775 protein-coding genes, 10 tRNA genes, 6 rRNA genes, 1 other RNA gene, 11 pseudogenes and 1 riboswitch (2 of these 804 cut by a window edge) are annotated in these 922,746 nt (G+C 59.3%); of the genes and pseudogenes, 365 read left to right on the top strand and 438 right to left on the bottom strand.

The features are described from left to right. Positions 1–5 carry the start of a MerR family transcriptional regulator gene (locus AC3IUE_RS04595; protein WP_489265816.1) on the bottom strand. It extends 955 nt beyond the left edge of the window, so the window shows 5 of its 960 coding nt (coding positions 1–5); it begins with the start codon at positions 3–5; the stop codon falls past the left edge of the window. 211 nt (positions 6–216) lie between these two features. On the opposite strand from AC3IUE_RS04595, the gene AC3IUE_RS04590 reads away from it, so the two are divergent. From AC3IUE_RS04590 to AC3IUE_RS04540, 11 genes are all read left to right on the top strand, one after another. Continuing rightward, the gene (locus AC3IUE_RS04590; protein WP_056742997.1) at positions 217–786 is read left to right on the top strand and encodes an antibiotic biosynthesis monooxygenase; all 570 of its coding nucleotides are present in this window, start codon (positions 217–219) and stop codon (positions 784–786) included. Positions 787–858: 72 nt separating this feature from the next. Next, the gene (gene folM, locus AC3IUE_RS04585) at positions 859–1,569 is read left to right on the top strand and encodes a dihydromonapterin reductase (RefSeq protein ID WP_489265814.1); all 711 of its coding nucleotides are present in this window, start codon (positions 859–861) and stop codon (positions 1,567–1,569) included. A gap of 22 nt (positions 1,570–1,591) precedes the next feature. Further along, positions 1,592–2,167, top strand: a complete 576-nt coding sequence (gene folE / locus AC3IUE_RS04580) for a GTP cyclohydrolase I FolE (protein ID WP_046045887.1) — start codon at positions 1,592–1,594, stop codon at positions 2,165–2,167. Between the two features lie 2 nt (positions 2,168–2,169). Beyond that, entirely contained in the window at positions 2,170–2,541 is a 372-nt protein-coding gene (folX, locus tag AC3IUE_RS04575; RefSeq protein WP_489265812.1) for a dihydroneopterin triphosphate 2'-epimerase, read from the top strand. Between the two features lie 65 nt (positions 2,542–2,606). Then, a complete protein-coding gene (locus tag AC3IUE_RS04570; RefSeq protein ID WP_008150700.1) occupies positions 2,607–2,903 on the top strand; it encodes a DUF1244 domain-containing protein in 297 nt (98 codons plus the stop codon). Then, positions 2,896–3,234: a HopJ type III effector protein gene (locus tag AC3IUE_RS04565; protein ID WP_008037347.1), complete on the top strand. Its 339-nt coding sequence runs from the start codon at positions 2,896–2,898 to the stop codon at positions 3,232–3,234. The genes AC3IUE_RS04570 and AC3IUE_RS04565 overlap by 8 nt, the downstream gene beginning before the upstream one ends. A 123-nt stretch (positions 3,235–3,357) precedes the next feature. Beyond that, the gene (locus AC3IUE_RS04560; RefSeq protein ID WP_489265809.1) at positions 3,358–4,608 is read left to right on the top strand and encodes a 2-aminoadipate transaminase; all 1,251 of its coding nucleotides are present in this window, start codon (positions 3,358–3,360) and stop codon (positions 4,606–4,608) included. 131 nt (positions 4,609–4,739) lie between these two features. After that, positions 4,740–5,714 carry an amino acid ABC transporter permease gene (locus AC3IUE_RS04555; RefSeq protein WP_489265807.1) on the top strand — a complete coding sequence of 325 codons (975 nt, stop codon included), beginning with the start codon at positions 4,740–4,742 and terminating at the stop codon, positions 5,712–5,714. Positions 5,715–5,720: 6 nt separating this feature from the next. Further along, positions 5,721–6,512: an amino acid ABC transporter ATP-binding protein gene (locus AC3IUE_RS04550; protein ID WP_056742988.1), complete on the top strand. Its 792-nt coding sequence runs from the start codon at positions 5,721–5,723 to the stop codon at positions 6,510–6,512. A gap of 46 nt (positions 6,513–6,558) precedes the next feature. Continuing rightward, a complete protein-coding gene (locus AC3IUE_RS04545) occupies positions 6,559–7,386 on the top strand; it encodes a transporter substrate-binding domain-containing protein (RefSeq protein WP_489265805.1) in 828 nt (275 codons plus the stop codon). A gap of 166 nt (positions 7,387–7,552) precedes the next feature. Beyond that, entirely contained in the window at positions 7,553–8,836 is a 1,284-nt protein-coding gene (locus tag AC3IUE_RS04540; RefSeq protein ID WP_489265803.1) for an NAD(P)/FAD-dependent oxidoreductase, read from the top strand. Positions 8,837–9,015: 179 nt separating this feature from the next. Here AC3IUE_RS04540 and trxB read toward each other — a convergent pair whose 3' ends face one another. Beyond that, positions 9,016–9,972: a thioredoxin-disulfide reductase gene (gene trxB / locus AC3IUE_RS04535; RefSeq protein WP_008150707.1), complete on the bottom strand. Its 957-nt coding sequence runs from the start codon at positions 9,970–9,972 to the stop codon at positions 9,016–9,018. A gap of 316 nt (positions 9,973–10,288) precedes the next feature. Between trxB and cysZ the strand changes: the two genes are divergently transcribed. Further along, positions 10,289–11,041 (top strand): sulfate transporter CysZ, encoded by a 753-nt coding sequence (gene cysZ / locus AC3IUE_RS04530; protein WP_056742982.1) that lies wholly within the window; start codon positions 10,289–10,291, stop codon positions 11,039–11,041. A gap of 40 nt (positions 11,042–11,081) precedes the next feature. Further along, on the top strand, positions 11,082–12,281 hold the full coding sequence (locus tag AC3IUE_RS04525) for a glycosyltransferase family 4 protein (protein WP_489265800.1): 1,200 nt from the start codon (positions 11,082–11,084) through the stop codon (positions 12,279–12,281). A gap of 126 nt (positions 12,282–12,407) precedes the next feature. Here AC3IUE_RS04525 and AC3IUE_RS04520 read toward each other — a convergent pair whose 3' ends face one another. The 3 genes from AC3IUE_RS04520 to AC3IUE_RS04510 all read right to left on the bottom strand — a co-directional run bounded on the left by AC3IUE_RS04520 (position 12,408) and on the right by AC3IUE_RS04510 (position 14,760). Then, positions 12,408–13,511 carry an NADH:flavin oxidoreductase gene (locus AC3IUE_RS04520; RefSeq protein ID WP_489265798.1) on the bottom strand — a complete coding sequence of 368 codons (1,104 nt, stop codon included), beginning with the start codon at positions 13,509–13,511 and terminating at the stop codon, positions 12,408–12,410. Positions 13,512–13,667: 156 nt separating this feature from the next. Then, on the bottom strand, positions 13,668–14,150 hold the full coding sequence (locus AC3IUE_RS04515) for a glutathione peroxidase (protein ID WP_056742975.1): 483 nt from the start codon (positions 14,148–14,150) through the stop codon (positions 13,668–13,670). Between the two features lie 124 nt (positions 14,151–14,274). Beyond that, on the bottom strand, positions 14,275–14,760 hold the full coding sequence (locus AC3IUE_RS04510; protein ID WP_007901600.1) for an FKBP-type peptidyl-prolyl cis-trans isomerase: 486 nt from the start codon (positions 14,758–14,760) through the stop codon (positions 14,275–14,277). On the opposite strand from AC3IUE_RS04510, the gene AC3IUE_RS04505 reads away from it, so the two are divergent. The 3 genes from AC3IUE_RS04505 to yihG are packed head-to-tail and all read left to right on the top strand — an operon-like array spanning position 14,729 to position 18,133. Further along, entirely contained in the window at positions 14,729–15,067 is a 339-nt protein-coding gene (locus tag AC3IUE_RS04505) for a DUF3565 domain-containing protein (protein ID WP_489265795.1), read from the top strand. The genes AC3IUE_RS04510 and AC3IUE_RS04505 overlap by 32 nt on opposite strands. 60 nt (positions 15,068–15,127) lie before the next feature. Then, complete coding sequence (gene pta / locus AC3IUE_RS04500; RefSeq protein WP_008150719.1) at positions 15,128–17,227, top strand: phosphate acetyltransferase; 2,100 nt, start codon at positions 15,128–15,130, stop codon at positions 17,225–17,227. Continuing rightward, positions 17,228–18,133, top strand: coding sequence for a 1-acylglycerol-3-phosphate O-acyltransferase, YihG family (gene yihG / locus AC3IUE_RS04495; RefSeq protein ID WP_489265793.1), 906 nt, complete (start codon positions 17,228–17,230; stop codon positions 18,131–18,133). Between the two features lie 165 nt (positions 18,134–18,298). Here the strand turns inward: yihG and cysN are convergent, their stop codons facing one another. The 3 genes from cysN to AC3IUE_RS04480 form a co-directional block, all read right to left on the bottom strand. Continuing rightward, positions 18,299–20,197 (bottom strand): sulfate adenylyltransferase subunit CysN, encoded by a 1,899-nt coding sequence (gene cysN / locus AC3IUE_RS04490; RefSeq protein WP_489265791.1) that lies wholly within the window; start codon positions 20,195–20,197, stop codon positions 18,299–18,301. Positions 20,198–20,206: 9 nt separating this feature from the next. Further along, entirely contained in the window at positions 20,207–21,124 is a 918-nt protein-coding gene (cysD, locus tag AC3IUE_RS04485; protein WP_008008639.1) for a sulfate adenylyltransferase subunit CysD, read from the bottom strand. Between the two features lie 249 nt (positions 21,125–21,373). Beyond that, entirely contained in the window at positions 21,374–22,132 is a 759-nt protein-coding gene (locus AC3IUE_RS04480; RefSeq protein ID WP_489265788.1) for a Nif3-like dinuclear metal center hexameric protein, read from the bottom strand. A 102-nt stretch (positions 22,133–22,234) separates the two neighbouring features. On the opposite strand from AC3IUE_RS04480, the gene algW reads away from it, so the two are divergent. Beyond that, positions 22,235–23,395, top strand: coding sequence for a Do family serine endopeptidase AlgW (gene algW / locus AC3IUE_RS04475; protein ID WP_046045868.1), 1,161 nt, complete (start codon positions 22,235–22,237; stop codon positions 23,393–23,395). A 123-nt stretch (positions 23,396–23,518) separates the two neighbouring features. Here the strand turns inward: algW and hisC are convergent, their stop codons facing one another. The 10 genes from hisC to AC3IUE_RS04425 form a co-directional block, all read right to left on the bottom strand. Beyond that, positions 23,519–24,571, bottom strand: a complete 1,053-nt coding sequence (hisC, locus tag AC3IUE_RS04470) for a histidinol-phosphate transaminase (protein WP_489265785.1) — start codon at positions 24,569–24,571, stop codon at positions 23,519–23,521. A gap of 2 nt (positions 24,572–24,573) precedes the next feature. Further along, a complete protein-coding gene (gene hisD, locus AC3IUE_RS04465) occupies positions 24,574–25,899 on the bottom strand; it encodes a histidinol dehydrogenase (protein WP_056742965.1) in 1,326 nt (441 codons plus the stop codon). A gap of 124 nt (positions 25,900–26,023) precedes the next feature. Next, on the bottom strand, positions 26,024–26,659 hold the full coding sequence (hisG, locus tag AC3IUE_RS04460; protein WP_007901570.1) for an ATP phosphoribosyltransferase: 636 nt from the start codon (positions 26,657–26,659) through the stop codon (positions 26,024–26,026). 126 nt (positions 26,660–26,785) lie between these two features. Next, on the bottom strand, positions 26,786–28,051 hold the full coding sequence (gene murA, locus AC3IUE_RS04455) for a UDP-N-acetylglucosamine 1-carboxyvinyltransferase (protein WP_046045865.1): 1,266 nt from the start codon (positions 28,049–28,051) through the stop codon (positions 26,786–26,788). A gap of 22 nt (positions 28,052–28,073) precedes the next feature. After that, a complete protein-coding gene (locus AC3IUE_RS04450) occupies positions 28,074–28,313 on the bottom strand; it encodes a BolA family protein (protein ID WP_007912386.1) in 240 nt (79 codons plus the stop codon). A 113-nt stretch (positions 28,314–28,426) separates the two neighbouring features. Continuing rightward, positions 28,427–28,732: an STAS domain-containing protein gene (locus AC3IUE_RS04445; protein WP_056742963.1), complete on the bottom strand. Its 306-nt coding sequence runs from the start codon at positions 28,730–28,732 to the stop codon at positions 28,427–28,429. Next, the gene (locus tag AC3IUE_RS04440; RefSeq protein ID WP_489265781.1) at positions 28,729–29,385 is read right to left on the bottom strand and encodes an MlaC/ttg2D family ABC transporter substrate-binding protein; all 657 of its coding nucleotides are present in this window, start codon (positions 29,383–29,385) and stop codon (positions 28,729–28,731) included. Before AC3IUE_RS04440 ends, AC3IUE_RS04445 begins: the two co-directional genes overlap by 4 nt. Positions 29,386–29,396: 11 nt before the next feature. Next, positions 29,397–29,864, bottom strand: coding sequence for an outer membrane lipid asymmetry maintenance protein MlaD (mlaD, locus tag AC3IUE_RS04435; RefSeq protein ID WP_046045861.1), 468 nt, complete (start codon positions 29,862–29,864; stop codon positions 29,397–29,399). After that, entirely contained in the window at positions 29,864–30,661 is a 798-nt protein-coding gene (gene mlaE / locus AC3IUE_RS04430) for a lipid asymmetry maintenance ABC transporter permease subunit MlaE (RefSeq protein WP_008150745.1), read from the bottom strand. The genes mlaD and mlaE overlap by 1 nt, the downstream gene beginning before the upstream one ends. Next, entirely contained in the window at positions 30,661–31,470 is an 810-nt protein-coding gene (locus AC3IUE_RS04425; protein WP_056742959.1) for an ATP-binding cassette domain-containing protein, read from the bottom strand. The genes mlaE and AC3IUE_RS04425 overlap by 1 nt, the downstream gene beginning before the upstream one ends. A gap of 276 nt (positions 31,471–31,746) precedes the next feature. Here AC3IUE_RS04425 and AC3IUE_RS04420 point away from each other — a divergent pair, with 276 nt between their 5' ends. The 10 genes from AC3IUE_RS04420 (at position 31,747) to AC3IUE_RS04375 (ending at position 38,774) form a co-directional block, all read left to right on the top strand. After that, positions 31,747–32,721, top strand: coding sequence for a KpsF/GutQ family sugar-phosphate isomerase (locus AC3IUE_RS04420; protein WP_008150750.1), 975 nt, complete (start codon positions 31,747–31,749; stop codon positions 32,719–32,721). Further along, positions 32,721–33,245: a KdsC family phosphatase gene (locus AC3IUE_RS04415; RefSeq protein ID WP_489265778.1), complete on the top strand. Its 525-nt coding sequence runs from the start codon at positions 32,721–32,723 to the stop codon at positions 33,243–33,245. The genes AC3IUE_RS04420 and AC3IUE_RS04415 overlap by 1 nt, the downstream gene beginning before the upstream one ends. Before the next feature lie 7 nt (positions 33,246–33,252). Next, entirely contained in the window at positions 33,253–33,825 is a 573-nt protein-coding gene (gene lptC / locus AC3IUE_RS04410; RefSeq protein ID WP_056742955.1) for an LPS export ABC transporter periplasmic protein LptC, read from the top strand. Then, positions 33,812–34,360, top strand: coding sequence for a lipopolysaccharide transport periplasmic protein LptA (lptA, locus tag AC3IUE_RS04405; RefSeq protein ID WP_056742953.1), 549 nt, complete (start codon positions 33,812–33,814; stop codon positions 34,358–34,360). Before lptC ends, lptA begins: the two co-directional genes overlap by 14 nt. Beyond that, a complete protein-coding gene (gene lptB, locus AC3IUE_RS04400; protein ID WP_033057997.1) occupies positions 34,360–35,085 on the top strand; it encodes an LPS export ABC transporter ATP-binding protein in 726 nt (241 codons plus the stop codon). The genes lptA and lptB overlap by 1 nt, the downstream gene beginning before the upstream one ends. 184 nt (positions 35,086–35,269) lie before the next feature. Further along, complete coding sequence (locus AC3IUE_RS04395; RefSeq protein ID WP_489265775.1) at positions 35,270–36,763, top strand: RNA polymerase factor sigma-54; 1,494 nt, start codon at positions 35,270–35,272, stop codon at positions 36,761–36,763. Positions 36,764–36,837: 74 nt separating this feature from the next. After that, positions 36,838–37,146 carry a ribosome hibernation-promoting factor, HPF/YfiA family gene (gene hpf / locus AC3IUE_RS04390; protein ID WP_007941242.1) on the top strand — a complete coding sequence of 103 codons (309 nt, stop codon included), beginning with the start codon at positions 36,838–36,840 and terminating at the stop codon, positions 37,144–37,146. Between the two features lie 12 nt (positions 37,147–37,158). Continuing rightward, a complete protein-coding gene (gene ptsN, locus AC3IUE_RS04385) occupies positions 37,159–37,623 on the top strand; it encodes a PTS IIA-like nitrogen regulatory protein PtsN (RefSeq protein ID WP_489265772.1) in 465 nt (154 codons plus the stop codon). Between the two features lie 2 nt (positions 37,624–37,625). Continuing rightward, positions 37,626–38,483 carry an RNase adapter RapZ gene (gene rapZ, locus AC3IUE_RS04380; protein ID WP_046052884.1) on the top strand — a complete coding sequence of 286 codons (858 nt, stop codon included), beginning with the start codon at positions 37,626–37,628 and terminating at the stop codon, positions 38,481–38,483. 15 nt (positions 38,484–38,498) lie between these two features. Continuing rightward, on the top strand, positions 38,499–38,774 hold the full coding sequence (locus tag AC3IUE_RS04375) for an HPr family phosphocarrier protein (RefSeq protein ID WP_033058002.1): 276 nt from the start codon (positions 38,499–38,501) through the stop codon (positions 38,772–38,774). Between the two features lie 171 nt (positions 38,775–38,945). On the opposite strand, the gene AC3IUE_RS04370 is transcribed toward AC3IUE_RS04375, so the two are convergent. The 6 genes from AC3IUE_RS04370 to pmbA all read right to left on the bottom strand — a co-directional run bounded on the left by AC3IUE_RS04370 (position 38,946) and on the right by pmbA (position 44,299). Next, complete coding sequence (locus AC3IUE_RS04370) at positions 38,946–39,839, bottom strand: ZIP family metal transporter (protein WP_489265770.1); 894 nt, start codon at positions 39,837–39,839, stop codon at positions 38,946–38,948. 30 nt (positions 39,840–39,869) lie between these two features. Continuing rightward, positions 39,870–40,481: a superoxide dismutase gene (locus tag AC3IUE_RS04365; protein WP_489265768.1), complete on the bottom strand. Its 612-nt coding sequence runs from the start codon at positions 40,479–40,481 to the stop codon at positions 39,870–39,872. 1 nt (position 40,482) lies between these two features. Next, positions 40,483–40,911 carry a DUF2753 family protein gene (locus AC3IUE_RS04360; protein ID WP_056742946.1) on the bottom strand — a complete coding sequence of 143 codons (429 nt, stop codon included), beginning with the start codon at positions 40,909–40,911 and terminating at the stop codon, positions 40,483–40,485. 27 nt (positions 40,912–40,938) lie between these two features. After that, positions 40,939–42,315 carry a class II fumarate hydratase gene (locus AC3IUE_RS04355; RefSeq protein ID WP_489265766.1) on the bottom strand — a complete coding sequence of 459 codons (1,377 nt, stop codon included), beginning with the start codon at positions 42,313–42,315 and terminating at the stop codon, positions 40,939–40,941. Further along, positions 42,296–42,703: a hypothetical protein gene (locus AC3IUE_RS04350; protein ID WP_056742943.1), complete on the bottom strand. Its 408-nt coding sequence runs from the start codon at positions 42,701–42,703 to the stop codon at positions 42,296–42,298. Before AC3IUE_RS04350 ends, AC3IUE_RS04355 begins: the two co-directional genes overlap by 20 nt. A gap of 249 nt (positions 42,704–42,952) precedes the next feature. Next, positions 42,953–44,299: a metalloprotease PmbA gene (gene pmbA, locus AC3IUE_RS04345; protein WP_046045848.1), complete on the bottom strand. Its 1,347-nt coding sequence runs from the start codon at positions 44,297–44,299 to the stop codon at positions 42,953–42,955. Positions 44,300–44,407: 108 nt separating this feature from the next. Here pmbA and yjgA point away from each other — a divergent pair, with 108 nt between their 5' ends. Next, a complete protein-coding gene (gene yjgA / locus AC3IUE_RS04340) occupies positions 44,408–44,932 on the top strand; it encodes a ribosome biogenesis factor YjgA (protein WP_033058015.1) in 525 nt (174 codons plus the stop codon). A gap of 48 nt (positions 44,933–44,980) precedes the next feature. Here yjgA and tldD read toward each other — a convergent pair whose 3' ends face one another. The 8 genes from tldD to mreB all read right to left on the bottom strand — a co-directional run bounded on the left by tldD (position 44,981) and on the right by mreB (position 56,506). Then, on the bottom strand, positions 44,981–46,423 hold the full coding sequence (gene tldD / locus AC3IUE_RS04335; RefSeq protein ID WP_461996977.1) for a metalloprotease TldD: 1,443 nt from the start codon (positions 46,421–46,423) through the stop codon (positions 44,981–44,983). An 18-nt stretch (positions 46,424–46,441) separates the two neighbouring features. Continuing rightward, positions 46,442–47,290, bottom strand: a complete 849-nt coding sequence (locus tag AC3IUE_RS04330) for a carbon-nitrogen hydrolase family protein (protein ID WP_489265763.1) — start codon at positions 47,288–47,290, stop codon at positions 46,442–46,444. Between the two features lie 234 nt (positions 47,291–47,524). Further along, positions 47,525–51,328: a YhdP family protein gene (locus AC3IUE_RS04325; RefSeq protein ID WP_489265761.1), complete on the bottom strand. Its 3,804-nt coding sequence runs from the start codon at positions 51,326–51,328 to the stop codon at positions 47,525–47,527. A gap of 75 nt (positions 51,329–51,403) precedes the next feature. After that, positions 51,404–52,861, bottom strand: a complete 1,458-nt coding sequence (rng, locus tag AC3IUE_RS04320) for a ribonuclease G (protein ID WP_033058026.1) — start codon at positions 52,859–52,861, stop codon at positions 51,404–51,406. A gap of 57 nt (positions 52,862–52,918) precedes the next feature. After that, positions 52,919–53,515 (bottom strand): Maf family protein, encoded by a 597-nt coding sequence (locus AC3IUE_RS04315; protein ID WP_489265759.1) that lies wholly within the window; start codon positions 53,513–53,515, stop codon positions 52,919–52,921. A gap of 203 nt (positions 53,516–53,718) precedes the next feature. Continuing rightward, complete coding sequence (mreD, locus tag AC3IUE_RS04310; RefSeq protein WP_046045842.1) at positions 53,719–54,210, bottom strand: rod shape-determining protein MreD; 492 nt, start codon at positions 54,208–54,210, stop codon at positions 53,719–53,721. Continuing rightward, positions 54,210–55,325, bottom strand: coding sequence for a rod shape-determining protein MreC (gene mreC / locus AC3IUE_RS04305; RefSeq protein WP_489268752.1), 1,116 nt, complete (start codon positions 55,323–55,325; stop codon positions 54,210–54,212). Before mreC ends, mreD begins: the two co-directional genes overlap by 1 nt. Positions 55,326–55,468: 143 nt before the next feature. After that, the gene (gene mreB / locus AC3IUE_RS04300; protein ID WP_002555108.1) at positions 55,469–56,506 is read right to left on the bottom strand and encodes a rod shape-determining protein MreB; all 1,038 of its coding nucleotides are present in this window, start codon (positions 56,504–56,506) and stop codon (positions 55,469–55,471) included. Positions 56,507–56,720: 214 nt separating this feature from the next. On the opposite strand from mreB, the gene gatC reads away from it, so the two are divergent. The 6 genes from gatC to AC3IUE_RS04270 all read left to right on the top strand — a co-directional run bounded on the left by gatC (position 56,721) and on the right by AC3IUE_RS04270 (position 61,944). Continuing rightward, on the top strand, positions 56,721–57,008 hold the full coding sequence (gene gatC / locus AC3IUE_RS04295; protein ID WP_008026876.1) for an Asp-tRNA(Asn)/Glu-tRNA(Gln) amidotransferase subunit GatC: 288 nt from the start codon (positions 56,721–56,723) through the stop codon (positions 57,006–57,008). A gap of 16 nt (positions 57,009–57,024) precedes the next feature. Further along, positions 57,025–58,476 (top strand): Asp-tRNA(Asn)/Glu-tRNA(Gln) amidotransferase subunit GatA, encoded by a 1,452-nt coding sequence (gene gatA, locus AC3IUE_RS04290; protein ID WP_489265754.1) that lies wholly within the window; start codon positions 57,025–57,027, stop codon positions 58,474–58,476. A gap of 10 nt (positions 58,477–58,486) precedes the next feature. Beyond that, positions 58,487–59,932, top strand: a complete 1,446-nt coding sequence (gene gatB / locus AC3IUE_RS04285) for an Asp-tRNA(Asn)/Glu-tRNA(Gln) amidotransferase subunit GatB (RefSeq protein WP_056742929.1) — start codon at positions 58,487–58,489, stop codon at positions 59,930–59,932. A gap of 148 nt (positions 59,933–60,080) precedes the next feature. Next, the gene (locus AC3IUE_RS04280; protein WP_489265752.1) at positions 60,081–60,455 is read left to right on the top strand and encodes a septal ring lytic transglycosylase RlpA family protein; all 375 of its coding nucleotides are present in this window, start codon (positions 60,081–60,083) and stop codon (positions 60,453–60,455) included. Between the two features lie 50 nt (positions 60,456–60,505). After that, positions 60,506–61,567, top strand: a complete 1,062-nt coding sequence (locus AC3IUE_RS04275) for a calcium/sodium antiporter (RefSeq protein ID WP_489265750.1) — start codon at positions 60,506–60,508, stop codon at positions 61,565–61,567. Further along, positions 61,564–61,944: a carboxymuconolactone decarboxylase family protein gene (locus AC3IUE_RS04270; RefSeq protein WP_008148900.1), complete on the top strand. Its 381-nt coding sequence runs from the start codon at positions 61,564–61,566 to the stop codon at positions 61,942–61,944. Before AC3IUE_RS04275 ends, AC3IUE_RS04270 begins: the two co-directional genes overlap by 4 nt. A 129-nt stretch (positions 61,945–62,073) precedes the next feature. On the opposite strand, the gene AC3IUE_RS04265 is transcribed toward AC3IUE_RS04270, so the two are convergent. The 5 genes from AC3IUE_RS04265 to kdgD form a co-directional block, all read right to left on the bottom strand. Further along, on the bottom strand, positions 62,074–63,015 hold the full coding sequence (locus AC3IUE_RS04265; protein ID WP_489265749.1) for an AEC family transporter: 942 nt from the start codon (positions 63,013–63,015) through the stop codon (positions 62,074–62,076). Between the two features lie 192 nt (positions 63,016–63,207). Further along, positions 63,208–64,761 carry a galactarate dehydratase gene (garD, locus tag AC3IUE_RS04260; RefSeq protein ID WP_461996968.1) on the bottom strand — a complete coding sequence of 518 codons (1,554 nt, stop codon included), beginning with the start codon at positions 64,759–64,761 and terminating at the stop codon, positions 63,208–63,210. An 11-nt stretch (positions 64,762–64,772) separates the two neighbouring features. Continuing rightward, complete coding sequence (locus AC3IUE_RS04255) at positions 64,773–66,140, bottom strand: MFS transporter (protein WP_489265747.1); 1,368 nt, start codon at positions 66,138–66,140, stop codon at positions 64,773–64,775. Positions 66,141–66,212: 72 nt separating this feature from the next. Continuing rightward, positions 66,213–67,658 (bottom strand): aldehyde dehydrogenase family protein, encoded by a 1,446-nt coding sequence (locus AC3IUE_RS04250; RefSeq protein ID WP_489265745.1) that lies wholly within the window; start codon positions 67,656–67,658, stop codon positions 66,213–66,215. A 60-nt stretch (positions 67,659–67,718) separates the two neighbouring features. Next, on the bottom strand, positions 67,719–68,630 hold the full coding sequence (gene kdgD / locus AC3IUE_RS04245) for a 5-dehydro-4-deoxyglucarate dehydratase (protein ID WP_046045831.1): 912 nt from the start codon (positions 68,628–68,630) through the stop codon (positions 67,719–67,721). Positions 68,631–68,868: 238 nt separating this feature from the next. Here kdgD and AC3IUE_RS04240 point away from each other — a divergent pair, with 238 nt between their 5' ends. The 3 genes from AC3IUE_RS04240 (at position 68,869) to AC3IUE_RS04230 (ending at position 70,859) form a co-directional block, all read left to right on the top strand. Beyond that, positions 68,869–70,185: a phospholipase gene (locus AC3IUE_RS04240; RefSeq protein ID WP_489265743.1), complete on the top strand. Its 1,317-nt coding sequence runs from the start codon at positions 68,869–68,871 to the stop codon at positions 70,183–70,185. Positions 70,186–70,199: 14 nt separating this feature from the next. Further along, entirely contained in the window at positions 70,200–70,391 is a 192-nt protein-coding gene (locus AC3IUE_RS04235; RefSeq protein ID WP_056742915.1) for a hypothetical protein, read from the top strand. Positions 70,392–70,634: 243 nt separating this feature from the next. Continuing rightward, positions 70,635–70,859 (top strand): hypothetical protein, encoded by a 225-nt coding sequence (locus AC3IUE_RS04230; RefSeq protein ID WP_489265741.1) that lies wholly within the window; start codon positions 70,635–70,637, stop codon positions 70,857–70,859. Here AC3IUE_RS04230 and AC3IUE_RS04225 read toward each other — a convergent pair. The 4 genes from AC3IUE_RS04225 to AC3IUE_RS04210 form a co-directional block, all read right to left on the bottom strand. Further along, positions 70,856–71,605, bottom strand: coding sequence for a FadR/GntR family transcriptional regulator (locus AC3IUE_RS04225; RefSeq protein ID WP_046045828.1), 750 nt, complete (start codon positions 71,603–71,605; stop codon positions 70,856–70,858). The two genes, AC3IUE_RS04230 and AC3IUE_RS04225, sit on opposite strands and share 4 nt — an antisense overlap. Before the next feature lie 195 nt (positions 71,606–71,800). Further along, on the bottom strand, positions 71,801–73,528 hold the full coding sequence (locus AC3IUE_RS04220) for an ABC transporter ATP-binding protein/permease (protein WP_056742913.1): 1,728 nt from the start codon (positions 73,526–73,528) through the stop codon (positions 71,801–71,803). Positions 73,529–73,625: 97 nt separating this feature from the next. Beyond that, positions 73,626–74,192, bottom strand: a complete 567-nt coding sequence (locus AC3IUE_RS04215; RefSeq protein ID WP_008148925.1) for a response regulator transcription factor — start codon at positions 74,190–74,192, stop codon at positions 73,626–73,628. Then, positions 74,185–75,447 carry an ATP-binding protein gene (locus AC3IUE_RS04210; protein WP_056742908.1) on the bottom strand — a complete coding sequence of 421 codons (1,263 nt, stop codon included), beginning with the start codon at positions 75,445–75,447 and terminating at the stop codon, positions 74,185–74,187. The genes AC3IUE_RS04215 and AC3IUE_RS04210 overlap by 8 nt, the downstream gene beginning before the upstream one ends. Positions 75,448–75,765: 318 nt before the next feature. Here AC3IUE_RS04210 and AC3IUE_RS04205 point away from each other — a divergent pair, with 318 nt between their 5' ends. The 10 genes from AC3IUE_RS04205 (at position 75,766) to AC3IUE_RS04160 (ending at position 89,420) form a co-directional block, all read left to right on the top strand. Then, positions 75,766–76,482, top strand: a complete 717-nt coding sequence (locus AC3IUE_RS04205) for an SIMPL domain-containing protein (RefSeq protein WP_489265738.1) — start codon at positions 75,766–75,768, stop codon at positions 76,480–76,482. Between the two features lie 305 nt (positions 76,483–76,787). Then, the gene (locus AC3IUE_RS04200) at positions 76,788–78,389 is read left to right on the top strand and encodes an ABC transporter substrate-binding protein (RefSeq protein WP_489265736.1); all 1,602 of its coding nucleotides are present in this window, start codon (positions 76,788–76,790) and stop codon (positions 78,387–78,389) included. Between the two features lie 259 nt (positions 78,390–78,648). After that, positions 78,649–80,274, top strand: coding sequence for an ABC transporter substrate-binding protein (locus tag AC3IUE_RS04195; RefSeq protein WP_056742905.1), 1,626 nt, complete (start codon positions 78,649–78,651; stop codon positions 80,272–80,274). Between the two features lie 308 nt (positions 80,275–80,582). After that, on the top strand, positions 80,583–82,184 hold the full coding sequence (locus AC3IUE_RS04190; protein WP_056742903.1) for an ABC transporter substrate-binding protein: 1,602 nt from the start codon (positions 80,583–80,585) through the stop codon (positions 82,182–82,184). A 173-nt stretch (positions 82,185–82,357) separates the two neighbouring features. Beyond that, positions 82,358–83,776, top strand: coding sequence for an OprD family porin (locus AC3IUE_RS04185; RefSeq protein ID WP_489265733.1), 1,419 nt, complete (start codon positions 82,358–82,360; stop codon positions 83,774–83,776). A 79-nt stretch (positions 83,777–83,855) separates the two neighbouring features. Continuing rightward, positions 83,856–85,451 carry an ABC transporter substrate-binding protein gene (locus tag AC3IUE_RS04180; RefSeq protein ID WP_056742899.1) on the top strand — a complete coding sequence of 532 codons (1,596 nt, stop codon included), beginning with the start codon at positions 83,856–83,858 and terminating at the stop codon, positions 85,449–85,451. 74 nt (positions 85,452–85,525) lie between these two features. Further along, positions 85,526–86,536 carry an ABC transporter permease subunit gene (locus AC3IUE_RS04175; protein WP_008148942.1) on the top strand — a complete coding sequence of 337 codons (1,011 nt, stop codon included), beginning with the start codon at positions 85,526–85,528 and terminating at the stop codon, positions 86,534–86,536. A 13-nt stretch (positions 86,537–86,549) separates the two neighbouring features. Then, the gene (locus AC3IUE_RS04170; protein WP_046046053.1) at positions 86,550–87,461 is read left to right on the top strand and encodes an ABC transporter permease subunit; all 912 of its coding nucleotides are present in this window, start codon (positions 86,550–86,552) and stop codon (positions 87,459–87,461) included. A 10-nt stretch (positions 87,462–87,471) separates the two neighbouring features. Further along, positions 87,472–88,440, top strand: coding sequence for an ABC transporter ATP-binding protein (locus tag AC3IUE_RS04165; RefSeq protein ID WP_461996957.1), 969 nt, complete (start codon positions 87,472–87,474; stop codon positions 88,438–88,440). Next, on the top strand, positions 88,440–89,420 hold the full coding sequence (locus tag AC3IUE_RS04160) for a peptide ABC transporter ATP-binding protein (RefSeq protein ID WP_111450436.1): 981 nt from the start codon (positions 88,440–88,442) through the stop codon (positions 89,418–89,420). The genes AC3IUE_RS04165 and AC3IUE_RS04160 overlap by 1 nt, the downstream gene beginning before the upstream one ends. A gap of 176 nt (positions 89,421–89,596) precedes the next feature. On the opposite strand, the gene AC3IUE_RS04155 is transcribed toward AC3IUE_RS04160, so the two are convergent. Continuing rightward, the gene (locus AC3IUE_RS04155) at positions 89,597–89,842 is read right to left on the bottom strand and encodes a hypothetical protein (RefSeq protein WP_056742897.1); all 246 of its coding nucleotides are present in this window, start codon (positions 89,840–89,842) and stop codon (positions 89,597–89,599) included. Between the two features lie 165 nt (positions 89,843–90,007). Further along, a complete protein-coding gene (locus tag AC3IUE_RS04150) occupies positions 90,008–91,237 on the bottom strand; it encodes an MFS transporter (protein WP_489265729.1) in 1,230 nt (409 codons plus the stop codon). Between the two features lie 513 nt (positions 91,238–91,750). Between AC3IUE_RS04150 and AC3IUE_RS04145 the strand changes: the two genes are divergently transcribed. Further along, positions 91,751–92,116 carry a nuclear transport factor 2 family protein gene (locus AC3IUE_RS04145; protein WP_056742892.1) on the top strand — a complete coding sequence of 122 codons (366 nt, stop codon included), beginning with the start codon at positions 91,751–91,753 and terminating at the stop codon, positions 92,114–92,116. 184 nt (positions 92,117–92,300) lie between these two features. On the opposite strand, the gene AC3IUE_RS04140 is transcribed toward AC3IUE_RS04145, so the two are convergent. Continuing rightward, positions 92,301–93,884, bottom strand: coding sequence for a peptide chain release factor 3 (locus tag AC3IUE_RS04140; RefSeq protein ID WP_489265727.1), 1,584 nt, complete (start codon positions 93,882–93,884; stop codon positions 92,301–92,303). A 489-nt stretch (positions 93,885–94,373) separates the two neighbouring features. Between AC3IUE_RS04140 and AC3IUE_RS04135 the strand changes: the two genes are divergently transcribed. From AC3IUE_RS04135 to AC3IUE_RS04115, 5 genes are all read left to right on the top strand, one after another. Beyond that, on the top strand, positions 94,374–95,090 hold the full coding sequence (locus AC3IUE_RS04135; RefSeq protein ID WP_461996954.1) for an ABC transporter permease: 717 nt from the start codon (positions 94,374–94,376) through the stop codon (positions 95,088–95,090). Between the two features lie 20 nt (positions 95,091–95,110). Next, positions 95,111–96,004: a glycine betaine ABC transporter substrate-binding protein gene (locus tag AC3IUE_RS04130; RefSeq protein ID WP_489265725.1), complete on the top strand. Its 894-nt coding sequence runs from the start codon at positions 95,111–95,113 to the stop codon at positions 96,002–96,004. A gap of 12 nt (positions 96,005–96,016) precedes the next feature. Further along, positions 96,017–96,670 carry an ABC transporter permease gene (locus tag AC3IUE_RS04125; RefSeq protein WP_489265723.1) on the top strand — a complete coding sequence of 218 codons (654 nt, stop codon included), beginning with the start codon at positions 96,017–96,019 and terminating at the stop codon, positions 96,668–96,670. After that, the gene (locus tag AC3IUE_RS04120; protein ID WP_056742886.1) at positions 96,667–97,824 is read left to right on the top strand and encodes an osmoprotectant ABC transporter ATP-binding protein OsmV; all 1,158 of its coding nucleotides are present in this window, start codon (positions 96,667–96,669) and stop codon (positions 97,822–97,824) included. The genes AC3IUE_RS04125 and AC3IUE_RS04120 overlap by 4 nt, the downstream gene beginning before the upstream one ends. Before the next feature lie 451 nt (positions 97,825–98,275). After that, positions 98,276–99,439, top strand: coding sequence for a type III PLP-dependent enzyme (locus AC3IUE_RS04115; RefSeq protein WP_033058084.1), 1,164 nt, complete (start codon positions 98,276–98,278; stop codon positions 99,437–99,439). A 35-nt stretch (positions 99,440–99,474) separates the two neighbouring features. Here AC3IUE_RS04115 and AC3IUE_RS04110 read toward each other — a convergent pair whose 3' ends face one another. Together AC3IUE_RS04110 and AC3IUE_RS04105 are read right to left on the bottom strand one after the other, a co-directional pair. Further along, a complete protein-coding gene (locus AC3IUE_RS04110; protein ID WP_489265720.1) occupies positions 99,475–100,242 on the bottom strand; it encodes a tetratricopeptide repeat protein in 768 nt (255 codons plus the stop codon). Next, the gene (locus tag AC3IUE_RS04105; RefSeq protein WP_489265718.1) at positions 100,239–100,919 is read right to left on the bottom strand and encodes a Fe2+-dependent dioxygenase; all 681 of its coding nucleotides are present in this window, start codon (positions 100,917–100,919) and stop codon (positions 100,239–100,241) included. The genes AC3IUE_RS04110 and AC3IUE_RS04105 overlap by 4 nt, the downstream gene beginning before the upstream one ends. A 206-nt stretch (positions 100,920–101,125) precedes the next feature. Between AC3IUE_RS04105 and AC3IUE_RS04100 the strand changes: the two genes are divergently transcribed. The 4 genes from AC3IUE_RS04100 (at position 101,126) to AC3IUE_RS04085 (ending at position 108,059) form a co-directional block, all read left to right on the top strand. After that, positions 101,126–103,387, top strand: a complete 2,262-nt coding sequence (locus AC3IUE_RS04100; RefSeq protein ID WP_489265716.1) for a TonB-dependent receptor — start codon at positions 101,126–101,128, stop codon at positions 103,385–103,387. Between the two features lie 132 nt (positions 103,388–103,519). Then, positions 103,520–106,048 (top strand): PepSY domain-containing protein, encoded by a 2,529-nt coding sequence (locus AC3IUE_RS04095; RefSeq protein ID WP_489265714.1) that lies wholly within the window; start codon positions 103,520–103,522, stop codon positions 106,046–106,048. A gap of 251 nt (positions 106,049–106,299) precedes the next feature. Next, entirely contained in the window at positions 106,300–106,719 is a 420-nt protein-coding gene (locus tag AC3IUE_RS04090) for an endonuclease domain-containing protein (protein WP_489265712.1), read from the top strand. Between the two features lie 179 nt (positions 106,720–106,898). Continuing rightward, positions 106,899–108,059, top strand: coding sequence for an integrase core domain-containing protein (locus AC3IUE_RS04085; protein WP_489264019.1), 1,161 nt, complete (start codon positions 106,899–106,901; stop codon positions 108,057–108,059). A 61-nt stretch (positions 108,060–108,120) separates the two neighbouring features. Here AC3IUE_RS04085 and AC3IUE_RS04080 read toward each other — a convergent pair whose 3' ends face one another. The 4 genes from AC3IUE_RS04080 to ptsP form a co-directional block, all read right to left on the bottom strand. Beyond that, positions 108,121–109,662 carry an alkaline phosphatase D family protein gene (locus AC3IUE_RS04080; RefSeq protein WP_489265710.1) on the bottom strand — a complete coding sequence of 514 codons (1,542 nt, stop codon included), beginning with the start codon at positions 109,660–109,662 and terminating at the stop codon, positions 108,121–108,123. Positions 109,663–109,862: 200 nt separating this feature from the next. Beyond that, complete coding sequence (locus AC3IUE_RS04075) at positions 109,863–111,602, bottom strand: PTS fructose-like transporter subunit IIB (protein ID WP_489265708.1); 1,740 nt, start codon at positions 111,600–111,602, stop codon at positions 109,863–109,865. Between the two features lie 11 nt (positions 111,603–111,613). Beyond that, positions 111,614–112,555, bottom strand: a complete 942-nt coding sequence (pfkB, locus tag AC3IUE_RS04070; protein WP_489265707.1) for a 1-phosphofructokinase — start codon at positions 112,553–112,555, stop codon at positions 111,614–111,616. Next, positions 112,555–115,416: a phosphoenolpyruvate--protein phosphotransferase gene (gene ptsP / locus AC3IUE_RS04065; protein ID WP_056742873.1), complete on the bottom strand. Its 2,862-nt coding sequence runs from the start codon at positions 115,414–115,416 to the stop codon at positions 112,555–112,557. Before ptsP ends, pfkB begins: the two co-directional genes overlap by 1 nt. A 301-nt stretch (positions 115,417–115,717) precedes the next feature. Here ptsP and cra point away from each other — a divergent pair, with 301 nt between their 5' ends. Together cra and AC3IUE_RS04055 are read left to right on the top strand one after the other, a co-directional pair. Next, positions 115,718–116,713 carry a catabolite repressor/activator gene (cra, locus tag AC3IUE_RS04060; protein ID WP_056742871.1) on the top strand — a complete coding sequence of 332 codons (996 nt, stop codon included), beginning with the start codon at positions 115,718–115,720 and terminating at the stop codon, positions 116,711–116,713. A 3-nt stretch (positions 116,714–116,716) separates the two neighbouring features. Continuing rightward, a complete protein-coding gene (locus AC3IUE_RS04055) occupies positions 116,717–117,493 on the top strand; it encodes a TatD family hydrolase (protein ID WP_489265704.1) in 777 nt (258 codons plus the stop codon). Here AC3IUE_RS04055 and AC3IUE_RS04050 read toward each other — a convergent pair whose 3' ends face one another. From AC3IUE_RS04050 to AC3IUE_RS04030, 5 genes are all read right to left on the bottom strand, one after another. Then, positions 117,494–117,883 (bottom strand): hypothetical protein, encoded by a 390-nt coding sequence (locus AC3IUE_RS04050; RefSeq protein WP_489265702.1) that lies wholly within the window; start codon positions 117,881–117,883, stop codon positions 117,494–117,496. Positions 117,884–117,999: 116 nt separating this feature from the next. Continuing rightward, a complete protein-coding gene (locus AC3IUE_RS04045; RefSeq protein ID WP_489265700.1) occupies positions 118,000–120,030 on the bottom strand; it encodes a methyl-accepting chemotaxis protein in 2,031 nt (676 codons plus the stop codon). Positions 120,031–120,316: 286 nt separating this feature from the next. Next, positions 120,317–121,153: a regulatory signaling modulator protein AmpE gene (ampE, locus tag AC3IUE_RS04040; RefSeq protein ID WP_489265698.1), complete on the bottom strand. Its 837-nt coding sequence runs from the start codon at positions 121,151–121,153 to the stop codon at positions 120,317–120,319. Continuing rightward, positions 121,150–121,710 carry a 1,6-anhydro-N-acetylmuramyl-L-alanine amidase AmpD gene (ampD, locus tag AC3IUE_RS04035; protein ID WP_056741082.1) on the bottom strand — a complete coding sequence of 187 codons (561 nt, stop codon included), beginning with the start codon at positions 121,708–121,710 and terminating at the stop codon, positions 121,150–121,152. Before ampD ends, ampE begins: the two co-directional genes overlap by 4 nt. 64 nt (positions 121,711–121,774) lie before the next feature. Further along, complete coding sequence (locus tag AC3IUE_RS04030) at positions 121,775–123,985, bottom strand: DUF1631 domain-containing protein (protein WP_489265696.1); 2,211 nt, start codon at positions 123,983–123,985, stop codon at positions 121,775–121,777. 283 nt (positions 123,986–124,268) lie between these two features. On the opposite strand from AC3IUE_RS04030, the gene nadC reads away from it, so the two are divergent. After that, positions 124,269–125,117: a carboxylating nicotinate-nucleotide diphosphorylase gene (nadC, locus tag AC3IUE_RS04025; protein ID WP_056741079.1), complete on the top strand. Its 849-nt coding sequence runs from the start codon at positions 124,269–124,271 to the stop codon at positions 125,115–125,117. Positions 125,118–125,217: 100 nt separating this feature from the next. On the opposite strand, the gene AC3IUE_RS04020 is transcribed toward nadC, so the two are convergent. From AC3IUE_RS04020 to rlmE, 17 genes are all read right to left on the bottom strand, one after another. Then, positions 125,218–125,523 carry a DUF6388 family protein gene (locus AC3IUE_RS04020; RefSeq protein WP_046046051.1) on the bottom strand — a complete coding sequence of 102 codons (306 nt, stop codon included), beginning with the start codon at positions 125,521–125,523 and terminating at the stop codon, positions 125,218–125,220. A 137-nt stretch (positions 125,524–125,660) separates the two neighbouring features. Continuing rightward, positions 125,661–125,733, bottom strand: a tRNA-Thr gene (locus AC3IUE_RS04015). Between the two features lie 139 nt (positions 125,734–125,872). Further along, on the bottom strand, positions 125,873–127,978 hold the full coding sequence (gene pnp, locus AC3IUE_RS04010) for a polyribonucleotide nucleotidyltransferase (RefSeq protein ID WP_046045794.1): 2,106 nt from the start codon (positions 127,976–127,978) through the stop codon (positions 125,873–125,875). Between the two features lie 197 nt (positions 127,979–128,175). Next, positions 128,176–128,445 (bottom strand): 30S ribosomal protein S15, encoded by a 270-nt coding sequence (gene rpsO / locus AC3IUE_RS04005; RefSeq protein WP_003177875.1) that lies wholly within the window; start codon positions 128,443–128,445, stop codon positions 128,176–128,178. Positions 128,446–128,562: 117 nt separating this feature from the next. Next, positions 128,563–129,480: a tRNA pseudouridine(55) synthase TruB gene (gene truB / locus AC3IUE_RS04000; RefSeq protein ID WP_008149014.1), complete on the bottom strand. Its 918-nt coding sequence runs from the start codon at positions 129,478–129,480 to the stop codon at positions 128,563–128,565. A gap of 3 nt (positions 129,481–129,483) precedes the next feature. Then, positions 129,484–129,885 carry a 30S ribosome-binding factor RbfA gene (gene rbfA / locus AC3IUE_RS03995; RefSeq protein WP_008149016.1) on the bottom strand — a complete coding sequence of 134 codons (402 nt, stop codon included), beginning with the start codon at positions 129,883–129,885 and terminating at the stop codon, positions 129,484–129,486. Between the two features lie 159 nt (positions 129,886–130,044). Next, a complete protein-coding gene (infB, locus tag AC3IUE_RS03990; protein ID WP_056741077.1) occupies positions 130,045–132,573 on the bottom strand; it encodes a translation initiation factor IF-2 in 2,529 nt (842 codons plus the stop codon). A gap of 27 nt (positions 132,574–132,600) precedes the next feature. Then, positions 132,601–134,082, bottom strand: a complete 1,482-nt coding sequence (nusA, locus tag AC3IUE_RS03985) for a transcription termination factor NusA (RefSeq protein WP_008024459.1) — start codon at positions 134,080–134,082, stop codon at positions 132,601–132,603. A gap of 47 nt (positions 134,083–134,129) precedes the next feature. Beyond that, positions 134,130–134,588 (bottom strand): ribosome maturation factor RimP, encoded by a 459-nt coding sequence (gene rimP / locus AC3IUE_RS03980; RefSeq protein ID WP_010463487.1) that lies wholly within the window; start codon positions 134,586–134,588, stop codon positions 134,130–134,132. A 138-nt stretch (positions 134,589–134,726) separates the two neighbouring features. After that, a tRNA-Met gene (locus AC3IUE_RS03975) sits at positions 134,727–134,803 on the bottom strand. A 96-nt stretch (positions 134,804–134,899) separates the two neighbouring features. After that, a tRNA-Leu gene (locus AC3IUE_RS03970) sits at positions 134,900–134,985 on the bottom strand. 22 nt (positions 134,986–135,007) lie between these two features. Further along, positions 135,008–135,391 (bottom strand): preprotein translocase subunit SecG, encoded by a 384-nt coding sequence (secG, locus tag AC3IUE_RS03965; RefSeq protein WP_017336473.1) that lies wholly within the window; start codon positions 135,389–135,391, stop codon positions 135,008–135,010. 4 nt (positions 135,392–135,395) lie between these two features. Next, complete coding sequence (tpiA, locus tag AC3IUE_RS03960) at positions 135,396–136,151, bottom strand: triose-phosphate isomerase (RefSeq protein WP_347802329.1); 756 nt, start codon at positions 136,149–136,151, stop codon at positions 135,396–135,398. 66 nt (positions 136,152–136,217) lie between these two features. Beyond that, positions 136,218–137,555, bottom strand: coding sequence for a phosphoglucosamine mutase (glmM, locus tag AC3IUE_RS03955; RefSeq protein ID WP_489265690.1), 1,338 nt, complete (start codon positions 137,553–137,555; stop codon positions 136,218–136,220). Between the two features lie 16 nt (positions 137,556–137,571). Next, a complete protein-coding gene (gene folP, locus AC3IUE_RS03950) occupies positions 137,572–138,423 on the bottom strand; it encodes a dihydropteroate synthase (protein WP_489265688.1) in 852 nt (283 codons plus the stop codon). An 8-nt stretch (positions 138,424–138,431) separates the two neighbouring features. Then, the gene (gene ftsH / locus AC3IUE_RS03945) at positions 138,432–140,342 is read right to left on the bottom strand and encodes an ATP-dependent zinc metalloprotease FtsH (RefSeq protein WP_033053619.1); all 1,911 of its coding nucleotides are present in this window, start codon (positions 140,340–140,342) and stop codon (positions 138,432–138,434) included. A gap of 202 nt (positions 140,343–140,544) precedes the next feature. Then, positions 140,545–141,174, bottom strand: a complete 630-nt coding sequence (gene rlmE, locus AC3IUE_RS03940) for a 23S rRNA (uridine(2552)-2'-O)-methyltransferase RlmE (RefSeq protein WP_008005470.1) — start codon at positions 141,172–141,174, stop codon at positions 140,545–140,547. 105 nt (positions 141,175–141,279) lie between these two features. Between rlmE and AC3IUE_RS03935 the strand changes: the two genes are divergently transcribed. Continuing rightward, complete coding sequence (locus tag AC3IUE_RS03935) at positions 141,280–141,588, top strand: YhbY family RNA-binding protein (RefSeq protein ID WP_008005472.1); 309 nt, start codon at positions 141,280–141,282, stop codon at positions 141,586–141,588. 9 nt (positions 141,589–141,597) lie between these two features. On the opposite strand, the gene AC3IUE_RS03930 is transcribed toward AC3IUE_RS03935, so the two are convergent. From AC3IUE_RS03930 to grpE, 8 genes are all read right to left on the bottom strand, one after another. Next, a complete protein-coding gene (locus AC3IUE_RS03930) occupies positions 141,598–142,002 on the bottom strand; it encodes an MFS transporter (protein ID WP_489265685.1) in 405 nt (134 codons plus the stop codon). 28 nt (positions 142,003–142,030) lie between these two features. After that, the gene (greA, locus tag AC3IUE_RS03925) at positions 142,031–142,507 is read right to left on the bottom strand and encodes a transcription elongation factor GreA (RefSeq protein WP_046045786.1); all 477 of its coding nucleotides are present in this window, start codon (positions 142,505–142,507) and stop codon (positions 142,031–142,033) included. Then, positions 142,504–145,725, bottom strand: coding sequence for a carbamoyl-phosphate synthase large subunit (gene carB / locus AC3IUE_RS03920; protein WP_489265683.1), 3,222 nt, complete (start codon positions 145,723–145,725; stop codon positions 142,504–142,506). The genes greA and carB overlap by 4 nt, the downstream gene beginning before the upstream one ends. A 118-nt stretch (positions 145,726–145,843) precedes the next feature. Further along, the gene (carA, locus tag AC3IUE_RS03915) at positions 145,844–146,980 is read right to left on the bottom strand and encodes a glutamine-hydrolyzing carbamoyl-phosphate synthase small subunit (protein ID WP_046045784.1); all 1,137 of its coding nucleotides are present in this window, start codon (positions 146,978–146,980) and stop codon (positions 145,844–145,846) included. Positions 146,981–147,239: 259 nt separating this feature from the next. Continuing rightward, the gene (dapB, locus tag AC3IUE_RS03910; protein ID WP_046045783.1) at positions 147,240–148,046 is read right to left on the bottom strand and encodes a 4-hydroxy-tetrahydrodipicolinate reductase; all 807 of its coding nucleotides are present in this window, start codon (positions 148,044–148,046) and stop codon (positions 147,240–147,242) included. 9 nt (positions 148,047–148,055) lie between these two features. Continuing rightward, a complete protein-coding gene (gene dnaJ, locus AC3IUE_RS03905; RefSeq protein WP_461996934.1) occupies positions 148,056–149,180 on the bottom strand; it encodes a molecular chaperone DnaJ in 1,125 nt (374 codons plus the stop codon). A gap of 297 nt (positions 149,181–149,477) precedes the next feature. Then, positions 149,478–151,394 carry a molecular chaperone DnaK gene (gene dnaK / locus AC3IUE_RS03900; RefSeq protein WP_008149038.1) on the bottom strand — a complete coding sequence of 639 codons (1,917 nt, stop codon included), beginning with the start codon at positions 151,392–151,394 and terminating at the stop codon, positions 149,478–149,480. 102 nt (positions 151,395–151,496) lie between these two features. Next, positions 151,497–152,063, bottom strand: coding sequence for a nucleotide exchange factor GrpE (gene grpE, locus AC3IUE_RS03895; protein WP_046045781.1), 567 nt, complete (start codon positions 152,061–152,063; stop codon positions 151,497–151,499). Between the two features lie 241 nt (positions 152,064–152,304). Between grpE and recN the strand changes: the two genes are divergently transcribed. Continuing rightward, the gene (gene recN / locus AC3IUE_RS03890; protein ID WP_046045780.1) at positions 152,305–153,978 is read left to right on the top strand and encodes a DNA repair protein RecN; all 1,674 of its coding nucleotides are present in this window, start codon (positions 152,305–152,307) and stop codon (positions 153,976–153,978) included. A 75-nt stretch (positions 153,979–154,053) separates the two neighbouring features. Here recN and fur read toward each other — a convergent pair whose 3' ends face one another. Continuing rightward, positions 154,054–154,458: a ferric iron uptake transcriptional regulator gene (fur, locus tag AC3IUE_RS03885; RefSeq protein ID WP_003197684.1), complete on the bottom strand. Its 405-nt coding sequence runs from the start codon at positions 154,456–154,458 to the stop codon at positions 154,054–154,056. Positions 154,459–154,555: 97 nt separating this feature from the next. Between fur and AC3IUE_RS03880 the strand changes: the two genes are divergently transcribed. Next, positions 154,556–155,083 (top strand): outer membrane protein assembly factor BamE, encoded by a 528-nt coding sequence (locus AC3IUE_RS03880; RefSeq protein ID WP_033058138.1) that lies wholly within the window; start codon positions 154,556–154,558, stop codon positions 155,081–155,083. A 61-nt stretch (positions 155,084–155,144) separates the two neighbouring features. Here AC3IUE_RS03880 and AC3IUE_RS03875 read toward each other — a convergent pair whose 3' ends face one another. From AC3IUE_RS03875 to AC3IUE_RS03865, 3 genes are read right to left on the bottom strand one after another with little or no spacing between them, the layout of a single operon-like run. After that, positions 155,145–155,459 (bottom strand): RnfH family protein, encoded by a 315-nt coding sequence (locus AC3IUE_RS03875; protein ID WP_489265678.1) that lies wholly within the window; start codon positions 155,457–155,459, stop codon positions 155,145–155,147. Further along, positions 155,452–155,886 (bottom strand): type II toxin-antitoxin system RatA family toxin, encoded by a 435-nt coding sequence (locus tag AC3IUE_RS03870; protein ID WP_033058141.1) that lies wholly within the window; start codon positions 155,884–155,886, stop codon positions 155,452–155,454. The genes AC3IUE_RS03875 and AC3IUE_RS03870 overlap by 8 nt, the downstream gene beginning before the upstream one ends. A gap of 7 nt (positions 155,887–155,893) precedes the next feature. Beyond that, positions 155,894–157,297: a sodium-dependent transporter gene (locus AC3IUE_RS03865; protein ID WP_056741058.1), complete on the bottom strand. Its 1,404-nt coding sequence runs from the start codon at positions 157,295–157,297 to the stop codon at positions 155,894–155,896. 118 nt (positions 157,298–157,415) lie between these two features. Here AC3IUE_RS03865 and smpB point away from each other — a divergent pair, with 118 nt between their 5' ends. After that, on the top strand, positions 157,416–157,898 hold the full coding sequence (gene smpB, locus AC3IUE_RS03860; RefSeq protein ID WP_008149046.1) for an SsrA-binding protein SmpB: 483 nt from the start codon (positions 157,416–157,418) through the stop codon (positions 157,896–157,898). A 115-nt stretch (positions 157,899–158,013) separates the two neighbouring features. On the opposite strand, the gene AC3IUE_RS03855 is transcribed toward smpB, so the two are convergent. Then, complete coding sequence (locus tag AC3IUE_RS03855; protein WP_008149047.1) at positions 158,014–158,781, bottom strand: GntR family transcriptional regulator; 768 nt, start codon at positions 158,779–158,781, stop codon at positions 158,014–158,016. Positions 158,782–159,043: 262 nt separating this feature from the next. Between AC3IUE_RS03855 and AC3IUE_RS03850 the strand changes: the two genes are divergently transcribed. The 16 genes from AC3IUE_RS03850 (at position 159,044) to AC3IUE_RS03775 (ending at position 176,237) form a co-directional block, all read left to right on the top strand. Beyond that, complete coding sequence (locus tag AC3IUE_RS03850; RefSeq protein ID WP_056741056.1) at positions 159,044–160,738, top strand: lactate permease LctP family transporter; 1,695 nt, start codon at positions 159,044–159,046, stop codon at positions 160,736–160,738. Between the two features lie 151 nt (positions 160,739–160,889). Beyond that, complete coding sequence (locus AC3IUE_RS03845; protein ID WP_489265675.1) at positions 160,890–161,714, top strand: (Fe-S)-binding protein; 825 nt, start codon at positions 160,890–160,892, stop codon at positions 161,712–161,714. Continuing rightward, positions 161,711–163,165 carry a LutB/LldF family L-lactate oxidation iron-sulfur protein gene (locus tag AC3IUE_RS03840; protein ID WP_056741052.1) on the top strand — a complete coding sequence of 485 codons (1,455 nt, stop codon included), beginning with the start codon at positions 161,711–161,713 and terminating at the stop codon, positions 163,163–163,165. The genes AC3IUE_RS03845 and AC3IUE_RS03840 overlap by 4 nt, the downstream gene beginning before the upstream one ends. Then, positions 163,165–163,836, top strand: a complete 672-nt coding sequence (locus AC3IUE_RS03835; protein ID WP_489265672.1) for a LutC/YkgG family protein — start codon at positions 163,165–163,167, stop codon at positions 163,834–163,836. Before AC3IUE_RS03840 ends, AC3IUE_RS03835 begins: the two co-directional genes overlap by 1 nt. Beyond that, complete coding sequence (locus tag AC3IUE_RS03830; RefSeq protein WP_489265670.1) at positions 163,833–166,652, top strand: FAD-binding and (Fe-S)-binding domain-containing protein; 2,820 nt, start codon at positions 163,833–163,835, stop codon at positions 166,650–166,652. The genes AC3IUE_RS03835 and AC3IUE_RS03830 overlap by 4 nt, the downstream gene beginning before the upstream one ends. A gap of 119 nt (positions 166,653–166,771) precedes the next feature. After that, a complete protein-coding gene (locus AC3IUE_RS03825) occupies positions 166,772–167,044 on the top strand; it encodes a hypothetical protein (protein WP_056741047.1) in 273 nt (90 codons plus the stop codon). A gap of 54 nt (positions 167,045–167,098) precedes the next feature. After that, on the top strand, positions 167,099–167,278 hold the full coding sequence (locus AC3IUE_RS03820; RefSeq protein WP_489265668.1) for a hypothetical protein: 180 nt from the start codon (positions 167,099–167,101) through the stop codon (positions 167,276–167,278). 91 nt (positions 167,279–167,369) lie between these two features. After that, positions 167,370–167,621 carry a hypothetical protein gene (locus tag AC3IUE_RS03815; RefSeq protein ID WP_489265666.1) on the top strand — a complete coding sequence of 84 codons (252 nt, stop codon included), beginning with the start codon at positions 167,370–167,372 and terminating at the stop codon, positions 167,619–167,621. Between the two features lie 115 nt (positions 167,622–167,736). Beyond that, positions 167,737–168,134, top strand: a transfer-messenger RNA (tmRNA) gene (gene ssrA / locus AC3IUE_RS03810). Positions 168,135–168,322: 188 nt separating this feature from the next. After that, positions 168,323–169,579: an integrase domain-containing protein gene (locus AC3IUE_RS03805; protein ID WP_489265664.1), complete on the top strand. Its 1,257-nt coding sequence runs from the start codon at positions 168,323–168,325 to the stop codon at positions 169,577–169,579. Between the two features lie 1,035 nt (positions 169,580–170,614). Next, entirely contained in the window at positions 170,615–172,015 is a 1,401-nt protein-coding gene (locus AC3IUE_RS03800; RefSeq protein WP_489265662.1) for a YfjI family protein, read from the top strand. Next, the gene (locus tag AC3IUE_RS03795) at positions 171,999–172,358 is read left to right on the top strand and encodes a hypothetical protein (protein WP_489265660.1); all 360 of its coding nucleotides are present in this window, start codon (positions 171,999–172,001) and stop codon (positions 172,356–172,358) included. The genes AC3IUE_RS03800 and AC3IUE_RS03795 overlap by 17 nt, the downstream gene beginning before the upstream one ends. Beyond that, complete coding sequence (locus tag AC3IUE_RS03790) at positions 172,336–173,316, top strand: integrase domain-containing protein (protein ID WP_489265658.1); 981 nt, start codon at positions 172,336–172,338, stop codon at positions 173,314–173,316. The genes AC3IUE_RS03795 and AC3IUE_RS03790 overlap by 23 nt, the downstream gene beginning before the upstream one ends. Continuing rightward, the gene (locus AC3IUE_RS03785; RefSeq protein WP_489265656.1) at positions 173,313–173,594 is read left to right on the top strand and encodes a hypothetical protein; all 282 of its coding nucleotides are present in this window, start codon (positions 173,313–173,315) and stop codon (positions 173,592–173,594) included. Before AC3IUE_RS03790 ends, AC3IUE_RS03785 begins: the two co-directional genes overlap by 4 nt. Before the next feature lie 882 nt (positions 173,595–174,476). Next, positions 174,477–175,565, top strand: coding sequence for a hypothetical protein (locus AC3IUE_RS03780; protein WP_489265654.1), 1,089 nt, complete (start codon positions 174,477–174,479; stop codon positions 175,563–175,565). Between the two features lie 453 nt (positions 175,566–176,018). Further along, the gene (locus AC3IUE_RS03775; RefSeq protein ID WP_489268750.1) at positions 176,019–176,237 is read left to right on the top strand and encodes a hypothetical protein; all 219 of its coding nucleotides are present in this window, start codon (positions 176,019–176,021) and stop codon (positions 176,235–176,237) included. Between the two features lie 255 nt (positions 176,238–176,492). Here the strand turns inward: AC3IUE_RS03775 and AC3IUE_RS03770 are convergent, their stop codons facing one another. The 5 genes and pseudogenes from AC3IUE_RS03770 to AC3IUE_RS03750 all read right to left on the bottom strand — a co-directional run bounded on the left by AC3IUE_RS03770 (position 176,493) and on the right by AC3IUE_RS03750 (position 180,641). Further along, positions 176,493–177,437 carry a hypothetical protein gene (locus tag AC3IUE_RS03770; protein WP_489265652.1) on the bottom strand — a complete coding sequence of 315 codons (945 nt, stop codon included), beginning with the start codon at positions 177,435–177,437 and terminating at the stop codon, positions 176,493–176,495. Beyond that, positions 177,437–178,228, bottom strand: coding sequence for a hypothetical protein (locus AC3IUE_RS03765; protein WP_489265650.1), 792 nt, complete (start codon positions 178,226–178,228; stop codon positions 177,437–177,439). Before AC3IUE_RS03765 ends, AC3IUE_RS03770 begins: the two co-directional genes overlap by 1 nt. A 272-nt stretch (positions 178,229–178,500) precedes the next feature. Then, positions 178,501–178,885, bottom strand: a pseudogene (locus tag AC3IUE_RS03760) (transposase); the annotation flags it as partial. A 527-nt stretch (positions 178,886–179,412) separates the two neighbouring features. Beyond that, entirely contained in the window at positions 179,413–180,174 is a 762-nt protein-coding gene (locus tag AC3IUE_RS03755; protein ID WP_489265648.1) for an AbiU2 domain-containing protein, read from the bottom strand. Positions 180,175–180,395: 221 nt separating this feature from the next. After that, on the bottom strand, positions 180,396–180,641 hold the full coding sequence (locus tag AC3IUE_RS03750) for a hypothetical protein (protein ID WP_489265646.1): 246 nt from the start codon (positions 180,639–180,641) through the stop codon (positions 180,396–180,398). Between the two features lie 128 nt (positions 180,642–180,769). Here AC3IUE_RS03750 and AC3IUE_RS03745 point away from each other — a divergent pair, with 128 nt between their 5' ends. After that, positions 180,770–181,690: a hypothetical protein gene (locus AC3IUE_RS03745; protein WP_489265644.1), complete on the top strand. Its 921-nt coding sequence runs from the start codon at positions 180,770–180,772 to the stop codon at positions 181,688–181,690. A gap of 156 nt (positions 181,691–181,846) precedes the next feature. Here the strand turns inward: AC3IUE_RS03745 and AC3IUE_RS03740 are convergent, their stop codons facing one another. Further along, a complete protein-coding gene (locus AC3IUE_RS03740) occupies positions 181,847–183,106 on the bottom strand; it encodes an IS256 family transposase (RefSeq protein ID WP_489263864.1) in 1,260 nt (419 codons plus the stop codon). Between the two features lie 117 nt (positions 183,107–183,223). After that, the gene (locus AC3IUE_RS03735; protein WP_489265642.1) at positions 183,224–184,204 is read right to left on the bottom strand and encodes a M50 family metallopeptidase; all 981 of its coding nucleotides are present in this window, start codon (positions 184,202–184,204) and stop codon (positions 183,224–183,226) included. A 400-nt stretch (positions 184,205–184,604) separates the two neighbouring features. On the opposite strand from AC3IUE_RS03735, the gene AC3IUE_RS03730 reads away from it, so the two are divergent. Continuing rightward, positions 184,605–186,011: a DUF2252 domain-containing protein gene (locus tag AC3IUE_RS03730; RefSeq protein WP_489265640.1), complete on the top strand. Its 1,407-nt coding sequence runs from the start codon at positions 184,605–184,607 to the stop codon at positions 186,009–186,011. A 212-nt stretch (positions 186,012–186,223) separates the two neighbouring features. Continuing rightward, entirely contained in the window at positions 186,224–186,790 is a 567-nt protein-coding gene (rimJ, locus tag AC3IUE_RS03725; RefSeq protein ID WP_489265638.1) for a ribosomal protein S5-alanine N-acetyltransferase, read from the top strand. 12 nt (positions 186,791–186,802) lie between these two features. Here the strand turns inward: rimJ and AC3IUE_RS03720 are convergent, their stop codons facing one another. The 3 genes from AC3IUE_RS03720 to pmrG form a co-directional block, all read right to left on the bottom strand. Beyond that, complete coding sequence (locus AC3IUE_RS03720; protein ID WP_489265636.1) at positions 186,803–187,735, bottom strand: metallophosphoesterase; 933 nt, start codon at positions 187,733–187,735, stop codon at positions 186,803–186,805. A 367-nt stretch (positions 187,736–188,102) separates the two neighbouring features. Continuing rightward, on the bottom strand, positions 188,103–188,936 hold the full coding sequence (locus AC3IUE_RS03715) for a phosphatase PAP2 family protein (protein ID WP_461996921.1): 834 nt from the start codon (positions 188,934–188,936) through the stop codon (positions 188,103–188,105). 26 nt (positions 188,937–188,962) lie between these two features. Further along, entirely contained in the window at positions 188,963–189,634 is a 672-nt protein-coding gene (pmrG, locus tag AC3IUE_RS03710) for a lipopolysaccharide core heptose(II)-phosphate phosphatase PmrG (RefSeq protein ID WP_461996920.1), read from the bottom strand. 260 nt (positions 189,635–189,894) lie between these two features. On the opposite strand from pmrG, the pseudogene AC3IUE_RS03705 reads away from it, so the two are divergent. Then, positions 189,895–190,908, top strand: a pseudogene (locus tag AC3IUE_RS03705) (methyl-accepting chemotaxis protein); the annotation flags it as partial. 42 nt (positions 190,909–190,950) lie between these two features. After that, positions 190,951–191,814 (top strand): methyl-accepting chemotaxis protein, encoded by an 864-nt coding sequence (locus AC3IUE_RS03700; RefSeq protein ID WP_409201448.1) that lies wholly within the window; start codon positions 190,951–190,953, stop codon positions 191,812–191,814. Between the two features lie 49 nt (positions 191,815–191,863). On the opposite strand, the gene AC3IUE_RS03695 is transcribed toward AC3IUE_RS03700, so the two are convergent. From AC3IUE_RS03695 to mdaB, 11 genes are all read right to left on the bottom strand, one after another. Then, positions 191,864–192,283, bottom strand: a complete 420-nt coding sequence (locus tag AC3IUE_RS03695; RefSeq protein ID WP_489265633.1) for a type II toxin-antitoxin system VapC family toxin — start codon at positions 192,281–192,283, stop codon at positions 191,864–191,866. Continuing rightward, positions 192,280–192,525 carry a FitA-like ribbon-helix-helix domain-containing protein gene (locus AC3IUE_RS03690; protein ID WP_223433132.1) on the bottom strand — a complete coding sequence of 82 codons (246 nt, stop codon included), beginning with the start codon at positions 192,523–192,525 and terminating at the stop codon, positions 192,280–192,282. Before AC3IUE_RS03690 ends, AC3IUE_RS03695 begins: the two co-directional genes overlap by 4 nt. Before the next feature lie 82 nt (positions 192,526–192,607). Next, a complete protein-coding gene (locus AC3IUE_RS03685) occupies positions 192,608–192,976 on the bottom strand; it encodes a glyoxalase superfamily protein (RefSeq protein WP_056740987.1) in 369 nt (122 codons plus the stop codon). A 120-nt stretch (positions 192,977–193,096) separates the two neighbouring features. Then, on the bottom strand, positions 193,097–194,554 hold the full coding sequence (locus AC3IUE_RS03680; RefSeq protein WP_489265630.1) for an N-acyl-D-amino-acid deacylase family protein: 1,458 nt from the start codon (positions 194,552–194,554) through the stop codon (positions 193,097–193,099). Between the two features lies 1 nt (position 194,555). Further along, complete coding sequence (locus AC3IUE_RS03675; protein WP_489265628.1) at positions 194,556–195,416, bottom strand: MurR/RpiR family transcriptional regulator; 861 nt, start codon at positions 195,414–195,416, stop codon at positions 194,556–194,558. Positions 195,417–195,431: 15 nt separating this feature from the next. Further along, positions 195,432–196,781: a GntP family permease gene (locus AC3IUE_RS03670; RefSeq protein ID WP_008149082.1), complete on the bottom strand. Its 1,350-nt coding sequence runs from the start codon at positions 196,779–196,781 to the stop codon at positions 195,432–195,434. Between the two features lie 222 nt (positions 196,782–197,003). Continuing rightward, positions 197,004–198,173, bottom strand: a complete 1,170-nt coding sequence (locus AC3IUE_RS03665; RefSeq protein ID WP_489263986.1) for an IS4 family transposase — start codon at positions 198,171–198,173, stop codon at positions 197,004–197,006. A gap of 128 nt (positions 198,174–198,301) precedes the next feature. Further along, the gene (locus AC3IUE_RS03660) at positions 198,302–199,747 is read right to left on the bottom strand and encodes a SulP family inorganic anion transporter (protein WP_489265626.1); all 1,446 of its coding nucleotides are present in this window, start codon (positions 199,745–199,747) and stop codon (positions 198,302–198,304) included. A 222-nt stretch (positions 199,748–199,969) separates the two neighbouring features. Next, a complete protein-coding gene (locus tag AC3IUE_RS03655; protein WP_489265625.1) occupies positions 199,970–200,863 on the bottom strand; it encodes an NAD-dependent epimerase/dehydratase family protein in 894 nt (297 codons plus the stop codon). A gap of 103 nt (positions 200,864–200,966) precedes the next feature. Then, a complete protein-coding gene (locus tag AC3IUE_RS03650; protein WP_489265623.1) occupies positions 200,967–201,878 on the bottom strand; it encodes a LysR substrate-binding domain-containing protein in 912 nt (303 codons plus the stop codon). Between the two features lie 57 nt (positions 201,879–201,935). Beyond that, a complete protein-coding gene (mdaB, locus tag AC3IUE_RS03645; RefSeq protein WP_283182861.1) occupies positions 201,936–202,526 on the bottom strand; it encodes an NADPH:quinone oxidoreductase MdaB in 591 nt (196 codons plus the stop codon). Between the two features lie 160 nt (positions 202,527–202,686). Here mdaB and AC3IUE_RS03640 point away from each other — a divergent pair, with 160 nt between their 5' ends. Beyond that, positions 202,687–203,001 (top strand): putative quinol monooxygenase, encoded by a 315-nt coding sequence (locus AC3IUE_RS03640; RefSeq protein WP_283182860.1) that lies wholly within the window; start codon positions 202,687–202,689, stop codon positions 202,999–203,001. Here AC3IUE_RS03640 and AC3IUE_RS03635 read toward each other — a convergent pair. Next, positions 202,991–203,755: a sulfite exporter TauE/SafE family protein gene (locus AC3IUE_RS03635; protein ID WP_489265620.1), complete on the bottom strand. Its 765-nt coding sequence runs from the start codon at positions 203,753–203,755 to the stop codon at positions 202,991–202,993. The two genes, AC3IUE_RS03640 and AC3IUE_RS03635, sit on opposite strands and share 11 nt — an antisense overlap. A 221-nt stretch (positions 203,756–203,976) precedes the next feature. Between AC3IUE_RS03635 and AC3IUE_RS03630 the strand changes: the two genes are divergently transcribed. From AC3IUE_RS03630 to AC3IUE_RS03620, 3 genes are all read left to right on the top strand, one after another. Further along, a complete protein-coding gene (locus tag AC3IUE_RS03630) occupies positions 203,977–204,867 on the top strand; it encodes a LysR family transcriptional regulator (protein ID WP_489265618.1) in 891 nt (296 codons plus the stop codon). Positions 204,868–204,922: 55 nt separating this feature from the next. After that, the gene (locus AC3IUE_RS03625; RefSeq protein ID WP_046045752.1) at positions 204,923–205,498 is read left to right on the top strand and encodes an NAD(P)H-dependent oxidoreductase; all 576 of its coding nucleotides are present in this window, start codon (positions 204,923–204,925) and stop codon (positions 205,496–205,498) included. A gap of 198 nt (positions 205,499–205,696) precedes the next feature. Beyond that, complete coding sequence (locus AC3IUE_RS03620) at positions 205,697–206,107, top strand: MerR family transcriptional regulator (protein WP_056740964.1); 411 nt, start codon at positions 205,697–205,699, stop codon at positions 206,105–206,107. A 66-nt stretch (positions 206,108–206,173) separates the two neighbouring features. Here AC3IUE_RS03620 and AC3IUE_RS03615 read toward each other — a convergent pair whose 3' ends face one another. The 11 genes from AC3IUE_RS03615 to AC3IUE_RS03565 all read right to left on the bottom strand — a co-directional run bounded on the left by AC3IUE_RS03615 (position 206,174) and on the right by AC3IUE_RS03565 (position 220,864). Next, on the bottom strand, positions 206,174–208,780 hold the full coding sequence (locus AC3IUE_RS03615; protein ID WP_489265615.1) for an efflux RND transporter permease subunit: 2,607 nt from the start codon (positions 208,778–208,780) through the stop codon (positions 206,174–206,176). A gap of 33 nt (positions 208,781–208,813) precedes the next feature. Continuing rightward, a complete protein-coding gene (locus tag AC3IUE_RS03610; RefSeq protein WP_489265613.1) occupies positions 208,814–209,650 on the bottom strand; it encodes an outer membrane lipoprotein-sorting protein in 837 nt (278 codons plus the stop codon). A 69-nt stretch (positions 209,651–209,719) separates the two neighbouring features. Next, on the bottom strand, positions 209,720–211,018 hold the full coding sequence (locus tag AC3IUE_RS03605; RefSeq protein WP_489265611.1) for a DUF1302 family protein: 1,299 nt from the start codon (positions 211,016–211,018) through the stop codon (positions 209,720–209,722). A gap of 2 nt (positions 211,019–211,020) precedes the next feature. Continuing rightward, positions 211,021–211,785, bottom strand: coding sequence for an SDR family NAD(P)-dependent oxidoreductase (locus AC3IUE_RS03600; RefSeq protein WP_489265609.1), 765 nt, complete (start codon positions 211,783–211,785; stop codon positions 211,021–211,023). Beyond that, entirely contained in the window at positions 211,782–212,519 is a 738-nt protein-coding gene (locus tag AC3IUE_RS03595) for a 3-oxoacyl-ACP reductase family protein (RefSeq protein ID WP_489265607.1), read from the bottom strand. Before AC3IUE_RS03595 ends, AC3IUE_RS03600 begins: the two co-directional genes overlap by 4 nt. 9 nt (positions 212,520–212,528) lie before the next feature. Then, positions 212,529–215,399 carry an aminotransferase class III-fold pyridoxal phosphate-dependent enzyme gene (locus AC3IUE_RS03590; RefSeq protein ID WP_489265605.1) on the bottom strand — a complete coding sequence of 957 codons (2,871 nt, stop codon included), beginning with the start codon at positions 215,397–215,399 and terminating at the stop codon, positions 212,529–212,531. Positions 215,400–215,454: 55 nt separating this feature from the next. Continuing rightward, entirely contained in the window at positions 215,455–216,663 is a 1,209-nt protein-coding gene (locus tag AC3IUE_RS03585) for a beta-ketoacyl synthase N-terminal-like domain-containing protein (RefSeq protein WP_489265603.1), read from the bottom strand. Then, complete coding sequence (locus AC3IUE_RS03580; protein WP_489265601.1) at positions 216,660–217,955, bottom strand: beta-ketoacyl-[acyl-carrier-protein] synthase family protein; 1,296 nt, start codon at positions 217,953–217,955, stop codon at positions 216,660–216,662. Before AC3IUE_RS03580 ends, AC3IUE_RS03585 begins: the two co-directional genes overlap by 4 nt. Next, the gene (locus AC3IUE_RS03575) at positions 217,952–219,010 is read right to left on the bottom strand and encodes a beta-ketoacyl synthase (RefSeq protein ID WP_489265599.1); all 1,059 of its coding nucleotides are present in this window, start codon (positions 219,008–219,010) and stop codon (positions 217,952–217,954) included. Before AC3IUE_RS03575 ends, AC3IUE_RS03580 begins: the two co-directional genes overlap by 4 nt. Position 219,011: 1 nt before the next feature. Then, positions 219,012–220,286, bottom strand: coding sequence for a beta-ketoacyl-[acyl-carrier-protein] synthase family protein (locus tag AC3IUE_RS03570; protein WP_489265597.1), 1,275 nt, complete (start codon positions 220,284–220,286; stop codon positions 219,012–219,014). Positions 220,287–220,294: 8 nt separating this feature from the next. Then, entirely contained in the window at positions 220,295–220,864 is a 570-nt protein-coding gene (locus tag AC3IUE_RS03565; protein ID WP_489265595.1) for an acyl carrier protein, read from the bottom strand. Positions 220,865–221,386: 522 nt separating this feature from the next. On the opposite strand from AC3IUE_RS03565, the gene AC3IUE_RS03560 reads away from it, so the two are divergent. After that, a complete protein-coding gene (locus tag AC3IUE_RS03560) occupies positions 221,387–221,731 on the top strand; it encodes a cupin domain-containing protein (RefSeq protein ID WP_007946320.1) in 345 nt (114 codons plus the stop codon). Between the two features lie 160 nt (positions 221,732–221,891). On the opposite strand, the gene mmsB is transcribed toward AC3IUE_RS03560, so the two are convergent. Further along, a complete protein-coding gene (mmsB, locus tag AC3IUE_RS03555; protein WP_489265593.1) occupies positions 221,892–222,779 on the bottom strand; it encodes a 3-hydroxyisobutyrate dehydrogenase in 888 nt (295 codons plus the stop codon). Positions 222,780–222,789: 10 nt separating this feature from the next. Next, positions 222,790–224,316, bottom strand: coding sequence for a CoA-acylating methylmalonate-semialdehyde dehydrogenase (locus AC3IUE_RS03550; RefSeq protein WP_056740943.1), 1,527 nt, complete (start codon positions 224,314–224,316; stop codon positions 222,790–222,792). A 163-nt stretch (positions 224,317–224,479) separates the two neighbouring features. Between AC3IUE_RS03550 and AC3IUE_RS03545 the strand changes: the two genes are divergently transcribed. Continuing rightward, positions 224,480–225,427, top strand: coding sequence for a LysR family transcriptional regulator (locus tag AC3IUE_RS03545; protein ID WP_046045738.1), 948 nt, complete (start codon positions 224,480–224,482; stop codon positions 225,425–225,427). Here the strand turns inward: AC3IUE_RS03545 and recD are convergent. The 10 genes from recD to aptA all read right to left on the bottom strand — a co-directional run bounded on the left by recD (position 225,424) and on the right by aptA (position 243,645). Continuing rightward, entirely contained in the window at positions 225,424–227,517 is a 2,094-nt protein-coding gene (gene recD / locus AC3IUE_RS03540; RefSeq protein WP_489265591.1) for an exodeoxyribonuclease V subunit alpha, read from the bottom strand. The two genes, AC3IUE_RS03545 and recD, sit on opposite strands and share 4 nt — an antisense overlap. Beyond that, positions 227,514–231,200 carry an exodeoxyribonuclease V subunit beta gene (gene recB, locus AC3IUE_RS03535; RefSeq protein ID WP_489265589.1) on the bottom strand — a complete coding sequence of 1,229 codons (3,687 nt, stop codon included), beginning with the start codon at positions 231,198–231,200 and terminating at the stop codon, positions 227,514–227,516. The genes recD and recB overlap by 4 nt, the downstream gene beginning before the upstream one ends. Next, entirely contained in the window at positions 231,200–234,649 is a 3,450-nt protein-coding gene (gene recC / locus AC3IUE_RS03530) for an exodeoxyribonuclease V subunit gamma (protein ID WP_489265587.1), read from the bottom strand. Before recC ends, recB begins: the two co-directional genes overlap by 1 nt. 156 nt (positions 234,650–234,805) lie before the next feature. Further along, positions 234,806–234,921: ribosomal RNA gene (gene rrf, locus AC3IUE_RS03525) — 5S ribosomal RNA — on the bottom strand. Between the two features lie 156 nt (positions 234,922–235,077). Next, a 23S ribosomal RNA gene (locus AC3IUE_RS03520) occupies positions 235,078–237,969 on the bottom strand. Between the two features lie 249 nt (positions 237,970–238,218). Beyond that, positions 238,219–238,294, bottom strand: a tRNA-Ala gene (locus AC3IUE_RS03515). A gap of 27 nt (positions 238,295–238,321) precedes the next feature. Further along, positions 238,322–238,398: transfer RNA gene (locus AC3IUE_RS03510), tRNA-Ile, on the bottom strand. Positions 238,399–238,559: 161 nt separating this feature from the next. Beyond that, positions 238,560–240,098: ribosomal RNA gene (locus AC3IUE_RS03505) — 16S ribosomal RNA — on the bottom strand. The 16S, 23S and 5S rRNA genes sit together here with 2 tRNA genes alongside, the layout of an rRNA operon. Before the next feature lie 625 nt (positions 240,099–240,723). Beyond that, positions 240,724–242,217: a CoA-acylating methylmalonate-semialdehyde dehydrogenase gene (locus AC3IUE_RS03500; protein ID WP_489265585.1), complete on the bottom strand. Its 1,494-nt coding sequence runs from the start codon at positions 242,215–242,217 to the stop codon at positions 240,724–240,726. A gap of 78 nt (positions 242,218–242,295) precedes the next feature. Continuing rightward, positions 242,296–243,645, bottom strand: coding sequence for an omega-aminotransferase AptA (gene aptA / locus AC3IUE_RS03495; protein ID WP_046044701.1), 1,350 nt, complete (start codon positions 243,643–243,645; stop codon positions 242,296–242,298). A 124-nt stretch (positions 243,646–243,769) separates the two neighbouring features. Here aptA and AC3IUE_RS03490 point away from each other — a divergent pair, with 124 nt between their 5' ends. The 6 genes from AC3IUE_RS03490 (at position 243,770) to AC3IUE_RS03465 (ending at position 250,156) form a co-directional block, all read left to right on the top strand. Continuing rightward, the gene (locus AC3IUE_RS03490; RefSeq protein WP_056746118.1) at positions 243,770–244,690 is read left to right on the top strand and encodes a LysR family transcriptional regulator; all 921 of its coding nucleotides are present in this window, start codon (positions 243,770–243,772) and stop codon (positions 244,688–244,690) included. Between the two features lie 85 nt (positions 244,691–244,775). Continuing rightward, the gene (locus AC3IUE_RS03485) at positions 244,776–245,426 is read left to right on the top strand and encodes a TetR/AcrR family transcriptional regulator (protein ID WP_056746120.1); all 651 of its coding nucleotides are present in this window, start codon (positions 244,776–244,778) and stop codon (positions 245,424–245,426) included. A 7-nt stretch (positions 245,427–245,433) separates the two neighbouring features. After that, a complete protein-coding gene (locus tag AC3IUE_RS03480; RefSeq protein WP_489265582.1) occupies positions 245,434–246,015 on the top strand; it encodes an IMPACT family protein in 582 nt (193 codons plus the stop codon). A gap of 531 nt (positions 246,016–246,546) precedes the next feature. Continuing rightward, positions 246,547–248,112, top strand: coding sequence for an ABC transporter ATP-binding protein (locus tag AC3IUE_RS03475; RefSeq protein ID WP_489265580.1), 1,566 nt, complete (start codon positions 246,547–246,549; stop codon positions 248,110–248,112). Positions 248,113–248,123: 11 nt separating this feature from the next. After that, positions 248,124–249,230: an ABC transporter permease gene (locus AC3IUE_RS03470; RefSeq protein ID WP_489265578.1), complete on the top strand. Its 1,107-nt coding sequence runs from the start codon at positions 248,124–248,126 to the stop codon at positions 249,228–249,230. Beyond that, positions 249,230–250,156, top strand: a complete 927-nt coding sequence (locus AC3IUE_RS03465) for an ABC transporter permease (protein WP_489265576.1) — start codon at positions 249,230–249,232, stop codon at positions 250,154–250,156. The genes AC3IUE_RS03470 and AC3IUE_RS03465 overlap by 1 nt, the downstream gene beginning before the upstream one ends. An 82-nt stretch (positions 250,157–250,238) precedes the next feature. Here the strand turns inward: AC3IUE_RS03465 and AC3IUE_RS03460 are convergent, their stop codons facing one another. Beyond that, positions 250,239–250,661 carry a hypothetical protein gene (locus tag AC3IUE_RS03460; RefSeq protein WP_489265574.1) on the bottom strand — a complete coding sequence of 141 codons (423 nt, stop codon included), beginning with the start codon at positions 250,659–250,661 and terminating at the stop codon, positions 250,239–250,241. An 82-nt stretch (positions 250,662–250,743) separates the two neighbouring features. Between AC3IUE_RS03460 and AC3IUE_RS03455 the strand changes: the two genes are divergently transcribed. From AC3IUE_RS03455 to AC3IUE_RS03445, 3 genes are all read left to right on the top strand, one after another. Then, on the top strand, positions 250,744–251,094 hold the full coding sequence (locus AC3IUE_RS03455) for a MerR family transcriptional regulator (RefSeq protein ID WP_056746497.1): 351 nt from the start codon (positions 250,744–250,746) through the stop codon (positions 251,092–251,094). 24 nt (positions 251,095–251,118) lie between these two features. Continuing rightward, positions 251,119–251,805 carry an SDR family oxidoreductase gene (locus tag AC3IUE_RS03450; protein WP_461996900.1) on the top strand — a complete coding sequence of 229 codons (687 nt, stop codon included), beginning with the start codon at positions 251,119–251,121 and terminating at the stop codon, positions 251,803–251,805. 162 nt (positions 251,806–251,967) lie between these two features. Further along, positions 251,968–253,326: an 8-oxoguanine deaminase gene (locus tag AC3IUE_RS03445; RefSeq protein WP_056746134.1), complete on the top strand. Its 1,359-nt coding sequence runs from the start codon at positions 251,968–251,970 to the stop codon at positions 253,324–253,326. 126 nt (positions 253,327–253,452) lie between these two features. Here the strand turns inward: AC3IUE_RS03445 and AC3IUE_RS03440 are convergent, their stop codons facing one another. Further along, positions 253,453–254,541: a calcium:cation antiporter gene (locus AC3IUE_RS03440; protein ID WP_489265571.1), complete on the bottom strand. Its 1,089-nt coding sequence runs from the start codon at positions 254,539–254,541 to the stop codon at positions 253,453–253,455. A gap of 296 nt (positions 254,542–254,837) precedes the next feature. Here AC3IUE_RS03440 and AC3IUE_RS03435 point away from each other — a divergent pair, with 296 nt between their 5' ends. The 3 genes from AC3IUE_RS03435 to AC3IUE_RS03425 all read left to right on the top strand — a co-directional run bounded on the left by AC3IUE_RS03435 (position 254,838) and on the right by AC3IUE_RS03425 (position 258,065). After that, positions 254,838–255,920, top strand: a complete 1,083-nt coding sequence (locus tag AC3IUE_RS03435; RefSeq protein ID WP_489265569.1) for a BMP family ABC transporter substrate-binding protein — start codon at positions 254,838–254,840, stop codon at positions 255,918–255,920. A gap of 143 nt (positions 255,921–256,063) precedes the next feature. Beyond that, the gene (locus AC3IUE_RS03430) at positions 256,064–257,029 is read left to right on the top strand and encodes a 2-oxoglutarate and iron-dependent oxygenase domain-containing protein (protein ID WP_489265567.1); all 966 of its coding nucleotides are present in this window, start codon (positions 256,064–256,066) and stop codon (positions 257,027–257,029) included. Between the two features lie 82 nt (positions 257,030–257,111). Next, on the top strand, positions 257,112–258,065 hold the full coding sequence (locus tag AC3IUE_RS03425) for an adenosine deaminase (RefSeq protein WP_429511180.1): 954 nt from the start codon (positions 257,112–257,114) through the stop codon (positions 258,063–258,065). A gap of 118 nt (positions 258,066–258,183) precedes the next feature. Here AC3IUE_RS03425 and AC3IUE_RS03420 read toward each other — a convergent pair whose 3' ends face one another. The 3 genes from AC3IUE_RS03420 to AC3IUE_RS03410 form a co-directional block, all read right to left on the bottom strand. Then, positions 258,184–259,566, bottom strand: coding sequence for an MFS transporter (locus tag AC3IUE_RS03420; protein ID WP_489265565.1), 1,383 nt, complete (start codon positions 259,564–259,566; stop codon positions 258,184–258,186). Positions 259,567–259,693: 127 nt separating this feature from the next. Then, positions 259,694–260,428 (bottom strand): ArsR/SmtB family transcription factor, encoded by a 735-nt coding sequence (locus AC3IUE_RS03415; protein WP_056746146.1) that lies wholly within the window; start codon positions 260,426–260,428, stop codon positions 259,694–259,696. Positions 260,429–260,744: 316 nt separating this feature from the next. Continuing rightward, entirely contained in the window at positions 260,745–261,674 is a 930-nt protein-coding gene (locus AC3IUE_RS03410) for a LysR family transcriptional regulator (protein ID WP_056746148.1), read from the bottom strand. A gap of 119 nt (positions 261,675–261,793) precedes the next feature. Here AC3IUE_RS03410 and AC3IUE_RS03405 point away from each other — a divergent pair, with 119 nt between their 5' ends. The 3 genes from AC3IUE_RS03405 to AC3IUE_RS03395 all read left to right on the top strand — a co-directional run bounded on the left by AC3IUE_RS03405 (position 261,794) and on the right by AC3IUE_RS03395 (position 263,455). Then, positions 261,794–262,087, top strand: coding sequence for a putative quinol monooxygenase (locus AC3IUE_RS03405; protein WP_056746150.1), 294 nt, complete (start codon positions 261,794–261,796; stop codon positions 262,085–262,087). Positions 262,088–262,121: 34 nt separating this feature from the next. After that, positions 262,122–263,135, top strand: a complete 1,014-nt coding sequence (locus tag AC3IUE_RS03400; RefSeq protein ID WP_489265563.1) for a zinc-binding alcohol dehydrogenase family protein — start codon at positions 262,122–262,124, stop codon at positions 263,133–263,135. 149 nt (positions 263,136–263,284) lie between these two features. Then, positions 263,285–263,455, top strand: a complete 171-nt coding sequence (locus AC3IUE_RS03395) for a hypothetical protein (protein ID WP_165353242.1) — start codon at positions 263,285–263,287, stop codon at positions 263,453–263,455. An 8-nt stretch (positions 263,456–263,463) separates the two neighbouring features. On the opposite strand, the gene AC3IUE_RS03390 is transcribed toward AC3IUE_RS03395, so the two are convergent. Continuing rightward, positions 263,464–264,660: a multidrug effflux MFS transporter gene (locus tag AC3IUE_RS03390; protein ID WP_489265560.1), complete on the bottom strand. Its 1,197-nt coding sequence runs from the start codon at positions 264,658–264,660 to the stop codon at positions 263,464–263,466. A 93-nt stretch (positions 264,661–264,753) separates the two neighbouring features. Continuing rightward, positions 264,754–264,951, bottom strand: coding sequence for a heavy-metal-associated domain-containing protein (locus AC3IUE_RS03385; protein WP_489265558.1), 198 nt, complete (start codon positions 264,949–264,951; stop codon positions 264,754–264,756). Between the two features lie 147 nt (positions 264,952–265,098). On the opposite strand from AC3IUE_RS03385, the gene AC3IUE_RS03380 reads away from it, so the two are divergent. From AC3IUE_RS03380 to cueR, 3 genes are all read left to right on the top strand, one after another. Next, positions 265,099–265,482: a hypothetical protein gene (locus AC3IUE_RS03380; RefSeq protein ID WP_489265556.1), complete on the top strand. Its 384-nt coding sequence runs from the start codon at positions 265,099–265,101 to the stop codon at positions 265,480–265,482. A 191-nt stretch (positions 265,483–265,673) separates the two neighbouring features. Next, entirely contained in the window at positions 265,674–268,067 is a 2,394-nt protein-coding gene (locus AC3IUE_RS03375; RefSeq protein ID WP_489265554.1) for a heavy metal translocating P-type ATPase, read from the top strand. Then, a complete protein-coding gene (cueR, locus tag AC3IUE_RS03370) occupies positions 268,064–268,477 on the top strand; it encodes a Cu(I)-responsive transcriptional regulator (protein ID WP_008156539.1) in 414 nt (137 codons plus the stop codon). The genes AC3IUE_RS03375 and cueR overlap by 4 nt, the downstream gene beginning before the upstream one ends. Here cueR and AC3IUE_RS03365 read toward each other — a convergent pair. Together AC3IUE_RS03365 and AC3IUE_RS03360 are read right to left on the bottom strand one after the other, a co-directional pair. Continuing rightward, complete coding sequence (locus AC3IUE_RS03365; RefSeq protein ID WP_489265551.1) at positions 268,431–269,651, bottom strand: MFS transporter; 1,221 nt, start codon at positions 269,649–269,651, stop codon at positions 268,431–268,433. The genes cueR and AC3IUE_RS03365 overlap by 47 nt on opposite strands. Positions 269,652–269,960: 309 nt before the next feature. Beyond that, positions 269,961–270,854, bottom strand: a complete 894-nt coding sequence (locus AC3IUE_RS03360; protein ID WP_489265549.1) for a PA4780 family RIO1-like protein kinase — start codon at positions 270,852–270,854, stop codon at positions 269,961–269,963. 458 nt (positions 270,855–271,312) lie between these two features. On the opposite strand from AC3IUE_RS03360, the pseudogene AC3IUE_RS03355 reads away from it, so the two are divergent. Then, positions 271,313–272,401 (top strand): annotated as a pseudogene (locus tag AC3IUE_RS03355) (cache domain-containing protein); the annotation flags it as partial. A gap of 90 nt (positions 272,402–272,491) precedes the next feature. Further along, positions 272,492–273,259 (top strand): methyl-accepting chemotaxis protein, encoded by a 768-nt coding sequence (locus tag AC3IUE_RS03350; protein ID WP_462005698.1) that lies wholly within the window; start codon positions 272,492–272,494, stop codon positions 273,257–273,259. A 70-nt stretch (positions 273,260–273,329) separates the two neighbouring features. Here AC3IUE_RS03350 and AC3IUE_RS03345 read toward each other — a convergent pair whose 3' ends face one another. Beyond that, a complete protein-coding gene (locus AC3IUE_RS03345; RefSeq protein WP_489265547.1) occupies positions 273,330–274,121 on the bottom strand; it encodes an AraC family transcriptional regulator in 792 nt (263 codons plus the stop codon). Positions 274,122–274,187: 66 nt separating this feature from the next. Between AC3IUE_RS03345 and AC3IUE_RS03340 the strand changes: the two genes are divergently transcribed. Then, a complete protein-coding gene (locus AC3IUE_RS03340; protein WP_489265545.1) occupies positions 274,188–275,231 on the top strand; it encodes a bile acid:sodium symporter family protein in 1,044 nt (347 codons plus the stop codon). Here the strand turns inward: AC3IUE_RS03340 and AC3IUE_RS03335 are convergent. Continuing rightward, a complete protein-coding gene (locus AC3IUE_RS03335; RefSeq protein WP_489265543.1) occupies positions 275,218–276,495 on the bottom strand; it encodes an acetyl-CoA C-acetyltransferase in 1,278 nt (425 codons plus the stop codon). The genes AC3IUE_RS03340 and AC3IUE_RS03335 overlap by 14 nt on opposite strands. A gap of 219 nt (positions 276,496–276,714) precedes the next feature. Between AC3IUE_RS03335 and AC3IUE_RS03330 the strand changes: the two genes are divergently transcribed. Both AC3IUE_RS03330 and AC3IUE_RS03325 read left to right on the top strand, forming a co-directional pair. Next, the gene (locus AC3IUE_RS03330) at positions 276,715–278,067 is read left to right on the top strand and encodes a 3-oxoacyl-ACP reductase (protein ID WP_489265542.1); all 1,353 of its coding nucleotides are present in this window, start codon (positions 276,715–276,717) and stop codon (positions 278,065–278,067) included. Between the two features lie 2 nt (positions 278,068–278,069). Further along, entirely contained in the window at positions 278,070–278,924 is an 855-nt protein-coding gene (locus AC3IUE_RS03325) for a MaoC family dehydratase (protein WP_489265540.1), read from the top strand. An 87-nt stretch (positions 278,925–279,011) separates the two neighbouring features. Here the strand turns inward: AC3IUE_RS03325 and AC3IUE_RS03320 are convergent, their stop codons facing one another. Both AC3IUE_RS03320 and AC3IUE_RS03315 read right to left on the bottom strand, forming a co-directional pair. After that, a complete protein-coding gene (locus AC3IUE_RS03320; RefSeq protein ID WP_046044730.1) occupies positions 279,012–279,425 on the bottom strand; it encodes a response regulator in 414 nt (137 codons plus the stop codon). 59 nt (positions 279,426–279,484) lie between these two features. Continuing rightward, the gene (locus AC3IUE_RS03315; protein WP_347802889.1) at positions 279,485–279,694 is read right to left on the bottom strand and encodes a Flp family type IVb pilin; all 210 of its coding nucleotides are present in this window, start codon (positions 279,692–279,694) and stop codon (positions 279,485–279,487) included. A 324-nt stretch (positions 279,695–280,018) separates the two neighbouring features. Between AC3IUE_RS03315 and cpaB the strand changes: the two genes are divergently transcribed. Genes cpaB through AC3IUE_RS03275 form a run of 8 tightly spaced genes read left to right on the top strand, consistent with a single transcriptional unit; the run spans position 280,019 to position 287,521 of the window. Beyond that, the gene (gene cpaB / locus AC3IUE_RS03310) at positions 280,019–280,966 is read left to right on the top strand and encodes a Flp pilus assembly protein CpaB (RefSeq protein ID WP_489265537.1); all 948 of its coding nucleotides are present in this window, start codon (positions 280,019–280,021) and stop codon (positions 280,964–280,966) included. 21 nt (positions 280,967–280,987) lie between these two features. Then, the gene (locus AC3IUE_RS03305) at positions 280,988–282,259 is read left to right on the top strand and encodes a type II and III secretion system protein family protein (protein ID WP_489265535.1); all 1,272 of its coding nucleotides are present in this window, start codon (positions 280,988–280,990) and stop codon (positions 282,257–282,259) included. Further along, positions 282,256–283,452, top strand: coding sequence for a CpaE/TadZ family protein (locus tag AC3IUE_RS03300; protein WP_489265533.1), 1,197 nt, complete (start codon positions 282,256–282,258; stop codon positions 283,450–283,452). Before AC3IUE_RS03305 ends, AC3IUE_RS03300 begins: the two co-directional genes overlap by 4 nt. Further along, positions 283,449–284,729 carry a TadA family conjugal transfer-associated ATPase gene (locus AC3IUE_RS03295; protein WP_056746180.1) on the top strand — a complete coding sequence of 427 codons (1,281 nt, stop codon included), beginning with the start codon at positions 283,449–283,451 and terminating at the stop codon, positions 284,727–284,729. The genes AC3IUE_RS03300 and AC3IUE_RS03295 overlap by 4 nt, the downstream gene beginning before the upstream one ends. 10 nt (positions 284,730–284,739) lie before the next feature. Beyond that, positions 284,740–285,624, top strand: coding sequence for a type II secretion system F family protein (locus AC3IUE_RS03290; protein WP_462000628.1), 885 nt, complete (start codon positions 284,740–284,742; stop codon positions 285,622–285,624). After that, positions 285,621–286,511, top strand: coding sequence for a type II secretion system F family protein (locus tag AC3IUE_RS03285; RefSeq protein WP_461996880.1), 891 nt, complete (start codon positions 285,621–285,623; stop codon positions 286,509–286,511). The genes AC3IUE_RS03290 and AC3IUE_RS03285 overlap by 4 nt, the downstream gene beginning before the upstream one ends. 10 nt (positions 286,512–286,521) lie before the next feature. Then, positions 286,522–287,232, top strand: coding sequence for a hypothetical protein (locus AC3IUE_RS03280; RefSeq protein WP_489265529.1), 711 nt, complete (start codon positions 286,522–286,524; stop codon positions 287,230–287,232). A gap of 13 nt (positions 287,233–287,245) precedes the next feature. Then, positions 287,246–287,521, top strand: coding sequence for a DUF3613 domain-containing protein (locus tag AC3IUE_RS03275; RefSeq protein ID WP_489265527.1), 276 nt, complete (start codon positions 287,246–287,248; stop codon positions 287,519–287,521). Between the two features lie 63 nt (positions 287,522–287,584). Here the strand turns inward: AC3IUE_RS03275 and AC3IUE_RS03270 are convergent, their stop codons facing one another. Further along, the gene (locus AC3IUE_RS03270) at positions 287,585–288,367 is read right to left on the bottom strand and encodes a response regulator (protein ID WP_489265525.1); all 783 of its coding nucleotides are present in this window, start codon (positions 288,365–288,367) and stop codon (positions 287,585–287,587) included. An 85-nt stretch (positions 288,368–288,452) separates the two neighbouring features. Next, positions 288,453–288,923 carry a prepilin peptidase gene (locus tag AC3IUE_RS03265; RefSeq protein ID WP_489265524.1) on the bottom strand — a complete coding sequence of 157 codons (471 nt, stop codon included), beginning with the start codon at positions 288,921–288,923 and terminating at the stop codon, positions 288,453–288,455. A 75-nt stretch (positions 288,924–288,998) separates the two neighbouring features. On the opposite strand from AC3IUE_RS03265, the gene AC3IUE_RS03260 reads away from it, so the two are divergent. Both AC3IUE_RS03260 and AC3IUE_RS03255 read left to right on the top strand, forming a co-directional pair. Further along, a complete protein-coding gene (locus tag AC3IUE_RS03260; RefSeq protein WP_489265522.1) occupies positions 288,999–289,439 on the top strand; it encodes a TadE/TadG family type IV pilus assembly protein in 441 nt (146 codons plus the stop codon). Next, complete coding sequence (locus AC3IUE_RS03255) at positions 289,436–292,189, top strand: ATP-binding protein (protein ID WP_489265520.1); 2,754 nt, start codon at positions 289,436–289,438, stop codon at positions 292,187–292,189. The genes AC3IUE_RS03260 and AC3IUE_RS03255 overlap by 4 nt, the downstream gene beginning before the upstream one ends. Here the strand turns inward: AC3IUE_RS03255 and AC3IUE_RS03250 are convergent. The 5 genes from AC3IUE_RS03250 to AC3IUE_RS03230 all read right to left on the bottom strand — a co-directional run bounded on the left by AC3IUE_RS03250 (position 292,159) and on the right by AC3IUE_RS03230 (position 296,627). Further along, a complete protein-coding gene (locus AC3IUE_RS03250) occupies positions 292,159–294,141 on the bottom strand; it encodes a pilus assembly protein TadG-related protein (RefSeq protein ID WP_056746194.1) in 1,983 nt (660 codons plus the stop codon). The genes AC3IUE_RS03255 and AC3IUE_RS03250 overlap by 31 nt on opposite strands. 195 nt (positions 294,142–294,336) lie before the next feature. Then, positions 294,337–294,894 carry a DUF4136 domain-containing protein gene (locus AC3IUE_RS03245; protein ID WP_461996872.1) on the bottom strand — a complete coding sequence of 186 codons (558 nt, stop codon included), beginning with the start codon at positions 294,892–294,894 and terminating at the stop codon, positions 294,337–294,339. Between the two features lie 54 nt (positions 294,895–294,948). After that, the gene (locus tag AC3IUE_RS03240; protein ID WP_489265519.1) at positions 294,949–295,563 is read right to left on the bottom strand and encodes a DUF4136 domain-containing protein; all 615 of its coding nucleotides are present in this window, start codon (positions 295,561–295,563) and stop codon (positions 294,949–294,951) included. 12 nt (positions 295,564–295,575) lie between these two features. Further along, positions 295,576–296,325: a methyltransferase domain-containing protein gene (locus AC3IUE_RS03235; RefSeq protein ID WP_056746201.1), complete on the bottom strand. Its 750-nt coding sequence runs from the start codon at positions 296,323–296,325 to the stop codon at positions 295,576–295,578. Then, the gene (locus tag AC3IUE_RS03230) at positions 296,325–296,627 is read right to left on the bottom strand and encodes a MazG-like family protein (RefSeq protein WP_129438809.1); all 303 of its coding nucleotides are present in this window, start codon (positions 296,625–296,627) and stop codon (positions 296,325–296,327) included. Before AC3IUE_RS03230 ends, AC3IUE_RS03235 begins: the two co-directional genes overlap by 1 nt. A gap of 162 nt (positions 296,628–296,789) precedes the next feature. Between AC3IUE_RS03230 and AC3IUE_RS03225 the strand changes: the two genes are divergently transcribed. Together AC3IUE_RS03225 and AC3IUE_RS03220 are read left to right on the top strand one after the other, a co-directional pair. After that, positions 296,790–297,083 carry a hypothetical protein gene (locus AC3IUE_RS03225; protein ID WP_046044745.1) on the top strand — a complete coding sequence of 98 codons (294 nt, stop codon included), beginning with the start codon at positions 296,790–296,792 and terminating at the stop codon, positions 297,081–297,083. A gap of 241 nt (positions 297,084–297,324) precedes the next feature. Next, positions 297,325–298,674 carry an MATE family efflux transporter gene (locus AC3IUE_RS03220; RefSeq protein WP_489265518.1) on the top strand — a complete coding sequence of 450 codons (1,350 nt, stop codon included), beginning with the start codon at positions 297,325–297,327 and terminating at the stop codon, positions 298,672–298,674. Here the strand turns inward: AC3IUE_RS03220 and AC3IUE_RS03215 are convergent. The 7 genes from AC3IUE_RS03215 to AC3IUE_RS03185 form a co-directional block, all read right to left on the bottom strand. Continuing rightward, positions 298,668–299,543, bottom strand: coding sequence for an alpha/beta hydrolase (locus AC3IUE_RS03215; RefSeq protein ID WP_489265517.1), 876 nt, complete (start codon positions 299,541–299,543; stop codon positions 298,668–298,670). The two genes, AC3IUE_RS03220 and AC3IUE_RS03215, sit on opposite strands and share 7 nt — an antisense overlap. A gap of 18 nt (positions 299,544–299,561) precedes the next feature. Further along, on the bottom strand, positions 299,562–300,344 hold the full coding sequence (locus AC3IUE_RS03210; protein WP_489265516.1) for a DUF4123 domain-containing protein: 783 nt from the start codon (positions 300,342–300,344) through the stop codon (positions 299,562–299,564). Continuing rightward, positions 300,341–301,684 (bottom strand): contractile injection system protein, VgrG/Pvc8 family, encoded by a 1,344-nt coding sequence (locus AC3IUE_RS03205; protein ID WP_489265515.1) that lies wholly within the window; start codon positions 301,682–301,684, stop codon positions 300,341–300,343. Before AC3IUE_RS03205 ends, AC3IUE_RS03210 begins: the two co-directional genes overlap by 4 nt. A 233-nt stretch (positions 301,685–301,917) precedes the next feature. Continuing rightward, a complete protein-coding gene (gene speA, locus AC3IUE_RS03200; RefSeq protein WP_008153741.1) occupies positions 301,918–303,831 on the bottom strand; it encodes an arginine decarboxylase in 1,914 nt (637 codons plus the stop codon). Positions 303,832–304,049: 218 nt separating this feature from the next. Further along, entirely contained in the window at positions 304,050–304,421 is a 372-nt protein-coding gene (locus tag AC3IUE_RS03195; RefSeq protein ID WP_007907444.1) for a translation initiation factor Sui1, read from the bottom strand. A gap of 191 nt (positions 304,422–304,612) precedes the next feature. Then, a complete protein-coding gene (locus AC3IUE_RS03190; RefSeq protein WP_008153742.1) occupies positions 304,613–305,170 on the bottom strand; it encodes an NUDIX hydrolase in 558 nt (185 codons plus the stop codon). A gap of 3 nt (positions 305,171–305,173) precedes the next feature. Next, the gene (locus AC3IUE_RS03185; RefSeq protein ID WP_056746213.1) at positions 305,174–306,241 is read right to left on the bottom strand and encodes a DUF2333 family protein; all 1,068 of its coding nucleotides are present in this window, start codon (positions 306,239–306,241) and stop codon (positions 305,174–305,176) included. 286 nt (positions 306,242–306,527) lie between these two features. On the opposite strand from AC3IUE_RS03185, the gene gcbA reads away from it, so the two are divergent. The 13 genes and pseudogenes from gcbA (at position 306,528) to AC3IUE_RS03120 (ending at position 324,528) form a co-directional block, all read left to right on the top strand. Then, the gene (gene gcbA, locus AC3IUE_RS03180; RefSeq protein WP_489265514.1) at positions 306,528–308,198 is read left to right on the top strand and encodes a diguanylate cyclase GcbA; all 1,671 of its coding nucleotides are present in this window, start codon (positions 306,528–306,530) and stop codon (positions 308,196–308,198) included. Between the two features lie 1,492 nt (positions 308,199–309,690). Continuing rightward, positions 309,691–310,197, top strand: a pseudogene (locus tag AC3IUE_RS03175) (methyl-accepting chemotaxis protein); the annotation flags it as partial. Between the two features lie 173 nt (positions 310,198–310,370). After that, positions 310,371–312,110 carry a protein-disulfide reductase DsbD gene (locus AC3IUE_RS03170; RefSeq protein ID WP_489265513.1) on the top strand — a complete coding sequence of 580 codons (1,740 nt, stop codon included), beginning with the start codon at positions 310,371–310,373 and terminating at the stop codon, positions 312,108–312,110. 131 nt (positions 312,111–312,241) lie between these two features. Continuing rightward, positions 312,242–312,694, top strand: coding sequence for a type II 3-dehydroquinate dehydratase (gene aroQ / locus AC3IUE_RS03165; RefSeq protein ID WP_017336343.1), 453 nt, complete (start codon positions 312,242–312,244; stop codon positions 312,692–312,694). 46 nt (positions 312,695–312,740) lie between these two features. Then, positions 312,741–313,202, top strand: a complete 462-nt coding sequence (gene accB, locus AC3IUE_RS03160; protein WP_046044753.1) for an acetyl-CoA carboxylase biotin carboxyl carrier protein — start codon at positions 312,741–312,743, stop codon at positions 313,200–313,202. Positions 313,203–313,219: 17 nt separating this feature from the next. Further along, the gene (gene accC, locus AC3IUE_RS03155) at positions 313,220–314,578 is read left to right on the top strand and encodes an acetyl-CoA carboxylase biotin carboxylase subunit (RefSeq protein ID WP_489265512.1); all 1,359 of its coding nucleotides are present in this window, start codon (positions 313,220–313,222) and stop codon (positions 314,576–314,578) included. Positions 314,579–314,882: 304 nt separating this feature from the next. Continuing rightward, entirely contained in the window at positions 314,883–315,761 is an 879-nt protein-coding gene (gene prmA, locus AC3IUE_RS03150) for a 50S ribosomal protein L11 methyltransferase (protein WP_056746224.1), read from the top strand. 30 nt (positions 315,762–315,791) lie between these two features. Next, positions 315,792–317,000, top strand: coding sequence for a DUF3426 domain-containing protein (locus AC3IUE_RS03145; protein WP_056746226.1), 1,209 nt, complete (start codon positions 315,792–315,794; stop codon positions 316,998–317,000). Between the two features lie 185 nt (positions 317,001–317,185). Then, a complete protein-coding gene (gene dusB / locus AC3IUE_RS03140; protein ID WP_056746229.1) occupies positions 317,186–318,196 on the top strand; it encodes a tRNA dihydrouridine synthase DusB in 1,011 nt (336 codons plus the stop codon). Further along, complete coding sequence (fis, locus tag AC3IUE_RS03135; protein ID WP_007907419.1) at positions 318,193–318,513, top strand: DNA-binding transcriptional regulator Fis; 321 nt, start codon at positions 318,193–318,195, stop codon at positions 318,511–318,513. Before dusB ends, fis begins: the two co-directional genes overlap by 4 nt. Before the next feature lie 81 nt (positions 318,514–318,594). After that, the gene (gene purH, locus AC3IUE_RS03130; protein WP_489265508.1) at positions 318,595–320,202 is read left to right on the top strand and encodes a bifunctional phosphoribosylaminoimidazolecarboxamide formyltransferase/IMP cyclohydrolase; all 1,608 of its coding nucleotides are present in this window, start codon (positions 318,595–318,597) and stop codon (positions 320,200–320,202) included. A gap of 156 nt (positions 320,203–320,358) precedes the next feature. Continuing rightward, complete coding sequence (gene purD / locus AC3IUE_RS03125; protein WP_489265506.1) at positions 320,359–321,654, top strand: phosphoribosylamine--glycine ligase; 1,296 nt, start codon at positions 320,359–320,361, stop codon at positions 321,652–321,654. Between the two features lie 99 nt (positions 321,655–321,753). Beyond that, a complete protein-coding gene (locus AC3IUE_RS03120) occupies positions 321,754–324,528 on the top strand; it encodes a hybrid sensor histidine kinase/response regulator (RefSeq protein WP_056746234.1) in 2,775 nt (924 codons plus the stop codon). 22 nt (positions 324,529–324,550) lie between these two features. On the opposite strand, the gene AC3IUE_RS03115 is transcribed toward AC3IUE_RS03120, so the two are convergent. Together AC3IUE_RS03115 and AC3IUE_RS03110 are read right to left on the bottom strand one after the other, a co-directional pair. Further along, a complete protein-coding gene (locus AC3IUE_RS03115) occupies positions 324,551–325,255 on the bottom strand; it encodes a hypothetical protein (protein ID WP_489265503.1) in 705 nt (234 codons plus the stop codon). Between the two features lie 57 nt (positions 325,256–325,312). Further along, entirely contained in the window at positions 325,313–326,101 is a 789-nt protein-coding gene (locus AC3IUE_RS03110) for a hypothetical protein (protein WP_489265501.1), read from the bottom strand. A 252-nt stretch (positions 326,102–326,353) separates the two neighbouring features. On the opposite strand from AC3IUE_RS03110, the gene AC3IUE_RS03105 reads away from it, so the two are divergent. Next, complete coding sequence (locus tag AC3IUE_RS03105; RefSeq protein ID WP_007937197.1) at positions 326,354–326,950, top strand: MarC family protein; 597 nt, start codon at positions 326,354–326,356, stop codon at positions 326,948–326,950. Between the two features lie 77 nt (positions 326,951–327,027). Here the strand turns inward: AC3IUE_RS03105 and AC3IUE_RS03100 are convergent, their stop codons facing one another. From AC3IUE_RS03100 to AC3IUE_RS03075, 6 genes are all read right to left on the bottom strand, one after another. Continuing rightward, positions 327,028–333,930 (bottom strand): TcdA/TcdB pore-forming domain-containing protein, encoded by a 6,903-nt coding sequence (locus tag AC3IUE_RS03100; RefSeq protein ID WP_489268747.1) that lies wholly within the window; start codon positions 333,928–333,930, stop codon positions 327,028–327,030. Between the two features lie 679 nt (positions 333,931–334,609). Next, positions 334,610–336,313, bottom strand: a complete 1,704-nt coding sequence (gene cobJ, locus AC3IUE_RS03095; RefSeq protein WP_489265499.1) for a precorrin-3B C(17)-methyltransferase — start codon at positions 336,311–336,313, stop codon at positions 334,610–334,612. Further along, positions 336,313–337,044, bottom strand: a complete 732-nt coding sequence (locus AC3IUE_RS03090; RefSeq protein ID WP_046044764.1) for a precorrin-2 C(20)-methyltransferase — start codon at positions 337,042–337,044, stop codon at positions 336,313–336,315. Before AC3IUE_RS03090 ends, cobJ begins: the two co-directional genes overlap by 1 nt. After that, complete coding sequence (locus AC3IUE_RS03085) at positions 337,044–337,670, bottom strand: precorrin-8X methylmutase (RefSeq protein ID WP_008038718.1); 627 nt, start codon at positions 337,668–337,670, stop codon at positions 337,044–337,046. The genes AC3IUE_RS03090 and AC3IUE_RS03085 overlap by 1 nt, the downstream gene beginning before the upstream one ends. Then, entirely contained in the window at positions 337,663–338,970 is a 1,308-nt protein-coding gene (gene cobG, locus AC3IUE_RS03080) for a precorrin-3B synthase (protein WP_489265496.1), read from the bottom strand. Before cobG ends, AC3IUE_RS03085 begins: the two co-directional genes overlap by 8 nt. Positions 338,971–339,125: 155 nt before the next feature. Next, on the bottom strand, positions 339,126–339,779 hold the full coding sequence (locus AC3IUE_RS03075; protein WP_489265494.1) for a hypothetical protein: 654 nt from the start codon (positions 339,777–339,779) through the stop codon (positions 339,126–339,128). A 249-nt stretch (positions 339,780–340,028) separates the two neighbouring features. Between AC3IUE_RS03075 and cbiE the strand changes: the two genes are divergently transcribed. The 22 genes from cbiE to ureC all read left to right on the top strand — a co-directional run bounded on the left by cbiE (position 340,029) and on the right by ureC (position 362,114). Then, positions 340,029–341,240: a precorrin-6y C5,15-methyltransferase (decarboxylating) subunit CbiE gene (gene cbiE, locus AC3IUE_RS03070; RefSeq protein WP_489265492.1), complete on the top strand. Its 1,212-nt coding sequence runs from the start codon at positions 340,029–340,031 to the stop codon at positions 341,238–341,240. Beyond that, positions 341,233–342,330 (top strand): cobalt-precorrin-5B (C(1))-methyltransferase, encoded by a 1,098-nt coding sequence (locus AC3IUE_RS03065; RefSeq protein ID WP_489265490.1) that lies wholly within the window; start codon positions 341,233–341,235, stop codon positions 342,328–342,330. The genes cbiE and AC3IUE_RS03065 overlap by 8 nt, the downstream gene beginning before the upstream one ends. After that, positions 342,327–343,055, top strand: a complete 729-nt coding sequence (locus tag AC3IUE_RS03060; protein WP_489265488.1) for a cobalt-precorrin-6A reductase — start codon at positions 342,327–342,329, stop codon at positions 343,053–343,055. The genes AC3IUE_RS03065 and AC3IUE_RS03060 overlap by 4 nt, the downstream gene beginning before the upstream one ends. Positions 343,056–343,360: 305 nt before the next feature. Further along, the gene (locus tag AC3IUE_RS03055) at positions 343,361–343,759 is read left to right on the top strand and encodes a DUF2946 domain-containing protein (protein WP_461996850.1); all 399 of its coding nucleotides are present in this window, start codon (positions 343,361–343,363) and stop codon (positions 343,757–343,759) included. Between the two features lie 48 nt (positions 343,760–343,807). Next, positions 343,808–344,287, top strand: coding sequence for a copper chaperone PCu(A)C (locus AC3IUE_RS03050; protein WP_056746260.1), 480 nt, complete (start codon positions 343,808–343,810; stop codon positions 344,285–344,287). A 20-nt stretch (positions 344,288–344,307) separates the two neighbouring features. Then, positions 344,308–344,754, top strand: a complete 447-nt coding sequence (locus tag AC3IUE_RS03045) for a DUF2946 domain-containing protein (RefSeq protein WP_489265486.1) — start codon at positions 344,308–344,310, stop codon at positions 344,752–344,754. A 191-nt stretch (positions 344,755–344,945) separates the two neighbouring features. Further along, complete coding sequence (locus tag AC3IUE_RS03040) at positions 344,946–347,063, top strand: TonB-dependent copper receptor (protein ID WP_489265484.1); 2,118 nt, start codon at positions 344,946–344,948, stop codon at positions 347,061–347,063. A 129-nt stretch (positions 347,064–347,192) separates the two neighbouring features. Continuing rightward, positions 347,193–348,572, top strand: a complete 1,380-nt coding sequence (locus AC3IUE_RS03035; protein ID WP_489265482.1) for a PepSY-associated TM helix domain-containing protein — start codon at positions 347,193–347,195, stop codon at positions 348,570–348,572. A 177-nt stretch (positions 348,573–348,749) separates the two neighbouring features. Then, positions 348,750–349,538 (top strand): ABC transporter ATP-binding protein, encoded by a 789-nt coding sequence (locus tag AC3IUE_RS03030; protein ID WP_489265480.1) that lies wholly within the window; start codon positions 348,750–348,752, stop codon positions 349,536–349,538. Next, positions 349,535–350,482: an ABC transporter substrate-binding protein gene (locus tag AC3IUE_RS03025; protein ID WP_489265478.1), complete on the top strand. Its 948-nt coding sequence runs from the start codon at positions 349,535–349,537 to the stop codon at positions 350,480–350,482. Before AC3IUE_RS03030 ends, AC3IUE_RS03025 begins: the two co-directional genes overlap by 4 nt. Beyond that, positions 350,479–351,489 carry a FecCD family ABC transporter permease gene (locus tag AC3IUE_RS03020; RefSeq protein WP_489265476.1) on the top strand — a complete coding sequence of 337 codons (1,011 nt, stop codon included), beginning with the start codon at positions 350,479–350,481 and terminating at the stop codon, positions 351,487–351,489. The genes AC3IUE_RS03025 and AC3IUE_RS03020 overlap by 4 nt, the downstream gene beginning before the upstream one ends. A 323-nt stretch (positions 351,490–351,812) precedes the next feature. Continuing rightward, entirely contained in the window at positions 351,813–353,078 is a 1,266-nt protein-coding gene (gene urtA, locus AC3IUE_RS03015) for an urea ABC transporter substrate-binding protein (protein WP_150656588.1), read from the top strand. Positions 353,079–353,242: 164 nt separating this feature from the next. Beyond that, the gene (gene urtB, locus AC3IUE_RS03010; RefSeq protein ID WP_489265473.1) at positions 353,243–354,745 is read left to right on the top strand and encodes an urea ABC transporter permease subunit UrtB; all 1,503 of its coding nucleotides are present in this window, start codon (positions 353,243–353,245) and stop codon (positions 354,743–354,745) included. After that, positions 354,745–355,824, top strand: a complete 1,080-nt coding sequence (gene urtC / locus AC3IUE_RS03005; protein ID WP_489265471.1) for an urea ABC transporter permease subunit UrtC — start codon at positions 354,745–354,747, stop codon at positions 355,822–355,824. The genes urtB and urtC overlap by 1 nt, the downstream gene beginning before the upstream one ends. Next, complete coding sequence (urtD, locus tag AC3IUE_RS03000; RefSeq protein WP_056746276.1) at positions 355,821–356,693, top strand: urea ABC transporter ATP-binding protein UrtD; 873 nt, start codon at positions 355,821–355,823, stop codon at positions 356,691–356,693. The genes urtC and urtD overlap by 4 nt, the downstream gene beginning before the upstream one ends. Before the next feature lie 134 nt (positions 356,694–356,827). Further along, entirely contained in the window at positions 356,828–357,526 is a 699-nt protein-coding gene (gene urtE / locus AC3IUE_RS02995) for an urea ABC transporter ATP-binding subunit UrtE (protein ID WP_489265469.1), read from the top strand. 43 nt (positions 357,527–357,569) lie between these two features. Next, on the top strand, positions 357,570–358,409 hold the full coding sequence (locus tag AC3IUE_RS02990; RefSeq protein ID WP_489265467.1) for an urease accessory protein UreD: 840 nt from the start codon (positions 357,570–357,572) through the stop codon (positions 358,407–358,409). Between the two features lie 159 nt (positions 358,410–358,568). Next, the gene (ureA, locus tag AC3IUE_RS02985; protein ID WP_033055605.1) at positions 358,569–358,871 is read left to right on the top strand and encodes an urease subunit gamma; all 303 of its coding nucleotides are present in this window, start codon (positions 358,569–358,571) and stop codon (positions 358,869–358,871) included. A gap of 9 nt (positions 358,872–358,880) precedes the next feature. Next, positions 358,881–359,414 carry a GNAT family N-acetyltransferase gene (locus tag AC3IUE_RS02980; protein ID WP_489265464.1) on the top strand — a complete coding sequence of 178 codons (534 nt, stop codon included), beginning with the start codon at positions 358,881–358,883 and terminating at the stop codon, positions 359,412–359,414. 6 nt (positions 359,415–359,420) lie between these two features. Beyond that, on the top strand, positions 359,421–359,954 hold the full coding sequence (locus AC3IUE_RS02975; RefSeq protein ID WP_489265462.1) for a GNAT family N-acetyltransferase: 534 nt from the start codon (positions 359,421–359,423) through the stop codon (positions 359,952–359,954). After that, positions 359,954–360,259: an urease subunit beta gene (locus AC3IUE_RS02970; protein ID WP_030128285.1), complete on the top strand. Its 306-nt coding sequence runs from the start codon at positions 359,954–359,956 to the stop codon at positions 360,257–360,259. The genes AC3IUE_RS02975 and AC3IUE_RS02970 overlap by 1 nt, the downstream gene beginning before the upstream one ends. Positions 360,260–360,413: 154 nt before the next feature. Continuing rightward, complete coding sequence (ureC, locus tag AC3IUE_RS02965; protein WP_489265459.1) at positions 360,414–362,114, top strand: urease subunit alpha; 1,701 nt, start codon at positions 360,414–360,416, stop codon at positions 362,112–362,114. A gap of 63 nt (positions 362,115–362,177) precedes the next feature. On the opposite strand, the gene AC3IUE_RS02960 is transcribed toward ureC, so the two are convergent. The 3 genes from AC3IUE_RS02960 to AC3IUE_RS02950 all read right to left on the bottom strand — a co-directional run bounded on the left by AC3IUE_RS02960 (position 362,178) and on the right by AC3IUE_RS02950 (position 369,108). Continuing rightward, positions 362,178–367,283 (bottom strand): NEL-type E3 ubiquitin ligase domain-containing protein, encoded by a 5,106-nt coding sequence (locus tag AC3IUE_RS02960; RefSeq protein ID WP_489265457.1) that lies wholly within the window; start codon positions 367,281–367,283, stop codon positions 362,178–362,180. Between the two features lie 548 nt (positions 367,284–367,831). Next, on the bottom strand, positions 367,832–368,137 hold the full coding sequence (locus AC3IUE_RS02955; RefSeq protein ID WP_489265455.1) for a chaperone modulator CbpM: 306 nt from the start codon (positions 368,135–368,137) through the stop codon (positions 367,832–367,834). Positions 368,138–368,160: 23 nt separating this feature from the next. Beyond that, positions 368,161–369,108, bottom strand: coding sequence for a DnaJ C-terminal domain-containing protein (locus tag AC3IUE_RS02950; RefSeq protein WP_489265453.1), 948 nt, complete (start codon positions 369,106–369,108; stop codon positions 368,161–368,163). Positions 369,109–369,405: 297 nt separating this feature from the next. On the opposite strand from AC3IUE_RS02950, the gene AC3IUE_RS02945 reads away from it, so the two are divergent. Continuing rightward, positions 369,406–370,680, top strand: coding sequence for an Hsp70 family protein (locus AC3IUE_RS02945; protein WP_489265451.1), 1,275 nt, complete (start codon positions 369,406–369,408; stop codon positions 370,678–370,680). Positions 370,681–370,795: 115 nt separating this feature from the next. On the opposite strand, the gene AC3IUE_RS02940 is transcribed toward AC3IUE_RS02945, so the two are convergent. The 3 genes from AC3IUE_RS02940 to AC3IUE_RS02930 all read right to left on the bottom strand — a co-directional run bounded on the left by AC3IUE_RS02940 (position 370,796) and on the right by AC3IUE_RS02930 (position 373,210). Further along, positions 370,796–371,809: an AI-2E family transporter gene (locus tag AC3IUE_RS02940; protein WP_046044793.1), complete on the bottom strand. Its 1,014-nt coding sequence runs from the start codon at positions 371,807–371,809 to the stop codon at positions 370,796–370,798. A 236-nt stretch (positions 371,810–372,045) separates the two neighbouring features. Beyond that, on the bottom strand, positions 372,046–372,351 hold the full coding sequence (locus AC3IUE_RS02935) for a PsiF family protein (protein WP_046044794.1): 306 nt from the start codon (positions 372,349–372,351) through the stop codon (positions 372,046–372,048). A 64-nt stretch (positions 372,352–372,415) separates the two neighbouring features. Continuing rightward, positions 372,416–373,210 (bottom strand): AraC family transcriptional regulator, encoded by a 795-nt coding sequence (locus AC3IUE_RS02930; protein WP_461996833.1) that lies wholly within the window; start codon positions 373,208–373,210, stop codon positions 372,416–372,418. Positions 373,211–373,306: 96 nt separating this feature from the next. On the opposite strand from AC3IUE_RS02930, the gene AC3IUE_RS02925 reads away from it, so the two are divergent. Then, positions 373,307–374,194 (top strand): DMT family transporter, encoded by an 888-nt coding sequence (locus AC3IUE_RS02925; RefSeq protein ID WP_489265447.1) that lies wholly within the window; start codon positions 373,307–373,309, stop codon positions 374,192–374,194. 112 nt (positions 374,195–374,306) lie between these two features. Here AC3IUE_RS02925 and AC3IUE_RS02920 read toward each other — a convergent pair whose 3' ends face one another. The 3 genes from AC3IUE_RS02920 to AC3IUE_RS02910 form a co-directional block, all read right to left on the bottom strand. After that, a complete protein-coding gene (locus AC3IUE_RS02920; protein ID WP_489265445.1) occupies positions 374,307–375,197 on the bottom strand; it encodes an alpha/beta fold hydrolase in 891 nt (296 codons plus the stop codon). A gap of 109 nt (positions 375,198–375,306) precedes the next feature. Continuing rightward, a complete protein-coding gene (locus tag AC3IUE_RS02915) occupies positions 375,307–375,612 on the bottom strand; it encodes a DMT family transporter (protein WP_008157366.1) in 306 nt (101 codons plus the stop codon). Further along, complete coding sequence (locus AC3IUE_RS02910) at positions 375,613–376,251, bottom strand: FMN-dependent NADH-azoreductase (RefSeq protein ID WP_489265442.1); 639 nt, start codon at positions 376,249–376,251, stop codon at positions 375,613–375,615. A 110-nt stretch (positions 376,252–376,361) separates the two neighbouring features. On the opposite strand from AC3IUE_RS02910, the gene AC3IUE_RS02905 reads away from it, so the two are divergent. Continuing rightward, complete coding sequence (locus tag AC3IUE_RS02905; RefSeq protein ID WP_489265440.1) at positions 376,362–377,318, top strand: LysR substrate-binding domain-containing protein; 957 nt, start codon at positions 376,362–376,364, stop codon at positions 377,316–377,318. A gap of 129 nt (positions 377,319–377,447) precedes the next feature. Here AC3IUE_RS02905 and AC3IUE_RS02900 read toward each other — a convergent pair whose 3' ends face one another. Further along, on the bottom strand, positions 377,448–379,523 hold the full coding sequence (locus AC3IUE_RS02900; RefSeq protein ID WP_489265438.1) for an AsmA family protein: 2,076 nt from the start codon (positions 379,521–379,523) through the stop codon (positions 377,448–377,450). A 373-nt stretch (positions 379,524–379,896) separates the two neighbouring features. Here AC3IUE_RS02900 and AC3IUE_RS02895 point away from each other — a divergent pair, with 373 nt between their 5' ends. The 7 genes from AC3IUE_RS02895 to AC3IUE_RS02865 all read left to right on the top strand — a co-directional run bounded on the left by AC3IUE_RS02895 (position 379,897) and on the right by AC3IUE_RS02865 (position 385,255). Continuing rightward, on the top strand, positions 379,897–380,451 hold the full coding sequence (locus AC3IUE_RS02895) for a WD40 repeat domain-containing protein (RefSeq protein ID WP_080932502.1): 555 nt from the start codon (positions 379,897–379,899) through the stop codon (positions 380,449–380,451). A gap of 156 nt (positions 380,452–380,607) precedes the next feature. Then, positions 380,608–381,240: a TetR family transcriptional regulator gene (locus tag AC3IUE_RS02890; protein ID WP_046044801.1), complete on the top strand. Its 633-nt coding sequence runs from the start codon at positions 380,608–380,610 to the stop codon at positions 381,238–381,240. Between the two features lie 272 nt (positions 381,241–381,512). Next, entirely contained in the window at positions 381,513–382,013 is a 501-nt protein-coding gene (gene ureE, locus AC3IUE_RS02885) for an urease accessory protein UreE (RefSeq protein WP_056746299.1), read from the top strand. Further along, the gene (locus AC3IUE_RS02880) at positions 382,010–382,684 is read left to right on the top strand and encodes an urease accessory protein UreF (RefSeq protein ID WP_046044803.1); all 675 of its coding nucleotides are present in this window, start codon (positions 382,010–382,012) and stop codon (positions 382,682–382,684) included. Before ureE ends, AC3IUE_RS02880 begins: the two co-directional genes overlap by 4 nt. 37 nt (positions 382,685–382,721) lie before the next feature. After that, the gene (ureG, locus tag AC3IUE_RS02875) at positions 382,722–383,336 is read left to right on the top strand and encodes an urease accessory protein UreG (protein ID WP_008157381.1); all 615 of its coding nucleotides are present in this window, start codon (positions 382,722–382,724) and stop codon (positions 383,334–383,336) included. 35 nt (positions 383,337–383,371) lie between these two features. After that, complete coding sequence (locus AC3IUE_RS02870; RefSeq protein ID WP_489265434.1) at positions 383,372–383,944, top strand: HupE/UreJ family protein; 573 nt, start codon at positions 383,372–383,374, stop codon at positions 383,942–383,944. A 177-nt stretch (positions 383,945–384,121) separates the two neighbouring features. Next, positions 384,122–385,255: an AGE family epimerase/isomerase gene (locus AC3IUE_RS02865; RefSeq protein WP_489265432.1), complete on the top strand. Its 1,134-nt coding sequence runs from the start codon at positions 384,122–384,124 to the stop codon at positions 385,253–385,255. A 131-nt stretch (positions 385,256–385,386) separates the two neighbouring features. Here AC3IUE_RS02865 and AC3IUE_RS02860 read toward each other — a convergent pair whose 3' ends face one another. The 8 genes from AC3IUE_RS02860 to amaB form a co-directional block, all read right to left on the bottom strand. Next, complete coding sequence (locus tag AC3IUE_RS02860) at positions 385,387–386,154, bottom strand: SDR family oxidoreductase (RefSeq protein WP_489265430.1); 768 nt, start codon at positions 386,152–386,154, stop codon at positions 385,387–385,389. Positions 386,155–386,996: 842 nt separating this feature from the next. After that, positions 386,997–387,713: an ABC transporter ATP-binding protein gene (locus AC3IUE_RS02855; RefSeq protein ID WP_008153378.1), complete on the bottom strand. Its 717-nt coding sequence runs from the start codon at positions 387,711–387,713 to the stop codon at positions 386,997–386,999. Next, positions 387,710–388,585: an ABC transporter ATP-binding protein gene (locus AC3IUE_RS02850; protein ID WP_046044807.1), complete on the bottom strand. Its 876-nt coding sequence runs from the start codon at positions 388,583–388,585 to the stop codon at positions 387,710–387,712. The genes AC3IUE_RS02855 and AC3IUE_RS02850 overlap by 4 nt, the downstream gene beginning before the upstream one ends. Next, on the bottom strand, positions 388,582–389,865 hold the full coding sequence (livM, locus tag AC3IUE_RS02845; RefSeq protein WP_056746310.1) for a high-affinity branched-chain amino acid ABC transporter permease LivM: 1,284 nt from the start codon (positions 389,863–389,865) through the stop codon (positions 388,582–388,584). Before livM ends, AC3IUE_RS02850 begins: the two co-directional genes overlap by 4 nt. Positions 389,866–389,868: 3 nt before the next feature. After that, a complete protein-coding gene (locus AC3IUE_RS02840) occupies positions 389,869–390,783 on the bottom strand; it encodes an ABC transporter permease subunit (RefSeq protein WP_054044085.1) in 915 nt (304 codons plus the stop codon). Positions 390,784–390,953: 170 nt separating this feature from the next. Next, on the bottom strand, positions 390,954–392,087 hold the full coding sequence (locus tag AC3IUE_RS02835) for an ABC transporter substrate-binding protein (RefSeq protein WP_056746311.1): 1,134 nt from the start codon (positions 392,085–392,087) through the stop codon (positions 390,954–390,956). A 363-nt stretch (positions 392,088–392,450) separates the two neighbouring features. Then, a complete protein-coding gene (gene amaA, locus AC3IUE_RS02830; RefSeq protein ID WP_489265426.1) occupies positions 392,451–393,734 on the bottom strand; it encodes an L-pipecolate oxidase in 1,284 nt (427 codons plus the stop codon). A gap of 158 nt (positions 393,735–393,892) precedes the next feature. Beyond that, complete coding sequence (gene amaB / locus AC3IUE_RS02825) at positions 393,893–395,383, bottom strand: L-piperidine-6-carboxylate dehydrogenase (RefSeq protein WP_008153370.1); 1,491 nt, start codon at positions 395,381–395,383, stop codon at positions 393,893–393,895. Positions 395,384–395,557: 174 nt separating this feature from the next. Here amaB and AC3IUE_RS02820 point away from each other — a divergent pair, with 174 nt between their 5' ends. The 3 genes from AC3IUE_RS02820 to nadE all read left to right on the top strand — a co-directional run bounded on the left by AC3IUE_RS02820 (position 395,558) and on the right by nadE (position 398,643). Further along, positions 395,558–396,460 carry a LysR family transcriptional regulator gene (locus tag AC3IUE_RS02820; protein WP_056746317.1) on the top strand — a complete coding sequence of 301 codons (903 nt, stop codon included), beginning with the start codon at positions 395,558–395,560 and terminating at the stop codon, positions 396,458–396,460. Between the two features lie 115 nt (positions 396,461–396,575). Next, the gene (gene pncB, locus AC3IUE_RS02815; protein ID WP_033055563.1) at positions 396,576–397,811 is read left to right on the top strand and encodes a nicotinate phosphoribosyltransferase; all 1,236 of its coding nucleotides are present in this window, start codon (positions 396,576–396,578) and stop codon (positions 397,809–397,811) included. A 4-nt stretch (positions 397,812–397,815) separates the two neighbouring features. Then, the gene (gene nadE, locus AC3IUE_RS02810; protein WP_462000617.1) at positions 397,816–398,643 is read left to right on the top strand and encodes an NAD(+) synthase; all 828 of its coding nucleotides are present in this window, start codon (positions 397,816–397,818) and stop codon (positions 398,641–398,643) included. Positions 398,644–398,708: 65 nt separating this feature from the next. Here the strand turns inward: nadE and azu are convergent, their stop codons facing one another. After that, positions 398,709–399,155, bottom strand: a complete 447-nt coding sequence (gene azu, locus AC3IUE_RS02805) for an azurin (RefSeq protein ID WP_056746322.1) — start codon at positions 399,153–399,155, stop codon at positions 398,709–398,711. A gap of 342 nt (positions 399,156–399,497) precedes the next feature. On the opposite strand from azu, the gene AC3IUE_RS02800 reads away from it, so the two are divergent. Both AC3IUE_RS02800 and AC3IUE_RS02795 read left to right on the top strand, forming a co-directional pair. After that, positions 399,498–400,085 (top strand): cytokinin riboside 5'-monophosphate phosphoribohydrolase, encoded by a 588-nt coding sequence (locus AC3IUE_RS02800; protein ID WP_046044816.1) that lies wholly within the window; start codon positions 399,498–399,500, stop codon positions 400,083–400,085. Positions 400,086–400,153: 68 nt separating this feature from the next. Continuing rightward, complete coding sequence (locus AC3IUE_RS02795; RefSeq protein WP_008157021.1) at positions 400,154–400,345, top strand: hypothetical protein; 192 nt, start codon at positions 400,154–400,156, stop codon at positions 400,343–400,345. A gap of 222 nt (positions 400,346–400,567) precedes the next feature. On the opposite strand, the gene AC3IUE_RS02790 is transcribed toward AC3IUE_RS02795, so the two are convergent. From AC3IUE_RS02790 to AC3IUE_RS02775, 4 genes are all read right to left on the bottom strand, one after another. After that, entirely contained in the window at positions 400,568–401,458 is an 891-nt protein-coding gene (locus AC3IUE_RS02790) for a transglutaminase family protein (protein ID WP_489265421.1), read from the bottom strand. Continuing rightward, positions 401,458–403,944, bottom strand: a complete 2,487-nt coding sequence (locus AC3IUE_RS02785) for a circularly permuted type 2 ATP-grasp protein (RefSeq protein ID WP_489265419.1) — start codon at positions 403,942–403,944, stop codon at positions 401,458–401,460. The genes AC3IUE_RS02790 and AC3IUE_RS02785 overlap by 1 nt, the downstream gene beginning before the upstream one ends. 88 nt (positions 403,945–404,032) lie before the next feature. Beyond that, positions 404,033–407,308, bottom strand: a complete 3,276-nt coding sequence (locus AC3IUE_RS02780) for a transglutaminase family protein (RefSeq protein ID WP_489265417.1) — start codon at positions 407,306–407,308, stop codon at positions 404,033–404,035. A gap of 327 nt (positions 407,309–407,635) precedes the next feature. Next, on the bottom strand, positions 407,636–409,939 hold the full coding sequence (locus AC3IUE_RS02775) for a YgiQ family radical SAM protein (RefSeq protein WP_489265415.1): 2,304 nt from the start codon (positions 409,937–409,939) through the stop codon (positions 407,636–407,638). A 225-nt stretch (positions 409,940–410,164) separates the two neighbouring features. Here AC3IUE_RS02775 and AC3IUE_RS02770 point away from each other — a divergent pair, with 225 nt between their 5' ends. Then, a complete protein-coding gene (locus tag AC3IUE_RS02770) occupies positions 410,165–414,139 on the top strand; it encodes a dermonecrotic toxin domain-containing protein (RefSeq protein WP_489265413.1) in 3,975 nt (1,324 codons plus the stop codon). A 31-nt stretch (positions 414,140–414,170) separates the two neighbouring features. On the opposite strand, the gene dnaB is transcribed toward AC3IUE_RS02770, so the two are convergent. The 7 genes from dnaB to rnr all read right to left on the bottom strand — a co-directional run bounded on the left by dnaB (position 414,171) and on the right by rnr (position 421,474). Continuing rightward, a complete protein-coding gene (gene dnaB / locus AC3IUE_RS02765) occupies positions 414,171–415,565 on the bottom strand; it encodes a replicative DNA helicase (protein ID WP_046044831.1) in 1,395 nt (464 codons plus the stop codon). Positions 415,566–415,687: 122 nt separating this feature from the next. Beyond that, on the bottom strand, positions 415,688–416,134 hold the full coding sequence (rplI, locus tag AC3IUE_RS02760) for a 50S ribosomal protein L9 (protein ID WP_003197251.1): 447 nt from the start codon (positions 416,132–416,134) through the stop codon (positions 415,688–415,690). A gap of 19 nt (positions 416,135–416,153) precedes the next feature. Continuing rightward, positions 416,154–417,047 carry a YybS family protein gene (locus AC3IUE_RS02755; RefSeq protein ID WP_056746335.1) on the bottom strand — a complete coding sequence of 298 codons (894 nt, stop codon included), beginning with the start codon at positions 417,045–417,047 and terminating at the stop codon, positions 416,154–416,156. 36 nt (positions 417,048–417,083) lie between these two features. Further along, the gene (rpsR, locus tag AC3IUE_RS02750) at positions 417,084–417,314 is read right to left on the bottom strand and encodes a 30S ribosomal protein S18 (protein ID WP_002551829.1); all 231 of its coding nucleotides are present in this window, start codon (positions 417,312–417,314) and stop codon (positions 417,084–417,086) included. Positions 417,315–417,342: 28 nt separating this feature from the next. Then, positions 417,343–417,765 (bottom strand): 30S ribosomal protein S6, encoded by a 423-nt coding sequence (rpsF, locus tag AC3IUE_RS02745; RefSeq protein WP_003217491.1) that lies wholly within the window; start codon positions 417,763–417,765, stop codon positions 417,343–417,345. Positions 417,766–418,079: 314 nt separating this feature from the next. Next, positions 418,080–418,847: a 23S rRNA (guanosine(2251)-2'-O)-methyltransferase RlmB gene (rlmB, locus tag AC3IUE_RS02740; protein WP_489265407.1), complete on the bottom strand. Its 768-nt coding sequence runs from the start codon at positions 418,845–418,847 to the stop codon at positions 418,080–418,082. Continuing rightward, the gene (rnr, locus tag AC3IUE_RS02735; RefSeq protein WP_056746341.1) at positions 418,844–421,474 is read right to left on the bottom strand and encodes a ribonuclease R; all 2,631 of its coding nucleotides are present in this window, start codon (positions 421,472–421,474) and stop codon (positions 418,844–418,846) included. Before rnr ends, rlmB begins: the two co-directional genes overlap by 4 nt. A gap of 227 nt (positions 421,475–421,701) precedes the next feature. Here rnr and AC3IUE_RS02730 point away from each other — a divergent pair. The 4 genes from AC3IUE_RS02730 to AC3IUE_RS02715 all read left to right on the top strand — a co-directional run bounded on the left by AC3IUE_RS02730 (position 421,702) and on the right by AC3IUE_RS02715 (position 424,956). After that, positions 421,702–421,788 (top strand) — tRNA-Leu (locus AC3IUE_RS02730). A gap of 166 nt (positions 421,789–421,954) precedes the next feature. After that, positions 421,955–422,041 (top strand) — tRNA-Leu (locus tag AC3IUE_RS02725). A 339-nt stretch (positions 422,042–422,380) separates the two neighbouring features. Next, positions 422,381–423,391: an iron ABC transporter substrate-binding protein gene (locus AC3IUE_RS02720; RefSeq protein ID WP_489265404.1), complete on the top strand. Its 1,011-nt coding sequence runs from the start codon at positions 422,381–422,383 to the stop codon at positions 423,389–423,391. Beyond that, entirely contained in the window at positions 423,391–424,956 is a 1,566-nt protein-coding gene (locus AC3IUE_RS02715) for an ABC transporter permease (RefSeq protein ID WP_489265402.1), read from the top strand. The genes AC3IUE_RS02720 and AC3IUE_RS02715 overlap by 1 nt, the downstream gene beginning before the upstream one ends. 125 nt (positions 424,957–425,081) lie before the next feature. On the opposite strand, the gene AC3IUE_RS02710 is transcribed toward AC3IUE_RS02715, so the two are convergent. From AC3IUE_RS02710 to AC3IUE_RS02655, 12 genes are all read right to left on the bottom strand, one after another. Then, positions 425,082–427,016: a methyl-accepting chemotaxis protein gene (locus AC3IUE_RS02710; RefSeq protein ID WP_056746347.1), complete on the bottom strand. Its 1,935-nt coding sequence runs from the start codon at positions 427,014–427,016 to the stop codon at positions 425,082–425,084. A 150-nt stretch (positions 427,017–427,166) separates the two neighbouring features. Then, positions 427,167–428,456 carry an adenylosuccinate synthase gene (locus AC3IUE_RS02705; protein ID WP_489265400.1) on the bottom strand — a complete coding sequence of 430 codons (1,290 nt, stop codon included), beginning with the start codon at positions 428,454–428,456 and terminating at the stop codon, positions 427,167–427,169. A gap of 54 nt (positions 428,457–428,510) precedes the next feature. Continuing rightward, complete coding sequence (locus AC3IUE_RS02700) at positions 428,511–429,698, bottom strand: ATP phosphoribosyltransferase regulatory subunit (protein WP_007939588.1); 1,188 nt, start codon at positions 429,696–429,698, stop codon at positions 428,511–428,513. Between the two features lie 316 nt (positions 429,699–430,014). After that, entirely contained in the window at positions 430,015–430,884 is an 870-nt protein-coding gene (gene hflC / locus AC3IUE_RS02695) for a protease modulator HflC (protein ID WP_056746351.1), read from the bottom strand. Beyond that, positions 430,884–432,053, bottom strand: coding sequence for an FtsH protease activity modulator HflK (hflK, locus tag AC3IUE_RS02690; protein ID WP_056746354.1), 1,170 nt, complete (start codon positions 432,051–432,053; stop codon positions 430,884–430,886). Before hflK ends, hflC begins: the two co-directional genes overlap by 1 nt. A gap of 96 nt (positions 432,054–432,149) precedes the next feature. Then, on the bottom strand, positions 432,150–433,451 hold the full coding sequence (hflX, locus tag AC3IUE_RS02685; RefSeq protein WP_010464197.1) for a ribosome rescue GTPase HflX: 1,302 nt from the start codon (positions 433,449–433,451) through the stop codon (positions 432,150–432,152). Positions 433,452–433,463: 12 nt separating this feature from the next. Continuing rightward, positions 433,464–433,724 carry an RNA chaperone Hfq gene (gene hfq / locus AC3IUE_RS02680; protein WP_007902656.1) on the bottom strand — a complete coding sequence of 87 codons (261 nt, stop codon included), beginning with the start codon at positions 433,722–433,724 and terminating at the stop codon, positions 433,464–433,466. Positions 433,725–433,818: 94 nt separating this feature from the next. After that, positions 433,819–434,790, bottom strand: a complete 972-nt coding sequence (gene miaA, locus AC3IUE_RS02675) for a tRNA (adenosine(37)-N6)-dimethylallyltransferase MiaA (protein WP_436275125.1) — start codon at positions 434,788–434,790, stop codon at positions 433,819–433,821. Continuing rightward, a complete protein-coding gene (gene mutL, locus AC3IUE_RS02670) occupies positions 434,790–436,700 on the bottom strand; it encodes a DNA mismatch repair endonuclease MutL (RefSeq protein ID WP_056746359.1) in 1,911 nt (636 codons plus the stop codon). The genes miaA and mutL overlap by 1 nt, the downstream gene beginning before the upstream one ends. Next, a complete protein-coding gene (locus AC3IUE_RS02665; protein ID WP_056746361.1) occupies positions 436,697–438,124 on the bottom strand; it encodes an N-acetylmuramoyl-L-alanine amidase in 1,428 nt (475 codons plus the stop codon). The genes mutL and AC3IUE_RS02665 overlap by 4 nt, the downstream gene beginning before the upstream one ends. Continuing rightward, a complete protein-coding gene (tsaE, locus tag AC3IUE_RS02660; protein WP_046045717.1) occupies positions 438,125–438,595 on the bottom strand; it encodes a tRNA (adenosine(37)-N6)-threonylcarbamoyltransferase complex ATPase subunit type 1 TsaE in 471 nt (156 codons plus the stop codon). After that, entirely contained in the window at positions 438,583–440,082 is a 1,500-nt protein-coding gene (locus AC3IUE_RS02655; RefSeq protein WP_489265394.1) for an NAD(P)H-hydrate dehydratase, read from the bottom strand. Before AC3IUE_RS02655 ends, tsaE begins: the two co-directional genes overlap by 13 nt. 63 nt (positions 440,083–440,145) lie before the next feature. Between AC3IUE_RS02655 and queG the strand changes: the two genes are divergently transcribed. After that, on the top strand, positions 440,146–441,210 hold the full coding sequence (queG, locus tag AC3IUE_RS02650; RefSeq protein WP_489265392.1) for a tRNA epoxyqueuosine(34) reductase QueG: 1,065 nt from the start codon (positions 440,146–440,148) through the stop codon (positions 441,208–441,210). Positions 441,211–441,317: 107 nt separating this feature from the next. Here queG and AC3IUE_RS02645 read toward each other — a convergent pair whose 3' ends face one another. Together AC3IUE_RS02645 and orn are read right to left on the bottom strand one after the other, a co-directional pair. Continuing rightward, positions 441,318–441,929 carry a trimeric intracellular cation channel family protein gene (locus AC3IUE_RS02645; protein WP_008153267.1) on the bottom strand — a complete coding sequence of 204 codons (612 nt, stop codon included), beginning with the start codon at positions 441,927–441,929 and terminating at the stop codon, positions 441,318–441,320. Between the two features lie 193 nt (positions 441,930–442,122). Next, positions 442,123–442,665 (bottom strand): oligoribonuclease, encoded by a 543-nt coding sequence (orn, locus tag AC3IUE_RS02640; RefSeq protein ID WP_056746367.1) that lies wholly within the window; start codon positions 442,663–442,665, stop codon positions 442,123–442,125. A 107-nt stretch (positions 442,666–442,772) separates the two neighbouring features. Between orn and rsgA the strand changes: the two genes are divergently transcribed. From rsgA to AC3IUE_RS02620, 4 genes are all read left to right on the top strand, one after another. Continuing rightward, positions 442,773–443,804, top strand: coding sequence for a small ribosomal subunit biogenesis GTPase RsgA (gene rsgA, locus AC3IUE_RS02635; RefSeq protein WP_008153263.1), 1,032 nt, complete (start codon positions 442,773–442,775; stop codon positions 443,802–443,804). Positions 443,805–444,016: 212 nt separating this feature from the next. Next, positions 444,017–444,424 carry a TIR domain-containing protein gene (locus AC3IUE_RS02630; protein ID WP_489265388.1) on the top strand — a complete coding sequence of 136 codons (408 nt, stop codon included), beginning with the start codon at positions 444,017–444,019 and terminating at the stop codon, positions 444,422–444,424. A 3-nt stretch (positions 444,425–444,427) separates the two neighbouring features. Next, entirely contained in the window at positions 444,428–445,387 is a 960-nt protein-coding gene (locus AC3IUE_RS02625; RefSeq protein ID WP_489265386.1) for a caspase family protein, read from the top strand. Next, entirely contained in the window at positions 445,387–445,872 is a 486-nt protein-coding gene (locus tag AC3IUE_RS02620) for a toll/interleukin-1 receptor domain-containing protein (RefSeq protein WP_489265384.1), read from the top strand. Before AC3IUE_RS02625 ends, AC3IUE_RS02620 begins: the two co-directional genes overlap by 1 nt. Positions 445,873–445,981: 109 nt before the next feature. On the opposite strand, the gene AC3IUE_RS02615 is transcribed toward AC3IUE_RS02620, so the two are convergent. The 5 genes from AC3IUE_RS02615 to motA form a co-directional block, all read right to left on the bottom strand. Then, positions 445,982–446,314 carry a type II toxin-antitoxin system HicB family antitoxin gene (locus AC3IUE_RS02615; RefSeq protein WP_489265382.1) on the bottom strand — a complete coding sequence of 111 codons (333 nt, stop codon included), beginning with the start codon at positions 446,312–446,314 and terminating at the stop codon, positions 445,982–445,984. Further along, positions 446,311–446,499, bottom strand: a complete 189-nt coding sequence (locus tag AC3IUE_RS02610) for a type II toxin-antitoxin system HicA family toxin (protein ID WP_489265380.1) — start codon at positions 446,497–446,499, stop codon at positions 446,311–446,313. Before AC3IUE_RS02610 ends, AC3IUE_RS02615 begins: the two co-directional genes overlap by 4 nt. An 87-nt stretch (positions 446,500–446,586) precedes the next feature. Then, positions 446,587–446,856, bottom strand: coding sequence for a hypothetical protein (locus AC3IUE_RS02605; RefSeq protein ID WP_489265378.1), 270 nt, complete (start codon positions 446,854–446,856; stop codon positions 446,587–446,589). A 410-nt stretch (positions 446,857–447,266) separates the two neighbouring features. Next, entirely contained in the window at positions 447,267–448,301 is a 1,035-nt protein-coding gene (motB, locus tag AC3IUE_RS02600) for a flagellar motor protein MotB (protein WP_489265376.1), read from the bottom strand. 3 nt (positions 448,302–448,304) lie between these two features. Continuing rightward, the gene (gene motA / locus AC3IUE_RS02595; protein WP_123369056.1) at positions 448,305–449,156 is read right to left on the bottom strand and encodes a flagellar motor stator protein MotA; all 852 of its coding nucleotides are present in this window, start codon (positions 449,154–449,156) and stop codon (positions 448,305–448,307) included. A 166-nt stretch (positions 449,157–449,322) separates the two neighbouring features. On the opposite strand from motA, the gene AC3IUE_RS02590 reads away from it, so the two are divergent. The 3 genes from AC3IUE_RS02590 to asd are packed head-to-tail and all read left to right on the top strand — an operon-like array spanning position 449,323 to position 452,598. Then, positions 449,323–450,861, top strand: coding sequence for an HDOD domain-containing protein (locus AC3IUE_RS02590; RefSeq protein WP_489265373.1), 1,539 nt, complete (start codon positions 449,323–449,325; stop codon positions 450,859–450,861). A 42-nt stretch (positions 450,862–450,903) separates the two neighbouring features. Beyond that, entirely contained in the window at positions 450,904–451,719 is an 816-nt protein-coding gene (locus AC3IUE_RS02585) for a rhodanese-like domain-containing protein (protein ID WP_046045707.1), read from the top strand. Between the two features lie 18 nt (positions 451,720–451,737). Continuing rightward, on the top strand, positions 451,738–452,598 hold the full coding sequence (asd, locus tag AC3IUE_RS02580) for an archaetidylserine decarboxylase (protein WP_430956160.1): 861 nt from the start codon (positions 451,738–451,740) through the stop codon (positions 452,596–452,598). 55 nt (positions 452,599–452,653) lie between these two features. On the opposite strand, the gene AC3IUE_RS02575 is transcribed toward asd, so the two are convergent. Continuing rightward, on the bottom strand, positions 452,654–453,055 hold the full coding sequence (locus AC3IUE_RS02575) for a lectin OAA family protein (RefSeq protein ID WP_042932429.1): 402 nt from the start codon (positions 453,053–453,055) through the stop codon (positions 452,654–452,656). A gap of 199 nt (positions 453,056–453,254) precedes the next feature. Here AC3IUE_RS02575 and AC3IUE_RS02570 point away from each other — a divergent pair, with 199 nt between their 5' ends. Continuing rightward, on the top strand, positions 453,255–455,033 hold the full coding sequence (locus tag AC3IUE_RS02570; protein WP_489265370.1) for a molecular chaperone: 1,779 nt from the start codon (positions 453,255–453,257) through the stop codon (positions 455,031–455,033). A 129-nt stretch (positions 455,034–455,162) separates the two neighbouring features. On the opposite strand, the gene serB is transcribed toward AC3IUE_RS02570, so the two are convergent. Next, a complete protein-coding gene (gene serB / locus AC3IUE_RS02565) occupies positions 455,163–456,377 on the bottom strand; it encodes a phosphoserine phosphatase SerB (RefSeq protein ID WP_008153333.1) in 1,215 nt (404 codons plus the stop codon). Between the two features lie 135 nt (positions 456,378–456,512). Between serB and AC3IUE_RS02560 the strand changes: the two genes are divergently transcribed. Further along, entirely contained in the window at positions 456,513–458,045 is a 1,533-nt protein-coding gene (locus AC3IUE_RS02560; RefSeq protein ID WP_489265368.1) for an AhpA/YtjB family protein, read from the top strand. A 235-nt stretch (positions 458,046–458,280) separates the two neighbouring features. Here the strand turns inward: AC3IUE_RS02560 and AC3IUE_RS02555 are convergent, their stop codons facing one another. The 9 genes from AC3IUE_RS02555 to AC3IUE_RS02515 all read right to left on the bottom strand — a co-directional run bounded on the left by AC3IUE_RS02555 (position 458,281) and on the right by AC3IUE_RS02515 (position 467,669). Continuing rightward, entirely contained in the window at positions 458,281–458,994 is a 714-nt protein-coding gene (locus AC3IUE_RS02555) for a PqiC family protein (protein WP_489265366.1), read from the bottom strand. A 176-nt stretch (positions 458,995–459,170) separates the two neighbouring features. Next, positions 459,171–461,438 carry a DNA topoisomerase IV subunit A gene (gene parC, locus AC3IUE_RS02550; protein WP_056746404.1) on the bottom strand — a complete coding sequence of 756 codons (2,268 nt, stop codon included), beginning with the start codon at positions 461,436–461,438 and terminating at the stop codon, positions 459,171–459,173. Between the two features lie 7 nt (positions 461,439–461,445). Then, positions 461,446–461,970, bottom strand: coding sequence for a retropepsin-like aspartic protease family protein (locus AC3IUE_RS02545; RefSeq protein ID WP_046045701.1), 525 nt, complete (start codon positions 461,968–461,970; stop codon positions 461,446–461,448). Then, a complete protein-coding gene (locus tag AC3IUE_RS02540) occupies positions 461,967–462,956 on the bottom strand; it encodes an esterase-like activity of phytase family protein (RefSeq protein WP_489265363.1) in 990 nt (329 codons plus the stop codon). Before AC3IUE_RS02540 ends, AC3IUE_RS02545 begins: the two co-directional genes overlap by 4 nt. After that, a complete protein-coding gene (gene parE / locus AC3IUE_RS02535; RefSeq protein WP_046045699.1) occupies positions 462,956–464,860 on the bottom strand; it encodes a DNA topoisomerase IV subunit B in 1,905 nt (634 codons plus the stop codon). The genes AC3IUE_RS02540 and parE overlap by 1 nt, the downstream gene beginning before the upstream one ends. Before the next feature lie 42 nt (positions 464,861–464,902). Continuing rightward, a complete protein-coding gene (locus AC3IUE_RS02530) occupies positions 464,903–465,511 on the bottom strand; it encodes a YqiA/YcfP family alpha/beta fold hydrolase (RefSeq protein WP_462000587.1) in 609 nt (202 codons plus the stop codon). A gap of 183 nt (positions 465,512–465,694) precedes the next feature. Further along, on the bottom strand, positions 465,695–466,510 hold the full coding sequence (cpdA, locus tag AC3IUE_RS02525) for a 3',5'-cyclic-AMP phosphodiesterase (RefSeq protein WP_489265360.1): 816 nt from the start codon (positions 466,508–466,510) through the stop codon (positions 465,695–465,697). A gap of 98 nt (positions 466,511–466,608) precedes the next feature. After that, the gene (locus tag AC3IUE_RS02520) at positions 466,609–467,061 is read right to left on the bottom strand and encodes a DUF1249 domain-containing protein (RefSeq protein WP_008153350.1); all 453 of its coding nucleotides are present in this window, start codon (positions 467,059–467,061) and stop codon (positions 466,609–466,611) included. Next, positions 467,052–467,669, bottom strand: a complete 618-nt coding sequence (locus AC3IUE_RS02515; protein ID WP_056746414.1) for an NUDIX domain-containing protein — start codon at positions 467,667–467,669, stop codon at positions 467,052–467,054. The genes AC3IUE_RS02520 and AC3IUE_RS02515 overlap by 10 nt, the downstream gene beginning before the upstream one ends. 228 nt (positions 467,670–467,897) lie before the next feature. On the opposite strand from AC3IUE_RS02515, the gene AC3IUE_RS02510 reads away from it, so the two are divergent. Next, positions 467,898–468,644: an RsiV family protein gene (locus tag AC3IUE_RS02510; protein ID WP_489265357.1), complete on the top strand. Its 747-nt coding sequence runs from the start codon at positions 467,898–467,900 to the stop codon at positions 468,642–468,644. On the opposite strand, the gene cytX is transcribed toward AC3IUE_RS02510, so the two are convergent. Further along, the gene (gene cytX / locus AC3IUE_RS02505; RefSeq protein ID WP_489265355.1) at positions 468,613–469,905 is read right to left on the bottom strand and encodes a putative hydroxymethylpyrimidine transporter CytX; all 1,293 of its coding nucleotides are present in this window, start codon (positions 469,903–469,905) and stop codon (positions 468,613–468,615) included. The two genes, AC3IUE_RS02510 and cytX, sit on opposite strands and share 32 nt — an antisense overlap. A 151-nt stretch (positions 469,906–470,056) precedes the next feature. Then, positions 470,057–471,946, bottom strand: a complete 1,890-nt coding sequence (gene thiC, locus AC3IUE_RS02500; protein WP_054053301.1) for a phosphomethylpyrimidine synthase ThiC — start codon at positions 471,944–471,946, stop codon at positions 470,057–470,059. A gap of 165 nt (positions 471,947–472,111) precedes the next feature. Next, a riboswitch (TPP riboswitch) is annotated at positions 472,112–472,217 on the bottom strand. Between the two features lie 192 nt (positions 472,218–472,409). Between thiC and AC3IUE_RS02495 the strand changes: the two genes are divergently transcribed. After that, complete coding sequence (locus tag AC3IUE_RS02495) at positions 472,410–473,849, top strand: TolC family outer membrane protein (protein ID WP_056746418.1); 1,440 nt, start codon at positions 472,410–472,412, stop codon at positions 473,847–473,849. Positions 473,850–473,966: 117 nt separating this feature from the next. Here AC3IUE_RS02495 and waaA read toward each other — a convergent pair whose 3' ends face one another. Beyond that, entirely contained in the window at positions 473,967–475,244 is a 1,278-nt protein-coding gene (gene waaA / locus AC3IUE_RS02490) for a lipid IV(A) 3-deoxy-D-manno-octulosonic acid transferase (RefSeq protein ID WP_489265352.1), read from the bottom strand. Positions 475,245–475,255: 11 nt separating this feature from the next. Continuing rightward, positions 475,256–476,158 carry a LysR family transcriptional regulator gene (locus AC3IUE_RS02485; protein ID WP_056746428.1) on the bottom strand — a complete coding sequence of 301 codons (903 nt, stop codon included), beginning with the start codon at positions 476,156–476,158 and terminating at the stop codon, positions 475,256–475,258. 103 nt (positions 476,159–476,261) lie between these two features. Between AC3IUE_RS02485 and AC3IUE_RS02480 the strand changes: the two genes are divergently transcribed. The 4 genes from AC3IUE_RS02480 (at position 476,262) to AC3IUE_RS02465 (ending at position 479,778) form a co-directional block, all read left to right on the top strand. After that, on the top strand, positions 476,262–476,594 hold the full coding sequence (locus AC3IUE_RS02480) for a DMT family transporter (protein WP_008027887.1): 333 nt from the start codon (positions 476,262–476,264) through the stop codon (positions 476,592–476,594). 198 nt (positions 476,595–476,792) lie between these two features. Further along, the gene (locus AC3IUE_RS02475) at positions 476,793–477,968 is read left to right on the top strand and encodes an NAD(P)/FAD-dependent oxidoreductase (protein ID WP_056746430.1); all 1,176 of its coding nucleotides are present in this window, start codon (positions 476,793–476,795) and stop codon (positions 477,966–477,968) included. Next, on the top strand, positions 477,965–478,777 hold the full coding sequence (locus AC3IUE_RS02470) for an aldo/keto reductase (protein WP_046056445.1): 813 nt from the start codon (positions 477,965–477,967) through the stop codon (positions 478,775–478,777). Before AC3IUE_RS02475 ends, AC3IUE_RS02470 begins: the two co-directional genes overlap by 4 nt. A gap of 32 nt (positions 478,778–478,809) precedes the next feature. After that, positions 478,810–479,778: a hypothetical protein gene (locus tag AC3IUE_RS02465; protein WP_008146227.1), complete on the top strand. Its 969-nt coding sequence runs from the start codon at positions 478,810–478,812 to the stop codon at positions 479,776–479,778. 117 nt (positions 479,779–479,895) lie between these two features. Here AC3IUE_RS02465 and hldE read toward each other — a convergent pair whose 3' ends face one another. Beyond that, the gene (gene hldE / locus AC3IUE_RS02460) at positions 479,896–481,317 is read right to left on the bottom strand and encodes a bifunctional D-glycero-beta-D-manno-heptose-7-phosphate kinase/D-glycero-beta-D-manno-heptose 1-phosphate adenylyltransferase HldE (RefSeq protein WP_489265348.1); all 1,422 of its coding nucleotides are present in this window, start codon (positions 481,315–481,317) and stop codon (positions 479,896–479,898) included. A gap of 247 nt (positions 481,318–481,564) precedes the next feature. Continuing rightward, positions 481,565–483,364, bottom strand: a complete 1,800-nt coding sequence (gene msbA / locus AC3IUE_RS02455) for a lipid A export permease/ATP-binding protein MsbA (protein WP_056746432.1) — start codon at positions 483,362–483,364, stop codon at positions 481,565–481,567. A 115-nt stretch (positions 483,365–483,479) separates the two neighbouring features. On the opposite strand from msbA, the gene AC3IUE_RS02450 reads away from it, so the two are divergent. After that, positions 483,480–484,121, top strand: coding sequence for a BUD32 family EKC/KEOPS complex subunit (locus AC3IUE_RS02450; RefSeq protein ID WP_056746434.1), 642 nt, complete (start codon positions 483,480–483,482; stop codon positions 484,119–484,121). 42 nt (positions 484,122–484,163) lie between these two features. On the opposite strand, the gene AC3IUE_RS02445 is transcribed toward AC3IUE_RS02450, so the two are convergent. The 16 genes from AC3IUE_RS02445 to glnE all read right to left on the bottom strand — a co-directional run bounded on the left by AC3IUE_RS02445 (position 484,164) and on the right by glnE (position 503,125). After that, positions 484,164–485,312: an O-antigen ligase family protein gene (locus AC3IUE_RS02445; protein WP_489265345.1), complete on the bottom strand. Its 1,149-nt coding sequence runs from the start codon at positions 485,310–485,312 to the stop codon at positions 484,164–484,166. Between the two features lie 4 nt (positions 485,313–485,316). Beyond that, positions 485,317–486,084: a glycosyltransferase family A protein gene (locus AC3IUE_RS02440; RefSeq protein ID WP_056746438.1), complete on the bottom strand. Its 768-nt coding sequence runs from the start codon at positions 486,082–486,084 to the stop codon at positions 485,317–485,319. Positions 486,085–486,123: 39 nt separating this feature from the next. Further along, positions 486,124–487,080 carry a glycosyltransferase family protein gene (locus AC3IUE_RS02435; RefSeq protein ID WP_489265343.1) on the bottom strand — a complete coding sequence of 319 codons (957 nt, stop codon included), beginning with the start codon at positions 487,078–487,080 and terminating at the stop codon, positions 486,124–486,126. Next, entirely contained in the window at positions 487,077–488,507 is a 1,431-nt protein-coding gene (locus tag AC3IUE_RS02430; protein WP_489265341.1) for a PIG-L deacetylase family protein, read from the bottom strand. Before AC3IUE_RS02430 ends, AC3IUE_RS02435 begins: the two co-directional genes overlap by 4 nt. Before the next feature lie 8 nt (positions 488,508–488,515). Beyond that, on the bottom strand, positions 488,516–489,412 hold the full coding sequence (locus AC3IUE_RS02425) for an antimicrobial resistance protein Mig-14 (RefSeq protein WP_489265339.1): 897 nt from the start codon (positions 489,410–489,412) through the stop codon (positions 488,516–488,518). Continuing rightward, entirely contained in the window at positions 489,412–490,542 is a 1,131-nt protein-coding gene (locus AC3IUE_RS02420; protein ID WP_462000575.1) for a glycosyltransferase, read from the bottom strand. Before AC3IUE_RS02420 ends, AC3IUE_RS02425 begins: the two co-directional genes overlap by 1 nt. Beyond that, entirely contained in the window at positions 490,526–492,283 is a 1,758-nt protein-coding gene (locus AC3IUE_RS02415) for a carbamoyltransferase family protein (RefSeq protein ID WP_056746448.1), read from the bottom strand. Before AC3IUE_RS02415 ends, AC3IUE_RS02420 begins: the two co-directional genes overlap by 17 nt. 173 nt (positions 492,284–492,456) lie before the next feature. Then, positions 492,457–492,792 (bottom strand): YceK/YidQ family lipoprotein, encoded by a 336-nt coding sequence (locus AC3IUE_RS02410; RefSeq protein WP_462000732.1) that lies wholly within the window; start codon positions 492,790–492,792, stop codon positions 492,457–492,459. Positions 492,793–493,032: 240 nt separating this feature from the next. Then, positions 493,033–494,484 carry a lipopolysaccharide kinase InaA family protein gene (locus AC3IUE_RS02405; protein ID WP_489265336.1) on the bottom strand — a complete coding sequence of 484 codons (1,452 nt, stop codon included), beginning with the start codon at positions 494,482–494,484 and terminating at the stop codon, positions 493,033–493,035. Continuing rightward, a complete protein-coding gene (locus AC3IUE_RS02400) occupies positions 494,484–495,236 on the bottom strand; it encodes a lipopolysaccharide kinase InaA family protein (RefSeq protein ID WP_489265334.1) in 753 nt (250 codons plus the stop codon). The genes AC3IUE_RS02405 and AC3IUE_RS02400 overlap by 1 nt, the downstream gene beginning before the upstream one ends. Next, positions 495,233–495,967 (bottom strand): lipopolysaccharide kinase InaA family protein, encoded by a 735-nt coding sequence (locus AC3IUE_RS02395; protein ID WP_056746455.1) that lies wholly within the window; start codon positions 495,965–495,967, stop codon positions 495,233–495,235. The genes AC3IUE_RS02400 and AC3IUE_RS02395 overlap by 4 nt, the downstream gene beginning before the upstream one ends. Further along, the gene (rfaP, locus tag AC3IUE_RS02390; RefSeq protein ID WP_056746457.1) at positions 495,967–496,773 is read right to left on the bottom strand and encodes a lipopolysaccharide core heptose(I) kinase RfaP; all 807 of its coding nucleotides are present in this window, start codon (positions 496,771–496,773) and stop codon (positions 495,967–495,969) included. Before rfaP ends, AC3IUE_RS02395 begins: the two co-directional genes overlap by 1 nt. Next, the gene (locus tag AC3IUE_RS02385; protein ID WP_489265331.1) at positions 496,773–497,894 is read right to left on the bottom strand and encodes a glycosyltransferase family 4 protein; all 1,122 of its coding nucleotides are present in this window, start codon (positions 497,892–497,894) and stop codon (positions 496,773–496,775) included. Before AC3IUE_RS02385 ends, rfaP begins: the two co-directional genes overlap by 1 nt. Next, positions 497,894–498,955 (bottom strand): lipopolysaccharide heptosyltransferase RfaC, encoded by a 1,062-nt coding sequence (gene rfaC, locus AC3IUE_RS02380; protein WP_489265329.1) that lies wholly within the window; start codon positions 498,953–498,955, stop codon positions 497,894–497,896. The genes AC3IUE_RS02385 and rfaC overlap by 1 nt, the downstream gene beginning before the upstream one ends. 1 nt (position 498,956) lies before the next feature. Next, on the bottom strand, positions 498,957–499,991 hold the full coding sequence (waaF, locus tag AC3IUE_RS02375; protein ID WP_489265327.1) for a lipopolysaccharide heptosyltransferase II: 1,035 nt from the start codon (positions 499,989–499,991) through the stop codon (positions 498,957–498,959). Positions 499,992–500,185: 194 nt separating this feature from the next. After that, a complete protein-coding gene (gene glnE / locus AC3IUE_RS02370; RefSeq protein ID WP_489265325.1) occupies positions 500,186–503,125 on the bottom strand; it encodes a bifunctional [glutamate--ammonia ligase]-adenylyl-L-tyrosine phosphorylase/[glutamate--ammonia-ligase] adenylyltransferase in 2,940 nt (979 codons plus the stop codon). A 383-nt stretch (positions 503,126–503,508) separates the two neighbouring features. Here glnE and aceE point away from each other — a divergent pair, with 383 nt between their 5' ends. From aceE to msrA, 5 genes are all read left to right on the top strand, one after another. Beyond that, positions 503,509–506,154 (top strand): pyruvate dehydrogenase (acetyl-transferring), homodimeric type, encoded by a 2,646-nt coding sequence (gene aceE / locus AC3IUE_RS02365; RefSeq protein ID WP_462000566.1) that lies wholly within the window; start codon positions 503,509–503,511, stop codon positions 506,152–506,154. Positions 506,155–506,165: 11 nt separating this feature from the next. After that, the gene (aceF, locus tag AC3IUE_RS02360) at positions 506,166–508,130 is read left to right on the top strand and encodes a dihydrolipoyllysine-residue acetyltransferase (RefSeq protein ID WP_489265323.1); all 1,965 of its coding nucleotides are present in this window, start codon (positions 506,166–506,168) and stop codon (positions 508,128–508,130) included. A 512-nt stretch (positions 508,131–508,642) separates the two neighbouring features. Beyond that, a complete protein-coding gene (locus AC3IUE_RS02355) occupies positions 508,643–510,037 on the top strand; it encodes an alkaline phosphatase D family protein (RefSeq protein ID WP_489265321.1) in 1,395 nt (464 codons plus the stop codon). Positions 510,038–510,231: 194 nt separating this feature from the next. Continuing rightward, positions 510,232–512,925: a putative bifunctional diguanylate cyclase/phosphodiesterase gene (locus AC3IUE_RS02350; protein WP_489265319.1), complete on the top strand. Its 2,694-nt coding sequence runs from the start codon at positions 510,232–510,234 to the stop codon at positions 512,923–512,925. A 190-nt stretch (positions 512,926–513,115) separates the two neighbouring features. Continuing rightward, a complete protein-coding gene (gene msrA / locus AC3IUE_RS02345; protein ID WP_046045665.1) occupies positions 513,116–513,763 on the top strand; it encodes a peptide-methionine (S)-S-oxide reductase MsrA in 648 nt (215 codons plus the stop codon). 125 nt (positions 513,764–513,888) lie between these two features. On the opposite strand, the gene AC3IUE_RS02340 is transcribed toward msrA, so the two are convergent. The 7 genes from AC3IUE_RS02340 to putP all read right to left on the bottom strand — a co-directional run bounded on the left by AC3IUE_RS02340 (position 513,889) and on the right by putP (position 525,263). Next, positions 513,889–514,725 carry a 23S rRNA (adenine(2030)-N(6))-methyltransferase RlmJ gene (locus tag AC3IUE_RS02340; RefSeq protein ID WP_008149676.1) on the bottom strand — a complete coding sequence of 279 codons (837 nt, stop codon included), beginning with the start codon at positions 514,723–514,725 and terminating at the stop codon, positions 513,889–513,891. Positions 514,726–515,018: 293 nt separating this feature from the next. Next, positions 515,019–515,342 (bottom strand): hypothetical protein, encoded by a 324-nt coding sequence (locus AC3IUE_RS02335; RefSeq protein WP_429534491.1) that lies wholly within the window; start codon positions 515,340–515,342, stop codon positions 515,019–515,021. Positions 515,343–515,688: 346 nt separating this feature from the next. Continuing rightward, complete coding sequence (locus tag AC3IUE_RS02330) at positions 515,689–515,997, bottom strand: contact-dependent growth inhibition system immunity protein (protein ID WP_489265315.1); 309 nt, start codon at positions 515,995–515,997, stop codon at positions 515,689–515,691. Then, positions 515,994–520,667: an RNase A-like domain-containing protein gene (locus AC3IUE_RS02325; RefSeq protein WP_489265313.1), complete on the bottom strand. Its 4,674-nt coding sequence runs from the start codon at positions 520,665–520,667 to the stop codon at positions 515,994–515,996. The genes AC3IUE_RS02330 and AC3IUE_RS02325 overlap by 4 nt, the downstream gene beginning before the upstream one ends. Further along, the gene (locus AC3IUE_RS02320) at positions 520,667–521,404 is read right to left on the bottom strand and encodes a DUF4123 domain-containing protein (protein ID WP_462000556.1); all 738 of its coding nucleotides are present in this window, start codon (positions 521,402–521,404) and stop codon (positions 520,667–520,669) included. The genes AC3IUE_RS02325 and AC3IUE_RS02320 overlap by 1 nt, the downstream gene beginning before the upstream one ends. Next, positions 521,394–523,412: a type VI secretion system Vgr family protein gene (locus tag AC3IUE_RS02315; protein WP_489265311.1), complete on the bottom strand. Its 2,019-nt coding sequence runs from the start codon at positions 523,410–523,412 to the stop codon at positions 521,394–521,396. The genes AC3IUE_RS02320 and AC3IUE_RS02315 overlap by 11 nt, the downstream gene beginning before the upstream one ends. Positions 523,413–523,778: 366 nt before the next feature. After that, on the bottom strand, positions 523,779–525,263 hold the full coding sequence (putP, locus tag AC3IUE_RS02310) for a sodium/proline symporter PutP (protein WP_074873014.1): 1,485 nt from the start codon (positions 525,261–525,263) through the stop codon (positions 523,779–523,781). A 464-nt stretch (positions 525,264–525,727) separates the two neighbouring features. On the opposite strand from putP, the gene putA reads away from it, so the two are divergent. Next, positions 525,728–529,681 (top strand): trifunctional transcriptional regulator/proline dehydrogenase/L-glutamate gamma-semialdehyde dehydrogenase, encoded by a 3,954-nt coding sequence (gene putA / locus AC3IUE_RS02305; protein WP_489265309.1) that lies wholly within the window; start codon positions 525,728–525,730, stop codon positions 529,679–529,681. 248 nt (positions 529,682–529,929) lie between these two features. Then, positions 529,930–531,732 carry an acyl-CoA dehydrogenase gene (locus AC3IUE_RS02300; RefSeq protein WP_489265307.1) on the top strand — a complete coding sequence of 601 codons (1,803 nt, stop codon included), beginning with the start codon at positions 529,930–529,932 and terminating at the stop codon, positions 531,730–531,732. A 115-nt stretch (positions 531,733–531,847) separates the two neighbouring features. Here AC3IUE_RS02300 and AC3IUE_RS02295 read toward each other — a convergent pair whose 3' ends face one another. Together AC3IUE_RS02295 and AC3IUE_RS02290 are read right to left on the bottom strand one after the other, a co-directional pair. Further along, the gene (locus AC3IUE_RS02295; RefSeq protein WP_489268744.1) at positions 531,848–532,579 is read right to left on the bottom strand and encodes a methyl-accepting chemotaxis protein; all 732 of its coding nucleotides are present in this window, start codon (positions 532,577–532,579) and stop codon (positions 531,848–531,850) included. Positions 532,580–532,714: 135 nt separating this feature from the next. Beyond that, positions 532,715–533,740, bottom strand: a pseudogene (locus tag AC3IUE_RS02290) (HAMP domain-containing protein); the annotation flags it as partial. 368 nt (positions 533,741–534,108) lie between these two features. On the opposite strand from AC3IUE_RS02290, the gene AC3IUE_RS02285 reads away from it, so the two are divergent. Beyond that, positions 534,109–534,342, top strand: a complete 234-nt coding sequence (locus AC3IUE_RS02285) for a hypothetical protein (protein ID WP_489265306.1) — start codon at positions 534,109–534,111, stop codon at positions 534,340–534,342. Between the two features lie 97 nt (positions 534,343–534,439). Here AC3IUE_RS02285 and AC3IUE_RS02280 read toward each other — a convergent pair whose 3' ends face one another. Both AC3IUE_RS02280 and AC3IUE_RS02275 read right to left on the bottom strand, forming a co-directional pair. Continuing rightward, positions 534,440–534,742 (bottom strand): cell division protein ZapA, encoded by a 303-nt coding sequence (locus tag AC3IUE_RS02280; RefSeq protein ID WP_489265304.1) that lies wholly within the window; start codon positions 534,740–534,742, stop codon positions 534,440–534,442. Next, positions 534,739–534,969 carry a hypothetical protein gene (locus AC3IUE_RS02275; protein WP_008149645.1) on the bottom strand — a complete coding sequence of 77 codons (231 nt, stop codon included), beginning with the start codon at positions 534,967–534,969 and terminating at the stop codon, positions 534,739–534,741. The genes AC3IUE_RS02280 and AC3IUE_RS02275 overlap by 4 nt, the downstream gene beginning before the upstream one ends. A 275-nt stretch (positions 534,970–535,244) precedes the next feature. Here AC3IUE_RS02275 and AC3IUE_RS02270 point away from each other — a divergent pair. The 6 genes and pseudogenes from AC3IUE_RS02270 to trxC form a co-directional block, all read left to right on the top strand. Continuing rightward, positions 535,245–536,015, top strand: a pseudogene (locus AC3IUE_RS02270) (MCP four helix bundle domain-containing protein); the annotation flags it as partial. Further along, positions 535,998–536,870 (top strand): methyl-accepting chemotaxis protein, encoded by an 873-nt coding sequence (locus AC3IUE_RS02265; RefSeq protein ID WP_371925560.1) that lies wholly within the window; start codon positions 535,998–536,000, stop codon positions 536,868–536,870. The pseudogene AC3IUE_RS02270 and the gene AC3IUE_RS02265, both read left to right, overlap by 18 nt. A gap of 225 nt (positions 536,871–537,095) precedes the next feature. Then, positions 537,096–538,838, top strand: a complete 1,743-nt coding sequence (locus tag AC3IUE_RS02260; protein WP_056741237.1) for a potassium/proton antiporter — start codon at positions 537,096–537,098, stop codon at positions 538,836–538,838. Positions 538,839–538,872: 34 nt separating this feature from the next. After that, positions 538,873–542,223 carry a mechanosensitive channel MscK gene (gene mscK / locus AC3IUE_RS02255; RefSeq protein ID WP_489265301.1) on the top strand — a complete coding sequence of 1,117 codons (3,351 nt, stop codon included), beginning with the start codon at positions 538,873–538,875 and terminating at the stop codon, positions 542,221–542,223. Positions 542,224–542,271: 48 nt separating this feature from the next. Next, positions 542,272–543,735 (top strand): protein adenylyltransferase SelO, encoded by a 1,464-nt coding sequence (selO, locus tag AC3IUE_RS02250; RefSeq protein ID WP_489265299.1) that lies wholly within the window; start codon positions 542,272–542,274, stop codon positions 543,733–543,735. A 197-nt stretch (positions 543,736–543,932) separates the two neighbouring features. Then, positions 543,933–544,367, top strand: a complete 435-nt coding sequence (gene trxC, locus AC3IUE_RS02245) for a thioredoxin TrxC (RefSeq protein WP_046045645.1) — start codon at positions 543,933–543,935, stop codon at positions 544,365–544,367. 7 nt (positions 544,368–544,374) lie between these two features. Here the strand turns inward: trxC and AC3IUE_RS02240 are convergent, their stop codons facing one another. After that, positions 544,375–545,145 (bottom strand): ParA family protein, encoded by a 771-nt coding sequence (locus tag AC3IUE_RS02240; RefSeq protein WP_262163844.1) that lies wholly within the window; start codon positions 545,143–545,145, stop codon positions 544,375–544,377. Between the two features lie 332 nt (positions 545,146–545,477). On the opposite strand from AC3IUE_RS02240, the gene AC3IUE_RS02235 reads away from it, so the two are divergent. The 21 genes from AC3IUE_RS02235 (at position 545,478) to AC3IUE_RS02135 (ending at position 564,430) form a co-directional block, all read left to right on the top strand. Further along, positions 545,478–546,203: a beta-ketoacyl synthase chain length factor gene (locus AC3IUE_RS02235; protein WP_489265296.1), complete on the top strand. Its 726-nt coding sequence runs from the start codon at positions 545,478–545,480 to the stop codon at positions 546,201–546,203. After that, the gene (locus tag AC3IUE_RS02230; protein ID WP_056741227.1) at positions 546,179–546,988 is read left to right on the top strand and encodes a lysophospholipid acyltransferase family protein; all 810 of its coding nucleotides are present in this window, start codon (positions 546,179–546,181) and stop codon (positions 546,986–546,988) included. The genes AC3IUE_RS02235 and AC3IUE_RS02230 overlap by 25 nt, the downstream gene beginning before the upstream one ends. Beyond that, entirely contained in the window at positions 546,969–547,229 is a 261-nt protein-coding gene (locus tag AC3IUE_RS02225; protein ID WP_008149626.1) for a phosphopantetheine-binding protein, read from the top strand. Before AC3IUE_RS02230 ends, AC3IUE_RS02225 begins: the two co-directional genes overlap by 20 nt. A 9-nt stretch (positions 547,230–547,238) precedes the next feature. Next, on the top strand, positions 547,239–547,493 hold the full coding sequence (locus AC3IUE_RS02220) for an acyl carrier protein (protein WP_007992314.1): 255 nt from the start codon (positions 547,239–547,241) through the stop codon (positions 547,491–547,493). Then, complete coding sequence (locus AC3IUE_RS02215) at positions 547,490–548,035, top strand: COG4648 family protein (RefSeq protein WP_056741225.1); 546 nt, start codon at positions 547,490–547,492, stop codon at positions 548,033–548,035. The genes AC3IUE_RS02220 and AC3IUE_RS02215 overlap by 4 nt, the downstream gene beginning before the upstream one ends. After that, positions 548,032–549,714 (top strand): ApeI family dehydratase, encoded by a 1,683-nt coding sequence (locus AC3IUE_RS02210; RefSeq protein WP_489265293.1) that lies wholly within the window; start codon positions 548,032–548,034, stop codon positions 549,712–549,714. Before AC3IUE_RS02215 ends, AC3IUE_RS02210 begins: the two co-directional genes overlap by 4 nt. 131 nt (positions 549,715–549,845) lie before the next feature. Beyond that, positions 549,846–550,580: a glycosyltransferase family 2 protein gene (locus AC3IUE_RS02205; RefSeq protein WP_462000544.1), complete on the top strand. Its 735-nt coding sequence runs from the start codon at positions 549,846–549,848 to the stop codon at positions 550,578–550,580. Further along, on the top strand, positions 550,577–551,518 hold the full coding sequence (locus AC3IUE_RS02200) for a lysophospholipid acyltransferase family protein (protein WP_056741219.1): 942 nt from the start codon (positions 550,577–550,579) through the stop codon (positions 551,516–551,518). Before AC3IUE_RS02205 ends, AC3IUE_RS02200 begins: the two co-directional genes overlap by 4 nt. Next, on the top strand, positions 551,499–553,043 hold the full coding sequence (locus AC3IUE_RS02195; RefSeq protein WP_046053978.1) for an HAL/PAL/TAL family ammonia-lyase: 1,545 nt from the start codon (positions 551,499–551,501) through the stop codon (positions 553,041–553,043). The genes AC3IUE_RS02200 and AC3IUE_RS02195 overlap by 20 nt, the downstream gene beginning before the upstream one ends. Beyond that, positions 553,036–553,461, top strand: coding sequence for an acyl-CoA thioesterase (locus AC3IUE_RS02190; protein WP_033055401.1), 426 nt, complete (start codon positions 553,036–553,038; stop codon positions 553,459–553,461). Before AC3IUE_RS02195 ends, AC3IUE_RS02190 begins: the two co-directional genes overlap by 8 nt. 155 nt (positions 553,462–553,616) lie before the next feature. Beyond that, positions 553,617–554,186, top strand: coding sequence for an outer membrane lipoprotein carrier protein LolA (locus tag AC3IUE_RS02185; protein ID WP_489268742.1), 570 nt, complete (start codon positions 553,617–553,619; stop codon positions 554,184–554,186). Then, positions 554,170–556,509, top strand: coding sequence for an MMPL family transporter (locus AC3IUE_RS02180; RefSeq protein ID WP_489265289.1), 2,340 nt, complete (start codon positions 554,170–554,172; stop codon positions 556,507–556,509). Before AC3IUE_RS02185 ends, AC3IUE_RS02180 begins: the two co-directional genes overlap by 17 nt. Further along, the gene (locus tag AC3IUE_RS02175; RefSeq protein WP_489265287.1) at positions 556,506–557,666 is read left to right on the top strand and encodes a cation:proton antiporter; all 1,161 of its coding nucleotides are present in this window, start codon (positions 556,506–556,508) and stop codon (positions 557,664–557,666) included. The genes AC3IUE_RS02180 and AC3IUE_RS02175 overlap by 4 nt, the downstream gene beginning before the upstream one ends. Next, complete coding sequence (locus tag AC3IUE_RS02170) at positions 557,653–558,900, top strand: NAD(P)/FAD-dependent oxidoreductase (protein WP_489265285.1); 1,248 nt, start codon at positions 557,653–557,655, stop codon at positions 558,898–558,900. Before AC3IUE_RS02175 ends, AC3IUE_RS02170 begins: the two co-directional genes overlap by 14 nt. Continuing rightward, positions 558,897–559,622 carry a class I SAM-dependent methyltransferase gene (locus tag AC3IUE_RS02165; protein WP_056741210.1) on the top strand — a complete coding sequence of 242 codons (726 nt, stop codon included), beginning with the start codon at positions 558,897–558,899 and terminating at the stop codon, positions 559,620–559,622. Before AC3IUE_RS02170 ends, AC3IUE_RS02165 begins: the two co-directional genes overlap by 4 nt. Continuing rightward, positions 559,622–560,227, top strand: a complete 606-nt coding sequence (locus AC3IUE_RS02160; RefSeq protein WP_489265284.1) for a hypothetical protein — start codon at positions 559,622–559,624, stop codon at positions 560,225–560,227. The genes AC3IUE_RS02165 and AC3IUE_RS02160 overlap by 1 nt, the downstream gene beginning before the upstream one ends. Beyond that, the gene (locus AC3IUE_RS02155; RefSeq protein WP_462000538.1) at positions 560,224–561,420 is read left to right on the top strand and encodes a beta-ketoacyl-[acyl-carrier-protein] synthase family protein; all 1,197 of its coding nucleotides are present in this window, start codon (positions 560,224–560,226) and stop codon (positions 561,418–561,420) included. Before AC3IUE_RS02160 ends, AC3IUE_RS02155 begins: the two co-directional genes overlap by 4 nt. Beyond that, a complete protein-coding gene (locus tag AC3IUE_RS02150; RefSeq protein ID WP_046053972.1) occupies positions 561,417–561,878 on the top strand; it encodes a hotdog family protein in 462 nt (153 codons plus the stop codon). Before AC3IUE_RS02155 ends, AC3IUE_RS02150 begins: the two co-directional genes overlap by 4 nt. After that, positions 561,875–562,603, top strand: coding sequence for a 3-oxoacyl-ACP reductase FabG (fabG, locus tag AC3IUE_RS02145; RefSeq protein ID WP_046045628.1), 729 nt, complete (start codon positions 561,875–561,877; stop codon positions 562,601–562,603). Before AC3IUE_RS02150 ends, fabG begins: the two co-directional genes overlap by 4 nt. Further along, positions 562,603–563,829: a beta-ketoacyl-ACP synthase gene (locus AC3IUE_RS02140; RefSeq protein ID WP_489265281.1), complete on the top strand. Its 1,227-nt coding sequence runs from the start codon at positions 562,603–562,605 to the stop codon at positions 563,827–563,829. The genes fabG and AC3IUE_RS02140 overlap by 1 nt, the downstream gene beginning before the upstream one ends. Positions 563,830–563,992: 163 nt before the next feature. Next, positions 563,993–564,430: an excinuclease gene (locus tag AC3IUE_RS02135; RefSeq protein ID WP_415758244.1), complete on the top strand. Its 438-nt coding sequence runs from the start codon at positions 563,993–563,995 to the stop codon at positions 564,428–564,430. A gap of 42 nt (positions 564,431–564,472) precedes the next feature. Here AC3IUE_RS02135 and AC3IUE_RS02130 read toward each other — a convergent pair whose 3' ends face one another. The 3 genes from AC3IUE_RS02130 to AC3IUE_RS02120 form a co-directional block, all read right to left on the bottom strand. Next, positions 564,473–564,610 (bottom strand): hypothetical protein, encoded by a 138-nt coding sequence (locus AC3IUE_RS02130; protein ID WP_489265279.1) that lies wholly within the window; start codon positions 564,608–564,610, stop codon positions 564,473–564,475. 171 nt (positions 564,611–564,781) lie between these two features. Further along, positions 564,782–565,048, bottom strand: coding sequence for a DUF6124 family protein (locus AC3IUE_RS02125; RefSeq protein ID WP_489265277.1), 267 nt, complete (start codon positions 565,046–565,048; stop codon positions 564,782–564,784). Between the two features lie 508 nt (positions 565,049–565,556). Next, the gene (locus AC3IUE_RS02120) at positions 565,557–566,459 is read right to left on the bottom strand and encodes a LysR family transcriptional regulator (protein WP_489265275.1); all 903 of its coding nucleotides are present in this window, start codon (positions 566,457–566,459) and stop codon (positions 565,557–565,559) included. 166 nt (positions 566,460–566,625) lie between these two features. Here AC3IUE_RS02120 and AC3IUE_RS02115 point away from each other — a divergent pair, with 166 nt between their 5' ends. Then, the gene (locus AC3IUE_RS02115) at positions 566,626–567,852 is read left to right on the top strand and encodes an MFS transporter (protein WP_489268740.1); all 1,227 of its coding nucleotides are present in this window, start codon (positions 566,626–566,628) and stop codon (positions 567,850–567,852) included. 151 nt (positions 567,853–568,003) lie between these two features. Here AC3IUE_RS02115 and hemE read toward each other — a convergent pair whose 3' ends face one another. The 11 genes from hemE to AC3IUE_RS02060 all read right to left on the bottom strand — a co-directional run bounded on the left by hemE (position 568,004) and on the right by AC3IUE_RS02060 (position 583,828). Continuing rightward, on the bottom strand, positions 568,004–569,071 hold the full coding sequence (gene hemE / locus AC3IUE_RS02110) for a uroporphyrinogen decarboxylase (protein WP_056741195.1): 1,068 nt from the start codon (positions 569,069–569,071) through the stop codon (positions 568,004–568,006). A 252-nt stretch (positions 569,072–569,323) separates the two neighbouring features. Next, on the bottom strand, positions 569,324–570,742 hold the full coding sequence (locus AC3IUE_RS02105) for an FAD-dependent oxidoreductase (protein ID WP_008149580.1): 1,419 nt from the start codon (positions 570,740–570,742) through the stop codon (positions 569,324–569,326). Between the two features lie 33 nt (positions 570,743–570,775). After that, positions 570,776–575,221, bottom strand: coding sequence for a glutamate synthase large subunit (gene gltB / locus AC3IUE_RS02100; protein ID WP_046045623.1), 4,446 nt, complete (start codon positions 575,219–575,221; stop codon positions 570,776–570,778). Positions 575,222–575,571: 350 nt separating this feature from the next. Further along, entirely contained in the window at positions 575,572–577,164 is a 1,593-nt protein-coding gene (locus tag AC3IUE_RS02095) for an AAA family ATPase (protein WP_056741191.1), read from the bottom strand. A gap of 10 nt (positions 577,165–577,174) precedes the next feature. Further along, complete coding sequence (aroB, locus tag AC3IUE_RS02090) at positions 577,175–578,275, bottom strand: 3-dehydroquinate synthase (RefSeq protein WP_489265271.1); 1,101 nt, start codon at positions 578,273–578,275, stop codon at positions 577,175–577,177. A gap of 151 nt (positions 578,276–578,426) precedes the next feature. After that, positions 578,427–578,945, bottom strand: a complete 519-nt coding sequence (aroK, locus tag AC3IUE_RS02085; RefSeq protein ID WP_010464421.1) for a shikimate kinase AroK — start codon at positions 578,943–578,945, stop codon at positions 578,427–578,429. Between the two features lie 4 nt (positions 578,946–578,949). Beyond that, the gene (locus AC3IUE_RS02080) at positions 578,950–581,040 is read right to left on the bottom strand and encodes a type IV pilus secretin PilQ (RefSeq protein ID WP_489265269.1); all 2,091 of its coding nucleotides are present in this window, start codon (positions 581,038–581,040) and stop codon (positions 578,950–578,952) included. A gap of 13 nt (positions 581,041–581,053) precedes the next feature. Continuing rightward, on the bottom strand, positions 581,054–581,581 hold the full coding sequence (locus tag AC3IUE_RS02075) for a pilus assembly protein PilP (RefSeq protein ID WP_056741185.1): 528 nt from the start codon (positions 581,579–581,581) through the stop codon (positions 581,054–581,056). Further along, complete coding sequence (gene pilO / locus AC3IUE_RS02070) at positions 581,578–582,201, bottom strand: type 4a pilus biogenesis protein PilO (protein ID WP_436274940.1); 624 nt, start codon at positions 582,199–582,201, stop codon at positions 581,578–581,580. The genes AC3IUE_RS02075 and pilO overlap by 4 nt, the downstream gene beginning before the upstream one ends. Further along, positions 582,198–582,764, bottom strand: a complete 567-nt coding sequence (locus tag AC3IUE_RS02065) for a PilN domain-containing protein (protein ID WP_056741181.1) — start codon at positions 582,762–582,764, stop codon at positions 582,198–582,200. The genes pilO and AC3IUE_RS02065 overlap by 4 nt, the downstream gene beginning before the upstream one ends. Further along, complete coding sequence (locus AC3IUE_RS02060; protein WP_489265266.1) at positions 582,764–583,828, bottom strand: pilus assembly protein PilM; 1,065 nt, start codon at positions 583,826–583,828, stop codon at positions 582,764–582,766. Before AC3IUE_RS02060 ends, AC3IUE_RS02065 begins: the two co-directional genes overlap by 1 nt. A gap of 218 nt (positions 583,829–584,046) precedes the next feature. On the opposite strand from AC3IUE_RS02060, the gene AC3IUE_RS02055 reads away from it, so the two are divergent. Continuing rightward, positions 584,047–586,488, top strand: a complete 2,442-nt coding sequence (locus AC3IUE_RS02055) for a penicillin-binding protein 1A (protein ID WP_489268739.1) — start codon at positions 584,047–584,049, stop codon at positions 586,486–586,488. Positions 586,489–586,745: 257 nt separating this feature from the next. Here AC3IUE_RS02055 and AC3IUE_RS02050 read toward each other — a convergent pair whose 3' ends face one another. The 3 genes from AC3IUE_RS02050 to rpmE form a co-directional block, all read right to left on the bottom strand. Continuing rightward, complete coding sequence (locus AC3IUE_RS02050; protein ID WP_046045614.1) at positions 586,746–588,014, bottom strand: malic enzyme-like NAD(P)-binding protein; 1,269 nt, start codon at positions 588,012–588,014, stop codon at positions 586,746–586,748. Positions 588,015–588,197: 183 nt separating this feature from the next. Further along, positions 588,198–588,998 carry a thermonuclease family protein gene (locus AC3IUE_RS02045; protein ID WP_489265264.1) on the bottom strand — a complete coding sequence of 267 codons (801 nt, stop codon included), beginning with the start codon at positions 588,996–588,998 and terminating at the stop codon, positions 588,198–588,200. 14 nt (positions 588,999–589,012) lie between these two features. After that, positions 589,013–589,243 carry a 50S ribosomal protein L31 gene (gene rpmE / locus AC3IUE_RS02040; protein WP_008080648.1) on the bottom strand — a complete coding sequence of 77 codons (231 nt, stop codon included), beginning with the start codon at positions 589,241–589,243 and terminating at the stop codon, positions 589,013–589,015. A 286-nt stretch (positions 589,244–589,529) separates the two neighbouring features. Between rpmE and AC3IUE_RS02035 the strand changes: the two genes are divergently transcribed. The 10 genes from AC3IUE_RS02035 (at position 589,530) to AC3IUE_RS01990 (ending at position 602,469) form a co-directional block, all read left to right on the top strand. Continuing rightward, positions 589,530–591,749 (top strand): primosomal protein N', encoded by a 2,220-nt coding sequence (locus AC3IUE_RS02035; protein WP_489265261.1) that lies wholly within the window; start codon positions 589,530–589,532, stop codon positions 591,747–591,749. A gap of 224 nt (positions 591,750–591,973) precedes the next feature. Then, positions 591,974–593,710 (top strand): arginine--tRNA ligase, encoded by a 1,737-nt coding sequence (argS, locus tag AC3IUE_RS02030; RefSeq protein WP_489265259.1) that lies wholly within the window; start codon positions 591,974–591,976, stop codon positions 593,708–593,710. 1 nt (position 593,711) lies between these two features. Beyond that, positions 593,712–594,416 carry an SPOR domain-containing protein gene (locus AC3IUE_RS02025; protein WP_056741169.1) on the top strand — a complete coding sequence of 235 codons (705 nt, stop codon included), beginning with the start codon at positions 593,712–593,714 and terminating at the stop codon, positions 594,414–594,416. Between the two features lie 230 nt (positions 594,417–594,646). Then, the gene (gene hslV / locus AC3IUE_RS02020; protein ID WP_007899242.1) at positions 594,647–595,177 is read left to right on the top strand and encodes an ATP-dependent protease subunit HslV; all 531 of its coding nucleotides are present in this window, start codon (positions 594,647–594,649) and stop codon (positions 595,175–595,177) included. A 55-nt stretch (positions 595,178–595,232) separates the two neighbouring features. Next, positions 595,233–596,573: an ATP-dependent protease ATPase subunit HslU gene (gene hslU, locus AC3IUE_RS02015; protein WP_046045610.1), complete on the top strand. Its 1,341-nt coding sequence runs from the start codon at positions 595,233–595,235 to the stop codon at positions 596,571–596,573. Between the two features lie 129 nt (positions 596,574–596,702). Then, positions 596,703–597,080: a gamma-butyrobetaine hydroxylase family protein gene (locus AC3IUE_RS02010; protein WP_008149540.1), complete on the top strand. Its 378-nt coding sequence runs from the start codon at positions 596,703–596,705 to the stop codon at positions 597,078–597,080. A gap of 257 nt (positions 597,081–597,337) precedes the next feature. Continuing rightward, positions 597,338–599,017: a class II poly(R)-hydroxyalkanoic acid synthase gene (gene phaC / locus AC3IUE_RS02005; RefSeq protein ID WP_056741165.1), complete on the top strand. Its 1,680-nt coding sequence runs from the start codon at positions 597,338–597,340 to the stop codon at positions 599,015–599,017. Between the two features lie 138 nt (positions 599,018–599,155). Continuing rightward, complete coding sequence (gene phaZ, locus AC3IUE_RS02000; RefSeq protein WP_046052139.1) at positions 599,156–600,010, top strand: poly(3-hydroxyalkanoate) depolymerase; 855 nt, start codon at positions 599,156–599,158, stop codon at positions 600,008–600,010. Positions 600,011–600,138: 128 nt separating this feature from the next. Continuing rightward, positions 600,139–601,821, top strand: coding sequence for a class II poly(R)-hydroxyalkanoic acid synthase (phaC, locus tag AC3IUE_RS01995; RefSeq protein ID WP_489265255.1), 1,683 nt, complete (start codon positions 600,139–600,141; stop codon positions 601,819–601,821). A gap of 27 nt (positions 601,822–601,848) precedes the next feature. Continuing rightward, positions 601,849–602,469 carry a TetR/AcrR family transcriptional regulator gene (locus tag AC3IUE_RS01990; protein WP_033055348.1) on the top strand — a complete coding sequence of 207 codons (621 nt, stop codon included), beginning with the start codon at positions 601,849–601,851 and terminating at the stop codon, positions 602,467–602,469. A 67-nt stretch (positions 602,470–602,536) separates the two neighbouring features. Here AC3IUE_RS01990 and AC3IUE_RS01985 read toward each other — a convergent pair whose 3' ends face one another. The 4 genes from AC3IUE_RS01985 to AC3IUE_RS01970 all read right to left on the bottom strand — a co-directional run bounded on the left by AC3IUE_RS01985 (position 602,537) and on the right by AC3IUE_RS01970 (position 605,787). Then, positions 602,537–603,697 carry an integrase core domain-containing protein gene (locus AC3IUE_RS01985; RefSeq protein WP_489264019.1) on the bottom strand — a complete coding sequence of 387 codons (1,161 nt, stop codon included), beginning with the start codon at positions 603,695–603,697 and terminating at the stop codon, positions 602,537–602,539. Positions 603,698–604,000: 303 nt separating this feature from the next. Further along, a complete protein-coding gene (locus AC3IUE_RS01980; protein ID WP_489265252.1) occupies positions 604,001–604,834 on the bottom strand; it encodes a phasin family protein in 834 nt (277 codons plus the stop codon). A gap of 10 nt (positions 604,835–604,844) precedes the next feature. After that, positions 604,845–605,267 (bottom strand): phasin family protein, encoded by a 423-nt coding sequence (locus tag AC3IUE_RS01975; protein ID WP_056741155.1) that lies wholly within the window; start codon positions 605,265–605,267, stop codon positions 604,845–604,847. Between the two features lie 244 nt (positions 605,268–605,511). Further along, positions 605,512–605,787, bottom strand: coding sequence for a polyhydroxyalkanoic acid system family protein (locus tag AC3IUE_RS01970; RefSeq protein ID WP_056741153.1), 276 nt, complete (start codon positions 605,785–605,787; stop codon positions 605,512–605,514). Positions 605,788–605,942: 155 nt separating this feature from the next. On the opposite strand from AC3IUE_RS01970, the gene ubiE reads away from it, so the two are divergent. The 11 genes and pseudogenes from ubiE to AC3IUE_RS01915 all read left to right on the top strand — a co-directional run bounded on the left by ubiE (position 605,943) and on the right by AC3IUE_RS01915 (position 614,155). Beyond that, on the top strand, positions 605,943–606,713 hold the full coding sequence (gene ubiE / locus AC3IUE_RS01965; protein WP_007948968.1) for a bifunctional demethylmenaquinone methyltransferase/2-methoxy-6-polyprenyl-1,4-benzoquinol methylase UbiE: 771 nt from the start codon (positions 605,943–605,945) through the stop codon (positions 606,711–606,713). Next, positions 606,713–607,336, top strand: a complete 624-nt coding sequence (locus tag AC3IUE_RS01960; RefSeq protein ID WP_436274945.1) for a ubiquinone biosynthesis accessory factor UbiJ — start codon at positions 606,713–606,715, stop codon at positions 607,334–607,336. Before ubiE ends, AC3IUE_RS01960 begins: the two co-directional genes overlap by 1 nt. Next, the gene (gene ubiB, locus AC3IUE_RS01955; RefSeq protein ID WP_134101070.1) at positions 607,333–608,937 is read left to right on the top strand and encodes a ubiquinone biosynthesis regulatory protein kinase UbiB; all 1,605 of its coding nucleotides are present in this window, start codon (positions 607,333–607,335) and stop codon (positions 608,935–608,937) included. The genes AC3IUE_RS01960 and ubiB overlap by 4 nt, the downstream gene beginning before the upstream one ends. A gap of 79 nt (positions 608,938–609,016) precedes the next feature. Beyond that, positions 609,017–609,418, top strand: a complete 402-nt coding sequence (hisI, locus tag AC3IUE_RS01950; RefSeq protein ID WP_056741147.1) for a phosphoribosyl-AMP cyclohydrolase — start codon at positions 609,017–609,019, stop codon at positions 609,416–609,418. Then, on the top strand, positions 609,411–609,743 hold the full coding sequence (locus AC3IUE_RS01945) for a phosphoribosyl-ATP diphosphatase (protein ID WP_008047820.1): 333 nt from the start codon (positions 609,411–609,413) through the stop codon (positions 609,741–609,743). The genes hisI and AC3IUE_RS01945 overlap by 8 nt, the downstream gene beginning before the upstream one ends. A gap of 25 nt (positions 609,744–609,768) precedes the next feature. Beyond that, on the top strand, positions 609,769–610,038 hold the full coding sequence (locus AC3IUE_RS01940) for a twin-arginine translocase TatA/TatE family subunit (RefSeq protein ID WP_046045601.1): 270 nt from the start codon (positions 609,769–609,771) through the stop codon (positions 610,036–610,038). A gap of 10 nt (positions 610,039–610,048) precedes the next feature. Further along, entirely contained in the window at positions 610,049–610,498 is a 450-nt protein-coding gene (gene tatB / locus AC3IUE_RS01935) for a Sec-independent protein translocase protein TatB (RefSeq protein ID WP_046045600.1), read from the top strand. Continuing rightward, the gene (gene tatC, locus AC3IUE_RS01930; RefSeq protein WP_462000520.1) at positions 610,495–611,289 is read left to right on the top strand and encodes a twin-arginine translocase subunit TatC; all 795 of its coding nucleotides are present in this window, start codon (positions 610,495–610,497) and stop codon (positions 611,287–611,289) included. The genes tatB and tatC overlap by 4 nt, the downstream gene beginning before the upstream one ends. Continuing rightward, positions 611,286–611,993 carry a 16S rRNA (uracil(1498)-N(3))-methyltransferase gene (locus AC3IUE_RS01925; RefSeq protein ID WP_046045598.1) on the top strand — a complete coding sequence of 236 codons (708 nt, stop codon included), beginning with the start codon at positions 611,286–611,288 and terminating at the stop codon, positions 611,991–611,993. Before tatC ends, AC3IUE_RS01925 begins: the two co-directional genes overlap by 4 nt. Before the next feature lie 224 nt (positions 611,994–612,217). Next, a pseudogene (locus tag AC3IUE_RS01920) lies at positions 612,218–613,297 on the top strand (methyl-accepting chemotaxis protein); the annotation flags it as partial. Beyond that, the gene (locus AC3IUE_RS01915; protein ID WP_489268737.1) at positions 613,283–614,155 is read left to right on the top strand and encodes a methyl-accepting chemotaxis protein; all 873 of its coding nucleotides are present in this window, start codon (positions 613,283–613,285) and stop codon (positions 614,153–614,155) included. The pseudogene AC3IUE_RS01920 and the gene AC3IUE_RS01915, both read left to right, overlap by 15 nt. 140 nt (positions 614,156–614,295) lie before the next feature. On the opposite strand, the gene AC3IUE_RS01910 is transcribed toward AC3IUE_RS01915, so the two are convergent. The 21 genes from AC3IUE_RS01910 to hutC all read right to left on the bottom strand — a co-directional run bounded on the left by AC3IUE_RS01910 (position 614,296) and on the right by hutC (position 640,283). Next, positions 614,296–615,030: an amino acid ABC transporter ATP-binding protein gene (locus AC3IUE_RS01910; protein ID WP_150656742.1), complete on the bottom strand. Its 735-nt coding sequence runs from the start codon at positions 615,028–615,030 to the stop codon at positions 614,296–614,298. After that, positions 615,023–615,982 carry an amino acid ABC transporter permease gene (locus tag AC3IUE_RS01905; protein ID WP_489265246.1) on the bottom strand — a complete coding sequence of 320 codons (960 nt, stop codon included), beginning with the start codon at positions 615,980–615,982 and terminating at the stop codon, positions 615,023–615,025. Before AC3IUE_RS01905 ends, AC3IUE_RS01910 begins: the two co-directional genes overlap by 8 nt. Before the next feature lie 130 nt (positions 615,983–616,112). Then, positions 616,113–616,910: a transporter substrate-binding domain-containing protein gene (locus AC3IUE_RS01900; RefSeq protein ID WP_489268735.1), complete on the bottom strand. Its 798-nt coding sequence runs from the start codon at positions 616,908–616,910 to the stop codon at positions 616,113–616,115. A gap of 206 nt (positions 616,911–617,116) precedes the next feature. Further along, positions 617,117–619,687: a glucans biosynthesis glucosyltransferase MdoH gene (gene mdoH / locus AC3IUE_RS01895; protein ID WP_056741136.1), complete on the bottom strand. Its 2,571-nt coding sequence runs from the start codon at positions 619,685–619,687 to the stop codon at positions 617,117–617,119. Beyond that, a complete protein-coding gene (locus tag AC3IUE_RS01890) occupies positions 619,680–621,524 on the bottom strand; it encodes a glucan biosynthesis protein G (RefSeq protein WP_489265244.1) in 1,845 nt (614 codons plus the stop codon). The genes mdoH and AC3IUE_RS01890 overlap by 8 nt, the downstream gene beginning before the upstream one ends. Before the next feature lie 321 nt (positions 621,525–621,845). Next, a complete protein-coding gene (gene dtd, locus AC3IUE_RS01885; protein WP_008149496.1) occupies positions 621,846–622,283 on the bottom strand; it encodes a D-aminoacyl-tRNA deacylase in 438 nt (145 codons plus the stop codon). Continuing rightward, positions 622,280–623,251 (bottom strand): prolyl aminopeptidase, encoded by a 972-nt coding sequence (pip, locus tag AC3IUE_RS01880; RefSeq protein ID WP_056741134.1) that lies wholly within the window; start codon positions 623,249–623,251, stop codon positions 622,280–622,282. The genes dtd and pip overlap by 4 nt, the downstream gene beginning before the upstream one ends. A 113-nt stretch (positions 623,252–623,364) precedes the next feature. Then, entirely contained in the window at positions 623,365–624,285 is a 921-nt protein-coding gene (locus tag AC3IUE_RS01875) for an alpha/beta hydrolase (protein ID WP_489265242.1), read from the bottom strand. Positions 624,286–624,400: 115 nt separating this feature from the next. Then, on the bottom strand, positions 624,401–625,348 hold the full coding sequence (locus AC3IUE_RS01870) for a choline ABC transporter substrate-binding protein (protein ID WP_489265240.1): 948 nt from the start codon (positions 625,346–625,348) through the stop codon (positions 624,401–624,403). Positions 625,349–625,599: 251 nt separating this feature from the next. Further along, entirely contained in the window at positions 625,600–626,403 is an 804-nt protein-coding gene (gene hutG / locus AC3IUE_RS01865) for an N-formylglutamate deformylase (RefSeq protein ID WP_056741126.1), read from the bottom strand. Between the two features lie 10 nt (positions 626,404–626,413). Continuing rightward, the gene (gene hutI, locus AC3IUE_RS01860; RefSeq protein ID WP_056741124.1) at positions 626,414–627,619 is read right to left on the bottom strand and encodes an imidazolonepropionase; all 1,206 of its coding nucleotides are present in this window, start codon (positions 627,617–627,619) and stop codon (positions 626,414–626,416) included. Between the two features lie 17 nt (positions 627,620–627,636). After that, the gene (locus tag AC3IUE_RS01855) at positions 627,637–629,046 is read right to left on the bottom strand and encodes an amino acid permease (protein WP_046045587.1); all 1,410 of its coding nucleotides are present in this window, start codon (positions 629,044–629,046) and stop codon (positions 627,637–627,639) included. A 108-nt stretch (positions 629,047–629,154) separates the two neighbouring features. Beyond that, complete coding sequence (hutH, locus tag AC3IUE_RS01850) at positions 629,155–630,687, bottom strand: histidine ammonia-lyase (RefSeq protein ID WP_046045586.1); 1,533 nt, start codon at positions 630,685–630,687, stop codon at positions 629,155–629,157. 130 nt (positions 630,688–630,817) lie between these two features. Beyond that, positions 630,818–632,341, bottom strand: a complete 1,524-nt coding sequence (hutH, locus tag AC3IUE_RS01845; protein WP_046045585.1) for a histidine ammonia-lyase — start codon at positions 632,339–632,341, stop codon at positions 630,818–630,820. A 166-nt stretch (positions 632,342–632,507) separates the two neighbouring features. Next, complete coding sequence (locus AC3IUE_RS01840) at positions 632,508–633,338, bottom strand: quaternary amine ABC transporter ATP-binding protein (protein WP_008149478.1); 831 nt, start codon at positions 633,336–633,338, stop codon at positions 632,508–632,510. Further along, on the bottom strand, positions 633,335–634,186 hold the full coding sequence (locus AC3IUE_RS01835) for an ABC transporter permease (RefSeq protein ID WP_415758288.1): 852 nt from the start codon (positions 634,184–634,186) through the stop codon (positions 633,335–633,337). Before AC3IUE_RS01835 ends, AC3IUE_RS01840 begins: the two co-directional genes overlap by 4 nt. Before the next feature lie 70 nt (positions 634,187–634,256). After that, the gene (locus AC3IUE_RS01830; RefSeq protein ID WP_046045583.1) at positions 634,257–635,225 is read right to left on the bottom strand and encodes an ABC transporter substrate-binding protein; all 969 of its coding nucleotides are present in this window, start codon (positions 635,223–635,225) and stop codon (positions 634,257–634,259) included. Between the two features lie 69 nt (positions 635,226–635,294). Further along, the gene (locus tag AC3IUE_RS01825) at positions 635,295–636,767 is read right to left on the bottom strand and encodes a purine-cytosine permease family protein (RefSeq protein ID WP_489265235.1); all 1,473 of its coding nucleotides are present in this window, start codon (positions 636,765–636,767) and stop codon (positions 635,295–635,297) included. A 148-nt stretch (positions 636,768–636,915) separates the two neighbouring features. Beyond that, positions 636,916–638,583: a urocanate hydratase gene (hutU, locus tag AC3IUE_RS01820; RefSeq protein WP_162247439.1), complete on the bottom strand. Its 1,668-nt coding sequence runs from the start codon at positions 638,581–638,583 to the stop codon at positions 636,916–636,918. A gap of 451 nt (positions 638,584–639,034) precedes the next feature. After that, the gene (locus AC3IUE_RS01815; protein ID WP_489265233.1) at positions 639,035–639,604 is read right to left on the bottom strand and encodes a HutD/Ves family protein; all 570 of its coding nucleotides are present in this window, start codon (positions 639,602–639,604) and stop codon (positions 639,035–639,037) included. Between the two features lie 10 nt (positions 639,605–639,614). Then, positions 639,615–640,283, bottom strand: a complete 669-nt coding sequence (hutC, locus tag AC3IUE_RS01810) for a histidine utilization transcriptional repressor HutC (protein WP_236713266.1) — start codon at positions 640,281–640,283, stop codon at positions 639,615–639,617. Between the two features lie 358 nt (positions 640,284–640,641). On the opposite strand from hutC, the gene AC3IUE_RS01805 reads away from it, so the two are divergent. Next, positions 640,642–642,006, top strand: a complete 1,365-nt coding sequence (locus AC3IUE_RS01805; RefSeq protein ID WP_489265231.1) for a formimidoylglutamate deiminase — start codon at positions 640,642–640,644, stop codon at positions 642,004–642,006. 132 nt (positions 642,007–642,138) lie between these two features. Here AC3IUE_RS01805 and AC3IUE_RS01800 read toward each other — a convergent pair whose 3' ends face one another. Both AC3IUE_RS01800 and AC3IUE_RS01795 read right to left on the bottom strand, forming a co-directional pair. Continuing rightward, a complete protein-coding gene (locus tag AC3IUE_RS01800) occupies positions 642,139–642,708 on the bottom strand; it encodes a lipocalin family protein (protein WP_489265229.1) in 570 nt (189 codons plus the stop codon). A 31-nt stretch (positions 642,709–642,739) separates the two neighbouring features. Beyond that, entirely contained in the window at positions 642,740–642,994 is a 255-nt protein-coding gene (locus AC3IUE_RS01795) for a lipoprotein (protein ID WP_033055306.1), read from the bottom strand. Positions 642,995–643,278: 284 nt separating this feature from the next. Between AC3IUE_RS01795 and AC3IUE_RS01790 the strand changes: the two genes are divergently transcribed. Further along, entirely contained in the window at positions 643,279–645,171 is a 1,893-nt protein-coding gene (locus tag AC3IUE_RS01790; RefSeq protein WP_489265227.1) for a methyl-accepting chemotaxis protein, read from the top strand. 117 nt (positions 645,172–645,288) lie between these two features. Here the strand turns inward: AC3IUE_RS01790 and AC3IUE_RS01785 are convergent, their stop codons facing one another. From AC3IUE_RS01785 to AC3IUE_RS01765, 5 genes are all read right to left on the bottom strand, one after another. Further along, on the bottom strand, positions 645,289–645,891 hold the full coding sequence (locus AC3IUE_RS01785; protein WP_489265225.1) for a DUF924 family protein: 603 nt from the start codon (positions 645,889–645,891) through the stop codon (positions 645,289–645,291). A gap of 3 nt (positions 645,892–645,894) precedes the next feature. Further along, the gene (locus AC3IUE_RS01780; RefSeq protein ID WP_056741101.1) at positions 645,895–646,905 is read right to left on the bottom strand and encodes a class 1 fructose-bisphosphatase; all 1,011 of its coding nucleotides are present in this window, start codon (positions 646,903–646,905) and stop codon (positions 645,895–645,897) included. A gap of 253 nt (positions 646,906–647,158) precedes the next feature. Then, a complete protein-coding gene (locus AC3IUE_RS01775) occupies positions 647,159–648,532 on the bottom strand; it encodes a DUF3999 domain-containing protein (protein WP_489265223.1) in 1,374 nt (457 codons plus the stop codon). After that, positions 648,529–652,116: a DUF2339 domain-containing protein gene (locus tag AC3IUE_RS01770; protein ID WP_489265221.1), complete on the bottom strand. Its 3,588-nt coding sequence runs from the start codon at positions 652,114–652,116 to the stop codon at positions 648,529–648,531. Before AC3IUE_RS01770 ends, AC3IUE_RS01775 begins: the two co-directional genes overlap by 4 nt. A 287-nt stretch (positions 652,117–652,403) precedes the next feature. After that, on the bottom strand, positions 652,404–654,854 hold the full coding sequence (locus AC3IUE_RS01765; RefSeq protein ID WP_489265219.1) for a glycogen/starch/alpha-glucan phosphorylase: 2,451 nt from the start codon (positions 654,852–654,854) through the stop codon (positions 652,404–652,406). A 255-nt stretch (positions 654,855–655,109) separates the two neighbouring features. Here AC3IUE_RS01765 and AC3IUE_RS01760 point away from each other — a divergent pair, with 255 nt between their 5' ends. Further along, complete coding sequence (locus AC3IUE_RS01760; RefSeq protein ID WP_046045571.1) at positions 655,110–655,553, top strand: YkgJ family cysteine cluster protein; 444 nt, start codon at positions 655,110–655,112, stop codon at positions 655,551–655,553. A 234-nt stretch (positions 655,554–655,787) separates the two neighbouring features. Here AC3IUE_RS01760 and typA read toward each other — a convergent pair whose 3' ends face one another. Together typA and thiI are read right to left on the bottom strand one after the other, a co-directional pair. Further along, complete coding sequence (gene typA / locus AC3IUE_RS01755) at positions 655,788–657,608, bottom strand: translational GTPase TypA (RefSeq protein WP_046045570.1); 1,821 nt, start codon at positions 657,606–657,608, stop codon at positions 655,788–655,790. 139 nt (positions 657,609–657,747) lie between these two features. Continuing rightward, positions 657,748–659,202 carry a tRNA uracil 4-sulfurtransferase ThiI gene (gene thiI / locus AC3IUE_RS01750; RefSeq protein WP_489265216.1) on the bottom strand — a complete coding sequence of 485 codons (1,455 nt, stop codon included), beginning with the start codon at positions 659,200–659,202 and terminating at the stop codon, positions 657,748–657,750. Between the two features lie 330 nt (positions 659,203–659,532). Between thiI and glnA the strand changes: the two genes are divergently transcribed. The 5 genes from glnA (at position 659,533) to ntrC (ending at position 665,113) form a co-directional block, all read left to right on the top strand. Next, entirely contained in the window at positions 659,533–660,939 is a 1,407-nt protein-coding gene (gene glnA, locus AC3IUE_RS01745) for a glutamate--ammonia ligase (RefSeq protein WP_046045568.1), read from the top strand. A 298-nt stretch (positions 660,940–661,237) separates the two neighbouring features. After that, entirely contained in the window at positions 661,238–661,747 is a 510-nt protein-coding gene (locus AC3IUE_RS01740) for a DUF4124 domain-containing protein (RefSeq protein WP_489265214.1), read from the top strand. Then, positions 661,744–662,364 (top strand): DUF4124 domain-containing protein, encoded by a 621-nt coding sequence (locus AC3IUE_RS01735; RefSeq protein ID WP_489265212.1) that lies wholly within the window; start codon positions 661,744–661,746, stop codon positions 662,362–662,364. The genes AC3IUE_RS01740 and AC3IUE_RS01735 overlap by 4 nt, the downstream gene beginning before the upstream one ends. A gap of 230 nt (positions 662,365–662,594) precedes the next feature. Further along, the gene (gene glnL / locus AC3IUE_RS01730) at positions 662,595–663,680 is read left to right on the top strand and encodes a nitrogen regulation protein NR(II) (protein ID WP_489265210.1); all 1,086 of its coding nucleotides are present in this window, start codon (positions 662,595–662,597) and stop codon (positions 663,678–663,680) included. Next, positions 663,677–665,113, top strand: coding sequence for a nitrogen regulation protein NR(I) (gene ntrC / locus AC3IUE_RS01725; protein ID WP_046052178.1), 1,437 nt, complete (start codon positions 663,677–663,679; stop codon positions 665,111–665,113). The genes glnL and ntrC overlap by 4 nt, the downstream gene beginning before the upstream one ends. A gap of 552 nt (positions 665,114–665,665) precedes the next feature. Here the strand turns inward: ntrC and AC3IUE_RS01720 are convergent. Continuing rightward, entirely contained in the window at positions 665,666–666,106 is a 441-nt protein-coding gene (locus AC3IUE_RS01720) for a hypothetical protein (protein ID WP_095127554.1), read from the bottom strand. Here AC3IUE_RS01720 and AC3IUE_RS01715 point away from each other — a divergent pair. Further along, complete coding sequence (locus AC3IUE_RS01715) at positions 666,105–666,560, top strand: tRNA (cytidine(34)-2'-O)-methyltransferase (RefSeq protein WP_007949025.1); 456 nt, start codon at positions 666,105–666,107, stop codon at positions 666,558–666,560. The genes AC3IUE_RS01720 and AC3IUE_RS01715 overlap by 2 nt on opposite strands. Before the next feature lie 132 nt (positions 666,561–666,692). Here AC3IUE_RS01715 and secB read toward each other — a convergent pair whose 3' ends face one another. From secB to AC3IUE_RS01700, 3 genes are read right to left on the bottom strand one after another with little or no spacing between them, the layout of a single operon-like run. Next, positions 666,693–667,184: a protein-export chaperone SecB gene (secB, locus tag AC3IUE_RS01710; protein WP_027922165.1), complete on the bottom strand. Its 492-nt coding sequence runs from the start codon at positions 667,182–667,184 to the stop codon at positions 666,693–666,695. Between the two features lie 41 nt (positions 667,185–667,225). Continuing rightward, positions 667,226–667,480 (bottom strand): glutaredoxin 3, encoded by a 255-nt coding sequence (gene grxC, locus AC3IUE_RS01705; protein WP_008149430.1) that lies wholly within the window; start codon positions 667,478–667,480, stop codon positions 667,226–667,228. Between the two features lies 1 nt (position 667,481). After that, positions 667,482–667,895, bottom strand: a complete 414-nt coding sequence (locus tag AC3IUE_RS01700; protein ID WP_033058272.1) for a rhodanese-like domain-containing protein — start codon at positions 667,893–667,895, stop codon at positions 667,482–667,484. 153 nt (positions 667,896–668,048) lie between these two features. Between AC3IUE_RS01700 and gpmI the strand changes: the two genes are divergently transcribed. The 5 genes from gpmI (at position 668,049) to AC3IUE_RS01675 (ending at position 674,178) form a co-directional block, all read left to right on the top strand. Beyond that, a complete protein-coding gene (gene gpmI / locus AC3IUE_RS01695; protein ID WP_489265207.1) occupies positions 668,049–669,578 on the top strand; it encodes a 2,3-bisphosphoglycerate-independent phosphoglycerate mutase in 1,530 nt (509 codons plus the stop codon). Between the two features lie 252 nt (positions 669,579–669,830). Then, positions 669,831–671,129: a murein hydrolase activator EnvC family protein gene (locus AC3IUE_RS01690; RefSeq protein ID WP_056745475.1), complete on the top strand. Its 1,299-nt coding sequence runs from the start codon at positions 669,831–669,833 to the stop codon at positions 671,127–671,129. 31 nt (positions 671,130–671,160) lie between these two features. Then, positions 671,161–672,480: a S41 family peptidase gene (locus tag AC3IUE_RS01685; RefSeq protein WP_056745477.1), complete on the top strand. Its 1,320-nt coding sequence runs from the start codon at positions 671,161–671,163 to the stop codon at positions 672,478–672,480. A 1-nt stretch (position 672,481) separates the two neighbouring features. After that, entirely contained in the window at positions 672,482–673,264 is a 783-nt protein-coding gene (locus AC3IUE_RS01680; RefSeq protein ID WP_489265205.1) for a divergent polysaccharide deacetylase family protein, read from the top strand. 104 nt (positions 673,265–673,368) lie between these two features. Then, positions 673,369–674,178, top strand: coding sequence for a trypsin-like serine peptidase (locus AC3IUE_RS01675; protein ID WP_489265203.1), 810 nt, complete (start codon positions 673,369–673,371; stop codon positions 674,176–674,178). A 431-nt stretch (positions 674,179–674,609) separates the two neighbouring features. On the opposite strand, the gene AC3IUE_RS01670 is transcribed toward AC3IUE_RS01675, so the two are convergent. The 7 genes from AC3IUE_RS01670 to AC3IUE_RS01640 form a co-directional block, all read right to left on the bottom strand. After that, entirely contained in the window at positions 674,610–675,365 is a 756-nt protein-coding gene (locus tag AC3IUE_RS01670) for a substrate-binding periplasmic protein (protein WP_462000490.1), read from the bottom strand. Positions 675,366–675,443: 78 nt separating this feature from the next. Next, positions 675,444–676,214 (bottom strand): imidazole glycerol phosphate synthase subunit HisF, encoded by a 771-nt coding sequence (gene hisF, locus AC3IUE_RS01665; protein WP_329513889.1) that lies wholly within the window; start codon positions 676,212–676,214, stop codon positions 675,444–675,446. 9 nt (positions 676,215–676,223) lie between these two features. Further along, positions 676,224–676,961 carry a 1-(5-phosphoribosyl)-5-[(5-phosphoribosylamino)methylideneamino]imidazole-4-carboxamide isomerase gene (gene hisA, locus AC3IUE_RS01660; protein WP_033058290.1) on the bottom strand — a complete coding sequence of 246 codons (738 nt, stop codon included), beginning with the start codon at positions 676,959–676,961 and terminating at the stop codon, positions 676,224–676,226. Between the two features lie 42 nt (positions 676,962–677,003). Continuing rightward, the gene (locus AC3IUE_RS01655; RefSeq protein WP_008024930.1) at positions 677,004–677,261 is read right to left on the bottom strand and encodes a DUF2164 domain-containing protein; all 258 of its coding nucleotides are present in this window, start codon (positions 677,259–677,261) and stop codon (positions 677,004–677,006) included. Continuing rightward, entirely contained in the window at positions 677,262–677,900 is a 639-nt protein-coding gene (gene hisH / locus AC3IUE_RS01650) for an imidazole glycerol phosphate synthase subunit HisH (protein ID WP_489265200.1), read from the bottom strand. Beyond that, positions 677,900–678,493, bottom strand: coding sequence for an imidazoleglycerol-phosphate dehydratase HisB (gene hisB / locus AC3IUE_RS01645; RefSeq protein ID WP_003218037.1), 594 nt, complete (start codon positions 678,491–678,493; stop codon positions 677,900–677,902). The genes hisH and hisB overlap by 1 nt, the downstream gene beginning before the upstream one ends. A 292-nt stretch (positions 678,494–678,785) precedes the next feature. Further along, the gene (locus AC3IUE_RS01640; RefSeq protein WP_056745487.1) at positions 678,786–680,450 is read right to left on the bottom strand and encodes an OFA family MFS transporter; all 1,665 of its coding nucleotides are present in this window, start codon (positions 680,448–680,450) and stop codon (positions 678,786–678,788) included. 220 nt (positions 680,451–680,670) lie between these two features. Between AC3IUE_RS01640 and AC3IUE_RS01635 the strand changes: the two genes are divergently transcribed. The 5 genes from AC3IUE_RS01635 to AC3IUE_RS01615 all read left to right on the top strand — a co-directional run bounded on the left by AC3IUE_RS01635 (position 680,671) and on the right by AC3IUE_RS01615 (position 684,891). Then, the gene (locus tag AC3IUE_RS01635; RefSeq protein WP_223433224.1) at positions 680,671–681,075 is read left to right on the top strand and encodes an acetyl-CoA sensor PanZ family protein; all 405 of its coding nucleotides are present in this window, start codon (positions 680,671–680,673) and stop codon (positions 681,073–681,075) included. 78 nt (positions 681,076–681,153) lie between these two features. Continuing rightward, a complete protein-coding gene (locus tag AC3IUE_RS01630) occupies positions 681,154–683,379 on the top strand; it encodes an AsmA family protein (protein WP_489265197.1) in 2,226 nt (741 codons plus the stop codon). After that, entirely contained in the window at positions 683,376–684,443 is a 1,068-nt protein-coding gene (mutY, locus tag AC3IUE_RS01625; protein ID WP_046045553.1) for an A/G-specific adenine glycosylase, read from the top strand. The genes AC3IUE_RS01630 and mutY overlap by 4 nt, the downstream gene beginning before the upstream one ends. Beyond that, entirely contained in the window at positions 684,440–684,712 is a 273-nt protein-coding gene (locus AC3IUE_RS01620) for an oxidative damage protection protein (RefSeq protein WP_008149405.1), read from the top strand. Before mutY ends, AC3IUE_RS01620 begins: the two co-directional genes overlap by 4 nt. Positions 684,713–684,815: 103 nt before the next feature. Continuing rightward, positions 684,816–684,891, top strand: a tRNA-Phe gene (locus AC3IUE_RS01615). A gap of 78 nt (positions 684,892–684,969) precedes the next feature. On the opposite strand, the gene AC3IUE_RS01610 is transcribed toward AC3IUE_RS01615, so the two are convergent. Next, positions 684,970–685,419: a carboxypeptidase regulatory-like domain-containing protein gene (locus AC3IUE_RS01610; RefSeq protein ID WP_489265194.1), complete on the bottom strand. Its 450-nt coding sequence runs from the start codon at positions 685,417–685,419 to the stop codon at positions 684,970–684,972. A gap of 262 nt (positions 685,420–685,681) precedes the next feature. On the opposite strand from AC3IUE_RS01610, the gene AC3IUE_RS01605 reads away from it, so the two are divergent. The 6 genes from AC3IUE_RS01605 to vapC all read left to right on the top strand — a co-directional run bounded on the left by AC3IUE_RS01605 (position 685,682) and on the right by vapC (position 689,521). Next, positions 685,682–686,740, top strand: coding sequence for a PDDEXK nuclease domain-containing protein (locus AC3IUE_RS01605; protein ID WP_489265192.1), 1,059 nt, complete (start codon positions 685,682–685,684; stop codon positions 686,738–686,740). Positions 686,741–686,809: 69 nt separating this feature from the next. Further along, complete coding sequence (locus AC3IUE_RS01600) at positions 686,810–687,784, top strand: alpha/beta hydrolase family protein (protein ID WP_489265191.1); 975 nt, start codon at positions 686,810–686,812, stop codon at positions 687,782–687,784. Positions 687,785–687,821: 37 nt separating this feature from the next. Beyond that, the gene (locus AC3IUE_RS01595) at positions 687,822–688,238 is read left to right on the top strand and encodes a hypothetical protein (protein WP_489265190.1); all 417 of its coding nucleotides are present in this window, start codon (positions 687,822–687,824) and stop codon (positions 688,236–688,238) included. 5 nt (positions 688,239–688,243) lie between these two features. After that, on the top strand, positions 688,244–688,696 hold the full coding sequence (locus tag AC3IUE_RS01590) for a hypothetical protein (protein ID WP_046045548.1): 453 nt from the start codon (positions 688,244–688,246) through the stop codon (positions 688,694–688,696). 187 nt (positions 688,697–688,883) lie between these two features. Continuing rightward, positions 688,884–689,114 carry a type II toxin-antitoxin system VapB family antitoxin gene (gene vapB, locus AC3IUE_RS01585; RefSeq protein ID WP_489265188.1) on the top strand — a complete coding sequence of 77 codons (231 nt, stop codon included), beginning with the start codon at positions 688,884–688,886 and terminating at the stop codon, positions 689,112–689,114. Beyond that, positions 689,114–689,521 carry a type II toxin-antitoxin system tRNA(fMet)-specific endonuclease VapC gene (vapC, locus tag AC3IUE_RS01580; RefSeq protein ID WP_489265186.1) on the top strand — a complete coding sequence of 136 codons (408 nt, stop codon included), beginning with the start codon at positions 689,114–689,116 and terminating at the stop codon, positions 689,519–689,521. The genes vapB and vapC overlap by 1 nt, the downstream gene beginning before the upstream one ends. A gap of 76 nt (positions 689,522–689,597) precedes the next feature. On the opposite strand, the gene gabP is transcribed toward vapC, so the two are convergent. Further along, the gene (gene gabP, locus AC3IUE_RS01575) at positions 689,598–690,989 is read right to left on the bottom strand and encodes a GABA permease (RefSeq protein WP_056745505.1); all 1,392 of its coding nucleotides are present in this window, start codon (positions 690,987–690,989) and stop codon (positions 689,598–689,600) included. A gap of 563 nt (positions 690,990–691,552) precedes the next feature. Here gabP and AC3IUE_RS01570 point away from each other — a divergent pair. The 9 genes from AC3IUE_RS01570 (at position 691,553) to AC3IUE_RS01530 (ending at position 700,888) form a co-directional block, all read left to right on the top strand. Continuing rightward, positions 691,553–692,326 (top strand): ABC transporter ATP-binding protein, encoded by a 774-nt coding sequence (locus tag AC3IUE_RS01570; protein ID WP_007897462.1) that lies wholly within the window; start codon positions 691,553–691,555, stop codon positions 692,324–692,326. A 13-nt stretch (positions 692,327–692,339) separates the two neighbouring features. Further along, positions 692,340–693,086, top strand: coding sequence for an ABC transporter substrate-binding protein (locus tag AC3IUE_RS01565; RefSeq protein WP_489265183.1), 747 nt, complete (start codon positions 692,340–692,342; stop codon positions 693,084–693,086). 78 nt (positions 693,087–693,164) lie between these two features. Next, complete coding sequence (locus AC3IUE_RS01560; protein WP_046045544.1) at positions 693,165–693,860, top strand: ABC transporter permease; 696 nt, start codon at positions 693,165–693,167, stop codon at positions 693,858–693,860. After that, on the top strand, positions 693,857–694,546 hold the full coding sequence (locus tag AC3IUE_RS01555) for an ABC transporter permease (RefSeq protein ID WP_046045543.1): 690 nt from the start codon (positions 693,857–693,859) through the stop codon (positions 694,544–694,546). Before AC3IUE_RS01560 ends, AC3IUE_RS01555 begins: the two co-directional genes overlap by 4 nt. Then, entirely contained in the window at positions 694,527–695,756 is a 1,230-nt protein-coding gene (locus tag AC3IUE_RS01550; RefSeq protein WP_489265180.1) for a methyltransferase, read from the top strand. Before AC3IUE_RS01555 ends, AC3IUE_RS01550 begins: the two co-directional genes overlap by 20 nt. Positions 695,757–696,057: 301 nt before the next feature. Further along, complete coding sequence (locus AC3IUE_RS01545; protein ID WP_489265178.1) at positions 696,058–697,299, top strand: nucleoside deaminase; 1,242 nt, start codon at positions 696,058–696,060, stop codon at positions 697,297–697,299. Positions 697,300–697,428: 129 nt separating this feature from the next. Beyond that, positions 697,429–697,504 (top strand) — tRNA-Thr (locus tag AC3IUE_RS01540). A gap of 172 nt (positions 697,505–697,676) precedes the next feature. After that, a complete protein-coding gene (locus tag AC3IUE_RS01535) occupies positions 697,677–698,999 on the top strand; it encodes a tyrosine-type recombinase/integrase (protein WP_489265176.1) in 1,323 nt (440 codons plus the stop codon). 908 nt (positions 699,000–699,907) lie between these two features. After that, positions 699,908–700,888 (top strand): integrase domain-containing protein, encoded by a 981-nt coding sequence (locus AC3IUE_RS01530; protein WP_489265174.1) that lies wholly within the window; start codon positions 699,908–699,910, stop codon positions 700,886–700,888. 379 nt (positions 700,889–701,267) lie between these two features. On the opposite strand, the gene AC3IUE_RS01525 is transcribed toward AC3IUE_RS01530, so the two are convergent. The 10 genes and pseudogenes from AC3IUE_RS01525 to AC3IUE_RS01480 form a co-directional block, all read right to left on the bottom strand. Then, positions 701,268–701,906 (bottom strand): SLATT domain-containing protein, encoded by a 639-nt coding sequence (locus AC3IUE_RS01525; protein WP_153004087.1) that lies wholly within the window; start codon positions 701,904–701,906, stop codon positions 701,268–701,270. Continuing rightward, positions 701,827–702,708, bottom strand: a complete 882-nt coding sequence (locus tag AC3IUE_RS01520; RefSeq protein WP_465822174.1) for an SMODS domain-containing nucleotidyltransferase — start codon at positions 702,706–702,708, stop codon at positions 701,827–701,829. The genes AC3IUE_RS01525 and AC3IUE_RS01520 overlap by 80 nt, the downstream gene beginning before the upstream one ends. A gap of 88 nt (positions 702,709–702,796) precedes the next feature. Beyond that, positions 702,797–703,348 (bottom strand): hypothetical protein, encoded by a 552-nt coding sequence (locus AC3IUE_RS01515; RefSeq protein WP_489265171.1) that lies wholly within the window; start codon positions 703,346–703,348, stop codon positions 702,797–702,799. A 90-nt stretch (positions 703,349–703,438) separates the two neighbouring features. Further along, entirely contained in the window at positions 703,439–704,047 is a 609-nt protein-coding gene (locus AC3IUE_RS01510) for an SLATT domain-containing protein (protein ID WP_489265169.1), read from the bottom strand. 6 nt (positions 704,048–704,053) lie between these two features. Continuing rightward, complete coding sequence (locus tag AC3IUE_RS01505) at positions 704,054–705,343, bottom strand: SMODS domain-containing nucleotidyltransferase (RefSeq protein WP_489265168.1); 1,290 nt, start codon at positions 705,341–705,343, stop codon at positions 704,054–704,056. Between the two features lie 523 nt (positions 705,344–705,866). Further along, positions 705,867–706,508: a BRCT domain-containing protein gene (locus AC3IUE_RS01500; protein ID WP_056745514.1), complete on the bottom strand. Its 642-nt coding sequence runs from the start codon at positions 706,506–706,508 to the stop codon at positions 705,867–705,869. A 215-nt stretch (positions 706,509–706,723) separates the two neighbouring features. Beyond that, positions 706,724–706,978, bottom strand: coding sequence for a pirin family protein (locus AC3IUE_RS01495; protein ID WP_330219789.1), 255 nt, complete (start codon positions 706,976–706,978; stop codon positions 706,724–706,726). Positions 706,979–706,997: 19 nt separating this feature from the next. Beyond that, a pseudogene (locus AC3IUE_RS01490) lies at positions 706,998–707,264 on the bottom strand (DoxX family protein); the annotation flags it as partial. 136 nt (positions 707,265–707,400) lie between these two features. Beyond that, positions 707,401–708,270, bottom strand: a complete 870-nt coding sequence (locus tag AC3IUE_RS01485) for an NmrA/HSCARG family protein (RefSeq protein WP_461999092.1) — start codon at positions 708,268–708,270, stop codon at positions 707,401–707,403. A 34-nt stretch (positions 708,271–708,304) separates the two neighbouring features. Next, a complete protein-coding gene (locus AC3IUE_RS01480; protein WP_489265165.1) occupies positions 708,305–709,240 on the bottom strand; it encodes an NADP-dependent oxidoreductase in 936 nt (311 codons plus the stop codon). A gap of 102 nt (positions 709,241–709,342) precedes the next feature. Between AC3IUE_RS01480 and AC3IUE_RS01475 the strand changes: the two genes are divergently transcribed. Then, positions 709,343–710,218 carry a LysR family transcriptional regulator gene (locus tag AC3IUE_RS01475; protein WP_056745793.1) on the top strand — a complete coding sequence of 292 codons (876 nt, stop codon included), beginning with the start codon at positions 709,343–709,345 and terminating at the stop codon, positions 710,216–710,218. A 422-nt stretch (positions 710,219–710,640) separates the two neighbouring features. On the opposite strand, the gene AC3IUE_RS01470 is transcribed toward AC3IUE_RS01475, so the two are convergent. The 5 genes from AC3IUE_RS01470 to AC3IUE_RS01450 all read right to left on the bottom strand — a co-directional run bounded on the left by AC3IUE_RS01470 (position 710,641) and on the right by AC3IUE_RS01450 (position 714,393). Next, positions 710,641–711,483: an oxidoreductase gene (locus AC3IUE_RS01470; protein WP_489265163.1), complete on the bottom strand. Its 843-nt coding sequence runs from the start codon at positions 711,481–711,483 to the stop codon at positions 710,641–710,643. A gap of 62 nt (positions 711,484–711,545) precedes the next feature. After that, positions 711,546–712,256: an SDR family NAD(P)-dependent oxidoreductase gene (locus AC3IUE_RS01465; protein WP_489265161.1), complete on the bottom strand. Its 711-nt coding sequence runs from the start codon at positions 712,254–712,256 to the stop codon at positions 711,546–711,548. A gap of 43 nt (positions 712,257–712,299) precedes the next feature. Further along, on the bottom strand, positions 712,300–712,956 hold the full coding sequence (locus AC3IUE_RS01460; protein ID WP_489265158.1) for a DsbA family oxidoreductase: 657 nt from the start codon (positions 712,954–712,956) through the stop codon (positions 712,300–712,302). Then, positions 712,953–713,174, bottom strand: coding sequence for a tautomerase family protein (locus AC3IUE_RS01455; RefSeq protein WP_056745525.1), 222 nt, complete (start codon positions 713,172–713,174; stop codon positions 712,953–712,955). Before AC3IUE_RS01455 ends, AC3IUE_RS01460 begins: the two co-directional genes overlap by 4 nt. A 661-nt stretch (positions 713,175–713,835) precedes the next feature. Continuing rightward, on the bottom strand, positions 713,836–714,393 hold the full coding sequence (locus tag AC3IUE_RS01450; protein WP_489265156.1) for a Panacea domain-containing protein: 558 nt from the start codon (positions 714,391–714,393) through the stop codon (positions 713,836–713,838). A gap of 703 nt (positions 714,394–715,096) precedes the next feature. On the opposite strand from AC3IUE_RS01450, the gene AC3IUE_RS01445 reads away from it, so the two are divergent. After that, entirely contained in the window at positions 715,097–715,390 is a 294-nt protein-coding gene (locus AC3IUE_RS01445) for a DUF3077 domain-containing protein (RefSeq protein ID WP_489265154.1), read from the top strand. A gap of 55 nt (positions 715,391–715,445) precedes the next feature. On the opposite strand, the gene AC3IUE_RS01440 is transcribed toward AC3IUE_RS01445, so the two are convergent. From AC3IUE_RS01440 to AC3IUE_RS01400, 9 genes are all read right to left on the bottom strand, one after another. Continuing rightward, positions 715,446–716,123, bottom strand: a complete 678-nt coding sequence (locus AC3IUE_RS01440) for an RES family NAD+ phosphorylase (protein ID WP_462000470.1) — start codon at positions 716,121–716,123, stop codon at positions 715,446–715,448. Further along, positions 716,123–716,533 (bottom strand): MbcA/ParS/Xre antitoxin family protein, encoded by a 411-nt coding sequence (locus tag AC3IUE_RS01435; RefSeq protein WP_489265151.1) that lies wholly within the window; start codon positions 716,531–716,533, stop codon positions 716,123–716,125. The genes AC3IUE_RS01440 and AC3IUE_RS01435 overlap by 1 nt, the downstream gene beginning before the upstream one ends. 87 nt (positions 716,534–716,620) lie before the next feature. After that, positions 716,621–717,400: a DeoR/GlpR family DNA-binding transcription regulator gene (locus AC3IUE_RS01430; protein ID WP_489265149.1), complete on the bottom strand. Its 780-nt coding sequence runs from the start codon at positions 717,398–717,400 to the stop codon at positions 716,621–716,623. Between the two features lie 55 nt (positions 717,401–717,455). After that, a complete protein-coding gene (pdxA, locus tag AC3IUE_RS01425; protein WP_056745537.1) occupies positions 717,456–718,457 on the bottom strand; it encodes a 4-hydroxythreonine-4-phosphate dehydrogenase PdxA in 1,002 nt (333 codons plus the stop codon). Between the two features lie 5 nt (positions 718,458–718,462). After that, the gene (locus tag AC3IUE_RS01420; RefSeq protein ID WP_489265147.1) at positions 718,463–719,743 is read right to left on the bottom strand and encodes a four-carbon acid sugar kinase family protein; all 1,281 of its coding nucleotides are present in this window, start codon (positions 719,741–719,743) and stop codon (positions 718,463–718,465) included. Then, positions 719,740–720,753, bottom strand: a complete 1,014-nt coding sequence (locus AC3IUE_RS01415; RefSeq protein WP_056745540.1) for a 2-keto-3-deoxygluconate permease — start codon at positions 720,751–720,753, stop codon at positions 719,740–719,742. Before AC3IUE_RS01415 ends, AC3IUE_RS01420 begins: the two co-directional genes overlap by 4 nt. A 407-nt stretch (positions 720,754–721,160) precedes the next feature. Then, the gene (locus AC3IUE_RS01410; protein WP_489265145.1) at positions 721,161–721,448 is read right to left on the bottom strand and encodes a type II toxin-antitoxin system RelB/DinJ family antitoxin; all 288 of its coding nucleotides are present in this window, start codon (positions 721,446–721,448) and stop codon (positions 721,161–721,163) included. Positions 721,449–721,670: 222 nt separating this feature from the next. Beyond that, entirely contained in the window at positions 721,671–722,954 is a 1,284-nt protein-coding gene (locus AC3IUE_RS01405; protein WP_489265143.1) for an OprD family porin, read from the bottom strand. Positions 722,955–723,206: 252 nt separating this feature from the next. Then, entirely contained in the window at positions 723,207–723,878 is a 672-nt protein-coding gene (locus AC3IUE_RS01400; RefSeq protein ID WP_489265141.1) for a DsbA family protein, read from the bottom strand. 254 nt (positions 723,879–724,132) lie between these two features. Here AC3IUE_RS01400 and AC3IUE_RS01395 point away from each other — a divergent pair, with 254 nt between their 5' ends. Continuing rightward, positions 724,133–726,223, top strand: coding sequence for a TonB-dependent receptor (locus AC3IUE_RS01395; protein ID WP_489265139.1), 2,091 nt, complete (start codon positions 724,133–724,135; stop codon positions 726,221–726,223). A 194-nt stretch (positions 726,224–726,417) separates the two neighbouring features. Here the strand turns inward: AC3IUE_RS01395 and AC3IUE_RS01390 are convergent, their stop codons facing one another. From AC3IUE_RS01390 to AC3IUE_RS01375, 4 genes are all read right to left on the bottom strand, one after another. Further along, a complete protein-coding gene (locus tag AC3IUE_RS01390) occupies positions 726,418–726,630 on the bottom strand; it encodes a hypothetical protein (protein WP_046045525.1) in 213 nt (70 codons plus the stop codon). A gap of 244 nt (positions 726,631–726,874) precedes the next feature. Beyond that, entirely contained in the window at positions 726,875–727,981 is a 1,107-nt protein-coding gene (aguA, locus tag AC3IUE_RS01385) for an agmatine deiminase (RefSeq protein WP_056745555.1), read from the bottom strand. A gap of 5 nt (positions 727,982–727,986) precedes the next feature. Further along, positions 727,987–728,865, bottom strand: coding sequence for an N-carbamoylputrescine amidase (gene aguB, locus AC3IUE_RS01380; RefSeq protein WP_046045523.1), 879 nt, complete (start codon positions 728,863–728,865; stop codon positions 727,987–727,989). A gap of 303 nt (positions 728,866–729,168) precedes the next feature. Continuing rightward, positions 729,169–732,081, bottom strand: coding sequence for an aminotransferase (locus AC3IUE_RS01375; RefSeq protein WP_489265136.1), 2,913 nt, complete (start codon positions 732,079–732,081; stop codon positions 729,169–729,171). Positions 732,082–732,276: 195 nt separating this feature from the next. Here AC3IUE_RS01375 and rfbC point away from each other — a divergent pair, with 195 nt between their 5' ends. The 4 genes from rfbC (at position 732,277) to AC3IUE_RS01355 (ending at position 736,621) form a co-directional block, all read left to right on the top strand. Then, positions 732,277–732,822 (top strand): dTDP-4-dehydrorhamnose 3,5-epimerase, encoded by a 546-nt coding sequence (rfbC, locus tag AC3IUE_RS01370; RefSeq protein ID WP_489265134.1) that lies wholly within the window; start codon positions 732,277–732,279, stop codon positions 732,820–732,822. A 106-nt stretch (positions 732,823–732,928) separates the two neighbouring features. Then, positions 732,929–734,737, top strand: coding sequence for a sensor histidine kinase (locus tag AC3IUE_RS01365; protein ID WP_462000459.1), 1,809 nt, complete (start codon positions 732,929–732,931; stop codon positions 734,735–734,737). Beyond that, the gene (locus AC3IUE_RS01360; protein WP_489265131.1) at positions 734,734–736,125 is read left to right on the top strand and encodes a sigma-54-dependent transcriptional regulator; all 1,392 of its coding nucleotides are present in this window, start codon (positions 734,734–734,736) and stop codon (positions 736,123–736,125) included. The genes AC3IUE_RS01365 and AC3IUE_RS01360 overlap by 4 nt, the downstream gene beginning before the upstream one ends. A 40-nt stretch (positions 736,126–736,165) precedes the next feature. Next, entirely contained in the window at positions 736,166–736,621 is a 456-nt protein-coding gene (locus AC3IUE_RS01355; protein ID WP_046045519.1) for a YiiD C-terminal domain-containing protein, read from the top strand. A gap of 95 nt (positions 736,622–736,716) precedes the next feature. Here AC3IUE_RS01355 and cysQ read toward each other — a convergent pair whose 3' ends face one another. Together cysQ and nudE are read right to left on the bottom strand one after the other, a co-directional pair. Beyond that, positions 736,717–737,544: a 3'(2'),5'-bisphosphate nucleotidase CysQ gene (gene cysQ, locus AC3IUE_RS01350; RefSeq protein WP_489265129.1), complete on the bottom strand. Its 828-nt coding sequence runs from the start codon at positions 737,542–737,544 to the stop codon at positions 736,717–736,719. Next, positions 737,541–738,107, bottom strand: coding sequence for an ADP compounds hydrolase NudE (gene nudE / locus AC3IUE_RS01345; RefSeq protein ID WP_033058385.1), 567 nt, complete (start codon positions 738,105–738,107; stop codon positions 737,541–737,543). Before nudE ends, cysQ begins: the two co-directional genes overlap by 4 nt. Positions 738,108–738,196: 89 nt before the next feature. Between nudE and yrfG the strand changes: the two genes are divergently transcribed. Continuing rightward, positions 738,197–738,859 carry a GMP/IMP nucleotidase gene (gene yrfG / locus AC3IUE_RS01340; RefSeq protein WP_056745572.1) on the top strand — a complete coding sequence of 221 codons (663 nt, stop codon included), beginning with the start codon at positions 738,197–738,199 and terminating at the stop codon, positions 738,857–738,859. 120 nt (positions 738,860–738,979) lie between these two features. On the opposite strand, the gene lysM is transcribed toward yrfG, so the two are convergent. Further along, positions 738,980–739,420 carry a peptidoglycan-binding protein LysM gene (gene lysM, locus AC3IUE_RS01335; protein WP_046045516.1) on the bottom strand — a complete coding sequence of 147 codons (441 nt, stop codon included), beginning with the start codon at positions 739,418–739,420 and terminating at the stop codon, positions 738,980–738,982. A gap of 136 nt (positions 739,421–739,556) precedes the next feature. On the opposite strand from lysM, the gene AC3IUE_RS01330 reads away from it, so the two are divergent. The 4 genes from AC3IUE_RS01330 to AC3IUE_RS01315 all read left to right on the top strand — a co-directional run bounded on the left by AC3IUE_RS01330 (position 739,557) and on the right by AC3IUE_RS01315 (position 744,566). Further along, complete coding sequence (locus tag AC3IUE_RS01330) at positions 739,557–740,444, top strand: LysR family transcriptional regulator (RefSeq protein WP_008149327.1); 888 nt, start codon at positions 739,557–739,559, stop codon at positions 740,442–740,444. Between the two features lie 94 nt (positions 740,445–740,538). Continuing rightward, complete coding sequence (gene fdhD, locus AC3IUE_RS01325) at positions 740,539–741,378, top strand: formate dehydrogenase accessory sulfurtransferase FdhD (RefSeq protein WP_415758348.1); 840 nt, start codon at positions 740,539–740,541, stop codon at positions 741,376–741,378. Continuing rightward, positions 741,375–743,723, top strand: coding sequence for an FdhF/YdeP family oxidoreductase (locus AC3IUE_RS01320; protein ID WP_489265125.1), 2,349 nt, complete (start codon positions 741,375–741,377; stop codon positions 743,721–743,723). The genes fdhD and AC3IUE_RS01320 overlap by 4 nt, the downstream gene beginning before the upstream one ends. Positions 743,724–744,077: 354 nt before the next feature. Next, a complete protein-coding gene (locus AC3IUE_RS01315) occupies positions 744,078–744,566 on the top strand; it encodes a glycine zipper domain-containing protein (protein ID WP_489265123.1) in 489 nt (162 codons plus the stop codon). Positions 744,567–744,635: 69 nt separating this feature from the next. Here AC3IUE_RS01315 and AC3IUE_RS01310 read toward each other — a convergent pair whose 3' ends face one another. From AC3IUE_RS01310 to AC3IUE_RS01295, 4 genes are all read right to left on the bottom strand, one after another. Continuing rightward, a complete protein-coding gene (locus AC3IUE_RS01310) occupies positions 744,636–745,055 on the bottom strand; it encodes an acyl-CoA thioesterase (RefSeq protein WP_489265121.1) in 420 nt (139 codons plus the stop codon). 44 nt (positions 745,056–745,099) lie between these two features. Further along, positions 745,100–746,326 (bottom strand): 3-hydroxyacyl-CoA dehydrogenase, encoded by a 1,227-nt coding sequence (locus AC3IUE_RS01305; RefSeq protein ID WP_489265119.1) that lies wholly within the window; start codon positions 746,324–746,326, stop codon positions 745,100–745,102. Positions 746,327–746,428: 102 nt separating this feature from the next. Next, a complete protein-coding gene (locus tag AC3IUE_RS01300) occupies positions 746,429–748,363 on the bottom strand; it encodes a RecQ family ATP-dependent DNA helicase (RefSeq protein WP_489265117.1) in 1,935 nt (644 codons plus the stop codon). Positions 748,364–748,492: 129 nt separating this feature from the next. Continuing rightward, positions 748,493–748,996, bottom strand: coding sequence for a polysaccharide deacetylase (locus AC3IUE_RS01295; RefSeq protein WP_489265115.1), 504 nt, complete (start codon positions 748,994–748,996; stop codon positions 748,493–748,495). A 308-nt stretch (positions 748,997–749,304) separates the two neighbouring features. Here AC3IUE_RS01295 and AC3IUE_RS01290 point away from each other — a divergent pair, with 308 nt between their 5' ends. From AC3IUE_RS01290 to AC3IUE_RS01270, 5 genes are all read left to right on the top strand, one after another. Further along, positions 749,305–749,568, top strand: a complete 264-nt coding sequence (locus tag AC3IUE_RS01290) for a hypothetical protein (protein WP_462000450.1) — start codon at positions 749,305–749,307, stop codon at positions 749,566–749,568. A gap of 101 nt (positions 749,569–749,669) precedes the next feature. Further along, positions 749,670–750,797, top strand: a complete 1,128-nt coding sequence (locus tag AC3IUE_RS01285) for a hypothetical protein (protein WP_489265113.1) — start codon at positions 749,670–749,672, stop codon at positions 750,795–750,797. Positions 750,798–751,026: 229 nt separating this feature from the next. Continuing rightward, entirely contained in the window at positions 751,027–751,323 is a 297-nt protein-coding gene (locus AC3IUE_RS01280; protein WP_462000448.1) for a hypothetical protein, read from the top strand. Positions 751,324–751,464: 141 nt separating this feature from the next. Further along, positions 751,465–751,794, top strand: a complete 330-nt coding sequence (locus AC3IUE_RS01275; RefSeq protein WP_489265111.1) for a YhfG family protein — start codon at positions 751,465–751,467, stop codon at positions 751,792–751,794. A 32-nt stretch (positions 751,795–751,826) separates the two neighbouring features. Further along, complete coding sequence (locus AC3IUE_RS01270) at positions 751,827–752,180, top strand: DUF1493 family protein (RefSeq protein ID WP_489265109.1); 354 nt, start codon at positions 751,827–751,829, stop codon at positions 752,178–752,180. Between the two features lie 143 nt (positions 752,181–752,323). Here AC3IUE_RS01270 and AC3IUE_RS01265 read toward each other — a convergent pair whose 3' ends face one another. Further along, positions 752,324–753,865, bottom strand: a complete 1,542-nt coding sequence (locus AC3IUE_RS01265; RefSeq protein WP_489265107.1) for a phosphoenolpyruvate carboxykinase — start codon at positions 753,863–753,865, stop codon at positions 752,324–752,326. A 182-nt stretch (positions 753,866–754,047) separates the two neighbouring features. After that, positions 754,048–754,950: an Hsp33 family molecular chaperone HslO gene (hslO, locus tag AC3IUE_RS01260; protein WP_008149293.1), complete on the bottom strand. Its 903-nt coding sequence runs from the start codon at positions 754,948–754,950 to the stop codon at positions 754,048–754,050. A 104-nt stretch (positions 754,951–755,054) separates the two neighbouring features. On the opposite strand from hslO, the pseudogene AC3IUE_RS01255 reads away from it, so the two are divergent. Further along, positions 755,055–755,270: pseudogene (locus tag AC3IUE_RS01255) on the top strand (phosphatase PAP2 family protein); the annotation flags it as partial. Between the two features lie 56 nt (positions 755,271–755,326). On the opposite strand, the gene AC3IUE_RS01250 reads toward AC3IUE_RS01255, so the two are convergent. After that, positions 755,327–755,734, bottom strand: coding sequence for an RNA-binding S4 domain-containing protein (locus AC3IUE_RS01250; protein WP_489265104.1), 408 nt, complete (start codon positions 755,732–755,734; stop codon positions 755,327–755,329). A gap of 216 nt (positions 755,735–755,950) precedes the next feature. Here AC3IUE_RS01250 and rimB point away from each other — a divergent pair, with 216 nt between their 5' ends. Both rimB and rimK read left to right on the top strand, forming a co-directional pair. After that, complete coding sequence (rimB, locus tag AC3IUE_RS01245; protein ID WP_008149289.1) at positions 755,951–756,430, top strand: retropepsin-like aspartic endopeptidase RimB; 480 nt, start codon at positions 755,951–755,953, stop codon at positions 756,428–756,430. Continuing rightward, on the top strand, positions 756,427–757,332 hold the full coding sequence (rimK, locus tag AC3IUE_RS01240) for a 30S ribosomal protein S6--L-glutamate ligase (RefSeq protein WP_008149287.1): 906 nt from the start codon (positions 756,427–756,429) through the stop codon (positions 757,330–757,332). The genes rimB and rimK overlap by 4 nt, the downstream gene beginning before the upstream one ends. A gap of 180 nt (positions 757,333–757,512) precedes the next feature. Here the strand turns inward: rimK and AC3IUE_RS01235 are convergent, their stop codons facing one another. Further along, positions 757,513–758,826: an ATP-binding protein gene (locus AC3IUE_RS01235; protein WP_008149285.1), complete on the bottom strand. Its 1,314-nt coding sequence runs from the start codon at positions 758,824–758,826 to the stop codon at positions 757,513–757,515. A gap of 115 nt (positions 758,827–758,941) precedes the next feature. Continuing rightward, entirely contained in the window at positions 758,942–759,682 is a 741-nt protein-coding gene (gene ompR, locus AC3IUE_RS01230) for an osmolarity response regulator transcription factor OmpR (protein WP_007903084.1), read from the bottom strand. A gap of 361 nt (positions 759,683–760,043) precedes the next feature. On the opposite strand from ompR, the gene AC3IUE_RS01225 reads away from it, so the two are divergent. The 7 genes from AC3IUE_RS01225 to tauD all read left to right on the top strand — a co-directional run bounded on the left by AC3IUE_RS01225 (position 760,044) and on the right by tauD (position 768,363). After that, the gene (locus AC3IUE_RS01225) at positions 760,044–762,368 is read left to right on the top strand and encodes a Tex family protein (protein ID WP_056745608.1); all 2,325 of its coding nucleotides are present in this window, start codon (positions 760,044–760,046) and stop codon (positions 762,366–762,368) included. Next, on the top strand, positions 762,368–762,751 hold the full coding sequence (locus tag AC3IUE_RS01220) for a PaaI family thioesterase (protein ID WP_017335909.1): 384 nt from the start codon (positions 762,368–762,370) through the stop codon (positions 762,749–762,751). Before AC3IUE_RS01225 ends, AC3IUE_RS01220 begins: the two co-directional genes overlap by 1 nt. A gap of 271 nt (positions 762,752–763,022) precedes the next feature. Further along, a complete protein-coding gene (gshA, locus tag AC3IUE_RS01215) occupies positions 763,023–764,606 on the top strand; it encodes a glutamate--cysteine ligase (protein WP_123367067.1) in 1,584 nt (527 codons plus the stop codon). A gap of 261 nt (positions 764,607–764,867) precedes the next feature. Then, positions 764,868–765,845 (top strand): taurine ABC transporter substrate-binding protein, encoded by a 978-nt coding sequence (tauA, locus tag AC3IUE_RS01210; RefSeq protein ID WP_008149275.1) that lies wholly within the window; start codon positions 764,868–764,870, stop codon positions 765,843–765,845. 15 nt (positions 765,846–765,860) lie between these two features. Further along, entirely contained in the window at positions 765,861–766,655 is a 795-nt protein-coding gene (tauB, locus tag AC3IUE_RS01205) for a taurine ABC transporter ATP-binding subunit (RefSeq protein ID WP_056745614.1), read from the top strand. Continuing rightward, positions 766,652–767,485, top strand: a complete 834-nt coding sequence (gene tauC, locus AC3IUE_RS01200) for a taurine ABC transporter permease TauC (protein WP_489265099.1) — start codon at positions 766,652–766,654, stop codon at positions 767,483–767,485. Before tauB ends, tauC begins: the two co-directional genes overlap by 4 nt. Positions 767,486–767,520: 35 nt before the next feature. Next, positions 767,521–768,363, top strand: coding sequence for a taurine dioxygenase (tauD, locus tag AC3IUE_RS01195; RefSeq protein ID WP_489265097.1), 843 nt, complete (start codon positions 767,521–767,523; stop codon positions 768,361–768,363). 137 nt (positions 768,364–768,500) lie between these two features. Here the strand turns inward: tauD and mgrA are convergent, their stop codons facing one another. The 4 genes from mgrA to AC3IUE_RS01175 all read right to left on the bottom strand — a co-directional run bounded on the left by mgrA (position 768,501) and on the right by AC3IUE_RS01175 (position 771,323). Then, positions 768,501–769,538, bottom strand: a complete 1,038-nt coding sequence (mgrA, locus tag AC3IUE_RS01190; protein WP_046052249.1) for an L-glyceraldehyde 3-phosphate reductase — start codon at positions 769,536–769,538, stop codon at positions 768,501–768,503. A 120-nt stretch (positions 769,539–769,658) separates the two neighbouring features. Continuing rightward, positions 769,659–770,123: a type II toxin-antitoxin system HicB family antitoxin gene (locus tag AC3IUE_RS01185; protein ID WP_176471520.1), complete on the bottom strand. Its 465-nt coding sequence runs from the start codon at positions 770,121–770,123 to the stop codon at positions 769,659–769,661. Continuing rightward, a complete protein-coding gene (locus AC3IUE_RS01180; RefSeq protein ID WP_489265094.1) occupies positions 770,120–770,302 on the bottom strand; it encodes a type II toxin-antitoxin system HicA family toxin in 183 nt (60 codons plus the stop codon). The genes AC3IUE_RS01185 and AC3IUE_RS01180 overlap by 4 nt, the downstream gene beginning before the upstream one ends. A 130-nt stretch (positions 770,303–770,432) precedes the next feature. Then, positions 770,433–771,323 (bottom strand): LysR family transcriptional regulator, encoded by an 891-nt coding sequence (locus AC3IUE_RS01175; RefSeq protein WP_489265092.1) that lies wholly within the window; start codon positions 771,321–771,323, stop codon positions 770,433–770,435. 130 nt (positions 771,324–771,453) lie between these two features. Here AC3IUE_RS01175 and AC3IUE_RS01170 point away from each other — a divergent pair, with 130 nt between their 5' ends. After that, a complete protein-coding gene (locus AC3IUE_RS01170; RefSeq protein WP_489265090.1) occupies positions 771,454–772,194 on the top strand; it encodes an SDR family oxidoreductase in 741 nt (246 codons plus the stop codon). Between the two features lie 135 nt (positions 772,195–772,329). Then, the gene (locus tag AC3IUE_RS01165; protein WP_046045488.1) at positions 772,330–772,590 is read left to right on the top strand and encodes a hypothetical protein; all 261 of its coding nucleotides are present in this window, start codon (positions 772,330–772,332) and stop codon (positions 772,588–772,590) included. An 8-nt stretch (positions 772,591–772,598) separates the two neighbouring features. On the opposite strand, the gene betT is transcribed toward AC3IUE_RS01165, so the two are convergent. Continuing rightward, the gene (betT, locus tag AC3IUE_RS01160; RefSeq protein ID WP_177338887.1) at positions 772,599–774,554 is read right to left on the bottom strand and encodes a choline transporter BetT; all 1,956 of its coding nucleotides are present in this window, start codon (positions 774,552–774,554) and stop codon (positions 772,599–772,601) included. 427 nt (positions 774,555–774,981) lie between these two features. Continuing rightward, positions 774,982–775,908 (bottom strand): serine O-acetyltransferase EpsC, encoded by a 927-nt coding sequence (gene epsC, locus AC3IUE_RS01155; protein ID WP_201184239.1) that lies wholly within the window; start codon positions 775,906–775,908, stop codon positions 774,982–774,984. Between the two features lie 193 nt (positions 775,909–776,101). Between epsC and AC3IUE_RS01150 the strand changes: the two genes are divergently transcribed. From AC3IUE_RS01150 to AC3IUE_RS01095, 12 genes are all read left to right on the top strand, one after another. Continuing rightward, positions 776,102–777,094, top strand: a complete 993-nt coding sequence (locus AC3IUE_RS01150) for a D-cysteine desulfhydrase (RefSeq protein WP_489265087.1) — start codon at positions 776,102–776,104, stop codon at positions 777,092–777,094. Between the two features lie 228 nt (positions 777,095–777,322). Next, positions 777,323–778,123, top strand: coding sequence for a cystine ABC transporter substrate-binding protein (gene tcyJ, locus AC3IUE_RS01145; RefSeq protein WP_056745625.1), 801 nt, complete (start codon positions 777,323–777,325; stop codon positions 778,121–778,123). Continuing rightward, a complete protein-coding gene (gene tcyL / locus AC3IUE_RS01140) occupies positions 778,123–778,788 on the top strand; it encodes a cystine ABC transporter permease (RefSeq protein WP_462000434.1) in 666 nt (221 codons plus the stop codon). Before tcyJ ends, tcyL begins: the two co-directional genes overlap by 1 nt. A 4-nt stretch (positions 778,789–778,792) precedes the next feature. After that, on the top strand, positions 778,793–779,548 hold the full coding sequence (tcyN, locus tag AC3IUE_RS01135; protein ID WP_056745630.1) for an L-cystine ABC transporter ATP-binding protein TcyN: 756 nt from the start codon (positions 778,793–778,795) through the stop codon (positions 779,546–779,548). Positions 779,549–780,050: 502 nt separating this feature from the next. Continuing rightward, positions 780,051–780,815, top strand: coding sequence for a hypothetical protein (locus AC3IUE_RS01130; protein WP_489265084.1), 765 nt, complete (start codon positions 780,051–780,053; stop codon positions 780,813–780,815). Between the two features lie 358 nt (positions 780,816–781,173). Then, positions 781,174–782,415: an SfnB family sulfur acquisition oxidoreductase gene (locus tag AC3IUE_RS01125; RefSeq protein WP_489265082.1), complete on the top strand. Its 1,242-nt coding sequence runs from the start codon at positions 781,174–781,176 to the stop codon at positions 782,413–782,415. A gap of 38 nt (positions 782,416–782,453) precedes the next feature. Beyond that, complete coding sequence (locus AC3IUE_RS01120) at positions 782,454–783,659, top strand: SfnB family sulfur acquisition oxidoreductase (protein ID WP_489265080.1); 1,206 nt, start codon at positions 782,454–782,456, stop codon at positions 783,657–783,659. Further along, positions 783,659–785,017 carry an LLM class flavin-dependent oxidoreductase gene (locus AC3IUE_RS01115; RefSeq protein WP_489265078.1) on the top strand — a complete coding sequence of 453 codons (1,359 nt, stop codon included), beginning with the start codon at positions 783,659–783,661 and terminating at the stop codon, positions 785,015–785,017. Before AC3IUE_RS01120 ends, AC3IUE_RS01115 begins: the two co-directional genes overlap by 1 nt. Positions 785,018–785,146: 129 nt before the next feature. Further along, the gene (locus AC3IUE_RS01110) at positions 785,147–785,956 is read left to right on the top strand and encodes a MetQ/NlpA family ABC transporter substrate-binding protein (protein WP_056745639.1); all 810 of its coding nucleotides are present in this window, start codon (positions 785,147–785,149) and stop codon (positions 785,954–785,956) included. 2 nt (positions 785,957–785,958) lie between these two features. Further along, positions 785,959–787,080: a methionine ABC transporter ATP-binding protein gene (locus tag AC3IUE_RS01105; RefSeq protein ID WP_489265076.1), complete on the top strand. Its 1,122-nt coding sequence runs from the start codon at positions 785,959–785,961 to the stop codon at positions 787,078–787,080. After that, positions 787,070–787,714, top strand: coding sequence for a methionine ABC transporter permease (locus AC3IUE_RS01100; protein ID WP_030128490.1), 645 nt, complete (start codon positions 787,070–787,072; stop codon positions 787,712–787,714). Before AC3IUE_RS01105 ends, AC3IUE_RS01100 begins: the two co-directional genes overlap by 11 nt. A 210-nt stretch (positions 787,715–787,924) precedes the next feature. Further along, entirely contained in the window at positions 787,925–788,554 is a 630-nt protein-coding gene (locus tag AC3IUE_RS01095) for a class I SAM-dependent methyltransferase (protein WP_489265073.1), read from the top strand. 125 nt (positions 788,555–788,679) lie between these two features. On the opposite strand, the gene AC3IUE_RS01090 is transcribed toward AC3IUE_RS01095, so the two are convergent. From AC3IUE_RS01090 to AC3IUE_RS01080, 3 genes are read right to left on the bottom strand one after another with little or no spacing between them, the layout of a single operon-like run. Next, positions 788,680–791,733, bottom strand: a complete 3,054-nt coding sequence (locus AC3IUE_RS01090; RefSeq protein ID WP_489265071.1) for an efflux RND transporter permease subunit — start codon at positions 791,731–791,733, stop codon at positions 788,680–788,682. After that, positions 791,730–792,797 carry an efflux RND transporter periplasmic adaptor subunit gene (locus AC3IUE_RS01085; protein ID WP_489265069.1) on the bottom strand — a complete coding sequence of 356 codons (1,068 nt, stop codon included), beginning with the start codon at positions 792,795–792,797 and terminating at the stop codon, positions 791,730–791,732. The genes AC3IUE_RS01090 and AC3IUE_RS01085 overlap by 4 nt, the downstream gene beginning before the upstream one ends. Then, positions 792,794–793,897, bottom strand: coding sequence for an efflux RND transporter periplasmic adaptor subunit (locus AC3IUE_RS01080; RefSeq protein WP_489265067.1), 1,104 nt, complete (start codon positions 793,895–793,897; stop codon positions 792,794–792,796). The genes AC3IUE_RS01085 and AC3IUE_RS01080 overlap by 4 nt, the downstream gene beginning before the upstream one ends. Positions 793,898–794,054: 157 nt before the next feature. On the opposite strand from AC3IUE_RS01080, the gene AC3IUE_RS01075 reads away from it, so the two are divergent. Continuing rightward, positions 794,055–795,215: an AAA family ATPase gene (locus tag AC3IUE_RS01075; protein WP_489265065.1), complete on the top strand. Its 1,161-nt coding sequence runs from the start codon at positions 794,055–794,057 to the stop codon at positions 795,213–795,215. Between the two features lie 147 nt (positions 795,216–795,362). Here the strand turns inward: AC3IUE_RS01075 and AC3IUE_RS01070 are convergent, their stop codons facing one another. The 8 genes from AC3IUE_RS01070 to AC3IUE_RS01035 form a co-directional block, all read right to left on the bottom strand. Beyond that, positions 795,363–796,229, bottom strand: coding sequence for a transporter substrate-binding domain-containing protein (locus AC3IUE_RS01070; protein ID WP_489265063.1), 867 nt, complete (start codon positions 796,227–796,229; stop codon positions 795,363–795,365). Beyond that, positions 796,226–797,008 carry an amino acid ABC transporter ATP-binding protein gene (locus AC3IUE_RS01065; protein WP_489265061.1) on the bottom strand — a complete coding sequence of 261 codons (783 nt, stop codon included), beginning with the start codon at positions 797,006–797,008 and terminating at the stop codon, positions 796,226–796,228. The genes AC3IUE_RS01070 and AC3IUE_RS01065 overlap by 4 nt, the downstream gene beginning before the upstream one ends. Continuing rightward, complete coding sequence (locus AC3IUE_RS01060) at positions 797,005–797,664, bottom strand: amino acid ABC transporter permease (protein ID WP_223415282.1); 660 nt, start codon at positions 797,662–797,664, stop codon at positions 797,005–797,007. The genes AC3IUE_RS01065 and AC3IUE_RS01060 overlap by 4 nt, the downstream gene beginning before the upstream one ends. Continuing rightward, the gene (locus AC3IUE_RS01055; RefSeq protein ID WP_489265058.1) at positions 797,645–798,310 is read right to left on the bottom strand and encodes an amino acid ABC transporter permease; all 666 of its coding nucleotides are present in this window, start codon (positions 798,308–798,310) and stop codon (positions 797,645–797,647) included. The genes AC3IUE_RS01060 and AC3IUE_RS01055 overlap by 20 nt, the downstream gene beginning before the upstream one ends. 654 nt (positions 798,311–798,964) lie before the next feature. Then, positions 798,965–799,747: a MetQ/NlpA family ABC transporter substrate-binding protein gene (locus AC3IUE_RS01050; protein ID WP_033058537.1), complete on the bottom strand. Its 783-nt coding sequence runs from the start codon at positions 799,745–799,747 to the stop codon at positions 798,965–798,967. Between the two features lie 163 nt (positions 799,748–799,910). After that, the gene (locus AC3IUE_RS01045) at positions 799,911–800,843 is read right to left on the bottom strand and encodes a sigma 54-interacting transcriptional regulator (protein WP_489265056.1); all 933 of its coding nucleotides are present in this window, start codon (positions 800,841–800,843) and stop codon (positions 799,911–799,913) included. Between the two features lie 71 nt (positions 800,844–800,914). After that, the gene (locus tag AC3IUE_RS01040; RefSeq protein WP_056745661.1) at positions 800,915–801,496 is read right to left on the bottom strand and encodes an alpha/beta hydrolase; all 582 of its coding nucleotides are present in this window, start codon (positions 801,494–801,496) and stop codon (positions 800,915–800,917) included. 350 nt (positions 801,497–801,846) lie between these two features. Next, positions 801,847–802,920, bottom strand: a complete 1,074-nt coding sequence (locus AC3IUE_RS01035) for a fatty acid desaturase (RefSeq protein ID WP_489265053.1) — start codon at positions 802,918–802,920, stop codon at positions 801,847–801,849. A 100-nt stretch (positions 802,921–803,020) separates the two neighbouring features. On the opposite strand from AC3IUE_RS01035, the gene AC3IUE_RS01030 reads away from it, so the two are divergent. Beyond that, complete coding sequence (locus AC3IUE_RS01030; RefSeq protein ID WP_489265051.1) at positions 803,021–804,025, top strand: AraC family transcriptional regulator; 1,005 nt, start codon at positions 803,021–803,023, stop codon at positions 804,023–804,025. Here the strand turns inward: AC3IUE_RS01030 and AC3IUE_RS01025 are convergent, their stop codons facing one another. From AC3IUE_RS01025 to AC3IUE_RS01010, 4 genes are all read right to left on the bottom strand, one after another. Further along, positions 804,026–805,258, bottom strand: a complete 1,233-nt coding sequence (locus tag AC3IUE_RS01025) for a type II toxin-antitoxin system HipA family toxin (RefSeq protein ID WP_489265049.1) — start codon at positions 805,256–805,258, stop codon at positions 804,026–804,028. Beyond that, on the bottom strand, positions 805,251–805,499 hold the full coding sequence (locus tag AC3IUE_RS01020; RefSeq protein ID WP_056745799.1) for a helix-turn-helix domain-containing protein: 249 nt from the start codon (positions 805,497–805,499) through the stop codon (positions 805,251–805,253). Before AC3IUE_RS01020 ends, AC3IUE_RS01025 begins: the two co-directional genes overlap by 8 nt. 110 nt (positions 805,500–805,609) lie before the next feature. Further along, positions 805,610–805,975 (bottom strand): response regulator, encoded by a 366-nt coding sequence (locus tag AC3IUE_RS01015; RefSeq protein ID WP_008148221.1) that lies wholly within the window; start codon positions 805,973–805,975, stop codon positions 805,610–805,612. Positions 805,976–806,045: 70 nt separating this feature from the next. Beyond that, positions 806,046–806,732 carry a Crp/Fnr family transcriptional regulator gene (locus AC3IUE_RS01010; RefSeq protein ID WP_489265046.1) on the bottom strand — a complete coding sequence of 229 codons (687 nt, stop codon included), beginning with the start codon at positions 806,730–806,732 and terminating at the stop codon, positions 806,046–806,048. Positions 806,733–806,816: 84 nt separating this feature from the next. Here AC3IUE_RS01010 and AC3IUE_RS01005 point away from each other — a divergent pair, with 84 nt between their 5' ends. After that, complete coding sequence (locus AC3IUE_RS01005) at positions 806,817–807,341, top strand: Mpo1 family 2-hydroxy fatty acid dioxygenase (RefSeq protein WP_489265044.1); 525 nt, start codon at positions 806,817–806,819, stop codon at positions 807,339–807,341. Positions 807,342–807,431: 90 nt separating this feature from the next. Here the strand turns inward: AC3IUE_RS01005 and AC3IUE_RS01000 are convergent, their stop codons facing one another. From AC3IUE_RS01000 to dibA, 6 genes are all read right to left on the bottom strand, one after another. Continuing rightward, positions 807,432–808,421: a sulfate/molybdate ABC transporter ATP-binding protein gene (locus tag AC3IUE_RS01000; protein ID WP_489265042.1), complete on the bottom strand. Its 990-nt coding sequence runs from the start codon at positions 808,419–808,421 to the stop codon at positions 807,432–807,434. Between the two features lie 3 nt (positions 808,422–808,424). Beyond that, complete coding sequence (cysW, locus tag AC3IUE_RS00995) at positions 808,425–809,297, bottom strand: sulfate ABC transporter permease subunit CysW (RefSeq protein WP_046047287.1); 873 nt, start codon at positions 809,295–809,297, stop codon at positions 808,425–808,427. A gap of 12 nt (positions 809,298–809,309) precedes the next feature. Further along, the gene (cysT, locus tag AC3IUE_RS00990) at positions 809,310–810,128 is read right to left on the bottom strand and encodes a sulfate ABC transporter permease subunit CysT (RefSeq protein WP_046047286.1); all 819 of its coding nucleotides are present in this window, start codon (positions 810,126–810,128) and stop codon (positions 809,310–809,312) included. A 70-nt stretch (positions 810,129–810,198) separates the two neighbouring features. Further along, positions 810,199–811,212, bottom strand: coding sequence for a sulfate ABC transporter substrate-binding protein (locus AC3IUE_RS00985; protein WP_056745672.1), 1,014 nt, complete (start codon positions 811,210–811,212; stop codon positions 810,199–810,201). A gap of 70 nt (positions 811,213–811,282) precedes the next feature. Beyond that, positions 811,283–811,465 carry a sulfur starvation response protein OscA gene (gene oscA / locus AC3IUE_RS00980; RefSeq protein WP_007945260.1) on the bottom strand — a complete coding sequence of 61 codons (183 nt, stop codon included), beginning with the start codon at positions 811,463–811,465 and terminating at the stop codon, positions 811,283–811,285. A gap of 128 nt (positions 811,466–811,593) precedes the next feature. Beyond that, complete coding sequence (dibA, locus tag AC3IUE_RS00975; RefSeq protein WP_489265038.1) at positions 811,594–813,519, bottom strand: phosphodiesterase DibA; 1,926 nt, start codon at positions 813,517–813,519, stop codon at positions 811,594–811,596. Between the two features lie 147 nt (positions 813,520–813,666). On the opposite strand from dibA, the gene desA reads away from it, so the two are divergent. Together desA and AC3IUE_RS00965 are read left to right on the top strand one after the other, a co-directional pair. Then, positions 813,667–814,851: a delta-9 fatty acid desaturase DesA gene (desA, locus tag AC3IUE_RS00970; protein WP_489265036.1), complete on the top strand. Its 1,185-nt coding sequence runs from the start codon at positions 813,667–813,669 to the stop codon at positions 814,849–814,851. A 151-nt stretch (positions 814,852–815,002) separates the two neighbouring features. Beyond that, positions 815,003–815,992 carry a GGDEF domain-containing protein gene (locus AC3IUE_RS00965; RefSeq protein WP_489265034.1) on the top strand — a complete coding sequence of 330 codons (990 nt, stop codon included), beginning with the start codon at positions 815,003–815,005 and terminating at the stop codon, positions 815,990–815,992. A gap of 122 nt (positions 815,993–816,114) precedes the next feature. Here AC3IUE_RS00965 and AC3IUE_RS00960 read toward each other — a convergent pair whose 3' ends face one another. The 3 genes from AC3IUE_RS00960 to gabD all read right to left on the bottom strand — a co-directional run bounded on the left by AC3IUE_RS00960 (position 816,115) and on the right by gabD (position 820,396). Next, entirely contained in the window at positions 816,115–817,329 is a 1,215-nt protein-coding gene (locus tag AC3IUE_RS00960) for an HDOD domain-containing protein (RefSeq protein WP_489265032.1), read from the bottom strand. Positions 817,330–817,478: 149 nt separating this feature from the next. Further along, positions 817,479–818,756 carry a 4-aminobutyrate--2-oxoglutarate transaminase gene (gabT, locus tag AC3IUE_RS00955; RefSeq protein WP_056745682.1) on the bottom strand — a complete coding sequence of 426 codons (1,278 nt, stop codon included), beginning with the start codon at positions 818,754–818,756 and terminating at the stop codon, positions 817,479–817,481. 197 nt (positions 818,757–818,953) lie between these two features. Then, positions 818,954–820,396, bottom strand: a complete 1,443-nt coding sequence (gene gabD, locus AC3IUE_RS00950) for an NADP-dependent succinate-semialdehyde dehydrogenase (protein WP_008148203.1) — start codon at positions 820,394–820,396, stop codon at positions 818,954–818,956. Between the two features lie 350 nt (positions 820,397–820,746). Here gabD and AC3IUE_RS00945 point away from each other — a divergent pair. The 12 genes from AC3IUE_RS00945 (at position 820,747) to AC3IUE_RS00890 (ending at position 829,860) form a co-directional block, all read left to right on the top strand. Beyond that, a tRNA-Arg gene (locus AC3IUE_RS00945) sits at positions 820,747–820,823 on the top strand. 167 nt (positions 820,824–820,990) lie between these two features. Beyond that, positions 820,991–822,226: a tyrosine-type recombinase/integrase gene (locus tag AC3IUE_RS00940; protein WP_489265030.1), complete on the top strand. Its 1,236-nt coding sequence runs from the start codon at positions 820,991–820,993 to the stop codon at positions 822,224–822,226. A gap of 283 nt (positions 822,227–822,509) precedes the next feature. Beyond that, entirely contained in the window at positions 822,510–823,352 is an 843-nt protein-coding gene (locus tag AC3IUE_RS00935; RefSeq protein WP_489265028.1) for a hypothetical protein, read from the top strand. 93 nt (positions 823,353–823,445) lie between these two features. Then, complete coding sequence (locus AC3IUE_RS00930; protein ID WP_489265026.1) at positions 823,446–823,760, top strand: helix-turn-helix transcriptional regulator; 315 nt, start codon at positions 823,446–823,448, stop codon at positions 823,758–823,760. Continuing rightward, the gene (locus AC3IUE_RS00925) at positions 823,757–824,365 is read left to right on the top strand and encodes a hypothetical protein (protein WP_489265024.1); all 609 of its coding nucleotides are present in this window, start codon (positions 823,757–823,759) and stop codon (positions 824,363–824,365) included. Before AC3IUE_RS00930 ends, AC3IUE_RS00925 begins: the two co-directional genes overlap by 4 nt. After that, a complete protein-coding gene (locus AC3IUE_RS00920) occupies positions 824,362–824,703 on the top strand; it encodes a hypothetical protein (RefSeq protein ID WP_489265022.1) in 342 nt (113 codons plus the stop codon). Before AC3IUE_RS00925 ends, AC3IUE_RS00920 begins: the two co-directional genes overlap by 4 nt. Before the next feature lie 374 nt (positions 824,704–825,077). Further along, entirely contained in the window at positions 825,078–825,236 is a 159-nt protein-coding gene (locus AC3IUE_RS00915; protein ID WP_191623565.1) for a hypothetical protein, read from the top strand. Further along, on the top strand, positions 825,233–825,514 hold the full coding sequence (locus AC3IUE_RS00910; RefSeq protein WP_150656872.1) for a hypothetical protein: 282 nt from the start codon (positions 825,233–825,235) through the stop codon (positions 825,512–825,514). The genes AC3IUE_RS00915 and AC3IUE_RS00910 overlap by 4 nt, the downstream gene beginning before the upstream one ends. Continuing rightward, positions 825,511–825,795, top strand: coding sequence for a DUF3077 domain-containing protein (locus tag AC3IUE_RS00905; RefSeq protein WP_150656873.1), 285 nt, complete (start codon positions 825,511–825,513; stop codon positions 825,793–825,795). The genes AC3IUE_RS00910 and AC3IUE_RS00905 overlap by 4 nt, the downstream gene beginning before the upstream one ends. Continuing rightward, positions 825,792–828,683, top strand: coding sequence for a DUF927 domain-containing protein (locus AC3IUE_RS00900; RefSeq protein WP_489265019.1), 2,892 nt, complete (start codon positions 825,792–825,794; stop codon positions 828,681–828,683). The genes AC3IUE_RS00905 and AC3IUE_RS00900 overlap by 4 nt, the downstream gene beginning before the upstream one ends. Before the next feature lie 85 nt (positions 828,684–828,768). Continuing rightward, on the top strand, positions 828,769–829,611 hold the full coding sequence (locus AC3IUE_RS00895) for a chromosome segregation protein SMC (protein ID WP_489265017.1): 843 nt from the start codon (positions 828,769–828,771) through the stop codon (positions 829,609–829,611). Positions 829,612–829,674: 63 nt separating this feature from the next. Beyond that, on the top strand, positions 829,675–829,860 hold the full coding sequence (locus AC3IUE_RS00890) for a hypothetical protein (protein WP_454837867.1): 186 nt from the start codon (positions 829,675–829,677) through the stop codon (positions 829,858–829,860). A gap of 289 nt (positions 829,861–830,149) precedes the next feature. Here AC3IUE_RS00890 and AC3IUE_RS00885 read toward each other — a convergent pair whose 3' ends face one another. Both AC3IUE_RS00885 and AC3IUE_RS00880 read right to left on the bottom strand, forming a co-directional pair. Then, a complete protein-coding gene (locus AC3IUE_RS00885; protein ID WP_454837866.1) occupies positions 830,150–830,578 on the bottom strand; it encodes a hypothetical protein in 429 nt (142 codons plus the stop codon). Then, positions 830,575–831,420 (bottom strand): Panacea domain-containing protein, encoded by an 846-nt coding sequence (locus AC3IUE_RS00880; RefSeq protein ID WP_489265015.1) that lies wholly within the window; start codon positions 831,418–831,420, stop codon positions 830,575–830,577. The genes AC3IUE_RS00885 and AC3IUE_RS00880 overlap by 4 nt, the downstream gene beginning before the upstream one ends. A 631-nt stretch (positions 831,421–832,051) precedes the next feature. Between AC3IUE_RS00880 and AC3IUE_RS00875 the strand changes: the two genes are divergently transcribed. Both AC3IUE_RS00875 and AC3IUE_RS00870 read left to right on the top strand, forming a co-directional pair. Then, positions 832,052–835,852: an SIR2 family NAD-dependent protein deacylase gene (locus tag AC3IUE_RS00875; protein WP_489265013.1), complete on the top strand. Its 3,801-nt coding sequence runs from the start codon at positions 832,052–832,054 to the stop codon at positions 835,850–835,852. A 1,274-nt stretch (positions 835,853–837,126) separates the two neighbouring features. Beyond that, a complete protein-coding gene (locus AC3IUE_RS00870; protein ID WP_414883347.1) occupies positions 837,127–837,945 on the top strand; it encodes a PDZ domain-containing protein in 819 nt (272 codons plus the stop codon). A 293-nt stretch (positions 837,946–838,238) separates the two neighbouring features. Here AC3IUE_RS00870 and AC3IUE_RS00865 read toward each other — a convergent pair whose 3' ends face one another. The 5 genes from AC3IUE_RS00865 to AC3IUE_RS00845 all read right to left on the bottom strand — a co-directional run bounded on the left by AC3IUE_RS00865 (position 838,239) and on the right by AC3IUE_RS00845 (position 842,082). After that, complete coding sequence (locus tag AC3IUE_RS00865) at positions 838,239–838,508, bottom strand: hypothetical protein (protein WP_489265010.1); 270 nt, start codon at positions 838,506–838,508, stop codon at positions 838,239–838,241. 20 nt (positions 838,509–838,528) lie between these two features. After that, complete coding sequence (locus tag AC3IUE_RS00860; protein ID WP_489265008.1) at positions 838,529–839,158, bottom strand: hypothetical protein; 630 nt, start codon at positions 839,156–839,158, stop codon at positions 838,529–838,531. Next, positions 839,155–839,721, bottom strand: coding sequence for an RNA polymerase sigma factor (locus AC3IUE_RS00855; protein ID WP_489265006.1), 567 nt, complete (start codon positions 839,719–839,721; stop codon positions 839,155–839,157). Before AC3IUE_RS00855 ends, AC3IUE_RS00860 begins: the two co-directional genes overlap by 4 nt. A 1-nt stretch (position 839,722) precedes the next feature. Beyond that, positions 839,723–841,432, bottom strand: coding sequence for a vWA domain-containing protein (locus tag AC3IUE_RS00850; RefSeq protein ID WP_489265004.1), 1,710 nt, complete (start codon positions 841,430–841,432; stop codon positions 839,723–839,725). An 89-nt stretch (positions 841,433–841,521) separates the two neighbouring features. Then, positions 841,522–842,082: a YbhB/YbcL family Raf kinase inhibitor-like protein gene (locus AC3IUE_RS00845; protein WP_056745694.1), complete on the bottom strand. Its 561-nt coding sequence runs from the start codon at positions 842,080–842,082 to the stop codon at positions 841,522–841,524. A 139-nt stretch (positions 842,083–842,221) separates the two neighbouring features. On the opposite strand from AC3IUE_RS00845, the gene AC3IUE_RS00840 reads away from it, so the two are divergent. Continuing rightward, entirely contained in the window at positions 842,222–843,751 is a 1,530-nt protein-coding gene (locus tag AC3IUE_RS00840) for an FAD-dependent oxidoreductase (protein WP_489265001.1), read from the top strand. Positions 843,752–843,841: 90 nt separating this feature from the next. On the opposite strand, the gene AC3IUE_RS00835 is transcribed toward AC3IUE_RS00840, so the two are convergent. The 10 genes from AC3IUE_RS00835 to AC3IUE_RS00790 all read right to left on the bottom strand — a co-directional run bounded on the left by AC3IUE_RS00835 (position 843,842) and on the right by AC3IUE_RS00790 (position 853,980). Next, a complete protein-coding gene (locus tag AC3IUE_RS00835; RefSeq protein ID WP_056745697.1) occupies positions 843,842–845,347 on the bottom strand; it encodes a YdgA family protein in 1,506 nt (501 codons plus the stop codon). A gap of 328 nt (positions 845,348–845,675) precedes the next feature. Further along, on the bottom strand, positions 845,676–846,314 hold the full coding sequence (locus tag AC3IUE_RS00830) for a hypothetical protein (RefSeq protein WP_056745699.1): 639 nt from the start codon (positions 846,312–846,314) through the stop codon (positions 845,676–845,678). An 82-nt stretch (positions 846,315–846,396) separates the two neighbouring features. Next, positions 846,397–847,845, bottom strand: a complete 1,449-nt coding sequence (locus AC3IUE_RS00825) for an efflux transporter outer membrane subunit (RefSeq protein WP_489264999.1) — start codon at positions 847,843–847,845, stop codon at positions 846,397–846,399. Further along, entirely contained in the window at positions 847,842–848,729 is an 888-nt protein-coding gene (locus tag AC3IUE_RS00820; RefSeq protein ID WP_033058627.1) for an efflux RND transporter periplasmic adaptor subunit, read from the bottom strand. Before AC3IUE_RS00820 ends, AC3IUE_RS00825 begins: the two co-directional genes overlap by 4 nt. Then, on the bottom strand, positions 848,726–848,935 hold the full coding sequence (locus AC3IUE_RS00815) for a DUF1656 domain-containing protein (RefSeq protein ID WP_489264997.1): 210 nt from the start codon (positions 848,933–848,935) through the stop codon (positions 848,726–848,728). Before AC3IUE_RS00815 ends, AC3IUE_RS00820 begins: the two co-directional genes overlap by 4 nt. Next, entirely contained in the window at positions 848,932–851,004 is a 2,073-nt protein-coding gene (locus AC3IUE_RS00810; RefSeq protein ID WP_489264995.1) for an FUSC family protein, read from the bottom strand. The genes AC3IUE_RS00815 and AC3IUE_RS00810 overlap by 4 nt, the downstream gene beginning before the upstream one ends. Then, positions 851,001–851,429, bottom strand: a complete 429-nt coding sequence (locus tag AC3IUE_RS00805; protein ID WP_056745708.1) for a MarR family winged helix-turn-helix transcriptional regulator — start codon at positions 851,427–851,429, stop codon at positions 851,001–851,003. Before AC3IUE_RS00805 ends, AC3IUE_RS00810 begins: the two co-directional genes overlap by 4 nt. Before the next feature lie 131 nt (positions 851,430–851,560). Further along, complete coding sequence (locus AC3IUE_RS00800) at positions 851,561–853,036, bottom strand: Fic family protein (RefSeq protein ID WP_489264992.1); 1,476 nt, start codon at positions 853,034–853,036, stop codon at positions 851,561–851,563. 99 nt (positions 853,037–853,135) lie between these two features. Beyond that, positions 853,136–853,381, bottom strand: a complete 246-nt coding sequence (locus AC3IUE_RS00795; protein WP_046047265.1) for a DUF2789 domain-containing protein — start codon at positions 853,379–853,381, stop codon at positions 853,136–853,138. Positions 853,382–853,518: 137 nt separating this feature from the next. Then, the gene (locus AC3IUE_RS00790; RefSeq protein ID WP_046047264.1) at positions 853,519–853,980 is read right to left on the bottom strand and encodes an aminoacyl-tRNA deacylase; all 462 of its coding nucleotides are present in this window, start codon (positions 853,978–853,980) and stop codon (positions 853,519–853,521) included. A gap of 241 nt (positions 853,981–854,221) precedes the next feature. Between AC3IUE_RS00790 and AC3IUE_RS00785 the strand changes: the two genes are divergently transcribed. The 3 genes from AC3IUE_RS00785 to AC3IUE_RS00775 all read left to right on the top strand — a co-directional run bounded on the left by AC3IUE_RS00785 (position 854,222) and on the right by AC3IUE_RS00775 (position 856,222). Then, entirely contained in the window at positions 854,222–854,752 is a 531-nt protein-coding gene (locus AC3IUE_RS00785) for an NfeD family protein (RefSeq protein ID WP_008148135.1), read from the top strand. A 2-nt stretch (positions 854,753–854,754) separates the two neighbouring features. Beyond that, the gene (locus AC3IUE_RS00780; RefSeq protein ID WP_008148132.1) at positions 854,755–855,513 is read left to right on the top strand and encodes a slipin family protein; all 759 of its coding nucleotides are present in this window, start codon (positions 854,755–854,757) and stop codon (positions 855,511–855,513) included. Between the two features lie 325 nt (positions 855,514–855,838). Continuing rightward, the gene (locus tag AC3IUE_RS00775) at positions 855,839–856,222 is read left to right on the top strand and encodes a DUF6124 family protein (protein WP_489264988.1); all 384 of its coding nucleotides are present in this window, start codon (positions 855,839–855,841) and stop codon (positions 856,220–856,222) included. Here AC3IUE_RS00775 and AC3IUE_RS00770 read toward each other — a convergent pair. The 7 genes from AC3IUE_RS00770 to AC3IUE_RS00740 form a co-directional block, all read right to left on the bottom strand. Further along, the gene (locus AC3IUE_RS00770) at positions 856,219–857,304 is read right to left on the bottom strand and encodes a sulfotransferase family protein (RefSeq protein WP_489264986.1); all 1,086 of its coding nucleotides are present in this window, start codon (positions 857,302–857,304) and stop codon (positions 856,219–856,221) included. The two genes, AC3IUE_RS00775 and AC3IUE_RS00770, sit on opposite strands and share 4 nt — an antisense overlap. After that, positions 857,292–858,077, bottom strand: a complete 786-nt coding sequence (locus AC3IUE_RS00765) for an aspartyl/asparaginyl beta-hydroxylase domain-containing protein (RefSeq protein WP_489268733.1) — start codon at positions 858,075–858,077, stop codon at positions 857,292–857,294. The genes AC3IUE_RS00770 and AC3IUE_RS00765 overlap by 13 nt, the downstream gene beginning before the upstream one ends. Beyond that, positions 858,074–858,679, bottom strand: coding sequence for an adenylyl-sulfate kinase (gene cysC, locus AC3IUE_RS00760; protein ID WP_489264984.1), 606 nt, complete (start codon positions 858,677–858,679; stop codon positions 858,074–858,076). The genes AC3IUE_RS00765 and cysC overlap by 4 nt, the downstream gene beginning before the upstream one ends. Continuing rightward, complete coding sequence (locus AC3IUE_RS00755; protein WP_489264982.1) at positions 858,663–860,177, bottom strand: TolC family protein; 1,515 nt, start codon at positions 860,175–860,177, stop codon at positions 858,663–858,665. Before AC3IUE_RS00755 ends, cysC begins: the two co-directional genes overlap by 17 nt. A 42-nt stretch (positions 860,178–860,219) precedes the next feature. Further along, positions 860,220–867,212 (bottom strand): Ig-like domain-containing protein, encoded by a 6,993-nt coding sequence (locus AC3IUE_RS00750; protein WP_489264980.1) that lies wholly within the window; start codon positions 867,210–867,212, stop codon positions 860,220–860,222. Positions 867,213–867,264: 52 nt separating this feature from the next. After that, on the bottom strand, positions 867,265–868,110 hold the full coding sequence (locus tag AC3IUE_RS00745; protein WP_489268731.1) for a sulfotransferase family protein: 846 nt from the start codon (positions 868,108–868,110) through the stop codon (positions 867,265–867,267). Positions 868,111–868,229: 119 nt separating this feature from the next. Continuing rightward, positions 868,230–869,801, bottom strand: coding sequence for a glycosyltransferase family 39 protein (locus AC3IUE_RS00740; RefSeq protein ID WP_489264978.1), 1,572 nt, complete (start codon positions 869,799–869,801; stop codon positions 868,230–868,232). A 245-nt stretch (positions 869,802–870,046) separates the two neighbouring features. Here AC3IUE_RS00740 and AC3IUE_RS00735 point away from each other — a divergent pair, with 245 nt between their 5' ends. Both AC3IUE_RS00735 and AC3IUE_RS00730 read left to right on the top strand, forming a co-directional pair. After that, a complete protein-coding gene (locus AC3IUE_RS00735) occupies positions 870,047–870,634 on the top strand; it encodes a phage tail protein (protein ID WP_489264976.1) in 588 nt (195 codons plus the stop codon). Positions 870,635–870,689: 55 nt separating this feature from the next. Next, entirely contained in the window at positions 870,690–871,001 is a 312-nt protein-coding gene (locus AC3IUE_RS00730) for a DUF6916 family protein (RefSeq protein ID WP_056745726.1), read from the top strand. 121 nt (positions 871,002–871,122) lie between these two features. On the opposite strand, the gene AC3IUE_RS00725 is transcribed toward AC3IUE_RS00730, so the two are convergent. The 4 genes from AC3IUE_RS00725 to AC3IUE_RS00710 are packed head-to-tail and all read right to left on the bottom strand — an operon-like array spanning position 871,123 to position 875,818. Then, complete coding sequence (locus tag AC3IUE_RS00725; RefSeq protein WP_489264973.1) at positions 871,123–871,620, bottom strand: GNAT family N-acetyltransferase; 498 nt, start codon at positions 871,618–871,620, stop codon at positions 871,123–871,125. An 11-nt stretch (positions 871,621–871,631) separates the two neighbouring features. Next, on the bottom strand, positions 871,632–873,728 hold the full coding sequence (locus AC3IUE_RS00720; RefSeq protein WP_489264971.1) for an efflux RND transporter periplasmic adaptor subunit: 2,097 nt from the start codon (positions 873,726–873,728) through the stop codon (positions 871,632–871,634). Beyond that, a complete protein-coding gene (locus AC3IUE_RS00715) occupies positions 873,729–875,048 on the bottom strand; it encodes an efflux RND transporter periplasmic adaptor subunit (RefSeq protein ID WP_489264969.1) in 1,320 nt (439 codons plus the stop codon). Then, positions 875,045–875,818, bottom strand: a complete 774-nt coding sequence (locus AC3IUE_RS00710) for an efflux RND transporter periplasmic adaptor subunit (RefSeq protein WP_489264967.1) — start codon at positions 875,816–875,818, stop codon at positions 875,045–875,047. Before AC3IUE_RS00710 ends, AC3IUE_RS00715 begins: the two co-directional genes overlap by 4 nt. A gap of 500 nt (positions 875,819–876,318) precedes the next feature. On the opposite strand from AC3IUE_RS00710, the pseudogene AC3IUE_RS00705 reads away from it, so the two are divergent. Next, positions 876,319–877,009, top strand: a pseudogene (locus AC3IUE_RS00705) (NYN domain-containing protein). On the opposite strand, the gene AC3IUE_RS00700 reads toward AC3IUE_RS00705, so the two are convergent. From AC3IUE_RS00700 to AC3IUE_RS00650, 11 genes and pseudogenes are all read right to left on the bottom strand, one after another. After that, positions 876,990–878,576 carry an efflux transporter outer membrane subunit gene (locus AC3IUE_RS00700; protein ID WP_489264965.1) on the bottom strand — a complete coding sequence of 529 codons (1,587 nt, stop codon included), beginning with the start codon at positions 878,574–878,576 and terminating at the stop codon, positions 876,990–876,992. The pseudogene AC3IUE_RS00705 and the gene AC3IUE_RS00700 overlap by 20 nt on opposite strands. Next, on the bottom strand, positions 878,573–879,643 hold the full coding sequence (locus tag AC3IUE_RS00695) for an HlyD family secretion protein (protein ID WP_489264963.1): 1,071 nt from the start codon (positions 879,641–879,643) through the stop codon (positions 878,573–878,575). Before AC3IUE_RS00695 ends, AC3IUE_RS00700 begins: the two co-directional genes overlap by 4 nt. Before the next feature lie 26 nt (positions 879,644–879,669). Then, positions 879,670–881,205 carry an MFS transporter gene (locus AC3IUE_RS00690; RefSeq protein ID WP_489264961.1) on the bottom strand — a complete coding sequence of 512 codons (1,536 nt, stop codon included), beginning with the start codon at positions 881,203–881,205 and terminating at the stop codon, positions 879,670–879,672. A 228-nt stretch (positions 881,206–881,433) separates the two neighbouring features. Beyond that, a complete protein-coding gene (locus AC3IUE_RS00685) occupies positions 881,434–882,354 on the bottom strand; it encodes a LysR family transcriptional regulator (RefSeq protein WP_489264959.1) in 921 nt (306 codons plus the stop codon). 201 nt (positions 882,355–882,555) lie between these two features. After that, positions 882,556–883,422: an ABC transporter permease gene (locus AC3IUE_RS00680; protein ID WP_033058673.1), complete on the bottom strand. Its 867-nt coding sequence runs from the start codon at positions 883,420–883,422 to the stop codon at positions 882,556–882,558. Positions 883,423–883,442: 20 nt separating this feature from the next. Further along, positions 883,443–884,303, bottom strand: a complete 861-nt coding sequence (locus AC3IUE_RS00675; protein WP_489268729.1) for an ABC transporter ATP-binding protein — start codon at positions 884,301–884,303, stop codon at positions 883,443–883,445. A 12-nt stretch (positions 884,304–884,315) separates the two neighbouring features. Beyond that, positions 884,316–885,335: pseudogene (locus tag AC3IUE_RS00670) on the bottom strand (ABC transporter substrate-binding protein); the annotation flags it as partial. A gap of 18 nt (positions 885,336–885,353) precedes the next feature. Next, the gene (locus tag AC3IUE_RS00665; RefSeq protein ID WP_489264956.1) at positions 885,354–886,250 is read right to left on the bottom strand and encodes a TauD/TfdA dioxygenase family protein; all 897 of its coding nucleotides are present in this window, start codon (positions 886,248–886,250) and stop codon (positions 885,354–885,356) included. Between the two features lie 301 nt (positions 886,251–886,551). Continuing rightward, positions 886,552–887,919 (bottom strand): HlyD family type I secretion periplasmic adaptor subunit, encoded by a 1,368-nt coding sequence (locus tag AC3IUE_RS00660; RefSeq protein ID WP_489264954.1) that lies wholly within the window; start codon positions 887,917–887,919, stop codon positions 886,552–886,554. Continuing rightward, the gene (locus AC3IUE_RS00655; protein WP_056745755.1) at positions 887,909–890,065 is read right to left on the bottom strand and encodes a type I secretion system permease/ATPase; all 2,157 of its coding nucleotides are present in this window, start codon (positions 890,063–890,065) and stop codon (positions 887,909–887,911) included. Before AC3IUE_RS00655 ends, AC3IUE_RS00660 begins: the two co-directional genes overlap by 11 nt. Positions 890,066–890,109: 44 nt before the next feature. Further along, positions 890,110–891,462 carry a TolC family outer membrane protein gene (locus AC3IUE_RS00650; protein WP_056745758.1) on the bottom strand — a complete coding sequence of 451 codons (1,353 nt, stop codon included), beginning with the start codon at positions 891,460–891,462 and terminating at the stop codon, positions 890,110–890,112. A gap of 357 nt (positions 891,463–891,819) precedes the next feature. Here AC3IUE_RS00650 and AC3IUE_RS00645 point away from each other — a divergent pair, with 357 nt between their 5' ends. Further along, positions 891,820–908,505: a retention module-containing protein gene (locus tag AC3IUE_RS00645; protein ID WP_489264951.1), complete on the top strand. Its 16,686-nt coding sequence runs from the start codon at positions 891,820–891,822 to the stop codon at positions 908,503–908,505. Positions 908,506–908,653: 148 nt separating this feature from the next. Continuing rightward, the gene (locus AC3IUE_RS00640; protein ID WP_056745772.1) at positions 908,654–908,992 is read left to right on the top strand and encodes a hypothetical protein; all 339 of its coding nucleotides are present in this window, start codon (positions 908,654–908,656) and stop codon (positions 908,990–908,992) included. A 139-nt stretch (positions 908,993–909,131) separates the two neighbouring features. On the opposite strand, the gene lapD is transcribed toward AC3IUE_RS00640, so the two are convergent. Continuing rightward, the gene (gene lapD / locus AC3IUE_RS00635) at positions 909,132–911,078 is read right to left on the bottom strand and encodes a cyclic di-GMP receptor LapD (protein WP_489264948.1); all 1,947 of its coding nucleotides are present in this window, start codon (positions 911,076–911,078) and stop codon (positions 909,132–909,134) included. A gap of 14 nt (positions 911,079–911,092) precedes the next feature. Next, positions 911,093–911,785, bottom strand: coding sequence for a cysteine protease LapG (gene lapG / locus AC3IUE_RS00630; protein WP_462000385.1), 693 nt, complete (start codon positions 911,783–911,785; stop codon positions 911,093–911,095). A gap of 231 nt (positions 911,786–912,016) precedes the next feature. On the opposite strand from lapG, the gene AC3IUE_RS00625 reads away from it, so the two are divergent. The 5 genes from AC3IUE_RS00625 (at position 912,017) to AC3IUE_RS00605 (ending at position 919,036) form a co-directional block, all read left to right on the top strand. Continuing rightward, positions 912,017–912,727 carry a GntR family transcriptional regulator gene (locus tag AC3IUE_RS00625; protein WP_489264946.1) on the top strand — a complete coding sequence of 237 codons (711 nt, stop codon included), beginning with the start codon at positions 912,017–912,019 and terminating at the stop codon, positions 912,725–912,727. 677 nt (positions 912,728–913,404) lie between these two features. Further along, positions 913,405–914,181: a DUF3050 domain-containing protein gene (locus tag AC3IUE_RS00620; RefSeq protein ID WP_056745782.1), complete on the top strand. Its 777-nt coding sequence runs from the start codon at positions 913,405–913,407 to the stop codon at positions 914,179–914,181. Continuing rightward, the gene (locus tag AC3IUE_RS00615; RefSeq protein WP_489264943.1) at positions 914,178–915,107 is read left to right on the top strand and encodes a diiron oxygenase; all 930 of its coding nucleotides are present in this window, start codon (positions 914,178–914,180) and stop codon (positions 915,105–915,107) included. The genes AC3IUE_RS00620 and AC3IUE_RS00615 overlap by 4 nt, the downstream gene beginning before the upstream one ends. Positions 915,108–915,120: 13 nt before the next feature. After that, positions 915,121–918,537, top strand: coding sequence for an amino acid adenylation domain-containing protein (locus AC3IUE_RS00610; RefSeq protein WP_489264941.1), 3,417 nt, complete (start codon positions 915,121–915,123; stop codon positions 918,535–918,537). A gap of 31 nt (positions 918,538–918,568) precedes the next feature. Next, positions 918,569–919,036 carry an SRPBCC family protein gene (locus tag AC3IUE_RS00605; protein WP_489264939.1) on the top strand — a complete coding sequence of 156 codons (468 nt, stop codon included), beginning with the start codon at positions 918,569–918,571 and terminating at the stop codon, positions 919,034–919,036. Positions 919,037–919,093: 57 nt separating this feature from the next. On the opposite strand, the gene AC3IUE_RS00600 is transcribed toward AC3IUE_RS00605, so the two are convergent. The 4 genes from AC3IUE_RS00600 to AC3IUE_RS00585 form a co-directional block, all read right to left on the bottom strand. After that, positions 919,094–920,974, bottom strand: coding sequence for a methyl-accepting chemotaxis protein (locus tag AC3IUE_RS00600; RefSeq protein WP_489264937.1), 1,881 nt, complete (start codon positions 920,972–920,974; stop codon positions 919,094–919,096). A 633-nt stretch (positions 920,975–921,607) separates the two neighbouring features. Beyond that, positions 921,608–921,723, bottom strand: a 5S ribosomal RNA gene (rrf, locus tag AC3IUE_RS00595). Positions 921,724–921,829: 106 nt separating this feature from the next. Next, positions 921,830–921,945, bottom strand: a 5S ribosomal RNA gene (rrf, locus tag AC3IUE_RS00590). A 168-nt stretch (positions 921,946–922,113) separates the two neighbouring features. Beyond that, positions 922,114–922,746, bottom strand: a 23S ribosomal RNA gene (locus AC3IUE_RS00585); it runs 2,259 nt beyond the window's last position.

The following is a 922,746-nucleotide window of genomic DNA, read 5'->3' as shown; positions in this document are numbered from 1 at the left end:
GGCATTTTATAGGTCTACATCCATGTATAAATTGGATCCCATTCTACCTCTCCTGCCCCCCCACCATTCAAGATGCTGATGGCGACAAATATCACTGACGTTCCAGGCAGAATCAGGAATAATCCTTGCTTGTTCCAAGACGCAGCCCACCACCCCGGCGCTGCGCCTGGCGAAACTCCCACCCGGAGCGACGCGATTGTCATACGGAGATACACAATGTCTACCTCACCCGTAACGTTGATGGTTGCGCGCCGCGTCGCCGATGGGCGTTATCAAGACCTGATCGCCTGGTTGCGCGAAGGCGAACAACTGGCCACCGATTTTCCCGGCTATCTCGGTTCTGGCGTGCTCGCTCCGCCGCCCGACGATGACGAATTCCAGATTATTTTCCGCTTCGCCGACGAGCAGACGCTGCACGCCTGGGAGCATTCCGCCTCGCGCACCGCCTGGCTGGCTCGCGGCAGTGACTTGTTTGCCCATCCAACGGAACATCGTGTGAGCGGCATCGAAGGCTGGTTCGGCGCGGCCGGCCAGCGCCCACCACGCTGGAAACAGGCCGTGGCGATCTGGTTGGCATTCTTTCCGGTTTCCCTGCTGTTCAACTTTGTCCTCGGGCCGTTGCTGAGCGACATGGGTCTGCTGAGCCGGGTGTTCATCAGCACCTTGTGCCTGACCCCACTGATGGTCTACCTCTTCATTCCGCTGTCGACCCGCCTGCTGGCCAACTGGCTGAACACCACGCCGCAACGACCGCTGCCTGCCGAGCCTTCAACGCAGAATCGCTAAGCCTGCTACCACAATAGGTGTACGCCTCTCGTCGCTGGTATAGTTTTGCTCTTACCGCGACGCGAGCCGTTCATGACCTCTTTCGTAGCCCCGATTCTCATTACCGGTGCCGGCCAACGTGTCGGCCTGCACTGTGCGCAGCGTTTGCTCGAGGATGGCCAGCCGGTGATCTTCAGCTACCGCAGTGAACGCCCCGGCGTGCAAACCCTGCGCGACCTGGGAGCGACCGCGGTGTTTGCCGACTTCTCCACTGAAGCCGGAATCTTCGCGTTCATCAGCGAACTGAAAAACCACACCGACAGCCTGCGGGCGATTGTCCATAACGCCTCCGAATGGCTGGCCGAAACCCCGGACACCGACGCCACCGCCTTCACCCGCATGTTCAACGTCCACATGCTGGCGCCCTACCTGATCAACCTGCATTGTGTCGACTTGCTGCAGCACTCAAGTCCCGCCGACATCGTGCACATCAGCGACGACGTGACTCGCAGGGGCAGCAGCAAGCACATTGGCTACTGCGCCAGCAAAGCCGGGCTCGACAGCCTCACCCTGTCCTTCGCCGCGAAATACGCGCCGACAATCAAGGTCAACGGTATCGCGCCAGCCCTGCTAATGTTCAACCCCGACGACGACGCGGCGTACCGCGCCAAGGCACTGGCCAAGTCCGCGCTGGGTATCGAGCCCGGCTGCGAAGTGATCTACCAGAGCCTGCGTTATTTGCTCGACAACCCTTATGTCACCGGCACGACCCTGACCGTCAACGGCGGACGGCACATCAAATAAGCGGCCCCCGCGAGGATGTTCCATGACGTTATCCCTGCCCCAGAACGCCCTGTCCCAGAGCTACCGCGAGATCCTCATCGGCCTCGGTGAAAACCCGGACCGTGAAGGGTTGCAAGACACCCCGGCTCGCGCGGCAAAAGCCATGCAGTACCTCTGCCATGGTTATGAGCAAAGTGTCGAAGAGATCGTCAACGGCGCGCTGTTCGCTTCCGACAACGATGAAATGATCATCGTCGACAACATCGAGCTGTACTCGCTCTGTGAACATCACATGCTGCCCTTCATCGGCAAGGCGCATGTGGCTTATATTCCGACAGGCAAGGTGCTGGGTCTGTCGAAGATTGCACGACTGGTGGACATGTTCGCCCGTCGCCTGCAAATCCAGGAAAACCTCACCCGGCAAATCGCCGACGCGGTGCAGCAAGTGACCGGTGCGGCAGGCGTCGCGGTGGTCATCGAAGCCAAGCACATGTGCATGATGATGCGCGGCGTCGAGAAACAGAATTCGACCATGAACACCTCGGTGATGCTCGGCGCCTTCCGCGAGTCGAGCAACACCCGCCAGGAGTTCCTGCAATTGATTGGACGGAGCAAGTAGCAATGCCACAACTTCAACCAGGAACGGCACGCATCCGGGTCAAGGACCTTTGCCTGCGGACCTTCATCGGGATCAACGAGGATGAAATCCTCAACAAGCAGGATGTGCGGATCAACCTGACCATCCTGTATGCCGCTCAGGAAGCGGTGCGTGACAACGACATCGATCACGCGCTGAATTACCGCACCATCACCAAGGCGATCATCGCCCACGTGGAGGGCAATCGCTTCGCCCTGCTCGAGCGCCTGACTCAGGAAATCCTCGACCTGGTCATGGTCAACGAGTCGGTGTTGTACGCCGAGGTCGAAGTCGACAAGCCCCACGCCCTGCGATTCGCCGAGTCGGTGTCTATTACCTTGGCCGCGAGCCGCTGACCGTCTGGCACATTGCTCGTCAGACTTTTATCATCCGCGCACGATTTGATTGCACAGAGCCCGCCATGACCGATCAACAACGCCTGGAACTCGAAGCCGCCGCCTTTCGCCGGCTGGTCGCCCACCTGGACAGCCGCAAGGATGTGCAGAACATCGACCTGATGAACCTTTCCGGTTTCTGCCGTAATTGCTTGTCCAAGTGGTACAAGGCCGCTGCCGATGAACGCCAGATCGAGGTCAGCCTCGATGACGCCCGCGAAGTGGTTTACGGCATGCCGTACGCCGAATGGAAAGCCCAATACCAGCAAGAAGCCAACGCCGAACAACAAGCGGCGTTCGCCAAAGGAAAACCCAATGAGTGATTTGAACACCCTGCGCGCCAGCCTCAAGAGCGGCGAGCACGTTTTTGCCGACACCCTGGCCTTCATCGCCGCCGGCTACGACTATCAGCCTCAGGCTTTCAACAACGGCGGCGTGGAAAATGCAGCCGGGCAGAACGAAGGTTCGTGCAAGACCCTTGGCCTTGCGCTGCTGGAAGGCTTGAGCGATGAAGAAGCGCTGTTGGCGTTCGGCGAGCATTATCGTTCGGTGGTGGCCACGCCTGAAGGCAGCGATCACGGCAATATCCGCGCGTTGATTGCTCATGGATTAGCCGGTGTGAAGTTCACTCAACAGCCGCTGACTCGCCGCTGATTCAACACCTTCCAAACACATCCCGACTTTTAAGATTGACCCGGCAACTTTATTTCGTTTGCCGGGCACCGCTGCTCACGGCTTAGATAAAAAGAAGCATCCCTTCTTCTGAGTCAGGTATCCATGAGCAGCGAAACCATCAGCCAGTCGATCAACATCGTTCATCCCGTCACACTAAGCCACGGCAAAAATGCCGAGGTCTGGGACACCGATGGCAAACGCTACATCGACTTCGTCGGTGGCATCGGTGTACTGAACCTCGGCCATTGCCATCCACGCATCGTCGAGGCCATTCGCGAACAAGCCACCCGGCTGACCCACTACGCGTTCAACGCCGCCCCGCATGTGCCCTACATCGAACTGATGGATCGTCTCACCGCGTTTATTCCGGTGGACTACCCGGTCAGCGGCATGCTCACCAACAGCGGCGCGGAAGCGGCGGAAAACGCCCTGAAGATCGTCCGTGGCGCCACCGGTCGCACGGCCGTCATCGCCTTTGACGGCGCCTTCCATGGCCGCACCCTCGCCACGCTCAACCTCAACGGCAAAGTCGCGCCCTACAAACAGAAAGTCGGCGTGCTACCGGGTCCGGTTTTTCACCTGCCCTTCCCGAGCAAGGACAACGGCGTGACCTGCGCCGAGGCATTGAAGGCCATGGACCGACTGTTCAGCGTCGAAATCGATGTCGAAGACGTGGCGTGTTTCATCGTCGAACCGGTGCAAGGTGAAGCGGGCTTCCTGGCGATGGACGTGGAGTTCGCCCAGGCGCTACGTCGTTTCTGTGATGAAAAAAACATCTTGCTGATCGCTGATGAAATCCAGTCCGGCTTCGGTCGCACCGGCCAGCGTTTTGCGTTTTCGCGACTGGGTATTGAACCCGATCTGATCCTGCTCGCTAAAAGCATCGCCGGTGGCGTACCGCTGGGCGCGGTGGTCGGGCGCAAGTCGCTGCTCGACACCTTGCCCAAAGGCGGACTGGGCGGCACCTATTCAGGCAACCCGATTGCCTGCGCCGCGGCACTGGCAACCCTGGACGAGATGACCGATGCGAACCTGCACGCCTGGGGCTCGCAACAGGAAGAGGCCATCGTCAGCCGCTACGAAGCCTGGCGCGCCAACAAGCTTTCTCCGTTTCTGGGCCGCTTGACCGGCGTTGGCGCGATGCGCGGTATCGAGCTGACCAATGCCGACGGCACACCGGCCTCGGCGCAATTGACGCAGCTGCTGGCCCTGGCCCGCGACGCGGGCTTGCTGCTGATGCCCAGCGGCAAGTCGCGAAACATCATTCGGCTGCTGGCACCGCTGACTACCGAGGCCGCGGTGCTGGAGGAAGGGCTGGATATCCTTGAGACCTGCCTGGCGAACCTTTCCTGAAAAGCAAACTACGATCAGGGACTGACATAGCGAATTATGTTCGCTTGTAGTCCCCGATTTTGCGTCGCAATACTGGCCAAATACCCCTTTTACCAAGCGAGATCACTACCACCTACAAGCCTGAGGCATTCATGTATCACGACAATATAATTTATAAAAAAAAGTCCAATGATCCTCAATTCCTGCTTGGCGTAGCCGTGGTGCTGTTTCTCGGTTCCTACCTGATGAACCTGGGTAACAGCGCCCTCAGTCATTTCCTGCATCCGTTGTTGGGCAATGCCCCGGACAGCCTGACCGCTCGCAATATCGCCTTCGGCCTGGCGATTGCCGCACTGGGCACGCTGAACTTTCACGTCCTCGGACGCTTGAAGTTCAAGGTACAGACCACCGTGGTATGGATCGAACTGCTGATCCTGTTCCTGGCGTTCTTCGACACCTTCGACCTCTCCTACAGCTTCATCCTCGACAAGATCGGTTTCCTGATCATCCAGGGCGCGGCGACCACGCTGTACATCTCCGCCGTGGCGATCGTGATTGCCTTCGTGCTGGCGTTGATCGGTGCCGTAGCCAAGCTGTCGAACAACGGCCTGGCCAACGCCATCGCCTCGTTCTACACCTCGTTCTTTCGCGGTGTTCCGCTGCTGATCCAGATCTACCTGATTTACCTCGGACTGCCGCAACTGGGTTATGTGGTGGACGCAGTGCCGGCCGGCATCCTCGCGTTGTCGCTGTGCTACGGCGCCTACATGACCGAGATTTTTCGTGCGGGCATCCAGAGCATTCCGGTGGGTCAGTGGGAAGCCTCACGAGCCCTGGGCATCAGCCCGCTCAAGACCCTGAGCCGGGTGATCATGCCGCAAGCCTTGCGGGTGATCATCCCGCCCACCGGCAACCAGTTCATTGCCATGCTCAAGGACAGCTCGCTGGTGTCGGTGATCGGCGTCTGGGAACTGATGTACCTGGCCAAGACCCAGGGCCGCGCGGACTTCCGCCACCTGGAAATGCTGATCACCGCCGCGATGATTTACTGGGCCCTGTCGTTCATCCTCGAACGGGTGCAGGCGCGAATCGAAAAACGGGTCAACCGATCCATTGCCAGGGGTTGATGCGTGATGACTCGAACCAATACCGCTGAACAACTCAACCTTGCGCCTGCAGCGCAACCCCGCCAGTCAATGATTTCCATCACCGGCCTGAACAAGTGGTACGGCGATTTTCACGCGTTGCGCGATGTCGACCTGAACGTCGCCACGGGCGAAATCCTGGTGGTGTGCGGGCCATCAGGCTCGGGTAAATCGACGATGATTCGTTGCATCAACCATCTGGAGAATTTCCAGAAAGGTCATATTCAGGTCAACGGCATCACCCTCACCAGCGAGGCCGAAAGTGTCAGCGCGGTACGCCGGGAAATCGGCATGGTGTTCCAGAGCTTCAACCTGTTCCCACACTTAAGCGTGATGGACAACCTGACCCTGGCCCCGCAACTGGTGCAAGGCGTGACATCTGCCGAAGCGAAAAAGCGCGCTCAGGTCTACCTGGAGCGGGTGCGAATTGCCGAACACGCCGACAAGTACCCTTCGCAACTGTCCGGTGGCCAGCAGCAACGCGTGGCGATTGCCCGGGCGCTGTGCATGAACCCCAAAGTGATGCTGTTCGACGAACCCACCTCGGCCCTCGATCCGGAAATGGTCCACGAAGTGCTGGACGTGATGGGTGAGTTGGCCACCGACGGCATGACCATGATTTGCGTAACCCACGAAATGGGTTTTGCCAGCAAGGTCGCCGACCGCGTGCTGTTCATGGACCAGGGCCAGGTCATTGAACAAGCCACCCCTTCCGAGTTTTTCAACAACCCGCAAACCGAACGCGCACAGAAATTCCTGTCACAGATCATTGGTCACTGAGCACCGCTTTGCCCCTTCATAACAATAACGATAAGTGGAGATGGACATGGTCAGCAAAAAACACGTAATCGCAGCCGCAATGTCGCTGGTGTTCGTCGGCACCGCCAACGCCGGAGCTGTACTGGACAAAATCCAGAGCAGTAAAACAATGACCGTCGCCACGTCCGCGACCTGGCCACCCCAAGGGTTTATCAATGACAAGAATGAAATCGACGGGTTTGATATCGACGTTTCCAAAGAGATCGCCAAGCGTCTCGGCGTCGAGGTCAAGTTCATTACCCCCGACTGGGACGTGATCACCGCCGGCAAGTGGAACGGGCGCTGGGACATGTCCGTGGGCTCGATGACCGCCACTAAAAGTCGCGCGCGAATTCTCGACTTCCCCGCGACCTATTACTACGTGCCCTACGTGTTTGCGGTTCACAACAAATCCACACTCACCGACCACAAAGCGCTCAATGGCAAAACGATCGGTGTCGAAGGCGGCACCACTTCCGAGGATTACCTGAACCAGGCACTGGCCATCGAAGCGACTGACATGCCGCCCGTCGCCTACGACGTACAGACCAAGAAGATGAAGACCTATGCCGGTTCCCTCGGGCCGTTGGATGACTTGCGTCTGGGTGACGGCGTTCGTCTCGACGGCATCCTCACTCAGCGCAGCACGCTGGAAGCGGCCATCAAGAAAAACTACCCGCTGCGTGCCGTCGATAACGACGTGGTGTTCTACGAACCCCTGGCCATTGCCACCGACAAGGGTGACGCGGAATTGAAGGCCAAGCTCGGTGAAATCATCGGCGCGATGCACAAGGACGGCACGCTGACCAAGCTGTCGACCAAGTGGTACGGCGTGGATTATTCGACCGTCAAATAACCACATCGCCCACCTGTGGGAGCGAGCCTGCTCGCGATGAGGCCATAACATTCAATATCAATGTTGAATGTGAGACCGCCATCGTCGGAACGCCGCCCGAAGCAGGCTCACTCCCACAAAAGCCAGGCGTTCGCTTCATTGACCGGCAACTAGTCAAGGATTCAGCATGTCCTTCCCCACCACGTGGTATTCCCAAACCTCGCTACCCCGAGCGGCCAGGCCCGAACTGAGCACTGACGAAACTTGCGACGTCTGCATCATCGGCGCCGGGATCGCGGGCCTTACCGCTGCCCTGGAGCTGACCCGGCGCGGCAAACGCGTGATCATCCTCGAAGACCGGCAAGTTGCCTGGGGCGCGTCCGGTCGAAATGGCGGCGTGGTCTCGCCGGGCTGGGCTCAGGGTTCGGGAGCGATCCGCAAGAAGCTGGGACTGGAACAGGCCAAGGCGCTGTTTCAAATGTCGGTCGAGGGTGTGGAGATTGTCCGCCGCAACATCGCCGAACTGGCACTGACTGGCTGCGATCCATCCGCTGGCACGATTCAGGTCAAGCGTTACGACGACAGTGCTGGTGTGAAAAACCACATCGACACGATGCGCCGGGACTTCGGCTATGAACTCAACTACCTCGACACCCTTCAGGTCCGCGAGCGGGCCCACACCCTGCGTTATTTCCAAGGCATCGAAGATCCCAACGCCCTGCACTTTCATCCACTGAATTATTGCCTGGGACTGGCCCTCGCCATCGAAGCAGCGGGAGGCCGGATTTTCGAACAATCAAAAATGCTGGCCTGGCGAAGCGACGGCGCCGACAAAATCGTCCAGACCGCCAACGGCACCGTGTGCTGCCAGGACCTGGTGTTCTGCGCCGGCGGTTACGGCGGCCCGGAGTTGCAAAAACTCAGCCGCGCCTACCTGCCCATTGCTACTTATGTGGTGCTGACCGAACACCTGGGCGACTCGATCAAAAACGTACTCGACTCCAGCGCCGCGTTCTCCGACGACCGCCGCGCCTCGGACTATTATCGCGTGGTCGAAGGCGATCGCCTGCTCTGGGGCGGACGCATCACCACCCGCAACGAACAGAACGAAAAAGCCCTCGCCACCATGCTCAAGGCCGACATGGTCTCGGTCTATCCACAACTGGCCCCGGTCAAAATAGAATTGGCCTGGTCCGGCCTGATGGGTTACTCCACCAACAAGATGCCCAACCTGGGATTGCTGGAACCGGGCGTCTGGGCCTGCACCTCGTTTGGTGGCCATGGCTTGAATACCGGCTCGATTGGCGGCAGGGTCATCGCCGAAGCGGTGTGCGGGGAAAGTACGCGTTATCAGCTATTCAAACCGTACCTGCTGGACTGGAACGGCGGGCCATTCGGACGGATTGCCGCCAATGCCATCTATCAATCGTTGAAGGTCATGGACTTTGTCCAGGAGCGGATTCGTGGTTGACCACAACCCCCTGTGGGAGCGAGCTTGCTCGCGATAGCCATTTATCATTCAACATTGATGTCGACTGATACACCGCTATCGCGAGCAAGCTCGCTCCCACAGGTTTTTTGATCGGCTACTGAATCGTGGGTACAAAAAAACCGGCCGAGGCCGGTTTTTTGCTTTCTACAGAATCAGAATCAAGCGTTCTGCAGATCGTCGAGGTAGCGCTCGGCGTCCAGTGCCGCCATGCAGCCGGCGCCGGCCGAGGTGATGGCCTGACGGTAAACGTGGTCAGCCACGTCACCAGCAGCAAAGATACCCTCGAGGCTGGTGGCAGTGGCGTTGCCGTCACGACCGCCCTGCACAACCAGGTAGCCGTCTTTCAACGTCAGCTGACCTTCGAACAGCGAAGTGTTCGGGGTGTGGCCGATGGCGATGAACACGCCGTCGACTGTCAGCTCGTCGAAGCTGCCGTCGTTGTTCTTCAGGCGGGCACCGGTTACGCCCATGTTGTCGCCCAGGACTTCGTCCAGAGTCGAGTTCAGCTTCAAGACGATTTTGCCTTCGGCAACCCGGGCATTCAGCTTGTCGATCAGGATCTTCTCGGCGCGGAAGGTTTCGCGACGGTGGATCAGGGTCACCTTGCTGGCGATGTTGGCCAGGTACAGTGCCTCTTCAACGGCGGTGTTACCGCCACCGACCACGGCCACTGGCTTGTTGCGGTAGAAGAAACCATCGCAGGTCGCGCAAGCCGAAACGCCTTTGCCCATGAACGCTTCTTCCGACGGCAGACCCAGGTAACGAGCGCTGGCGCCGGTCGCGATGATCAGGGCGTCGCAGGTGTAAGTCGCGCTGTCGCCGGTCAGGGTGTACGGCTTGGCAGCGAAGTCCACGGCATTGATGTGATCGAAGACGATTTCGGTTTCAAAGCGCTCGGCGTGCTCTTTCATGCGGTCCATCAGCGCCGGGCCGGTCAGGCCGTGGACGTCGCCAGGCCAGTTGTCGACTTCGGTCGTAGTGGTCAGTTGACCGCCGGCTTGCATGCCGGTGATCAGCAGTGGCTTGAGGTTGGCACGGGCGGCATAGACCGCGGCGCTGTAACCGGCAGGGCCGGAACCGAGAATAATCACTCGCGAATGACGGACTTCAGACATGACCTGCTCCTGTTGACCGGCCCGAAATATCTGGCACGGAACGCCGGGTTGCCGGCGGGAATAAAAAAGGACCGTTGAAAGCACTTGGGGAAGGCTTGAGCTCGACAGTCCTGTAAAAAAGATTGGGTGCAGCGTATCGAGGGGGCGAAGATTAAGGAAATACGGTTTAACAATCCAGCTCATAGGCGGTCTCTATCCCATCACGATGGAGACATAGGCGCCTTTGTTACAGTTAATGTCGATGCTGCTACCGCGCTTTCGCCCGTCAGGCAAAGCCGGTAAGGTCGGCGCGTTTCCCCTTTGCTCGGAGCACGTTATGCCCGCCCCCGTTCTGTCCGGCCCGCAATACCTGCGCGAAGGCCTCAAGCTGGTCCTGAGCCCAAGCCTGCGTTTGTTTGTGCTGTTGCCGCTGGTGATCAACCTGGTGCTGTTCGTCGGATTGATCTACCTGGCCAGCCATCAATTCAGCCTGTGGGTCGATACGTTGATGCCGTCCCTGCCCGACTGGCTGAGTTTTCTCAGTTACATCCTGTGGCCGATTTTTGTCGTGCTTGTCGTTTTGATGGTGTTCTTCACCTTCACCATGCTCGCCAACGTCATCGCTGCGCCATTCAACGGTTTCCTCGCGGAAAAAGTCGAAGTCGTGGTGCGCGGCACCGACGACTTCCCGTCCTTCAGTTGGGGCGAGCTGATCGAAATGATCCCCCGCACCCTGGCCCGGGAGATGCGCAAACTCGGCTACTTCCTGCCGCGCGCCATCGGGTTGTTCATTCTCTCGTTCATCCCGGTGGTGAACATCATCGCGGCGCCACTGTGGCTGCTGTTCGGGGTGTGGATGATGGCGATCCAGTACATCGACTACCCGGCGGACAACCACAAACTGGGCTGGAACGAGATGCTCGCCTGGCTGCGCGAGAAGCGCTGGCAGAGCATGAGTTTCGGCGGAAGTGTTTATCTGGTGCTGCTGATTCCGGTGGTCAACATCCTGATGATGCCGGCCGCCGTGGCGGGTGCGACCTTGTTCTGGGTGCGTGAACGCGGCGCAGAAAACCTGGTGGCCCAGCGCTGACCCGGTCACAAATCCATCATCCCACCGTCACACTGACGACATGGCCTCAGCCGACACTGAGGTCATGACGACAGCTCTGCATATCACCCTGATCACCGAAACCTTCCCTCCCGAAATCAACGGAGTGGCCAATACCCTTGGCCGCTTGTGTGACGGCCTGCGCGCGCGCGGGCATCAGGTGGAATTGGTGCGACCGCGTCAGGGTTGCGATCAGCAGTTGGGCAGCGACGATGCGTTGTTGCTGTGTCGAGGCTGGCCGCTGCCGGGTTATCCCGGTTTGCAATGGGGTCAGTCGTCGATGCACAAGCTGCTGCGGCGCTGGAAGCGTCATCGGCCGGACGTGCTGTACATCGCCACGGAAGGACCGCTGGGATTGTCCGCGTTGCGCGCGGCGCGGCGCTTGGGGATTTCGGTGGTCAGCGGCTTTCACACCAATTTCCAACAGTACTCCAGCCAGTATGGGCTTGGACTGCTGACGCGATTGCTGACCCATTACCTGCGCTGGTTTCACAATCGTTCGACCTTGACCCTGGTGCCGAGCGTGAGCCAAAGAATGGAACTGGAGCGCCGGCATTTCGAGCGCTTGGCGTTGCTGTCGCGCGGGGTCGACAGCCAGTTGTTTCACCCGACCAAGCGGCTGACGTCGCTACGCGAACAGTGGGGTTTGGCCGACAGTGACATTGCCGTCATCCATGTAGGTCGCCTGGCACCGGAGAAAAATCTCGGCTTGCTCAAGCGCAGTTTCGACAGGCTGCGTATGACTTATCCACAGAAAAACCTGAAGTTGATCGTGATCGGCGACGGCCCGCAACGAGTGGTCCTGGAGAAAGAACTGCCCGAGGCGATTTTCTGTGGCTCACAACGCGGCGAAGCCTTGGCCAGTCACTATGCCTCGGGGGATGTGTTTCTGTTTCCAAGCCTGACCGAGACTTTCGGCAACGTGGTGCTTGAGGCACTGGCTTCGGGTTTGGGTGTGGTGGCTTACGATCAAGCGGCGGCGGCTCAGCACATCCGCCATGGCTACAACGGCGTACTGGCGATGCCGGGGGATGAAGAGGCGTTCTGCGATGCAGCGAGTTGGCTGTTGGAGGAGCGCGAAACCTTGCGCTGCGTGCGGCTTAATGCGCGTCAGCATGCGAGTCGCCAGGGCTGGGCAGCGATTATCGAGCAGTTTGAAGGGCAGTTGCGGGGGGCTTGTTTCAGAGAGCAGTTGGTTCCGAATGCACCGACCGTACCCTGAAACTTTGGTGCTCTTTCGACCGCCTTCGCGAGCAGGCTCGCTCCCACAGGTGACCGAGTTCTCTCAGAGAAATGCGTTCGAATGTGGGAGCGAGCCTGCTCGCGATAGCGTCCTTCCAGTCGCTGCTTAAACCAGAGTCATCAACGCCTCACGGCTGAACGGCAGGATGTCTTCTTCACGGCCGTCACGCACTTTCTGCGCCCAGTCCGGGTCCACCAGCAATGCACGACCTACTGCCACCAGATCGAACTCATCATTGTTCAAACGCTCCAGCAGTTTTTCCAGACTGGCCGGCTGCGCGATCTTGTCGGTGTTGACCATGAACTGCAGGAACTCGCCGTCCAGGCCGACGCTGCCCACGGTGATGGTCGGCTTGCCAGTGAGTTTGCGGGTCCAGCCGGCCAGGTTCAGCTCGGAACCGTCGAACTCCGGCTCCCAGAAACGGCGCGTCGAGCAGTGGAAAATATCCACGCCGGCGTCGGACAATGGCTTGAGAAATTCACCCAGTGCCTCCGGTGTTTGCACCAGACGCGCGGTGTAATCCTGCTGCTTCCATTGAGAGAAACGGAAAATAATCGGGAAGCCTTCGCCGACCGCTGCACGCACCGCCTGGATCAGTTCAATGGCGAAACGCGAACGGTTAGCCAGGCTGCCGCCATATTCGTCGGTGCGCTGGTTGCTGCCTTCCCAGAAGAACTGGTCCACGAGGTAGCCGTGGGCACCGTGAATCTCCACGCCGTCCATGCCGATGCTCTGGGCATCTTTGGCGGCCTGGGCAAACGAAGCGATCACGTCCTGGATATCTTGCTTGCTCATGCCGTGAACCACGACCTGACCGTCCTTCAATTTCTCCGACGGACCATAACCCGGCACGCTGGCATCCGGTTCGGTGCCGATGCGTCGCACGCTGCCGACATGCCACAGCTGCGGAACGATCTTGCCGCCTTCAGCGTGAACCGCGTCGACCACTTTCTTCCAGCCGGCCAGCGCGGCTTCACCGTAGAAATGCGGCACGTTCGGGTATCCGTTGGAAGCCTTGTGACCGACGGTGGTGCCTTCGGTGATGATCAGACCCACACCCGCAGCGGCGCGACGACGGTAGTACTCGATCACTTTGGAATTGGGAACGCCACCCGGCGAAAACGAACGGGTCATCGGCGCCATGACGACGCGGGTCGGCAATTCGAGGGTGCCGAGGTGGAACGGTTTGAACAGGGCTTTGACGGGCATGGGACGCTCCACGAAAACGGTATCGACGGGATATAGGTTTTATGACGGCGATAATATGCGGAGCGGCAAGCGATGCACAGCACTATTGATTGCGGTGATTAAGGTTCAAAAGGCAGGCATAAAAAATCGCAGCTCAGTGGCTGCGATTTTTTTGGTTCAGCTCAGGGCTTTTTCGATCGCATGAACGACAGTCGGATCATCCGGCGCCGTACGCGGCGAGAACCGCGCCAGCACGCGACCGTCCTTGCCCAGCAGGAATTTTTCGAAGTTCCAGGTAATGTCACCGGGAAATTCAGCACCCTCGCCCGCCAGCAGACGGTACAACTGATGACGATCGTGACCGTTGACTTCCAACTTGCTGGACAACGGAAAGGTCACGCCATAATTGAGGCTGCAGAAATCCTGGATCTCTTGCTCGGAGCCCGGCTCCTGACCGGCAAACTGGTTGCACGGCAGGCCCAGCACGCTGAAGCCTTTGTCCTTGTATTGCTGGTAGAGGTTTTCCAGCGCCGCGTACTGTGGGGTCAAGCCGCATTTGGAGGCAACGTTGACCACCAGCACGACACGCCCCTTGAAAGGCGCCAGCGGTAGCTCCTGACCATCCAGGCCTGTCAATTTAAGGTCGTGAAAAGCACTCATGACGAACTCCAAATTCCCGTGTTCTTCTCGAAACAGCCACTTGGCGGTGTCACCAGGGACAGCCGCGGACTAAAAAGGCGCCCCTCGGGCGCCTCTCCAGTTCTCGAAAGCTTAGCGCAGAAAATCAGTGGTGATGGCCACCTTCGCCATGGACGTGACCATGAGCGATTTCTTCCTGGCTGGCGTCACGGATGTCGATGATCTTGACCTGGAAATTCAGGCGCTGACCAGCCAACGGGTGGTTGCCGTCGACGGTGACATCGTCGCCGTCCAGATCGCGAATGGTGACGATCTGCATCTGGCCGTCCGGAGCGGATGCGTGGAACTGCATGCCCACTTCCAGCTCGTCGACGCCTTCGAACATGCTGCGGCTCAACGTGCTGACCAGTTCGGCAGCGTACTCGCCGTAGGCATCTTCAGGTTCTACGGCGACAGTCAGTTCGTCACCGACCGCTTTGCCTTCCAGAGCCTTTTCCAGGCCCGGAATGATGTTACCTGCGCCTTGCAGGTAGACCAGCGGCGCGCCGCCGGCGGAACTGTCGATGACCTCACCAGCGTCGTTGGTCAGGGTATAGTCGATGGAGACAGCCTTATTGGCGGCGATCAGCATGGGGCGAGACCTTTTGCATAAGAATGAAGAATGGCCAAGTTTAGCGAAGCAATCGTCCGAAAGCGAACACAACCCGGACAGACGGGTGGCGGCGAAAGGCTCGACCGTCACAGGCATCCATCAGGATGAGGACGGGCACTGGGTGGCCGAGCTTTCATGCGGTCACACCCAGCACCTGCGCCACCAGCCACCCTGGCAATCGCGGGCCTGGGTCCTGGACCCCGCGCAACGTATTGAAAAAATAGGCCAGCCCTTTGATTGCGGTTGGTGCGCACAAGGCTCGGTTAGCGATAACCTTGGCGACTGAATTTCGGTAAACGGCCAGACATAGGTCGTCACCATTGCCATGCACCTCCAGAGAATTCGCATGCAAACTTTTTTTATCGCGCCCACCGATTTTGGTGTGGGTCTGACCTCCATCAGCCTCGGGCTGGTGCGTACCCTTGAGCGGGCCGGCCTCAAGGTCGGCTTTTTCAAACCGATTGCCCAGCCGCATCCGGGTGACACCGGGCCTGAACGGTCCACCGAACTGGTGGCGCGCACTCACGGTTTGAAACCGCCTCAACCGCTTGGTCTGGCGCACGTCGAGCGCATGCTCGGCGACGGTCAACTGGACGAGTTGCTCGAAGAAATCATCACCCTTTATCAGCAGGCGGCAGTCGGCAAAGATGTTCTGATCGTAGAAGGCATGGTCCCGACCCGCAGCGCCAGTTACGCCGCGCGGGTCAATTTGCACTTGGCGAAAAGCCTCGACGCCGAAGTGATCCTGGTCTCGGCGCCGGAAAACGAAGTGCTGACCGAACTGTCCGGCCGAGTGGAATTGCAGGCGCAATTGTTCGGCGGTCCGAAAGACCCGAAAGTCCTCGGCGTGATCCTCAACAAGGTCAAAACCGATGAAAGCATGGAGGCTTTCGCTTCGCGTTTGAAGGAACACTCACCGTTGCTGCGCAGTGGTGATTTCCGTCTGCTGGGTTGCATCCCGTTCCAACCGGAATTGAACGCCCCGCGCACCCGCGACGTCGCCGACCTGATGGGCGCACAGATTCTCAATGCCGGTGATTACGAAACCCGGCGCATGACCAACATCATCATCTGCGCCCGCACCGTGCGTAACACCGTGGAGCTGCTCAAGCCCGGCGTGTTGGTGGTGACGCCCGGTGATCGCGACGACATCATCCTCGCCGTCAGCCTCGCCGCCATGAATGGCGTGCCGCTGGCCGGCCTGTTGCTGACCAGCGACACCCTGCCCGACCCGCGCATCATGGACCTCTGTCGTGGCGCCTTGCAGGCGGGCCTGCCAGTGTTGTCGGTGAGCACCGGTTCCTACGACACCGCCAACCAGTTGAACGGTTTGAACAAGGAAATCCCGATCGACGACCGCGAGCGCGCGGAGATCATCACCGATTTCGTTGCCAGCCACCTCGACGCCAAGTGGCTGCACCAACGCTGCGGCACGCCACGGGAAATGCGCCTGTCGCCCGCCGTGTTCCGATATCAATTGATCCAGCGCGCCCAAGCCGCCAACAAACGCATTGTCCTGCCCGAAGGCAGCGAGCCACTGACGGTGCAAGCCGCGGCGATCTGTCAGGCGCGCGGCATTGCCCGTTGCGTGCTGCTGGCGAAACCGGCGGACGTCGAAGCCGTGGCTCGCGCCCAAGGCATCGAGCTGCCGCCGGGGCTGGAGATTCTCGACCCGGACCTGATTCGCGAGCGCTACGTCGAGCCGATGGTCGCCCTGCGCAAAACCAAAAGCCTCAACGCGCCGATGGCCGAGCAGCAACTGGAAGACACCGTGGTGATCGGCACCATGATGCTGGCGCTGGATGAAGTGGACGGCCTGGTGTCCGGCGTCATTCACTCCACCGCTAACACCATCCGCCCGGCCCTGCAGCTGATTAAAACGGCGCCGGGCTGCACGCTGGTGTCGTCGGTGTTCTTCATGCTCTTCCCCGAGGAAGTGCTGGTCTACGGCGACTGTGTAATGAACCCGCACCCGAGCGCCAGCGAACTGGCCGAGATCGCCCTGCAAAGCGCCGACTCGGCAGCCGCCTTCGGCATCACTCCGCGCGTGGCGATGATCAGCTACTCCAGCGGTGAATCGGCCAGCGGTGAAGAAGTCGAGAAGGTCCGCGAAGCGACGTTGCTCGCCCATGAACAACAGAACTCGCTGCTGATCGACGGCCCATTGCAGTACGACGCCGCTGCCAACGAAACCGTTGCCCGGCAACTGGCGCCGAACAGCCAGGTCGCCGGTCGCGCCACAGTGTTCGTGTTCCCCGACCTGAACACCGGCAACACCACCCACAAAGCGGTGCAGCGCAGCGCCGATTGCGTCAGCCTCGGGCCGATGCTGCAAGGCCTGCGCAAACCGGTGAACGACCTGCCGCGCGGCGCGCAAGTCGACGACATCGTCTACACCATCGCGTTGACCGCGATTCAAGCTGCCAACCGACCTTTGGATCTTTAAATGCTGGATTCCCTACCTGCACCGCTGCGAGGCGTGATTGCCTCGCTGCTGTTGGCGCTGAACACCATTGCCTGTTGCACACCGTTGTTCATCGTGGCGATCTTCAAACTGCTGCTGCCCTTCTCCGCCGCCCAGCGTTTTACCGATTGGCTGATGAGCCACATCCACGAAGCCTGGATCAGCAACAACAAAGCGTGGATGGACTTGCTCGGCCACACACGCTGGACGCTCAGCGGCCTGGAAGGCCTGGACTATCAGCACTCGTATTTGATCACCAGCAACCACCAGAGCTGGGTCGACATCATGGTGTTGCAGTACGTGCTGAACCGGAAGATTCGCCCGCTGAAGTTCTTCCTCAAACAGGAACTGATCTGGGTGCCGGTGATTGGTCTGGCGTGGTGGGCGCTCGGCTTTCCGTTCATGAAGCGCTACTCCAAGGCCTACCTGGAGAAGCATCCGGAGAAGAAAGGCAAAGACCTGGAAACCACCCGCAAGACCTGCGACAAGTTCCGCCATAACCCGGTGGGGATTTTCAACTTCGTCGAAGGCACGCGTTTCACCGAAGGCAAACATGCCCAACAGAAATCGCCGTTCAAGCATCTGCTCAAACCGAAGGCTGGCGGCATTGCGTTTGTGCTGGATGCCATGGGTGAGCAACTGGAAGCCATCGTCAACGTGACCATTCACTACCCGGCCGGGCGTCCCGGTTACTGGGATTTGCTCTGTGGGAACGTGAAGGATGTGGTGGTGCACTTTCAGGAGCTGAAGATTCCGCCGCAGTTCATCGGCAAGAACTACGACCAGGACGGCGAGTATCGATTGCAGTTTCAGGGTTGGATCAACCAGTTGTGGCAGGACAAGGATGCGCTGCTGGGGCAGATGCATCGGGAGTATCCAGCCAAGTAATCAGGAGCCTGTACTGGCCCCTTCGCGAGCAGGCTCGCTCCCACAAGTTCAGTGTTCGCCGAAGATCCATTGTGGGAGCGAGCCTGCTCGCGAAGGCGGTTCCAAAGACACAAAAAAACCCGCCGATGATCACTCATCGGCGGGTTTTTTATTAACGGCTAACGCTTAGATCGCGCCACGCTTGCGCAGCAGATCCAGCACTTGCTTGACGCTTTCTTCCAGCGACAGCGACTGGGTGTCGACCACAAGGTCGGCGTCCAGCGGCACGTCGTACGGGAAGGAATCGCCCGGGATGTTATCCCCGGCTGCCGCGTACAAGCCTTGTGGGTCACGCTCGGCACAGACTGTCGGAGAAGCCTGGACGTAGACCGTCAGCAGACGCTCCTTGCCGATCAGTTCCCTGGCCTGCTCACGACCTTCGGCACTCGGCGCAACAAACGCGGCCAGTGTCAGCAAACCGGCTTCGTTGAACTGACGCGCAACGTGCGCTGCACGACGCCAGTTCTCGGTACGCCCGGCGCGATCCTGTGGCAGACCTTTGTTCAGGTCGTGACGCAGGTTCTGGCCATCGAGTACAAACACCGCGCGGCCCATGTCGAACAGCTTGCGTTCAACGGCGTAAGCCAGGGTGCTTTTGCCGGCGCCCGACAAGCCGCTGAACAACACGGTGGCCGGTTGCTGGCCGAAGCGCTGAGCGCGTTCTTCGGTAGCAACGTGAGCCAGTTTGCCGTGATGCGTGCTGGTGCCATGGCTCAACGGCTGAGCGATGATCATGCCGGCCGCAACGGTGCCATTGGTCAAGCGATCGATGACGATGAACGAACCGGTGGTGCGGTTGCTCGCGTAACCGTCCAGCGCGATGGCCGCGTCGAGGCTGATCTTGACCCGACCGATTTCGTTCAAGTGCAACGAACTGGCCGGACCTTCTTCCAGGGTGTTCACGTCAACACGGTTGACGATGCTGGTGATCGAACCCGGCACGTAGGTCGTGGCGCGCTTGATGTCGTATTTCTTGCCCGGCAGCATCGGTTCTTCGGCCATCCACACCAGCATGGCGTCGAACGCGTCGGTCACTTGCGGCAGATTGTCGGCATGCACCAGCAAGTCGCCGCGGGAGATGTCGATCTCGTCTTCCATGGTCAGTGTCACCGCTTGACCAGGACCGGCGTGCTCCAGCTCACCTTCGAAGGTGACGATGGATTTCACGCGGCTGCTCTTGCCTGACGGCAGCACAACGACTTCGTCGCCCTTGTGCACGACGCCGCTGGCCAGCGTACCGGCGAAACCACGGAAGTTCAGGTTCGGACGGTTGACGTACTGCACCGGGAAACGCAGGTCGGTGTAGTTGCGGTCGTTGGCGATTTCGACGGTTTCAAGAATTTCCATCAGCGACTGGCCGGTGTACCACGGCGAGCGCTCGGACTTGTTCACCACGTTGTCGCCTTTCAGCGCCGACATCGGTACGAAGGCCATGGTGGTCGGCTTGAACGCGATGCCTTCGGCGAATTTCAGGTAATCGGCCTTGATCGACTCGAAGACTGTTTCGTCGAAACCGTTGAGGTCCATCTTGTTGATGGCGACAACGATGTGCTTGATGCCCAGCAACGAGGCAATGAAGCTGTGGCGACGGGTCTGCGTCTGCACGCCGTAACGGGCGTCGACCAGGATGATCGCCAGGTCACAGGTGGATGCACCGGTGGCCATGTTGCGGGTGTACTGCTCATGGCCAGGTGTGTCGGCGATGATGAATTTGCGCTTGGCGGTAGAGAAGTAGCGGTAAGCGACATCGATGGTGATGCCCTGCTCACGCTCGGCCTGCAGGCCGTCGACCAGCAATGCCAGGTCGATGTCATCGCCGGTGGTGCCGACTTTTTTCGAGTCGCGGGTAATGGCTTCCAGGTGATCTTCGTAGATCATTTTGGAGTCGTGCAGCAGGCGCCCGATCAGGGTGCTCTTGCCGTCGTCGACGTTGCCACAGGTAAGAAAGCGCAGCATTTCCTTGCGTTCGTGCTGGCCCAGATAGGCGAGGATGTCCTCGCTGATCAAATCAGATGCGTGCGACATGACAACCCCTTAGAAATAACCCTGACGTTTCTTTTCTTCCATCGAGCCTGCGCCATCGTGATCGATGACCCGGCCCTGGCGTTCGGAAGTTCGCGTCAGGAGCATTTCCTGAATGATGTCGGTCAGGCTGGTGGCCTCGGACTCGACCGCACCGGTCAACGGGTAGTCACCCAGTGTGCGGAAACGGACCTTCTTCTTGACGATGCGCGCCTTGTCTTCATCGCTCAGGTGATTGAGCAGGCGTTCGTCGTCGATCATGATCCAGGTGCCATTCATCTCGATGACGTCGCGCTCGGCGGCGAAATACAGCGGCACAATCGGGATGCCTTCGAGGTAGATGTACTGCCAGATGTCCAGTTCGGTCCAGTTCGACAATGGGAAAACACGGATCGATTCGCCCTTGTTGACCTTGCCGTTGTAGACGTTCCACAACTCGGGACGCTGGTTTTTCGGGTCCCAGCGGTGCTTGGTATCGCGGAAGGAATACACGCGCTCTTTGGCACGGGATTTCTCTTCGTCACGACGGGCACCACCGAAAGCAGCATCGAAACCGTACTTGTCGAGGGCCTGCTTGAGGCCTTCGGTTTTCATGATATCGGTGTGTTTGGCGCTGCCGTGGGTCAGCGGGTTGATACCCTGCGCAACACCCTCGGGGTTCACGTGCACCAGCAGGTCCAGGCCGAGTTCTTCGACCATGCGGTCGCGGAACGCGTACATTTCCTTGAACTTCCACTGGGTGTCGACGTGCATCACCGGGAACGGCAGTTTGCCCGGGAAGAATGCCTTGCGCGCAAGGTGTAGCATCACGGCGGAGTCTTTACCGACGGAGTACAGCATCACCGGGTTATCGAACTCGGCGGCGACCTCGCGGATGATGTGGATGCTTTCGGCCTCCAGCTGTTTCAGATGCGTCAGTTTGTCGACCATGGCTACTCACGAAAACGATCTTATGGACGGCCAGCGGGCCGTGTTCGAGCGAGGAATCCTAGCACAGCGACCTCTTCTAATCAGGACGTGAGCTAGATCGAAAGGGTATATGAATATACCTGCCTGTTCGGGTGTACTGGGTCCTGTGGGAGCGAGCCTGCTCGCGATAGCAGTGTGTCAGTCACATCAATGTCGAATGTGATGCAGCCATCGCGAGCAGGCTCGCTCCCACAGTGGATAGGGGGTGATTCAGATGGGATTCGGGCAATCGATGAAGATGTGCTCAAGGGCAAAACGCCGCGCCAGATAATCCCCGAGTGCCTGCACGCCATAGCGCTCAGTGGCGTGATGGCCGGCGGCGATGAAGCTGATGTCGTTTTCCCGGGCGCTGTGGAAGGTCTGCTCGGACGCCTCACCGCTGAGGTACAAGTCGACGCCAGCCAGCACGGCCTGATCGATGTAACCCTGCCCGCCACCGGTGCACCAGCCAACGCGCCGGATCATCTCGCTGCCTTCGATCAGCAACGGCTCGCGACCCATGACTTCTTGTACGCGACGGGCAAAATCGCGGGCCGTCACCGGCTCGTTCAATGAACCAACCAGGCCGACAACTTTAAGGTTGTCCGGGTCCAATGGGCCTTCCACGGTGATATCGAGCTGACGTGCCAGCTGCACGTTATTGCCGACTTCCGGGTGCAAATCCAGCGGCAGATGGTAGGACAACAGGCTGATATCGTGCTTGAGCAGGGTTTTCAACCGACGCTGCTTCATGCCGGTGATGCACGGATTCTCGCCTTTCCAGAAATAACCGTGATGCACCAGCACCAGGTCGGCACTGGCATCCACCGCAGCGTCGAGCAACGCCTGGCTGGCGGTGACGCCACTGACGATGCGCATGACCTGCGGCCGGCCTTCGACCTGCAACCCGTTGGGGCAGTAATCGGCAATCTTTGCACTGTTAAGGTAACGGTCGGCTTCTTCAACCAGGGTGCTCAAGGCAACGGCCATAAAAGACTCCTAAATATCCCGTTCAGAGGCACGCTTCGCCTCGTATAATGCGCGACATTATGGGCGGTCTCATACCGCCTGCAACCTCCCAGGACGTGCTTAATGCTCAAAGCGCTGCGTTTTTCCGGCTGGCCGCTGTTGGCCGGCGTGCTTATCGCTCTGTTAATCATCCAGCGTTACCCGCAGTGGGTCGGGCTCCCGAGCCTTGACGTCAACATGCAGCAAGCCCCGCAAACCACCACCATGCAACAAGGCCCTGTGTCCTATGCTGACGCGGTGACCACGGCTGCGCCGTCGGTGGTCAACCTGTACACCACCAAAGTCATCAACAAACCGAACCATCCGCTGTTCGAAGATCCGCAGTTTCGCCGCTTCTTCGGCGACAACTCGCCCAAGCAGAAGCGCATGGAGTCGAGCCTCGGTTCAGGCGTGATCATGAGCCCGGAAGGTTACCTGCTGACCAACAACCACGTGACCACCGGCGCCGACCAGATCGTGGTGGCGCTCAAGGACGGTCGTGAAACCCTGGCCCGAGTGATCGGCAGCGACCCGGAAACCGACCTCGCGGTCCTGAAGATCGACTTGAAGAATCTTCCATCGATCACTGTCGGGCGTTCCGACAACATCCGCATCGGCGACGTAGCTCTGGCCATCGGCAACCCGTTCGGTGTCGGCCAGACCGTGACCATGGGCATCATCAGCGCCACCGGGCGCAATCAGCTGGGCTTGAACAACTACGAAGACTTCATTCAGACCGACGCGGCGATCAACCCCGGCAACTCCGGCGGTGCGCTGGTGGATGCAAACGGCAACCTGACCGGCATCAACACGGCGATTTTCTCCAAGTCCGGCGGTTCGCAGGGCATCGGTTTCGCAATCCCTGTGAAACTGGCCATGGAAGTGATGAAGTCGATTATCGAACACGGCCAGGTGATTCGCGGCTGGCTCGGCATTGAAGTGCAGCCGTTGAGCCAGGAACTGGCGGAATCGTTTGGTCTGTCGGGGCGCCCCGGCATTGTGGTCGCGGGGATTTTCCGTGACGGTCCGGCGCAGAAGGCCGGCCTGCAACTGGGTGACGTGATTCTCAGCATCGACGGCGAGCCGGCCGGCGATGGTCGTCGTTCGATGAACCAGGTCGCGCGGATCAAGCCCACCGACCACGTCACGATCCAGGTGATGCGCAACGGCAAAGAGCTCAAGCTCACCGCCGAGATCGGTTTGCGTCCGCCGCCTGCGCCGGTTAAAGAGAAAGAAGAAGAGTAAGCAGCCAACACAAACCAATGTGGGAGCGAGCCTGCTCGCGATAGCGGTTTAACAGTCAACGATGATGTTGAATGTTATGGCCTCATCGCGAGCAGGCTCGCTCCCACAGGATCGGGGGATGCTTTAGAGAGTGCCCAAGCCGTCGATCAACGCCTGATTCTGCTCCGGCGTGCCAATCGAGATCCGCAGGAACTGGGCGATCCGCTCCTGTTTGAAATGCCGAACGATCACGCCTTGCTCGCGCAACTTCGCCGCCAGCCCCGCCGCATCGTGTTTCGGATGACGGGCGAAAATGAAGTTCGCCGCCGACGGCAACACTTCAAAGCCCTTCGCTTCCAATTGCGTTACGACCCATTCACGATTCTCGATGACCAACCGGCAGGTCTTGTCGAAGTACTCACGATCTTCGAACGCTGCGGCTGCACCGACATTCGCCAGACGATCCAGCGGATAGGAGTTGAAGCTGTTCTTGATCCGCTCCAGCGCCTCGATCAAATCCGGATGCCCCACCGCCAAACCAACCCGCAGGCCGGCCAGCGAACGGGACTTGGACAGGGTCTGGGTCACCAGCAGGTTCGGATAACGGTCCACCAGGCTGATCGCCGTCTCACCGCCAAAATCGATGTAAGCCTCATCCACCACGACCACCGAATCCGGGCTGGCCTTGAGGATTTGCTCAACCGCATCCAGCGCCAACAGGCAGCCCGTCGGTGCGTTCGGGTTAGGGAAGATGATCCCGCCGTTCGGCTTGGCGTAGTCCGCCGGGTTGATCTGGAACTGCTCGTCCAGCGGCACCGCGTCGAAGGTGATGCCGTACAAGCCGCAGTAAACCGGATAGAAGCTGTAGCTGATGTCCGGGAACAGGACCGGATTATCATGTTGCAGCAAACCGTGAAAGATGTGCGCCAGGACTTCATCGGAACCGTTGCCGAGAAACACCTGATTGCTCTGCACGCCGTAGTACTTGGCGACTGCTTGCTTGAGCACATCACTGTTCGGATCCGGGTACAGACGCAAATTGTCGTTCAGTTCGGTCTGCATCGCCGCCAAAGCTTTTGGCGAGGGACCGTACGGGTTTTCGTTGGTGTTGAGCTTCACCAGTTTCGCCAGTTTCGGCTGCTCGCCCGGCACGTAAGGCACCAGGCTCTTGACGAAGGGACTCCAGAATTTACTCATGTTCAGTTGCCCTTCTTGTCGTCAACGATGCGGTATTCGGCGCTACGGGCGTGAGCGGTCAGCGACTCCCCACGGGCCAGCACGGAAGCGGTTTTGCCCAGTTCGGAAGCACCCTGCTCGGAGCAGAAGATGATCGACGAACGTTTCTGGAAGTCGTAAACACCCAATGGCGAAGAGAAGCGCGCGGTGCCGGACGTCGGCAACACGTGGTTTGGACCAGCGCAATAGTCGCCTAGGGCTTCGGACGTGTGACGGCCCATGAAGATCGCGCCAGCATGGCGAATCTTCGGCAGCCAGGCCTGCGGATCAGCAACGGACAACTCAAGGTGTTCCGGCGCGATGCGGTTGGCCACTTCGATGGCTTGGTCCATGTCGCGGACCTTGATCAGCGCGCCACGGCCATTGATCGACGTTTCGATGATCTCGGCGCGTTCCATGGTCGGCAGCAGTTTGGCGATGCTGGCGGCGACCTTGTCGAGGAACTCGGCGTCCGGGCTGACCAGAATCGCCTGGGCGTCTTCGTCGTGCTCGGCTTGGGAGAACAGGTCCATGGCGATCCAGTCCGGATCAGTCTGGCCGTCGCAGACCACGAGGATTTCGGATGGGCCGGCGATCATGTCGATGCCGACCTGGCCGAACACGTGGCGCTTGGCGGTGGCGACGTAGATGTTGCCCGGACCGACCACCTTGTCGACCTTCGGTACGCTTTCGGTGCCGTAAGCCAGCGCGGCGACCGCTTGAGCGCCGCCGATGGTGAACACGCGGTCGACGCCGGCGATGCACGCTGCGGCCAGCACCAGCTCGTTGATTTCGCCACGAGGTGTCGGCACCACCATGACCACTTCGGTCACACCGGCCACCTTGGCCGGAATCGCGTTCATCAGCACCGAAGACGGGTACGACGCCTTGCCGCCCGGTACGTACAGACCGGCGCGATCCAGCGGCGTGACCTTCTGGCCCAGCACGGTGCCGTCGGCTTCGGTGTAGCTCCAGGAATCCTGCTTCTGTTTCTCGTGGTAGCTGCGTACTCGGGACGCGGCTTTTTCCAGCGCTTCACGCTGAGGCACGGTGATTCGGGTCAGGGCCAGTTCCAGGCGTTCACGAGGCAGGATCAGGTCCGCCATGGACGCGACCTGCAGGCCGTCGAACTTCTGAGTGAATTCCACCAGCGCCGCATCGCCACGCTCGCGCACGGCCTTGATGATGTCCAGCACCCGCTGATTGACCGAGTCGTCAGACACACTTTCCCAGCTCAGCAGATGATCCAGATGATGTGCGAAATCCGGGTCAGCAGCGTTGAGTCGGCGAATTGCAGTCGGTGCGGTCATAGCGAGAGCCTCATAGGAATGGCGAAAACTCAGGTACCCGAAGCTACCATCGATCCGCTTGGGCACCTGAGAATTCTGGCTATGAGGCGGATAGACGGGCGCGACTTAACGTCGCGCAGGTGAATCAGCCGCGGTGTCGAGACTCCACTGCCTTGCGCAGGGTGTCGATCAACGCCTGGATACGGGCGTGCTGCATTTTCATTGAAGCTTTGTTCACGATCAGCCGGGAGCTGATGTCGGCAATGAAATCCTGGGGTTCCAGGCCATTGGCACGCAGGGTGTTGCCGGTGTCGACCACGTCGATGATCTTGTCTGCCAGACCGATCAGCGGCGCCAGTTCCATCGAGCCATAGAGCTTGATGATGTCGACCTGACGGCCCTGTTCGGCGTAGTAGCGCTTGGCAACGTTGACGAACTTGGTCGCCACACGCAGGCGGCCCTTGGGCTCGACATCGCCGACACGGCCGGCGGTCATCAGCTTGCAGAGGGCAATTCGCAGGTCCAATGGCTCGTACAAGCCCTGGCCGCCGTATTCCATCAGCACATCTTTACCGGCGACGCCCAGGTCAGCGGCACCATGTTCGACGTAAGTCGGCACATCGGTGGCACGCACGATCAGCAGGCGCACATCGGCCTGAGTCGTGGGGATGATCAGCTTGCGGCTCTTGTCCGGATTCTCGGTCGGCACGATGCCCGCTTCAGCCAGAAGCGGCAAGGTGTCGTCAAGGATGCGGCCCTTGGACAGTGCGATGGTCAACATGGGAAACGTCAGTCCTTATCAAGGTACTCATGCCCGGTCGCAAATGGCGCCGGACACACATCGAGCCGGAAACCGGCTCGACTTCAACAAATCAACGGGCGCGTCCCTGCGCCCATGCAGCAGAAACTAGCCCGGTACGCGGCGGATCTTGGCGCCGAGCATCTGCAGTTTCTCTTCGATGCACTCGTAACCACGGTCGATGTGGTAGATGCGGTCGATCAGGGTGTCACCTTCAGCGATCAGCGCCGAGATCACCAGGCTGGCCGAAGCACGCAGGTCGGTGGCCATGACTGGCGCGCCCTTGAGCTTTTCGGTACCGGTGACGATGGCAGTGTTGCCTTCGACCTGGATCTTGGCGCCCATGCGGTGCAGTTCGTAAACGTGCATGAAGCGGTTTTCGAAGATCGTCTCGATCACGGCACCGGTGCCTTCGGCAATGGCGTTGAGCGAGATGAACTGCGCTTGCATGTCGGTCGGGAACGCCGGGTACGGAGCGGTGCGCACGTTGACGGCTTTTGGCCGCTTGCCGTGCATGTTCAGCTCGATCCAGTCTTCACCGCAGGTGATTTCGGCACCCGATTCCTTGAGTTTCTCAAGAACGGCTTCGAGGATGGTCGGATCGGTGTCCTTGACCTTCACACGACCGCCGGTCACAGCCGCTGCGACCAGGTAGGTGCCGGTCTCGATACGGTCAGGCATCACTTTGTAAGTGGTCGGGTGCAGACGCTCGACGCCATCGATGGTGATGGTGTCAGTGCCGGCGCCGGTGATCTTGGCGCCCATGGCGATCAGGAAGTTCGCCAGGTCGATGACTTCAGGTTCGCGAGCGGCGTTTGCCAGAACGCTGCGACCCTTGGCCAGAGCGGCCGCCATCATGATGTTTTCGGTACCGGTCACACTGACGGTGTCGAAGAAGAAGTGCGCGCCGCGCAGGCCACCTTCAGGCGCCTTGGCCTTGATGTAGCCGCCTTCGACGTCGATGACCGCGCCCATGGCTTCGAGACCACGGATGTGCAGGTCAACCGGACGCGAACCGATGGCGCAACCGCCAGGCAGTGCGACTTCGGCTTCACCGAAACGGGCAACCATCGGGCCCAGCACCAGGATCGACGCACGCATGGTTTTAACCAGTTCGTACGGAGCGATCAGGGTCTTGATGGTGCGCGGGTCGATTTCGACGCTGAGTTTCTCGTCGATCACCGGCTCGATGCCCATACGACCGAACAGCTCGATCATGGTGGTGATGTCGTGCAGGTGCGGCAGGTTGGCCACGGTCACCGGGCCATCGCACAGCAAGGTTGCAGCCAGGATCGGCAGGGCAGAGTTCTTTGCCCCGGAGATGCGGATTTCGCCATCAAGACGAACGCCACCGGTAATTATCAATTTATCCATAAGAATCTCGACGCCCTTGGGCTCAGGTGCGCTCGGCCCAGGCCGCGCTGCTGAAAAATTTCATAGTGACCGCATGGATGCTGCCATCGGTGATCCATGGGTTCAAATGGGCATAGATCTGCTGCTGACGCTTCACCGGGCTCAACGCCGCCAGTTCATCGCTAATCACGTTCAGCTGAAAGTTGCAGCCTTCGCCCTCGACTTCTACTAGGGTTCCTGGCAGCTTTCCTTCAAGGAAGCTCTTCACTTCTACGGCCTGCATGCTCAACCTCAATCGGCGCCCTGTGCGCGCGGGTCGGACATCATACAAAAAAGCCCCGCGCCTGCGAACCCCGCGAAGCAGGACTCTGACGGGGGGCTTCTTAATAGATGCGGTTAGGGATGCGCCAACAGCTCGGTCAATTCGCTGACCTGAGCGATTTCGCGCATGTCTTCTGGCATCCCACGGATGCTCAACGCCTTGCCGGCCGACTCTGCATCACGCATGAAGCACAGCAGCAGCGACAAGCCGACACTGCTGGACTTCAACACTGCCGAGCAATCGACCACCAGTGCAGCGGCCTTGCTGGATTTGATCAGCGCCTGCCCCTGCTTACGCAAACCGGGGCCAGTGCGGTAATCCAGCATGCCGCTAAGCGTCAGCTCGCCGGATTCGCTCATGCGAATGGCCGACACACTCATTGAGCTTTTGTCTCGGTTGTTTGCTTCTGACTGGCTTCCTTGGCTTTGGCGACTTCCCCGGCCCAACCATTGATGGTCTTGTCCAGGTCGTTGCCATTGCGCTGCATCGCATCAGCGAACTGATCACGGAACAGCTTGCCGATGTTAATGCCGTTGATGATCACGTTGCGCAGTTTCCACTCGCCATTGATCTTTTCGAGTGTGTAAGACACAGGATAGATCGCGCCGTTGGCGCCTTTGACCGTCATGGCAACGCTTGTACGATCTCCCGACTCATCCTTGGCAGGGTCGACGACGATCCCCTGATTGTTGTATTCGAGCAAAGCGTTGCCATAGAACTGGAACAGACCCTTTTTGAAGTTTTCTTCAAAGGTCTTCATTTGCGCAGGCGTGGCTTTGCGCGAGTATTTGACCGTCATGATGCTCTTGGAAATGCCCTCGGCATCCACAACAGGTCCGACGATCGTGTCCAGCGCGGTATAAAAGTCTTTCGGATCCTGCTTGTACTTCTCTTTATTGGTCGCCAGATCGGCAAGTAACCGATTGGTGGTGTCCTGTACCAGTTCGTGCGCGGAAGGCGCCGCCACGGCGTTAGCCATCAACGGCAGGGCCGCGAGCAATACCAACAGGCCACGTCGCAAGGTAGAGATCATTTAAAAGCTCCTCATTTAGCGTCTTTACTAACGGTATTGAGCAGAAACTTACCGATCAGGTCTTCGAGTACCAGCGACGACTGCGTGTCGTGGATGGTTCCACCATCCTTGAGCAAGCCTTCTTCGCCGCCCACGCTGAGACCGATGTACTTCTCGCCCAACAGTCCAGCGGTCAGGATAGATGCAGTGGAGTCAGTCGGCAGGTTATCTACGCGCTTTTCCAGCTGCATGGTTACTCGACCGGTGAAACTGTCGCGATCCAGATCGATCGCCGTAACCTTGCCGATGGTCACACCGGCCATGGTCACTTTAGCTCTGACAGTCAAACCGGCGATATTGTCGAAATACGCATAAAGTTTATAAGTGTCGGTGGTTGCGCTCGGGGACAGGCCACTTACCCGCAACGCCAGCAACAGCAAAGCCAGGATGCCAGCCAGCAAGAAAAGGCCGACACCGATTTCCAGGGTGCGGTTTTGCATCAGAAATCTCCAAACATCAAGGCGGTCAGAATAAAGTCCAGGCCGAGTACAGCCAAAGAGGCATACACCACGGTCTTGGTAGTGGCACGACTGATCCCCTCGGAAGTGGGCTCGCAGTCATAGCCTTGGAATACGGCAATCCAGGTCACGACAAAGGCGAAAACGATGCTTTTGATGATGCCGTTGAGCACATCGTCTGCAAAGGTCACGCTGTTCTGCATGTTGGACCAGTAGGAACCTTCATAGACACCCAGCCAGTCGACGGCCACCCACGAACCACCCCAGATGCCCACCACGCTGAAGATCATTGCCAGCACGGGAAGGGAAATGAAGCCGGCCCACAGGCGCGGGGCAATGATGTACTTGAGCGGGTCGACGCCAATCATTTCCAGACTGGACAACTGCTCGGTGGACTTCATGTTGCCGATTTCGGCAGTCAATGCCGAACCGGCGCGCCCGGCGAACAACAATGCCGTGACCACGGGGCCCAGTTCGCGCAACAGCGTCAGCGCAACCATCTGGCCGACCGCCTGCTCCGAACCATAGCTGGATAGAATATTGAAGCCTTGCAGCGCCAGCACCATGCCGATGAATACCCCGGAGACCACGATGATCACCAGGGACATTACGCCCACCGAATGCAGTTGCTTGATCAGCAAGCCAAAACCGCCGCCAATGCCGCCACGGCCAAGCAAGGCATGAAACAGGAATATCGCCGAACGGCCGAACACCCCCAGCACGTCAATGCCAGAGTGGCCGAACCGGCGAACCCGTTCTATTAGTGAAATCTTGCGCATCAACGCTGCCCCAGAAGATCTGCGCGGTAATCCGTCGCTGGAAAGTGATAGGCGACCGGACCGTCAGGCTCGCCTGTCATGAATTGACGGATGCGTGGCTCCTGCGAGTTCATCAGCTCCTCGGGAGTGCCCTGCCCCAACACCTGGCCTTCGCCGACGACATAGATGTAATCGGCAATGCTCGCGGTCTCGGCCAGGTCGTGGGAGACCACGATACTGGTGATGCCCAGCGCATCGTTGAGCAGCCGGATCAGACGCACCAGCACACCCATGGCGATGGGGTCCTGGCCGACAAAAGGCTCGTCATACATGAGGATCTGCGGATCGAGGGCGATCGCCCGGGCCAGCGCGACGCGACGTTTCATGCCGCCGGACAACTCGTCAGGCATCAGGTCGATGGCGCCACGCAAGCCCACGGCCTGCAATTTGAGCAGGACAATGTCCCGGATCATTTCTTCCGGCAGTTCGGTATGAACGCGTAGCGGAAAGGCGACGTTCTCGAACACATCGAGATCGGTGAACAGTGCGCCACTCTGAAACAGCACGCCCATGTGCTTTCGCGCATCGAACAGATCACTGCGCGACAGTTTCGGCAGGTTCTGTCCATTGACCCAGACTTCGCCTTTGGTGGGCCGCAACTGTGCGCCCATCAACCGCAACAGCGTAGTCTTGCCACACCCGGAAGGCCCCATGATGCCGGTGACCTTGCCGCGCGGGATGCGTATATCGACGTTATTGAAAATGCTGCGCGTTCCGCGCTTGAAGGACAGTCCCTTCAGCTCGACCGCGTAGGCTTTATCGGCACTCATCTAAACTCCTTGCGATGCAGCCTCTCACTCGGACGCCTGACTTTCTGGCGAAAGCACATACCTCCCGGGCAGGCCGAACTGGCGGCGAACTATATCACCGCAATGGCCAAGCGCCCAAGGCCCAAGCCAGGCCATGTTCAGCAACATGACGGGGTAAAAGCTTATATTTAAGGGTATTCGGTAACCGGCAATGACAAAGCGCGACGAACTTGCGTGAGGGTTTTGATCATTACCGCTATAATCGCCGCCTTTTCATCAGGCTATACGATTTCTGACATGAGCCAATCCAGCGACCTGATTCAATCAGCACAACGCACCATCCGCCTCGAACTGGAAGCCGTACAAGGCTTGTTGCCCCGTATCGACGCAGATTTCGTACGCGCTTGCGAGATGATTCTGGCCAGCAAAGGCCGCGTAGTCGTGGTCGGCATGGGCAAATCCGGGCACATCGGCAACAAGATCGCCGCCACCCTGGCCAGCACCGGCACCACGGCCTTTTTCGTGCACCCGGCCGAAGCCAGCCACGGCGATATGGGCATGATCACCCGCGACGACATCATCCTGGCACTGTCAAACTCCGGCTCCACCAATGAAATCGTCACCCTGCTGCCGCTGATCAAGCGCCTGGGTATTCAATTGATCAGCATGACCGGCAACCCTGACTCACCGCTGGCGAAGGCTGCCGAAGTCAACCTCAACGTGCACGTCGAGCACGAAGCCTGCCCGCTAAACCTGGCACCGACCTCGTCGACCACTGCCGCGCTGGTCATGGGCGACGCCCTGGCCGTTGCGCTGCTGGAAGCCCGCGGTTTTACCGCTGAAGATTTCGCCTTTTCCCACCCCGGCGGCGCGCTTGGCCGACGCCTGCTGCTGAAAGTGGAAACCGTCATGCACGCCGGCGCAGAGCTGCCCCAGGTGCAACGTGGCACGCTACTCAAGGACGCCTTGATGGAAATGACCCGCAAGGGCCTGGGCATGACCGCGATTGTGGAGGCCGACGGCAAACTGGCCGGGATCTTCACCGACGGAGACTTGCGCCGCACCCTTGACCGGACCATCGACATCCACCATACGACCATCGACGAGGTCATGACTGTTCATGGCAAGACCGCCCGAGCCGATATGCTGGCAGCCGAAGCCCTGAAAATCATGGAAGACCATCGAATCAACGCGCTGGTAGTGGTGGACAAGGAGGACCGTCCGATCGGCGCCTTCAACCTGTCCGATCTGCTGCGCGCAGGAGTAATGTGATGAGCACCGACCTGCTGCAACGCGGCAAGAACATCAAACTGGCGGTTTTCGACGTCGATGGCGTACTGACCGACGGATGCCTGTACTTCCTCGAAGACGGCAGCGAATTCAAGACGTTCAACACCCTCGACGGCCAAGGCATCAAGATGTTGATGGCAGCCGGTGTGCAGACCGCTATCATCAGCGGCCGCAAGACCCCGGTGGTCGAGCGACGAGCGAAGAACCTCGGTATTCCACACGTGTACCAGGGGCGCGAAGACAAACTGGTGGTGCTCGACGAACTTCTTGCCCAACTCAACCTAAGCTATGAGCAAGTTGCCTATCTCGGCGACGACCTGCCGGACCTGCCGGTGATTCGCCGCGTCGGCCTGGGCATGGCGGTGGCAAACGCTGCCAGTTTCGTCCGTGAACACGCCCACGGCATCACCCAGGCCCGCGGTGGCGAGGGTGCCGCTCGAGAATTCTGCGAATTGATCCTGCGCGCGCAGGGCCGCCTTGATGCGGCAAACGCCGCGTACCTGTGAGCCAACTATGCTGAGCAAAAAGATTCGCAAATTCCTGGTGTTCGGTTGCATCGCAGCGATATTCGCGGCGGTCGGCTACTGGAACATCAGCCCGGAACGCTTCCTCGACCAGCCGGTGGCAAAGATCGATGAAACCGCGATCGACTATTACGCGATCAACGCCCACAGCGTGCAATACCTGCCGGACGGCAAACTGCAATACGAAATGACGTCCGACAAGGTTGAACACCTGAAAGCCACCGAAGTGACGCTGTTGACCAATCCCGACCTGAACATGTTCCGCGGCACCGAGTTTCCGTGGCATATCCAGAGCGAGCACGGCGAAGTGAATCCCGACGGCACCCAGGTCGAACTGATTGACTCGGTGCGCATCACGCGCTTCGACGAGAAAAACCGCAAGACCCTGATTACCAGCACCCGCATGACAGTGTTCCCGCAGCAGCAATATGCGCAAACCGAGCAACCCGTTAGAATCGACGGCGCTGGTGGTGTGTCGACTGGCAAGGGAATGAAAGCGTATTTGAAAGAAAGCAGGATACACCTGCTATCTAACGTAAGAGGACAGTATGAGGCTCGTTAAAACCCTCCCTATTTTGCTCGGTCTGAGCGCAGCACTGGGAAGCGTGAGCGCCTGGGCTCTGCCGACCGATCAAGCGCAGCCTATCCGCATCCAGGCCGACGACGCCCAGCTGGACGACAAGAATGGCATTGCCACCTATAAAGGTGACGTGATCATCACTCAGGGCTCGATGATCGTTAAAGGCAATACTGTGACCATCACCCGCACCCCGACCGGCGACATCGACGTGGTGACTTCGGTGGGCAACCTCGCCTATTTCGAGCAACTGCAAACCCAGGGCGACACCAAGCCTGTTCAGGGCTGGGGAGTGACTATTCAGTACCACGCCTCGCAAAACCGCGTTGTGCTGATCGACAAGGCGAAAGTCATCGACAAGGACAACAACGTCACCCAAGGCGAGAAAATCGTCTACGACACGGTCAAAAAGCTTGCGAGCGCCGGTCGTGCGACGGGCAACAAGGTCACCGAGTCGCGTCCGCGCATCGACATGGTGATCCAGCCGAAGAAGAAAACCGACGAGCAAAAGGCCCAGTAATGGCAACTCTGAAAGCTCAGCATCTGGCCAAGAGCTACAAGAGCCGCCAGGTCGTGCGTGACGTCAGCCTGTCGATCGACAGCGGTCAGATCGTCGGCCTGCTGGGTCCCAACGGCGCCGGCAAGACCACCTGCTTTTACATGATTGTCGGTCTGGTACAGGCCGATCAGGGCCGCGTACTGATTGACGACATGGATGTCAGCCACCAGCCTATGCACGGTCGTGCGAAGGCCGGCATCGGCTATCTTCCGCAAGAAGCATCGATCTTCCGCAAACTCTCGGTAGCCGACAACATCATGGCGATCCTCGAGACCCGCAAGGAACTCGACAAGGCCGGTCGTCGCAAAGAGCTGGAAAGCCTGCTGCAGGAATTCCATATCAGCCATATCCGCGACAACCTCGGGATGAGCCTGTCCGGTGGTGAACGCCGCCGTGTGGAAATAGCCCGGGCACTGGCCACCAACCCGAAATTCATCCTGCTCGACGAACCGTTCGCCGGCGTGGACCCGATTTCGGTGGGCGACATCAAACAGATCATCTATCACCTCAAGGCCAAGGGCATTGGTGTGCTGATCACTGACCACAACGTCCGTGAAACCCTGGATATCTGCGAAACCGCCTACATCGTCAACGATGGCCAGCTGATCGCCGAAGGTGACTCTGCCACCATCCTGGCCAACGACCTGGTCAAGGAAGTGTATCTGGGCCATGAGTTCCGCCTGTAAGCACTGAGGTGTCTGGCTGGTTGCCCGGGCGCTTGTCTCGATAAAAAATCAACATTTTTTTATTGTTACAGCGCTCTAGGCAAACGCTGCAGTTTCGGGCATATAATTTGCTTATGTTTGGCGCTCCGGCGCCCTGTAGTGGATGGCGCATGTGCGCCGGCGAATAAGGTGTTAAGCCCCTGCCATGAAACCATCGCTAGTCTTGAGAATGGGCCAGCAGCTGACGATGACACCGCAGCTGCAACAGGCCATCCGCCTGCTCCAATTGTCGACCCTGGACCTGCAACAGGAAATCCAGGAGGCCCTGGAGTCCAATCCGATGCTCGAACGCCAGGAAGAAGGCGACGACTTCGATAACGCCGACCCCTTGGCCGACAAAGCCGAACAGCAACCCAACGTCGACATTCAGGAACCCTCCTACCAGGAAACCGCCCCGACGGTTGATAACCTCGAGGAAGGCGACTGGAACGAACGCATCCCCAACGAACTGCCCGTCGATACTGCGTGGGAAGACGTCTACCAGACCAGCGCCAGCAGCCTGCCCAGCAACGATGATGACGAGTGGGACTTCACCACCCGTACATCGGCCGGCGAAAGCCTGCAAAGCCACCTGCTGTGGCAACTGAATCTGGCACCGATGTCCGACACTGATCGCCTGATCGCCGTGACCCTGATCGACTGCATCAACAATCAGGGCTACCTGGACGAAACCCTCGAGGAGATTCTCGAAGCCTTCGACCCGGAACTGGACATCGAACTGGACGAAATCGAAGCCGTCCTGCACCGCATCCAGCAATTCGAACCCGCTGGCATCGGTGCCCGCAACCTGGGCGAATGCCTGCTGCTGCAATTGCGTCAGTTGCCCGCCAAGACGCCTTGGCTGGTCGAGGCCAAACGCCTGGTCAGCGATTACATCGACCTGCTCGGCAGCCGCGATTACAGCCAGCTGATGCGTCGCATGAAGCTCAAGGAAGACGAACTGCGCCAAGTGATTGAACTGGTGCAGAGCCTCAACCCGCGCCCAGGCTCGCAGATCGAGTCCAGCGAAGCCGAATACGTCGTTCCCGACGTGATCGTACGCAAGGACAACGAGCGCTGGCTGGTCGAGCTGAACCAGGAATCCGTGCCACGACTGCGGGTCAACGCTCAATACGCCGGTTTCGTGCGCCGCGCCGACACCAGCGCCGACAACACCTTCATGCGCAATCAGTTGCAAGAGGCCCGCTGGTTCATCAAGAGCCTGCAAAGCCGCAACGAAACCCTGATGAAAGTAGCCACTCAGATCGTCGAGCATCAGCGCGGTTTTCTTGAATACGGCGACGAAGCCATGAAACCGCTGGTCCTGCATGACATCGCCGAAGCGGTGGGCATGCACGAGTCGACGATTTCACGGGTGACCACGCAGAAATTCATGCATACCCCTCGGGGCATATATGAACTGAAATACTTTTTCTCCAGCCACGTCAGCACCTCCGAGGGCGGTGAATGCTCGTCGACGGCGATCCGCGCGATCATCAAAAAACTGGTTGCCGCGGAAAATCAGAAAAAGCCGTTGAGTGACAGCAAGATCGCTGGTTTACTGGAGGCACAAGGCATTCAGGTGGCTCGCCGCACCGTCGCCAAGTACCGCGAATCCCTCGGGATCGCGCCTTCGAGCGAACGTAAGCGGTTGATGTAGAGCCACGCCACAGCGTTCCAGTGGCAGGCATTTCTGCCTGCCGCTTTATGCACTGGCAACGAAGGAGAAGCTGTATGCAAGTCAACATCAGTGGACACCAACTGGAAGTGACCGAACCTCTTCGCACCTACATCGGCGAAAAACTCGAACGATTAGAGAGGCATTTCGACAAAATCACCAACGTGCAAGTCACGATGACGGTCGAAAAGCTCAAGCAGAAAATCGAAGCCACGCTGCATATTCCCGGCAATGAAGTGGTCGCAAACGCGGAGCATACCGATATGTACGCGGCGATCGACGCACTGACCGACAAGCTGGATAAACAACTCAAAAAGCATAAGGAAAAGACCCAAAGCCTCCTCCAGGGCGCGACCGGTCGTTAACACTCCCAACCCATGATCCGACTTGAAAGCATCCTGACCCCCGGCCGTTCCCTCGTGAACGTGCCGGGCGGCAGTAAAAAGAAAGCCCTTGAGCAAATTGCCAACCTTATCCACAAAGAAGTGCCGGATCTGGAGATGCAAGATGTCTTCGAGGCTCTGATTGCCCGTGAAAAACTCGGCTCAACCGGTTTTGGCAACGGCATCGCCATTCCCCACTGCCGCCTGAAGGGCTGCACCTCGCCCATCAGCGCCCTGATGCACCTTGATGCACCCATTGATTTCGACGCCATCGACGGTGCCCCGGTTGACCTGCTGTTCATTCTGCTGGTCCCGGAAGCCGCTACCGATGCGCACCTGGAGTTACTGCGCCAGATCGCCAGCATGCTCGACCGCAAGGAAGTGCGCGAAAAACTGCGCAGCGCCCCGAGCAATGAAGCCTTGTATCAGGTTGTCCTGGACGAGCAAAACGGTCATTAATCATGCGCTTGATCATCGTCAGTGGCCGCTCCGGCTCAGGTAAAAGTACCGCACTCGATGTTCTCGAGGACAACGGCTACTACTGCATCGACAACCTGCCCGCCGGCCTGCTGCCGGAACTGGCCGAACGCGCGTTGATTCACACCGAACTGGCACAACCGCTGGTTGCCGTATCCATCGATGCGCGCAACTTGCCGAGTCACCTGTCGCGGTTTCCCGAACTACTGGAAGAAGTGCGCAGCCGGCATATCCAGTGTGATGTGCTTTATCTGGACGCCGACGAAGAAACCTTGCTTAAACGTTTCTCGGAAACCCGCCGTCGTCACCCGCTAAGCAATGCCAATCGCTCGCTGGCCGAAGCCATCGACGATGAGACCGCCCTGCTCGGGCCGATTGCCGACCTCGCCGATCTCAAAGTAAACACCACCAACCTGAACCTGTATCAGCTGCGAGACACCATCAAGCTGCGCCTGCTGAACCAGCCGGAACCCGGTACGGCGTTCCTGGTGGAGTCTTTCGGCTTCAAGCGTGGCATGCCGGTGGACGCTGATCTGGTGTTCGACGTGCGCTGCCTGCCGAACCCTTACTGGAAGCCAGAGTTGCGCGATCAGTCCGGGCTCGACCAACCGGTTGCCGAGTACCTGGCGGCACAGCCGGACGTCGAAGAGATGTTCCAGGACATATCCACCTACTTGTTCAAGTGGCTACCACGCTTTGCCGCCAGCAACCGCGCTTATGTCACCATTGCCATTGGTTGCACCGGCGGCCATCACCGCTCCGTCTACCTGACCGAACGTCTGGGCCAGGCCCTGCAAAAATCCCTGAAGAACGTCCAGGTTCGCCACCGCGACCTCAGCTAAAGGATTCACACCGCGATGCCTGCTCTGGAAATTGAAATCATCAACAAGCTGGGCCTGCATGCCCGCGCTTCTGCAAAATTCGTTGGCGTCGCCGGTGAGTTCAAGGATTGCACGATCAGAGTAGGACGCACGCCGGAATCCACGGTCGACGGAAAAAGCATCATGGCAATGATGATGCTCGCTGCGGGCAAGGGCACCAAAATCCACCTGAGCACCGAAGGTGAACAGGCTGATGAGGCGCTGCAGGCATTGGTGAATTTGATCAATGACTACTTCGGCGAAGGCGAATAACAACTCGCCCCTGTAGCAGCTGCCGAAGGCTGCGTTCGGCTGCGTAGCAGTCGTAAAATTGGGCTCTGCGGTATGTCAGGCAGACCGTGTGAGCAGGGTTCACGACTGCTACGCAGCCGAACGCAGCCGAACGCAGGCTTCGCCAGCTGCTACAAAGATCGTGTTCAGCCGTTAAGCCAACGCTGTATCCATCACCATCATCAAGCAAAACCCGATCAGCAACCCAAGACTTGCAAGCTTGTCGTGACCATTGCGGCGCGACTCGGGAATGACTTCATGGGTGACCACCAGCAACATTGCCCCGGCCGCCAGCGCCAACCCCAAGGGCAACAACAATTCGGCCAGGCTCACTAGCCAGGCGCACAACAACGCGAAGACCGGCTCGACCAGACCTGACGCAGCACCCATCAGGAACGCCTTGACCCGCGACATCCCTGCCCCGGCCAATACCAGCGCGATCACCAGACCTTCCGGCACATCCTGCAAGGCAATGCCCATGGCCAGGCTATCGGCGTCGGGCATGCCACCCCCCGCCGACACACCGACCGCCATGCCTTCGGGGATGTTGTGGGCAATGATCGCAAACACAAACAACCAGATCCGCGGCGGGATGACCGCTCGCTCCAGCGTGCCTACGAGCATTTCCGGCGACGCACCTGACACCTTGCGATCAACCAGGAACAATCCGAACGCACCCAGCATGATGCCGAAACTGATCAGTCCGCTGGCCGCCCAAGGCGTCAGCCCCAGGTATTCAGCGGCAGAGATCCCCGGAACGATCAACGAAAACGCTGTCGCCGCGAGCATCACCCCAGCCCCGAAGCCGAGCAGCGTATCGCTGACCGCCTGAGGCATCCGTCGAATCACCAGCACGGGCACCGCACCCAACGCTGTGCCCAGAGCGCAGATCGCCCCGCCTTGCAGCGCGCGCAGCAGTTTCGGCTCGAGGTCCAGCCACGCCAAGCCTTGGGCAACCAATAACGTCATGCCTGCCAGCAGTAACAGCGATCCGAATGCGTAACGAAACACTCGTCCACTTCCGATCGCCAGTGTTTCAGTGCCCATAGCCAGCCTTGGATTGTTTTTGCAGAAGTCTTAAACCAGTGCAGCCTGATAGCGCGTAGCGACTTCAGGCCAATTGATCACGTTGTAAAACGCGTTGATGTATTCCGGGCGACGGTTCTGGTATTGCAGGTAATACGCGTGCTCCCAGACATCCAGGCCGAGGATTGGCGTATTGCCGTTCATCAATGGACTGTCCTGATTGCCGCTGCTTTCAACGACCAGCGTCTTTTGCGGCGTCACACTGAGCCACGCCCAGCCGCTGCCGAAACGAGTCAGCGCGGCTTTGGTGAAGGCTTCCTTGAAACTGCTCAGGCCGCCCAGTTGCTCATCGATCGCCTCAGCCAAGGAGCCGTCAGGATTGCCGCCGCCGTTGGGGGCCATCACTTCCCAGAACAGCGAATGGTTGGCATGCCCGCCGCCCTGATTGATCACCGCCGCGCGCAGCTTCTCCGGCAGTTGCTGGACAGCTGACACCAGTTTCTCCACCGGCCACTCGGCAAACTCGGTGCCTTCCACCGCAGCGTTGAGGTTGTTGATATAGGTCTGGTGGTGCTTGGTGTAGTGGATTTCCATGGTCTGCGCATCGATGTGCGGTTCCAGGGCGTCGTAGGCGTAGGGCAAGGCAGGCAAGGTAAAAGCCATTTCAATGAACTCCATGATGTAGGGGCGCAGGCGAGGCGGCATCGATGTGCAGCAGACGATGGGTGCGCGGATATTCGCCGTGTTCGCTGATGAAATTCAGCAGCTCGACGTAGGTCTTGCTGCTCTGGCGCAACGCTGCTTCACGCAGGGCCGGCGCCAGTCGTGGGTCCTGCATGGTCTGCAACAATCGCTGATGGATGGCGCACAGGTACTCGGCGCTCTCCTCAGGCTGGTTCAGACGCAAATGCAGATCCGCCAGGTTGTGGTGGGAAATCACGCAGGCCGCCACCGCTTCGTCGGCATCCGCCCAGCGCTCGAACAACACCTGGGCCAGGGCCAATGCCTGCAAGTAAGCCTCGCGGGCATCGACGTATTCGCCCAGCATGAAACAACGATTTGCCCGTTCGATCGTGCGTTTCCAGTGTTCCATGGTGAGCCTCCAAAGCGGTTGAGGTGGTTACACGCCGCCTGCGGTGAGTTTTTCCGGGTCCAGCAAAACCTCAAGCTGGCTGCGGGTCAGGTCGGTGTGTTCGAGAGCGACATCGATCACCGGACGGCCCTGTTGATAGGCCTTCTTGGCGATCTCCGCGGCTTTTTGGTAACCAATGATCGGGTTGAGTGCGGTGACAAGGATCGGGTTACGCGACAGCACTTCCTTAAGCCTGGCTTCGTTGACCTTGAAGCTGGCGATGGCCTTTTCACCCAGCAGAAGGCTGGAGTTGGCCAGCAACTCGATGCTGCTCAGCAGGTTCTGGGCGATGATCGGCAGCATCACATTCAGCTCAAAATTGCCCGACTGACCGGCGATAGTGATAACCGTGTCATTGCCGATGACCTGAGCGGCGACCATGGCGGTCGCTTCCGGGATCACCGGGTTGACCTTGCCAGGCATGATCGAAGAACCCGGCTGCAAGGCTTCGAGTTCGATTTCACCAAGACCGGCCAGCGGGCCGGAGTTCATCCAGCGCAGGTCGTTGGCGATTTTCATCAGCGAAACGGCCGTGGCCTTGAGCTGGCCGGAAACACTGACCGCCGTGTCCTGAGAGCCGATCAGCGCAAACAGATCCTCGCCCGGTTTGAATTGCACTTGGGTCAGCTTGCTCATCTGCTCACTGAAACGCGCCGCGAATTGCGGATGGGCGTTGATTCCGGTGCCCACTGCCGTGCCGCCCTGAGCCAGGGATTGCAGACTCGGCAGCAGATCCTGCAGATGACCGATGTTGGCCTTGAGCTGCTGCGCCCAACCGTTGAGCACCTGGCTCATGCGCACCGGCATGGCGTCCATCAAGTGAGTGCGACCGGTTTTGACGTGGTGATGAACCTCTTCGGCCTTGCGTTCGATCACCTGAACCAGACGCACCAGCGCCGGCAACAATTGCTCGTGCAACGCCAACGCCACACTGACGTGGATGGTGGTCGGGATGATGTCGTTGCTGCTTTGGCCGCAATTGACGTGATCGTTGGGGTTCACCGGCTCGCCGAGCAGGCGGCTGGCCAAGGTGGCGATCACTTCGTTGGCGTTCATGTTCGAACTGGTGCCGGAACCGGTCTGGAAGATATCCACCGGAAAATGCTGCATGAAGTCGCTTTGGAGCAGACCCACCGCCGCATCGACAATGGCTGTGCCCTGGGATTCGCTGATTTGTTCGAGCTCGATGTTGGCTCGGGCAGCGGCGGCCTTGGCCAGGATCAGCGCGCGAATGAACTGCACGGGCATCGGTTTGCCGCTGATGGGGAAGTTATCCACTGCTCGTTGAGTCTGTGCGCCGTAGAGGGCGTCCACTGGGACTTGAAGCTCACCCATGCTGTCGCGCTCAATACGAGTCTTGTTCATCAGAAAATCCTTGCACCAGTTCTATGAGAGGAATCGAGGGCTGCAACTCGCAGGTCGCCAGTTGCCAGGTGTAGCTTTGCCAGCGCTTGAGGCGGCATTTGCACAGAGAGAGGCGTTCGAGTTCGCGCAATGGGCGCCAGGCCTGGTCCAGGCAGTAGGTGCGCCAGTGCCAGGGCAGCGCGACATCGGCGGCGGTGTCGAGCAACAGACGGAAAGAAGTTTCGGCGATGGTCCAGGGAGAGGTTGCCGTGCAACAGGCGAGATACCGACCTTCGGCCAGGTAATGTTCGATCAGGCGAGGCTCATCGGGGGCCATCGCGCAACGGATCTGGCGACTCATCCAGCGCCAGCTTTCGAGGTAAGGCTGCTCGTGCAAGGCAGAACTCATGATCCGGGCTCATTCGGTAATGAGATTTATTATTAGATGATAATGAGAACCAAAACAACCCCAGCGGAGTGTGCAAGAACTATTGTGGGAGCGAGCCTGCTCGCGAAGGCGGATTTACATCCAACATTTATTTCGACTGACACGACGTCTTCGCGAGCAGGCTCGCTCCCACAGGGGACCGCGTTAGACTCGAAAAAAAGGCGCGCCACCCAGTGGGTGGCGCGCCTTTTTTTGTACAGCTGCCGGGGTTTAGCTACCCGCGACCGTCATCCGCTCGATCAGCACCGAACCTGTACGAATGTTGCTGCGCAGTTCCAGGTCATTACCGACCGCAACGATCTGTTTGAACATGTCACGCATGTTGCCGGCGATGGTCACTTCCTGGACCGCAAACTGGATTTCGCCATTCTCGACCCAGTAACCCGCCGCGCCACGGGAGTAATCGCCGGTGACCATGTTCAGGCCCTGACCCATCAATTCAGTCACCAGCAGGCCACGACCCATGCGGCGCAGCAAGGCCGCCTGGTCTTCGTCGCCATGGGTGACGAACAGGTTGTGCACGCCACCAGCGTTGGCAGTGCTCGGCATCCCGAGTTTACGGCCCGAGTACGTGCCGAGAATGTACGAGACCAACTCGCCTTTTTCGACGAACGGTTTGGCGTAAGTGGCCAGACCATCGCCATCGAACGCCGAACTGCCCATGGCGCGCATCAGGTGCGGACGCTCATCAATGGTCAGCCATTCCGGGAACAGTTTCTGCCCCAGGGTGCCTTCAAGGAACGAGGATTTGCGATACAGGCTGCCGCCGGAAATCGCCGAAAGGAAACTGCCGAACAAACCACCGGCCAGTTCCGCGGAAAACAGCACCGGCACTTCGCAGGTCGGCACCGGACGCGCGCCCAAACGACTCGCCGCCCGTTGCGCGGCACGCTGGCCGATGCTCTCCGGAGAGGCCAGCAAATTGCCCTGACGGTTCACGTCGTACCAGTAATCGCGCTGCATCTGGCCGTCGGCCTCGGCGATCATCACGCAGCTCAGGCTGTGCCGGGTCGACGCGTAACCACCGATAAAACCGTGGCTGTTGCCGTAAACACGGCAGCCCTGATGGGTGCTGAGGGTGGTGCCGTCGGCGTTCTTGATCCGGCTGTCGGTGGCAAACGCCGCCGCTTCACAGGCCAGGGCCTGCTCGATGGCTTGCTCCGGAGTGATGTCCCATTGGTGGAACAGGTCGAAATCCTGCAGATCCTTGGCCATCAGCGCCGCATCCGCCAGACCCGAGGCTTCGTCTTCAGAGGTGTGTTTGGCGATGGCCAGCGCCGCAGCGACGGTTTCGCGAATGGCTTCAGGACCGCTGGCGGACGTGCTGGCCGAGCCTTTGCGCTGGCCAACGTACAAGGTGATGCCGAAGCCCTGATCGCGGTTGAATTCGACGGTTTCGACTTCACGCTGACGCACCGAGGTGGACAGGCCCTGCTCCAGGGACACCGCCACTTCACAGGCACTGGCACCCTGGCGCTTGGCTTCAGCGATGATCTGCTCGACTTGTTCTTGCAGTGCCGGCAACGCTTGTGGGCCGACGCTTTCAACTGCACTCATGCTGTTCTCCACTCAAATTCTGCTTTCGGCTGGGGCCTTCGAGCGACCGGGCCGGACAAGCGGCCCCCGACTGGTTATCATGGCGGCGTTTCTTTGCGGACGGCCACCATGGTTGATTCTTACGACGACTCCCTCGATACGGGAGAAAAAAGCAAATCCCAGGTTAAACGCGAGCTTCATGCTCTGGTTGACCTTGGCGAGCGCCTTACAACACTCAAGCCTGACTTGCTGGCAAAACTGCCGTTGACCGACGCTATGCGCCGGGCCCTGGCCGATGCGCCCAAGCACACCGCGAATATCGCGCGTAAACGGCACCTTATGTTCATCGGCAAACTGATGCGCGATCAGGACACTGACGCCATTCTGACTCTGCTCGATCAACTCGATGCCTCCACTCGGCAGTACAACGAACGTTTCCATGGCCTGGAACGCTGGCGCGATCGCTTGATCGCGGGCGACGATGCGGTCCTGGAGAAGTTCGTGGTCGACTACCCGGAGGCTGATCGTCAGCAATTGCGCTCCCTGATCCGTCAGGCCCAGCACGAACTGGCGACCAACAAGCCACCGGCATCGAGCCGTAAAATCTTCAAGTACATCCGTGAGCTGGACGAGACTCAACGCGGTCTGCGTTAAGTCCCGAATCGGGTGAGTTGCCTCGCAACTCACCCGAAGCTCCATCCTTTACGATCCTGTGCCACCCACAGTGATCGCATCGATTTTCAGCGTTGGCTGGCCGACACCCACCGGCACCGACTGCCCATCCTTGCCACACGTCCCCACGCCGCTGTCCAGCGCCAGATCGTTACCGACCATCGACACCTTGCTCATGGCCTCCGGCCCGTTGCCGATCAACGTCGCGCCTTTGACCGGGGCCGTGATTTTGCCGTCTTCGATCAGGTACGCCTCGCTGGTGGAGAACACGAATTTGCCGCTGGTGATGTCCACCTGACCACCGCCGAGGTTGGCGCAGTAAATACCGCGCTTCACCGAGGCGATGATTTCTGCCGGGTCGCTTTCGCCCGCCAGCATGTAGGTGTTGGTCATGCGCGGCATCGGCAGGTGCGCATAGGATTCGCGACGACCGTTACCGGTACGGGCCACGCCCATCAGACGGGCGTTGAGTTTGTCCTGCATGTAGCCTTTGAGTACGCCGTTTTCGATCAGCGTCGTGCACTCGGTCGGGGTGCCTTCATCATCGACGCTCAGGGAACCGCGACGACCGGCCAGCGTGCCGTCATCGACGATGGTGCAAAGCTTGGACGCAACCATCTGGCCCATGCGCCCGCTGTAGGCCGAACTGCCCTTGCGGTTGAAGTCGCCTTCCAGACCGTGGCCGACCGCTTCGTGCAGCAACACACCGGACCAGCCCGAACCCAGCACCACCGGCAACGTACCGGCCGGAGCAGGAATGGCTTCCAGATTCACCAACGCCTGACGCAGCGCTTCACGGGCGTAGCTCATGGCACGGTCATCGCTGAGGAAATAACGGTAATCGGTACGACCGCCACCGCCATGACCGCCACGCTCACGGCGACCGTTCTGCTCGACGATCACGCTGACGTTAAAGCGCACCAACGGCCGTACATCGGCTGCCAGGCCGCCGTCGGTGGAAGCGACGAGGATTCGCTCCCAGACGCCAGCCATGCTCACGGTGACTTGCTGGATACGCGGGTCGAGGGCGCGAGTCGCAACGTCGATACGCTTGAGCAGTTCGACCTTCTCGGCACGGGTCATCACTTCCAACGGATTGTCCGGCCCGTACAACTGGGCGACATCCTGAGTCGTGAACGCTTGCACCGTGCCGTTCTGACCGGCGCGGGAGATCGAACGTGCGGCACGGGCCGCGGCGCCGAGGGCTTCGAGGGTAATGGCATTGCTGTAGGCAAAACCGGTTTTCTCACCCGATTGCGCGCGCACGCCGACACCTTGGTCGAGGTTGAAGCTGCCTTCCTTGACGATCCCGTCTTCCAGCGCCCAGGACTCGGAAATCTGCCCCTGGAAATACAGGTCGGCGGCATCGATGCCCGGGCCGGCCAGATCGCCGAGCACACCTTGCAGGCTCTCGATCGTTACGCCGCCGGGCGCCAGGAGGTGTTCACTGACTGAGGACAACAACTCGCTCATATGCTTTACGCCTTAAATTCATCGTTCTGAGGCAGGTCGCCGGGCGCCCTGCGAGAAAAAGCGCCGGTGACTGGACACCGGCATCCGCGCCCTGATGGACGCCTGTTCGCTGCTATCGCGTTCGGCCAGCAGCACGGCCTCGCCTTGATCCTGTTGCGCCAGCACACGTCCCCACGGGTCGACAATCGCGGCATGGCCATAGGTTTCCCGTGGCCCCGGATGCGTCCCACCCTGGGCAGCCGCGAGCACATAACATTGAGTTTCGATGGCCCGCGCGCGAATCAATACCTCCCAATGCGCCGCGCCGGTCACCGCGGTAAAGGCCGACGGCGCGGTAATCAACTCCGCACCGGCAGCGCGTAATTCGCTGTACAGCTCCGGGAAGCGCAGGTCGTAACACACTGTCAGCCCGACTCGACCGACGGGCGTGTCCGCCACGACAACCCCACTGCCATAAGCATAGTCATCGGATTCGCGATAACGCCCGCGATTGTCCGCCACATCGACGTCGAAGAGGTGCAACTTGTCATACCGTGCAACGGTTTCGCCGCGGTCATCCACCAGCAGCGAGCAGGCATGCACTTTGGCCGTCGGTTGATCCACCGGCGGCAACGGCAACGTGCCGGCCACTATCCATAACTTGAGGTCGCGGGCGGTCTGTTTCAACCATGGCAGGATCGGGCCTTCGCCCAACGCCTCGGCGCGACCGATGTCGGCAATGTCGCGACGGCCCATGGCGGCGAAGTTTTCCGGCAGTACGGCAAGCTGCGCACCACTGGTCGCCGCTTGCTCGAGCAGCAGACGGGCCTGGGCCAGATTGGCCAGCACATCGCTCTGGCTGACCATTTGAATCACCGCTACAGACATGGCCTTTCCTTTTTGAAATCTGTACACCGACCTGTAGCAGCTGCCGAAGGCTGCGTCCGGCTGCGCAGCAGTCGTAAATCCGGGATACACGGTTTACATGAAAGACCGCGGTGTCTGATTTTACGACTGCTGCGCAGCCGGACGCAGGCTTCGCCAGCTGCTACAGGGGACCTGCGCCGCTATGTTTGGTCATGCTACTCCATCGGCCCCGGGCGTGGCTTTTCAAAAAGAAAGTCAAAAAGGCTTGTCGAAGGTGATTTTCGGCTCTTTCCACGGCCCCTTGACGGTGTATTGGACGCTGGCGAAACGCGCCACACGGTCACCGATGAGCTTATCGATCAGGAACAGCGCGCCGCCGATAGCCGGTGCACCGACGATCAGCGCGGCAATCGGCAGGTTGTTGGTCACAGGCAACGTCACCAGCAACTTGGCATCGACCTTATCGCCCACCAGGTCCAGCGTCCCGTTGAGTTCGATATTGCTCGACGGACCGGTCAGCCGGATCGGCTCACGCGTCACATATACGCCGTTGGTCCCGACCAGCAGGCCTTTGACCCGGTCGTAACTCAAGCCTTTGCCGAACAGGTCGGAGAAGTCCAGACGCAGCCGACGGCCGATGGAGTTGAAGTTCAGCAAGCCAAACACGCGCAACGCCTGGGCGCTGCCCTCAACTTCAACAAACTGGCCTTTATTCAGCGAAGCATCAAGGGTTCCAGAGAAGCGCTTGGTGGCCAGCCAGGCCGGCGAACCGGGCCAGCGACCATCGACATCCATATGAAAATCTTCACTGGTGACACTCGGTGCAAAGCCCCAGCCCTTCAGTACATCGGCGAGATTCTTGCCGCTGATCCGGCCCTTGTACCAACTGCTGCTGGAACCGGGCACACCGTCCCAACCGCCGCTGCCCTGCAGGAGAATGCCCTTGAGGCCCAGATCCAGCGTGGTAAACGCAATGCCCTTGGCGGTCGGACGGACTTTCAGATACCAGGCCCCGACGAGGTCTTGGCCCTGAAACAGCTGATTGATGGTGATATCCAGTGCCGGGATCTTCGTCGGATCCACCGAGGCCAGCGGATCGGGCGAGTTTTCGTCGGCCAGGACCTTCGGGTCTGGCGCCGGTAAACGCACGTATTGCAGATTGATCGCAATCGGCGCGGCTTTCGCATCGGGGATGCTGGCACTGCCCTTCACTTGCTGACTGTCGAGTTGCAAAGCCCACGCGGCAGGTTTGCGGTTCAACTGTACGGAAGCCTGATCGAGCGTAGTGCCGACACCGCTGAGCGTTCCAATCTTGAAATCCGCACTGCTGAGCAACTGTTTGGCGTTGCCGCCCGGATCCTGGCCGGCGTACTTGTCTACCAGGTCCTTCCAGGGGCCGACGTCCAGTTCCGATAGCACGCCGCGCACCCGCAGGCCTTTGGCGCCGGGTAGCACGGCATTACCGCCACCCAGGAACAACTCGCCACGACCGTCGGCAAAATTGCCGGGCGGTGCCGCAAACGTGAAGTTAGCCAGCTCACCGTAATTGACCCAGTAGCGCCGCTCCGCCCCCTGCAGGGTCATGCGGAACGTGGTGTCACGGCCGACGTCGGCCGCCATGCCGAACGGCGCCGGTAAATCGATTGCTACGCCCTTGAGGTTGGAGCTGACCGCCAATTGACTGTCGGCCCCATCAAGGTTCAATTGCAGCTGATAAGGGATCACACCGGACACTGGCAACGGCTGAGTCACACTCAGCCAGTCAGTCAGTTTCTTGACCTCGACCTGGCCCGAGGCGGCGACGCGAGTCTTGAGGTTGCCGGGGCCGCCATCGGCGAAAATCTGTGCGGTGACGGGTTTATCAAAAGCGCGCGCGGTGATGTTTTGCCCGCTCAAACCCTTGGTGCTGTCGAAACGGAAATCGCCCTTGAGCTGAGTCAGCTCCAGGGTTGGTTCGGCCAGTTTCAGACGGGCCTTGGCGGTCTTGAAGTCGACGAGGATCTTCGGCTGCTCGCCTTTGACCAGCGGAATATCCAGTTTCAGTTTGCCTTGCAGATCGCCTTCGCCTTCCCAACCGGCAAAGGTCGCTGCGGTGCCGATCGGCGCTTCCTGAAGAATCTTCAGGCCATCGCCCAACCCGCCAGCGAATCCTCCGTCGAGGAACAAATGGACGCTTTGCCCCGCTGGCACATGAGGAATATTGACGTAAACGTCGCTGACCTGGGTATCGAGCAACTGCCCCTTGCTGGCCAATATCCGCACACCGCTGTCTTCAACAAACACGTCACCCGTGACCTTGCTGACATGTGGCCAGCCTGGCTGGAAGGCCAGTTCGGCATCGTGAACCTTGAAGAACAGACTGATGCTGCGGGCAGTCTCGGCGGCCCCGTGGTTCAGCGAACCCTGGTACTGGAAGAAGCCTTCGTCCACCGCACCTTTGAGAATCGCCGTACGCAGCCATTCGTCCAGTCCCGGGCTGAGCATGGCCGGCAAGTACTTGGCGGTGTAGCGCCCGTCGCCGTCCACCAGACCGACCCGCAGGTCCATGTAGTCTTCCTGGGTGTGGTCGAAATGCAGGCGGATCAGGAAGTCGCCGGCAATCTTGCCCTCCTCGCCCAGCACCTTCAGGTACGGCGCGATCAAGGTGAAAGCGTCTTTATCGAGTTTCCAGGTCAGTCGGGCATTGGCCTGAATGTACTGCCATGGCTTGGCGAAGATCGGGTCCAGGTGCAGGGAAAAATCCTTGCTGTCCATGCGCAGCTCGCCACCACCCAGATCACCGCTGATGCTGCCACTGACATTTCGCGCCGCCGGAGCGCCGTGATAGGCATCGAAGCCGACCCGATCCAGGTTGGCGGCAAAGCTGAACTTGCTGTCGTCGGTGGCATTGGGCCGTAAGTCGATCAGCACGTTGCGCAGGCCGCCGGTCACTTTGAGGCGCTCGACGGCCGTAGCAACGCCTTCGGGCAGCGGCCCCAAGGCATTCAGTATCGGGGTGATCGGAGTGAGGTCGAAGCGGTCGGCTTGCAGATGCCAAAGCTCTTCAGTCTTGTCGGTCGCCTCGTTTTGCTTGAGTTGCAGATGCGATTCCCAGCGGGTCTCGCCAAGGTTCATGGCCAAGGAGTCCAGGGTCACCAGAACGCCTTCGGAACTACGCTGGAAATAGCCGTTCAACGCCAGATTGTTGATCTGGATCGGCTTGCGCTCGGCGTAGGCACCCTTGAGTTGCGGCGCATTCAAGCGTATCGCGGCGCTTTGCAGGGCGCCTTTGTCCCAGTTCACCCAGAGCTCGCCACCCGCCTTGATCTCGGAGAAATTCCATTGTTGGGTCAGGCGCTCAGGCAACCATTTTGACCAGTCGCTTTGCGGCAGGCTCAAATAAGCTTCGGCCTCGCCGTCCTTCCACTCGCTGGCACGCAGACGGGTGCGCAGACTCATGGCCACCGGCTGACCGTCGGGCAGGGTCAGACGAACGTCGAGTCGCTGACGCGACACTCCGGTTTTCAGATTCAGACCGACGTAAGTCAACGTCAGAGGCTGCTCTTGCAGTGGCTGCAAAGTGACCTGGCTATCGAGTACCGACAGTTGCTGAACCATCTGCATACGATTGAGCAATTGCTCAGGATCCAGCGGCTGATCCTGCTGCACCGGCAAACCTTCCAGCGCCCAAGTCCCGTCTTCGCCTTCCTTGAGGCTGATCTTCAGCCCGCTGAGTTCCAGGTGAGCGATGCGCACTTCGCGAGCCATCAGACTGGCCCAAAGATCCGGCACCGCGCGCACCTGATCCAGACGCAGGGCATTGGTGCCCTCGCCGACCATCACGTCGTGAGCCAGCATGATCGGCGCAAAGCCGCTCCAGTTACCTTCCAGTTCGCCGATATTCAGCGGCATACCCAAGGCAGCGCTGGCTTTGGCTTCGACTTCGGCACGGTACTCGGCCACCAGCGGGGCCAGCTCTCGGCCGAGGCTGACGTATAACGCCAACAACACCATCACCAACGCACACAGCCCCAGACCCCAGCGGGTCAGTGCGGCCAAAATGCGTGTCAGACGTTCCATGTCAGTTGGCTCCCATGGCAAAAACACTGCAAAAAGCTGAGGCCAGCCGTTCTAACAGGGTTGAAATACAGCGATTCAGAGCAGCACCACGTCGTATTGTTCCTGGGAATACATGGTTTCCACCTGAAACCGGATGGTGCGTCCGATAAAACCTTCGAGCTCGGCGACATTGCCCGATTCTTCATCGAGCAAACGGTCGACCACTTTCTGGTTTGCCAATACACGATAGCCTTCCGCCTGATAGGCGCGAGCCTCTCGGAGGATTTCGCGGAAAATCTCGTAGCAAACGGTTTCAGGCGTCTTGAGCTTGCCGCGGCCCTGACAGCTGCTGCACGGTTCGCACAGCACTTGTTCGAGACTTTCGCGGGTGCGCTTGCGAGTCATCTGCACCAGGCCCAACTCGGTGATGCCGATGATGTTGGTCTTGGCGTGATCGCGTTCCAGTTGTTTCTCGAGCGTGCGCAGCACCTGACGTTGGTGCTCTTCATCTTCCATGTCGATGAAGTCGATGATGATGATCCCGCCCAGGTTGCGCAGGCGCAGCTGACGAGCGATGGCGGTCGCGGCTTCGAGGTTGGTCTTGAAGATGGTTTCTTCGAGGTTGCGATGACCGACGAACGCCCCGGTGTTGACGTCGATGGTGCTCATGGCTTCCGCCGGATCGACCACCAGGTAACCGCCGGATTTCAGCGGGACTTTGCGCTCCAGCGCTTTCTGGATTTCGTCTTCAACGCCGTACAGGTCGAAGATCGGCCGTTCGCCAGGGTAATGCTCAAGACGATCGGCAATTTCCGGCATCAGCTCGGCAACGAACTGCGTGGTTTTCTGGAAGGTTTCCCGGGAGTCGATGCGGATCTTCTCGATCTTCGGGCTCACCAGGTCACGCAAGGTGCGCAGCGCCAGGCCTAGGTCTTCGTAGATCACACTCGGCGCGCTGATGGTTTTGATCTGCTCGTTGATCTGATCCCAGAGGCGACGCAGGTAGCGAATGTCCATGAGGATTTCATCGGCACCGGCACCTTCGGCAGCGGTACGCAAGATGAAGCCACCGGCCTCTTGAATGCCTTCTTTGGCCACGCAATCGGTGACCACTTGCTTGAGACGTTCACGCTCGGCTTCGTCTTCGATCTTCAACGAAATGCCAACGTGCGCGGTGCGCGGCATGTACACCAGATAACGCGATGGAATCGACAACTGAGTCGTCAGGCGTGCGCCTTTTGAGCCGATCGGGTCCTTGGTGACTTGCACCACCAGGCTCTGACCCTCGTGAACCAGGGCGCTGATGCTCTCGACCGCCGGACCTTCGCGCAGGGAGATTTCCGAGGCATGAATGAACGCGGCGCGGTCCAGACCAATGTCGACGAATGCCGCCTGCATGCCGGGCAATACCCGCACGACCTTGCCTTTATAGATATTGCCGACGATCCCGCGCTTTTGCGTGCGCTCGACGTGGACCTCTTGCAGAACACCGTTTTCAACCACCGCCACGCGCGATTCCATCGGCGTGATGTTGATCAGGATCTCTTCACTCATGGCAGGGTCTCGTTCAGGCATGTTCACGATAATGGCCGCATCTTGTCAGTACGACGCTCAACGCGCGTTAAGGGTTTGCCAACAGGGTATGCCGAAATGGCCAAGCAGCTCAGCGGTTTCGCACAGCGGTAACCCGACCACCGCCGAGTAACTGCCATTTATCCCGGCGACAAACACCGCGCCGAGCCCTTGAATGCCGTAGCCGCCGGCCTTGTCCTGCGGCTCGCCGCTGGCCCAGTAGGCCACCGCCTCATCGCGATTGATGTTGCGAAAACGCACCAGACTGCGCACCACCCGAGACTCGCAACGCTCGCCCTCTCGCACCGCAATCGCCGTCAGGACTTCATGTTCACACCCGGACAACATCATAAGCATGGCGCACGCCTCGGCTTCATCAACCGGCTTGCCGAGAATTTTTCCGTCCAGCACCACGGCGGTGTCGGCGCCCAGCACGCAAAAATCTGCGTCAGACACGACAGTCCCACGCCCGGCCTCGGCTTTGCCGCGCGCCAGGCGCTCGACATAGGCCGACGGGGATTCATTTTCTAAAGGGGTTTCATCGATGTCCGCGCTGATGGCGGAGAACGGCACGCCGATCTGCGTGAGCAGTTCACGCCGACGCGGCGAGCCTGAGGCGAGGTACAGCTGTTTCATCAAGACATCTCCCTTGTTTAGTGCCCCGTCTCACAAATACTGTTCCTTTTTGGCGGCGTCTGTTGTTGCCATACTGCGTTGCCGCTCCTCGCCATAGCCAGCTATGACTTGTCGCGGCGCCTTGCCTGGCAACAACAGCCACTCGCCAAAAAAGAAACATATTTGCGAGACAGGGCACCGGTGCGGGCAAATGCCTGACCGAATTAATTGATTTTGTAGCGTCGACGCAAACCGCGCAAACCGTAGCTGATCCATGGCCAGAGCAATGCACTGACCAGTGCCGGCAAGACCAGCGCCAGCGTCGGCTGACGATTGCCGGTCAGGGCGCTGAGCCATAGTTGAACAAGCTGCGCGAGGCCGAAGATCACCAGGATCACCAGGCTCTGTTGCCACATCGGGAACATGCGCAGGCGTTGTTGCAGCGCCAGCACCAGGTACGTGATCAACGTCAGGATCAACGCGTTCTGGCCCAGCAGCGTGCCATAAAGCACGTCTTCGGCCAGGCCCAGGCACCACGCGGTGACCATCCCGACTTTCTGCGGCATGGCCAACGCCCAGAATGCCAGCAGCAAGGCCAGCCACAGCGGACGGAGGATTTCCATGAATTGCGGCAGCGGCGAAACGCTGAGCAGCATGCCGATGGCGAATGTCAGCCAGACAATCCAGCCGTTTCGGGAGGCAGTAGCACCCACCATTATTCTCGTCCCCCAGTGGTAGCCGGCGCAGAGACAGGCGGTTTGGCAGCAGGCTTCACGGCAGCGGGCGGCTTGCTGGCGGCAGGTTTCGCAGCAGCAGGATGAGTTGCCGCAGGTTTGGGCGGGGTTGTGGCAGCAGGGGCAGCCGTCGGCGCTACCGGCGTCACGGGCGCAGCAACAGCAGCCGGGACGATGGCAGGTTTCGGCACGGTCGCTGGAATGATCGGTCCACCACCGTGCTGGTCCAAGGCTTCTTGAGCCTGGGCAGCTTCGTTGGCGCGCTCTTCGGCTGTACGACCGTCGGTGAACACCAGCAGCAGGTACCGGCTACGGTTCAAGGCGGCGGTCGGCACGGCGCGCACAATAGCGAACGGCTGACCGGAATCGTGAATCACTTCCCTGACCGTCGCCACCGGGTAACCCGCCGGGAACCGCTGCCCCAGACCGGAGCTGACCAGCAGATCGCCTTCTTTAATGTCGGCGGTATCAGCCACGTGACGCAGCTCCAGGCGTTCCGGGTTGCCGGTGCCGCTGGCAATCGCCCGCAGACCGTTGCGGTTCACCTGCACCGGAATACTGTGAGTGGTGTCGGTCAGCAACAGCACACGAGAGGTGTACGGCATCAACTCGACCACCTGGCCCATCAGGCCGCGGGCATCGAGCACCGGCTGACCGAGGACCACACCGTCGCGCTCACCTTTATTGATGATGATGCGGTGGGTAAAGGGGTTAGGGTCCATGCCGATCAGCTCGGCCACTTCGACCTTCTCGTTGACCAGCGCGGAGGAGTTGAGCAACTCGCGCAGCCGAACGTTCTGCTCGGTGAGGGCGGCAAGCTTTTGCATGCGGCCCTGCAACAGCAGGTTTTCGGTTTTGAGTTTTTCGTTTTCGGCGACGAGCTCGGTACGGCTGCCAAATTGGCTGGCCACACCCTGCCATAGCCGCTGCGGCAGGTCGGTGATCCAGTAAGACTGCATCAGTACCAGCGACATTTGGCTACGCACTGGCTTGAGCAGTGTGAAGCGGGCATCGACCACCATCAGCGCGACCGATAGCACGACCAGCACCAACAAGCGCACGCCCAGTGAAGGCCCTTTGGTGAAAAGCGGTTTAATAAGCCGCTCCTCCCAGGCAAATGTTCTCTTTATTCATACGGCATCAAACCGGCCTGGATGCAGACTGACAGAAGATAAACGCCAACAGGCAGCACTGCAAAGTGCTGCCTGCGCGCTCAACAGCATAGATGCGTCGGGCGAGATCACTCGCTCGACAGCAGGTCCATGGTGTGTTTATCCATCATTTCCAATGCACGGCCACCGCCGCGAGCAACGCAGGTCAGCGGGTCTTCGGCAACGATTACCGGCAGACCGGTTTCCTGGGCCAGCAACTTGTCGAGGTCACGCAGCAAGGCGCCACCACCGGTCAGCACCAGACCACGCTCGGCGATATCGGAAGCCAGTTCCGGAGGCGATTGCTCCAGTGCACTCTTCACAGCCTGAACGATGGTGGCCAGGGACTCTTGCAGAGCTTCCAGCACTTCATTGGAGTTCAGGGTGAATGCGCGTGGAACGCCTTCGGCCAGGTTACGGCCGCGAACGTCGACTTCGCGAACTTCGCCGCCCGGGTAGGCAGTACCGATTTCCTGCTTGATGCGCTCGGCAGTGGATTCACCGATCAGGCTGCCGTAGTTGCGACGCACGTAAGTGATGATCGCTTCGTCGAAGCGGTCGCCGCCAACCCGTACGGACTCGGCGTAAACCACACCGTTCAGGGAGATCAGCGCGATTTCAGTGGTACCACCACCGATATCGACAACCATCGAGCCGCGAGCTTCTTCAACCGGCAGGCCGGCACCGATCGCAGCAGCCATTGGCTCTTCGATCAGGAACACTTCACGGGCACCGGCACCGAGGGCCGATTCACGGATGGCACGACGCTCAACCTGGGTGGATTTGCACGGAACGCAGATCAACACACGAGGGCTAGGCTGCAGGAAGCTGTTTTCGTGAACCTTGTTGATAAAGTATTGCAGCATCTTTTCGCAAACGCTGAAGTCGGCGATCACACCGTCCTTCATCGGACGAATGGCAGCAATGTTGCCCGGCGTACGGCCGAGCATGCGCTTGGCCTCGGTGCCGACAGCAACGACACTTTTCTGGTTACCGTGTGTCCGAATAGCCACAACCGAGGGCTCATTCAGGACGATACCGCGCTCGCGCACGTAAATAAGGGTGTTGGCAGTGCCCAGGTCAATGGAAAGATCGCTGGAAAACATGCCACGCAGTTTCTTGAACATGGGAAAGGGACCCTAGGCAACGCGTGGGTAAAAAAGTGCGGCAAACTCTAACAACGACAGGGATTTTGGGCAAGGCGCCAATATGTTAAATTGGCCGCTTTTCTGTGCACCAACCCCCACAATCGCGGCCTTATGACCGTAGAAATGCGGTAGTGTTCCGACAATCTAACACACGGATAGCATCCGTTCTGTTTTCCTTCCACTGGAGAATCCCATGACGCTTGAACGCTCCGACGTGGAAAAAATCGCTCATCTGGCCTGTTTGGGCCTTAATGATGCCGATCTTCCACACATCACTTCGGCCCTGAACAGCATTCTGGGGCTGGTCGACGAAATGCAGGCGGTCAATACCGACGGTATCGAACCGCTCGCCCACCCACTGGAAGCCAGCCAGCGCCTGCGTGCAGACGTCGTGACCGAGACCAATCATCGCGAGGCCTATCAGTCCATCGCACCAGCGGTCGAAAACGGCCTGTACCTGGTTCCGAAAGTCATCGACTAAAGGGAAAGAGCCTGCAATGCATCAATTGACTCTGGCCGAGATCGCCCGCGGTCTCGCCGATAAAAAGTTTTCTTCCGAAGAGCTGACCAAAACCCTGCTGGCGCGTATCGCCCAGCTCGACCCTCAGCTCAACAGTTTCATCAGCCTCACCGAAGACCTGGCGCTCCAGCAGGCGAAAGCCGCTGACGCACGCCGCGCCAATGGTGAGAGCGGCGCCCTGCTCGGTGCGCCGATCGCCCACAAAGACCTGTTCTGCACTCAAGGCATTCGCACCAGCTGCGGCTCGAAGATGCTCGACAACTTTAAAGCACCGTACGACGCCACCGTGGTCGCCAAGCTGGCCGCCGCGGGTGCCGTGACCCTGGGCAAGACCAACATGGACGAATTCGCCATGGGTTCGGCCAACGAGTCGAGCTACTACGGCGCAGTGAAAAACCCGTGGAACCTGGAACACGTGCCCGGCGGTTCGTCCGGTGGTTCGGCTGCTGCGGTTGCCGCTCGTCTGTTGCCAGCGGCGACGGGCACCGACACTGGCGGTTCGATCCGTCAGCCCGCCGCGCTGACCAACCTGACCGGCCTGAAACCGACGTACGGTCGCGTTTCGCGCTGGGGCATGATCGCTTACGCGTCCAGTCTCGATCAGGGCGGCCCATTGGCCCGCACCGCCGAAGACTGCGCCATCCTGTTGCAAGGCATGGCCGGTTTCGATCCGCAAGACTCCACCAGCATCGACGAACCCGTGCCTGACTACAGCGCCAGCCTCAACGGTTCGCTGCAAGGCCTGCGCATCGGCGTGCCGAAGGAATACTTCAGCGCCGGTCTGGACCCGCGCATCGCCGACCTGGTCATGGCCAGTGTTGAAGCGCTGAAAAAGCTCGGTGCCGTGGTCAAGGAAATCAGCCTGCCGAACATGCAGCACGCGATCCCTGCGTACTACGTGATCGCCCCGGCGGAAGCGTCTTCCAACCTGTCGCGTTTCGACGGTGTACGTTTCGGCTATCGCTGCGAAGACCCGAAAAACCTGGAAGACCTGTACAAGCGTTCCCGTGGTGAAGGCTTCGGTCCGGAAGTGCAGCGCCGGATCATGGTCGGTGCCTACGCGCTGTCGGCCGGTTACTACGACGCCTACTACCTGAAGGCGCAGAAAATTCGTCGCCTGATCAAGAACGACTTCATGGCAGCCTTCAATGAGGTCGACATCATCCTCGGCCCAACCACGCCGAACCCGGCCTGGAAGCTCGGCGCCAAGAGCAGCGACCCGGTTGCTGCGTACCTGGAAGACGTCTACACCATCACCGCCAACCTCGCTGGTCTGCCGGGCTTGTCCATGCCAGCCGGTTTTGTCGATGGCCTGCCGGTCGGCGTGCAGTTGCTCGCCCCGTATTTCCAGGAAGGTCGCCTGTTGAACGTTGCCCACCAGTATCAGCTCAACACTGACTGGCACACCCGCACCCCAACCGGCTTCTGAGGAGAAACACATGCAATGGGAAGTCGTGATCGGGCTGGAGATTCACACCCAGCTCACCACCCGGTCGAAAATCTTTTCCGGTAGCTCCACCACTTTCGGTTCCGAGCCGAACACCCAGGCCAGCCTGGTTGATCTCGGTATGCCTGGCGTATTGCCGGTGCTGAACCAGGAAGCAGTGCGCATGGCGGTGATGTTCGGTCTGGCGATTGATGCCGAGATCGGCCAGCACAACGTGTTCGCCCGTAAAAACTATTTCTACCCGGACCTGCCGAAGGGCTACCAGATCAGCCAGATGGAATTGCCGATCGTCGGCAAGGGTCACCTGGACATCGCCATGGAAGACGGCACGATCAAACGTGTCGGCGTGACTCGTGCGCATCTGGAAGAAGACGCCGGCAAAAGCCTGCACGAAGAATTCACCGGTGCCACCGGCATCGACCTGAACCGTGCCGGTACGCCGCTGCTTGAAATCGTTTCCGAGCCGGACATGCGCAGTGCCAAGGAAGCCGTGGCCTACGTCAAGACGGTCCATGCGTTGGTGCGCTACCTCGGCATCTGCGACGGCAACATGGCCGAAGGCTCGCTGCGTTGCGACTGCAACGTGTCGATCCGTCCAAAGGGCCAGGTTGAATTCGGCACGCGCTGCGAGATCAAGAACGTCAACTCGTTCCGTTTCATCGAGAAGGCGATCAACAGCGAAGTGCAACGTCAGATCGAGCTGATCGAAGATGGCGGCAAGGTGATCCAGCAGACCCGTCTGTACGATCCGAACAAGGACGAAACCCGTCCGATGCGCAGCAAAGAGGAAGCCAACGACTACCGTTACTTCCCCGATCCGGACCTGCTGCCAGTGGTCATCGAAGACTCGTTCCTCGACGACGTGCGCGCCACCCTGCCGGAACTGCCACCGCAGAAACGCGAGCGCTTCCAGGCGCAGTTCGGTCTGTCGGTCTACGACGCCAGCGTCCTGGCTACCAGCCGCGAGCAAGCCGATTACTTCGAGAAAGTCGTGAGCATCGGCGGCGACGCCAAACTGGCAGCGAACTGGGTGATGGTTGAATTGGGCAGCCTGTTGAACAAACAGGGCCTGGACATCGATCAGTCGCCGGTCTCGGCCGAGCAACTGGGCGGCATGCTGCTGCGCATTACCGACAACACCATCTCGGGCAAAATCGCCAAAGTGGTGTTTGAGGCCATGGCCAACGGCGAAGGCAGCGCGGACGAGATCATCGACAAGCGCGGCTTGAAGCAAGTGACCGACACCGGTGCGATCTCGGCAGTGTTGGACGAAATGCTCGCGGCCAATGCCGAACAAGTTGAACAGTACCGCGCGGCAGACGAAGCCAAACGCGGCAAGATGTTCGGCTTCTTCGTCGGCCAGGCCATGAAAGCCTCCAAAGGCAAGGCCAACCCGCAACAGGTCAACGAACTGCTGAAAAGCAAGCTCGAAGGCTGATGAGAATGGAGCCAGCACTCAAAACTGGCTCTGATCCCTGTGGGAGCGAGCTTGCTCGCGATAGCGTCCGGACAGTCAACTCAATGTTGAATGCCAAGCCGCTATCGCGAGCAAGCTCGCTCCCACATTTGTATGTGGAAACCTTCGAATGAAACGCTTCCTCAGTGCCTGTGCCCTGCTCTCTCTGCTGGCCGGTTGCGCCAGCACCGACACCATCGATCCTCATGGCTACGACAAGACCGGCGTGGCCTCGTATTACGGCGCCAAACACCAAGGCAAACGCACCGCCAGTGGCGAGCGTTTCAACAAGAATTCCCTGACCGCCGCCCATCGCCAGTTGCCCTTTGGCACGCGGGTGAAGGTCACCAATCTGAACAACGACAAGTCCTGTGTGGTTCGCATCAACGATCGCGGGCCGCACACCCGTGGGCGTCTGATCGATGTTTCACATGAAGCGGCCGAACAACTGGGGATGCTCAGAAGCGGCACCGCACGGGTTCGCGTGCAAGCCCTCGACGACTGATAGACGGAGCGCTGACCATTTTCGGACTTGCCGATATACCCCTGATCAGCGTGATTGAATTGCTCAGCGGCTTGCTGTTGCTGATCGCCGGCGCCGAGCTGATGGTGCGCGCGGCCGTGCGTCTCGCCGCACGCCTGCATGTACGACCGCTGATTATCGGCCTGACCATCGTCGCCCTCGGCAGCAGCGCACCGCAGATGGCGGTCAGCCTGCAAGCCACCCTGGCGCAGAACGCCGACATCGCCGTCGGCAGCGTGATCGGCAGTAGCATCTTCAACATCCTCGTCACCCTCGGGCTCTCGGCGCTGATCATCCCGCTGCGGGTTTCACGGCAACTGGTGCGCCTGGATATTCCGCTGATGATCGGCGCCAGCCTGCTGGTGTTCGTATTGGCGTGGAACGAAGAACTGACCCGCGTCGATGGCGTGCTGCTGCTGGCGGCACTGGTGCTGTATCTGGGCCTGCTGCTGCGCCAGTCACGACACTCGGTCCGTCCACAATCGACCACCCACGAAGTCCCGCAAGCGCCATGGATCAGCAGTCTGCTGATGATCGTCGTGGGTTTGGCGATGCTGGTCTACGCCGGGCACTTGCTGTTGGGCGCGGCGGTTTCGGTCGCGACCGATCTGGGATTATCGGAGCGGATCATCGGCCTGACCATCGTCGCCGTCAGCACCTCTCTGCCGGAACTGGCGACCTCGTTGATCGCCGCCTTGCGCGGTCAGCGTGACATCGCCGTGGGCAACGTGATCGGCAGCAATCTGTTCAATCTTTTGGGCGTGCTGGGCTTCACTGCGTTGATTGCGCCATCGCCGCTGTCGGTGTCGCCAAACGCCCTGGATTTTGACTTGCCGGTGATGCTCGGTGTCGCGGTGTTGTGCCTGCCGGTGTTCTATTCCGGTTACCGGGTGACCCGCGCCGAAGGTCTGATGTTTTTGGGTTTGTATCTGGCTTACGGTCTGCACGTGGTGTCGTTCACCACCGGCATGCCGCTGGCCGGCAAGCTTGAACACCTGATGCTGTTTTTTGTCCTGCCGGCGCTGATGGCGTTTTTGCTGTTCACGTCGCTGCGCGCCTGGCGTCGCCAACACCACAGTAAGGAATTGCCATGACCGATGATAAAAAGCCTGGGGTTGAAGTCCGCCGCCAAGTAATGGGCGACGCCTTCGTCGACCGCGCGCTGGGTAATGCCACCGAGTTCACGCAACCGCTGCAGGATTTCGTCAACGAGCACGCCTGGGGCGGCGTCTGGAACCGCGAAGGCTTGCCATTGAAAACCCGCAGCCTGATCACCCTCGCCGCGCTGACCGCGTTGAAGTGCCCGCAGGAATTGAAAGGTCACGTGCGCGGTGCGCTGAACAATGGCTGCACCGTGGAAGAGATTCGTGAAGCGCTGCTGCATTGCGCGGTGTATGCCGGTGTCCCGGCGGCCATCGATGCGTTTCGGGCGGCGCAGGAAGTGATCGATACCTATCAGAAGCCTGAGTAAATCCCGGCATTTTCTGGCGTCAGTGACATTGCTATCGCGAGCAGGCTCGCTCCCACAGTTGAAATGCATTCCCATGTGGGAGCGAGCCTGCTCGCGATAAGGCCCTGAAGAACACCGTAAATCCCGGGGCTAAATCCACCCGCCCCACTGCAACAGGAAGATACCGATGTTGGTGGTGACCGCCGCCATCAACGTGGTGATCACGATGATCGCTGCCGCCAGTTCATGATTGCCATTGGCCTGACGGGCCATGACAAAACTGGCCGCGGCGGTCGGGCTGCCGAAGTACAGGAACAGAATCCCCAACTCCGCACCACGAAACCCCCAGAGCCACGCCCCCAGTGTCGCCAGAATCGGCAGGCTGATCATCTTCACCAGGCTTGAACTCATCGCCATGTTGCCGCTCTTGCGCAGAGCCGCCAGTGACAGCGTGCCGCCAATGCAGATCAGCGCCAACGGCAAGGTGGTTTGCGCCAGGTATTGGCCGGACGTCTCCAGCCATCCCGGCAAGCCGATCTTGAAGTAGGCAAACGGCGCCGCCACAAACACGCTGATGATCAGCGGATTGACCATCACGCTTTTGCAGATGCTCCAGGGGTCGGACTTGATCACCGGGCTGTACACCGCCAGCACAATGGTCGAGAGCGTGTTGTAAAACAGGATGACCAACGCAGCGAGAATCGCACCGAGGGAAATCCCGTAGTCGCCGTACATGCTTGCCGCCAGCGCCAGCCCGATCACCCCGTTATTGCCGCGAAAGGCGCCCTGGGTGTAGATCCCCCGGTCTTCCCGCGGGCACTTCCAGATCGCCCAGCCCCAAGCGATGGCAAAACACACCAGCGTCGCCAGCGAGAAATAGATCAGCAGCGCCGGTTGCAGCGCGGCGTGCAGGTCGGCATGCAGGATGCCCAGAAACAGCAACGCCGGCATGGTGACGTTGAACACCAGGGCCGACGCGGTGTGGATGAAATTGTCGTTGATCCAGTCGATGCGCTTGAGCAGCACCCCCAGAAACAGCATGGCAAACACCGGCGCGGTGATGTTCAGGGTTTCGAGGAAGATAGCCAGCATGCCGGGGGTAACCTTGGGTGAGCGTCGTTAGGGGGCTAATGATAAGCCACTGGGGACATTGCCGTCTGGTAGACCGCTATCGCCGGCAAGCCGGTCTCGCTCCCACATTTGTTCAGCGTCGAACACAAAATCTGTGTACGAAGAAGATCCACTGTGGGAGCGAGCCTGCTCGCGATGAACGATAACGCGGTATCAGGTGATGGGCGCTGGGTTAAACAGGGTGATGTCGTTATGCAGCTTGTGCTTCTCAGCCCACGTCTGCTTCTTGCCGCTGGCCACGTCCAGGTAGTAGTGAAACAACTCCCAGCCAAGGTCTTCAATCGAGGCCCGCCCGGTCGCAATCCGCCCGGCATCGATGTCGATCAAATCCGGCCAACGCTGCGCCAGCTCGGTCCGGGTCGACACCTTCACCACCGGTGCCATCGCCAAACCATACGGCGTGCCACGCCCGGTAGTGAACACATGCAGGTTCATCCCCGCCGCCAATTGCAACGTCCCGCAGACAAAGTCACTGGCCGGGGTCGCACAGAAAATCAGGCCTTTGCGCTTGAACCGCTCGCCAGGGCCAAGCACCCCGTTGATCGCGCTGCTGCCGGATTTGACGATCGAGCCCAACGACTTCTCGACAATGTTCGACAACCCGCCCTTCTTGTTCCCCGGCGTGGTGTTGGCGCTGCGATCCGCTTCGCCCTTGGCCAGGTAACGGTCGTACCAGTCCATTTCCCGCACCAGCTCCTGAGCCACTTCCTCAGTTTCGGCGCGAGACGTCAGCAGGTAAATCGCGTCGCGCACTTCGGTGACTTCGGAAAACATCACCGTCGCACCCGCGCGCAATAACAGGTCCGAGGCATAACCCAGCGCCGGGTTGGCGGTGATGCCGGAAAACGCATCGCTGCCGCCGCACTGCATACCGAGAATCAGCTCGGACGCCGGCACGGTTTCCCGGCGACGTTGATCGAGCTTCTTCAAACGGATTTCGGCCAACGCCATGATCTGCTCGATCATCTCGGTGAAACCGTGACTGGAATCCTGCAAGCGGTACAACCACGGCTCGCTCAAATCCACCGAGCTGTCGTTCTCGTGCATCACCTGCCCGGCCTGCAATTTCTCGCAGCCCAGGCTGATCACCAGCGCCTCGCCACCCAGGTTCGGGTTACGCGCCAGGTTGCGCACGGTACGGATCGGGATGTACGCGTCAGTCGCGGTAATCGCCACGCCACAGCCGTAGCTGTGAGTCAGCGCGACCACGTCATCAACGTGCGGATACTTGGGCAGCAACTCGTCCTTGATGCGCTTGACCGCATGGTCCAGCACGCCGGTGACGCACTGAACAGTCGTGGTGATCCCGAGAATGTTGCGCGTACCGACGGTGCCGTCGGCGTTGCGATAACCCTCGAACGTGAAGCCTTCCAGCGGTGCCTGCGCGGCCGGCACTTCGGTGGACAGCGGCAAGCTGTCCAGCGGTGGCGCGGTGGGCATGCGCAGTTGATCTTCCTTGACCCAGCTGCCGCGCGGAATCGGCTGCAACGCGTAGCCAATGGTCTGGCCGTAACGAATCACCTGGCCACCCACGGGAATGTCTTCCAGGGTGACCTTGTGGCTCTGTGGCACGAAATCCACGGTGACCAGGCCGTCCGGAAATTCGGTGCCCGCCGGTACGCCTTGGTCATTGACCACGATCACTACGTTGTCCCGCTCGTGCAGGCGGATGTAGCGCGGCGAGTCGGAATGTTCAATCAACTGCATGACGCCGCTCCTCAGGAATGCGCTTGAGACAATTTGTTATTGGTTTCAGGACCGCTGACGGGCGGCTCCTTGAGTACCACACGTTTGATCGGACCGACGATTACCAGGTAGCTGAACACCGCGACCAGAGCGTTGCAACCGACAAACACCAGCGCCCATTTGAACGAACCGGTGGAGCTGATGATGTAGCCGATGACAATCGGGGTGGTGATCGAAGCGATGTTGCCGAACATGTTGAACAGGCCGCCACTCAAACCGGCGATCTGTTTCGGCGAAGTGTCGGACACCACCGCCCAGCCCAACGCGCCCACGCCTTTGCCGAAGAATGCCAAGGCCATGAAGCCAACGACCATCCATTCGATGTCCACGTAGTTACAGGCCACGATACTGCTGGAAACCAGCAAACCGGCAATGATCGGCGCCTTGCGGGCGAAGGTCAGGGAATGGCCTTTGCGCAGCAGGTAGTCGGAAATTACGCCGCCGAGCACACCACCAATGAAGCCGCAGATCGCCGGCAACGACGCAATGAAACCCGCCTTGAGGATGGTCATGCCGCGTTCTTGCACCAGGTACACCGGGAACCAGGTCAGGAAGAAGTAGGTGATGCCGTTGATGCAGTATTGGCCCAGATACACACCGAGCATCATGCGGTTGGTCAGCAACTGGCGGATGTAGTCCCACTTCGGTCCGTCGACCTTTTTGCCTTTGCCTTTGTCCTGGTCCATGTCGACCATGCCGCCGTTGTCGGCGATGTGTTTGAACTCGGCGTCATTGATCATCGGGTGCTGACGCGGGCTGTGGATAACCTTCAGCCAGATCCCCGAGAAGATGATGCCGATCACGCCCATGACGATAAACACGTGCTGCCAGCCGAAGCTGTAAACGATCCAGCCCATCAGCGGCGCAAACAACACCGTGGCGAAGTATTGCGCCGAGTTGAAAATCGCAGACGCCGTACCGCGTTCAGCGGTCGGGAACCAGGCCGCCACAATGCGTGCGTTGCCGGGGAAGGATGGCGCTTCGGCCAGGCCCACCAGGAAGCGCAGCATGAACAGCGCAACCACCGCCGTGGACATGCCGAACTCACCGACATAGCCCTGCAACACGGTGAACAGCGACCAGGTGAAAATGCTCAGTGCGTACACTTTTTTCGAGCCGAAACGGTCCAGCAACCAGCCACCGGGAATTTGCCCGGCCACGTAGGCCCAACCGAATGCAGAGAAGATATAACCGAGGGTGACCGCGTCGATGCCGAGGTCTTTTTGCAGGCTGGAACCCGCGATGGCAATGGTAGCCCGGTCGGCGTAGTTGATCGTCGTCACCAGAAAAAGCATGAGCAAAATCAAATAGCGGACGTGGGTCGGCTTGGTCGCTTGCATGTAGATGTACTCCCACTGATTATTTTTATGCGCGGGTGAAACTGTTGCGGTATCCGGGGATACCGCGATGTATCAGGAGCCGATGTAGCTAGTCTTCACCACGGTGTAAAACTCTTGCGCGTAGCGACCTTGCTCGCGGGACCCATAGGATGAACCTTTACGCCCACCGAATGGAACGTGGTAATCCACGCCCGCCGTCGGCAGGTTGACCATCACCATCCCGGCCTGGGAGTGGCGTTTGAAGTGGTTGGCGTACTTCAACGACGTGGTGGCGATGCCCGCCGACAGACCGAATTCGGTGTCATTGGCCATGGCCAGCGCAGCCTCGTAATCCGCGACGCGAACCACGTTGGCCACCGGGCCGAAGATCTCTTCGCGGCTGATACGCATCGCGGCTTCGCTGTCGGCAAACAGGGTTGGCGCAAGGTAGTAGCCTTCGGTATCGCAGGTCACCAAACCACCGCCGCTGACCAGACGTGCACCTTCGGACTGGCCGATGTCGATGTACTTCATGTCCTGTTCAAGCTGCGCTTGCGAGACGACCGGACCGATGTCAGTGCCGGCTTTCAGTGCGTGACCGACCTTGATCGACTTCATGCGCTCAGCCACGGCTTCGACGAACTTGTCGTGGATGCCGGCGGTGACGATGAAACGGCTAGACGCCGTGCAACGTTGGCCGGTGGAGTAGAACGCGCTCTGTACCGACAGCTCGACCGCTTGCTTGAGGTCGGCGTCGTCGAGAATGATCTGCGGGTTCTTGCCACCCATTTCCAACTGAACCTTGGCCTGGCGCGACACACAGTTGACTGCGATCTGACGACCGACACCCACGGAACCGGTGAAGCTGATGCCGTCGACTTTCGGGCTCTGCACCAGCGCATCACCCACCACACGACCGCTGCCCATCACCAGGTTGAACACGCCGGCCGGGAAGCCTGCGCGGGAGATGATTTCGGCCAGCGCCCAGGCGCAACCCGGTACCAGATCGGCCGGTTTCAACACGACGCAGTTGCCGTAGGCCAGGGCCGGGGCGATTTTCCACGCAGGGATCGCGATCGGGAAGTTCCATGGTGTGATCAGACCGACCACGCCGAGCGCTTCGCGAGTCACTTCGACGTTCACACCCGGACGTACCGACGGCAGATAGTCGCCGGACAGACGCAGGCATTCACCGGCGAAGAACTTGAAGATGTTACCGGCGCGAGTCACTTCGCCGATGGCTTCGGGCAGGGTCTTGCCCTCTTCCCGAGCCAGCAAGGTGCCGAGCTCTTCGCGGCGAGCGAGGATTTCAGTGCCGACTTTATCCAGGGAATCGTGACGCGCCTGAATGCCCGAAGTGGACCAGGCAGGGAACGCGGCGCGAGCGGCGTCGATGGCGGCGTGAACCTGAGCCAGATCAGCCTTGGCGTACTCGCCAATGGTGTCGGTCAATTCGGACGGGTTGATGTTGGTGGAGTAATCGCTACCCGCCACCCATTCACCGTCGATGTAGTTATCAAAACGCTTTGCATTTGCCACGAGATGTTCTCCTCACGCAAAAGGCCGCTGATCACTCAGCGGCCTTGTTAATCGGGTGTGTTACTGAGCACCTTGCTTGTCGATCAGCGCTGCGAGCATTTCATACTCTTCGCCCGTCAGATCGGTCAGCGGCGCACGCACAGGACCTGCGTCATAGCCGACAATTTTTGCCCCGGCCTTGACGATGCTCACCGCGTAGCCCGCTTTGCGGTTACGGATGTCCAGGTATGGCAGGAAGAAGTCGTCGATGATCTTGCCGACGGTGGCGTGATCTTCGCGGGCAATGGCGTGGTAGAAATCCATCGCGGTTTTCGGGATGAAGTTGAACACCGCCGAGGAGTAAACCGGTACGCCCAGGGCCTTGTAGGCGGCGGCGTAGACTTCGGCGGTCGGCAAACCGCCCAGGTAGCTGAAGCGATCACCGAGGCGGCGACGGATCGACACCATCAACTCGATGTCGCCCAGGCCATCCTTGTAGCCGATCAGGTTCGGGCAGCGCTCGGCCAGACGTTCCAGCAGCGGCGCGGTCAGGCGGCAGACGTTGCGGTTGTAAACCACCACGCCGATTTTCACCGATTTGCACACGGCTTCAACGTGGGCGGCAACGCCGTCCTGGCTGGCTTCGGTCAGGTAGTGCGGCAGCAGCAACAGACCTTTGGCGCCCAGACGCTCGGCTTCCTGTGCGTATTCGATGGCTTGACGAGTCGAACCGCCAACGCCGGCCAGAATCGGCACGCTGGTTTCGCAGGTGTCGACGGCAGTCTTGATGATTTCCGAATATTCGCTGGCCGCCAGAGAGAAGAACTCACCGGTGCCGCCCGCGGCGAACAATGCCGAGGCGCCGTATGGGGCCAGCCATTCGAGACGTTTGATATAGCCCGCGCGATGGAAGTCGCCCTGAGCATTGAAATCGGTAACCGGGAAAGACAGCAGACCGGAAGAGAGGATGGACTTCAGTTCTTGTGGATTCATTATTCGAACACCCTGGATAGCGACGTATGTGTGTGAGGAAACCGTTCAGCCTTCGCCGAAGTTGTAGGTCATCGTACAACTTAAATAATAACCGTCAACTGCATTTCATCGCCAACCGCAGAATTTGAGTCGGAAAGGTATTTTCTTGACGTAGGAAATTTCTCATCTATGATCCAGACAACTGTATATACATACAGTTATTTTTTGATCGTACCGACGACATATCAAGGAGATAGAAATGTCAGGTCTACACGCACAACCGAAGGAAAAACCGAAACAGGTCATCGCCGAACTGGATGATCTTTTTACCGAGCATGGCATCCCTCTGATAGGGAATAACCAACACGTGGTCTTGCAGATTGCTGATCATCACAACTCTGCGTCTGCCCTTTCCGCGTCGCTACCCACAGCCTCTGGTAAAGCCCTGAAAGGCAAGCCACAGCTGAGGTTTGAGGGTGGCGAACACACCGCCATCGGCGACAGCACCCTGCTGCGTTTCGTCAAAGATGCACCGGCTATCCCCGCTTCACAGGTGGAGCTGCACTTGCCCAATGGGCTGGCGCTGACCTATGGCCAGGTCATTGCGCTGGGGGGTGATTTCTATGGAATTCCCGATCAACCGATCAGCGAAGGCGCGACAGGCGCCGACCGAATCCAGCGGTTTACCAATGCCTTCAACTCGCTGGCCGTGCTGCCTGCTGCTAACGCTGAGGCCAAGCTGATCCTCGGCGTGATGCAAAAGGAAATTGCCGCGATCAAGCAGGCGATCAAGGACGGTAAACAACCTCACGAGGCGTATGACGCCCTCGGTGATACGTTGTCGGAAGAGTGGAACAAGATCACCGGCGGCGGCAGTGTCGTCTCGGCGCTGTTTCCATTTGGCCGCTACCTGAAACTGGCCGCCAACAATGCCGATCACTTCGCCGAATGGGCGCTGCTGGCCTATATCGCCGGGCACACCGCGGCTGTGCAACAAGCGGTGCTGGCCCACGCCAGCGGCGATGAGAAGCAGTTGGAGCTGGCCTATGCGATGAACGCTTTTGCCGATCACTACCTGACCGACCTGTTTTCCGCCGGCCACCTGCGCGTGCCGCGCAAACAATTGGCAGCGGTGGTGACACCGAGCGATCTGGGCTCGCTGATCACCCGCTTCATGCACGATGAAGACAGCAAGTTCGGGCTCAATGTGCGTAACGGCGACGGCGCTCAATGGCACGCCTATGGCGACAAGCGCTATTTCGACGCTATCGATAGCGCCAATCGCGCCCAGGTCAATCAAGCGGTCCAAGTGTCTGCGGATGAAATATTCGCCGCGTACCTCAGCGGCATCGCTCCGTCGCCCGGCAGTTTTGCAGCGTTGAAAAAGCTGCCGGATCTGCAAGCGGTACTGAGCCCGACGGGCAATTTTTCGCCACTGTTCAAGGTCGAGGGCACCAAGGTGCTGCGGCGCAAGGACGTCAACAACCTGAACGACACCGCCACCGTGGATGACTGGTGGGGCTGGAGCACTTATTTGCTGCTCAAGGATTACCAACCCACTGGCAACGTTGCCTGATAAGGAGATCGATGATGACTATCAAATTGAAACTGGAACTGGCTTCGGGCCAATCGCTGAAGGGGGCGCCGTTGGAGTTGTTGGCCAAGGGAGTGCCGATTGCCCGGGCGGTGGTTGATGAGCATGGGCATGTGGCATTCGATGCCAAGGCTGGGGCTTCTGAGTGGGCCGTGAGGGTGGATCGTTCGATTCTCAGGACCGGCTGATTCCCCGCACCTGATCGTTCCCGCGCTCTGCGTGGGAATGCAGCCCGGGACGCTCTGCGTCCCAAAGCGTGACGCGGAGCGTCACAAGAGGCATTCCCACGCAGAGCGTGGGAACGATCTACATCACAATGGCAGGTGCGGATTGACACTGACCGTTCATCGAAACTGGTATTTCTTACAGTTTCGAACGCTCTGCCTCCGAGGCTTAATCGGGCAGTCAATCACTGCATAGGCGAATACCCCATGAGCACAATCCACCGGTTTAACTTTCCTGCCAAAACCAGACATGCAGCTCTAGAGCTGCCATCAGATTTTGACCTGAATGTGAGCGTGGACAATATCGTCGAGTTTGAAACACTGCCCGGTCAGTACTGGAAAATCACCCTGAAGATATTCAAGGTGTTGCTGAACAACACCGTTGAGTATGTCGATTACAAAACGGTCAAGGTAGAAGATCCTTACCCCTAGCCGCGCTGCGCCTCTGCCTCTTCATGCGCATGGCGCAGCCGCTCCCGGCTATTCGTCAGATGCAACCGCATCGCCGCTCGGGCCGCATCCGAATCCTGACGCGCAATCGCATCGTAAATCTCTTCGTGCTCACGGCTCAGGCGATTCATGTAGTGCTGCTGGTCGTCATGGGCCAGGCGCGCGGAGTTGAGGCGCGTACGCGGAATGATGCTGGTGCCCAGGTGGGTCATGATGTCGGTGAAGTAGCGGTTGCCCGTCGCCAGGGCGATTTGCAGGTGGAACTGGAAGTCGGACGCCACCGCATCGCTGGCATGGGAAACACTTTCATTCAACGCATCCAGCGCAGCTCGCATCAATGCCAGCTGCTCGGGGCTGCGGCGTTGAGCGGCGAGGCCGGCGGACTCCACTTCGAGGCTGATGCGCAATTCCAGAATCGCCAGCACGTCACGCAGCGTGACCACGGTCGCCGGGTCGATACGGAAACCGCTCGGGCTCGGGGTGTCGAGCACGAAGGTGCCGATGCCGTGGCGGGTTTCAACCTGGCCTGCCGCCTGCAAACGGGAAATCGCTTCGCGCACCACGGTGCGGCTGACGCCATGGGCATCCATGATCGCCGACTCGGTGGGCAACTTGTCGCCACGTTTGAGGTGACCGTCGCGGATCTGCTCGGACAGCACCGTCACCAGTTCCTGAGCGAGGCTGCGGCGCTTGCGAGGGAGGCGTGGTGCGTCGATCGGGTTTTCCATGGTGAACGTCTTTCTCGAAAGTTGCGGCTGAAACCGCATCATAGCTCAACGCGGTTGTACGATCACCGTCGGGGTGAACACCATTCCCCTTGTGGGAGCGAGCCTGCTCGCGAAAGCGGAGTGTCAGACACCTCAAGGCTGAATGTCAGACCGCTTTCGCGAGCAGGCTCGCTCCCACAGGAGGGGTTTTGGTGTTTATGCGGTCACGGTCTGGTCCACCAGATGCCCATTCTCGATACGAACATGCCGTGGATGGAAGCGCTTCAGGCTGCTGCGATGCCCGACGCTGACAATGCTCAAGCCCGGAATCTCATCGATCAAGGCCTGATACAGCGACGCTTCGTCCTCCTCATCCATCGCTGAGGTCGCTTCGTCCATGTACAGCCATTGCGGTGCATACAGCAGCGCACGGGCAAAGGCCAGTCGCTGTTGCTCACCCGGCGACAGCATGCGTTGCCAGTGATTCGCTTCATCAAGACGCGACACCAGATGCGGTAAACGACAGGCCTCCAGCACATGAACGTAGCGCTCGTGCGGATAGGTATCGCCAGACTGTGGATAACTCAGCGCCTCACACAACGTGCCAATCGGCAGATAAGGTTTTTGCGGCAGGAACAAATAACGCGCCGCTGGCAGACGAATGCTGCCATGGCCAGCCGGCCACAGATGCCCCATCGCCCGCAGCAAGGTCGACTTGCCGCTGCCGGATCGACCGCTGAGCATGACGCGCTCGCCCTCTTCCACGGTCATGTCGGCGTTGGTCAGCAGGTGACGACCATCAGCGAGGTCGAGGCCAAGATTGTGCACTTTCAGCGCCGAGCCGTGATTCTGCACATCAATCGCCGGCGCCCGCTCTTCGTTGTCGCTCATGGCCTGGCGGAAACTCAGCAGACGATCACAGGTGGCGCGCCACGCGGCGAGGTCCTGGTACGCGCTGATGAACCAGCTGAAGTTCTCCTGGACATTGCCGAAGGCGGAGTTGATTTGCATCAGCTCACCGAGCTCGATCTTGCCGGCGAAGTAGCGCGGCGCGGCGACCATGAACGGGAAGATGATTGCGATCTGGCCATACCCGGAAGTGAAAAACGTCAGGCGCTTGGACACGCGCATGATGTCCCAGAAGTTGTGCCAGACCAGCCCGAAGCGGCTGCTCAGACGACGGTTCTCGTTGGGTTCGCCGTTGTACAGCGCGATGCTTTCGGCATTCTCGCGAACCCGGACCATGGAAAAACGCAGGTCGGCTTCGAAGCGTTGTTGATTGTTGTTGAGACCGATCAAGCGACGACCGATCAAATGCGTCAGCCAGCTGCCGACCGCGGCGTAAACCAGCGCGCACCAGAACATGTAGCCGGGAATGGTGAAACCGAACACTTCAATGCTGCCCGACACGCCCCACAAGATGATTGAAAACGACACCAGGCTGACCACGTTGCGGATCAGGCCCAAGCCCAGGCCCAGGGTATTGGACGTGAAGCTGTTAAGGTCTTCGGAAATCCGCTGGTCCGGGTTATCGGTGTAACCGCCCTGCTCCAGCTGATAGTAATTCTTGTTGCCCAGCCAGCGGGCGAAGTGCTTCTCGGTGAGCCAGGCCCGCCAGCGAATCGTCAGCATCTGCGTCAGGTAGAGCCGATACACCGCGCCAAGAATCGCCACCGCCGCAATGCCGCAGAAATACAGGATCAACTGCCAGAAGGCCGCTTCGTCCTTTTTCTGCAGGGCATTGTAGAAGTCCTTGTACCAACTGTTGATCCACACCGAAATCGCCACGCTGAACAGCGACAGCGCGATCACGGCAATCAACAACGTCCAGGCCTTGCCCTTCTCTTCGCTGCGCCAGTAAGGCGTGGTCATCGCCCAGACTTTGCGAAAAAACTGCCCGCGCACAGCATCATTGACCGCGGAATATTCAGCGTTCTGATTCATGGAAAAGGCTCGATAAAGAAAAGAACACACTCGAACCGATCATAGATGATCGGTTCGGTTTGTCGCGAGGAGCGGCCCGCATTCGTTCAGCGCAGGTTCAGCGACGAACCGGACGCTTCTGCAATTTGCGCTGCAACGTACGACGGTGCATGCCCAGGGCGCGAGCCGTGGCGGAGATGTTGCCTTCGTGTTCGGTCAGCACGCGCTGGATGTGTTCCCACTGCAGGCGATCCACCGACATCGGGTTTTCCGGCACCAGTGTGTCGAGGTCCGCATGCTCGGAAAGCAGCGCGGCCAGCACGTCATCGGCATCCGCCGGTTTGCACAGGTAATTGCACGCGCCGCGCTTGATCGCCTCGACGGCGGTGGCGATGCTCGAGTAACCGGTGAGGATTACCACGCGCATTTCCGGGTCCAGCTCAAGCAGCTTGGGCAACAGCACCAGGCCGGAATCGCCGTCCATTTTCAGGTCCAGCGCGGCGTAGTCCGGCAGGTCGGCCTGAGCGATGGTCAGGCCTTCTTCGGCGGAACCGGCGGTGCTGACGCGAAAGCCGCGGCGGGCCATGGCACGGGCCATCACCCGGGTAAACGTTGCGTCGTCGTCGACCAGCAGCAAATGCGGCAGTTCTTCGCCTTCGCCTTCGACTTGGATCTCGTCACTCATGTTCGTCTCCTCGGGCGACACGGGGCAGGCGCAGCTCGGTGAGCGTGCCGCCTTCCTCATGACTGTAGAGTTTCACTGAGCCGCCGGCGCGTGTCACGCTGGCCTTGCTCAAAAACAGGCCCAGGCCGAAACCTTTGCCCTTGGTGGTAAAAAACGGCTTGCCGATCTGCTCGGCGATGGCCAGCGGCACACCGGCGCCGTGGTCGCGAATGCTGATGGTCAAATCCTCGGCATTCCAGTCCAGCGTCACTTGCAGCCCTTCGGGGCAAGCGTCGGCGGCGTTGTTGAGCAAATTCAGCAGCGCCTGGGTCAGGTCCGGCGGAGGCGCCATGCGCGGCACGGTGCCTTGGCCCAAGCGCTGGAAGCGATAACTGGCTTCCGGGCGCATCAGGTGCCAGCGATTCAGGGCTTCGTCGAGCCAATCGGTGACGTCCTGCATCTCCACCGCCAATCGACGATTGGCCTCGGCGGCGCGCACCAGTTGCTGCAAGGTTTCTTTGCAGAGTTTGACCTGATCCTGCAGCACGCTCAGGTCGTCCTGCAACATCGGGTCGTGATGGTCCTGACGCATTTCCTTGAGCAACACGCTCATGGTCGCCAGCGGCGTGCCCAGTTCATGGGCAGCACCGGCGGCCTGAGTGGCGACGGCCAGCAGTTGCTGATCGCGCAGGCCCTCTTCGCGACGGATGGCACGCAGTTCTTCCTGACGGCGCAGCTCTTCGGCCATGCGTGCGGCGAAGAAGGTGATGACCGCCGCGGCCAGGGCGAAACTCAGCCACATCCCGTACACCTGCAGGTTTTCCCGAGCGATCGGGAAGGTTTGCAGCGGATAGAAGCGCGCCAACAGCAAGGTGTACATCGTCAACGCGATACCGGACAGAATCACCGAATAACGCCACGGCAATGTCACCGCGGCGATGGTCAGCGGCACCAGGTAATAAGAGACGAAGGGGTTGGTCGACCCGCCGGAGAAATACAGCAAGGCACTGTGGATAAACAGGTCACAGGCCAGTTGCACGGCGTATTCGAGTTCGGTAACCGGCCATGTGGTGCGCAGGCGAATCGCCGTGAACGCACACAGCAACATCGAGCAACCAAGGGTTGCGGCCAGTTGGAACCAAGGCAGCGGCAGCAAGTCGAGCCAGTAGGCCAGACCCACGGAACCGGCCTGAGCGGCCAACACCAATGTGCGGATGAACGTCAGCCGCCAGAGATTCTGGCGAGTAGCGGAAGTGATTTGAACGGGGGCGAGCATGAGCTCTCCTGATGAGCGCTCCAGGCGGATCGCACGGAGTATAACCAAGCCACGCCGTCAGAGGCGCAAGTGCGGCAAACGACCACATGGCAAAAAAACCGGCTGCGACTATAAGGCCGCCTTCGCGAGCGGGCTCGCTCCCACAGGTGAACGCGTTCCAATGTGGGAGCGAGCCTGCTCGCGATTGGCCGCGCAGCGGTCACCGTCTATCCATCTGTATAGAAGTTGTAACTGTGCGAACCGGATCATAAAAGCTAGAGTCTGATGGTTTCACGCAGGCTCGGACCTTAACCCCTGCGCACCGTCCAAGGAGTTTTCATGCACAGTTTCAGCCGCAGCGCCGCCCTTCTTGCCCTTAGCGTTGGCACCGTCGCCAGCCTCCCGGCCCTGGCCGCCGACGAACTTCATTACAACCAGATCGCCCTGCGCGCCGAAGTCAGTCAGGAAGTGGCCCGCGACCTGATGATCGTGACCCTCTACACCGAAGAACAAAACACCGACCCGGCCAAACTCGCCGCCGACGTCAGTACCACCATGAACAAAGCGCTGGCCCAGGCCAAACAGGTCAAGGAAGTCACCCTGCGCCAGGGCAGTCGCAACAGCTACCCGATCTACGACACCAAGGGCCAGAAAATCACCGGCTGGCGCGAACGCGCCGAACTGCGCCTGGAAAGCTCCGACTTCGCCGCGCTGTCGAAACTGACCGGCGAACTGCTCACCGACCTGAAAATGGGCGGCATGGACTTCGCCATCGCCACCCCAACCCGCAAGGCCAGCGAAGATGCGCTGCTTAAAGAAGCCGTGACAGCCTTCAAGGCCCGCGCTCAACTGGCGACCGATGCACTGGGCGGCAAGGGTTATAGAATTGTTAACCTGAACTTGAACAGCAACGGTTATCCACAACCGTACATGCGCGCGCCGATGATGATGAAAGCGGCGAGCATGGACTCGGCACCGGTGACGCCTGAGGTTGAGGCGGGTACGAGCCAGGTGAGCATGACGGCGGATGGTTCAATTGAAGTGTTGATGCCTTGATTCGATAACCCGTACACAAAAACGGCGATCACCAAAGTGATCGCCGTTTTTTATTGCCTGCGAAAAGCCAAGTTGAACCAGTCAGATATTTGGTGAGTGATCTGTCGCCATCGCGAGCAGGCTCGCTCCCACAGTTGAACTGTGTACATCAGTAAAAAGCTGGTCGACTATCAGGCCAACAAGCTCGAAAAGCAGCCTGAATATGCCGAGATAGAGGGGTCTCCCTCACAAATGGGTATTTCCGCGACTCCCGCCAACACCGCTACTCTCAGGAAAACACCACCGCCCAAACCCTCGGGGACTCCATGGAAAGAACCACCGTCAAACCACTTCTGCTCGCCCTAGCCCTAGCAACAACCGCCCCATTGGCCCAAGCCGCCACCACCCTGGTCTACTGCTCCGAAGCCAGCCCCGCCGGTTTCGATCCCAGCCAATACACCAGCGGCACCGACTTCGACGCCTCGGCCGAAACTATCTTCAACCGTCTCACCCAATTCAAACGCGGCGGCACCGAAGTCGAACCCGGTCTGGCAACAAAATGGGAGGTATCCACGGACGGCCTCAGCTACACCTTCCACCTGCGCGACGGCGTGAAATTCCACACCACCGACTACTTCACCCCGACCCGCGACTTCAACGCCGATGACGTGCTGTTCACCTTCCAACGCCTGCTTGATCCGGAAAATGCGTTCCGCAAGGCCTACCCCGCCGAGTCGCCGTACTTCACCGACATGGACCTGAACAAAACGATCAAGAGCGTCGACAAAATCGACGACCACACCGTGCGTTTCAGCCTGAACAACATCGACGCCGCCTTCATCCAAAACCTGGCCATGAGCTTCGCTTCGGTGCAATCCGCCGAGTACGGCGCCCAGTTACTAAAAGAAGGCAAAGCCGCGGACATCAATCAGAAACCCGTCGGCACCGGCCCGTTCGTGTTCAAGCGCTATCAAAAGGACTCGCAGATCCGTTACGCCGCCAACAAGGCCTACTGGAAACCCGAGGACGTGAAACTCGATAACCTGATCTTCTCGATCACCCCGGACGCCGCCGTTCGCTTGCAGAAACTCAAGGCCGGCGAATGCCAGGTCAGCGGTTACCCACGCCCGGCAGACATCGAAGTCATGGAGAAAGACCCGAATCTCACCGTACTCAAACAAGCCGGGTTCAACCTTGGTTTCCTGGCCTACAACGTGACTCATCCACCACTGGATCAGCTCAAGGTTCGCCAGGCGCTGGACATGGCCATCGACAAACCCGCGATCATCAAAGCCGTTTACCAAAGGGCCGGCCAACTGGCGCAGAACGCCCTGCCTCCCGCTCAATGGTCTTATGACCCAAGCATCAAGGACGCGCCTCACGACCCGACGAAAGCGAAGGCGCTACTGAAAGAAGCAGGGGTTGCACCCGGTACCACTATTAATTTGTGGGCCATGACCGTGCAGCGCGCATCCAACCCCAACGCCCGGATGTCGGCACAGATGATCCAGCAGGATTGGGAGAAAATCGGGATCAAGGCCAACATCGTCAGCTATGAATGGGGCGAGTACATCAAGCGCGCCAAGAACGGCGAACACGATGCAATGATTTACGGCTGGACTGGCGACAACGGCGACCCGGATAACTGGCTCGGCGTGCTCTACAGCTGCGCCGCGGTGAAAGGTAGCAACTACGCCAAGTGGTGCGACCCGGCGTACGACAAATTGATTCAGCAGGCCAAAGTGTCCACTGACAAACAGCAACGGGTCAATTTGTACCAACAGGCACAACAAATCCTTAAGCAACAAGTCCCTATCACACCGATTGCCAACTCGACGGTGTTCCAGCCGCTGCGCAAGGAAGTCACCGACTTCAAGATCAGCCCGTTCGGCCTCACACCCTTCTATGGTGTGGGTATAAATAAGTAACACCGCGCTCTAACCGGGTGCGCCAGGCGCCCCGGACGCACTCTGTCGGTGCGCGATTTGCACTGAAAAAAACCTGCGCAAACGGTCAAATGTGCGTGAATTTATACAAATGCGACATTAAGGTACGTTCGTGCCACTGTTTAACGCCTGTGGTCGCTCCGGATCTTGCAATGGGTATGGCCCCTGCATAAGTATCCGCAGGCACGACTCACGAGGTCGTCCTCTAATTCCAAAAATGACAACAAATCATGAGGCCACCATGCTTAAACACGCGGTCATTCCGTTTTTAGTCGGCGCAGGCTTGTTAGCTAGCGCACCTTTCGCCCAAGCGGCGACTAACCTGGTGTTTTGCTCCGAAGGGAGCCCGGCCGGTTTTGATCCTGGTCAGTACACCACCGGAACCGACTTCGACGCCTCTGCAGAAACCATGTTCAACCGTCTGACTCAGTTCGAGCGCGGCGGCACCGCCGTTATTCCTGGTTTGGCGACCAAATGGGACATCTCCGATGATGGCCTGACTTACACCTTCCACCTGCGTGAAGGCGTCAAGTTCCACACCACCCCGTACTTCAAGCCGACTCGTGAGTTCAACGCCGACGACGTGCTGTTCACCTTTAATCGCATGATTAACAAGGATGATCCGTTCCGTAAGGCGTACCCGACCGAATTCCCGTACTTCACCGACATGGGGATGGACACCAACATCACCAAGATCGATAAAGTCGACGACAAAACTGTCAAGTTCACCCTGAAAGAAGTCGACGCCGCGTTCATCCAGAACATGGCCATGAGTTTCGCTTCCGTCCAGTCCGCCGAGTACGCCGCCCAGCTGCTGAAAGAAGGCAAAGCCGCCGACATCAACCAGAAGCCGGTCGGCACTGGTCCGTTCGTGTTCAAGAGCTACCAGAAAGACTCCAACATCCGCTACACCGGGAACAAGGACTACTGGAAGCCTGACGACGTCAAGATCGACAACCTGATCTTCGCCATCACCACCGACCCGTCGGTGCGTATCCAGAAGCTGAAGAAGAACGAGTGCCAGATCACTCTGTTCCCTCGTCCGGCCGACCTGAAGGCTCTTCAGGAAGACAAGACTCTGAAAGTGCCTAACCAGGCTGGTTTCAACCTGGGTTACATCGCCTACAACGTGATGGACAAGATCAAGGGCAGCGATCAGCCGAACCCGATGGCCCAACTGAAAGTGCGTCAAGCGCTGGACATGGCCGTCAACAAGCAGCAGATCATCGATTCCGTTTACCAGGGTGCTGGTCAGCTGGCCGTCAACGCCATGCCGCCAACCCAGTGGTCTTACGACACCACCATCAAGGATGCGCCGTACAACCCTGAGAAAGCCAAAGAGCTGCTCAAGGAAGCCGGCGTCAAGGAAGGCACCGAGATCAACCTGTGGGCGATGCCGGTGCAGCGTCCGTACAACCCGAACGCCAAGCTGATGGCTGAAATGCTGCAGTCCGACTGGGCCAAGATCGGTATCAAGGCCAAGATCGTGACCTACGAGTGGGGCGAGTACATCAAGCGCTCCAAAGGCGGCGAAAACGGCGCGATGCTGATTGGCTGGAGCGGCGACAACGGTGACCCGGACAACTGGCTGAACGTGCTGTTCGGCTGCGACTCCCTGCAAGGCAACAACTTCTCCAAGTGGTGCGACAAGAAGTTCGACGGCATCGTGAAAGAAGCCAAGCGCACGACCGATCAGTCCAAGCGCACCGAACTGTACAAGCAGGCGCAACACGTCCTCAAAGATGCCGTTCCAATGACACCTATCGCTCACTCGACGGTGTTCCAACCCATGCGCGACAACGTGCAGGACTTCAAGATCAGCCCGTTTGGCTTGAACTCCTTCTACGGCGTCAGCGTCAGCAAATAAGGTTTTGCAGCGGCGACGTTTTTAACGTCGCCGTTGCTTTATCTGCCGAGAAAGTAGGAAACCACCTACATCCAATTCCGCTGAGCATTACAGCAGCGGCGTCGGATGCGTTGCCATTTCCTACGAGTCTTTAGGACTCTACGCATTTACTGCCAGACCCACGGCTTCTACCGTCGGGATCTGACCAGTTCGTGCGTGGGCTCTCGGTTATTGCTGCCTGTCATGGCTTGAGATCAATGATGCCTCCACGTCCCCGGACGGGACGGCGATTCATTGAAAACACTTAGAGAAAGAGAAAAGGGAGCGTCATGCGCCATACCTTGGTTTTATCCGCATTGCTGGGCACCGGTCTGCTGGCCGCCACGTCCATCAGCCAGGCCGCCAATAACAGCCTGGTGTTCTGCTCCGAAGGCAGCCCGGCTGGCTTCGACACCGCGCAGTACACCACTGCGACCGACAATGACGCCGCCGAGCCGTTGTACAACCGACTGGCAGAGTTCGAAAAAGGCGCCACCAACGTCGTACCAGGCCTGGCCACTCGCTGGGATATTTCCGAGGACGGCCTCAAGTACACTTTTCACCTGCGCGAAGGGGTGAAATTTCACACAACCAAATACTTCACGCCGACCCGTGATTTCAACGCCGATGACGTGCTGTTCACGTTCAATCGCATGCTCGATCCGCAGCAACCTTTCCGTAAGGCTTATCCGACCGAGTTCCCGTACTTCAATGGGATGAGCCTGAACAAGAACATCGCCAAGGTCGAGAAGACCGGGCCGCTGACCGTGGTCATGACGCTCAACAGCGTGGACGCCGCGTTCATCCAGAACATCGCCATGAGCTTCGCCGCCATCCTGTCCGCCGAATACGCCGACAAACTGCTGGCCGAAGGCAAGCCGAGCGACATCAACCAGAAGCCGATCGGCACCGGGCCGTTCGTGTTCAAGAGCTACCAGAAAGATTCCAACATCCGTTACACCGGCAACAAGCAGTACTGGGACCCGAGCCGGGTCAAACTTGAGAACCTGATTTTCGCCATCAACACCGATGCCTCGGTGCGAGTACAGAAGCTCAAGGCCAACGAGTGCCAGATCACCCTGCACCCGCGCCCTGCCGACGTGACCGCGCTGAAGAACGACCCGACACTCAAGCTCATCGAGAAGCCCGGTTTCAACCTCGGTTACATCGCCTACAACGTGCGCCACAAGCCTTTCGACCAGCTCGAAGTGCGCCAGGCGCTGGACATGGCGGTGAACAAGCAAGGCATTCTCAACGCCGTCTATCAAGGTGCCGGTCAACTGGCCGTCAACGCCATGCCGCCGACCCAATGGTCCTACGACGAGACCATTAAAGACGCCGCCTACAACCCGGAAAAAGCCAAGGAATTGCTCAAGGCTGCCGGCGTGAAGGAAGGCACCGAAATTACTTTGTGGGCGATGCCCGTTCAGCGCCCTTACAACCCCAACGCCAAATTGATGGCCGAGATGCTCCAGGCTGACTGGGCAAAAATCGGCCTCAAAGTGAAGATCGTCAGCTACGAATGGGGCGAGTACATCAAGCGCACCAAGAACGGCGAGCACGACGTCAGCCTGATCGGCTGGACCGGTGACAACGGGGACCCGGACAACTGGCTCGGCACGCTTTACAGCTGCGACGCCATTGGCGGCAACAACTACTCCATGTGGTGCGATCCGGCTTACGACAAGCTGATCAAGCAGGCCAAGGTCGTTACCGACCGCGACCAGCGCACCGTGCTTTACAAACAGGCGCAGCAGTACCTCAAACAGCAGGTGCCGATTACGCCAGTCGCCCACTCGACGGTTAACCAGCCGTTGAGCGCCAAAATCGAAGGATTCAAGGTGAGTCCTTTCGGTCGTAACGTGTTCTCGGGCGTCAGCATAGAAAAATAACCGATTAGCCAAAAACGCTGGGGGCGGATTCCGCCCTCACGCAAGCGTATTGCCGTAATTCGTCAATCCGGCCTACAGCAAACGTTTGCGATGCCTTGTATGAGTTCGAAACCAAATAGCCGGATCACCAAAAAAGACCGGCATTAAAAAAAGAAAGAAAGGAGCTTCACCCCATGAAACTGAGTAGCACCGCGTTATTGGCCCTGGCCATCAGCAGCGTAACCGCCTCGGCGTACGCAGAAACCCAAAGCCAGGCGTACACCCCGGTTACCGTGAAAGAGAAAAGTGCTCAGAGTGAAGCCACTGGCTTTGTCGAAGGCCAGTCGATCACCGGAAGCACGCGTAACTGGTATGCCAACGAGCAACTGAAACGTGGCGCCCATTTCAAGTACAACAAAAACGGTGTATCGACCGAAACGGATCGTCGTATCAACTGGGTCCAGGGCACCATCATCAAGTACAACTCGGGCTTCACCGAAGGTACTGTCGGCTTCAGCACTGAAGTCGCGGCTTACAACGCCATCGCCCTGGACCGTGACCGCAAAGACCTTGCGTCTGCTAACGGTGGCGCACCACTGAATGGTGTTGGCGGCCTTGGCAACAACCGTACCCTGACCAAAGACGGCGGCGACGCCCAAGGCCAGTGGAGCAAACTGGGCCTGGCCAACGTCAAGGCGCGTGTCTCCAACACCACCCTGACCGCCGGTCGTCAAAACTTCAGCAGCCCGCAGGTCGATGTAATCGGCAACCGTGCACTGCCTTCGAGCTTCCAGGGTGTCAGCCTGCACAGTGAAGAATTGGAGAACCTGTCGTTCGACCTCGGCACCTTCGATCGCAACTCACCGCGGACCGAAGAAAGCCAGCGTAAATTCCGCTCCGAATACGCCGACACTGTCATTGAAGCCGATCACGTGAACACCGCTGGTATCACTTATCAGCCGTTCGCGAGTCTGACCACCAGCCTGTGGGGCACCCAGGCCGAAGACCTGTGGAACCAGTACTATTTCGGCGCCAGCCATGTATTGGGTGACAGCTCGGTACTAAGCCTGACCACCGGCCTGAACTACTACAAAACCGTCGACGAAGGCAAAAAGCTGCTGGGCGAAATCGACAACGACACCTACTCCCTGTCGCTCGGCCTGACCCACCAGGCCCACAGCCTGACCTTCTCCTACCAGGAAGTGAACGGTAACGAGTACTTCGACTACCTGCACGAAACCAACGGCATCTACCTGGCCAACTCCCTGCTGTCGGACTTCAACGGCCCGAACGAGAAATCCTTCCAGATCGCCTACGGCTTGAACATGGCCGAATACGGCGTGCCAGGCCTGAAGTTCAACATCTATCAGGCTCGCGGCTGGGGCATCGATGGTACTCACTACAAAGGTGGCGCCTACGACAGCGTGACCACGATGGACGGTGAACACCACTATGAATACGGCATCGGTACTTCGTACGCCGTGCAGAGCGGCCCACTCAAGGCCACCACTGTGCGCGCGACCTACACCGCTCACCGCGCCAGCGAGAACCAGGCTGATGGCAGCATCAACGAGTTCCGTCTCGTGACCACCATCCCGTTCAACATTCTGTAAAAACGCACGCCTGCGGCTGACTCATGACGAGTCGGCCGTTTGGTTTTCTTCAGTTCAACCGATTGCAGAGGGTTCTTTGATGAAAATGCTTCCCCTACGTGCGGCCATCGCGGCCGCGTTGCTGAGTGTCGCTGTTGGCGTCTCGGCCAAACCCCTGGTGGTCTGCACCGAAGCCAGTCCGGAAGGCTTCGATATGGTCCAGTACACGACTGCAGTCACAGCCGATGCGGTGGCCGAAACCATCTTCAATCGTCTGGCGGACTTCAAGCCCGGCACCACTGAAGTGATTCCGGCGCTGGCCGATTCCTGGGACATCAGTGAGGACGGTCTGACCTACACGTTCCACCTGCGCAAAGGCGTCAAGTTCCACACCACCGAATACTTCAAACCGACCCGCGACATGAACGCCGACGACGTGGTCTGGAGCTTCCAGCGTCAGCTGGACCCGAATCACCCGTGGCACAAACTGTCGAGCGTGGGCTTCCCGTACTTTGAAAGCATGGGCTTCAAGGAACTGCTCAAAAGTGTCGAGAAGATCGACGACAACACGGTCACCTTCACCCTGACCCGCCGCGAAGCGCCGTTCCTGGCCGACATCGCCATGGCCTTCTCCTCGATCTACTCCGCCGAGTATGCCGACCAGCTGCTCAAGGCCAACAAGACCGGCGACCTGAACAACAAGCCTGTCGGCACCGGCCCGTTCGTTTTCCAGCGTTACAACAAGGACGCTCAAGTCCGCTTCAAGGCCAACGCGGATTACTTCCGTGGCAAGCCACCGGCTGATTCGCTGATCCTGGCCATCGCCACCGACAACAACGTGCGCCTGCAAAAACTGAAAGCCAACGAATGCCAGATTGCGCTGTATCCGAAACCGGATGACATCCCGAGCATCAAGAAAGACGCCAAACTGAGTGTCGATGAACTGAACGCGATGACGGTCTCGTACATCGCCATGAACACCTCGCACAAGTACATGAGCGATGTGCGCGTACGTAAAGCCATCGATATCGCCTTCGACAAGGCCGCCTACGTCAACGCGCTGTTCGGCAAAGGCAATGCGACCGTGGCGGTCAATCCGTACCCGGACACCCTGCTGGGCTACAACCACGACCTGAAGAATCCACCACGTGATCTGGACAAGGCTCGCGCCTTGCTCAAGGAAGCCGGCGTGCCGGATGGCACTACGTTTACCCTGTTCACCCGTAACGGCGGCGGTCCAACCAACCCGAACCCGATGCTCGGCGCACAGATGATGCAGGCCGACCTGGCCCAGGTCGGGATCAAGGTCGATATTCGCGTCATGGAGTGGGGCGAAATGCTCAAGCGCGCGAAAAACGGCGAGCACGACATGGTGTCTGCCGGATGGGCGGGCGATAACGGCGACCCGGATAACTTCCTGACGCCTATGCTCAGTTGCGAGGCCGCCAAAAACGGCGAAAACTATGCACGTTGGTGCAATGAGAAGTTCCAGACGCTGATCGATGAAGCCAGGGCTAAAGTTAACCCGGCGGAACGTGCAGCGCTCTATGAGCAAGCCCAAGAAGTCTTTAACCAGGACCAACCTTGGATCAGCATGGCGCACACCCGTATGTTCACCGCAATGCGCAACAACGTAGAGGGCTATCACATTAGCCCGCTCACCACTAATAACTTCGCCACCACCCAGGTGAAGTAGATAAGAAAACTCCCGGCGTCCCTGACCCCAGGGACGCCAGGCACGCCTAACCGGCTGATGAGGTACACCACAAGATGTTTAGTTTTATTGCCCGCCGATTGGGGTTATTGATCCCCACGTTCTTCGGCATCACCTTGCTGACTTTCGCGTTGATTCGCATGATTCCAGGCGACCCCGTGGAAGTAATGATGGGCGAACGTCGAGTCGACCCCGAAATGCACGCTCAGGCAATGGAACGCCTAGGTCTGAACAAACCCCTGTATGCCCAATACCTGGATTACGTTGGCAAACTGGCCCACGGCGATCTCGGCGAATCCCTGCGTACCCGTGAAAGTGTCTGGAGCGAATTCACTTCTCTATTCCCCGCGACCCTGGAACTGTCCATGGCCGCCCTGTTGTTCGCCGGCATCCTGGGCCTTCTGGCCGGGGTGATCGCGGCACTCAAGCGAGGATCCCTGTTCGACCATGGGGTGATGGGCGTCTCCCTGGCGGGATACTCGATGCCGATCTTCTGGTGGGGCCTGATCCTGATCATGTTCTTCTCGGTGTCCCTGGGCTGGACCCCGGTGTCCGGGCGGATCGACCTGCTCTATGACATCGAGCCGCGGACCGGTTTCATGCTCATCGACACGCTGCTGGCCGATGACGTCGGTGCGTTCTTCGATGCGCTGCACCACCTGATCCTGCCGGCCATTGTGCTCGGTACCATTCCGCTGGCAGTGATCGCGCGGATGACCCGTTCTTCGATGCTCGAAGTGCTGCGTGAAGACTACATCCGTACCGCCCGCGCCAAAGGCCTGTCGCCGTCGCGCGTGGTGTTCGTTCACGGCCTGCGTAACGCGCTGATTCCGGTACTGACCGTGGTTGGCCTGCAAGTCGGCACATTGCTGGCCGGTGCGGTCCTGACCGAAACCATCTTCTCCTGGCCCGGCATCGGCAAATGGCTGATCGAAGCCATTGGCGCACGGGATTATCCCGTGGTGCAAAACGGCATCCTGTTAATCGCCTGCCTGGTGATTCTGGTCAACTTCGTGGTGGACATCCTCTACGGCTTTGCCAACCCACGCATTCGTCACCAGCGCTGAGATCATTATGACCATGACCACTTCAATTCCAGCGGTAGCAGTCGATCAAAGTCTGCTGTATCCGTCTCCATACAAAGAATTCTGGCAAGCGTTCTCCAAGAACAAAGGCGCCGTCGCCGGCCTGCTGTTCATGCTGCTGGTGATTTTCTGCGCCCTGTTCGCCCCTTGGGTCGCGCCGCATAACCCGAGCGAGCAGTACCGCGACTTCCTGCTGACCCCGCCGTCCTGGCTGGAAGGTGGGCAAATCCAGTTCCTGCTCGGCACCGATGAACTGGGTCGCGACCTGCTGTCGCGGCTGATCCACGGTTCGCGCCTGTCCCTGCTGATCGGTTTGTCGTCGGTGGTGATGTCGCTGATTCCGGGCATCCTTTTGGGTCTGTTCGCCGGGTTCTTCCCGCGCTTGCTCGGCCCGACCATCATGCGTCTGATGGACATCATGCTGGCCCTGCCGTCCCTGCTGCTGGCTGTGGCGATTGTCGCCATCCTCGGCCCTGGCCTGATCAACACCATTATTGCCATCGCCGTGGTTTCGTTGCCGTCCTATGTTCGCCTGACCCGCGCCGCGGTGATGGGCGAACTGAACCGCGACTACGTGACCGCCGCGCGCCTGGCCGGTGCCAATCTGCCACGCCTGATGTTCGTCACCGTGCTGCCTAACTGCATGGCGCCGCTGATCGTTCAGGCGACCTTGAGTTTCTCCTCGGCGATCCTCGATGCCGCGGCACTGGGCTTCCTCGGCCTTGGCGTTCAACCGCCAACCCCTGAGTGGGGCACCATGCTGGCTTCGGCTCGCGACTACATCGAACGCGCCTGGTGGGTCGTCAGTCTGCCTGGTTTGACCATTTTGCTCAGCGTGCTGGCAATCAACTTGATGGGCGACGGCCTGCGCGATGCGCTGGACCCGAAACTCAAGAACGCCGCCTGAGGAGATTCAAATGTCACTGTTAGAAATCAAGAATCTCAACGTTCGCTTCGGCGACAAGAACGCCGTTCCGGTGGTCGACGGTCTCGACATTACCGTGGACAAGGGCGAAGTGCTGGCCATCGTTGGCGAATCGGGTTCCGGCAAGTCCGTGACCATGATGGCGCTGATGGGCCTGATCGAGCATCCGGGGATCGTCACTGCCGACGCCCTGATGTTCGACGGCAAAGACATGCTCAAGCTCAGCAACCGTCAGCGTCGCAAAATCGTCGGCAAAGACCTGGCCATGGTCTTCCAGGACCCGATGACCGCGCTGAACCCGAGCTACACCGTCGGTTTCCAGATCGAAGAAGTGCTGCGCCTGCACCTGAAAATGTCCGGCAAGCAAGCGCGCAAGCGTGCCATCGAACTGCTGGAAAAAGTTGAAATCCCGGGCGCCGCCAGCCGTATGGATGCTTACCCGCATCAACTCTCCGGTGGTATGAGCCAGCGTGTTGCGATCGCCATGGCGATTGCCGGCGAACCGAAACTGCTGATCGCCGACGAACCAACCACAGCACTGGACGTAACGATTCAGGCGCAGATCATGGACCTGCTGTTGGCCCTGCAGAAAGAGCAGAACATGGGCCTGGTGCTGATCACTCACGACCTCGCGGTCGTGGCCGAAACCGCTCAGCGCGTGTGCGTGATGTACGCCGGCCAGGCGGTCGAAGTGGGTCAGGTGCCTCAGCTGTTCGATATTCCGGCGCACCCGTACAGCGAAGCGCTGCTCAAGGCGATTCCGGAACACAGCCTGGGCGCCACCCGCCTGGCGACGCTGCCGGGCATCGTTCCCGGTCGTTATGACCGCCCGCAGGGTTGCCTGCTGTCGCCGCGTTGCCCGTACGTGCAGGATACCTGCCGTCAGCAACGTCCAACCCTCGACCCGAAAAGCAACAGCCTCGCCCGCTGCTTCTACCCGCTGAATCAGGAGGTGGCGTAATGGCCGTCGTACTTACCGCCCGCGACCTGACCCGTCACTACGAAGTGTCCCGTGGCCTGTTCAAGGGCCATGCGACCGTTCGCGCGCTTAACGGTGTGTCGTTCGAACTGGAAGCCGGCAAGACCCTCGCTGTCGTCGGCGAATCGGGCTGCGGCAAATCCACCCTGGCCCGTGCCCTGACGCTGATCGAGGAGCCATCCTCCGGCTCCTTGAAAATCGCCGGGCAGGAAGTCACCGGTGCGAACAAGGCTGAACGCAAGCAACTGCGCAAAGACGTGCAGATGGTGTTCCAGAGCCCTTACGCGTCGTTGAACCCACGGCAAAAAGTCGGTGACCAGCTCGGCGAGCCGCTGCTGATCAACACCAACCTTTCCGCCGCCGAACGTCGCGAGAAAGTGCAGGCGATGATGAAGCAGGTGGGCTTGCGTCCTGAGCACTACCAGCGTTATCCGCACATGTTCTCTGGTGGTCAGCGTCAGCGGATCGCCCTGGCCCGCGCGATGATGTTGCAGCCTAAAGTGCTGGTCGCGGATGAACCGACCTCGGCGCTGGACGTGTCCATTCAGGCGCAGGTGCTGAACCTGTTCATGGACTTGCAGCAAGAGTTCAACACCGCTTACGTGTTCATCTCCCACAACCTGGCGGTGGTGCAACACGTCGCCGATGACGTGATGGTGATGTACCTCGGTCGCCCGGTGGAAATGGGCCCGAAAAACGACATCTACGAGCGCCCTCTGCACCCGTACACCCAGGCGCTGCTGTCGGCCACCCCGACCATTCACCCGGACCCGAACAAGCCGAAAATCAAGATCGTCGGCGAATTGCCCAACCCGCTGAACCCGCCGTCGGGTTGCGCTTTCCACAAGCGCTGCCCGTACGCGACCGAGCGCTGCAGCACCGAAGAGCCGGCCCTGCGCTTGCTCGACAGTCGCCAGGTGGCTTGCCATTACGCTGAGCAGTTTCTCGACGGCGCCGCGTAACAAAATGTGGGAGCGAGCCTGCTCGCGAAAGCAGTCTTTCAGTCGACATTGGTGGTGACTGATAAAACGCCTTCGCGAGCAGGCTCGCTCCCACAGGGATATCTGAGCTGTTCAATAACCTCTTCTGCCCCGGCTGCGCATCAGTCGAGCAGGAGGGGTTTTCTTTTGCCTGTCATTTAAGCCCCTTCATCTTCGTCAGTGTCCGGTTCATCAGTAGTCGAGTCGTCATCGTCAGCGCTGCCGCCCTGCCCCTGATCACCGGGCTCGGATTCCGATTTGGCGATCATCATGCCACTGTGCGCCACCGGCCCACTCGAAGCCTGCTCTCCGTGATCCTCGCACTCGGCCCACGCCGCCGACATACCAACGGACAGCATCACCAAAACCTTAAGCAACAGCACAATGCGTTGAAAAATGCTCATAGCCGATTCCATCCTTTCTTGAGTGGTGCATGGGGTGCTTGTCTGGCGCTGTGTGAAATCTAGTTCCGATTCACCCGATTCTCCAGATAGGACGCTAACGAATGGACAGAATGCCGCCGAGAGGGAGATTGGTTTTGCATAATGTCTATAACCAGATCAGCTAAGTTAAGCAGGCTCGCCGTGCGCCGAGGAGAGAACCCGTTGCCGCTCCGACAAACGCGTTGCTTGATAAAACAGCGGTATGGACAACACCGCCAGCGCCGCGCTTGCGAGCCAGACACTGTGGCCACCGAAATGACCGTAAAGCTGCCCGCCAAGCACAGGCGAAAGCAGCGCGCTCGCACTCCAGCACATGAAGAACAGGCCGAAGTACTGGCCGCTTTTTCCGGCCTGCGCGTGCTGCATGACGAGTACATTCAGCGGCGGCATGAACAAGGCTTCCCCCAGGGTCCAGACCACAGTCGAAAGGCAGGCGTAAAACACCCCGGAACCGAGCGGCAACATGCCGAGTCCGACCGCCAGCAACACACATCCCGCCACCAGTTGCCGGCGCACGCCCCAGCGTTCACCCCAGTGCGAAAGCGGTATTTGCAATACCACAATCAGCATCGCATTGAGCCCGAACTGCCAACCGATGGCTTCAGTGCTCAACCGGTAGTAATCCCGCAGGTAATTGCCGAGCATGCTGTAGATCGAGTCGAACGCCATGCCGAGCAGGATCACTGCTGCCAGCAACCAGAGGAACGGTCGATCTCGATAGGGGACGCCTGTGCCTGTGCCGACATCGGGCGTTTCGTCAGGAATCAGCACTGGTCGGTGCCATGTCGTGCGGACAAACCAAAGCAATGCCAGCAGGGTCATGGCCGCGCTGACAAAAAACACCCAGCGAAAATCGGTCTGCGCCAGCACCCCGCCCGCCAAGCCAGCGGCAGCCATTCCGAGGTTTCTGGCGACACGGCTCAAGGTCTGCGCGCGAGGACGCTGCGCCACCTCGCAGTACTCCATGATCAGCCGCTGATGCAGCGTACGAATCGCCCCATCGAGTGTCCCGCTGAGCAAAAGCAAACCTGCCAGCAGCGGCACCTGCGTGGTCAGCCCGAGCAAGACCAGCGTCCACACCGAGGCAAAAAACAGCGCAGCCGTCAGCCGCGCCGTGGGCACATGATCGCTCAGCCATCCACCCAGCATCGAGCCGATCAACAGTCCGGCGCCATAAGCGGACAGCAGCCAGCCGACTGTTTCAATGGCCAGCCCCAGTTCCTGACGCAGGTACAGCGCCATGAACAGCTTGACCATGCTGCTCAAGCGATTGATGAAAAGCAGCGCCGCCAGCACCCAGGCCATGGTGCAGAAATAGCCGTCCAGCCGCAGCAGGTGAGTCAACCGAATTGTCATTCCATTGATCCCTTGTGCTCCTGCTCGTGGAAAGTCGCTGCTTGCGAAATGTCCTCTGAACACTAGACGTCGACGAGTTCATTGTCGCGAGGAAAAGCCCCGATAATGGAAAACCAGAGTCAAGCTACGAAATCACGGGAAAATACCTACAGAAAAACCTCACACGCAGATCGCTTGGTACTGATCAAAGATCAGGGGCACCACACAACCCGGAGGAGCAAAGCTTGCTCGCGATGACAATTTCGAAACCGCCATCGCCGGCAAGCCGTGCTCCTACATACTCAAGATCAATGCACGCAGCCTGTCAGAAATCTGGGTCGTTGCGAACCATGATAATTCCTTGCAGGATTGAAGCCTCGCGCGAGGCAACGTCTGGCACAGATTCGCCATGAACGCTTGAAAGGATTTAGAGAACAGTTCAAGGAAGACATCCGGCTGATCCACAGCCGTGGAGTAAAGCACAAGCCCTAACTACGCAAGCTGAGAGTGAGCACTCAGACAAAGGCTACCGCCATGGATCTATCGCAGACACTGCTGCAACTCGAACAACGCCTCCAGTCGCAAGATGTTCGGTGCGATGCCGAAGAAATCGCCCTTCTGATCGCCGACGACTTCATCGAGTTTGGCGCCAGCGGCAGCACTTGGACCAAAGCCGACCTAGTCGAGCATTTGCCCGATCAGCCCTTTACCAAACGCACGATCAGCGAATTCGCAGTCAAACAGCTGTCAGAACACACCGTGCTTGTGACCTACCACTGTCACACCGCCACCAGCAGCCAGCGCGCCCCTGCCAACAGCTTGCGTTGTTCGATTTGGCGTAAGCAAGATGAGCAATGGCAGATGGTTTTCCATCAAGGGACATTTATCCTGCAGCAGTGAGCACAAAACCTGTGGGAGCGGGCTTGCTCGCGAAGGGGCCATCAGCCTCATCACTTCTGTTGGCGGGTCTATTGCTTTCGCGAGCAAGCCCGCTCCCACAGGGATTTCGCTTAACTGGCTGAAATCGGGCCAATAAAAAACCCCGCAGCTTTCGCGGCGGGGTTTTCGATACAGCATTCAGCGCTTAATGATGCTCACGGGTCGCCCTGAATTTCACGTCCGGCCAGCGCTCTTCCATCAGTGCCAGATTGACCCGCGTCGGGGCCAGGTAGGTCAGGTGACCGCCGCCGTCAATCGCGAGGTTTTCCACAGCCTTGACGCTGAACTCTTCGAGCTTCTTCTTATCGCTGCAATCGATCCAGCGCGCGGAATAAACGGTGATCGGCTCATAGGAGCACTCGACCTTGTATTCCTCTTTCAAACGGCTGGCGACCACATCGAACTGCAGCACACCGACGGCGCCGAGAATGATGTCGTTGCTGCGCGTCGGGAAGAACACTTGGGTTGCGCCCTCTTCCGCCAGTTGCTGCAGACCCTGACGCAGTTGCTTGGATTTCAACGGATCGCGCAGGCGCACGCGACGGAACAGTTCCGGGGCGAAGTGCGGAATGCCGGTGAAGCCCAGGACTTCGCCTTCGGTGAAGGTGTCGCCGATCTGGATGGTGCCGTGGTTGTGCAAACCAATGATGTCGCCGGCAAACGCTTCTTCCAGTTGCTCACGCTCGGAGGAGAAGAAGGTCAGCGCATCGCCGATCCGCACGTCTTTGCCGGTGCGCACGTGGCGCATCTTCATGCCTTTTTCGTATTTGCCGGAGCAGATACGCATGAAGGCGATACGGTCGCGGTGTTTCGGGTCCATGTTCGCCTGGATCTTGAACACGAAGCCGGCGAATTTGTCTTCAACTGGCTCAACAGTGCGCTCGTTGGCGACACGGGCCAGCGGTTTCGGCGCCCAGTTGACCACGGCGTCGAGCACGTGATCGACACCGAAGTTGCCCAATGCAGTCCCGAAGAACACCGGGGTCAGTTGGCCGTCGAGGAATTCCTGTTGATTGAATTCGTGACAGGCGCCCTGCACCAGTTCCAGCTGATCGACGAAGCGATCGTACTCGTCGCCCAAGTGCGCGCGGGCTTCATCGGAGTCGAGTTTCTCGATGATTTTCACATCGGTGCGCTCGTGGCCGTGGCCAGCGGTGTACACGATGATGTAGTCGTCGGCGAGGTGATAAACGCCCTTGAAATCGCGGTAGCAACCGATCGGCCAGGTGATCGGCGCTGCCTTGATCTTCAGGACCGCTTCGATTTCGTCGAGCAGTTCGATCGGGTCGCGGATGTCACGGTCGAGTTTGTTGATGAAGCTGACAATCGGCGTGTCACGCAGACGGCAGACGTCCATCAGCGCGATGGTCCGTGGCTCTACACCCTTACCGCCGTCGAGAACCATCAAGGCCGAGTCAACCGCCGTCAGGGTGCGGTAGGTATCTTCGGAGAAGTCTTCGTGGCCCGGGGTGTCGAGCAGGTTGATCATGTGGTCGCGATACGGGAACTGCATGACCGACGTGGTAATGGAAATACCCCGTTGTTTTTCCATTTCCATCCAGTCGGAGGTGGCATGGCGGTCAGACTTGCGAGATTTCACCGTGCCAGCAATCGCAATCGCCTTGCCCATCAGCAAGAGCTTCTCGGTGATGGTGGTTTTACCGGCATCGGGGTGGGAAATAATGGCGAAAGTGCGGCGTTTCGCGACTTCGGCGGCCTGTTTGGTCATGGGAAATCGCCTGGCAGGTGATTCAAAAAAGGGCGGCGAGTATAGCGCAAACCGAGCCTTACGGACCACCGTTCGCCCGTAGCAGCTGCCGAGCCTGCGAGGCTGCGTTCGGCGGCGAAGCCGTCGTAAAACCTGACGCTGCGGTGTATCAGGCAGACCGCGTGAGTGAACTCTACGACGGCTCCGCCGCCGAACGCAGCCTCGCAGGCTCGACAGCTGCTACGGGCGGCAAGATGAGATGCGTGGTAGCTAAATGCTGTTAATTATGGAACCTTTTAAAAGGTGCAGACGTCCACTCCCCTGTTACGGCACTCGTTCCAGGGGCTGAAAAATCAGCAAGTTGGCCTGACGAGGCTGCGCTTATGGCTCGATCTCATGCGGTTTCATCAGCATGAAGAGCTGCTTCTCGCGAACGTTGATAATCCCGGCAGCCAGGAATGGCATTGCCACTCGGGACTGCGTTCGCCGACAAAGAAAAGGAGTCTGCCTGTGGCTATTCGCTATGGCAAAGGGCTGATAGGAGGTGCGGTTGTCGTCGCCCTTCTGGCCCTGCTGGTCCACTGGATTGGCATCAACACGATCGAACATTACCGCGACGATTTGTTGTTTTACCTGCAAGCCCATTTGATTCTCGTCCTCGCTTCCATGCTGGCCGCCCTCGTTGTGGGCATACCCGCCGGTATCTTTCTCAGCCGCCCGACCATGGTGGGCCGCGCTGAACGTTTCATGCAGATCTTCAACATCGGCAACACCGTGCCGCCTCTTGCCGTACTGGCCATCGCCCTGGGTATCCTCGGCATCGGCAGCGGCCCCGCGATTTTCGCCCTGTTCCTCGCCTCGCTGTTGCCGATCGTGCGCAACACCTATGAAGGCTTGAAAAACGTCCAGGCTTCGCTCAAGGAAGCGGCCGTCGGCATCGGCATGACACCGACTCAGGTGCTGTGGCGGGTCGAACTGCCGAACGCCGTGCCGATCATCATCGGTGGCGTGCGCGTGGCGCTGGCGATCAACGTCGGTACCGCACCGCTGGCGTTCCTGATTGGCGCCAACAGTCTGGGCAGCCTGATTTTCCCTGGCATCGCCCTGAACAATCAGCCGCAGCTGCTGCTCGGCGCGGCCTGCACCGCCCTGCTGGCCTTGCTGCTCGACGGCCTGGTGACACTCGCCAGCCGCCTCTGGCTCGAACGCGGCCTCCGCCCGTCTTAAGCCTCGGCAAAGGAATATTTATGAAGACATTAAGCTTTTTAACAGGCTGCGTCCTGCTGTTCGCAGGATTTGCCCAAGCCGCTGAAAAACCGGTGATCCGCATCGGCGCCCGGGTGTTCACCGAACAAACCCTGCTGGCGGAAATCACTTCCCAATACCTGAACACCAAGGGTTACGACACCCAGGTGACCGGCGGTCTGGGCAGCACCCTGGCCCGAAGCGCCCACGAAAGTGGTCAGCTGGATTTGATGTGGGAATACACCGGCGTGTCGCTGGTGGCTTACAACCACATCACCGACAAGCTCGACAGCGCTCAGTCCTACGCCAAGGTGAAAGAACTCGACGCGAAAAAAGGCCTGATCTGGCTCACCCCATCGAAGTTCAGCAACACCTACGCCCTGGCCCTGCCGGAAAACACCGCGAAGGCGTATCCGCAGATCAACACCATCAGCGAGCTGAACACGGTGCTGCAGGCTGAGGCGAAGACCAATCACCTCGTCGCCCTGGACACCGAGTTCGCCAACCGTTCCGATGGACTGGACGGCATGGTCGACCTCTACGGCATGAACCTGACCCGTAAAAACATCCGCCAGATGGATGCCGGGCTGGTCTACACCGCCCTGCGCAATGGTCAGGTGTTTGCCGGTCTGGTCTACACCACCGACGGTCGTTTGAACGCCTTCAAGCTGAAACTGCTGGAAGACGACAAGCACTACTTCCCGGACTACACCGCTGCGCCGGTGGTGCGTCAGGTTTACCTCGACGCCCATCCGAAACTCGCCGAAGAACTCAGGCCGCTGGCCGAACTGTTCGACGACTCAACCATGCGCCAGCTCAATGCGCGGGTCGATGTCGATCACGAAAGCCCTTCATCCGTTGCCGCCGATTTCCTGCGCCAGCACCCCATCAAATAAGGAGGAAAAGACATGGAATTTCTGAACGCCTTTTCCCATCTCGACTGGCCATTGGTCCTGCAACTGACCGGGCAGCACATCACCCTCGTCGGTATTGCCGTGACCCTGGCGATTCTGGTCGGCGTGCCGCTGGGCATCCTGATGACACGCTTCCAGACACTCGCCGGCCCGTTGCAGGCCAGCGCCACGGTGCTGCTGACGGTTCCGTCGATTGCCCTGTTCGGCCTGCTGCTGCCGTTCTACTCGAAATTCGGCCAGGGCCTGGGCCCGATGCCGGCGATCACCGCGGTGTTTTTGTACTCGCTGCTGCCGATCATGCGTAACACCTACCTTGCCCTGACCGGCGTCGACCCCGGCATTCGCGAAGCCGCCCGCGGCATCGGCATGACCTTCGGCCAGCGCCTGCGCATGGTCGAACTGCCGATCGCGGTGCCAGTGATCCTCGCCGGTGTGCGCACCGCCGTGGTCATGAACATTGGTGTCATGACCATCGCCGCCACCATCGGCGCCGGTGGCCTCGGTGTACTCATTCTCGCTTCCATCAGCCGCAGCGACATGTCGATGCTGATCGTCGGCGCCGTGCTGGTCAGTCTCCTGGCCATCTTCGCCGACCTGCTTCTGCAATGGCTGCAACGCACGCTGACTCCAAAAGGACTCCTGAAATGATCGAACTTCAAAACCTCAGCAAGACCTTCCAAAGCAACGGCAAAGATGTGAAAGCCGTGGACTCGGTAAGCCTGACCGTCAATGAAGGCGAGATCTGTGTGTTCCTCGGGCCATCGGGCTGCGGCAAAAGCACCACGCTGAAAATGATCAATCGCCTGATCAAGCCGACTTCCGGCAAGATCCTGATCAACGGCGAAGACACCACCGACCTCGACGCCGTGACCCTGCGCCGCAACATCGGTTATGTGATCCAGCAGATCGGTCTGTTCCCGAACATGACCATCGAGGAAAACATCACCATCGTTCCGCGCCTGCTGGGCTGGGACAAACAGAAATGCCACGACCGCGCTCGCGAGTTGATGAGCATGATCAAGCTTGAGCCCAAGCAGTATCTGACTCGCTACCCGCGTGAATTGTCCGGTGGACAACAGCAACGGATCGGCGTGATTCGTGCGCTGGCGGCGGATGCGCCGTTGTTGCTGATGGACGAACCGTTTGGCGCGGTCGACCCGATCAACCGCGAGATGATTCAGAACGAGTTCTTCGAAATGCAGCGCGCGCTGAACAAGACCGTGATCATGGTCAGCCACGACATCGATGAAGCCATCAAGCTGGGCGACAAGATCGCAATCTTCCGCGCCGGCAAACTGCTGCAGATCGATCACCCGGACACCCTGCTGGCGCACCCTGCGGATGACTTTGTCAGCAACTTCGTCGGCCAGGACAGCACCCTCAAGCGACTGTTGCTGGTGAAAGCCGAGGATGCGGCGGACAACGCGCCGTCGGTGAGCCCGGAAACGCCAGTGGCTGAAGCCCTGGAGTTGATGGACGAACTGGACCGTCGCTACGTGGTGGTCACTTGCGCCGACAATAAAGCACTGGGCTACGTACGACGTCGCGACCTGCACCGTCAGACCGGCACCTGCGCGCAATACCTGCGCGAGTTCAACGCCACCGCGGTGTACGACGAGCATTTGCGCATCCTGCTGTCGCGCATGTACGAATTCAACCGCTCGTGGTTGCCGGTGATGGATGCGGAGCGGGTGTTCCTGGGGGAAGTGACACAGGAATCGATTGCCGAGTATTTGAGCTCCGGCAAGTCCCGTGGCGGCAAGACCAGCATTGTTTCGCCAGCAGAGACTGCTGTCGCCTGATCCGGCGCCATCGCGAGCAGGCTCGCTCCCACATTTGATCTGTGCATCAACACAAATCCCCTGTGGGAGCGAGCCTGCTCGCGATTGGGGCACCACAAATCCTCCAGGAACACCTCAAATATCCCTCCTACGGGAACATCACACTGTCATGCAGGTCGGTTACATCAGTAGTTGTCCAGGACCGCACGACGGATGTGTGTAAAAACGCGACATTTTTTGTTGATCTCAAGCCCCTCACGCCCTAAAGTTCGCGCCGAACGTCCATGCTGGAAACGATCCATCCGGCTCAAGTACTGACGACGAGACAGCAAGGCCAAGGGAAAGCACCGCTTCCCATGGCCTTTTTGCTTTCGGCGACATGCCTTGGGAAGTAGGCGAACCAAAGTGGGGATACGGAGGACGTTCATTTGCACCCATTGTTAATTTCAGTTTGCCAGTAGGAGTTCCCAGCATGTCGATCAACGTCGAAGACTATTTCGCGCGCGATACCTTCAACAAAATGAAGGCCTTCGCCGACAAACAAGAAACCCCGTTCGTGGTGATCGACACCGCGATGATCAGCCAGGCCTATGACGACCTGCGCGCCGGTTTCGAATTCGCCAAGGTCTACTACGCGGTCAAGGCCAACCCGGCCGTCGAAATCATCGACCTGCTCAAAGAGAAAGGCTCGAACTTCGACATCGCTTCGATCTACGAGCTCGACAAAGTGATGAACCAGGGCGTCGGCCCGGATCGCATCAGCTACGGCAACACCATCAAGAAATCCAAAGACATTCGCTACTTCTACGAGAAGGGCGTGCGTCTGTATGCCACCGACTCCGAAGCCGACCTGCGCAACATCGCCAAGGCTGCACCGGGTTCGAAAGTCTACGTGCGCATCCTCACCGAAGGCTCGACCACCGCTGACTGGCCTCTGTCGCGCAAATTCGGCTGCCAGACCGACATGGCCATGGACCTGCTGATCCTCGCTCGCGACCTGGGCCTGGTGCCGTACGGCATCTCGTTCCACGTCGGCTCGCAACAGCGCGACATCAGCGTCTGGGACGCGGCGATCGCCAAGGTCAAAGTGATCTTCGAACGCCTGAAAGAAGAAGACGGCATTCACCTGAAGCTGATCAACATGGGCGGCGGCTTCCCGGCCAACTACATCACCCGCACCAACAGCCTGGAAACCTACGCTGAAGAAATCATCCGCTTCCTCAAGGAAGACTTCGGCGACGAGCTGCCGGAAATCATCCTGGAACCGGGCCGTTCGCTGATCGCCAACGCCGGCATCCTGGTCAGCGAAGTGGTGCTGGTCGCCCGTAAATCCCGTACCGCGGTAGAGCGATGGGTGTACACGGATGTGGGCAAGTTCTCCGGCCTGATCGAAACCATGGACGAAGCCATCAAGTTCCCGATCTGGACCGAGAAGAAAGGCGAGATGGAAGAAGTGGTCATCGCCGGCCCAACCTGCGACAGCGCCGACATCATGTACGAAAACTACAAGTACGGCCTGCCGCTGAACCTGGCGATTGGTGATCGCTTGTACTGGTTGTCGACCGGTGCGTATACCACCAGCTACAGCGCCGTTGAGTTCAATGGCTTCCCGCCGCTGAAGTCGTTTTACGTGTAAGCGCTACGCGTAGAAATGAAAAAGCCCATGACGTGTCATGGGCTTTTTTGTATCTGAGTCAGCTCCCGAGCACGCTGTTGATACTCGCTGGCCAGCCCATGAATCCTTGGATCGGTCGACGTCGATAACGTCTGAGTCGCCACCCGCAGGAAATTCAGGTTCCCCCCGGCCAGTGCTTTGTGCAACCAACCCAGCGCCTCGTCGATATTGCCTTCATCCGCCAGCACAGCGGCATAACTGAACTGCCCTCGAAAATCCCCGCCGAGTGCCGAGCGTCGATACCAGTCATGCGCAGCTTGCGGATCTGCCGGACACACTCGCCCGTCTTCCAGATAACGCCCCAGCAGGTTCATCGACTTCGCATGACCCAGCTCAGCCGCCTGGCGATACAGGTTAAGTGCTTGCAACTGATCCTCGATCACGCCGCGCCCGGTGGCCAGCAGATTTGCGTAGTTGTACATCGCCCAATCCAGACCACTTTCAGCTGCAACGCGATAATGCTTGGCGGCAACTGACGCATCGGCAATACAACCCCAGCCATGCTCATGACAACGACCGAGCATGTTGCGCGCCATCAAGTGCCCACCCTGAGTGGCTATCGCGAACCAGCGCAAGGCCAGCGGCTGATCCTGCTCGATGCCCTGCCCATCCAGCAGAATCTGCCCGAGCAACGCTTGAGCATCCAGCACGCCTTCACGGGCGGCGATCAGAATCGCCTGTGCCGCGCGCGCCGGGCTTTCGTCGAGCATGGCTTTGAGCTGATCACCGTCGAGGATTTCCTCACGGCGCAGTTGATAACTCATACCTCGACCCAGCGACGCAACAGGTTGTGATAGGTGCCGGTGAGGCGAATCAGCGAAGGGTGATCGGGCATGTCCTGGGTCAGCTGCTGGATCGCCCCGTCCATCTCGAACAGCAAAGTGCGCTGGCTGTCTTCGCGGACCAGGCTTTGGGTCCAGAAGAACGAGGCGTAGCGAGTGCCGCGCGTCACGGCGTTGACTTTGTGCAGGCTGGTGCCGGGGTACAGAACCATGTCACCGGCCGGCAACTTCACCCGTTGGGTGCCGAAGGTGTCCTGGATTTCCAGTTCGCCGCCGTCGTAGTCGTCCGGTTCGCTGAAGAACAGAGTGGCCGACAAATCGGTGCGCACCCGCTCGATGCTGCCCTTGGGCTGGCGCACGGCGTTGTCGATGTGAAAGTCGAAACTGCCACCAGCCGTGTAACAGTTCAGCAACGGAGGGAAAACCTTGTGCGGCAACGCGGCTGACATGAACAGCGGATTTTTCCACAGCCGTTCCAGCATCGCCGCGCCGACTTCCTTGGCCAGCGGATGACCTTCCGGCAGCTGCAGATTGTGCTTGGCTTTGGCCGACTGGTAGCCGGCAGTGATTTTGCCGTCGGCCCAATCTGCCTGCTCCAGAGCCTCGCGGATGCGCTGCACTTCTTCTTTCGCGAACACGCCGGGAATGTGCAGCAGCATGGGATGACACCTGAGGACAAAGAGGCGGCAATGGTATTGATTCTTATTGCCTGTGTACAACCCCTGTGACGAACGAGACAGCAAAAACCGTAAGGGCAAATTGTAAAGAATGTAAATTTGTCGCGAATAGTAACGTTTCGCAATTGATACAAATACCTGTTTACCCTATATTCCGCGACCTCAAATCCTTGGGGAGGGGAATTCTCATGTCACGCCAACAACCACAATTACCGGCCAGTTCACCGCGTTTGCTCGCATCTGCAATTGGCGTGGCGCTCACTGCCAGCTCTGCGGGCCATATGGCTTTCGCGGCTGAACAGACCGAGGAAAAAGCACCGAGCAACGTGATTTCGCTGGGCGCTACCGCTATCAACGGCGAAGCTCAGGACGAGACCTCCTACAAAACCGATACCTCGGCCAACAAGAAGTACACCGCGCCACTGCGCGAGACGCCGAAAAGCGTCACCGTGATTCCGCAACAAGTGATTCGCGATACGGGCGCTACCAGTCTGGTCGACGCGTTGCGCACCACACCGGGTATCACGTTTGGTGCCGGTGAAGGCGGCAACCCGGCTGGCGATCGTCCGATCATTCGCGGCTTCAACGCAGAAAGCGACGTGTTCATCGACGGCATGCGCGACCCGGCCTCCCAGAGCCGCGAGATCTTCAACGTAGAATCGGTCGAAGTCAGCAAGGGCCCGGGATCAGCCTTCACCGGCGCCGGCTCCACCGGTGGCAGCCTGAACCTGGTGAGCAAGACCGCCAAGCTGGGCAATGCCTACAACGGCGGTTTCACCTGGGGCTCGGACCAGACCAAGCGCACTACTCTCGACCTGAACCAGCAGATGACCGACACCTCGGCCTTCCGTCTGAACCTGATGAAGCACGAAGCCAACGTCGCCGGCCGTGATGCCGTGGACGTCAGCCGTTGGGGCGTGGCACCTTCCTTCGCGTTTGGCCTGGGTACCGACACCCGCCTGACCGTCGGCTACTACCACGTCGAAACCGACGACATGCCCGACTACGGCCTCCCGTTGACCTTGAGCCCCAACCGCAGCAAGTACAACGTCGATAAACCTGTGCATGTCGATCGCGACAACTTCTACGGCCTCACCGGTCGCGACTATCGCCAGACCAGCAACGACAGCGGCACCATCAAGATCGAACACGATCTGAATGATGACCTGACCGTGTCGAACAGCTTCCGCATGTCGCGTTCCACACTCGATTACATCGTCACCAACCCGGACGACAGCAAGGGCAACGCGGCGCTTGGCAGCGTGTATCGCGGCGCGAAAAGCCGTAACTCGACGTCCAGCGGCTGGATCAACCAGACCGACCTGAGCGCCAAATTCAACACCGGCGCCATCGAGCACAGCCTGGTCACCGGCCTTGAGTTTTCCTATCAAGACACCCACAACCGCCCGTACATCCTGACCTCGACCGCCAGCGGCACCCGGTGCAACCGCGCCCTGTTCAACTCCGGCGACTGCACCAGCCTGCAGAACCCGACGCCTGGGGATAACTGGAACGGCTCGATCACCGACAGCGCCGCGTTCACCGACACCGACACCAAAACCGCTGCGGCCTACGTGTTCGATACGCTGAAGTTCAACGAGCAATGGTCCCTGAACCTGGGCCTGCGTTACGACAACTACCAGGTCAAATCCAGCGGCCACGCCAACGCCAGCAGCACCGCGCCAGCGAACGACTTCTCCCGTGAGAACACCAGCGATCTGGTCAACTACCAGATCGGCGTGGTCTACAACGTGTTGCCTAACGGCAGCATCTACGCGGCTTACTCCACCTCCAGCAACCCGTCCGGTGAAACCAGCGGCAACGGTGGCCTGGACCTGGCGGCGAATAACACCGATCTGGACCCGGAAAAGAACCGCAACTACGAGATCGGTACCAAGTGGGACTTCTTCGGTGACGACCTGTCGCTGACCGCCGCACTGTTCCGCACCGAGAAAACCAACGCACGGATCAACGATCCGGACGGTGGCACCACTCAAGTGCTGGACGGCGAACAGCAGGTCAATGGCCTGGAACTGAGCTACGCCGGCAAACTGACCCGTAACTGGAGGGTCTTCGGCGGCTACACCTACATGGAAAGCGAAGTGGTCAAAACCACCCTCGCCGCCGATGAAGGCAACCACATGCCAAGTACTCCACGGAACAACTTCACGTTCTGGTCGACCTACGACCTGGTGCCGGACAAGTTGACCGTCGGCGCCGGCGCCACCTTCGTCGACTCGCAGTTCGGCAACGTCGCCAACTCGGTGGAGATCCCGTCCTACTGGCGCTACGACGCCATGGCCAGCTACGCCCTGACCAAGAACGTCGACCTGCAACTCAACGTGCAGAACCTGACCGACAAGCGTTACTTCGACCAGGTGTTCCAGACGCACTACGCCCACGTGGCGGCGGGTCGTACCGCCCTGCTGAGCGCCAACTTCCACTTCTGATAGAAGCGTGAAGACCAGGGCCCCGTTCATCCACGTGAACGGGGCTTTTGTGCGTAATAAAGAATGTTTCTCGACAACCCACGGCATAATGCGCGCCGTGATCATTATTTTCGAACGAACAAGGCGAGCAACGTGTTGAAGAAAACCCTGTTCCAGTTGCACTGGTTTTTCGGCATCAGCGCCGGACTGGTCCTGGCCCTGATGGGCATCACCGGGGCGACGGTGTCGTTTCAGGATGAAATCCTGCGCGCGCTGAACCCTTCTGTGTTGCAGGTCGAGAAGCAGGTCGCCGGCGTCCTGCCGCCCGCTGAACTGGTGGAAAAAATCGAAGGCGCCTCGGGCAAGAAAGTCTCGATGCTCTGGGTCGAGACCGACAGTGGTAACGCCGCGCGCGTGATCTTTACTCCGCCACCGGGCGAGCGCCGTGGGCAGATGCGCTACTTCGACCCGTACACCGCCGAGTTCATGGGCGACGCCACCGGCCAGGATTTCTTCGGCCTGATGCTGCAACTGCACCGCTTCCTCGCCATGGGCGATAGCGGTCGGCAGATCACCGGTGCCTGTACGCTGATTCTGGTGTTCTTCTGCCTGTCCGGTCTTTACCTGCGCTGGCCGCGTCAGTGGAAAAGCTGGCGCGCCTGGCTGACCCTCGACTGGAAGAAAAAGGGCCGCAGCTTCAACTGGGATTTGCACTCGGTGGCCGGCACCTGGTGCCTGGTGTTTTACCTCCTGGCAGCGCTCACCGGGTTGTCCTGGTCCTATGAGTGGTACAACAAGGGCCTGACCCGATTGCTTTCCGACTCACCACAGAACGAGCGCGTTCGCGGCGGTCGCGGCCCTGCGCCAAGCGGCCCGGCGCCCACCGCCGACTACGCCGCGATGTGGAGCAGCATCTACAGCGCCGCCGGCCCGGCACTGAGTGCCTACAACATCCGCATGCCGCCAGTGGCCGGACAACCGGCCACCGTGTTCTACCTGTTGAACACCTCACCTCACGACCGCGCGTTGAACCAGATCTCGCTGGACCCGGCGACCGGCATCGTCAAGCGCCATGATCGCTACAGCGACAAGAGCCTCAAGGCGCAACTGCTGACCAGCATTTACGCGCTGCACGTCGGCAGCTACTTCGGAATCATCGGGCGGATCATCCTGACGATCAGCGCACTGACGATGCCGCTGTTTTTCGTCACCGGTTGGTTGTTGTACCTCGATCGTCGACGCAAGAAAAAGCAGATCAAGGATGCCCGCAAAGACCTCGCACAACCGGACAATGACGCACCGGCGTGGCTGATCGGCTTCGCCAGCCAGAGCGGCTTTGCCGAGCAATTGGCGTGGCAGACTGCCGGGCAATTACAGGCTGCGGGCCTGCCGGTGAAGGTTCAGCCGCTGGCGGACGTCAGCGAGCAAGACTTGCGTGATTCCAGCAATGCGTTGTTCGTGGTCAGCACCTTCGGCGACGGTGAAGCGCCGGACAGCGCCCGGGGGTTTGAGCGCAAAGTGCTGGGCCGGACGTTGAGCCTGGAAAGCCTGAACTACGCAGTGCTGGGCCTCGGTGATCGCCAGTATCAGCACTTCTGCGGCTTCGCTCGACGCTTGCACACGTGGCTGGGCGAGCACGGCGGCAAGACCCTGTTCGCCCCGGTGGAGGTCGACAGCGGCGACCCTTACGCCTTGCGTCACTGGCAGCAGCAACTGGGTCTGCTGACCGGACAGGCGCCCGTGGACACCTGGCAAGCGCCAAGCTACGACAACTGGAACCTGACCCGCCGTGAGTTGCTCAACCCTGACAGCAGCGGTTCGGGCGTTTACCTGCTCGGCCTCACCGCCCCCAGCACCAGCAGTTGGCTGGCCGGTGACCTGGTGGAAGTGTTGCCGCGCAATTGTCCGTGGGCGATCGAACATTTCCTCGATGGCCTGGGCATTGACGGTCGCGCCACGGTTGCGCTCGGTGGCCTGTCACAACCGCTGGAGCAAGCCCTCGCCAGTCGACAACTGCCGGAAAACAGAACTCACCTGGTCGGCCTGCATGCCCAGGCGCTGGTGGATGCGCTGGTGCCCTTGGCCATGCGCGAATACTCCATCGCCTCGATCGCCGCCGATGGCATCCTCGAACTGATCGTGCGCCAGGAACTGCATCCCGACGGCAGCCTGGGCGTCGGCTCCGGCTGGCTGACCGAACACGCCCCGGTGGGCGGCACCATCAGCCTGCGCGTACGACGCAACAGCGGTTTCCACCTGCCGGTCGAACCGGCACCGATGATCCTGCTGGGCAACGGCACCGGCCTGGCCGGGCTGCGCAGCTTGCTCAAGGCGCGGATCGCCGATGGGCAGCAGCGTCATTGGCTGTTATTCGGCGAACGCAATCGCGAGCATGACTATCTGTGTCGCGATGAGCTGGAAGAATGGTTGATTTCGGGGGATCTGGAGCGGCTGGACCTGGCGTTCTCGCGGGATCAGGCCGAGAAGATCTACGTACAGGATCGACTGCGCGAGTCGGCGGACGAGCTGAAAAAATGGCTGGCCGAGGGTGCGGTCATTTACATCTGCGGCAGCTTGCAAGGGATGGCTTCAGGCGTGGATCACGTGCTCAACGAAATACTCGGAATTGCAGAGGTCGACCGCCTGATCGAGCAAGGCCGGTATCGGCGTGACGTCTACTAAAAGAGCCCCTCACCCTAGCCCTCCCGAAACGTCGGACCGCCCGTAGGGAGAGGGGACTGACCGTGAGTTTCTTTAGAAATACTGCGACCTGAAATACCGAGTCGAACTCAGGCATTGAAAACAGTGAAGATCGGCTCCCTTTCACCCTCTCCCCCATGGGGAGAGGGCTGGGGTGAGGGGTGGCTCTACAGGCAAACGACAAAACCTCAGCTACAGTAAAACCTCCATCCCCCTTCACACGGACGTGAAGCATGCCCACCCGCCCCTCCTCCAACCAACGCCAATTCGCCCGCTATCTGCGCACCAATCAAACTGACTGCGAGCTCCTGCTCTGGCAAAAACTTCGTTCTCGGCAAATCGCCAATCTGAAATTCCGTCGGCAGTTTCCATGCCCGCCGTACATCCTGGATTTTTATTGCGTGGAGCTGAAGTTGGCCATCGAACTGGATGGTGGTCAGCATTACGAGACAGCGGCAAAAATACATGACCGGCGTCGAACGCTTTACCTTCAGCAGCAAGGTATTGAGGTTGTGCGGTTTAGCAATCTGGAGGTAATTGAGCGGATGAGTGAAGTGCTTGAGCAGATCCTGAGGATTGCTGTGAATCGAACATTGCCCCCTCACCCTAGCCCTCTCCCAGAGGGAGAGGGGACTGACCGTGAGTTTCTTTAGAAATTCTGCGACCTGAAACATCGAGTCGAACTCAGGCCTTGAAAACGGTGAAGATCGGCTCCCTTTCCCCCTCTCCCCGTGGGGAGAGGGCTGGGGTGGGTAAAAACCGGGGACATCCTTTACGTTTGAGACCGGGGACATGGTTTACAGGTATCAATCATGGTCAGGAGGTACTGACCATGCCCTGGAATCGAGAGTCCCCGATGGATCAGCGAGTGAAATTAATCCATGACTGGCTTAGCGGCAGTTACAGCAAGAGCCAACTGAGTCGGCGATATGGCATTAGCCGTCCGACGGTCGATAAGTGGCTTGATCGGTATGCAAGCTGCGGCGTAGATGGCTTGAAAGAGCGCTCGCGAAAACCGCTGAGCTGTCCGCACCAAACCCCCGATGAAATCATTGCCACGTTGCTTGCGAAGAAAAGCGAGCACCCGGATCGCGGGCCGAAGCAACTGATCCAGCGTCTGCGCAATGCGCAGCCGCAGATCGCTTGGCCGGCCGCCAGCACCGCTGGAGAGTGGCTGAAAAAGGCCGGTCTGGTGATTCCTCGACGGCTGCACCCACCCCGTCCGCATGGGCCGGTGCATCTGCGTCAGGCCGACGAGCCCAATCAAACCTGGTGCGCCGATTACAAAGGACAATTCAAAACCCAGGACGGCCGCTGGTGCTATCCGCTGACCATCACCGACCATGCCAGTCGCTATCTTCTGGCGTGCCGGGCGCTTCCCAGCACCCACGGTGAACCTACGCGTCAGGGCTTCGAGTGGGCGTTCCGGGAGTTCGGCATGCCTGATGTGATCCGCACCGATAACGGCGCTCCGTTTGCATCGACAGGCTTGGCCCGCCTCTCCAAGCTGTCCGTCTGGTTCATCAGGCATGGTGTCCACCCCGAAACAATCAAGCCGGGACGCCCGGATCAGAACGGTCGGCATGAACGCATGCACCGCACGCTAAAGGCTGCCGTTCTCAGGCCGCCGGCGGAAAACCTGCTGCGTCAGCAGCTTGCCTTTGAGGACTTCGTACAGGATTTCAATCACGCACGGCCTCATACGGCGCTGGAGATGAAGACGCCAGCGGATATCTATCGCCCGTCACTCAGACCTTATCTAGGCTATTTGCCGGCGATCGAATACGGGGCCGACGTCGAAGTACGGCGGGTGCGCAAGAATGGTGAGATCAAGTGGCAAGGGGGCCTGATCTTTCTGGGCGAGGCGCTGATCGACGAGCACGTCGCGCTGAAGGAGGTGGCTGATGGCGTGTGGGAGTTGTACCTTTGCTCTTTCCCTTTAGGCAGGCTTGAACGCGGTGCCAAACGCGTATCAAGCCTGTTAAATGTGTAAACGATGTACCCGGTCAAATGTGTAAAGGATGTACCGGTCTCTACAGTGAGGGGTGGATCTATCAGACTGGCTGCAGCTTCTGCTCAAACACCCCCACCCCATCCAAATCCCGCAACACCACACTCATCTCCCCCGTCTGCCCATCAATGTTCACCTCACCAAAAAACTGAAACCCGGCAAACGGTGAAGTGTTCTGTGCCGGCGGTGCTTTCTCGAACACCACCTCGGGACCAAAGGTCTTATCCAGCGAATCAGGCCCGAAGCTCCCCGCATTCAAAGGCCCGGCGACAAACTCCCAGAACGGTTCGAAATCCTGAAACGCCGCACGGTCCGGGTGGTAATGGTGCGCTGCGCAGTAATGCACATCCGCCGTCAGCCAGACAAAGTTGCGCACTTGCTGCGCCCGCAGAAAACCCAACAATTCGGCGATTTCCAGTTCACGCCCCTGGGCCGGTCCCGGATCACCGTTGGCCACCGCTTCCCAGCGCGCCACACCGGGACTGACTTCACCATCCGGTACGCCGAGGCCGATCGGCATATCAGCAGCGATGACTTTCCACTGGGCATTGGAAGCCTTCAACTCACGTTTGAGCCAGTCCAGCTGTTCACGTCCAAGGAACGGTTTAGCGCCACCCAGGTTGTCGTCATTAGCTCCGCGATAACTGCGCATATCGAGCACGAACACATCGAGCAATGGACCGTAACCGAGCTTGCGATAAATCCGCCCGCCGCCATCGGCGCTCTGCAACCGCATCGGTGCGTATTCGAGCCAGGCCTGACGCGCGCGACCGACCAGGCTGTGGATATCTTTGCTCTTGTAGCGATCATCCAACTGCTTGCCCGGCGACCAGTTGTTGACCACTTCATGATCGTCCCACTGCCAGATCTGCGGGACCTCGGCGTTGAAGCGGCGGATGTTTTCGTCCATCAGGTTGTAGCGGTAATTGCCGCGATAGTCGTCGAGGGTTTCGGCGACTTTGCTCTTGGCTTCAGTGGTGATGTTTCGCCACACGCGGCCGCTCTCTGTGGTGAGCTGCGCAGGTATGGGACCGTCTGCATAGATGGTGTCGCCGCTGTGGATAAAGAAGTCTGGCAGGCGCAAACGCATGGCTTCGTAGATGCGCATGCCGCCGATGTCCGGGTTGATGCCGAAGCCCTGGCCAGCGGTGTCGCCGCTCCAGACGAAACGGATGTCGCGACGGGTTTGCGGCACGCTGCGCAGGTGGCCGAACCAGGGCTCGCTGGCGACGCCGCTCTGGGCGTCTTCGAAGTGCACGCGGTAGAAAATCGCCTGGTCGGCGGGCAGGCCAGTGAGTTCGACGCGGGCAGTGAAATCGGTATTGGAATCGGCCAATGGCGAGACAAAACGACGAGGGTTGCTGAACAGGCTGCGGGTGTCCCACTCCACCACCATTCGCGCCGGACGATCACAACGACTCCAGATCATCGCCCGGTCGCCCAGCACGTCGCCGGACTGCACGCCATCGGTGAGTTGCGGACGATCCTTGACCGAGGCAATGACCGCCGGCGCCAGGCCTGGCAACAACAGCCCGGCGCCGACGGCTTGTATGACACGACGGCGACCGAGGTCGAATTCGCTCATGGTGTTCTCCCTGAAAAGGAAAACTTAAGCACATGCCCATGAAACCGGTGTGACACCGCCCTACCCTGTGGGAGTGAGCCGGCTCCGGGCGGCGTTCCGACGATAGCGGTGTAACAGTCAACTTATCTATTGAATGTTAAGCAGCCATCGTCGGAACGCCGCCCGGAGCCGGCTCACTCCTACAGCAGTGCGGTGGGGTGTCAGGCGTTGGCGGGTTCCAGTGCCAGCTCGACCGCTTCCGGCCGCTTGAGCACCGCATACGCCACCGCCGTCAGTAGACTCCCAGCCACAATCGCCAGCAGATACAACAGCGCATGGTTGATCGCATTCGGGATCGCCAGCACGAACAACCCGCCGTGCGGCGCCATCAGTTTGCAGCCGAAATACATCGACAACGCACCGGTCAGCGCACCACCGGCAATGCTCGCTGGGATCACCCGCAGCGGGTCTTTCGCGGCAAACGGAATCGCGCCTTCGGAAATAAAGCACAGCCCCAATACCAACGCCGCTTTACCGGCCTCGCGTTCGGTCTGAGCAAACTTGCGCCGCGCGATAAACGTAGCGATGCCCAAGCCAATCGGCGGCACCATGCCGGCCGCCATGGTCGCGGCCATCGGTGCATAACTTTGCGACGCCAGCAGCCCCACCGAGAACGCATACGCGGCTTTGTTGATCGGCCCGCCAAGGTCGACGCACATCATCCCGCCCAGCAACACACCGAGCAGAATCGCGTTGGTGGTGCCCATGCTGTCGAGGAAATGCGTGAGGGCTTCGAGCATCCCGGCCACCGGTTTGCCGACCACGTAGATCATCACCAGACCGGTGAACAAACTCGCCAGCAACGGGATGATCAGGATCGGTTTCAGCGCCTCAAGACTTTGTGGCAAGCGCGCATAACGGTTGATCGCCTGCGCCGCGTAACCGGCGATGAAGCCGGCAACGATCCCGCCGATAAAACCGGCGCCCAGAGTACTTGCCAGCAGACCACCAATCATCCCCGGCGCCAGGCCCGGACGGTCGGCGATCGAGTAGGCGATGTAACCCGCCAGCAGCGGCACCATCAGCTTGAACGCGGTCTCGCCGCCGATCTGCATCAGCGCCGCCGCCAACGTGCCCGGTTCCTTGAACGCAGTGATGCCGAACACGAACGACAAGGCGATCATCAGACCGCCAGCCACCACCATCGGCAGCATGAACGACACGCCCGTCAGCAGGTGTTTGTAGACACCGGTTTTCTCTTGCTTGGCCGGGCCTTTGGCGCCGGTCGAAGCGGTTTCCTGCGTGCCTTCGGCCAACGCTTTATTCAGCGTCGCTTCGGCTTGTTTGAGGGCGATTCCGGTGCCGCAACGGTAAATCTTCTTGCCGGCGAAACGCTCGGTGGCGACTTCGATATCGCAGGCCAGCAGCACTACATCCGCATCGGCAATGGCTGCGGCACTCAGCGGATTGCGCGCACCGACCGAGCCCTGGGTTTCCACTTGCAGGTCGTAACCCAGACGCTTGGCCGCTTGCTGCAAGGCTTCGGCGGCCATGAAAGTGTGAGCGACGCCGGTCGGGCACGCGGTAATCGCGACCAGGCGCGGGGCATTTTTCACGAGGGCGGCAGGCTCGGCCACGGCTTCGGGGGCGACGTAAACCTGAGCCTCTTCAGCACCGCGACGCAGCACCGCTTCAACATCTTGCAGGGCTTGCGCCGGAGTGCTTTGGAACACCCGCTTGCCGACGAATCGCGACATATCCACCGGCGCGCTGGTCACCAGCAACACCCATTCAGCCGCCTCGATCGTGGCCGCCGACAATTGGCGTTCAGGGTGCGCGGCATCGTTGACTTCGACACTGGTGCTCCAGCCCTGACGCTGGGCCGCCGCATCAAGCAAACGGGCGCACAGCACACTGGTGACCATGCCGTTCGGGCAGGCCGTAACAATGGCTAACTTCATGACAAACCCTCTTATTGTTCTGTCAGGGTGCGCATGCGCACACCCTGTTCGAGCCGCGCCAACTGCGTGGCGTCGCCAATACCGAAACCGATCTGGGTGACCGCCATCGCGGCAATCGCCGTGGCGGTGCGCAAGGTCTGTTCAGGCGTGTCGGCGCTGAGCAGACCGTGGAGCATGCCGGCCAGCAACGAATCGCCTGCGCCCACGGTGCTGACGACACTGACCTTGGGCGGCGTGGCATGCATCGCCGAGCCGACACTGAACCAGTTCACGCCATCGGCGCCGTCGGAGATCACCACGTGCTCGATGCCTTGAGCGTGCAAGCGGCTCGCGGCTTGCGCTTGCGCAGCCACCGAAACCACCTCGCAGCCCAGCGCGTCGGCCAGCTCTTCGGTATTGGGCTTGATCAGCCACGGACCAGCCTTGAGCGCCGCCCGCAAGGCTTCACCGCTGGTGTCCAGCGCCACGTTCAAACCGAGATTTTTCAAACGCACAATCAACGCCTGCAGCCACTGCGGACTGATGCCTTGAGGCAGGCTGCCGGCAACGACGACCGCGTCATGATCGGGTGCAATCTGATCAAGTCGATCAAGCAATGCCTGCTGCGCGGCTTCACTCACCAAGGGTCCTGGACCGTTGATGTCGGTGATGCGTCCATCGCTTTCCGCCAGCTTGATGTTGCTGCGCGTCTCGCCCGGGACACGGATGAACGCGTCGACAAACCCGCGTTTGGCGAACAGGGTTTCGAACGCTTGAAGGTTGTCCTCCCCGAGGAAACCGCTGACCGTGAGCTGATGCCCGAGGTCCGCCAGCACTTGTGCCACGTTCACGCCTTTACCGGCGGCATGCGTATGCATCTCGTCGCTACGGTTGACTTGGCCCGGGGCAAGTAACGGCAATTGGACCGTGAGGTCCAGCGCCGGGTTGAGGGTCAGTGTCAGGATCTTGGCCATTACAGGGCCTCCACTAATGCGCGTACTTCATTTGCGCTGCCCACGGCCAAGGCCTGTTGGGCAAGAATTTTGGTCTGCGCCAGGCTGAGTTCGCGAACCCGCGCCTTGACCTCGGCAATGCTGCGACCCGACACACTGAGCTCATCCACACCCAGACCGACCAGCACCGGCACTGCCAGCGGATCGGCCGCCAACTCGCCGCACACGCCGACCCACTTGCCGTTGGCATGCGCCGCACGCACGGTGATGTCGATCAGTTGCAGCACCGCCGGGTGCAAGCCGTCGGCCTGGGCCGACAAGGTTGGATGACCACGGTCGATGGCCAAGGTGTATTGGGTCAGGTCATTGGTGCCGACGCTGAAGAAGTCGACCTCTTTGGCCAGCACCGGCGCCAACAATGCAGCCGACGGCACTTCAATCATGATCCCCAATTGCAGGTCGGCAACCGGAATTTCCAGACGCAGACGTTCGGTCATGTCCCGCGCCTGGCGCCATTCGTCGACGCTGCCGACCATGGGAAACATGATCCGCAGCGGACGGTTGTCCGCCGCACGCAGCAAGGCACGCAATTGCGCTTCCATGATGTGCGGACGTTGCAGGGTCAGGCGAATACCGCGCACGCCGAGAAACGGGTTTTCCTCTTTGGCGATCGGCCAATACGGCAGCGGTTTGTCACCGCCAACGTCGAGGGTGCGCACCACCAGCGGCCGACCGGCCAGACCATCGAGGACGCGACGGTATTCGACTTCCTGAGTCGCCTCGTCCGGCGCTTGCGAGTGGGCCATGAAAATCAGTTCGGTGCGCAACAGGCCAATGCCTTCGGCGCCCTGCTCCACCGCGCTGGTCACGCCAGCGCTTTCGCCGATGTTGGCGAACACTTCGACCGCATGGCCGTCAGTGGTCAGTGCCGGTTGATGGCGTTGTTCGGCGGCTGCTTTCAGACGTTGCTCGCGGGTGTCGCGCTCTTCGGTGGCGCGTTGCAAGGTCGCCGCGTCGGCGTCCACGTGCAGGCGGCCGCGCTGACCATCAATCAGCAACGGCGTGCCCGGCGCCAGCAGCAACACGGCCGGACCGGCGCCGACCAGCGCCGGAATACCGAGGGCTCGGGCGACGATCGCACTGTGCGCGGTGGCGCCGCCTCGGGCGGTGAGGATGCCGGCAACGCGCGCCGGATCAAGGCGGGCGACGTCGGACGGACCGACTTCATCCATCACTAGAATGTACGGTTGCTCCGGCTCGCTCGGGGTTTCGACGCCACTCAGTTGCGCCAGCACTCGACGGCCGATATCACGCAAGTCGGCGGCGCGTTCGGCGAGCAAGGCGTCCTGCAGCGATTCCTGTTGTTTGGCCGCCGCTTCAATCACCGCCATCCACGCCGCTTCGGCGCTTTCGCCCTGCTTGAGACGGGTGTCGACTTCATCGGTCAATTCCGGGTCGTCGAGCATTTCCTGGTGGGTGATGAAAATTTCGCGGATGGCCTTGGACTTGCTGCGTTCGATCAAGCCTTCGATGTCACGACGCACGTCCGCCAACGCCTGTTGGAGACGCTCGCGTTCGATGGCGGCAGACTCACCGCGCAGCGGGTATTCAATGGTTTGCAGCACTTGTATGTGCGCCGGGCCGATGGCGATGCCCGGTGCGGCGGCGATGGCCTGAACCAGACTGCCGGACGCTGGCGCGAGGATTACCTCGGCCACATCGGCGATCACTTCGCGTTGTTGACTCACAGCCGGCAGCGGCTCGACTTCTTCACCGAGGCCTTCTTCGATGGCGGCCAGCAAAGCTGGCAAGGCATCGGCGGCGATGCTCGGTTCGGCGACAAATTCCAGCACCTGACCGCGACGGGCGCCGAGGCTGAGCAGTTTGCTCAAGCTCTTCACCGACACCGCGCTGTCCTGGCCATCGACGATGCGTACGCGGATTTCACCTTCAAAACTTTTCGCCAGTTGCGCGAGGATCTTCGCCGGACGCGCGTGCAAGCCGTGGGCGTTGGCCAGGGCGATGCGAGCGCTGGGCCAATCGGCCGGAAGCTCACCGCCCAGGACTTCGAGGACTTTACGGCTGCTGGTGGCGCGACCCAATTCGTGGCCGCGACCTTCGATCAGCAACGCACAAAGGCGTTCGAGCAGGGCCTGATGGGCTTCACCGAGGCTGGCCAGGCAGAACAGACCGCTGAGCGGTTGGCCGAGGTAGCGCATGGGTTTGTCCGGCGTGACGAAGGCCAGGCCCGGACGCTTGACCGTTTGTTCGCTGTGCAACCACCAAAGGCCATCGCCCAGTGGCAGCGCATCAACTTGTTGCAACACGGCCGAGAAACCGTTGCTCACGCAGTCGGCCTGACGCAGCAAGCGTGCACCGCGCCAGACCAGCTCTTCAAAGTCATCGGCGGACACACCGAGGCCGATCATCTGCGCATCCAGCGCCAGTTCTTGCGGCGCGCCTTGCAGCAGTTTCAGCAGGGCTTCGGCGGAACTGGCGCGACGCAGCGCCTGGCCCAGGTCGGTTTCGCCGAGGGCACGGGTCAGCAGTTGCAACAAACGCAGGTGTTCGTCGGATTTGGCCGCAATACCAATCGCCAGGTAGACGATCTGACCGTCGCCCCAATCCACGCCTTCAGGAAACTGCATCAGCCGCACGCCGGTGGAAAACACCAGATCGCGGGTTTCCGGCGTACCGTGGGGGATGGCAATACCTTGACCGAGAAAGGTCGAGCCCTGGGCTTCGCGCGCCTGCAAACCGGCGAGATAACCCTCGGCGACCAAGCCATCGGTGACCAGATGCTGGGCCAGCAGGTGCAGCGCTGCGGACTTATCCACAGCCGATTGGCCCATGGATATCTGCTCTATGGTGAGCTCGAGCATGCTTTCTCCTTTTTGGCGTCTTGTGACGCCAGGTATTGTTTTGAATGATTCAGCTTAGGCTCTTAGACACACCTTTTCAGGGGCAGTTTTGGCGGTTTCGCGGCAGAACCGGAAAAGGAGCCCATAACGTAGAAAATACGCTTGCTGAAACGTTTAATCTAGAATGATTGGCACGTTACTCGATAATGTCTCATCCTTGAAGTCCAATTGTCGGATGCGTCGCGACGATGGTCGTCTGCCTTAATCGGGTAGGATTGGCGAAAATGTCGAGGCAAGCTCGAAAAAACAAGGAAAACCCGGGTTGAAACTCAGTGATATCGCCCAGTTGGCCGGTGTGTCCGTTACCACCGCCAGCTACGTCATCAATGGCAAGGCAGAACAACAACGTATCAGCAGTGCCACCGTCGAGCGCGTGCGCGCGGTCGTCGAACAACATGGCTTTACGCCCAATCCCCAGGCTGCCGGGCTGCGCAGTCGGCATACCCGCACCTTGGGTTTCATTCTGCCGGACCTGGAAAACCCCAGTTACGCGCGAATCGCCAAACTGCTGGAACAAGGCGCCCGGGCTCGCGGCTATCAGCTGCTGATCGCCAGTTCCGACGATGCGCCGGACAGCGAACGGCAATTGCTGAAGCTGTTCCGGGCCCGGCGTTGCGATGCGTTGATCGTTGCCAGTTGCCTGCCGGCCGGCGATGACAGCTATCGCCAATTGCAGGCCAAGGGCATTCCGATCATCGCGATCGACCGGGTCATGGAGCCTGAGCATTTCTGTTCGGTGATCAGCGATGACCGCGAGGCCAGCCTGCAACTGACCCGCAGTCTACTGGACCCGCTGCCCAAACAGATCGCACTGATCGGCGCACGCCCCGAACTGAGCATCAGCCAGGAGCGGGCGGGCGGTTTCAAAGAAGCGTTGGACGGGTTCAAAGGCGAGGTGCTGATCGAACACGGCGAATCGTTCAGCCGTGAGTGCGGCAAACAGTTGATGGAAGAACTGCTACAGCGTCTGGGCCATTTGCCGGATGCGCTGGTGACAACTTCCTACGTGCTGCTTCAGGGCGTATTCGATGCCTTGCACGACTTCCCGCTCAAAACCCGCCCGCTGCGACTCGGCACATTCGGCGACACGCAGCTGCTGGATTTCCTGCCGCTGCCGGTCAACGCCATGGCCCAGCAGCATCAGCTCATCGCCGACAAAGCGCTGGAACTGGCCCTGGCCGCCATCGAGCAATCGGATTACCGACCCGGCGTGCAGGCCATCGCGCGGACCTTCAAGCAGCGTATTCGCCAGGACTGAACCGTGGAGCTGATCGACAGCCACACTCATCTGGATTTTCCGGACTTCGACGAGGATCGCACGGCGTTGTTGGCCGAGAGCCGCGCCCTCGGGGTGCGGCGGATGGTGGTACTGGGGGTTTATCAGGGCAATTGGCAGCGGGTCTGGGATCTGGTGCAAAGCGATCCTGACCTGCATGCGGCGTTCGGTCTGCATCCGGTCTATCTGGATGATCATCGTCCCGAAGACCTGACGGAACTCGGTGACTGGCTGACTCGGTTAGCCGGCCATCGACAGCTGTGCGCGGTGGGCGAGATCGGTCTGGATTACTTTATCGAAACCCTGGACCGTGAACGTCAACAGGTACTGTTCGATGCGCAACTGCAACTGGCGGCGGACTTCAATCTTCCCGCGCTGATTCATGTGCGACGCAGCCACGCGGCGGTGATTGCCACGCTTAAACGGTTTCGCTTGAAACGCGCGGGGATCATTCATGCCTTTGCCGGCAGCAAAGAAGAAGCCCGCGAATACATCAAGCTCGGTTTCAAATTGGGCCTGGGCGGTGCCGCGACCTGGCCTCAGGCCCTGCGCATGCACCGTGTACTGGCCGAGTTGCCGCTTGAATCGGTGGTACTGGAAACCGATTCGCCGGACATGGCTCCCGCCATGTTCCCCGGCCAACGCAACAGCCCGGCGCATCTGCCGGTGATCTGCTCGGCACTGGCCGGGATCATGGCGATCAGCCCCGAGCAATTGGCCGCCGCCAGCACGGCCAACGCTTGTGAGCTGTTCAACTGGTAATCAGTCGGCGTGTGCCTTGGCGGCTTCCAGCGTCAGTGTCATGTGTTGCCGGTGCCGGGCAAACCGCATGACGGCGAAATAGACGAAAATCGCCAACAGCGAAAAATTCAGCTGCTCCACGACGCTGAACATCCCGATCCACTCCAACACCAACGCCACCAGCAACGCGGTGCACACCATGATCAACGTGCTCGCCCGCAGCAATGCCAGGGAGTCGAGCGACTTGAAGCGCTTGATCTGTTTCGGATCGTTCAGTTGTAAAGCTTTCTGGCAGTGGGAACACGTGAACGCTTCATTGATGGCAATTGCATTGAGTTGCCAGGGTTTGAGCAGGAGCGTGCTCCCGCAATGAGCGCAATGACCCTGGATTCCAATCGTTACCGCAGACATAACCGAGCCTCCTCAGGGCGGGTCCAAGTGATTGATCTTCCTTCATTAAAGACCAAAAACCAGACGACGGAGGAAAAATTGCCCGCCCGTTCAAACTGTAGGAGCCGGGGTGTTTTTCAGACCCGGAACGCGCTGATCAGTTGCTTGAGCTCCACCACCTGAGCCGACAACGCACGGCTGGCATCCTCGGTCTGGTGTGCACCTTCGGCGGTACGCTCACCGGCGCGGTTGATTTCGACAATATTCTGGTCGATGTCATGGGCCACGGCGGTCTGCTGCTCTACCGCGGCGGCGATCTGCTGGTTCTGATCGACGATCATGCCGACGGCACCGAGTATGTTTTCCAGCGCTTGCTGAACCTTTTCCGACTGCCCCACCGTGCCGTTGGCCATCTGATGACTGGTCCCCATCGCCTTCACCGCAGCGCCGACACCGCTGTGCAGCTTGGCGATCATCTGCTCGATTTCCTCGGTCGATTGCTGGGTGCGCTTGGCCAGGGTCCGGACCTCGTCCGCCACCACCGCAAAACCACGGCCCTGCTCGCCGGCCCGAGCGGCTTCGATGGCCGCGTTGAGCGCCAGGAGGTTGGTCTGTTCGGCGATGCTCTTGATCACCTCCAGCACGCGGCTGATGGACTGGCTGTCGCTGGCCAGTTGATTGATCACCAGCACCGACTGATCGATCTCACTGGCCAGTGCAGCGATGCTGCCCTGCTGGGATTCCACCAGCCCGCGACCGCTGATGGTCTCGTCGTTGACGCTATGGGCGCTGCTGACCGCCGCGGCGGCACTGCGCGCCACCTCAAGTGAGGTGGCCGACATCTGGTTCATGGCCGTGGCGACCTGCTCGATCTGCGTGCGCTGCCCCGCCACCGCCTGGTTGCTCTGGGCGGAAACGTTCTCCACCTGCCCGGCCTGGCGCTCGACCTCACTGACGGTCTGGCCGACCCGCTCGATCAGGTCATGGATTTTCTTCACGGTGCCGTTGAACACCTCGCCCAACTCGCCCAGTTCATCGCGGCTGTTGGCGCTGAAGGTCACCGTCATGTCGCCGGCCGCGACCTTGTCCATCACCGCGCCAAGACGCTTGAGGGTGGTGCGGGTCGAGGCGTAGAAGCCGCCGTAAAGGTAAAAAATCAACACAAACACCACCGACAGCGCCACGGCCTGCAAGACCATGTGGGTGCGGTTCTGCTCCAGTCGCTGTTGCAGCTGGGTGCCGAGAAACTTCAGGGTGGCTTCATTGAGTTGGTAGGTCTGGTCCATCAGGCCCGTGACCTGATCGTAAAAGCCCTGCCACGGCGCATCGAGCGTGTCGGCCATCACCACCTGCTCTTCGAACAGTTCACTGGCCTTTTTCAACGACGCCTTGCTGCTATCGGCCTGAGCGGCCAGGGTTTCCCGTGCCGCTTTGCTGGAGCCCATCGCGTCCTGCAACTTCAGGGCATATTCGGCGTGCAGTTTTTCGATCTGCGCCAGCAACTCATCAAAACGGGTACTCGATGCCGAGTTGAGAAAGCCCTGCCCCAGCGAAAAAGAGCCCATCGCCCGACCTTCACCCAGAAGCTGGGTCACGGGTGGGGTGACATTGGTAATGAGTTCGCTCAGCTGGCGCATGTCGCTCTGGGTGTCGCGGCTCAGGCCGGCCTGACTGGCGATGATCTGGCTGAAAATTTGCGCGTTGCCGAGCAACTTGCCAATCATCGCGCTTTTGCTTTGCAGGGAGTTTTCCGCTTGCTGAGCCTTGAATGCGGCGATCATTTCATCGCGTTTGCCATCGAAAACCATGATTTGCTCGGGGTCAGCGGTCATCGCCGTCAGCCCTTGCAAACGGGTCAGCACATTTTGCCCCAGGGTACTGATCTGCGACTCGACATTGCCGGCCTTGCCTGACTGACCGAGAGTGACGTTGATCTGCACCAGGTTGTTCAGGGTTTCCAGATCGCGCCGTAACATCAGGCTGCTGCCCAGCAGGTCGAGGCTTTGCAGTTCGACCCGGGTGCCCTGGAACTCTCGATAAGAATCACGCACCAGATAGAAGTTGGTCACCAGCATCGGCACAAGGAACAGCACGCTGATCAGGCTGAACTTCATGCCAAAGCTCAGGCGGTTCATCAGCGCGACGGCGGGATAGAGCAAGCTCTTCACTGGAAGTCTCCCTTTGATTTCTTATTTTTATTGGCAGGCGCGGGTCGACAGCAGATAGCCACTATTCGGCGCTGTCTCTGTATAGCTCAAATCGGCGGGAGGTTTTGTAACTTAAGGTTAACGGCGGGGGGACGCTGACTTGTAGCAGCTGCCGAAGGCTGCGTTCGGCTGCGCAGCAGTCGTAAATCCTGATCACGCGGTGAGTCAGCCAAACCGCGGTGTCTGAGTTGGCGACTGCTGCGCAGCCGGACGCAGGCTGCGCCAGCTGCTACAGGGTTCAGTGTGCTTACGGAAGGACGGTCCACAACGCAAAACCGGCGTACCAGAGCACCGCCGCGCGCAGCAGCAGTTCCCAGATCCGGTCGAGGCTGTTGATGCCGTCAGGCCCGACCACCGGTGCCGGGATTTCACCGGCCACCAGCCCGACCTTCTCGATCAATTGGGCGGCGCTGATGTTCCAGTTCAGCAGTTCGTGCAGCATCACCCGGCTGACCGCGACAAAGTTGCCGACCAACGCAAAACTCGCCGCCAACAAACGCACCGGCACCCAGTCGAACGCGTGACGCAGTTTGGCCGCGCGCTCGACCACGGCCGGGTTCTGCCCGTGTTCTTCGGCCAGGGCCAGCAGTCGATAGCTCAGGGCCGCGACCGGGCCCAGCAGGAAGTACCAGAAAATCACCGCGAAAAAGCTCTGATAAGCCTCCCACAGCAAATGCCCTTCGACCCGTTCCAGCAGTTGTTCGCCGCTATCGGCGCAGATACCCACATCGCGGTCCGCTACATGAGCGGCCGCTTGCAGGTCTTCCCGGCGCCAGGCATCGCGAAACGGCCCGAGACCGGCCAGCAGATCACCGCGACCGAGACTGTAAATCACCACCAGCAGGTGCACCGGCAACGCCAGCAGACCGTAAGCCACCGGGTCCAGTACCAGCAGCAGCAAACCCAGCAGTGCCACTGGCAACAACACCAGTATCAGCAAAATCAGCCACGGACTTTTCGCCAGACGTGGATTGACCTCAAGCTTGTTCAGCTCGCGAACCCATCCACCATCGCGCTGAACCCGATGACGCAGGGCCGAGAACTTCTCGATCCAGACCGCCAACAGCAACACCAGAAAACTCATTGTTGTTCCTCTTGTGCCAGGGCAGCGCGATAGCGTGCCCAGTCGAACGCCGGCCCCGGATCGGTTTTACGCCCGGGTGCGATGTCGCTATGCCCACAGATGCGTTGTGCGGTGATACCCGTGAACGTGCTTTGCAGCTGCCGGGTCAGGGTCGTCAACGCTTGATACTGGGCGTCGGTGAACGGCAGATCATCCGTGCCTTCAAGTTCGATGCCCACGGAAAAATCGTTACAGGTTTCCCGCCCTTCGAAACTCGAGACGCCGGCATGCCAGGCACGTTCAAGACAAGAGACAAACTGAGTGACAGTGCCGTCACGTTCGATCAGAAAATGCGCAGACACACGCAGGTCGGCGATCCCTTCAAAGTAGGGGTGCTCCGTGACATCCAGACGATTCTGGAAAAATTCCTGCACCTTGCCGGTAGCGAACTGCGCTGGCGGCAGGCTGATGTTGTGGATCACCAGCAGGGAAATTTCGCCCGAGGGGCGCGCATTGAAGTTGGGCGAGGGGCAAATATCTACGCCCTGACACCAACCGCTCGCGGGGTCCAACTGCATACAGGTTCCTTCAACGACGACTGTGTTGGCGCCCAGTATGCCGTGATAGACCCTCGGGGCGCGATCACTTGCCGCGATTGAGGCGCCGCAGGTTGCCGATCACCGACTCCAGCGCCCGGTCGAACAGCAAGGTGTCGTCCAGCGCGCGCACCGCGCCACGACGAAATTCCAGCGCCAGACCGGTGCGGCTGCGCTCCAGCACTTTCATCCCGGTGCGATTGACGAAAATGTACTTGCCGGTGGCTTCAATGATCGCCGCCAGCTTGCAGCGAAGGGTGTTTTCCTCGTCTTCCTGAAACTCGACCCAGCACCCCAACCGCAGCTGATCAACCTGAAGCAGACCGGCATCGTCCTCCGGCAAGCGCACTGACGCCGTATCGACCGGCCCTTCGTCGGCGGTTCGCAGGACGATTCCCTGCAGCACTTCGACCATTACCGGTGTATCGACAGACTGCTCAAGCTTTTGCCCTGGACGTTCGAACAGCTGAACGTGCAAGGCTTCCAGATCACTGAAAAATTCGCTGGTGGCAAACGGATCAAAGGCCGAACTGCTCAGCCCGTCGCGCAACGACTTGAGCAAGCCGGGCACCAGCGCCAACAAGCGCAAGCTCGCATCGGATTCATCATGACGTTGCACGCTCCAGATCAATTGCTCCATGGACCGCACATCAGCGTGCCACTCGGCCGACTGATCGCCGTGCTTGAGACAGGTCAGCAGCAGTACCTGGCTCCACGCTTCCTGGACAAACACCACCACCCGTTGCGGCAACACTTTGCCCAACAAGGCCTGATTCAGCACCTGTTCGACGCGCTGGCGGGCCAGTTCAGTCCTGGCGCGGCCTTCTTCGGCGTCACGGGTACGTTGCTCCAGCAGCTCACTGCGACGGCGCTCGTCGCTGGTGAAGGCGAGAAAATCCGCGAGCAATTCGGAAAAGACCGCCGGATCATCGACAAAATCGTTCAGCAACCGTTGCACCACTTGCTCGATGCGCAGATACAGGCTGTCGCGCTCATGGTCATCGCACTCGCCCCAGCCCATGGCAGCGGTGGCGATTTCATTGAGCAGGCGCCGGGCCGGGTGACTGCTGCGGCTGAAGAAGCTCTTGTCGAGCACCGCCACTTTCAGCATCGGGATCTGCAAGCGGCCGATCAACGCCTTGAGCGAGTCCGGCAGGTTGCGGTCATCGAGGATGCATTCGAAGAGCATGGCGATCAGGTTGATCACGTCTTCGTCAGCCACTCCAACCACGCGGGACTTGCCACTTTTGACGCTGACCCGGGTCAGCAGTTGTTCGAGCTGGTTTCGCAGATCGAAGTCGTCCTGGGCTGCCGGCGCCGGCACGTATTGCTGCAAGTGCGAGAGCAGGCGCATTAGGTCATGGGTGGAAATCGGCTGTGTCTGGGCACTGGCTTCAAGGGTTGGCGCGACACTGCCACGCACGTGAAACAGCAACTCCTGCAACGCCGCGAAGGCTTCCTGCACGCTGTCGTCGGTCGGCGGGCCACCGACGCGAGTGTTGGCCTGTGCGGGTTCAGTACCAACGCCGGCAGTCGCACGATCCGTAACCTGACGCGCAGGCGCGGGCTTAAGGTCGGGCAGAACACCGGTGGCGGCCAGCAACTGATTGGCTTCGGCGTAGAGCTGATTGGCATCCCTGAGCACATAGCGTTCGAACAGTTTGAGGATGATCAGCTTGACCTTGATCTCCACCCCCAGGTTGCGCCCGGCCTGCATAAAGTACTCGCAGAGCATCGCCGGCCCCATGGGATTGTGCTGATCAAGCAGTTCCCTGCCCAGCAGTGCGCTGAGTCGGGCAGTCAGTTGGTCCAGGGTGAAGCCGTCGCGGTTCAGCACTTTGCTGACCATCGCCTCCACTGCCACGCTGCGCTCCACGTCGTCATCGGGCAGCGCCACCGAGGCGTCGAAGGTCAACGCCTGGGGCAAGGCAGACTGAATGATGTCGCACTGGGTAAGGCTGACAAAAGCCTCGAAGAATTGTTCAAGAAAGCCGCGTTCGATGTTTTTGCGCTTGAGGCGCAAGTCGCGCATGGCTTCGAAGAAGAGGTTCTGTTCGACGTCATTGCGGGCCCGGTCGGCCATTTCGAACAGCGTGTCGTCGGCGTTATCGAACAGTTCCTGCAAACCATGCCTGAGCTGTTGAGCGGCCTTGTCACGAACCTGAAGCAGAATCACAGGCAGGCGGGCGAGCGGCGAGGGAGTCGCCTGGTCGGTAGCGACCTTGTGCAAAGGCACTACATTCCCGTCGTTGTGCATTCAGGCCTCCTGAAACGGTGAGTCTTCGAAGTCGTCAATCCAAATCCACGTCAAAGCCATGACGTCAAAAGCAAGGCGGATTATCTTGCAAAAGATGTCCCCTCTACCAGCAGACTCTGCGTTTCCCATTGAAATAGACGCTTATGGCAGACGCTGACTGAGTGCCGATTGCTCAGGTGAATCGACCAAATGCAGGTTTCAGAGCGATGGGAACGCCTCTGATGTCTTGGGTTGCCCAGTGCCATGGCCCTATAATCGGGCCACTTTGTTTGTGGAGCCCGTTATGCCGAATCTACGTCTCGCCGATTTGACCGCCGAAATCGAAGCCAACGTGCGCCGTGCGTTGCTCGAAGACATCGGCAGCGGCGACATCACCGCACAGCTGATCCCGGCCGAACGCCTGGCCAAAGCCACGATCATCACCCGCGACGCTGCCGTCATCTGCGGCACAGCCTGGGTTGATGCAGTGTTTCGGCAGCTGGATCCACGTGTTGCGGTGCACTGGGAGGTGCGCGATGGCGAGCGGGTGAAACCCAATCAGGTGCTGTTCCACCTCGAAGGCCCGGCGCGCTCGCTACTGACGGGCGAACGCAGTGCACTGAACTTCCTGCAGTTGCTGTCTGGCGTGGCCACGCGCGCGCAGCACCTGGCGGATTACGTTGCCGAGACTCAGGTGAAGTTGCTCGACACCCGTAAAACCTTGCCGGGGCTGCGTCTGGCGCAGAAGTACGCCGTGACCTGCGGCGGTTGCCACAACCACCGCATAGGCCTGTACGACGCCTTCCTGATCAAGGAAAACCATATAGCCGCCTGCGGTGGCATCCCGGAGGCGATCAAAGCCGCGCACAAGATCGCCCCGGGCAAACCGGTGGAGATCGAAGTGGAAAGCCTGGACGAGCTGAAGGAAGCCCTGGCGGCCGGTGCCGACATCATCATGCTCGATGAGTTGAGTCTGGATGACATGCGCGAAGCCGTGCGCCTGAACGGCGGCAAGGCGAAACTGGAGGCCAGCGGCGGTATCAACGAAAGCACGCTGCTACCGATTGCCGAAACCGGGGTGGATTACATCTCGATTGGTGCGATGACCAAGGATGTGAAGGCTGTCGATCTGTCGATGCGCCTGAGCCTTTGATTGAAAAATGTGGGAGCGAGCTTGCTCGCGATGAGGCCTTTTCAGCCAACATCAATGTTGAATGTTAGTCCGCTATCGCGAGCAAGCTCACTCCCACAGGTCAGACCACCAGATTGTTCATCTCGCAGTACTCTTCCCACTCGACGCCCAACACCTCGGCAGCCTCCTTGTGCAGAACAAGGCGCGCAGCCTCGAACTCTTCAGGGGTTGAGGTGTACTTGAGCGTCAGTTCCCACGGCTGCAAGCCCTGAGACTCTGCCTCATCCTCGAATGCCCACTGGATCTGGTCTTTCTGATCGTCGGCGGGCAAGTCCTTGATCTCTTCGGCTAGCTGAGGCGATTCCAGCAAGTACTTCTTCAGCGCTTCTGCGTGTCTGGCTTCTTGGGTCAATTCTTTAACGGTCATGGCGTTCTCTTTGATCTGGGGAATGGAAGATGGATCTGGATCATCAAGGATCTCTCTGACGCAAAAAAACCGTTTGAAGCCCGGTTTGTCTGGCCTTCAGAACCATTCGGGATCATATGAAAACAACGTGTCGCTCGTGCCCGAGACAGGAATCGAACCTGCGACCTTCGCGTTACGAGTGCGCTGCTCTACCAACTGAGCTACACGGGCAGTGGGCTAAACCTAGCACTGACTTTGGGGTCAGGCAACTTCATGGCTCGTCTCATTTTTTTGCAGGCAAAAAAATGCCCCGCAGCGTTCACTGCGGGGCATTTTTTATAACGTTGAAGCGGTCAGGCGTAGGGAGTGATTAAACGCCCGAAGCCTTGGCTGCTGCTACGTCTTTGATGGACAGCTTGATACGGCCGCGGTTGTCCACGTCCAGTACCAGTACTTCCACTTCCTGGCCTTCTTTCAGGATGTCGGTCACTTTCTCTACGCGAGCGTCGCTCAGCATCGAGATGTGAACCAGACCGTCCTTGCCAGGCAGGATGTTGACGAATGCGCCGAAGTCGACGATGCGCTCAACCTTACCGACGTAGATCTTGCCGATTTCAGCTTCTGCGGTGATGCCCAGAACGCGCTGACGTGCAGCTTCAGCAGCTTCTTTGGTCTCGCCGAAGATCTTGATCGAGCCGTCGTCTTCGATGTCGATCGAAGCCTTGGTCTCTTCACAGATCGCACGAATGGTCGCGCCGCCTTTACCGATGACATCACGGATTTTGTCGGTGTCGATTTTCATCGCGATCATGGTCGGAGCGTTTTCCGACAGTTCGGTACGCGACTGGCCAATGATCTGGTTCATCTGACCGAGGATGTTCAGGCGCGCTTCCAGGGCTTGGCCCAGAGCGATTTCCATGATTTCTTCGGTGATGCCTTTGATCTTGATGTCCATCTGCAGCGCGGTCACACCTTTGGCGGTACCGGCTACTTTGAAGTCCATGTCGCCCAGGTGGTCTTCGTCACCCAGGATGTCGGTCAGGATGGCGAATTTCTCGCCTTCTTTAACCAGACCCATGGCGATACCGGCAACCGGTGCCTTCATCGGAACGCCGGCATCCATCAGGGCCAGGGAAGCGCCGCAAACGGAAGCCATTGAGCTCGAACCGTTGGATTCGGTGATTTCCGACACCACACGGATGGTGTACGGGAACACGTCGGCAGCAGGCAACATTGCTGCAATCGAACGACGGGCCAAACGGCCGTGACCGATTTCACGACGACCAGCGCCACCCATGCGACCACACTCACCTACCGAGAACGGAGGGAAGTTGTAGTGCAGCATGAACGGGTCTTTTTTCTCGCCTTCCAGGGTGTCCAGCAGTTGTGCGTCACGGGCGGTGCCCAGTGTTGCAACAACCAGAGCCTGGGTTTCGCCACGGGTGAACAGAGCCGAACCGTGGGTCTTAGGCAGAACACCGACTTCGATGTTCAACGGACGTACGGTCTTGGTGTCGCGACCGTCGATACGTGGCTTGCCGTTTACGATGTTTTCGCGAACGGTGCGGTATTCGATTTCGCCGAAAGCCGCTTTGACTTCGCTGGAAGAAGGCTGGCCTTCTTCACCGGACAGCTTGGCAACGACCTGATCTTTCAGCTCACCCAGGCGAGCGTAACGGTCGGCCTTGATGGTGATGGTGTAAGCCTGGGAGATCGCGTCGCCGAACTCGGCACGGATGGCGCCCAGCAGAGCGGTGGCTTCTGGCTGTGGAGTCCAGGTCCAGGTTGGCTTGGCCGCTTCGGCAGCCAGTTCTTTAACGGCGTTGATCACAACCTGGAACTCGTCGTGAGCAAACAGTACCGCGCCCAGCATCTGGTCTTCGGTCAGCTCTTTGGCTTCCGATTCAACCATCAACACGGCTTCCGACGTACCGGCAACGACCATGTCCAGGCTCGAAGCTTTCTGTTGTTCGTAAGTCGGGTTCAGCAGGTAGCCGGTGCTTTCGTGGAACGCAACGCGTGCACAGCCGATAGGGCCATCGAAAGGAATGCCGGAGATAGCCAGGGCAGCCGAGGTACCGATCATCGCAGCGATGTCCGGATCGGTTTTCTTGCTGGTGGAAACGACGGTGCAGACAACCTGCACTTCGTTCATGAAGCCTTCTGGGAACAGCGGACGGATCGGACGGTCGATCAGTCGGGAAGTCAGGGTTTCTTTCTCGGAAGGACGGCCTTCACGCTTGAAGAAACCGCCAGGGATCTTACCGGCAGCGTAAGTCTTTTCCTGGTAGTGAACGGACAGAGGGAAGAAGCCCTTGCCTGGATCGGCTTGCTTGGCGCCGACCACAGTCACCAATACGCTGACGTCGTCGTCAACGGTGACCAATACTGCGCCGGAGGCCTGACGGGCGATACGGCCAGTCTCGAGGGTAACGGTCGACTGACCGAACTGGAATTTTTTGATTACCGGGTTCACGGTGTCCTACCTTCTTTTGTGGCTCTTGGGGAACTTGTCTTCTTGCGAAATTCTTGGGCAACGCCGGGAATCGGCCCGACTGTCATTGTCCAGGTAAAGCAGGTATCCAGATAAAACTTGAGGCTGGGAGCCTGCCATGCGCCAGCGGGAAACCCACTGGCGTACGACAGACAACCAACCTCTAGCGCAATCGCTTATTAGCGACGCAGACCCAGGCGACCGATCAGAGTCTGATAGCGACCCAGATCCTTGCCTTTCAGGTAGTCCAGCAGCTTACGACGCTGGTTTACCATGCGGATCAGACCACGACGGGAGTGGTGATCTTTACCGTTGGCCTTGAAGTGACCTTGCAGCTTGTTGATGTTGTGGGTCAGCAGTGCAACTTGCACTTCTGGCGAACCAGTGTCACCAACAGCTTGCTGGTAGTCAGCTACGATTTGAGCTTTTTCTTGAACGTCGAGAGCCATGAGGCAATCCTTTTATCAGGAAACTGTTTCAAAGAAACAGCTTCAACAGGCCAGGGACAAATCCCTGTATCTAAAAATGAGTAGTGACCGTGCCTGTTAACAGCCACCCTCGTTCGGTCATTCTGACCGAATCAGTCGACGTGGCGCGATGCGCCCGTCTTCGCTCACTTCACCGATACCGATGAAGCGACCATTGTGATCCTGTACCCGTACCATGCCGAACTTCGGTGCATCCGGGGCTCGTACCGGTTGGCCGTTAAGCCAGTAGAACGAGCTGTGCTCCGAGAACTGCAACAGTGGCCAATCCAGCAGGCCGCTGTCCGATGGCATCAGGAAGCGGTCGACCGCTTCGTTGCCGCCTTCGGCATGTACCGCTTCCAACTCTTCCAGCGTGACCGTCTGCGCCAGCGTGAAAGGCCCGGCCTGGGTACGTCGCAGTTCAGCAACGTAAGCGCCACAACCGAGTTGCTCACCGATATCCTCCACCAGGGTGCGGATATAGGTACCTTTGGTGCAATCCACTGCAAGCCGCGCAGTATCACCTTCAAAGGCCAGTAATTCCAAGCGCGTAATAGTAACAGAACGCGGTTCGCGCTCCACTACTTCACCTGCCCTGGCCAGCTTGTACAACGGCTGGCCATCACGTTTGAGCGCCGAGTACATGGGCGGTATCTGACTGATTTGCCCACGAAATTTCGGCAGCACCGCTTCGACATCGGCGCGACCAACGGTCACCGGGCGCTCAAGCAAAACATCACCCTCGGCATCGGCCGTGGTGGTGGTCTTGCCCAGTTGCGCCAGGGTTTCGTAACCCTTGTCGGAATCGAGCAGGTATTGCGAAAACTTGGTGGCCTCACCGAAGCACAACGGCAACACGCCGGTGGCCAGCGGATCGAGACTGCCGGTGTGCCCGGCCTTCTCGGCGTTCAGCAACCAGCGAACCTTCTGCAACGCCGCATTGGAGGTGAACCCCAGTGGCTTGTCGAGCAGGATGATACCGCTGACGTTACGACGGATACGTTTGACCTGAGCCACCGATTACTCCTTGGTGTCTTCGGCTTCTGCCGCAACCGGATGCTGATTGTCTTCAGCTACCGCACGTTCGATCAATGCCGACAGATGAGCACCACGCACGACGCTTTCGTCATAGTGGAAGTGCAGCTGCGGAACGCTGCGCAACTTCATTTCGCGAGCCAACTGCATACGCAGGAAGCCGGCGGCTGAGTTGAGCACCTTGATGCTCTGCGCGATGTCTTCGGCGTTGTCCTGACCCATCACTGTGATGAAGATCTTGGCGTGACCGACGTCACGGCTGACTTCAACAGCGGTAATGGTGACCAGGCCGACGCGCGGGTCTTTGACTTCACGACGGATCAGCTGTGCCAGCTCACGCTGCATCTGATCGCCGATACGTTGGGTACGGCTGTATTCTTTTGCCATGTCTTGTTACCTGTTACTGCCACACGGTGAAACCCGTGGGGTCTGAAAGCGGCAAACGCCCGGCCTGACAAAAGCCAGACCGGGCGTTGCGTTTAGAGTCCTGACGCCGTGCCGCGCACTTGCATGCGGCGGCTCGCCGTGGCCCTTGAAGTGCGCGAGTTAGAGGCTGCGAGCAACCTGGACCTTCTCGTAGACTTCGATCTTGTCGCCAGCTTTGACGTCGTTGTAGCTCTTGACGCCGATACCGCATTCCATGCCGGCACGTACTTCGGAAGCGTCATCCTTGAAGCGGCGCAGGGATTCCAGCTCGCCTTCGAAGATAACGATGTCTTCACGCAGTACACGGATTGGACGGTTACGGTGAACAACACCTTCGATAACCATGCAACCGGCGATCGCGCCAAACTTCGGCGAACGGAACACGTCACGCACTTCAGCGGTACCCAGGATGTTCTCGCGAACATCGCTGCCCAGCATACCGGTGAGGGCTTTCTTGACGTCTTCGATGATGTCGTAGATCACGTTGTAGTAACGCATATCCAGACCTTCCTGCTCGACGATCTTGCGAGCGCCAGCATCGGCACGCACGTTGAAGCCGAACAGTACAGCGTTGGAGGCCAGCGCCAGGTTAGCGTCGGACTCGGTGATACCACCGACGCCGCCACCGACAACACGCACTTGCACTTCGTCGTTACCCAGGCCGTTCAAGGCACCATTCAACGCTTCCAGCGAACCACGGACGTCAGATTTGAGGACGATGTTGAGCGTCTTCTTCTCTGCCTGCCCCATGTTCTCGAAGATGTTTTCAAGCTTGCCAGCGTGAGCGCGGGCCAGCTTGACTTCGCGGAACTTGCCTTGACGGAACAGAGCCACTTCACGGGCTTTCTTCTCGTCCGACAGCACACTCATCTCATCGCCAGCGTCCGGGGTACCGTCCAGGCCGAGGATCTCGACAGGGATGGAAGGACCAGCTTCCTTGATTGGCTTGCCGTTCTCGTCGAGCATGGCGCGAACGCGGCCATAGTTCGAACCGACCAGTACCATGTCGCCTTGGCGCAGGGTACCGTCTTGAACCAGAACGGTAGCAACCGGGCCACGACCTTTGTCGAGACGCGATTCAACCACGACGCCACGGCCAGGAGCCGAAGGAGTTGCTTTCAGTTCCAGAACTTCAGCTTGCAGCAGAACAGCTTCGAGCAACTCGTCCACGCCAGTACCGACTTTCGCCGAAACCGATACGAACGGGGTGTCGCCGCCCCACTCTTCCGAAGTCACGCCGTGAACCGACAGTTCGCTACGGATGCGATCGAGATCAGCGCCCGGCTTGTCGATTTTGTTCACTGCAACCACCAGTGGAACACCGGCAGCTTTGGCGTGCTGAACCGCTTCAATGGTCTGCGGCATTACGCCGTCGTCCGCTGCAACGACCAGGATCACGATGTCAGTCGCCTTGGCACCACGAGCACGCATTGCGGTAAACGCAGCGTGACCCGGGGTATCGAGGAAAGTGACCATGCCGCGATCAGTTTCAACGTGGTATGCACCGATGTGCTGGGTGATACCGCCGGCTTCGCCAGCAGCTACCTTGGCACGACGGATGTAGTCGAGCAGCGAGGTTTTACCGTGGTCAACGTGGCCCATTACGGTCACAACCGGTGCACGGGAGAACGTCTCACCTTCAAACTTCAGGGACTCGGCCAGGGAATCTTCCAGGGCGGTGTCGCTGACCAGGGTCACTTTGTGGCCCAGTTCTTCGGCTACCAGCTGAGCAGTTTCCTGATCAAGCACCTGGTTGATGGTCGCTGGGGTACCCAGTTTGAACATGAACTTGATGATTTCAGCAGCCTTGACCGACATCTGGTTGGCGAGATCGCCAACAGTGATGGTCTCGCCAATCTGCACATCACGCACGACAGGGCCGGTTGGGCTCTGGAAACCGTGAGCGTTGCGTTTCTTCAGCTTGGCCTTGCCGCGACCACCACGACGGAAGCCATCGCTTTCTTCGTCGGTAGTACGTGGGGCAACGCGTGGAGCAGGCGCTTTCTCTTTGACCGAAGCACGATGCGGAGCGTTTTTGCGCTCGCCATCGCTACTGCCACGACGACTGTTATCATCGGCACGTGGTTTGTCCGGACGGCGCTGTTCGTTCTGCTTGTTGCGAACATCGGCAGACGGTGCTGGTGCAGCAGCCACAACCGGCGCGCTTTCACGTACTGGCTCGGCAACTGCAGCAGGTGCTGCAACGGCGTCGTTAGTAGCGGATTGCGCAGCAGCAGGCTGACGACGCGCGTCTTCTTCGGCGCGACGCTTGGCTTCTTCTTCAGCCTTCTGACGTGCAGCATTTTCTACTGCGCGACGTTCGTCCAGTTCGCGTTTGCGCTCGGCTTCAATTTCTTCCGGGCTGCGCTGTACGAAAACTTTCTTTTTGCGTACTTCAACACTGATGCTTTTGCTGCCAGCAACACGCAGGGTGCTGGTGGTTTTACGCTGCAGTGTGATCTTGCGTGGTTCTTCCACTTTCGCCTTGTGGCTGCTTTTCAAGTGAGTCAGCAAAGATTGCTTCTCACTGTCAGTCACATGTTCTTCGGCGGCGGTGTGCGGCAGACCTGCCTCACGCATCTGCTGCAACAGGCGCTCTACCGGTGTTTTGACCTCATCGGCCAGTTGTTTCACCGTGACTTGCGTCATGCACTTCTCTCCTCAGGCCGCGCCTAATTACTCGAACCAGTGGGCTCGGGCGGCCATGATCAACTTGCCGGCACGATCATCGTCAATGCCGTCGATGTCGAGCAGGTCGTCAATAGACTGCTCGGCCAGGTCTTCGCGGGTAATTACGCCGCGCACCGCCAGTTCCATCGCCAAATCCTTGTCCATACCCTCAAGCGAGAGCAGGTCTTCGGCCGGATGGGCGTCTGCCAGCTTTTCCTCAGTAGCGATGGCTTTGGTCAACAAACGATCCTTGGCGCGAGCGCGAAGCTCGTTGACGGTTTCTTCGTCAAAGCCGTCGATGTTGAGCATTTCTTCCAACGGTACGTAGGCAATCTCTTCCAGGCTGGTAAAGCCTTCATCTACCAGCACCTGTGCCAGGTCTTCGTCGACTTCCAGCTCGTCGATGAAGTTGCGCAGGATGTCGCCGGTTTCTGCTTGCTGCTTAGCCTGGATGTCCGATTCGGTCATCACGTTCAGGGTCCAGCCAGTCAACTGGCTAGCCAGACGCACGTTCTGACCACCCCGACCAATGGCCTGAGCCAGATTGTCTGCGCCAACGGCGATGTCCATTGCATGGGCATCTTCGTCAACGATAATTGCCGCCACTTCAGCCGGCGACATTGCATTGATCACAAACTGAGCCGGGTTGTCGTCCCACAGGACGATGTCCACACGCTCACCGCCCAACTCACCCGACACTGCCTGGACGCGCGAACCGCGCATACCGATGCAAGCGCCTTGCGGGTCGATGCGTTTGTCCTTGGAGCGGACCGCGATCTTGGCGCGCGAACCCGGGTCACGGGATGCTGCCATTACTTCGATCAGGCCTTCAGCGATTTCCGGCACTTCGATGCGGAACAACTCGATCAGCATTTCCGGCGCAGTACGCGACAGGATCAGCTGCGGGCCGCGGTTCTCGGTGCGGATTTCCTTGAGCAGCGCACGCAGACGCACGCCAACCCGGAAGGTTTCGCGAGAAATGATGTCTTCGCGAGCCAGCAACGCTTCAGCGTTGTTGCCCAGGTCGACGATCACGTTGTCGCGAGTCACTTTCTTCACGGTGCCGGAGATGATTTCCCCCAGGCGCTCGCGATAGGCATCAACGACTTGAGCGCGCTCGGCTTCGCGAACTTTCTGCACGATGACTTGCTTGGCAGTCTGTGCAGCGATGCGGCCGAACTCAATGGACTCGATCTTTTCTTCGACTACATCACCAACCTGAGCACCAGGATGCGTTTCTGCAACCTTGCTCGGCCAGGTTTCGATGGCCGGATCGTCCAGGTCTGCTTCTTCGACGACAGTCCAGCGACGGAATGTCTCGTAAGCACCGGTGTGGCGATTGATTTCCACACGCAGATCGACTTCGTCCTCGAAACGCTTTTTGGTAGCAGTGGCCAGAGCCAGCTCCAGCGCTTCAAAAATTACGTTTGCCGGTACGCCCTTTTCATTGGATACCGACTCAACAACCAGCAGTACTTCTTTGCTCATCGTACGCCTCGCCTTTCGCAAGCCATTGGATCCGCGGGATCCGCGTCTCAGTCAAAACTGGGAATAATGTTGGCCTTGTCGATCATATCGATCGGCAACAGGAACTCATGGTCTTCTACCTGCACCACGACGTCCTGCTCTTCTACACCGCGCAGAAGGCCCTGAAAGTTGCGTCGGCCTTCAAAAGGCGAGCGCAGCTTGATCTTCACTTGTTCACCGGCAAATTTTGCAAACTGCTCAATAGTGAACAGCGGGCGTTCCATGCCAGGCGAGGAAACTTCAAGGGTGTATTCAACGGCGATTGGATCTTCAACATCCAGCACACCGCTGATCTGACGGCTGACAATGGCACAATCGTCCACCAGCACGCCGCCCTCTTTATCGATATAAACGCGCAACATTGAGTGGCGACCTTGAGCCGAAAACTCAATACCCCAGCATTCATAGCCTAGGGCCACGACCACCGGGGCCAGCAAGGCCTGCAACTCTTCTAGCTTGCTCGACACCTGAACCCCCTCGTGCATGTATGTGCATGCTGTGCAAAATAAAAAAATGGGCGAAACGCCCATCCTTGAAACGCCGTCGAACAGCGGCGTTGAAAGTGTCCAGCTAACAAAAAGCCCCTTAAAAGGGGCTCCTTAAACTGGTTGCGGGGGCCGGATTTGAACCGACGACCTTCGGGTTATGAGCCCGACGAGCTACCAGACTGCTCCACCCCGCGACAAAGCTGGGGCGGAAGTATACGACCGATCCCTGACAGGGTCAATGTAACCTTCCACCTACAAGAAAGCCCGCAACAGCGGGCTCTCCTGATAATTGGTACCGAGAAGGGGACTCGAACCCCTACACCCTATGGGCACAACCACCTCAAGGTTGCGTGTCTACCAATTCCACCACCTCGGCAATACTACGTTTGAAACCCTTCTTACTTTTGCTCTTGAGCTGGAGGCACGTCAGTCGCTGGAGTAGCCGACTTTTGCTCTTGAAGCACCGGTACATCATCAGAAGCCGGTTGTTGCTTTGGAACTTCCAACACTGCTGGATTTGGCAAACCTACTTGAGTCAGCTGGTGAGCCTTCTCTTTAGCAAAGTAACCTAACCCTAAGCTGGTTATGAAGAAACCGGCGGCAAGTATAGCAGTAAACTTACTAAGAAAGGTAGAGGAACCTTGGCTTCCGAACACAGTATTTGAAGCACCTGCTCCGAAAGACGCGCCAGCATCCGCACCTTTACCCTGCTGCAGCAATACCAGAGCAACTACGCCCAATGCACCCAGCAGATGAAAAACGACTACGACTGTTTCCAGCATTTTTTCAGTTTCCCGCGGCGCGACAAATCGCACCGAACTCATCTGCATTCAGGGAAGCCCCACCAATGAGCCCCCCATCGATATCCGGCATGCCGAACAGTTCGACCGCATTGGCCGCCTTCACGCTGCCGCCGTATAGAAGCCGCACACCTTGTGCGACCTCAGAATTCTCTGCCGCCAACTGAGCGCGAATGGCTGCATGCACATCCTGCGCCTGTTGCGGCGAAGCAGTCAGCCCGGTACCAATGGCCCAGACCGGCTCGTAAGCGATTACTGCCTTTGCAAAGGCACCAACACCCAGCTCCTCTATGATACTGCCTAGCTGACGCCCGACAACCTCAAGAGTTTTTCCAGCTTCGCGCTCTTCAAGGGTTTCCCCTACGCACAATACTGGAATCAAGCCACATGCCTGTGCCGCTGCGAACTTGCGAATCAGCATTCCGTCCTGCTCGCCCATTATCTGGCGGCGCTCGGAGTGCCCGACAAGCACAAAAGAACAGCCTGCATCCACCAACTGACTCGGCGCAACTTCACCGGTCAACGCACCTTGCATGGATTCCACCGCAGAGTTCTGCGCGCCGACCGAAATCGACTTTTCCTTCAAGCCATCAATCACTTGATTGATATGCAAGCAAGACGGGAATACCGCTACATCAACATCGCTCGGCAAGGCCAGATGACGAAGGCCATTGATCAGCTCAGCGACGCTGGCGCGGGTACCGTGCATCTTCCAGTTACCAGCTACCATAGGGCGACGCATGCTGTACCTCGTCGGTCAAAGTGGGCGCAGATGTTACCCAACACAATCATGGCTGGCAAGCCGAAATCAGGCAGAAACTTCAGTAACCAGTTTTGCCAGCTCTTCGGCGTAGCCGCGAACCTGTGTTTCGTCCTCGCCTTCGACCATGACCCGCACCAGCGGCTCCGTCCCGGACTTGCGCAACAGCACGCGCCCACGACCAGCCATGGCCTGGGTAACGCGCTCGCTGGCCTCTTTGACCGCAGGATGATCGAGGGGGCTCGCACCACCACCGAAACGCACATTAATCAGCACCTGAGGGCACTTGCGCAACGCCTGACGCGATTGTGCCAACCCCTCGGAGCGGGTCTTCAGTGCCATCAATACCTGCAACGCGGCAATGATCGCGTCACCGGTGGTGGTGTGGTCGAAGCAGACGATGTGCCCCGAATTTTCACCACCCACCTGCCAATCGCGCTCCAGCAACTCGGAGATTACGTAACGATCGCCAACATTCGCCCGTACAAAGGGAATTGCCAGATCCGCCAGGGCCAATTCCAACCCCAGGTTACTCATCAGCGTACCGACCACACCGCCCTGCAATTTGCCGCGCTCATGCAGGTCGCGAGCAATGATGAACAGCAACTCATCACCGTCGACAACAGTACCGGTATGATCAACCATCTGTACGCGGTCACCATCACCGTCAAAGGCGATACCCAAATCAGCATGCTCGGCCAATACAGCGGCTTGCAGCGGCTCCATATGGGTCGAACCGCAATTTTCATTGATGTTCAGCCCGTTAGGATGAGCAGAAAGCACAACGACATCCGCTCCCAGCTCACGGAATACACTAGGCGCCACCTTGTAGGTCGCACCGTGAGCGCAGTCGATCACGATCTTCAGGCCCGCGAAGCTGGTGCCGGTCGGGACGCTGCTTTTGCAGAATTCGATATAGCGGCCTGAAGCATCGTTGATGCGCGATACCTTGCCGATCTTGCTCGACTCAACCACAGTCATCGGGGTGTCGAGCAATTCTTCGATCATATGCTCGACTTCATCAGGAAGCTTGGTGCCCTTCCCGGAGAAAAACTTGATGCCATTGTCATCGTGAGGGTTGTGCGAGGCACTGATCACGATGCCCGCTTCAGCCTGGAAGGTACGAGTCAGGTAGGCGATGGCCGGTGTCGGCATCGGGCCCAGGAGCATGACATCGGCACCTGCCGACGTAAGTCCGGCCTCGAGCGCCGATTCGAACATATAGCCAGAGATCCGAGTGTCCTTGCCCACCAACACCTTGCAGGCGCCCATTTTTCGGAACGCCATACCGGCAGCCCAGCCGAGCTTGAGCATGAAGTCAGGAGTAATCGGATATTCGCCGACCCGACCACGAATGCCGTCGGTGCCAAAGTATTTCTTAGTCATAAGTACTCCATCATTCTTATTCGGCTGATTCCACTGCAGCGATCATCCGCACCACATCGACGGTTTCGGCCACATCATGGACGCGCAATATACGCGCGCCCTTGACCGAAGCCAGCGCTGCAAGCGCCAGACCACCATACAGACGCTCACCAACCGGACGATTCAATGCCTGACCTATCATGCTCTTTCGCGAAACCCCGACCAACAGGGGCCGCCCCAAGGTATGCAGGGCCTCCATATGCTTGAACAAGCTTAGATTGTGCTGCAAGGTTTTTGCGAAGCCAAAGCCCGGATCAAGGATGATCCGGTCCGCTGTAATTCCTACCGACGCACACTGAGCCATGCGCTCGGCGAGAAACTCGCCCACCTCTTTCGTGACGTCCTGATACTGCGGATTGTCCTGCATGTCGCCCGGCTCACCGAGCATATGCATCAGACAGACTGGCAGGCCAGTGGCCGCGGCCGCATCCAGAGCGCCATCGCGCCGCAGCGAGCGCACGTCATTGATCAACCCCGCGCCAAGTCGTGCGGCTTCGCGCATGACAGCTGGCGTGGAAGTGTCGACCGAGATAATTACATCAAGCTCGCGGTGTATTCGCTCGACGACCGGAGCTACGCGCTCAAGCTCTTCCAGCGGTGAAACCACCCTGGCACCCGGCCGGGTCGATTCGCCACCGACATCGATCAACGTCGCGCCGGCCGCCACCATAGCCTCAGCGTGGCGCAAGGCCGCATCGAGCTGGCTATATTGGCCGCCATCAGAGAAGGAATCGGGAGTGACATTGAGAATACCCATGACGTGCGTCAGGGCTAAATCAAGAACCCGATTGCCGCAAGGCAACCGGGTCGAGGACTGAACAGAAGTCATTTCAAACCTTAAACGTCAGCAGCCGGACCGCCGATCGGTGTTTCCGGACGCGGATCCTGTGCCACCGGAGGAGTTCCGGAGGTACCTGTGCCGCCTGACCAGTCGCGAGGTTCACGAGGCGTACGACCTGCCATGATGTCGTCGATCTGATCAGCGTCGATCGTTTCGTACTTCATCAAGGCATCAGCCATGGCGTCGAGCTTGTCACGGTTATCGGTGAGGATCTGCTTGGCCGTGCCGTAGCACTGATCAATGATGCTGCGCACTTCGGAGTCGATCAACTTGGCTGTCTCACCGGAGAAGCTTGCACCCTGACCGCCACCGCCGCGACCGAGGAACACTTCGCCCTCTTCTTCTGCGTACATCAACGGGCCGAGTTTTTCCGACAAGCCCCACTTGGTTACCATGTTCCGTGCAATCTGGCTGGCACGCATGATGTCGTTTGACGCACCGGTGGTGACGCCGTCGAAGCCCAAGGTCATTTCTTCAGCAATACGGCCGCCGTACAACGAGCAGATCTGGCTGATCAACGCACGCTTGGACAGGCTGTAGCGATCTTCTTCCGGCAGGAACATGGTCACACCCAGCGCACGACCGCGCGGAATGATCGACACCTTGTAGACCGGGTCATGCTCAGGCACGACGCGCCCAACAATAGCGTGCCCTGCTTCGTGGTAAGCGGTGTTCTGCTTCTCTTTCTCGGACATGACCATGGACTTGCGCTCGGCGCCCATCATGATCTTGTCTTTGGCCAATTCGAACTCTTTCATTTCGACGATGCGCTTGCCGGCACGGGCCGCGAACAACGACGCTTCGTTCACCAGGTTAGCCAGGTCGGCACCAGAGAAACCTGGGGTACCACGAGCGATCACGGCCGGAGCGACGTCGTCACCCATTGGCACTTTTCGCATGTGAACCTTGAGAATCTGCTCGCGACCACGGATATCTGGCAGACCGACAACAACCTGACGATCGAAACGGCCTGGACGCAGCAACGCAGGGTCCAGTACGTCCGGACGGTTGGTTGCAGCGATGACGATGATGCCGTCATTCATTTCGAAGCCGTCCATCTCTACCAGCAACTGGTTGAGAGTCTGCTCGCGTTCGTCATGACCGCCACCCATACCGGCACCACGGTGGCGACCGACGGCGTCGATTTCATCGATGAAGATGATGCATGGCGCGTGTTTCTTGGCCTGCTCAAACATGTCACGAACACGACTGGCACCAACACCGACGAACATTTCGACGAAATCGGAACCGGAAATGGTGAAGAACGGTACTTTTGCTTCGCCGGCAATCGCTTTGGCGAGCAATGTTTTACCGGTACCTGGAGGTCCCACCATCAGCACGCCACGTGGAATGCGGCCGCCCAGACGCTGAAACTTGCCCGGATCACGCAGGAACTCGACCAGTTCACCGACTTCTTCCTTGGCTTCGTCACAACCGGCAACGTCACCCAAGGTGGTTTTCACCTGATCCTCGGAGAGCAGGCGCGCCTTGCTCTTTCCGAAGCTCATTGGCCCGCCCTTGCCACCGGCGCCGCCCTGCATCTGCCGCATGAAGAACATGAACACGGCGATGATCACGAGGATCGGGAAGCTTGCGACCAGGAGCTGAGTCCAGATGCTTTGCTGCTCAGGCTGTTTGCCTTCGACTACGACATGGTTGTCCACGAGGTCGCCGATCAGACCGTTGTCCTGGATTGCCGGACGAATGGTCTTGAAGCTGTCGCCATCGTTGCGTTTGCCGGTAATCACGTAGCCGTCAACCGCTACGCGCTCGACCTTTCCATCCTTGACCTGCTGGATGAAGTCGGAATAGTTGAGGGTCTGCGGCTCGTTAGGGCTGGAGAAGTTGTTCATCACTGTCACCAGGACAGCCGCGATGATCAACCACAGGATCAGATTCTTTGCCATATCGTTCAATTAACTACCCTCTGAAGCAAGCTCCGCTAATGGCGCGCGCTTCGCATGATATTCACCGGCCTAACTTACTACATTACCTACGGCTCTGGCAGGCGCCGTCTGTAACCCTTTGTGAAACACTTTCTACACAATATTCGCTAATGCTCACGGGGCGAAATACGAAAATCCTATCGACCCGCAAAAAAACCTCGATTTACTCACTACGGCCGCGATAGCCCCAAGCCAGCATATATTGCTCGCGGGAACTGCCACGGGAAGAGTCCGGCTTGATCATCTGGACCTTGTCGAATTTCTGACGAGCGTCCTTCACGTAAGCATCAAACCCTTCGCCCTGAAACACCTTGATCACGAAATTACCACCCGGCTTGAGTATCCGAGCCGCCAGATCAAGAGCCAGCTCACATAGAAACATGGCTTTTGGCATGTCCACCTCAGGCGTACCACTCATATTGGGGGCCATATCGGAAATCACAAGGTCCACCTGCGAATTACCCACGGCTTCAAGGATCTGAGCGAGCACTTCGTCCTGGGTGAAGTCACCCTGGATGAAAGTCACGTCCGGAATGCTGTCCATTTCCAGGATGTCCGAGGCGATCAGACGCCCCTGACCACCGATCAGCCGACTAGTGACCTGCGACCAGCCGCCGGGCGCCGCTCCCAGGTCGACAACACTCATACCTGGACGGATCAGTTTGTATTTCTCCTGGACCTCCAGAAGCTTGTAACTCGCACGCGAGCGGTAACCATCCTTCTGCGCCTGCTTCACATAGGGATCATTGACATGTCTTTGCAGCCACTTAAGGCTTGTCTTGGAACGGGCCACGGGCCACCTCGAAAATAAAACGGGTCGTGATTAACTGGGCGGTCCCGGACTCGCTCGGGTAAACTGGCCGCCGCTTTTTACAAGATCAGACGCAGGGGTCAGATTATGCCGCTCACTCAAGAGCAGAAGAAACAGTACAAATCCATTGGCCACCATCTGAAACCAGTTTTGACTGTGGCTGACAACGGTTTGACTGAAGGTGTGTTAGCCGAACTTGAACGCGCTTTGGCGGATCACGAGCTGATTAAAATCAAGCTCAACATCCTCGATCGCGAGTCGCGCTTGGCGAACATTGCAGAACTGTGCAAGGTCGGCAAAGCGGACCTGGTTCAGGTCATCGGCAAGATGGCACTGATTTACCGCAAGAACTTCAGCGTCAACAAGCAGCTGTCGAACGTCCATCGCTTCAAGTGATGGCAAGGGTCAAGGGTGTGCTTCGCGCACCCTGCCACTCCATCCAGGCACCGGCTGCAACACCAGCACCAGCCCGGAAAAGCCCAGAACAAGATAGCTGAACACCTGCCAACGCACGGCATCCGGCCAGCCGATACGCACCGCGGCATACATCGCACACGCATACATCGCCATCATCAGCAGTTGCCCGCGAATATCGCGCCATAGACTGGCAAGGCCCTCGGCCTGAACCAGCACCAAAGCCTGAAAAATCACACACGCTGCGGCGAACCCCACCATCAGCGCATCAAGCATGCCTGCAATTTCGTCGATCAGCAGCGGTGCCAGGCCAATCTTGCCCAGCACCGGCAGCAGACCGATGTGCAACAGCCACAGACCACCAACCCACAACATCTGAGTCAGTTGCCAAAGCATGGCGCCCGCACGTAGCGGGCGCCTGCGCTCAGATGTGGCGAACTTCGACAATCTCGTACTCGATAACGCCGCCAGGCGTTTTCACGGCAACCACATCACCCTCTTCCTTGGCAATCAAGGCGCGGGCCAATGGCGAACCGACCGAAATCTTGCCGAGTTTGAAGTCAGCCTCATCCTCACCAACAATGTGGTAAGTGACGCTTTCATCCGTCTCGACGTTGGCGATTTCAACGGTGGTGCCGAAGATCACTTTGCCGGTGTGAGGAATGGTCGTGACATCAATGATCACCGCGTTTTGCATGCGGCCTTCGATGTCGCGGATCCGCGCCTCGACCATACCTTGCTGCTCGCGAGCAGCGTGGTATTCGGCGTTTTCTTTCAAGTCACCCAACTCGCGGGCCGTACCGATGTCCTGGCTGAGCTTCGGACGGACGACCTTGGTCAGGTGAGCGTGTTCTTCTTCCAGGGCTTTTGCGCCCTTGACGGTCATTGGGTATTTGATCATGCCTTCAATCCTGCGTGTAGATCCTGCAAGCGGCGCACGGTCTTCTCGGGACCGAACTTCAGCGCTTCGCAGATAGCTTCGCCAGCAGCAATGGTAGTGGTGCAGTAAATCTTGTGCTGCAAGGCATTACGACGAATGGAGTACGAATCAGCGATCGACTGACGACCTTCGGTGGTGTTGATGATCAGGGTGACTTCGTCATTCTTGATCATGTCGACCACGTGCGGACGACCCTCGGTCACCTTGTTCACACGACGCACTTTCAGGCCTGCGGCTTCGATCAGCTTGGCAGTACCGGCAGTGGCGACCACTTCGAAGCCCAAGTTGATCAGATCACGGGCCACGCCTGCAACCAGTGGCTTGTCGTCATCGCGTACGCTGATGAATGCGGTACCGCCGGTCGGCAGCACTTCGCTGGCGCCCATTTGGGCTTTGGCAAACGCTTCACCGAAGGTGTCGCCCACGCCCATCACTTCACCTGTGGACTTCATCTCTGGGCCCAGGATCGGGTCCACGCCAGGGAATTTGGCGAATGGGAACACCGCCTCTTTCACACTGTAGAAGTTCGGAATGATTTCTTTGGTGAAACCGATTTCCTTCAGGGTTTTACCGGCCATCACGCGAGCCGCGATCATCGCCAGGGAAACACCGATGCACTTGGACACGAACGGTACGGTACGGGAAGCGCGCGGGTTGACTTCGATGACGTAGATGTCTTCGCCTTGCAGCGCCAACTGAACGTTCATCAGGCCGACAACGCCCAGTTCCAGGGCCATTTTCTTGACCTGTTCGCGCATCTCGTCCTGGATGTGTGCAGGCAGCGAGTACGGCGGCAGGGAGCACGCGGAGTCACCGGAGTGAACGCCAGCCTGCTCGATGTGCTGCATGATCGCGCCGATCACCACGTCGGTGCCGTCGCAGACCGCATCCACATCCATTTCGATGGCGCAGTTGAGGAAGTGATCGAGCAGCACCGGGCTGTCGTTGGACACTTTCACCGCATCACGCAGGTAGCGCTTGAGCTCTTCTTCTTCGTAAACGATTTCCATCGCGCGGCCGCCCAGTACGTAGGACGGACGAACCACCAGCGGATAACCGATCTTGCTGGCCGCACGAATCGCTTCGTCTTCGCTGCGCACGGTGGCGTTTGGCGGCTGACGCAGGTTCAGGCGCTCGACCATTTGCTGGAAGCGCTCACGATCTTCGGCACGGTCAATAGCGTCAGGGCTGGTACCGATGATCGGCACGCCGGCTTCTTCCAGGGCACGAGCCAGCTTCAGCGGGGTTTGGCCGCCGTACTGGACGATCACGCCTTTCGGCTTCTCGACGCGGACGATTTCCAGCACGTCTTCCAAGGTCACTGGTTCGAAGTACAGGCGATCGGAGGTGTCGTAGTCGGTGGAAACGGTTTCCGGGTTGCAGTTGACCATGATGGTCTCGTAACCGTCTTCGCGCAGGGCCAGTGCCGCGTGTACGCAGCAGTAGTCGAACTCGATACCCTGACCGATACGGTTAGGACCACCGCCGAGGATCATGATCTTGTCGCGTCCCGATGGCGCGGCTTCGCACTCTTCCTCGTAAGTCGAGTACATGTAGGCAGTGTCGGTGGCGAACTCGGCCGCGCAGGTGTCAACGCGCTTGTAGACCGGGAAAATCTCAAGCTTGTGACGGTGGCGACGCAGAGCCTTCTCGGTCACGCCCAGCAGCTTGGCCAGACGCATGTCGGAGAAGCCTTTGCGCTTGAGGCGGAACATCACGTCGCGGTCGATGCTGGCCAGACCCAGGGTCTTGACCTTCTCTTCTTCCTTGATCAGATCTTCGATCTGGACCAGGAACCACGGGTCGATCATGTTCATGCCGAAGATGTCTTCGACCGACAGACCGGCGCGGAACGCGTCAGCCACGTACCAGATACGCTCGGCACCCGGCACGGTCAGTTCGCGCTTGAGGATGCTCATGCTTTCCGGATTGCTCAGGTCGAGCTTCTCGTCCAGGCCGCAAACGCCCACTTCCAGACCGCGCAGGGCTTTCTGCAGGGATTCCTGGAAAGTCCGGCCGATGGCCATGACTTCACCCACCGACTTCATTTGAGTGGTCAGGCGCGCGTCGGCTTTCGGGAATTTCTCGAAGGCGAAGCGTGGCAGCTTGGTCACGACGTAGTCGATGGACGGCTCGAAGGATGCAGGAGTCGCGCCGCCGGTGATTTCGTTCTGCAGCTCGTCCAGGGTGTAGCCGATCGCCAACTTGGCGGCGATACGCGCAATCGGGAAACCAGTGGCTTTCGAGGCCAGCGCCGAAGAGCGGGATACACGCGGGTTCATCTCGATCACGACCATACGGCCAGTGTCCGGGCAGATGCCAAACTGAACGTTGGAGCCGCCGGTTTCCACACCGATCTCACGCAGTACCGCCAATGAGGCGTTACGCATGATCTGGTATTCCTTGTCCGTCAGGGTTTGTGCCGGAGCAACGGTGATCGAGTCACCGGTGTGCACGCCCATCGGGTCAAAGTTTTCGATCGAGCAGACGATGATGCAGTTGTCCTTCTTATCGCGGACAACCTCCATCTCATATTCTTTCCAGCCGATCAGGGATTCGTCGATCAGCAGCTCTTTGGTCGGCGACAGGTCGAGGCCGCGGGCGCAGATTTCTTCGAACTCTTCACGGTTGTAAGCGATACCGCCACCGGTGCCGCCCATGGTGAAGGACGGACGGATGATGCACGGGAAGCCAAGCTTCTCGAGGACCACGTTGGCCTCTTCCATGCTGTGGGCGATACCCGAACGCGGGCAGTCCAGGCCGATGGATTTCATCGCCTTGTCGAAACGCGAACGGTCTTCAGCCTTGTCGATGGTGTCAGCATTGGCGCCGATCATCTCTACGCCGAACTTCTCCAGAACGCCTTCGCGCTCCAGATCCAGTGCGCAGTTCAGAGCGGTCTGGCCACCCATGGTTGGCAGCAGCGCGTCCGGACGCTCTTTCTCGATGATCTTGGCAACGGTCTGCCACTTGATCGGCTCGATGTAGGTGGCGTCGGCCATGTCCGGGTCGGTCATGATGGTCGCTGGGTTGGAGTTCACCAGGATGACGCGGTAACCCTCCTCGCGCAGGGCTTTACAGGCCTGGGCGCCGGAGTAGTCGAATTCGCAGGCCTGGCCGATCACGATCGGGCCAGCGCCGAGAATCAGGATGCTTTTAATGTCTGTACGTTTTGGCATGGGTTTGTCACTCAAATCCGCAGGTCAGTCGGCAAGCCGTCTTGTTCAATCTTTGAAGCCTTGAGGGGGTCGCCGGTTGCGGGACCGCCCTCAAGCTATGCAACATCAAGGCGAGCGATCAGCGTCGCTTGGCCATTTCATTGATGAAGCGATCAAACAGTGGTGCTACGTCGTTCGGGCCAGGGCTGGCTTCCGGGTGACCCTGGAAGCTGAAGGCGCTCTTGTCGGTACGCTCGATACCTTGCAGGGTGCCGTCGAACAGCGATTTGTGGATCGCGCGGACGTTGGCTGGCAGGGTCGTTTCGTCTACCGCGAAACCGTGGTTCTGGCTGGTGATCATCACCACACCGGTATCCAGATCCTGGACCGGGTGGTTGGCACCGTGGTGGCCGTGACCCATTTTCAAGGTCTTGGCACCGGAGGCCAGGGCCAGCAGTTGGTGACCAAGGCAGATACCGAAGACCGGAATTTCGGTTTCCAGCACGTCTTTGATCGCCTGGATCGCGTAGTCGCAAGGCTCCGGATCGCCAGGGCCGTTGGACAGGAACACACCGTCTGGCTTCAATGCCAGCGCTTCAGCAGCGGGTGTCTGTGCCGGCACCACGGTCACGCGGCAACCGCGCTCGACCAACATGCGCAGGATGTTCAGCTTGACGCCGTAGTCGTAGGCAACCACGTGGTACGGCAGCTCGGAAGCTTCGATGGTCGCGTGGCTGTCGGTTTTCAAATCCCAGACAGTCGAGCGCCACTCGTACTTCTCTTTGGTGCTGACGACTTTCGCCAGGTCCATGCCTTTGAGGCCAGGAAAACCCTGAGCGGCGGCGATGGCGGCTTCTTCGGAAATGTTGTCACCGGCCATGATGCAGCCGTTCTGCGCGCCTTTTTCACGCAGGATGCGCGTCAGGCGGCGAGTGTCGATACCTGCGATTGCCACAACGTTATTGGCTTTCAGGTAGTCGGACAGAGACATCGTGTTACGCCAGTTGCTCGCAACCAGTGGCAGGTCACGGATAACCAGGCCCGCGGACCAGACGCGGTCGGACTCGGCGTCTTCCGGCGTGGTGCCGGTGTTGCCGATGTGCGGGTAAGTCAGGGTAACGATCTGTTGGGCGTAGGAAGGATCGGTAAGGATTTCCTGATAGCCGGTCATGGCGGTGTTGAACACCACCTCTCCAACGGTCTGACCGTCGGCTCCAATGGCTTCGCCGCGAAAAATGCTGCCATCAGCAAGGGCGAGTATGGCTGGCTTAGTCAAGAAGACCTCCCGTAAATAAAGCCTGAAAGGGCGATCGCAGGTTGTAAAAAAGCGGAGTGACGTATGGACACGTCACCCCGCTTCTTCACCGAATAATTCTGCGCGCTTTTAGTGGACACACTAAAGCTGTAGCTTACAGAAAAAGGCATTTTTGGTCTACCGCCAATGAGCCTTAAAGGCCGGGGAATGCGACAGGACGTCGCTTGGCGTAATAAAACCGGGCCCAAACACTGTGTTGGAACCCGATTTCAGGGGCATCTTAACGCAGATCGAGCACGTCTTGCATGTCGTAAAGACCCGGCTCACGACCGTCCAGCCACAACGCAGCACGTACCGCGCCCTTGGCGAAGGTCATGCGACTGGACGCTTTATGCGTGATCTCCAGTCGCTCACCCTCACAGGCGAACAGCACCGTATGATCGCCGACCACATCACCACCGCGAACAGTCGCGAAGCCGATCGTTTCACGTTCTCGCACACCGGTGTGACCTTCACGACCATAGACCGCGACCTTTTGCAGATCACGATCCAACGCATTGGCGATGACTTCGCCCATGCGCAGGGCCGTACCCGAAGGCGCATCGATCTTGTGCCGATGATGAGCCTCGATGATCTCGATATCCGCATCATCACCCAGCACACGAGCAGCCATGTCGAGCAGCTTCAGCGACAGGTTTACACCGACACTGAAATTGGCTGCGAACACGATCGGAATATCCTTGCCGGCCTCGGCCAGCAACTGCTTCTGCGCGGCGTCCAGCCCCGTCGTGCCGATCACCATGGCCTTGCCCGCCTTACGGCAGAACGCCAGGTTTTTCAGCATGACTTCCGGGAGCGTGAAGTCGATCAGCACGTCGAACTCATCAGCCACCGCGTCCAGATTGCCGGACAGCGGAACGCCGATACGCCCCAGCGAGGCCAGTTCACCAGCATCCACGCCAATCAGCGTACTGCCGGGGCGTACGATGGCTGCCGTCAACCCGGTCAGCGGCGCACGTTGCTGAACCGCCTCGACCAGGATCTTGCCCATGCGCCCGGCAGCGCCCATCACAGCTATACGTCGCATGCCGACTCCTTACAAATCGCCGAAGAAGCGCTTCACGCCTTCGAACCAACCAGTGGTTTTAGGCGAATGACTGTTGTCATCTGCCAGCGAGCTACGGAACTCTTCCAGCAGTTCGCGCTGACGACGCCCCAGATTGACAGGGGTTTCAACCGCCACACGGCACATCAAATCACCAGCACCGCCGCCGCGCACTGGCGCAACGCCCTTGCCGCGAACACGGAACTGCTTGCCGGTCTGAGTCCCTTCAGGGATTTTCAGTTTGACTCGACCATCAAGGGTCGGAATCTCCAACTCGCCACCCAGCGCAGCATCAACAAAGCTGATTGGCACTTCGCAGAACAGGTGCTTGCCGTCGCGCTGGAAGATCGCGTGCTCACGCACGTTGATCACCACGTACAGGTCGCCCGTCGGACCACCCTGAGCACCCGCCTCGCCTTCGCCGGACAGACGAATGCGGTCACCGGTATCGACACCGGCCGGCACTTTCACCGAGAGGGTTTTGTACTCTTCGACACGGCCCTGGCCGTCGCAGGAGTTGCACGGATCAGAAATGATCTTGCCTTGGCCATGGCAGCGCGGGCAGGTTTGCTGCACCGAGAAGAAGCCTTGCTGCATGCGAACCTGGCCGATACCGCCGCACGTCGGGCAGGTCACCGGCGAGGAGCCTTTCTTGGCACCCGAACCGTCGCACGGCTTGCAGTTGACCAATGTCGGAACGCGGATATTCACGGTTGTACCGCGCACCGCTTCTTCCAGATTCAGTTCCAGGGTGTAACGCAGGTCGCTGCCGCGCTGAGCGCCGCCACGAGAACCGCCGCGACCGCCGCCGAAGAAGTCACTGAAGACATCACCAAAGATGTCGGAGAAGTTCTGACCGCCAAACCCGGCACCGCCGCCGCCCATGCTCGGGTCGACACCGGCATGACCGTACTGGTCGTAGGCCGCGCGCTTGCTGGAATCGGACAGTACTTCGTAGGCCTCGTTGGCCTCCTTGAACATATCTTCCGACGCTTTGTCATCGGGATTACGGTCCGGGTGGTGCTTCATCGCCAGGCGACGGTAGGCCTTCTTCAGGTCTGCTTCGCTTGAGCCACGCTCAACACCCAATACTTCGTAATAGTCACGCTTTGCCATAAGTCTTTGCACTCTTAAGGACGTTCGGCAAACCTCTCCTGAGCCTTGCCAAACTCGTTGAGCCCCAATACAGGCCCGGACCCAACTCACGTCAATTCAACGATCCTGGTCTTTGATTCGATGCGGTACTTTCGGCTCGAAAAGCAGGAGCATTCCCGGCCATACCATCAGCACCCGAGCGTTGTCGCATGCTGTAAAAATTCGCTAACTCCAGACACGCCAACGCGGGAGCAAGCCCCCGCGCGGCGACATCCTACCAGTCACTGCCTAAAGGCAGTCAACCGGCCGACCAACAACTTACTTGTGGTCTTTGACTTCTTCGAACTCAGCGTCGACGACGTCGTCAGCCTTCTCAGCCGATTCGCCTTGCGGTGCAGCACCTTCAGCAGGTTGAGCCTGCTCGGCGTACATCTTCTGCGCTACTGGAGCGGAGACTTTCGACAGCTCTTCAACCTTGGCTTCGATTGCAGCCTTGTCGTCGCCTTTGACAGCGGCTTCCAGCGCAACAACAGCAGCTTCGATTGCAGTCTTCTCTTCAGCAGTCACTTTATCGCCAGCGTCTGCGACCATTTTGCGAGTCGAGTGAACCAGTGCATCGCCCTGGTTGCGAGCGGTTGCCAGCTCTTCGAACTGGCGATCTGCGTCGACGTTGGCTTCAGCATCGCGAATCATCTGCTGAATTTCTTCCTCGGACAGACCGGAGTTGGCCTTGATCACGATCGACTGAGTCTTGCCGGTAGCCTTGTCTTTGGCGCCTACGTGCAGAATGCCGTTGGCGTCGATGTCGAAGGTCACTTCAATTTGTGGCACGCCACGTGGTGCTGGTGGAATCTCGGCCAGGTCGAACTTGCCCAAAGACTTGTTCTGAGCGGCTTGCTTACGCTCACCTTGCAACACGTGAATGGTCACAGCGCCCTGATTGTCGTCGGCAGTCGAGAACACTTGCGATTTCTTGGTAGGAATCGTGGTGTTTTTCTCGATCAGCGCGGTCATCACGCCGCCCATGGTTTCGATACCCAGAGTCAGCGGGCTAACATCCAGCAGCAGAACGTCTTTCACGTCACCGGCCAATACTGCGCCCTGGATAGCAGCACCCATGGCAACCGCTTCGTCCGGGTTCACGTCTTTACGTGCTTCTTTACCGAAGAACTCGGTCACCAGCTTCTGAACCAGTGGCATACGGGTCTGACCGCCGACCAGGATCACGTCGTTGATGGCGCCGATGTCGATGCCCGAGTCTTTCAGAGCGATGCGGCAAGGTTCGATGGTGCGCTGAACCAGGTCTTCTACCAGCGCTTCGAGCTTGGCGCGGGAGATTTTCACGTTCAAGTGCTTAGGACCGGTGGCGTCTGCAGTGATGTACGGCAGGTTCACGTCGGTCGAATTGCTCGAAGACAGTTCGATCTTGGCTTTTTCAGCGGCTTCTTTCAGGCGCTGCATGGCCAGCGGGTCACCTTTAAGGTTCATGCCGCTTTCTTTCTTGAATTCGTCGACGAGGTAGTCGATCAGACGAATGTCAAAGTCTTCACCGCCCAGGAACGTGTCACCGTTGGTGGCCAGTACTTCGAACTGGTGCTCGCCATCGACTTCAGCGATTTCGATCACGGAAACGTCGAAAGTACCGCCGCCCAAGTCGTAAACGATCACGGTGTGATCGCCCTTCGCCTTGTCCATACCGTAAGCCAGAGCAGCTGCGGTTGGTTCGTTGATGATACGTTTTACGTCCAGGCCCGCGATGCGGCCGGCGTCTTTGGTGGCTTGACGCTGGCTGTCGTTGAAGTAGGCCGGAACGGTGATCACCGCTTCGGTCACTGGCTCGCCGAGGTAGTCTTCGGCGGTCTTCTTCATTTTCTTCAGAATTTCAGCCGAGATTTGTGGCGGCGACATTTTCTGGCCGTTCACTTCAACCCATGCATCGCCGTTGTCAGCCTTGGCGATTTTGTACGGGACCATCTTGATGTCTTTCTGTACGACTTCTTCGTCGAACTTACGACCGATCAGACGCTTCACCGCATACAGGGTGTTGTGCGGATTGGTCACAGCCTGACGCTTGGCCGATTGGCCAACGAGGATTTCACCATCGTTGGCGTAAGCGATGATCGACGGCGTGGTACGCGTGCCTTCAGCGTTTTCAATAACTTTGGCTACGCCGTTTTCAAGCACGGAGACGCAGGAGTTGGTAGTCCCCAGGTCGATACCGATAATTTTGCCCATGTTCACTCTCCCGAAACTTTGGATTTGGTTGCCGCAGCAGTGGTGGCTAACTGCGGTAGCACTTAAACGCTTGACTTCTAAATGGGGGCCTTGCGGCTAATTTCAAGCCTGCTCGTCAATCGAAGGCGAAACCGGCGCCGGCGCCTTGCTGACCACGACCATGGCCGGGCGCAGCAGGCGACCGTTGAGCTGATAGCCCTTCTGGAACACCTTGAGCACGCTGTTCGGCTCGACGTCAGCGCTTTCCTGCATGGCCATTGCCTGATGCTGAACGGCGTTGAACGGTTCGCCGTGCGGATCGATCGCTTCCAGCTGATAACGCTTCAGGGTGTCCTGGAACATTTTCAGGGTCAGCTCGATGCCTTCGCGCATTGGACGAATGCTTTCGTCGTCCGGGCTGGACAACTCCAGACCACGCTCCAGGCTGTCGATGATCGGCAACAAGTCACCGGCGAATTTCTCCAGTGCGAACTTGTGAGCCTTTTCTACATCCTGCTCGGCGCGACGGCGGACGTTCTGCAGATCAGCCGCAACACGCAAAGCCTGATCATGAGCGCCAGCCAATTGCTCTTCGAGCACTTGAACACGCGCCGCCAGTTCATCACCCGAATCCGGGGCAGCCTGATCGGCGTCTAGATTTTGCGTATCCACTGTCTGTTCGTCAGCCATAGATTTCTCCTTTCAATATCGTCCGCGAGCTCAACTCGCGCTTCTGCCCAGCTATATGGGGCCGCAAAATTCAGCTTCAAGGGGCGCTTATTTATTAACCCTACAAAAAACAGCTGCATTGTCATTCCCGGGCGCAGTAAGGATTTCGTCGGATCAAGCAAATAGAGCTAAGTGAGGGCATTGTCAGCCAGAAACAAAACACTGTATAAATAACCAGACCTAAAGCCTGGGAGCGGCCTTTATGCTGGTGCACCTGTCCGTACATAACTACGCCATCGTTGAACATCTCGATCTCGAACTCGATCGCGGGATGAGCGTGATCACTGGGGAAACCGGCGCCGGCAAGTCGATCATGCTCGACGCCCTCGGCCTGACCCTGGGCGATCGCGCCGACAGCGGCGTGGTCCGTCCCGGCGCCGACAAGGCCGATATCCTGGCAACCTTCGACCTGGTCGATATCCCGGAAGCCAGTGCCTGGCTGGCCGAGCGTGACCTGGAGAGCGACGGCCCGTGCATCCTGCGCCGGGTGATCACCGCCGAAGGGCGTTCGCGTGGCTACATCAACGGCACGCCCTGCCCCCTCGGCGACCTCAAAGCCCTGGGTGAACTGCTGATCGATATCCACAGCCAGCATGAACATCAATCCCTGCTCAAGACCGACACGCACCGCCGTCTGCTCGACGAGTACGCCGGTGCAACGGACCTTGCCCGTCAGGTACACCTGGCCGCCCAACGTTGGCGCCAGACCCGCCAGGAGCTGGAACGCCTTTCCAACTCCGGCGACGAGCAGCGCGCTCGCCATCAATTGCTCAGCTATCAACTCGAAGAGCTGGAAAACCTCGGCCTCGGCGAAAACGAGCTTGAGCAGCTGGAACAGGAACACAAGAACCTGACCAACGCCGAAACCCTGCTGGGCATTTGCCGGCAGGTGGTCGAGCAATGCAGCGAAAGTGATTCCGGGAATGTGCTGAATGCCCTCACCGCCAGCCTCAATCGCCTTTCGAGCGTCAACAACTCGATTGGGGCCCTGGGTGAAGCCAGCAGCCTGCTGACCAGCGCACAGATCCAGGTCGAAGAAGCCGTGGGAGAACTGAACCGCTTCCTTGATAACTTCGATGCCGATCCAGCGCGTCTTCAGTACCTGGAGGAACGCCTTGATGCGATCTATACCATGGCGCGCAAACACCGCATCCAGCCGACTGAAGTGGCCGAGATGCAGCAGCGCTTGCTGGATGAAATCGAAACCCTGAATGCCAACGACGAATCCATTGAGCGACTGAGCGATGAACTGGCCTCCTATGCCCGTCATTATCAGGAGAAGGCTCGTGAGCTGAGCGACTTGCGCCATCAGGCGTCGAGCAGCCTGGCCAGCGCCGTGGAGCAGGAAATTCAGCGACTGGGCATGCCGGGTGGGCGCTTCACTATCGAGCTTCGCCCCAACAGTAGCGATGAACTGCTACCCAATGGCCTTGAGCAGGTAGAGCTGCTGGTGAGTGCTAACCCGGGCCAACCTTTGAAAGCGCTGGCAAAAGTGGCATCCGGCGGCGAATTGTCACGGATCAGCCTGGCGATTCAAGTGATCACCGCGCAGACCTCCCGCGTACCGACTCTGGTGTTCGACGAAGTGGACGTGGGCATCGGCGGCCCGACCGCCGAGATTGTAGGTCAGTTGCTGCGTCGACTTGGGGAGCGCGGGCAGGTATTGACGGTAACTCACTTGCCGCAAGTAGCTGCGCAGGGACATCAACATCTATTCGTACACAAAGTGCGCGGCGAAGATGCCACTCACACAGCCGTCTCCAAGCTGAGCAAGAACGATCGTGTCGAAGAAGTGGCGCGGATGCTGGGAGGCATCGACCTTACAAAGGAATCTCTGGCTCACGCCAGGAAAATGGTTGTCACCGCGAAAATTTAAGACCGGCAGAAAGCACGAAGGCGACCCTGGGGTCGCCTTCGCTCGTTTCGCGAACCTTAAGTTCGCGCGACATGCTTACTTTTTCTTGCGTACGTACAGTACAAGGTTGTGATCAACCATCTCGAAGCCATACTTGTCGACGATTGCCTTCTGCAGTCGCTCGATTTCTTCGTCGAAGAATTCGATCACTTCACTGGTCTCGACGTTGACCATATGGTCGTGATGCTTGCCGTCGTCCAGCTCGAAGACCGCATGGCCCCCGTCGAAGTTGTGCCGCACCACAAGGCCAGCTGCCTCGAACTGGGTCAGGACACGGTAAACCGTGGCCAGACCGACGTCCTCACCAGCCTCCATCAGCGCCTTGTAGACGTCCTCGGCACTCATGTGGCGTTGCTCGGCGGAATCGAGCATTTGCAGAATTTTGACCCGTGGAAGGGTCACTTTGAGGCCGGCTTTGCGTAGTTCGCTATTTTCAACCATGGTCAGCTTTCTCGCGATGCTGCTTCGCAGCTTCTCTTAATGCGGGTATGATCGGCGTTTACGTTGTCCCAGCCAAGATAGTGGAAGTCGCCCACCGATGCAAAACACCAAGCTCTTGCTAACCAGTTTCACCTTTGTGGGACTGCTCGCACTCGCCGGTTGTTCATTCCCCGGGGTTTACAAAATCGACATCCAGCAGGGCAATGTCGTCACGCAGGACATGATAGACCAGTTACGCCCGGGAATGACCCGCAAGCAAGTACGGTTTATCATGGGCAACCCTCTGTTGACCGACACGTTCCATGCCGATCGCTGGGATTATCTGTACAGCCTGCAACCGGGTGGCGGTGAACGCCAACAGGAACGCATTAGCGTTATCTTCAACCCAAATGACCAGCTTGTCAGCCTCTCTGGTGATTTCATGCCAGGCGTGAGCCGCGACGAAGCCATTCTCGGCAAGGACAGCGGCACAACAGTTGCTGCGCCAACAGAAAACGCCGAGAAGCCGAAACCAGAAAAACCGGTCAAGCCAGGTTCGTTGCTGGACCAGATCCAGAAGGACGTCGACGGTGTAGAAACCGTTCCAGTCCCGACTCCAGAACCTCTGGAAACCTCGCCGCAATAATTTGCGACGCAATAAAAAACCCGGCATGTCCGGGTTTTTTATTGTCCAGCATTTGAGCGAGTCACTGATTCCGGGTTTTGGCCTCAGCAGCCTTGGCTGCGCGCAACCGACGAACCTCTTTCGGATCAGCCAGCAATGGCCGGTATATCTCGATGCGATCTCCAGCCTGGACAGGATGCTTGTCCGGATCAGCGATCACTTTGCCGAAGATTCCTACCGGGCAACTGGCCAGATCCAGCTCGGAAAACGCCTCGCCGACACCTGACATCAGCAAAGCCGCCCGCACAGTTGTTCCTGCCGGTACCGACACCGACAGGAGCACCTGACGATCAATGGCGGCATACACCACTTCAACGTCGATCACGGCCTCAACCATGCATCTGTTTGGCGCGCTGGCAGAAGGCATCCACCAGCGTATTGGCCGCCTGATTGAACAACGGCCCCAAGGTCGCGCGGACAATCGGCCCGGCGTAATCGAACGACAGGTCCAGGCTGATCTTGCAGGCTTTCTCGCCCAACGGTTTGAACACCCAGACGCCATGCAGTTGATTGAACGGGCCTTCCTCGAGGTTCATCTCGATCGAATGCCCAGGCACCAGCGTGTTGCGCGTTACGAAATGCTGACTGAGACCGCCCTTGGCCACACCGACGCTAGCGCGCATATGCTCAGGAGAACTCTCCAGGACTTCGGCCGATGAGCACCACGGCAGAAATTCCGGGTAACGTGCCACGTCGTTGACCAGGTCATACAGCGCTTGTGCCGGATACGGCAGCAGGGCCGAACGTTGAATATGTGTCGTCATGTCAGCGTCACTTCCACAGCTGGGCGGCAAACACTACGAGAATGCCGATGGGCGCCACATAGCGCATCAAGAACAGGGACAGGGCGAACAACGCAGGGTTGCGGATCGACAACTCGTCGCGTACCGCTTCACGCCCCATCACCCAGCCTGCAAACACCACGAAACACAAACCACCGAGTGGCAACATGATCCGCGAGGTGAAGAAATCGATCACACCAAAGAAGTCCAGGCCACCGGCCGCACCCCATTGATAGAGGTGGAACATCCCGCCTTCGTTCACGAAAAACTTGGCTTCCTTCCAGATATTGAAGGAAAACACCGTGCCCAGACCGACAAACCAGCAGATAAATGCCAGCCAAAAGGTCACCCAGGCGCGGCTGACTTTCGTGCGTTCAACCAGGTAAGCCACCATCGGCTCAAGCAAGGAAATCGCCGAGCTCCAGGCTGCAATCGCTACGAGCACGAAGAACACTACGCCCATCAACTGGCCGAACGCTACGTTACCAAACGCAAAGGGCAGGCTGACGAACATCAAGCCAGGACCTTCGCTTGGGTTCAGGCCGCCAGCGAACACAATCGGAAACAACGCCAGACCGGCCACCAGGGAAACGAAGGTATCGAGCAGTGCCACGCCGACGATGGTGCCGGAAATCGATGAATTCTTCGGCATATAGGCGCCGTAGATCATGATCGAGCCGACGCCCACGCTCAGGGAAAAAAACGCGTGCCCCATGGCGGGCAGCAAGCCGTCGAGTACTTTTTCCGGGTGGAAGTCGAACATGAAATGCACGCCTTCCATGAAGTGGCCGGTGGTCATGCTGTAGCCCAGCAACACCAGAATCATCACAAATAGAAGCGGCATCATGATCCGCAGACTGCGCTCCAGGCCGGCGACCACGCCTTTGGCGATGACGACAGCAGATAGCAGCATGAAAATCGTGTGCCAAAGTGTCAGGCGCCACGGATCAGCGATCACATTGCCGAAGTAAGCGCCAACCTGGTCGGGCGTTGCACCCTGGAAGTCGCCACGGCCCATGTCGATGATGTAATCCAGCGACCAGCCGCCGACCACACTATAGAAAGACAAGATCAGCAACGCCGTGATCATCCCGGCAAATGCGCCCCAGGACCATTTACCCGAATGCCCGGCTTCCAGCGCCAATACCTTCAAGGCGTTGGCCGGACTCTGACGGGCGCGGCGGCCGATCAGGGTTTCGGCGAGCATGACCGGCACACCGATCAGCGCGATACAGGCCAGGAACATCAGCACGAAGGCGCCGCCGCCGTAGACGCCGACCATGTACGGGAATTTCCAGATACTACCCAGGCCCACGGCCGAACCGGTCGCGGCGAGTATGAAGACCCATCGGCTAGCCCAACTGCCGTGGACAGAAACCTTGTCTGTCGACATCGTTATCACGCCCAAGCGTTCAAAAAAGAGGCCGCATTGTCCGGGATTCAATCAACCTGCTCAAGCACGTAGCGATACCGTAGCCGACTCGCGTGCAACTCCCTATAATGCCGCCCCTATGGCTAAACAGAAGAAACACCCAACAGGGACCATCGCGCAAAACAAAAAGGCGCGACACGATTACTTCATCGAGCACAAGTTCGAGGCTGGTCTGGTCCTGGCCGGCTGGGAAGTAAAAAGTCTGCGGGCAAGCAAGCTGCAACTGGTTGACAGTTACGTACTGCTCAAGGATGGCGAAGCCTGGCTGCTCGGCAGCCACATTACGCCGCTGATGACCGCCAGCACCCACGTCATCGCTGATCCGACCCGCACCCGAAAATTGCTGCTCAACCGGCGCGAGCTGGAAAAGCTGGCCACGGCTGTGCAGCAAAAAGGTTACGCCTGCGTGTGCCTGTCCTGGTACTGGAGCAAGCACATGGTCAAGTGCGAGATCGCTCTGGGCAAGGGCAAGAAGGAATACGACAAGCGTGATACCGAACGCGAACGCGACGCCGGTCGCGAGTTGCAGCGTGCGGTGCGCAACAAGGGCAAGGAAGATTAATCTTTCTGCCTGAGTGTTTGGCGCCAGCGAAAAGATCGCAGCCTGCGGCAGCTCCTACATTGATCGCGTATCCATGTAGGAGCTGCCGCAGGCTGCGATCTTTTGCTTTAAATAATCACATTCCCTTGCGCCGCTCCGCCCGAGCCATGCGCTGTACTTCCTGACGCACTTCTTCCAGCACTTCCTGCACATACAAAATATGTCGGCTGGAGACTTCCCGCGCCTGCTCGGCCCTTCCTTCAATAATCGCCAGGTACAACTCCCGGTGCTGAGTGATCAGCATGTCGCGGGTTTCCGTACGCTGCTTGTACATACCGCCGATGTTGGTCACCACGTTACGCTTGAGCAAATCGAACAACCCGCGAATGGTGTGCAGCAACACCGCGTTGTGACTGGCCTCAGCAATCGCCAGGTGGAATTTCGCATCCGCCGCGCCCTCTTCCGCACGGCTCACTTCGTCGTGACGCGTATAGCAGTCTTGCAATTCATTGAAGGCCGCGGTCAATCGCTCGCGATCAACGTCCGTAGCACGCATGGCTGCGTAATAGGCGCAGGAGGCTTCCAGGGTGTGACGAAATTCCAGCAGATCGCGCTGCGCTTCAGGGTTGCTTTCCAGCAAATGCAGCAACGGATCGCTGAAGGTTGACCCCAGCGACTCCACCACATAATTGCCACCTCCCTGGCGACTGACCAGCAAGCCCTTGGCCGCCAGTTTCTGAATCGCTTCTCGCAACGAAGGGCGTGACACACCGAACTGCTCGGCCAACGCACGTTCGGCCGGCAAGCGCTCGCCCGCCTTCAGCGTGCCCTCGAGAATCATCCCCTCGAGCTGCTCGACAATATCGTCAGACAAACGGCGCTGACGAATTTGATCAAACCCCATAACTCATTTCTCCACGATCCCGACGGCTCGCCGGGGTCTCTATTCTGGCCTATCAGGGCTGTGTCAGCACCTGCCAGACGGCATTTGATCGAGCGGACCAGATGACTTCTGCACCACGTATTCGACAAAAGTTTTAGGGCGGCAAATTGACACGCCGCCTACAAGGCTTTTACCCTAGCCAACAGCGATTGTAAATTGGTATTACCAATTAACCAAGAACGCTGACCAGTGCCTGACCAACAACAATTAGGGGCCACCCCATATGCAAACCTGGCAACAGCTCTATTCTCCGCTCGGCAGTCTCGGCGTGTCCGCGCTCGCGGCCGTTATCCCCATCGTGTTTTTCTTCCTGGCATTGGCCGTGTTCCGACTCAAAGGACATGTGGCCGGCAGCATCACGCTGGCCTTGTCCATTGCCGTGGCGATCTTCGCCTTCCAGATGCCGGTCGACATGGCCTTCGCCGCCGCCGGCTATGGTTTCGCCTACGGCCTGTGGCCGATTGCCTGGATCATCGTGGCGGCGGTATTCCTCTACAAACTGACGGTCAAGAGTGGTCAGTTCGAAGTGATCCGCAGCTCGGTGCTGTCGATCACCGACGACCAGCGCCTGCAAGTGCTGCTGATCGGCTTCTGCTTCGGCGCCTTCCTGGAAGGTGCCGCCGGTTTCGGTGCGCCGGTCGCGATTACCGCCGCACTGTTGGTAGGACTGGGCTTCAACCCGTTGTACGCCGCAGGCCTGTGCCTGATCGCCAACACCGCGCCGGTGGCGTTCGGTGCCCTGGGGATTCCGATCATCGTTGCCGGACAAGTTACCGGTATCGACGCGTTCAAGATCGGCGCCATGACCGGCCGCCAACTGCCGCTGCTGTCGCTGTTCGTGCCGTTCTGGCTGGTGTTCATGATGGATGGCCTGCGCGGCGTTCGCGAAACCTGGCCGGCAGCACTGGTGGCCGGTTTGAGCTTTGCCATCACTCAGTACTTCACGTCGAACTTCATCGGCCCGGAACTGCCGGACATCACCTCGGCCCTGGTCAGCCTGATTTCCCTGACGCTGTTCCTGAAAGTCTGGCAGCCAAAGCGCGCCGCAGGCCAACACATCGCTGGTGCCGTCTCGGCGTCCGTGGTGACGGCCAGCGTCGGAGGTTTCGGCCAGAAGCGCACAACCGTGGCTTCGCCCTACAGCCTGCTGGAAATTCTCAAAGCCTGGTCACCGTTCCTGATCCTTACAGTGCTGGTGACCATCTGGACCCTGAAACCCTTCAAGGCAATGTTTGCCGCTGGCGGATCGATGTACAGCTGGGTGTTCAACTTCGCCATCCCGCACCTGGACCAAATGGTGATCAAGGTCGCACCGATCGTGGCCGCCCCGACCGCCATTCCCGCGGTGTTCAAACTTGACCCGATTTCCGCGACGGGCACGGCGATTTTCTTCTCCGCACTGATCTCGATGCTGGTCCTGAAAATCAATGTCAAAACTGGTCTGACCACTTTGAGAGAGACCTTCTACGAGCTGCGCTGGCCGATTCTGTCCATCGGCATGGTGCTCGCCTTTGCCTTCGTCACTAACTACTCGGGCATGTCCTCGACCATGGCGCTGGTTCTGGCAGGCACCGGCGCAGCATTCCCGTTCTTCTCGCCATTCCTCGGCTGGCTGGGCGTGTTCCTGACCGGTTCCGATACCTCGTCCAACGCGCTGTTCAGCTCATTGCAAGCGACCACTGCGCACCAGATCGGCGTCAACGATGTGTTGCTGGTTGCGGCGAACACCAGCGGTGGCGTGACCGGCAAGATGATCTCGCCACAATCGATCGCCGTGGCCTGCGCCGCGACCGGCCTGGTAGGCAAGGAATCGGATCTGTTCCGCTTCACCCTCAAGCACAGCCTATTCTTCGCAACGATCGTCGGCCTGATTACCTACATCCAGGCCTATTGGCTCACCGGCATGCTGGTGCACTAAGTACTACACGATAAAAAGCAAAAACCGACGCCGGACCACGATTCCGGCGTCAGCTATTCACAACCCGGTCTGTAAGGCTGCTGAAAGCTTGCCTATCTATATTCAGCAGCCTCAACAGACGGATAACCGGGACCACCCGGAGACACGCCTGATGAGCGAGCTTTTTTACAACGCAGTGCCGAATGCGACCCGCGTCGCCCCGCCACTGCCCGTGCCTCGGCAATACCCCAGCGAAAAACCGTCAAGGGTCTACCTGTTCGGAACTTGCGTGGTGGATTTGTTCTACCCTGAAGCCGGGATGGACGCGATTCACTTGCTGGAACGCGAGGGCATTCGTGTCGAGTATCCGCAGGGGCAAAGCTGCTGCGGGCAACCGGCCTACACCTCGGGTTACACCGAGCAGGCGAGGACCGTGGCACGCTCGCAACTGGCGCTGTTTGCCGGGGACTATCCGGTGGTGGTGCCATCGGGATCGTGTGCCGGGATGTTGCGCGAGCACTACGCCGACTTGTTCAAGGACGAGCCGGACACGCTGAAACAGGTTCAGGCGCTGGCTGCCCGGACTTATGAACTGGCCGAGTTTCTGTTGTTTGTCTGCAAGGTGCAGCTCAAGGACAGTGGCGAGCCAGTCAAAGTAGCGTTGCACACGTCGTGCTCGGCACGCCGTGAAATGAACACCCACTTGCATGGCCGCGAGTTGTTGGCGCAGCTCCGTAACGTGGAGCGAGTCGACCACAGCCATGAAAGTGAATGCTGTGGCTTCGGTGGAACTTTCAGCGTCCGTATGCCAGACATTTCCGGTGCGATGGTGGCTGACAAGACCCGGTCGTTGAAGGAATCCGGCGCGCACAAGGTACTGAGTGCCGACTGCGGTTGTCTGATGAACATCAACGGCTCGCTGGAAAAACAGAAGGAAGCATTGCGCGGCCAACACCTGGCCAGCTTCCTCTGGCAGCGAACCGGAGGTGTTCTATGAACGCTTCCGCGATTATTCCTACGGTTGCCGTGGAAGAAGATTTTCGCATCCGGGCTCACAAGGCGTTGGATGACAAGCAACTGCGAAACAACTTTCGCACTGCGATGGATTCACTGATGACAAAACGGGCAGCGTCCTTCAGCGATGCCCACGAAAGAGAACATTTGCGAGTGCTGGGCAATGCTGTCCGCGCCCGTGCTTTATCCAAGTTGCCCGACCTGCTCGAGCAGCTTGAACAGAACCTGACCCGCAACGGTGTGACAGTGCACTGGGCGGAAACGGTGGACGAGGCCAATGGCATCGTCTTATCGATCATCCGCGCTCACGAGGGGCGGCAAGTGATCAAGGGCAAATCGATGGTCAGCGAAGAGATGGAAATGAATCATTTCCTCGCTGAACAGGGCATTGAATGCCTGGAATCGGACATGGGCGAGTACATCGTCCAGCTCGACCACGAGAAGCCTTCACACATTATTATGCCGGCGATCCACAAGAATGCCGGTCAGGTCGCGTCCTTGTTCCACGACAAACTTGGCGTGGAATACACCAAGGACGTTGACCAACTCATTCAGATCGGTCGCAAGGTCTTGCGGCAGAAATTCTTCGAAGCGGACATCGGCGTCTCCGGCGTCAACTTCGCCGTGGCCGAAACCGGCACCTTGCTGCTGGTGGAAAACGAAGGCAACGGGCGCATGACCACCACGGTGCCACCGGTGCACATCGCCGTCACCGGCATCGAAAAAGTCGTGGAAAACCTGCGCGATGTGGTGCCACTGCTGTCACTGCTGACTCGCTCAGCCCTCGGCCAGCCGATCACCACCTACGTCAACATGATCTCCGGCCCGCGCAAGGAACATGAACTCGACGGCCCTCAGGAAGTGCACCTGGTATTGCTCGACAACGGTCGCAGCCAGGCCTTCGCCGACAGCGAATTACGCCAGACCCTGAACTGCATCCGCTGCGGCGCCTGTATGAATCATTGCCCGGTCTACACCCGAATTGGCGGCCACGCCTATGGGGAGGTTTACCCTGGGCCTATCGGAAAAATCATCACCCCGCACATGGTTGGCCTGGCGAAAGTCCCGGACCACCCGAGTGCCTCGTCGCTGTGTGGCGCCTGCGGTGAAGTCTGTCCGGTAAAAATTCCGATTCCGGCACTGCTGCGGCGCCTACGGGAAGAGAACGTCAAAGCCCCGGACAGCCCCCATCAAGTGATGCGCGGCCAGGGCAGCAAGTACTCGCGTAAAGAACGGTTTATCTGGAATGCCTGGGCGAAGCTCAACAGTTCACCCACGCTTTATCGACTGTTCGGCTTCTTCGCCACTCGCTTGCGCGCACTGGCACCCAGCAACGTCGGCCCCTGGACGCAAAACCACAGCGCACCGAAACCCGCTGCCCGCTCACTGCATGACATGGCCCGCGAGCATCTGGCCAAACAGGGAGATCGCTGATGAGCGCCAAGCAAAATATCCTCGCCAAACTGCGCAAAAGTCTGACGGGCACCACGCCGGTGCCTGACGAATTTGACGTCGAACTGGTGACAGCGCCCTACACCTACACCGCCGAGCAACGCATCCCACAGCTGCGCAAACTGATGGAAGCGGTGCACACCGAAATCCACCTGACGTCCGGCGAAGGTTGGCCTTCGTTGCTTGCTCAGTTGTTGCGGGACCGTCAGTTGCCGAGTCTGTTGATCGCACCGACTACACCTCACGGCCAACGTGTCACTCAGCACTGGGCGAAATATCCTGATCTGCCAACGCTCAAGTCCTACGACCGTCCAGTTGAAGAATGGAAGACCGAATTGTTCAACGACACGCCGGCCAGCCTGACCGGCACCCTCGGTGCAATCGCTGCCACAGGTAGTCTGATTCTCTGGCCGACGCGGGAAGAACCGCGACTGATGAGTCTGGTGCCGCCGGTGCACTTCGCCCTGCTCAAGGCCAGTGAAATCCGCGACAACTTCTATCAAGTGCAGCAGGAATTCGAGTGGGCCCAAGGCATGCCGACCAATGCCCTGCTGGTGTCCGGCCCGTCAAAAACCGCCGATATCGAGCAGGTCCTGGCCTACGGCGCTCACGGTCCGAAAGACCTCGTGGTCTTGATCCTGGAGGACCAATGAATCTACCCGCGGCTTTCCTGCGAGATGCGCAGCAACTGATTCCCCAAGAGCGACGTTTCGACGATCCGCTGTCGACCTTGGCCTTCGGCACTGACGCCAGTTTCTACCGGTTGATTCCGAAACTGGTGATTCGTGTCGAGTCCGAAGATGAAGTCGTCGAGCTGCTCAAACTGGCGCAACGTGATCAGGTCCCGGTGACCTTCCGCGCCGCTGGCACCAGCCTGTCCGGGCAGGCCATCAGCGATTCGGTGTTGATCGTCCTGGGGGATAACTGGAACGGTCGCGAGATTCGCGGGCAAGGAACGCAAATCCGTCTGCAACCGGGCGTGATCGGCGCACAGGCCAACGCATGGTTGGCACCGTTCGGGCGCAAGATCGGCCCGGACCCGGCGTCGATCAACGCCTGCAAAATCGGCGGCATCGTCGCCAACAATGCCAGCGGCATGTGCTGCGGCACGGCGCAAAACACTTATCACACGTTGGCGGGCATTCGTCTGGTGCTGGCCGACGGCAGCCGTCTCGATACCGAAGATGCGGCGAGTGTTGCGGCGTTTCGTGAAAGCCACGCTTCGCTGCTTGAACGCCTGGCAACGTTGGGCCGCGAAACCCGCGCCAATGCCGAATTGGCGGCGAGAATTCGCCACAAATACCGTCTGAAAAATACCACCGGGCTGTCACTCAATGCGCTGGTGGATTTCGACGAGCCTGTGGATATCTTGAGCCACTTGCTGGTGGGCTCCGAAGGCACCCTCGGTTTCATCAGCGCGGTGACTTACGACACGGTGATCGATCATCCGAACAAAGCCTCGGCGCTGATCGTGTTTCCGGACGTGGAGACCTGCTGCAACGCCGTCACCGTGCTGAAAAGCCAACCGGTGTCGGCCGTCGAACTGCTGGACCGGCGCAGTCTGCGTTCGGTGCAGGACAAACCCGGCATGCCCGCTTTCGTACAACAGCTGTCGAACAATGCCTGCGCGCTGCTGATCGAATCCCGCGCCGCGTCGTCCACATTGCTGCAGGAACAACTGGCGCACATCATGGCGTCGTTGACCTCGTTCCCGGTGGAAAAACAGGTCGACTTCACTGAAGACCCGGTGGAAAACGCCCGGCTCTGGGCAATCCGCAAGGACACCTTCCCCGCCGTCGGCGCCGTGCGCAAAACCGGCACCACGGTGATCATCGAAGACGTGACCTTCCCGGTTGAACAACTGGCCATCGGCGTAAACCGCCTGATCGAGCTGTTCGACAAACATCACTACGACGAAGCGATCCTTTTCGGACACGCGCTGGAAGGCAATCTGCACTTCGTCTTCACTCAAGGCTTCAACAACCCGGAAGAAGTCGCACGCTATCAGGCGTTCATGGACGACGTGGCACAACTGGTAGCGGTGGAATTCGGCGGCTCGCTGAAAGCCGAACACGGCACCGGGCGCAACATGGCACCCTTCGTCGAACTGGAATGGGGCAGCGATGCCTACCAGTTGATGTGGCAGCTTAAACGTCTGCTCGACCCCAACGGCATTCTCAACCCGGACGTGGTGCTCAGCGAGGATCCGCAGATCCACCTCAAGCATCTGAAGCCGTTGCCGGCCGCCGATGAGATTGTGGATAAGTGTATCGAGTGCGGCTTCTGCGAACCGGTCTGCCCGTCGAAAGGCCTGACCCTGAGTCCACGCCAGCGCATCGTGATCTGGCGTGACATTCAGGCGAAGAAACGTGCTGGTGTGGACACCACCGAACTCGAAGCCGCGTACGAATACCAAGGCATCGACACCTGTGCCGCCACCGGCCTCTGCGCGCAACGTTGCCCTGTAGGAATCAACACCGGCGAGCTGGTGAAAAAGCTCCGCAGCCGGAAGGCAACTCATACTAAAACCGCCAATTGGCTGGAAGGCAATTTCGCCACCGCACTGCAAGGTGCACGCTTCACCCTGCACGTGGCCAACGGTGCACGGATGCTGCTGGGGGCGCCACGATTGGCAAAGCTTTCGGCAACATTGACGCGCCTATCCAAAGGTCAGGTCCCGCAGTGGACCAACGCCATGCCGCAACCGGAAAAAGCCATTCGCTTCAGCCCGGCCGTGTCGGACCAACGCCCTCGAGTGGTGTACCTCGCGGCCTGCGTGTCGCGGGCAATGGGCCCGGCGGCGGGTGATAAAGAGCAAATGTCGCTGTACGACAAAACCCGTGGGCTGCTGGAAAAGGCCGGTTATCAAGTGGTCTTCCCGGACAACCTGGACAACCTCTGCTGCGGGCAACCGTTCGCCTCCAAGGGCTATGCAGAACAGGCCGAACACAAACGCCAGGAACTGATCGGCGCCTTGCTGCACGCCAGTCGCGGCGGGCTCGACCCGATCTATTGCGACACCAGTCCATGTACGTTGCGGCTGGTTCAGGATTTGGGCGATGTTCGACTGGACCTTTACGACCCGGTGCGTTTCATTCGTACGCACTTGATGGACCGCCTCGAATTCACACCACAGGAGGCGCCGATTGCAGTGCACGTCACTTGCAGTACCCAGCACCTTGGCGAGAGTCAGGCTCTGATCGATCTGGCGCGCAAATGCAGCAAAAACGTGGTCATTCCCGAGGGCATTCATTGCTGTGGGTTTGCTGGCGACAAGGGTTTCACCACGCCGGAACTGAACGCACACTCGTTAAGGACGCTCAAGGACGCGGTGCAGCAGTGCAGCGAAGGGATTTCCACCAGTCGCACGTGTGAGATCGGGCTGACGCAACACGGCGGAATCGACTATCACGGGCTAGTCTATTTGGTGGACAGGGTAACGCAGGCAAGGGTTACGCAAGAAAGATAGAACACCGACGCGCTGCCATAGTCCACTCATTAAGCCCGGACATTGCCGGGCTTTACCCAAAATCGGCAGCCCGTCCTGATGGCCAGCGATGCCTGGACCCTCAGTTCAAGGAGATACTCATGAAACGTTCTGTACTGTTAGGTCTGTTCGTTACTGTCTCGCTGATGGCGTCCACCTCGTTTGCCGCCGAAGACCTCTGTGCGGTCAACTTGAAAACCATCGAAAATGCCAAGGCACAGACTCCTCCGGAGATGACTGATCAGGTAATGGACAGCGTCAAGCAAGCCAAAGCCGATCAGGCAAAAGGCACCAAGGAAGGGACTGATGACTGCATCGCCGAGACCGAACAAACTATCCAGCAAATCAAGAACGCGAACAAAGGTGCGAAGTAATCCAGCACAAGGCCAACCTTCGAGTTGGGTTTGTGGCCCCCGGTGCCACCCAATATGAAGCAAACCAAAACCCGCCAATTGCGGGTTTTGTTGCATCTGGAATGGTCATGTGGAAGAGACCACCAGCGAAAAGAAGCGATTGCGCCCGCTTTTAATGCCATTGCTTCTATCAAACAATTTTTTCATAGCCTGTCTGCTAAAACCGAATTCCTGCGCCGCGCCGTAGTCTTTTAAGTAGGCCCCATCAATCGTGGCTTATTTTCGACCTCGGCCGAGCCGCCTGCTGATACGGCAGCTCCGAGACCATCAGCTCAAGGAGATATCCATGAAACGTACCACACTCGCTGGTCTTTTCATTTCTGCTGCAATGTTGGCCTCTCCCGTATTTGCTGCGGACAACGACCTTTGTACGAGCAAACTGCAGGAGCTCGAAGCCAAAGTGAATGCGCTACCAGCGACCTCCACCAACGCACCGGAGATCAAAAGATTGCTGGCCAGCGCCAAAACCTCAAAAGCCGCCGGGGACGACAAAAAATGCGCCACTGAGGCCATCCAGGCATTGGCGCTGACAAACTGAGCAACGAACCCAACCCATAATCACTCGCGGCCAACCTTCCGGTTGGCCTTCTGACGTGTGTTGGCGTACACTGCGCAGGCTTGTTGCTCACTTTGATTCACAGAGCAACAGGCTCGGGGCCGTTTAGGATTCGACGCCGGTTGCGAAACTTTAGGTGCATGCCGAGTTGGTAACAGAACTCGTAAATCCACTGTTGCAACTACTTATAGTTGCCAATGACGAAACCTACGGCCAGGAATTCGCTCTCGCTGCGTAAGCAGCCTTAGCTCCTGAGCTTCTGGTACCTTCGGGTCCAGCAATCACTAGGGGATGTCTGTAAACCCGAAGTGATTGTCATATAGAACAGAATCGCCGTGCAGTACGTTGTGGACGAAGCGGCTAAAACTTACACAACTCGCCCAAAGCACCCTGCCCGTCGGGTCGCTGAGGGTTAACTTAATAGACACGGCTACGCATGTAGTACCGACAGCGGAGTACTGGCGGACGGGGGTTCAAATCCCCCCGGCTCCACCACTTCATCATCTAAAGACGTCCACGGACGTCTTTTTTTGTGCCTGAAACCCAGTAAAATCAAGGGTTTAAGCACCATTGGGCTCCGTAGAGGTTTTCTGAGTTCCAGCCGTTTGGGTATTCCAAATGGTATTCCAAGCCATCCGGTGCTATTTTTTGGAATACCAAAACGGTGTCAGAGGTAAGCTCTCATGCCTGCTCCAGCCCTCCGCCTCTCCGACCGCCAGCTCAAGGCAGTCAAGGCAAAAGACAAGGATTACGTCCTCAGCGATGGTGACGGCCTCCAGCTCCGAGTCAGGAGCAACGGCTCGATGCTGTGGAACTTCAACTACCGCGAGCCGGTAACCAAAAATCGTATCAATATGGGGCTGGGCACATACCCAGAGCTCTCACTAGCGAACGCCAGGAAAAAAGTGGTGGAAGCACGCGAGCTGCTGGCACAAGGCATTGATCCCAAGGTGCAACGCAATGCACAGGACGAAGCCAAACGAGCGGAGACGGAACACACGTTCGAGAACGTGGCCACCGCCTGGTTCGAGCTGAAGAAGGACTCCGTCACGCCAGCGTACGCCGAGGACATTTGGCGATCGCTCACTCTGCATGTATTTCCAGACTTGAAAACAACGCCGCTCTCGAAAATTACCGCACCGATGGTCATCGAACTGCTTCGCCCAATCGAGGCCAAAGGCAGCCTCGAGACAGTGAAGCGACTGAGCCAACGGCTCAACGAGATCATGACCTACGGGGTAAACTCCGGGCTGATTTTCTCTAACCCCCTCAGTGGTATTCGGGCGGTATTCAAGAAGCCCAAGAAAGAGAACATGGCCGCGCTACGACCAGACGAGCTTTCCGAACTCATGATCGAAATCGCGAACGCCAGCATCAAGCGGATCACCCGCTGCCTGATCGAATGGCAACTGCACACCATGACCCGTCCTGCCGAAGCGGCTACCACCCGATGGGCAGACATCGACTTCGACAAACGCATCTGGACCATCCCGCCGGAGCGCATGAAAAAGCGTCGTCCGCACACCATCCCTCTGACCGAACAGGCACTCGCGTTACTGGAGGCGCTCAAGCCCCACAGTGGCCACAGGGAATACGTGTTCCCGGCAGATAGAAACCCGCGCACCCACGCCAATAGCCAGACCGCCAACATGGCGTTGAAGCGCATGGGCTTCCAGGACCGCTTGGTGAGCCACGGCATGCGCTCCATGGCCAGCACCATCCTGAACGAGCACGGCTGGGATCCGGAGCTCATCGAAGTCGCGCTGGCGCACGTGGACAAGGATGAAGTCCGTAGTGCCTACAACCGGGCGGACTACATCGAACGCCGGCGTCCGATGATGGCCTGGTGGAGTGAGCATATCCAGAAGGCGGCCACCGGCAGCCTGTCGGCATCTGCGATCAATCAAACCAGGGACCACAACGTCGTGCCGATACGGTGATCGCCCACCGGACGCCGCCGGTAACCGAGAATGACTCCCCCAGATGGAGGATGGAGTGATGGTTGATTTGGCGACAGCGGCGACACCGGCGACAACCCGCGTAATACCTGGTCTGCGGCATGGCGACAGAAGTGGCGACTGTCGCCGTTGCAAGCCTCGCTCCTGGGCTTTTTCGGCCAAGCCCATGCGAGCGGGAAGGCTCCGCATTCCCGCCCGCATGGACTCACATTAAAAACCGACGAACAACCAGCCGGCCATGGAAAACCACTGACCTCCAAGGTCTTCCAGCGCTACCGATTGGCGCAACAGTGGCCCCCAAAATGCTGTTGACCGCGAGCAGAACGAGCGCTAAACCAGAACCGTACCAGCGCTGTCCTCGACAGCACCCAGGTAGCCAGAACCTTTGAGGCTACGCCATACCGTGGTGGTTCACCCCCAAGTGCGATTAGCGTCCGGCGGCTCGCACGGTCACAGCGATGTGATGGATGCCATTTCTTCCAGAATGCCCACTGCGGCAGCTCATACTCTCCCTGGCTGCTCTGCAGCAACTTATCCGCTTGGCCATTTCTTGCGCCAACCTGTTGCCCGTCTCTTTGCCCCCTAAAGAGACGGGCGCTCCTACCACTGCTGCAGCCCTGCTCGCATGGGGCTGTGCGGCTTTCCCCCTCGTGACAATCGGCGTGACAAACACCGAAAAGTCACCAGCAACAGCGATGCCGATGACGGTGCCGCAGCCCAGGAAATGGACTGCACCTGACTGACAGTCAGGCATGCCCCGGTCATCACCTCGCTGCCTTCACCCGACTCAGGATCTCGCGGCACCGGTCTCGTCAGCCAGTGCAGCCTCCACCCGCCCACCGCTATCGGTGTTCAGGAGGCCAGATCATGAGATGCCCAAGCTCCCGGCCGTAAGGAGCCGTCAGTCCCGCGTTAGTGGACAAACCTCGCAGGTCGCAGGGGCCTTGATCCCTGATACCACTCAACAACCGTGGCGGGATGAGTGAGGACGAAGTCGATAATCTCAGGAGAATAGCGATGCAACTGTGCGAAGCGTTCGAGCCACCACAACCATTGCTGGACTACCAGCAGGCGCCACTGCCCTACCCGGTCGAAGCACTCGGGGAACTGTTGGGCCCTGTGGTCGAACGACTGGCCGAGGTGATCGGCATACCCTGCGCCATGGCTGCGCAATCGGTACTGGCTACCACGGCCTTGGTGAGCCAAGGCCATGCCAATGTCCAACTCGACGGCCGAACCTATCCGCTGTCCCTCTACCTACTGACGGTGGCGTCCTCAGGGGATCGCAAAAGCGCGGTGGATCACCTGGCACTGAAGGCGGCGCGCGACTGGGAACGACAGCAGTGGACCCTGTATGCAGAAAAGCTCAAAGCCTATCGCGCCGCTATCAGCCTCATGGCCAAACCCAAAACCTCAACGGATCGCGCTGAGTCGAAAGGCGGTGAGCTGTCCGAGCCGGTACCGCCGAGATTGATCATTGCCGAGCCGACCATTGAGGCCCTGGTCAAAAGCCTGTGCCAAGGCTTGCCCAGCATGGGCTTGTTCAATGATGAAGGTGGCCAGTTCTTGGGCAGCAGCACCATGAGCAAAGAGAACCTACTCAAGGCGATCACCACCTTGTCGACACTGTGGGATGGCAGCCCCATCGACCGGGCGCGCTCCATGGCCGGAGAAAGCCTGCGCGCCTATGACCGCCGCCTCAGCCTACACCTGATGCTACAGCCTTATCTGGCCAACCAGCTTTTCAAAGACCCGGTGATCAATGGCCAAGGCATCCTCGGCCGTTGCCTGATCAGTTGGCCCGAGCGCCTGGCCGGCCGGCGACTCTACAAGGCAATCGACCTGACCCGAGACGCCAAAGTCCAGCGCTACCAACAGCGGATCACCGCCCTGCTGCAAAAGCCCTGGTCGCTTCACCAGGATGGCTCACTCAATCCCGCCACCCTGGAGCTGACTCCCCGCGCCCGTCGTGCCTGGATTGATATTCACGACACCATCGAGTGCCAGTCTGGCGAGTTTGGCGAGCTGGCCGGCGTCCAGCCTGCCGCGGGCAAAGCGGCGGCGAATGTGCTGCGCATCGCGGGTGTGCTGGCCATGGTTGAAGAGGTCAGTCAGTTGGACGAAGCACACATCCAGCGCGCCTCCACGCTGATGGATTACTACCTGGCCGAGATCCAGCGCCTGACCGAACAGGCCCCAGTCAATAGCCGATGCGAAGAGGCGGATCGACTGCTGCGCTGGTTGGTGCAGAAAAGCTGGACCCGCTTCACCATTCGCGACGTCAATCGCAACGGCCCTCGCTTTGCCCGCAAGAGCGCTGACCATACCGCCTCTTTATTGGTCGTGCTGATCACCCATCGCTGGCTGAGCAGCCGCGATGGAAAAACTTTCGAGGTCCGCCATGTTTCGCCTCAATGACGCGGTGCGCCGCTACCAGGCGCAACATCAACCACAGCCAGAATTGCGGCGTGTCGCCACCGCTGTCGCCACCCTGTCGCCACGCGCCAGGCCAGCAACGACGCGGGTTGTCGCCACTGTCGCCGCTGTCGCCACACCACCCCTAGACCCTGTCCACCTCGCCCTGCTGATCGAGCAACTGCGCGAGGAAGGGGCACTGCTGCAATACCAGGAGAACGCCCTCCTGATCCGCCCGACACGCTGGCAGCAGCTGGACAGACTCAGCCCCCACTGGAAAACCCTGCTGCGCTTTCTGCAAACAAACGAAAACGGTGAAGACGATGGCCTTGGTCGGTCGACGTGAGGGTCGCAACTTTGGTTACGGCCGCCAGCTGAGCTACGCCGGCCCACAAGCGCTCAAAGACTTGTTTGCCGGCGGCCACTTCGCGACGGTCAAAGCGCATTGCGATCGCTGGCAAGCGTTTGTGCGTTGGTGTCGGTCAGAGGACGGCCCCGGTTACAACGATGCGCGCCAGATCGATCGACAGACGCTGCACGACTACGCCGCGTATCTGCGCCAGCAGATCCAGCAAGGTGAACTCTGCATCGCGACCGCGCAGAACCGCCTGAGCAGCGTCAACCGTACCCTCGCGGCGCTGCGCGGTGATCAGGACGTGAGGATCGCCAGTCCGAGCCAGGCGTTGGGACAGCAGCGCTCGAGCGTACGCACCCGCGCGCCCGATGGCCAAGACCATCAACAGGTGCGGCGAGTACTCGAGGCACTTGGCGAACAGCACCACGAGCGGGTGGCCGCGATTGTCCTTTTGGCCCGAACAACCGGTATGCGCCTGCGCGAAGCAATCCTGGCTGACCTGCCACGCTTGCAGCGCGAAGCCGAACACTTAGGCCGCATCAACATCCAGGACGGCACCAAAGGTGGCCGCTCAGGGGCATCAGCGCCGCGATGGGTCGTGGCCAATGAAGAGGTGAAGGCGGCGCTACAGTTGGCTTGTAATGCATCGCCGCCCCGTAGCCGCAACTTGCTGGCCCGCGACGAAAGCTACGCCGCGTTCCTGCAACAGACCGTACTCCCCGCCCGCGACACGCTGCATGAACACGGGCTGAAGGGTTTCCATGAACTGCGAGCGGCCTACGCCTGCGAACGTTACGAGCAGCTCACTGGCCACGCCGCACCGGTCAATGGTGGTCACTGCTATCGCATTGACCGAGACCTTGATCAACAGGCGCGCCAACAAATCAGTCATGAGCTCGGGCATAACCGGATCGATGTGGTTTCGGCCTATATTGGAGGACGTGCGTGAGCAAACCGTTCGATATGGCGCTGTTCCTGAGCGGCGTACTGAGCGGCTCGAAGGCCACTCAGCAACGCCACCTACGCCAAGCCCGAGCCCGAGCCATGCAAGCGGCCATTCAACAGCGATGGCAACGCGATAATCCCTGGACCTGGCAGCTCAAGCATGTGCGCTGGTTTCTCACTCAGCATCTGCAAGACCATTCCGACGCCACCCGGTATTACTATCGGCTCACCGCCCTATTGGTCTGGAAGCGATTAGGGAATGACCGAGAAATGCTGATCTAACGCTCGAATCATGGATAGGCAACCCTCCAGGCTCACTTGCCCGCCGTCATCCATTCAGCGTGGATATTCTCTTGCGGATAAACCTGCTCGAAAAACACCGCCGCGATGGCAAAAAAAAACGACCCGAACCGGTTAGTCGTGACAGGCCAAAAACGGCCAAAAGCAGTCACTTACAGTTGACATAATTGAGGCGATTCAGTCATCGGTAGAGTTTGAAAACGTTAAGCAGCGAGCTTGGATAGTGTCTAGGAAATCCGGGGCGATTCAGATGAAGCTCACCGCCAATCAGTAGCAGCATTGGGTTGTTTTGCGACGCGCATTGAGGTGACCTTTAGCTTGCCATTCGTCGGGGAGCGGAAGATACGAAGCCGGCGTTAGTTTCGGAAATTTCACGGGTGTGAAATGATGGCTTAATGCCTTCGATTCAGGCCGCCGAACCATAAAAAGGGATTTTATGTCTTATACGTATAGCGCCCAGCTGGCGCTGCTGTCCGCGAATGGATATCAATGTCCGCCAGCAGGAACATCTCCGATTCAACGAGATGCATGGCGGTGGGTGGCAAATCCCGTTAGTACGCAGTGTTTCGCTCCGGTGGCCGTTCGAAACCCTCCTCGCTTTCTTCGGGCCTCTGACCCAGTCGAGAAGTGCTCCTGCTGGGGGCTATCTATGCATATGTCGTATGCCCAAAGTGTTAGTGCTTTCCAAAGCGTTCAAAAAAGCTTTCGCATGGCACGTAAGGTGTTTGGTGGACATGTAGCGAATTTGTTAATTACACCCAATGACGGAGCCTGTACCACGGCGGATCGTTATGGCCATTTTGACTTTCACCCGTACGCGACGGGTAACGTTTATAATAACGTGTCAACGGTGCGAGCAATCCCATGAGCTTTCTCCGTATTGAAGGTCAAAAAATAGATGCTCGAACTCTCTCCAAGCATCAGTGGAATGCTGATCTGATTGAATTCGAGGGTCCATTATTAAGTCTTTATAAAAGCGAATCTGGCAATGATTTGTTGTACGCTTGGCTCGATTGCAATGCGACTCGTAATCGCTGGTGCATTATACCAGTGGGCCGAAAATCTCTTCGAGATTATTTGGAGCAACAGATAACACTAAGAGAGATATATATAGAGTCTGAGTGGGTAGTTGTATTTCATACAGGTGGGTCCGCAAAGCGCAGTGCTTTTCTTCGTACAAGCTGGGACAAGCTACCAGAAGCGTATTTGCCTGAGTTTGACTCGTACCTAACTCCTGAGATAGCAACTCCGGCGGCGGAAAAGTTGGCTGAGGAGATTACAGAGTCTTATTTCCTTGGTTTGGATGGCGAGCTGTACATAGATGATTTTTCACTAGTCCCTAAGATATATCAGCAGCTCTATTCATTTCACTATGGGCTGGAGCATCTTGATCGCCCCGCAGTACATGGTGCATTGAGTAAACTTGCAGGCAGTTGGACGGGGGGATTCAGTGCGGTCCATCTTTTCACGGGGTTGAATTCAGTAACGCCATCTATTCACAGGGCAAAAGTATCAGAGATTCAGTTTGCCTCTCCAGGGCACATCAAGCTCAACTTATTGTCTAACCTTGCTCGTAGAATTGAAACGTCCGCTCATCAGATTTTTGATGAGACTTCTTTCGTAGCGTTAGAACAGTATTATTCGACTGTTTATAGATATTTCAAAGAAAACAAAATATCCGGCTTTGATGACGAAAGGTTAATATCGGCCACTCTTGCCCCTGAAATCCTGACCCGCTTAAAAGAGTTTGTAGACTTCTTCTTTAATTTGATGAAGTGGGATGATTATCGAAATAGTTTTGATTATCTGAATGTCGACGCTCTACATCAATTGCGCGTTCTTCTTGCTTATTATCGCAGACTTAGAAAGCTAAGACCCTATTTGGTGGGCGGCAATCTATTTTTAGGTAAGTCCCGAATTGTCGGAGCTTCCGACTCGGATGCCATAGAATAAACGAAAATTCGAAAGGTAAGCTGCCGTGTTAGGCTCGAGGCGTCTGCATGGCAGTTTAGACCATTACTTAGCGCTGGCTTCAGTGGTGTTTTTTACCCTTATTCCACACGCAAGCTTAGCGATTATCTGAATTTTCTCTTTTTCCCGTGAGCGCTTTACCGTGGCGTCGAATTCACCGGGACGCCCAAGCTTTCTCTCCTTTAACTACCATGCATTTTAACCCGTGGTCAGAATAGATTGAGTAAGCGCCAATGACTGTTTCTGGCCGTTCACTGCCGGTCATGGTTGCTAAGGATGCTGGTCAAGCCCGATGAAAATGGCGGGTGGGGTCGATTGCAAATGGGTGGTCAAGTCAGTGCAATTACCCAGGTGTCAGCGGATATGGAAAAGTTGGTTCCCAACCAGCGACGAGATAATCTAGGCTTCCCGCACCATCACTCAAGGACGATAGCCATGTCAGATAATTCAGAGGCCCACATCGCCACAGCGGACGCACTAACATTGCTCCTGCACAACCAGCACGCCATAGGTGCTGCTATAGACGAGATCACCAAGTGGCTCTCTGAGAATGGAGTCGGGAGTGTTGCCGCTAACGCAGCGGGGGCGATGGAAACGCTGGACACAAATGCCCAAGCGATCACAGATGCGATCATGCGGCTACGGCAGTCATAGGCGTCATCTAACGCCCTTCTTCTTGAATAAGCGAATCCCGATTTAATGCGGAAGATGGGATTTCTGCGAAGAGTAGGAAATTGCATCCCACTTGGTCACCCATTTGCGTTGCCACTGACCAGTCAATTGCATCCATGCTGACTAATGCTTGCGTTCGACTTGACAAACAGGCGCCGTAGTGACGACCGACTGAGAACGGCCAGGGAGATCACAATGAATCGCTATCGAAGGAGCTTAGAATATTTTTAATTTGGCTTAATCGTTACGGCCTACCTGCCGAGCTATCGTATATACAAATAGCATCAATGAAAGCGCGGGAAGCGTAGATTTATCATTGTAGAGCTTTTTAAGTTTTACCATTGCCGGTGTTTCCACAGAGGCTTTTTGCTCAGCATCGAAAGGGATATAATTAAGGCTAGTCTTCAGCCGCTTATCGCTATAGGTATGCTTTTTAATTACCATCACCAGGTGGTCATGCATAGTATCGGAAGTCAGTCGTGAGAGAGTGATCGGTAATATATGAGTGCCCAAATAAATTGAGTCTAAAACCACCTTCTCTTTTGCTACATTCTTGTGTTTCAGAGCTGCTTTTTGAATAAAGTCATGATACGTTTCAAAAAAATCAGCATATTCTTCAGAAGAAATTGTACGTTGCTTTTTCGCAACATTATCCGAAAGACTATCGATATTATTCTTGCCATGAAATAGCTGATGCGCAGATGCAATATGCCTTTCTTGTATTCTGTAGTAATTAAACCCTGGTTTGAATCGATAGGATTTGGCAAAATTAACTAACACTTGTCGCAACAGAAAGTCCCTGGAACTCTCGCAGCCAGCATACTCGGCCAAACCTTCACTGCAAAATTCACTGACTGCTTTATAGAAAAACGGCGTACTGACATAGCTCCTGATTTTTGATCGCAGGTAAGACTTGATCTTGTCTCTCCCGTCAATCGTCAGATAGTTGAATTGATCGCGAACTGCATATACTGCCCGGTCACCCCGTTTGTAATAGGTGCCTTCTGAGTTTTCTTGACAGTTTATACTACGGCTATCTATAGCTTCAAAATCAGCAATGCGGTCTTCCCTATCGATCACCTGAACGTAGAAGCTATCACCATTTGAGAAAACAGGAGTTGAAAAAGTATTGCCAGAGTCCGTCGGGGAGGCAAAACCAAAAAGTCGGAATGCTTTGCTCATCAAATCAATCCTTCTTCAAGGTAGTAGTCTCGAACCTTGGATATAATTACAGTCGTAAGATGGCTAGGATCTGCTCGATACCCTCCGTACGAAATTGGTTCAATGTCGTTATCGTAGATATAACTAGAAAAATATTGATCCTCGAACATCGACTCTGGAGCAACGATTGCTTTAATTGATCCGTTGGATATGTCAGTCTCAGAGCTAGACTGTATCTCAATCGTATAGCTTCGGTCGTCTACTTTCGATGCTCCTTTCCGATTAATCAGATCAAGGAGTGCCTGAAGTTCAAACCCCATAGGCGGCAGCGATGTTGAGGTGATCACTGGATTGCCATCGTAATAGTTTTTATTGCCGCTATAAAACAACCCAATGTATTTTTGAATAAACAGATAATTACTGTCAAAAATATAATCATCCCGATTAGAATTTTTATGCACTAAATCCGAATAGAGACCCGCATTGAAGGCGCCTGTATCGAATGGATAGATTCGTTTTATATCCGAAATTAGTTGCGAATCCAGAATCAGGCATGAGGGAAACAAGGCTGGGATATTAACAGGAAGGTCGCCGTTATTTACCCTGTAGGATGGACGCCCATAAAAAAAGTACAGTAAATTTTCGCTATATACATTGCATAAGGTAGGCTTGAGTTTATTTGTGGTTATGATAGATCTCAATGCATGGCAGTCACACACATGCACAAGCGGCATCACAGGAGCAGGGGACTCACATTCGACTATTGGCTTTAAGTAGTATCGTTCAGCTACATCGCTCGCAATAGTGTTCAAATCCATATCCTGCTATTTGTATTTATCTGATAATGCTCATTCAATCTACAATATCCGATCTCATACCAAACCATTAGTAGAGGTACGTTCGTTACGACCTCACTCGCGTTGAGGCTGATGATATCTTTGAGCCACTGTCCAGGCAAGGGAGTTGAGATTTCATTCCCCCCTCAGAAGCATGAATCGCCCCGCCTTCGTAATCGATCCAAACAACGACTCATGGCCGTTTACCGCCTCATGCGATGGCCCGCTTCACGCCCTGAGGAAGTCAGTCAACCTAAATCGAGGTTCTTGAGGAGCGGTGAACCACGCTTCCTCAAGGCATTCAAATAGGTGGTTTCATTGTAGGGCGTCCTGGTCTGCCAGCACCGGTACAGAATCCGAATCCACTTAAACGCGAGTGCGCGTACGGCAGCCTGGTAGGTACTCCCTTTGGCGCGTTGCTGCCGGTAGTAGGCTCCAGCCCAAAAAGGATTTGTTGATGGTCTGACCCGCCCATTCCACGAAGGTCTGACGAAGAAACGTTGGACATTGCCAGCGCCAATGCACCCAGCTCTTCTTGCCACTCCGTTCCGTCACCGGGGCAATGCCGGAGTACTTTTGCAGCTCGTCCGCGCCATGGAAACGCTCACGTTGCTCTCCGAAGGCTGCGAGTATCACTGCTCCACAGGAAGCCAAGACACCACTGGCTGAGTTGAGACTGGTGTTTGAGTTGCTACTGAACCCTCTCGACCCTGAGGATGTTGCCATCCTCAACTGCATTGAAGGGCTTTCTGATTGCAAAGAACCTGAAAAGCGGCTCCCTGAGTTTTCGAAACGCGTGGCATACCTACTGAAGCACGATTGGGAGCGCGCAAAGCGGGAGGTCAAACCTTGGTGGTGGCGTCTATTCAAAAAGCCACATCGGGAGAGCCTGGGGTGAGAGAGTGTGAATCGGCCCTAATATCGTAGATCCCATTTGAGGGACTGCTATTGGCCGATCTCTGCCGGTTATGACCGGCTGCATTGGGTCGGTTGCCGTCCTTCGCGACAGGCAAAAAACGGCCAACAACGGACGGTCGACGTCCCTACGGGAATCGTCGACAACTTCTGCATTGCGCTGAGGGCTAAGGGCTAAGGGCTAAGGGCTAAGAGCTAAGAGCGTGCAATCAAACTGCAATCGCGGAATCCCGCCACACCTCTTATCACAAGCCTGAAGGCGGCGGATGATAATTGGGATGCCCCTCGGTGCGCTCACCACGTGCAGAAGCCCAGAAGTATTTCGCGTGATGCTTGTAGACGTCGGTGGCTTCCGATAGGTCGAAGGCCAGACCTTGAACCAAACTCAACAGTAGGCGCATGATTTCGAGATTGTCTTGATAGAACGTCTCAATCTCGTCATCGGTCGCCCAAACAGGCGGCTCACCTTCCTTGTCTTGTTGCTCCGGGGTATCCGATCCCGCTACTGCCACCGGTGCATTTGGCAATTGCCGGTGTGCCAGATGCTGGTGACGTAACATCTTTAGCTTCTCCAGAACCTCGAAGGCTGTGCCATTCACGCTGTACTTGTCGATCAATTTTAGTACTTGGTCCCGTTTTGGCGTGAGTGATTCCCTCATGGTGTCGGGTGTGAACCTAGAGCGAAGGCCTGTGCGCCCAGCCCGGAACTGAACCAGGGCTTCAAAGAATTTCCTGTCTCGCAGACGATCCGCGATCAGGCTCATCCTCACAGCCTGTTTGTTGGTATCCCATACGCGCGTCAGCGCCAGTAATAACTCACGACGCAGCGACAACCGAATGATCTGAAAGGCATGTGCCGCATAGGAAGTGCCGATACGGGCATGAAGGCCGGTGTCATATGCCGCGGGTCGCCACGTCTCATGGAACATAACCGCCAGTTCGATCTCCTGTCGGGCCGTGTCGACGATGTTCTTCAATCGTTCGATCTCTTGTTGGGTATCGTCCATCTGCGTCGTCTACGAGCTAAATTATTCTGATCATAACGCGCAGATGCGACGGAGTCCGGTCAATTTCTGCCTTTCGGCAACGGCAGTTATGGGTCGACTTCTGCCTGTCGCCACCGGCTGCTATGGGCAGTTCACTGCCAATCATGGTTACGAAGCGTGCTGGTCAAATCGAATGCAAACGGGTGGTCAAGTGGAGTGCAGTATTCCAATTGGTATTCCAACTAAAAATAAAATCCGATACTAATATTATAAATCAATAACTTACTGAACAGATTCAACTTACCCCGGCTCCACCAAATACGAAGCAAAACAAAACCCGCCAAGTGCGGGTTTTGTTGCATCTGGGGTTTGGTCATTTCTGTAGGCAGCATCACCATCCCCGGCAAAAGCAGGCCTGCCCGCGATAAGGCTCGCAAGACCACCACAAAAAACCCTGCGGCCAAGCCATCATCGTCGCGACCTCCCACGGAGACGCCTATGCGCCAAGCCCTCCTTATCATCGACGTCCAGCCCAGCTTCGCCCCACCTCAATAGCTCCTATGCTGCGGGTGCACCTGCAACTGCTTGAGCAACCAACGCACTCAGGAAGATCAACATGAACGTATGGATCGCAGCCGTCCTGGCCGCCATGGTTTCTGTGCCTGTACACGCCGCGATTGAGATCGCCCCTCATGTCGAGCAGGTCACCTTCAAAAAGGGTTCAGACACCATCAGGTTCGCCCGATCCATCAAAGGCCCGCTCACCGCGCAGTACCGTCTAAACGCGAAGGCTGGCGAAATGATGACCGTGGACTTCAAGTCTTCCAGCGCCTCTGCCTACTTCAACATCACCGCGAAAGGTGCGGACTACGCGTTGTTTAACGGATCAATCATGGGCAATCACTTTCTGGGACCATTGCCCGCCGATGGCGAATATACGGTTCAGGTATACCTGATGCGCAACGCCGCTCGGCGCAATGAAGTGGCCAACTACAGCCTTTCATTGAGCCTCTCGGGTGATGCGACGGATAGCAACCAGCCGTTCGACCAGACACTTGAATTGCAGGGCATTGGCTTTCATGTGACGAGCGTGTCGGTCGCTGGAAATCGTGCTCTACGCATTGCTCCCCAAGGTCTGGAAATCGATAACTCAGAGATCGTACGCCCCCTCACCGGCACCATCGTTCGAGCAGAGGTCGCCGACCTTGATCGCAATGGCTCTCCAGAGATTTACGTCTTCATCAGGTCTCCGGGGCGCGGGATGCCGGGCGAGCTCATTGCTTACGCTGCCAACCGCAAGAAGTCACTGAGCGAAATTTATCTACCACCTGTCAGCGAGAACCCGAAAACAGCGGTCGGCTACCAGGGCGAGGATGAGTTTGCCGTGGTGGAAAATGCGTTGGTGCAGCGGTTCCCGGTTTATGACAGCACGGATGCCGATGCGGGCAGGACGGGGAAAATGCGGCAGGTTCAGTACACGTTGATGCCTGGTGAGGCCGGGTGGGTTTTGAGGGCTTTGGGGGTGGCTGAGTATTGAAGGATGCTCGTTGGCGAAGTGGCTCAATAACTCAACAGAAGGTTTCACTTAATGTGACTTACTGGTGAGTAAATCAAAAAGCCAATAGACTTTTCGAGAGTGTCAGATTTTTTGTGTGCGGGCCGGTAATGGCCTGCCGTCAGGCAGGCCTTCATTTCACCAGGTCGGCCTGATGAATCGATCTCCGTACAAGACCGCAAACTGATTCATGGCGTTCTTCCAGTCATGGGCGGGGCTGCCCCAATTGGCGGTGATATTTTGCAATGCCAGCCAGATCAACTTCGTCGCTGCATCGTCGGTTGGAAAGTGCCCCCTTGTCTTGATGATCTTGCGCAACTGAGCATTGATGCTCTCGATAGCATTAGTGGTGTAGATCACTTTTCGTATGGCTGGCGGGAAGACAAAAAACGGGATGACTCGATCCCAGGCACGTCTCCAGGCCGCAGCCACCGTTGGATATTGCTTACCCCAAGGTCCAGACTCGAAGGCCTCTAGAGCCTGCTCGGCAACTTCAGCGTTGAGTGCTTGATAGATCGGTTTCAGGGCCTTGGCCAGTTCGCGGCGCTTGTCCCAAGCCGCGTAATCAAGGCTGTTACGGATCAAGTGGACGATACAGGTTTGCAACGTCGTCTGAGGAAACACCGCACTTAAGGCTTCTGGCATGCCTTTAAGTCCGTCAGTTACCGCGATCAAAACGTCTTCGACGCCTCGGGTCTTGAGGTCATTGAAGACCTTCATCCAGAACTTGGCACCCTCAGTGGTCTCAATCCAGATCCCCAAAATATCTCGTGTGCCGTCCGGCAACACGCCCAGGGCCAAGTAGATTGCCTTGTTGCGAACCACCCCTTCGTCACGGATTTTGACCCGCAGAGCATCGAAGAAAATGACTGGGTACATGGGTTCAAGTGGTCGTTGCTGCCAGGTACTGACTTCTTCCAGAACAGCATCGGTGACGGAGCTGATGAAGTCATGGGAGACGTCTGTTCCGTATTGCTCCGAGAGAAATGCACGAATCTCGCGAACACTCATGCCGCGGGCATACATAGCAATGATCTTGTCGTCGAAGCCTGTAAACCGGCGCTCGTGTTTGGGGATCAGGATCGGAGCAAAGCTGCCATCGCGGTCTCTGGGAATATCCAGGCGCAACGGGCCGTCATCGGTCAGCACGGTCTTGCCGCTTCGGCCGTTACGTTGGTTACTCGACTCCTCGGGGCGTTCCGCGCCCTGAGGATAACCAAGGTGGTGCCCCAACTCGGCACCAAGGGCTCGCTCGATGAGCGCCTTCTTGAACGCCATCGAGGCATCCTGAATGGCTTCGGCACTCATCGGGCCGTTTACGAACTGATCAATCAGCTCTTTTGGAATGGCTGGAAGGTCTCGCGCGGCCCCACTGGCCGGTTTTTTCTTGGTCGGCATACATGCACCTCTGCAACATGTTATGCCCGAACACAAAATTTATGACACTCCCGACTTTTCCCATGTACCGTCACCCTCTCACTTTCAATGCCCCCGAATGACACCACCTTCTGCGCGCTACGGCTCGACCGTCCCGCCACCAAGCTCTCGCACATAGGCTGCCAACTTCAATTCGCTCTTGCCAAGGGAAAGGTCCCGAGCATTGCGCGCAATACTCAGTGACCGGTCGAGGTATTGCTCAGCGGCCGAATGATTTCCCTTGAGGATTTCGTGCAACGCAAGACAACGGGGTCGCAAGACGGGACAACACCAGTCAACTTCATCGCTCAACAAGTCATCTCGCATCTCACCCGCCTCCCTTCGAAGCATTGCTCGAGAGAAACCCAACTCAACTTGCAGGATTGCAATTAACAATGCCATTGAGTCCGGGCTTTGAGATGGCGTCTCCAGCAATGCATGTAAGGTTTCGCCTTCTTGCACAGCGCCATGCCAATCGCCCCGACTCTGCAGAGCGTTCAAGCGATACCAAACAGCCAACAACGGCGCAGGCATGGGCTCAGATGAGAGTTGAGCAATGTCGCCAGCGGGTAATTCTTCACTGGGAACCCCGGCAACAGAAAGTGACAGCAATCGAGCGTTCGCAAGCAGCGGAGTTCGCTCATCCTTAAGAAAGCACCATGCGATCAGTCCGGCACCATCACTGATGCCCCCTAGATAAGTGGGAATCAGATTGGAGATGCCCATGGCAATGTTGCTGGCACCGAAGGCCAGCGCAAACATTCGTATGGACTCCTGCGACAGCAGACCTGCTGCAATGCAAAGAACTCCAACGAACAGGTTCAATACGGGCCCCATGGCAGTAAACATAATGGTCTGCCTACGCATCGATCGATAAGGGTCGGACGCGGCCATCACATAACCACCCACATTCAATCGCTTTAGCCGAGGCGACCAACGCATACGCCACCCACGTCGAAGCGGTAGTAATTCTACGGCCGCAATACGCATTGCGAGCACAGTCATGTGGCTCCACTTTGCCCCTAGATAATGGCCGCCTTCATGGACGCAGATGCTCAAAATGGTCAACACAGATGCCATGAGCAACGCCAAAAAGGGTGCAAGATCCGAGTCGATGCCAATGGCCCAGCGAGCACCCCACACATGGAGATCAACATCTGCACCGCCGAGAGCAGTCGAAGTACGCCTATTACCAATTTGTTGCCAATCATTGAACCCGTACTGTATTGACTGAGGTAGGCCTGAAACTTTAGGTGATGTCGATCTTCGGCTTCAACCGCCGCACTTCGTAGGAATCAGCTCGCAAAAATGCAGGCCACGTCCTACAGCGTTCATACCTCAGCCAACTATTTCGATGCACCAATTGCCATCAATACTCCCACCAGCAAATACCCCATCGCCATCCAGACATCGGATGAAGACCCGAAGCCCTTCTACACTCATCTCTCACACGTCTAAAACACTCACCAAACGAGCCCACATGACCACCCTCAACGACCGCTTGAAGCAAGGCAAGGATGCTCGCAAGAACTGCTCCCGCAGTTCGCAGGCGTCCATGGGGAAAATAAATCGCGACCCGCTGCCGCTGATCAAAACGTCCAGTGAAGGCCGCATCAAGTCGCTGGTCGAGTTGCGCTACGGCCGCATGCTGGTCTCGCCGTTTACCTTCTATCGCGGCAACGCGCTGCTGCAAGCCCACGACTTGGCCGCAACGTCCAACATGGGTCTGGTATCGCCCATCTGCGGTGACAGTCACCTGATGAACTTCGGCGGTTTTGCAACGCCGGAACGCAATCTGCTGTTCAGCGTCAACGACTTCGACGAAGCCCATCCCGGCCCTTGGGAGTGGGACTTGAAACGGCTGGTGGCAAGTTTCGTGGTGGCAGCGCGCGACCTGCGTCATGGCGACACGGTCGAAGAAACGGTCTGCCGCCAGGTGGTCGGCGCCTATCAACAGACCATGCTCGAATGCGCCGAACAAAGCGCCATGGAAACCTGGTACGAGTCCATCAGTTACCGCGATCTGCGGCAGCAGGCGAGCAAAGCGACACTGGAGCATGTAGAGCGCGCCATCGAAAAAGCCGAACGGCGTACCCATGCTGAACTGCTGCCGAAAATCAGTGACCGTGACGCACAGGGCCGACTGATCATTCGCGATGATCTGCCGGAAATTTTCCATTTACACGAAAACACCACGCTGCTGGATGCCGACGACGACTGGCTGCGCCTGTCGGACTGGCGTGCGCTTTACGACGCGTTCATGCGCGACTATCCCGGCACGCTGCAAGCCGACCGTCGCGAGCTGTTGTCGCGTTTTCATGCCCACGACATGGCGTTCAAAGTGGTCGGCGTGGGCAGCGTCGGGACTCGTTGCCTGGTAGCTCTGCTGACCGATGATCAGGAGTTCCCGCTGTTCCTGCAGTTCAAGGAGGCACGTCGTTCGGTGCTTGCCGATTATGTGAAGACTAAATCGCGAGTTCGGCACAACGGTCAGCGCGTGGTCGATGGTCAACGGTTGATGCAATCGGCCAGTGACCTGTTCCTCGGCTGGACCACCGGCCCCAGCGGTCGACACTTCTATGTGCGCCAGTTGCGCGACATGAAAGTCTCGGCTGAACTCGAGACGTTCGATGCAGACACCTTCGCCGCCTACGGACGCATTTGTGGCCGCGCGTTAGCCCGCGCCCATGCCAAATCGTCGGGGAACGCCGCACACATCAGCGGCTACATCGGCAAAAGCGATGCGCTGGCCGACGCGCTATTCAAGTATGCGCAAAGCTACACCGCGCAGAATGAGCGCGACTTCGAACAGTTCCAGCAGGCCTGCCGCAAGGGCCGTTTGCGGGCGCGCTCGGAAGCGGACTTTGCGGCGGATCATTTGCCTTAGGCGTGTTTCACGGGTGCGAAGTAGCGGGCACTCATCGACATGAATTTTTCTTCACCCCACGACCTCTCACCAAACGGTACATTGAACTCGCTCATTCAAGAAACTATGGTTTGCCCGCCCTCCCGCGGGCTTTTTTTTGCCTGCTGTTTTGTTGTATTTCCCCGCTGGCCACGCAATGCTTGCGCGACGATCCCCGTGAACCGGAGCGCCCTATGCCGCTGTTATCCCTACCCTGCAAGCGCTTGACGCTGGCGGTGCTCGACCCTGAACAGGCGGCGCTGGAAAGCGACTTCTACCGGCGCAACCTGAGGCATCTCGCCCGGTGGTCGCCGATTCGCCCCGTCGATTACCACAGCCCTGAACGCATCCGCCCGCGCCTTGAGGTGCAAGCCAGCGCTTTCCAGGCCGGTCTGGCAGTGCATTTCGCGTTGCTGGATCCGGACAACGGCCAGATGATCGGCGCCTGCAACTTCAGCGGCATCACTCGCGGAGCGTTTCAGGCCTGCTATCTCGGTTACCACATCGACGAATCTCATCAGGGCCAGGGCTTGATGCAGGAAGCCCTGGAAGCGGGAATCGGCTACATGTTCGATGAGCAGAAGCTGCACCGGATCATGGCCAATTACATCCCGGGCAATGAACGCAGTGCGCGGCTGCTGGAGCGCCTGGGATTTGAACGTGAAGGCTACGCCAAGGCCTACCTGAGTATCGCCGGGCGCTGGCAGGACCATGTGTTGACCGCGTTGATCAACCCAGCACCGAATACCGCGTTCCGCTAAGCGCTCATCGTGTTATTGCACAACCACCTGTTGCGCAACGTAGGGCAACAGGCAGCCTTTGGCCATCCACTGACAATCCCGGTCCCAACGATAACCGGTTTCCAGGTTGCCTCGTTCGTCATAGTAGTTCAGCCGCAATTGGCTGGGATTCAAATCAAGTTTGGCAAAACCGGCGTGTGCGGTGGCAAACGAGGTGTCCTGCGCTCCGGCGCCAACGGCGTAGAGTTTCTGGCCCCCGGCCCCGGAAACCACCCAGGCTGGCTCGGCAGCGCGTAGCAGCAGTTGCTGATTGTGGTCGTGTCCGGCCAGGAACACGTCGACCTTGTTGCGTTCCAGCGCGGGCAACAACAGGTTGACCAGTTCACCGTCCTCACCATGCTGGCCATGATTGCGGACCGGGTGATGGGCCGCCGCAATGCGCCATACAGGCGCCGGCCCCGGCTGCTGGAAGGCTTGGTCAAGCAAGTCGATCTGACGCTGAAAGGATTCCCGTGGGGCCGAGGTGTCGAGGAACACCATTCGCACCAACGGGCGCCCATCGACGCTGCCGAAATCCTTGACGTAGAAATTGCTCGGCATCTGCCAGCGACCCGAGCCCTTGCGCTGCTGGCCATATTCGAGTTCGAACTTCTGCGACACGGGGTAATCGTGATTGCCCAGCACAGCGAAGAACGGCACATGACTCAGCCACTGGCCCCAATAGACGCGCTCGAATTTCATTTGCCAGCCAAGGTCGTGGGTACTGGTCAGCGGTTTGCCATAGAAGTTGTCGCCCAACAACACGACCATGTCCAGCCGCCCGTCTCTGGCCGCGACTCGCTCCATGGCCTGTCCCACTCGCCACTGTTGCAGATCACCACTGCCCTGATCGCCCAAGGCAATCATCGACACGGCGGAAGGATCCAGACCACTCAACGGAACAAACGGCGCCGGCGGTATAAACATCCAGTACCCGACCATCGCTGCGCCAATCAGTAGGATGACTGCGACGATGCTTAACCTGTGAACAGTTTTTCCGGGCACAAAACGGTTTGCAGCCGGCGATGGAATTGGGGGGCGTTTCAATCAAGGGCTCACTTGGCATGGCCAGCCAGGCATTAAGGGAAAGCAAGGGTTGCTATTAATAGATCACACCAGTTGTTCACACTTTGTTAAGAATTCGCCCCGTATACCTTTTTTTAGCCCGTTGTTTCTCAGTAGGAGCGAGCCTGCTGGCGAAGGCAATTTCCCGAACACCGCCCCACAAGACGGACAACAAAAAACCCGCCACCCTCTTCAGGGTTGGCGGGTTTTGTCGTTCAAGTCTTTTGAATCAGCTAGCCGTCTGCGGCTGTGCAACGCTTTCAGGTCGCTCATGCGCTTGCAGCACCGGTTGCTCCAGCCGCGCTCGCCCATAGAACGCCAGCGCTGTCAGCAAACACGCCAGCCATACGAAAATCCCGGCCCAGAAGGTGTGGGACATGTAGTGCCAGCCTTGCACAACTCGCGTCGTGCCGTAGACGAAACCGAGCAGCAGCGAGCCGTACATCACCGCTTTGGAATAGCGCCAGCGGTAACGACGCGCCACGAAGTACAACGCCAGCATGGTGAAACCGCCCGAGGCATGGCCGCCCGGCCAGCAGCGACCGGGCCCAGCGACTTTCAGCAGATCAAAATTCTGGTACCACTCCTTGTGCTCGATCTTCCCTGCGTACTGGGTCGTTTCGACCGGGCAGTACACGCTGGTGTGGCCCTTGAGGTAGTGGATCACACCGGTGCTGATGGAGAACGCGAACACCACGTAGAGGAAGTCCCGACGGTGCTTGCTGGCGAACCGAAGCACCGGCGCGACTTTGATTTTTTCCAGAAATGCGATGATTTTCGAATGCTTTTCAGCCTTCAGACGAGGCCACAGAAACGACAGCAAGGCGCCGACGATCGCGATCTCTCCGGTCCAGTTCGGGATGATCCGCGCCCATTTATGGGTGATCTTTTCGAACAGATGGACATGATCCAGCGGAAACGTCTGCGTGACCGGGTCATAAAAAAGATCATTGAACGCGATGTCGATTTTGGTCAGGTCGAACAGCAGGAAAACCACGACCGCACAGGCCAGCGGAATGCCAAAGTTCACCCAGTAAAAGCGGTAGCGGGAAGAAGTCAACATCGTGTGTCCTGATCCAGAAAGTGAATTCATTCGGCGGTCACCGAGTGCCAATCCGAGGCTTCGATGACACCGAGCATCCGAGGTGCCTGAGGTGTTTCGGCCGAGATAAACAAAGAAGCGCCGTAGCCGAGGGTAGCGGTCGGCAATTTGAGGTCTTTCTCAAGTTGTGACATGCATTCGCTGTGGGTCACCAGAATCAGGTTTCGCCCGGCCACCTTGTGCGCCAAAGCGTCACGCAGCATGGTGCCCTTGCAATTGATCAACCATTCTTCACCGACCCCGACCTTGTTGAACATGTAGCCAGCAGTCTGCGCTGTACGAAGGATGGGGCTGTTGTAGATGTCGGCCTTGTTCAACCCCAGTTGTTCGAACTGCGCACCGACCTCCACCGCGACGCTGCGAGAGCGTTCGGTAATGCCATCGTTACCGATCAGACAGGGGGCGCTGGAGTGATCGCAGCGTTCAACGTGACGCACCAGCACGATCACGTTGCCCTTGGCCCAATCGGCCTTCAACGCCCGGGCGCCGGCCACATTGCCGTGGGCCAGGTCCGGTACAGCGGCAGGATGCAACAGCCAGACCGTCAGTGCAATCACCAACAGCGCCGAGGTGAGCACGACAGCCGCATTGCGATAGCGGGCAAAACGGCTCAGATCAATCGAGCGTTTTATCCCGAACAGCCTCAGTCTCAATTCCACATCAAACCGCCTCGCCGGCACGCATCACTGTCATTCGATGCCGCGAGGGTAAAGAGGCTGGCGTCGGCAGCCGGTGAAACTCATGTGAAAAAAAGCTTAAGACCGTACGAAAGTCTTGTTACACATCGGTCCTACAAAAACCATTCAGCTCTCGCAATTGCTGCCGATACAGTCCTGCTACACACCTTGCTGGCTACCAAAAACAACAATCTTCCAGCCAACCGACGATCTAGAAGCACAACGTTCCTGGAGGACTTTTGATGAATAGCTGGTTCGGCAATATCAGCGTGAACATGAAGCTGGGCTTGGGGTTCGGCCTGGTCCTGGCCCTGACCTGCGTCCTCGCCCTGACCGGCTGGACGAGCCTGGGCGGATTGATTGACCGCAGCAACTGGATGAGCGACATCACCCAGCTCAATGCCGGCCTGACCAAGCTGCGAGTGGTTCGCCTGCAATACATGCTGACCAACGGCGACGAAACCGCCGCACAGAACGTCCAGACCACGCTCGAGGCGTTCTCCGCACAGCAACAAGCGCTGCTGGTGAAATTCAAGAGCCCGGAAAACCTCAAGCTGCTCAAAGAGCAAGGCGCCGTCATCGACGCCTACAAGACGTCCCTGAACAAAATGCGCAGCGCGTACCGCACCGGTAACAGCGCGCGCGACACCATGGGCGCCAATGCCGACACCGCGAACACGCTGATCAACGCCATCAACACCCGCGTGCAGCAAATGCCTCTGAGCGACCAACGCTTCGAACAATTCCAGGCCATCACGGCAGCCAAGGAAGCGTTCTTGCTGGCCCGCTACGAAGTGCGCGGCTACACCGCGACCACCAACGCCGAGACCGAGCAAAAGGCCGTCGGCCAACTGGACCTGGCCATCGCCAGCCTGAAACCCCTCAACGTGCATTTCGCCGACACTCAGCAAGACGCCCTGCGTCAGCTGGAAACCGCACTGACCAACTACCGCAGCGCCTTGCAGGCTTATAAAGCAGCGAACAGCGATGCGGTGCAGGCGCGCAAGGAAATGACCGACCAGGGCGCCGCCATCGTGACCCTGAGCGATCAGCTGTATCAGATTCAGCTCGACCGTCGTGATGCCGAAAGCGCCCAGGCTCGCACGCTGCAGCTGATCAGCACCTTGCTGGCGTTGCTGGTGGGCATCATTGCTGCCGTGATCATCACCCGTCAGATTACCGGCCCGCTGCGCGACACCTTGGCCGTGGTTGAGCGCATCGCCAGCGGCGACCTGTCCCAGGACGTCAAAGTGACTCGCCGCGACGAACTCGGCGTATTGCAACAAGGCATCGCTCGCATGGGCGTGACCTTGCGCGATTTGATCAGCGGCATCCGCGACGGCGTCGCCCAGATCGCCAGCGCTGCCGAAGAACTGTCCGCCGTGACCGAGCAAACCAGCGCCGGGGTTAACAGCCAGAAGATCGAAACCGATCAAGTGGCCACCGCCATGCACGAGATGACGGCCACCGTGCAGGAAGTCGCGCGCAACGCCGAAGAAGCCTCCCAGGCGGCCGCTGCTGCTGACGGCGAAGCCCGCGAAGGCGACAAGGTTGTCAACGAAGCCATCGCCCAAATCGAACGCTTGGCCACTGAAGTGGCGCGCTCCACCGAAGCCATGAGCGTGCTGCAACAGGAAAGCGACAAGATCGGCAGCGTCATGGACGTGATCAAGGCCGTGGCCGAACAGACCAACCTGCTGGCGCTCAACGCCGCTATCGAAGCCGCCCGTGCCGGTGAAGCCGGTCGAGGCTTTGCCGTGGTTGCCGACGAAGTCCGTGGCCTGGCTCAGCGCACGCAGAAATCCACCGAAGAAATCGAAGGCCTGGTGGCCGGTCTGCAGAACGGCACTCAACAAGTGTCGGCGGTAATGAACAACAGCCGCGCCCTGACCGACAGCAGCGTCGCGCTGACTCGCAAGGCCGGTGTGTCACTGGAAAACATCACCCGCACAGTGTCCAACATCCAGTCGATGAACCAGCAGATCGCCGCCGCTGCCGAGCAGCAAAGCGCCGTGGCTGAAGAGATCAGCCGCAGCATCATCAATGTGCGCGACGTGTCCGAACAGACCGCCGCCGCCAGCGACGAAACGGCTGCATCCAGTGTTGAACTGGCGCGGCTGGGCAATCAGTTGCAGATGATGGTCAGCCACTTTCGGGTGTAATCACACCTGATCGTTCCCACGCTCCCGCGTGGGAACGATCATCAAGCGCTCAGGCCTGCCACGGATTGATCACCTCAACGCCAGGAAACTCAAAGTCCCGGACATTACGGGTCGCAATAGGAGCTCCGTGACTTCGGCAGATTGCGGCAATCTGCGCATCAGCCATCGACGCCGTCCGACCATTAGCTTCACAGCCAGCGACCAGCGTCGCGTACTCCACGGCGGCGTGAGCATCAAAAGGCAAAATCCTTCCGGCAAAGTCCTCTTCGAACATCGCCATCGCATGCGCTTCAAGTTTCTGTTTGCGCTTACCAAACGGGAGTCGGGCAATGCCATGGAGAATCTCTGCCACAGTGACAGCACTGATTGCCAACTCCATCGCGGGTTGTGCATCAACCCAGGCAAGTACTTGAGTGTCAGGTTCGACCCGCATGAACTCTGAAAGAACGTTCGTATCGAGCACTATCATTCGGAGAAATCCACCGCTGTCGCTTTCTCGTGACGCGAAGGAAGATCGAGCTCAACCCCACCGCTGGCGCTGAACCTGTTGCGGATACGGCTTCCTAGCCCTCCTGCGCGATCAATGGTAGCCAGGGCTCTGCCGAGTATCAGACGAGCCTCTTCTTCCATCGAATGCCCATTGTGGGCCGCTGCGATGCGCAGCTGTTCCTTAATCTGATCGTCCAGGTTTCGAATCGTAATGCTGGCCATGACGCCTCCTGCAATCAATGAAATCATTGATTGAGGCTAACACACCTTGTTCCATCAAAACCCGCAGAACCGCCGAACGGCCTTACACACAAATCGCATTGGTAAACACCAACCGATTCCCGAACGGGTCGGTCACGGTCATGTCCTGACTGCCCCACGGCATGGCCTGGATTTGTGGGTGTGCGAACTTATATTCCTTGGCCAGCAACTGCTGCTGGAACACTTCCAACTCATCAGTCTCAATCCGCAATGCCGAGCCCGGCGTGCTGTCTCCGTGGTGCTCTGACAAGTGCAGCACGCATTCGCCGCGAGAGACTTGCAGGTACAACGGAAAGTTGGGCTCGAAACGATGCTGCCAGTCGATCTTGAATCCCAGGAAGTCGACGTAGAACTCCACGGCCTTGATTTCATCGAAAATCCGCAGGATCGGGGTGGTTTTGCCGAAGCTCATGGAGTTGCTCCCAGACTGATAAGGCCCAGAGTGTAGCTGGGCGAGATGTCAGCGCTTCGGCTTGGCGATGGCTTTCTTTAGTCTCAATGTGCCATCACTGTGACGCAGCACTCGGAATGTTTACTGGAATCCGTCACGCAAGTCCCCTTGCCGCGCCAGAAACCGCCCTTCCCTTCTACCGTTTGCCTGGCCTTCGCTGTAACTCAAGACACCGTTGACCCAAACCCCATCGATACCTTCCGCCGCTCGTTGCGGATCATTGAAATCCGCTACATCGCGAATCGTCACAGGATTGAACAACACCAGATCCGCCCAATGCCCTTCACGGATTTCGCCACGTTCCTTCAAGCCAAATCGCGCCGCCGACAACCCGGTCATCTTGTGCACGGCGGTGTGCAGCGGAAACAGCCCTACGTCACGACTGAAATGTCCGAGCACGCGTGGGAATGCCCCCCACAAGCGTGGATGCGGGAACGGGTCTTCCGGCAATCCGTCAGAGCCCACCATCGACAGCGGATGGGCGAGGATTCTTCTTACATCGGCTTCGTCCATTCCGTAGTACACCGCGCCGGCCGGTTGCAGGCGTCGAGCGGCATCAAGTAGCGGCACGCCCCACTCGGCGGCGATGTCCATCAGGTCACGGCCACCCACTTCAGGGTGCGGCGTGGACCAGGTGATGGTGATGCGATGAGCGTCGGTGACTTGCTTGAGGTCCAGCGTCGATGAACTCGCCGCGTAGGGATAACAGTCGCAGCCCACCGGGTGGGTTTTCGCCGCGTGTTCGAGGGACGCTAGCAGTTGCGGACTGCGTCCCCAGTTACCGGCGCCGGCGCATTTGAGGTGGGAAATGATCACGGGGGATTTCGCATGACGGCCGATCTGGAATGCCTCGTCCATGGCCTCCAGCACCGGCTCGAATTCGCTGCGCAAATGGGTGGTGTAGACCGCGCCGAAGGCGGTCAGCTCTTCGGTCAGTTGCATGACTTCATCGGTGGAAGCCGAGAACGCGTTGGCATAGGCAAGTCCCGTGGATAAGCCCAAGGCACCGGCCTCAAGGCTCTCGCGCAATTGCTCGCGCATCGCGCTGATTTCGTCCGGCGTGGCGGTGCGAAACAGATCGTCGAGGTGATTGCTGCGCAGCGCCGTATGGCCGACCAGTGCGGCCACGTTCAGCGTGGTGTTCGCCGCTTCGACAGCTGCACGGTAGTCGCTGAACCTCGGGTAAACGAACGCTGCTGCGGTGCCGAGCAGGTTCATCGGGTCGGGAGGATCGCCGCGCAAACTCACCGGCGAAGCGCTGATCCCGCAGTTGCCGACAATCACCGTGGTCACGCCCTGGCTGAGCTTGGGCAGCATCTGCGGCTGGCGGATCACCACGGTGTCGTCGTGGGTGTGCACGTCGATGAAACCCGGCGCCAACACGCGGCCGGCGGCGTCAATTTCTTCGGTGGCGCTGGCATCGTGCAAGTCGCCGATGCGCTCGATGCGGCCGTTCAGAATCGCCACGTCGGCGGGATAACCAGGCGCGTTGCTGCCGTCGATAATCAGGGCGTTGCGGATCAGCGTGTCGTACATCATGTCAGTCTCCCAGCGGCAAGTGATCGTCGCCGCCGCGGTAATCGTCGAGGGCGAGTTTGATCCGCCGCAGACGCTCTTGATTGTCTTCAGGATTGGCCAGCGCCAGCTCGGTGGCAAGCACGTCGATGGCCAGCAACATGCCGTAGCGCGCCGCCGTGGGTTTGTAGATAAAGGAGGTTTCGACGCCTTGCAGCGGCAGCAGCACATCAGCCAATTGCGCCAGCGGCGACTCGGCCCGGGTGATGGCGAGAATTCGTGCACCGTAGCTGCGCGCCAGCTCGACGGCCTCGAGCAGTTCGGGGGTGATGCCGGTCAGCGAGCAGGCAATGACGGCGCGTTCGGCATCGAGGCTGGCGGCGGTAACGCGCATCATCACCGGGTCGTGGCACACCGCAATCGGGTAGCCGAATCGCACCAGCCGCACTTGCAGTTCATCACTGCACAAGGTCGAGCATCCGCCCATGCCGAAGGCGTGAATCATCCGCGCCTTGCCCAGCAATTTCACCGCGTCGGCGAAACGCGACTCATCGAAGGCCGACAGATGCTGGCGCAAGGTCGACTCGATATCACCAACGATCTGCCCATAAAACGCCGACTGCTCGGGTGTGCCCGCCGGGTCGAGGAAACGACTGCCGACGCCGCTGGCTTGGGCCAGTTGCAGGCGCAGATCGCGCAAGTCGCGGCAGCCGACCGTACGAGCAAAACGCGAGAGCGTGGCGGTGCTGACTTCCGCCCTCAGAGCCAGTTCATCGAGGCTGGCGGCGGAGGCAAATCCTACGTCGTCGAGCATCAGCCGAGCGATGCGTCCTTCACCCGCGCTGAAGGAGTCCTGACGGGCGCGGATCTGGTAGAGGATGTCCATGGCGGGCGGCTCCGGCTAAAGCAGGTAAGAAAGGCCAACGGTCAGACCGAAGGCGACCACCGAGATAATGGTCTCGAGCACCGTCCAGGTCTTGAAAGTCTGGGCGACGGTCATGTTGAAGTATTCCTTGATCAACCAGAAGCCGCCGTCATTGACGTGAGAAAAGATAACCGACCCCGCGCCCGTCGCCAGCACCAACAGCTCTGGATGGGGATAACCCAGACCAATGGCCACCGGCGCGACGATGCCCGACGCGGTGGTCATGGCCACCGTGGCAGAACCGGTGGCGATGCGCATCAACGCAGCGAACAGCCAGCCCATCAACAGCGGCGATAGGTGGAATACCTGGGCAAGGCTGACGATTTGGTCGGTGACGCCAGCGTCCACCAGAATCCGGTTCAAGCCACCGCCCGCGCCCACCAGCAAGGTGATGCTGGCGGTTGGTGCCAGGCATTCGTTGGTGAATTTGAGGATCGATTCACGGTTGAAGCCTTGGGCCAGACCGAGGGTCCAGAAACTCAGTAAAGTCGCCAGCAGCAAGGCGATTACCGAGTTGCCGATGAACAACAGGAACTGGTTGAAACCGCTGCCCGGCGTGGAAATCAGATTGGCCCAGCCACCGACCAGCATCAGCACCACTGGCAACAGAATGGTCGCCATGGTGATGCCGAAACCCGGCAGGCTGTCGCGCGGTTCACGCTCGAGGAACTGACGCTCCAGCGGGTTATCTTCCGGCAGTTGAATGCGCGGCACGATGAACTTGGCGTACAGGGGGCCGGCGATGATCGCGGTCGGAATCCCGATCAGGATCGCGTAGAGCAAGGTCTGCCCCACCGAGGCCTGATAGGCCTGCACTGCCAGCATCGCCGCCGGGTGTGGCGGCACTAGGGCATGGACCACCGAGAGCCCGGCGACCATTGGCAAACCGACCATCAGAATCGAAACGCCCACGCGCCGCGCCACGGTGAAAGCAATCGGCACCAGCAGTACAAAACCGACTTCGAAAAACAGCGGCAGTCCTACAAGAAAAGCGATGCAAACCATCGCCCAGTGGGCATTTTTCTCACCGAAGCGGTCGATCAACGTTCGCGCCATCTGCTCGGCGCCGCCAGACTCGGCCATCATCTTGCCAAGCATCGTGCCCAGTGCGACCACCAGCGCGATATGGCCCAGCGTCTTGCCGACACCCGCCTCGTACGCCCCCACCACGCCCGACGGCGGCATCCCGGCCAGCAGCGCCAGGCCGATGGACACCAAGGTAATGACAATGAACGGATTGAGCCGGTAACGGGCGATCAGAACGATCAGCGCGATGATGGCGATGGCGGCGTAAACCAGCAGCCAATAGCCGAAGGACGGTGTCATGCGGTACTCCTCGAAAGGGTCACGTCGAATGGGTTGTGAAACTCATAAAACATTTAGAGGCGTGATTTTCAAACGAGGTGAAAGTAATTTTCGTGGAGGGATAAGGGTTGTCGCGCAGAGGTATGCGGGGGCGTGAGTTATGAAAGTCGGATAGGGGAATTTTCATCGCCCTCACGCTGATCGTTCCCACGCTCCGCGTCACTAGTGTCCGGTAAAACCTTTTCAAAGCTGAAGGCTGCCTTGGGCAGCCTTCAGCTTTGTTCGCTTTTGCCTTCGGTGTTCCAGGTGTTCGATGCTTAATGGGCGTTCGAACAAGCTGTGGGTTAGCCGAATGGCAAAGTCTGAAATAGACCCGGAGCAACCTGAACGGCGCTGGTAAAGATGCAGCAAAAGATAGGTAATCAAGGCGCTGTAGATCTGCAAACGAACGGCATTTTCAGAGAAGCCGAAATACCGTTTGAGCTTGAGGTTTTGCTTGATCCACTTGAAAAACAGCTCGATTTGCCAACGTTGTTTGTACAGATCGGCGATCTCCTCCGCTGAGCGAGAGAAGTCGTTGGTGACCAGAATCAATGGCGTTTCGTGGTCCTCTCGGCGGACCTGAACCCGACGCACAGCCTGATTTTGGTAGTGATTCGGACGTCGAGCGTTCAGGTATTTCTTACCGAACAAGACCGATTCATCCGCCTCAATGAATTCCGGTGCACCCTGTTCCCTCAAGTTTTCTACCGGCTTTAGATTGGCGTTTTTCTTCAGTCGTGTGACGAAGAAAGAACCCATCTGATCAATCTGGTGCCACCAGTTGTAGTCGCAGTAACCCTTGTCGAAAACGTACGTCATACCCGCTTCAAGCGGCATGGTCAGGGCATCGCTCAGATCGTTGACGTTGGCGGCGGTGATGTTTACGTAAGTCGGGGCTGTTTGCTGTGGATCGATGGCCACATGCACCTTCAAGCCTTGGGTTATGCGGGTTTTCGTCGCGGTGGTCCATTCGTCAAAACCGGGTCCGCGCAGGCTGATCGAGGTCGAATCGATCAGGGTGATCATGGCTTCGAGCGACTTGCGCTGCTTGCGGCCAATGCCCTGAAGCAGGTGCTCGCAGGCCAGCCGAAACGGCTCTGAGCTGCGCTTGTTCAACGCATCACAAAGGGTTGAACGCACCATGTTTTTGGCGTTGAGGTGGTGACGATGGGGTTGCAGCGACTGTGAAGCTGTCGCCAACGTGCGCAAGCTTTTGGCTTGTGTCAGCTGGCCAAAAATCAACGTGACGAGCAGATCCCAGGACGTGAATTGTTTGGCGTAACGATCAGCGCCACAGCGTTTGACGGCGGCTTTGAAGAGCTGATGAGGAAGGGCCTGGAGCATTTGCGCAAATCGAGTGCTGCTGAACATGGGCGAAAATCGAGTCTGAAAACCTGATTATTGCTTACGAAGCAGGCACAGCAAGGGGGAGCAAGCTCCCCCTTGGGTTTTTACCGGACACTAGTGACGCTCCGCGTGGGAACGATCGGTTGTCAGTCTCAGTCGTGATTCACGCGGGCGCGTTTGAGCAGTTTCTTGCAGCGTTCGGACAAGTGCAGCACGCGCAGCTGTTTGCCGGCCTTGGTGTAGCGCTCGCGTAAGGTCTTGAGCGCGGCGATGGCCGAGTAGTCGACGAAGCTCAAGTGGCGACAGTCGATCGTCACCACGGATGGGTCATTGGCAGGATCGAATTGGTTGAGAAAAGGCGCAGTCGAGGCGAAGAACAGTGTGCCATGCAGAAGGTAAAGCTTGCTGCCATCGGCTTCGAGGTGACTGTCGGCATAAAGCTCGCGGGCCTGTTGCCAGGCAAAGTTGAGCGCCGCAATGATGATCCCGCAGAGCACGGCGGTGGCCAGATCGGTGAACACGGTAATGACCGTTACCGCGATGATCACCAACACGTCGTTCAGCGGCACCTTGTTCACCACCCGCAACGAAGCCCAGGCAAACGTCTGCTGCGACACCACGAACATCACCCCGACCAATGCGGCAAGCGGGATGCGCTCGATCAGCGGCGAGAGGAAGAGGATGAACAGTAAAATCATCACCCCGGCCACCACACCGGACAGCCGACCGCGACCGCCGGAACTGAGGTTGATCACGGTCTGGCCGATCATGGCGCAGCCGCCCATGCCGCCAAACACACCGGAGACCATGTTGGCAGCGCCCAGCGCCACACACTCACGATCCGGGTAGCCGCGGCGTTCAGTGATTTCATCGGTGAGGTTCAGGGTCAGCAAGGTTTCCAGCAGGCCAACCAACGCCATCAATATCGCGTAGGGCGCCATGATGCGCAGGGTTTCCAGGGTCCAGGGGATGTCTGGCAGCGCAAACGTCGGCAAGCCGCCGGCGATGTGCGCCATGTCACCCAAGGTGCGGGTCGGCAAGCCGAGCAGATAAACCGCCAGCCCAACACCCAGAATCGCCACCAGCGCCGGCGGCACGGCGCGCGTCAGGCGCGGCAGCACGTAGACGATGGCCATCGTCACGGCAACCAACCCTGCCATCAGGTACAGCGGCGTGCCTCTGAGCCAGACGTCACCGCTCTTGAAGTGCTCCAGCTGCGCCAGGGCAATGATGATCGCCAGGCCGTTGACGAAGCCGAGCATCACCGGGTGCGGCACCATGCGCACCAGCTTGCCAAGCTTCAGCAACCCAAACGCCAGCATGATCAGCCCACCCAGCAACACGGTGGCCAGCAAATACTGCACGCCGTGCTGCACCACCAGCGCGACGATCACCACGGCCATCGACCCGGCAGCGCCGGACACCATGCCCGGCCGCCCACCGAAAAGCGCGGTCAGGGTGCAAATGATGAAAGCGCCGTAAAGCCCCATCAATGGATTGAGGTGCGCAACCAGCGCGAAGGCGATGCATTCGGGTAGAAGAGCGAAAGACGTGGTGAGTCCGGCCAGGACATCGGCGCGCAGACGTTTGGGTTTCATGGCTGACCTAAAATACAGGCGGGAAAAGAGGGAGCGGATGTTACGGAATTGAGGGCGGCACGGCCAGTTGTTGGGTCGCCAGAAACGTAATCGCGAGCAAGCTCGCTCCCACATTTGATCTCCACTCGACACAGATTTTGTGTACGACGAAGATCCACTGTGGGAGCGAGCCGGCTCCGGGCGGCGTTCCGACGATGAACGATGACGCGGTCTAGAGCGAACTCAAACCATCTCGTCACGAATCCATTCAATCACCGATGTCCGCTTCGGTACCCAGCCCAGCAATTCACGCGCATGTTTACCGCGAACCCGGCTGTTGGAGCCCAGGCCATAGTTGGCCATTTCATAGCCCCACTCGGCTTCGGCGTCCTTCAGCGGCCAGTCTTGTGGCTCACCCAGATTCAGCGCTTGGGCAATCGCGGTGGTCATGTCGATGAACGACGCTTCACCGCTTTCGACGAAGTAGAAGGTGCCCGGTACGTTGTTGGTCAGCGCCAGCAGGTACAGGGAAACCACGTCTTCGATGTGCACGTTGGACCAGATGTTCTGGCCGGTACCGACATGCCGGACCACCCCACTTTTACGCGCCTGTTTCAGTAAGCGCGGCAACTGCACGCTGTCACGATTGACGCCCAGGCTATGGCCATAGATCAAGGTGTTGCAGATGACTGCCGAGTTCACCCCGTCCTTCGCTGCGGCAAGGATCAGGTTGTCGATGGCCACACGAGCAGCCTTGTCGACGGTAGGTGCCGGCAGGTTGTCTTCGTAATAGATAACGTCGCTGGATTTGCCGCCCGACGCATCGCCGACGATGCTCGAACCGCTGGTGTGCAGGAACACTTTGTTGGAACCGCGAAGTGCATCGAGCAACGCTTCTACCGCGCCGCGATGGTCGCTGCTGGCGGCGTTGATCACGGCGTCGACAGCGCGGGCCTGTTCGGCCAGCAATACGCTGTCGTCAAGCGTGCCGAGCACCGGGGTGATACCCAGAGCACTCAGTTCATTGGCTTGTTCGGTACTGCGCACCAGGCCGGTGACCTTGTGACCGGCGCGGACCAGACCGGTGGCGATGGAGCCGCCGATGAAACCCGCGGCGCCGGTAATGAATACGTTCATGGAGAAACTCCCTGCGTTAATAAGTGATGCATCCAGTATCGAGGACCGATGCTTGTGGAAACAGACAGCGTTGCCCAATTCACTCTTGCGCAGGGGTCACGAATCAGCCCTTGAAATCCGCGTTCGCGTAAGCCGCCAATTTGCCCTGGATGAAGTCCAGGAAGCATTGAATCCGTAGGGCAAGTTGCGAGTTGCGGTAGTACACGGCATTGATCGGCTGACGATAACCGCTGTTGAAATCCGCCAGCAGCACCTGCAAACGTCCGGCGCGGATGTCATCAATCGTCATGAAGTGCGACAAGCAGGCAATGCCTTGGCCTTCCAGCGCCAAGTGCCTGATTGTCTCGCCGCTGGAGGCGCTGATCGACGCCTGAATCGGCCAGCGATCACCGTGAACGTAACGCAGCGGCCATTGGTTGAGGCCTTCGTTCTGGGTGAAGCCCAGCAGCGTGTGCCCGGACAAATCCGCCACTTCAGCCGGTACACCGCGTTTTTCAAGATAGGCCGGGCTGGCGACGATGTGCAGCGGACTGCAACCCAGAGATCGAGCGTGCAAGGTCGAGTCGGCGAGCGTGCCGATACGGATGGCGATGTCGGTGCTTTGCTCGAGCAAATCGATGATCAGGTCGTTACTGTTGAGTTCCAGCTGGATGTCCGGATAGAGCCGGCGGAACTCGTCGATGTACGGCACGATGGCGTGCAGCATGAACGGCGATGCGGCATTGATCCGCAGACGCCCGGACGGCGTTTGCTGGCGTGAGGTCAGGCGTTCTTCAAGCTCGTCCATCTGATCGAGAATCAGCTTGGCGTGCTCGAAGAAGTACTTGCCCTCTTCGGTCAGGTCCATGCGCCGCGTGGTGCGATTGATCAGCGTGGTATCGAGTTTCGCCTCCAGCCGCGACAGTGTGCGGCTGACCGCTGAAGGCGTTTGCCCGACCTGTTCGGCCGCAGCGGAAATCGATCCGCACTCAATCACGCAGACGAAAATCTGCAACTCATCGGATCTGGCTTTCACGGGTGCCCCTCATTCAAAACTGGCTTGATAGTAGCTGGATGCGGGGCAAAAGGAACCTTACGCCGGCAGGCCGAACACCTCGGTCAAATGCTGCTCATAGCGCGCCACATCGGCTTCGACATTCGGGCGCTTCATCACATCGACGGCCAGGAACGTCGGCAAACCGGTCATGCCGAGGAACTCGTTGGCCTTGTGGAACGGGAAGTACACCGCATCCACGCCCTTGGCTTCGAAGAAGTCGGTCGGGTCATCGAAGGCTTGCTGCGGCGCGTTCCAGGTCAGGGACAACATGTATTGCTTGCCCTGCAACAGACCACCGCTGCCGTACTTTTGCGACGAGTCGGACCGGGTGCGACCGTCGCTGGCGTAGAGGCTGCCATGGCCTTCGGTGAAGACTTCGTCGATGTACTTCTTGACGGTCCAGGGCGCACCCATCCACCAGCCGGGCATCTGATAAATGATCACGTCGGCCCAGAGAAATTTGGCGACTTCTTCGGCGACGTCGTAACCCTCATCGATGAAGGTGGCTTTCACGTCGACACCGCCGCGATCCAGCACGCTCAGCGCGGCTTCATGCAGGGTGGCGTTGTAACGGCCATCGGAGTGGGCAAATTTTTTGCCGCCATTGAGCAACAGGACTTTTTTCATGGGAAGTCTCGGAAGGTTGGAATTCGATGGCGGCAGAGTAGCGATCTGCCTCGCGCGGAATAAGCGCTGAATTCACAAAATTCATTTGACCAATACGCACGAATCGACAGGCGATTGTTGCCATAAACTTGCGCCGATTCTGAACTTGAGGAAATTTCTGATGAGTGAAATGCAAGGCTTCATCCTGCACGCCAAGACCCGCCCGGAAAAATCTGACGCCTTTGAAGCATTTTTCAGCGCTTATGTTGAAGCGAGCCGCGCCGAGCCGGGTTGCATCGAGTACCACATGCTGCGCGACAAACAGGACCCGACGCTGTTTATCTTCTACGAGATCTGGCAGTCCCAGGCTCACCTCGACGTGCACTCGAACCTGCCACACATGAAGCAGTTCCTCGAGCAGCGCGATGAGTACCTGGAACGGGATTTCGATATCCGCGCCATCGACATGCTCAGCCCGTCGTCCGCTACCCGCTGATCAGCAAGTGGCCGCCGAGCACGCCCAGGCCGATGAAAAACACACGTTTGAACAGCACGGCGCTGATCCGCTGGCGCAGCCATTGCCCCAGCAACATGCCGAGCACCGCCGGGATCAGCGCCAGCAACGACGCACTTAACTCACCACCGCCGAGTGCGCCGCGCCATAACAGGCCGGCGGCCAAGGCCAGGGTCGAGACGGTGAACGACAGACCCAGCGCCTGCACCAGTTCATCCTTGCTCAAGCCCAAGGCTTGCAGATAAGGCACGGCGGGAATCACGAAGACGCCGGTGGCCGAGGTGATGACGCCCGTCAATACGCCGCACAGCGGACCGAGCCAACGCTCGGTGTGACCGCCGACACGCAAGGTCGGCAGAAACAATCCGCTCAACGCATAGAGCAACAGCGCCGCGCCCAATCCCCGCACGACCCAATGACCACCGGCCATGCCGATCCACAACGTGCCGGCCCCGGTGCCGATGAAGATCGCCAGCAGCATCGGCCACAACCGTTTGATCAACCCTCGCAGATGCCCACCGAATGCCAGTTGCCAGACATTGGTGAGCGTTGCGGGGATGATCAGCAGCGCGGCAGCCTGCGTTGGTGCCATAGCCAGACCGAGCAAACCCATCGCGATGGTCGGTAGACCGAGGCCGATCACGCCCTTGATCATGCCGGCCAGCAGAAAGGTCGCGATGACCATCAATGAAAGGGCCAGACCGAGGTTTTGATAGAACGTGGCGAGAGTATTCATGGCGCTATCGTGAGCCCGGATTGGCTGCTTGAAAATCTGCCATATACTGAGGCAGCCTCTTGCTTGGCAAGAGGCTGAAGGCTTCGTCGTTTTGACTGACGCCTTCGCGAGCAGGCTCGCTCCCACAGTTGACCGCGTCGTCCGGACTGACTCGGTCTACTGTGGGAGCGAGCCTGCTCGCGATAGCGTCCTTCCAGACAACACAAATCAAGAGGTTGCCGATGCACTTCGACCTGACCGACCTGCGCCTCTACCTGAACATCCTCGACAGCGGCAACATAACCGCCGGCGCCGCTCGCAGTCATCTGTCCCTGGCGGCGGCGAGTGCGCGCATCCGCGCCATGGAGGCTTCGTTGGGAATCGAGTTTTTGCAACGCGGTCGCCGCGGTGTCAGCCCGACCCCGGCCGGCAAGGCCCTGGCACAACACGCCCGCGTCCTGCTGCAACAGGCTGAACGCATGCAGCAGGACCTGGCCGAGTACGCCAACGGAGTCAAAGGTCAGGTGCGGTTGTTGTGCAACACCACGGCAATCACCGAGTACCTGCCGGAGTTGCTCGCGGACTTTCTTCGCGACCACCCCAACCTCGACATTGATCTGCAAGAACTGCCCAGTGCACGCATCACCCACGCCTTGCGTCAGGGGGCGGCAGACCTCGGTATCGTGTCCGACGCCGTGGACACCGATGATTTGCAAACTCGTCCGTTTCGCGATGACCCGCTGGTGCTGATCCTGCCCCCGGACCATCCCCTGGCCGAACAACCGTCACTGACCTTTGCCGACACCTTGGGTCATGACTACGTGGCCCTGGGCGCTGGCAGTGCATTGGCCATCCATCTGGAGGAACAAGCCCTGCACATTGGGCAGCGGATGCCGATCCGCATCCGCGCCGATGGCTTCGATGGGGTCATTCGCATGGTTGCTCGCGGTGCCGGGCTGGCCATCGTGCCACGGGAGGCCATTGAGCGCTGGCCGCCAGAGCAAGCGGTCATGACCCGACCTCTTCGCGAAGACTGGGCCAACCGCACACTGAAAATCTGTGCCCGCGACTTCGACAGCCTTCCCGGTTACGCCCGGGCCTTGCTGGAGGCGCTGACGCCGGGAACGCCTTGACTCTACCGTTAGGGGCAGACTCTAAGCTGCGAGCTTCATTTCAGGAGTACACGCGATGAGCAAACGAATGCTCGTGATTCTGGGGCACCCCTCCACCGACAGCTTCTGTGGGGCATTGAGCGAAACGTACGTCCAGGCCGCCAAGGATGCCGGGCATGACGTGCGGCTGCTGCGGCTGGATGCGCTGGACTTCGATCCGGTCTTGCACGAGGGTTATCACACGATCCAGCCACTGGAGCCGGACTTGCTGCAAGCCCAGGCCGATATCACCTGGGCCGAACACCTGACGTTCGTTTATCCGATCTGGTGGGGCGGGATACCGGCCCTGATGAAGGGCTTTCTCGACCGCATTTTCCTGCCTGGCTTTGCCTTCAAATACCGTGAGGGCAAGGCCTTCCCCGACAAACTGCTCAAAGGCCGGACCGCGCATCTGCTGGTGACCATGGACACGCCGCCCTGGTACTACAAATGGGTCTATCGCATGCCCGGCCTGCACCAGATGCGCAAGACGACCCTGGAGTTCTGCGGCATCAAGCCGTTGAAGACGTTGACCTTCGGACCGATCCTGGGCTCCAAGTCGACCCAGCGCGATGCCTGGCTGGAACAGGCCCGGGTCACCGCCGGCAGCTGACCCCTCCCTCGCTGTTCGCTGACGGCGCGCCCTCGCCGTCAGCCCCTCCCCAAGTCCCCTTCAAGCGGTCGTTCGTCGCGTGCGCGTGTCATTTACACGCAGCTGCAACCTTTGAATGTTATTCACTATATTATTCGCTCCGATCAGGCATGAGGCCTGGTCGTGCTACGCCCTGTTTGTTCATCTAGACGGATCTTTATGTATATCGGCAAAGCCGCCCAGCTGTCGGGCACCACAGTCAAAAGCATTCGCCACTACGAAGAAATCGGCCTGTTGCCCGAGCCCAAGCGCGAAGGCAAATACCGCATCTACAGCCAACAAAGTGTCGAGGTGTTGACGTTCATCAAATGCGCCCAGCAACTGGGCTTCAAGCTCAAGGAGCTGCAGGTGATGTTGAATAACTACCACGGCGACGAATTCCCGTGGGACATGGCGCAAAAAGCGATTGCCGAAAAAAAGGCCGAACTGGTCTCCCAGATCGGCGCTCTACAACAATTGCACAACGGCCTCGAAGCGTTCGAAAACAACCTCAACGATGCCCGAGAGGAATGTCAGTTCGAGCGTATCGCCCGCTATGGCGAAAAAAACCCGAACAATACGCTGAACTGAATACCCTGCTGCGCTGGATGACCCGGCTCGCAGGCCACCTGGGCGCCTATGGTCCCGGTCGTCCGGTCAGCTCAAGGCAGGATCCCCCACGGCTCGGTCCTGTTCAGGCACCGGAACAATTTCCGCAAAGAACCACGGCGACACCAGCGTCACCAGCAGAATGGTCATGACACCGCTGGAGAACAGCGCCATCGCCACCAGCGCGCCCAGATCGACGATCGGCTTGAAGTCGGAAAACAGCAGCGCCATGAAGCCCACGGAGAAAATCACCACGTTGACCACGGTCGAACGGCCGACGCTGTGCATCGCCTGCAAAATAGCCGCATCGACATGAATCCCTTGCTGCACCAGCAGTTTGATCCGTGACAGCAGGTGCACTGCGTAATCGACCACGCCGACGACCAGGAACGTCACTAGCGTCGTGCCGATGTTCAGCTCGATGCCGAACAGGAACATGAAACCATAGACCGTCACCGACGTGGTCAACAGGGTCAGCATGCCGAGAATTCCCAGTCGTACCGACTTGAGCCAATACATCATCATCAACGTGACCACCAGCAACGCCAGGGAAAAACTCAAGACCTGACCCTGAGTGATCTCCTGTAGCACGCCAGTCCAAATCAGCGGTGTACCGGCGTGCGTCACGTCGAGGTTGGCTGGTTTGTTCACCAGCAACCAGGCATCGAGCCGATCCAGCATGTCCTGATAGTCGCTGGCCACCGACGACGTCATGGTGTACAGCGTCAGCGCCTTGGAATAGTCGGCATTGAGCACGTTGTTGAGGTCCGAGCCGCCGCCGTTTTCGAACAGCATCACGTGTTGCTCGATCAGCGAATTGCCCGGCACCTCGAACCGCTCGACCTGGCCCTCGTCATTGACCGACGTGACCTGCTCCAGCGCCTGAGGCACGCGCAGGTAGTCGGGGTTCATGTCGTTGAGCACCAGGTTCATGCGCTTGACGTACGTGGCCAGGGAATAGCCGTAGCTGACATGCGGTTGCTGCTTGATGAAGTGGTCGAGCTTGTCGATGAATTGCACCACTTGCGTGGTCAGCACGCCGCGAGGCTCTTTGCTGTCGATGGCGATCCAGCCTGGCGCCGTGCCCGCGACCTTGGCGTGGTTGATGAACTGGTCCGAAACGCGAACATGGCTCTCGGGCTTGAAGTAGGCGATGCCCGAGTCTTCGATATCGACGCGAAAGGTAAACACCGTCATCAAGACCAGCAGCGGCAGTGTCACGATCAAGACCGGTTTGCGCCACTGGATCAACCGCGCGCAGAACGCCACCAGGTAACGCGAAATGATCGACTCCTTGTGCACGGCGGCAAGAGTTTTCGGGGTCTGGTCCTTGCCCCAGATCGAGATCCAGGCAGGAATCAGCAGCAGCGAAATGATCAACGCCGCCGTCAGGCCAATGGACATGAACACGCCGAAATTGCGGATGCTGACAATATTGTTGGTGGTGGAAATCATGAAGGTGGCAATGGTTGTCACCGTCGTCAACACCACCGGCACCACCATCAGCCGCTGCGTCTCGCGATTGGCTTCGCGATTACTTTTACCGGCGTTTTTCTGCTCGTAATACTCGGCCATCACATGGATCGCATCCGAGCAGCAAATGGTGAACAGAAACACCGGCAGGACGCTGGTCAGCAAGTCGAACGGCACCCGCAACAGGGCCATCAGGCCCAGCGTCCAGATGGTGCAAAACAGAATATTGAACAGCGGCAACAGCACGCCCAGCGGTTTGCGGAAGAAGAAAATCAACAGCAGGGTGATCAGCAAAAAGACAATCGGAAACAGCACCGCCAGGTCATGGTCGATGATCTCCTGCTGGGCCGCGATGAAGATCGGCATGCCGGCAATGAAAATCTCGTCCTTGAACTCGGGGTGCGCGGCCTGATAGTCCGCAACGATGCCGCGCACAATCTGGTAAGCGCGCAATTGCGCCTGGGCATCGTCTTGCTTGGTGCCCAGTTCGGCCACCAGCATCGCGACTTTCTTGTCCTTGGAAACCACCCCGTCGACCATCAGCTCGTTGCCCATGATCTGCGACTCGACCAGCGCCGGGTCCATGTCGTAGGCGTTGAGGGTCTTGTGGATCAGCAACTCGCCATCGTCGGTCAGCACGATGTTTTCCAGGTCGCCCATGGACGCCATTTCGCGGATCGGGTTGATCCGCTCGGCGAGAAAGGTCAGGAACAGTTGATCATGGGTCTCCCAGTTCTGGCTCTGGGCGTAATCACGCAGGGCCTTGGCCTGGGCGTAATCGTTCTGGGAAAAACCGTTCTCCAGAATGTCCCGCGCCAATAACTGCGCATGGCTGTCGTCCGGATGCCTGGCGACGATTTGCGTCAACTGCTCCTTGTCGGCGTCGTTGGCAAGGATCATTTTGCGCACCGATTGCGACATCGAAAACAGTGCGTTGAGGGTCGGCTTGTTGAACACCGTCTGCGGGTTGTTCAGCGCCACCATTACCGAGTCGAACGTGCCGGTGAACTCACTTTGCAGATCGATGATGGTCTTGCGCGCTGGATGGGTTTCCTTGAGCAAGTAAGGGTTGGTGTCGGAGATCAGCGCGCCCAGCGTATAGGTGAAATACGCCGTGACCGCCACCAGCAGGAAAACGATCGCCCGCGCATAGCGCTCGACGAAGTTCAGGTATCTTTCCATGATCATGCGTTCCAGGGTCGTCAGGGTCGGCGCTTAGCGAGCAGACAGGGCAAAGTCCGGCACGTCGCCGGTTTTCAGCCCGCGCTTGATGGCGGTCTGGGTGAACAAACGGTCTTCCAGTTGCACGTTGTATTGCAGGTGGTTGAAGCGCATTTCCGAGCGCGTGCCGTCGATGAAGTGCTCGGTTTCGCTCAGCACGATGCTGTCGATCGAGTCGATGGTGTCGACCTTCTGCGTGCGCATTTGCTTGACCAGCACGCCTTTGACGTCGAAGAAGTCCTGGCGCATGACCAGGAAATTCTGCTTGTCGATCCACACTTTCAGTTTGTTGTAGCCGGTCTTGGCCAGCACGTCGGGCGACGCCGGTTCACGCTCGATCACGTAGCAGTCGCGGCCCTTGACCTGCTCTTCACCCGCCAGCGTCTGGGTGTAATCCTTGACCCGGACCTTGTCCAGATCGGCGTAGGAGTACTCGCTGCCCATGAATGAGCCACGCTTGTCGGTGGTGGAGATCCGTCGTGTCTGGCGGCTGACCGGCAAGTACATCCACTGGCTGTCTTCCAGACCCAGGGTTTCGTGGGGGTTTTCGATATGAAAGGCAACGTCGCGCACGTCCGTGGGGGCGGAAAAATACATGCTGAATTTGTCGCTGTCCGGGTAATCCTTTTGCAGGTAGGTGAACTCGCGAACCCGAGTATTGCCCTTCTTGTCGTGGAGGATCAGCGACACCTGGGACATGAAGCTTTTACCGTCGTTTCGATCCCGCACCTGACGGATGATTTCATCGGCATTCTTGCCGTCGGCGGCGGTGGCGCAAGCGCCGCTCAGGATCAATGCGGCAGCGGTCAGACTTTTGAACAGAGGCAACATGGGAACTTCCCTTTTCGTCAGATAAGTACGGTCGAGCCAATGCACCAGGGGCACGCAGGCGTCATGGGGTTAAAACAGGTAACCGGCGGACAGTCGCACTTGATCGCGGTTGTCGTACTCGCCGAAGGGTTTGTCGGGCTTGCCGAAGAACACATCCACTTCCAGCCCGAGCTTGATCCAGTCCACCGGTTTGTAGGTGAAGATGCCTTGCAACAGCGCATCGTCGTTAAACGGTGGCGAGGCGGCGACCACCAGCCGGCTCTTGAGTCGGTCCTGCCAATGGGTGCCTTCGGCCGACAGGGTGAACAGGTGTTCGCGCTTGTCTTGCAGCATGCCGTCCTGCCAGTCGAGCAGTTGCTGCTCTTGCCATTGCAGGGAGATCAACCAGTCGCGTAGCAGGTAATCGACGCCTAGCAACGACTTGACCATCGAGGTGCTGTCGGCGCCGTACGCACGGGTCGGATTGGTCACCCGCCAGTTGTCGAACCAGGCAATTTCGCTGCGCACCACGATGCTGTGACCGGCATCGATCGCCAGCCCCGCGCCACCCATGGTGTAACGGGGAAACTGGCGTTCCAGTCGCGTGCGACCGTCATCGGCCAGGCCTTCGACGGCGTATACCGGGTCTTTCTGGCGGGCGTTCAGTGCGACGAAACTGGTGTCCACCGAGCCGATCCGGCCGTTGGCGCTCAGGCCATACGAGAAGCCCTTGTCACCGTCGTAGCCGGGCTTGGAGTCGAGCAGAAAGTACTGCGGATCCGGCACGGCAAACAGCGGCGCGTCGAACTCGCTGCCCGCCACCGGCGGCTGGTTTTTCACAAAATCGGTGACCCACAGCGCCTCCAGCTCCCACTCGCCAACCAGTTGCGCAAATCGCACCATGGGCACCGCGATCCGGCTGTCTTCCAGTAGCGGAGTCAGGCCATCGCGATAGTCCACCGGGTTGACCTGATCGAGCACCCGCAACTCATCGGCACGGCCCCAGACCACTTGCTGCCAGCCGACAGTCACTTCGCCGTCGCCCACCGACTGGCCCCAGTACAAATGCCGCCAGTCGGCGTCGAAGCGGTATTTGTCCCGCGCCCGTTCGCTGTACGGATTGTTGCCGTCGTAACGGGCGTCGTAACGCACCCGGCCCTTGGCCTTGTAGTAACCGCCGTCCCAGTTGTCTTCCAGGTTGGCCTTGAAATACACGGCCTTCTGGGTGACCTGGTCATCACCGTGCAAGCGCAACGCGGTGGCCACGCCGACTTCGGCGTCGGCGTAATCCGGTTTGAAGTCCTCGGCCGTCAATTCAGCCAACGCCGGTTGCGCGGCCATGCATGCCAACACCGCCCACGCGGTGCGGCTAAAAGAAGATCCCGGCATGGCTACATTCCCAACCCGACACCGCCGTCGATCACCAGACTCTGGGCCGTCACCCCGCCCGCTTCGGGGCTGGCCAGGTAACGCACCATCGCCGCGACCTCGTCGCTTTGAATAAAGCGACGCATCGGCAGTTTCTTCTTGGCGTTGCGCAGGATCTGTTCCTGGGTCAGCCCGGCAATGGCCGCTTGCGCCGCCAGTTCACCTTGCAGCATCGGCGTATCGATCCACGCGGGCAGAATCGCATTCACCGTGATCTGCCGAGGCGCGAGGTCCATCGCCAGGGCTTTGGTCATGCCGACGATGCCGTGCTTGGAAGCGCAGTACGCGGTGTTGCGGACCTTGCCGGCGCGGCCGAGGATCGACGACATGTTGATGATCCGCCCGCGATCCGGCATCAATGGCAGGCACAACGAAGTGACGTAGAACGTACCGTTGAGGTTGACCGAAATCACCTTGTGCCAGTTGTGCAAATCTTCCGGTTCGTTCTCGTTGCAGATGCCGGCGCTGTTGACCAGCACATCGACGTACTCCACCTGTTTGCCCAGCATCTTGAAGAACGCTTCCATGCCCGGCAGGTCGGCAATGTTCGCGGCATGGGTTTCGACCCGTGCCTTGATCTGCCCGTGTTGCTCGTCGACCCAGCGTTGCAATTCCGGCAAATCCAGGTCCAGCAGGATCAAGCGGTGACTGGCGTCGGCGGCAAAACTCTCCGCCACCGCGCGGCCGATGCCCTTGGCGGCACCGGTAATCAGAATGGTCCGGCTCATGGCATTTTCAACCCGCCGTTGACCGGCAAGACCTCACCCGTCAGGTACAAACCGCGATCGGCGATGTACAGCACCGCCTCGGCAATTTCATGGGGTTCGGCGTAACGCTTGATCAATAATCGTGACTGGATTTCCTGTTCCTGACTGCCGATCAGCGCCGTACTCATTTCCGTGTTAACGATGCCGGGAGCCACCGCATTCACCCGGATGTTGCGCGGCGCCAGCTCCACCGCCAGCGCGCGGGTCAGCGCTTCGACGCCGCCCTTGGCCGCGGCATAGTTGCTTTGACCCTTGCCGGGCTTCTGCGCGGCCACCGAACTGATGTTGACGATGCAACCACTGCGCTGGCGCATCATGCCCGGCACCACCTGCTGACAACAGAGCAAAGTGCCGATCAGGTTGGTCTGGATCACGTCGATGATGTCGCGGCCCGGCATCGTCGCCAGCAACCCGTCACGGGTGATGCCGGCGTTGTTGACCAGTAGATCGACGCACTGGAAGTGCTGGTCGATCCGCTCGAAAAAACCCTTGATGCTGTCGCCGCGGCTGACATCGCATTGCAGCGCCAGGCACTCAAGGCCCAACGCCTGGACCTCGTCACGCAATGACGCGGCGGCCACTTCGTCGCGCACATAACTGAATGCAATCTGATAGCCCGCGCCGGCCAGGGCCAGGACAATCGCCCGGCCGATGCCACGACTGCCACCGGTCACCACTGCTACTTTATTCGGCATGACCGTTCCTTAGAGTGAGTTGTCAGTCTTGAACTGCGCGAGGCTGAAGCCGTGGGTCGCGGCCAGGGCACGAATCTGCTGCACTTGTTCGCGGCTGATATCGCCGTAGGAGTAGTGCTGTTTCATCCCGGACAAGCCCATCAACACCGACTCCGCCATGCAAGCGTACAGCTGACCTTGCTTGAGGTAGGCGCGCACGTTGCGGATCAGGCCATCGCCCAGCGGGGTCTGGACAATCCCGCCGTGCATGTACAACACGTCGGCCCGTTGGCTGAAGAGGTTCTGATCGACGTTCAGCGGCACCGCGATGTCGCAGATCACGCTGTTTTCGGCGAAGTGTCCGGCGCCGAGAAACGGTTGTGGAGCGTTCGCTGCACAGAGGACGATGCGTGCCTGTTTCACCACATCAAGGTCATTGCTGACGGTGATGAACGCATTCGCACCCAGGCGCTCTTCGACCAGACGCTGCACCCGCAGACCGAGGTCGGCGCCGGCACCGTGGGCCTGCAACAAAGCGTCGATGCCGTCGAGCTTCTGCAAACGGCTGGCGAGGCGGTCGTGTTCGGCGACGCCCTTGAGAATCGCGCGGGCGGCCTCGGCGTAAATCAGTTGGGCGGTCTTCTCCAGACGCCGCAAGGAACCGTCGCGACCGCTACCGATGAGGATCAAGTGTTCGACGCTGGTGGACAGCAACGAGGCGTACGTCGAGGCAATGTTGCCGGCAGCACCGACCACCGCCGCCGTCTGCTGGCTCAGTTCCAGGCCTTGCTGTTTGCAGCCTTGCTCGATCGCTTCGAGGCCCATGCCAATGGTCAGCGCGTTGCCGGAGGTCAGCGCCATGTCGGGGATTTTCAGCGCCTGACAATTGTTGGTGACGATCGAGGTGTACATGCCCAGGCCGGCCACGCTGTAGCCATCGGCACGGGCATCACGGATGCGATTACCGACTTCGTCGCGGATGGTGTCCAAGTCGCCACTGGCGATGTACGCGGCCATGGCATCGGAGTCCATGCACAACGGGTACAGGGTGAACTCCACGGCGGTGCCGAGTTTGGAGCGAATCAGCACCGGTCCGATCGGCGCGGCACGCCGCTCCGGAGCCATGCGCTTGATGAACTCGCGCTTCTGTTCGGCGCTTAGGGTGGACAGCGACGGGTCGACGTCACTGAGCATGTCCGAATCGATCAGGTGATTGACGAACGCCACACGTGCCACCACGCGAACGTTCTCGTCAGGCTTTGGGAGGTTTTCAAGCGCCTTGAAGCTCACCTCGCGTGCCGGCACCTCGCGGATGCTGTCGGCACACACCCCGGCCGCCAGCGGAAAGGCATCACGGCGACGCAGCATGTCGCAGACCTTTTGCAACGAGCCAATCAAACCGTCGATTTCCTCAAAGGTGATGCACACCGGCGGCTCCAGGCGGATCACGTTGGCGTTGCTCCCCGACGGCGCGACTCGCAGCGATTCGAATTGCAGCAGGTAGCCGGCGATGATGTAACCCAGCGCATCGTTGTACTGCGCCGATGCCTGGACCAGTGAACTGGTGCCGGTCAGGTCGTGCAGTTCGAACCCCAGCAACAACCCGCGGCCACGCACATCGGCAATCACGTCCGGGTACGCGGCTTTGAGTTCGAGCAACGACGACTTGAGGTATTCGCCTTTCCTGCTCACGTCCTTGAGCATCGCGCTGTCGTTCTCGAACAAGCGGCGCAACGCCGACAGGGCGATATGGCACGAGGCATCGTCTTCGGCGAAGGTCGAGCTGTGGATGTAGCTGAAATCGGTTTCGTAGTGGCTGGCGCGGATGACGGTCGCAGCAATTTTCATCAGGCCACCGCCCAACGCTTTGGACAGGCAGTAGTAATCGCCCTGCAAGTTGAAATGGCTGGCGCCAAGCAACGTGCCGGTGCGGCCGAAACCCGATTGCACTTCGTCGATGATCAGTGGGCATTGCTGCTCGTTGCACAAGCGACGCAGGCCCAGGTAGAACTCGCTGGCGAACTCGTTGATGCCACCCTCGCCCTGGATCGGCTCCAGCAACACCGCGGTGATCGCGCTGAAAGCTTCACGGCGCACCCGCAATGTCTCACCGCTCCATTCCAGGCCCAGCCAATGCCGCGTATGTCGGGCCGGCAAGTCCTGGAGTTGCTGGGGTTGCTGCGGATCGATGAACTCGACGTTGAGACCAAAACGAGCGAACGGCTGACGGTACTGTTTGCCGTAAGTCAGCTGGACGGTGTTCACCAACTTGCCGTGGAAGCTGCCGCGCAGGGCGACGAATACCGGCTCGACATGCAACTGCGCAAGGTTGTGTTGACGCACCGCTTCCACCACCTGGCGCACGGTCACGTATGACAGATTATCCGGTAGCAACCCGGCGGGCAGGTCGAGGTCGTCGACGTCCAGTTCAACATAAGCCTTGTCGCTGGCAGTCAATTTGGCCAGGGCAAAATCCCGTTCGTCGAACTGCTTTTGCAAGGTTTTCTGGCGACGGTATTCGGCGTGCTTGACGGCGATTTCCACCGACTCGGCGCCACTGTTGGAGAAGGTCGAAATGTAGCGCTCGGTGTTGTTCAACTCACGGTTGAACGCCTCGCTGAGTTCGCGCCCCAGCATACCGGCCGCACCCCGCACGGACATCTGCGCATTGAACGGCACATCGGCGCGCAACAGGCCGCAGAGTTGATCAACGAACTGCGGGTCATTGTGGCCAAACAACGCGGCGCCGTAACCGCCGAGAAAGTCGGTGACGGTCACCTCGCTGCCCTGTTTGTCGCGGTAAAACAGCTTGCTGCCCAGCGCCCGGTGGAACTGGCACTCCAGGCCCAGGGCCTGCATCAGTTCAACGAATTTGGGCCGTACGTAATCGCGGTAATCCATGACAGTCATATCCCTTGATTAGAAAAATAGAAGCGATTCAATGCGTTCAAAACGGCTAGTCGGCCGCCTGATAATCGAGCTGGTAACAGGCGCTGAAACCGTTGTCGTCGCGATTGATGATCAGGCAGTCGCGCAGCACCGCGTCCCGTCCCACGCCGAGCACAAACGGCAGGTGCGGATCCACCGGTTGCTGCAATCCGATGATCGGCGGCACGCGTTGGGCATGCAGTGCATGGCGGGCCAGGATCAGGTCGACCAGGCTCGGTGCGCCGCTGAGAATGCCGGTCACCGGCACGGCACTGGTGATGTGCGCGGCACCGGTGCGGGCCAGCGTGCGGGCCAGGTCGGCGTCCTTGTGCGGATCACCGCTGGCGCTGCTGACCAACAGATCGACCTGTTTGTCCGGCAGGTTCAACGAGCCCAGGTGCGGATGGGCGAAGAGCGCCGACAGGCAGGTCTGCGGCCCGTCCGGCAGGTCGTCGGCCCGGCGCAGAATCAACGCCGCCGCCCCCTCACCGGCTATTCCGCCCGTGCCTTGGCGATCGAATGCACGCAAGGTTTGCGAACCGTCGGTGCTGATCACGCCGGCCTCGGCCAGTGCGGCCAGTGACAACGGATCAAGTTCACTGCCGGCGCCGACCACAATCGCTGCATCGATACGACCGCTTTGCAACGCCGCGCACGCCTCGCGCAATGCCGCCAGGTTGCCGGCCACGCCTTGCATGTAGGCGTTGCACTCGCACTCCAGCTTCAGCGCCAGGCTGACAATCCCAAGCAAGCCGTTGCTCAGGCTTTTGAGTACCAGGAACGGGTCGAGCGCACGCTCCTGCAACACCTGTCGAGCGAGACGCCGCATGTCGGCACCGGTCTCATCGCGGCACTCGTGAAGCAATTCGCCATAGGCCGCCAACGACGGATGGGTGTAACCGCCCTGACAGCAATAGAGACCGTAGCGCAGACCGTCGTCGCCCGGTTCAAGCCCGGCCTCGGCCAAGGCCTGGCGCACCGCGCTGACACCCCAGATCACGGCCGGCGGGCAGTAACGCTGGAGGTTCTGGGCCACGTCCTGACGACTGCGTTGATGGTCTTCATCGCCGACATGTCCGAAGGCCGTCACGCGTTCACTGTGAAACAGTTTCGACTGCAGCACGGCGATGCCGCTGCGGGCTTCACTGGCCGCCGAGCAGAAGCGTTGCACGCCCCAGCCATTGGGCAATACGCAACCGCTGCCGGCGATGGCAACACGCACAGTAGCGCCAGTCATTGTCCGTACTCCCGATATTTACCAAGGGCCAACGAGGTGTTGAGGCCGCCGAAACCGAAGGAGTTGCTCAAGGCAAAATCCACTCGGCGGCTGACCGCTTGCCCGGGGCAATAGTCCAGGTCGCACTGTTCATCGACGTCATGCAGGTTCACCGTAGGTGTGACCAGATCGTTCAGGCACGCCAGCGCCGTGACCATGCATTCGGGCGCCCCGGCGGCAGCAATCAAGTGCCCGAACTGTGATTTGTTGGCGCTGACGGCCAAGGACCGGTAGTGCTTGTGTTCGGCGAACACACTTTTGATTGCCAGGGTTTCCGCGACGTCATTGAGCGGCGTCGACGTGCCATGGGCATTGATCAGATCGATCTGTCGCGCACGCAGGCCGGCGTCGTCCAGCGCAGCTTGCATCGCCAGCGCCGCGCCCCGGCCTTCGGGTTGCGGGGCCGTGACTTTGTAGGCGTCCAGGCTGCTGCCGAAGCCAAGCACTTCGGCATACGGCGTCGCCCCTCGCGCCAGCGCATGTTCAAGGCTTTCCAGCACCACGAAACCGCCGCCCTCGCCGGCAATCAAGCCACTGCGATCACGGTCGAACGGCCGGCACAGATCAACGCCCCAGCGCTGTTCGCTCGATGCCGCGCCGAGCAGGTACAGCGCGGCCATGGTGTCGAGGTTCAGCACCGAATCGGCGCCACCGGCGATCGCCACGCTCACTTCACCGCGACGAATCATCTGAAAGGCATTGCCGATGGCCTGGGAGGCTCCGGCGCACGCGCTGCTGATGTTGATCACGGGCCCTTCACAGCCCAAGCCGTCGGCAATCACCCGCGCCAGTCGATCATTGCCCTGGCGCAGCGAGCCCTCGGCATTGACCTGTCCGGCACGGGGCATCAAGTGTTGCCAGCCCGGGGCGCGGCCATCCGGTGCCTGGGTCAGCAGCATGTCCGCCAACATGTGCTGGGGGGCACCCGAGGCGCAGAGCACGGCGGCTTCACGCAGCTGCTCAGGCGCGAGTCCACTGTCGGTCACCGCCTGGGTGGCGGCCACCCAGCCGAAGCGGCTGCGTTTTTCCAGCGCCACGGTCCAGGCCGGATGGTCCCGCAAGGCCTCGGGCAACAGGCTCATGTCCACAGCCGCGGCGTAGCGCACCGGGAATGTGCCGTCCTCTACCCCGTCGGGCTGCCATGGACGCACACAATGTTCGGCGCCGAGCATTTTTTCCCAGAGGGTCTGCCATTCGAAACCGAACCCGGTCACGGCGCCCATGCCGGTGATCACAATCCGTGTCGCACTCATGTGTGCTTCTCCATGGTTTCACTGGCCAGGAGCAAGGCGCCCCAATGACCGGCGCGGCTATGGCTGACAAACAGCGTGTAGCCCGGTGTCGCCGAGGCGTCGAGGTTGTGGTGCAAGGCCAGCGCAATCTCGGTCAGCAAGGCGCTGGCACCAAGTTCGCCGGTCATGGAATGGATGCTGCGAACGCCCCGTGGATGCTCGGCGAACAGGCTCTTCAGTTGCGGATCTTCTGGATTGGCGACGATCTGCTCGACGTCACCAAGGCACAATTTTTCCAGGCTAAGTGCCTGGTCGATTACCCGCCGCGCAACCGCTGCACCACGTTGTGGATCAGCGCTATAGCCCCGGGCGAACCCGGCAATGCGCAGGGCGTGCGCAGTGTTGCGTGGCGGTGCCGAGTTGATCAGCAGAGCGGCGGCGCCCTCGCCATAAATCACCTCGCCTGCCTGATGGGGTTCACGCAGATACAGGGCTGGCGTCAGGTTCGGACTGCTGCTGACCACCAGCGCGGCGTCGGCGCGTTGCTCGACAATCTGCTGGCAGGCTTCGATCAGGGCATCGAGCCCGGCGTTGTCCTGGGAACAGAACCCGCCCATCGGTCCATGGCATTGCAACGCTTCTGCCACGTAGGCCATCACGCTGCTGTTGAGCAGCGTCAAGGCATGCAGCGGCGGTGTGTTGGCCAACAGTTGCGCCAGCGGTTTTTCCGGCTGTTCACCGATCGCTTGCACCGCATCCCAGCAAGGGCTTGGTGCGTCGACTTCAGGAATGGCCGCCGTCAGGGCAATCCGCGCTGGTGGCCGTTGCAGGGCCACCAGCGCGGGCGCCAGGCGTGCCACGCAATGCAACAGTCGCAAGCCTTGTGGTTCGACGCTGCGCTGGATCTTACGGTCGAACAGATCGCTGACCAGGCGCGGTGTCGCCAGCGCAAAAGCCTGACGCGTCGCGTCGAATGCCAATGGTTGCGCAGTGGGGGGCGTCCCGAGCAGGTCGGCACATTCGCTGCCGGCGGCGTTCAACACCGCCGCCGAATGGATGTAAACGGCAATGCTCATGTCATGCCCTCCCCAGAACCAGCGAGCTGTTGACGCCGCCGAAACCGAACGAGTTGGACATCACCACGTTGATCGACTGGCGTATCGGCTCGCTGAGAAATGTCAGAGAAGGGTATTCGGCGCGGTCATGATCGTAATTCAGGGTCGGCAACAGCACACCGTCGCGCAGGCTGATCAGCGACAGCACCGTTTCAATTGCACCACTGCTCGCCAAAGAATGACCGATGGCCGATTTGTTAGCGGTGAACGTCACGTGTTCCTGGCACTCGCCGAACACCCGCTGCAAAGCCAAGGCCTCACAGCTGTCATTGGCCTGGGTGGAGGTTCCGTGAGTATTGACGTGTTGCACGGCACTGCTGAGCAGCCCGGCGTCCTCGATTGCAGCTTCCATGCATTCCTCGTATTTGCTGCCATCCCGGCTGCTGGAGGTCATTTTTTGGGCCTCGCACAGATTCGCGTAACCCAGCACTCGCCCCACTGGCGTGGCCTTGCGACGCTGCGCATGTTCGGCGGATTCGAGAATGACCATGGCCGCGCCCTCGCTGATCACGAAGCCGCTGCGGTCCGGCATGAACGGGCGGCTCTGCTCAGTGGCTGGCAGGTCGGCCTGGCACAGCGCGCCGAGGCTGTTGAACATGTAATAGGGCAATTCGTTGGCCATCAGCTCGACGGCACCGCAAATGGCCAGGTCAATTTCGCCGCGCTCGATCGCCCGGTAGGCGCTGCCAATCGCCATGGTGCCGGCGGCGCAGGCATCGGAATGGGTCGAGATGTGATCGCGGATACCGAGCCGCTCGGCCAGGTGCAGGGTCTGTTGATCGACCCGGCGCCCGAAAACCGCGCTCGACGCCGCAGGGTTATCCAGCAGTTGATCCAGATCGACACGACCTGCCTCATCCATGCAGCGACTGGCCCGGTGCAAATCGTGACTGTCCGCGCAGTATTTGTTGGCCCCCAGGAACAGACCGCTGCGGGCATGAGCAAAATCTGCGGGGGTCAGGCCGGCATGCTGCGTGGCTTGCCGGGCGACAAATTCGGCCAGCACGCTTTGCCGCGGATGCAGCGCAGCATTGCCGGCGAAACCAGCGGCGATCTGCTGCCACTGGTCGTCGTCGATAAACCCGGCAGCGCTGTTGTTGAAACCCAATGCCTTGAACCGTGGATGTTCGCGAACACAGGACTGCTTCTGGCAGATCCGCTCGAACAACGTGGCGGCGTCCAACGCCATCGGCGCCACCAGACCGAATCCGGTCACATAGACTTCTCGTGTCCGCATGAGAACTCCTACACCGTCTCTTTGAGCTGAGTGGCCACAAACTGCTCCACCAGTCGGCGCGAAACCTCGTCACCGTCGGCAGGCGCCAGCCGCGCACTGCAAGCGCCACAGACCACTTGCTGACGTTCGTTCAGCACGGCTTGATGGGCACCGCAATCGGGGCAGTTTTGCGGCAGATAGTTGAAGAGGTTGCGGCACTGTTGTGCCCAGTTGCGCACGGTGGTGGCGGCAAATACCTGCGCCGGCTGCATACCGGACTTGAGTTGATCCGGGGAGTAGGCGCTCAGGCTCTGTTCAAGCAAGGTCTTGCCGTTTTCGGTGATGCGACCGCTGGCCAGGAACTCGCTCGCGTCGCCGCAGACGGCGACGGCATGATCCAGCACGCTGGTTTTGGGCAAGGTGCAGCCATACTGACGGCCCAGTTGAAAGCTCAGGTCGACGATGTCCAGCGAATCAGCGCTGAGGTCTTCGACGATACTGCTGTTCTCATCGATATCATCGGCGCTCATCACCAACAGTTGCGCGAGGGTCTCGCGGGTGCTGGCAATGACGTGTTCCAACTCCAATGGATTGTTCATCTCTATCTCCCTATATGCGGTGATTGCTTCATAAATTCCGTATGCGGAAAGTAACTATTCCCACAGCAACTTCTCACGCGGCAGGAATCTAAACTCTGCCCTTAAGGGGAGAGTCAACGAACTCTTTAAAGTTTTTTAACAACTTCCAGACCGTCATCCGAATGGGCCTGCGCACCGTGCTCGATTGGTGCAAAGCCTCGCGCCAGTCGACATATTTACTTAACAAAGGCTGCGTATGGTGGGGGCACGCACTGTATCGCCGGTTAAATAGGGAGGCGCTAAAAGTACTAACTTCTGGCTTACAGCACGGACGTACAAATAATAAAAACCGGACAAGTAAATTAGTTATAACTTCATAACCATTGTTCTATATGTGCACAGCCGTTAAATGGTTGGCACGCCGATCCGGGCAAACCGGCACAGCGCTTCTGGGTAACTGAGTGTCGAGCACAGACAACTGACCGGTGGACGGGCGCTATAGGGTGCGACTTCAGTTCTCTAGTCCACAGCCCCGGAGTCCACATGACCGCACCTATTACCGTTCTTCGCGATACTCACCCACTGCCGGTGCTCGACGCCTGCAAATGGGAAAAACTCGAAGGCGACCCGCACACCGTCAACCTCAACGCCTACACCAGCGAAGACGGCAGCAAAATCATGGGCACTTGGATCTGCACGCCGGGCAAGTGGTATGTGGAATACGTGAAGTGGGAATACTGCGATTTCCGCGAGGGGTACTGCATCATCACCCCAGAGGGAAAGGAGCCGATCCATCTGCGCGCCGGTGATATTTTCGTCATCGAGCCGGGCATGAAAGGCACGTGGGAAGTGGTTGAAACCGTGCGCAAGTATTTCGTGTTTGCCTGATGCAAAAAAACCGGGAGATCACCCGACGTGATTTCCCGGTAAATAAATATCAGCACATACAGTAACTGTGGGAGCGAGCCTGCTCGCGAAAGCGGTGGATCAGTCAACGCCGATGTTGACTGTGCCGGCCCCTTCGCGAGCAGGCTCGCTCCCACAGGTTTTATTGCGGTTTGCGATAGCTGTTGATGATCGCCGAGAAGTCCTTGCCACCTTCCCCACGCTGGCTCATCGCCTGATACAACTGCTGAGCCACCGCGCCGAGCACCACCGGTTGGTGCGCCTGACGTGCCGCCTCAGTAGCCAGCCCCAGATCCTTGAGCATCAGTTCGGCACCGAAACCGCCGGTGTAGCCGCGCGAGGCCGGCGCCGTTTCGACGATGCCTGGCCACGGGTTGTACATCTCGGAACTCCAGCAACGGCCGGTGGAACTGTTGATGATTCCCGCCAACACTGTTGTGTCGATGCCGAGCGCATCGCCCAGCGCCATGGCTTCGCTGACACCGACCATGGAGATCGCCAGCAGCAGGTTGTTGCAGATCTTGGCAATTTGCCCGGTGCCGACTTCGCCGCAATGGACGATGTTGCGGCCCATCTGCGCCAATACCGGTTGCAGGGTGGCGAACAGTTCAGGCGTGGCGCCGACCATAAAGGTCAGCGTCCCGGCCGCAGCACCACCAGTACCACCGGAGACCGGCGCATCCGCCATGGCCACGCCTTGCTTGGCCGCCGCCGCGGCAACATCACGCGCCGTCTGCGGATCGATGGTGCTGCAATCGACTGCCGGCACGCCCTTGGCGATACCTGCCAGCACGCCGTCTTCACCCAGCCACACGCTGCGCACATGCACAGCGGCGGGCAGCATGGTGATCACCAGCTCTGCGCCTTGAGCCGCTTCACGCGCCGAAGCGCTGATGCTGCCGCCCAGTTGCTCCAGCTCTGCCAGAACGGTTTTGTTCAGGTCGACCAGGTTCAGTGCATGGCCAGCCTTGATCAGGTTGCGCGCCATCGGCGCGCCCATGTTGCCGAGACCGATAAAAGCGATTTTCATGTCCGGCTCCTTAACGCAAGTTAATGGTGGTGTTCACACCGTCGTTGACGCTGTTGTCATCGAACCAGCGACTGGTGACAGTCTTGGTCTGAGTGTAGAACTGCACCACTTGCTTGCCATACGGACCGAGGTCGCCGAGCTTGGACCCGCGCGAACCGGTGAAGCTGAAGAACGGAACCGGCACCGGAATCGGGATGTTGATGCCGACCTGACCAACGTCGATTTCAGTCTGGAATTTACGCGCCGCCGCACCGCTTTGGGTGAACAGGCCAGTGCCGTTGCCGAACGGGTTGGCGTTGACCAGTGCGATGGCCTCATCGAGCGTATCGACTTCAAGGACCACCAGCACCGGACCGAAGATTTCCTGGGTGTAGATCTGCATCTCGGGGGTTACGCCGGAGAACAGGGTCGGGCCGACAAAGTTGCCCTTCTCGAAGCCTGGAACCGTGATATCGCGACCATCCAGTTCCAGCTTGGCGCCTTCCTTGATGCCGCTCTCGATCAGATCCAGAATCCGCGCCTTGGCCTTTTTGGAAATCACCGGACCCACATCAGTGCCCGGCTCGCTGCCGGCATTCACTTTGAGTTTCTGCGCCAGCGCCTTCAGGTCAGGCAGCCATTGTTTGGCCGCGCCCACCAGCACCACGACGGATGTGGCCATGCAGCGTTGCCCGGCCGCACCGAAACCGGCACCGACCAGCGCATTGAGAGCTTGTTCGCGGTTGGCATCCGCCAGCACAACGGCGTGGTTCTTCGCGCCCATCATCGATTGCACGCGCTTGCCGTGTTTACCGGCCAGGTCATAGACGTGAGTGCCGACGGCGGTCGAACCGACGAAGGAAACAGCCTTGATGTCCTTGTGGGTGCAGAGCGCATCCACCACGTCTTTACCGCCATGAACGACGTTGAGCACGCCCGCTGGAACGCCGGCCTCGATCGCCAGTTCCACCAGCATCATGGTCGACATCGGGTCCTGTTCGGACGGCTTGAGCACGAAGGTGTTGCCGCAGGCGATGGCCATCGGGAACATCCACAGCGGAATCATCGCCGGGAAGTTGAACGGGGTAATGCCGGCGCAAACGCCGATTGGTTGACGCAGGGTGTAGGTATCGACGCCGCCAGCAACGTTTTCGGCGAACTCGCCCATTTGCAGGCTGCCGATGGAGCAGGCGTGTTCGACCACTTCCAGGCCGCGGAAGATATCGCCTTCAGCGTCAGCGATGGTTTTGCCTTGCTCGTTGCTGAGCACCACGGCAATGCGCTTGGAGTGTTCGCGAATCAACGCCTGGAGCTTGAGCATGATGCGCATCCGCGCGCCGATCGGCGTCAGCTTCCAGGTCTGGAAGGCGCGATGGGCGGCGCTGATCGCAGCGTCCACTTCCTGAGCGGTCGCGAACGGCACTTTCGCCAGCACTTGCTGGGTCGCCGGGTTGACGATGTCGTGCCACTCGGTGGTCTGGGACTCGACCCACTCGCCGTCGATCAACAGCTTTACCGTTTGGACAGTGGTTTCGTTTGGCGTGAGCGATGCGTTCATGTTGGGTCTCCGGGACGTTGTTCTTATTTAGAGAGCTATCTGTGGAGCCAAGGCGAGAAAGTCGCCTTGAGATGAGACGTGTGTCGCGAATTGGTTGTCGGACTGTTTTTGGAGTATAGATGTGCAAACTTCTAATAAGAACGCACATAAAAGCCGGTCCATCATGCAAAAAAACATCACGTCTCTAGGCTCGTTGAACTGGGATGACCTCAAGTTTTTCCTTGAAGTCGCCCGCACCCGCAAGGCCAGCACCGCAGCCAAGCGCCTGGCGGTCGACTACACCACCGTGTCGCGGCGCATCAGCTCGCTGGAAGCGGCGTTGGGCACTTTGCTGTTCGAGAAATCCCGGACCAGCGGTTTTGTCCTGACCGCCGAAGGCCAGCGGCTGCTCGGTTACGCCGAGTCGATTGAAAGCACGCTGCACATGGCCTGCGAACAGGTGTCAGGTTCTGGCGTGGCCTTGTCGGGGCATGTGCGCATGGGCTGCACCGAAGGCTTCGGCAGCTTTTTCATCACCCCGCAGCTGAGCCATTTCGTCGACGCCTACCCGGCAATCTCCGTGGACATCCTGCCGCTGCCGCACTTCATCAGCCTGTCCAAGCGCGAGGCGGACATCGTCATCGCGTTGGAGCGCCCGGAGCATGGTCCGTACGTCTGCTGCAAACTCTGCGACTACAAATTACAGCTCTACGCGACGCAGGATTATCTCGACAAGCACCCACCGATCCGCCGCCCGGCTGACTTGGGTAAACATTCATTCATTAGTTACGTCGACGATCTGGCGTTCAGTTCGGAGCTGCTGTACCTGGCGAATGTGTTGCCCGGTGCCAGTGCCAACCTGCGCAGCACCAGCGTGATCGCGCAATTCGTGGCCGCGCAGCAAGGGCGGTCGCTGGCGATTCTGCCGTGCTTCCTGGCGGCCCAGGATCCGCGGTTACTGCCGGTGTTGCCGGAGGAGATCAACATCACTCGACAGTTCTGGATGTACTGCCGCGAGGACCTGCGCAAACTCAAGCGGATCACTCTGCTGTGGGATTACATCCGCGCGGTCACCGAGAAGAATCAGGGGCTGTTGATGGGTGAAAGTCGGGAGATGCTGTTCGCCGATTAGTCGGCGCCCAACTCCAGCATCAACCCGCTCAAGCGCTTGACCTTGCGCCGCACCGCCTCTTCGAATACGCCGGGACGCGGCTCGATCAGGGTGAACCAGTTTTTCGCCCGGGTAATTCCGGTATAGATCAATTCCTTGGTGAGTACTGGGTTCAGGGCATCCGGCAGAATCAACGCCGTATGGGCAAATTCCGAGCCCTGGGATTTGTGCACCGTCATGGCGTACACGGTTTCGACATCATTGAGCCGGCTCGGCAGAACAAAACGTACGCCGCCCTGACCATCATTACGCGGGAACGCCACACGCAGCACCTGCTTCCCAACCTCTGGCCCCTCGCGCTCCGGCAGCTTGAGGGCAATGCCGATGTCGCCGTTCATCAATCCCAGACCATAGTCGTTGCGGGTCATCAGCACTGGCCGACCTTCGTACCACTGCTGGTCGCTGTCGATCAGCCGAGCCTTGAGCAGCGCGGCGGTCACGCGTTGATTCAAACCTTCAACGCCCCACGGCCCTTTGCGTACGGCGCACAACAGCTGGAAAGCGTCGAAGGCTTGCAACACCTGCCGGGCCCAATCGGTCCAGCAGGGATCATCAAGCGTGCTGTCGAGCGGTGGTCGCAGGCTGCGCAAGAGACTCAGGTAATGGCGATAACCCTGCGGTCCATCGCCATGCCCCTCAAGCAGCAAGCGTTCGAGCGCCCGGTCCTGCTCCCCCTTGAGGGACAGGGAAAACACGTCGTCATGGCTTCGAGCCGCCAACAACTTGCGGGCTTCCTCGGGTTGCTGCTGGTTGACCCAACGAGCCAGTTGGCCGATGCCGCTGCCCTCGCCGAACCGGCGTGAATGACGCAGCATCACAACTTGCTGGGCCAGCGGATGAGTGCCCTGGGTGTCTTCCTGCAAACCGCTGGCATCCAAATTTTCACCACTGACCGCTTGCAGCCACAGGCGAGTCTGTGGGCTGTACCAACCGGCCTCGGCGTCGCGGCACAGGTCACCCAGAACGGCGCCGGCCTCCACCGATGCCAGTTGGTCCTTGTCACCGAGCAGCACCAGACGGGCATGGGCCGGCAACGCATCGAGCAGGTTGGCCATCATTTCCAGATCGATCATCGAGGCTTCGTCCACCACCAAGACATCCAGCGGCAAGCGATTACCGGCGTGGTGACGGAAGTGTCGAGTACCGGGACGACTGCCGAGCAGACGGTGCACGGTGGTGACGTCTGACGGGATCTTCACTCGTACGGTTTCATCGACTTCCAGGGTTCTGACCTGCTGACTGATGGACTCCGTCAGTCGGGCTGCAGCCTTGCCGGTGGGTGCTGCGAGACGGATGCGCAACGGTTTGCCGGCCTCCACCGCTGGCGCCTGGAGTAACGCCAGCAAACGCACGACCGTCGTCGTCTTGCCGGTCCCCGGGCCACCGGTAACGATGCTGAATGCGCTGCGGGTGGCGAGGGCACAGGCGAGTTTCTGCCAGTCAATCACTTCACCGGGCTTGGCTGGGCCGAACAAGCTAGTGAGGCGTTGGGACAAATCATCCGGCGTGGTTTCGTGTTCCACCAGGCGTTGGCGCAGCGAGGTGTCGATACGCCGTTCGTAAGCCCAGTAGCGACGCAAGTACAGGCGTTTGCCCGATAACACCAATGGCCGATGCTGCGCCGCCTCGCGACCGTCGACCGCCAAAGCGACCAGACTGCTGGAGGCCAGGACCTTGCACCAATGGGCACCGTCCAGCGCCTCAAGCAGTTGCGACGGCAGCAACATCGCACCACTTTGCACATCACCTTCCGGTGGCAGCGACAGGGCGAAGTCTGGTTCCTTGAGCGTCTCGAACACATCCAGGCACACATGACCGTGGCCCAGTTGATGGCTGGCCAACGCGGCGGCCAGCAGCACCAGTGGATCATCGCCGGGAGCGAGCTCATGAAGAAAAGCGACGAAGGCTTTGTCCAGCGCTCGCAGCCAGCCGCGCTCAACCCAGCGTGTCAGCAATAGCAGCAAGTCATCGGCGCGACTCAACGGCGCCAGATCCGCCAGGCTTTCGGCTGTCAACGAAGTGGGCAGCAAATCAGCGAAGGTGCGACTCATAGCAAAACTCCCTGTTCCCAGGCGGGTTCGGCCTTGGGTTCTGGCTTGCCCTGGAACAGCCGGTCCAGACGTTCGATCAGCTCTCTTGGAGGACGGGCGAAATACACGCCCTGACTGGACGCACGCGTACCGCGCAGGAACAGATACAGCGCACCACCGACATGGCGGTCGTAATCGTAATCGGCAAGTCGCGCCTTGAGTTGGCGATGCAAGGCCAACAGATACAGCACGTATTGCAGGTCGTAACGGTTGTCGAGAATCGACTGCTCCATGGCCTGCTCGGTATAGGCCGCGTCATCGACGCCCAGCCAGTTGGATTTGTAGTCGGCGACGTAGTAGCGGCCGTCGTGCTCGAACGTCAGGTCGATGAAGCCTTTGAACATGCCATTGAGCAACACCGGCTCGGCAGCCACCCGGGCCACGCCGTTGTGGGTGTATTGACGCACCAGTTCATCGAGCTTGAGCACATCGACCTTATGACTGGCGAACCAGAACTCCATCTCGACCCGGTATTGGGTGAGCCGCTCGAATACCACGGGGGCCTGCCCGCCGCCGATATGCAGCGGGGACGTAAGCAGATGCTGCAGCCAGTCGCTCAGGGCGGTGATCCAGCCCTCCCAGCCACGGCGGTTGCAGCGACGGGCAATGGCATCTTCCACCGTTTGCGGCGTGGCGACAAAACCCTCATCACCCGCCCATTCGAGCAAACCATGGAGAAAGGTGCCGGGGTTCGGCCCACGAGGGAATCGATGGATATCAGCACCGCCGGCCACCACTTCTCGTGGTGCCTGGGGATCGAGGCGTTCGTCGTCGAAGAGCTTTTGCGCTTGTGGGCTCTCCGGCGCTTCATCAGTGCCCACGCTCATGCTGTCGCCAATGCGCAGGGCACTGTAGGAAGCAATCCACCAGTTTTCGCTGGCCTTGCGTTTGGGTATCAGCGGAGCAAGCAACGTCGCATCGTTGTGTGGCGGATGGTAGTGCTCGACGGTCGCTTCAGGCATTTCACCGTAGTTCAGCGCAGGACAGTCCTGCTGCAGGTCTTCCAGCCAACGCTTCAAACCTGCCGACTCGGCCAATGGCGCTCCGCCGCCCAGCAGATAACCCAATGCCGACAGGTGCAGCACCGAGCTGTTGTTATTGCCGCGTTTGAGATCAGTCACTCCGAGCCAGCAGGCGTGTTGCGCCCGGGTCAGGGCCACGTAAAGCAAGCGCAAATCTTCGGCAAGACGCTCATCATCCGCCTGAACAATCAACTCGGCCGTCGGCTTCAAGGTCACTTGGGCCTTGCCCGTGGCGTCGTGGTAATGCAATGGCAGACGGCTGCCATCCACCGGTTTCGCCGAGCAAATGAACGGCAGGAACACCAAGGGATACTCAAGCCCCTTGGACTTGTGAATGGTCACGACTTTGACCAGTTGTTCGTCACTCTCCAGACGCAGGATCTGCTCTTCGCCGGCCTGACCGGACAACGCCAGATGCTCGGACAAATGACGGATCAGCGCTTGTTCACCATCGAGTTCGGCGGCCGCTTGTTGCAGCAATTCGGACAAGTGCAGCAAATTGGTCAGCACCCGCTCGCCGTCACTGCGCGTGATCAATGTCTGAGGCAGCTGGAAGTCATGCAGCAATCGCCGCAGCATGGGCAACACGCCCTGCTTGCGCCAGAGCTCGCGATAATGGCGGAACTGCATGACCCGCGCTTCCCAGGCCAGTTCGTCCTGATTCAGCCGCTCCAGTTCAGCCAGTGACAGGTTCAGCGTGATGCAGGCCAACGCGGCTCGCAGCGGGCGCTCGACATCCGGCTCGGCACAAGCCTTGAGCCAGGTCAGTAGATCGTGGGCTTCCTGGGCGGCGAACACCGAGTCCTTGTCCGACAGATAGACGCTGCGCACGCCACGCGCGGAGAGTTCGCCGCGCACAGCCTGGGCCTCTTTACCGTCGCGGACCAGGATCGCGATATCCGCTGGCAGCAGCCCTCTGAAGTCCTTGCCGTCCTGGATGAAACCCGCGCGACCTTGTTGCCCGCCGTTGAGCAAAGCGGTGATTTCACTGGCGCAGGCAGCGGCGAGTTGTTGTCGGTACACCGCGCCGGACAGCGGCTGATCGGCAGACAGGTGCCAAATGTTCAGGGCTGGCACGACCTGGCCGTCAATGTGCAGAATTTCTTTGCGCCCTTGGGATTCGACGGGCAGGAACGGTACCGGGTTCTCACCGCTCTTTTCACGAAACAGGAACGCGCCTCGCCCGGTCTCGCGAGACTCGGCACGCTCGAATACATGGTTCACGGCATTGACCATGCCATGGCTGGAACGGAAATTCGTACCCAGGGTGTGCAATCGGCCAGCGGTGGCCTGGCGGGCGCGCAAGTAGGTGTAGATGTCGGCACCGCGGAATGCGTAGATCGCTTGCTTGGGGTCGCCGATCAGGAACAGACCGCATTCGGGATTGTTGTCTTCGATGCGATAGATGCTCTCGAAGATCCGGTACTGCACTGGGTCGGTGTCCTGGAACTCGTCGATCAGCGCCACCGGGAACTGCTCGCGAATCAGGGTCGCTAGCCGCTCACCGCCATCGGACTGCAACGCTGCATCGAGGCGCAGCAACATGTCATCGAAGCCCATCTCCGCACGGCGACGCTTTTCTTCCTCGAACCGTGTACCGACCCACTGGGCGGCGTGTTGCAGCACGGCGGCATCAGGTGTCGGCAATCCATCGAGACTGGCCTTGAGGCCGGGCATGGCGTCCAGCCCGGGATGACTGGGTGCTTCGCCCTTCCAGGCTTCAGCCATACCCTCGGGAGTCAGGCGCGTGAATCCGGTGCCAATATCCAGTTGCTCAAGGGATTCGTCTTCAGCCCAGGCCCTGATCTTTTCGAACCAGGGCTCGAAATAGCGCGCCTGCATCTTGCGCCCGTCGACACTCTTGCTCGCAACACCCTGGTGACAGATGGCAAGCAATTCGTCCGCCCACTGGCGCCAGGGCATCTTGAGTTCGAGCAAGGCTGCCCGTCGCTCTTGCAGACACTCCGTGATCAGCTCGGCAGGCTCTTTACCTTCAACACTGTCTCGCTCACTGGCGAACAAACCACGTACTCGCGGCAGTAAAGCCGCTGGACCGCCCCAATTTCCGCGCACCCAGTTCAGCGCATCGCCTTGCATCGGGTAGCAAAACAGGCGCCAGTAATCGCGCAGGACTTCGCCCAGCAAATCGCTGTGATCGGTTTCCAGGGTTTGTGTAAACAGGCTGCCACTGTCGAACGCGTGTTCGCGCAACATACGCTGACACCAACTGTGGATAGTTGAAACTGCCGCCTCGTCCATCCACTGCGCGGCGATGTCCAGGCGGTTCGCGCACCCGGACCACTGCTCGGGAAGGTACTCCTCACGAAGCTCCGCGATTAGGCTATCGGGCGCCGGTGTTTCATCGCGAAAAAACCGCGCAGCTTCAGCAAGACGCGTGCGGATGCGTTCGCGCAATTCTTTGGTCGCGGCATCGGTGAACGTCACAACGAGGATTTGCGGCGGCAACAGCTCACGTCCGAAGCCACTCGACTCTGCGCCGTGGCCAAGGACCAGGCGCAGATACAGCGCGGAAATGGTGAAGGTCTTGCCGGTCCCGGCGCTCGCTTCGATCAGTTGGCTGCCGCGCAGGGGAAATGCCAAGGCCAGAGGTTTCGTGCTCATCAGCGCGCCTCCTCGCTGTTCAATGAACGCCAAGGCGCTTCAAGCAACGGCCGGTACAACGCGTTGCACCAATCCGGGAACGTTTCGTCTGCGACAAGCGTGTCGAAGTCGGCGAACTGCCGTGCGAGTGCCGGGCTTTCGCGACGCTCGCCGTCGGTGGTCAGGCCATCGCCTTCATACGCCTTGCGGGCGGCGGCCTGGGCTTTGACCGGATCAGTTTGACCAAGCCATGCGAAGCCGGTCTTCACTGCAATCGGCAGCGGTTGACGCATGCCGGTTTGCCAAGCCATTAACAAGTCACCCAGTATCCGCAACGCTGCACCCTCCTCCATCGGACCGAGTAGCAGACTGTCGTCACTGGCCACCAACGCGGTGGTCATCGCCATACCACTGGCGCAGGCAACCAGATGATTGACCCATGGTCGTGTCAGCCGATGCCATTTGCGCGACTTGATTGAGCCGATGCTGTTGGGGATTGTAGTGACTGATAGCAAACCACCGTCCGCACGTTGATGCAGGCCGCTGAGCCAACCTTCCAGGCGCAGCCCCTGCAACTCCAGATTCACTGGCAGAGCGTTGGTGAGCGGCGTTGGCCATAACGCCAAAAGCTGTTGGTAACGCTGCAACAGATCCGGCAACGGTTCGATCAACTCTCGCTGAAGGCATTCGCCGAATCCGGCCATAGGCAGAAGCCCACTGTTTTGCAGGCGTTTTGCCTGCGCTTCCAGTACCTGATCAGTGCTATCCAGATGCCCCAGCGCCGCTTCGAGCAAGCTGTCGCTGAGGCTGTAACGTTGCAACGCGTCGAGTACAAATGGCTCTTCATCAGCCAAGGGCACTTCAGCCGATTCGAAGTACACCTTCAGTCGCTGACTGAAGAAATGCCGCACAGGATTACGCAGGAAGTCCTGCAGTTGACCGAGACTCAGCGGCTCCTCCTGAACGTAGGGATCAAGTACCTCAACATCAGTCGACGGCTCACTGGTTTGATGCAGCACCTGCCATTCATTCGCGTAGCTGAACAACTCATCACCTTCATGGAAGTAGCGGGAGCTGAACGGTTGCAGTGGATGTTCCTGAGTGATGGCCTCAAGCAGATCTTCGTCGACATCATGCAGTCGCCAACCGCTGGCCAGATGATCTCGCAATTGGCCAATCAATACCGACGCCGGACGTTCACTGTTATCGCGAATGCTGCGACCGACCCAGCTGATATAGAGTTGGTCACGTGCCGACAACAGGGCTTCCAACAGCAGATAGCGGTCATCTTCACGTCGGGAGCGATCGCCAGGGCGGTAATCACTGCCCATGAGGTCGAAGTCCAGTGGCGGCTGTGCCCGCGGGTAGTCCCCGTCATTCATGCCCAGCAGGCAGACCAGTTTGAACGGGATCGCTCGCATGGGCATCAAGGTGCAGAAGTTAACCGCACCGGCCAGAAAACGCTGGGACAGGCGGCCTTGGTCAAGGCCGGCGAGCCAGGCTTCACGGACCACGGTCAACGGCAGTTCATCATGCAAGCCTACTGACTCGCACGTCTCAAGCCAGGTTTCACGCAGCTCTTCGAGTTGGGCCAACACGTAGTCGTCATGCTCGTTACTGGCCAGGAAAAACAACTGAACCAGTGCGTGCAATCGAAAGCCCCATTGTTTGGGAGCTGCGGGTTGAGAGAGTTCCTGGTGGGCAATTTCCAATGCATCCAGCAGCGCGACCAAAGGACCAATGAGCGCGGCATCCAGACCACCGATCTCGTCGTAGGGTTCGATACCCTCGCAAGCACTGGCACTGCCCACGGCATAACCGAGCAGCATCCGTCGCAGGCCGAAACGCCAACTGTTTTGTTCCAGCTCCTGCGGCAAGCCGAGACCCGCGCGCTGCTCGGCATTCATGCCCCAGCGGATGCCTGCTCCTTCGATCCAGCGGTGCAGAGTCGGCAGATCACGATCCTCTACACCGAAGCGAGCACGTAGTGCAGGAACATCCAGCAGATCGAGGATCTCGCTCACGGGGAAACGGCTGTCGGGCAGCTTGAGCAAATGTTCGATAGCAATCAGTAACGGGTCACGACCACGCTGGCCTTGATCGGCGAGCGTGAAGGGAATGAAACGCGGATCGTGGCGTTCAAGCTGCGCAAATACCGCACGAATATGCGGTGCGTAGCTGTCGATGTCCGGGACCATCACGATCACATCGCGAGGCCTTAATTCCGGATCAGCACTGAAGCGTGCGAGCAACTGGTCGTGGAGGATCTCCACTTCACGCTGGGCACTATGGGCAATGTGAAAACGGATCGACTCGTCCTTTGCCGGATCGACAGCTGGCCAGCGCTCGCGAGTCTCGTTCAAGGGACGCAATTCAAGAATGTCGTCCTGCAATTGATTGAGCATATTCTGTGGCTGGCTATCGCTGAACAGGTCGATACGGCCATCGCGGAATGCCGAGCGGTAGCTGTTGGGATCGTCGTAGCTGTCGAGCAGATTGATATAGTCCCGCCCCTGCTTGCCCCACGCCGCCAGCAGTGGATGGGCATGCTGGTGAAGGGTTTGCGGGTCGAGCACAACCGGCATTCCGCTCTTGCGAGCCTGACGTTTGTACTGATGCCGCAACAGGTCTTTATCGGCGACGATGTCCGCCCAATGGTGACGACACGGGTTGTGTACGCAGAGCAGAACCTGGCTGAAGCGGGCCAGCCCCGCCAGTGCTTCCAGGGCTTGAGCGGGCAGAGAAGAAATCCCGAAAACGATTACCCGTGAAGGCAATCCGCTGGGAGCTACGTCGAGGCTGTTGATGCGTTCGATAAACCGTTGATGGACGCCGGCTCGGCTTTGCGCCATGCCTTGTTCACCCACATCCAGCAACAGCGCACGCCACAACTCTGCCTGCCAGCAGTTAGCCGGGGTCAGAGGTTTGGTTTCACCTCTGCCATTTCGTAATTGATGGCGACCTTCTGCCCAGTCTTCAAGCCAGTCGGCCCTGTACACCTGATATTGGTCGAACAGATCCGCCAGTCGTTCCGCCAATTGATAGCGTTTACGTAAGTCTGTGTCATTCGTAAGGAAGCGCTGCAGGGGTTCGAAGTGCGGTTGGTTGATCAACTGCGGAAGCAGACGCATCAGACGCCAGGTCAAGGGAGCTTTATCGAGCAGGGATTTGACCGGGATTTCGTCACGTCCAAGCACCATGCGATAGAGCTGCCACATGAAGCTACCCGGTAACTGCACATCGATGGCTGCTGCGATTCCGCAGCCGCCCATGTCATCGTCTTCAGGGTCTTCTGCCAGTGCCAGCTTCAGCCATTGGGCGATGCCGTTGCTCTGTACCAGGGCAATTTCATTTTCCAAGGGAGCCAGCGGGTAACGCCGCATCCAGCTGACCACCAGGCTGCGCAACTCGTCCAGGCGGTTGCCGTGAACCACCATAAAACCAGCACTGAGGGACGTCGCGTCCGGCATAAAGGCTTCCTTGGGAAAATACAAAAGCTAGGGCCGAACCTTAGCATTGTCGGGAGACTGTGACAGCCGGGAGCCGTCCGGTATTGCTGTGAGAACTTTCCTGCGGACAAAACAAAACCCCTACCTGCATACGCAGATAGGGGTTTCGGAATTTAATCTTGACGATGACCTACTCTCACATGGGGAAACCCCACACTACCATCGGCGATGCATCGTTTCACTGCTGAGTTCGGGATGGGATCAGGTGGTTCCAATGCTCTATGGTCGTCAAGAAATTCGGGTACTGAGTCGTGACCTGTTGGTCTCGCTTCAGCAAATTGGGTATGTGACAGCAGGTGTTTTGTGAGTATCTCGAACTTTCGGTTCGTTTCGTCTTCACACACCGCAATCTGGTGCCTTTTCAGGTCAGCAAATTGCTTGGGTGTTATATGGTCAAGCCTCACGGGCAATTAGTATTGGTTAGCTCAACGCCTCACAGCGCTTACACACCCAACCTATCAACGTCGTAGTCTTCGACGGCCCTTCAGGGGACTCAAGGTCCCAGTGAGATCTCATCTTGAGGCTAGTTTCCCGCTTAGATGCTTTCAGCGGTTATCTATTCCGAACATAGCTACCCGGCAATGCCACTGGCGTGACAACCGGAACACCAGAGGTTCGTCCACTCCGGTCCTCTCGTACTAGGAGCAGCCCCTCTCAAATCTCAAACGTCCACGGCAGATAGGGACCGAACTGTCTCACGACGTTCTAAACCCAGCTCGCGTACCACTTTAAATGGCGAACAGCCATACCCTTGGGACCGGCTTCAGCCCCAGGATGTGATGAGCCGACATCGAGGTGCCAAACACCGCCGTCGATATGAACTCTTGGGCGGTATCAGCCTGTTATCCCCGGAGTACCTTTTATCCGTTGAGCGATGGCCCTTCCATACAGAACCACCGGATCACTAAGACCTACTTTCGTACCTGCTCGACGTGTCTGTCTCGCAGTCAAGCGCGCTTTTGCCTTTATACTCTACGACCGATTTCCGACCGGTCTGAGCGCACCTTCGTACTCCTCCGTTACTCTTTAGGAGGAGACCGCCCCAGTCAAACTACCCACCATACACTGTCCTCGATCCGGATAACGGACCTGAGTTAGAACCTCAAAGTTGCCAGGGTGGTATTTCAAGGTTGGCTCCACGCGAACTGGCGTCCACGCTTCAAAGCCTCCCACCTATCCTACACAAGCAAATTCAAAGTCCAGTGCAAAGCTATAGTAAAGGTTCACGGGGTCTTTCCGTCTAGCCGCGGATACACTGCATCTTCACAGCGATTTCAATTTCACTGAGTCTCGGGTGGAGACAGCGCCGCCATCGTTACGCCATTCGTGCAGGTCGGAACTTACCCGACAAGGAATTTCGCTACCTTAGGACCGTTATAGTTACGGCCGCCGTTTACCGGGGCTTCGATCAAGAGCTTCGCGTTAGCTAACCCCATCAATTAACCTTCCGGCACCGGGCAGGCGTCACACCCTATACGTCCACTTTCGTGTTTGCAGAGTGCTGTGTTTTTAATAAACAGTCGCAGCGGCCTGGTATCTTCGACCGGCATGGGCTTACGCAGTAAATGCTTCACCCTCACCGGCGCACCTTCTCCCGAAGTTACGGTGCCATTTTGCCTAGTTCCTTCACCCGAGTTCTCTCAAGCGCCTTGGTATTCTCTACCCAACCACCTGTGTCGGTTTGGGGTACGGTTCCTGGTTACCTGAAGCTTAGAAGCTTTTCTTGGAAGCATGGCATCAACCACTTCGTCACCCAAAGGGTAACTCGTCATCAGCTCTCGGCCTTAGAATCCCGGATTTACCTAAGATTCCAGCCTACCACCTTAAACTTGGACAACCAACGCCAAGCTGGCCTAGCCTTCTCCGTCCCTCCATCGCAATAACCAGAAGTACAGGAATATTAACCTGTTTTCCATCGACTACGCTTTTCAGCCTCGCCTTAGGGACCGACTAACCCTGCGTCGATTAACGTTGCGCAGGAAACCTTGGTCTTTCGGCGTGGGTGTTTTTCACACCCATTGTCGTTACTCATGTCAGCATTCGCACTTCTGATACCTCCAGCAAGCTTCTCAACTCACCTTCACAGGCTTACAGAACGCTCCTCTACCGCATCACCTAAGTGATACCCGTAGCTTCGGTGTATGGTTTGAGCCCCGTTACATCTTCCGCGCAGGCCGACTCGACTAGTGAGCTATTACGCTTTCTTTAAAGGGTGGCTGCTTCTAAGCCAACCTCCTAGCTGTCTAAGCCTTCCCACATCGTTTCCCACTTAACCATAACTTTGGGACCTTAGCTGACGGTCTGGGTTGTTTCCCTTTTCACGACGGACGTTAGCACCCGCCGTGTGTCTCCCATGCTCGGCACTTGTAGGTATTCGGAGTTTGCATCGGTTTGGTAAGTCGGGATGACCCCCTAGCCGAAACAGTGCTCTACCCCCTACAGTGATACATGAGGCGCTACCTAAATAGCTTTCGAGGAGAACCAGCTATCTCCGAGCTTGATTAGCCTTTCACTCCGATCCACAGGTCATCCGCTAACTTTTCAACGGTAGTCGGTTCGGTCCTCCAGTTAGTGTTACCCAACCTTCAACCTGCCCATGGATAGATCGCCCGGTTTCGGGTCTATTCCCAGCGACTAGACGCCCTATTAAGACTCGCTTTCGCTACGCCTCCCCTATTCGGTTAAGCTCGCCACTGAAAATAAGTCGCTGACCCATTATACAAAAGGTACGCAGTCACCCAACAAAGTGGGCTCCCACTGCTTGTACGCATACGGTTTCAGGATCTATTTCACTCCCCTCTCCGGGGTTCTTTTCGCCTTTCCCTCACGGTACTAGTTCACTATCGGTCAGTCAGTAGTATTTAGCCTTGGAGGATGGTCCCCCCATATTCAGACAAAGTTTCTCGTGCTCCGTCCTACTCGATTTCATGACTAAGAGATTTTCGCGTACAGGGCTATCACCCACTATGGCCGCACTTTCCAGAGCGTTCCGCTAATCTCAAAGCCACTTAAGGGCTAGTCCCCGTTCGCTCGCCACTACTAAGGGAATCTCGGTTGATTTCTTTTCCTCAGGGTACTTAGATGTTTCAGTTCCCCTGGTTCGCCTCTTAAGCCTATGTATTCAGCTTAAGATAACCATCTTATGATGGCTGGGTTCCCCCATTCAGACATCTCCGGATCAAAGTCTGTTTGCCGACTCCCCGAAGCTTTTCGCAGGCTACCACGTCTTTCATCGCCTCTGACTGCCAAGGCATCCACCGTATGCGCTTCTTCACTTGACCATATAACCCCAAGCAATCTGGTTATACTGTGAAGACGACATTCGCCGAAAATTCGATAATACTCAATTAAGAGCAACTCACAAATTTTACCTTAGCCTGATCCGTTACCAGTGAAAGTAACGTTCAGTCTATCTTTCTATCACATACCCAAATTTTTAAAGAACGATCTAGCCAAAGACTAGAAATCAACATTCACCATCATCACGATGGAATGCTCATTTCTAAGCTTTCAACAAACAGAAGCAGTAGTGGTGGAGCCAAACGGGATCGAACCGTTGACCTCCTGCGTGCAAGGCAGGCGCTCTCCCAGCTGAGCTATGGCCCCGTATTTCTACAGGTTCCCACACAAAATTGGTGGGTCTGGGCAGATTCGAACTGCCGACCTCACCCTTATCAGGGGTGCGCTCTAACCAACTGAGCTACAGACCCAATTTCGAGCTTTAAGGCCGACCTCACCCTGCTCTTTACCACAGAGCATGGGGTGCGTTCCAACCAACTAAGCTACAACCTGTTAGGGCTGCTTCTTATCGTCTTCTTCAATGAATCAAGCAATTCGTGTGGGAGCTTATGGAGCAGCTGATGTCGTCGATTAAGGAGGTGATCCAGCCGCAGGTTCCCCTACGGCTACCTTGTTACGACTTCACCCCAGTCATGAATCACACCGTGGTAACCGTCCTCCCGAAGGTTAGACTAGCTACTTCTGGTGCAACCCACTCCCATGGTGTGACGGGCGGTGTGTACAAGGCCCGGGAACGTATTCACCGCGACATTCTGATTCGCGATTACTAGCGATTCCGACTTCACGCAGTCGAGTTGCAGACTGCGATCCGGACTACGATCGGTTTTCTGGGATTAGCTCCACCTCGCGGCTTGGCAACCCTCTGTACCGACCATTGTAGCACGTGTGTAGCCCAGGCCGTAAGGGCCATGATGACTTGACGTCATCCCCACCTTCCTCCGGTTTGTCACCGGCAGTCTCCTTAGAGTGCCCACCATTACGTGCTGGTAACTAAGGACAAGGGTTGCGCTCGTTACGGGACTTAACCCAACATCTCACGACACGAGCTGACGACAGCCATGCAGCACCTGTCTCAATGTTCCCGAAGGCACTCCGCTATCTCTAGCAGATTCATTGGATGTCAAGGCCTGGTAAGGTTCTTCGCGTTGCTTCGAATTAAACCACATGCTCCACCGCTTGTGCGGGCCCCCGTCAATTCATTTGAGTTTTAACCTTGCGGCCGTACTCCCCAGGCGGTCAACTTAATGCGTTAGCTGCGCCACTAAGAGCTCAAGGCTCCCAACGGCTAGTTGACATCGTTTACGGCGTGGACTACCAGGGTATCTAATCCTGTTTGCTCCCCACGCTTTCGCACCTCAGTGTCAGTATCAGTCCAGGTGGTCGCCTTCGCCACTGGTGTTCCTTCCTATATCTACGCATTTCACCGCTACACAGGAAATTCCACCACCCTCTACCATACTCTAGCTTGTCAGTTTTGAATGCAGTTCCCAGGTTGAGCCCGGGGATTTCACATCCAACTTAACAAACCACCTACGCGCGCTTTACGCCCAGTAATTCCGATTAACGCTTGCACCCTCTGTATTACCGCGGCTGCTGGCACAGAGTTAGCCGGTGCTTATTCTGTCGGTAACGTCAAGACACCAACGTATTAGGTTAATGCCCTTCCTCCCAACTTAAAGTGCTTTACAATCCGAAGACCTTCTTCACACACGCGGCATGGCTGGATCAGGCTTTCGCCCATTGTCCAATATTCCCCACTGCTGCCTCCCGTAGGAGTCTGGACCGTGTCTCAGTTCCAGTGTGACTGATCATCCTCTCAGACCAGTTACGGATCGTCGCCTTGGTGAGCCATTACCTCACCAACTAGCTAATCCGACCTAGGCTCATCTGATAGCGCAAGGCCCGAAGGTCCCCTGCTTTCTCCCGTAGGACGTATGCGGTATTAGCGTCCGTTTCCGAGCGTTATCCCCCACTACCAGGCAGATTCCTAGGCATTACTCACCCGTCCGCCGCTCGCCACCAGGTACAAGTACCCGTGCTGCCGCTCGACTTGCATGTGTTAGGCCTGCCGCCAGCGTTCAATCTGAGCCATGATCAAACTCTTCAGTTCAAACATCTTTGGGTTTTTAAGAAACCCTAAACTTGGCTCAGCAATCGTTGGTTACATCTTTGATTTCTCGCGGAGTAACTTGTGATGCTGATAATCTTGTTGACTATCAGTCTGACTCCACAAGCACCCACACGAATTGCTTGATTCAGTTGTTAAAGAGCGGTTGGTTAAGATCTTTCGTCTCAACCGAGGCGCGCATTCTACAGCAGCCTCTGTTGCTGTCAAGCGGTTATTTTCCGAAGTTTTCAAAATTTCCTTTGCAACTTCAACCACTTGCGCTTTCGATCTCTCGTTAGCGGGAGGCGAATTCTACAGCGTTAGTAGCTGCTGTCAACACCTCTTTTACACCGCTTTCGACCGAGAAGATCGAACCGTCAATCAAGCTAAACCACCCTGCCTGACCGACTCCTTCTGGGCTTCGATAAGCTGAAGCAACTCGCTGTCGAAAACTGCATAACTCATTGTTTACCAAGGAGTTTTCCGTTTCGACTGCGCCGGAAGTGGGGCGAATTATAGACTTCCAGAATCTGCCGTCAACACCTATCTTCATAATTCTGTCATATAGATAAAAACAGCCCCTAAACGCAAAGGCCGGCCCCAAGGGGCCGGCCTTCTTCCCTTCTACTTACAAGCTAGGGAATGCGAACTGCGAAGCTTCATGGCTCGCCCGCTGTGGCCAGCGCTGGGTAATGGCCTTGCGACGGGTGTAGAAACGCACGCCATCCGGACCATACGCATGCAAGTCGCCGAACAGCGAGCGCTTCCAGCCGCCAAAGCTGTGATAAGCCACCGGTACCGGCAGCGGTACGTTGACGCCGACCATACCGACTTCGATCTCGTCGCAGAACAAACGCGCCGCTTCCCCATCACGGGTAAAGATGCAGGTACCGTTGCCATACTCGTGATCGTTGATCAGCTGCATCGCCTCTTCCAGGCTGTTAACCCGGACAACGCACAGCACCGGTCCGAAGATCTCTTCTTTATAGATACGCATCTCCGGCGTGACGTTGTCGAACAGGCAGCCACCCAGGAAGAAACCTTCCTCATGACCGGCCACGCTCAGACCACGACCATCCACCACCAAGGTCGCACCAGAAGAAACACCGTCTTCTATATAGCCACTGACTTTATCGCGAGCCTGACCGGAAACCAGCGGCCCCATGTCCAGACCGCATGAAGTACCGGCACCGATTTTCAGCGCCTTGATCTGCGGTACCAGTTTGGCCACCAGCGCATCCGCCACCTGGTCACCGACGCACACAGCCACCGAGATCGCCATGCAACGTTCACCGCAAGAACCATAAGCCGCGCCCATCAATGCGCTGACCGCGTTATCCAGATCCGCATCCGGCATCAGCACCGCATGGTTCTTCGCGCCACCCAGTGCCTGAACGCGTTTGCCGCGCTTGGTGCCTTCGGCGTAGATGTACTCGGCAATCGGCGTCGAACCAACAAAGCTCAACGCTTTGACTTCTGGCGCTTCGATCAGCGCATCCACCGCAGCCTTGTCGCCGTGCACCACACTCAGCACACCTTTAGGCAGACCGGCTTCCACCAGCAATTGAGCGATCAACAGCGTGGAGCTTGGATCACGTTCAGAGGGTTTGAGGATAAAGCAGTTGCCGCAGACGATCGCCAGCGGATACATCCACAGCGGCACCATGGCCGGGAAGTTGAACGGCGTAATACCGGCCACCACGCCCAACGGCTGGAAGTCCGACCAGGCATCAATGTTCGGGCCGACGTTACGGCTGTATTCACCCTTGAGGATTTCCGGTGCAGCACAAGCGAACTCAACGTTCTCGATACCGCGCTTCAGTTCACCAGCAGCATCTTCCAGCGTCTTGCCGTGTTCTTCGCTGATCAGTTGAGCGATACGCGCTTCGTTCTGCTCCAGCAATTGCTTGAAGCGGAACATCACCTGCGCACGCTTGGCCGGCGGAGTGTTACGCCAAGCCGGGAACGCAGCCTTGGCCGAGTCGATGGCTTTTTGAATGGTTTCGCGGCCGGCCAACGGCAGCTTGTGGATCGCCTGGCCGGTAGACGGGTTGAACACATCGGCCGTGCGACCTTCTTCGGTCACCAGTTCGCCATTGATCAAATGCGGGATAAGGCTCATGCAGCACTCCTGAAAAGTTGTCCACGGGCGCCCTTCAAAGGGCGCCTTTCTTTCTATTAGAGGGAATAGAGGGAAGAATCAGTCGATCTTGTTCAGCACTTCGCCGACCGCGTCGAACAGACGATCAAGGTCTTGCGGCTTGCTGTTGAAGGTTGGGCCGAACTGCAGGGTGTCGCCGCCGAAGCGCACGTAGAACCCGGCTTTCCACAACGCCATGCCCGCTTCGAACGGACGCACAATGGCGTCGCCGTCACGCGGCGCGATCTGGATTGCACCGGCCAGGCCGTAGTTACGAATATCGATAATGTTTTTCGAACCCTTCAGACCGTGCAGCGCATTTTCGAAATGCGGCGCGACTTCGGCCACGCTCTGCACCAGGTTTTCCTTTTGCAGCAGGTCGAGTGCTGCCAGGCCAGCAGCGCAAGCCACCGGGTGCGCGGAATAGGTGTAGCCGTGCGGGAATTCCACCGCGTACTCCGGCGTCGCCTGGTTCATGAAGGTCTGGTAGATCTCGGAGCTGGCAATCACCGCGCCCATCGGAATCGCGCCGTTAGTGACTTGCTTGGCGATGCACATCAGGTCCGGGGTGACGCCAAAGGTATCGGCACCGAACATTTTGCCGGTACGGCCGAAACCGGTGATCACTTCGTCGAACACCAGCAGGATGTTGTGCTGATCGCAGATTTCGCGCAGACGCTTGAGGTAGCCCTGCGGCGGAACAAGCACGCCAGCGGATCCGGCCAGTGGCTCTACGAATACGGCGGCGATGTTCGACGCATCGTGCAGCTCGATCAACTTCAGCAGCTCGTCGGCCAAAGCAATACCACCCAACTCCGGCATGCCACGGGAGTAGGCATTGCTCGCCAGCAGCGTGTGCGGCAGATGATCGACGTCCATCATCGCCTGACCGAACATTTTGCGGTTGCCGTTCACGCCACCGAGGCTGGTACCGGCGATGTTCACGCCGTGATAACCACGGGCACGACCGATCATCTTGGTCTTGGTGGCCTGGCCTTTCAGGCGCCAGTAAGCACGCACCATCTTCACCGCCGTGTCAGCGCACTCGGAGCCCGAGTCAGTGAAGAACACATGATTCAGATTGCCCGGGGTCAGGTCGGTGATTTTCTCAGCCAACTGGAACGACAGCGGATGGCCGTACTGGAAGCCTGGCGAGTAATCGAGGGTGCCCAATTGCTTGGCGACCGCTTCCTGAATTTCCTTGCGGGTATGCCCGGCGCCACAGGTCCACAAACCAGAGAGCGAATCGTAAACCTTGCGGCCCTTGTCATCGATCAGCCAACTGCCTTCTGCCGCCACGATCAGTCGCGGATCGCGCTGGAAATTGCGGTTGGCGGTGTAGGGCATCCAGTGAGCATCGAGCTTGAGCTGGCTGGCCAGGGAAGTCGGGTTGTTTTCAGGCAAGTTCATGGGCAAAACCTCGCAGGGCAATAAGCGGCATAGAGATCAAAAGCGTTCTTGCAGCTAAATTGCCACGGGGATAAAGTCGGTGAAATCCAACTCTTCTAACGTTCAGTCAGGTCATCACTAAACTATGAGCAGCCGTCGCCCCGATCCGCTGGCGCAAGTCAGTGACTTTGATATCCGCCTGCTTCGGATTTTTCGCAGTGTGGTGGAGTGCGGCGGCTTCTCGGCAGCGGAGTCGGTGCTGGGGATCGGTCGCTCGGCCATCAGCCAGCAAATGAGTGATCTGGAGCAGCGTCTCGGTCTGCGCTTATGCCAACGCGGTCGCGCCGGATTTTCCCTGACCGAGGAAGGCCGCGAGGTTTACCAATCGGCCTTACAGCTATTAAGTGCGCTGGAAAGTTTCCGCACCGAGGTCAACGGCCTGCACCAACACTTGCGCGGCGAATTGACCATCGGCCTGACCGACAACCTGGTCACCCTGCCCCACATGCGCATCACCCACGCCTTGGCGCAATTGAAGGAACGCGGTCCGGACGTGCAGATTCAGATCCGCATGATCGCGCCCAATGAAGTCGAACAAGGCGTGCTCGACGGTCGATTGCATGTCGGCGTGGTGCCGCAGGCCAGCGCGCTGTCGGGGCTGGAATATCAGCCGCTCTATAGCGAACGCTCGCTGCTGTATTGCGCGGTAGGTCATCCGTTGTTTTATGTCGACGATAAACAACTGGATGACGAGCGCCTCAATAGCCAGGACGCCATCGCGCCGACCTTCCGTTTGCCTGCGGAAATCCAGGCCCATTACCAAGCGCTCAATTGCACCGCCAGTGCCTCGGACCGTGAAGGCATGGCGTTCCTGATCCTGACCGGACGCTTCATCGGCTACCTGCCGGACCACTACGCCAGCCTCTGGGTGCAGCAAGGCCGATTACGTGCGCTGAAACCAAAGGTGCGTTTTTATGACCTGAGCCTTGCATCGGTCACACGCAAGGGCCGTCGCCCGCATTTGGTGCTGGAGAGTTTTCTGGAGAGCCTGGCGGCGACACGCTAGGTTTTATCGCGTCAGGACTTGTCTGATGCCGGTGGGTGCGCTATCAACGCACTGGTTGCACCCACTCACTTGCTCGGAAGTGCCTATGACCTTTGAAGTCCCCGCTCACGGCGGCAAACCTGCCAGCCGCATTCGTCAGAAGAACGAAGAGACCATCATCAAAGCCGCCGAAGACGAGTTCGCTCGTCACGGGTTCAAAGGCACCAGCATGAACACCATCGCCCTGAATGCCGGGTTGCCCAAGGCGAACCTGCATTACTACTTCACCAACAAACTCGGTTTGTACGTGGCGGTGCTGAGCAACATCCTCCAGTTGTGGGACAGCACCTTCAACACCCTGACCTTTGATGATGATCCGGCCGAAGCGCTGACGCGTTACATCCGCGCCAAGATGGAATTCTCCCGCCGTCAGCCGCAAGCCTCGCGGATCTTCGCGATGGAAGTGATCAGCGGCGGCGAATGCCTGACCGAATACTTCAACCAGGATTATCGCGCCTGGTTCCAGGGCCGGGCGGGCGTGTTCCAAGCGTGGATCGACGCCGGCAAAATGGACCCGGTCGACCCGGTGAACCTGATCTTCCTGTTGTGGGGCAGCACTCAGCATTACGCGGATTTCGCCACACAGATCTGCCGTGTCAGCGGGCGTACCAAGCTCACCAAGCAGGACATGGAAGACGCCGGCAACAACCTGATCCGCATCATTCTCAAGGGCTGCGGCCTGACGCCAACGATCTAAGACACTTATGCCTTTTACCCTCAGCGGTTTTTGCGAGTACCGCGAAGAGATTCGCAAAAGCCGCTTCATCACTTTCGCCGCGCCAATCAGCAGCCCTGTTGAAGCCCAGGCGTTCATCGAACAGCACAGCGATCTGAATGCCTCGCACAATTGCTGGGCCTGGAAACTTGGCGACCAATACCGCAGCACTGACGATGGCGAGCCCGGCGGCACCGCTGGCCGGCCGATTCTGGCGGCAATCGACGCGCAGGATTGCGATCAAGTCGCGGTGCTGGTAATTCGTTGGTATGGCGGCATTCAACTCGGCACCGGTGGCCTCGCCCGGGCGTATGGCGGCGGCGCCAACAAGTGCCTGCAAGCGGCGGCGAAGGTTGAGTTGATCAGTCGGGTGCCGGTGAGTTGCGCCTGTGCTTTTGCAGAGTTGCCGCTGGTGAAGCTTCGGGTGGCGGAACTGGGTGGATTGGTTGTGGAAGAAACGTTCACGGCCAACGGCGTAGACCTGCAACTGGCGATCGGCGAAAGCCAGATCGATACCCTGCAAACGCAGCTGGCGGGCTTGAGTCGCGGACGCATTTTGTTGCAGCACTAATCGCACCAACAACGTTCACCGCCCTTTCGTCGAACCAGTGCATTTGCCCACATCTACTGTGCACCCGGCTGTGGATAACCTGAGCACACCCGGCTGTAACCCTTCTGTCATGCGGCTTTGCGGGCTTTGCTCACTTTTCGTCCAATCTGCCACCAAAAAAACTAAATCCACGCAAAAACAATCAGTTAGCGCGGTTTATCACCTTTAGAAGAAAGCCACTCAGTGCTTATGCCCGAGCTTCGGGCTTGCGCACAAATACTGTGGAGCAATCTGTGGATAACCCGTTCATGGCTGTCGCCGCCCCATGTCCGGTATGGCTTGCCGCCAGTTGCTCGTTTTTTGACCAAACACCCTGAGCAAAACCGGAGCCTGATCAACGGCGCTGCCCTCAAGTGGTGCCTGGTTCGGGATCGACATAGGGCAAGGCGCCGTCCTCAAAGCCTTTATCTGTAACGCATTTGATTTTTTCTGACTCAATGGCCAGGAAATTGCTGTGTCCACCGGCATCACTTCAATCGACCCGAGCCTGTCATGCCTAACCCCGTGCCGATCCCCGATCCAACACCTCGTCTGCAACTGCGCAGAATCAGCAAGCGCTACCCCGGTTGCCTGGCCAACGATGCTATCGACTTGAGCATAGCCCCTGGCGAAATCCATGCCCTGCTTGGCGAAAACGGCGCGGGTAAAAGTACGCTGATGAAGATCATCTACGGCGTCACCCACGCGGACTCGGGTGAGATGAACTGGCAAGGGCAACGCGTGACTCTGCGCAACCCGGCTCAGGCTCGTAGCCTCGGGATCGGCATGGTGTTCCAGCATTTCTCGCTGTTCGAGACGCTGAGCGTGGCGCAGAACATTGCCTTGGCGATGGGCGCGGCGGCTGGTACACCGAAACAGCTTGAGCCAAAGATTCGTGAAGTCTCCCGGCGCTACGGCATGGCGCTGGAGCCGGAGCGACTTGTCCACAGCCTGTCGATCGGCGAACGCCAGCGGGTGGAAATCATTCGATGCCTGATGCAGGACATCCGCCTGCTGATTCTCGATGAGCCGACCTCGGTGCTGACTCCACAGGAGGCCGACGAATTGTTCGTCACCTTGCGCCGACTGGCGGCCGAGGGATGCAGCATTCTGTTTATCAGCCACAAACTCGGTGAAGTTCGCGCGTTGTGTCACAGCGCCACGGTGTTGCGCGGCGGTCGGGTGGCCGGGCATTGCGTGCCGCTCGAGTGTTCGGATCGGCAACTGGCGCAGTTGATGGTGGGTGAAGCGGCCGAGTTGATTACCGATTATCCGAAGGTGATCGGCAGTGATGTCTTCTTGAGTGTGAGCGGATTGTCCTGGCACAACCCGGACCCGTTCGGATGCTCGCTGAATGACATTGAGCTTGAAGTGCGCAGCGGTGAAATCGTCGGCATCGCCGGTGTCGCGGGCAATGGTCAGGATGAGTTGCTGGCCCTGCTCAGCGGCGAAGAACCGCTCAGCCGCAACGACGGCGCAACGATCAGTTTCGCCGGGCAACCGGTGGCTCATTTGCGGCCGGATGCACGGCGCAAACTGGGCCTGGCCTTCGTCCCCGCTGAACGTCTGGGTCATGGCGCGGTGCCGGACTTGAGCCTGGCGGACAACGCTCTGCTCACCGCCTTTCAACAAGGGCTGGTCAGCAACGGACTGATCCAGCGCGACAAGGTCGAAGCGCTGGCCGAAGAAATCATCCGTCGCTTCGGGGTGAAGACGCCCGACACCCAGACACCGGCCCGCAGCCTGTCCGGCGGCAACTTGCAGAAATTCATCCTCGGCCGGGAAATCCTGCAGCAACCGAAACTGCTGGTGGCCGCGCACCCGACCTGGGGCGTGGACGTCGGCGCTGCCGCGACCATTCACCGCGCACTGATTGCCTTGCGCGACGCCGGCGCGGCGATCCTGGTGATCTCCGAAGACCTCGACGAACTGTTCCAGATCAGCGACCGCCTCGGCGCCTTGTGCGGTGGTCGATTGTCACCGCTCAAGCCCACGGTCGACACCCGCCTGATCGATGTCGGCGGCTGGATGGCCGGCCAGTTCGACGCCCCTCAATCACTCGCACCCGCAACGGTTTAACGGAGTTTCACATGCTGCTTTCTCTCGAACTTCGTGGCCAGCAATCGCGCCTGATGCTGTGGTGCTCGCCATTGCTGGCGGCTGTCCTGACGTTGGGCTGTGGCTCGCTGCTGTTTATCGCGCTGGGGCATGACCCGTTACTGACCTTGCACACCTTGCTCATCGCGCCGATTAGCGACCTGTATGGCATCTCCGAACTGCTGGTCAAAGCGCTGCCGATTTTGCTCTGCGCGTTGGGGCTGGCGGTGGCGTACCAAGCGCGAATCTGGAACATCGGCGCCGAAGGTCAGTTGCTGCTTGGCGCGCTGGCCGGCAGTGCGCTGGCGGTGAACATCATCGGCATGGAGAGTCGCTGGGCACTGGTGTTGATCCTGCTTGTCGGCACCCTGGCCGGTGCCGCGTGGGCCGGGCTGACGGCGTGGTTGCGTACGCGATTCAACGCCAACGAAATCCTCACCAGCATCATGCTCAATTACATCGCCCTGAACCTGTTGCTGTTCTGCGTACATGGGCCGTTGAAGGATCCGGCGGGGTTCAACTTTCCCGAATCAGCGATGTTCGGTGATGCCAGCCGTTTGCCGCTGCTGATGGAGGACGGGCGGGTCCACATGGGCGTGTATTTCGCCTTGCTCGCGTTGGTGGCGGTGTGGGTGTTGCTGCAGAAAAGCTTTATCGGATTCCAGATCAAAGTGCTCGGGCTGGACCAGCGCGCAGCGGGGTTCGTCGGCTTTCGCGAGAAGCGGCTGATCTGGCTGGCGCTGTTGATCAGCGGAGGATTGGCGGGGCTGGCCGGCGTGTGTGAAGTCACCGGGCCGATCGGCCAACTGGTGCCGCAAGTCTCGCCGGGTTACGGCTATGCCGCGATCACCGTGGCGTTTCTCGGACGGTTGAATCCCATTGGCATCCTGTTTTCCAGCCTGCTGATGGCACTGCTGTACATCGGTGGAGAGAGCGCGCAGATGAGCATGAATCTGCCCCAGGCAATCACCCAATTGTTCCAGGGGATGATGCTGTTTTTCCTGCTGGCCAGTGACGTGCTGATTCTCTACCGACCGCGTTTGAACCTGCGCTGGTCCCGTCGCGCACAAGCCACCGCCGTACAAGCAGGAGCGCTGTGATGGATATCGATCTGCTGAGCAATATTTTCTACGCCATGGTCCGCTGCGGTACGCCGTTGCTGTTGGTGGCTTTAGGTGAATTGGTCTGCGAGAAGAGCGGCGTTCTGAACCTCGGCCAGGAAGGCATGATGCTGTTTGGTGCGGTGATCGGTTTTATCGTCGCGTTGAGCAGCGGCAACTTGTGGCTCGGCGTGTTGCTGGCGATGCTCGCCGGGATGCTGTTGTCGTCCCTGTTTGCGCTGGTGGCGCTGGTGTTCAACGCCAATCAGGTGGCCACCGGGTTGGCGCTGACGATCTTCGGTGTGGGCCTGTCGACCTTTGTCGGCGCGGCGTGGGTTGGTAAACCGCTGGCGGGTTTTGAGCCGGTGGCGATTCCTTATTTGAGTGAAATCCCGCTGATCGGGCGGATGCTGTTTGCGCAGGATCTGTTGGTGTACCTGTCGTTCGCGTTGTTTGCGCTGGTGGCCTGGGTGATTGTTAAAAGTCGCGTCGGGCTGATCATTCAGGCGGTAGGGGAAAATCCGGATGCGGCCAGTGCCATGGGCTTACCGGTGTTGGGCGTGCGCACGTTGGCGGTGCTGTTTGGTGGGGCGATGGCCGGGTTGGCTGGGGCTTATTTGTCGCTGGCTTATACGCCGATGTGGGCGGAGAACATGAGCGCCGGCCGCGGCTGGATTGCCCTGGCACTGGTGGTGTTTGCCAGTTGGCGGGTGTGGCGGTTGCTGCTGGGGGCGTATCTGTTCGGGCTCGCCAGCATTCTGCATTTGGTGGCGCAGGGGTTGGGGCTGGCGATTCCGTCGAGTCTGTTGGCGATGCTGCCGTATGTCGCGACCATTGTGGTGTTGGTGCTGTTGTCGCGGGATGCGCTGCGTACGCGGTTGTTTGCGCCGGTGTCGTTGGGGCAGCCGTGGCAGGCCGGGCATTAGAGGCTGGCCGGGCGGGCCCCATCGCGAGCAAGCTCGCTCCCACAGGGTTCTGCGGCGACCAATAATCCTGCGGGCAACTCGGTCACTGTGGGAGCGAGCTTGCTCGCGATGGCGTCCGTACAGGCAACACCTGAGCTACGCCCCACGCCAATTCAAAGAACAGGAAAATCACCAATAGCGAACTCCCGCCGTGGGCCAAGGCATAAGCCTGCCAGGCTGCAAACAAAAACCGCCCCACCGCGTCATACCGCCCAAACACCTGCTGCGGATCACGAATCCGCAGCACCGCCCACACGCAGACAATCGACCCCAACAGATTGGCCATCAGCATGTGCATCGGCTCAAACGGCGGCAGCTCGCCAGACAAGTTGAACGCCTGACTCACACTCAACAAAACGCCATGCAACGCCGCAAAACTCCACGGCGTGACAAACGCCACCATGACGATCAAGTCATACCAGGCGCTACCCTTCACCAACCGGCGATATTGCGTTGAAGTCCACATCCGTCTTGCTCCGTAAACTCAGGGAGCAACAAGGCTAAAGCCTGGAGTATGCTCCAGGGTCAAGCCCTCTCGAGACGTCATGATGCGCATTGGTGAATTAGCCCAGGCCAGCGCCGTCAGCCGCGACACGCTGCGCTTCTACGAGCATCGCGGGTTGATTGCGGCACAACGCAGCGCCAACGGTTACCGCGACTATCCGGCGGACATGGTGCAACTGGTGCAGTACATCAAGACCGCTCAGCGATTGGGCTTTACCCTCGGCGAGATCGGCAACAGCGTCGCCGCGATATGGCAGTCGCCCGATCCGGACAGCGCCGTCACGCAATTGCTGCAAGACAAACTCAAACTGATCGAAACCCGAATGGAAGAACTCGGCGCGCTGCGTCAGGAGTTGCAGCAACGGCTCGGCCAGCGTTGTCCATTAAATCCGTGACCTCATTTTTCAAGGAAGCCACTTATGTCTACGGCAAAAACCGCACTCATCATCGGCGCCTCCCGGGGCCTGGGCCTCGGTCTGGTGAAAACCCTGCTGGCCGACGGTTGGCAGGTTACCGCCACCGTGCGCAACCCGCAGAACGCCGAAGCCTTGCAGGCCTTGGGCAAGGTGCGGATCGAAAAACTCGATATGGACGATCAGCAGGCGGTCATCGCCCTGAGCCAGCAGCTCAAGGGCGAAGTGTTTGATCTGCTGTTCGTGAATGCCGGGGTCAAAGGCCCGGAAGTTCAGACGCCGGGCGGCGCGACGCTGGCCGAGGTCGGCCAACTGTTCTTCACCAATGCGGTGGCGCCGATCAATCTGGCTCAACGCTTCGTCGGGCAGATCCGTCCGGACAGCGGTGTGCTGGCGTTCATGAGTTCGGTGCTGGGCAGCGTGACCATGCCGGATGCACCCGAACTGGCGCTGTACAAGGCCAGCAAAGCGGCGCTGAACTCGATGACCAGCAGCTTCGTCACTCAGTTGGGTGAGCAGAAACTCACCGTGCTGTCGCTGCATCCGGGTTGGGTGAAAACCGACATGGGCGGTGAAGGCGCTGACATTGATGTGGACACCAGTACGCGTGGGTTGGTCGATCAGGTGAATGCGCATACCGGCAAGGGCGGGCATCATTTTGTGAATTACAGGGGTGAAACCATTCCTTGGTAACACCTCCCACAGGGATTTGTGTTGTCCTGTCGGGCGAGGCTTGTCTGCCGAGCTTTTTTGATTGAAACTCCGCACCTCGTCCCCGCGACGACCCTGGATCAGCAGACAGGGTAATCACTGAGCTGGCTAACCTGAACCCCACTTTCAGAGGAGCCGGCCAACATGCCTGCGACCCGTACCTGGTTAAAAAATCCCCTCGCGATCTTCACTGCCAATGGCCTCGATGCCCGTGGCGGCCTGGTGCTGCAAGACGGTTTGATCGTCGAAGTGCTCGCCGCTGGCCAGCAACCATCCGCACCCTGTGGACACGTGTTCGATGCCCGCGAGCATGTGATCCTGCCGGGACTGATCAACACCCATCACCACTTCTATCAAACCCTGACCCGCGCTTGGGCACCGGTGGTCAATCAGCCGTTGTTCCCGTGGCTGAAAACTCTCTACCCGGTCTGGGCCCGCCTCACCCCTGAAAAACTCGCCCTCGCCAGCAAAGTCGCGTTGGCCGAATTGCTGCTGTCTGGCTGCACCACCGCGGCCGATCACCATTACCTGTTTCCGCAAGGCCTGGAAAATGCGATCGACGTGCAGGTCGAAAGCGTCCGCGAACTGGGCATGCGCGCCATGCTGACGCGCGGTTCCATGAGCCTCGGCGAAAAGGACGGCGGCCTGCCGCCGCAGCAGACCGTGCAGGAAGGCGAAGTCATCCTCGCCGACAGCCAACGTTTGATCGCCGAGTACCACGAACGTGGCGACGGCGCGCAAATCCAGATCGCCCTCGCGCCGTGCTCGCCGTTCTCGGTGACCCCGGAAATCATGTCGGCCAGCGCCGAACTGGCGAACAAACTCGACGTGCGCCTGCACACCCATCTGGCGGAAACCCTCGACGAAGAAGACTTCTGTCTGCAACGCTTCGGCTTGCGCACTGTGGATTACCTGGACAGCGTCGGCTGGCTCGGCCCGCGCACCTGGCTGGCTCATGGCATCCACTTCAACCCGGATGAAATCGCTCGCCTCGGCGCCGCCGGTACCGGTATTTGCCATTGCCCGAGTTCGAACATGCGCCTGGCTTCCGGCATCTGCCCGACACTGGACCTGACCGCTGCGGGCGCGTTGCTGGGCTTGGGCGTGGACGGTTCGGCGTCCAACGATGCGTCGAACATGATGCTGGAAACCCGTCAGGCGCTGTACATTCAGCGGCTGCGTTATGGCGCCGAAAAGATCACGCCGGAACTGGTTTTGGGGTGGGCGACCAAGGGTTCGGCGAGTTTGCTCGGGCGTACCGATATCGGCGAACTGGCGGTGGGCAAGCAGGCGGATCTGGCACTGTTCAAGCTCGATGAGCTGCGGTTCTCCGGCAGTCATGATCCGGTGTCGGCGTTGCTGCTGTGCGGCGCTGATCGGGCGGATCGAGTGATGGTCGGCGGCAAATGGCGGGTGATTGATGGACAGGTTGAAGGGCTGGATTTGAAGGGGTTGATTGCCGATCACAGCCAGGCGGCTCGGCAGCTAATCGCCGGCACCTGATCCACCACCAATCAAAAACTGTGGGAGCGAGCCTGCTCGCGATGAGGGAGTGTCACTCGACATCAGTGGTGTCTGACACACCGTCATCGCGAGCAGGCTCGCTCCCACATTGGTTTTGTGGAGGGTTCAAAGGCCCAGCAGCGACAACATAATGAACGTCGCAAACAGCACAAAGTGGGTCATGCCTTCGATGGCATTGCTTTCGCCATCGTTGAGGTTGATCGCGCTGACGATCAGGGTGAGGAAGACCATCACGGTCTGCACCGGGGTCATCGCCATCTGAAACGGCTGGCCGGTGTAGAGCGCCATCGCTTCCATCACCGGTACCGTCAGGATCACCGTCGACAGCGACGCGCCCATGGCGATGTTGACCACCGACTGCATGCGGTTGGCCAGAGCCGCCCGCAACGCGGTCAGAATCTCCGGCGCCGCCGAGATTGCCGCCACCAGGATCGCCGTGATCACCGGCGGTGCGCCCGTCCCTTCCAGGCCCAGATCGAGGGTCTTGGACATCACTTCGGCCAATGCGCCGATCACCACCACGCCAAACACCAACGTCCCGATACTCAGCGCCAGATTGATGGGTTCAGGTTCTTCCTCCGGGACTTTCTTGCGACGTTTTTCCGGGTAGCTGTAGCTGAAGAAATAACTGTGCGGCCCGACCTGCATGCGCAGGAACAGGGCGTAGAGCACGATCATCGCGCCGATGGTGAACGCCGAATAGAGTTTCCAGCTGGCCTCGGGAATGAACTCCGGCACCACCATGGACACGCCCATGGCGGTGAGGATCATCACGCTGTAGCTACGGGCCGAGTCGTCGTTATAGGACTGTTCGCCGTGCTTGAGCCCGCCCATCAACGCAGCGAGGCCGAGGATGCCGTTGATGTCGAGCATCACCGCCGAATAAATCGTGTCGCGTACCAGGGTTGGCGAGGCTTCGTTGCTCATCATGATCGCCAGGATCACCACTTCCACCAGCACGGCGGCCAGGGTCAGGATCATCGTGCCGTAAGGGTCACCGACTTTTTCTGCGAGCAGCTCAGCGTGATGGGCGACGCGCATGGAGGCAACGACGATGAACGCGATCAACACCAGGCCTGCGGTGAGCGCGATGGGCTGACCGCTGTGCAGCATCCAGTGTTCCAGCGGATAGGCGACGACGGCGGCGAGCAGGGCCAGCAGCAGAAACTTTTCTTGCTTGAGTAGTGTGAGCATTGCGGGCCTTTTTGCCGTGTGAAGCGAAACCAGGGTGATGAGCTACTGACTGTGGGGCGGCGCTAACGTTTCGTTACACCTTAGCGCACCAGTGGATGGCAGCCGTGTCAGGCCATGCACTTTTATTGGCCTTGCGGGCCTCTTCGCGAGCAAGCCCGCTCCCACATTGGATCGCATTCCCCTGTGGGAGCGAGCCTGCTCGCGAAGGCCGTTACGCGGTTTCGGCATTTGTTGTCCTGTTGGTCAGCAACTTGCATTGGCCTTGCCAACCTCACAACAACATGGAGTTCGAATTCATGCACAAACGTCCGTTGAAGAAGCTGCTTTGCGCCGTTGCGGCGGCCATCGGTCTGAGCGCCAGCCTGACCGCCAGTGCCGCCGACCCGCTGAAAGTCGGCTTCGTCTACATTGGTCCGATTGGCGACCACGGCTGGACGTATCAGCATGAACAAGGGCGCAAGGCACTGGCGGAAAAATTCGGCGACCAGATCACCACCAATTATGTGGAGAACGTTGCTGAAGGCGCCGACGCCGAGCGGGTGATCCGCAACATGGCCAAGGACAAGTACGACCTGATCTTCACCACGTCCTTCGGCTACATGAACCCGACCCTGAAAGTCGCCAAACAATTTCCCAAGGTGACCTTCGAACACGCCACCGGCTACAAGCAGGACAAGAACCTCGGCACCTACCTGGCGCGCACCTATGAAGGTCGCTACGTCGGCGGTTTTCTCGCGGCGAAGATGACCAGGACCAAGAAGATCGGTTATGTCGCGTCCTTCCCGATCCCGGAAGTGATCCGCGACATCAACGCCATTCAACTGGCCCTGAACAAGTACAACCCCGGCACCGAGATCAAAGTGGTGTGGGTCAACTCCTGGTTCGATCCGGGCAAAGAAGCCGATGCCGCCAACGCCCTGATCGATCAGGGCGTGGACGTGGTGTTCCAGCACACCGACAGCCCGGCGCCGATCCAGGCCGCTGAACGTCGCGGCGTGTATGCCGTGGGCTACGCTTCGGACATGGCGCACTTCGGGCCGAAAGCGGTGCTGACGTCCATCGTCAACGACTGGGGCCCGCACTACATTCAGGCGACCCAAAGCGTGCTCGACCACACGTGGAAGTCGCTGGATTACTGGGGTGGTTTGAAGGAAGGCACGGTTGAGTTGCCGATCAGCGATCTGGTGCCAGCGCCGGTGAAAGCCGAGGCAGAGCAGATCATTGCCGACATCAAGAGCGGTGCTTTCCACCCGTTCACCGGGCCGATCAAGGATCAGGCGGGCGTCGAGAAGATTGCGGCGGGCGCGACGGCGAGCAATGCGGAACTGGCATTGATGAACTACTACGTTGAAGGCATGAAGGCCGACATTCCGAAGTAACTCCCCAACCCAACACAAAACCCTGTAGGAGTGAGCCTGCTCGCGATAGCGGACTATCAGTCAACGCGGATGTTGAATGTGACGGCCTCATCGCGAGCAGGCTCACTCCTACAATGAATTTTCAGCGTTCTTGAGAATTGCGCATGAACCAGCTCCCGATCATCGACATCGCCCCGCTCTACAGCGATGACCAAAACGCTTGGCCAGCCGTCGCCGCCGAGATCGACCATGCCTGCCGAGAGTGGGGCTTCTTCTACATCAAAGGTCACCCGATCAGCGCAGCGCGCATTCACGCCGTACTCGACCACGCCCAACGTTTCTTCGCCCTGCCCGCCGCCGAAAAACTCAAGATCGACATCACCCAGACCCGCCACCACCGCGGTTATGGCGCCATCGCCACCGAACAACTCGACCCCAGCAAACCCAGCGACCTGAAAGAAACCTTCGACATGGGCCTCCACCTGCCGGCCGATCACCCTGAAGTGTTGGCAGAAAAACCGCTGCGCGGACCCAACCGTCATCCGTCGATGCCCGGCTGGGAATCGCTGATGGAACAGCACTACGTCGACATGCAGGCCTTGGCCCTAACCCTGTTACGGGCCATAACCGTGGCGCTGGGCATCGAGCGCGACTTTTTCGACACCCGTTTCGTTGAGCCGGTCAGCGTGCTGCGGATGATTCATTACCCACCGCGCCACACCGCCAGTTCCGAAGAGCAACAAGGCGCCGGCGCCCACACCGATTACGGCTGCATCACCCTGCTGTATCAGGATGCCGCTGGCGGCCTGCAAGTGCGAAACGTTAAAGGCGAGTGGATCGATGCACCGCCGATCGACGGCACGTTCGTGGTCAACCTCGGCGACATGATGGCGCGCTGGAGCAACGACCGTTACCTGTCGACGCCGCACCGGGTGATCAGCCCGCTGGGCGTGGACCGTTACTCGATGCCATTCTTCGGCGAGCCGCACCCTGACACGGTCATCGAATGCCTGCCCGGCTGTCAGGATGAACAGCACCCGGCAAAGTATCCGGCCACCACCTGCGCCGAATTCCTGCTCTCGCGCTTCGCCGATACCTACGCCTATCGACGGGAACAGGAAGCGCTGTGATGAACCGGCTGGTCAGGTTTTGCTAATTGTTTCTACGGGCATCTGTAGAATGCTCGCCATCTGCACCTGATGAGAAAAGACTATGTACGACTGGCTGAACGCCCTGCCCAAGGCAGAACTTCACCTGCACCTTGAGGGTTCGCTGGAGCCTGAGCTGCTGTTCGCCCTGGCCGAACGCAACAAGATCGCCCTGCCGTGGAGCGATGTCGAAACCCTGCGCAAGGCCTACGCCTTCAACAACCTGCAAGAATTTCTCGACCTGTATTACCAGGGCGCCGACGTGTTGCGCACCTCTCAGGATTTCTACGACCTGACTTGGGCCTACCTGTTGCGTTGCAAGGCGCAGAACGTGATTCACACCGAACCGTTTTTCGACCCGCAGACCCACACCGACCGTGGCGTGCCGTTCGAAGTGGTACTCAACGGCATCGCCGCCGCGTTGAAGGATGGCGAGCAGCAACTGGGCATCACCAGCGGTTTGATCCTGAGCTTCCTGCGCCACTTGAGCGAAGAAGAAGCCGAGAAAACCCTCGACCAGGCGCTGCCGTTCCGTGATGCGTTTGTGGCTGTCGGTCTGGACAGTTCGGAAATGGGTCACCCGCCAAGCAAATTCCAGCGCGTGTTTGATCGTGCCCGTCACGAAGGCTTCCTGACCGTCGCCCACGCCGGTGAAGAAGGCCCGCCCGAGTACATCTGGGAAGCCCTCGACTTGCTGAAAGTCCAGCGCATCGACCATGGCGTGCGTGCCATCGAAGACGAACGTTTGATGCAGCGGATCATCGACGAACAAATCCCGTTGACCGTGTGCCCGTTGTCGAACACCAAGCTCTGCGTGTTCGATCACATGTCTCAGCACAACATTCTCGACATGCTCGAGCGTGGCGTGAAAGTGACCGTGAACTCGGATGACCCGGCGTACTTCGGCGGTTATGTCACCGAGAACTTCGACGCGTTGTACACCCATTTGGGCATGACCCAGGACCAGGCCAAGCGATTGGCGCAAAACAGCCTGGATGCACGGCTAGTGAAACCGTAAGGTTCACCGCATAACCAATGTGGGAGCGAGCCTGCTCGCGATGAGGCCATCACATTCAACATCGATGTTGAATGTCAGTCCGCTATCGCGAGCAAGCTCGCTCCCACAGGGTTTGCGTTTAGCCAACGGCTACCGGTTCAGTCAACTCCTCCAGCGTCTTGCCCCGGGTCTCCATCCCGAACACCCACACCACCCCCGCCGCAATCGCAAAACACATCGCCCCCAACGCAAACACCCCGCCCTGCCCGGTCATCGGGAACACCAGCCCGGTCACCATTGGCCCGAGCAACGAACCCACGCGGCCAATCGCCGACGCAAAACCCGAGCCCGTGGCCCGCGCCGATGTCGGGTACAACTCCGGCGTGTAGGTGTAAAGCACCGCCCACATGCCGAACAGGAAAAACTGCATCAGCAGCCCCGACGCAATCAACAGGTTGACGTTGCCGCCAAACACCGCGCTCTGACCATAAAGAAACGCCATCACCCCGCCGCCGAGCAACGTCACCACGCACACCGGTTTACGCCCCCAACGCTCCACCAGCCAGGCGGCCATCAGGAAACCGGGAATCCCGCCAAGGGAAATCAACACCGTGTAATACACCGACTGGGTCACGGCAAAACCCGACTGCTGCAGCAAGGCACTGAGCCAGGACGTCAGGCCATAGAACCCCAGCAAGGCAAAGAACCAGACGCTCCAGATCATCATCGTGCGCTGGCGGTACAGCGGCGACCAGATCTGCCGCAACGCGGAAAAGAAATGGCCCGGCGTACTCGCCACTCTCGGCAGGCGGATCGGCTCAGGCAGATCCGAACGTCCCAGAGATGTCCGGACCCGATCTTCGATGCGCAGCAAGACCTTGTCTGCCACGTCATGATGCCCGGCCTGTTCCAGCCAGCGCGGTGATTCGGGAATGAAAAAGCGAATCGCCAGGACAAACACCGCCGGCACCGCCAACACCAGGAAGATGTCCCGCCAGCCAATCACCGGCAGCAGAAAGTACGACAGTACCCCGGCGGCGACGAAGCCCAGCGGCCAGAAACCGTCCATCAACGCAATGTAGCGCCCGCGCCGTTTGGCAGGAATCAGCTCCGAGAGCATCGATTGAGCGATGGGAAACTCCATGCCCATGCCGATCCCCAACAGGATTCGGAACAACGTCAGCGTTTCGACGTTCTGCGCCGTAGAGCACAGGTAGCTGGCGATCCCCCACAACACGATGCTCCACTGGAACACCGGTTTGCGCCCGAAGCGGTCGGCCAGCATGCCGGACAGCGACGCCCCCACAACCATGCCGAAAAAGCTCGAACTGGCCAGCAGTCCGGCCTGCGCCGTGCTCAGGCCAAACTCGGTTTTGATCGAGCCGAGCAGGAAAGTCATCATCGCCAGGTCCATGGAGTCGAAGAAAAACGCCAGGGCAATGATGATGAAAATGATTCGGTGATAACCGCTGATGGGCAGCCGTTCCAGTCGTTCTGCCGCGCTGAAGCCTCGAGTTTCCATGCCACATTCCCCCAATCCGAAAGTCCCCGGACGAGTGTGCGCGATAGCTGCTGGGGGTTACTGCTGGATGCGACCTGTTCGCAGCTCTGAACGACGCCCGAAGCTTCGAACGTCGATCTCGATGCGTCTACAACGCCATTTCCAGCTCGGTTTCTTTGGCGAATCGATGGATTTCACGCTGCCCCGCAGCGGTGATCTGCAAGGATCGAGAATCGTTGGGCAGGCTCAACCAACCTGACTGCATGAACAATTGCAGCAACGCCGCACCCAGTGATCCGCCCATGTGCGGGCGTCTTTCGCTCCAGTCCGGACAAGCGCAGGCGACTCGGCTGTTGCGATGAGCCAGCGCCTGGATGAACACACCCCGCGTCGCCAATTGCGTGGCGCCCTTGTGGGTGATCATGACCCGCTGATCGAACTGTTCGATCCAGCCCGCATCCAGCAGACGCTGGTAAAGATCGGCGGCAAGAGTGCCGCCCAAATGGTCGTCGCAAAGCCTGGCGCGCAAGAGTGACGAAGGCGCCGTCTGAGGTTTGGCGAGGGGGGGCGTGCGCTTGAAAACGTCCGGGACTTCCCGAGGCGTGCTGGCCAGGGTGGCGCTGGCCAGTGCCTCTATCGCCGCACCCACTTCAGGCGCGGCAAGACGGAAGAACCGCTTGCGGCCGCGGAACTCGACTTTCAACAGACCTCCGGCGGACAAACGCCCCAGATGCGCACTGGCCGAAGACGGTGACAGGCCGGCCAACAAGGCCAGCTCTTCGGTTTGCCGCGCCGAGCCGTCCATCAAGGCCCACATCATTGCGCTGCGCTTTGGGTCAGCCAGCAACGTGGCGATCTGGCTGATGCAAGGTGCATGTTCCATGTATTCACTCCCTGTTGAATCGTTTCGTCTACTGCTCAGAGACATCTTGACCAGTAATGTGTCGTCGGCCAAGGCGTGGAAACCGCCATAACCCGGGCAAAGCCGGTCAATCGCACAGGCCATTGCTTCGCAGGTTTCGCAAAGCCGCGGCGATTGACCATGGGCCTGGCTGACTCGGACGTGGACTCGCCATGGCGAGATCGACGGTGCGTACATGAGGCGAGCGCTAGTATATGCGGGTTAACCGCCGGTTCCTGCCCTTGGGAAACCATTGGTGGTGATAGTTCCTGAGTGAAATTTCGCTATTTGCCTGCGACTAATGATCGGCACCCGATAACGTCGGAAATTGGCTACTCAACCGGGCGCATCGGCTGGCGAGCATTTCCCGCAAAAGGTTCACCGGCTTACTCAATTGTGCGCGATGGGCGCACAGCAAATTCAGCGGTGCGCGCTCACAGAGCAGTTCCGGCATGAGCACTTTCAATCGACCGGCCAGCACATCGGCCGCGACATCGAGCCAGGATTTGTAGGCGACCCCGGCACCTGCCACGGCCCACAGCCGCACGACATCGGCATCATCGCTGAAACGATCGCCGCTGACGGTCAGGCTGACCTCGCGTTTGCCGTCGTGAAAACTCCAATGGTCGTGGACCCGGCTGCCGAGCATGAACAGCAGGCAGTTGTGCTGAGCCAGTTGCTCCAGTTGCCGTGGCTCGCCATGCCGGGCCAGGTAACTCGGGGCGGCACAGAGCACGCGGCGATTCTGCGGAGCAATGGGCAGCGCCACCAGGCTTGAGTCTTCCGGCTCGCCGTACCGCAGGGCGATGTCCACCGGTTGGCGGAACAGGTCGGCGATGCGGTCGCCCAACAGCAAACGCACCGTAAGCTTCGGATGCTCTCGCTGAAACTCGTCCAGCCAGGGCAGCAGCAGGTTGCGGCCAAAGTCCGAAGGCGCCGACAGCTGCAAAATACCGCTGACCTGGTCCTGACCGCTGGCCAATAAACGACGGCCCTCATCGAGATTGCTCAAGGCGGCCCGAGCGTATTCGAGAAATCCCTCGCCTTCAGCGGTCAGCCGCAGGCTACGGGTAGAACGGGCGAGCAACCGGGCGCCGAGCTGCTGTTCGATGCGCTTCAACGCCGCGCTGGCCACCGCGGCCGACATGTCCATCCCCCGCGCCGCCGCTGACAGACTGCCCAGGTCCGCCGCCCGGACAAACAACTGCAAGTCATCGAAACGCAGCATTGTTCAGCCTCGATTATCAAAAAAATATTGAAAGAGACTGCTCTTTTAGCGGGTTTTATCTTGAAGAGAAATAGCCAATCATCCGTCCCATCGAATTCATCCCGTTCCCGGAGCCGAACATGTCCCAGCCTTTTACCGCTATCGCCACCCTCATCGCCAAAGCCGGCCAGCAGGACGCCCTTGAACAACATCTGCGAGCGCTGCTGGAACCGACCCGCGCCGAGGCCGGTTGCGGTCAATACGACTTGCACCAGGACCTCGCCAATCCTCATGCCTTCTACATGATCGAAAAATGGAGCAGCGACGAAGCCCTGCAAGCCCATGACGCCAGCGCGCATGTCCAGAACTTCCGCGCCAAGGCTGGCGACTTTCTCGAACATTTCGACCTCAAGCGCCTGCGCGCCATCGTCTGATTTCTTCCTTCTTTATTACTTTTCAGGAACTCCAATGAAAGCCATTGCCTACTACGCCTCGTTGCCAATCAGCGACTCAAACGCTCTGCAAGACATCGAACTGCCAGAACCGGTTGCCGGCCCGCGCGACCTGTTGGTGGAAGTCAAAGCCATTTCGGTCAACCCGGTGGACACCAAGGTCCGCCAGAACGTCCAGCCTGAAGCGGGTGCGCCGAAAGTGCTGGGCTGGGACGTGGCCGGTGTGGTCAAGGCCGTCGGCAGTGAAGTGACGTTGTTCAAGGCCGGCGACAAAGTGTTCTACGCCGGCTCCATCGCCCGCGCTGGCGGTAACAGCGAACTGCACGTGGTAGACGAGCGGATCGTCGGCCATATGCCGAAAACCCTCGGCTTCGCCGAAGCCGCCGCACTGCCGCTGACCGCAATCACCGCGTGGGAATTGCTCTTCGAGCGCCTGCAAGTGCGTGAAGGCAAAACCGATGAAGGCCAGAGCCTTTTGATCGTTGGTGCCGCTGGCGGTGTGGGGTCGATCCTCACGCAACTGGCCAGCCAGCTCACCGGGCTGAAAGTGATCGGCACGGCTTCCCGCCCGCAAACCCAGCGCTGGGTTCGTGAGCTGGGTGCCGACCTGGTGATCGATCACAGCCAGCCGTTGAGCGAAGAACTCAAACGCGCGGGTGTCGATCAGGTGACCCACGTCGCCAGCCTGACCCAGACCGATCACCACCTGGATCAGTTGGTCGAGGCTTTGGCGCCGCAAGGCAAACTGGCCCTGATCGATGATCCGAAGGCGCTGGACGTGACCAAACTCAAGCGCAAGAGCCTGTCGCTGCACTGGGAGTTCATGTACACCCGCTCGCTGTTCGAAACCGCGGACATGATCGAGCAGCACAAATTGCTTAACCGCGTGGCTGAGCTGATCGACGCCGGGACGCTGAAGACCACGGTCGGCGAGCATTTCGGGACCATTAACGCGGCGAACCTGCGTCGCGCCCATGAGCTGCTGGAAAGCGGCAAGTCCAAGGGCAAGATTGTGCTCGAAGGGTTCTGAAACAAACTGACACAGTTGTCGCCCAGATGGGCGACACCGTCAGTCCGAGAGTTGACCCTTGTCACAATTGCGATCGTATTGAGGTCTACAATCGAGACTCTGCGGCACAGTCTTTTACGTAACATCTTTTACGAGAGGAGAGATCAGCAATGAAGATCCTGATAAAAGAATTGGCAAAATCCCAGTGGCAAGTCCGTCTGGACCAACATGCCGTGACGTTCCGCAGTGAAGCCGAAGCCCGCGCCTTCACCCGTACCCTTGAAGCGCGACTACAAGCACCTCATCAAATTATTGACCGCCAGCAGCGTGCCGCTGGCTGAGTCCGTCCTCAGACCTGGGCTTGCGCCAGCGCCCGGGCATTTTGCAAACGCCGGGTGAGCATCGCCACGCTCACCACCAGAATTCCGCACAGGCTGATGACCATGGCCATCGGCATGGCGCTGCCGTCGTGTAAAACACCCACCAGTGCTGCTGCCCCGGCGGCGACGCTGAATTGCAGGCAACCGAGCATCGCCGACGCACTGCCGGCGCGAGCGCCCTGCCCGTTCATGGCGCAGGCCGAGGCGTTGGGGAGGATGCAACCGAGGCTGGCGATGCAGACAAACAGCGGAATCAGCAACGGCCATAGCTGCGCGGTGTGCAGCGAACTGACGGCCAGCAGCGCCAGACCCGCGCCGACGTAGATCCACACGGTGCGCGCCAGCAAGAACGCCGGGCCTCGCTTGGCCAGCAATCGTGCATTGAGCTGCGCCACCAGGATGAAACCCGCCGCGTTGGTACCAAACAGCCAACCGAAATGCTCGGGCGGCACGCCATACAGCTTGATGAAGACGAACGGTGAACCGGCGATGTAGGCAAACATCCCGGCGATGGCGATGCCACCGGTCAAGGCGTGGCCGAGATAGACCGGATCCGACAACAGTCGACCGTACTGACGCAACGCCCCCGACAATGGTTGACGCGGCACATGGGCCGGCAGACTTTCCGGCAGCCCCAGCGCCACGGCCAAACCCGCCAGTGCACTGAAACCGGTCAACACGAGAAAGATCGACTGCCAGCCCGTGGTGTTGACCAACAGCCCGCCCAGCATCGGCGCAAGAATCGGCGCCAGGCCCATCACCAGCATCAGCTGCGAAAAGACCTTCGCCGACCCCACCGCATCGCATTTATCGCTGACAATCGCTCGTGCGATCACCATCCCCGCGCACCCGCCCAACGCCTGAACGAAACGTGCGCCGATCAGCCATTCGAGGTTCGGCGCATAGGCGCAGGCCAGGGAGGCTGCGGTGAACAAGCCGACGCCGGTCAGCAAGGGAATGCGGCGCCCGAAGCGATCCGCCACCGGACCGTAAGCCAGTTGACCGATGGACAAGCCAAGGAAGTACGCCGCCAGGGTCAGCTGAACGTGTTTTTCATCGGTGGCGAAGGCGAGCGCCATCGCCGGGAAGGCCGGCAGATAGAAATCGATCGCCAGCGGACCGAAGGCGCTCAAGGCGCCAAGAATCAAAATGGTACGGAAATTCATCAGGCATCCAGTTGGACAGGGTCGGCAGCCCCACAGTCTAGCCGCGCATGGACGCCTTGAACATTCCGTTAGGTCGCTAACTATTAAAAAGCTTCAGGCGACTTCCGCCTCGTAGCCTTCTTCGGTGATCACGGCGATCACCTGATCCGCCGACAAAGCACTCTCGACACCGACTTCTTTCGCGGCCAGATCGATACGCACGCTGGCCGCAGGATCCTTGGCTTGCAGCGCCTGGGTGATGGCTTTGACGCAGTGACCGCAGGACATGCCTTGAACGTTGAACACTTGCATGGGATGACTCCTTGAGTAAGGTTGCGTGCAGTCTTGAGCTTGCCACCGTGGCAAGGTCAAGTTCTGAAGTGAACTGCCGGGCTGGCAATCAGCGTCGCGCTCGGCCAAGCTGCGTCCATCAATGACTCGACATCAGGAGATTCAGCCATGCGCTGGCCAGCTCTCAGCCTGTTTGGCTTTCTCAGCCTATTTGCCGCGACACCTTCGGTTCAAGCCGCCGGGGAGGACTATGGCGTACTGATCATTTCCCGCGAGCGCCTGGAAGTCGCGACCTCCTGCGAGATCGGCGTGTACATTCACGATCAGCTGTCGGCGCGGTTGTTCCAGGAACAAAGCACCTCGTTCAACCTGCCGCCGGGCAATGTCTCCTTGCGCCTGAAGCTGCTGCCGGGCCAGGCGCCGGGTTGCAACCCGGGCATGCTCGCACCGGGTTCGCAGAACATCACGCTCAAGGCCGGTGACGTGTTGAAGTTCCGGATTGCGATGACGCAGGAAGGGATGTACCTGAAACCCACTGCCCTCGAATACTGACGCAAATCCCTGTGGGAGCGAGCTTGCTCGCGATAGCTGTATGTCAGCGGCATTGATGTCGACTGACACGCCGCTATCGCGAGCAAGCTCGCTCCCACATTTTTTGGTCTGGGTTAATTGTTGATTGGCGCTTGACCTTGCCAGCATGGCAAGGTTGATCCTGTAGGTATCTTCTACAGGGAGCGTGACCGATGTCCGAATCCACCACTTTCGATTTGCCGATTGCCGGCATGACCTGCGCCAGTTGCGCCGGACGTGTCGAGCGTGCCTTGAGCAAAGTCATCGGCGCCTCTGCCGTCAGCGTCAACCTGGCCACCGAACAGGCCCGGGTTCAAGCGCCCAGCGACAGCCTGCCGGCCTTGATGGACGCCGTGCAGCAGGCGGGTTACAGCGTGCCGCAGCAAAGTCTGGAATTGAGCATCGATGGCATGACCTGCGCCTCTTGCGTCGGCCGGGTCGAACGAGCGCTGGCCAAGGTGCCGGGGGTCAAGAGCGTCAGCGTTAACCTGGCCAACGAACGCGCCCACCTTGAGCTGCTCGGCCAGATCGATCCGCAAACCTTGATCGCTGCCGTGACCAAGGCGGGCTATAGCGCCAGTGTCTGGGAAGTCGAACACCCGCAAACCGATCATCAACAACAACGCCTGCACCGCGAGCGTTGGGCCTTGATCATGGCGATTGTCCTCGCCTCGCCGTTGGTGCTGCCGATGTTGCTGCAACCGTTCGGCGTGCACTGGATGCTCCCGGCCTGGGTGCAATTCGCGTTGGCCACGCCGGTGCAATTCATCTTCGGTGCGCGCTTTTACGTCGCTGCCTGGAAAGCCGTGCGCGCCGGTGCGGGCAACATGGATTTGCTGGTCGCGTTGGGCACCAGCGCCGGTTATGGCTTGAGTCTCTATGAATGGGCCACCGCCGCCGGGCGCATGCCGCACCTGTATTTCGAAGCCTCGGCGGTGGTGATCGCGCTGGTGCTGCTGGGCAAATACCTCGAAAGCCGCGCCAAGCGCCAGACCGCCAGTGCCATTCGCGCCCTCGAAGCCTTGCGCCCGGAACGGGCGATTCAGGTGATCGACGGCCGCGAACAGGATGTCGCCATCAGCGCCTTGCGTCTGAATGATCTGGTCATGGTCAAGCCCGGCGAACGCTTCCCGGTGGACGGTGAAGTGGTCGAAGGCCAGAGCCACGCCGACGAAGCGCTGATCAGCGGCGAAAGCCTGCCGGTGCCCAAACAACCCGGCGACAAGGTCACCGGCGGCGCGATCAATGGCGAAGGCCGGTTGCTCGTTCGCACCCTGGCCTTGGGCGCGGAAACCGTGCTCGCCCGCATCATCCGCCTGGTTGAAGACGCTCAAGCCGCAAAGGCACCGATCCAGAAACTGGTGGATAAAGTCAGCCAGGTGTTCGTGCCAACGGTCCTGCTGATTGCGTTGGCAACCTTGATCGGTTGGTGGTTGTACGGCGCCTCCATGGAAACGGCGCTGATCAATGCCGTGGCGGTACTGGTGATCGCTTGCCCGTGCGCCCTGGGGTTGGCCACGCCAACGGCAATCATGGCAGGGACCGGCGTGGCGGCGCGCCACGGGATTCTGATCAAGGACGCCGAAGCGCTGGAGCGTGCCCATGAAGTCAGTGCGGTGGTGTTCGACAAGACTGGCACGCTGACTTCGGGTGCCCCACGCATCGCTCATTTGAGCGCAATCAACCATGACGAAGCGGCCCTGCTGCAAATGGCCGGTGCCCTGCAACGCGGCAGCGAACATCCGCTGGCCAAGGCGGTGCTGGACGCTTGCGCCGAACGCGGCTTGACCGTGGCCGATGTCAGCGACAGTCAATCGCTGACCGGCCGTGGCATCGCGGGCACTCTCGACGGTTGTCGATTGGCGTTGGGCAATCGTCGTCTCCTGGAAGAGAGCGGCTTGAGCGCAGGTGAATGGGCGGACTCCGCCACCGCGTGGGAAACCGAAGGCCGGACCCTGTCCTGGCTGATCGAGCAAAGCCCCGAGACACGAGTATTGGGCCTCTTCGCCTTCGGCGACACCCTCAAACCCGGCGCGCTGCAAGCCGTGCAACAACTCAACGCACGCCGCATCAGCAGCCACCTGCTGACCGGCGATAATCGCGGCAGTGCCAAAGTGGTTGCCGAGGCGCTGGGCATCAAGGATGTCCACGCCGAAGTACTGCCGGCGGACAAAGCCGCCACCGTCGCCGAACTGAAAAAAACCGGCGTCGTGGCCATGGTCGGCGACGGCATCAACGACGCACCCGCCTTGGCCGCCGCCGACATCGGCATCGCCATGGGCGGTGGCACCGACGTTGCGATGCACGCGGCCGGGATCACCCTGATGCGCGGTGACCCACGGCTGGTGCCGGCGGCGCTGGAGATCAGTCGCAAGACCTACGCGAAGATTCGTCAGAACCTGTTCTGGGCCTTCGTCTACAACCTGATCGGCATTCCGCTGGCAGCGTTCGGCTTCCTCAACCCGGTGCTGGCCGGTGCGGCCATGGCGTTGTCGAGCGTCAGCGTGGTGAGCAATGCGTTACTGTTGAAAACCTGGAAACCCAAGGATCTGGAGGACAACCGATGAACATCGGCCAAGCGGCCCGCCAAAGCGGCCTGAGCGCGAAGATGATTCGTTATTACGAATCCATCGGCTTGCTCAAGGCCGCCCATCGTACCGACAGCGGTTACCGGGTTTACGGCGACGACGACCTGCACACCCTGGCGTTCATCAAGCGTTCCCGGGACCTGGGGTTCTCACTGGAAGAGGTCGGCAAACTGCTGACCCTCTGGCAGGACCGCCAGCGAGCCAGCGCCGATGTGAAGGCCCTGGCCCGTCAGCACATCGACGAACTGAACCAGAAAATCCGCGAACTCGGCCAACTGCGCGACACCCTGCAGGACCTGGTCGAACACTGCCACGGCGATCACCGGCCCGACTGCCCGATCCTCAAGAACCTGGAGTCGGGCTGTTGCGCACAACCCGCTCGCCCCTGATTGCCAGCCCCTTCACCACCAACAAGGTGGTGAGGGGAATGCCGTGGAACAACAGCACCACGGCCCCCGGCGTCCACCACGAATAGAACGGCGCGGCGATCAGCATGCCGACGCCGAACCCGGTCATTTGCAACAGCGTCAGGAAGCTGAAAATCGGCAGGCGCAGGCTGTCCGGTTCACGCTGCAGGCGCGACATCAGGCCGACTTCCGAGAAACCGTCGCCGAGGCCTGCCGGCAGCGAAAACAACAGCAGCCCGTAAAGGGTCTGTTGCTGAAACATCAGGATGAAGCCGCAGGACATCAGCAACACACCAAAGAAAAATCGTCGTTCCAGGTTCACGTTGTCCGAGCCTTTCAGCCGGCTGGCGATGCGCGCACCGATGAGTTTGCCGCTGGCCCAGACGGCCAGCATCAGACCCAGCGTGGTGCTGGCGGACTCGGGCGTCAGCAGTCTGGAAATAATCGGAAAACCCACGTTGTGCGCGGCACTGCCAAGGGTGTCAGCCATGGCCACGGCGAGCATCGCCGCCACCACCGGTGTGCTGCGCAGTCCCTGGAGCAGAGCCGCCCATTCACCACGTTCGTGGTTGGGTTTGTCACTGGGCGCAGGTTTTGAGAAGCGCAGCGGCAAGATGAACAATGCGGCCAGCAGATAAGTGACCACGTTCAATGCAAACACTGTTTCAAAGCCGAATGCTGCCACCAATAGCCCTGACACCAGACTTCCACCGACCATGGCTGCCGACGACGCCGAGGTGATCCAGGCGTTGGTCTTGAGCAAATGCTCAGCCTCGATCAAGTGCGGCAACTGACTGTTAAGGCCGATGGCGAACATCGAGTTGCCGAATCCCAGACCGAAAGCGATCACCGGTAACAGCAGCATCTGCTGGGTGACCGGCAGCACCAGCAGCAAGCCCAGCAGTCCGGCGCGCAACAGGTCGAAGGCAATCAGCGGCAGGCGCCCGGCCCAACGGCGATAAAACGTCGTGCCGATGAGGCTGGCGAAGATCCCACCGGCCACGCGGCTGGCGAGGAAGATGCCGACGCTCATGGCGTTGTTGCTGAGCAGGTAGACGTAGGTGGCCAGGGCGACCATGTTGAGGAAGGCGCCGAAGTCCGAGACCAGACGGGCGGTGATGATCAGTTGGGCGTTGCGGGTGGATAGGGTGTTCACATTCAATCCTTGAGTGTGGTTTTGGGCCGATGGCAGTAGACGCGATTTTGTGTGGATCTGAAAGCCACCCCTCACCCTAACCCTCTCCCCAAAGGGGCGAGGGGACTGATTGGGGATATCTCAAGAAAATCTGCGACCTGAGAGCTCGTGTCGAACTCAGGATTTGAAAGCAATGGATATCTGCTCCCTTTCCCCTCTCCCCCATGGGGGAGAGGGCTGGGGTGAGGGGGTAGATCTACCTGACACCACACGACAGCCCCTATTGCCCATAAAAAAACCCGGCCAACAGCCGGGTTTTTCGTTAACCGATCACTGCATCCAGGGCGGAGGCGGTTCTTCGGCTTTGCTCGGTGGCTCGTCGTCAGCAGCGCGGATCGCTTGCTTGCGCTCTTCATCAAGGCGTGCCGCCTCGATCTCGCGCATGATCCCGCCAACGTCGGCCAACTCTTCCGGCTCATCGAACTCGCCGGTCAAGACGCTGGCCGGGTGCAAGGTGCCGGCTTCGAACAGGGCCCACATTTCCTTGGCGTACTTGGTCTTTTTCAACTCCGGCGCAAACCGCCCGAAGTAGGACGCCATGTTGCCAACATCACGCTCCAGCATGCTGAACGCGTGGTTGTTGCCCGCCGCGTCGACCGCTTGCGGCAGGTCGATGATCACCGGGCCGGTCGGGGTCAGCAGTACGTTGAACTCCGACAGGTCACCGTGCACCAAACCGGTACACAACATCAGCACGATCTGCGAAATCAGGAACGCGTGATACTCGCGCGCCTGATCCGGCTCCAGCACCACGTCGTTCAGACGCGGCGCGGCATCACCGTACTCATCGGCCACCAGCTCCATCAACAGCACGCCTTCAAGGAAGTCGTAAGGCTGAGGAACCCGCACGCCAGCACCGGCCAGACGGAACAATGCCGCCACTTCGGCGTTCTGCCAGGCGTCTTCGGTTTCTTTCTTGCCGAACTTGGAGCCCTTGGCCATCGCACGAGCCTGACGGCTGTTGCGCACCTTGCGGCCTTCCTGATACTCGGCCGCCTGACGGAAACTGCGTTTATTCGCCTCCTTGTAGACCTTCGCGCAACGTAACTCGTTGCCGCAGCGCACCACATAAACAGCTGCTTCTTTACCACTCATGAGTGGGCGCAGCACCTCGTCGACCAGACCGTCCTCGATCAGGGGTTCAATGCGTTTTGGAGTCTTCATCAGCTTTTATTGGGGGTCCTTTATTACCAAACACGCGAAAGTCATTCGTTATACGGCAATCCACTCATTCGGGGGAGGGGTTGCCGACCTATGAACGTCCTGTGACCGTCAAGAAGCACACAATGTGCCGGTTTAATCAGTCAGCAACCGCCGGTCGTCATCGGCCGCCACAGATCATAGCTGACCCTGCGTCACTTGTTGCTGAAGGGTTAAGCGGGTATTTGCGACAGAAGCTGACATCTCGATTCATACCCTTCGTAGGATTTTTCTTAATAGGCCTCAATTTCCGCCTCGGCCAGCCGAAGTCATCAGAGACAAAGTGATTTGTCCGACAATCGTTTCGACTACAACAACGATGGCGCACTCACGGAACCGGGTCGATCAAAAACGTTTACGGCTGCCAATAATCCGCGAGTCATCTGCACTGCGTGGGCCTACAAGAAAAATCTGGAGCGCGGATGAACATCAAACAGAAGTTGACCTGGGCGTTTGCAATCATCGCCTGCTTACCGGTGGTGCTGGTCGCGACCCTGGTTGTGCTGAACTTGCGCAGTGATGCCAAGGACAGTTTCGTTGACGGCAGTGGCCGCGAAATTCGTCAGGTCAGCAACGCCATGCAACTGTTCTTTGACGGCATCAGCCAGAACGTGGATTACCTGGCGACCCAACCGCTGATCAAGAATTCCGACGACAGCCTCAAGACGTACATGAGCGCCAACGCCGAAAGCATTCCTCAAGGCGAGATGGACAAGAAGGTCTTCGGCCTCCTTCAGGACCTGGGTAACAGTCACCCGTCCTACGCCTATGCCATTCTCGGCACCGCGGCGGGCGGTTATGTGTCCTGGCCGGACGATGCCAAGCTGAGCAATTACGACCCGCGCCAGCGCCCCTGGTACAAGGCTGCCCAGGCCAAACCGGGCAAGCCGTTCCGCACCGAGGCCTATTACTGGGCCCAGGACGACGCGACGTACGTCAGTACCGTGCGCACCATCGACAACAAATTGGGCACCAATGGCGGTGTGGTCAGCATCGACGTGACGCTCAAGCAGCTCACTGAAATCGTCAAGCAGATCAAGCTCGGTGAAACCGGCTACCTGATGCTGCTGGAAAACACCGGCACCGTGCTGGTCGATCCGAAGCAACCGGAACACAACTTCAAAGCCTTGAGCAGCCTCGGCGAGGGCTACGCGCAACTGGCCAAGGCCGGCAAAGGGCTGGTGGAAGTCGAGCTGAACGGCGAACGCTACATGGCCAACGTCTGGCCGTCGGAGCAACTGGGCTGGACCTTCATCGGCCTGATCAAGCAGACCGACGTGATGAGTTCGGCCACTCAGCTGACCTGGCTGATCGCGATCATCGCCGCCGTGCTGGCCGTGTTCTTCGCCATCGTCGGCGCCAGTTTCGCCAGCCTCATCGTGCGACCGATCCGCAGCGTGGCCAGCGGTCTGGAAGGCATCGCCCAAGGTGAAGGCGACCTGACCAAGAACCTGCAAATCCGTGGCAGCGACGAAACCGCGCAACTGGCCAACTGGTTCAACCAGTTCTTGGCGGCGATCCGCAACCTGATCCAGAGCATTGGCGGCGCCGCGACCAAGATCCTCGCCACCTCCAAGAGTTCGACCCAGGTCTCCAGCGACATGGCCGAAGCCGCCGGGCGTCAGCGTGAAGCGGTCGACATGGTCTCCACGGCGTTCCACGAAATGGTCGCCACCGCCAACGAAGTCGCGCGTTCTTGCAGCCAGGCGGCGGAATCGGCCGACAGCGGCCAGCGTCAGGCGCGTGAAGGTCAGCAACAGATTGATGCAGCCGTGACCAGCGTTGATCGCTTAAGCCAGGAAATCGAACAGTCGGCCCAGTCGATGCAGCAGCTTGAGCGCGACAGCAACGACATTCAGTCAATCCTCGGGACCATTCGCTCGATTGCCGAACAGACCAACCTTCTGGCGCTGAACGCCGCTATCGAAGCGGCACGGGCTGGTGAACAGGGTCGTGGGTTTGCGGTGGTGGCCGATGAAGTTCGGGCGCTGGCCAAGCGCACGGCGGATTCCACGGCGGAAATCGACGGTTTGCTGGGCAACCTCGCCAAACGCACCAGTCAGGTGACTCAGCAAATGCATGCGAGCCTGGAAGTGTCTCAGCAGTCGGTGAGCCGCATCGGTGAAGCACGCAGCAGCTTCGGGCTGATTCGGGAGTCGGTGGATGTGATCCGCGACATGAACACCCAGATCGCTACCGCGGCGGAAGAACAGCATCAGGTGGCTGAAGACATCAATCGGCACATCAGCCAGATTCATGGTGATGCGCAGTTGGTGGCGGAACTGGCGAACTCGGCGCGGCTGGATTCGCAGAGCCTGGCGGGGTTGTCGAATGAGCTGGATGGGTTGGTTCGGCGCTTTAGAACCTGATCCTGAAAGGCTCGCTCCCACAAGGACACTGCAAAACCCTGTGGGAGCGAGCCTGCTCGCGATTGGGCCGTCACTGCTTGAACAATTCTCCTGGGGTAAACCCGAACAGGCTTTTGAACGCCGCAATAAACGCCGAAGTCGAGTCATACCCGCAAGACAGCGCGGCATTGGTCACGCTGTCCCCCTCCTCCAGCAAACTCAACGACGACAGCAACCGCATCCGCTGTCGCCACCCTCGAAAGCTCAACCCGGTTTCACGCTGAAAGAGCCGCATCAAGGTTTTCTCCGAGGTGCCCAACCGCTCGGCCCACGCCTGCAAGGTCACATTGCGCTCAGGGCTTTCAATCAGCTCATTGCACAACCCCAGCAACCGTTCATGGCGCGGTAACGGCAGCGAGAAGCCGACCTCCGGCAGATGCGCCAACTGATCCAGCAGCACACTCACCAGCCGCGCGGCCTGACTGTCGCCCTGCGGATATTCAACCGGCAGCAAACAAAAACTCTTGATCAACTCCCGGGCCAACGGCGTCACTTCCAGCACCCGGCAACGCCCGTCCGCCCATGCACAATCCTCGCGGCGCACATAGAGGCTGCGCATCTCGGCGCGCATTGAAGTCACCACCTGATGTTCGAGATCGGCCGGAATCCAGATGCCCCACTGCGGCGGCGCATAGAAACTGCCTTCGGCGGTGTGCACGCCGAGAACGCCGCTGATCGCGTAGGAAAACTGCACCCAATCGTGTCGATGCGGCGGCGTCCATGAGCCGGCGTTGAGACTTTCCGCACGGGCATACAGCGGACGTGGCAGCGCCGTCAGCGTCGGAATCGTCCGCTCGAGGGAAAGTTGTCCGTTAGTCGGCATTGATTGGCCTTATGTCGCAAGACGGCTGATGGAGCCGACGTTAGGCTAAGTCACCAATTCTTACAAATGTATTCGGTGCCTGTTATGCATGCCTTCAAACACCTCAAACGCGTGGTCACCGACTGGTTCTTGTGCGGCATGTTGATTGCCACGCTGCTGGCGTATTTCTTCCCGACCTTTGGTGCCACCGGCGGTGGAATGCACGCCGAATACGTGATCAACATCGGCGTGTTCCTGGTGTTCTTCCTGCACGGGGTCAACCTGTCCAGCGAGCAGATCACTCGCGGTCTGAAAAACTGGAAGCTGCACGTGATGGTCCAGGGGTTCACCTTCGCGGTGTTTCCGCTGATCTGGCTGCTGAGCGACACGCTGTTGGGTTCGCACATTCCGTCGCTGCTGATGCTGGGTTTCCTGTACCTCTGCGCCCTGCCCTCGACCATCTCCTCGTCCGTGGCCCTGACCGGCAGCGCGGGCGGCAACGTACCGGCGGCGATTCTCAACGCGAGCCTGTCCAGCGTGCTGGGGATTTTCCTGACGCCGTTGCTGGTGAGTTTCGTGGTCGGCAGCGGCGCTGGCGGCATCGATCTGGGCGCAACCCTGCTCGACCTCTGCGCCATGTTGCTGTTGCCGCTGGTGCTCGGCCAATTGGTTCGGCCGTTCCTCGGCAAGTTCTTCGCCCGCCACAAGCGCTACACCAACATCGCCGACAAGTTGGTGATTCTGTTGCTGGTCTACGCGGCGTTCTGCAATTCGATGGTCTCGGGGATGTGGCAAAAACAGGGCAACAGCGTAATCCTCACGGCACTGATCGGCAGTGCGATCCTGCTGGCGATCATCCTGTGGATGACCACCCGCACCGCTCGCGCATTGAAATTCAGCCCGGCCGATGAAATCGCCGCGGTATTCTGCGCCAGCAAAAAATCACTGGCCGCCGGTGCGCCAATGGCGGCGCTGATCTTCGGCGCCAACCCGGGCCTTGGGCTGATCCTGTTGCCGATCATGATCTACCACCCGTTGCAGCTGATCGTCTGCTCGGTCATGGCCGAGAGTTACGCCAACCGCAACCGGCAGCTGGCCCAACAAAGCACCCCAGCCCTCAGCGCTCAATAATCACTGTCACCCCCTGGCCACCGGCGGCGCAGATCGAGATCAACCCTCGACCCTGCCCCGCCGCATCCAGCAACTTCGCCAGGCTCGCGACGATGCGTGCGCCGGTCGCGGCAAACGGATGCCCCGCCGCCAGTGAACTGCCTTTGACATTGAGGCGGCTGCGGTCGATGGAGCCCAGTGGCGCATCGAGACCGAGGCGGGTTTTGCAATATTCCGGATCCTCCCAGGCCTTCAGCGTGCAGAGCACCTGCGCGGCGAAGGCTTCGTGGATTTCGTAGTAATCGAAGTCCTGCAAGGTCAGGCCGTTGCGCGCCAGCAAACGCGGCACTGCATACACCGGCGCCATCAACAATCCTTCCGCACCGTTGACGAAATCCACCGCCGCCACCTCGCCATCGCGCAAATAGGCAAGGACCGGCAAGCCGCGCTCCTTGGCCCATTCTTCACTGCCCAGCAGCACCAGCGATGCGCCATCGGTGAGCGGCGTCGAGTTGCCCGCCGTCAGGGTACCCTTGGCGCTTTTCTCGAACACCGGTTTGAGTGAGGCGAGTTTTTCCAGGGTCAGGTCCGGGCGCAGGTTGTTGTCGCGGGTCAGGCCGAGGAACGGCGTCATCAAATCGTTGTGCCAGCCTTCGGTGTAGGACGCGGCCATTTTCTGGTGACTTTCAAACGCCAGTAGGTCCTGTTCGTCGCGCGGAATGTTCCAGGCCTGGGCCATCAACTCGCAGTGCTCACCCATCGACAGGCCAGTGCGTGGTTCGTTGATGGTTGGCAGATCCGGGATCAGGTGACGGGGGCGCAGTTGCAGGAAGGTTTTCAGTTTATCGGCGGTGGTTTTGGCGCGGTTGGCTTGCAGGAGGATTTTGCGCAGGCCTTCGTTGACGCCGATCGGCACGTCGGAGGTGGTGTCGACGCCGCCAGCGATGCCGCATTCGATCTGGCCCCGCGCGATTTTATTCGCCACCAGCAACGTCGCTTCCAGACCGGTGCCGCACGCTTGCTGAATGTCGTAGGCCGGGGTGGTTGGCGACAGCCGCGAGCCGAGCACACATTCGCGGATCAGGCTCATATCCCGGGAGTGCTTGGCCACCGCCCCCGCCGCCACTTCGCCCAGGCGCAAACCGTGCAGGTTGTAGCGTTCGATCAGGCCTTCGAGCGCGGCGGTGAGCATCGCCTGATTACTGGCGGTGGTGTACGGCCCGTTGGAACGGGCGAAGGGAATACGGTTACCACCAATAATCGCAACGCGGCGCAATTGAGTCATGAAAAGCTCCTGATGAAATATCCAATTTGAAAACCACCCCCCTTGTAGGCGCTGAGCTTGCTCGCGATGGCGGTGTATCAGCTACATTGATGTCGACTGACACACTGCCATCGCGAGCAAGCTCAGCTCCTACACTAGCGTAGGCCTTATCTCGTGGATCGAACGACTGATTGCTATTCATGGTCCACACTTTGAACCCCAGCTGCTGGAGCGCGTTCCATGTCTGACCGCTATATCGACTTCGCCAATTCGTCCATCGGCCATCGTTTGGTCGGGGCCCTGGGTCTGCCGTCGCCGGTTCGGCTGGAGCGCTGGCAAGCAGGCCGGCTGCGGCCTGTCGAGGGGGCGCTGTTGTTAGGCGGTGGCCCGTTGACGGAGAAAATCGGCACCTTTGCCAACCGCCTGACCGACGCGATTTACAGCTACGGCACCGAGCCTTCGCTGGCCACTGCGTGGATTCCCGGCCACGGCCCCAAACTCAAAGCCGTGGTGTTCGACGCCAGTGACCTGGTGCAGGCCGATCAACTCAAACAGCTGCGCGAGTTCTTCCAGCCGTTGATTAAAAACCTCGACCACAGCGCGCACCTGGTGATTCTGGGGCGCGCGCCGGAGACCTTGAGCGATCCGTTCGCCGCCAGTGCCCAGCGAGCGCTGGAAGGCTTCAGCCGCTCGTTGGCCAAGGAGCTGCGCAGCGGTGGCACCTTGCAGCTGATTTATGTCGGCGAAGGGGCGGAGGATCAACTGGAAGGCCCGCTGAGGTTTTTCCTCTCGCCCAAAAGTGCATTCGTTTCCGGGCAAGTGATTCGCTTGAATGCCTGCGACACACAAGTGACGGACTGGACTCGCCCATTGTCTGGCCGTAAGGCTCTGGTCACCGGTGCTGCACGCGGCATCGGCGCCTCCATCGCCGAAACCCTGGCCCGTGACGGGGCCGACGTGATCCTGCTCGACGTAGCACCGGCCAAGACTGATCTCGAAGCCCTCGCCGCACGCCTCGGCGGGCGCAGCATCACCCTGGATATTTGCGCCGAAGATGCCGCCGCGCAGTTGATCGAGCAACTGCCCGACGGCATCGACATCGTGGTCCACAACGCGGGCATCACTCGGGATAAAACCCTGGCCAATATGACCCCGGAATTCTGGGACGCGGTGCTGGCGGTCAACCTCAATGCCCCGCAAGTGCTGACCAAGGCACTGCTCGACAGCGGCACCCTGCACGACAACGGCCGGGTGATCCTGCTGGCGTCCATCAGCGGCATCGCCGGCAATCGCGGGCAAACCAATTACGCAGCGAGCAAGGCCGGGCTGATCGGTCTGGCCCAAGCCTGGGCGCCGCTGCTGAATGAGCGCGGTATCAGCATCAATGCGGTAGCACCCGGCTTCATCGAAACCCAGATGACCGCGCATCTTCCGTTCGGCGTGCGTGAGGGCGGGCGGCGCATGAGTTCGCTGGGCCAGGGTGGTCTGCCGCAAGATGTCGCCGAAGCGGTGGCGTGGCTGGCTCAACCGGGCACCGGCGCGTTCACCGGGCAAGCGCTGCGAGTGTGCGGACAAAGTGTTTTGGGGGCTTAGGCATGATCATCGATTGGCACATACTCAACCGCGAACCCAGCCTGTCGGGACTGTACGTGCGGGCCGCGACGCGACGCAAAATCACCGGCACCACCCTGCCCGATTCGGGTCTGCGCTGCTGGATCAATGTCGATCCGAAGCGCCTGGCGGACTATCGCAAAGTCTGCGGTTTTGCCGAGAACGGTTTGTTGCCGCCAACCTATCCACACATCCTCGCGTTCGCCTTGCAGATGCAATTGCTGACGGCCAAGGAGTTTCCATTTCCGCTGCTGGGGTTGATTCACCTGAGTAACCGCATTCGCATCTTTCGCCCAATGGGCAGCGTAAATCGCGTTCGGGTCAGCGTTCAGGTGCAAAACCTTCAACCCCATGAAAAGGGCGCGACGTTCGACCTGGTGACCACGCTCGACGATCAGTTGGGGGCGTTGTGGGAAGCTGAAAGCCAGATGTTGTGCCGCGGGGTCAAACTCGCAGGCGAGCCCGTCCAGGACGTGTTGGCATCGACACTGGAGATGTCGGAAGTGGCTCGCTGGAAAGCGCCGTCGGACATTGGGCGCCAGTACGCCAAAGTGTCCGGCGACTACAACCCGATTCACCTGAGTGCCATCAGCGCCAAACTCTTCGGTTTCCCTACGGCCATCGCCCATGGGTTGTGGAACAAGGCTCGCACCCTGGCGGCGCTTGCCGATCATCTGCCGGCTGCGAATGTCGAGATTGCGGTGCAATTTCGCAAACCGGTGCGGCTGCCCAGTGAGGTGACATTACTGGCCAGCGCGGCGGGGTCGAGTGGGGATTTGCTGTTGGTGGGTGCGGGGGATATTGAGCATATGGCCGGGCATTGGCGGCCGGTTGCCTGACCCGATCGTTCCTGTCCTCTGCGTTCGGCTCTTGGGACGCAGAGCGTCCCTGGGAGCGTGGGAACGATCAATCAGCTAGCGCCGTCCTCACGGACTCACTAAATCCATGCGAGGCTGCGGAAACAAATTATTCAACGTCTCCAACAGCCGCACGTGATAAATCGGCTTGCGAAACAGGTCGAGCACCTGCAACCGCAACATGTCACTGACATCCTCCATGTCCGCATGCCCAGACGTCACAATCACCGGCAAATGCTGACGGGACGTATGCTCGCGCAACCGCTTGATCAACGACATGCCACTCTCCTCCGGCATTCGCAGATCAGTGATCACCAACGCAATATCAGGGTGGCGCGTCAGATGATTCAGCGCGAGCTTGACCGAGGTGGCGGTAAAACAATTGAAGCCCTCGCCCTCCAGCAATTCCGCCAATTCCAGCAACGCGTCCTCCTCATCATCGACCAGAAGAAGCTGTTGGCGTGGAAGTGAGGGAGCGTTCATGGGCAACACCTGCAATGGACTAAGCGCTGACGTTAGAAGCCCTTTGGGACATTAGCAAGTTACGGTGTACCGCCCAATGCAGTAGTGATTTTTCCAAAGATATTCGTGATCGTAGTGCCCATTCCCGCGCTGAGTCCGGCAATCACCACCGCAACCATGGCCGCAACAATCGCGTACTCAATACCTGAGGCACCCTCGGTATCTTTGGCCAGTCCCTTGTAAAAAGCGATTTCGGATTTGATCTTCTGAGCAATCTTTGTAAAGGACATGGCAGCTCTCCTGAAAGACGGCGGGTGTTGCACAGTCGCAACATGATTCCCCTTTGCCAGCATCAGCATTGTCGGCATTCCCCGTACCCACAACTGTAAGAACGAATTATCACTAAAGTATTAGTCGCTTCGTTGACGCCAAAAAAGTCACTTTTTCGCCCTAGCTACTTACTTTCGTTCGTTATTTTCAGTCCCGTAATGGCTTTTTGCTCTAGCTGAGCTACCGTCAAATAGCGAAATAGTTCCATGTTCATAGCTGCCTGATTGCGAAGTTGTCTCGTTGGATGCGACGAGGTCTCAAGCAGCAGGAAAGGGAGAGCCGTCATGAACAGTCGTATCACTCTGGGCCTGGCCGGTTTGTTTCTGGTGGGCGCCATTATTGCCGGTTACTGGGGCCTCACACTGAGCCGCCAACCCGCTCCCGAGCCTGTTGTGCAACCCGGGATCGTCACACCTGCGCCCATCGCCCAGACGCCGCCCCCCGCGGACGACCCCACCCGTCAACCGGTGGTGGTGCTGCTGCATGATGTGCCACCGTTCGTGCCGATCAGCGCAACCGACGTGACCCTGGAAAAACTCCATACCGTCCCGGCCGGCAGCCTGAGCAGCCTCGATCAAGCGATTGGCCGAACACCCTGGCGCGCCCTCAGCGCCGGCACCTGGCTCAATGATGAAAGCTTTGAAGCCGGCGGCAGACTGGCGCGGATGATTCGTCCCGATGAACGCGCCCTCGCCGTCGCTGTGGATGAAGTGATCAATGCCGGTGGGCAGCTGACACCGGGGGACTATGTCGATGTGCTGCTGTTTCTACGCATGGACAACAACAACCTTCAGCCTTCGGCGCAACTGGTGGTGCCAGCCCTGCGGGTGCTCGGGGTGGGCGAACAGATGGGGCTGACCAACGACGGTCAACCCGCAAGCCCGGTACGCAGCATCGAAGAAAAACTCAGGCAGGAACAATTGCGCACCAGCGCCCGCAGCGTCTTGCTTGCCGTCCCCGAACAACTATTGAGTCGCCTGATGTTGGCGGCCCAGGCCGGCGTGTTGCGCCTGGCCGTACGCAGCGCCGATGAAAAGCGTCTGGCTCGTTACTGGGCTGGCGAAAGCGATTCATCGGCCAACCTTGCCAGTGCCAACCGCGAGTTGATCCAGTTCAGCCAACTGGCCATGACGCCCCCACCCAAACCAGTCGTCACCCACGGCGGCACAGCACCGCGCAAGATGAGCGTGGAAGTCATCCGCGGCAACGAAATAACCCAACAAACCCCCTGAATCGAGCAAGGACGCATCTAAATGCGCAGTCGTTCCATGCCCCTGTTTCAAGGCCTGCTCTGGGTCTCTTTACTGAGCGGTGTGCCGCTTGGCGTAACGTTCGCAGCCGCCGGCAATTGCGCCGCGCTGGGTCCGTTGCCTGCGGTGCTGGAAGTCAGTGAAGGGCTGCAACAGGAGGTGCAATCACCGGTGGCGATCACTCGGGTGGCAGTGGGTGATCCGAAAATTGCCGACGTGCGAGTCAACGGTAACCAAGCGTTTTTGCTAACCGGGATAGCCCCCGGCGCTACCAGCCTGATGGTCTGGACCGCCTGCGCCAGCGCTCCGCGCCAGAGCATGGTGTTCGTTCAGGGCAAGGCCACCGCGGCGATGACCACCGCGACACAGTTACCCTCTGATGACCCACTGCTACCGTCGCAAGTACAGACCGACATTCGTTTCGTCGAAGTCAGCCGGACCAAACTGAAAGAGGCCGGCACGTCGATTTTCGGCAAGGGCTCGAACAACTTCCTCTTCGGCGCACCCGGTACGGTGCCCAATACGGCCGTGACGCCGGGCGTGGTGCCGCTGCACAACATTGATCCGCGGATCGCGGTGCCCAGCATTCCGCTGCTCAACGACAGTTTCAACATTGTCTGGGGCGGTGGCAGCAGCAAAGTCCTCGGTATCGTCAACGCCCTGGAAGGCAGCGGCTTCGCCTACACCCTGGCACGGCCGAGCCTGGTGGCCCTCAGCGGGCAGAGCGCGAGCTTCCTGGCCGGGGGTGAAATTCCGATCCCGGTGCCCAGCGCCAACAGCAACAGCTACTCCATCGAATACAAGGAATTCGGTATCCGCCTGACGCTCACACCGACCGTGGTCAGCCACGACCGCATCACCCTCAAAGTGGCGCCGGAAGTCAGCGAGCTCGACTTCAGCAATGGCGTGACCATCGGCGGCACCACCGTCCCGGCGTTCACCATTCGCCGCACCGATACCAGCATCTCGCTGGCCGATGGCGAGAGTTTCGTCATCAGCGGTTTGATCAGTACGCATAACATTTCGCAAGTCAGCAAGTTTCCAGGCCTGGGCGATATCCCGATTCTCGGTGCTTTTTTTCGCAACTCATCGGTCAACCGCGAAGAGCGTGAGCTGCTGATGATCGTCACGCCACACCTGGTCCAACCGTTGGCTGCCAACGCACAGCTGCCGTCGTTGCCGGGTGAAAAGCTGCGCAACTATGACCCGAACTGGTATCGCCTGTACTTCCTCGAAAACGGCAACTTCGATAAACGCAGCGGATTATCGCAATGAGCCAGAGCCAGAACCTGAGCCAGACCTTTCTCGCGATCACCCGTAACAGCACCGACCTTGAGTGGCTGCAAGGCGCCCTCGCCCCGTTGGGCCAAGTGGTCAGCGCCGGCGGTGGCAGCCTCGACGAATTGCTCGCGCTGGTGGACGTGACCTTCGCCAGCCTGGTGTTCATTGGCCTGGACCGCGAACACGTGGTGGCCCAAAGCGCACTGATCGAAGGCGCCCTGGAAGCCAAACCGATGCTGGCGATCGTCGCGCTGGGCGATGGCATGGACAACCAACTCGTGCTCAATGCCATGCGCGCCGGCGCACGGGATTTCGTGGCCTATGGTTCGCGCTCCAGTGAAGTCGCGGGGTTGGTGCGACGGCTGAGCAAACGTCTGCCGCCCGTAGCCTCGAACACCCAACTGGGTAGCCTGACGGTGCTTTACGGTGTGCAGATCAACGCCGACGGCGCGCTGCTCGCCACGCACATGGCGCAAGTGGTGCAGAAGAGCGGACAGCAAACACTGTTGCTGGACCTGGGCCTGCCGCGCGGTGACAGCCTGGCCTTGCTCGGGCTGGAGAGTTCGTTCCACTTCGGCGATGCACTCCGACACTTGCGGCGCCTCGACGCGACGCTGATCGACAGCGCGTTCACCAACTGCGTCGCCGGGTTGCGGATCCTCGCCTACGCCAACCACGATGAGCCGCTGGAACACACCAGCACCGCCGAGTTGTACATGCTGCTCAGCGCCCTGCGCCAACACTTCCAGCACATCGTGGTGAACCTGACGGGTCAGCCGGACAGCGAAGCGCTACGCACCTTCGTCACCCATTGCGACAAGTTGCTGTGGTACACCGATCAGAATGTACTCGACTGCCGTCGCAACCTGGCGGTACTCAACCTGTGGCGTGAAAAAGGCATGAAGCTCGATCACGCCAGACTGCTGGTGGATCGCTACCTGCGCAACGTCGCACCGGACTCCGACACCCTGAGCAAAAGCTTCGGCATGGAGATCATCGCGACCCTCGTCTACAGCCCGGAAGTTCGGCTTAACGCCAAGAACCAAGGTGTGACGCTGTTTGAACTGGCCCCCCGCGAAGGCTTGACTCAAAGCCTGCGCGCCCTCGGCGATCTGTTGGCCAAGCGCTCCGAGGGCGTGGCCAAACCCAAGTCTGGCTGGTTCAACCGGTTGAGGGGTGCGCAATGAGCGGTGAAAAACTCTTCGGTGCCCCTGTGCGCACCACCACAGGCAACACTGACCACGAAGGTCTGAAACTGGTGCTGCACCGCTACATCATCGACGCCATCGAGGAGTCCGGCAAAAACCTGCTGGAGGGTTCGCGGCAGGTGCTCTCGCAGTTCGTCATCGACAAGGTTGCCGAGTACATCGCCCGGCTGCACCTGGCGATTTCCCGCTATGAAATGGAGCGTCTGGCCGAAGAAATCGTCGACGAACTCACTGGTTTCGGCCCCTTGGAAGTGCTGCTGCGGGACCCGGCGGTGACGGAGATTCTGGTCAACGGCCCGCACCGGGTGTTCATTGAACGCGACGGCGTACTGCATCAAAGCGACCTGCGTTTCATCGATGCACATCACGTCGAACGGGTCATGCAACGGATCCTCGCGCCCCTCGGTCGACGGCTCGATGAGTCGTCGCCAATGGTCGACGCACGACTGCCCGACGGCAGCCGGGTCAACGCGATCATTCCACCGATTGCGCTCGATGGTCCCTGCCTGTCGATACGTAAATTTCGCAAGGACATGCTCAAAAGCTCGGACCTGATGGCGATGCAAACCATCGATCAGGCGATCTTCGACTTTCTTCAGGAGGCCGTGGGCAAGCGCTGCAACATCCTGATCAGCGGCGGCACCGGCACCGGCAAGACCACGCTGTTGAACATTCTCAGCCAGTTGATCAACCCTCACGAGCGACTCGTCACCATTGAAGACGTCGCCGAACTGCACCTGGGGCACCCTCACGTGGTGCGCCTGGAAACCCGACCGCCGAATGCCGAAGGCCACGGCGAAGTGAAGTCCAGTGACCTGATTCGCAACGCCCTGCGGATGCGCCCGGACCGAATCATCCTCGGCGAGATTCGTGGTGTCGAAGTGGTAGACGTTCTCACCGCAATGAACACCGGCCACGACGGTTCGATGAGCACCGTGCACGCCAACAACGCCCAGGATGCGCTGTTGCGCCTAGAGACATTGGTGGGCCTGACGGGCCGCACCATCGCCGAACGTACCTTGCGGCAAATGATCTGCGCCGCACTGGATGTAGTGATCCAGCTGACGCGCATGCCCGACGGCCGCCGCTGCGTCAGCGAAGTGGTGGAGGTGATCGGCTTGCGTGATGACGTGTATGTCACCAACACGTTGTTCCGGCTCGACCGGCGCAGCGGTTTCGGATTCATGCGCGAGGCGGTCAACCCCGCCGGCGACAAACTGCGCCGTGAGTTGGCGCTCTCTCCCTCTGCGTACTGAAGGCCACGGCATGCTAAAACCGGTGCTGCTCATCCTCGCTTGCCTGGTCTTGCTCGGACTGTCGATCCGCCTGTTTTATCGCGGATTGCGCCAGACCGGCACCGAGCGGGTACTGGGACGCCTGACCCAGGGGCAACCGCAGCCGGTACTGACGAAAACCTCCTGGGCGGGTCTGGATCGGGCTTTTCTGCGGGCCGGCCTTGGGCGTCCCTCCAAGCGCCTGGGGGTATGGCTGCTGCTCTGGGCCTTTGGCATCTTGCTCGGATTTGCTACCGGTGGCTGGGGCGGCTTGCTGGTTCTGTTACTGCTACCGCCGCTGATGCTGCGTCTGTATGTCAATTGGCGTTATCAGCGCCGACTCCAGCGCATGATCGAACAACTGCCACCCATGCTCGATCACACCGTGCGCAGTCTGAAGTCCGGGCGCACCCTGGCCGATGCGGTGCTGGGCGCCATCGACGCCGCTGAAGACCCGCTGAAAAACGCCATGGGGCGGATTCAGCGCAACGTGCAGCTGGGGGTCAGCCTGCCGGATGCCGCGGCTGACCTCGCCGAGCTGTATGAGAAAGACGAACTTCGCCTGTTTGCGCTCGGCTTGAAGGTCAATCACCGCTATGGCGGCAATGCCAGCGAATTGCTGGAAAACCTGATCAAGATGATCCGGGAGCGCGAGCAGGCTTCGCGCCAGCTCAGGGCCATGACCGGTGAAACCCGGGTGACCGCGTGGGTCCTGGGCTGTTTGCCGATTTGTCTGGCCGGCTATTTCCTCGCGACCAACCCTCATTACTTGCTCGCCATGTGGCACGACCATTCGGGGCAGATCATGCTCGCGTCCGCGTTCGGCTTGCAGGTGGTCGGCAGCCTGGCGCTCTGGCACATGTTGCGCAGCGTATGAAAGTGCCTTTGCTGATCTGCGCATTGCTGTTTCTGGGGGCAACGTTGTTGCTGCTCAGCGGTTTGCTGGAACACCGTCGGCGGGTTCGCCAGGTGGCGCAACGACTCGACGGCAAACTGGCGAGCGACAACCGGGTAAACCAGTGGCTACAGCTGCTGGGCAGCAGCCGGATCGGTCAGCGCTCGGTTAACCTGGATAACGAAACCCAGGCATTGCTTAACCGTCTCGGCTGGCGCAGCGCCCGGCGACGTTCACTGTTCGCGGCGTTCCAGGTAGGCGCCCCGGTGCTGGCGCTGGCCCTGACCTTGTTGATCCAGGGCGTGTTCTTCCCTCACACAGACAACCACTGGATGGCCCCGATGTTCGCCACCGGCATCGGCTATCTGTTGCCCAAACGGTTGCTGGCTGCTGCCGCGCTGCGTCGGCAAAAACAACTGGCGACCGAGATTTCCACCTTCATCCCGCTGCTGCGCATCCTGTTCGAATCGGGCATGGCGGTGGAGCAGTCGCTGCGCGTGTTGAGCAATGAAGGCAAACAATTATTGCCGGCCCTGACCCATGAATTGCGTCTGGTATTGGCCCGGGTCGATTCCGGCCTGGAACTGGGCGAAGAACTGAACAAAGCCACCCGATTGCTGGCCGTCGACGAGTTCACCGACACCTGCGTCATCCTTGAGCAGTTGATCCATCAGGGGGGCGGTGCGATGAAATCCCTGTTGTCCCTCAAGCAATTGCTCGATGACCGGCGCCTGACGCGCCTGCAGGAATACATCTCCAAGATGTCCGCCAAAATGTCCGTCGTGATGATGCTGTTTCTCTTCCCGGCGTTATTGATCGTACTGGCCGGCCCGGGCTTCACCGCCCTGTCCCATGCCTTTGGTTCTTAGAGGGATCGTTATGAAAGCAATAATTGCCGGTTTGACTCTGCTGCTATTAGGCGGTTGTGCGAGCAACGGTGCGACGCCCTGGAGCGCCCTGACCAATACGGCCAGTTGCGCCAAGCTGACCTCCGAGGAGCAGCTGTCGCTGAACCTCGCGGATGACATGGCCAATGACGGCAAACTGCACGCCAGCCTCGCCAACCTGCAAAGCCTGCCCGACAACCTGGCCGACGTGCGCCTGCGCAAGGCCAAGGTCTATCGACTGCTGGGCCGCAGCGAAGCCGAGCCGTTGTACCGCAGCCTGCTCGGCAGTTGCCTGGCCGCCGAAGCCGAACACGGCCTCGGCCAACTTGCCGCCGCCAAGGGCGACAACGGCCTGGCACAAGCCCACTTGCAACGGGCCGCACGGCTGGCGCCGACCGACGAGAAAATCCGCAACGACCTCGGTGTGGTGTACCTCAACCAATTACGCGTCGAGGATGCGAGCTTTGAATTTCTGACGGCCATGGAACTCAAGCAAAGCGATCAACTGGCAGCGTTGAATCTGGTAACGCTGCTGATCTATCAGGACGACTGGAGCCGCGCGGCCGAACTCGTCAGCCGTCTCGGCCTGAGTCCGGCCCAAGTCACCGAAGCCCAGGCCCGCGCGCAAAGACTCAAGACACCGAACAAGTCCGGCCCGACCGCCGTAAACCAGGTCGCCGTCGTCACACCGACGCTTCAATAGGGAGAGGCTTTTGATGAAACCGACCATCCTCTGCTGCATCGGCCTGCTGGCCCTGCCCCTCACCACTCACGCCATCGACCCCGGCCCCGCTTCGGCCCAACAACAGGAAACCGAAGGCTGGCTGCAACTGCAAAGAAGCAACAAAGCGGCGTCCCAGAAGCCGCAAACCTCAACCGCGACCGAGCGCGAGCTGAGCATGCAGCGTTGGTTGAAAAGCTATCAGCATGAGATCCCGGAGTACTTTGATCAGTATGAGAGCGGGCAGGTGGACAGTGGGACGGGGGGGTAGTCTTGATCCGGGAACTGGACGCTTGGGGATAGCGTTTTTGGGCTGACTGCACACCAACAAAACCTAATGCGCAGTCACCCCCTGACGCAATCCAGAATGACTGGGTAACAAAGCCAGCGCTAACTGCGTCCGATTATGCATATGCGTCAATCGCAATACCTGCGACACATAAAGCTTCACCGTGTTCTCGGTAATTCCCAACTCACAGGCAATCTGATAATTCGTCTGCCCCTTTCCCACCAACCGCGCCACCTCCAACTGCCTTGGCGACAGCTGACTGAAAATTGCCGGAATCTCAACCCGATCCACAGCACTGACATCGTCATCAGTGGAAACCGATAACCGCGGCCCACGCCGAACCTTATCCAGATCCTGATACAGATCATCGATCGACTCGGCAAGATACTGCAGCTTCTGATCCAGATGCCCTAGCTGCAGACTCTTCTGCCGTTCCTGCAAAACCACTGCCTGACGCGCAATCCCTTCGAGCAACTCACCCAGATTAATCGGCTTCTGGTAGTAATCGGCAAACCCGGCCCGCAAGGCCTTGATCACATCCTGCTTGTCCGCACGCCCAGTGAGCATGATCGCTTCAAACACACGGTGCTTGCCGGATAGCCGTTGCAGCTCCTGAACCAGTTGAATCCCGTCCAGACCGGGCATGTGCAAATCGCAAAGCACCAGGCCGATCGCTTCGTCTTCATTGAAACGCTCGACGGCCTGTTCGCCAGTCTCGCAAGAAACGCAACGGTAACCGCGGCCGTCAAGAAACTCACAAAGCTCTGCGGCAATAAAAGGTTGATCGTCGACCACAAGGATTTTTACTGCCGAAGAAAGCTTGTTCACGTGCGACTCCCTGCAAGGTCAACGTTGACCGTTCCTCTGAGTTGAAAGTAGACGTACTTTCCGACTCTGTACATAGAGCAGGCGACTAGTGAAACCAGGCGAGTGTGAGCAACAGGCCCACCAATACGAAGGGTGCAAAGGGCTGTTTCTTTGACATTCCAGGCCCCAGATATTGAAGACGATTTCTAAGCCCTTGGCCCATATGAAGCCAGACTCTTGGCGCCAGCAGCAGCCACAGCACACTGGCCAATCCGGCACCGATGAACACGCCAAGCAAGTGCATGCCGTCCGTCGCCAGGCCCAGGCCAGTCATCAGTTTCACATCGCCTGCGCCCAAGCGTCCCAGCGCATAACCGGGCAAGGTAAAGGCCAGCGCCAGCAAAAAAGCCCAGCCGCCCTGCACCGCCTCGGCCCCCAGCCAGGTAGTGCCCGTCCACAGGAGATACGCCAGCGCCAACACCCCCGCGCCAAGGGTCAGGCCATTGGCGATGTGCCGTTCTCGAGCATCCTGTGCTGCGCATAGCGTCAGCCAGATCAGTAATACAAAGCTCTGCATCCGGTAAAAAACGTCCGTTTTGGCTGAATGATTCTATGCTGATATCACGTTGTGAATATCAGGGTAGACGCAGTCATGAAAATAGGCCTCCCCCGTAAGCAAAAAGGCGCTGTAGCGATTGAATTCGCTTTAGTGTTTCTCATCTTTTTCGCAGTGTTTTATGGAATCGTCACTTACAGCTTGCCGCTGTTGCTGATGCAATCGTTCACCCAGTCGACCGCCGAAGCGGTGCGCCGAAGCGTGGCGCTGGATCCGAGCACCCCCGGGTACGACACCGCGGTAAAAACCGTGGCCACGACAGAACTGAGCCGACAGCTGGCCTGGATTCCTGCCGCACTGAATTTCAATGTCGCCACCGACGCCAGCGCCACCTACGTGGGCGGCGTGTTGAAGGTCACCATCAGCTACCCCACCAGCAAACTGCGGCAGGTCATCCCGTTTCTGACCTTGCCGGGAATTGGCCAAGTGCCGAATCTGCCGGCAAACCTCACCGCCAGTTCGAGCCTGCAATTTTGAGTTCCGCAGACAAACTCTTCGGGCGCCTGCTCAACCGCCATCCGCCTCAGCCAGTGGACACGCCAGACACCCTGAGCGTGCAAAGTGTCGGTTTGCAGATGCACCTGGATGCCGAAGGTCGAGTGATTCACCTGACCGGCCCGCTGCGGCATGTGCTGGCCCAGCAGACGCCCGCGGCACAAGCACCGCACCTGCTCGATTTCCTCATGCCCCACAGCGGCCTCGCCGTTGAAGGCTCGCCCGTCGACTGGCAGGGCCAGAGTCTGGACCTGGACTTTTACAGCCTCAACGGACAACCCCTGCACTTGCGTGGCTGGGTCCAGCCATTGGCCGATGCCTGGCTGTTGCAGTTGCTGGACATCGGCGACTTGTTGCTCGATCGCCGGCAATCACGCAGCCGCGAGCAATGCCAATTACTCGCAGCGCAGATCGGTGAACAGTTGCGCCGGTGCAACCTGACGCGCCTGCCCGAGGTGTTGGTGGAACAGCTGCAAGGCCTGGCCCAGCGTTTCCACATGCCATGCATTGCGGTGGCGTTACTCGATGAACAGGAAGAAGGCTGGCAGATACACCAGCATTACACGGCCTTCGATGCGCCCCAGCTGTGGCAAAACGCTCAGCGCCTGGGCACCGGGCTCGACAGCCTGAACGGCTCTGCGCCGCAATGCCTGACGCCCGCTGAACATCCCCGTTTGCAAGGCATCTTCGGTAATGCCGAAGGGTTCGCGGTGCCCTATCACGATGCTCAGGGTGTGGTCGTCTGGTTACTGTGTGGCCTTTATCCGGTGCAGCAACAGGCGCCCGACCTGAATGATCGCGACTGGTTACAACTGACCGCCGCGCTGGCAGCTCCGTTGCTTGAGCGCTTGCGCGAGCACCGGCACCAGCTGCAACTGGAACGGCTGGAGTCGCTGCAAGCCTTGCTCGGCACCGGATGGTGGGAGGTGTTCAGCGACAGTCGCGAGGTGCAATTGGCGCCGTCGCTGGCCAGTCACCTGAACCTTGCGATCGATCGTTTGCCGCTGCACGACTGGCTTGATCGGGTGCACCCCGCCGACCGTGAAGAGCTGAGCAGTCGTCTGCAAACCTTGCAAGACGACGGCACCCCGCTGTTGCTGTGTGTGCGTTTGGCACAAACGCCGAACTGGTATCGCCTGCAGGGCCAGGTCCTGGGCATCGGTAAAAGCCGGCGGTTGGTGGGCTTCATGCTCGACATCAGCGACATCAAAAACCAGGAGCAAAACGCCGCGGCGGCCCATGCCCGACTGGACAATCTGATCGCCAGCTCGCCGGCGGTGATCTACGTGCAACGCTATGTCGAAGGTGCGCTGCAACCGACGTTTTTCAGTGACAGCCTACTGCCGCTGCTCGGCTGGACACTGGCTGATTGCGCGACGGGGACCTTGGTTGAAAGGGTCCACCCGGAGGACCGCGATCGGTACTTCGAACGTACCCGACATTTGCTGCGTGAAGGTTCGGTGCGCGCCCGCTATCGGCTGCGCGACAGTCGCGGCGAATACCACTGGCTACTCGATGAAGCCAAGCTACTGCGCGACGACCTTGGCTTGCCGGTGGAAGCCGTCGGCCTGTGGCTGGACGTCACCGAAGCTACCCTGGCCGCCGAACAGGTGAAGCAGAGTGAAGAACGCTACCGGATCCTGGTGGAGGACTCTCCGGCGATGATCTGCCGCTACCGCCCGGACCTGACCCTGACCTTCGGCAACCGCCCGCTGGCGACTTACCTGGAGTGCCAGCCCGAGCAACTGCCCGGGGTGAATCTGGGCAGCTGGATGTCGCAGGAACAGCGCGAAGCGTTTCTTCAGCGGCTCAGCCGACTCAGCCCGGAATTCCCGGTCAGCACCGCGGAAATCAACCTGCAACTGCCGGGACGGGAACATGCCTGGTGGGTGTGGTCGGATCGCGGGGTGTTCGATGAACACGGCCATTTACTGGAGATTCAGGCCGTGGGTCGCGACAATACCGAGGTCCGCCGCGCCCAACAACAGCTCACCCAAAGTGCAAAAATGGCCACCCTCGGTGAAATGGCCACAGGGCTGGCCCATGAAATCAATCAGCCGTTGAATGTGATGCGCATGGCCATCGTCAACGTACTCAAGCGTTTGAGCAACGGCGATGCGCAGATCGACTACCTGACCGACAAGCTCAACCGCATCGATGCACAGGTCCAGCGCGCCGCGCGGGTGGTGGATCACATGCGGGTGTTTGGCCGCCGCTCGGAGATCGAGCAGCATCCGTTTAATCCGGCGCAAGCCATCGAAGGCACGCTGTCGCTGCTGGCCGAAGGGATGCGCGGCAAAGGGGTCGATCTGCGAGTCAACGAGACCGGGTTTGAAGTGCAAGTGCGCGGTTACGTCGATCAGCTCGAACAGGTGTTGATCAATCTGATGGTCAACGCGCGGGATGCATTGCTCGGCAAACGCGAGGCCGACCGCGAGTTCAAACCGTGGATCTCGGTGTACGCCGAACGTGATGAGTATTCGGTGCGACTGTGGGTCGAGGACAACGGCGGCGGTATCGATCCGCGGTTGCTGGAGCGGATTTTCGAGCCGTTCTTCACCACCAAACCCGTGGGTGTCGGCACCGGGCTCGGGTTGTCGGTGAGTTACGGCATCGTTGAGAACATGGGCGGAAAACTGAGCGTCAGAAACTCGGTCGAGGGCGCACGGTTTTGTATCGAACTGCCGATTGCCGCCGACGATCAGATCACCAGCGTCGCTCGTCCTGAGTGACAACTGAGGTTGGCGCCGACATCGACCTTGTTCAGATCGATCCCCAGGCTGAGCAGCAGTGTGTTGATCAAGGTGTCGAGTAACGGGCTGAGCACGCTGTTGATCGCGTTGACCAGCAATGTTGTGACAGTGCTGAGAATCGCTCCCAGACCACCGACCAGACTGCCCGTCGGGCCGTACATGTTGACCTTGATATTGGTCAGCGTGTCGGTAAGGCTGCTGACGATATTGCTGGTGGAATAGGAATAGTAGAACGGTGGCTGGTTGATCTCCGGCAGGCTGGTGGCCGGCGGTGCGGAATAGACGTGCGGCATGTTGGCGCTCTGCGCCACGGTGGTGTCGGCCATGATATCGATGCCACCGCCGACGCCTGGAATTCGCGGGTCGCAGGAGATGGGCAGGAACAGAATCCTCAGACAGGTTTTCACCCCGATATCGATCACCTTCAACGGCTGCACCACTACCGCCGGTGGCGTGGTGTTGCTACCGAAAGCGGTGGCTGGATCGATCTTGCCGATCTTCAGATTTACCAGCGAAGTGCTGGTGTTGGTGGTCAGGGTTTTGTTGGTGGTACTGACGCAACTGTAGGCAGTGACATAGCTGTTGGCGCTGGCAACGTCGAGCGCCACGTCGATACGTATCGGTGGCGGCAGCACGATGATGTCGGGAGTCTGACAGGGCACGAGCAAGGCACAGGTCAGTGAGTTGAGCACTCCCACCAGGTTGAGATTGAGCAAGGCGTTGAGTGTGTTGGTCAGCGGGCCTGCCAGATCAGCCGCCGCATTGATTAGCGCCACGATGGAATCGAGCACCGGCAAGTCGATCGACAGCAATGTACGCACCTGAGCGGTTTTCACATAGATCCGGTTGGGCCCCAACGGCGCGAGCGCGGCGCTTTTCGGATTGCCGATGGCCGAGAGCTGTGGCGGCTCCAGTATCTGTACCCGAGCGGTGATTTGCGCCAGCCCCGCGAGGTTGATCGGCAAGGTTGCCACCAGGCCGTTTTTCTTGTTGGCCAGTTGCACGACCGCTTCAATCAGGTCGAACACTTTCAGGTTGGTCCCCAGCGCCGTCACGGTGCTGCCAGCCTCGACGTGCAGCACGTTGCCGAGTACGACGGTGGTTGCGCCTGCCGCGACCTTCAGCGCTTGAAGACTCGCAATGGTGGCGGTCGCGCCGAGTGTGCCGCCGGGGTCCAGTACATTGACGGCGGTCTGAATCAGCTGGCTGACGGCAATCGTATTGCCCAATACCTGGTTATACCCGGCAGCGCTGAGGTTAAGGTCGACCTTCAATCGATCGAGGTAACCGAGCAGGCTGATGTTGGTGTTCACCAATCCGTTCCAGCCCGCCGCGTTGATGTTCAGGTTACCCCCGAGCAAACCACCGAACAGCGCGTTGAGCGTGGCCGACTTGCTGGTGTCGACGCTCAACGTCGTGCTGCGCAGGGTCAGCGAAGCCTGCGGTGGCGGTAATGCGGCGACAGCGCTGGCCGTCAGGTTGATGGTTGCCGCGCGTGGAGCGCCACCGAACAGGGCGCCGATACCGCCGGCGAGGCTCTGCTGGACCGAATGGCTGGCGATCACCCGAATGGCTTCGCTCTTGCTCGGGTCGGCGCCAAATACTCGAAGGTTATTGGCATCCAGGGTCAAGGCGCCGCAAGCGACCAGCAGATTGTGATTGGGGTCAGGAAGGGTGAAGCCGTTACGGTTTGCGCTGGCGGTGGCATAGACGGTGGCGGTGTTGCCAGCGGAGCAATCACCCCCTCGGGTGGAAGCTTCAAGTGCGGCCATGTCCGCTACGCGCTGCAGGTCACGTTTTTTCAGGTACAAACGACCGCTGTCGACCACGACCAGCAAGAACATCAGGGCCATGCCCAATGTCAGCGCCGCCATCAAACCGATCGCCCCCCGTTGCCGGGACGGGCTGCGAAACTGCAAACGGGGAGACATCGCGCACTCCTTTGCCGGTGCACAGCTGAGGGCTACCTCCATGGGTGAACAGCAGTGTAGACAAGACTTGGCGGGACTGCTGGCAACATGCCAGCGCCAACAACAAAAAACCCTGTAGGAGCACGGCTTGCCGGCGATGGCGTCCTTGAAATCGCCATCGCCGGCAAGCCGTGCTCCTACAGGGTTTTGTGGTGTTTATTTGGGTGGGTAGTTGGCGAGAATTCGCCCCACCGTTTCGCGTATCGCCGTGCTGCGATCCGACGGGTTCGGTGTGCGGCTGAGGATCTGCTCGTCACTGCCGCGCCACACCAGTTTTCCGTCCTTGCCGTCGAGCAGGTCGATCTGGATGATTGCCACTTTGTAGCTGACGTTACGGGTTTCGTTGTACATCGGCCCACCCCAGTAGCCATTCCATGGATTACCCCAAGCGCCGCCGTAGTTGGTGGTTACTTGTTGCTGGCGTTGTTCGACAATCAGATAGGTCTGCACGCTCAAATCGCCCTTTTGGCCACCCGCAGCCGGACGCAGGCCTCGCTGATCCAGCTGATCGGTCACCGATTGGCGGATGCGTTGCTCAGTCAGGTCACTCTTGATCCGTGGGTCATCGGGGCGATATTGCAGGGCGGGTTCTTTCCAGCTCCAGCTGCGATAGGCGGCGAAGTCGCGGCTGGCATCGAAGTCATGATTGACCTGGCTGCCGGCGCAGGCAGTGAGCAGCACGGCCACAGCCAGTAAAGCGAGACGGCGGAACATGATATTTCTCCGGTTGAAGACATGAACCTGCGCAATGCTTCTTAACGACAGAAGCTAACTAGGAGGATACGCCGACATCGCCTTTTCTACAGCCTCCCGTATGGCATCGGCACGCTCGCTCTGGCTGCCGCGATTGCTGGTTTCGGCGCTGGCACTCCACACCGGTTGACCGCTCTGGGCGTCAAACAAATCAACCCGCACCACCACGACCTGTTCCTGATAAGTCCGAACGATCGGCACGGTGTTGTACATGCCATAACCGCTGCCGTAGCGGTTGTAACCGCCATAACCGCCGCCGTAGTAACCATAGTCGTCCCGAACCTGACGCAGGCGGGTTTCCAGGTGCAGGTCGGCGCTGACAAACAGGTCGGCCGGGCGATTATCGTGCAGCGGGCGCAAGCCACGTTGATCAAGGGCATTGCTGACGGCTTCGGCGACCTGCGCCGAATCCGCCCAGGCGCTGCCCGGCGGCAGCTGCCCGTTGAGCCAGGCCCAGCTGCGATAGCGCCCGTAGTCGCGCGGCGGGGCCGGATAGGCGCTGTGGTCAAAGGTGTTGGCCGCCTGAGGCGGCGCGGGTGGCAAGGGGTTGGATGACGCCACATAAGGGTTGCTGCCCTGACAGGCCGCCAACCCGAGACAGATCACCAATAACCCCGAACGACTGTTCATTTCACGCTCCGATCAGACCGGCCGACAGATCCAGTGCAAGTAGCGCCCAAGCCCGGCAAAGCTTGGGTGACGACGGTGGGCCAGTTCCATTTCCAGCAAGTCCACCAGTTCGGCGCGGGCCTGGAATTCCACTGGCATGTAATCGTGAAAAACCCGCACCCCGCTCTGGGTTTCGACCTGCCACATGCCCTCAAGTTGCGCCGCCAGTTCCCGTGGATCAAGGGGCTGCTGCGGGGTCAGGCTCTGTTTCTCGCCGGCCATGTCGTTCTTGCGCATCTTGCGAAAATGGCCTTTGAGCAGGTTGCGATAGATCAACGCATCGCGGTTGTAGAAGGCCAGGGACAACCAGCCATCTGGTTTGGTCAATTGATGCAGCACCGGCAGAATCGCGTGAGGTTCGGCCAGCCATTCCAGCACCGCGTGGCACAGCACCAGGTCGTAGGGTTCGGTGAGTTGGCCGAGCAGATCCTGCCACGGCGCCTGAATGAACGTCGCTGTTTGCCCGGCGTCGGCAAAGCGTTGGCGGGCGCCTTCGAGCATCGGCTCGGCGGGCTCGGCCAGCGTGACGTCATGGCCGCGCTGGGCCAGCCACAACGACATGTGGCCCAGACCCGCGCCGATGTCCAGTACGCGCAACGGTCGGTCCGGCAGGGTTTCGGCCAGGTCGGCCTGAAGCACCGCCAGACGGATCGCGCCTTTGGCACCGCCGTAGATTTTTTCGGCGAAGCGAGTCGCCAGTTGATCGAAATGACGGTCGCTCATCAGCTGAACCTCCGTTCGCTGTCCGCGAGTTTGCTGCGCACCACTTCATTCATGTCCAACCCCAACTCGCTGCACAGCAGCAGTAGATAGAGCACGATGTCACCGATTTCCTGCCCGGCATGGGCCAGTGTGTCCGCCGGCAACTGGCGCGACTGGTCTTCGGTCAGCCACTGGAAAATCTCCACCAGCTCGGACATTTCCACGCTCGCGGCCATGGCCAGGTTTTTCGGGCTGTGAAATTGCCGCCAGTCATTGCGGTCACGGATGGCGTGCAGGCGTTCGGTCAGTTCAACAAGGTTCATCGGGCTCTCCTGAAGGCGTATAGCTTCGGGGGGATAAGGAATGAAGGCAAGCGGCAAGCGCTGCAAAACCACTATGCTTGGAGGGAACTCGGCACCCTGCTCGATAGCCCAAGGCTCAAGTCCGGCAACCACGCCACCACTTTCATCAAGGACGCTCACGACATGCAGGTAGAAAGTTTTTTCGAATGGCTCGGCCAGGTACTCGGTTCGGTTATCCGTTTCATCGTTGACGGCCTCAGTGGCTTGTTCAATCTGCTGAGCCACGCCGGCAGCAACTTTGTCGAAGGGCTGTCCCGTGCGCTGGGCATGGACGCATCGATCATCAGCATCGTTGCGCTGATTTTAGGGTTGATGCTGTTGTGGTCGGCGATTCGGGCGTTCATGAATGCGTCGATCATCATGGGGATTATCTGGTTGCTGCTGGGGTTGTGGTTGTTGAGCTGGATAATCCATTGATCGGCTTGAGATCCAGCCCTCACCCTAACCCTCTCCCGGAGGGAGAGGGGACTGACTGAGTTGTTCTCTCGTGCTACATCGACCTGAAACTCCGCGTCGAACTCAGGTTTTGAAAAGCATGAAGATCGGCTCCCTTTCCCCCTCTCCCTCGTGGGGAGAGGGCTGGGGTGAGGGGTCGATTTCTGATTCACAGCAAATCCCGAATCAACCGCTACAATGCCCGCTCCCCCAAGGAGCCTGCATGTCCAACCTGATCACCGATTGGCGCGACCGCCCTACCCATCGTCGAGTCTGGGCGCTCGCCGCGCCGATGATTCTCTCGAACATTTCCGTCCCTCTGGTGGCGCTGGTCGACAGTACCGTCATCGGCCACTTGCCCCATGCCCATCAGTTGGGCGCCGTCGCGGTCGGGGCCAGCCTGTATACCTTTCTCGCCTGGGCCATGGGTTTTCTGCGCATGGGCACCACCGGGTTCGCCGCACAGGCCGCCGGGCGTGGGGACGGCGCGGCATTGCGGCAGATCTTGCTGCAGGGTCTGTTGCTGGCCATGGGACTGGCCATTGTCCTGGGAGCACTGGGTGTGCCGTTGAGCGGGGTCGCGCTGCACTTCATGCAGCCGTCGGCGGAGCTGGATCAGCTGACCCGCGAGTTTTTCCACACGCGCCTGTTCGGTCTGCCGGCGGCGCTGGCCAGTTATGCGCTGGTCGGCTGGTTCCTCGGCACTCAGAACGCCCGGGCGCCGTTGGCCATTCTGCTAAGCACCAACCTGGTGAATATCGCGCTGAACCTGTGGTTCGTCCTCGGGCTGGAATGGGGTGTGGTCGGTGCGGCCCGAGCGTCGGTGATCGCCGAATGGACCGGCGCGCTGATCGGCCTGCTGATGACCCGCAACGCCCTGCGCGCCTATCCCGGCCACATCGCCTGGGCAGCGCTGGCGCTGTGGCAGAGTTGGCGACCGTTATTGGCGGTCAACCGCGACATTTTCATCCGCAGCCTGGCGCTGCAATCGGTGTTTTTCCTGATCACCGTGCAAGGCGCGCGACTGGGTGATGCCACCGTCGCCGCCAACGCGCTGCTGCTCAATGGTTTGCTGCTGACCGCCCATGCGCTGGACGGCCTGGCCCACGCCGTGGAAGCCCTTTGCGGGCATGCCATCGGCGCTCGCGATCGAGAGGCCCTGCGCCGCTCATTGGTGGTGGCCTGCGGTTGGTCGTTGCTGGCGAGCCTGGGTTTTGCCGTGCTGTTCCTGTTCGCCGGGCATCTGTTTATCGAGATGCAGACCAACATTCAGAGCGTGCGCGACACGGCGTTCATCTACCTGCCCTACCTCGCCGCGCTGCCGCTGATCGCGGTCTGGAGCTACCTGCTCGACGGGTTGTTTATCGGCGCCACCCGTGCCCGGGAAATGCGCAACGGCATGCTGCTGACGGTGGTTTTGTTGCTGCCGTTCGCCTGGGCGCTGCAAGGTTTTGGCAACCATGGACTGTGGATAACCTTTCTATTGTTCATGTTGCTGCGCAGCCTGACCCTCGGCGCGTTTGCCTGGTACCTGCACAAAAACGACGGCTGGTTCGCAGGCAAAGCTCACTGAGTCGGCGTGGCTTTGACGAAGGCCGTGACCACATCCAGCACCGGAGCCAAACCGCGCAGGGGCCGGGACAGCGTCGCCACCAGCGTGGCGTGGCCGGTGCGCGAGAAATACAGGTCCTGCACCGGCACGCCCGCCTCGCGCAGTTTGCGCGCCAGACCACCGGTGTTGCGGGCCGGGTTGACCAGCTCATCGTCGCTCGCCGCGATCAACAAGGCCGGTGGCGCGCCGCGACTGACATGATTGATCGGCTGCGACCGGGGTGGTGAATCCGGCCAGAAAAACACCGGCCGCACCTGCGGATTCTTGATTGGCAGAAAATCATAAGGCCCGGCCAGACCGATCCAGCCGCTGAGGTTGTGCGGCGACAGGCCCACCGCCCCCAGTAACCCGGGATCCAGCGCCAGCATCGCGACGTTGTAGGCCCCGGAACTGTGGCCCATCAGGTACAACCGCTGCGGATTCCCGGAATATTGACGAATGTGTTCATGGGTCCAGGCCACGGCCCGGGCGCCATCTTCAAGGAACAGCGGATAACGTACCTGCGGATACAACCGATAGTCCGCCAGCACCGCAATAATTCCCCGGGACGCCAGGGCCTCGCCGACAAAAGCGTAATCGCTGCGTGAACCGCTGTTCCAGCTACCGCCGTAGAAAAACACCACCACCGGGGCGTTTTTCATGGGAGGGCGCGGCACATACACATCGAGCTTTTGCCGCGGATCAGCGCCATAGGCAATGCCCTCGGTCTTGTCGCAGGTTGCGTCGGGGGTCAGCGCATTGAGCAACTTCAGCGGCGAGCACGCCGTCATCACAGCCAGCATTACGCCGCCGATTATCAGGCTGAACAACCGCCGTGTGGTGCTCGCCATCGATGTTGAACCTCGTGTTCAGGGCTGATCGTTCTGCCACCGGTTGCGCAGGCTATCGAGACGCTCCTGCTGGGTGAGTCCCGGCAATGCGTGCCCAGTCAAAGCGCCGGGGTACTGCAAGCGTAGCCATAACCAGTCATCGAGTACCGGGCGCTCGGTAAAATCCAGCGCCAGCCCTTCCTGCACGTGGGACCACAGCGTGTTGTAGTCAGTCCCGGTGGACCGACTCCAGTGCCAGGCATGTTGCTCCAGCAGGCAGGTTTGCAGTTTTTCCTGCTGACGAGGACTGAGGTTTTCTTCAACCGCCAAAGGGCTGACGGCAAGCCCCGGATTGACCAACTGCTGCCAGCCCTGACTGCCGATCGCATGGTCGGCCCACGTCCCGCCGAACCAGCGCAAATGGCTGATAGGACCCAGCCAGCGACTCAGCTCCTGCGCATCGCAGGCATCGAACAAGTAACTGGCCGTTTGCGGGTTGTAGTAACTCAACAAGGCTCGGTGATGCAGGCCGAACGTGACCGTGAGCATACGGCGCAAATGCGCCAGCAACTGCGACGACGGCGCTTCACTGGCGATCAGCAAGCCACGCCAGAGGGGCACTTCGCTGTGGCACAATCCGGCCAGCGCTGGGCATGTCCAAAGGTCGATCAGGGCCGGGCCGTGTTCACGCAACGCATGCCACTCAGTGCCTTCGAACAACCAGAACCACCGGGCATGCGCAAATTGCTGTTGCAGCATCGCCCCCGCCTGTGGCGCACCCGGCACATCCAGCAATAGCCATTGCGGGGTCGCGACGATCATGCCGAACCGCTCTGGCCAAACCGCTTCGCCGCCCGGCAGGTGCAGAGGGCCTGCGTGCAATGGTTGAAACTGCCGCCACCGGGCAGCAGACATAACAACATCAATGGCTCGCTCGATCGCAGAAGCTCCAGCAAGCCCTCGACATCATCTGTCGCGGATGTGCGCGGCGGGCCGACCTCCTCAGCCTCTTCAACGGACGAAGGGACGTGAAGAAACCCGGTAATCAGCGGCTGATCCGGATCCCCCTCGATAAAGCTCACCACCACCTCGGCCCCCTCACTCAACTGCGTGACTGCCGCGTCGCCCAGTTCAGCGGCCACCGGCAGCCAACTGTGGCTGGGCACCGCGCCCTCGCCCTGATAGAGCCAGTCAAATTGCACGGCAACCGGTCTGGACGGATCGGGGCATGACTCATCAATGTTGACCACCCAGGCCCGCTGCAGGCTGTGCATCCTGGGTTTCACTGCGCAATGAGGCGCTACAAAAGGCATCTGCCAGTGAATAGCGCGGATCTGGTTGCTGTAGGACGCCGTTAAATCCTGGCTGCCCTGATGCTCGACGTGGGTCAGCAGCCAGAGATGATTCCAGTCAGCGATCGGATGACCGGACAGCGGCATCAACTGACCGCTGCGCAGCGCCGTCAGGTCCGTCCGACCTTCGGCAATCTGCGCGGTTCGTTGCCCCTCTCGGGCTGCATCAGCGCAGCCCTGAACCTTGAACTGACGCACCGCCGACTGCTCGCTCTCGACCTGGAAGGCCGCGCTCTCACCGAAACGAAAGTGCCCCTGACCATCACCGAAAACCACGCAATGCCCGAGAGCGCAGTGTTCGAAATGGTAGTGAAGCCGTTCCTGAGCACATAGACGCTGGATAAATTGCAGATCCGATTCCTGGTACTGCGTACAGAAATCACGGTGCGGGTATTCGCGACCCAACTCAAAGCGCCGATTCTTGCCGACAATACCGTGCTCCTTGAGCACCTGACTGAGGATTTGCGGCACCGAGCGCGCGCTGAAAATTCGCTGACTAAAGCGCATGGAAAGGCACGCCAGCTTCGGCCCCAGACGGACGCGGCAGAGCCTGACAGCCAAGTCATGGTCGCGCTGGACGAGTTCATGCAATTGTCCGTGAAAGCCGTTTCCCGCAGGCCCGACATGCAAAAAGGCCGAACGGTACAGCAGGCTTGCAAGGTCGAGTGTCGGGTCATCGATCAGCAGATCCACCTCGAACGCAAAAGGCTCGCTGATGGCTTCTATACCGGTAAACGCCAAGACCTCAAAGGGGTCGGGCAGACCCTCTACATCCAGACGAAATGACGGCTCGTTGACTGGATCGAACATCGGCGATTCTCTACAGGAGGGGCGGTCGGGGATTCTCTCCGAGAGAGTTGGCCGAGTAGAGTGCCGAAGTACAACTTAGGAAATGACCTACGCGAAAAGAAGACCACATCACTTGGATGACCAAGAATGTAAGTCATTTCGCTTGAAATCAGAGAGGCATCCCACCAAGCCATCTGAAATTTCCGCAGCGTGCGGAACATTTTCAGACAACCTGATGAGAGCGGTGCCTTACCTCAAGAAGACAGGTAAGAGGAACGGGTCAGACCCAGACGCAGCGCGTCGAGGAACTGGGTACGCTCGGCGGCGGTGATGCGGGCACTGGCGCATTTGTCGCGGTAGTGGGTCATCAACTCTTCCGGCGACAAGTGCACGTAACGCAGCATGTCTTCGATGGTGTCGTGGGTTTCGATACCCGCGTGGTACACACTGCCGTCAGCGTTCTGGTAGATGTTCACCGAGTCGGTGTCACCGAACAGGTTGTGCATGTCGCCGAGAATTTCCTGGTAGGCGCCGACCAGGAAGATACCCAGCAGGTAGTCTTCACCGTCGTTCAAACCGTGAACCGGCAGGCTGGTTTCGATGCTCTGCTCGTCGACGTATTGCTTGATCTTGCCGTCGGAATCGCAGGTCAGATCTTGCAGCACGGCACGGCGCAGCGGCTCTTCGTCGAGACGGTGCAGCGGCAGGATCGGCAACACCTGGCCGATGGCCCAAGTGTCCGGCAGGCTCTGGAATACCGAGAAGTTGCAGATGTACTTGTCGGCCAGCTTGTCGTTGAGTTCGTCGAGCACCTGACGGTGCGAACGCTGACGAGCCTTCAACGAGTTGTGCAGGCGACGGCACACGGCGAAGTAGCATTGCTCGGCCAGGGCTTTCTCGGCCAGGGTCAACTTGCCATCGGCGTACTGGGTCGCGATGTCGCTCATGTAGTGAGTGGCGCGCCAGTAGGTTTCGGTGACCATCTCGATGTCGGTCGGGCCCAGCAGGTCAACCAGCCACTGCACGGTTTCCGGCAGTTCTTCCTTGTTGTCGATCTGCGGCACGTCGTCGTTGTGTTTCTCGACGTCGGTCACTTGCACCACCAGCATGGCGTGGTGAGCGGTCAGGGAGCGGCCGCTTTCGGAGAAGATGTTCGGGTGCGGCAGGTTCTGCGCGTCGCAGAATTCCTTGAGCATCCCGACCACAACACCGGCGTAATCGTCCATGTCGTAGTTGATCGAGCTGGCGTTACGCGAGTGCGTACCGTCGTAGTCCACGCCCAAACCGCCGCCGACGTCGATGTGGTCCACCGGCAGGCCGAGGTTGCGCAGTTCGCCGTAGTAACGAATCGCTTCCTTGAAGCCGTGCTGGTAGTCCGCCAGGTTGGCGATCTGCGAGCCCATGTGGAAGTGCAACAGGCGAATGCCCTGATCCAGGCCAGCCGCGCGGAAACGCTCGACCACCGACAGCAGTTGCGCCGCCGACAGACCGAACTTGGATTTCTCGCCACCGGTGTCGGCCCACTTGGACGACGCCAGGGACGACAGGCGCACGCGCAGGCCAACCTGAGGTTTGACCTTGAGCGAGGCGGCTTCTTCGATCACCAACCCGACTTCGGATTCTTTCTCGATCACGATGAACACGTTGTGGCCGAGCTTCTGGCCCATCAGCGCCAGACGAATGAACTCGCGATCCTTGTAGCCGTTGCAAACGATGGTGCCGCCCTTCGGCGCCAGGGCCAGCACGGCCAGCAGCTCAGGTTTGGAGCCGGCTTCAAGACCAATGGACACGTCTTGGGTGGCAATGATGTTCTCGATCACCGCTTCTTGCTGGTTAACCTTGATCGGGTACAGCGCGGTGTACTTGCTCTGGTATTCCAGACGCTCGATGTTGGCGTCGAAGGCACCGGTCAGCTGACGCACACGGTCTTGCAGAATGTCAGGGAAACGCACCAGCAACGGCAAGGACAGGCCGCTTTTGCGCAGCTGGTCGACTTGCTCGAACAGGTCGATAGGCGAACTGGTCGGACCGTTCGGACGAACTTCGACGCGACCGGCGTCATTGATCGCGAAGTACCCGGCCCCCCAATGGCGAATCCCGTAAACACTGCGGCTGTCCGCAACTGTCCATTGGCTGCCATCGTCTTTGCGTGTGCGTCGTACGGACATTGAAGTCCCCTATAAAGAAGTCATAGAGCGTCGCCTGGGTTCAGGCCGGCGCAGTCTAAAGAATGAAAATGACGGTTCGTCAACGAGGGGATAGACCTCGCTGACCGCAGTGAGTTTAGAAACCGGTCAGAACAGGCTCTGTGAAAACCATGTAGACGACGCCAGACCTGAATCGGATCAGGGCTGGTTCAAGCCGAGGGTGGTTTTCACAGAGACTGCTAGCCGCCGGACTTCTTCGCTTTGAAACCGTGTTTGATCAGCTCGGCCAAGAGTAGCTCGACATGATCGCCCTGGATTTCAATGATTCCGTCTTTCAACGCACCACCGGTCCCGCAACGTTTCTTCAACGTGGTCGCCAGGTCCTTGAGCGCGTCTTCGGCCAACGGCACGCCGGTGATGGTGGTCACCGTCTTGCCGCCACGGCCCTTGCTTTCGCGACGCACGCGAGCGATGCCGTCGCCGGCCGGGATAACGGTCTGTTTGCAGATGCAGGCATCCACCGGTTGACTGCAATCCGGGCAATGACGACCTGCGTCGGTGGAAAATACCAGGCCACCAAGGGCGGCGAAGGATGCGGCTTTTTTGGCCACCGGCAATCCTCTTGGGAGGACAAAGACTGGTCGCAGCACTTGGGCAAGGCTATCGACCGCGAAGCCCCACTCAGGCAGGGGCAGCGCTACTGAGCCAGACGCACTTATAAAAAGGAGTGCCGGTTCAGCTTGAAAAGGTCGCGCAGTGTAACGGCAAAAAGCCGACTTGCTAAGAGCCAATCGGCGCCAATTTATGCCTCTTTTGCGACGTCAGACCCACGGGCGCGAAGATAGCGCTTCAATGCGGCCAGAGAGTCCGGGCAATAAGGCTTTTGCTGGATTTCCAGCAGGACCTGATCGACGGGGATAAAGCGCGCTTCAAGGACTTCTTCGGGTTGCAGGATCAACGGGCCGTCCCACACCGCCGAAAACGCCGAACACCAGAGCCGATTGCCGGTGTCTTCGAAGAAAAAGTGATCATGGGCGGTCAGTTCCACACCGCTCACGCCCAGCTCTTCTTCCAGCTCGCGGGCAGCCGATTCGGCGTAGGTTTCGGTCGCTAGCACCATGCCCCCCGCCGCCACGTCCCAGAAACCTGGATAAATGGCTTTGCTCAGCGTGCGTCGATGCACGCAGAGTTCACCGGCGGAATTGAACAGCATGATGTAAGTGCCGCGCCCGATCAGCCCGCGTTCACGCAGGTCGGAGCGGACCAGGGCACCGAGCAGGTTGTCCTGCTCGTCAACCCAGGCGATCTGTTCGGCATCCGAGGCCGCGCGGTGCGCGACCTCTCTGGCGCTATCGACCATGACTTAGCCCTGATTGAGCAATTGACGCAAATCGATCACTGCGGCGTTGGCCCGGGAGATGTAGTTGGCCATGACCAGCGAGTGGTTGGCCAGCACCCCGAAGCCGCTGCCATTAAGGATCATAGGACTCCAGACCGGTTCCTGCGAGGCTTCCAGTTCACGAATGATCTGACGCACGCTGACCGTGGCGTTCTTCTTGGCCAGCACATCGGCGAAGTCGACTTCGATGGCGCGCAGCAGATGGGACAAGGCCCAGGCCTGACCGCGAGCTTCGTAGAACACGTTGTCGATCTGCATCCACGGGGTTTCGACGATTTCTTCGTCAACCTGCGGTACCTGACCCGGTGCGACGACTTCGGTTTTCAGCGCGGTGTTGAGTTTGACCCGGCCAACGCTGGCCGACAGCCGTTGCGACAGCGAACCCAAACGGGTGCCGACGTCGCCCAGCCAGTTGTTCAGGTTGTCGGCGCGGGCATAGAACAGCGCGCTTTTCTGACTCGGGTCGGACAGGCGCGCCTGATAACGGCTCAGGGAGTTGATGCCTTCCTGGTATTCGGACTCACTGGAGGGCAGCACCCAGCTCTTGTTGTCGAAGTTGAAGCGCGGCTCGGCCTTGGCCAGGTCAGCGTCTTCGGTGGACTGCGACTGGGAACGAGCGAAGTCTTTACGCAGTGCACGACTCAGGTCGCGGACCTGGACCAGCACGCCATATTCCCAGCTCGGCGTGTTATCCATCCACAGGCCCGGCGGGAAACGGTCGTTGGAGATATAGCCACCCGGTTTGGTCAGCAAAGTACCGGCGACTGTCTTCAGGGTTTCGACCGTGGTGTAGCCGATGACCATTTGCTTGCCTTCTTTCTCGGCGGCCATCTGGGCGTTCTGCTGAACCGGGAACAGCGCAGGTTCCTGGCTCCAGTACCAGCCCAGCGCAATAGCCACCAACAAGTAAATGGCAATCAGAGTGGCCAACGCCCGGCTGAACAACAGGCCACCCAAGTAACTACGGGTGGCCGATTTCGGTTCAGCGGCACGTTCAGGCGCGCTGCCCGCGCGGTTCTTCCAGTCCAGCATGGCGATATCCTTTCAATCACTTGAGTTCATCGGTTCGACCACAACCCTATCTCATCGTGCCTCGTTTGCCGCGCATTAAATCCTGCGCAAACACTACCCGCACAATGACCATGATCGACGGCCACTATAAATGAAGCACAGCTTGGATCCTATGCGACCAGTCGGTCAGAAACTGAATCAGGTCGCTTTGCAGTTAATTGACGTACGACACTCATGCGATGGAAAAGAGGTGCTAGCATAGAGCCACCAGTCGATCTCAGCATGCACCCTAACTAGTAGTCAGGATATGACCGAGCCAGAAGACCCCAGCCGTGAGCGCCTCAAGCACCACTTTGCCCAGCGGGTAATTCATCAGGCACGTCAAATTCTTGAGATATGGCAGCGCCTGCAACGCAGCGAGTGGTCCACCACCGACTTATCGGAACTGAGCGAGGCCAACCTGCGCCTGCTGCGTTTCGCCGAGCGCTTCGAACAACCTGAACACACCCAACTGGCGCGCCACATCGGTCAGTCGCTGGAGGCTGTCGACGCCAATCGCGGACGCTTGAGCAGCGGACTGATCACTGACCTCAATCGTTTGATGCAGCGCCTGTCACGCACCGGTTTGCGCCATGGCGATCAGTTGGACCAGACCTTTCTGCCGCCGCTGCGCAAGCCGATTTACGTGATGCTGCAGGATTACGACCGCGCCGAGCGTCTGGCCAAGCAGCTGGAATTTTTTGGGCTCAGCGCTCAAGCCCTCGACAGCGTTGCGGCGTTCCGCTCTTCGATGGTCGAGCGCTTGCCTGCGGCAATCGTCATGGACGTCGATTTCAGTGGCACCGGCATCGGCCTGAAACTGGCTGCCGAAGCCCAGGAAGGCCTCGATCATCAATTGCCGCTGTTGTTCTTCAGTCTGCACGAAACCGACACCCCGACCCGTCTCGCCGCCGTGCGTGCCGGTGGCCAGGAATTCCTGACCGGCACCCTCGAAGCCTCGAGCCTGCTGGAGAAAATCGAAGTCCTGACCTGCGTCGCCCAGTACGAACCTTATAAAGTGCTGATCATCGACGACTCCCGCGCCCAGGCCTTGCACACCGAGCGCCTGCTCAACAGCGCCGGGATCGTCACGCGGACCTTGATCGAGCCGATCCAGGCCATGGCTGAGTTGGCGGATTTCCAGCCAGACCTGATCATCCTCGACATGTACATGCCGGCCTGCACCGGTACTGAACTGGCCAAAGTGATCCGCCATAACGACCGCTATGTCAGCGTACCGATCATTTACTTGTCGGCCGAAGACGATCTGGACAAGCAGCTCGACGCCATGAGCGAGGGCGGCGACGACTTCCTGACCAAACCGATCAAGCCCCGGCACCTGATCACCACCGTGCGCAACCGCGCGGCGCGGGCGCGCAATCTCAAGGCGCGGATGGTGCGCGACAGCCTGACCGGCTTGTACAACCACACGCACATTCTGCAATTGCTCGAAGACTGCAGCTTCCGCGCCCGTCGCGAGAACAAGCCGCTGAGCTTTGCGATGCTCGACATCGACCACTTCAAACGGGTCAACGACAGCCACGGCCACCCTATGGGCGATCGAGTAATCAAGAGCCTGGCGCTGTTCCTCAAGCAACGCTTGCGCAAGACCGATTTCATCGGCCGTTACGGCGGTGAAGAGTTCGCGATTGTCATGCCGGACACCGATCTCGAATCGGCCCACAAAGTGCTCGACGAAATCCGTCGACGCTTTGCCGAGATTCACTACCCGGCTCAACCGCAGGACCTCTGGTGCACGTTCAGCGCCGGGGTGGTGGAACTGTGTGAAAACACCGACAGCCTGATGATGGCCAGCCAGGCAGACGAAGCGCTGTACCGCGCGAAGGACGCCGGACGCAACCGCGTGCAGGCCGCGCGGACGTCAAAGCAAAGTGCCACTTTTTCATCGGAATCGACCCATTCGGTCATAACCCTGTAACACAAACGCAATAAATTCAGTCGCTTACCATTCTGCCGCTGGTAGACCCGCGATGCGCTTGAAGCTGCTGACCAATCTCAATACCCTCCTTTTAGTCGCCGTGTGCGTTGCTCTTGGCGCCACGCTTTGGTGGTCGCAAAAGGCCCTCGAGCGCCCCTATCTGTTGATGGAGCGTTACTTGGGCTTGTCCCAGCAATTTCAAAATGAAGTCGCGCGCAACATCGACGACTACCTCGCCAGCGGCGATGCCCTGCGCCTGAGCAGCGCCAGCCAGGCCATCGACGGGGTGCAGAAGGAACTCGGCGAGTTGCCGCCGGCCTTGGCCGACACCTTGCGCCCGAGCCTGTCGAACCTCGAAGAGTTCAGCAAAACCGACCTGCTAGCGGCCGGCAAACTGGCCGGTGATCCGCAAGCGCTGCTGCTTCAGGCCGAACGCGAACTCGGTGCCTGCCTCGATCAGCTCAGCCAATACGCCAGCGCTAACGCGGCGTATCTGACGCCCTTGCTCGCCGCCTCCCAGCACTTGGGCAAGTTGTCTCTGGCCCGGGACAAACTGGTCAGCAGCGGCCGCAGCGAATTGGCCGCCGATGTCGAGCGTGAAGTCGCCAACATTCGCACTCAGGCTGAGATGCTGGGCACCTTGCCGCTGCTCGGTGTAGCTAGCAGCAGCGAATCCGGCACCGATGATTTCGCCGCGATGATGGGCTTGGAGAACACCGAAAAAGCTGTTGCCGAAGATGCGGGCGTCGGCCTCAAGCGCGAACTCAACAGCCTGCTGACGCGCTACCCCGCCGAACTCTCCCGTACTCGTGACCAGATCCAGAAACGCACCGACCTCAGCGCTGCCACTCACCTGAAAATCGCCGCCGTGCAGCAGGCCATCGCCGGACTGGAGCCGGTGGTTCGCGCCCAGCACGGACAGATCCAGGGCGAAGTGCGGCTGATGCAAGGGGTGATGATTGGCCTGATTCTGCTGATTGCTTTGCTGATCGACACCTTGCAACGGAAACTGGCCCGGACGCTGACCAACCTCGCCCCGGCCCTTTCGACCTGGGCCGAGGGCGACTTCAGCCGGGACATTGAACTGGGCGCGACCAATCGTGAACTGCACGACATTCAAGCTTCGCTCAATCGGTTGCGCGCCTATCTGGTCGACCTGGTCGGGACCATCCGCCTCAACGCCGAGCAGGTCGCCGGTAGCAGCCGAACCCTGGCCGAGTTGAGCAATGACCTGCACAGCGGCGCCGAACATCAGGCCGGCGACACAGCGCTGATCCGTGATTCTCTCGGCGAACTGGAAGCGACCATTCAACAGGTTGCCGGCGATGCCAGCCAGGCGGCCGACGCCAGCCGCCATGCCGGGCTGGCGGTGGAGCACGGCCAGAAAGTCATCGGTTTGAGTCTCACCGGGCTGCACGCGCTGGTCGGTGAAGTGCAAGGCAACGCGCAGATGATCGAACACCTGGCCGAAGAGTCGGCAACCATTGGCGGCGTGCTGACGGTCATCCGCTCGATTGCCGACCAGACCAATCTGCTGGCCCTGAACGCCGCCATCGAAGCGGCCCGTGCCGGGGAAATGGGTCGAGGATTTGCGGTGGTGGCCGAAGAAGTTCGCTCACTGGCACAACGCACCGCTGGCGCCACGGCAGAAATCCAGACCCTGATCGCCGGCTTGCAAACCGCGGCGCGGCAATCGGTGGAAGGCATGCGCGCCCAGGTCGAACACGCCGAAGCCACTGCCAATCAGGCCCAGGCCGCCGACGGTGCGCTGGATAAAATCGTCGGCGCGATCCAGACCATTTCCGACACCGCCGTGCGCATCGCCGATGTCACCGCCCAGCAGAGCGGTGCCGTCAGCGAGATCCGCGATCACAGTGAGCGGATTCACCAATTGGGTGGGGATAACTTGCTGCGTATTGGTAAGGGGCGCGTGCAGGGTGAGAATTTGTTGGTGTTGGGTGGGCGATTGCATACAGCCGTTCAGGCCTTCCGCGTCTGATAGATTGCCATCGCGAGCAGGCTCGCTCCCACAGGGTTTTGTGTCGCTCACAGATCCAATGTGGGAGCGAGCCTGCTCGCGATGGCGCCAGAACAGTCACCGCAAAACTCCCCGCCCTGCACACCCGACCGCTGTCCGCTATCATGCCTTCACTTTCGATACGCGAGATTGTCATGCGCCGTTTGCTCTGCCTGCTGTTTTTAGTGCTCGCCCTGCCGGCCACCGCCGCCGGTTTGCTGGACAGTCGGCCCAGTTCGACGTTGGGCTCGATCAACAACAGCGCCGACTTTCTGCCGGTACGCGAAGCCTTTCAGTTGAGCCTGGTCGAAAGCACACCGCAATCGATCAAGCTGCGTTTCGTCGCCACCGAAGGCTACTACCTCTACCGGCACCGCTTTCAGTTTCGCGCCGACCCGGCCGATGTTGCCTTGGGCGCCGCGCAACTGCCCAAGGGCGAACAGAAACACGATGAGTATTTTGGCGATGTCGAGGTCTACCACGGGGTTCTCGATGTAGAGCTGCCGCGCACCGATCAACGCGCCTTCACCCTGGTGGTTACGTATCAGGGTTGCGCCGACAAAGGCTTGTGCTATCCACCCGAGACCGAGCGCCTGAGTATTGATGGCAGCACAGGCGCGCCCCCGGCCTGGAGCTGGCGCGAACTGGCGCTGTTCTTCCTCGCAGGCTTGGGCCTGACGTTCACACCCTGCGTGCTGCCGATGCTGCCGATCCTGTCCGGCGTGGTGTTGCGTGGTCAGGTGGGTGGTTTGCGCGGCTTCAATCTGTCCCTCGCTTATGTGCTGCCAATGGCCGCCTGCTTCGCCCTGCTCGGGGCGTTGATGGGGATGTTCGGCGCACAGCTCAATCTTCAGGCGCGGCTGCAATCGGCGTGGGTGCTGGTGCCGTTCGCGACGTTTTTTGCGCTGTTTGCCCTGGCGATGTTTGGCGTCTTCGAACTCAAGCTGCCTCACGCCATCAGCAGTCGGCTGGATCGGATCGCCGGTCGCACCGAGGGTGGTTCGTTGTGGGGTGCCGCGGTGCTGGGCGTGGTTTCCAGCCTGCTGGTGTCGCCCTGCGTCTCGGCACCGCTGGCCGGCGCGCTGCTGTACATCAGCGCCAGCGGCGATGCATTGGGCGGTGGTCTGAAATTGTTCATGCTCGGCCTTGGCATGGGCGCCCCGCTGTTGCTGGTCGCCACCGGTGGCGCCGCCTGGCTGCCGAAAAGCGGACCCTGGCTGATCTATGTGAAAAACGCGATTGGCGTTTTGTTGCTGGGGCTGGCGATCGGTTTGCTCAGTCGAGTACTGCCGGGCCAGATCACGTTGTTGTTGATCGGCTTGCTGGCCGGTGGCGTCGGGTTGTTCATGGGTGCGCTGGAGTTCGTCTACAAACCGCCGAGAAAACGCCTGGGCCAATTGCTTGGGATGTTCCTGCTGTTTTATGCGCTGGCGTGTTGGTATGGCGCGTTCAGCGGCCAGACCGACCCGCTCAATCCGATTGGCCAGCCGCGCACGGTTGCCGGCAACGAGCAACCGCAAAACATCAGCGCCTGGCAAACCGTCAGCACTCCGGCAGACCTGGACCGCGTCCTCGCCGACGCCAAATCATCGGGCACCCCGCTGCTGCTCGACTGGTACGCCGACTGGTGCATCAGCTGCAAAGTCATCGAACATAAAGTGCTCAACGACGCCACGGTCGTCGAACGCCTCAAAGGCTATCGACTGATCCGCTTCGACATCACCGCCAGCAACGCCGAGCAACGCGCCTTGCTTGATCGCTACAAACTGTTCGGCCCGCCAGCGCTAATGTTTTTCGGCAAGGACGGCGTCGAACACGCCGATGTGCGAGTGATCGGCGAGATCAACGCCACCGACTTCGCCGAACGTGTTGCGAAAGCAAATGACCGGATTTAATAACCCGGTCACATATTTCGCGCAAACATCGGCCATCGTGCTGGCTATTGCATAGAACTGGACAGTCACAAAGGCTTTGCGGCATAGTCGCCGGGTTCTGACAATTGCGCACAGATAACAAGGAACAGCAGATGGCGACGCTACTGGTTCTGCACGGACCCAACCTGAACATGCTCGGCACCCGTGAACCGGGCACCTATGGCGCTACGACACTGGCGCAGATCAACCAGGACCTGGAACGCCGTGCCCGTGAAGCCGGCCACCATTTGTTGCACCTGCAAAGCAACGCCGAGTACGAATTGATCGACCGCATCCACGCTGCCCGCAGCGAAGGTGTGGACTTCATTCTGATCAACCCAGCAGCTTTTACGCACACAAGTGTCGCATTACGTGACGCGCTGCTGGCGGTGAGCATCCCATTCATCGAAGTGCATTTGTCTAACGTGCACAAACGCGAACCTTTCCGCCATCACTCTTACTTCTCCGACGTAGCGGTGGGAGTGATCTGCGGCCTTGGCGCCAGCGGTTATCGACTGGCCCTGGAGGCTGCGCTAGAACAGCTTGAAAGACAGGCAACGGCTTGAACAACAAGCGTTAAGCCCCTGACCGACCCTTGGGAGTTGATGATTCATGGATATCCGTAAAGTTAAGAAACTGATCGAACTGCTGGAAGAGTCCGGCATCGACGAGCTCGAGATCAAGGAAGGCGAAGAGTCCGTACGCATCAGCCGTCACAGCAAGACCCCGGCTCAGCAGTATTACGCACCGGCTCCAATGCATGCTCCGGCGCCTGCGCCTGTGGCTGCTGCCCCGGTTGCTGCCGCCGCACCTGCTGCTCCGGCCGCGCCAGTTCTGAACGGTAACGTTGCCCGTTCGCCTATGGTCGGTACCTTCTATCGCAAATCTTCGCCAGCCTCGCCGTCCTTCGTTGAAGTCGGCCAGACCGTGAAGAAAGGCGACACCCTGTGCATCGTCGAAGCCATGAAGATGATGAACCACATCGAAGCTGAATCCAGCGGTGTGATCGAATCTATCCTCGTCGAAGACGGCCAGCCGGTTGAGTACGACCAACCGCTGTTCACCATCGTTTGAACCGCGGAGAGACTTTGATGACTGCGAAGTTGGAAAAAGTTCTGATCGCCAACCGCGGTGAGATCGCCCTGCGGATCCTGCGTGCCTGCAAAGAGATGGGCATCAAGACTGTCGCCGTTTACTCCAAGGCCGACAAAGAGCTGATGCACCTGGGTCTGGCAGACGAATCCGTCTGCATCGGCCCGGCCTCGGCCGCGCATTCTTACCTGCACATCCCGGCAATCATCGCCGCGGCTGAAGTGACTGGCGCTACTGCCATTCACCCAGGCTACGGTTTCCTTGCGGAAAACGCTGATTTCGCTGAACAGGTCGAGAACTCCGGCTTCGCGTTCATTGGCCCGAAAGCCGACACCATTCGCCTGATGGGCGACAAGGTATCGGCCAAGCACGCCATGATCGCTGCGGGCGTTCCAACCGTTCCGGGTTCCGACGGCCCGCTGCCTGAAGACGAAGAAACCGCTCTGCGCATCGGTCGCGAAGTCGGTTACCCGGTGATCATCAAAGCCGCTGGCGGCGGTGGTGGTCGCGGCATGCGCGTTGTGCATAAAGAAGAAGACCTGATCTCCTTCGCCAAACTGACCCGCACCGAAGCAGGCGCGGCGTTCGGCAACCCGATGGTCTATCTGGAAAAATTCCTGACCAACCCACGCCACGTGGAAGTTCAGGTACTTTCCGACGGCCAGGGCCACGCCATCCATCTGGGCGACCGCGATTGCTCGCTGCAACGTCGTCACCAGAAGGTTCTCGAAGAAGCGCCGGCACCGGGCATCGACGAGAAGGCACGGGCTGAAGTCCTCGCACGCTGCGTCAAGGCTTGCATCGACATCAACTACCGTGGCGCGGGCACTTTCGAGTTCCTGTACGAGAACGGCGCGTTCTATTTCATCGAAATGAACACCCGCGTTCAGGTTGAGCACCCGGTTTCGGAAATGGTCACCGGCATCGACATCGTCAAGGAGATGCTCAGCATCGCCGCTGGCAACAAGCTGTCGTACACCCAGGAAGACGTGGTCATCCGCGGTCACGCGCTGGAATGCCGGATCAACGCCGAAGACCCGAAAACCTTCATGCCGAGCCCAGGCACGGTCAAGCATTTCCACGCACCAGGCGGCAACGGCGTTCGCGTCGATTCGCACCTGTACAGTGGCTATGCCGTTCCGCCGAACTACGATTCGTTGATCGGCAAGCTGATCACCTACGGCGCAACCCGCGACGAAGCGTTGGCGCGCATGCGCAATGCGCTGGACGAAATCGTTGTCGACGGGATCAAGACCAACATCCCGCTGCACCGCGACCTGGTCCGCGATGAAGGCTTCTGCAAAGGTGGAATCAACATCCACTACCTGGAACACAAGCTGGCTAGCGAAAAGCATTAAGCTGTGATCCATACCAACAAAGCCGCTTTCGAGCGGCTTTGTTGTTTCTGGACATTTCATTAAGCAACACACTCACCCCCTGTGGGAGCGAGCTTGCTCGCGATGGCGGCATGACAGACAACATTAATTCTGAATGTGATGGCCTCATCGCGAGCAAGCTCGCTCCCACAGGGTTCGGTGTCGTTCAGGAACTGCGCGGTGAATGCAGTTCAAGCGGCTCCCACAAAAGCCCCGCGCTCGCGTAAACTTGCGCGCTTCTCGCAGCCCGCTAGGCTGCAATCAATATTTTTCAAAGGTGCCCGCCATGCCTTGGCTGCAAGTCCGTCTCGCCATCAGCCCAGAACAAGCCGAAACCTACGAAGACGCTTTCCTTGAAGTGGGCGCCGTATCGGTGACGTTCATGGACGCCGAAGATCAGCCGATCTTCGAACCGGAACTCAACACCACGCCGCTGTGGTCGCACACGCACCTGCTGGCCCTGTTCGAAGGTGGCACCGAAGCCGCCACCGTGCTGGCCCACCTTGAGTTGCTGACTGGCAGCCCGTTGCCTGAACATCACAGCGAAGTCATCGAAGACCAGGACTGGGAACGCAGCTGGATGGACGGTTTCCAGCCGATGCGTTTCGGCCAGCGCCTGTGGATCGTTCCGAGCTGGCACGCTGCGCCTGAACCCGACGCGGTAAACCTGCTGCTCGATCCAGGCCTGGCGTTCGGCACCGGCACCCACCCGACCACCGCACTGTGCCTGGAATGGCTCGACGGCCAGGATCTGAAAGACTGCAATGTGCTCGACTTCGGCTGCGGCTCGGGGATTCTCGCGATCGCCGCCCTGCTGCTCGGCGCGAAAGAAGCCGTCGGCACCGACATCGACGTGCAGGCACTGGAAGCCTCCCGCGACAACGCCGGGCGCAACAACATTGCCGAAGAGCTCTTCCCCCTGTACCTGCCGCAAGATCTGCCGCAGGTTCAGGCCGACGTGCTGGTGGCCAACATTCTTGCCGGCCCGCTGGTTTCCCTGGCACCGCAATTGTCCAGCCTGGTCAAATCCGGTGGTCGTCTGGCGCTGTCGGGCATCCTCGCCGAGCAAGGTGAAGACGTCGCCAAAGCCTACGCTCAGGACTTCGATCTGGACCCGATCGCCAATCGCGATGGCTGGGTGCGCATTACTGGCCGTCGGCGCTAGAATGAACGCCTGCATAATCCGGATTACCGCATGACCGACAGCTTCGTCACTCAGTGCCCGCATTGCCAAACCAGCTTCCGCGTCAGCCATGCTCAATTGAGCGTGGCCCGCGGAGTGGTTCGTTGCGGCTCGTGCTTGCAGGTGTTCAACGCCGCCAAGCAGCTACTTGAGCAACGGTCAGGCAAGGACGCGATCACGCCTGCAGCCCCGGTCATCGTCGAACCGCCGGAGCCGCGAGCCATCAGCCAAAAGCAATGGACCGCGGCCGAGCTGGATCTGGACAGTCTGGACCTGGACGAAGAGCTCGCCCGCCTCGAACAACGGGAGATCCAGCCGACCACGGAATTCGGCAGACAGCGCGAAGACAACCTGAGCGCCAGCCGGGATACCGTCGAGCACGAAGAAGCGCCATGGCCCGACAGCCTGTTCAGCGAATCTGCTGCCGATCGTGCGCAGACCACTGAAGCCGACTTCCCAGAGCTGGAACTCGACCCGAGCAAATACTCGCGCACCGAACCTTCGCTGTCCCTGGAACCGGTGGAGCTGGAAGACGAGTCTCTGCCACCACAGCTGCGCCTGCACGACCCGCTCGACGCACCGATGCATCACGAACGCCTGTCGGCGACTGATGATATCGACGACGATCTGCCCTCGATCGAACCAGTGCGCAAAAAGCGTGAGCCGGCTGTCCGCGCCGACGCCCTGCAAGACCTGACCGATGACCCGCTGCAACTGGACTGGCAAAAGCGCCGTTCACCCTGGGGTCGTCGATTTTTCTGGCTGCTGCTGATCCTGCTCGGCGTCGCCGCGCTCGCTGGTCAGTACATCGCCTACCATTTCGATGAACTGGCGCGTCAGGACCAGTACCGTCCGTGGTTCCAGCAACTGTGCCCGCAAATCGGCTGCACCGTGCCATCCAAAGTCGACATCGCCAAAATCAAAAGCAGCAACCTGGTGGTCCGCAGTCACCCGGACTTCAACGGTGCACTGGTGGTCGACGCGATCATCTACAATCGCGCGCCCTTCTCCCAGCCTTTCCCGCTGCTGGAGTTGCGTTTTGCCGACCTCAACGGCCACCTGATCGCCAGCCGTCGCTTCAAGCCCGGCGAGTACCTCAACGGCGATCTCGAAGGGATGGCGGAAATGCCTCCGCAAACGCCGATCCACATCGCACTGGATATCCTCGATCCAGGCTCCAAAGCGGTGAACTACAGCCTGAGCTTCCATTCGCCCGAGTGAAACGGTTCAGTGTTACGGCTTTGACGGCATATTTCTGACTTTGACCGCTCACACCAAACCGCTGGCGATAACAGAATAACTGTTCAGATTTTGTTCAATTCAGCCTTTATCCAGTCATCGAGAGCGGGTATCATGCCAACCCTTTTTCGAACTCTCATGATCCGACCCCACAACAGGGAAGTCCTATGTCGGCGGTACGCATCGGTCCTTACACATTGCACAACGGCTTGATTCTCGCCCCGATGGCGGGGGTCACAGACCAACCCTTTCGTCAGCTGTGCAAACGACTGGGCGCAGGACTTGTAGTCTCGGAAATGGTCACCAGCGACATGAGCTTGTGGAACACCCGCAAATCGCGGATGCGCATGATCCACGAAGGTGATCCCGAGCCCCGCTCGGTACAGATCGCCGGTGGTGATGCACAGATGCTGGCGGATGCGGCCCGGGCCAACGTTGAACTGGGCGCACAGATTATTGATATCAACATGGGCTGTCCGGCGAAAAAGGTCTGCAACAAGGCCGCCGGGTCCGCGCTGTTGAAGGATGAAGCACTGGTGACCGAGATCCTGCAGGCCGTAGTGGCTGCGGTTGATGTGCCGGTGACCCTGAAGATCCGCACCGGCTGGGACCGGGACAACAAGAACGGCCTGACCGTGGCGAAGATCGCCGAGCAGGCAGGCATTACGGCGTTGGCAGTCCATGGCCGCACCCGTGCCGATCTGTACACCGGCGAAGCCGAGTACGACACCATTGCCGCGATCAAGCAGGCCGTGTCGATTCCGGTCTTTGCCAATGGCGATATCGATTCGCCAGAGAAGGCCCGGTACGTGCTCGATGCGACCGGTGCCGATGGCCTGCTGGTAGGCCGGGCCGCCCAGGGGCGGCCATGGATTTTTCGTGAGATCGATCATTTTCTGCGTACCGGCGAGAAACTCCCGGCACTGGAACTGATCGAGGTGGAACGCATTCTGCTAGAGCATCTGGCTGCGCTGCACGTCTTCTATGGAGACGTCATGGGCGTACGCATTGCTCGAAAGCATGTGGGCTGGTATCTCGCAACCTTGCCGGGCGCCAGGGAGTTTCGCGCCCACTTCAATCGTTTGGAAGATACGGAAGCACAATGCGCCAACGTTCAGGGCTTCTTCGCCGAACGTTACAAGAGCCTGACAGGGGACGGAGAAGGGGTGGCCGCATGACGATGATGACCGAGACTTTAGTGAGTGGAACAACACCCGTGAGCGACAACGTGAATTTGAAACAGCACCTCAATACGCCGAGCGAAGAAGGTCAGACCCTTCGCGGGAGTGTCGAGAAGGCGCTGCACAATTATTTCGCCCACCTTGAGGGCGCTGCCGTCACGGATGTGTACAACCTGGTGCTCTCCGAAGTCGAGGCGCCCCTGCTCGAGTGCGTGATGAACTACGTCAAGGGCAACCAGACCAAGGCCAGCGAGCTGCTCGGACTGAACCGAGGCACGCTGCGCAAGAAACTCAAGCAGTACGATTTGCTGTAAGCATTCAATCAAACCAGAAAGGCGCCCGCGTAAAAACGGTCGCCTTTTTTGCTGACTCCTTTGCTTTTGATGGAAATTGAAATGACCGACCAGACTACCCGCCTGCCGATCCGCCGCGCCTTGATCAGCGTTTCCGACAAGACCGGGATCCTCGAATTCGCCAAAGAGCTTGAAGCCCTGGGCGTCGAGATCCTCTCCACCGGCGGAACGTTCAAGCTGCTGCGCGACAACGGTGTTGCCGCAGTGGAAGTCGCGGATTACACCGGTTTCGCAGAAATGATGGACGGCCGGGTAAAAACCCTGCACCCGAAAATCCACGGTGGGATCCTCGGTCGTCGCGGTATCGACGACGCCATCATGAACGAGCACGGCATCAAGCCGATCGACCTGGTAGCGGTCAACCTGTACCCGTTCGAAGCCACCATCAACAAGCCAGGCTGCGACCTGCCGACCGCGATCGAGAACATCGATATCGGCGGCCCGACCATGGTCCGTTCGGCTGCAAAAAACCACAAAGACGTGGCCATCGTGGTGAATGCCAGCGACTACGCCAGCGTCCTCGAAAGCCTCAAGGCTGGCGGCCTGACCTACGCTCAGCGTTTCGACCTGATGCTCAAGGCCTTCGAACACACCGCCGCCTATGACGGCATGATCGCCAACTACATGGGCACCGTGAACCAGGCGGCTGACACCCTCAGCACCGAAGGTCGCAGCGAGTTCCCGCGCACTTTCAACAGCCAGTTCGTCAAGGCTCAGGAAATGCGCTACGGCGAGAACCCGCACCAGAGCGCGGCGTTCTACGTTGAAACCAAACCTGCCGAAGTCGGTATCGCCACGGCGACCCAACTGCAAGGCAAAGAGCTGTCGTACAACAACGTGGCCGACACCGACGCCGCGCTGGAATGCGTGAAGAGCTTCGTCAAACCGGCTTGCGTGATCGTCAAGCACGCCAACCCGTGCGGCGTGGCCGTCAGCCCGGACGCCGAAGGCGGTATCCGCCAGGCTTACGAGCTGGCCTACGCCACCGACACCGAGTCGGCGTTCGGCGGCATCATCGCCTTCAACCGCGAACTGGATGCTGAAACCGCCAAGGCCATCGTCGAGCGTCAGTTCGTCGAAGTGATCATCGCCCCGTCCGTCAGCGAAGAAGCTCGCGCCATCGTGGCTGCCAAAGCCAACGTGCGCCTGCTGGCCTGCGGCGAGTGGTCGGCTGATCGCGCCGCTGCCTGGGACTACAAACGCGTCAACGGTGGCCTGCTGGTACAGAGCCGCGACATCGGCATGATCGGTGCCGACGACCTGAAAGTCGTGACCAAACGCGCTCCGACCGAACAGGAAACCCACGACCTGATCTTCGCCTGGAAAGTCGCCAAGTACGTTAAGTCCAACGCCATCGTCTACGCCAAGAACCGTCAGACCATCGGTGTCGGCGCTGGCCAGATGAGCCGCGTGAACTCCGCGCGCATTGCTGCGATCAAGGCTGAACACGCTGGTCTGCAGGTTCAAGGTGCGGTCATGGCATCGGATGCATTCTTCCCGTTCCGTGACGGTATCGACAACGCGGCCAAGGTGGGTATCACTGCGGTGATCCAGCCTGGCGGCTCGATGCGCGATAACGAAGTGATTGCAGCGGCTGATGAAGCTGGCATCGCCATGGTCTTTACTGGCATGCGTCACTTCCGTCACTAAGTACGACGATCAACTGTGGGAGTGAGCCTGCTCGCGATAGCGTCCTTTCAGACACATAGATTCTGAATGTAACGCCGCCATCGCGAGCAGGCTCACTCCTACAGAAAAGCATCTCTGCGGTGCTCCACAGAATTAGCGTCATCCGAGGTTTTTGAAATGAATGTTTTGATCATTGGCAGCGGTGGCCGTGAACACGCCCTGGCCTGGAAAGTGGCTCAGGATCCGCGCGTGCAGAAAGTTTTCGTGGCTCCGGGCAACGCCGGCACCGCCATTGAAGCCAAGTGCGAGAACGTCGCTATCGACGTGCTGGCACTCGAACAGCTTGCTGACTTCGCCGAGAAAAACGTTTCCCTGACCATCGTCGGCCCGGAAGTGCCGCTGGTCGCAGGTGTCGTCGATCTGTTCCGCTCCCGTGGCCTGGATTGCTTCGGTCCGACCGCAGGCGCTGCTCAGCTGGAAGGTTCGAAAGCCTTCACCAAGGATTTCCTGGCGCGCCACAAGATCCCGACCGCCGACTACCAGAACTTCACCGAGATCGAGCCTGCCCTGGCTTATCTGCGTGAAAAAGGCGCACCGATCGTGATCAAGGCCGATGGCCTGGCCGCCGGTAAAGGCGTGATCGTTGCCATGACGTTGACCGAAGCCGAAGACGCCGTACGCGACATGCTGGCGGGTAACGCTTTCGGCGACGCCGGTTCGCGCGTGGTAATCGAGGAGTTCCTGGATGGCGAAGAAGCCAGCTTCATTGTCATGGTCGACGGCAAGAACGTATTGCCGATGGCCACCAGCCAGGACCACAAACGCGTCGGTGACGGCGACACCGGTCCGAACACTGGCGGCATGGGTGCTTACTCTCCGGCACCGGTGGTGACCAGCGAAGTGCACAAGCGCGTCATGGACCTGGTGATCTGGCCGACCGTGCGCGGCATGGCCGAGGAAGGCAATGTTTACACAGGCTTCCTGTACGCCGGTCTGATGATCGACAAGGCTGGTAACCCAAAAGTCATCGAGTTCAACTGCCGTTTCGGCGACCCTGAGACCCAACCAGTGATGCTGCGTTTGCAGTCGAGCCTGGTGTTGCTGGTCGAAGCGGCACTGGCGCAAGCCCTGGACAAGGTCGAAGCACAATGGGATCCGCGTCCGAGCGTCGGCATCGTGCTCGCCGCTGGCGGCTATCCTGGTGACTACGCTAAAGGCGTTGCCATCAACGGCCTCGATGCAGCTGCAGCACTGGAAGGCAAAGTCTTCCACGCCGGTACTGCACTCAAGGACGGTCAAGTGGTGACGGCCGGTGGTCGGGTACTCTGCGCCACGGCAATGGGTGCCAGCGTCGATGCCGCTCAGCAGCAGGCTTACAAGCTGGCGGCCAAAATTGACTGGGAAGGCTGTTTCTATCGCAAGGACATCGGCTATCGTGCCATTGCCCGCGAGCGTGGCGAAAATCAGGAATAAGAGCGCCATTCGGCCAGGCAAGGGCTTCGGGCCCTTGCCTGACTATTCCGGCGCCGCGCATAGTTATATTCTGGCATCAACCTACGAAGGGATTTCGCCGTGCGCTGGCTCAGGATTGCCATAGGTTTCACCGTCACTCTGCTGACCTTGCTCTGCATGCTCCCGGCCCAGGCCGCGCAAGGCAGTGGCTGGGCGGTATTGCTCGACGAACAGGGCGACTTGCAGCTCAGCGACATCCGTTCCGCTCGCTACACCAATCAATTCAGCCCCATTGAACTCGACCGCCTCACCGCCGCCGAGCCCGATGGCGCGTTATGGCTGCGCTTCAGACTCGCTCCCGGCAAGCATGAACAGTTGCTGCGGGTGTTCGCGCCCGACCTGTCGCACCTCAATCTGTATGTGCTGGACGGCGACACGCTGATCGAGCAACTGAACACCGGCACCGGCCAGCCCCAGGCTGAACGGCCACTGCCCAGCAGCGACTTCATGTTGCCACTGCCGCAAAACGAAAAACCTCTCGATGTTTACCTGCGACTGGTCTCCGACCATCAGTTGAGGCCTTACATCACCCTGCAGTCAGCGGTCATGACCGCGGCCAATCAGAATCAGACGCTGATCTACGGACTGTTGTTCGGTTGCCTCGGGATGTTGATCCTGTACAGCCTCGTCCGCTACGCCTACACCCGCTCACGCAGCAGTTTCTGGCTGGCCGGATGTGAAGCATTGTTGATGCTCAGCCTGTTGCTGTTGCTGAATCTGGCAGGGCCCTGGCTGCCGAACTGGCACGCGGTGCAGACACCCGGCGCCTACTTCGCCTTGCTGCTGACGGCGCCGTGCGGCCTGATGTTCGCCTATCGCTTCTTCGCCCCACTCGGCCCGCACCCACTGAACAAGCTGCTGCTGGGGGACATGCTGTTCATCGTGGTCTGCAGCTTGCTGCTGTTATTCGTCAACACGCTGCCGCTGAACATCATGACCTATGCCCTGGTCGCGCTGGCAGGCCTGAGCATGTTGTTCGTCAGCGCCTATCACTGGCAAAAAGGTTATCGCCCGGCGCGCCTGTTCGTCGCGGCGATGGTGGTGTTCAACATTGGCACTCTGATCATGTTGCCGGCACTGCTGGGATTGACCCTGGTCGCACCGCAAGGCTTGATCATGACGCTGCTGGGGTTAATCTGCATCAGCGGCGTGCTGATGAGCATTGCCTTGAGCGAACGTCAGCGCAGCATCACCGAAGACCGTTTCAGCGTCAGCCGCGACCTGGCCGCCAGCAATGCAGAGATCAACGCCAAAGCCGAATTCCTGGCAAAAATCAGCCACGAAATCCGCACCCCGATGAATGGCGTGCTGGGCATGACCGAGCTGCTGCTGGGCACGCCGCTCTCGGTCAAGCAGCGCGACTATGTACAGACCATCCACAGTGCCGGCAACGAACTGCTGACACTGATCAACGAGATTCTCGACATCTCCAAGCTCGAATCCGGGCAGATCGAACTGGACGATGTGCAGTTCGACCTCAACGCACTGATCGAAGACTGCCTGAGCATCTTCCGCGCCAAGGCCGAACAGCAGAACGTCGAGCTGATCAGCTTTATCCAGCCGCAAGTGCCGCGCGTCATCAGCGGTGACCCGACTCGCCTGCGCCAGACCCTGCTGAGCCTGCTGGAAAACGCCCTGAAGAAAACCGACGAAGGCGAAATCCTGATCGTCGTCGCGCTCGATGAGCGCAGTGTCAAACCGCGCTTGCGCATTGCCGTGCAGGACAGCGGTGAGCCGATGGACGTCGAAGAGCGCGACGCATTGATGCACGCCGAACTGCACAGCAAGCACTTCCTCTCGGCCACCCGTTTGGGAGGCAACTTGGGGCTGGTGATCGCTCGTCAGCTGATTCGCTTGATGCAAGGGGAGTTCGGGATCAAGAGCGGCACCAGCCAGGGCAGCACCTTGTGGCTGACCCTGCCGCTGGACCCTGACCGCCTCGAACACCCGACGTCTGACCTTGATGGCCCCCTGCAGGGTGCACGGGTATTGGTGGTGGACGATAACGACACGTGTCGCAAAGTGCTGGTGCAACAGTGCACCGCCTGGGGCCTGAATGTCAGTGCCGTAGCGTCCGGCAAGGAAGCGCTGGCGCTGCTGCGGACCAAGGCTCACTTACGCGATTACTTCGACGTGGTCCTGCTGGACCAGAACATGCCCGGCATGACCGGCATGCAACTGGCGGCCAAGATCAAGGAAGACCCGAGCCTGAACCACGACATCCTGCTGATCATGCTCACCGGCATCAGCAATGCGCCCAGCAAGATCATCGCGCGCAACTCCGGGATCAAACGCATCCTCGCCAAACCGGTGGCCGGTTACACCCTCAAGACAACATTGGCCGATGAGCTGAACCAGCGAAACAAGGGCCTTTCCATCTCGCAGCACCTGCCCACCGGCCCGACCTTACCGGTGAAGGTGCCAAGCGATTTCCGCATCCTGGTGGCCGAAGACAACAGCATCTCGACCAAAGTGATTCGCGGCATGCTAGGCAAGCTCAACCTGCAACCGGACACCGCCAGCAATGGCGAAGAAGCCTTGCAGGCGATGAAAGCCCAGCGTTATGACCTGGTCCTGATGGACTGCGAAATGCCGATCCTCGACGGCTTCTCCGCGACTCAGCAATTGCGTGCCTGGGAAGTCGGTAATCAGCGGACTCGCACGCCGGTGGTGGCGTTGACCGCGCACATCCTTGCTGAGCACAAGGAACGCGCACGCCAGGCCGGTATGGACGGGCACATGGCCAAACCGGTCGAGCTGTCGCAGTTGCGTGATTTGATCGAGCATTGGGTGGCTCAGCGTGATCAGCAAAATCGGACCGCCTCGACCTTCTGAGCAGCCCAGTATTGCGATTCGATCAGATGCCCGAAGAGCCGTCGCTCAGGCTCAACATCGCAACATTTGCGTCAAGCTTTTCCCTGACCTTCAAGGCGATAGAAATACGCGCACGACCGTAGAGGGTTTCGGACAGATAGACCCGGGCGTAACGCATGCTGACAGCGCCTTGCACATCTTCGGCCTGATACAGCTGCACCAAAGGATTGGGGCTTATCTCCAGATGGGTTTTGAATTCCAGGTACACACTTGTGAACGAGGTCGGAGTTCGCGCCAGAATCACAAGCAAGCGCACAACCTTGGGCGGCGCAGGTACCTCAGTCGATTCATCTACGGACGTTTTTTGTACGTGACTGCGCAGCAAGCTCATTGCAGGTTCAGTGCCCGACACACTCGCCACCCGTGCCAATGTTGCGGCAGTAGCTAGCCCTTCGTCTGGAGCACCTTTGGACATCGCAGCGGCAACCCATTCGATCGCAGACTCGACGCTGTTCTCGGTGATGAGCCTTTCCTCTCGTGCCTTTGTTTGCCGCAGCCAGAAGTCATCTAAAACTTCCACATAGGCGTTGTACCAATCAGCCTTTGGATCTTTTTCAACCTTTTTATTGGCAACCAATTGCGCCAGAAGCACCGAATTGACCAAATCATCATGAGCTGCCTGCCCATCAGATTCAGGAACAATCACGACAGCCCCACCAACGACCGACACTGAATAATCGCAACTCATATCAGTTCCTCGTTCATAAAGAAGGGCAGCCGATACTCGACTGCCCTTCCAGATCAATTAGATGTCATAGTCAGCAATTTTGCCGGTGTGTGCGATAAGTTTGTTTGCAATAACTTCACGAGCAGCTGTGGCAACCAGATCATTCTTCTCAAACAATGTTTCACCGCGATACAGTTTCACACTACGAGTATCCACATCCACAAACAGCACTTTGGTCGACGTGTTCCTGCGTAGAAACCGCACCGCACCGAGGGCCATAAAGGCTACGCCATTATGTTCAGTGCACGCACCGGCCGTTACTCCGCCTACGCCATGTGCCAACAGGTTTCGCTCATAAACTGTCAGTGCCGTATCGCGCTTTTGCAGGGCTGAAATCGCATCCCCCGCCACTTTCAGCATCAGTGCAGTCGTCGGACCAGGCAGCGCAAGACCAGCAACCACCGAGCCAAGAATCTCCAACACCAGTTTGTCCATGCGGACACTGGTTCCGCTGATATGCAAGTCGTTGTAGTACTTGCTGACAGGTGTCCAGCCCGATTTGGTCATGACCTCCCGAAACAGCTCATACCACTCTTTGCCCTGATATTCCTGCGGAAATTTTTTGTTCGCTACAAGGCTCGCATAGAGAAAGGTATTCTGCGCATCCGACCGATTCTCACCATTGAGGCCACTGCTGAAAGACAACACACCTTCGCCCACGATAGAGGCTTTCGACGGCTCTTCAACCTTGTCACCCGCCGTCAACAGACTACGAGGGCGAATAGTCATCGCATCATCCAGCTCATATTCCTGCAGACTTCTAACGCAGGCGGCAATATATTCTTCACTAACTACTTGGCTATTCACAATAAACTCCTTATTTATATTCAAGCAAGCTCCTCATGAACTTGCCAGAGAACAATAACCAAACAAGCGAACACTAACAAACCAAAACATGTAACAGCATGTCCCGCCACACCACAACAACCAACACTACTTACTTAGTTGAGAGCGCGCCAATAAAGACAACTAACAAAAGGTTTTTGAAACCCGATACCCACACGCAATTGATCGACTGATAGACTTCGCCTCACCCCTCTCTTGATGCGAGCCGAAACCATGCTCCATGTGTTGTTCAGCGTTTACCTGAAGATGCTGGTGCTCTACAGCCCGTTCTTCGTGTTGTCCTGCTTCATCAGTCTGACCCGCGGTTACTCGCGCAAGGAACAACGTCGCCTGGCCTGGAAAGTGGCGACTGCCACCCTGGTCTCCAGCGTCTTGCTGTACCTGTTCGGGAGGGTGATTTTCAGTGTCTTTGGCATCACCGTGGACGCCTTCCGCATCGGTGCCGGCAGTGTGTTGTTTATCTCGGCGCTGGGCATGGCTCAGGGTAAGTCGGCGGTGCAGACCGACAACGTGCAGCAGGACGTGACCATCGTCCCGCTGACCATTCCCCTGACGGTCGGCCCCGGCACCATCGGCGCCCTGCTGGTGATGGGCGTGAGTCAGCCTCATTGGGACGACAAACTCACGGCCATTCTCAGTATTGCCCTGGCCAGTTTTACGGTCGGCGTAGTGCTTTATCTGTCCAACCGCATCGAGCGCATTCTCGGTGACCAGGGCTTGCAGATCGTCAGCCGGTTGATGGGGTTGTTCGTCTGCGCATTGGCGGCGCAGATCATCTTTACCGGGGTGAAGGGCTACCTGGTTCCGTGACGCCCACCTTCGTCATGAAAAAAGCCGAAAGCCACTCACACATCGAACAGGTTCAATGTGTCAGTGGCTGTCAGAACTCAATCTTCTATTTTTTCAACTATTGCGGAGGGCAAAATGTCTTTGAGTAACACACTGCTCGTGCTGCCTTTCCTGGCCAGGGCACTCACCAGTGTTGACACTGCGAAGGACTGATAGCCGCTCATCGTCAGAAAGACGTTCCGTTGCAAAATGACATCGCTCGAGAATACGTCGCGAAAGATCAAGCTGTGTCCGCTGTCCGCATCCACAATCACCAAGTGTTCATCGACCCGGCTCGCCCACAACTGATCCGCAACCACGATATCCCAGATGAGTTTTCCCGGAACCGAAGGCGAGTGGTCGAGCGAATGACGGCAATCGACAATGACCGATTCAAGTTTCAACCACACGGCTCTGGTAAGCCGACAGGTCGTTGAACCTTGACCCAGTTTGAGCACCAGGATGCTGACATCATCGGCAATCAACGGGAGCAGGTCCGTACGCGTTTTCGACCCCTCGACCACCAGTACTTCAGCGTTTCGCTGGACATAGTCGAGCGGCCCGACCCTGTTGTTTTGCGGGTAGGTGTGTAAAAAACCATCCCCGCGGTCATGCAGCATCACATTGGTTTGATGCTGGGTGCCGACGAGCGTGAATTGCGCAGCAACAGCGGTCTTCGGAATGCGGATCAACCGTCCGGTCCGGACCACGTACCATTGTGGGTAGTCAGGGTCTTTGATGGACAGAAAATCGGCGCATCGATGTTCGTTCGCCAGCGCCGCCAGGCCCTCACTCAACTCACCTTCCAGTGCCGCGACCCAATGGCTGTCAACGCCCGTAATCCGAACCGGTTCGTTGTACTGTAAATCCACCTCCACACCTTCAAGCGTCGTTGCCCTCAGGCCAGAGCCTTCCACTGTTACGTCGCTAAAGGTCCAGCTCGCCCATTCCTGCGTCGGGGCTGGCAATGCCTCAGCCAGTAACAGTTTCGTTCCCTGGGCAAATGCCGTGCTCAAGTGGTCTGGATCGATAAAACCCTGACGGACAATCTTGCCGGTTGAAAGATCAAACAGACAGGTGGCCTGATTGTCTGGAGTAGTACTCAGCAACCGTACTTCTTTGCCGAGCCCCATTTCAGCGAGCAGCAGCCGACCACCCAAGTACCAGGCGCACAAACCGGCTTTGAAACCGGTCAAGCCCAGGATGGCAAAACTCGGCACCGGGTATTGCAACGCAACCGTTTCCAACGCCGACCACCATTGGGTTTTTCCCTTGAACCAGTGCTCGGTCAGCCCGCCGAGTCTCAGATTCCCGTCCGGCGTAATGTCAAAGAACAGACCAGCGTCGGTCAGGACGAGATAGTCCCGCTCAACGGCGACAACATTTTTCAGCCCAGGGGGGGAGATGTTGCTGGACGACCATTGTGCGCGACCCTCCACCATCGACCTTTGCTGACACATGAGGCTTTGGTGAAGTTTGTCGTAGGTAACGAACACTTCGCCCTCGACACCGGCGGGAACAATGAGCACAAGATCATTCAAGGCCTTGATCGAGTCTGCCCATCCCCGCGCATGGTGACGCCTGGCAGGTGCACGAATAATCAACCCATCACTGCTGCGCACCCAGACCAGATCCCGCGACTCGGCATCGATCTGCCAACAAATCGAAACCAGTGCACCGGGACGCCAGTTCACTGTATTGGCGGACTCTGCCAGCAACACATAGTCGCCCAGCACCTGCTTCCAGTCCTTCAGCGTGTCAGCCTTCAAAACGATCTGCAACGCAGGATCCTGACCGCGGGTGATCGAGCTGAGCAACACGGCCCGGTTATGGATCACATAGGTCAGCTCATCGCGCTGGCCGGCCTTTCCAGTGATCTGCTGCACGATCTGAATGCCGCCATGGGTCACGGCCTCGAAGCGGACAATCGTCAGGTCATCTCCAATAAGCAAACGATAGCGCTGAACCAGCGTGCCGGTGATCGCATCGACCTGCCAGACATAGAAAATCTTGGGGTGATAGAAGTAAGCCGAGCCCTCCACCACCGCGCCCAATATCACCTCATCCGACATCAGGACATCCGGGTCGCGGATGTACAGAAAACGATCCTGCTCCGAGTCGTAATACGCGGTTACCGTCCTGGGTTCGTCCGGCTTTTCGAACGGCACCACGAAGTTGCGAACGGGGGTGTAAGACATGGCCAGGCGATGCTCATGGGCCAGTGTCTTGAAGTGATCCAGCAACGCTTGTTCCCCGAGGGCCGGATCGGCCTCTTCTTCGACCACTTCAAGCTTGCGGGCAGCAAGATCTACACGCACGATTTTGTTATCCGCCAGCTTAAGCAATACATGGTGAACGCCACCGCCACTGAACGTCACATACTGCGTCCCCAAAACCAGGTGTCCCTCCACTTCTATCCGGATGTCTTTCTCGGCCAGCCATGGAGTCAGCAGCACCCATTGCATAGCAATGTGACCGGGTGCGGCGAGTTCAAGGCTCACCCCAGGATTGAGCAACACGGAACATTGAGCACCTGCGCCTTCTACCCGATAGGACACCAGCCCGTGCCACATCTTCGGCAACGCAGGTACCGCGAGTGAACGCTCGACGTTATCGAGACGAACGTTGAATACCGTTGGCTGGTAGGCCGGGATCAGCCGGTTGACCACGTACTCACCGGGAAACGAGTAGAACGAAAACAGAAACTGCCATTGCCCCTGTTCGTTCTTTTTCTCCAGTCGACGTGCCGTGTCGTAACCGCCGGCATGACGAAACGTGACAAACGGCAGCAACTTGTATCTGTAGCCATACCAGGTCTTGGGTCTGCAGGGCAGAACGATGATCTGTCCTGCCTGTGGTGAGAAACGCGCCGAGTCCGGCAACCCAAGACCCTGACGAATATCGATGGCGCGGTTGAAATCCACATCGTAATCCGGGACCCCGAAATGGTTCCGAAGCGGGAACAGTTTCGGGCTGTCAAAATGGACGGTGGATGCGTGCAAATCCAAATCGGCAAACACCAGCAAGGGATTCGCCATCCAGGCATTCGACGCCTTGTCCAGGTGATAGCCGCCTTGTACATACGCCTTTTCAAGCCCATCAAAAAACTGCGCGACCTCCTTGGCTTCCTCCGCAATCGTCGCAAAACCTTCGGCCAGCGCAGTAACGCCCACTGCCAACCCGCCAAGAATCACCCCGGCGCCCCCCAGCACCGCGGCCACCGTACCCGCGCCAGCCAGGGCTGCCCCCAGACCCGCTGCGCCCAACACCGTACTCGCGGAGTCGAAGGCCAACTGCGTCCCGAACTGCGCCTTTTCAATCTCATTGGTGGCATGGCTCAACTGGTAAATATCAAACCCGACATTCACCATCCCCAATACCGTACCGACCCCTTCGTTGGCGATATGCCCCAACGCCCTGCGCACTAACGGCGCGCTGGTCCTGGCGATCAGCTTTTCATCGTCCAGTGCCTGGCGGACCAGTTTGATCACACCAATAACGTCCACTACGTTGCCATGGGCCAGCTGGGCATAGTTCACGTAGGCATGCAGGCGAATGGCGGTGGTCAGGGCCTTGTCACCACCGCTGGCCGCGCCCTCGTGATGTCGCAGCGCATTCATCAGGGCCTGTATGGTGAAACCGGCATTGAGCGTATGGACGCTGCCGGCGTCCGTCGGATCAAGCGGATTGACCGGCGCACGCGGGCGAGCGGCCAATGAATGGAAGGTTTCGGAGAGGAAGTTTTTAATTCTCAGGAACCGGTGATCGCTGGTGGTGACACGCTCAATGGTCTGCCCGGCATCGGTGTTGACCAGACTGATTGTGTATTCCCCTGTTGGGGTTATCTCCAGTGTCTCGAATAACGCAACAGAGTCCGACGCCAGCCCGTGTTGCTCCTGCAACTGCCGTGTCGCCTGCGCGATCTGCCCACCCCACCAGTGCGCGTCCAGTTCCAGCAATGAACTGCCCAGCGCCGCATTGTTGACCAACGACTGCCCCCGGGCACTGGCCAGCCGTTGCCTTACCTGCGGCGCGTGCTCAGGCAACGCTCCCGACTCCGACAGGCTTGAGACCTGAGCACCGGACGCAAGCACCATGGCGTTCAGCCCTGCGCCATTGAGTTCGATCAAGTCAAAAGTCGGACGTGCCACATCCCCAAAGGCGGCGTAATGCCTGGCCATCTCCTTGCGGATGAAAAAGTGCGTCAGCGCCTCGCTGAACGCCCCGGCAGTCGCAAACTCGAAGATCCCGAAATTCGGATCGTAGAGCAGGTAAGCGCCGTGCGACCCCTCAAGCGTTTTCGCAACCAGCATCGAGTGGTTGTCCGAGTTGAGCATCAGGGTGGTCGTGGCCGTTTTTTCTTCCAGCATCGCTACGATCTGAGTCAGATCGGAGCGCATCAATGGCTTGCCTGGTTCATTGACCGGGATGTCGCGCAGCTCCTCGATCATGTTCACAAACCCCCTTGAGTCGCCGGCTTCAGGCTCGAGAACCGCCAGGTAAAAGCGTTCCCGCAAGGTGTTTGCCGCGTTGCTGCCTTTATGGAGCGCAGCAGCCATGGCCAGTGCCAGTGGGTAACAGCGTCCGGCAACCCGATCGCCCGATCCTTCGAGCAACAAGTCCTGGGGCACCGATTTGAGACTGCCGTGATCAAAGATCTCCAGCACTTCACCGATTCGTTCAAAAATCCGGTCGCGGTACTCGAGTTTCGCCACGTGCTGAATTCTGGCGACCAAACGCCCCCATTCCACCAGCGTCAGCGGGCGTTCGAGTGCCTGTTTCTTGAGCTCAACACTCGTTTCGGACAAGGCCACAGGCGGGTCGGAAGCACGCGTCAACCCGGCAAGGAAAGCCGGATGACGTTGCTTGAACAACTCCCGTTCAATGGCCCCGTAACGGTGGATGACTCCCAACTCCGACATCGTATTGGCAAGGTTTTCAAGCGTTGCACTGGCGGCATTAAAATGCTTGTTATCCAGCGCACTGACCCCCAACAGCCCACCGAGCAACAGTCGTTGCAGCGGGTTTAGTTTCACGGTGAGCAGTGGGTCTTTGGCAACCCGGCTCAGCAGTTCATCCACCGACAGGTTTTGTGTCGCCGCGTCCGGGAGGGATGCCGGGGGGCTGATGGTGGCGTACGGAGCAATGATCGCTTGCCGGTCATCGAAGCTCAGGGACAACGGCTTTTCAAACGTCACGCTGCCGTTGTGGCGCTGACTCATCGCCTGGCGAAATGGCTCACCGAGATCATCGGCCAGTTGCTGCAACAGATCGGTGATCAACACATGACGACCTTCGATCACCGGCCAGCCTTCATCGAAATCAATACGCTGGTACTTGAGCAGCTGTGTGACATCGCCGGCATAGCGGGTTTTGAACTGCCCGGCCTCCCAACGCTGCTTTTCTCTATTCAGCCATTGAACCGTGTCGCTCTCGTTCTCCTTCCAGGAATGATCCAGTTCCTCCTCGGTCGTCAGGTTGACGGTTGCGATGGGTGGTATGGCGACTTCTGCCCTCGAAGCTTCAGCGCCCCGTGGGGTGAAATGCTTTTTTTCGTAATCCGCCAGCCCATCGCGCATCGCAGCAGGCCCGGTCAGATAAATGGTCACTTCACTCTGAGGACGGATACCGTCGCTATAGTAAGTAGCGGCCGCTTCCATCAAAAAACTGACCGCTATTTCTTCCTCACTCGACAGTTCATGCAAGGGCCCGAACTTTTTCTCGACCACCTCCTTGGCAACCTGAATGACTGCCTGAGCGTCGACAAGCGCAATCTTTCGTTCAATGGCTAACCAGGCGGTAGCATCAACCACCTCATAGTTAAGCCTGAAACGGTCAAGAACGGCCTTAAGCATCGCTGACCCGGGATGAGCCATCATGAACGCGTTACTCGTCGTGCTTTGTACGGCGACGGCACGCAGTCCATCCGGTCGCACCTGCCGCTCTGCCGGGCGCCGGAAAACACTGCTGATATCAGGGCTGCTCTTGGCAAAACTCTCCAGCACCTCACGGTGCTCCTGGGGAATTTGCTCGAAATAGTTTGTGTACTTGCTGCGTATAACCTGCCGCCCCGGCATCCACTCAGGACGGTGGTCAAGTATCAGCTGCAAAACACCCAGGCGTGCATCCGAGCCAAACCGGCTGATATCCACCCCGCCCAGCTTTTCTAACAGCGGCGGCAGGTAATCGACGTCTGCATAACTGCCACCGTCGGCGAACAGTGCCTCGGCGCGAACAATATCGGAGGCGGCGGCAAAGTTGCCACGCAAGCTGATTTCTCGCGCGTAGATGTCCTGCAAGTACAAGGGTGTCGCCTCGGTGGCGAGATCGCGAAGAACAATAGCGCCCTCGCTCAACGACAGCAGACTCTGGTGGTTATTTTCCCTGAGTACTTTCAACCGTCCTTCATCTTGGCTATAGGCTCGAACCAACAGATCGATCCTGGCGTCGTCGGCGCTCTCTCCGCGCGCTACCGCTTTATTAATGTGCGCAAACATCTGCTGCTTGAGAGCAATGACCCGCTCTTCATATTTATCGCCTAGTTCAATAGCGGTACTACTGGCCTGCCCGCCATCAAGCATGGCGTCAGCCTTGGCCGCCTCGACAATAATCCGATTGGTTTCGTAGGCCAGCAATGCATCGCTGTCGTACCAGAGTTTGAGGGTGTAACCCTGCCCAGACAATGTCTGCTTCCAGATATTGATGTAGTCGCGCTGGATATTTCCTATACCGCCGCCGAGCCAGACGAAGTGCAGATTGTCCGGAACGTCGGTCTTTGGAGTTTGCAATTGCTGCACACCGCTCGACAAACGAGCCTCGAAACCTTCGAGCCGTTCGTAGATGTCTGTCACGTCGGGGGCCGCGCTCTTGGGAGGAATCGACTCAGTCGTTCGTCGTGGTCGACCCTCAGGCCCGGCAAAAGAGGCCAAAGCCTGCTTCAACAGGCCCAGCGGCTCCAGCATCCTGGGCGAATCGAGCAAGTCGATGCAGCCTGAGTAATACCTGAAGACGGCATCATACTCGTCGGTACCTTTGTGCGAAATTAACGCCTGCTCAAGATCTTTAAGATTAAAAAGTTTTGCGAACTTTACATATTCACCGACATACGGAATATCCAAATGACTATTAGACAAGGCACTCTCCAGCTTCAATACATGCAATTAAGTTCTGTAAGCCGGCCACGCAAATACCGCTCGACGATAACGTCAACCCTTTCGTATTTTTGAGCGAGACCAGATCAACACGTGAAGCAACTACTTCACACGAGACAAAACTAAATCGCAAAAGCACGCATTTCAAACCCGAAGAAATTCAATTAATTTCAATACAATCAAATTTGAAAATAATAAAACCTTATATTACTGACTTAAACAATCGCACTTAGACAAACAAAATCGTCGAGACCATCAACAAACAGGCGGCGTTGTGACTCATGCGCAACGCCGACGTTTTCGACTGCAAAAAAAGCACTGCATAAAGGAAGAAAGCAGCGACAGAACACAGTATTAATTCGTCGTGGCGAGAGTCATAAATCCCACAACGACTGGTGAAATAAATGACGCATCAACGCCAAAGTGAAAGTGCCAAACCAGCAGACGGGAATGTATTAAGTGAAAACGGCCCTCGCGGGGCCGCTGTGGTTCAGGAGGCAGGCTTGATACCGTACCAACGCGGCGTATACACCCACTCACCACCCTCGGCACGAGGAAATGCACTGGTGGTGGACGAGCCGATCAGCACCATGGTGCGCATGTCGACCTGGTCGGGAGTCAGTTCGCCGAGCGTGGTGACCCGCAACGTCTGGCCAGGGCGGCCAATGTCACGGCCCAGCACCACCACCGTTTCCGGTGTGCGATGCCGGCCGACAATTGCCAGGGCCTGGCCCAGTTGCCATGGCCGCGCGCGGGAGATCGGGTTGTAGAACGCCAGCGCCAGGTCAGCTTCGGCGGCAAGGTCCAGACGCTTCTCGATGATCGCCCAGGGCTTGAGGTTGTCCGACAGCGACATCACGCAGAAGTCATGCCCCAACGGCGCACCGGCCTGCGCAGCGGTCGCCAGCGAAGCGGAAACACCCGGCAGGATTTCCAGATCGACGCTGTGCCAGCTCGGCTCACTCGACTCATGCAACGCTTCAAGCACTGCCGCCGCCATGGCGAACACGCCGGGATCACCGGACGACACCACAATCACCGAACGGCCTTGCGCCGCCAGCTCGAAGGCGTGACGGGCACGCTGCATCTCTTCGCGGTTGTCGGTGCAATGCAGCACTTGGTCTTCGCGGAACGGCCCGGCCATGCGCACGTAGGTTTCGTAGCCGAGCACGTCGGTGGCCCTGGCCAGTTCAGCCTTGACCGCTGGCACCATCAGTTCGGCGGCGCCAGGGCCCAGACCGATTACCGCCAGACGACCGCGTGCACGGCCGATTTGCGCAGGGTTCAGCGGCTGAGTGGCCACCGCGATGGCAATGCCGGTATCCACTGACACGATGGTAGCGTTCGGCACGGTGTGGCGGGACAACTCGCTAACGCCGCCGCTGACCGACGCAAACCGCAGCGGCACGCCCAGCTCTAGTGCCGCTTCGCGCAGCGCCGAATTGGTCATGTGCAGGTCGCTGGCCAACAGGCACGCCACCGATTGCACGGCGATTTTCGCTTGATGTAGGGTCGCGCGAATAGCGCCTGACAGATCCGCGACCTCACCGCTCACCGCCACCAACACATTGCGCGGGTAGATCATCAATTCATTGGCTGCAGGCGCACGTTCGGCATGACCGACATGGATCGACAGCTGCGCTTGAGGATCTTCCGGCAACTGCGCGTGCGCCAGCCACGGCGCAGCCCCTTCGACGCGTACGCTTTGGCCGGCGAGCAAATCCGAGACGAAGCGCTTGCCCAGTTCCAGATCGCCGAGGGCGTAACCGCTGGGTGGATTGAGCAGGCAGGTGCCGAAGCGCAATTCACCACTGGTGGTGATCGCCGCAGCAACCTCGAGACCGGCAGCAATCTCTCGCGCCATGACGTTCACGCCACCGAGGCCGCCGAGCAGCGGCACCACGGCGCTGCCGTCTTCAGCCACGGCCAGCACTGGCGGCTCGGCGCCTTTTTCCAGCAGAAGCGGGGCCAGCGTTCGGATCACGATGCCCGCAGCGCACAAGGCGATGATCGGCGTGTCCTGCTGATAGAACTCACGCAAGGTGGCGCCGAACTCGTGATAAACGCGGTCCGCGCCCTCCACCCGTTCGGCCAGGCCATGGATCAATGCGCCAGGGTACAGCTGCGCAATCTTGCGCGCGGTCGCGAGGCTGCCATTGCCCAGAATGACAATCGCCGGAACTGGACGGGCCATCAGCCTTGCCACCTTTCACCGGGCACAATGATCAGCGAGAAGTAGGGCGAGGACATCGGTTCGACCTGATCCAGCGGAACGATTTTCTGGTTGGCCATGGTCGCGCGTTCAACGTACAGCGCACGTTCCGCCAGCCCGAGTTCTTCGAGTACCTGACGGACCTTGGGGAAGTTGCGCCCAAGCTTCATGATCACGGCAGCATCGGCATCGGCCAGACGACGTTTGAGATCGTCGGCGGGCAACACACCCGACAGCACTGACAAACTCTGATTGCGATACACCAGCGGCGCGCCGAGCACCGAAGCGCCGCCGAGCATTGAGCAAACGCCCGGCACGACTTCGGCCTCATAACGTTCCGCCAGTCGATCGTGCAGGTACATGTAGGAGCCGTAGAAGAACGGATCGCCTTCGCAGATCACCGCCACGTCACGGCCAGCGTCCAAGTGCGCGGCGAGTGCTTCGCCGGCCGCATCGTAGAAATCGCTGATCACTTGTTCGTACGACAGCGGCGCGGGCAACGCTTCTGTGGTCACCGGATAAACCAGCGGCAGCAGCGTTTGCGCGTCCTGCAAATGCGCCTCAATGATGCCGAACGCGTTGCCTTTTTTGCCCTTGGCGACGAAGTACGCCACCACCGGCGACTCACGCAGCAGGCGCAGGGCTTTAACGGTAATCAGCTCCGGATCACCAGGGCCGACGCCCAAGCCGATCAAACGTCCAGGTTGCTGCATCATTCGATCTCCGTAGCGAGGGCATTGACGGCGGCGGCGGCCATGGCGCTACCGCCCAGCCGGCCCTGCATGATGACGAAAGGCACGCCACGGCTGTCTGCCGCGAGCGCTGCTTTGGATTCGGCGGCGCCGACGAAGCCCACCGGGAAGCCGAGGATCAGTGCCGGTTTCGGCGCGCCGGCGTCGAGCATTTCCAGCAGATAAAACAGCGCGGTCGGCGCGTTGCCGATCACCACCACGCTGCCTTCCAGGTGTGGGCGCCACAGTTCCAGCGCGGCGGCGGAGCGGGTGTTACCCAGCTCGCGGGCAAGCTCCGGAACGCTTTCATCGCGCAGGGTGCAGATGACTTCGTTGTTCGCAGGCAAACGCGTGCGGGTCACACCTTCACTGACCATCCGCGCATCACACAGAATCGGTGCACCGGCGGCCAGCGCATCACGCCCGGCCTTGCCCGCGCCTTCGGAAAATTGCAGGCCGTCGATGGCGTCGACCATGCCGCAGGCGTGGATCACACGGACCGCGAGTTTCTCCAGATCGGCCGGAATACGCTCGAGATTGGCCTCGGCACGAATGATCGCGAAGGAGTTGCGATAGATCTCCTGACCGTCGCGGATGTAATCAAGCATCAAGGGGGCTCCGTGAGCGGGCGTCGAGCAAGGCTGCGACCGCTTCAATAGTAAGGTTGTGTGCGTGCAGCGCGCCGAAACGCGGCTGCGCTGCATCGCGAAAATAGAGATCGTAGTGACCGGGAGAAACCGCCAGCAACGTGACCGGCGCGATGTGCGCGGCCGCGCAGGAACGCTGGCAGCCGGACAGATGCACGTTCAGTGTCTGGCCGTGACGTTGCAGCAGCGCCGCCAGTTGTCGCGCATCGCCCTTGGTGTCGGCCAGGCCTTTGCCGCAACCCGTCGAGCCGGTGCAGGCGATCAGATGCGCCAAGGCATCGTCGGCGGAACAACGCAGGCCGAGTTGTTCAAGGTTGTGGATAACTTGCGGCGCATCGTCGACATGGACACCGGGTAACAACAGGCTTTGCCAAGGTGTGAAACGCAGGCTGCCGTCGCCGTGGTCACGCGCCAGTTGTGCAGCACCTCTGAGCATCGCGGGATTGAGACGGCCCAGCGGCGGCACCGCGCCTATATACACATGCTCGGCGTCGCGCTGTGGATGAGCGCCGATGTGCAAGGCACTCGGACTTACCTTGCGCTGCCGACCCTTGATGGGCATCAACGGCACACGCTCGGCCAGACGAGCGAGAAACCCGTCAAGCGAGCATTCAGCGAGCAGATGCCGCATGCGTGTCTGCTCGGGACGCGCCAGGTCAAGAAACAACTCAAGCACCGCGACCACCAGCGCATGGCCCTGCTCCAATGACACCGCGCCCGCAGGCGTATCCACGGGACACCCTGCCAGACCGAATGCAAAAACCAGCTCGCCGTCTCGCTCAGTGGCGGACAACCACAGGTCATGGGGATGTTCGAGCATCGCCAAGCCTTCGCCGCCATCCAGTTGCACGGCAAACTTGGCGCTGAGGTCGTGGAAGCGTTCATGACTTTGCAAGGTGGCGAGGATCTGTTCAGCCAACGGACGCGTGTCGAACAGCATCTGCTGATCAATGCCTGCACTTGGGCTGAGCATCAGATTACGTACATCGTCGCCAGCGGCGATGCTTGGCCCCAGCCCGGCAGCCATCAGGCCATCGATCAAGGCGCCATGTTCACTGCCGATCCCGCGAATTTGCAGATTGGCGCGGTTGGTCGCCTCGATCACGCCGCCGGCGAACCTTTCGGCAGCACTGGCCACCGCGTTGGCCTGAGCCGCACTGATCGAACCACCATTCAACTTGATCCGGCAGATACCGCCGTCCAGTGCCTGGACGATACGCAGCAACCCCGGGCAGGCCGAGGGGCGTAAAGCGGTGGACATCGGGCGTTCGTTCAATGAGTGACCGGCTGACTGGATGCGCGTGAAGGGCGAAGGGCTGCCATTATGCCTGCTTTGCCCGAGGGCATGAAAAGTCTGCCGGTCGGAAACGCTGCCGAAGTATCAATCAAGCAAAAGAATGCTTCGGTCTGCGTGGATTAGAGCTCGTACTCGCTGAACTCAAGCGCAAGGGCTCGAGTGTCTTCTTCCACGCGATGTCGAATGGCGTCCATGTCTCGACGCTTGATCTCCAACCGCCGAATCCGGATATCCAATTGGGACAGACTCTGGTCTATCGTCCAGAACAGATAGGGAGTAGAGATGCCCAACTTGATCAACCTGACATGACTGACCACCATTTCCAGATCTCCGTTGGGTTTATAACTGACCGGTACAATGTTGAATCCGGCTATTTTCCCACTTAAACCCGCCATCTTCGCCAGCAACTTGGCATCACTCTCCAGCTTTCCAAGTACGGCTCCAACCTGAGCTATTTGAGCGCTGGAGAGGTAGGGACGTGCCACGTTCAACCATGCCTGTTTCAAACTGCCCGAAAACTGCGGTTCGATGTACTCGACAGGCTCGGCAAGCGTCCAATCCATTGACCAGAACATACCGGCGTAATGATCGAACCAAGGCCCCGGCTGCGTCTCGCTCTTTGCGACTTTATCCGCGCCACGCTGGGCCAGATAAATGCAATTTTTGACAAAGCTATTGTCGGCGATCGTCTGGCCGGCAATGCCGGTCAGCAGCACATTATTCATCATCAGCGCATCATGCTCGATGACACTTCTAGCTAACACGTTATCCATATAAGTTTCTTTCATCCTTGATAGTGTCGCAGCCAACATCAACTATTGGCCGCCTACTTATTACCTATAAAATCGCGCAACCAAAACACAAACCAAACTACCAAAACCTCCCATTCAACAAACAATTTTTCCTCAACATTAAGTGTCTGCAACTCGGAGTTCTCCTGTCTCGGGCACAGATCCGCGTCAGATGACAGAAGCCGCGCTATCATGCCGCCTTTGAACATGAACATTGGGTTGAGGAACAACATGGCCTCCTGGCTGACAGTAGTGGGAATCGGCGAAGACGGCTTCAAGGGCCTGGGCAAAAACGCCCGGCACACTCTGCTGCGCGCTTCGCGGATCATTGGCGGTCAGCGGCAACTGGATTTGCTGCCGGCGTGCATCCGTGGCGAGCGGCAATTGTGGCCCAGCCCTTTCTCCCTTGATCCGGTTTTGGCGCTGCGCGGCGAACCGGTCTGCGTACTGGCCAGCGGCGATCCGATGTTCTTTGGCGTGGGTGCAAGCCTTGCCCGGAAACTGCCCAACGATGAAATGCTGATACTGCCGGCGCCCTCCTCCTGCTCGCTGGCAGCAGCGCGAATGGGCTGGCCGTTGCAGGATGTGGTCACGCTTTCGGTGGTTGCCCGCCCCATCGCCGCACTCAATGCGCAGTTGTTCAGCGGTGTTCGCTTGCTGGTGTTGAGCAACGACGGTCAGAGCCCGGCCGCGATCGCGACGTTATTGCGTGAGCGCGGTTTCGGGGCGAGTCGCCTCACCGTGCTGGAACATCTGGGCGGTGCAGCCGAACGACGCATCGAGGGTGTCGCCAATGACTGGAACAACCCTGTGATCGCCGATCTGAACCTGATCGCCATCGAGTGCATCGCCGAACCCAATACGCCGCGCCTCTCCCGATTGGCCGGTCTGCCGGACTCAGCCTTCAAGCACGACGGCCAACTGACCAAGCGCGACGTGCGCGCCATCACGCTCGCTCGCCTGGCCCCGGTGCCCGGTGAGTTGATGTGGGACGTCGGTGCCGGCAGCGGTTCGATCGGCATCGAGTGGATGCGCGCCCATCCGAGTTGCCGAACGCTGTCCATCGAAGCCGATGAAAGTCGGCAGTTGTTGATCGAGCACAACCGCGATGCGCTCGGCGTGCCCGGCCTGCAATTGATTCGAGGCAGTGCACCTCAAGCCCTGGACGGACTGGAGCGCCCGGACGCGATTTTCATCGGTGGCGGCGTCACCCGCGAAGGCGTACTCGACACCTGCTGGGCACAACTCAAACCCGGCGGTCGACTGATCGCCAACGCCGTCACGCTACAAAGTGAAATGACCTTGATGGCCTGGCGCGAGCAGCACGGCGGGGAACTGACGCGAATCCATATCGCTCAAGCCCAACCGCTGGGAGACTTCGATACCTGGCGTCAGGCGTTGCCGATTACCTTGCTGGAAGTGACGAAGCCTTTCGATGCGTGACGAAACCGCCGAACAACCCGCACCGTTGCGCAGCGGCCTGACCACCGGCAGCTGCGCCACCGCCACCAGTCTGGCGGCTGCACGTTTGTTGCTGGAAGGTACGCATTCGGACGCAGTGGAAATCGTCCTACCCAAAGGCAAGCAGGTACAGATGCGTCTGGAGTTCTGCCGGTTGCTGGAAGATGGTGCCGAAGCCGGAACCATCAAGGACGCCGGCGACGATCCGGACGTGACCCACGGTGCGCTGCTCTATTCCCAGGTGCGACTGAACACGGCGCCGGGTATTCGCTTCAATGCCGGTCGCGGTGTCGGCACGGTGACCCGGCCGGGGCTGGTGCTGGGCGTCGGCGAACCCGCGATCAACCCGGTGCCGCGCAAGATGATCACCGACCACTTGACCCTGCTGGCCGACGAACTCGGCTACAGCGGCGGCTTCGAAGTCACCGTCAACGTCGAGGACGGTGAAGCGCTGGCCTTGAAAACCATGAACCCGCGCCTGGGGATTCTTGGCGGTTTGTCGATTCTCGGCACCAGCGGCATCGTCCGGCCGTTTTCCTGTGCGGCCTACATTGCGTCGATCCATCAGGGCATCGACGTCGCAAAAACCAACGGCTACCTGCACATCGCCGCGTGCACCGGCAATGCCAGCGAAGACACCATGCGCCGGGTCTACGACCTGCCGGAAATCGCCCTGATCGAAATGGGCGACTTCGTCGGCGCCGTGCTCAAACATCTGCGCAAAGTGCCTGTGGATAAACTCAGCCTCTGCGGTGGTTTCGGCAAAATCAGCAAACTGGCGGCCGGGCATATGGATTTGCACAGCCGACATTCGAGCATCGACCTGCCGCAACTGGCCGAGTGGGCGGCGGCGATTGGCGCCGATGAGGTATTGCAGCAAGGGATTCGCGAGGCCAACACCAGTCAGCAAGCCTTGGCGATGGCCAGTGCGGCGGGCATCGCCCTGGGTGATGCGGTGTGTCAGCACGCGTTGGACTTTGCCCGCAGCGTGGTGCCGGCGCAGGTTCAGGTTGAAGTATTTGCCATCGATCGCCAGGGCGGGATTGTTGGCCATGCGGGAGCTTTTCAATGAAGCGCGTGTTGTTGCTGGGTGGCGTGACGGAAGCCTTGGCCATCGCTCGAACCCTCGGGTCAGAACACATCTATAGCCTGGCCGGCGTCGGGCGTGTGCCGACAGACCTGATCTGTCAGGTTCGCGTTGGCGGTTACGGCGGTGCTGAAGGTCTGGCGCAGTTCATTCGCGATGAAGGGATCGATCTGCTGCTGGACGCCACCCACCCCTACGCCGCACAAATCAGCCAGAACGCCGCCATCGCTGCGCGGTTGAGCGGTATTGCCTGCTGGGCGTTAAGGCGCCCGGCCTGGCAACCACAGGCTGGGGATGACTGGCGAGATGTCAGCGACTGGGCCGAGTTGATCGAAGCGTTGGAACCGTTCCGGCGACCGCTGTTCACCCTTGGTCGTGAACCGTTGCAGCATCTGCACGAAATACCATCAGAACAATTCTGGACCCTGCGTGCCCTGGACGTTTACCCCGGCAACGAACGTTGCGAAGTCATCGGCGCGCGTGGACCGTTTCTGATCGAGGATGAACGTGAACTGTTTGAACGTCGGCAAATTGATGTACTGATCAGCAAGAACAGCGGCAGCACCGCGACCGAGCCGAAGCTGGAAGTGGCACGGGAGCGAGGGGTGCCGGTGATCGTTTTGCAGCGGCCGGTGTTGCCGGGGGTTGATCGGGAGTTTGGGTCGGTGACAGACGTATTGGCAGCCCTGATATCAGAAACCACCACATAACTTGTAGCAGCTGGCGAAGCCTGCGTTCGGCTGCGCAGCAGTCGTAAAATCTTGCACCGCGATTCTGCCGGTAAACCGTAGCGTCAGGATTTACGACTGCTGCGCAGCCGAACGCAGGCTTCGCCAGCTGCTACCAAATTGTGTGAAGGCTGATCTGCACCGCACTGGCAATCCGTAATTCGCGACTATCATGAAGGCTATGGAGCATGGCGCTGCGACACCACACCGCACGCCGCTTTTTTACTTATCGGCCCTGATCAGGCTAAATAGCCGCGCTTGATCGCCCACCCAACCGGATTTTTCCCATGTCCCGACAACGGCTCGCATTTGCCTGGATCGCCTGCTTCGCAGTGCTGTTCAACATGCTCGCCATGCCGATGACGGGAGCGATGGCGCAGACGGCGAAATCACCCGCCGAGCAGTTGTTGTGGGGCAGTTTCTGTTCGTCCAGCGGCACCAAGATGGTGGCGATTTCCCTGGGCGATATCGAACAGAAAACCCCGCAGAGTGATGATCACTCCAACATGCAACATTGCTGGTGCTGTTCAGGTTCCGCGCCGTTGGTGGCGCTGCCCGGGCATGTGCCGCAACTGTACTTCGCGCGTTTCGAGGCCAATAGAAGCCTGCCTCACGCCTCTCTCGATACACCGACACCGCGCCAGCAATGGCCAAGTCTTAATCCTCGCGCTTCCCCTCTGGTGTGATTCCTTCTCGCAATTGACCTGCGTTTTGAATCGTTCTGGAGAACTGCCATGTTGAACAAACTCATCGTCCTGGCTGTGTTGCTGCTGCCTGCCTGTTTTGCCAATGCTCACGAATACAAGGCCGGGGAGCTGGAGATCGCTCATCCGTGGTCGCAGGAGTTGCCGCCAAACGCGCCAACGGTCGCGGCGTATTTCGTGATTCACAACGGTGGCAAAACCGCTGACCGCTTGCTCAGCGTCGACTCGCCGATTGCAGGCGTTGCCCAACTGCACGAGCATGTAATGCAGAACGATCTGATGAAAATGCAGCACGTGCCGAGTGTCGAAATCCCGGCCGGTGGCGAAGTCACTTTTGCGCCAATGGCCTACCACGTGATGCTGCTGGAACTGAAAGACCGCAGTCTGTTGAGCGACGGAAAACGCTTCCCGCTGACGATGCATTTCGAGAAGTCCGGCGACGTGACGGTCGAAGTCTCGGTGCAGAAGAAGCCGCCGGAAGGCATGCAGATACACGCCCACGCCCAGTAAGCGACTGAGCAAAAACGCCCATGCGCCCGCTTAGCGCCAGGTCATCCGCACACCGTCGTCAGCCGTTAAGCCTGACGCGCGGCAGCTGGATCAGCCTGTTCGCCATGTTGATGATCTTTATCGGCCCGCTGATTTCTCAGTCGATGCCGATGGATCAACGCGCCTCGATGTCCATGACGATGTCGATGGACATGAGCATGGACATGTCGGCGATGGATCACGCCGACCACGACGCACAGCCCGCTGCCGAACACTGCCCGCCAAAAGCCTCACATCACGCGCTCTGGGAAAAATGCGGCTATTGCAGCCTGCTGTTCAATTGCCCGGCGCTGACCGGCGGCCAGTCTTTCGTCGCATTCGACACGCCAACAGCCACCACTTTCACCACTCCCTCCCCTCGCTTGGGCCACGCCCGGCAAACCTTCTTCCCCGGTGCCCGCACCCGCGCCCCGCCCATCGACGCGTAAACCCTCACATCCGATCTCACACGGTTTAGAAGACAGCCACAGCAACCTGTGGGAGCGAGCCTGCTCGCGAAGAGGGAGTGTCAGTCAACATCCATGTCGTCTGACACACCGCTTTCGCGAGCAGGCTCGCTCCCACAAGGATTGCGCAGGCTGCCGGCCGTGTCGTTTACGACTGTTCGATGGAAATTGTCATGTCCAGGTTTTCTGCTGACACACGCTTGAGCGCTGCCCAAGCTTCTTTTGCCTTGAACGAATCCAGTATTCGTTTCAGGCACGCCACCGCCTTCCTTTGCGGTGCACTGCTGACACCGATGGTGCTGGCCGATGAACACGCCGGTCACAGTGAAGAACTGAGTCCGACGGTGATCACCGCCATCGCGCCGAGTTCGCCACTGACCATCGTCACCAACCCCAAGGACCCACGCCAACCGGTGCCGGCCAGCGACGGTGCCGATTACCTGAAAACCATTCCCGGCTTCGCCCTAGTGCGCAATGGCGGCACCAACGGCGACCCGGTGCTGCGCGGCATGTTCGGCTCGCGGCTGAACATCCTCACCAACGGCGGCCAATTGCTCGGCGCCTGCCCCGGCCGAATGGACGCACCGACCTCATACATCTCGCCGGAAACCTACGACAAACTGACCGTGATCAAAGGCCCGCAAACCGTGCTCTGGGGACCGGGCGCGTCGGCCGGGACCATCCTCTTCGACCGTGAGCCGGAGAGTTTCGGCGAACTCGGCACGCGGGTGAACGCCAGCGTGCTGGCCGGCTCCAACGGCCGCTTCGACAAAGTGGTGGACGCTGCTGCCGGCGGGCCATTGGGTTACGTGCGAGTGATCGGCAACACCGCGCATGCCGACGACTACCGGGACGGCAACAACGACACCGTGCCGTCGCGCTATGACAAATGGAATGGCGACGTCGCGGTGGGTTGGACCCCGGACGCCGACACCCTGCTGGAACTCACCGCCGGCAAGGGCGATGGCGAAGCGCGTTACGCCGGACGCGGCATGGACGGCTCGCAGTTCAAGCGCGAAAGCCTGGGCCTGCGTTTCGAGAAGTCGAACATCGGCGACGTGCTGGATAAGGTCGAGGCGCAGGTTTACTACAACTACGCCGACCACGTGATGGACAACTACACCCTGCGCACGCCGTCCGGCACCGGAATGATGGCCGGCCCGATGGCCTCCAACGTCGACCGTCGAACCCTCGGCGCACGGATCAAAGCCACCTGGCGCTGGGCCGATGTGCAGTTGATCAGCGGCATCGATGCGCAGACCAGCGAACATCGCCAACGCAGCGCCATGGGCATCGACGTCTACAAGGATTTGCCGCGCAACAAGGACGCCGACTTCCACAACTACGGCGTGTTCAGCGAATTGACCTGGTACGCCGCCGACCGTGGCCGGCTGATTACCGGCGCGCGACTGGATCGCGCCTCGGCCAAGGATTTCCGGCAGAGCACTGGCTCCGGGATGATGGCGCGCCCTAACCCGACCGCCGACGACACCCGCGCCGACACACTGCCAAGCGGCTTCGTCCGTTATGAGCACGACCTGGCTGACAGCCCGACCACGCTGTATGCCGGCCTCGGTCACACCCAGCGTTTCCCGGATTACTGGGAGCTGTTTTCACCCAAGTCCGGCCCCGCCGGATCGGTGAATGCCTTCGATTCGATCAAGCCTGAAAAAACCACCCAGCTCGACTTCGGCCTGCAATACAAGACCGAAGACCTCGAAGCCTGGGCTTCGGGTTACGTCGGGCAGGTGCGCGACTACATCCTGTTCAACTACACGCCAACAATGATGGGCATGACCTCGCAAGCACAGAACATCGACGCGCGGATCATGGGTGGCGAATTGGGTGCGGCCTACAAGCTGACCAGCAATTGGAAAGCCGATGCGACCCTGGCCTACGCCTGGGGCAAGAACAGCAGCGACGGCAACGCACTGCCGCAAATGCCGCCGCTGGATGCCCGTTTCGGCCTGACCTACAGCGAAGACAACTGGAGCGCCGGGGCCTTGTGGCGCGTGGTCGCGGCGCAAAACCGCATCGACCAGAACAAGGGCAACGTCGTCGGCAAGGACTTCGACAAGACCCCGGGTTTTGGCGTGTTCTCGCTCAATGGCGCGTACCGGATCAACAAAAACTGGAAGGTCAGCACCGGCGTCGACAACCTGTTCGGCAAGGCGTACGCCGAGCACTTGAACCTGGCCGGCAACGCTGGTTTTGGCTATCCAGCCAATGACCCGCAAGCCATTAAAGAACCGGGGCGCACGCTCTGGACCAAGGTGGACATGAGTTTTTAAGAGCTTCGCGGGCAAGCCTCGCTCCTACAGGTTCGGTGTTGTCCTTGTAGGAGCGAGGCTTGCCCGCGAATGACTGCGCAGCAGTCACCAGACAACAACAAAAGATCCAAGCCAAGCGGAGCACAACCGATGAAACAGCCCAAACCGAATTTCTACAACATGGCCTGGCGTTGGCATTTCTATGCCGGTCTGTTCGTCGCGCCTTTCATGGTGATGCTGGCCCTGACCGGCATCATTTACCTGTTCAAGCCGCAACTCGATCCGTTGATGTACGGCAGCCTGCTGAACGTCCCGGCCGGGCATCACAGCGTCCCGGCCGATGACTTGCTCAAGCGGGTGAAAGAAGCTTATCCACACGCCACAATCAAGCAGTATCTGCCACCGGTCAACGCCGAACGCAGCGCGCAATTTGTCGTGATCAATGGCGGTAACGAGCTCAACGTTTTCGTCGATCCCTACCACGCTGACATCCTCGGCGAGCAAGACGCCAAAAAGAATCTGCAAGCCGTTGCGCGAGCGATTCATGGCGAATTGATGATCGGCACCGTCGGTGATCGACTGATCGAACTGGCCGCCGGTTGGGGCGTGGTGTTGGTGGTCTCCGGCGTCTTTCTGTGGTGGCCGCGCGGCCAGGCGGCCGGCATCCTGTGGCCGCGTTTGAACAGTCGCGGTCGAGTGCTTTGGCGTGACCTGCACGCGGTGACCGGGTTCTGGGGCGCGTCGTTGCTGCTGGTGATGCTGCTCAGCGGCATGACCTGGACCGGGTTCTGGGGCAAGCAATACGCCGAAGTGTGGAATGTCTTTCCGGCAGCGATGTGGGACAACGTGCCCAAGTCCGATGTCGAGGCCCGCAGCCTCAACACCGCCACCCGCCAGACCGTGCCTTGGGCGATGGAAAACACACCGATGCCAATGTCCGGCGACCACGCCGAACACATGGCCCACGGTAGCGCTCAAGCGGGCCCCGCCGCGCCGACCATCAGCTTGCAGGACGTGCAGAACATCGCTGCGCAACGCAAGGTCGAACCGGGCTACAGCATCACCTTCCCGGCCACGGCGACTGGCGTGTTCACCATCGCGGTGTTCGCCGACGACCCACGCAACGACGCCACACTGCATGTGGATCAATACACCGGCGACGTCCTCGCCGACGTGCGTTTCGAGCAGTACGGCACCGTCGCCCGTGCAACAGAAATCGGCGTGATGCTGCACGAAGGCAAAATGTTCGGCCCGCTCAATCAGATCATCATCCTGCTGATCTGCCTGATGATTCTGCTCAGCGCCGTCAGCGGTGTGGTGATCTGGTGGAAGCGTCGCCCGCAAGGCAAATTCGGTGTTCCGCCGCTGCGCCACGACCTGCCGAAATGGAAAACCGCGATGGTCATCATGTTCGCATTGACGGTGGCGTTTCCGTTGGTGGGCGCTTCGCTGGTGGTGGTCTGGCTGCTCGATCGGGTGCTGCTGTCGCGATTCAATCGGCAAACTGAATCGGCCTCACCTTCATCATGAAACAGGCGAGATGCGCGGTTTAGAGGGATCTGTAGACTTCCCGCGCTTATCTCCCGGTCGGCTACAAAGGCCCCATCGCGAGCAAGCTCGCTCCCACATTGAAATGCGATCAACTGTGGGAGCGAGCTTGCTCGCGATGGGGCCGTCAGCAACACCCCAAAATCTCAGAGTTAACGCATGACCTCGCTGAACCTCACAAACCTCGCCTGGACACCCCTGGGCCACGGCCATTGCCATCATCAGTTCCAACTGCGTGATGCCTCGTTACACGTGGCCGCCGGTGAGTTCGTCGGTCTGATCGGCCCCAACGGCAGCGGTAAAACCAGCTTGCTGCGCTGTGCCTGGCGCTTCAGCAAACCCGAGGCCGGCGAGGTCAAGCTCGACCACCACAACGTCTGGAAGCAATCCTCGCGCTGGTGCGCGCAACGCATCGCCGTGGTCCTGCAGGAGTTCCCCGACGCCTTCGGCCTCACCGTCGATGAAGTCGTCGCCATGGGCCGCACACCGCACAAAGGTCTGTTCGACGGCGATACCCTCGAAGACAGAAATCTTGCGACCCAAGCCCTCGAATCAGTCGGTCTGAAAGGCTTCGAAGATCATGCCTTCGCCACCCTCTCCGGCGGTGAAAAACAGCGCGTGATCCTCGCCCGCGCCCTGGCTCAGCAACCGCAAATGCTGATCCTCGACGAGCCGACCAATCACCTCGATCCACGCTATCAGCTCGAACTGCTGCAACTGGTCAAACGCCTGAAGATCGGCACCCTGGCGAGCATCCATGACCTCAATCTGGCGGCTGCTTTCTGCGATCGGCTGTACGTGATCAATCACGGCCGCATCGTCGCCAGCGGCACACCCAAAGAAGTCCTGACCGCCCCGCTGCTGCGCGACGTGTTCGGCGTCGAAGCGCTGATCGACGAACATCCCTTGCACGGCTACCCACGAATCACCTGGATAACCCAATCATGACTTTGCGTTCCCTGCTTTGCGTCGTCCTGTTGCTGGGCAATGCCCAAGCATTTGCCGAGGCCACTCACTACCCGTTGACCGTGCAGAGCTGCAACCGCGAAGTGACCTTCAAGCAAGCGCCGAAACACGCGGTCAGCCACGACATCAACATGACCCAGATGATGCTCGCCCTGGGCCTCAAACCAAACATGGCCGGGTACAGCGGTGTGACCGGCTGGAAGTCGGTCACGCCGCAGACGCAGACCATCCTCGATGGCTTGCCGGAACTGGCGGCCAAGTACCCGTCGGTGGAAACCCTGCTCAACGCCAACGTCGATTTCTTCTTCGCCGGTTGGGATTACGGCATGCGCGTGGGCGGTGATCTGACACCGCAAACGTTGCAGCCATTGGGCATCAATGTCTACGAGCTGACCGAGTCCTGCGCGTTCGTGATGAAGCGTCCGCCGGCCAGCCTGGAAGACACCTACAACGACCTGCGCAACCTCGGCAAAATCTTCGACGTGCAGGATCGCGCCAACGCCGTGATCGCCCAGATGCAGGCGCAAGTCGCCGAAGTGCGCAAGGATCTGCCGGCGGACAAACCTCGCGTGTTCCTCTATGACAGCGGTGAAGACCGCGCCATGACCTCTGGCCGACTTGGCATGCCGCAAGCGCTGATCGATGCCGCTGGCGGGCGCAATATACTGGATGACGTCGAATCGAGCTGGACAAGGGTTAACTGGGAGAACGTGGTCGAGCGCAATCCGCAGGTGATCGTGATCGTCGACTACGGCGAAGTCACCGCCGAACAGAAAGAACAATTCCTGCTCAACAACAAGGCGCTGCAGTCGGTGGACGCGATCAAGCATCAGCGCTTCATCGTGATTCCGTATGTGCAGGCCACGCCGGGGATCGACAACGTGCTGGCGGTTGAAACCCTGGCCAAGGGTTTCCACGGCGAATGATCAATCGTCGCTACGCCTTGCTGCTGGTTGCCCTCGGCGCGTTGTTGCTGGTGTCGTGCGTGGTGTCGCTGGGCTTTGGCCCCGCGCGGGTGCCGGTGGATGTTGTGTGGCGGATTCTGTTGCACAAGATTTTCGGTTTCGGCGTGCCGGACTGGGCCGCCGGGCAGGAACACATCGTCTGGCTGATTCGCGTGCCGCGCATGTTGCTTGGCGCGTTGGTGGGCGCCGGGCTCGCGCTGATCGGTGCGGTGCTGCAAGCGGTGACGCGCAATCCGCTGGCCGATCCGCACCTGCTTGGGGTCACCTCCGGCGCGACCCTCGGTGCCGTGATCGTGGTGCTGCATGTCGGTGAAATCGTCGGATTGCTGACCTTGCCGATCGCGGCGTTTATCGGCGCGTTGCTGAGCATGCTGATCGTGCTGATGATCGCCAACCGCAACGGGCGGCTGGACAGTGATCGGCTGCTGTTGTGCGGCGTGGCGGTGTCCTTCGTGATGATGGCGATCGCCAATCTGCTGCTGTTTCTCGGCGATCACCGCGCGAGTTCGGCGGTGATGTTCTGGATGCTTGGCGGGCTCGGGTTGGCGCGTTGGGAGTTGCTGGCAGTGCCGGCGGCCAGCGTGTTGCTCGGGTTGGTGTTGTTGCTGGGCATGGCGCGGCCGTTGAATGCATTGATGACGGGCGAGCAGACGGCCGTGACCCTCGGGCTCAATGCTCGTACCGTGCGGTTGCGGGTGTTTTTGATTGCGTCGCTGATGACTGGGGTGCTGGTGTCGATCAGCGGCTCCATCGGATTTGTCGGGCTGATGGTGCCGCACATTGCTCGTCGATTGGTCGGAGCGGAGCATCGGCGATTGCTGCCGGTGTGCGTGTTGTTGGGCAGCCTCTTTCTCGTCTGGGTCGATGTCGCCGCCCGCACCCTGATCGCCCCGGAAGACCTGCCCATCGGCGTCGCCACCGCCGCCATCGGTGGCTTGTTCTTCATCGGCCTGATGCGCCGCCGCTGATTCACCTCTTTTTCAAACTGTGGGAGCGAGCCTGCTCGCGAAGACGTCGGCACATCCAACATCATCGTGACTGACAAATCGCTTTCGCGAGCAGGCTCGCTCCCACAAGGGCATCGTCCCCCAAACCAATGCGCCCCAATGTGGCGCACCTCTTCGCACCAACGCGCCAGGCGCGATCCTTCATGGTGCGCCACCCAACCGGCGCAACCGCTCTATTACGACATTTCCCTGCCTTTTGCCGACCAGGCACAGCCCTTGCTAAAGACCCTTCAGTAGTCCGCATCTGCCACCAAGAAAATTCATAAGTTCATGGAGATCGCACAATGAAGCGTCGCAGCTTGATCAAGGCTTTCACACTTACGGCAAGCATTGCCGCGATGGGCATGACCTGGAGCCTCCAGGCCGCCGAGACCATCAAGGTCGGTATTCTGCATTCGTTGTCCGGCACCATGGCGATCTCCGAAACGTCGCTCAAAGACATGGCGCTGATGACCATCGATGAGATCAACGCCAAGGGCGGCGTGAACGGCAAGATGCTGGAACCGGTGGTGGTCGATCCGGCGTCAAACTGGCCGCTGTTCGCTGAAAAGGGCCGTCAACTGCTGACTCAGGACAAAGTGGCGGTGGTGTTTGGTTGCTGGACGTCGGTGTCGCGCAAGTCGGTGTTGCCGGTGTTCGAGGAGCTCAACGGCCTGCTGTTCTACCCGGTGCAGTACGAAGGCGAAGAGATGTCGCCGAACGTGTTCTACACCGGCGCCGCGCCGAACCAGCAAGCGATCCCGGCGGTTGAATACCTGATGAGCGAAGAAGGCGGCAGCGCCAAGCGTTACTTCCTGCTGGGCACCGACTACGTTTACCCGCGCACCACCAACAAGATTCTGCGTTCGTTCCTGCACTCCAAAGGTGTGGCGGACAAGGACATCGAAGAGGTCTACACCCCGTTCGGTCACAGCGACTATCAAACCATCGTGGCCAACATCAAAAAATTCTCGGCCGGTGGCAAGACAGCGGTCATCTCCACGGTCAACGGCGACTCCAACGTGCCGTTCTATAAAGAGCTGGCCAACCAGGGTTTGAAAGCCACCGACGTTCCGGTCGTGGCGTTCTCGGTCGGCGAAGAAGAACTGCGCGGTATCGACACCAAACCGCTGGTGGGCAACCTCGCGGCCTGGAACTACTTCGAATCGGTCGAGAACCCGGCGAACAAGAAGTTCGTTGCCGACTGGAAAGCCTACGCCAAGAAACACAACCTGCCAGGCGCCGACAAAGCGGTGACCAACGACCCGATGGAAGCCACGTACGTGGGCATCCACATGTGGGCGCAAGCGGCTGAGAAAGCCAAGTCCACTGACGTCGACAAAGTCCGCGAAGCCCTCGCTGGCCAGACCTTTGCCGCGCCGTCGGGTTACACCCTGACCATGGACAAGACCAACCACCACCTGCACAAGCCAGTGATGATCGGCGAGATTCAGGCGGACGGTCAGTTCAACGTGGTGTGGCAGACCGAAGGGCCGATCCGTGCCGAGCCGTGGAGCCCGTTCATCTCGGGTAACGACAAGAAGCCGGATTATGCGGTGAAGAGCAACTGAGCCACTGGATGTCGGCCTCGGGCACCAACCCCGAGGCCAACACAAATCCCTGTGGGAGCGAGCCTGCTCGCGATGAGGCCACGACAGTCGACATTGATGGTGAATGTCAGACCGCTATCGCGAGCAGGCTCACTCCTACAATTAGTCCGCGCAAGGCCATGCATATGCCCACTGCCTTTTACCGCTTCATCCTTGCTCTCGCGCTGTTATTACCGATGGCCGCCCAGGCCAGCGACGCCGAAGACTTCGTCGCAGCCAATCCCGTGCAACAAGCAAAACTCCTGGAAACCTGGGCCGCGCAGCCCGATCCGGCCCGTATCGAGCTGATCAACGCCCTGCAACAAGGCGAGCTGACCGTCGACGGCCAACCGAAAACCCTGCGCCTGAACAACCGTCTGCGCGGTCTGATCGACACCGCACTGGCCAGTCACCAATTGCTCGCCAGCGACGCCAAAACCCGCCTGGTCGCCGCGCAGCAATTGCAGAAAAGCGCCAAACCGGCGCAGCTGAAATTCCTCGACCAGCAACTGGCTGGCGAAAAAGATGAAAGTGTCCATGCCGCTTTAAGCCTGGCCCTGGCCAACCTGCAACTGGTGGACACCGACCCGGCCGTACGCCTCGCAGCGGTGCGTCTGCTCGGTGAAACCGGTGATCCGCTGGCTCGCACTCGCCTCGAAAGCCTGCTGCAACCTGGTGTCGAAGCCGACGCCGGTGTACGCACCGCTGCTGAAACCAGCCTCGCGCAGGTCAAACGCAAACTGCTGATCGGCGAGATCCTCGGCCAAGCCTTCAGCGGCATGTCGCTAGGTTCGATCCTGCTGCTTGCCGCACTCGGTCTGGCGATCACTTTCGGCCTGCTCGGCGTGATCAACATGGCTCACGGCGAGATGCTGATGCTCGGCGCGTACTCGACGTACGTAGTGCAGCTGATGTTCCAGCGCTTCGCCCCGCAAGCCATCGAGTTCTACCCGTTGATCGCGTTGCCGGTGGCGTTTTTCGTCACCGCCGCCATCGGCATGGCGCTGGAGCGCACGGTGATTCGCCACCTCTACGGCCGCCCGCTGGAAACCCTGCTCGCCACGTGGGGCATCAGCCTGATGCTGATTCAGCTGGTGCGACTGGTGTTCGGTGCGCAGAACGTCGAAGTGGCCAACCCGGCCTGGCTGTCGGGCGGGATTCAAGTGCTGCCCAACCTCGTGCTGCCTTACAACCGCATCGTGATCATCGCGTTCGCGCTGTTTGTGGTGGTGCTGACCTGGCTGCTGCTGAACAAGACGCGCCTCGGTTTGAACGTGCGCGCCGTCACCCAGAACCGCAACATGGCGGCCTGCTGCGGCGTGCCGACCGGGCGCGTGGACATGCTCGCCTTCGGTCTCGGCTCAGGTATTGCCGGTCTCGGCGGCGTAGCTCTCAGCCAGATCGGCAACGTCGGCCCGGACCTCGGTCAGAGCTACATCATCGACTCGTTCCTGGTGGTGGTGCTCGGTGGCGTCGGCCAATTGGCCGGTAGTGTGCTCGCCGCGTTCGGCCTCGGTATTGCCAACAAAATTCTCGAACCGCAGATCGGCGCCGTGCTCGGCAAGATCCTGATCCTCGCGCTGATCATTCTGTTTATCCAGAAACGTCCGCAAGGCCTCTTCGCACTGAAAGGACGGGTGATCGACTGATGAACCAGCCCCTGATGCTCACGGCCACGCAAAAGGCCGGCCCCAAAGTCACGATCGCGGTTGGCATAGTGATCCTCGTTCTGCTGCTGGCATTGCCGTTGCTGTCGTTGTTGTCGCCGGACAGCACGTTTCACGTCTCGGCTTACACGCTGACGTTGATGGGCAAGATTCTTTGCTACGCAATTGTCGCGCTGGCCCTCGATCTGGTCTGGGGATACGCCGGTCTGTTGTCCCTCGGCCACGGCCTGTTCTTCGCCCTCGGCGGTTATGCGATGGGCATGTACCTGATGCGCCAGGCTTCCGGTGATGGTTTGCCGGCATTCATGACGTTCCTGTCGTGGACCGAATTACCGTGGTACTGGACCGGCACCAGCAGTTTCCTCTGGTCGATGTGTCTGGTGGTGTTGGCGCCGGGGTTGCTGGCGCTGGTGTTCGGCTTCTTCGCCTTCCGTTCGCGGATCAAGGGCGTGTATTTCTCGATCATGACCCAGGCCCTGACCTTCGCCGGGATGCTGCTGTTTTTCCGCAACGAAACCGGGTTTGGCGGCAACAACGGCTTCACCAACTTCCGCACCATTCTCGGCTTTGGCATCACTGAACCGGGGACTCGCGCCGTACTGTTTTTCGCCACCGTGGTGTTGCTGGTGGCTAGCCTGTTTATCGGCTGGCGTCTGGCGCAGAGCAAGTTCGGTCGCGTGTTGACCGCCCTGCGGGATGCGGAAAACCGCCTGATGTTCTGCGGTTACGATCCGCGTGGATTCAAGCTGTTTGTCTGGGTGTTGAGCGCGGTGTTGTGCGGCCTGGCCGGCGCGCTGTACGTGCCGCAAGTCGGGATCATCAACCCGAGTGAAATGTCACCGACCAACTCCATTGAAGCCGCGGTCTGGGTGGCGCTGGGTGGTCGCGGCACGCTGATCGGCCCGCTGCTCGGTGCCGGTGTAGTCAACGGAATGAAGAGCTGGTTCACCGTGGCTTTCCCGGAATACTGGCTGTTCTTCCTCGGCGCGCTGTTCATCGTCGTGACCCTGTACCTGCCCAAAGGCGTGATCGGCTTGCTGAAAAAAAGGGGTGAACAATGAGAGTCACTGCGACGGCTGAATTCATGCTCGAACCGGCGTTTTTTCCACCACTGGAACCCAACAGGGACGCCGGCAGCAGCCGTGACGCCATCGGCCTCGGCCAACGCGTCGGCCCCGGCCTGAACACCCGCCACGGCACGATCCTGACGCTGGAAGACATCAGCGTCAGCTTCGATGGTTTCAAGGCGCTGAACGATCTGAATCTGTACATCGGCGTCGGCGAATTGCGCTGCATCATCGGCCCCAACGGTGCGGGCAAGACCACGCTGATGGACGTGATCACCGGCAAGACCCGCCCCAGTCATGGCAAGGCCTGGTTCGGTGAAACTCTCGACCTGACGCAGATGAGCGAAGTGCAGATTGCCCAGGCCGGCATCGGTCGCAAGTTCCAGAAGCCGACCGTGTTCGAAGCCTTGAGCGTTTTTGAAAACCTGGAGCTGGCGCAGAAAACCGACAAATCGGTGTGGGCCAGCCTGCGGGCGCGACTGAGTGGCGAACAGAAAGATCGCATCAGCGAGGTGCTGGAGACCATTCGCCTGACCACGTCGGTCAATCGTCCGGCGGGTTTGCTGTCCCATGGTCAGAAACAGTTTCTGGAAATCGGCATGTTGCTGATGCAGGACCCGCAACTGCTGCTGCTCGACGAGCCGGTGGCGGGCATGACCGACGCCGAAACCGAATTCACCGCCGAACTGTTCAAGAGCCTCGCGGGCAAACATTCGCTGATGGTGGTGGAACACGACATGGGCTTCGTCGGCTCCATCGCCGACCACGTCACCGTGTTGCACCAGGGCAGCGTGTTGGCCGAAGGGTCGCTGGAACAGGTGCAGGACAACGAGCGCGTGATCGAGGTTTATCTCGGTCGGTAGACCTGCGAACACCTTTCCAACTGTAGGAGTGAGCCTGCTCGCGATAACGGTGGGTCAGACAACATATTTGTTGATTGAAAGACCGCTATCGCGAGCAGGCTCACTCCTACAGGGGATTTGAGGAGAATTTGAAAATGCTGCAAGTCGACAAGCTGCACCAGTATTACGGCGGTAGCCACATCCTGCGGGGCCTGACGTTTGAGGTGAAGGTCGGCGAAGTCAGCTGCCTGCTCGGGCGCAACGGCGTGGGCAAGACCACCCTGCTCAAGTGCCTGATGGGTTTGTTGCCGGCCAAAGAAGGCGCGGTGAACTGGGAAGGCAAACCGATTACCACGTTCAAGCCACACCAGCGGGTGCACGCCGGCATTGCTTACGTGCCTCAGGGTCGGGAAATTTTCGGCCGGCTGACCGTGGAAGAAAACCTGCTGATGGGCCTGTCGCGATTTCCCGGCGCTGAAGCCAAGGAAGTCCCGGCGTTCATCTATGAGCTGTTTCCGGTGCTGCTGCTGATGAAGCAACGGCGCGGCGGCGACTTGTCCGGTGGCCAGCAGCAGCAATTGGCGATCGGCCGAGCGTTGGCCAGCCGTCCACGCTTGCTGATTCTCGACGAGCCCACCGAAGGCATCCAGCCATCGGTGATCAAGGAAATCGGCGCGGTGATCAAGAAGCTTGCGGCCCGTGGTGATATGGCGATTTTGCTGGTGGAGCAGTTCTACGATTTCGCCGCCGAACTGGCCGATCAGTACCTGGTGATGTCCCGGGGCGAAATCGTGCAACAGGGTCGCGGAGAAAATATGGAGGCCGAGGGTGTACGCGGTCTGGTTACGATATAAGGCTACGATCTAATCTGTAGCGTCCTAACGAAAATTAGAGATCATGAATTTACCTGTTCCCACTGCCGTGTTTACCCCCAGCTGGCACGCCGAGCTGGAACTCGGCTACGCCCGATTCGGCGACAGTACGCGCCCGGTTCAGCGCCGCCACAAAGGCCCGCTGCGGGTACAGAAGCACCTGTATGCCGAAGGGCCTGAGGTTTGCCAGCACATCATCGTGCACCCGCCGGGCGGGATTGCCGGTGGCGATCGGCTGGACATCTCGGCCAGTGTCGGCCGTGATGCCTGGGCGCAAATCACCAGCCCTGGCGCGGCCAAGTGGTATCGCGCAGCGGGACCCGCTTATCAGCAGCTGGATTTGAAAGTAGCGAGCGGTGCGACACTTGAATGGTTGCCACAAGAGACAATCATTTTCAGTGCCGCCCAGGCGGAGCTCAGCACTTCCATTGATCTGGAAGGCGATGCGCGGTTGTTTTACTGGGATGTGGTGGCGCTAGGTCGCCCGGCCAGCGGCGAGCGTTTCGACCTCGGGCATTTTCAGGCGCAACTGGACATCCGCCGTGACGGCCAGTTGCTCTGGCATGAACGCCAGCGCATTGTCGGAGGCGATGGTTTGCTTGATTCGCCGATTGGACTGGATGGACAACCGGTGTTTGCGACGTTGTTGGTGACCGGCGACATCGATAGCGACTTACTGGAGAAATGCCGTTCACTGCCCCGTGACGTGCGCGGTGATCTGACCCAGTTGCCGGGGCTTTTAGTCGCACGTTGCCTGGCCGGTGAAGCGCTGTTGGCGCGGGGCTGGCTGATTGATTTGTGGCGGTTGCTGAGGCCTGCTTTGTTCGGCCGAGAAGCCTTGCCACCCAGAATCTGGAGTACCTGAAATGCGACTCAACTGTGGGAGCGAGCCTGCTCGCGAAGACGGCGGCACATCCGACATCTATGTGACTGACACACCGCATTCGCGAGCAGGCTCGCTCCCACAGGTAACGCGTTCACAGATCTGAATGACTTTTTAACTGCCGATTATGGATTCCAAACGATGGACCTGACCCCACGCGAAAAAGACAAGCTGTTGATCTTCACCGCCGGCCTCGTGGCCGAGCGACGTTTGGCGCGCGGCGTGAAACTCAACTACCCGGAAGCCATGGCCTACATTTCCGCCGCGCTGCTCGAAGGCGCGCGTGACGGCCGGACCGTGGCCGAGCTGATGCACTTCGGCACGACCCTGCTCAGCCGCGAACAAGTGATGGAAGGCATCCCGGAAATGATCCCGGAGATCCAGGTCGAAGCGACCTTTCCCGACGGCACCAAACTGGTCACCGTTCACCAACCGATCGCCTGAGGCCGCGCCATGACTTACCACATCCGCGATGCAGCGCATGCCGACTTGCCGGCGATCCGCGACATCTACAACGACGCCGTGCTCAACACCACGGCCATCTGGAACGAACAGGCCGTGGACCTGGGTAACCGCCAGGCCTGGTTCAGCGCCCGGCAATCCCAGGGTTACCCGATTCTGGTGATCGTCGACGGCGACAACACGGTACTGGGCTACGCTTCATTCGGTGACTGGCGGCCGTTCGACGGGTTCCGCCACACCGTCGAGCATTCGGTTTACGTGCGCAGCGACCAGCGTGGCAATGGTCTCGGCCCGCAATTGATGATCGCGTTGATCGAGCGCGCCAAAGGCTGCGACAAACACGTGATGGTCGCCGCCATCGAAAGCGGTAACGCCGCGTCTATTCGCCTGCATGAACGAGCCGGTTTCGTGACGACCGGCCAGATGCCTCAGGTGGGCACCAAGTTCGGTCGCTGGCTGGACCTGACTTTTATGCAACTGACCCTCAATCCTGGCGCGGAGCCGCCGACTGCCAACAAGGAGTAATTGCCCATGAACGCCGCCCAACTGCGCCGCGTCAATGTTGAAAGCTTTGCGCACTATCGTCAGGGTTTGATTGATCTGCTGCTCGACGCCGTCGGCTATGGCGCCAGCGTCGGGTTCATGGCCAATCTGGACGCCACCCAGGCCCGAGCCTATTTCGATGATGTCCAGGAGAACCTGAACAAGGGCAATGTGCTGCTGTGGGTGGTGGTCAAGGACGAGCAAGTGCAGGCCAGTGTGCAACTGACCCTGTGTCAAAAGTCCAACGGCCTGAACCGCGCCGAAGTGCAAAAACTGCTGGTGCGCGAACATGCGCGTCGCCGGGGTCTGGGGCAGCAGTTGATGAGTGCGCTGGAAACGGCCGCCCTCCAGCACAAGCGCGGCATGCTCTACCTCGACACCGAGGCCGGCTCTCCCGCCGAAGACTTCTACAAAGCCCTGGGTTACACCCGCGCCGGCGTAATCCCCGACTATGCCTGCGACCCGAGCGGTCGCTACAAACCGACCGCGCTCTACTACAAGATTCTCCAAGGAGCCCATTGATGATTCCCGGTGAATACCAGATCCAGCCCGGTGACATCGAACTCAACGTGGGCCGCCGCACCCTCAGCCTGAAGGTGGCCAACAGCGGCGACCGTCCGATCCAGGTCGGCTCGCACTATCACTTTTTCGAAACCAACGACGCCCTGACCTTCGACCGCGCCGCCAGCCGCGGCATGCGCCTGAACATCCCCGCCGGCACCGCCGTGCGCTTCGAGCCGGGACAGAGCCGCGAGGTCGAGTTGGTAGACCTGGCCGGGCATCGCCGGGTGTTCGGGTTTGCCGGCAGGATCATGGGCGATCTGTAAGTAATGCAGTGCCGGCTCTGGCCCCATCGTCGGATCGCCGCCCGGAGCAAGCTCGCTCCCACAGGGGAATGCGATCAACTGTGGGAGCGAGCTTGCTCGCGATTAGCGAGCTATGCGAGCGGTCTCAAATTCAATTGAATCTCAAGGCGAACGAATGAAGATTTCCCGTCAGGCCTACGCCGACATGTTCGGCCCCACCGTCGGTGACAAGGTCCGTCTGGCCGACACCGAGCTGTGGATCGAGGTCGAAAAAGACTTCACCACCTACGGCGAAGAAGTGAAATTCGGCGGCGGCAAAGTCATCCGCGATGGTCAGGGTCAAAGCCAATTACTGGCCGCAGAAGTGGTCGACACGCTGATCACCAACGCGCTGATCATCGACCACTGGGGCATCGTCAAAGCCGACGTCGGCCTCAAGGACGGGCGCATCGCCGCCATCGGCAAGGCCGGCAACCCCGACATCCAGCCGAACGTGACCATCGCAGTCGGCGCCAGCACCGAAGTCATCGCCGGTGAAGGCATGATCCTCACCGCCGGCGGCATCGACACGCACATCCATTTCATCTGCCCGCAGCAGATCGAAGAGGCATTGATGAGCGGCGTCACCACCATGATCGGTGGCGGCACCGGCCCGGCCACCGGGACCAACGCCACCACCTGCACCTCCGGCCCGTGGCACCTGGCGCGCATGCTCCAGGCCGCCGATGCGTTCCCAATGAACATAGGCTTCACCGGCAAGGGCAACGCTAGCCTGCCGGAACCGCTGATCGAGCAGGTCAAGGCCGGTGCCATCGGCCTAAAGTTGCACGAAGACTGGGGCACCACCCCGGCGAGCATCGACAACTGCCTGAACGTCGCCGACCAGTACGACGTACAAGTGGCGATCCACACCGACACGCTCAACGAATCGGGCTTCGTCGAAACCACCCTCGCCGCCTTCAAGGGCCGCACCATCCACACCTATCACACCGAAGGTGCGGGCGGCGGTCACGCGCCGGACATCATCAAGGCCTGCGGCTTTGCCAACGTGCTGCCGAGCTCGACCAACCCGACCCGGCCGTTCACCCGCAACACCATCGACGAACACCTGGACATGCTGATGGTCTGCCATCACCTGGACCCAAGCATTGCCGAAGACGTGGCCTTCGCCGAAAGCCGCATCCGTCGTGAAACCATCGCCGCCGAAGACATCCTTCACGACCTCGGCGCGTTCTCGATGATCAGCTCCGACAGCCAGGCCATGGGCCGCGTTGGCGAAGTCATCACGCGCACCTGGCAGACCGCCGACAAGATGAAAAAGCAGCGAGGTCCATTGCCCGGTGACGGCGAAGGCAACGACAACTTCCGCGCCAAACGCTACATCGCCAAGTACACCATCAACCCGGCGATCACCCACGGCATCAGTCATGAAGTGGGCTCGATCGAAGTGGGTAAATGGGCCGATCTGGTGCTCTGGCGCCCGGCGTTCTTCGGCGTCAAACCAACGCTGATCCTCAAGGGCGGCGCCATCGCCGCCAGCCTGATGGGCGATGCCAACGCGTCGATCCCGACGCCGCAACCGGTGCATTACCGTCCGATGTTTGCCAGCTACGGTGGCTCGCTGCATGCCACCAGCCTGACCTTTATCAGCCAGGCTGCTTCGGATGCCGGGTTGCCGGAAGCCCTGGGTCTGAAGAAGAAAATCGCCGTGGTCAAAGGCTGCCGCGACGTGCAGAAAACCGACCTGATACACAACGATTACCTGCCAGACATCGACGTCGATCCGCAGACTTATCAGGTCAAGGCCGACGGCGTTTTGCTGTGGTGTGAACCGGCGGATGTGTTGCCGATGGCGCAGCGCTATTTCCTGTTCTGACACCTCAAGCGTACAAAAGCCCCGAGTGCACAATGCGGCACTCGGGGCTGAGACGTTCAGGTATCAGTTGCCCGGGGCAACCGTAAAAGGTATTTCAACCCGATTCAGTTTCGCCCGGTCCATGGCTTCCTGGGTCAGCTGCAACAGCAAGGCTTCACGCTCGGCCTTGATCGTTTCCAGCGCTTGGGCGTAGGCCTCGTCGGTCATGATGTGGCCGGGGGCAAAGGCACTTTCCGGCTCGCCAAGCTCAGCGGCCAGTACGCGGATTCGCTCTTTCAAACCAGCCTTTTCCTCCAGCGACAGCGTTGCGCTGTCGGCCCGTTCATCCAGGGCAACCTTGAACTCGGTGGTGGTAATGGTCTTGCGATCAATCGCCCTGAAGCGCGAGCCATTCAAGCGCTCGACGAAGGACTTCCAGAAAGGTTGCTCGGCAATCGAGTTACGCAGCAGGTCACCCTCCTCCAGCCCCAAAACCCGTTGATAGGCGCCCTCGATCATTTCGCTGGTGACGCCTGCGATCTTGCGAAACTGCATGCCGCGCGCCTGCCATGGCAGGTCCAGCCTCTCTGCCAGGTCCGTCATGAAGGCCAGGTGAACCTCCACCTCATCGATGGTGCCTGTGACATTACGTGCGGCGTCCAAACGTCGGAATTGTTCACCCGCCGCCTCGCGCTCCACGATATGACGCTTGGCGATTCTCTCGACTTCATCCAGGCGCGACTTGCCCTTTGCCAGGCTCACCAGCTCAGCCTCGATCAAACCGTTATTGCCGAGCGCCAATGCTTCGTGGACCAGCACCTCCACACCCATGACGTTGAAAAGCTGTGTGGCGCCATCGACGCAGTTGGATCGCATGTTGGCCTCCCTGAAAAACTGCTCTCGTAATGGAGCGTTCTCAGCCATGGTGTCCATCATTCGCCAGACCTTGGCCGTCAAATCGGCTCGATAGACCTTGCTGGCGGTGAAGTCGGCGGACAGGGTCAGGGCATTGATTTCTTCAAAAAAATCCGTTGAGTTGAATTCATCCTCAACCGCGTTCCAGACCTCTTGCTTGCTGACCCAATCACGTCGGGTCAATCCTTCCTCCCACTGGATGCTGGTGCGCACACCCATGGGAGGGTAAGGACGCTCAGGGTCCATGCCCGCCGAGCGAACATAGTCTTTGAGGCGTTCCAGATTTTCAGCTGACATCCACGCGGGCTCGCGACTGAGCCAGGTACGCCCCAACAGCTCTGCGCCCCACGTGCCCGGCGTAACGCGCGGAATGTCCGTCAACACGTTGTAACGCAGGTCCAGGAAAAAGTGCCTGAACCGTGGTCGGTCAAACAGCCCGGGAGGCCACGTGGTGGCCCCTGTATGAGTCAGCACCAGGGTATGCAAGTCAGGCATGCGACTGATGTTCGGTAACAACCCCAACGGGTTTTCACCCAAACGTAAACTGGCCAGCAGGGTACGGTTTTTGAGCATCTCGCGATCGAGGATGTTAAGCACAATCCGGTTTCGCGTGAGATCCAGGTCTGTCAGGTGCGGCATTTGGGCGATGCTCGATGGCAGCGACGTCAATCTGTTCCGCGCAAGGTCCAGCACCTGCACCTTGCGAAAGGAACGAAGAAAAGGTTGCTCGACATTCGATAGCCCGGTATTGCGTAACCACAGACGCGTGACGTGATCGAAGTTGGCCGCCAGTCGGGGCATACGATCGATGTGCATATGCAATTCAAAATCGCTCAGGTCCAGTGTCTGTCCAAGAACCCTCCCACTCGCATCCACGTGCCTTGGCCCCGTACGCTGCCAACACTGCCTGAGCTTTTTGGCGAGGGTGTTCCTGGCATTCCACTCGGCAATGCCACTGGGGCTCAAACGAAAATCCCGGGTCGGCCCGTTCACCCAGCGTTTCAGGGTTGAAACCATCTGGTTGAATTCGATCTCAAGCGCCTGGACCTCTAGCCCAACCGAGGTATTTCGCTGACGCAAGGTCTCAATAAACGCATCGAGCTCTGTATCTGTGAGGGTTGGATAAAGGCTGCGCACGCGAAGCCGTGCATTCGACTCCCCGGAAACGCTTCGATAGCCGTCCATGCCTCCAGGCAGCTTCATTGTGTGCGGATCGTAAGCCGGTTTACGAATGGGATGCTCGAGCAACGTCGACGCGAACTGATCATGGCTCAGGGGTGAGCGCTGTACATTAAACTTGAGCCGTGCGTCTTCGTGAATGCCATAGCCCAACGCGTTGCGTTGCGCATCCGGCAGGGCGTGCAAGACCGAAGCATAGAACTCATCGCGGCCGTGCAAATGCCGATCATCCGCGTCCCGCGTCTGGTAACGCCCGTCTTCCTCGAGAATCAGCACCTTGCGGATGGGCGCACTTTCCGGCCCCACACTGGCGTGCAGCTTCCCGCCGAAACCCAGTTCGTGAATTTCGATCCGCACCTCATCGGACCACCCGGGCAGGCCAGCCAAGGAGCCCAGTTCGAGCCTGCGCGAGTCGGCACTGGCCAGCTCCTCAAGGTAGAGGCCCTCATAAGCCCGGTTCAATCGCACCCGGTCACGCACTGCCCGGGCCTGTTGACGCAAGCGCAGCGAGAGACGCTGTTTTTCGCTCAGGTGTTGCAGATCGGCCGGCTCGGCATGCTCCAGCAATTCCAGCGCAACGCTGGCCGGCAACTCCGGAACGTCATTGAGCACTCGCTGCACACGAGGGTCGCTGGAAACATCGCGGCCTTTGTAAAGTGCATCGAATACGGTTTTCTTGTGCTTCCCTGCCTGCACAACCAACTGCTTGCGTAGCGCATCAATACGCTCAGGTGTACCCACCGCGACCTCATCGCCGAGCAGGTCGCGAATCTCGGTTTCGTTCAGCGATTCAATGACTCGCTCGGGCAGCTTACCGGCAGCCACTTCGGAACGACTGACCTTGATCGTCATCGGCTCGGATGCCGTTGCATTGCCGTGTTTGACGGAGGTCCCGGAACGATCCGACGCCTCGAAAACTTCCAGGGCCCTATTCTCGGGCCAACGCGGCAGTTCAACCGTGACCTCTGGCACAAAGCCAATCATCGTCTCTGGAATCTGGTTAGCCGCGATGTGCTGCGGGAATCGTTCCGCATCGGCATAGGTATTGAAGCGCAAGAAGGTATCGCACAGCAGCGCGGGCGGGGTTTCATGCTCGACGTGCAACCGGCGCAGCAGGCTTTCGTCTACCCCGCTCACGTGTTGAATCATGCCTAACGTCTGCGCAGAGTATCCGTCGAGCGTGGTGTGCATGCGCTGCATCAACCGTTTCGCTTCCCACTCCAGCGGCCGCTCGGTCTCGACCTTCCAGGCACCGGCCTTGTTGTGCTCCACCACCGGCTTGTAGGCCGTGGGACGCTGCGGATGTTCCAACCGATGCTGACCCGTCACCGGGTCCTGGCTCACCTGATAGTGTTTTTCCTCCAGCCGCAGCCACTGCTTGTCACCCAGTTCGATCAGACCGATGTCGTTGGGCACGGCATTGTCCGGCAGCGCCACCGGGTGCGCATAAGGCCCGACGTCGGATTTCCACAATCGGGTCTTGCCATCGGGCATCTCCACCGGTTCAAGGCTGTCGATCAGCGCGCTGGGCTTGACCGTTGCGACGGCCCCCCGGGGCAGCACATGCCCGGCGCCCATCAGCGCCAATTGGGCAAAGTTGATCAGCACCCCGTTGATGTGCGCCCCGGCCTCCTCCCGGTCGCCCTTGCTCCAGTCTTCGATACCCTCCAGAAGTTCCTCGGCGATCTGCGCCACCATCACCCCCAACAGCACTTCGCCCACGCCCGGAATCAACATCCCGACGAAGTTGAACACGTTCCAGCCAATGTCCAGATAGCTGGTCAGGCGTTTCCAGCGCGTGGTGGCATCCTCATCGCCGGTCGGCACCGCGATGACCCGCGCATCGGCGATGGCTTTATTGCGTTTGTCGACGTACAGCCATTGCCACCCGTCCCCGGCAATCAGGTTGGTGATGGGCTCTGCGGTCGGGTTTTCGACTGCGGTTTCCCGCCACCAGGGGCCCATGTCCAACGGCTCGCGTTGTTGCCAGACAACACGCGTCAGCCGCTCTTTGACCCGGGCGAAGAATTTGCCCTTGTCCTTCTGCGCCACGAAGCGACTGAAAAACTCCTGATACTGCGTATCGCGCAGCTGGCCAAGCAGCTCTTTCATGAAGTCGGCGAGCGAGTCGTACTCTTTCAGCGGGTGCAGCGGATCGTCCTGCACGTAGGCAATCACCGGTCCGTCCAGATGACTTTGCTGATAGATATCTTCGCGGCGCAGCATGTCCTCATGCACGCCGGCAGGGCCGTTGGCCAGGAACGACTGCAGCAGTTTGTACTTGTCGTAGTAACTACCCGTCAGCGCCGGCATGCGTTGCGACCAGTCGCTCCAGAACTTCAGACCGTCAGGCGTCAATTCGTCGACCAACGACTTGACCCTGGACGGCTGGCTCACCGCACTGAACAACACGATGCCGTGCAACGCGAAACCCATCAGCGAGAGCCGATGCCGGTGCAGTGGCTGACCATGAAAGGTGATATCGCGTTTGCCATCACGCACCTGTTGAAGTTTGCCGTAGGCAGACTCGCTGATATCTTTTTTCAAATAAGCCATCAACGCGTCCAGATTAAAGGACGCTTTCTGCGCGGCCAGCGCATGTTCTTCCAATAACTGCCGGGCCTTCGGGTCGGACGGCAACAGAATGCTTTTTATATGAGATTGATACTGCCCCCCCAGATCCAGGCGCCGACACAGCGTGGCGATTTTTTGGGTGGTCATTGTTGCTTCAAGTTTCAACTCTCCTTTGAAGTTCCTTGAATACACACCGGAACCGGTCCTGAAATGATCTTCAGCGGTTTCCGGCTCTTCGAAGTTGTGCAAGGCCGCCTCCAGCAGCGTGGATTCGCGCAGATAGCTGGCGCCACGGTCGATCGCCAGGAGAATCTTGTCCGGCACATACAGCTTCACCGTCAGTTGGCTGACGTCGACACGGGTGTTGAAATTCGACCTGATGAGCGTGGACAGCAAGGGTTTGGCGAACGCCTGAATGTCCTGTTGCAGGTTTTTCAGCGGGCCATCGACCTTCGCTTGCAAGCGCCAGCGCTCCTCGACCAGTTGCGAGAGGTAGCGCCGATTGAGGCTGGACGCGTTCATGTACCAATCGGGAAAAATTGTATTTAAATCATTTAAACCGTCCAGTGATAACAGTCGACTCACCGGCGCTTCTGTTATAGCGCTGGGCAGCGCCTGGACAATACGTTCGTGGTGAGGGCCTTTATGTGCAACTGGATTAACCGGAACTTGTTCAACACCTTCCAACCCTTTTAATTCAGACATTATGTAACAACCAAAGTAACGATAGGAGTGATCAGCTTAAGCGCCACCCCCTGAAATAAAAGACTAAAAAACTGCTGGACCGACGGCCATTCAATAGCGTGATCGTTCAACTATTAAAGAGTTGAACATACATATATAACACCCTTTGTTTTGCGTTGGTCTTATGCCCTATCGTCAAACAAGTAGTGGATGCGCATCAGGGCACGACAGAAGTCAGCCCCAGCGAGACCGAAGGCACGACGTTTAGTGTGGTGTTGCCGAGAGTGTCGCGGGTGGTTTTGTAGCCGATGATGTTCAGCAGCACCGCATTGTGGTGAGGGGATTGCCCCCTCGCCACCTATCGAGTGTTTATCCCTATATTTTGGCTACTCGACGATCAACCGAGCCAACCGCTGCTTGAGCATGCGATTCTCGGCGCGCAGTTGCTGCACTTCCTCAAGCAGGTCCAGCGCCAGGGCGACGCCTTCCCATTCCAGCTCCAGATCGTGCCGCAGCTTGGCGGCACGCTTGGCCAGTGCCAGTTCATAATCGTTGAAACGCCAATCCTTGGGCTGGTTGCCCTGAGGTTCGAGGATGCCGTGCTCGACGATCTCGATCACGTAGACGTCCGACAGGTCGGTCGCCTCACAGAATTCTGCCATGTCCAGTTGAACGATCAGGGGGTTGCTCATGATGGGCTACTCCGTCTCTTGGATCAGAAGTTTTCTCTGGGGTTGAAAGCCGCTTTTTTCGCCAGTTCCTGCCACAGCGCCTTGACCTCGTCGTCCGAGGTTTTAGGCATGACTGCCTTGAGTTGTACAAACAGATAACCGCGATGACCGGCCTTGTTCATCAAGCCGTGACCCTTGGCGCGCATGCGCTGGCCGTTCTGGCTGCCGGCCGGAACCTTGAGGTTGATCTTGCCTGTCAGTGTAGGCACTGCCACCTCAGTACCTAATGCCAACTCCCACGGAGCCAGCGGCAAGGTAATGATCAGGTTTTCGCCTTCGACGTCGAACTTGGGGTGCGGCGCAAAGCGAATGATCAGGAACAAGTCGCCATTGGCCCCGCCACCAGTGCCCGGTGCACCCTGACCCTTGAGGCGGATGCGCTCGCCGTCGGCCACGCCGGCCGGGATCTTCACGTTCAGGCTTTTGCTGGTATTGCTGACATGCTGGCCGGCAGCGTTGTACTGCGGTACCTGGAAGGTGACCTTCTTCGATTCGTTCGAAAGGGTTTCTTCCAGAAAAATCCCGAGTTCCATTTCCACGTCTTGCCCTCGACGTCCGGCGCTACGGCCCGACTGTCCATCACCAAAACCAGGGCCACGGTTGCCGAAGATCGAACTGAAGAAGTCCGAAAAATCGCCCGTATCCTGACCACCGCCGAAACCGCCTGCGCCACGCCCCTGCCAACCCGGCGGGCCCTGGAACGGTTGGCCGTGCTGGCCGTATTTGCGCAAGTCGTCGTATTCGGCGCGCTTGTCGGCGCTTTTCAGCGCTTCATAGGCTTCCGAGGCGTCTTTGAATTTGGACTCGGCGTCCTTTTCCTTGCTGACGTCCGGGTGATACTTGCGCGCCAGCTTGCGATAGGCGGCCTTGATCGCCTTATCGTCAGCAGTCGGCTCCACACCGAGAATCTTGTAATAGTCTTTGAAGTCCATCTAAGGATCACCATCCGTTATCGATATCGCGCCACCACCCGCAGCATGCGCTTATTGGCAGCCGCGAGGTTGACCGATCTCAAGATTGTGACCGGGTAGCGCATCAGAAGTTTATCGGCAGCGGAGGACGGTTCTTGCGACCGTCCGGGGGCTGCCAGGGTCGATGCAGACAAGTTTGGGGCATCGGGCCAGCTTATCAAGGCGCTATTCGTGGTGATTTAGCAGATAGTCGGCCTTCGAATCTGCGCCGCACTGACATACACTGCGCGGCCGTTTTTTAACCGGAACTCGAAAGACATGAAAAACGCATCTCCAGCCCGTGCCTGTGGTATCGACTTCGGCACGTCCAACTCCACCGTCGGCTGGCTGCGCCCCGGCATGGAAACGCTGATCGCGCTGGAGGACGACAAGATCACCCTGCCTTCGGTGGTCTTCTTCAACATGGAAGAACGCCGCCCGGTGTACGGCCGCCTCGCGCTGCACGAGTACCTGGAAGGCTATGAAGGCCGGTTGATGCGCTCGCTCAAGAGCCTGCTCGGTTCCAAGCTGATCAAGCACGACACCAGCGTCCTCGGCACGGCGATGCCGTTCAAGGACCTGCTCGGACTGTTTATCGGCCAGCTGAAAAAGCGCGCCGAAACCGCCGCCGGTCGCGAGTTCGATGAAGTGGTGCTCGGCCGTCCGGTGTTCTTCGTCGATGACGATGAATTGGCCGACCAGGAAGCCGAAAACACCCTGGTGGACGTGGCCCGCGCCATCGGTTTCAAGGACGTTTCGTTCCAGTACGAACCGATTGCGGCGGCCTTCGACTATGAGTCGACCATTGAAAAAGAAGAGCTGGTACTGATCGTCGACATCGGCGGTGGTACGTCGGACTTCTCGCTGGTGCGCCTGTCCCCTGAACGCCGCAACCACGACAACCGTCACGACGACATCCTCGCCACCGGCGGCGTGCACATCGGCGGGACCGATTTCGACAAGCAGCTGAGCCTGCAAGGCCTGATGCCGCTGTTCGGCTACGGCAGCCGGATGAAGAGCGGCGCTTACATGCCGACCAGCCACCACATGAACCTGGCGACCTGGCACACCATCAACTCGGTGTATTCGCAGAAGTCGACCCTGGCGCTGGGCAGCATGCGTTACGACATCGAAGACACTGGCGGCATCGATCGCCTGTTCAAGCTGATCGACCAGCGCGCCGGCCACTGGCTGGCGATGGAAGTGGAAGAAACCAAGATCCAGCTGACCCATGCCGACAGCCGCCATGTGCCGCTGGACCGAATCGAACCGGGTTTGAGCGTGGAGTTGAGCCGGGCACTGTTCGAATCGGCCATCGACAACTTGCTGGAGCGCGTGCGCAACAGCGTGACCCAGCTGTTGAACGACGCCAACGTGCGGGTCGATCAGGTGGATACGGTGTTCTTCACCGGCGGCTCGAGCGGAATTCCGGCACTGCGCAACAGCGTCTCGGCGATGTTGCCGAACGCTCGGCATGTGGAAGGGAACATCTTCGGCAGCATCGGCAGTGGCTTGGCGATTGAAGCGATGAAGCGCTACGGCAACATGGACTGATCCGAAACCGAGACGAGGCCATCGCGAGCAAGCTCGCTCCCACATTGGAATGCGTTCCCCTGTGGGAGCGAGCTTGCTCGCGATAGGGCCCTATCAGGCAATACACATCACCTGATCAAACCATCCCCACCTGCTTCAACTCACTCTTCAGGTACGCGTAATAAATCGGCCCCGCCACCACCCCCGGCAGACCGAACGCGGCCTCGAACACCAGCATTGCCAGCAGCAACTCCCACGACTTGGCACTGATCTGCCCGCCAACGATGCGCGCGTTGAGAAAGTATTCGAGCTTGTGGATAAAAATCAGGTACCCCAGCGCCGCCACGGCCACCCAGATCGACAGCGACAGTCCGACGATGGTGATCAGGGTGTTCGACATCAGGTTGCCGATCACCGGCAACAAGCCGAGCAGGAAGGTCAGCACGATCAGGGTTTTGGTCAGCGGCAGCTTGATGCCGAACATCGGCAGGACCACCACCAGGAAAATCCCGGTGAAGAAGGTGTTGAGCAGGGAAATCTTGATTTGGGCGAACACGATGTTGCGAAACGCCTGGACCAGCAGGTGCAAGCGGTCGAACAGCGCGGCGGCCAATGGCCTGCGCTTGGTCACGTCCGGCACGCGTTGCAAGGCAATGATCGCCCCCAGCACCATGCCGATCAGCAGCGTCACAAACATGTGCGCCGCGTCCTTGCCCACCAGCTGCAAGTCGCTGAGGTGCTTGCTCACCCACTCGCCAATCGCCACGCGGAACTCGGCGGCACTGGCGGGCAGATAGGCGTCGATGAACGGCGGCAGTTGCCCGCGCGCCCGATCAACCACACCCATGAATTTGTCGAGAGAAGCGCCGGGGTTTTCCGCTTCATGCAGCAGAAAGCTGAAGGCACCGGCAAAGATCAGCGTCAACACACTGACCACCAGCGTCCCCAACAACGCCACCGCCAGCCAGCGCGCACGCCGACCTTCGATCAGGCGCTGCAATTGCGGGGTGAGCATGTTGACCAGTTCGAACACCAGCAGCCCGGCCAGCAAACTCGGCAGTAATCGCAACGGGATCACCAGCAACAAACCACCAAAGATGATGACCCAACTGATTGACAATAAGACTTGGCGTTCAGAAAACGTTGGCATACAGCCTCAAAACGAACGGCGTAAAAGGATTGGCAGTCTGCCAGCGTTCCGATGCCAGCACTAGGGATTGTGTAGGTCGACCTTGGTCGCAATGGTGGCGGATTTTTGCAATGTCCTTGCCGGCCTCTTCGCGAGCAAGCCCGCTCCCACATTTGCCCTGCGTACACAGATCCATTGTGGGAGCGAGCCTGCTCGCGAAGAGGTCCTCGCCGCCCCCACATATCCCGCTCCAATGTTTATTTTTTCTTCAGGCAATCGCTCATGAAGGTTTTGCGCGCATCGCCCTTGAGCGCCTTAGTGGCGGCATCGGCGTTGCAGGTTTTCATTTTCTCTTGCTGAGGCGTCAGGGGTTTGGCAGCCTCGGCGGCGGGTGCAGCCTTGAGGCAATTGCTCATGAAGGCTTTGCGTTCGTCTCCCTTGAGGGTTTTCGCGGTAGCGTCAGCATTGCAGGTGGTCATCTTGTTCTGTTGCTCGGTGGCGGCAAAGCCCTGGGCGCAGAGCAGCAAACCGATCATCAACAAAGGGACACGCAACATCTTCATGGAGTTTTCTCCTTGTTGCCGCACCGACGAGCACGGCCTCGCTCTGGAGTGTAGACAACACCTGTTACACCTTCCTGCTCTCAAGGTGGCTGCGTCGATACTGTTCCGGCGTGCACTCCGCCTGGCGTTGAAACATCGCGATAAACGCTGAGCCGGTGCTGTAGCCCATGTCGAACGCGATCTCCTGAATGCTGCGATGGCTGTCCAACGCTTCGATCGCCGCCAGAAACCGCAACCGCTGCCGCCACTCGCCAAAGCTCATGCCCAACTCACGCACGAACCGCCGCGCCAGGGTGCGCTCGCTGACATGGATCTGCGCAGCCCACTCCGACAAGGGCCGGTTATCACCGGGCTCGGCCTGCAAGGCTTCGAGTATCCCGAGCAAGCCGGGGCTGCTGGCGTAGGGCAAATAACATTTATGCACCGGCGCCTGTTGCAGCTGATCCACCAACACCTGAGCGAGACGTTTGTCGGCTTCGTACTCCGGAATCTTCACATCCCGGGCAGCGAAGTCTTTGAGGATCGCTTTGAGGATGTCGCTGATGGCCAGGGTGCAGGCCTGTTGCGGCAGGTCGTGGCACATCATCGGCGCCAGGCAGACCGCACGATAGTTGATTGGCTGATGGCTATAGAAGCTGTGCTCGGCCTGCGGCGGCACCCACACCGCGTATTGCGGCGGTGACATGAAGCGGCTGCCACCGATTTCCATGTGTAATACACCGTGGGCCGAATACTCCAGCGTGCCCCATGGGTGACGGTGCGCCGAGGCATAACGATGCGCATCAAAATCGGCATAACGGAAGTACACCGGGGCAGGCAGTTCGCTGAAGTCGAGCAGATCGATGTGTTTACTGTTCATGCTGTCCGTCATCAGGGGCAGGTTGTCTGGATTGAAGTATAGGCTTGTATCCAGACAGGCGATAATCACCCCTCATTAATGTTCTGGTTTTCTCTGATGCAATACGCTTATCCCCTGCTGGCCATTTTCATCTGGGCCGGCAACACCGTGATCACCAAAATGTCGGCCGGGGCGATCTTCCCTGCCGAGATCGGTTTTTACCGCTGGCTGCTTGCCGGACTGCTGTTCACACCCTTCATGCTCAAACCGGTGATCGCCCATTGGCCAGCGATCCGCCCGAACCTGGGCAAGATCTTTGTGCTCGGCGTGCTCGGCATGGCTGTTTACCAAAGCCTGGCGTACTTCGCGGCGAGCCTGACCTCGGCCACCAACATGGGCATCATCCTGTCGCTGATGCCGTTGATGTCACTGGCCATGGCGATCATCAGCCTCGGCCAGCGCCTGACCATCGGCGCACTGGCCGGTGCGGTGCTGTCGTTCGCGGGGGTTTTGGTGGTCGTCTCATCCGGCAGCCTTGGCGCGCTGCTCGAACACGGGGTGAACCTGGGTGACGCAATGATGCTGATCGCCACCCTGGCCTACGCGATCTACAGCACGCTGCTGAAAAAGTGGCAGCTGCGTTTACCGCCGCTGGTGTTGCTGTATTTGCAGGTATGGGTGGCGGTGGCGGTGCTGTTTCCGATGTTCCTCGCGTCACCGAAGATCGGCCCGACGCTGCAGAACATTCCGCTGGTGCTTTACGCCTGCTTGTTGGCCTCGATGGTTGCGCCATTGGCATGGATGCAGGCCGTGGTGCGTCTGGGTCCGAGCCGGACTACGTTGTTTTTTAATTTGCTGCCGTTGATTACTGCGCTGATTGCGGCGGTGGTGCTGCATGAGCAGTTGGCGATGTATCACCTGGTCGGCGGGATGTTGACGTTGGGTGGGGTGATTCTTTCGGAGCGCTGGACCACGGTGTTGGGCCGTAAGGTCACGGTTGCCTGATCTGACGCCTTCGCGAGCAGGCTCGCTCCCACATTTTGGAATGCATTGCCCCGGTGGGAGCGAGCCGGCTCCGGGCGGCGTTCCGACGATGAACGATAACTCGGTCTGGAAGCTAAACCCCGGCGGCTTTCAATCGGGCAGCATGCTCGACAAACAACCGGACCGGCTCCGCGCCCTTGCCCACCAAACCCAGCGACTGATTGACGATGTCGAAGTGATCCATCGGATACTCGTCACCAATCACTGTCCCCAGATGCGAGCTGTAACGCCCGACCATCCCGTCGCAATGCCCGACCTCCCGAACGAAGGTTCTGGCAAACAACCGGCAGCTGCGGTTGGTCCCATCAAACAGGTTTCGCCCGCGATTGGTCTTGCCCGGTTGCAAGGTCCCGGACCAGGAGTAATACCGCACGCCATTGACCTCTTCCGGCCCATGCCCGCCCCAGGTTTCAGGCAAACCCTGTGGATAACGCTGGTTGAACAGCGCCACGCCTTCAGTCGTCAGTGAATGATGGGAGGCATGGATATCCACCGGCAATTTCGGCCCGTGATAACCAGTTTCCAGCAGGCTCATCAGCGCACTGATCCAGCGCAGTAAAACGCTGAGCAAACGCCCCTTGGCGCTGTCTCCCGGATAGTGTTTGTGCAGGTAATCCGCCAGTTCCGAGCCGTGATTGGGGCCTGCCACCGAGGTGACCGAAGCGACCCGGTCCGGGCGTTTGGCCGCGGCATAGCGGGCGGTCAGCGCCCCTTGGCTGTGGCCGATCAGGTTGACTTTCTCGGCCCCGGTTTCCCGCAGGATTTCCTCGATCCGCGCCAGCAGTTGCTCGCCGCGCACTTCGCAGGAGTTGATCGGCGAGACCTGCACCGCAATCACCGTCGCCCCACCCCGGCGCAACGCCGAGATGATCCCGTACCAGTATGGATAGAGCAGCAGACGGATAAACCCGAGCATTCCCGGGACCAGCACCAACGGGTAACGCGTGGCGGAACCTTGCGACATGGGCGAACGTCCTTGTGATCGGTGAGGTGACGCAAGGCTGAAAGCAAGACATCAGCCAAGCATCGGCATCGAAGATGACAACTCGACGACCAGTCTATGACATCGCGCCCTACTTCAGCCCCACCACCCCCGCAACGATCAATCCCACCGACACCAGTTTGACCGCCGTCAGGCTTTCGCCGAGCAGCGCAAACCCGAGAAACACCGTGCCGAGGGAGCCGATGGCGGTCCAGATCGGGTAAGCGATGCTCACCGGCAACTCGCGCATGGCCAGGGTCAGGAAGTAGATCCCGCCCACCGCGGCCACCACGGTGATCATCGACGGCCAGAGCCGGGTGAAGCCCTCGGCGTACTTCATGCCCATGGCAAAGGTGACTTCGAAGCCGGCGGCGATCAGCAAAAACAACCAGGCCATCTAGAACTCCCTGGCCAGCGCCCGCAAACGCTGCTCGGCCTCAGCGGCGGAGATCTGGAAGGTGCGCGCCTCGGATTCTTCGCCTTCGGCGGCCACGACCGTAATGTCGGTGATGCCGATGAACCCCAACGCCGTTCGCAACAACGGATCGGCATGGTTCATCGCCTCAAGTTCTCCACCGGGCCCGAAACCGAACCCGCCGCGACTGGTGACGATCAACGCCTTTTTGCCCTGCACCAGCGGCTCGTATTGGGCCACGCCATTGTCCAGGGTGTGATTGAAGGTCAATCCGAGTCGCACAATCTGATCGATCCAGGCCTTGAGGCCGCTGGGCACGCTGAAGTTGTGCATCGGCGTGGAGATCACCAGCAGATCGTGGCCGAGCAATTCCCCCACCAGCTCATCGCTGAACGCCAGGTCGGCCTGCATCGACAGCGGCCGCGCATCGGGCTCGGGGTAAAACGCGGCAGCCACAAAAGCCTCATTGACCGGCGGAATCAACGCCCGACCGACTTCGCGACGGGTAAGGTGCGACTGAGGATTGGCCGCCTGCCAGGCGGAAAGAAACACCTCTGCCAGGCGTCGGGAGTGAGAACGGTCGCCACGGGGGCTGGCATGTACGGCAAGAACTGTGCTCATCTGAATCTCCTGAAGGACTAAACTCAAACTGCTTGTGGCTTGCAGCTTGAAGCGCGTAGCCGCCCCTCTTCAAATGAGCAAAAATCAGTCTGGATGAATTGATTTCATCCATGGAGCTTTCAATGTTTGCCTCGCTGCCGCTGACCGCCCTGCGCGCCTTTGAATCCGCCTCGCGCCTGCTGAGCTTCAAGGCTGCCGCCGAAGAACTCTCGGTGACGCCGACGGCGGTTTCCCATCAGATTCGTTCACTGGAGACCTGGCTCGGTGTGCCGTTATTCGAGCGACTGCCACGGCAAGTTCGCCTGACGGACTGCGGTGAACGGTTATTCCACAGCTTGCACGGCGCCTTGCTGGAAGTGGCGCAAAGCGTCGATACCTTGCGCCCGCAACGCAGCGGCGCGAGCCTGACGATCTCCACCACCGCGGCTTTCGCTGCGTTGTGGCTAGTGCCCCGGCTGGGCCGGTTCTATGCCCGGCACCCGAACATCAGCCTGCGGCTCGATACCCATTGCGAAGTCATCGATTTGCATCAGGACGCCAGCGTCGATCTGGTCGTGCGCTACAGCCTCGATGATTACCCGAACCTTTATGGCCTGTGTCTGTTCGACGAATCCTTCGGCGTCTATGGCTCGCCCGAGCAAGTCGCCCTGGCCGCCAGCCGAACGCCGACGCTGATCAGCGTGCGCTGGCACAACTCCAAACTGTACGCCCACGGTTGGGAGGCCTGGTGCGCACAGTCCGGCGAGACCTGGCTTGCGGGGCAGCCAGCGGTCCGTGAATACGACGAAGAGCATTACGCCCTGCAAGCGGCGATTGCCGGGCAAGGGCTGGTGCTGGCGAGCAATATTCTGGTGTCCGAGAGCGTGGCCAGTGGTTTGCTGGTGGCTTACAAGGGTGAGGTTCAGGTCGATGGTGCCGGTTACGCGGCACTGTGCGTGCCGGGGCGCGAACGGCATCCGCCAGTGCGAGCGTTTTTTGCATGGCTGCAGGAGGAAGCAGCGTTATCAGGGCTATTGCCAAAATCGCGGCCTTCGGCAGCGCCTATGAGAGAACGCACTCCAAGGTAAGACATCCTGAATGATATGTAGCGCCTGCTGAACCGCCATCGCGAGCAAGCTCGCTCCCACACTGGACCTGTGTTCTCAGACTAATGTGGGAGCGAGCCTGCTCGCGATGGCGTCCTTATAGGTACCGGATTACTTGGTGGGTTTGACGGTGACTGGCGCCTTGCCGGCCTTCATCTGCTCCAGCAACGGCGCGCACTGATTCGGTTCGCCACCGCTCGGCGCCACCAGCGCCAGCAACCCCGCCGCCGGCGCCGCAATCACGCCCAACGCCACCATCCCCGCCCCGCGCAGTATCAGCGGCACAGCCTTCACACCCGCATCAGGCTTGATGAACTTACCCCGCACGTACAGCGGCGAACGCAGCGATATCAACCGCCAGCCCTTGGATTCCGGGCTGATGGTCAGGTCCAGTTGCTCAGTCGCCATGTTGGCCGTGCCATCGATGTAGATAATCGCGTTCTCGGTATCGAAGACGAACAGGCGCGTGGTCGCCAGTCCAGTCTTGATGTCGAAGTCGGCGGCAGCGCAATTGATCTTCACTTCCTTGTCGCCAAAGATCTTGCCCACCACGTAGTTGCCGACGTTGAGCCCTGCCAGCTCCATCAACTCGCGGCTGATAGCGCCATCGTTAATCAGCATCTTCAGATTGCCATTGGCGGTGCCCAGCAGTTTGGCCACCGAGTTGCCACGACCGGTGATGTCGGCATCGCCATTCAGCTCGCCGAAACTGGTTTTCATCGGCTCAAAGGTCGGGAACAACTGCTTGAGTTTGAACTTGCGTGCGGTGAGCTTGGCCCGGCCCTCCAACGGTTCGGTTCGGCCATTGAGGCGAATCTGAGCATCCAGGTTGCCGCCGGCCACGCCGAAGCGCAGGGGTTCAAGGCTGAGCACGCCGTCAGTGAGTATCAGGTGGGTGTAGAGATCGTTGAACGGCAGTTTTTCGCTGTGGACAATGCGCTTGCCGGTGAACTCGACGTCGGCGTCCATATCGCGCCAGCGCTCGGTTTTGAACTCTTCGACCGGCAACACCTTGTCTGCAGGCTGCTTGCTTTCGCCTCCACGGGCCTTTTGTTTGGCGTTGGAATCGGCACCGATCAGCGGGGCCAGGTCGGCAAACAGCAGTTGATTGGAAACCAGCGAGCCGCTCAGCTTCGGGCGCGGCTGACTGGCGACATAGGCCAGGCTGCCATGGATGTCGCTCTGACCGATCTTGCCGTTGAATTCTTCGTAACGGAACACCGCGCCATCCGCTTCATGCAGCTTGGCGATCAAGTGCCCGTCAGTCTCGTACGGCGGTGTGTCCGGCAGGGTTACGCCGGTCAGCGGGTAGAGATTGCCCAGGCTCGTGCCGGCCAGTTTCAGGCGCAAGTCCAGGGCGCCGAGGTTCAGTGGATCGGTGAGGGTGCCGGCCAGGTCGACACTGGTGTCGGCGATTTTCGCTTGTGCCTGAAGCGGGAACGGTCTGGCCGCGTCCTGCAACGCCAGCAGGCCGCCGATCTTGCCTTCGCCCGCGAGTTTCTGGCCGTGGTACTGGCCTTTGACCTTCAGCGCGAACGCATAATCCTGCGGCGCAGCGCCCTTCTCCGACGCGGTTTTCGCCGCTTTATCACCGACGATGTCGCTGAACGGAATCGGTTTGCCCAGCGGGTCGATGATCAAGTCGAGCTGAGTCTTCAGGCTCTGGTCGTCGAGGATGACGTGGCCTTTGTCGAAGCCGATCGCACCGATGTCCACCACCCAGCTTGAAGGCTCGGCGTTCGGGTCTTTCGGATCGAATTTAAAGGTCCAGTTGGCTCGACCATCGGCCAGGCGCTGGAGATCGGCATTCGGTTCGGTCAGGTCAATACGCGGGATCACCACGCGCTGCGCCAATAAGGCCAAGGGCGAGATGCGCAACTCAACGCGTTTGAGGGTGACCATCTGCGGCTTCTTCGACCAGTCCGGATTGCCCAGGCTCAAATCCTCCGCCACCACATGCGGCCACGGCACCCACGCGCGCCAGCCGCCCTCGTCGGGTTCGCGCTGCCAGACCACCGCGAGGTTGCCGTTGATGGCGAACGGGCGGTGCAGCTCTTCGGAAACTTTGGCATTAAGCGGTGGTTTGATCCGGTTCCAATCGAAGAACGCGATGATCAGAACCAATACGGCCAGCAGGACAACAAGGCTGGCGAGGGTCCAGGTAAACATTTTACGAGTGCGCGTCATTGCACAGGGCTCCTGATACGACTGAGCGCCCTGACTGCGACGCACGTTTGAAACGTTAGGCCAGAACCGGCCTGCCATGGAGTCTAGGACTGGGAAATGGCGCGCAGGTTTAACCGAAATTCCGCTTAACGCTCAAATAATCGGTCGGCGACAGGATGCGTTACCGGACCCGCACTTTTGCAAGGCGCGAGTGAGTGGAAAATACCCATCTCAGCGCAAAAACGTCCGGCGGAAACGCCCGATTTAGAGCCGTTTCACGGAACAATCAATTCCGTTGATTATTACCATTGCGTTTATGAACTTTTATATCGACTTATCGAGAGTAGCATTGCCCTCGTACCCACTTTATCGCCCTCCCTCGGAGCACCCAATCATGAAACGCCAATTACTGTTTAGCCTTACCCTCTCAATGCTGGCCAGCACAGCTTTCGCCCTGCCAGCTGCTGACCAGGCGACCCCACAAGTCAAATCCACCCACTCGGTATTCAGCCAAACCGTCGCCGAAGGTGGCAATGATCGCCTGAAAGAAAAAGGCCTGATCACCCAGGATGGCTCGGACCGTACTCCACAAGGTCAAACCTTGGCTGCTGATGGTTCCGACCGCACTCCACAAGGTCAGACCCTGGCTGCTGACGGTTCCGATCGCACTCCACAGGGTCAAACCCTGGCTGCTGATGGTTCTGATCGCACTCCACAAGGCCAAACCCTGGCTGCTGACGGTTCCGATCGTACTCCACAAGGTCAAACTCTGGCTGCTGACGGTTCCGATCGCACTCCACAAGGTCAAACCCTGGCTGCTGACGGTTCCGATCGCACTCCACAAGGTCAAACCCTGGCTGCTGATGGTTCCGATCGCACTCCACAAGGTCAAACTCTGGCTGAAGGTGGTGGTGACCGTGTCATCGAACGCAACAGCGCTTTGAGCTGAGCCCATGGCGGCCCTGAAAAAAAGCCCAATCCTCGGATTGGGCTTTTGACGTTATAGATGCCTCACTTCCCTGCTTGATCCCCCGATAGTCATTCGACGCCGGCAAAGCCGATTTGCTAGAGTGCGCCGCTGTCTTATCCAGAAAACACCCTTGCGATGCTGCCCCGCGCCGAACAGAAACAACAGACCCGCAACGCCCTGATGGACGCTGCCCGCCACTTGATGGAATGCGGCCGAGGATTCGGCAGCCTGAGCCTGCGCGAAGTCGCCAGAACCGCCGGGATCGTGCCCACCGGTTTCTACCGGCATTTCGCCGATATGGATGAACTGGGCCTGGTACTGGTGAGTGAAGTCGGTCAAACCTTCCGCGAAACCATTCGCCTGGTGCGCCACAACGAGTTCGTCATGGGCGGCATCATCGACGCCTCGGTGCGGATCTTTCTCGACGTGGTCACGGCCAATCGCTCGCAGTTCCTGTTTCTCGCACGCGAGCAGTACGGCGGTTCGCTGCCAGTGCGGCTGGCCATCGGCCGTTTGCGCGAAGACATCAGCTCGGACCTGGCGGCCGACTTGTCCTTGATGCCGAAACTGCAACACCTGGACATCGCTGGCCTGAGCGTCATGGCTGATCTGATTGTTAAAAGCGTGTTTGCAACCTTGCCGGACATCATTGATCCGCCGGCACAGGCATTGCCCGAGCATCTGACGCCGCAGGCGAAAATCACTCAGCAATTGCGCTTTATCTTTATCGGCCTGAAGCATTGGCAAGGCCTCGGTAGTACTGAGTAATAACCCCCCCTGTGGGAGCAAGCTTGCTCGCGATGGCGGCCCCACAGTCGACATTGAAGTAACTGACCCACCGCAATCGCGAGCAAGCTCGCTCCCACAAAAAAAACCTCGCCTCTACTTGGTGCAGCCGAAATAGGCGCGCACCAAATTCATCCAAATCGCCGCAGCGTCCTGAAGCACTTGCTGAGCTCCGACAGGCATTTCCTACTCTCAGCTCGATTGGCAAGCCCCTTGCTCTAGCCTAAGCATTGTCCATTGCTGGAAGCCTTCCGATGCTGGTGATTCATCGCAGAATCGACCCTCAACCCGTCTGGGCCGCCGAGTTGCACCTGACCTTCGAAGCCCGGAGCAAAAGCCGTTTGCGCTGTTTCAGTGCCGAGGGTGAAGACGTCGGATTGTTTTTGGAGCGCGGTCAGCCACCCCTGTATGACGGTGAGTGCCTGCAAGCCGAAGACGGGCGCATCGTCCGCGTCTGCGCTCGGGCCGAACACCTGCTGCACGTCACCTGCGCCAATGCTTTCGAACTGACTCGCGCCGCCTATCACCTCGGCAACCGCCATGTCGCCCTGCAAATTGGCGATGGCTGGTTGCGCCTGCTCGACGACTACGTGCTCAAGGCCATGCTCGAACAGCTTGATGCCAAGGTCGAGAACATCGAAGCGCCGTTCCAGCCGGAACACGGCGCCTACGGTGGCGGCCACCACCATTCGCGCCACGGCGATGAAGACTTCAACTACCCGCCGAAACTGCACCAGTTCGGCGTGCGGCTATGAACCCAGCCTGGGCGCTGTTGCGCCTGGCCAGTCCGCAACTGCCGATTGGCGGTTACAGCTATTCCCAAGGTCTGGAAATGGCTGTGGACAACGGCCGGGTGAATGATCCTGACAGCGCCCGTCGCTGGATCAGCGATCAGTTGCTGCTGAACCTGGCGCGTTTCGAAGCGCCGTTGCTGCTCGCCCATTGCGTGGCCGCCTCTGATGAAAACTGGGGTGAATTGCTGCAACGCTGCGAAGAACATCGCGCCAGCCGGGAAACCAGGGAGCTGCATCAGGAGAGCCGGCAGATGGGCTATTCGTTGCAGCAACTGCTCAACGGTTTGCCTGAGCTGGATGCATCGGCCCGCGCCTTTCTTGAACAACGTCCCGAGCCGCATCTGGCCCTCGGCTGGGCACTGGCCGCTCGCGCCTGGAATATCAGCCCGCAGGACGCACTCGCGGCGTGGCTCTGGAGTTGGCTGGAAAACCAACTGGCGGTGTTGATGAAAACCCTGCCATTGGGCCAGCAAGCCGCGCAACGCCTGACCAGCCAGTTGCTGCCGCTGCTGCAAGAGGCTCAGCAGAACGCCACCCGAATCAACCCCGAACACTATGGCAGCGCCGCTTTCGGCCTGTCCCTGGCGTGCATGGCCCATGAGCGCCAGTACAGCCGCCTGTTCCGTTCCTAGGGCCAGTTATTTTGGGCCTGTTATTTTGGAGAAGCACATGAACACACAACCTCTGCGCGTCGGCATCGGCGGCCCGGTCGGTTCCGGCAAAACTGCGCTGACTTTGGCCCTGTGCCTGGCGCTGCGCGACCGCTACAACCTGGCGGTGGTCACCAACGACATCTACACCCGTGAAGACGCCGACTTTCTGGTGCGCAACGAAGCCCTGGCGCCGGAGCGAATCATCGGCGTGGAAACCGGCGGCTGCCCGCACACGGCGATTCGCGAAGACGCCTCGATCAACCTCGAAGCCGTGGACCAACTGAACCGCCGCTTTCCAGGGCTGGACCTGATCCTTGTGGAGTCCGGTGGTGACAACCTGTCCGCCACCTTCAGCCCGGAACTGTCCGACCTGACCATCTACGTGATCGACGTCTCGGCCGGCGACAAGCTGCCGCGCAAGGGTGGGCCGGGGATCTGCAAATCGGATCTGCTGGTGATCAACAAAATCGACCTCGCGCCATTGGTGGGTGCGTCGCTGGAACTGATGGACAGCGACACCAAACGCATGCGCAACGGCAAGCCGTTCGTTTTCAGCAACCAGAAAACCGGACTCGGCCTGGAAGAAATCATCGCCTTCATCGAACGCCAGGGCCTGCTGACAGCGGCGTGAACACGATTAACTTTTATCAACAAGGAAGCTTATCCATGACACTTAAACGCATTCTGGGCGCCATGGCCCTGCTGCTGACCCCGACCATCGCCTTCGCCCACCCGGGGCATGGCGACAACGGTTTGATCGCCGGCATCAGCCACCCGATCGGAGGCCTCGATCACTTGCTGGCAATGGTTGCGGTCGGTTTGTGGGCGGCGCAGCAGAAAGGCGCTGCACGCTGGGCGCTGCCGTGCACATTCGTCGGCATCATGCTGATCGGCGGGTTGCTGGGGTTTGAAGGGCTGAACCTGCCGGCGCTGGAAAGCGGGATTGCGGCGTCGGTGCTGGCGCTGGGTCTGGCGGTGGCGTTGGCCGTGCGTCCGCCGTTGAGCCTCGCCGTTGCGGCAACCGCTTTGTTTGCGTTGTTCCACGGGGTGGCGCACGGGCTGGAGTTGCCGCAGATGTCGAGCCCTTGGGCGTATGCAGCGGGTTTTGTAGCGGCGACGGCTGCCTTGCATGGCTTGGGTTATGCCGTGGTGCGGGTGTTGCCGCAAGCGGCGGCGCCGTTGGTTCGACTGGCGGGTGCGGCCTCGGCGGCGACTGGCGTGTGGTTGTTGGCGAGCTAAGCCGACCATGATCGTTCCCACGCTCTGCGTGGGAATGCAGCCCGGGACGCTCCGCGTCCCTTTCGAAGCGGACGCGGAGCGTCCAACGAGGCATTCCCACGCAGAGCGTGGGAACGATCGACGCGTTCTCTCTGCTAACATGTCGCGCAATCAACCCTGCCGTGACGACGCCAGCCAATGCCGCCTGTTTCCCGCTCCGCCTCCCAGCCTGAATTGACCGCTCTGTTTGCCTCGGTGCAACAGCACTTCCAGGACGTGATCGTGCCGCTCTGGCAAGGCCCCGGCTGGAATGCCGACATGGCGCTGCCCTATGAGGCGCTGGACGCCGGGCATCAACCGCTGCCGCCCCAACGCTACCGCGCCATGGCCTGCGCGCGGCAGCTTTACCTGTTTTCCAGCCTGATCGGCCAGATTCCGGCCGCCGAAGAGCGCGCCGCAGCGCTGTTCCGTTCTCTGCAGCAGCATTTCCACGATGCCGAGCATGGCGGCTGGTTCTACAGCGTCGACCCGCAGGGTGCGCCGCTGGATCAGCGTAAAGACCTCTACACCCACGCCTTCATCCTGTTCGCCTGCGCCCATTACTGGGACAAGGTCCGCGAACCGCTGGTGGAATCGGTGCTCAACGCCGCACTGGAAGTGGTCGCGCAGCGCTTCGCCACGGGCGACGGCCTGTACGAAGCCAGCCTCGGCCGCGACTGGTCCTCGCTCGAGTCCGGGCCGCTGCAAAATCCTCTGATGCACTTGGCCGAAGCCTTCCTCGCCACGCTGTCGGTGCGCAAAGACGTCGCCGTGCAAGACGCGCTCGTCGAGTTATGCACAGCGATGCAGAAGCGTTTTATCGACCCGCAACACGGTGTGTTGATGGAAAAACCACTGGCGGCTGTGGATAACTGGTTTGAACCGGGGCACCAGTTCGAGTGGTATTTCCTGCTGGAATCGTCTTCGTTGCTGCGCGGTTCGACACTCCACGCTTCTCTGGAACGCGCCTTTGCCTTCACCGAACAACTGGGCGTCGATCAACAGACCGGCGCCGTGCGGGCCATGCTCGACCTGGAACCGAACGGCCAAGCTCGGGACGCTACGCAGCGAATCTGGGCTCAGGCTGAATACCTGCGCGCCCTGACCTTGCGGCCAGACAGCGAGGCTGCGGTGCGACACCAATTGCAGGCGTTGCAGCAGCGCTTTCTGCATGCGGGTGGCTGGTATGAGTGCCGTGATGAGAACGGTGATGTGACACGTCGGGACATGCCGTCGACCACGCCTTATCACTTGGCAACCTGCTATCGCGGATTAGCCGATTATCTGCGCTGATTGATAGATCGCTATCGTTGGATCGCCGCCCGGAGCAAGCTCGCTCCCACAGGGGTTGTGTCGTTCGCGAAATGGCGAGTCAACATAAAACCTGTGGGAGCGAGCCTGCTCGCGATGGCCGTTACGCGGTCTTAAGCCTTGGCATTACGCTCAATCGCAAACCCGCTCCACGTCTGGCTCACCGGCATCAGCTCCAAACTGTTGATGTTGATGTGCGCCGGGGCATTGAGCACCCAGAAAATGGTGTCGGCGATGTCTTGCGGCTGGATCGGCTCGGCACCGGCGTAGGTCGCGTTGTAACGCTCCTGGTCACCGGCGAAACGCACCAGTGAGAACTCGCTTTCGCACAGGCCCGGCTCGATATTGCTCACCCGCACGCCCGTACCTTGCAGGTCGCAGCGCAAGTTCAGGGAGAACTGTTTAACGAACGCCTTGCTCGCGCCATACACATGGCTGCCCGGGTACGGGTAGTTGCCGGCGATGGAGCCGAGGTTGACGATGCCGGCGCCGCGACCGTGAGCGATCAGGCGGGGCAACAACAGACGAGTGCTGTACATCAGGCCTTTGATGTTGGTGTCGACCATGGTGTCCCAATCGTCGAGGTCGCACTTGGGCGCCGGGTCAACGCCCAAGGCCAGGCCTGCGTTGTTGATCAGCCCGCGCAGTTTGGCGAAGGACGCCGGAAGGTTGGCAATCGCCTCCTCCATGGCCTTGCGATCACGCACGTCGAGCACCAGGCCATGAACCTCGGTCTGCTTCGACAACTCGGCGCACAGCGCATTGAGGCGCTCTTCACGACGGCCGGTCAGCACCAGTTTCCAGCCGGCTTCGGCAAAACGACGGGCGCAGGCTTCACCAAAACCGGAGGTCGCGCCGGTAATAAACAGGGTGTTGGACATCGTGTTCTCCTTGCTTCGGCTGATCGGCAGCCACTGGAATAGAAAATCAGCAGCCAGCATGCCCGGCCTTGCCCACAGCGGCAACTACCTTACGAGCTGTACAAAAAACGATCAAACGTTGCCACACCTTGCCCGCCGTGGCTCTCAGCCATGTGCGCGCACCTTATCCACAGGCCGGTCCACAGTTTCCGGGGGCAAGTGGAAAAGCTGTAAGCCGCTGTGCACAAGGCTTTGCGGGCAAATTGGAAATTTTTTTGCTTGACCCTGGAACGTCGGCTGTGTAGCCCATGGCATTTTGCACGATTGACCGGTCATACCGACGATGGCGCCAAGCCAGTAACTACGGCCTTCAGCCGAGTCTTTCCAGAGTTTAACCACAGACTTATCCACAGGCAGCTCCACCCTATTTCGGCCCGTTTTCGTCATCAACAAAAAGGTTGACAAAGCCCGCTCACGGTCACGCAAAAACGCCTGATCAAAAAACAACCACAAGTCTGCAAGCCACGGTTTCAAAGGTCTTCAGCCAGCTACTCCCACGTTATTCACAGCCAGCTCCACAGCAAACGGGGACAAGTCAAAACCGTGACAAAACAACTATTTGCAGCGGCTTTATGTCGCGCTTTGAGAGCTTGTGAATATTGTTTTCCACAATTTCCGGAAAGCACACAGAGACACCCTGTGGGAGCGAGCCTGCTCGCGAAAGCGGTGGGTCAGACACTTCAATATTGAGCGTGCTATCGCCTTCGCGAGCAGGCTCGCTCCCACAGGGAATTGATGGTGTTTTGGAGATGTAAAAAAGCCCCGGCGATTGCTCGCCGGGGCTTGGTGTTACAACAGCGAACTCAGTGGCCGCCGAGATAAGCGTTACGCACTTCCTCGTTAACCAGCAGCTCCTTGCCGGTGCCCGTGAGGCGAATCTCGCCGTTGACCATCACGTACGCCCGGTCCGACAGTTTGAGGGCGTGGTTGGCGTTCTGCTCCACCAGGAAGATGGTCATGCCGGTTTTCGCCAGTTCCCGCAGGGTCGCGAAGATCTGTTTCACCACAATCGGCGCCAAGCCCAGGCTCGGCTCGTCAAGCAACAGCAGTTTCGGCCGGCTCATCAACGCACGTGCGATGGCGAGCATTTGCTGCTCGCCGCCAGACATGGTCATCGCCCGCTGGGTGCGCCGCTCTTCGAGTCGCGGGAACAACTCGAACATGCGTTGCATGTCTTCCTTGGCGTACTTGTCACCGATAGGAATGGTGCCCATCAGCAGGTTTTCCTCGACGGTCATGTCAGGGAACACCCGCCGCCCTTCCGGCGATTGAGCGATGCCATTGGAGGCAATGTAGTGGGATGACTTGTGGGTGATATCCACACCCTGATAGATGATCTGCCCGTCCGCCGCCCGCGGCTGACCGAAAATCGACATCAGCAAGGTTGATTTACCGGCGCCGTTGGAGCCGATCAGGCTGACCGTTTCACCTTCATTGATGTGCAGCGAGACATTCTTCAGGGCCTGGATCGGCCCGTAAAACACATCCAGATCCTTCAGTTCGAGGATGGGTTGGCTCATAGCACCACTTCCTCTTCATCAGCGCCCAAGTAGGCCGCAATCACTTTCGGATCGTGTCGGATGTCGTCGGGGCCGCCCTCGGCGATGACGATGCCGTGGTCCAGCACCACGATGTGGTCGGAAATGCTCATTACCATGCCCATGTCGTGTTCGATCAGCACCACGGTCAGATCATGCTCGTCACGCAGCAGCCGGATCATCGCGCTCAGTGCTTCGGTTTCCTGAGGGTTAAGGCCGGCGGCCGGTTCGTCGAGGCAGATGATCTGCGGCCGGGTGCACATGGCCCGGGCGATTTCCAGACGGCGTTGCTGACCATAGGACAGCTCACCGGCCAGACGGTTGGCGCAGTCCACCAGGTCCACCACTTCCAACCAGTAAAAGGCGTGGTCCAGCGCATCGCTTTCGGCCTTGCGGTAGCCCTTCGTATTGAGGATGCCGGCCAGCATATTGCGGTTGACCCACATGTGCTGGGCCACCAGCAGGTTTTCCAGTACCGACATTTCCTTGAACAGGCGAATGTTCTGGAACGTCCGCGCCAGGCCGGCCCGGTTCACCAGGTGGGTGCCGCCGAACATCTTGTAGTGGAGCCGGCTGATGAAGTTTTTCGGCGATACAAAATCAGTCGCCTTGAACGGTTCACCCAGCATTTTGATGACATCGGTCCGCTCGCCACGCACATTGAGTTCGATCTTGCCGCCCGAGGCCTTGTAGAACCCGGTCAGGCAGTTGAACACGGTGGTCTTGCCGGCGCCGTTGGGGCCGATCAGGGCGAAGATCGAGTTGCGTTTGACCTTCAGGCTGACATCGTTCAACGCCTTGATGCCGCCGAAGTGCATCATCAGCTTCTCGACCGAGAGTACGACTTCGCTCATGGCGCTACTCCTTTACGCGGGGTCACACCGGTACGGCTGATCCGAATCAGGCCGCGCGGTCGCCAGATCATCATCAACACCATCAGGACGCCGAACAGCAGCACGCGATACTCCGCGAAACCTCGCAGCAGTTCCGGGGCGACGGTCAGCACGAAGGCCGCAATCACCACGCCGATGGTCGAGCCCATGCCGCCGAGTACCACGATGGCGAGGATCAATGCCGATTCGAAAAAGGTGAACGAGGTCGGGTTGACGAAGCCTTGATAGGTGGCGAAGAACACGCCGGCCAGACCGGCCGTCGATGCACCGATGGTGAACGCCGAGAGTTTGACCAGTACGTGGTTCAGACCCATGGAGCGGCAAGCGATTTCGTCTTCACGCAAGGCTTCCCAGGCGCGACCGACCGGCATGCGGGTCAAGCGATGCTTGATGTGCAATACGGCCAATACCACCAGGAACAACACCGCGTAGATAAAGTAATACTTCACGTCCGGGTTATAGGCGATGCCAAAGAACTCATGGAACGGCACCCCGCCCTCTTTTGCCCTCTTGCCGAACTCGATGCCGAAGAAGGTTGGCAACGGAGCAGCCATGCCATTCGGACCGCCAGTCAGGGACAACCAGTTATTGAGGATCAACCGGATGATTTCACCGAAGCCCAGGGTCACGATCGCCAGGTAGTCACCGTGCAGGCGCAGTACCGGGAAACCGAGGATGCAACCGGCAAGACCGGCGGTGATCGCCGCCAGCGGCAGCACCGTCCAGAAGCCCAGGCCGAGGTATTGGTAACCGAGCGCCAACCCGTAGGCACCGATGGCGTAGAACGCCACGTAACCCAGGTCGAGCAGACCGGCCAGGCCGACCACGATGTTCAGCCCCAGGCCCAGCAGTACGTAGATCAGCCCGAGGATGACCACGCCCAGCAGGTAGGAGTTGGAGAAAAACGGGAACACCACGGCGACGACAATCAACACCGGGATGATCCAGCGCAATCGGGATTTGTAATCAGGCGGCAGTACATGAACCCCGGAGCCGGTGCTTTCAAAGCCTTCGAGAATTCTCAGGCCCTTGGGGGTTTGCAGGAACAGGCTCAAGGCAAAGCGGCCGGCCATGACGATGGCGACAATCCACGCCACGCGTGTCGTCTGCAGGTTGAAGCCGTAGCCGTCGAGGACGATGCCGACAATCGGGCCGAACACAATCAGAGCCACGAGGCCGGCAAGAATCGCGTCAACCAGACTTCTTTTGAGATCAATGGTTTTTTTAGTGGTTGAAGACATCGCTTACACCTTCGACACAAGAGGACGGCCGAGCAGGCCTTGAGGCCGAAAGACCAGAACAAGAACGAGCAGCGAGAAGCTGAAAACGTCTTTGTAGTCCGAGTTCACCAGACCTGAGAACAGTGATTCGGAGATCCCCAGAATAATCCCGCCGAGCATGGCGCCAGGCAGCGAACCGATCCCGCCGAGTACCGCGGCAGTGAACGCTTTGATCCCGATGACGAAGCCTGCGTAGAAGTCGAACGTGCCGTAGTTCATGGTGATCAGCACGCCGGCCAGGGCCGCCATCGCTGCACCGATGATGAACACGTAGGAGATTACGCGGTCGGTGTTGATCCCCAGGATCGAGGCCATCTTGCGGTCTTGCTGGGTGGCGCGGCACATGCGGCCGAGCTTGGTGTACTTGATGACGTAGGTCAGCAGGCCCATCCCGACGAACGCTGCGACCAGAATGAAGATCTTGGTGTAGGTGAGCTGAACGAAGCCGGTCCCGACTTCAACTCGCCATGCACCGGTAAGCAGTGTAGGTACGCCCTGTTGGCGGGCGCCCTGGGCGATCTGTGCATAGTTTTGCAGGATCAGGGAAATACCGATGGCGCTGATCAGCGGTGCCAGTCGTGTGGAGTTGCGCAACGGTTTGTAGGCGACGCGCTCGATGACCCAGCCATACACCGCCGTGACGATGATGGTGAAGACCAGTGTGCCGAGCATCAGCAGAGGGAAGGATTCAATACCGAAGTAAGCCAGCAGAGCCAGACTGATTGCCGCGAGGTAAGCGGAAATCATGTAAACCTCGCCATGGGCGAAGTTGATCATGCCGATGATGCCATAGACCATTGTGTAGCCGATGGCGATCAGGCCATAGACCGACCCGAGGGTCAGGCCGTTGACCAGTTGCTGCAGGAAAATACCATCCATAACGCAATCTCACGCATTTGAGAGACTGCACAGAAGCCGTGTACGACGGACCGGGGTTCAGCCGCCGGCGCAACACGGTTGTGTGCAGCTCTACGAGAAAAGACAGGTACTGCACGGACATGTTGATTGATGGCCCGGCGCACAAGGCGCCGGGCAATCAGCAGTTCATATCACTTCTGTTTTTCCAGTTGGTGGTATTTGCCGTCCTTGTCCCACTGGTAAACCACGTAGTCGGAGATTTTCAGGTCGCCCTTGGCGTCCCAGGTCTTCTCGCCCATCACGGTTTTGACCGGGTGCGATTTCAGCCATTTGGCAGCGTCTTCACCCTTGTTGGACTTGGCGCCATTGAAGGCAGCCGCCAGGGTCTGGACCGAAGCGTAGGCGTACAGGGTGTAGCCTTCAGGCTCGGTGCCTTTTTTGCGGAACTCGTCCACTACGGTTTTGCTGTCTGGCAGCAGACGCGGGTCGGCGCCGAAGGTCATCAGCACGCCGTCGACGTATTGCGGGCCGCCAGCGGTGGTCACCAGTTCGTCGGTCACGATGCCGTCGTCGGACATGAATTTCACGTCTTTCAGGCCTTCGGTACGCAGTTGTTTAACCAGTGGACCGGCTTCCGGGTGCAGACCGCCGAAGTAGACCACGTCGGCACCGGCCGCACGGATCTTGGTCACGACGGCACTGAAGTCTTTCTCGCCGCGGGTCAGGCCTTCATACAGCACTGGCGTTACGCCGCGCTTGACCAGTTGAGCCTTGGTGGCGTCCGCCAGACCTTGGCCGTAGGTGTCCTTGTCGTGCAGCACGGCAACTTTCTTGCCCTTGAGCACGTCGACGATGTAGTCGCCGGCCACGATACCTTGCTGGTCGTCACGCCCGCACATACGGAACATGGCACCCAGGCCGCGTTCGGTAACGGCTGGGTTGGTGGAACCTGGAGTGATTGCAATGATGCCCGCTTCGTCGTAGATCTCCGAAGCCGGGATGGTCGAGGAGGAGCAGAAGTGACCGACTACGCCAGCGACTTTCTGGTTGGTCAGGTCCTTGGCGACCGTCACAGCCTGTTTCGGTTCGCAGGCGTCATCGCCTTTGACCAGTACGATTTTTTCCCCGTTTACGCCGCCCGCTGCGTTGACCGCATCGGCCGCAGCCTGTGCACCCTTCATGTACTGCTCGCCAAATGCCGCGTTGGCGCCGGTCATCGGTCCCGCCACACCGATCTTCACATCAGCCTGTGCAAACGCAGAAACACCCAACGCAGTTGCCACTGCGAGGGCCAAAAAGCCTTTTTTGTAAAACGTCTGGGACATGAGGTGGTGCTCCAAGGTTTTTTTTAGTTGGCACTGCGACTTCCTGAATGCTCAGAGCAAGGGCCGTGCCATCGGTTTTTTATTCTGAAAAAAGTCGCTGCTTTATTGTTATTTCGACTGTTTCGATCCCATTTTCATTGGGTGTGCAACCGTCTAAACCGCGGAAGGTGAAACCATTTATTTTTAAAGGCGCAACCCGAGCGCGCCATCATTGCAACCGCGGCGCCAAACGACGTGCAACCAGCCTGTAACAACATGCGTCACCGAAGTGCACACTGCTGGTGCGCAACTGCTACAACCCGCACCTTTTACAGGCTAGACGCTGCGCGAAAAAGCGCCGCTTTCAGCAACAAATTTCAACAATCAAATAACGATCCGCAGGCACTGGCCTGCGTGATACAGCGAGAATCCGGCCTCGTACAGACAGCTGCGCAATCCCACACCCGCCAATGGCTGCATGGGCGCAAAGGGAATCGGCAGGGCTTGAGGATTTCCGTTACACAGATAATCGGCAAAGGCTTTGCCGACGACAGTGCCAGTAGTGACGCCCCGGCCGTTGTAACCGGTGACTGCCACCAAACCGGGCGCCGGCTCGAACAAACGCATCAAATGATCGGGGGTGAAGGCGATGCAACCGGTCCAGGTACATTCCCATTCCACCGGTTTGAGATAAGGAAAATAGTGCTGCTGAACCCGGTCGGCCCAGGCCTTGAGAAACCAGGTCGGTTTCTGATTGCCATTACCGAGACTGCCGAGCAGCAGACGGCCGTCCTTATCCCGACGAACACTGCTGAGGACCTGGCGGGTGTCCCAGGAACCCTGGCCACCGGGGAGAATTTGCTGTGCAGCCTCTTCGGTCAGCGGGACCGAGGCCACTTGATAGTAATAACCGGGGAAGAAGTTACGCCGCAATTCCGTCCAGTCACCTTCGGTGTAGGCGTTAGAGGCAATCACGACTTGCTCGGCAAGCACCGAACCCTGAGCGGTTTGTACCGACCAGCGCTGGCCCTGACGTTCGAGTCGGGTCACCGGGGAATGATCGAACAACTGACCGCCGAGGCCGATGGCCGCTTTGGCCAGCCCCGTCGTGTAAGCCATTGGATTGATCGTGCCGGCACGTCGATCGAGCAGCGCAGCGGCGATCTTTTTGGTACCCGTCGCTTGCTCGCAGGCTTGACCGGTCAGCAGTTCCACCGGCGCGCCGCGACGCTTCCATTGTTCTTCACGACTGCGCAAGTCCGCTTCGCCACGGGCGTTGTGCGCCATGTGCAACGTGCCTTCGCGGCGAAGCTGGCAATCGATGTTGTACTTATCCACAAGGCTGAACACCAGGGACGGTGCCGCACCGAGCATGCGATTGAGCTGGCTGCCGACCGACTCGCCGAAACCGGCTTCGATCTCGTCCGGTGGAATCCACATCCCGGCATTGACCAGCCCGACATTGCGCCCCGATCCGCCATGACCGGCGCGATGGGCTTCCAGTACACAGACGCTTTTGCCTTTTTCCAGCAGATGCACCGCCGCCGACAGACCGGTGAAACCGGCGCCGATGACGCAAACATCCACCGTCACCTCTCCCTTGAGCGCCGCGTTGTCAGGCCTTTGCGGCGTCAGTTTTTCCCACAGACACTCTTCGCGTAACGGCATTGCCAGACTCCAACAGAAACCTAACCAACACACCATTCATTGTGGGAGCGAGCTTGCTCGCGATTGCTATCTGTCAGTCGACATTGATGTCGGCTGACAGGCCCTCATCGCGAGCAAGCTCGCTCCCACAGGGTTCTTCATGGGTTCAAGAACTGTGTTTAATCGAACGTAATGCCCTGAGCCAACGGCAATTCCAGCGAATAGTTCACGGTATTCGTCTGACGGCGCATGTAGCCGCGCCATGCATCGGAGCCGGACTCACGACCGCCGCCCGTTTCTTTCTCACCGCCAAACGCCCCGCCGATTTCCGCGCCGCTCGGGCCGATGTTGACGTTGGCGATGCCGCAGTCACTGCCCACCGCCGACATGAACTGCTCGGCTTCACGCACGTCAGTGGTGAAGATGCACGAGGACAAGCCTTGTGGCACGGCGTTATTCAGGCGCAGCGCTTCGTCGAAATCCTTGTAACCGACCACGTACAGAATCGGCGCGAAGGTTTCGTGGCAAACCACGTCGCTCTGCTCCGGCATTTCAACGATGGCCGGCGAAACGTAATAAGCGTTAGGGAATTTGTCTTCCAGTTGGCGCTTGCCGCCGAACACCCGGCCGCCTTCGCTCAAGGCCTGCTCAAGCGCATCCTGCATGTTTTCGAAACTGTGCTTGTCGATCAGCGGACCAATCAGATTGCCTTCCAGCGGGTTGCCGATACGCACTTTGGAGTAAGCGGCTTTCAGGCGGGTGACGATTTCTTCCTTCACCGATTCATGGGCAATCAGGCGACGCAACGTGGTGCAACGCTGACCGGCAGTGCCGACGGCGCTGAACAGGATGGCCCGTACGGCCATGTCCAGGTCGGCGCTTGGGCCGAGGATCATTGCGTTGTTGCCGCCCAGTTCCAGAATGCTGCGAGCAAAACGTGCGGCGATTTTCGGTGCCACTTCGCGGCCCATGCGGGTGCTGCCGGTGGCGCTGATCAGCGCGACACGCGGGTCATCGACCAAGGCTTCGCCGGCATCGCGACCGCCGATGATGACTTGGCTCAGGTGCGGCGGTGCATCGCTGAAGTTCTTCAGTACGCGGTCGAACAGCGCCTGACAGGCCAGTGCGGTCAGTGGAGTTTTCTCCGAAGGCTTCCAGATCACCGGGTTACCGCAGACCAACGCCAGCGCGGTGTTCCAGGCCCAGACCGCAACCGGGAAGTTGAACGCACTGATGACGCCGACGACGCCCAGCGGGTGCCAGGTTTCGCGCATGTGGTGGCCAGGACGCTCGGAAGCGATGGTCAAACCGTACAGCTGACGGGACAGGCCGACGGCGAAATCGCAGATGTCGATCATTTCCTGAACTTCACCCAGACCTTCCTGAGTGATCTTGCCGGCTTCCCAGGACACCAGCTCGCCGAGGTCGGCCTTGTATTCGCGCAGGATATCGCCCAGTTGGCGGACCAGTTCGCCACGGCGCGGGGCCGGGACCTTGCGCCACAATTCGAACGCATGATCTGCACGACTGATGTGCTGCTCGACTTCAGCGGCGCCTTCCCAGTTCACGGCGGCGATCTGGCTGCCATCGATCGGCGAATGCACCGGCACTTTGCCGTTCTGGTACAGGGCCGGGTTCACACCAAGACGATCAAGCAATGCGGCAACCATGGGTCACTCCTCTAGCGAAAAACAGAAAACGTGCAGCCGGATTAATTCGGCTGGTGAGGCCTGTAGTTTTAGCGCTCCCGACGTTACCCAACAAACGACCTTTAAGAGAGATATCATTCCGTTTATTCATGCTGCGAATTGCTGGTAAGAAAGAAACAAGAAAAAGGACAACCAATGCTGAATAAACGCTACTTGCCGTCGATCACCGCCCTGCAGTGTTTTGAGGCCGTCACCCGGCATTTGAGCTTCACCCGGGCGGCTGAAGAGCTGAACCTGACCCAGAGCGCTGTCAGCAAACAGGTCGCGCAACTCGAAGAATTGTTGCAGCACCTGCTGTTCCGCCGGGTGCGTCGACGCCTGCAAATGACCCCGGCCGGCGACTTGTATCTGGTGGAGGTCAGAAAAATCCTCACGCAGGTCGAGATGTCGACCCACTACCTGCGCTCCTACGGCGGTGAAACCGAAGTCCTGCGCGTCTCGACGCCTCCGACCTTCGGCGCGCGCTGGCTAGTACCACGCTTGAAAGGCTGGCGTCTGCGCCATCCCTCGATCCATCTGGACCTGTGCAGCGAGCAGGAAGCCGACGATCTGCTGCAAGGTCGCAGCGACCTGGCGTTCTACTTCGGCCAGGGCTCACGCCCCGGCACTGAATGCCTGAAGCTGTTCGGCGAAGAGCTGGTGCCGGTCTGCGCACCGGGCAGTCTGCCGGACACGCCGTTCACCGATCCTACGCAACTCACCGACCTGGTCCTGCTGCAAAACGCCTCCCGGCCCCAGGCTTGGCACGACTGGTTCGACAGTCAGGGCTACCACACCGAACACAGCTACCACGGCCCGCGTTTTGAAACCTTTTACATGTGCATCCGCGCAGCCCAGGTCGGCTGCGGTGTGGCGCTGTTGCCGCGTTTTCTGGTGGAAGAGGAATTGGCCGACGGCAAACTGGTCATACCCTGGCAGCACGCAATGCCCAGCACCGACGCCTATTACCTGGCGTATCCGGAGCATTCGGCGGAAGTGCCCAAGGTGCGGGATTTTGTGAAGTGGATGCTGGAGCAGATTGATAGCCGCGCGGCCTGACCTCCTGCGAAAAAAACACTGGCAATCCTCACCACTGATATGCGCCACTAGCCCCATTCATTGAAACAGCTGCAACGTCGCTGCCACGGGCCGCGGCCAGCCTGGAGAACCCGTTATGAGCGAGAGCGTGTTTGGCGATCGCATCGTGCAGAACCTGCTCGACACCGACTTCTACAAACTGACGATGATGCAGGCGGTGCTGCACAACTACCCGAACGTAGAAGTCGAATGGGAGTTTCGTTGCCGTAACAGTGAAGATTTGCGCCCGTACCTGGCGGAAATCCGCTTCCAGATCGAGCGCCTTGCCGAATTGAGCCTGAGCGCCGACCAGTTGAGCTTCATGGAGCGCATCAGCTTCATGAAACCGGATTTCCTGCGTTTTCTCGGGTTGTTCCGCTTCAATCTGCGCTACGTCCACACCGGTATCGAAAACGGCGAGCTGTTCATCCGCCTGCGCGGGCCATGGCTGCACGTGATCCTGTTCGAAGTGCCGCTGCTGTCCATCGTCAGCGAAGTGCGCAACCGCTATCGCTACCGTGAAGTCGTCCTGGAACAGGCGCGTGAGCAGCTCTACCGCAAGTTCGACTGGCTGACCGCCAACGCCAGCGCGGAGGAATTGTCCGAATTGCAGGTCGCCGATTTCGGCACTCGCCGTCGCTTCTCGTACCGCGTGCAGGAAGAAGTGGTGAACGTGCTCAAGCACGATTTCCCCGGTCGGTTTGTCGGCACCAGCAACGTGCACCTTTCACGTGAGCTGGACATGAAGCCGTTGGGCACCATGGCCCACGAATGGATCATGGCCCACCAACAACTCGGCCCACGGCTGATCGACAGTCAGATTGCCGCCCTCGATTGCTGGGTTCGCGAGTACCGTGGCCTATTGGGGATCGCCCTCACCGACTGCATCACCACGGATGCCTTTCTCAGCGATTTCGACCTGTACTTCGCCAAGCTGTTTGACGGCCTGCGCCATGATTCCGGTGATCCGGTGCTCTGGGCGGAAAAGGCCATCGCCCACTATCACAAGCTCGGCATCGACCCGATGAGCAAGACGCTGGTGTTCTCCGACAGCCTGACGCTGCCCAAGTCGCTGGAGATTTTTCGGGCGCTGCGCGGTCGGATCAATGTCAGCTTTGGCATCGGCACCAACCTGACGTGCGATATTCCGGGTGTTGAACCGATGAGCATCGTGCTTAAAATGGCCGCCTGCAACGGCCAGCCCGTGGCAAAAATTTCCGATGAGCCTGGCAAGACTCACTGCAAAGACCCGAATTTCGTCGCCTATTTGCGACACGTTTTCAAAGTACCTGCCGCCCTTTCCAGCACATCAAGCACATCTAGCAAGGAGTGAATTCATGCAAGCCGAACAGCGTGAGATTGCTGAACAGCTCAAGGTCCAGCCGCCGTTCGCCGACCAGGCCGCCCTCAAGGCTGAAGTCACCCGGCGGATCACCTTCATCCAGGACTGCCTGGTCAATTCCGGGCTCAAGAGCCTGGTGCTCGGCATCAGCGGCGGCGTCGATTCCCTGACCGCCGGACTGCTGGCCCAGCGTGCCATGCGCGAACTGCGCACACGTACAGGCGACAACAGCTACAAATTCATCGCCGTACGCCTGCCATACGAAACCCAGTTCGACGAACACGACGCCCAGGCCTCGGTGGATTTCATCGCCCCGGACGAGCGCCACACCGTGAACATCGGCCCGGCGGTCAAAGCCCTGGCCAGTGAAGTCGCGGCCTTCGAAGGCAAGCACGCGGTCTCGGTGGATTTCGTGCTCGGCAACACCAAGGCGCGGATGCGCATGGTTGCCCAATACACCATCGCCGGCGCGGCCCACGGCCTGGTGATCGGTACCGACCACGCGGCGGAAGCGGTGATGGGTTTCTTCACCAAGTTCGGTGACGGCGCGTGCGACCTGGCGCCACTGAGCGGTCTGGTGAAAAACCAGGTCCGGAATATCGCCCGCAGCTTCGGCGCGCCGGAGTCGCTGGTGGAAAAAACCCCCACGGCCGACCTTGAAGACCTATCGCCTGGCAAACCGGACGAAGCGTCCCACGGCGTGACCTATGCCGAGATCGACGCATTCCTGCACGGGGAACCGGTGCGTGAGGAAGCGTTCAAGATCATTTGTGACACGTATAAAAAGACTCATCACAAGCGAGTGATGCCGTTCGCGCCTTGATTGAGCGAACAGACAGGCACAAAAAAAGCGTCCAGGTGGACGCTTTTTTTATGCGTTCGATTCGATTACTTCAGGACAACAGTGCCTTTCATCATCGAGATGTGGCCCGGGAACGAGCAGAAGAAACCGTACTTCTCGCCAGCATCGAGCTTCGACACGTCGAAGGTCACCGAGTCGGTTTCCTTGGCGCCGATGATTTTGGTGTGGGCGATGATGCGCGCGTCACCTTCCGGCAGGTAGTTCTTCTCGATGCCTGCGGCCAGGCCAGCGGTGGCGATCGGCTGCATGTCAGCGTCTTTGCTCAGCACCCAGTTATGGCCCATGACGTTTTTCGGCAGGCTACCGGAGTGGGTCAGCTCAACGGTGAACGTCTTGCAGCTCTTGTCGATGCTGATTTCCTTGGTATCGAAGGACATCTGGTCAGTCGAGTCGACAGTGACCTTGCACTCGGCAGCCATCAATTGGCTGCTGGCCAGTGTCAGCAGGGATACTGCAACAAGTTTGGCAAACATGGTGAATCTCCAAGGCAGGGTTAACAAAAGTGCGAATGGACAGAAGACTGCCTGAAAACTTCGCAAGTTCCTATGACCTGAATCAAAAATTGTATACAACTTTCGGGCTATGACACCTATCGAAACAATCTACCAACCAGACGTCTGGGGCGGCCCTATCATCAAGCCGTCATCACTCATCGGAGCGTCAGTCATGTCCCTTAACAGCCTGTTGCGCAGTTTGCTCGCCGCCTACGCCTGTGGCGCCAGCGGAACCTGTGAAACACCTGAACGCGAAGTGTAGACCTTGGAACGCCGCGTGCCTGCCTTTACTCTGTGGCCATCCTGACCATGGAGTAAGGCATGTCTTTAGCGTCCGTTTGTGTATTTTGCGGTGCCAGCACTGGCACCAACCCGGCTTATCGTGAAGCGGCTGTCGCCTTGGGGCGAGCATTGGCCGAGCGTAAGCTGACTCTGGTCTATGGCGGCGGTGCCGTCGGGCTGATGGGAATCGTCGCCGATGCTGCACTGGCGGCCGGCGGTGAAGTGATCGGGATCATCCCGCAAAGCCTCAAAGACAAGGAAATCGGTCACAGCGGCCTGACTCGTCTGGAAGTGGTCGACGGCATGCATGCGCGCAAGGCGCGGATGGCCGAGCTCAGTGACGCCTTTATCGCCCTGCCCGGCGGCCTGGGCACACTTGAAGAACTGTTCGAAGTCTGGACCTGGGGCCAGCTCGGCTACCACGGCAAACCGCTGGGGCTGCTGGAAGTGAACGGTTTCTACAGCAAATTGACGTCTTTTCTCGATCATATCGTCGGCGAAGGCTTCGTTCGCGAACCGCACCGTGACATGCTGCAAGTGAGCGAATCGCCGCAAACCTTGCTCGATGCACTGGACGCCTGGCAACCCTCGGTACTGCCAAAATGGGCCGAGCAAAAACCCAGCTAACGGCTGGGCATCGATACAGGGCAGAATACGCGCCGCTCAACCTCACCTTCGACCCCAGAGGATCGCCCATGGCTAAACCCAATTATTCCTTCGCCAAACGTCAGAGAGACTTGGCCAAGGAGCAGAAGAAAGAGGAAAAGCTTCAGCGCAAGAAAGCTACAGCTGAAGAAGAAGCCGCCGCACTGAACCCGGATGCAGAAGGTGAAGTGGCCGCAGAAGATGCTGTTGAAGCACCGAAAGATCAGGCGCCCGACGCCTGAGACCCTCAGGGCCCGATGATCTGATCAGGCCCACCGGATCTGTGTCCAGGGTCAGCAGTCACTTTGCTGACCCTCACAGTCCCCTCTGAAATACCCTTATCTAAAGAACGCACACAGTCCCTTGTAGGAGTGAGCCTGCTCGCGATAGCGGTGGCACATTCAGCATTTATTTTTCTGACACACCGCTATCGCGAGCAGGCTCACTCCTACAGTGGATCTTTGTTAATCGAGTGGCATTACGGTGACGCGGACTTCCGGGTCGTGGTTGCCGCCCCCAAGAATCACCCCACGCAACGGCGAGACATCGGAAAAATCCCGGCCCCAGGCCAGGGTGATATGTTCCAGCGCCGGCTGTACGTTGTTGGTCGGGTCGAAATCCACCCAACCGAGCACCGGGCAAAACACTGAAACCCAGGCATGTGAAGCATCGGCGCCGATCAGTCGCGGCTGGCCCGGTGGTGGCTGGGTCAGCAAGTAGCCACTGATGTACCGCGCCGCCAACCCACGGGAGCGCACACACGCGAGCATCAGGTGAGCGAAGTCCTGACAAACACCGCGCCGGCGCTCCAGCACTTCCACCAACGGCGTCGCCACTTGGGTCGCTTCTGCGTCGAAGGTGAATTCGCTGAAGATCTTCTCCATCAGCGCCTGAACACCCAGCAACAGTGGCCGCCCCGGTGGAAAGCAGCTTTCGGAAAACTCGACGAAGTTGCGCTTCAAATGCACGTAGGGCGATTCGAACCGGTAACGACACGCTTCCAGCAATTCGGGGGAAAGCGGCTGACTGCTGTAGGTCAGCGCGTTGCGGGTTTCTTCCCACGCGGGGGATTGATTGAAATCCAGCGCAGGCCGGGCCAGCACTTCGACGGTGAGCCGGGCATTGACCAGCAATTCATCGTGCGGCCGCTCGAACGCCAACCGGGTCAGCGGATTGCCGAACACGTCCAGCTCATCGCGGCGGGTCGTCGGGGCGGGACTGATTTGCAATTGCTGCTCGGTGCAACGCTGCCAGGCACACGCCCGCGGCCATAGGTGCGCGAGCTGCTGAGCCAGAGAGACCGGGCTGTCGTAGTGATAATGGGTGTCGTGGAGAATCTGGTAATGGGCGCTCATCAGACGGACACCGTGCGCTGGCTGACGTCATCGACGTGGGCGAAATGGCGCAAGGCCAGACGATCCGACACTTGCCCGCTGGCGTCGGCGATCTCTTGCAACAGGTCGGCCAGCCCCTCAATGGCCGCCCGAACGCTGGCTTCGCCGAACAGCGAGTTCTCCAGGCATCCCAGATCGAACTGCGCCAAGCGTTCCACCAACTGCGGTAACCCTGCTTCGCGAGGCACGCCGAAGTCGTCATTCAAGCGTTTCAAGGTACGCGTCACCAGTCTCAACTGAAACAGCACGGCGTGGGGGTTCTGCTCGTCGAGCAGCAACAGGTCGAGCACCGGGATCAGTTGCGCCACCGCCAGATACCGCGAACGGTAAGTGATGCTGCTGTTGCCCAGTTCCAGCAGCCATTCCAGGCCGGCCTGATCGAAAGCGCCGGCACCGCGCAGAAACGCCGCCAGGCTGGCGCTGAGAAACTGCAGTCGTTCGATCCGGCGACCGATCATCAGGAAGCGCCAGCCTTCGTCCCGGGTCATGTCATCGAGGGCGAAACCGGATAATGCCGCCAGGGACATCACCAGACGGTTGAGGAAATCCAGCAATTCGCCGAAATCCGGCTCTTCGGCTTCCAGCTCCATGGCTTCACGCTGCAGCTCCACCAGCGCTTGCCAGTTTTCCCGCGAGAGCTTGCCGCGCACCTGCGAGGCCGCCCACTGCAAACGTTGCAGGTTGGAGCGCAGGCTGAACGACCAGTCGTCGCCGAGCAACGCCGCCATTAAACGCTCCGGCAACTCGCCTTCATCGGGCAACAACATCAACCGCTCACCCAGATCGACCGCCGCCTCCAGGGCTTGCGGGTCATCGCCATCGACATACCGCGCCAGCATGATTCGCAGCAGCCGCGCGCTGTCATCGCAGCGCTCGCAATAACGGCCGAACCAGAACAGGTTTTCCACCACCCGCGACGGCAGATACGGATCGCGTCTTACCAGGTCGTGCACACCGATCGTGCGCTGGGTTTTCCATTGTTCGCCACTCGGCGGGCGATCGCCCAACACCCAGGTGTCTTTGCTCGCGCCACCGCGCTGCATGGACACCACTTCGGCGTCAGCCTCGGCGGCAACCCGTGTAAGGCCGCCGGGCAGAACCCGATAGCCCTCACGGCTGGCCACTGCGTACACGCGCATGCCAATAGCCCGAGGTTGCAGATGACCGTCTTCTGCCTGCCAGATCGGGGCTTGAGAGAGCTGAGCCAATTCTTGCGCGACATAGGCGTAAGGCCGGGCCTGCATGCGCTCGGCCAGTTCCTGACGCTGTTTTTCACTCAAATCGCGCCCAAATACCGGAGTGAAGCTCTGTGACGGGAAAGCCGGTTTGATCAGCAACTCCGGCAATTTTTCCAGGGCCTGAGCCAGCACCGGTGCTTCACCGCACCACCAGGTCGCGATGGAGGGCAGGATCAGTTCTTCGCCGAACAGGAATTGATTGATCTTCGGCAGGAAGCCCAGCAATCCCGGCGACTCCAGCACACCGCTGCCGAGGGCATTGGCCACCAGCACTCGCCCTCGACGTACCGCTTCCAGCAACCCCGGCACGCCAAGGGCCGAGTCGGTGCGCAGCTCCAGCGGATCACAGAAGTCATCGTCGAGCCGTCGCATGATCGCGTGGACCCGGCGCAGTCCGCTCAAGGTTTTCAGGTAGACCGTGGCATCCCGGACGGTCAGGTCGCCGCCCTCTACCAGCGGATAGCCGAGCTGACGCGCCAGATACAGATGTTCGAAATAACTTTCGTTGAAACGTCCCGGTGTGAGCAGCACGATCAGCGGCGCTTCGTCATCGCTCGGCGCCTGACGGGCCAGGGTTTCCTGAAGCGTGCGGAAGAACCCGGCCAAGTGCTGCACTTTCAAATCGCGGTACAGCTCGGGAAAGGCCCGGGACACGATGGTGCGGTTTTCCAGGGCGTAACCGGCACCGGATGGCGCTTGCGTCCGGTCTGCCGTGACCCACCAGCGACCGTCGGGCGTACGTGCCAGATCTACGGCGTACAGATGCAGAAAAGCACCGTCGGGCGGCGTGATGCCCTGACAGGGCCAGAGGAAATTGTTGTGACCGAAAACCAGCTCAGCAGGCAGAAGGCCCTCGGCGATCAAGCGTTGCGGGCCGTACAGATCTGCGAGCACAGCATTGAGCAAGCGTGCCCGCTGGGCAATCCCGGCTGATAGCTGCTGCCATTCATCCGCCGCAATCACATGCGGTAGCAGATCGAGCTCCCACGGCCGATCGGCACCCTTGGGGTCGGCGTAGACGTTGTACGTCACGCCGTTTTCCTGGATCTGCCGGGTCAGCAGCGCCTGACGCTGCACCAATTGCGTTGGTGTGCTGCGTTGCAATTGGTCGAACAACCGACGCCAATGCGGGCGCACGGCGCCGCTGTCGTCGAGCAGTTCATGATAAGTGCCCGCCGTCAGCGGGTAGCGGTCAAGCAGGTCAGGCATGGAAAGCTCGGCAGACAGCAAAGAACGGTCAGACTAACGCAGGCTCATGACGCTCGGATATACGAAAAGTCCGAGCGTCGCGTACGGTTTAGAAGCGTCGTAAATCGAGAGTCATCGGTAGCTCGTCGTTCACTTCCATATTGGGTATAGGAAGTTTCCCCGGCGTATGTCCGATGCGGAAGAAACGCGCCATCCGCCGGCTCTCGGCCTCATTGGCGTTCACCGGCAAGCTGTCGTAGTTGCGCCCGCCCGGGTGGGCGACGTGGTACTGACAGCCACCCAGCGAACGCTGCATCCAGGTGTCGAGCAAGTCGAACACCAACGGCGCGTGGACCGGGATGGTCGGCTGCAGGCAGTTGGCCGGTTGCCAGGCGCGGAAGCGCACACCGGCCACAAATTCGCCGACCCGCCCGGTGGGTTGCAATGGCACCGGGATGCCATTGCAGGTCAGAAGATAACGCTGCGGCGGCAGGCCCGTGAGTTTGACCTGCAAGCGCTCCAGCGACGAATCCACATAACGCACCGTGCCGCCGACTGCGCCCTCTTCGCCCAGTACATGCCAGGGCTCCAGCGCCTGACGCAATTCCAGTTCGATGCCACTGACCGCGTAATCGCCGACCTTGGGGAAACGGAACTCCAGATGCGCCGCGAACCACTCCGCACGCACAGGATAACCGGCGGCATTGAGGTCGACGATGACGTCGGCGAAATCCTGTTCGATGAAGTGCGGCAACAGGAAACGGTCGTGCAATTCGGTGCCCCAGCGCGCCAGTTTCGGCGGCGCATAAGGCTCGCGCCAGAACCGCGCGACCAGCGCCCGCAGCAACAACTGCTGAGCCAGGCTCATGCGCGCATGGGGCGGCATTTCGAAGGCGCGCAATTCGAGCAATCCAAGGCGACCGGTAGCACCGTCCGGTGAATACAGCTTGTCGATGCAAAACTCGGCACGATGAGTGTTACCGGTCACGTCGATCAGCAGGTTGCGCAGCAGCCGATCCACCAGCCACGGTGCGCACTCCTCGCCCGGCTCAGGCATCTGGGCGAAGGCGATTTCCAGTTCATACAACGCATCATTACGCGCTTCATCAACCCGTGGCGCCTGAGACGTCGGGCCGATGAACAATCCGGAAAACAGGTAGGACAAGGACGGGTGGTTATGCCAGTAGCTGATCAGGCTGCGCAGCAGATCGGGGCGGCGTAGAAACGGTGAGTCCGCCGGTGTCGCGCCGCCCAGTACGAAATGGTTACCGCCGCCGGTGCCGGTGTGCCGGCCGTCGATCATGAATTTCTCGGTGGTCAGTCGGGTCTGGCGTGCCTCTTCGTAAAGAAATTCGGTGCGCTCGACCAATTCATCCCACGTGGCAGACGGCTGCACGTTGACCTCGATCACCCCCGGATCGGGCGTGATACGGAAGTTGCTCAGCCGCGGATCGCCCGGCGGCTCATAGCCTTCCAGTAACACCGGGCAATGCAATTCCTCGGCGGTCGCTTCGATGGCGCTGACCAGTTCCAGATAATCCTCGACCCGTTCCAGCGGCGGCATGAACAGGTACAACCGCCCTTCTCGCGCCTCCGCACAGAACGCCGTGCGGGTCAGCCAGTCGGCGGATTCGTCGATCTTCGGCTCACGCTCTTCAGCAACGGCAGCGGCACCTTGGCTCTGAAGTTGTGCAGTATCGGGCAGTGCAGGGAAATCCTGATTCGGGTCCACAGGATGAATGAACGGGTACTCCGCCGCTTTCACCCAAGGCTGCGAGCCGAGCGGTAAGCGATAGCCCAGCGGCGAATCCCCTGGCACCAACCGACAATGCTCATCGCGCAGATACCAGCGACCGCTCTGCCATTGATCGCCCTTGGCGGTGCGCGCCAGCGGCAGGACCTGACCGATAACCTTGTCCAGCCCTTGGCTGAAGACTTTGCGCAGACGTGCACGCTCCAGAGGCTCTTCAAGACGCGAGTCTTCGGCGCTGACGTTCTGCGGCAAAGTGCCTTCGCGCCAGAGGTAATAGAAATTGTCTTCGTAGGCGGGAAATACAAAACGCGTAGGAATTTTCAGGCGTTCGGCGACACTCGCCAGAAAGCGTCCGGCCAGCTCGCCATTGGCACCGTAGTCTTGCTGCTCATCGGCAATCAACGCGCTGTTGTGCCAGATCGGTACATCGTCGCGGCGCCAGTAGCAGTTCAGCGACCAGCGCGGCAATTGCTCGCCGGGGTACCATTTGCCTTGACCGAAATGCACCAGACCTTGGGGCGCGTAGTGCTTGCGCATGCGCTGGAACAGTTCGGCGGACAGACGCCGCTTGTCTGGCCCCAGTGCCGCCGTGTTCCACTCGGCACCGTCCGGGTCATCGATGGAAACAAACGTCGGTTCGCCGCCCATGGTCAGGCGTACGTCACCCTCCAGCAGGTCGGCATCGATCTGCCGACCCAACGCCTGGATCGCCAGCCATTGCTCTTCGGTGTAGGGCTTCGTTACCCGTGGCGCTTCCCAAATCCTCTCCACCGACATTTCGTGGGTGAATTCGCACTCGCACGGTTCAACCAAGCCACTGATCGGTGCCGCAGAGCCCGGATCGGGGCTACAGGCCAACGGAATGTGTCCTTCACCGGCAAACAGCCCTGACGTTGCGTCCAGGCCGATCCAGCCGGCACCGGGCAAATAGACCTCACACCAGGCGTGCAGGTCGGTGAAGTCCACGTCAGTGCCCGACGGGCCGTCGAGGCTTTTGACGTCGGCGGTCAGTTGAATCAGGTAGCCGGAGACGAAACGCGCCGCCAGACCGAGGTTGCGCAACAGCTGCACCAGCAACCACGCAGAGTCGCGGCAGGAACCGGAGGCATGTTCCAAGGTGTGTTCGGGCGTTTGCACGCCCGGTTCCATGCGGATCAGGTAGCCAATGTCTTCGCTCAGGCGCTGATTGAGCGCGACGAGGAAATCGACGCTAGGCAGTGGCGTGCGGTCGATGCCATCCAGATACGCCTTGAACTTCGGCGTCAGGGGCAAGGTTTCCAGGTACGGCGCCAGTTCCTTGCGCTCATCCGCGGCGTAGGCGAAAGGGATCTTTTCCGCGTAGGGCTCAAGGAAGAAGTCGAACGGATTGAAGACCGCCATCTCCGCCAGCAAATCGACTTCGATCCGCAGCTCATCGGTTTTTTCCGGGAACACCAACCGCGCCAGGTAATTGCCCTGGGGGTCTTGCTGCCAGTTGATGAAGTGTTGCTCGGGCGACACTTTCAGCGCGTAGGACAGTATCCGCGTGCGACTGTGGGCAGCCGGGCGCAGGCGAACGATCTGCGGACCGAGCTCGACGGCGCGGTCGTAGCGGTAATGCGTGACGTGGTGCAATGCGACATGAATCGACACGGCGTGCCTCCTGCGAGCCTTAAGCGTATTGGAAAGCGCGCAAGACTTATGCCATCCAGCAGCGCTGGCGCTTTCTCCGGTTGCTTGAGGCAGTACAGCACCAAAATCGGGCGATGCGGGAATTTGGTTTGAGAGGATTGCACGCAAATGTGGCGAGACACCTACGATCGTTCCCACGCTCTGCGTGGGAATGCAGCCCGTGACGCTCCGCGTCACTGGACGCGGAGCGTCCCTAGAGGCATTACCACGCAGAGCGTGGGAACGATCAGTGCCTGGAATGCAAAACGCCAACCCGAAGGTTGGCGTTCTGTTCAGCTCAAACGTGGCTTAGCGCGGTACAACCGGCTTGCGCGCAGGCTTCGGTCCTTTGCCTTTGGCCGCGTCCTTACGATCCTTGGCCGCCTGCTGGTTGCGGGCGAATGCCGCTGCCTTGGCCTGTTCACGCTTGTCCCACGGGTTACCGCCATCGCTGGCGCGCGGTGGCAAGCCGGTGTGCTGGGTCAGGATCTTGGTGGTCTTTTCCCCTGCCACTTTATGGCTGCCGGCCGGTGTCGAGTTCTTGCGACGGGCGCTCTGGTAGCTGTCGGTCGCCGGCTGGTGCAGCGGGATCAACTGGTTCTTGCCCGGCCCGATCAGGTCGGCGCGGCCCATGCGGGTCAGCGCTTCACGCAGCATCGGCCAGCCTTTCGGGTCGTGATAACGCAAGAACGCCTTGTGCAGACGACGCTGCTCTTCGCTCTTGACGATGGTCACGGCGTCGCTCTTGTAAGTCACCTTACGCAGCGGGTTCTTGCCCGAGTGGTACATCGCGGTGGCGGTGGCCATCGGCGACGGATAGAACGCTTGCACCTGGTCGGCACGGAAGCCGTTGCCCTTGAGCCACAAGGCCAGGTTCATCATGTCTTCGTCAGTTGTGCCCGGGTGAGCGGCGATGAAGTACGGAATCAGGTACTGCTCTTTCCCGGCTTCCTTGGAGTACTTCTCGAACATGCGCTTGAACTTGTCATAGCTGCCGATGCCCGGTTTCATCATCTGATTGAGCGGACCTTCCTCGGTGTGTTCCGGGGCGATCTTCAGGTAACCACCAACGTGGTGGGTCACCAGCTCTTTGACGTATTCCGGCGACTCGACCGCGAGGTCGTAGCGCAGGCCGGAAGCGATCAGGATCTTCTTCACACCCGGCAAGGCACGGGCGCTGCGATACAGCTGGATCAGCGACGAGTGATCGGTGTTCAGGTTCGGGCAAATGCCCGGGAACACGCACGAAGGCTTGCGGCACGCGGATTCGATTTCCGGGGTCTTGCAGGCGATGCGGTACATGTTCGCGGTCGGGCCGCCGAGGTCGGAAATGACGCCGGTGAAGCCTGGAACCTTGTCGCGGATCTCTTCGATTTCGCGAATGATCGACTCTTCGGAACGGTTCTGGATGATCCGGCCTTCGTGCTCGGTGATCGAGCAGAAGGTGCAGCCGCCGAAGCAGCCACGCATGATGTTCACCGAGAAGCGGATCATGTCGTAGGCAGGGATCTTTTCCTTGCCGTACGCCGGGTGCGGAATGCGCGCATAGGGCATGCCGAACACGTAGTCCATTTCTTCGGTGGTCATCGGAATCGGAGGCGGGTTGAACCAGACGTCGACTTCGCCGTGCTTCTGCACCAGCGCACGGGCGTTACCCGGGTTGGTTTCCAGGTGAAGCACGCGGTTGGCGTGAGCATAAAGAACCGCGTCACCGCGGACTTTCTCAACCGAAGGCAGACGAATCACGGTCTTGTCGCGAGTCATCTTCGGACTGGCCAGAATCTGCACGACCTTCGCTTCACTCGGGTCTTCAACCGGGCCTTTTTCCTGCTCGATCGCGCAGGCCTGGGTGTCCTGGGTGTTCACGTACGGGTTGATGATCTTGTCGACCTTGCCCGGGCGGTCGATGCGCGTGGAATCGACTTCGTACCAGTCTTTCGGCGTGTCGCGACGGATGAACGCGGTGCCGCGCACATCGGTGATGTCTTCGATCTTGTGACCGTAGGACAGACGCTGGGCGACTTCGACGATCGCACGCTCGGCGTTGCCGTAGAGCAGGATGTCGGCGCAGGCGTCGATCAGGATCGAGTTGCGAACCCGGTCCTGCCAGTAATCGTAGTGGGCGATGCGACGCAGGGACGCTTCAATGCCACCGAGAACGATCGGCACGTTCTTGTAGGCTTCCTTGCAGCGCTGGCTGTAAACCAGGCTCGCGCGGTCCGGACGTTTGCCCGCCATGCCGCCGGGAGTGTAGGCGTCATCGGAGCGGATTTTTTTGTCGGCGGTGTAGCGGTTGATCATCGAGTCCATGTTGCCGGCCGCGACGCCGAAGAACAGGTTCGGCTCGCCGAGCTTCATGAAGTCGTCTTTGGACTGCCAGTCCGGCTGGGCAATGATCCCGACGCGGAAGCCTTGCGACTCCAGCAGCCGGCCGATGATTGCCATGCCGAACGACGGATGGTCAACGTACGCATCACCGGTGACGATGATGATGTCGCATGAATCCCAGCCAAGCTGATCCATCTCCTCCCTGCTCATCGGCAGGAATGGCGCTGGACCGAAGCATTCGGCCCAGTACTTGGGATAGTCAAATAACGGCTTGGCTGTTTGCATGACGATGACCGGTGTTGAGATGAAAAATCGCGGGGGCGGAATATAGCACAAAAAATAACCAATTCCGACAATTGCGGTCGGCTTTTACCATCAGGTCTGCCCCTGACCGATACATCACATTTCGCTGAGCACATGTCACTACATAGATATTCTTCAAGAAAAAATCCCGTGGGTAGTCTGGCGCTTCAACTACCAGGCTGGCTTATCCAGAGCCACGGAGCGCCCTTGAACGATTCGACTTTACTCAACACAGCCCCCGCACCTACCCCGCCGCCCCTATCTGCTCATGCAAGCTTCATCCAGAGCAAGCTGCCTGACTGGCTAGTCGAGGGATCACCTGAACAGCGCAAAACATTTCGCGCCTGCCTGCTCAAAAGCAATGCAGCCCGGCAGGCGTTGGCCCCCGTCTTCGAAGATCTGAAAAACCCCTTGAACTTTGCCCGAACCTTGTTGAGCGAAAAGCTCACAGGACACTTGGGATCGCTGGACGCTGAAAAATCCACACTGCTACGCGAGTGGAAGCACTCCCACCTCTTGGGGCTGATCAAAACACACCATAAAACCACCGAACAAACGCTTGTAGACGCCGCCCTGCAGAACTTCGAATCTTCCGAAGCTCTGAACGGTGGTTTTGAAGCGGGATCGGCCATTTATGTGTCCGGGTACGACGAAAAGAAAAAAAGCGCTGTCAGCCCAGAGCACTTCGCCAGGGTTTGTCGCGAGCTGGACATCGGCATGCAGTACCAGAGACACATCAGCGAAATACTGGAACCTTCTGCGACTGCGGGAACAACCGCCACTCGCTCGGCAAACCAGATAAAAGCCCTGATCAGGAACGACGATCAAAATACCTTTGAGGCGGCGATCCACATCGCCCTGATGAAGAAATCCATCAGCGCAGATCTTTGCGCGCTATTACTCGAATTGAGTCCCGTCGGCAGTCATAAGGACTTGATCTGTTCACACCTGACCCTCGACGGCACAGCCCTGCCAGGCATCCTGCTGTTTCGGGACAAATGGCCTCAGATTAAACACGTCCTTTACATTCCCGATGATCCCGATGACGCGATCAAACGATATGACTCGTATGGCGATCTTCAAACAGCCCTGGCAATCAAACTGGAGGCGCCCTCTTACCGGAAGTTCTTCAATCGCTTCATTCCGTTTGAGCGCCAGGGAACGCCGCTGACTACAGGCACTTTGTGGTCAGGCGCAAACCGCCTTGGTAATCCGTCTTTTGCCAAACCCTTGGTGCGTGTGGATATTGCCGGTGACTTCTATGAAACGGCCTTCAGGCAACGCATTGCCCACCTGAAAGCTGATGCTCGTGTGCTGTCGGTCCCCACGGCAGATGCCAACACCGCCGGCAGCTTGAAAAAACGTCAGGAGCTCGAGGCAGCAGGAGAGTCGCTGTTATTTTTCGCCGCGTCCTTCATACCGATCATCGGTGAAGTGATGTTGGCGGTAACAGCCTTGCAGTTACTCAACTCGGTCTATCACGGCGTTGCCGCCTGGAGTCGTGGCGATACCGACGAAGCACTGAATGATCTGCTGGATGTCGCAGACGCCGCTACCCTGGGCATCCTCACGGCCGGTGCAATCAAAACCACCGGGCTCGCCACCAACTTGGTAAGAATCAGGTTGCGCAACAATAGCGAACGACTCTGGCACCCCGATCTGACGCCCTATCGTCAGGCACTTCAACTACCTGAGAATATCCACCCCAACGCTCAAGGGTTGTATAACCACAACGCAAAAACCTATGTAGCACTGGAAGACCATTTCTATGAAGTAAAGGTCGACATCGCCACCCGGCAGTGGGAGCTGCAACACCCTTCTGACCCAAACGGGTATGCCCCACAGATGTTACAAAACGATGCCGCCGGATGGCGCCATCTGCACGAGAACCCAAGCACTTGGGATGGGTTGAAACTGATCAGGCGCCTTGGCACTGTCGCACGCAATATCCGCCAAGAAGCCGTCGAGCCCATTCTGCTGGTCAGCGGATTAGACAGATTGGCTCTCATTGAACTTCATCTAAGCGCACAACGTCCGCCGGCCCTGCTGACCGATGTATTGAAGCGCTTTGATTTGAGGCAGGAAATAAAAGATTTCAAGATAGAACGTAGCAAAGGAAATAAAACCGGCCCTTATTCACCGTACATCTTGCTGCACCTGCTCACCACACTGGGCGGCTGGCCAACCACTCGACGCCTGACCGTCGTCGATGGGGCTGAAACGCTCTTTTCTTTTGGTGACTCCGCCAACACAACACAGCCCGAACTTAGATTGACCTACGCCCAACTCAGAAATGGAGAGCTAATAGACACCGTAGTCGAGAAGCTGAGAACGGATGAGTTCAATGAACTGTTCAACGGGCTGGCGCCGTCCACTGCCACTAACGCAGAGCGCCTGGCGCAGCGTCTCGAGACCCATCTTGCGGCAACAAAAGACCTGCTGTTCCCACAGATTTATGCGCTGACCGAACAACCGGAAACCGTAATACAGGAACACATTCGCACGAAGAACCCAACGCTTCCAAAAAGCTATCTGCAGCAGTTGACGCTCAGCATCAGTCCACAGGAAGAACAGCAAATCGTGCGGGAAAAACAGTTGCTGCCACTCATGGAAAAGGAAGCAGCCGAGTACTCCAGAGAAATTGAAACAGTACGTATTTATGAGGGTCTTTATCTTGATTCCGCTCGCCCTCCTGACACAGACCAACTCATCCTCACGAGCCTTGAGCAATTGCCCAGCTGGGCCGACTCAGTGCGTATCGAAATGCGCGATGGAACCCTCAACGGCACATTGCTGAGCAGCGTCGGCAGTGTCACAGCCGTTCATCGCAGAGTTCTGGTTCGAGAGGGCGTGCTGTACAGGGCTTACGATGCTGCGGGAAATCCGCTTGATGGACCGGCCGACCTCTACAACTCGATCAAAGCGGTCCTACCCGAAACTGAACGCCTGGCCTCGAGCAGAGATGACGACCGATGGTCTGACCGTGTGAAGAGCGCGCTCAACAACGTCATAGAACGTCTGCACAAACAACCTCTGGCTATTCGGGAAGGTACTGCGTCACGGGCTACCGAGCCCGTAAACCCGGGCTTCCCCCTTGACACCCATTTTGCCCGACAAGAAACACCGACGAACCTGTCGCTACGCGCAGACGGAGTCTATGAACAGCCCCCCCTACAAGGTGGCATGTACAAATACTACGTGCTGGAAAACCGCCAGTACTATCAGGTGCAGTACGCCAAACCGGGTTGGCAAGTCATTGATGCGCGCAGCCCCTATCGAGCGTACAAGCCCTACGTACGACAAAAGGTTGGGGGCGGCTGGGAGATCGATTCCGATATGGGACTACCGGGCGGTACACCGGGCGTTGGCTCGTCAAGACACCTTGATATCCCGGAGGAGACAAGCGGCAGCTATTACAGCACCACCGAATACATCATGCCTGTGCCATTCACTGCCGCCGAACGTGACCACATGTCCAGCATCAGATCCTTTCAACAGGCCCCCAACACTCTCGGTGGCTATGATCGCGCCAACAACGGCCGCTACCCTATCAGGGACCTGCAAGGGCAGCCGTTGCGTATCAAAAAAATTCAGCAACAGGCCAAATCTGCTTATGGCGGCACCCGCTATGGGGCCGCAGCAGTCAAACCTTACATTCAATGGGAAAGCTTCGAAGGTGTTGCCAACCTGTACGAAGAAAAATTGGCGCTACGCAAATTCACCACAGCCGACTGCAAGGCGCCCGAAGAAAGAACTTTGATCGGGCAAGACATGGTGAGCAGCAAAAAGCCGCTGGCTAAAGGGGAGATTCTTGGGGTCTATGGCGGAGGATTGATACCCGGTTATGTCGGTGTTGCCAGAAAGGACCCGTTCCTCATCGACGTACTGCCTGGAAAGCTGTTCACCCACACCAAGCGTCATAACGTTCTGTTGTCGGGAGACAACGTACTGTCCCGAATGAATACCATCTTTGAGTACAAGCAGGGCAAACCGGCACGACAGGCAGCAACGGGTTACAACGTCGAAGCCGTGTCGTTTGACGTGGAGGTTCAAGCCCAAGGCGGGCGTAAGGAAAACTACCTGCTGCATGCGTTCTTTGCCATCGACGACATTCCCGTCGACAACGAACTGCGCTGGAACTATGGCTACACCGAGCCAGCGATCAGAGCCCTGTTCCCCTGAAACAAGGTCATCAACCGTCGGCACACCAGTGTTATTCGTCGTCGAAGTTATAGCTGCCCGGCGCCAGGTTTTCGAAGCGGGTGTACTTACCGATGAACGCCAGTCGCGACGTACCGATCGGGCCGTTCCGCTGCTTGCCGATGATGATCTCGGCGATGCCTTTGTGCTCGGTTTCCGGGTGATACACCTCGTCCCGGTACACGAACATGATCACGTCGGCATCCTGCTCGATCGCTCCGGATTCCCGGAGGTCGGAGTTGATCGGGCGTTTGTTCGGTCGTTGCTCCAGGGAGCGGTTGAGCTGGGACAACGCCACCACCGGGCAGTTGAATTCCTTGGCCAGGGCTTTCAAGGAACGGGAGATCTCGGAAATCTCGTTGGTCCGGTTGTCACCGCTGGAACCTGGAATCTGCATCAATTGCAGGTAGTCGATCATGATCAGGGCGACGTCACCGTGCTCACGCACCAATCGGCGGGTCCGTGCGCGCATTTCCGAGGGGCTGATACCGGCCGTATCGTCAATGAACAGCTTGCGATCGTTGAGCAAGTTGACCGCCGATGTCAGGCGCGGCCAATCGTCGTCTTCCAGGCGACCGGCACGAACCTTGGTCTGATCGATCCGGCCGAGGGACGACAACATACGCATGATCAGCGATTCGCCTGGCATCTCCAGCGAGTAAACCAATACGCATTTGTCGCTGCGCAGCACGGCGTTTTCCACCAGGTTCATCGCAAAGGTGGTTTTACCCATGGATGGACGGCCGGCGACGATGATCAGGTCAGACGGTTGCAGGCCGCTGGTCATACCGTCGAGATCGGTGTAACCGGTGGACAGGCCGGTAATGGCATTGTCGGTGTTGAACAAGGTGTCGATGCGGTCGATGGCCTTGGTCAGCAGGTCGTTCACGCTCACCGGGCCGCCAGTTTTTGGCCGGGCCTCAGCGATCTGGAAGATCTGCCGTTCAGCTTCGTCGAGGATCTCTTCCGCGGAGCGACCTTCCGGATTGAAGGCGCTGTCAGCGATTTCGGTGGCGATGCCGATCAACTGTCGCAACGTTGCCCGTGCACGAACGATCTGCGCATAGGCCTTGATGTTGGCGACGGACGGCGTGTTTTTTGCCAGTTCGCCCAGGTATCCGAGGCCGCCGACTTGCGAAGTCTGGCCTTCCTTGTCCAATTGCTCGGCAAGGGTCACGACGTCGATCGGCGAGTTCTGGTCGGCGAGCTTGGCGATCGCGCGGAAGATCAGGCGGTGGTCATGTCGATAGAAATCGCCGTCCGACACCTGATCAAGCACGCGTTCCCAGGCGTTGTTGTCCAGCATCAAACCACCGAGCACGGCCTGTTCGGCCTCGATGGAATGCGGCGGCACCTTCAGGGCAGCGGTTTGCAGATCGTATTGCTCGGGTGCGGAGATATCGTTCATGGCCACTTGAATTGAGTGTGTGAAAATCAGGAACTGCAGAAAGACAAAGGGCACGACCTGTAAACAGGATCGTGCCCGATGTTACCGGCAAGCACCCGAGGGTGCCAGCCGACAAGTGCTGCTTAAGCTGCTACCACGACAACGCGTACGGTGGCTTCAACTTCGGCGTGCAGGTGCACGGCTACGTCGAATTCGCCTACGTTGCGGATAGTGCCGTTCGGCAGACGAACTTCGCTTTTTGCAACTTCAACGCCAGAGGCGGTCAGTGCATCAGCGATGTCGTGAGTACCGATCGAACCGAACAGCTTGCCTTCGTCGCCAGCGGTGGCAGTGATAGTCACTTCCAGCTCAGCCAGTTGGGCAGCGCGGCTTTCAGCCGAAGTTTTACGATCTGCTGCGGCTTTTTCCAGCTCAGCGCGACGCTCTTCGAACGCAGCCAGGTTGGCAGCGGTCGCAGCGGTAGCTTTGCCGTAAGGCAGCAGGTAGTTACGACCGTAACCAGCCTTAACGTTCACTTTGTCACCCAGGTTGCCCAGGTTGGTGACTTTTTCCAGAAGGATCAGTTGCATGTGAAAATCCTCTTAACTTTTAACCTTCACCGTTCGCGCTATCGACGTCTTTCGGCGTCGAACGACCGCGAAAATCAATCAGGCTGTCGACGATGGCCAAGACCACCAGCAACGGATAGATCAGCTGCATGAACAGCAACAGCGTGACGTACAACCCCACCAGCCAGAATCTGGCCAGTCGCTTTTGCGCCACCAGCCCGTGAATCAGGGCCAGCCCGGCGAACACCAGCGGTACACTGCACAACGGCGTCAACATGGCCATCTGCGGACCGATGTTCGGTCCCAGAAGCATGAACGCCAGCAGTAACATCGCCAGCCCCAGCGGGAATCGGATGGCGCGAAACTCGCGACCAAAACCACCCGGGTTGTACAACAACGCCTGCCAGTAGCGCCCGACAAGCAGGCTCAGCACACTGACGATTTGCAACAAGGCCGCAATCAGGCCGGTCAGGACCGGTGCGATCAGGGACGCAAAATGCGCTTGCTCGTCTACCGACAACTTCTGGTAGACATCACCGAGTAGCGACGGCATGACTTTTATCAAAGCCTGCGCCAGCATCTCGATTTGGGGACCAAAAGCCGTCCCCAGCACCACTGAAAACACCACTCCCATCGCTATGCTGACCAGCAGCACGCGGTTCCAGGATTCGCTTGCGCGTAAAACCAACGCAAGGCTCCAAGACCCCAGCAGCACCAGAAGTGCCCGTGGGTCATCGGAGTAAAGCCACCAGATCAACGCCGGCAGCAGTCCCAGAGCAAGAACGCCCAGGGCGTCCTTCAATCCGCGCCGCAGGAGCACAAGGCAACCAGCGGCAGCACCCAACCAATACAACAACGGCAATGTTGCGCATCCAGCCACTACGAGAGTGGCCTGCATACGGCCGCGCATGATGAACTCAGCTATGGCACGCATGCTTTCAATCCTTTGCTACGTGTCGACTGCCCGGTCTCAGCGGCCGTGGCTGTCGGTGTAGGCCAGCAGGGCCAGGAAGCGGGCGCGCTTGATAGCGGTGGCCAGCTGACGCTGATAACGTGCTTTGGTACCGGTGATGCGGCTTGGAACGATTTTGCCGGTCTCGGATACATAAGCTTTCAGAGTGTTGAGATCTTTGTAATCGATCTCTTTCACGTCTTCAGCGGTGAAGCGGCAGAATTTACGACGACGGAAGAAACGTGCCATGTAATAGGCTCCTCAAAAGGTCCGTGGATTACTCGTCAGCGTTATCGCTGTTGTCGCTGTCATCACTATCAGCGCTTTCAGCGCCTTCGTGCTCAGGACGGTCGCGACGCTCACGGCGCTCACTGCGGTTTTCTTCAGCCTTGAGCATCTCGGATTGGCCGGTAACGGCTTCTTCGCGACGGATGACCAGGTTACGGATCACTGCATCGTTGTAGCGGAAGTTGTCTTCCAGCTCGGCCAGGGCCTTGCCAGTGCACTCAACGTTCAGCATCACGTAGTGAGCCTTGTGAACATTGTTGATTGCGTAGGCCAGTTGACGACGGCCCCAATCTTCCAGACGGTGGATTTTGCCGCCGTCTTCTTCGATCAGCTTGGTGTAACGCTCTACCATGCCGCCGACTTGCTCGCTTTGATCCGGGTGGACCAAAAAGATGATTTCGTAATGACGCATGAATGCTCCTTACGGGTTGTAGCCTGCCGCTCAAAAGCGGTCAGACAAGGAGTGAATGACACTTATGGACTTGCTTGCGATAGACACATGCGTGCCTGCCGTCACAGCAAGGGGCGCAATTGTAGAGAAGGGACAGAAGAGGTGCAAGGCAATTGGTGATTATTTGAACAGTTCGTTCACCCACCAATTTTTGCTTCACCACAAACCACTGTGGGAGCGAGCCTGCTCGCGAAGGGGATACAACATTCAACATTGATGCTGAATGTTACTCCGCTATCGCGAGCAGGCTCGCTCCCACAGGGACTACAACTGGATCAGGGCTTTTTGCCGGTTCCGGCAGCCTTGACGCCGCGCTGGCGCAGGGCCTCGAACAGGCACACGCCGGTCGCCACGGATACGTTGAGACTGCTGACACTGCCGGCCATCGGCAGGCGCACCAGGTAGTCGCAAAGATCGCGAGTCAGGCGACGCATGCCGCTGCCTTCAGCACCCATGATCAGGATGGTCGGGCCGGTCATGTCTTGCTGATACAGACTCTGTTCAGCCTCGCCAGCCGTACCGACAACCCACAAGCCACGCTGCTTGAGCTTTTCCAGGGTACGCGCCAGATTGGTCACCGCAACCAACGGAATCACTTCCGCCGCGCCACAGGCGACTTTACGTACCGTCGGGGTCAACGTCGCTGACTTGTCCTTCGGAACGATCACAGCGAGCGCACCGGCCGCATCAGCCGAACGCAGGCAAGCGCCGAGGTTGTGCGGATCAGTCACGCCGTCGAGCACCAGCAACAGCGGCGCGCCTTCGGTGCGATCGAGCAGTTCGTCGAGCATCGCCTCGCCCCAGACCTGGCTCGGACTCACGTCCGCCACCACGCCCTGGTGCACACCATCAACCCAGGCATCCAGCTCACGGCGTTCGGCGTTGCCGACGGCCACGCGATTTTCGTTCGCCAGCTCGATCAGCGTCTGAACACGCGGATCACTGCGGCCTTCGGCCAGCCAGATCTGCTTGACGCGTTTTGGGTGGTGACGCAGCAACGCTTCTACAGCGTGCACGCCGTAGATCTTTTCCAACTGACTCATGACTTGGCCTTCGGTTTACGCGCCCCGCCGCTTTTGGCGGCTGGAGCAGAACCCGCTTTTGGCGGGCCTTTACGGTGTTTGCTCGGTTTGGCTGGCTTGCCGCCGGGAGCCTTGTCAGGCGCCGACCGTCCGGTCTTTCCCCCAGACGCCGCTTTACCGCCGCTTTTCGCTTCAGACAGCAACGCCTGCTTCATCTCACGGCTTTTGCGCAGTTCGGCATTTTTCGCCGCCGCATCGCTCGGGCGATAGGCCTCGACAGCCTTTTCCTTGGCAGGACGACGACCGGTTTTCGCCGGGGCCGGCTCTGCAGCCGTTTTGGAAGCGGGTGCAGCGGTTTCAGTCCCGCGCTTCTTGCGACCAATCGGCGCGCTGATGGTTTTTTCAGCCATCTCGAAGTCGATCTTGCGCTCGTCGAGGTCGACGCGCATGACGCGCACTTCAACGGTATCGCCAAGACGGAAGCTGCGACCGGTACGCTCACCGGCCAGGCGGTGGTGCACAGGATCGAAGTGGTAGTAATCACCCGGCAGCGCGGTGACGTGCACCAAGCCTTCGACGTAAATATCGGTCAGCTCGACGAACAGACCAAAACCAGTCACGGCAGTGATCACACCCGGGAACGACTCACCCACACGGTCTTTCATGAACTCGCACTTGAGCCAGTTCACGACGTCGCGGGTCGCTTCGTCGGCACGGCGCTCGCTCATCGAGCACTGCTCGCCGAGCTGCTCCAGGATCGCTTCGTCATACGGATAGATGCGCGCCTTCGGAATGGTCATCGCGCCAGCACGGCGAACGTGCGGGGTGTCCATTTTCGAATGGATGACGCTGCGAATCGCCCGGTGCGTGAGCAAGTCCGGGTAGCGGCGGATCGGCGAGGTGAAGTGGGTATAGGCTTCGTAATTCAGGCCGAAGTGGCCCTGGTTATCGGCGCTATACACCGCCTGACTCAACGAACGCAGCATGACGGTCTGGATCAGATGGAAATCCGGACGGTCCTTGATGCTCGCCAGCAATGCCTGGTAGTCCTTCGGCGACGGGCCGTCCTTGCCTTTGTGCAGGGACAGGCCGAGCTCGCCAAGGAAGGCGCGCAGTTTTTCCAGACGCTCCGGTGGCGGGCCATCGTGGACGCGATACAGCGCAGGGATTTCGTGTTTTTTCAGGAATTCCGCGGTGGCCACGTTGGCCGCCAGCATGCATTCCTCGATCAGCTTGTGCGCATCGTTACGCACAGTCGGACGGATCTCGGCAATCTTGCGCTCGGTCCCGAAGATGATCCGGGTTTCCTGCGTTTCGAAATCGATCGCGCCACGCACGTGACGAGCGGCCAGCAGCACTTTGTACAGAGCGTAAAGCTGCTTGAGGTGCGGCAGAACGTCGTTGTACTCGCCACGGAGCTGACGCGCCTCAGTGAGTTTCGGCGTTTCCAGCATCGAGCTGACTTTGTTGTAGGTCAGGCGAGCATGGGAGTGAATCACCGCTTCGTAGAAGCAGTAGTCGGTCATTTCGCCGGATTTGGAGATAGTCATCTCGCAAACCATGGCCAGACGATCGACGTGCGGGTTCAGCGAGCACAGGCCGTTGGACAGCTGCTCAGGCAGCATCGGCACGACGCGCTCGGGGAAATACACCGAGTTGCCGCGAACCTGGGACTCGTTGTCCAGCGCCGAACCGATTTTCACGTAGCTGGAAACGTCGGCAATCGCCACGTACAACTTCCAGCCGCCGGAGAACAGGCGCAGCTTGCCCGGCTTGGCTTCGCAGTAAACCGCATCATCGAAGTCACGCGCATCTTCGCCGTCGATGGTGACGAACGGCAGATGGCGCAGGTCGATGCGCTTCTCTTTGTCTTTCTCTTCGACTTCCGGCTTGAGCTTGGCGGCTTCTTTCAGCACAGCCTCAGGCCAGACGTGAGGAATATCGTAGGTGCGCAGGGCGACATCGATTTCCATGCCCGGCGCCATGTAGTTGCCCACGACTTCGACCACGTCGCCTTGCGGCTGGAAGCGTGGCGTCGGCCAGTGAGTGATCTTCACTTCGACGAACTGACCGATCTGGGCGTTGGCGTTACGGCCCGGCGTGACCAGCACTTCTTGCTGGATCTTCGGATTGTCCGCAACGACGAAACCAATACCGCCCTCTTCGAAGTAACGGCCAACGATGGTCTCGTGGGCACGAGATACCACTTCGACGATCATGCCTTCGCGGCGACCGCGACGGTCGAGGCCGGAAACACGGGCCAAAGCACGGTCGCCATCGAACACCAGACGCATTTGCGCCGGGCTCATGAACAGGTCGTCACTGCCGTCGTCCGGGACCAGGAAGCCGAAGCCGTCACGGTGACCGCTGATGCGGCCCAGGATCAGGTCGAGCTTGTCCACCGGCGCATAGGTGCCGCGACGGGTATAGATGAGTTGAGCGTCGCGCTCCATGGCGCGCAGGCGGCGGCGCAGGGCTTCGATCTGGTCTTCTGTGGTCAGACCAAACTCTTCGACCAGTTGCTCACGGTTAGCAGGCGAACCCCGATCAGCAAGGTGCTGAAGGATCAGTTCGCGGCTAGGAATAGGGTTTTCATATTTTTCCGCTTCACGAGCGGCCTCGGGATCGAGGGACTGCCAATCGGCCATTAGAGAGTTTTCACCTTGTCTATATGCGGGTTAGTTTGGCATAGGCGTAATGAAACGGGAAATTTCAGGCTATGACAGCCCATCTAAAGCCCTTTATCGACAGCGCGAAGCTGAATTAAATGCCATTGGTAAAATATTCCAGGTTTTTTTCGACCTCAGGGGTTTACAGTTAAAAAGACGCTCCGTATAGTGCGCGCCATCGACGACGCAGACGCATTGCCGATAATGCCCAGATGGTGAAATTGGTAGACACGCCAGCTTCAGGTGCTGGTGACCGCAAGGTCGTGGAAGTTCGAGTCTTCTTCTGGGCACCAATTTCGAGCTTGAGATTAGTTCAATTTCAAGGCTCACACAAAAACCCGCGAAAGCGGGTTTTTTGCATTCTAAGCCTCTGATTTATTAAAACTAAATCAGGGGTTTACAGATCAAAAAGCTCTCCGTATAGTGCGCCACATCAACAGCGGCAACGCTGAAGATTATGCCCAGATGGTGAAATTGGTAGACACGCCAGCTTCAGGTGCTGGTGACCGCAAGGTCGTGGAAGTTCGAGTCTTCTTCTGGGCACCAATTCAAATTCAAGGTCACGATCTTGAATTTCACAGAAACCCGCGAAAGCGGGTTTTTGCGTTTCTGGCTTTCTAAAAATCAACACATTCCCTGTAGCAGCTGGCGAAGCCTGCGTTCGGCTGCGAAGCAGTCGTGAATTCAGCGATGCGGTGTTTCAGGAAGACCGTGGACTTAGGTTTTACGACTACTGCGCAGCCGAACGCAGGCTCCGCCAGCTGCTACAAGTGCTACACCAACCGCTTTAACAAAGCCTTGCCAGCCCCGCAAGGCGCACTTGAGAAACAATATCGTTTATCATTGTTGCAAGTTTTTGCAATGCGACAGTGAGGAACCTTGCGAATGATGTTTCGAAATACCCTGCGCCGCGGCCTGACCATCACCCTGCTCGGCCTGGCACTCGCCACTCCCCTCGCCCAAGCCGCCGAACCGGTTTCCCTGACACTCTATAACGGTCAACACAAAGAAGTCGGCGACGCTATCGCCAAAGCCTTCGAAGCCAAGACCGGGATTCACGTCAATGTGCGCAAAGGCAGCAGCAACCAGCTCGCCAGCCAGGTCGTCGAAGAAGGCGATCGCTCCCCTGCCGACGTGATCTACACCGAAGAATCGCCACCACTGAACAAACTCGGCGAACAAGGCCTGCTGGCACAGACCGATGCCGCCACCCTGGCCGTTCTGCCCAAAGACTACGTCGCCGGCAATGGCACCTGGATCGGCATCACCGCACGAGTCCGCGTCGTCGCCTACAACCCCAAGCTGATTGACGAAAAAGATCTGCCCAAGTCGGTCATGGGGTTCTCCGATCCGAAATGGCAAGGCAAGGTCGGCTTCGTGCCTACCAGCGGCGCCTTCCAGGAACAGGCCGTGGCAATCATCAAAGTGCACGGCATGGACGCGGCCGAAGAATGGCTGACCGGTTTGCGTGCTTTCGGCAAGACTTACAGCAACAACATGGTTGCACTGAAGGCGGTGGAAAACGGCGAAGTCGCTACCGTGCTGGTGAACAACTATTACTGGTTTGCCTTGCAGCGTGAAAAAGGTCAGCTCGATTCGAAACTGCATTATTTCACTGGCGGCGACGTCGGCGGGCTGATCACTGTTTCCAGTGCGGCCGTACTGAAATCCAGCAAGCATCCAAAAGAAGCCCAGCAATTTCTCGCCTACATGGCCAGCGAAGAAGGTCAGCGCGTGATCACCCAGACCACCGCCGAATACCCGCTGCACAAAGGCATGGAATCGGATCGCGGGCTCAAGCCGTTCAGCGAACTTGAGGCACCGAAGGTCACGCCAGCCGATCTTGGCAATGCCGAAGAAGCCCTGGACCTGGAACGTGACGTTGGCTTGAACTGATGAGCGCATCGTTATCCGCCCCCGTCGCGCGCGGGGGTTACGTGCCACGGCGCAAGCGGCCATCGATCTGGCTGTTGCTACCGGTTTTGCTGCTGGTGGTGCTCAGCCTGTTGCCACTGGCGGATGTCGGACTCAAGACCTGGCAGGCCGGCTGGGCCGAGGCGCTGCACTTGTTGTGGCGCCCTTATGTGTTTGGCCTGCTGCGCAACACCCTGGCGCTGATGGTCGGTGTGACGCTCGCCTGTGGCGTGATCGGTCTGTCGCTGGCCTGGCTGCTTGAGCGCAGCAACTTGCCGGGGCGGCGCTTGTGGGGCGTGATTCTGTGCCTGCCGTTCGCGGTACCGGCATTTGTCAGCAGCTTTACCTGGGTATCGCTGAGCGCTCATTTCGAAGGCTTGGGCGGGGCGATCCTGGTGATGACCCTGTCCAAGTACCCGCTGATCTTTCTGCCGGTCGCGGCGACCCTGCGCAATCTCGACCCCTCCCTCGAAGAATCCGCCCGCACACTGGGGCAGAATCGCTGGGGCGTGTTTTTCAGAATTACCCTGCCGCTGCTCTGGCCGTCACTGCTCGCCGGCTCACTGCTGATCGCCCTGCACATGCTGGTGGAATTCGGTGCGCTGTCGATCATTGGACTGCAAACCTTTACCACCGCGATCTATCAACAGTTCGAACTGGAATTCAGTAACGCGAATGCGGCGATGCTTTCTGCCGTGTTGCTAGCGCTGTGTCTGATGCTGCTGTGGCTGGAGCTGCGCGTACGCGGCAAGGGCCGACACGTGCGTACCGGTCAGGGCGCGGCTCGGCATGCGGAACAGGTTCGGCTGGGGCCCTGGGCTGCTGCCGGACAACTTTATTGCCTGGCGCTGGCGATCATCGGCAGCGGTATTCCGCTCGGGATGCTGGTGTACTGGCTGGCAGTGGGTTCGTCGGCGGCGTTCCCGGTAGCTGCGATCAGCGAGGCGCTGTTGTCGTCTTTGGCGCTGTCGCTGGGCGGCGCGGCGCTGTGCCTGGTGCTGGCAGTGCCGGTGGGGTTGCTGGTGGTGCGCTACAAAGGCCAATTGGCAATCTGGGCCGAGCGCTTGCCGTATCTGCTGCATGCGCTGCCAGGACTGGTGATCGCGCTGACGCTGGTGTACTTCGCCCTGCACTATGTGCCGGCGCTGTACCAGACTTCGGCATTGTTGCTGATTGCTTATGCGCTGTTGTTTCTGCCGCTGGCGCAGGCACCGATTCGCACGGCGCTGAACAAGGCTGCGCCGCAACTGGAAGAGGCTGCACGCACGCTGGGAGCGTCGTCCTTCAGTGCGTTTTGTCGGGTGACGTTGCCGATTATCTTCCCGGCGCTAGGCGCGGCGTTTGCGCTGGTGTTTCTGGATGCGATGAAGGAACTGACGGCGACGCTGCTGCTGAGCCCGACCGGGCTCAATACGCTGGCGACGGAAGTCTGGGCACATACCGCGAATGTGGAGTTTGCGGCGGCGGCGCCTTATGCGGCGTTGTTGATATTGGTGTCGGGGTTGCCGGTCTATTTGCTTACGACTCGGATGTATCTGAGCCGCTGACATTGCCTTCGCGAGCAGGCTCGCTCCCACATTTTGATTGGAGGTGTTCACAAATTTTGTGTCCACTCACAATCACTGTGGGAGCGAGCTTGCTCGCGATGACGCCAGACCAACCAACACAAATCTTAAGCCCTGAACTGCCCCAGGCTCGCCTTCAACTGCGCCGCCAAGCCATCCAGCACCTTGCCGCTGGCCGTGGTTTCCACCACCGCTTGAGCCGCTTTCTCAGCCTGCGCATGAATGGTTTCAACCCGACCGCGCACCGCTTGCGCGCCTTGCGCCTGATGCGCCGCTGCCTGCGTTGCCAGACCTATCGCCGCATGCACTTGCTCGACCGACGCCTGCACCGATTGCTGCAACCGCGCACTGTCACGCAGCACCAACAAACCTTCGCTGGCCTGACGCCCGGCCTGACCGATCGCGGCCACCGCCTCACGCGCTCCTTGCTGCAAGGCAACGATGTGCGCCTGAATGTCACCGGTAGAGCTTTGCGTCTTGCTCGCCAGCGCCCGCACTTCATCGGCCACCACAGCAAACCCGCGACCGGTCTCGCCCGCACGCGCGGCTTCGATGGCCGCGTTCAGCGCCAGCAAGTTGGTCTGCTCGGCAATCCCGTGAATCACCGTCAGCACCACTTCAATCTGCTCACTCTGCTGCGCCAGCCGCTCGATGACTTTCGCCCCGGTATCGACCTGCCCGGCCAACGCCTCGATCAGGCTGCCGACTTTCGCCGAGGTCCGCGTGTTTTCATCCGTGGCCGAACGAATGTCCACCACTTGCTGCAACGCTGCCTGCATGGCATGACTTTCAGACTGGGCTTCGTCAGCCATTTGCGACAACGCACGCAGGCTCTCGGCCACTTCATCGCGCTGCATGCCCGCCGCTTTATCGGCCCCGGCATTGCGCAAGGTCATCGCGCCGATTTCCACACCAGTGCGTTGAGCCACATCGCCCGCTTCGCGCACGATCGGCTGCAACTTATCCACAAAGCGATTGACTGCCGAGGCCATGTCGCCAATTTCGTCCTGACTGTTGATCTGAACGCGCTTGGTCAGGTCGCCCTCGCCCGCCGCCAGGTCGTCCATGGCAGCGATGAGCAACTTCAAGCGGTTGACCACCCGACGACCCAGCACCACCGCGAGCAACAGCAGCACACCGCAACCCACAAGCGCCAGGCCCATGCCGATGCGCCAGCGCAAAGTGCCCGCCGCTTCCTGAACAGTGCTGGTGGTGTTGGCTTGCATTTCAGAGGCCGTGGATTGCGCCGACTGCAAGCGCGCGCCCATCGCGGCTGCGCTATCAGCTGCGGCGCCCTTGAGGCTGTCGCCCACCAATTGATCACTGCTGGCGATCAGCGCCGAGAAGCGTTTGTCCAGGGCCGCCAGATCGGTTTCCACCGAGGCGGTCGAGACGCCCATCAAGACCTTGCCGATTTCCACGCCGTTAGGATTGATCGAGGCTTCCAGGTAATAGACCGACGGATCGTTCTTCGCCGCATCCAGCACCTTGTCCAGCGCCCGTTCGCCCTGGCCTTTTTCCAGAAGGGCTTTGTTGATCGGGTTTTCCCGGTTGAGGTAGCGCGTCAGATGCTGCCCCGTCGCGTCGTCGTAGACCACGAATAGCACGTTGGGATTACGCTGAGCCCGGCGGGCGAATTCGGACAGGGTTGGAACGTCGCTGTCCCACATGGCGCGGGGTGCGACCGAAGCCAAAAGCTGCGCCATATCATTGGCGGAGTCCTTCAGATCCTTCTCCAGCGTCGCACGCAGTTGTGCCTGCTCGTCCTTCAAACGCGAGGACAAGCCCGCCGTAAGGCGCTGACGAGTACTGGTGGAGAGGCTGTCGAGGCTCGACGTGACTTCACGCCCTGCCTGCTCAAGTTCCCCGGAGAGTTTTTGACTGTCGGCACCCAGGCGCACACCCAGATCGGCTTCCAGTGCGGTCACTGTGCTCCGAGTCAGGGCAACGGCCACCAGCACCTGCACCAACAGTGCGATACCAAGGGTAACGAACACGGGCCGTAATAGACGGCTTTGTAACAATGAGAGAACCGCGGACACTTGATATCCCTCGACCTGAACGCCATTAAATTGATGGCACGCCAGAAGACGCGCGCTTAATGAAGATCACAGCAAAGGTCATGCCGTCCAACAGGCATAAACGACAAAGGCCCCGATTAAGGGGCCTTTGTTTTTTACATCAATGACTTATTAAGCGAACGGGTGACGCAGAACGATGGTTTCGTTGCGGTCCGGGCCCGTCGAAATAATGTCGATCGGCGCACCGATCAGCGTTTCGACGCGCTTGATGTAGGCACGTGCGTTGGCCGGCAGCTCTTCCAGGGTTTTGGCACCCACGGTCGACTCGGTCCAGCCCGGCACTTCTTCGTACACAGGCTGCAGGCCCACGTAGCTGTCAGCGTCAGTCGGGGCAACATCGTTACCTTCGGCATCTTTGTAGCCGACGCAGATGTTGATGGTTTCCAGACCGTCGAGTACGTCCAGCTTGGTCAGGCAGATGCCCGAGATACTGTTCACATCGATAGCGCGACGCAGGATAACGGCGTCGAACCAGCCACAACGACGGGCGCGGCCAGTCGTTGCGCCGAACTCGTGACCTTGTTTGGCCAGGTGCGCACCGACTTCGTCGAACAGTTCAGTCGGGAATGGACCCGAACCTACACGCGTGGTGTAAGCCTTGGTGATGCCCAGGATGTAGTCCAGGAACATCGGGCCAACACCCGAACCGGTAGCAACGCCGCCAGCGGTGGTGTTAGAGCTGGTCACGTACGGGTAGGTACCGTGGTCGATGTCCAGCAGGGAGCCCTGGGCGCCTTCGAACATGATGTCTTTGCCGGCGCGACGCAGGTCGTGCAGCTCGGCCGTCACGTCCAGCATCAGCGGCTTGAGCAGCTCAGCGTATTCCTTGCACTCAGCCAGGGTCTTTTCGAACTCGATAGCCGGCTCTTTGTAATAACCCACCAGCATGAAGTTGTGGTAATCCACCAGTTCACGCAGCTTGTCTTCAAAGCGCGGCATATTGAGCAGGTCGCCAACACGCAGGCCACGACGCGCAACCTTGTCTTCGTAGGCCGGGCCGATGCCGCGACCGGTCGTACCGATCTTCAGCTCGCCACGGGCCTTTTCACGGGCCTGGTCCAGCGCAACGTGGAAGGACAGGATCAGCGGGCAGGACGGGCTGATACGCAGGCGCTCGCGCACTGGTACACCTTTCTCTTCCAGCTTGATGATTTCCCGCAGCAGAGCGTCGGGTGCAACCACCACGCCGTTGCCGATCAGGCACTGCACGCCTTCGCGCAGCACGCCCGACGGGATCAGGTGCAAGACGGTTTTTTCGCCATCGATCACCAGGGTGTGACCAGCGTTGTGGCCACCCTGGTAGCGCACTACGGCGGCAGCATGTTCGGTCAGCAGATCAACGATCTTGCCTTTGCCCTCATCACCCCATTGGGTGCCCAGGACTACGACATTCTTACCCATAACACTTGTCCTCATTCGCGCAAACTTGGTGCCGGCCGCGGCCGACAGGAAAACTCAAGAAGCCAGTGGCGATACTTGCCAAAGCCCGTTCTGCTGAATCAATTGCCGGTCGCAGTCCGCTTCACGGGCGGCGGCCAAAGGTTGCCCAGGCAACGCCTGAACGACACGCTGACCCTCACTGCGCAACTGGCAAACCTGCTGCCAGAGTGCCGCATCCGTACTGTCAGGCATCCAGATACCGCCAGACGGTAACTCGATCTCAGCACGCCCCAGGGTCACCAGGGTTTTCAAATCGGTAGAAAAGCCGGTTGCCGGACGGGCACGACCGAAGTCGGCACCGATGTCGTCGTAACGACCGCCCTGAGCAATGGACTGGCCAACGCCCGGTACGAACACCGCAAACACCACACCGGTGTGGTAGTGGTAGCCGCGCAACTCGCCCAGGTCGAAATACAACGGCAACTCAGGGAAACGCGTGGACAGACGCTCGGCAATCGCCAGCAAATCGTCCAGAGCTGCCAGAACCGGCGCTGGCGCATTCGCCAGACGCTCGCGGGCAGCGCTCAATACTTCACGGCCGCCACACAGATCGACCAGCGCCCGCAACATGCCCGACAGATCGGCAGGCAAGCCTTCGGTCAAGGTAATGACCTCGTCGATGGCTTTACGTTGCAACGCATCGAACAACTGCTGTTCAACTTCACCGGACAAACCGGCGGCGCGAGCCAGGCCGCGGTAGATACCCACATGACCGAGATCCATGTGCACATCCGGCACATCGGCCAGTTGCAGCATAGCCAACATCAGGCTGATGACTTCCACGTCGCTGCTCGGACTGGCATCACCGTACAACTCGGCACCCAGCTGGATCGGGCTGCGCGAGGACGACAAGGCGCGCGGCTGAGCGTGCAGCACGCTACCGGCATAGCACAGACGGCTCGGGCCTTCGCGACGCAAAGTGTGCGCATCGATGCGCGCCACTTGCGGCGTGATGTCAGCACGGAAACCCATCTGCCGGCCCGATTGCGGGTCGATGACCTTGAAGGTACGCAGATCGAGGTCCTGGCCCGCGCCGGTCAGCAGGGATTCCAGGTACTCGATATGGGGAGTCACGACAAACTCGTAACCCCAGCTCTGGAACAGATCCAACACCTGACGACGCGCGACTTCAATGCGCGCCGCTTCTGGTGGCAGTACTTCTTCGATGCCATCTGGCAGCAGCCAGCGGTCTACCGTTGCCATTACGCCATTCCCCTATGATCCGGGCGGCAAGCCTTTGGGCGAGCCTTGAGTGAAGCAGAAAATGATCGGCTCATGCGCAAACCACGCGCATGAACAACGCGGCGAAAAGCCTGAAATCGGCTTCACCAACCACTTTCCTCGAAAAACCTGTCGAGTCATTCAACTCGGACGCCTGCATAAAAAACAGCAATCAAACGTGCAGACGCAAAAAAGCCGGGAATTTCCCGGCTGCCGCATCATACACACGTTTTCCCAAAGGATCACCCCGCCCGAGGTGTTAGCCGTCAGGCGGGGGATGATTCAGGTCAACGTCGTATCAAGGCTTGGCTTTTTCCAGGTAACGGAAGAAGTCGCTGCTTGGGTCCAGGACCATGACGTCGGATTTGTTCGCGAAGCTTTCACGGTAGGCACGCAGGCTACGGTAGAAACCGTAGAACTCCTGATCCTGGCCGTAGGCCTTGGAGTAGATCGCAGCGGCCTGGGCGTCACCATCACCGCGAACCTCTTCGGATTCACGATAGGCTTCAGCCAGCAACACGCGGCGTTGACGATCAGCGTCGGCACGAATGCCTTCTGACAGTTCGTTACCCTTGGCGCGGTGCTCGCGAGCTTCACGCTCACGCTCGGAACTCATGCGCTCGAACACGCTGCGGTTCACTTCTTTCGGCAGATCGATGGCCTTGACCCGAACATCGACAACTTCGATGCCCAGCTCTTTTTCCGCCATCTTGTTCAGCGAAGCCGTGATATCGGTCATCAGCGCATCGCGCTCACCGGAAACCACTTCGTGCAGCGTGCGCTTACCAAACTGGTCACGCAGGCCCGATTCCAGACGACGGGAAAGTCGCTCGTCAGCAATCTGCTTGAGGCCGGAAGTCGCGGTGTAGAAGCGCTCGGCATCTTTCACGCGCCACTTGGCGTAGGCATCAACCATGACGGCTTTCTTTTCCAGCGTCAGGAAGCGTTGTGTCGGTGCATCCAGCGTCATCAGGCGTGCGTCGAATTTGCGCACCTGGTTAACGTAAGGCACTTTCACATGCAGGCCCGGCTGAACATCTGCCTGGACCACACGACCGAACTGCAGCAGCACCGCACGCTCGGTCTGAGCCACGATGTAGAAGCAGTTCCAGGCAGCGATCGCCACGACGACGCCGACAATAAGGGCGATCAGCGATTTATTGCTCATCAGCGACTCTCCCTGGTACGTGCTTGCTGTTGCTGCAGATCGGCTGCACGCACATTCGCTTCATTGCTGGAGGCTGCCGCGCCGGTCACCGGAGTGCTGGTGTTGCGACCGCTTTCGACCATCTTGTCCAGCGGCAAGTACAGCAGATTGCTCTGGCCATTCTTGTTGCCGGTCACGAGAACCTTGCTGGTATTGCTGAAGACTTCCTGCATGGTGTCCAGATACAGACGCTGACGGGTCACTTCAGGTGCCTTGCGATACTCGCTCACCAGCTTGGTGAAGCGATCAGCCTCACCCTTGGCGCGCGAGACGGTTTCGTCACGGTAACCGTTGGCATCTTCGATGATGCGCTGGGCCTGACCACGGGCTTCCGGCACGACACCGTTGGCGTAGGTTTCAGCCTGGTTACGCGAACGCTGCTCGTCTTCACGGGCGCGGATCACGTCATCGAAGGCTTCCTGCACTTCACGCGGTGCGGCTGCGCTCTGTACGTTGACCTGAGTGACGGTGATACCGGTGCGATAGGTATCCATGAAGCGTTGCAGACGCTCCTTGATCTCGCTGGCCATCAATTCACGACCTTCAGTCAGCACCTGGTCCATCGCGGTGGAACCCACCACGTGGCGCAAGGCACTTTCGGTCGCGTGCTGCAGGCTGATTTCCGGCTGATCAACGCTCAGCACGAAGTCCTGCAGATTGCTGATCTTGTACTGCACGGTCAGCGGCACTTCGACGATGTTCTCGTCTTCAGTCAGCATTTGACCTTGCTTGGTATAGGCACGCTCACGCGTGACGTTTTCCAGGTACTTGCGATCGATCGGCGGGAAATAGATGTTCAGGCCCGGGCCAACGGTTTCGTAGTACTTGCCGAAGCGCAGCACCACGGCTTGCTCCTGCTCGTCGACTACATAGACCGCGCTGTACAGCCACACGGCCGCCAACACGACCAGGCCGATGCCGAGCAGACCGCCGAAGCCGCTACTCCTGCCCGAACCGCCACCGTCATCACCGCGTTTCTTACCACCACCGAACAACCCGTTCAGGCTTTCCTGCAGCTTTCGGAAGGCCTCGTCGAGATCCGGTGGTCCCTTGCGGTCGCCGTTATTGCGGCGTTTGCCACCCCAAGGATCCTGATTATTCGAGTTGCCACCCGGCTCATTCCAAGCCATAGCGCTCTCCATCTGATAAAGCAAAGACGCACCCACGGCGCGCCGACCAATGCTACAGAATGCCTGTCACCGCGGCACAACCGCTTTACCAGGCTTTTATTGCAAAGTGTGTTGCTCGATGAATTCCATCGGCTGCAGACCTTCGCGGCTCACCAGTCGATTCAACTCGACCCGCGGCAAGCGAACGGCCAGCAGGCTGATGCCTTCTTCGTCGTGTTCTTCTTTCTGCACCGCACCGAGTTCGAAAAACTGCGCACGCAGTCGAGCAAAACGTTGCGGCAAGCGCAAGGTGCCAACAAACAAATCACCGCCCAGCAACTCGGCAATGGCTTGCTCAAGCAACTCCAGACCACTGCCATCACGCGCCGACAGCCAGACCCGTTGGGGCTTGCCGTTTTCGTCGCGCTGGATTTGTGGCTCAACGCCTTCAAGTAAATCGAGTTTGTTATAGACCTCGAGGATCGGCAAGTCCTGGGCCCCGATCTCGCCCAGCACCACCATCACCTGCTCGATCTGCAACATGCGATCCGGTTCGGCCGCATCGATCACGTGCAACAGCAGGTCCGAGTTGCTCGACTCTTCGAGCGTAGACCGAAACGCCTCGACCAGTTTGTGGGGCAAGTGGCGTATGAAACCCACCGTGTCGGCCAGGACAATCGGCCCCAGATCGTCGAGTTCCAGACGGCGCAAGGTCGGGTCCAGCGTGGCAAACAACTGGTCAGCCGCGTACACGTCGGATTTCGTCACGTTATTGAAGAGCGTGGATTTGCCGGCGTTGGTATACCCCACCAGGGACACGGTAGGAATATCCGCACGTGAACGACCGCGTCGCGACTGTTCGCGCTGACTGCGCACTTTTTCCAGTCGGCCCTTGATCTGTCGCAGGCGAACCCGCAGCAAACGGCGGTCGGTTTCCAGCTGGGTTTCACCCGGGCCACGCATACCGATACCGCCACCCTGACGCTCAAGGTGAGTCCAGCCACGAACCAGCCGGGTGCTCATGTGGTCAAGCTGGGCCAGTTCTACCTGGAGCTTGCCCTCATGGGTACGGGCGCGTTGGGCGAAAATATCGAGAATCAGACCGGTACGGTCGATCACGCGACACTCGAAAACACGTTCGAGGTTACGTTCCTGACTGGGCGTGAGGATGTGATTGAAGATGACCAGATCTGCCTTTTCGGCATGGACCAGATCGCGCAACTCCTCGACCTTGCCGCTGCCAATCAGGAATTTGGCGGTTGGCCGATGACGCGGCACGTTAAAAAACGCAACGGTCTCGGCGCCGGCCGAATTAGCCAATTCCTGAAACTCCTGCGGATCTTCGCGCGCCTCAGGGTCCTGTCCATCCAAGTGAACGAGGATTACTCGCTCACCACCACCGTGGCGCTCAAAGAACAAAGGAGACTCCTATCAGGCGTTACCTGGCTCAGCGTCACCTGCTTCGGATTCGGTTGCGCTAGGCAGACGAATTGGACGAACCGGCACCACTGTAGAGATAGCGTGTTTGTAAACCATCTGGCTGACGGTGTTTTTCAGCAGGATAACGAACTGGTCGAAAGACTCGATCGTGCCTTGCAGCTTGATCCCGTTGACCAGGTAGATGGAAACCCCCACTTTCTCTTTACGTAAAGTATTCAAGTAAGGGTCTTGTAGCGAATGCCCTTTTGACATGTGCCGCACTCCTTTAAGGATTCAATATAAAAAATAGGTAAACAAATGGCTTGTGGCCGTCACACCCCCAAGGATAGACGGCAAATGCAAGGACTCAGCTCAATATGGAGATGGTCCCAAGGTATTTCAAGGCGCGCGGCAGATTGTCGCAATCGAGGCTGTCCAACCAGTGTAAATCAGCCCAACTGCGCAGCCAGGTGAACTGGCGCTTTGCCAATTGGCGCGTGGCAATGATTCCACGCTCCTGCATCTCGGCTTGCGTCAGCTTGCCATCCAGGTAGTCCCAGACTTGTCGGTAGCCTACTGCACGTATAGACGGCAACCCGGCATGCAGGTCACTTCGCTTACGCAGGGCTACGACCTCGTCAATGAATCCCTGTTCCAACATATTCGTGAATCTTTGTTTAATTCGCTCGTGCAATACCTGGCGATTTGCCGGAGCAATGGCCAAGTTCGCGACAGTATAGGGCAATTGTTGCAGTCCCGAGGCGGCTGCTTCAGTACTTTGCGCAGATTGTCGCAACCTTAGTGCAGTCATGCTCTGACCACTGACGCGATAAACTTCCAGCGCTCGACTGAGTCGCTGCGGATCGTTCGGATGTATACGCGCCGCAGATTCCGGATCGATGACTGCCAATTGTTCGTGCAAGGCTTGCCAGCCAAGGCGTGCAGCTTCTTCTTCGATCTGTGCGCGAACGTCCGGATCGGCCGCCGGCATGTCTGCCAGACCTTCAACCAAAGCCTTGTAATAGAGCATTGTGCCGCCCACCAGCAGCGGAATTTTGCCCCGCGCGGTGATCTCGGCCATGGCTTCGAGGGCATCACGACGGAAATCGGCGGCCGAATAGCTCTCTACCGGGTCGAGAATATCGATCAAACGGTGTGGAAATTCAGCCAGAAGTTCTTTTGAAGGCTTGGCGGTGCCGATGTCCATGCCACGGTAGACCAGCGCCGAATCGACGCTGATCAACTCGCAAGGCAAGACTTTGGTGAGTTCGATGGCCAGGTCGGTCTTGCCGGCGGCGGTCGGCCCCATCAGGAAAATCGCAGGAGGGAGCTGGTTCATCAACGACCGCGCAAGAACAGTTTGTCCAGATCGTCCAGGCCCAATTGGGTCCAGGTCGGTCGGCCATGGTTGCATTGACCGCTGCGTTCGGTGTTTTCCATGTCGCGCAGCAGACCGTTCATTTCCGGCAGGGCCAGACGCCGATTCGCACGAATCGCGCCATGGCAGGCCATGGTGCCGAGCAATTCGTTCAAGTGCGCCTGAATCCGGTCACTGGTGCCGTATTCCATCAGATCCGCCAGAACGTCACTGACCAATCGATTGGCTTCAGCTTGCTTGAGCAAGGCCGGAATCTGCCGGATGGCCAGGGATTCCGGGCCCAGACGCTGCAATTCAAAGCCCAGGCGCTGGAACCACGCGACGTGCTCTTCAGCGCAATCGGCTTCGCGCTGACTAACCGCCAGGGACTCCGGCACCAGCAGCGGCTGACCGCTCAGGCCTTCGCTGGCCATGGCGATTTTCAGGCGTTCGTACATGATCCGCTCGTGAGCGGCGTGCATGTCCACCAGCACCAGCCCTTGGGCGTTTTCCGAAAGAATGTAGATGCCTTTGAGCTGCGCCAGTGCATAACCCAGCGGCGGAATATCATCCTGTCCGGCCGGCAGCGCGACCGCGTTGGCTTCTGGCAACGGCGCAAAAAACTCGCGGTAGGCGGCCTGAGCTTCAGCCACAGGCACACCCGATTGAGGGCGCGGCGAGTACTGATATTGATAACCGGCACCCGCGCCCGAGCCGGCCGGCGTATTGAACGACGGCTGAGCCTGAGGCTGCTCCAGCAAGGCATTGGCCGCCAGACGCATTTCGCCCTGTGGACCAAACTCGCCAGCATCAATGCCGGTCGGTCGAACGATGGCCGTCGCGACAGGCGCGGCCAGATGGTCTTCCGGCCGCACATCGCCCAAGGCGCGGTGCAGGGTGCCATAGAGGAAATCGTGAACCATGCGCCCGTCACGGAAACGCACTTCGTGCTTGGTCGGGTGCACGTTGACGTCCACGCCTGCCGGATCGACTTCGAAAAACAGCACGAATGTCGGGTGCCGACCATTGAACAGCACGTCGCGATAGGCCTGGCGCACCGCGTGGGCCACCAGTTTGTCGCGTACCGCACGGCCGTTCACAAAGAAATACTGCAAGTCTGCCTGGCTGCGGTTGAACGTCGGCAAACCGACCCAACCCCACAAATGCAGGCCATTGCGTTCGATCTCGATCGGCAGCGCCTGCTCGAGGAAACCCGAACCGCAAATCGCCGCCACACGCCGGGCACGGGCCGCGTCGTCATGGGCTTCGTGCAGGCTGAGGATGGTCTTGCCGTTGTGGCGCAGATGGAACGCCACGTCGAAACGCGCCAGGGCCAGACGCTTGATCACTTCTTGCAGGTGATCGAATTCGGTTTTTTCGGTTTTGAGGAATTTGCGTCGCGCCGGGGTGTTGAAGAACAGGTCGCGCACTTCCACCGATGTGCCCACCGGATGGGCCGCCGGCTGCACGCGAGGCGCCATGTCCCGGCCTTCGGTCTCGACCTGCCAGGCCTGATCGGCATCTTTAGTGCGAGAGGTGAGGGTCAGACGCGCCACGGAGCTGATCGACGCGAGGGCTTCACCGCGAAACCCGAGGCTCATGACCTGCTCGAGGTCTTCCAGATTGCGGATTTTGCTGGTGGCGTGACGCGCCAGGGCCAGCGGCAGGTCATCGGCAGAGATCCCGCTGCCATCGTCGCGCACCCGCAGCAGCTTGACGCCACCCTGTTCCACGTCGACATCAATGCGCCTGGCACCGGAGTCGAGGCTGTTTTCCAGCAACTCCTTGATCACCGAGGCCGGGCGCTCAACCACCTCACCGGCGGCAATCTGGTTCGCCAGTCGCGGGCTGAGCAGCTCGATGCGAGCTGTGTTGGTCAGCACCTGGTTCATTCTTTGGCCGCCAGTTCAGTGCCGGGGATGGTCAAGTGCTGACCGATCTTGAGCTCATCACTCGACAGGTTGTTGGCGCTGCGCAGCGTGGCCGGAGACACCTGATAACGCACGGCAATCATCGCCAGCGTCTCGCCGGGGCTCACCCGATGGTCACGAGGACCTTGGGCGATCCCGCCGGAATCACGCAGCCAGGCAATGTAGGTGCCCGGTGGCGGGTTCTGTTGGAAGAACTGGCGCACGCCGCTGCTGATCGAACGCGCCAGCGCTTGCTGGTGGTTCGCTGCGGCAAGCTTGGACGCTTCGTTGGCGTTGGAGATGAACCCGGTTTCCACCAGGATCGATGGAATGTCCGGCGACTTCAGCACCATGAACCCGGCTTGCTCCACGCGCTGTTTGTGCAGCGGCGTAACGCGGCCGATGTTGCTCAGCACCTTCTGACCGACGTTCAGGCTGGAGGTCAGGGAAGCCGTCATCGACAGGTCGAGCAGCACACCCGCCAGCATGCGGTCCTTGTCGTCGAGGCTGACGTTGCCGGCACCGCCGATCAAGTCGGAACGGTTTTCGCTGTCGGCCAGCCAGCGGGCCGTTTCCGAGGTCGCACCGCGATCAGACAGGGCGAACACCGAGGCACCGAAGGCTGCGGCCGAAGGCGCGGCGTCGGCGTGGATCGAAACGAACAGGTCGGCGCCCTTCTTGCGGGCGATTTCAGTACGGCCGCGCAATGGGATGAAGTAGTCGCCGGTGCGGGTCAGTTCGGCGCGGAAGCCTTTCATGCCGTTGACCTGACGCTGCAGTTCGCGGGCGATGGCCAGTACCACGTCTTTTTCACGCTGACCGCGAGAGCCCGAGGCACCCGGGTCTTCGCCGCCGTGGCCAGCATCGATGACCACAATGATGTCGCGCTTGCCGGCCGGGGCTGGCGGCAGCTTCACCGCAGGCTCCACCGGAGTGACCGGCACCGGGGCGACCGTCGCGACGTTGGTCGGCGCCGGAATTGGCGCGGCGTCGGCGGCGTTGTCGAACAAGTCGACCACCAGGCGATTGCCGTACTGGGCGTTTGGCGCCAGGGTAAAACTTTTCGGCGTCACGGCTTTTTTCAGGTCGATGACCACCCGCAGGTCGGTCGGCGTACGTTGAGCCGAGCGCATGGCGGTGATCGGAGTGTTCGAACTGTTGACGTTTAGCGGCGCCCCCAGAGTTGCGCCATTGATGTCGATGACCAGCCGATCCGGGGCGGTCAGGGTAAAGACACTGTGCTGGACAGGACCACTCAGGTCGAACACCAGTCGTGTGTTGTCCGGAGCCCGCCACAGGCGAACGCTGTTGACCTTCGTCTCGGCCACAGCGTCGACGGTCACCGCCAAAAACAACAATCCTACGGCAGCTACCATCGCGCGAAAGCGCATACCTAACCCCATCATTTAATTGGTTTCCAATGCCAAAGCGGCACACCACGACTCGCCACGCGAGCCCTGGGACAAAATTTTCAGCGAACGCCCGCCATCTTGCGGGCTAATGGTAATGGTCAGGTCGGGCTTTGGCAAAAAGCCTGCACCCTTTTCGGGCCACTCGATCAGGCACAACGCGTCATCTTCGAAGTAGTCGCGGATGCCGAGGTACTCCAGCTCTTCAGGATCGACCAGGCGATAGAGGTCGAAATGGAAGGCTCGGATGTCGCCAATCTCGTAGGGTTCAACCAGGGTGAAGGTCGGACTTTTTACCGCGCCCACATGCCCCAAGCCACGGATGATGCCCCGGGACAGCGTGGTTTTCCCCGCGCCCAGATCTCCCTCGAGAAAAATCAGACCGTGCCCTTCGGTGGTTTGTGCGATGCGTGCGCCAAACGCGGTCATCGCCTCTTCATCAGCCAGGTACAGGGTTACTTCAGACACGGTGCTTGCTCCTCCAACAACTGACGAATGGCTGGAATCAGATCACTGGCCGCCAGCCCACGGCCCGATTTACCTTCTTGCGCGCCGGCATTGGCATGCAGCCAGACGGCCAGGCAAGCGGCGTCGAACGCCTCCATGCCTTGCGCCAGCAACGCGCCGACCAGACCGGCCAGCACATCACCCAAACCGGCGGTGGCCATGGCCGGATGGCCCTGATGACACAACGCCAGGCGCCCATCGGGGCTGGCGATCAGGCTGCCTGCGCCTTTCAGCACCACGACAGCTGTATATTTTTTGCTCAATGCGTGAGCCGCCGCAGGACGATCGGCCTGCACTTCGGCAGTGCTCATCCCCAACAAGCGCGCCGCTTCGCCCGGATGCGGAGTGATCACACAATCCTTGGGCAAGCTCACGTGCTCTGTGGCCAGCAGATTCAATGCATCGGCATCCCAGACTTGCGGCAGCGGCGCGTTGGCAGCCGCCGACAAAAGACTGCGCCCCCAGGAAGCCTGACCTAAGCCTGGGCCGACAACCAGCACGGAAACCTTTTGCAGCAGTTCCATCAGTTGGTTGGCCGACGAAGTGCCCAGCACCATGGCTTCGGGGATTCTCGCCAGCGCGGCCGGAACATGTTCACTGCGCGTAGCCACGGACACCATGCCCGCACCGCTGCGCAGGGCACTTTGCGCGCTCAGCAGGATGGCGCCGCCAAAGCCGCGATCACCGCCGATCAGCAATACATGGCCGAATTTGCCTTTATGGGAGGTTGGAGCCCGGCTCGCCAGACGCGGCAAGGAACTGGCCGTCAGGCGACGTGCGCTGATGGCGACTCCGTTAAACGACTCGGCGGAGGCCTGTAGATCGTTGAACACCCACTCGCCGACCACGTCTGCAGCATCGCCGGTGAACAGCCCCAGTTTCAGGCCGATGAACGTCACGGTCAGGTCAGCCCGCACCGCAGCGCCGAGTATTCGGCCGGTATCAGCACACAACCCCGAAGGGATATCCACTGCCGCAACCGGCAGCCCGCTGCCATTGATCGCTGCGATGACGCCCGCGTAGGGTTCTCGCACCTCTCCCGTCAGACCGGTGCCGAGCAAGGCATCCAGCACGATACCGCGCAACTCGGACTGTGCGCTCCAGGCTTGAACCGCGACACCTTCGGACACGGCCTCGGCATGGGCTAATGCCGCATCACCCTGCAAACGCTTGGGATCACCGGCCGCCAGCACCCGCACATGCCAACCCGCACGTCGGGCCAGCACGGCCACCAGATAACCGTCGCCGGCGTTATTACCGTGGCCGGCCACAACACTCAATTCGTTCGCCGTCGGCCAATGACGGACCAGCGCACGCCAGGTCGCCCGCGCCGCGCGCTGCATCAATTCGAAGCCCGGTGTACCGGCCGCGATCAGGCTCGCATCGAGGGCTCGCACTTGCGCGGCGCTATACAGCGCGTCGGGTAAATCATCTTTAGTGTGCGGCATGCGTCTTCGGGCTCCGATGTCTGGCAGAATTATACGCACCTCAGCTCCGGTTTCTCTCGCCTCATGCCCGCAATTACCACAGACCTGCCCGCCCTCGCCCAATCCATCAAGGACTGGGGCCGCGAGCTGGGCTTTCAGCAAGTCGGCATCAGCGGCCTCGACCTGGCCGAGCATGAGCAGCACCTGGAGCGCTGGCTCGCGGCCGGCTACCACGGCGAAATGGACTACATGGGCGCCCACGGCAGCAAACGCTCACACCCGGAGGAGCTGGTGCCCGGCACGCTTCGGGTGGTTTCCCTACGCATGGACTACCTGCCGGGCGACACCGAAATGGCCAAACGACTGGCACAACCGGAAAAAGCCTACGTCTCGCGTTATGCCTTGGGCCGTGATTACCACAAATTGATCCGCAAACGCGTGCAACAACTGGCCGATAAAATTCAGGCCGAGATCGGCCCGTTTGGTTTCCGCGCCTTCGTCGACAGCGCGCCGGTGCTGGAAAAAGCCATCGCGGAACAGGCCGGTCTTGGCTGGATCGGTAAAAACACCCTGGTCTTGAATCGCAAGGCCGGCAGTTACTTCTTTCTCAGCGAACTGTTTGTCGACCTGCCGCTGCCGGTTGACCCGCCACACAGCACCGAACATTGCGGCCGCTGTACCGCATGCCTCGACATTTGCCCGACCAACGCCTTCGTCGGTCCTTATGTACTCGATGCCCGACGCTGCATTTCCTACCTGACCATCGAACTGAAAAGCGCGATCCCGGAAGATTTGCGGCCACTGATCGGCAATCGGGTGTTCGGTTGCGATGACTGTCAGATCGTCTGCCCGTGGAACCGCTTCGCCCGTCCGTCCGGCGAAAGCGACTTCAAGCCACGGCACAACCTGGACAACGCGGAGTTGGCAGAGCTGTTCATGTGGGATGAGGAGAAGTTCCTTAGTAGTACCGAAGGTTCGCCGTTACGCCGAGCGGGTTATGAGCGTTGGTTGCGAAACCTGGCGGTAGGCCTGGGGAACGCGCCGTCGAGCATTCCGGTGCTGGAAGCGTTGAAGGCTCGCCGTGAGTACCCGTCAGAGTTGGTGCGTGAGCATGTGGAGTGGGCGTTGAAACAACACGGACTCCTGTAGCAGCTGCCGAAGGCTGCGTTCGAGGCCGAAGGACTCGCTTTGCAAGATTACGACTGCTTCGCAGCCGGACGCAGCCTTCGGCAGCTGCTACCAGAGGCCGCGTGATGTCAGGCTTCGTCGTTATAAACGAACTTCGGCATTTCCCAATGAAACCGGATCGCCAGTAACCGCAACAGGAAGCCGCCAAACAAGGTGATGAGAATCGCCTGTTCGCCGGGCAGTTGCAGGTAAATGCAGAGCATGTAGCACCACGCTGCTGCGAACGAGACGCTGGCGTAGAGTTCGCGGCGGAAGATCAGGGGGATGTCGTTGCAGAAGATATCGCGCAGGATGCCGCCGAAAACCCCGGTGATCACGCCACTGACCGAAGCCACCAGCATGCCGTGGCCCATTTCCAGCGCAGTCATGCAGCCGATCAGGGTGAACGCCACCAGACCCACGGCGTCGAGCACCAGAAACAGCGAGCGCAGATGCCGCATCCAGCGTGCAGCGAAGACCGTGAACATCGCCGCCACCGAGGTCAGCACCAGGTATTCCGGGTGTTTGACCCACGTCAGCGGATAGTGGCCGAGCAGCACGTCACGCACCGACCCCCCACCCAAAGCCGTGACGCAGGCAATCAGCACCACGCCAAACCAGTCCATCCCGCGACGACCGGCAGACAGGGCACCGGTCATGGCTTCGGCGGTAATGGCGATCAGGTAGAGCATCAGCAACATGGGGGCGGTCCTTGCAGGAAGGCGCGCAGTCTACTCACTTCGCCGAAGCACCAAAAGAGGGCGCCAGAGAATCCAGCCAATCATCACTGGTGACTGTACTGGCCCCATCGCGAGCAAGCTCGCTCCCACAGGGACCGCGCAATCCTGTGGGAGCGAGCTTGCTCGCGATGGGGCCGGAACAGACTCCGCAGGATCAGAACTTGATGAAATGCTTGCGATAGTGCTGCAGCTCGGCGATCGATTCGCGAATGTCGTCCAGGGCCAGGTGAGTGCTGCCCTTTTTGAAACTGTCGCGCACGTCCGGCGCCCAGCGTGCGGCCAACTCTTTAAGGGTCGAGACGTCGAGGTTGCGGTAGTGGAAGAAGCTTTCCAGCGATTTCATGTGGGTATAAAGGAAGCGACGATCCTGGCAGATGCTGTTGCCGCAGATCGGCGACTTGCCCTTCGGCACCCATTGTTCCAGGAAGGCGATGGTCTCGGCTTCGGCTTCGGCCATGCTGATACGGCTGTCGCGAACGCGTTGGGTCAGCCCGGAGCCGCCGTGTTGACGGGTGTTCCACTCGTCCATGCCGGCGAGAATTTCGTCGCTGTGATGGATGGCGATCACCGGACCTTCGGCCAAGGTGTTCAGGTCACTGTCGGTGACGATGGTGGCCATTTCGATGATGACGTCGGTATCAGGGTTCAGACCGGTCATTTCCAGGTCGATCCAGATCAGATTCTGCGGGTTTTGCATGTGTCGGCTCCTAGGCAATGCTGCGCAGTTTAGCCTAGGGCGGCGGCCGGGCGTGCTAAACTCGCGGCCGTTTTACCTAATCGCTGCATTCTTGATACGGAACACCCATGGCCAAACGCCAACTCAATCGTCGTCAAAACTGGCGCATCGAAAAGATTCAGGGCGAACGCGCTGCCCGCGCCGCCAAACGCGAGTCCTCGGCTGTCGAGGCACTTGAGGGTGGCGATCTGGGTCCGGAACAGACGGGCCTGGTGATCGCGCACTTCGGTGTGCAGGTCGAAGTCGAAGCCCTCGATGGCGATTTGGCCGGCCAGGTGTTCCGCTGTCACTTGCGCGCCAACCTGCCGGCGCTGGTGACCGGCGATCAGGTGGTCTGGCGTGCCGGCAACCAGGGCATCGGTGTAATCGTGGCGCAACTGCCGCGTAAAACCGAACTCTGCCGTCCGGACAGCCGTGGTCAGCTCAAACCTGTAGCCGCCAACGTCGACATGATCGTCATCGTCTTCGCGCCACTGCCCGAGCCCCATGCCAACTTGATCGACCGCTATCTGGTCGCTGCTGAGCACGCAGGGATTCGTCCGCTGCTGTTGCTCAACAAATTCGACCTGATCGACGAGCAGAACGCCCCGGCGCTGAATGCCTTGCTGGCGGTTTACCGCACGCTGGGTTACCCGGTGCTGGAAGTCTCGGCGCACCATGGCAATGGCATGGAGCAACTGCAAGAACAGCTGGACGGACGCATCAGCGTATTCGTCGGCCAGTCCGGCGTCGGCAAATCTTCGTTGGTCAACAGCCTGCTGCCGGAAGTCGAAGCCCGTGTCGGCCCGCTGTCCGAGTTGTCCGGCCAGGGCACTCACACCACCACTACCGCGCGGTTGTTCCACTTCCCCGGTGGCGGTGAATTGATCGACTCCCCGGGTATCCGCGAATTCGGCCTGGGCCACGTCAGCCGTGCCGATGTCGAAGCCGGCTTCATCGAGTTCAACGACCTGATCGGCACCTGCCGCTTTCGCGACTGCAAGCACGACCGCGAGCCGGGTTGCGCCCTGCTCAAGGCGCTTGAAGAAGGCCGCGTACAGCAGCAACGGATGAACAGCTATCGCTCGATCATCGCCAGCCTGCCCGAAACCAGCTACTAAACAGACGCGCCCGCTGCCTCGACACTGACGGGGCGGCGCGCCGCTTGTAGCATCCTACAAATATCTTCACCCTTTAAACGTCAGAGACTTCTGTAAGGCTCTTGCACGCCTGTTTGTAGGGGAATTCTCTTTATCCGTGCAGGTCTTGTTGCGACCACTCAAGTGCATACATTCAAGCCCTCTTCGCATTTTGGCGATACCGAGGGATACCCATGCAAACCTATCATTTGTTCATCAGCCATTCGTGGAACTACCCCCACGCCCACGACAACCTCGTGCGGCTGCTCAACGCTAAACCCGGCTTCACGTTCAAAAATTTTTCGGTGCCGCCGGACAACCCGATCATCGGCGCGAAAACCGACAAACAGCTGGAAGAAGCCATCGAAAACAAAATCCGCCCCTGCTCGGCAGTGCTGATCATGGCGGGGATGTATTCGACCTACAGCAAGTGGATCAACAAGGAAATCGAGATCGCCAGGCGAATGGGCAAGGTGATCATTGCGGTGAAGCCGTTTGGTGCGGAGCGGATTTCTACCGTGGTGCGCCGGGCAGCACACGCGGAGTGTGCGTGGAACACCAACAGCATCATCAGTGCCATCCGCACTCACGCGGCGGATTGAACCATGCGCAAGGGATTGTTCATCGGCATTAATAACTACAGCCATGTTTCGCAATTGAGTGGCTGCAACAACGACGCGATGGCCATGGCTTCGGTGTTGAAAACCGATGCCGACGGAGACCCTAACTTCAAGAATATCGTGCTGACCTCGGCCGAAGATTACTTGGGCCGCGAGGTCCTCGAAGGCCATATCCAGGATTTGTTTTCCGGGGACTGTGATGTTGCTCTGCTGTATTTCGCCGGCCACGGTAATTTCGACACCGATACCGACGAAGGCATGCTGCTTCCCCAGGACTACAAGTCAGCCAAGGACGGGATACGGCTCAGTGACATTCTGAACTGGGCCACCAAAGCTACTAAAATCAAAAACAAAGTCATCATTCTCGATTGCTGCCAAGGCGGCGCTGCCGGTGAAATGCGGGCCCTGCGTAGCGAAAGTAGCGTGATTGGCGAGGGAATGACCATTCTCACTGCCTGTAAAAAAGAACAGCCGGCAATGGAAGGTTCAAGTCACGGCATCTTCACCGGGCTGTTGCTGCAGGCACTGCACGGTGGTGCCGCCAATATTCTGGGAAAAATCACCCCCGGCAGCCTCTATTCCTTTGTCGACAACGCGCTCGATGCCTGGGAACAACGACCTGTTTTCAAGACCAATGTGTCTCAGTTCATTTCATTGCGTGAGGTCTCGCCACTGATCCCCAAAGAAATACTGCGCAAGCTCCCCGACTGGTTCGCCGAGGCTGAATCGGTGTTCCCGCTCGACCCAAGCTACGAACCCACCGAAACATCGTTCGATCCAGACCACGGCGATGTTTTCGCCCAACTGCAAAAGTGCAACCGTCACAGCCTGATCGAACCGGTGGACGCCGAACACATGTACTACGCCGCCATCCACTCCACCGGCTGCCGCCTGACCGCCCTCGGTGCCTATTACCGCGAACTCGCGATCAAAGGACATTTCTGATGCCCGTATTCATCAGCTACCGCCATAGCGATCGGCCCCACGCCATCGCCATTAACACCCGTCTTATTCAAGCCAACATCAAGACCTATTTCGACGTGCTGGATCCGGAATCACAAACCACTGACGACATCACCGGGGTCATCACCCGCAACATCACCGCGTGCACGCACTTGCTCGCAGTGATTTCGGAGAACACCGCACAGTCCTGGTGGGTGCCGTTCGAGATCGGCGAAGCGACCATCAGCAATCGCCGCATCTGCTCGTACCAGGTTGGCCCCAGCGCTTTACCGTTGTACCTCGACAAATGGCCGAAACTGAGCGGCGAAACGGACATCAATTTTTTCATTGATGCTTATCGTGAGGAGGTGATAACCAAACGCTCGATAGGACTGGAATCGATCAGTGAGTCGGTTCGCGGCATTTACAAAGGAAATGCAGATCTGTTCCACGACCAACTCAAGAACCGCATCCGACGCGGTTTTTGACAGGTGTAAAAAAGCCGCGATGATCGCGGCTTTTTTTTGTATTTTGTCTCGTGTCTCGCCCTGAACAAGGTTTACACCTTCTGGCTTTTTTTCAGGTAGGTGGCAGTGGTCAGGCATGCACCTCACGATCAAGAACGTCGGCTACCCACTGATTGATACTCTTGTGGGCTAGCTGCGCTTTTACGGCGACAGTTGCGTGGAGTGCCGGCGCTAAACGCAGACTGAGGTGGCCAGAATAGGGCTTCTGCGGCGTGCGCCCGAGCTTGGCGCAAGTCTCCAGATAATCAGTAACAGCCTCTTCAAATGCATTTCGAAGCTCCTGTACTGACTCGCCATGAAACCCGACAATATCTCTGATACCAGCAATATGGCCGACAAACAGGCCATCCTCCTCGCTGTATTCAATTCGGGCGGCATAGCCTTTGTAATTCATTACGCTCATGGGGTGACTCCTGCTTGTTCAAGGAAAGCCCGAGCATCACGAACCTGGTAGGGCTTTGCTTCTTTGTCCGGGTGTGGTCGGTGAAAGGTGGCGACCACACCGTTCAGCTCAAAGCGCACCCGGGACCCATTGCCTTCAATGGTCTTGGCGCCAGCGGCACCGAATAAAGACTCGATACGATGCATCGAGCGTTAGGGTGAAACAGGTGTAAACCTATTTCAGGACTAGACATGTGTGACAAAAAAGCCGCGAATACCGCGGCTTTCCAATCCTCAGCGTGCTGCTTTTTCCAGCCTCCAGCCCAGCGCATCCAAGGCGTCGCAGCCATCCTGTATCAATATGTGCGCAGCATTGGCGAAATGCTCCAGATCATGACCTTCGGCATCCTTCACGCACAGACAAGTGACGCTGTTGAGCAGATTACGCGCGGCTTTGAGTCGGTGGACGGCGGTTTCGAGGAGATCGGAAGCGCGGGCATCGGTGTCGATGTACAGCGTCGGGCCGACGCTGAAGTTGCCTTGGAGCGGGTGAAATTTAGGCATGACTTGAATCTCATCTGATTGGTGAAACTCCCACCCTTTCGTGGCTAAACGAATTGGGGTGGTAGCTGTACGCGGGTTAGCCAACCGGACAGATGAACCCGGCACACCCGAAGGTGTCCCACGCACAGCCACCATAGACATGTAGATGTCAGGCAGCAAAAAGCGCCGCGATTATACGGGCGCTTGTGCATCATCTGTTACGACTGGCTAAAGTCGATCACCGATTCGTCGGCGACGGACAAACTATAGGCGAGCCTTAAGCGAAGAAAAACCCGGGTTATACGTCTCGGAGACTTCCTACACCTTTCTCGGACATGCCCTCATTCCTTGATTTTTACCGCGATCAGGTAGATGTAAATACATTCTTGCAGGCACAAAAAAGCCGACATCGCTGTCGGCTTTTTTGTGGGTCACTGCTTCGGCGGTTCCGCCGGCTTCGGCGCCGGGTTGTCGAAGAGGTTCAAGCGCTCCCGAAGCTCATGCGCCGGCAACGGTTCTTTATCCGCCGGCAACGCATTCGGATCGGCTGGCGTGACGGGCACTTCGCCCGGGCCGCCCTGCCCTTGCGTCGGCGCCGGCTCTGGAGCCGGTTCCGCACCTTGCGAACCTTCGATGGCACGTTGGGCTTTCTTGGTCAGCACAATAATGTCGATACGGCGATTGATCGGATTGAACGGGTGCTCGCGATCGAACAACGCCGACGAGGCATAACCGACGACCCGCGCCACCTGAGTATCCGGATAACTACCCGCGACCAGCGCACGACGTGCAGCGTTGGCACGGTTGGCCGAGAGCTCCCAGTTACCAAAGTCACCGGTGCCCGTGTACGGCTTGGCATCGGTGTGGCCGCTGATGCTGATCTTGTTCGGCACCGCTTTAATGGTGTCGGCCATGGCCAGCAGGATGTCTTCGAAGTACGGCTTCAGACGAGCACTGCCGGAGTCGAACATCGGCCGGTTTTCGGCGTCCACGATCTGGATGCGCAAACCGTCCGGCGTGATTTCGAAACTGATCTGGTCTTTGAATTTCTTCAGCTGCGGGTTCTCTTCAACCTTGGTCTGCAGTTCTTGCAGCAACAACTCGAGGCGTTCCTTCTCGACCTGCTCGGCCATGCCTTCAACCTGCTCGGCGTCGATGGTCACCTTGTCTGGCTGCGGCTGAGATTTCACCTCGGGGTTGAGGGTGTTCTCCGGCGCCAGGGTCGGCGTGCCGCCCAGGTCGATGATGTACGGCGTGCCGCTTTCGGAAAAACCGACCGGGTCCTTGAAGTAACCGGCGATGGCGATCTTCTGTTCTGGTGTTGCGGTGGACAGCAGCCACAGCACCAGGAAGAACGCCATCATCGCCGTCGCGAAGTCCGCGAAGGCGATTTTCCAGGCGCCCCCGTGATGCCCGCCGGCGATGCGCTTGACGCGCTTGATGATTATCGGCTGGTTATTTTCCATGACTTAACGTCCGCGAACCGCTTGTTCCAGCTCAGCGAAGCTAGGACGGTGCGCCGGGTACAGAACCTTGCGGCCGAACTCTACCGCCAGCGATGGCGGCATACCGGAAGCCGAAGCGACCAGCGAGGCCTTGATGGCTTCGTAGACGTTCAGTTCTTCCTTGGCATCGTGGGCCAGGGAATGGGCCAGCGGACCGAAGAAACCGTACGCCGCGAGAATACCGAAGAAGGTACCGACGAGTGCCGCACCGACGTGCAGGCCGATGGATTTCTGATCGCCTTCACCCAGGGAAGCCATGGTCACCACGATACCGAGTACCGCCGCGACGATACCGAAACCAGGCATGGCGTCGGCAATACCGTTCACCGCGTGGGATGGATGCTCGAGGTCTTCCTTGAGGCTGTAAAGCTCCATGTCAAACAGGCCTTCAAGCTCATGGGGAGCCATGTTGCCGGAGGACATGATGCGCAGGTAATCACAGATGAACGCGGTCATGCGTTCGTCCTTGAGCACGGCCGGGTACTTGGCGAAAATCGGGCTCGCGGCGGCATCTTCGATATCGCCTTCGATCGCCATCATGCCTTCGCGGCGGCTCTTGTTGAGGATCTCGTAGATCAGGCCGAGCACTTCCAGATAGAACGTGTGGTTAAAACGCGAACTGAACATGCCCAAGGATTTCTTGAGCACGTGCATGGTCATGTATCCGGGGTTGGCCTGCAGAAATGCACCGAGTGCCGCACCACCAATAATCATCACCTCGAAGGGCTGAATCAGGGCGGCAATTTTGCCGTGGGAGAGCACGTATCCGCCGAGCACGCTCGCGAATACGACGATGATGCCGATTAATTTAGCCATAGGTAGGAGAGCACTTACTGAGTCGGGTTCAAGGTCATATTCGGAAGTTAAAAAATCTCTTCTTCTACTTATCGGCAAAACTGCGCCAGACTATAGCCAGTTCAGGCGAAAAGCCAATTTGGCCCGCTCCGGGCATAGGTAATGCAGACGATGATCGCGTCCAACCATGGCTAACGAAACGAACGTTCCATCTCCAAAACCAACCACTCTCGAAGGCTGGGTCAAGCTTCTCGATGGCGTGCGCCTGCCGGTTCCGCAAGCCAGTCATGACCGTGTCTGCAAGGCCATCGCCAACAGCCGCAGCTCCCTGCGCGATATCGCCGAACTGATACAGGACAGCCCCGCGCTGGCCCTGAGCGTGATTCGCGAAGCCAATCGCCACACCCATGGCAGCATGACCGAGCCTGCGGAAAACCTTGAGGTGGCGATCAATCGCCTCGGTTTGAAGCGCACCGAAGAACTGCTCGCCCGGTTGCCTGCCCAGCCGCAATCGGAGATCCCGATCGCCCTGCGTCAGCTGCAACTGATCAGCCAGCACGCGACCCAACAGGCCAACGGTTTTTTCGCCAGTCGCCTGGCGCGGCTGTGGCAGGACATCCACTGGGGCAGCCTGCTGTTTCTCTCGCCGCTCTGGCCGATGGCGTTGACCCATCCGCAGCTGCTCGAAGAATGGGAGCTGCGGGTCATCCACAAAGGCGAGTCGGCGCGCAAAGTCGAAAAGCAATTGTTCGGCGCTCGCCTGCTGGATATCTGCCTGGCGCTCGTGGACATCTGGCGCCTGCCGATCTGGGTGCAACAGGGTTATCGGCTGCTGCTCAACGAGCAACGTGAGCTGGTGAAAGTCCTGCGCATCGCTCGCGACAGCGATCATCCATTGCGCCAGCAGAACCGCCTCGATGACGATCCGACCCTGCGCCGCTGGCTCAATCAGCCGGCCAACACGGTGCTACTGGCCAACGGTCTGGCGCTGTCGGCACAACAGGCCTGGGACAGCCCGCACAGTGAGCGTTGGCAGTACCTGACCAGCCTTTACCTGCAAATGCCGATGGACGAAGTGCAGCAGCAGTTGCACCAACAGGCCGCCAACAGTGCCCGCCATCATGCGATGCCAGACCTTTGGCACCCGGCCGTGTCACTTATCTGGCCGTGGGGCATGAACCGCGTTCACGCCGGATTGCTGCCGGCCGCGGCACCGACGGCCGAAGACCTGGCGAAATGGCGCAGACAGTGTGCCGAGTTGCTGGTCGAGCCGAGTCGCTTCACCAATGCCATGCACTTGACCACGTCTGCCCGGGACGCTTTGGTTGCGTGCGGCATGCGTCGGGTGATGATCCTTATGGCCGACCGCACCCATGACAATCTGCGAGTGCACCAGACGGCCGGGCTGCCAAAAGAAGTGGCCGGCCTGAACTTCGCCGTCAGCCAGAGCACCGTGCTGCAACGCCTGCTCTCGCAGCAAGCCCAGGTACGCCTGACGCCGGCCAACAACGCGCAATTTTCGGCCCTGTTACCGGCCAGCCTGCGCTCACAGTTCGGCGGCGAACACTTGCTGCTGCGCTCACTGGTCAATAATGGTCGGGTGATCATGATTGTGGTGGCGGATCAGGGCGGCGGGCCGTTCTCGGAAATCACCGTGCAAGCCTTCGGCAAAACCGGACAGTGCATCGAAAAGGCACTGCACAGCTTTAGTCACCGCGGCCAATGACGCTGCTATACAATCCTCCCCTTTGTGTTCTGGAGACCTCACATGTCTGACTTCTCTGGCTTGCCGCTGGTCATAGAGCCGAGCGACTTGCTCGCCCGTCTCGACGCCCGCGAACTGATTCTGGTGGACCTGACCAGCAGCGCCCGCTATGCCGAAGGGCATATCCCTGGTGCGCGTTTTGTCGATCCGAAACGCACGCAACTCGGTCAGGCGCCTGCGCCGGGACTGATGCCGCCGCAAGCGGCACTCGAAGCGTTGTTCGGTGAGCTGGGACACAACAAGGACGCGGTCTACGTGGTCTATGACGACGAAGGCGGCGGTTGGGCCGGACGCTTTATCTGGCTGCTGGATGTCATCGGCCACAGCAAGTACCACTATGTCGACGGCGGCCTGAAGGCCTGGCTGGCAGAAGGTTTGCCCATGTCGATCCAGATCCCGGCTCCGGTCGGCGGCCCGGTTGCGTTGACCTTGCACGACGAACCCACTGCCACTCGCGAGTACCTGCAAAGCCGTCTCGGTGCCGCCGACCTGGCGATCTGGGACGCACGCGGACCTCTGGAGTACTCCGGCGAGAAAGTCCTAGCGGCCAAGGCCGGGCACATTCCCGGCGCGGTCAATTTCGAATGGACCGCGGGCATGGATCAGACGCGCAACCTGCGCATCCGCACCGACATGCCGCAGATCCTGGAGAAACTCGGGATCAGCAAAGACAAAGAAGTGATTACCCACTGCCAGACTCACCATCGTTCTGGCTTCACCTATCTGGTGGCCAAATCCCTCGGTTATCCGAGGGTCAAAGGCTACGCCGGTTCCTGGGGCGAATGGGGCAACCACCCCGATACGCCCGTAGAGATTTAAGGTTTTTAAGGACAGTTAATGAATAAGCGTTTGTTTATCCTCAGCCAATACCTGCTGCCCCATCACCTGCTGTCGCGACTGGCCGGCTGCATTGCCGAATGCCGCGTGCGCTGGTTCAAAAACGCGTTTACCGCCTGGTTCGCCAAGCGTTATCAAGTGGACATGTCGCAGGCGCTGGTCGAAGACCTGACGGCCTACGAGCACTTCAATGCGTTCTTCACTCGCGCCTTGAAGGACGGCGCTCGCCCGCTGGACGAGACGCCTGGCGCGATTCTCAGCCCGGCCGACGGCGCGGTCAGCCAACTGGGCCCGATCGAACACGGTCGCGTGTTCCAGGCCAAGGGCCACAGCTTCAGCGTGCTGGAATTGCTGGGCGGCGACGCTGCCAACGCAGCGCCGTTCATGGGCGGTGATTTCGCGACGATTTATCTGTCGCCGAAGGACTACCACCGCGTGCACATGCCGCTGGCCGGCACCCTGCGCGAGATGGTCTACATCCCGGGCCGGATCTTCTCGGTCAACCAGACCACCGCTGAAAACGTTCCGGAACTGTTCGCCCGCAACGAGCGTGTGGCGTGCATTTTCGACACCGAGCGCGGGCCAATGGCCGTGGTGCTGGTGGGTGCAATGATCGTTGCGTCGATCGAAACCGTTTGGGCCGGGTTGGTCACGCCACCAAAACGCGAGCTGAAAACCTTCCGCTACGACGAAGCTGCCCGTGCGCCGATCCATTTGGAGAAAGGTGCAGAACTGGGTCGATTCAAACTGGGTTCGACCGCTGTCGTGCTGTTCGGGCCTGATCAAGTGAAGTGGGCTGAAGAACTGGCGGCCGGTTCGCCGGTGCAGATGGGCCAGGGCATGGGCCTGGCAAAAGACTGATCCCTGATCCGACCCCGCGAACGTCTTCGCGGGGTCGGACATTTCGGTGGTGCCGTTACTCTATCTGTCCACGGAAGCCGATCGGCCCTTCGTTGGCGTAGGTATTGGTGCCACTGAGGTTTTTCCCTCCATCGCTGGAGGTCACGCTCAACGCCACAACGTTCTGATTATCCCGGCCTCCGATGACCCATTTGCCACCCGGATGCCACGGGGCATCGTTGCCGCCCCACTGATTTTCAACGTTGTACTGGTTCTGGCCCGTGCGCTGAGCCTTGAAGCCAATGGGACCTTCACCCGCATACGTCATGGTGCCGGTGAAACTCTTCCCGCCATCGCCCGATTTGATCTCGATCGCGACAACGTTCTGGTTGTCCCGCGCGCCTAGCGTCCAGTCTCCGCCCGGATGCCAGGGTGCCGAACTACCGCCCCATTGATTTGCTACTACGTATCTAGACATAAACTTCATCTCCTTGAAGTTACAAAGAGACCTGCCCTGCGTAGGCAGCAGGCCGTACGACTGTGCGTATCCAGTCGCACGAGTGTCAGATTAGTAGTACGCCCGGAGGGCACTCGACTGACAGACAAACGGTATAAATCCATAGCTGCTACAGTCAGGTCATTCACTGCCCATTTACCGGTTGGAGTTTTTCCACGGCATGAATGAGACCAGCCCCCACCTCCTGCTACGCGCCCCGATCCCGACGCAGTTGCGCCTGTCGTTCTGTGAGGCCACCCCGCGTGATCTCAAGCGCTGGATCGCCAATCTACCCAAAGCCAACATCGGCGAAACCGCTCGCCAGCTGTATCAAGGCCTGAGCGAACTCAACCAGCTGCTCACGCCCAGCGACAATCGCCTGCAATTGCTCGAACTGCTGCGGCCCGAGGTGTATTTCGTCTGCAAACACCTTGAGCAGCATTTCCTGCATCAGTCGATTGTCCTCGACGAGCGTTCCCGCAAGATCGCCAACCTCTGTCAGGCGCTGCAAAGTCACTTGGCCATTGGTTATAAACAGATCGTCGTGCGCATCACTCCGACGTACAGCAAGGACCGTGCGCCGCTGCTGACCCAGGCGCTGCAACGGGCGATCCATTGCCTGAACGGGCCGCTGATTCGCGCGACCAAACTCTATTGCCCCGTGCCGGAGGGCCTGTGGCTGGAGCTGCATGAGCTATACCGGATCGCCTGTGCGCACCGGCTCCAGCACACGAGCCTGCGCGATGAACTGGCCAGCCAGACGCAAAACCTGAGCATCGAACAGACTTACGTGGTCGCCTTGCTGCTGGGCGCCTCACGCTGCAACCAACTGCGCCAGCACCAGATTGCCCGGGTTGCCGAGGTGCTGGAGCCCTGGAGCCAATGGATCAAGCTGCAACCCGGCAAACCGGCCACCGGGCTGTTTGCCGTCGCGCCAGACCTCGACACCGGACCGCGTTACCGCACCAAGTTCCGGGCCGAGCAGCAAGAGAGCTTATTGGGGATTGATCCGCAGCCGTTGGTCGCGGCGATTGAAGCTCACTTGCAAAAAAACGACAATTCATCACCGCTGCCCGTGCCAGCAGAGTTAAGCCTGGATACGTTGCAACACCTTCATGCCGCCTGGGGCCAGACTGCCGAGCGCAGTTTCCAGCGCACCGTCGGCCAAGGCACGTTGACCCTGTGCATAGGCATGAGCGCGCTGCACTTTTATCTGGGAGGGCAACGCTCATTCAGCGACATCCTGAAAAGCCCCGGCACCCGGCCTGCACAGTTTTCGGTAACGTCAGTGGCCGGCCGGGAAAAGGACCAATGGCACCAGGCCTTCGACGCCGCCCCACAAGGCAATGCAGACGCTCTATTGCCCTACGAAGAGATCGAATACCCGCAGCTTCAGAATGACGACAGCCACGAGGCATCCGACCGCAATCAGCACTTCCCGACCCATATCCTGTCAGTGGTCAATCACAGCCCCGGCGGTTACTGCCTGGCCTGGCCCGTCGCTGTGCCGGCCGAGTTGCAGGCGGGTGAGATGGTCGGTATCGAGGATTCTGCCGGTCAGGGTTGGAGCATCGCGGTGGTGCGCTGGATCCGCCAGGTGCGCGGCGGCGGCACGCAGATGGGCGTCGAGCAGGTTGCGCCCTGCGCCGAGCCTTGCGGCCTGCAACTGGTGCGCACCCGTGATGACCACAGCCAATACCTTCGCGGTCTGTTGCTGCCGCAAATCAGCGCCATCGACGTGCCGGCCACCCTGCTCGCGCCGCGCCTACCCTTTCAGGAGGGCAACAAGGTCATGATCAATACCCACGGCGAGGAACGCCGGGTCGGGCTGGAGCGGCGGGTGGCGAGCACCAACAGTTTCAATCAGTTCGCCTACCGCCCACTGGAGACAGCCAGAAATGACAACGCCGCGGAAAGCGGCGCTGAGGAGGATTTTGATTCGTTGTGGAAGTCGCTTTGAGGGTGAATCTGTAAGACCGCGGCGCGGCCTTCGCGAGCAGGCTCGCTCCCACAATTGATCTATCTCCATCACACGATCAATGTGGGAGCGAGCTTGCTCGCGATGAGGCCAGATCAGGCAGCAAATACCTCAAAGCTGCCCGTCGCGATCCCGGAAGCCCAGCAGATACAGCACACCATCCAGCCCCAAGGTGGAAATCGCCTGCTTCGCCGACTGTTTGACCAGCGGCTTGGCACGGAACGCCACGCCCAACCCGGCAATCGCCAGCATTGGCAAATCGTTGGCGCCGTCGCCGACCGCAATGGTCTGCTCCAGACGCAAACCTTCCTTGTGCGCCAGTTCCTTCAGCAGATCCGCCTTGCGCTGCGCATCAACAATCGGCTCGACCGCCACGCCGGTAACCTTGCCGTCGACCACTTCCAGTTCGTTGGCGAACACATAGTCGATACCCAACTTGGCCTGCAATTGCTTGGCGAAGTAGGTAAAGCCGCCCGACAGGATGGCGGTCTTGTAGCCCAGACGCTTGAGTTCGGCGAACAGGGTTTCGGCACCTTCGGTCAGGCGCAGGGAGGCGCCGATGGAATCCAGCACGCTGACGTCCAGCCCTTTCAACAAGGCCAGGCGTTCCTTGAAGCTGGCGCGGAAGTCCAATTCGCCGGCCATCGCCCGCTCGGTGATCGCAGACACCTGATCGCCCACGCCGGCAGCCTTGGCCAGTTCGTCGATCACTTCGGCTTCGATCAGTGTCGAGTCCATGTCGAACACCGCCAGACGGCGGTTACGACGGAACAGTGAATCTTCCTGGAAGGCGATGTCGACATTCAGCTCTTGCGCGACGCTGAGGAATTCGGCCCGCAGCGCTTGCGGATCAGCCGCTTCACCACGAACGGAAAACTCGATGCAGCCCTTGCCCTGATCGGCCGGGGTGTCCAGCGGCATACGCCCGGACAGACGATCGATGTGGTCGATGTTCAGGCCATATTTGGCGGTGATCGAACTCACGGCCTGCAATTGCCCGGCAGTCACTTTGCGGGTCAGCAGGGTCACGATGTGGCGTTTCTTGCCCTGATTGCCGACCCACTGCTGGTAATCCTCTTCGGACACCGGCGTGAAACGCACCTGCTGATCGAGTTTGTAAGCCGTGAACAGGATGTCCTTGAGCACCGACTTGCCTTGCTCGGTGTCAGGAATTTCAACCAGGATGCCAAACGACAAAGTGTCGTGGATCACCGCCTGACCAATGTCGAGAATGTTCACACCACCCTGGGCCAGAACGCCGGTAATGGCCGCAGTCAGACCCGGACGGTCGACTCCCGTGATGTTTATCAGGACGATTTCGCGCAAGGCGCACCCCCGCAGGTGGAAAAAAACCGCATTCTACCCACATTCAGTGACCATCGGGCACCGTGAGCGCTTTGACGGTCTAGGGCCTGTCGCTATACTGCGCGTCAACTTCACGGACAAAAGAGCCGAGCTCAAGTGAACCGGCCCACGCCAGTAAAAACCGATAACTTCTTTCTGCTGATCTTCCGTGCACTGCGCCACCGCCGTGTACCGATTGCATTGCGCATTGCCAGCCATAACGTGATCCTGGTCGCTCTGGCCCTGGTGATCTATGCCTGTGTGATGGGTTTGCAGTTCAAGCAGGCCATGCACGAGCAGGCAGATGCCCTGGGCGAAAGCCTGACCACGCAGACTGCCACGTCCGCCACGGAGCTGTTGGTGTCCAACGACATCCTCAGCCTCAACGTGCTGCTCAACAACCTGACCAAAAACAAGCTGGTGGCTCACGCTGCCATCTACAGCGTGGATAACCGCATCCTCGCCGAAGCCGGTCAGCGCCCCAAGCATAGCCTGCTGGGCGAAGCCGAAGGCATGTACCAGAGCAAGATCACGTTCCAGGATGTGACCGCCGGGCAACTGCGCATCAGCCTGGACATGGATCAGTTCCAGCAGCCGATGACCATCAGCCTGCAAAGCATGGGCATTTTGAGCGCGATTCTGCTGGCGCTGTCCCTGGCCTTGAGCCTGCGCCTGGGTCGGCACATCTCCACGCCGCTGCTGCAATTGCGGGTGTGGCTGCGCCATATCGACGAATACACCCCGGCCACCGAGCGTCAGGATGAGATCGGCGACCTGGCTCGCCAGCTGCACGCCGACTTCGCGCCAGAGCCCGCCGAGCCGGAACCCGCTCCCGAGCCTGAGTACGACGAAAGCGACTACGAAGACGCGGACGATAACGAGCCAACCTTCGAAGTGCGCAACTTGCGTGACCCGAGTTTCGATGAAACCAAGCCTGTGGCCGGACTCAAACCCGCGCCACGGCGCATTGTCAGCACCGTTGAAGACGATGATGACGACGATGCATTTGCCGACCTGCGTGATGAATCAGCGTCGACCGCGCCGAAACCGGTAGCAAAACCGCAACCATCGAACGTGCCGCAGCACAGCGCGGTGCTGGCCGTGCAACTGGGCGCTCAGGATCAACTGCGTCGTCTGCCCCGTACACGTCTGGAAGAACTGCTCAAACGCTATCGCGACTGCCTCGATCAGGCCGCCTCGCTCTACCAGAGCGAGCTGCACACCCTGAACGATGGCAGCACGCTGATGCTGTTCCACACCGAAGACAGCGGCGACGACTACCTGACCAACGCCATCTGCTGCGGTGAATTGTTGCGAGCCTTGGGCCATCAGTTGCAGATCGAAGTCGCTGACAGTGGCATCACCCTGCAATTGCAACTGGGCCTGACCTTGGGTGACGAGCTGTTCGGCCTGAGCCAGATTGATCTGCTGCTGACCGAAACCGCTCAGGATGCACTGGCCCTGTCGCAACACAGCCGCAACCTGCTGCTGGTGGAGCGCAAAATCGGTGACGACGCGCTGATCCGCCAGCGCGCACGAATCCGACCGATCGCCAGCCCTGAGGGTGCGTGCTGTGTGGAGCGGTTGATGGAACCTTATCCGTCGATGCTCGAGCGGCAACTGGCGCGGATGCATGAGCGTCGGGCGTAAATCTTAGCCCCGCAATAACGAAGCCCGCAGGTGATCACTCGCCTGCGGGCTTTTTGTTGCCTGTTCGGTCCTCATCGCGAGCAAGCTCGCTCCCACAGGGGATTTGTGAACGACGCACATCCAATGTGGGAGCGAGCTTGCTCGCGATGAGGCCTTCAGCAGCACCGAAGATCTCCAACCTGCAGAAACAACAAAGCCCGCACATGGCGGGCTTTGTTCTTGGATCAATCCAGGCTTAGAACCTGAACACTTCCATATCGGTCCGGATCGGCGAAGCCATCGGGATCTTCGGCTGCTTTTCCGCTTCCGCCGCAGGTGCCGCCGGCTTGGCAGCCGGTTTTTTTGGCGCTTCGGCAATCGGTGGCTGATTAGCCAGCGGCTTGAGCGCCGTCGACAGTTGCTCGGCCAGACGCTGCAGCAACACACCCTGAGCCTGAACCTGAGCCGCCGTCCCGCCCGCATGTTGCTCTTGCAGGTGAATGATGCGGTTATCACGAACCTGGCCACGACGGTCGATCAGACGCCATTGCGCATCAAGGATCGCCGGTTGCGCCTCACCCGAGTCCAGGCGAGTAATCGTCAGCAGAACCTGCACATCCGGCGTGAAGCCCACTGTCGCTGGCGCCAGCACCACGCGCTGGCTGTCCAGATGACCGGCGACCTGACGCAGCAGCAGCTGATCGATATCCGACGAAAGGCTACCCGCCCAACGACCATCCACCGAAGCTTGCAGGCTGCCATCCGCCTGTCGCTGCAACAACGTTTCGCGTTGCAGGTAATCGGCGACCGTTACCGGACCCAGCAATACAGCCATGCCCGCGCTTTGCGCAGGCTGAGCCGGACTTCCGCTGTCCAGCTGATACAGCGACACCGGTTGGTGAGTGCTGCAACCCGCCAGGCCAAGAACGCCAGCGAGCATCAAAATAAAAGGAAGGCGCAGAGCAGTCATCGTCCCATCCAGGTGGTTGCCACAAGGCTAACCACAGTGAAAATACTCAATAAATGTGAAGAACGCTCGGCCACGCCGGCGCTTGAAAGGCCATATCATCCGTGAATATGCGTTCCGACTCCAGCGCCAAAGCGTCGATCTACGCGTTAAATCGTAGATCGAGCGCTCTAGGACGCCTAATTGAGGTTTTCGACGAGCAGCGCATCTACCCTCTGAAAGCCACGTGGCAATTTGTTACCACGACGTCCACGCTCACCTTTGTAGTGTTCGAGGTCGTCTGCTTTTAGTGACAAGGTACGTTTTCCGGCCTGCAGCACCAATGTGGCGCCATCCGGCAGAACGGCGATGTCCGTGACATATTCTTCGCGACTGGCGACACGCTCACCGGAGATCCCGATGATCTTGTTGCCTTTGCCTTTACCTAATTGTGGCAGATCGCTGATCTTGAAGATCAGCAGGCGACCTTCGGTGGTCACCGAGGCCAGCCAGTTTTGCTCACGATCAGCCACCGGACGCGGCAGAATCACCTTGGCGTTGTTCGGCAGGCTCAACAGCGCCTTGCCCGCCTTGTTCTTGGCTTGCAGGTCTTCACCTTTTACCACGAAACCGTAACCGGCGTCGGACGCGATCACGTACAGCGAATCGTCTTCCGGCATCAGCACGCATTCAAACGTCGCCCCTGGCGGCGGCGTCAGACGACCGGTCAGCGGTTCGCCCTGGCCACGGGCCGAGGGCAGCGTGTGCGCAGCCACCGAATAGCTGCGACCGGTGGAATCGATAAACACCGCAAACTGGTTGGAGCGTCCGGGCGCCAGGGCCTTGAAACCATCCCCGGCCTTGTAGGAAAGCCCGGTGGCGTCGATTTCGTGCCCTTTGGCGGAACGAACCCAGCCTTTTTCCGACAGGACGACAGTCACTTTCTCGTTCGGCAGCAGATCGTGCTCGGTCAGGGCCTTGGCTTCGGTGCGCTCGACGATTGGCGAACGACGGTCGTCGCCGTAGGTTTCGGCGTCCTTGATCAGTTCGGTGCGGACCAGTTTTTTCAGCTTGGCTTCGCTGCCCAGCAGGGCTTGCAGCTTGGCTTGTTCCTTGAGCAGTTCATCCTGCTCGGCACGCAGCTTCATTTCTTCCAGTCGCGCCAACTGACGCAAACGGGTGTCGAGGATGTAGTCGGCCTGGATTTCGCTCAGGGCGAAACGCTCGATCAACGCGGCTTTCGGGTGCTCCTCGGTGCGGATGATGTGAATCACTTCATCCAGGTTGAGGTAGGCAATCAACAAACCGTCCAACAGGTGCAGACGACGCTCGACCTTGTCGAGGCGGAATTGCAGGCGACGACGCACAGTCTGGACCCGGAATTCCAGCCACTCGACCAACAGCGCACGCAGGTTTTTCAGCTGCGGCTTGCCGTCCAGACCGATGATGTTGATATTGACCCGGTAGCTCGACTCCAGCTCGGTGCTGGCGAACAGGTGCTGCATCAGCGCGTCGTGGTCAAAGTTTTTGCGTGCGCCCGGAATAATCACGATCCGGCACGGGTTTTCGTGGTCGGACTCGTCTCGCAGGTCAGCGATTTGCGGGGCTTTCGACGGCTTGGCCTGCATCATGGCCGCGATCTGTTCCAGCACCTTGGCGCCGGAAACCTGATGTGGCAGCGCGGTAACGATGATGTCGCCGTCTTCGATGTGGTACACGGCGCGCATGCGCACCGAGCCCTTGCCGGTTTCGTAGATTTTCAGCAGGTCGGCACGCGGCGTGATGATTTCCGCTTCGGTCGGGTAATCCGGGCCCTGGATGTGTTCACAGAGCTGTTCGACCGTGGCTTTCGGCTCATCGAGCAAACGCACGCACGCCGTCGCGACTTCGCGCAGGTTGTGCGGCGGCACGTCGGTGGCCATGCCCACGGCGATGCCAGTGGTGCCGTTGAGCAGGATGTTCGGCAAACGTGCCGGCAACACCAGCGGCTCGTCGAGGGTGCCGTCGAAGTTCGGGCCCCAATCCGCAGTGCCCTGGCCCAGCTCGCTGAGCAGCACTTCGGAATAACGCGACAGCCGCGCCTCGGTGTAACGCATGGCGGCGAAGGACTTGGGATCATCCGGCGCACCCCAGTTACCCTGGCCGTCGACCAGCGTGTAGCGGTAACTGAACGGCTGGGCCATCAGGACCATGGCTTCGTAGCAGGCCGAGTCACCGTGCGGGTGGAACTTGCCGAGCACGTCACCGACGGTACGCGCCGATTTCTTGTGCTTGGAATCGGCGTCCAGCCCCAACTCGCTCATCGCATAGATAATGCGCCGCTGTACCGGTTTCAGGCCGTCGCCGATATGCGGCAAGGCACGGTCCATGATCACGTACATGGAGTAGTTGAGGTAGGCATTTTCGGTGAAGTCAGCCAGTGACCGGCGTTCTACACCGTCCAGGCTGAGATCAAGGGAGTCGCTCATGCGGGCCTCATCGGTTCGTTGTCTGGCGCAGCAGCATGGTGCCACCGCGCTGGGTAAATTCAAGTTTGTTCAGCGCGCTCATTCCGAGCAGCACTTGTTTGCCATCCAGGCCTGGCACGACGAGGGCGCGCACATCACGCAACACAATGTCGCCCAGTTGCAGCCGGTCGATGCGGGTTCGGTAACCCTGGGTGCGACCGTTGGCCGTGCTCAGGGTCACCCCAAAGCCTTTTTCCAGTTTTAGCTGTTCGGCCATTTCCGCCGGGATCGACACGTCGGTCGCCCCGGTATCGAGCATGAAATCCACCGGCTGGCCGTTGATCTGGCCGCTGGCGACGAAGTGACCCTGTGTGTTGCTGGCCAGTTTCACTTCGATAAAACCTTCGCCCTGCTCCGTGTTAACCACGACGTTGGGATTCTGCTGACGCGCTTCCCACTGGCCGAAAAACCGCGTCGCCAGAAACAGCGCCGCGCACCACGCCAGCACCATCAACACTCGACCGGCGCGTTTGCCTGGCGGCTGCTGACTCATGGCTTGGCACTCCAGCCACCTTCAGGTGCTGCAAAGCGCCAGACGATCGGACGTTCCTCGCCATCGGCGCGGGCATCGTTGTTGTTGTCGGTACCAATCCACGCGCCCTCGGCGTCAATAATCAACGCTTCGGTCAGGCCGTAAGGACTCGAATAGCGGCGATGCGCCTGCAAGGCTTCATCGGCAAACGACCAGCAGCGCTCGACCTTGGCCGTCACCGAATCACGGCGGCAGATCTGGTAAGCGTTGCGCTCAAGGGTAAACAGCTTGCCGTTGAACAGCGACAGGTCGGCAAAGTCTCGGGACACTGCTTTGGCTCGGGGAAACTGCGCCGGCTGCATTTCTTTCCCGGCTTCGCTCAGCAACACACAGCCACCATCGCAATCCCATACCGTTTGTTTGCGCTTGATCAGCAACAAGCCACGGCTTTGACGCTCGGCGGCGAGCCACAATTGATCACCCGCCGGATTGATCGCCAAGCCTTCAAACAACGCATTGAAGTGCAGCAGCATGCCGCTGGCCCGCGCTTCGCGAATCAGAATCGGCGAAATCTTCAGCCAGGACGATGGCCCAACGGGTGGCACTTGCAGAATCGCGGCGTGGGACTCGCTGACGATGTAGCGATTACCGGCGCTGTCGCAGGTGATGCCTTCAAAATCCAGATCCCCGCCACGGACAAACGACGCCACCCAGGTTCGCGCACGCAAGCCCCAGGGCAATCCGCTGTCTGGCACCGGTGGTACGCCGATGCCCACGGTTTCGGCTTGCCATACCTTGTCGCGGGTATCGAGCCGGTAAATCTGATCGTCGTCGCGATCGGACACCGTCCACATATCCTTGCCGCACTGGGCCAGCCCCGACAGGTTACCGCCGCGCATGCCGTCAACGGGATGCTCGGACAACAGGCGCAGTTCCGGCACCGGTTCGGCAAACACCGAAATCGAGGTCAGAAGTAACGCACACGCCAGGGCAAAGCCAACCCGCATCAGCCAAGAACCTCGGCCAGGTTGCCTTTGGATTCCAGCCAGGATTTGCGGTCACCGGCACGTTTCTTCGCCAGCAGCATGTCCATCATTTCCGAGGTCGCTTCGAAATCGTCCAGCGTCAGCTGCACCAGACGCCGAGTGTTCGGGTCCATGGTGGTTTCGCGCAGCTGCGGCGGGTTCATTTCACCCAGACCTTTGAATCGTGTGACCTGCGGCTTGCCGCGTTTCTTCTCGGCCACCAGACGATCGAGGATGCCATCGCGTTCGGCTTCGTCCAGGGCGTAGTAAATCTCTTTGCCCAGGTCGATACGGTACAGCGGCGGCATCGCGACGTAGACGTGACCGGCATCCACCAACGGACGGAAATGCTGGACGAACAACGCGCACAGCAAGGTGGCGATGTGCAGACCGTCGGAGTCGGCGTCGGCGAGGATGCAGATCTTGCCGTAACGCAGCTGAGCGATGTCCGCCGAGCCCGGATCGACACCGATGGCCACGGCGATGTTGTGCACTTCCTGGCTGGCCAGCACTTCGCTGCCGTCGACTTCCCAGGTGTTCAGAATCTTGCCGCGCAACGGCAGGATCGCTTGAAATTCTTTATCCCGCGCCTGCTTGGCCGAACCACCGGCGGAATCACCTTCCACCAGGAACAGCTCGGAACGCATCGGGTCCTGCCCGGCGCAGTCGGCGAGTTTGCCCGGCAGCGCCGGCCCCGCGGTGATGCGCTTGCGCTCGACCTTCTTGCTGGCCTTCAGACGACGGCCGGCATTGTTGATCGCCAGTTCCGCCAGCAACATGCCGGTTTCCGGGTTGGCGTTGAGCCACAGGCTGAAGGCATCCTTGACCACACCGGAAACGAACGCGGCCGCTTCACGGGACGACAGACGCTCTTTGGTCTGGCCGGAGAATTGCGGCTCTTGCATCTTCATCGACAGAACGAAGGCGATGCGCTCCCAGACGTCTTCCGGCGCCAGTTTCACGCCACGAGGCAGCAGGCTGCGGAATTCGCAGAATTCGCGCATCGCGTCTAGCAAGCCCTGACGCAGACCGTTGACGTGGGTACCGCCCTGCGCCGTGGGGATCAGGTTGACGTAGCTTTCCTGCACGCTGTCGCCACCTTCCGGCAACCACAGCAGCGCCCAATCGACCGCTTCTTTGTTACCGGCCAGGCTGCCGCAGAACGGCTCGTCCGGCAGACGCTCGAATCCATTGACCGCGTCCACCAGATAGGAGCGCAGGCCGTCTTCGTAATGCCATTCGACTTTCTCGCCGGTGGCCTTGTCTTCAAAACTGACCAGCAGCCCCGGGCACAGAACGGCCTTGGCCTTGAGTACGTGCTTGAGGCGGCTGATGGAGAATTTCGGCGAATCGAAGTATTTCGGGTCCGGCGCGAAGAACACGCTGGTACCGGTGTTGCGCTTGCCGACGGTACCAATGATTTCCAGCTCGGTTTTCTTGTAACCGTCGGCGAAGGTCATCTGGTATTCGTTGCCGTCACGCTTTACGCGCACCCGGACTTCGTTCGACAAGGCGTTGACCACGGAAATACCCACCCCGTGCAGACCGCCGGAGAACTGGTAGTTCTTATTGGAAAACTTGCCGCCCGCATGGAGCTTGGTGAGGATCAGCTCGACGCCCGACACGCCTTCTTCGGCGTGGATATCCACCGGCATGCCGCGGCCGTCATCGCTGACTTCCAGGGAGTGATCGGCGTGCAGGATGACCTGCACCGAGGTCGCATGCCCGGCCAAAGCTTCGTCGACGCTGTTGTCGATGACTTCCTGGGCGAGGTGGTTCGGCCGACTGGTGTCGGTGTACATGCCGGGGCGTTTGCGCACCGGGTCGAGGCCCGAGAGGACTTCGATGGCGTCTGCGTTATAAGAGCTAGCGCTGGGAGTGGCCATGGGGTCTCGTCGTCAAATGTTCTGTGAAATAGAGGCGACGACTCACAGTGCAGTGAAATCGATCGCCTGATACAAATCTGCGCCGATGCCGGCAAAACTCAGCATTGCCGGCAATTGCTCGGCAAAACCCTGGAAACTATGGTCGCCGCCGGCCTGGATGCGCAAGGCACAGGCCCGGTAATACTGCTGGGCGAGGCGATAGTCCAGCGTTTCGTCGCCGGTCTGCAACCACACCTGATACCGCTGCGGATCCTGGGGCGCCGGCACTTCCAGCTCGGCCAGGGCCATCACGTGGTCGTGGGTCAATTCCCAGGCCTCATCGGTATACAGGTTTTTCTGCGTCCCCAGATACCCGTCGAACATCCGGTGCGGACTGACGGCAGGGTTGATCAACAGGGCCTTGAGGCCATGGCGCTCGGCCAAGTGAGTCGCATAGTAGCCGCCGAGTGAGCTGCCGACCAGCAGTGGCCGCCCAAGCTCCTCAATCGCCTTGTTTAGCTGACCGATGGCCTCACGCGGATGGTGATGCAAGGCCGGAACGCGCAGTTGATCGCTCAAGCCCAGACGTTCCATTACTTGTACCAACTGCGTGGCCTTTTTAGACGAAGGCGCGCTGTTGAAACCGTGGATATAAAGGATCGAACCAGACATTTGAGCTCCCTGTGCGTCGGGTAAAGAGGCGCAGTTTACAGGGTGTCGGGGGAATCCGCAGGATTCAGGTTGCCTGAGCCGCCGCCATCGCGAGCAAGCTCGCTCCCACAGGGGTATGCATTCCAATGTGGGAGCGAGCTTGCTCGCGATGGCCGCACCTCGGTCTTTGGAAATGCCAAAAAATCAGTAACCGTTGGAGCCGTAATCGACCTGAAAGTCGAACCCGGTAACGCGTTCCACGCCGGTTTCCAGCTGGCCATCAGGCAAAAGCCGCAACCACCGATACCCCGGCGCCTGGTCACTGACCTTGAAATCATCACTGCCCGGTTCGAACTGAATACACGTCGAAGGCGAGGCAATCAGCCGCACGCCATTGCGATCCTGGTCGATCTCTTGATGCACATGCCCCCATAAAACAGCGCGCACCTGCGGAAACCGATCCAGCACGGCAAACAAAGCGTCTGGATTGCGCAATCCAATCGGCTCCATCCACGCACACCCGATCGACACCGGATGATGGTGAAAACACACCAGATGATGGCGCTCCGGCGCCTCACTCAACGAGCGGGCCAGCAACTGTAGCTGCTCATCCTGCAAATACCCCGGCACTGAACCCGGCACAGCCGAATCGAGCAACGTGACGCGCCAGTTGCCGACATCCACCACCGGCTCAAGCAACGCACTCTGCACGGTGGCTTCGGCCATGATCTGCGGCTCATCATGATTACCGGGAATCCAGCGCGCCGGCGCATCGAGCTGCCGCGTCAGGTCGCGAAACTGCTGATAGGACTCCAGCGTCCCGTCCTGAGAAAGATCACCACTGGCAATAATCAGGTCGATCTGCGGCTGCTGAAGCCGCACCAGCTCGATGACTTTTTGCAAGCTGTCCCGGGTATTCATGCCCAACAACGTCCCGTCCGTCTCGGCAAACAGATGACTGTCGGACAGTTGCACCAGCAACGCCGAATCGGCGGTGGTCAATGTGGATACGCTCGGCAAGGCGTTCTCCCAGGGCTGAATCACGGGATGGATGAGTGCCGCAATTATGCTGGGGGATGATCAAAAGGGGAAACTTGTGAACCTGACGCAGTTCACATCTACCGCACGACGGCGTACTCATGCCCGCAGGCCAGGCAATGGCTCAGCCATTCGCCCAGAAACATATTCAGCTGGGCCTTTTCGTCCGGCTGATGCATTGAGGCGTTCGGGTAAGGATAGATGCCGCGAAAGCGTCGCGCATGTTCGGCGCTGACGACTTCGGCCATGCACGCGTCGTGATAGACCTGAACTTCCAGTTGCGGCACCGGCAGCCACGGCAGGCTGTGTTCCTGGCGCACTTGCAGGGTTGTGGTGTACGGACAGACCTGCAGCACTTCGAGGGCCAGCACGCCGAGCATCTGGTCGCCGTGGGTCACGGCAATGCGCCGCGCCTCCGGCTCGTTGCGCATGTCCGGCAACAGTCGCATCAGGCGCGCGTAGTTGGCCTCGCAGGAGGCTTGCAGCCCCACGAGGTCAACCCGATAGCGATCGCGCAGTTTGTTTACGACCATAACCCCCTCACTTCAGCGCGGTTCAAAGCTAGCCATTGCAAGGCAATGATGCTGGCCGCGTTGGCAATTCGTCCGTCGCGTACGGCCTGCAGGGCATCTTCGAACGCCCAGACCGTGACGCGGATATCTTCTGCTTCTTCCTCCAGCCCATGCAGGCCGCCGACGCCGGTGCTGTCGCAGCGCCCCAGGTACAAGTGCACAAATTCATTGCTGCCGCCCGGCGATGGAAAGTATTTGATCATCGGCCAGAGCGCCCCGAACACAAGCCCAGCTTCCTCCTGCGCTTCGCGGTGAGCAACTTCTTCCGGCACTTCATCCTTGTCGATCAGACCGGCGACCAGCTCGATCAGCCAAGGATTGTCAGTCTTGCCCATGGCGCCGACGCGAAACTGCTCGATCAACACCACTTCATCGCGCTGCGGATCGTACGGCAGCACGCACACCGCATCGTGGCGAACGAACACTTCACGATTGATCTCGCGACTCATGCCACCGGCGAACAATTCGTGACGCAAGTGCACACGATCGAGCTTGTAGAAGCCCTCGTAGCACCTTTCGCGCCGAACGATATCAACGGCGGTCGGAATGGCGTTGGCAAAATCAGTCATGACTATCCTCTTTACTGCAAATCCGTTATGAGGCTCCTTTTTGTTACTTGCAACCTCGACTTCGCGCCATCCTAACGCGCCCGCGACCTTTGATGCAGCCCCTTTACAGTCAGCGGGATAGACGGTGAGGGTGAAACCAACTCTAATTAGCTTAGTGGCGAACTGACTGCTTCGTTGAGAGTCGAAGCGGATAACTTTTTGCCTTTCCCTGTTTTATGAAGGACGCCCATGTCGCTTTTTAAAATCGCCTCCGTGGCGGTAATCGCCCTGACCCTGGGCGCCTGCCAGAGTTTGTTCCAGCCCAACTACCGGACGCCGCTGGAAACTACCCGCGATGCATCCGAACAGCTGAAACCGGGTTGCACAACACCTGACTGCCCGCTGGTGAACATCGATACGCTGCGCTTCCCGGCCGAACCGCAATTGGACGGCATCATCGAAAAACGCCTGCTGCAAATGACCCGCACCTCGCCCGACGCCCCGGTGGCGCCGACGCTGGCAGCGTATCGCGAGCAGTTTTTGAGCAGTGCCGGCCCGCGTTACAGCAGTTATCTGCAAGCCAAGGTACGTGAGCAGCATGACGGCTTGGTGATCGTTGAATTCTCCAGCTACCTGGACACCGGCGGCGACCATGGCACGCCGGGCCGCAGCTTCATCAACTATTCGCGCCAGCAACACAAAGTGCTGACACTGTCGGACATGCTGGTGCCGGGACAGGAAGAGGCGTTCTGGAAAGCCGCGCAAGTCGCGCACAACAGCTGGCTGATCAGCACCAAGCTCGATCAGGAACCGGAGTTCGTGAAGCAGTGGCCGTTCCAGAAAACCCAGAACGTGGCGCTGACGTACGGCGGGGTGATCCTCAAGTACGAAGTGAGCACCATCGCGCCTTACGCGCTGGGTCACGTCGAACTGAAGATCCCTTACCCACGCCTGAACGGCATTATCAAGCCCGAGCTGTTTCCTGGCCGTAACTGAAGGCCCGACCCAGCACGAGTTGCAGCAACCCTGCCAGAATCAGTGACGGTAGGGTTGCGCCGATGTCCGGATACAGATTAGCCAGCAAATGATAGGTGCTCACCCCGCCCAACCAGGCGAGTAGCGCCGGCCAGCGCAATGCGGCTGACGCCATGCGAGCACCGCGTTTGCGCAGGATGAAGTGATCCACCAGCACCACGCCGAACAGCGGCGCAAACACCGAACCGATCAACAGCAGGAAGTTCTGGTACTGAGCCAATGGCGCCAGACACGCGATCAGTGTGCAGATCACACCGATGGCCAGCGCCAGATGTTCGACCTTCATGCGCAGCAGAATCCCGCTGGAAACGGCCGCCGAGTGAATGTCGGCGAAAGCATTTTCCGACTCGTCCAACAGGATCAGCAGCAGCGGAATCCCGAGGCCAGCACCCGCCAATGCCAACAGCAAGGCATTCACTTCACCGCTCGGCGCAAACGCCAGGGTGTAGGCCACGCCCAGGCTCATCAGCCAGAAGTTACCGATAAAGAAACCCACTGCCGTGCCGCCAAACACATTTTTCGCACGCTTGCCGAAACGCGAGTAGTCGGCAATCAGCGGCAACCACGAAAGCGGCATGGCGATGGCAATGTCGAAGCCCACGGCGAACGGCATCGAACCATCACCGGCCTGCGCCCACAACGCCGCCAGATCGGCCTTGGCGAACAGGTTCCAGGTCAGCCAGATGCACGCGGCCAGCAGCAACCAGATGCCCCACTTGCGCAGGATCTGCCGCACGAATGTCAGCGGACCACTGACGGCCAGCAAGGTCGCCAAACCACCAAAGAACACGGTCCACAGCAGCGGATTGGACAACAGACTGCCTTCGCTGAACGCCCGCGCGCCGAGCAGGCTGGCGGCGTCGCGCATGACGATGATTTCGAACGATCCCCAACCGATCAATTGCAGCAGGTTCAGCACGGCCGGCAGGCTCGCGCCTTTTGCACCGAGGCTGAGTTTGAGCGCGGCCATCGACGACAGTCCGGTGTCGCTGCCGATCACGCCGACGGCGGCCAGCAGCAAAACGCCGACCAGGGTGCCGAGGAAGATTGCCAGCAACGAGCCGGACAGGCCCAGACCTGGCGCGAGCAGAGCGCCGGTCTGCAGGACCATCAGGCCGATGCCGAGGGAGAACCACAGGGAAAACAGATCGCGGCCGCCGAAGACACGTTTGTCTTTGGGCACCGCGATATCAGGGGAATAAGTGCTGGGTTGAATGCTCAAGGGTGTTATCTCAGAGGGACATTTGTTGTTCTTTTGATCGCTATCGCCAGCAGGCTGGCTCCCACAGGGGACTTGTGAACACCACAAATCCAGTGTGGGAGCCAGCCTGCTGGCGATGGGGTCCTTTCAGGCCCCACCTTTTCAGGTCAGATCAAACCTTCTTGTACAGCTGACTGCCTTCCTGTTTGAACCGCTCGGCCTGGTCCGCCAATCCCTGGGCGACTTCGGCGTCGACGGTTTCGATGCGCTGGTTGGCCGCGTATTCGCGGACTTCCTGGGTGATCTTCATCGAGCAGAATTTCGGCCCGCACATGGAGCAGAAGTGCGCGACCTTGGCCGAATCCTTCGGCAGGGTCTCATCGTGATACGAACGAGCAGTGTCCGGATCAAGGCCCAGGTTGAACTGGTCTTCCCAACGGAATTCGAAACGCGCCTTGCTCAAGGCATTGTCGCGGATCTGCGCGCCCGGATGCCCTTTTGCCAGATCGGCGGCATGCGCGGCGATCTTGTAGGTGATGATCCCGGTCTTCACGTCATCCTTGTTCGGCAGACCCAAGTGTTCCTTCGGCGTCACGTAGCACAGCATGGCGCAACCGAACCAGCCGATCATCGCCGCACCAATACCCGAGGTGATGTGGTCATAGCCTGGCGCGATGTCCGTGGTTAGCGGACCGAGGGTGTAGAACGGCGCCTCGTCGCAGCACTCAAGCTGCTTGTCCATGTTCTCTTTGATCAACTGCATCGGCACGTGGCCTGGGCCTTCGATCATGCACTGCACGTCGTGCTTCCACGCGATCTTGGTCAGCTCACCGAGGGTTTCCAGCTCACCGAATTGTGCCGCATCGTTGGCGTCGGCAATCGAGCCCGGACGCAGGCCGTCGCCCAGCGAGAAGCTGACGTCGTAGGCCTTCATGATTTCGCAGATGTCTTCGAAATGGGTGTAGAGGAAGTTCTCTTTGTGGTGCGCCAGGCACCACTTGGCCATGATCGAACCGCCACGGGAAACGATACCGGTGACGCGTTTGGCGGTCAGCGGCACGTAGCGCAGCAGCACGCCGGCGTGGATGGTGAAGTAGTCGACGCCCTGCTCGGCCTGTTCGATCAGCGTGTCGCGGAACAGCTCCCAAGTCAGGTCTTCGGCAGCGCCGCCGACTTTTTCCAGGGCCTGATAAATCGGCACAGTGCCGATCGGCACCGGCGAGTTACGGATGATCCACTCGCGGGTTTCGTGAATGTGCTTGCCGGTGGACAAGTCCATGACCGTGTCCGAACCCCAGCGAATGCCCCAGGTCAGTTTCGCCACTTCTTCTTCGATGGACGAACCCAAAGCGCTGTTGCCGATGTTGCCGTTGATCTTCACCAGGAAGTTACGGCCGATGATCATCGGTTCCAGTTCGGTGTGGTTGATGTTGGCCGGAATGATCGCGCGACCGCGGGCGATCTCGTCACGGACGAATTCGGGGGTGATGATTTTCGGCACACTGGCACCGAAGCTGTGACCGGCGTGTTGCTGGTCCAGCAGGCCGGCGGCGCGAGCCACTTCAAGCTTCATGTTTTCGCGGATGGCGACGTATTCCATCTCGGCGGTGATGATGCCTTTGCGGGCGTAGTGCATCTGGCTGACGTTGGCACCGGCCTTGGCGCGGCGCGGGTTGTTCACGTGGGCGAAACGCAGCTTGGTCAGCTCGGCATCGGCGAGGCGTTCCTGGCCGAAATTGGAGCTGAGGCCGGGCAGACGCTCGGTGTCGCCACGGGATTCGATCCACGGCGAACGCACATCGGCCAGGCCTTTGCGCACGTCGATGATGACGTTGGGGTCGGTGTAAGGGCCCGAAGTGTCGTACACAACGACCGGCGCGTTGATCTCGCCGCCGAAATCGGTCGGGGTCACATCAAGGCTGATTTCGCGCATCGGCACGAGGATGTCCGGGCGAGAGCCCTGAACATAGATTTTTTGCGAGCGGGTAAACGGCTGAACCGATTGTTGATCGACTTGGGCCGAATCACTCAGGTTCGTAGTGTTTTTTAGTTTTATCGTCATCACGGGCTCTCCAGACACACATCCAGGCAGTGGATTTTTGTCGGAGCGAACCTGTAAACGAATGGACGCACGGGCGCTGGGAAAACCAGCTGTGCTGTGCTCAGTGCTCGAGGGGTGTTCGATTGTCGAACAACATCCCGGACGAAGCACAAGAGGACTCGCCGGGTGACGAGAAATCTTGTTCCCTACGCAGGCGCTAACCTGATCAGGTTCAACGGGATCCGAAATTATTCGATCTCAGCCTCATAGCAAGGCACCCCGACAAGAACCCGGCCAGTCTAGACACAACTGGCAAAGAACGCCAACACCGCGGTAAACACCATGATGAATGGCGTAATTACAGGATTGTTGCCGCACGTGGGCGCAACTACACTCGCCATGCCATGCTGCGCCTTGACGCTGTATGAGCCGCGCCGTAGCCTTGGCGCTCAAATTATCAGCGTAATTTTTTAGGGATGGCCTCATGCTGCGCAAACTCTCACTGGCCCTTGCCGTGTCTTGTGCGTCCAATGGAATGGCCTGGGCAGCAGAAGCGCCCTTATCGACCAAGAACGATCTGGTCAGCGTCTATCAGGAAGCGGTCGACAACAACGCCGACCTGGCTGCAGCCATCGCTCAATATGGCGCCCAGAAAGAAGTCGTGCCCCAGGCCCGCGCCGGGCTGCTGCCGAACCTCTCTGGCGGCGCCGAACTTGCCAACGTGCGCACGGTGATCGATCAGCCTTCAGCTACCGCCAACCGCAATGCTCATTCCTATCAGGCGACCTTGGCGCAACCGCTGTTCCGTGCTGATCGCTGGTTCCAGTTCCAGGCCGCCAAAGACGTTAACGAACAGGCTGCGTTGCAGCTCTCGGCAACCCAGCAAAACCTGATCCTGCAAACTGCCGTCAGCTACTTCAATGTCTTGCGAACCCAGGACAACCTGGCGTCAACCAAGGCCGAAGAAGCCGCGTTCAAACGCCAGCTCGATCAGTCCAACGAACGCTTCGACGTCGGTCTCTCGGACAAAACTGATGTGCTGCAATCGCAAGCCAGCTACGACACTGCACGCGCCAACCGAATCGTCGCGCAGCGCCAGGTAGATGATGCGTTCGAAGCCCTGATCACCCTGACCAACCGTCAGTACAACTCGATCTGGGGCATTTCCCATACCTTGCCGATCCTGCCACCAGCACCGAACGACGCCAAGGCCTGGGTCGATACGGCAGCCAGACAGAACCTCAACCTGCTCGCGAGCAACTACGCCGTCAGCGCCGCCGAAGAAACCCTCAAGCAGCGCAAGGCCGGCCATGCGCCGACCCTCGACGCCGTGGCAAAGTACGAGAAAGGTGACAACGACGCTTTGGGCTTCAGCAACCCGAATGGCTTCCCCCAACCGTACGGTGGCAACGTCGAGCAAACGACGGTTGGCCTGCAACTGAACATCCCGATCTACAGCGGCGGCCTGATCAATTCCCAGGTGCGCCAATCGTATGCACAACTGGACCAGTCCGAGCAGCAACGTGAATCCCTGCGCCGGCAAGTGGTGGAAAGCACCCGCAACCTGCATCGCGCAGTGAACACTGACGTTGAACAGGTGCAGGCACGCAAGCAGTCGATCATCTCCAACCAGAGCGCCGTGGAAGCGACCGAAATCGGTTATCAGGTGGGCACGCGAAACATCGTCGACGTACTGGATGCGCAGCGTCAGCTGTACACCTCGGTGCGCGACTACAACAACACGCGTTATGACTACATCCTCGATAACCTGCGCTTGAAACAGGCCGCGGGTACGTTGAACCCGGGGGATTTGCAGGACCTGGCGCGTTACCTCAAGGCTGATTACAACCCGGACAAAGACTTCCTGCCGCCGGACCTGGCGAAGGCTGCGGCGGCGCAGTTGAAGGCAAATCCGACGCAATAAAAAGCAAAAGATCGCAGCCTCGTTTCACTCGACAGCTCCTACAGGATGAATACAAATCCCGTGTAGGAGCTGTCGAGTGAAACGAGGCTGCGATCTTTTTATGTCAAGCGACTCGGTCTAACGCTCGATCAACCGCCCCAACCCATCCAGCAACCGCTGCAACGCGCCCTGATTGGTGCGCATCACTTTCAACCCTGCCTCCGCCATCCGCTGCGCATCGCGCGGCAACTCGAACAGCCGCTGCACCGCCAGCGCCAGACCTTCGGCATCCTCCACTTCCTGCAATGCCCCGGCGTTGCGCAGTTGCGTGGCGATTTCGAGGAAATTGAACAGGTGCGGCCCGCTCAATACCGGTTTCGCCAGAGCTGCCGGTTCCAACAGGTTGTGCCCACCGTTCGGCACCAGACTGCCGCCAACAAAAGCGCTATCAGCCAAGGCATACAGAAACAGCAACTCGCCCATGGTGTCGCCCAGCAGCACCGACGTACCGGCGGTGACGGGTTCGCCAGTGGAACGACGGACCGTGGCGAAACCCTGTTGCCGACACAGCTCGAACACCGGGTTGAAACGCTCTGGATGGCGCGGCACCAGAATCAGCAACGCATCGGGATGATTGGCCAGCAACTGACGATGAGCCGCCAGCACCACTTCGTCTTCGCCTTCGTGCGTACTGGCAGCGATCCACACCGGGCGCTCCTGGGTTTGCCATTGCGCACGCAACTCGGCGGCACGCTGAAGCAGTGCCGGGTCGATGGTCAGATCGAACTTGATCGAGCCGGTCACTTCCACGGTTTGCGAACGCGCACCCAAATCGCGGAAGCGCTGCGCCTCGGCCTCGGTCTGCACTGCGAACAGGCTCATCTCGGCGAGCATCGGCTGGGTCAGTTTGCTGAAGCGACCATAGCCCTTGGCCGAACGCTCGGACAGTCGAGCGTTGGCCAGGGCCACGGGAATCCCGCGCCTGGCGCACTGATGGATATGGTTCGGCCAGAGCTCGGTCTCCATGATCACCGCCAGTTTCGGCTGGACCCGATCAAGAAATCGCTTCGCTGCGCAAGGCAAGTCGTAAGGCAAATAGCAGTGCTGGATGCGCGGCTCATTGGCGAACAGTGCGTGAATGCGCTCCGAACCGGTCGGGGTCATGCAGGTCACGGTAATGGGCAACTGTGGATAACGTTGCAGCAAGGCGCGAATCATCGGCGCCGCGGCAATGCTTTCGCCCACCGACACCGCGTGCACCCAGATGCCGCCCGTTTTCATCGTCGGTAACCCGAGGGAGAAACGTTCGCCAATGCGCTTGGCGTACGCCGGCGCCTTGCGCGCCCGCAGCCACAGCCGAATCGCTACCAGTGGCAGCCCCAGGTAAAACAGCGCGGTGTAGAGAGTTCTATTCATGGCGGCGGAGTTTATCGGCTTTTGTCGCCGATCGTCTGCAAGTGCACGGCAAAACGTTCGGCCAACCAACGAGCCGCCGGACCCAGAGGTTCATCGCGGCGCCAGACCAGCTCCACCACCAGCGCCGGCGGGGTCCATTCGCTGTTCAGTTCGACCATCAAATCCTGATACGCCGGGTACTGCACCACGTGGCGCGGCAGCCAGGCCCAACCGAGTCCGCGCACCAGCCATTCAGCCATCACGTAGAAACTGTCGGCCCGCCAGACTTGCGGGCTGGCGGGCTCGCTCCCGGGATAGACACTCGACTGTGTGGACATCAGCAACTGACGATGCTGCGCCAGTTGCTGACAGTCGACCTGAGCCTGTTTCGCCAATGGGTGGCCGACGCCGCACACCGTAACCATTTCGACGCTGCCCAACACCCGCCGCTCGAGCGCTTCGGGAATCTGGTCGTGATAAAACAGCAGCCCCAGATCGGCCCGACGCTCCACCAGTTTACGCGCCACATCGCCTTGGGCGGCGCTGGTCAATTGCACTTCAAGGCTGGGAAATTGTTGAGCCAGAGCTTCGAAGCTTTCGATGATCGGCTGATAGGGCATCGCCTCATCCTGGGCCACACGCAAACGAGCCTCCTGGCCGCGCATCATGGCCAGCGCCCGACCGTTCAGGCGTTCACATTGGCGCAGCACTTCCCGCGCCTCGTCCAACAACGCGTTACCGGCCTCGGTGAGTTTCGGCTGGCGGCCGCTGCTACGGTCGAACAGGCTGACGCCCAAGTCCTCTTCCAGCAGCGCAATCGAACTGCTGACCGCCGACTGCGCCTTGCGCTGATCCCGCGCCACCGCAGAAAACGAACGCTGCTCCGCTACGCTGACAAACAGCCGCAGCTGCTCCAGATTCCATTGCGTGTTCATGGCTCAACCCATCTTCAGAACAGATAGGTAATGACTTTACCGCATCTGGAGAATCTCTAAAATGCCGACCTCAGAAAGCAACACTTCACACGAGGATGCACCTATGACCGCTTACTACTACCTGGCCATTGCCATCTGCGCCGAAGTGATCGCCACCGTTTCGATGAAAGCGGTCAAAGGCTTCAGCACCCCGCTGCCGCTGATTCTGGTTATTGTCGGTTATGGCATCGCCTTCTGGATGCTGACGCTGGTGGTGCGCAGCGTTCCGGTGGGCGTGGCTTACGCGGTGTGGGCCGGCATGGGGATCGTGATGGTCAGCGTTGCGGCGCTGTTTATCTACGGGCAGAAACTGGATGTGCCGGCGATGCTGGGGATGGCGCTCATCGTATTGGGCGTGGTTGTTATCCAGCTGTTCTCGAAAACCGCCGGCCACTAAAGCCGAAACACAATCCAGTGTAGGAGTGAGCCTGCTCGCGATAGCGGTGTGTCAGCTTGCATAGGTATCGGCTGGCATGACGCGATCGCGAGCAGGCTCACTCCTACAGGTTTTGCATCCCTCCAATTGATCACCAGCAAATCCCCTTTTCTTCGAGTCTGTATACTGCGTCCTCGTCTTGAACACTGAGGTCGCTGCATGCCATCCGTTATTTCCACCGACGTTCTGATTGTCGGCGCTGGTGTCGCCGGCCTCTGGCTGAATGCGCGCTTGCGCCGCCAGGGTTTTTCGACTGTGCTGGTGGAAAGCGCCAGCCTCGGTGGCGGGCAAAGCGTGAAATCCCAAGGCATCATCCATGGCGGCGCCAAGTACGCATTGCATGGTGCCTTGACCGGTGCCTCGGAAGCTATCGCCGACATGCCTCGGCGCTGGCGTGAAGCCCTGGCCGGTGACGGTGAACTGGACCTGACCGGCGTGCGCCTGCTGTCCGAAGCTCATTACCTCTGGTCCCCCGGCACGATCGCCGGCAATCTCACCAGTTTCTTCGCCAGCAAGGCCGTGCGCGGTCGTGTCGATCAGGTCAAGGGCGAGCAACTGCCGCCCGCCCTGCAAGACAAGCGCTTCAAGGGCAAGGTCTATCGCCTGGCGGAACTGGTGATCGACGTGCCGAGCCTGATCCAGCGCCTGGCCGATCTGGCGGGTGATGGCCTGCTCGCCGGCCAGAACATCGAACCGCTGCTGGAAGGTGGAAAACTGGTCGGCCTGAAGGTCGACGAGCGCGAAATTCGCGCCCAGCGCATCGTCTTGAGCGCTGGTGCCGGTACGGCAGCGCTGCTCGAAGCACTGGGCCTGAGCCAACCCGCCATGCAACGCCGACCGTTGCACATGATCATCGCCAAAGGTCCGGGTCTCAAACCGCTGTACGCCCACTGCCTGGGCGGCGGCACCAAGCCGCGCATTACCGTGACCACCCATCCGGCCGCCGATGGCCAGTGGGTCTGGTATCTGGGTGGCGATATCGCTGAAGCCGAAGGTGTTGCCCGCGAACCCTCCGAGCAAATCGCCACGGCGCAGAAAGAACTCGGCCAGTTGCTGCCATGGATCGACCTGAGTACGGCGCAATGGGCCACCCTTCGAGTGGATCGCGCCGAGCCACTGCAATCGGGACTGACCCGCCCTGACAATGCATTCCTTGCCGAAGAAGGCCGGCTGCTGGTCGGCTGGCCAACCAAACTGGCGCTGGCGCCGGACTTTGCTGATCGTGTCATCGCCTCCCTGCAGCGCGACGGCATCCAGCCAAGCCAACCGGCGCCGCTGCCCGACCTGCCAAAACCGCCGATGGGCGTCCCTGCCTGGGAGCAACTGCTGCCATGAGCCAACCGACCTTGCACGATCTGCATCGCCCGCTGGGCAGCACCGGCCTGTTGGTTTCGCCACTGGGCCTGGGCACCGTAAAACTCGGCCGCGACCAAGGCGTGAAGTACCCCAACGGTTTCCAGATTCCCGATGATGACGAAGCGCGCATGCTGCTCAAACTCGCGCGCGACCTGGGCATCAACCTGATCGACACCGCCCCGGCCTATGGCCGCAGCGAAGAACGCCTCGGTCCGCTGCTGCGGGGTCAGCGTCAGGATTGGGTGATCGTCAGCAAGGTCGGCGAAGAGTTTGCCGACGGTCAGTCCCATCACGACTTCAGCGCCGCTCATACCCGGCTCTCGGTCGAGCGCAGCCTGCAACGGCTGGAAACGGATTTTATCGACCTGGTGCTGGTGCACTCCGACGGCAACGACCTGGCGATCCTCAACGACAGCGAAGTCTATGCGACCCTCGCGGCGTTGAAGAGCGAAGGCAAGATTCGCGGCTTCGGTTTTTCCGGCAAAACCGTCGAAGGCGGTTTGAAGGCTCTGGAACAAGGTGATTGCGCGATGGTCACCTACAATCTGAACGAGCAGAACGAGAAGCCAGTCATTGACTATGCTGCTGCTCACGGCAAAGCCATTCTGGTCAAAAAAGCCCTCGCCAGTGGCCACGTATGCCTGAGTCCGGGTGTGGACCCTGTTCGCGCCAGCTTCGAGTTGTTGTTTGAACATCCGGGTGTTGCCAGTGCTATTGTCGGGACCATTAATCCGCTGCACCTCGCCCATAACGTCGCGACCGTTGCCCAGGTCCTACGTAGAAACTGATGCCGCCCACGCGGCCTTAAGCAGGAGCCGACATGCCGCGTACGCTCATAAGAAAGAACCCGAGCAACTTCAAGACCCTGCCGTTATTCGTCGAAGCGACTCCCGAAGGCCTGAGTTATCAAAGCGTCGGGATGCCGCTCAATTTCTCCCAGACGCTGCAACGTCGTCGCCCGGTGACGGTCGCCGACACTCAGCGGTTTTCGCTTGAGCTGGCCAACCTCGGGGTCTCGGTGCGCCTGACCCTGCATTGGCAGAACCGCGATTACTGGGTGTTGGTGCGTCAGCGTCGGCAAGACCGTGGCGACGTGGTGCTCAAGCTGATCTCCGGTTACGTGCCCGCCCATGAGCTGAACCTGCCGCTGCACACCGCGATTCAGGAAATTGCCGAAGAGTGCCTGCTGGAAACCCCGGAAGGCTGGCTCGGCGGGCGTTTCAACGACACCTGGCTGCCGGCGCCCTACTCGTCCGCGCTGCATTATCGCGAAGCCCTGCCGTTTCGCCTGACGCCGCTGTCCGGCTCCGCGCGGCCAGTGCGTTGCGCCAAGATGCAGTTGATCGAACGCCCGCGGGCTTACGTACATTTGCCGACGGCTTCACTGCAATTGATCTATGACTTGCGCCTGGACGTGCCCAAGGAGGCCAAATCCCTGAGCCTGTTTCATGTCGATGAACGACTGGAAGGCGATCAACTGGTGGCCCGGCTCGATCGAAAACGTCCCGATTTGTATTTGATGCCGCTGCAGGACGGCCAACCGATGGCCGAGCTCTATACCTTGAAAAAGGATCAGCTGTACCCGGCGAGTACTCGCGGGTTGTACCTGGCGGAGAGTTTTGCCCAGCAGGAAGGCTGGCTGGTGAGGGATGAGCGAATTCGCTGGAAGGATTGGGTGCGACAACAGGGCTTGAGCCCGCCGGGGAAAGATTCAGGTTTGGCGCGGTTGCGCGGGAAGGCGAAGCAATTGCTGAAGAGAATCGTACCGCGTAAAAAAGTCAGCTCTTGATAGATCGTTCCCACGCTCCGCGTGGGAATGCAGCCCGGGACGCTCCGCGTCCCAACAGCGGACGCAGAGCGTCCGGTGAGGCATTCCCACGCAGAGCGTGGGAACGATCATGCTGGGTCAGTTATTGCGGATTTTCTCGACAATCGCGGTAGTCGAGCTGTTTTCCACCAGCCCCAGCACTTTCACCGTTCCGCCGTAAGCAGTCACGATGTCCGCGCCGACAACCTGCTCGATTCCGTAGTCCCCGCCCTTGACCAGCACATCCGGCTTGACCTCGCGCAGCAGGTTTTCCGGGGTGCCTTCAGCGAAGCTGATCACCCAATCCACGGCGCCCAGACCTGCCAGTACGGCCATGCGACGGTCGACGCTATTGATCGGACGACCCGGACCTTTCAGGCGGCTGACCGACGCATCGTCATTGACCGCGACGATCAAGCGATCGCCCTGGGCACGCGCCTGCTCGAGGTAGGTCACGTGACCGGCGTGCAAAATATCGAAGCAGCCGTTGGTGAAGACAATCTTCTCTTTATGCGCACGCGCATCATCGACCGCCAGCAACAGCTGCTCAAGGCCGAGTACACCGCGCTCGGAACCTTCTTCACGCTGAATGGCGCGACGCAGTTCCGGTGCGCTGATCGCCGCCGTACCCAGTTTGCCGACCACGATGCCCGCCGCCAGGTTGGCCAGGGCCACCGCGTGGGGCAGTTCTTCGCCCGCGGCAATCGCGGCCGCCAGGGTGGAAATCACCGTGTCGCCGGCACCGGTCACATCGAACACTTCACGGGCACGGGCTGGCAGGTGCAGCGCCGGATGATCCGGACGCAGCAGGGTCATGCCGTGTTCGCCGCGGGTCACCAGCAACGCGCCGAGGTCGAGGTCGTGCATCAGCTGCGCGCCCTTGCTCACCAGCTCGTGCTCATCGGCGCAACCGCCGACGATGGTTTCGAATTCGCTGAGGTTCGGAGTGATCAGGCTCGCCCCCCGGTAGATCGAGAAATCCTTGCCCTTGGGATCGGCCAGCACCGGAATACCACGGGCACGGGCCGCCTGGATCAGCACCTGATGGTTTTTCAGCGCGCCTTTGCCGTAATCGGACAGCACCAGCACTTTGATGCCTTCGAGCAACTCGTCGACTTGCTCGCCCAACGCCAACGCGTCGGTGGCGAAAGGTTCTTCGAAGTCGATACGCAGCAGTTGCTGGTGACGGCTCATGACCCGCAGCTTGACGATGGTCGGCTGGTGCGCGATGCGCTGGAACAACGCCCGCACGCCAGCGCCCTTGAGGCTATTGGCCAGGCTGTCGGCAGCTTCATCGTCGCCGGTCACGCCGACCAGCGAGGCCGGTGCGCCGAGGGCGGCAATGTTCAACGCAACGTTGGCGGCACCGCCCGGGCGGTCCTCGATTTGCTCGACCTTGACTACCGGTACCGGCGCCTCAGGGGAAATCCGTGAGGTACCACCATGCCAGTAACGGTCGAGCATGACATCGCCGACCACCAAGACAGGGGCTTGATCGAATCGCGGCATGGACAACTTCATGGAGCAACCCACATACAAAATGAACAGGGGCGCGATATTAACACAGGGTTGGCGTGAGCTTGTGTGACGGCTGCAACGGGATGATTCGGCGGGGCTTTCTGCTCATTAATTGATCAGAAAATCCGTCCGCGGTGCGCAGATTTATTCAGGCTTGGTCAAGAAGGGTAAAGGTCTGGGTACACATCACCGGACGCATTGCACGCCAGGTGTGCAAAAGGGGTGAGCCAGGCTCACCCCTTTTGTAGGGTCAGGCGATGTCGCCAACCGGGGCGTCGAGGCCCATCGCATGCAGGCGCGCGTAATAGCCGTTTTGCGCCAGCAGTTGAGCGTGGGTGCCGCGCTCGACGATTTCACCATGGTCCATGACCAGGATCAGGTCGGCTTTCTCGATGGTCGACAACCGGTGAGCAATCACCAGCGTGGTGCGACCTTTCATGACCTGATCCAGTGCCGCCTGAATGTGCCGCTCGGACTCGGTATCGAGCGCCGACGTTGCCTCGTCGAGAATCAGCAACGGTGCGTTCTTCAACAAGGCCCGGGCAATCGCCAGGCGCTGACGCTGGCCACCGGACAGCAACACGCCGTTTTCCCCGACCTGGGTGTCCAGGCCTTGCGGCATCTCCGAGATGAAGTCCATCGCGTAAGCATCCGTGGCGGCCTTTTCAATGTCGGCACGTGGGGCGCCGGCCAGGTCACCGTAAGCGATGTTGTTGGCGATGGTGTCGTTGAACAGGGTCACATGCTGTGTCACCTGCGCCACGTGTCGACGCAGATTGCGCAGGCGATAGTCTTCGATTTCCACGTCATCGAGCATGATTTCGCCAGTTTCGTGGTGATAGAAGCGCGGAATCAGGCTGGCCAGGGTCGACTTGCCGCTACCCGAACGACCGACCAGGGCGATCATTTGCCCCGGTGCCGCCGTGAAGCTGATGTTCTTCAGCACTTCACGCTCGGTCCCTGGATAGGTGAAGCTCAGGTTGCGCACATCCAGATGGCCGCTGACGCGATCGCGCTCGACGGTACCCTGGTCAATCTCCGGCTCGACGTCCAGTTGCTCGAAAATGCTCTCGGCACCGGCAACGCCTTTCTGGATTGTCGAGCTGACTTCCGACAGTTGACGAATCGGCTTGGGCAACAGGCCCGCTGCGGTGATGTAGGCCACCAGGTCACCGGCGGTGGCGTCGCCGCGCAGGAACAGTACCAGGAACATCAGCACGGCCATGGCGGTGTAGATCACCAATTGCAACATGGGCGTGTAGACCGCACCGGTCTTGGTCATGCGCAGTTGCTTGTCGGTGTTGCCCTGGCTGGCTTCGGCGAAACGACGCTCTTCATAGCTCTCGCCGCCGAAGCTGCGCACCACGCGATAACCCTGGATGGTCTCGGAGGCTACGTGAGTCACGTCGCCCATCGCCACCTGGATTTTCTTGCTCTGCTTGCGGAATTTTTTGCTGGTGCTACTCACCATGATCGCGATGATGGGCAGGATCGCCAACATCACCAGGGTCAGTTTCCAGTTCATCCACAACAGGTAAGCAAACAGGAACACCACGGTCAGGCCTTCACGAATGACCACTTTGATGGCGTCCGTGGCCGCACCGGTGACCATGGTCACGTTGAAGGTGATGCGCGAAATCAGGTGCCCGGAGTTATGGGTGTCGAAATAACGGTTGGGCAATACCAGCAATTTGTTGAACAACTCGACACGCAAGTCGTGGACCAGCCCAAGGGAGACTTTGGCCAGGTAGTAGTTACCCAGGAAAGACCCCAGGCCTTGCCAGGCAGCGATCAGGATGATCAGCAGCGGCACGGCCATCAGCAACTGCAAGTCTTGCAGATAGGGAACAGTCGGGAAGAGCACCGCTTCGGGGTTGCTCAGGCCATCGACGAAATATTTGAGAATCCCTGCGAGCATGGGCTGCGTCGAGGCAAAAATCACAAAGCCGACAATACTGATGGCAAACATGCCCCAGTACGGGCGCACATACGACAGCAGGCGCAGGTAAATCTTCAAGCTCGACGGCGCAGGCGAATCAGGGCTGGTCATGAGAACCCGTTGTATGAGAAAAGAGCCCGCGAGTGTAACACAGGCCATTTTAGTCGCTGAGCTGCGGTAACATGGCCGGCTATCCATGCCTCACGGCGCCCAACCCGGAGTATTGATGCAAGCGCTTGATCACACCCGATATCTCGCCCTGCGCGAGGGAGCACAAGTCCTTGAAGCGGATGGTTCGGGGGACAAGGTTCTGCGGTTGACGGACGGTTCAATACTCAAACTGTTTCGCCGCAAACGCCTGCTGACGTCGGCCGCGTGGTACCCGTATGCCAAACGCTTTGCCGACAACTGCGATGCGTTGCGTGAACGGCACATCCCCTGCCCGTCGATTCGCCAGGTTTACCGTATTGCGAGTATCGAGCGCGATGCCGTGCACTACGATCCACTGCCGGGCCAGACCCTGCGTCAGCTGCTGGACATCCAGGGCGATGCCGATCCGTTGCGCGGTCAATTGGGGGTCTTCATGGCCACTTTGCATGAGCGGGGGATTTACTTTCGCTCGGCGCACCTGGGCAACATCGTGCTCACACCCGAGCATCAGTTGGGCCTGATCGACATCGCCGACATGCGGGTGTATCGCCGTCCGTTGCGCAAGACTCTGCGGCTGCGCAACTTCAAGCATATGGTGCGTTACCCGCAAGATCGGCAATGGTTGCTCGACGGTCGCGGCGAAGTCTTCATGCACCATTATGGCCAGACCCAGAGCATCTGCTCCCCGGAGGAGCTGAGCGTCGCCCTGCAAACATGATCCGACTGCCTTCGCCTCCGGGGAGGAGGCGAAGGTCAGGCATTACGCCAGCGCGGGTTGTCGCGCCTTCAGCACGCGAGAGAGGATCATCGCGGCGGGCAGCAGCACCAGCGGCCACAACTCGTCAGGGTTACCAATCAGCAAACTGCCATCGAAATTCAGCATCACCAGCGCACACGCCAGGTACATACCCCACCCGTCGCGCAGACGCCAGGCCTGCCAAAGGGAGGTGGCCATCAGCCCTACGAACAACACCAGCGCGACCCCGCCGCTGTAAAGTCCCAGCGCTACGAAAATGTTGTGCGGATGCTGAATCGGCATCCAGCCATCGAGCACCTGGGTGGTGTGGAAGCCGATGCCGCAGCCCAGTGCCCAGCCGCAGTGGCGCCACTCGCCGACCATGATCTGGAAGATTTCGATACGGTACGAATCGCCTCGATTCCAGAGGGACTGGTACCAGGCTTCGTTGTGCACCACCAGGAACAGCAGACCTAAAATGATCGCGACAATCGCCACCGCAGTACCCACCAGCCGCGGCTTGAGGTAAATGCCGTAAAGCACCCAGATACCAAACAGGAACACAGCCCCCACAAACGCAGTACGCGTCTGCAGGACGAAGGCTACCGCGAACACCGACAAAACGATGGCCAGGCCACCCTCGATATACCTTCGCTCCCTGAGCCAGATTGGCAGCGCCAGCGCCAACGCACAGAACAGCCAAATGCTGGCGTAGATGACGTTCTCCAGGCGCGCCGGAAGCAGCGCCACCCGGCCGCCGACGGCGAACTCACCGGTTGCCCAACCGTAGAGCGCGCTGCCGAAGATGTACAACGTCAGAATCCAGAACTGAGCGCGAATAAACGCCGCACTGCGGAAGAACTGCGGATCGGTAAGGGCGCCCGTCACCATGACGAACATCAGTACATAGAAGACGTGTTTGTAGAATTGCATCTGCCCTGCAATCGTCGCAGGCACCAGAAACCATAGAATGAACGCCAGCCAGCCCCATGCCAGCGGTTCCTTGAGCAAGCCCGCACCGCGCTCCTTGATCAGGAAGACCAGGCCCGGCAATGCCATCAAGCCGTAGAACAGGTTGTTGGTCCACTTCGACGACCAGCCCACCACAAAGCTCAAAAGAAACAGACAGAGCACCGTTCCGAAATACGCCATGGTGTTCTTTCCTGGCTTCATGCCGCTAAATTCCATGCAGTACCCAACCTATTGCCAGACCCAAGATAAGAGCTGCGATCAGCTTCAGCCGATCGAGACGTTTACGCCGTAATTTGTTCTCCCGCTCCTTGGGAACCACCACATGCTCACCGAAACCGGTGTGCAATACCGCGTCGTTTTCCAGAATCAACGCATAGCGATTTTCGCCAGCATACAGACGCGACAGTTCTTTCTCCCCCGAAAATCCGGAGTACGGTGCATGCATCAAGTAATCCACACGACGGCGCAGCCCTGGATTAAAGGAAAAACCTTGCCACTCGGCTTTTTGCGAGCCCAGTACGTAGAAAGGAATGCCATGGCTGACTTTGCGCTCGTTCAGGAACACGTAAGGACTGTGAACCATCAGGTCATGATTGAAGCTGCGCAACCAAACCTGCAGTGCCTGCGGATCTTCCTCCAGCAGGCACTGGGACTCTTCGATGAACCCTTCGCGGTAGAAATCCCAGTCGTCTTCACAGTGGAAAATCCACGATGTCTGCACCTGAGCATAAGCGGCATCGATGGACCGCAACTGACCCAGGCGTGGCTTGTTGATGAAAAACTGGGTATGCGCCCTCCAGTGCTCCGGAATACAGGCCTCTACGGCGCTGTCGCCGGAGTCCTCTGTAATGAACACTTTACGGATCGGAGCCGTGTTGTACCGGTCAAACGTCTCGAGGGTACGCTTCAACAGATCGAAGCGACCGCAACTAGTGATTACTACCGAAATGTCGCTAGTCTCGCTGAACAGCATTTATTTGCACCGCACCATTGGTTGTTTAATCGCCCGGCTTCACAGCCCCAGCGACAAGCGTAATTTTTCTTTCCAGCCCAGCGGGACATGCTCGCGCAGCGGCGCACGCAGGGCGTCGACAATCGCATGCCCTACAGCCCGGAAGGTGTAACGCTGCTCTACCAAAGCCTGTCCGGCCAATGAAATGGTCTCGGTCAGCTGTGGGGACTCGCGCAACACCGCCAGTTTTTCCCTGAGTTCGTCGCGGGTTCGGTAGAGCACGATGTTGTGCATATCGACAAACCCCAGCGCGTGATTCTCTGCTTCCCCTTGATCGTAAGCAAACAGCACACAACCACAGGCCATCGCCTCGAAATTCTTGATCATGTATTCGCCCATGCCGACGTCGGCACTGACGAAGTAACGGATCCGGCTCAACGTCTCGCAGTATTCCTCACCCGACTTGGTACGGGTGATCAGCAGGTTCTCCACTTCGGCCACGGACTCGAGCATGGCCTTGCGTCCGGCATACGCCACGCTGTTGAGACTGCCGACGAAACCCAGCTCGATATCCCGTTCACGCTGGCAGTTTTGCAACAGTGCCTGATCGTAGCCCTTGGGCACGAAATGCGCGTCAAACCCTTCCTCACGCAAGCGCTGGCTGACCATGAAACCCGAGCTGATCACCCGCGCCCAAGGCAGCTTTCGGTAATGCGCACTGAACTTGCCGGTGTACTTGCACGGGATGTAATTCTGGTACGCATCGTGTTCCAGAATAACCAGATTGGGCAGGGTTTGGATGAACCTCACCTGTCTGATTTCTTTTTTGAAGCGCAGGAAAAAAACAATCCGGTCGTAGCGGGTCACATCGACATGCTTGCGAAAGTATCCACGCAAGTCGTCCTGCTCTGCGCTGGTCAGCTCGCGCTTGTCGCAGTCGCAGTGCTCGGCGATACCGTCATACAGTCGATCGAGGATCGCTCGCTGCTCTTTCTGCACCAGAAACAGAACTTTCAATTGGTCTCTCTCTTTCCAGACAGCTCTTGGACCCAGAATAATTCGTGGCGTCGCACCGCTTTACGGAAGAACTCGTTTTCGCCGAAAGCCGGCCAGTGTCGGGCCGCCAGACAACGTTGGATCGCCCGGCGAAGTAGACGCTTGAGGGGAAGTCGGGGCTGAAGGTCGTGCATCATGCCCAACGACATAGCCTTGTGCCACTGTTTTTCGGTCGACAGACACAGCGCCCAGGGCCGCAACGGTTCGTGATTATTGATCTGTGGCGGCAGTGTCACACCGGTCCCGGCATCACCCATTGGCCAGCGATCGTTGTCGTGTAGATGATTGGCGTAATGCAACAAGGTTTCGGGCTGCCAGGCTGTACCGTTCAGTGCCTGCATCACCGCTTGCTGTGAGCATAGATGGTCTGGGTGCGGGTCGAAACGCGGATGTGGCAAAACGATGACCTGAGGCTGGATGCGCTCGATCAACTCACTCAGGTCGGCCAGCAGATTGTTCCAGGACGGTATGCCATCGACGTCACTGCCCAGGGCAAACGGATTGAACCGTCGAAAATATCGGGTATCGCCAAGCTGTGCCTCACGGGACACCACGGCCTCGGTCGGCGTGCTTTGCATGGCGGGCAATTGCAGGCAGAAATACCCCAACTGAATGCAGCGTTCCTGAGGTACGCCGCCCCACAACGGCACGCTGATGCTATCCCAGGCGCGAAGCGAGCCTTTCAACCGGGACGCTTCGACACCATTGAGCCCTATCTGCTGATAGTGCCCGGCCTCGATTTCACCGGCAGTCAAGGTCACGATCCAGCTTTGACTGGCGCTGCTGTACAACCCGAAGGCGGCCAACTCGGCATCGTCGGCGTGGGGCGCGATCACCATCACCCGTTGACGGCTGTAATCCGGATGCTCGAACGCCCTGAGCACCGGCTCACCCAGCAGTCGGCAGAAACGCCCACGCAGGCGTAACTCACCTTGCGACAGCACCTGCGCCTGACCACTGAGGTTGAGGTAACGCAGGCCGTTCACACCACGCTCGAAGGTTTGTCGGTCCGGGTTATCCCCTCCCGACAACTCGACCACGGGATCGATGAAGCGTCCCAGCCAGGTGCTTTTTATCCGCAGCGCCAGGACCAGGGTGGCGTCGTCGACCAGCATGACGCCGTCGTCCAGGCGCAAACGCTCACCGTCGAGGTGAACCTTGGGCTGCTGGGTGTACGGTGGAAAGCTGTACTGATAATCGTCTTTGGGCGAGTAAAACAAATGGTCGGCAAACCATGCCTCGTGGGCAATCCAGCCCAGAACCGCGAGCACCAACGGCAGCCACCAGGTCACCAGCACACCCATGGCAATCAATAGCACCAGCGCGATGAGCAGACCGATGCGTTTGGTGCGCCGATGGCGCTTGAGTAATTGTTGTTTGCGGCTCATGGGCTGACTCATACGGTGAACACCGGCACAGGATTGCACCAGCGATCCTTGTATTCACGGTCGGCGCGCCCGAAAGAAAAGCGCAACGGTTTGTCCAACGCCCGGGCATGCTCCCAGGCGCTTTGCGTATTGAGAAAGCTCAGCACGCTGCCCGGACTGAATTCGCGGGTTTCGGGATCGACGCCGCCATTGATGTACTCGACGCTGATCCACTGCGGTGTCTCGACACGGTAGACCAGTTGAATCGCTATCGGCGCATCGTTGAGAAAAATCACCGAGCCGATCAGCAAATCACGCAGCAACTCGATGACCTCAGCCATGCGCTCGGCCCCCGTCGCCGGGAAGCCCCAGCGACGCTGGAACAGGTCGCAATAGATCGCCGCCAGTTCACTGCTGGAAAACTCCGCGACCGGCCGGACCACTCCGCCCGCTTCCTCCAGCAATCGCAATTCACGGCGCTGGTTGTAGCGAAACTTCTTCGACAGTTCTTCGGGAGTGCGGGCCATCGCCAGCTGTTCAGCCTGCAACTTGATGCCGGTGAAGCGGCCTTCATTCAGCGCCGACAGGTAGCGTCCACGATGACGCAGCGGCGCTTGTGCATCGGCAGCGGCCGGCAGGATGAACTCGGCATTACCGAGATCGAACAGGCCTTTTTTACCGCTGCGCTTGAGCACGTCCTTGGACAAGGCGAGGTCGCGGCCCCAGGTCGGGATCGCGGCTTTGACTTCACCGTTTTGCTCCCAGGCCAGGTAGCGCACAGGAATGTCGGCCAACTGCGCCAGTCGCTCGACCACCATGGGATGAGTGGCGACGCTGCCGCCATAACGTTGCCAGGCCTCAGCATATGTCGAGGCGTCGACTACCGCCCAGCCACGTTCGCGCCAGCCTTGAAATCGGTTGAGCATCAGCCCCTCGGCGCCAGTTCGGTAACGTGCGGCAAACGCCAGAAAGCATCGCGTACCGCGCGGTCGGAGAAGCGTTCACGCAAGCGATCGAGCATCAGCTCGGCGCACTGGTGACGTTGCTGCTCGTCCATCGCGGCCAGATGTTGCAGCCCTTGAGCCAAGTGTTCGGCATCGCCCAGCGGGAACAGAATACCGACGCCCTCGACCACTTCCTTCGCCCCGCCACACGCCGTGGCAAGCAACGGCACGCCGGCAGCCATGGCCTCCAGCAGCACCATGCCGAACGGTTCGTGATCGGAACTCAGGGCAAACACATCGAAGGCACGGAAATAACGTCGGGCTTCAGGCACCTGACCGAGGAACAGCACGCGGTCGCCGATACCCAATTCACGCGCCAGAGCCTTGAGGTCCTGCTCCAGTCGACCGGCACCGAGAATCACTAATTGACTGCTGGCCGGCAAACCCGGCAACGCCGCAGCAAAACCGTGCAGCAGCGTGGTCTGATCCTTGTCCGGATGCAGCCGTCCGACATTGCCGACAACCCAGGCATCCGGCGCCAGACCTAGGGTTTCCCGGGCCTCGCGAACAGACACCTGGCTGTCCTGCAAGGTCTGCACATCGATACGGTTATAGAGCGTCTGAATCCGCGCCGCCGGCCACTTCGGCAGGCAATGGCGCATATCGTCGCGCACGGCATCGGAAACCCCGAGCAGGCTCAGGCGCTTACGGAAAATATTCGCGAAGAGTTTGCGCGTGCCGCGCTTGTAATCGTCAAACGCGTGATGCACGCCAATCACCGGCAACGACGTGCCGAGCAAGGCGATATAAATAGGTTTGAAACGGTGAGCGATGCAAAAACTGAAATTGCGCGAGGCGGCGATCTTGCGCAGATCGCCGATGGCGCCCAGCTTCAGGCCACGAATGGCCTTGGAGCTGTACTCCATGAACAGCACTTCATCGGAAGCGCAGCCCGCGGCAACTTCGGCATCGGCAGCCCCGGTCAGAAACACCGTGGTCACTCGATAACCGGTCCCCGCGAACAGGCTGGCGTACTGCCGGGCGCAGTCCAGAAACGGCCCGTCATAGCCGTGACAGAACTGCAGCACATGGCGTTCAGCCGAGCGTGTCATATGCGTCCGCGCCCTCTTTGACCACCAGGATGTCTTCCATGATCAGATACTGTAGATCGGAACCGAAGAACATGTTCAGGGCGTCCGTCGGCGAGCAGATCATCGGTTCGCCACGACGGTTGAGCGAGGTGTTCAGCGACACGCCGTTACCGGTCAGCACTTCCAGCGCCTTCATCATGTCGTAGTAGCGCGGGTTGTATTCGCGCTTGAGCACCTGGGCCCGGGACGTACCGTCTTCATGGACGACTTCCGGCACGCGGGTCTTCCACTCTTCCGCCACTTCGAAGGTGAAGGTCATGAACGGCGCCGGGTGATCGATCTTGATCATCTGCGGTGCAACGGTGTCGAGCATCGACGGGCAGAAAGGCCTCCAGCGCTCGCGGAACTTGATCTGGTGGTTGATGCGATCAGCGACGCCAACGGCGCTCGGGCAACCGATGATCGAACGACCGCCCAAGGCACGCGGACCGAACTCCATGCGGCCCTGGAACCAGGCTACCGGGTTGCCATCGACCATGATTTTGGCGATGTTTTCCGGCATGTTCTCAAGCTTGCGCCATACCGGCTTGCTCGGGTGACGGGCACACGCGGCGAGCACGTCTTCGTTGGTGTACGACGGGCCGAGGTAGACGTGTTCCATCTTCTCGACCGGCACACCACGGGCGTGGGACACATAGGCCGCCGCGCCGACCGCGGTGCCGGCATCGCCGGACGCAGGCTGCACGAACAGTTCTTTAACGTCATCGCGGGCGATGATTTTCTGGTTGAGCTTGACGTTCAATGCACAGCCACCGGCATAGGCCAGTTTGCCGGTTTCCTTGAGCACGTCGCCCAGGTAGTAATCGATCATCTGCAGCGAGATTTTTTCGAACAGCGCTTGAATGCTCGCGGCGTAGTGGATGTACGGCTCGTCAGCGATGTCGCCTTCGCGCTTCGGTCCCAGCCACTCGATCAGCTTCGGCGAGAAGTAGTAGCCTTTGCCCTTCTCTTTGTAACGACGCAGGCCAATGACGTTGGCATAGTCGGTGTTGATCACCAACTCGCCGTTTTCGAACGAAGCCAGGCGCGAGAAATCGTACTTGCTGGCGTCGCCGTACGGCGCCATGCCCATGACCTTGAACTCGCCATCGAGCATATCGAAACCGAGGAACTCGGTGATCGCGCCGTACAGGCCGCCGAGGGAGTCTGGATCGAAGAATTCCTTGATCTTGTGGATCTTGCCGTTTTCGCCGTAACCGAAAAAGGTCGTGGCGTACTCACCCTTGCCGTCGATCCCGAGGATCGCGGTTTTCTCTTTGAAACCGGAGCAGTGGTAAGCACTGGAGGCGTGGGCCAGGTGGTGCTCGACCGGCTCGATCTTGATTTTCTTCGGATCGAAGCCCAATTGCTCGAGGCACCAGACAATCTTGTTGCGATAGCGCTTGTAGCGACGGTTGCCCATCAGGATCGCGTCAAGAGCGCGATCCGGGGCGTACCAGTAACGCTTGGCGTACTGCCAGCGAGCCTTGCCGAACAGACTGATCGGTGCGAATGGAATCGCCACCACATCAACGTCGGATGGCTTGATGCCAGCCTGCTCGAGGCAGAACTTCGCCGACTCGTAAGGCATGCGGTTCTTTGCATGTTTATCGCGCACAAAGCGCTCTTCCTCAGCCGCCGCGACCAGCTTGCCGTCGATGTACAACGCTGCGGAAGGATCATGGCTAAGGGCGCCGGACAGGCCAAGAATCGTCAATGCCACAGGGGTCTAGCCTCTTTAGTCTGCATGCAGGCGCAAGGCGCCTCAAAGATTAATGTGCCCTCGCAAAGGGCGAGAGGCAGCTAAAGGGCGGGATTATAGCGTAAACATGACGGGAATGACCCAGCGCTTATTACCCCCGTAAATATGACTTGGGCGAAAGCAGGCGGCATTGCTCATCCGCGGCCTGACCTCCAGTAAATACTGATATTGCCGTCGGTAGCTTGCCGGTAAACCGTATAGGGCAGGAGGACGGTATCGAAAACACCCGACAGGGTGAAATCCACCAATACGAACGGCAAAAGAATACCCGTGGGGTCAGGCGCTGCGTTTAATACGCAAAAGTCGTAGGCCAGACCACTGTAGATACGCGGGATGGACTGACAGTAAGTCTTTTGCTTTCTAAGGCTACGAGCCGAGTCTTCGTCATCCTGCAGTACCGTAACTGCGGTCCCGCAGCCTGATAAAACCAGTGCAAAAGTGCTCAGTAACACCGTCATTTTCATCGTCAAAATCTGCCCTCCGTGAACGTCAGGCAAACTAGCATCGCGGCTATTCAGGGCACAGTTCATGGGCTCTGTAGATCATGTAGGACGATTCATAAAAACCTGTCCCCTTGTGACACTCACGACTTCTTCGCTGGTGTCGGCCTCTTCGCGAGCAAGCCAGCTCCCACACTTGATCTGCTGTGAACACAAAATGTGTGTGCCGCACAGACCCAATGTGGGAGCGGGCTTGCTCGCGAAGGCGATTCAGGCAGCGCTGGAGATATCTTTGGGAAGACGCTGATCAATGACCCGATACAGCGCACTGCTCTCAGGCCAGTTACGCATGAACCTCGCCCGATCCCGCGCATAAGCCGGGGCGAAGCTGCTGAGCGAGGCGTGCTGACACATCGAATCCAGATCAATCAGCGCCCAGCGATCGTGCTGCCAGAACAGGTTATGCCCCTTGAAATCCCCGTGACTGATCCGCTCGCCAATCAGCTCGGCAAACAAATGATCCAGCGCCAGCAATTCGGCTTCCGGCGCCTCACCGCTTTCAACGTAAGGTGCAAACCGCTCGATGATGTCCGGCCCCGGCAAGTACTCGGTCACCAGATAAGCCCGACTGCGCAACCAGAGAAAACGCTTCTCCAGCAACGCCAACGGTTTGGGCGTGGCAATGCCGAGAAACGCCAGGCGATTGCCTTCACGCCAGGAGTGCCAGGCACGGCTCGGGCGCCAGAAGCGTTTGAGCCAGTGGGCAAAACCTTTGATGTTGTAGCGCTTGATCACCAGCGTACGACCCGCCACCTCGACCTTGCCGACGCTCGCCGCGCCGCCGGTCTTGTACAGATGACCCTGATCGAGCAACGCATCGGCCTGCGCCAGCACCGGCAGCATAGCGGCCTCTTCCTCGCGGCGAATCGCCCGCAAGCCGAACGCTCCGCGCTGGACACTGAACAGCGTGCATTCGCGGCCGACCTTGATCAGGAAGTCCTTCAGACGCCAGGTGCGAACCTTGCTGATCTGCTTCTGCAACGCTTCCATCGGCAAGGCATGCTCGCCGTTGCTCAGCAGGTAATACACCAGCAATTCTTCGGTGAAGGGCTCCAGCGACTTGGGCAACTGGGCAAAAAACACCCCTAGATTTTCCAGGACTTTCTGCCGCGAGAGCGGTTGGCCAGGGGTTTCGGAGCAGACGCCGCCGCCATCGATCAAATACAACCGGCCGCGCTGGCGCAAGAGGTTGTCCAGGTGCAGGTCTTCCTGCCAGAGCCCCTTGCGATGCATTTGGCCGATAGCGCCCAACGCCTCGGCCAGCACAGCCCCTTGCATATCCGCCAGCACCGGCAAATGCTCGACCTGTTTCCAGGTTTCACCGAGGCTTTCGGCGCCCTCGATGAACTCGAACAGCAACCAGCCGCCCTCGCCGTCCTTCAGGCCGTCGGCCAACAGTTGCGGCGTGGTCAGGCCCTGGGCGGCGAGCAAATGCACACCGTTGCGTTCCCGCTGAAAATGCCGCGCCGCTTTGCTGCCGACCAGCAACTTGGCCAGCACCGGCCGGCCACGCCAGACGCCGGCACCGACGTAACGCTGACCCGGCAACACCCGCAACAGACTCAGCAACTGCAACTCGGCAGGGCCGGCGGCATCGGCCAGTGGAATGTTCAGCGGCAGTCTCGGGCTGCGGCCAGCGTTTTTCAGCTCGGACAAACGCATCAGCGCGTCTCCTTATGAGTGCGCCGCGCGGTCAGTCGCGCAAGCCAGCTGTCGATCAGCGAACTGTCTTGTGATTGATCCAGATAGGCGGCCAGCAGCTCGCGCAACTGCGCTTCGCTCCACTCAGGCGCTCGACGCAGCAACGGCTCCAGGTCTTTGGCCCGATCACGCAGACCAAACAGCAACGGCCGGGTCTTTTCCAGGTCGATCAGTTGGGCCAGGTAACCGTCGCCGGTGGCCTGGAGAAAAATGTGCTTGGGGTAGAAGCAACCGTGAACCTGACGCGCGTCGTGCAGGCGCCGAGCCAGTTGCCCACAGGCCTTCAGAATGGCCGAATGCTGCGCCGAACTCAGATCAGACCAGCGCTGCAACAGCGAATCCAGGTCATCCCAACCGTCCAGGGCACGGGTCAGCAGAATCGCCCGGACTTCGCCGTCGACTTTGCGCTCACCGAAAAACGCCGCTTTCAACGCCGGAATACCGAACTTTTCATAGCGACTGATATTGCGAAACTCACGGGCAAAGCTCGGCTCACCAAAGGGCGCATGCAAGGTGCGCATCTGGTAGTTGCTCTGACGCTTGAGGTAGTAGCCATGACCTTCCAGATCCAGCCGAAACACACTGCTCCAGCCACCGCGAGCTGTGTTGGGCTCGTCCACAGCGTCGAGCTGCTTGGCCCAGAGTGCGTCAAAGGTGCCGAGGCCGTGACGCTCAAGCAGCGCACGGTCTTCAGCCGCCAGGAAATCAGTCATTCGCGTCCCTCGAAAAATCTCACCACGTGCCGGATGCGTTTTTTGTCGGCGGCATTCAGCCGATCACACTGGCGGTATTGCAGGTAAAAGCGCAGGCGCTGGGTAGCCGACAAGTGATACTTAGCAACCTTGTCCAGACACGCCAGGTCCTTGGTGATCCGGTACTTGAGCCAAAAGCCGCGCCAGAAATCGCCATTGGGGCAGTCGATCAAAAACAGCCGGGGCTCATCGTCGATCAGCAAGTTGCGCCACTTCAAATCGTTATGGGTAAAACGATGGTCGTGCATGGTCCGGGTATAACCCGCCAGCTGCCGGCTGACGTTGTCGACCCAGGCGCGGTCCGTCAGTTTCGGATCATGCCGCTCGGCCAGGGCCGACATATCTTCGGTATGCGGCAGCTCACGGGTGATCATTGCCCCGCGATCGTACGCCGCACCGCGACGTTCCAGGCCCCAGGCCACCACTTCGGCGGTAGGAATGCCCCACTTGGCGAAGCGCTTGAGATTCTGCCATTCGGCTTTCACCCGAGGCTTGCCCAGATAACGGCGCAGACCTTTGCCGGCACCCACGTAGCGTTTGACGTAATAGTTGACGCCATTGCGCTCGACGCGAATGACCTCGGACAACAGGTCGCGCGTCAGGCGTTCGCCCTGAAGCGCAAACACAGCCTCAAGACTGCCGAAATCTTCTGCCAGATCGCTGTACGCAGATTCCAGTTTCCAACCCGCCATCAGAGCGCATCCCCGTATCGCTGTTTACGGTCGTAGAGTTTGTTGGCCTTGCCTTCGAGCCAGGCGAGCAAACCGGCTTCCTCGCCCAGAATCTGGCGCAGGGGCTGCTGGAAATAACCCTTGAGGAAGCGCAATTTGTCGCGACGGGTCAGGCCGATGTCCAGGGCCGAAAAATACAGCGCCGCCAGGTCCTTGTTACGCCAGCGTTGGGTAATCGTCGGACGGGTCTGGGCACGGTGCAGGTCGATCACCGAGAGCCTGAAATCGTCGGCCGTCACCGGTTTGTCGGTGTGCAGCAGAAAGTGGCAGATGTAGCAGTCGCGATGGTTGACCCCGGCGCGGTGCATCATGCCGGTCATGCGCGCGACTTCGGCGATCAGCGCGCGCTTGAGTTTTGGCTCGGGCGGGTGCTTGACCCAGTCGATGCTGAAGTCTTCGAGGCTGACAGTGGGCGCCAGCTCTTCGGTGACGATGAACGAATGCTGGTCCGCCGGGTTGCTGCCCTTCTCGCCGTAAGCCACGGCGGTCATGGTCGGCACGCCGACTTCCTGCAGGCGCTGGATGGCCTTCCATTCCTGGCCGGCACCGAGCACCGGCAACTTGGCCGTGAGCAGGTTCTTGAAGATCTCGCCCCAGCCAATGCCGCGGTGGATTTTCACGAAAAAGCCACTGCCATTGACTTCGGTACGCAGGGTCCGGCGCGCTTCAAGTTCGCGGTATACCTCGCCCTGGAGGCCCTCGACTTCAGCGAACGGGTCGCGTCCGGCCCAGAGGCTCTTGAACGGTTCAGCCAGCATCAACTTCATTAAGCGTGCTCCGCCAGAATCACATCGGCCGCGTGCTGCGGCATGCTGTAGAGGTCGGCCGTCTCGGCGAAGGCCAGACCGTTGCGGCTCCAGGCCGCCCGTGCTTGAGCGTCGTTCAACATTCCGGTCAGGTACTGAGTCAGCTGCGCCTGATCGAAAGGCTCGTCCAGCACCAGACCGGCGTCGGCCTCGGCGATGTAATGGGCGTAACCACACACCGCACTCACCAGCACCGGCAACCCGGCCACCAGGGCTTCGAGCAACACAGTCCCGGTGTTTTCGTTGTACGCCGGGTGAATCAACAGATCGGCGCCGAGTAGAAAACGCGGGATGTCGCTGCGGCCCTTGAGGAATGTCACGTTATCGCCGAGCCCCAGTGTGGCGCTCTGCACCTGGAATAATTTGGGGTCGTCCTGGCCAATTACAAATAGCCGGGTGCGTTTCTTCAGATCGGCGGGCAATGCAGCCAGCGCCTTGAGGCTGCGATCCAGGCCCTTGGTCTTGAACCCGGAACCGATTTGCACCAGCAGCAGATCATCGTCTTTCAGGTTGAATTCGCGACGGAATTCGGCGCGGATCTCGGCGGCATTGGCCGGCGCACGACGGTCCTGAGAGATACCCGGCGGCAGCAAATGGAAGCGCTCAAGCGGCGTGTCGTAATGCTTGATGAACAGCGGCTGCTGGACTTCGGAAATCATCAGCACTTCGGTCTTGGCATCCTTGGCGAACACGGCGCGCTCGTACTCGGCGAAGTGCCGGTAGCGGCCCCAACGACGGTACAGCGAGTTGCGCAGGTTTTGCGCCTTGTCTTCAAAGCAGCCGTCGGCGGCGTAGTAGACGTCCAGACCCGGCATCTTGTTGAAGCCGATCAAACGGTCCACCGGACGCTTGGCCAGATCCGCTTCCATCCATTCGCTGAGCTTCTCGTTGCGTCGATGATTGAAGAACGCCTTGACCGGCGCCACCAACACTTCGAAGCCCGGTGGAATATCGCCTTCCCAGATCAGCGTGTAGACCCGAATCTGATGGCCGCGTTGCTGACATTCCAGGGCAATGCGCATGAAATCGCGCTGCAAGCCCCCGAATGGAAAGTACTTGTACAAGACGAATGCCAATTGCATCAGCGCAGCTCCTCAGCCAGTAACAACGTGCTCAGTCGGGTCGCGACACGCTCGGGATTCAGACGCGTGAAGCACAGGGGCCACTCGCGCTTAAGGTCAAACTGACGGGCATCTTGGGCCGTCGGTTGATACATACATTTCTTTTGCATACACGGCGCACAGGGGAAATCGCTGGCGATGTGAATCTGCGCTTTACCGTAGGCACCGGTCAGGCCCGGGTTGGTTGGGCCAAACAACGACAGCGTCGGCACGTCCAGTGCAGCGGCGAGGTGACCGAGACCGGTGTCCACCGCCACGCAGGCTTGCGCGCCGGCCAGCACTTTGCCGACACCCGCCAGGTTCAGCTTGGGCAGCACTTCGACATGCCTCATGTCTTTGGCGATGCGCTCGGCCCGGGCTTTCTCGATCGGATTACCCCATGGCAGCTTCACCGCGACACCGAGATAGCCGACGCGCTCGGCCAACTCGCGCCAGTAGGCTTCAGGCCAGTGTTTGGTGTCCCACGTGGTGCCGTGCAGGAACACCACGTAAGGATTCTTGCGCGGCAATTCCACCAGCCGTTCGACGTTCAGGCCGTAATCGCCCAAGCCTTTGGGCAGGTCGTAACCCAGGGCCACGGCAAATAGCTGACGCACTCGCTCCACCGCGTGTTGCCCACGGGCCACGGCCAGACGCCGGGAATAGAAGCGTGCGGCAATCGGTTCACGGGCCGAGTTTTTATCCAGTCCGGCCACCGGGGCTTTGGCGTATCGGGTCAGCAACGCACTTTTCAGCAGGCCCTGGGCATCGATCACCAAATCATATTTGTTAGCGCGAACGCTTTGCTTGAAGCGCTTCCACTCGCCACTCTTGATGGTCTGCCAGATGTTTTTGCGCCAGCGACGGATCGCCACCGGAATCACCTTGCCCACGGCCGGGTGCCAGCTCGGGATTTCGGCGAAGCCTTCTTCCACCACCCAATCGAACTGGATGCCGGGGATCGCCCGTGCCGCGTCGGTCAACGCCGGCAACGCATGAATCACGTCACCCAGCGAAGAAGTCTTGATCAGCAGTACCCGCAAACTATTTGACCTCGACCACAGTGCCTTGCAAACGCTGCAAGGCTTCGTTCACCGCTTGCGGCATGAGCTGGCGCAGGCAGTTGTAATGACCGAAGCGGCACGTGCGATCGAAGCAGGGGCTGCATTCGATGCCCAGGCGCACGATCTCGACGTGCTCGGCCAGTGGCGGCGTAAAACCCGGCGACGTCGAGCCGTAGACCGCCACCAACGGGCGATTCAGCGCCGCGGCGACGTGCATCAGACCGGAGTCGTTGGACACCACCGCGTCGGCGCAGGACATCAGGTCGATGGCTTCGGCCAGGGAGGTGCCGCCACTGAGGTTCACCGACTCTTCACGCAGACCGGGAATCAGCCGCGAACGGATGTCTTCGCCGACGGCGTGATCGTTTTTCGAACCGAACAGCCAGACTTGCCAGCCTTCGCGGATCTTCGCTTCAGCAACCTTGGCATAGTGCTCGGACGGCCAGCGCTTGGACTCGCCGAACTCGGCACCGGGGCACAGCACCAACACCGGGCGGTCGAGGGCCAGGCCAAACTTGGCCATTGCCGCTTCGCGAGTGACCGGGTCGATCTGCAGGCTCGGCCGTGGATAAGGTGTCGGCAGCTCGGCACCGGACTCGTAAGCCAGGGCCATGAAGCGTTCGATCATCAGTGGATAACGTTCTTTATCCAGCGTGCGCACGTCATTGAGCAGGCCGTAGCGGAACTCGCCACGCCAGCCGGTACGTTTCGGGATGCCGGCGAAGAACGGCACCAATGCCGACTTCAGGGAATTGGGCAGCAGAATCGCCTGGTCGTACTGGCCGGCCAAGGATTTGCCGATGCGCCGACGCGTTGCCAGCTCCAAAACACCGTGACCGAGCGGAAAGCTCAAGGCCTGGCGCACTTCGGGCATGCGCTCAAGAATCGGCCGGCTCCACTCGGGGGCCAGCACGTCGATTTCGCATTGCGGGTGGCGCTGCTTGAGACACTGAAACAGTGTCTGCGCCATCACCATGTCACCGACCCAACTGGGCCCAACGATCAGAATTTTCATGTGGTTTCCATAAACGAGCCGGGGAGGCATACGCCTCCCCGCCTCGAGAATTCTACAAAACACTGCAGATCTACTGTGGGAGCGAGCTTGCTCGCGATGGCGGCGTGACAGTCAGCATAAATGTTGTATGTGACGGCCTCATCGCGAGCAAGCTCGCTCCCACATTGGGTATTTGATGTCTCAACTATCCGGTTTCAGCTTAGCCCCAGCTCGCGCCAGATCCGCACTACCTGCCGCCGTTCGTCCACGAACTGGTCGCCCGGTATCACCCCGGCGTCCTTCTGCAAGGCCTGCCGGTGAGCGGCTGAACGGTAGGCTTTATAGGCCTCGCGCAACAGACTGGCGTCTTCGGCGGGCATCAGCCCTTCCTCCTCCAGCCCTTCCAGAATGCGGATATTGTCAGTCCAGCGCAGCAATGGCGGGTGCGATTCGGACCACGCCAGGGCCGCGTATTGCACCATAAATTCAATATCGACGATACCTCCGGCGTCTTGCTTGAGATCGAACGGCGCCGTGGCCTCGAAGGCATTTGCCCCGGTGCCCGCCGCGGTGCTCTTGCTGCCAAGGTTATCGCGCATTTTGGCGCGCATCTCGCTGACCTCCTGACGCAAGGTTGCAAGGTCCCGTGGCTTGCCCAATACCGCTGCGCGGACTTTCTCGAACGCCTGGCCGACGTCCGGACTGCCCACCAGCACCCGCGCGCGCACCAGCGCCTGATGCTCCCAGGTCCAGGCTTCATTTTCCTGATACCGGGCAAACGCACCGAGCGAACTCACCAGCAACCCCGACGCACCGGACGGCCGCAGACGCATGTCCACTTCATACAGCTGACCGGAGTTGGTCTGGGCCGTGAGCAAGTGAATGATCCGCTGGCCCAGCCGGGTGAAAAATTGCGCGCCGTCGATAGGTTTCGGCCCGTCGGTTTCCGCCTGCGGGTCGCCATCGTGGATGAACACAAGATCCAGGTCCGAACCATGCCCCAGTTCCAGACCGCCGACTTTCCCATAACCGACAATGATAAAGCCGGGATCGCACAAGGTGCCGTCGGTGCGCTGCGGCGTGCCGTATTTGGCCACGGTCTGGCGCCAGGCCAGGGCCAGCACTTGTTCGAGGATCGCTTCAGCGAGCCAGGTCAGGTAATCGCTGACCTTCATCAACGGCAGGCTGCCGGCGATTTCCGAAGCGGCGACGCGCAAGCGGTGCGCCAGTTTGAAATGCCGCAGGGCTTCCATTTGCTGTTCGAGGTCGTCTTCGGGAATCCGAGTCAAACGCTCGCGTAACTCGGCGGCCAGTTCCGGCGCCAGCGGCGGTTTGAACAGCCGACCTTCGTTGAGCAATTCGTCGAGCAGCAGCGGGAAACGGGTGATCTGTTCGGCAATCCACGGGCTCGCGGCGCACAAGGTCAACAAACGTCGCAGCGCGCCGGGATTCTCGGTCAGCAACACCAGATACGCGGAACGACGGGCCACGGCTTCCACCAGTGGCAAAACCCTTTCCAGCACCAGATCCGGATTGGCGTGCTCCACAGCCTGAGCCAACAGCCGTGGAATAAAGGCATCGAGGCGCTCGCGCCCCAAGCGCTGCATCGCGCGCAATTGCGGACTGCTGCGCAAGCCAGCCAAGGCTTTCAAAGCCTTGGAGGCATCGACGAAGCCGCCCTCTTCCAACTGACGGCAAGCGGCCTCTTCATCCTGAGCCTCTTCCCACAACGGCAGCCATTCGCCGCCGACCACCACTTCGCTTTCGGTACCTTCCTCTTCGTCGGGGTCGGCAATCACCTGACCGAAGTGCCACGCCACGCGACCGCGCCAATACATAAGCTGTTCGTGGAAAGCGCTCCAATCGGCGAAGCCCAACATAAAGGCAATGCGCGCCTGATCCTGCGCACCGTCCGGCAGCATCTGGGTCTGGCGGTCGGCAATCGCCTGGATCGCGTGTTCGGTGTAACGCAGGAATTCGTAGCCTTCGCGCAGTTCGCTGATCACCGCCGGCGGCAAGTAACCCTGACCTTCCAGCGTGCTCAGTACTTTTAATAGAGGACGTTGTTGCAGGCTCAGGTCGCGGCCGCCGTGGATCAGCTGGAACGCCTGGGCGATAAATTCGACTTCACGAATGCCACCGGAGCCGAGTTTGATGTTGTCGGCCATGCCCTTGCGCCGGACTTCCTGCTGAATCAGCTGCTTCATGGTGCGCAGCGCTTCGATCGCCGAGAAGTCGAGGTAACGCCGGTAAACGAACGGCCGCAGCATGTCTTGCAATTGCGCACCGGCCACTTGATCGCCGGCCACCACCCGCGACTTGATCATCGCGTAGCGTTCCCAGTCGCGGCCCTGATCCTGGTAATACTGCTCCAGCGCGTTGAAGCTCAGCACCAATGCGCCGGCCGAACCGTAAGGCCGCAGGCGCATGTCGACGCGGAATACAAAACCGTCGACGGTCATCGGGTCCAGGGCCTTGATCAGGCGCTGGCCGAGACGGATGAAGAACTCCTGGTTATCCAGCGAGCGTTTGACGCCGACGGTTTCGCCGCCTTCGGGATAGGCGAAGATCAGGTCGATGTCCGACGACAGGTTGAGCTCCACCGCGCCGAGCTTGCCCATGCCGAGAATGACCATCTGCTGCGGTTCGCCACTGCGCCGGCCAGTCGGCACGCCGAACTGCTGGCAGTGCCGCGAGTACAACCACTGATAGGCCTGATCGATGCTGGCATCGGCCATGTCCGAGAGGTCGCGGCAGGTCTGGATCAGATCGCACTGACGCGTCAGGTCACGCCAGATGATCCGCACTTGATGACGGGTACGCTGACGACGCAGGGCACGACCGAGCCCATCGTCGGTTTCCGCTGCATTCACTGCGACCGCAATCTGTGCGCACAGCTCGCCGGGCGCAAAACTTCGGTCCAGCTCACCGGACTGCACCAGCTCCAGCAACATCAACGGGTCACGGACACTTTGTTCAATCACGAAGTCGCTGGCAGCGGTGACGCGGGCGAATTGCGCCCAGCGTTCAGGCGTCCAGCCGGCCAGGCCATGGTCGTCGGGAAGCCCCGCGACGGCCGCACGGAACGACTGCTCGGCGCGGGTGACAAACGGCAGGAGGATGCCAGGCAGTTCGGCAAGCGAAGGGAGGCTCATGGTCTATCCTTGATCGGCGTGTAGAGGGCTGCATGTAGTGATTCGCGAGAATGCACTACCTGATCGACTGTCGAACAAAGGTTAGAAATAGCTGAAATTTCTTTATTTTTGGCAGACAGCATCAAGCTTTCACCTTTTCTGGTTGGCAAAAGACCAACCTTAACGATTATTCTCACAACGCAGCTGGAGGCCACAAGCCGCTCATCTGTAGTTTTACTACTCGTATATACATTCGAAAGGCTGAAATGCCCGATGATTTGTAGTAAAACTACACGCCGCCGGAACAACCTCTCGGCAATCCAAGAATTTATATCGTCTGCCCACAAGGCCAGTCGCAAACTCAGGCAACCGATTCTGGAAGCCTTTCCGCCCTGGAGCAAGCCATGCAAGACCTCGATCCCGTCGAAACCCAGGAATGGTTGGACGCCCTGGAATCGGTTCTCGACAAAGAAGGCGAAGACCGCGCTCACTATCTGATGACCCGTATGGGCGAACTCGCAACCCGTAGCGGTTCGCAATTGCCTTACGCCATCACCACGCCATACCGCAACACGATCCCCGTTACCCACGAAGCACGCATGCCTGGCGACCTGTTCATGGAACGCCGCATTCGCTCGTTGGTACGCTGGAACGCGATGGCCATGGTGATGCGTACGAACCTGAAAGATTCTGACCTGGGCGGTCACATCTCCAGCTTCGCCTCCAGCGCAACCCTGTACGACATTGGCTTCAACTATTTCTTCCAGGCCCCGACCGACGAACACGGCGGCGACCTGATCTACTTCCAGGGTCACACCTCGCCAGGCGTTTACGCCCGTGCGTTCATGGAAGGCCGCATCACCGAAGACCAGATGAACAACTTCCGCCAGGAAGTGGACGGTCAGGGCCTGTCGTCCTATCCGCACCCTTGGCTGATGCCTGATTTCTGGCAGTTCCCGACTGTATCCATGGGTCTGGGCCCGATCCAGGCGATCTACCAGGCACGCTTCATGAAGTACCTGGAAGCCCGTGGCTTCATCCCTGAAGGCAAGCAAAAAGTCTGGTGCTTCCTGGGCGACGGCGAGTGTGACGAGCCGGAATCCCTGGGCGCGATCTCGCTGGCTGGCCGCGAGAAGCTCGACAACCTGATCTTCGTTATTAACTGCAACCTGCAGCGCCTTGATGGCCCGGTTCGCGGCAACGGCAAGATCATCCAGGAACTCGAAGGCGTGTTCCGCGGTGCTCAGTGGAACGTGACCAAAGTCATCTGGGGCCGTTTCTGGGACCCACTGCTGGCCAAAGACGTCGACGGTATCCTGCAACGTCGCATGGACGAAGTCATCGACGGCGAGTACCAGAACTACAAAGCCAAAGACGGCGCGTTCGTTCGTGAACACTTCTTCAACTCGCCAGAACTCAAGGCGATGGTTGCTGATCTGTCCGACGACGAGATCTGGAAACTCAACCGTGGCGGCCACGACCCGTACAAGGTCTACGCGGCGTACCACGAAGCGGTCAACCACAAAGAACAACCGACCGTCATCCTGGCCAAGACCATCAAAGGTTATGGCACCGGTGCCGGCGAAGCGAAGAACACCGCGCACAACACCAAGAAGGTTGATGTTGAAAGCCTGAAGCTGTTCCGCGATCGTTTCGACATCCCGGTCAAGGACGAAGAGCTGGAAAACCTGCCGTTCTTCAAGCCAGAGCCAAACAGCGCTGAAGCCCGTTACCTGAGCGAGCGCCGCACTGCACTGGGCGGTTTCGTGCCACAGCGCCGTGCCAAAAGCTTCGACATCCCGACGCCATCGCTGGATACCCTCAAGGCAATCCTGGACGGCTCGGGCGACCGTGAAATCTCTACCACCATGGCCTTCGTGCGGATCCTCGCGCAGCTGGTCAAGGACAAGGAAATCGGTTCGCGCATCGTTCCGATCATCCCGGACGAAGCCCGTACCTTCGGTATGGAAGGCATGTTCCGTCAGTTGGGCATCTACTCGTCCGTCGGCCAGCTCTACGAGCCAGTCGATAAAGACCAGGTGATGTTCTACAAAGAAGACAAGAAGGGCCAGATCCTCGAAGAAGGCATCAACGAAGCGGGCGCCATGAGCTCCTTCATCGCTGCCGGTACTTCGTACTCCAGCCACAACCAGCCGATGCTGCCGTTCTACATCTTCTACTCGATGTTCGGTTTCCAGCGTATTGGCGACCTGGCCTGGGCCGCTGGCGACAGCCGCACCCGTGGCTTCCTGATCGGCGGCACCGCCGGCCGGACCACGCTGAACGGCGAAGGCCTGCAACACGAAGACGGTCACAGCCACATCCTGGCTGCCACCATCCCGAACTGCCGCACCTTTGATCCAACCTACGGCTACGAGCTGGCGGTGATCATTCAGGACGGCATGAAGAAGATGACCGAAGAGCAGCAGGACGTTTTCTACTACATCACCGTGATGAACGAGTCCTATCAGCAGCCAGCCATGCCGGCCGGTGTCGAGGAAGGCATCATCAAGGGCATGTACCTGCTCGAGGAAGACACCCGCGAAGCGGCGCACCACGTTCAGCTGATGGGCTCCGGCACCATCCTGCGTGAAGTTCGCGAAGCGGCGAAAATCCTGCGTGAACAGTTCAACGTCGGCGCTGACGTGTGGAGCGTTACCAGCTTCAACGAACTGCGTCGCGACGGCCTGGCCGTAGAGCGCAGCAACCGTCTGCACCCGGGTCAGAAGCCTAAACTGAGCTATGTCGAAGAGTGCCTGAACGGCCGTCAAGGTCCGGTCATCGCGTCTACCGACTACATGAAGCTGTTCGCTGAGCAAATTCGTCAGTGGGTCCCGTCCAAGGAATTCAAAGTCCTGGGCACCGACGGTTTCGGCCGCAGTGACAGCCGTAAGAAGCTGCGTCACTTCTTCGAAGTCGACCGTCATTTCGTGGTGTTGGCAGCCCTGGAAGCCTTGGCTGACCGTGGTGATATCGAACCTAAAGTGGTGGCTGAAGCTATCGCCAAGTTCGGGATCAACCCGGAAAAACGCAACCCACTGGACTGCTGAGGAGACACTCTGTGAGCGAACTCATTCGCGTACCTGACATCGGCAGCGGTGAAGGTGAAGTAATCGAACTATTTGTGAAAGTCGGCGACCGTGTGGAAGCTGACCAGAGCATCCTGACGCTTGAGTCGGACAAGGCGAGCATGGAAATCCCTGCTCCCAAGGCCGGCATCGTCAAAAGCCTGAAAGTGAAGCTGGGCGATCGCCTGAAAGAAGGCGACGAACTGCTGGAGCTGGAAGTCGAAGGTGCCGCTGTTGCGGCCCCTGCGGCTGCCGCTGCGCCGGCTGCCAAAGCTGAAGCGAAACCGGCTGCTGCTCCTGCCGCCGCCGCTCCAGCTCCAGCTGCTGCGCCTGCTGCTGCAACCACCCTGCAAGTGCACGTGCCGGACATCGGCTCGTCGGGCAAGGCCCAGATCATCGAGATCCAGGTCAAGGTCGGCGACACCGTCGAGGCTGATCAGTCGCTGATCACCCTGGAATCCGACAAGGCCAGCATGGAAATTCCTTCGCCCGCCGCTGGCGTGGTCGAAAGCATCAGCGTCAAGCTCAACGACGAAGTCGGCACTGGCGACCTGATTCTGGCCCTGAAAGTGGCAGGTGCCGCGGCACCGGCTGCGGCCGCGCCAGCTCAGGCAGCGGCACCTGCTGCCGCTGCTCCAGCGCCAGCCGCTGCGGCCCCGGCTGCACCGGTTGCCGACAGCGTTCAGGACATTCATGTCCCGGACATTGGCTCTTCGGGCAAGGCCAAGATCATCGAAGTCCTGGTCAAGGCTGGCGATACCGTTGAAGCCGATCAGTCGCTGATCACCCTGGAATCCGACAAGGCGAGCATGGAAATTCCATCGCCTGCCGCTGGCGTGGTGGAAAGCGTTTCCATCAAGCTGGATGATGAAGTCGGTACCGGCGACCTGATCCTGAAGCTGAAAGTCAAAGGTGCTGCGCCTGCTGCTGTCCCGGCTCCGGCCGCTGCTGCTCCTAGTGCTCCAGCTCCAGCCGCTGCTGCACCTGCCGCAGCCGCACCTGCTGCTGCCCCGGTTGCGGCTCCAGCCAAGCCGGGCGCCAAAGTTCACGCCGGCCCAGCCGTGCGTCAACTGGCTCGCGAGTTCGGCGTCGAGCTGAACGCCGTCGGCGCCAGCGGTCCACACGGTCGCATCCTGAAAGAAGACGTGCAGGTTTACGTCAAAGCCATGATGCAGAAGGCCAAGGAAGCACCGGCCGCTGCTGCTGGCGCAACCGGCGGCGCGGGCATCCCGCCGATTCCGGTCGTAGACTTCAGCCGCTTCGGTGAAACCGAAGAAGTGCCGATGACCCGCCTGATGCAAATCGGCGCGTCGAGCCTGCACCGCAGCTGGCTGAACATTCCGCACGTGACTCAGTTCGATTCGGCTGATATCACCGACCTGGAAGCGTTCCGTATTGCTCAGAAAGCCGTTGCAGAGAAGGCTGGCGTCAAGCTGACCATCCTGCCGCTGCTGCTCAAGTCCTGCGCGCACCTGCTCAAGGAACTGCCGGACTTCAACAGTTCGCTGGCACCAAGCGGCAAAGCGATCATCCGCAAGAAGTACGTGAACATCGGCTTCGCCGTCGACACCCCTGAAGGCCTGCTGGTACCGGTCATCAAGAACGTCGATCAGAAGAGCCTGCTGCAACTGGCAGCCGAAGCCGCTGTGCTGGCCGCCAAAGCCCGCGACAAAAAGCTCACCGCTGACGACATGCAAGGCGCCTGCTTCACCATTTCCAGCCTCGGCCACATTGGCGGCACCGGCTTCACGCCGATCGTCAACGCGCCGGAAGTGGCGATCCTCGGTGTTTCCAAGGCAACCATTCAGCCAGTCTGGGACGGCAAAGCCTTCCAGCCGAAACTGATGCTGCCACTGTCGCTGTCCTACGATCACCGTGTGATCAACGGCGCCGCTGCTGCACGCTTCACCAAGCGTCTGAGCGACCTGCTGGCGGACATCCGCACCATCCTGCTGTAACACCGATCGGCCCTCCTTCACCGGAGGGCCCGTCGCGTTCCACGTTTTCCGAGCGCCACGCTCGTACCTCAACCCCGCCAGTTTGGCGGGGCTTTTTTTGCCTGCAAGAAAGCCATCCCCGTTCAGCACTCCAAGTACCAACTGCCAAAGGCCGCGCTCGCTGTAGCAGCTGTCGAGCTTGCGAGGCTGCGTTCGGCTGCGTAGCAGTCGTCAAACCAGAACTTGCGGTGCATCAGGCAAACCGCGTCAGCCGGACTCACGACTGCTACGCAGCCGGACGCAGCCTCGCAAGCTCGACAGCTGCTACAGATCGCATTAGGGCTGAACTGACTGGCATTGGGCCCTCTTCCGAGTTTTATTCCTACATTCATGGCTTATGCCGCCTACAACTCGAGTCCACTTCCGCCCGATATTTTTCGCAAGCCAATAACTAATCTTAGTTTGGAGAATTTCCAATAGACACTTCGACAACTTAATCTGCTTAGTTAGCATTAACTCGAATGGATTCGAACATGTTCAAACCGACTGTCGGCCCTATTATTGGCCACACAACAACTAACCAGGCACGCATCTTCGTGCGTGGTGAACTTCAAAACAATGCACCCGTATTTGCAGGCATTCGTTATCGCCGGCCCGGTGAAGAGCGCTGGTCCCACGGTGTATTTGCAAAGTTGACGATAGTGCGTGATATGTCCGATGTGATTGCGCTCAACAACCTTGCCGCCGATACCGAGTACGAATACCAGGCAGGCTGGTTCAGCCCCATGAGCCCGGTGCACACCGTGGAAACGGTTCAGGAACTGCCGCTGCAATGGCCGCGGGGTATCTACCGGTTTCGCACACAGTCCAGCAAAACCACGATTCCACGGGCCTATATCGTCGGTTCATGTCGTTACCTGCGCATGACCGCTGGCGTCCCGTCTGCACCGCATCTGGGGGACAGGATTTTCGCCTCGATCACAAATCTGGCGCAGCAGGCCGAACCGCCCATCAGCGCCATGTTGATGACCGGCGATCAAATCTATGTCGATGACCTGAACATCATTGCTCCCGACCGGGAATACGAGGAAATACTCAGTAAGTACCGCGCAGCTTTTTCCCAACCCAATATTGCCAAGTTAATGTCGAGCGTGCCGACTTACATGATCCTCGATGATCATGAAATTGAAGACAACTGGCCCGCTAACGAAAGTAAGGCCGATGCCTACTTATACAAAAATGCCATCGCAGCGTATGAGTTATATCAAGCCAGTCACAGCCCGGCACATAAACTTCTTTCCAACGGGCAAATAGATAGAAAACTGGAAGAGTATTGGTATCAATTCGCCGAAGGCGATATCGAATGGTTTGTCACTGACAGTCGAACCCGACGCAACCTGTCGGCCAATGATCGACGCATCCTCGACGAAGAGCAGGAACAGGCCTTGTGCAAATGGCTGATTCACAGCCCGGCCAGGGTCAAATTCGTGGTCACCAGCGTGATGTTCTACCCCGACCGCAAAGCCCATGGTGATGACGCGTGGAAGGCCTTTCCCGAACAACGTCTGCGGCTGCTGGAGACAATTCGTACGCACCGCAGCAAGAACGTCATCTTCGTTTCCGGCGATGTCCATGGCTCCCTGACCAGTCGCCTGACTCACAGCGAGGATCCAGATTTCGAGGTACACACCATCGTCTCCTCACCCTTGTGCAACAGCAAACTGCTGCCGTACGCCAAGGCCTCCACCTTCATCCTCGATCAACCATTGGCGCGAACAGCCGCTGGCGACTATCAGCATGAACTGACCAGCCAGGTGGTCAGCCAGGACAACTTTGCCCATGTGGTCGTCGATGCTGAACAGGTTCGTGTCAGTTATCACGACCGGGACGGCAACTTTTTGCAGTCGACCAGCATCCCGCTCCGCTGAGCCCTTGAGGGCCAAATGCATTAGTTTCGGCCCGGCGCTGGAGAAATCCTCGCGCCGGCCGACATATTCTTATAGCACTTGGCCTTCATGTCTCTTGTCAGTCAGTGTCGCAATGATGCAACCTTGCCGCAGGTAACAGTAAAGAGGGCGAGAGCCCGGCGCGATCAGCCTATTCGAAGTGAGTTTCCTTCCATATGAAGAGCCAACCCGATGCCGCCAGCCGTATGGTGGCCGAGGTAGTGACGCAGTTGCCTGTGCCCTCGCGGCTCGGCATGCTTCGTTTCGAACGGCTGAATGAAGCGAGCTGGGCGCTGCTGTTTCTTGATCCCAATTGCGAACGACAATTCGGCCTGCCGGCTGTGGAACTCTGTGCTCTGGTCGGCTCGCCCTACGCCAGCCTGATGGAGCCCGAAGCGCGTTATCAGCTGCATGACGCGGTTCAGCAACAACTCACCGAAAGCCCGCATTACCTGATCCGCTACACCCTGCACACCGCCGCCGGCTCCTTGAACCTGCTGGAACTGGGCGAAGCCTACAAACAACACAATCGACACCTGCTGCGCGGCTACCTGCTGGTGGTCGACGGCCTGTTCGAGGGCGAGCAACTGCTGCCGGCCCTGGACCTCGAAACCCAGAACTCTCGCCTGCAAATCGCCCTGGAACTCAATCAGCGTGCGCAGCAGGAACAGCTTCTGCACCTGGACCGGGTGCGCGCCCAGCAAGACTTGATCCTGCTGCTGACCCGCCAGCGCTATAGCAGCAACAACTCCCTGAAAGAAGCCGCCGAGCTGATCACTCGCAGTGCCTGTGACATTTACGAAATCGACTGCGCCAGCCTTTGGAACCTCGAAGGTTCACTGCTCGTGCCGATTTCGGCCTATCACCGCGCCAGCCAGAAATACCTGCTGCCGGAGCCGATTGACGTCAGTCTCTTCCCTGATTATCTGGATGCCTTGCACACCGGCCGCGCCATCGACGCCCACAACGCCATGCGCGACCCGCGCACCCGGGAAATGGCCGAACACCTGCGCCCGCGCGATGTGAATGCGATGCTCGACGCCAGTATTCGCGTCGACGGACAAGTGGTCGGCGTACTCTGCCTGGAGCAGACCGGTACGCCCCGCGCCTGGCAATCGGACGAAATTGCTTTCGCCGGTGAGTTGGCGGATCAGTTTGCCCAAGTCATCAACAACCACAACCGCCGCACCGCCACCAGCGCCCTGCACCTGTTCCAGCGTGCGGTAGAGCAAAGCGCGAACGCCTTTTTGCTGGTTAGTTGCGATGGCGTGGTGGAATACGTCAACCCGAGCTTCACGGCGATCACCCAGTACACCACCGAAGAAGTCCACGGCCAGCGACTGTCGGAACTGCCGGCACTGGAAAACCTCAGCGAACTGTTATTCGACGCGCACTCGGCGCTGGCCAAGAGCAACAGCTGGCAGGGTGAGTTCAAAAGCCGCCGCAAAAACCTCGAACCCTACTGGGGCCAGTTGTCGATTTCCAAAGTCTACGGCGACAACCGCGAGCTGACGCATTACATCGGCATCTACGAAGACATCACCCAGACCAAGCTCGCTCAGCAGCGTATCGAGCGTCTGGCGTATACCGATAACCTGACCAACCTCGGCAACCGCCCGGCCTTCATCCGCAACCTCGATGAACGTTTCGCCCGAGACAGCGATACCCCGATCAGCTTGTTGCTGGTGGACATCGACAATTTCAAGCGGATCAACGACAGCCTCGGCCACCAGACCGGTGACAAACTGCTGATCAGCCTGGCCCGACGCCTGCGCAACAGCCTGAGCCCAAGTGGCAGCCTGGCGCGGTTCGCCAGTAACGAATTCGCCGTGTTGCTGGACGACACCGACCTGCGTGCGGGCCAACAGATCGCCAATCAATTGCTGGCGACCCTCGACAAGCCGATGTTCGTCGACAACCAGCTGATCAGCGTCACCGGTTCCGTGGGCCTGGCCTGCGCGCCGTTGCACGGTCGCGACCCGCAAACCCTTATGCGCAACGCCGGTCTCGCCCTGCACAAGGCCAAGGCCAACGGTAAACATCAGGTCCAGGTGTTCACCGAAGCGCTGAACGCCGAGGCCAGCTACAAACTGTTCGTCGAAAACAACCTGCGTCGCGCCCTGACCCAGAACGAGCTGGACGTGTTCTACCAGCCCAAACTCTGCCTGCGCAGCGGTCGCCTGTTGGGGATGGAAGCGCTGCTGCGCTGGAACCATCCGGAAAAAGGCATGATCCGCCCGGACCAGTTCATCAGCGTCGCCGAAGAAACCGGGCTGATCATTCCGATTGGCAAATGGATCGCCCGCCAGGCCTGCCGCATGAGCAAAGACCTGACCGCCGCGGGCCTGGGCAATCTTCAGGTGGCAATCAACCTGTCGCCCAAGCAGTTCTCCGATCCGGACCTGGTGTCGTCCATCGCTAACATCCTCAAGGAAGAAGCGCTGCCGGCCAACCTGCTGGAACTCGAACTCACCGAAGGCCTGCTGCTGGAAGCCACCGAAGACACCCACTTGCAGCTCGATCAGCTCAAGCGCCTGGGCCTGACCCTGGCCATGGATGACTTCGGCACCGGTTACTCGTCGCTCAGTTACTTGAAAAAATTCCCGATCGACATCATTAAGATTGATCGAAGCTTCATCCACGAAATCCCCGACAACCAGGACGACATGGAAATCACCTCCGCGGTGATCGCCATGGCCCACAACCTGAAACTCAAGGTCGTGGCTGAAGGCATCGAAACCGCCGAGCAGTTGGCGTTCCTGCGCCGTCACCGCTGCGACGTTGGCCAGGGTTACCTGTTCGACCGACCGATCCCGGGCACCGAGCTGATCGAAAAGCTCAAGCGCTATCCGCGTGGCCCGATCGCCTGAATATGGCTGAATGCTCTTTCTGCCTAGACACAAAACCCTGTGGGAGTGAGCCTGCTCGCGATAGCGTTGTATCAGGCAGCATCTACGTCACTGACACACCGCTATCGCGAGCAGGCTCGCTCCCACAGGGATAATTGGGCAAACTGGCGGTCTGACTTTCTACATCCAAACCTGACTGAGAGGACTGATCATGGTCTTGCGCTCGGAAATTCTGGTGAACAAAAACGTGCTCCCGACTAAAGAACAAGCTCTGCCTGGCCGTGAAACCCCAATGACCGTGCCGGAAAAACACTTCGTCCACGACGCCCCGCTGCTGGGCCCGTTCGCGATGGACGTGGATTTCGCGATCTTCGGCCTCGGCTGCTTCTGGGGCGCAGAGCGCAAGTTCTGGCAGCGCGAAGGCGTGGTCAGTACGGCGGTGGGTTACGCCGGCGGCTTTACGCCGAACCCGACGTATGAAGAAGTCTGCTCGGGCCTGACCGGCCACAGCGAAGTGGTACTGGTGGTCTACGAGCCTGCAAAAGTCAGCTACGAAGAGCTGCTGAAGATGTTCTGGGAACTGCACAACCCGACTCAGGGCATGCGCCAGGGCAATGACATCGGCACCCAGTACCGCTCGGTGATCTACGCCACCAACCCGACTCAGTTGGCAGCCGCCAAGCACAGCGAGCAAGTGTTCCAGGCTGAGTTGACCAAGGCTGGGAAAGGCACGATCACCACTGAAATCGACGAAGCCCCGACGGTCTACTTTGCCGAGGCTTATCACCAGCAATACCTGGCGAAAAACCCTGAAGGGTATTGCGGCATTGGCGGTACAGGCGTGACTTGCCCGATATAAACCCCAAAAAGCAAAAGATCGCAGCCTCGTTTCACTCGACAGCTCCTACCGGGTTACGCATTCCCTTGTAGGAGCTGTCGAGTGAAACGAGGCTGCGATCTTTTGATCTTGCTCGTCGATTGACCCTATTCGGCGATCAACCAATCCATCTGCCACCCACCCTGGGTCTGCCCCAACTTCTTGGACAACCACGGCAACAGCTCACGCAATTCTTCTTCCAAGCCCCATGGCGGATTCGCAATCGCCAGCCCCGAGCCATTCAGACTGTTCGGCGTATCCAGCGGATGCACCAGCAGCTCGACCCGCAACAACTTCGGCGCGCCCGTACCCGCCAGGTCCTGATAAAAACGACGCAACATGCGCTGATCCTTCACCGGGTACCAAATCGCCGCCACCGTCTGACGCATCCGGCCAATCGCTTCTTTCAGCGACGCCGCACAGCGCTGCATCTCATCCAGCTGCTCGAACGGCGGATCAATCAACATCACCGCCCGCTTCTCCTGCACCGGCAACATCGCACGCGGCACATGCCAGCCTTCACCCAAGTGAACCTTCACCCGACGATCACCGGCCATGTTGTCCTTGAGCAGCAAGCCGTCTTCGGGGTGCTTCTCGTTGAGCATCACCCGATCCTGCGGCCGCGTCAGCCGCCGCGCCAACTCCGGCGAACCCGGGTAATAGCGCAACTGGCCATCCGGGTTCATGTCGTGCAGCACCTTCATGTAATCAGCGGTCAACGCTGGCAGATCCGGCTGATCCCACAGACGCGCAATACCTTCCAGGTACTCACCGGTACGGCTCGCCTGATCACCCTGCAGGTCATACAGACCAATGCCGGCGTGAGTGTCGAGATAGGCAAACGGCTGCTCCTTGCGCGACATCAAAGCGATGATGCGGGTCAAAGTCAGGTGTTTGAACACATCGGCGTGATTGCCGGCATGGAAGGCGTGACGATAATTCATGATTGCTCCTGCGAAGGGCGGGAAGTTTACCTTGTACGGCGGCGAACGTCAGGACCTCGCAGCCGAGCGGGCAATCCCCCCTCACCCTAACCCTCTCCCCAAGGGGCGAGGGGATTGATTTTGGCGATCTCTCGCCCTCCATCGACCTGAACGATCAAAGTGAACTCAAGCTTGGCCAAGCCAAGGTCACCTTGCAGTCGCAGGTCGCAGAAAATCCCCCAAACACCTCGGTCAGTCCCCTCGCCCCGTGGGGAGAGGGCTAGGGTGAGGGGCATGGATCTCAAGCCTTACACCTACTCCGAAGAGCGCGCCCGCAACCGCCGCCCAAGAACATCCAGCACATCACACCCATCCCGCAACGGAATGGCACAGAGCAAAGCAAAATCACTAAGAATGAAGGACTGACACTCGATCGAACCGCGCATGGACAAGTTCTCCATCACTTGGGTGACGGCGCGAATTCGGTAGTTGGCAGCGTCATACAAAACATCCAGCGGCGCTTGGGTGTCGACGAACAGGGTTGGCATGTCGTCGCAATTGCTGGTGAGCGCCATGAAGCGGCTTTTGGGGTGGGGGATTGGTTTTTCATAGGGCGGATCTGGATGAATACTTTTCATTTTTAAACCTCTGGTAGAAGTGGAGCTACCATCGGCCTTCCTACAGGCTTGGGTGGCAGCTATACGCGGGGTAGGAATATCGAGACCAGAGAACTCGACCACACCGAAGCGTGCCCGCGCACAGCCGCCGCAACTGATCTTACGGACGCACGTTGATGGCCGCAATTCAGGTGTCGACGCCAAAGCGTCCTCTCTAGTCTTGAAGGGTTCCTACACCCTGCCACTGAATTTTCAGTGACCACCAGAGACTATCGATGGAAAACATTTCACACCAGTTCATGGAAACCGCCGCAGCTTGAAGGAAACTTCCGACGACCTTGCCCAGAAATTTCGCAATCTTTTGCCATCATGGATGGTCAAGTCGAATAGCCAATCTGTCAGCTATATGGCGCAACCAAAGCTCGCCTGATTTCCATGCATGCCAGTAGCAGTAGTAACAGCTCAACTCTTTCAGCAAGTAATCCCGTAGTACAAACTCCTCTTTCCGCTGGCTAAGCAAAACGTTGAGCTCATGCTGCACAGCCAATAGATCCTCAGGATCGGAGTCAGCTAAAAAAGCATCGATCACCTGCTCAGCTGTGTCATGTTCGACTGTCCAATCTTGATGAAAATAGGCCCCAAAAAAATCGTGTAACTCAGGAAACTCTCTGCTCATATCTCTGGAAACCCTGTAAGTAAAAAGTATCCCTCAGGTCGCCGTGCGTCCTTTATCAACACCAACAATACCTTCGTCGCTGGCAGAGAATCGTTACTTCCGTTCGGCACGCTGACCCCTACTGGGTACGGAAACTCATGAGTAACTGTCGTCTTTCCTTTCTTCCCATTAAGAAATTTTTGGATTTTTGTTTTATTTGCCTCTAATGCTCTCGCAGAAGCCGACTCAGCAGTAGCCCGATCAGGAAATGTTGATGCCGCAGGAATTGTGGGCTCCGCCTCTAGCCTTTTAACCAACTGCATATCCGTCCTACCTATGTGCTTAGCGATTAGATGCCCACCTTGAGCTTCATGCGTCGCCAACCCGCCACCGGGAACAATTTCGCTATACGGTCCATCGACATTTCTATCACTAGGACACGGGTTACAAGACAACCCCAACGGATCAACCCACCCCGTCGGATTCGGCGTGTACTGGTACTGGTTCAGCCCGCCCGCCAGCTTGATCGGATCCGGTGTCAGATACCGTCCAACCTCCGGATCATAGTACCGATGGCGGTTGTAATGCAGGCCGCTCTCGGCATCGAAGTACTGTCCCTGAAACCGTAACGGTTGCTCAAGCTGCTCTCCCCCTCCGAATGCAAGGCGAGTGACTTTGCCGTAGGCGTTGTACTTCGCCGACCAAACAATCTCGCCACCAAAATCAGTCAGCTCCTGCGGCGTACCCAGGTGGTCGAGCTGGTAGTAAAACGGGCAAGCCTTGCGTGGTCCTTTGCCGTCGAGCATGGCCAGTGGGCGGAAGCTGCCCGGTTCGTAGACGTAGCTGCGGTAGTGCTCGCGGCTGCTTTCGGCGATGAGGTGGTCGCCTTGCCAGAAGAATTCGGTGGTGTTGCCGTCGAGGGTTTTGCTGATGCGGCGGCTGAAGGCGTCGTAGCGGTAATTGGCGCTGCGGCCGTCCGGGGTTGTGACGCCGACCAAGCGGTGTTGGCAGTCGTAGCGGTATTCGGTGACGAGATTTTGCGCGGTGCCGCGGCGTTCGCGGATGAGGTTGCCGAAGGCGTCGTAGTCGTAATGGCGGTCGCCTTGCATGAGCAGGCGGTTGCCTTTGACGGTCGTGGCGCCGGGGCGGTCCTGCATCAGCAGGTTGCCGGCGGGGTCGTGGGCGAAGCTTTCCGGTGGGTCGTCGCGGGTGTGGCGGACGCGGGTCAGGCGGTTGAGCGGGTCGTATTGGTAATTGCGTTGGCCGTGACGGGTGTCGGCGATGCTGTCGAGGTTGCCGTTGGTGCCGTTGGTGCCGTAGGCATAGTCGCGGCGATACAGCGTTTGGTGCTGTTGACTGACAGCATGGGCCTTCAATCGGCCCTGATCGTCGTAGGCATATTCGCTGAGCAACTGCCCCTGCTGGCGTTGCTGCTCGCGGCCGAAGGCGAATTGGTGGGTCGTGAGTCGCGCGCCGTTGAGGTCGATGGCCGTCAGCGCACCGCCCTTGGCGTGGTGGTAATCGAGTTTGCTGTTGTCCGGCAGGCGCAGATGGTTCAGTTGACCGCAGGCGTCATAGCCGTAGCGCAACGTGCCCCAACCCTGATGCTCGGTGATCAGCCGGTCCTGCTGATCGTATTCGAACTCCAGCGGGTGATCGTGGCCGTCGTCGACGCAGACCAGTCGGCCGAGGCTGTCGTAGCGGTATTCAACCTTGATGCCGTCGGGCAGGGTTTTGACCAGTAGACGTCCGGCCGAATCCCGCTCATACGCCGTCACCAGCTGCGAACCGTCCTCACCGAACTCGGTTTTCTCCAGCAGCTGGCCATTGAGGTCGTAGGCGTACGCCGTGCGCTGGCCGTCGAACCCGGTTTCCTGTCGGATCAAGCCATTGGGCGTGTAGTCCAGCTGATATTTTTCGCCGGATTCGTTTTCGATTTCCGTCAGCAACAGCTGGGCGTTGTCGTAGCGGTACTTCAGCTGGGTGCCGTCGGCATTGAGGCGGCGGCTGACCAGGTGCAGGTCGTCGATGTATTCGTAGCGGGTGACGCGGCCCAATTCATCGCGTTCGGCGGTGATCTTGCCGTAGGCGTTGTAGATGAACGCACGGCTGGCGCCTGTGGGAAGCGTCGTCTGGATCAGTCGGCCGATGGCATCCCATTGGTACTTCGTGACGGCACCGTGTTCGTCCTGACGGGTAATCTGCCGCCCCAACGCATCGTAGGAAAACCGCCGCATACCACCATCCGGCAGCGTTTCCTCAACCAACTGCCCCAAGCCATTCCAGACGAAGACATGCCGGCTGGTGTCCGGGTAACGGATCGACAGCAGCTGACCTTTTTCGTCGTAGTGATAATGAGTGACATGACCGTCAGGGTCGGTCGCTTCGGTGATGTCGCCCTGAGCATTGCGCAGATATTTCCACACCGCTTTGCCGCGAGAACGCGCATGCAGGAAACCGTGGCGATACTCGTAGGCCGTCGGTTCGTCTTCCGACGGAATCAGCGCAATCAGCCGTCCGACCTCGTCGTAACGGTATTCGGTGACGGCGCCGAGCGGATCCTGCTCGGCCATCAGCCGACCGTTGTCGTCGTAAGCCTTGAGGTGTTCGCCGCCGTCCAGCTCGACTTTGCGCACCAGCCGCGCCCGGTCGTCATGGACGTAAACTTCTTCGCTGCCATCGATGTTCTGGACGGTGACACCGCCCTCGTCATCCCAGACGTAACGCGCGTCCATCTGTGAAAACGACGCCCAGTGGCGGATGCAGCGGGCCGCCTTGCCGGACCTTTCCCACTCCCAGAAGAAACTCGCCCCACCGGCCAACTGCCGCTGCAGGATGACGTGCTGATCGTCGTAGTCGTAACGCTCGCTTTCGCCGGCGGCATTGGTCGCTTCGATCAGCTGATCGCGTTCGTCGTAGCTGTAACTGACCAGTGTCAGCTCGGTGTGCCAGGCCTCGTCGAGGGTCTGGGCCGGGACAAAAACCTGATAGTCGACGGCGACCAAATGGCTGCGGTCATAGCGCAATCGCAAGGCACGACCAGCGCCATTGTCGAGGCGTTTGATGCGGTCTTGTCGGTCGCGGGTGATGCGCAGGCGGTTGTCGTAACCGTCGCTGATGGTCGCCAACCGACCGTTATGAAAGTGATAGAACCGTGCGTCCTCGCCAGCCTGGGCGAGGATCAGTTCTTCGGGTTCACCGCCCAGATAAATCGCTGCCCGCGAGAGGCTGTTGTGGATCGCCGGGCGTTCACTGTTTGGCAGCGGAAAGGTCGTACGACGGTTTTCGTGGTCGATCCAGATGACGGTCTCGCCATCGATTTCCAGTCGATGGGCGAGGCTGTGACTCCAGCCGAAACCGAGGCCGATATCGATCTCGGCGGCGCTGGTGCGATAGAGCCGGGTGAAGTCGAACGGCAGGATGCCATCCAGCGAACCGTCGGTGAGGGTCAGCAGTTCTTCGCCAGTGACCATCGATACCGGGCATTTGTTGGTGGCGGTTTTATCAACGGAATCGGCGCTATCGCCGTTGGGGTTTTTCGCCTGATCCGGGACGTTGTCGTGGTGTTCGTTTTGCTTGAGCGTGGTATTGCGCTTGGCGTCCCAACGTAGTTGCATCCGACCTTTTTTTAGACCCGCAGCCACACCGCGCGCGGCGACCGATTTGTATTGGTCGACGTACTTCATGAAGGTGTTGAGGATATTGAAAACAGCCTCGACGAAGCGCGTAGCCAGACCGGCGAGCACCTTTCCGTACTTGATTCCACGAAGCTTCAAATAGGCTACGGCGGCGGGCATGCCGACACCCGTGAGAGCCAGCGCCGAAGCAATCAGAATATCGATCAGTACCGCGACAATGGCATGGCTGGCCGCCTCTGCTGTGGTACCCGCAATTTCGCTAGACGGTAACGCCGAAAACCAAAGAGTCGCGGCACGAAACAGCAGGCAAAGCGCCGCTTCATCGCTGGCCAGCAACATGGCTTTTTCCATCGCGGCGGGTGATTGCTCCGCCAGATCGATAAGTTGCTGCGCACTGCTGCCGAGCCGCTCAAGGTGGGCACCAGGATTTTTAAGGATTTCAAAGACTAGGTTCAGGCCATCCCAAACACCCATGACTGCTGCCCAACTTCCCGCCTGCATTCCGCTGCCGGCGGCCGCAAAAGTCGACTGTGACCATTGCGGTTTAAAGCCTTCCCATTCTTTGCGCAGCCACCCTTCCAACTCTTGGGTCAGGCCATCGTAGGAAGAGAAAAGATCATCAACTTGCTGCGGTGTGACTTCGCTTTGGACGTGAATGCGGTAGAACTTGCCCTCGTCTCCCTTGAACGTCCCTTTGCCATTTTCATCAAGCGTGACAGACGTTGTTTTACCGCCGTCGATGGCAATCACATCAACCTGGATATTCCCAACGGGAACGTCATAAACCGATTCGAACTTGCTCTCGATTTCCAGCATCCCACCCTTCGGGCACTGCACGACGGTAGAGAGAAAATCGTCATCGCCACTGCTCACAGTGGTGCTGGCATTGCCGAACCGAATGATCCGTTCCATCCCCATTAGCGAAGGCATATCAGTCGCGTGACTGGCCTTGTCTGCCGCCCGGCTCAACCAATGCTTAAGCTGTTCACGGTAGAGGGAAAGGGTGTTCGGGAAACTGTCGAGCTCCTGCTCGATGAGTACGATCTGATCCATCAGTTCAGCTCCGCCATCAGGTAGTTCGCCAAGGCTGTTTTGGGTGCTTGTGGCAGGTCCGGTGCCTCAAGAAAGATCGCGACCTTGTGGCGCAAAACGCTTTCGGAAAACGCCTCGTAAAGGTCAGGGCGTTCCTCGCTCAACCACTTCAGCAAGTTGCTTATTCGAGTTGTTGCGAACTCGGTACCGAGGTGTTTGAGCAGTGGTTCGGAAACTTCCCACCACGGAAAAACCCGGGAACTGTTCAGCGCTTGACCACCGATTTCGAGTGATTGGCCATTGATCAAACAGCGCCCGATCACGGGCATTAGCTGCGTAGCGTTAACCTCGGCAGACTGAAGGATCGACAGCAAATAGCGCCCATCCCAAAAGCGAAAAAACACTGCGTTGCCGTTGGGCAAAAGGACTTGAGTGAGGCTGCGAAGATGCTCGACCAGCACCTCTTGAGAAGCAGTAGAAACCGCCAACCAACCCCAATCACGAGACTCGGTTGTGGCAACCCACTCCAAAAACTCACCGTCCGCAGCGATGATTCCCACATAAGGCATCACCGGCTCCCACTCGGCGTAAACGGTGTCGGCCCAGATCGAACTGGGTGCTTGAGCAGTGACCGACTGCTGCCAGGCTTTGAACGGTTCAGCGGCACTCGCATTGCTGAAAATGGCGAACAACTGTTCCGAGGGTTTAAGCGGCTGGCGCTCCAGCCAGTCACGAGGTGACATGCGATCAGGCTGCACAGACACCGTCCTTGCAGCGCTCACATTCCTCACAGAACGGCGCGTCGCTTTTCAGGCTCAGAATCTGTGCGGCACTCAGCAGCGCTGCCGGGACGGCGACGAGTTGCAACGGCGTATCCGGCAAGGCTGGCGATGCAGCCATGGCCGGCATCAACGCACCACCAACTTGTATTGGCACGCTGCTGAAGATCCCGCCGGGACCGATGTTGATCCACTGTCCGCCCGCCTGAATGGTCGCGCTGGCCCCGCCGTCGATCACCACTTGCTGACCAGCGCTGACATGGAATTGCTGACTGGCATTCAGCGCCTGGCTGGTCACGCGAATGTGTCGGTCACCGACTACCACCAGGTGATCATCCAGTTTCACTTCGGTCTGGCGCTGGCCATGGGTGATGCGTTGCTCGTCGGCCTTCAACTCATGGCGAGCGGTGCCGGTGACGACAATGCTGCGGGCGTTATCGACCTGCACCTGTTGATCATTCAGCACGTGCTGGGTCCAGTTTCGCTGGGCACGCAGGTAGATTTCCTCGGCGCCTTTGCGATCCTCAATGCGCAATTCGTTGTAACCGCCGCCACCGGGACTGCTCTGGCTGCGGAAAATGCTGCGGGTTTTGTCGGCGGGCAGATCGAGTGGCACTGGGGTTGCGGCGTTAGGCAGGCAACCCATCACCAGCGGTTTGTCGGCATCGGCGTCGACGAATCCCACCAGCACTTCCATGCCGACTCGCGGGATCATCACGCTGCCATAACGGTCGTGGGCCCAACCAGTGGCGACGCGTAGCCAGCAGCTGGAGTGTTCGTCGAGCTGACCGTCACGGTCCCAAGCCAGCTGAACCTTGACCCGACCGAACTCGTCGCAATGGATTTCGCTGTCGATCGGGCCGGTGACCACGGCGGGTTGATAGCCGAGCATGCGCGGCTTGTCTGGCCCCAGTGGTGGGCGAAACGAAACGTCCCACGGCGTCGCGAGAAAGGTATTGCGATAGCCCTGGAAATCATCCGGGCCGTCGCTGGTAACCGACTCTTCCAGCACTTGCGGCTGGCGGCCACGGTGTTCAATTTCGGTGATCAACCACAGGTCATTCCATGCCTGACGCGGATGCTCGGCCAGGTGTAGGAAATGCCCGCTGACCAAAGCCGATTCGTCGCCACGACCTTCGGCCTGACGGAAGTCGGCGTTGTGGCGTTCGAGTGCTCGTTGGGCCAGATGCTTGCCGTGTTCGCGGTCGGTGAATTGGCCAGGAAAGTGGTAATCCTCGAGTACCGGTTGCAGCTCGCTGTCGAGGCGGCTTTCAAGTTGCAGGCGAGGTTTCTGGAAGTCGTAGTCGCGACGGGTTACCGCTGTCGTCCGGGTTTCCAGTCGCACGTTGAAACGTTTGATCGCCGGTGCATCCGCCGCCATTCCGCTGCCCGGCAGGTAGAGCGTCGGCTCGGGCAGACGAGGGAAAACCGTCTGGTCATCACCAAACACCAACAGGTGCCCGTCGAGGCTGTGCTGAAAGTGGTAGTGAATGCCGATCTCGGCGCACAGGCGCTGGATGAACGCCAGATCGCTTTCAGCGTATTGCACGCAGTACTCGCGCGCTGGGTAGTCGCTGCCGAGCCGAAACTCGAAAGCATCGCGCTGGATGCCGTGGTCCTTGAGAATTTGCGCGACGATCGCCGGCACGCTTTTGTGCTGGAAGATCCGCTGATTGATGCGCTGACCGAGGTAAGCCAGACGCGGCACGAGACTGATTTGGTAACCCGTCAGGCGTTGTCCGGAATCGCTTTGGCCGACGCGAAATATCTGACCATGAATGCCGGAACCCTGTGCATCAAAACTCAGAAACGCCTGACGGTGCAGCAGGCTTTCGAGTTCGATGTCGGGCCGCTCGCTGACCAGTTCCAGGTCAAAGCGGTAGGGTTGGCTGATGGCTTCCGTGCCCGTGAACTCAAGCACCTTGAGCTCATTCTGGACACCGTCGATCGTCAACGTGAAACGCGGTTGATTGGCAGGAGCGAACATCCGATGTGTCTCTGCAGAATGAAGGCGGGCGATTCTGCATGAGCGACAAGGGGTGTTGATGGAGGGACAGGGAAATCAGATTTGTCCTGCTTTTTTAGAGATTTTTCCGTCAACAATCAGTGTGATTGGCTACAGACATTCCCTTCAAGACCACCACCAATCCCTGTGGGAGCGAGCTTGCTCGCGATGGCGTCAGGTCAGTCGACATTGATGTTGAATGATCTACCGCTATCGCGAGCAGGCTCACTCCCACAGGGGTATGTACAGGGATTCGAGATTTGCGTAGGCAAAAAAAAACGGCCCGCATCCAGTAGGAAGCGGGCCGTTTTTTTGTAGCCGAAAGGTCAGAGCATCAGCTCATCCCGATCACTTGTTCAGACGGAAATCTGCCTCGGCAGCGGCGAAACGCTGAAGCATGCCTTTAGTAGGCTCGCCCAGCTTGCTGACAATGTAGATCGCCAGGCTGGCGAAGATGAAACCAGGGATGATTTCGTACAGGCCCAGCAGTTCGAAGTGTTTCCAGACGATCACGGTGATCGCGCCGACCAGGATGCCGGCCAGTGCGCCGTTGCGGGTCATGTCTTTCCATATCACGGAGATCAGGACAACCGGACCGAACGCAGCGCCGAAACCGGCCCAGGCGTAGCTGACCAGACCCAATACGCGGTTTTCCGGGTTAGCGGCCAATGCGATAGCAATCAGGGCAACCAGCAAAACCATGGCACGGCCGACCCAGACCAACTCTACCTGGGAGGCGGTTTTACGCAGGAAGGTTTTGTAGAAGTCTTCGGTCAGGGCGCTCGAGCACACCAGCAATTGGCAGCTCAGGGTGCTCATGACAGCAGCCAGAATGGCCGACAGCAGTACACCGGCAACCCACGGGTTGAACAGGATCTTGGCCAGTTCGATGAACACACGTTCGTGGTTTTCGCTCACTGGCATGGCCACGGCAGGGTTTGCCGAGAAGTAGGCAATACCGAAGAAACCGACAGCCACGGTGCCGCCCAGGCACAGGATCATCCAGGTCATGGAGATACGGCGAGCGTTAGCGATCGACTTGACCGAATCCGCCGCCATGAAGCGCGCCAGGATGTGCGGCTGGCCGAAGTAGCCCAGGCCCCAGCCCATCAACGAGATGATGCCGATGAAGGTGGTGTTTTTCAGCATGTCGAAGTTGCTTGGATCTTGTGCTTCGATGGCCAGGAACGTGGTGTCGATGCCGCCAGTGGCCAGCAGCACGATGATCGGCGTCAGCAACAGGGCGAAGATCATCAGCGTGGCTTGTACGGTGTCAGTCCAGCTCACGGCCAGGAAACCGCCGACAAAGGTGTAGGCAATCGTCGCCGCAGCACCGGCCCACAGCGCCGTCTCGTAGGACATGCCGAAGGTGCTTTCAAACAGACGGGCGCCGGCCACGATGCCGGAAGCGCAGTAGATGGTGAAGAACACCAGGATCACGACGGCGGAGATGATCCGCAGCAGGCCGCTTTTGTCTTCAAAACGGCTGGAGAAGTAATCCGGCAGGGTCAGCGCATCGCCGTTGTGCTCGGTCTGCACGCGCAGACGGCCGGCGACGAACAGCCAGTTGAGGTAAGCACCGATGATCAGACCGATGGCGATCCAGCTTTCGGAAAGACCGGACATGTAGATAGCGCCCGGCAGGCCCATCAACAACCAGCCGCTCATGTCGGAGGCGCCGGCGGACAATGCAGTCACGACGCTGCCCAGGCTGCGACCGCCCAGAATGTAATCAGAAAGGTTGTTGGTGGAGCGATAGGCCATGAAGCCGATCAGCACCATTGCTGCGATGTAGATCACGAACGTGATCAGTGTTGGATTGCTTACGCTCATTAAGTGATGCCCTGGCTTTGTTTTTATGTAGCGGCAGAGTGTGAAACCGCCGACAAACGACAACGTTTGTTCAGACGATTTCGGGGCCCGCGCATTTATGACTGATGTTTCCCCAGGAAAGCCATCAGCCGGTGCACCTGTCTTTTTTGACCGGTTGCACCTTGGGCGCGAATGCTATTCAACAAAGCAAATAAGGTGCAACCAGTTTCGCGAGAATAAGTTGCACCTAGTCGGATTTACCTGAAAAAGCCCTGTTTTTGCTCCCTTTTAGCGCAGTCCTGGCGGTTTACTAGAAGTAAAAGCACCAAGCAGGAGCGGTACGTTCGTACCGGAATTTTATTCCTGACGAGCTGCGTATTATTCCGACAAAAAAAGGGTTGCACCCGGTTGCACCTCGACGGTTGCACGGCTAATCTTGCCGCCAGCTGATGCCACGCGGTCGTGGCAAACATGAGGATAAAAATATGGCTACCACCACCCTTGGGGTCAAACTTGACGACCCGACCCGCGAGCGCCTCAAGGCTGCCGCGACCTCGATTGATCGCACGCCGCACTGGCTGATCAAGCAGGCAATTTTCAATTACCTGGAAAAACTCGAGGGTGGTGCAACCCTGACCGAGCTGAGCGGTTTGATCAGCAAAGACGCTGACGACGCCGGCGAGGTCCACGGTGACCACGCGCACCAGTGCTTCCTCGAATTCGCTGAAAGCATCCTGCCGCAATCGGTGCTGCGCGCTTCGATCACCGCCGCTTACCGTCGCCCTGAGCCAGAAGTGGTACCGATGCTGATCGAGCAGGCTCGCCTGCCGGTCGCCATGGCTGAAGCCACCAACAAACTCGCCTCTTCGATTGCCGAAAAACTGCGCAATCAGAAGAGCGCCGGCGGCCGTGCCGGGATTGTTCAGGGCCTGTTGCAGGAATTTTCCCTGTCGTCCCAGGAAGGCGTGGCGCTGATGTGCCTGGCTGAAGCGCTGCTGCGCATCCCGGACAAGGGCACGCGTGACGCACTGATCCGCGACAAAATCAGCACCGGCAACTGGCACCCGCACTTGGGCAACAGCCCATCGCTGTTCGTCAATGCCGCCACGTGGGGCTTGCTGCTGACCGGCAAACTGGTCGCCACCCACAACGAAGCCGGCCTGACGTCGTCCTTGAGCCGCATCATCGGCAAGAGTGGCGAGCCGATGATCCGCAAGGGCGTCGACATGGCCATGCGCCTGATGGGCGAGCAGTTCGTGACCGGCGAAACCATCGCCGAAGCCCTGGCCAACGCCAGCAAGTTCGAAGCCAAAGGCTTCCGCTACTCCTACGACATGCTGGGTGAAGCCGCACTCACCGAGCACGACGCCCAGAAGTACCTGGCCTCGTACGAACAAGCCATCCACTCGATCGGCAAAGCGTCCCACGGTCGTGGGATTTATGAAGGCCCGGGCATCTCCATCAAGCTCTCGGCATTGCACCCGCGTTATAGCCGTGCGCAGTACGAGCGCGTGATGGACGAGTTGTACCCGCGCCTGCTGTCGCTGACCCTGCTGGCCAAGCAATACGACATCGGCCTGAACATCGACGCCGAAGAAGCTGACCGCCTCGAGCTGTCGCTGGATCTGCTGGAGCGCTTGTGCTTCGAGCCGCAACTGACCGGCTGGAACGGCATCGGTTTCGTGATCCAGGCTTATCAAAAGCGTTGCCCGTATGTGATCGACTACGTGATCGACCTGGCTCGCCGCAGCCGTCATCGCCTGATGATCCGTCTGGTAAAAGGCGCTTACTGGGACAGCGAAATCAAGCGCGCCCAAGTCGAAGGCCTGGAAGGCTACCCGGTCTATACCCGCAAGGTGTACACCGACGTTTCCTACATCGCCTGCGCCCGCAAACTGCTGTCGGTGCCGGAAGTCATCTACCCGCAATTCGCCACGCACAACGCCCACACCTTGTCGGCCATCTACCACATCGCCGGTCAGAACTATTACCCCGGCCAGTACGAGTTCCAGTGCCTGCACGGCATGGGCGAACCGCTGTACGAACAGGTTGTAGGCAAAGTTTCCGAAGGCAAGCTGAACCGTCCGTGCCGCGTGTACGCACCGGTCGGCACTCACGAAACGCTGTTGGCGTACCTGGTACGTCGTCTGTTGGAAAACGGTGCGAACACCTCGTTCGTCAATCAGATCGCCGATCAGTCCATCTCGATTCAGGCGCTGGTGGCCGATCCAGTGGCCAGCATCGAGCGGATGGCGACGCTGGAAGGCGGCTTCGGCCTGCCGCACCCGCGTATTCCGCTGCCGCGTGATCTTTATGGTGCCGAGCGCGCCAACTCCAGCGGCATCGACATGGCCAACGAACATCGTCTGGCTTCGCTGTCCTGCGCCTTGCTGGCTACCGCTCATAACCACTGGAAAGCGGCGCCGATGCTCGGTTGCGCGTCCAGCACTGAAACACCTGCGCCAGTCCTGAACCCGTCCGATCTGCGTGACGTGGTTGGCCACGTACAGGAAGCGACCGTCGAAGACGTCGACAACGCGATCCAGTGCGCCCTGAACGCTGCGCCGATCTGGCAGGCCACCCCGCCCGCCGAACGCGCCGCGATTCTGGAACGCGCCGCCGATTTGATGGAAGGCGAAATCCAGCCGCTGATGGGCCTGCTGGCTCGCGAAGCCGGCAAGACCTTCGCCAACGCCATCGCCGAAGTGCGTGAAGCCGTGGACTTCCTGCGTTATTACGCGGTGCAGGCGCGCAACGATTTCACCAACGACGCCCACCGTCCATTGGGCCCAGTGGTCTGCATCAGCCCGTGGAACTTTCCACTGGCAATCTTCAGCGGCCAAGTCGCTGCGGCACTGGCTGCCGGCAACCCGGTTTTGGCCAAACCTGCGGAACAAACTCCGCTGGTAGCCGCTCAAGCCGTGCGTTTGCTGCTCGAAGCCGGGATTCCGGAAGGCGTGCTGCAACTGCTGCCGGGCCGTGGCGAAACCGTTGGTGCGCGTCTGGTCGGTGACGATCGGGTCAAAGGAGTGATGTTCACCGGCTCCACTGAAGTCGCTCGTTTGCTGCAACGCAACGTCGCGGGTCGTCTGGACGCTCAAGGTCGCCCGATTCCGCTGATCGCCGAAACCGGTGGCCAGAACGCGATGATCGTCGACTCCTCCGCATTGACTGAACAAGTCGTGATCGACGTCGTATCGTCGGCTTTCGACAGCGCCGGTCAACGTTGCTCGGCACTGCGAGTGCTGTGCCTGCAGGAAGATTCCGCTGACCGTGTCATCGAAATGCTCAAGGGCGCCATGGCTGAATGCCGTCTCGGCAACCCTGAGCGCCTGTCCGTGGACATCGGCCCGGTGATCGACGCCGAAGCCAAGGCCGGTATCGAGAAGCACATCCAGGCCATGCGCGACAAAGGTCGCAGCGTGTACCAGGTGGCAATCGCCAACACCGAAGAAGTCAAACGCGGCACCTTCGTGATGCCGACGCTGATCGAACTGGAAAGCTTCGACGAGCTGCAACGGGAGATCTTCGGCCCGGTGCTGCACGTGGTTCGCTACAAGCGCAAAGACATCGATCAACTGATCGGTCAGATCAACGCCTCCGGTTACGGCCTGACCTTGGGTGTGCACACTCGCATCGACGAGACCATCGCCAAGGTGATCGACAACGTCAACGCCGGTAACGTCTATGTGAACCGCAACATCGTGGGTGCTGTGGTCGGCGTGCAGCCGTTCGGTGGTGAAGGCCTGTCGGGCACCGGCCCGAAGGCCGGTGGTCCGTTGTACCTGTACCGTCTGTTGTCGACACGTCCTACCGATGCGATCGAACAATCCTTCGCTCGCGGTGATGCCATCGTGGCACCGGACGTTCGTCTGCGTGATGCCATGAGCAAACCGCTGAAGGCCCTGCAAGCCTGGGCTGACAGCAACAAGTTCGCCGACCTGAGCACCCTGTGCGTGCAGTTCGCGGCGCAATCGCAAAGCGGGATCACCCGTGTTCTGGCGGGCCCGACCGGCGAGCGCAACAGCTACGCCATCCTGCCGCGCGAACACGTGCTGTGCCTTGCGGAAGTCGAAGGCGATCTGTTGACACAACTGGCGGCGGTATTGGCTGTAGGCAGTTCGGCGGTATGGCCGGAAGCTGAATTGACCAAGGCGTTGTTCGCACGTCTGCCGAAGGAAATTCAGGCGAAGATCAAGCTGGTTTCCGACTGGAGCAAGGACGAAGTGCTGTTTGATGCGGTTCTGCATCACGGCCATTCCGATCAGCTGCGTGCGGTCTGCCAGCAAGTGGCCAAGCGTGCCGGTGCGATTGTTGGGGTTCATGGCTTGTCGCAAGGCGAGAGCAACATTGCGCTGGAGCGTCTGGTGATCGAGCGGGCGTTGAGCGTTAACACTGCTGCGGCGGGTGGTAATGCGAGCTTGATGACCATCGGTTAACACGCTGTAAGCCAGGCAACCGCAATGGTTGCCTGGCAATCAAATCCCTTGTAGGAGTGAGCCTGCTCGCGATAGCGGTCTGTCAGTCAGTCACATCCATTTTGACTGTGCCATCGCCATCGCGAGCAGGCTCACTCCTACATTTGATTAGTGTTGCCCCCACCTCTCCATCACTCCCATCAATCATCGTATCCAGCCTCTATTCCCCGCCTTAGACTCGGCCCAACCCCAATTTCAGGTAGGCCGCCATGTCCGAGACGTTGCTCAGTTCCCGCAATCTGGCTTTCGAGCTGTACGAAGTCCTCGATGCCGAAGGCCTGACCCAGCGTGAGCGCTTCGCCGAGCACAACCGCGAGACCTTCGACGCCGCCATCGGCACCGCCCGCACCATCGCCGAGAAGTTCTTCGCTCCGCATAACCGCAAGGGCGACGAGAATGAGCCGCGCTATGAGGACGGTCAGGCGATTCTGATTCCGGAAGTGAAACCAGCGGTGGACGCCTTCCTCGAAGCCGGTTTCCTCAACGCTGCGCGCAGTTTCGATGCGGGCGGGATGCAACTTCCTACGTTGTTGTCCCAGGCCTGCTTTGCGCATTTTCAGTCGGCCAACGCGGCGTCGACCTCTTATCCGTTCCTGACCATGGGCGCGGCGAACCTGATCGAAAGTTTCGGCACTGAGGAGCAGAAACAGCGCTTCCTGCAACCGATGATCGACGGACGCTTCTTCGGCACCATGGCGCTGACCGAACCGCATGCCGGCTCGTCGCTGTCGGATATTCGTACCCGCGCAGAGCCTTCGTCTGACGGCACGTATCGGCTCAAGGGCAACAAGATTTTCATCTCCGGCGGCGATCACCCGTTGTCGGAAAACATCGTGCACATGGTGCTGGCCAAGTTGCCGGATGCACCGGCTGGCGTGAAAGGAATTTCGCTGTTCATCGTGCCCAAGTTTCTGGTCAACGATGACGGCAGTCTGGGCAAACGCAACGACGTGCTGCTGGCCGGCTTGTTCCACAAGATGGGCTGGCGCGGCACCACCTCCACCGCGCTGAACTTCGGCGACAACGGCGAGTGTGTCGGCTACCTCGTGGGCAAGCCGCACCATGGCTTGAGCTACATGTTCCAGATGATGAACGAGGCGCGGATCGGCGTCGGCATGGGCGCGGTGATGCTCGGTTACGCCAGTTATCTGTATTCCCTGGAATACGCCCGCGAGCGTCCGCAAGGTCGCGTGCCGGACAGCAAGGACCCGAACACCGCGCCGGTGGCGATCATTCAGCACGCCGACGTCAAACGCATGTTGCTGACCCAGAAAGCCTACGTCGAAGGTTCGTTCGACCTTGGGTTGTACGCGGCGAGACTGTTTGACGACACCACGACGCTTGAGACTGAAGCCGAGCGCAAACAGGCCCACGAACTGCTGGATTTGCTGACGCCGATCGTCAAATCCTGGCCGTCGGAGTTTTGCCTGAAGGCTAACGAACTGGCGATCCAGATACTCGGCGGCCACGGCTACACCCGCGAATACCCGGTGGAGCAGTATTACCGCGACAACCGCCTGAACCCGATTCACGAAGGGACTCACGGCATTCAATCGCTGGATTTGCTGGGCCGCAAACTGGCGCAGAACGGTGGTGCGGGGCTCAAGCAATTGATCCGTCTGATTGCCGATACCGCCGAGCGCGCTCAAGCGTATGAATCGTTGACCGCGCTGCGTGAGCCGTTGGAGAAATTGGTGGCGCGCCTGCAAACCGTGACCATTGGTTTGCTGACGGATTTGGGGCAAGGCAAGGTTAATAGCAGCCTGGCGAACTCGGCGCTGTACCTGAAAGTGTTCGGGCACACGGTGATTGGCTGGCGCTGGCTGGAGCAGGCGATTCGCGCTGAGGAAGGATTGACCAAAGGGAATGCGGCGGATGTGAGCTTCTATAGAGGCAAGCTGCAGGCGGCGCGGTATTTTCTGACGTGGGAAGTGCCGGGTTGCCACCATGAACTGGCGATTCTTGAGGCGCGGGATGATGTGTGCCTGAACATGCAGGATGAGTGGTTCTGATCCTGAATCTTTGGCATAGCTGAAAACCAATCGCGAGCAGGCTCACTCCTACAGTTGAAATGCGATCAACTGTAGGAGTGAGCCTGCTCGCGATGGCGTCAGCGCAGACAACACATCAACTCAGCTTGAAGCTACCCATCTGTCGCGCCAAATCATCCGCCAAGCGCTGTAACGTCTGACAGTCTTCACGGCAAGCTCTGACCTCTCCTGCCGTCGCCCGCGCCAGATCAGAAATCCCCTGCACGTTCCGGTTAATCTCTTCCGTCACCACCGACTGCTCTTCCGTCGCCGCCGCCACCTGATGGTTCATGTCGCTGATGCGCTCGACCTGGCCGGTAATCGCCGTCAACGACGCCCCGGTGCGTTGGCTCGATTCGACACCCGTGCCCGTCGCAGCTTGCCCAGTGTGCATCGACGATACCGCGTTCTCCGCGCCTTGCTTGAGGCTGCCGATCATCTGCTGAATCTCATCAGTCGACGCCTGCGTCCGCCGCGCCAACGTCCGCACCTCATCCGCCACGACCGCAAACCCACGCCCCATGTCCCCGGCCCGCGCCGCTTCGATGGCCGCGTTGAGCGCGAGCAAATTGGTCTGCTCGGAAATCCCGCGAATCACCGCCAGCACCTGATCGATGGACGCCACCTGATGGGCCAACTCGCCCACCGCACTGGCAGCGAGGCCGATTTCATCGGACATGCTTTCAATATGCCGGATCGACCCGCCCACCACTTCCCGCGCCTGCATCGCTTCATCGCGGGCAGTTTGTGAAGCCACCGCAGCGTTACCAGCGTTCTGGGCGATTTCCTGCACGGTCAGGCCCATTTCGTGGACGGCGGTGGCGACCATGTCGGTCATTTCCTGCTGCCGGCCGGAACGTTCGGCGGTGTTGTCCACCACCCGCGCCACCTGGCCGACTGCCGTGCGTAAACGCTCGCTGGTGGTCAGCACTTCGCCAATCATGTCGCGCTGACTTTCAAGGAATCGATTGAAGCCACGCGCCAGGTCGCCCAGTTCATCGGCGCGACTGGAATCTAACCTGTGGGTCAAATCTCCACCACCGCTACCGATGGCTACCAGTGCTGCTGTTACCTGACGGATCGGCCGCACCAATCCACGGGCCAACAACACCACCAGCATCAGGCAAACCAGCGCCACCGCCAGGCCGATACCACTGCTCATCCACATCGCGCGGCGGGCTTCGGCGTAGATCTGCGACTGTGGCACTTCGGCCACCAGGGTCCAGCCCAAGTCCCGCAACGGCAGGCTCAATGCCAGGAAATCTTCGCCTTCGCGCTCGAAGCTGCTGTGGGTGGCAGCTTGTTGGCCCATGACGGCTTGCGCTGCCGGGGCGCCGATCTGTTCAACCAGCGTGCGTTTGCCACTGAACTGCGCTTCGGGGTGAACCTGGATCAAACCGTCGGAACGCACGAGATAGACCTTGCCGCGCTCACCGAAGTTGAAGTTGTGGATCAGCTCCGACAACTCTTTCATGCTCAGGCCGAGCCCGGCAACGCCCACGACTTTGCCGGCCTGCTCGACCTTGAAGTCGATGAACAGGGCCAATTCGCCGGTGGCGGTGTCATTGTCGATATTGAGGGTGCGCGGCTGGTTGCTGTCGAGGAAAGCATAGAACCAGGCGTCCTTTGGATTGGAGCGACTGAGGGTCCGGTCCAGGCCTTTTTCAGTGAAGTAATGGTTGGACGCGGTGCCGACAATAATCGCGGTAAAGGCTTTGTGCTCGGCGCGGATGCCTTCCAGATAGGTGACGAAGGTGTTGGTCTGGGCGCTGTTTTCGCCCCCGACCAGCCACTCGCGCACCATGCTATTGCTGGCGATGTCCTTGGCGGCGGTGAGGGGTTGTACGAGGATTCGCTCGATGTCGTTGCGCATCGCTTCGATGCTCGACGGTAACGCTTGTTCGACCAGATAGCGCTCGGCGAGACGGTTGACCACGAGGGTATAAATGCCAACCACGATCAGAATACTGACCAGCAGGGCGGTGCCCATGCTCAGGATCAACTGCCATTGAATACTGCGTCGCCAGAACTGCATGGAGCACCCCCAAAGAATAAGAGGCTGAAACGCTGCAACAGCCGTGCCGACTGTATACAACGCAAACGACAATTTATTCTTTGGTTGTGCGCAAAGCCGATCAGGCCTGATTGATCGTCTTGGCGATCACCTTCAACCTTGATACTGCATGCGCCTCGGCAGCACATCCGCTGCACATCCACAACTGTCACTTATGACAGGTTACAAATCCGAAAAAACCAATAAAATCGAAGGGACTTGGAAGGGTACAACATCGTCGTCTTCAAGTGCGCCTATTCAGGCATCAGTCTCACAACTATGAATTCGACAATGGAGTTAATGCGATGATCACTAACGTAAAATTCTTGAAAGAAGATGGTCAGCCTCTCAATCTTGCTCTAGCAGATAGCAGGAGCTTGCCATTCAGTGACCTGGGCAAATACATGGCCGTTGATGACCACATAACCCTTTTAGACGGGTCAAAATACCGAGTAGCAAGAAAAGAATTCATCGAAGTTCCAGGAAACAGCCAATTCGGCGATTACGAAGTTCAATTTACCTTCGCATTTCCTGGATAAACAATATGTCTGGAGTCCCTCGCCGGGACTCCATGCACACTTGAGCTGCAAAGAATAGAACTTCTAGGATCGCCTATTCGGGCAAGTGTAGAAAATATTAATTTCTCTCAATAGTCTTGGAGATCACTTCAACCGTGGCGCTGACTTGCTCTTGGTAACGGTCGAGTTCCTGCTTGTGCTGTTTCTGCATTTCGATCTGCTGCGAGCACAGATTCATCGCGGCCAGCACCAGCAAGCGGTCACCGATCAGCGTCGGGTACTTCCGTTTGGTGTCGGCCAGGGCAGCCTTCAGCATTAACGCGGCGTCCAGCAGGGTTTGCTCTTCCCCGGCTGGCGCCTTGATCGAATAGTCCTCCCCCAGGATCGAGACGACTTTTACCCCTGCGGCGCCGTGATTCATGCGCTGACTGGGCCGGCGCTTACGCGCTCAACCAGGGCCTGGATACGTGCGGCGGTGGCACCTTGTTTCTCTTCCTGTTCCATCAGGCTCAGTTGCAGGCTCTCGTTTTCATCCTTGGCCTGAGCCAGTTCTGCGCTCAGGGTTTGGTTGGTGCCGAGCAGGGTCTGGTTCTGTTGCACCAGGTCGCTGACCAGCTGTTCCAATTGGCTTAGGGATGCTTCCAACATTTTGATTTTCCAAGCATTTTCAAAGGGCGCGTACGATAAAGAAAAGTCACCACGGATGCCAGGGTTATTGGGGCGCAAGGCCTTGATTTTCCTGGCGGGCGACCTTCCTCGCGAACTTTAAAGACTGTGATTGGCGGATCTGGTTCCTGCACTTCGTCGCCGGAGCCTTTGTGCGACAAAAACGCGCAGGGCCTCAAGACTTTAGTCGTACGACCGATAAGTCACCCATACGTCAGTCTCAGCGCCGCACGGATGCGCTCATTTCGGTAAACACCATGTCCCTTCGTAATATGAATATCGCGCCACGGGCGTTCCTCGGTTTTGCCCTGATTGGCGGCCTGATGCTGATTCTGGGTGTGTTCGCCTTGAACCAGATGAGCAAGATTCGCGGTGCCGCCGAGGACATCACCTTGAGCAGCGTGCCGAGCATCAAAAGCCTCGACGAGTTCACGCAACTCACCCTGCGCCTGCGCGTGCTGTCCTACCGTTTGCTGGTGAACCGCGAGCCGGACGTCCAGCAAAAGACCATGGAACTGCTGGAAACCCGCAATCAGCAGATTCGTGCCGCTCAGGCGACTTACGAAAAACTGATCACCAACCCGCAGGAACGTTCGGCCTACGACCAGTACGTGCAGTTGCTCGGCCAGTACCGTCAGATCGAAGACCGCATGAAGACTTTGTCGCGCAACAATCAGGTCGATGAACTGCGCACCTTGCTCAATACCGAACTGCTGACCAACTCCGAAGCGGTGAACACCGTGTTGAACCGTTTGCTGGAGATCAACACGCAGCAGACCGTCGACACCAATCAGCAAGCTGCCGACCAGTACTCCTCGGCGTTCAATCTGGTGGTAACGCTGCTGGTGATCGCCACCGGCCTGACGTTGTTGTTCGCCTGGTTGCTGACCAACAGCATCACCAAGCCGATCGCCAATGCCCTGAGCGCCGCCGAAGAAATAGCTGAAGGCAACCTGACTCGCCCGATCACAGTAGACGGTGAGGACGAAGCCGGCCGCTTGCTGCTGGCCATGTCGAAAATGCAGGACAAGCTGCGCGACACTCTGCAACGGATTTCCGGGTCCGCCACGCAACTGGCGTCCGCCGCTGAAGAGCTCAATAGTGTCACCGACGAAAGCGCCCGCGGCCTGACCCAGCAAAACAACGAAATCGAACAGGCCGCCACCGCGGTCAACGAAATGACCAGCGCCGTGGAAGAAGTCGCGCGCAATGCCGTCAGCACGTCCGAAGCCTCGAAAAACGCCACCACCTCCGCCGGTGATGGCCGTGACCTGGTGCAGGAAACCGTCAGCGCCATCGAACGCATGAGCGCCGATGTGCAGAGCACCGCGACCCTGATCGGTGACCTGGCCAACGAGTCCCGTGACATCGGCAAAGTGCTGGACGTGATTCGCGGCCTGGCTGACCAGACCAACTTGCTGGCATTGAACGCAGCCATCGAAGCAGCCCGTGCCGGTGAGGCCGGTCGTGGTTTTGCCGTAGTAGCGGATGAGGTGCGTGCCCTGGCCCATCGCACCCAGCAGTCGACCAGCGAAATCGAACGCATGATCGGCAGCATCCAGAGCGGAACCGAACACGCGGTGGATTCGATGCGCAACAGCACCGAGCGTGCTGAATCGACGTTGAACATCGCTCGTGGTGCTGGCATGTCGCTGGACACTATTAATAGCGCCATCGTCGAAATCAACGAACGCAACCTGGTCATCGCCAGCGCTGCCGAAGAGCAGGCACAGGTTGCCCGTGAAGTGGATCGCAACCTGGTGAACATTCGTGATTTGTCGGTGCAGTCGGCGACCGGGGCGAATCAGACGAGTGCCGCGAGCAATGAGCTGTCGCGGTTGGCGCTGGACCTGAACAACATGGTTGGGCGGTTTAGCCTTTAACCTCACCCATGATCGTTCCCACGCTCTGCGTGGGAATGCCTCACCGGACGCTCTGCGTCCGCTCTAGGGACGCGGAGCGTCCCGGGCTGCATTCCCACGCAGAGCGTGGGAACGATCACCGTCAAAAGCTTTTTGACAGCATCACATTTCAACAGGTTAGAATCGCTGGCACGCAGACTGCATGGTCAGTTTGCGCCCGCCTTTCAGCTTTCTGGAGTACTGCCTTTGAATGCGACGACCATCAACAGCCTGTTCTTGATCGGCGCGTTGCTGGTAGGTGCAAGCATTCTGGTGAGCTCTCTTTCATCGCGCCTCGGTATCCCGATTCTGGTGATCATCCTCGCGGTGGGCATGTCGGCCGGCGTCGATGGCGCCGGCATTATTTTCGATAACTACCCAACGGCTTATCTGGTCGGCAACCTCGCGCTGGCCGTCATCCTGCTCGACGGCGGCTTGCGCACCCGGGTTTCCAGCTTCCGCGTGGCGTTATGGCCGGCGCTGTCGCTGGCGACGGTCGGGGTGTTGATCACCACCGGGTTGACCGGCATGGCCGCCGCGTGGCTGTTCAACCTGAACCTGATTCAGGGCCTGCTGATCGGCGCTATCGTCGGCTCCACCGACGCCGCGGCGGTGTTCTCGCTGCTCGGTGGCAAAGGCCTGAACGAACGGGTGACCGCCAGCCTCGAGATCGAGTCCGGCAGCAACGACCCGATGGCGGTGTTTCTCACCGTAACCCTGATCGACATGCTCGCCAGCGGCCAGACCGGCCTGCACTGGAGCCTGCTCGGGCACTTGATGCGTGAGTTCGGTATCGGTGCTGTCATCGGTCTGGGCGGCGGCTGGTTCATGCTGCAACTGGTCAACCGCATCCACTTGGCCACTGGCCTGTATCCGATTCTGGTCATTGCTGGCGGATTGGTCGTGTTTGCCCTGACCAACGCCTTGCACGGCAGCGGCTTTTTGGCGGTTTACCTGTGCGGCCTGGTCATCGGCAACCGCCCGGTGCGCAGCCGCCACGGCATTTTGCACATGCTCGATGGCATGGCCTGGCTGGCGCAAATCGGCATGTTCCTGGTGCTGGGGCTGCTGGTGACGCCCCACGACTTGTTGCCGATTGCCTTGCCCGCTCTGGGTCTGGCGCTGTGGATGATTCTGTTTGCCCGGCCGTTGTCGGTGATCGTCGGCCTGCTGCCCTTCAAGGCCTTCCATGGGCGCGAGAAGGCGTTCATTTCCTGGGTCGGGTTACGCGGCGCGGTCCCGATCATTCTGGCGGTGTTTCCGCTGATGGCCGGCCTGCCCAACGCCCAGCTCTATTTCAACCTCGCCTTCTTTATCGTGTTGGTGTCGCTGCTGGTGCAGGGTACGAGCCTGCCGTGGGTGGCGAAGCTTTTGAAAGTGACCGTTCCGCCGGAGCCGGCGCCGATCTCCCGCGCCGCCCTGGAAGTGCACGTCACCAGTGAGTGGGAGCTGTTCGTTTATCGCCTCGGTGCCGAGAAATGGTGCATCGGCTCGCCCCTTCGCGAACTGAAAATGCCCGAAGGCACTCGCATCGCAGCCCTGTTTCGTCGCCAGCAACTGCTCCATCCGTCGGGTAGTACGGTGCTCGAAGTCGACGATTTGCTGTGCGTAATCGGCCATGAACACAACCTTCCCGCCCTCGGAAAACTCTTCAGTCAGGCACCGCAACGGGGCCTCGATCTGCGCTTCTTCGGCGACTTCGTGCTCGAAGGAGACGCCCAACTGGCTGCGGTTGCGGCGCTGTACGGGTTGAAAGTGGAAGGCATCGATCCGGACATGTCGCTCGGCCACTTCATTGCCCAGAAAGTGGGTGGTGCGCCAGTCGTCGGTGACCAGGTGGAGTGGAACAACACCATTTGGACCGTCGCGGTCATGGAAGGGAACAAGATCGGTAAAGTGGGCGTCAGATTCCCCGAAGGAAGTCGCCCCGGTCCGGGACTCTTCCTCTAAACTCCACACTTCGTCTCGCTTTCGATCGGTCTCTATGTCAACCCTGCGCACGTTTATCATCACGGCCCTGCTGGGCTTGAGTCTTTCAGTCGGTACATTGCAAGCGGCCGAACCGCCGTCCAGCGAAGCCGTGCAGGCGAACCTGGACAAGATCGCCGACCGCAAACTGCCGGAAGCCGATCAGAAAGCCCTGCAGAGCATCCTGCAAAGCACGCTGACACAGCTCAACAACCAGCGTGATTACGAGCAGAAACTGGCCGATCTCAAGCAGCAATTGGCCAACGCCCCAAAGCAGAACATCGAGAACCAGCGAGAACTGACCAAGCTCAAAGCCTCCAAACTGCCGCCAGTACCGCAGCGCTATGCCAAAGAGCCTATTCAACAACTGGAGCAGATGCTCACCGAGCGCTCCACCCAGCAAAGCGATCTGCAGAAATCCCTGGCTGATGCCAATAGTCTGGTGATCACTGCCCAGACCCGCCCCGAGCGCGCACAGGCCGAAATTTCCACCAGCCAGACACGCATCCAGCAGATCAACAACATCCTCAAGGCCGGCAAGGACGCCGGCAAGACCTTGACCCCTGAGCAACGCGATCTGCTCAACGCCGAACTCGCGGCACTGAACGCCCTGATCCCGTTGCGTCGCCAGGAACTGGCCGGCAACAGCCAGTTGCAGGACTTGGGCAAAAGCCAACATGACTTGCTCTCGGAAAAATCCGATCGTCTGGATCAGGAAATCCAGGAGCTGCAAAACCTGATCAACCAGAAGCGCCTGGCCCAGTCCCAGGAGACGGTGACGCAGCAGTCCATCGAAGCGCAGAAGTCCGGCGGCAGCAGCCTGCTGGCTACCGAAAGCGCGGCCAACCTGAAACTCTCGGACTACCTGCTCAAAAGCACCGACCGTCTCAATGAAGTCACCCAGCAGAACCTGCAGACCAAGCAACAACTGGACAACGTGACCCAGAGCGATTCGGCGCTGGACGAGCAGATCAACGTGCTCAAGGGCAGCCTGCTGCTCTCCAAGATTCTCTACAAACAGAAACAGGCCCTGCCACGGCTCAGGCTCGACCGTGACCTGGCCGACCAGATCGCCGACATTCGTCTGTATCAATTCGAAGTCAGCCAGCAACGGGAACTGCTCAGCAACCCGGCGACCTACGTCGACAACCTGCTGTCGACTCAGCCTCCCGAGCAAGTCACCCCGCAATTGCGCAAGAGCCTGCTGGAACTGGCCACGACCCGCGCCGACCTGCTGGAGCGGCTGAACCGCGAACTCAGCGCGGTGCTCAATGAATCCATCACGTTGCAACTCAATCAGAAGCAACTGCTCAGCACCGCGCAAAGCCTGCGGGCGACCCTCGATGAGCAGATGTTCTGGATTCCCAGCAACAAACCGCTGGACCCGGAGTGGATGCGCGCCGTGCCGGAGCGCCTGGAACGTCAGGTCACCACGCTGCCGTGGGCTTCCAGCCTGAGCGAATTAAGTGACGGCCTGACCCAACGGCCGCTGCTGTTCCTGCCCCTGGCGCTGTTGATCGGTGCCCTGCTATGGCGGCGCAAAAGCCTGTACGCCCGACTGAGCAAGGTTCACCAGGACATCGGCCACTTCAAACGCGACAGCCAGTGGCACACGCCGCAGGCAATCCTGATCAACATTCTGCTGGCGATGCCGGTTTCCCTGGGCCTGGCCTTGTGTGGCCTGGCCTTGCAAATCGACGCCCGCGGACAGAACGCGAACATGGGCGCAGCGCTGCTGCAAATGGCTCAGGCCTGGCTGGTGTTCTACACCGCTTACCGGATCCTCGCGCCGGGCGGCGTGGCCGAACTGCATTTTCGCTGGGAAAAACCTCAGGTCGAATTCCTCCAGGGCTGGGTCCGTCGACTCGGGCTGGTGGTCATGGCCTTGGTCGCGGTGGTGGCGGTCGCCGAACTGCAACCCGCGACTCTGGCCGATGATGTACTCGGCATGCCGGTAGTGCTGACCTGCTACGCGTTGATGGCCTGGCTGCTCAGCCGCCTGCTGATCAGCAGCCCGACTCACCAGAACGCTTCGCTGTTCCGCAAGGCCGTGGGGATCATGTTCACCGTCCTGCCTGTCGCGCTGTTCGTAGCGGTGTGTTTTGGCTACTACTACACCGCGCTTAAGCTCAGTGACCGGTTGATCAACACCCTTTACCTGCTGATGTTCTGGCTGGTGATCGAGGCCACCTTCGTGCGCGGCCTCAGCGTTGCGGCACGCCGTCTGGCCTACCAGCGCGCCTTGGCCAAACGCCAGGCCGCGAAAGAGGCCGGCGATGGCGAAGCGGTGATCGAAGAGCCAACGCTGGATATCGAGAAGGTCAACGAACAGTCCCTGCGCCTGATCCGCCTGGCACTGCTTGGCGGTTTCATCGCGGCGTTGTACTGGGTCTGGTCGGACCTGATCTCTGTGTTCTCGTACCTGGATAACGTCACCCTCTACGAATACACCAGCGGTACCGGCGCCAACATGAGCATGGTGCCGATCAGCATTGGCGACATGCTCGGCGCACTGATCATCATCGGCATCACCTTCGCCCTCGCGCGCAACTTGCCGGGGTTGCTGGAAGTGTTGGTGCTGTCGAAGCTGAACCTGGCTCAGGGCAGTGCTTATGCCACCACCACCTTGCTGTCTTACGTGATCGCTGGCATCGGTTTCGTCTCGACCCTGTCGACTCTCGGCGTGAGTTGGGACAAGTTGCAATGGCTGGTGGCGGCGCTGTCGGTGGGTCTCGGCTTCGGGATGCAGGAAATCTTCGCCAACTTCATCTCCGGGATCATGATCCTGTTCGAACGTCCGGTACGGATCGGCGACACCATCACCATTGGTAACCTGTCCGGCACGGTGAGCAAGATCCGCATCCGTGCCACGACCATCACCGACTTCGACCGCAAGGACATCATCGTCCCGAACAAAACGTTCATTACAGGACAATTGATCAACTGGTCCCTGACCGACACCATCACCCGAGTGACCCTCAAGCTCGGTGTCGATTACGGCTCGGACCTGGACCTGGTCAAGGAATTGCTGCTCAAGGCCGCGCGCGATAACCCGCGAGTGTTGAAAGACCCGGAACCCCACGTGTACTTCCTGAACTTCGGCGAAAGCACCCTCGACCACGAGCTGCGCATGCACGTGCGTGACCTCGGCGACCGTAACCCGGTGCTCGATGAGGTCAACCGCTTCATCAATCGCGAGTTCAAGAAACAGCACATCAACATCTCGTTCCGGCAGATGGAGGTTTACCTCAAGAACATCCAGGGCCAGGAATACAGAATGGTGCCCGTCGATCCGGAAGTGAAAACCATTGCGCCTAAGGTGGATGGTCAAGCGCCTCAAGAGCCGCCAGCCGCCAAACTCGACTAACCGTCCTATCCCTAGCAGAATGCTCGGACATTCTGCTGGAGATGGCCCTTGAAAGCCCTCGACGAACTGACCTTCGATAATCGTTTCGCCCGCCTGGGCGATACGTTTTCCACCCACGTGCTGCCCGAGCCCATCGACAATCCGCGTCTGGTGGTGGCCAGCCCCGCCGCCATGGCATTGCTCGATCTCGACCCTGACGTGGCCGAAACCCCGGAGTTCGCCGAACTGTTCAGCGGCCATAAGCTCTGGGCTGACGCGATCCCGAGGGCGATGGTCTATTCGGGTCATCAGTTCGGTTCCTACAACCCACAACTGGGCGATGGTCGCGGTCTGTTGCTGGGCGAGGTCTACAACGAGGCCGGCGAGCATTGGGACCTGCACCTCAAGGGTGCCGGCCAGACGCCCTTTTCGCGCATGGGTGATGGGCGGGCGGTCCTGCGGTCCTCGATCCGCGAATTTCTTGCCTCCGAAGCGCTGAATGCCCTGAACATCCCGACCACCCGCGCCCTATGCGTAATCGGCTCCGACACGCCGGTGTGGCGCGAGAAGCAGGAACGCGCGGCCATGGTCCTGCGCATGGCGCCGAGCCATGTGCGTTTCGGGCATTTCGAATATTTCTACTACACCAAACGTCCCGAGAAGCAGAAAGAACTCGGCGACCACGTGCTGGCCATGCATTTCCCGGAATGCCTGGAACAGCCGGAGCCGTACCTGGCGATGTTTCGCGAAATTGTCGAGCGCAATGCCGAACTGATCGCCAAATGGCAGGCCTATGGCTTCTGCCACGGCGTGATGAACACCGACAACATGTCGATCCTCGGCATTACCTTCGACTACGGCCCGTTCGCCTTCCTCGACGACTTCGACGCCCACTTCATCTGCAACCACTCCGATGACCAGGGCCGTTACTCCTTCAGCAACCAGGTGCCGATCGGCCAGTGGAACCTCAGCGCCCTGGCCCAGGCCCTGACGCCGTTCATCAGCGTCGAAGCCCTGCGTGAAACCCTCGGCCTGTACTTCCCGCTGTACCAGGCCCATTACCTGGACCTGATGCGCCGCCGCCTCGGTTTCACTCAGGCCGAAGACGATGACCAGAAACTGCTGGAGCACCTGCTGCAACTGATGCAGAACAGTGGCGTCGACTACAGCCTGTTCTTCCGCCGTTTGGGGGAAGAATCACCTGAACTGGCCGTCGCCCGTTTGCGCGATGACTTCGTCGACATCAAAGGCTTCGATGCCTGGGGCGAGCTCTACATCACCCGGGTGACGCGTGAAGGCGAGGTTGATCAGGAACAACGCCGCAAACGCATGCATGCGGTCAATCCGCTGTACATCCTGCGTAACTACCTGGCACAGAAAGCCATCGATGCGGCGGAGAGTGGCGACTATTCAGAAGTTCGTCGTCTGCACGCGGTGCTGAGTAATCCGTTCGAGGAGCAGCCGGGGATGGAGAGCTATGCCGAGCGGCCGCCGGAGTGGGGCAAGCATCTGGAGATCAGTTGTTCGTCTTGAGGTAGAACACTGAATATTTCAAATTGGCATTGATCGGTGCGCGCGGTCATAGGCTTCAATATAGTCGCCTATGATCGACAACCTGTAGGTCGCCTCTCCAATTGCAGAAGGCTCCTGCCTACAGATCTCTGCCTTGATAAACGGGGGCTTTGCCTCCAGATCCATCGCATCGACTGCCAACTTTTGAAGAGCCAACCATGACCGACCCACTCCTCATCCCCTGCCCCCACTGCAACGGCCTCAACCGCATCCCCGCCGAACGCCTCAACGACCATCCAAAATGCGGCCGTTGCAAAGCCGAAGTCCTGCTGAATAAACCCTTCGAACTGAAGCAAAGCGATTACGCCAGCCAGATCAAAGGCGATCTGCCGCTGCTGGTGGACGTTTGGGCGGATTGGTGTGGGCCGTGCAAGTCGTTTGCGCCGGTGTTCGAGCAGGCGGCGGTGCAATTGGCGGGCAAGTGTCGACTGGCCAAGCTGGACAGCGAGGCAAACCAGCAGCTGTCGGCGCAGCTGGGGATCCGTTCGATCCCGAGTCTGATTCTGTTCAAGAACGGTCGGGAAGTGGCACGACAGAGCGGCGCCTTCCCGTTACCGCAGTTGATGAGCTGGTTGCGTAGCCAAGGGATCTGAAGAGCAGTCAGGCATTTTCCAGCAAGTTGTGCAGCTCGACGAATTGCTGCGTCAGCTTATGACGCGGGTCGAGGTGGATCAGCGGTGTGTTGGCCTGGTGGGATTCACGCATGCGCACCGAGCTGCCCAGGTACACCGGTAATACCGGCAGGCCTTCGGCGATCAGTTCGTCGAGGATTTGCTGGGGCAGACTGGCGCGAGCCTGGAACTGGTTAACGACAATACCTTCGACTTCCAGTCCTTCGTTGTGGTCGTCCTTCAATTCTTCGATTTCCGCCAACAGGCCGTACAGCGCCTGACGCGAGAAGCTGTCGCAATCGAAGGGAATCAGTACACGATCAGCGGCAATCAATGCAGATACCGCGTAAAAATTCAGCGCTGGCGGAGTATCGAGGTAGATCCGGTCGTAATCGCCGTCCAGTTCCTCGAGCAATTTGCGCAGCTTGTTGATCTTGTGTTTGGCCTCAAGCTTGGGCTGCAAGTCAGCCAGCTCGGCAGTGGCAGTGATGACGTGGAGGTTGTCGAACGGGGTTTCGTAGATATCGACCTGGTTTTTCTTCGAGAACGGTCCGGAAGACAGGGTCTGTTTGAAAAAGTCGGCAATGCCCATAGGAATGTCATTACCGGTGAGCCCCGTCAGGTACTGAGTGGAGTTGGCCTGGGCATCGAGATCCACCAACAGCGTGCGATAACCCTCGCTGGCACTGACCGCTGCCAGATTACAGGCAATGCTGGATTTGCCTACGCCACCTTTCTGATTGAACACCACGCGCCGCATGTCAAAACCTCCGTGTATCAAAGAATGACCGAGTGTAGTAGTCCACGGCGCCGCTTAGCTACCTCGCCGGCAGCGGGACTACACAGTCAGCGGCAATCTCTCAATAAAAAAACAACCAGTGCCGACAGACATGTCCACCACGACGTGGATAATGGCCATACGACAGTTTTTCGCGGACCAACCAGTACATTTCGCTGAGCAAAATGTAACCAGCATTTGCTACACGTCCGCAGCACCGGGATAATGCGCGTCACTCGGCGCAATGCGCAACGTAAGCTCAGCCGCGGTCTTTGCGACTCGACGCGTCAAAGAAGCCCGCAGGGGCGGGATGAATGTCTGTGATCAATTTCAACATCGCCCAATGGCGCGCGTGGGCCCCTGGGCTCGAAAGCGTGGACGATTGGCAGGCCTGGAGCCGACAACCGGTCGTGCTTGCGAGCAGCGATGCCGCCCCCGACGTCTCGTTTCTGCCGGCCATGCAGCGCCGGCGACTCAGTCGTCTGGCGCGGATGGCGTTCAGTGTCGGCTGGCCCTTGGCTGATGGCCGCCAGGACCTACCGTTGGTCTTTATTTCTCGCCACGGCGAAACCCCGCGCACTTTCGATATCCTCAGCGATCTGGCTGCCGATCAACCGCTGTCGCCGACTCAATTCAGCCTGTCCGTGCACAACGCGATCATCGGCCTGTGGTCGATCATGCGCGGCGAAACCAGCGAAATGACGGCCCTCGCTGCAGCCGGCGACGGCCTTGAACACGGCATGCTAGAGGCCGCGGCTTTACTTTCCGAGGGTGCTCCCGCGGTACTGCTGATCGTCACCGAAGAGCAACCGCCCGAAGCCTACTCGACCTGGATCGACGACGTGCCGTTCCCTTACGCGGTCGGCCTGCTGATCACTCCCGGCAACGACTGGCAGCTGTCCCTGAACAGCGGCTCGGATGAGTTGTCCAAAACCCACTGGCCCCATGCCCTGAACCTATTGAGTACCCTGCTCGGCCAGCAGACAACCTGCCAATATGCCTGGAAAAATCGTGTATGGACCTGGCAACGCAACCTGTAACCGAAAAAAACCGCGACGCCTATTACTGGCGCCTGCTGGCTACCGCCGCAAGCTTCACCCTGTTCGGGTTGGGCGGGCTGTGTCTGCGGCTTGTGGTTTTCCCGCTACTGAACTGCCTGCCCGGCGATGCCCTGACACATCGGCGGCGAGCGCGGCACACCGTCGCCCGTCTGTTCTGGTTTTTTGTGCGATTCATGGCTCGCTCCGGCGTGCTGACTTACGACATCCAGGGCGCCGAAAAACTCGGTCGACCGGGGCAAATGATCATTGCCAATCACCCGTCGCTGATTGATGTGGTGTTCCTGATCGGTCTGGTGCGCCACGCCAACTGCGTGGTCAAGAAAAGTCTCTGGGAGAACCCTTTTACCCGCGGCCCGCTGCGCTGCATCGAATACATCAGCAACGACGGCAGCATGGACATGCTCGATGCCGCTGCCGACGCGCTGAAAAGCGGTCAGACCCTGATCATTTTTCCCGAAGGCACCCGCACTCAGCCCGGTCAGGCGCCAGCCTTCCATCGGGGTGCTGCGGCAATCGCTCTGCGGGGTGCGAAAATCCTCACCCCGGTGATCATCAAGGTCAGCCCGACCACGTTGACCAAGGCCGAGCCCTGGTATCGGATCCCCAAACGCCGTGTGCACTTCAGTTTCCGTGTCGGGGCCGATATAGACCCACAAGCCTTCGCATCGCTGGGCCCTGCTCCTCAGGCCTCGCGCAAGCTCAATGACTATTTGCATCATTACTATATTAAGGAGCTCGCCGAAGATGAGCGATCTACACCGTGAAATCAAAGAACTGATCATCGACGCCCTTGGCCTTGAAGACATCAGCGCACAAGACATCGGCGACGACCAGACGCTGTTCGGCGAAGGCTTGGGCCTGGATTCGGTAGACGCCCTGGAACTCGGCCTGGCCATCCAGAAAAAGTACGGCATCAAAATCGACGCCGACGCCAAAGACACCCGCAATCACTTCAGCAACGTGGCGAGCCTTGCGGCGTTCGTCACTGCAAAACAGGCAGCTTGAGACCGGACCATGCAAACTCGTGACGACATCTTCAACACCCTGCGCGATGCTCTGGTCGAACTCTTCGAGCTGGACCCCGAGCGCGTAAGCCTCGAATCCAACCTGTATCAGGACCTGGAAATCGACAGCATTGACGCGGTCGACCTGATCGATCACATCAAACGCCAGACCGGCAAAAAAATCGCTGCCGAAGAGTTCAAATCGGTGCGTACCGTCAGCGATGTGGTCGAGGCGGTCTACCGCCTGGTTCAGCCGGCCGCATGAGCCGACTGATCGGCCTCGGCCTGCTGCTGGCGGGCCTGCTGTACCCCTTCGCGGTGTATTTCGGCATGGAACATTTCGCGCCGTGGCAGTTTGGTCTGCTGCTGGGCAGCCTGTGGCTGGCCCGGGCACTACTCGGTACGCGCAAGCCCGGCAGTTTGTGGATGGCGATCACTGCGATCACTTTTTGCCTGTTGCTGGCACTGTTCGACAGCCCGCTGTTGCTGCGCTGGTACCCGGTGCTGATCAGTGCGTTCATGCTCGGGCTGTTTGGCCTGAGCTTGATCGTTGGCCCGCCGATCATCGAACGCCTGGCGCGATTGCGTGAACCGCAATTGCCGGCCAAGGCGATTGTTTATACCCGCCAGGTGACGATCGTCTGGTGCGTGTTTTTCTTCTTTAACGGTTTGCTCGCCGCCGCCCTGACCCTCTGGGCGCCGCTGAGTTGGTGGATGTTGTACACCGGCCTGATTTCCTACGGATTGATGGGCCTGCTGTTTGCCATTGAATGGCTGATACGACAACGGGTACGAGGCCACCCATGAATTGGATAAAACTTGAGCACCTGTTGCTCAAGGCGCAACCGGAACGTGCCGTGACGGCCGAACCGACACTGAGTCACGCACAGCTTTGCGAACAGGCTTTAAGCCTCGCCGCGGGCCTGCAAGCCCAGGGGGTGCGGCGCATTGCCGTGCACCTTGAGGACGCCGCCGACCTGGCGATTGCCCTGCTGGGTGCCTGGCGCGCCGGGGTCAGCGTGCTGCTGCCCGCAGACCTGCAAGCCCAGACTCGCCAGCGCTGGTCGACCGAAGTCGATCTGTGGCTGACCGATCAGGCCGATGACGCACACCTGAGCGATTACCGGCATCCGCCGTTGATGGCGGCCGCGCTGGATTTGGATCGCTGTTCGCTGAGCCTGTGCACGTCCGGCTCCAGTGGCGAGCCCAAGCGCATCGACAAAACCCTGCGCCAACTGGCCAATGAAGTCGAAGCGCTGGAACTGCTCTGGGGCGCCGATCTTGGCGCGGCTTGCATCATCGGCAGCGTCGCCACTCAGCATATTTACGGATTGTTGTTTCGAGTGCTGTGGCCGCTGTGCGCCGCGCGCTCGTTTGTGCGCAAGCAGCTGGCATTCCCTGAAGACTTGCAGCGCGCCAGCCGCGAACACCCGGTGTTCGCCTGGGTCGCCAGCCCGGCGCTGCTCAAGCGCATGGGCGACAACCTCGACTGGCCCGCGTTAAGTGCAGTTCGCCGAGTATTTTCCTCCGGCGGCGCCTTGCCGGCCGAGGCCGCGCAAAGCCTTCAGCAACGCCTGCAGCAATGGCCGACAGAAATCCTCGGCAGCTCGGAAACCGGCGGCATCGCCTGGCGTCAGGGCCACGCGCTCTGGCAGCCCTTTGCTGATATCGAGTTGAGCCAGGACAGCGACGGTGCGCTGCTCATTGCCTCGCCATACTTGCCGCCCGGGCACATCGAACACACCGCGGATGCCGCGCGAATCGCTGCCGACGGCCTATTCGAACTGCTCGGACGGCTGGACCGGATCGTCAAACTGGAAGAAAAACGTATCTCTCTACCAATGCTGGAACAGGCCCTAATGGCCCACGACTGGGTCGCCGAAGCGCGTCTTGGCGTGGTTCAGGAAAACCGCGCTTCGTTGGGCGCGCTGCTGGTGCTGACCGAGTCAGGCCTCCATGCCTTGCGCAATCAGGGTCGACGCACTCTCACACAAGAACTGCGTCAGCATCTGAGCCAGCATTGCGAAGCCCTGGCGTTGCCACGACGCTGGCGCCTGCTGCGGCAACTGCCGCTGAACGCTCAGGGCAAACTGCCCCAGGCCACCGTTGAAGCCCTGCTGCTGGCACCGCGCCCAAAGGCGCCGGAAGTGCTGGATCAGGTCGAAGTCGATGGCGAATGGAGCCTGCAACTGGCGGTACCACCCGACCTCGCCTACTTCAGCGGCCACTTCCCTCAGGCGCCGGTATTGCCCGGTGTGGTGCAAGTAGAGTGGGCGCTCACCCTGGGCCAGCAATTGATGGACCTGCCGGCAAAATTCGCCGGCATGGAAGTGCTGAAATTCCAACAGCTGGTGCGCCCTGGCGATGAAGTCCAACTGCACCTGCGCTTCGATCCGACGCGCAGCAAGTTGTATTTCACCTATCGCAACGAGACCGCAACCTGCTCCAGTGGGCGGATCTTGCTGGAGGCTGCTGGCGATGCATAACTTTGGTGAGTGCTGCGCACTCAATCGCGAGCAAGCCCGCTCCCACACTGGATCTGCGCCCTACACGAATCCCCTGTGGGAGCGAGCCTGCTCGCGATGCAGGCGCCTCGGTGTTTCAGGCGAAACCCAACATGCATAACCCCTGCGCAATCATCCCGGTCTACAACCACGAAACCGCCATCACCACGGTGGTCGATGCGGTACTCGCCAGCGGCCTGCCGTGCATTCTGGTGGACGATGCCAGCAGCCCGGCCTGCGCAAAGGTGCTCGATCAACTGGCCCTGCGCGACAAGGTGTTCCTGATCCGACTCGGCGCCAACCAGGGCAAGGGTGGCGCGGTCATGACCGGGTTTCGCGAAGCCTCGCGCCTGGGCTTCAGCCATGCCTTGCAGGTGGACGCCGACGGCCAGCACGATCTGCAAGACGTCCGGACCTTCATCGAACTGTCACGCGCCCATCCCGAGGCGGTGATCTGCGGCTATCCGCGATACGACGCCAGCGTGCCGAAAGGTCGCTTGTACGCCCGTTACCTGACTCACGTCATGGTCTGGATCAACACCCTGTCGTTGCAGATTCGCGATTCCATGTGCGGCTTCCGCGTCTATCCGCTGCCACCGACCCTGGCGCTGATCGATTCGGCGAAGATCGGCAAGCGCATGGACTTCGACTCGGACATTCTCGTGCGACTGGCCTGGCGCAATCTCCCCATGCAATGGCTGCAAACCAACGTCCATTACCCACTGGATGGCGTCTCGCATTTCCGCCTGTTCCACGACAACGTGCTGATTACGAGCATGCACACCCGGTTGTTCTTCGGCATGTTGCTGCGGGCGCCAGTGATTCTCTGGCGACGGTGGCGAGCATGAGCACAGACACGGAACACTGGGCTGACCGCCAGGAGCGCGGCAGCTTCTGGCTGATGAAGTTCACCGCGTTCTGCGCCAAAGTACTCGGGCGCAGGGTGTTGAGCCCGTTGCTGTACGGCATCGTTCTGTACTTTTTCCTGTTCGGTCGCAGTGCCCGTCACAGCGCCTGGCAATACCAGCAGAGGCTCGCCGACTGGAGTGGTCGCAATGAATTGCGCCCGACCCATTGGCGAGTGTTCGGCCAGTTCATGGCCTTCGCCGACTCCATGCTCGACAAGCTCGACGTCTGGAACGGCAAGTTGAGCATCGAGCAGATCGAAATCATCGACCCGGCCTTGCTGCGCAATCAACTGCGCGGCACCCGCGGGCAGATGCTGGTGGGCGCGCACCTGGGCAATCTCGAGGTGTGCCGCGCGCTGGCGGAGATCGGTGAAAAAGTCACGATGAACGTGCTGGTGCACACCAAGCACGCCGAGCAATTCAACCGCTTGCTCGGCGAAGCCGGCGCGACCAATTTGCGACTGATTCAGGTCAGCGAGCTGGACCCGCTGATCATGCTGCAACTCCATGAACGCCTGGAGCGCGGCGAGTGGCTGGCGATTGCCGGCGATCGCGTGCCGCTGCACGGCGGCCGCAGCGTGACGGTGGACTTCCTCGGCCATCAAGCCGCGTTCCCTCAGGGGCCATGGTTGCTGGCCGGTCTGCTGAAATGCCCGATCAACCTGATGCTGTGCCTGAAGAAACCGACGGGCGACTATCGACTGACCCTCGAACCGTTCGCCGAGGCCGTGGTGTGGAAGCGCAGCGACCGCGAGCAGGTCATTCATCAGTGGGCCTCCCGCTATGCCGAACGCTTGGGTCACTATTGCCTTGAAGCGCCCCAACAATGGTTCAACTTTTACCCTTTCTGGAAGACCGATGACGACGCCAACGCTTGAGCCGGTAACCTTCGGCGAACTCCCTTTGCGCATCGAAGACGTGCTGGCCCTGGCCAACCGTCAGGTGCCGACGCAGTTGCAAAGCGACCCTGCGTACCGCGAGCGTATTGCCAAGGGTGCGCGATTCCTGGACTCCTTGCTGGACAAGGAAGGCGTGATCTACGGCGTGACCACCGGTTACGGCGATTCCTGCGTGGTCGCGGTGCCGCTGCATCATGTCGAGGCATTGCCCCGTCATCTGTACACGTTCCACGGCTGCGGCCTGGGCAAACTGCTCGACGCTCAGGCCACTCGCGCGGTGCTGGCGGCACGTTTGCAGTCGCTGTGCCACGGCGTGTCCGGGGTGCGTGTGGAACTGCTGGAACGCCTGCAAGCCTTCCTCGAACACGACATTCTGCCGCTGATCCCGGAAGAGGGCTCGGTGGGCGCCAGCGGTGATCTGACGCCGCTGTCCTATGTCGCCGCAACACTGTCCGGTGAACGCGAAGTGATGTTCCGGGGTGAGCGCTGGCAAGCGGCCGACGTACACCGCGAACTGGGTTGGGAGCCGCTGGTTCTGCGCCCGAAAGAAGCATTGGCGCTGATGAACGGCACCGCCGTCATGACCGGTCTCGCGTGTCTGGCCTACGCCCGCGCCGATTACCTGCTGCAACTGGCGACTCGCATCACCGCGTTGAACGTGGTCGCCCTGCAAGGCAACCCCGAGCACTTCGACGAGCGCCTGTTCGCCACCAAGCCGCATCCGGGGCAAATGCAAGTCGCCGCGTGGCTGCGAAAGGATCTGGCGATCGACGCGCCGACCGCGCCACTGCATCGCCTGCAAGACCGTTATTCCCTGCGTTGCGCGCCCCACGTCCTCGGCGTGCTGGCCGACAGCCTGAACTGGCTGCGCTCGTTCATCGAAATCGAGCTCAACAGCGCCAACGACAACCCGATCATCGACGCCGAAGCCGAGCGCGTGCTACACGGCGGGCACTTCTACGGCGGCCACATTGCGTTCGCCATGGACAGCCTGAAAAACCTGGTGGCCAACGTCGCCGACCTGCTCGATCGTCAACTCGCCTTGCTGGTGGACGAGCGTTACAACCACGGCTTGCCGAGCAACCTGTCCGGCGCCACCGCAGATCGCGCGATGCTCAACCATGGCTTCAAAGCCGTGCAGATCGGCACCAGTGCCTGGACCGCCGAAGCGCTGAAAAACACCATGCCGGCCAGCGTCTTCTCGCGCTCCACCGAGTGCCACAACCAGGACAAAGTGAGCATGGGTACCATCGCCGCCCGCGATGCGATCCGTGTGCTGGAACTGACCGAACAGGTCGCCGCCGCCACCCTGCTGGCCGCCAACCAAGGCGTCTGGCTGCGCAGCAAGGCCGAGGATGCACGCCCATTGCCGCCAGCACTGGCCGCCATGCACGAAGAGTTGGCCAAGGACTTCCCGCCGGTCATCGAAGACCGCGCGCTGGAAGGTGAACTGCGCCTGTGCCTGCAACGCATCGCCGAGCAACACTGGAGGCTGCATGCGTAGCAAGGGAGTGCTTCACACCGATACGGAAATCCTCGTGCCGTTCTTTGATGTCGACACCATGAACGTCGTCTGGCATGGCCATTACATCAAATACCTGGAAGTCGCCCGCTGCGCGCTGCTGGACAAGATCGGCCACAACTACACGGCCATGGTCGAGTCTGGCTACGCGTGGCCAGTGATCGATCTGCAATTGCGTTATGTGCGCGGCGCCGTGTTCGGCCAAAAGCTCAACGTGCGCGCCAATCTGGTGGAATGGGAGAACCGTCTGAAGATCAGCTACCTGATCAGCGATCTGGAAACCGGCGAACGCTTGACCCGCGCCAGCTCCGTGCAGGTCGCCGTCGACATGAGCAGCCGCGAAATGCAGCTGGCCTCACCCAAGGTCTTCACCGACGCTGTTGAAAGGATGCTCGCATGACCCTGCTGAAAACCCTCTGTAGCAGCTGGCGAAGCCTGCGTTCGATTGCGCAGCAATCGCCCTGCATTTCTCCTGATGCACCGCAAGTTCAGGTTTTACGACGGCTTCGCCGCCGAACGCAGCCTCGCGGGCTCGGCAGCTGCTACCTGTTCGTGATGGCGCTGGGATTTACTTCGTTGGCGCAGGCTTTTGATTTGCAACAGCTCAGCGATCAACTGGCCAAGCCTGATGTGATCCACGGCAACTTCATCCAGGAAAAACACCTGCGCGCCCTGCCCCAGCCGCTGACCAGCAGGGGCACTTTCGTCCTCGCTAAAAACCACGGTTTGCTCTGGCTGCTGAAAACCCCGCTGCAACAGGATTACCGCATCAGCGCCAAAGGCATTGCCCGGCGTGATGCCAACGGGTGGCAAATGCTCCCGAGCAAGAGTGCCGGCGCCGAGCAGAACCGTTTGTTCCTCGCCGTACTGCAAGGCGACAGCAGCGGGTTGCAACGAGACTTCGAGCTTTCACTGAGCGGCGACGCACAGAACTGGAAGCTGACGCTGACCCCGCGCTCCATGCTGCTCAAGCAGGTGTTCACTCAGATCAACATTGCCGGCGGCGAACTGGTGCACAGCATCGAGCTGCTCGAAACTCAGGGTGACAGCACCCTCTTGCGCATGCAGGACAGCACCAGCGCCCAACCGTTGAGCGATGCGGAGCAACATGACTTTGCCGAGTGAACGGAGTCTTCCGCGGCTGTTTCTGATCCTGCTGCTGGCGGTGCTCGCGCTCGCCGGTTGGCAATGGCGTGACGGCGCCCCGCTGTCGGCCAACCTGATGGAACTGGTGCCGGGCACGGCGCCAGACGCGCTGGAACTGCGCGCAGAACAACGCATGCAAGAACCGCTGAACCGCGAAATGCTGGTGCTGGTCGGCCACACCGATCGCCAGCAAGCGGTCGCGATGGCGCAGAAACTGGGCGAGCAGTGGCAGGCCAGCGGCTTGTTCGAAAAGGTCCAGTGGAACCTGCAAGCCGACTTGCCGGCGCTGCGCACGCAATTGCTCAATGGCCGACTGGCGATGCTCTCAGCGGCTGACCGGCAGCAACTGATCGAGCACCCCGACGCCTTTATCCAGCAGCGAGTACAAGCGCTGTTCGACCCTTTCACCGGTTTCAGTCTGGTGCCGAGCCAGGATGACTGGGTGGGCCTGACCGGGCGCATCCAGAACAGCCAGCCGCAGCACGGTTCGGTGCAACTGGACATCGGCAGCGGTGCGCTGGTCGCCGATGCCGACGGCAAGAGTTGGGTGCTGCTGCGCTCGCGCACCACGGGCAATGCCTTCGACATGAACTTGCCGCTGCAAGTGGCCGACCTGCTCCAGCACAGCCGTGAAGAAGCCGCCCAGGCAAACGTTCAATTGCTTGCCGCCAGCGGCTTGCTCTATGCGGCCAGTGGGCAAAAGCAAGCCACCCGGGAGATGACCTGGGTCGGTGGTGGCGCCACGGTGGGCATTCTATTGCTGTTGCTGCTGGCCTTCCGGCGCTGGCGGGTGTTGCTGGCCTTCGTCCCGGTGCTGGTCGGCATGCTCTTCGGCGCGGTGGCCTGCGTGGCGCTGTTCGGCCATATGCATGTGATGACGCTGGTGCTCGGTTCGAGCCTGATCGGCGTGGCGGTCGATTACCCGCTGCATTACCTGTCCAAGAGCTGGAGCCTGAAACCCTGGCACAGTTGGCCGGCCCTGCGCCTGACGTTGCCAGGCCTGACGCTGAGCCTGATCACCAGTTGCATCGGTTACCTGGCCCTGGCCTGGACACCGTTCCCGGCGCTGACCCAGATTGCCGTGTTCTCTGCCGCCGGTCTGCTCGGCGCTTATTTGTCCGCCGTGTGCCTGCTGCCGGCACTGCTCAAGGGCACAGACCTGCGTCCAGCGCAGTGGCCGCTGCGGGTGTCCGAGTTTTTGCTGGGGCGCCGTGAAGCGTTGCTCAAACTCGCGAGCACGCCGGTGCTGCTGGCGCTGCTGATTGCCTTTTGTGTGGGCGGCCTGTTGCAGCTCGAGACCAAAAACGACATTCGCCAGTGGGTCGGCGCACCGCAGCAACTGACTGACGAAGCACAAACCATTGCACGCATCACCGGCTATCAACCCACCAGCCAGTTCTTCCTGGTGCGCGCCGCCAATCAGCAGCAACTGCTGGAACGCCAAACCGCGCTGAACGAGCGGCTGGATCAGTTGGTCAACCTGGAAAAACTCCAGGGTTATCTGTCGCTCAATCAACTGGTCAGCCAACCCAGCGAACAGCAGAAAGTGCGCGAGGCGCTGAACAAGTTGCCGCAGTTCTGGCAGCCGCTGCTCGATGTCGGCGTGCCGGCCGAGGCGCTGCAAGCAGAGCTAACGAAGTTGCAGGCACTGCCCACCGAAGACATCGACGCAGCGCTGCTCGGTCCGTTGGCGGAACCCTATCGCACGCTGTGGCTGGGACCGACCGATGACGGCGTAGCGGCGATGGTCAGTCTGCAAGGGTTGAACAACCCCTCTCTGCTGCGAGTCCAGGCATTGGATTTGCCGGGCGTAGAACTGGTGGATCGCCTCGGTGAATTGAACAAGGTGTTCGCCGACACCCAGATCAGTGCCGCAGAGCTGAAACTCGCTTCCTGTGCGCTGATCGTGCTGGTGCTGATCCTGCCGTTCGGCTTCGGCGGCGCGCTGCGGATCGTCGCCCTGCCGCTGCTGGCCGCGCTGTGCAGCCTGGCCAGTCTCGGCTGGCTGGGGCAACCACTGACGCTGTTCAGCCTGTTCGGCCTGCTGCTGGTGACGGCCATCAGCGTCGATTACGCGATCCTCATGCGCGAGCAGGTCGGCGGCGCTGCCGTGAGCCTGCTGGGCACCTTGCTGGCGGCGCTGACCACCTGGCTGTCGTTCGGTTTGCTGGCAGTGTCCAGCACACCGGCGGTGAGCAACTTTGGTCTGTCGGTGAGCCTGGGCCTGGCGTTCAGCTTCATCCTTGCGCCGTGGGCCGGACGCCAGATTCACGCCGCCCCGGTCGCGGAGTCAGCCACATGATGATCGCCGTGTTCTGGGTCATGGCCCTGGCGCTGTTCGCCGTGGCCACCCGTGTCGGTCGTCACTTCGGCGTGATCCCGATTGTCAGCCAGTTGCTGCTGGCCACCTTCGGCCTGCCGCTGCTGATGTACTTCTGGATCGAACCCCAGTGGCAATTGAGCGGCGCCGCGCTGGTCGCGCCGGCCTGGCTGAAAAACCTCTACAGCCTGGGCTTTGCCTTGTTGCTGGGGCACATTCTCAGTGACGTGATCGACCTGCGACTCGACCGTCAGAGCCTGAAAATCGCCCTGCCGAGTTTCTGCATTCCATTTGCCTGCGGCCTCGCGACTGCAGTGTGGCTGTTACCGCCGCAACCCTGGATCAGTTCCCTGGCCGTCGGCCTGCTGTTCGCCATCACCGCGATTCCGGTGTTGTATCTGTACCTGCGGCACATCAAATACCCGCCTGCCGCCACCCGGCGACTGGTGCAGACCGCCATCCTCATCGACCTCACCTGCTGGACCCTGTTCGCCATCGCCCAAGGCAGCCTGCACCTGAGCAGCCTCTTGCTGCCGCTGGCCGGCGCCTGCCTACCGTTGCTGCTGCGTCTGCTCCGCTTGCGCCAACCGTTGCTGCACAGCGGTTGCTTTTTCGTACTGCTGGTCGTGGCGGAACACTTCAAGCTCAATGCGCTGATTTTCGGCATCGGTTACCTGCTGTGGATGGCCGCGCTCAAAGTGCCGCTGGTGCTGCCGTTGCCGGTGATCTGGATGAGCCACTTGCAGACGTATATTGCGATCCCGCTGATCCTCACGTTCGGCATCGTGCAGATCAACGTCCACGCGGCCATGGCCAGCCTCGGCTGGGTGCAACTGGCGGCACTGCTGCTGTTCCCGATTGCCAGCAAACTGCTGGGCAACTGGCTGGGCCTCGGCTGGGCCGGCGCGTCGTTTGAAGGCGCCAGTCGCTGGCGGGAAAGTGTCTTGCTGAACATTCGTGGCTTGAGCGAGATCGTCTTTCTCAACCTGCTGCTGCAACAACAACTCATCAGCCCGGCGCTGTACTTCGCGCTGATGGTGATGGGCCTGATCGCGACACTGCTGCCGGCACTCGCCGGTATGCACCGAACCCCTCTGAACATCGCCGTCCCGGCAAGGAGCCCCCGTGCCAACAGTTGAAATGGAACATCGCCAGGTCGTGGTTATCGGTGCAGGTCCGTCGGGCGCCATCGCCGCCGCGTTGCTCAAGCGCAAAGGTCACGACGTATTGATGATCGAGCGCCAGCATTTCCCAAGGTTTTCCATCGGTGAAAGCCTGCTGTCCCACTGCCTGGATTTCGTCGAAGAAGCCGGCATGCTCGAGGCAGTGAACGCCGCCGGATTCCAGTTGAAAAACGGTGCGGCATTCGCTTGGGGCGAGCAATACAGCGCCTTTGATTTCGGCGAGACGTTCAGCAACGGCAAGCCGACCACCTTCCAGGTCCAGCGTGCCGATTTCGACAAGCTGCTGGCCGATCAGGCCGCGCTGCAAGGCGTTGACGTTCGTTACGGCGAAGCCATCGTCAGCGTCGATTTCAGCCTGCCGAAACCGCAGCTCGACGTGCTTCGAGAAGACGGCAGTCAGTACCGCGTCGAAGCCGATTTCGTGCTGGATGCCAGCGGCTATGGCCGTGTGTTGCCGCGCTTGCTCGACCTTGAAGCACCGTCGGATTTCCCGGTGCGCCAGGCCGTGTTCACCCACGTCGAAGACCACATCGACAGCCCGACCTTCGAGCGGGAAAAAATCCTCATCACCACCCATCCGATCCACCGCGATATCTGGTTCTGGACCATCCCGTTCAGCAACGGCCGTTGCTCGGTGGGCGTGGTCGCGGCAGCCGAACACTTCGAAGGCCGCATGGAGAACCTGGACGAGTGCCTGCGTGGGTTTATCGCTGAAACCCCAAGCCTGGCCAGTGTGTTGAACAACGCCGTGTGGGATACGCCTGCTCGAACCATCGGCGGCTATTCGGCCAACGTCAAAACCCTCCACGGACCAGGCTTTGCCCTGCTCGGCAACGCGGCGGAATTTCTCGACCCGGTGTTCTCCTCCGGCGTGACCATCGCCATGCGCTCGGCGAGCATGGCCGCCGGGGTTCTGCATCGCCAACTGCAAGGCGAAAGTGTCGATTGGCAGACTGAGTTCGCCATCCCGCTCAAGCGCGGCGTCGACACGTTCCGTTGCTACGTCGAAGGCTGGTACGCCGGGACGTTCCAGGACGTGATTTATCACGTGGGCGGCTCGCCCGATATTCGCCGCATGATCAGCTCGATTCTGGCCGGGTATGCCTGGGACGAGCGCAATCCGTTCGTCGCCGAACCCAAACGCCGGCTGCGGATGCTCTCGGAGCTCTGTGCAAAGGACGCCACATGAGCTACTTGAGCGACACTTACGTCGAAGAAACCCGCTTTGGTCTCTGGTTCCTGCGCAGCCACACCTGGCAGCACCATGTTCTGCGAGTGGCAATCAGCGATTTGCGTAGCCTGTTCAGCGAAACACCGCCGAGCAACCCAGTGCTGCTGGATGCCGGTTGTGGTCAGGGCAAGTCGTTCCAATACCTGCGTCAGACCTTTGCCCCCCAGCGCCTGATCGGTCTGGACGCTGACCCTCACAGCCTGAAGCTGGCCGGCGAAGAAGCCGTCCGTCAGGGCATGGCCGTTGAGTTGACCGGCAGCGACTGCGCGAGTATCAACGTCCCGGACGCCAGCGTCGATCTGCTGTTCTGTCACCAGACCTTCCATCATCTGGTGCAGCAGGAACAGGCACTGGCCGAGTTCTACCGCGTGCTCAAGCCCGGTGGCTATCTGCTGTTCGCCGAATCCACCGAGGCTTACATTGATACCTGGGTGATTCGCTGGTTGTTCCGCCACCCGATGCACGTGCAAAAGAGCGCCGCTGGGTATCTGGACATGATTCGCCAGCAGGGTTTCGAACTCGGCCCGCAAAACGTGTCTTATCCATACTTGTGGTGGAGCCGCGCCAAGGATTTCGGCCTGTTTGAACGCTTGGGTCTGCGCCGGCCAAAGCCCTTTGGCCAACGGGAAGAAACCCTGGTCAATGTGGTCGCGCGCAAACCCCTTGAAGGTGCTGTTTGATGTTTAGTGCAACTCAAACCTGTGGGAGCGAGCCTGCTCGCGATAGCGGTGTGTCAGTCAACAATAGTGTTGGATCTGCTGACGCATTCGCGAGCAGGCTCGCTCCCACAGGGGTAGCGGGCATCCTGAGATTTTTGCTCCTCGGCGCGGTCCTGTTGCTGAGCGCCTGCGCCAGCCGGGCGCCGCTGCCCGAGCAAACCCCGAACCTGTCGTTGCCGCTGCAATTGCACATCCAGCGTCTGGTGGCCGACCAACGTCAGGACTGGGTGCTGGTGATCCAGCGTGAAGGCCCTGGCATTCGCTGGTCGATGATGGACTTGCTGGGCATTCCCCAGGCACGCCAGAAACTGGTCGATGGCGAGTGGCAGGCTGATGGTCTGCTGCCGCCTAATCCGGAAGCGCGAGAACTGTTCGCCGCGCTGCTGTTTGCGCTGACCCCCAAAGATGAACTGTCGGGCAACTACCCCGCCGCTTGGCAGCATGGCTCGCAACGGTCCTTGCCAGCGCACTGGGAAGTCCGCTACTCACAACCCATGAGCTTTGAATTGAACCTGCCCAAAGGCCCGAAATATCAAGTCACGCCGCTCAGTGGGGACACACCATGACGGCCTACCTGAATGCCCTCGGGGTGATCTGCGCCCTGGGCCGTGACAAGTCCGAAGTCACCCGCAACCTGTTTGCCGGTGACTGTTCGGGCATGCGCAATGAGGCCGGCTGGGTGGCGGAACGGTCATTGCCCGTGGCCGCGGTCCGCGGCGAACTGGCGCCGATCCCGGCTGAGCTTGCGCCGCAAGACACCCGTAATAATCAATTGCTGCTGGAAGCCGCGCTGCAAATTCGCGAAGACATCGACCAGGCGATCCAGACCTACGGCCGCGACCGCATCGGTATCGTTCTGGGCACCAGCACCTCGGGCATCGACGAAGCCAGTCGCGGCCTGGCCCATTACATCCGCGAGCATCAGTTCCCGGCCGATTACGACTACCAACAGCAGGAACTCGGCGCGCCGGCGAACTTCCTCGCCGACTGGCTGCAACTGAGCGGCCCGGCCTATGTGATTTCCACGGCCTGCACCTCCAGCGCCCGGGCGTTGATGAGTGCTCAGCGACTGCTGGACCTGGGCATTTGCGATGCGGTGCTGTGCGGCGGTGTCGACAGCCTGTGCAAGCTGACCCTCAATGGGTTCTCGGCGCTGGAAGCGGTGTCCGGACAACGCTGCAACCCGTTTTCGGTGAACCGTAACGGCATCAACATTGGCGAAGCGGCGGTGCTGTTTTTGATGAGCAAAAATGTCGGCGACAGCCAGCCGATTGCCCTGCTCGGCAGTGGCGCCAGCTCCGATGCACATCACATTTCCGCACCGGAACCCAGCGGCCGCGGCGCCCTGCAAGCGATGCGCAAAGCCTTGAACCGAGCAGAATTGCAGCCGCAACAGATCGATTACCTGAACCTGCACGGCACCGCCACTCAACACAACGACGCCATGGAAAGCCTGGCGGTGGCGACGTTGTTCCCGGCGGGGGTGCCTTGTTCGTCGACCAAACCCATGACCGGCCACACCCTCGGGGCGGCCGGCGCTCTGGAAGCGGCGTTCTGCTGGTTGAGCCTGAGTGCAGGCAATCGCGAGCACGCCCTGCCGCCTCACGTCTGGGACGGCCAACCGGATCCCCAATTGCCAGCCCTGAATTGGGTGACCCCGGCCAATCGCCTGACGTCCATTGCACCTCGCTATCTGATGAGCAACTCCTTTGCCTTCGGTGGCAACAACGTCAGCCTGATTATCGGAGACGCCCCATGATTGACTGGCCGATCGCCGAACTGCTGCCGCACGCTGGCGACATGATCTTCATCGAGCAGATCCTGTCGTTCGATGACGAGCAGATTTACACCCGCCTCACGGTCAGACCCAATGGCCTGTTCAACCGCCCGGATGGCAGCCTTCCGGCCTGGGTCGGCATCGAACTGATGGCCCAGAGCGTCGCCGCCTACGCCGGTTGCCACGCGCGCCAGCGTGGCGATGCGGTGGAGCTGGGGTTTCTGCTCGGCACCCGCAAATTCGAATGCAACGTCGAGCACTTCCCCGCCGGCACCGAGCTGACCATCCACGGCATCCGCTCACTGGAAGACGACAACGGCATGGGCGTGTTCGAATGCCACATCACCGCCCCCGGCATTCACGCCACCGCTCGTCTGAACGTGTTCCGTCCGCCTCAGGCCGCTCAATACCTTCATGAAACCCAAGGAACCCAGCCATGACTGAATCCGTACTGATCACCGGTTCCAGCCGTGGCATCGGCCGCGCCATCGCTTTGCGTCTGGCTCAGGCCGGGCATGACATCGTGCTGCATTGCCGCAGTGGCCTGGCGGACGCTGAAGCCGTGAAGGCCGAAATCGAAGCCTTGGGGCGCAACGTGCGCATTCTGCAATTCGACGTGTCCGATCGCGCCAACTGCAAAGCCATTCTCGAAGCCGACGTGGAAACCCACGGCGCCTATTACGGCGTGGTGCTGAACGCCGGCCTGACCCGCGACGGTGCTTTTCCGGCCTTGAGCGAGGATGATTGGGACGTGGTGATGCGCACCAACCTCGACGGTTTCTACAACGTGCTGCACCCGGTGATGATGCCGATGATTCGTCGTCGCGCGGCCGGACGGATTGTTTGCATCACCTCGGTTTCCGGGTTGATCGGCAACCGTGGCCAGGTCAACTACAGCGCCTCCAAGGCCGGTTTGATCGGCGCGGCGAAGGCGTTGGCGATCGAGTTGGGCAAGCGCAAAATTACCGTTAACTGTGTCGCACCCGGCTTGATCGACACCGCGATGCTCGATGAAAACGTGCCGGTGGAAGAAATGATGAAAATGATCCCCGCACAACGCATGGGCACCCCGGAAGAGGTGGCCAGCGCGGTGAATTTCCTGATGTCGGCGGAAGCGTCCTACATCACCCGGCAGGTTCTGGCCGTTAACGGAGGCCTGTGCTGATGAAGCGCGTCGTCGTCACCGGCATGGCCGGCATCACCTCACTGGGCAGCGATTGGGACACCATCGTCGGCAACTTCGCGGCCAACCGCAGCGGTATCCGCCGGATGGACGAGTGGGACCGCTTCACCGAACTCAACACACGCCTGGCAGGGCCGATCGACGACTTCAAAGTGCCGAGCCACTGGACCCGCAAGCAACTGCGCAGCATGGGCCGGGTTTCGCGCCTGGCGGTCGGTGCGGCAGAACAGGCATTGGCCGATGCCGGGCTGTTGGGTGACGAATCGATCAAGGACGGGCGCATGGGCGTTTCCTGCGGCTCATCCACCGGCAGCACCGACGAGATCAAGGCGTTCGGCAACATGCTGCTCAATTCGGTGGCCGAGGGCCTGAACGCCAACTCTTATGTGCGCATGATGCCGCACACCACGGCGGCGAATATCAGCATCTTCTTCGGCCTCACCGGCCGGCTGATCCCGACCTCCAGCGCTTGCACCAGCGGCAGCCAGGGCATCGGTTATGCCTACGAGTCGGTCAAGTTTGGTCGCCTGCCACTGATGCTCGCCGGCGGCGCCGAAGAACTGTGCCCGACCGAAGCGATGGTCTTCGATGCGCTCTACGCCACCAGCCTGAAAAACGATGCGCCGCAGACTTCCCCTCGCCCCTACGACAGCGGCCGCGATGGCCTGGTGATCGGTGAAGGCAGCGGCATGCTGGTGCTCGAAGAACTCGAACACGCATTGGCTCGCGGTGCACACATCCACGCCGAACTCGTCGGTTTCGGCAGCAACGCCGACGGCCAGCACGCCACCCGCCCAGAGCAGGTCACCATGCGCCGGGCCATGGAGCTGGCGCTGGAAGACGCCGGGCTGCAACCTTCAGACATCGGCTACGTGAATGGTCACGGCACAGCCACTGAACAGGGCGACATTGCCGAAACACTGGCAACGAGCGCGTTGTTCGGCGAGCACATGCCGATCAGCTCGCAGAAGAGTTTCCTCGGTCACACCCTCGGAGCCTGCGGTGCGCTGGAATCCTGGTTCAGCATCGAAATGATGAACCGCGACCTGTACGTCCACACCCTCAACCTCGACGACGTCGACCCGCACTGCGGCAAGCTCGATTACCTGCGCGGAGAATTCCGCCAGATGAGCAACCAGTACGTGATGAACAATAATTTTGCGTTTGGTGGCGTTAATACTTCGCTGATCTTTCGGCGCTGGTCGTAACAGGGAAGTAGGTGATTGATCCTTCCCACGCAGGAGCGGGGGAAGGATCAGTCAATCCCATCTACACTCGCTGAATCAGACCGCATGCACCCAGCCTGCTCGAATCGATAACGCTGATACGTCGCATGACTCGCCGCTCTCTTTCACCGTCAAGGAGATGACCATGCAAGTGAAAGCCCTGATCGCCGCGTTACTGTTCGGCCTGCTGCCCAGCGCCAGCCAGGCGACCAATCTGATGTACTTGCCTTTTGAGACAGTCCTGTCCAATGCGATCCGCGCCGGGCGGCTCGATGGCAGCGTGAGGTTCTACCTGGCCGGCAACGGACCGACGGAGCACCTTCAAGTGTTGCGCACGAATGTCGTCAGCGACTGGCCCACCAATGCCTCCAACAAGAGCGATTTCGATGCCTGCGAGTGGGCAGTGCAATCGACGTTGATCGAGTTGCAAGCAGAAGCAAAGCGGGTCGGGGCGAATGCGGTGACCAACATCGTGAGTTATTACGATCAGCATGTGCGCAAGGACCTGAACACCTATGAGTGCCGGGCCGGAGTGTTTGTGGCGCGAGTAGCGTTGCGCGGGGATTTGGTACGGATGCAGTGAACGGGACCACCCCCGCGATTTACGCAGGGGTCGCCCAGTCGCTTACTGAGCTTGAATCAATTTGCTTTCAGCGACGCCAGCGCGACCTGTCTTGTCGTCGACGACTTGCAGGTTGTTGCGCGCCTTGATGAAGCCCACTTTCACTTCCTGCCAGACAAAGTAGTTCTTGCCGGCTTCCATTCAACGATTTCCGTAACGTCAGAAACGACAAAGGGCGCCTTTCGGCGCCCCTTCACAAACAGGTCGGCTTGTCATCGCCCTGTACCTGTCTGGCTCTGCGATAGCTGCTTACCCAGGATCCTCAGAGTCTCACCAGCCCCTTTCGGGAACGATCAGTTGTGTAGCTGCTTACTAGGTTGGATCGAGGTTATCCAACACACGGTTTACTGCGAGTTCTCCCAGCATGATCGACTGTTGAATCCCCAGCAGTGTGTTGCTTTGCGATCCCTTCAGATACCTCGCGAAGTCACTCGCCATGACATTCGCTGATGCCAGCGATTCACAGGCGTATTCCAGCAAAGTTTGGTTGTCGATATCGGCGGCGATGAGGAAGATTTTGCTTGGTTGGCGTGGAGCATCCGGATCGGTGTCCGGTAGGTTTGTTGTTGCATTCGTCATGTTTCGGCTACCTACAAAGTGGAGCCACCGATTCGCTACTAATCAAAAGGGTGGCAGCCGTACGCAGGTTAGTAGACCGGGAAACACGAACCGGCGCGCCCGAGAGCGCCCTACGCACAGCTACCATCAAAGTGCAGGCATGAAATTACCTGACTGTCCGGCATGCAAATGCGCATCGTGTAAACACAGGCTACTAAACCCGATCACTGGAAATCAGTGATGCGAACGAAGTTACCGATGCCCCCCAAAGCGCACAAGCCGGCGGATTCTGGAGTAGTTGTAGGCAATGCCGCAAGGCGCTGTGGCCTGTTCAAGGTAGTTCGGAAATGTCCTACACCCTTCAGCGAAGCGTCCGTTATGGCATAGGCAACTGCACCATTTTTGGTGAGATTGCGGACGCTTTCGCGAGCAGGCTCGCTCCCACAGTAGATAGCTGGTAGAGCAGAAATCGTGTTCACACCGCAAAACCCTGTGGGAGCGAGCCTGCTCGCGAATGACTGCGAAGCAGTCACGTCTTCAACGGCTCGACCTTACGCGTCAACAACTCCACAAACGCCTTGGCCATCGGCGACTTCTGATCCTTGCGCTGCACCAGCCACACCGCCGATACAGCCTCAGGATCGAGCAGAGGCCGATAGACCACCCCTTCGATCCGCATCCGCTGATAAGACGCCGGCAGCACGGATACACCCAACCCCGCCGCCACTAACCCGATAATCGTCATCGCCTCGCCCGCCTCCTGGGCAAAGTGCGGACTGAAGCCGGCATCCCGCGCCAGGCTGAGCAATTGTGCGTACAGACCACTGCCATAACTGCGTGGGAAAAATACGAAGGGCTCGAGGGCCAGGGCTGACAGAAATAAGCCGTCCTCACTATCGGTCACTAATGGATGCTTGGAACTGAGCACCGCCACCAGTGGCTCACGCATCAGTTCCACCACGCTGAGCGAGTCCGGCAACCCAAGCGGCCGCATGATCCCGACTTCAATCGACTCATCCACCAACGCATCGGCAACCTGGGTGCTGCTCATCTCCCGCAGGTTCAGGTGCACCGCCGGGAATCGCTGGCGAAATGAAAAAATCGCCTGGGGGATGGTCGAGTTGAACGGCGCTGACGAGGTGAAGCCAATCTTCAGTTCACCCAGCTCACCCAACTGCGCCCGCCGTGCAACATCCGCCGCCTTGTCGACCTGCGCCAACACCAGCCGCGCCTCTTCCAGAAACAGCCGGCCGGCTTCACTGAGTTCGACCCGACGATTGGTGCGCTCGAACAATCGCGCGCCCACCTCCTGCTCCAGCGCCTGAATCTGCTGACTCAGCGGCGGTTGCGAGATGCCCAGCACCTGGGCGGCGCGGCCGAAGTGCAGTTCTTCGGCAACGGCGATGAAGTAGCGCAGGTGACGCAATTCCATGAAAACTCCATTAGGTCGTTAAACCTATCAAACAGGTCGAACAATATATTGGATTGAATCATTAGGCAGCTATATGCTTTTTTCATTGCCTGACCGGCTGCGTCCTCCGAGGTCCGAAGTGAAAACTGCTGTCGCTCCACTTGCCCATGAAGTTCCGCCCGCAGCGGTGGACGATGTTGTCGCCGAATTAAAGGAGATCTACATCGAAAAAGGCACACCGATGTTCATGCGCACGGTACTGGCGCTGTTCTCCGGCGGCTTCGCGACCTTCGCCCTGCTCTATTGCGTGCAGCCGATGATGCCGCTGCTGTCCCATGAGTACTCCATCAACGCCGCCCAGAGCAGCCTGATCCTGTCGGTCGCCACCGGCATGCTCGCCATCGGTCTGCTGATCACCGGCCCGATCTCTGATCGCATCGGGCGCAAACCGGTTATGGTCGCCGCGCTGTTCGCCGCCGCGCTCTGCACAATCGCCAGCTCAATGATGCCTAGCTGGCACGGCGTGCTGGTGATGCGGGCGCTGATCGGGTTGTCGTTGAGCGGTCTGGCAGCAGTCGCCATGACTTACTTGAGCGAAGAGATCCACCCGCAACACATCGGCCTGGCCATGGGTTTGTACATCGGCGGCAACGCGATTGGCGGGATGTGCGGACGCTTGATTACCGGTGTGTTGATCGACTTCGTCAGCTGGCACACGGCGATGCTGGTGATCGGCGGTCTGGCCCTGATTGCAGCGGCGGTGTTCTGGAAAATCCTTCCCGAGTCGCGCAACTTCCGCGCGCGCTCATTGCACCCGCGAAGCTTGATTGACGGCTTCACCATGCACTTTCGCGACGCCGGTCTGCCGCTGCTGTTCCTTGAAGCCTTCGTGCTGATGGGCGCGTTCGTCACCCTCTTCAACTACATCGGCTATCGCCTGCTGGCCGAGCCGTATCACATGGATCAAGCCTTCGTCGGGCTGCTCTCGGTGGTGTATCTGTCGGGTATCTACAGCTCGGCGAAGATCGGTTCGCTGGCTGACAAACTGGGTCGCCGCAAAGTGCTGTGGGCAACCATCGTGCTGATGATCGCCGGTCTTGCCCTGACTATGCTTACGCCACTGCCGGTGGTGATTATTGGCATGCTGATCTTTACCTTCGGCTTCTTCGGCGCCCATTCGGTGGCGAGTAGCTGGATTGGGCGTCGTGCGATCAAGGCCAAGGGGCAAGCGTCTTCGCTTTATCTGTTCAGCTATTACGCCGGGTCGAGCATCGCCGGGACGGCGGGCGGGGTGTTCTGGCACATGGGCGGGTGGAACGGGATCGGGTTGTTCATTGGCGGGTTGCTGGTGATTGCGCTGCTGGTGGCGTTGAAACTGGCGAAGTTGCCGCCGCTCGGCGGTGTAAAGGCTTAAACACAAATATCCAGTCATCCATAAACAACTGTGGGAGCGAGCTTGCTCGCGATGGCGGCATAACAGCCAACTTAGGTGTTGAATGTTATGGCCTCATCGCGAGCAGGCTCGCTCCCACATTTAAAACCGGGTGTTTGTTAACCCGCAACGATCACTCGTGATACTGCGCCGACAGTTCATGCACCGCGCGCAGGAAGGCGCCGGCGTGTTCCGGGTCGACTTCAGGCGTGATGCCATGGCCGAGGTTGAACACGTGGCCGCTGCCCTTGCCGTAACTGGCGAGGATGCGGCCGACTTCGGTGCGAATGGCTTCTGGCTTGGCGTACAGCACGGTTGGGTCCATGTTGCCTTGCAGGGCGACTTTGCTGCCGACGCGATCACGGGCGCTGCCAATGTCGCAGGTCCAGTCCAGGCCGAGCGCATCAGCGCCAGCGTCGGCAATGCTTTCGAGCCACAGGCCGCCGTTCTTGGTGAACAGGATGACCGGCACTTTGCGACCTTCGTGTTCTCGGATCAGGCCGCTGACGATTTTGCGCATGTAAGCCAGGGAGAACTCCTGGTACGCCGCCGCCGAGAGGCTGCCGCCCCAACTATCGAAGATCTGTACCGCTTGCGCCCCGGCCATGATCTGGCCGTTGAGGTAGCTGGTGACCGTCTGCGCGAGCTTATCCAGCAGCAAGTGCAAGGCTTGCGGGTTGTCGTAGAGCATGGTTTTGGTCTTGCGGTAGTCTTTCGACGAGCCGCCTTCGACCATGTAGGTGGCCAGGGTCCATGGGCTGCCGGCGAAGCCGATCAGCGGCACGCGGCCGTTCAGTTCGCGGCGGATGGTGCTGACCGCGTCCATGACGTAGCCGAGGTCTTTGTGCGGATCAGGAATCGGCAGCGCTTCGATGTCAGCCAGGGTGCTGACGACTTTCTTGAAGCGCGGACCTTCACCGGTTTCGAAGTACAGGCCTTGGCCCATGGCATCGGGGATGGTCAGGATGTCGGAGAACAGGATCGCCGCGTCCAGTTGTGGGTAGCGGTCGAGCGGCTGCATCGTGACTTCGCAAGCGAACTCCGGGTTCATGCACAGGCTCATGAAGTCGCCGGCCTTGGCACGGCTGGCGCGGTATTCCGGCAGGTAGCGACCGGCCTGACGCATCATCCAGACAGGCGTGACGTCTACGGGTTGCTTGAGCAGGGCGCGAAGGAAACGGTCGTTCTTCAGGGCAGTCATGTCGGCATCCGGAAAAAAAGTGCGGGCATTTTCTCAGAGCGCGACGCAAAAGGCACGGTTGCAGGTCAGCCTTTTGTCTATCGGGTCAATTTGTCGCGGTGGAACACAGCTTTCGCAACACCACAAAACAACTGTGGGAGCGAGCCTGCTCGCGAAGAGGGCTTCACATTCAACATCTCTGTTGACTGATCCACCGCTTTCGCGAGCAGGCTCGCTCCCACATTTTGACCGTATTGCAGATCAGGATCGCAGTTAGACGCCCAGGTAATCCAGGATCCCTTCGGCGGCATTGCGGCCTTCGAAGATCGCCGTTACCACCAGGTCAGAACCGCGAACCATGTCGCCACCGGCGAAGATTTTCGGGTTGCTGGTCTGGTGCTTGTACTGACCTTGTTCCGGGGCCACAACGCGGCCCTGGCTGTCGGTCTGGATGCTGTGCTGTTCGAACCACGACGCAGGGCTCGGACGGAAACCGAACGCGATGACCACGGCATCAGCCGGGATGATCTCTTCGGAACCCGGAATCGGCTCAGGGCTGCGACGGCCGCGGGCGTCCGGTTCGCCGAGACGGGTCTCGACCACCTTCACGCCTTCGACGCGGTCTTCACCGACGATCGCGATTGGCTGGCGGTTGTAGAGGAATTTCACGCCTTCTTCCTTGGCGTTCTTCACCTCTTTGCGCGAGCCCGGCATGTTCGCTTCGTCACGACGATAAGCACAGGTCACCGACTTGGCGCCCTGGCGAATCGACGTACGGTTGCAGTCCATCGCCGTATCGCCGCCACCCAGTACCACCACCTTCTTGCCTTTCATGTCGACGAAATCTTCCGGCGACTTTTCAAAGCCCAGGTTGCGGTTGACGTTGGCGATCAGGAAGTCCAGCGCGTCATGCACGCCCGGCAAATCTTCACCGGCAAAGCCGCCCTTCATGTAGGTGTAGGTGCCCATGCCCATGAACACGGCATCGTACTCTTCGAGCAGTTGCTCGACGGTCACGTCCTTGCCCACTTCGGTGTTCAGACGGAACTCGATGCCCATGCCGGTGAAGACTTCGCGGCGATTGCTCAGCACGGTCTTTTCCAGCTTGAACTCAGGGATGCCGAAGGTCAGCAGACCACCGATTTCCGGGTTCTTGTCGAACACCACCGGGGTCACGCCGCCGCGTACCAGCACGTCGGCACAGCCTAGACCTGCCGGGCCTGCGCCGATCACCGCAACACGCTTGCCGGTCGGTATGACCTTGGACATGTCCGGGCGCCAGCCCATGGCGAACGCGGTGTCGGTGATGTACTTCTCGACCGAACCGATGGTCACCGCGCCGAAGCCGTCGTTGAGGGTGCAGGCACCCTCGCACAGACGATCCTGCGGGCACACCCGGCCGCACACTTCCGGCAGGGTGTTGGTCTGGTGCGACAGCTCGGCAGCCTGGAGGATGTTGCCCTCGGCTACCAGCTTCAGCCAGTTCGGAATGAAGTTGTGCACCGGGCACTTCCATTCGCAATACGGGTTACCGCAACCCAGGCAGCGGTGGGCCTGATCGGCCGAATGCTGGGGTTTGAAGGGTTCGTAGATCTCCACGAACTCTTTCTTGCGTTGACGCAACAGTTTCTTCTTCGGATCCTTGCGCCCGACATCGATGAACTGGAAGTCGTTATTCAGACGTTCAGCCATTGTTAAAACCTCATCAAACTCTTCAGGCGCATATCACTGCGGGTTGGCACGGGTGCTGGAAAGCAACGATTTCAGGTTGGCAGCCTTGGGCTTGACCAGCCAGAAACGACGCAGATAGTCATCAAGGTTTTCAGCGAGGTTACGACCCCACTCGCTGTCGGTTTCCTCGACGTATTCGTTCAGCACGCGTTGCAGGTGGCTGCGATAGGCTTCCATCGCCTCACCGCTGATCCGCTGGATTTCCACCAGTTCGTGGTTGACCCGGTCAACGAAGGTGTTGTCCTGGTCGAGCACGTAGGCGAAACCGCCGGTCATGCCTGAGCCGAAGTTGTAACCGGTCTTGCCCAATACGCAGACGAAACCACCGGTCATGTACTCGCAGCAGTGATCGCCAGTGCCTTCCACCACGGTGTGAGCACCGGAGTTACGCACCGCGAAACGCTCGCCCGCGGTACCGGCGGCGAACAGCTTGCCGCCAGTGGCGCCGTACAGGCAGGTGTTGCCGATGATGGCACTGTCCTGAGTCTTGTAGACGCTGCCCTTCGGCGGAACGATGACCAGCTTGCCGCCGGTCATGCCTTTGCCGACGTAGTCGTTGGCGTCGCCTTCCAGGTACATGTTCAGGCCGCCAGCGTTCCACACACCGAAGCTCTGACCGGCCGTCCCTTTGAAGCGGAAGGTGATCGGCGCATTCGCCATGCCTTGGTTGCCGTGCTTGCGAGCGATTTCACCGGAGATCCGCGCGCCGATCGAACGGTCGCAGTTGCAGATATCCAGGGCGAAATCGGCGCCGCTCATGTCGTTGATGGCCGAAGTGGCCAGGTCGACCATTTTCTCGGCCAGCAGGCCTTTGTCGAACGGCGGGTTGCGGTCGACCTGGCAGAACTGAGGCTTGTCTGCCGGGATGTGATCGCTGCCCAGCAATGGCGTCAGGTCCAGGTGTTGTTGCTTGGCGGTCTGGCCTTCGAGGATGTCCAGCAGATCGGTACGGCCGATCAGCTCTTCGAGGGAGCGCACGCCCAGCTTGGCCAGCCACTCACGGGTTTCTTCGGCGACGTAGGTGAAGAAATTCACCACCATGTCGACGGTCCCGATGTAGTGATCCTTGCGCAGCTTCTCGTTCTGAGTCGCGACGCCGGTGGCGCAGTTGTTCAGGTGGCAGATACGCAGGTATTTGCAGCCCAGCGCGATCATTGGCGCGGTGCCGAAGCCGAAGCTTTCAGCGCCGAGAATGGCCGCCTTGATCACGTCGAGGCCGGTTTTCAGGCCGCCGTCGGTTTGTACCCGCACTTTGCCGCGCAGGTCGTTGCCGCGCAGGGTCTGGTGAGTTTCGGCCAGGCCGAGTTCCCACGGAGCGCCCGCGTATTTGATCGAGGTCAGCGGCGATGCACCGGTGCCGCCGTCGTAGCCGGAGATGGTGATCAAGTCCGCGTAGGCCTTGGCCACACCGGCGGCGATGGTACCGACGCCTGCTTCTGCTACCAGCTTCACCGAGACCAGGGCCTTCGGGTTGACTTGTTTCAGGTCGAAAATCAGCTGCGACAAGTCTTCGATCGAATAGATGTCGTGGTGCGGTGGAGGCGAGATCAGGGTCACGCCCGGCACTGCGTAACGCAGCTTGGCGATCAGACCGTTGACCTTGCCGCCTGGCAGCTGACCACCTTCGCCGGGCTTGGCGCCCTGAGCGACTTTGATCTGCAGCACTTCAGCGTTGACCAGGTATTCCGGGGTCACACCGAAACGGCCAGTCGCAACCTGTTTGATTTTTGAGCTCTTGATGGTGCCGTAACGCGCCGGGTCTTCGCCGCCTTCGCCGGAGTTGGAACGCGCACCGAGGCGGTTCATGGCTTCGGCCAGGGCTTCGTGGGCTTCCGGCGACAAGGCGCCGAGGGAGATGCCCGCAGAGTCAAAGCGCTTGAGCACCGATTCCAGCGGTTCGATCTCGCTGATGTCCAGCGGCGTGTCCAGGGTCTTGACCTTGAACATGTCACGGATCATCGACACCGGACGGTTGTCCACCAGCGCCGTGTATTCCTTGAACTTGCTGTAGTCGCCCTGCTGCACAGCGGCTTGCAGGGTGTTGACCACGTCCGGGTTGTACGCGTGATATTCGCCGCCGTGGACGAACTTCAGCAAACCGCCCTGCTGGATTGGCTTGCGCGGGCTCCAGGCTTCGGCCGCCAGGGCTTTCTGCTCGGCTTCGATGTCGACGAAACGCGCGCCCTTGATGCGGCTTGGCACGCCACGGAAGCTCAGGTCGCAGACTTCTTCAGACAGGCCGATGGCTTCGAACAACTGCGCACCGCGGTACGACGTGATGGTCGAGATGCCCATCTTCGACAGGATCTTCAGCAGGCCTTTGGTGATGCCTTTGCGGTAGTTCTTGAACACCTCATAGAGGTCGCCCAGCACTTCACCGGTACGGATCAGGTCGCCCAGCACTTCGTAGGCCAGGAACGGATAGACCGCCGAGGCGCCGAAACCGATCAATACCGCAAAGTGATGCGGATCGCGAGCGGTGGCGGTTTCCACGAGGATGTTGGAGTCGCAACGCAGGCCTTTTTCGGTCAAGCGGTGGTGCACCGCGCCGGTGGCCAGGGAAGCGTGGATCGGCAACTTGCCCGGGGCAATGTGACGGTCACTCAGCACGACCTGGGTACGACCGGAGCGCACGGCTTCTTCAGCCTGATCGGCGACGTTGCGGATGGCCGCTTCGAGGCCGACGCTTTCGTCGTAGTTGAGGTCGATGATCGCGCGCTCGAAGCCCGGACGATCGAGGTTCATCAGCGAGCGCCACTTGGCCGGGGAAATGACCGGCGAGCTGAGGATCACGCGCGAGGCGTGTTCCGGTGACTCCTGGAAGATGTTGCGCTCAGCACCGAGGCAGATCTCCAGCGACATGACGATGGCTTCGCGCAGCGGGTCGATCGGCGGGTTGGTCACCTGCGCGAACTGCTGGCGGAAATAGTCGTACGGCGTGCGCACGCGCTGGGACAGCACGGCCATCGGCGTATCGTCGCCCATCGAACCCACGGCTTCGTAGCCTTGCTCGCCGAGCGGACGCAGCACCTGATCACGTTCTTCGAAAGTGACCTGGTACATCTTCATGTACTGCTTGAGCTGGTCGACGTCGTAGAACGCCGAACCGTGGTCGTTGTCTTCCATGGTCGCCTGAATGCGCAGGGCATTCTTGCGCAGCCATTGCTTGTACGGATGACGCGACTTCAAGCGGTTGTCGATCGCATCGGTATCGAGGATCTGGCCAGTTTCGGTGTCCACGGCGAAGATCTGACCCGGGCCAACGCGGCCCTTGGCGATCACGTCTTCAGGCTGGTAGTTCCAGACACCGATTTCCGAGGCCAGGGTGATGAAACCGTTCTTGGTGGTAACCCAACGCGCCGGACGCAGACCGTTACGGTCGAGCAGGCACACCGCGTAACGACCGTCGGTCATTACCACGCCGGCCGGGCCGTCCCACGGTTCCATGTGCATCGAGTTGTATTCGTAGAACGCACGCAGGTCCGGGTCCATGGTTTCGACGTTCTGCCACGCCGGCGGAATGATCATCCGCACACCACGGAACAGGTCGATACCACCGGTGACCATCAGCTCAAGCATGTTGTCCATGCTGGAGGAGTCGGAACCGACACGGTTGACCAGCGGGCCGAGTTCTTCCAGGTCCATCAGATCATTGGTGAACTTGGTGCGACGGGCCACTGCCCAGTTGCGGTTGCCGGTGATGGTGTTGATCTCGCCGTTGTGGGCGAGGAAGCGGAACGGCTGAGCCAGCGGCCATTTCGGCAGGGTGTTGGTCGAGAAGCGCTGGTGGAACACGCAAATCGAGGTTTGCAGGCGCTGGTCGCTGAGGTCTGGATAGAAGGCGGTCAAATCCGCCGGCATCATCAGGCCTTTATAAATGATGGTCTTGTGCGAAAAGCTGCAGACGTAGTGATCGGCGTCGGCGGCGTTGGCCACGGACGAGCGACGACGGGAGGTGAACAGCTTGACGGCCATGTCCTGATCGCTCAGGCCATCACCGGCGATGAACACTTGCTCGATCTGCGGCAGGCGCTCAAGGGCCAGGCGGCCAAGGACGCTGGTGTCGATCGGCACTTTGCGCCAGCCGACGAGGGTCAGGCCAGCAGCGAGAATCTCGCGGTTCATGTTTTCGCGAGCAGCTTCGGCTTTGACCGGGTCCTGGTTGAAGAAGACCATGCCCACCGCATATTGCTTGGGCAGTTCGACGCCGAAGGTTTCCTGGGCGATGGCTCGCAGGAACACATCCGGCTTTTGAATCAGCAGACCGCAACCGTCACCGGTCTTGCCGTCGGCGTTGATCCCACCGCGGTGGGTCATGCAGGTCAGGGCCTCGATGGCCGTTTGCAAAAGGGTATGACTGGGCTCGCCCTGCATATGGGCTATCAGGCCGAAACCGCAGTTATCCTTGAATTCATCTGGTTGGTACAGACCTGCTTTCATAGACACTTTCTCACCAGGCTGCCTCTTGTCGAGGCAAATTTCTTTTCAATTCAACCACTTACCATCCGCGCCGAACGTACGTCAGCTTTGCGGGGGCAAAAGGGAGGTCATTGTACACACCGACACAGAGGCTCACAAATTTGACGACGAAATGTCGCAAATCTATGTCGCATTTGTGAAAGGTTTAAAGCGATATGCTGTGCTAGTCAAAACTTTTTTAATTTTGACCGCAACGACTCAAAGACTACTGTGACGCAGACACCACAAGGCACGCGGCCTGTAGAGGCGGCATGCGCTTGTAGAAATTTTGAGGTGCCGGGAGAGGCGGCCTGGGTAAGGCCGCCGAATCTTCAGCGAGTTGTTGCCAGTTCCTGTTGGACGCTGGCGACAGTGCGAGGCCAAGGTTTACCAGCCTGAACCTTCGCTGGCAAGGCCTTGATGGCGGTAACGGCTGCATCGCGGTTGGCGAAGCTACCGTAAGTGATGACGTAAAGCGGCTTGCCGTTAAGGACTTTCTTGAAATAACGGTACTCGCCGCCCTGCTCCTTGACGAAGGATTGCGCGGCCGTTTCAGAGCTGGTGCCGAGGATCTGCACCACGTAGTTACCCGGCGCTTGCCCTGCGTACCAGGTGCCGCCGGCGGCCTTGGCCACGGTGGCTGGTTTCTCGGCAGGTTTGGCGGCAGCGGTGGCGGCGGCTGGTTTGGCTGGCACTGGAGCTGGCTTCACGGCAGGCGCAACCGGGGCTGGCTTGGCAGTCGCGACCTGAGTCGGAGCAGGCTTGGCGGCTGGCGTCGGTGCAGGACCGGCCGACAGACCTGCTGGAGGCGCGGTAGTGGTCACGGTCGGCGGCGTAGCGCTCGAACCTTCGACCGGCACGCCGTCGTCGCCTTCGGTGATGCCACCGGCGGCTTCGGCCAGCGGACCACGCATGACCGGCTGCGAGTTGCCGACCAGCGGCAATGGCATCGGTTGCGAGTTACCGGCGAATTCGACGGCAGGTGCGCCGCCGCTGTTAGGTTTTGGCGTGCCCTGGCCGAGCGGCAGTTGCGCCTGTTCGTTGGCAGGTGCGCCAGTGGTCGGTGCTTTGCTGCGACCCGGCATCAACCAGGCGGCGGCTACCGCGACCACGACAACGGCGGAAATCGCCAATACGTGTTTCTTCGGCATGTTGAACCCCATACTTGGACGCTTCACCGCTGAGCGGCTGGCAATCATGGCTTCGATCATCGCATCGCGGGCAACCTGGTTGATGGTGCCAGGCCAACCGTCGGAGCTTTCGTGAATATCAGAGATCTGATCTGCGGTGAAAAGTTCGATACCCCGGCCGGCGCCTTCGAGTCGCTGCTCCAGATATTCGCGGGTTTCTTCTTCGGTGTAAGGCTGCAACTCGATGACGTGGAAACGCTCTTCCTCGAGGGTCAGAGCCTCCAATTGAGCAATCAGCGACGACTCACCGAACAGGAACACATGCGGACGACCTTCCGGTGCACCGGCGGCCAGGGCCAGCAAGGCTTCCAGCGCGGACTCGTCGAGTTGCTCGGCGTCATCCACCAGCAAATAGACTTCCTGACCCGTCAGTGCAAGCTGCACCACTTGAGCCAGAATCGCACCGATCTCGGCCTGGGCGACATTCAGCGCCTGAGCCACCTGACGCAGCACGCCGGCCGCATCGCCGGCGCCACGGGCGGAAACCACCACGCTCTGCACCGATTGCTTGTTGGTGCTGGCCACCAGGGCCTGACGCAACAGCGTCTTGCCACTGCCTTGCGGGCCGGTGACGACCAGCAGCAACTGACTGTAGCGTGCCAGGTGATGCAGTTGCCCCAGCACCGGTTTGCGCTGGGCCGGGAAGAATTTGAAGCCAGGCACCCGTGGAGAAAAAGGGTCATGACTCAACTGGTAATGGCCGAGGAAAGCCTCGTCGGCGTGCAAACTAGTCATCGGGATCTTATTAACCTTTAAGCTGAGCCAGAGCGCGGTAATCCGCTCCCAGCGTGGCCTGTAAAACCTCTTTCGGATAATCGTCGGTCACCACCGCTTCGCCCATGTGGCGCAGCAGCACCAGGCGCAAACGACCGTCGATCACTTTCTTGTCAATTGCCATGTGTTCGAGAAAATCGGCTTCAGTCATCTCTTCTGGCGGGATAACCGGCAGGCCGGCCTGCTGGAACAGACGAATGCCGCGATCGCGCTCTTGCTCGCTGATCCAGCCAAGACGCGCGGACATTTCCAAGGCCATTACGGTGCCAGCAGCGACCGCCTCACCATGTAGCCAGACACCATAGCCCATGTGGGTTTCGATGGCGTGGCCAAAGGTGTGACCAAGGTTGAGCGTGGCGCGAACACCGGTCTCCCGTTCGTCGGCACCGACCACCGCAGCCTTGGCCGCGCAAGAGCGCTCGATGGCGTAAGTCAGGGCGACCTGGTCCAGGGCACGCAGGCGATCGACGTTTTCTTCAAGCCAGGTCAGGAACGGCTCGTCGCAGATCAGCCCGTATTTGATGACTTCAGCAAGCCCGGCGGACAGTTCGCGGGCCGGCAGGGTATTGAGGGTAGCGGTATCAATCAGCACCACGTTCGGCTGATAGAAAGCGCCGACCATGTTCTTGCCCAGCGGATGGTTGATCCCGGTCTTGCCGCCCACCGAAGAGTCGACTTGCGACAGCAGCGTGGTCGGGATCTGGATGAAATCGACACCCCGCTGGTAGCAGGCGGCCGCAAAACCGGCCATGTCACCAATCACACCGCCACCGAGGGCGATGACCGTGGTACGGCGGTCGTGCCGCGCTGTCAGCAGACCGTCGAAAATCAGTTGCAGGGTTTCCCAGGTCTTGAACGCTTCGCCGTCGGGCAGCACCACGGAAACCACCGAGAATTGTGCGAGGCTGCGGGTCAGACGCTCGAGATAGAGCGGCGCAACGGTCTCGTTGGAGATGATCGCCACTTGCCGTCCGCGGATATGCGGGGCCAGCAGCTCAGGCTGATCCAACAAACCTTCGCCAATATGAATCGGGTAGCTGCGCTCGCCTAGATCGACCTTGAGTGTCTGCATGTGTCCCCACAGTGAAGATGGAATCAGGCGTCCTGCCTTGAGTTAACGAATGTCCACGGCGTCTGCTGATGTGACGCCGTTCGGTAGCCATCTGCCACAACCTTGAGCGGCCATGACAGGACGCCGAGGATAGCGCATTTCGCGCTGCGCTTTAACGGGGAGGTAGCTGCTGCAAGCGTTCGAGAATATCGAGCACCACCATTCGCGGCGGCCGCTCATCGGTTTCCACCACCAGATCGGCGATTTCCCGATAAAGCGGATCGCGGATCGCCAGCAGATCCCGAAGGGTCTTGGCCGGATCGGCAGTACGCAACAGGGGTCGATTGCGATCGCGGGAAGTGCGGCCGACCTGTTGCTCGACAGACGCATGCAGATAGACCACTCGCCCGCCGGCGTGCAGCGCCCGACGATTAGCCTCGCGCATCACCGCGCCGCCACCGGTCGCCAGCACCACGCCATCGCAGCCGCACAGCTCGGCGATCATCGCCTGCTCGCGGTCACGAAAGCCCGGTTCGCCTTCTTTATCGAAAATCCACGGGATATTGGCGCCCGTGCGCAATTCAATTTCCTTATCGGAATCTTTGAACGGCAGACGCAGCTCTTTGGCCAGCAACCGGCCGATGGTGCTTTTTCCAGCCCCCATCGGTCCAACAAGAATCAAATTTCGCACAGAATCAATGACTCACAGCAATCGCCTGGTTATTCATGATACGCGGAGTGAGAAACACCAGCAGCTCGGATTTTTTCTCCGAAACCACGTCACGCCGGAAAAGGCGGCCAAGATACGGCACATCACCGAGAAATGGCACCTTATCTACAACCTTGCTCTGAGTATTTGAGAAAACTCCACCAATCACGATGGTCTCGCCGTCGTTGACCAGGACCTTGGCATTGACTTCGTTTTTCTTGATCGGCGGTACGTCCTGCACCTTGTTCAGGTAGTCCGGTTCGTCCTTGGTGACCTTGACCTCCATGATGATCCGATTGTCCGGAGTGATCTGCGGCGTCACTTCCAGAGACAGCGAGGCCTCCTTGAACGACACCGAGGTAGCGCCGCTGGAGCTGGCTTCCTGGTAGGGAATCTCCGTGCCCTTGAGGATTTTCGCGGTTTCCTTGTCCGACGTAACCACCTTGGGCTGCGAGACAATTTCGCCGTTGCCGGTCTTCTCCATGGCCGTCAGCTCGAGATCCAGCAGCACATTGTCGGTGATGAAGGCGATACCGAGCCCCGAGGTGTTGGCGGCGGCGCCCATGTCGACGAACGGCGAGTTGGTGCTGGTGCTGCCAGGCGTACCGATGGTCGACGAAGCATTAGCCCCATTATTGCTGACGCCCGAGGTGTTCCAGTTGCCCTTGTTCTGCAACGAACCGCCCCAGCGCACGCCGAGGCTTTTGTCATAGTCGACGTTGGCTTCGACGATGCGCGCCTCGATCATCACCTGACGCACCGGGATATCCAGTTGCGCGACGATACGGCGGAGCTCGTCGAGGCGATCCTGGGTCTGGTAGGCAATGATGTTATTGGTCCGCTCATCCACCGTGATCGAGCCCCGCTCGTCGGCTTTTGCCTCGGCACTGGTCACCGACTGGAACAGCTTGGCGATATCGGCAGCTTTGGCGTAGTTGACCTGCAACAGCTCGCGACGCAGGGGCGCCAGGTCGGCGATTTGCTTTTGCGACTCCAGTTCCTGACGCTCGCGGGCGGAGATTTCATCGGCCGGCGCCACCAGCAAAACGTTACCGATCTTGCGTTTATCCAGGCCCTTGGTTTTCAACACCAGATCCAGCGCCTGATCCCACGGTACGTTCTGCAAACGCAGCGTGATGCCGCCCTGCACCGTGTCGCTGGCCACCAGATTGAGATTGGTGAAATCAGCGATCAGTTGCAGCACCGAACGCACATCGATGTCCTGGAAATTCAGCGAGAGCTTTTCACCGGTGTAGGCGAAGCGTTCGGTGTTGCGTTTCTGCAAGTCATCGACGGTCATCGGCCGGATGCTGACGGTCAGTTTGTTGTCGGTCTGGTAAGTCGAATAATCGAAGGCGCCGCCAGGCTCAATACTGATCGTCGCCCGATCACCCGTGGCGCTGGCGTTGACGAACTGCACCGGCGTGGCGAAATCCTTGACGTCCAGACGTACACGCAACGGTTCAGGCAATTGGGTCTTGGCGAAACTGAGGATGATCTTGCCGTCGCGCTCCTGAATGTCCGGGGCGATGGAAGGATCCGACAGATCGATGACCACATTGCCTTCGCCCTGGGTGCCGCGCTGGAAATCCACACCCCGAATGGCCTTGCCTACCGGCGCATAGGCTTTTACCGGGGCTGGCGCTGCAGTCGCTGCGCGCGGCGTTTTGGGCGCCGGACTGGAGACCGTTTTGTTGGCGCCTTGGCCGACCACCACGAACAGAGCATTGCCTTCGACCCGTGCGTTATACGGCGTCAACTGGGTCAGATTGATGATCAGTCGCGTACGGTCCTTGGCTTGCACCACCGTGGCGCTGCGGGCATTTCCGCCACCCAGGTCACGATTTTTGCTTTTTAGCTGACTGATGACGCCAGGCAGATCCAGCGCAATTCGTGCAGGCGATTCCGTGGTGTAACCGTGGGGCGGCGGTGGCGGCCCATCGAACGACAACTTCAACTCGACGCGGTCCCCCGGCAGCGCGGCGACATCCAGCGCTTTGAGGTTGGCCGCTAGTACCATCGGCGACAGCAACGCTATCCATAGCGAAATACCGAAGGTTGAGAAAATCCTGTTCATTATTCGAGTTCCACTATGAGTGCTCTTTCAAAGGGATGGTCCGCGGCCGCTCCAGCCAGGCGCCTTCGCCGTCGGGAACGATTTCGACCACATCGACCTGCGAGCCACTGATGGCGACGATCCGCCCATCGTTACGCCCCAGGTAATCGCCGACTTTCAACCGATGCACCCCGCCCGCCCCGCGCAGCAGCGCAAAGGAGCCGGTCGCATTGGCGATCGTTCCGACCATTTCAAACTGCTCGATGTTGAAACCTTCGAGGTACTGCTTGACCCGATTCGGGTCGGGTTTGACGTTGCGCGAACCGTGTTTCTGGCCGGCCAGATCGACTCTGATCTGTCGGGAAAACGGGCTTCGCAGGTTGGCGGCGCTGTAGGTGAATGTTGGGTAAGACCGAAATGTCGGCGTTGGTTCAATCTTGCCGGGCGCACGTAAACGCATTTCGTTCATGTACGCGTCCAGGTCGCTGAAGTCATTACCACTGCCGCAACCAGTCAGGCTGGCGACCAATACCATCATCGAAAAGCAACGAATCGGGCTCATTTTTGCAGCCCCTTGTCGTTGTAGCGGTAGGTCTTGGCAAGGATACTCATGCGCAACTTCGGGCCACCTTCCGGGTTGGCCGGCGCAAGATCGAAGTCATGCAGGGTGACAATCCGTGGCAGCCCGGCGACGCCGCTGACGAAGGTGGCAAGGTCGTGATAGGCACCGGTGACGGTGATCTGGATCGGCAGCTCGATGTAGAACTGCTGCGTGTTCTCCGGCAGCAGTTTGATCTCTTCGAACTCCAGGCCACTGCCCAGGCCGGTGCGGGTGATGTCCTCCAGCAGGCCGGGCACTTCGGTGTCACTGGGCAATTGCCGCAGCAACACGCCAAAGGAGTTCTCCATTTCCTTCATCTGCTGCGTATAGAGCTCCAGATTCGCCGCCATATGGGCTTTGTTGGCGAATTGCTCCTTGAGGGTCGACTCTTCCTCGCGCTTGAGTTCGAGATGGCTCTGAAGGTCGCTGATGGAAAAACTGTAGCCCAGCGAAAGCACCAGAATCATAAGCAGGATTCCCGCCAGTGCCTTGATGGCCGGCGGCCAGGAACCCATGTTATTGGTGTCCAGGTCATTGATGTCGATCTTGCGCAGGCCTTCGAACCAGTCAGACAGCCTCATTTGCCGCCCTCCGCAGCGGCGGGCTGAGTCTGACGAACGGTCAGCTGGAAGACGTTGGCCTGATCCAGCTGACCGGCGGTCGTCGCTTTGACTTCCGTGAGGCTGGGCGCATCAAACCAATCGGACGCATCCAGATTGCGCATCAGGTCCGAAACACGATTGTTGGATTCTGCCGCGCCCGTAATGGACAGGGTTTTGCCGGCCATTTTCACCTCGGTGAAGTACACCCCGTCCGGCAAGGTACGCGCTAACTGATCGAAGATCCGCCCGCTGATCGGACGGTTACCTTGCAGGTCCTGGATGATGCGCATGCGCTCGACCAGTTGCTGGCGACGGGCCTTCAAATCGCTGATCTGTTTAATCCGCTCGTCGACCACGGCAATCTGTTTGCCGATGTAATCGTTACGAGCCACTTGCCGATCAATAGCGCCACTGATGACCTGGTTCGCGATCAGCACCGCGCCCACGGCCCCCACCATCACACCGACCAGCGCCAGCAAAAAGCGTTTGCGGCGCGCTTCACGCTGCTCTTCGCGCCAGGGTAAAAGATTGATCCGCGCCATCAGTCGAAACTCCTGAGGGCCAGCCCGCAGGCGATCATCAGTGCCGGCGCATCGCTGGCCAGGGCACCGGCGTTGACCTTGCTGCTCAGGGCCATGTCGGAGAAGGGGTTGGCCACTTGCGTCGGCGTACCCAATCGTTGCTCGATCAACCGGTCCAGCCCCGGGACCGATGCGGTACCGCCGGCCAGCAGGATGTGATCAACCGAGTTGTACTGACCGGAGGCGAAGAAAAACTGCAATGAACGCGACACCTGCTGCACCAGCGCATCGCGAAACGGCTGCAACACCTCACTGACGTAATCGTCCGGCAAACCACCCTGCTTCTTCGCCAGCCCCGCCTGCTCAAGGGTCAGGCCATAACGTCGCTGGATTTCCTCCGTCAGTTGACGACCGCCGAACAATTGCTCGCGGGTGTAGATGATCCGCCCCTGGTGCAGCACGCTCAGGGTGGTCATGGTGGCGCCGATATCAACCACCGCTACCGTCAGACGCTCCTGAGAAGCCGCCAGTTGGCTCGCCAGCAATCCGTAGGAACGCTCCAGCGCATAAGCCTCGACGTCGACCACACGGGCTGTCAGGCCGGCCAGGGCCAGTGCCGCTTCCCGGACCTCGACGTTTTCCTTGCGACAGGCCGCCAGCAGCACATTGACTCGCTCGGGGTTGCGCGCAGAAACGCCCTGGACCTCAAAGTCGATGGCCACTTCGTCTAATGGATAAGGGATGTATTGATCGGCCTCGATCTTCAGCTGGTTTTCCATTTCGTCGTCGGAAAGACCGGCGTCCATCTCGATGGTCTTGGTGATCACCGCCGAACCGGCCACGGCCACGGCGACATTCTTGAGGTTGGTTCTGGCCTTGAGCAGCACGCGCGCGAGTGCCTGCCCTACGCCTTCGAGCTCGGCGATATTTTTCTCGACCACCGCGTTGGTGGGCAAAGGTTCCACCGCATAGGCCTCGACCCGAAAGCGGTCGCCTTGGCGGCTTAGCTCCAGAAGCTTGACCGACGTGGAGCTGATGTCGATCCCCAGAAGCGTATTGGCCTTTTTATTGAAGAGTCCTAGCACTACCAATTCCCTATGACTATCCGTGTCTTACGGACTCTGTAATATCCGTTGCGTTCAAACCACCCGTCTTGACAGCAGTGCAAATGACGCCCTCGACGGAAAAATGCTTATAATGCCCAGCGTTTTTTTCCGGTTTTTACTTCAAGCGCGGGTCGTTCCCTGTTTATCTGAACCCTGATGCCAAATTCATTCTTTGCCCTGGATGTCCAAAAGCCTTGATTCGTCTGCTGAAATTTTTCGGTTGGTCCATCGTCGCCGTTTTCTGCGGACTGCTCCTCGGTCTTAGCGGCGCCTTTCTCTACCTTAGTCCGGGTTTGCCATCCGTGGAGGCGCTGAGAAGCATCCAGTTGCAGATTCCTTTGCGGGTCTACAGCAGCGACAACAAGCTGATCGCAGAATTTGGCGAAATGCGCCGCACACCGATCCGGTTCGCCGACATTCCCCCCAATTTCATTAATGCGTTACTAAGTGCTGAAGACGACAACTTCGCCAACCACTACGGCGTCGACCCCAGCAGCCTGATGCGCGCGGCCAGCCAGTTGGTAAAAAGCGGACACATTCAGTCCGGCGGCAGCACGATCACCATGCAGGTGGCGAAGAACTTCTTCCTGACCAGCGAGCGCAGCTTTTCGCGCAAAACCACCGAAATTCTCCTGGCCCTGCAGATTGAACGGCAGCTGACCAAGGACGAGATCCTCGAACTCTACGTCAACAAGATCTATCTGGGTAACCGCGCCTACGGTATCGAAGCCGCTGCACAGGTTTACTACGGCAAGTCGATTCGTGACGTCAGCCTGGCGCAGATGGCGATGATCGCCGGCCTGCCAAAAGCCCCCTCGCGTTTCAACCCGCTGGCCAACCCGGCCCGCAGCAAAGAACGTCGCGACTGGATCCTTGGGCGCATGTACAAGCTCGGCAAAATCACCGAAGCCGACTACACCACCGCGATCAACGAGCCGCTGAACGCCAGTTATCACGTGCCGACCCCGGAAGTGAATGCGCCGTACATCGCCGAAATGGCCCGTGCCGAAATGGTCGGCCGTTATGGCAGCGACGCTTATACCGAGGGTTTCCGCGTCACCACCACGGTGCCGAGCAACCTGCAGGAAATGGCCAACACCGCAGTCCACGAAGGGTTGATGACCTACGACCAGCGTCATGGTTATCGCGGCCCGGAGTCGCGCCTGCCGGGCAAGACTCGCGAAGCCTGGACAACCGAGCTGACCAAGCAGCGCACCATCAGCAGCCTTGAGCCCGCCATCGTCACCCAGGTCGACAAGACCGGCCTGCAAGTGATGACCCGTACCGGTGACGAACACGTCGGCTGGGACAGCATGAAATGGGCGCGTCCGTTCCTGAACACCAACAGCATGGGCGCCAATCCGAAGCAGCCTTCGGACGTCGCCCAAGTCGGCGACCTGATTCGTGTGCAACGCCAGCCGGACAACTCGCTGAAATTCAGCCAGATCCCGCAGGCTCAGGGCGCGCTGGTTTCCCTCGATCCGCAGAACGGTGCCATTCGCTCCCTGGTCGGCGGCTTCGCCTTTGAACAGAGCAACTACAACCGCGCCATGCAGGCCAAGCGTCAGCCGGGTTCGAGCTTCAAGCCGTTCGTCTACAGTGCCGCGCTGGATAACGGCTACACCGCCTCCAGCCTGGTGAACGACGCACCGATCGTGTTCGTCGACGAGTACCTGGACAAGGTCTGGCGTCCGAAGAACGACACCAACACCTTCCTCGGCCCGATCCGCCTGCGTGAAGGCCTGTACAAGTCGCGTAACCTGGTTTCGATCCGGTTGGTGCAAGCCATCGGCGTTGGCAAGACCATCGATTACATCACGCGCTTTGGCTTCAACAAGCAGGACCTGCCGCCCAACCTGTCGCTGGCGCTGGGCACCGCGACGCTGACGCCAATGGAAATCGCCACCGGCTGGAGCACCTTCGCCAACGGCGGCTACAAGATCAGCCCCTACATCATCGACAAGATCGAAAGCCGCAATGGCGACACGCTGTTCGTCGCCAACCCGCCGAGCGTCCCGAAAGGCAACGTCGCCACCGACGGCATCGCCGCCCCTGTCGCGGCCAACGCCTTCACCGTCAACGCAACTCCGGGCGAAGCCTTGACCGCCCAGCCAGCGCCACAAACGCCGGCCGTGGCCGAGCGCATCGTCGATGGCCGCACCACTTACATCCTCAACAGCATGCTCGAGGACGTGATCAAACTCGGCACCGGCCGCCGCGCCCTGGCCTTGGGCCGCAGCGACATTGCGGGCAAGACCGGTACCACCAACGAGTCCAAGGACGCCTGGTTCTCCGGGTACAACGCCGATTATGTGACCACTGTCTGGACCGGTTTCGACCAGCCTGAAAGCCTGGGTCGCAAGGAGTTCGGCGGTACCGTCGCCCTGCCGATCTGGATGAGTTACATGGGCGCCGCACTCAAAGGCCTGCCGCCTCATACGCAGGCAGAGCCGGAAGGCATCCTCAGCCTGCGAGTCGACCCGGTCAGCGGCCGTGCGGCCACCCCAGGCACGCCAGGCGCCTACTTCGAGCTGTTCAAGGCCGAAGACACGCCACCGTCGGCGAACGAGCTGGGCAACGGCACTGCGCCGGGCAGCCCACTGCCTGCGGACGAAGCGGCACCGATCGATTTGTTCTGATCGCCTGACGCTGCAAAAAGCCCCGCCTTTGAAAGAAGAGCGGGGCTTTTTGTTGCCTGTGGATTTCCAGCACTGGCCAGAAAAGTGGCGCATCTCAAGCCGTCTTCGCGAGCAGGCTCGCTCCCACAGGAGGACGCATTTCAATGCGGGAGCGAGCTTGCTCGCGAAGGGGCCGCTATAGGCACCACAAAAGCCACAGGCAAAAAAAAGCCCCGACTCGCAAGAGCCGGGGCTTTGTTTTGAAGCGCTACAACGACTTAGCCGTTGAACACGTCATCCACGCTTTTCAGCGGGTAGTTCTTCGGATACGGCAGGGTCGCTACGCCGGTCTCGATCGCAGCCTTGGCCACGGCATCGGAGATCACGGTGATCAGACGGGCATCCATTGGTTTCGGAATGATGTACTCACGACCGAATTCCAGTTTGATGCCGCCGTAGGCGTCGCACACTTCCTGAGGAACCGGCAGTTTGGCCAGTTCACGCAGGGCGTTGGCCGCAGCCACTTTCATTTCTTCGTTGATGCGCTTGGCGCGAACGTCCAGGGCACCACGGAAGATGAACGGGAAGCCCAGCACGTTGTTGACCTGGTTCGGGTAGTCCGAACGGCCGGTCGCCATGATCACGTCGTCACGGGTGGCGTGAGCCAGTTCCGGGGCGATCTCTGGATCCGGGTTGGAGCACGCGAACACGATCGGGTTGGCCGCCATGGATTTCAGGCCTTCAGCGCTCAGCAGGTTCGGGCCGGACAGGCCAACGAACACGTCCGCGCCTTTCAGGGCGTCGGCCAGCGTGCGTTTTTCAGTCGCGTGAGCGAAAACAGCCTTGTACTGGTTCAGGTCGTCGCGGCCGGAGTGGATCACGCCGGTACGGTCAACCATGAAGATGTTTTCGATGTTGGCACCCATGCTCACCAGCAATTTCATGCAGGAGATGGCGGCCGCACCGGCGCCCAGGCAGACGATCTTGGCGTCAGCGAGGGTTTTGCCAGCGATTTCCAGGGCGTTGATCATGCCGGCCGCGGTAACGATCGCGGTGCCGTGCTGGTCATCGTGGAATACCGGAATGTCGCACTGCTCGATCAGAGCACGTTCGATCTCAAAGCACTCAGGTGCCTTGATGTCTTCCAGGTTGATGCCACCGAAGGTGATGGAGATACGCTTGACGGTGTCGATGAAGGCTTGTGGGCTTTCGGAGTCGACTTCGATGTCGAAAACGTCGATGCCGGCGAAGCGCTTGAACAACACGCCTTTACCTTCCATGACTGGCTTGGAAGCCAATGGGCCGAGGTTACCCAGGCCAAGAATTGCGGTGCCATCGGAAATGACTGCAACCAGATTGCCCTTGCCGGTGTACTTGTAGGCGAGTTCAGGGTCGCGGGCGATTTCGCGGACTGGTTCGGCTACACCGGGGCTGTAGGCCAGCGACAGGTCGCGGGCGGTAGCGGTGGCTTTGGTGAGCTCGACGCTCAGCTTCCCTGGACGAGGATGGGCATGATATTCGAGAGCGGCAGTTTTCAAATCAGACATATGGGCATTCCGCTTTTTACTGTGGGACAGACGGACCGCCGAGGATACTCGTGTCGCAAAGTCCCTACAAGACTGACCGGTCACCCCTGTCAAGCACCCGGCCCTACGACTTTGGACCAAGAGCCGCGGAACACAAGGGATTGACTGTTCACAATTCACATTAAAAATGTCTACAATTTTTTATCACTGCGCCATCTGAAGCATCGCCGGGTCGGTCAATGGCAGAAGCCAGCGCGCCTGCCCTTCTTTCAGTCCGCCGCGTCGCGAACGGTCCAGCACCCAGCCACGGGCCTCGATCTGCCTGCCCTTCAGCCGCTCGAGATCCGCCACATCGAACTGCCCCAGCAAATTGGGTGCAACGCGCAATACAACCGAATCCTGCAACTCGATCCAAACCCCGCCGCGATTGCGCTGAACCTTGCTCACACGACCGCTGAGCACAGCGAAACCGGAAGTGTTGATCTGCTCCGCTTTCAGCACAGGGGATTGACGCCACAAGCCGAGGCCGGCCTGACGGGCGCTGTGTTCCGCCGCTTGCTGGCAGTCGACCAGATCGACATTCGGCGCGACCGCTACCTGGAAACCGAGTCCTTCAGCGAGCATCTGCGCTTCAAGGTTGGCGCCATCGGCGCTGTAGACATGGGCCAAGGTGCGACCGTAATGGTCTTTGCTTTCTTTGCCGGGCAGTAAACCGACCCGCCCATCGCTGGCGGCCACCAAAGCCTCCAGGCGTTGGCGTGCCGCCACCGCGAACGGCTCGTCGGAGCGGCCTTTCTTGCCCAGCTCCGGCGTATTCAAACCGATCATGCGCACGCTGCGGCCATCGCTCAGGCGCAGCGTGTCACCATCCACCACCCGTTGCACCGCAACGGATGTCAGCCCGCTCGGCGCCGGGCAGAAGGCCTGGGCACCGGAAAGCCAAATCGCAGACACAAAAAAGGCGCCCGCAAGGGACGCCTTTTTCATCAGCAAGGTAAAGCCCATGGGGCTTTGCAACCTTACTCTGCAGCAGCAGGAGCTTTCTTGCCGAAAGCACCGAAGCGGTCTGCGAAGCGCTGTACACGGCCGCCAGTATCCAGAGTCTTCTGCTTACCGGTGTAGAACGGGTGGCACTCGTTGCATACGTCAGTACCCAGTGGCTTGCACAGGTTCGAACGAGTTTCGAACTTGTTGCCGCAGCTGCAAGTTACTTCGATGGTTTCGTACGCTGGATGGATATCGGCTTTCATGGTGTATTCCTCAGGCTAGTGTGCCGCCACTCAACACTATTGTTGAATACCGCACATAATTAGGCCGCGGATTCTACCAGACCTTTGCAATCACGCAAGCTGTCCCTTACACCGACCGTCTGCTAGGCTCCCGGCCCAAAGCGCCGTCCCTGTGGGAGCGAGCCTGCTCGCGAAAGCGGTGTGTCAGACGACATGAATGCTGACTGACACTCCCTCTTCGCGAGCAGGCTCGCTCCCACAGGTCTTGGCCCTGCTGTTTATTTTCCGTTTATCGAGATCCCCCCGCGTGCCCGACGCCATTTTGCGCCTCGCCCTGCCTTCGCCCCTGCGCCGTCTATTCGATTACCGTGCCCCGGCCGGGGTCCTGCGTGCCCAGTTGCAGCCGGGTATGCGCCTGCGGGTGCCGTTCGGCCGACGGGAGATGATCGGGATTCTGGTGGAGGTGACCGATCACAGCGAAGTGCCGGTAGAAAAGCTCAAGCCGGCGCTGGCCCTGCTCGATGCCACACCGCCGCTGCCGCCAGCGCTGTTCAAACTGTGCCTGTGGACCTCCCAGTATTACCAGCACAGCCTCGGCGACACCTTGAGTTGGGCGCTGCCGGTATTGCTGCGCCAGGGTGAACTGGCCGAAGCACGGCAGGAACGCTTCTGGTCCGCCGCGCCCGGCGCCAGCCTTGATGACCCGCGCATCGCTCGCGCCCCGCGTCAACGGGAGGCCCTGGCGACCCTGGCCCAGCATCCCCACGGCGTCGCCCATCAGTTGTTGAGCAAACTGATGCTGAGCAAGGACAGCCTGGATTTGCTGCTGGCCAAGGATCTGGTGCAAGTCGAAATCCGCAAGCACGCCCCCGACGCCCGCCACGAACACTGGCTGGCGCAGCCGGAACTGCCGCTCAACCCGGAGCAACGCGCCGCTTATGAAGCGATTCGCGCCGGATTCGACAGTTATCACGCGTTTCTGCTGGCCGGCGTCACCGGCAGCGGCAAGACCGAAGTCTATTTGCAGCTGATCCGCGAAACCCTTCAGGCCGGCAAGCAGGCACTGGTGCTGATCCCGGAGATCAACCTCGGCCCGCAGACCCTGGCGCGTTTCGAGCAGCGCTTCAATGCACGCATCGCGCTGATCCACTCGGCGGTCAACGACCGCGAACGCCTCGAAGCCTGGCTCGCCGCCCGCGACGGTGACGCCGACATTATTATCGGCACCCGTTCGGCGCTGTTCACGCCGATGAAGAATCCCGGCCTGATCATCATCGATGAAGAACACGACGGTTCCTATAAACAGCAGGAAGGCCTGCGCTACCACGCCCGCGACCTGGCATTGGTGCGCGCACGCCAGGAAAACATCCCGATTGTCCTCGGCTCCGCCACGCCTTCGCTGGAAAGCCTGCACAACGCCTACACCGGTCGTTATGGCCTCCTGCGATTAAACGAGCGCGCCGGCGGCGCCAAGCAACCACGCTTCCTGCGTCTGGACGTGAAAAGCCGTCCACTGGACAGCGGCATTTCCGGGCCGATGCAGCAGGCTATCGGTCAGACGCTGGCCGCCGGCCAACAAGTGTTGGTGTTCCTCAACCGTCGCGGCTTTGCCCCGACTTTGTTGTGCCACGACTGCGGCTGGATGTCCGAGTGCCAGCGCTGCGATGCGCGCATGACCGTACACCAGCGCTCCGGCGAACTGCGCTGCCACCATTGCGGCTACGTCGAACGCGTCCCTCGGCATTGCCCGAAATGCGGCAAAGTCGACTTGCGGCCGGTGGGAGCCGGCACCGAGCGCGCCGAAGAACGGTTGGGGATTCTATTCCCGGACGTCCCGGTACTGCGGGTCGACCGCGACAGCACTTCGCGAAAAGACGCGATGAATCAGCTGTTCGCGACCATCCAGAAGGGCCAACCGTGCATTCTGGTGGGCACGCAAATGCTTGCCAAAGGGCACCACTTCCCACGGGTGACCCTGGTGTCGATTCTGGATGCCGACGGCGGCCTGTTTTCCGGCGACTTCCGCGCCAGCGAGCGCATGGCGCAGCTGATCGTTCAGGTTGCCGGGCGCGCGGGCCGGGCTGAAGAGCCGGGCAAAGTGATCATCCAGACGCATTTGGCCGACCATCCGCTGCTGGTGCAATTGACTGAACAGGGCTATTTCGCCTTTGCCGAACAGGCGTTGAGCGAACGTCGCTCGGCGGGGTTACCACCGTTTGCGCACCTGGCGCTGCTGCGGGCCGAAGCGCACAAACCGGGACAAGCTGAAGGTTTTCTTGATGAGGCGTGCAGCGAGGCCGAGCGTTTGCTGGCCGAACAGAACCTGACCGGGATTGAACTGCTCGGGCCGGTGCCGGCACCGATGGAGCGCCGGGCCGGGCGTTATCGTGCGCAGTTGTTGCTGCAAGCGACGGCTCGGGCGCCGTTGCATCGACTATTAAGCAGCTGGCTGTTGGTGTTGGAGCAGATGCCGAGCGGGCGGGCGGTGCGTTGGTCTTTGGATGTCGACCCCGTGGATTTGTATTGATTTCGAGATCGTCTTCGCGAGCAGGCTCGCTCCCACAGGGGTATGCATTCCAATGTGGGAGCGAGCCGGCTCCGGGCGGCGCTCCGACGAAGGCTGACTATTTGTCACCACATATCCATAACCTGCCCGCTATAGTTGGCAAGCCCGTCTTCGCAACGGATAATGCCCAGTTTTTCCACTAGCGCATCCAGGCGCCGCCGCGCTTGCGGTCGAAAGAGAACACCATGAAAGACACCATTCGCCAGCTGATCCAACAAGCCATCACCCAACTCGTCAACGAAGGTGTGTTGCCTGAAGGCCTGTCGCCGGCGATCCAGGTGGAAAACTCCCGTGACAAGACTCACGGCGATTTCGCCAGCAACATCGCCATGATGCTGGCCAAACCGGCCGGCATGAAGCCGCGTGACCTGGCCGAGAAAATCATCGCCGCGCTGCCGGCTGACGAAAACGTCACCAAGACCGAAATCGCCGGCCCTGGCTTCCTGAACTTCTTCCAGAACACCCAGGCCCTGGCCTCTCGTCTGGACGCCGCCCTGGCCGACGCCCACATCGGCGTGCGCAAGGCCGGCCCGGTGCAGCGCACTGTCGTCGACCTGTCGGCACCGAACCTGGCCAAGGAGATGCACGTCGGCCACTTGCGCTCGACCATCATCGGCGACGGCGTGGCGCGGGTGCTGGAATTCCTCGGCGACGAAGTGATCCGTCAGAACCACGTCGGCGACTGGGGCACCCAGTTCGGCATGCTGATGGCGTATTTGCAGGAAAACCCGATCACCAGCGATGAGCTGTCGGACCTGGAAAACTTCTACCGCGCCGCCAAGCAACGCTTCGACGAATCCGAAGAGTTCGCAGATCGCGCCCGCGGTCTGGTGGTCAAGCTGCAAGCCGGCGACCCGGACTGCCTGGCGCTGTGGACCAAGTTCAAAGACATCTCGCTGTCGCACTGCCAGAAAATCTACGAACTGCTGAACGTCAAACTGACCATGGCCGACGTGATGGGCGAAAGCGCCTACAACGACGACCTGATCAACGTAGTCAACGACCTCAAGGCTGCTGGCCTGCTGGTCGAGAGCAACGGCGCCCAGTGCGTGTTCCTCGACGAATTCAAAAACGCCGACGGCGACCCGCTGCCAGTGATCATCGTCAAGGCTGACGGCGGTTACCTCTACGCCACCACCGACCTGGCGGCCGTGCGTTACCGCAGCGGCAAGCTGAAGGCTGATCGCGCGCTGTACTTCGTCGACCAGCGTCAGGCCCTGCACTTCCAGCAAGTATTCCAGGTCGCGCGCCTGGCCGGCTTCGTGACGCACCCGATGGACATGGAACACATGGGCTTCGGCACCATGAACGGCGCCGACGGCCGTCCGTTCAAGACCCGTGACGGCGGCACCGTGAAGTTGATCGACCTGCTGACCGAAGCCCAGGAACGTGCCTACAACCTGGTGAAGGAAAAGAACCCTACACTTGCCGAAGACGAACTGCGCAACATCGCCAAGGTCGTGGGCATTGGCGCGGTGAAATACGCCGACCTGTCCAAGCATCGCACCAGCGACTACAGCTTCAACTTCGACCTGATGCTGAACTTCGAAGGCAACACTGCGCCGTACCTGCTGTACGCCTACACCCGCGTGGCCGGCGTGTTCCGCAAACTCGGCAAGGACTTCAGCGAAGTCGAAGGCCAGATCGTCCTCGAAGCGGCGCACGAACACGAATTGGCGGCGAAGCTCGCGCAGTTCGGCGAAGTGCTGAACAACGTTTCCGACAAAGGCACGCCGCACATCCTGTGCACCTACCTGTACGATGTCGCCGGCCTGTTCTCCAGCTTCTACGAGAACTGCCCGATCCTCAGCGCCGACACCCCAGCGCAAATGCAGAGCCGTCTGCGCCTCGCTGCGCTGACCGGCCGCACTCTCAAGCAAGGCCTGGAACTGTTGGGTCTGGAAACTCTGGAGCGTATGTAAGTTGGCTGCCAAGAAAAAACCTGCACCCAAGCGTGGCGCCAGCCGTTACCAAGCTCCTGCAAAGCAACCGATCCCGGGCTGGCTGTGGATGGCCATCGGCCTGACGGTCGGCGCGTTTGTTGTGTTCCTGATGAAACTGGAACCGGGCAAGGGCAGCGAGAGCGTCAAGCGCGAGAAGATCGAGCAGCAGAAAGCCAAGATCGTCGAGGCCAACAAGACCCCGCCGAGCCCGACGCAACCGGTGAAGCCGAAGTACGACTTCTACACGTTACTGCCGGAATCGGAAGTCATCGTGCCGCCGGATGCCGTGCCGGAGAAAACCTTGCCGACGCCACAAGTGCCGGCCATTCCGACGACGCCGGTAACACCAGAGCAAGCGGCGAAGATCGATACCGCGCGGGCTCAGGCCGCACTGGCCGGGATTACTCCGCCGCCTGCGCCACCAGTGTCCAAAGCGGCGCCAGTGACCAAGTTCTTCCTGCAGGCCGGTTCGTTCCGCAAGGAGGCTGATGCGGACAAGGTTCGGGCGCAGATCATTTTGCTCGGTCAGGCTGTGGCGGTTGAATCCGGCACCGTGAAGGATGAAACCTGGTATCGGGTATTGGTCGGACCGTTCAGCAACCGCGAACAACTGACTACCGCCCAGAAACAACTGGCCGGCAGCGGGTTCAGCAACCTGTTGTTACAACAACGCCAAAGCCGCTGATCCCGTCAGTATCACCGCGTCATCGTTCATCGCGAGCAGGCTCGCTCCCACAGGATATGCACTAACCCTGTGGGAGCGGGCCTGCTCGCGATGGCGTCCTTAACAGCACCACACATCTCATTCGCCTCGCACCGCTCGTCCCCTCTCCCTCTCCGCAGTTGAAATATGCTCCACCACCCCCATATGAGTTTGCATAAGGCATTTTCGCCCCGCTGCGTGGAGACTCTCCCTTGACCACCATCGTTTCAGTTCGCCGCCACGGCAAAGTCGTCATGGGCGGCGACGGCCAGGTTTCTCTCGGCAATACCGTGATGAAAGGCAACGCGAAGAAAGTTCGCCGCCTGTACCACGGCCAGGTGATCGCCGGTTTTGCCGGGGCCACCGCTGACGCCTTCACCCTCTTCGAGCGCTTTGAAGGCCAGCTTGAGAAACATCAGGGCCACCTGGTTCGCGCCGCTGTCGAACTCGCCAAAGAATGGCGCACTGACCGCTCCCTCAGCCGCCTCGAGGCCATGCTCGCGGTCGCGAACAAAGACGCCTCTCTGATCATCACCGGCAACGGCGACGTGGTCGAACCTGAAGAAGGTCTGATCGCCATGGGTTCCGGCGGCGGTTACGCCCAGGCCGCCGCCAGCGCGCTGCTGAAGAAAACCGATCTGTCGGCCCGGGAAATCGTCGAAACCGCCCTCGGCATCGCCGGCGACATCTGTGTATTCACCAACCACACCTTCACCATTGAGGAGCAGGACCTCGCTGAGTAAGCCTGTTTTGGCCACCACGCCACGGCTCACTTTTACCTGAGGACCGCCAATTACTATGTCCATGACTCCCCGTGAAATCGTCCACGAACTCAATCGCCATATCATCGGCCAGGACGATGCCAAGCGCGCCGTCGCCATCGCGCTGCGTAACCGCTGGCGCCGGATGCAGCTGCCTGAAGAGCTGCGCGTTGAAGTCACGCCAAAAAACATCCTGATGATCGGCCCGACCGGTGTCGGTAAAACCGAGATTGCTCGTCGCCTGGCGAAACTGGCCAACGCACCGTTCATCAAGGTCGAAGCGACCAAGTTCACCGAAGTCGGCTATGTCGGCCGCGACGTTGAATCGATCATTCGTGACCTGGCCGACGCGGCGATCAAGCTGCTGCGCGAACAGGAAATGACCAAGGTTCGCCACCGCGCCGAAGACGCCGCCGAAGAGCGCATCCTCGACGCCCTGCTGCCACCGGCACGCATGGGCTTCAGCAACGACGACGCCGCACCGTCGGCCGATTCCAACACCCGTCAGCTGTTCCGCAAGCGCCTGCGCGAAGGTCAGCTGGATGACAAAGAGATCGAAATCGAAGTCGCCGAAATGGCCGGTGTCGATATCTCCGCGCCGCCGGGCATGGAAGAGATGACCAACCAGTTGCAGAGCCTGTTCGCCAACATGGGCAAGGGCAAACGCAAGAGCCGCAAGATCAAGGTCAAGGAAGCGCTGAAACTGGTGCGTGACGAAGAAGCGGGTCGCCTGGTCAACGAAGAAGAGTTGAAGGCCAAGGCGCTGGAAGCCGTTGAGCAGCACGGCATCGTGTTCATCGACGAAATCGACAAGGTCGCCAAGCGCGGCAACACCGGTGGCGTCGACGTCTCCCGTGAAGGCGTACAGCGTGACCTGCTGCCGCTGATCGAAGGCTGCACCGTCAACACCAAACTGGGCATGGTCAAGACCGACCACATCCTGTTCATCGCGTCCGGTGCGTTCCACCTGAGCAAGCCGAGCGATCTGGTGCCCGAGCTGCAAGGTCGCCTGCCGATTCGTGTCGAACTGAAGGCGCTGACGCCTGAAGATTTCGAACGCATTCTCAGCGAGCCGCACGCGTCGCTCACCGAGCAGTATTGTGCCCTGCTGAAAACCGAAGGCCTGGTGATCGAGTTCCAGCCGGACGGTATCAAGCGCATTGCCGAGATCGCCTGGCAGGTCAACGAGAAGACCGAGAACATCGGTGCCCGTCGCCTGCACACGCTGCTTGAGCGCCTGCTTGAAGAGGTGTCGTTCAGCGCCGGTGATCTGGCCAGCGCCCACGACGACAAGGCGATCCTGATCGACGCCGATTACGTCAACAGCCACTTGGGCGAATTGGCGCAGAACGAAGACCTGTCCCGTTATATCCTGTAGGTCACCTGTTCCCCTGTAGGAGCTGCCGCAGGCTGCGATCTTTTGATTTTGACCCTTATAAAATCAAGATCAAAAGATCGCAGCCTTCGGCAGCTCCTACAGGGTACGTCACCAGACGGACGACCTTTCATGACCCAACTCCCCACCGACATCAAACTGCACAAAGCCTCGAAAACCCTGTCGCTGAAATACGCGTCCGGCGAGGAGCATCACCTGCCCGCCGAGTTCCTGCGCGTGCACTCTCCTTCCGCCGAGGTCCAGGGCCACGGCAAACCTATCCTGCAATTTGGCAAGATCGGCGTAGGCCTGACCAAGGTCGAACCGGCCGGTCAGTACGCACTGAAATTGACCTTCGACGACGGCCACGACAGCGGCCTGTTCACCTGGGAATATCTGTACCAGTTGGGCGTGCGCCAAGAGGATCTCTGGAACGATTATCTTGCCGAGCTTAAAGCCGCCGGAAAGACCCGCGATCCGAACGAATCCATCGTCAAGCTGATGCTCTAAATCAGGCCTTTCGCTCATTAGAAGGCATTTTCTAATTCCATCTGTTTGAATGCTCCGCTTCCTGGCCGACGATTGGCCTGCTTGCGAAAAAAATTAAACTCGGGTAACCAATGGAGCTGGCAAGGTACCTGCAGTGCTCTCTGAACTAAAAAGCAGCGATGCAGAATTAACGGTCACCCGAGCAGTAGTACCTGGCATTGGCTGTGGACTGCACAGCTGGACCCAGGTACTCGTCTCAGGACAATGGAGCGTCGTAGATGAGTAACAAGAATAACGATGACCTGAAAGTACAGGCCTCGGAAAATACCTTGGGGCTGAATCCGGTCGTTGGACTGCGTAGAAAAGATCTGTTGGGCTCTGCCCGTATGGTGCTGACCCAGGCCATCAAACAACCGATTCACAGTGCAAAGCATGTCGCTCATTTCGGTATCGAACTGAAGAACGTGCTGTTCGGCAAATCCGCGCTGCAACCGACAAGCGATGACCGTCGCTTCCACGACCCGGCCTGGAGTCAGAACCCGCTCTACAAACGTTATTTGCAAACTTACCTGGCGTGGCGCAAGGAGCTCCACGACTGGATCGGCGAAAGCAACCTCTCGCCCAAGGACGTCGCGCGCGGGCATTTCGTGATCAACCTCATGACCGAAGCCATGGCCCCGACCAACAGTGCGGCCAACCCGGCGGCGGTCAAACGCTTCTTCGAAACCGGTGGCAAAAGCCTGCTCGACGGCCTTTCCCATCTGGCCAAGGATCTGGTGCACAACGGCGGCATGCCGAGCCAGGTCAACATGGGCGCGTTCGAGGTCGGCAAGAGCCTGGGCGTCACCGAAGGCGCGGTGGTGTTTCGCAATGATGTGCTGGAGCTGATCCAGTATCGGCCAACCACCGAACAGGTGCACGAGCGCCCACTGTTGGTGGTGCCACCGCAGATCAACAAGTTCTATGTTTTCGACCTGAGCCCGGACAAGAGCCTGGCGCGCTTCTGCCTGCGCAACAACATGCAGACGTTCATCGTCAGCTGGCGCAACCCGACCAAGGAGCAGCGCGAGTGGGGTCTGTCGACCTACATCGAAGCGCTCAAGGAAGCGGTCGACGTGGTCACCGCGATCACCGGCAGCAAAGACATCAACATGCTCGGCGCCTGCTCCGGCGGCATCACCTGCACCGCCCTGCTGGGCCACTACGCCGCGATCGGCGAGAACAAGGTCAACGCCCTGACGCTGCTGGTCAGCGTGCTGGACACCACCCTGGACAGCGACGTGGCACTGTTCGTCGACGAGCAGACCCTCGAATCCGCCAAGCGCCACTCCTATCAGGCCGGCGTACTGGAAGGCCGCGACATGGCGAAAGTTTTCGCCTGGATGCGCCCCAACGACCTGATCTGGAACTACTGGGTCAACAACTACCTGCTGGGCAACGAGCCGCCGGTGTTCGACATCCTGTTCTGGAACAACGACACCACACGGTTGCCCGCAGCGTTCCACGGCGACCTGATCGAGATGTTCAAAACCAACCCACTGATCCGTCCTGACGCACTGGAAGTGTGCGGCACACCGATCAATCTGAAGCAGGTCACTGCCGACATCTTCTCCCTGGCCGGCACCAACGACCACATCACCCCGTGGAAGTCCTGCTACAAGTCGGCGCAACTGTTCGGTGGCAAGGTTGAATTCGTGCTGTCCAGCAGCGGGCATATCCAGAGCATTCTGAACCCGCCGGGCAATCCGAAATCGCGCTACATGACCAGTAGCGAGATGCCGGTCAAGGCTGAGGAGTGGCAGGAGAACTCCACCAAGCACACCGATTCCTGGTGGCTGCACTGGCAGGCATGGCAAGCCGAGCGTTCGGGCAAGCTGAAGAAGTCTCCGGGCAGTTTGGGCAACAAGGCTTATCCAGCAGGTGAAGCTGCGCCGGGCACCTATGTGCATGAGCGGTAATTGACCCTGTGGGAGCGAGCTTGCTCGCGATAGCGGTCTAACAATCAACATCAATGTTGAATGTGATGGCCTCATCGCGAGCAAGCTCGCTCCCACAGTAAAGAAGAGATAGCGACCCAACCCCACAGGGCTTGAAGCATGCCGCAACCGTTCATATTTCGTACCGTCGACCTGGATGGCCAGACCCTCCGCACGGCGGTACGCCCCGGCAAGCCTCACTTGACGCCCTTGCTGATTTTCAACGGCATCGGCGCCAACCTGGAGCTGGTGTTTCCGTTCGTCGCGGCGCTGGACCCGGACCTGGAAGTCATCGCCTTCGACGTCCCTGGTGTCGGTGGTTCGTCGACGCCAAGGCGACCGTATCGCTTTCCGGGCCTGGCGAAACTCACGGCGCGGATGCTCGACTATCTCGACTATGGGCAAGTCAACGTAATCGGCGTTTCCTGGGGTGGCGCCCTCGCCCAGCAGTTCGCTTACGACTATCCCGAGCGCTGCAAGAAACTCGTTCTGGCGGCCACGGCGGCTGGCACGGTGATGGTGCCGGGCAAGCCGAAAGTCCTGTGGATGATGGCCAGCCCACGACGGTACATCCAGCCGTCTCACGTGATTCGCATTGCGCCGATGATCTATGGCGGTGCGTTCCGTCGCGATCCAACCCTCGCCGCCAGCCATGCCGCCAAGGTCCGCTCGGCAGGCAAACTCGGTTACTACTGGCAGCTGTTCGCCGGCCTCGGCTGGACCAGCATTCACTGGTTGCACAAGATCCACCAGCCAACCCTGGTGCTGGCCGGTGACGACGACCCACTGATTCCGTTGGTCAACATGCGGTTACTGGCCTGGCGGATTCCCAACGCCCAGTTGCACATCATCGATGACGGGCATCTATTTTTGATTACCCGGGCCGAAGCAGTGGCACCGATCATCATGAAGTTTCTCGAGGAAGAACGTCAGCGTGCCGTGATGCATCCGCATCCGGCGCCATTGGGTGGCTAATCGGCCCTGGCTTTTGTTACAAAAAGGGGTCGGGTAGACGCAGCGCCGCGCAACATTCCGCAACAGCGTCTATGGTGTTCTGGTTCGGTGTATCTGTATTTGGCCTGAAGACGAAGGAGTGTTTATTCATGCGCGAAAAACCAGCGAGGGAATTTTTGCCCACTCCCGCCGCGTTCATCAACGCACAGAGTGCGATTACCGGCCTGCGTGGCCGGGATCTGTTTTCCACCCTGCGCAGCGTTGCCGCCCATGGTTTGCGCAACCCGGTGCACACCGCCCGACACGCCTTGAAGCTGGGCGGTCAACTGGGCCGCGTACTGCTGGGTGAAACCCTGCACCCGACCAATCCGCAGGACAATCGCTTTGCCGATCCGGCGTGGAGCCTCAACCCTTTTTATCGCCGCAGTTTGCAGGCCTACCTGAGCTGGCAGAAGCAGGTCAAACACTGGATCGACGACAGCAACATGACCCCGGACGATCGCGCCCGCGCGCACTTTGCGTTCGCCCTGCTCAACGACGCCATGGCTCCATCCAACAGCCTGCTTAATCCGCTGGCGATCAAAGAGATCTTCAACTCTGGCGGCAACAGCCTGGTGCGAGGTATCGGCCACCTGGTCGACGACTTCCTGCACAACGACGGCCTGCCCAGACAAGTCACCAAGCAAGCTTTCGAGGTCGGCAAAACGGTCGCCACCACCACGGGCTCCGTGGTGTTTCGCAATGAGCTGCTGGAGTTGATCCAGTACAAGCCCATGAGCGAAAAGCAGTATTCCAAACCGCTGCTGGTGGTGCCGCCACAGATCAACAAGTACTACATTTTCGACCTGAGCCCGCACAACAGTTTCGTCCAGTTCGCCCTGAAGAACGGCCTGCAAACCTTCATGATCAGTTGGCGTAATCCGGATGTACGTCATCGCGAATGGGGGCTGTCGACGTACGTCGAAGCCGTGGAAGAAGCGATGAATGTGTGCCGGGCGATCACCGGCGCTCGAGAGGTCAACCTGATGGGCGCCTGCGCTGGCGGGCTGACCATTGCCGCGCTGCAAGGCCATTTGCAGGCCAAGCGACAACTTCGGCGGGTGTCCAGCGCGACCTATCTCGTGAGCCTGCTCGACAGTCAGATGGACTCGCCTGCGACCCTCTTCGCCGACGAACAGACGCTTGAGGCGGCCAAGCGTCGCTCCTATCAGAAAGGCGTGCTGGACGGTCGCGACATGGCCAAGATCTTCGCCTGGATGCGCCCCAACGATTTGATCTGGAGCTATTTCGTTAACAACTACCTGTTGGGCAAGGAGCCGCCGGCGTTCGACATCCTTTACTGGAACAACGACAACACACGTTTGCCGGCAGCCCTCCATGGCGACTTGCTGGACTTCTTCAAACACAACCCGCTGAGTCATCCGGGTGGTCTGGAAGTGTGTGGCACGCCAATCGACTTGCAGAAAGTCAACGTCGACAGCTTCAGCGTCGCGGGCATCAATGACCACATCACCCCGTGGGATGCGGTGTATCGCTCGACCCTGCTGCTGGGTGGCGAGCGACGCTTCGTGTTGTCCAACAGCGGTCATATACAGAGCATTCTCAACCCACCCTCAAACCCGAAAGCCAACTTCGTCGAGAGCACGAAGCTGAGCACTGACCCACGGGCCTGGTACTACGACGCCAAGCAAGTCAGCGGCAGTTGGTGGACTCAGTGGCTGGGCTGGATTCAAGAACGTTCAGGCGCGCTAAAAGAAACCCACATGGCGCTTGGCAACCAGAACTATCCACCGATGGAGGCAGCACCCGGTACTTACGTGCGTGTGCGCTGACGTTCAACGAACCATTAAGAAGACTGGATGAAAACCCGCGACCGGATTCTCGAATGTGCTTTGCAGTTGTTCAATCAGAAGGGCGAGCCGAACGTCTCCACCATGGAAGTTGCCAACGAAATGGGCATCAGCCCGGGCAACCTCTACTACCACTTCCACGGCAAGGAACCGTTGATTCTCGGACTGTTCGAGCGCTTCCAGGCCGAACTGGCGCCCCTGCTCGATCCACCGGCCGATGTGGAACTGGCACCGGAAGATTACTGGCTGTTCCTGCACCTGATCGTCGAGCGCCTGGCTCACTACCGGTTTCTGTTCCAGGACCTGTCGAACCTCGCCGGGCGCTTGCCGAAACTGGCCAAGGGCATACGCAACCTGCTCAATGCGTTGAAGCGCACGCTGGCTTCGTTGCTCGCACGATTGAAGGCTCAAGGGCAATTGGTCAGCGATACCCAAGCGTTGGGGCAACTGGTGGAGCAGATCACCATGACGCTGCTGTTCTCGCTGGACTATCAGCGGATTCTTGATCGGGAGGGCGAGGTGAGATTGGTGGTTTACCAGATCATGATGCTGGTGGCGCCGCATCTGCTTCCGCCGATCAAGGTCGCGACCGAGCAGTTGGCGCTTCAATATCTGGAAGAACACGAGTGAATCAGTTGGAACCACCCCTCACTGTAGAGACCGGTACATCCTTTACACATTTGACCGGGTACATCGTTTACACATTTAACAGGCTTGATACGCGTTTGGCACCGCGTTCAAGCCTGCCTAAAGGGAAAGAGCAAAGGTACAACTCCCACACGCCATCAGCCACCTCCTTCAGCGCGACGTGCTCGTCGATCAGCGCCTCGCCCAGAAAGATCAGGCCCCCTTGCCACTTGATCTCACCATTCTTGCGCACCCGCCGTACTTCGACGTCGGCCCCGTATTCGATCGCCGGCAAATAGCCTAGATAAGGTCTGAGTGACGGGCGATAGATATCCGCTGGCGTCTTCATCTCCAGCGCCGTATGAGGCCGTGCGTGATTGAAATCCTGTACGAAGTCCTCAAAGGCAAGCTGCTGACGCAGCAGGTTTTCCGCCGGCGGCCTGAGAACGGCAGCCTTTAGCGTGCGGTGCATGCGTTCATGCCGACCGTTCTGATCCGGGCGTCCCGGCTTGATTGTTTCGGGGTGGACACCATGCCTGATGAACCAGACGGACAGCTTGGAGAGGCGGGCCAAGCCTGTCGATGCAAACGGAGCGCCGTTATCGGTGCGGATCACATCAGGCATGCCGAACTCCCGGAACGCCCACTCGAAGCCCTGACGCGTAGGTTCACCGTGGGTGCTGGGAAGCGCCCGGCACGCCAGAAGATAGCGACTGGCATGGTCGGTGATGGTCAGCGGATAGCACCAGCGGCCGTCCTGGGTTTTGAATTGTCCTTTGTAATCGGCGCACCAGGTTTGATTGGGCTCGTCGGCCTGACGCAGATGCACCGGCCCATGCGGACGGGGTGGGTGCAGCCGTCGAGGAATCACCAGACCGGCCTTTTTCAGCCACTCTCCAGCGGTGCTGGCGGCCGGCCAAGCGATCTGCGGCTGCGCATTGCGCAGACGCTGGATCAGTTGCTTCGGCCCGCGATCCGGGTGCTCGCTTTTCTTCGCAAGCAACGTGGCAATGATTTCATCGGGGGTTTGGTGCGGACAGCTCAGCGGTTTTCGCGAGCGCTCTTTCAAGCCATCTACGCCGCAGCTTGCATACCGATCAAGCCACTTATCGACCGTCGGACGGCTAATGCCATATCGCCGACTCAGTTGGCTCTTGCTGTAACTGCCGCTAAGCCAGTCATGGATTAATTTCACTCGCTGATCCATCGGGGACTCTCGATTCCAGGGCATGGTCAGTACCTCCTGACCATGATTGATACCTGTAAACCATGTCCCCGGTCTCAAACGTAAAGGATGTCCCCGGTTTTTACCCACCCTAACCCTCTCCCCAGGGGGTAGAGGGGACTGATCGAGTAGTTCATCCGAACTCCATCGACCTGAATTACCGAGTCGAACCCAGTCTGGAATTATCCCCAATTGGCTCCCTTTCCCCCTCTCCCCATTGGGGAGAGGGCTGGGGTGAGGGGTGGTTCTTGAAGCACAAACAAAAACGCCCGACCTTTGCAGGCCGGGCGTTTTCTTGAGCCCTGAAAATCAGGACTGACTGGTTGGCGTCGAAGGAGCTGGCGCAACAGTCGGGGTTACAGCAGGGGTCGGTGCAGTAGCGGAGTTCGACGTGCTGACCGGCGCCGGGGTTGCCGGTTTGGCGGCAGCCACTGCTGGTTTTGGTGCAGCCGCTTTCGGAGCTGCCGGCTTTTTCACCGCTGGCTTCTTCGCTGCGGCAGGTTTGGCCGCTGGCTTGGTAGCGGGTTTGGCCGCTGCAGTTTTGGCAGCCGGTTTAGCGGCTGGTTTGGCTGCTGCTTTGGCGGCGACCGGTTTGGCCGCTGGCTTGGCTGCTGCAGGTTTCGCTGCGGCAGTTTTGGCAGCCGGTTTAGCGGCAGCTTTAGCCAGTGGTTTGGCAGCGGACTTCACTGCAGGTTTGGCCGCCGCGGTTTTCGCCGCAACAGGCGCGACCTTGGCACCGGTGAGTTTTTCGATTTGCTTGGTCAGGGTATCGACCTTGCTGTGCAGTGCTTTGACTTCATTGCGGCTCGGTACACCCAGGCGCGAAATGGCGCTGTTCAGACGCTTGTCGAAAGCCCCTTCCAGCTCATCCCACTTGCCCAGTGCGCGATCTTTCACGCCGCTGATGCGCGACTTGGCCGACGAAGCAGAGTCCTTGGCAGCATCGACTTTTTTGCCGACAGCGCTCTTGGTGAGCTTCTCGGCTTTCTCGCCGTCTTTAACCAATGTATCGAAGAGTTTGCTGCCGTCAGTGTCGATCTTCGAGTACACGCCTAAACCAGCCAGCCAGATTTTGCGGGAGTAGTCTTCGACTTTCCCGATCCACGAGCTGCCTTCTTTTTCGGTGTTCTTTTTACCAGCCATCCCGTTCTCCTTAAGATTTACGCGCGACGCGTTCGAGCAATGCCGTCAGCTCATCGAGCTTGGCAGAGAGTGTCTCAACGTCATGTTTAGACGGAATGCCGATACGATTCAAGGTACTTGCGACACGCGAGTCAAAAGCCTTCTCGACCTTGTCGAGTTGAAGTTCGACCTTACCTTTGAAAGTACTCACTTCACTCTTGGCTTCATCGATCTCGGCATTGGCCGCTTCAAGCTTCTCGGCAACTACTTTTTTGCCTTTCTTTTCAACAGTTTGACCAGCCTTGATCAGCTCTTGAAAGTACTCGCTGCCCTCTTGGCCGACCTTGGCGTAGGCACCCAGGCCTGCCAGCCAGATCTTGCGGGCATAAGATTTAACGTCGCTCAGAGCAGTTGTCGAAGCGTCGATTTTTTTCTTCAAAATAACTTTGGCCATGGTGCACCTCACGCGCAGAAGGTTTGAGGAACTGCCCGCGAAAGAGTCGGGCTCAGGCACAAAGTAGGGAGAAAAATTAGAAACGGCACCCTAACAACTGACATAAAACCTTGGGCACACCACAAAACAAATGTAGGAGTGAGCCTGCTCGCGATGACGGAGTGTCAGCCAACATCGATGTTGTCTGTTTAACCGCTATCGCGAGCAGGCTCACTCCTACAAGGGATGTGATTTCAATCGGGAATCAGACCAAGGCCTTGTCCAACGCCTTTTCGATTTCCGATTTGATCGTGCCGCTCATGGCCGACATCAACAGGCCAAGTTCGACATCGACCTTGATCGAATCCTCGCCCACATACACCGCGCCTTTCACACCGGAACGCTTGAGGTTCAGGGTGTCGCCGGACCATTGCGGCTCCAGGCCATATTGATCGGACAGTTTCTGCGCCAACTGGTCGGCCTTCTCGCGGGCCGCTTCCTTACCCAGGCCGTGGGAACGCTCAACACTAATACGGGCCATCAAATGACTCCTGCTTTATGAATACTTTCCTGAAGCATCTTGACCGCTACTGCGGCAAAACGTCCCGGTGGTTCCCTATCTTACCTGCAGCCTTGCCAAGACAAAGCAGGCCACCGGGATTAGAATGTCCCGCATTCTCTTTTGGTGACAGCGATATGACTGATCAGCGCAAAGGCAGCGATGCCGAACCCACCACTCACTTCGGCTTCAAAAACGTTCCGGAAAGCCAGAAAGCGGAAAAAGTCGCTGAAGTTTTCCACTCGGTAGCCGCCAAGTACGACTTGATGAACGACCTCCTGTCGGGCGGCATGCACCGTCTGTGGAAGCGTTTCGCGATCGAACTGTCGGGCGTTCGCACCGGTAACCGCGTGCTGGACATCGCCGGCGGCACGGGCGATCTGACCAAGAAGTTCTCGCACCTCGTTGGTCCGACCGGCCAGGTCGTGTTGGCCGACATCAACGAATCCATGCTCAAGGTCGGTCGTGACCGCCTGTTGGATCTGGGTGTGGCCGGCAACGTCGAATTCGTCCAGGCCGACGCTGAAAAGCTGCCGTTCCCGGACAACCATTTCGACTGCGTGACCATCGCATTCGGCCTGCGCAACGTTACGCATAAAGAAGACGCCCTGCGCTCGATGCTGCGCGTGCTGAAACCGGGCGGCCGTTTGCTGGTGCTGGAGTTCTCCAAGCCAACCAACGCGCTGATGTCCAAAGCCTACGACGCCTACTCGTTCGCCTTCATGCCGCTGATGGGCAAGCTGATCACCAACGACTCGGAAAGCTATCGCTACCTGGCCGAATCGATCCGCATGCACCCGAATCAGGAAACCCTGAAGTCGATGATGGTCGAGGCCGGCTTCGACCGCGTGACCTACCACAACATGACCGCAGGCATCGTCGCCCTGCACCGTGGCATCAAACCCTGATGTTGCTGGCCGGCCTGCTCGCCAGCGTTGAGCTCGGTCTGAACCGGGTGCTGCGTCTCGACAGCACGGCGTTGCCGCGGCTGGCGCATTTGAGCGGTCGGGTGATTGCCGTCGACTGCCGCAGCCCGGCGCTGCAAGTGTTCATCCTGCCCAGCGACGAAGGCCTGATGCTGGCTTCCCACTGGGAAACCGGCGCCGACTGTACCTTGCGCGCACCGGCCTCCAGTCTGCTGAAACTGGCCATGAGCAAGGACAAGACTTCGGTCCTGCATGCTCCTGAAGTCGAACTCGACGGCGACAGCGGCGTGCTGCTGGAACTGGCGGCGATCCTTCAGGACCTTGAGCTGGACTGGGAGTACGAACTCTCGCGCTGGCTGGGACCGGTCGCCACGCAACTGCTTGGCGGTCACCTGCGCAGTCGCGCACGCTGGTATCAGCAAGGGTTCGCCAGCCTCAATCAGAACCTTGGCGAGTACCTGGCCGAAGAATCGCGCACCCTCGTCGGTCAGCGCGAAGCCGAAGCCCGTTTCAGTGAACTGGACCAGATCAAACTCGATCTGGAACGTCTCGAGGCGCGATTCGAGCGCCTTTCCCGATCCCTCGACCCAAGCGATAACGCATGAAGCTGCTTGCCGTCCGCCGTTTGTTGCGCATCCAGCGCGTTGTGATTCGCTACCGCCTCGATGACCTGTTGTTCGCCCTGCCACTGCCATGGTTTCTGCTGGCGCTGCGCTACGCGTTGCCGTGGCGCTGGTTCCCGCGCAAGACGCTGGACCTGAGCCGTGGCGCGCGATTGCGTCTGGCATTGCAGGACCTGGGACCGATTTTCATCAAGTTCGGGCAAATCCTGTCCACCCGCCGCGACTTGCTGCCGGAAGACATCGCCGATGAGCTGATGAAGCTGCAGGACCGCGTGCCGCCGTTCGACTCACAAGTGTCGGTCAATCTGATCGAAGAACAGCTCGGCAAAAAGATCAGCGAAGTCTTCAGCCGCTTCGACGTCGAACCGCTGGCCTCGGCCTCGGTGGCGCAGGTGCATGCCGCGCAGCTGAAAACCGGTGAAGAAGTGGTGGTCAAGGTCATCCGCCCGGGGCTCAAGCCGATCATCGCGCAGGATCTGGCGTGGCTGTTCATCCTCGCCCGCGCCGCCGAAAAACTCTCGGCCGACGCGCGCCTGCTGCACCCGGTGGACGTGGTCCAGGACTACGAAAAAACCATCTACGACGAACTCGACCTGCTGCGCGAAGCGGCCAACGCCAGCCAGTTGCGGCGTAACTTCGACGGCTCGGAGCTGCTCTACGTGCCGCAAGTCTATTGGGACTGGTGCCGGCCGAAAGTGCTGGTGATGGAGCGCATCTACGGCATTCAGGTGACCGACCTGGCGACCCTGGCCGACCAGCGCACCGACATGAAAATGCTCGCCGAACGTGGCGTCGAGATCTTCTTCACCCAAGTTTTCCGCGACAGCTTCTTCCATGCCGACATGCACCCCGGCAACATTTTCGTCAGCACCGTTAACCCATGGAGCCCGCAGTACATTGCGATCGACTGCGGCATCGTCGGCAGCCTGACCCCGGAAGACCAGGACTACCTGGCGCGCAACCTGTTCGCGTTCTTCAAGCGTGATTACCGTCGCGTCGCGCAGTTGCACATCGATTCGGGCTGGGTACCGGCGGAAACCAAACTCAACGAATTCGAGGCGGCGATCCGCACCGTGTGCGAGCCGATCTTCGAAAAACCGTTAAAAGATATTTCCTTCGGTCAGGTGCTGATGCGCCTGTTCCAGACCGCCCGACGCTTCAACATGGAAGTGCAGCCGCAGCTCGTTTTGCTGCAAAAAACCCTGCTGAACATCGAAGGCCTGGGCCGTCAGTTGTACCCGGACCTCGATTTGTGGAACACCGCCCAGCCGTTCCTCGAACGCTGGATGCGTGAGCGCGTCAGCCCCAAAGCCTTGATCGGCAACGTGCAGAGCCAGTTCGAACAGCTGCCGCACCTGGCCAACATGGCCCGCGACCTGCTCGAGCGCATGTCCCAGCCCCACGCCTACGACCCGCCGCCACCGTGGCACCGCCGCAAGGACGATTGGCTGCTGCGACTGCTCGGCTGTGCGCACCTGGCCGGCGGCACCATACTCGCTGCCGGTGGGCCGCTGAACGAACTGGGTCATTGGCCGGCCGGGATCATGGTGGCCGTCGGCTTGTATCTGGTCGTTCGCCGATAGCCAGAGCTCCCGCGCGCTGGCACACTGTTTCAACGCCTGCCCGACTAATGAAGTGTCGGGCCCGCTGTCGGAGTCGAAGATGAAAAACTGGCTGGACGAGATCAAGTGGGACGCTGATGGCCTGGTGCCGGCGATTGCCCAGGATCACAAGACCGGGCGCGTCCTGATGATGGCCTGGATGAACCGTGAAGCGCTGGAACTGACCGCTGCCGAGAACCGCGCCGTTTACTGGTCACGTTCCCGTGGCAAGCTGTGGCGCAAGGGCGAAGAGTCCGGCCACGTGCAAACCCTGCATGAGATGCGCCTGGACTGTGACGCCGACGTGATCATCCTGATGGTCGAGCAGATCGGCGACATCGCTTGCCATACCGGCCGTCAGAGCTGCTTCTACCGCGTCTTCGAGAACGGCGACTGGAAAACCGTCGACCCGGTTCTGAAAGACCCGCACGCTATCTATTCCGCAGGACACAGCCATGAGTGACACTCTGACCCGTCTGGCCGAAGTGCTGGAAGAGCGCAAAGGCGCCGCCGCCGACAGCTCGTATGTCGCCAGCCTGTACCACAAGGGCTTGAACAAGATTCTGGAAAAAGTCGGCGAAGAGTCGGTCGAAACCATCATTGCCGCCAAGGATGCCGCCATCAGCGGTGACTGCAGCGATGTGATCTACGAAACCGCCGATTTGTGGTTCCACAGCATGGTCATGCTCGCCCAACTGGGGCAGCATCCACAGGCTGTACTCGATGAACTGGACCGTCGTTTCGGTCTGTCCGGACACGCCGAGAAAGCCTCGCGTCCGTCCGCCTGAACAACTATTAGAGAGGAGCAGCGACATGGGCATTTTTGACTGGAAACACTGGATCGTCATCCTGGTTGTTGTCGTGCTGGTGTTCGGCACCAAGAAACTGAAAAACCTCGGCACTGACGTCGGTGAATCGATCAAGGGCTTCAAGAAAGCCATGAACGACGACGAAAAGCCGGCCGACCCGGCAGCGACCCCGGTTCCGCCTGTTCAGCCACAGACCACGCAGTCCGTGAACCAGCCGCACACTATCGACGTGCAGGCGCAAAAAGTCGAAGAGCCGATCCGCAAAGACGTGTGAGCACTGACTAATGTTTGGTATCAGCTTCTCTGAACTGCTGCTCGTCGGCCTCGTGGCCCTGCTGGTGCTGGGTCCCGAGCGTTTGCCGGGTGCTGCGCGCACCGCCGGCCTGTGGGTCGGCCGTCTGAAGCGCAGCTTCAACGCGATCAAACAGGAAGTTGAACGTGAAATCGGTGCCGACGAGATTCGTCGGCAACTGCACAACGAGCACATTTTGTCGCTGGAGCAGGAGGCGCGGAAGATTTTCACGCCGACTCAGCAGGAGGCCACGCCGGTTCAGCCGGTTGAGCCTCTGGCAGAGCAAACGATTCATGCTCCAGTCGCCGAGCCAACACCTGTGGTTGCGGCTGTCGAATCCGCGCCCGTTGTTGCAGCGCCCCCGGTTGAACCCGTTACGCCTGCGGCTGCGCCTGTTGCGCCGGCCCCTCATGACCCAACATTGCCGCCGCGAGCCCCATGAGCGATCTTCCCGAAAATGACCAGCACATGCCGCTGGTTTCGCACCTCACCGAGTTGCGTACCCGTCTGCTGCGTTGCGTAGCGGCGATCTTCATCATCTTCGCCGGGTTGTTTGCCTTCACCCAGCAGATCTACACCTTCGTCTCCACGCCGCTGCGCGCGTACCTGCCGGCCGGCGCGACGATGATCGCCACCGACGTGTCGTCGCCGTTCCTGACGCCACTGAAGTTGACCATGATGGTCTCGCTGTTCCTGGCGATCCCGGTGATCCTGCATCAGATCTGGGGCTTCATCGCACCGGGCCTGTACAAGCATGAGAAACGCATTGCGGTGCCGCTGCTGGTGTCCAGCATCCTCCTGTTCTATACCGGCATGGCGTTCGCCTATTACCTGGTGTTCCCATTGATCTTCAAATTCTTCGCCGCCGCCACCCCGGCCGGCGTGGAAATGATGACCGACATCACCAGCTACCTCGATTTCGTCATGACGCTGTTCTTCGCCTTTGGCGTGGCGTTCGAGATCCCGGTGGCCGTGGTGCTGCTGGTGTGGATCGGCGTGGTCGACGTCAAATACCTGAAGAAGATCCGCCCGTACGTGGTCATCGGTTGCTTCGTGGTCGGCATGATTCTGACGCCACCGGACATCTTCTCGCAGACACTGTTGGCCGTACCGATGTGGCTGCTGTTTGAAATTGGCATCCTGTTCGGCAGCCTGGTCAGCAAGCGTGGCGAGCACCCTGACGACCAACCGGCCGACGATCACAACGACCAGCCGCCAGCGACTCAACCGTGAACCTGCTGCTGCTCGAAGAGGCCGATTTCATTGCGGCCGACCGGGCGATCCTGCGCGATCGCCGGTTGACGCACATGCAGGAAGTCCACCGCTCCGTTGTCGGCGACAGCCTGCGGGTCGGGCGCATCGGCGGACTGATGGGCTCGGCCGAACTGCTGCGCCTGGACGCCGATGAAGCCGAACTGCGCGTCACGCTCGACCAGCCACCTCCGGCCAAGCTGCCGCTGACCCTGGTGCTGGCCCTGCCGCGGCCGAAAATGCTCCGTAGGGTGTTTCAGACCGTGGCGGCCATGGGTGTGCCACGAATCATTCTGGTGAACAGCTATCGCGTCGAGAAGAGCTTCTGGCAAACGCCGTTCCTGGAGCCCGAGGCGATTCGCGAGCAACTGATCCTCGGCCTCGAACAGGCCCGAGACAGCGTGCTGCCGGAAATCGTCATCGAGAAACGCTTCAAGCCATTCGTCGAGGACCGTCTGCCGGCGATTACCGACGGCACCCTCGGCCTCGTTGGCCACCCTGGCCATTACCCGCCCTGCCCTCGCGGCCTGGACGAACCGGTGACCCTGGCCATCGGCCCCGAAGGCGGCTGGATCCCCTACGAAATCGACCTGCTGGGCAAGGCCGGCCTGCAACCGGTGCAGCTCGGCGACCGCATCCTGCGGGTCGAAACCGCCGTCACTGCGCTGCTCGCCCGCCTCTTCTAAACACCGCACACCTGTAGCAGCTGGCGAAGCCTGCGTTCGGCTGCGAAGCAGTCGCAAATCGGGCACCGCGGTCGTTCAGGTTAATCGCGTACACCGGATTGACGACTGCTTCGCAGCCGAACGCAGGCTTCGCCAGCTGCTACATGGAATGCGCTCGCCGTCAGGTCTTCCAGCTCCTACAGATTCCGACCGTCCAGCCGATACAGTCCCCATAAAACCAACGAATGGTTCGAGGGAGTTGCAGCATGTACCGATGGCTAGCCGAGAAACTGGGGAACGTCAGCGTCAATCGCAAACTGGGTGTCGGCTTCGGTCTGGTGCTGCTGCTTACCTTGTTGATCACTTTCACCGGCTGGACCGGCCTGAGTGGTGTGATGAGTCGCGGCGATAAGCTGGGGTTTATTGCCAGCCTCAATGACCTGACCAAAGACCTGCGCCTGGCCCGTCTGGATTACGAAATGCGTCGTGGCGAACAAGGCCCCGGTGCGGTCAACGACCTGCTCGGCCAACTCGATACCGGCCTGAAAACCGCGCGTACGTTGATCGAACAACCGGCCGACGTGGCCATGATCGACCAGCAACTGGCCGCCGTCAGTGAGTACAAACAAGCCTTCACCGCCATGACCCAGGCCGGCGCCACCCGCGAAGACGCCCGCGGCAAACTCGGCGCCACCGCCGACAACGCCGTGGCCCGTGTCGCCGAAGTCGAAAAATCCATGCTGCAAGGTGACAGCGTCACCGATTTCAACGCCGTGATCGACCTGAGCAAACTGATCCAGCAAGCACGCTTCCAGGTTCGCGGTTACACCTACAGCGGTAAAACCGAGGCCGAGCAACCGGCGCTGGCCGCCATCGACAACGCGTTGAAAAACCTCGAAAGCCTGCCCTCCAAACTGCCGGAACAGCACATCGCCAACCTGCAACAGGCCACTGACTCGCTCAAGGCCTATCGCGCCGCCGTCAGCCAGTTCCGCGACTCTCAGGTTGCCAGCGCCGCGGCCCTCCAACGCATGGCCGTACAAGGCGACATCCTGCTCGACGTCAGCAAAAAACTCACCGTGTCGCAAACCATCGTCCGAGACACCGACGCCGCGCATGCCAAAAACCTCCTGCTGCTGGCCACCGTCCTGGCGCTGGCCTTCGGCCTGCTTGCCGCGTGGGCGATCACTCGCCAGATCGTGATCCCCCTGAGCCAGACCCTCAAAGTGGCGGAGCGTGTTGCTGCCGGCGACCTGACCCAAAACCTTATCTCTGAGCGTCAGGACGAACTCGGTCAGCTACAGCGCGCCATGCAGAGCATGACCCTGGGCCTGCGCGAGTTGATCGGCGGCATCAGTGACGGCGTCACGCAAATCGCCAGCGCTGCCGAAGAGCTGTCGGCAGTCACTGAGCAGACCAGCGCCGGGGTCAACAGCCAGAAGGTCGAGACCGACCAGGTGGCCACCGCCATGAACGAAATGACCGCCACCGTGCAGGAAGTCGCGCGTAACGCCGAAGAAGCGTCGGAAGCCGCCGTCGCCGCCGACCAGCAGGCCCGCGAAGGTGACAAAGTGGTCGGCGAAGCCATCGCCCAGATCGAGCGCCTGGCCAAGGAAGTCGGCAGCTCCACCGAAGCCATGGGTCATCTCAAACGTGAAAGCGACAAGATCGGCAGCGTGCTTGACGTGATCAAATCCGTGGCCCAGCAAACCAACCTGTTGGCGCTCAACGCGGCGATTGAGGCCGCACGTGCCGGTGAGGCCGGACGTGGTTTTGCGGTGGTCGCCGACGAAGTCCGCAGCCTGGCCCAGCGCACCCAGAAGTCCACCGAAGAAATCGAAGAGCTGATCGTCGGCCTGCAAACCGGCACCCAGCAAGTGGCGACCATCATGGACAACAGCCGCAGCCTGACCGACAGCAGCGTCGAACTGACCCGCCGCGCCGGTGGCTCGCTGGAAAGCATTACCCGCACCGTCTCGGCGATTCAGTCGATGAACCAGCAGATTGCTGCAGCGGCCGAGCAGCAGAGCGCGGTGGCTGAAGAGATCAACCGTAGCGTGCTGAACGTGCGCGACGTGTCCGAGCAGACCTCGGCAGCCAGTGAAGAGACCGCGGCCTCCAGCGTTGAGCTGGCACGGTTGGGGACGCATCTGCAGATGCTGGTGGGGCGGTTCAAGGTTTAAGGCGATTCAATGACCTCGGTTCGCTTGGGACCGGGGTGATGCAATCGCGAGCAAGCTCGCTCCCACATTGGTTTTGTGATCGACACACATCCCCTGTGGGAGCGAGCTTGCTCGCGATGGCGGCCGGGAGGGCGCTGAGGTTAGAGAACCTGCCGCAAGAAGGCCTGTGCCCGTGGATCCTTCGGCGCATCGAAGAATTCGGCCGGTGAGGCGTCTTCCAGCAATTTGCCGTGATCGAAGAACAGCACCCGATCCGCCACTTCCCGGGCGAAGCCCATTTCGTGGGTGACGCAAACCATGGTCATGCCTTCCACCGCCAGGGTTTTCATCACGTCCAGCACTTCGCCGACCATTTCCGGGTCGAGCGCCGAGGTCGGCTCATCGAACAGCATGACCTTTGGCTCCATGGCCAATGCCCGGGCGATGGCCACGCGCTGTTGCTGACCGCCGGACAGGCGCGACGGAAACTCGTTGGCTTTCTGCGCAATACCAACCTTCTCCAGCAACGCCAAGGCCTTGGCCTCGCGCTCCTTCTTGCCGCGCTTGCGCACGACTTTCTGGGCCAGGCAGAGGTTTTCCAGCACAGTCATGTGCGGGAACAGGTTGAAATGCTGGAACACCATGCCGACTTCACGGCGATAGGCATTCACATCGGTTTTCGGGTCGGCGAGTTGCAAACCGTCGATGCTCACCGATCCCGAATCAAACTCTTCCAGGCCGTTGAGGCAGCGCAGGAAAGTCGATTTGCCGGAACCCGACGGGCCGATCACCACCAGCACTTCGCCCTTGGCCACGTGCGTCGAGACGTTATCCACCGCGCGAACCACGTGGCCGCGGGCGTCGAAAACTTTTACCAGATCGCGGACTTCAATCACTTTGCGCGAGCCTCCGCTCAAGCCGGCTGGCGATTTTCGACAGCGGCAGGTTGATCAACAGGTACAGACCGGCGACGCAGAACAGGATTTCGAACGGCGAGAACGAGGTGGTGATGACTTCGCGACCGCTTTTGAGCAGCTCGGTAATGGCGATCACCGACACCAGTGAGGTGTCCTTGACCAGACTGATGAACTGGCCGGCCAGCGGCGGCAGCACCCGCTTGAAGGCTTGCGGCAGCACCACGTGGCGCATCGACTGACCAGCGCTCAGACCCAGTGAGCGCGCGGCTTCGTTCTGGCCACGGGCGATGGATTGCACGCCGGAGCGGATGATTTCCGCCACGTAAGCACCAGTGAACAGCGACAGCGCGGCGATCCCGGCGAACTCCCGGGAGAGGTTCATCACGGTGCCGATGAAGAAGTAGAAAATGAAGATTTGCACCAGCAGCGGCGTACCGCGGACCAGTTCGACGTAGATCGTCGAGAGATCGCGCAGGGTCGGGTTGCTCGACAGTCGGCACAGGCCCGTGGCGAGGCCGATCAGCAGACCGAGCACACCTGAAACCACGGACAACCACAAGGTGGTCCAGAGTCCCCACATCAGCGGTCCGGCGGCCCAATGGCGGGTCACGCCGATCACGTCGCCTTCGGCCACGTCATCACCTTGGGCGACGTGCAGGCTGTTGTCGTCGACGGTCAGGTGCTGCTCGACGCCGGCATCATTGCGCAGGGTGACTTCAGCCTTGTCGCCCTTGCGCACCAGTTCGCTGACGGTGGAGATATCGGCGGCACGCTGGGATTCTTCGGCGTGGTAGGCGAAGTATTGCGGCACACGGTTCCAGCGCCATTCGTAGGACATCAGCGAGGTGGCGTAATACAACGCGCCGGCCAGGCCGATCAGCAGCAGCACGGTTAACACGTGCCACGGCCATTGGGCTTTTTTCTGTTTCATTACGGGTTCCGGAATTTGTGTTGCCTTGGAGGCCCTCATCGCGAGCAGGCTCACTCCTACATTGGAATGCGTTCCCCTGTAGGAGTGAGCCTGCTCGCGATTGAGGCGACGCGGTCAGTCTGGCCGGCGCTTATTCCATGTCCTTGAGCCAAGCGGTGTCTTTGAACCACTTGTCATGGATGCGATCGTAGGTGCCGTCTTCGTGGATCTGGCGCAGGAAGTTGTTGATGAAGTTGATGCTGTCGTAGTCACCTTTCTTCAGACCGAAGGCCAGCGGTTCGTAGGTGAACGGCTTGTCGAGGAATACCAGTTTGCCGGCACCGACCTTGTTCACGGCCACGACGTTGTAAGGCGCGTCGTAGATGAAGGCGTCGGCCTTGCCGTTGACCACGTCGAGCACGGCTTCCTGCTCGTTGTCGTAGCCGTGGTAATTGGCTTTGGAGATGAGCTTTTTGGCCACCATCTCGCCGGTGGTGCCAAGCTTGGAAGTGATGCGGTAGTCGGCGGTGTTCAGGTCTTTATAGGACTTGATGGTGCCTTCCAGTTCCTTGCGGATCAGCAGGGTCTGGCCCACCACGATGAACGGTTCGCTGAAGTTCAGGCGCAGGTTGCGTTCCTGGGTCAGGGTCATGCCGCTGCCGATCATGTCGAACTTATCGGTGAGCAGGGCCGGGATGATGCCGTCGTAGCCGGTGGAAACCATCTCCAGCTTGACGCCCATCGCCTTGGACATGGCTTTGAGGATGTCGACTTCGAAGCCGATGATCTCGCCGCGCTTATTGGTCATTTCGAACGGCATGTAGGTCGGGTCCATGCCGACTTTCAGCGTGCCGCGCTTGACCGCGTCATCGATGGCACCGGCCTGCGCCGCGCTGACTGCAACCAATGCCGTGACGCCGACCAGCAGCATCGAGAGATACTTCTTCATCATCAATCCCCAAACCATCGCGTTGTGAGGCGCGCAAACTGCGGATTTCCCTTGGAAAACCTGCAGATACGAACAGAAAGTTGTCCGGGCGCACCAATTCGGGGACGGATGCTAACGCACTCGTTCGTTTGCACAAGGGTTTAAGCAGGAATTGTTGTTCGACGCTGATCAGCACAAAAAAAACCCCGCTTTCGCGGGGTTTTTTGTCAGGCCAACTGAGGCTGCACACTCAGTGGCTTGAGCGGCAACAGCGGCGCATGGGGATCGGCTTTCACCGATTTACGCCACGCCTCCAGCCACTCGGGGTGAGCTTCGTTCCAGATCTGCTCATGCAGACGACCCAGTGCTACCGGATCACTGAGCAGTTGCACGCGCTCATTGTTGTTCAGCCCCTCAGGCCCGGCTTTCAGCGCATGACGCACCCGTTCGACCCGCAGCCACTCAATCGGCTCGGCCTGACGGTGACGGGACGTCGCCAGCGAGCACGCCAAGGCGTTCTGCTGTGGATCGACCACTGCCCGGACGAACCCGTCGTTCAGCGCATGCCAACGGTTTTCGTGGGTGTACTGGTCGGTCGCCAGCAACGCCTGTGGCGGATTGTATTCCTCAGGGATCAGGAACAGGCTTTCGTCACGGGACTTGAGGCCCAGGCCAACTCGACTGGAGATCACCGACACCGGAATCGACAGCATCAACGAACCGACGATCGGCACCAGCCACCAGAGGAAGCTCGGGTTCAGCCAGATCACCAACAGGGCCCAGAAGAAGCCCAGCAAGGTTTGCGGACCGTGGCGCTTGACCGCTTCGCTCCATGGCGTGGAGTCGTCGTCACGTTGCGGCGAGTTCCAGGTCGCGGCCCAGCCGAGGAACGCGGCGAGTACGAAACGGGTGTGGAAAATCATCCGCACCGGCGCCAGCAACATGGAGAACAGCATCTCCAGCAGCATCGACAACGTCACCTTGAACTTGCCACCGAACTCTTTCGCGCCCTTGGCCCAGATCAGGATGATGCTCAACAACTTCGGCAGGAACAGCAGCACGACGGTGGTCGAGAACAGCGCGATCGCCTTGTCCGGGTGCCATTGTGGCCACAACGGATACAGCTGACGTGGCTCAAGGAAGTACTGCGGCTCCATCAGCGTGTTGACCGCCAGCAGCGCCGTCGACAGCACGAGGAAGAAGAACCACAACGGCGCCGACAGATAAGACATCACGCCCGTCAGGAACACCGCACGGTGCACCGGGTGCATGCCTTTTACCAGGAACAGCCGGAAGTTCATCAGGTTGCCGTGACACCAGCGACGGTCACGCTTGAGTTCGTCCAGCAGGTTCGGCGGCAATTCTTCGTAGCTGCCCGGCAAGTCGTAGGCAATCCACACGCCCCAGCCGGCACGGCGCATCAGCGCCGCTTCAACGAAGTCGTGGGACAGAATTGCACCGGCGAATGCGCCTTTACCGGGCAACGGCGCCAGGGCGCAGTGCTCGATGAACGGCTTCATGCGGATGATCGCGTTGTGGCCCCAGTAGTGGGATTCGCCCAACTGCCAGAAGTGCAGACCGGCGGTAAACAGCGGACCGTACACGCGGGTGGCGAACTGCTGCATGCGTGCATACAGCGTGTCCATGCCAGACGCGCGCGGCGCGGTCTGGATGATCCCGGCGTCCGGGGTGGCTTCCATCAAGCGCACCAGACTGGTCAGGCAATCGCCGCTCATCACGGAGTCCGCGTCGAGCACGACCATGTACTTGTAATCACCGCCCCAACGACGGCAGAAGTCGTCGAGGTTACCGCTTTTACGTTTAACGCGACGGCGGCGGCGGCGATAGAAGATCTTGCCGAAGCCCTTGGCTTCACGGCAGACGTCCAGCCAGGCTTGTTGCTCGGCGACGCAGATATCGGCGTCGTTACTGTCGCTGAGGACAAAGAAGTCGAAGCGATCCAGGTTACCCGTGGCCGCAACCGACTCGAAGGTCGCGCGCAAACCGGCAAACACCCGTGGCACGTCTTCGTTGCAGATCGGCATCACCAGTGCGGTGCGCGCATCCGTAGGAATCGGCTCGTTACCGGCGCTTTTACCGGAAATGCGGTATTTGTCGTGACCGGTGAGCAACTCGAGGAAGCCCATCAACGCGGTCCAGAAACCAGCCGACACCCAGCAGAACAGAATCCCGAACAAGATCAGGATGCTGGTTTGCAGTGCATATGGCAGCACTTGCGTGGCCGTTTGCGACAGCGGTTGATGCAGCACTTCGTTCAGGTCGACGAACGACCAGCCCTGGTACGGCATGATGCCTTTCATGTACCAGCCGGCGACGATGGTCTGGCCGAGCATCAGCACCAGCAAAATGTAGCGACGGATCGAACCGACGGTGCGCCAGCGAGCAGCCGGCAGCACGCGCTCATCCTTCGGCGGGGCCGGCGGATTGGTGCGACCGGTCAGACGACGCCAGCCACGCACCAGAATGTTGGTGCGCCACGGCTCCGGCACGACTTTGGTCCGACGAATCGGCGGGGTTGCCCGCAGGCAAACCCGGCCGCTGGCGTCGAGCACCAGCATTTCAGCATCGGCCAGTTCTTCGGCGGTGTTCAGCGTCAAACGACGCCCCACCGAAGCTTGAGCAGCCTCGGTCGGCGCGTCGAACGTCGAGGACGAAAGGCGCTCATGCAATTCGCTGAAAGACTGGCAGCCCGCGAGTTCCGCGCGCTGCTCGTCGGTCATCGGCAGATGCGCCAGATACTCGGCAAGAGTCTCTGGCTGTACTTGAGAATTACTCATCGGCAGGCAACTGGTAGCTCCAGGTCTCGGTCAGGACTTCTTCAGTCGGTGCCGATTCCGGTGTGGCTGGGGCCGCTTCGGCAGCAACAGGCTGCTTGGCGTCTTTGTTGTCCTTGTCCTTGGAATCTGCGGCTGGCTTGGCTTCGACCTTCTTGGCTTCAACCTGCTTGGCCTCAGCTTGCTTGGTTTCCTTGGCTTCCTTGGCTTCCTTGTCCAGCTTCTCCTGCTGCCGAGCGGCAATCTTGTCAGCCTTGGCGACGGAAGAATTGGATGCCGGATACGATGTTTTGGCCAGGTCGGCAGTCACTATGTTCTTGACCAGTGCAGCACGCATCTCGGTAGGCTTGCCCGGATCCTTGATTTTCATCCGCAGCGTCAGGCGCCAGCCCTTGGTTTCAGGGTTGTAACGCACGCTGTTCTCGACCAGCTCGGCATTCTCGCCAACGCTGACCTGGCTACGAACGTCCGTATCATCCGGCAATGCCGCAAGGGACGGGCCTTCGAAGTCCACCAGATAAGCAACGCTACCGTCCGGCTGACGGATCAGGTTGGACTGTTTCACGTCACCCGTGGAGCGCAGGGTCTGTTGGACCCAGGCGCTGTCCGGTGCGTGAAGCGCAGCTTCGTCGATGGTCCAGTGCATGCGATAAGCGACGTCCAGCGGTTGGCCAGGCTCAGGCAGTTTTTCCGGACTCCAGAACGCAACGATATTGTCGTTGGTTTCGTCGGCAGTCGGAATCTCTACCAGATCGACGGAGCCCTTGCCCCAATCGCCCCTTGGTTCGATCCAGGCACTTGGGCGCTTGTCGTAGCGGTCGTCGAGGTCTTCGTAGTGGCTGAAGTCGCGGCCACGTTGCAGCAGGCCGAAACCGCGCGGGTTCTCGATCGAGAAGTTGCTCACCGCCAGGTGTTTCGGATTGTTCAGTGGGCGCCAGATCCACTCGCCGTTGCCGGCATGGATCGACAGACCGCTGGAGTCGTGCAGTTCGCGACGATAGTTCAGCACTTTCGACGGCTGATTGGCGCCGAACAGGAACATGCTGGTCAGCGGCGCAACGCCAAGCTTGGTGACCTTGTCACGCAGGAACATCTGGGCCTTGACGTCGACAACGGTGTCGCTGCCCGGACGCAGGGTCAGGCGATAGGCACCGGTAGCGCGTGGCGAATCCAGCAGGGCGAAGATCACCAGGTGCTTGTCACCCGGTTTTGGCTGTTGAATCCAGAACTCGGTGAAACGCGGGAACTCTTCGCCGGACGGCAACGCGGTATCGATGGCCATGCCGCGAGCGGACAAGCCATAGGTGTGACCCTTGCCGACAACGCGGAAGTAACTCGCGCCGAGCATGGTCATGATTTCGTCTTGCTTGTCAGCCTTGTTGATCGGGTACAGCACACGGAAACCGGCATAACCCAGTTGTTCGGTGGCTTTCGGATCGAACTTCACGTCGCCAAAATCGAAACGACTTGGGTCGTATTTGATCTCTTCGACGGTGTTAGCTGTGATTTCGTTGATTTTCACCGGTGTATCGAAATGCATACCCTGGTGATAGAACGACAGCTTGAACGGGGTTTTCTGATCGGCCCACTCGGCTTTTTCGGTCAGGAAACGAATTTTTTGATAGTCCGCGAATTTCATCTCGCGGAACTCGTTCGGCAGGTTACTGCGCGGAGCTTCGTATTTCTGCCCGGCCAGCTCTTTTGCCTTGACCGATACATCATCCAGATTGAATGCCCAAAGCTGACCGGCGCTGAGCAGGCAGAGCAGTGCAGAGCCCGCTACCAGAGCGTTTCGTAACCGTTTGGCAGACAATTTTGCATTACAGGGACTAACAATCACGAGCAACCCTCGCCGAAAACAGATCAAAAAACCAACGGCCAGTTAAAGTGCCTGTGGGGTGTGCGGCATGAAAAAACCGACCCTACAGACCACTCTTGCCAAGTTGGCGAGCATTGTTCCGACTCCTATGGGACTAAATGATTCCCCAAGAGGTCCAGGACAAGTCTCTACCTAAGTCAAAATGGACCAACGAACGCTGATCCCCGTAGCGCGCGATTATCTAGTAGGCCGCGTTACAACGCATCAGGGGTAGCAAAGTATTTATCGCGAAAAACCCCTGTTTTCAGTCGAAAAGCCCTTAAAAACATGTTTCAAGGGCTTTCAGGTCTGTAACAGGAAGGTTACCGGGCCGTCGTTGACCAGGTGCACCTGCATATCCGCGCCGAATCTACCTGATGCCACAGTGCCATGCACCTGTTTCGCTTTGCCTAATAGATAGTCGAAAAGTTCCTCGCCCAGGGCCGGAGGGGCGGCGGTCGAAAAACTCGGACGCAACCCGCTCTTGGTATCGGCGGCCAGGGTGAACTGTGAGACCAGCAGCAACCCACCGCCTACATCCGCCAAGGACAGATTCATCTTGCCCTCGGCGTCACTGAACACACGATAGTTAAGCAGTTTCTGCAGAAGTTTGTCGGCGCTGGCCCGAGTATCCTCGGGCTCGACCGCCACCAGCACCAGCAATCCCTGATCGACGGCGCCAACCACCTCCCCCGCTACCTCGACTCGCGCGCCACGCACGCGTTGCAGCAGGCCCTTCATGCTTCTTCAGGGGCCAGGTCGAGCAGACGATGGGCCATCTGATCGGCGGCGCGAACCAGTGCGTCGGTAATGCCAGGTTCGGAGGCGGCATGGCCGGCGTCACGGATCACCTGCAACTCACTGTTCGGCCAGTTCTGATGCAGTTCCCAGGCGTTATCCAGCGGGCAGATCACGTCGTAGCGGCCATGGACGATCACGCCAGGCAAATGGGCGATCTTGCCCATGTCGCGAATCAGTTGGTTGGGCTCAAGGAACGCATTGTTGGTGAAGTAGTGACATTCGATGCGGGCAATCGACAGTGCGCGCTGTGGCTCGGAGAAACGATCGACCACCATCGGGTTCGGGCGCAGGGTGGCAGTCCGGCCTTCCCAGGTGGACCAGGCCTTGGCCGCGTGCATCTGGGCAATCTGATCGTTGCCGATCAGGCGCTTGTGGAAAGCCGAGAGCAAGTCTTCGCGCTCGTCCAGCGGGATCGGCGCGATGTAGTCCTGCCAGTAATCGGGGAACAGACGACTGGCGCCACACTGGTAGAACCACTCGATTTCCTGCGGACGGCAAAGAAAAATCCCGCGCAGAATCAGACCGTGTACACGCTCCGGGTGGGTTTGCGCGTAGGCCAGTGCCAGGGTCGAACCCCACGAACCGCCGAACAACACCCACTTATCGATGCCAAGGTGTTGGCGAATCCGCTCAAGGTCGGCGACCAGATCCCAGGTGGTGTTGTTTTCCAGGCTGGCGTGAGGCGTGGAACGACCGCAACCGCGCTGGTCGAAGGTCACAATGCGATACAGGTTTGGATCGAAAAACCGACGGCTCTGGGCATCACACCCGGCGCCGGGGCCGCCGTGGATGAATACAACCGGCAAACCTTCCGGCGAACCGCTTTCGTCGACATACAGCGTGTGGGTTTCATCGACGGCCAGATCGTGCCGGGCGTGGGGTTTGATCTGCGGGTACAAAGTCTGCATTGCGCGCTCCGTAAGGGGTCGAGGTCATCCCTGGGGGGACTTCTATTATTCTGCCGTCCGGCATCATAAACCCGAATTACGCCAATGAGCATGCCTTGCAGAGTCAGAGTTTTTCAGCCGGTTTTTTCAGACAAATAGCCAAGCAGCGTTTCATAGAGTGCGTCGACCTCGGCGACCTGCCCCCGAGCCCGCAAACAGCCGTGAACCAACCCCTCCCCGTAATAAAGCGTCGCTGCCACGCCTGCTGCGTTCAGTCGCTCGGCGTAGAGCATGCCGTCATCGCGCAACGGATCGAATTGCGCCACGGCGATCAAGGCCGGCGGCAACCCACTGAAATCCTCGGCGAGCAACGGCATCGCGTAGGCACTTGGCTGTCCAGTGCCGCGCAAGTACAGGGCGTGATAACAATCCAGGTCGCTGCTGCTGAGCAAGGGGGCGTCGACGCATTCACTGCGCGACGGCAATCGGTGATCACCGCCCAGCCCCGGATAAATCAGCACCTGCGCCGCCGGCAATGGCTCCCCCGCATCGCGCAAGGCCAGACACAACGCCGCCGCAAGGTTGCCACCGGCGCTGTCCCCGGCCACCAGCGTTCGTTCAGGATCGAGCCGGAATGGCCCGGTCCGTAGCGCGCTCCAGACACCCAGGCAGTCCTCGAACGCCGCCGGAAACGGATGCTCCGGCGCCAATCGATAATCGACCGCGATCACCAGCACGCCGAGCGTCGACGCCAGTTCAGCGCAGATGAAATCGTGGGAGTCCAGATCCCCCACCACCCACCCACCGCCGTGCAGATACACGATGCACGGGCAACCGCTGGTCGGTGGCGAAACCGGCGGTTGATAAGACCGCACTGGTACGCCGACCAATTCAAAGTCGACCACGTAAAGCCCGGCGGGACGCAGCAGGGTGAACGCCCGGCACATGTCGCTGTAGGCCTGACGCAAACCGCCGAGACTGCTGTCTGTGCTGTTGAAGCTGACGGTTTTCTCGACGAAAGCCGTCATCTGTGCAGAAAGCGGGTAAGTAGCCATGAGCCGGTGCCCGTTCAAGGAGATAGGTAGGGTCAACCCCCTGTGGGAGATTCTATGTTGCCTGACACACCGCCTTCGCGAGCAGGCTCGCTCCCACAGGGTTTTGCGGTTACGGTCAGTTTTTCAAACTGGTCTGAACGGTCGCCACGCCATCCTTGCCATCAAAACTGGTGACACCGGCGAGCCAGCGCTGCAGATCCTCGGGATGATCACGCAGCCATTGCTTGGCAACGTCCTGAGGCGTTTTACGCTCCATGATCGGCACCATCAACTGGCTTTCCTGGGCGGCGGTGAAGGTCAGGTTTTCCAGCAGACGGTTTACGTTCGGGCAGCGCTGGGCGTAGTCCGGGGCGGTCACGGTGGAAACGGTGGCGGCGCCCTCGTTCGGGCCGTAAACGTCTTCGCTGCCGGTCAGGTAGGCGATTTTCATGTTGATGTTCATCGGGTGCGGGGTCCAGCCGACGAACACCACGAACTCCTTGCGATTCACCGCCCGCTGAACGGCGGCAAGCATGCCGGCCTCTCCCGATTCGATCAGCTTGAAATCCTTCAAGCCAAATTGATTGGTCTCGATCATGGTTTTGATGGTGGTGTTGGCGCCGCTGCCCGGCTCGATGCCGTAGATCTTGCCGCCGAGCTGATCCTTGAATTTGGCGATATCGGCGAAGGTTTTCAGACCCGCTTCGGCAACGTACTCAGGTACGGCTAGCGTTGCCTGGGCGTCGGCCAGGCTCGGTTTGTCCATGACCTTCACCTGATTGGCGGCCACAAACGGGGCGATGTTTTTGTCCATCGCCGGTTTCCAGTAGCCGAGGAAGATGTCGAGGCGTTTGTCGCGGATGCCGGCGAAGATGATTTGCTGCACGGCGCTGGTTTGCTTGCTTTCGTAACCGAGGCCGTTGAGCAACACATCGGCCATGCCACTGGTGGCGATCACATCGGTCCAGTTGACCACGCCCATGCGCACGGCCTTGCAGGAAGCGTCGTCACTGGCCAGTACGCTGGTGCTCAGGAGAGCAGTGCCGCAGAGGATTGAGAGACAGCGGGTGAACAGTCTTTTCATCGGGATGATCTCGTGCGGCAGCGGATTATTGTGGGCCCGGTGTCTTCATGCACCGTGCCCAGAACATTACGCAGCCGCGCGAGGCCAAAAGCGAACTGTAGCGACCGTGTTTTGCACGGTGGCGACCGTCAGAGATGCTTTACCTGTGGGAGCGAGCTTGCTCGCGATGAGGCCATAACATTCAACATTGATGTTGCATGTCAGTCCGCCATCGCGAGCAAGCTCGCTCCCACAGGGTTATGCGTCAGGCTTTAACGTTTGTAGTTTTTCTCGCCCCAGGCCAGCAGCCCTTGCAGCAATTCCTTGAGCACCACCTGCGTCGGCGCCGCCAGGTCCGGACGATAACGGAACGGCTCGAACTCTTCCATATACGTGCACTGGCCCAACTCCAGTTGCACGGCATGGATGTTCTCGGCCGGATTGCCATAATGCCGGGTGATGTGGCCGCCCTTGAAGCGACCGTTCAGCACATGGCTGTAATCGCCGTGGCGCGCGCAGATCGCTTCCAGCTGAGTGGCCAACTGTGGATCGCAACTGGCGCCGTTGAAGGTGCCGAGGTTGAAGTCCGGCAGCTTGCCGTCGAACAGGTGCGGGATGATCGAGCGGATCGAGTGCGCATCGAACAGCAATGCGTAGCCGAACTCGGCTTTCAGTCGCGCCAGCTCGTTCTGCAACGTGCTGTGGTACGGCGTCCAGATCTGCTCCAGATAAGTCGCGCGTTCTGCGGCCGATGGCTCATGCCCTTCGCGGAACAACGGAATGCCGTCGAACAGCGTCGCCGGGTACAGGCCGGTGGTGGCGCCGACATACAAAGGCTTGTCGTCAGACGGTCGATTCAGGTCGATGACAAAACGCGAGTACTCGGCGGCCAAGGTGCTGGCACCCAGCTCGGCAGCAAATTCGTAAAGCTGCGGAATGTGCCAGTCAGTGTCCGGCAGGCTTTTCGCGTCGGGGATCAACCCGGCTTCGACCGTCGGGGTCAGGCGCAGGCCGGCGTGGGGCATGCTGATCAGCAGCGGTACGCGACCTTGTTTGAAGTTCAGAACCTTATCCACAACTGTTCTCCTAAATGCTCACTTCAACGCCGTGACGCACGACGCGTTTTTCCAGGTCACCGCCCAGCCAGTAAGACAGATCAGCCGGACGATCGATTTGCCAGGCGACGAAATCTGCACACTTGCCGACTTCCAGCGAACCGTGGGTTTCAGCCATGCCCAGCGCGGTGGCGGCATGAATCGTTGCACCCGCCAAGGCTTCTTCCGGGGTCATGCGGAAACAGGTGCACGCCATGTTCAGCATCAAACGCAACGACAGCGCCGGTGAGGTGCCTGGGTTGAGGTCGCTGGCGATGGCGATTTTCACGCCGTGTTTGCGCAAAGCCTCCATCGGCGGCAACTGGGTTTCCCGCAGGAAGTAGAAGGCGCCGGGCAGCAACACCGCGACGGTGCCAGATTCCGCCATGGCGATGGCGTCGTCTTCGGTCATGAATTCCAGGTGATCGGCCGACAGTGCGTGGTAACGCGCCGCCAGACTCGAACCATGCAACGACGACAACTGTTCGGCGTGCAGCTTCACCGGCAAGCCGAGTTGTTGCGCGGTGATGAACACCCGCTCGACCTGCGCCGGCGAAAACGCCAGGTATTCGCAGAACGCATCCACCGCATCCACCAGCCCTTCGGCGGCCAGGGCCGGGAGCATCTCGGCGCAGATGTGATCGATGTAGTCGTCGGCACGGTCCGCGTATTCCGGCGGCAAGGCGTGAGCGGCCAGGCAGGTGCTGCGCACGCTGACCGGCAGCTCGGCGCCGAGACGGCGGATGACCCGCAGGATCTTGCGTTCGCTGGCCAGGTCCAGGCCGTAGCCGGACTTCATTTCGACCGTGGTCACGCCGTCGCGCATCAGGCTTTTCAGACGCTTGGCGGCGCTGGCGAACAGCTCGTCTTCAGTGGCCGCGCGAGTGGCGCGCACGGTGCTGGCGATGCCACCACCGGCCGCTGCGATTTCTGCATAGCTGACGCCTTGCAGGCGCTGTTCGAATTCACCGCTGCGGTTACCGCCGAACACCGTGTGGGTGTGGCAGTCGATCAGGCCCGGCGTCACCCAGGCCCCTTTAAGATCATTGACTGCCGGGTACTCGCCCGACGGCAGTTCAGCGCGTGGGCCGATCCACTCAATGTGCGCTCCTGACGTCACGATGGCCGCATCCTCGATGATCGAGTAGGCGCCTTGCGCCATGGTTGCGACGTGGCAGTGTTGCCAGAGAGTTTTCATCCGTGGCCTCCGTTAGGTTATCGATGAGAAAAAGAGGGTTCCCGCTCAACCGGTACTGCCTTGCCTGCCGCCGGTTTCACCCACGTCAGGTAGGCCAGCACCAGCAATACAATCCAGACCACGCCGACGATCAGAGCCGCCTGGGTGTCCGGGAAATAGCCCAGCACGCCAAAGATGAACAGCATGAAGGCAATCGCCGCCATCGGCGCATAGGGCCAGAACGGCACCGGGAATTTCAGTTGGGCGACCTGCTCGGCACTCATGGAGCGACGCATGGCCACTTGAGTGAACAGAATCATCAACCAGACCCATACAGTGGCGAAGGTCGCGATGGAGGCGATCAACAGAAACACGTTCTCCGGAATCAGGTAGTTCAGCAGCACGCCCAGCAGCAGCGCGGCACTCATTACCACCACGGTCATCCATGGCACGCCATTGCGCGACAAGCGGGCGAAGCCCTTGGGCGCATGCCCTTGCTGGGCCAGACCGTACATCATGCGGCCAGCGCCGAAGATGTCACTGTTGATCGCCGACACCGCCGCCGAGATCACCACGATATTGAGAATGGTCGCCGCCGAGCTGATCCCCAGGTTGTCGAAGATCTGCACGAATGGGCTGCCTTGGCTGCCGATCTGCTGCCATGGAAAGATCGACATCAGGACGAACATCGTCAGCACGTAGAACAGCAGGATACGCAACGGTACGGCATTGATCGCCCGGGGCAGTACGCGCTGCGGGTCTTTGGCTTCACCGGCGGTCACGCCGATGATCTCAATGCCGCCAAACGCAAACATCACCACCGCAAACGAAGCGATCAGGCCGCCCACGCCATTGGGCATAAAGCCGCCATGGCTCCAGAGATTGCTGATGTCGGTCGCCTGGGCGCCGGGCGCGGTGCTGATACCGAACAGCATGATGCCGAAGCCACCGAGGATCATCGCGACGATGGCTGCGACCTTGAGCAGCGACAGCCAGAACTCCATTTCGCCGAAGACTTTGACGTTGCACAGGTTCAAGCCGCCGACCACCGAAACGATGCCCAGTACCCAGATCCAGCGGGCGACTTCCGGAAACCAGAAGCCCATGTAAATACCGAACGCGGTGACGTCGGCCATGCCAACGATGACCATTTCAAACGCGTAGGTCCAACCGAGGATGAAGCCCGCCATCGGCCCAAGATAAGTGCTGGCGTAGTGGCCGAAAGAACCGGCCACCGGGTTGTGCACCGCCATCTCGCCGAGGGCGCGCATGACCATGAACACCGCCGCGCCACCGATCAGGTAAGCGAGCAGGACCGCGGGGCCGGCCATTTGAATGGCCGAGGCAGAACCGTAAAACAGCCCGGTGCCGATCGCCGACCCCAGCGCCATGAAGCGAATATGTCGGGCGGAGAGCCCGCGTTTCAAACCTTTTTCTGACTGCTGCATTGCTCGTCCCTATTATTTTTATTCGACGCAAAATCGAATCGCGAGCAAGCTCGCTCCCACAGGGGTATGCATTCCAATGTGGGAGCGAGCTTGCTCGCGAAGAGGCCATTACAGGCTAGGCAGCAACTTCGCCGGTACCAGCGCGTTCAGGCAACGGGACGCCAACAGCTCGCTTGCCGCGTTGATGTCCGGCGCAAAGAAACGATCCTTCTCGTAGAAAGGCACTTGCGCACGCAGAATCCCGCGAGCCTCTTCCAGCTTCGAAGAAGTCTTCAGACCATCGCGCAGATCCAGACCCTGGACCGCAGCCAACCATTCCACCGCGAGAACGCCGCGAGTGTTTTCGGCCATTTCCCACAGGCGCTTGCCGGCAGCCGGCGCCATGGAAACGTGGTCTTCCTGGTTCGCCGAAGTCGGCAGGCTGTCCACCGAGTGCGGATGGGACAACGCCTTGTTCTCGCTGGCCAGTGCCGCAGCGGTCACCTGGGCGATCATGAAGCCGGAGTTCACGCCGCCATTGGCCACCAGGAACGGCGGCAGTTGCGACATGTGCTTATCCATCATCAGCGAGATACGACGCTCGCTCAGGGAACCGATTTCCGCGATGGCCAAGGCCATGTTGTCGGCGGCCATGGCCACCGGCTCGGCGTGGAAGTTACCGCCGGAGATCACGTCGCCTTCAGCGGCGAATACCAGCGGGTTGTCCGAAACGGCGTTGGCTTCGATGGCGAGCACTTCGGCGGCCTGACGGAACTGGGTCAGACAGGCGCCCATGACTTGCGGCTGGCAGCGCAGGGAGTACGGGTCCTGGACCTTTTCGCAGTTCTGGTGCGAGTCGGAGACTTCACTGCGCTCGCCCAGCAGATCGCGGTAAGCGGCAGCGGCGTCGATCTGGCCTTTCTGGCCACGAGCGGCGTGAATGCGAGCATCAAACGGCGAGCGTGAGCCCAATACCGCTTCAACGGTCAGTGCGCCCAGCGCCACAGCGCCAGCGAACAGATCCTCACCTTCGAACAGACCACGCAGCGCGTAAGCGGTGGACACCTGAGTACCGTTGAGCAGCGCCAGACCTTCTTTCGCAGCCAGGGTCAGCGGGGTCAGGCCGGCCACTTTCAGCGCTTCGGTCGCTTCCAGCCATTCGCCTTTGTAGCGAGCCTTGCCTTCGCCCAGCAGCACCAGCGACATGTGGGCCAAAGGCGCCAGGTCACCGGATGCACCGACCGAACCTTTCAATGGAATGTGCGGGTAAACCTCGGCGTTGATCAGGGCGATCAGCGCATCGATGACCTTACGACGAATGCCGGAGAAACCACGGCTCAGGCTGTTGACCTTGAGCACCATGACCAAGCGAACCAGCGCGTCGCTGATCGGCTCGCCAACACCGGCGGCGTGGGACAGCACCAGCGAGCGCTGCAGGTTTTCCAGGTCTTCGCTGGCGATACGGGTCGACGCCAGCAGGCCGAAACCGGTGTTGATGCCATATGCGGTGCGGTTCTCGGCGAGGATCTGTTCCACGCAGGCAACGCTGGCTTCAATCTGGGCGGCAGCGCTTTCATCGAGGGTGATTTTGACCGGCTGCTGATAGACATCACGCAGTTGGGCAAGGCTCAGTTGGCCGGGAATCAGGTTTAACGCAGTCATTTCTATGCTCCTTTTGAGAGTTTTATTCTTCATAAATGAAGAGTACTCACCAGACGCTCCGGAGATGTCCGTTGTCCGTCGCGTCTCGCCTTCTGGGGAGCCGCGCCTTGGCACGCTGGTGTGGTGGAAATCAGTTCAGGTTCGGTAACACTTTGTGCAGCAAAATCGGGTCTTTCAAAACGGCGGCGGCACTGGCGATGTCCGGTGCCAGCCAGCGGTCCTGGTCGTAGGCCGGAACTCGCTCGCGCAGCAGACGCCAGGCGGCATCAGTACCCGCGCCGAAGCGTTGCTCTTTCAAGAACTCAAATGCCTGAGACGCCAGCAAGTACTCGATGGCGAGGATCTGCGTGCAGTTTTCCAGGGCACGATGCAGCTTCAGCGCGGCGTTGGTACCCAGGCTCAGGTGATCTTCCTGCAGGCCCGAGGTGACGTAGTTGTCGAGCACCGCCGGTTGCGCCAACTGACGGTTTTCCGCACACAGGGACGCGGCGACGTACTGGACGATCATCATCCCGGAGTTCACCCCCGGATTGGCCACCAGGAATGCCGGCAGACCGCTGACATGCGGGTTGATCAAGCGATCCAGACGACGCTCGGCGATGGAGCCGATTTCCGCCATGGCGATGGCCAGCAAATCCGCGGCCAATGCCACGGATTGACCGTGCGGGTTGGCCTGTGACACCACCCGGAAGTCGTCCGGCGTACCCAGCAGCATCGGGTTGTCGGTGACCGAGTTGAGTTCGGTTTCGATCTGCTTTTTCGCGTGTTCAAGCTGATCGCGAGCGGCGCCGTGGACTTGCGGGATCGAGCGAATGCTCAGCGCATCCTGAGTGCGAATGCCTTTGCTGCTGGCGATCACTTCACTGCCATCGAGCAACGCACGCAGGTTGATGCCGACTTGCTGCATGCCCGGGTGAGGCTTGAGCGCGATGATCTCGGCATCGAACGCGGCAATCTGACCGCGCTGGGCTTCGAAGCTCATGGCACCAATCACATCAGCCCATTGCACCAAACGCGTCGCGTCGGCGATTGCCAGGCAGCTGAGGCCGGACATGCACGGCGTGCCGTTGACCAGGCACAGGCCATCTTTGGCGCCCAGTTGAACCGGTTGCAGACCTTCTTCGGCCAAAGCTTGCTGCGCGGAAACGATCTGCCCGCGATAGCTGACATTGCCGACACCCAGCAGCGCAATGCTGATGTGGGCCATGTGGGTCAGATAACCCACCGAACCCTGGGACGGCACTTGCGGGGTGATGCCGCGATTGAGCAGCGCCAGAAGTCCTTCGACGACCTGGCGGTGAATACCGGATTTGCCATGGCTGTAGTTGCGAATGGCGGCGCAGATGATTGCGCGGGTCTGTTCGTCGGCCAATGGTGCGCCGACGCCACAGGCGTGACTGAGCAGGGTGTTGCGCGACAGTTGGCTGAGTTGCTCGTCTTTGAGCGAGACATTGCACAGCGCGCCGAGGCCGGTGTTGACGCCATAGGCGCGCTCGCCGCTGACGACGATGCGCTGGACGATCGCCTGGGCATTCTCGATCCGCGCCCAGACCTGTGGCGACAGCTCAAGTTGTGCGCCATGGCGGGCTACGGCGACCACATCCTGCCAACGCAACGGGGCGTCGGCGATAACGATTTTTTCAGCCTGGGACATCTTTGACCTCGTGCGTACAACTTGAATATTGATGCAGCTTCACCGGCCTCATCGCGAGCAAGCTCGCTCCCACAGTGGATCTCCAGCGTTCACAAAATCCCTGTGGGAGCGAGCTTGCTCCGGGCGGCGTTCCGACGATGGGGCCGGCACAGACACCGCAAATCTCTTAAACCACCGCAGCCCGTCGCTGAACGAACCGATCGACATACTCATCCGCCGGCGAATGCAGGATCTCTCTTGGCGTACCCACCTGAATCAGGCGGCCATCCTTGAGAATCGCAATCCGGTTGCCGATGCGCACGGCCTCGTCGAGGTCGTGGGTGATGAAGACGATGGTCTTGTGCAGGGTCTTTTGCAGTTCCAGCAACTGGTCCTGCATCTCCGCACGAATCAGCGGGTCGAGGGCGCTGAAGGCTTCGTCCATCAGGATGATGTCGGTGTCTGCCGCCAAGGCACGGGCCAGGCCCACACGCTGACGCATGCCGCCCGAGAGCTGATGCGGGTATTTGTTTTCGTAGCCCTTGAGGCCCACGGTGTTGATCCAGTGCAGCGCGCGCTCGGAGCACATTTGCTTGGTCTCGCCACGCACTTTCAGGCCGTAGGCGACGTTATCCACCACGGTCTTGTGCGGCAGCAGGCCAAAGCTCTGGAACACCATGCTGATCTTGTGCCGGCGAAATTCGCGCAGGGCTTCCATGTCGTATTGCAGGATGTCCACGCCGTCCACCAGGATCGCGCCGCTGGTCGGGTCGATCAGGCGATTGAAGTGGCGCACCAGGGTCGACTTGCCGGAACCCGACAGGCCCATGATCACGAAGATCTCGCCGGTGCCGATGCTCAGGGACAAGTCGTTCACGCCGACCACGCAGCCGGTTTCGGACAGCACCTGATCCTTGGTTTTGCCCTGGCCGATCATGGCCAGCGCATCCTTGGAACGGTTGCCGAAAATCTTGAAGACGTTTTTGACTTCGATCTTGCTGATGGCTTCGTTGTTCATTTGCTCACCTCATGCCGTGCCCGACCATACGCCTGAGTAATACGGTCGATAACCACTGCCAGAATCACGATCGCCAGACCCGCCTCAAGACCACGTCCGACGTTGAGGGTCTGAATCCCCACCAACACGTCTTCGCCCAAGCCACGCGCACCGATCATCGAGGCAATCACTACCATCGACAGGGCCATCATGGTGGTCTGGTTAATCCCGGCCATGATGCTCGGCAGGGCCAGCGGAAGTTGCACGCCAAACAGTTGCTGCCAACGGTTGGCACCGAAGGCGTTGATCGCTTCCATCACTTCGCCGTCGACCTGGCGAATGCCCAGATCAGTCAGGCGGATCAGCGGTGGTGCGGCGTAGATCACAGTGGCGAAAATCGCCGGGACTTTGCCCAGGCCGAACAGCATCAGCACCGGGATCAGGTACACGAAACTCGGCATGGTCTGCATGATGTCCAGCAGCGGCATCAAGATCGAACGCAGGCGATTGCTGCGCGCCGAGAGAATGCCCAGTGGAATGCCGATCAGCACCGAAATGATCGTCGCCACCATCATCAGCGCCAGGGTTTGCATCAGCTTGTCCCAGAGGCCGACCGCACCCACCAGGAATAACAAGCCGACAATCACGGCCGTGGTCACGACCTTGCGGGTCGCGTGCCAGGCAACGCCCGCGACGATGGCGAGCATCAACCACCAGGGTGCCGCACGCAGCAGGCCTTCAAGGTTGACGATGGCCCACAGCAGCGTGTCAGAGATCTGCCGGAACACATCGCCGTAGTTGGTAACCAGCGAATCGACCCAACTGTTGACCCAGTCGGCGATGGAAAAGGTAAAGCTTTCGGGAAACATAAGAGACTCTCAATCAAGGGGTTGCGATCAAGCACCCGACTGCCGCTCAGGGCAGTCGGAGAGGCTCAACCTACAAGGCCGCGTCGATCTTTTTGGCTGCGTCTTCGCTCACCCATGCGTGCCAGACTTCAGGATGTTCCTTGAGGAAGATTTTCGCCAGTTTTGGTGACTCGATCCGCTCTTTGGCCATGCGTCCGAGGTTCTGGTTGAGCAGGTCGATTGGCAGGTTGACCTTCTCCAGCACCGCCACCAGTTCCGGGGCTTGCTCGTGGAAAGTCTTGGACAGGCCGACCTTGATGGTCACTTGCTTGTTCACGCCTGGTTTCTCATCGAGTTTGACCAAGTCCACCTGGCCCATCAGCGGGGTTGGCGACCAGTAGTAGAACAGGATCGGCTCGCCACGCTTGTAGCTCGACAGCACCGCGGCATCCAGCGCCGGACCGGTGCCCGGACGGAAGTTGGTGTAGGTGCTTTCCAGGCCGTAGCTTTTCAGCATTTCACTGTTGTCGAGTTCACAGGTCCAGCCGGCCGGGCAGTTATAGAAACGGCCCTTGGATGGCTCTTCGGCGTCTTTGAACACAGCGGAATACTTGCCCAGGTCAGCAATGTTTTTCAGGTCCGGTGCCTTGGCTTCCAGCTTGCGCTTGGCGTCGCCTTCGATCACGTAACGCGGCACGTACCAACCTTCGACAGCACCCACGACCGGGGCGCCGACACCGACGACCTTGCCGGCCTTCTCGGCCTTGTTCCAGACTTCGCTACGGCCAACCCACTCTTCGGCGAAGATTTGAATATCGTTGCTGCTCAGGGCGTTTTCCATGGTGATGGAGTTGCCCGGCAGGCTGTCGGTCTTGCAGTCGTAGCCTTTCTCCAACACGACTTGCAGCACGTCGGTCAGCAGCATGGCGCTTTCCCAGTTCAGGCCGGCAAATTTCACCGGCTTGCCCGACTCGCACCAACCCGCCGCCTGAGTGGCGCCGGCGCTGGCCAGCAGGCCCATGGAAAGCAATGTGGTCAGCAGGGTCTTGTTCGATTTCATTGTAGTGACGCTCCTAATCATGAGTTGGCTTACGGCAGTCAAGAGGCATCCAGCCCTGTCCACGTCCAATCAGGCCTGCGCCGCAGCGCGACCGGCCCCGCTTGTTATAGGTGCTGCATTGCTGTCCTGCTCGACCGGCAGAATCAGGTGATCGGGTACTGCGCTGTGCCATTTTTTCGCGCACACGTAATACAGGGCTGCGGGAAGCACCAGACCGATGATCCAGGAAATATCCACATCACCCAGGGCCGCCACCAGCGGACCGGTATAGAACTTGGTGGAGATGAACGGCAACTGCACCAGCACACCGAAGACATAAACGCTGATACCGAGGACGTTCCAACGGCCGTAGCGACCATTCGGATCGGCCAGCGCCGGTACGTCATAGCGCTCGCGGGTGATGCAGTAGTAGTCCACCAGGTTGATCGCGCTCCATGGCGTAAAGAACGCCAGCAGGAACAGGATGAAGGACTTGAACGCACCGAGGAACGAGTGCTGACCGAGCAACGCCATCAGGGTCGCAGCACCGACGATGACCAGCACGAAGACCAGACGCTGCAAGCGCGTTACTTTCAGATCACCACGGAAACCGCTGATGACGGTCGCAATGCACATGAAGCTGCCGTAGGAGTTCAGCGTGGAGATGGTGACCTTGCCAAACGCGATGCTGAAATACAGCAACGCAGCGGTGGCACCGGTACCGCCCAAACCAACGATGTAGGCCACTTCATGGCCGGCGAATTGGCCGTTGGCCGAGGCGGCGGCAAACACGCCGAGGATCATCGCCACTTGTGCGCCAATCACCGAACCCGCGCCAGCGGCGAAAAAGGTTTTCACCGAAGACGTCTTGCTCGGCAGGTAGCGTGAATAGTCAGCCACGTAAGGACCGAAGGCGATCTGCCAGGACGCCGCGAGCGACACCGCCAGCAGGAAGCTGCTCCAGCTGAAGTGGCGGATCTGCAGGAGTGCACCCACGTCCGTCTGGCTCATCAGGCGGCTGAACAGGTAAACAAAGGCAATCACACCAATGACGCTAGCGACACGGCCGATCCAATGGATCACCCGATAACCGAGCACCGTCACCAGCACAATGACACTGGCGAAGATCAGGATGCCAACGCTGTCACTGACGCCAAACAACTGGCCCAGCGCCTGGCCGGAAAGCACGGTTCCCGTTGCGGTGAAACCGAGGTACATCAGACAGACCAGCACGATCGGGATGGCCGCGCCATAAACGCCGAACTGTACCCGGCTGGAGATCATCTGCGGCAGGCCAAGCTTGGGCCCTTGCGCCGCATGCAGCGCCATTACGCCACCGCCAAGCAGTTGACCGATCAACAGACCGATCAACGACCAGAACACGTCACCGCCCAGCACCACGGCCAGGGCCCCGGTGACAATCGCGGTGATTTGCAGGTTGGCACCCATCCACAGGGTGAACTGGCTCAACAGACGACCGTGTCTTTCCGCTTCCGGGATGTAGTCGATCGAACGTTTCTCGATCAACGGTTTACTGCCTGCACGATCGCTGTTAACAGCCATGATTCAACCTCTGTGGATTGTTCTGGATATACCGGTTGTTGTGTTGGCTTTTGTGGGAGTGAGCCTGCTCGCGATAGCGGTTTTTCAGTCAACGCAGATGTTGAATGTTCCGCCCTCATCGCGAGCAGGCTCGCTCCCACAGGGTTTTTTATTTACCGGTAATCATCGGCAGGTTCAGACCCTGTTCCTTGGCGCAGTCGATCGCGATCTGATAACCCGCATCGGCGTGACGCATGACACCGGTAGCCGGGTCGTTATGCAGGACGCGAGCAATACGCTCGGCCGCTTCGTCAGTACCGTCGCAGACAATCACCATGCCCGAGTGCTGGGAGAAGCCCATGCCGACGCCGCCGCCGTGGTGCAGGGAAACCCAGGTCGCGCCGCTCGCGGTGTTGAGCAGAGCGTTGAGCAGTGGCCAGTCGGATACGGCATCGGAACCGTCTTGCATGGATTCGGTTTCGCGGTTCGGGCTGGCGACCGAACCGGAGTCCAGGTGGTCGCGACCGATCACGATTGGCGCGGACAATTCACCGCTGCGAACCATTTCGTTGAATGCCAGACCGAGCTTGGCGCGCAGGCCCAGGCCAACCCAGCAGATACGTGCCGGCAGACCCTGGAAGCTGATGCGCTCGCGCGCCATGTCCAGCCAGTTGTGCAGGTGGGCGTCGTCCGGGATCAGTTCTTTTACTTTGGCGTCGGTTTTGTAGATGTCTTCGGCGTTGCCCGACAGTGCAGCCCAACGGAACGGGCCGATACCGCGGCAGAACAGCGGACGGATGTAAGCGGGTACGAAGCCTGGGAAGTCGAATGCGTTCTCGACGCCTTCTTCTTGGGCCATCTGACGGATGTTGTTGCCGTAGTCGAAGGTCGGAATGCCCATCTTCTGGAAGTCCAACATCGCTTTAACGTGCACGGCCATGGATTGCTTGGCGGCTTTGACGACAGCGGCTGGCTCGGTCTTGGCGCGAGCGCGGTACTCTTCCCAGGTCCAGCCGGCTGGCAGGTAACCGTTGAGCGGGTCGTGGGCGCTGGTCTGGTCGGTGACCATGTCCGGGCGCACGCCGCGCTTGACCAGTTCCGGCAGGATTTCAGCCGCGTTGCCCAGCAGGGCGATGGAAATCGCTTTGCCTTCTTTGGTGTATTTGGCGATACGTGCCAGAGCGTCGTCGAGGTCGGTGGCTTGCTCATCGACGTAACGGCTGTTCAAACGGAAGTCGATACTGACTTGTTGGCATTCGATGTTCAGCGAGCAAGCGCCGGCCAGGGTAGCGGCCAGAGGTTGAGCGCCGCCCATGCCGCCGAGGCCTGCGGTCAGGACCCAACGACCTTTCAGGTCATCGTTGTAGTGTTGGCGACCGGCTTCGACGAAAGTTTCGTAGGTGCCTTGAACGATGCCCTGGCTGCCGATGTAGATCCAGCTGCCGGCGGTCATCTGGCCGTACATGGCCAGGCCTTTGGCGTCCAGTTCGTTGAAGTGTTCCCAGCTCGCCCAGTGTGGCACCAGGTTGGAGTTGGCGATCAGTACGCGCGGGGCGTTGCTGTGGGTCTTGAACACGCCGACCGGCTTGCCGGATTGCACCAGCAGGGTCTCGTCGTCATTCAGGTTGGTCAGGCTTTCGACGATCTTGTCGTAGCATTCCCAGTTACGTGCCGCACGACCGATACCACCGTAAACCACCAGTTCTTTAGGGTTCTCGGCGACTTCCGGGTCGAGGTTGTTCATCAACATGCGCAGCGGCGCTTCAGTCAGCCAGCTCTTGGCGGTCAGCGTGTTACCGCGGGCAGCGCGGATTTCAACGTCACGAAACTTGGTCATTTTATTGTCAGTCACGAAAGAGACTCCTCAGCGATCAATCCAAACCTGAATCAGTGGGCGTTGCGAGGAGTCTCGATCGACTCATACGCATACGTCTTTACTTGTACATACAAGCATATGCAATCAAGCGGCCAACTTGCTGAATGAGTGTTCAAGAAAAGTTTTGAAAGGGCTGGAAAGCGCCTGGATCAAGGGTTCCGGGACAGATGAAATTTTTCGGGGGGATTCTGCGAGGAGGGTTACAGCTGTTACTTGAGCGGGGTTTTGCGCCACGCTGGGGCGTTCGGTAACAAGTTGGTGCGCATTCGGGAACGCTGGAAAGCAAAAAGATCGTCCGAACGCGGCCCGAGCCTTCGGCAGCTCCTACAGTTCGATGTCCATCCACAAAATTTGTGGTGTGCACGATCAATGTAGGAGCTGCCGGAGGCTGCGATCTTTTGGGGATTTTGAATCAGCGTGCGATCAGTTCGATCACACAGCACGGGCCGTTACTGGAGACTTCCAGCAGACCAACGTTACCGTCGAGTTGCAGGCAATCATGGCGACCGAGTTGTGAGGCGCTGTTACCAACCTTCACTTCAAGCTCGTCGGTGACACTGAACACGAGCACGGTGCCTGCCGAGCTGAAAAACCGCTGCTCGCCGTCCAGCCACTGCAATCGTGCGCTATAACGCTGCGGTGCATAAATCAGGTTGAAGTCGCGGATCGGCCCACCGAGCAATGCGCAGGAGACCTGGCTCTCGCCGCTGAAAGCAAATGGGTCCAGCGGTAACAATGGCTGCGTGTCCTGGCCATCAACCCGCAAGGTCATGCCCTCGCCTTGCAACACAGTGATCACTCGCTCATAGCCGGCGAATGTCGAGAAACCGCCCGACTCGCCGATATCGGCAATCGACAGACGCCAGCCGAAACCCTCAAGGCCAGCACCTCCATCACGGGTGATTTCTTCAGTGCTGCCGCCGCCGTTTTTCCATGGCATGCGTGGGTAATCAACTGCGCGTAGAACCTTCATCTCACTCATTTATGGCTCTCTATTTATGGAACCGCCCTTCCAGACGATGACGGGAACCGGGGTGGATCAAACGGGCGGCAGTCACTGGCTGACGGCCGGACCAGGTGCGGCGACGAATCAGCAGGCACGGCTCGCCCTTTTCAATCTGTAGCAATTTGCACTCGCTGGCTTCGGCCAGAATCGCCTCGACCACATGCTCGCCTTCAGTCAGCGGCGCGACCTGGTTCAGATAGGCGTATGGCGTTTGCAGGGTGAAGTCCTGCTTGAGGTAGTCCGGAGCCACCAGTGCGTTGACGAACCGGTCTTCGATTTGCACCGGGATATCGTTTTCGAAATGCACGATCAGCGAGTGAAAGACTTTCTGGCCTTCGCGCATGTCCAGTGCCAGTGCCCGCTCGGAACCGGCGGCCTCTTCTTCGAGGGTGATGACTTTGCACGTATGGCGATGGCCACGGGAGGCGATTTCGTCGGCGATGTTGTGCACTTCAAACAGCGCGGACTGACTTTTCGGCTCGGCGACGAACGTGCCGACACCCTGCATGCGCACCAGCAGACCGTCGGCGGTCATCTCGCGCAGGGCGCGGTTGATGGTCATGCGGCTGAAACCCAGTTGGTTGACCAGCTCGCTTTCCGACGGAACGCGGTAGTGCGGCGGCCAGTTTCCACTGTCGATTTGCTGGGTGATCATCTGTTTGACGCGGGCGTACAAGGGCGCCGGACTGTCGCCCAGATTGGCGCTCAGATTGGCATTCGGCGGCAATGTGGCAGACGGAGTTGGCACGGTTAATCCTTGTTCATTTGTCAGGGGAATGTGGCTCGTATGGTTAGTTCTGTCAGTCAATTTCGGCGCCAGAAATCCAGATCCTGCGTTGCTGCTCCTCGCCATAGCCAGCTATGACTCGTCGCAGCGCCTTGGCTCTGAATTTCTGGCATCCGAACTTGAACTGACGAACTAACCATACAAGCCACATAGCTTGCCGGAGTTTACCGAGCAGGCAAACGTCTGTATATGTATATACAAATAACACACGATGGGGTGCTGAACCATGTCCGCCTTCTTTGCCGAACGCGCGCTGCTGCCTAGTGGATGGGCCAACAATGTACGTCTTGAGGTCAGCGCCGATGGCGTGTTGACCCATATCCAGGCCGATTCCAACGCAGATGGCGCCGAACGGCTAAGCGGTCCGCTGCTGCCGGGTATGCCGAATTTACACTCCCACGCCTTCCAGCGGGCCATGGCCGGGCTGGCGGAAGTGGCGGGGAATCCGAATGACAGTTTCTGGACCTGGCGCGATTTGATGTATCGCCTCGTCGGAAAAATCAGCCCGGATCAACTCGGCGTCATCGCCCGTCAGCTGTACATCGAAATGCTCAAGGCCGGTTACACCTCGGTCGCGGAATTTCATTACGTACACCACGACACCAACGGCCAGCCTTACGCGGACCCGGCCGAGCTGGCGCTGCGTATCAGCCAGGCCGCCAGCTCCGCCGGTATCGGCCTGACGCTGCTGCCGGTGCTCTACAGTCATTCCGGTTTCGGCGGCCAGGCCCCGAACGAAGGCCAGCGCCGCTTTATCAACAGCACCGAAAACTACCTCAGGCTTCAATCGCGCTTGCAGCCGATCCTGGCGCAGCAACCGGCGCAGTCGCTGGGTTTGTGTTTCCACTCGTTGCGCGCGGTAACACCACAACAAATCAGCGAAGTGCTGGCCGCCAGCGACCAGCAGTGCCCGGTGCACATTCACATCGCTGAACAGCAGAAAGAAGTCGATGACTGCCTGAGCTGGAGCGGCCGCCGTCCGCTGCAATGGTTGTACGAAAACACCGAGGTCGATCAGCGCTGGTGCCTGGTTCACGCGACCCACGCCAACCCGGAAGAAGTCACGCTGATGGCCAAGAGTCGCGCCATCGCCGGCCTGTGCCTGACGACCGAAGCCAACCTCGGCGACGGTATCTTCCCGGCGGTGGAGTTCCTCGCTCAGGGCGGGCGCATGGGCATCGGTTCCGACAGCCATGTGTCTTTGAGCGTGGTGGAAGAATTGCGTTGGCTGGAATACGGCCAGCGTCTGCGCGACCAACGGCGTAATCGTTTGTATGGCGCGGATCAGCCGATGGTTGGTCGCACGCTGTACGACGCGGCTCTGGATGGCGGCGCTCAAGCACTGGGTCAGTCGATTGGTGCGCTGGAAGTTGGCAAACGTGCGGATTGGCTGGTGCTGGATGGCAACGATCCGTACCTGGCGACGGCCAGTGGCGACGGGATTCTCAATCGTTGGTTGTTTGCCGGCGGTGATCGCCAGGTGCGGGATGTGCTGGTCAATGGCCAGTGGGTTGTGCGCGATGGGCATCATGCGGGCGAAGAAGAGAGCAATCGGGCGTTCACCCAAGTCCTGCGCGAATTACTTGGCTAACCCAAAAACCTGTGGGAGCGAGCTTGCTCGCGATGGGGCCGTCAGATTCAACATCAATGTTGACTGAGGGGCCGCTATCGTCGGAACGCCGCCCGGAGCAAGCTCGCTCCCACATTTGTTCTCTACTAACCGTCAGTTCGAGGTCTTGGCCATCTGCGTATCGGTCGCGCGCCAGATCAGTCGCGTGGTGTCGTAACCCTGCTGACGCGCCTTGCTCAGCAGTTCCTCACGCACTACACCATTGACCGTCGGGGTCCGTGACAGCAGCCAGAGATACTTGCGGCTCGGGTCGCCAACAATGGCGGTCTTGTAGTCATCGCTGACGTACAACACCCAGTACTCTCCCTTCGCCGTACCCGGTATCAACCGCGAAAACCAGGTATCGAACTCGACCCACAGCTTGTCGGTTTTGCCCGGCTCCTGTGGCCAGGCCACGCCTTTGGCCTCTTCCCATTGCCAGTCTGCCGTCAGGCAGCGATTGAGCACCAACACCTTGCCGTCAGGCTTGAGCGTGTAATGGGCTTCGGATTGCGCGCAGTTGCGCTGGAAATACATCGGCAGACGAGCCAACTCATACCAGGTCCCTTGGTACTTCTTGAGATTGACGCTGTTGACGGTTTTCGGTGCCAACGGATCTACGCCGGAAGTGGCGCAGCCGGCCAATACCAGGCCGGCTAAAAGGACTATCAGTAACCGTTTCATTGTTTTTCTCCCGTGGGCGCATAGCCCCGGATTACTTCAGGCCTTGGCCGGAAAACATCAGCACTTTGTCACCGGCGTACTGCACGCTGATAAAGCTGTTCTTGTCGCCCCAAGTGCAACTGGACATGCCGAGCGCGCCCGAGCAATCAGCGGGTTTGCCCAGCAAGGTTTCTACCTCGGCCTTGGGCATGCCTGAAGACAGCTTCGAGTAGTTTTCCTGATTGATCTTGCTGCAAGCGGCCAACAACACGCAGAACGAAAGCAGGGCGATAGAACGCAGCGACATGGTGTAGCTCCTGGGGCGAAGGGGAATGGCATGGCTGCCAAGCTGAAGCTTAGAAGAGAAAACCCCTGTCTGGTTCCCTGGCCGGCCGGCTATTTATCAGGCCGCTCGTCTGCCTTGTTTCGAAAAATCAGCATCTTTCTTTCGCTATTGAGTATTTCGTCGGTTTTCACAAAAATCCGCCTAATCTTTGACGCCGGTCAGTCGACATAAAAGCAGCGCAATGCCCACGACTGTGGCAAATTGACGCCCCTTTGTTGACCAGCCTCTCCGCGGTAGCTCATTTAATGACCAGAAACATGAAGTTCAGCCACAAGATCTTGTTGGCTGCCGCCCTCGTGGTGGCCGTTGCATTCGCTTGTTTCATCCTCTTCAACGACTACCGCCAGCGGCAAACCCTGCGCAGCAGTACCGAATCCTCGATGCAGGAACTCGGCAGCCTGACCACCAGCAACATCCAGACCTGGCTGGACAGCCGCATTCAGTTGCTGCAATCGCTGTCCCAGCAGATCGCGGTGGACGGCAGCGCCCAGGCCAACCTCAAGCGCGCCATCGACCTGCCCGCCTACACCAGCAATTTTCAGTTGAGCTACTTCGGTGGCACCGATGGCGTGATGTTCTCGGTTCCGGCCGGCAATCGTGCCGCGGATTACGACCCCCGTGCCCGTGGCTGGTACAAGGCGGCCAACGGTGCGCAACAGACCATCGTCACCGAACCGTACATCGCCGCGTCGTCGGGCAAACTGGTGATCACCGTTGCCACCCCGGTGAAACATCAGAATCAAATGATCGGCGTCGCCGGCGCAGACATCGACCTGTCCAGCGTCAGCGCGATCATCAACTCGCTGAACTTCGGCGGCCACGGCCATGCGTTTATCGTCAGCGCCGACGGCAAGATCCTGATCCACCCGGACAGCAAGCTGGTGCTCAAGAGCCTGACCGACGCCTACCCAAACGGCGCGCCGAAAGTCAGCCCGAGCATGAAAGAAGTCGAGATCGACGGCAAGACTCAATTCATCTCCTTTACCCACGTCAACGGTGTGCCCTCGGCAGACTGGTACGTGGCGCTGGTGCTGGATCAGGACACCGCGTTCTCGATGCTCAGCGAATTCCGCACTTCGGCGATCATCGCCATGGTCATTGCCGTGGTGATCATCATCGCGTTTCTGGGCATGTTGATCAGCTTCCTGATGCAACCGCTGCTGACCATGGGCCGCGCCATGCATGACATCGCCGAAGGCGAAGGTGACCTGACCAAACGCCTGACCATCCACGGCCAGGACGAATTCGGTGCGCTGGGCACCTCGTTCAACCGTTTTGTGGAGCGTATTCACACCTCGATTCGCGAAGTGTCCTCGGCCACCGGCCAGGTCAATGAAGTCGCCTTGCGTGTGGTTGCCGCGTCGAACTCGTCGATGTTCAACTCCGACCAGCAAGCCTCGCGCACCAGCAGCGTCGCCGCCGCCATCAACGAGCTGGGCGCCGCCGCACAGGAAATCGCCCAGAACGCCGCCCTCGCCTCTCAACATTCGAGCGATGCTCGCGCATTGGCCGAAGACGGTCAGCAAGTCGTGGATAAAACCATCGCGGCGATGCAGCAGCTCTCGGCGAAGATCAGCGATTCGTGCGGCAACATCGAAACGCTCAACAGCAACACCGTGAACATCGGGCAGATTCTGGAAGTGATCACCAGCATCTCCCAGCAGACCAACCTGCTGGCACTCAACGCCGCCATCGAAGCGGCCCGTGCCGGTGAAGCCGGTCGTGGTTTTGCCGTGGTAGCGGACGAAGTGCGCAACCTCGCGCACCGTACTCAGGATTCGGCGCAGCAAGTGCAAAAGATGATCGAGGAACTGCAAGTCGGCGCCCGGGAAGCCGTGATCACCATGACCGACAGCCAGCGCCAAAGCGAAAGCAGCGTTGGCATCGCCAACCAGGCGGGCGAACGTCTGGGCAGCGTGACTCAGCGTATCGGTGAGATCGACGGGATGAACCAGTCGGTGGCCACTGCGACGGAAGAGCAAACGGCTGTGGTGGAGTCGATCAACGTCGACATTACCGAGATCAACACGCTGAATCAGGAAGGCGTGGAGAACTTGCAGTCAACGTTGCGTGCGTGTTCGGATCTTGAGCAGCAGGCGGCGCGGTTGAAGCAGTTGGTTGGCAGCTTCCGGATCTAAGGCGCTCTCACTGGCCTCATCGCGAGCAAGCTCGCTCCCACAGGGGATTTGTGCATGACACAAATCAAGTGTGGGAGCGAGCTTGCTCGCGATGACGGCATCAGCCGCGATGAAGATTTAGAACCTTGAACCAGGCCCCGAAAGAAACTCCAGCTCTTCAGCCGTAGACTCCCTTCCCAACACCGCATTGCGATGCGGAAACCGTCCAAACCGCGCAATCACTTTCTGATGCCGTTCGGCATAATCCAGGTTATCGGCAAACACCGCCCGATCAGCCTCAGGCTGCTGCGCCACCAGATCGATAAATCGCGAAACCGCTTCGTTCTGCACCGCCAGATTCTCGCAATGCTCAAACACCAGGTAGATGAACACCCGCTGGATCGGCCGCAACTGCCGATCGAAATCCGCAGCAATGCCTTGCGCCACCAGTGCCTGAGCCCTGAGATCGCCTGAAAAGGATTTGGGAGTGTCGCGATAGATCATTCGCGGGAGTTGGTCGAGTAGCAGCACCAGAGCCAGCCAACCTTCGGGGCGTTGCGCCCACTCGGTCAATCCGCCGGCCAGTGCCTGCTCGACCCAGTCCCCGAAACGCGTGCGCGCTTCGAGGTCCTGGCTGTCGCGCTTGCCGAACCATAACTTGCCCTTGTCAGCCGATACTTCGTTGGGGGATTCGAGCGTTCCGAACCACCATTCGAGCAACGGCTGCCAGGGCGCGGTCATGGTTTATTCCTTGTGGTAAGCCGTGACGCGTTCGACTTCTTCTTTCGAACCGAGGAACACCGCGACACGCTGGTGCAAGCCGTCAGGCTTGATGTCGAGGATGCGCTGATGACCATCGGTGGAAGCGCCGCCGGCCTGTTCAACCAGGAACGACATCGGGTTGGCTTCGTACATCAGGCGCAGCTTGCCCGGCTTGGACGGCTCGCGGCTGTCGCGTGGGTACATGAACAGACCACCACGGGTCAGGATGCGGTGCACGTCCGCGACCATCGCGGCGACCCAGCGCATGTTGTAGTTCTTTTTCAGCGGGCCTTCTTCGCCAGCCAGCAATTCGCCGACGTAGCGTTGTACCGGCGCTTCCCAGTGACGCTGGTTGGACGCGTTGATCGCGAATTCCTGAGTGGACTCCGGAATCTTGATGTCTTCATGGGTCAGGACGAAGCTGCCCATTTCGCGGTCCAGGGTGAAGCCTTTTACGCCGTCGCCCAGGGTCAGGATCAACATGGTCTGTGGACCGTAGATCGCGTAACCGGCAGCCACTTGCTCGGTGCCTGGCTGCAGGAAAGCCTTTTCGTTCAAGGGCTCGTTTTGGCTCAGGTATTCGTTCGGGCAACGCAGCACCGAGAAGATAGTACCGACCGGCGCGTTGATATCGATGTTCGACGAGCCGTCCAGTGGGTCGAAAACCAGCAGGTACGCGCCTTTCGGGTATTTGCCCGGGATCTGGTAGGCGTTGTCCATTTCTTCGGACGCCATGCCGGCCAGGTGACCGCCCCATTCGTTGGCTTCGAGCAGGATCTCGTTGGAGATCACGTCGAGTTTCTTCTGCACTTCACCTTGGACGTTTTCAGTGCCCATGCTGCCCAGAACACCACCGAGGGCGCCTTTGGACACGGCGTGGTTGATCTCTTTGCAAGCACGCGCCACCACTTCGATCAGGAAACGCAGATCGGCAGGGGTGTTATTGCTACGGGTCTGCTCAATCAAATAGCGACTCAGGGTAACGCGGGACATGGAAGGCTCCGGTGGAATGGGGGGGCTAAAAACCCGCGCAGTTTAACGCGAGTCGGGGCGCATTTCCTCCTATCAGACGTGTTACACCCAATAGAGTTCATGCGCCCGGTTGAGCGTAGTTCGAAACCGGCATTTTTACCGACCTGGAAACAGCCATCGTCGGAACGCCGCCCGGACCAAGCTCGCTCCCACAGAGGAATGCGGACCCTGTGGGAGCGAGCTTGCTCGCGATTGGGATGCAAAGCATCCGCCGTCAGGGCTTGACCGGCGGCTTGCGCAACAGACTGAACGCCATCGAGGCCAGAAACAAAACACTGAGCAGCAGCACCGCCCACAACCCGAATTTCTTCCAGTTTGTGTCCGCCGGCGCAGCCGTTGTCACGGTCGACGCCGGCGTGGCCACCGCCCCGCCGTCCACCGTAGCCTTGCCCAATGTCGCCAACTTTGCAGCGTTGTAATCCGGAATCAACGTCGACAGCGGCAGGCTCGCCGCCTTCACCGTGGCACTGCCCAGCCCTAGCGTATAAGGCCCTGCTCCGCGCGCCAGGAACACCAATTGAATGGAGCGCACGGCGAATCGCACAGTCGGTGCCTCGGCCCCCAGACCGCCGCCACGCTCGTCCACCGTCAGCTTCAACTGCTGCACAGTTTGCCCTGACAGCTGCAATTCGTTCTGCACCACGTCCTGGCCACTTTGAGTCAGGCGATAGAGCAAACCGCTGCCCAGCGACTGCCACGGCAGGCTGCTTTCCCGACGACCGGACAAGGTTACTGGCGCCAAACTGTTGGGCTGGCTCAACTCGACCTGCAAGCGCTCGACATTCAGCCCCATGGGTAATTGCCAGGTGTATTCACCGGCCTTCACGCTGCTGCCGGCCAGCGGTTGCGACCAGACAAGCGGTAGCGGCAGGCTGCGGGTCTTGGCGCTTTGCAGTTGCGCCGAGGTCAATGTCGGTGCCGATTGCGGCGTGCTCCATAGCAATCGCAGATACCGGGCCGACTGACCCGGCAGGGTGACTTCATGTTGCTCGACCCGCTCGTCGGCGAACGTCAGGCGTGCCACCTGCCCTTCGCCCCACGACTGCCAATGCTGCAGGTCGTCGCTGGCTTCGATGGTGAAACGCTGAAAGCCGTCGCGTTCGCTGGTCCAGTCGAGGATCAACTGCTGCAACGGTGCTTTGATGCTGCTGGCGTCGAGCAACCAGCCCCGCAGCATTTCTTCGCCCGCCTCCAGCTGACTGGACGGCTGCACTTCGACCAGCGTGCCGTTGGCGCTCGATTGCACCCTCACGCTCGGTGCGTGCTCGGTGGAATCCGCCGAGTTGTAAAGCGGGAACCACTTCACGTCGGTCAGGGTGCGCTTATCGCTGGTCTGCGCCGGCGCACGTGCCAAGGCATACGCCTGAGCCTCACCGGCGGCGTTGAACACGCGCACATCGCTGAGATCGGTTTGCCGCGCATTCAGTTGCACGCTCAACGGCAATTCGAGGCGATACCACGGACCTTCGCCGCTGACCGACAACGGCACCTGCGTGGCGAAGTCCGCCAATTTTTCCTGAGCACTGGCCGACAGCGCCACACCCAGCGCAACAGCGCCCAACCAGACACGGCTCAGCTTCTGACTCAAGACGACACTCCTTCGGTTTGCGGGGCCGGTTTTTCAGCCTCCGGCACAGCCTCGGCGCGCTTGGGCGGCAACGGGGCGAAATAGCCCACCACCAACAGCAACACACCAACGCCGATAAACGAGACGATCCGGGCGAGTCCGCCGCGGTTGCTCAATTCGACAAAGAACAGTTTGGCCACCACCACACCGATCAGCGCCGCACCGATCAGCCAGACTTCGCGGCGATGACGCAGATGGCCGCCGATCATCAGACTCAGGGCCATCAAGGTCCAGACGATAGACAGACCGGCCTGCACCAGCATGGATTCGAGCAACGCCTCCAGCTCGAACGGCACCCCCCCCCAATGATGGGCAGTGCGCATCACCAGCGCCGTGAAGAACACAAACAGCGAGGCTCCAGCGATCAGTTGCGTGGCGTGTTCGGCATAGTCCTTGCGAATCGCCAGTTGCGCCACAGCGCTGCGGGACCACACGTAGACGCCGAACAGCGCAAACAGCAGACCCAACTCCAGCGGGTTGATCAGCGGCACGTAAGGCAACGGCTCGGCGGTGCCGTCGCTGACGACGTTCGCCAGCCAGAACCAGCCGAGCATCAGCAACGCCAGCGGGGCCGCCGCGTACACGCGGTATTCGCGCGAATAAGCCGACACCGGCCATGGCCAGGCACGGGGCGCTGCCATCAGCACCAGATACAGGCTCGGCAGAATCGCCCAACCCAACCAGCGCCAGGCGTTGTACTGCTCGGACAACAGCAACAGGCCGTAACGCAGCTCCAGGGCCAACACACCGATCAATAGCCAGCAGCCGAGCACATGGGCGGTACTGAGGGCGCGCGCCGGCAACATCGGCGCCAGACGCCGCAGAGAGAGGAAATGCACAACGAACACGGCCGCCCATACCAGCCAACCAAAATTGGCCGCCGGGTGATAACGCGAGTGCCACGCATCCAACAACACCAAACCGGTCGCAGGCATCAGCAAGGTGCAAAGCAAACCCAGCGACGACCATTTCAGGCGCAGCGCCAAGACTGTCCACAGCGCCACGCTCAGCGCCGCAACGGCCAGCAACAACGCCGCGTGCAGATTCAACGGTGCGAAGCGCAGCACTTCACTGATCCACGCCAGCGCCCACCATCCAGCGCCCCACACCAGCAGCACTTCGGACAAACGCTGCAAGCTCAGCACATCGAAGGCCGACGCATGGTTGCCGAGCTGCAAGCGCCAGGCGCCAACCATCGCGGCCAGACCCAACACCAGCGGCGTCCAGAAACCGCTATGAGCCAGAGGCTTCAATCCTTCGCTCGCAAGCGGTCCGAGCAACTCAGGCCTGGCCATCAGGAACGCCGCGCCGCCGATGACCTGCAACAGCAGACCGAAGACAAAACTCACGCGCTGCTTCAGGTACAGACTCAGCCAGATGATGAACAAACCGCTGGCCGCCCATACCGCACTCGCCGTTTGCCAAGGCAGGACGAACAGCACCGCCAGATTGATCAACACCAGACCGGCCAGCAGCACCACCGACAAGCCACGCAGCAATCGCACGTCGCTTCGGACCATCTCATCGCGCGCCGCCAGCAACATGCCAGCGATCAGCGCCAGGCCGATCAACGACGCGCTCAGCAAACCGTTCCAACCCGCACTGAACACGGCGCCAGACTCACCGCTCGAACCTTGCAGCCGCAGCAGGAACAACGCACCGCCGAGCAATTGCACGCCGAACGCGGTGAACAGGAACGTGCGCGATTGCAGACGCAAGCCAACAAACAACGTCGCCAACCCCGCCAGCGCCCAACTGATCGCCGTGCCGTGAGTGAAGAAGAACAACGGCGCCAGCAGATAGAGGAAGGTCAGGCCGAGGCAGGCCAACACCGGCAGCCCTTTGCGCTCCCATTCCGACGTCTGCTCGGGCAAGGCTTTGCGCAATTGGTAGAAACTGAACAGCAATGCCACGCCAAGCATCAGCGCGCCCAACGGTGCCCCTTCCAGCAGGCTGCTTTCGCCGATTCGCAGTTCACTGAGGAAGGCCAACGCCGAGCCCAGTTGCAGCAGCAAGGCAAAGGCTCGGGCCAGCGGTCGTTGCTGACGCAGGCCAAGCCAGAAGATGCCGGCGCCTTCGACAGCCCAGGCAGCAGCGGTCCAGCGCGCATCGAGCCCCAACGGAATCGCCAGGCTGGCGAAGATCACCCCCAGCGCCAGACAGGTTTCCGCCAGCAGCAGCGCTCGTCCCCCCATCAGCAGCCGTGCCAGCCCCATGTAAATCATGCCCAACGCCAACGCACTGAAGGCTGCAGCGAATTCCATGTGCTGGACCAACGCGAACTGCAAGCCGAAGCCCACCAACGGAGGACCGAACAGCATCGTGCCGTCGACGTAATCGCCCTTGCGCGCCGACCAGTGCAGCAGCGCTTCACGACTGTCGTCCTCGGGTGCGTCGCTCATTTCCAGCAACTTGCGCCGGGCGAACAGCAGACCGATGACCAGGTACATCAGGAAGAACACAATCAGGAACGGCTCGGTGCTCCACAGCAGTTCCGGGGTATAGGAACGCAGGCCCCAAGCGAAACCGATGCCGAAGGTGCCGACGAAACCGATCAGGTTAAGAAGCCGCCAAGCCTTGAACCAGGCGATGGCGAGGATGCCGGCGTTGAGCAAGGCGAAGTAGCTGAACAGCGCGACATGGTTGCCGGCGCCGGTGGAGGTCAGGATTGGCGCGGCAAAACCGCCCAACGCTGCAGCGGCAGCCAGGCCCAAGGCATCCTGGGTGATGGCGAGGATCGCCGAGAACACCGTCACTGCAACCAGCAGACCTAACGCCGCCGTAGGGTCGAGCAGCGGATGCAGGCGCATCGCAGCAAACACGGTCAGGTACAACACCGCGATCCCGGTGCCTTGCAGCATCAACGCGTAATGGCTGTTGCGTGTTCTAAGCCACCAACCCAGTCCAAGAAGACCCAATGCCGCCGCCGCAACACCGGCGTAACGCAACTCGATCGGTACCACCATGCCTTCGGTGGCATAACGTAGCAGGAAGGCCAGACCGAGAAACAACAGCACCACACCGACCCGCAGCACAGTGTTGCCGCCGAACAGCCAGTTGCGTGCGCCGCTGATGGCGCGGTCGATGAAGTTCGGGCCACGCGGGATGGCAGGTTGTTGTGGCTCGCGGGCGACCGGTTCGGGTTTCCAGGCATCGACGGGCGCTGGACGGCTCGCTTCGGCGGCGGCCGTGGTGATCGGTTCCAGTTCGGGAGGGAGTTCCCAGATCAGCTCCGGGGCTTCGACAGGGATTTCGTCGAGTGTGAATTCAGGAGGTGCAGCAGCTTCGCTGACAACTGGCTCACTGGTTTGCGGCGCCTTGACGCCTGACACCTCCAGCAACACCAAACGTTGCTCGACCGCATTCAGCGCCACCTGCGCGTGTTCAAGCAGCCGGCGCTGCTCGTCAGCTTGTGTACCCAAGCGGCCAATGCGAATGGCCTGGCCAATACCCAACCCGAGCAGCCCGCCCAGCAGCGCATCGCTGAACGACTCGTCGAGTACCCAGCCCAGCACCAGCCCAATCAGCATGAACATCCATTGCATGGTCGATATCCCTAAGTGGCCCCGCGATGGGCAAATCCGGGCAATACAGCATCTGGCTTCAGTCTAGTTTGAAACAACACAAACCTTGTGGGAGCGAGCTTGCTCGCGATGGGGCCCGTACATTCACCATTGAAGTTGAATGTACGTCCGCTATCGCGAGCAAGCTCGCTCCCACATTGGATTGCCTTTGACTGAGCCTAGCCATACTTTGGCCCGGTGTAACCGGCGCTTAGTATATCGATCAGGCCCAACAACCGTCGGGCCTTGCTCGCAATTATTGCTAAAAGTTACTCCAAAGCTTTCCAGATATCCGTGGCGTACTCGCGAATGGTCCGGTCGGACGAGAACCAGCCCATCCGGGAAGTGTTCAACACAGCCGAACGCCACCATTCCTTCGAATCGTGCCAATGGGCTTCAACGCGCATCTGCGCGTCCCAGTAAGAGTCGAAATCGGCGCAGACCAGGAAGCGATCGTAGTCGATCAGCGAATCGATCAGTCCTGTGTAACGGGAAGGATCATCCGGCGAGAACACCCCGCCGCGAATCGCTTGCAGCACGTCATTCAGCCGGTGGGATGCTGCAATATCCGGCGTCGCGTTGAACTCATGGTTCTGCTTGCGCGCTTCAACCTGCTGAGCGCTGAGGCCGAAGATGAACATGTGTTCGGCGCCGATGCGTTCGCACATTTCGACGTTGGCTCCGTCCAGGGTGCCGATGGTCAGCGCGCCGTTGAGGCCGAACTTCATGTTGCTGGTGCCCGAGGCTTCGAAGCCTGCAGTGGAAATCTGCTCCGACAAATCCGCTGCCGGGATGATGCTTTCCGCCAGACTGACGTTGTAGTTGGGCAAGAACACCACTTTCAGCAAACCGCGCACCGTCGGGTCGTTGTTCACCACCCGGGCGATGTCGTTGGTCAGTTTGATGATCAGCTTGGCCTGGTGATAACTGGCCGCCGCCTTGCCGGCGAAGATCTTCACCCGCGGCACCCAATCGATTTCCGGCTCGGCACGAATCGCCTGATACAGCGCAACGGTGTGCAACAGGTTCAGCAACTGACGTTTGTATTCGTGGATCCGCTTGACCTGCACGTCGAACATCGCCGCCGGGTTGACCGCAACGCCAAGTCGCTCGTGAATGATGTACGCCAAGGCTTTCTTGCTGTGCAACCGCTGTTCGGCAAACGCCTTGCGGAACGCGGCTTTCTCGGCGAACGGTTCCAGGCCGAGCAAACGCTCTTCGGCGTTGTCCAGCAGATCCGGGCCGAGCGCGTCGACCATCATCGAGGTCAGCTCCGGGTTGGCCTGGTAGAGCCAGCGGCGGAACGTGATGCCGTTGGTCTTGTTGTTGATCCGGTCCGGGTAGAGTTTGTGCAGCTCGGAGAACACCGTTTTGCGCATCAGCTGCGTGTGCAGGCCGGACACGCCGTTGACGCTGTGGGAGCCAAGGAACGCCAGGTTGCCCATGCGCACGCGGCGGCCGTTGTCTTCCTCGATCAGCGACACCGCACGCAGCACCTCGAAGTCATGGATACCCTTGGCTCGCAGCGAATCGATGTGCTGGGCGTTGATCAAGTAAATGATCTGCATGTGCCGCGGCAGCATCCGCTCCATCAAACCGACCGGCCAGGTTTCCAGCGCTTCCGGCAGCAGCGTGTGGTTGGTGTAGGACAGCGTGTCGACGGTGACTTGCCATGCCGCATCCCACGCGACGTCATAAACGTCGACCAGCTGACGCATCAGCTCGGCCACGGCAATCGAAGGGTGGGTGTCGTTGAGCTGGATCGCGGCATGATCGCCCAGGGTCAGGACCGAGGTGTGCATGTTGCGATGGCGGCGCAGCAAGTCCTGCAAGGACGCGGCGACGAAGAAATACTCCTGACGCAGGCGCAGTTCCTGTCCGGCTTCAGTGCTGTCCGCCGGGTAGAGCACCCGGGAAATACTTTCGGCCCGGGCGACTTCTGCCACGGCGCCCAAGTGGTCGCCGGCATTGAAGCGTTCCAGGTGCAAATCTTCCATGGCCCGGGCGCGCCACAGGCGCAGCGTGTTGACACTCGCCCCGCGCCAGCCGACGACCGGCGTGTCATACGCAATCGCGCGAACGGTTTCCGCCGGCGTCCAGACTTGCTTGGACTTGCCGGTTTCGTCGGTGACGGTTTCGACGCTGCCGCCGAAGCCAATCGGGTAAACGACCTCTGGTCGTTCGAACTCCCAAGGGTTACCGAAATCCAGCCAGTGTTCGGTCTGCTCCTGCTGCCAGCCGTCGACGATGGCCTGGCGGAACAAGCCGTGTTCGTAACGAATGCCGTAACCGTGGCCGGCAATGCCGAGGGTCGACATGCTTTCCATGAAGCACGCGGCCAGACGACCGAGGCCGCCGTTGCCCAGCGCTGCGTCGGGCTCCAGCAGGCGGATGCGCTCAAGGTCGACGCCAAGTTCAGTCAGGGCCTCACGGGCGACGTCCAGCAGGCCAAGGTTGCTCAGGCTGTCGTAGAGCAGACGGCCGATCAGAAATTCGAGGGAGAGGTAATAAACCCGCTTTTGACCTTTGCGGTAAATCTGCCGGGTGTGATCCATCCAGTGCTCGACCATGTGATCGCGCGCCGCCAGGGCAATGGCTTCGAACCAGTCGTGGTCGAAGGCGTGATCCGGGTCTTTGCCCACCGCGTAGGTGAGTTTGGTCAAGACGGCGTCGCGGAATGCGGCCACCTCTGCTTCGCGAACAAGTGGTTCTTGAGTCATCGATAGGACCTCGAGCGAGCTTGGAATTGTCTGAGCCTAGACGGTCTGACAGGCCGTTGGAACTCTGGTTCGGCAGTTTTTCCTGATAGTGCAAGATAGGTCGACATTACAACCTCATGTGCCGGAAAGAATGCAGGGCCCGTGCCGGAATACAGGTGTTACTGGGCGGAATACGAAAAAATCTGGCGAAAGGTTGTTCAAAAATCCACCAGTCCCGGTATGATCGCGCGCCCTGATGCACGCTGGTAACAACCGATGATGAAGTCCAACCTGATCGCCGCCGCGGAGATCGATCGCCTCGATACCTGGGCCAAGTACTCCGCCCCGATGTGTGGTTCGTGCGTTTCCAGCTGCTGCACCCTGCCGGTCGAGGTCAAGATCAAGGATCTGATCCGTATCGGCATCGTCGATGAATTCGAGCGCGGCGAGCCGCCAAAGAACATCGCCAAGCGTTTGCAGAAGGAAGGGATCGTCGAGCGTTACAACCAGAAGTCCGAGATCTTCACCCTTCAGCGCATGAGCAACAACGATTGCCTGTACCTGGATCGTAAGAGCCGTCTGTGCACTATTTATGAAAAGCGCCCGGATACTTGCCGCAACCACCCGAAAATCGGTCCGCGGCCTGGGTATTGCGCGTATAAGCCGAAAGAAGTGGCGCGCGAGAGCAGCGAGAGCCGTCGGACCCTCGAGAAGTTCTAAAGCCGCCCCGATTCCCCGTAGCAGCTGTCGAGCCCCAGCGAGGCTGCGTTCGGCTGCGCAGCAGTCGTGAAATTAAACGCAGCGGTGCATCATATAAATCGTATTTTCCGGCCTGCGACTGCTCCGCAGCCGAACGCAGCCTCGCAAGCTCGACAGCTGCTACAGCCAGACAAACAAAAACGCCCCCGACCTTGCGGTCGGGGGCGTTTTTTTAGCAGCTAACTAAGTCGAAACTCAGTTACCGGCTTTCTTGGCAGCGCGGGTACGCTCGCTTTCGCCCAGGATCTTCTTACGAAGACGGATGGACTTAGGAGTGACTTCGCACAGTTCGTCTTCTTGCACGAACTCAAGAGCTTGTTCCAGGGTGAAACGGATAGGCGGAACCAGAGCGATGGTTTCGTCTTTACCCGAAGCACGCATGTTGTCGAGCTTCTTGCCTTTGGTTGGGTTAACGCCCAGGTCGTTGTCGCGGCTGTTGATGCCGACGATTTGACCTTCGTACACGTCTTCACCGTGACCCAGGAACAGTTTGCCGCGAGCTTGCAGGGTTTCCAGCGAGTAAGTCAGAGCCTTACCGGTAGCAACCGAAACCAGCACGCCGTTCTGACGGCCGGACATGTCGCCGGACTTCATCACGTCGTAACGGTCGAAGATCGAGGTCAGGATGCCTGCACCGGAGGTCAGGGTCAGGAACTCGTTACGGAAACCGATCAAGCCACGAGCCGGGATGTTGTACTCAAGGCGCACACGGCCCTTGCCATCCGGAACCATGTTGGTCAGGTCGCCTTTACGGATACCGATCTGTTCCATGATCGAACCTTGCGATTCTTCTGGCAGGTCGATGGTCACGTTTTCGTACGGTTCGTGCTTGACGCCGTCAACCAGGCGGATGATCACTTCCGGACGACCAACACCCATTTCGAAGCCTTCGCGACGCATGGTTTCGATCAGTACCGAGAGGTGCAGCTCACCACGGCCGGAGACTTTGAACTTGTCGGCGGTGTCGCCTTCTTCAACGCGCAGAGCAACGTTGTAGAGCAGTTCTTTGTCCAGACGCTCTTTGATGTTACGGCTGGTGACGAACTTGCCTTCACGACCGCAGAACGGCGAGTCGTTAACCTGGAAGGTCATGGAAACGGTTGGTTCGTCAACGGTCAGCGGCTTCATCGCTTCGACGTTCAGTGGGTCGCACAGAGTGTCGGAGATGAACAGCTGGTCGAAGCCGCTGATGCAGACGATGTCGCCGGCAGCTGCTTCGTCAACGTCGATACGGTGCAGACCGTGGTGACCCATCAGCTTCAGGATACGACCGTTACGGCGCTTGCCGTCGGCGTCGATAGCCACAACTTGAGTGTTCGGCTTGACGCGACCACGGGCGATACGGCCAACGCCGATAACACCCAGGAAGCTGTTGTAGTCCAGTGCCGAGATTTGCATCTGGAACGGACCGTCACGGTCAACTTTTGGAGCTGGCACGTGGTCAATGATCGCCTGGTACAGCGGGGTCATGTCTTCAGCCATGTCGGTGTGTTCCAGACCGGCAATGCCGTTCAGGGCCGAGGCGTAGACGACTTTGAAGTCCAGCTGTTCTTCGGTAGCACCCAGGTTGTCGAACAGGTCGAAGATCTGGTCCAGAACCCAGTCCGGACGCGCGCCTGGACGGTCAACCTTGTTGATGACCACGATTGGACGCAGGCCGGCTTCGAAAGCCTTCTTGGTCACGAAACGGGTTTGCGGCATAGGGCCGTCTTGAGCGTCAACCAGCAGCAGAACGGAGTCAACCATCGACATTACGCGTTCAACTTCGCCGCCGAAGTCGGCGTGGCCCGGGGTGTCCACGATGTTGATGTGGTGGCCGTTCCAGTTGATGGCGGTGTTTTTCGCCAGAATGGTAATACCGCGTTCTTTCTCCTGGTCGTTGGAGTCCATCACGCGCTCGTCGTTGAGCTCGTTGCGCTCCAGGGTGCCGGATTGACGCAAGAGTTTGTCTACCAGGGTGGTCTTACCATGGTCAACGTGAGCAATGATGGCGATGTTGCGTAGATTTTCGATCACTTGTGTATCTCGATCAGAGGATTCGGTGTGCTGACAAGTCTTGGCAGCGATTAACAGTAGAGTCCGGCAAAGCCGTTACAGCTTGACGGCGGCGTCGGGGGGCCGGTGACGCAGGCCACAGGCAAACAGCCCCGGGCACTTAGCTCGGTCGATAAACGCGCACATTGGCATGCCCCTCACTGAGCAAATGGTGGGCATGCAGGCGACTCATCACGCCTTTGTCGCAATACAGCAGGTACTGGCGAGTAGGGTCCAGTTCCTTGAAACGAGCGTTCAATGCATAAAACGGCATCGTTTGTACCTCAATGCCAACGAGGCCCAGCGGGTCATCTTCAGCGGCATCCGGATGACGGATATCGATGACGATCTGACCAGCCAGCGCTTCGCTGACTTCTTCGATCTGCAAGTCCTGGCCCAATTCGTCGATCACGCGATCGATCGGCACCAGTTTGGCGTTCTCGAGCGCACGCTCAAGTACTGCCATGTCGAACTGTTGTTCTTCGTACTCCACGCGTGGACGCTTGGCGTGGGTCTTGGGGTTCACCGAGATGACCCCGCAGTATTCCGGCATGTGCTTGGCGAAGTCGGCAGTGCCGATTTCGTTGGCCAGGTCGATGATGTCCTGCTTGTGACTGGCGATCAGCGGACGCAAGACCAGCTTGTCGGTCACGCAGTCGATCACGGACAGGTTCGGCAGCGTCTGGCTCGACACCTGGGAAATCGCTTCGCCGGTGACCAGCGCATCGATCTCCAGCCGATCGGCAATACGGGAAGCAGCGCGCAACATCATACGCTTCAAAACTACGCCCATATGACTGTTATCGACTTTCCCGAGAATTTCTCCCAGTACTTCCTCAAACGGCACACTGACAAATAACACGCGTTGGGAGCTGCCGTACTTCTTCCAGATGAAATGCGCGACTTCCATAACGCCCAGTTCATGGGCTCGTCCGCCCAGATTGAAGAAGCAGAAATGGCTCATCAGCCCGCGGCGCATGATCTGGTAAGCAGCAACAGTGGAATCGAAGCCGCCGGACATCAGCACAAGCGTCTGTTCCAGGGCACCCAGCGGATAACCGCCGATGCTGTTGTGCTGGTTGTGGATCACGAACAACCGTTTGTCGCGAATTTCGAGGCGTACTTCGATTTCCGGCTCTTTCAGCGAGATTCCGGCGGCGCCGCACTGACGTCGCAGTTGGCTGCCGACGTATTTCTCGACGTCCATCGAACTGAATTCGTGCTTGCCGGCACGCTTGCAGCGCACCGAAAAAATCTTCCCGGCCAACGCATCACCGAAGTGCTGCTTGCACTTGGCGACGATGTCGTCGAAGTCACCCAACGGGTATTCGTCGACTTGCAGGAAATGCGCGATGCCCGGCATGCAGCTCAGGCGCTCGGTCATCTCCTTCAGGGCTTTGGGCTCGCTGACGCGGGTTTCCAGCTCGAGATTGTCCCACACACCGTTCACCACCACAGCCGGGTCCAGGTCGCGGAGCACGGTACGGATGTTTTTGGCCAACTGGCGGATGAAACGCATCCGTACCGGGCGGCTCTTGATGGTGATCTCGGGAAAGACTTTTACGATTAGTTTCATGAAAACAGCGCGCGCTGGGCCAGCCGAAAAAGGGGGGCGCGGATTATAGCGGAAATTGCTCAAGGTTTAACCAGTTAATGTGCAGAAGGTTTTGCGCGCACCAAAACAGGTCATTTGTTGAATTTGACGCTACATTACGGGGCGCTATTTCCAGCTTTGCTGCGCTTTGCACCTTTATAAGCGTGAAATTGGGGCAAAAAACCCATGGTGGGGCACTGGCATGCAATTTGCTCCCTTGTGAGGCAGGTTGCCTTGGCAGAGTATTCGCGCCGGCATCACCCACATTCTAAGGGCATCCACTACTAAGCCCGAAGCCACCCGGAGGACACTATGTCGAAGTCGGTTCAACTCATCAAAGATCATGACGTCAAGTGGATTGATCTGCGCTTCACTGACACCAAAGGCACTCAGCACCACGTGACCATGCCGGCTCGCGACGCGCTGGATGAAGCTTTCTTCGAAGAAGGCAAAATGTTCGACGGTTCCTCCATCGCTGGCTGGAAAGGCATCGAAGCCTCCGACATGATCCTGATGCCGGACGACAGCACTGCCGTTCTCGACCCGTTCACCGAAGAGCCAACCCTGATCCTGGTTTGCGACGTGATCGAGCCTTCGACCATGCAAGGCTACGACCGTGACCCACGTGCGATCGCCAAGCGTGCCGAGGAATACCTGAAGTCGACCGGTATCGGCGACACCGTATTTGTTGGTCCAGAGCCTGAATTCTTCATCTTCGACGAAGTGAAGTTCAAGTCCGATATCTCCGGCTCGATGTTCAAGATCTACTCCGAACAAGGTTCGTGGATGTCCGACCAGGACGTGGAAGGCGGCAACAAAGGCCACCGTCCAGGCGTCAAAGGCGGCTACTTCCCGGTTCCGCCGTTCGACCACGACCACGAAATCCGTACCTCCATGTGCAACGCCATGGAAGAAATGGGCCTGGTCATCGAAGTTCACCACCACGAAGTGGCAACTGCTGGCCAGAACGAAATCGGCGTGAAGTTCAACACCCTGGTTGCCAAGGCTGACGAAGTTCAAACCCTGAAGTACTGCGTACACAACGTTGCTGATGCATACGGCCGCACCGCGACCTTCATGCCTAAGCCTCTGTACGGCGACAACGGTTCGGGTATGCACGTTCACCTGTCTATCGCCAAAGATGGCAAGAACACCTTCGCTGGCGAAGGCTATGCCGGCCTGTCCGACACCGCTCTGTACTTCATCGGCGGCATCATCAAGCACGGTAAAGCGCTGAACGGCTTCACCAACCCGTCGACCAACTCCTACAAGCGTCTGGTCCCAGGTTTCGAAGCCCCAGTAATGCTGGCCTACTCGGCTCGCAACCGTTCCGCTTCGATCCGTATTCCTTACGTGTCCAGCCCTCGCGCTCGCCGTATCGAAGCTCGCTTCCCGGATCCAGCAGCTAACCCGTACCTGGCCTTCGCTGCCCTGGTAATGGCCGGCCTGGACGGTATCCAGAACAAGATCCACCCTGGCGACGCTGCTGACAAAAACCTGTATGACCTGCCGCCTGAAGAGGCGAAAGAGATCCCACAAGTTTGCGGCAGCCTGAAAGAAGCCCTGGAAGAGCTGGACAAAGGTCGTGCGTTCCTGACCAAAGGCGGCGTTTTCAGCGACGACTTCATCGACGCTTACATCGCTCTGAAAAGCGAAGAAGAAATCAAAGTACGTACCTTCGTACACCCACTGGAATACGAGCTGTACTACAGCTGCTAATCCAGTAGCGCCTGCGCAAGCGGCGTGACAAAAAAGAGGCCTCCTTCGGGAGGCCTTTTTTGTGGGCGCGATTCAACGGCCGACGACGTCCCCTGTGGGAGCGAGCCTGCTCGCGATAGCATTCGTTCATTCAACATTGATGCTGGATGATCCGCCGCCATCGCGAGCAGGCTCGCTCCCACAGGGGTTATGCGGTGTTTGGGAGATTTGGTAAACCATGCCCAAATGTTAACCACTTGGGCTAACCGGCGCCCCTGACCTATGCTGCAACCCAACGCCTTCGCTTCCGGTCAATTTTATGGGTCGTGGTTTTCTACTGATGTTGCTGTTGATCGCCCTGCCCGTCGCAGCGCAGATCTATAAGTACACCGACGCCGACGGCAACACCGCCTACAGCAATCAACCGCCCGATGGCGTGAAGGCTCAGCCAGTCGAGTTGCCACCGCTTAACAGGGTTGAGCCTCAAGCCCCTTCTGCACCACCTGTCGAAGCCACCAGCCGCGAACAGCCGCGCAGCGCTTACGAGGTGCTGGAGTTGACCAACTTACCCACTACCGAAGCGCTGCGTGCCAACAACGGCACCTTCACCGTCAACGTGTTGATCAAACCCCGCCTGCAAGGCCCTCATCTGCTCAGGCTGTTGCTGGACGATCAACCTTACGGCCAGCCGAGCAACGTGCCGATCCTGCAACTGGTGAACGTCGATCGCGGCGAACACAGCCTCGCGGTGCAGGTGATCGATGGAGAGAACATCGTCCAGCAAAGCCCTACCGTGACGTTCACCGTGCAACGGGTGCATAAGCCGTGAGGCTGTGGTTGCTGATCGCATGCTTGATCGCCCTGCCGGTGACGGCCGAGGTGTTCACCTACGTCGACGCCCAGGGTAATCGGGTCTACACCGACCAGCCAGGCTCCGGCAACGCCAAGCGCGTGCCTATGGCGCCGAGTAACCGCATGTCCGCCAACCCTGGCGGCGCAGCACCGGTAATAACTGGAAAGAAGACCGAAACAAAACCACTGTTCCACTACGACCTGCTGAGAGTCCTGGTGCCGGAGCCAGACGCCACGGTGCGCAGCAGTGCTGGCGAGATTATCGTCAGCGTCACCAGCGAACCCGGCCTGCAGCGAGGCCATCGCTACCAACTGTTGCTCGACGGCCAACCCACCGCAGCACCCGGCCTGAGCCCAGTATTTGCCCTGAGCAACATCGATCGTGGCAGCCATAACCTCTCCGTGGAAATCCTCGACGAGCAGGGCCGCACGGTCGAGCGCACAGCCAACCAGCCGTTCCACATGCTGCGCATCTCCCTCGCGCAGAAGCGTCAGGTCAAACCCTGCGCCCCTGCCGACTACGGCCAACGGCCGGAGTGCCCGCTCAAAGACAAACCCGTAGAAGAAAAAAATCCCTTCCTGCGCTTCTTCTAACGCCGTTCAGGTTTGCGCACTATATTGGTGCAATTGGTTGCACCGTACTCACATTCCAACCCATTTTGGTTCGAAAGTACCCGTCAAAGCTGGCAGAACGCCACGCAAACGAGCGTCAAACGCCCGTTTCAGGCCTTAAACGCTTCTTTTCGGAGCCTTGGTTTGGTTTTTGCATTTTCCTCGTATCAGCGCTTTATTCATGCGCGCGCCCTGCTCCAAAAGAGGTCCTGATGACCATTAGCGACGCACTGCATCGATTGCTACTCGACAACCTGACCACCGCCACCATTCTGCTCGACGCCGAACTGCGCCTTGAGTACATGAACCCGGCAGCGGAGATGCTCCTGGCCATCAGCGGTCAGCGTAGCCATGGGCAGTTCATCAGCGAGTTGTTCACCGAATCCGCTGAGGCGCTGAACTCCCTGCGCCAAGCGGTCCAGCAGGCGCACCCGTTCACCAAGCGCGAGGCGATGCTCACCGCCCTCACCGGCCAGGCGCTGACCGTCGACTACGCGGTAACGCCCATCCTGGCCAACGGCGCCACGATGCTGCTGCTGGAAGTCCACCCCCGTGACCGCTTGCTGCGGATCACCAAGGAAGAGGCGCAGCTGTCGAAGCAGGAAACCAGCAAGATGCTGGTGCGCGGCCTCGCTCACGAAATCAAGAATCCTCTCGGCGGGATTCGCGGCGCGGCGCAATTGCTTGCCCGCGAGCTGCCGGAAGAAAGCCTGCGCGACTACACCAACGTGATCATTGAAGAGGCCGATCGCCTGCGCAATCTGGTCGATCGCATGCTCGGTTCCAATAAGCTGCCGTCACTGGCGATGTGCAACGTCCACGAAGTTCTGGAACGCGTTTGTCATCTGGTGGAGGCCGAAAGCCAGGGTTGCATCACTTTGGTGCGCGACTACGACCCGAGCATTCCCGACGTATTGATCGACCGCGAACAAATGATTCAGGCCGTGCTGAACATCGTGCGCAATGCGATGCAGGCCATCAGCAGCCAGAACGAGCTGCGCCTTGGCCGCATCAGCCTGCGCACCCGCGCCATGCGCCAGTTCACCATCGGCCACGTGCGCCATCGCCTGGTGACCAAGATCGAAATCATCGACAACGGCCCGGGCATTCCCGCGGAGTTGCAGGAAACCATCTTCTTTCCCATGGTCAGCGGCCGCCCGGACGGTACCGGGCTGGGCCTGGCCATAACCCAGAACATCATCAGCCAGCACCAGGGCCTGATCGAATGTGACAGCCATCCAGGCCACACCACCTTCTCGATCTTTCTGCCACTGGAACAAGGAGCCACATCGACATGAGCCGTAGTGAAACCGTGTGGATCGTCGATGACGACCGTTCTATCCGTTGGGTCCTGGAAAAAGCCTTGCAGCAAGAAGGCATGACCACGCAAAGCTTCGACAGCGCCGATGGCGTGATGAGCCGCCTGGCGCGCCAGCAGCCGGACGTGATCATCTCCGACATTCGCATGCCGGGTGCCAGCGGTCTGGACCTTCTGGCGCGGATTCGCGAACAACACCCACGGCTGCCGGTCATCATCATGACCGCTCACTCCGATCTGGACAGCGCTGTCGCGTCCTATCAGGGCGGCGCGTTTGAATACCTGCCAAAACCGTTCGACGTCGACGAAGCGGTGTCGCTGGTCAAACGCGCGAACCAGCACGCTCAGGAACAACAAGGCCTGGAAGTCCCGGTCGCCTTGACCCGCACCCCGGAAATCATCGGTGAAGCACCGGCGATGCAGGAAGTGTTTCGCGCCATCGGGCGCTTGAGCCACTCCAACATCACTGTGCTGATCAACGGTGAATCCGGTACCGGTAAAGAGCTGGTGGCGCACGCGCTACACCGTCACAGCCCTCGCGCGGCTTCGCCGTTCATTGCGCTGAACATGGCGGCGATCCCGAAAGACCTGATGGAATCCGAGCTGTTCGGCCATGAAAAAGGCGCGTTCACCGGCGCGGCCAACCTGCGTCGCGGGCGCTTTGAGCAGGCTGACGGCGGCACGCTGTTCCTCGATGAAATCGGCGACATGCCGGCAGACACCCAGACTCGTTTGCTGCGGGTGTTGGCGGACGGCGAGTTCTATCGCGTTGGCGGCCATGTGCCGGTGAAGGTCGATGTGCGAATCATCGCCGCGACTCACCAGAATCTGGAAACCCTGGTGCACGCCGGGAAATTCCGTGAGGACTTGTTCCACCGCCTCAACGTGATCCGCATCCACATTCCACGGCTGTCGGACCGTCGCGAAGACATCCCGACGCTGGCCAAGCATTTCCTCAGCCGCGCCGCGCAAGAACTGGCGGTGGAGCCGAAGCTGCTGAAAAGCGAAACCGAGGAATACCTGAAGAACCTGCCGTGGGGCGGCAACGTCCGTCAGCTGGAGAACACCTGCCGCTGGATCACGGTGATGGCTTCGGGTCGCGAAGTGCATATCAGCGACCTGCCGCCGGAGCTGCTGAACCTTCCGCAGGACTCGGCGCCGGTGACCAACTGGGAGCAAGCGCTGCGCCAGTGGGCTGATCAGGCGTTGGCTCGCGGTCAGTCGAGCCTGCTGGACAGCGCTGTACCGGCGTTCGAACGGATCATGATCGAAACCGCCCTCAAACACACCGCCGGCCGCCGCCGCGATGCTGCGGTTTTGTTGGGTTGGGGGCGTAATACCCTGACGCGCAAAATCAAGGAATTGGGGATGAAGGTTGATGGTGGGGATGATGATGAAGGGGAAGAAGGATAAGCAGCCTTAAGCTCTTCGCTGACCGTTAGATCCAATCGCGAGCAGGCTCGCTCCCACAGTGGATTTTGGGTGCTTCACAATTTTGTGATCACCACTGAACCCTGTGGGAGCGAGCTTGCTCGCGATGTTTTTAGGGCCACCACGCACCGTGGTAATGCACCGTGAACCGCAATCGCGCACGGCAACAGATCCAAAACCCCGTCTGCGTTCGCAATCGAACCCCTATCGAGAAAACACGAAAGCCCCGGAATACGGGCCTTTCGACGTTTCAGCGCGACATTCTGTTTCAACTTGTTAAAACCTGGCACGCCCCCTGCAATAGTCCATTCAGTGATTCAGTTCACTACCCGGTTTCGGGGACCTTGGTACAGGCAGGCCGGGGATTCCCCTCTTTACATCGGGCTCACACCGCACAAGCGACGAGCCCAAGCAGTTTTGGGGCCCTTGATACAGGCAGGTCAGGGGTTCCTTCTTTACACCGGGCTCACGACGCAATGCGCGAGCCCTGCCGTTTTGGGAACCTTGGTACAGGCAGGCCGGGGATTCCCTCTTTTATTGCTCTCGGAGATGGATCTCCAGCCGCCAGCGGTCATCGACCTCACTACCGGCCCACTCGCCCTGCAGTGGCCGGGCAGCCACCACCGTCAGCAACAACCCCCCATCACTCAAACGCACCCGCCAGTTCACGTTCTTGTCGTTGAGCTTGAGCTGACCTTTCTGTGCCTTGCCTTCAGCCTCAAACAGCAACGCGAGGCTACCGTCGACGAACTCACCGTGAGCCTTGGGTTCGTTGTTGAACCACACGACCAACCCGTCGTTCGTCACCTCGACCTGCTGCAATTCACTGGGGTCGGGCGTGGTCAGGCGACCGATCATCAGCCCCACCATCACCCCGACAATCGCCAGCGAAGCCATCACTCGCGGGAATAGTTTCGAACGGTTGTCCACGGGCGGCGTAGAATGCCGCTCATCTTTACCTTCGGAGCCGTGCATGTTTCACGTCATCCTTTTCCAACCAGAAATTCCGCCGAATACCGGCAACGTTATCAGGCTGTGCGCCAACAGTGGCTGCCACCTGCATTTGATCGAACCGCTGGGCTTCGAGATGGACGACAAGCGTCTGCGCCGGGCCGGCCTCGATTACCACGAGTATGCCACCCTGCAACGCCACGCAGACCTCGCCAGCTGTCTGGAAAGCCTCGGTCATCCTCGGCTGTTCGCCTTCACCACCAAGGGCTCGCGGCCGTTCCACGATGCCAGCTTCGCCGAGGGCGATGCGTTCCTGTTCGGCCCGGAAAGCCGTGGTTTGCCGGCCGAAGTACTCGATGCCCTGCCCGGCGAACAGCGCCTGCGCCTGCCGATGCGTGAAGGCTGCCGCAGCCTGAACCTGTCGAACACCGTGGCGGTTGCCGTGTACGAAGGCTGGCGCCAGCTGGGCTTTAAATAACACCGCATAACAAATGTGGGAGCGAGCCTGCTCGCGAAAGCGGTGAGTCAGACGACATTGATGTCATCTGACACTCCCTATTCGCGAGCAGGCTCGCTCCCACATTGAAATTGCTTTGGTGCTTAAAACCGCTTATTGAACGGTTGGGGTTTCGCCAGCCGCCTGCATGCGTTGCAGCTCTTGTGCGTACAGCGCGTCGAAGTTCACCGGGGCCAGCATCAGGGCCGGGAACGAACCACGGGTGACCAGGCTGTCCAGGGTTTCGCGAGCGTACGGGAACAGGATGTTCGGGCAGAACGCGCCGAGGGTGTGGCTCATCGAAGCGTCGTCGAGGTTCTTGATCAGGAAGATCCCGGCCTGTTGCACTTCAGCAATGAACGCCACTTCGCCGTTTTCACCGTTCTTCACGGTAACCGACAGGGTCAGTACGACTTCGTGGAAGTCGCCTTCCAGAGCCTTTTGACGGGTGTTCAGATCCAGACCGACGCTCGGTTCCCACTGCTGGCGGAAAATGGCCGGGCTTTTCGGGGCTTCGAAGGACAAGTCACGTACATAGATGCGCTGCAAGGAGAATTGCGGTGCGGTTTCTTCTTCGCTAGCTGCAGTGTTCTGTTGGTCAGTCATCTCAGATCCTTTCTGATCTTGGGGTCTTATAGGGAAGGCATTCAGGCCTTGAGCATCGCGTCGAGCTTGCCGGCGCGCTCAAGGGCGAACAAATCATCACAACCACCCACGTGGGTGCTGCCGATCCAGATCTGCGGCACGGACGTACGTCCGGCCTTCTGAGCCATGGCGGCACGCACCTGCGGCTTGCCATCGACCTTGATCTCTTCGAAGGCCACGCCTTTGTTCTCGAGCAGGTACTTGGCTCGCGAACAGTAAGGGCAGTAATCGCTGGAATAGACGACGACGTTGCTCATATCACTTCACCAGAGGCAGGTTGTCGCCTTTCCAGCTGGAAATACCGCCGGAGAGCTTGGCGGCGGTGAAGCCGGACTTCATCAGTTCGCGGGCATGCGTGCCGGCGGTCTGGCCCATGGCGTCGACCAGGATGATGGTCTTGGCCTTGTGCTTTTCCAGTTCGCCGACGCGAGCGGTCAGTTTGTCGTGAGGAATGTTCACCGCGCCAACAATGTGACCGGCGGCGAAGTCCTTGGTCGAACGAATGTCGATCACAACGCCCGCGTCCTTGTTGACCAGCCCGGTCAGTTCACCGGTGCTCAGGCTGCGGCCGCCGCCTTGCATCTGATAGGCCAACAGCAAGGCCGCCAGTACGACGAAGATACCCACGAGAATGTAGTGGTTGGTGGCGAATTGAATCAGATGTTCAACCATCGAAGGAGGTTCCAGGGCGTTAAAATGTCGGCCAGTATACACAGCCACTATGGTGGGCCAAACCCCGTCCGGCGGTGACGCCGTCGGAACTTAGCTTTAAACTGCCACTCCCTTTTCCATCGCCCTCTTTTAACTCAGCCACGAGTGGAATCCATGACTACCACGCCTAAACCTTTGGTCCTGATTATTCTCGACGGCTTCGGTCACAGTGAGAGCCCTGAATCCAACGCCGTCTTTGCGGCGAAGAAGCCCGTGCTGGACCGTCTGTGGGCCACCGTGCCGAACGGCCTGATCTCGGGCAGCGGCATGGACGTCGGCCTGCCGGATGGCCAGATGGGCAACTCCGAAGTCGGCCACATGAACCTCGGCGCCGGCCGCGTGGTGTATCAGGACTTCACCCGCGTGACCAAATCGATCCGCGACGGCGAGTTCTTCGAGAACCCGACCATCTGCGCCGCTGTCGATAAAGCCGTCGCTGCCGGCAAAGCCGTGCACTTCATGGGCCTGCTGTCCGATGGCGGCGTTCACAGCCACCAGGATCACCTGGTTGCCATGGCTGAACTGGCTTTCAAGCGCGGCGCCGAAAAAATCTATCTGCACGCCTTCCTTGATGGTCGCGACACGCCGCCGAAAAGCGCTCAATCGTCCATCGAACTGCTGGATGCGGCCTTCCAGGCCCTCGGCAAAGGCCGGATCGCCAGCATTGTCGGCCGTTACTTCGCCATGGACCGCGACAACCGTTGGGACCGCGTGTCCCAGGCTTACAACCTGATTGTCGATGGCAACGGCGAATTCAACGCCGCCACCGCTCAGGAAGGCCTGCAAGCCGCGTACGAACGTGGCGAAAGCGACGAATTCGTCAAAGCCACCTCCATCGGCGAGCCGGTGAAAGTCGAAGATGGCGACGCCGTGGTGTTCATGAACTTCCGCGCCGACCGCGCCCGTGAACTGACTCGCGTATTCGTCGAAGACGATTTCAAGGAATTCGAACGTGCCCGCCAGCCGAAGCTGGCCGGCTTCGTCATGCTGACCCAGTACGCCGCCAGCATTCCCGCCCCATCGGCCTTCGCCGCGGGCAGCCTGGACAACGTGCTGGGCGACTACCTGGCGAAAAACGGCAAGACCCAGCTGCGCATCGCCGAAACCGAGAAGTATGCTCACGTGACCTTCTTCTTCTCCGGCGGCCGTGAAGAACCGTTCCCGGGCGAAGAACGCATCCTGATCCCGTCGCCAAAAGTCGCCACTTATGACTTGCAGCCAGAGATGAGCGCCCCGGAAGTCACCGACCGCATCGTCGATGCCATCGAAAACCAGCGTTACGACGTGATCGTAGTCAACTACGCCAACGGCGACATGGTCGGCCACAGCGGTGTGTTCGACGCGGCCGTCAAAGCCGTTGAATGCCTCGACCTGTGTGTTGGCCGCATCGTCGATGCCCTGGAAAAAGTCGGTGGCGAAGCGCTGATCACTGCCGACCACGGCAATGTCGAGCAGATGTCCGACGCATCCACTGGCCAGGCGCATACCGCCCACACCACCGAACCGGTGCCGTTCATCTATGTCGGCAAGCGTGTCTTCAAGGTTCGCGACGGCGGCGTGCTGGCGGATGTGGCACCGACCATGCTGATGTTGATGGGCCTGGAAAAACCGGCAGAAATGACCGGGACCTCGATTCTGGTGTAACTCAACCTTCCAAACACCACCAAACCCTGTGGGAGCGAGCCTGCTCGCGATAGCAATCTGATAGCCAACATCGATGTTGAATATTAGGACGCCATCGCGAGCAGGCTCGCTCCCACATTGGTTTTGGGTGGTTTGATAGAACAATTTTCTCCGCAACCCGGTCCAGTTATCACACAGCCCCAATTGGGCGTTTTTTTTGCAGCGCTTGGCGGGCATACTAGGCTGTCCCTTTCCCTGGTGTCGCCCGCCTCTATGCTTCGCGTCCTGATAGCCCTTGCTCTGACTTGCCTGCTCCAACCGGCCTTTGCTGACGAGCGCGCGCAAACCCAACAACAGTTGGACGCCACGCGTCAGGACATTGCCGAGCTGAAAAAGCTGCTGGGCAAGCTCCAGGAAGAAAAGTCGGGTGTGCAAAAAGACCTCAAAGGCACCGAAACCGAGATGGGCAAGCTCGAGAAGCAGGTCGATGCCCTGCAAAAAGAGCTGAAGAAAAGCGAATCCGAGCTGCAGCGACTCGATGCCGAGAAAAAAAAACTCCAGAGCGCGCGCATTGAACAGCAGCGACTGATCGCCATTCAGGCCCGCGCGGCCTATCAAAACGGCCGTCAGGAGTACTTGAAGCTGCTGCTCAACCAGCAGAACCCGGAAAAATTCGCCCGCACCCTCACCTATTACGACTACCTGAGCCAGGCCCGCCTGGAGCAGCTGAAAAATTTCAACGAAACCCTGCGCCAACTGGCCAATGTCGAAAAAGACATCGCCATGCAACAGGCGCAATTGCTGGTGCAGAAAAGCAGCCTCGACAGCCAGCGTGACGAACTCGACAAAGTCCGCAAGGAGCGCCAGCAAGTCCTGGCCAAGCTCAGCGACGACGTGAAGGCCCGCGATCAGAAGCTGGCAGCCCGCGAGCAAGATCAGGCAGACCTGTCTAAAGTCCTTAAAACCATTGAAGAAACCTTGGCCCGTCAGGCCCGAGAGGCAGAAGAAGCGCGGCAAAAAGCGCTGATCGCCCAGCAGGAAGCCGAAAAAAAGCGTTTACGTGAGGCTCAGGCTGCAGCAGATGCAGACGCCACTGATGCCCCACGCAAACCCGTTAAATCGACACCCGGCGCATTGGTTTCAAGTTCAGGCGAGACCTTTGGCGGCCCCTTTGCTTCAAGCCGGGGAAAACTTCCGTGGCCCGTTGATGGTCGACTGCTGGCACGCTTTGGCGAAACCCGTGGCGACGACGCCCGCACCAAGTGGGACGGCGTGATGATCAGCGCCTCCGCCGGCAGCCAGGTGCACGCCGTGCATGGCGGTCGCGTGGTGTTTGCCGACTGGTTGCGAGGCGCCGGGCTGCTGGTGATTCTCGACCACGGCAACGGCTTTTTGAGTCTTTATGGTCACAACCAGACGCTGCTCAAGTCTGCGGGTGATGTGGTTAAAGCCGGTGAGTCCATCTCCACTGTGGGTAGTAGTGGCGGGCAGGACACACCAGCGCTGTATTTCGCTATTCGTCAGCAGGGTCACCCGAGTGATCCAGCGCAATGGTGTCGCGCGCAAGGATAAGCACGCGACCTAATTCAGGAGTTCGTTCGACATGCTGCATTTGTCCCGCCTTACCTCGCTGGCCCTGACGATCGCCCTGGTGATCGGCGCGCCTCTGGCGTTTGCCGCTCAACCGGCCCCGGCTGTCGCGCCTGCGGGCACTGCTGCGACCACCAAGGCGCCGTTGCCTCTGGAAGAGTTGCGCACCTTTGCCGAGGTCATGGATCGGATCAAGGCTGCCTATGTCGAACCGGTGGACGACAAGACCCTGCTGGAAAACGCCATCAAGGGCATGCTCAGCAACCTCGACCCGCACTCTGCCTACCTGGGCCCGGAAGACTTCGCTGAATTGCAGGAAAGCACCAGCGGCGAATTCGGCGGCCTGGGCATCGAAGTGGGCGCCGAAGACGGTTTCATCAAGGTGGTTTCGCCGATCGATGACACCCCGGCTTCCAAGGCTGGCATTCAGGCCGGCGACTTCATCGTCAAGATCAACGGCCAGCCGACCCGCGGCCAGAGCATGACCGAAGCCGTGGACAAGATGCGCGGCAAGATCGGCCAGAAAATCACCCTGACCCTGGTGCGCGACGGCGGTACACCGTTCGACGTGACCCTGGCCCGCGCCATCATTCAAGTGAAAAGCGTGAAGAGCCAGCTGCTGGAGTCCGGCTACGGCTACATCCGCATCACCCAGTTCCAGGTCAAGACCGGCGACGAAGTCTCTAAAGCCCTGGCCAAGCTGCGCAAGGACAACGGCAAGAAGCTCAAAGGCATCATCCTCGACCTGCGTAACAACCCGGGCGGCGTGCTGCAAGCGGCGGTGGAAGTGGTCGACCACTTCATCACCAAGGGCCTGATCGTTTACACCAAGGGCCGTATTGCCAACTCCGAACTGCGCTTCTCCGCCACCGGCAAAGACGAAAGCGAAGCCGTGCCAATGGTCGCGCTGATCAACGGCGGCAGCGCCTCGGCGTCGGAAATTGTCGCCGGTGCCTTGCAGGATCAGAAACGCGCGGTGGTCATGGGCACCACCAGTTTCGGTAAAGGCTCGGTACAAACCGTCCTGCCGCTGAACAACGAACGCGCACTGAAGATCACCACGGCGCTGTATTACACGCCGAACGGTCGCTCGATCCAGGCTCAGGGCATTGTTCCGGACATCGAAGTGCGCAAGGCCAAGATCACCAACGAGCAGGACGGCGAGTACTTCAAGGAAGCCGATCTGCAAGGTCACCTGGGCAACGGCAATGGCGGCGCCGACAAACCGACCAGCTCCAGTGGCAAAGCCAAGGCCATGCCGCAGGATGATGACTACCAATTGGCCCAGGCCCTGAGCCTGCTCAAAGGGTTGAGCATCACCTCCGGCCGCTGAGATGCGCCTGCGGTTGCTCCTCGGTCTGCTGTGTTGTCTGGCGGGTGTTGCTCACGCAACGCCCGCTCCTCAAAAGGCCTACATCACTCTGATCATCGATGACCTGGGGCAGAACCTGCCCCGGGATCGCCGCGTGCTGGCCCTGCCCGGCCCGGTCACCACGGCGATCATGCCTGACACACCCCACGCCACCGAATTCGCCCGCGAGGCCCATCGCGCCGGCAAGATTGTCATCCTGCACATGCCCATGGACCCGGCCACCGGCCCGTTTGCCTGGCATCCCGAGCTGCCCATTGAAGAGCTCGAAAAGCGCCTGAACGCGGCGTTCAAGGTCGTGCCCTACACCGCTGGCATCAACAACCACATGGGCAGCCGCATGACCGTTCAGCAACCGGCCATGGCCTGGCTGATGGCGGACTTGCAGCGTCGGCACAAGTTCTTCGTCGACAGCCGCACCAGTGCGCAAACCGTGGCGGCCGCCGAGGCGCAGAAGATCGGTCTGGCGAGCGTTTCGCGGGATGTGTTCCTGGATGACGAGCCCACTGAAGCCGCGATTTTTACTCAGCTACAGACGGCTATCAGCCTGGCGCGCAAGCAGGGTTCTGCGGTGATGATCGGGCATCCGTATCCGCAGACATTAGCGGTGCTTGAACGTGAATTGCCCAAGCTCAAGGCTCAGGGCATTGACTGGATCGACATCAAACAGATGATCAGCGTGCGCGGCAATCGTGCAACGGCAGCGCACGGCAAGGATGGCCAGTACCGCCTCCCGACCGCTCGATAATTCCTCGCAGCCCACTCCATTTCACGATAACTATTTATACCTGCCGGTACACCGCCGCGTGCCACGATAGCGCTCACCCTGAATTTCATCCCCAAGGAATGGACATGAAATACCTCAGCTTCTTTTGCTTCGCCGGCCTGATTGGCCTGCTGGCTATTTCCGCCGTGCAGGCCCGCGATTTGGGCGAAGGCGCCGTCAACGACTCACCGTCAAGGGCACTGCAAAACAGCGAACATTTTTATGAAATCTGGAGCGGCGTGGGACGACTCAGTCTCCAATCGGGCGAGACCTGCAGCGCCGCTCTACTGGATACGCGAAACAGGCAAGGCCGAGCCACCGGCCCTGCTTACCTGCTCACCAGCGGTCATTGCGTGTTGTTTCAGTACGGTTCGGCGCGGACCCATCTGCCTTTGAAAGCCAGCGTCACCTTCCACTACTTTCATGACACGCCACAGCGTAAACGCCAATACGCCATCCGGACTGCCCGATGGAGCAGTCTGGTCGGGACCGATCTTGCAGTACTGGAAGTCGACGCAACATTGGCGTCGCTGATACAGGCCGGGGTCAACCCGCTCAAGCTGGCGTCCCATCAAACCAACGAGAGTCAAGATGCCCTTAACATTGGCGCGCCGAGCGGCTTTACCGAACAAGGGCTTCGATTGAGTGCCTGCGCTGAACAAACCGCCGGAACGTTCATCGATCACCCCGGGGTGTTCCCTTTGGCCATGAAAAACAGCTGCGACCTTCACCCTGGCAGCTCCGGTAGCCCGATGCTGAACCGCCGCACCAATGAAATCACCGGCATCGTCAGTAAAGTCGGGTCTCGCGCAATACCCCAGCGCCACCCGATTGTGAGCACTCGACGCCTTGCAAGGCCGCCCGTTTCAACTACAGCTACTCTGCCAACTTTCTAAACAACTGCTTTATTGATGGTGTCTTCACCAGCGATGGGGCGAACTGTTCGTTGGAGCCGGTCGAGCTGACTGTCACGGAGCCCTGGAAGCTCAAGTCATACGTTGATAGAACGCAAAACGCGGATGAGCAGATCGTATTGCCTACGTGGGACTTCAGGTTCTCCCTCGAGGCGCCCTTCTATCGCTACAAAACGGTCCATAACGCCAGGGACTGCAAAGCTTCCGACAATTACAGCGCCGCCATCAGCACTGAAGATGCTTACATCAATAGTGAAATCGGGCCACAAAGCGGCGCACATGCACTGTGCATTATCGGCGTCGCCTCAGGGGAACTGCAGCTGACAAGGGCGATGTTGAATAACGTGTTTACAAGTGCCGTGTACTTGAGCGCGACGCCGGCCGCTGCGTCTCAGGTTGTATCGAAGTGATGGTTACAGATACTTCGCCATGATGTCGTCCACCACGCCTTCCTTGCGTAGCTGATCCAGCGCGGCTTGCAGCTTGGCCACGACGTCATCCGGCACGTCCTTGTTCAATGCCAGATACAGCTCGGCGCTGTTAAATCGCAGCACGGTCTTGAGCCCGGTCACACCGTCCTGGCGCGCCAGATAGCGCCCGGCCGGATCACCCGTGGCCCACAGATCAATCTGGCCATTGACCAGCTTCTTCGCGTTGTCCTGATCACGCAGCACAACAATCGGCTTCAGCCCCTGCTTCGCCAATGTCTCGGCAATTGCATCGCCCTTGTAGGCGCCGATCTTGTATTTGCGCGCCTGCTCCAGCGACTCAAGGCTGATCTTGCTATCGGCCTTGGCCAGCATGATCCAGTCATCCGGCCCGATCGGGCCAACCCACTTGAACAGGTTCTCGCGGTCCGGCAACCGTGCCATCACAAATACGCCGTAACCGGGTTTCTCCAGGGCGAGCTTGTAGATTCGCTCCCAAGGGAAACGCAGCGTCAGGCTGTAGGTGACTTCGGCGCGTTTAAACATCTCGCGGACGATGTCCACCGCGATGCCATTGATGTTCTCGTCCTGAGCGAAGTTCTTGCCGTTCTTCGCCATGTTGTAGGGGGGGAAATTTTCAGTCAGCAACACCAGGCCGGTGTCGGGATTTTCTGCGGCATGTGCCCCATTGACGAGCAATAGAGAAGCACTGGCGAGGGCAAGAAGAAGGCGTCTAAGCATGTCTGGCTACCGAAATCCATGGCGTACCCAAGAGTGCCCTGAGCCCGCCATGATGTCCACTGGCCTGTATCGGTTTGTTTAGCGCATCACGATGCCGCGATGAGCCATGTAGGCCTTGGCTTCCTGCACGGTGTATTCGCCGAAGTGGAAAATACTCGCTGCCAACACTGCGCTGGCGTGGCCTTCGAGGATGCCGTCGGCCAAGTGCTGCAGATTGCCGACGCCGCCGGAGGCGATCACCGGGATACCCAGCGCATCGCTGATGGCGCGGGTAACGCCCAGGTCGAAGCCGTTTTTCATGCCGTCCTGGTCCATGCTGGTCAGCAGGATTTCGCCGGCGCCCAGGCCTTCCATTTTCTTCGCCCATTCAACGGCGTCGAGACCGGTTGGCTTGCGACCGCCGTGGGTGAAGATTTCCCAGCGCGGGGCTTCGCCCGGGCCGGAGACCTTCTTGGCGTCGATGGCAACGACGATGCACTGCGAACCGAAATGCTGAGCAGCCTCACCAACGAATTCCGGGTTGAACACTGCAGCAGTGTTGATCGAAACCTTGTCCGCGCCGGCATTCAGCAAGTTGCGAATGTCCTGCACGGTTCGCACACCGCCGCCCACAGTCAGCGGGATGAACACCTGGCTGGCCATGCGCTCGACGGTATGCAGCGTGGTGTCGCGGCCGTCGACGCTGGCGGTGATGTCGAGGAAGGTAATTTCGTCGGCACCCTGCTCGTCGTAGCGACGGGCGATTTCCACCGGGTCGCCGGCATCACGGATGTTCTCGAACTTCACACCTTTAACGACCCGGCCGTTATCCACGTCCAGGCAAGGGATGATGCGTTTGGCCAGCGCCATGGTCAGTCCTCAGCCTTTGTACGAATCGCAGAAAGCTTGCGCTTCAGCGACATCGAGAGTGCCTTCGTAGATCGCCCGGCCGGTGATCGCGCCGATGATGCCTGGCGCTTTCGCGTCGAGCAGCGACTTGATGTCACCGAGGTTGTGGATGCCACCGGAAGCGATGACCGGGATCTTCGTCGCGGCGGCCAGCGCAGCGGTGAACGGAACGTTGCAGCCCTGCATCATGCCGTCTTTGGCGATGTCGGTATAAACGATCGCAGACACGCCGTCGGCTTCGAACTGCTTGGCCAGGTCGATCACCTGAATGGTGCTGATTTCAGCCCAGCCGTCAGTGGCGACAAAACCGTCTTTGGCATCCAGACCCACGATCACTTTGCCCGGGAACGCGCGGCAGGCTTCGGCGACGAAGGCCGGATCTTTCACGGCTTTGGTGCCGATGATCACGTAGCTCACGCCGGCCTTCACGTAGTGTTCGATGGTTTCCAGGGAACGGATACCGCCGCCGATCTGGATCGGCAGGTTCGGGTAGCGCTTGGCGATGGCGGTGACCACTTCGCCGTTGACCGGCTGGCCTTCAAAGGCGCCGTTCAGGTCGACCAGATGCAGACGACGGCAACCGCCCTCCACCCACTTGGCAGCCATGCTCACCGGGTCATCGGAGAACACCGTGGAATCTTCCATGCGGCCCTGGCGCAGACGAACACAGGCACCGTCTTTAAGATCGATAGCGGGAATAATCAGCATCTGGCAAACCTTCAAATTCGATTGTTCAGCTTCGCTCGAAAATCAGTTTTTCTCGAGCGCCCACAAGTCGCTTTCGATGCTTTCGAACCTCTCTTTGAGGTGCGTCTGCACATCGAAAATCGCCCTGTTGTAATAGTGCGGCGCAATTTCACGGGTAAACAGCTCAAGGATTTCAGCCGCTTCGAACGAACCCAGGTCCAGTTCGAAGCGATCTTCCATAAAGCGTTTGATCTTGTGATTGGCCTCGTTCTCCTGTTCGGGAGTGAGGGTCAGGATCGGCGGCTTCTTCTTGACGGCCATTTACCAGCGACCATCCCACGCGGCGAAGTTCTGCAGCAATTGCAGGCCATGGGTATGGCTCTTCTCCGGGTGGAACTGCACGGCGAAACGCGAGCCATCGGCCAGCGCGGCGGCGAAATCAACACCGTAGTGACCGCCACCCACCACTTGCCGCGCATTGCCGGCAGCGATGTAGTAGCTGTGCACGAAGTAGAAACGCGCCAGGTCCGGAATGTCGTGCCACAGCGGGTGACTCACCTTCTGCTGCACTTCGTTCCAGCCCATGTGCGGGACTTTCAGGTGTTCGCCGTCTTCGTGCAGGTCTTTGCCGAAAAACTTCACCGCGCCCGGGAACAGGCCGATGCAGTCAACGCCGTCGTTCTCTTCGCTGGTGTCGAGCAAGGCTTGCATGCCGACACAGATGCCGAGGAACGGGCGGTCCTGGCTGACTTCGCGCACCAGCGAGTCGAAGCCCAGGCGACGGATCTCCGCCATGCAGTCGCGAATCGCGCCGACGCCGGGGAAAACCACCCGGTCGGCTTCGCGAATCACATCGGCATCGCTGGTGATCAAGACCTTGCCGGCACCGACGTGCTCGAGGGCCTTGGCCACCGAGTGCAGGTTGCCCATGCCGTAATCGATAACCGCGACCGTCTGCATTACAGAACGCCTTTGGTCGATGGCATCTGACCGGCCATGCGGTCATCCAGCTCTACCGCCATGCGCAGGGCGCGGCCGAAAGCCTTGAACACGGTTTCGATCTGGTGGTGAGTGTTGGTGCCGCGCAGGTTGTCGATGTGCAGGCTGACGAGCGCGTGGTTGACGAAGCCCTGGAAGAATTCCTGGAACAGGTCAACGTCGAAGCCGCCAACGGTGGCACGGGTGTAGGGAACGTGCATCTGCAGGCCCGGGCGGCCGGAGAAGTCGATCACAACGCGCGACAGCGCTTCATCGAGCGGCACGTAGGCGTGGCCGTAGCGACGGATGCCTTTCTTGTCGCCGATGGCTTTGGCGAAGGCCTGACCCAAAGTGATACCGACGTCTTCCACCGTGTGGTGGTCGTCGATATGCAGGTCGCCCTTGCTGACAATATCCAGGTCGATCAGCCCGTGACGGGCGATCTGGTCCAGCATGTGCTCAAGAAAAGGAACACCGATATCAAATCGGGCCTTTCCGGTGCCATCCAGGTTGATCGAGGCTTTGATCTGGGTTTCCAGAGTGTCGCGCTCGACTGACGCCTTACGTTCGGCCATCACCAGCTCCGCAAAATCATTGGGCGAAAAAGGCAACCATTATAGGGGCGCGGGCGCCAAACAGAAACACGGGAGGTGATATGACTGACGGACTGACCCCCATGCTGTCGGGGATAGACATGTCCATACAAGCCATTTGTACACACCACAAAACAAATGTGGGAGCGAGCTTGCTCGCGATAGCGGTCTCACAGTCAACAAAGATGTCGAATGTGATGACCTCATCGCGAGCAAGCTCGCTCCCACAAGGTTCGATGCAATTCAGGACTTGCCAGGCAGGCCAGTTAGCACCTTAGTGGAACAGTACTGCCGTTTTCTGCAGGGTCACCCAAACACCCCACGCCAACGGAATACCCACCACCAGCCACGCAGCCACTGCCAAAGGCTTGGTACCCGCATTCGCTTTCCACTCCAATACGGTGCTGCTGTCAGCCCCCTTGTCGTGGCCCAGCGCCTGTTCGGCAGCCAGTTCAGCGTCGGTCATGAAGTACTTGTCAGCCACCGGACGCACCAATAGGTTGCAAATGAAACCCAGCACCAGCAGGCCTGCGAGGATGTACAGGGTGATGTCGTAAGCCGCGGCGCGTTCAACGCCGATGCTCAGCTGATACTCACGCAGGTAGTTCACCAACACCGGCCCCAACACGCCCGCCGCCGCCCACGCCGTCAGCAGACGACCGTGGATCGCGCCGACCATTTGCGTACCGAACAGGTCCGCGAGATACGCAGGGACAGTCGCAAAACCGCCGCCGTACATCGACAGGATGATGCAGAAGGCCGCTACGAATAGCGCAACGTTGCCCAGGTGACCGAGGTTCGGGATCAACGCGTACAGCGCAAAACCGAGCGCGAAGAACACGAAATAAGTGTTTTTGCGGCCCAGGTAGTCCGAGAACGAGGCCCAGAAGAACCGGCCACCGATGTTGAACAGACTCAGCAAACCGGTGAAACCGGCAGCAATCGCAGCGATCGAGGCCAGTTGCCCAGCGTCCAGTTGACCGAATGGCAGGTCCACACCGATCAATTTGCCGCCGAATACTTCCTGCAACAGCGGCGAAGCCATGCCGAGGATGCCGATACCCGCCGAAACGTTCAGGCACAGCACCAGCCACACCAGACGGAATTGCGGGGTTTTCCACGCCACGTTCACGTGGACGTGACGGTGGGTGATCATCGCGTTGGAAGCTTTCTTCGCCGGAGCGGTCCAGCCTTCAGGCTTCCAGCCGGTTGGCGGAACGCGGTAGGACAGTGCGCCACCGATCATGAACACGAAGTAGATCGCGGCCATCACCAGGAAGCTCTGCCATACGCCGACGCTGGTTGGCGAAGCGAAGTGGCCCATCAAGGCTGCGGCCAGCGGAGCACCGACCATCGCGCCACCGCCGAAACCCATGATCGCCATGCCGGTCGCCATACCGCGCTTGTCCGGGAACCACTTGATCAGGGTCGAGACCGGCGAGATGTAACCCAGGCCCAGGCCGATACCGCCAATGACCCCGGAGCCGATCCACATCAGCCATATCTGGTGGGTATAGACCCCCAGCGCTGAAATCAGCAGACCGCCACACCAGCACAGCGCCGATACAACGCCAGCCTTGCGTGGTCCGGCGTGTTCCAGCCAGCCGCCCCAAATGGCGGCCGAGCAACCGAGGAAGATGAAGAACAGGGTGTAGATCCAGCCGAGCATCGAGATCGGCCAGTCACATTGGGACGAGAAGACCTGCGAGATGAAGCTCATGTCCGGCGCACAGGCCACTGCCTTGGTCACGCCCAGGGCTTTGGACAGTGGCAACCAGAACACCGAAAAGCCGTAGGCCATGCCGATGCAGAGGTGAATGGCCAGGGCGGCCGGTGGTACCAGCCAACGGTTGAATCCGGGCTTGGCGATGATGCGCTCCTTGGACAGGAACGCGGGCTGGTCGGCTTTGAGGCCGTCCGCCGTGATGCTCGTGGTCATTGTGTATCCCCCAATTATTAGAATGGTTCGTCAGCGCTCCTCACCCCCAGCCTTTATGCGCACGCATGACTGTTTTTGAGGTGAAGCTCCATTTTGGTGCGACATCACGTCGCAGAAGGACGGACGAACCGGCAGAGGTTACCATCTGTACGTGACAGAAAAATCAAAGTGATATCACCTTTTGTATGTCATCAGTTCTCATACCACTGAAGGAGCCTTCATGCCGATCATTGTCGAGCCGTTGAACGAAGCCACTTATCAGGATCAGCAAGATCTGCAGAAGATCTACCGCGATGCACCGGACTGGCTGTTTGCCCCGTTTGCCGGAGATTTGCAGCTGATCGAAGCCTGCCTGCTGGACGGCTCGCTGATCGCTGGCCGCTTCAACGATCGGCTTTTGGGCGCGGCACGTCTGCAACGGCACTCGGATGTCTGGCATCTGTCCCAACTATGCGTACGAAAAATCACCCGTCGTCGTGGCGTGGCCGAGCGCCTGGTGAATGAAGCGCAGAAAATGGCGTCGCAAGCGGGTACGACATTGCGCTTGCTGGCGCCTGCCGGACATCTGGAGGCGCAAGCGCTGGCGGCCAAACTGAAAATACCGCTGGATGAGTTGCCGACGTGATCGCTGACCGGTCGTCCGCTGCGGAGCGCTATACTCCCCGGCTAAATTTCGAATTCGACTAACTACAAGGACTCGCCCATGAAAGCGTTCGGCAAAATCCTGGGTCTGGTACTTCTCGGGCTGTTGCTGATCATTGTGGCGCTGGGCTTTGCCCTGACCCACCTCTTTGATCCCAACGACTATAAAGACGAGATTCGCCAGATAGCCCGCGACAAGGCCCACATCGAGCTGACGCTCAATGGCGATATCGGTTGGAGCCTGTTCCCGTGGCTGGGCCTGGAATTGCACGAAGCCAGCGTCGCGACCCTGGCCAAGCCCACCGAGCCGTTCGCTGATTTGCAGATGCTCGGCCTGTCGGTTCGCGTGCTGCCGCTGCTGCGCCGTGAAGTGCAGATGAGCGATGTACGCGTCGAGGGCCTGAACCTGCGCCTGACCCGCGACAAGGACGGCCACGGCAACTGGCAAGACATCGGCAAGGTACCGGCGCCGGCCACACCGGCCACACCGCCCGCAACCACTGGCGAACCAGCGACCGAGACCACCGCCCAAGCGGAAAAACCGGCCCAGCCGATCCGCCTGGACATCGACAGCCTGACCGTCAACAACGCCCGCGTTGAATACAGCGACGAACAAACCGGCAAGCAATTCAGCGCCGAAAGCATCCAGCTGAGTACCGGGCCGGTGCATGACTCCACGAACATCCCGGTCAAACTCACCGCGTTCCTGGGCACCAACCAGCCTGTCTTGCGTGTCCGTACCGAGCTCAATGGCGAGCTGCGTTTCGAGCGCGCACTGCAGCGCTACAAACTCGAAGACATGAAACTCTCTGGCGAAGTGGCTGGCGATCCGCTGCAAGGCAAAACCATGACCTTCGCCGCCCAGGGCCAGTTACTGCTCGATAAAGCCGCGAACGTCGCCGAATGGACTGGCATCAAGATTTCCGCCAACCAACTGCGCGCATTGGGTGAACTGAAGGTCAACGACCTCGACAAAACCCCGCAAATCAGCGGCGGCCTGTCGATCGCCCAGTTCGATCTGGCGAAATTCGTCGACAGCATCGGCCAGAAGCTTCCGGCGATGGCTGACGGCAGCCTGAGCAAAGTCGAGTTAGTCAGCCGTCTGGCTGGCACGCCGACCAGCGTGGTGTTCGACAACATCAATCTGAAAGTCGACGACAGCACTTTCAGTGGCCGCATCGCCGTCGAGGACTTCGCCAAACAATCGCTGCGGGCGAACCTCAAGGCCGACACCTTCAACGTCGACCGTTATCTGCCACCAAAATCTGCCGAAGCCAACAGCGCGACGCAGGTGCGTCAGGCCGAAGTGGCCAGCACCGAAGCCGACGCCATGGCTGGCCCGGGCAACACCCCGCTGCCGCAAGCACCGACCAAAGACGCGTGGAGCAACGAGCGCCTGCTGCCGGTGGAACGCCTGGCCAAACTCGACGTAGACGCCGACCTCACCTTCGGTCAGTTGACCCTCGATAAATTGCCGATCCAGAACGCTGCGCTCAAAGCCACAGGCCAGGGCGGTCTGCTGACACTGGAAAGCCTTCGCGGCGACCTGTACGACGGCAACTTCGACGCCAAAGGTACGCTCGACGTGCGCCAACAAGTGCCAGCGCTGAACATGCAGTCGAGCATCAGCAAAGTACCGGTGGAAAAAATCCTTGAAAGCCAGGGTAAAAATCCACCGGTCAAAGGTCTGGTGACGCTCAACAGCAACCTGACCGGCAGCGGCAACAGCCAGAAAGCGCTGATCGAAACCCTCAACGGCAACGCCAGTTTCGTCATCAACAACGGCGTGCTGCTCAATGCCAACCTCGAGCAACAGCTGTGCAAAGGCATCGCCACCCTGAACCGTAAATCCCTCAGCGGCGAGCCACGGGGCAAGGACACACCGTTCCAGGAGCTCAAGGGCAACCTGACCTTCCGTAACGGCGTGGCCAGCAACCCGGACCTGAAAGTGCGCATTCCAGGCATGACCGTCAACGGCGACGGCGATGTCGATCTGCGGGTGCTGGGCATGGACTACCGCGTGGGCGTTATCGTCGAAGGCGACAAGAGCGACATGCCAGACCCGGCCTGCCAGGTCGGCGAGAAGTTCGTCGGCATCGAATGGCCGCTGCGCTGCCGTGGCCCGCTGGAACTGGGCGCCAAGGCTTGCCGCCTCGATAACGAACGCATGGGCCAGGTCGCGAGCAAACTGGCCGGCGAACGGATCGGTGAAAAAATCGACGAGAAGCTTGGCGACAAGGTCAGCCCTGAACTGAAAAACGCGTTGAAGGGGCTGTTCAAGCGATGAGAGCCGAGCAGTTTTCATCGGCGGTGCTGGACTGGTACGACCGCCACGGCCGCCACGATTTGCCCTGGCAACAAGGCATCACCCCGTATCGGGTGTGGGTCTCGGAAATCATGTTGCAGCAGACCCAGGTCAGCACCGTGCTGAACTACTTCGACCGCTTCATGGCCTCGTTGCCGACGGTCGAGGCCCTGGCCGCTGCGCCGGAAGACGAAGTCCTGCACCTGTGGACCGGTCTCGGGTACTACACCCGCGCACGCAATCTGCAGAAGACCGCGAAGATCGTCGTCGAGCAGTACGGTGGCGAGTTTCCCCGCGATGTGGAGAAGCTGGTTGATCTACCGGGCATCGGCCTGTCCACAGCCGGCGCCATCGCCAGCCTGAGCATGGGCCTGCGGGCGCCGATCCTCGACGGCAACGTCAAACGGGTGCTGGCGCGCTTTACCGCGCAAGAGGGCTATCCGGGCGAGCCAAAGGTCGCCAAACAGCTGTGGGCGAACGCTGAGCGTTTCACGCCGCATGATCGGGTCAACGCCTACACCCAGGCGATGATGGATCTGGGCGCCACGCTTTGCACCCGTAGCAAACCAAGCTGCCTGCTCTGCCCGCTCGAAAAGGGCTGCGAAGCGCACATGCTCGGCCTGGAGACGCGCTACCCGATCCCCAAACCGCGCAAAGCCGTGCCACAGAAGCGCACGCTGATGCCGATGCTCGCCAACGGTGACGGCGCGATTCTGCTTTACCGTCGCCCTTCCACGGGCTTGTGGGGCGGTCTATGGAGCCTGCCGGAACTCGACGACCTCGACGACCTGCAACATCTGGCTTCGCAGCATTCGCTGGAGCTGGGCAGCCAACAGGCGCTGCCGAGCCTGGTACACACCTTCAGTCATTTTCAGTTGTCCATCGAACCCTGGCTGGTTCAGGTCCAGGAGGCAGGCCATCACGTGGCCGAGGCCGACTGGCTCTGGTATAACCTCGCCACCCCGCCGCGCCTGGGCCTTGCCGCCCCGGTCAAAACCTTGCTCGAACGCGCGGCCGCCGTATTGAACGCAGGAGAGTCGTCATGACCCGCACCATCATGTGCCGCAAGTACAAAGAAGAATTGCCCGCCCTGGAGCGCGCTCCATTTCCAGGCGCAAAAGGTCAGGACATTTTTGACCACGTCTCGGCCAAAGCCTGGGCAGACTGGCAAAAGCACCAGACCCTGCTGATCAACGAAAAACGCCTGAACATGATGAACGCCGAAGACCGCAAATATCTTCAGGGCGAGATGGACAAGTTCTTTTCCGGCGAGGAATACGCCAAGGCTGACGGCTACGTTCCGCCGGCTGAATAATCCCGCTTTTTCGAGGGTCGGAACGTAAGCGACGGTAATAATTAAAATTTTTTTGAAAACTTTCTTGACGACCCCCTGAAAAACCAGTTTAATGCGCCCCGTTGCCCAGATAGCTCAGTCGGTAGAGCAGGGGATTGAAAATCCCCGTGTCGGCGGTTCGATTCCGTCTCTGGGCACCAAATACCGAAAACCCTGAATCGCAAGATTCAGGGTTTTTTTATGCCTGCGATTTAGTTGATGACGTTACGCCGTCGTCGCTAGTTCTCAGTCCCCCAGTGGAAGACCAGGTTACGAGCGGCGCCGCTGCCTACTTCCGCCGTATCACGCCGCACTTCACCCTTATGCGTGGCGACAACTGTGTACTTGCCTGCAGGCAGCTGAACGTAAACCAGCGGACCCGCCTCACTCAGCGTCAGCACGGGCTGCCCTTGGGCTTTCTGGATGATTACATCCACGTCGGGAACATATTCGCCCGCAGGCCCGGTGGAGAAGGTCATGTGCAGGTTGTACCCAGTGGTTTGCTGGATGGCCTTTGACTCATCCTCACCAACACCGCCGGACAAATAAGCGATCCCGTTTTGCTCTTGCCTCTGGACTTGCACACCTGAGCTGTCGATGGGCTCCAGGCTGGCGGCCGGTGAAATGGCTGGAAACATCAACACGCCGACTGCGGCGATGGGCAACATGAGTGAATGGACGTACTTCATGATGGCGACTCCCGGGCTCCACAGAACCCTTTCGTTACTCCTTTTAGATTTCTTGCTGAATGCTCAAGTTTTAGATTGATTAGTACTTGGGTTTACTGCGAATAGGACTACACGTTGTATTCCCCAAGCGCGGATTGCCGTCGGCGTGATCCCGCAAAACCAGTCGGACTTTCCTTCCGGTTTACCAGCCACGCCCGGCATCGCGGGCTATCACTCTCTTGCCATCCTCTTCCGCCTGTTTCCTTCAGCTGCGGAAAATGTCATGACCTCCCTCAAACCCGGTAACACTCAAGATCCACAGATCACTTCACTGCTCGGCAATCTTGGCGAATTGATCCGCGAAGCGCGTCAGAAGGTGCTGCGAGCGGTCGATACCGTTCAGGTGCAAACCTGCTGGCAGATCGGACGGCATATTGTGGAGTTCGAGCAGGAAGGCGCTCGGCGGGCGGTTTATGGCAAGCAGTTGCTATCGACGCTGGCGAAAGTACAGACGGAGCAGTTTGGGAAAGGTTTCGACGCTTCCAACCTTCGCTACATGCGCCTGTTCTATCAAGCATTCCCAATTCGTGACGCACTGCGTCACGAATTGAGCTGGACCCACTACCGCAGACTGCTACGAGTCGACAACGACAACGCTCGCCACTGGTACATGAACGAATCAGCTATGCAGAACTGGTCAAGTCGCGCCCTCGAGCGCCAGATCAATACCCTCTATTACGAACGCCTGCTGGCGAGCCGCGACCGGGCTGCCGTCAAACAGGAAGCCGCCACCAACATCCAGCAAATGAACGCCAGCCCTCGGGATTTCATCCGGGACCCGGTGCTACTGGAGTTTCTCGGCCTGCCCAATGCGGGCTTGATCCAGGAAAGCGAACTTGAACAAGCATTGATCAATCAACTCCAGGGCTTCCTGCTCGAATTGGGCAAAGGCTTCGCCTTCATCGCTCGCCAGCAACGCATCAGTACCGAGAGCAAAGACTTCTACATCGATCTGGTGTTCTACAACTACCTGCTCAAGTGCTTCGTCATCTTCGACCTCAAGCGCGGCGTACTGACCCACCAGGATGTCGGCCAGATGGACATGTACGTGCGCATGTACGACGACCTCAAGCGCGGACCGGAGGATGGCCCCACCGTCGGCCTCATTCTCTGCGCGCAAAAAGATGAATCGGTGGTGCGCTATTCAGTGCTGCAAGGCAACGAACAACTGTTCGCCAGTACCTACAGACTGGTACTGCCGAGCGAGGAGGAACTTCGCACAGAACTGGATCGGGAGTGGGCGGTGCTTGAGGAGCGGTTACTCAAGCAGAAGCTCCGATAAGCACGGGTGGATTGTTCATAAACGGCGCGAAGACTATGGTGACTGGCTAACCGCAAAGGTTCAAAGCCGATGAATTTTCAGGACATGCCCTCACTGGCCCCGACGCAACTTGAATTGCCGTTACCCACCGGCACACCGGGTGACTCTTTCAAGGAACCCGCCGCCGACGGTTTCATCCTTGGCGGCTTCACCTGGCGGCATACGAATCAAGACTCGACCCGTCCAGTGGTCATCATCAACGCCGCCACCTCCGTCCGCTGTCGCCATTACTCACGCTTCGCCGATTACCTGTACGCCAACGGCTTCGACGTGATCACTTACGACTACCGAGGCATCGGCGAATCGCGACCCGCGTCGCTGAAAGGGCTTCGGGCTTCATGGTCAGACTGGGGCGCGCTGGACTTTGAGGCGATGCTCAAGCGCGCTCAGCGTGAATTCCCCGGGCAACCCATCGATGTTGTAGGCCACAGCTTTGGAGGCTGTGCAGCGGGCCTGGGAGCCTCCGGGCATATGATTCGACGTCTGGTGACCGTCGGTGCGCAATTCGCTTACTGGCGCGACTACGCGCCCGCCCATCGCTGGCGGATGTTCGGCAAGTGGCATCTGGTGATGCCGTTGATGACATTGCTGTGCGGCTACTTCCCCGGCAAACGCCTCGGCTGGCTAGAGGACACCCCCGCCGGCGTGGTTCGCGACTGGAGCATGCCCACCGCGCACTACGAGAAACGCCCCAGCGGTCGCGTCCTTCACGCAAAATCCGGGCGACTGCCCTTCTCATCCGTCACCGCACAAAACCTGGCCATCAGCATCAGCGACGATCCTTACGGCACGATTCCAGCTATCGAACGCCTGCTCAGTTACTTCACCGGAGCAACGAACAGCCACCTGCGAATCGCCCCCGATGACATCGGCGAACAAGAAGTCGGACATTTCGCCTTTTTTCGTAGCGCATACCAAGCCACACTATGGCCCATTGCACTGTCCTGGCTGCAGACCGGCGAACTGACCCCCGACACACCTGGGCGGCTAGTACCTCGCAGCTGATTGACTTGCCCACTCAACGAAATACGGAACGACGCCCATGGCCTCCGCCAACAAGCAGCAAAAACGCGCCACTCGCGCCAAAGCCAAGGCCAAGCAGAACCGCACCCAACGGGCTGCCGCGCCGGTCGAGCTGGACCCGAACGATGACCGTATCGACTTCGAATCGGTGGACCTGACCGAGCTGTTCAAGAAAATGATCGACGCTGAAAAAACCAGTCAGCAAGCCATGTGCGCAGCCTTCCTCGAAGACCCGCTGCTGGAGCTGGTGTACGAGCAGGAAGGCGAAGAAGGCGCGACAGACTTCATCCTCGCGGCGTTGATCGAATATCGCCAATGGTCCACCGAAGTCGACGAAGCCGGCGCATTGGCGTGGATCGAATCCCCGGCCTTCCAGGCTGACTACGTGGCGGCGTCCGACGCCATCGCGGCCCAAACACAACCGAAAGCGAACTGAATTTAATGGCCTCCCTGAACAAGCAACAGAAACGCGCCAAACGCGCCAAGATCAAAGCCAAGCAAATCAATATCCACGGCAGAAAACCCGCCGCACTGGACGATGACCTGGGGGAAATCGGCGAGCCGATCCCGGAATACACCCTGGCAATGTTCAGCAAAATGCGTGACGCGGAAGCCACCAGCCGCAACGACATGCTGCTGACCCTGCTATCGAACCTCGCCGGCATCATCAGCGACCATCCAGAACTGCTGGACATGGAAAACGCCGACAACGAGGCCATGGCCGCCACTCACCTGGCCGCCGACATGCTGATCGATTACCGCATGTGGGCCGACGGTATGGACCGCGACACCGCCCAGGCCTGGCTGACAGATCCGCAGTTCATCACCGACTTCGGCACGGCGCTCGACAGCTATCGCGAGTCGCTGGACGCGCAGGAAGAAAAGGCTGAGTAAACACTCGCTTCAGAAACAAAAACGGCCGCTTGTCATCACTGACAGCGGCCGTTTTTGTTTGAGAAGCCAATAACCCAAAACAATTTGACATGACCCCTCGTCAGCGGCCACGTATATCCCATTGACATATCCCTTAAGAAATCTATTCTTTGGACTCACAGCACACACAAAAACGCAGGAGGCCAAAATGGAACAGACCACCCTTTTCATGAGCAATCGAAGCCAGGCTGTCCGCCTCCCCAAAGCTGTTGCGATGCCAAGCGACGTGAAACGAGTCAACGTAGTTGCCATCGGCAGGGCTCGCATCATCACTCCCGCAGATGAAACATGGGACAGCTGGTTTGACGGGGATGGTGTGAGTGCAGATTTCATGACCGATCGTGAACAACCCGCCGATCACGAGCGTGAGTCGTTCTGATGATCAAATACATGCTCGATACCAACATCTGCATCTTCACCATCAAGAACAAACCGCAAATCGTCCGAGAAGCTTTCAACCGTCATAACGGGCAGCTATGCATCAGTGCCGTCACGCTGATGGAGTTGTTCTACGACGCCGAAAAATCGGCCGCACCAGAAAAGAATCTCGCGGTGATCGAGGGTTTTGTGGCACGTCTTGAGGTCTTGCCTTTCGACAATGAAGCGGCCGCGCACACCGGCATGATTCGATCCGAGTTGGCCAAGGCCGGAACGCCTATCGGGCCCTACGACCACATGATTGCCGGCCACGCACGTTCACGCGGCTTCATAGTGATCACCAACAACCTACGAGAATTTGAACGGGTTCCAGGGCTACGCGTAGAAGACTGGGTTCACCCCGATTGAGCCAGTGCAACCGACAGAAACAAAAACGGCCGCTTGTCATCACTGACAGCGGCCGTTTTGCGTTATTCGGTACGAATCAGTTCAGCACCACCGCACCCATCTTCTGCAGCTTGCGACGACGAGCCACAAACAAACCGGCAGCCACCACCAGCAAACTCAGCAGACCGGTCGCGAGGATCTCCACGCGATGCGCTTCCTGGAACAGCATGATCGTCAGGGCCGCAACGATGAATATGATCACCGCGTAGGTCAGGGCCGGGAACAGCCACATGCTGAAAGCGATTTTCTCGCCACGAGCCATGCGCTGCTTGCGCATACGCAATTGCGAGATGGCGATCACCAGGTACACCAGCAGCGCGATAGCGCCGGAGCTGGCCAGCAGGAATTCGAACACGGCGGCCGGGGCCACGTAGTTGGCGAAAACCGCGATGAACGCAGCACCAGTGGACAACATGACGGCCCAGTACGGCGTGCCGCTCTTGTTGGTGCGCTGGGAAACGGCCGGTGCATCACCGCGCTTGCCTAGGGAGAACATCATGCGCGATGCAGTGTAGAGCGCCGAGTTCAGGCAGCTGGTCACAGCAACCAGCACCACGATGTCGACGATCAGCTTGGCATTCGGGATGCCCATGCGCTCAAGCACAGTCTGGTAAGAACCAACGCTGGCCAGGATCGGGTCGTTCCAAGGCACCAGGGCCACAACGATGAAGATCGATACAAGGTAGAACAAGCCAATCCGCCAGATCACCGAGTTGGTGGCCTTGGAGATTTGCTGGCCAGGGTTCTTCGATTCCGCGGCCGCAATGGTCACGATCTCGGTGCCCATGAAGGAAAACATGGTGGTCAGGATCGCGCCCAACACTGCGCCCATGCCGTTTGGCAGGAAGCCTTGGGTGTCGAACAGGTGCGAAACGCCGCTGACTTGGCTGTTCGGCAGGAAGCCGAAGATCGCCAGAATGCCGAGGCCAATGAAACCGATGATCGCCACGACTTTGACCAGGGCGAACCAGAATTCGAATTCACCGTAGTTCTTCACGCTGAACAGGTTCGTCACCGTCAGCAGCAAAGTGATGATCAAAGTGAAGGCCCAGATCGCCACATTCGGGAACCAGGCGTGCAGGATTGTCGCTGCGGCGTTGGCTTCCAGCGGGATGACCAGCACCCAGAACCACCAGTACAACCAGCCGATGGTAAAACCGGCCCAGTGACCGATCGCACGATCGGCATACGTCGAGAAGGAGCCTGTGTCCGGCGAAGCTACGGCCATTTCGCCGAGCATGCGCATCACCAGCACCACCAGCATACCGGCAGCGGCGTAGGCCAACAGCACGGCTGGGCCTGCGGCGGCGATGGCGTGGCCGGAGCCGACGAACAGGCCGGCGCCGATAACCCCGGCGATCGACAGCATGGTCACATGACGCGGTTTGAGCCCCTGTTCGAGGCCATTGGAGCTTGGGGTACTGCTCATTGAAACTACCTTTGTAAGGAAAAGCGATTACGTCCACCCGGTGTGGCGTTCCTTCTCGTAAAAAGAAACCAACGGGGCGTTCCGTATTCTGCACGCAATAATTGCGCCAAAATATTACAGAACGCCCAAGAATGGGGCTCTCCGCCGGACCGGACAGTCATCGCAAGTCATTGAGATTAATGGCAATTCGCCAGAGCGTTACCCTGCGACCCACTTTAAGAACGAAGCGGCGCACCAGAAACACACCCAAAAATATAGCGACGCACAATAAAAGTGCGGTTCAGGAACGTTTGGCCGGTTAGCGCTTCCAACCCCCCGCCAAAGCTGGCAACATCGCGCCCTTTTTTACGGGACCCGCGGCTGTTTTGTATTTAAAAGCAGGTTCAAACGGCTGTTCGGTTGATAGCAGCGCGACAGTCTGCTGTACCGATGCGACAACCTGCCACAGGCCACCCGTTTACCGCCCGTAGCGCTGTTGGCTGCCATTCAGACGCTATGCTAGCTTGGCCGCCTCGCCAGGAAGGCCGCCAACAGCAGGAGCGAAATACTTATGAGGAACGCACATGGCTGAGGCCACGCCCGCGCTTGAAATCCGCAACTTGCACAAACGCTACGGACAGCTTGAGGTGCTCAAAGGCATCTCGCTGACCGCCCGCGACGGCGACGTGATCTCGATCCTGGGTTCTTCCGGTTCCGGCAAGTCCACCTTCCTTCGTTGCATCAACCTGTTGGAAAACCCGCACCAGGGCCAGATCCTGGTGGCCGGCGAAGAACTCAAGCTCAAAGCCGCCAAGAACGGCGAACTGGTTGCTGCCGACGGCAAGCAGATCAATCGCCTGCGCAGCGAGATCGGTTTTGTGTTTCAAAACTTTAATCTCTGGCCGCACATGAGCGTGCTCGACAACATCATCGAAGCCCCGCGCCGCGTACTCGGCCAGAGCAAGGCCGAGGCCATCGAAGTCGCCGAAGCCTTGCTGGCCAAGGTCGGCATCGCTGACAAGCGCCATGCCTACCCGGCGCAACTCTCCGGTGGCCAGCAACAACGCGCGGCCATTGCCCGCACGCTGGCAATGCAGCCCAAGGTGATCCTGTTCGACGAGCCGACCTCCGCCCTTGACCCGGAAATGGTCCAGGAAGTACTTAATGTCATCCGCGCATTGGCCGAAGAAGGCCGCACCATGCTGCTGGTCACCCATGAAATGGGCTTCGCCCGTCAGGTTTCCAGCGAGGTGGTGTTCCTCCACCAGGGCCTGGTAGAAGAGCAAGGATCGCCACAGCAGGTGTTCGAAAACCCGCTTTCGGCGCGCTGCAAACAATTCATGTCCAGCAACCGCTAACGGAGCCACCCGCATGCAGAACTACAAAAAAATCTTCCTGGCTGCTGCCGTCACCCTGGCCTTCAGCGCCGGTGCCGCCGCCGAGACCTTGAAGATGGGCATCGAAGCGGCCTACCCGCCGTTCAACAACAAAGATGCCAGTGGCAATGTCGTCGGCTTCGACAAAGAAATCGGCGACGCCCTGTGCGCCAAGATGAAAGTCGAATGCACCGTGGTCACGTCCGACTGGGACGGCATCATTCCGGCCCTGAACGCCAAGAAATTCGACTTCCTGATCTCCTCGATGTCGATCACCGACGAGCGCAAGCAAGCGGTGGACTTCACCGACCCGTACTACTCCAACAAGCTGCAATTCATCGCGCCGAAAAACGTCGACTTCAAAACCGACAAGGCTTCCCTGCAAGGCAAAGTGATCGGTGCACAACGTGCGACCCTCGCTGGCACCTGGCTGGAAGACAACATGGAAGGCGTTGAAGTCAAACTCTACGACACCCAGGAAAACGCCTACCTCGACCTGACCTCCGGTCGTCTGGACGGCATCCTCGCGGACAAATACGTCAACTACGAGTGGCTGAAAAGCGACGCCGGCCGTTCTTATGAGTTCAATGGCGACCCGGTGGAAGAAAGCGACAAGATCGGTATCGCTGTACGTAAAGGCGATGAGATTCGTACGAAGCTGAACACCGCACTGAAAGAAATCGTCGCTGATGGCACCTACAAAAAGATCAACGACAAGTACTTCCCGTTCAGCATCTATTGATTCTGACCTGCCAGGCCGGCGCCGTTATTTGACGGCGCCAGTCCCTGGCATTGCCTGCCGCGATTTGAAAAGAAATCCATGACTATCGATCTCTACGGATTCGGCCCGGCGCTCGCCGCTGGTGCGCTGATGACTGTGAAACTGGCACTCTCGGCGTTGTGCCTGGGGCTGGTGCTCGGTCTGCTCGGCGCCTTGGCCAAGACTTCCCCGTACAAGCCACTGCAATGGCTTGGCGGCACTTATTCGACCCTGGTTCGCGGCATCCCTGAATTGCTCTGGGTGCTGTTGATCTACTTCGGCACGGTCAACTTGATGCGTGCCCTGGGCGAGTTCTTCGGCAACCCCGACCTCGAACTCAATGCTTTCGCCGCCGGCGTAATTGCGCTGGGGCTGTGCTTCGGCGCCTACGCCACGGAAGTGTTTCGTGGTGCAATTTTGGCTATCCCCAAAGGTCACCGCGAAGCAGGTGTGGCCTTGGGCCTGTCGAAATTCCGCATCTTCACTAAGCTGATCATGCCGCAGATGTGGCGCATCGCCCTGCCCGGGCTGGGCAACCTGTTCATGATCCTGATGAAAGACACCGCGCTGGTATCAGTCATCGGCCTGGAAGAAATCATGCGTCACGCGCAAATCGGCGTGACCATATCCAAGCAACCGTTCACCTTCTATATGGTGGCCGCGTTCATGTACCTGGGCCTGACGGTTCTCGCCATGACCGGCATGTACTTCATGGAAAAACGTGCCGCTCGCGGCTTCGCGAGGAGCACCCAATGAACTGGGAAGTCATCATCAAGTGGCTGCCGAAACTGGCTCAGGGCGCGACACTGACTCTGGAACTGGTGGCCATCGCCGTGATCGCCGGTTTGCTGCTGGCAATTCCGCTGGGCATCGCGCGCTCGTCACGACTCTGGTACGTGCGGGCATTCCCCTACGGCTACATCTTCTTTTTCCGTGGCACTCCGTTGCTGGTTCAGCTGTTCCTGGTCTACTACGGCCTGGCGCAGTTCGACGCGGTCCGTAACAGCTCGATGTGGCCGTACCTGCGCGATCCGTTCTGGTGCGCCACGGCGACCATGACGTTGCACACCGCGGCCTACATCGCCGAGATCCTGCGCGGCGCGATTCAGGCGATTCCACCCGGCGAGATCGAAGCGGCGCGAGCCTTGGGCATGTCCCGGGCCAAAGCGCTGGTCTACATCATCCTGCCCCGAGCCGCGCGCATCGGTCTGCCGGCCTACAGCAACGAAGTCATCCTGATGCTCAAGGCCAGCGCCCTGGCCAGCACCGTGACTCTGCTAGAACTGACCGGCATGGCCCGCACCATCATTGCCCGGACCTACCTGCCGGTGGAGATCTTCTTCGCGGCGGGCATGTTCTATCTGTTGATGGCTTATGTGCTGGTTCGCGGCTTCAAGCTGCTGGAGCGCTGGCTGCGCGTCGATGCCTGCCAAGGGCGTTGATGCCTGCGTGCTGACGGGTGAGGCCTTACTCGCCCGTTTCGCGGCGCTGGATGCTTTTCTGATCGAGCATCAGGCGCTGTGGAAGCCTCGGCCGTTTACTCATCTGCAGCTTCCCTGGGAAGCGTCCTACCCGGAATTGGCGCGCTGGCTACGGGGTCAGTCGCTGGAAGATGCAGAAAACAGTCATAACCAACCTTGTTTGCTGGATGCGCCGGAACCTTTTGCTTCGCTGGCGGCGCTGTCGCTTGAGCTGAGCGCAGTGGGTGAACTGCCGGCGCATGCACTGGAAGCGGCCGGGCATCGATTGAATGTCGATGTGCCGGGGCGCAAGTGGCAGCAGATTGAGGCGTTTGCCAGCTGCTTGTCGTTTGCTGCATCACCGAAACATTGGCTTGATTGGTGCTCGGGCAAAGGCCATTTGGGGCGGCGATTGTTGCAAACCGGTCAGCAGCTCACTTGCCTGGAATACGACCCGGCGCTGGTCGCCAGTGGTCAGGCACTCAACCAGCGTCATCAATTGCATGCGCTGCATGTCGAGCAAGATGTACTCGCTGCGGATACCGCCTTTTTCCTGAATGCTGACCACACGCCGGTAGCGCTGCATGCCTGCGGTGATCTGCATGTGCGGCTGATCCAGCTCGCCAGTGCGACTGGTTGCAAGCAACTGGCCATCGCGCCTTGCTGCTACAACCGGATCAGTCTGAGCGAGTACCAGACGCTTTCCTCGTCGGCCAAGCGCTCCGACCTACAGCTGTCCCTCGAAGATCTTTCGCTACCGATGAGCGAAACCGTCACCGCTGGCGCTCGCGTCCGACGTCAGCGTGACACCTCCATGGCCCGACGCCTGGCCTTCGACCTGCTGCAGCGGCAACTGCGTGGCATTGACGAATACCTGCCCACCCCTTCCCTGCCCAGCACCTGGCTGGATAAATCCTTCGCTGATTACTGCCATCATTTGGCCGCGCTTAAAGAGTTATCCACAATCGGCCCGCAGGATTGGTCAGCACTCGAAGCCGCCGGTTGGCAGCGATTGGCCGAAGTGCGCAATCTGGAGCTGTTGCGCGGTCTTTTCCGACGCCCGTTGGAGCTTTGGCTGGTACTCGATCGAGCACTTTTCCTGTTCGAGCAAGGCTATGCCGTTCGCCTCGGCACCTTCTGCGAAACCCCGCTCACACCGCGTAACTTTCTACTCTTGGCCGAACGTCCTTAATTACGCCCAGCCTGTGGATAACTCTGTTGATGGAATTATCGTGGATCCAATAAACACGCCTGTTTCGGGGTTGAAACACCACTGTTCATTTTTCGTACACATGAATAAAAAATCGGAAAAACAGGCATTTGCGAGCAAATTGAGAACCGATCCACAATTGCGCTCTTGACTGTAGGTGCCACAGGTCTGCGTTGTGCATAAGCGTTAAGCCAAAAGAACATAAACGACCTGGAAATCCTCAACTATCTTTGCAAAGCGCCAGAATTCTCTGGCATCAGGGACAGCAAGGAGCTGGGAAAACATGAGCACATTGAACAGTGCGCAGGAAGCCGTCGATACCGTCGCCAACCAAGCCATTTACGCTGCACTGCAGCAAACCTTCGCGGTGGGCGGCGCCATCATCAACAACGCAACGGGCGAAGTCATCGCCGCGCTACACAACAACGTGCTGATGCCTTTCCCCGGCAGTGGCACCACTTACTTTCTACCCCATGACCCGACCGCCCACGGCGAGCGACAGTTGGTGGACTGGTACTACGAAAACGTCGCGCCATTGAACCTGCCACCGCCCAATCAGTTGACTGTCGTCACCACCCTGGACCCATGTGCCATGTGCGCCGGTTCGCTGCTGACTGCAGGATTTAACGTCGCCGTCAGTGCGATCGATGACTACGCAGGCATCAACTACAACAGCCAGTTCACCTTTCCGTCGCTGCCGCCGCAGATCCGCCAACAGGCGCAGGACACTTGGGGTTATTACGCGATTGCGGCGCCTGTCAGCCGCGCCTATCAAGGCTCGAACAGCCCGGTGTTCGGCGGACAAACAATCGATTCGGCGGCGTACTTCCTCTGTAGCTCGATCTTCTCCGCCAGCGTCAACACCGTACGCGAGGCCAGCAACAACAGCGGCCTGCCACCAGATCAACTGCAAAACCCGGCCAACCTCCCGGCCAACAGCAAAGTGCGCCAGGCACTGACGGCGCTCAGCCCGTTTGCACTGACCGTGCAATCGGCCAACCCACGCGACCCCGGCGCAGAACTCGCTCCGCCACTATTACAAACCGCACAGCACAGCCCGGTGTTCAACTCGGTGGCCCTCATCGATCCGTTCGGCAACCTGCTGGTGTGTCTGGGCGGCGTCGAGAACCAGTCGCCGATTCGTACAGCGTTCATGGAAACGACCCGCAACTACGCCGTCATGCGCTGGACCCTGATGAACGACCCCGACCCGGCGGTGCGCGCCCAGGCCGAGCAATACCTGACGCATCCAAAGTACGGCACCTTCGTCTTCCTCTACGCCCCCGACCCCACCACCCCGCAGGCCGTGATGACCTTCGGCGCGTACGGCTCGACCATGGAAGGCCCTGTGCCACAAAGCTATCCGTCCAACCTGCAATATGTGTTGTTGCCGGGCAACACCACCGCCCAAGCGTTATCGACACTGGCCCAGAACCTGCCGCCGTTCTACACGCAAAGCGTGCAAGTGGCACCCGCGCAGGTGCTGAGTCAGGACCTGATCAACGCGGTTAAAAACGGCGTGTAAGGGGCTAAAGCAATTGCACCGGTCGGCCCCGCAGAAGCATCCGCGGGGCCCGCCTGACGCCTGCGCAAAAATAGTCTGAATTCAGGGGTTTACAGAACCAACCCAATCGCTATAATCGTCGCCCAACACGCCGGTATAGCTCAGTTGGTAGAGCAACTGACTTGTAATCAGTAGGTCCCGGGTTCGACTCCTGGTGCCGGCACCATACAAGGTTCCAGAGAAGGCTTTCAAAATCTCTGGAACCCCCGAAAAACCCGCCTTCTGGCGGGTTTTTTCGTTTTAGCGTTCCATCGGTTTCCGTCAGAAACTGGTGGATTCCAACCGTTTTAAGGGTAGAGTTTGGGATACAAGTCACTTCGATAAAAGGGAGTACCCTTATGTCGCGCACCACAGCTCCGCTCTCCGACGCAGCTTGCCGCTTGGCAAAACCTACAGACCGCGCCTACAAGCTTTTCGACGGCGATGGCCTCTACCTTCTAGTCCAACCCAATGGCCGCAAAGGCTGGCGGCTCCGTTACGTCAAACCTGACGGACGAGAAGGACTGACCTCGTTCGGCAACTATCCCGTCATTGGCCTCGCCGACGCGCGCCGCAAGCGCTTGGAGGTCAAGCGAATGCTGGCGGATGGCATTGATCCCATAGAGACCAAGCACCAAGCCAAGGCGGAAGCTGTGATCAAAGGCAGAACCTTTGAAAGCGTTGCGCTGGACTGGCACACGGAAATGTCGGCCAAGTGGGCACCAGGCCACTCCAAGACTGTGATGAGCCGCCTCAAAACCCACGTGTTCCCGCTGATCGGCGCCCGCGCCATTGTCGACCTCGACACCCATGACCTCATGCAGCCCTTGGAAGCGATCAAGAAGCGCGGAACGATAGACGTTGCTTTAAGGGTACAAAACTACCTGCAGAGCATCATGCGCGAAGCAAAACGCCTCCGACTTATCACCGCAAACCCTGCCTACGACCTCGAAGGCTTGATCAAAGCCCCGCGGGTGGTACATCGCCCCGCCCTACCCTTATCGCGACTGCCGGAACTACAGGAGCGGATCGACACCTATAAAGGCCGCGCACTTACCCGTCTGACGGTGATGCTATCGCTGCATGTGTTTGTACGATCCAGCGAGCTGCGTTTCGCCCGTTGGAGCGAGTTCGACCTCAAGCGCGGCGTCTGGGAAATCCCGGACACTCGGGCAGCGTTGGAGGGAGTACCCTTTTCCACAAGGGGTACGAAGATGGCAGGGGATATCCATCTTGTACCCTTATCGCCGAAAGCGGTGACGCTACTCGAACAAATCCATACGCTCACAGGCAAATTCGCATTGGTCTTCGCAGGTGATGCCAAACCCTGGAAGCCCATGTCCGAAAATACCGTGAACAACGCGCTTCGGACGATGGGATACGACACCAAAACCGATATCTGCGGGCATGGATTTCGTTCAATGGCCTGCAGCGCACTGATCGAGTCAGGATTGTGGTCGGAGACAGCCATTGAACGGCAGATGAGCCACAAGGAGCGCAACAACGTCCGCGCCGCTTACATCCACAAGGCCGAGTTCATCGAGGAGCGCAGGCTGATCATGAACTGGTGGAGCCGGTACCTGGAGGCCAACCGGCAGGAGCATGTCACTCCACACGAATTCGCGAACCAGACAGGAGCGAACGTCACTCGCCTAAAAGCAAAACGTGGTGCAACTGAGTAAGCGCTCGGTCTTCATATCTCAGCGATCCGCTTGTCCACGCGGGTCCATCCAAACAGGGCTGCAAAGCCGCCCTGTTTGGATGGACCTCACTTAAAAAATCTAAAGCCCACACAACTGTCTGTGGAAAACCACTGATTTCCACCGGTGGATAATTTCATCCACAGCCGCAGAACTCCCGAAAATTGGAGTCTTGACCCGAATTATCCACAGGCGTAGAAAAGATCGGGCAAAGCGCTGTCGTCGACAGCAACCCAGGTAGCCAGAACCTTTAAGGCTACGCCACACGGTGGTGGTTCTCCCAAAGTGCGATTAGCGTCCGGTAGCTCGCACGGTCACAGCGATGTGATGGATGCCTACTTTTACCAGTGTGCCCACTGCGGCAACTCATCCCTTTCATAGCTGCCCTGCAGCAACCTATCCGCTTGGCCATTCCCGTGCGCCAACCTGCGCCCGTCTCTTTCTCCCGGAAAGAGACGGGCGCTCCTACCACTGCTGCAGCCCAACTCGTACAAGGCATTGCGGCATTTCCCTTCGTGACAATCGGCGTGACAAACACCGAAGTCACCAGCAACAGCGATGTAGATGATGGTGCCGCAGCATACGGAATGGACTGCACCTGACTGACAGTCAGGCATGCCCCGGTCATCGCTTCACTGCCTTCACCGACTCAGGATCTCGCAGCATTGGTCTCGTCAGCCAGCGCAGCCTCCACCCGCCCACGTCTCCGGAAGTGTTCAGGAGGCCAGATCATGAGATGCCCAAGCTCCCGGTCGTAAAGAGCCGCCAGTCCCGCGTTAGTGGACAACCCTCACAGGTCGCAGGGGCCTTGATCCCTGATAACACTCAACATTCTTGGCGGGATGACGTGGGGAAGGTTTTAAAGGTTTGGCTTCGAGAGGAGTTTGATCATGGCATTGGTCGGTAGACGGGACGGGCGGAACTTTGGCTATGGACGGCAACTGAGTTTTGCCGGGCCACAGGCGCTACGTGATCTGTTTGGCGGCGGGCACTACGGCACGGTCAAGGCGCACAGTGATCGGTGGCAGGCGTTTGTGCGCTGGTGTCGCTCGGAGGATGGGCCGGGGGTTAACGATGCGCGGCAGATTGATCGACAGACTTTGATGGACTATGCCAAACATCTGCGCGAGCAAGTTGAACAAGGTGAGCTCGCCATCGCCACCGCGCAAAACCGGTTGTCCAGCGTCAACCGGACCCTGGCAGCGCTTCGCGGTGATCAGTATGTGAAAGTGCCGAGTCCGAGCAAGGCGTTAGGAATGCGGCGCACCAGTGTTCGTCGTTCGGTGCCGCAAGGCCAAGACCGCGAACATGTGAAGAGGGTCGTAGAGGTGCTTTGCGCACACCAGCAGCCGCGTGCCGCGGCTATCGCTCAGTTAGCGCGAGCCACCGGCATGCGCTTACGTGAGGCCATTTTGGCCGACCTTCCGCGCCTGAAGCGTGAGGCCGAACAGTACGGCAAGATCAACATTCAGGACGGCACCAAAGGTGGTCGATCAGGCGCATCAGCCCCTCGCTGGATAACAGTGAGCGATCACATTCGTGATGCACTCATCTTCGCCCTTCAAGCCTCGCCTGACGGAAGCTGCAACCTGTTAGCCCCTACCGATCGCTACCGGAACTTCATACGCGACTCCATTCGCCCTGCTCGGACAATACTCCATTCGCACGGACTAAGCGGCTTTCACGAGCTGAGGGCCGCGTATGCGTGCGAACGCTATGAGCAAATGACCCATCATCCCGCGCCCATTTACGGTGGGAACTGCTACCAGCTTGACCCACACCTCGATAAAGAGGCCAGAGAACAAATCAGCCACGAACTGGGACACGGACGTATAGACGTGGTTTCTGCTTACATAGGGGGCCGAGTATGAGCAAGGAATTCGATATGGAATTATTCCTAACGGGTATTCTGACAGGCTCTCATACCACGCGCCGGCGCCACCTTAGACAAGCTAACGCTATTCAAGAAGCGATCTCGGATCGATGGCACCGGGATAATCCTTGGACCTGGCAGCGAAAGCACCTTGCGTGGTTTCTAAGCTGCCACGTGGACCGGCACGCCAAATCGACGAACTATTACTACCGCCTTACAGTAAACCTGATCACCCTTCGCTTAGGAAAACCGTGGCAGTTCAACCACCCGTCGAAGAGTTAGCACAACCTTGGCATCGCAATGAATAACAATTGAGCTAGGCTTCCTGCACCCTGTCTGAACCATGCTGGGAGGCAAGATATGCTGCGCACCCATTGTTAGCCCTTCTTAAGTTCCTTCGGAAGAAATGCATCAATCTCCGCATCGGAAAACGTCATGTCTTCGAGTTTCTTCAACGCTTCTTGCGCCTTCTTATATGCTTGATATGTTGTACTTGGAGCACCTGAGTAAACTGCATGTAATTGCTCCAGCAGGCTATCTCTCACCTTTTGTAGAGTTTCGATGGGTTTCTCGCCCATTCGTAAATCCGTGATGAGAGAAAGATATCTTTCTCTGATAATCCAGAGATCAGCGCCTGCCTGTCGATGCTTTTGAGCGAGCTCTCCTAAGTCGTAATTCTTTGTGTAGGCGTTCAATATAAGCAGTATTGTAGACACAACGATTCCAACAAGCGCTGCATTCTCACCGCCACCCAAAGCCGCCGCGACAAAGCCTCCGGTTGTTACAGCCGATAGGATGATCTGCCACAGCTTGATGTTGGAAAGCCTACCCAAGAGGATGTCTGCACACTTCTCATGCGTTTTATGAGAGTACACAACACGTCCATAGCACTCGCGTAATTGTCCCTCTAGGACGGCTCTTGAGTCTAGAGAGTCATTAGTCTGGGAATGAGGTTCCAAATATTTCTCTCCATTTTTGCTTTGCTGACCACTCACGCTTTGGACTAGCAACTTCATGTTCTATTGCCTCGCGTGCAAGATTGTAGCACCTGGTGGCTTTCCATTGAAATAATCCTTTGCCGTAAACGTGCTGCCCGCTTCCGGGAGCTTTCCAATACTCCTTTTGACTATCTTGATTTGACATAAAGTAAAAAAAGTCGCGACACATAAAATCGTAATACAAGTATGATTTATCTTTATGCTGCCACGTATCAATAAACTGATAAGCGAGCGTATCAACGAGCAAGCCACTAATCGGTACGTCCCACTTTTGTTTCCATGCCCGCATCATTCGACAAAGTAGGACCAGATTTCCGTTGCAGGCTGCATTTCTCGTTCTTATTGCAGAAATCTCTGGCTTTGGATTCGTAACCCGCCAACATCCCCCACCGTTCGCGTCGGGGTAGGTGTAGCTGTCATCATCGTTGATGAACGCGGGTAATACTTCGAATGTTATTCCATCAGTAAAAGGGATAAGTATGACTTGGCCATCGCCTCTGATACTTGTAGTTGAATATGTTTTTTCGATGGACTTTTTGACCGCTTGGAGCAGAGAGGATTGACCGTTGCCATTATAGTTGTTGTACTGCTGATAAATTGAATATGGAAGTTGAAAAAGTACATCCAGATCGCTGATACCCTGGATCGCAGTGTTTCGCCCATACGACCCCAAATAAAGTCCGTGAGCAACATCGGACGTAGTATTCCAGAATTCAGTGTTTAGACGGCGAGTAATGGCCTTATAACGACTAGGAATAGTTCCTGCATCCTGCGTTCTAATATTGTAGCAAAACGTACTAAACCACTCTGCCAATGCCATAATAAAGCTCCTTTATTAACCTTTCAGAGCAGCGTATTTTTTTGGACCACCCACAAAATAAATTCCAGCTTACATTCTTCACCTTCAACTAATTACTCTTGATATGTCGAGCTAGATTGAAGGCCATGGTGACGTAGGACATTGCATCTTCCTCGCTTAAATTCAGCTCTTCCGCATGAGCTGCCTTATTGCGGAGCTTTTGAAGCTTTTTGTATATACTTAGCTGCTTATCATCGATGACTTTGCACTGATGTAAGTATTCTCCCAGATTGGGTAGATTACGCATTGTCTCGTTAGGCGACTGACTCCAAAATGAACTTGCAACCTCTACTGCCGCTGTTTCAACATCAATCCACGCCTCCATAATTGCCGCACGCGTAGACAGGGACACCAAGTCCAATGCTTTGGAGGTGGTAGCGGATAGATCCTCTTTCTGTGGCGAATCAAGAACAGGTGATGCTTCAGTCTTTAAGGCAAGTACCTCTTGTGAAAACTCAAGCTCAAGCTCTTTATACTTAAGCTTTCTCATTAGCGGGACAAGCCCCACTAATGGTTCCCGCAATAGACACGCCAAAATAATTGTTGCAGCGGGCCAAGCTAAAGCCTTGATGAGCTCTGATGTAAAGGTAAGTCCGTCCATATTCTCTCGAGATCTAAGTCGTTTTTTATCACTGAAAATAACGCCTGCACTCGCAAAACCAGCAGAAACCACGATAGATATTTAAGTTGCCTACGCACCAAGTTTCAGACGAAGCAAAAGCAGATTTGATCTAAATATCACAACCAATAAAATCACTATTACCACCATACACCAAAACATAAATGACAGTGGTATTTTATCCCTCAACAACCGAAAATGCTTTTTCTCATCCACCCAATCTATCTGATATTGCCAGAAGAATTTGTAATGAGCATACCAGTCACTAAACAAAATCTGTTTGCTAATGGCGGCATTATAATATTCGTCTTTCAACACTGAAAGCCTTTCGCGGTAAGGCATAAGAGGTTCATCCGCTAGCCCTTCAACTTCTCTGTACAAGTCCCTTAAAGACTCGTATATACGAGTCAGCTTTACCGCCGTGACTTCATAATCTTTTTTCTTGTGATCATAGAATGAAATGTATAAGCCAATAACACCTAATACTAGCAGTGACGCTGAAGGGATTTTTGTCCCTAACTCATCCCAAACCAATGCAAAGATACCAATAGCCATCGAGAAAAAGCTGATAAGTCCTGGAACCTTGTCTACTATGTCGAATGTTGCCCAATGCTTTCTTCCACCGAAACCAACATTATACCCGGTGTCGGCGACTATTTTTAATAGAGCATCCTTATTCATATTTGCTCACTCAATAGGGACATGAATTCTATCCTTTGCAACGACGACATTATTTTTGACTATGTAGCATTCTACAATGTGATCGCCAGAAAAATTAGTATGTTCCTCTATCTTCTCCAAACCAGAATCTTGGACAACTTGCCCACGAACACAATCTCTGCGTTTAGCTTCATCGCCTCGATTCAAGACTTTCCAATACACATCATAGTCACCCGCCGTGTCATTTTCCACGATATTGAATTTCAAAGACTTTTTCGGGCTTAGCTTAAAACTCCTCATTAGCATATTGCGAAGTGAGTCTGGGCGACACCCATTCTGCGTTACTTCACAGTCGATCCTAAGTTTATTTCGAATATCAACAGAATAACTATTTTCGACAAACTCTTCTGTACGCTTATAATCTTGTTTATAAGTGCTAGCTTCGGCCTTCTCCACAACAACAGCCGAAGGAAATTGGCGCCCATAAATTTTTTGCCATTTCGCATTTTCGGTATCGTTACCGTTATCTTCAATAGCCTTCAAGCATAACTCATAGGCCTTGTTTGCAGACTTTTGAAACTTCTCTTTAACCTTAACACGCTGTCCACTTCCAAGAGCGGCGTAATATTCTTTATCAGGTTGATCTGCCAAAAACTTAAAAAAATCCCTGCTCATCCAATCATAATAGAGATAGCTTTTTTCTTTGTAGTCATCATTCGCTTTGATAAAATTATGAGCGAGGGTATCGATAAGTAACCCACCCATCCCTACACCGTGTTTATTCTTCCAAGCTCTAACCATTTTGCAAAGTCGACGGAGGTTACGATTATAATCTTCATTAACCGTCTTCATGGCATCCATTTCTTCACGAGGCTTTGTAGTTTTCCAGCTTCCTCCATTTCTAGTATCTGGATATAGATAACTTCCATCATCTTGCTTAAATACGGGCTGCACCTCCACATGGAAGTTCGTATACAACACCCTCACCACGGGACTATCTACGAAAATATCAGTCCTTGGATATCGGGCTTTTATAGCATTCTTTGTATCCTGTAACAGTTTAGACTGTCCACCATTTTTATAATCGTCCCACTTTCCAGCGGGCATAATATAGAGCATATCTAAATCGGAAATGCCCTTAATGGCTGTCCATCTACCGTAGGATCCGACCCGAAGGTTATTAGCTGTACTAGAATCGGAATCCCTAAACTCTTTATTTAACGCTAGCGTGATTTCGCCATATCGATCGCTAATCTGTTCATCGTTAGAAACTTTTATATTGTCCAAAAAGCTTTTGAATTTATCTGCAATACTCATTTTTCATCCCTGAATTTAGGTCTTGAGCTGATGCTACTGAAGGGCCACCATCAATGTCTATTTCTTTATGCGCAGACGTGCAAAAGATCTGCATAAAGGCTAATTACTCCCATAACGCACAACTTAACGGTCAAAGGAATCACGCCCACTAGCACTCAGCGAGCCAATTCGGGCTGTTCTGACTATGTATAGGAATGGAGGTCACGAGGACTGCGCTACGAATGACTGTGCCAGGATCGAATGAAGGCTGCGGGTATTTTATGAGGTAGCACCACGAATCATTAATATTAATTTATTTAAAAACAAGTGGTTAGCTTATGCTTCGACTCCTGGTGCCGCACCATACAAAACAAAGCCCTCGTAGAAATACGAGGGCTTTGTTGTTTCTGGAACGTCCACTTTTTGTCCGCACACACTGAAACCCGTGGGAGCGAGCCTGCTCGCGATGAGTCCGCCAAACCCAACGACGATCTACTGACCAAGACAAAGGGCGCCTTTCCAAGGCACCAAAAACGAAGCAACCTCAACCAAACAGCATCCTTTGCCAATGATCCTCACCCACAATGGCAATCGAAGCTCCTGCCTCCCGCAACTCCACTGCCTTCATGATCTTTGTTCCATAAGTACTGTGGCGCCACTGCTCATTACCCACGCTACCGACCACCAGGTAATGCACCTTCTTACTCACACCGCCCCCAATCAAACCACCTCGTTCTTCGACCAGCGCCTGACAATCCTTACGCGGCCCAAAGGCCATGACACCCGTAAATACAAACATCCGGCCATCCCACACCAAATCAGGGGCCGGTAAATTGAAGGGAAGGTCCGTAGGAGCAACGGCAACAGCACCGCCGACCTTCGCTCCCTCAATGCCCACTCCAGAAAAACCACGCAGAATGTTAAGCAGCTCCAGGGACTCATCCTTGTCTAGAGCATTGTCCTGAAGCATGCACGCCAAACGCGAATACAGCAGATTGATCACCGGATCGTTCAGATGCGCGAGATTGTTTTCCAACCATTGCTTTAGAAAAACCGCTTCCGTGACGTTCACAACACCATCGGCCGTAATACCAGCGGCCAACCCGACCAAGGCATCGGCGGCGCGTCGATCGATTCGGGCGCGGTTGAAGAATTTGCTGCTCTCAAACTCGTGGTGTAGGTCCATTACGGGTTTTCCCTGAGGTGGTTACTAGCTCGATACCGAAGCATTAGCAAGTAGATGTTGTGTTCAACGCTAGCACCACTGCGCGCAGACACCCCATTTTTAATCAGGAAAATAGATCCGTCCCCTTTCCTGCTTTGCCATGCCAGATACCTCCGCCGGCACGCATCCATTCGACACCACCGTAACCGATCGTCCCTTCCCCATTATCCGAATCGTTAGCGCACACGGCCTTCTGTAAAAACCGTCACGGTGGCTATGCCCGAATGGGGATGCAAAGGCATGCTCTCCATCGCATGGATAGCATCTCCACTGACGTCAAAGATGTCGAGGAACACGAAGGACTTGAGAGTCTGACCCAGATCAGAAGGACTCATCAGGCGTGTAATAGGCCCATGACCTACCGTTCCTCGCGTGTACTGTGCAATACGCCGGAACAGACTCGTATCAAGGTTGGTTGAGGAGGTGGTCATGGTTTCGATTCCCGTAAAGTCAGGCTTGCATTGGACGGATGAGGTTCAAGATGCCGACGCGGTGGAGCCAGGCGATACTCGCCGTGATCAGCAGCAGCGCGATTGCCGGTACGGGGCTACCGCCAATAACGGACAGATGGGTGAAAATAGCAAAGCACATGGTGATCGCGAGCAGCAGACCGCCCAGTCCGGCGGTGACGGGTATCAGTAGGGCGATAGCACCCGTTACTTCGACCAGTCCCGTCACGGTCCGGAACCACTGCCCCAAGCCAATATGTTCGAAGAACTCGACCTCATTGGCACGCGGAAGCTTGGTTGCTCATAGTAGTGTTCTCATTAGAGGGGTCAGAGCCGAACGAGGACAGAGTTAGTATGGGGGACAGCGCACTGGCCAAAAATAAATCCCCCCTTGCCCTGACTGTTTAAACCCCGGCAATGGCTTCGCGCACGAAGTCTTCATAGGTGCGCAGCGGGTGCCCAATGATGGCCTCTAGCCGGTCCACTGTTCCGTCAGCCGCTTGCATGCCGAACTTCTGGATACCTGCCATCATCAGGCGCATGTCATAAGCCAACCAGGTGGGACCGTACGAAGCTAGTTGTCCTTCGAAGGCCGCTACATCGTCACCACCGTAGGCAATGTCGCGACCCAGGGCGGAGCTCCAGATCTTCGCCACGGACGCACCGGTAAGTACCTGCGGGCCGACCAACTCCAGCGTTACACGATCAAGAGCTGAAGATGCCTTGTCGCGTCGCAGCAGCTCTGCCACGGCGACATCAGCAATATCGCGCGCATCAATCATCGAGACGCCCGCCGCGCCGATTGGCATCGGGTATACCGAGTAGTTCTGAATCGTCTGCTGGACCATGCGTTCGTTTTGCATGAAGTAAGCCGGACGCAGAATGGTTGCGGGGATGTCGAGGCTTTCGATCATGCGTTCAACCGTATGTTTGCCGGTGAAGTGCGGAACATTGGTGAACTTGTCAGCATGAATCACCGACAGGTAAACGATACGCTCGATACCAGCCTCCTGAGCGAGGTTCAGCGTGATGAGGGCTTGCGTCACCTCATCGGGCGTAACGGCGTTGAGCAGGAACAGCGTCCGCACCGACGACAGCGCGACGCGCATCGACGGTACATCGGTGAGGTCTGCGACAACTTCAGTGACGCCAGCCGGGAAGTCCCGCTTACCAGGTTGGCGCACTAGGGCTTTGACCTCGGCGCCCGCGTTGGCAAGGCCCTGAGTGATGAGTGAACCAATGGTACCCGTGGCGCCAATAACGAGAATGCTCATGTTTGAATCTCCTACAGTGGATATTTTGGGTGGATCAGCGAGAGAAGTCCGCAACGACCTTGCCAGTCCGTGAAGCGCTGCGATTACGTTCGATGGCCTCAGGGATGTCGGTGAAGCCGACGACCTTGCCGATCCTGGACTGCAGCGTGCCGCTGGCGATTTCCTGGGCCAGCGTCTCCAGCAATTCGGGGTCGGGCTTGTTCATGAACCAGAGGCCTCGGCGATTCGCCGGCGTGCGCGCCAAGATGTCGGGTGATGACGTGCCGACAATGACGCCGTTTTCCGCCAACACCTGCCACGAGCGATCCAGTACCTCACCCCCGACGTAGTCGAGCACCAGGTCAATGTCCTGGATGACGTCCTCGAAACGTTGGGATTGATAGTCGATGACATGATCCGCGCCAAGGCTGCGCACATAATCCAGGTCAGCAGTGCCCGCAGTTGCGAATACCTCGGCGGCGGACCGCTTGGCGTACTGCACGGCATAGGCGCCCAGCCCACCGGCAGCGCCGTGAATAAGGATTCGCTGGCCTGGATGAATCGGACCCGCATGATGGAGGCTCTTCCAGGCCGCCACGGCTGCGACGGGTACAGCGGCAGCATGGATGTCATCAAGATTTGATGGCGTAAGGGAGAGGCTCGCTTCACTGACGGTCACGAATTCAGCGTACGCGCCCAGCCCACCCACCGCGCCCATGACCCGATCGCCAACACGAAAGCGAGAGGCGCCGGGACCGACAGCCTCGACAACCCCCGCCATTTCGGCGCCCAGCACTATTGGCAATGGAAGCGGGAAAGCATTTCGCACATGGCCTTCGCGAACCTTCCAATCGATGCCGTTCACGCCAGCGGCTCGAACTCGAACCAGAACCTGGCCGTGCCCTGGTTCCTGCTTTTCGATCTCGGCCACTTCCGCGGCGTCAGCGCCGCCGTATGCCTGGACCAGTACAGCGCGTTGCATGGTGTTCATTGCAGTTCCTCGTATCGAGTTCCGATGACGAGAAGATAGGCTGTTGCGCAGGTAAAGCGGAGACACCAAAATGCAGACACTTCGTTTCAAAAGTGGAACACCATGAACCTGAACGCTCTGATCGATTTCACGCTCGTCGCGACGAATGAGGGGCTCGGAAAGGCGAGCCGTGCGAGCGGCATATCCAAAGCAACCTTATCGCGCCGAATCTCCGACCTTGAGGAGCAACTGGGCGTGAGGCTGATCGAGCGCAGCGCTCGCGGCCTGAAGCTCACCGAAGCCGGCGAAATGCTGATGGCTCGAACAGAAGGTCCGTTGGGCGAGGTGGCTGAAGCCATGACGGCGGCCCGTGAGGGCGTTTCGACGCCGCGCGGACGCTTGCGTGTCGCTGCCCCAGTCCTGTTCTCCCAGCTTGCAATGGGCCGCATTGGCGCCGAATTTTGTGCCGCCTACCCGGAGGTCGAAATCGAAGTCGTGGCGGAGGATCGCCTGGTCGACCTGGTCGAGGAACACTATGACGTCGCCATTCGGATCAACCCGAGCCCCGACAGCAGTTTGGTCGGCCGCTGCTTCGCCAAGGACCGGTTGGTTGTAGTGGCGGCGCCTGAAGTACCTAAGCCAATGACCGGCGCGATCAGACCAGTTCCTAGCATCGTGGCTTTGAATTTCCAGCCCACTCACTGGAAACTCGATGGAGGACACTTGGTTCTGGAGCCGATTCCAAAGCTGCGGTTCTCTTCGTTACTGATGATCCGCGATGCTGCTATTGCTGGCGGTGGTGCAGCCCTCATTCCACAGTCCATTGCATGGAACCAGCTTGCCCGTGGCGAGTTGGTCCAGTGGGGCACGGTATCGGGTGTAGAACCCGAGCTCTGGGTCTTGCACACGTCCAGGCGTCTGGCTGCTCCGAAGGTTCGCGCATTTGTCGATTTCATGTGCGCTAAATACCCGGACTTGTCTCTGGTCCTAAAGGGATAGAGGACCGTTCACCAGTCTCAGGTATTGATTCGAACGTCCGGTTATGGCCGCCTACTGCCTATCGCCACGGGCAGCTTTTGGCGGATTCCTGCCTATTCTCTACGGATGGGATGATCGAGAACGTTCGAATTCAGGAGGTTTACCATTCCGTATGCGGCTCTTAATTACTTGCAGACCGATAACGTGCTGACATCTAAAAAATCCCGAGTTCGATTCCACACAACGCCATAACTAGCTGATTTATTTATAGTTACTAGTTGGTGTACGCCGAATTTTCCAACGAACTCCAGGCGCCCGAGAAACCTAGTCTCGCCGAAACATACCGTTCGTCTGGTGCCGCACCATACAAAACAAAGCCCTCGTAGAAATACAAGGGCTTTGTTGTTTCTGGGGTTTGAGTTTCTATGCCCCGAGGGTTTCGATCAGTCGAACTCAGTCGATTCCGAAAGGTGCTCCCAAGCGTCGATTTCCGCCTGAAGGTGCACAATCTTCTCCCGCACCAGCCTCACTGCATCCTTACCCAGTAACAGATGAACCGGCGGCTTTTCAGCAGCCACCAAGGTCAACAATGCCTGCGCCGCCTTGTGCGGATCGCCGGCCTGCTTGCCACTCTTTTCTTCACGCGCCTTGCGGACCGGATCGAACACCGCGTCGTACTCACCCAACGTGCGACCCGAACGGATCATCGAGCGGCCTGCCCATTCGGTACGAAACGAGCCCGGCGCCAAAGCGGTCACGTGGATGCCCAGACTTTCCACCTCTTTGGCCAGCGCTTCACTCACGCCTTCGAGGGCGAATTTGCTGCCGCTGTAGTAGGCGATGCCCGGCAACGTGATGAAGCCGGCCATGGAGGTGATGTTGACGATATGCCCGCTGCGCCGCTCACGCATACCGGGCAGAACCGCCTTGATCATTGCCACCGCGCCAAACACATTAACGTCGAACTGGCGCTGCATCTCCGTCAGAGGCGACTCCTCTGGAATGCCCTCATGACCATAACCGGCGTTGTTCACCAACACATCGATCTGGCCGACCTCGCGCAGAATATCGGCCACCAGCGGCTCGATCGCCGGAAAATCGGTGACATCGAGCACGAACGCTTTGGCGCGATGGGCGTCCAGCGCTTCGAACGCAGCACGCTCGGATTCGCGCCGCACCGTCCCCACCACCGTGTGTCCCGCCGCCAGCGCTGCTTGCGAAAAAGCCAGGCCGAAACCTGAACTGACCCCGGTGATCAGGAAAACCTTGTGAACGTGGGCATTCATTGTGTGCTCTCCAATGAAAACGCCGTCGACATTGATCGACGGCGCTTCGGACAAGTCAGGTCTTAGTGACCGGCACTCTGACCACCATCAACGTGCAGGATTTCACCCGTGACAAAGTTGGCGCTGTCCAGATACACAACCGCCTGAGCAATGTCGCTGATCTCGCCCATGTGCCCGACCGGGTGCAGATTGCCCAGCGCTTCATGGGTTTCCTCGCCATGCATCGGCGTCTTGATGATGCCGGGGCTGACCGCGTTCACCCGAATACCTCGTTTGGCGTATTCGATGGCCAGGGATTTGGTCGCCGCATTCAGGCCACCTTTGGTCAACGACGCCAGTACCGATGGCACGCCGTCAATGGCGTGGTCCACCAGGCTGGTGGTGATACTGACGACGTGGCCGCTGCCTTGTTTTTCCATCTCGGTGATCGCGAGTTGGGTGATGTAGAAGAAACCATTCAGGTTCACCGACAACACGGCGGCGTAGTCTTCCGGGGTGTAAGCGGTGAACGGCTTGGCAACGAAGATCCCGGCGTTGTTGACCAGGGTGTCGATGCGGCCAAAACGTGCGATGGCTTCGCGGATGACTTGCTGGGCGACTTCCGGGTTGCCGATGTCGCCCGCCACGGTGAGGATGTCCGGGTCGGTAGACGGTTTGATCGAACGCGAAGTGGCGACAACTTTGTAATCCAGATCACGGAACGCCTTGACCATGCCTGCGCCGAGACCTTGGGAAGCGCCAGTAATAACGATGACTTTTTTCGAATTGCTCATGATGAACCTCAACTAATAAATGATGGTTTGAAAAAGTAAGTAATCAGGCTTCGGCGGGGGCCGTCGCCATTTGTCTCAACATCTGTTCGTAGTACTCGACCGACTGCGAACCGGACACCAGGTGACGACCGTTCAGCACCATGGCCGGAACCGAATTGATGCCGCGCTGGCGGTAAAACTCTTCAAGCTCACGCACTTCCTTGGCGAACGCTCCGGACGCCAACACCTCTTGCGCAGCCACCGCACCCAGTCCCGCTTCAGCAGCCAGACCCACCAGCGTCTCGCGATCGCTCGGGTTCTGGCCGTCGGTGAAATAAGCGCGCAGCAGGATCTTCTTCAGTGCGACCTGCCGCCCTTCCTGCATCGCCCACATCAACAACCGGTGAGCATCAAACGTGTTGTAGAAGTGGCTGCGCTTCTCTAGATCGAACTTGAAACCGATGGCCGCGCCACGTTCGATCTGCATCGCCTTGCCGGCGGCGACGTCTTCGGCGGTTCGTCCATACTTGCGCATCAAATGCTCGACCGCTTTTTCGCCGACTGCCGGCATGTCCGGGTTCAACTCGAAGGGCTTGTAGGTCAGCTCCACCGAGACTTCACCCGCCACGTTCTCGATCGCCTGCTCCAGCGCCGTCGCGCCCAACGCGCACCACGGGCACACCACGTCGGAGATGAAATCGATGGAGACCGACGCGGTCATGACTGCCCCTCCGCCTCAGCCAGCTGCTTGCGGTACTGGGTGGTGGTGATGCCGGCGTAGCCCCAGTTATCGGTGTCGACTTCTTCGATCACGATGTGGGTCAGGTGCGGATCCTTTTTGAGGACGCGTTCCAGGGTTTCAGTGATTTCGGCGATCACCTGAGCTTTCTGCTCAGAGGTAACGCCATCGCGGGTGATGCGTACGCTTACGAAAGGCATGAGGAATCTCCAGTGACCTTCCCTTCGGAATGAATGGGTAGGCGTTGGAGTTCAATGTAGGGAGTTAGCTGGAGGGGATAAAGGTGGGGGCGGGAACATCATTAGTTACTTGGTGTAATCAACGTTGCAGGTCGATGCCTACGGCACATTAGGAATACGTGTTCTCGGAATCGAATTCTAGCGATACGCCATTTAGCGCTTGCCACTTATTGTCAAAAAAGCCGCAAGCAAAAAAGCCCTACATTTAAACGTAGGGCTCTCAGTTAAAGACTGTTCTGGCGAAGAAATCTGCTGATCTTTCTTGGTAGATGCCTAGAAATATCAAATCCACCTCGAATTCGCTCGTAAACGTCATCGCTCACAGCAGTGTGCGTAACAATTTCGCCAGCATCCACTTTTAAATCCAGACGGGAAGCATCGAAAACAGCAGCTTCCTTATAAACCACCCAGCTATCCCATCGAACAAAGGGATGACATGCCGTAGTTAAAATGCAGGAAGGATCATGATAAATCCCTGCCTTAACTGACGAAATGTTCACAGCCAAAACACCGTCGTACCCGTACTCATGCGAGTAAATCGGGTCATTCATAACGATGTGGAGGTGGTTGGCTGGTCCGCTGAGTATTAATAGAGTTCCTTTCCGTAAAATATTCCCTGGCATCAGATCAACTCAGAAATAGCCCGTCCTAGACTTTTACGCTCAAACAGATCTCGAGCAAGCGACTCAGCTTGCTGCTCATCTCTGCCTAGCGCCCTGAAAACAGCTCGAGGATTAATCGGGCTAGAAGAGCGGCCAGGATCAACCCATTCTGGCAAATGGTCGTGAGTATAGTTAACCAACTCCCAACGCCTCATTTGGCCGAACTGCTCCCAAACATGATCCATGATTTCGAGATCTGCTTCGGAGAGCTCATCAAGATCATCAAAGTCGATCACATCACGAGTTAAAGAAACCTCGAAACTAGCTTCAGGAGTGACCCAACTGCGCCATACGGGCGATTGAATCTGACCTGTTATAAGGTTGAGAGTCGCAGAAAGGACTGGCCCTTGCGGCATAGATACATGCGAGTCATGCGACATTGGCGCGCTATAGCGATCCATTGACTCACGATCGGCCAAATAAAGCAGCTTCATGAGCTTTATGTAGGCCATGCGTCCACCGCGTCTTTGCAAAAAGTACGCCGCCATTTGGGCTACTTTTTGTTCGCTGAAGATCACGTTTAACCCCTTTCCCAATCCATAGGGACGTTTTTGAAAATGGTGGCGGATTATCACCTTGCCGTTATGTTAGTCAAGCACACAATCCGTAGGTTCCGCCATACGGCGGCTATACCCGTCGATGGCAATGATTTAACTGTATGCATGTACAGTTGAATTTTCAAGCTCGGCCACATGTCTTTACATACTGACTGTGCACCTGCCTCTGCCAAGCTCACTCGTACCTACGCTGAGCATAGCTACTAGCAGACTCATGCGAAATTATGAAAATTATGGCTGGCCAATAATTATTGCCCAGCCATAAAAATCACTAAACCTTCAAACCACGCCACCACCTAGCCACGATTGCGCATCCTTCTCCCTCAAGCTACCTTCAGACCGTCGCTGCCAATTCAGCGACCGGGCCTGAGAACCCGGGTAATATGTAGGCGCACAAGCGCCCCCAAATCACGATTGTCGGCGTTTTTTTGTGCCTGCATTTCCGTGTTATGGCGGCTGTGCGTGGGAGATCTTCGGGTCTGCCGGTTTCCTACATTTCCGGTTCTCAGCCTGCGCACAGCTGTCACCCATTCGCCTGAGAACGAACGTGGCAGCGCTCACTTAATGTAGGAGTTTTGCTAATGCCCGCTTTCGATCCGTCCAAAATTTGCGCCACCGCTCCACCAGTCACCACCCACCACCGCCCAAAAATCGGAGGTGCCCAATGACCAACCCCCAAGACCTGAAAACCATCGGCCTCACCCCTTTCTCCTACCACGACAACCAACCGCTGTTCCGCATCAACGCTGGCGTCCCGGTCATCCAGGCCCTCTCCCACGCCTCCGACCTGCTCCACATCGCCAAACTTCTCGCATCAGACGCCGCCATGGTTCGTGACACCGACCGGCATGCCTGGGCGTCGCATTTTTTGCAGGATATGAGTAAGGCGATCATCGATGACGTAGCGAAGGTGCTCGATGCACCGGGTAACAACAAAGCCAGTAACGTCACGCCATAAACAAATCGCACGTATGAAAGAGCCCCGAATCAATCGGGGCTTTTTAGTTTCCGGCTCACACTTCGCTGACCTCAAACACAAACGAAATCTTCCGACTACTCGCACTCCACACATAACGAATGTGCTTGCCTTGCTTCGGAATAGACACGGCCGGCGGACGAAACGCAGCGACACATTCATGCCCAGGCAGCCGGACGCTGTTGTAAAGCAGCCCCCACGACAAGGTTTCACGCAGTTGCCGGGCAAACGCCTGTGACGGCCCGTAAGCGTCAGGATCCGGGTTGTGCAGCTCTGGGTAGTGTTGGCGAACGTCATGCATCGGTTTAACGACTTTGTTGACGTAGGTGCGCAGGGTCAACTCGATGTCGGGCTCGTTGGTCGCGGCCAGGAAGCGTTCCTGGTGATAGCTCGTTTCGGCGATGGCGGCGGCCTGGCTGCTGGCGGCGTAGTAGACGCCGTAGGTGCCGTCGGTGAAGCGGCTGGTTTTACCGATGTGGGTGAACGCGGCCATGACCGGTGATGAGCCGGGGCCGGAGATTCGGTCTTCGGGCAGCACGCGGGAGAGCACGCCGGCTTCTTGCGCCAACCGGTCGTTGGTCAGGGCTTCCAGGGCGTAGGCGGTTTGCAGGTCTTCGGGGTCGAGCACGTCTTCAAACAGGGTGATCGGGGGGAACGCGCTGTTGATCATCCGGTAAGCACGGTTCCACTCGGGGAGCGCTACTTCCGGGGCCATCAGCCGCGGACGCCATCGAGGTAGCGACGCACGTCAGCGATGTCCACCACCCGGCCGGCCAGCATATAGCTCAACGCGGATTGACCATTGAACGGGGCGGCGGTGTTCGGGCTGCTGACCCATTCGTAGGCGCGGTCGCGGTTGTTGCTGAAGATGATGCTCAGCGCTTTGTGGATGCCCATCAGGTAGGAGATGCGCTCCAGGGTGTCATGCGGGAGACGCACATTGGGCGGCAGGTGTTTGTATTTGTAGAAGGTGGTGTTGCCGACTTTACCCAACAGCGTGCGCTGTTCTTCGGCGGTGCAGCCCCAACGCTCCATCAGGTTGAAAAAGAACTTGAGCGCGACACGGCCGGCTTCCGGGGTGTCGAGTTCTTGGGGAGCCGTGCGGACGGGGGATGAAGTGGCCATTGGAAGGACTCCTTCGGGCAAAGGGATATGCCTTCAGAGTAGTACAGATCCGAACATCTTTTAAATTTTTGTTCGCTTACGGATTTTCTAAGGCTTTTCGACGATCACGGTTTCCACAGTGATTTGCTGAATCGCCCGAAACGGCGCCAGTGCCGCTTCATCGGCCGTAGCACCGGTAATCAACCGCCATTCCCGCTCAATCGGCGTCCAATGCTGTTGCCGCGCACGACCGAGTTTGTCGGTGTCGGCGAGGACAACAATCTGCGCCGCACGCTTGATGATGCATTCCTTCAGATACGCCTGCTGCGCGCTCGCTTCGCACAAACCAAACTCGGCAACCACGCCGTCAGCACCGAGGAAGGCTTTGTCGACACTCAACCGGCTCAACGTCAGCTCGGCCAACGGCCCCAACGTGCTCATGCTCGAACCGCGCAAATCGCCGCCGATCAAGGTCAACCGCACGCCCGGCGCATTGGCCAGGGTCATCACGGCCAGCAGGTTGTTGGTGACCACATGCACGTCTTGTCGCGAGCACAAATGATGGGCCAGCGCGGCGCAGGTGGTGCCGCCGTCGAGCAATACAGTGTCGCCGTCCTGGACGTGAGCTGCGGCCGCCTGGGCGATGGCGTCTTTCTGCTCCCACTGGCTGGTCTTGCGCTCTTCCAGCGAAGCTTCCGGCTCATGCACGCCAACCACCGAGGTGGCGCCACCGTAGGTGCGCACCAGGTGCCGCTGTTTGGCGAGCATGGTCAGGTCGCGCCGCACCGTCGCTTCCGAAACCCCGAGCGCCGCGCTCAATTGCTCGACGTTGGCATCGCCAATACGCACGAGATCGAGGATGGCGCGGTGGCGTTCGGAGGCTTTCATGGCGGGTCTCGTTGTGTGGACGGTGGTCGATCTTACACGACAGCGTCCCTGCGACTCATCCCCGTCGCGTGGCAAGCTCCGCACCCTGGCGCAGCGCTTCAAGCAGGCTGCGTTCATCGGCAATGCCCTTGCCCGCGATATCGAAAGCGGTGCCGTGGTCGACCGACGTACGGATCACGTCCAGGCCGACGGTCACGTTCACGCCCGCTTCAAGTCCCAGCACTTTGACCGGGCCGTGGCCCTGGTCGTGATACATCGCCACCACCAGATCGAAGTCGCCGCGTCCGGCACGGAAGAACAGCGTGTCGGCGGGCAGTGGGCCCGTCACGTCGAGGCCGCGTTCCTGCAACAGCTTCACCGCCGGGATGATTTTTTCTTCCTCTTCGCCATAGCCGAACAAACCGTTTTCGCCGGCATGGGGATTGATCCCGCACACGCCGATACGCGGCTTGGCGATGCCGGCCTTGATCAGCGTCGCGTTGCCGCGCTCGATCGTGCGCTGGACCAGGCCCGGCTCAATCTTGCGGATCGCATCGATGATGCCGATGTGGGTCGTGACGTGAATCACCCGCAGTTGCGGCGCCACCAGCATCATCGACACTTCGTCGACGTTGGTCAGGTGCGCGAGCATTTCGGTATGGCCGGGGTACTTGTGGCCGCCGGCGTGCAGCGCTTCCTTGTTCAACGGCGCGGTGCAAATCGCATCGATTTGTTTGGCCTGCGCCAGCTCGACGGCACGGGCGATGTATTGATAAGCAGCGTCACCGGCAATGGGCGAGAGCTCGCCGAACGGCAGGTCGTCGGGAATCAGGTCGAGGTCGATGCAGTCAATGGTGCCGGCCTCGTACAACGCCTGGGAGGCATCCTCGATGCGGCGCACTTTGGCGCTGCCGCCGACGATGACATTGGCCTGCTCAAGACGACGGGCATCGCCGATCACCAGCGGCCGGCACTGTTGGTAGACGACGTCATGAGTCAGGCTCTTGACGATGATTTCCGGACCGACGCCCGTGGCGTCGCCCATGGTGATGCCGATGATGGGGAGGTAGTTGCTCATAGTGTTCATTCGAGTCCTTGGATTCGTGTGCGTTTGGGCGGGGAGCGATCGGCGCTGTCGCTCAGGTGTTGCCATGCCGCGTACAACGCGTGATCGCTGCCGAACGCGCCCGCCTTGGTAACAATTGCGGGACGATGGCCCTGCCGGGAAACGGTCGGTCGCGCGAAGGCGACGCCGGCTTCGATTTCCGTCAGCAATTGCAGGCTGTCGATCCCGACAGTGGTCAATATGGCCCGCGCCGTCTCGCCGCCCGTGGCGATCAGGCCACCGACCTTGGAGAAATGCGGTTCTACCAGCACGGCCAGCATGGTCGAGAGTTGCGCGCCCTCTTGGGGATCGAACGCCTCATCGCGTCCGATGCGCAGCAACAGGTCGCTCCAGCCGTCGAGTTGCTCGCCGATGCGCGCCTGCCAGATCGCCCAATCGCCATGGGTTGTGCCTTGGCGAAGGACCTCAGGCGGAACGACCAATTCGCTGACCCCACCGCGCTCTTTGAGCAGCGCGCACTGGCGTTCGCAGACGCCGGAGAGGCTGCCGACGAGTATCAGAATGGGTGCCTGACTTTTTTCGACGGCATCGGGTTCGATGGCCGCGTCGCGTACTTCGGAGAAATCAGGAAGGCTGGCTATTTCCCGCGCAAGGCCACCCGAACCGATCCAGAACAGTGGCTGGTCCATCGACGCAGTCAGGCGAGCGAGGGTTAGCAAGTCGTCTTCGGTTTGCGCGTCGACGATCAACGCCTGCGTGCCGCTGCGGGCGACCTCGGCAATGTGCCGGGCGAGCGCGCCTTCATTGCCGCGCAAGGTTTCAAGATCCAGCTTCGCAGTGGTCAGGCCTGCGGTGAGGAGCATCGCTTCGACATCGGCCGGACGGTCGGCGTTTTCCAGTTTCCAGGTATCGGTTGTTTCCAGCGGCTGGCCGTTCACGAACACTCGACCGCCGCGCAACGTACGACCTGTAGCGGGAAACGCCGGGGCCACAATGGCCAGTCCCGCCAACGGTTGCAGAGCAGCGACTTCCGCCGCCCAGTTGCCGCGCAAGGTCGAATCGATTTTCTTGTACAGCCGCTGCCCAGGCTGATGCAGTGCCTTGAACGCGGCGACGGTACGCTCGGCGGCCCGCGCCGGTGAGAGGCGCCGAGTGTCCGTATCGGCGGCAATCACTTGAGCGTCAGCCTTGTCATTCAAGGGGTCGAGCGTGACGACCGTTTGCATTCCCGCGCTCGCAAAGCCGATGGCGCAATCCGCCGCGCCCGACAGATCGTCAGCGATGATCAGCATCCTCATCGCAAGGCCTCCTGCTTTTGAGGTTCAATTTCCGGCTCAGGAATGGCGATGGGGTTGCGCTGCTGCACGCGCTTGGCGACGGCGGCGGTGAGCAGCGGCGCGAGGATCGCGGTCACTACGACGCAGGAAGCCACCAGGATTGTCGCGCTCTTGGCTGCTTCGGCGTACACCGGATTGGCTGCCGCGATCAGCGCAGGTACGGCGGCGGCATTCCCGGCGGTAGTGGCCGCGGCGACACCGGCGACGCCAGTGCCGCCGGTCAAACGATCGGCGAAGAACAGCGGGATCCCGGTCAAAACGACAACCGCAACACCCATGCCGAGCCCCAGCAAACCGGCCTGCCAGACGTTATGCAAGTCCAGACTGGCACCGAGAGCCAGAGCGAAGAACGGGATCATGACGGGAACGGCTTTGGCCAGGAAATCGCGCATGTCACGGTCGAGATTGCCCAACAGCATGCCGAGCGCCAGTGGCAGGATGCTGCCCACCAGCGTCGGCCAGGGGAATGCCGACAGCCCAGCGATACCCAAAGTGACCATCGTCAGAAAAGGACCGGACTCCAACGACATGACCGAGTAGGCGCCGACGTCTTCGGAGCGACCGTACTGCCCCATCAGCGCCATATATAAGCCGCCGTTGGTGTCGTTCATCGCAGCGACCACCGCCAGCGTTGAAATGCCGGCGAAGAGGCCTGACGAAATCGGCTGCTCGCCCAGGAAGTGCCCAAGCACAATACCAATGAGGACGGCGATGCCGACTTTGGTTGCGAGCAACGTGCCGCCCTTCTTGAGCAGGTAAGGCGTGGCTTTGATATTGATGCTCGCGCCCATGCAGACGTAGAACACCGCGAGGATCGGCAGCGCCCCGGTGAACAGTGCATTGGTGAATGAGCCGAAAAACTTGGGCGTGTCGGGCAGGAAGGTTGCCACCAGCGAGCCAATCAGCAGGGGCACGATCATCATGCCGCCCGGTATGCGCTCAATGGTGCGTTTAATAGGAAATTGGGCCACGAGAGTCTCCTTTTATAATTGTTGGGTAAGACGTGCATCACCTCGAAACTGACTGAACCGATCATTTACTGATTGTTTCAGTCAAATTTATCTTAGGCCTTCGGTTTAATTTGCGCAAATCAATCATTCAGATGATCGTTTCGATCATTCGTAGCGGAGAATCCGGGCTGTGCCGTGCGGCTCGAATCGCCAGGTGGCTCAAGCCAGAGCCCTGCAGCGCCCACAAAAAAGCCCCGAACCAGTCGGGGCTTGTGTTGAGAGGCGCTACTTGAACAGTTCGGAATGACTTCCGAGATCAACAAATGTGATCAGATCGGAGCGCGTGTGCTCATAAATCATCAAGAATCTGACGGACTTCATTCATGTCACAGCGTCCGGGCCAATATTTGTGCGCACTGGTGTGCAGCTCAGCGCGCTTTTGCTTTTCTTCCGGTTTCGCCCTCAGCGTCCCTCAGCATGTCGTCTATCGAGTCGAACCGCTGGCGAATATCTCGTGCTTCCGTCATGGCACGGGCCGTCTTCTCCGAAGGGACGCGCACCTCAAACGGGAGGCCCTGAGTGGCTACAACCTGACGAAGAAAAAGACGCATGGCATCACTGATGCTCAGGCCGCAAGCACTCAAGACCTCAGTAGCCTGCGCCTTCAAAACCTCATCAATGCGGCAACGCACTGTAGTTTTCAGCAATATGCCCATGGTAGTAACCAAAATCAGCTGGATTTCTCGCCCAACATTTCAACCGTTTGAGCTCGCGATGAATATCAGCCTGATCCCTTTCCTACTCGAGAACCGTCCCGGTTCAACGCAGGAAATAGCTGAGAGCGTTGAGCTCTAAATCGCACCCACAAAAAAGCCCCGAACCAGTCGGGGCTTTTCCTTTCTCAGCCTTGCATCAGGCCTCGATGGTGCAACCGATCATCAGAAAATGTTGATCGGGTAATCCACGAACACACGCACTTCGTTACCGCTGGAGTTGTACTCACTCGATTTCTGCGAGACACGCAGGATCGAGCTGCGCAGTTTCACGCTCAGGTCTTTGGCCGGGCCGCTTTGCACGACGTACTTGAACTGGTTGAAGATTTCGCGCTCGGTACCGCCTTCGCTGGTGGAGGTGGTGATGTTGTCGCCGCGCACGTAGGCAAAGTTGTAGCTCAGGCCTGGAATTCCGAAGGTGCTGAAGTCGAGGCCGTAGCCCAGCTGCCAGCTGCGTTCGTCTTCGGCGTTGAAGTCGGACCAGTAGGAGTTCGCCAGGTAGATAGTGTTGCCGCCGTCGCCGACGCGACCTTGATCTTTCTGGTAGCCGCCGTAGGCGTAGCCCAGGTTGCTGTCGCCGGTGCTGCGCTGGTGGGCGAGCGTGAACGAGTGCGCGCCGGTGGCGAATGTGGCGGCCAGGCTCCAGATTTTGTTGTCGTCGCCGGTCGCACCGCTTTCGCGGACGTAGGAATCGTCCAGCTTGGTGCGGTAGCCGTTGAAGTCCAGGGTCAGGGACTGATCCTTGTCGATCGGAAACACGTAGTTGGCGTTCACGTATTGCTTCTTCAACACGTCTTCGACGTCGGAGGCGTACAGCGCAGCCTTGAACTGTTCGGTGAACTGGTAACTACCGCCCAACACGTTGATCGACTTCAGGCCGCCGCTGTCATGGCCTTCAGCGCTTTTGCGCGATTCGGCGGTGAAGCGACCGGCGTTCAGCTCCAGACCTTTGATCTCCTTGGAGGTGATCAGGGTGCCGGTGTAGCTTTCCGGCAGCAGACGCCCGTTGTCGTAGCTCAACACCGGCAGGACCGGCATCTGGTCGCCGTAAGTCAGAACGGTGCTGGATAGGCGGAATTTTACCGCGCCACCGGCCTTGGCCAGATCGCCGGCCGGGTTACCGCTGTCGCCTTCCTTAAAGAAGTCGATGCCTTGGCCGCCGCTGTGGCTACCGCGGTCCAGACGCAAGCCGTACAGACCGAAGGCATCAACGCCCACGCCGACGGTACCTTGGGTGAAGCCCGAGGTGTAGGTGCCGATGGCAGCCTGACCCCATTCACGCTGGTCGTCGTTGCCGTCTTTTTTGTCGCGATTGATGTAGGCATTGCGCAGCAGCACTTTGAGGCTGCTGTCTTCAACAAAACCCTTGGATTCTGCCTGGTCGTTAGCCATGACCTGTGTAGCACTCAACATCCCCAGAGCGATCAGGCTGATTCGCTTGTTCAACATGTTGTTCTTTTCCTTATGATCGGTTGATACGCGCTGCGTCGAACGGCTGAAACGGCGCTATCGCACTCTTTTTTCACCCCAAACAAAAAGGCCCGCGCACGAAGAAATCGTGGCGGGCCTTTTTGTTATTTTATGAGTCATGGCGGTTAGCCACAGGCGTGGGGCGAATCCTAGCCGCGCCCTTAACGATGTGTCAATTTCATGAATCATCTGTAAACAGGCGAAAAACGTCTAAGAAATCACTTGTCGACGTCAATCGGCGCAACCGTTCAGGCCACAGGCTTGAAGCTCCGATGATGACGCTTGTGCGGGAAGCGACTGACTCAGCCATGCCGCAAAGGCTTGCGGCTTGCCGAGCCACGGGCTGATATCGATCAGGGTAATTTGGCCGTTGTGTTCCAGGGCGAAGGTCGGGAAACCCTGGCCGCCGACTTCGGCCAGGAATGCTCGACTGTCCTTGATGTGGCGATCGGTTTCAGCTGCTTTGAAAGCAACCTGGAACGCTTTAGGTTCCAGACCGATGTCTTTCGCGAGTTCTAACAACACAGCTTCATCGGCTATGCGTCGACCTTCCTCGTAGTGAGCACTCTGCAAACGCCCCAGCAACTCCAGTCCGCGACCGGCGATCTGGTCGGCTGCCAGCACCGCGGCAATCGGCGGTGCGGAATCGAAAACCGCCGTCTCATCGCGCAGCAACCCTTCGAAATACGCCTCGCCGAACGGCTGACCGGTGTACTCGGCAATGCGCCGGTCATGGGGCATCACGTAGTTGCGCAGTTGTGGCGAGACGGTCTGGCGGTTGGCGCCGGTCATCATGCCGCCGCCGTGGGCGATCACTGGCAACACAGCCTGGGCGGCTTGCACCAGCGGTTTTGCGCCGTAGCACCAGCCGCACAACGGGTCGTAAATGTAATGAAGGATCATGGGAAGACTCCGGCAAAAGCGTAGGAAAACGAGATGCCGGCAGATTAGTCCTCCGTCCGTTTCTGAAAAACGCTGGAATGGCTTTCAGTCTGTTTCATGAATCGGTCGAATGGCCTCACGACCCCACTGTCGCCATCTCGACACAATTCGAAATAATCAAACCAAGAAACCTTTCAAGAATAATTAACGGAAGCAAATAACAAGCATTACCATTCGCACCCTCGAATTACTCCACCCTTTCGGATGCGTTTCAGATGCCTGCCCCCTTTCGCCTCACGCCCGTTACCCTTGGGCTTTCTGCATTTCTCTCTGCCGGTTTTGCCTGCGCCGCCCCCACCGTTTTACCCGAAACGTCGATCAGCGCCGAAGCTGAAGCCGATGACCCGCGTGTGAAGGAAACCAGCACCGCGACCCGCACCGCCACGCCGGTGCGCTACGTTCCACAGGCCATCGACTCGATCAAAACTTCGAACGTCGTGGATTACGGCACCAACGATCTGGGCACCGCGCTGAGCGGCATCCCCAACGTCAGCAGCGGCGCCGACACGCGCTTCGACAGTCTGCGCATCCGCGGTTTCGACGCCAGCAACGACTTCTACCTCGACGGCATCCGTGACGACAGCCAATACGTGCGCGATTTGCACAACATCGAACGCATCGAAATCCTCAAAGGCCCGGCCGCGGTTTTATATGGTCGTGGCAGTCAGGGCGGGATCGTCAATCGGGTCAGCAAACTGCCTGAATTCGGTCGCCGCTCGACCCTCGAGGCCCAAGGCGGCAGCGATGATCTGCGCAGCCTCTACGCCGACCTCAGCACCGACCCGAGCGAGAACATCAGCCTGCGCCTGAACATGGGCAACATGGATCAAAACAGCTTCCGCGACGGCGTGAGCGGCAATCGCCAGCTGTTCGCTCCGTCGATGAGCTGGCAACTGACGCCGGACCTGAACTGGCTGGTGCAGTACGAATACAGCCGCTACAACCGTACGCCGGATCGCGGTATCCCCGGTGTAAACGGACGCCCGGCGGACGTAGGACGGGATACGACCTACGGCAGCGAACACGATTTCATCGACGACAAGTCGCAATCCCTGCGCTCGAAACTCAGTTATGAGCTCAGCGACAACTGGCAGCTGCGCCACACATTGGGCGTGTTCAAGCTCGACAGCGATTTCGACAACACCTATTTGACCGGTTACACCCCGGCGACCAACAAGGTCACGCGCCAGCACTGGCAACAGGACCTGACCACCCGCAACGTCTACAACAACGTAGAGCTGGAAGGCGGTTTCGACACGTTTGGCCTTGAGCATCGCTTGCTGACCGGCATCGAAATCGGCAGCCAGCGGCGTGACCCTACGTTGTACAACGCCGCCACCGGACGCGGGACTCAGCCTGTACCGGCACTGGACCTGTACAACCCCGACCGCAATTTGCGCCATACCGGGCGGATGCAGGTTTCCAGCAGCACTCACACCGAAGTCGAAAGCCGTGCGGTGTACGTGCAGGATCAACTGCGTCTGAACGATCAATGGCAATTGCTGGCCGGCTTGCGTTACGACACCTTCGACATCGAGTCGACCAACAAGCTGCGGGACATTTCCGAAGACCGCGACAGCCATAGCACCAGCCCGCGTGTAGGACTGGTGTGGACGCCGCTGCAGAATCATTCCTTCTACGCCTCCTGGACCAAGACGTTTTCCCCGGTCGGCGGTGGTTTGATCGGTATCACCCCGGGTGCCGCCGGCAACAGCAACGACCTGAGTCCCGAACTGACCAAGCAAAAGGAAATCGGCGTGAAGAGCGACTGGCTCGATGACCGCCTGAGCACCACGCTGGCGATTTACGAACTGGAACTCTACAACCGCCGTACCAGCGATCCGAATGATCCGAGCGTGACCTTGCTGACCGGCGTGCAACGTTCCCGCGGGATCGAGCTGACTGGCACCGGCAAGATCGCTGGCAACTGGTACGTGCGCGGTGGCGTGGGTGTGCAGGACGCGACGGTCGAGAAGGACAACAACGGCTTTGAAGGCAAACGCATCAGCAACGTGGCCAAGCATAACGGCAGCCTGTTCCTGACCTGGAAACCGGAAATGGGCTGGTACGCCGAAACCGGTCTGACCCTGGTGGGCCAGCGTTATGCCGACAACCTCAACACCACCGTGCTGCCGGGTTACGGTCGTTGGGATGCATTGGCCGGGTTCCGGCAGAAGGATTGGGATTTGCGCGCGGCGCTGAACAACATTAGCGACAAGACCTACTACTCGTCGGCCACCAGTGCGGCGCAGATTCAGCCTGGTGAACCGCGTAGCCTGGTCGTGACCGGAACCTACAGTTTCTAAACACCGCAAAACCCTGTGGGAGCGAGCTTGCTCGCGATGGCGGCTGGACATTCAACATTGATGTCGACTGATCCACCGCCATCGCGAGCAAGCTCGCTCCCACATTGGGTCTGCAGTGATCACAAAAAACCTACAGGCAAAAAAAAAGCGCCGCCATCCCGGCAGCGCTTTTACCAATCCGTTGTTTTTTCTTCTTATCCTTCCATCACATCCCACAACGCTTCCAGCTCCGCTTCGCTGAATAAACCAGCGGGGTAGCGTTCGATCATCATCCGGCGCGGATCAGGTTCTCTGATCTGACGCGTTCCATTGGACTTCAACCAGTGCGCCAGGACCTGGAGCGATTCGCTGTTTACTGCCAGGGGATGCAACGCCCGCTCGCTCACAACATTCATTTCGGCGTTCATTTCCGCGCTCTCTCCTGGTTTGTGAGCGGCTAACTTATCCAAGGTTTATGACAGAACATCGCAGTTCTCCCCTCCCTGTTTTGCACCATGAGAGATACAAGAGCTGTGCCAAGGTTTCGCAACTGTCGACAAGTGGATACAAAAAAGCCCGCAGTCCTTTAGGGCTGCGGGCTTTCTGCTAAACCGTGAGTGAAAACGGTTGCCGAATCGATTCTGCAATCAACTCAAGCTGTTACAACCCAACTCACTCCTTGTGCGGTGCTGGCTGTTGTTGGGTAAGGCAGTGGATGTTACCGCCTCCCAGTAACAGTTCGCGGCCGGGCACCATCACCACTTCGTGCTGCGGGAACAGTGCCTGCAAAATCTCTTTTGCCGGGCCATCCAACGGATCGTCGAAGCTCGGCGCGATGATGCCGCCGTTCACGATCAGAAAGTTCACGTAGGAACCAGCCAGACGCACGGTCGGATTACGTTCCTGAGTCCCGTCCACCGGATCAACACCCGCGCACTCTTCTTCGGTCGCATACAGCGGCCCTGGAATCGGCATCTTGTGCACCGTGAATGGGCGACCCTTGGCGTCGGTGCTGCTTTCCAGCACTTTCATTGCCGCCTGGCAGCGCGGGTAGTTCGGGTCCTGCGGGTCATCGGTCCAGGCCAGCAACACTTCGCCCGGACGCACGTAGCAGCAGAAGTTATCCACATGACCGTCGGTTTCGTCGTTGAACAAACCGTCCGGTAGCCAGATGATTTTATCCACAGCCAGATTCGCGCTGAGCACCGCTTCGATTTCTGCACGGTTCATGTGCGGATTGCGATTGCGGTTAAGCAGGCATTCTTCGGTGGTGATCAGCGTGCCTTCGCCATCAACGTGGATCGAACCGCCTTCGAGCACAAAGCCCTCGGTGCGGTAGCGCTGGCTGCGCTCGATCTCGAGGATCTTGCCGCCGACCTGGGAATCGCGATTCCACGGCGAATACAGACCCCCGTCGAAACCGCCCCACGAGTTGAAGTCCCAATTCACACCACGGACTTCGCCACTGTTATTGATGACAAACGTCGGGCCGGTGTCGCGAACCCAGGCGTCGTCGCTGGACATTTCCACCACACGAATATTCGGCACGTCCAGACGGGCACGGGCGTTTTCGTATTGGCCAGCGGAAACCGCCACGGTCACCGGTTCGAAACGGGCAATGGCTTTAGCCACCGCGACGTGCGCGGCTTGCGCCGGTTTGCCACCCAGGCGCCAGTTGTCCGGGCGCTCGGGCCAGATCATCCAGGTCTGGGTTTGCGGCGCCCATTCGGCCGGCATGTAAAAGCCGTCGGCGCGAGGGGTGCTGTTCAAAGTGGTCATAGCGATCAGGACTCCAGGGATCCGTCGAGGGTCTTTAGTGTGCCATACAGGTTCGGGCGACGATCACGGAACGAGCCCCACGCGCTGCGGATGTGCTCCAGTTCATCCAGATCGAAGCTCTGAACCAGCACACCTTCTTCGGTTTCATTGAGCTCTTGAACCTTCTCGCCGAACTGGTTGGCAATGAAAGACGAACCGTAGAAGGTAATGTCGTAGCCGTCCTGCTCTTCGTTACCGATGCGGTTGCTGGCGATCAGCGGCATCAGGTTGGCGCCGGCATGGCCTTGTTGCACGCGCTGCCAGTGATCACGGGACGAAATGGTCTTGTCGTGTGGCTCGCTGCCGATCGCGGTCGGGTAGAACAGGATTTCCGCGCCCAGCAACGCCATGCTGCGGGCGCATTCCGGGAACCACTGGTCCCAGCAGATGCCCACGCCGATTTTCGCGTAACGGGTGTTCCAGACTTTGAAGCCGGTATCGCCCGGGTTGAAGTAGTACTTTTCGTGGTAGCCAGGGCCGTCCGGGATATGGCTTTTACGATAAATCCCGAGGTTGCTGCCGTCGGCATCGATAATCGCGATGCTGTTGAAACGCGCGCGGCCTGCCAGTTCGTAGAAGCTGATCGGCAAAACGACTTGCAGTTCTTTGGCAACTTTCTGGAAGTGCTTGATGGCGACGTTGTCTTCAACGGTCGTGGCCAGCTGCAGGTAATCCGGGTTCGGCTTCTGGCAGAAGTACGGAGCCTCGAACAGTTCCTGGATCAGGATGATCTGCGCGCCTTTCGCCGCGGCCTCACGGACCAGCCGCTCAGCGGTCTCGATGTTAGCTTCAAGGTCCCAGGAACAGGCCATCTGAGTGGCGGCGACGGTAACGATACGGCTCATGAATCATCTCCGGGGCAATTGCTTGAGGGTCGAAGGTGGCATCGACCGATGACAGAAATGGGAAGCACCGGGCGTGGTGAGGCCACACCGGGGCAGTGGCGACTTTATAACCGATAAAAATCGGCTTTAGAAGCCACAAGCAAACCTTCTGTCATATTTTTTTGCTAAAAAGCCGATATCTATCGAATTAACACCGTACCAATGTGGGAGCGCGCCTGCTCGCGATTGCGGTCGAACATTCAACATGGATGTCGACTGATCCTGCCCAATCGCGAGCAGGCTCACTCCCACAGGGTTATGTGTTTACAGACCTTCTGCGAGAACCTTCGACAGCATGTCCACGAAGAAATCCACGCTCTGACGCGAGGTCACCATCGGCGGTTTGATCTTGAGGATGTTCAGGTAATCGCCGGTCGGCTGCATGAAGATCCCCAGCTCGCGCAATCGATCACACAGCGCCGTGGTTTCTTCGGTTGCCGGTTCCAGGGTTTCGCGATTGCGGATCAACTCCACGCCTAGATAGAAGCCGGAACCATGCACCGCGCCCACCAGCGGATGAATATCGATCAGCGCTTCAAGCCGTTCCTTGAAATACCCGCCCACGACCTGAGCGTTTTCCCAGAGCTTTTCTTCTTCCATCACATCCAGCACCGCCATGCCGATCTGGCAACTGACCGGACTGCCGCCGGCCGACGAGAAGAAGTAACCCTCAGCCTCCAGCGCTTCGGCAATTTCCCGACGGGTGATCACCGCGCCCAACGGCTGGCCATTGCCCATGCCTTTGGCCATGGTGATGATGTCCGGCACCACGCCCTGCTCTTCGAAACCCCAGAAAAAGTTGCCCATGCGGCCGTAACCGACCTGCACTTCATCGGCGATGCAGACACCGCCCTGGGCACGAACCAGCGCATAAACCTGCTTCAAATACCCTGGCGGCAGCGAGATACCGCCAGCATTGCCATACACCGGCTCGCAGATGAAACCGGCCAGTTGACGTTTCTGCTCGGCAATTTGCGCCAGGTTGTGTTCAACGCTGCGCACGTAGTCCGGCGCGCTATCCGGTCCACGGAATTCGCCGCGATAGGTGTTCGGCGCGGTGACTGGATGCACCCAGTCCGGACGGCTGCTCAAGGCCTTCGGGTTATCGGCAATCGAAGTCGAGACCGCGTCCGCTCCTACTGTCCAACCGTGATAGGCCTCCAGCACGCTGAGCATGTCGCGCCCGCCGCTGTAGGCCCAAGCCAAACGGATCGCCAGGTCATTGGCCTCGCTGCCACTGTTGACCAGGAACACCCGGTCCATGGAGCCCGGCGACAACTTCAGCAAGCGCTCGGAAAACTCGGCAACCGCCGCATAGTTAAAACGCGAGTTGGTATTGAGCAACGACCACTGACGACTGGCGACAGCAGCCATGCGCGGATGACCGTGGCCCAGCACCGCGACGTTGTTGAGCATGTCGAGGTAGGAGCGGCCCTGCATGTCGATCAGGTGATTGCGCCAGCCACGTTCGATGCGCGGCGGGTCGACGTAATAGTGCTTCTGGGTACGGGCGAAACTGGCGTCACGGCGCGCCAGCAACGTCTGCGAATCGAGTTCCACTTCGGCGTCACAGGCCAATCCCAGCAGCACCGCCGGTGACGGGCACAATGCTTGCCAGGCAGCCGCGCGGGACGGCGTGCAAAACAACGGCGCCGTGAACGAAGCGCCCCGGCACAACTGCACAATCAACGGCCCGCTGACGGAACCCAGCACCTGGCCTTTGACCAGCGCTGCGCCCGTGTGCAGCGACGGGGTCACTCCCCACAACCGCACGCTCAGTTGCGGGCCATCCAATTGCAGCACACCTGCTGCCGGCTGATGCACCACCCCGGCAAACGGTGACTCGACCGCCGTGCCGTGGGGCACGCGCAATTCGACGTGCAATGGGCACGTGTCCGGTTCAGTGGCGCTGTCCGGCCGGGTGCGGGACAAGCGATATTGTCCATAACGACTGGCCGCCAGACCATGAGCTGCGGCGGCTTCGGTCAACAGGCGCTGATCGATCCCCTCCTGCTCCCAGTTACCGGCCTCAAAATGCGGACTGAGCACACCCAAATCGATCAACGCAAACTCACGCCCGACCAGACTCGGCAACAGCGGCGCAAAGCCTTCGCTGCCGATGCTCGGCAGGTTCTGTCCGACCGAGGTCAGGATCGCCGCTTCCATCAACGCCAACGGCACTGATGTAGCGACGCGGAAAATCTCCCACTCGTGGGTGAGGTTGTCGCGGCTGTACGCGTTGCCAGGATCGATGCTGACCTGCTGTTCGCCACTGAGCACCAACACCGCCGCACGGGCGACGATCAGCGGCCAGAGCGCCAGTAGCTCTTCATGCGTGAGCGGATTGACAGCGTGATAGGCCTGAACCGCCGGCAAAATGTAGAAAGGATCGCCATCGGCATGGTGCAGCAGCGCCGCACACGTCACCGACAGATCAGTAATGCGCCAGGTACGAACCAGGTCGCCGAAATCGATCACACCCTGCAATTGCCACTGGCGTTGCGAATCTCGCTGCCACACCACGTTGTCGTCGGTGATATCCATGTGAATGGCCTGCACCGGCAGCTTATCCACAAGCGGCTGCAAATGACGCTCGGCCTGTTCAGCCGCATCGGCAATTAGCCGACGTTGCTGGTCGTCGTTGATGACCGGCAGCAAATGCGCGATCAGCGCGTTGGCGTGACGGGCGTCCCATTGAAGGGTGCGCTCGAGGCCCGGATGGTCGAAGCCGGCCAGGGCCAGGTCCATTTCACCGCAGAGCCGACCGAACCCGGCCACCACTGAACCGGGCAAATGATCCAGGTGTGTGAGCGACTGGCCTTCGATGTAATCGAGCAAGCGCACATGAACCGATTGGCCGCCGACGTCCAGGGAAAGCAGGTCTGCACCGTTTTTGGCGGAAATCACTCGCGGCACATGCACATCGGGGTGTTCACCCAAATGCTTGAGCCCGGCGTGCTGGGCGTGCAGCTCCTGCGCCGAGTAGTCACCACGGCAGATTTTCAGGACAAAACGCCCCTGGTCGCTGTCGACCCGAAAGTTAAGATCTTGCTGGCTACCAAGGGCCTGCAACCTTCCACTCAGCCCGTAATGTCCCTTCAGCAGCTCAAGCGCTTGCTCCGCAGACACTTGCGGGCTGGGCAAACTGGCGCGATGAATCAACGTGGCGAGTGGCATACAACGACCCCTGAAATTTTATTAGGCGCTTATATCGCCACTGCTTTGGGCGATACGCAACCCCCTCGCCTGCCTGAAACCCTCCTGAGGCTCGACAAATCAGTTACCGGATCAGGAAAAAACACACGCCACTCGCCCCGGCCGCCACTTTGCGCAAGAATGACGCCTATCAACGCCTATTGCTGGAGAAACCCCATGAAAGTAGTCACCACCGACCTGCCCGGTGTTCTGATCATCGAACCCAGGGTATTTGGTGACGAGCGCGGTTTCTTTTATGAAAGTTTCAATGCCAAGGCTTTCAATGAAGCGACTGGCCTGGAGACGAATTTCGTTCAAGACAACCACTCCCGTTCGCAAAAAGGCGTATTGCGCGGCCTGCATTACCAACTGGAAAACACTCAGGGCAAACTGGTTCGCGTCACAGTGGGTGAAGTACTCGACGTGGCGGTGGACATTCGCCGCAGCTCGCCACATTTCGGCAAATGGGTGGCCGTGCGTCTGTCCGCCGAGAACCATCGTCAAATGTGGGTCCCGGAGGGTTTCGCCCACGGTTTTGTGGTGCTGAGCGAGTTCGCCGAATTCCTCTACAAAACCACCGACTACTACACCCCGTCCGCCGAGCGCAGCATTCGCTGGGACGACCCGGACCTGGCCATTGATTGGCAACTGGACGAAGCGCCACAACTGTCCGGCAAAGATCAGGCCGCCGCGTTCTTCAAGGATGCTGACGTCTTTTCCTGAAGCACCGTCTGAATCTTCACCCCGCAAGCGTGCCTGACCCACGGCGCGCAGACTGCGCCCGCAAGCCTAGGCATAATGCGCCTGTACCCACAGGCGCTCGATGCTCATGACTCCGACCCTTCCCCGCAGACCCCGCTGGCGCAGCCTGGCCCTGCTCGCGCTGTGCCTGGCGCCATTGCTGTGGCCGCTGGAACATCTGGCCGAGCGTTACTACCGCAGCGAACTGGCCGGGCAGAACCGTCAGACCCTCGACCTTTACGTCGCCAACCTGCTGGGCACCCTGCACCGTTATGAAGTGTTGCCGCAGATCCTCGGCGATCTGCCGGCCCTGCGAGCCGTCCTTGGCGCGCCCGATGATGGCGTCACCCAGGGCAACGCCAATCGCTTGTTGAAAAACATCAGCGCTCAGACCGGCGCCGAAGTCATGTACCTGATGGACACCACGGGCAAGACCCTGGCCGCGTCCAATTGGGACAAACACGACAGTTTTGTCGGGCGTAATTTTTCCTTCCGGCCGTATTTCAGCGAAGCCATGGCTGGGCGGCTTGGGCGCTTTTTCGGTTTGGGCACAACCTCGGCCAAGCGCGGCTATTTCTTCGCCGCCGCCGTGCGTAATGGCGAAAAGATCATCGGTGTGCTGGTGGTCAAGGTCGACCTCGACCACACCGAAAGCCTCTGGGGCAAAACCCCGGAACAACTGCTGCTGACCGACCATAACGGCGTGGTCATTCTCACGTCGCGGCCCGAGTGGCGATTCCGCTCGACCCGCCCGTTGGGCGAAGAGGAAAGTAAGGCAATCACTGCGATTCAACCTTATCCGACCCGTGATCCCAAGCCATTGCGGCTCAACCCCAACGCCTGGCTGACACAAACCCAGCCCATTGCAGAAACCGGTTGGAACGTCAGCATCCTCGCCCCACGCACCCTGATCGATCGCCCGGTACGCACGGTCGTCGCCATCGGCGGCGCGACATTGTTGGTGTTGATGTTGCTGCTGGGGCTGATGATGCAGCGACGCCGGCATTACCTCGAACGAATCGCCTTCGAAGCCAAGGCCCGTCGCGAGCTGGAAGGCCGGGTAGCCGAGCGGACCAGCGACCTCGAAGGCCTCAACCGTCGACTGAAACAGGAAGTGCTGGAACGCGAACAGGCCCAGCAAGAGCTGGTTCGCGCTCAGGATGATCTGGTGCAGGCCGGCAAACTGTCGGCCCTTGGCACCATGTCGGCGAGCATCAGCCACGAATTGAATCAACCGCTGGCGGCGATCCGCAGCTACGCCGAAAACGCTGAGGTGCTGCTCGATCATCAGCGCACCGACGATGCGCGCGGCAACCTCAAGCTGATCAGCGAACTGACCGGGCGCATGGCCTCGATCATCGCCCACCTGCGCGCCTTCGCCCGGCGCGATCGCCACGCCCCGGAAAGCGTCGCCCTGCAACCGGCGCTGGACGATGCGCTGGCGCTGCTGGCCAAGCGTCGACGCAGCATGGAGGTCGAGCTGATCCGCGACTTGCCGGCCGCCACCCTGTGGGTCGAGGCCGGGGAAACCCGTCTGCGTCAGGTGCTCGGCAATCTGCTGGCCAACGCCCTGGACGCCCTGACGGAAAAAGGCCCGCCGCGTAAGCTCTGGTTGAGTGCCCAATCCACTGCCGATGGCGTCAATCTGTACATTCGCGACAATGGCCCCGGGTTCTGCCTGGAGGCACTTGGCCGCGCCAGCGAGCCCTTCTACACCACCAAGACCCGCACTCAGGGACTTGGGTTAGGGCTGGCGATTTGCGAAACCCTGATGCGCGCCTTCGGTGGTGAACTGTCGTTCTCCAACCACAAGGAAGGTGGCGCCCTGATTACCCTGAAGCTGCGTGCAGGCGCACCGGGTGTGAGCCTGCAACCGTCCGAGGACCGAAGTGCATGACCATCGACAACCGCATCCAGGTCGTGCTGATCGACGACGATCCGCACCTGCGTCAAGCCCTGAGCCAGACCCTGGACCTCGCCGGCCTGAAAATCCTGCCGCTCGCTGAAGCCAAGGGCCTGGCCGGGCAACTGGAGCGTGACTGGCCCGGCGTGGTGGTCAGTGACATCCGTATGCCGGGCATGGACGGTCTCGAATTGCTGACTGAACTGCATGCCCAGGACCCGGAACTGCCAGTGCTGCTGATCACCGGTCACGGCGATGTGCCACTGGCGGTGCAGGCCATGCGCGCCGGGGCTTATGACTTTCTGGAAAAACCCTTCGCCAGCGACGCCCTGCTCGACAGCGTCCGCCGCGCCCTGGCCCTGCGCCGGCTGGTGCTGGACAACCGCAGCCTGCGTCTGGCCCTGAGCGATCGCAATGAACTGAGCACCCGACTGGTCGGGCAATCGGCGCCGATGCTGCGCCTGCGCGAGCAGATCGGTGCGTTGGCGGCGACCAAGGCCGATGTGCTGATCCTTGGCGAAACCGGCGCCGGCAAAGAAGTTGTCGCACGTGCATTGCACGATCTGTCGAGCCGTCGTAACGGTCCGTTCGTGGCGATCAATGCGGGCGCCCTGGCCGAGTCGGTGGTAGAAAGCGAGCTGTTCGGTCACGAGCCAGGCGCCTTTACCGGCGCGCAAAAGCGCCGCATCGGCAAGTTCGAATTCGCCAATGGCGGCACGTTGTTCCTGGATGAAATCGAAAGCATGAGCCTGGATGTGCAGGTGAAGTTGCTGCGTTTGCTGCAAGAGCGGGTCGTCGAGCGCTTGGGCGGCAATCAGTTGATCCCGTTGGACATCCGCATCATCGCCGCGACCAAGGAAGACCTGCGCCAATCCGCCGATCAGGGCCGCTTCCGTGCCGACTTGTATTACCGCCTGAACGTCGCACCACTGCGTATTCCACCGCTGCGCGAGCGCGGCGAAGATGCGCTGATGCTGTTCCAGCATTTCGCCGACGAAGCCAGCGCTCGCCACGGCCTGCCACCCCACGAGTTGCAACCGGGACAACGCGCCCTGCTGCTGCGCCACACCTGGCCGGGCAACGTGCGGGAATTGCAGAACGCCGCCGAACGCTTTGCCCTGGGCCTGGAGCTGGCCTTGGACAACAGCGCAGCGGATGGCGCTGTCGGCATGACGGTCGACGTGGTCAGCGGCGGTCTCAGCGAACAAGTGGAAAACTTCGAGAAGAGCTTGATCGCCGCCGAACTGGCGCGTTCTCACAGCTCGGTGCGCAGCCTCGCTGAAGCCCTCGGCATCCCACGCAAGACCTTGCACGACAAACTGCGCAAGCACGGGCTGAACTTCGCCGACGGTGGCAGCAGCCACACCGACGAACCCGATTGAGCTACCGTCAAATCATCATCTTCAAACAAGAGATCCGTGCATGAGCCGCGACAGCCGTCATCTGGAATCAGTCCTCCATCGCGACATTCCCCTTACCCGGGATATGGGCCTCAAAGTGCTCGATTGGCACGACCAGCAACTGCGCCTGCACTTGCCGCTGGAGGCCAACGTCAATCACAAAAGCACCATGTTCGGTGGCAGCCTGTATTGCGGCGCGGTGCTGGCCGGTTGGGGCTGGCTGCATTTGCGATTGCGTGAAGAAGGGGTTGAAGGCGGGCACATCGTGATTCAGGAAGGGCAAATCAGCTATCCGCTGCCGGTGACCATGGACGCGACGGCGATTTGCCATGCGCCGAGTGCGGCGGTGTGGAAGAAGTTTTTGGCGATGTATAAGCGATATGGTCGGGCGCGGTTGACACTGCATTCTCGGATCGTAAATACGGACAGTAATGACGATGCGGTGACGTTTACGGGGCAGTACGTACTCCACCGCTAAAGCAAAAGATCGCAGCCTCGTTTCACTCGACAGCTGCTACAGAGAAACGCGTCCCCCTGTAGCAGCTGTCGAGTGAAACGAGGCTGCGAACGATCTTAGCGGCGGGCGAGTTCCAGCAGTTTTTCGCGCCACGCAGCCTTCGCCGGCAGCGCCAGGAAAAACTCATTCAACAACGACTCCCGCGCCGGATAACTGAACGGCGCACCGCTCAAATCCAGCACCTCACCACCAGCCCCTTCCAGCACGCCTTGTGCGGCCGCCGTGTCCCACTGCGAAGTCGGCGCCAACCGCGGATAACAATCCGCCGCCCCTTCCGCCAACAAACAGAACTTCAGCGAACTGCCGATATTGGCCAATTGCAGTTCACCCAAACTGTCACTCAACCCAGCCAGTAAACGCTCCTGCTCAGGACTCGAATGCCGACGACTGGCAACCACCGTAAACGCCTCACCTGCGGCTGGCACGTCGCGAACCTGAATCGGCGAAGGCGCCGCGTCTTTATCGCCACGCCACGCACCCAGACCCGCACCACCGACGTAGAAGCGCCCGTTGGTCGGCATCGACACCACGCCAAACACCACTCGCCCCTGCTCGATCAGCGCGATATTGACGGTAAATTCTTCGCTGCCGGAAATGAACTCCTTGGTCCCGTCCAGCGGGTCCACCAGCCACCAACGCTGCCACCCGGCGCGCACGCTCTGGGGAATGTTGGCGTCTTCTTCGGACAGCACCGGGATGCTCGGGTCCAGTGCCGTCAGCCCGGCCAGGATCACATGGTGAGCGGCCATGTCGGCGGCCGTTACCGGAGAATCATCGGATTTTGCAGTCACGGCGACGTTGGCACGCCAGAACGGCAGAATCGCTTCACCGGCTTTCAGCGCCAGTTCAACAACAGGCGCCATCAACGGATGGGGAAAAATCATGGCTGGAACACTCCACGCTGAGTCAGTAGATCACGGGCCAGATACAGTGCTGCCAATGCACGGCCCTCAGTGAATCGCGGGTTCTGGGCCAGGGCCGACAACTCACGCAAGTTGATTTTGTCCACGCCCATCGGCTCGGGCTCATCGCCTTCAAGGCTTTCTTCATACAGATCGGTGGCCAACACCACCTGGATCTTCTGGCTCATGTAACCGGGCGACAACGACAACTCAGTCAGATGCTCCAGTTGCCGCGCGCCGTACCCGGCCTCTTCCTTGAGCTCCCGCTCGGCCGCCGCCAGCACGTCTTCGCCCGGCTCGATCAAGCCTTTGGGCAAGGACAGCTCGTATTCATCGGTGCCGCCGCAATACTCTTCTACCAGCACCGCGTGGTCCGCATCCAGCATCGCCACAATCATCACCGCGCCATAACCGGCGCCCTTGCCGACCAGTCGCTCATACGTACGCTCCACGCCATTGGAAAAGCGCAACTTCAGCTCTTCGACGCAGAACAAACGGCTGGTGGCGACGATCTCGCGGGCGAGGATGGTGGGTTTCTGGCGCATGAGCGGCTCCTTGGCGATAGCGCGTTACTATACCCGGCCTATCCTGATTGTTTACGTCGGATATCTTTTTTACCGCTGGAGAAGTTTTTATGTCCCTGCTGCCCTGGCGCGACATCGACACCGTTCTGCTGGATATGGACGGCACTCTGCTGGACCTGCATTACGACAACCATTTCTGGATGGAACACCTGCCCCAGCGTTACGCCGAGTTGCACGGGGTGAGTCGGGCCATGGCCGAGATGGAATTGCAGCCGTTGTTCGAACGCAACGCCGGCCAGTTGCAGTGGTATTGCCTGGATTTCTGGAGCGCCGAGCTCAAACTGCCGGTGCGCGAACTGAAACTGGAAACCGCGCACCTGATCGCCTTGCGACCGGATGCGGACACCTTTCTGGCCGCCATCAAACAGGCCGGCAAGCGCGTGGTGCTGATCACCAATGCACACCGCGATTCGCTGTCATTGAAACTGGAAAGAATCGAACTGGCGCCGTACTTCGAGCGGTTGATCAGCTCGCATGATTACGGTTTCGCCAAGGAAAACCCGCAGTTCTGGGATGCCTTGCAGGCGGACATTGGGTTCGATCCGGCGCGCAGTCTGTTTATCGACGACACCTTGCCGATCCTGCGCAGCGCGCGGAATTTTGGTGTGGCGCATTTGTTGGCCGTGCGTCAGCCGGACAGCCGTAAAGGACCGAAGGACACGGCCGAGTTTGCGGCGGTGGGGGATTATCGGGAGTTGATTGCCGGGCTTTGAGACCGAGGTGCCTGCTTCGCGAGCAGGCTCGCTCCCACACGGATCTGCGTCGTACACAAATGATGTGTTCACTGTAGATCAATGTGGGAGCGAGCCTGCTCGCGAAAGCGGTCGTGAGGGTTACTCAGGAATCCGCAACGACTGCCCCGGATAAATCTTGTTCACGTCCTTGAGCATCGGTTTGTTGGCCTCAAAGATTTTTTGATATTTGTTGGCATCGCCATACACGCGCAAGGAAATCGCGCTGAGGGTGTCGCCTTTCACGACCGTTACAAACTTCGCGGCCACAACCACCGGCCCGGTCACGGTGATCTGGTCATCCACACTACCGACACCGGCAATATTGCCCACCGCCAGCAGGATTTTTTCCTTCTCTTCCTGACTGCCGACTTCGCCGGTCACGATGACTTTGTCGCCATCCACCGTCGCCTGCACATTCGGGTTACCCAGGCCGACCTTGCTGATGTGTTCCTTCAACTGCTCGCTGGCATTGGCGTTGCCTGGCGTCAGCAGATCGATAAGTTTTTCGCCTGCTTCTTTCACAAAGCTAAAAATACTCATGGTGCGCTCTCCTTGGGTTTTGGGTTCCAGACGCAAAAGCCTAGACCAAGGCTGTCACTTGCGGTTCCAACCCGACCAATGACGCCGCTTCCCCCCAAGCGCTAGAATCCGCACCTTCCCGCGCCTTGGAGCGAAGATGGACATCAAGCAACTGAAATTCCTCATCGCCCTCGACGAGACCCGGCATTTCGGCCAGGCCGCTGCGCGTTGTCACATCACTCAGCCGACCCTGTCCATGCGCCTGCGCAGCCTCGAAGAAGAACTCGAGCTGCCGCTGGTCAATCGCGGTCAGCGCTTCGAAGGTTTCACCGCACCGGGTGAACGGGTGCTGGCGTGGGCGCGCACCGTGCTGGCGGCCTACGACGGTTTGCAGGCCGAGGCGGCTGCCTGTCGCGGCAATCTGGTCGGTACGTTGCGTCTGGGCGTAGTGCCGCTGTCGAGCTTCGATCCACTGCCGCTGATGCAACGCCTGCACGCCGAACACCCGAACCTGCGCTTCGAACTTTCGGCCCTGAGTTCTGAACAAATTCTGGAACAACTGGCAAACAATCGCCTGGACCTCGGCGTTTCGTACCTGGAGCGACTGGACGGCGAACGCTTCGATTCCCTGGCGTTCAGCGAAACCCGCATGGGCCTGCTCTACGATCAGCGCTTCTTCAGTTTCGGTGAGGCACCGTTGAGTTGGGAGTCGCTGATCGAACTGCCGCTGGGCATGCTCACCAGCGGTATGCATTTTCGGCAGTCCATCGACCACAACTTCCACAGTCGCGGCCTCACCCCGCAGCCGTTGCTGCAAACCGATGCCGTCCACCAATTGTTACAAGCAGTTCACGGCGGATTCTGCTGCGCCGTGATGCCGCTGGACGGAGGCCTGGAAAAACTCACCGATCATTTGCGACTGCACCCCATCGAAAATGCTCAAACCCTCGCCCGGCTGGGGCTGATCATGCGTCGCAGTGCCCCGCGTTCGGCGCTCGCGGAAGCCTGTTTCGCGATTCTTCAGCAATCGCTGCCGAGCTCTTGATCGACGCCATCTATCGGTAGATCAGTATTAGCGATTAGACGCGACAAGTTGACACGCCTAGGCTTAAAGCAGCCTAAACCGTCGGTGATACCTCATGAACGCCAAGCGCCCTGCCTGCGCGGCGCCAGCCCTCGAAACGCCAGCGCCCGCCGCAAGCCAGACGTACAGTTACTGCGACCTTCAAGACACTGAATCAGCCAGCACCGCGCTAGCCGAAGAAGTCGCGTTGGCGATCGCTTATAACGGCATCAGTCAGGCGGTCATGTTGGTGACGCCAACGGACCTCGAAGACTTTATCGTCGGCTTCAGCCTCGGCAGCGGCATCATCGAAGACGCCTGCGATATCTACGACCTGCAACTCAGCGGCTCGGGTTCAGCGCAATACGCGCAAGTGACCATCGCCAACCGCGCCTTCTGGAACCTCAAGCAACAGCGTCGGCAAATGGCTGGCACCAGCGGTTGCGGACTGTGCGGTGTGGAAGCGGTGGAGCAGGCATTGCCAGACCTCAAGGTGTTGCCCGGCGCACCCTTGCCACCCGCCGAATGGCTCGATGGTTTGCGTCAGCGCATTGGTGCGTTCCAGCCTCTTGGCCAGTACTCCGGCGCAGTGCACGCCGCCGTGTTTATGAACAGTCAGGGACAATTGCTGCTGGGCCGTGAAGACATCGGCCGACACAACGCCCTTGATAAGCTGATTGGCGGACTGATCCGTCAGAAGATCCCGACCACCGGCGGGCTGGTGATTGTCACCAGCCGTTGCAGTCTCGAATTGATCCAGAAAGTGTTGCGCGCAGGTATCCAGACCCTGGTCAGCCTGTCGTCGCCCACGGGCCTTGCCGTGCAATGGGCCCGTCGCCACAACCTCAATCTCATCCACCTGCCGCAGAAAAATGCGCCGCGGGTCTACAGCCCTGCGACGGAGAACCAAGCGTGAGTCAACATCGTCAAGCCGATCAGAAACCCGTCCCCCGCTACAAGCCCTACAAAGGCCCGGCCGGTGGCTGGGGCGCGCTGGCCAGCGTTGCCCGGGCCTGGCTGACCAGCGACAACGCGCTGAAAAACTTGCGCATGATGCTCAAGACCAACAAGAACGGCGGGTTTGACTGCCCCGGCTGCGCCTGGGGCGATTCCAATGAGGCCGGCATGGTGGCGTTCTGCGAGAACGGCGCCAAAGCAGTGAACTGGGAAGCGACCAAACGCCGTGTCGATGGTGCGTTTTTCGCCAAGCACAGCGTCAGTTCATTGCTGGAACAAAGTGACTATTGGCTGGAATATCAGGGTCGCCTGACCGAGCCATTAAGCTATGACGCCGAAACCGATCGCTACAAGCCGATCAGTTGGGAAGCTGCGTTCTCCTTGATCGCTAAACATTTGCAGGGTCTGTCGAGCCCGGATCAGGCCGAGTTCTACACCTCGGGCCGTGCCAGCAACGAAGCGGCGTACCTGTATCAATTGTTCGTGCGTGCCTACGGCACCAATAACTTCCCCGATTGCTCGAACATGTGCCACGAGGCCAGCGGTGTGGCCATGGCGCAAAGTGTCGGCGTTGGCAAAGGCACCGTCACCTTCGACGACTTCGAACACGCCGACGCGATTTTTGTCTGGGGACAGAACCCTGGCACCAACCACCCACGGATGCTCGAACCGCTGCGCGAAGCGGTGAAACGCGGCGCTCAGGTGGTGTGCATCAACCCTTTGAAGGAGCGCGGCCTGGAACGCTTCCAGCACCCGCAACACGCGATCGAAATGCTCACCAACGGCGACAAGCCGACCAACACCGCGTATTTCCGTCCGGCATTGGGCGGCGACATGGCGATCATGCGCGGCATGGCCAAGTTCCTGCTGCAGTGGGAGCGTGACGCACAGAAGGCGGGTGAGCCTGCCGTATTCGACCACGACTTCCTCAATGAACACAGTGTCAACGTGCTGGAATACCTGGGCATCGTCGACGACACCTCGTGGGAGCAGATCGTCGAACAATCCGGGCTGACGCTGGTTGAAATCGAGCAAGCGGCGCGGATGTACGCCAAAGGCAAGAACGTGATCATGTGCTGGGCGATGGGCATCACCCAGCATCGCCATTCGGTGGCGACCATCCAGGAAATCGCCAACCTGATGTTGCTGCGCGGCAACATCGGCCGGCCCGGCGCCGGTCTGTGCCCGGTGCGCGGCCACAGTAACGTGCAGGGCGACCGGACCATGGGCATCAACGAGCGTCCGCCGGTGGCGTTCCTCGATTCCCTGGAGCGTCGCTTCAAGTTCAAGGTGCCGCGTGAAAACGGTCACAACGTGGTCGAGGCGATCCATGCCATGGCCGACGGCCGGGCGAAAGTCTTTATCGGTCTGGGCGGCAACTTCGCCCAAGCCACCCCGGACAGCTCACGGACCTTCCAGGCCCTGAGCAACTGCGACCTGACCGTGCAAATCAGCACCAAGCTCAACCGCAGCCATTTGGCGCACGGTAAAGACGCGTTGATCCTGCCGTGCCTGGGTCGCACCGACATCGACATCCAGACCGAAGGCCCGCAAGCGGTGACCGTCGAAGACTCGTTCAGCATGGTTCACGCCTCCAACGGCCAGTTGCAGCCGCTGTCGAACCAGATGCGCTCGGAGCCGTCGATCATTGCCGGCATCGCCGCCGCGACCCTGGGCAGCAAACCGGTGGACTGGAACTGGCTGGTGGCCGATTACCGGCGCATCCGCGACCTGATCGCCGACACCATTGCGGGTTTCAAGGATTTCAACGAGAAGATCCAGAACCCGGGCGGGTTCTACCTCGGCAACAGCGCCGGTGCGCGCCGCTGGAATACCGCGTCGGGTCGCGCCAATTTCCGTGCGAACATCCTGCCTAAAGACCTGGTGCACGAACGCACTCGCGCCACTGGCGTGTTGCCGGACCTGATCATGCAGTCGATGCGCTCTCACGATCAGTACAACACCACGATTTATGGGCTTGATGACCGCTATCGCGGCGTGAAAGGTCAGCGTGATGTGTTGTTCGTCAACGAAGCCGACATCATTCGCCTGGGGTTCAAGCCGGGGCAGAAGGCTGACATCGTTTCGATCTGGGATGATGGCCGTGAGCGTCGGGTGAAGGGCTTTACGCTGCTGGCGTTTGATATCCCTGCCGGGCAAGCGGCGGCTTACTACCCGGAAGTGAACCCGCTGGTGCCGCTGGAGAGCATCGGGGATGGCAGCCATACGCCGACGTCGAAGTTTGTGGCGATCCGGTTGGAAGCGGCGAGTGAGACTGGATTGATTATGGCGAAGTCGGCTTAACGCGTCGTCTGAGCTGACGCCATCGCGAGCAGGCTCGCTCCCACAGTGGATCTCGGTCGAACACAAATGCTGTGTCCACTGAAGATCTAATGTGGGAGCGAGCCTGCTCGCGATGGCGATAGAACATTCAACAGATTCTTCCGAACCGCACTTTCCAAACGCCCACAAAAAAGGCCGTTTTGCATGAAAACGGCCTATCCGAAGTAGCTAAAGACCGGCGAAAAACACTTAAGTTCCAGCTAAAAAACAGTAACTTATAGAAATGTGCTCAAGTCGTGTTACTCGTCGGATTTCGATTGTCACGACCATGACACAGCCTCAGGATCGCGCCGTCATCCCCTTGAGGTTCCTCTAATGAAGTTCTCCTCGATTCTCTTGTTGTCCCTTGGCCTGGTCAGTGGCTTCGCTTCTGCTGGCGGCACCACCGAAGCTGGTGTGGGCGGCGCATTGGGCGGGGTTCTGGGCTCAGTCGTCGGTCAGTCACTAGGCGGCAGTACAGGTTCCACCATCGGCGCAGCCCTGGGCGGCGCGGGTGGTAGCGCAGTCGGCGCAGACAAACGCAGCCGTGGCGAAGCCGCCATTGGTGGTGCGTTGGGCGCAGCAGGCGGTAACGTGGTCGGCCGCAGCATGGGCGGCACCACCGGCAGCCTGATCGGCTCCGCAGCAGGCGGCGGCGTCGGTGGCGCGCTGGGTAATCACATGGGCAACAGTAGCAATGACGATGATGATGATCGTCGTTCCTATCGTGGCGGCCATGATGATCGTCGTTACTACCGTGACGACCATCCGGGGCGCGGTCATGCCTACGGCCACCGCAAGCATCACCATCGCTATCGCGACTGAGGCTTGAATCGCCTCGCTTGCCGATGCATCAAAAAATCGCAGCCCAAGGGCTGCGATTTTTTTTGCCCGTCACACCTCCAACCGCTCCAGCGCTGCGCGCATCCCGGCAGGAATCGTCACCGGCTGATTCGACGCACGATCCACAAACACATGCACGAAGCGCCCCGCCGCGCAGGCTTCGTCTTCCCCGGCCTTGAACACTGCCAGCTCGTATTGCACCGAACTGTTACCCAACTTGCCCACCCGCAAACCGATTTCTATCCGGTCAGGGAAGGCAATGGAAGCAAAGTAATCACAGGCCGAACTCACCACAAAGCCCACCACTTCGCCGTCATGGATATCCAGGCCGCCGACTTCAATCAGGTAGGTGTTCACTGCCGTGTCGAAGAAGCTGTAGTAGGTGACGTTATTGACGTGACCGTAGGCGTCGTTGTCGTGCCAGCGAGTGGTGATGGGTTGGAAGTGGGGGTAGTCGGTGCGTTGATTCATGGGTTCTCGCCTTGAGGATCGTTCTTACGCTCTGCGTGAGGAGTCTACCGATCCGCAAATCCTTTACCCACCGCCGCCAGCTCCCCGATCAATCGAGTCGGTGTCCACTGATCACCCTGCTTGGTTTCCAGCTGCAACAATCGCTGATGAATATCCACCAATCCCTGTTGGTCCGCCCAAGCCATCGGCCCGCCCTTGTCCGCCGGGAAGCCGTAGCCATTGAGGTACACCAAATCGATGTCGTGCGCCGATTCGGCAATCCCTTCCTGAAGGATCTTCGCACCCTCGTTGACCAGTGCCAGCAAACAGCGCTCCAGAATCTCCTCAGGACCGATCTCGCGACGCTGGAAGCCCAACCCTTCGCTGACCTTCAGCACCAGCGCATCGACTTCAACATCGTGCTCAGCCTGGCGACTGCCCGGCTCATAGTGGTAATAGCCATTGCCACTCTTCTGGCCGAAACGACCCAATTCGCACAGACGATTGTCCACCTGAACCTCAGGCGCATCCTGCCCTATGCCGGCCAACTGCCGAGCGCGCCACTCCAGATCGATGCCGACCACGTCGTACATGCGGAACGGCCCCATGGCGAAGCCAAAACCTTGCAGCGCCGCATCGACCTGATAGGGATAAGCGCCTTCGAGCAGCATCTTGCGCGCTTCGAGCACATACGGATGCAGCATGCGGTTGCCGATGAACCCATGGCAGTTGCCCGACACCACACTGACCTTGCCCATGCGCTTGCCCAGTGCCAGGGCTGCCTCAAGCACCGCCGGTGAAGTCTGCGCACCGCGAACGATTTCCAGCAGTTTCATAATGTGCGCCGGGCTGAAGAAGTGCAGGCCCAGGACCTGTTGCGGACGGCAAGTGGCCGTGGCGATGGCATCGATATCCAGCGCGGAGGTATTGCTGGCCAAGATGGCTTCAGGTTTGAGCAGACCGTCCAGTTCACCGAAAATTTTCTGCTTGAGTTCGAGGTTTTCGTACACGGCTTCGATGACCAGATCGACATCGCAGATCGCCGCGTAGTCAGCAGCCGCCGTTACCTGTGCTATGCGAGCGTCCGCTTCGGCCTGATCGATCCGTCCCTGACGCACGTTGTGGGCGTAGGTGTCCGCCACGGTAGCCAGCGCCTGCTCAAGCATCTGTGGATTGTTATCGACCCACTGCACCGGGACGCCGGCGTTGGCCAGACACATGACAATGCCACGGCCCATGGTGCCGGCGCCAATGACGGCGGCGCGCTGAATATTGAACGGTGTCTGGCTCATAGTTGTTCTCTTGTTGGCGATCCAAAGACAGCCTTCACCATAGTCAGCCACCGCGCTTTTTTGAAATTTATTCCTGTGATGAGCAACATTCAGCGGATGGATCTACGCCGGCAAATGCGCCTCGGCCCACGTCCGGACTTCGGCATACGGATAATCCTCCAGCGCCGCAAACCCGGGAATAGACCGTGCCTTGAGCTTGGTGAACAGCGGCACGCCGATGCCGCACAAAAACCGCGTCACGCGTTCCGCCGACGGAACGTTGCCGGTGTGCTGCTCATGTCTGTGGATAAAATCACCGCACAACGCGTCGAAGTTTTTATCCACAAGCGCCGGTAATTCCGGTGGCGTCGGCAACCGCGCCACATCCCCGTGACACACCGAACAATGCCCGCACTGCTGCGGCGCGTTTTCATCGCCGAAGTACTCGGCCAGGCGATAACCCAGGCAATGGTCCGTGGCGAACAGGTCCAGCATGGCGTGAATCCGCGCGATCTCGGTGCGCTCGTGCCGGGTGAAATAGGCGTGTAGCTCGGCGCTCAGGGCCTGGCTGTTGAAGTCCGTTTGCAGCAGGCTGTAGACCTCGGTCATCTGCTTGCTTTCGAGTTCGACCCAGCCCTTTTCCTGAAAATAATCCAGCGCCTTCACCACGCGATTACGCTCGGCCTGATGCTGTTCATACAACGCGTCGAAATTCACCGTGGCCCAGGTCCGTGCGCGACTGGAGGTCTGGATGATCGCCGCGACGAAGTCCTTGCGCTCACCCTCGAAGCGGGCCAGCAAAGCCTCGGGTTCCTGCAAATATTTGAAGCGGTACTCGGCGTAATAGGCGTAACGCGGCGCAATGATTCCGCGCAGTTCCAACTGCACCAGCAAGGTCTTGAGTGGCAATTGGCGGATGTTGCTTTGGTCCGCCAACGGCCCCAACAGAAATTCCCACTGCCCCTCGGGCGCGGCGGCTTGCAACTCGTCGAGTACATAGCGGATGCCATCCAGCTCAGGCGTATCGCCGTAGACGAAGTTTTCCAGCACGTTGAGGCTGTCGCGGTTGGCCAATACCAGGCAGTCGGATGGCTGCCCGTCACGCCCGGCGCGGCCGATTTCCTGGCTGTAGTTTTCGATGGATTTGGGCAGATCGAAATGCACCACGTTGCGGATGTCGCTCTTGTCGATGCCCATGCCGAACGCGATGGTGGCGACGATGCAATTGGACTGCCCGCCCATGAATCGGCGCTGGATGGCTTCGCGTTGTTCGTGGGGCAAACCAGCGTGATACGCCTCGGCCTGAATGCCGTTGCGGTTCAGGTGTTCAGCGATATGCTCGGCGGTTTTCTGCAGGGTGACGTAGACGATGCTCGGCTGGTCGGGACGCTGGCTCATCCATTCGACAAGGCGTCGGCGCTTGTCCTGGCCACGCACCGGTTCCACTAGCAGATTGAGGTTCGGCCGATAGAAACCGGTGGTTACTACGTCTTCGGGGGCAATGGCGAACTTGGCCTCCATGTCAGCGATCACCTTGGGGGTCGCGGTGGCGGTCAGCAGCAGCGCCTGAGGGATGTTGAACTGGCGCTGATAGTCGGGGAGCTTGAGGTAGTCGGGGCGGAAGTTGTGGCCCCACTCCGAGATGCAGTGCGCCTCGTCCACCACCAGCAACGAGATCGGCACCTGCTGCAAGAAATTGCGGAAACGCTCGTTCTTCAGGCGCTCCACGGAGATCATCAAAATCTTCAGCTCGCCAGACTTGGCCCGGGCCATTACGTCGCTGGCGTCATCGCGGCTCTGGGCCGAATCGATACTGCCCGCCGCAATGCCGTGGCGCTGCAGGAATGCCAGTTGGTCTTGCATCAATGCCAGCAGCGGCGAGACCACCAGCGTCAGGTGCGGCAGCAGCAAGGCTGGCAATTGATAACAAAGGGACTTGCCCGAGCCGGTGGGGAAAATCGCCGCTGCCGAACGCCCGGCCAACACCGCGCTGACCGCCGCTTCCTGGCCGGGCCGAAACTGTGGATAACCGAAAACCTGTTCCAGGGTGTTGTGCATAAGCTGTCACTCCGTTGACCGCTGCGAAGCCCAAAGCCTAGCCGGCAAACGCAGCGAGTCGAGAAAAGGTCGGGGACCAAAACGATACGGGATGATACAGCTTCGAACGATCGTCAGCAGACGATGAGGCTACGGCACCAACACCGCCACCCGCAGTTGCTCATTAAGCGCCTGCTCGTGAAACACCTGGCTCTTGCTCGCCCAAATGGCATGGGCCGGACTGATTTCGCCGGTGAACGCCGCCGCCAACTGACGCAAATCAGCGACACTTCGCACGCGGGGGCAGAAGGGTTCACCGTCGCAGTTCTGGCTGGCGCTGCGGTAGGTGGTCAGCAGCCGGTCCCACAGCCCGTCACGCACCTGCCTGACCGACTTGAGCTTCACATCCTGCACGCCCAGTCGTTGTTTCAGGCTCTGTTCGTCCAGCGCTTCGCTGGCCAGCAATGCCTTACCGAACATCAGCACTTCAGCACGGAAAGCGGTGTCCATGCTCGCCTGACTGGTCAGCGCATCCGGCCAACCGGTGCGGTCCATATTGGCCAGGACCATCGAGTTTCCTGCATCAGCAGCATCTGTTGCGCGACAAACCCCGGCCCACAGCAACAAAATCGAGGCCATACGTAGCCATTGCATACTTAATTCCCTTTAAGCGTTGGACGGACATTTAGAAACGTCCTACTGATTCTGGCGCGCACCATACAGAGGTTTGCTGCGTTGCGCCTGACAAACCCGTAGGAAATTTGCCGTCTAAGGGTTTAGGCGTAAAAACCCTCGGGAAACGCGTAGGTTCGGTCCGAAAAGGCAGGTAAAACCCCTACAAAACCTGTCCATCGCGGCCATTTTGCCGCACTGCGTCGCCACCTTCATAGTTTGCGGCGCGGCTGAAAACAGGGTGTCGACCTGCCGGCGAGACTGCCCGACTTCCTACAGGAATGACCTAAATGCAAGACCGCTACCGTCCACTCAAAACCAGCTACAGCGAAACACCCGTTCTGGTCATCGACACCGCCGCCAGCACGGGTGCCGTCCTCGACGCAGCGCACCAACGCCTGCGCGCAGCCAGCGATTTGCTCGAAACACTTTATTGTCTGTGCTTCAAACAGGCCGATGTTAAAGACATCCCTCATATAGTGAATGCTCTTTATTTACTAACGCAGGAGGGTTGCGAACTCCTGGAAGTTGCCAAACAAAAAATAGAATACTAGAACTTTAAACACACACTACAAACCCGGCAACAACTAACAACTTCACTATTTAAATAACCAACCCTAGTCTGCAAGCTCTTAAATCAAACAAGAGCACTACAATGACTACATTAACTATTTTCTTTTGCGGCACCGGCTCGACCAAATTCGACAGCCTGAACCCAACTTACTGGAATGGCGAACTGGTTTCGACACTGGCCTCCCATCATGCCGGCCGGGAGTTCGCCGAATGGATCGTGATCGACGGTCCGGGCACCAGCAACCTGCAAGCTGATGAGCTGTTTACCCAATCCAAAGGCTACGGCCTCAGCGGAACGTTGTTCGGCAACGGCTGGGAGGAGAACGTCAAGCACGCCATCAACATCATCAAAGGTCAGTGTGACTGGCAGCGTGAAAAGCTGACCGAGACCGAATACAACCGCCTCAAGGCTGCAGGCATTCCCATCGAAGACGTGATTGTCGAAGGCTCCTGGCTGTGGCGTAAATATAACTACGGCGACCGCAGCGTGACCCAGCAGAAGTTACAAGAACAAATCATTAAAACATTTCGCAAGGACGGCGTTATTCCAACCAAGGTCAACTTGGTAGGCTGGAGCCGCGGCGGTATCAGTTGCCACATGCTGGCCAATGCCATGTTCAAGGACAGCGCACTGAAGAACATCCCGGTCAACATCTTTGCGATTGATCCGGTACCGGGCATCGGTAACTTTCAGGAAGAAAAAGTAAAACTGAATGCCAACGTAAAAGAATATGTCGGCTTCTACGCCCGGGACGAGCGCTCCAAAGGATTCAGCTGTGTCATCCCGCAAACCGCCACCGGCACCCGAACCCACATTTATCCCATGCCCGGCCGCCATGGCACGCTGGTTGGCAACGCCGCAGCAGACGGTGTCGGCGGCCCTAAAGTGCTGGCCGAACCCGGCCTGATCGTCCGCCACTTTGCCGAAGTGTGCCTGAAGCGCTGGGGCGTGCCGCTGAACAAAACCCTCAACCTGACCCCGACTGACCTGCAGAACCACCACAACACCATCGTCAGCACCGCCGCGAAATACAAGGCGATGGAAAAGTGCTCATACACCTACTTCACCGAACTGGACCAGGGCGAACGCTACGTTTCGCTGGGCAGCAACGGGGTCAAGTTCTCGGCAGTGAAAGGCACGATCTATGCGCCGGCGACCGGGCTGACTACTGGCCTGCTGGATGTTGCTTCGTATCAGCATATTCGTTGAGGTGATGGGGCGCAGGATGATGGAAAGCGCGAGAAAATTCGTCGCGAAAAGTCCTATAGAAAGGGCCTAGCCGAGGTTCGGCCCGATCCTACAAGCGGGGACTCTTTGTCGTCTATCGCTGCCCGGCTGCTCACACCTATAGTCGGGCTGTCGCTGCTAATTTAGCGACTCGGGCTTGGTCACTCGACAAAGAGAATGCTCATTCCCAATTAAGTAGAGGTGTTCTTCAGTGACCACATTAAATCCGTTTCCAAACCGCTACCGCCCCCTCCAAACAAACCTCACCGATTCCCCGCCCCTGATCATCGACACAGAGGCCAATCCGCAAGACATCCTCGAAGCCGCCCTCCAGCGCATCCGAGCCTCCAGCGACCTACTCAAAACCCTACATTGCCAATGCTTCAAAAACGGTGACGTGGAAGACATCCCGCATATCACCCACGCCCTCTACCTGTTGACTCAGGACGGTTGCGACCTACTGAAAGTCGCCCAGCAACGCATGATGGGCTGGAAAGCACCAACCTGACGCCGAGCGAAGATCGTTCCCACGCTCTGCGTGGGAATGCCTCAAGGGACGCTCCGCGTTCCAGCTCTCGAAAGGGACGCAGAGCGTCCCGGACTGCATTCCCACGCAGAGCGTGGGAACGATCAAAACCCGGAGATAACCTTGAGCAAATTTTTTGATGAGCTAATGGAAAGCGTGCGACAAATGAACGAGATCGTACGGGGTGAGCGCCAGCCTTCCCGGCAATCCCACGTTGATACGCTGACGATCAATATCGTGGTGAGTGAATTGCTCTTCAAACAAAAACAAGCGCACTACGAAAAAGTCCGCCGTTCAAACTACCTGGCGAGTTTGCGCCTCGCGGGATTCGACACATCACCAGCAGACCTCTACAAACCACTTCCTTCGCGAGAAGAAGCGCTCGCCAAATATCGACGAGACAAGCCGTCACAATTTGATCCTGCCCTTCCTCCCAAACCTAACGACCAATAAGATCCGTCCAAGCCCAACCGGACACCCCCACAATGAACCTCGCCCCCAACTTCCCCGACGACCACGCCATGCACCTGCTCATGCAGCTGCTGCACGAAGAGCTCGGTTTGCCAGAACGCAAAACCATCAGCCTCACCACCTCGATCAACTTCGACCTGGGGTGCGACGGTGCCGATGCGCGTCACCTGATGGAAGCACTGGAAGAACAATTCGGCATCGACTTCATCGACTACGACGCTTATCGCTACTTCCAACCGGAAGGGTTTGATGTGTTTCTCAAGCGCAGAGCCAAGGGGCGTGGTGACAAGGTCCCGCTGACTATCGGAATGATTTACCAAGCGATCAAGTTGCAACGGTGGGATACACAAGAATTGGAAGGAATCTAGCCGAATGCGTAAGTGCCATTATTCTGGTCGTTTAACGCCTTTTCAGCTGGAATAATGGCAGTTACGGTTTCCCAGGCAGCCTGAATAGCGCCCACAAAAAAGCCGCCCCTAGAGGCGGCTTTCTCATTCCATCAAACCAAATCTTACAACTTCGGCCCAGCAGCCTTGATCGCGTCGCTCACTTCAAACTTCTTGAAGTTCTCAACAAACAACCCAGCCAACGCCTTGGCAGACTGATCGTAAGCAGCCTTGTCAGCCCAGGTGTTACGTGGGTTCAACAGGCCAGTTTCAACGCCCGGCACAGCCAGTGGCACGTCGAGGTTGATGGTGTCGAGGTGTTCGGTTTCAGCACCGATCAACGCGCCGCTCTGGATCGCGGCGATCACGCCGCGAGTGGTCGGGATGTTGAAGCGTTTGCCGACGCCGTAGCCGCCGCCGGTCCAGCCGGTGTTGACCAGGTAGACCTTGGAGCCGAAGCCGCGGATGCGTTTGATCAGCAGTTCTGCGTATTCGCCAGCCGGACGCGGGAAGAACGGTGCGCCGAAGCAGGTGGAGAAGGTCGACTTGATGCCGCTGCCGGAACCCATTTCGGTCGAGCCCACCAGTGCGGTGTAGCCGGACAGGAAGTGGTAGGCCGCTTGTTCTTCGCTGAGGATCGACACTGGCGGCAGGACGCCGGTCAGGTCGCAGGTCAGGAAGATCACAGCGTTTGGCTCGCCACCGAGGTTTTTCTCGGAACGCTTGGCGACGTGCTCCAGCGGGTAGGCGGCGCGGCTGTTCTGGGTCAGGCTGACATCGGCGTAATCGGCGTGCTTGGCGTCATCGATAACGACGTTTTCCAGGACTGCGCCGTGCTTGATGGCTTTCCAGATGACCGGCTCGTTCTTCTCGGACAGGTCGATGCACTTGGCGTAGCAGCCGCCTTCGATGTTGAAGACAACGCCTTCGCCCCAGCCGTGTTCGTCGTCACCGATCAGGTAACGGCTTTCATCGGCGGACAGGGTGGTCTTGCCGGTGCCGGACAGACCGAAGAACAGGGTCACGTCGCCCGCTTCACCGATGTTGGCGGCGCAGTGCATTGGCAGCACGTCGGCAGCCGGCAGCAGGAAGTTCTGCACCGAGAACATGGCTTTCTTCATTTCACCGGCGTAACGCATGCCGGCGATCAGCACTTTCTTCTGAGCGAAGTTGAGGATCACGCAACCGTCGGAGTTGGTGCCGTCACGCTCTGGCACGCACTCGAAGTTGGCAACGTTGAGCACTTGCCACTCATCACGGCCAGCCGGGTTGTACTTTTCCGGGTTGATGAACAGGCAACGGCCAAACAGATTCTGCCAAGCAGTCTGGGTGGTCATCTTCACGGCCAGGTAGTGGTCTTCAGACGCACCTACATGCACGTGGGAAACGAAATGCTCTTGCGCGTTGTTGAACGCTTCAACGCGGTCCCACAGGGCATCGAACTTGTCGGCCGGGAACTTGCGGTTGATCGGGCCCCAGGCGATGGAAGCCGAAGTGGACGGCTCTTCAACGATGAAACGATCGACTGGCGAGCGGCCGGTACGGTGACCGGTGCGAACAACCAGCGCGCCGGTATCGGCAAGCTCGCCCTCACCGCGACTCAGAGCTTCTTTTACCAGATCATCAACACTCAGATCGGTGTACACGGCGTTATTGGCTTGCGTCATGAGATTCCCCGTCGGCCAGTGGCCGAGTGTGCTCCAAACGTTTTGTAGTAGAAAGTCGTGCACTACTACCGCGACAAAAAGTGGGCCGGATTATGCCAGAAAAGCCCAAAAATAGTAGGGCCCTCCCGTCGTAACGGCGTTATTCCGGCACAAACCAGTGAATTTACCTGCGCTGAACCGTTTTAGTGACGGGTATCTGACGGCGTATCGACACCCGCTCCAGCGAACAATTGAGCGATATCGGCGGCGTCGAACAGGTAGCGCTCGTTGCAAAACTGACAGTCAATCTCAATGTTGCCGCCGTGTTCGATCACGAGCGACTGAGCATCTTCCAGACCCAAACTGACCAGCGCATTGGCAGAACGTTCGCGGGAGCAGCTGCAACGGAAGCGCAGTTTCTGCACATCGAACAGACGAACCTGCTCTTCGTGGTAGAGACGATGGAGGATGGTTTCGTTGTCCAGGCTCAGCAATTCATCGGCGGTCAGGGTGCTGCCCAGCGCGGTGATGTGCTGCCAGCTGGCGGCGCGTTCTTCTTCGTCTTTCAATCGATCAGCAGGCAGTTGCTGCAGCAACAGGCCACGGGCGCGACGGCCATCGGCATACAGCCAGAAACGCGTACCGACTTGTTGGGACATCACGAAGTAATTAGTGAAGCACTCCGACAGGGTTTCGCCATCGAGGTCGACGATGCCTTGGTAACGCTGGCCCTGGGTCGGGTCGACGGTCAGCGCCAATACGCCGTTGGGCATCAGGTCGGCGAGGGTCGCATCCGGCGCGATCTGGTCGGCTTCGTATCGGGCCAGGCCACGGATTTCGCGCTCGCTGGAGCACTCGATCATCAGCAGCGGGATCGGACCTTCGGAACGGGCCTGGAGAATCAGCAAGCCATCGAACTTCAAGGTGCCGACCAACAACGACGCCGCCGCCATCAGCTCGCCGAGCAGTTGTGCAACCGGCTCCGGGTACGGGTGTTTAGCGAGGACTTCGGCGTAGCTACGCTCCAACGCAACCAGCTCGCCGCGGGTGTCGCTGTCATCGAAGATGAAGCGTTGGGTGTAGTCGGTATCCGGTAAATCGGTCATAGGTCTGGGTATCTGAAGTAATGACAAAAGGATTTCAAACAGCGAGAAATTGCGCCTCTGCGGCACCCTTTGGGTGCGCGATGTTCAGCCGTGAGCGGCATTTTATGAACAATCCGGGTTTGTTCCAAGCAAGGAGGAACCTCCGCCGGTTGGCTTTATGCAATTTCTTACCTCTGGCGCTGCTGGCCTTCTGGTTATGGCCTACGGGTCAAAGGCTGTCCGTGATTTTCGACGAGTGGCACTTTCACCCATCCAACGCGCTGCTCGCGATTAACCCGATATGGCTACACGTTTGGGCAATTGCAAGTCTGCGTCCCTTTGCTCCGGGCGGCGATCCGACGAAGGCTGCTTCACAGGCAACACAGAAGTAACTGACTTAATCGTCGTTACTGCTTCCACGAAACTTGAACAAATCCCGTCGCTGCTTCTTGCTCGGCTTGCCATCAGTGCTCACGCCCAACGCACCAGCCTTACGCATGGCCGCAGCCGCTTCGCGCTTGGCGATGCTGGCGTCGGTTTCGGCGTAGAGCGCCTGAGCCTCTGGCGCACCACGGCGTACAATCGACAGCGCCTGAACCACCACTGTGCGCTCCTCGAACCCTGCGCGAATCTGAAACTCGTCGCCGATCCTCGGCTCCTTGCCCGGTTTGCAGCGCTCGCCCCGACAATGCACCTTGCCGCTTTCAATAGCCGCCTTGGCCAAGGCACGTGTTTTATAAAAACGCGCGGCCCACAACCATTTATCGAGACGGACTTTGTCGTCCTCTTCGCTTTTTTGTGCCATGGAATTTCCTCATTCTGAAATATTGCTGAACTGTACTACCGTTTCTGTCGTGCCATGAATTACCCCGGCTCGGATTACAATGCACACGTTCCAGTGCCTCCCTTGAGGGCTGGAAATCCGGGCCGTAGATATCTGTCGCCTTTTACCCATTATTCTGCGTGAATACCGCGAATTCGGCCGCGTGCGGCCTGAGCGGTTTCTACCGGTTGAGCACCTTTGAAGACATTTGACCATTTGACCGTTGTCGGTCTGCGCGAGTGGGTGGCGCTTCCGGATTTGGGAGTCGCGGGTCTGCGCGCAAAAATCGACACCGGCGCCAGCACCTCCAGCCTGCATGCCACCGATATCGAACCGTTCGAGCGCGACGGGGAACAGTGGGTGCGCTTTACTGCTCACTTGGGCACGGTTGTGCAACTGCGTCACCGGCGCTGCGAAGCACCGCTGGTGACGATGAAAACCATTAAAAGCTCCAACGGCCACGCGCAGATGCGTTACGTGGTCAGCACCACCCTGGCCCTCGGTGATCGGGTCTGGCGGGTCGAGTTCACCCTCGCCTGTCGCAAGTCCATGCGTTATCGCCTGTTACTCGGTTCCAAAGCCTTGATCGACGGCCAGTTGGTGGTCAATCCGGGCATTAAGTACGTACAAGACAAGCCGGTGTTCCCGGTATCTACCTCCTCCACAGGTGTTGCATGAAGATCGCTGTGCTGTCGCGGAACCCGCGTCTGTATTCCACTCGTCGTCTGGTCGAAGCCGGTACCGAGCGTGGCCATGAAATGGTGGTGATCGACACCCTGCGCGCCTACATGAACATCGCCAGCCACAAGCCGCAGATCCACTACCGCGGCAAGCCGCTGGAGGGTTTCGATGCGGTGATCCCGCGGATTGGCGCGTCGGTGACGTTTTATGGCTGCGCGGTGTTGCGTCAATTCGAAATGATGGGCGTTTTTCCACTCAATGAATCGGTGGCCATCGCCCGCTCGCGGGACAAACTACGCTCGCTGCAATTGCTGTCGCGCCGAGGAATCGGTTTGCCAGTCACCGGGTTTGCGCACTCCCCGGATGACATTCCCGACTTGATCGAGATGGTCAACGGTGCGCCGCTGGTGATCAAGGTGCTGGAAGGCACTCAGGGCATCGGCGTCGTGCTGTGTGAAACAGCGACGGCGGCGGAGTCGGTGATCGAGGCGTTCATGGGCCTGAAGCAGAACATCATGGTTCAGGAATACATCAAGGAAGCCGGCGGCGCGGACATTCGCTGCTTCGTGGTGGGCGACAAGGTGATCGCGGCGATGAAACGCCAGGCGAAGCCGGGGGAGTTTCGCTCCAACCTGCATCGAGGTGGCAGCGCCAGCCTGATCAAGATCACACCGGAAGAACGCATGACGGCGTTGCGCGCGGCGAAGGTCATGGGGTTGGCGGTGGCAGGTGTGGATATCCTGCGTTCCAATCACGGGCCGTTGGTGATGGAAGTGAACTCGTCGCCTGGGCTTGAAGGGATTGAAACCACCACCAGCAAGAACGTGGCGGGGATCATCATCGAGCACCTTGAGAAGAATGGTGGGCCGAATATGACGCGCACCAAAGGCAAGGGCTAAAGCAAAGAGCCCCCTCACCCTAACCCTCTCCCCAAGGGGCGAGGGGACTGACCGAGGGGACTTTCGCTATACATCGACCTGAGATTCCGAGTCGAACTCAGGCGTTGAAAAGCATGAAGATCTGCCCCCTGTCCCCCTCTCCCCTGTGGGGAGAGGGCTGGGGTGAGGGGTGGCTCTTGGCTACACCGCGTCTCTAGGCAACATAAGTCCAAGCGGCAACCGCACTCGCGCTTCCAGCCCGCCACCAGAACGGTTACGCAGCTCAACATTCCCGCCATGCATCGAAGCAATCCGCTTCACGATCGCCAAACCCAACCCGGTCCCCTTCCCGCCCCTGGCTCGATCACCCCGAGTAAACGGGTTGAAAATCGCCTCCAGCTCCGACGGATCAATCCCCGCCCCACGGTCCATGACACTCAGCACCACATACGGCGCGCTGGTATCCCCGGACACATAAGCCGCCACCTCAACCCCGCTGCCCGCGTGATGCAAGGCGTTGCCAATCAGGTTGTTCAGCAGCCGCTTCATCGACACCCGGCGCAATGGAAACGGCTGAATCGGCTCCAGGCGCAGGCGCACTTTCTCTTCATTCTGGTTGTATGGCGCCGCGACTTCGCGCACCAGATCGCTCAGGTCCACCTCTTCCACCGACTCGTCACGACCATCGCGTATGAACGCCAGGAACTGGTCGAGAATCGCGTCCATGTCTTCGATATCGCGGACCATGTCGTCGGTCAGGTCGCTGTGGTCGCCCATCAGTTCCAAAGACAACCGCAAACGGGTCAACGGTGTGCGCAGGTCGTGGGACACCCCGGCCAGCATCAACTCGCGCTCACGTCCCGCCTGTTCGACGTCTTCCGCCATCTGGTTGAAGGCGCGGTAAACCTCGGTCATTTCACTCGGCGTGTCGCTGATCGGCAGGCGCACACTGCGGCCCTGGCCGAGTTGCCGCGCGGCATAGACCAGACGTTTCAATGGTTGATTGAGCTGGCTGACGAAGATCCACGCCGAGGCGGTGGACAGCAAGCCAATGGCGAGGAACCAGCCGAGTACGTTCCAGATTTTCTGGCCGCGCAACGGATGCGGGTAAAGCGGCACTTTCAGCCAGCCATCACCCAGACTTGGCGCCCGCACCCACAGGGCCGGCGGCGAGTGCATACGCAATCGGACTTCGGTGTCGGCACCCAGCTCCGCTTGCATCTGCCGCTGATAGATCTCGCTATAAGGCCAGTGTTGCTCACCTTCCGGCACGCCAGCGCCCACGACCCGGATCAGGGTCGCGGCATCGGCAATCTTCGTGCGGTTTTCTTCATCGGCCGCCCAATAAGCGCGTAGCGTCAGGGCGACGCCGTGGCTGTATTGGCGGTCCACCAGCACGTCTTCGTTCATCAACAGATAAACCAGGGTCAGCGCCTTGGAGAACAGCACGACGATAAGCACCAGCCAAAGGGTGCGGGAGAAGAAACTCTGGGGGAACCAAACGGGGGTTTTCATGGATAACCGCTACACACTTGCAGGAGCGAGCGATGCTCGCATATTGCGGATCGCGAGTCTGCGAGCAAGGTCATCTGACCCGTTGCCCGCAAGACCCGCTCCTACAAATCACCGATCACTTGGTGGCGGCGCCATCCGGAACGAACACGTAACCCACGCCCCAGACTGTCTGGATGTAACGCGGCTTGGACGGATCGGGCTCGATCATCCGGCGCAGACGGGAAATCTGCACGTCGATGGAACGCTCCAGGGCATCCCACTCGCGGCCACGGGCCAGGTTCATCAGTTTGTCGCGAGTCAGCGGCTGACGGGCGTTCATGACCAACGCCTTGAGCACCGCAAACTCACCGGTGGTGAGCATGTGCACTTCATCACCGCGTTTGAGCTCGCGGGTGGCCAGGGACAGTTCGTAGTCACCGAAGGTCACACTTTCGTCTTCGCTGCCCGGAGCGCCCGGTACCGGAGCCGCCTGGCGACGCAGGACCGCTTTGACGCGTGCCATCAGCTCGTCCGGGTTGAACGGCTTGGCCAGGTAATCGTCGGCGCCCAGTTCGAGGCCCTTGATGCGGCTCAGCTCATCACCCTTGGCGGTGAGCATGATGATTGGAATCTGGTTGTTCGCGGTGCGCAGGCGGCGGCAAGCGGTCAAGCCGTCTTCGCCGGGCAGCATCAGGTCGAGGACGACCAGGTTGAACACTTCACGCGCCAGCAGGCGATCCATTTGTTCCGTGTTCGGTACGGCGCGGGCGCGGTAGCCCTTGCTGACGAAAAACCGTTCCAGCAGGCTGCTCAGCCCTGGATCGTCGTCAACAATAAGAATTTTTTCGCCTTCAGCAATGTTTGCAGTGCTGCTCATTAGATGCTCCTTTGATCTCGGCGCGCATTATGGCGTAGCTGCCGTTATACGCACCGTGTGCATTGTTAGCAGATTTTTCCTTGATCGCCAGAAATCCGGGCTTTATGCCTACAGCCTGCGATGCCCCCGAATGACAGAACGCTGGTTATAATGCGCGGCCTTTTGTGTCAGGCAACGTCTGATCATTACTGTAGGTGGCCGTTTTTTATTTTCATGGCGCCGGCAGTAATTGTTCGATTTCACGGGTCAACGGGATACCTGTTGATCCAGGTAGCGGCGCAGGCCAGGCCGCTCAACCAGACTCGCCGAGCCCTTATCTCTGCGCCTGCGAGCCTGCTTTCACAATTTGTCAGGTGGTTTTATGGACAGCATCAACAGCCGCATCGCCGAGGAACTCGGTGTACGCCCACAACAGGTCGAAGCGGCCGTCGCGCTACTCGATGAAGGCTCCACGGTGCCCTTCATCGCCCGCTACCGGAAAGAAGTGACCGGCAGCCTCGATGACATCCAGTTGCGTCATCTGGAAGAGCGTCTGCGCTACCTGCGAGAACTCGACGAACGGCGTATCAGCATCCTTGCCAGCATCCAGGAACAAGGCAAGCTGACCCCGCAACTTGAACGCGACATCAAACTCGCCGACACCAAAACCCGCCTCGAAGACTTGTACCTGCCGTACAAGCAGAAGCGCCGCACCAAGGGCCAAATCGCCCTGGAAGCCGGCCTCGGCGAGCTGGCCGACGGCCTGTTCAACGACCCGACCCTGACGCCAGACGCTGAAGCCGCGCGCTTCATCGATGCCGAAAAAGGCGTCGCCGATGTGAAGGCTGCCCTTGAAGGCGCCAAGTACATCCTGATGGAACGCTTCGCCGAAGACGCCGGCCTGCTGGACAAGCTGCGCAGCTACCTCAAGCAGGAAGCAACGCTGAGTGCCCGCGTGATCGCCGGCAAGGAAGAGGAAGGCTCCAAGTTCCGCGACTACTTCGAACACGACGAACCGCTGAAAAGCATGCCGTCGCACCGCGCGCTGGCGATTTTCCGGGGCCGCAACGAAGGCATTCTGAGTTCGGCGCTGAAAGTCGGCGACGAACTGCCGGGCGCCATGCACCCGTGCGAAGGCATGATCGGCCAGCAATTCGGCATCCAGAACCAGAACCGCGCCGCCGACAAATGGCTGGGCGAAGTGGTGCGCTGGACCTGGAAGGTCAAGCTCTACACCCACCTCGAAACCGACCTGCTGGGCGAACTGCGCGATGGCGCGGAAACCGAAGCGATCAACGTGTTCGCTCACAACCTGCACGACTTGCTGCTGTCGGCGCCGGCTGGCCCGCGTGCCACATTGGGTCTCGACCCGGGCCTGCGCACCGGTTGCAAGGTCGCCGTGGTCGATTCCACCGGCAAGCTGCTGGATCACGCCACGGTTTACCCGCACGTGCCGCACAACAAATGGGACCAGACCATCGCGATTCTGGCTGCCCTGTGCGCCAAGCATGCAGTCGACCTGATCGCCATCGGCAACGGCACCGCCAGCCGCGAAACCGACAAGCTGGCCGCTGAACTGATCAAAAAATACCCAGCCATGAAGATGACCAAAGTCATGGTCTCCGAGGCCGGCGCATCGGTTTACTCGGCATCGGAACTGGCTTCCAAGGAATTCCCGGACCTCGACGTGTCGATCCGTGGCGCGGTGTCGATTGCCCGTCGCCTGCAGGATCCACTGGCCGAGCTGGTGAAGATCGATCCGAAATCCATCGGCGTCGGCCAGTACCAGCACGACGTGTCGCAGCTGAAACTGGCGCGCGGCCTGGACGCAGTGGTCGAAGACTGCGTGAACGCCGTGGGCGTCGACGTGAACACCGCCTCCGTGGCGCTGCTGGCCCGCATCTCCGGCCTCAACGCGACCCTGGCGCAAAACATCGTCAGCCACCGCGACGAACACGGTGCGTTCAAAACCCGTGCAGCGCTGAAGAAAGTCGCTCGTCTGGGCGAGAAAACCTTCGAACAGGCCGCTGGCTTCCTACGCGTCATGAACGGCGACAACCCGCTGGATTCGTCCGCGGTTCACCCGGAAGCCTATCCGCTGGTCCAGCGCATCGCCGCTGAGACCGACCGCGATATTCGCTCGCTGATCGGCGACGCCAGCTTCCTCAAGCGTCTTGATCCGAAAAAGTACACCGACGAAACCTTCGGTCTGCCAACGGTCACCGACATCCTGCAAGAGCTGGAAAAACCTGGCCGCGATCCACGTCCCGAATTCAAGACCGCCGAGTTCCAGGAAGGCGTCGAAGACCTCAAGGATCTGCAGCTGGGGATGATCCTCGAAGGTGTGGTGACCAACGTGACCAACTTCGGCGCGTTCGTCGACATCGGCGTGCATCAGGACGGATTGGTGCACATCTCTGCGCTTTCGGAGAAGTTCATCAAGGACCCGCGTGAAGCGGTGAAGGCTGGCGACGTGGTGAAAGTGAAGGTCATGGAAGTCGACATCCCGCGCAAACGCGTTGGCCTGTCGATGCGCATGAGCGACACGCCGGGCGAGAAAATCGACGGTGCCCGTGGTGCACGTCCGGGTTCGGCGCCACGCCAGTCCCAGAACACCGCGCCGCGTAAAGAAACCACGGCGGCGGCTCCGGCCAACAACGCCATGGCTTCGCTGTTCGCCAACGCCAAGCAGTTGAAGAAACGCTGATGGACATCCCGGCCGGGCTGACCGAAAGCGCTTTTTTCAAGTTGCTGGGGTGTCGCTTGCACAGTCTGGAGGCCGGGGTGGCGCAAGTCGCCCTGGCGCTGGAACCAGAATTGCGCAATCGCGGCGGCAAGCTGCACGGCGGGGCCTTGTTCAGTCTGGTGGACATTGCCATGGGGTTGGCCTGTTCCAGCACCCATGGTTTTGACCAGCAGAGCGCGACCATCGAGTGCAAGATCAATTACATTCGCGCCGTCGCCGACGGTGAAGTGATGTGCACGGCGCGGGTGATCCACCCGGGCCGCCGCACGCTGGTGGTCGAAGCCGACGTGATGCAAGGCGACAAACTCGTCGCAAAAGCACAAGGCACGTTCGCTGTCCTGTAGCTAGCAGTCATCGATTTGAGTTAATTTCGGCGCAATGCAACCTGTGGGAGCGAGCTTGCTCGCGATGGCGGTGTGTCAGACGACGTTAATGTTGACTGACACGCCCTCATCGCGAGCAAGCTCGCTCCCACAGGGATTGCGCAGTTCTTACTGACTGGCATGAGGTCTGTGCTGCTCAAAAACCAGGCGACAACGCCAGTTTCAACTTCACCCTTGTAGACCGTCTTGCCCACCCCCATATTGGGGCGACTGACGCGTGAAGGAATCCAACTTGAGCGAACTTCTCAACCGCCGCCTGGCTCTGCTCGGCGAGCGCGCTAACCTCTCTCTGCTCGAACAGTGCCTTCACGGCATCGAACGTGAATGCCTGCGCGTGACCGGCGAAGGTCGCCTGGCGCAAACGCCGCACCCGGAAGAATTGGGTTCCGCGCTGACCAATGAACAAATCACCACCGACTATTCCGAGTCGCTGCTGGAGTTCATCACGCCCGCTCTGCCCGATCCGGCGGATACGCTGGCGAGCCTGGACAAGATCCACCGTTTTGCCTACAGCAAGCTCGGCAACGAGTACCTGTGGAGTCCATCGATGCCGTGCCCGTTGCCGGCCGAGGAAGACATTCCGATCGCCTATTACGGCACCTCCAACATCGGTCAGCTCAAGTACGTCTACCGCAAGGGCCTGGCCCTGCGCTATGGCAAGACCATGCAGTGCATCGCCGGGATTCACTACAACTTTTCCCTGCCGGAAAAGCTCTGGCCGCTGCTTAAAGAGGCTGAAGGCTTTGTCGGCACCGACCGCGACTATCAGTCGTCGGCCTATATCGCGCTGATCCGTAACTTCCGTCGCTACAGCTGGCTGCTGATGTACCTGTTCGGTGCTTCGCCAGCGCTGGACGCCGGTTTCCTGCGTGGCCGCTCGCATCAGTTGGAACAACTGGACCCGGACACCTTGTACTTGCCGTACGCCACCAGCCTGCGCATGAGCGATTTGGGTTATCAGAGCAACGCCCAGGCCGGTTTGACCCCGTGCTACAACGATCTGGCCAGCTACACCGACAGCCTGCGCAAAGCGGTCGCCACGCCTTACGCGCCGTACGTCGAAATCGGCACGCATCAGGACGGTGAGTGGGTTCAGCTCAACACCAACATCCTGCAGATCGAAAACGAGTACTACTCCAACATCCGCCCGAAACGCGTGACCTACACCGGCGAACGGCCGATTCAGGCGCTGGTGGCTCGCGGCATTCAGTACGTCGAAGTGCGTTGCCTGGACATCAACCCGTTCCTGCCGATGGGTATCGACCTGCCGGAGTCGCGGTTCCTCGACGCATTCCTGTTGTATTGCGCGCTGAACGACAGCCCGCTGCTGACCAATACCTCGTGCGGCAACGCGACCTCGAACTTCCTCAGCGTGGTCAAGGAAGGTCGTCGTCCGGGCCTGCAACTGCAACGCGACGGTCATCCGGTGGACCTGAAAGAGTGGGCCAGCGAGTTGCTGGAGAAAATTGCACCCCTGGCGGCGATGCTGGATCAGAGTCATGGCGGCGATGCACATAGCAAGGCGCTGGATGCGCAGCTAGCCAAGGTCAAGGATCCATCGCTGACGCCATCGGCCCAAGTGCTGGCGGCGATGGCAGAGCACAAAGAGAGCTTTGCTCAGTTCTCCCTGCGTCAGAGCCAGGCACATGCGGAGTTTTTCCGCAGCGAGCCGCTTTCAAGCGAAGACCAGGCGAAATTTGAAGACCGGGCGCGTTCGTCGCTGGCCGAGCAGATTGAGCTGGAGCAGAACGAAGTCGGCGATTTCGATGTGTTTGTCGGGTCGTATCAGGCGAGCATTCTGGCAATTAGCAACTAATCTCTGAAGGTCCTGCGGACCTTATCGTCGGAGCGCCGCCCGGAGCAAGCTCGCTCCCACAGGGTTCAGTGGTGTTCACACAATTGTGGTCACACTGAAGATCCAATGTGGGAGCGAGCTTGCTCGCGATGGCTGCACCGCGGTCTTCCTTAGAATTTTCCGCTCATAAGCTCATTCGAAAAAGTTATTTATTTTCGGATTCTTATATCATTTAGTCTCCTTTTCACGCCGACTCTCGGTCGCCTGACAAGGAGCTTCTCAATGAAACTGACTTTCCCCCTTCGCCTGCTGGCGGCCGCGTCTCTGGCTGCGGTGAGTTTCTTTGCCCAGGCGGCTGACGTCACCGTCGCCTACCAGACCACCGTAGACCCGGCAAAAGTCGCCCAGGCCGACGGCGCGTACGAAAAAGCCACCAACGCCAAGATCGACTGGCGCAAATTCGACAACGGCGCCGACATCATCGCCGCCATCGCTTCCGGCGACGTACAGATCGGTTACCTCGGTTCCAGCCCCCTGACGGCGGCAATCACCCGCAAAGTCCCGGTAGAAACGTTCCTCATCGCCACGCAGATCGGTGCCGCGGAAGCCCTGGTGGCCCGCGACGGTTCCGGGATCAAAACCCCACAAGACCTGATCGGCAAGAAAATCGCCGTGCCGTTCGTTTCCACCGGCCACTACAGCCTGCTGGCCGCGCTGAAGCACTGGAACATCGATCCGTCGAAAGTCACCGTCCTCAACCTTGCCCCGCCAGCCATCATTGCCGCGTGGAAGCGCGGTGATATCGACGCCACTTACGTGTGGGACCCAGCCCTCGGTGTCGCCAAGGAGAACGGCAAAGTACTGATCACCTCCGGTGAACTGGCCAAGTTCGGCGCACCGACCTTTGATGCATGGATCGTGCGTAAAGACTTCGCCGAGAAGCACCCGGAAATCGTCACCGCGTTCGCCAAAGTGACCCTCGATGCCTACGCCGACTACCGCAAAGATCCAAAAGCCTGGCTCGCCAACCAATCCAATGTCGACAAGCTGGTGAAACTCTCCGGCGCCAAGGCCAGCGACATTCCATTGCTGCTGCAAGGCAACGTCTTCCCGCTGGCGGCTGATCAGGTGATCACCCTCGGCGCGCCGACCACCAAGGCCATCACCGACACCGCCGCGTTCCTGAAAGAACAAGGCAAGGTTGAAGCCGTTCTGCCGGACTACGCCCCCTACGTCAGTGCCAAATACATCACCAACTGATCGGAGTTAACCGCGATGGCTTTGCTTCAGCTGGAGCGCATCAGCGCACAGTACCCCGGCGCCGCCGAACCGGTACTGGCGGATATTTCCCTGAGCCTGGGGCCCCAGCAATTGCTGGTCGCCCTCGGCCCGTCCGGCAGTGGCAAGACATCGTTGTTGAACCTGATTGCCGGTTTCGTCGAGCCCAGCGCCGGGCGCATCACCCTTGATGGCGTGCCGGTCAAAGGCCCGAGCGCCGAACGCGGCGTGGTGTTCCAGGACGATGCCTTGCTGCCCTGGCAGGACGTGCTGGCCAACGTCGGTTTCGGCCTGGAACTGGCCGGCATTGCGCGGGAAAAACGTGAACTGCGCGCTCGGGAAATGCTCGCCTTGGTGGACCTTTCCGGTTTCGAAAACCGCCGAATCTGGCAACTCTCGGGCGGCCAGAAGCAACGAGTCGGTCTGGCCCGCGCGCTCGCTGCCGACCCTCGGGTTTTGTTGATGGACGAACCCTTCGGCGCCCTCGATGCCTTCACTCGCGAACAGATGCAGGAGTTGCTGCTGCAAGTCTGGCAGCGCACCGCAAAACCGGTATTTCTGATTACCCACGACATTGAAGAAGCGGTGTTTCTCGCCACGGACCTGATTCTGCTGGCGCCAAACCCTGGGCAAATCGTCGAACGCCTGAGCCTGGATTTCGGTCAGCGTTACGCCGCCGGGGAGTCGGCTCGATCGATCAAGTCTGACCCGCGTTTTATCGAAACCCGCGAACACGTGCTCGCCAAAGTGTTCTCCCAACGCAGCGCCGCCCAGCGGCAGGAGACCGTATGAGCAGCTATGAGATTCCGGCCGTCACGGTCAAACCGCACTCGACGGTGATTCCTGTACATCGCAGCCTCAGTACTCGCTGGATCAGTCTGCTGACACTCGTCGCACTCGTGGTTATCTGGTGGGCCGTCACCGCCACAGGAATGATCGAACCGCTGTTCCTGCCGCCACCCTCCGCGGTGCTGCAAAAAGGCTGGCTGCTGGTGACCACCGGCTACATGGATTCAACGTTGTGGCAGCACCTGGGCGCGAGTCTCAGCCGAATCGGTCTGGGCCTTGGCTTCGCGGTGTTGACCGCCGTGCCGGTCGGCATCGCCATCGGCCACAACCGCATCGCTCGCGGCATTCTCGATCCGCTGATCGAGTTCTACCGCCCTATCCCACCGCTGGCTTATTTGCCACTGATCGTGATCTGGTGCGGCATCGGTGAGCTGTCGAAAGTCTTGCTGATCTACCTCGCAATCTTCGCCCCGATCGCCATCGCTACCGCGACCGGGGTGCGTACCGTCGACCCGGCCAAATTGCGCGCGGCACAGTCGTTGGGCGCGACCCGGGCGCAGTTGATTCGCCATGTGATTCTGCCGAGTGCGCTGCCGGACATATTGACCGGTGTGCGTATTGGCTTGGGTGTGGGTTGGTCGACGCTGGTTGCCGCCGAATTGATCGCCGCCACCAGTGGTTTGGGGTTCATGGTGCAGTCGGCCGCGCAATTCCTGGTCACCGATGTGGTGGTGTTGGGGATTCTGGTGATCGCGCTGATCGCCTTCGCCATGGAAATGGGCTTGCGCGCCTTGCAACGCAAACTGGTGCCGTGGCATGGCCAGGCTCACTGAATAACCCTCGGCGCCCCGGATTGAAGAGAAAGACCATGAGCAACCTGACCATCGTCCCTTTAAGCTACGCCCTCGGCGCGCACATCAGCGGCGTCGACATCAGCCAGCCACTGAACCTGGAACAGCGCGACGCCATCGAGCAGGCGCTGCTCAAACATCAAGTGTTGTTCTTTCGCGATCAGCCGATCACACCGCAGCAGCAGGCACGTTTCGCCGCCAATTTCGGCGACCTGCACATTCACCCGATCTACCCGAATGTGCCCGAACAACCCGAAGTACTGATCCTCGACACCGCCGTCACCGACGTGCGCGACAACGCGATCTGGCACACCGACGTAACCTTCCTGCCGACCCCGGCCCTGGGCGCGGTGCTCAGCGCCAAGTTGTTGCCGGAGTTTGGTGGCGACACGCTGTGGGCCAGCGGTATCGCGGCGTATGAAGCGCTGTCCGCGCCGATGAAGTCCTTGCTTGAAGGGCTGACCGCCACCCACGATTTCACTCGTTCGTTCCCGCTGGAGCGCTACGGCAACACACCCGAAGCATTGGCTCAGTGGGAAGAAGCGCGCAGGAAAAACCCGCCGCTGTCACACCCGGTGATTCGCACTCATCCGGTGAGCGGACGTCGGTCGTTGTTCGTTAATGAAGGGTTCACGTCGAAGATCAATGAACTGTCGGAAACCGAAAGCGAGGTAATTCTGAAGTTTCTGTTTGCCCACGCGACACGGCCGGAATTTACCATTCGCTGGCGTTGGCAGAAGGACGACGTGGCGTTTTGGGATAACCGCGTGACACAGCATTACGCCGTGGATGATTACCGGCCCGCGCGGCGGGTGATGCAGCGGGCGACGGTGTTGGGGGATGTGCCGTTTTTTCGGTGAGTTTCTGACATATCCACTGCCTGTACTGGCCCCATCGCGAGCAGGCTCGCTCCCACAGTTGAAATGCAATCCAATGTGGGAGCGAGCCTGCTCGCGATGGCGGCGGAACAGTCGCCGGAAGATCCGGCACCGAACACTTACTCAGCCGTCGAAGGCTTCTCCCAAAGATTGACCCCACCCTCCTGGGCAAACCGGTCAATTTCCGCCAATTCCTCCGAGCTGAAGCTCAAATTCTTCAACGCCCCGACGTTCTCGATAATCTGCTCCGGCCGGCTCGCACCGATCAGCGCCGACGTCACGCGCGGATCGCGTAACGTCCACGCCAATGCCAGCTGCGCCAGGCTCTGACCGCGACGCTTGGCGATCTCATTCAGTGCACGCACATGAGCGATGTTGGCTTCGGACAGGTGCGCCGCCTGCAACGAACCACCTCCCGGACGATTGACCCGCGCGTCCGCCGGCACACCATTCAGATACTTGTCAGTCAACAACCCCTGAGCCAGCGGCGTAAACGCAATCACGCCCGTACCGAGTTCGTCCGTGGTATCCAACAGGTCTTTTTCCACCCAACGATTGAGCAGGTTGTAAGCCGGTTGGTGAATCAGCAACGGGACTTTCCACTCTTTCAGCAGCGCGGCCATTTCACGGGTTTTAACCCCCGAGTACGAGGAGATACCGATGTACAACGCCTTGCCCTGTTGCACCGCGGTGGCCAGTGCGCTGGCGGTTTCTTCCAGCGGCGTGTCCGGGTCGAAGCGGTGGGAATAGAAGATGTCCACGTAGTCCAGACCCAGGCGCTGCAGGCTCTGATCGAGGCTGGCCAGCACGTATTTGCGCGAACCGCCGCCCTGACCATAAGGGCCGGCCCACATGTCCCAACCGGCCTTGCTCGAGATAATCAGCTCGTCGCGATACTGCTTGAAGTCTTCACGCAGCAAACGACCGAAATTGATCTCGGCGCTGCCATACGGCGGGCCGTAGTTGTTGGCCAGGTCAAAATGGTTGATGCCTAGATCAAACGCGGTACGCAGCAACGAGCGCTGGGTGTCGATCGGCGTGCTGTCGCCGAAGTTGTGCCACAGGCCCAGGGACAGCGCCGGCAGCACCAGACCGCTGCGACCCACGCGGCGGTAAGGGATGGAGTCGTAGCGGTTTTCGGCAGCGGTGTAGGTCATCGAATCCTCTCTTGTCTGTCTTGAAGTTGGTATCGACTGCTTCGCAAGTTGCCCAGCATACGCCCAGACAAACGCCGATAAACCTCGGACTCGAGAAAATGCTGAAACGTTTCACAACATTTAGGCCGACAACTCACGCAGGGCAGCGGCAGCCAAAAAGCCAGACCTTGAGCTGTACCGCTGATCCCGCCTGACTGTTTGATCGATACGCTCAAGCAACTGCTCAGGCAGTGTGGCATTGAAACGCACCGACTTGCCGAAGTAAGGCGTGATATCGAATTCAACCACCCCCCACACGCCGCCCGCGTAATCAGGGTTATCAAGATGAGCGTCGATCTCATGCACCTGCGGCAGTGGATCGCCATCGGCCACCAAGCCTTCGTAGTGCAACGACAGCGCTTCCTTCACGTTTTCAAATGCCTGCGCCACAGTACCGCCTGCGGAGAAGCAACCCGGCACGTCCGGGATAATTACTCCGTATTCTGAGTCGGCATCCTTGTGCAGAACGACCGGGAATTTCATTTCGGTAAGTCCTTCCTGTGATGTGGCCCGCTCGGGGCTTTCGTATCCGGTGTCGGGGCTCATTTCAGACCCGCCTGTTTCAATATGCTGTTGATCGTTCCTTTTGGAAGATCCGATTCCGGGTGCTTTATCGTCACCCTGCCTGGCTTGCACGGATGCTTGTACTGATGATGGCTGCCTTTCACGGCCACCAGATACCAACCATCCTCCTCGATCATCCTGATCATTTCCCGACTTCGCATCACCTTCGTCCTTGTGGGCAGCACCTGCTGCGCACACTACGCGACGAAGCTTCACGCCAATACACACCATACACACTCTGATAAATATTAGCCTATCGTGCAGAGGCCTGATTGCCCTATAGACCAGCGGCTACTGTGCCCCCGCAAACACTTCTCCCAGCCAATCCACAAACACCCGAACCCGTGGCGACATGTGTCGGTTGTGTGGATACAACACCGAAACCGGCATTGGTGGCGGTGGCGTGTCGATCAGGACTTCCTGCACCAAGCCCTGGGAAATCTGCGTTTCCATTCGGTAATGCGGACACTGGATCAGGCCCAGCCCGGCAATCGCCGACGCCGCATAAATTTCCGCGCCGAACACTGAAAGCGCGCCATCGATAGCCACTTCCTTCAGTTCGCCATCCACCATGAATTCGAAGGGAAATAGCTTGGCAGTCGTGCGCGAGACGTAGTTCACGGCACGATGATGTTTCAGGTCGTCGAGGCTTTTCGGTTCGCCGTATTTGCGCAGGTACGCGGGGCTGGCGCAGGTGATTTGGCGCAGGTTGGCGACGCGGCGGCCGATCAGTGCGGAGTCGCCCAAGGTGCCGGCGCGCAGCACGCAGTCGACGCCTTCAGCGATCAGGTCGACAAAGCGGTCGGCCTCGCTGATGGACAGTTCGATGTCCGGGTAGCGCGCCATGAACTGCGGCAACGGCGGGATAACGAAGTGCTTGGCCAGCGTGCCATGCAAATCCACGCGCAACCGGCCCTTCGGTGCGACGCTACGGAATGCCAGTTCGGCTTCTTCCAGTTCCGCCAGCAGCTGCACGCAACGCAGGTAGTACGCCTCGCCATCCAGCGTAGGACGCACCTTTCGAGTGCTTCGCTCCAATAAACGTGTACCGAGCCAGGCTTCGAACTGATTCAGCGTGTGGGTCAGCGTCGCCCGCGGCAGGTTCAGGTCATCGGCAGCCAGCGTGAAGCTGCTGCGCTCGTAGATCCGCACGAAAACCTTCATCGCTTTGACTTGATCCACGCGGGTCTCCTGGCGGTCGATTGTTGGCGATTCTTGAACAGTCAAGGCAACTCTCGTGCATTTATCAGCCTGAGTAAACATGTGAATCTGGCTTCACCCCCAAGCCATTAACTTCAAAGGAATCACCGCCATGACTACTCAAACTTCAAAAGTTGCCATCGTGACCGGCGCCTCCCGCGGCATCGGCGCGGTGATCGCCAAACAACTGGCCAAACAAGGTTTCGCCGTCGCCGTCAACTACGCCAGCAGTGCCACCGAAGCTTCAAAACTGGTGGTCGAATTGCGTCAGGCCGGCCACCAGGCCATAGCGATCAAGGCGGATGTAGCGAACGCCGACGACGTACGCCGGATGTTCGACGAGACCGAAACGCAACTGGGCAAAGTCGATGTGCTGGTGAACAACGCCGGTATCCTCAAAGTCCTGCCGTTGGCGCAACACACGGATGAGCTGTTCGATCAGAACTTCAACATTCACGCTCGCGGCACGTTCAACACCCTGCGTGAAGCCGCCACTCGCCTGAACGCCGGCGGGCGGATCATCAACTTCTCCAGCAGCACCGTCGGCATGAACCTGCCGGGCTACGCGGTGTACATCGCCAGCAAAACGGCAGTGGAATCCCTGACCCAGGTGTTCGCCAAGGAAATGCGCGGTCGCAATATCACCGTCAACGCCGTGGCCCCCGGTCCGGTGGCTACCGACCTGTTCCTGCACGGCAAGAGCGAAGAGCAGATCCAGACCTTCGCCAAGATGGCCCCGCTGGAACGTCTGGCTCAGCCAGAAGACATTTCCCGCGTTGTGTCTTTCCTGGTCGGCCCGGATTCGGCGTGGGTCAACGGGCAAATCCTGCGCGTCAACGGCGGGCTGGTTTAACTATGCTCACTTGACACCGCAGCGCCCCTATCGCGAGCAGGCTCGCTCCCACAGAATTGCGACGACCTGGTGGGAGCGAGCCTGCTCGCGAAGGCGGCGCCAAAAGCAACACACATTCGAAGGGCGGAACACATCATGCACACCACGATCATCATCACCTTCGGCCTGATTCTCCTGGCGCTGATGCTGTTCATCGGCGAGAAAATCGGCTTCAGTCGCCAAACCCTGGCCTTCAGCTTTGTCGTGCTGTGGCTGGCGCTGACGTTGATCAACGGCGCGGTCGGCATGGTCAATGCCGGCCAGCCGTTCAGCACGGAACTGGTGGTCGGCAGCGCCGTGTTCGGTGTACCGGTGGCGGCGCTGGTGTTGTTCATGGTGTTGACCACCGAGACGTGAGTGCTCGATCAACGCACCAAATGCAAGAACTGCAGGTGCCGTTCGTACTGATCGAGGATGTCATTGATGATCTGCTCCTTGGTGTAACCCACCAGATCGTAATCCTGACTGCCCTCGCTCAAATGCACCTCGGCCCGGTAATAACGACGGTTGTTGAGTTCCTTGGAACCCATGCCGCCACGGGCGAAGGACGGCGTGAAGTAGCCGCGCATCTGCACCTGATAGATGAACGGATGCTCCTCGCCATGACCGATTTCCAGGCTGACGTTGTCGTTGGTCGGGTCCGGTTGAGTGACCACCTTCAAACCCTTCTCGACGAACACCGCCGAGACTTCTTCAATCGCCGGGCGCACCGTCGTATCGAGGAAGCGATAGACCTCATCCCGTGACGGGAAATGCACGGCCTGACTCAGGCGTTGACGCCAGCCGCCACGCCGCGATCCGGACACCGGTGCCAGCGAATGCAGTTGCGCGATCTGCTTCTGCGACTCCAGGTAGAACGCCTTGTGCAGCCCCCACATCATCAGCAGCAAGATCATCGAGAACGGCAACGAGGTCAGCACCACCGCGGACTTCAGCGCATCGATGCTGCCCGAGAACAGCAGCGCACTGGTCACCAGCGCCGTCATTGCGCCCCAGAACACTCGCAGCCATTTCGGCCCGTCTTCATCGGGATTGCCGCCCTTGGCGGACAGTGTCGACAGCACCACGGTGCCGGAATCGGCAGACGTCACGAAGAACACGAAGCTGATGAACACCGTGACCGCGATGACGGTTTTGCTCCACGGGTAGGTTTCCAGCAGCAAGTAGAGGGTCATCGATGGGTTATCGATGGCCGACATACCGAGCGCGCTCATGCCGTGATTGAGGACTTGATCGATGGCGCTGTTGCCGAAGATCGACATCCACGCGAGGGTGAAGCCGAGCGGAATCAACAGCACGCCGAAGACGAATTCGCGGATGGTCCGGCCACGGGAAATCCGTGCGATGAACAGGCCCACGAACGGCGACCATGCAATCCACCAGGCCCAATAGAACACCGTCCAACCGCCCAGCCAGTCACTGGGTTTGTCGTAGGCGTACAGGTCGAAACTCTTCATCGGCAAGGCGCCGAGGTAGTCGCCGATGTTCTGGATCAGGGTGTTGAGCAGGTGCTGGGTCGGGCCGGCGAACAACACAAACAGCAGCAGCGCGCAGGCCAGCAGCATGTTGATGTCGGACATCACGCGCACGCCTTTATCGACACCAGACACGGCAACAATGATCGCCGCGCCCATCATCAACGTGATCAGGCCGACCTGAATCCACTGGGTGTGAGCGATGCCGAACAGATAGTCCAGACCCGAGTTGAGGTGCAACACGCCAAAGCCCATGTCGGCACCGAGGCCGAACACCGTGGCGATGATGCCGAAGCCGTCCACCGCGTAACCAATGGGGCCGTTGATGCGCTTGCCGATCAGCGGATAGAGCGCCGAACGCAGGGCCAGCGGCAGGTTGTGACGGTAGGCAAAATAAGCCAGCGCCATGCCGACAAAGGCGAACACGCCCCAGCCGTGCAGGCCCCAGTGCAGAAACAGAATCTGCATCGCCTGACGCGCCGCATCCGCCGTGCCCGCTTCGCCTTGCGGCGGTTGCGCCAAATGGGTCAGCGGTTCGGACACGCAAAAGAAAAACAGCGTGATGCTGATCCCGGCGGCGAACAGCATGCCGGCCCAGGACAGGTAACTGAATTCGGGTTCGTCGTGGTCGGCACCGAGCTTGATCTTGCCGTAGCCGGACAAGGCGGTGACCACCACGAAGACCAGATACAGGGTCATCGCGAGCATGTAGTACCAGCCGACCGTGTTGGCCGCCCAGTTTTGCGCTTCCAGAAGCCAGGCGCCGGCCTGTTCAGGCATGGCGATGACGATGATGCCGAACAGCAAAATGAACGTCGCCGAGAAGTAAAACACCGGCGGATTCATGCGGACCTGACCGCTGGCGGGGGTGGGCGATGCACTCATGAAAGGTGCACCTCAAGGGGGTGAAACAGGGCAATCAATAACGGACTCGGCAAAGGCAAGCCTCCTGTTGTGAGCGGGCAGCAAACCGGCGGTTTAACTTGAATGAGCGTTCAAGTTAAACATGAATAGGGTGCTAAGGACTAATCGCAAGGCTCGGCGGCACTGTTCGTACGCTAGCTCAAGGAAGGGTATGACGCGGGGTTTGGGGGATTCGTTCAGTGAGAAATTAGCGGAATGCCAACATCTTGGTTCGCCTTGAAACCAATCGCGAGCAGGCTCACTCCTACAGTGGATTTGTGTCAGTCCACACCATTGTGAACACCATAAAAACCCTGTGGGAGCGAGCCTGCTCGCGATGAGGCCGGATCAGTCAGTCGAGATTCCGGATCTACTTCTGTGTCCCATCATCATGCTGCAGATTCGCCTGAGTCAGGTTGCTCGCAGCCGGCACGCTGCGGGTCAGCCAGACATTACCGCCAATGGTCGAGCCTTTGCCGATGGTGATCCGCCCCAGAATCGTCGCACCGGCATAGATCACCACGTCATCCTCGACAATCGGATGTCGCGGCTGCCCCTTCTGCAACTGACCGTCTTCATCCGCCGGGAAGCGCTTGGCGCCCAACGTCACGGCCTGATAAATCCGCACACGCTCGCCGATGATGGCGGTCTCGCCGATCACCACACCCGTCCCGTGATCGATGAAGAAGCTGCGGCCAATCTGCGCGCCTGGGTGAATGTCGATACCAGTGGCCGAGTGCGCGATTTCCGCGCTGATCCGTGCCAGCAGCGGCAATCCGGCACGGTACAAATGATGGGCCAGGCGATGGTGAATCACCGCCAGAATCCCCGGATAGCACAGCAACACTTCATCGACACTGCGAGCCGCCGGATCGCCGTGATAGGCCGCCAGCACGTCGGTGTCGAGCAGGCTGCGCAGCCCCGGCAATGCGAGGGCGAAGTCCTGAATGATCTGAATGGTCTTGGCCTCGACTTCAGTGTCGGCCTGGGCACTGTGGCGAGCGGCGTAGCGCAATTCGAGTCGCGCCTGAGCCAGCAACGCGTTCAATGCAACGTCCAGCGTGTGGCCGACGTAGAAGTCTTCACTCTCCTCGCGCAAATCCACCGGGCCGAGGCGCATCGGGAACAACGCGCCGCAGAGGGCTTCGAGAATCTCTGCCATGGCCGCTCGGGAAGGCAACTCGCGACCACCCTGTTCGGTGCTGGCGCGACCATTTTGTAAGCGCCACTGATCACGCGCCGTGCGCAGTTGGCTGACGATGGTCTGCAGTTGCCAATGACTGGAACGCTCGCTCACGGTAAAAACTCCTCACGGGCGGCCGGACTGTCTGGCCGCGTTAACCGCGATTACTTTACGGCATGGTCTGGAAGCCGAATTAAGAACTGATTGTGCTGTGCTCAGCACTTTTTGGCATAAGGCCGATTGGCAGTTGCCCCGCTAAATAGGCGTGCCTATAGTCCTGTCATCTCCCTCCGCCAGTACGGACCCCATGATCAAACAACAGCTTGCCCGCTTTAACCGCCTCGACCTGCTCGGTCATCCTACCGCCCTGGAAAAACTCGAACGCCTGTCGGCCTGGTTGGGTCGCGATGTGTACGTCAAGCGTGATGATCTGACGCCGCTGGCGATGGGCGGCAACAAGCTGCGCAAGCTCGAATACCTGGCGGCCGATGCACTGGCACAAGGCGCCGACACCTTGATCACTGCTGGCGCGCTTCAGTCCAACCACGTGCGCCAGACTGCCGCCATTGCGGCCAAGCTTGGCCTAAGCTGCGTTGCGTTGCTGGAAAATCCCCTGGGTACCGACGACGCTAACTATGTCGGTAATGGCAATCGACTGTTGCTGGACCTGTTCGACGCCAAGGTCGAGCTGGTGGAAAACCTCGACAACGCCGACGAACAACTGCAGGCCCTGGCCGATCGCCTGCGCAACAACGGCAAGAAGCCGTATCTGGTGCCGATTGGTGGCTCCAATGCGTTGGGTGCTTTGGGTTATGTGCGCGCCGGGCTGGAATTGGCCGAGCAGATCAAGGACACCGGGCTGACATTCGCGGCCGTGGTTTTGGCCTCGGGCAGCGCCGGGACCCATAGCGGTCTGGCGCTGGCGTTGAGTGAAGCTCTGCCGGATTTGCCAGTGATTGGTGTCACAGTTTCTCGCAGCGACGAAGACCAGCGCCCGAAAGTCCAAGGCCTCGCCGAGCGCACTGCCGAGCTGCTGGGCGTGAGCCTGCCAGCGAGTTTCAAGGTCGAGTTGTGGGACGAGTATTTCGGCCCGCGCTACGGCGAACCGAATGCCGGGACGTTGGCCGCCGTGAAGCTGGTGGCGAGTCAGGAAGGTTTGCTGCTGGACCCGGTTTATACCGGCAAGGCCATGGCGGGATTGCTCGATGGCATCGGCCGCCAGCGCTTCAATGACGGCCCGATCATCTTCCTGCACACCGGCGGGGCGCCGGCGTTGTTTGCCTATAAAGACTTTTTGTAGCCGATCGTTCCCACGCTCCTGCGTGGGAACGATCTATTAGCTCAAAAAAGAATAACAAAGTTGATATTTATTATTTTCCTATCTAAAAGCGCCATCATATAGTCACGCCGCAGGCGAATTTGCAGCGAGACGCATACGATGCTTTAGGGCAGGATATTGCAGTCGTTCAAATCCCGAATTTGCCAACATTCCTAAAAGCGTCTTCATAAGAAAACACAGGGGCTTGTCATGAATTTTTCCGCACTACGACGAAATCTGCTGGTAGGTTCGCTGGGCCTGGCGCTGAGCGCCGGTCTGCTGGGGCAAGCGGTTGCCGGTGAGCAGCTGCAAAAAATCAAAGACGCCGGCGTGATCAACGTTGGCCTGGAAGGCACTTACCCACCGTTCAGTTTCGTCGACGCCGACGGCAAACTGGCCGGCTTCGAAGTCGAGTTTTCCGAAGCCCTGGCCAAAGAGCTGGGCGTGAAGGTCAAACTGCAGCCGACCAAATGGGACGGCATCCTCGCGGCGCTGGAATCCAAACGTCTGGACGCTGTGATCAACCAGGTGACCATCTCCGAAGAGCGCAAGAAGAAGTATGACTTCTCCGAGCCGTACACCGTTTCCGGGATTCAGGCGCTGGTGCTGACCAAGAAGGCTGCCGAGCTGAACATCAAGACTGCCGCCGACTTGGGTGGCAAGAAAGTCGGCGTAGGCTTGGGCACCAACTATGAGCAATGGGTGAAAGCCAACGTGCCGACCGCTGACGTGCGCACCTACGAAGATGATCCGAGCAAGTTCGCAGACCTGCGTAACGGCCGCACCGACGCCATTCTGATCGACCGCCTCGCCGCGCTGGAATACGCCAAGAAGGCCAAGGACACTTCCGCCGCTGGTGAAGCGTTCTCCCGTCAGGAAGCCGGCGTTGCCCTGCGCAAAGGCGAGCCTGAGCTGCTGGCAGCAGTGAACAAGGCCATCGACAAGCTGCGTGCCGACGGTACGCTGAAAAAGCTTTCGGAAAAGTACTTCAGCGCTGACGTCACTAAATAATGGAAGAAGCTTTCCAACTCGCGCTGGATTCCGCGCCCTTCCTGCTGAAGGGCGCGTACTACACGGTGATCCTGAGCCTGGGCGGGATGTTCTTCGGCCTGGTGATGGGCTTCGGCCTGGCGTTGATGCGCCTGTCGCGCTTCAAACTGGTGAGCTGGATCGCCCGCATCTACGTGTCGTTCTTTCGCGGCACGCCGTTGCTGGTGCAACTGTTCGTGATCTATTACGGCTTGCCGCAATTGGGCATCGAACTTGATCCGCTGCCGGCGGCCCTGATCGGCTTCTCGCTGAACATGGCGGCCTATGCCTGCGAAATCCTCCGCGCCGCGATCAGCTCCATCGAGCGCGGTCAGTGGGAAGCCGCCGCGAGTATCGGCATGACCCGCGCGCAGACCCTGCGCCGGGCCATCTTGCCGCAAGCAATGCGCACGGCTCTGCCACCGCTGGGCAACAGCTTCATTTCGCTTGTGAAGGACACCGCGCTGGCAGCCACTATTCAGGTGCCGGAACTGTTCCGTCAGGCGCAGCTGATTACCGCCCGTACCTTTGAAATTTTCACCATGTACCTTGCCGCCGCGCTGATCTACTGGATTCTGGCCACGGTGCTGTCGCACTTCCAGAATCAGTTGGAAGCGCGGGTCAATCGGCACGACCAGGAGTCCTGACCCAATGATTGTCGTGGAAAAACTGACAAAGCAGTTCAAGGGTCAAGTGGTGCTCAACGGCATCGATCTGGAAGTGAAGGAAGGCGAGGTGGTGGCGATCATCGGGCCTAGCGGCTCGGGTAAAACCACGTTCCTGCGTTGCCTGAATTTCCTGGAAGAACCCACCAGCGGCCGGATCAAGGTCGGTGACATCGAGATCGATGGCAGCCGTCCGCTGAACCAGCAGCAAGGCCTGGTGCGACGTTTACGCCAGCACGTGGGTTTCGTGTTCCAGAACTTCAACCTGTTCCCTCATCGCACCGCCCTGGAAAACGTTATCGAAGGCCCGATCATCGTAAAGAAGATCCCGCACGCCGAAGCCGTTGCCCTGGGTAAAAAGCTGATGGCCAGGGTCGGCCTGGCGGGCAAGGAAGACGCGTACCCGCGTCGCCTTTCCGGTGGTCAGCAACAGCGTGTGGCGATTGCCCGCGCGCTGGCGATGGAGCCGGAAGTGATTCTGTTCGACGAACCCACCTCAGCCCTCGACCCGGAGCTGGTGGGTGAAGTGCTGGCGACCATCCGCAGCCTCGCCGAAGAGCGACGCACCATGGTCATCGTCACCCACGAAATGGGCTTTGCCCGGGACGTGGCGAACCGCGTGGTGTTTTTCGACAAGGGTGTGATCGTCGAACAAGGCGAAGCCAAGGCGCTGTTTGCCAACCCGAAAGAAGAGCGGACGAAGCAGTTTCTCAGCAAGTTTCTGAATAACGCTCACCACTGAAACATCGCTTCACTACTTGTTAACTTCCACGGATGGAAGTGACAACTACCCCTACTAACAAAATCTCTCGCTACGCTCTCTTCGTTTATTCATCCATCTGAACAATAGATAATTTTTTAGAGCTGCGTGCGGTACATATATATGTCCTGCAACAGAATAACCTCGCCTAAAATTCGCCAAACTCGGCGCCATCATCGAACCGTTCCTCGTCGTCAACAATGCAATAAAACCCCATAAACCAAGGCCAAGTTCGACAGAGTGGTGCGGCTTATTAACTTCAATGCGTAGGAATTTTCTGAATAACACTAGATCCCATACTTAACTAGCCAGCTCTATTGACACCTATTCAAGCGCACTCTTATCTAGTCTCCAACAGGCGTCTAACCTCGCACTCATTCACTATTTAATTTCACATATGGTGAACAGTTTTGTTGCTCGGTAATTCACGCCTTTCTAACTTTCAGAAACGGACTTTCGCTGCAAGGCTTCAAGGAGAAACCCCATGACAAGCACTTCGAACAAACCCGAACTTGCGGCCCCGACCCTGGCGCAATCTCACAAGACCTGCATCAACATCACTTCGGCGGCGCACCTGCTGATCGATGTGGCGCCCTACTCCGGCATGGACGAAGGCGACCTGATCGAACTGTTCTGGGATAACTGCTACGTGGCCTCCAGAGTGCTGACGGCCGACGATGTCGGCCAACCGGTCCAACTGCGTGTGCCCGAAAGCTTTATCGCCAATGGCACCTCGCGCGTTCACTACCGGATCATGCAGATCGGGCAAGGGCCAACCCTTTCAGCCATCAGACGGGTGCAAATCAAACTCGACTGCCCCGGCGGCCAACCGTCTGCGCTGTGCGGCGATGAAAACCAGAGTCTGGAGCCCGTGAATATCCCCGAGACCATTCGCCGTCAGGGAGTCAATCCGAACCAGATCAAGCGCGGCGTTCCGTTGACCATCGAGCCTTACCTGAACATGGCCATCGACGACGAAATCACCCTGCGCTGGGGCGATGTGCGCATGGATCTGCCACGACTCAAGGCCGGCGATGTCGGCCAGCCGATCCAGGTCTGGGTGCCGCCGGCGATCATTCTCGAAGCCGGCGAAGACCTGCGGCTGGAAGTGACTTACTGCATCCTCGACCGGGTGGGTAACAACTCCCGCTGGGCGCCCCCGCGCCGGCTGAAGATCGGTTGCGCCAATCCCTACTTGAAGGCCCGGCCGAAAGAAATGCTCATGGCCGCCGAACCCCGCAAATACTGAGATCCCTTGTAGCAGCTGGCGAAGCCTGCGTTCGGCTGCGTAGCAGTCGTGAAATCAGACACTGCGGTCATTCAGTTAAACCGCGAGCTCAGGTTTGACGACTGCTGCGCAGCCGAACGCAGGCTTCGCCAGCTGCTACATGAATCTGGCGTACCGTCTTCTATGCATATTCCTAAAAGTTAGTTTATTAATTTTTTATACGCGCTTAGGGTATATGCACCGGACCACCGGACATTCTTGTTTTCGTTCGTCGCAACCATCGCGACGTTTCCATGAGATGTGAGGTAGGTATGGTCCGGAACACAATCACCCCAGTGCAGATCGCCAGGGCATTGCGTGCAGCCAAGGAGCGGCACTGATGTCCAGTCTGGCAGATGCAATCGTCCAGAGTGATCTGGACATCGCCCCCCTGTTGTTGCCCGCGCAGGTCTTGCGCAACGACGCACAAGCCATCAAGGCCGCCCATGAACTGGCGCAAGTCGCCCGTCTGCAAGCAGCCAAACGTGACCAGCAGCGCAAGCTGCCGTGGTCGGAAATCGAACAGTTCACCCGCAGCGGCCTGGGCAGCATTGCCATCCCGCGTGAGTACGGTGGCCCACAGGTTTCGTTCGTCACTTTGGCCGAAGTCTTCGCGATCATTTCCGCGGCCGACCCGGCATTGGGACAGATCCCGCAAAACCAGTTCGGCATTCTCAACCTGGTGCTCGGCAGCGCCACCGAATCGCAAAAAAAACAGCTGTTCAAAAGCGTGCTCGACGGTTGGCGAATCGGTAACGCGGGACCTGAGCGCGGCACCAAAAACACACTCGAACTCAAGGCACGAATCACCGCCAGCGGCGACGGCTTCGTCCTCAACGGGCAGAAGTTCTATTCCACCGGCGCCCTGTTCGCCCACTGGGTCGCCGTCAAGGCGCTGAACGACGACGGCAAGCAGGTTTTGGCCTTCGTTCGTCGCGGCACACCGGGCTTGCGCATCGTTGATGACTGGTCGGGCTTCGGCCAACGCACCACCGCCAGCGGCACCATTTTGCTCAACAACGTGCAGGTCGACGCCGAGCTGGTGGTGGACAACTGGAAGATCAATGACAGCCCGAACATTCAGGGTGCCGTGTCGCAGCTGATTCAAGCAGCCATTGACGCCGGCATCGCCCGGGGCGCCATCGACGACGCCATCGCGTTCGTGAAAACCCGCGCACGACCGTGGATCGACGCCAAGGTCGAACGGGCCAGCGACGACCTCTATGTGATCGCCGACATTGGCAAATTGAAGATCGAACTACACGCCGCCGAAGCGCTGCTGCGCAAGGCCGGGCAAGTGCTCGATCAAGTCAATGCCGCACAGCTCACCGCCGAGTCCGCCGCCCGCGCTTCGATTGCCGTGGCCGAAGCCAAAGTGCTGACCACCGAGATCTCGCTGCTGGCCAGCGAAAAGCTTTTCGAACTGGCCGGCAGCCGCGCCACCCTCGCCGAATTCAACCTCGACCGCCACTGGCGCAACGCCCGCGTGCACACGCTGCACGACCCGGTGCGCTGGAAATATCACGCCGTCGGCACCTATCACCTGAACGGCACGCTGCCCGCACGGCACTCCTGGATCTAACGACCAGAACACTTTTGACCAGATCTCTGGAGAAACACATGACTCTTTCTCACCACGTCGCGGTCATAACCAGCGATGAGCAAGCCCTGATCGTCGCCAGTGACCTGGCCGAAGATTTCAAACGCGACAGCGCCTTGCGCGACCGCGAACGCCGTTTGCCACACCCGGAACTGGAAGTGTTTTCCCGCTCGGGTCTTTGGGGCATCAGCGTGCCAAAAGAATATGGCGGCGCCGGGGTTTCCAACGTCACCCTGGCCAAGGTGATCGCGCTGATAGCCCAAGCTGACGGTTCCCTCGGCCAGATCCCGCAGAACCATTTCTACGCGCTCGAAGTGTTGCGGGTGAATGGCAGCGAAGAGCAGAAAAAGCGCCTGTACGCAGAAGTATTGGCCGGTCAACGCTTCGGCAATGCCCTCGCGGAACTGGGCACCAAAAATGCCCATGACCGCGTCACCAGTCTGACCCCTGATCTGCACGGAGAACGTGACGGCTATCGCATCAACGGCCGTAAGTTCTACGCCACTGGGGCGATTTATGCCCAGCGCATTCCGACGTCGGTGGTGGACGAAAACGGTGTTCAGCAACTCGCTTTCGTCCCTCGTAACGCCAAGGGTCTGACAGTGATCGACGATTGGAGCGGCTTCGGTCAGCGCACCACCGGCAGCGGTTCGGTGGTGTTTGAAGATGTTTACGTCGCCGCCGAAGACGTGATCCCGTTTCAGAGCGCGTTCGAGCGCCCGACCACCGTCGGCCCGCTGGCGCAGATCCTCCACGCCGCTATCGACACCGGTATCGCCCGTGCTGCCTATGAAGATGCGCTGCACTTCGTGCGCACCAAGACCCGGCCGTGGATCGATTCCGGCAATGACAAAGCCACCGAAGACCCACTCACCATCAAGAGCTTCGGCCACTTGAGCATTCGTCTGCACGCCGCCGAAGCCTTGCTGGAACGCTCCGGCGAATTCCTCGACAAGGCTCAGGCCAAGACCAACGCCGAGACCGTCGCCGCCGCGTCGATTGCCGTCGCTGAAGCCCGCGCCATCAGTACCGAGATTTCCCTCGCCGCTGGCAGCACGCTGTTTGAACTGACCGGCAGCCAGGCAACTCTGATCGAACATGGTCTGGACCGTCACTGGCGCAACGCTCGGGTGCACACCCTGCACGACCCGGTGCGCTGGAAATATCACGCCATCGGCAACTACTACCTCAACGATGAAAACCCGCCACTGCGGGGGACCATCTGATGGCCGATGGCAAAAAGAAGATCCTGCTCAACGCGTTCAACATGAACTGCATCGGGCACATCAACCATGGTCTGTGGACACATCCACGGGACACTTCAACCCAATACAAGACGATCGAATACTGGACCGAACTGGCGCAATTGCTGGAGCGCGGACTGTTCGACGGCCTGTTCATCGCTGACATCGTCGGCGTGTACGACGTCTACCAAAACTCGGTGGACGTACCGCTCAAAGAGTCGATCCAACTTCCGGTCAACGACCCGCTGCTGCTGGTCTCGGCCATGGCCGCGGTCACCAAAAACCTTGGCTTCGGCCTCACCGCCAACCTGACTTACGAACCGCCGTATCTGTTCGCCCGACGCATGTCCACGCTCGATCACCTGAGTCGCGGCCGGGTCGGCTGGAACATCGTCACCGGCTACCTCGACAGCGCCGCCAAAGCCATGGGCCTGAGCGAACAGGTGGAACACGACCGTCGTTACGACCAGGCCGACGAATACCTGCAAGTGCTCTACAAACTCTGGGAAGGCAGTTGGGAAAACGGCGCGGTGCTTAACGATCCGCAACAGCGGATCTATGCGCAGCCCGAGAAAGTGCACAAGGTCGAGCACAAGGGCGAGTTCTATCAGGTCGAGGGTTATCACCTCTGCGAACCGTCGCCGCAACGTACACCCGTGCTGTTCCAGGCCGGCAGTTCGGATCGCGGTTTGCTGTTCGCCGGGCGACATGCCGAGTGCGTTTTCATCAGCGGCCAGAACAAACCGGCGACCAAGGTTCAAGTGGACAAGGTGCGCGCCAGCGCCGTCGAGGCCGGGCGCAACCCCGAGGACATCAAGGTGTTCATGGGGCTGAACGTGATTGTCGGCGCCACCGAAGCGCTGGCCTGGGCCAAGCACGCCGAGTACTTGAGCTACGCCAGTGCCGAGGCCGGCGTGGCGCATTTCTCGGCCTCCACCGGGATCGATTTTTCCGAATACGCCATCGACGAACCGATCCAGTACGTGAAGAGCAACGCGATCCAGTCCGCTACCAAGAACCTGCAAAACAACGACTGGACCCGCCGCAAATTACTCGAGCAACACGCGCTGGGTGGCCGCTACATCACCGTGGTGGGTTCGCCTGAGCAAGTCGCCGATGAGCTGGAGTCTTGGATCGCCGAGACCGGGCTGGATGGCTTCAACCTGACGCGAATTGTCACGCCGGAAAGCTATGTGGATTTCATCGACTTGGTGATCCCGGAGTTGCAACGGCGCGGGTCGTACAAGACCGCTTACGACAGCGGCAGCCTGCGAGAAAAACTGTTTCACGGCGAGGCGCATTTGCCCGAGCAACACACTGGCTCGGCCTACCGGCGCTAAAAGCTTCGCGAGCAGGCTCGCTCCCACAGGGATTGTGCGACCACTAAAGATCCACTGTGGGAGCGAGCCTGCTCGCGAAGAGGCCCGACCAAACACCACACATTTAATGCACTGACTGGAATAACCATCATGACCAAGAAACTCTTAACTCACCCAGTCAAAGCACTGGCCCTGGCCCTCGGCCTTTTCAGCTCCATCACCTTCGCCGCCGACGCGCCGCTGAAGGTCGGCACCACCGCCGCTTTCGCCATTCCCTTGGAAGCCGCCGTCGAAGAAGCCAAGAAACAAGGCCTGCAAGTCGACCTGGTGGAGTTCAGCGACTGGATCGCGCCCAACGTCAGCCTCGCCGCCGGCGACATTGACGTGAACTACTTCCAGCACGTTCCGTTCCTGGAAAACGCCAAGGCCGCCGCCGGTTTTGACCTGGTGCCGTTCGCGCCGGGAATTATCAACAACGTCGGTCTCTACTCGAAGAAATACAAAAGCTTCGACGAGCTGCCGGAAGGCGCCAGCGTGGCGATCGCCAATGACCCGATCAACAGCGGTCGTGGTTTGCAACTGCTGGCCAAGGCTGGCCTGATCACCCTCAAACCGGGCGTCGGCTACAAAGCCACCGAAGAAGACATCGTCGCCAACCCGAAAAAAATCAAAATCCTGCAGGTCGAAGCCGTGCAACTGGTACGCGCCTATGACGACGCCGATCTGGTTCAGGGTTACCCAGCCTACATTCGCTTGTCGAAGACCTTCGATGCCGGCTCCGCCCTGCTGTTCGACGGTCTCGATCACAAGGAATACGTGATCCAGTTCGTGATCCAGCCGAAAAGCAAAACCGACCCGCGCCTGATCAAATTCGTCGACATCTACCAGCATTCGCCGGCCGTTCGTGCCGCGCTGGATAAAGCCCACGGCAAGCTCTACCAAGCCGGTTGGGAAAGCTGAATATGACGGCCGCTATCCAACGGCGACTGGAACTTCCGGAGCCACATAACGCCATACAAACCGAACTGCACCCAGACCTGAATCACGCCCACGTGCGCTTCATCGGTCTGGGTAAAACCTACAACGGTCAGCAAGGTCCAGTGGCGGCATTGCACGGCATCGACCTGGCGATTCAGCGCGGTGAAGTGTTCGGCATCATCGGCCGCAGCGGCGCCGGCAAGTCGTCGCTGATTCGCACCATCAACCGCCTGGAACAACCGAGCACGGGGCGCGTGTTGATCGATCAGGTCGACATCGGCGAGTTCGATGAAGACCGCCTGGTGGCGCTGCGTCGGCGCATCGGCATGATCTTCCAGCACTTCAACCTGATGTCGGCCAAAACGGTTTGGCAGAACGTCGAGTTGCCGCTGAAAGTCGCCGGTGTGCCAAAGGAAAAACGCGAGCAGAAAGTCCGCGAACTGCTGGAACTGGTGGGCCTGCAAGAGAAACACAAGGCCTACCCGGCACAGCTTTCCGGCGGGCAGAAACAGCGCGTCGGCATCGCTCGGGCACTGGTGCATGACCCGGCGATTCTGCTGTGCGACGAAGCCACTTCGGCGCTGGACCCGGAAACCACGCAATCGATCCTCGGCCTGCTGCGCGAGATCAATCAGCGCCTGGGCCTGACCATCGTGCTGATCACTCACGAGATGGCGGTGATTCGCGATATCTGTGATCGAGTCGTCGTGCTGGAACACGGACGAATCGTCGAGCAAGGCCCGGTCTGGGAAGTCTTTGGCAATCCGCAGCACGAGGTCAGCAAAACCTTGCTGGCGCCGTTGCAACATGGTTTGCCGGAGGAACTGCAAAGCCGCTTGCAGGCACATCCACAGTCCTCGGACGCCGCTGTTGTGCTGCGTTTGCAGTTCACCGGCAGCGCGAGCGACGAGCCGGACTTGGCCGCGTTGTTCAGTGCCCTCGGCGGTCGCGTGCGCTTGCTGCAAGGTGGCGTGGAACGGATTCAGGGCCATGCCCTCGGGCAATTGCTGCTGGCGGTGACCGGTTCGCCCCTCGGCGCAGAGGAATTGCGTCAACGCGCCGGCAACTGGGCGCAACAGGTGGAGGTGCTGGGTTATGTGGTTTGATCGCTTGCTGCAAGGCTTCATCGACACCTTCCTGATGGTCGGTGTGTCGTCATTGATCGCGCTGCTGGCGGGCATTCCGCTGGCGGTGATTCTGGTCACCAGCTCCAAGGGTGGGATCTACGAAGCACCGGCGCTGAACCGTGCGTTGGGCGCGTTCGTGAACCTGTTCCGCTCGATTCCGTTTCTGATTTTGATGGTGGCGCTGATTCCGTTTACGCGGTTGATCGTCGGCACCACGTATGGCGTTTGGGCGGCCGTGGTGCCGCTGACCATCGCTGCCACGCCGTTCTTTGCGCGTATCGCGGAAGTCAGTTTGCGTGAGGTTGATCACGGGTTGATCGAAGCGGCGCAGGCGATGGGTTGCCGGCGCTGGCATATCGTCTGGCATGTGTTGTTGCCCGAAGCGCTGCCGGGGATTGTCGGCGGTTTCACCATCACCCTGGTGACCATGATCAACTCGTCGGCCATGGCGGGGGCAATTGGTGCGGGTGGGCTGGGGGACATCGCCTATCGGTACGGGTATCAGCGGTTTGATAGCCAGATCATGTTGACGGTGATTGTGTTGCTGGTGGTGTTGGTGGCGGTGATTCAGTTGGGTGGGGATCGGTTGGCTCGGGGTCTCAATAAGCGTTGAGCCTGGCTGAAGTTATTGGTTGTCAGTGATATCGCTTTCGCGAGCAAGTCGGATCGCCGCACCGCCGCTCCCACATTGATCGCGTCGTACACAAATCTTGTGTTCACTGCCGGCCAACTGTGGGAGCGGGCTTGCTCGCGAATGGCTGCGAAGCAGCCACCGGCGCCTTGGCGTATATTTGGCAAACCCCAATTGCCTGCGCAGCCCACCATGAAACAGACCCCCACCGACCTCGAGCAGATCACCTCCACCACCCTGGGCCATTACAACTCGGTGGCTGAAAGTTTTCGCGAAGGGACTCGCGATCATGATGTCAGCCAGAACATTGCTGCGCTGCTGCGGCATATTCAGGGGGAGGCACCGTTCGATATTCTCGACTTTGGCTGTGGGCCGGGTCGTGATTTGCAAACCTTTACGCGCATGGGCCATACCGCTGTCGGGCTTGATGGCTCGGAAAAGTTCGCGCAGATGGCGCGCGAAGACAGTGGTTGCGAGGTCTGGCAGCAGGATTTTCTGAAGCTGGATTTGCCGGCTGAGCGCTTTGACGGGATCTTCGCCAATGCGGTGTTGTTTCATATTCCGCGCCAGGAATTGCCTCGGGTGTTGAAGGAATTGCGCGGTGCTTTGAAGCCGGGCGGGGTGTTGTTCAGTTCCAATCCGCGTGGCGAGAATCAGGAGGGGTGGAATGGGCCGCGTTATGGGGCGTACCACGATCTTGAGACGTGGCAGCAATTGCTGACGACGGCGGGGTTTGTGGAGCTGGAGCATTACTACCGGCCGGCAGGGCTTCCGCGAGAGCAGCAGCCTTGGTTGGCGAGTGTTTGGCGCAAGCTTGCATAGTCTGACAGGACGCCTTCGCGAGCAGGCTCGCTCCCACAGGGAACCGCGTCCGCCTAGACAACTCGGTCAACTGTGGGAGCGAGCTTGCTCCGGGCGGCGTTCCGACGATGAGCGCGTAGCGCTCGCTATTGCGCCTCTTTCTTCGGTTCGCGGATTTTGTACCAGGCCACGTACAGCGCCGGCAAAAACAGCAGCGTCAGCAACGTCGCAATAATAATCCCGCCAATCATCGCGTAGGCCATCGGCCCCCAGAACACTTCCCGGGCGATCGGGATCATCCCCAGGCTCGCCGCCGCAGCCGTCAGCAGTATCGGCCGGCGACGATGCTCCGTGGCTTGCACCACGGCATCCCACGGTGCATGACCGTCCTTCTCCAGGGCATCGATCTGCGTCACCAGAATCACCGAGTTGCGGATGATGATGCCGATCAGCGCCAGAATGCCGAGGATCGCCACAAAGCCCATGGGCGTGCCCGTCGGGATCAGCGCTATCACCACGCCAATCAGCCCGAGCGGCGCGACGCTGGCCACCAGGAACAGCTTCTGCACGCTGTGCAACTGGATCATCAGGAAGGTCGCCATCAAAAACAGCATCAACGGCACAACCTTGGCAATTGGCCCCTGGGCCTTGCCGCTTTCCTCCACTGTGCCGCCGGTGGCGACCTTGTAGCCTACCGGCAAACTGGCGGCGAATTTATCGATGTCGGGCTGGAGTTGTTTCACCAGGTCGGTCGGCTGAATTTCGTCGCGCACCGCCGCCTTGATGGTGATGGTCGGTTTGCGGTCGCGGCGCCAGACCAGCGGTTGCTCAAGTTCATAACGCACGGAAGCGAACGCCAGCAGCGGAATCGACGTGCCGCCCGGCGTGACGATCTGCAAATTCTGCAGGGTTTCCGGGGTGCCGCGTTCGGCGTCTTCCGCACGCCCCACCACGTCGATCAGGTAGATGTCGTCATCGACCTGAGTCACTGGCACACCGACCACGATGCTGTTCATCAGGTTGGCCACGTCTTCTGACGACAGCCCCAATTGCCGCGCCTTGTCCTGGGCGATGTCGATGCGCAGGACTTTGCCCGGTTCGTTCCAGTCGTAAATGATCTCGCCGATGTGTGAGTTTTTATCCAGTTCGGTGGCCAGGGCGATGGCGTGCTTGCGCACCTGATCGATGTCCTTGCCACTGACCCGGTACTGAATCGGCCGACCCACCGGCGGGCCCATTTCCAGCGCCTGGACGTAGCTGCCGATACCGACAAAATCTTTGCGCAGCCGCTCGCGCAAGCGCTGGCTAAGCGCGTTACGCGATTCCAGCCCTTTACTGACGATGACCAATTGCGCGTAGTACGGATTCTGCAATTGCTGGTCGAGCGGCAGGTAGAAACGGATCGCACCTTCGCCGATGTAAGTGCTCCAGCGCACGATGTCCGGATCGTCCTTGAGTGTCGCTTCAAGCTTGTCCACAGCCTTGCGGGTTTCGGCGATCGATGCGTTTTGCGGCAGGTTCAGGTCGACGAGAATTTCCGGGCGGTCCGAGGACGGGAAGAACTGGTTCTGCACGAACTGCATGGAAAACACCGACGCCACGAACAGCAAGAGGGTGATGCCGATCGCCCACCAGCGATTGCGCATGGCCCAAAGCAAGCCGTAATTGAACGCCCGACCGATGCGCCCCGGTTCTGCGTCGTGAGGCTTCACGTTGGCGCTGAGGATGTGCACGCCGATCACCGGGGCAAACAGCACCGCGACAATCCACGACACGATCATGGCCACCGCGATCACCGCGAACAGCGTGAAGGTGTACTCGCCAGCCGAGCTCGCGTTCAGGCCGATGGGCACGAAACCGGCCACCGTCACCAACGTACCGGTGAGCATCGGGAACGCGGTCGAGGTGTAGGCGAACGTGGCCGCCTGCTCCTTGGTCTCGCCCATTTCCAGGCGCGTGACCATCATCTCGACGGTGATCATCGCGTCGTCCACCAGCAGCCCAAGCGCAATGATCAGCGCGCCGAGGGAAATCCGCTGCATGGTAATGCCGCTGTATTCCATGAAGACGAAGACCATCGCCAGCACCAGCGGGATCGAGCACGCCACCACCAGCCCGGCGCGCACGCCGAGGCTGATGAAGCTGACGATCAGCACGATCACCACCGCTTCGAACAGTGCGCTGGTAAAGCCGCCAACGGCTTTTTCCACCACTTCAGCCTGGTCGGAAACGTTGTGCACGCCGACGCCTACCGGCAGGTCGGCGGTCAGGTCATTCATGCGCTGGTGCAGCGCCTTGCCGAACGCCTGAATGTTGCCGCCCTTCTTCATCGCAATGGCGAGGCCGATGGCTGGATGGCCGTTAAAGCGGAATTCCGGCGTCGCCGGGTCAACGTAGCCACGGCTGATTTCGGCGACGTCGGCCAAGCGGTAGAAACGGTCGTTGAGCCGCAGGTTAACGTTTTCCAGGTCTTTCTCAGAGGCAAACTGCCCCGTCGTACGCACGGAAATCCGCTCGGGACCGGCCTCTATCACACCGGCCGGGGTCACCGCGTTTTGCGATTGCAGGCTCTGCACCACCTGACGCTGATCGATGCCCAGCGCCGCCAGTTTGCGAGTGGAGAAGTTCAGGTAGAGGACTTCATCCTGCTCGCCGACCATCTCGACCTTGCCCAGCCCCGGCACTTCGCGGATCTCGGCGCGGACCTGCTCGACGTAATCGCGCAATTGGCGCATCGACAAGCCGTCTGCAGTAAAGGCGTACACCGAACCAAACACATCACCGAACTCATCGTTGAACCCCGGCCCTTGCAGGCCTTGTGGGAAGTCGCCGCGAATGTCGTTGATCTTCTTGCGCACCTGGTACCAGATTTCCGGGATGTCCTTGGCGCTGGTGGTATCACGCAAGTTAACGAAAACCGTCGACTCGCCGGGGCGGGTGTAGCTTTTCACATAGTCGAGCGAGTCGAGTTCTTCGAGTTTTTTCTCGATCCGGTCAGTGACCTGCTTGAGGGTTTCCTCCTGGGTCGCGCCCGGCCACCGGGTCTGGATCACCATGGTTTTGATGGTGAACGACGGGTCTTCCTCGCGGCCGAGGTTCATGTACGAGAACACGCCCATCAGCAGCGCGACGAACATCAAATACCAGACAAACGACTGATGTTTGAGGGCCCATTCGGATAAGTTGAAACTCCCTTTCATTGCGGGCTGTCCTCATCGATTTTTACTTTTTGCCCCGGTTTCAGGCTATTCACGCCGGCACTGACCACTCGCTCGCCGGACTTCACTCCGTTGGCCAGGACCATCGTTGAATCAGTGCGGCTGATCAGGCTGACGTCTCGCGGGGAAACGGTTTGGGTCTGCGGGTCGATGACCCAGATCCGCGGTTTTCCATCGACCTCCTGGAGCGCGGTCAGGGGCAGTTCGATACGCGGTTTGATCGCAGAGCTGAGGGTCACGCTGATCGCCGTACCCAGGCGAAACCCCGGTGGCGTGTCGGTCAGTGTCAGGCGGGCGCGACGGGTACGGGTCGCGCTTTGCGCCTGAGGTTCGATTTCGCGAACGATGGCAGTGGTGGCGATGCTCGGGTCGAGCTGAACGGCAACCTGGAACACCACGTCTTCCGGTAACTGGTCGACCAGGGTGTCCGGTAGATCGATCACGGCTTCCTTGATGTCCGGCTGCGCCAGGGTCACCACTTGCTGGCCGGCGCTGACGACTTGCCCGGCTTCGGCGTTCCACGCGGTGACGATGGCCCTGTGATCGGCACGCAGTTCGACGTAGTTGAGCTGGTCCTTGGCCTGATCGACCGCAGCCTTCGCTTGATCGAGGGAGGCCTGGGTGGTTTTGAGGTCGGTCTGTGCGATGTCGAGTTGCGCCTGGGCGCCCACGCCGCGATCGAATAACTCTTGCTGACGCCGGGCGTTGGCCTGGGCGTTGATGAGTTGCGCCTGGACGCTGGCCAGATTGCCCTGAGCAGAACGCAACTGGTTCTGCTGATCGGTGGGGTCGAGCGTGGCGAGCAGCGCGCCCTTATCGACTTCGGCACCGACATCGACGTTACGGCTGGCGATACGCCCCGGCACCCGGAACCCGACATTGCTTTCATAACGGGCCTGGATGCTGCCGGCGAAGCGGCCCAGGCTTTCTTCGTCCAGTGCCTGGACCTTGATGGACAATACCGGGCGCACCGGCTCCGGCGGCGGTTCTTTTTTCGAGCAGGCCACCAGCATCACACCGGCGCACACCAGTAACAGACGCTTCATGGCTGGGCTCCCTCGGCTAAATCCTTATAGGTGTTTTCGGCGATCTCCACCTTCACGCCAGGGTGCAGCAACTGGCCGCCGGCGATGACGACTTTTTCGCCACCCTTCAGGCCAGCGCTGATGATCACTTTGCCAGTCAGGTAGCGGCCGACCGTGACGGTGTGCAGCTGCGCCTTGCCCTCGCTGTCCACCAGCCATACGGCCGGGTCGCTGAGATTTTTCGTCAGTGCCGACCAGGGCAGTTCGACCGCTGATTTGCCCGGCGTCTTCGCCGTGGCACTCACCACCGAGCCGAGCTGCATGCCTTCCGGTAGTCCGTTGAGAGTGACTTTGACCTGCACCGTGCCGGTCTGCGCGGAGACGGCCGGGGTGATTTCCCGAACACTGCCGGTGGTTTTGATCGCGGGGTTGTCGAGCAGGCTGACGACCACCGTTTTGCCTTCTGGCGGCTCTGTCAGCAGCGATTCGTAGACGTTGAACACCGCGTCGCGCTCGCCGTCCCGGGCCAGGCTGAAAATCGGCACGGTGGCCTGCACCACCTGGCCAACCTCGGCCTGACGCGCGGTAATCACCCCCGGCGCGTCGGCGACCAACGCGGTGTAGCTCAGTTGTTCACGGGCGTTGGCCAGTTGCGCCTGGGCCGCCGTCAGGGCGCTTTGGCTGCTGCGCAAGGCTGCTTGGGCGGAATCGAACTCGCTCTGGCTGGTGTAGCCCTTGGGCAGGAGTTTTTGCTGGCGAACGAAAGCGGCGGCGGTCTGTTTGACTCGGGCCTGTTCGGCAACAACCTGCGCCTGAGCCGAGTCGACGCTGGTTTGCAGGTCCTTGGGATCGAGTTTTGCCAGAACCTGTTTGGCCGAAACCCGATCACCGACATCGACTGTACGCTGAATGATCTTGCCGGCAACGCGGAACGACAGGTCGGTCTGGACCCGTGCCTGAACATCACCGGTCAGGGTCACCGTCGCCGCGTAATCCGCCGATTTGACCTCTTGCACGAACACCCGAGGGCGGTCCTTCTCGACCGGTTTTTTATCGCCACAGGCGCTCAGCAGGACAAGGAGGCTCAGGCCAACCACTGTTTTCAATCCGGGACCTACCATGCAGACTCCTTTGCGTTGTACGTTCGTGCCAATGGCGATACGACTGTGAGCTTAGAACAGGGTTCCAAGGGTGCGCCTCACGGTTTGAAATAAAGCCTGGCGCACGATGACGTCGACAATAAGGCAGAATCGCGCACCACGCAGCAGGAAGCTTCCCATGCTCAAAACCCTCGCGGTGGCCAATTACCGCTCGATCAATAAATTGGTGATTCCACTGGGCAGGTTGAACCTGATCACCGGCCCCAACGGCAGCGGCAAATCCAACCTCTACCGCGCGCTGCGCCTGCTGGCGGAAACCGCTCAGGGCGGCGTGGTCAATGCGTTGGCCCGCGAGGGTGGGCTGGATTCGACCTTCTGGGCCGGGCCGGAAAACATCAGCCGACGGATGCGTAATGGCGAAGTCCCGATCGAGGCGACCGTTCGACACGGCGCAGTACGCCTGCGTCTGGGGTTTGCCGGGGAAGATTTCAGCTATTCGATTGCCTTGGGCCTGCCGGCACCGACGCGCTCGTACTTTGCCCTCGACCCGGAAATCAAAAAAGAATGCATCTGGTCCGGGCCGTTCTACCGCTCCGCCAGCCTGCTGGTGGACCGCGAAGGCCCGATGATCCGCGCTCGCGAAGGTCGCAGCTGGGAAGTGCTGACCCAGCACACGCCGAATTTCGACAGCCTGTTCGATCAGGTCGGCAGCTTGCGCACCTCACCGGAAGTCCTGCAACTGCGCGAGCTCATCCGCCGCTGGCGCTTCTACGATCACTTTCGCAGCGACGCCGATGCGCCGGTTCGCCAACCTCAATTGGGCACCCGTACGCCGGTATTGCATCACGACGGCCGCGACCTCGCCGCTGCGTTGCAAACCATCCGCGAAATCGGCGATCCGGAGGCTTTGCAGACCGCGATCAGCGACGCGTTCCCCGGGGCGCGCTTGAATATCGAGCAGTTGCAGGGCGGACGGTTTGCCATCGAGTTTTATCAGGAAGGGTTGTTGCGGCCGTTATCAGCGGCCGAGCTGTCGGACGGGACGTTGCGGTATTTGTTGCTGGTGGCGGCGCTGTTGACGCCTCGGCCACCGACGTTGATGGTGCTGAACGAGCCGGAAACCAGTTTGCACCCGGACCTGTTGCCTGCGTTGGCGCGGTTGATTATCCGGGCGTCAGAGCAGTGTCAGGTGTGGGTGGTTTCTCATGCGCGGCGGTTGATCTCGGCGTTGCAGGAGGATCCGGAGTGCAATTGCATTGTGCTGGAGAAGACATTGGGCCAGACCGGGATTGTCGGGCAGCGGATGCTGGATGAGCCAGCTTGGTATTGGCCGGACTAATCAGCGCCTGTTAAACCGAATCGCGAGCAGGCTCGCTCCCACAGTTGACCGAGTTGTCCCGGCGGACACGGTCTAATGTGGGAGCGAGCCTGCTCCGGGCGGCGTTCCGACGATGACGGCCGAAAGATCACCGCAAAAGTTGAAAAATCACCCCTGCCACTTCCCACCCTCAACAATCACGCTCTCAGGCTTGGTGTCATCGCTCAGCTCTTTACGCACATATTGGTCATACAGTTTGAGCAAAAACTTCTCTTCACCCAGCTTCGCCAACTCGACATTCACCCAATCACGCAGCTCGATATTGCCCTTCTTCACCGCCGGCGCAATCGGTGCTTCAGCGCCCAACGTCTGGGTCAGCACGCGATAGCCAGGGTTCTGCTTCGCCCAACTGAACAGCACCAGATTGTCCTGCGCATACGCATCGCCGCGCCCATTGGCCAACGCTTGCAGAGATTCAGAGTTTTTCTCGAACTTGAGCAGTTTCCAGTCCGGATGATTCTTGGTCAGCCATATATCGGCCGTAGTGCCGGTGGTGACAATGGTGGTGCGAGTCGCCAGGTCATCAAGGTTTTTCACCGAACTGGCCTGCGGCACCAACGCCTGCACCGCCACCTTAAGATTCGGATTGGTGAATTCCACCGCTTCCTTACGCTCGGGGGTAACGGTCATGTTGGCCAGGATCAGATCGACCTTGTCACTTTGCAGGAACGGAATCCGGCTCGCCGGTTCTACCGCGACGAACTCGACCTTGTTCTCATCGCCCAGCAGATCTTTGGCGAATTGACGGCCGATGTCGGTATCGAAACCGACATAACGCCCGGCTTCATTGACGAAACCAAACGGCGGTTTATCGGTGAAGACACCGACGATCAACTTGTCCCGGGCTTTGATTTTTTCCAGATAGCTGGCACTGCTGGCCGCCGGTTTGGCGGGTTCTTCGGTTTTGTTGCAACCGGCCAGCAACGCGAGGCCGAGCAGCGGGAGTAGCAGCAGAGAAGACTTGGCAGTTTTCATAACAGTTCCAGTTCCTTTGTTTGAGTCGTTTTGGGTAGTGCGGCGACATAGGAGAACTTCTCCAGGAACTGCTGCGCTCGTGCGGTTTGCGGGTTCGTAAAGAAAATCTCGGGAGGGTTTTGCTCAAGGATTCGCCCGGCATCCATGAACACAATGCGGTCAGCCACGGCACGGGCAAACGCCATTTCGTGGGTGACGATCAACAGCGTCATGCCCTCGCGGGCCAGGCCCTGGATGACTTCCAGCACTTCCTTGACCATTTCCGGGTCGAGGGCGGCGGTGACTTCATCGAACAACATGACGTTCGGGTTCATGCACAGCGAACGGACGATGGCGATGCGTTGCTGCTGGCCACCGGAGAGCTGACGCGGGAAGGCATCGCGCTTGTCCGAAAGCCCCACGCGCTCAAGCAACACTTCAGCCTGGGCACGGGCCTCGCGACGGTCGCGCTTTTGCACTTTGACCGGGCCGAGCAGCAGGTTGTCGAGCACGCTCATGTGCGGGAACAGGTGATAACTCTGGAACACCATGCCGATCTGCTGCCGTACTTCGCGCCAGTCGGTGCCCTTGTCGAGCAACTCACGACCGGCAAAATTCAAGCTACCGCTGTGGGCGATTTCAAGACCGTTCAGGCAACGCAGCAAGGTGCTTTTACCGCAGCCGCTGGGGCCGAGGATGACGATCACTTCGCCTGACTTCACTTGCAGGTCGATCTCTTTGAGCACCTGCTGCTCACCGAAAAACTTGTTGAAACCCTTGAACTCGATTAATGCGCTCATGCTTGCGTCCAGCGCCGCTCCAGCACGCGCGAGGCGGCTGAAAGCGGGTAGCAGATGAAAAAGAAAAACAGGAACAGTGCGCCGTAGATCAGCACCGATTCGTAGGTGCGTTCGATGATCTGCTGGCCGACCTTGATCACGTCGACCACGCCAATCAGCACCGCCAACGAGCTGGTCTTGATGATCCGCGTGTAGACGTTGATGGTCGGCGGCGTCATGCGTTTCAGCGCCTGGGGCAACAGCACGTAGCCGTAGAGTTGCGGGCCGTTCAGGCCGATCGACAACCCTGCCTCACGCTGACCACGCGGCAACGAGTGCAACGCACCGCGCACCACTTCGCCGACTTCGCTGGCGCCCCACAACGACAACACCAGCACTGCGCACCAGAAGCTCGGGATGCTCAGGCCGAAGAAAATCGGCAGGCCAAAAAACAGTAAGTACAACCAGACCAGCACCGGAATTGCGCGGAACAATTCCAGATAAACGCGCAGGATTGCGTTCAGCCATTTCGAATTCAGCGTGCGCAGCACACCGTAAAGCACGCCGCCAACGGTGCTGATGGCGATGCTCAGGAAAGAGATCGACAAGGTTTGCGCAGCGCCCTTGCCCAGTTGCGGCAACGACACCCACAGCAATTCAAGACCCGAACTGGCCATGCTGGAGCCTCCTTTCCAGACGGCTGAGCAATAGCGACAGCGGTAGAAACAGCAGCACGCAAATCAGCGTCAGCACGGCGAGCATTTCGTAGGTTTTGTAGTAGAGCGCGATGTAGCTTTTGGTGGTGTAGAGAATCTCCGGCACCGCCACCGCCGAGACCACGGTGGTTTCCTTGAGCAGGAAAATGAAATTGGCGAACAGCGACGGCAGGCTGAGGATGCCGGCTTGCGGCAGGATCACGTAGCGCAGCAATTGCCCGTGGGACAGGCCGATGGAGCGGCCGGACTCGAGCTGCGCCAGGGGCACCGCGTCAACGCCGGCACGCAGCACTTCGGTGAGGTAGGCGCCGCCGAGGAAGGTCATGGTGATGATCGCCGCCGCAAAGCCCGAGACCTTGATGCCCAGTGCCGGCAAGGCGAAGTAGACGAAAAACAGCTGAATAAGCAGCGGCGTATTGCGGGCGAGCTCTACATAGAGCCCGACCAGCCGCTGCAGATACGGTGTACGGAACACCAGAATCGTCGCGTTGATCAGTGCCACCAGCAGCGATGTGCCGATGGCGATAAAGCCGACCTGCAGCGTCACGCCCACGGCTTTAAGAAACGCCGGCAAGGTGCTGAGGATAAATGCGTAATCGAAGTTCATTGAACATCCTGGACGCCGCAGGGTAAGCGACGGTGGTGCAGTCCATGGGTGGTGGATAACCATCCGGCAGGCACCGACTTTAAAGGTATAAAAAGAAGAATTTAAATACCGTTAAAGCATATTGATATCACGCAAAAAACTATCCTCCGCATTTGCTGTGGCGGCGGAAGACGACTATTTTTCTTTGCGCTGTAGGAAGGATCTTTTTTTCAGAATCCCCCTCCAAGGATGCACAGCTTTTGGCCAGACTCCCCGGCCGAACCATCACAAGGAAGAGAAAAATGGCTGACGCAAAAGTGCCACAGCGGCTGGATCCGCAGGACATCGTGAAGTTGTTGATGGCGTTGCGCAGGGCGTTGAATACGCGGGAGTAGTTAGAACCACCCCTCACCCTAACCCTCTCCCCAGAGGGTAGAGGGGACTGACCGATGTGTTCTTGGAGTGACATCGACCTGACAAATCGAGTCGAACTCAGGTTTTGGAAAGCATGAGGATCTGCTCCCTTTCCCCCTCTCCCCCGTGGGGAGAGGGCTGGGGTGAGGGGTGGTTCTAAAGCCGAACTCACATTCCAAATAATTCCCAACACCCAATAAAAAAACGCCGACGCTCTACAAGCCGTCGGCGTTGAAACCTTGAAGGGGTTTACCTCGCGAATCAGAACGCCGGCAATACCGCACCGCTGTACTTCTTCTCGATGAATGCTTTCACTTCAGGACTGGTCAAAGCCTTGGCCAGTTTCTGGATGGCAACGCTGTCCTTGTTGTCCGGACGAGCCACCAGGAAGTTCACGTAAGGCGAATCTGCACCTTCGATCACCAGCGCGTCTTTAGCCGGGTTCAGACCTGCTTCCAGCGCGTAGTTGGTGTTGATCATGTCCAGGTCGACCTGGTCCAGAACACGCGGCAGCATGGCCGACTCCAGTTCCTTGAACTTGAAGTTGTGCGGGTTCTTGGCGATGTCTTTAGGGGTGGCCAGAGCGTTTTTCGGGTCCTTCAACTCGATCAGGCCAGCCTTCTGCAGCAGGATCAGGGCGCGGCCGCTGTTGCTGCCTTCGTTGGGGATAGCGATGGTTGCGCCGTCTTTCAGCTCAGCCAGGGTTTTGACTTTCTTCGAGTAGCCGCCGAACGGTTCGACGTGTACGCCGATCACGGTCACCAGGTGGGTGCCTTTGCCTTCATTGAAGCTCTTCAGGTACGGCAGGGTCTGGAAGTAGTTGGCGTCCAGACGCTTCTGGTCGACCTGTACGTTCGGCTGAACGTAGTCGGTGAAGACTTTGATTTCCAGGTCCACGCCTTCTTTGGCGAGGGTGGGTTTGATCAGTTCCAGAATCTCGGCGTGTGGAACCGGGGTCGCCGCAACCACCAGTTTCTCGCCAGCCTGGGCCAGGCCCGCGGTCAGGGCAGCCGCCAATGCGGTGAACAACAGAACCTTTTTCATGCAGTGTCCTTATCGAAAATCACGGTCGTCATCGACGACGGCTTGTTTAGTACGAGTGCCAGTGAAGTGCTATCGCTGGCGTGACGCGGACAATACCGGGATTTTTTATTCCCGAACAATATCTTTTATTCACTTTCATATTCCATTTTGTTCATACAGATCGCTACAGCGTCTGCGTCAGGCTTTCGAGCAAATGCTTGAGTGCAGATCGCTCGGCAGCCGTGCCGGTTTTAATCAGCTGAGCAGCTTGTTGCTCGATCTGCACCAATGACGGCGGCGCCTCGGGCAGATTCAAATGCTCCGGCAAAATCTCATCGCCGGTGCTGACCAACAACGCAAAGTGAATGACGTTCTCCAGCTCCCGGGTGTTGCCCGGCCAACTGTGCTGCTCTAACAGATGCTGCGCGGCTTCGCTGATCAGCGGCACCGGCAGGTCCAGACGCTGGCTATAGATGCCGAGGAAATATTCGGACAGCGACAGAATATCGCCCACCCGTTCACGCAAGGCCGGCAGTTCAAGCTGGCCCTCGCTGAGGTAGTGGTAAAGCCGCTCATGGAATTTTCCGGCGGCCACCGCTTGGGCCAGGTCGATGCTGGTCGCGGCAACCAGGCGCACGTCCACAGGGCTCGGTTGGTGAGCGCCGACGCGAGTGACTTCGTGGTTCTCCAGCGCCGCGAGCAATTTGATCTGGATCGGTAGCGGCAGGTCGCCGATCTCATCCAGGTAGAGCGTCCCGCCGTTGGCAGAACCGAACCAACCCGCACGACTGCTGGCCGAACCGCTGTAACTGCCGGCGGCATAACCGAACAATTCAGCATCAGCGTAGGTCGGACTGATCGCGCCGCAATTGACCGAGACGAACAACCCGCCACGATCACTCGCGCGATGGATGTGCCGCGCGAGCAACTCCTTGCCGCTGCCGGTTTCGCCACGGATCAACACCGAGATCGAGCGCGGTGCCAATAGCTCCAGCTCCTGGCGCAACTGACGCGAACGCGGATCGACAAACACCAGCGCCTTGGCGCGAATGCTCAGGGGACTTTTTTCTGCATCGGGGAAGGTCAGCAGCGGCTGACCGAAGGCTTCAAAACTCATGGCAGACTCCCGCCCTAAACCGCCGGGAGACGGGGGGCGTGTTTTAAAAAACAAAAGCAAAAAAGAAAAGGTTAAGCACGTCGCAGAGCGTGGTGTTCCATTCGGTTTTGCAGCCGATAGAGATACGCAAAACCCTGCTCCCAGCGTTGGTGACCGGACTTCACGTTGATGTGTCCGGCACCCGACAAAATCCCCGCCTCGGCGCCCCAGTGACGTGCCAGTTCCAATGCACGCGGTGTGCTGACGGCGCTGTCGTTGTCGGAGCTGACAACCTGACTCGGGAACGGCAGCAGGTTGGTCGGAATCGGTGCGAAATTGCGCAGAGCCGGTGCGCAGGCCGGACGCTCGACGTCCGCAGGAGCGACCAGCAAGGCGCCGCGAACCTGACGCAAAAACTGCACGGGCGCGGTGGCAGCCCAATGCGCGACAGTGATGCAACCCAGGCTATGGGCGATCAGGATCACCGGCGTGCTGTCGGCGGCAATCGCCTCAGCCAGTGCCGCGACCCAGTCTTCACGACGCGGCGTCAGCCAGTCGGCCTGCTCCACCCGCGCGCTGTTCGGCAGGCTGTTCTGCCAATGGCTTTGCCAATGATCTTCTGGCGATCCTTGCCAGCCCGGCACAATCAGGTAGCGAATTGATTCGTTGCGCATGGGGGAGCTCTCCTGCTGCGTGTCTGTTCCCGAGCAAGTATAGGGAGGAGAGTTATATTCGTTAAGGAATAAGAAGCTATTTATTAAGACCTATAAAGAATATACAGCAGCTTGTGACAGACAAAAAAAGGGGCCGCACCCTGCCAAGGAGACGGCCCCGGAAACTCAAATTCTGTTAACGCGATCAACATCACTGGATGCGATGATTGGCTGAAACGGTTATCTAATAAAGGAATATTTAATTACTTTAATAGGCCTAAATCGCATATGCCAATCACTCCTTGCGTCACAACTTAGCGCCCCTTTGGGTCAAATTGATGACCAACGTTTTGAGTTCCCGAGTACATCCACTAAACCTGAGCGGCACCCACCCCCTGCGCCTCTGCTGTTTCCTTGCGCACAAACCGGTTCGCCCGCCCAAACGTCCCGAAATCATTGAACCGCACGCCCATCTCGCGCATCACTTTATGCGCCACCGGCACGGTCATCTGACGGATGTAAAACGGTTCCTTCACCACAAAATGATGAATCCCGTGAGTACTGCCGAAGTTGAAGCAGAACGCCTGCAACGGCCACATCCACCAAGGGTTCAGCACCTGGGTCTGCTGGATCACATTGCCCGGCTCCACGTCACCGTAGTAGTGCATGTTCGAGCTGACGAAATGCAGACAAAAGGTACGCAACACGTTCGGGCCGATGATCACCACGGCAGCGATGTCGATGACCTGCATCACCGACAAAGTAGTCGCCGACCATTCAATCGACGCTCCCATCAGATAGGCGATGCCATTGGCCGCATGGAAGCCGAGAAACATGTACCAGGCGCCCCAATGCACCAGCGCCAGCGGCGCGTAAACCTTCAGCGCGCGCTTGATGATGCTGATTTTGTGAGCCCAGGTCTTGGCCCGCAGCATACGGATGAACGCCGACATCACGTTGTCGCCGACCATCAACAGCCGCGCAAAACCCCAGGGTTCGCCGTTGGTGATGGCGCGCTCTTCCATGTCGGATTCTGTGCCGGAGACTTTGTGGTGATTGAGGTGCAGATGCCGGCGAATCCACGGATTGATCGTGCTCGGCCGGGCCAGCCACACCAGTCCCATCATCAGGTTGTGCGGCACGCGCTGTTTGCGGAAGTACATACTATGAATCAGGTCGTGTTCCAGCTCGTGAGTCAGCGAGGCAAAAAATGCGTTGAGCAACAGGCATGCCCACCACGCCATGTGCCCGGTCATGTAGAGCGTCGCCGAACCAATCATGCCGACCAGCGCGAAGGCCAGAATGCTCGCGCCCAGGGCGTCCTGATGGTTGAGAATCGGGTAGCGCTGACGCAGTTCGACCCCCTTGGCCAGCACCACTTGGCGAATATGTGCTGATCGCTGAGTTGCATTCAGTCGCTGGGGACTTGCAGAAGTACCGTGCATGCTTCCATCCTCTGGTTATTGATGTTCGCATCCTGCCTTGTGAACCCTCGCAAAGCGGTAGCCGTGAACGCCAACCTGTTGACCGGAAGCGCCAATCAGCATGACTGAACCGACCTCCCTCGCCAGCTGGACCCGCGCCCTGCGCAAGCAACTCGATGCCCTGGGCCTCGACAGCACCGCCTTGTGCCAACAGGCGGGGCTCGACCCGCAACTGATGGACGACCCGAACGCCCGTTACCCGTTGTCCGGCACCACGCGCCTGTGGGAAATCGCAGTGCAAGTCAGCGGCGACCCAGCGATTGGTTTGCGGGTATCGCGCTTCGTCAGCCCCACCACGTTTCACGCACTCGGTTATGCGCTGGTGGCCAGCGGCAGTCTGCGAGAAGTGTTCGAGCGCATCGTGCGTTATCACCAGGTGGTCAGCGATGCCCTGGACCTGGAACTGACCCGCACCGAGGACCGCTACCGCTTCCGCCTGAAGATCCCGCCAGGCAATCCGGCCCCGGCCTTCGAAGCCATCGACGCCTTCACGGCGATTTACGTACGCACCTGTCGCAATCGCCTGGGCCGCGATTACGCCCCGCTGGCGGTGTACTTGCGTCGCCCGGAACCGGCGGACCCGCATCAATGGCACAAAGTCTTCCGTTCACCGGTGTACTTCGCCGCCGATGAAGACCGACTGGAGTTCGCCGTCGTGGACTTCGACAGCCACCTGGACGACGCCAACCCGGAACTGGCCGAGCACAACGAAGCCGTGCTCAAACGCACCCTCGCCCAACTCAAACCCCTGACCTGGGAACGCAAGGTTCGCGACGCCATTGAGGAACAATTGCCGGAAGGCGAGCCCAGCGCCGAACACATCGCCCAGGCCCTGCACCTGAGTTTGCGCAGCCTGCAACGGCATCTGGCGGACGAGGGTTGCCGGTTCGATACGCTGCTCAACGAGAGTCGCGAGAACCTGGCGCTGCTGCATTTACGCGATCCGCAATGCTCGTTGAGCGAGATCAGCTACCTGCTGGGATTTGCGGACACGAGCAGCTTCAGCCGCGCGTTCAAACGCTGGACGGGGTTGACACCAGGGCAATTTCGAGATGGGTTGCGGTAATCAGCTTTTGACCAAGCTGCGTACTACACCTGATTCCCACTGCTCGATCATCGCTTCGCCAACCATGGCAAAGTCGCCATTTTCCCTGATGTAATCAACCATTTCCGCCTTCGCGACATCCATTCCATGAGCGACTTGCTGCAGCAGTTCATTGCACCGTCCCTCGGTCAGGTTGCAAGCCGACCGACCAAAACGCATCAGCATTTTGTATTTGGGCCACGCCTTTGATCCGCCTAACAGCAACGCCATACTGTCTGCCTTGATGTAGACCGAAGTCGTGACGATGTCATAGGCCGGAGCCAGTCTGATTTGCGCATCAGCCCCGCAATGTTCGTACAGCACACCGAAATTCTTGAGGTGAGCATCGCCATTCTTCAGAGCGGATGACAACGCCACTATTTTGAAAAAAGACTCAAGGGCGTCGTTGAGCAACGGCGGGGAGACAAACTCCTTGATCTGCCTTGCGGCACCTTCGTACGAACCATCGTATTTGGCCTTCGAAGGCCAGGCATTGAGCACGCAGAAATCCTCAAAGCCCAGATAACCTCTTTCATTCAGATCGAAACGTTCGACGACCAGAAATTTACCGTGATCGCTCAGTTCGAAAACCGGCACTTCAAGACCCGAATGCAGCGCAGCCCTCATGCAGAAGTATTCGTTGGCAGCGAGTTCAGGGTATTCCTCTGGCCGAAACGATTTGACCAGATGCGTTGCCCCGCGATGGGTCAATCGGTCGACAGTTGTCGCACTGTCACGGATAAGCACCTTCGGCTGCACACCGGAAACGCCCGAATATTGGCCATAGGTGTGCAGCAGATCTTCGAACAAACCTTGCGCACCGTCATGAACCAGCAGATCCGCGAGACTGGTTTCAGGTAGCCGGTCACTTGCCTCTTGCGCGTTTTTAATCCCCACTCGCCCAAGCTGGTGCGGGCCGACGATCGCCAGCATCGCGAAGTCGTCAAACCCTCGAATCGCTTTGCTGAAACGACGAGTCAATTCATCGCGCAGAGCGCCTTCCGGTAGATTCATTTCAAAAACCGGCGGGACACCTCGCTCCCACGTGTAGCTCTCGAGGCGAGCGGGCATGGTCAATGAGACGGCATTTTCTTCCAGCGCTTCTTCGGCGTAGGTAAACACTGAATCAATGCGAGACTGAGCACGGCCGAGGGTTCCGACCGTTGTGCCGGAAACACTGATGTGCAGCCGGTCCTTTTCCTGCTGCTCACCCATGGAAGTTCACCTTTTTGAGGGTGTCCAGTGTTGGACGCGTCGACCGCCGCGGCACGGCCGTCAGTTCGTACCCGAAGCCATTGAGGATCGCTTCAACCTTGCGCAGGCCAATTTCGGAAATGGTGTTGTTCTCGATACCCGAAATCGTGGAACGGCTCATGCCGTACTGCTTTGCCAGGTCTTGTTGAGACATCTTTCGCTCTTTGCGCAGCAACCTGATCAGTTCGCCGAGGTTTTCCATCCCGCCCACCTGCATCATATACAGTGCATATTTATTGAAACAATCTATTTGCATTGTATTTAATGCATAACCAGGTCGAAGTCTAGCTCATTGATTGATCGGACCCGGTCTCAGCGCCCCCGATCCCGCCGCAACAATTTGCGCACTCGCTTCACCAGTTCACTCACGGCAAACGGCTTGAGCAGGTAATCATCTTCATGCAACTCCAGATCGCGCAGGCGATCCTCGATGCCGTCCTTGGTGGTCAGGAACAGCACCGGCGTATCGCCGAGCTTGCGGATCTGCTGCAGCAACTGCCAGCCATTGAGCCCGGGCAGCATCACGTCGAGGATGATCAGCTCGTATTCGCCAGACTCGATGAAACGACGGCCGTCCATACCGTTGACCGCCACATCGACTGAGTAACTTGCCTCGTTCAGACCTTTAGCCAGGAGCTTGGCGGTTTCAGGTTCGTCTTCCACTAACAGCACACGCATGGCACACCTCGATTGTCGTCATCACAGGCTAGGCGCCTTCGCGTCCAAAGCCCACCACTAACGCCGGGTTTTAGATAATCGCCAACATCCGCAATCGTTGCGCATCCAGAATCTCGATCTCGCCGTACTTGAGATTCACAATTCCCTGCCCCTGCAAGTCCTTGAGAATCTGGTTGGTGGTCTGGCGTGACAGCGACAGCATCGACGCCAATTGTTCCTGGGGCAGTTGCAGTACCCGGCGCGGTGGATCGATTTCGCCGTAACCCTCGGCGATCATCAGCAGACGATGAGCCAGTCGAGCGGCGGTTGGCATGAGGCTCAGTTGTTCGAGATTGATGAAGGTTAGGCGCAATTTCTGGCTCATCAGCAATGCCAGTTGCCGCCAGTACGCCGGTTGTTCATCAAGCAATGTCAGCAGCGCGGTTTGCGGGATGTGCAACAGGGTGCAATGACCAAGACCGAACGCATCATGAGTGCGCGGCTGGCCATCGAACAGGCAGATTTCGCCGAACCAGTGCGGCGGCTCGACCAGGCTCAACAGCGCCTCCTTGCCCTGCTCGCTCACCGCGCCGATGCGCACCGAACCTTCGAGCACCGCGTACAGCCCGCACGGTGGATCGCCGCGCTTGAACAGCCGCTGGCCCGGCGACAAGCGCCGCACTTTGGCGGCGGCCAGCAGACTATCCTGTAAAGGAACAGGTAAATGGCTGAACCACTGCCCTTTATCCAGCCGCGAACGCCAAACCTGCATGTCCATGAAAACTCCTGGAGATTGTCGCCTGCCTGACAGAGCGAAATGTGGACCCGGGGCATGATCCATCACCCAACAGGAGGAACAACAATGAAAAGCCTCGTCGACCATCTCAGTCAATACGCCGCCTACCACCGTGACCCGCGCAATATTGCCAGCCACTTTATCGGTATTCCGCTGATCGTTGTCGCGGTTGCGGTGTTGCTGTCACGGCCTGAGTGGTCGCTGGCCGGGGTTTTGGTGTCACCGGCCGTGCTTTTGGCGCTGGCTTCGGCGTGGTTTTATCTGCGATTGGAGTTACGGCTGGGCGTGCTGATGACCGTGTTGCTGGGCCTTTGCATCTGGCTGGGTCATGTGCTCGCGCAGCAAAGCACGCTGGTCTGGCTGGCGAGCGGCATCGGGATGTTTGTGGTGGGTTGGGCGATTCAGTTTGTCGGTCATCACTACGAAGGACGCAAACCGGCGTTTGTCGATGATGTGACGGGGTTGATTGTCGGGCCGTTGTTTGTGGTGGTTGAGTTGGCGTTTTTGCTGGGGTTGCGGCATGACCTGAAAGAGCAGATCGAGGCGCGGGTGGGTGGTGTACGGGTCAATCCGAATCGCGCGGCGGTTTAGACCGCAATCGCCAGCAGGCTGGCTCCCACAGGGGAATTGTGAACGACACAAATCACTGTGGGAGCCAGCCTGCTGGCGATGCTTTTTGCTTTAGAGGTTCGCGACTTTCTGCCAGACCTTCGGCTTGAAGAACAGCGTCTCGCCCTTCGCCAACCCGATCAGGCTGTCGTGATCTTTCACCACTTCAGCTTCGATCAATTCGCTCTGGCCTTCGACCTTCAGCGTCACCCGTGTCGTCGCGCCCAGCGGACGAATATCCCGCACCTCGGCCGCGTGGTGATCTTCCAGTTCATGGCGCGACAGCGATACTTCGTGAGGACGGAACAGCACATGGTTGTCTTCACCCAGATGCAACCGGTTCGAATCGCCCAGGAAGTGATAAACGAAATCGCTGGCCGGGTTTTCGTAGACGTCGCCCGGTGAGCCGATCTGCTCGATCACGCCCTTGTTCATCACCACGATGCGGTCGGCGACTTCCATCGCTTCTTCCTGGTCGTGAGTCACGAACACCGAGGTCAGGTTGATGTCTTCGTGCAGCCGCGCCAACCAGCGACGCAGTTCTTTACGGACCTTGGCGTCGAGGGCGCCGAAGGGTTCGTCGAGCAGCAGGACTTTCGGTTCAACCGCCAAGGCACGAGCCAAGGCAATACGTTGACGCTGACCGCCGGAGAGTTGTTCCGGGTAGCGATCCGACAGCCAATCCAGTTGCACCATGTTCAGCAACTCGTGGACTTTCACCGCGATCTGGCTTTCGCTCGGGCGCTGGTTTTTCGGCTTCATGCGCAGGCCGAATGCGACGTTGTCGAACACGGTCATGTGCCGGAACAGCGCGTAGTGCTGGAACACGAAACCGACGTTGCGATCACGCACATCGTGACCGGAGACGTCTTCACCGTGGAACACGATGTTGCCCTTATCCGGGGTTTCCAGACCGGCAATGATCCGCAGCAGGGTGGTCTTGCCGCAGCCAGACGGGCCGAGCAGCGCCACGAGTTCGCCGCTTTGAATGTCCAGGCTGATGTTGTCCAGCGCCTTGAACGCGTGAAAATTCTTGCTGACGTTACGCACTTCGATCGACATGACTTATTCCTCCGCGGCGCTGGCGCGCAGGCGGTTAATACGGTTTTCGCTCCACTGCTTGAGCAGCAGGATGAAGAGCGCCAGGATCAGCAACAGGCTCGCCACGGCGAACGCGGCCACGTGGTTGTATTCGTTGTAGAGGATCTCGACGTGCAGCGGCAGAGTGTTGGTCACCCCGCGAATGTGCCCGGAAACCACCGACACCGCACCGAACTCACCCATGGCCCGCGCCGTACACAGCACCACGCCGTAGATCAGGCCCCATTTGATGTTGGGAACGGTGACGTGCCAGAACATCTGCCAGCCATTGGCCCCGAGCAGACGCGCGGCCTCTTCTTCCTGTGTGCCTTGTTCCTGCATCAACGGGATCAGCTCGCGCGCCACGAACGGCACGGTGACGAAAATCGTCGCCAGCACGATGCCCGGCAAGGCGAAGACGATCTGGATGTCGTGGTCCTGCAACCACGGCCCGAACAGACCCTGGGCGCCGAACATCAGCACGTAGACCAGACCGGCGATTACCGGCGAAACCGAGAACGGCAAGTCGATCAGGGTCACCAGCATGCTCTTGCCGCGGAACGAGTATTTACTCACGCACCACGCGGCGCTGACGCCGAACACCAGGTTCAGCGGCACCGAAATCAGCACGGCGATCACCGTGAGTTTCAGGGCCGACAAAGCGTCGGGTTCGAAGATCGCGGTGAAGAACGCGCCGAGGCCATTTTTCAGCCCCTGGGACACTACGATGAACAGTGGCAGCAACAGAAACAGCGCAAAAACCAACCAGCCAAGGCTGATCAGGATTCGTCGCGAAGTGGCACTGCCACGACGGGCGGCGTTGGCCGAGGAAGCGGCGCTAATAGACGATTGGGACATTTTCGCGCCTCCTTATGGGGTTTCGATGCGCCGCTGCAGCAAGTTGATCAGCAGCAACAGGACGAAGGAAACCACCAGCATCAGTACACCAATGGACGTGGCGCCGGTGTAATCGTATTGGTCGAGTTTGACCATGATCAGCAGCGGCAGGATCTCGGTTTTCATCGGCATGTTGCCGGCTATGAAAATCACCGAACCGTACTCGCCGACCCCGCGGGCAAAGGCCAACGCGAAACCGGTCAGCCACGCCGGCAACAACGCAGGCACCAGAATGTAGCGGAAAACCTGTAGCGGTTTCGCACCCAGGCACGCCGCCGCTTCTTCCACTTCACGCGGGATATCAGCCAATACTGGCTGTACGGTACGTACTACGAATGGAAGTGTCACAAAAGTGAGGGCAAGGGTGATGCCGAGAGGGGTATACGCGATCTTGAAACCCAGGTCCGCTGCAAACTGACCCACCAAACCGGTGGGGGTGTACAACGCAGTCAGTGCGATACCGGCCACCGCAGTGGGCAACGCGAAGGGCAAGTCGATCATCGCATCGATGACTTTGCGTCCCGGGAAGGTATAGCGCACCAGCACCCAGGCCAGCAGCGTGCCGATGATGCCGTTGATGATCGCGGCATAGAGCGCGGTGCCGAAGCTGAGCTTCAACGCCGCCAGCACCCGTGGCGCCGAGATAATCGCCCAGAACTGGTCCCAGGTGAGTTGAGCGGCATGCACGAACATCGCCGCCAGTGGAATGAGCACAATCAGGCTGAGGTACACCAAGGTGTAGCCCAGCGTCAGCCCGAAGCCGGGTATGACGGGGGAGATACGACGCGACATAAAAGTCCTTGGTTGAGAACGCGCAAAGCCCCGAACGTAAATCCGGGGCTCGTTTATGGCTTATTTCAGATTATTGCGCCTGATAAATCTGGTCGAACACGCCACCGTCGTTGAAGAATTTCGGTTGAGCGGTTTTCCAGCCGCCGAAGTCCTTGTCGATGGTCACCAGGTCCAGTGTCGGGAACTGTTTGGCGTACTTGGCGGCAACATCCTTGTCACGTGGACGATAGAAGTTTTTTGCCGCGATTTCCTGGCCGGCCGGGCTGTACAGGTGCTTGAGGTACGCGTCGGCGATCTCGGTGTTGCCCTTTTTCTCGGCGTTCTTGTCGACCACGGCTACCGGCGGTTCGGCGAGGATCGACAGCGAAGGCACGACAATGTCGAACTTGTCAGCGCCACCGTCTTCTTTCAGGGCCAGGAAGGCTTCGTTTTCCCAGGCCAGCAACACGTCGCCCTGACCGTTGTTGACGAAGGTGATGGTCGAACCACGAGCACCGGTGTCCAGCACAGGAACGTGTTTGAACAGGGTTTGCACGTATTCCTTGGCTTTCGCTTCGTTACCGCCATTGGCTTTCAGGCCATAGGCCCACGCCGCGAGGAAGTTCCAGCGTGCACCGCCAGAGGTTTTCGGGTTCGGGGTGATGACTTCCACGCCGTTCTTGGTCAGGTCGCCCCAGTCCTTGATGCCTTTAGGGTTGCCCTTGCGCACCAGGAACACGATGGTCGAAGTGTAAGGCGTGCTCGCATCCGGCAGACGCTTCTGCCAATCCGCCGGCAGGGTCTTGCCGAGTTTGGCGATTTCGTCGATGTCACCGGCCAGGGCCAGGGTCACCACGTCGGCACGCAGACCGTCGATCACTGCCCGCCCCTGCTTACCCGAACCACCGTGGGACTGCTGGATTTTCACGCTGTCGCCGGCGTGGTCTTTCTGCCAGAACTTGACGAATTCAGCGTTGTAGTCCTGATACAGCTCGCGAGTCGGGTCGTACGACACGTTGAGCAGTTCGTAATCCTTGGCAACCGCGGAACCAGCAAAAAGGGCACTGGCCAGGGCGGCCAAAGCGAAATGACGAATCGACGACATGGTGAAAGCTCCTGGAATTCTGATTGTGTTGGCTTTTTCTTATGGTGTGCTGGTATCGGGTTGCCGGTTTTTAACTCGGTTTGTTGCTTGGGTTCTGCAACCGGAATTTCTCTTTGCGTTCGATCTGGACCACCTGGGCGTTGTGCACGGTGATTTCCACTGCGCCAAAACGCAGATCGCGCAAGGCGCTCTGGATCTCACGCAAAATGGTTGCTTCGTCCTGGCCGTCAACGCTACGTAGGGATGCGCTCATGGTGCTGCTCCTTCAACTAGAGGTTGCCTGGCAGTGGCGAGACTGCTTGCGGCGTGAGACCAATAGTAGATAAGCGCGGATATTCTTAAAAAGACTATTTAAGAATTTTAATATAACCAAAAGACTGATCAGTGCTGGAGAATCTGTGGAGTCCGGTCCCAATCCAGCTGCCCGGCCGGCACCGGCCGCCCAAACCAGTAGCCCTGTCCCAGATCGCAGCCGTGTTCGAGCAGGAAACCCGCCTGCTCGACCTGCTCGATCCCCTCGGCATGAACCTGCATTCCCATGCTCTGGGCCAGCGCAATGATCACCCGCACAATCGCCGCGTCATCCTCATCCCACGGCAACCCGGCAACGAAGCCCTGATCGATCTTGAGTTTCTGTACCGGCATTCGCTTGAGGCGCAGCAACGACGAATAGCCTGTACCGAAGTCATCGATGGCCAGCCGCACGCCCAACTCGCGCAATCGGTGCATCTGCTCCAGCGCGACTTCCGGGTCATCCATCACTGCGCTCTCGGTGACTTCCAGCTCCAGACAGGCAGGATCCAGCCCGGTTTCGTGCAGCACCTTCGCCACCTGCCCAAACAGCTCACGGCGGGCGAACAGTCGAGAAGAAACATTCACCGCGACAAACGACAACACCACCCCAGCCTGCTGCCACTGGCACATCTGCACACACGCCTGGCGCATCACCCAGGCATCAATTTCGGCGATCAGACCGGTGCGCTCGGCAATGGGAATGAATTCTGCCGGCGACACCAACCCTCGCTGCGGATGCTCCCAGCGCACCAATGCCTCGACGCCGATCAGGCGACTGGTCTTGAGGTCGTGAACCGGCTGGTAATAAACCCGCAACTCCTGCTGCTCCAGCGCACGGCGCAATTCGAATGCAGTCTCGACCCGTTGCTGGGCATGGGCGGTCAATTCTTCGGTATAGAGGGCATAGCCGTTGCGGCCGGCCCCCTTGGCCTTGAACAGCGCCGAGTCGGAGTTGCGCAACAACTGCTCGGCGCTCAAGGCGTCGCCGGGGAACAGGCTGATGCCGACGCTGATATTGACGAACAACTGATGCCCGTCGATCTGGAACGGCTCTTTGAGGCCATCGATGATCCGCTGAGCCAGCGCCGCCGCGTGCACCATTTGCGGACAGCTTTCAGCCAGCACGGCGAACTCGTCACCGCCAAGGCGCGCCAGCGTGATTCCCGGGCCGACCATCGCTTTCAAACGCTCGGCAACGCCCTTGAGCAACTGGTCCCCAATGCTATGCCCGAGGCTGTCGTTGATCATCTTGAAGTGATCAAGATCGATCATCAGTAACGCGCAGCCGCGCTTGTGGATCTGCGCCGAAGCCAGGGCCTGCTCGGTGCGGTCGGTGAACAACAAGCGGTTGGGCAGATCGGTCAGCGGATCGTAGTGAGCCAGGTGCGTCAGCTCATGTTCGGAGTTCTTGATTGCGCTAATGTCGGAAAACACTGCCACGTAATGGCTGCGCCGCCCCCTCTCGTCGTCAATGACGCGGATGGTCTGCCATTGTGGGTAGATCTCACCGCTTTTGCGGCGGTTCCAGATTTCACCGCTCCACTCGCCGGTGCTGTTGAGTGCCGCGAACATCGCCTGGTAGAACGCCGGCGGGTGATGGCCGGACTTGAACAGACTGGGGCGCTGGCCGAGCACCTCCTCGCTCTGATAGCCGGTAATTGCCATGAAGGCCCGGTTTACATGGACGATCAACCCTTTGTTGTCGGTGACCAGCACCCCTTCACGCGTGCAATCGAACACCGCGGCCGCCTGACGCAAACGCTCGCGCTCTTCAGTGCGCTCACGCAATTTTGCGCCGATCCCCAGGCAACGGAACAATCGCGCCCGGGCGAGAAAAATCAAACCGGCACTGAACACCACCCAGGCATAACCGTTGATCAGTTGCCATCGCATTAGCTCAGCGGAGCTATCGAAGAAACTGTTCAATAAATAGCCGCTGAACAGCAGCCAACTTACAGAAACCAGAAGGTAAAGCAGCGCTGCACGCAAAGCATCGCGATAGGTGGCAGACATTCGGCTGTCCATGTCCCTTCAAAAAGGATGGAATTATAGTTTAAAGAAACATCCAGCCACTCTTATCTGAAAGGGCGACTGGTTTTATCTGTGGGCTAAGTGATAATGCAACGGCTGTTTTTTTCTTTATCGAGGGCCCTATAGCCTATGTGGTACGAAGGTTTTCTCGGCTTGTCGCCCTGGTCACTGGTGGCAGTCACCCTGCTGATGACCCACGTGACGATCATCGGCGTCACGGTCTATCTGCATCGTTATTCAGCCCATCGCTCGCTTGAGCTCAATGCAGGCCTGAAACATTTCTTCCGCTTCTGGCTGTGGCTGACCACGGCACAGAACACCCGTGAGTGGACCGCTATCCACCGCAAGCACCACGCCAAATGCGAAACCGTCGATGATCCGCACAGCCCGGTCATCAAGGGCTTGTCCACGGTTCTGCGCAAAGGCGCCGAGCTGTACCGTGCCGAGGCGGAAAACCCCGAGACCCTGCGCATCTACGGCAAGAACTGCCCCGAAGACTGGATCGAACGCAACCTGTACAGCCGTTTTCCGCTGCTGGGCGTGGCGATCATGGGCGTCATCGACCTGCTGTTGTTCGGCACCATCGGCATCACCATCTGGGCGATCCAGATGATGTGGATCCCGGTCTGGGCCGCTGGCGTGGTCAATGGCCTGGGCCATGCCATCGGCTACCGCAACTTCGAATGCCGCGATGCGGCGACCAATCTGGTGCCATGGGGCATCCTGATCGGTGGCGAAGAACTGCATAACAACCATCACACCTACCCTAATTCGGCAAAACTGTCGGTGAAGAAGTGGGAATTCGATCTCGGCTGGGCCTGGATCAAGGTCTTCAGCTTCCTGCGTCTGGCCAAGGTTCAGCGGGTCGCGCCCATCGCCCATCGGGTTGAAGGCAAAGGCAACCTGGACATGGACACCGCCATGGCGATCCTCAACAACCGCTTCCAGATCATGGCCCAGTACCGCAAATTGGTGATCGCACCGCTGGTCAAACAAGAGCTGGAAAAGGTCGATCACTCGGTCCGTCACCAGTTCCACCGTGCCAAGCGCCTGCTCTCGCGGGAAACCAGCCTGCTGGATGACAAACACCACATTCGCATCCAGACCATGCTCGAGCACAGTCAGGCGCTGAAGGTAATTTACGAGAAACGCCTGGCCTTGCAGCAGATCTGGGTCAAGACCAGCTCAAATGGTCACGACATGCTGGCCGCCATCAAGGATTGGGTACACGAAGCGGAAGTCAGCGGAATTCAATCCCTGCGCGACTTCGCCGATCAGTTGAAAACCTACTCCCTGCGCCCCGCCGCTGTCTGACGCCGTTGATCGGTGCGCCCCGTTCGTGGGCGCACCCTTCGGAACTAAGCTCCAAATCCCCTATCTCAAAGACACTTCGCCATCCAGGCGGGCTCTGGTATTGGCCGCTTTCGAACCTCGAGCGGCACACGCCCTTTGAGATTTTGTGTCGATGGTCAATAAAAGCCTACAAGACTCATCCCTCCCGCAGTGGCCCGAGGCCGCGCAAACCCTGCTGGCGCTAATGCATGCACAAGGCGAAGTGGCGCGACTGAGCGAACGCGAACAGCTGTTCAGCGCTCTGCTGGTGAGCGTCAACGCGGTGCTTTGGGCCTTCGATTGGGAATCCCGTCGGGTGCTGTATGTCAGCCCTGCGTATGAACGGATTTTCGGCCGCTCCGCAGGCTTGTTGCTGTCCGACTACAACCAATGGCGCGACAGTATTTACCCCGATGATCTGGACTACGCCGAACGCAGCCTGGCCGAAGTACTGGTCAAAGGCGCCGATGAAGACCGCGAATACCGAATCATTGCCGCCGACGGCCAGGTCCGCTGGCTCAGTGACAAGTGCTTCATCAACCGTCAGGCCGAGCCGGGGCAACCGGTGATCATCGTCGGTATTGCCGAAGACATTACTGACAAGAAGCAGATGGAAACCGAGCTGCAACGCTTGGCCACCACCGACGTACTGACCCAGAGCAGCAACCGCCGACACTTCTTCGACTGCGCCCACCGTGAATTCGAACAGGCACGGCACCAAGGCACGCCGCTGGCCTTCCTGCTGCTGGACATCGATGACTTCAAAGTCATCAACGATTCCTACGGCCATCAGGAAGGCGACAACGTGCTGCAACGACTCGCCGAGAGCGGCCGCGCGACGTTGCGTCGAGGTGATGTGTTCGGGCGAGTTGGCGGTGAGGAATTCGCAGCGGTGTTTCCCGGCTGTGCGCCAGACATGGCCATGCAAGTGGCCGAGCGCCTGCAACGGGAGATTCAGCGCTTAAGTTTCAGCCATGGCGACCAGACGTTCGGCATCACCGTCAGCCAGGGCCTGACCAGCCTCACCGCCGAGGACGAAAGCGTCGACAGCCTGTTTGCCCGCGCGGATGCGGCGATGTACCAAGCCAAACACCAGGGCAAGAACCGCATCGTCTCCGGCTGAGGCTGAACACCATCCCCTGTGGGAGCGAGCTTGCTCGCGATGACGTACTGACATTCAACATTGATGCTGGCTGACAGTCCGCTATCGCGAGCAAGCTCGCTCCCACAGGTTTTGTGTGATGCCTATTTCTTGCGCAGGCGCATCAATTCCGGCAACCCGATTTTGAGCAACCGCGCCGTCCGGCTCTTCGCCAGGTCCTCAATGCCCTCATGCTCGGTCAGTCGCGCCAGTTGCGCAGCCATGTTCATCACCAGCGCTTCGCGGGAGTAAACCCCGCCACCGAACTGGTAGACCGCCGCAATCAGCTCTCGCAGTTCCAGCGGCAGGCGCCAACGGGTGCGAAGCGCCGAACCATAGGCCGCGCCGAATTCGGCCAGCGCCTCGCCGACCTCCTCCCATTCATCCAGCTCACCACCGGCCTGCTTCCACTCCTGCAAACACCGCAACAGCGCAAGGTCACCGAGGCGATGCAGCATGCCGGCGCAATAACAACGCTCCTGATCCAGATCCAGCAAGCGCGCCAGGGTCCGGCCATACTCGGCGGTGCGCAGCGACAGCTCCCAATAGCGCTCGGCATAGTCGGCCAGAAACGGGTCGCTGAGTCGGGCACTGCGCTTGAGGGCCAGCCCCAGAATCAGGTTCATGCTTTGTCCGGTGCCGAGGCGGTGCAGCGCCTGAGACAGGGTTTGTACGGCGGCGCCATGGTGCTGGGCCGCGCTGTTGGCGGCGGCGATCAGCACGGCAGTGATTTGCGGATCGGTACGGATCTCGTCATGCAGCAGTGTCAGGTCGAGGCCATTGGGATTGAGGCTGCGCTTGACCGCCAACTGTACGTCAGTCATCAGCGGCGCACCGTCGGCAAACTCACGACGACGCTCCAGGTAAACCGCCAACGTCATGCCTGGCGACAGCGAAGGCGTTTCGCAAGACAGCTCTTCACCGGCGTTCAGCAGCAACTCCTGCAGGCGGTGGGTCAGGCTTTCCATGTTCAGGGGTTTGGTCAGGTACGCCGCGGGCGCCAGGGGCAAGACTTCGCGCACACTGGCGCTGTCATTGCGGCTGCTCATCAGAATGAACGGCAGGGGTGGATTGCGCTTGCGTTGACGGACATTGCGCAAGACATTCAAACCATCGACGCCGGGGAGCTCCCAGTCGACGATCACCAAGTCGTAAGGATTTTCCGCCAACAGGTGCAGCGCTTCCTGACCATCGGCACACAGATCCAGCCGTGCGTCGCAGCGCACATTCAACAACACCTGCTTGAGCAGGTCGCGGGACCAGGGGTCGGCCTCGGCAATCAGCACACGCGGCGCAGCGGGTAACACCACAGCAGTCATTTACACACTCCAAAGTAGTGCTTGCACCTTAGTCAATGCTGGCCATTCGATACAGCGCATTTGTCATCGATGGGTTCCAGGGACACAAAAAAACCCGCCGAAGCGGGTTTTTTTGTCGATCAGTTCACAAATCGATCAGAGCCTGGAGATCACAGCTCGGAGAAGCACTCTTCGATGATCGCCAGACCTTTGTCCAGTTGCTCGTCCGGCGAAGTCAGCGGTACCAGGACGCGCAGAACGTTGCCGTAAGTGCCGCAGGACAGCAAGATCAGACCCTTGTCGCGAGCCTTGGCCACAACGGCGGCTACCGCTGGAGCGTTCGGCTTGTGGCTGTCGCCATCAACGAACAGCTCGACCGCGATCATCGCACCCAGGGCACGGACTTCGCCGATCACCGGGTACTTGGCCTGAATGGCTTTCAAGCCAGTGACCAGACGCTCGCCGACAGCTTTGCAGCGGTCCAGCAGGTGCTCTTCTTCGAACACTTCCATCACGGCCAGGGCCGCGGCGCAAGCGATCGGGCTACCGGCGTAAGTGCCGCCCAGGCCGCCTGGAGCAATGGCGTCCATGTATTCGGCCTTGCCGCAAACACCGGCCAACGGGAAGCCGCCAGCGATGGATTTGGCGAAGGTGGTCAGGTCGGCAGCAACGCCCATCTGTTCCATGGCGAAGAAGGTGCCGGTACGGCCAGCGCCAGTTTGTACTTCGTCAGCGATCAGCAGGATGCCGTGCTGGTCGCACAGAGCGCGCAGGCGCTTCATGAACTCTTTAGGTGCAACGTAGAAACCACCTTCGCCCTGAACCGGCTCGATGATGATTGCAGCGATGTCACGCGGCTCGGCGTCGTTCTTGAAGATGCGTTCGATGCTGGCGATCGAATCGTCGATGCTCACACCGTGCAGTTCGTTCGGGTACAGCGCGCGGAAGATGCCGCCTGGCATCAGGCCCATGCCGGCCGAGTAAGGCACGACCTTACCGGTCAGGCCCAAGGTCATCATGGTGCGACCGTGGTAAGCGCCGGTGAACGCGATCACGCCGGCACGGCCAGTGGCGGCACGGGCGATCTTGATGGCGTTTTCCACGGCTTCGGAGCCGGTGGTCACCAGCAGGGTTTTCTTGGCGAAATCACCCGGCACCTTGGCGTTGATTTTTTCGCACACTTCTACGTACGGTTCGTAAGCCAGTACCTGGAAGCACGTGTGGGTCAGCTTGTTCAGCTGCTCGGTCACGGCGGCGATGATTTTCGGGTGCACGTGGCCGGTGTTCAGCACGGCGATACCGCCGGCGAAGTCGATGAACTCGCGACCTTCAACGTCGGTCACGGTGGCGTTCTTCGCGGACTCGGCGAAGATCGGGTGAATCTGGCCAACACCGCGTGGTACAGCGGCTTCGCGGCGTTTCATCAGGGATGCGTTAGTCTTGCTCATAAAGTCCTCATTCACCGCTCATCGGGCGGCGTGGTTCAAGGAAAATGCGGCGGGGAGGCAACTACGGCAGCATGCGATGATCGACTGCCACAGCTTTCCCGGCCACAGAGAAAATTCCGTTTGAAGCACGCAAAGGGACAGCGCTCTCGTGCCCTTTGCGTTTGAAGCAATGCCTTGCCGGGCTTATCCCTTCGAGCTTAGATGCCCAGGCAGAGGTATTTGATTTCCAGGTAATCTTCGATGCCGTACTTGGAGCCTTCACGGCCCAGGCCCGACGCCTTGATGCCGCCGAACGGCGCGACTTCGTTGGAGATCAACCCGGTGTTGACGCCGACCATGCCGTATTCCAGGGCTTCAGCCACACGGAACACACGACCCAGGTCGCGAGCATAGAAGTACGAAGCCAGACCGAACTCGGTGTCGTTGGACATCGCGATCACTTCGGCTTCGTCTTTGAAGCGGAACAGCGGAGCCAATGGACCGAAGGTTTCTTCCTTGGCCACGGCAGCGTTCTTCGGCACGTTGGTCAGGATGGTTGGCTCGAAGAAGTTGCCTTCCATGACCTTGCCACCCGCCAGAACGGTTGCGCCTTTGCTAATCGCGTCAGCAATGTGCTCTTGAACCTTGGCCACGGCTTTTTCGTCGATCAGCGGGCCAGTGGTGGTGCCTTCTTCCAGACCGTTACCGATCTTGAGTTTGGCCACGGCCACTTTCAGCTTCTCGGCGAACGCGTCGTAGACCGAATCCTGAATGTACAGACGGTTGGCGCAGACGCAGGTCTGGCCGTTGTTGCGGTACTTGGAAATGATCGCGCCTTCAACGGCCTTATCCAGGTCCGCGTCGTCGAACACGATGAACGGCGCGTTGCCGCCCAGTTCCAGGGACACTTTCTTGATGTCCTTGGCGCATTCAGCCATCAGCTGACGACCGATTTCGGTCGAGCCAGTGAAGGACAATTTGCGCACGATCGGGTTGCTGGTCAGCTCGCTGCCGATGTCGCCGGCACTGCCGGACACCACGCTGAACACACCGGCTGGAATGCCAGCACGCTGGGCCAGTTCAGCCAAAGCGAATGCGGAAAACGGAGTTTGCGAAGCAGGCTTGAGCACCATGGTGCAACCGGCGGCCAGAGCCGGGCCGGCTTTACGGGTGATCATCGCGGCCGGGAAGTTCCACGGGGTGATTGCAGCGGTCACGCCGATTGGCTGCTTGATCACGATCAGGCGCTTGTCTGGCTGGTGGCCCGGAATCACGTCACCGTAGACGCGCTTGGCTTCTTCAGCGAACCACTCGATAAAGGAAGCGGCGTAAACGATTTCGCCCTTGGCTTCGGCCAATGGCTTGCCTTGTTCGAGGGTCATCAGGCGAGCCAGGTCGTCCTGGTTCTCGATGATCAGTTCGAACCAGCGACGCAGCTTGTTCGCACGGTCCTTGGCGGTCAGTGCACGCCAGGCCGGCAGCGCTTTGTCAGCGGCTTCGATTGCACGGCGGGTTTCGGCAGCGCCCATTTTCGGCACGGTGCCCAAAATTTCGCCCGTTGCCGGGTTGTTGACCTTGATCGTCTGACCATTGTCCGCATCAACCCAAGCGCCATCGATGAAGGCTTGCTGGCGGAACAACTGGGTGTCTTTAAGCTGCATGTCGGCTTTCCTTAACAGCACCGCGACAAGCGCGGAGCGAATTATGATTGTAGAAAGGCGCCTTATAGGCTGCCGTCAGGGAAATCATTCACCGGGCTGAAGCACATAAATAGCGCACTGATTGAAACTCGTGCGGTTCAGCACCCAGACAAGAGCGTTTGAAATCTCAAACGAATCCTAGGATCAAAGGGGGTAAAGGACAATAGCCTGTTCGAAAAAAAGAACGAAAACGCCGCATTTGCCTAATTTTTCTGATCAACGTAGCAATAGCAGGTTACGCTTTGGAAAAACGCAGGCGATTCAGCAGCATGGACGCCCGCAGTGCATATGAGTATCATGGCGCCCGCATTGCACCAGTAGCTCAGCTGGATAGAGTACTGCCCTCCGAAGGCAGTGGTCGTGGGTTCGAATCCCGCCTGGTGCACCATATAGCAGTCTAGACCTGTCTCAGACAGTCTACGAAACACCCCAAGAAGCCCGCCCTGTGCGGGCTTTCTTGTTTCTGGCTATCCCTCCCTGTCTACCCCTATAACTTCACGCCGTGTATGCCCACGTGTATGCTTTGAGATTCATTGAACTGGAGGCATACACGCAGTGAAGCGTACTGAAATCAAACGCCGCCCACTGGCCGACACTACTCTTGCAGGCTTGGAGCCAGAGAGTGCGACGTACCGGGAGCAAGACGGCAACGGCTTGTATTTTCGGGTCAAGGCAAATGGACAGAAGTCGTGGGAGTTGCGCTACAAAAAACCAGACGGGAAATGGTCCTGGCTGGGCCTAGGCGGTTACCCCGAAATCAATGGCTCGCTAGCCAGGCAGAAGGCGGCGCAACTGCGGGATGACGCATCGACCGGTAAAAATCCTTTAGTCAGTAAGCAGGCTCGCAAGATTGCTGACCGGGTGGCTGCCAACAATACTTTCGAAGCATTAGGGCGCGAATGGTTTGAGGCTAGGCGCTCAAGCTGGGAAGCCGGCACGTCCCGTCGAGTCCTTGGTGCCCTGGAGCTTCACGTATTCCCCGTTTTCGGCAAACGCATCTACACAGAAATACTGCCCCTTGAATGGATGGAGTTTCTGCGAGGCATGGAGCAGAAAGGGATCATTGAGCAAATGGGCAGAGTTCGGGCCTTCTGCAAAGAGATCTACGACTTGGCACGCGTGACAGGCCGAGCGATCCACAACCCCCTTGAAGGCCTTAATAAATTTCTTCAGACACGTAGTGCTGAAAATTATGCACACGTATCAATAGAAGAGCTGCCTGCATTACTTCGAGCTATCAACTCTTACCCTCACGCAAAGGATGTCCGTCTAGGTCTCCGATTGCTGGCCTTATTAGCGGCACGCCCGAGTGAGATTCGAGAAGCACGCTGGTCAGAGATCGACCTCAACAAAAAGCTATGGACGATTCCAGCCGAGCGAATGAAGCGTCGTCGCGAGCATGTAGTGCCTCTATCTCGCCAGGCCATTGAATCGATAACGGAGCTACGCACGCTGACAGGCGCATACCCCCTTCTCTTCCCTGGGAGAAAAGATCGAACCATCCCCCGTAGCAATACCGTCTTTCTGATGGCGCTTCGCAGACTGGGATATGCGGGTCGGCAAACTGGCCATGGCTTCCGCCATATCGCGAGCACGATCCTTAATGAACAAGGCTTTGACGAGAACCACATTGAGGCCCAGCTTTCTCATGTAAAAGAGGGGATTGCAGGTGTGTACAACAAGGCGGTGTACCTGCCTCAGCGCAAAGTCATGATGCAGTGGTACGCAGATCATCTTGATGAACTGGCAACTGGCAATGTCGTGCAAGGCCAATTTGGAAAGGCCATATGAAGCTCCTTATCCCTCCCCCCTCCAAAAACGGTGTTACGCGTGTTACTGGTGTAACGGGCGACATCAAACCCTTGAATATATTGAGCTTCACGCCTGTAACACGTTTGAGAGCGGTGGCATACACGTCGTGTAACGCTGCGCCTGGGTGTTACACCGAGAGCCCCTCATTGCCACTGCTGGCTAGCCATTTCCGACGTGTGCGAACAAGCTCGGCGCGCTGGTTGTGCCTCAATAACATAGGGCGCGGGGATGGTTGGCTACGCTTCGGTAAAGGAGTGGGCGCTTGGAACTTATAGAAGGCATTGATCTCGCCTTGGGCGTAAAGCCGACGGCGAGACTTATCGAGCACCTGTCGAACCAGTCGCTCTATGTGCATTGCGGCGAGCAAATACTGGATGCGTGCCGTTTACTCGACCAATGCGCGTTTCGCATTCAAGCTAACGAAAGCAGTTATCTTAATTCGCTCTGTATTGAGGCCGTCAGGCAGGAAGAGTCAATCTTCCAGCATGCGGATACTCCTCGAACATCGCGCCTAGCTGACTGGATTCGCCACTTCACATGCTGCGAATCGGCGTCCGATGAAGAGGCTTATGCCGCCTATACGATGGCTTGCGCAGTAAAGGCAATTGAATCTCTCAGCGATTGGATGCAGGCGAGCGAACAGGAAGTTGTTTCGAAGAACTGGCAGATATTGGCGTTGCCCTGGGAGGAGTTCTGCCAAGCCGTCGCGAGCGAAATCAATCCTGATGAGCGCATTGACGCATTAGAGAACTATGTCGCGCATTTGGAAGTGGTCACCTCACTGATTTCCCTTTACGACGACGACATTACTGAGCTTGCTTCCGCAGCCATCAAAACCGCGATCCGTCGCAAAGGTGGCATCTTGAGCGGAAAGGATCGCAATGAAGAAATATCAACCCGCGACGCCGCCATTGTGAAGCAAGCGAACAACCTTCGGAGCGAGGGGCTTCCACGTCGAAACTTGGCGACACACGTCCATCGCTGGCTAGAAGATCAAATAGCCCTGCCCCCAAAACAGAGACCCACCTGGCTACCTTCGGAAATTGAGAAGGCTCTCAGCCGCAGACAGGTAGATGCCATCCTCACTAAGCATGGCTTGTTGTAAACCGAAAATTTCAAAGTGGAAGTGAACTGCTCACCGCATTTCAACACCTAGATCATTGCTCTCGTCAGTCCATACCAATCGAGAGCAATCCCAATGAAAAGTGACTTCGCACGAAAGCCCGTTCCAAACTTCCCAAACCTCGTCACCCCTTTTGATCCCACCTTCCCAAGCCTCATCACTCCTTTTGATCCCGCTACCACCCTCATACGCATGCCGCGTCTTGAGATTGCTACGGGGCTCAAGCGCTCGACGATCTACAAGCTCATGCAGTGCCCCGACAGTGGTTTTCCACAGCCCGTCAAACTGAGCAACAGCACCGCACGCGGTGCACCAGTTGCCTGGGTTTTTTCTGAAGTTCAGAGCTGGGTCAAAAGCCGCATTGAAGCCCGTGACCAGGTGGCCGCATGAAGCGCAATTACAGCCCATTCAAAGGACCATTTCTCGACTCCTACAGCATCGGCTTCCGCCTCTATCAACCCGGCGCGATCAACTGGCGTCATCGCACCATCGCCGGCGTGAGCTGGAACGGGGAAGAACAAGAAGCCTTCTTTTTCAACCCTGATGGCTTGGTCCTTCCGCTTAAACCCAATCCCTGGGAATTGCCTGAACTGATCCGCAAAAACGCGGTACGCAGGGAGTTTTCCAGCATCCACGGTACGGGCCATTTCGCGATGAAAGAGGGCCGCCGCACCGCCCTGAAATCGCTGGGCATGACCGACTGGGTCACCTACTGGCTGGTCGATCAATCGACTGGTTACGCGAATGATCCGGCGGTATGGCGACGCATCACCGAGCAGGATCTTGCCGAGGAAAAGACCGCGAGCGAACGCCTGCACCGTGAAATGAAGTTGACCTCGGATCTGACCAGCTATGTGGACGAATGTCTGGCACAGCAGCGCGAACTGCTCGCGGTAGAACATCGCCGACGGTGCGGCGAGGACAGCAAGATTTTGGCTTGGCTCAAAGGTGAAACACCGCCGCCGCTGTTCACCAATATGCAGGAGGCGGCATGACACCGACCTTTCTCCCCCACCAAGCCTTGGATCTTGTCGGTGTACTTGAAGCGTCTCTGCCTTCTACCGCAGAGATCAAAGGTCGCCAGCGCTTGCTGACCCTGCGCGATCAAGCGATCTCGGCCGGCGCTCAGGTGCTAATCGTGCTGTGGCATGACCTGGAGTGGACGTTGTTGGCGATTCAGCCGCCCGCAGACGTGGTGATCAGCGACGCGCGCGAGCTGATTCCCAACCTGCTGCGCAATCCCGAAGCGCTACAGCAGATGCAGCAAAGGGCTCGCCAAGGCAACCACTTGCAATGGCTCACCCTCGCCCGCCCTGTCACCACCCAGCACTAACGAAAACGCCCCCGGGAGCGATCCGGAGGCGTTGAGGTAAATCTACATGCCCGCACAATCTAAGTCGCATCGAGCAAATGCGCAAGATCTCCGCACGGTTGCACTTTGCAAAACAGGACGTTACTCTTTGGCCGTCGCTGCAAAATCAGCGACCGGGTTTGACGGCCCGATCAACAATAGGCGCACAGGCGCCCCCATTACGATTGCAGGCGCTTTTTTTGTGCCCGCATTCCCGTTTTATGGTGGCTGTGCGTGGGAGACCTTCGGGTCTGCCGGGTTCCTATTGTCCCGGTCCGTCAACCTGCGCACAGCTGCCACCCCAATTCGTTTGACGGCGAACGGTGGTAGCTCCTCAACAATAGGAGTTTCGCCCCATGCACGCCCTCAATCCGTTCAAAATTCGCGCCACTGCCCATCGTGCAATGGCTCTCGCCGCTTTACACGCCAACTCCAGCCTCGCTACACGCCTCACTCGATACAACGCCCATATGGCCAAAGCCCGCGCGCTCGAAACCGCAGGCGGTGCCCAATGAACCAAGCCCTGAGCTTCTCCCTGCCCGAGGATCTGCTTTGCGTCCACAAAGGCGCCGAAGCCGGTGTGCCGATTGACGCCATCACCTGTGCCGTGGATCGAGCCAACTCCGTGCTCTTGCTTCTTGAGGATCAGTTTGAGTGCGACGGCCCACGTCTGGCCAACCATGTCATCGCGGCGGCGCTGTGGGATGTTCGAGGAACGTTGGGTCTGATCCGCACCCTCGCCGTGCACGCCGACAACTCCACTCGGCTACCCGTTAGTGGCGGTGCCCAATGAACCCTTCCATTGCGATCAATACGGTGGGTGGCGCCACCTTTGCCAAGTGCAACGCTCAGAACCAGCCACTGTTCCGCATCAATGCCGGCATATCGTGCGAGGAAGCGCTCGAACAAGCTTCTCTACTCATGGATTGTGTAAACCAGCTCACTTTCTTGAGCGGCATGGGGAATGGCAACGATGCGATGATCTGGGCTTCGCATTATTTGAGCGAGATGGCGAAGGCCATCATTGATGACGTTACCAGCGGGTTGCAAATGGCCCAAGGCGGTGACGTATGAAGGCCTCTACCTCAAACGCCCGTCGTCCCTCGTTCGCCCAAGTCAAAGCCGTTGCGTTGCAGAACATTGATCGGGTGCTTGCCCATTGGCTGCCCAACGGTAAACGCGTCGACGGCGGCAAGGAATACACCGCCGCCAATCCCACCCGCGCCGACAAGCGCGCCGGCTCCCTCAAGGTCAACATGAGCAAAGGCACCTGGGCGGATTTTGCCACCGGCGACAAGGGCGGCGATCTGATCGATTTGGTGCGCTACCTCGATGGCGGCACCGACGTCGAAGCCTGCAACAAGCTGGCGGATCTGCTGCACGTTACCGCTGGGGCGGCTCAATCGAAGCCTAGTCCCAGCAAAAGCAAAACACCGGAATGGCTGGCCATTCAGCCGATCCCGGCCGAGGCCATGAGCAAGTGCCCGGCCAAACACCGGCAACACGGTACGCCGTCCAAGGTTTGGATTTATCGCGACGCTCAAGGCCAGCCAGTCATGGCCCTCTATCGCTTCGACTTGGGCCCGGATGAAGACGGCAAACCGCGCAAGGTGTTTGCCCCGTTGACCTGGTGCCAACGGGCCGACAGTCAAACGCAGCAATGGCGCTGGCAGGGCTTGCCTGAGCCGCGTCCTCTGCTGCGTCTGGATGAACTGGCGCAACGCGCAGAGGCACCGGTCATTCTATGCGAAGGCGAAAAGGCCGTCGACGCCGCGGCGGAGTTACTGCCCAGCTACGTGGCCACGTGCTGGCCGAACGGCTCGAACTCCTGGCACAAAGCCGACCTGACACCGCTCAAAGGTCGGTCCGTGGTGTTGTGGCCAGACAACGACGCCAGTGGCAAAAGCTGCATGGACGCCATCGCCAAACAACTGCAACAGATCGGTGCCGTGTCAGTGCGCGTGATCGCTCTCGACGTCTTCAAACGCAAGCCTATGCTCAAGAATGACCAACCGACGTTCGCCAAGGGTGGCCAATGGGAGGACGGTGACGACGCGGCCGATGCCCAAGCCAAAGGCTGGACGGCGGCCCACATAGCCGAGCTGGAACGCAGCGGCGAACTGTTCGGTGTTGAGCCGGAAAAAGCACCGGCCGAACTACCCGAAGCCAAGGCCAAGCCGACAACCAAGCGCGCCGCAAAACCCAAAAACGACCTGTTGCCCGGCGGCTTTCGCCTGACGCCCGAAGGCGTGTTTTACTCCGGAGACGATGGCGAGGCTCGCCCGGTGTGTTCGCCGCTGGAGATCCTGGCGCGCACCCGAGATGCACAGGGGCATAACTGGGGTTTGCTGGTCGAGTTCGACGATCCGGATGGGGCGAAAAAGCGTTGGAACATTCCGGCACGAACCATGACCGGTGACTTCGGTAAGGACGTACTCGGCCCACTGGTGGACATGGGCTTGCGCTTGGCCGGCAGCCGATCCGGACGCAATGCGCGCAACGACCTGCAAAGTTATCTCGGCGGCTTTGATAGCGCCCAGCGCGCACGACTGGTTACCCGTTTGGGCTGGCACGACAGCGCCTTCTTGCTGCCCGAACAGCAGGTCGGCTCACACACTGAACACCTGCACTTCTATGAGGCCGGTGCGCAGCTTCCACCCATCAGCGAAGCCGGCACCCTGGAGCAGTGGCAAGAGCAGATCGGCGCCTTGTGCATCGGCAATCACCGTTTGGCATTTGTGGCCAGCGTGGCGTTTGCCGGTCCGCTGTTGCACATGCTCGGCCATGAGTCGGGCGGCTTTCACCTCTACGGTGACAGCTCAGGCGGCAAAACCACCCACCTGCAAGTGGCTGCCTCGATCTACGGCGGACCGCGTCTGGTGCGCTCCTGGCGCTCTACGGATAACGCCTTGGAATCCATCGCCGCCGCGCACTCCGACGGGCTGCTAGTGCTGGATGAAATCGGCATGTGCGACCCGCGCATCATTGGTGAGACGGTGTACATGCTCGGCAACGGCACCGGGAAGGCTCGCGCCAATGATCGCGGACAAGCCGGCCGACAGGTGCAGGAGTGGCGCTTGCTGTTTCTCTCGACCGGCGAGAAGACGTTGGCGCAGCACATGGCCGAAGCCAACAAGGAGCTGAAAGCCGGCATGGAAGTGCGGATGCTCGCCGTGCCAGCGGATGCCAGCAAAGGCCTGGGCATGTTCGATGTGCTGAACGGCTTTGATGACGCCGCCGCCCTCTCCGATGCACTCAAGGCACGGGTGGCCAAGTACTACGGCACACCACTTACCGCCTTCCTGTCGGCCCTCTGTGAGCCCGGTAAGCGGCATGGTTGGTCGGCGATCCTGCGCCACACCTTGGAAGGATTTATCTCAAAGGCGCTACCCGCCTCGGCCAGCGGTCAGGCGCATCGAGCCGCCGCCCGCTTTGGGCTGGCCGCAGCAGCCGGCGAACTGGCCACCGCGATGGGGATTACCGGCTGGCCCGATGGCGCCGCCACCACCGCAGCCCGGGTGTGCCTCAGTGCCTGGATGAATGAGCGCGGCGGTGCAGGCAACTTGGAAGGGGACGCGATCTTGGCGCGGCTGCGTCAGGTCATTGAGCGCTTCGGTGAAAGCCGTTTCACCCGCTGGGAGTCGGCCGCCGCAAAGATCGACGAGCACGGCCCACGCACCATTGATCGCTTGGGCTTTCGCAAGACGCTGGAGCACGGCCTGGGTGACGCATTGCACACCACCAACACCTACTACGTATTGCCGGAGGCGTGGCGCTCCGAAGTGTTCAAGGGCATGAACATCAATGCCGTGAACAAGGAGCTGATACGTCGGGGCGTCCTTGAGCCGGGGCCAGATGGCAAAGCCTCCTGCGCCGTCCGTTTACCCGGGATGGGCACACAGCGTTGCTACGTGGTGAAGACCGTGCCGGTAGCGGATGAGAGCGAGGCTCAGGCCGCCTGACGGCGGGCCTACTGACTGAGGTAGAGCCGGCTTAATCGGCCTCGCCAGCCACTGCGAACCCAACCCAATAATTAGGACACAACCCATGAACCGAATTGAACAACTGAAAGACGCACGCGCCAATAAAGTCATCGAAATGGAGGCGCTCAAAAAGGAAATACCACCTTTTGAGTCAGCGCTTCACAGCGAGGACGTCATTAACAACGGCCGAGAGAGCGACGTCAGGCATGAAATCAGCAGTCGCAAAATCAAGATCGACTCGATCGATCATCAGATCTTCCAACTCGACCAAACGCTGGACCGCCTGGAGAAGCTCGCCAACCGAGAAAGCTTAATGGAGGGCTACATTACCGACATGGCGAACTGGATGGCGGATGAGCTGGAGCTTAACGCTAAACGGCAAAGCCTAAGCACTCGCCTGGAGGAAATTCGCCAGCAGACACAGGAAGAGATTACCAGCGCACGACAGGCTGAGACTCAGGCGGCTACCGCTTACGCACAAGCAGTGGCGTGGGGCGACGTCGAGGGCGAAAAAGCAGCTAGCACCGACGCTCAGAAAGCCGCGAAAAACCTCACTACCGCCACCGAACAACATCGCCGCCAACTCCTGATCATCACCGCCTTGGAGCAAGAGCTGGCCATCGTAGACCGGCACATCAGCGAGGCTCAGGTAGAACACCAAAAAATTGAGGAAACCGCCTTGCGGCTGGCCCACAACGCCCTGGAGGAAGCGTGGAATGAAGCTGCTCAAGCGCTGTTAGATGTGGGAGGTAAGCTGTACGCCGCCGCTCGGATGATAGGCCGCGATCCGGTGTCCTTAATGAAGCTCGACATCCCCGAGCAGGGTGAAAACTTCGGCAGTTGGAGGTGGAGCGAACTGGCGGACCGTGGCCGCCAGCATCGCACGCGCGATCTGCTCGCGATGTAACTCCGAGGCTCCTGAAACAGCCTGCTTTCGCGGGCTGTTTAAATCGCTCCAAGGAATGAAGCCATGACCGCAACGACACAAAACAGCTCAACTATTTCCGAGGCACTTAAAGCGAGAAAAGCCCACCTGACTGCCCTGCTCAAGCTGGTGGATACCCAAACCGGAAAAAGCACAGCAACGCAAAAGCTCACCATCACTGCGATCAAAGCAGAAATGGGGCTAATCGAGCATAAGCTGAAAAAACGGTGATGAAGATAAACGGAAGCTCGCAAAAGCTTCCGTTGCATTCAAATTCGGCAGGCCGCTCACGGCCCAGAGTGTGTAAAAACGCTTCGCCAAAATTGAAGTGTGCGCGTCTACGTTCAATCTGAAATTTATTGGCCCGTCAACAGATGTGGATTTCGCATAGAAGCGCGATTTCCAGTCCGGTTTTGAGTACCTGTCGCGCTGAAAAACGTTTTTACACAGCCTGGGCCAAAAGCGGTCAATTACGCAATGACTACAATTGGTCAGAAGTAAATCCACGAGAATGCACTTACTACACTGGTGACGATGCTTCGGCTACGCGGTCGATGATCGTATAGGTCGAATTGTCGCGAATCACAGTAGTTACCGCTCCCTTCTTTTTTCCGCGGATCAACGCATGCGAAGGATTCGGAGTGAATGCATTCCCTTGTTGTGCAGGAAGCGGATCGTGCAAGATATCTTGCTTCCAGTCAGGCACTAACTGGGTCGACCTTTTTGGGTTTGTTGGATTCCGAATGCTATCGCATACCGCAATCGACACAATCATATTTCGGCCATTGGCAACATGCGGCGATAGCTCCGGGTTAAGCTGAACTTTCTGCCAGTCGCACGATAGATTAGGATCGTTAAAGATTGAAGTAGGAAGTTCGGTCTGTCCATCTGGAAAAACCCGAGGATCAGCGTAGCGGTATAGGACTTCACCATCCAGTATATTACTCATACTGACATCTTCCCATAAACTTCCGCAAAATTCTCTTCGAACTGGCCCAAAGGGATTTCGTATTCTTCAAAGTGGCCATCTTTTTCGAACTCTACTTCTACTAGTTCCGAGTTATGGAAATTTAGGTACGTTGAATTATCTGACACAAACTCTAGGCTAATTCCTCCAGTAGGAATCGGCCCCATGATTAATTTTGGATAAATTGGCTTTGCGTGATTCGAAAAAAGTTGTCTTTCTAAACCCGACAAAAATCCGACTGCTACTTCGCTCGTACGATCTGTAGGTGCTTCTGCCTGACCCGAGATCCAAGCATTCCCAATCTGAGGAAGGTCTCTCAGATATTTAAGGCGAGATAGAATAAGCTCGTGAAACTGAAGTTTCTGTTCTGCAGCCGCTTTGTAGTCTTCAAATGAAGCAAAATTTTCGAAGTATGTTTTTAAATCAGGTTTGGACAGATAAACATTCTGATCAGGGATATATTTCGAAGCCCATGGAATATCTGCGTGTGAGTACTCAATAAGTTTGTATGAGCCAATAGTGCAAAACGTAAGTGTCAACGCCAAGATGAAAGCTGCCGTTTTTTCACCAATAGGCTTGAGAACCTCACTCTTTGGCTTGTTAATGTCATAATAGCCAAGGTGTTTATATTTATGGAATATTCCAGAGTTTACCGGTCCATGCTTCCAAGCTTGGAAGTCTTCTTGAAACAAAGGCTCTCCGAATTGCGCAAGATGAAATCCTTGAGCAAGGTACAGTAGCTTTTGTAATTCTCGGTTTGTCAGGCCATAAGGAGCAGGAGTCTGAGCGAGAATGTGGTCGGCAATATCAAAAATAGTGGGCATAAAGTCCTGTTGGCGCCTCATTTCGGGCCATAGATCGTTGTAGCATCGTGTGTAAGCATTCGCTATCTGTCAAGTATGGTTTCGTCAGCCTCATGTCGAAAAATTTGAACCCGCGATATCTCACTGCTTTTGCGCAGTTTTTGCTGGTTACCTTCCGAGTGATCGCATTGGTCAAAGGGGCATCATACACCTAAGCCTCCCGCCATAGTTTCCACAGGATTGACCGCTTAGGGTCGATTACAGCCCTTCGTGACGGGCAGCTATCGGCCGAGGATGTGTATAAACGTTTTTGAGTAGGTTTATCCGTCTGAACCGGAATAAAAACTGCACTCCTATGCAAATTTCAGGTCTGCTGATTAACCAAGAGCCGTCAGATTTTACGTAGCAATGCATACTTCAAAATGGTGCATGCGTTTTTACACAGCCTGGGCCAAAAGCGGACGCTCAGGCAAAATCCGTGGTCGACCAGAGCAGCCAGTCAAAAGCGTCTATCAAATCGGCGGCGATTCAGTGTCCGATGAGTTAAAGCATCGTTTGATCAAAACCTATACAAGTAATACCCTGCGACCGAAGCCTAGAAAAGCGTATTTGCAATTGAAAGAATAAATAACCTGTCCAAAAGGAGAGAGGGATGGACGGTAGCAGAGTGCATTATGATGCGGTGCGGCGGGCGTTGGAAAATGGAAACGCAGCGATAATGGTTGGAGCTGGATTCAGTAGGAACGCTGAGAATGGCGATCAGCTGGCCACTTGGTACGAAGTGGCCCAAGAGTTATGGCGAGAGCTTAATCCTGATAAAGGTGAGCTTAAAGAGTTTTCCACCAGTATGGTGGCCCAGTTGGGTGAGCAATATGCAAGAGTTTTTTCTAAGCCAGCTCTTGAGGATTTGTTAAAGCGTCTTATCCCAGATGATAGAGTTAGTCCAGGAATCCTGCATAAAAAGCTTTTGACGCTTCAATGGTGTGAAGTATTTACAACTAATTACGACACTTTGCTGGAGCGTGCTTCTGAAAACATTGTAGATCACGCCCATTATGTAGTTACCTGTAGAGAAGATATCCCCCAATCGAAAATGTTGAACCGGCGACGGATCGTCAAGCTTCATGGTTCGTTTCCATCGCAACGTCCTTTTATATTTACCGAAGAGGATTATCGACGTTATCCCGACCAATCTGCTCCATTTGTAAATCTAGTGCGTCAATCAATATTGGAAAATATTTTTTGCTTGATAGGTTTTTCAGGTGATGATCCGAATTTTTTACATTGGATTGGGTGGGTAAGAGATGTACTCGATCAGCACGCTTTACCTATTTATCTATTTTTGGGAAGCGCTCCAACTCTCGGGCAACAGAGGCTACTAGAAGCGCGCCGGGTTACTCCTGTGGTGCTCCCTATGTTGGACGGTGTAGAAGAATCAGACTACGCAGCCCGATACAGTGAACTTATACGAATACTGAAAGAACCAATTAACGCGGATCAAAAGTCCTGGGGAGAGTTCACGAATAATGTGACGCTGCCTACCGGCTCCTCAATAACAAATGACGAAAAGCTGGACTATGTACTGCGCAGCTATTTGGGCCTGCGGAAGGCCAGGAGTAGTTATCCGGCATGGTTTGTTGCGCCAAGAGACGTAAGGCGGAAGTTTTCCTCAACCGTCTCGCGAATTTCTGGGTATCTCTATTCCAAGGAACTCCAAGATCATATAGTTCAAGTTGCTCCGCATGTTGGCGTGGCCATAATGGCGGATTATGCGTGGCATAATGAAGTATTGTTGCAATGCTTTGACGATGGGCTGGCTGATTTCTCTATCAAACTTTTATCGGCAACTGAGGGTGCGAGTTATCAAGAGTCAGTCTCTGAGCAAAAGGATCTAAATGGGTTTTCAATAAAGTCGCAATTCTCCTTTAATGAGACATGGAAAGAAGTCGCAGTGAGTTTAGTGCGCTGGGCTAGGCAGGAGTTGAGGCAGGACGAATATGAAAGTTTATGTAAAAAGCTTTCGTTTAAATTCCCTAGCGATTTGCATTTGAAAGATGAGCTAGTTTATGAAGATGTGTTATTGGCTTTGTATAAGGGGGATCGCGATGTAGCTCAGAGCATTCTTATGAATTGGGAGATTAGATCTCCTGACGGATATATGTATGTTCGTAAAGGAATGTTGCTTGGTGAAGTTGGCGACGTGTCGGTCGGACTAACAACTAGCCTAGTAGGCCTAAAGAAAATAAGAAAAAATCAGCGGTCGAGAACGAGTTCAGTGCGCTATCTTTCTCAGGAAGCATGGGCTTGTTTAACCATCAGCTATTTACAGAAAACTTTAGCGTGGTCAATGAGCTTTCGGGGAAAAGCGCGTGAGCTCGAGTTTGAAATTAACCCCGACGAGTTAAATCAGCGCTTGGCAGATCTAGCGGCGATTGATCATGATGTTGTCCAAGAACTTCAGTTGCTAATGGCGGATCTCAATGCGGAGACCCCTTCGCCATCACAACCCGTTAGCCGCACTCCTTTATTTGAGCTGGGCAATTACTCAACGACTCGACATATCGGAAGATCCAGTACATTTGATAAAAAAATCGATGCGGCGTTTGCTTGGCTTTCGTTAAGCGACCGTGTTTCCCTGGTTCCTCGTGTAGGTGATACTACTTTCGATATAAGTGCGTTTGGCCAAGCTGCTTGGTGGGTGCAATATGTTGACTCGATGGAGCGCGTACTAAGTGTAATGATCCGTACTTTGAACAAGAAAATGCTTGAGCCAAGATCGGATAATCAGCTAATGCATTCCGCGGGATGGCTGTCTCGATACCAAGTTGCTAGGGCTAAAGAGAGTCTTGCGAACTCGATTTGTGAGCGATCTTTAAGTTTGGTGGAGCGTTTTTTTGAAAATGCACATGATGATGATGAACTTACTAGGATTGCATTGTTTCATCTTGAGCTAGTCGGGCGGCTTATTATTCGGCTGACTGACTCGGAGGTGGTGTACTCGTTTGGCGAACGCATCGTAGCGCTACATCATAGCAAGGTTGTCGGTCGACACAGTGAGGTTTGGAAAAGCTTGGCAGTATGCATGGCTAGATGTTTTGAAAACTTGACTTCGGTTGATAGAGGACGGCTGGCTAGGTCTATTGCGACGATACCTTCTGTGATCCATGATGGGTCGATAAGAAGTGTTTATCGGAACAACTGGATCATGTTCCATAATATTAAAAAACGCTCTGATGATCCAAAAGTTGATTGTGTTTCAGCCGAAATCAGTAAAGATATTGACGAGCTGATCTTGATTTTGAAAGATGCGAGCGTGGATGATACTGGTCCATATTCAAGTTTGGCTGGTATATGGCAGCGGCTGTTCTGGTTAAAAGAGTGGGGCTTTATAAGTGAACCGCAGACTCAAGAAATTAATGTGTTTTTAAGTAACCAAGGAGGGTGGCCGATTATACCGGGGCACCATTTCTGGGCGCCTTTGTTATGGATGCCAAACTTGAAAAAAACTGGAGATACTGCCTTCAGAAAATGGTTACTCAACCAAAAGGTCAAATCTTTTAGAGTTATTTCAGAAGACGATAAAATTAAGTCAGAAGGCCGCGTTTCTTGGCAAATAGGTGCCGACGATGGCTTTTTTGTGAATATGTCTGCTTCGTTGGAAAGATCGAACTGGTCCCAAAAAGACTTTGTAAAAAGTCTTCTTATCGTAAAGGCGTGGTGGGATGACGAATGGTTTTTGATTACGCAGAACATGGAGAGGATTAGCGAGCTTAAAGAAATGACGATTGAGCGTCTTATTAATTTAGATATAATCGTTTCTAGGTTCATTGATGCTCACGGGTACGATTCTTTTTATAAGTCCGATGTTTTTTCTTGGGTTTCCACTGTGCGAACAGAATCTTCAGTAGTCGGCGCTGAGTTTCTTCGCACTAGAATTGCTGAAAGTTTCAACAAGTCAAAAATTGACGATTTGTATGAAGTGGAGAAAAAGTTAATCGCGGGTCTGCTTTGCGCTGATGTATCTCGTGCCAATAGAGCATTAGCGGTGATTTGGTATTGGATTAAGCATCCTAAATCCTCAAAGTTCTCCCCGCCTTTAGCACTGATCGCAACTCTTGTCGCTATTGTTTCAACCCGTCGCATGCCTGTTCTTTTTAGGGTAATGGATTTAATTGCGCAGTTAGTAGTGCGTCACCCAAGTTGGGTTTGCGATAGCTCATACACGATGCTCGGTAATGGTTTAAATATGATGCTTGAGGAGCTCAGATATGAGAATCGACCAGATGGTACAGGAATACCTGACGAGGTTGTTCCTGAGCTGCGACTTGGATGTACAAGACTAGCTAAAGCTTTAGAGGCGACTAACCATCATGAAATCAGAGCTGTCGTTGCTTTGTGGGTGGGTCAGGCTTGTTCTGATCCTCTTCCTGAGCTTAGATATTTTGATGAATAAATAAGTTTTTTGAAACTGGAGGCTGTTTGGGTATCAACTTTCCCATGGACTTGATACCAGTAATTTATCTGGCTTGACAGGACGCCCCCCTATGGGGGCCCGTAAAATTTGACGCGACGGCGCTCTGGGCTGCGATGAATCAGATCAATCCTTCGACAGATCCGGAGCTATCTGCCGCGTCCGTTCTCGCTGAAGGTTCACACCGTGAAAAGGGGCGAGGAGAGGCAATACCTTGAAAATGCGGGTTTTTCATATGCTCCCAATCGTGCTGTCCCGGCCCTTCTCTAGGGACCTCGCACTAATCGGCGCTTTATGAACTGCAACGATTGCACCTCTTGGGCCTACAATTTACCCAAATTTGTGAATGCTGCTGTAACACCTATTTGGCTTGTAACACCCAACGCACGTGAAAGATTAGCAGTGTGTGACATCAATAAAACCCAATAAATTCAATGATTTAATACCAACCGTAACACCCGTAACACCTGTAACACGTCTTTTCGAGCCCCCCACACCCCATCGGTGATAACGCCGCCCGCGAGTGCAATACTGGCTGGTATCGACTGATGCAGAATTCGAACGCTGGGTCGCCGAATGCCAGGAGCTTGGAAGGTGCCGTCTACCAACAGGGTGAAATGCATCAACCGGGGTATCGAAATAGCCAGGGCCCCTGGGAATGTTCGGTAGGCACGGGGTCGGAAACCCGCGTGATCGTGTTAGCGGAAAAGTGCACAGCTTAGTGAACAGGTGAACCTGGTGAACTGCTGTTCACCTGTGCATTTGCCCTATTGCTTGGTCGTCCGCCGGGGGACCCTGAGCACTTCAGATGAGTACGGGGCTAATAACCCGTCGAATCGTGTTAGCGGCTGGATTATCTACGTTGGTTGACAGGTTGACGTGGTTGACACCATCCCCAAGGTTGACGGGGCTCAACCGTTCGCTATCAACAACACGCAAGCCCACCTTTACCGTTGCGGTAACGATGCCCTTTTCTCTTCAATATCCTTTCAATTTCAACGTTGAAATTTCAGTAAGCTGATGAAACTGTCGCTACCAAGATCTCGCGGGTTTCCGACCCCGTGTTACTAGGAAAACCTCAGGGTCCCCGCTGATTTCCTGACCCGTCAGCAATTTGAACTGGTGCTCTTCACGCATCGAACCCACCCCCAACACTCACGGGTAGAAAGCTCGTCTGTAGAACTAGGTCTCGTAGCGGCGTTACGCCATACTCCCTTGCAAATAGCGCAACGCTTTCAGGCCAAGGGAAGGGACGTATGAAAAAGAAGTTCATGCATGTGCTGGTGGCGATAAGTGCATCGCTCAGCATCGCGGGGTGTGCCAGTGGCTACAAAGAATTCTATACCCCCACTCCTGGCGCAACCCCGGAAGCTATCGCGTCCACTCGCGCATCAGCCGCGCCGCAGACACCCGCTGTTGAACGATCAGCATTTGGAAACACAGATCAGCTCCTGGCAGGGTATGCAAAGCGCGGTTATTTGATTATTGGTGAATCGAGTTTCAACAGCGGTGAAAGCGTCTCAGATGATGACGCAATCGAGCAGGGGCAGGCCGTCGGAGCAGATTTGGTTCTAGTTTTTGTACCGCAATACACGGGATCGGTTACCTCTAGCGTGCCATTCACGACACCAACGACAAACACTTCGTACACCACCGCTAATGCCACCGCGTACGGGCCAGGTGGACCGGTTTCGGCCTACGGTAACGCCACAACCACGACCTACGGGAGCAACACGACGTATATCCCCGTCACCGTCAATCGATCTGATTACGGCGCAATTTACTTTGTGAAAGGTCGGTTCCGAATTGGCGCATTCGTTCGCAACCTGAACGACGCCGAGCGTCAGCAATTACAAACGAATCAAGGCGTAGTAGTCATTAATATCGTCGATGACAGTCCGGCTTACAAAGCTGACGTTCTACCCGGCGATATGATCGTGGCGATGGATGGAGAAAGAGTGTCAAATCAAGAGGGCTTCACGCGAATGGCATCAGCACGGAAGGGGCGATCCATTAATTTGTCCTTGATTCGACAAGGTCACCCCATCGAAAAGAGCTTGCAGGTGGGTAATTAGAGCACCCCATGGATGACCAAGCGCACACCGTCCGACATACCCAGTAAACGCCTCCGTGTATGCCCACGTGTATGCCTAACCAAAACACCACCAGCCGCCCCCTTATAAGCCGGGCATCACAGCCTCCAGTTCAAACGACGCCTGGGCACCATACGTAGAAACGAAAAAGCCTCAGACCGCAGGGTCTGGGGCTTTTTTGTCGGTGTCGTTACAGCCTCAGGACGGGCGCTGGATGCAGTTGTTCGGTTTAACCGAACAACTGAGTCTGAAAAAAAACCGCCGAAGCGGTTTTTTCATTCAGTCGTCCAATCGAACTCGTCGTAATCATCATCGTCTTCTTCATCCTCGATCAACTCATCATCAAGAACGTCTTCCTCAAACGCTTCCTCTGCCTGCTTCGCCAGCAGAAACTCCTTACGACTCTCAGTAACAGCCCGCCGTAATTCCTGACCCTTCACCGGGCAGTTGAGCATTTGGGCGATGCGGTCGATTTTTTTCGCCATGGCTTCCTCCAACGCATCGGCTATAGGCCGATAGTGCGCGCTTTCGGGTGTCGATGCCAAATTGGCGACCGTTATGTCCTTCAGTTTTTCTGCAATGCCTTGAGTCGGGCCGTGAGGTTTTCGTCAGGGAAACGCTTGTGCAATGTCTTCAACAGCGCATCGGCGGCTTGCGTCTTACCCGCCTTTTGCAGGCGCACTACTTCATGCAATTGCTCATCCAGCGTTTTCGTCGGCGCTGCTGCACGCTTGCTGACCTTGGCTTCATCGGCCATTTCGGCATTGATCGATTCGCTCTGCGCGGGCGCGGCAAAATCGGCCATTGGCGCCGCAGGCGCGGGGGCGGACATTGCGCCGGCCGGGGCAGCCAGCGAGCGAGCAACCGAAGGTGATACCTCTGCGGCTTCTTTTTTGGCGACCGGTGCAGACGTTTTGGATGCAGGAGCAAAGTCGTAACTCGGCAGCTGCTCCTCCGTGCGTTGCACCAGTGCAAGCATCAGGGCCACGCCGACGAGGCTGGCAAATGCAACTTGCCAACGGGGTTTCTGGCAGGCCTGAACCCAGCGTTTCCACAGACCTGGCTTCTGCGCAGGGACTTCGCGCTGTGCGGCAGCCAGGAGGAACGCGTCGAGATGGGCCGGTGGTTCGCCGGTCGCGTGTTCACGATAGTGCTTCAACACTTCGTCTTCTGGCGTAGGACGGGCGTCAGTCATGTCAGTACCTCCTCGGCCAGCAGCCGACGCAGTTTTTGCTGGGCGTAGCGCAAGCGGCTTTTGACGGTTTCCAGCGGTGTTTCGGTGAGGGTGGCGATCTGTGGCAGGTCGAGATCGCCATGGGCGCGCAGCAGGAACACTTCGCGCTGGTCCGCGGGCAGGTTTTGCAGGGCCGCTTCGAGGCGCTGGTTGTCGCGGCTCAGGCTCAGCAGTTGTTCGGGATCGGCTGCGTCATCGCACAGCGCGTGGATCTGTTCGTCATAGCTGTCATGCAAGGGGTTGTGGATTCCGTGTTTGCGCCAGTGATCGATCAGGCGGTTGCGGGCAATCTGATAAAGCCAGGTACGAAAATTCGCCCGGCCTTGTGGCTGACTGGTGCTGCGGATCAGGCTCAGCCAGGTGTCCTGGTAAACCTCTTCGGCCAGCTCGGACTTGCCGCTCAGGCCGAGCAGGAATCGGTAGAGCCCTTGGCGGTGACGGGCGTACAGAATCTCGAACGCCGGCCCGTCGCCTGCGCGATAACGGGCCAGCAGCGATTCGTCGCTCGATTCAGGCGCTGACATTTCAGTTGTAGCCTCCTTTTAGCGGCTCACTGTTCGATGCGGTTGTGGTTCGCAGACTTTGCGCCAACTCCACCAATTGCACGAACTCTGCCCGCAGACCAAATCGATCCTCGCCCCGCGCACCGCGAGCCAAAGCCTCGGTGTCCTTCAGGCTGAAATCGCCGGTATAACGCCCGTCCTTGAGCTGCTGGGAAAACGCTGCCACGGCCGCGGCAAATCGCAGGTCTTCACTGGCTGGCGCAGCACTGTCAGTGATCGGCCGCTCAATCAAGCGACTACTCCCACCCTCAGGCGACTGATATCGCACTCGCAACATCGCCAATTCCCCAGTTTTTTCGGAAACAGCGGCCCCAGGATTGCCATACCGCAGCGGCTCCAGCCAACCCTTCTCGCCCTTGGGCACAATTTCGTACAACGCCGTCACCGTATGTCCTGCGCCGATTTCACCGGCATCGACCTTGTCGTTACTGAAATCCTCACGCTTCAACGCACGGTTTTCATACCCCAACAGCCGATATTCACTGACTTGTGCCGGGTTGAACTCCACCTGCAGCTTCACGTTCTTCGCCACGACCGCGAGGGTCGAGCCGAGCTGATCCACCAGCACCTTGCGCGCCTCGCGCAGGTTGTCGATGTAGGCATAGTTACCGTCGCCAGCATCGGCCAACTGTTCCATCAGGTGTTCATTGTAGTTATCCACACCAAACCCCAACGTGGTCAGGGAAACGCCGGTCTTGCGTTTATCCACAGCCATTTGCTTGAGGCTGTCGAAGTCGCTGATACCGACGTTGAAGTCACCGTCGGTGGCCAGCAGGATGCGGTTGATGCCCTTGGGGATAAACGCCTGCTGCGCCATCTGATAGGCCAGTTCGATACCTGACGCCCCAGCGGTTGATCCGCCGGCGGTCAGTTGATCGATGGCGGTACGAATCTTCGCTTTGTCGCGTCCGGAGGTCGGCTCCAGCACCACACGTGAATCACCGGCATAGACGACCAAGGAAACCCGGTCCTGCTCGCGCAATTGATCGACCAGCAATTTCAGGGTGCTTTTCACCAGCGGCAAACCCTCGCGTCGGTCCATCGAGCCGGACACGTCCACCAAAAACACCAGGTTCGCCGGGGCCAGCTCCGCCACCGCGCGGTCCGAGGCCTTGATGCCGATGCGCAGCAATCGGGTATGCGGGTTCCACGGCGACGGCGCCAGCTCGGTGGTCACGCCGAAGGGTGAGCCATCGGTGGGTAATGCGTAATCGTAGGGAAAGTAATTGACCATTTCCTCCAGTCGCACCGCACCTTCCGGTGGCAGGCGCCCTTGATTCAGCAAGCGGCGGACGTTGGCGTAAGCACCGGTGTCGACGTCGGCGCTGAAGGTCGAGACAGGCGCTTCGGCCACACTGTGAATCGGGTTATCCGCCAGCGCTTGGTACTGCTCCCGCTGCTCATCCCGATATCCCTGCGGATACGCTTCGCCCGCGGGCATCGGCGCATAGCTCGCCGTCGGCGCCGGACGCACGCTGCGCTTGGCCATCGAGGTGTCCGCCATGACAGCCTCTTTGCGCACCAGTACTTCAGCCGGCAGCGCACCTTGAACCGGTGGCGCAACCGAGGCGGAATCAGGCTTGGATGAAACGCCGCAACCGGCAATGGCCAGCAGCAACCCGGCGGCGAAACCCTGGGCGGCCGGGTGAAGGAATTGCAGAGGGAGGGACATGGGGGCTGACCTCAGGAGGAAATTGATCCATTCATCCTCTGAGACGGACAGCCCGACAGGTTCGGGTTAAACCGCAGTGAAAAGAATCTTCAGCGGTGATAACGCCGCACTACGCTGCTGTTTCTCAGCACATGGTCTTTGATCTTTTCCAGTAGCTGTGCGCGGGTAAGGCCAGCAGGCAAGGCGTCCGGTGCCAGGTCCAGGGCATAAATCTGGATGATGTAGTGGTGCGCGCTATCGCCGACCGGAGGGCAAGGGCCGACATAAGTCGTGGTGCCTTTGACGTTCGTGCCTCCGACGCCTTCAAGGGCGGATTTGGCGCCGACACCGGCCGGGATCTGGTGGGTGGTCGGTTTGATGCCGTAATGCACCCAGTGATCGACGCCCTGGCCTTTCGCGCCATCGGGGTCATGCATGACGATGGCGTAACTGAGGGTGCCCGCCGGGCCGGCATTCCAGTTCAAGGCCGGTGACTGGTTGTGCCCACCACAATTGGGCGCATCGCTGGCGGCGACCGAGGTAAACAGTCGATCGTCGGTGACACCTGGGATGTTCAGGGTGAAACGCTCCTGGGCCTGCGCCGGAAATTGCACGCAAAGGGCGACTGCAACGGCCGCCAGCCAAGGGTTCAGAGAGGTCAATCGGGTCATACCGGAGCACCTTGTGCGGGTGGGGCCGTCGTCGGCGTGCAAACTATAGCCGGACCGTTCATTCCGTGGCAGTGGGAATTGGCTGAACCTCCATATAAGCGCCAAACTCTTAAGTGAAACGCTTGCCTGGAGAGTGATCATGGCACTGCACCGTGTCGCCCGTTTCGCCGATGTGTCCGAAAACCGGGGCCTTGAGGTTCAGATCGCAGACACGAAAATTGTCCTGCTGCGGGTGGGCGATCAACTACGCGCCTTTCAGGGCGAATGCCCCCATGCCGGAGCGCCGCTGGCCGACGGCGCTCTGTGCCACGGACGTTTGATCTGCCCGTGGCACAAGGCTGCGTATCGGATCGAGGACGGTGCGCTGTGCGAACCGCCGGCCCTGGACAGCCTCAAGCGCTATCCGCTGGAAGTGCGCGATGGCGAGGTCTGGGTCGACGATCAGCCGATGCCCGACGCTCACACCCCTCCGGCGGACGACGAGCGAACGTTTGTGATCATCGGTGCCGGTGCGGCAGGCACGGCGTGCGCGGCGGCGTTGCGCGAAAAGGGCTTCGGTGGCCGAGTGCTGTTGATCGACCGTGAAACCGACGCCGGTTACGACCGCACGGTATTAAGCAAATTCGTGATTGCCGGGGAGATGCCGCCGGAAGAAGTCCCGCCGCTGCGTGATGAACACTTTTACCGCGAACAGCGCATTGAGCGAATAAACGCTGAAGTGACGAGCCTGGACGCCGCGAACAAGACGTTGCGCCTGGCTGATGGTCAATCGCTGAGCTACGACGCTGCCCTGCTCGCCACCGGTGGCGCACCCAATCCGCTTACGCTGCCTGGCGCCGACCTGCCGCAGGTGTTCGTGTTGCGCTCGAAGGATCAGGCGCAGCGGATTCTGGGCTCGGCAAAACCAGGCCAACGGGCGGTGATCATCGGCGACAGTTTTATTGCCATGGAATCCGCGTCCTCCCTGCGTCAATACGGCCTGGACGTCACCGTTCTGGCCCGCCACGCCGTGCCTTTTGCCAAACAGTTTGGCGATGCCGTCGGCAAATCGATTCGTGCCCTGCACGAGGCCAACGGCGTGGTGTTTCGTACGGATGGCAACGCAACGCACATCGAAGGAACGACCAAGGTCGAAGCAGTGCGCCTGGACAACGGTCAACGTTTACCGGCGGATCTGGTGTTGGTCGGCATTGGCGTCAGCCCGGCAACCGGCGCATTTACCGGCCTTCCCCTGGAAAAAGACCAGTCGCTGAAGGTCGATGGCGGGATGCGCGTGACCGATGGGCTTTGGGCCGCCGGCGATATCGCGACCTTCCCGCTCAACGGCCAGCCCCAACGGATCGAACATTGGCGCCTGGCGCAGCAACAGGCACGGATCGCGGCGATGAACATGCTCGGCGGCGACGAGCATTACCTCGACGTCCCCTATTTCTGGACCTGGCACTTCGGTAAAAACTACGACTACCTCGGCCACGCCGCGACCTGGGATGAGGTCGAGTTCAAAGGCGATCCTGACCATCCCCCTTTTATCGGCCTGTTCGGCATGGACGCATTGGTGGTCGCCGCGGTGGCTTGCGATGAAGAACGTGCGATAGCGCTGCTCGCCGAACGGATGAAACAGCCGTTGCCGGTGGATGAGGCGTGGCGGCTGATTCGGGATCTGAATTAACGGATGTTCCCCCCGCGTCAAACGCCAGACAGCAAAACGCCCGACGTCTGCGTTGCGCAGAGGCCGGGCGTCGGTGTGTAAACCCTGGTTTTACTCGACGGCGACATTACCGCCGAGTTTGCTCATGACAAACCCGACAAACTCTTCAACGGTCATCTTCTGGCCGTTGAATTCCACCTGATTATTGGCGTAGTGCAGTTTGGCGACGATGTTGTTGTCTTCCAGTTTTGCCAACTGCGTACCGACTGCCATGCTGCCAAACATGTCGGCGGTGGCGGTGGCCTGATCGGCGATGAGCTTGGCGTCGGTCTGACCGTCGATTTGCGACTGCACGCTCAGCAGGTCAACGAGCATTGGCTTGGACACTTTCACGTTGACGTCCAGCAGCGCGATCAGTTGTTGGGTCAACTGGTCTGGCGGCAGGTCCATGGATTGAGGTTTGGTCAGGTCGAGCACCAGGTTGGCGCGGCTTTCGCCATTGGCGGTGTTGAACGACAGATTCTCCAGGGCGACCTGCGGGCCGGCGGCCAGCAGTTTCTCCAGGCCGGTTTTGACCTGCGCCTCTTCGGCCGGAGTCAGGATCAGTTCTGGCGCCGGTTGACCCGCAGCCACGGCCTCAGCGGCGGCCCTCTCGTACGGTTGCAGTTTGGTCTGGTAAATCTGCATCAACGACATTGTTGCCGGGATGTCGAGGTTCTTCAGGCTCATGGCCATCTGCGCAGAGCCGACCGTCTTGCCGTTGAGGCTCACCTCACCCACCTTGTAATCGGCACGCCCCGAAGCGCTGGTGCCGGATTCCTCGGTCTGGTTCTTCATTTCAAACTTCTTGAAACCCAAGACCGACTGCTTGGCGCCGAAGGTGGTCTTGCTATCAGTCAGCTCGACGGTGTTCTCGCCGGTGTAGTAGCCGTAGGTACTTTTTGTCAGGTTGCTGGCCAGGGTCAGGCCGTTCAGTTCGACCTTCACTGGCGTCTGATCTTCAGCGACCGTGCTCAGGGTCAGGCTGTCCATGTAACCGTCGGCCTTGACCTTCTGCGCTTGAGCGCTGGCGGCAACATCGAGGTTCAGCCCGGAGAATTTCAGGTTGGACTTGTCGTCAAGCGCCACGTCCAGCGGCAGCAATTGCAGGGTGCCGTTGGTGGCATTGTCGTAACCGATGTTGACCACGCCCGTGAGTGGCGATTTGTCCTTGGCAGCGACGAACCATTTTTCGGTGGTCGGGGTTCTTTCCAGTTCGTAGTGACTGGTGGCCAGGACCGGCAGCCACTTCAGCGACACCAGGCGCGAAAACGGCAGCGGACCGTGCTCGACGCGATCGACGAACAGCAGTTCGACCGGGGCCTCGCCGAACATCTCACCTTCGCCCTTGAGGCGGTAGTGCGCGGTGCTGCTGAACACATGGCGCTCCAGCGATACCAGTTCCAGCGACGCCGTGCCGTTGGAACCGACCAGCGCGGCTTGCAGCTCTTTGTTGGCATCGGCGATCGAGGTGTTCAGCACGCCTTCGAGTTTGGTGCCGGTGTACCAGGCACCGCCGGCGCTGATTGCACCGATGGCAACGACGATTCCAAGAAGCACGCCTGCTGATTTATTCATGAATGACCCGATCAATGTCCGTTGTTTGAAGTGTGGTCGTCTTCCCTGAACCCATGACGGGTTGCGGTCACGACTGCGTTAAAAGTGCGATGGAGATTAGCATCAGGCGCACCGGGCGACCCAATGATTAAAGGTTAAAGAGTGTCTAGGGAGTGTCACTGCTTGTGGACAACTGGCAGGGGTTGAGAGTTTCAGTGCTCATTAGATCGCCTTCGCGAGCAAGCCCGCTCCCACATTGAATCTCAGGTGTTCACAAATGCTGTGATCACCACCGATCTAATGTGGGAGCGGGCTTGCTCGCGAAGGCGACAGTCCCGCCACTACAGAATCAGGAATACTGAACCTCGATCTCATCAAGCTGATGATCAAAGCTCTTGAGCCGTGCGGTCCATGTATAGACCAGCACTTCGAAGTCGCGATTGATCACCGCCGTGCCGCTTGGGGATTCCGAGCGCGGGTCGCAGAAGTCCAGTTGATAACGTTCGCGGGCCATGGCGGTGGCGACATCGGAAAGTTCACGGGCGTTATTGAGCCAGTGCCAGCCTTCCTCGGACACTTGCTTGTCCAGCGCCTGGCATTGTTTTTTCAGGGTTTCGAGGCTTTTTTCCAGCGGTGTGCCGGTGAGTTCGCCCATGACTTCCTGGAACGTACGCCCCGGTTGCCAGTAACTGCCCCAGAAATACCGATCGAACACCGTTTCGACACGGCGCAGCGCGACCTTGGTGTCCCAGATCAGCACCAGGGTCTTGCCTTGTTCGAGTTGCCTTTTTTTGATGCGCGCGCCCTGGACTGAAGCCCAGGCCACCACCACGATTGCCATCACGGCAATCAGTGCCGTGGCGCTGTCGAGGAACACCAGTGCCTTGTCGATCTGGTGGGCCAGCATGATGCCGTAGAAATAAGTGGCCGATAGCAACACCAATGCCGCAATAGCGCACCAGAAGCCGGGAGCATAAGGGTTTTTCATTATTGGAATCCCCATGACCAACGCGAGCCTTGATTGATGAGTTCGACGCGCGACCTCATCAAATCAAAGCATAGCAACGGCCTCAGGGTTTGCCGGAGTTCGTGCCTTGCGTTCGTCCGCTTTCCCAGCCGCCACCCAAGGCCAGGAACAAATCGATCTGGCTGATGGCAACCTGCGTGCTGGCGGAAGCCAGTTGCGCCCGCACGTCGGTGTAGGTGCGGGTCGCTTGCAGGTCTGCCAGGAACGATGCGCGACCGGCCTGGAAGAAGCGGTGAGTCTGGTCTGCCGCCAGTTGCGCCGATTGTTCGGCGTCGGCCAGCGCGTCGCGTCGCTGCAGCAACGCGGAGTACTGAGCCAGGCCGGTTTGGGTTTCGCGGATGGCGTTGAGCACCACGCCATCGAAATGTGCCAGCGCGCCTTGGGTGGCGGCTTCGGCCTCGCGAATGCGTGCGCGGGAGCCGTTGGACGGCACGGTCCAGGTCAGCAACGGCCCGAAGCCCCAGCGATTGGTCGCCGGTTTGCCGAGGTTTTCCAGGATGCCGACGGTACCGACAGTCGCGCCAATGCTGATGTCCGGGTACAACTCGCCGGTGGCGATGCCGATGCCGGCGGTCGACGCAGCCAATCGACGCTCGGCCTGTCGCACATCGGGACGGCGTTTGAGCAAGGTGGCGCCGTCACCGACCGGCAACAATTGCGCAATCTTCGGCAGCTCCGCGCAGCGGTCGGTGCCGGCTGGCAGTTGATCCAGTGGTTTGGCCAGCAGCATCGACAACCGGAACAACCCGGCCTGCCGCGCCGCCTCATAACGCGGCATGTCGGCGCGCAAGGATTTGAATTGGGTTTGCGAGCGGGTCACCTGGGTTTCATCACCGCGCCCGGCGTCGCGAAGACGCTGGATCAGCGTGGTGCTTTGGGCTTGCAAGTCGAGAGAGTGCTGGGCGATTTCCTGCTCTTCGTTGGCTGCGCAGACTTGGGTGTAGGCCCGAACCACATCGGCCACCAAGGTAATCCGCGCCGTATCGGCCGCCGCTTGAGTCGCATCGGCATTGGCCTTGGCCGCTTCGATGCCGCGCTGCAAGGTGCCGAACAAATCGAACTGATACGAGGTGGTAATGCCAATGTCGCCGACGTTGGCCACCGGCACTTTCTCTGGCTGCAGGAATGCTTCGCCGGACTCCTGCAAACGCTGGGCGCCCATCTTCACCCCGCCGCTCCAGCCACCTGCCGCTTGAGCTTCATCGACCTGCGCGCGGGCTCGGGAAAGGTTCGCCGCCGCCACGCGTAAATCGGTGTTGGAGGCCATGGCCTGCTGGACCAATTGATCGAGGCGCGGATCCTGATACAAGCGCCACCAATCGCTGGGCACCGGTGCCGAGACGACATTTTTGCCGTTCACCGCCAAGTCGCCCTGCAAGTCTTCACGGTGCACGGCGGCCTCGTCCGGCACGTGATAATCCGGCCCGACCACCTGGCAGGCCGACAGCAACAGGCCTAACCCGGCGATAGCCAAACCCGAGGCCCTGCTCATTTCGCGGGCTCCTGAGTTTGATCGTCAATGATCGACACCGTGGCGGTCCGCCCGGCGATCATGCGGAAATCCGCCGGCACGTCGTCGAAGGCGATCCGCACCGGAATCCGCTGGGCCAGTCGCACCCAGCTGAACGCCGGGTTGACGTTGGGCAGCAGGTTGCTGCCGCTGCTGCGGTCGCGGTCTTCAATGCCGGCGACGATGCTTTCCACATGCCCGCGCAGGCGAGCGCGGTCGCCGATCACCCGAATATCGACGCTCTGGCCGACATGAATGCCGTCCAGTTTGGTTTCTTCAAAATAACCGTCGATGTGGAATGAATTGCTATCCACCACCGACAACACCGGACGCCCGGCGGTAACGAATTCCTGATTGCGCGGTGCACGGTCGTTGACGTAGCCATCCACCGGGCTGCGGATGGTCGAGCGGTCGAGGTTGAGCTGGGCGCTGTCCACCGCCACCTGAGCTTCCATCAGCGCCACCTCGGCGCGGGCCACCCGGGACTGGCTCTCTTCCAGCTGCTCGCCCGGCACCAGATTGCCGAGGCCACGGTTACGCTTGGCTTCGCGTTGCGCCTGCGCCAGGGTTTCCTGACGGTCGGCGACTGCCGCCTTGGCCTGACGCAGGGCCAGTTTGAAACGGTCCTGATCAATGCTGAACAGCACCTGGCCACGTTTGACTAATTGGTTGTCACGCACGTCGACCCGCTGGATCAGCCCGGACACGTCCGGCGCGATCTGCACGATGTCGGCGCGAATGTGGCCGTCCCGGGTCCAGGGCGCGAACATGTAATACATCACCATGCGCCAGACCACGACAACGGCGAAGGTCACGATCAGCAGGGTCAGCACCACGCGACCGATGGTCAAAAAAGGTTTTTTCATGTCATCAGGTATCGACTGAGTGAGTCCACGACGCCGAGCAGCACAGCGTAGAGAGCCACGTTAAACAATGCCCGGTGCCAGACCAGACGGTAAAAGTGCAGACGCGTCAGCAACCCGTGCACCAGCAGGAACAACACGTAGGTAATGCCCATCAGCACCAGCAGCGTGGGCAGGAACACTCCGCTGATATCCAGATCACCGATCATAAAGGCGCTCCATCGATGCCATGGGGAAGCGGTTCTTCGAGCTCGCCGGTGCCGACGAATTCCACCCCTGGCAGCAGCGACAGACGTAGGCCGCTCAGGGCGTGCAGCAAATGCAGACGCGCACCTTCATCGCATTCCGTGTTGAGGGCACGGCGGGTGCGGTCCAGGGTCATCAACAACGGACTCGGTGCCGGCAACCGTTCGCCAGCCTTGAGGCAGGCCTTGAAATACTCGCCAACCTCGGCCACCACCTGGTGCAGCAGCATTTGCGGTACGCCGAGTACTCGCGGTGTATAGGCGAGCAAATCCAGCAGGTTCAGCGCCACGCGCACTTCCCGCAGGGCGATGCCCGTGTTCTGGCCGGCCATGGCCAGGCGCGGCAAATGCTGCATCAGGCGATCGAGCATCTGCACGCCCAAGTGCCGGTGCTCAGACAACGTCGCCGGTTCGGTCAGGCTGACAATGTCGCGCCAGCTGAAACGGGTCAGGCGCTTGGCCGCCAGTTCGGAACCGAACGGCCGGGCGATCAGGGTCCAGACGAACGCGAACAACAAGCCCACGGGACCCGCCAGATTGGAGTTGGCGAAGCTGAGGAAATCCGCGTCGTAGGCGCCCTGGATACTGATAAAGGACGAGGTGTTGACGAGGGTCAGCAGCATACCCAGATAGAACTGCGGCTTGACCGTCAGGGTGCCGATGCAAATGAACGGCACGGCAAACGCCAGCACCAGCATCGGGAAGTCATGCAGGTTGGGCAGGACCAGAAACAGATAAAGACTGGCGAACAATACCGACATCGCCGTCCAGAAAAAGAACCGGTAGATCTGCGGCGCCGGGTCGTCCATCGAGGCGAAAAAGCTGCACGCCACCGCCGCCAGAATCACCGCGGCGCCACCGTCGGTCCAGCCGAGCAGAATCCACAGCACCGAAGCAACAATGATGGCGGTGACGGTGGACGCCGCCGAATAGAGCATCAGCCCACGGTCGAGAAACGGCGACAGCCGACCCAGCCGCCAGTGCCGATAGACCGCGCGCCAGCTGTCCTGGCTTTCGCACTGGATGGCGTACTGCAGGCTGCGGCAGTCCTGCCACACATCGATCCACTCGCCAAGGCGATACAGGGCGTTGGAGAAAAGCAACTGCTTGCGATCATCCAACGCATCGGCGGACGGTTGCAGCGCTTCGAGTTGATCTTTCAGCGCTTGCCAGCGGGCGAGGTCGGCATCTTTGTGGCCGAGCCATTCGGTGGTCGCGGCCAGCAGCGGCGCGAACTTATCCACAAGCTCGGGCGTGCGTCGCTCAAGGGCATACAGCGCGTCGTCGAGGGCGTCGATCACTGGCAGCAAATGAATCATTCGCCCGCGCAGTTCCTTGGTGTTGCGCACCGTTTGCGGCCGCGCGCCTTCGTGGGGCAACTGACCGATCATCAATTCCAGTGTGTTGAAGGTCGCGACCATCGAGGAGCGCAGCGCGCTGACTTCGTCCGGCTGCACGTTGCGGCTGAGGAAACGCAGGCTGTAAGTCGAAGCATCGGCAAACCATTTGTTCACCGAGTCATTGAACACCGGCGCCAGCCGCCGGGGCCAGAACATGGCGCCGACCACTGCCGCCACCGCGATGCCGAGGAAGATTTCTTCAGTCCGCGCTTCGGCCACGTCCCACACCCCCAGCGGGTTATCCACCACCGGCAGAGCGATCAGCGGCAGGGTGTAACCGGCGAGCATCAGGGCGTAACTGTTGGCCGTGCGCAGGTGCAGCGACAGAAACAACAGAATCCCGGTCCACAGCGCGATGACCACCACCAGCGCATAGGGGCTCTGGACAAACATCGGCACGAAAAAAACCGCGGCGGCGGCACCGAGAAGGGTGCCGACTGCGCGGTACAGCGCCTTGGAACTGGTAGGGCCGACAAACGGACTGGAAACGATGTAGACCGTGGCCATCGCCCAATACGGCCGGGGCATTTGCATGAGCATGGCGATGTACAACGCGATCATCGATGCCGCGAACGTTCGCACACCGTAGAACCAGTCCCGCGCCGGGGGCATGCCGGTAAAAAATCCGCTCAAGGGTTGATCACCGGCAGATGATTGGCCGATTCAAAAGCCCTCAGTACCCGCAACGCTGCTTCCAGATCACGCTGATCGATCCCTTCGAGCACTTCATGGCGCAAGCGCACCAACTCGATTTCGACGGCTTGCACCAACTCACGACCCGTCTCGGTCAGGCTCAGGCATTTGGCGCGCCGGTCATGGGCGTCTTCGGTACGGCAGACATAACCGGCATGACACAACTGATCCAGCAGACGCACCAGGGACGGGCTCTCCATCCCGGCCGCCTGCGCCACCGTCACCTGCCGCACACCCTCGCCCAAACGCCCGATCATCAACAACGGAACGGCGCAGGCTTCGGAGATTCCATAGTTGACCAGCGTGGTCTGGCAGATCTTCCGCCAATGCCTGGCGGCCACCACCATGGAGCTGCTGATGTTCATCTGGAGAGCGTCGAGGTTCTTCGGCACGAGGGGAAACACACACTGTTAGTTTGCTAACTATCAATATGGCATTTGAGGGGAAAGTTGGTCAAGTTTTGAAACAATTCAATTGTCAGACGAATGCTTGCCCCTTAGACATCACTCAACAATCTTCCCGCTTCTCCCTCAATAAAATCTAAAACCTCCTCCGGCACGCTGTACTGAAACTGCTTACGTCGGTGCTTCGAGACCTTGCCGTCGTTGTCCAGACACATCATCACCAGCTTCGACAAATCGCTGCCGCGAACATCGAAACGCTGATTCACCGCTTTGACTACACGGTCGTAACGGTCCAGAAACTCAGTTTCCTCACGCAATTCGATTTCCAGCGCGCGTCGCGCCATCTGCAATGTGAATTCGACGCAACGGGTGGCGTCCCAGAAGCGATAAATGGACGGGTGGCCGATGAACTCGAAAACCATCTGATCAGCGTCCAGCCAAGTGACATTCCAAAAATCACGAGCAGGTTTTGAGAAGTCCTTCAGCGCTTCCAGGTAGTTTGCCTCTTCGTGTTTCATGGCCACTGAGACGGGCAGGAGCAACCCATTTTCCAAGGCTCCGGAATGGCAAAGGGTCTGGTGAATCAAGAAACGTGAAAGTCGGCCATTGCCATCCATGAACGGATGAACGAAGACGAATCCGAAAGCAGTCACAGCCGCCGCCACCAGTGGGTCGACTTGCCTTGAAGACTGATTGGCGAAGTTCATCAACTCTTCCATCAGTTCACGACACAAGTCCGGTGCGGGCGGGACATAGCTGACGCCAGCGGCGCCACGCAGACCGTTATGCAGATGATTCTGTTCGTGGCGAAACAGGACAGCTTTGTCGAAGGGATTGGAAACCGTACTGTTCTGCAGTTCGACCAGATAGTCTTCACTCAACTCGCGCCCTTCATGGGCCTGACGCAGCAGTTGAACAAAGCGGCGAGATTTTTCTTCGCTAGGTTCTTCTTTTTCGATGGCGAAGGAATCGCGGGTTTCGTGTAGGTAGGCCCAGTTGATGGCGCGGTCCATCATTTCGGGCGGCAATGTCGCCATAAAGGCTTTAGCGCGGCCGAGAATGTCGAGACTGAGCAAAGCTTCGAGTTCAGGAGTTCGTTCTACGGTGGCGCAGTAGCGCATTGAGCCAAGACCATTGAACTCGATCCGCCAACGCGTGTTTCTAAACGTCGGGCCAGTTACATAACGTTCGGGGTCGAAAAGCGGCGCAAATCTGCTATTGATCTGGGTTTCATAATCGAGCCGCCGATTTGTCAATTCTTCCCAGAGAAAGCAGGTCTTTCGAACAAAGACTCCGTTCGGAGCTTTTGCCAGCTCTTGAAGCAGCTGTTCGGCAACAACAGTCTCAAGGGCGGCCGCCAGGATGCCGAGATTGATGCCTTCGTGTTTAAGCGCAAAGAAAATGTGTTCAAGGGTCGAATCGGATGCCGGCGCGACAGATTGTGGGACAGCCAGGCAATCCCCAATCGTCGAAATGCGCGTGACTGGTTTGACCATAGCCACACGAGTCGGCGCGATAACTTTAAGCTTCAGAGCTTCATGCAGGTGTGCGTATCCAACCAAGGGCATTGTGCGCGTCCACAGAAAAAGTTCACAAACGCGATTAAAGCCCAGATTTCTTCAACACCTGAAGGTTTTTTGCACATTTCAGTCATTTCACCAAAATTTTTACACCCCCCGCCCCTTCCTCAACAGCACATCCAGCTGATCCACCACCTCCGCCCAATCGGCGTCATCCAGAATATCGTCACGCAGGAAATCCGCCTGGCTCTTGCTCCAGAAGAACGCATCCGCCAGGTGCAGTTCGGGTTTGAGCGGTGAATGGGTGGCGATGAATTTATCGATGCTTTCGGCGTCGTCAGGCAGGCCGAGTTGTTTGAACAGATTGGGGAGGCTGTGGGTTGGGGATTCCATGGTGGGCTCCTTTGTAATGGCAAATAATTGGGTGACTGCTGCGCAGTCAATCGCGAGCAGGCTCGCTCCCACATGGAATCGCGCTCAACTGTGGGAGCGAGCCTGCTCGCGATGGCGATGTAACTGACACCGAAAAACTACTGACTCAACTCGCACACTTCAGCATGCGGCACCATTTTCAGGAATTCCGGCACGCTCATGTGCACCAGGTTGTTGTGGTTACCAGCCTCCAGGTAGATGTCTTTTTGCCGGGTCAGCAGTGGGTCGATGACCATGTCCAGGCCATAGGATTCGCCCAACGCCGGCACCGCGCCGCGTTCGCAATCCTGGAACAGATGCGCCAGGGTGCTTTCCCGGGTGATCTGCCATTCGCCGCTGCCACGTACTTTGCTCAGGTCCAGGTGACGACTCGCCGGCAGCACAGCCATCAGAAAATGACCGTGGTGGTCGTCGAGGATCACCGATTTGGCCACCCGTTCCGCAGGAATGCCCGCGACCCGCGCCGTTTCAAGGCTGCTGGCCGAGTGCGGATGGGTGACGATGTCAAATTCGCAGTGAGCCTTGTTGAGGCTGTCCTGCACAGTTCTTGCCATACGCATGATGCACCTCGGAGTCCGCAACAACGTTTCGCGGACGATGGTTAAACCTTTTCTCTCCACTAAAAGTCTAGGCCCGCTGGCGCAATCGCGCGGGAAATCTGCCCGCCGGAATAACGTCAACAACTGATCAAAATTCGTACAATTCAGAGCTCAGCTAGACTGTATGTAACGCGGATCATCTGAATCGGCACGGTGCTCTCAGGTTCTTCGCGAGCAAGCTCGCTCCTACAGGGAGGGTCACGTGAACACTCGTTGTTGTGCAGTTGCGCTGCTGTTGGCCTTGAGCGGATCGGTATTCGCAGCGGACACCGTCGTCCTGCTGGTGCCCAACCCCATCGGGATCTGGCTGATCACGTTCGGCATCGCGTTTCTGATCGCCGAGGCGGCCTTGCCCAATTACGGCGTGATCGGTCTGGGCGGCATTGTGATGTTCGTGATCGGTGCGGTGATTCTGAGCAACACCGAGGTTCCGGTTCCGTTGATGATCGGCCTGGGACTGATCAGTGCCCTGTTGCTGATTTTCCTGCTGATCCACGCTTTGAAAACCCGACCGCGCGAAAACGTCAGTGGCGATGCAGGACTGGTGGGCAGCGTAACCCCGGTGATGTCGCTGGCCGGCAATGCCTACAACGGCTGGGTGCATCTGCAAGGAGAAAAGTGGCAAGTGCTCAGTGCCACACCGCTGCAACCCGGGCAAAGGGTCCGGGTAGTGGCACGCAAGGGATTATTGCTGGAAGTGGCCGCGGCTGACGCGGCGCCGGGTGGAGAATAACCATGGGCTTGCAACTGGGTTTTGCCGCGCTGCTGTTACTGGTGATTGCATTGGCGGGGTCGACCTTTCGCATCCTGCGCGAATACGAGCGCGGGGTGGTGTTCCAGCTCGGGCGTTTCTGGCAGGTCAAAGGCCCTGGCCTGATCCTGCTGATTCCGGTGGTCCAGCAAATGGTTCGCGTCGATTTGCGCACCGTGGTCCTCGACGTGCCGCCGCAAGATGTGATCACCCGCGACAACGTCTCGGTCAAGGTCAACGCGGTGCTGTATTTCCGCGTCCTCGATCCGCAGAAAGCGATTATTCAGGTTGAAGACTTTCTCATGGCCACCAGCCAATTGGCTCAGACCACGTTGCGGGCGGTGCTCGGTAAACATGAACTGGATGAACTGCTGGCCGAGCGTGAGCGGTTGAACATCGACATCCAGCAAGTGCTCGACGCCCAGACCGATGCGTGGGGGATCAAGGTCGCCAACGTCGAGATCAAGCACGTGGACCTCAACGAATCGATGATCCGCGCCATCGCCAAACAGGCCGAAGCCGAACGGGAACGCCGGGCCAAGGTGATCCACGCTGAAGGCGAATTGCAGGCCTCGGAAAAACTCATGCAGGCCGCAGAAATGCTCGGGCGCCAGCCTGGGGCCATGCAGCTGCGGTATATGCAGACATTGAGTTCGATTGCCGGGGACAAGAGTTCGACGATTGTCTTCCCGCTGCCGATCGAGTTGCTCAAGGGGATGGCGGATTTGTCGTCCAAATCCTGACCTTCTGCGCAAACACCAACGTCCGGTAACCGCGTCGGAGATTTCCTTCAAGTTGTAGCGGTGTTGGTGAACTTGTTCCGGTCCGAAGCCAGGTCTAGTCTGGCCTTGTCACTGAATAAACGGTGACACGGACGTGCAAGTCCGACGAAACTGTTTAGGGCGCAATTGCCATGGCTCATTGCTTTATGGCGGCTGCGCGCAGGAGATCCTCGGATCTGCTGGGTGTCCTAAACAGTCCCGGTCTTGCACACCTGCGCACGGCCGCCACCCAATTCGCGTGCAAACGAACGGTGGCGGTTCCAACTTACTGTTTAGGATGTTTTATATGCACAAAATTACCCCGAATCCTCCAGAGAACTCTGGAACCGATTCCCAAGATTCCCTCGAAGACGAAAAACTCAAAGAAGCCGCCGACCGCGCCTTCGCCCACTACTTCCCCCCGACCACCCAAAAGCCGCCCAGGCACCGCAAAGGCCACCTCTTCACCGTCGCCCCCGAGGTCAACACCGAAACCCTTCTGGCCAACGCCTCCGAAGACCTGCTGTCCATCAGCGCCATCGCGGCCAATCTGGCGGACGATGTGGACGGGACACGACGCTCGGTAGCCTTGGCGCTCAGTCGCATGGCCGATGGCGTGCAGTTGCTCGTAGAGCGAGCGATGGATCATTGGGAGGAGTCGGAGATCATGCAGGCTCGGGTCAAGGTTTAGCCGGGTAGGTTTGTGGTGAATTGACTACCGCCATCGCGAGCAGGCTCGCTCCCACAGTTGATCTTCAGTGAACACAGCTTCTGTGTACGACCGAGATTCAATGTGGGAGTGAGCCTGCTCGCGATGGCGTCAGTGCTGTCAATACATGACTCGGCACTTAGCGCTTCATAAGGCTCTCGTGCCCAACTTTCCACACATTCGTGCAAAAGCACCGTGGCCTCGCGACGCTTGTCATCACTGTCCCCGACAAACACTTCTGAAGGCTGTTTGGCATGCTGCCCCACCGCCGCAAACACTTGCTCACGCTGCACGTCATCCAACCCAAAAAAATCAGCCAATCGCCCGGCCATAGCGCCGGGCAATTCGCTGTAATTCACCGCCAACCCGCCAAACGCCCGGCATTGCGCCAACCCTGCGTGCAGCAATCGCCCCAACCGCCGTGCGATGAAGTCCTCTCGACCAGCAAACGGCAACTCATCATCGAGCACACTCGCCCCGATCATCCCCGGCACCATGTGCATGCCCGGACGGCGTAGATGTGAAACGGCAATTTCCAGCGGATCGCGATAAAGAAACAGCCACGGCGTTTCGGGAAAACATTCGCGCAGCAACGGCAGTTCACCGATGTTCCAGGCATCGAGCTTGATCACCAAACGTTGCTCGATACCGAGCCGACGCTGGCCATACGCGGACAACAATCCTTCGATGGCGACACGCCGTTCGGCCGACGGCAAACCACTGCGCAGCAAGGCGTCCAACGGTGGTGGTTCGCTGACAACGATGTGGCTGTCGAGTCGGGCGAGCATTTGACTGATCAAGGTCGAGCCGCAGCGCGAAGCGTGGAAGATAAACGCGCTCGGCGCCAAACCGGGGCGGGTCGTCTGCCAGTCGCCGAGGGCAGACAGCGGTGTTTGCCGGCGAAACGCCTGATTGAACGGCAATCTCAGCGCGTCTTCCACGGCATCACGAAAAAACGGCTGATGCAGCGGCGTGTCACCGAACCAGCACCAATCGACCTGCCTCTCGCCGGCCTGCTGCCAGACCCGGATCGGCAACCAACCTTCCAGATTCAGGCGTTCCATTGTTCATTCCATTGGCGTCGGCCGTTACGCATCGCCGCACGCAGTTCTTCGCGGGAGAACATCAAGCCTCGCTCAACCGCCAGTTCCAGAGCGCGGGTGATAAAAACCTCGGTGTCCGGCAAGCCCTGCAACGTCTTCGAAAGCTGCGAATCGCTGGCCACCAAACGCTGAAACTGCAGTAAAGCCCCCTCACCGACATCTGACGAAGGCGTGGTCGGTAAACCCTCGACAATCGCCTGCTCCAGCCAGGGACCGGGACGGCAATCGAGGACCAGATGAATCCGTGTGCGGGTGTCGCGATTGTCCACGCGATGGGGCCGCGACAGGTCGAGAAACCAGCATTCACCGACAGCCATCGGCATGCGCTGACCATCGAGCAGGAAGTCCACTTGAGGTGGGCTGAGCAGCGGAATGTGCAGACGTAAATCGGCGTCCGGCTCGCCCAGATCATAGTCGCGATGTTCATGAATTTGCCCGCCCGGACCGAGCCGCAACAGGCGCGCAGACACGATTTCCAATGGCAGATCCCGCAAGCCTTGCTGCCACCTGACATCTCGCAGCCAAGGCACACGCAACAGCGGTTCACCGCGACCCGGCGCCAGTTCGGACAACGCATCCGCCGCAGAAATCAGCGCCACACCACTCCAGTCGCCGGTGTAGTAAGCACTGTTGAAATGACCGCGCCACTCGTCCTCGTCAATCGCCATCAGTGCCTGCAACAGCAACGGCAGATCCACCGTCACCGGCAAGCGAGAAAACGCCGCTCGGCTCATCGTTTCGGCAACACCGCGCATTCGCCGAGCCAGGTCAGCAAGTGATCGAGACAGGCCTCAATCGATTGCACCCCGGTATCGAGCACCAAGGAGGCAGACGGCGGCGGTTCATACGGTGCAGACACGCCTGTAAATCCCGGCAAATCGCCCCGTCGTGCACGGGCGTAATGACCTTTCGGATCGCGCCGTTCGCAGACGGCCAGGGAGGCGCTGCACCAGACTTCGCGGTAATCCTCACCCAGTCGCCGGGCGAATACCTCACGCAGCTCCATCAGCGGCGCGATCATCGCGAGGATGACGATCTGCCCGTTCTCCACCAGCAGCGCCGCGACTTCGCTGGCGCGACGGATGTTCTCCAGACGATCGCTGTCGGCAAAGCCGAGATCACGATTGAGCCCGACCCGCAGCCCGTCGCCATCGAGCACGATGCTCTGCACGCCGTGCTCGAACAGCTCGGCATGCAGCGCCTGAGCCAGGGTCGATTTGCCCGCCGCCGGCAAACCGGTCAGCAAAATCGCCGTGCCGCGATGGCCGTTGCGCGCCTCCCGTTGTGCGCGGCTGATGCTCGCCGTCGGTGCCAGCAGGTTATTGGACCGGGGCATGGGCCACCGGCATCGTGATGTTCCCGGCCGCCCACGCCGCTTCGCGGTTGGCCAGCGCGGTGGCAATGGATTGCACTTCGGTGGATTGCACCTGATCCGGCAGTGGATCAAGTCCCGCACTGGCAAAGATCTGGCCGTAAGCGTTACGCAGATCGGCGTACGACAGGTCGCGACGCAAATCGGCCTGCAAGGTGTTCAGTTCGCCCTGGATCAAGTCCAGTTCACCCAGACTGGCCGTCTGATAACGGTTGCGCAGCTGGCCAACGATCTGTCCGTCGATGTCCGACAGTTGCTGGTTGGTCTTGAACTGCCGCATCGCCTCGCGGTAGTTGGCGTTGGCCACATAAAGCTGCGCCAGCACCGCGATCGACATGGCCTGGCGGCGCGCCGCGGCGACTTCTTCGCCAGCCTTGGCGACGTTGATCGCCGCTGGTGCGGAGATCACGTTGAACAGGTTCCACGTCACTTTCACGCCGTAGTCGGCCCAGCCCTGCTCCACCAGGAACGAGTTGCTGTCGTAATGCCCGCCGGCCGAGAACTCCAGACCCGGCAGCAGCCGCAACATGGCTTTGCGGGTTTCGGCCGCGCTGATGCGGCTTTGGTAATCCTGTTCTCGCAGCTCGGGACGACTGGTCAGGGCTTCCTGTTCGAGGCTGGCGAGGTCGACTTTCAATTCCGGAATGACATAGTCGTCCTGGGTCGCCAGGGTCAGGTCGGTGCCCAGCGGCAGATTGATCAGGGTCGCCAGTTCGGTTTTCGCCAGCGACAGCGCACGACGCTGTTCTTCCAGTTGGCGTGTGGCTTCGATCAACGAGCGTTGATAACCCAGCGCCTGAATCGGATCGCCGATTCGCTGCTGGCTCATGCTTTGGCTGTTGCCGCGCGCGGTGTCGACCCGGGCCATGAGGCTGTCGATCTGCTTGAGCAAACGCTCGGCGGCCATGGCCCGCCAATAGGCCGAACGCACGTCCTGAACGATGGTGTTGATCACCTTGCGCCGGCGCTCCTGAACGATCAGCCGCTGGTCGCCCTGTTGTTTGGCGCTGATGTAGCTGACGCCAAAATCGAGCACGTTCCAGACCATGGTCAGGTCGGCGACTTCACGGTCGCGGTCCTGAGAGGTCGATGGCTCCAACGACTGGGTTCCGGTCCGTACGCTCTGGCTGCTGGAGGCGTTGACGTTGTTGCGGCCGACGTACCCGGCGTCCAGCGCCATGCGCGGCAACATGTCGAAACTGGCGAGGTCGAGTTGGCGCTTGGCCAGGGCCTCTTCCATGATCTTGAGTCGGCCTTCGAGGTTGTACTTCACCGCGCGGGCCATGGCTTGATGCAGGGTCAGCGGACCGCTGAGGGGCTCCTGATCCTTGTACATGTTTTGCAGGTCGCTCCTGGCGCGCTGCTGGCTGACGCTGCGTTCGATCGGTTCACTGGTGACTGCACATCCGCTGATCGCAAGCGCCAGCAGGCTGGCGCCGAACAACTTCTGACTTTTCTTCATCCTTGACTGCCCCTGGGTAACGCACAGATTTAAGTATTATTTTCAGGCCTGCATTTCGCTGATGCCGACCTGTCGTAAAGCCGCGGCCAGGCTGTCGACCTGCCGTTGCTCGGTGTCTTTGAGCTGTTGCAATTGCTGGACGAGACTCGGCGCGCCAAACACGCCGCGCAGCCCCTGTGAAACATCCCCGGCCTTGATCGAATGACTGCCGAATGAACCCAGCGAGTCTCGTGCGCTGCCGGAATCCTGATTGAACAGGCTCGACAACGTACTGGTGCTGAACACCCCGCCATCGCCACCGCCAAAGCCGAGGAAGCCGTTGCCCGAGCCATCGCCACCGTTGTCACTGCTGCTGAACACCTGGGCGATGAAGCTGGGCGCCAGCGCGCCGTGGTTCATGAAGATGTCACCCAGCGGCCGGATGCCGTTGCCGATCACACGGCTTTCGAACAACGGGGTAAAGGTCAGCGGCGAGCCGAGATCGCCGGTGGGTGGGGCAAAGATGATCGGTTGCAGTGGCACGTTGGGCTGATCGGAAACGGTCACCGGTGGCTGGATTTGCGTCAGCTGGTCGGGCGTTACAACCACGCCCGGCACGGTGTCGATGGTGTAGTTATTGGACACCGCCACACCGGTGCCGGTATTGCCCGAAAGGTCGCTGACGTTGCTGGTGTCCAGCGCAATGAAGTTGCTTGGATCGGTGATGCTCGCGGTCGGCGTGAAGGTTGCGGTCCAGGTCTTGCCGCCGTCACTGCTGACCAGGTTGGTCAGCTCGCCGTTGGTCACGCTGAGGTCCGACAGATCGAAATCGCTTACCACTTCGCTGAAGGTGATCGTCACCAGCGTGGTTTGACCCACGCCCAGGTTCGGGTTGGCGACCACGATGGTTGCCGTCGGCCGGGTGGCATCGAGCGCGTAGTTGTTGGAGATCGCGATCCCGGCACCGGCGTTGCCCGCGGCGTCCGCCACATTGCTGCTGTCGAGCAGGATCAGGTTGGTGGTGTCGTTGATGTTGGCGGTCGGGGTCAGCGTGGCGGTCCAGGTCTTGCCGCCATCGCTGCTGAGCAGGTTGGACAAGGTGCCATTGGCGACGCTGAGGTCCGACAGGTCGAAACCTGAAACCGTCTCGGTGAAGGTGATGGTGACCGTGGTCGTCTCGCCGATGCCCAAGCGGTTATCCGCCACCACGATGGTCGCCGTCGGCCGCGCCGTGTCGATGGCGTAGTTGTTGGAATCGGTCACGCCCACGCCGCTGTTGCCTGAGGCGTTGGTTACACCGCTGTTGTCCAGGCTGATCAGGTTGGTGGTGTCCGTCACGTTGACGGTTGGCGTAAACGTCGCGGTCCAGGTGATGCCGCCGTCACTGCTACTGACGTTGCTCAAGGTGCCGTTGGCAATGGTCAGGTCCGCGTTGGTGAAACCGCTGACCGCTTCGCTGAAGGTGATGGTCACCCCTGAGGTTTCACCGGCCTTGAGGGCGTTGTCGGCGATCACGATGGTTGCGGTCGGCACCTGGGTCTCCACCACATAGTTGGCGGAGTTGGTGGTGCCCGAGCCCGCGTTGCCGGCCACGTCCGAGACGCCGGTATTGTTCAGGGTGATGAGATTGGTGGCGTCGGTCACACCGATGGTCGGCGTGAACGTCCCGGTCCAGGTGATACCGCCGTCGCTGCTGCTGACATTGCTCAACGTACCATTGGCGACGCTCAAATCGCTGTTGTCGAAACCGCTGACCGCTTCGCTGAAGGTGATGGTCACCAGCGCGGTTTCCCCCGGTTTCAGGGTTGTATCGCTCAACACAATTGTCGCGGTCGGGCGCTGGCTGTCGATGGCGTAATTGTTGGAATCCGTCGTGCCGCTGCCGGTGTTGCCAGCCCCATCGATCACTCCGGTGTTGTCCAGGGTAATCAGGTTGGTCGAATCGGTGACGCTCGCCGTCGGCGTCAGGGTTGCGGTCCAGGTGATGTTGTCGCTGGTACTCAGATTGCTCAGGGTACCGTTGCTCACCGTCAGGTCGGCTGTAGTAAAACCGGTAACCGCCTTGGAGAACGTGATGGTCACCACCGATGTTTGACCCACCGCTAACGCCGCGTCCGCGACCACGATAGTGGCCGTCGGACGCACGGTGTCGATGGCGTAATTGTTGGAATCGGTGGTGCCGCTACCGGCATTGCCCGAGGCGTTTTGCACACCACTGTTGTCCAGGGTGATCAGGTTGGTCACGTCGGTAATGCTGGCCGTCGGCGTGAACGTCGCTGTCCAGGTAATGCCGCCATCGCTGCTGCTCACCGCGGTCAACGTGCCATTGGCGATGGTCAGGTCGGCATTGGAGAAACCGCTGACGGCTTCGCTGAAGGTGATGGTCACCAGCGACGTTTCACCGACGCTCAATGCAGTATCGGCGACGACAATAGTTGCCGTCGGCAGCACCGTATCGATGGTGTAGTTACCAGAGTTAGTCGTGCCGCTGCCGGTGTTGCCGGCCACATCGGTCACACCGGTATTGGCCAGGGTAATGACGTTGCTCGAGTCATTCACACCGACGGTTGGCGTGAAGGTCGCGGTCCAGGTGATGCCGCCGTCGCTGCTGCTCACCGCGGTCAACGTGCCGTTGGCGATGCTCAGATCGGCGTTGGTGAAACCGCTCACTGCTTCGGAGAAGGTAATGGTCACCAGCGAGGTTTCGCCGGCACTCAGGGTCGGGTCTGCCAGGACGATGGTCGCCGTAGGGCGCACGGTGTCGATGGCGTAGTTGTTCGAATCGGTAGTGCCGCTGCCAGCGTTACCCGCCAGATCGGCCACGCCGGTGTTGTCCAGGGTGATCAGGTTGGTCGTGTCGTTGATGCTGGCGCTCGGAGTAAAGGTCGCCGTCCAGGTAATGCCGCCGTCGCCGCTGCTCACCGCGGTCAAGGTGCCGTTGGCGATGGTCAGGTCGGCGTTGGTGAAACCGCTGACCGCTTCACTGAAGGTGATAGTTACCAGCGAGGTTTCGCCGATTCTCAGCGCAGTGTCCGCCACCACGACCGTGGCCGTCGGGCGCACGGTGTCGATGGCGTAGTTGTTGGAATCGGTGGTGCCGCTGCCGGCGTTGCCCGAGGCGTTTTGCACGCCGCTGTTGTCCAGGCTGATCAGGTTGGTCGCGTCGGTAGTGCTGGCCGTCGGCGTGAACGTCGCTGTCCAGGTAATGCCGCCATCGCTGCTGCTCACCGCCGTCAACGTGCCATTGGCAATCGTCAGGTCGGCGTTGCTGAAACCGCTCACCGCCTCGGAGAACGTAATGGTCACCAGCGACGTTTCACCGATTTTCAATGCATTGTCGGCGACCACGATGGTGGCCGTCGGTAACACCGTATCGATGGTGTAGTTACCAGAGTTAGTCGTGCCGCTGCCGGTGTTGCCGGCCACGTCGGTCACACCGGTATTGGCCAGGGTAATGACGTTGCTCGAGTCATTCACACCGACGGTTGGCGTGAAGGTCGCGGTCCAGGTGATGCCACCGTCGCTGCTGCTCACCGCGGTCAACGTGCCGTTGGCGATGCTCAAATCGGCGTTGGTGAAACCGCTCACGGCTTCGCTGAAGGTAATGGTCACCAGCGAGGTTTCGCCGGCACTCAGGGTCGGGTCGGCCAGGACGATGGTCGCCGTAGGGCGCACGGTGTCGATGGCGTAGTTGTTCGAATCGGTGGTGCCGCTACCGGCGTTACCCGACAGGTCGCTGACCCCGGTGTTGTCCAGCGTGATCAGGTTGGTCGTGTCGTTGATGCTGGCGCTCGGGGTAAAGGTCGCCGTCCAGGTAATGCCGCCGTCGCTGCTGCTCACCGCCGTCAATGTGCCGTTGGCGATGGTCAGGTCGGCGTTGGTGAAACCGCTGACCGCTTCGCTGAAGGTGATCGTCACCAGCGACGTTTGGCCGATGGCCAGCGCTGTGCTCGCGACCACGATGGTCGCCGTAGGTCGAACGGTGTCGACCACGTAGTTGTTGGAGTTGGTGGTACCCGCGCCCGCATTGCCCGACAGGTCGCTGACTCCGGTTTTGTCCAAGGTGATGACGTTGGTGGTGTCGTTGATGCTGGCGCTCGGGGTGAACGTTCCCGTCCAGGTGATGCCGCCGTCGCCGCTGCTGACCGCCGTGAGCGTGCCGTTGGCAATGATCAAATCCGCGTTGCTGAAACCGCTGACCGCCTCGGAGAAGGTGATGGTCACCAGCGAGGTCTGGCCGATGGCGAGGCTGGAGGTGGCGACCACGATGGTGGCGGTCGGCCGAACAGTATCGATCCCGTAGTTGTTGGAGTTGGTGGTGCCCGTGCCGGCGTTGCCCGACAGGCTGCTGACCCCGGTGTTATCCAGGGTGACAAGGTTGGTGGTGTCGGTGATCGCGTTGGTCGGCGTTAGCGTGCCGGTCCAGGTGATACCGCCGTCGCCGGTGCTCAATCCGCTGATGCTGCCGTTGGCCACGGTCAGGTCGGCAGTGGTGAAACCGGTCACCGCCGTGCTGAAAGTGATGGTCACCAGCGAGGTTTCGCCGATGGCCAGTGCGGTGTCGGCGACGACGATGGTCGCGGTCGGGCGCACGGTATCAACGGTGTAGTTGTTCGAATTGGTGCTGCCGATGCCCGCGTTGCCCGCCGTGTCGCTGACCCCGGTGTTGTCCAGGGTGATGACGTTGGTGGTGTCGTTGATGCTGGCGCTCGGGGTGAACGTTCCCGTCCAGGTGATGCCGCCGTCGCTGCTGCTGACATTGGTCAACGAGCCGTTGGCGATGGTCAGGTCGGCATTGGTGAAACCGGTCATGGCTTCGCTGAAGGTGATGGTGACTTGCGAGGTTTCACCGGCGATCAGCGCGTTGTCCGCGACGACGATGGTCGCGGTGGGCCGCACGGTATCGACCACGTAATTGTTGGAATCGGTGGTGCCGATGCCCGCGACGCTGCCACTCACCGTCTGCACCCCGGTGTTGTCGAGGGTGATGATGTTGGTGATGTCGGTGATCGATGCGCTCGGTGTGAAGGTAGCGGTCCAGGTCACGCCGCCATCACTGCTGCTCACCGCCGTGAGGGTTCCGTTGGCAATGGTCAGGTCGGCGTTGGTGAAACCGGTCACCGCGGTGCTGAAGGTGATGGTCACCAGCGAAGTTTCGCCGATGCTTATCGTCGGGTCGGCCACCACGATGGTCGCGGTGGGCGGCTCGATGTAATTGTTGATGAGGGTGCCATCGTTGCGCAGGTTGGTCACGTTTGTCGGGGTGCTGCCCACAACGCCACCGCCCGACGCGCCACCGCCGGAGCCGCTTCCGCCGGCGTTGCCATTCAGTGCTGAGAAGTTGGCCGCCGTCATGATCAGCGTGCCTTTGTTCCAGATACCGCCGATGCCCTGGCCTGCGGCGCCACCGGGATCAGCGCTACCGCCGTCACCAGCGATCCCGCCACCACCACCGCCGCCGCCACCGGCCGCGATGTTGCCAGTGATGTGCGAGGTGCCGATCACGGTCAAGGTGCCGGAGTTGTAGACGCCGCCCGCTGCCGAGCCGCCAATACCGCCGACTTTGTCCCAACCGGAGCCGCCACCGCCGCCTCCGACCGTAATGGTGCCGTTGGTGGCCGAACCGCCATGGCCGCCGACGCTGTAGCCCGACGTGCCGGAAGTGCCGCCGGCACCGCCAGCACCGTTGACCGCGCCGCCGCGGCCACCGAGGTGGATTGAGTCATAACTGCCGCCGATGCCACCGGCACCGGAGCCGCCAGCGGTGCCGAAATAAGTAGGCCGGCCCTGTGCCGTGGTGTTGCCGCCGCTGCCGCCGCCCGAGCCGCCAACCCCGCCGCCACCGCCACCGCTACCGCCGCCGTAAATCGGCGTCACGCCGCCGCCGCCGCCGCCACCGGACGCCGCGTTGGCAGTCACTGTGACGTTTTTCAGGGTCAGGTTACCGGCATTCAAAATTCCGCCGCCTAAGGCGTCAGCTGCGGTGAAACCACTGTTGGCGCCATTGCCGGCCGCCAAGCCTTTGGTGATGGTCAAGCCGTCGAGCAGCACGGTGCTGCCGGACGCAACTTCAATGACACGGGTCTTGTATTGACCGCTCAGGGTCACATCGGCCACGCCGTCGTTGTTCAAATCACCATCAATGGTGACGTTTTTGTTGACCAGCAATTCGCTGTTCAGGTTTACGGTCGTACCTGCCAGGCCGCTGCTGAACGTGACGATGTCGCCGTTCTGCGCCTGCGCCAGTTGGCCGCGCAGGGAAAAACTGTCGCCGGAGTCCAGGTTGTTAGTCGCGGTCCAGGTCGCCAGGCCCCATTGATACGCGCTCATGGACTGGCCCGAAAGCACGTTGACGCTTTCGATGCTGCCGGTCGCGATTTCCAGGTTCCAGTCGCCGCCCACACCGGTTCGGTTGCTGGACGCGGCGACATCGCGGCCGGTCATGCTGGCAATCGAGTCGACAAAACTCAGGCCACGATCACCTTCGGCGGTGTAGCAACCGTAGATCAGAATGTCGCCGCCGACGTTCATGTCCTTACCGATTTGCCCGAGCACCGCGCTGCGCGCGCCGACGTTATCGGCGGACAGATAAGTGCTGCCGAGCCACAGATCCCCGGCGTTGCCGTGGGCAATGATTTCTACCGTGCTGATGCCTTGATGGCTGCCGAGGTAATCGGCGATTTGCTGCAAGCCGTCCTTGCTGCCGTCGAGTTGCACCACCTGGGCGCCGGGGGCGACGCCTTTGAGCAGGCTGTCCGAGTCTTTGACCCGCGAGTCGACGAACACCACCGTCTGCCCTGGCACCGCGCCCGGAGTGGCGGCCGGCGCAGGTGTCGCATCGGCCTGACCGTGGGTGTCCTTGCTGGCCACCGGGTGATCGGCGGTCGGCGTCTTGGCGGCGTCGGCAGTCGGATGGCTTTCAGGCTGGGCGGCATCGGCCACTGTGGCCGCCACCGCGCCGTCGAACAGCATGCGCGGCTCCAGCGACATGATCATGGGCGCAGCCAGTGCCCGTGCGCCTTCGGTAACCCGTGACTTGCCTTTGCTCCACCACATGCTGCTCACCCGAACTCGAACTTTTCTTGAGGCATCAATGAAAATACCGCGATCAACTGATCGCGGCGTCGGCTTTCATACGAATGACATTGGCGGCGCTGGCTGAGCCATCGAGCCAAAAGGACAACTCTGCGTATTGTTTGAACAAATCCGGCGGCAGGATGGTGCGCCGGGTTTGCAATTCAACCTTGGGTTTGACCTTGTGCAGGCCCGCGACCCCAAGGCCCTGATCGAACTCCGGCGCGTCATACGCCAGGTTGTTGAAATCGTGCTCGAACCACGGCTCCTCGATGAAGTCGTAAACCAGCCGCAGTACCCGCTCCGGGGCCTGGGTCAGCAGGTCGTAATCGACCAGCAGCAACGACTCGGCCTGTTCGCCGTAATAGGCTTCCTTGAGCGCCGCCCAGGCAAAGCCCACCAGACGATTGCGCTGAGCCAGGGTTTCACAACGGCTGTAAACGGTGTTGCGCTCAGCCGCGTCGACATACAGCTTGGTGTTTTCATAAGGATTGGCGCGATAAATGCGCTCAAGGCTGTCCATCACCCAGGCGACATTACGCACACAGGCAATCACTTTGGCTTTGGGGAACAGGTCGTTGATGGCCGGCAGGCGCGAGCTCCACAACCGGTTGGTGTCGAACACCACCGGTTTGTCAGCCTTGTCGGCGTAGAAAGAGTCGAACAACCCGCGAAGCAAGCGGCGGCGCATGTCGGTATCGATCACCGCACCAAACTCACTGCCGGCGCTGCATTGATCAAGGACACTGCTGAAGAGGGAACCGACCGGGCTGGTCATCCCCGCATGAAAGCGCGGATTCTGCAAAAGGATCGCAGAAAGCAGGGTCGAGCCTGAGCGCGGCAAGCCGGAAATAAAATGGAACTGTGGCAATCCCTTCACCCTAGTCATAAATCCTTTATGTATGACCGAGCCTAGACCATGAATGGCGTTACGGGTAATGGTGTTTTGATATCAAATCGAAACTAAATCGTCTGAAAAACGCGATTTTTGTTACAGGCTCAATGCAACACGAACAAACGCGCGTTGGCGCCTCCCGCCTGCGTTTGGCCAACGCTCTGCCAGCCTGCGGGCAACGGCGCGAATTCGTTCGGCAAATCGATGGTGCCGATCAACCACACCCGGCCAGTGCCTTTGGGCAAATTACCGAGGCTGTCGAGGTAAATATCCTGCGTCACCAGCGTGCCGAAGCCATAGGCATTCGGCCGGCTCGAAGCGCCATTGGCCAACGGCGGGGTGTACAGCAGCGGTTTCGCTTCGGTGCGGTTGTAATAGACGTAACTGAGGTACCAGAGCATGTCGCTGGTGACGATCCGGTCACCGGGAATGAAGTGCTGGTTCACGTAGTCGACCATGACGCTGATTTGATCTTTGGTATCGACCGTGGCGTTGTTGTTCAGGCCCACCAGTTCGACGCCGACAAACAACACCAGCACCGTCACGGCCAGCACCCGGAAGACGGCGTACAGGCGATCAATGGCCAATGCGGCAATCATCGGTAAGCCGAGGGCATACGCGGTGAGGTAACGCTCGATGAACACCGGCGAGATAAACGACACCGAAAACACCAGCAACAACGGCAAAACGGTGTAGATCACCAGCAACGCACTGCCACGAATGACACTGCGATCCCGCGCCAGCGCCACCCACACCAAGGCCAGCGACGCCAAGGGCAACGTGATGAAAATCCATGTGGGCAGGTTCTCGCCATCGTCCTGGATCAGGAACGACCAGATCATCGAAGGTAACGAGGCGAAGGTGACCGGTGTCTCCCACCCGACATCGCCATTGGCTTTGAGTTGATCCATGTGTTGAATCAGATCGATCAGGTTGGGCACCCACGGCAAGTACACCAACACGATCGCCACGTTCGCCCACCACCAGCCGGGCTGCTGGATATGCCGCAAGCGATAGCCGGGCTGTACGCGGATCAGCCCCAGGTACAGCCAGTGACACAGCACGCACAGGGCCGTGAAGTAATGGGTGTAGAACGCCGCGCTCATCAGTAATGCGTAAATCACCAGATAGCGTTGACGTCCGGGGTGTTTGATCCAGTAAACCAGGGCAACCGTGGCACCGATCAACCACAGCCCCAGCAACGAATACATGCGCACTTCCTGGCTGTAACGCACGGCGGTAGGCAGCAGCGCCAACAAGACGCCGGCCAATAACGCGGCGCGGCGAGTGGCGAGCAAGTCCACCAGCCAGACGCCCAGCGCCACGGTGGCAATCCCTGGTAGCGCACTCAAGATTCGAATCGAAAAAATGCCATCGCCGAACAGTTCGATCCAGCCATGCAGCAGCATGAAATACAGCGGCGGATGCACATCATGGGCGGCATGCGTCCAGATATCGGCCAGCGAATACTGGCTCATCAGCAGACTGGAACCTTCATCGCCCCATATAGCCGCCGCTGTCAGGTCATAAAAACGTGCCAGCGCGGCCAATGCCAGAATCGGCAGCAGCCAATGCTCGCGCACCCATCGAAGCAAGCGTTGAACACTCGCCCAGGCGCCGGGTGCCGCGTGGGGGCCTTGGGTGCCGTCAAGCGGCGTTTCTCTGTGCGCCTCCATTGCCTCCCCTCGGGACTGCCGGTGAAAAATCTTGATGCTTGCCATCACTGTAGGACAGCCACAGCGCCGTCGTCGATGCTGGCTTTACGACCAACGACATTCGACGGCCATGCGGATCAACTACGCTCTGGCGTGGCGTGACCCAGCCACGGAGATGAATGGAGTCGGCTGATCGCAACGATGTGCCCGGATGCCCGGGCCACCCTTGTCGCGCGCCAGACAACTAACCTGAGGGATGAGGACTTATGGAAGTATTTATCGGCACTATTCAACCTTTCGCCTTTAACTTCGCGCCCAGCGGCTGGGCCCTGTGCAATGGCCAGACGCTGAACATCTCGCAATACAACACGGTTTTTGCATTGCTGGGCGTCAACTTCGGAGGCGATGGCACCACCAGCTTCATGCTGCCCAACCTGCAAGGCCGGATGCCGGTGTGCATGGGCAACGGGCTGAATCTGACCCCGCGCGTCATCGGCGAGCTCTCCGGGACCGAGAAAGTCACCGCCACCATCACCAACCTGCCCAATCACACCCACGCCTTGTCCGGGCTCACGGCCACCACCACCCTGCAACTGGCCAGCCCGGCAAGCAACCCGGTCACCAACCCGACCGCGACCAACTCGTACATCGGTGCCTCGGGCGGCGGCCCGGGTTCGGCGAGCATCTACTCCGATGCGCAAGGCGCTTCAGCCGTGCCACTCAAAGGCGTGGCCACCACGGTCACGGGGGAAATCTCGTCCGCCGGTAATGGCTTGCCCATGGAAACGATGAACCCCTTCCTGGTGCTCAACTTCAGCATCGCCCTGAACGGGTTGTTCCCTTCGCGCAACTGAGGACGCGCCGGGGGATTCAACTCCCCCGGCCACTTTCGATTCTTGGAGTGACACCATGCTGCAACAGGTTCAAAGCCAACACTTTCAGGCGCTGCTGGGCAAGACGGGGACGCTGCGGCTGCCGGATGGCAGTGAATTGCCGATCCATATCGACAACCTTGAGGAAACACCCCGCTCGCGGATGCCCAACAACGAGCGCATGCCGTTCAGCGTCGAGCTCAACAGCCTGCGACCCACAGAGTTTGTCGATGGGTTATGTGCGCTGGAATTGCCGGAACTGGGTCAGGTGGAAAACATCTTTGTCTCCCGGGTGCCGGCCATGGGACGGGACCCGGGCGTGGGTTATTTTTACATCGCCTTCAACTGAACGCACGCAATCCCAATGTGGGAGCGAGCCTGCTCGCGAAAGCGGTTTAACATTCAACATTAAAGGCGGCTGACCCACCGCCTTCGCGAGCAGGCTCGCTCCCACAGGGTCAGTGGTGTGCTCAGCCCTTCGGATACCACACCAACCGCTCCGCCGCCGGGTTGCGCTCTTCGACCTGAAACCCCAGCGCCAGGTAATGCTGGCGCGCATGGGGATTGTTAGCCCAGACCACCGTCGCTACCGGACAACGAACCTGTTGCGCCGCTTGCTGCACACCTTGCAGTACCTTGCGGCCATAGCCCTGGCCGCGAGCCTGAGGAATGAACGCCAGGTACAGCACACGAATTTCATTCGGACCAAAATCGGTGGTCAGCGCACCGATGGCCGTGTCGAGCTTCTCGATAACGTAATGCATGGCGTTGGGGAAACGTTCTCCCAGACCTTGCTCCTGCACTCGAAACTGCTGGGCCACCACCTGCTCAACCACCTCTTGCTCACCATCAATCCACTGCAAATCCGGCCGCGCGGCCTGATAAAGACTCTGCAAAAAAGCCCCATCGCTGGCCCGTGAAGGCCGAACCACCAAGCCATCGGCCGCCACTGAATCGGTATTTGCCATCGCAGCTCTCCTTAAAAACCGCTTTCCCTTACGCCCAGCGCCGCCAGACGCCGCCAAGCGACACCCAGCAACGACTCGCCGCGCCCCTGCAACACCACAATGCCGCGCAAGGGTTGCACCGGGGTTGGTACGTCCTCGAGGACGCTCAACCGCGCCCCATATTGAGCCTGTACCGGCTCCGCCCTTTGATGCTGATCCCGGCGCACGGCAATCGGTCCATGGTGATCGGAGGTCAACGCTTCCTGATCGACAAATTCCGCACCGTTGGTGTCGATTTCGCTCAGTTGCACGGCGATCGCCGGGTGCATCGGATCGTCGGCGATGAAGCGTCCGCTGGCGCCCGTGGCGACACGCCAGAGCTCGACTTCGGCCAGATAACCGCGCAACCGCGCGCCGTCTTCGACCACCCGCGCCAGCGGATCTTTGGTTGATAACCAGCGACCGACCGTCAACTGCGGCAACAGATCGCGCACCTTGCCGGCGTGGGGCGCCCGCAGCAGCAGGCGCTCACGCTGGGCGGCCAGGCCTCGGTATTCGGCGACCGCTTCGGCCAGGCGCTGTTCGACGATACCGGCGTCGGCGGCTGTTTCACTGCGGCTAGCTTGACGGCGCATTTGCAACTGCTGGATCTGGATTTCGCGACGGGCGATGGCCTGACGCGAATCCAGGTCCGGGGATTCCAGCTCGATCAATACCTGGCCCTGGGCAACCGCTTCACCATCGTGAACATTCACCGTTTTGACCCGCGCCGCGACTGGCGCATGCAAGGCACTGGCGCGGCCAGCCTCCAACATCGTCGGCAACTCAACGGCGCTGCGCCACGGCACGACCAGCATCAGCAACAGCCCAAGCAAGGCCAGACCACTGAGCAGCACCCGAGGCGCATGCGCCTGTTCGCGGCGAGTCCACCATTGCCGCCACTCACTCATGATCGGCAGGAAGATGAACCACACCAGCTCCACCAGCATCAGGAAAATCCCCAACACCTTGAAGAACAGGTGGTAGACCGCCAGCGCAATCCCGAAAAACAACGCCGCGCGCCACAGCCACGAGCCGTAACCCCAGATCAGCAAACGCCGTTGCATCTTCGGCGACCAGGGCTCCGGCGCCGGCGCACCGTAACCGAATAAAAACTCACGCAAGCGCCAGCGACAAAGGTCAAACGCTCGCCCCTGAAGGTTGTCGACCTGCCAATAGTCGCTGAGTAAAAAATAGCCATCGAAACGCATGAACGGGTTGAGGTTGATCACCAATGTGGTCATCCAGGTGGCGCTGGCGAGCATGAAGGCCGCCGTGCGTCCGGGACCGTCTGGCAGCAGCGACCAGGCGAGCAGCGCGATGCTCGCCAAAAGCAATTCCGCCAGTACGCCGCCGGCGCCAATCAGCAGCCGCGCGCGGCGATCATTGACCCGCCAGGCATCGCTGACATCGGTGTAAAACATCGGTAGCAACACCATGAACGCCACGCCCATGCTCTGCACTCGACAACCGGCGCGCTTGGCCATGAAGGCGTGACCGAACTCGTGACAAAGCTTGGCGAAGAACAGCGCCACGCCGAACGCCAGCGCGCCGCCGAGGCTGAACAGATGCGGAAAAGTCGCGATGAAGCGCTGCCAGTCCCGTGACACCAGAAACACGCCGAGCCCCAGGGTTATCGGCAATCCATAGCGCAACGCGCGCGGGCCGAAGCGCTCCAGCCATGGCCAGGCGCGATTGAGAAAAGCGTCCGGGCGCCACAGCGGAATGCGAAAAAACAGGTATTGGTGCAGCAAGATCTGCCACAGCGACTGCCGTTGAGCGGCCGCTTTGAGGCTGTAACTGGCGCGCTGTTGCGGATCGAGGGCGGTGATCAGGTCGTGGCTGCGCAAAAAGCCCAGCAATTGCTCAAGCTCCGCGCCATCCAGTGGCAAACCTGGCTCGCGGTTGGCTGCACGCAGCACTTGCTCGGGATCACCCAAGGACCAGTGGCGCAGCAGGCGCATCGCCGCCACGCCGAGTTTGAAATAGCGACCGCGCACCGGATCGGCCAAGGTCCAGCGCGGCGAGCCATCGAGCGCCGGTGATGCAGGCGTCAGCTGCAAATCTGCACGCAGGTTCGGCAGGCTCATCTAAAGCCCCACGCTCTGGCGCAAACCGGCCAGGGGTTTGCGTAACAGGTACAACGCCAGCGGCGCACGATCACCGAAGACTTTCGCTGTCCCTCGCAGCCCGATACGCGGTGGCGTTTGCTGGAAACTGGCGTCGAGCCGATAAGCCAACTGACCACCGGCCGTGGGTTGTGCTTCGTATGCCGCGCGTTCGAGCCGGGCCAGATGCCGTTGCAATGGATCGCTGTCGAGAAACAGCGCGACCTGCGCACCCGGCTCCAGCGCAATCGCATCGCCGACCGCCAGTTCGATGCGCAACTCAGCCTGGGTCGGGTCGGCGATTTCCATCAGCCGCTCGCCGGTCTGCACCGGTTTACCGGTCCAGCGTTCCGCGTCGGCGAACACCGCAATACCACCCCGCTCGGCGCACACTTCGCTGCGTTTGAGCAGTTCGCGGGCGTAATCGCGTTCAGCACGTTTTTGCTCGACTCGCGCGGCCAGCAGATCGATTTTCGAGCTGGATTCGGCGTCGGCAAACGAGCGTTGGGAGTTGGCCTTCAGCTCAGCTTCAGCAACGCCCAAGGCGCGCTCGGCCACATCGGCCTGAGCCCGAAGCGTGGTGCTTTCGAAGCGCAACAACAGGTCGCCGGCTTTCACCGTCTGATTGGGTTTGACCAGGAACTCGGCTATCACCCCGTCCAGCGGCGCCGCAACGACTCGACCGCCGAGCGGAACGACTTCGGCCGGTGCCAGCACCGATTGGCGCACCGGAATGAGCAGCCCGAGCAATACCACCGCGACCAGCGCCACCTGACGCTTTCGCGTCCAGCGCAGTCGCCACGGTTTGCGCGGTTGCAGCGCCAGCCAGGCATGGCTGTAGGTGTCACCCAATTGCGACAGCAACACTTGCTCGGAAGGATTCCACGGCAGATCCCGCGCCAGCCACAGACCGCCAAACACCTCACCTTGGTGATCAATCAGCGGCAGCCAGAACACCTGAGCCGCGGAAAGACTTTGCCAGTCCGCCTGAATCGACTCACTGAGAACATTCGCCGGAATCACCCGCGCCTGTTTCAGCACCTCGAGCTTGAACAACTGCGCCACTGCCTGCTCGACAAACGCCACGAACGGCGCATTCGGCTCCACCGCACTGACACCCGTCACGGCCTGCACCTTGCCGGCAATCACCAGCGCCGCATGGCGAAAGCCGAACAGCGCCTGACCGTCATTGACCAGGCTATAGGCCAATTGCGAAGGCGTGCGAGCGGCGCGGGTCAGGCGTTCGAGATCCAGAAACCTTGCGAACACCTGTTCAGCGCCACCCGTGACCGGGGCGTTCACTTGAACTCCGCGAAACGCGCCGTGCCGCTCATGCCGGCCAGCAAACCGTTGGCGTTGGGAAGCGTCGCCACCAGCAGCAAGGTCTGACTGCCTTCGTCAATCCGCGCGCCGAGGCGTTTGACCGTGGCGTCCAGTGGCTGACCGGTTTCATCGGGAACAAAACTGAAGGTCTGGCCAGGCTTGAGCCGGGCCATCCAGCGTGACGGCACCAGCAGATGAATTTCCAGAGTGCGGTTGTCGACCACGTCCAGTAACGGCGTGCCGGCAGCGACGCTTTCATAACGCTTGACCTTGCGCTCGACGACCTGGCCGTCGAACGGCGCCAGCACGCTGCAGCGTTTGACCTGGACCTGATAAACCTGGGATTGCGCCTGAGTCTCGCTGACCTTGGCCTCGGCCCGCGCCACTTCAAAACGCCCGACCGAATTCAACGCCGCCAATTGCTTGTTGTGGGACAGTTCTTCACCAGCACCACGGCTGGCAGCTTGAGCCGCATTGAGCTGGGCCTGATAAGCCGAACAATCGAAACGCGCCAGAGTGTCGCCCTTCTTGAACGACTCGCCCTCACTGAACGGCAACTCGACAATACGCCCGGACAACTCACTCGCCAGCACCGCCTGATCCCGGGCCCGCAGCACGCCACGGGCCTCACTGCTGGCGCTTGCACTGCCGCCGCTGTCCAGCAGCGGATCATCGGGCGCAGGTGTTTGCGCCTGTACAACACACGTTACAAAGGTCAATCCAATAACCCACACACGAACACGCCGCATAACCGTTACTCCCTGACGGATGAGCGGAGTCTATGACAGCGTGGGTGGGCGTCAAGCAGATGGCCGTCATTGGATGGAAATGTCCGGTTTCAAAAAGGATATTTTTTCAGTGTGGTGGGTTGATCGCAGTCTCATTGAGTCAGTGGTATTAAATCTCACACAAATTTGGGAATCTTCACTCGATTAAAAATGAAGGGTAATAGTGGACATTCACATCTCTACACACTCCCGTTCATTGCCACTATTACGTCGTAATAATTGTTAATAGTTGAAGCCAGAAGCGCCTTGACCATCGACCAGGCGAATGCACAAGACTGGCTCGCCGGCGCTGAAAAACATTCAGCCGAGTAGAGCCTCGATCAGTCAACAGTTGACGCATATGGCGAACGCCATTTAGGATCTGACCACTACTCAACCCCGTACGCAGAGATTCAGTTCTCTGGCAGTTGGGGTGAAAAAACCGGCTTCGGCCGGTTTTTTCGTTTCTGAGGATTGGATTTGTGCGCACTGCGTTCTTTGTTGACGGTTACAACGTGTTCTACGGGTTGCTGGCTGGCACGCCTTACAAATGGCTGAATCTGCCGCTGTTGCTGACGCATATTGCCCATATTGAAAACCCTCATAGCGCTCTCGCCTCAGTCGACTATTTCACGTCCTCGGTCAAACCTGAGCTTGCTACTCGCGGCAAAATTTCAAAAGAGGCTCAAGACACGTACGTCCGCGCTCTGAAGGCCAACAACGTCACTGTTCATTACGGCCGCCACCAACTTGAGCGCGCAAACGCTCCGCGTTTTATCGACAAAAAAAATAGGTGCCTCGCGCCAAGATATAGTCGCGATATGGAAACTCGAAGAGAAAGAAACTGACGTCCATATCGCAATAAGCATGTATCGCACTGCAGCCAAGCAGGCCGATATCCATATTGCTGAACGCATACAACAGTTCGTTCTGGTATCCGGGGATACTGATTTGACTCCCGCGTTGAGAGCTATCCGAGAAGACTTCCCTCAAATCACGGTGGGCGTCGTTCTTCCATGCCGGACTGGATTCAAACGCTCTCCACCCGGTTCGCTAATAGAATATTCCCACTGGATGCGCCGAGTCGTCTCCTCAGAAGAGTTGCTGGCGCACCAGTTTCCAACTCGAGTGCCGACTCATAAGGCTCCCGCCATCAAACCGGATTATTGGTAACAACATCTGCCAACGGATACACCGACTCCCATCCCCCACCCAGCGCCTTATACAAACCAACCATCGCCAACGAAACCCCGGTCGAACTCTCCACGAACTGCTCCTGAGTCGCCAGCAACGCGCCTTGCACCGTCAGCACGTTAACGAAATCCACCACCCCTTCCACGTATTGCTGTTGCGCGGTGCGTAGCGCGATCTGGTTTTGGCGGACGGCTTCGGCAAGGCTGTCGCGACGCAGTTGGCTGGCGTTGTAGGCGGTCAGTTGATCGTCGATTTCATGCCAGGCGCGCAGTACGGTTTGTTGGTAGGCGATGGCGGCTTCCTGTTGTTGGGCTTCGCGCAAGTGCAGCACGCCGCGCAAGCGTCCGCCATCAAACAGCGGCAGGCTGAACTGCGGGCCGATACCGAACGAGCGCGAGCCCCAGGAGCCGAAATCGCCGAGTTGCATGGCTTGCGACCCGAGGTTGCCCGACAGGGTGATCCGCGGATAGAAATCACCCTTGGCCACACCGATGCTCGCGGTCGCGGCATGCAGGCGGGCTTCGGCCTGGCGGATGTCCGGGCGGCGGGCGGCCAGTTGCGACGGCAGGCCGATAGCGACCTGACGCGGGGTTTGCGGCACCGGGGCGTTTGTGGATAACTCGGCGGACAGCGCTTGCGGCGGCTCGCCCATCAACAGGCTCAAGGCGTTGATCAGTTGCGACTGGCGCTGCTCCAGCGCGGGCAGACGCGACTTGATAGCCGCTACCTGGGCGGCGGCTTCGGCGACATCCAGGTCGGTGGCGACACCGTCGGCCAGGCGCAGCTGCGAGAGTTTCAGGCTGTGGCGGGCGACGTCGAGGTTCTCCTCGGTGACGGCTCGCGTACTTTGCACACCGCGCAGCTGAATGTAGTCCTGGGCGGTTTCGGCGAGCACCGACAGCAGCACGCCGCGTCGGTCGTTTTCCGCGACTTCCAGGGTCGCGTCAGCCGCTTCGGTTTCGCGACGCACACGGCCCCAGACATCCAGTTCCCAGGATGCGGAGAAGCCTGCGTCCCACAGGTTGTACGCCGAGTCGCCGTTGTGTCCTGACGGATCGTTTAAGCCTTCGCCGCTGTTGCGTTTACGCCCGTAGCTGCCAGTGGCGGCGGTATTCGGGTAACGGTCGGCGGTGATCACCTGACGCACGGCGCGACTTTGCTGCAAACGGCTACTGGCGAGTTTCAGGTCGAGGTTGTCGGTCAAGGCACGTTGAGTCAGGGCCGAGAGTTTCGGGTCGTGGAACACCTCCCACCAGCGTTCGCCCATGGTCTCGGCGATGGCTTGGCTGGCGGCGGACTTTGACGGTTTCGACCACTCGGCGATTTGCGGTGCCTGAGGCTTTTGAAAGTCCGGGCCGACGGTGCAGGCTGAAAGGTTCATGACCAGCAAAGTGCAGAGGGTAAGTTGGGGCCACCGGCCTCTTCGCGAGCAGGCTCGCTCCCACAGGGGATCTTTTTCTGCTCCATGAATCTGTGCATTGCCTAGATCCAATGTGGGAGCGAGCCTGCTCGCGAAGGCGTCAGCGTAATCGACAAAAATCTTCATCGTTGCGCGACCTCATGCTCATTGGCGCTGGCGCTTGCAGTATCAATACTCGCCTCAACCGACATCCCCACGCGCAACCGCGCCGCCAACGGCTGACCCGGATCAAGCACGATTTTCACCGGAATCCGTTGCACCACCTTGGTGAAGTTGCCGGTGGCGTTGTCCGGTTTGACCGAGGCGAACGTCACACCCGTGGCCGGTGCGATGCTCTCGACTCGACCGCTCAGAGCCTCGCCACCGAGGCTGTCGACACGCACTTGCACTTCCTGTCCCGGCTGCACGTCGGTCAGTTGGGTCTCCTGAAAATTGGCGACCACATAGGCCTGCGCAAGCGGCACCACCGCAAGGATTTTGCTCCCCGGCGTGACATAGGCGCCGACCCGAACGGCGCGCTCGCCGACCATTCCGTCCTGAGGTGCAACGATGCGTGTATAGGACAGCTCGTAGCTGGCCATTTCCAACGCCGCTTGCGCCCGTTTCAGCCCGCCTTCAGCCGCGTCACGCTGAGCGGTGAGGATTTCCACCTGCTTGCGCTCCGCCGCCAGCATTGCCGTCACGTTAGCCAGCCGCGCGGTGGCCTGATCGATGCGGGTCCGCGCTTGCTGGGCGTTCTGCACCGTACCGGCGCCTACCCCGGCGAGGTGGTTGTAGCGATTCAATTCATGCTCGGCGAAGGCCATTTCAGCCTTGGCCGACACGACCGTGGCTTGGGCCTGAGCGATCACCGAAGCCTGACGCTCAAGGGTCGCACGGGCATTTTGCAGTTGCGCCCTGGCCACCAGAGTTTCGGCGTCTGCCGCTTGGGCGGCGGCACGCAAATCACGGTCATCAATCAACGCCAGCAACTGCCCGGCCTTGACCTGCTGATTGTCCTCCACCAGCACTTCCTTGATGAACCCGGCCACGCGCGGCACCACCAGCGTGAAGTCCGCCGAGACAAAGGCGTCATTGGTGTTCTGCTGCGTGCGCTTGCCGAACAGGCCGGGCGCCAGCAAATAAACCAGCACCCCGAGCGCCACCACCGCGGCGACGCCAACGGCCACTTTTTGCTTTGATTGAGTCGTCATAAAAACCTTCTGTTTCAGTGAAGCATTCAAGTCGGCGCGCGCGGCGGATAGATCCGCGCCGGCAGCCAGAAAATCAGCAGGATCAACGCCAGTGCGACGCCGGCCATGCACAAATAAAGATCCGATGCCGTCAGCACCACGGCCTGCTCATGCAGCCGGTGGGCAAGGCCCGCGCTGTCGTTGTCGACCAGGGGTGAATTGCCGAGGTTGTCCACCAGCATCACCGAGTGGAAATGCAGCCTTGAGGTGGTCAACGCCTCCAGTACGCCGGTGGCGATCACCGCCGCCAGGCCTTTTACGGTGTTGAACCAGGCCGAAGCGAAGGGCCCTTCCATCGGGCTGATGCTGCCGGTGGAGAGCATCAACAGCGGCAGCACCGCCATCGGCTGACCGAAGATTTGCAGCAGTTGCAGCACGTAGAAATCGTCGCGAATCCACACCGACGTCAGCTGCGACCCACCGATGCAGGACAGCGTCAGCATGCTCAGGCCGATCCCCAGCACCCAGCGGCAATCGACCCAACGCAGGTTGCACAACGCCGCCACCAACGGCAGCGCGATCAACTGCGGCAACGCTGCCAGCAACATGATCGGCGCGGTCTGAACCGGGCGATAACCCTGTACCTGCGCCAGGTAGCTGGACGGAATAATGATCACCGCCAGCAGCACCACCAACACCCCGGCCAGGGTCAGCAAAGCGAACGACAGGTTGCGGATGCCGAGCATCTGCATCTTGAAAAACGGCATCGGCTGCGACCATTCATTGATCAGGAACAACACCAGCAACAGCACCCCACCCCCGAGTAATCCGCAGATCAGGCTCGACTCGAACCAGTCCAGCCGATTGCCTTGCAAAATGCCGATCACCAGCATGCAGATCGCCGGAAACCCCAGCAGCAAGCCGCGCCAGTTAAATTGTTTGAAGCGCTCCAGGCGCAACGGGTCCTGGGGCAAGCCATACGCCACCGCGACCATGGCGATCAGGCACGGCGCGATGATTTGCCAGAAGGTCCACTGCCATCCGACGTGTTCGGTCCACAACCCGGCCAGTGGCGTGCCGAGGCCTGGGCCGAACGTCGCGGTCAGGGCATAACCGGCCAGACCATAAAGCTTCACGTTGGCCGGTAAAAAACGCAGCGCGACGGTCATCAGCATCGGCGGCAACGCACCGCCCGCCAAGCCTTGCAAGGTGCGAATGACCAGCAGGCTTTCGTAGTTTGGAGCGAACGGGCACAACACGCCCAACAGGGTGAATGCGCTGATGGCGCAGAGGGTGAACCGTCGCAGCGAGAACGTCACCGAGCACCACGGCGCGAAAGCCATGGCCGTCACCGAGGTCGCGGTGTAACTGGCAACCAGCCAGGTGCCTTCGTCGTAGCCGATGGCCAATGCGCCGCGGATGTCGGCGAGGGCAACCTTGGTCACCATCTCGTTCAGGCCCGACACCAGCACCGCCAACAACACGCCCACCAGACCGATGATGATCCGCGGACCAAAGACCGGCGGCGTGACGGCAGCCGGGCTGGCCGCGGCGAGAGGTGCCGTGACCGTGAGGGAAGTCATGACTGCAAGCTCCGGGGTTTGAATACCGAAGCATTTTAAGAAGCGCGGGACCTTACGAAAATTGACTTATTGGCAGCTTATAAGTGCGTCCCATGCAGCAATTGATCGTTCCCACGCTCTGCGTGGGAATGCAGCCCGGGACGCTCCGCGTCCCTTTCGCGAACTGGAACGCGGAGCGTCCCTAGAGGCATTCCCACGCAGAGCGTGGGAACGATCTTGTGATCAATCTCAGGTGGGTTGTGCGGCCAGCCACGTTTCGTCGCAACAGGTTTTGAGGGTTTCGCGCAGCCAGCGATGGGCCGGATCCTTGTCGAAACGTGGGTGCCAAGACTGGGTCAGCATAAGGGTCGGCAGCGGAATCGGCAGCGTGAAGGAACGCAGCTTCAGACCCAGGCGCTGGACGCTCAGCAATGCCTCCTTGGGCACCGGCAGAATCAAATCGGAATCAGGCAAGGCAAACATCGCGGCATGGAAACTCGGTGCAATCACCGCCACCCGCCGCTCCAGCCCCAACGCATTGAGCGCGGTATCGATCGGGCCACGGGCGATGCCGCGGCGGGACATGCAGATATGGGAAAACCCGGCGAAACGCTCGGCTGTGATCTCTTCGTCGAACAGCGGATGGTCCTCGCGAACCAGGCCGACGAAATGAGTTGAGAACAGATTCTGAATCTTCACTTCCGGGGTCAACGGCCGGGTATTACTGATGCTCAGGTCGATCCGCCCTTCGCGTAGCGCCTCATCATCGCCATCGCCTTCCGGCACAAAACGCAGTTCGCAGTGCGGCGCCTGACGATCCAGGGTGTCGAACAGTTTCCCGCCGTAAACACCGACGAAAAAGTCATTGGCGCGAATGCTGAACCGACGGCGCAACGTGCCCAGCTCCACCGCATCGGCCGAACGAAACAACAGCGCGGCCTGCTCCACCACGTCACGCACCTGCTCGCGCAACGCCAGCGCCTTGGGTGTCGGCACCAAACCGCGACCGGCGCGCACCAGAATCGGATCGCCGATGGCCTCGCGAATGCGCGTCAGCGTCCGGCTCATGGCCGCCGGGCTGAGATTCATGCGCCGCGCGGCGCCCACCACACTGCCCTCGTCGAGCAAGGCGTCGAGGGCGACCAACAAGTTCATGTCCGGGAGTTGCATGCTGAGCACTCGTGTCTGATCTGGATTGATTCAGACGCAATGCTAACAAACATCCCTCAATTGATGTGTTGGCTGGGCGGGCCCCATCGCGAGCAGGCTCGCTCCCACAGGGTTATGTGTCGAATACAGGGTCTGCATCCACTGAAGATCACTGTGGGAGTGAGCCGGCTCGCGATGGCGTCAGACCTGTCATCACAAATCTTACCGCTGCATCCCCCAACGCTTCACCGTGACCCGCTCCAACGTGCTGAACACCAGGTTTTCCACCAGCAAGCCGATCAGGATCACCACCGCCAACCCGGCAAACACCTTGTCGGTGTACAGCTCATTGCGGTTCTGGAAGATGTACCAGCCCAAGCCGCCCTTGCCACTGGTGGCGCCGAACACCAATTCAGCGGCGATCAGCGTGCGCCAGGCGAAGGCCCAGCCGATTTTCAGCCCGGCGAGAATCGATGGCAGCGCTGCCGGAATCAGGATGAACAGCACGAAGCGCATGCCTTTGAGGCCGTAATTGCGCCCGGCCATGCGCAGGGTTTCCGAGACACCGAGGAACCCGGCATAGGTATTCAACGCCAATGCCCAGAGCACCGAATGCACCAACACAAAAATGAGGCTGTTCTGCCCCAGACCGAACCACAGCAGCGCCAACGGCAACAGCGCGATCGCCGGCAGCGGGTTGAACATTGAGGTCAACGTACTCAACAAGTCGCGGCCAAACTGCGTCGACACCGCCAGCGTGGTCAGGGCAAACGCCAGCACGATGCCGATCAGGTAACCCTTGAGCAACACCACCAGGGAAATCCACACCTTGCCCAGCAACTCGCCACTGAGCAGACCGTCGTACAGCGCGCTCCCGGTTTGCAGAAAACTCGGCAGCAGCAAGTCGTTGTTCTGAACACGGGCAACCACCTCCCACAGGACCGCGAGCAAAATCAGGATCAGGCTTTTGCGTAACCAGCCTTGTTGCCAGAGGCGCTGACCGAGCGGTAATTCACGCTCCAGCGGCACACTCGTCAGCGGTTGCAACACCGTTTCAAATTCTTCACGCGGGGATGATAAAAGGCTCATCGGGCACTCCTCTCAATGGCTCAATAAGCGATGCGGATGTCGGAGAAATCCAGTTCACGATCGGTTTCAGGGGACTGACCTTCATCGAACAACAACCGATGAATCCGCCGCGCCGATTCCTGGAATGCCACGCCGCCGAGGCTGTGCAAGTCGTATTGATGGCTGTGGACTTCCGCCCGCACCCGCCCCGGATGCGGCGACAGCAGCAGAATTCGATTGCCCACCACCAGCGCTTCTTCGATGGAGTGAGTGACGAACAGCAGCGTGAAGCGCACTTCTTCCCAGAGCAGCAGCAATTCTTCCTGCATCTTGCGGCGGGTCAACGCATCGAGGGCGGCGAAGGGTTCGTCCATCAAGAGGATTTTCGGCTGCATGGCCAACGCACGAGCAATCGCCACACGCGCTTTCATGCCACCGGACAAGGTATGCGGGTAGGCATCGGCAAACGCCGCCAGTCCGACCTTGTCCAGGTAGTGCAGCGCTCGTTCCTCGGCTTCTTTGCGCTTCAGGGTTTTCGAGGCAAGCAGCGGGAACATCACGTTCTGTTTGACGGTTTTCCACGGCGGCAGTTGATCGAATTCCTGGAACACCACGATCCGGTCCGGCCCCGGGACATGAACGGTTTGCCCCTGAAGACGGATTTCCCCTTCACACGGCTGGATGAACCCGGCGACCGCCTTGAGCAACGTTGATTTACCGCAACCGGACGGACCGAGCAGCACAAAGCGGTCCGCCGGATCGATTTCAAAACTGACCTGATGGGTCGCTCGAACCACCCGCTGAGGCGTGCGGTATTCGAGGCTGACGTTGTCGACCGACAGCAGCGCTTGGGCTGCCGCGATCGGTTTGCTGACCGTGTGGCCTTGCAAAGGGGCGTTCATCTCGATCAGCTCCCCTTGCAGCGGTTTGGCGTCCTGGAAGAAGTAATCCTTCCACGAGTCCGGTTTGTTTTTGATCGCGCCGACGCGGTAGAGGAACTCGGCCAGCGGGTAAGTGTTTTTCGGCGTGACGCTGAATTCGAACTGCGGGTTATCGATGATTTTCAGCAGCGCAGCGCGGTCGATTTTGGCCTTGGTGACGCGAATGTAAGTGTCCGCCGTCGCGCCTTTGTCGTTCTGGGCAAACTCGGCCGCCTCAGTCAGCGCCTGGACGAACGCCTTGTAGGTTTTCGGGTTCTCGTCGCGGAATTTTTCGGTGGCGAACAGCACCGTCGGCGAGTTCGGGCCGAGCACGTCATTGGAATTCAGCACAACGTGGACGTTAGGGTTGGCCAGCTCTTGATCCTGGAACGGCGGGTTGGAAAAGTGCCCGGTCAACTCGGTGCCGCCGGCAATCAGCGCTGCGGTGGCGTCGGGGTGCGGAACGGCGATGGTGTACTTGTCGAGGCGATTGAATTCCTTGTCGCCCCACTGTTTGGCGGCCGCGTATTGCAGGATGCGCGACTGCACCGACACGCCGACCGCCGGCACTGCGATGCGGTCCTTCTCGGTGAAGTCGGCGATGGTTTTGACCTTGGGATTATTGCTCACCAGGTAGTACGGGAAGTTGCCGAGGGAGGCGACGGCTTTGACGTTCTGCTTGCCGTGAGTACGGTCCCAAATGGTCAGCAGCGGACCGACGCCTGCACCGGCAATATCAATGGAACCGGAGAGCAACGCATCGTTGACCGCCGCACCACCGGAGAGCTGGGTCCAGTCGACCTTGATGTCGATGCCTTCCTGCTTGCCGTACTTCTCGATCAGGTTTTGATCGCGCACCACATTGAGCAACAGATAAACGATGCCGAACTGCTCGGCGATGCGGATCTCACCTTCAGCGTGGGCCACGGTCGGCGCCACCAGGCTGCCGGCGATCAGGCTGAAACCCAGGCCGATGGCCGCAGCCAGCGGTGCAAATGGAAGACGTTTGGACATGAGAGTTTCTCCGACAAATCAGAAAGGCGCGTCGCCCTGAATGGTGGTGCGATGCAACTTGCGGCGCAGGTAGCTTGGGCATCCAGCGGCGAGATGAATCAGCGAACGGTTGTCCCAGAACACCAGGTCGTGGGCCTGCCATTGATGGCGGTAGATGTTTTGCGGCAGCACGCTGTGGGCGTAGAGCTCGTCGAGCAGTTGCTTGCTTTCGTCTTCCGGCAAACCAACGATGCGCGTGGTGAAACCCTCGCTGACGAACAACGCCTTACGACCGTTTTCCGGGTGGGTGCGAACGATTGGATGAACCACTTCGGCGACCTGAGCCAGTTGCTCCGGGGTCAACGTCGGGCGCCAATTACCTTCGAATTTGGTCTCGCTGTAGCGCGCGGTGTAAGAGTGCGCCGCCGAGCGACCTTCGACGGCTTTACGCAACGCTTCGGGCAGGTTGTCCCAGGCTTTGTGCATGTCGGCGAAGAGCGTGTCGCCGCCTTCGGACGGCAACTCCTGGGCGTGTAGCATCGAGCCCAGGCTTGGCAATTCTTTATAGGAAAGGTCGGAATGCCAGAACTTGCCGGCGTCGCCGAGACCGATGGACTGGCCGTTTTCGATGATGTTGGAAACGATGAGAATTTCCGGATGCCCGGCCAGCAGGAATTGCTTGAGCACATGGATCTGCAACACGCCAAAACGGCGGCTGAAAGCGATGTGCTGCTCGGGGGTAATGCGCTGGTCGCGGAACACCACGACGTGATGATCCAGGTGCGCGCGGTGGATGCGGGCGAAGTCCTGATCATTGATCGGGCGGGACAGGTCGAGGCCGATGATTTCGGCACCGACAGCGCCACTGAACGGGCGGATGTCGAAGGTTTGCGGCGCGATGTTCGCGGCGCTTGGGGAAGCCGTTGCTGCAGACATAAATCACTCCCATGCACGGCACGCTCAAGGGCGCGCGCGTCGATCAAGAAACTCACGGAGGTCCCGTGTTGGTTCGTGTCGTGCGGCGCGCCGATTGGTCGGCAGGTACGCAGGAGAATGACTTTATAGATATAAGAACTGAAATTTAAATACCGTTAGCGAATAACGATATGGCTTTTGAGCTGCAGTGATTTTAATGCCGCCATCGCGAGCAAGCTCGCTCCCACATTGGCTGTGTGTCGATCACATAACCTGTGGGAGCGAGCTTGCTCGCGATGAGGCCATCAGCCGCGCAGGAGAACTACCGCTCGTGCAACGCCTCGGCGCGGGCCCGAATAATCGGCTTGAGCAAGTAGCTGAGAATGGTCTTCTTGCCCGTGATGATATCCACCGAAGCCACCATCCCCGGGATGATCAGCAGAGGCTTTTCATCCGTCCCCAAGTGACTGCGATCAGTGCGCAGCTTGATGATGTAGTAAGTGGTTTTCTTGTCTTCATCGGTAATGGTGTCAGCACCGATCTGTTCAAGCTTGGCCTTCAGCCCACCATAAATGGTGTAGTCGTACGCCGTGAACTTCACCGTCGCTTCCTGCCCCGGATGCAGGAAGGCGATGTCTTGCGGGCGAACTTTCGCCTCAACCAGCAAGGTGTCGTCCAGCGGCACGATTTCCACCAGGTCGCTGCCCGGCTGGATCACACCGCCGATGGTGTTCACCAGCAGCTTGTTGACGATACCGCGCACCGGCGATGTCACCAGCGTCCGGCTGACCCGGTCTTCCAGCGCCTTGCCGGTGGCCTGGGCCTTGTTCAGATCAGTGCGTGCTTCATTGAGTTGAGTCAGTGCTTCACTGCGGAATTTGCCACGAGTCTCGTCGATCTTGCGCTGCACTTCCTTGATCGCCGATTGGGCGCGAGGAATGGCCAGGGTGGTCGCATCCAGTTGCCCGCGGGTTTCAACCTCGGCGCGCTTGAGTCGCAGCACTTCAACCGGCGATACCGCGCCCTGGGCTACCAACGGCTCGGACATGTTGATTTCCTGGCGTTGCAGCGCGAGACCGCTACGGTACTGCGACTGCTTGGAAGTGAACTCGCGCAGCTCTTGCTGACGCTGGATCAACTGCTCCTCCAAACCGCCAATTTCATCGTGCAACTGCTGACGGCGACTGATGTACAGCGACTCTTCGCTGGCTGCCTGACCGGGCACGGCCTTCAGCACGTCTGTCGGGAAGTTCAGCGGACGGTCGTCGACTTCCGCGCTCAAGCGTTCGACTCGCAGCAGCATCGACAGCCGATCGGCCTCGGTTTCGCCGACGTTGGAGGCGAATCGCGTGTCGTCCAGGCGAATCAGCGGCGCGCCGGCCTCAACAATCTGCCCTTCGGTCACGTACAACTCGGAGACGATGCCGCCCTCAAGGTTCTGGATTTTCTGGATCTTGGACGACGGAATGGCTTTGCCGTCGCCCTTGGTGACTTCGTCGATCACGGCGAAGTTGGCCCAGAGCATCAGGAACACGAAGAAGCCGATGATCGCCCAGATGGTCAGCCGTACCACGCGTGGGGCGTCTTCGATCAGCGCTTTGTTGACCTCGGGAAGTGGCTGGCCATGCAGCGAATCGGTGCCTTTGAAATAACGGCCGATCGAATTCTTGAAACCCGACTTAAGCAACACTGATCTGCCCCTTCTTCAACGCTTCCATCACCGCAGCTTTCGGGCCGTCGGCGAGAATCTGCCCGCGGTCGATGACGATCAGACGATCCACCAGCGACAACAGCGAAGCCCGGTGCGTTACCAGCACCACGGTTTTGTTTTCAACCACCGCCGCGAGGCGTTGCTTGAGGCGTTCTTCACCGGTGTTGTCCATGGCGCTGGTCGGTTCGTCGAGCAGCAGGATCGGCGGGTTGAGCAGCAACGCACGGGCCAGGGCGACGTTCTGGCGCTGACCGCCAGACAGGTTCTGCCCACGCTCGCCGACTTGCAGCTCATAACCTTGCGGGTGCAGACGGGCGAATTCGTGGACGCCGGCCAGTTCGGCCGCTTGCAGCACCATTTCGTCTTCGACATAGCGCGCGCCCGACACCAGGTTGTCGCGCAGGGTCCCGGCGAGCAATTGGATATCCTGGGCCACGTAACCAATGTTGTGGCGCAATTCGCTGACGTCGATCTGACGGATATCGACGCCATCCACCAACAGGGCGCCATCGTCCGGCTGATAGAGGCCTACGAGCAGTTTGGCCAGGGAGCTTTTCCCCGAGCCGCTGCGCCCGATGATGCCGATCTTCTCGCCAGGCTTGATGATCAGGTTGATGTTCTTCAGCGCCGCGTTCTGTTGGTTCGGGTAGGTGAAGTTCATCTGCCGGCATTCGATGGCGCCTTGCAGCACCTTGCGGCTCAGTGGACGCTCTTCGAAATTGCGCTCTTGCGGCAGCTCCATCATCTGATCGACCGAAGTCATGGTCACCCGCGCTTGCTGGTAACGGGTCAGCAGGCCAGACAGCGAGGCCAGCGGGCTGAGCGCGCGACCGCTGAGCATGTAGCAGGCGATCAAACCGCCCATGCTCAGGTGACCGTCGATGATCTGGTACACGCCGAAGACGATCATGATCACCCCGGCCAGTTGCTGGATCAGCAAGGTGATGTTCATCGCCAGACCGGAGAGCATTTTTACCCGCAGCTCGAGGCGGCTGAGGGTGCCGATGGTCTGCTCCCACTGATATTGGCGTTCGCTTTCGGCGTTGTTGACCTTCACTGCATCGAGGCCGGCGAGGGTTTCGATCAGGCTCGACTGACGCTCGGCGCCCAGCGCCATGGTCCGCTCCATGGTCGCCACCAGCGGCTTCTGCAAGGCATAGCCGATCAGCAGGGCAATCGGGAACGCCAGCACCGGAATCCACACCAGATGCCCGCCGAGAATCGCGATGACCATGAAGATCAGCAGCGTAAACGGCAGGTCGATCAGACTGGTGAGAGTCAGCGAAGCAAGGAAGTCCCGCAGGCTCTGAAACTCATGGATGTTCTGGGCGAAGCTGCCGACCCGTGCGGGGCGGTACTTCATGGCCATGCCGACAATGCGCTCGAACAACGTGGCCGAAATGATCAGGTCGGTTTTCTTCCCGGCCAGGTCCAGGCAGAGGCTGCGCAGGCTCTTGAGGATCAGGTCGAACAGGTAAGCCCCGGTGATGCCGATGGCCAACACCCACAGGGTCGATTCAGCCTGGTTCGGCACGACGCGGTCGTAGACGTTCATCACGAACAGTGGCGCGGCCATGGCAATGATGTTGATCAGGAAACTGGCGGCGATGGCGTCGGCGTATAGCCAGCGCGAACGCTTGAGGGTGTCGCGGAACCACGAGCGCGCGCGCGGGATCAGCGTGCCGTGATTGACGTCGAATTTGTGCTGGGGTTGAGCGAAGAACACTTTGCCGATGTAGTCATCGGCCAGCAGTTCGCGGCTGACGACACTTTCGCCACCATCGCTTTCGCTAAGCAACAGCCGCGCCTGATCGTCACCGATCCAACCGAGCAGGACGGCACTGCGACCATCCTTGAGCAGCAACAGCGCCGGCATGGCGATCGCCGGGATCTGTTCCAGTTTGCGCACCAGCACCCGCCCTTGCAGGCCGGCGCGAGCGGCCGCGCGGGGCAGCAGTTCAACGCTCAGGCGCTGCTTGGGCAACGGCAGGCCGGTGGTCAACATCGCGGCGCTGGCCGGTTTCTGATGCAGGGTGCAAAGAGCCAGCAAGCCGTCCAGTAATGGATCGTCGTGCAGCGCGCGTGGATCATGAATGAGTTGAACTCGACTGACTTCTGATTCCACGCTCGGCACACTCTTGGCTAACAATTGAACAATGAAGGTTCTGCTCAATTCATACCGGGCAATTGAACCTTAGGCTTCACGTCGTTTTGCACGACGGATGCCAACGGTGCGACCACTCCCTGGCTCTTGAGCAACTCGCCCATGGTCGCCTTGATTCGGTACTGAGTAAATAACTGAATGTTCTTGATCTCCGCCAGGCGACGAGAAGCCGAGAACAGCTCGTTTTCACTGTCGAGCAGGTCGAGCAAGGTACGCTCGCCGAGACTGAACTGCTTCTGATAGGCGGTGCGCACGCGGGTGCTGTGATCGACATATTGCTGAGCGATCGGCACTTGGGCGTTGGCGTTGTTCAAGGCATTCCAGGCCAGGCCCAGCTCTTCGTTCAACACGCGCAAGGCGTTGTTGCGAATATCCAGTGCCTGGTTGGACTGGTAGGACTTGGATTCCAGATCAGCCTTGTTGCTGCCACCGGCATACAGATTGAAGCGCATGCGCAACATGGCCTGCCATTCATTGCTGTGACCGTTCTGGCCATCGAGATCGTTGTCGGCGGTGCGACCCAACTCGGCATCGAAGCGCGGGTAGAAGGTCGACTTGGCGGCTTCGTACTGTTTCTCCGCAGCGGCGATGTCGGATTCGGCGGAACGCAGGATCGGGCTGTTTTCCAGCATCTGCGTCCGGGCTTCATTCAGGTTGGCCGGCAACAGCGCCATGAAATCGGAAGGACGCTCCAGCTGATCGGGCATCTGGCCGACGGCGCTGAGGAAGTTGGTCTCGGCGTCAGCCAGGTTGGTCTGCTCGGTGATCAGGTTGTTGCGGGCCTGGGCCATGCGCGCTTCGGCCTGATCGAGGTCGGCGCCGCTGCCGACGCCGCGCTGGGTGCGCAGTTTGATCTGGTCGAAAATCCGTTCGTGGCTCTTCAGGTTCTCGGTTGCCAGGCGTACGAATTCGCGGCGGGTCAACACGTCGAGATACACCTGCGCAACGGTGAGCGCGGTGCGTTCGGACGTGCCCAGCAAGGAATAGGCGCGGGAATTAACAGTGGCTTGTTGACGCCCCACTTCACTCGACGTCGCAAAACCGTCAAATACCATTTGCGACAACCGCACGCTCGATTCGCTGCGATTCAGGGTTTCCCAGTGATTGTTGTTGCCGGCGGCACGCGTGGTGACGTTATCAGTGCCTTCGCGACCATAACCGCCCAGCAGATCGACCCGTGGGAGGTATCCACCTTTTGCTGCCTTTAACTGATAATCCGCGGCCAATCGACTATTAACGCCTGCCTGGATTTCCGGATGGACATCCAGTGCCTGTTGCATGGCCTCCGGAAGGGACTGCGCCTGAACAAAACTGGCGGCAAGGGCGAAGGGTAAAGCCGTGAGCAGGTGCAAACGCATTGTTGGAGTTTCCCGGAATTGCTTGTCTTGAATCACTGCAGAACGTGCCGCTGCATCGGATGATGACAACCGGAATGACCGTGTGTCGGAAAGTTGGATGTTTGAACTGCGTCACACTCGCGGGGCAGGTCGGCACCGAAATATCAATGTGACATTACGGAGGCGAGTGTTTAGGATGACAGGCCGAAGGTCAATAGTTTGGCATAAAGTTTATAGCGAAAAATTATAGCCAGTTTATTGACGAATAACCGCGTCAAAGTTGTGCCTCTAATACCTTGAAAGTACGTCCAGACTGTTTGGCAAACACGCCGCCAGGTCCATGGAAGTCAATTGAATGCGACACCCGGAGAGTCTTCAATGAGCAGTGTTGTGGCCATCGTCAAAAGCATTGTCGGTCAGGTTTTCGCTGTGTCCCCAGAGGGCGTGCGCCGCGTACTCGTTGAAGGCGATCGGTTGTTTGTAGGTGATCAGGTAGACACTGGCGCAGCAGGCGCCGTCACGCTCGAACTGGCTGACGGCCGGACCCTGGACCTGGGCCGCGACACTCAGTGGAGCGGTAGCGATCCGGACTCCAGCGCTGACCTTGCACAAGCCACTGCACAAGCCGCGCCATCGGTTGAAGAGCTGCAGCAAGCCATCGCTGCCGGCGCCGACCCGACCACCGATCTTGAAGCCACCGCGGCCGGCCCTACCGTTATGAGCGGAGGCGGCTCTACCGGTGGCGGTCACAGCTTCGTGGCTCTGGAGGCAACCGCTGGCCGGGTGGACCCGACCATTGGTTTCCCGACTGCGGGCATCGGCACTGCCGCGTTGGCTGCACAGAACACCATCGGCGGCCAGACGGCCGGTACCAGCGCCAACGTGCAGCGTGAATCGACCCTGAACTTGAGCGCCACGCCGACCATCACCGAGGCCGGCGGCGTACTGGTTTACACCGCCACGTTGACCCAGGCTCCGCTGACCGACCTGACCATCACCCTGTCCAATGGCTCGGTGATTGTGATCCAGGCTGGCCAGTTGACCGGTACCGTCAACGTTCCGCTTGCGCCGAACGATTCTGTTTATAACGACCCGACCCAAATCAACGTGACCGTCACCGGCACCACGGGTGGCAGCGGCATCATCGTTACCCCGCCGACGACCCCGGCCGTGACCCAGGTCACCGACACCGTCGATACCACCACGGTCACCTTGACCGCTGGCGCCAACGTTACCGAAGGCGGCCAGATCACCTACACCGCGACATTGACCAACCCGGCGCAGACGCCGGTCACCATCACGCTGTCCAACGGCTCGATCATCACTATCGACGCTGGCAAGACCACCGGCTCCGTGAACGTCGACACCCTGGCCAACGACGTTTATCAGAACGGCAGCACCGTTAGCACCACGATCACTGGAGCCACCGGCGGCAACTTCGAGAACCTGGTGCCGAGCACCACGCCAGCGGTCACCACCATTACCGACTCGGCCGACAACACCAGCCTGAGCCTCACCGCCACCGGTACCGTCGTCGAAGGCGGTCAGATCACCTACACCGCGACCCTGACCAACCCGGCTGGTACGCCGATGACCGTGACCTTGAGCAATGGCTCGGTCATCACCATCGAAGCGGGCAAGACCACCGGCAGCGTGACCGTCGACACCGCAGCCAATGATGTCTACAACAATGGCAGCACCGTCAGTACCACCATCACCGGGACCACTGGCGGTAATTTCGAGCAGCTGATTCCAAGCACCGTGCCGGCGCTGACCACCGTAACCGATTCGAAAGACAACACCGGCCTGAGCCTGTCGGCGTCCACCGAAGTGGCAGAGGGCGGTCAGATCACCTACACCGCGACCCTGACCAACCCGGCCGGTACGCCGGTGACCGTCACCCTGAGCAACGGCGCAGTGATCACCATCGCCGCCAACGCTACCAGCGGTTCCGTCACCGTCGATGCGCCGAAAGACGATGCCTACATCGACGCCGGCAAGGTCAGCGCCACGATCAGCACCGCCACCGGCGGTAACTTCGAAAACCTGGTCCCGAGCACGGTTCCGGCAGTGACCGAGGTGACTGACACGATCAACACCTCGACGGTCAGCCTGACGGCCAACGGCTCTGTGACCGAAGGCGGGATCGTGGTTTACACCGCGTCAGTGTCTGCTGAAGTCACTGGATCGCCGGTCGTCGTGACCCTGTCCAACGGCCAGACCATCACCATTCCGGTCGGTTCGAGCAGTGCCAGCGTGAACTTCACCGCGCCGAACGATGCCCTGGCCGGCGGCTCCCTGAGCGTCAAGATTGATGACGCCAAGGGCGGCAACTTCGAAAAGCTGGAAGTCGACAGCAAGCCGGCGGACACCTCGATTACCGATACGGTTGACACCACGACGGTTAGCCTGACGGCTACCGGTTCGGTCGCTGAAGGTGGTTCGATCGTCTACACCGCGAACCTGACCCACGCGGCCGGCACGCCCGTGACCGTCACCCTGAGCAACGGCGCAGTCATCACCATCGCCGCCAACGCCACCAGCGGTTCTGTCACCGTCGATGCGCCGAAAGACGATGCTTACATCGACGCCGGCAAAGTCAGCGCCACGATCAGCACCGCTACCGGCGGCAACTTCGAAAACCTGGTGACCAGCCCGGCGGCGGCAGTCACTGAGGTGACTGACACGATCAACACGTCGACGGTCAGCCTGACGACCGCCAACGGCACTGTCGCCGAAGGTGGCACCGTGGTTTACACCGCCTCGGTCGGCGCACCGGTCACCGGTTCGCCGGTGGTGGTGACCTTGTCCAACGGTCAGACCATCACCATTGGCATTGGCCAAAGCAGCGGCACGGTCAATGCCGTGGTCTCCAACGATGTGCTTAGCGGCCACGCGCCGTTGACCAATTCGATCACCAAAGTCAGCGGCGGCAACTACGAAAACCTGGTCGCCGATAAAACCCCGGTCAGCACCAGCGTGACCGACACCATCGACACCACCACCCTGTCGCTGAGCGCCACTGGCAACGTCAAAGAAGGTGGCCAGATCACCTACACCGCCACCCTGACCCATGCGGCCGGCGGCCCAGTGACCGTGACGTTGAGCAACGGCGCGACCATCACCATCGATGCCGGTAAAACCACCGGCACCGTGAAAGTCGATGCGCCGAAAGACGACGTCTACAAGGACGCCGGCAAACTGGAAGTCACCATCAAGGACGCCGCCGGCGGCAACTTTGAAAACCTGGTCACCAGCCCGACCCCGGCCGTGACCAACGTGGCGGACACCACCAACACCACGCACCTGACCCTCAGCGCTGAAAAATCGGTGCTCGAAGGCTCGCACATCACCTACACCGCGACCCTCACCAACGCCGCGCAAACGCCAGTGACCGTCAAGCTGAGCAACGGCGAGACCATCACCATCGACGCCGGCAAAACCAGCGGATCGGTGACCATCGCGGCGCCAAGCGATGACGTCTACAAAGATGCCGGCAAGCTCACCGTAACGATGACGGATGCTACCGGCGGTAACTTTGAAAACCTGGTCAAAAGCCCCGCTGCGGCCGTTACTACCGTCACCGATACCCTCGACACCTCGACCGTCACCCTGACCGCCAACGGCACTGTTGCCGAAGGCGGTACCGTGGTTTACACCGCGTCGGTCAGCGCACCGGTCACCGGTTCGCCGGTGGTGGTGACCTTGTCCAACGGTCAGACCATCACCATTGGCATTGGCCAAAGCAGCGGCACGGTCAATGCCGTGGTCTCCAACGATGTGCTTAGCGGCCACGCGCCGTTGACCAATTCGATCACCAAAGTCAGCGGCGGCAACTACGAAAACCTGGTCGCCGATAAAACCCCGGTCAGCACCAGCGTGACCGACACCATCGACACCACCACCCTGTCGCTGAGCGCCACTGGCAACGTCAAAGAAGGTGGCCAGATCACCTACACCGCCACCCTGACCCATGCGGCCGGCAGCCCAGTGACCGTGACGTTGAGCAACGGCGCGACCATCACCATCGATGCCGGTAAAACCACCGGCACCGTGAAAGTCGATGCGCCGAAAGACGACGTCTACAAGGACGCCGGCAAACTGGAAGTCACCATCAAGGACGCCGCCGGCGGCAACTTTGAAAACCTGGTCACCAGCCCGACCCCGGCCGTGACCAACGTGGCGGACACCACCAACACCACGCACCTGACCCTCAGCGCTGAAAAATCGGTGCTCGAAGGCTCGCACATCACCTACACCGCGACCCTCACCAACGCCGCGCAAACGCCAGTGACCGTCAAGCTGAGCAACGGCGAGACCATCACCATCGACGCCGGCAAAACCAGCGGATCGGTGACCATCGCGGCGCCAAGTGATGACGTCCACAAGGATGCCGGCAAACTCATCGTGACGATGACGGATGCCACTGGCGGCAACTTCGAAAATCTCGACATCAGCAAAGCGTCAGTGACCACCACCGTCAAAGACACGGTCGACTCCACGTCCCTGTCGCTGTCGGCCAGCCACACCGTCAGCGAAGGTGGCCAGATCACCTACACCGCGACCCTGAGCAACCCGACAGACACGGCCATGACCGTGAAGTTGAGCAACGGCGCCGTGATCAACATCGCCGCCGGCGCCACCACCGGTTCAGTCAACTTCGCTGCACCGGCCAATACCCCGTACATCGACGGCGGCAAAGTCCAGGCTACGATTGCCAGCCAGAGCGGCGGCAACTTCGAAAAAGTCGTCACCGACCATTCGCCGGCGGTTACCACCGTCACCGATTCGGCAGACACCACCGGCCTGAGCCTGAGCGCCACCGGTTCGGTCGCCGAGGGCGGTTCGATCGTCTACACCGCGACCCTGACCCACGCCGCCGGCTCCGCCATGACCGTGACGTTGAACAACGGCGCGGTGATCCACATTGCCAAGGATGCCACCACAGGTTCGGTGAACTTCGCCGCACCGAAGGATGACGTCTACAAAGACGCCGGCAAAGTCGAAGCCAGCATCACCAAGACTGCCGGCGGCAACTTCGAGAACCTGGTGACCGACAAGACGCCAGCGGTTACCGACGTGACCGACACCCTCAATACCTCGACAGTCAGTCTGACGGCCAACAGCACTGTGGCTGAAGGCGGCACCGTGGTGTACACCGCTTCGGTCAATGCGCCAGTGACCGGTTCGCCGGTTGTCGTGACCTTGTCCAACGGCCAGAGCATTACCATTCCGGTCGGCGCCAGCAGCGCCAGCGTGAAATACACCGCACCGAACGACGCACTGGCTGGCGGCGGTTCGCTGAGCGTGAAAATCGACGGCACCACCGGTGGCAACTACGAAAACCTGGTGGCGAATCAAACCCCGGCAGTCACGTCGGTAACCGACGTCAAAGACACCACCACCCTGAGCCTGAGCGCTACAGATTCGGTGGCGGAAGGCGGTTCGATTGTCTACACCGCGACGCTGACTCACGCTGCCGGCACACCGGTCACCGTGAACCTGTCGAACGGCGCCGTGATCTCCATCGCCGCCAACGCTACCAGCGGCTCCGTCACCGTCAAGGCACCTGCCGATGACGTCTACAAAGATGCCGGCAAAGTTGAAGCGACCATCAAGGACGCCAGTGGCGGCAACTTCGAAAACCTGGTCACCAGCCCGGCGGCAGCAGTCACTGCGGTGACTGACACGATCAACACGTCGACGGTCAGCCTGACGACCGCCAACGGCACTGTCGCCGAAGGCGGCACCGTGGTTTACACCGCGTCCGTGTCGGCTGAAGTCACTGGTTCGCCGGTGGTCGTGACCCTTTCCAACGGTCAAACCATCACCATTCCGGTTGGCGCCAGCAGCGCCAGCGTGAACTTCACTGTGCCGAACGATGCCCTGGCCGGTGGCGGCTCGCTGAGCGTCAAGATCGACGACGCCAAGGGCGGCAATTACGAGAAGCTGGAAGTTAACGGCAAGCCGGCGGACACCTCGATTACCGATACGGTGGACACCACGACGGTTAGCCTCAGCGCGACTGGGTCAGTGGCTGAAGGCGGCTCGATCGTCTACACCGCGAACCTGACCCACGCTGCCGGCACGCCAGTGACCGTGAACCTGTCGAACGGCGCCGTGATCACCATCGCGGCCAACGCGACCAGCGGTTCCGTAACCGTCAAGGCACCTGCCGATGACGTCTACAAAGATGCCGGCAAAGTTGAAGCGACCATCAAGGACGCCAGCGGCGGCAACTTCGAAAACCTGGTGACCAGCCCCGCAGCTGCGGTCACCGAGGTGACTGACACGATCAATACGTCGACGGTCAGCCTGACGACCGCCAACGGCACTGTGGCCGAAGGCGGCACCGTGGTTTACACCGCGTCCGTGTCTGCTGAAGTTACTGGCTCGCCCGTGGTTGTGACCCTTTCCAACGGTCAAACCATCACCATTCCGGTCGGTTCGAGCAGCGCCAGCGTAAACTTCACCGCGCCGAACGATGCCCTGGCCGGCGGCGGCTCCCTGAGCGTCAAAATCAACGACGCCAAGGGCGGCAATTACGAGAAGCTGGAAGTTAACGGCAAGTCGGCGGACACCTCGATTACCGATACGGTGGACACCACGACTGTTAGCCTGACGGCTACCGATTCAGTCGCTGAAGGCGGCTCCATCGTTTACACCGCGAACCTGACCCACGCGGCTGGCACGCCGGTCACTGTCACCCTGAGCAACGGCGCAGTGATCACCATCGCCGCCAACGCCACCAGCGGCTCCGTGACCGTCAAGGCACCTGCCGATGACGTCTATAAAGATGCGGGAAAAGTCGAAGCGACCATCAAAGGCGCCAGCGGCGGTAACTTCGAAAACCTGGTCACCAGCCCGGCAGCGGCGGTCACGGAAGTGACTGACACCCTCAATACGTCAACGGTCAGCCTGAAGGCAACGCCCACCGCAGCCGAAGGCGGCAACGTGGTGTACACCGCTTCCGTGACCTCGAAGGTCACCGGCAAGGACGTGGTCGTCACCCTGGCCAACGGTGAAAAAATCACCATCCCGGTCGGTGAAAGCACGGCCTCGATCACCGTTAAAGCCCCGAATGACGCATTGGTCGGCCACGAGCCGCTGACCAACGCGATCAAGGATGTAACCGGCGGCAATTACGAGAATCTGGTCGCCGACAAGACCCCGACCTCGACCGCCATCAGCGACACCCTGGACACCACCAAAGTGACCATGACCGCCAGCGGTCAGGTGCTTGAAGGCGGCAACATCACCTACACCGCCAACCTGACGAATGCCGCTGGCAGCGACATGACGGTCAAGTTGAGCAACGGCGAAAGCATCGTGATCAAGGCCGGCGACAAGTCGGGCTCCATTACCGTTCCTGCACCGGCCGATGACGTCTACCAGGACGGCAGCAAAATCACCGTCCGCATCGACAGCACCAGCGGCGGCGACTTCGAGAAGCTCGACGTCAACAAAGCCGCGCACACCACCACCGTCAAAGATACGATCGACACCACCACGCTGAAACTCAGCGCAGACGTGGGCAGCGTCGGCGAAGGTGGTCAGATCAACTACACCGCGACCCTGAACCACCCAGCGGACACGGCGATGACCGTGACCCTGAACAACGGTCTGGTGATCAACATCAAGGCCGGCGAGTCCAGCGGCTCTGCGTCTTTCACCGTACCGAACAACGTCTACACCGGCGCAGCGGACATCCTTGCCTCGATCAAGGAAACCACCGGCGGCAACTTCGAACAACTGGACACCGATCGCTCGGCCATCGTCACCAAAGTCACCGACACCGCTGACACCACCAACCTGACATTGAGCGCTAGCGGCTCAGTCCAGGAAGGTGGCCAGATCGTCTACACCGCGACCCTGTCCCAGGCCGCCGGCAGCAACATGACCGTGAAGCTGAGCAACGGTGCGACCATCACCATCCTCAAGGATGCGGTGTCCGGCCATGTCAGCGTGGCCGCACCGAAAGACGACGTCTACAAAGACGCGGGCAAAGTTGAAGCGACTATCAAGGATGCCAGCGGTGGCAACTTCGAGAACCTGGTGACCAGCCCGACGGCGGCAGTCACGGAAGTGACTGACACCATCAACACCTCGACGGTCAGCCTGACGACCGCCAACGGCACTGTCGCCGAAGGTGGTACCGTGGTTTACACCGCGTCCGTGTCGGCTGAAGTCACTGGTTCGCCGGTGGTCGTGACCCTGTCCAACGGCCAGACCATCACCATTCCGGTCGGTTCGAGCAGTGCCAGCGTGAACTTCACCGCGCCAAACGATGCCCTCGTGGGCGGCGGCTCCTTGAGCGTCAAAATCGACGATGCCAAGGGTGGTAATTACGAGAAGCTGGAAGTTAACGGCAAGCCGGCGAACACCTCGATTACCGATACGGCTGACACCACGACGGTTAGCCTGACCGCTACAGATTCGGTGGCTGAAGGCGGCTCCATCGTTTACACCGCGAACCTGACCCATGCGGCCGGCACTCCGGTCACTGTCACCCTGAGCAACGGCGCAGTCATCACCATCGCCGCCAACGCTACCAGCGGTTCCGTCACCGTCGCCGCGCCGAAAGACGATGCCTACATCGACGCCGGCAAAGTCAGCGCCACGATCAGCACCGCTACCGGCGGCAACTTCGAGAACCTGGTCACCAGCCCGGCGGCGGCAGTCACTGAGGTGACTGACACGATCAACACGTCGACGGTCAGCCTGACGACCGCCAACGGCACTGTCGCCGAAGGCGGCACCGTGGTTTACACCGCGTCCGTGTCGGCTGAAGTCACTGGCTCGCCGGTGGTCGTGACCCTTTCCAACGGTCAAACCATCACCATTCCGGTTGGCGCCAGCAGCGCCAGTGTGAACTTCATCGCGCCAAACGATGCCTTGGCTGGCGGCAGCTCCATGAGCGTGAAGATTGACGATGCGAAGGGCGGTAACTTCGAAAAACTGAGCATCGACAGCAAACCGGCGGACACCACTGTCAGCGATACCGTGGACACCACCAAAGTGACCATGACCGCCAGCGATTACGTGGTCGAGGGCGGCACGATCACTTACACCGTCAACCTCAGCAACGCCGCCGGTACTGACATGACGGTCAAGCTGAGCAATGGCGAGAACGTGGTGATCAAGGCTGGCGACAAGTCGGGTTCCATCACCCTCCCGGCGCCAGCCGATGACGTCTACAAGGACGGCAGCAAGATCACCGTCGGCATCGCCGGCACCAGCGGCGGCAACTTTGAGAAGCTCGACGTCAGCCAGACCACCCACACCACCACCGTCAATGACACCACCGACACCACTACGCTGAAGCTCAGCGCCGATGTGAGCACCGTCGGCGAAGGTGGCCAGATCGTCTACACCGCCACGCTTAACCACCCGGCCGACACGGCGATGACCGTGACCCTGAACAACGGCCTGGTGATCAACATCAAGGCCGGCGAGTCCAGCGGTTCGGCGCCGTACACCGTGCCAAATGATGTCTACACCGGCGCGGCGCCTGTCAGGGCAGCGATCGCGGACAGCACTGGCGGCAACTTCGAACAACTCGACACCGACCGCTCCGCCGTCGTCACCAAAGTAACCGACACCGCCGACACCACCAGCCTGACCCTCAGCGCCAGCGGTTCGGTGCAGGAAGGCGGGCAAATCGTCTACACCGCGACCTTGTCCCATGCCGCCGGCAGCGACATGACCGTGAAACTGAGCAACGGCGCGATCATCACCATCCTCAAGGATGCTGTGTCCGGCCACGTCAGCGTGGACGCACCGAAAGACGACGTGTACCTGGACGCCGGCAAAGTCACCGCCAGCATCGATGAGGTCAGCGGCGGCAAATTCGAAAGCCTGGTGCCGGACAAGTCGCTGGTGTCCACGGACATCACTGACACGATCAACGACGTGGTCGCCAAACTGACGGTGGATAACGCCAGCGTCACCGAAGGCGGCAAAGTCACCTACACCGTGACCCTGACCAACGCCGATGGCCTGCCGGTCAATAACCATGGCGACCTGTCCTTTACGTTGACTGACGGCACCGTGGTCAAGGTCGCGGCCAACCAAACCAGCGGCAGCACCGTGGTGACCACACAGGACAACCACTACGTCAACCAGCCGGTGACGGTGGTTAATCAACTGACGGGCGTCTCGGGCACCAACACCTTCGAAAACCTGGTACTGAGCGCCGACAAGACCAGCGTCACCATCACCGACAACGACCACGCGCCTGTGTCTGCCGGCGGTGCTGTCGCCGGTCTCGAAGATTCGACCATCACCTTGAGCTGGAACGACTTCAAGGTCACCGACCTCGATAACGACAGCCCTCTGGGTATCACCATTACCCAGGTATCGGGCGGTGGCACCCTGCTGTTCAACGGCGCGCAGGTCACCTTGGGCCAGACCATCAGCCAGGCGGATATCGCGCTGGGCAAACTGACCTTTGTGTCCGCCGCCAATGAATCAGGCGCCGATGGTTTCGGCGGAACCGGCGTAGGTAACAAAGCGTCGGATTACGCACAGATTCAGTTCAAGCCTATCGACGGCTTCAATCAGGGCACTGAAGCGACCCTGAAAGTCGACATCACCCCGGTGGCGGATGCGCCAACGCTGAATGTCGCCGGTAACAACGTAACCTCGACGGGCCTGATCAAAGAGGTCTGGACCGGTCTGTCGGGCCTGGGCACCGATGGCAATGGCGCAGCGACGAACACGCTGAAAAGTGTCATCGATGGCGCGGGCACGCCGAACTCCAGCAGCACCGTCAGCAACGTGCAATCCGAGGGCGATGTGGCCCAAGGCACCGCGTCGAAAACCTCCGGGCTGATCTATCTCGAAGCCGGCAAGACGTACACCTTCAGCGGCACTGGCGATGACAGCTTGCTGGTGACCATTGGCGGCAAGAACGTCGCAGCCACTACGTGGGGCGCCGGGGCCAACCTGAACGGTTCGTTCACACCGTCTGCCAGTGGCTACTACACGCTGGACATCTACCACCATAACCAGAACGGCCCGGGAAACTACGACGTCAACCTGTCCGTCAACGGCAGTCCGGCGGTCGACCTGAGCAGTGCTGGCGTGCCGATCTACACCGGCGTTGCCGACCTTACCCATGCAGGCGTGACGGTTTCCGATCTGCACGGCAGTAACGGTGAAGGCTATTACGAAGGCTACAAACTCAACGAAGGCGCGCAAGGTACCAGCGTTCACCTGTCCGTCATCAACACCGCACTGACCGACACCGACGGCTCCGAAATCCTGAGCGTGAAGATCAGCGGCATCCCAGCCGGATCGGTCCTCACCGATGGCGCCGGCCACACTTTCACCGCGACCGCGACGTCCGGCGAAGCCAACGTCACCGGCTGGAGCCTCGGCACCCTGACCGTGACCCCGCCGGCGAACTACAACGGCCAGTTCAACCTGACCGTCACATCGACGTCCACCGAGACCCTCGGCGGTTCGGCGCCAAGTACCGCGACGATCCCGGTCACGGTTTACCCGACGGCCCCCGTCAGCGAAGTGGTCGCAACCCTCACGGTGGATAAAACCTCCGTGGCCGAAGGTGGCCAGATCACTTACACCGTGACCCTGTCCAACAAGGACGGGATCGCCATCAGCAGCCACGACGAGCTGACCTTCAAGCTGTCCGACGGCACACTCGTCAAAGTACCGGCCAACGCGGCGTCGGGCTCGTTCAGCATTAACGCCCCGGACGACATCCTGATGGGCGGTCAACCGGCCATCGTCAACAAACTCGAAAGCGTCAGCGGTGCTGACAACTTCCAACAACTGACCCTGGCTCAGAATTCGACACAAACCGCCGTGACGGACGAATCAGGTTCGGGTACCTCAATCGACAACCAGGGCGACAAAGTCGGCATCACCATCGTCGGCAACGGCGCGGTGCTGGAAAACCAGGCGCCGAGCTTCACCATCAAGCTCGACAAGGCACAGGCTGTTGCCCTGACCGTGAAGTTGAGCGACGGTCAGACGGTGACCTTCGCCGCAGGCGAAACGGAAAAGGTCCACACCCTGGCGCCGCAAGGCGAGGACGTCTACAAAGACGGCGGCACCGCGACGCTGGGCATCAGCGGCGCAACCTCCGGTGGCACTGCGCTGGAAAATCTGGTGGTGGGTAACCCGGCGTCGGTGGTCATCACCGACACCCTCAGCGAAGTCGTCGCCAAGCTGACCGTGGACAAAACCACCATCACCGAAGGCGGCTCGGTCACCTACACCGTGACCCTGACCAACAAAGACGGGATCGCCATCGGCAACCACGATGCGCTGACCTTCAAGCTGACCGACGGCACAATCGTTACCGTGCCGGCCAACAGCACCAGCGGTTCCGCGACCGTGGTCACCAAGGATGACGTGTACACCGGCGGGCAAACTTCGCTGGTCAACAAGCTGGAATCGGTAACCGGCAGCGACAACTTCGAAAAACTGACCCTGAACGACGCAAAACTCACCACGACCGTCACCGACGAGCCTTCGGGCCAGGGTGACAAAGTGACCGTGAGCATCGACGGCAACGGCGGAGTCGCTGAAAACGTTGGCGCAGCCTTCACCGTCAAAATTGATCGGGCGCTGAGTGACAACCTCGACGTGACCCTGAGCAATGGCGGCAAGGTCACCATCGTGGCCGGTCAGACCCAGGCGATCTACACCGCTCCGATTCAAGGCGAAGACGTCTTCAAAGACGGCGGGCCTCTGAACCTGAAAGTCACCGATGCGACCGTCACCGGCAAGACCTTCGAAAACCTCGTGCTCAGCGATACCGCAGGCACCGTGCAAATCACCGACACCCTCAGCGAAGTCGTCGCCAAGCTGACCGTGGACAAAACCACCGTCACCGAAGGCGGCTCGGTCACCTACACCGTGACCCTGACCAACAAAGACGGGATTGCCATCGGCAACCACGATGCGCTGACCTTCAAGCTGACCGACGGCACAATCGTTACCGTGCCGGCCAACAGCACCAGCGGTTCCGCGACCGTGGTCACCAAGGATGACGTGTACACCGGCGGGCAAACTTCGCTGGTCAACAAGCTGGAATCGGTAACCGGCAGCGACAACTTCGAAAAACTGACCCTGAACGACGCAAAACTCACCACGACCGTCACCGACGAGCCTTCGGGCCAGGGTGACAAAGTGACCGTGAGCATCGACGGCAACGGCGGAGTCGCTGAAAACGTTGGCGCAGCCTTCACCGTCAAAATTGATCGGGCGCTGAGTGACAACCTCGACGTGACCCTGAGCAATGGCGGCAAGGTCACCATCGTGGCCGGTCAGACCCAGGCGATCTACACCGCTCCGATTCAAGGCGAAGACGTCTTCAAAGACGGCGGGCCTCTGAACCTGAAAGTCACCGATGCGACCGTCACCGGCAAGACCTTCGAAAACCTCGTGCTCGGCGATACCGCAGGCACCGTGCAAATCAGCGACACCCTCAGCGAAGTCGTCGCCAAGCTGACCGTGGACAAAACCACCGTCACCGAAGGCGGCTCGGTCACCTACACCGTGACCCTGACCAACAAAGACGGGATCGCCATCGGCAACCACGATGCGCTGACCTTCAAGCTGACCGACGGCACAATCGTTACCGTGCCGGCCAACAGCACCAGCGGTTCCGCGACCGTGGTCACCAAGGATGACGTGTACACCGGCGGGCAAACCTCGCTGGTCAACAAACTGGAATCGGTAACCGGCAGCGACAACTTCGAAAAACTGACCCTGAACGACGCAAAACTCACCACGACCGTCACCGACGAGCCTTCGGGCCAGGGTGAGCAAACCACCCTTGGCATCAGCGGCGCTACGTCGGTGAACGAAGGCCAGGCTGCGCATTACACGCTGACCCTGAGCAATACCGCTCAGACCGAAGTGACGGTCACCCTGAAATACACCGGCACCGCGACCAATGGCGTGGATTACACCGGTGTGGTGACCGTCAAGATTCCAGCCAACAGCAACAGTGTCGGTTTCGACATCAATACTATTCATGACAAGTTGGTCGAAGGTACCGAGAACTTCAAGATCGCCATTGATTCGGTCAGCGGCGGTAATTTCGAGAGCCTGGTGATCGACTCGGCCCATAACGATGTCAGCACCAACATCGTCGACAACGACCACGCGCCGGTGTCCGTTGGCGGAGCTGTCGCCGGTCTCGAAGATTCGACCATCACCCTGACCTGGGACAACTTCAAGGTCACCGACGTCGATAACGACAGCCCGCTCAGCATCACCATCACTCAGGTATCGGCCGGCGGCACCCTGCTGTTCAACGGTATGCAGGTCTCCTTGGGCCAGACCATCAGCCAGGCGGATATCGCGCTGGGCAAACTGACCTTTGTGCCGGCCACCAACGCATCGGGCGCCAACGGATATGGCGGCACCGGCGTGGGTAACCAGGCGGCGGACTACGCGCAGATCAAGTTCAAGCCTACCGACGGCTTCAACCAGGGCACCGAAGCAACCTTGAAAGTCGACATCACCCCGGTGGCGGATGCACCAACGCTGAACGTCGCCAGCAACAACGTAACCTCGACGGGCTTGATCAAAGAGGTCTGGACCGGCTTGTCGGGCCTCGGCACCGATGGCAGCGGCGCAAACACCGGCACCCTGAAAAGTGTCATTGACGGCGCGGGCAAACCAAACTCCAGCGCCACGGTGACCAACGTGCAGTCCGACGGCAGCGTCGCGGCTGGCACGGCTTCGAAAACCTCCGGCCTGATCTACCTCGAAGCCGGCAAGACCTACACCTTCAGCGGCACCGGCGATGACAGCCTGTTGGTGACCATCGGCGGTAAAAACGTGGCGGCCACGACGTGGGGCGCGGGCGGCAGTCTGAACGGTTCGTTCACCCCGACCACCAGCGGTTACTACACCCTGGACATCTACCACCACAACCAGAGCGGCCCGGGTAACTATGACGTCAACCTGTCGGTCAACGGCAGTGCCGCGGTCGACCTGAGCAGCGCCGGCGTGCCGCTGTACACCGGCATCGCGGACCTTGCCGCTTCCGGCGTGACGGTGTCCGATTTGCACGGCACCAGCGGCGAAGGCTACTACGAAGGCTACAAACTCAATGAAGCCGCGGAAGGGACCAGCGTTCACCTGTCCGCGATCAAGACTGCTTTGACAGACATCGACGGCTCCGAAAGCCTGAGCGTGAAAATCAGCGGGATTCCGGCGGGCTCGGTACTGACCGATGGCGCCGGCCACACCTTCACCGCCAGCGCGACCTTCGGCGAAGCCAACGTCACGGGCTGGAACCTCGGCTCCCTGACCGTCACTCCGCCACCGTACTACAACGGCCAGTTCAACCTGACCGTGACCTCGACCTCCACCGAATCGCTCGGCGGTTCGGCGCAAAGCACCGCGACGATCCCGGTGACGGTTTACCCGACGGTCTACAACGCTGTCACCGCCACAGCTGCCAACGACACCATCACCGGCACCGACGGCAACGACATCATGGTCGCCGATATTGGCGGGCTGACCGTGGTGCCGGGCACCAACTACAACATTGCGTTCATGGTCGACAGCTCGGGCAGTATGAGCGCGTCGTCGATCAACTCAGCCAAGGACTCGCTGACCTCGGTGTTCAACACCCTCAAGCAGAGCATGGGCGGCAATTCGGGGACGGTGAATATCTTCCTGGCGGACTTCGACAACCAGGTCAACAAGTCGGTGTCGGTGAACCTGAACGACCCGAATGCCCTGACCTTGCTCAAATCCGTTCTGGACTCGATGTCATCCGGCGGCGGCACCAACTACGAGGACGTGTTCAAAACCACGGCCAACTGGTTCCAGAGTGCCGACCCGATGGCCAACACCGGTGCGAAGAACCTCACGTATTTCATCACCGATGGCAAGCCGACCTACTACCAGAGCGGCGAGCAAACCAACCCGACCTTGTTCGGCAATGTGAAGCTCGATGACGTCATCACCACCTCCAATTACAAGTTGGGGCAGACTTATTCCAACTACCTGGACAGCACTCACTACCTGACCATCGACAGCGCCGGCAATGTCACGCTGCAGACTCAGAAAAACTCGGGGCGCTGGAACAGCGACGAACTGGGCACCCTCCATGCCGAGGGTAACGGCACGTACGAGCTGTCCTATCGCGATGGTACCGGCAGCAGCACCAGCTGGGATGCCATCGACAACTCCACTGACAGCTTCGCGCTGCTGGGCAAGGTCTCGACGGTAGAAGCCATCGGCATAAACAAGGACGTCACCCTTGCTGATCTGAAGCCATACGACTCGGATCAAACGCCACAAACCAACATTGACCCGAAAGACCTGGCCAACTCGATCATCGGCCATACCGAAGCGACGATGCCAGGTGCCGACACGGTCAATGGCGGTGACGGCAACGACATCTTGTTCGGCGACCTGGTGAGCTTCAACGGTGTCGCCGGTGAGGGTTATCAGGCGATGCAGGCGTTCGTCGCCCAGCAAACCGGCGTGGACGCCAGCAAAGTCACCACCAGCAACGTGCACCAGTTCATCACCGAGCACTACACCGCGTTCGATGTGTCCGGGGCACACGACGGTAATGACTCGCTGCTGGGCGGTGCCGGCAATGACATTCTCTTCGGCCAGGGTGGCAACGACCTGCTCGACGCCGGCAAGGGCAATGACATCCTGCTCGGTGGCTCGGGTAATGACTCGCTGATGGGCGGTCAGGGCAACGATATTCTGATCGGCGGCTCAGGTGCCGACACCTTCGTCTGGAAGGCTGGTGACACCGGCAGCGACGTGATCAAGGACTTCAAGGCCAGCGAGGGCGACCGCATCGACTTGCGCGATCTGCTGCAGGGTGAAACCGGCAGCACCATCGACAACTTCCTGAAGATCACCACCGTGGATGGCGTTTCGTCCCTGCAAGTCAGCTCCGCCGGCAAGTTCAACGGCGCCGACGCCGCAGCGGCAGCACCAGATGTGACGATCAAGCTGGAAGGCAACAACTGGTCCAGCGCCAACATCAACTCGTTGATTGCCGGCAGTGACCCAACCATCAAAATCGATCACAACAACACCTGATCCAACGAAAAACGGCCGCCCTTATGGGGCGGCCGTCACGTTTGCGCCCAACACCCCGGTGACGATTTCGTCGCCGCACCGCATACTCGCGTCCAGTTGGCCTATGCTGCTGACAGCATGACGCTGGTCCATTTCCGAGGGATGTTCAATGTTCTACGTGCAACGCGATGCGCAAGGTCAGTTAGTGCGCGTGGAAGCCGCGGCCTACGCCGAGGCCACGGAAACACTGCCGGCCGACCACCATGAAATCCAGGCCTGGTATGCCAATGAAGTAGTGGAAACCAGCCTCAAACAGCTCAAGCAGAGCGACCTGGAAATGATCCGGGTACTCGACGACTTGATCCAGGTGCTGACCAGCAAAGGCGTGATCCGAGTCACCGACCTGCCGCCGGCCGCACAAGCCAAGCTGATGGACCGGACCCAGGCCCGTGAGGCGTTGGGCGGGTTGAGTCAATTGATCGATGATGATGAGACGGGGTTGATCTAACGCCCCGTCATTGTTGTTGTCTGTACTGACGCCTTCGCGAGCAGGCTCGCTCCCACATTGGATTTCAGTCGTTCACATAGGCTGTGTTCACTGAAGATCAACTGTGGGAGCGAGCCTGCTCGCGAAGGCGGCATCAGCCTCACCGCCAAGGCTTCGGCTCACCAAACAACTGCCCCTGAACCCCATACAACCCCATCTCACGAATAACCATCAACTCTCCTTCCGTCTCGACCCGCTCGGCAATCAACGGCAAGTCGATGCTGTGCGCCGCCCGCTGAATCGCCTCGATGAACAGGCGCTTGTCGCTCTCCTGATCAATCGCCCGGATGTAACTGCCGTCGATCTTCAGATACGCCAACCCAAGCCGCGCCAGGTTGCCGATCATGCTGAAGCGCCCGCCAAAGCGTTGCAGGCTCAGGGAGAACCCGAGTTCGTGCAGACGTCGCGTCAGCTCTTCCAGCATGGCTTGCTCCGGCAACTGCTCCTCACCGATTTCCAGGGTCAATCGCTCCCCAAGATCCGAATGCTGACGCAGGATGTCGAAGACTTTATTCAATGCCTGCGGATCGGCCAGCGTCGCTGAAGACAGGTTCAGCGCCAGCGACTCTTTATGGTCGGCCATCTGCTCAAGTACCAGCTCCAACATCAGCCGATCAAGCCGCGCGGTCCAGCCAAAGCGCTCGAGCCACGGCAGGAAGCGCCCGGCGGGAATGGTCTGGCCCTCGTCGTCGATCAAACGCGACAGCACCTTGTAATGCAGCACCAACTGCGTGTCCTGGGCAGCCACCACCGGCTGGAAATACAGCTCGAAACGCTGCTGGCTCAACGCCTGTTCCAGTAAGTTGTGCCAGGCATGATGGTCGTCGCCGACGCTGGCCGACGCGCTGTGATCCAGGCAGACCCAGCTCGAATCGCCTTGGCCTTCCGCCTGAGCCAACGCCTGATCGCCCAGCCCGAGCACCGCTTGCGGGGAGTCGCCATACACAAACGGCGCCAGCCCGATCGAGGCCACCGAGGCCACGTCGGTGGCGCCCGTCGCGTGCAGGCTCGCCAAGGCACTGTCGAGGTTCTGCGCCAGTTGCAGCGCTTCCTCGCGCACCAACCCCGGCGCCAGCACGGCGAACTCACCGCCGCGAATCCGCGTCACGAGGTTCAGGGTTTCCGGGTATTTGGCGCACTCTCGGGACAACTGCTCGCCCACCGCTTTCAATAACTGGTCAGTGCGTTGACCGCCCAACCGCTGGTTCAACCCGGCCAGGTCCCTGACCCGTAATAGCAGCAGATAGCCGGAACTCGCCTGCTCCGGATTGCTCACTCGGGCGTTCAGTTGCATCTCGAAATAACGACGGTTGGCCAGCCCTGTCAGGTTGTCCTGATAGGACTCGGCACGCAGTTTTTCACTGCGCTCGGCCTGTTCCTGGAACAGCGCTTTAAGCTTCTCGACCATCTGGTTCATGGCCTGCACGACACGTCGCAGTTCAGGTGTGCGCGGCAGTTGCGGCAGGCTGAGGAATTCGCGGCGAGCGATGGCGTGGGATTGCTTGACCATGTAATCCAGCGGCTTCAGTTGCCGGCGCAACAACAGCGCACCCAACACCGCGCTCACCGCACCGCAGATCAGCAACCAGCCAAGACTGCCCAGCGCGCTCTGCCAAAGTTTGGCCAACGCGAACATCGGGTGGCTGACCACCTCGACCCGCGCCGCCTGCTCCCAGCCACGGCTGACGAGGGCATCACCGCCGGCCGCTTCCAACCCGATCATTTTGACGAACCAGTCCGGCACGTTGTTCACCGCTGGAATGCCGCTGCGCTCGACGATGGTCTGATCGCTCTTGAGGTCGACCACGCGGATGCTCGCGTAATAACCGCTGTCGAAGATCGAACTGACCAGCAACTCGACCATCGCCGGGTCGTCGATATTCGGCGTCAGGGACAGCGCCAATGCCGTCGCGGCATCCTGGGCGTGGGAGCGCAACTGGTTGACGTATTGGGTGCGCGAGCTTTCCAGGCTGACCACGAAGCTACCGGTGAAGGCAATCACCAGGAACAGACAGATAGCGATCAACAGCTGTTTGAACAAGGACATCTGAGCGCGTGCTCCTAGTTAGTCGTCTCGACCGGGAAACCTTCGGCCTGCATTTTCTTCAACACATCCTGCCAACGAGACAGGCGTTTGGTGTCACCGACTTTCTTGTTGCCTTTGGCGCCCGGCAGCCACAACCCTTCGGCATTGAAAGAGTAGACCGGCAGCAAATCGGTTCGCTGGCTGGCCGGTTTGATCGCATCGATCAGGCTGTCGAGTACCAGCGGCATGGCTTCGGGGCTTGAGTAGTAGGTCAACACCATGTGCGCCCGATTCAGGCGCAAGGCCTTGACGTAGGTGATGCGCAGCTTGTCACTGGCGACGCCGAGATGACGCAGGCTGAAATACTTGGCGATCGCGTAATCTTCGCAATCGCCGGCGCCCTTCCACAGGGCCTCGATGGGTGTTTCCCAATAATCGACCTCGTGCCACAGGTCGATGTCTTCCTCGTAACGCATCTGCTTGTTGAAGAACTGGTTGACCACTTTAAGCTGTTCGAGCTCGCCAACTTGCTTTTGCGTGGCCAATAAGTGCTGCCAGGCGTCAATGCGTGGCTGCCCTTCGCCCAATGGCCCGTACAATGCCTGCGCGCGACGGCTGATCAGCGAAAAATCCCAATCGGCATGCAGCCCGCCCAGCATAACGCCGGCCAGCAGCAACGCGCAGCACAGCCAGCGCAAAGTCCGAGGGATCGCGAAACGTACCGCCAATGCGAGGCATCCAGGTCAGGCAGGTGGAAAGCGGTCGATGGTGCAGGTTAGCCCGATAAAAGACAATGGCACGGTGAGATCACTGCTGGCGCGCTAAACTTTGTATGGCAGGTGTCATTAAAAACATCGCGGCCACGTCAGGGCGAGCTTTTGTCCGTTTGACAACCTGTCAGGCAGTCACTAGTGTCCCCTTGGATCCAAATTCATTTCAGTCAAACAGGGTGCGTAGTTGTGACACAGAAGCCCAATCCTCTGAACAGCATCAAGGTCAACGGGCCGATTCCCGCTCATCTGGCACGCTCGGTGATCGAAGAAACCCTGCGTTCGGCCATTCTCGACGGTCGCATACCCTGCGGCACCGCCCTGCGTCAGCAAGATTTGGCCGATCTTTTCGGTGTCAGCCGCATGCCGGTGCGCGAAGCCTTGCGCCAGCTCGAAGCCCAGGCCCTGCTCAACGTCATCGCCCATAAAGGCGCCGTGGTCGCACCGCTGGTTCAGGGTGATGCCGTGGAAACCTACGCGCTGCGGATCCTGCTGGAATCCGAAGCGTTGCGCCTGTCGATCCCGTTACTGGTCAATGAGGATCTCGAACAGGCTGCCCGCTACATCGACGAACTGGAAACGCAAAACAACTACACCGAAATCGGCCGGCTCAATCGGCTTTTCCACATGGCGCTGTACTGCAAGGCGCCAAACCAACGGCTATTGAGGCTGGTGGAAGACGGGCTGAACGAAGAGGAGCGTTTCCTGCGCTTCAACCTGGAAGCCATGGGCCTGGGCAAACTGTCCCAGGAAGACCACCGGGCGCTGTTGCTGGCCGTCGAAGACCGAGACGTCGAGCGCGCGGTGAAGTTGCTCGAGCAACACCTCAACCGGGGCGTCGAGGTCATCACACGCTACCTCAACAGCCCCGAAGCGCTGAACAAGAAAACCTCCAAGTAAACCGCGCCGGCAAGCCTGAGCGAGCAGATCGAACTGCTCGTTCCCGCTTGCCGCGCTGTGCTGCGCCCCTCTCCAAAGCCCTGCCCTCGATTGACCCCTCTCAAGACCAACAATGACTCCGAGTCGATGACACGCCGGTGATAGCGGCTGTCGTGATTTACGCTCACTCTTGGGTTGCCAACAAACAATGAACGGGCGACGCACCGCACGAGCGGAGCAGTCCCCGCACCAAGAACCTACGGAAGGAGTCTTGCCACGGGAAAGGAAGAACCGGCGTTGATCCCAGCCAACTTCCGCCCCCTCAATTCACCTCAACGATTCAGTTAGAAAGTTACTTCGAGTGAGGCATTCACTCTTCATTTTAATTCTGACTTATATAAGCCGGAAGGAGTAACTACATCCAAATAAAACTCAATTGAAAAGTTTTATTGGAACTTATCGTGCGTCAGAAAGTTAAACTTTCAAATAATATAAAAATAACTTGCCCGACACTTTATTCATGTATTAGTTTTTCTCCGCCGCCTTGAATACTGGCGCCAGGCCGTCTCTTAACGACGTATTTCAACTTACCCATATCAATTCGGTTGAGGCCTCCGCTCGCCAGCAGAAAGCTTTAACTAACGATCGCTTATTCATTAAAACCCAACGGTATATCCAATTCACTTATAGGCTCGCCCATGAAATCGACTAAAGACCGCCTCAACCAGAAGAAAGCAGAACTTAGCGCTCACCCGATCTTTTCTGAAATCAACTCACTGTCGGTATTGCAACGCTTCATGGAAACCCATGTGTTTGCGGTATGGGATTTCATGTCACTGACCAAACGCCTGCAACAGGAACTGACCTGCGTCCAGCTGCCCTGGCTGCCACCGCGAGATCCGCAGGCAGCGCGTTTGATCAACGAGATCGTGCTGGGCGAAGAGTCCGATGATCGTCCGGCTCACGGTCACTACAGCCATTTCGAGTTGTACCTGGATGCCATGCGCGAAGTTGGCGCCAGCACGGCGGTGGTCGAACGCTTCGTCGCGCTGCAAAAAGAAGGCGTGAGTTACGACGTGGCACTGCAAAGCGTGGACGTCGATCCGGCGGCAGCGCAGTTCGTGCGCAACACGTTGCACACCGCGCTGCATGCGCCGGGGCACAGCGTTGCGGCGGCATTTCTGCATGGTCGCGAGAGCGTCATCCCGCAGATGTTCCAGCGAATTCTTGATGACTGGGGTATCGGCATCGAACAGGCGCCGACCTTCCGTTACTACCTCGAACGGCACATCGAAGTCGACTCCGAAGACCACGGCCCCGCCGCTGAAAAACTCCTCGCCCGGCTGGTCAATGGCGACCCGCAGCGCGAAGAAGACGTTTACGCCAGTGCCATCGCCGCCGTGGAAAGTCGCATCGCGCTGTGGGATGGCCTGCGCCTGAGCATGACCGAACCGGTTGCCGAGGTGAACGCATGAACGCCGCCGACTACCAATCCTTCGCCGATGCCTGGGAAAGCCGCGCGACCATCCGTACCCGCCCCCGGCGGGTGCTGGAGAACGACGACAAGCTCATCTACCCGTTGAGCCGCCAACCGTTGGTGCTGAGCGAAACCTTCCTGCGCGAATGCCCGGAGCAACGCGACTTTGCGCTGGTGCAGACGCTCTACAAATTCATCAATGACGTGGTGATTTTCGAAACCGAAATCGTCGACAAGACCGCCCGCAGCATCGCCAAGAATCGCTTCGCCGTGGCCTTCCCGTTCGCCTGCCGCTACGACGCCATGACCGTGGTGGTGGACGAGGATTACCACGCACTCGTGGCGATGGATTTCATGCAACAGACCGTCGCCATGACTGGCATCACGCCCATCGAACTGCCGGATGAAATCGAACTCAGCCGAGCCATTCCAGCAGCCGTGGCGCTCGCGCCGGAACACCTGCGCAGCGCCGTGGAATTGATCTGCGTGGCCATCGCCGAGAACACCGTGACCGGCGATGTCGCCGCGTTCGCCAAGGACGACACGGTCAAGCAGTCGATCAAGGGCCTGATGGCCGATCACTTGCTCGACGAGGGCCGCCACTCCGGGTTCTGGGCGCGGCTGGTGCGCATCTACTGGCACACCGCGAGCGAAGACGACCGCCGATGCATCGCGCATATCCTGCCGGTGTTCATCGGCCATTACCTGACCAACGACATCCAGAAGTCGTTCGACTTCCGGCTGATCGAATCCTTGCAGATCAGCGACGCCGCACGCCAGGCCCTCAAGAGCGAAGTGTCGGGGCTGGCCTTCCCGATCAATCGCCATCACCCGCTGGTCGCCAACATCGTGCGGTTTTTCCGCAGCAGTTCGCTGCTCGATTCGCCGTGCGTGCAAGACGCCCTCAGCGATTACCTGGTTTAACGAGGAGCCCATCATGAGACGTCTCGACATTCTGCTCATTGGACAAAGCCAGGCCCTGACCGACCTGGCGCTGGAACTTGAACAACACGGTCATTCTCTGGTGCGCCTGACAGCCGTCGACGAGCAGCCGTTGGGTAACGCTGATTTGCTGATCGACGACGCCAGCCTGCCTGTTCAAGACGTCGGCGATACGCCGCGACTGACGCTGCAGCTGGGTATCGGTGTGCCTGGGGTTTCTGGCCTGCCACCGCTGGACGTGCTGTGCACGTACGGGTCGACGTTGTTCACTCGCGTGCCGATCACCGATGAACCTTCGGGCAATGGCCAGGCATTGCGCCTGCGGGCAGTGGCAGAACTGGTCGATCACGTGGCGCTGCTGGTCAGCCGTTTCTCTCGCGATTCCGACTATTTTCTGCTGGCTGAGCCTGTTGCTCCCGCTCACTTCGAGCACGTGGAAAACCTGCTCTATTTGGAGAACCTCGCGTTTTTCCATCGGCTCAATCTCACGGCGGCACCCGCGCTGCTGGCGCTCAGCCAAATCCCGATGATCGAGCGCCTTGAGCAGCGCTTCATCCAGTGTGCCGAGCGACCCGCGCTGAACATTGCCGGGGCATCCCTGAGCTATCGGCATTTGCACGCCCACAGCCGCGCCATCCAGCAGCGTTTGCAGCCGTTGCTCGCTCAGCGTCACGGGCCGTTGGTGATCGGGATCTGTCTGCCAAAATGCAGCGCGTTGTATGCGGGGATTCTCGCGATTCTTGGCAGTGGCGCGGTGTACCTGCCGCTGGAACCAAGCCATCCCTTGCAACGTCAGCAGTACATTCTGGAAAACGCCGGAGCAGTGTTTTTGCTGCATGACGGTGAGCATCCGCTCGCGGCGCAAATGCCGGGACTCGACATCAGCCGCATCGACATCGGTGACGTGGATCTCGATCAACCCTTGATGCGCCAACGACCCGATCCAGACGCGCCGTGCATGGCGCTCTACACCTCGGGCACCACCGGCCATCCCAAAGGCGTGTTGCTCAGCCAGGCCAACCTCGCGCACTTCACCGCGTGGTACGCCGACTATGTGCAGCTGACCGAACAGAGCCGGGTGCTGCAGTTTTCGTCGTTGAGTTTCGACTCGTCGCTGATCGATATCTTCCCGACCCTGCTCCAGGGCGCCGAACTGATCGTGCCCGGCGACGATCAGCGCCGCGATCCGTTGCAACTGGTCGAGCTGATCCGCCATCAACAACTGAGCCATGCCTTTTTGCCGCCGGCGTTGCTGAGCATCCTGCCGCTGGATCAATTGCAATGCCTCGATCACGTGATGACCGGCGGCGATGTCTGCGAACCCTACGTCATCGAGCAGCTCACCCGTCAGGGCAACCTCTACAACCTCTATGGCCCGACCGAAGCGACGGTGTTGATCACCGCGCGGCAACTGCGCACCGGCGACAGCAACCGCACCCTCGGCGCGCCTATCGCCAACAGTCAGGTGCTGATTCTCGATGAGGATTTTCAACCGGTGGCCGAACAGACTGTCGGTGAGTTGTACATCGTCGGGCCGGGCGTGTGCCTGGGCTACTTGAACAACCCGCAGCAGACTGCCGAACGTTATCTGAACCTGAGCCTGCCGAATGGCCAGAGCCTGCGCGCCTACCGCACTGGCGACATGGCGAAGTGGACCCGCGACGGCATCGAGCTGTGCGGACGGCGCGACAACCAGGTGAAGATTCGCGGCTTTCGGGTCGAGCCGGAAGAGATCGAACGCTGCCTGCGTGACAGTCAGTTGTACCGCCAGGTAGCGGTGGTCATCGACAGCCAGCGCCGGATTCTGGCCTTCCTCGCGCAGCCTCAGGAGGACCAACCCGGTACCGCTCGGGAAGCACTGAAAGCTCACGCGACACAGTTTCTGCCGGATTACATGCAGCCCACAGCGTGGACCGAACTGCCGAACATGCCGTTCGCCAGCAACGGCAAGGTCGACCGCAAGGCGCTGCTGGCGATGCCCGTGAATGTCTCCGAAAACACGCTGCGGCGCTTGCCCGTCAGTGCCGATGAGGCGCTGTTGCTGGAGATCTGGGCCGAGCTGCTGGAGCTGCCGGCCAGCGATATTTCCACCGACGAAAGTTTCTTCAACCTGGGCGGTCACTCGATCCTGCTGTCGCGCATGCTGTTGCGTTTGCGTGAAGAGTTCGGTCGCAGCATCTCGATCAACCGCTTCATCGAACTGCCGACCATCGCCAAGTTGGCGACCTTGGTGCGCGGCTCCGGCACCGAAGAGGTATTGAGCGAAAAAGCCTTGGCCGATGCCTTCCGTGAACTGGATATCCAGCCGTTGCCAGTCAACCGCATGGGTGATGTGCACAAGGTGATCGTTACCGGCGCCAACAGCTTTGTCGGCGTGCACATCGTCGAAGCATTGCTCGCCTGGGGCGCGAGCGAAGTCGCCTGCCTGGTTCGCGACGGCGGTGGGCAATCGGCGGCCGAGCGGTTTGCCCATGCACTGCGAGAAAACCGTCTGGAGCATCTGGACCTGAGTCGGGTGCGGGTTTATGCGGCGGACATTACGCGTCCGTCATTGGGGCTCGAAGCGGATGTTTACGAGCGACTGGATCGGCAGTTCGGCGCGTTGGTGCACAACGCCGCCAACGTCAATCACGTACTCGATTACGAGTCGCTGGCGCGGGACAACGTCGAGCCGATTTTCGAGTGCCTTCGGTTGTGCGAAGGGCGCAGCAAGAAGATCTTCAACTTCGTCTCGACGCTCTCGGCTTCCAGCACGATTGCCGCCGATGGACGGGTGCTGGAATTGCCCGCCGCGCAGACCCCGCCGATCTACATCAAGAACGGCTACAACCTGTCCAAATGGGTCGGTGAACGGATCCTCGAACGCGCTCGCGAACGTGGCGTACGGGTCAATCTTTATCGCCCCGGCAACATCAGTTTCAACAGCCTCACCGGTGTCTGCCAGCCTCACAAAAATCGCTTGATGCTGATGCTCAAAGGCTCGATCCAGCTCGGCCAGGTGCCGGAATTCGCGCTGAATTTCGACCTGATGCCGGTGGACTTTCTAGCCCGCTTCATCGCCTTCCATGCCAGCCGTTATTCAGCCGAAAAAGCGGTGTTCAACCTGCACAACCCCGAGCCTCTGAGCTGGGACAACTACGTCGCGTCATTCCGTGAGGCGGGTCGGGAGTTTTCCATGGTCAGCGTCGCCGACTGGCAGCAGCAACTGGGCCGGGTCGACAGCGATAACGCGTTGTTCGGCGTGCTTGGTTTCTACCTCAACGGCTTCGAGGAAGACATCGGCGACATCTCAATGATCGGCCACGCCAACGCCCAGGCGGGCGTGCGGCAGATGGGCGCGCATTACCCGGAAAAATCTCCGGCGCTGCTGCGTCGCGGCTGCGACTACCTGAAAGAAATCAACTTCATCTGATTCAACCCAACCCCAAGAATGGAGCAAGACCATGAGCACTCTGCAACCCGATACCCTGATCAAGAATCCTCAAGGCTGCCACGTGGTGTCCTCGGTGGAAGTGCCGGCCGATGCCAAGAAGGTCTGGGCGGTGGTCGGTAACTTTGCCGGCTTCGATCAATTCATTCCGGCGCTGTCGCACATCGAGATGACCGGTGAAGGCGTGTCGTCCCTGCGCAAGAAATTCTTCAAGGACGGCAACCTCGTGGTCGAGCAACTCAACTCCCGGGATGACCAGGCGCTGAACATGACCTGGACCACGATTTACAACACCTTGGGCGTGGCCAATTTGTGGGCGGCGATGAGTGTCGAACCGCTGGGTGCGGGCCAATCCCGAGCAACCTGGACCATCATCGCCGAACCCGCACAGGGCGGCGCCGAGGCATTGTCGGGGTTCAAGGATTTCGTGCAGGGCTTTGCCGATGACTCGATGAACAATGTGCTGAAGCTGTTTGCGTAAGGCATGAAAAAGCCCGCGGTGGATAACTCCACCGCGGGCTTCTTTTACATCGTTTGATCAGATCTTGAAGCTATCGACCAACTGCTTCAATCGGTTCGCCTGCAGGGATAACGCATCGCAATCCTTCAACGTTTCATTGAGGTTGGCCACGCTCTGCTGGTTCAGCAGGTTGATCTGGTTAACGTCGACGTTGAGGGTTTCCACGACCGCCGTCTGCTCTTCAGTCGCCGCGGCCACCGACTGGTTCATGCCATCGATTTCGCCGATGCGCTGGGTCACGCTGACCAGACGCAGACCGGCCTGGTTCGCCACTTCGACGCTCTGTTCGCTGGAGACCTGACTGGCATTCATGGTGGTCACCGCTTCACGAGAACCGATCTGCAGCGAGGTGATCATTTTGTGGATCTCTTCCGCCGATTCCTGAGTACGGTGAGCGAGGTTACGCACCTCGTCCGCCACCACCGCAAAACCACGACCGGCTTCACCGGCGCGGGCCGCTTCGATGGCCGCGTTGAGTGCGAGCAAGTTGGTCTGCTGGGAGATGCCTTTGATCACATCCAGAATGTGCCCGATGTTGTCGGTGCTGGCATTCAGGGTTTCGATCTGCGTGCAGGACAGGCTGATTTTCTGCGACAACTCGGTCATCGCCAGAATGGTTTTCTCCACCACCTGACGACCGTCATCGGCCTGCTCGCTCGCGCCGCTGGCGTGTTGGGAAGCATCGGCGGCGTTGCGGGCGATTTCCTGGGTGGCGGCGCCCAACTGGTTGATCGCCGCGGCCACACTGTTGGTGCGGGCGCTTTGCTCGTCGGAACCGACGATCGAGGCGTTGGACGAAGCCATCACCCGCTGCGACAGGTCGTGAACCTGGCGGGTGGCCGACGACACTTCGGAAATCGACGCGTGAATTCGCTCCACGAACTGATTGAACGAACTGCCCAGCTCACCGAACTCGTCTTTGCTTTCCACAGCCAGACGTCGGGTCAGGTCGCCCTCGCCCTGAGCGATGTCCTGCATAGCACGGCTCATGGTGGTCAGTGGACGCATCAGCACGTTGATCAGCAGGCTCAGCAGTACTGCAATAGCCGTCACGGCGATGAACATCGCGATCAGCGCAGAAGTACGGAACTGGCTGAGGGGTGCGTAGGCCTTGTCCTTGTCGATCGACAGACCGATGTACCACTCGGCATTCGGCAAACCACTGACCGGAGTAAACGAAAGGATGCGGTCCTGCTTGTTCAGGGTGACTTCCTGATTGCCCTTCTCGATGCGCACCCCGGCGTTCGGGTAGATGTCCTTCAGGTTTTTCATCACTTGGTCTTTGTCCGGGCTGACGATTACCTGACCGTCGGCGCTGACCAGGAATGCGTGGCCGATACCACCGAAATCCACCGAGTTAATGATCTTCACCAGCGTTTCCAGGCTCAGGTCACCACCGACCACGCCGAGCAACTCGCCGTTCTTTTTCACCGGCAGGGCGATGGTCACCACCAGGCCACCGACGGCAGCCATGTAAGGCGGGGTCAGCATGGTCTTGTCGGCAGCCACAGCCTGTTTGTACCAGGGACGCTGACGCGGATCGTAACCGTCAGGCATCTTCGCGTCCGGGCGCTGAGTAAACACGCCGTTGGCCTGGCCCACGTAGGTGAACTGGAAGTTCGAGGTCAGGGCCGGTTGACTGACCAGCCCCGGGAGGTCGGCATTGGCACCTTGATGGGCGACGTTTTGCGCGAGGTTTTCCAGTACCAGCACACGGCCGCTCATCCAGTTCTGCACGCTGCTGGCGGTCAGATCGCCGGCCTGCTGGACGCTCGATTCAAGGTTTTGACGGATGGTGTTTCGCTGCAGATAGTCGTTGTACAAAGTGAACAACGCAAAAGCCAGCACCACGACGCCGGAGGCGGCCAGAAGGATTTTATGGCTGAATTTGAGATTCATTTCATGGGACTTCTTATGCAAAAAGTGGGGATGCGTTCCGGGTTGCAACATTCCAAGTAACAGCGCAGGCAGGGCTCTGGGGCCGCTCTACTTTGGTGCACGCATGTCTCATCAGGCTGTCGGCACAAACCGGAGAAAACTTAGGCGTTTGTACGAAATGGTCGGTATTCGTATCAGATACCCGCCGAACGGCGTGCCAGAGCGCCTGATCAGCCCCTTTGTGATGACGGTTGTTCGTGCGGCAGTTACAAATTCCCCGCGCCTTTCTGTGAAGGATTGCCTGTGGTCTGGTGATCGACCATTAGCGCTGTGAAAAAACGAACGCGCCCGCCTGGAATCATCGCCCATTTACCCGAGTCCAAAACTCGGAATGTCGAAGCGCGGGAATTAGTGCTTGAGTTGCTGGAAAGCGCCGAGCAAATGGGTTTGTCTCTGCGTTCAGTGGAGCGCTACGCGGCCGACGCGCGGTATCGCTGATGCCTGTAGATAACCTGTCGCTGAAACGGCGCGGTGAACCGCATCAGCAGGTGCTGCATCTCGCCCATTTACAGCTGATTGCCCTTTTGAGCGTTTAGCGAACCCAGAACGACAAAACCCCTACCTGCATACGCAGATAGGGGTTTCGGAATTTAATCTTGACGATGACCTACTCTCACATGGGGAAACCCCACACTACCATCGGCGATGCATCGTTTCACTGCTGAGTTCGGGATGGGATCAGGTGGTTCCAATGCTCTATGGTCGTCAAGAAATTCTGTGACCAGCCCGTTACAGCGTAACGTGCCAGCAAAACTGGTGACTTCTACTAAAACAAAACCCCTACCTGCATACGCAGATAGGGGTTTCGGAATTTAATCTTGACGATGACCTACTCTCACATGGGGAAACCCCACACTACCATCGGCGATGCATCGTTTCACTGCTGAGTTCGGGATGGGATCAGGTGGTTCCAATGCTCTATGGTCGTCAAGAAATTCGGGTACTGAGTCGTGACCTGTTGGTCTCGCTTCAGCAAATTGGGTATGTGACAGCAGGTGTTTGGTGAGTATCTCGAACTTTCGGTTCGTTTCGTCTTCACACACCGCAATCTGGTCTCTTTCGTCTTTTCAACTAGGAGCATCAAATTGCTTGGGTGTTATATGGTCAAGCCTCACGGGCAATTAGTATTGGTTAGCTCAACGCCTCACAGCGCTTACACACCCAACCTATCAACGTCGTAGTCTTCGACGGCCCTTCAGGGGACTCAAGGTCCCAGTGAGATCTCATCTTGAGGCTAGTTTCCCGCTTAGATGCTTTCAGCGGTTATCTATTCCGAACATAGCTACCCGGCAATGCCACTGGCGTGACAACCGGAACACCAGAGGTTCGTCCACTCCGGTCCTCTCGTACTAGGAGCAGCCCCTCTCAAATCTCAAACGTCCACGGCAGATAGGGACCGAACTGTCTCACGACGTTCTAAACCCAGCTCGCGTACCACTTTAAATGGCGAACAGCCATACCCTTGGGACCGGCTTCAGCCCCAGGATGTGATGAGCCGACATCGAGGTGCCAAACACCGCCGTCGATATGAACTCTTGGGCGGTATCAGCCTGTTATCCCCGGAGTACCTTTTATCCGTTGAGCGATGGCCCTTCCATACAGAACCACCGGATCACTAAGACCTACTTTCGTACCTGCTCGACGTGTCTGTCTCGCAGTCAAGCGCGCTTTTGCCTTTATACTCTACGACCGATTTCCGACCGGTCTGAGCGCACCTTCGTACTCCTCCGTTA

Source organism: Pseudomonas sp. GL_093, from assembly GCF_057837605.1.
Note: the sequence above shows the minus strand (reverse complement) of the source record. Positions and strands in the feature narration are given on the sequence as shown.

Coding starts and splice junctions, on each gene's coding strand:
- AC3IUE_RS04590 (WP_056742997.1), top strand. CDS start 217: ATGTCTACCTCACCCGTAACGTTGATGGTTGCGCGCCGCGTCGCCGAT.
- folM (WP_489265814.1), top strand. CDS start 859: ATGACCTCTTTCGTAGCCCCGATTCTCATTACCGGTGCCGGCCAACGT.
- folE (WP_046045887.1), top strand. CDS start 1,592: ATGACGTTATCCCTGCCCCAGAACGCCCTGTCCCAGAGCTACCGCGAG.
- folX (WP_489265812.1), top strand. CDS start 2,170: ATGCCACAACTTCAACCAGGAACGGCACGCATCCGGGTCAAGGACCTT.
- AC3IUE_RS04570 (WP_008150700.1), top strand. CDS start 2,607: ATGACCGATCAACAACGCCTGGAACTCGAAGCCGCCGCCTTTCGCCGG.
- AC3IUE_RS04565 (WP_008037347.1), top strand. CDS start 2,896: ATGAGTGATTTGAACACCCTGCGCGCCAGCCTCAAGAGCGGCGAGCAC.
- AC3IUE_RS04560 (WP_489265809.1), top strand. CDS start 3,358: ATGAGCAGCGAAACCATCAGCCAGTCGATCAACATCGTTCATCCCGTC.
- AC3IUE_RS04555 (WP_489265807.1), top strand. CDS start 4,740: ATGTATCACGACAATATAATTTATAAAAAAAAGTCCAATGATCCTCAA.
- AC3IUE_RS04550 (WP_056742988.1), top strand. CDS start 5,721: ATGACTCGAACCAATACCGCTGAACAACTCAACCTTGCGCCTGCAGCG.
- AC3IUE_RS04545 (WP_489265805.1), top strand. CDS start 6,559: ATGGTCAGCAAAAAACACGTAATCGCAGCCGCAATGTCGCTGGTGTTC.
- AC3IUE_RS04540 (WP_489265803.1), top strand. CDS start 7,553: ATGTCCTTCCCCACCACGTGGTATTCCCAAACCTCGCTACCCCGAGCG.
- trxB (WP_008150707.1), bottom strand. CDS start 9,972: ATGTCTGAAGTCCGTCATTCGCGAGTGATTATTCTCGGTTCCGGCCCT.
- cysZ (WP_056742982.1), top strand. CDS start 10,289: ATGCCCGCCCCCGTTCTGTCCGGCCCGCAATACCTGCGCGAAGGCCTC.
- AC3IUE_RS04525 (WP_489265800.1), top strand. CDS start 11,082: ATGGCCTCAGCCGACACTGAGGTCATGACGACAGCTCTGCATATCACC.
- AC3IUE_RS04520 (WP_489265798.1), bottom strand. CDS start 13,511: ATGCCCGTCAAAGCCCTGTTCAAACCGTTCCACCTCGGCACCCTCGAA.
- AC3IUE_RS04515 (WP_056742975.1), bottom strand. CDS start 14,150: ATGAGTGCTTTTCACGACCTTAAATTGACAGGCCTGGATGGTCAGGAG.
- AC3IUE_RS04505 (WP_489265795.1), top strand. CDS start 14,729: ATGGAGACAGCCTTATTGGCGGCGATCAGCATGGGGCGAGACCTTTTG.
- AC3IUE_RS04510 (WP_007901600.1), bottom strand. CDS start 14,760: ATGCTGATCGCCGCCAATAAGGCTGTCTCCATCGACTATACCCTGACC.
- pta (WP_008150719.1), top strand. CDS start 15,128: ATGCAAACTTTTTTTATCGCGCCCACCGATTTTGGTGTGGGTCTGACC.
- yihG (WP_489265793.1), top strand. CDS start 17,228: ATGCTGGATTCCCTACCTGCACCGCTGCGAGGCGTGATTGCCTCGCTG.
- cysN (WP_489265791.1), bottom strand. CDS start 20,197: ATGTCGCACGCATCTGATTTGATCAGCGAGGACATCCTCGCCTATCTG.
- cysD (WP_008008639.1), bottom strand. CDS start 21,124: ATGGTCGACAAACTGACGCATCTGAAACAGCTGGAGGCCGAAAGCATC.
- AC3IUE_RS04480 (WP_489265788.1), bottom strand. CDS start 22,132: ATGGCCGTTGCCTTGAGCACCCTGGTTGAAGAAGCCGACCGTTACCTT.
- algW (WP_046045868.1), top strand. CDS start 22,235: ATGCTCAAAGCGCTGCGTTTTTCCGGCTGGCCGCTGTTGGCCGGCGTG.
- hisC (WP_489265785.1), bottom strand. CDS start 24,571: ATGAGTAAATTCTGGAGTCCCTTCGTCAAGAGCCTGGTGCCTTACGTG.
- hisD (WP_056742965.1), bottom strand. CDS start 25,899: ATGACCGCACCGACTGCAATTCGCCGACTCAACGCTGCTGACCCGGAT.
- hisG (WP_007901570.1), bottom strand. CDS start 26,659: ATGTTGACCATCGCACTGTCCAAGGGCCGCATCCTTGACGACACCTTG.
- murA (WP_046045865.1), bottom strand. CDS start 28,051: ATGGATAAATTGATAATTACCGGTGGCGTTCGTCTTGATGGCGAAATC.
- AC3IUE_RS04450 (WP_007912386.1), bottom strand. CDS start 28,313: ATGCAGGCCGTAGAAGTGAAGAGCTTCCTTGAAGGAAAGCTGCCAGGA.
- AC3IUE_RS04445 (WP_056742963.1), bottom strand. CDS start 28,732: ATGAGTGTGTCGGCCATTCGCATGAGCGAATCCGGCGAGCTGACGCTT.
- AC3IUE_RS04440 (WP_489265781.1), bottom strand. CDS start 29,385: ATGATCTCTACCTTGCGACGTGGCCTGTTGGTATTGCTCGCGGCCCTG.
- mlaD (WP_046045861.1), bottom strand. CDS start 29,864: ATGCAAAACCGCACCCTGGAAATCGGTGTCGGCCTTTTCTTGCTGGCT.
- mlaE (WP_008150745.1), bottom strand. CDS start 30,661: ATGCGCAAGATTTCACTAATAGAACGGGTTCGCCGGTTCGGCCACTCT.
- AC3IUE_RS04425 (WP_056742959.1), bottom strand. CDS start 31,470: ATGAGTGCCGATAAAGCCTACGCGGTCGAGCTGAAGGGACTGTCCTTC.
- AC3IUE_RS04420 (WP_008150750.1), top strand. CDS start 31,747: ATGAGCCAATCCAGCGACCTGATTCAATCAGCACAACGCACCATCCGC.
- AC3IUE_RS04415 (WP_489265778.1), top strand. CDS start 32,721: ATGAGCACCGACCTGCTGCAACGCGGCAAGAACATCAAACTGGCGGTT.
- lptC (WP_056742955.1), top strand. CDS start 33,253: ATGCTGAGCAAAAAGATTCGCAAATTCCTGGTGTTCGGTTGCATCGCA.
- lptA (WP_056742953.1), top strand. CDS start 33,812: ATGAGGCTCGTTAAAACCCTCCCTATTTTGCTCGGTCTGAGCGCAGCA.
- lptB (WP_033057997.1), top strand. CDS start 34,360: ATGGCAACTCTGAAAGCTCAGCATCTGGCCAAGAGCTACAAGAGCCGC.
- AC3IUE_RS04395 (WP_489265775.1), top strand. CDS start 35,270: ATGAAACCATCGCTAGTCTTGAGAATGGGCCAGCAGCTGACGATGACA.
- hpf (WP_007941242.1), top strand. CDS start 36,838: ATGCAAGTCAACATCAGTGGACACCAACTGGAAGTGACCGAACCTCTT.
- ptsN (WP_489265772.1), top strand. CDS start 37,159: ATGATCCGACTTGAAAGCATCCTGACCCCCGGCCGTTCCCTCGTGAAC.
- rapZ (WP_046052884.1), top strand. CDS start 37,626: ATGCGCTTGATCATCGTCAGTGGCCGCTCCGGCTCAGGTAAAAGTACC.
- AC3IUE_RS04375 (WP_033058002.1), top strand. CDS start 38,499: ATGCCTGCTCTGGAAATTGAAATCATCAACAAGCTGGGCCTGCATGCC.
- AC3IUE_RS04370 (WP_489265770.1), bottom strand. CDS start 39,839: ATGGGCACTGAAACACTGGCGATCGGAAGTGGACGAGTGTTTCGTTAC.
- AC3IUE_RS04365 (WP_489265768.1), bottom strand. CDS start 40,481: ATGGCTTTTACCTTGCCTGCCTTGCCCTACGCCTACGACGCCCTGGAA.
- AC3IUE_RS04360 (WP_056742946.1), bottom strand. CDS start 40,911: ATGGAACACTGGAAACGCACGATCGAACGGGCAAATCGTTGTTTCATG.
- AC3IUE_RS04355 (WP_489265766.1), bottom strand. CDS start 42,315: ATGAACAAGACTCGTATTGAGCGCGACAGCATGGGTGAGCTTCAAGTC.
- AC3IUE_RS04350 (WP_056742943.1), bottom strand. CDS start 42,703: ATGAGTTCTGCCTTGCACGAGCAGCCTTACCTCGAAAGCTGGCGCTGG.
- pmbA (WP_046045848.1), bottom strand. CDS start 44,299: ATGAGTGCAGTTGAAAGCGTCGGCCCACAAGCGTTGCCGGCACTGCAA.
- yjgA (WP_033058015.1), top strand. CDS start 44,408: ATGGTTGATTCTTACGACGACTCCCTCGATACGGGAGAAAAAAGCAAA.
- tldD (WP_461996977.1), bottom strand. CDS start 46,423: ATGAGCGAGTTGTTGTCCTCAGTCAGTGAACACCTCCTGGCGCCCGGC.
- AC3IUE_RS04330 (WP_489265763.1), bottom strand. CDS start 47,290: ATGTCTGTAGCGGTGATTCAAATGGTCAGCCAGAGCGATGTGCTGGCC.
- AC3IUE_RS04325 (WP_489265761.1), bottom strand. CDS start 51,328: ATGGAACGTCTGACACGCATTTTGGCCGCACTGACCCGCTGGGGTCTG.
- rng (WP_033058026.1), bottom strand. CDS start 52,861: ATGAGTGAAGAGATCCTGATCAACATCACGCCGATGGAATCGCGCGTG.
- AC3IUE_RS04315 (WP_489265759.1), bottom strand. CDS start 53,515: ATGAAACAGCTGTACCTCGCCTCAGGCTCGCCGCGTCGGCGTGAACTG.
- mreD (WP_046045842.1), bottom strand. CDS start 54,210: ATGGTGGGTGCTACTGCCTCCCGAAACGGCTGGATTGTCTGGCTGACA.
- mreB (WP_002555108.1), bottom strand. CDS start 56,506: ATGTTCAAGAAACTGCGTGGCATGTTTTCCAGCGATCTTTCCATTGAC.
- gatC (WP_008026876.1), top strand. CDS start 56,721: ATGACGCTTGAACGCTCCGACGTGGAAAAAATCGCTCATCTGGCCTGT.
- gatA (WP_489265754.1), top strand. CDS start 57,025: ATGCATCAATTGACTCTGGCCGAGATCGCCCGCGGTCTCGCCGATAAA.
- gatB (WP_056742929.1), top strand. CDS start 58,487: ATGCAATGGGAAGTCGTGATCGGGCTGGAGATTCACACCCAGCTCACC.
- AC3IUE_RS04280 (WP_489265752.1), top strand. CDS start 60,081: ATGAAACGCTTCCTCAGTGCCTGTGCCCTGCTCTCTCTGCTGGCCGGT.
- AC3IUE_RS04270 (WP_008148900.1), top strand. CDS start 61,564: ATGACCGATGATAAAAAGCCTGGGGTTGAAGTCCGCCGCCAAGTAATG.
- AC3IUE_RS04265 (WP_489265749.1), bottom strand. CDS start 63,015: ATGCTGGCTATCTTCCTCGAAACCCTGAACATCACCGCGCCGGTGTTT.
- garD (WP_461996968.1), bottom strand. CDS start 64,761: ATGCAGTTGATTGAACATTCCGACTCGCCGCGCTACATCCGCCTGCAC.
- AC3IUE_RS04255 (WP_489265747.1), bottom strand. CDS start 66,140: ATGCAAGCGACCAAGCCGACCCACGTCCGCTATTTGATTTTGCTCATG.
- kdgD (WP_046045831.1), bottom strand. CDS start 68,630: ATGAATCCACAAGAACTGAAGTCCATCCTCTCTTCCGGTCTGCTGTCT.
- AC3IUE_RS04240 (WP_489265743.1), top strand. CDS start 68,869: ATGTCAGGTCTACACGCACAACCGAAGGAAAAACCGAAACAGGTCATC.
- AC3IUE_RS04235 (WP_056742915.1), top strand. CDS start 70,200: ATGACTATCAAATTGAAACTGGAACTGGCTTCGGGCCAATCGCTGAAG.
- AC3IUE_RS04230 (WP_489265741.1), top strand. CDS start 70,635: ATGAGCACAATCCACCGGTTTAACTTTCCTGCCAAAACCAGACATGCA.
- AC3IUE_RS04225 (WP_046045828.1), bottom strand. CDS start 71,605: ATGGAAAACCCGATCGACGCACCACGCCTCCCTCGCAAGCGCCGCAGC.
- AC3IUE_RS04220 (WP_056742913.1), bottom strand. CDS start 73,528: ATGAATCAGAACGCTGAATATTCCGCGGTCAATGATGCTGTGCGCGGG.
- AC3IUE_RS04215 (WP_008148925.1), bottom strand. CDS start 74,192: ATGAGTGACGAGATCCAAGTCGAAGGCGAAGGCGAAGAACTGCCGCAT.
- AC3IUE_RS04210 (WP_056742908.1), bottom strand. CDS start 75,447: ATGCTCGCCCCCGTTCAAATCACTTCCGCTACTCGCCAGAATCTCTGG.
- AC3IUE_RS04205 (WP_489265738.1), top strand. CDS start 75,766: ATGCACAGTTTCAGCCGCAGCGCCGCCCTTCTTGCCCTTAGCGTTGGC.
- AC3IUE_RS04200 (WP_489265736.1), top strand. CDS start 76,788: ATGGAAAGAACCACCGTCAAACCACTTCTGCTCGCCCTAGCCCTAGCA.
- AC3IUE_RS04195 (WP_056742905.1), top strand. CDS start 78,649: ATGCTTAAACACGCGGTCATTCCGTTTTTAGTCGGCGCAGGCTTGTTA.
- AC3IUE_RS04190 (WP_056742903.1), top strand. CDS start 80,583: ATGCGCCATACCTTGGTTTTATCCGCATTGCTGGGCACCGGTCTGCTG.
- AC3IUE_RS04185 (WP_489265733.1), top strand. CDS start 82,358: ATGAAACTGAGTAGCACCGCGTTATTGGCCCTGGCCATCAGCAGCGTA.
- AC3IUE_RS04180 (WP_056742899.1), top strand. CDS start 83,856: ATGAAAATGCTTCCCCTACGTGCGGCCATCGCGGCCGCGTTGCTGAGT.
- AC3IUE_RS04175 (WP_008148942.1), top strand. CDS start 85,526: ATGTTTAGTTTTATTGCCCGCCGATTGGGGTTATTGATCCCCACGTTC.
- AC3IUE_RS04170 (WP_046046053.1), top strand. CDS start 86,550: ATGACCACTTCAATTCCAGCGGTAGCAGTCGATCAAAGTCTGCTGTAT.
- AC3IUE_RS04165 (WP_461996957.1), top strand. CDS start 87,472: ATGTCACTGTTAGAAATCAAGAATCTCAACGTTCGCTTCGGCGACAAG.
- AC3IUE_RS04160 (WP_111450436.1), top strand. CDS start 88,440: ATGGCCGTCGTACTTACCGCCCGCGACCTGACCCGTCACTACGAAGTG.
- AC3IUE_RS04155 (WP_056742897.1), bottom strand. CDS start 89,842: ATGAGCATTTTTCAACGCATTGTGCTGTTGCTTAAGGTTTTGGTGATG.
- AC3IUE_RS04150 (WP_489265729.1), bottom strand. CDS start 91,237: ATGACAATTCGGTTGACTCACCTGCTGCGGCTGGACGGCTATTTCTGC.
- AC3IUE_RS04145 (WP_056742892.1), top strand. CDS start 91,751: ATGGATCTATCGCAGACACTGCTGCAACTCGAACAACGCCTCCAGTCG.
- AC3IUE_RS04140 (WP_489265727.1), bottom strand. CDS start 93,884: ATGACCAAACAGGCCGCCGAAGTCGCGAAACGCCGCACTTTCGCCATT.
- AC3IUE_RS04130 (WP_489265725.1), top strand. CDS start 95,111: ATGAAGACATTAAGCTTTTTAACAGGCTGCGTCCTGCTGTTCGCAGGA.
- AC3IUE_RS04125 (WP_489265723.1), top strand. CDS start 96,017: ATGGAATTTCTGAACGCCTTTTCCCATCTCGACTGGCCATTGGTCCTG.
- AC3IUE_RS04120 (WP_056742886.1), top strand. CDS start 96,667: ATGATCGAACTTCAAAACCTCAGCAAGACCTTCCAAAGCAACGGCAAA.
- AC3IUE_RS04115 (WP_033058084.1), top strand. CDS start 98,276: ATGTCGATCAACGTCGAAGACTATTTCGCGCGCGATACCTTCAACAAA.
- AC3IUE_RS04110 (WP_489265720.1), bottom strand. CDS start 100,242: ATGAGTTATCAACTGCGCCGTGAGGAAATCCTCGACGGTGATCAGCTC.
- AC3IUE_RS04105 (WP_489265718.1), bottom strand. CDS start 100,919: ATGCTGCTGCACATTCCCGGCGTGTTCGCGAAAGAAGAAGTGCAGCGC.
- AC3IUE_RS04100 (WP_489265716.1), top strand. CDS start 101,126: ATGTCACGCCAACAACCACAATTACCGGCCAGTTCACCGCGTTTGCTC.
- AC3IUE_RS04090 (WP_489265712.1), top strand. CDS start 106,300: ATGCCCACCCGCCCCTCCTCCAACCAACGCCAATTCGCCCGCTATCTG.
- AC3IUE_RS04085 (WP_489264019.1), top strand. CDS start 106,899: ATGCCCTGGAATCGAGAGTCCCCGATGGATCAGCGAGTGAAATTAATC.
- AC3IUE_RS04080 (WP_489265710.1), bottom strand. CDS start 109,662: ATGAGCGAATTCGACCTCGGTCGCCGTCGTGTCATACAAGCCGTCGGC.
- AC3IUE_RS04075 (WP_489265708.1), bottom strand. CDS start 111,602: ATGAAGTTAGCCATTGTTACGGCCTGCCCGAACGGCATGGTCACCAGT.
- pfkB (WP_489265707.1), bottom strand. CDS start 112,555: ATGGCCAAGATCCTGACACTGACCCTCAACCCGGCGCTGGACCTCACG.
- ptsP (WP_056742873.1), bottom strand. CDS start 115,416: ATGCTCGAGCTCACCATAGAGCAGATATCCATGGGCCAATCGGCTGTG.
- AC3IUE_RS04050 (WP_489265702.1), bottom strand. CDS start 117,883: ATGTCTGCGGTAACGATTGGAATCCAGGGTCATTGCGCTCATTGCGGG.
- ampE (WP_489265698.1), bottom strand. CDS start 121,153: ATGAGTTTTCTGGTGTTGCTGTTGGCGGTCTGGATCGAGAAGTTCTCG.
- ampD (WP_056741082.1), bottom strand. CDS start 121,710: ATGCAGTTGGACCCCGCGAGCGGTTGGTGTCAGGGCGTAGATATTTGC.
- AC3IUE_RS04030 (WP_489265696.1), bottom strand. CDS start 123,985: ATGCACAACGACGGGAATGTAGTGCCTTTGCACAAGGTCGCTACCGAC.
- nadC (WP_056741079.1), top strand. CDS start 124,269: ATGCCGAATCTACGTCTCGCCGATTTGACCGCCGAAATCGAAGCCAAC.
- AC3IUE_RS04020 (WP_046046051.1), bottom strand. CDS start 125,523: ATGACCGTTAAAGAATTGACCCAAGAAGCCAGACACGCAGAAGCGCTG.
- rpsO (WP_003177875.1), bottom strand. CDS start 128,445: ATGGCTCTCGACGTTCAAGAAAAAGCTCAAATCGTAGCTGACTACCAG.
- rbfA (WP_008149016.1), bottom strand. CDS start 129,885: ATGGCAAAAGAATACAGCCGTACCCAACGTATCGGCGATCAGATGCAG.
- infB (WP_056741077.1), bottom strand. CDS start 132,573: ATGACGCAAGTCACGGTGAAACAACTGGCCGATGAGGTCAAAACACCG.
- nusA (WP_008024459.1), bottom strand. CDS start 134,082: ATGAGCAAAGAAGTACTGCTGGTTGTTGAGTCGGTATCCAATGAAAAG.
- secG (WP_017336473.1), bottom strand. CDS start 135,391: ATGCTGGAAACAGTCGTAGTCGTTTTTCATCTGCTGGGTGCATTGGGC.
- tpiA (WP_347802329.1), bottom strand. CDS start 136,151: ATGCGTCGCCCTATGGTAGCTGGTAACTGGAAGATGCACGGTACCCGC.
- glmM (WP_489265690.1), bottom strand. CDS start 137,555: ATGACTAAGAAATACTTTGGCACCGACGGCATTCGTGGTCGGGTCGGC.
- folP (WP_489265688.1), bottom strand. CDS start 138,423: ATGACTTCTGTTCAGTCCTCGACCCGGTTGCCTTGCGGCAATCGGGTT.
- ftsH (WP_033053619.1), bottom strand. CDS start 140,342: ATGGCAAAGAATCTGATCCTGTGGTTGATCATCGCGGCTGTCCTGGTG.
- AC3IUE_RS03935 (WP_008005472.1), top strand. CDS start 141,280: ATGCCGCTCACTCAAGAGCAGAAGAAACAGTACAAATCCATTGGCCAC.
- AC3IUE_RS03930 (WP_489265685.1), bottom strand. CDS start 142,002: ATGCTTTGGCAACTGACTCAGATGTTGTGGGTTGGTGGTCTGTGGCTG.
- greA (WP_046045786.1), bottom strand. CDS start 142,507: ATGATCAAATACCCAATGACCGTCAAGGGCGCAAAAGCCCTGGAAGAA.
- carB (WP_489265683.1), bottom strand. CDS start 145,725: ATGCCAAAACGTACAGACATTAAAAGCATCCTGATTCTCGGCGCTGGC.
- dapB (WP_046045783.1), bottom strand. CDS start 148,046: ATGCGACGTATAGCTGTGATGGGCGCTGCCGGGCGCATGGGCAAGATC.
- dnaJ (WP_461996934.1), bottom strand. CDS start 149,180: ATGGCAAAGCGTGACTATTACGAAGTATTGGGTGTTGAGCGTGGCTCA.
- dnaK (WP_008149038.1), bottom strand. CDS start 151,394: ATGGGCAAAATTATCGGTATCGACCTGGGGACTACCAACTCCTGCGTC.
- grpE (WP_046045781.1), bottom strand. CDS start 152,063: ATGGCTGACGAACAGACAGTGGATACGCAAAATCTAGACGCCGATCAG.
- recN (WP_046045780.1), top strand. CDS start 152,305: ATGCTGGTGCACCTGTCCGTACATAACTACGCCATCGTTGAACATCTC.
- fur (WP_003197684.1), bottom strand. CDS start 154,458: ATGGTTGAAAATAGCGAACTACGCAAAGCCGGCCTCAAAGTGACCCTT.
- AC3IUE_RS03880 (WP_033058138.1), top strand. CDS start 154,556: ATGCAAAACACCAAGCTCTTGCTAACCAGTTTCACCTTTGTGGGACTG.
- AC3IUE_RS03875 (WP_489265678.1), bottom strand. CDS start 155,459: ATGGTTGAGGCCGTGATCGACGTTGAAGTGGTGTATGCCGCCATTGAT.
- AC3IUE_RS03870 (WP_033058141.1), bottom strand. CDS start 155,886: ATGACGACACATATTCAACGTTCGGCCCTGCTGCCGTATCCGGCACAA.
- AC3IUE_RS03865 (WP_056741058.1), bottom strand. CDS start 157,297: ATGTCGACAGACAAGGTTTCTGTCCACGGCAGTTGGGCTAGCCGATGG.
- smpB (WP_008149046.1), top strand. CDS start 157,416: ATGGCTAAACAGAAGAAACACCCAACAGGGACCATCGCGCAAAACAAA.
- AC3IUE_RS03855 (WP_008149047.1), bottom strand. CDS start 158,781: ATGGGGTTTGATCAAATTCGTCAGCGCCGTTTGTCTGACGATATTGTC.
- AC3IUE_RS03850 (WP_056741056.1), top strand. CDS start 159,044: ATGCAAACCTGGCAACAGCTCTATTCTCCGCTCGGCAGTCTCGGCGTG.
- AC3IUE_RS03845 (WP_489265675.1), top strand. CDS start 160,890: ATGAGCGAGCTTTTTTACAACGCAGTGCCGAATGCGACCCGCGTCGCC.
- AC3IUE_RS03840 (WP_056741052.1), top strand. CDS start 161,711: ATGAACGCTTCCGCGATTATTCCTACGGTTGCCGTGGAAGAAGATTTT.
- AC3IUE_RS03835 (WP_489265672.1), top strand. CDS start 163,165: ATGAGCGCCAAGCAAAATATCCTCGCCAAACTGCGCAAAAGTCTGACG.
- AC3IUE_RS03830 (WP_489265670.1), top strand. CDS start 163,833: ATGAATCTACCCGCGGCTTTCCTGCGAGATGCGCAGCAACTGATTCCC.
- AC3IUE_RS03825 (WP_056741047.1), top strand. CDS start 166,772: ATGAAACGTTCTGTACTGTTAGGTCTGTTCGTTACTGTCTCGCTGATG.
- AC3IUE_RS03820 (WP_489265668.1), top strand. CDS start 167,099: ATGAAGCAAACCAAAACCCGCCAATTGCGGGTTTTGTTGCATCTGGAA.
- AC3IUE_RS03815 (WP_489265666.1), top strand. CDS start 167,370: ATGAAACGTACCACACTCGCTGGTCTTTTCATTTCTGCTGCAATGTTG.
- AC3IUE_RS03805 (WP_489265664.1), top strand. CDS start 168,323: ATGCCTGCTCCAGCCCTCCGCCTCTCCGACCGCCAGCTCAAGGCAGTC.
- AC3IUE_RS03800 (WP_489265662.1), top strand. CDS start 170,615: ATGCAACTGTGCGAAGCGTTCGAGCCACCACAACCATTGCTGGACTAC.
- AC3IUE_RS03795 (WP_489265660.1), top strand. CDS start 171,999: ATGTTTCGCCTCAATGACGCGGTGCGCCGCTACCAGGCGCAACATCAA.
- AC3IUE_RS03790 (WP_489265658.1), top strand. CDS start 172,336: ATGGCCTTGGTCGGTCGACGTGAGGGTCGCAACTTTGGTTACGGCCGC.
- AC3IUE_RS03780 (WP_489265654.1), top strand. CDS start 174,477: ATGAGCTTTCTCCGTATTGAAGGTCAAAAAATAGATGCTCGAACTCTC.
- AC3IUE_RS03775 (WP_489268750.1), top strand. CDS start 176,019: ATGTCAGATAATTCAGAGGCCCACATCGCCACAGCGGACGCACTAACA.
- AC3IUE_RS03770 (WP_489265652.1), bottom strand. CDS start 177,437: ATGAGCAAAGCATTCCGACTTTTTGGTTTTGCCTCCCCGACGGACTCT.
- AC3IUE_RS03755 (WP_489265648.1), bottom strand. CDS start 180,174: ATGGACGATACCCAACAAGAGATCGAACGATTGAAGAACATCGTCGAC.
- AC3IUE_RS03745 (WP_489265644.1), top strand. CDS start 180,770: ATGAACGTATGGATCGCAGCCGTCCTGGCCGCCATGGTTTCTGTGCCT.
- AC3IUE_RS03740 (WP_489263864.1), bottom strand. CDS start 183,106: ATGCCGACCAAGAAAAAACCGGCCAGTGGGGCCGCGCGAGACCTTCCA.
- AC3IUE_RS03735 (WP_489265642.1), bottom strand. CDS start 184,204: ATGGCATCTGTGTTGACCATTTTGAGCATCTGCGTCCATGAAGGCGGC.
- AC3IUE_RS03730 (WP_489265640.1), top strand. CDS start 184,605: ATGACCACCCTCAACGACCGCTTGAAGCAAGGCAAGGATGCTCGCAAG.
- rimJ (WP_489265638.1), top strand. CDS start 186,224: ATGCCGCTGTTATCCCTACCCTGCAAGCGCTTGACGCTGGCGGTGCTC.
- AC3IUE_RS03720 (WP_489265636.1), bottom strand. CDS start 187,735: ATGTTTATACCGCCGGCGCCGTTTGTTCCGTTGAGTGGTCTGGATCCT.
- AC3IUE_RS03715 (WP_461996921.1), bottom strand. CDS start 188,936: ATGTTGACTTCTTCCCGCTACCGCTTTTACTGGGTGAACTTTGGCATT.
- AC3IUE_RS03700 (WP_409201448.1), top strand. CDS start 190,951: ATGGGCGTGACCTTGCGCGATTTGATCAGCGGCATCCGCGACGGCGTC.
- AC3IUE_RS03695 (WP_489265633.1), bottom strand. CDS start 192,283: ATGATAGTGCTCGATACGAACGTTCTTTCAGAGTTCATGCGGGTCGAA.
- AC3IUE_RS03690 (WP_223433132.1), bottom strand. CDS start 192,525: ATGGCCAGCATTACGATTCGAAACCTGGACGATCAGATTAAGGAACAG.
- AC3IUE_RS03685 (WP_056740987.1), bottom strand. CDS start 192,976: ATGAGCTTCGGCAAAACCACCCCGATCCTGCGGATTTTCGATGAAATC.
- AC3IUE_RS03680 (WP_489265630.1), bottom strand. CDS start 194,554: ATGATGTACGACACGCTGATCCGCAACGCCCTGATTATCGACGGCAGC.
- AC3IUE_RS03675 (WP_489265628.1), bottom strand. CDS start 195,416: ATGGACATCCTCTACCAGATCCGCGCCCGTCAGGACTCCTTCAGCGCG.
- AC3IUE_RS03670 (WP_008149082.1), bottom strand. CDS start 196,781: ATGACACCGTCCTTCGGCTATTGGCTGCTGGTTTACGCCGCCATCGCC.
- AC3IUE_RS03665 (WP_489263986.1), bottom strand. CDS start 198,173: ATGTTCAGCAGCACTCGATTTGCGCAAATGCTCCAGGCCCTTCCTCAT.
- AC3IUE_RS03660 (WP_489265626.1), bottom strand. CDS start 199,747: ATGAAACCCAAACGTCTGCGCGCCGATGTCCTGGCCGGACTCACCACG.
- AC3IUE_RS03655 (WP_489265625.1), bottom strand. CDS start 200,863: ATGAACGTATTCATTACCGGCGCCGCGGGTTTCATCGGCGGCTCCATC.
- mdaB (WP_283182861.1), bottom strand. CDS start 202,526: ATGAAAAAAGTCCTGTTGCTCAATGGCGGCAAAAAATTTGCCCACTCC.
- AC3IUE_RS03640 (WP_283182860.1), top strand. CDS start 202,687: ATGAGTGAAATGCAAGGCTTCATCCTGCACGCCAAGACCCGCCCGGAA.
- AC3IUE_RS03635 (WP_489265620.1), bottom strand. CDS start 203,755: ATGAATACTCTCGCCACGTTCTATCAAAACCTCGGTCTGGCCCTTTCA.
- AC3IUE_RS03630 (WP_489265618.1), top strand. CDS start 203,977: ATGCACTTCGACCTGACCGACCTGCGCCTCTACCTGAACATCCTCGAC.
- AC3IUE_RS03625 (WP_046045752.1), top strand. CDS start 204,923: ATGAGCAAACGAATGCTCGTGATTCTGGGGCACCCCTCCACCGACAGC.
- AC3IUE_RS03620 (WP_056740964.1), top strand. CDS start 205,697: ATGTATATCGGCAAAGCCGCCCAGCTGTCGGGCACCACAGTCAAAAGC.
- AC3IUE_RS03615 (WP_489265615.1), bottom strand. CDS start 208,780: ATGGAAAGATACCTGAACTTCGTCGAGCGCTATGCGCGGGCGATCGTT.
- AC3IUE_RS03610 (WP_489265613.1), bottom strand. CDS start 209,650: ATGTTGCCTCTGTTCAAAAGTCTGACCGCTGCCGCATTGATCCTGAGC.
- AC3IUE_RS03605 (WP_489265611.1), bottom strand. CDS start 211,018: ATGCCGGGATCTTCTTTTAGCCGCACCGCGTGGGCGGTGTTGGCATGC.
- AC3IUE_RS03600 (WP_489265609.1), bottom strand. CDS start 211,785: ATGAGCCGGACCATTCTGATTACCGGTGCCGCCAAGGGCATCGGCCGC.
- AC3IUE_RS03595 (WP_489265607.1), bottom strand. CDS start 212,519: ATGCCGAATAAAGTAGCAGTGGTGACCGGTGGCAGTCGTGGCATCGGC.
- AC3IUE_RS03590 (WP_489265605.1), bottom strand. CDS start 215,399: ATGGATTACCGCGATTACGTACGGCCCAAATTCGTTGAACTGATGCAG.
- AC3IUE_RS03585 (WP_489265603.1), bottom strand. CDS start 216,663: ATGACTGGCGCTACTGTGCGTGTTGCCATCGCCGGCAGCGGTTGCGTA.
- AC3IUE_RS03580 (WP_489265601.1), bottom strand. CDS start 217,955: ATGAGTGCGACACGGATTGTGATCACCGGCATGGGCGCCGTGACCGGG.
- AC3IUE_RS03575 (WP_489265599.1), bottom strand. CDS start 219,010: ATGAGCATTGCCGTTTACATCCATTCGGCGGCGGTGTTGAACGCCGCC.
- AC3IUE_RS03570 (WP_489265597.1), bottom strand. CDS start 220,286: ATGCGGACACGAGAAGTCTATGTGACCGGATTCGGTCTGGTGGCGCCG.
- AC3IUE_RS03565 (WP_489265595.1), bottom strand. CDS start 220,864: ATGAACAATCCATTGGAGTTGGAACACGTCATTGCCAGCACCCGCGAG.
- AC3IUE_RS03560 (WP_007946320.1), top strand. CDS start 221,387: ATGACCGCACCTATTACCGTTCTTCGCGATACTCACCCACTGCCGGTG.
- mmsB (WP_489265593.1), bottom strand. CDS start 222,779: ATGAAAATCGCTTTTATCGGTCTCGGCAACATGGGCGCGCCGATGGCG.
- AC3IUE_RS03550 (WP_056740943.1), bottom strand. CDS start 224,316: ATGAACGCATCGCTCACGCCAAACGAAACCACTGTCCAAACGGTAAAG.
- AC3IUE_RS03545 (WP_046045738.1), top strand. CDS start 224,480: ATGCAAAAAAACATCACGTCTCTAGGCTCGTTGAACTGGGATGACCTC.
- recD (WP_489265591.1), bottom strand. CDS start 227,517: ATGAGTCGCACCTTCGCTGATTTGCTGCCCACTTCGTTGACAGCCGAA.
- recB (WP_489265589.1), bottom strand. CDS start 231,200: ATGAGCACGAAACCTCTGGCCTTGGCATTTCCCCTGCGCGGCAGCCAA.
- recC (WP_489265587.1), bottom strand. CDS start 234,649: ATGCCGGACGCGACGTCCCTCAGTGCTGGTTTTATGGTGGTTCACGGC.
- AC3IUE_RS03500 (WP_489265585.1), bottom strand. CDS start 242,217: ATGAGCCTTATCCCGCATTTGATCAATGGCGAACTGGTGACCGAAGAA.
- aptA (WP_046044701.1), bottom strand. CDS start 243,645: ATGAACTTGCCTGAAAACAACCCGACTTCCCTGGCCAGCCAGCTCAAG.
- AC3IUE_RS03490 (WP_056746118.1), top strand. CDS start 243,770: ATGAGCAGCCGTCGCCCCGATCCGCTGGCGCAAGTCAGTGACTTTGAT.
- AC3IUE_RS03485 (WP_056746120.1), top strand. CDS start 244,776: ATGACCTTTGAAGTCCCCGCTCACGGCGGCAAACCTGCCAGCCGCATT.
- AC3IUE_RS03480 (WP_489265582.1), top strand. CDS start 245,434: ATGCCTTTTACCCTCAGCGGTTTTTGCGAGTACCGCGAAGAGATTCGC.
- AC3IUE_RS03475 (WP_489265580.1), top strand. CDS start 246,547: ATGCCTAACCCCGTGCCGATCCCCGATCCAACACCTCGTCTGCAACTG.
- AC3IUE_RS03470 (WP_489265578.1), top strand. CDS start 248,124: ATGCTGCTTTCTCTCGAACTTCGTGGCCAGCAATCGCGCCTGATGCTG.
- AC3IUE_RS03465 (WP_489265576.1), top strand. CDS start 249,230: ATGGATATCGATCTGCTGAGCAATATTTTCTACGCCATGGTCCGCTGC.
- AC3IUE_RS03460 (WP_489265574.1), bottom strand. CDS start 250,661: ATGTGGACTTCAACGCAATATCGCCGGTTGGTGAAGGGTAGCGCCTGG.
- AC3IUE_RS03455 (WP_056746497.1), top strand. CDS start 250,744: ATGCGCATTGGTGAATTAGCCCAGGCCAGCGCCGTCAGCCGCGACACG.
- AC3IUE_RS03450 (WP_461996900.1), top strand. CDS start 251,119: ATGTCTACGGCAAAAACCGCACTCATCATCGGCGCCTCCCGGGGCCTG.
- AC3IUE_RS03445 (WP_056746134.1), top strand. CDS start 251,968: ATGCCTGCGACCCGTACCTGGTTAAAAAATCCCCTCGCGATCTTCACT.
- AC3IUE_RS03440 (WP_489265571.1), bottom strand. CDS start 254,541: ATGCTCACACTACTCAAGCAAGAAAAGTTTCTGCTGCTGGCCCTGCTC.
- AC3IUE_RS03435 (WP_489265569.1), top strand. CDS start 254,838: ATGCACAAACGTCCGTTGAAGAAGCTGCTTTGCGCCGTTGCGGCGGCC.
- AC3IUE_RS03430 (WP_489265567.1), top strand. CDS start 256,064: ATGAACCAGCTCCCGATCATCGACATCGCCCCGCTCTACAGCGATGAC.
- AC3IUE_RS03425 (WP_429511180.1), top strand. CDS start 257,112: ATGTACGACTGGCTGAACGCCCTGCCCAAGGCAGAACTTCACCTGCAC.
- AC3IUE_RS03420 (WP_489265565.1), bottom strand. CDS start 259,566: ATGGAAACTCGAGGCTTCAGCGCGGCAGAACGACTGGAACGGCTGCCC.
- AC3IUE_RS03415 (WP_056746146.1), bottom strand. CDS start 260,428: ATGGAACATGCACCTTGCATCAGCCAGATCGCCACGTTGCTGGCTGAC.
- AC3IUE_RS03410 (WP_056746148.1), bottom strand. CDS start 261,674: ATGCTGCGTTTCGATGACTTGCAGTTGTTTGTCCGGGCGGCGGACCTG.
- AC3IUE_RS03405 (WP_056746150.1), top strand. CDS start 261,794: ATGTCCCAGCCTTTTACCGCTATCGCCACCCTCATCGCCAAAGCCGGC.
- AC3IUE_RS03400 (WP_489265563.1), top strand. CDS start 262,122: ATGAAAGCCATTGCCTACTACGCCTCGTTGCCAATCAGCGACTCAAAC.
- AC3IUE_RS03395 (WP_165353242.1), top strand. CDS start 263,285: ATGAAGATCCTGATAAAAGAATTGGCAAAATCCCAGTGGCAAGTCCGT.
- AC3IUE_RS03390 (WP_489265560.1), bottom strand. CDS start 264,660: ATGAATTTCCGTACCATTTTGATTCTTGGCGCCTTGAGCGCCTTCGGT.
- AC3IUE_RS03385 (WP_489265558.1), bottom strand. CDS start 264,951: ATGCAAGTGTTCAACGTTCAAGGCATGTCCTGCGGTCACTGCGTCAAA.
- AC3IUE_RS03380 (WP_489265556.1), top strand. CDS start 265,099: ATGCGCTGGCCAGCTCTCAGCCTGTTTGGCTTTCTCAGCCTATTTGCC.
- AC3IUE_RS03375 (WP_489265554.1), top strand. CDS start 265,674: ATGTCCGAATCCACCACTTTCGATTTGCCGATTGCCGGCATGACCTGC.
- cueR (WP_008156539.1), top strand. CDS start 268,064: ATGAACATCGGCCAAGCGGCCCGCCAAAGCGGCCTGAGCGCGAAGATG.
- AC3IUE_RS03360 (WP_489265549.1), bottom strand. CDS start 270,854: ATGAAGACTCCAAAACGCATTGAACCCCTGATCGAGGACGGTCTGGTC.
- AC3IUE_RS03350 (WP_462005698.1), top strand. CDS start 272,492: ATGGCCGAAGCCGCCGGGCGTCAGCGTGAAGCGGTCGACATGGTCTCC.
- AC3IUE_RS03345 (WP_489265547.1), bottom strand. CDS start 274,121: ATGCCGACTAACGGACAACTTTCCCTCGAGCGGACGATTCCGACGCTG.
- AC3IUE_RS03340 (WP_489265545.1), top strand. CDS start 274,188: ATGTATTCGGTGCCTGTTATGCATGCCTTCAAACACCTCAAACGCGTG.
- AC3IUE_RS03335 (WP_489265543.1), bottom strand. CDS start 276,495: ATGACTCAATTGCGCCGCGTTGCGATTATTGGTGGTAACCGTATTCCC.
- AC3IUE_RS03330 (WP_489265542.1), top strand. CDS start 276,715: ATGTCTGACCGCTATATCGACTTCGCCAATTCGTCCATCGGCCATCGT.
- AC3IUE_RS03325 (WP_489265540.1), top strand. CDS start 278,070: ATGATCATCGATTGGCACATACTCAACCGCGAACCCAGCCTGTCGGGA.
- AC3IUE_RS03320 (WP_046044730.1), bottom strand. CDS start 279,425: ATGAACGCTCCCTCACTTCCACGCCAACAGCTTCTTCTGGTCGATGAT.
- AC3IUE_RS03315 (WP_347802889.1), bottom strand. CDS start 279,694: ATGTCCTTTACAAAGATTGCTCAGAAGATCAAATCCGAAATCGCTTTT.
- cpaB (WP_489265537.1), top strand. CDS start 280,019: ATGAACAGTCGTATCACTCTGGGCCTGGCCGGTTTGTTTCTGGTGGGC.
- AC3IUE_RS03305 (WP_489265535.1), top strand. CDS start 280,988: ATGCGCAGTCGTTCCATGCCCCTGTTTCAAGGCCTGCTCTGGGTCTCT.
- AC3IUE_RS03300 (WP_489265533.1), top strand. CDS start 282,256: ATGAGCCAGAGCCAGAACCTGAGCCAGACCTTTCTCGCGATCACCCGT.
- AC3IUE_RS03295 (WP_056746180.1), top strand. CDS start 283,449: ATGAGCGGTGAAAAACTCTTCGGTGCCCCTGTGCGCACCACCACAGGC.
- AC3IUE_RS03290 (WP_462000628.1), top strand. CDS start 284,740: ATGCTAAAACCGGTGCTGCTCATCCTCGCTTGCCTGGTCTTGCTCGGA.
- AC3IUE_RS03285 (WP_461996880.1), top strand. CDS start 285,621: ATGAAAGTGCCTTTGCTGATCTGCGCATTGCTGTTTCTGGGGGCAACG.
- AC3IUE_RS03280 (WP_489265529.1), top strand. CDS start 286,522: ATGAAAGCAATAATTGCCGGTTTGACTCTGCTGCTATTAGGCGGTTGT.
- AC3IUE_RS03275 (WP_489265527.1), top strand. CDS start 287,246: ATGAAACCGACCATCCTCTGCTGCATCGGCCTGCTGGCCCTGCCCCTC.
- AC3IUE_RS03265 (WP_489265524.1), bottom strand. CDS start 288,923: ATGCAGAGCTTTGTATTACTGATCTGGCTGACGCTATGCGCAGCACAG.
- AC3IUE_RS03260 (WP_489265522.1), top strand. CDS start 288,999: ATGAAAATAGGCCTCCCCCGTAAGCAAAAAGGCGCTGTAGCGATTGAA.
- AC3IUE_RS03250 (WP_056746194.1), bottom strand. CDS start 294,141: ATGTCTCCCCGTTTGCAGTTTCGCAGCCCGTCCCGGCAACGGGGGGCG.
- AC3IUE_RS03245 (WP_461996872.1), bottom strand. CDS start 294,894: ATGTTCCGCCGTCTCGCTTTACTGGCTGTGGCCGTGCTGCTCACTGCC.
- AC3IUE_RS03240 (WP_489265519.1), bottom strand. CDS start 295,563: ATGAACAGTCGTTCGGGGTTATTGGTGATCTGTCTCGGGTTGGCGGCC.
- AC3IUE_RS03235 (WP_056746201.1), bottom strand. CDS start 296,325: ATGAGCGACCGTCATTTCGATCAACTGGCGACTCGCTTCGCCGAAAAA.
- AC3IUE_RS03230 (WP_129438809.1), bottom strand. CDS start 296,627: ATGAACCTTGTTGAACTGACCGAACGCCTGCACGCCATCCGTGACCGC.
- AC3IUE_RS03225 (WP_046044745.1), top strand. CDS start 296,790: ATGCAGGTAGAAAGTTTTTTCGAATGGCTCGGCCAGGTACTCGGTTCG.
- AC3IUE_RS03220 (WP_489265518.1), top strand. CDS start 297,325: ATGTCCAACCTGATCACCGATTGGCGCGACCGCCCTACCCATCGTCGA.
- AC3IUE_RS03215 (WP_489265517.1), bottom strand. CDS start 299,543: ATGGCGAGCACCACACGGCGGTTGTTCAGCCTGATAATCGGCGGCGTA.
- AC3IUE_RS03210 (WP_489265516.1), bottom strand. CDS start 300,344: ATGATCGTCGCGACCCCGCAATGGCTATTGCTGGATGTGCCGGGTGCG.
- AC3IUE_RS03205 (WP_489265515.1), bottom strand. CDS start 301,684: ATGTTCGATCCAGTCAACGAGCCGTCATTTCGTCTGGATGTAGAGGGT.
- speA (WP_008153741.1), bottom strand. CDS start 303,831: ATGTCCGTACGACGCACACGCAAAGACGATGGCAGCCAATGGACAGTT.
- AC3IUE_RS03190 (WP_008153742.1), bottom strand. CDS start 305,170: ATGGTCGATAGCGCCAGAGAGGTCGCGCACCGCGCGGCCTCGGATGCC.
- AC3IUE_RS03185 (WP_056746213.1), bottom strand. CDS start 306,241: ATGCTGGACTGGAAGAACCGCGCGGGCAGCGCGCCTGAACGTGCCGCT.
- gcbA (WP_489265514.1), top strand. CDS start 306,528: ATGACCGAGCCAGAAGACCCCAGCCGTGAGCGCCTCAAGCACCACTTT.
- AC3IUE_RS03170 (WP_489265513.1), top strand. CDS start 310,371: ATGCGCCGTTTGCTCTGCCTGCTGTTTTTAGTGCTCGCCCTGCCGGCC.
- aroQ (WP_017336343.1), top strand. CDS start 312,242: ATGGCGACGCTACTGGTTCTGCACGGACCCAACCTGAACATGCTCGGC.
- accB (WP_046044753.1), top strand. CDS start 312,741: ATGGATATCCGTAAAGTTAAGAAACTGATCGAACTGCTGGAAGAGTCC.
- accC (WP_489265512.1), top strand. CDS start 313,220: ATGACTGCGAAGTTGGAAAAAGTTCTGATCGCCAACCGCGGTGAGATC.
- prmA (WP_056746224.1), top strand. CDS start 314,883: ATGCCTTGGCTGCAAGTCCGTCTCGCCATCAGCCCAGAACAAGCCGAA.
- AC3IUE_RS03145 (WP_056746226.1), top strand. CDS start 315,792: ATGACCGACAGCTTCGTCACTCAGTGCCCGCATTGCCAAACCAGCTTC.
- dusB (WP_056746229.1), top strand. CDS start 317,186: ATGTCGGCGGTACGCATCGGTCCTTACACATTGCACAACGGCTTGATT.
- fis (WP_007907419.1), top strand. CDS start 318,193: ATGACGATGATGACCGAGACTTTAGTGAGTGGAACAACACCCGTGAGC.
- purH (WP_489265508.1), top strand. CDS start 318,595: ATGACCGACCAGACTACCCGCCTGCCGATCCGCCGCGCCTTGATCAGC.
- purD (WP_489265506.1), top strand. CDS start 320,359: ATGAATGTTTTGATCATTGGCAGCGGTGGCCGTGAACACGCCCTGGCC.
- AC3IUE_RS03115 (WP_489265503.1), bottom strand. CDS start 325,255: ATGAGTTGCGATTATTCAGTGTCGGTCGTTGGTGGGGCTGTCGTGATT.
- AC3IUE_RS03105 (WP_007937197.1), top strand. CDS start 326,354: ATGCTCCATGTGTTGTTCAGCGTTTACCTGAAGATGCTGGTGCTCTAC.
- AC3IUE_RS03100 (WP_489268747.1), bottom strand. CDS start 333,930: ATGCTGGAGCCGCTGGGCCTGTTGAAGCAGGCTTTGGCCTCTTTTGCC.
- cobJ (WP_489265499.1), bottom strand. CDS start 336,313: ATGGCCCGTCCAGTTCCGGCGATTGTCATTCTGGGCAATGGCAGCCTC.
- AC3IUE_RS03090 (WP_046044764.1), bottom strand. CDS start 337,044: ATGCAGCAACCTGGACGTTTGATCGGCTTGGGCGTCGGCCCTGGTGAT.
- AC3IUE_RS03085 (WP_008038718.1), bottom strand. CDS start 337,670: ATGCTTGATTACATCCGCGACGGTCAGGAGATCTATCGCAACTCCTTC.
- cobG (WP_489265496.1), bottom strand. CDS start 338,970: ATGTCCACCGCTTTACGCCCCTCGGCCTGCCCGGGGTTGCTGCGTATC.
- AC3IUE_RS03075 (WP_489265494.1), bottom strand. CDS start 339,779: ATGGATAACGTGTTAGCTAGAAGTGTCATCGAGCATGATGCGCTGATG.
- cbiE (WP_489265492.1), top strand. CDS start 340,029: ATGGCCTCCTGGCTGACAGTAGTGGGAATCGGCGAAGACGGCTTCAAG.
- AC3IUE_RS03065 (WP_489265490.1), top strand. CDS start 341,233: ATGCGTGACGAAACCGCCGAACAACCCGCACCGTTGCGCAGCGGCCTG.
- AC3IUE_RS03060 (WP_489265488.1), top strand. CDS start 342,327: ATGAAGCGCGTGTTGTTGCTGGGTGGCGTGACGGAAGCCTTGGCCATC.
- AC3IUE_RS03055 (WP_461996850.1), top strand. CDS start 343,361: ATGTCCCGACAACGGCTCGCATTTGCCTGGATCGCCTGCTTCGCAGTG.
- AC3IUE_RS03050 (WP_056746260.1), top strand. CDS start 343,808: ATGTTGAACAAACTCATCGTCCTGGCTGTGTTGCTGCTGCCTGCCTGT.
- AC3IUE_RS03045 (WP_489265486.1), top strand. CDS start 344,308: ATGCGCCCGCTTAGCGCCAGGTCATCCGCACACCGTCGTCAGCCGTTA.
- AC3IUE_RS03040 (WP_489265484.1), top strand. CDS start 344,946: ATGTCCAGGTTTTCTGCTGACACACGCTTGAGCGCTGCCCAAGCTTCT.
- AC3IUE_RS03035 (WP_489265482.1), top strand. CDS start 347,193: ATGAAACAGCCCAAACCGAATTTCTACAACATGGCCTGGCGTTGGCAT.
- AC3IUE_RS03030 (WP_489265480.1), top strand. CDS start 348,750: ATGACCTCGCTGAACCTCACAAACCTCGCCTGGACACCCCTGGGCCAC.
- AC3IUE_RS03025 (WP_489265478.1), top strand. CDS start 349,535: ATGACTTTGCGTTCCCTGCTTTGCGTCGTCCTGTTGCTGGGCAATGCC.
- AC3IUE_RS03020 (WP_489265476.1), top strand. CDS start 350,479: ATGATCAATCGTCGCTACGCCTTGCTGCTGGTTGCCCTCGGCGCGTTG.
- urtA (WP_150656588.1), top strand. CDS start 351,813: ATGAAGCGTCGCAGCTTGATCAAGGCTTTCACACTTACGGCAAGCATT.
- urtB (WP_489265473.1), top strand. CDS start 353,243: ATGCCCACTGCCTTTTACCGCTTCATCCTTGCTCTCGCGCTGTTATTA.
- urtC (WP_489265471.1), top strand. CDS start 354,745: ATGAACCAGCCCCTGATGCTCACGGCCACGCAAAAGGCCGGCCCCAAA.
- urtD (WP_056746276.1), top strand. CDS start 355,821: ATGAGAGTCACTGCGACGGCTGAATTCATGCTCGAACCGGCGTTTTTT.
- urtE (WP_489265469.1), top strand. CDS start 356,828: ATGCTGCAAGTCGACAAGCTGCACCAGTATTACGGCGGTAGCCACATC.
- AC3IUE_RS02990 (WP_489265467.1), top strand. CDS start 357,570: ATGAATTTACCTGTTCCCACTGCCGTGTTTACCCCCAGCTGGCACGCC.
- ureA (WP_033055605.1), top strand. CDS start 358,569: ATGGACCTGACCCCACGCGAAAAAGACAAGCTGTTGATCTTCACCGCC.
- AC3IUE_RS02980 (WP_489265464.1), top strand. CDS start 358,881: ATGACTTACCACATCCGCGATGCAGCGCATGCCGACTTGCCGGCGATC.
- AC3IUE_RS02975 (WP_489265462.1), top strand. CDS start 359,421: ATGAACGCCGCCCAACTGCGCCGCGTCAATGTTGAAAGCTTTGCGCAC.
- AC3IUE_RS02970 (WP_030128285.1), top strand. CDS start 359,954: ATGATTCCCGGTGAATACCAGATCCAGCCCGGTGACATCGAACTCAAC.
- ureC (WP_489265459.1), top strand. CDS start 360,414: ATGAAGATTTCCCGTCAGGCCTACGCCGACATGTTCGGCCCCACCGTC.
- AC3IUE_RS02960 (WP_489265457.1), bottom strand. CDS start 367,283: ATGAACGCGTCCAGCCTCAATCGGCGCTACCTCTCGCAACTGGTCGAG.
- AC3IUE_RS02955 (WP_489265455.1), bottom strand. CDS start 368,137: ATGAGCAACCCCCTGATCGTTCAACTGGACATGGCAGAATTCTGTGAG.
- AC3IUE_RS02950 (WP_489265453.1), bottom strand. CDS start 369,108: ATGGACTTCAAAGACTATTACAAGATTCTCGGTGTGGAGCCGACTGCT.
- AC3IUE_RS02945 (WP_489265451.1), top strand. CDS start 369,406: ATGAAAAACGCATCTCCAGCCCGTGCCTGTGGTATCGACTTCGGCACG.
- AC3IUE_RS02940 (WP_046044793.1), bottom strand. CDS start 371,809: ATGCCAACGTTTTCTGAACGCCAAGTCTTATTGTCAATCAGTTGGGTC.
- AC3IUE_RS02935 (WP_046044794.1), bottom strand. CDS start 372,351: ATGAAGATGTTGCGTGTCCCTTTGTTGATGATCGGTTTGCTGCTCTGC.
- AC3IUE_RS02930 (WP_461996833.1), bottom strand. CDS start 373,210: ATGAACAGTAAACACATCGATCTGCTCGACTTCAGCGAACTGCCTGCC.
- AC3IUE_RS02925 (WP_489265447.1), top strand. CDS start 373,307: ATGCAATACGCTTATCCCCTGCTGGCCATTTTCATCTGGGCCGGCAAC.
- AC3IUE_RS02920 (WP_489265445.1), bottom strand. CDS start 375,197: ATGTCGCAAGGTTCCGCCACGCGTTACCCGTTGGTGCTGGTCCCGGGA.
- AC3IUE_RS02915 (WP_008157366.1), bottom strand. CDS start 375,612: ATGGCCTGGTTGTTTTTGCTGATCGCCGCCGGCTTCGAAGTCACCTTT.
- AC3IUE_RS02910 (WP_489265442.1), bottom strand. CDS start 376,251: ATGAGCACAGTTCTTGCCGTACATGCCAGCCCCCGTGGCGACCGTTCT.
- AC3IUE_RS02905 (WP_489265440.1), top strand. CDS start 376,362: ATGGAGCTTTCAATGTTTGCCTCGCTGCCGCTGACCGCCCTGCGCGCC.
- AC3IUE_RS02900 (WP_489265438.1), bottom strand. CDS start 379,523: ATGACGCGCACTCGTAAAATGTTTACCTGGACCCTCGCCAGCCTTGTT.
- AC3IUE_RS02895 (WP_080932502.1), top strand. CDS start 379,897: ATGAAACGCCAATTACTGTTTAGCCTTACCCTCTCAATGCTGGCCAGC.
- AC3IUE_RS02890 (WP_046044801.1), top strand. CDS start 380,608: ATGCTGCCCCGCGCCGAACAGAAACAACAGACCCGCAACGCCCTGATG.
- ureE (WP_056746299.1), top strand. CDS start 381,513: ATGCTGGTGATTCATCGCAGAATCGACCCTCAACCCGTCTGGGCCGCC.
- AC3IUE_RS02880 (WP_046044803.1), top strand. CDS start 382,010: ATGAACCCAGCCTGGGCGCTGTTGCGCCTGGCCAGTCCGCAACTGCCG.
- ureG (WP_008157381.1), top strand. CDS start 382,722: ATGAACACACAACCTCTGCGCGTCGGCATCGGCGGCCCGGTCGGTTCC.
- AC3IUE_RS02870 (WP_489265434.1), top strand. CDS start 383,372: ATGACACTTAAACGCATTCTGGGCGCCATGGCCCTGCTGCTGACCCCG.
- AC3IUE_RS02865 (WP_489265432.1), top strand. CDS start 384,122: ATGCCGCCTGTTTCCCGCTCCGCCTCCCAGCCTGAATTGACCGCTCTG.
- AC3IUE_RS02860 (WP_489265430.1), bottom strand. CDS start 386,154: ATGTCCAACACCCTGTTTATTACCGGCGCGACCTCCGGTTTTGGTGAA.
- AC3IUE_RS02855 (WP_008153378.1), bottom strand. CDS start 387,713: ATGAGCCAACCCATCCTCGAACTGAAGGATCTGGATGTGTTTTACGGG.
- AC3IUE_RS02850 (WP_046044807.1), bottom strand. CDS start 388,585: ATGAGCGAAGTCGTACTCTCGGTCGAGAAGCTGATGATGCACTTCGGC.
- livM (WP_056746310.1), bottom strand. CDS start 389,865: ATGTCTTCAACCACTAAAAAAACCATTGATCTCAAAAGAAGTCTGGTT.
- AC3IUE_RS02840 (WP_054044085.1), bottom strand. CDS start 390,783: ATGGATGGTATTTTCCTGCAGCAACTGGTCAACGGCCTGACCCTCGGG.
- AC3IUE_RS02835 (WP_056746311.1), bottom strand. CDS start 392,087: ATGTCCCAGACGTTTTACAAAAAAGGCTTTTTGGCCCTCGCAGTGGCA.
- amaA (WP_489265426.1), bottom strand. CDS start 393,734: ATGCCGTTACGCGAAGAGTGTCTGTGGGAAAAACTGACGCCGCAAAGG.
- amaB (WP_008153370.1), bottom strand. CDS start 395,383: ATGGTTGCCGCATTGCTTGATCGTCTTGGTGTGAACCCGGCCCTGTAC.
- AC3IUE_RS02820 (WP_056746317.1), top strand. CDS start 395,558: ATGCTGAATAAACGCTACTTGCCGTCGATCACCGCCCTGCAGTGTTTT.
- pncB (WP_033055563.1), top strand. CDS start 396,576: ATGAGCGAGAGCGTGTTTGGCGATCGCATCGTGCAGAACCTGCTCGAC.
- nadE (WP_462000617.1), top strand. CDS start 397,816: ATGCAAGCCGAACAGCGTGAGATTGCTGAACAGCTCAAGGTCCAGCCG.
- azu (WP_056746322.1), bottom strand. CDS start 399,155: ATGTTTGCCAAACTTGTTGCAGTATCCCTGCTGACACTGGCCAGCAGC.
- AC3IUE_RS02800 (WP_046044816.1), top strand. CDS start 399,498: ATGTCTTTAGCGTCCGTTTGTGTATTTTGCGGTGCCAGCACTGGCACC.
- AC3IUE_RS02795 (WP_008157021.1), top strand. CDS start 400,154: ATGGCTAAACCCAATTATTCCTTCGCCAAACGTCAGAGAGACTTGGCC.
- AC3IUE_RS02790 (WP_489265421.1), bottom strand. CDS start 401,458: ATGAGCGCCCATTACCAGATTCTCCACGACACCCATTATCACTACGAC.
- AC3IUE_RS02785 (WP_489265419.1), bottom strand. CDS start 403,944: ATGCCTGACCTGCTTGACCGCTACCCGCTGACGGCGGGCACTTATCAT.
- AC3IUE_RS02775 (WP_489265415.1), bottom strand. CDS start 409,939: ATGCAAACAGCCAAGCCGTTATTTGACTATCCCAAGTACTGGGCCGAA.
- dnaB (WP_046044831.1), bottom strand. CDS start 415,565: ATGAACGATATCTCCGCACCCGAGCAATACGATCTGCAAACCGCTGCC.
- rplI (WP_003197251.1), bottom strand. CDS start 416,134: ATGCAACTGATCCTTCTGGAAAAAGTCACCAACCTGGGCAACCTGGGT.
- AC3IUE_RS02755 (WP_056746335.1), bottom strand. CDS start 417,047: ATGCGTGCCATAGCTGAGTTCATCATGCGCGGCCGTATGCAGGCCACT.
- rpsR (WP_002551829.1), bottom strand. CDS start 417,314: ATGGCACGTTTCTTCCGTCGTCGTAAATTCTGCCGCTTCACCGCTGAA.
- rpsF (WP_003217491.1), bottom strand. CDS start 417,765: ATGCGTCATTACGAAATCATCTTTTTGGTCCACCCGGATCAAAGCGAG.
- rlmB (WP_489265407.1), bottom strand. CDS start 418,847: ATGAGTCAGTTGGAAAAGATCTACGGCGTGCACGCTGTAGAAGCGTTG.
- rnr (WP_056746341.1), bottom strand. CDS start 421,474: ATGGCCGATTGGCAGTCCCTCGATCCCGAGGCCGCTCGTGAAGCGGAA.
- AC3IUE_RS02720 (WP_489265404.1), top strand. CDS start 422,381: ATGATGTTTCGAAATACCCTGCGCCGCGGCCTGACCATCACCCTGCTC.
- AC3IUE_RS02715 (WP_489265402.1), top strand. CDS start 423,391: ATGAGCGCATCGTTATCCGCCCCCGTCGCGCGCGGGGGTTACGTGCCA.
- AC3IUE_RS02705 (WP_489265400.1), bottom strand. CDS start 428,456: ATGGGTAAGAATGTCGTAGTCCTGGGCACCCAATGGGGTGATGAGGGC.
- AC3IUE_RS02700 (WP_007939588.1), bottom strand. CDS start 429,698: ATGGCAACGGTAGACCGCTGGCTGCTGCCAGATGGCATCGAAGAAGTA.
- hflC (WP_056746351.1), bottom strand. CDS start 430,884: ATGAGCAATAAATCGCTGATCGCCCTTATTGTCGGCGTCGTCGTGGCG.
- hflK (WP_056746354.1), bottom strand. CDS start 432,053: ATGGCTTGGAATGAGCCGGGTGGCAACTCGAATAATCAGGATCCTTGG.
- hfq (WP_007902656.1), bottom strand. CDS start 433,724: ATGTCAAAAGGGCATTCGCTACAAGACCCTTACTTGAATACTTTACGT.
- miaA (WP_436275125.1), bottom strand. CDS start 434,790: ATGAACCAGCTCCCTCCTGCGATTTTCCTGATGGGGCCGACCGCCGCC.
- mutL (WP_056746359.1), bottom strand. CDS start 436,700: ATGAACCAGGTGCTGACCAACACAGCTCGCATCGAGCTGCTCAGCCCG.
- AC3IUE_RS02665 (WP_056746361.1), bottom strand. CDS start 438,124: ATGATGGGGTTAGGTATGCGCTTTCGCGCGATGGTAGCTGCCGTAGGA.
- AC3IUE_RS02655 (WP_489265394.1), bottom strand. CDS start 440,082: ATGCCGCACACTAAAGATGATTTACCCGACGCGCTGTATAGCGCCGCG.
- queG (WP_489265392.1), top strand. CDS start 440,146: ATGCCCGCAATTACCACAGACCTGCCCGCCCTCGCCCAATCCATCAAG.
- AC3IUE_RS02645 (WP_008153267.1), bottom strand. CDS start 441,929: ATGTTGCTGATGCTCTACCTGATCGCCATTACCGCCGAAGCCATGACC.
- orn (WP_056746367.1), bottom strand. CDS start 442,665: ATGCAAAACCCGCAGAATCTGATCTGGATCGACCTGGAAATGACCGGT.
- rsgA (WP_008153263.1), top strand. CDS start 442,773: ATGGCCAAACGCCAACTCAATCGTCGTCAAAACTGGCGCATCGAAAAG.
- AC3IUE_RS02630 (WP_489265388.1), top strand. CDS start 444,017: ATGCAAACCTATCATTTGTTCATCAGCCATTCGTGGAACTACCCCCAC.
- AC3IUE_RS02625 (WP_489265386.1), top strand. CDS start 444,428: ATGCGCAAGGGATTGTTCATCGGCATTAATAACTACAGCCATGTTTCG.
- AC3IUE_RS02620 (WP_489265384.1), top strand. CDS start 445,387: ATGCCCGTATTCATCAGCTACCGCCATAGCGATCGGCCCCACGCCATC.
- AC3IUE_RS02615 (WP_489265382.1), bottom strand. CDS start 446,314: ATGAGCGTAATGAATTACAAAGGCTATGCCGCCCGAATTGAATACAGC.
- AC3IUE_RS02610 (WP_489265380.1), bottom strand. CDS start 446,499: ATGCATCGTATCGAGTCTTTATTCGGTGCCGCTGGCGCCAAGACCATT.
- AC3IUE_RS02605 (WP_489265378.1), bottom strand. CDS start 446,856: ATGCCTAAATTTCACCCGCTCCAAGGCAACTTCAGCGTCGGCCCGACG.
- motB (WP_489265376.1), bottom strand. CDS start 448,301: ATGGAAAATAACCAGCCGATAATCATCAAGCGCGTCAAGCGCATCGCC.
- motA (WP_123369056.1), bottom strand. CDS start 449,156: ATGGCTAAATTAATCGGCATCATCGTCGTATTCGCGAGCGTGCTCGGC.
- AC3IUE_RS02590 (WP_489265373.1), top strand. CDS start 449,323: ATGGCTAACGAAACGAACGTTCCATCTCCAAAACCAACCACTCTCGAA.
- AC3IUE_RS02585 (WP_046045707.1), top strand. CDS start 450,904: ATGTCTGACTTCTCTGGCTTGCCGCTGGTCATAGAGCCGAGCGACTTG.
- asd (WP_430956160.1), top strand. CDS start 451,738: ATGAATAAGCGTTTGTTTATCCTCAGCCAATACCTGCTGCCCCATCAC.
- AC3IUE_RS02575 (WP_042932429.1), bottom strand. CDS start 453,055: ATGTCTAGATACGTAGTAGCAAATCAATGGGGCGGTAGTTCGGCACCC.
- AC3IUE_RS02570 (WP_489265370.1), top strand. CDS start 453,255: ATGAATGAGACCAGCCCCCACCTCCTGCTACGCGCCCCGATCCCGACG.
- AC3IUE_RS02555 (WP_489265366.1), bottom strand. CDS start 458,994: ATGACTGCTCTGCGCCTTCCTTTTATTTTGATGCTCGCTGGCGTTCTT.
- parC (WP_056746404.1), bottom strand. CDS start 461,438: ATGAGCGACTCCCTTGATCTCAGCCTGGACGGTGTAGAACGCCGGTCA.
- AC3IUE_RS02545 (WP_046045701.1), bottom strand. CDS start 461,970: ATGAGTCAGCAGCCGCCAGGCAAACGCGCCGGTCGAGTGTTGATGGTG.
- AC3IUE_RS02540 (WP_489265363.1), bottom strand. CDS start 462,956: ATGCGGGTTGGCTTTGCCCTGGCGTGTGCGTTACTTCTGACCTCGATT.
- parE (WP_046045699.1), bottom strand. CDS start 464,860: ATGGCCACTCCCAGCGCTAGCTCTTATAACGCAGACGCCATCGAAGTC.
- AC3IUE_RS02530 (WP_462000587.1), bottom strand. CDS start 465,511: ATGTCTGGTTCGATCCTTTATATCCACGGTTTCAACAGCGCGCCTTCG.
- AC3IUE_RS02520 (WP_008153350.1), bottom strand. CDS start 467,061: ATGGTCGTAAACAAACTGCGCGATCGCTATCGGGTTGACCTCGTGGGG.
- AC3IUE_RS02515 (WP_056746414.1), bottom strand. CDS start 467,669: ATGACTGATTTTGCCAACGCCATTCCGACCGCCGTTGATATCGTTCGG.
- AC3IUE_RS02510 (WP_489265357.1), top strand. CDS start 467,898: ATGTCGCTTTTTAAAATCGCCTCCGTGGCGGTAATCGCCCTGACCCTG.
- thiC (WP_054053301.1), bottom strand. CDS start 471,946: ATGACGATAAAACTAAAAAACACTACGAACCTGAGTGATTCGGCCCAA.
- AC3IUE_RS02495 (WP_056746418.1), top strand. CDS start 472,410: ATGCTGCGCAAACTCTCACTGGCCCTTGCCGTGTCTTGTGCGTCCAAT.
- waaA (WP_489265352.1), bottom strand. CDS start 475,244: ATGAATAGAACTCTCTACACCGCGCTGTTTTACCTGGGGCTGCCACTG.
- AC3IUE_RS02485 (WP_056746428.1), bottom strand. CDS start 476,158: ATGAACACGCAATGGAATCTGGAGCAGCTGCGGCTGTTTGTCAGCGTA.
- AC3IUE_RS02480 (WP_008027887.1), top strand. CDS start 476,262: ATGACCGCTTACTACTACCTGGCCATTGCCATCTGCGCCGAAGTGATC.
- AC3IUE_RS02475 (WP_056746430.1), top strand. CDS start 476,793: ATGCCATCCGTTATTTCCACCGACGTTCTGATTGTCGGCGCTGGTGTC.
- AC3IUE_RS02470 (WP_046056445.1), top strand. CDS start 477,965: ATGAGCCAACCGACCTTGCACGATCTGCATCGCCCGCTGGGCAGCACC.
- AC3IUE_RS02465 (WP_008146227.1), top strand. CDS start 478,810: ATGCCGCGTACGCTCATAAGAAAGAACCCGAGCAACTTCAAGACCCTG.
- hldE (WP_489265348.1), bottom strand. CDS start 481,317: ATGAAGTTGTCCATGCCGCGATTCGATCAAGCCCCTGTCTTGGTGGTC.
- msbA (WP_056746432.1), bottom strand. CDS start 483,364: ATGACCAGCCCTGATTCGCCTGCGCCGTCGAGCTTGAAGATTTACCTG.
- AC3IUE_RS02450 (WP_056746434.1), top strand. CDS start 483,480: ATGCAAGCGCTTGATCACACCCGATATCTCGCCCTGCGCGAGGGAGCA.
- AC3IUE_RS02445 (WP_489265345.1), bottom strand. CDS start 485,312: ATGAAGCCAGGAAAGAACACCATGGCGTATTTCGGAACGGTGCTCTGT.
- AC3IUE_RS02440 (WP_056746438.1), bottom strand. CDS start 486,084: ATGCTGTTCAGCGAGACTAGCGACATTTCGGTAGTAATCACTAGTTGC.
- AC3IUE_RS02430 (WP_489265341.1), bottom strand. CDS start 488,507: ATGAGCCGCAAACAACAATTACTCAAGCGCCATCGGCGCACCAAACGC.
- AC3IUE_RS02425 (WP_489265339.1), bottom strand. CDS start 489,412: ATGCTCAACCGATTTCAAGGCTGGCGCGAACGTGGCTGGGCGGTAGTC.
- AC3IUE_RS02420 (WP_462000575.1), bottom strand. CDS start 490,542: ATGACACGCTCGGCTGAACGCCATGTGCTGCAGTTCTGTCACGGCTAT.
- AC3IUE_RS02405 (WP_489265336.1), bottom strand. CDS start 494,484: ATGCGTTTGTCCGAGCTGAAAAACGCTGGCCGCAGCCCGAGACTGCCG.
- AC3IUE_RS02400 (WP_489265334.1), bottom strand. CDS start 495,236: ATGACTGATTTCCTGGCGGCTGAAGACCGTGCGCTGCTTGAGCGTCAC.
- AC3IUE_RS02395 (WP_056746455.1), bottom strand. CDS start 495,967: ATGGCGGGTTGGAAACTGGAATCTGCGTACAGCGATCTGGCAGAAGAT.
- rfaP (WP_056746457.1), bottom strand. CDS start 496,773: ATGAAGTTGATGCTGGCTGAACCGTTCAAGAGCCTCTGGGCCGGACGC.
- AC3IUE_RS02385 (WP_489265331.1), bottom strand. CDS start 497,894: ATGCAATTGGCATTCGTCTTGTACAAGTACTTTCCATTCGGGGGCTTG.
- waaF (WP_489265327.1), bottom strand. CDS start 499,991: ATGAAAATTCTGATCGTTGGGCCCAGTTGGGTCGGTGACATGGTGATG.
- glnE (WP_489265325.1), bottom strand. CDS start 503,125: ATGAGCCTCCCTTCGCTTGCCGAACTGCCTGGCATCCTCCTGCCGTTT.
- aceE (WP_462000566.1), top strand. CDS start 503,509: ATGCAAGACCTCGATCCCGTCGAAACCCAGGAATGGTTGGACGCCCTG.
- AC3IUE_RS02355 (WP_489265321.1), top strand. CDS start 508,643: ATGTTCAAACCGACTGTCGGCCCTATTATTGGCCACACAACAACTAAC.
- AC3IUE_RS02350 (WP_489265319.1), top strand. CDS start 510,232: ATGAAGAGCCAACCCGATGCCGCCAGCCGTATGGTGGCCGAGGTAGTG.
- msrA (WP_046045665.1), top strand. CDS start 513,116: ATGGTCTTGCGCTCGGAAATTCTGGTGAACAAAAACGTGCTCCCGACT.
- AC3IUE_RS02340 (WP_008149676.1), bottom strand. CDS start 514,725: ATGAATTATCGTCACGCCTTCCATGCCGGCAATCACGCCGATGTGTTC.
- AC3IUE_RS02335 (WP_429534491.1), bottom strand. CDS start 515,342: ATGAAAAGTATTCATCCAGATCCGCCCTATGAAAAACCAATCCCCCAC.
- AC3IUE_RS02330 (WP_489265315.1), bottom strand. CDS start 515,997: ATGAGCAGAGAGTTTCCTGAGTTACACGATTTTTTTGGGGCCTATTTT.
- AC3IUE_RS02325 (WP_489265313.1), bottom strand. CDS start 520,667: ATGGATCAGATCGTACTCATCGAGCAGGAGCTCGACAGTTTCCCGAAC.
- AC3IUE_RS02315 (WP_489265311.1), bottom strand. CDS start 523,412: ATGTTCGCTCCTGCCAATCAACCGCGTTTCACGTTGACGATCGACGGT.
- putP (WP_074873014.1), bottom strand. CDS start 525,263: ATGAGCGTAAGCAATCCAACACTGATCACGTTCGTGATCTACATCGCA.
- putA (WP_489265309.1), top strand. CDS start 525,728: ATGGCTACCACCACCCTTGGGGTCAAACTTGACGACCCGACCCGCGAG.
- AC3IUE_RS02300 (WP_489265307.1), top strand. CDS start 529,930: ATGTCCGAGACGTTGCTCAGTTCCCGCAATCTGGCTTTCGAGCTGTAC.
- AC3IUE_RS02295 (WP_489268744.1), bottom strand. CDS start 532,579: ATGGTCGCCACCGCCGTCCACGAAATGGGCCTGACCGTGCAGGAAATC.
- AC3IUE_RS02285 (WP_489265306.1), top strand. CDS start 534,109: ATGATCACTAACGTAAAATTCTTGAAAGAAGATGGTCAGCCTCTCAAT.
- AC3IUE_RS02280 (WP_489265304.1), bottom strand. CDS start 534,742: ATGAATCACGGCGCCGCAGGGGTAAAAGTCGTCTCGATCCTGGGGGAG.
- AC3IUE_RS02275 (WP_008149645.1), bottom strand. CDS start 534,969: ATGTTGGAAGCATCCCTAAGCCAATTGGAACAGCTGGTCAGCGACCTG.
- AC3IUE_RS02265 (WP_371925560.1), top strand. CDS start 535,998: ATGTCGAAAATGCAGGACAAGCTGCGCGACACTCTGCAACGGATTTCC.
- mscK (WP_489265301.1), top strand. CDS start 538,873: ATGTCAACCCTGCGCACGTTTATCATCACGGCCCTGCTGGGCTTGAGT.
- trxC (WP_046045645.1), top strand. CDS start 543,933: ATGACCGACCCACTCCTCATCCCCTGCCCCCACTGCAACGGCCTCAAC.
- AC3IUE_RS02240 (WP_262163844.1), bottom strand. CDS start 545,145: ATGCGGCGCGTGGTGTTCAATCAGAAAGGTGGCGTAGGCAAATCCAGC.
- AC3IUE_RS02235 (WP_489265296.1), top strand. CDS start 545,478: ATGTCTGTGATCAATTTCAACATCGCCCAATGGCGCGCGTGGGCCCCT.
- AC3IUE_RS02230 (WP_056741227.1), top strand. CDS start 546,179: ATGGACCTGGCAACGCAACCTGTAACCGAAAAAAACCGCGACGCCTAT.
- AC3IUE_RS02225 (WP_008149626.1), top strand. CDS start 546,969: ATGAGCGATCTACACCGTGAAATCAAAGAACTGATCATCGACGCCCTT.
- AC3IUE_RS02220 (WP_007992314.1), top strand. CDS start 547,239: ATGCAAACTCGTGACGACATCTTCAACACCCTGCGCGATGCTCTGGTC.
- AC3IUE_RS02215 (WP_056741225.1), top strand. CDS start 547,490: ATGAGCCGACTGATCGGCCTCGGCCTGCTGCTGGCGGGCCTGCTGTAC.
- AC3IUE_RS02210 (WP_489265293.1), top strand. CDS start 548,032: ATGAATTGGATAAAACTTGAGCACCTGTTGCTCAAGGCGCAACCGGAA.
- AC3IUE_RS02205 (WP_462000544.1), top strand. CDS start 549,846: ATGCATAACCCCTGCGCAATCATCCCGGTCTACAACCACGAAACCGCC.
- AC3IUE_RS02200 (WP_056741219.1), top strand. CDS start 550,577: ATGAGCACAGACACGGAACACTGGGCTGACCGCCAGGAGCGCGGCAGC.
- AC3IUE_RS02195 (WP_046053978.1), top strand. CDS start 551,499: ATGACGACGCCAACGCTTGAGCCGGTAACCTTCGGCGAACTCCCTTTG.
- AC3IUE_RS02190 (WP_033055401.1), top strand. CDS start 553,036: ATGCGTAGCAAGGGAGTGCTTCACACCGATACGGAAATCCTCGTGCCG.
- AC3IUE_RS02185 (WP_489268742.1), top strand. CDS start 553,617: ATGGCGCTGGGATTTACTTCGTTGGCGCAGGCTTTTGATTTGCAACAG.
- AC3IUE_RS02180 (WP_489265289.1), top strand. CDS start 554,170: ATGACTTTGCCGAGTGAACGGAGTCTTCCGCGGCTGTTTCTGATCCTG.
- AC3IUE_RS02175 (WP_489265287.1), top strand. CDS start 556,506: ATGATGATCGCCGTGTTCTGGGTCATGGCCCTGGCGCTGTTCGCCGTG.
- AC3IUE_RS02165 (WP_056741210.1), top strand. CDS start 558,897: ATGAGCTACTTGAGCGACACTTACGTCGAAGAAACCCGCTTTGGTCTC.
- AC3IUE_RS02160 (WP_489265284.1), top strand. CDS start 559,622: ATGTTTAGTGCAACTCAAACCTGTGGGAGCGAGCCTGCTCGCGATAGC.
- AC3IUE_RS02155 (WP_462000538.1), top strand. CDS start 560,224: ATGACGGCCTACCTGAATGCCCTCGGGGTGATCTGCGCCCTGGGCCGT.
- AC3IUE_RS02150 (WP_046053972.1), top strand. CDS start 561,417: ATGATTGACTGGCCGATCGCCGAACTGCTGCCGCACGCTGGCGACATG.
- fabG (WP_046045628.1), top strand. CDS start 561,875: ATGACTGAATCCGTACTGATCACCGGTTCCAGCCGTGGCATCGGCCGC.
- AC3IUE_RS02140 (WP_489265281.1), top strand. CDS start 562,603: ATGAAGCGCGTCGTCGTCACCGGCATGGCCGGCATCACCTCACTGGGC.
- AC3IUE_RS02135 (WP_415758244.1), top strand. CDS start 563,993: ATGCAAGTGAAAGCCCTGATCGCCGCGTTACTGTTCGGCCTGCTGCCC.
- AC3IUE_RS02130 (WP_489265279.1), bottom strand. CDS start 564,610: ATGGAAGCCGGCAAGAACTACTTTGTCTGGCAGGAAGTGAAAGTGGGC.
- AC3IUE_RS02125 (WP_489265277.1), bottom strand. CDS start 565,048: ATGACGAATGCAACAACAAACCTACCGGACACCGATCCGGATGCTCCA.
- AC3IUE_RS02120 (WP_489265275.1), bottom strand. CDS start 566,459: ATGGAATTGCGTCACCTGCGCTACTTCATCGCCGTTGCCGAAGAACTG.
- hemE (WP_056741195.1), bottom strand. CDS start 569,071: ATGACTGCCCTGAAGAACGACCGTTTCCTTCGCGCCCTGCTCAAGCAA.
- AC3IUE_RS02105 (WP_008149580.1), bottom strand. CDS start 570,742: ATGGCTGAACGTCTGAATAACGACTTCCAGTTCATCGATGTCGGGCGC.
- gltB (WP_046045623.1), bottom strand. CDS start 575,221: ATGAAAGCAGGTCTGTACCAACCAGATGAATTCAAGGATAACTGCGGT.
- AC3IUE_RS02095 (WP_056741191.1), bottom strand. CDS start 577,164: ATGACTAGTTTGCACGCCGACGAGGCTTTCCTCGGCCATTACCAGTTG.
- aroB (WP_489265271.1), bottom strand. CDS start 578,275: ATGCAGACACTCAAGGTCGATCTAGGCGAGCGCAGCTACCCGATTCAT.
- AC3IUE_RS02080 (WP_489265269.1), bottom strand. CDS start 581,040: ATGAACAGGATTTTCTCAACCTTCGGTATTTCGCTATGGATAGCGTTG.
- AC3IUE_RS02075 (WP_056741185.1), bottom strand. CDS start 581,581: ATGAGCCCGATTCGTTGCTTTTCGATGATGGTATTGGTCGCCAGCCTG.
- pilO (WP_436274940.1), bottom strand. CDS start 582,201: ATGAGGCTGTCTGACTGGTTCGAAGGCCTGCGCAAGATCGACATCAAT.
- AC3IUE_RS02065 (WP_056741181.1), bottom strand. CDS start 582,764: ATGGCGCGGATCAATCTTTTACCCTGGCGCGAAGAGCAGCGTGAAGCG.
- AC3IUE_RS02050 (WP_046045614.1), bottom strand. CDS start 588,014: ATGTCTGATTTGAAAACTGCCGCTCTCGAATATCATGCCCATCCTCGT.
- AC3IUE_RS02045 (WP_489265264.1), bottom strand. CDS start 588,998: ATGGGCTTTACCTTGCTGATGAAAAAGGCGTCCCTTGCGGGCGCCTTT.
- rpmE (WP_008080648.1), bottom strand. CDS start 589,243: ATGAAAGCCGATATCCATCCAGCGTACGAAACCATCGAAGTAACTTGC.
- argS (WP_489265259.1), top strand. CDS start 591,974: ATGAAAGACACCATTCGCCAGCTGATCCAACAAGCCATCACCCAACTC.
- hslU (WP_046045610.1), top strand. CDS start 595,233: ATGTCCATGACTCCCCGTGAAATCGTCCACGAACTCAATCGCCATATC.
- AC3IUE_RS02010 (WP_008149540.1), top strand. CDS start 596,703: ATGACCCAACTCCCCACCGACATCAAACTGCACAAAGCCTCGAAAACC.
- phaC (WP_056741165.1), top strand. CDS start 597,338: ATGAGTAACAAGAATAACGATGACCTGAAAGTACAGGCCTCGGAAAAT.
- phaZ (WP_046052139.1), top strand. CDS start 599,156: ATGCCGCAACCGTTCATATTTCGTACCGTCGACCTGGATGGCCAGACC.
- phaC (WP_489265255.1), top strand. CDS start 600,139: ATGCGCGAAAAACCAGCGAGGGAATTTTTGCCCACTCCCGCCGCGTTC.
- AC3IUE_RS01990 (WP_033055348.1), top strand. CDS start 601,849: ATGAAAACCCGCGACCGGATTCTCGAATGTGCTTTGCAGTTGTTCAAT.
- AC3IUE_RS01985 (WP_489264019.1), bottom strand. CDS start 603,697: ATGCCCTGGAATCGAGAGTCCCCGATGGATCAGCGAGTGAAATTAATC.
- AC3IUE_RS01980 (WP_489265252.1), bottom strand. CDS start 604,834: ATGGCTGGTAAAAAGAACACCGAAAAAGAAGGCAGCTCGTGGATCGGG.
- AC3IUE_RS01975 (WP_056741155.1), bottom strand. CDS start 605,267: ATGGCCAAAGTTATTTTGAAGAAAAAAATCGACGCTTCGACAACTGCT.
- AC3IUE_RS01970 (WP_056741153.1), bottom strand. CDS start 605,787: ATGGCCCGTATTAGTGTTGAGCGTTCCCACGGCCTGGGTAAGGAAGCG.
- ubiE (WP_007948968.1), top strand. CDS start 605,943: ATGACTGATCAGCGCAAAGGCAGCGATGCCGAACCCACCACTCACTTC.
- AC3IUE_RS01960 (WP_436274945.1), top strand. CDS start 606,713: ATGTTGCTGGCCGGCCTGCTCGCCAGCGTTGAGCTCGGTCTGAACCGG.
- ubiB (WP_134101070.1), top strand. CDS start 607,333: ATGAAGCTGCTTGCCGTCCGCCGTTTGTTGCGCATCCAGCGCGTTGTG.
- hisI (WP_056741147.1), top strand. CDS start 609,017: ATGAAAAACTGGCTGGACGAGATCAAGTGGGACGCTGATGGCCTGGTG.
- AC3IUE_RS01945 (WP_008047820.1), top strand. CDS start 609,411: ATGAGTGACACTCTGACCCGTCTGGCCGAAGTGCTGGAAGAGCGCAAA.
- AC3IUE_RS01940 (WP_046045601.1), top strand. CDS start 609,769: ATGGGCATTTTTGACTGGAAACACTGGATCGTCATCCTGGTTGTTGTC.
- tatB (WP_046045600.1), top strand. CDS start 610,049: ATGTTTGGTATCAGCTTCTCTGAACTGCTGCTCGTCGGCCTCGTGGCC.
- tatC (WP_462000520.1), top strand. CDS start 610,495: ATGAGCGATCTTCCCGAAAATGACCAGCACATGCCGCTGGTTTCGCAC.
- AC3IUE_RS01915 (WP_489268737.1), top strand. CDS start 613,283: ATGCAGAGCATGACCCTGGGCCTGCGCGAGTTGATCGGCGGCATCAGT.
- AC3IUE_RS01905 (WP_489265246.1), bottom strand. CDS start 615,982: ATGAAACAGAAAAAAGCCCAATGGCCGTGGCACGTGTTAACCGTGCTG.
- AC3IUE_RS01900 (WP_489268735.1), bottom strand. CDS start 616,910: ATGAAGAAGTATCTCTCGATGCTGCTGGTCGGCGTCACGGCATTGGTT.
- mdoH (WP_056741136.1), bottom strand. CDS start 619,687: ATGAGTAATTCTCAAGTACAGCCAGAGACTCTTGCCGAGTATCTGGCG.
- dtd (WP_008149496.1), bottom strand. CDS start 622,283: ATGAAGGGCCTGCTGCAACGCGTGCGTGGCGCGCGAGTCGAGGTAGCG.
- pip (WP_056741134.1), bottom strand. CDS start 623,251: ATGCAGACTTTGTACCCGCAGATCAAACCCCACGCCCGGCACGATCTG.
- AC3IUE_RS01875 (WP_489265242.1), bottom strand. CDS start 624,285: ATGGCTACTTACCCGCTTTCTGCACAGATGACGGCTTTCGTCGAGAAA.
- AC3IUE_RS01870 (WP_489265240.1), bottom strand. CDS start 625,348: ATGAAAAGACTGTTCACCCGCTGTCTCTCAATCCTCTGCGGCACTGCT.
- hutI (WP_056741124.1), bottom strand. CDS start 627,619: ATGAAAACTCTCTGGCAACACTGCCACGTCGCAACCATGGCGCAAGGC.
- AC3IUE_RS01855 (WP_046045587.1), bottom strand. CDS start 629,046: ATGCAGCAGTCAGAAAAAGGTTTGAAACGCGGGCTCTCCGCCCGACAT.
- hutH (WP_046045586.1), bottom strand. CDS start 630,687: ATGACTGCGTTAAACCTGATTCCCGGCCAACTGAGCCTTGCCCAACTG.
- hutH (WP_046045585.1), bottom strand. CDS start 632,341: ATGTCCCAGGCTGAAAAAATCGTTATCGCCGACGCCCCGTTGCGTTGG.
- AC3IUE_RS01840 (WP_008149478.1), bottom strand. CDS start 633,338: ATGAACAACGAAGCCATCAGCAAGATCGAAGTCAAAAACGTCTTCAAG.
- AC3IUE_RS01835 (WP_415758288.1), bottom strand. CDS start 634,186: ATGTTTCCCGAAAGCTTTACCTTTTCCATCGCCGACTGGGTCAACAGT.
- AC3IUE_RS01830 (WP_046045583.1), bottom strand. CDS start 635,225: ATGAAATCGAACAAGACCCTGCTGACCACATTGCTTTCCATGGGCCTG.
- AC3IUE_RS01825 (WP_489265235.1), bottom strand. CDS start 636,767: ATGGCTGTTAACAGCGATCGTGCAGGCAGTAAACCGTTGATCGAGAAA.
- hutU (WP_162247439.1), bottom strand. CDS start 638,583: ATGACCAAGTTTCGTGACGTTGAAATCCGCGCTGCCCGCGGTAACACG.
- AC3IUE_RS01815 (WP_489265233.1), bottom strand. CDS start 639,604: ATGAGTGAGATGAAGGTTCTACGCGCAGTTGATTACCCACGCATGCCA.
- hutC (WP_236713266.1), bottom strand. CDS start 640,283: ATGATCACCCAGCAAATCGACAGTGGAAACTGGCCGCCGCACTACCGC.
- AC3IUE_RS01805 (WP_489265231.1), top strand. CDS start 640,642: ATGTCCGCCTTCTTTGCCGAACGCGCGCTGCTGCCTAGTGGATGGGCC.
- AC3IUE_RS01800 (WP_489265229.1), bottom strand. CDS start 642,708: ATGAAACGGTTACTGATAGTCCTTTTAGCCGGCCTGGTATTGGCCGGC.
- AC3IUE_RS01795 (WP_033055306.1), bottom strand. CDS start 642,994: ATGTCGCTGCGTTCTATCGCCCTGCTTTCGTTCTGCGTGTTGTTGGCC.
- AC3IUE_RS01790 (WP_489265227.1), top strand. CDS start 643,279: ATGACCAGAAACATGAAGTTCAGCCACAAGATCTTGTTGGCTGCCGCC.
- AC3IUE_RS01785 (WP_489265225.1), bottom strand. CDS start 645,891: ATGACCGCGCCCTGGCAGCCGTTGCTCGAATGGTGGTTCGGAACGCTC.
- AC3IUE_RS01780 (WP_056741101.1), bottom strand. CDS start 646,905: ATGTCCCGCGTTACCCTGAGTCGCTATTTGATTGAGCAGACCCGTAGC.
- AC3IUE_RS01770 (WP_489265221.1), bottom strand. CDS start 652,116: ATGCAATGGATGTTCATGCTGATTGGGCTGGTGCTGGGCTGGGTACTC.
- AC3IUE_RS01765 (WP_489265219.1), bottom strand. CDS start 654,854: ATGACTCAAGAACCACTTGTTCGCGAAGCAGAGGTGGCCGCATTCCGC.
- AC3IUE_RS01760 (WP_046045571.1), top strand. CDS start 655,110: ATGATGAAGTCCAACCTGATCGCCGCCGCGGAGATCGATCGCCTCGAT.
- thiI (WP_489265216.1), bottom strand. CDS start 659,202: ATGAAACTAATCGTAAAAGTCTTTCCCGAGATCACCATCAAGAGCCGC.
- glnA (WP_046045568.1), top strand. CDS start 659,533: ATGTCGAAGTCGGTTCAACTCATCAAAGATCATGACGTCAAGTGGATT.
- AC3IUE_RS01740 (WP_489265214.1), top strand. CDS start 661,238: ATGGGTCGTGGTTTTCTACTGATGTTGCTGTTGATCGCCCTGCCCGTC.
- glnL (WP_489265210.1), top strand. CDS start 662,595: ATGACCATTAGCGACGCACTGCATCGATTGCTACTCGACAACCTGACC.
- ntrC (WP_046052178.1), top strand. CDS start 663,677: ATGAGCCGTAGTGAAACCGTGTGGATCGTCGATGACGACCGTTCTATC.
- AC3IUE_RS01715 (WP_007949025.1), top strand. CDS start 666,105: ATGTTTCACGTCATCCTTTTCCAACCAGAAATTCCGCCGAATACCGGC.
- AC3IUE_RS01720 (WP_095127554.1), bottom strand. CDS start 666,106: ATGCACGGCTCCGAAGGTAAAGATGAGCGGCATTCTACGCCGCCCGTG.
- secB (WP_027922165.1), bottom strand. CDS start 667,184: ATGACTGACCAACAGAACACTGCAGCTAGCGAAGAAGAAACCGCACCG.
- grxC (WP_008149430.1), bottom strand. CDS start 667,480: ATGAGCAACGTCGTCGTCTATTCCAGCGATTACTGCCCTTACTGTTCG.
- AC3IUE_RS01700 (WP_033058272.1), bottom strand. CDS start 667,895: ATGGTTGAACATCTGATTCAATTCGCCACCAACCACTACATTCTCGTG.
- gpmI (WP_489265207.1), top strand. CDS start 668,049: ATGACTACCACGCCTAAACCTTTGGTCCTGATTATTCTCGACGGCTTC.
- AC3IUE_RS01690 (WP_056745475.1), top strand. CDS start 669,831: ATGCTTCGCGTCCTGATAGCCCTTGCTCTGACTTGCCTGCTCCAACCG.
- AC3IUE_RS01685 (WP_056745477.1), top strand. CDS start 671,161: ATGCTGCATTTGTCCCGCCTTACCTCGCTGGCCCTGACGATCGCCCTG.
- AC3IUE_RS01680 (WP_489265205.1), top strand. CDS start 672,482: ATGCGCCTGCGGTTGCTCCTCGGTCTGCTGTGTTGTCTGGCGGGTGTT.
- AC3IUE_RS01675 (WP_489265203.1), top strand. CDS start 673,369: ATGAAATACCTCAGCTTCTTTTGCTTCGCCGGCCTGATTGGCCTGCTG.
- AC3IUE_RS01670 (WP_462000490.1), bottom strand. CDS start 675,365: ATGCTTAGACGCCTTCTTCTTGCCCTCGCCAGTGCTTCTCTATTGCTC.
- hisF (WP_329513889.1), bottom strand. CDS start 676,214: ATGGCGCTGGCCAAACGCATCATCCCTTGCCTGGACGTGGATAACGGC.
- hisA (WP_033058290.1), bottom strand. CDS start 676,961: ATGCTGATTATTCCCGCTATCGATCTTAAAGACGGTGCCTGTGTTCGT.
- AC3IUE_RS01655 (WP_008024930.1), bottom strand. CDS start 677,261: ATGGCCGTCAAGAAGAAGCCGCCGATCCTGACCCTCACTCCCGAACAG.
- hisH (WP_489265200.1), bottom strand. CDS start 677,900: ATGCAGACGGTCGCGGTTATCGATTACGGCATGGGCAACCTGCACTCG.
- hisB (WP_003218037.1), bottom strand. CDS start 678,493: ATGGCCGAACGTAAGGCGTCAGTCGAGCGCGACACTCTGGAAACCCAG.
- AC3IUE_RS01640 (WP_056745487.1), bottom strand. CDS start 680,450: ATGACCACGAGCATCACGGCGGACGGCCTCAAAGCCGACCAGCCCGCG.
- AC3IUE_RS01635 (WP_223433224.1), top strand. CDS start 680,671: ATGCCGATCATTGTCGAGCCGTTGAACGAAGCCACTTATCAGGATCAG.
- AC3IUE_RS01630 (WP_489265197.1), top strand. CDS start 681,154: ATGAAAGCGTTCGGCAAAATCCTGGGTCTGGTACTTCTCGGGCTGTTG.
- mutY (WP_046045553.1), top strand. CDS start 683,376: ATGAGAGCCGAGCAGTTTTCATCGGCGGTGCTGGACTGGTACGACCGC.
- AC3IUE_RS01620 (WP_008149405.1), top strand. CDS start 684,440: ATGACCCGCACCATCATGTGCCGCAAGTACAAAGAAGAATTGCCCGCC.
- AC3IUE_RS01610 (WP_489265194.1), bottom strand. CDS start 685,419: ATGAAGTACGTCCATTCACTCATGTTGCCCATCGCCGCAGTCGGCGTG.
- AC3IUE_RS01605 (WP_489265192.1), top strand. CDS start 685,682: ATGACCTCCCTCAAACCCGGTAACACTCAAGATCCACAGATCACTTCA.
- AC3IUE_RS01600 (WP_489265191.1), top strand. CDS start 686,810: ATGAATTTTCAGGACATGCCCTCACTGGCCCCGACGCAACTTGAATTG.
- AC3IUE_RS01595 (WP_489265190.1), top strand. CDS start 687,822: ATGGCCTCCGCCAACAAGCAGCAAAAACGCGCCACTCGCGCCAAAGCC.
- AC3IUE_RS01590 (WP_046045548.1), top strand. CDS start 688,244: ATGGCCTCCCTGAACAAGCAACAGAAACGCGCCAAACGCGCCAAGATC.
- vapB (WP_489265188.1), top strand. CDS start 688,884: ATGGAACAGACCACCCTTTTCATGAGCAATCGAAGCCAGGCTGTCCGC.
- vapC (WP_489265186.1), top strand. CDS start 689,114: ATGATCAAATACATGCTCGATACCAACATCTGCATCTTCACCATCAAG.
- gabP (WP_056745505.1), bottom strand. CDS start 690,989: ATGAGCAGTACCCCAAGCTCCAATGGCCTCGAACAGGGGCTCAAACCG.
- AC3IUE_RS01570 (WP_007897462.1), top strand. CDS start 691,553: ATGGCTGAGGCCACGCCCGCGCTTGAAATCCGCAACTTGCACAAACGC.
- AC3IUE_RS01565 (WP_489265183.1), top strand. CDS start 692,340: ATGCAGAACTACAAAAAAATCTTCCTGGCTGCTGCCGTCACCCTGGCC.
- AC3IUE_RS01560 (WP_046045544.1), top strand. CDS start 693,165: ATGACTATCGATCTCTACGGATTCGGCCCGGCGCTCGCCGCTGGTGCG.
- AC3IUE_RS01555 (WP_046045543.1), top strand. CDS start 693,857: ATGAACTGGGAAGTCATCATCAAGTGGCTGCCGAAACTGGCTCAGGGC.
- AC3IUE_RS01550 (WP_489265180.1), top strand. CDS start 694,527: ATGCCTGCCAAGGGCGTTGATGCCTGCGTGCTGACGGGTGAGGCCTTA.
- AC3IUE_RS01545 (WP_489265178.1), top strand. CDS start 696,058: ATGAGCACATTGAACAGTGCGCAGGAAGCCGTCGATACCGTCGCCAAC.
- AC3IUE_RS01535 (WP_489265176.1), top strand. CDS start 697,677: ATGTCGCGCACCACAGCTCCGCTCTCCGACGCAGCTTGCCGCTTGGCA.
- AC3IUE_RS01530 (WP_489265174.1), top strand. CDS start 699,908: ATGGCATTGGTCGGTAGACGGGACGGGCGGAACTTTGGCTATGGACGG.
- AC3IUE_RS01525 (WP_153004087.1), bottom strand. CDS start 701,906: ATGAAGTTGCTAGTCCAAAGCGTGAGTGGTCAGCAAAGCAAAAATGGA.
- AC3IUE_RS01520 (WP_465822174.1), bottom strand. CDS start 702,708: ATGGCATTGGCAGAGTGGTTTAGTACGTTTTGCTACAATATTAGAACG.
- AC3IUE_RS01515 (WP_489265171.1), bottom strand. CDS start 703,348: ATGGACGGACTTACCTTTACATCAGAGCTCATCAAGGCTTTAGCTTGG.
- AC3IUE_RS01510 (WP_489265169.1), bottom strand. CDS start 704,047: ATGAATAAGGATGCTCTATTAAAAATAGTCGCCGACACCGGGTATAAT.
- AC3IUE_RS01505 (WP_489265168.1), bottom strand. CDS start 705,343: ATGAGTATTGCAGATAAATTCAAAAGCTTTTTGGACAATATAAAAGTT.
- AC3IUE_RS01500 (WP_056745514.1), bottom strand. CDS start 706,508: ATGGACCTACACCACGAGTTTGAGAGCAGCAAATTCTTCAACCGCGCC.
- AC3IUE_RS01495 (WP_330219789.1), bottom strand. CDS start 706,978: ATGACCACCTCCTCAACCAACCTTGATACGAGTCTGTTCCGGCGTATT.
- AC3IUE_RS01485 (WP_461999092.1), bottom strand. CDS start 708,270: ATGAGCATTCTCGTTATTGGCGCCACGGGTACCATTGGTTCACTCATC.
- AC3IUE_RS01480 (WP_489265165.1), bottom strand. CDS start 709,240: ATGAACACCATGCAACGCGCTGTACTGGTCCAGGCATACGGCGGCGCT.
- AC3IUE_RS01475 (WP_056745793.1), top strand. CDS start 709,343: ATGAACCTGAACGCTCTGATCGATTTCACGCTCGTCGCGACGAATGAG.
- AC3IUE_RS01470 (WP_489265163.1), bottom strand. CDS start 711,483: ATGAATGCCCACGTTCACAAGGTTTTCCTGATCACCGGGGTCAGTTCA.
- AC3IUE_RS01465 (WP_489265161.1), bottom strand. CDS start 712,256: ATGAGCAATTCGAAAAAAGTCATCGTTATTACTGGCGCTTCCCAAGGT.
- AC3IUE_RS01460 (WP_489265158.1), bottom strand. CDS start 712,956: ATGACCGCGTCGGTCTCCATCGATTTCATCTCCGACGTGGTGTGCCCG.
- AC3IUE_RS01455 (WP_056745525.1), bottom strand. CDS start 713,174: ATGCCTTTCGTAAGCGTACGCATCACCCGCGATGGCGTTACCTCTGAG.
- AC3IUE_RS01445 (WP_489265154.1), top strand. CDS start 715,097: ATGACCAACCCCCAAGACCTGAAAACCATCGGCCTCACCCCTTTCTCC.
- AC3IUE_RS01440 (WP_462000470.1), bottom strand. CDS start 716,123: ATGGCCCCGGAAGTAGCGCTCCCCGAGTGGAACCGTGCTTACCGGATG.
- AC3IUE_RS01435 (WP_489265151.1), bottom strand. CDS start 716,533: ATGGCCACTTCATCCCCCGTCCGCACGGCTCCCCAAGAACTCGACACC.
- AC3IUE_RS01430 (WP_489265149.1), bottom strand. CDS start 717,400: ATGAAAGCCTCCGAACGCCACCGCGCCATCCTCGATCTCGTGCGTATT.
- pdxA (WP_056745537.1), bottom strand. CDS start 718,457: ATGAGCAACTACCTCCCCATCATCGGCATCACCATGGGCGACGCCACG.
- AC3IUE_RS01420 (WP_489265147.1), bottom strand. CDS start 719,743: ATGAGGATGCTGATCATCGCTGACGATCTGTCGGGCGCGGCGGATTGC.
- AC3IUE_RS01410 (WP_489265145.1), bottom strand. CDS start 721,448: ATGGGCATATTGCTGAAAACTACAGTGCGTTGCCGCATTGATGAGGTT.
- AC3IUE_RS01405 (WP_489265143.1), bottom strand. CDS start 722,954: ATGTTGAACAAGCGAATCAGCCTGATCGCTCTGGGGATGTTGAGTGCT.
- AC3IUE_RS01400 (WP_489265141.1), bottom strand. CDS start 723,878: ATGATCCTTCATTACATTTACGACCCGTTGTGCGGCTGGTGCTACGGC.
- AC3IUE_RS01395 (WP_489265139.1), top strand. CDS start 724,133: ATGCCTGCCCCCTTTCGCCTCACGCCCGTTACCCTTGGGCTTTCTGCA.
- AC3IUE_RS01390 (WP_046045525.1), bottom strand. CDS start 726,630: ATGAACGCCGAAATGAATGTTGTGAGCGAGCGGGCGTTGCATCCCCTG.
- aguA (WP_056745555.1), bottom strand. CDS start 727,981: ATGACCACTTTGAACAGCACCCCTCGCGCCGACGGCTTTTACATGCCG.
- aguB (WP_046045523.1), bottom strand. CDS start 728,865: ATGAGCCGTATCGTTACCGTCGCCGCCACTCAGATGGCCTGTTCCTGG.
- AC3IUE_RS01375 (WP_489265136.1), bottom strand. CDS start 732,081: ATGCCACTCGCCACGTTGATTCATCGCGCCAGTTTGCCCAGCCCGCAA.
- rfbC (WP_489265134.1), top strand. CDS start 732,277: ATGAAAGTAGTCACCACCGACCTGCCCGGTGTTCTGATCATCGAACCC.
- AC3IUE_RS01365 (WP_462000459.1), top strand. CDS start 732,929: ATGACTCCGACCCTTCCCCGCAGACCCCGCTGGCGCAGCCTGGCCCTG.
- AC3IUE_RS01360 (WP_489265131.1), top strand. CDS start 734,734: ATGACCATCGACAACCGCATCCAGGTCGTGCTGATCGACGACGATCCG.
- AC3IUE_RS01355 (WP_046045519.1), top strand. CDS start 736,166: ATGAGCCGCGACAGCCGTCATCTGGAATCAGTCCTCCATCGCGACATT.
- cysQ (WP_489265129.1), bottom strand. CDS start 737,544: ATGATTTTTCCCCATCCGTTGATGGCGCCTGTTGTTGAACTGGCGCTG.
- nudE (WP_033058385.1), bottom strand. CDS start 738,107: ATGCGCCAGAAACCCACCATCCTCGCCCGCGAGATCGTCGCCACCAGC.
- yrfG (WP_056745572.1), top strand. CDS start 738,197: ATGTCCCTGCTGCCCTGGCGCGACATCGACACCGTTCTGCTGGATATG.
- lysM (WP_046045516.1), bottom strand. CDS start 739,420: ATGAGTATTTTTAGCTTTGTGAAAGAAGCAGGCGAAAAACTTATCGAT.
- AC3IUE_RS01330 (WP_008149327.1), top strand. CDS start 739,557: ATGGACATCAAGCAACTGAAATTCCTCATCGCCCTCGACGAGACCCGG.
- fdhD (WP_415758348.1), top strand. CDS start 740,539: ATGAACGCCAAGCGCCCTGCCTGCGCGGCGCCAGCCCTCGAAACGCCA.
- AC3IUE_RS01315 (WP_489265123.1), top strand. CDS start 744,078: ATGAAGTTCTCCTCGATTCTCTTGTTGTCCCTTGGCCTGGTCAGTGGC.
- AC3IUE_RS01310 (WP_489265121.1), bottom strand. CDS start 745,055: ATGAATCAACGCACCGACTACCCCCACTTCCAACCCATCACCACTCGC.
- AC3IUE_RS01305 (WP_489265119.1), bottom strand. CDS start 746,326: ATGAGCCAGACACCGTTCAATATTCAGCGCGCCGCCGTCATTGGCGCC.
- AC3IUE_RS01300 (WP_489265117.1), bottom strand. CDS start 748,363: ATGCACAACACCCTGGAACAGGTTTTCGGTTATCCACAGTTTCGGCCC.
- AC3IUE_RS01295 (WP_489265115.1), bottom strand. CDS start 748,996: ATGCAATGGCTACGTATGGCCTCGATTTTGTTGCTGTGGGCCGGGGTT.
- AC3IUE_RS01290 (WP_462000450.1), top strand. CDS start 749,305: ATGCAAGACCGCTACCGTCCACTCAAAACCAGCTACAGCGAAACACCC.
- AC3IUE_RS01285 (WP_489265113.1), top strand. CDS start 749,670: ATGACTACATTAACTATTTTCTTTTGCGGCACCGGCTCGACCAAATTC.
- AC3IUE_RS01270 (WP_489265109.1), top strand. CDS start 751,827: ATGAACCTCGCCCCCAACTTCCCCGACGACCACGCCATGCACCTGCTC.
- AC3IUE_RS01265 (WP_489265107.1), bottom strand. CDS start 753,865: ATGACGCAAGCCAATAACGCCGTGTACACCGATCTGAGTGTTGATGAT.
- hslO (WP_008149293.1), bottom strand. CDS start 754,950: ATGACCGATTTACCGGATACCGACTACACCCAACGCTTCATCTTCGAT.
- AC3IUE_RS01250 (WP_489265104.1), bottom strand. CDS start 755,734: ATGGCACAAAAAAGCGAAGAGGACGACAAAGTCCGTCTCGATAAATGG.
- rimK (WP_008149287.1), top strand. CDS start 756,427: ATGAAGATCGCTGTGCTGTCGCGGAACCCGCGTCTGTATTCCACTCGT.
- AC3IUE_RS01235 (WP_008149285.1), bottom strand. CDS start 758,826: ATGAAAACCCCCGTTTGGTTCCCCCAGAGTTTCTTCTCCCGCACCCTT.
- ompR (WP_007903084.1), bottom strand. CDS start 759,682: ATGAGCAGCACTGCAAACATTGCTGAAGGCGAAAAAATTCTTATTGTT.
- AC3IUE_RS01225 (WP_056745608.1), top strand. CDS start 760,044: ATGGACAGCATCAACAGCCGCATCGCCGAGGAACTCGGTGTACGCCCA.
- AC3IUE_RS01220 (WP_017335909.1), top strand. CDS start 762,368: ATGGACATCCCGGCCGGGCTGACCGAAAGCGCTTTTTTCAAGTTGCTG.
- tauA (WP_008149275.1), top strand. CDS start 764,868: ATGAAACTGACTTTCCCCCTTCGCCTGCTGGCGGCCGCGTCTCTGGCT.
- tauB (WP_056745614.1), top strand. CDS start 765,861: ATGGCTTTGCTTCAGCTGGAGCGCATCAGCGCACAGTACCCCGGCGCC.
- tauC (WP_489265099.1), top strand. CDS start 766,652: ATGAGCAGCTATGAGATTCCGGCCGTCACGGTCAAACCGCACTCGACG.
- tauD (WP_489265097.1), top strand. CDS start 767,521: ATGAGCAACCTGACCATCGTCCCTTTAAGCTACGCCCTCGGCGCGCAC.
- mgrA (WP_046052249.1), bottom strand. CDS start 769,538: ATGACCTACACCGCTGCCGAAAACCGCTACGACTCCATCCCTTACCGC.
- AC3IUE_RS01185 (WP_176471520.1), bottom strand. CDS start 770,123: ATGAGCCCCGACACCGGATACGAAAGCCCCGAGCGGGCCACATCACAG.
- AC3IUE_RS01180 (WP_489265094.1), bottom strand. CDS start 770,302: ATGCGAAGTCGGGAAATGATCAGGATGATCGAGGAGGATGGTTGGTAT.
- AC3IUE_RS01170 (WP_489265090.1), top strand. CDS start 771,454: ATGACTACTCAAACTTCAAAAGTTGCCATCGTGACCGGCGCCTCCCGC.
- AC3IUE_RS01165 (WP_046045488.1), top strand. CDS start 772,330: ATGCACACCACGATCATCATCACCTTCGGCCTGATTCTCCTGGCGCTG.
- betT (WP_177338887.1), bottom strand. CDS start 774,554: ATGAATCCGCCGGTGTTTTACTTCTCGGCGACGTTCATTTTGCTGTTC.
- AC3IUE_RS01150 (WP_489265087.1), top strand. CDS start 776,102: ATGATCAAACAACAGCTTGCCCGCTTTAACCGCCTCGACCTGCTCGGT.
- tcyJ (WP_056745625.1), top strand. CDS start 777,323: ATGAATTTTTCCGCACTACGACGAAATCTGCTGGTAGGTTCGCTGGGC.
- tcyL (WP_462000434.1), top strand. CDS start 778,123: ATGGAAGAAGCTTTCCAACTCGCGCTGGATTCCGCGCCCTTCCTGCTG.
- tcyN (WP_056745630.1), top strand. CDS start 778,793: ATGATTGTCGTGGAAAAACTGACAAAGCAGTTCAAGGGTCAAGTGGTG.
- AC3IUE_RS01130 (WP_489265084.1), top strand. CDS start 780,051: ATGACAAGCACTTCGAACAAACCCGAACTTGCGGCCCCGACCCTGGCG.
- AC3IUE_RS01125 (WP_489265082.1), top strand. CDS start 781,174: ATGTCCAGTCTGGCAGATGCAATCGTCCAGAGTGATCTGGACATCGCC.
- AC3IUE_RS01120 (WP_489265080.1), top strand. CDS start 782,454: ATGACTCTTTCTCACCACGTCGCGGTCATAACCAGCGATGAGCAAGCC.
- AC3IUE_RS01115 (WP_489265078.1), top strand. CDS start 783,659: ATGGCCGATGGCAAAAAGAAGATCCTGCTCAACGCGTTCAACATGAAC.
- AC3IUE_RS01110 (WP_056745639.1), top strand. CDS start 785,147: ATGACCAAGAAACTCTTAACTCACCCAGTCAAAGCACTGGCCCTGGCC.
- AC3IUE_RS01105 (WP_489265076.1), top strand. CDS start 785,959: ATGACGGCCGCTATCCAACGGCGACTGGAACTTCCGGAGCCACATAAC.
- AC3IUE_RS01100 (WP_030128490.1), top strand. CDS start 787,070: ATGTGGTTTGATCGCTTGCTGCAAGGCTTCATCGACACCTTCCTGATG.
- AC3IUE_RS01095 (WP_489265073.1), top strand. CDS start 787,925: ATGAAACAGACCCCCACCGACCTCGAGCAGATCACCTCCACCACCCTG.
- AC3IUE_RS01090 (WP_489265071.1), bottom strand. CDS start 791,733: ATGAAAGGGAGTTTCAACTTATCCGAATGGGCCCTCAAACATCAGTCG.
- AC3IUE_RS01085 (WP_489265069.1), bottom strand. CDS start 792,797: ATGAAGCGTCTGTTACTGGTGTGCGCCGGTGTGATGCTGGTGGCCTGC.
- AC3IUE_RS01080 (WP_489265067.1), bottom strand. CDS start 793,897: ATGGTAGGTCCCGGATTGAAAACAGTGGTTGGCCTGAGCCTCCTTGTC.
- AC3IUE_RS01075 (WP_489265065.1), top strand. CDS start 794,055: ATGCTCAAAACCCTCGCGGTGGCCAATTACCGCTCGATCAATAAATTG.
- AC3IUE_RS01070 (WP_489265063.1), bottom strand. CDS start 796,229: ATGAAAACTGCCAAGTCTTCTCTGCTGCTACTCCCGCTGCTCGGCCTC.
- AC3IUE_RS01065 (WP_489265061.1), bottom strand. CDS start 797,008: ATGAGCGCATTAATCGAGTTCAAGGGTTTCAACAAGTTTTTCGGTGAG.
- AC3IUE_RS01060 (WP_223415282.1), bottom strand. CDS start 797,664: ATGGCCAGTTCGGGTCTTGAATTGCTGTGGGTGTCGTTGCCGCAACTG.
- AC3IUE_RS01055 (WP_489265058.1), bottom strand. CDS start 798,310: ATGAACTTCGATTACGCATTTATCCTCAGCACCTTGCCGGCGTTTCTT.
- AC3IUE_RS01050 (WP_033058537.1), bottom strand. CDS start 799,747: ATGAAAAAGGTTCTGTTGTTCACCGCATTGGCGGCTGCCCTGACCGCG.
- AC3IUE_RS01045 (WP_489265056.1), bottom strand. CDS start 800,843: ATGAGTTTTGAAGCCTTCGGTCAGCCGCTGCTGACCTTCCCCGATGCA.
- AC3IUE_RS01040 (WP_056745661.1), bottom strand. CDS start 801,496: ATGCGCAACGAATCAATTCGCTACCTGATTGTGCCGGGCTGGCAAGGA.
- AC3IUE_RS01035 (WP_489265053.1), bottom strand. CDS start 802,920: ATGCACGGTACTTCTGCAAGTCCCCAGCGACTGAATGCAACTCAGCGA.
- AC3IUE_RS01030 (WP_489265051.1), top strand. CDS start 803,021: ATGACTGAACCGACCTCCCTCGCCAGCTGGACCCGCGCCCTGCGCAAG.
- AC3IUE_RS01025 (WP_489265049.1), bottom strand. CDS start 805,258: ATGGGTGAGCAGCAGGAAAAGGACCGGCTGCACATCAGTGTTTCCGGC.
- AC3IUE_RS01020 (WP_056745799.1), bottom strand. CDS start 805,499: ATGGAAAACCTCGGCGAACTGATCAGGTTGCTGCGCAAAGAGCGAAAG.
- AC3IUE_RS01015 (WP_008148221.1), bottom strand. CDS start 805,975: ATGCGTGTGCTGTTAGTGGAAGACGAACCTGAAACCGCCAAGCTCCTG.
- AC3IUE_RS01010 (WP_489265046.1), bottom strand. CDS start 806,732: ATGGACATGCAGGTTTGGCGTTCGCGGCTGGATAAAGGGCAGTGGTTC.
- AC3IUE_RS01005 (WP_489265044.1), top strand. CDS start 806,817: ATGAAAAGCCTCGTCGACCATCTCAGTCAATACGCCGCCTACCACCGT.
- AC3IUE_RS01000 (WP_489265042.1), bottom strand. CDS start 808,421: ATGTCGATCGAAGTGCGTAACGTCAGCAAGAATTTTCACGCGTTCAAG.
- cysW (WP_046047287.1), bottom strand. CDS start 809,297: ATGTCCCAATCGTCTATTAGCGCCGCTTCCTCGGCCAACGCCGCCCGT.
- cysT (WP_046047286.1), bottom strand. CDS start 810,128: ATGTCGCGTCGTATCTCCCCCGTCATACCCGGCTTCGGGCTGACGCTG.
- AC3IUE_RS00985 (WP_056745672.1), bottom strand. CDS start 811,212: ATGTCGTCGATTCGTCATTTCGCTTTGGCCGCCCTGGCCAGTGCCCTT.
- oscA (WP_007945260.1), bottom strand. CDS start 811,465: ATGAGCGCATCCCTACGTAGCGTTGACGGCCAGGACGAAGCAACCATT.
- dibA (WP_489265038.1), bottom strand. CDS start 813,519: ATGTCTGCCACCTATCGCGATGCTTTGCGTGCAGCGCTGCTTTACCTT.
- desA (WP_489265036.1), top strand. CDS start 813,667: ATGTGGTACGAAGGTTTTCTCGGCTTGTCGCCCTGGTCACTGGTGGCA.
- AC3IUE_RS00965 (WP_489265034.1), top strand. CDS start 815,003: ATGGTCAATAAAAGCCTACAAGACTCATCCCTCCCGCAGTGGCCCGAG.
- AC3IUE_RS00960 (WP_489265032.1), bottom strand. CDS start 817,329: ATGACTGCTGTGGTGTTACCCGCTGCGCCGCGTGTGCTGATTGCCGAG.
- gabT (WP_056745682.1), bottom strand. CDS start 818,756: ATGAGCAAGACTAACGCATCCCTGATGAAACGCCGCGAAGCCGCTGTA.
- gabD (WP_008148203.1), bottom strand. CDS start 820,396: ATGCAGCTTAAAGACACCCAGTTGTTCCGCCAGCAAGCCTTCATCGAT.
- AC3IUE_RS00930 (WP_489265026.1), top strand. CDS start 823,446: ATGAAAAGTGACTTCGCACGAAAGCCCGTTCCAAACTTCCCAAACCTC.
- AC3IUE_RS00925 (WP_489265024.1), top strand. CDS start 823,757: ATGAAGCGCAATTACAGCCCATTCAAAGGACCATTTCTCGACTCCTAC.
- AC3IUE_RS00920 (WP_489265022.1), top strand. CDS start 824,362: ATGACACCGACCTTTCTCCCCCACCAAGCCTTGGATCTTGTCGGTGTA.
- AC3IUE_RS00915 (WP_191623565.1), top strand. CDS start 825,078: ATGCACGCCCTCAATCCGTTCAAAATTCGCGCCACTGCCCATCGTGCA.
- AC3IUE_RS00910 (WP_150656872.1), top strand. CDS start 825,233: ATGAACCAAGCCCTGAGCTTCTCCCTGCCCGAGGATCTGCTTTGCGTC.
- AC3IUE_RS00905 (WP_150656873.1), top strand. CDS start 825,511: ATGAACCCTTCCATTGCGATCAATACGGTGGGTGGCGCCACCTTTGCC.
- AC3IUE_RS00900 (WP_489265019.1), top strand. CDS start 825,792: ATGAAGGCCTCTACCTCAAACGCCCGTCGTCCCTCGTTCGCCCAAGTC.
- AC3IUE_RS00895 (WP_489265017.1), top strand. CDS start 828,769: ATGAACCGAATTGAACAACTGAAAGACGCACGCGCCAATAAAGTCATC.
- AC3IUE_RS00890 (WP_454837867.1), top strand. CDS start 829,675: ATGACCGCAACGACACAAAACAGCTCAACTATTTCCGAGGCACTTAAA.
- AC3IUE_RS00885 (WP_454837866.1), bottom strand. CDS start 830,578: ATGAGTAATATACTGGATGGTGAAGTCCTATACCGCTACGCTGATCCT.
- AC3IUE_RS00880 (WP_489265015.1), bottom strand. CDS start 831,420: ATGCCCACTATTTTTGATATTGCCGACCACATTCTCGCTCAGACTCCT.
- AC3IUE_RS00875 (WP_489265013.1), top strand. CDS start 832,052: ATGGACGGTAGCAGAGTGCATTATGATGCGGTGCGGCGGGCGTTGGAA.
- AC3IUE_RS00870 (WP_414883347.1), top strand. CDS start 837,127: ATGAAAAAGAAGTTCATGCATGTGCTGGTGGCGATAAGTGCATCGCTC.
- AC3IUE_RS00860 (WP_489265008.1), bottom strand. CDS start 839,158: ATGACTGACGCCCGTCCTACGCCAGAAGACGAAGTGTTGAAGCACTAT.
- AC3IUE_RS00855 (WP_489265006.1), bottom strand. CDS start 839,721: ATGTCAGCGCCTGAATCGAGCGACGAATCGCTGCTGGCCCGTTATCGC.
- AC3IUE_RS00850 (WP_489265004.1), bottom strand. CDS start 841,432: ATGTCCCTCCCTCTGCAATTCCTTCACCCGGCCGCCCAGGGTTTCGCC.
- AC3IUE_RS00845 (WP_056745694.1), bottom strand. CDS start 842,082: ATGACCCGATTGACCTCTCTGAACCCTTGGCTGGCGGCCGTTGCAGTC.
- AC3IUE_RS00840 (WP_489265001.1), top strand. CDS start 842,222: ATGGCACTGCACCGTGTCGCCCGTTTCGCCGATGTGTCCGAAAACCGG.
- AC3IUE_RS00835 (WP_056745697.1), bottom strand. CDS start 845,347: ATGAATAAATCAGCAGGCGTGCTTCTTGGAATCGTCGTTGCCATCGGT.
- AC3IUE_RS00830 (WP_056745699.1), bottom strand. CDS start 846,314: ATGAAAAACCCTTATGCTCCCGGCTTCTGGTGCGCTATTGCGGCATTG.
- AC3IUE_RS00825 (WP_489264999.1), bottom strand. CDS start 847,845: ATGAGCAGGGCCTCGGGTTTGGCTATCGCCGGGTTAGGCCTGTTGCTG.
- AC3IUE_RS00820 (WP_033058627.1), bottom strand. CDS start 848,729: ATGAAAAAACCTTTTTTGACCATCGGTCGCGTGGTGCTGACCCTGCTG.
- AC3IUE_RS00815 (WP_489264997.1), bottom strand. CDS start 848,935: ATGATCGGTGATCTGGATATCAGCGGAGTGTTCCTGCCCACGCTGCTG.
- AC3IUE_RS00805 (WP_056745708.1), bottom strand. CDS start 851,429: ATGAACATCAGCAGCTCCATGGTGGTGGCCGCCAGGCATTGGCGGAAG.
- AC3IUE_RS00800 (WP_489264992.1), bottom strand. CDS start 853,036: ATGCCCTTGGTTGGATACGCACACCTGCATGAAGCTCTGAAGCTTAAA.
- AC3IUE_RS00795 (WP_046047265.1), bottom strand. CDS start 853,381: ATGGAATCCCCAACCCACAGCCTCCCCAATCTGTTCAAACAACTCGGC.
- AC3IUE_RS00790 (WP_046047264.1), bottom strand. CDS start 853,980: ATGCGTATGGCAAGAACTGTGCAGGACAGCCTCAACAAGGCTCACTGC.
- AC3IUE_RS00780 (WP_008148132.1), top strand. CDS start 854,755: ATGGGCTTGCAACTGGGTTTTGCCGCGCTGCTGTTACTGGTGATTGCA.
- AC3IUE_RS00775 (WP_489264988.1), top strand. CDS start 855,839: ATGCACAAAATTACCCCGAATCCTCCAGAGAACTCTGGAACCGATTCC.
- AC3IUE_RS00770 (WP_489264986.1), bottom strand. CDS start 857,304: ATGGAACGCCTGAATCTGGAAGGTTGGTTGCCGATCCGGGTCTGGCAG.
- AC3IUE_RS00765 (WP_489268733.1), bottom strand. CDS start 858,077: ATGAGCCGAGCGGCGTTTTCTCGCTTGCCGGTGACGGTGGATCTGCCG.
- cysC (WP_489264984.1), bottom strand. CDS start 858,679: ATGCCCCGGTCCAATAACCTGCTGGCACCGACGGCGAGCATCAGCCGC.
- AC3IUE_RS00755 (WP_489264982.1), bottom strand. CDS start 860,177: ATGAAGAAAAGTCAGAAGTTGTTCGGCGCCAGCCTGCTGGCGCTTGCG.
- AC3IUE_RS00750 (WP_489264980.1), bottom strand. CDS start 867,212: ATGTGGTGGAGCAAAGGCAAGTCACGGGTTACCGAAGGCGCACGGGCA.
- AC3IUE_RS00740 (WP_489264978.1), bottom strand. CDS start 869,801: ATGGAGGCGCACAGAGAAACGCCGCTTGACGGCACCCAAGGCCCCCAC.
- AC3IUE_RS00735 (WP_489264976.1), top strand. CDS start 870,047: ATGGAAGTATTTATCGGCACTATTCAACCTTTCGCCTTTAACTTCGCG.
- AC3IUE_RS00730 (WP_056745726.1), top strand. CDS start 870,690: ATGCTGCAACAGGTTCAAAGCCAACACTTTCAGGCGCTGCTGGGCAAG.
- AC3IUE_RS00725 (WP_489264973.1), bottom strand. CDS start 871,620: ATGGCAAATACCGATTCAGTGGCGGCCGATGGCTTGGTGGTTCGGCCT.
- AC3IUE_RS00720 (WP_489264971.1), bottom strand. CDS start 873,728: ATGAGCCTGCCGAACCTGCGTGCAGATTTGCAGCTGACGCCTGCATCA.
- AC3IUE_RS00710 (WP_489264967.1), bottom strand. CDS start 875,818: ATGCGGCGTGTTCGTGTGTGGGTTATTGGATTGACCTTTGTAACGTGT.
- AC3IUE_RS00700 (WP_489264965.1), bottom strand. CDS start 878,576: ATGAAGATTTTTGTCGATTACGCTGACGCCTTCGCGAGCAGGCTCGCT.
- AC3IUE_RS00695 (WP_489264963.1), bottom strand. CDS start 879,643: ATGACGACTCAATCAAAGCAAAAAGTGGCCGTTGGCGTCGCCGCGGTG.
- AC3IUE_RS00690 (WP_489264961.1), bottom strand. CDS start 881,205: ATGACTTCCCTCACGGTCACGGCACCTCTCGCCGCGGCCAGCCCGGCT.
- AC3IUE_RS00685 (WP_489264959.1), bottom strand. CDS start 882,354: ATGCAACTCCCGGACATGAACTTGTTGGTCGCCCTCGACGCCTTGCTC.
- AC3IUE_RS00680 (WP_033058673.1), bottom strand. CDS start 883,422: ATGAGCCTTTTATCATCCCCGCGTGAAGAATTTGAAACGGTGTTGCAA.
- AC3IUE_RS00675 (WP_489268729.1), bottom strand. CDS start 884,303: ATGAACGCCCCTTTGCAAGGCCACACGGTCAGCAAACCGATCGCGGCA.
- AC3IUE_RS00665 (WP_489264956.1), bottom strand. CDS start 886,250: ATGTCTGCAGCAACGGCTTCCCCAAGCGCCGCGAACATCGCGCCGCAA.
- AC3IUE_RS00650 (WP_056745758.1), bottom strand. CDS start 891,462: ATGCGTTTGCACCTGCTCACGGCTTTACCCTTCGCCCTTGCCGCCAGT.
- AC3IUE_RS00645 (WP_489264951.1), top strand. CDS start 891,820: ATGAGCAGTGTTGTGGCCATCGTCAAAAGCATTGTCGGTCAGGTTTTC.
- AC3IUE_RS00640 (WP_056745772.1), top strand. CDS start 908,654: ATGTTCTACGTGCAACGCGATGCGCAAGGTCAGTTAGTGCGCGTGGAA.
- lapD (WP_489264948.1), bottom strand. CDS start 911,078: ATGTCCTTGTTCAAACAGCTGTTGATCGCTATCTGTCTGTTCCTGGTG.
- AC3IUE_RS00620 (WP_056745782.1), top strand. CDS start 913,405: ATGAAATCGACTAAAGACCGCCTCAACCAGAAGAAAGCAGAACTTAGC.
- AC3IUE_RS00615 (WP_489264943.1), top strand. CDS start 914,178: ATGAACGCCGCCGACTACCAATCCTTCGCCGATGCCTGGGAAAGCCGC.
- AC3IUE_RS00610 (WP_489264941.1), top strand. CDS start 915,121: ATGAGACGTCTCGACATTCTGCTCATTGGACAAAGCCAGGCCCTGACC.
- AC3IUE_RS00605 (WP_489264939.1), top strand. CDS start 918,569: ATGAGCACTCTGCAACCCGATACCCTGATCAAGAATCCTCAAGGCTGC.
- AC3IUE_RS00600 (WP_489264937.1), bottom strand. CDS start 920,974: ATGAATCTCAAATTCAGCCATAAAATCCTTCTGGCCGCCTCCGGCGTC.